Annotated in this window: 776 protein-coding genes, 18 tRNA genes and 3 pseudogenes (2 of these 797 cut by a window edge); 408 read left to right on the top strand and 389 right to left on the bottom strand. The window is 33.1% G+C overall.

Features of this window, described 5'->3' with window-relative positions:
• A protein-coding gene (locus Q0975_RS01430; RefSeq protein WP_299432033.1) for a DUF6443 domain-containing protein crosses the window boundary here: on the top strand, positions 1–2739 show its 3' portion. The gene continues 1884 nt to the left of window position 1, outside the view; the window shows 2739 of its 4623 coding nt (coding positions 1885–4623); its start codon lies beyond the left edge, outside the window; the stop codon is at positions 2737–2739.
• A gap of 100 nt (positions 2740–2839) precedes the next feature.
• Here the strand turns inward: Q0975_RS01430 and Q0975_RS01435 are convergent, their stop codons facing one another.
• Positions 2840–3433: a hypothetical protein gene (locus Q0975_RS01435; protein ID WP_299432036.1), complete on the bottom strand. Its 594-nt coding sequence runs from the start codon at positions 3431–3433 to the stop codon at positions 2840–2842.
• Positions 3434–3575: 142 nt separating this feature from the next.
• The gene (locus Q0975_RS01440) at positions 3576–5081 is read right to left on the bottom strand and encodes an AraC family transcriptional regulator (protein ID WP_299432039.1); all 1506 of its coding nucleotides are present in this window, start codon (positions 5079–5081) and stop codon (positions 3576–3578) included.
• 490 nt (positions 5082–5571) lie between these two features.
• Between Q0975_RS01440 and Q0975_RS01445 the strand changes: the two genes are divergently transcribed.
• The 9 genes from Q0975_RS01445 (at position 5572) to Q0975_RS01485 (ending at position 12990) form a co-directional block, all read left to right on the top strand.
• On the top strand, positions 5572–5994 hold the full coding sequence (locus Q0975_RS01445; RefSeq protein ID WP_299432042.1) for a hypothetical protein: 423 nt from the start codon (positions 5572–5574) through the stop codon (positions 5992–5994).
• Positions 5995–6086: 92 nt separating this feature from the next.
• Positions 6087–7346 (top strand): hypothetical protein, encoded by a 1260-nt coding sequence (locus Q0975_RS01450; protein WP_299432045.1) that lies wholly within the window; start codon positions 6087–6089, stop codon positions 7344–7346.
• 282 nt (positions 7347–7628) lie between these two features.
• A complete protein-coding gene (locus Q0975_RS01455) occupies positions 7629–7799 on the top strand; it encodes a hypothetical protein (protein ID WP_299432048.1) in 171 nt (56 codons plus the stop codon).
• A 4-nt stretch (positions 7800–7803) separates the two neighbouring features.
• Complete coding sequence (locus tag Q0975_RS01460) at positions 7804–8097, top strand: helix-turn-helix domain-containing protein (RefSeq protein ID WP_299432051.1); 294 nt, start codon at positions 7804–7806, stop codon at positions 8095–8097.
• A gap of 10 nt (positions 8098–8107) precedes the next feature.
• A complete protein-coding gene (locus Q0975_RS01465; RefSeq protein ID WP_299432054.1) occupies positions 8108–8314 on the top strand; it encodes a hypothetical protein in 207 nt (68 codons plus the stop codon).
• A complete protein-coding gene (locus tag Q0975_RS01470) occupies positions 8304–9515 on the top strand; it encodes a hypothetical protein (RefSeq protein WP_299432057.1) in 1212 nt (403 codons plus the stop codon). The genes Q0975_RS01465 and Q0975_RS01470 overlap by 11 nt, the downstream gene beginning before the upstream one ends.
• A gap of 3 nt (positions 9516–9518) precedes the next feature.
• Complete coding sequence (locus Q0975_RS01475) at positions 9519–9770, top strand: hypothetical protein (protein ID WP_299432059.1); 252 nt, start codon at positions 9519–9521, stop codon at positions 9768–9770.
• Between the two features lie 128 nt (positions 9771–9898).
• Complete coding sequence (locus Q0975_RS01480; RefSeq protein ID WP_299432062.1) at positions 9899–10555, top strand: hypothetical protein; 657 nt, start codon at positions 9899–9901, stop codon at positions 10553–10555.
• Positions 10552–12990 (top strand): tetratricopeptide repeat protein, encoded by a 2439-nt coding sequence (locus Q0975_RS01485; RefSeq protein WP_299432064.1) that lies wholly within the window; start codon positions 10552–10554, stop codon positions 12988–12990. Before Q0975_RS01480 ends, Q0975_RS01485 begins: the two co-directional genes overlap by 4 nt.
• A gap of 1 nt (position 12991) precedes the next feature.
• Here the strand turns inward: Q0975_RS01485 and Q0975_RS01490 are convergent, their stop codons facing one another.
• Positions 12992–13162, bottom strand: a complete 171-nt coding sequence (locus Q0975_RS01490; RefSeq protein WP_299432067.1) for a hypothetical protein — start codon at positions 13160–13162, stop codon at positions 12992–12994.
• A gap of 193 nt (positions 13163–13355) precedes the next feature.
• Between Q0975_RS01490 and Q0975_RS01495 the strand changes: the two genes are divergently transcribed.
• The 34 genes from Q0975_RS01495 (at position 13356) to dcm (ending at position 30705) form a co-directional block, all read left to right on the top strand.
• Positions 13356–13817: a hypothetical protein gene (locus Q0975_RS01495; RefSeq protein WP_299432069.1), complete on the top strand. Its 462-nt coding sequence runs from the start codon at positions 13356–13358 to the stop codon at positions 13815–13817.
• A complete protein-coding gene (locus Q0975_RS01500) occupies positions 13817–14770 on the top strand; it encodes a hypothetical protein (RefSeq protein ID WP_299432072.1) in 954 nt (317 codons plus the stop codon). Before Q0975_RS01495 ends, Q0975_RS01500 begins: the two co-directional genes overlap by 1 nt.
• Positions 14771–14783: 13 nt before the next feature.
• Positions 14784–16022, top strand: a complete 1239-nt coding sequence (locus Q0975_RS01505) for a hypothetical protein (protein WP_299432075.1) — start codon at positions 14784–14786, stop codon at positions 16020–16022.
• A gap of 64 nt (positions 16023–16086) precedes the next feature.
• Positions 16087–16671 (top strand): hypothetical protein, encoded by a 585-nt coding sequence (locus Q0975_RS01510; RefSeq protein ID WP_299432078.1) that lies wholly within the window; start codon positions 16087–16089, stop codon positions 16669–16671.
• Between the two features lie 71 nt (positions 16672–16742).
• Positions 16743–17366 carry a hypothetical protein gene (locus Q0975_RS01515; protein ID WP_234424215.1) on the top strand — a complete coding sequence of 208 codons (624 nt, stop codon included), beginning with the start codon at positions 16743–16745 and terminating at the stop codon, positions 17364–17366.
• A gap of 50 nt (positions 17367–17416) precedes the next feature.
• Positions 17417–17821 (top strand): hypothetical protein, encoded by a 405-nt coding sequence (locus Q0975_RS01520; protein ID WP_299432081.1) that lies wholly within the window; start codon positions 17417–17419, stop codon positions 17819–17821.
• 43 nt (positions 17822–17864) lie between these two features.
• Positions 17865–18386, top strand: coding sequence for a hypothetical protein (locus Q0975_RS01525; protein WP_299432084.1), 522 nt, complete (start codon positions 17865–17867; stop codon positions 18384–18386).
• A gap of 15 nt (positions 18387–18401) precedes the next feature.
• Positions 18402–18686, top strand: coding sequence for a hypothetical protein (locus tag Q0975_RS01530; protein WP_299432087.1), 285 nt, complete (start codon positions 18402–18404; stop codon positions 18684–18686).
• A 101-nt stretch (positions 18687–18787) separates the two neighbouring features.
• The gene (locus Q0975_RS01535; protein WP_299432090.1) at positions 18788–19123 is read left to right on the top strand and encodes a hypothetical protein; all 336 of its coding nucleotides are present in this window, start codon (positions 18788–18790) and stop codon (positions 19121–19123) included.
• The gene (locus tag Q0975_RS01540; RefSeq protein ID WP_299432093.1) at positions 19107–19934 is read left to right on the top strand and encodes a hypothetical protein; all 828 of its coding nucleotides are present in this window, start codon (positions 19107–19109) and stop codon (positions 19932–19934) included. Before Q0975_RS01535 ends, Q0975_RS01540 begins: the two co-directional genes overlap by 17 nt.
• Positions 19935–19944: 10 nt before the next feature.
• Positions 19945–20127, top strand: coding sequence for a hypothetical protein (locus Q0975_RS01545; RefSeq protein WP_299432096.1), 183 nt, complete (start codon positions 19945–19947; stop codon positions 20125–20127).
• A 3-nt stretch (positions 20128–20130) separates the two neighbouring features.
• Positions 20131–20556, top strand: coding sequence for a hypothetical protein (locus Q0975_RS01550; RefSeq protein ID WP_299432099.1), 426 nt, complete (start codon positions 20131–20133; stop codon positions 20554–20556).
• A 1-nt stretch (position 20557) separates the two neighbouring features.
• Complete coding sequence (locus Q0975_RS01555) at positions 20558–21547, top strand: hypothetical protein (RefSeq protein WP_299432102.1); 990 nt, start codon at positions 20558–20560, stop codon at positions 21545–21547.
• Positions 21548–21585: 38 nt separating this feature from the next.
• A complete protein-coding gene (locus tag Q0975_RS01560) occupies positions 21586–21978 on the top strand; it encodes a hypothetical protein (RefSeq protein ID WP_299432105.1) in 393 nt (130 codons plus the stop codon).
• Positions 21900–22490, top strand: a complete 591-nt coding sequence (locus tag Q0975_RS01565) for a CHAP domain-containing protein (RefSeq protein ID WP_299432108.1) — start codon at positions 21900–21902, stop codon at positions 22488–22490. The genes Q0975_RS01560 and Q0975_RS01565 overlap by 79 nt, the downstream gene beginning before the upstream one ends.
• A gap of 31 nt (positions 22491–22521) precedes the next feature.
• The gene (locus Q0975_RS01570; RefSeq protein WP_299432111.1) at positions 22522–23181 is read left to right on the top strand and encodes a hypothetical protein; all 660 of its coding nucleotides are present in this window, start codon (positions 22522–22524) and stop codon (positions 23179–23181) included.
• A complete protein-coding gene (locus tag Q0975_RS01575) occupies positions 23181–23360 on the top strand; it encodes a hypothetical protein (RefSeq protein ID WP_299432114.1) in 180 nt (59 codons plus the stop codon). Before Q0975_RS01570 ends, Q0975_RS01575 begins: the two co-directional genes overlap by 1 nt.
• A complete protein-coding gene (locus Q0975_RS01580; RefSeq protein WP_299432117.1) occupies positions 23357–23596 on the top strand; it encodes a hypothetical protein in 240 nt (79 codons plus the stop codon). Before Q0975_RS01575 ends, Q0975_RS01580 begins: the two co-directional genes overlap by 4 nt.
• 1 nt (position 23597) lies before the next feature.
• A complete protein-coding gene (locus Q0975_RS01585) occupies positions 23598–23828 on the top strand; it encodes a DUF4248 domain-containing protein (protein ID WP_299432120.1) in 231 nt (76 codons plus the stop codon).
• 707 nt (positions 23829–24535) lie between these two features.
• Positions 24536–24622, top strand: a tRNA-Ser gene (locus Q0975_RS01590).
• A 109-nt stretch (positions 24623–24731) separates the two neighbouring features.
• Positions 24732–24822, top strand: a tRNA-Cys gene (locus Q0975_RS01595).
• 8 nt (positions 24823–24830) lie between these two features.
• Positions 24831–24913 (top strand) — tRNA-Tyr (locus Q0975_RS01600).
• Between the two features lie 87 nt (positions 24914–25000).
• Positions 25001–25087: transfer RNA gene (locus Q0975_RS01605), tRNA-Ser, on the top strand.
• A gap of 73 nt (positions 25088–25160) precedes the next feature.
• Positions 25161–25233 (top strand) — tRNA-Pro (locus Q0975_RS01610).
• Between the two features lie 6 nt (positions 25234–25239).
• Positions 25240–25311: transfer RNA gene (locus Q0975_RS01615), tRNA-Glu, on the top strand.
• 6 nt (positions 25312–25317) lie between these two features.
• Positions 25318–25390: transfer RNA gene (locus Q0975_RS01620), tRNA-Met, on the top strand.
• A 5-nt stretch (positions 25391–25395) separates the two neighbouring features.
• Positions 25396–25470, top strand: a tRNA-Leu gene (locus Q0975_RS01625).
• Positions 25471–25474: 4 nt separating this feature from the next.
• A tRNA-Leu gene (locus Q0975_RS01630) sits at positions 25475–25548 on the top strand.
• Between the two features lie 6 nt (positions 25549–25554).
• Positions 25555–25626, top strand: a tRNA-Arg gene (locus tag Q0975_RS01635).
• 5 nt (positions 25627–25631) lie between these two features.
• Positions 25632–25702 (top strand) — tRNA-Gln (locus tag Q0975_RS01640).
• Between the two features lie 4 nt (positions 25703–25706).
• Positions 25707–25784 (top strand) — tRNA-His (locus Q0975_RS01645).
• A 678-nt stretch (positions 25785–26462) separates the two neighbouring features.
• The gene (locus tag Q0975_RS01650; RefSeq protein ID WP_299432124.1) at positions 26463–28700 is read left to right on the top strand and encodes a hypothetical protein; all 2238 of its coding nucleotides are present in this window, start codon (positions 26463–26465) and stop codon (positions 28698–28700) included.
• 119 nt (positions 28701–28819) lie between these two features.
• Positions 28820–29464 carry a JAB domain-containing protein gene (locus Q0975_RS01655; RefSeq protein ID WP_299432127.1) on the top strand — a complete coding sequence of 215 codons (645 nt, stop codon included), beginning with the start codon at positions 28820–28822 and terminating at the stop codon, positions 29462–29464.
• A complete protein-coding gene (gene dcm, locus Q0975_RS01660; protein WP_299432130.1) occupies positions 29461–30705 on the top strand; it encodes a DNA cytosine methyltransferase in 1245 nt (414 codons plus the stop codon). The genes Q0975_RS01655 and dcm overlap by 4 nt, the downstream gene beginning before the upstream one ends.
• Before the next feature lie 13 nt (positions 30706–30718).
• Here the strand turns inward: dcm and Q0975_RS01665 are convergent, their stop codons facing one another.
• Genes Q0975_RS01665 through Q0975_RS01675 form a run of 3 tightly spaced genes read right to left on the bottom strand, consistent with a single transcriptional unit; the run spans position 30719 to position 37555 of the window.
• On the bottom strand, positions 30719–34786 hold the full coding sequence (locus tag Q0975_RS01665; RefSeq protein ID WP_299432133.1) for an AAA family ATPase: 4068 nt from the start codon (positions 34784–34786) through the stop codon (positions 30719–30721).
• Positions 34787–34801: 15 nt separating this feature from the next.
• Positions 34802–36493 (bottom strand): hypothetical protein, encoded by a 1692-nt coding sequence (locus Q0975_RS01670; RefSeq protein WP_299432136.1) that lies wholly within the window; start codon positions 36491–36493, stop codon positions 34802–34804.
• Positions 36494–37555 carry an MBL fold metallo-hydrolase gene (locus tag Q0975_RS01675; RefSeq protein ID WP_299432139.1) on the bottom strand — a complete coding sequence of 354 codons (1062 nt, stop codon included), beginning with the start codon at positions 37553–37555 and terminating at the stop codon, positions 36494–36496.
• Positions 37556–37931: 376 nt separating this feature from the next.
• Here Q0975_RS01675 and Q0975_RS01680 point away from each other — a divergent pair, with 376 nt between their 5' ends.
• The 3 genes from Q0975_RS01680 (at position 37932) to Q0975_RS01690 (ending at position 40215) form a co-directional block, all read left to right on the top strand.
• Positions 37932–39167 carry an antirestriction protein gene (locus Q0975_RS01680; RefSeq protein ID WP_299432142.1) on the top strand — a complete coding sequence of 412 codons (1236 nt, stop codon included), beginning with the start codon at positions 37932–37934 and terminating at the stop codon, positions 39165–39167.
• A complete protein-coding gene (locus Q0975_RS01685; RefSeq protein ID WP_299432145.1) occupies positions 39164–39826 on the top strand; it encodes a hypothetical protein in 663 nt (220 codons plus the stop codon). The genes Q0975_RS01680 and Q0975_RS01685 overlap by 4 nt, the downstream gene beginning before the upstream one ends.
• 71 nt (positions 39827–39897) lie before the next feature.
• Positions 39898–40215: a hypothetical protein gene (locus Q0975_RS01690; RefSeq protein ID WP_299432148.1), complete on the top strand. Its 318-nt coding sequence runs from the start codon at positions 39898–39900 to the stop codon at positions 40213–40215.
• Between the two features lie 145 nt (positions 40216–40360).
• Here the strand turns inward: Q0975_RS01690 and Q0975_RS01695 are convergent, their stop codons facing one another.
• The 9 genes from Q0975_RS01695 to mutS all read right to left on the bottom strand — a co-directional run bounded on the left by Q0975_RS01695 (position 40361) and on the right by mutS (position 54096).
• Entirely contained in the window at positions 40361–41416 is a 1056-nt protein-coding gene (locus tag Q0975_RS01695; protein WP_299432151.1) for a hypothetical protein, read from the bottom strand.
• Positions 41413–42495, bottom strand: a complete 1083-nt coding sequence (locus tag Q0975_RS01700) for a hypothetical protein (RefSeq protein WP_299432154.1) — start codon at positions 42493–42495, stop codon at positions 41413–41415. The genes Q0975_RS01695 and Q0975_RS01700 overlap by 4 nt, the downstream gene beginning before the upstream one ends.
• The gene (locus Q0975_RS01705) at positions 42476–44272 is read right to left on the bottom strand and encodes a restriction system-associated AAA family ATPase (protein ID WP_299432157.1); all 1797 of its coding nucleotides are present in this window, start codon (positions 44270–44272) and stop codon (positions 42476–42478) included. Before Q0975_RS01705 ends, Q0975_RS01700 begins: the two co-directional genes overlap by 20 nt.
• Positions 44259–46244, bottom strand: coding sequence for a restriction endonuclease subunit S (locus Q0975_RS01710; protein ID WP_299432160.1), 1986 nt, complete (start codon positions 46242–46244; stop codon positions 44259–44261). Before Q0975_RS01710 ends, Q0975_RS01705 begins: the two co-directional genes overlap by 14 nt.
• Positions 46241–47941, bottom strand: coding sequence for an N-6 DNA methylase (locus tag Q0975_RS01715; RefSeq protein ID WP_299432164.1), 1701 nt, complete (start codon positions 47939–47941; stop codon positions 46241–46243). Before Q0975_RS01715 ends, Q0975_RS01710 begins: the two co-directional genes overlap by 4 nt.
• Before the next feature lie 22 nt (positions 47942–47963).
• On the bottom strand, positions 47964–50744 hold the full coding sequence (locus Q0975_RS01720) for a DEAD/DEAH box helicase family protein (RefSeq protein ID WP_299432167.1): 2781 nt from the start codon (positions 50742–50744) through the stop codon (positions 47964–47966).
• Positions 50745–51235: 491 nt separating this feature from the next.
• A tRNA-Leu gene (locus tag Q0975_RS01725) sits at positions 51236–51319 on the bottom strand.
• Positions 51320–51336: 17 nt separating this feature from the next.
• Positions 51337–51408 (bottom strand) — tRNA-Gly (locus Q0975_RS01730).
• Between the two features lie 96 nt (positions 51409–51504).
• On the bottom strand, positions 51505–54096 hold the full coding sequence (gene mutS, locus Q0975_RS01735) for a DNA mismatch repair protein MutS (protein WP_299434213.1): 2592 nt from the start codon (positions 54094–54096) through the stop codon (positions 51505–51507).
• 282 nt (positions 54097–54378) lie between these two features.
• On the opposite strand from mutS, the gene Q0975_RS01740 reads away from it, so the two are divergent.
• The 4 genes from Q0975_RS01740 (at position 54379) to Q0975_RS01755 (ending at position 57379) form a co-directional block, all read left to right on the top strand.
• Positions 54379–54747: a four helix bundle protein gene (locus Q0975_RS01740; protein ID WP_299432170.1), complete on the top strand. Its 369-nt coding sequence runs from the start codon at positions 54379–54381 to the stop codon at positions 54745–54747.
• Positions 54748–54809: 62 nt separating this feature from the next.
• On the top strand, positions 54810–55343 hold the full coding sequence (locus Q0975_RS01745; RefSeq protein ID WP_299432173.1) for an RNA methyltransferase: 534 nt from the start codon (positions 54810–54812) through the stop codon (positions 55341–55343).
• Between the two features lie 91 nt (positions 55344–55434).
• Positions 55435–55989 carry a hypothetical protein gene (locus Q0975_RS01750; protein WP_299432176.1) on the top strand — a complete coding sequence of 185 codons (555 nt, stop codon included), beginning with the start codon at positions 55435–55437 and terminating at the stop codon, positions 55987–55989.
• A 76-nt stretch (positions 55990–56065) separates the two neighbouring features.
• Entirely contained in the window at positions 56066–57379 is a 1314-nt protein-coding gene (locus Q0975_RS01755) for a dipeptidase (protein WP_299432179.1), read from the top strand.
• 1 nt (position 57380) lies between these two features.
• Here Q0975_RS01755 and folK read toward each other — a convergent pair whose 3' ends face one another.
• Entirely contained in the window at positions 57381–58508 is a 1128-nt protein-coding gene (gene folK / locus Q0975_RS01760) for a 2-amino-4-hydroxy-6-hydroxymethyldihydropteridine diphosphokinase (RefSeq protein WP_299432182.1), read from the bottom strand.
• 110 nt (positions 58509–58618) lie between these two features.
• Between folK and Q0975_RS01765 the strand changes: the two genes are divergently transcribed.
• The 31 genes from Q0975_RS01765 to Q0975_RS01915 all read left to right on the top strand — a co-directional run bounded on the left by Q0975_RS01765 (position 58619) and on the right by Q0975_RS01915 (position 101058).
• Entirely contained in the window at positions 58619–59326 is a 708-nt protein-coding gene (locus Q0975_RS01765) for a queuosine precursor transporter (RefSeq protein WP_299432185.1), read from the top strand.
• 80 nt (positions 59327–59406) lie between these two features.
• Positions 59407–62037 (top strand): AsmA family protein, encoded by a 2631-nt coding sequence (locus Q0975_RS01770; RefSeq protein WP_299432188.1) that lies wholly within the window; start codon positions 59407–59409, stop codon positions 62035–62037.
• Positions 62038–62436: 399 nt separating this feature from the next.
• Positions 62437–63705, top strand: a complete 1269-nt coding sequence (locus Q0975_RS01775) for a hypothetical protein (protein WP_299432191.1) — start codon at positions 62437–62439, stop codon at positions 63703–63705.
• Positions 63706–63741: 36 nt separating this feature from the next.
• Positions 63742–64179 carry a hypothetical protein gene (locus Q0975_RS01780; protein ID WP_299432194.1) on the top strand — a complete coding sequence of 146 codons (438 nt, stop codon included), beginning with the start codon at positions 63742–63744 and terminating at the stop codon, positions 64177–64179.
• A 296-nt stretch (positions 64180–64475) separates the two neighbouring features.
• The gene (locus Q0975_RS01785) at positions 64476–65732 is read left to right on the top strand and encodes a hypothetical protein (protein ID WP_299432197.1); all 1257 of its coding nucleotides are present in this window, start codon (positions 64476–64478) and stop codon (positions 65730–65732) included.
• Positions 65733–65760: 28 nt separating this feature from the next.
• Positions 65761–66201, top strand: coding sequence for a hypothetical protein (locus tag Q0975_RS01790; protein ID WP_299432200.1), 441 nt, complete (start codon positions 65761–65763; stop codon positions 66199–66201).
• 472 nt (positions 66202–66673) lie between these two features.
• On the top strand, positions 66674–67948 hold the full coding sequence (locus Q0975_RS01795) for a hypothetical protein (protein WP_299432203.1): 1275 nt from the start codon (positions 66674–66676) through the stop codon (positions 67946–67948).
• 79 nt (positions 67949–68027) lie between these two features.
• Complete coding sequence (locus Q0975_RS01800) at positions 68028–68474, top strand: hypothetical protein (protein WP_299432206.1); 447 nt, start codon at positions 68028–68030, stop codon at positions 68472–68474.
• A gap of 143 nt (positions 68475–68617) precedes the next feature.
• Complete coding sequence (locus Q0975_RS01805) at positions 68618–69250, top strand: LysE family transporter (RefSeq protein WP_299432209.1); 633 nt, start codon at positions 68618–68620, stop codon at positions 69248–69250.
• 326 nt (positions 69251–69576) lie between these two features.
• Positions 69577–69984: a prepilin-type N-terminal cleavage/methylation domain-containing protein gene (locus Q0975_RS01810; RefSeq protein ID WP_366887979.1), complete on the top strand. Its 408-nt coding sequence runs from the start codon at positions 69577–69579 to the stop codon at positions 69982–69984.
• 8 nt (positions 69985–69992) lie between these two features.
• Complete coding sequence (locus tag Q0975_RS01815; RefSeq protein ID WP_299432215.1) at positions 69993–70466, top strand: hypothetical protein; 474 nt, start codon at positions 69993–69995, stop codon at positions 70464–70466.
• The gene (locus tag Q0975_RS01820) at positions 70466–71881 is read left to right on the top strand and encodes a GspE/PulE family protein (RefSeq protein ID WP_299432218.1); all 1416 of its coding nucleotides are present in this window, start codon (positions 70466–70468) and stop codon (positions 71879–71881) included. Before Q0975_RS01815 ends, Q0975_RS01820 begins: the two co-directional genes overlap by 1 nt.
• Before the next feature lie 4 nt (positions 71882–71885).
• Positions 71886–74126 (top strand): type II secretion system protein GspD, encoded by a 2241-nt coding sequence (locus Q0975_RS01825; protein WP_299432221.1) that lies wholly within the window; start codon positions 71886–71888, stop codon positions 74124–74126.
• Positions 74126–75334: a hypothetical protein gene (locus Q0975_RS01830; protein WP_299432224.1), complete on the top strand. Its 1209-nt coding sequence runs from the start codon at positions 74126–74128 to the stop codon at positions 75332–75334. The genes Q0975_RS01825 and Q0975_RS01830 overlap by 1 nt, the downstream gene beginning before the upstream one ends.
• Positions 75318–75836, top strand: coding sequence for a hypothetical protein (locus Q0975_RS01835; RefSeq protein WP_299432227.1), 519 nt, complete (start codon positions 75318–75320; stop codon positions 75834–75836). The genes Q0975_RS01830 and Q0975_RS01835 overlap by 17 nt, the downstream gene beginning before the upstream one ends.
• Before the next feature lie 89 nt (positions 75837–75925).
• The gene (locus tag Q0975_RS01840; RefSeq protein WP_299432229.1) at positions 75926–76867 is read left to right on the top strand and encodes a class I SAM-dependent methyltransferase; all 942 of its coding nucleotides are present in this window, start codon (positions 75926–75928) and stop codon (positions 76865–76867) included.
• A 402-nt stretch (positions 76868–77269) separates the two neighbouring features.
• Positions 77270–78724 carry a hypothetical protein gene (locus Q0975_RS01845; RefSeq protein WP_299432232.1) on the top strand — a complete coding sequence of 485 codons (1455 nt, stop codon included), beginning with the start codon at positions 77270–77272 and terminating at the stop codon, positions 78722–78724.
• A gap of 151 nt (positions 78725–78875) precedes the next feature.
• Positions 78876–79409 carry an OmpH family outer membrane protein gene (locus Q0975_RS01850; protein ID WP_299432235.1) on the top strand — a complete coding sequence of 178 codons (534 nt, stop codon included), beginning with the start codon at positions 78876–78878 and terminating at the stop codon, positions 79407–79409.
• Between the two features lie 73 nt (positions 79410–79482).
• The gene (locus Q0975_RS01855; protein ID WP_299432238.1) at positions 79483–80145 is read left to right on the top strand and encodes a hypothetical protein; all 663 of its coding nucleotides are present in this window, start codon (positions 79483–79485) and stop codon (positions 80143–80145) included.
• Positions 80146–80348: 203 nt separating this feature from the next.
• Positions 80349–85931, top strand: a complete 5583-nt coding sequence (locus Q0975_RS01860; protein WP_299432241.1) for a hypothetical protein — start codon at positions 80349–80351, stop codon at positions 85929–85931.
• A gap of 24 nt (positions 85932–85955) precedes the next feature.
• Positions 85956–90413, top strand: a complete 4458-nt coding sequence (locus Q0975_RS01865) for an RHS repeat-associated core domain-containing protein (RefSeq protein WP_299432244.1) — start codon at positions 85956–85958, stop codon at positions 90411–90413.
• Between the two features lie 9 nt (positions 90414–90422).
• On the top strand, positions 90423–90932 hold the full coding sequence (locus tag Q0975_RS01870) for an SMI1/KNR4 family protein (protein WP_299432247.1): 510 nt from the start codon (positions 90423–90425) through the stop codon (positions 90930–90932).
• A gap of 1102 nt (positions 90933–92034) precedes the next feature.
• A complete protein-coding gene (locus Q0975_RS01875; RefSeq protein ID WP_299432250.1) occupies positions 92035–92637 on the top strand; it encodes a transposase in 603 nt (200 codons plus the stop codon).
• Between the two features lie 1302 nt (positions 92638–93939).
• Positions 93940–94674 (top strand): hypothetical protein, encoded by a 735-nt coding sequence (locus tag Q0975_RS01880; RefSeq protein ID WP_299432253.1) that lies wholly within the window; start codon positions 93940–93942, stop codon positions 94672–94674.
• 250 nt (positions 94675–94924) lie between these two features.
• Positions 94925–95854 carry a hypothetical protein gene (locus Q0975_RS01885; RefSeq protein ID WP_299432256.1) on the top strand — a complete coding sequence of 310 codons (930 nt, stop codon included), beginning with the start codon at positions 94925–94927 and terminating at the stop codon, positions 95852–95854.
• 4 nt (positions 95855–95858) lie between these two features.
• Positions 95859–96329, top strand: coding sequence for a hypothetical protein (locus Q0975_RS01890; RefSeq protein ID WP_299432259.1), 471 nt, complete (start codon positions 95859–95861; stop codon positions 96327–96329).
• 2 nt (positions 96330–96331) lie between these two features.
• The gene (locus tag Q0975_RS01895; RefSeq protein WP_299432262.1) at positions 96332–97597 is read left to right on the top strand and encodes a hypothetical protein; all 1266 of its coding nucleotides are present in this window, start codon (positions 96332–96334) and stop codon (positions 97595–97597) included.
• A complete protein-coding gene (locus Q0975_RS01900; protein ID WP_299432264.1) occupies positions 97585–97902 on the top strand; it encodes a hypothetical protein in 318 nt (105 codons plus the stop codon). The genes Q0975_RS01895 and Q0975_RS01900 overlap by 13 nt, the downstream gene beginning before the upstream one ends.
• Positions 97895–98359, top strand: coding sequence for a prepilin-type N-terminal cleavage/methylation domain-containing protein (locus Q0975_RS01905; RefSeq protein WP_299432266.1), 465 nt, complete (start codon positions 97895–97897; stop codon positions 98357–98359). Before Q0975_RS01900 ends, Q0975_RS01905 begins: the two co-directional genes overlap by 8 nt.
• Positions 98360–98361: 2 nt before the next feature.
• Positions 98362–99492, top strand: a complete 1131-nt coding sequence (locus Q0975_RS01910; RefSeq protein ID WP_299432268.1) for a type II secretion system F family protein — start codon at positions 98362–98364, stop codon at positions 99490–99492.
• 111 nt (positions 99493–99603) lie between these two features.
• Positions 99604–101058, top strand: a complete 1455-nt coding sequence (locus Q0975_RS01915) for an aspartate aminotransferase family protein (protein ID WP_299432270.1) — start codon at positions 99604–99606, stop codon at positions 101056–101058.
• Here the strand turns inward: Q0975_RS01915 and Q0975_RS01920 are convergent.
• Positions 101051–101848: a DUF2797 domain-containing protein gene (locus tag Q0975_RS01920; RefSeq protein WP_299432272.1), complete on the bottom strand. Its 798-nt coding sequence runs from the start codon at positions 101846–101848 to the stop codon at positions 101051–101053. The two genes, Q0975_RS01915 and Q0975_RS01920, sit on opposite strands and share 8 nt — an antisense overlap.
• A gap of 124 nt (positions 101849–101972) precedes the next feature.
• Here Q0975_RS01920 and Q0975_RS01925 point away from each other — a divergent pair, with 124 nt between their 5' ends.
• Together Q0975_RS01925 and Q0975_RS01930 are read left to right on the top strand one after the other, a co-directional pair.
• Complete coding sequence (locus Q0975_RS01925) at positions 101973–103508, top strand: GH3 auxin-responsive promoter family protein (RefSeq protein WP_299432275.1); 1536 nt, start codon at positions 101973–101975, stop codon at positions 103506–103508.
• Between the two features lie 234 nt (positions 103509–103742).
• On the top strand, positions 103743–104072 hold the full coding sequence (locus tag Q0975_RS01930) for a hypothetical protein (protein WP_299432278.1): 330 nt from the start codon (positions 103743–103745) through the stop codon (positions 104070–104072).
• A 161-nt stretch (positions 104073–104233) separates the two neighbouring features.
• On the opposite strand, the gene clpX is transcribed toward Q0975_RS01930, so the two are convergent.
• The 8 genes from clpX to Q0975_RS01970 all read right to left on the bottom strand — a co-directional run bounded on the left by clpX (position 104234) and on the right by Q0975_RS01970 (position 112631).
• A complete protein-coding gene (gene clpX / locus Q0975_RS01935; protein ID WP_299432281.1) occupies positions 104234–105466 on the bottom strand; it encodes an ATP-dependent Clp protease ATP-binding subunit ClpX in 1233 nt (410 codons plus the stop codon).
• Positions 105467–105566: 100 nt separating this feature from the next.
• Positions 105567–106241, bottom strand: coding sequence for an ATP-dependent Clp endopeptidase proteolytic subunit ClpP (gene clpP / locus Q0975_RS01940; protein WP_299432284.1), 675 nt, complete (start codon positions 106239–106241; stop codon positions 105567–105569).
• 101 nt (positions 106242–106342) lie between these two features.
• Complete coding sequence (tig, locus tag Q0975_RS01945; protein WP_299432287.1) at positions 106343–107665, bottom strand: trigger factor; 1323 nt, start codon at positions 107663–107665, stop codon at positions 106343–106345.
• An 86-nt stretch (positions 107666–107751) separates the two neighbouring features.
• Positions 107752–108099, bottom strand: coding sequence for a phage holin family protein (locus tag Q0975_RS01950; protein ID WP_299432290.1), 348 nt, complete (start codon positions 108097–108099; stop codon positions 107752–107754).
• A 101-nt stretch (positions 108100–108200) separates the two neighbouring features.
• Entirely contained in the window at positions 108201–109760 is a 1560-nt protein-coding gene (locus tag Q0975_RS01955) for a G-D-S-L family lipolytic protein (protein ID WP_299432293.1), read from the bottom strand.
• Between the two features lie 7 nt (positions 109761–109767).
• Positions 109768–111021 (bottom strand): outer membrane protein transport protein, encoded by a 1254-nt coding sequence (locus Q0975_RS01960; RefSeq protein WP_299432296.1) that lies wholly within the window; start codon positions 111019–111021, stop codon positions 109768–109770.
• Between the two features lie 120 nt (positions 111022–111141).
• A complete protein-coding gene (locus Q0975_RS01965; RefSeq protein WP_299432299.1) occupies positions 111142–111909 on the bottom strand; it encodes an alpha/beta fold hydrolase in 768 nt (255 codons plus the stop codon).
• A gap of 8 nt (positions 111910–111917) precedes the next feature.
• Complete coding sequence (locus Q0975_RS01970) at positions 111918–112631, bottom strand: pyridoxine 5'-phosphate synthase (protein WP_299432302.1); 714 nt, start codon at positions 112629–112631, stop codon at positions 111918–111920.
• Between the two features lie 97 nt (positions 112632–112728).
• Here Q0975_RS01970 and Q0975_RS01975 point away from each other — a divergent pair, with 97 nt between their 5' ends.
• From Q0975_RS01975 to Q0975_RS02015, 9 genes are all read left to right on the top strand, one after another.
• Complete coding sequence (locus Q0975_RS01975) at positions 112729–113385, top strand: CBS domain-containing protein (RefSeq protein WP_299432306.1); 657 nt, start codon at positions 112729–112731, stop codon at positions 113383–113385.
• A 24-nt stretch (positions 113386–113409) separates the two neighbouring features.
• Positions 113410–114294, top strand: a complete 885-nt coding sequence (locus Q0975_RS01980) for an NAD kinase (RefSeq protein ID WP_299432309.1) — start codon at positions 113410–113412, stop codon at positions 114292–114294.
• 100 nt (positions 114295–114394) lie between these two features.
• Positions 114395–115078: a DUF6089 family protein gene (locus tag Q0975_RS01985; protein ID WP_299432312.1), complete on the top strand. Its 684-nt coding sequence runs from the start codon at positions 114395–114397 to the stop codon at positions 115076–115078.
• A gap of 3 nt (positions 115079–115081) precedes the next feature.
• The gene (locus Q0975_RS01990) at positions 115082–115819 is read left to right on the top strand and encodes an isoprenyl transferase (protein WP_299432315.1); all 738 of its coding nucleotides are present in this window, start codon (positions 115082–115084) and stop codon (positions 115817–115819) included.
• Positions 115820–115823: 4 nt separating this feature from the next.
• Positions 115824–118454, top strand: a complete 2631-nt coding sequence (gene bamA / locus Q0975_RS01995; RefSeq protein WP_299432318.1) for an outer membrane protein assembly factor BamA — start codon at positions 115824–115826, stop codon at positions 118452–118454.
• Between the two features lie 36 nt (positions 118455–118490).
• Positions 118491–119348 carry an OmpH family outer membrane protein gene (locus Q0975_RS02000; protein ID WP_299432321.1) on the top strand — a complete coding sequence of 286 codons (858 nt, stop codon included), beginning with the start codon at positions 118491–118493 and terminating at the stop codon, positions 119346–119348.
• A 43-nt stretch (positions 119349–119391) separates the two neighbouring features.
• Complete coding sequence (locus tag Q0975_RS02005) at positions 119392–119901, top strand: OmpH family outer membrane protein (protein ID WP_299432324.1); 510 nt, start codon at positions 119392–119394, stop codon at positions 119899–119901.
• A 90-nt stretch (positions 119902–119991) separates the two neighbouring features.
• On the top strand, positions 119992–120780 hold the full coding sequence (gene murI, locus Q0975_RS02010; RefSeq protein ID WP_299432327.1) for a glutamate racemase: 789 nt from the start codon (positions 119992–119994) through the stop codon (positions 120778–120780).
• 182 nt (positions 120781–120962) lie between these two features.
• Entirely contained in the window at positions 120963–121487 is a 525-nt protein-coding gene (locus Q0975_RS02015) for a hypothetical protein (protein WP_299432330.1), read from the top strand.
• 14 nt (positions 121488–121501) lie between these two features.
• On the opposite strand, the gene Q0975_RS02020 is transcribed toward Q0975_RS02015, so the two are convergent.
• Together Q0975_RS02020 and Q0975_RS02025 are read right to left on the bottom strand one after the other, a co-directional pair.
• Complete coding sequence (locus Q0975_RS02020; RefSeq protein ID WP_299432333.1) at positions 121502–122236, bottom strand: LytTR family DNA-binding domain-containing protein; 735 nt, start codon at positions 122234–122236, stop codon at positions 121502–121504.
• Between the two features lie 69 nt (positions 122237–122305).
• Positions 122306–124549, bottom strand: coding sequence for a histidine kinase (locus Q0975_RS02025; protein WP_299432336.1), 2244 nt, complete (start codon positions 124547–124549; stop codon positions 122306–122308).
• Positions 124550–124769: 220 nt separating this feature from the next.
• On the opposite strand from Q0975_RS02025, the gene Q0975_RS02030 reads away from it, so the two are divergent.
• Positions 124770–125945 carry a vWA domain-containing protein gene (locus Q0975_RS02030; RefSeq protein ID WP_299432339.1) on the top strand — a complete coding sequence of 392 codons (1176 nt, stop codon included), beginning with the start codon at positions 124770–124772 and terminating at the stop codon, positions 125943–125945.
• A 12-nt stretch (positions 125946–125957) separates the two neighbouring features.
• Complete coding sequence (locus tag Q0975_RS02035) at positions 125958–126470, top strand: rhodanese-like domain-containing protein (protein WP_299432342.1); 513 nt, start codon at positions 125958–125960, stop codon at positions 126468–126470.
• Positions 126471–126533: 63 nt separating this feature from the next.
• Here Q0975_RS02035 and Q0975_RS02040 read toward each other — a convergent pair whose 3' ends face one another.
• Positions 126534–127562, bottom strand: a complete 1029-nt coding sequence (locus Q0975_RS02040; RefSeq protein ID WP_299432344.1) for a type IX secretion system membrane protein PorP/SprF — start codon at positions 127560–127562, stop codon at positions 126534–126536.
• A 204-nt stretch (positions 127563–127766) separates the two neighbouring features.
• On the opposite strand from Q0975_RS02040, the gene Q0975_RS02045 reads away from it, so the two are divergent.
• The 5 genes from Q0975_RS02045 to Q0975_RS02065 all read left to right on the top strand — a co-directional run bounded on the left by Q0975_RS02045 (position 127767) and on the right by Q0975_RS02065 (position 133456).
• The gene (locus Q0975_RS02045) at positions 127767–128711 is read left to right on the top strand and encodes a NifU family protein (RefSeq protein WP_299432347.1); all 945 of its coding nucleotides are present in this window, start codon (positions 127767–127769) and stop codon (positions 128709–128711) included.
• 128 nt (positions 128712–128839) lie between these two features.
• Positions 128840–129040, top strand: coding sequence for a dodecin family protein (locus Q0975_RS02050; RefSeq protein WP_299432351.1), 201 nt, complete (start codon positions 128840–128842; stop codon positions 129038–129040).
• 152 nt (positions 129041–129192) lie between these two features.
• Positions 129193–131229, top strand: coding sequence for a thioredoxin domain-containing protein (locus tag Q0975_RS02055; RefSeq protein WP_299432354.1), 2037 nt, complete (start codon positions 129193–129195; stop codon positions 131227–131229).
• 587 nt (positions 131230–131816) lie between these two features.
• Complete coding sequence (locus Q0975_RS02060; RefSeq protein WP_299432357.1) at positions 131817–132521, top strand: hypothetical protein; 705 nt, start codon at positions 131817–131819, stop codon at positions 132519–132521.
• Between the two features lie 230 nt (positions 132522–132751).
• Entirely contained in the window at positions 132752–133456 is a 705-nt protein-coding gene (locus Q0975_RS02065; protein ID WP_299432360.1) for a hypothetical protein, read from the top strand.
• Here the strand turns inward: Q0975_RS02065 and tsaB are convergent.
• The 39 genes from tsaB to Q0975_RS02260 form a co-directional block, all read right to left on the bottom strand.
• The gene (gene tsaB, locus Q0975_RS02070) at positions 133410–134069 is read right to left on the bottom strand and encodes a tRNA (adenosine(37)-N6)-threonylcarbamoyltransferase complex dimerization subunit type 1 TsaB (RefSeq protein ID WP_299432363.1); all 660 of its coding nucleotides are present in this window, start codon (positions 134067–134069) and stop codon (positions 133410–133412) included. The genes Q0975_RS02065 and tsaB overlap by 47 nt on opposite strands.
• A gap of 41 nt (positions 134070–134110) precedes the next feature.
• Positions 134111–135388, bottom strand: a complete 1278-nt coding sequence (locus tag Q0975_RS02075) for an efflux RND transporter periplasmic adaptor subunit (RefSeq protein WP_299432366.1) — start codon at positions 135386–135388, stop codon at positions 134111–134113.
• Positions 135389–135465: 77 nt separating this feature from the next.
• Positions 135466–136914, bottom strand: coding sequence for a TolC family protein (locus Q0975_RS02080; RefSeq protein WP_299432369.1), 1449 nt, complete (start codon positions 136912–136914; stop codon positions 135466–135468).
• Between the two features lie 209 nt (positions 136915–137123).
• Positions 137124–138248, bottom strand: coding sequence for an efflux RND transporter periplasmic adaptor subunit (locus Q0975_RS02085; RefSeq protein WP_299432373.1), 1125 nt, complete (start codon positions 138246–138248; stop codon positions 137124–137126).
• A 31-nt stretch (positions 138249–138279) separates the two neighbouring features.
• Positions 138280–139542 carry an ABC transporter permease gene (locus Q0975_RS02090; protein ID WP_299432376.1) on the bottom strand — a complete coding sequence of 421 codons (1263 nt, stop codon included), beginning with the start codon at positions 139540–139542 and terminating at the stop codon, positions 138280–138282.
• Between the two features lie 15 nt (positions 139543–139557).
• A complete protein-coding gene (locus tag Q0975_RS02095) occupies positions 139558–140787 on the bottom strand; it encodes an ABC transporter permease (RefSeq protein WP_299432380.1) in 1230 nt (409 codons plus the stop codon).
• Positions 140780–141481: an ABC transporter ATP-binding protein gene (locus Q0975_RS02100; RefSeq protein ID WP_299432383.1), complete on the bottom strand. Its 702-nt coding sequence runs from the start codon at positions 141479–141481 to the stop codon at positions 140780–140782. Before Q0975_RS02100 ends, Q0975_RS02095 begins: the two co-directional genes overlap by 8 nt.
• A 228-nt stretch (positions 141482–141709) precedes the next feature.
• Positions 141710–141940, bottom strand: a complete 231-nt coding sequence (locus Q0975_RS02105; RefSeq protein ID WP_299432386.1) for a hypothetical protein — start codon at positions 141938–141940, stop codon at positions 141710–141712.
• A 45-nt stretch (positions 141941–141985) separates the two neighbouring features.
• Positions 141986–142531 (bottom strand): DUF420 domain-containing protein, encoded by a 546-nt coding sequence (locus tag Q0975_RS02110; RefSeq protein WP_299432389.1) that lies wholly within the window; start codon positions 142529–142531, stop codon positions 141986–141988.
• Entirely contained in the window at positions 142524–143258 is a 735-nt protein-coding gene (locus Q0975_RS02115; RefSeq protein ID WP_299432392.1) for an SCO family protein, read from the bottom strand. Before Q0975_RS02115 ends, Q0975_RS02110 begins: the two co-directional genes overlap by 8 nt.
• A 3-nt stretch (positions 143259–143261) precedes the next feature.
• Positions 143262–143915 carry a hypothetical protein gene (locus Q0975_RS02120; RefSeq protein WP_299432395.1) on the bottom strand — a complete coding sequence of 218 codons (654 nt, stop codon included), beginning with the start codon at positions 143913–143915 and terminating at the stop codon, positions 143262–143264.
• A gap of 104 nt (positions 143916–144019) precedes the next feature.
• Positions 144020–144376, bottom strand: a complete 357-nt coding sequence (locus Q0975_RS02125) for a cytochrome C oxidase subunit IV family protein (protein WP_299432398.1) — start codon at positions 144374–144376, stop codon at positions 144020–144022.
• 23 nt (positions 144377–144399) lie between these two features.
• On the bottom strand, positions 144400–145383 hold the full coding sequence (locus Q0975_RS02130) for a cytochrome c oxidase subunit 3 (protein WP_299432401.1): 984 nt from the start codon (positions 145381–145383) through the stop codon (positions 144400–144402).
• 48 nt (positions 145384–145431) lie between these two features.
• Positions 145432–146013: a cytochrome c oxidase subunit 3 gene (locus tag Q0975_RS02135; protein WP_299432404.1), complete on the bottom strand. Its 582-nt coding sequence runs from the start codon at positions 146011–146013 to the stop codon at positions 145432–145434.
• On the bottom strand, positions 146004–146906 hold the full coding sequence (gene cyoE / locus Q0975_RS02140; RefSeq protein WP_299432407.1) for a heme o synthase: 903 nt from the start codon (positions 146904–146906) through the stop codon (positions 146004–146006). Before cyoE ends, Q0975_RS02135 begins: the two co-directional genes overlap by 10 nt.
• Before the next feature lie 216 nt (positions 146907–147122).
• Positions 147123–147866 (bottom strand): energy transducer TonB, encoded by a 744-nt coding sequence (locus Q0975_RS02145; protein ID WP_299432410.1) that lies wholly within the window; start codon positions 147864–147866, stop codon positions 147123–147125.
• Between the two features lie 110 nt (positions 147867–147976).
• Entirely contained in the window at positions 147977–148720 is a 744-nt protein-coding gene (locus Q0975_RS02150) for an energy transducer TonB (protein WP_299432413.1), read from the bottom strand.
• 117 nt (positions 148721–148837) lie between these two features.
• Positions 148838–149749 carry an energy transducer TonB gene (locus Q0975_RS02155; RefSeq protein WP_299432416.1) on the bottom strand — a complete coding sequence of 304 codons (912 nt, stop codon included), beginning with the start codon at positions 149747–149749 and terminating at the stop codon, positions 148838–148840.
• Positions 149750–149909: 160 nt separating this feature from the next.
• Positions 149910–150635 (bottom strand): energy transducer TonB, encoded by a 726-nt coding sequence (locus tag Q0975_RS02160; RefSeq protein WP_299432419.1) that lies wholly within the window; start codon positions 150633–150635, stop codon positions 149910–149912.
• Between the two features lie 153 nt (positions 150636–150788).
• On the bottom strand, positions 150789–151181 hold the full coding sequence (locus tag Q0975_RS02165) for a VanZ family protein (protein WP_299432422.1): 393 nt from the start codon (positions 151179–151181) through the stop codon (positions 150789–150791).
• Positions 151174–151554 (bottom strand): glycine cleavage system protein GcvH, encoded by a 381-nt coding sequence (gene gcvH / locus Q0975_RS02170; protein WP_299432425.1) that lies wholly within the window; start codon positions 151552–151554, stop codon positions 151174–151176. The genes Q0975_RS02165 and gcvH overlap by 8 nt, the downstream gene beginning before the upstream one ends.
• 161 nt (positions 151555–151715) lie before the next feature.
• The gene (gene sprA / locus Q0975_RS02175) at positions 151716–158894 is read right to left on the bottom strand and encodes a cell surface protein SprA (RefSeq protein ID WP_366888003.1); all 7179 of its coding nucleotides are present in this window, start codon (positions 158892–158894) and stop codon (positions 151716–151718) included.
• Positions 158895–158899: 5 nt separating this feature from the next.
• Positions 158900–159481: a Holliday junction branch migration protein RuvA gene (gene ruvA / locus Q0975_RS02180; RefSeq protein WP_299432427.1), complete on the bottom strand. Its 582-nt coding sequence runs from the start codon at positions 159479–159481 to the stop codon at positions 158900–158902.
• A gap of 129 nt (positions 159482–159610) precedes the next feature.
• Positions 159611–161923 (bottom strand): NADP-dependent malic enzyme, encoded by a 2313-nt coding sequence (locus tag Q0975_RS02185; RefSeq protein ID WP_299432429.1) that lies wholly within the window; start codon positions 161921–161923, stop codon positions 159611–159613.
• Positions 161924–162062: 139 nt separating this feature from the next.
• Positions 162063–164006 carry a trehalase family glycosidase gene (locus tag Q0975_RS02190; RefSeq protein WP_299432431.1) on the bottom strand — a complete coding sequence of 648 codons (1944 nt, stop codon included), beginning with the start codon at positions 164004–164006 and terminating at the stop codon, positions 162063–162065.
• 15 nt (positions 164007–164021) lie between these two features.
• Positions 164022–165740: a sodium:solute symporter gene (locus Q0975_RS02195; protein ID WP_299432433.1), complete on the bottom strand. Its 1719-nt coding sequence runs from the start codon at positions 165738–165740 to the stop codon at positions 164022–164024.
• Positions 165741–165951: 211 nt separating this feature from the next.
• Positions 165952–166875, bottom strand: a complete 924-nt coding sequence (gene queG / locus Q0975_RS02200) for a tRNA epoxyqueuosine(34) reductase QueG (RefSeq protein ID WP_299432435.1) — start codon at positions 166873–166875, stop codon at positions 165952–165954.
• Between the two features lie 8 nt (positions 166876–166883).
• The gene (locus Q0975_RS02205) at positions 166884–167405 is read right to left on the bottom strand and encodes a mechanosensitive ion channel domain-containing protein (protein WP_299432437.1); all 522 of its coding nucleotides are present in this window, start codon (positions 167403–167405) and stop codon (positions 166884–166886) included.
• Positions 167406–167432: 27 nt separating this feature from the next.
• Complete coding sequence (locus tag Q0975_RS02210; protein ID WP_299432439.1) at positions 167433–168752, bottom strand: cytochrome P450; 1320 nt, start codon at positions 168750–168752, stop codon at positions 167433–167435.
• Between the two features lie 26 nt (positions 168753–168778).
• Positions 168779–169801, bottom strand: a complete 1023-nt coding sequence (ruvB, locus tag Q0975_RS02215) for a Holliday junction branch migration DNA helicase RuvB (protein ID WP_299432442.1) — start codon at positions 169799–169801, stop codon at positions 168779–168781.
• 158 nt (positions 169802–169959) lie between these two features.
• Positions 169960–170547 carry a hypothetical protein gene (locus Q0975_RS02220; RefSeq protein WP_299432445.1) on the bottom strand — a complete coding sequence of 196 codons (588 nt, stop codon included), beginning with the start codon at positions 170545–170547 and terminating at the stop codon, positions 169960–169962.
• Positions 170548–170822: 275 nt separating this feature from the next.
• The gene (locus Q0975_RS02225; RefSeq protein ID WP_299432448.1) at positions 170823–172643 is read right to left on the bottom strand and encodes a cbb3-type cytochrome c oxidase subunit I; all 1821 of its coding nucleotides are present in this window, start codon (positions 172641–172643) and stop codon (positions 170823–170825) included.
• A 45-nt stretch (positions 172644–172688) separates the two neighbouring features.
• Positions 172689–173765 (bottom strand): cytochrome c oxidase subunit II, encoded by a 1077-nt coding sequence (locus tag Q0975_RS02230; RefSeq protein ID WP_299432451.1) that lies wholly within the window; start codon positions 173763–173765, stop codon positions 172689–172691.
• A 33-nt stretch (positions 173766–173798) separates the two neighbouring features.
• Positions 173799–175127, bottom strand: a complete 1329-nt coding sequence (locus Q0975_RS02235; protein WP_299432453.1) for a quinol:cytochrome C oxidoreductase — start codon at positions 175125–175127, stop codon at positions 173799–173801.
• A 40-nt stretch (positions 175128–175167) separates the two neighbouring features.
• The gene (locus Q0975_RS02240) at positions 175168–175815 is read right to left on the bottom strand and encodes a cytochrome c (protein WP_299432456.1); all 648 of its coding nucleotides are present in this window, start codon (positions 175813–175815) and stop codon (positions 175168–175170) included.
• A gap of 5 nt (positions 175816–175820) precedes the next feature.
• A complete protein-coding gene (locus Q0975_RS02245; protein WP_299432459.1) occupies positions 175821–176360 on the bottom strand; it encodes a DUF3341 domain-containing protein in 540 nt (179 codons plus the stop codon).
• A 4-nt stretch (positions 176361–176364) separates the two neighbouring features.
• Positions 176365–178104 carry an NrfD/PsrC family molybdoenzyme membrane anchor subunit gene (gene nrfD / locus Q0975_RS02250; RefSeq protein ID WP_299434217.1) on the bottom strand — a complete coding sequence of 580 codons (1740 nt, stop codon included), beginning with the start codon at positions 178102–178104 and terminating at the stop codon, positions 176365–176367.
• 35 nt (positions 178105–178139) lie between these two features.
• Entirely contained in the window at positions 178140–181247 is a 3108-nt protein-coding gene (locus Q0975_RS02255) for a TAT-variant-translocated molybdopterin oxidoreductase (RefSeq protein ID WP_299432462.1), read from the bottom strand.
• A 56-nt stretch (positions 181248–181303) separates the two neighbouring features.
• Positions 181304–182617, bottom strand: a complete 1314-nt coding sequence (locus tag Q0975_RS02260; protein ID WP_299432465.1) for a c-type cytochrome — start codon at positions 182615–182617, stop codon at positions 181304–181306.
• 223 nt (positions 182618–182840) lie between these two features.
• Between Q0975_RS02260 and Q0975_RS02265 the strand changes: the two genes are divergently transcribed.
• Entirely contained in the window at positions 182841–183293 is a 453-nt protein-coding gene (locus Q0975_RS02265) for an SPOR domain-containing protein (RefSeq protein WP_299432469.1), read from the top strand.
• A gap of 90 nt (positions 183294–183383) precedes the next feature.
• Here Q0975_RS02265 and infB read toward each other — a convergent pair whose 3' ends face one another.
• From infB to rimP, 3 genes are read right to left on the bottom strand one after another with little or no spacing between them, the layout of a single operon-like run.
• A complete protein-coding gene (infB, locus tag Q0975_RS02270) occupies positions 183384–186218 on the bottom strand; it encodes a translation initiation factor IF-2 (protein WP_299432471.1) in 2835 nt (944 codons plus the stop codon).
• 44 nt (positions 186219–186262) lie between these two features.
• The gene (gene nusA, locus Q0975_RS02275) at positions 186263–187495 is read right to left on the bottom strand and encodes a transcription termination factor NusA (protein WP_299432474.1); all 1233 of its coding nucleotides are present in this window, start codon (positions 187493–187495) and stop codon (positions 186263–186265) included.
• 12 nt (positions 187496–187507) lie between these two features.
• Positions 187508–187975, bottom strand: a complete 468-nt coding sequence (gene rimP, locus Q0975_RS02280; RefSeq protein WP_299432477.1) for a ribosome assembly cofactor RimP — start codon at positions 187973–187975, stop codon at positions 187508–187510.
• 281 nt (positions 187976–188256) lie between these two features.
• Here rimP and Q0975_RS02285 point away from each other — a divergent pair, with 281 nt between their 5' ends.
• Complete coding sequence (locus tag Q0975_RS02285) at positions 188257–189090, top strand: universal stress protein (protein ID WP_366888012.1); 834 nt, start codon at positions 188257–188259, stop codon at positions 189088–189090.
• Between the two features lie 58 nt (positions 189091–189148).
• On the opposite strand, the gene Q0975_RS02290 is transcribed toward Q0975_RS02285, so the two are convergent.
• Positions 189149–189221 (bottom strand) — tRNA-Gln (locus Q0975_RS02290).
• A 217-nt stretch (positions 189222–189438) separates the two neighbouring features.
• Here Q0975_RS02290 and Q0975_RS02295 point away from each other — a divergent pair.
• On the top strand, positions 189439–192741 hold the full coding sequence (locus tag Q0975_RS02295; protein ID WP_299432480.1) for a DUF2723 domain-containing protein: 3303 nt from the start codon (positions 189439–189441) through the stop codon (positions 192739–192741).
• Positions 192742–192789: 48 nt separating this feature from the next.
• Positions 192790–193428 (top strand): polysaccharide deacetylase family protein, encoded by a 639-nt coding sequence (locus Q0975_RS02300; protein ID WP_299432483.1) that lies wholly within the window; start codon positions 192790–192792, stop codon positions 193426–193428.
• A gap of 7 nt (positions 193429–193435) precedes the next feature.
• Here the strand turns inward: Q0975_RS02300 and Q0975_RS02305 are convergent, their stop codons facing one another.
• Both Q0975_RS02305 and Q0975_RS02310 read right to left on the bottom strand, forming a co-directional pair.
• Complete coding sequence (locus Q0975_RS02305; RefSeq protein ID WP_091407947.1) at positions 193436–193732, bottom strand: thioredoxin family protein; 297 nt, start codon at positions 193730–193732, stop codon at positions 193436–193438.
• Between the two features lie 83 nt (positions 193733–193815).
• Complete coding sequence (locus tag Q0975_RS02310; protein ID WP_299432486.1) at positions 193816–195054, bottom strand: metallophosphoesterase; 1239 nt, start codon at positions 195052–195054, stop codon at positions 193816–193818.
• A gap of 399 nt (positions 195055–195453) precedes the next feature.
• On the opposite strand from Q0975_RS02310, the gene polA reads away from it, so the two are divergent.
• Together polA and Q0975_RS02320 are read left to right on the top strand one after the other, a co-directional pair.
• Complete coding sequence (gene polA / locus Q0975_RS02315; protein WP_299432489.1) at positions 195454–198282, top strand: DNA polymerase I; 2829 nt, start codon at positions 195454–195456, stop codon at positions 198280–198282.
• 70 nt (positions 198283–198352) lie between these two features.
• Positions 198353–199186: a tellurium resistance protein TerC gene (locus Q0975_RS02320; protein ID WP_299432491.1), complete on the top strand. Its 834-nt coding sequence runs from the start codon at positions 198353–198355 to the stop codon at positions 199184–199186.
• 79 nt (positions 199187–199265) lie between these two features.
• On the opposite strand, the gene Q0975_RS02325 is transcribed toward Q0975_RS02320, so the two are convergent.
• The 3 genes from Q0975_RS02325 to Q0975_RS02335 all read right to left on the bottom strand — a co-directional run bounded on the left by Q0975_RS02325 (position 199266) and on the right by Q0975_RS02335 (position 203830).
• Positions 199266–199766: a lipocalin family protein gene (locus Q0975_RS02325; protein WP_299432493.1), complete on the bottom strand. Its 501-nt coding sequence runs from the start codon at positions 199764–199766 to the stop codon at positions 199266–199268.
• Between the two features lie 94 nt (positions 199767–199860).
• Positions 199861–201057, bottom strand: a complete 1197-nt coding sequence (locus Q0975_RS02330; protein ID WP_299432494.1) for a serine hydrolase domain-containing protein — start codon at positions 201055–201057, stop codon at positions 199861–199863.
• Between the two features lie 79 nt (positions 201058–201136).
• A complete protein-coding gene (locus Q0975_RS02335; protein ID WP_299432497.1) occupies positions 201137–203830 on the bottom strand; it encodes a DUF5916 domain-containing protein in 2694 nt (897 codons plus the stop codon).
• A 274-nt stretch (positions 203831–204104) separates the two neighbouring features.
• Here Q0975_RS02335 and rplM point away from each other — a divergent pair, with 274 nt between their 5' ends.
• The 9 genes from rplM (at position 204105) to asnS (ending at position 216024) form a co-directional block, all read left to right on the top strand.
• The gene (rplM, locus tag Q0975_RS02340; protein ID WP_299432500.1) at positions 204105–204560 is read left to right on the top strand and encodes a 50S ribosomal protein L13; all 456 of its coding nucleotides are present in this window, start codon (positions 204105–204107) and stop codon (positions 204558–204560) included.
• The gene (rpsI, locus tag Q0975_RS02345; protein WP_299432503.1) at positions 204560–204946 is read left to right on the top strand and encodes a 30S ribosomal protein S9; all 387 of its coding nucleotides are present in this window, start codon (positions 204560–204562) and stop codon (positions 204944–204946) included. Before rplM ends, rpsI begins: the two co-directional genes overlap by 1 nt.
• Before the next feature lie 130 nt (positions 204947–205076).
• Entirely contained in the window at positions 205077–205973 is an 897-nt protein-coding gene (gene rpsB, locus Q0975_RS02350; protein WP_299432507.1) for a 30S ribosomal protein S2, read from the top strand.
• Positions 205974–206138: 165 nt separating this feature from the next.
• Positions 206139–207104 carry a translation elongation factor Ts gene (gene tsf / locus Q0975_RS02355; RefSeq protein WP_299432509.1) on the top strand — a complete coding sequence of 322 codons (966 nt, stop codon included), beginning with the start codon at positions 206139–206141 and terminating at the stop codon, positions 207102–207104.
• Between the two features lie 446 nt (positions 207105–207550).
• Complete coding sequence (gene pyrH / locus Q0975_RS02360) at positions 207551–208258, top strand: UMP kinase (RefSeq protein WP_299434221.1); 708 nt, start codon at positions 207551–207553, stop codon at positions 208256–208258.
• A gap of 50 nt (positions 208259–208308) precedes the next feature.
• Complete coding sequence (frr, locus tag Q0975_RS02365; RefSeq protein ID WP_299432512.1) at positions 208309–208872, top strand: ribosome recycling factor; 564 nt, start codon at positions 208309–208311, stop codon at positions 208870–208872.
• A gap of 86 nt (positions 208873–208958) precedes the next feature.
• Positions 208959–211400 (top strand): DUF5686 family protein, encoded by a 2442-nt coding sequence (locus Q0975_RS02370; RefSeq protein WP_299432515.1) that lies wholly within the window; start codon positions 208959–208961, stop codon positions 211398–211400.
• 85 nt (positions 211401–211485) lie between these two features.
• Complete coding sequence (locus tag Q0975_RS02375) at positions 211486–213900, top strand: efflux RND transporter permease subunit (protein WP_299432518.1); 2415 nt, start codon at positions 211486–211488, stop codon at positions 213898–213900.
• 681 nt (positions 213901–214581) lie between these two features.
• Positions 214582–216024 (top strand): asparagine--tRNA ligase, encoded by a 1443-nt coding sequence (gene asnS, locus Q0975_RS02380; protein WP_299432521.1) that lies wholly within the window; start codon positions 214582–214584, stop codon positions 216022–216024.
• 8 nt (positions 216025–216032) lie between these two features.
• On the opposite strand, the gene Q0975_RS02385 is transcribed toward asnS, so the two are convergent.
• From Q0975_RS02385 to Q0975_RS02415, 7 genes are all read right to left on the bottom strand, one after another.
• A complete protein-coding gene (locus tag Q0975_RS02385; protein ID WP_299432525.1) occupies positions 216033–216539 on the bottom strand; it encodes a hypothetical protein in 507 nt (168 codons plus the stop codon).
• 71 nt (positions 216540–216610) lie between these two features.
• Positions 216611–217078, bottom strand: coding sequence for an ankyrin repeat domain-containing protein (locus Q0975_RS02390; RefSeq protein WP_299432528.1), 468 nt, complete (start codon positions 217076–217078; stop codon positions 216611–216613).
• A 119-nt stretch (positions 217079–217197) separates the two neighbouring features.
• Positions 217198–217962, bottom strand: a complete 765-nt coding sequence (locus Q0975_RS02395; protein WP_299432532.1) for a LytTR family DNA-binding domain-containing protein — start codon at positions 217960–217962, stop codon at positions 217198–217200.
• A 4-nt stretch (positions 217963–217966) separates the two neighbouring features.
• Positions 217967–218980 carry a histidine kinase gene (locus Q0975_RS02400; protein WP_299432535.1) on the bottom strand — a complete coding sequence of 338 codons (1014 nt, stop codon included), beginning with the start codon at positions 218978–218980 and terminating at the stop codon, positions 217967–217969.
• A gap of 10 nt (positions 218981–218990) precedes the next feature.
• Positions 218991–220196 carry a serine hydrolase domain-containing protein gene (locus Q0975_RS02405; protein ID WP_299432538.1) on the bottom strand — a complete coding sequence of 402 codons (1206 nt, stop codon included), beginning with the start codon at positions 220194–220196 and terminating at the stop codon, positions 218991–218993.
• Positions 220197–220205: 9 nt separating this feature from the next.
• A complete protein-coding gene (locus tag Q0975_RS02410) occupies positions 220206–222572 on the bottom strand; it encodes an outer membrane beta-barrel protein (protein ID WP_299432541.1) in 2367 nt (788 codons plus the stop codon).
• Positions 222573–222749: 177 nt separating this feature from the next.
• Positions 222750–223508, bottom strand: a complete 759-nt coding sequence (locus Q0975_RS02415) for a helix-turn-helix domain-containing protein (RefSeq protein WP_299432544.1) — start codon at positions 223506–223508, stop codon at positions 222750–222752.
• Positions 223509–223837: 329 nt separating this feature from the next.
• On the opposite strand from Q0975_RS02415, the gene Q0975_RS02420 reads away from it, so the two are divergent.
• From Q0975_RS02420 to Q0975_RS02480, 13 genes are all read left to right on the top strand, one after another.
• Positions 223838–224233, top strand: coding sequence for a molecular chaperone Tir (locus Q0975_RS02420; protein WP_299432547.1), 396 nt, complete (start codon positions 223838–223840; stop codon positions 224231–224233).
• A 4-nt stretch (positions 224234–224237) separates the two neighbouring features.
• A complete protein-coding gene (locus Q0975_RS02425; protein ID WP_299432550.1) occupies positions 224238–224951 on the top strand; it encodes a PspA/IM30 family protein in 714 nt (237 codons plus the stop codon).
• 66 nt (positions 224952–225017) lie between these two features.
• Positions 225018–225332, top strand: a complete 315-nt coding sequence (locus Q0975_RS02430; protein WP_299432553.1) for a YbjQ family protein — start codon at positions 225018–225020, stop codon at positions 225330–225332.
• A gap of 212 nt (positions 225333–225544) precedes the next feature.
• Entirely contained in the window at positions 225545–226210 is a 666-nt protein-coding gene (locus tag Q0975_RS02435; RefSeq protein ID WP_299434223.1) for a hypothetical protein, read from the top strand.
• Positions 226211–226221: 11 nt separating this feature from the next.
• Positions 226222–226866 (top strand): SPFH domain-containing protein, encoded by a 645-nt coding sequence (locus tag Q0975_RS02440; RefSeq protein WP_299432556.1) that lies wholly within the window; start codon positions 226222–226224, stop codon positions 226864–226866.
• A 16-nt stretch (positions 226867–226882) separates the two neighbouring features.
• Positions 226883–228949 carry a flotillin family protein gene (locus tag Q0975_RS02445; protein WP_299432559.1) on the top strand — a complete coding sequence of 689 codons (2067 nt, stop codon included), beginning with the start codon at positions 226883–226885 and terminating at the stop codon, positions 228947–228949.
• A 213-nt stretch (positions 228950–229162) separates the two neighbouring features.
• Positions 229163–229411, top strand: coding sequence for a hypothetical protein (locus Q0975_RS02450; RefSeq protein WP_299432562.1), 249 nt, complete (start codon positions 229163–229165; stop codon positions 229409–229411).
• 37 nt (positions 229412–229448) lie between these two features.
• Positions 229449–229706, top strand: a complete 258-nt coding sequence (locus tag Q0975_RS02455) for a hypothetical protein (protein WP_299432565.1) — start codon at positions 229449–229451, stop codon at positions 229704–229706.
• Between the two features lie 180 nt (positions 229707–229886).
• Positions 229887–230243 carry a DUF3592 domain-containing protein gene (locus Q0975_RS02460; protein WP_299432568.1) on the top strand — a complete coding sequence of 119 codons (357 nt, stop codon included), beginning with the start codon at positions 229887–229889 and terminating at the stop codon, positions 230241–230243.
• Between the two features lie 74 nt (positions 230244–230317).
• The gene (locus Q0975_RS02465; RefSeq protein ID WP_299432571.1) at positions 230318–231322 is read left to right on the top strand and encodes a hypothetical protein; all 1005 of its coding nucleotides are present in this window, start codon (positions 230318–230320) and stop codon (positions 231320–231322) included.
• Between the two features lie 82 nt (positions 231323–231404).
• Positions 231405–236270, top strand: a complete 4866-nt coding sequence (locus Q0975_RS02470; protein WP_299432574.1) for a DNA repair ATPase — start codon at positions 231405–231407, stop codon at positions 236268–236270.
• Between the two features lie 4 nt (positions 236271–236274).
• Positions 236275–236853 (top strand): hypothetical protein, encoded by a 579-nt coding sequence (locus Q0975_RS02475; protein ID WP_299432577.1) that lies wholly within the window; start codon positions 236275–236277, stop codon positions 236851–236853.
• 187 nt (positions 236854–237040) lie between these two features.
• Positions 237041–237328 (top strand): GIY-YIG nuclease family protein, encoded by a 288-nt coding sequence (locus Q0975_RS02480; RefSeq protein WP_299432580.1) that lies wholly within the window; start codon positions 237041–237043, stop codon positions 237326–237328.
• Between the two features lie 278 nt (positions 237329–237606).
• On the opposite strand, the gene Q0975_RS02485 is transcribed toward Q0975_RS02480, so the two are convergent.
• Positions 237607–240783: a DUF5060 domain-containing protein gene (locus Q0975_RS02485; protein ID WP_299432583.1), complete on the bottom strand. Its 3177-nt coding sequence runs from the start codon at positions 240781–240783 to the stop codon at positions 237607–237609.
• A 394-nt stretch (positions 240784–241177) separates the two neighbouring features.
• On the opposite strand from Q0975_RS02485, the gene Q0975_RS02490 reads away from it, so the two are divergent.
• Together Q0975_RS02490 and Q0975_RS02495 are read left to right on the top strand one after the other, a co-directional pair.
• Positions 241178–241660, top strand: a complete 483-nt coding sequence (locus Q0975_RS02490; RefSeq protein WP_299432586.1) for a winged helix DNA-binding protein — start codon at positions 241178–241180, stop codon at positions 241658–241660.
• 3 nt (positions 241661–241663) lie between these two features.
• Entirely contained in the window at positions 241664–242137 is a 474-nt protein-coding gene (locus Q0975_RS02495) for a GNAT family N-acetyltransferase (protein ID WP_299432589.1), read from the top strand.
• A gap of 68 nt (positions 242138–242205) precedes the next feature.
• Here Q0975_RS02495 and Q0975_RS02500 read toward each other — a convergent pair whose 3' ends face one another.
• A complete protein-coding gene (locus tag Q0975_RS02500) occupies positions 242206–243060 on the bottom strand; it encodes a carbohydrate-binding protein (protein ID WP_299432592.1) in 855 nt (284 codons plus the stop codon).
• A 22-nt stretch (positions 243061–243082) separates the two neighbouring features.
• Positions 243083–243898 (bottom strand): carbohydrate-binding protein, encoded by an 816-nt coding sequence (locus Q0975_RS02505; RefSeq protein WP_299432595.1) that lies wholly within the window; start codon positions 243896–243898, stop codon positions 243083–243085.
• A 539-nt stretch (positions 243899–244437) separates the two neighbouring features.
• On the opposite strand from Q0975_RS02505, the gene Q0975_RS02510 reads away from it, so the two are divergent.
• Positions 244438–244890 carry an endonuclease domain-containing protein gene (locus tag Q0975_RS02510; protein WP_299432598.1) on the top strand — a complete coding sequence of 151 codons (453 nt, stop codon included), beginning with the start codon at positions 244438–244440 and terminating at the stop codon, positions 244888–244890.
• Positions 244891–244973: 83 nt separating this feature from the next.
• Here the strand turns inward: Q0975_RS02510 and Q0975_RS02515 are convergent, their stop codons facing one another.
• Positions 244974–245231 (bottom strand): hypothetical protein, encoded by a 258-nt coding sequence (locus tag Q0975_RS02515; RefSeq protein WP_299432601.1) that lies wholly within the window; start codon positions 245229–245231, stop codon positions 244974–244976.
• Between the two features lie 74 nt (positions 245232–245305).
• Between Q0975_RS02515 and Q0975_RS02520 the strand changes: the two genes are divergently transcribed.
• From Q0975_RS02520 to Q0975_RS02545, 6 genes are all read left to right on the top strand, one after another.
• Entirely contained in the window at positions 245306–246019 is a 714-nt protein-coding gene (locus Q0975_RS02520) for a hypothetical protein (protein WP_299432603.1), read from the top strand.
• 6 nt (positions 246020–246025) lie between these two features.
• The gene (locus Q0975_RS02525) at positions 246026–246697 is read left to right on the top strand and encodes a hypothetical protein (RefSeq protein ID WP_299432606.1); all 672 of its coding nucleotides are present in this window, start codon (positions 246026–246028) and stop codon (positions 246695–246697) included.
• Positions 246684–247508, top strand: coding sequence for an ATP-binding protein (locus Q0975_RS02530; protein WP_299432609.1), 825 nt, complete (start codon positions 246684–246686; stop codon positions 247506–247508). The genes Q0975_RS02525 and Q0975_RS02530 overlap by 14 nt, the downstream gene beginning before the upstream one ends.
• Before the next feature lie 144 nt (positions 247509–247652).
• Positions 247653–248291: a response regulator transcription factor gene (locus Q0975_RS02535; RefSeq protein WP_299432612.1), complete on the top strand. Its 639-nt coding sequence runs from the start codon at positions 247653–247655 to the stop codon at positions 248289–248291.
• A gap of 210 nt (positions 248292–248501) precedes the next feature.
• Complete coding sequence (rpoN, locus tag Q0975_RS02540; RefSeq protein ID WP_299432615.1) at positions 248502–249962, top strand: RNA polymerase factor sigma-54; 1461 nt, start codon at positions 248502–248504, stop codon at positions 249960–249962.
• Positions 249962–250567 (top strand): hypothetical protein, encoded by a 606-nt coding sequence (locus Q0975_RS02545; protein WP_299432618.1) that lies wholly within the window; start codon positions 249962–249964, stop codon positions 250565–250567. Before rpoN ends, Q0975_RS02545 begins: the two co-directional genes overlap by 1 nt.
• Here Q0975_RS02545 and Q0975_RS02550 read toward each other — a convergent pair.
• From Q0975_RS02550 to Q0975_RS02595, 10 genes are all read right to left on the bottom strand, one after another.
• Entirely contained in the window at positions 250562–251272 is a 711-nt protein-coding gene (locus tag Q0975_RS02550; protein ID WP_299432621.1) for a porin family protein, read from the bottom strand. The genes Q0975_RS02545 and Q0975_RS02550 overlap by 6 nt on opposite strands.
• Before the next feature lie 145 nt (positions 251273–251417).
• Positions 251418–251897, bottom strand: coding sequence for a biopolymer transporter ExbD (locus Q0975_RS02555; protein ID WP_299432624.1), 480 nt, complete (start codon positions 251895–251897; stop codon positions 251418–251420).
• Positions 251898–251916: 19 nt separating this feature from the next.
• Positions 251917–252534, bottom strand: coding sequence for a biopolymer transporter ExbD (locus Q0975_RS02560; protein ID WP_299432627.1), 618 nt, complete (start codon positions 252532–252534; stop codon positions 251917–251919).
• Positions 252535–253018: 484 nt separating this feature from the next.
• Entirely contained in the window at positions 253019–253498 is a 480-nt protein-coding gene (locus Q0975_RS02565; RefSeq protein ID WP_299432630.1) for a biopolymer transporter ExbD, read from the bottom strand.
• A 21-nt stretch (positions 253499–253519) separates the two neighbouring features.
• Positions 253520–254128, bottom strand: coding sequence for a biopolymer transporter ExbD (locus Q0975_RS02570; RefSeq protein ID WP_299432633.1), 609 nt, complete (start codon positions 254126–254128; stop codon positions 253520–253522).
• 2 nt (positions 254129–254130) lie between these two features.
• Positions 254131–254625, bottom strand: a complete 495-nt coding sequence (locus tag Q0975_RS02575; protein WP_299432635.1) for a phosphoethanolamine transferase domain-containing protein — start codon at positions 254623–254625, stop codon at positions 254131–254133.
• 114 nt (positions 254626–254739) lie between these two features.
• Complete coding sequence (locus Q0975_RS02580) at positions 254740–255534, bottom strand: MotA/TolQ/ExbB proton channel family protein (protein ID WP_299432638.1); 795 nt, start codon at positions 255532–255534, stop codon at positions 254740–254742.
• Positions 255535–255616: 82 nt separating this feature from the next.
• Positions 255617–255704 (bottom strand) — tRNA-Ser (locus Q0975_RS02585).
• A 68-nt stretch (positions 255705–255772) separates the two neighbouring features.
• Positions 255773–256807: an asparaginase gene (locus tag Q0975_RS02590; protein ID WP_299432641.1), complete on the bottom strand. Its 1035-nt coding sequence runs from the start codon at positions 256805–256807 to the stop codon at positions 255773–255775.
• Between the two features lie 56 nt (positions 256808–256863).
• Positions 256864–257652, bottom strand: coding sequence for a TatD family hydrolase (locus Q0975_RS02595; protein WP_299432644.1), 789 nt, complete (start codon positions 257650–257652; stop codon positions 256864–256866).
• 311 nt (positions 257653–257963) lie between these two features.
• Here Q0975_RS02595 and Q0975_RS02600 point away from each other — a divergent pair, with 311 nt between their 5' ends.
• Entirely contained in the window at positions 257964–258158 is a 195-nt protein-coding gene (locus Q0975_RS02600) for a hypothetical protein (protein ID WP_299432647.1), read from the top strand.
• 70 nt (positions 258159–258228) lie between these two features.
• On the opposite strand, the gene Q0975_RS02605 is transcribed toward Q0975_RS02600, so the two are convergent.
• From Q0975_RS02605 to Q0975_RS02615, 3 genes are all read right to left on the bottom strand, one after another.
• Positions 258229–258516, bottom strand: a complete 288-nt coding sequence (locus Q0975_RS02605; protein ID WP_299432650.1) for a hypothetical protein — start codon at positions 258514–258516, stop codon at positions 258229–258231.
• Positions 258517–258638: 122 nt separating this feature from the next.
• On the bottom strand, positions 258639–259376 hold the full coding sequence (locus Q0975_RS02610) for a hypothetical protein (protein ID WP_299432653.1): 738 nt from the start codon (positions 259374–259376) through the stop codon (positions 258639–258641).
• The gene (locus Q0975_RS02615) at positions 259373–259960 is read right to left on the bottom strand and encodes a sigma-70 family RNA polymerase sigma factor (protein ID WP_299432656.1); all 588 of its coding nucleotides are present in this window, start codon (positions 259958–259960) and stop codon (positions 259373–259375) included. Before Q0975_RS02615 ends, Q0975_RS02610 begins: the two co-directional genes overlap by 4 nt.
• Positions 259961–260091: 131 nt before the next feature.
• Here Q0975_RS02615 and Q0975_RS02620 point away from each other — a divergent pair, with 131 nt between their 5' ends.
• The 10 genes from Q0975_RS02620 (at position 260092) to Q0975_RS02665 (ending at position 272765) form a co-directional block, all read left to right on the top strand.
• Positions 260092–261132, top strand: a complete 1041-nt coding sequence (locus Q0975_RS02620) for a hypothetical protein (RefSeq protein WP_299432659.1) — start codon at positions 260092–260094, stop codon at positions 261130–261132.
• A 186-nt stretch (positions 261133–261318) separates the two neighbouring features.
• Positions 261319–261960 (top strand): hypothetical protein, encoded by a 642-nt coding sequence (locus tag Q0975_RS02625; protein ID WP_299432664.1) that lies wholly within the window; start codon positions 261319–261321, stop codon positions 261958–261960.
• A gap of 124 nt (positions 261961–262084) precedes the next feature.
• The gene (locus tag Q0975_RS02630) at positions 262085–264067 is read left to right on the top strand and encodes a PKD domain-containing protein (RefSeq protein WP_299432667.1); all 1983 of its coding nucleotides are present in this window, start codon (positions 262085–262087) and stop codon (positions 264065–264067) included.
• Positions 264048–266648, top strand: a complete 2601-nt coding sequence (locus Q0975_RS02635) for a CHAT domain-containing protein (protein ID WP_299432670.1) — start codon at positions 264048–264050, stop codon at positions 266646–266648. Before Q0975_RS02630 ends, Q0975_RS02635 begins: the two co-directional genes overlap by 20 nt.
• Positions 266645–267082: a retropepsin-like aspartic protease gene (locus Q0975_RS02640; protein WP_299432673.1), complete on the top strand. Its 438-nt coding sequence runs from the start codon at positions 266645–266647 to the stop codon at positions 267080–267082. The genes Q0975_RS02635 and Q0975_RS02640 overlap by 4 nt, the downstream gene beginning before the upstream one ends.
• A gap of 340 nt (positions 267083–267422) precedes the next feature.
• The gene (locus Q0975_RS02645; protein ID WP_299432675.1) at positions 267423–268007 is read left to right on the top strand and encodes a hypothetical protein; all 585 of its coding nucleotides are present in this window, start codon (positions 267423–267425) and stop codon (positions 268005–268007) included.
• Positions 268008–268157: 150 nt separating this feature from the next.
• On the top strand, positions 268158–269117 hold the full coding sequence (locus Q0975_RS02650; protein ID WP_299432677.1) for a formyltransferase family protein: 960 nt from the start codon (positions 268158–268160) through the stop codon (positions 269115–269117).
• A gap of 49 nt (positions 269118–269166) precedes the next feature.
• Positions 269167–269757: a tail fiber protein gene (locus Q0975_RS02655; protein WP_299432680.1), complete on the top strand. Its 591-nt coding sequence runs from the start codon at positions 269167–269169 to the stop codon at positions 269755–269757.
• 36 nt (positions 269758–269793) lie between these two features.
• Positions 269794–270384 carry a tail fiber protein gene (locus Q0975_RS02660; RefSeq protein ID WP_299432683.1) on the top strand — a complete coding sequence of 197 codons (591 nt, stop codon included), beginning with the start codon at positions 269794–269796 and terminating at the stop codon, positions 270382–270384.
• A 125-nt stretch (positions 270385–270509) separates the two neighbouring features.
• Entirely contained in the window at positions 270510–272765 is a 2256-nt protein-coding gene (locus tag Q0975_RS02665; RefSeq protein ID WP_299432686.1) for an Ig-like domain-containing protein, read from the top strand.
• Between the two features lie 342 nt (positions 272766–273107).
• On the opposite strand, the gene Q0975_RS02670 is transcribed toward Q0975_RS02665, so the two are convergent.
• Positions 273108–274361 carry an ABC transporter permease gene (locus tag Q0975_RS02670; protein ID WP_299432689.1) on the bottom strand — a complete coding sequence of 418 codons (1254 nt, stop codon included), beginning with the start codon at positions 274359–274361 and terminating at the stop codon, positions 273108–273110.
• 139 nt (positions 274362–274500) lie between these two features.
• On the opposite strand from Q0975_RS02670, the gene purH reads away from it, so the two are divergent.
• From purH to rodA, 6 genes are all read left to right on the top strand, one after another.
• Complete coding sequence (gene purH, locus Q0975_RS02675) at positions 274501–276033, top strand: bifunctional phosphoribosylaminoimidazolecarboxamide formyltransferase/IMP cyclohydrolase (RefSeq protein WP_299432692.1); 1533 nt, start codon at positions 274501–274503, stop codon at positions 276031–276033.
• Between the two features lie 43 nt (positions 276034–276076).
• Positions 276077–277105: a rod shape-determining protein gene (locus tag Q0975_RS02680; protein WP_118459234.1), complete on the top strand. Its 1029-nt coding sequence runs from the start codon at positions 276077–276079 to the stop codon at positions 277103–277105.
• Positions 277106–277244: 139 nt separating this feature from the next.
• Entirely contained in the window at positions 277245–278069 is an 825-nt protein-coding gene (gene mreC, locus Q0975_RS02685) for a rod shape-determining protein MreC (RefSeq protein WP_299432695.1), read from the top strand.
• Entirely contained in the window at positions 278062–278568 is a 507-nt protein-coding gene (locus Q0975_RS02690) for a rod shape-determining protein MreD (RefSeq protein ID WP_299432697.1), read from the top strand. Before mreC ends, Q0975_RS02690 begins: the two co-directional genes overlap by 8 nt.
• Positions 278565–280433 carry a penicillin-binding protein 2 gene (gene mrdA, locus Q0975_RS02695; RefSeq protein ID WP_299432700.1) on the top strand — a complete coding sequence of 623 codons (1869 nt, stop codon included), beginning with the start codon at positions 278565–278567 and terminating at the stop codon, positions 280431–280433. The genes Q0975_RS02690 and mrdA overlap by 4 nt, the downstream gene beginning before the upstream one ends.
• Positions 280433–281686 (top strand): rod shape-determining protein RodA, encoded by a 1254-nt coding sequence (gene rodA / locus Q0975_RS02700; protein ID WP_299432702.1) that lies wholly within the window; start codon positions 280433–280435, stop codon positions 281684–281686. The genes mrdA and rodA overlap by 1 nt, the downstream gene beginning before the upstream one ends.
• Positions 281687–281783: 97 nt before the next feature.
• Here rodA and Q0975_RS02705 read toward each other — a convergent pair whose 3' ends face one another.
• Positions 281784–282587, bottom strand: a complete 804-nt coding sequence (locus tag Q0975_RS02705) for a DNA/RNA non-specific endonuclease (RefSeq protein WP_299432705.1) — start codon at positions 282585–282587, stop codon at positions 281784–281786.
• Between the two features lie 468 nt (positions 282588–283055).
• Here Q0975_RS02705 and Q0975_RS02710 point away from each other — a divergent pair, with 468 nt between their 5' ends.
• Positions 283056–284651: a vitamin K epoxide reductase family protein gene (locus Q0975_RS02710; protein WP_299432708.1), complete on the top strand. Its 1596-nt coding sequence runs from the start codon at positions 283056–283058 to the stop codon at positions 284649–284651.
• Positions 284652–284864: 213 nt separating this feature from the next.
• Here Q0975_RS02710 and Q0975_RS02715 read toward each other — a convergent pair whose 3' ends face one another.
• The 3 genes from Q0975_RS02715 to Q0975_RS02725 form a co-directional block, all read right to left on the bottom strand.
• Positions 284865–287339 (bottom strand): hypothetical protein, encoded by a 2475-nt coding sequence (locus Q0975_RS02715; RefSeq protein WP_299432711.1) that lies wholly within the window; start codon positions 287337–287339, stop codon positions 284865–284867.
• A 251-nt stretch (positions 287340–287590) separates the two neighbouring features.
• Positions 287591–288382 (bottom strand): hypothetical protein, encoded by a 792-nt coding sequence (locus Q0975_RS02720; RefSeq protein WP_299432714.1) that lies wholly within the window; start codon positions 288380–288382, stop codon positions 287591–287593.
• A gap of 2 nt (positions 288383–288384) precedes the next feature.
• Positions 288385–288948 carry a sigma-70 family RNA polymerase sigma factor gene (locus Q0975_RS02725; RefSeq protein ID WP_299432717.1) on the bottom strand — a complete coding sequence of 188 codons (564 nt, stop codon included), beginning with the start codon at positions 288946–288948 and terminating at the stop codon, positions 288385–288387.
• Positions 288949–289260: 312 nt separating this feature from the next.
• On the opposite strand from Q0975_RS02725, the gene Q0975_RS02730 reads away from it, so the two are divergent.
• From Q0975_RS02730 to Q0975_RS02740, 3 genes are all read left to right on the top strand, one after another.
• Positions 289261–289764 carry a hypothetical protein gene (locus tag Q0975_RS02730; protein ID WP_299432720.1) on the top strand — a complete coding sequence of 168 codons (504 nt, stop codon included), beginning with the start codon at positions 289261–289263 and terminating at the stop codon, positions 289762–289764.
• Positions 289765–289860: 96 nt separating this feature from the next.
• The gene (locus Q0975_RS02735) at positions 289861–292689 is read left to right on the top strand and encodes a CHAT domain-containing tetratricopeptide repeat protein (protein WP_299432723.1); all 2829 of its coding nucleotides are present in this window, start codon (positions 289861–289863) and stop codon (positions 292687–292689) included.
• A gap of 183 nt (positions 292690–292872) precedes the next feature.
• A complete protein-coding gene (locus tag Q0975_RS02740) occupies positions 292873–293499 on the top strand; it encodes a response regulator transcription factor (protein WP_299432726.1) in 627 nt (208 codons plus the stop codon).
• A 66-nt stretch (positions 293500–293565) separates the two neighbouring features.
• Here Q0975_RS02740 and Q0975_RS02745 read toward each other — a convergent pair whose 3' ends face one another.
• A complete protein-coding gene (locus tag Q0975_RS02745; protein WP_299432729.1) occupies positions 293566–294678 on the bottom strand; it encodes an ABC transporter permease in 1113 nt (370 codons plus the stop codon).
• Positions 294679–294686: 8 nt separating this feature from the next.
• Positions 294687–296822 (bottom strand): carboxy terminal-processing peptidase, encoded by a 2136-nt coding sequence (locus tag Q0975_RS02750; RefSeq protein WP_299432732.1) that lies wholly within the window; start codon positions 296820–296822, stop codon positions 294687–294689.
• A gap of 172 nt (positions 296823–296994) precedes the next feature.
• Between Q0975_RS02750 and surE the strand changes: the two genes are divergently transcribed.
• From surE to lpxB, 3 genes are read left to right on the top strand one after another with little or no spacing between them, the layout of a single operon-like run.
• Positions 296995–297777 carry a 5'/3'-nucleotidase SurE gene (surE, locus tag Q0975_RS02755; protein ID WP_299432735.1) on the top strand — a complete coding sequence of 261 codons (783 nt, stop codon included), beginning with the start codon at positions 296995–296997 and terminating at the stop codon, positions 297775–297777.
• Positions 297770–298051, top strand: a complete 282-nt coding sequence (locus Q0975_RS02760) for a hypothetical protein (protein ID WP_299432738.1) — start codon at positions 297770–297772, stop codon at positions 298049–298051. The genes surE and Q0975_RS02760 overlap by 8 nt, the downstream gene beginning before the upstream one ends.
• A gap of 23 nt (positions 298052–298074) precedes the next feature.
• Positions 298075–299190, top strand: coding sequence for a lipid-A-disaccharide synthase (gene lpxB, locus Q0975_RS02765; protein WP_299432741.1), 1116 nt, complete (start codon positions 298075–298077; stop codon positions 299188–299190).
• 14 nt (positions 299191–299204) lie between these two features.
• Here the strand turns inward: lpxB and Q0975_RS02770 are convergent, their stop codons facing one another.
• Positions 299205–301421 carry a response regulator gene (locus Q0975_RS02770; RefSeq protein ID WP_299432744.1) on the bottom strand — a complete coding sequence of 739 codons (2217 nt, stop codon included), beginning with the start codon at positions 301419–301421 and terminating at the stop codon, positions 299205–299207.
• Positions 301422–301652: 231 nt separating this feature from the next.
• Here Q0975_RS02770 and Q0975_RS02775 point away from each other — a divergent pair, with 231 nt between their 5' ends.
• The 3 genes from Q0975_RS02775 to Q0975_RS02785 all read left to right on the top strand — a co-directional run bounded on the left by Q0975_RS02775 (position 301653) and on the right by Q0975_RS02785 (position 305048).
• The gene (locus Q0975_RS02775; RefSeq protein ID WP_299432747.1) at positions 301653–302144 is read left to right on the top strand and encodes a C40 family peptidase; all 492 of its coding nucleotides are present in this window, start codon (positions 301653–301655) and stop codon (positions 302142–302144) included.
• A gap of 88 nt (positions 302145–302232) precedes the next feature.
• Positions 302233–302790, top strand: a complete 558-nt coding sequence (locus tag Q0975_RS02780; protein WP_299432750.1) for a hypothetical protein — start codon at positions 302233–302235, stop codon at positions 302788–302790.
• 188 nt (positions 302791–302978) lie between these two features.
• The gene (locus Q0975_RS02785) at positions 302979–305048 is read left to right on the top strand and encodes a ComEC/Rec2 family competence protein (protein ID WP_299432753.1); all 2070 of its coding nucleotides are present in this window, start codon (positions 302979–302981) and stop codon (positions 305046–305048) included.
• Here the strand turns inward: Q0975_RS02785 and Q0975_RS02790 are convergent.
• Entirely contained in the window at positions 305032–306321 is a 1290-nt protein-coding gene (locus Q0975_RS02790) for a serine hydrolase domain-containing protein (protein WP_299432756.1), read from the bottom strand. The genes Q0975_RS02785 and Q0975_RS02790 overlap by 17 nt on opposite strands.
• Before the next feature lie 328 nt (positions 306322–306649).
• Here Q0975_RS02790 and Q0975_RS02795 point away from each other — a divergent pair, with 328 nt between their 5' ends.
• Positions 306650–307120 (top strand): hypothetical protein, encoded by a 471-nt coding sequence (locus tag Q0975_RS02795; RefSeq protein ID WP_299432759.1) that lies wholly within the window; start codon positions 306650–306652, stop codon positions 307118–307120.
• A 38-nt stretch (positions 307121–307158) separates the two neighbouring features.
• Here Q0975_RS02795 and Q0975_RS02800 read toward each other — a convergent pair whose 3' ends face one another.
• The 5 genes from Q0975_RS02800 to Q0975_RS02820 form a co-directional block, all read right to left on the bottom strand.
• A complete protein-coding gene (locus Q0975_RS02800) occupies positions 307159–307497 on the bottom strand; it encodes a hypothetical protein (RefSeq protein ID WP_299432761.1) in 339 nt (112 codons plus the stop codon).
• Positions 307498–307827: 330 nt separating this feature from the next.
• Complete coding sequence (locus Q0975_RS02805) at positions 307828–308469, bottom strand: hypothetical protein (protein ID WP_299432764.1); 642 nt, start codon at positions 308467–308469, stop codon at positions 307828–307830.
• Between the two features lie 128 nt (positions 308470–308597).
• On the bottom strand, positions 308598–309137 hold the full coding sequence (locus Q0975_RS02810; protein ID WP_299432767.1) for a thioredoxin family protein: 540 nt from the start codon (positions 309135–309137) through the stop codon (positions 308598–308600).
• 99 nt (positions 309138–309236) lie between these two features.
• Positions 309237–310826, bottom strand: coding sequence for a peptide MFS transporter (locus Q0975_RS02815; protein WP_299432770.1), 1590 nt, complete (start codon positions 310824–310826; stop codon positions 309237–309239).
• 42 nt (positions 310827–310868) lie between these two features.
• Positions 310869–313043: a S9 family peptidase gene (locus Q0975_RS02820; protein WP_299432773.1), complete on the bottom strand. Its 2175-nt coding sequence runs from the start codon at positions 313041–313043 to the stop codon at positions 310869–310871.
• Positions 313044–313293: 250 nt separating this feature from the next.
• Between Q0975_RS02820 and Q0975_RS02825 the strand changes: the two genes are divergently transcribed.
• Positions 313294–314610, top strand: a complete 1317-nt coding sequence (locus tag Q0975_RS02825) for a hydroxymethylglutaryl-CoA reductase, degradative (protein ID WP_299432776.1) — start codon at positions 313294–313296, stop codon at positions 314608–314610.
• Positions 314611–314802: 192 nt separating this feature from the next.
• Here Q0975_RS02825 and Q0975_RS02830 read toward each other — a convergent pair whose 3' ends face one another.
• Positions 314803–315543, bottom strand: coding sequence for a hypothetical protein (locus tag Q0975_RS02830; protein ID WP_299432779.1), 741 nt, complete (start codon positions 315541–315543; stop codon positions 314803–314805).
• A gap of 95 nt (positions 315544–315638) precedes the next feature.
• Entirely contained in the window at positions 315639–316463 is an 825-nt protein-coding gene (locus Q0975_RS02835) for a hypothetical protein (RefSeq protein WP_299432782.1), read from the bottom strand.
• Positions 316464–316775: 312 nt separating this feature from the next.
• Between Q0975_RS02835 and Q0975_RS02840 the strand changes: the two genes are divergently transcribed.
• The 4 genes from Q0975_RS02840 (at position 316776) to Q0975_RS02855 (ending at position 321501) form a co-directional block, all read left to right on the top strand.
• On the top strand, positions 316776–317105 hold the full coding sequence (locus Q0975_RS02840) for a hypothetical protein (protein WP_299432785.1): 330 nt from the start codon (positions 316776–316778) through the stop codon (positions 317103–317105).
• The gene (locus Q0975_RS02845; protein ID WP_299432788.1) at positions 317096–317749 is read left to right on the top strand and encodes an ATP-binding cassette domain-containing protein; all 654 of its coding nucleotides are present in this window, start codon (positions 317096–317098) and stop codon (positions 317747–317749) included. The genes Q0975_RS02840 and Q0975_RS02845 overlap by 10 nt, the downstream gene beginning before the upstream one ends.
• Positions 317750–317759: 10 nt before the next feature.
• Complete coding sequence (locus tag Q0975_RS02850) at positions 317760–318692, top strand: GYDIA family GHMP kinase (RefSeq protein ID WP_299432791.1); 933 nt, start codon at positions 317760–317762, stop codon at positions 318690–318692.
• Positions 318693–318990: 298 nt separating this feature from the next.
• A complete protein-coding gene (locus Q0975_RS02855) occupies positions 318991–321501 on the top strand; it encodes a glycoside hydrolase family 9 protein (RefSeq protein WP_299432794.1) in 2511 nt (836 codons plus the stop codon).
• A 124-nt stretch (positions 321502–321625) separates the two neighbouring features.
• Here Q0975_RS02855 and lpxD read toward each other — a convergent pair whose 3' ends face one another.
• The 3 genes from lpxD to Q0975_RS02870 form a co-directional block, all read right to left on the bottom strand.
• Positions 321626–322615 carry a UDP-3-O-(3-hydroxymyristoyl)glucosamine N-acyltransferase gene (gene lpxD / locus Q0975_RS02860; RefSeq protein WP_299432797.1) on the bottom strand — a complete coding sequence of 330 codons (990 nt, stop codon included), beginning with the start codon at positions 322613–322615 and terminating at the stop codon, positions 321626–321628.
• A 326-nt stretch (positions 322616–322941) separates the two neighbouring features.
• The gene (gene odhB, locus Q0975_RS02865; protein WP_299432800.1) at positions 322942–324159 is read right to left on the bottom strand and encodes a 2-oxoglutarate dehydrogenase complex dihydrolipoyllysine-residue succinyltransferase; all 1218 of its coding nucleotides are present in this window, start codon (positions 324157–324159) and stop codon (positions 322942–322944) included.
• Positions 324160–324221: 62 nt separating this feature from the next.
• Positions 324222–327002, bottom strand: a complete 2781-nt coding sequence (locus Q0975_RS02870; RefSeq protein ID WP_299432803.1) for a 2-oxoglutarate dehydrogenase E1 component — start codon at positions 327000–327002, stop codon at positions 324222–324224.
• Between the two features lie 114 nt (positions 327003–327116).
• On the opposite strand from Q0975_RS02870, the gene Q0975_RS02875 reads away from it, so the two are divergent.
• A complete protein-coding gene (locus Q0975_RS02875) occupies positions 327117–327638 on the top strand; it encodes an alpha-ketoglutarate decarboxylase (RefSeq protein WP_299432806.1) in 522 nt (173 codons plus the stop codon).
• A 141-nt stretch (positions 327639–327779) separates the two neighbouring features.
• Positions 327780–328151 carry a hypothetical protein gene (locus Q0975_RS02880; protein ID WP_299432809.1) on the top strand — a complete coding sequence of 124 codons (372 nt, stop codon included), beginning with the start codon at positions 327780–327782 and terminating at the stop codon, positions 328149–328151.
• 13 nt (positions 328152–328164) lie between these two features.
• Here Q0975_RS02880 and Q0975_RS02885 read toward each other — a convergent pair whose 3' ends face one another.
• From Q0975_RS02885 to Q0975_RS02895, 3 genes are read right to left on the bottom strand one after another with little or no spacing between them, the layout of a single operon-like run.
• Complete coding sequence (locus Q0975_RS02885) at positions 328165–328791, bottom strand: hypothetical protein (RefSeq protein ID WP_299432811.1); 627 nt, start codon at positions 328789–328791, stop codon at positions 328165–328167.
• 15 nt (positions 328792–328806) lie between these two features.
• Positions 328807–329163 carry a hypothetical protein gene (locus Q0975_RS02890; RefSeq protein WP_299432814.1) on the bottom strand — a complete coding sequence of 119 codons (357 nt, stop codon included), beginning with the start codon at positions 329161–329163 and terminating at the stop codon, positions 328807–328809.
• Positions 329156–330130 (bottom strand): polyprenyl synthetase family protein, encoded by a 975-nt coding sequence (locus Q0975_RS02895; protein WP_299432817.1) that lies wholly within the window; start codon positions 330128–330130, stop codon positions 329156–329158. Before Q0975_RS02895 ends, Q0975_RS02890 begins: the two co-directional genes overlap by 8 nt.
• Before the next feature lie 173 nt (positions 330131–330303).
• Between Q0975_RS02895 and Q0975_RS02900 the strand changes: the two genes are divergently transcribed.
• From Q0975_RS02900 to Q0975_RS02955, 12 genes are all read left to right on the top strand, one after another.
• Positions 330304–331209, top strand: coding sequence for a hypothetical protein (locus tag Q0975_RS02900; RefSeq protein ID WP_299432820.1), 906 nt, complete (start codon positions 330304–330306; stop codon positions 331207–331209).
• Positions 331210–331415: 206 nt separating this feature from the next.
• Entirely contained in the window at positions 331416–332015 is a 600-nt protein-coding gene (locus Q0975_RS02905; protein ID WP_299432823.1) for a TetR/AcrR family transcriptional regulator, read from the top strand.
• Between the two features lie 3 nt (positions 332016–332018).
• A complete protein-coding gene (locus tag Q0975_RS02910) occupies positions 332019–333377 on the top strand; it encodes a TolC family protein (protein ID WP_299432826.1) in 1359 nt (452 codons plus the stop codon).
• 8 nt (positions 333378–333385) lie between these two features.
• Entirely contained in the window at positions 333386–334552 is a 1167-nt protein-coding gene (locus Q0975_RS02915) for an efflux RND transporter periplasmic adaptor subunit (RefSeq protein WP_299432829.1), read from the top strand.
• A gap of 5 nt (positions 334553–334557) precedes the next feature.
• Entirely contained in the window at positions 334558–338058 is a 3501-nt protein-coding gene (locus Q0975_RS02920; protein ID WP_299432832.1) for an efflux RND transporter permease subunit, read from the top strand.
• A 374-nt stretch (positions 338059–338432) separates the two neighbouring features.
• The gene (locus Q0975_RS02925; RefSeq protein WP_299432835.1) at positions 338433–340925 is read left to right on the top strand and encodes a hypothetical protein; all 2493 of its coding nucleotides are present in this window, start codon (positions 338433–338435) and stop codon (positions 340923–340925) included.
• 23 nt (positions 340926–340948) lie between these two features.
• Positions 340949–345694 (top strand): fibronectin type III domain-containing protein, encoded by a 4746-nt coding sequence (locus Q0975_RS02930; protein WP_299432838.1) that lies wholly within the window; start codon positions 340949–340951, stop codon positions 345692–345694.
• 10 nt (positions 345695–345704) lie between these two features.
• Positions 345705–346751, top strand: a complete 1047-nt coding sequence (locus Q0975_RS02935; RefSeq protein WP_299432841.1) for a hypothetical protein — start codon at positions 345705–345707, stop codon at positions 346749–346751.
• A gap of 24 nt (positions 346752–346775) precedes the next feature.
• Positions 346776–347663, top strand: a complete 888-nt coding sequence (locus Q0975_RS02940; protein ID WP_299432844.1) for a hypothetical protein — start codon at positions 346776–346778, stop codon at positions 347661–347663.
• A gap of 94 nt (positions 347664–347757) precedes the next feature.
• On the top strand, positions 347758–352608 hold the full coding sequence (locus Q0975_RS02945; RefSeq protein ID WP_299432847.1) for a hypothetical protein: 4851 nt from the start codon (positions 347758–347760) through the stop codon (positions 352606–352608).
• Positions 352609–352697: 89 nt separating this feature from the next.
• Positions 352698–354761, top strand: a complete 2064-nt coding sequence (locus Q0975_RS02950) for a hypothetical protein (RefSeq protein WP_299432850.1) — start codon at positions 352698–352700, stop codon at positions 354759–354761.
• Positions 354762–354765: 4 nt separating this feature from the next.
• On the top strand, positions 354766–362370 hold the full coding sequence (locus tag Q0975_RS02955) for a T9SS type A sorting domain-containing protein (RefSeq protein WP_299432853.1): 7605 nt from the start codon (positions 354766–354768) through the stop codon (positions 362368–362370).
• Between the two features lie 81 nt (positions 362371–362451).
• On the opposite strand, the gene Q0975_RS02960 is transcribed toward Q0975_RS02955, so the two are convergent.
• Complete coding sequence (locus Q0975_RS02960; protein WP_299432856.1) at positions 362452–363852, bottom strand: RagB/SusD family nutrient uptake outer membrane protein; 1401 nt, start codon at positions 363850–363852, stop codon at positions 362452–362454.
• An 11-nt stretch (positions 363853–363863) separates the two neighbouring features.
• Entirely contained in the window at positions 363864–366866 is a 3003-nt protein-coding gene (locus tag Q0975_RS02965; protein WP_299432859.1) for a SusC/RagA family TonB-linked outer membrane protein, read from the bottom strand.
• 245 nt (positions 366867–367111) lie between these two features.
• Here Q0975_RS02965 and aspS point away from each other — a divergent pair, with 245 nt between their 5' ends.
• The 6 genes from aspS to Q0975_RS02995 all read left to right on the top strand — a co-directional run bounded on the left by aspS (position 367112) and on the right by Q0975_RS02995 (position 372637).
• Positions 367112–368860 (top strand): aspartate--tRNA ligase, encoded by a 1749-nt coding sequence (gene aspS / locus Q0975_RS02970; RefSeq protein ID WP_299432862.1) that lies wholly within the window; start codon positions 367112–367114, stop codon positions 368858–368860.
• 47 nt (positions 368861–368907) lie between these two features.
• Entirely contained in the window at positions 368908–369456 is a 549-nt protein-coding gene (locus Q0975_RS02975) for a hypothetical protein (protein WP_299432865.1), read from the top strand.
• Positions 369428–370276 (top strand): tetratricopeptide repeat protein, encoded by an 849-nt coding sequence (locus Q0975_RS02980; RefSeq protein ID WP_299432868.1) that lies wholly within the window; start codon positions 369428–369430, stop codon positions 370274–370276. Before Q0975_RS02975 ends, Q0975_RS02980 begins: the two co-directional genes overlap by 29 nt.
• Positions 370277–370299: 23 nt before the next feature.
• Positions 370300–372084 carry a chloride channel protein gene (locus tag Q0975_RS02985; RefSeq protein ID WP_299432871.1) on the top strand — a complete coding sequence of 595 codons (1785 nt, stop codon included), beginning with the start codon at positions 370300–370302 and terminating at the stop codon, positions 372082–372084.
• Between the two features lie 15 nt (positions 372085–372099).
• The gene (locus Q0975_RS02990; RefSeq protein ID WP_299432874.1) at positions 372100–372357 is read left to right on the top strand and encodes a hypothetical protein; all 258 of its coding nucleotides are present in this window, start codon (positions 372100–372102) and stop codon (positions 372355–372357) included.
• Between the two features lie 82 nt (positions 372358–372439).
• A complete protein-coding gene (locus tag Q0975_RS02995; protein ID WP_118459283.1) occupies positions 372440–372637 on the top strand; it encodes a cold-shock protein in 198 nt (65 codons plus the stop codon).
• Between the two features lie 46 nt (positions 372638–372683).
• Here the strand turns inward: Q0975_RS02995 and Q0975_RS03000 are convergent, their stop codons facing one another.
• The 5 genes from Q0975_RS03000 to Q0975_RS03020 all read right to left on the bottom strand — a co-directional run bounded on the left by Q0975_RS03000 (position 372684) and on the right by Q0975_RS03020 (position 377535).
• Positions 372684–373463, bottom strand: a complete 780-nt coding sequence (locus Q0975_RS03000; RefSeq protein ID WP_299432877.1) for a hypothetical protein — start codon at positions 373461–373463, stop codon at positions 372684–372686.
• 26 nt (positions 373464–373489) lie between these two features.
• Positions 373490–374275 (bottom strand): hypothetical protein, encoded by a 786-nt coding sequence (locus tag Q0975_RS03005; RefSeq protein WP_299432880.1) that lies wholly within the window; start codon positions 374273–374275, stop codon positions 373490–373492.
• Positions 374276–374347: 72 nt separating this feature from the next.
• Complete coding sequence (locus Q0975_RS03010) at positions 374348–375010, bottom strand: 3'-5' exonuclease (RefSeq protein ID WP_299432883.1); 663 nt, start codon at positions 375008–375010, stop codon at positions 374348–374350.
• Entirely contained in the window at positions 375011–376930 is a 1920-nt protein-coding gene (locus tag Q0975_RS03015; protein ID WP_299432886.1) for a DUF294 nucleotidyltransferase-like domain-containing protein, read from the bottom strand. It lies immediately after the preceding gene.
• Between the two features lie 155 nt (positions 376931–377085).
• A complete protein-coding gene (locus Q0975_RS03020) occupies positions 377086–377535 on the bottom strand; it encodes a nucleoside deaminase (protein WP_299432889.1) in 450 nt (149 codons plus the stop codon).
• Positions 377536–377725: 190 nt separating this feature from the next.
• On the opposite strand from Q0975_RS03020, the gene Q0975_RS03025 reads away from it, so the two are divergent.
• Complete coding sequence (locus Q0975_RS03025) at positions 377726–379498, top strand: 1-deoxy-D-xylulose-5-phosphate synthase (protein WP_299432892.1); 1773 nt, start codon at positions 377726–377728, stop codon at positions 379496–379498.
• Positions 379499–379558: 60 nt separating this feature from the next.
• Here the strand turns inward: Q0975_RS03025 and Q0975_RS03030 are convergent, their stop codons facing one another.
• The 7 genes from Q0975_RS03030 to Q0975_RS03060 all read right to left on the bottom strand — a co-directional run bounded on the left by Q0975_RS03030 (position 379559) and on the right by Q0975_RS03060 (position 390945).
• Positions 379559–382186 (bottom strand): T9SS-dependent M36 family metallopeptidase, encoded by a 2628-nt coding sequence (locus Q0975_RS03030; RefSeq protein WP_299432895.1) that lies wholly within the window; start codon positions 382184–382186, stop codon positions 379559–379561.
• Between the two features lie 253 nt (positions 382187–382439).
• Positions 382440–383783, bottom strand: a complete 1344-nt coding sequence (locus Q0975_RS03035) for a deoxyguanosinetriphosphate triphosphohydrolase (protein ID WP_299434225.1) — start codon at positions 383781–383783, stop codon at positions 382440–382442.
• 7 nt (positions 383784–383790) lie between these two features.
• Positions 383791–384546: a CPBP family intramembrane glutamic endopeptidase gene (locus Q0975_RS03040; protein WP_299432898.1), complete on the bottom strand. Its 756-nt coding sequence runs from the start codon at positions 384544–384546 to the stop codon at positions 383791–383793.
• 1 nt (position 384547) lies between these two features.
• Entirely contained in the window at positions 384548–385045 is a 498-nt protein-coding gene (locus Q0975_RS03045) for a zinc ribbon domain-containing protein (RefSeq protein ID WP_299432901.1), read from the bottom strand.
• Between the two features lie 295 nt (positions 385046–385340).
• Positions 385341–387812 carry a ribonucleoside-diphosphate reductase subunit alpha gene (locus Q0975_RS03050; RefSeq protein ID WP_299432904.1) on the bottom strand — a complete coding sequence of 824 codons (2472 nt, stop codon included), beginning with the start codon at positions 387810–387812 and terminating at the stop codon, positions 385341–385343.
• Between the two features lie 322 nt (positions 387813–388134).
• Positions 388135–389112 (bottom strand): ribonucleotide-diphosphate reductase subunit beta, encoded by a 978-nt coding sequence (locus tag Q0975_RS03055; protein ID WP_299432907.1) that lies wholly within the window; start codon positions 389110–389112, stop codon positions 388135–388137.
• Positions 389113–389592: 480 nt separating this feature from the next.
• Complete coding sequence (locus tag Q0975_RS03060) at positions 389593–390945, bottom strand: OmpA family protein (RefSeq protein WP_299432910.1); 1353 nt, start codon at positions 390943–390945, stop codon at positions 389593–389595.
• 106 nt (positions 390946–391051) lie between these two features.
• Here Q0975_RS03060 and Q0975_RS03065 point away from each other — a divergent pair, with 106 nt between their 5' ends.
• Entirely contained in the window at positions 391052–391594 is a 543-nt protein-coding gene (locus tag Q0975_RS03065) for a sigma-70 family RNA polymerase sigma factor (RefSeq protein ID WP_299432913.1), read from the top strand.
• On the top strand, positions 391595–392329 hold the full coding sequence (locus Q0975_RS03070) for a hypothetical protein (RefSeq protein ID WP_299432916.1): 735 nt from the start codon (positions 391595–391597) through the stop codon (positions 392327–392329).
• Between the two features lie 214 nt (positions 392330–392543).
• Here the strand turns inward: Q0975_RS03070 and Q0975_RS03075 are convergent, their stop codons facing one another.
• The 3 genes from Q0975_RS03075 to Q0975_RS03085 form a co-directional block, all read right to left on the bottom strand.
• Positions 392544–395372, bottom strand: a complete 2829-nt coding sequence (locus Q0975_RS03075; RefSeq protein WP_299432919.1) for a CHAT domain-containing protein — start codon at positions 395370–395372, stop codon at positions 392544–392546.
• A 54-nt stretch (positions 395373–395426) separates the two neighbouring features.
• Positions 395427–396065 (bottom strand): hypothetical protein, encoded by a 639-nt coding sequence (locus tag Q0975_RS03080; protein WP_299432922.1) that lies wholly within the window; start codon positions 396063–396065, stop codon positions 395427–395429.
• An 80-nt stretch (positions 396066–396145) separates the two neighbouring features.
• On the bottom strand, positions 396146–396715 hold the full coding sequence (locus Q0975_RS03085) for a DUF3109 family protein (protein WP_299432925.1): 570 nt from the start codon (positions 396713–396715) through the stop codon (positions 396146–396148).
• A 114-nt stretch (positions 396716–396829) separates the two neighbouring features.
• On the opposite strand from Q0975_RS03085, the gene Q0975_RS03090 reads away from it, so the two are divergent.
• Both Q0975_RS03090 and Q0975_RS03095 read left to right on the top strand, forming a co-directional pair.
• Positions 396830–397402: a MarC family protein gene (locus tag Q0975_RS03090; protein ID WP_299432928.1), complete on the top strand. Its 573-nt coding sequence runs from the start codon at positions 396830–396832 to the stop codon at positions 397400–397402.
• Positions 397403–397600 carry a hypothetical protein gene (locus Q0975_RS03095; protein ID WP_299432931.1) on the top strand — a complete coding sequence of 66 codons (198 nt, stop codon included), beginning with the start codon at positions 397403–397405 and terminating at the stop codon, positions 397598–397600. It abuts the gene before it with no gap.
• Between the two features lie 12 nt (positions 397601–397612).
• Here Q0975_RS03095 and Q0975_RS03100 read toward each other — a convergent pair whose 3' ends face one another.
• The 4 genes from Q0975_RS03100 to Q0975_RS03115 all read right to left on the bottom strand — a co-directional run bounded on the left by Q0975_RS03100 (position 397613) and on the right by Q0975_RS03115 (position 400967).
• A complete protein-coding gene (locus Q0975_RS03100) occupies positions 397613–397927 on the bottom strand; it encodes a hypothetical protein (RefSeq protein ID WP_299432934.1) in 315 nt (104 codons plus the stop codon).
• Between the two features lie 361 nt (positions 397928–398288).
• Positions 398289–399845 (bottom strand): S41 family peptidase, encoded by a 1557-nt coding sequence (locus Q0975_RS03105; RefSeq protein ID WP_366888063.1) that lies wholly within the window; start codon positions 399843–399845, stop codon positions 398289–398291.
• Between the two features lie 20 nt (positions 399846–399865).
• Positions 399866–400297 (bottom strand): dCMP deaminase family protein, encoded by a 432-nt coding sequence (locus tag Q0975_RS03110; RefSeq protein ID WP_299432940.1) that lies wholly within the window; start codon positions 400295–400297, stop codon positions 399866–399868.
• Positions 400298–400382: 85 nt separating this feature from the next.
• A complete protein-coding gene (locus Q0975_RS03115) occupies positions 400383–400967 on the bottom strand; it encodes a HupE/UreJ family protein (protein ID WP_299432942.1) in 585 nt (194 codons plus the stop codon).
• A 216-nt stretch (positions 400968–401183) separates the two neighbouring features.
• Here Q0975_RS03115 and Q0975_RS03120 point away from each other — a divergent pair, with 216 nt between their 5' ends.
• Positions 401184–401999 carry a mechanosensitive ion channel domain-containing protein gene (locus Q0975_RS03120; RefSeq protein ID WP_299432944.1) on the top strand — a complete coding sequence of 272 codons (816 nt, stop codon included), beginning with the start codon at positions 401184–401186 and terminating at the stop codon, positions 401997–401999.
• Between the two features lie 366 nt (positions 402000–402365).
• On the opposite strand, the gene Q0975_RS03125 is transcribed toward Q0975_RS03120, so the two are convergent.
• The 3 genes from Q0975_RS03125 to Q0975_RS03135 form a co-directional block, all read right to left on the bottom strand.
• Entirely contained in the window at positions 402366–404591 is a 2226-nt protein-coding gene (locus tag Q0975_RS03125; RefSeq protein ID WP_299432947.1) for a polysaccharide lyase, read from the bottom strand.
• Between the two features lie 43 nt (positions 404592–404634).
• Entirely contained in the window at positions 404635–406476 is a 1842-nt protein-coding gene (locus Q0975_RS03130; protein ID WP_299432950.1) for a polysaccharide lyase, read from the bottom strand.
• A 79-nt stretch (positions 406477–406555) separates the two neighbouring features.
• Positions 406556–409918, bottom strand: a complete 3363-nt coding sequence (locus Q0975_RS03135) for a cellulase family glycosylhydrolase (protein ID WP_299432953.1) — start codon at positions 409916–409918, stop codon at positions 406556–406558.
• A gap of 674 nt (positions 409919–410592) precedes the next feature.
• On the opposite strand from Q0975_RS03135, the gene Q0975_RS03140 reads away from it, so the two are divergent.
• Positions 410593–414705 (top strand): two-component regulator propeller domain-containing protein, encoded by a 4113-nt coding sequence (locus Q0975_RS03140; protein ID WP_299432956.1) that lies wholly within the window; start codon positions 410593–410595, stop codon positions 414703–414705.
• A 72-nt stretch (positions 414706–414777) separates the two neighbouring features.
• On the opposite strand, the gene Q0975_RS03145 is transcribed toward Q0975_RS03140, so the two are convergent.
• A complete protein-coding gene (locus Q0975_RS03145; protein WP_299432959.1) occupies positions 414778–415752 on the bottom strand; it encodes a YitT family protein in 975 nt (324 codons plus the stop codon).
• A 61-nt stretch (positions 415753–415813) separates the two neighbouring features.
• Between Q0975_RS03145 and Q0975_RS03150 the strand changes: the two genes are divergently transcribed.
• From Q0975_RS03150 to Q0975_RS03180, 7 genes are all read left to right on the top strand, one after another.
• Positions 415814–416011 (top strand): hypothetical protein, encoded by a 198-nt coding sequence (locus tag Q0975_RS03150; protein ID WP_299432962.1) that lies wholly within the window; start codon positions 415814–415816, stop codon positions 416009–416011.
• A gap of 349 nt (positions 416012–416360) precedes the next feature.
• Positions 416361–416552: a DUF3606 domain-containing protein gene (locus Q0975_RS03155; RefSeq protein WP_299432966.1), complete on the top strand. Its 192-nt coding sequence runs from the start codon at positions 416361–416363 to the stop codon at positions 416550–416552.
• Positions 416553–416562: 10 nt separating this feature from the next.
• Positions 416563–417201, top strand: a complete 639-nt coding sequence (locus tag Q0975_RS03160; protein WP_299432969.1) for a hypothetical protein — start codon at positions 416563–416565, stop codon at positions 417199–417201.
• Between the two features lie 42 nt (positions 417202–417243).
• The gene (locus tag Q0975_RS03165; protein WP_299432972.1) at positions 417244–417729 is read left to right on the top strand and encodes a hypothetical protein; all 486 of its coding nucleotides are present in this window, start codon (positions 417244–417246) and stop codon (positions 417727–417729) included.
• Positions 417730–417960: 231 nt separating this feature from the next.
• The gene (locus Q0975_RS03170; RefSeq protein WP_299432975.1) at positions 417961–418131 is read left to right on the top strand and encodes a hypothetical protein; all 171 of its coding nucleotides are present in this window, start codon (positions 417961–417963) and stop codon (positions 418129–418131) included.
• Between the two features lie 3 nt (positions 418132–418134).
• Entirely contained in the window at positions 418135–418344 is a 210-nt protein-coding gene (locus Q0975_RS03175) for a hypothetical protein (protein WP_299432978.1), read from the top strand.
• A gap of 26 nt (positions 418345–418370) precedes the next feature.
• Positions 418371–419210: a hypothetical protein gene (locus tag Q0975_RS03180; RefSeq protein ID WP_299432981.1), complete on the top strand. Its 840-nt coding sequence runs from the start codon at positions 418371–418373 to the stop codon at positions 419208–419210.
• A gap of 237 nt (positions 419211–419447) precedes the next feature.
• Here the strand turns inward: Q0975_RS03180 and Q0975_RS03185 are convergent, their stop codons facing one another.
• A complete protein-coding gene (locus Q0975_RS03185) occupies positions 419448–419612 on the bottom strand; it encodes a hypothetical protein (protein WP_299432985.1) in 165 nt (54 codons plus the stop codon).
• Positions 419613–419850: 238 nt separating this feature from the next.
• Between Q0975_RS03185 and Q0975_RS03190 the strand changes: the two genes are divergently transcribed.
• The 3 genes from Q0975_RS03190 (at position 419851) to Q0975_RS03200 (ending at position 420814) form a co-directional block, all read left to right on the top strand.
• Positions 419851–420087, top strand: coding sequence for a hypothetical protein (locus Q0975_RS03190; protein ID WP_299432988.1), 237 nt, complete (start codon positions 419851–419853; stop codon positions 420085–420087).
• A gap of 65 nt (positions 420088–420152) precedes the next feature.
• A complete protein-coding gene (locus Q0975_RS03195; RefSeq protein ID WP_299432991.1) occupies positions 420153–420578 on the top strand; it encodes a hypothetical protein in 426 nt (141 codons plus the stop codon).
• 11 nt (positions 420579–420589) lie between these two features.
• Complete coding sequence (locus tag Q0975_RS03200; RefSeq protein WP_299432994.1) at positions 420590–420814, top strand: hypothetical protein; 225 nt, start codon at positions 420590–420592, stop codon at positions 420812–420814.
• Positions 420815–421330: 516 nt separating this feature from the next.
• Here Q0975_RS03200 and Q0975_RS03205 read toward each other — a convergent pair.
• Positions 421331–421412 (bottom strand) — tRNA-Leu (locus Q0975_RS03205).
• Between the two features lie 156 nt (positions 421413–421568).
• Between Q0975_RS03205 and Q0975_RS03210 the strand changes: the two genes are divergently transcribed.
• The 6 genes from Q0975_RS03210 (at position 421569) to Q0975_RS03235 (ending at position 428286) form a co-directional block, all read left to right on the top strand.
• Positions 421569–422510, top strand: coding sequence for a ribose-phosphate pyrophosphokinase (locus Q0975_RS03210; protein ID WP_299432997.1), 942 nt, complete (start codon positions 421569–421571; stop codon positions 422508–422510).
• A gap of 26 nt (positions 422511–422536) precedes the next feature.
• Entirely contained in the window at positions 422537–423163 is a 627-nt protein-coding gene (locus Q0975_RS03215; protein ID WP_299433000.1) for a 50S ribosomal protein L25/general stress protein Ctc, read from the top strand.
• An 87-nt stretch (positions 423164–423250) separates the two neighbouring features.
• Positions 423251–423889: an aminoacyl-tRNA hydrolase gene (pth, locus tag Q0975_RS03220; protein WP_299433003.1), complete on the top strand. Its 639-nt coding sequence runs from the start codon at positions 423251–423253 to the stop codon at positions 423887–423889.
• A gap of 209 nt (positions 423890–424098) precedes the next feature.
• Positions 424099–425031 carry a bifunctional riboflavin kinase/FAD synthetase gene (locus Q0975_RS03225; RefSeq protein ID WP_299433006.1) on the top strand — a complete coding sequence of 311 codons (933 nt, stop codon included), beginning with the start codon at positions 424099–424101 and terminating at the stop codon, positions 425029–425031.
• Positions 425028–426347, top strand: a complete 1320-nt coding sequence (locus Q0975_RS03230) for an HTTM domain-containing protein (protein ID WP_299433009.1) — start codon at positions 425028–425030, stop codon at positions 426345–426347. The genes Q0975_RS03225 and Q0975_RS03230 overlap by 4 nt, the downstream gene beginning before the upstream one ends.
• Before the next feature lie 37 nt (positions 426348–426384).
• Positions 426385–428286 carry a histidine kinase gene (locus Q0975_RS03235; RefSeq protein ID WP_299433012.1) on the top strand — a complete coding sequence of 634 codons (1902 nt, stop codon included), beginning with the start codon at positions 426385–426387 and terminating at the stop codon, positions 428284–428286.
• Between the two features lie 124 nt (positions 428287–428410).
• Here Q0975_RS03235 and Q0975_RS03240 read toward each other — a convergent pair whose 3' ends face one another.
• The 3 genes from Q0975_RS03240 to Q0975_RS03250 all read right to left on the bottom strand — a co-directional run bounded on the left by Q0975_RS03240 (position 428411) and on the right by Q0975_RS03250 (position 429518).
• Positions 428411–428992: a M23 family metallopeptidase gene (locus Q0975_RS03240; RefSeq protein ID WP_299433015.1), complete on the bottom strand. Its 582-nt coding sequence runs from the start codon at positions 428990–428992 to the stop codon at positions 428411–428413.
• A 97-nt stretch (positions 428993–429089) separates the two neighbouring features.
• On the bottom strand, positions 429090–429248 hold the full coding sequence (locus Q0975_RS03245; RefSeq protein WP_299433019.1) for a hypothetical protein: 159 nt from the start codon (positions 429246–429248) through the stop codon (positions 429090–429092).
• Positions 429249–429275: 27 nt separating this feature from the next.
• Positions 429276–429518 (bottom strand): hypothetical protein, encoded by a 243-nt coding sequence (locus tag Q0975_RS03250; protein WP_299433022.1) that lies wholly within the window; start codon positions 429516–429518, stop codon positions 429276–429278.
• 295 nt (positions 429519–429813) lie between these two features.
• Between Q0975_RS03250 and Q0975_RS03255 the strand changes: the two genes are divergently transcribed.
• Positions 429814–430410 carry a hypothetical protein gene (locus Q0975_RS03255; RefSeq protein WP_299433025.1) on the top strand — a complete coding sequence of 199 codons (597 nt, stop codon included), beginning with the start codon at positions 429814–429816 and terminating at the stop codon, positions 430408–430410.
• Between the two features lies 1 nt (position 430411).
• A complete protein-coding gene (locus Q0975_RS03260; RefSeq protein WP_299433029.1) occupies positions 430412–431164 on the top strand; it encodes a hypothetical protein in 753 nt (250 codons plus the stop codon).
• On the opposite strand, the gene Q0975_RS03265 is transcribed toward Q0975_RS03260, so the two are convergent.
• Positions 431144–434284, bottom strand: a complete 3141-nt coding sequence (locus Q0975_RS03265; RefSeq protein WP_299433031.1) for a CHAT domain-containing tetratricopeptide repeat protein — start codon at positions 434282–434284, stop codon at positions 431144–431146. The genes Q0975_RS03260 and Q0975_RS03265 overlap by 21 nt on opposite strands.
• A 306-nt stretch (positions 434285–434590) precedes the next feature.
• Here Q0975_RS03265 and serS point away from each other — a divergent pair, with 306 nt between their 5' ends.
• From serS to mgtE, 6 genes are all read left to right on the top strand, one after another.
• Positions 434591–435862: a serine--tRNA ligase gene (gene serS / locus Q0975_RS03270; protein ID WP_299433033.1), complete on the top strand. Its 1272-nt coding sequence runs from the start codon at positions 434591–434593 to the stop codon at positions 435860–435862.
• A gap of 95 nt (positions 435863–435957) precedes the next feature.
• On the top strand, positions 435958–437751 hold the full coding sequence (locus Q0975_RS03275) for a tetratricopeptide repeat protein (protein ID WP_299433035.1): 1794 nt from the start codon (positions 435958–435960) through the stop codon (positions 437749–437751).
• A gap of 222 nt (positions 437752–437973) precedes the next feature.
• Positions 437974–438282 (top strand): DUF4286 family protein, encoded by a 309-nt coding sequence (locus Q0975_RS03280; RefSeq protein WP_299433037.1) that lies wholly within the window; start codon positions 437974–437976, stop codon positions 438280–438282.
• 2 nt (positions 438283–438284) lie between these two features.
• Positions 438285–438713 (top strand): hypothetical protein, encoded by a 429-nt coding sequence (locus Q0975_RS03285; RefSeq protein ID WP_299433040.1) that lies wholly within the window; start codon positions 438285–438287, stop codon positions 438711–438713.
• On the top strand, positions 438714–439580 hold the full coding sequence (gene rsmA / locus Q0975_RS03290) for a 16S rRNA (adenine(1518)-N(6)/adenine(1519)-N(6))-dimethyltransferase RsmA (RefSeq protein WP_299433044.1): 867 nt from the start codon (positions 438714–438716) through the stop codon (positions 439578–439580). It abuts the gene before it with no gap.
• Between the two features lie 86 nt (positions 439581–439666).
• Positions 439667–441028, top strand: coding sequence for a magnesium transporter (gene mgtE / locus Q0975_RS03295; RefSeq protein ID WP_299433047.1), 1362 nt, complete (start codon positions 439667–439669; stop codon positions 441026–441028).
• A 134-nt stretch (positions 441029–441162) separates the two neighbouring features.
• On the opposite strand, the gene Q0975_RS03300 is transcribed toward mgtE, so the two are convergent.
• Positions 441163–441354, bottom strand: a complete 192-nt coding sequence (locus Q0975_RS03300) for a hypothetical protein (RefSeq protein WP_299433050.1) — start codon at positions 441352–441354, stop codon at positions 441163–441165.
• Positions 441355–441474: 120 nt separating this feature from the next.
• On the opposite strand from Q0975_RS03300, the gene Q0975_RS03305 reads away from it, so the two are divergent.
• The 3 genes from Q0975_RS03305 (at position 441475) to Q0975_RS03315 (ending at position 443423) form a co-directional block, all read left to right on the top strand.
• Positions 441475–441870 (top strand): thioesterase family protein, encoded by a 396-nt coding sequence (locus tag Q0975_RS03305; RefSeq protein ID WP_299433053.1) that lies wholly within the window; start codon positions 441475–441477, stop codon positions 441868–441870.
• 15 nt (positions 441871–441885) lie between these two features.
• Complete coding sequence (locus Q0975_RS03310) at positions 441886–442251, top strand: cupin domain-containing protein (protein WP_299433056.1); 366 nt, start codon at positions 441886–441888, stop codon at positions 442249–442251.
• A gap of 80 nt (positions 442252–442331) precedes the next feature.
• Positions 442332–443423, top strand: a complete 1092-nt coding sequence (locus Q0975_RS03315; protein ID WP_299433059.1) for a Gfo/Idh/MocA family oxidoreductase — start codon at positions 442332–442334, stop codon at positions 443421–443423.
• A gap of 59 nt (positions 443424–443482) precedes the next feature.
• Here Q0975_RS03315 and Q0975_RS03320 read toward each other — a convergent pair whose 3' ends face one another.
• Positions 443483–443917 (bottom strand): hypothetical protein, encoded by a 435-nt coding sequence (locus Q0975_RS03320; RefSeq protein ID WP_299433062.1) that lies wholly within the window; start codon positions 443915–443917, stop codon positions 443483–443485.
• Positions 443918–444235: 318 nt separating this feature from the next.
• Entirely contained in the window at positions 444236–449797 is a 5562-nt protein-coding gene (locus Q0975_RS03325) for a LamG-like jellyroll fold domain-containing protein (RefSeq protein WP_299433065.1), read from the bottom strand.
• 208 nt (positions 449798–450005) lie between these two features.
• Between Q0975_RS03325 and Q0975_RS03330 the strand changes: the two genes are divergently transcribed.
• Positions 450006–451667 (top strand): tetratricopeptide repeat protein, encoded by a 1662-nt coding sequence (locus Q0975_RS03330; RefSeq protein WP_299433068.1) that lies wholly within the window; start codon positions 450006–450008, stop codon positions 451665–451667.
• Positions 451668–451892: 225 nt separating this feature from the next.
• Here the strand turns inward: Q0975_RS03330 and Q0975_RS28480 are convergent, their stop codons facing one another.
• The 3 genes from Q0975_RS28480 to Q0975_RS03340 all read right to left on the bottom strand — a co-directional run bounded on the left by Q0975_RS28480 (position 451893) and on the right by Q0975_RS03340 (position 454494).
• Positions 451893–452009, bottom strand: coding sequence for a T9SS type A sorting domain-containing protein (locus Q0975_RS28480; protein WP_366888230.1), 117 nt, complete (start codon positions 452007–452009; stop codon positions 451893–451895).
• Positions 452010–452990 carry a hypothetical protein gene (locus Q0975_RS03335; RefSeq protein WP_299433071.1) on the bottom strand — a complete coding sequence of 327 codons (981 nt, stop codon included), beginning with the start codon at positions 452988–452990 and terminating at the stop codon, positions 452010–452012.
• A gap of 127 nt (positions 452991–453117) precedes the next feature.
• On the bottom strand, positions 453118–454494 hold the full coding sequence (locus tag Q0975_RS03340) for a hypothetical protein (protein WP_299433074.1): 1377 nt from the start codon (positions 454492–454494) through the stop codon (positions 453118–453120).
• A 308-nt stretch (positions 454495–454802) separates the two neighbouring features.
• On the opposite strand from Q0975_RS03340, the gene Q0975_RS03345 reads away from it, so the two are divergent.
• The 9 genes from Q0975_RS03345 (at position 454803) to Q0975_RS03385 (ending at position 463521) form a co-directional block, all read left to right on the top strand.
• Complete coding sequence (locus tag Q0975_RS03345; RefSeq protein ID WP_299433077.1) at positions 454803–457934, top strand: CRTAC1 family protein; 3132 nt, start codon at positions 454803–454805, stop codon at positions 457932–457934.
• A gap of 127 nt (positions 457935–458061) precedes the next feature.
• Entirely contained in the window at positions 458062–458844 is a 783-nt protein-coding gene (locus Q0975_RS03350; protein ID WP_299433080.1) for a hypothetical protein, read from the top strand.
• Positions 458841–459458, top strand: a complete 618-nt coding sequence (locus tag Q0975_RS03355) for a glycoside hydrolase family 19 protein (RefSeq protein WP_299433083.1) — start codon at positions 458841–458843, stop codon at positions 459456–459458. Before Q0975_RS03350 ends, Q0975_RS03355 begins: the two co-directional genes overlap by 4 nt.
• Positions 459459–459523: 65 nt before the next feature.
• On the top strand, positions 459524–460486 hold the full coding sequence (locus Q0975_RS03360) for a 2-hydroxyacid dehydrogenase (protein WP_299433086.1): 963 nt from the start codon (positions 459524–459526) through the stop codon (positions 460484–460486).
• Positions 460480–461100, top strand: a complete 621-nt coding sequence (locus Q0975_RS03365) for a hypothetical protein (protein ID WP_299433089.1) — start codon at positions 460480–460482, stop codon at positions 461098–461100. The genes Q0975_RS03360 and Q0975_RS03365 overlap by 7 nt, the downstream gene beginning before the upstream one ends.
• Before the next feature lie 255 nt (positions 461101–461355).
• Positions 461356–461772 (top strand): response regulator transcription factor, encoded by a 417-nt coding sequence (locus Q0975_RS03370; protein ID WP_299433092.1) that lies wholly within the window; start codon positions 461356–461358, stop codon positions 461770–461772.
• Between the two features lie 152 nt (positions 461773–461924).
• Positions 461925–462440 carry a DUF4199 domain-containing protein gene (locus tag Q0975_RS03375; protein WP_299433095.1) on the top strand — a complete coding sequence of 172 codons (516 nt, stop codon included), beginning with the start codon at positions 461925–461927 and terminating at the stop codon, positions 462438–462440.
• 29 nt (positions 462441–462469) lie between these two features.
• Positions 462470–462925 carry a DUF1801 domain-containing protein gene (locus tag Q0975_RS03380; RefSeq protein WP_299433098.1) on the top strand — a complete coding sequence of 152 codons (456 nt, stop codon included), beginning with the start codon at positions 462470–462472 and terminating at the stop codon, positions 462923–462925.
• A gap of 212 nt (positions 462926–463137) precedes the next feature.
• The gene (locus tag Q0975_RS03385; protein ID WP_299433102.1) at positions 463138–463521 is read left to right on the top strand and encodes a VOC family protein; all 384 of its coding nucleotides are present in this window, start codon (positions 463138–463140) and stop codon (positions 463519–463521) included.
• Positions 463522–463532: 11 nt separating this feature from the next.
• Here the strand turns inward: Q0975_RS03385 and Q0975_RS03390 are convergent, their stop codons facing one another.
• A complete protein-coding gene (locus Q0975_RS03390) occupies positions 463533–464480 on the bottom strand; it encodes a hypothetical protein (RefSeq protein ID WP_299433105.1) in 948 nt (315 codons plus the stop codon).
• 129 nt (positions 464481–464609) lie between these two features.
• Between Q0975_RS03390 and Q0975_RS03395 the strand changes: the two genes are divergently transcribed.
• The 6 genes from Q0975_RS03395 to Q0975_RS03420 all read left to right on the top strand — a co-directional run bounded on the left by Q0975_RS03395 (position 464610) and on the right by Q0975_RS03420 (position 467541).
• Entirely contained in the window at positions 464610–465110 is a 501-nt protein-coding gene (locus Q0975_RS03395) for a MarR family transcriptional regulator (protein WP_299433108.1), read from the top strand.
• A 152-nt stretch (positions 465111–465262) separates the two neighbouring features.
• Positions 465263–465688 (top strand): TM2 domain-containing protein, encoded by a 426-nt coding sequence (locus Q0975_RS03400; RefSeq protein ID WP_299433111.1) that lies wholly within the window; start codon positions 465263–465265, stop codon positions 465686–465688.
• An 83-nt stretch (positions 465689–465771) separates the two neighbouring features.
• On the top strand, positions 465772–466095 hold the full coding sequence (locus Q0975_RS03405; RefSeq protein WP_299433113.1) for a metalloregulator ArsR/SmtB family transcription factor: 324 nt from the start codon (positions 465772–465774) through the stop codon (positions 466093–466095).
• Between the two features lie 19 nt (positions 466096–466114).
• The gene (locus Q0975_RS03410; protein WP_299433115.1) at positions 466115–466600 is read left to right on the top strand and encodes a DUF6428 family protein; all 486 of its coding nucleotides are present in this window, start codon (positions 466115–466117) and stop codon (positions 466598–466600) included.
• Positions 466601–467098, top strand: coding sequence for a GNAT family N-acetyltransferase (locus tag Q0975_RS03415; RefSeq protein WP_299433118.1), 498 nt, complete (start codon positions 466601–466603; stop codon positions 467096–467098). It begins immediately after the preceding gene.
• A gap of 20 nt (positions 467099–467118) precedes the next feature.
• Positions 467119–467541: an arsenate reductase ArsC gene (locus tag Q0975_RS03420; RefSeq protein ID WP_299433121.1), complete on the top strand. Its 423-nt coding sequence runs from the start codon at positions 467119–467121 to the stop codon at positions 467539–467541.
• A gap of 17 nt (positions 467542–467558) precedes the next feature.
• Here the strand turns inward: Q0975_RS03420 and Q0975_RS03425 are convergent, their stop codons facing one another.
• The 5 genes from Q0975_RS03425 to Q0975_RS03445 all read right to left on the bottom strand — a co-directional run bounded on the left by Q0975_RS03425 (position 467559) and on the right by Q0975_RS03445 (position 473645).
• Positions 467559–468515: a mechanosensitive ion channel family protein gene (locus Q0975_RS03425; protein WP_299433126.1), complete on the bottom strand. Its 957-nt coding sequence runs from the start codon at positions 468513–468515 to the stop codon at positions 467559–467561.
• Positions 468516–468990: 475 nt separating this feature from the next.
• Positions 468991–470019, bottom strand: a complete 1029-nt coding sequence (locus Q0975_RS03430; RefSeq protein ID WP_299433129.1) for a carboxypeptidase-like regulatory domain-containing protein — start codon at positions 470017–470019, stop codon at positions 468991–468993.
• Positions 470006–471814, bottom strand: coding sequence for a lysophospholipid acyltransferase family protein (locus Q0975_RS03435; RefSeq protein WP_299433132.1), 1809 nt, complete (start codon positions 471812–471814; stop codon positions 470006–470008). Before Q0975_RS03435 ends, Q0975_RS03430 begins: the two co-directional genes overlap by 14 nt.
• A gap of 52 nt (positions 471815–471866) precedes the next feature.
• Positions 471867–473120, bottom strand: coding sequence for an aspartate kinase (locus tag Q0975_RS03440; protein ID WP_299433135.1), 1254 nt, complete (start codon positions 473118–473120; stop codon positions 471867–471869).
• A gap of 45 nt (positions 473121–473165) precedes the next feature.
• A complete protein-coding gene (locus Q0975_RS03445) occupies positions 473166–473645 on the bottom strand; it encodes a GNAT family N-acetyltransferase (protein WP_299433138.1) in 480 nt (159 codons plus the stop codon).
• Positions 473646–473821: 176 nt separating this feature from the next.
• Here Q0975_RS03445 and fbp point away from each other — a divergent pair, with 176 nt between their 5' ends.
• The 5 genes from fbp to Q0975_RS03470 all read left to right on the top strand — a co-directional run bounded on the left by fbp (position 473822) and on the right by Q0975_RS03470 (position 478356).
• Entirely contained in the window at positions 473822–474832 is a 1011-nt protein-coding gene (gene fbp / locus Q0975_RS03450) for a class 1 fructose-bisphosphatase (protein ID WP_299433141.1), read from the top strand.
• A gap of 307 nt (positions 474833–475139) precedes the next feature.
• Positions 475140–475493, top strand: coding sequence for a fructose 1,6-bisphosphatase (locus Q0975_RS03455; RefSeq protein WP_299433144.1), 354 nt, complete (start codon positions 475140–475142; stop codon positions 475491–475493).
• Between the two features lie 17 nt (positions 475494–475510).
• Positions 475511–476335: a cell envelope biogenesis protein OmpA gene (locus Q0975_RS03460; protein WP_299433147.1), complete on the top strand. Its 825-nt coding sequence runs from the start codon at positions 475511–475513 to the stop codon at positions 476333–476335.
• The gene (locus Q0975_RS03465; protein ID WP_299433150.1) at positions 476322–476813 is read left to right on the top strand and encodes a Rab family GTPase; all 492 of its coding nucleotides are present in this window, start codon (positions 476322–476324) and stop codon (positions 476811–476813) included. Before Q0975_RS03460 ends, Q0975_RS03465 begins: the two co-directional genes overlap by 14 nt.
• A gap of 4 nt (positions 476814–476817) precedes the next feature.
• Complete coding sequence (locus Q0975_RS03470) at positions 476818–478356, top strand: ATP-binding protein (protein WP_299433153.1); 1539 nt, start codon at positions 476818–476820, stop codon at positions 478354–478356.
• A gap of 40 nt (positions 478357–478396) precedes the next feature.
• Here Q0975_RS03470 and Q0975_RS03475 read toward each other — a convergent pair whose 3' ends face one another.
• Together Q0975_RS03475 and Q0975_RS03480 are read right to left on the bottom strand one after the other, a co-directional pair.
• On the bottom strand, positions 478397–478828 hold the full coding sequence (locus Q0975_RS03475; RefSeq protein ID WP_299434227.1) for a TerB family tellurite resistance protein: 432 nt from the start codon (positions 478826–478828) through the stop codon (positions 478397–478399).
• Between the two features lie 192 nt (positions 478829–479020).
• Complete coding sequence (locus tag Q0975_RS03480; RefSeq protein ID WP_299433156.1) at positions 479021–481396, bottom strand: DUF5686 family protein; 2376 nt, start codon at positions 481394–481396, stop codon at positions 479021–479023.
• A 165-nt stretch (positions 481397–481561) separates the two neighbouring features.
• On the opposite strand from Q0975_RS03480, the gene Q0975_RS03485 reads away from it, so the two are divergent.
• From Q0975_RS03485 to Q0975_RS03500, 4 genes are all read left to right on the top strand, one after another.
• Positions 481562–482704, top strand: coding sequence for an aminotransferase class V-fold PLP-dependent enzyme (locus Q0975_RS03485; RefSeq protein ID WP_299433159.1), 1143 nt, complete (start codon positions 481562–481564; stop codon positions 482702–482704).
• 74 nt (positions 482705–482778) lie between these two features.
• Positions 482779–483573, top strand: a complete 795-nt coding sequence (locus Q0975_RS03490; protein WP_299433162.1) for a tryptophan-rich sensory protein — start codon at positions 482779–482781, stop codon at positions 483571–483573.
• Positions 483574–483752: 179 nt separating this feature from the next.
• Positions 483753–487112: a transcription-repair coupling factor gene (gene mfd, locus Q0975_RS03495; protein WP_299433165.1), complete on the top strand. Its 3360-nt coding sequence runs from the start codon at positions 483753–483755 to the stop codon at positions 487110–487112.
• A 479-nt stretch (positions 487113–487591) separates the two neighbouring features.
• Positions 487592–488725, top strand: coding sequence for a sulfatase-like hydrolase/transferase (locus Q0975_RS03500; protein WP_299433168.1), 1134 nt, complete (start codon positions 487592–487594; stop codon positions 488723–488725).
• Positions 488726–488753: 28 nt separating this feature from the next.
• Here Q0975_RS03500 and Q0975_RS03505 read toward each other — a convergent pair whose 3' ends face one another.
• Entirely contained in the window at positions 488754–489836 is a 1083-nt protein-coding gene (locus Q0975_RS03505; RefSeq protein ID WP_299433171.1) for an acyltransferase, read from the bottom strand.
• A gap of 200 nt (positions 489837–490036) precedes the next feature.
• Between Q0975_RS03505 and Q0975_RS03510 the strand changes: the two genes are divergently transcribed.
• The 6 genes and pseudogenes from Q0975_RS03510 to Q0975_RS03535 all read left to right on the top strand — a co-directional run bounded on the left by Q0975_RS03510 (position 490037) and on the right by Q0975_RS03535 (position 494782).
• A complete protein-coding gene (locus tag Q0975_RS03510) occupies positions 490037–490180 on the top strand; it encodes a hypothetical protein (protein ID WP_299433173.1) in 144 nt (47 codons plus the stop codon).
• 1097 nt (positions 490181–491277) lie between these two features.
• Positions 491278–492120: a helix-turn-helix transcriptional regulator gene (locus Q0975_RS03515; protein WP_299433175.1), complete on the top strand. Its 843-nt coding sequence runs from the start codon at positions 491278–491280 to the stop codon at positions 492118–492120.
• A gap of 89 nt (positions 492121–492209) precedes the next feature.
• Complete coding sequence (locus Q0975_RS03520) at positions 492210–493406, top strand: serine hydrolase domain-containing protein (protein ID WP_299433177.1); 1197 nt, start codon at positions 492210–492212, stop codon at positions 493404–493406.
• A 3-nt stretch (positions 493407–493409) separates the two neighbouring features.
• On the top strand, positions 493410–494057 hold the full coding sequence (locus tag Q0975_RS03525; protein ID WP_299433179.1) for a DUF2268 domain-containing putative Zn-dependent protease: 648 nt from the start codon (positions 493410–493412) through the stop codon (positions 494055–494057).
• Positions 494058–494089: 32 nt separating this feature from the next.
• A pseudogene (locus tag Q0975_RS03530) lies at positions 494090–494332 on the top strand (DUF2268 domain-containing putative Zn-dependent protease); the annotation flags it as partial.
• 57 nt (positions 494333–494389) lie between these two features.
• On the top strand, positions 494390–494782 hold the full coding sequence (locus tag Q0975_RS03535) for a hypothetical protein (protein WP_299433181.1): 393 nt from the start codon (positions 494390–494392) through the stop codon (positions 494780–494782).
• 76 nt (positions 494783–494858) lie between these two features.
• On the opposite strand, the gene Q0975_RS03540 is transcribed toward Q0975_RS03535, so the two are convergent.
• The 15 genes from Q0975_RS03540 to Q0975_RS03610 all read right to left on the bottom strand — a co-directional run bounded on the left by Q0975_RS03540 (position 494859) and on the right by Q0975_RS03610 (position 514017).
• Positions 494859–495029, bottom strand: coding sequence for a hypothetical protein (locus Q0975_RS03540; RefSeq protein WP_299433183.1), 171 nt, complete (start codon positions 495027–495029; stop codon positions 494859–494861).
• Positions 495030–495224: 195 nt separating this feature from the next.
• On the bottom strand, positions 495225–495440 hold the full coding sequence (locus Q0975_RS03545; protein WP_299433185.1) for a hypothetical protein: 216 nt from the start codon (positions 495438–495440) through the stop codon (positions 495225–495227).
• Between the two features lie 290 nt (positions 495441–495730).
• Complete coding sequence (locus Q0975_RS03550) at positions 495731–496666, bottom strand: hypothetical protein (protein WP_299433187.1); 936 nt, start codon at positions 496664–496666, stop codon at positions 495731–495733.
• Positions 496667–496759: 93 nt separating this feature from the next.
• Entirely contained in the window at positions 496760–497875 is a 1116-nt protein-coding gene (locus Q0975_RS03555) for an AraC family transcriptional regulator (RefSeq protein ID WP_299433189.1), read from the bottom strand.
• Between the two features lie 351 nt (positions 497876–498226).
• Positions 498227–498454 carry a hypothetical protein gene (locus Q0975_RS03560; RefSeq protein ID WP_299433191.1) on the bottom strand — a complete coding sequence of 76 codons (228 nt, stop codon included), beginning with the start codon at positions 498452–498454 and terminating at the stop codon, positions 498227–498229.
• A 245-nt stretch (positions 498455–498699) separates the two neighbouring features.
• Positions 498700–502320, bottom strand: a complete 3621-nt coding sequence (locus Q0975_RS03565) for a DUF6443 domain-containing protein (RefSeq protein ID WP_299433193.1) — start codon at positions 502318–502320, stop codon at positions 498700–498702.
• A gap of 13 nt (positions 502321–502333) precedes the next feature.
• Positions 502334–505543: a hypothetical protein gene (locus tag Q0975_RS03570; protein ID WP_299433195.1), complete on the bottom strand. Its 3210-nt coding sequence runs from the start codon at positions 505541–505543 to the stop codon at positions 502334–502336.
• Positions 505536–506666, bottom strand: coding sequence for a hypothetical protein (locus Q0975_RS03575; protein WP_299433197.1), 1131 nt, complete (start codon positions 506664–506666; stop codon positions 505536–505538). Before Q0975_RS03575 ends, Q0975_RS03570 begins: the two co-directional genes overlap by 8 nt.
• An 18-nt stretch (positions 506667–506684) precedes the next feature.
• Entirely contained in the window at positions 506685–507641 is a 957-nt protein-coding gene (locus Q0975_RS03580) for a hypothetical protein (RefSeq protein WP_299433199.1), read from the bottom strand.
• A gap of 12 nt (positions 507642–507653) precedes the next feature.
• Positions 507654–509024, bottom strand: coding sequence for a hypothetical protein (locus Q0975_RS03585; protein WP_299433201.1), 1371 nt, complete (start codon positions 509022–509024; stop codon positions 507654–507656).
• 346 nt (positions 509025–509370) lie between these two features.
• A complete protein-coding gene (locus Q0975_RS03590) occupies positions 509371–510294 on the bottom strand; it encodes a hypothetical protein (protein ID WP_299433203.1) in 924 nt (307 codons plus the stop codon).
• 278 nt (positions 510295–510572) lie between these two features.
• Positions 510573–511697, bottom strand: a complete 1125-nt coding sequence (locus Q0975_RS03595; RefSeq protein WP_299433204.1) for a helix-turn-helix domain-containing protein — start codon at positions 511695–511697, stop codon at positions 510573–510575.
• Between the two features lie 138 nt (positions 511698–511835).
• On the bottom strand, positions 511836–512729 hold the full coding sequence (locus Q0975_RS03600; RefSeq protein ID WP_299433206.1) for an aldo/keto reductase: 894 nt from the start codon (positions 512727–512729) through the stop codon (positions 511836–511838).
• A gap of 30 nt (positions 512730–512759) precedes the next feature.
• Positions 512760–513119 carry a YraN family protein gene (locus tag Q0975_RS03605; protein ID WP_299433207.1) on the bottom strand — a complete coding sequence of 120 codons (360 nt, stop codon included), beginning with the start codon at positions 513117–513119 and terminating at the stop codon, positions 512760–512762.
• A gap of 1 nt (position 513120) precedes the next feature.
• Positions 513121–514017: an LD-carboxypeptidase gene (locus Q0975_RS03610; RefSeq protein ID WP_299433209.1), complete on the bottom strand. Its 897-nt coding sequence runs from the start codon at positions 514015–514017 to the stop codon at positions 513121–513123.
• A 102-nt stretch (positions 514018–514119) separates the two neighbouring features.
• On the opposite strand from Q0975_RS03610, the gene Q0975_RS03615 reads away from it, so the two are divergent.
• The 4 genes from Q0975_RS03615 to Q0975_RS03630 all read left to right on the top strand — a co-directional run bounded on the left by Q0975_RS03615 (position 514120) and on the right by Q0975_RS03630 (position 521236).
• Positions 514120–515664 carry a DUF1800 domain-containing protein gene (locus tag Q0975_RS03615; protein ID WP_299433211.1) on the top strand — a complete coding sequence of 515 codons (1545 nt, stop codon included), beginning with the start codon at positions 514120–514122 and terminating at the stop codon, positions 515662–515664.
• A 7-nt stretch (positions 515665–515671) separates the two neighbouring features.
• Positions 515672–517309: a DUF1501 domain-containing protein gene (locus Q0975_RS03620; RefSeq protein ID WP_299433214.1), complete on the top strand. Its 1638-nt coding sequence runs from the start codon at positions 515672–515674 to the stop codon at positions 517307–517309.
• A 256-nt stretch (positions 517310–517565) separates the two neighbouring features.
• A complete protein-coding gene (gene metG / locus Q0975_RS03625) occupies positions 517566–519635 on the top strand; it encodes a methionine--tRNA ligase (protein ID WP_299434229.1) in 2070 nt (689 codons plus the stop codon).
• 107 nt (positions 519636–519742) lie between these two features.
• Positions 519743–521236 (top strand): hypothetical protein, encoded by a 1494-nt coding sequence (locus Q0975_RS03630; protein WP_299433216.1) that lies wholly within the window; start codon positions 519743–519745, stop codon positions 521234–521236.
• A gap of 87 nt (positions 521237–521323) precedes the next feature.
• On the opposite strand, the gene Q0975_RS03635 is transcribed toward Q0975_RS03630, so the two are convergent.
• Positions 521324–522583, bottom strand: coding sequence for an MFS transporter (locus Q0975_RS03635; RefSeq protein ID WP_299433219.1), 1260 nt, complete (start codon positions 522581–522583; stop codon positions 521324–521326).
• Between the two features lie 232 nt (positions 522584–522815).
• On the opposite strand from Q0975_RS03635, the gene Q0975_RS03640 reads away from it, so the two are divergent.
• From Q0975_RS03640 to Q0975_RS03660, 5 genes and pseudogenes are all read left to right on the top strand, one after another.
• On the top strand, positions 522816–524318 hold the full coding sequence (locus tag Q0975_RS03640; protein WP_299433222.1) for a hypothetical protein: 1503 nt from the start codon (positions 522816–522818) through the stop codon (positions 524316–524318).
• Between the two features lie 107 nt (positions 524319–524425).
• Entirely contained in the window at positions 524426–525895 is a 1470-nt protein-coding gene (locus Q0975_RS03645; RefSeq protein ID WP_299433225.1) for a hypothetical protein, read from the top strand.
• Between the two features lie 6 nt (positions 525896–525901).
• Positions 525902–526803, top strand: a pseudogene (locus tag Q0975_RS03650) (histone deacetylase).
• A 57-nt stretch (positions 526804–526860) separates the two neighbouring features.
• Complete coding sequence (locus Q0975_RS03655) at positions 526861–527211, top strand: hypothetical protein (protein ID WP_299433227.1); 351 nt, start codon at positions 526861–526863, stop codon at positions 527209–527211.
• A 1-nt stretch (position 527212) separates the two neighbouring features.
• A complete protein-coding gene (locus tag Q0975_RS03660; RefSeq protein ID WP_299433230.1) occupies positions 527213–527926 on the top strand; it encodes a hypothetical protein in 714 nt (237 codons plus the stop codon).
• 10 nt (positions 527927–527936) lie between these two features.
• Here the strand turns inward: Q0975_RS03660 and Q0975_RS03665 are convergent, their stop codons facing one another.
• On the bottom strand, positions 527937–528407 hold the full coding sequence (locus Q0975_RS03665) for a CBS domain-containing protein (protein WP_299433233.1): 471 nt from the start codon (positions 528405–528407) through the stop codon (positions 527937–527939).
• 318 nt (positions 528408–528725) lie between these two features.
• On the opposite strand from Q0975_RS03665, the gene Q0975_RS03670 reads away from it, so the two are divergent.
• The 3 genes from Q0975_RS03670 to Q0975_RS03680 are packed head-to-tail and all read left to right on the top strand — an operon-like array spanning position 528726 to position 532286.
• Complete coding sequence (locus Q0975_RS03670; RefSeq protein ID WP_299433236.1) at positions 528726–531107, top strand: M28 family peptidase; 2382 nt, start codon at positions 528726–528728, stop codon at positions 531105–531107.
• Entirely contained in the window at positions 531097–531462 is a 366-nt protein-coding gene (locus tag Q0975_RS03675) for a hypothetical protein (RefSeq protein WP_299433239.1), read from the top strand. The genes Q0975_RS03670 and Q0975_RS03675 overlap by 11 nt, the downstream gene beginning before the upstream one ends.
• Positions 531463–531464: 2 nt before the next feature.
• Entirely contained in the window at positions 531465–532286 is an 822-nt protein-coding gene (locus tag Q0975_RS03680; RefSeq protein ID WP_299433242.1) for a cupin, read from the top strand.
• Between the two features lie 137 nt (positions 532287–532423).
• Here the strand turns inward: Q0975_RS03680 and Q0975_RS03685 are convergent, their stop codons facing one another.
• From Q0975_RS03685 to Q0975_RS03700, 4 genes are all read right to left on the bottom strand, one after another.
• Positions 532424–532606: a hypothetical protein gene (locus Q0975_RS03685; RefSeq protein WP_299433245.1), complete on the bottom strand. Its 183-nt coding sequence runs from the start codon at positions 532604–532606 to the stop codon at positions 532424–532426.
• A gap of 422 nt (positions 532607–533028) precedes the next feature.
• A complete protein-coding gene (locus tag Q0975_RS03690; protein WP_299433248.1) occupies positions 533029–533775 on the bottom strand; it encodes a succinate dehydrogenase/fumarate reductase iron-sulfur subunit in 747 nt (248 codons plus the stop codon).
• A gap of 6 nt (positions 533776–533781) precedes the next feature.
• On the bottom strand, positions 533782–535797 hold the full coding sequence (locus tag Q0975_RS03695) for a fumarate reductase/succinate dehydrogenase flavoprotein subunit (protein WP_299433251.1): 2016 nt from the start codon (positions 535795–535797) through the stop codon (positions 533782–533784).
• 10 nt (positions 535798–535807) lie between these two features.
• The gene (locus Q0975_RS03700; protein ID WP_299433254.1) at positions 535808–536479 is read right to left on the bottom strand and encodes a succinate dehydrogenase cytochrome b subunit; all 672 of its coding nucleotides are present in this window, start codon (positions 536477–536479) and stop codon (positions 535808–535810) included.
• 374 nt (positions 536480–536853) lie between these two features.
• On the opposite strand from Q0975_RS03700, the gene Q0975_RS03705 reads away from it, so the two are divergent.
• The 5 genes from Q0975_RS03705 to Q0975_RS03725 all read left to right on the top strand — a co-directional run bounded on the left by Q0975_RS03705 (position 536854) and on the right by Q0975_RS03725 (position 540752).
• A complete protein-coding gene (locus Q0975_RS03705) occupies positions 536854–538518 on the top strand; it encodes a response regulator transcription factor (protein WP_299433257.1) in 1665 nt (554 codons plus the stop codon).
• Positions 538519–538701: 183 nt separating this feature from the next.
• Positions 538702–538860 (top strand): class I lanthipeptide, encoded by a 159-nt coding sequence (locus tag Q0975_RS03710; protein ID WP_299433260.1) that lies wholly within the window; start codon positions 538702–538704, stop codon positions 538858–538860.
• A gap of 195 nt (positions 538861–539055) precedes the next feature.
• Complete coding sequence (locus Q0975_RS03715) at positions 539056–539232, top strand: hypothetical protein (protein ID WP_299433262.1); 177 nt, start codon at positions 539056–539058, stop codon at positions 539230–539232.
• A gap of 116 nt (positions 539233–539348) precedes the next feature.
• Positions 539349–539528: a hypothetical protein gene (locus Q0975_RS03720; RefSeq protein WP_299433265.1), complete on the top strand. Its 180-nt coding sequence runs from the start codon at positions 539349–539351 to the stop codon at positions 539526–539528.
• 78 nt (positions 539529–539606) lie between these two features.
• On the top strand, positions 539607–540752 hold the full coding sequence (locus Q0975_RS03725; RefSeq protein WP_299433268.1) for a methionine aminotransferase: 1146 nt from the start codon (positions 539607–539609) through the stop codon (positions 540750–540752).
• Positions 540753–540780: 28 nt separating this feature from the next.
• Here Q0975_RS03725 and dinB read toward each other — a convergent pair whose 3' ends face one another.
• Complete coding sequence (dinB, locus tag Q0975_RS03730; RefSeq protein WP_299433271.1) at positions 540781–541887, bottom strand: DNA polymerase IV; 1107 nt, start codon at positions 541885–541887, stop codon at positions 540781–540783.
• 147 nt (positions 541888–542034) lie between these two features.
• Here dinB and Q0975_RS03735 point away from each other — a divergent pair, with 147 nt between their 5' ends.
• The 6 genes from Q0975_RS03735 (at position 542035) to Q0975_RS03760 (ending at position 546654) form a co-directional block, all read left to right on the top strand.
• Positions 542035–542700, top strand: a complete 666-nt coding sequence (locus Q0975_RS03735; RefSeq protein ID WP_299433274.1) for a nucleoside-diphosphate sugar epimerase — start codon at positions 542035–542037, stop codon at positions 542698–542700.
• Between the two features lie 106 nt (positions 542701–542806).
• Complete coding sequence (locus Q0975_RS03740; RefSeq protein WP_299433276.1) at positions 542807–543505, top strand: hypothetical protein; 699 nt, start codon at positions 542807–542809, stop codon at positions 543503–543505.
• A 73-nt stretch (positions 543506–543578) separates the two neighbouring features.
• Positions 543579–544682, top strand: a complete 1104-nt coding sequence (locus Q0975_RS03745; protein ID WP_299433279.1) for a helix-turn-helix domain-containing protein — start codon at positions 543579–543581, stop codon at positions 544680–544682.
• Between the two features lie 23 nt (positions 544683–544705).
• Positions 544706–545539 carry a DUF2911 domain-containing protein gene (locus Q0975_RS03750; protein ID WP_299433282.1) on the top strand — a complete coding sequence of 278 codons (834 nt, stop codon included), beginning with the start codon at positions 544706–544708 and terminating at the stop codon, positions 545537–545539.
• Positions 545540–545639: 100 nt separating this feature from the next.
• Positions 545640–546107, top strand: coding sequence for a CYTH domain-containing protein (locus Q0975_RS03755; protein ID WP_299433285.1), 468 nt, complete (start codon positions 545640–545642; stop codon positions 546105–546107).
• Between the two features lie 43 nt (positions 546108–546150).
• The gene (locus Q0975_RS03760; protein ID WP_299433288.1) at positions 546151–546654 is read left to right on the top strand and encodes a hypothetical protein; all 504 of its coding nucleotides are present in this window, start codon (positions 546151–546153) and stop codon (positions 546652–546654) included.
• A 3-nt stretch (positions 546655–546657) separates the two neighbouring features.
• Here the strand turns inward: Q0975_RS03760 and Q0975_RS03765 are convergent, their stop codons facing one another.
• The 12 genes from Q0975_RS03765 to pbpC all read right to left on the bottom strand — a co-directional run bounded on the left by Q0975_RS03765 (position 546658) and on the right by pbpC (position 563134).
• Entirely contained in the window at positions 546658–548079 is a 1422-nt protein-coding gene (locus Q0975_RS03765) for an aldehyde dehydrogenase family protein (protein WP_299433291.1), read from the bottom strand.
• Positions 548080–548091: 12 nt separating this feature from the next.
• Positions 548092–549597: an acyl-CoA dehydrogenase family protein gene (locus Q0975_RS03775; RefSeq protein WP_366888106.1), complete on the bottom strand. Its 1506-nt coding sequence runs from the start codon at positions 549595–549597 to the stop codon at positions 548092–548094.
• 12 nt (positions 549598–549609) lie between these two features.
• Positions 549610–551388 (bottom strand): acyl-CoA dehydrogenase family protein, encoded by a 1779-nt coding sequence (locus tag Q0975_RS03780; protein WP_299433294.1) that lies wholly within the window; start codon positions 551386–551388, stop codon positions 549610–549612.
• A 5-nt stretch (positions 551389–551393) separates the two neighbouring features.
• Positions 551394–552200, bottom strand: coding sequence for an SDR family oxidoreductase (locus Q0975_RS03785; protein WP_299433297.1), 807 nt, complete (start codon positions 552198–552200; stop codon positions 551394–551396).
• 2 nt (positions 552201–552202) lie between these two features.
• Positions 552203–553072: a 3-keto-5-aminohexanoate cleavage protein gene (locus tag Q0975_RS03790; RefSeq protein ID WP_299433300.1), complete on the bottom strand. Its 870-nt coding sequence runs from the start codon at positions 553070–553072 to the stop codon at positions 552203–552205.
• A gap of 19 nt (positions 553073–553091) precedes the next feature.
• Positions 553092–553910: an enoyl-CoA hydratase-related protein gene (locus tag Q0975_RS03795; protein ID WP_299433303.1), complete on the bottom strand. Its 819-nt coding sequence runs from the start codon at positions 553908–553910 to the stop codon at positions 553092–553094.
• A gap of 2 nt (positions 553911–553912) precedes the next feature.
• Complete coding sequence (locus Q0975_RS03800) at positions 553913–555892, bottom strand: biotin carboxylase N-terminal domain-containing protein (RefSeq protein WP_299433306.1); 1980 nt, start codon at positions 555890–555892, stop codon at positions 553913–553915.
• A gap of 16 nt (positions 555893–555908) precedes the next feature.
• Positions 555909–557447, bottom strand: a complete 1539-nt coding sequence (locus Q0975_RS03805; RefSeq protein WP_299433309.1) for a carboxyl transferase domain-containing protein — start codon at positions 557445–557447, stop codon at positions 555909–555911.
• A gap of 63 nt (positions 557448–557510) precedes the next feature.
• Positions 557511–558305 carry an SDR family NAD(P)-dependent oxidoreductase gene (locus Q0975_RS03810; protein WP_299433312.1) on the bottom strand — a complete coding sequence of 265 codons (795 nt, stop codon included), beginning with the start codon at positions 558303–558305 and terminating at the stop codon, positions 557511–557513.
• A complete protein-coding gene (locus Q0975_RS03815; RefSeq protein WP_299433316.1) occupies positions 558302–559987 on the bottom strand; it encodes an AMP-binding protein in 1686 nt (561 codons plus the stop codon). The genes Q0975_RS03810 and Q0975_RS03815 overlap by 4 nt, the downstream gene beginning before the upstream one ends.
• 9 nt (positions 559988–559996) lie before the next feature.
• Entirely contained in the window at positions 559997–560650 is a 654-nt protein-coding gene (locus Q0975_RS03820; protein WP_299433318.1) for a TetR/AcrR family transcriptional regulator, read from the bottom strand.
• A 120-nt stretch (positions 560651–560770) separates the two neighbouring features.
• Positions 560771–563134 (bottom strand): penicillin-binding protein 1C, encoded by a 2364-nt coding sequence (gene pbpC, locus Q0975_RS03825; RefSeq protein ID WP_299433320.1) that lies wholly within the window; start codon positions 563132–563134, stop codon positions 560771–560773.
• A 258-nt stretch (positions 563135–563392) separates the two neighbouring features.
• Between pbpC and Q0975_RS03830 the strand changes: the two genes are divergently transcribed.
• Together Q0975_RS03830 and Q0975_RS03835 are read left to right on the top strand one after the other, a co-directional pair.
• Positions 563393–565609, top strand: a complete 2217-nt coding sequence (locus Q0975_RS03830; RefSeq protein WP_299433321.1) for a response regulator — start codon at positions 563393–563395, stop codon at positions 565607–565609.
• A gap of 418 nt (positions 565610–566027) precedes the next feature.
• Positions 566028–568247 carry a response regulator gene (locus tag Q0975_RS03835; RefSeq protein WP_299433323.1) on the top strand — a complete coding sequence of 740 codons (2220 nt, stop codon included), beginning with the start codon at positions 566028–566030 and terminating at the stop codon, positions 568245–568247.
• Here the strand turns inward: Q0975_RS03835 and Q0975_RS03840 are convergent.
• From Q0975_RS03840 to Q0975_RS03850, 3 genes are all read right to left on the bottom strand, one after another.
• Complete coding sequence (locus Q0975_RS03840) at positions 568244–568534, bottom strand: antibiotic biosynthesis monooxygenase (RefSeq protein WP_299433326.1); 291 nt, start codon at positions 568532–568534, stop codon at positions 568244–568246. The two genes, Q0975_RS03835 and Q0975_RS03840, sit on opposite strands and share 4 nt — an antisense overlap.
• Positions 568535–568667: 133 nt before the next feature.
• Positions 568668–574190 (bottom strand): MG2 domain-containing protein, encoded by a 5523-nt coding sequence (locus tag Q0975_RS03845; RefSeq protein ID WP_299433329.1) that lies wholly within the window; start codon positions 574188–574190, stop codon positions 568668–568670.
• Between the two features lie 139 nt (positions 574191–574329).
• Positions 574330–575310 carry a TIR domain-containing protein gene (locus tag Q0975_RS03850; protein ID WP_299433332.1) on the bottom strand — a complete coding sequence of 327 codons (981 nt, stop codon included), beginning with the start codon at positions 575308–575310 and terminating at the stop codon, positions 574330–574332.
• Positions 575311–575596: 286 nt separating this feature from the next.
• On the opposite strand from Q0975_RS03850, the gene Q0975_RS03855 reads away from it, so the two are divergent.
• The 3 genes from Q0975_RS03855 (at position 575597) to Q0975_RS03865 (ending at position 579095) form a co-directional block, all read left to right on the top strand.
• On the top strand, positions 575597–576670 hold the full coding sequence (locus tag Q0975_RS03855) for a PA0069 family radical SAM protein (protein WP_299433335.1): 1074 nt from the start codon (positions 575597–575599) through the stop codon (positions 576668–576670).
• A gap of 51 nt (positions 576671–576721) precedes the next feature.
• On the top strand, positions 576722–578470 hold the full coding sequence (locus tag Q0975_RS03860; RefSeq protein WP_299433338.1) for a tetratricopeptide repeat protein: 1749 nt from the start codon (positions 576722–576724) through the stop codon (positions 578468–578470).
• A 244-nt stretch (positions 578471–578714) separates the two neighbouring features.
• Entirely contained in the window at positions 578715–579095 is a 381-nt protein-coding gene (locus Q0975_RS03865; protein ID WP_299433341.1) for a hypothetical protein, read from the top strand.
• A 160-nt stretch (positions 579096–579255) separates the two neighbouring features.
• Here Q0975_RS03865 and Q0975_RS03870 read toward each other — a convergent pair whose 3' ends face one another.
• From Q0975_RS03870 to Q0975_RS03885, 4 genes are all read right to left on the bottom strand, one after another.
• A complete protein-coding gene (locus Q0975_RS03870; protein ID WP_299434233.1) occupies positions 579256–579909 on the bottom strand; it encodes an HD domain-containing protein in 654 nt (217 codons plus the stop codon).
• A gap of 13 nt (positions 579910–579922) precedes the next feature.
• Positions 579923–580924 (bottom strand): acyl-ACP desaturase, encoded by a 1002-nt coding sequence (locus Q0975_RS03875; protein ID WP_299433344.1) that lies wholly within the window; start codon positions 580922–580924, stop codon positions 579923–579925.
• A gap of 11 nt (positions 580925–580935) precedes the next feature.
• Positions 580936–581694, bottom strand: a complete 759-nt coding sequence (locus tag Q0975_RS03880) for a lysophospholipid acyltransferase family protein (RefSeq protein WP_299433347.1) — start codon at positions 581692–581694, stop codon at positions 580936–580938.
• A 191-nt stretch (positions 581695–581885) separates the two neighbouring features.
• Entirely contained in the window at positions 581886–582296 is a 411-nt protein-coding gene (locus Q0975_RS03885) for a BrxA/BrxB family bacilliredoxin (protein WP_299433350.1), read from the bottom strand.
• Positions 582297–582506: 210 nt separating this feature from the next.
• Between Q0975_RS03885 and Q0975_RS03890 the strand changes: the two genes are divergently transcribed.
• Together Q0975_RS03890 and Q0975_RS03895 are read left to right on the top strand one after the other, a co-directional pair.
• Complete coding sequence (locus Q0975_RS03890) at positions 582507–583241, top strand: TerB family tellurite resistance protein (protein WP_299433353.1); 735 nt, start codon at positions 582507–582509, stop codon at positions 583239–583241.
• Between the two features lie 72 nt (positions 583242–583313).
• The gene (locus tag Q0975_RS03895; RefSeq protein ID WP_299433356.1) at positions 583314–584357 is read left to right on the top strand and encodes a transglutaminase-like domain-containing protein; all 1044 of its coding nucleotides are present in this window, start codon (positions 583314–583316) and stop codon (positions 584355–584357) included.
• A gap of 51 nt (positions 584358–584408) precedes the next feature.
• Here Q0975_RS03895 and Q0975_RS03900 read toward each other — a convergent pair whose 3' ends face one another.
• The 5 genes from Q0975_RS03900 to crtD all read right to left on the bottom strand — a co-directional run bounded on the left by Q0975_RS03900 (position 584409) and on the right by crtD (position 591221).
• Positions 584409–584636 carry a hypothetical protein gene (locus tag Q0975_RS03900; RefSeq protein ID WP_299433359.1) on the bottom strand — a complete coding sequence of 76 codons (228 nt, stop codon included), beginning with the start codon at positions 584634–584636 and terminating at the stop codon, positions 584409–584411.
• Positions 584637–584762: 126 nt separating this feature from the next.
• Entirely contained in the window at positions 584763–587810 is a 3048-nt protein-coding gene (locus Q0975_RS03905) for an ankyrin repeat domain-containing protein (RefSeq protein ID WP_299433362.1), read from the bottom strand.
• Positions 587811–587966: 156 nt separating this feature from the next.
• Positions 587967–589109, bottom strand: coding sequence for a lycopene cyclase family protein (locus Q0975_RS03910; protein ID WP_299433365.1), 1143 nt, complete (start codon positions 589107–589109; stop codon positions 587967–587969).
• Positions 589110–589736, bottom strand: coding sequence for a carotenoid biosynthesis protein (locus tag Q0975_RS03915; RefSeq protein WP_299433367.1), 627 nt, complete (start codon positions 589734–589736; stop codon positions 589110–589112).
• A gap of 3 nt (positions 589737–589739) precedes the next feature.
• Positions 589740–591221 carry a 1-hydroxycarotenoid 3,4-desaturase CrtD gene (crtD, locus tag Q0975_RS03920; RefSeq protein ID WP_299433370.1) on the bottom strand — a complete coding sequence of 494 codons (1482 nt, stop codon included), beginning with the start codon at positions 591219–591221 and terminating at the stop codon, positions 589740–589742.
• Positions 591222–591348: 127 nt separating this feature from the next.
• On the opposite strand from crtD, the gene Q0975_RS03925 reads away from it, so the two are divergent.
• Genes Q0975_RS03925 through Q0975_RS03935 form a run of 3 tightly spaced genes read left to right on the top strand, consistent with a single transcriptional unit; the run spans position 591349 to position 593272 of the window.
• Positions 591349–591867: a GNAT family protein gene (locus Q0975_RS03925; protein WP_299433373.1), complete on the top strand. Its 519-nt coding sequence runs from the start codon at positions 591349–591351 to the stop codon at positions 591865–591867.
• 18 nt (positions 591868–591885) lie between these two features.
• Positions 591886–592302: a hypothetical protein gene (locus tag Q0975_RS03930; RefSeq protein WP_299433376.1), complete on the top strand. Its 417-nt coding sequence runs from the start codon at positions 591886–591888 to the stop codon at positions 592300–592302.
• Between the two features lie 46 nt (positions 592303–592348).
• Positions 592349–593272: a DMT family transporter gene (locus Q0975_RS03935; RefSeq protein ID WP_299433379.1), complete on the top strand. Its 924-nt coding sequence runs from the start codon at positions 592349–592351 to the stop codon at positions 593270–593272.
• A gap of 235 nt (positions 593273–593507) precedes the next feature.
• Here Q0975_RS03935 and Q0975_RS03940 read toward each other — a convergent pair whose 3' ends face one another.
• From Q0975_RS03940 to Q0975_RS03950, 3 genes are read right to left on the bottom strand one after another with little or no spacing between them, the layout of a single operon-like run.
• On the bottom strand, positions 593508–593660 hold the full coding sequence (locus tag Q0975_RS03940; protein ID WP_299433382.1) for a hypothetical protein: 153 nt from the start codon (positions 593658–593660) through the stop codon (positions 593508–593510).
• A gap of 39 nt (positions 593661–593699) precedes the next feature.
• Positions 593700–595796, bottom strand: coding sequence for a ferrous iron transport protein B (gene feoB / locus Q0975_RS03945; RefSeq protein ID WP_299433385.1), 2097 nt, complete (start codon positions 595794–595796; stop codon positions 593700–593702).
• Positions 595797–595810: 14 nt separating this feature from the next.
• A complete protein-coding gene (locus Q0975_RS03950) occupies positions 595811–596038 on the bottom strand; it encodes a FeoA family protein (protein ID WP_299433388.1) in 228 nt (75 codons plus the stop codon).
• 334 nt (positions 596039–596372) lie between these two features.
• On the opposite strand from Q0975_RS03950, the gene Q0975_RS03955 reads away from it, so the two are divergent.
• Together Q0975_RS03955 and Q0975_RS03960 are read left to right on the top strand one after the other, a co-directional pair.
• A complete protein-coding gene (locus tag Q0975_RS03955; protein WP_299433391.1) occupies positions 596373–596834 on the top strand; it encodes a hypothetical protein in 462 nt (153 codons plus the stop codon).
• Positions 596835–596875: 41 nt separating this feature from the next.
• The gene (locus tag Q0975_RS03960; protein WP_299433394.1) at positions 596876–598540 is read left to right on the top strand and encodes a hypothetical protein; all 1665 of its coding nucleotides are present in this window, start codon (positions 596876–596878) and stop codon (positions 598538–598540) included.
• A gap of 63 nt (positions 598541–598603) precedes the next feature.
• Here Q0975_RS03960 and Q0975_RS03965 read toward each other — a convergent pair whose 3' ends face one another.
• Positions 598604–599272 carry an SCO family protein gene (locus tag Q0975_RS03965; protein ID WP_299433397.1) on the bottom strand — a complete coding sequence of 223 codons (669 nt, stop codon included), beginning with the start codon at positions 599270–599272 and terminating at the stop codon, positions 598604–598606.
• 157 nt (positions 599273–599429) lie between these two features.
• Here Q0975_RS03965 and rseP point away from each other — a divergent pair, with 157 nt between their 5' ends.
• The 10 genes from rseP (at position 599430) to preA (ending at position 612593) form a co-directional block, all read left to right on the top strand.
• Positions 599430–600770, top strand: coding sequence for an RIP metalloprotease RseP (gene rseP / locus Q0975_RS03970; RefSeq protein ID WP_299433400.1), 1341 nt, complete (start codon positions 599430–599432; stop codon positions 600768–600770).
• Positions 600771–600859: 89 nt separating this feature from the next.
• Positions 600860–600933, top strand: a tRNA-Asn gene (locus Q0975_RS03975).
• Between the two features lie 344 nt (positions 600934–601277).
• On the top strand, positions 601278–602744 hold the full coding sequence (locus Q0975_RS03980) for a CoA-acylating methylmalonate-semialdehyde dehydrogenase (RefSeq protein WP_299433403.1): 1467 nt from the start codon (positions 601278–601280) through the stop codon (positions 602742–602744).
• Positions 602745–602814: 70 nt separating this feature from the next.
• On the top strand, positions 602815–604149 hold the full coding sequence (locus Q0975_RS03985) for an aminotransferase class III-fold pyridoxal phosphate-dependent enzyme (RefSeq protein ID WP_299433406.1): 1335 nt from the start codon (positions 602815–602817) through the stop codon (positions 604147–604149).
• 3 nt (positions 604150–604152) lie between these two features.
• Positions 604153–605865: an NCS1 family nucleobase:cation symporter-1 gene (locus Q0975_RS03990; RefSeq protein WP_299433409.1), complete on the top strand. Its 1713-nt coding sequence runs from the start codon at positions 604153–604155 to the stop codon at positions 605863–605865.
• 4 nt (positions 605866–605869) lie between these two features.
• Complete coding sequence (locus Q0975_RS03995) at positions 605870–607384, top strand: sodium/proline symporter (RefSeq protein ID WP_299433411.1); 1515 nt, start codon at positions 605870–605872, stop codon at positions 607382–607384.
• Positions 607385–607494: 110 nt separating this feature from the next.
• Positions 607495–608880: a dihydropyrimidinase gene (gene hydA / locus Q0975_RS04000; protein ID WP_299433414.1), complete on the top strand. Its 1386-nt coding sequence runs from the start codon at positions 607495–607497 to the stop codon at positions 608878–608880.
• Between the two features lie 101 nt (positions 608881–608981).
• Complete coding sequence (locus Q0975_RS04005) at positions 608982–609848, top strand: nitrilase-related carbon-nitrogen hydrolase (protein ID WP_299433417.1); 867 nt, start codon at positions 608982–608984, stop codon at positions 609846–609848.
• A 60-nt stretch (positions 609849–609908) separates the two neighbouring features.
• Complete coding sequence (locus Q0975_RS04010; protein ID WP_299433420.1) at positions 609909–611234, top strand: FAD-dependent oxidoreductase; 1326 nt, start codon at positions 609909–609911, stop codon at positions 611232–611234.
• Between the two features lie 18 nt (positions 611235–611252).
• Complete coding sequence (gene preA / locus Q0975_RS04015) at positions 611253–612593, top strand: NAD-dependent dihydropyrimidine dehydrogenase subunit PreA (protein ID WP_299433423.1); 1341 nt, start codon at positions 611253–611255, stop codon at positions 612591–612593.
• 12 nt (positions 612594–612605) lie between these two features.
• Here preA and Q0975_RS04020 read toward each other — a convergent pair whose 3' ends face one another.
• From Q0975_RS04020 to Q0975_RS04105, 18 genes are all read right to left on the bottom strand, one after another.
• Positions 612606–613340, bottom strand: a complete 735-nt coding sequence (locus Q0975_RS04020; protein WP_299433426.1) for a DUF6503 family protein — start codon at positions 613338–613340, stop codon at positions 612606–612608.
• Between the two features lie 4 nt (positions 613341–613344).
• A complete protein-coding gene (locus Q0975_RS04025) occupies positions 613345–614172 on the bottom strand; it encodes a hypothetical protein (protein WP_299433429.1) in 828 nt (275 codons plus the stop codon).
• A 57-nt stretch (positions 614173–614229) separates the two neighbouring features.
• Positions 614230–615123, bottom strand: coding sequence for a thiopeptide-type bacteriocin biosynthesis protein (locus Q0975_RS04030; protein WP_299433432.1), 894 nt, complete (start codon positions 615121–615123; stop codon positions 614230–614232).
• Complete coding sequence (locus Q0975_RS04035; RefSeq protein ID WP_299433434.1) at positions 615123–617357, bottom strand: lantibiotic dehydratase family protein; 2235 nt, start codon at positions 617355–617357, stop codon at positions 615123–615125. Before Q0975_RS04035 ends, Q0975_RS04030 begins: the two co-directional genes overlap by 1 nt.
• Before the next feature lie 20 nt (positions 617358–617377).
• Positions 617378–618592, bottom strand: a complete 1215-nt coding sequence (locus Q0975_RS04040) for a lanthionine synthetase C family protein (protein ID WP_299433437.1) — start codon at positions 618590–618592, stop codon at positions 617378–617380.
• Positions 618593–618740: 148 nt separating this feature from the next.
• Positions 618741–618932: a hypothetical protein gene (locus Q0975_RS04045; RefSeq protein WP_299433440.1), complete on the bottom strand. Its 192-nt coding sequence runs from the start codon at positions 618930–618932 to the stop codon at positions 618741–618743.
• 190 nt (positions 618933–619122) lie between these two features.
• Complete coding sequence (locus tag Q0975_RS04050) at positions 619123–619281, bottom strand: hypothetical protein (RefSeq protein ID WP_299433443.1); 159 nt, start codon at positions 619279–619281, stop codon at positions 619123–619125.
• 151 nt (positions 619282–619432) lie between these two features.
• Positions 619433–621166, bottom strand: coding sequence for a tetratricopeptide repeat protein (locus Q0975_RS04055; RefSeq protein ID WP_299433446.1), 1734 nt, complete (start codon positions 621164–621166; stop codon positions 619433–619435).
• 816 nt (positions 621167–621982) lie between these two features.
• Positions 621983–622138 carry a hypothetical protein gene (locus Q0975_RS04060; RefSeq protein WP_299433449.1) on the bottom strand — a complete coding sequence of 52 codons (156 nt, stop codon included), beginning with the start codon at positions 622136–622138 and terminating at the stop codon, positions 621983–621985.
• Positions 622139–622318: 180 nt separating this feature from the next.
• Positions 622319–622492, bottom strand: a complete 174-nt coding sequence (locus Q0975_RS04065) for a hypothetical protein (RefSeq protein ID WP_299433452.1) — start codon at positions 622490–622492, stop codon at positions 622319–622321.
• A gap of 210 nt (positions 622493–622702) precedes the next feature.
• Positions 622703–622849, bottom strand: a complete 147-nt coding sequence (locus Q0975_RS04070; RefSeq protein ID WP_299433455.1) for a class I lanthipeptide — start codon at positions 622847–622849, stop codon at positions 622703–622705.
• Positions 622850–622992: 143 nt separating this feature from the next.
• Positions 622993–624717, bottom strand: coding sequence for a helix-turn-helix domain-containing protein (locus tag Q0975_RS04075; RefSeq protein ID WP_299433458.1), 1725 nt, complete (start codon positions 624715–624717; stop codon positions 622993–622995).
• A gap of 83 nt (positions 624718–624800) precedes the next feature.
• Positions 624801–625187, bottom strand: coding sequence for a DCC1-like thiol-disulfide oxidoreductase family protein (locus Q0975_RS04080; protein ID WP_299433461.1), 387 nt, complete (start codon positions 625185–625187; stop codon positions 624801–624803).
• 27 nt (positions 625188–625214) lie between these two features.
• Entirely contained in the window at positions 625215–625883 is a 669-nt protein-coding gene (locus tag Q0975_RS04085) for an ABC transporter ATP-binding protein (RefSeq protein ID WP_299433464.1), read from the bottom strand.
• Positions 625880–627094 (bottom strand): FtsX-like permease family protein, encoded by a 1215-nt coding sequence (locus Q0975_RS04090; protein WP_299433467.1) that lies wholly within the window; start codon positions 627092–627094, stop codon positions 625880–625882. The genes Q0975_RS04085 and Q0975_RS04090 overlap by 4 nt, the downstream gene beginning before the upstream one ends.
• A 236-nt stretch (positions 627095–627330) precedes the next feature.
• Positions 627331–627693, bottom strand: coding sequence for a TfoX/Sxy family protein (locus Q0975_RS04095; protein WP_299433470.1), 363 nt, complete (start codon positions 627691–627693; stop codon positions 627331–627333).
• Positions 627693–628358: a DUF2461 domain-containing protein gene (locus Q0975_RS04100; RefSeq protein ID WP_299433472.1), complete on the bottom strand. Its 666-nt coding sequence runs from the start codon at positions 628356–628358 to the stop codon at positions 627693–627695. Before Q0975_RS04100 ends, Q0975_RS04095 begins: the two co-directional genes overlap by 1 nt.
• A 136-nt stretch (positions 628359–628494) precedes the next feature.
• The gene (locus Q0975_RS04105) at positions 628495–628857 is read right to left on the bottom strand and encodes a VOC family protein (protein ID WP_299433475.1); all 363 of its coding nucleotides are present in this window, start codon (positions 628855–628857) and stop codon (positions 628495–628497) included.
• 93 nt (positions 628858–628950) lie between these two features.
• Between Q0975_RS04105 and Q0975_RS04110 the strand changes: the two genes are divergently transcribed.
• Complete coding sequence (locus Q0975_RS04110) at positions 628951–630342, top strand: hypothetical protein (protein WP_299433478.1); 1392 nt, start codon at positions 628951–628953, stop codon at positions 630340–630342.
• Here Q0975_RS04110 and Q0975_RS04115 read toward each other — a convergent pair.
• Both Q0975_RS04115 and Q0975_RS04120 read right to left on the bottom strand, forming a co-directional pair.
• Positions 630339–631052, bottom strand: a complete 714-nt coding sequence (locus tag Q0975_RS04115; protein WP_299433481.1) for a LytTR family DNA-binding domain-containing protein — start codon at positions 631050–631052, stop codon at positions 630339–630341. The two genes, Q0975_RS04110 and Q0975_RS04115, sit on opposite strands and share 4 nt — an antisense overlap.
• Positions 631042–632082 (bottom strand): histidine kinase, encoded by a 1041-nt coding sequence (locus tag Q0975_RS04120; RefSeq protein ID WP_299433484.1) that lies wholly within the window; start codon positions 632080–632082, stop codon positions 631042–631044. Before Q0975_RS04120 ends, Q0975_RS04115 begins: the two co-directional genes overlap by 11 nt.
• 244 nt (positions 632083–632326) lie before the next feature.
• Between Q0975_RS04120 and Q0975_RS04125 the strand changes: the two genes are divergently transcribed.
• Positions 632327–632830 (top strand): ankyrin repeat domain-containing protein, encoded by a 504-nt coding sequence (locus Q0975_RS04125; RefSeq protein ID WP_299433487.1) that lies wholly within the window; start codon positions 632327–632329, stop codon positions 632828–632830.
• A gap of 189 nt (positions 632831–633019) precedes the next feature.
• On the opposite strand, the gene Q0975_RS04130 is transcribed toward Q0975_RS04125, so the two are convergent.
• Genes Q0975_RS04130 through Q0975_RS04155 form a run of 6 tightly spaced genes read right to left on the bottom strand, consistent with a single transcriptional unit; the run spans position 633020 to position 641512 of the window.
• Entirely contained in the window at positions 633020–634330 is a 1311-nt protein-coding gene (locus Q0975_RS04130) for a TolC family protein (protein WP_299433490.1), read from the bottom strand.
• Positions 634317–637463 carry an efflux RND transporter permease subunit gene (locus tag Q0975_RS04135; protein ID WP_299433493.1) on the bottom strand — a complete coding sequence of 1049 codons (3147 nt, stop codon included), beginning with the start codon at positions 637461–637463 and terminating at the stop codon, positions 634317–634319. The genes Q0975_RS04130 and Q0975_RS04135 overlap by 14 nt, the downstream gene beginning before the upstream one ends.
• A 2-nt stretch (positions 637464–637465) precedes the next feature.
• On the bottom strand, positions 637466–638578 hold the full coding sequence (locus tag Q0975_RS04140) for an HlyD family efflux transporter periplasmic adaptor subunit (protein WP_299433496.1): 1113 nt from the start codon (positions 638576–638578) through the stop codon (positions 637466–637468).
• A 5-nt stretch (positions 638579–638583) separates the two neighbouring features.
• On the bottom strand, positions 638584–638946 hold the full coding sequence (locus Q0975_RS04145; RefSeq protein WP_299433499.1) for a hypothetical protein: 363 nt from the start codon (positions 638944–638946) through the stop codon (positions 638584–638586).
• Between the two features lie 12 nt (positions 638947–638958).
• Entirely contained in the window at positions 638959–640209 is a 1251-nt protein-coding gene (locus tag Q0975_RS04150) for a hypothetical protein (protein ID WP_299433502.1), read from the bottom strand.
• Positions 640196–641512, bottom strand: coding sequence for a DUF4270 family protein (locus Q0975_RS04155; RefSeq protein ID WP_299433505.1), 1317 nt, complete (start codon positions 641510–641512; stop codon positions 640196–640198). The genes Q0975_RS04150 and Q0975_RS04155 overlap by 14 nt, the downstream gene beginning before the upstream one ends.
• 229 nt (positions 641513–641741) lie before the next feature.
• Between Q0975_RS04155 and Q0975_RS04160 the strand changes: the two genes are divergently transcribed.
• From Q0975_RS04160 to Q0975_RS04180, 5 genes are all read left to right on the top strand, one after another.
• Positions 641742–642650 (top strand): DUF6268 family outer membrane beta-barrel protein, encoded by a 909-nt coding sequence (locus Q0975_RS04160; protein WP_299433508.1) that lies wholly within the window; start codon positions 641742–641744, stop codon positions 642648–642650.
• A gap of 49 nt (positions 642651–642699) precedes the next feature.
• Entirely contained in the window at positions 642700–643653 is a 954-nt protein-coding gene (locus Q0975_RS04165) for a kelch repeat-containing protein (protein ID WP_299433511.1), read from the top strand.
• An 80-nt stretch (positions 643654–643733) separates the two neighbouring features.
• On the top strand, positions 643734–644075 hold the full coding sequence (locus Q0975_RS04170; RefSeq protein WP_299433513.1) for a DUF4907 domain-containing protein: 342 nt from the start codon (positions 643734–643736) through the stop codon (positions 644073–644075).
• On the top strand, positions 644053–645135 hold the full coding sequence (locus Q0975_RS04175) for a histidine kinase (RefSeq protein ID WP_299433516.1): 1083 nt from the start codon (positions 644053–644055) through the stop codon (positions 645133–645135). The genes Q0975_RS04170 and Q0975_RS04175 overlap by 23 nt, the downstream gene beginning before the upstream one ends.
• A 1-nt stretch (position 645136) precedes the next feature.
• The gene (locus Q0975_RS04180) at positions 645137–645865 is read left to right on the top strand and encodes a LytTR family DNA-binding domain-containing protein (protein WP_299433520.1); all 729 of its coding nucleotides are present in this window, start codon (positions 645137–645139) and stop codon (positions 645863–645865) included.
• Positions 645866–645933: 68 nt separating this feature from the next.
• Here Q0975_RS04180 and Q0975_RS04185 read toward each other — a convergent pair whose 3' ends face one another.
• The 7 genes from Q0975_RS04185 to Q0975_RS04215 all read right to left on the bottom strand — a co-directional run bounded on the left by Q0975_RS04185 (position 645934) and on the right by Q0975_RS04215 (position 650891).
• Positions 645934–646827, bottom strand: a complete 894-nt coding sequence (locus tag Q0975_RS04185; protein ID WP_299433523.1) for a hypothetical protein — start codon at positions 646825–646827, stop codon at positions 645934–645936.
• A gap of 17 nt (positions 646828–646844) precedes the next feature.
• Positions 646845–647315 carry an SRPBCC family protein gene (locus Q0975_RS04190; RefSeq protein ID WP_299433526.1) on the bottom strand — a complete coding sequence of 157 codons (471 nt, stop codon included), beginning with the start codon at positions 647313–647315 and terminating at the stop codon, positions 646845–646847.
• Positions 647316–647368: 53 nt separating this feature from the next.
• Complete coding sequence (locus Q0975_RS04195; protein ID WP_299433529.1) at positions 647369–647950, bottom strand: TetR/AcrR family transcriptional regulator; 582 nt, start codon at positions 647948–647950, stop codon at positions 647369–647371.
• Between the two features lie 135 nt (positions 647951–648085).
• Entirely contained in the window at positions 648086–648703 is a 618-nt protein-coding gene (locus Q0975_RS04200) for an SRPBCC family protein (protein WP_299433533.1), read from the bottom strand.
• Positions 648704–648776: 73 nt separating this feature from the next.
• Positions 648777–649379 (bottom strand): DinB family protein, encoded by a 603-nt coding sequence (locus Q0975_RS04205; RefSeq protein ID WP_299433536.1) that lies wholly within the window; start codon positions 649377–649379, stop codon positions 648777–648779.
• Between the two features lie 18 nt (positions 649380–649397).
• The gene (locus Q0975_RS04210) at positions 649398–649901 is read right to left on the bottom strand and encodes an SRPBCC family protein (RefSeq protein ID WP_299433539.1); all 504 of its coding nucleotides are present in this window, start codon (positions 649899–649901) and stop codon (positions 649398–649400) included.
• A gap of 111 nt (positions 649902–650012) precedes the next feature.
• A complete protein-coding gene (locus Q0975_RS04215; RefSeq protein WP_299433542.1) occupies positions 650013–650891 on the bottom strand; it encodes an RNA polymerase sigma factor in 879 nt (292 codons plus the stop codon).
• A gap of 166 nt (positions 650892–651057) precedes the next feature.
• On the opposite strand from Q0975_RS04215, the gene Q0975_RS04220 reads away from it, so the two are divergent.
• The 9 genes from Q0975_RS04220 to Q0975_RS04260 all read left to right on the top strand — a co-directional run bounded on the left by Q0975_RS04220 (position 651058) and on the right by Q0975_RS04260 (position 659994).
• Entirely contained in the window at positions 651058–651936 is an 879-nt protein-coding gene (locus Q0975_RS04220) for a DUF6503 family protein (RefSeq protein WP_299433545.1), read from the top strand.
• Between the two features lie 151 nt (positions 651937–652087).
• A complete protein-coding gene (locus Q0975_RS04225) occupies positions 652088–652597 on the top strand; it encodes an SRPBCC family protein (protein ID WP_299433548.1) in 510 nt (169 codons plus the stop codon).
• Between the two features lie 168 nt (positions 652598–652765).
• Complete coding sequence (locus tag Q0975_RS04230; protein ID WP_299433551.1) at positions 652766–653497, top strand: alpha/beta hydrolase-fold protein; 732 nt, start codon at positions 652766–652768, stop codon at positions 653495–653497.
• Positions 653498–653578: 81 nt separating this feature from the next.
• Positions 653579–654175 carry a TetR/AcrR family transcriptional regulator gene (locus tag Q0975_RS04235; RefSeq protein ID WP_299433554.1) on the top strand — a complete coding sequence of 199 codons (597 nt, stop codon included), beginning with the start codon at positions 653579–653581 and terminating at the stop codon, positions 654173–654175.
• Between the two features lie 171 nt (positions 654176–654346).
• On the top strand, positions 654347–656728 hold the full coding sequence (locus Q0975_RS04240; protein WP_299433557.1) for an efflux RND transporter permease subunit: 2382 nt from the start codon (positions 654347–654349) through the stop codon (positions 656726–656728).
• Between the two features lie 19 nt (positions 656729–656747).
• Positions 656748–657521 carry an outer membrane lipoprotein-sorting protein gene (locus Q0975_RS04245; protein ID WP_299433561.1) on the top strand — a complete coding sequence of 258 codons (774 nt, stop codon included), beginning with the start codon at positions 656748–656750 and terminating at the stop codon, positions 657519–657521.
• Positions 657522–657632: 111 nt separating this feature from the next.
• Complete coding sequence (locus Q0975_RS04250) at positions 657633–658835, top strand: hypothetical protein (protein WP_299433564.1); 1203 nt, start codon at positions 657633–657635, stop codon at positions 658833–658835.
• A 53-nt stretch (positions 658836–658888) separates the two neighbouring features.
• On the top strand, positions 658889–659470 hold the full coding sequence (locus tag Q0975_RS04255; protein ID WP_299433567.1) for a hypothetical protein: 582 nt from the start codon (positions 658889–658891) through the stop codon (positions 659468–659470).
• Positions 659471–659475: 5 nt separating this feature from the next.
• On the top strand, positions 659476–659994 hold the full coding sequence (locus Q0975_RS04260; RefSeq protein WP_299433570.1) for a nuclear transport factor 2 family protein: 519 nt from the start codon (positions 659476–659478) through the stop codon (positions 659992–659994).
• Here the strand turns inward: Q0975_RS04260 and Q0975_RS04265 are convergent.
• The 6 genes from Q0975_RS04265 to Q0975_RS04290 all read right to left on the bottom strand — a co-directional run bounded on the left by Q0975_RS04265 (position 659991) and on the right by Q0975_RS04290 (position 668782).
• Positions 659991–660644 carry an HAD family hydrolase gene (locus Q0975_RS04265; RefSeq protein ID WP_366888233.1) on the bottom strand — a complete coding sequence of 218 codons (654 nt, stop codon included), beginning with the start codon at positions 660642–660644 and terminating at the stop codon, positions 659991–659993. The two genes, Q0975_RS04260 and Q0975_RS04265, sit on opposite strands and share 4 nt — an antisense overlap.
• Positions 660645–660659: 15 nt before the next feature.
• Positions 660660–663068 (bottom strand): TonB-dependent receptor, encoded by a 2409-nt coding sequence (locus Q0975_RS04270; RefSeq protein ID WP_299433573.1) that lies wholly within the window; start codon positions 663066–663068, stop codon positions 660660–660662.
• A 3-nt stretch (positions 663069–663071) separates the two neighbouring features.
• Positions 663072–663791 (bottom strand): DNA repair protein RecO, encoded by a 720-nt coding sequence (gene recO, locus Q0975_RS04275; RefSeq protein ID WP_299433576.1) that lies wholly within the window; start codon positions 663789–663791, stop codon positions 663072–663074.
• Positions 663791–666070, bottom strand: coding sequence for a two-component regulator propeller domain-containing protein (locus Q0975_RS04280; protein ID WP_299433579.1), 2280 nt, complete (start codon positions 666068–666070; stop codon positions 663791–663793). The genes recO and Q0975_RS04280 overlap by 1 nt, the downstream gene beginning before the upstream one ends.
• A gap of 125 nt (positions 666071–666195) precedes the next feature.
• Positions 666196–667539, bottom strand: a complete 1344-nt coding sequence (gene gdhA / locus Q0975_RS04285; RefSeq protein WP_299433582.1) for an NADP-specific glutamate dehydrogenase — start codon at positions 667537–667539, stop codon at positions 666196–666198.
• A gap of 103 nt (positions 667540–667642) precedes the next feature.
• On the bottom strand, positions 667643–668782 hold the full coding sequence (locus Q0975_RS04290) for a cystathionine gamma-synthase (protein WP_299433584.1): 1140 nt from the start codon (positions 668780–668782) through the stop codon (positions 667643–667645).
• Between the two features lie 189 nt (positions 668783–668971).
• On the opposite strand from Q0975_RS04290, the gene Q0975_RS04295 reads away from it, so the two are divergent.
• Positions 668972–669724: a DUF3298 and DUF4163 domain-containing protein gene (locus tag Q0975_RS04295; RefSeq protein ID WP_299433587.1), complete on the top strand. Its 753-nt coding sequence runs from the start codon at positions 668972–668974 to the stop codon at positions 669722–669724.
• Here the strand turns inward: Q0975_RS04295 and Q0975_RS04300 are convergent.
• Positions 669719–670174, bottom strand: coding sequence for a DinB family protein (locus tag Q0975_RS04300; RefSeq protein ID WP_299433590.1), 456 nt, complete (start codon positions 670172–670174; stop codon positions 669719–669721). The genes Q0975_RS04295 and Q0975_RS04300 overlap by 6 nt on opposite strands.
• 100 nt (positions 670175–670274) lie before the next feature.
• On the opposite strand from Q0975_RS04300, the gene Q0975_RS04305 reads away from it, so the two are divergent.
• Positions 670275–670628: an ArsC/Spx/MgsR family protein gene (locus Q0975_RS04305; protein ID WP_299433593.1), complete on the top strand. Its 354-nt coding sequence runs from the start codon at positions 670275–670277 to the stop codon at positions 670626–670628.
• Positions 670621–671514, top strand: coding sequence for a DMT family transporter (locus tag Q0975_RS04310; protein WP_299433596.1), 894 nt, complete (start codon positions 670621–670623; stop codon positions 671512–671514). Before Q0975_RS04305 ends, Q0975_RS04310 begins: the two co-directional genes overlap by 8 nt.
• Here the strand turns inward: Q0975_RS04310 and Q0975_RS04315 are convergent.
• Entirely contained in the window at positions 671506–671982 is a 477-nt protein-coding gene (locus tag Q0975_RS04315; RefSeq protein ID WP_299433599.1) for a thioesterase family protein, read from the bottom strand. The two genes, Q0975_RS04310 and Q0975_RS04315, sit on opposite strands and share 9 nt — an antisense overlap.
• A 216-nt stretch (positions 671983–672198) precedes the next feature.
• On the opposite strand from Q0975_RS04315, the gene Q0975_RS04320 reads away from it, so the two are divergent.
• The 4 genes from Q0975_RS04320 (at position 672199) to Q0975_RS04335 (ending at position 678904) form a co-directional block, all read left to right on the top strand.
• Positions 672199–673200 (top strand): bestrophin family ion channel, encoded by a 1002-nt coding sequence (locus Q0975_RS04320; protein WP_299433602.1) that lies wholly within the window; start codon positions 672199–672201, stop codon positions 673198–673200.
• Positions 673200–674159, top strand: coding sequence for an alpha/beta fold hydrolase (locus tag Q0975_RS04325; protein WP_299433605.1), 960 nt, complete (start codon positions 673200–673202; stop codon positions 674157–674159). The genes Q0975_RS04320 and Q0975_RS04325 overlap by 1 nt, the downstream gene beginning before the upstream one ends.
• Before the next feature lie 213 nt (positions 674160–674372).
• Positions 674373–678290, top strand: a complete 3918-nt coding sequence (locus tag Q0975_RS04330) for a fibronectin type III domain-containing protein (RefSeq protein WP_299433608.1) — start codon at positions 674373–674375, stop codon at positions 678288–678290.
• Positions 678291–678394: 104 nt separating this feature from the next.
• Entirely contained in the window at positions 678395–678904 is a 510-nt protein-coding gene (locus Q0975_RS04335; protein WP_299433611.1) for a GNAT family N-acetyltransferase, read from the top strand.
• Positions 678905–679609: 705 nt separating this feature from the next.
• Here Q0975_RS04335 and Q0975_RS04340 read toward each other — a convergent pair.
• The 9 genes from Q0975_RS04340 to Q0975_RS04380 all read right to left on the bottom strand — a co-directional run bounded on the left by Q0975_RS04340 (position 679610) and on the right by Q0975_RS04380 (position 690514).
• Positions 679610–680266: a 3-oxoacid CoA-transferase subunit B gene (locus tag Q0975_RS04340; protein WP_299433614.1), complete on the bottom strand. Its 657-nt coding sequence runs from the start codon at positions 680264–680266 to the stop codon at positions 679610–679612.
• A 31-nt stretch (positions 680267–680297) separates the two neighbouring features.
• A complete protein-coding gene (locus Q0975_RS04345) occupies positions 680298–680933 on the bottom strand; it encodes a peroxiredoxin (protein ID WP_299433617.1) in 636 nt (211 codons plus the stop codon).
• Positions 680934–680972: 39 nt separating this feature from the next.
• Positions 680973–681674 (bottom strand): CoA transferase subunit A, encoded by a 702-nt coding sequence (locus Q0975_RS04350; RefSeq protein WP_299433620.1) that lies wholly within the window; start codon positions 681672–681674, stop codon positions 680973–680975.
• Between the two features lie 89 nt (positions 681675–681763).
• Positions 681764–684085, bottom strand: coding sequence for a transglycosylase domain-containing protein (locus Q0975_RS04355; protein ID WP_299433623.1), 2322 nt, complete (start codon positions 684083–684085; stop codon positions 681764–681766).
• Positions 684086–684109: 24 nt separating this feature from the next.
• Entirely contained in the window at positions 684110–686440 is a 2331-nt protein-coding gene (locus tag Q0975_RS04360; protein WP_299433626.1) for a transglycosylase domain-containing protein, read from the bottom strand.
• 1 nt (position 686441) lies between these two features.
• Complete coding sequence (locus tag Q0975_RS04365; RefSeq protein ID WP_299433629.1) at positions 686442–686939, bottom strand: gliding motility lipoprotein GldH; 498 nt, start codon at positions 686937–686939, stop codon at positions 686442–686444.
• Positions 686923–688206 carry a regulatory iron-sulfur-containing complex subunit RicT gene (ricT, locus tag Q0975_RS04370; protein ID WP_299433632.1) on the bottom strand — a complete coding sequence of 428 codons (1284 nt, stop codon included), beginning with the start codon at positions 688204–688206 and terminating at the stop codon, positions 686923–686925. The genes Q0975_RS04365 and ricT overlap by 17 nt, the downstream gene beginning before the upstream one ends.
• A 147-nt stretch (positions 688207–688353) precedes the next feature.
• Positions 688354–689385, bottom strand: coding sequence for a rhodanese-related sulfurtransferase (locus Q0975_RS04375; RefSeq protein WP_299433635.1), 1032 nt, complete (start codon positions 689383–689385; stop codon positions 688354–688356).
• A gap of 118 nt (positions 689386–689503) precedes the next feature.
• Positions 689504–690514, bottom strand: a complete 1011-nt coding sequence (locus Q0975_RS04380) for a hypothetical protein (RefSeq protein ID WP_299433638.1) — start codon at positions 690512–690514, stop codon at positions 689504–689506.
• Between the two features lie 572 nt (positions 690515–691086).
• Between Q0975_RS04380 and recA the strand changes: the two genes are divergently transcribed.
• The 4 genes from recA to Q0975_RS04400 all read left to right on the top strand — a co-directional run bounded on the left by recA (position 691087) and on the right by Q0975_RS04400 (position 694976).
• Complete coding sequence (gene recA / locus Q0975_RS04385) at positions 691087–692100, top strand: recombinase RecA (protein ID WP_299433642.1); 1014 nt, start codon at positions 691087–691089, stop codon at positions 692098–692100.
• A gap of 203 nt (positions 692101–692303) precedes the next feature.
• Entirely contained in the window at positions 692304–692726 is a 423-nt protein-coding gene (locus Q0975_RS04390) for a hypothetical protein (RefSeq protein ID WP_299433645.1), read from the top strand.
• A gap of 40 nt (positions 692727–692766) precedes the next feature.
• Positions 692767–693312, top strand: coding sequence for an RNA polymerase sigma factor (locus tag Q0975_RS04395; RefSeq protein ID WP_299433648.1), 546 nt, complete (start codon positions 692767–692769; stop codon positions 693310–693312).
• A 2-nt stretch (positions 693313–693314) separates the two neighbouring features.
• A complete protein-coding gene (locus tag Q0975_RS04400) occupies positions 693315–694976 on the top strand; it encodes an outer membrane beta-barrel protein (protein ID WP_299433651.1) in 1662 nt (553 codons plus the stop codon).
• Between the two features lie 137 nt (positions 694977–695113).
• Here the strand turns inward: Q0975_RS04400 and Q0975_RS04405 are convergent, their stop codons facing one another.
• Positions 695114–695854: a lysophospholipid acyltransferase family protein gene (locus Q0975_RS04405; RefSeq protein ID WP_299433654.1), complete on the bottom strand. Its 741-nt coding sequence runs from the start codon at positions 695852–695854 to the stop codon at positions 695114–695116.
• 74 nt (positions 695855–695928) lie between these two features.
• On the opposite strand from Q0975_RS04405, the gene trpS reads away from it, so the two are divergent.
• Positions 695929–696897, top strand: a complete 969-nt coding sequence (trpS, locus tag Q0975_RS04410; RefSeq protein ID WP_299433657.1) for a tryptophan--tRNA ligase — start codon at positions 695929–695931, stop codon at positions 696895–696897.
• Between the two features lie 91 nt (positions 696898–696988).
• Here trpS and Q0975_RS04415 read toward each other — a convergent pair whose 3' ends face one another.
• Both Q0975_RS04415 and Q0975_RS04420 read right to left on the bottom strand, forming a co-directional pair.
• Complete coding sequence (locus Q0975_RS04415; protein WP_299433660.1) at positions 696989–697645, bottom strand: hypothetical protein; 657 nt, start codon at positions 697643–697645, stop codon at positions 696989–696991.
• A 181-nt stretch (positions 697646–697826) separates the two neighbouring features.
• Entirely contained in the window at positions 697827–699233 is a 1407-nt protein-coding gene (locus Q0975_RS04420) for a hypothetical protein (RefSeq protein WP_299433663.1), read from the bottom strand.
• Positions 699234–699526: 293 nt separating this feature from the next.
• On the opposite strand from Q0975_RS04420, the gene Q0975_RS04425 reads away from it, so the two are divergent.
• Positions 699527–699889 carry a BlaI/MecI/CopY family transcriptional regulator gene (locus Q0975_RS04425; protein ID WP_299433666.1) on the top strand — a complete coding sequence of 121 codons (363 nt, stop codon included), beginning with the start codon at positions 699527–699529 and terminating at the stop codon, positions 699887–699889.
• A 1-nt stretch (position 699890) separates the two neighbouring features.
• The gene (locus Q0975_RS04430) at positions 699891–701336 is read left to right on the top strand and encodes a M56 family metallopeptidase (protein WP_299433669.1); all 1446 of its coding nucleotides are present in this window, start codon (positions 699891–699893) and stop codon (positions 701334–701336) included.
• Between the two features lie 84 nt (positions 701337–701420).
• Here Q0975_RS04430 and Q0975_RS04435 read toward each other — a convergent pair whose 3' ends face one another.
• The 6 genes from Q0975_RS04435 to Q0975_RS04460 form a co-directional block, all read right to left on the bottom strand.
• Positions 701421–702035, bottom strand: coding sequence for a hypothetical protein (locus Q0975_RS04435; RefSeq protein ID WP_299433672.1), 615 nt, complete (start codon positions 702033–702035; stop codon positions 701421–701423).
• Positions 702036–702206: 171 nt separating this feature from the next.
• Positions 702207–702602, bottom strand: coding sequence for a hypothetical protein (locus tag Q0975_RS04440; protein ID WP_299433675.1), 396 nt, complete (start codon positions 702600–702602; stop codon positions 702207–702209).
• Positions 702603–703622 (bottom strand): phenylalanine--tRNA ligase subunit alpha, encoded by a 1020-nt coding sequence (gene pheS, locus Q0975_RS04445; RefSeq protein ID WP_299433678.1) that lies wholly within the window; start codon positions 703620–703622, stop codon positions 702603–702605. It lies immediately after the preceding gene.
• Between the two features lie 97 nt (positions 703623–703719).
• Positions 703720–705171: a hypothetical protein gene (locus Q0975_RS04450; RefSeq protein WP_299433681.1), complete on the bottom strand. Its 1452-nt coding sequence runs from the start codon at positions 705169–705171 to the stop codon at positions 703720–703722.
• A gap of 69 nt (positions 705172–705240) precedes the next feature.
• Positions 705241–705939: a ceramidase domain-containing protein gene (locus tag Q0975_RS04455; RefSeq protein ID WP_299433684.1), complete on the bottom strand. Its 699-nt coding sequence runs from the start codon at positions 705937–705939 to the stop codon at positions 705241–705243.
• Positions 705940–706019: 80 nt separating this feature from the next.
• A complete protein-coding gene (locus tag Q0975_RS04460) occupies positions 706020–706376 on the bottom strand; it encodes a hypothetical protein (RefSeq protein WP_299433687.1) in 357 nt (118 codons plus the stop codon).
• Between the two features lie 1126 nt (positions 706377–707502).
• Between Q0975_RS04460 and Q0975_RS04465 the strand changes: the two genes are divergently transcribed.
• A complete protein-coding gene (locus tag Q0975_RS04465; RefSeq protein ID WP_299433689.1) occupies positions 707503–708117 on the top strand; it encodes a hypothetical protein in 615 nt (204 codons plus the stop codon).
• Between the two features lie 21 nt (positions 708118–708138).
• Here the strand turns inward: Q0975_RS04465 and Q0975_RS04470 are convergent, their stop codons facing one another.
• The 3 genes from Q0975_RS04470 to Q0975_RS04480 form a co-directional block, all read right to left on the bottom strand.
• Positions 708139–709272, bottom strand: a complete 1134-nt coding sequence (locus Q0975_RS04470) for a hypothetical protein (protein WP_299433691.1) — start codon at positions 709270–709272, stop codon at positions 708139–708141.
• Positions 709273–709291: 19 nt separating this feature from the next.
• A complete protein-coding gene (locus tag Q0975_RS04475; RefSeq protein ID WP_299433694.1) occupies positions 709292–710176 on the bottom strand; it encodes a sugar-transfer associated ATP-grasp domain-containing protein in 885 nt (294 codons plus the stop codon).
• A 91-nt stretch (positions 710177–710267) separates the two neighbouring features.
• The gene (locus tag Q0975_RS04480; protein ID WP_299433697.1) at positions 710268–711836 is read right to left on the bottom strand and encodes a 7TM domain-containing protein; all 1569 of its coding nucleotides are present in this window, start codon (positions 711834–711836) and stop codon (positions 710268–710270) included.
• A gap of 75 nt (positions 711837–711911) precedes the next feature.
• On the opposite strand from Q0975_RS04480, the gene Q0975_RS04485 reads away from it, so the two are divergent.
• The 5 genes from Q0975_RS04485 (at position 711912) to Q0975_RS04505 (ending at position 717695) form a co-directional block, all read left to right on the top strand.
• Complete coding sequence (locus tag Q0975_RS04485) at positions 711912–712424, top strand: RNA polymerase sigma factor (protein WP_299433700.1); 513 nt, start codon at positions 711912–711914, stop codon at positions 712422–712424.
• Positions 712425–712504: 80 nt separating this feature from the next.
• Complete coding sequence (locus Q0975_RS04490; RefSeq protein ID WP_299433702.1) at positions 712505–713404, top strand: FecR family protein; 900 nt, start codon at positions 712505–712507, stop codon at positions 713402–713404.
• 70 nt (positions 713405–713474) lie between these two features.
• The gene (locus Q0975_RS04495; protein WP_299433705.1) at positions 713475–716027 is read left to right on the top strand and encodes a carboxypeptidase-like regulatory domain-containing protein; all 2553 of its coding nucleotides are present in this window, start codon (positions 713475–713477) and stop codon (positions 716025–716027) included.
• Positions 716028–716134: 107 nt separating this feature from the next.
• Positions 716135–716650: a CvpA family protein gene (locus Q0975_RS04500; protein WP_299433708.1), complete on the top strand. Its 516-nt coding sequence runs from the start codon at positions 716135–716137 to the stop codon at positions 716648–716650.
• Positions 716628–717695 carry a heparin lyase I family protein gene (locus Q0975_RS04505; protein WP_299433711.1) on the top strand — a complete coding sequence of 356 codons (1068 nt, stop codon included), beginning with the start codon at positions 716628–716630 and terminating at the stop codon, positions 717693–717695. The genes Q0975_RS04500 and Q0975_RS04505 overlap by 23 nt, the downstream gene beginning before the upstream one ends.
• On the opposite strand, the gene Q0975_RS04510 is transcribed toward Q0975_RS04505, so the two are convergent.
• The 13 genes from Q0975_RS04510 to Q0975_RS04570 all read right to left on the bottom strand — a co-directional run bounded on the left by Q0975_RS04510 (position 717692) and on the right by Q0975_RS04570 (position 732415).
• Positions 717692–719560, bottom strand: coding sequence for a SulP family inorganic anion transporter (locus tag Q0975_RS04510; RefSeq protein ID WP_299433714.1), 1869 nt, complete (start codon positions 719558–719560; stop codon positions 717692–717694). The two genes, Q0975_RS04505 and Q0975_RS04510, sit on opposite strands and share 4 nt — an antisense overlap.
• Positions 719561–719665: 105 nt before the next feature.
• Positions 719666–720298, bottom strand: coding sequence for a carbonic anhydrase family protein (locus Q0975_RS04515; protein ID WP_299433717.1), 633 nt, complete (start codon positions 720296–720298; stop codon positions 719666–719668).
• A gap of 11 nt (positions 720299–720309) precedes the next feature.
• On the bottom strand, positions 720310–721890 hold the full coding sequence (locus Q0975_RS04520; protein WP_299434237.1) for a SulP family inorganic anion transporter: 1581 nt from the start codon (positions 721888–721890) through the stop codon (positions 720310–720312).
• Positions 721891–722016: 126 nt separating this feature from the next.
• On the bottom strand, positions 722017–722346 hold the full coding sequence (locus Q0975_RS04525) for a hypothetical protein (protein ID WP_299433720.1): 330 nt from the start codon (positions 722344–722346) through the stop codon (positions 722017–722019).
• 153 nt (positions 722347–722499) lie between these two features.
• Entirely contained in the window at positions 722500–723249 is a 750-nt protein-coding gene (locus tag Q0975_RS04530) for a tetratricopeptide repeat protein (RefSeq protein ID WP_299433723.1), read from the bottom strand.
• Between the two features lie 13 nt (positions 723250–723262).
• Positions 723263–725029, bottom strand: a complete 1767-nt coding sequence (locus Q0975_RS04535) for a BatD family protein (RefSeq protein WP_299433726.1) — start codon at positions 725027–725029, stop codon at positions 723263–723265.
• 54 nt (positions 725030–725083) lie between these two features.
• Positions 725084–725965 (bottom strand): tetratricopeptide repeat protein, encoded by an 882-nt coding sequence (locus Q0975_RS04540; protein WP_299433729.1) that lies wholly within the window; start codon positions 725963–725965, stop codon positions 725084–725086.
• 85 nt (positions 725966–726050) lie between these two features.
• The gene (locus Q0975_RS04545; RefSeq protein WP_299433732.1) at positions 726051–727085 is read right to left on the bottom strand and encodes a VWA domain-containing protein; all 1035 of its coding nucleotides are present in this window, start codon (positions 727083–727085) and stop codon (positions 726051–726053) included.
• Positions 727086–727176: 91 nt separating this feature from the next.
• Entirely contained in the window at positions 727177–727683 is a 507-nt protein-coding gene (locus Q0975_RS04550) for an NAD(P)H-dependent oxidoreductase (protein WP_299433735.1), read from the bottom strand.
• Positions 727684–727780: 97 nt separating this feature from the next.
• Positions 727781–728785, bottom strand: a complete 1005-nt coding sequence (locus tag Q0975_RS04555; protein WP_299433737.1) for a VWA domain-containing protein — start codon at positions 728783–728785, stop codon at positions 727781–727783.
• A gap of 2 nt (positions 728786–728787) precedes the next feature.
• Positions 728788–730371: a DUF4381 domain-containing protein gene (locus Q0975_RS04560; protein ID WP_299433739.1), complete on the bottom strand. Its 1584-nt coding sequence runs from the start codon at positions 730369–730371 to the stop codon at positions 728788–728790.
• Between the two features lie 91 nt (positions 730372–730462).
• Positions 730463–731329, bottom strand: a complete 867-nt coding sequence (locus Q0975_RS04565) for a DUF58 domain-containing protein (RefSeq protein WP_299433743.1) — start codon at positions 731327–731329, stop codon at positions 730463–730465.
• 84 nt (positions 731330–731413) lie between these two features.
• Entirely contained in the window at positions 731414–732415 is a 1002-nt protein-coding gene (locus Q0975_RS04570) for a MoxR family ATPase (RefSeq protein WP_299433746.1), read from the bottom strand.
• Between the two features lie 410 nt (positions 732416–732825).
• On the opposite strand from Q0975_RS04570, the gene Q0975_RS04575 reads away from it, so the two are divergent.
• From Q0975_RS04575 to Q0975_RS04600, 6 genes are all read left to right on the top strand, one after another.
• Entirely contained in the window at positions 732826–733578 is a 753-nt protein-coding gene (locus Q0975_RS04575; protein WP_299433749.1) for an SDR family NAD(P)-dependent oxidoreductase, read from the top strand.
• Between the two features lie 85 nt (positions 733579–733663).
• Positions 733664–734803 carry an ATP-binding protein gene (locus tag Q0975_RS04580; protein ID WP_299433752.1) on the top strand — a complete coding sequence of 380 codons (1140 nt, stop codon included), beginning with the start codon at positions 733664–733666 and terminating at the stop codon, positions 734801–734803.
• Positions 734804–735056: 253 nt separating this feature from the next.
• Positions 735057–735785 (top strand): metallophosphoesterase, encoded by a 729-nt coding sequence (locus Q0975_RS04585; RefSeq protein ID WP_299433755.1) that lies wholly within the window; start codon positions 735057–735059, stop codon positions 735783–735785.
• Between the two features lie 175 nt (positions 735786–735960).
• Entirely contained in the window at positions 735961–736653 is a 693-nt protein-coding gene (locus Q0975_RS04590; protein ID WP_299433758.1) for a hypothetical protein, read from the top strand.
• Between the two features lie 120 nt (positions 736654–736773).
• Complete coding sequence (locus tag Q0975_RS04595; protein WP_299433761.1) at positions 736774–737754, top strand: kelch repeat-containing protein; 981 nt, start codon at positions 736774–736776, stop codon at positions 737752–737754.
• Positions 737755–737777: 23 nt separating this feature from the next.
• Positions 737778–738467 (top strand): hypothetical protein, encoded by a 690-nt coding sequence (locus Q0975_RS04600; RefSeq protein ID WP_299433764.1) that lies wholly within the window; start codon positions 737778–737780, stop codon positions 738465–738467.
• 63 nt (positions 738468–738530) lie between these two features.
• Here the strand turns inward: Q0975_RS04600 and Q0975_RS04605 are convergent, their stop codons facing one another.
• The 11 genes from Q0975_RS04605 to hemB form a co-directional block, all read right to left on the bottom strand.
• Positions 738531–739244 (bottom strand): 3'-5' exonuclease, encoded by a 714-nt coding sequence (locus tag Q0975_RS04605; protein ID WP_299433767.1) that lies wholly within the window; start codon positions 739242–739244, stop codon positions 738531–738533.
• Positions 739234–740388 carry a serine hydrolase gene (locus Q0975_RS04610; RefSeq protein ID WP_299433770.1) on the bottom strand — a complete coding sequence of 385 codons (1155 nt, stop codon included), beginning with the start codon at positions 740386–740388 and terminating at the stop codon, positions 739234–739236. Before Q0975_RS04610 ends, Q0975_RS04605 begins: the two co-directional genes overlap by 11 nt.
• Before the next feature lie 124 nt (positions 740389–740512).
• Positions 740513–741448 carry a M57 family metalloprotease gene (locus tag Q0975_RS04615; protein WP_299433773.1) on the bottom strand — a complete coding sequence of 312 codons (936 nt, stop codon included), beginning with the start codon at positions 741446–741448 and terminating at the stop codon, positions 740513–740515.
• 209 nt (positions 741449–741657) lie between these two features.
• Positions 741658–742416 (bottom strand): LytTR family DNA-binding domain-containing protein, encoded by a 759-nt coding sequence (locus Q0975_RS04620; protein ID WP_299433776.1) that lies wholly within the window; start codon positions 742414–742416, stop codon positions 741658–741660.
• The gene (locus Q0975_RS04625) at positions 742413–744362 is read right to left on the bottom strand and encodes a histidine kinase (RefSeq protein ID WP_299433779.1); all 1950 of its coding nucleotides are present in this window, start codon (positions 744360–744362) and stop codon (positions 742413–742415) included. Before Q0975_RS04625 ends, Q0975_RS04620 begins: the two co-directional genes overlap by 4 nt.
• 82 nt (positions 744363–744444) lie before the next feature.
• The gene (locus tag Q0975_RS04630) at positions 744445–744921 is read right to left on the bottom strand and encodes a methylated-DNA--[protein]-cysteine S-methyltransferase (RefSeq protein WP_299434239.1); all 477 of its coding nucleotides are present in this window, start codon (positions 744919–744921) and stop codon (positions 744445–744447) included.
• Positions 744921–746039: a CNNM domain-containing protein gene (locus Q0975_RS04635; protein WP_299433782.1), complete on the bottom strand. Its 1119-nt coding sequence runs from the start codon at positions 746037–746039 to the stop codon at positions 744921–744923. Before Q0975_RS04635 ends, Q0975_RS04630 begins: the two co-directional genes overlap by 1 nt.
• A 108-nt stretch (positions 746040–746147) precedes the next feature.
• Positions 746148–746663 (bottom strand): DinB family protein, encoded by a 516-nt coding sequence (locus Q0975_RS04640; protein WP_299433785.1) that lies wholly within the window; start codon positions 746661–746663, stop codon positions 746148–746150.
• Entirely contained in the window at positions 746663–747061 is a 399-nt protein-coding gene (locus Q0975_RS04645; RefSeq protein ID WP_299433788.1) for a c-type cytochrome, read from the bottom strand. The genes Q0975_RS04640 and Q0975_RS04645 overlap by 1 nt, the downstream gene beginning before the upstream one ends.
• Positions 747062–747071: 10 nt before the next feature.
• Entirely contained in the window at positions 747072–747452 is a 381-nt protein-coding gene (locus Q0975_RS04650; protein ID WP_299433791.1) for a TerB family tellurite resistance protein, read from the bottom strand.
• A gap of 26 nt (positions 747453–747478) precedes the next feature.
• The gene (hemB, locus tag Q0975_RS04655) at positions 747479–748453 is read right to left on the bottom strand and encodes a porphobilinogen synthase (RefSeq protein ID WP_299433794.1); all 975 of its coding nucleotides are present in this window, start codon (positions 748451–748453) and stop codon (positions 747479–747481) included.
• Positions 748454–748706: 253 nt separating this feature from the next.
• Here hemB and Q0975_RS04660 point away from each other — a divergent pair, with 253 nt between their 5' ends.
• The gene (locus Q0975_RS04660) at positions 748707–749588 is read left to right on the top strand and encodes an ABC transporter ATP-binding protein (protein ID WP_299433796.1); all 882 of its coding nucleotides are present in this window, start codon (positions 748707–748709) and stop codon (positions 749586–749588) included.
• 2 nt (positions 749589–749590) lie between these two features.
• Positions 749591–753190, top strand: a complete 3600-nt coding sequence (locus tag Q0975_RS04665) for a M1 family aminopeptidase (RefSeq protein WP_299433800.1) — start codon at positions 749591–749593, stop codon at positions 753188–753190.
• A gap of 218 nt (positions 753191–753408) precedes the next feature.
• Here the strand turns inward: Q0975_RS04665 and Q0975_RS04670 are convergent, their stop codons facing one another.
• From Q0975_RS04670 to Q0975_RS04715, 10 genes are all read right to left on the bottom strand, one after another.
• Complete coding sequence (locus Q0975_RS04670; protein WP_299433803.1) at positions 753409–754704, bottom strand: T9SS type A sorting domain-containing protein; 1296 nt, start codon at positions 754702–754704, stop codon at positions 753409–753411.
• Positions 754705–755183: 479 nt separating this feature from the next.
• Positions 755184–758132 carry a carboxypeptidase-like regulatory domain-containing protein gene (locus tag Q0975_RS04675; RefSeq protein WP_299433829.1) on the bottom strand — a complete coding sequence of 983 codons (2949 nt, stop codon included), beginning with the start codon at positions 758130–758132 and terminating at the stop codon, positions 755184–755186.
• A gap of 55 nt (positions 758133–758187) precedes the next feature.
• The gene (locus Q0975_RS04680) at positions 758188–758895 is read right to left on the bottom strand and encodes a hypothetical protein (RefSeq protein ID WP_299433831.1); all 708 of its coding nucleotides are present in this window, start codon (positions 758893–758895) and stop codon (positions 758188–758190) included.
• A 28-nt stretch (positions 758896–758923) separates the two neighbouring features.
• Positions 758924–759673, bottom strand: coding sequence for a hypothetical protein (locus tag Q0975_RS04685; RefSeq protein WP_299433833.1), 750 nt, complete (start codon positions 759671–759673; stop codon positions 758924–758926).
• A 17-nt stretch (positions 759674–759690) separates the two neighbouring features.
• On the bottom strand, positions 759691–760281 hold the full coding sequence (locus Q0975_RS04690) for a helix-turn-helix domain-containing protein (protein WP_299433835.1): 591 nt from the start codon (positions 760279–760281) through the stop codon (positions 759691–759693).
• 310 nt (positions 760282–760591) lie between these two features.
• Positions 760592–763267: a hypothetical protein gene (locus tag Q0975_RS04695; protein ID WP_299433837.1), complete on the bottom strand. Its 2676-nt coding sequence runs from the start codon at positions 763265–763267 to the stop codon at positions 760592–760594.
• Positions 763267–764061 (bottom strand): GLPGLI family protein, encoded by a 795-nt coding sequence (locus Q0975_RS04700; protein WP_299433839.1) that lies wholly within the window; start codon positions 764059–764061, stop codon positions 763267–763269. Before Q0975_RS04700 ends, Q0975_RS04695 begins: the two co-directional genes overlap by 1 nt.
• Before the next feature lie 76 nt (positions 764062–764137).
• On the bottom strand, positions 764138–764389 hold the full coding sequence (locus tag Q0975_RS04705) for a hypothetical protein (protein WP_299433841.1): 252 nt from the start codon (positions 764387–764389) through the stop codon (positions 764138–764140).
• Positions 764390–764641: 252 nt separating this feature from the next.
• Complete coding sequence (locus Q0975_RS04710) at positions 764642–765211, bottom strand: sigma-70 family RNA polymerase sigma factor (RefSeq protein WP_299433843.1); 570 nt, start codon at positions 765209–765211, stop codon at positions 764642–764644.
• Positions 765212–765915: 704 nt separating this feature from the next.
• Positions 765916–766407: a hypothetical protein gene (locus Q0975_RS04715; RefSeq protein WP_299433845.1), complete on the bottom strand. Its 492-nt coding sequence runs from the start codon at positions 766405–766407 to the stop codon at positions 765916–765918.
• A gap of 312 nt (positions 766408–766719) precedes the next feature.
• Here Q0975_RS04715 and Q0975_RS04720 point away from each other — a divergent pair, with 312 nt between their 5' ends.
• The 8 genes from Q0975_RS04720 (at position 766720) to Q0975_RS04755 (ending at position 780941) form a co-directional block, all read left to right on the top strand.
• Positions 766720–768480, top strand: coding sequence for an AraC family transcriptional regulator (locus Q0975_RS04720; RefSeq protein WP_299433847.1), 1761 nt, complete (start codon positions 766720–766722; stop codon positions 768478–768480).
• A gap of 119 nt (positions 768481–768599) precedes the next feature.
• Positions 768600–768770, top strand: a complete 171-nt coding sequence (locus tag Q0975_RS04725; protein ID WP_299433849.1) for a class I lanthipeptide — start codon at positions 768600–768602, stop codon at positions 768768–768770.
• Between the two features lie 89 nt (positions 768771–768859).
• On the top strand, positions 768860–771025 hold the full coding sequence (locus Q0975_RS04730; RefSeq protein ID WP_299433851.1) for a prolyl oligopeptidase family serine peptidase: 2166 nt from the start codon (positions 768860–768862) through the stop codon (positions 771023–771025).
• 1 nt (position 771026) lies between these two features.
• Positions 771027–772049 (top strand): DinB family protein, encoded by a 1023-nt coding sequence (locus tag Q0975_RS04735; RefSeq protein WP_299433853.1) that lies wholly within the window; start codon positions 771027–771029, stop codon positions 772047–772049.
• Positions 772050–772152: 103 nt separating this feature from the next.
• Positions 772153–774294, top strand: coding sequence for a S8 family serine peptidase (locus Q0975_RS04740; RefSeq protein ID WP_299433855.1), 2142 nt, complete (start codon positions 772153–772155; stop codon positions 774292–774294).
• Between the two features lie 187 nt (positions 774295–774481).
• Positions 774482–776185, top strand: coding sequence for an AraC family transcriptional regulator (locus Q0975_RS04745; RefSeq protein ID WP_299433857.1), 1704 nt, complete (start codon positions 774482–774484; stop codon positions 776183–776185).
• A gap of 383 nt (positions 776186–776568) precedes the next feature.
• Positions 776569–779067, top strand: a complete 2499-nt coding sequence (locus Q0975_RS04750) for a prolyl oligopeptidase family serine peptidase (RefSeq protein WP_299433859.1) — start codon at positions 776569–776571, stop codon at positions 779065–779067.
• Between the two features lie 179 nt (positions 779068–779246).
• Entirely contained in the window at positions 779247–780941 is a 1695-nt protein-coding gene (locus Q0975_RS04755; RefSeq protein WP_299433861.1) for an AraC family transcriptional regulator, read from the top strand.
• Positions 780942–781117: 176 nt separating this feature from the next.
• Here Q0975_RS04755 and Q0975_RS04760 read toward each other — a convergent pair whose 3' ends face one another.
• Positions 781118–781270, bottom strand: coding sequence for a hypothetical protein (locus tag Q0975_RS04760; protein ID WP_299433863.1), 153 nt, complete (start codon positions 781268–781270; stop codon positions 781118–781120).
• Between the two features lie 42 nt (positions 781271–781312).
• Between Q0975_RS04760 and Q0975_RS04765 the strand changes: the two genes are divergently transcribed.
• Both Q0975_RS04765 and Q0975_RS04770 read left to right on the top strand, forming a co-directional pair.
• Positions 781313–782824 (top strand): carboxypeptidase-like regulatory domain-containing protein, encoded by a 1512-nt coding sequence (locus Q0975_RS04765; protein ID WP_299433865.1) that lies wholly within the window; start codon positions 781313–781315, stop codon positions 782822–782824.
• 385 nt (positions 782825–783209) lie between these two features.
• The gene (locus Q0975_RS04770) at positions 783210–784721 is read left to right on the top strand and encodes a carboxypeptidase-like regulatory domain-containing protein (RefSeq protein ID WP_299433867.1); all 1512 of its coding nucleotides are present in this window, start codon (positions 783210–783212) and stop codon (positions 784719–784721) included.
• 333 nt (positions 784722–785054) lie between these two features.
• On the opposite strand, the gene Q0975_RS04775 is transcribed toward Q0975_RS04770, so the two are convergent.
• The 9 genes from Q0975_RS04775 to hemA form a co-directional block, all read right to left on the bottom strand.
• The gene (locus Q0975_RS04775) at positions 785055–785456 is read right to left on the bottom strand and encodes a hypothetical protein (protein ID WP_299433869.1); all 402 of its coding nucleotides are present in this window, start codon (positions 785454–785456) and stop codon (positions 785055–785057) included.
• A gap of 185 nt (positions 785457–785641) precedes the next feature.
• The gene (locus Q0975_RS04780) at positions 785642–786256 is read right to left on the bottom strand and encodes a hypothetical protein (protein WP_299433871.1); all 615 of its coding nucleotides are present in this window, start codon (positions 786254–786256) and stop codon (positions 785642–785644) included.
• Positions 786257–786418: 162 nt separating this feature from the next.
• A complete protein-coding gene (hemF, locus tag Q0975_RS04785; RefSeq protein ID WP_299433873.1) occupies positions 786419–787321 on the bottom strand; it encodes an oxygen-dependent coproporphyrinogen oxidase in 903 nt (300 codons plus the stop codon).
• Positions 787322–787324: 3 nt separating this feature from the next.
• The gene (locus Q0975_RS04790; RefSeq protein ID WP_299433875.1) at positions 787325–788116 is read right to left on the bottom strand and encodes an EI24 domain-containing protein; all 792 of its coding nucleotides are present in this window, start codon (positions 788114–788116) and stop codon (positions 787325–787327) included.
• Between the two features lie 72 nt (positions 788117–788188).
• Positions 788189–788686 (bottom strand): hypothetical protein, encoded by a 498-nt coding sequence (locus tag Q0975_RS04795; RefSeq protein WP_299433877.1) that lies wholly within the window; start codon positions 788684–788686, stop codon positions 788189–788191.
• A gap of 3 nt (positions 788687–788689) precedes the next feature.
• Positions 788690–789715, bottom strand: a complete 1026-nt coding sequence (hemE, locus tag Q0975_RS04800) for a uroporphyrinogen decarboxylase (protein WP_299433879.1) — start codon at positions 789713–789715, stop codon at positions 788690–788692.
• Positions 789712–790401, bottom strand: a complete 690-nt coding sequence (locus tag Q0975_RS04805) for a uroporphyrinogen-III synthase (RefSeq protein WP_299433881.1) — start codon at positions 790399–790401, stop codon at positions 789712–789714. Before Q0975_RS04805 ends, hemE begins: the two co-directional genes overlap by 4 nt.
• Positions 790402–791316 carry a hydroxymethylbilane synthase gene (gene hemC / locus Q0975_RS04810; protein ID WP_299433883.1) on the bottom strand — a complete coding sequence of 305 codons (915 nt, stop codon included), beginning with the start codon at positions 791314–791316 and terminating at the stop codon, positions 790402–790404.
• On the bottom strand, positions 791316–792566 hold the full coding sequence (hemA, locus tag Q0975_RS04815) for a glutamyl-tRNA reductase (RefSeq protein WP_299433885.1): 1251 nt from the start codon (positions 792564–792566) through the stop codon (positions 791316–791318). Before hemA ends, hemC begins: the two co-directional genes overlap by 1 nt.
• A gap of 199 nt (positions 792567–792765) precedes the next feature.
• On the opposite strand from hemA, the gene Q0975_RS04820 reads away from it, so the two are divergent.
• Positions 792766–793656, top strand: a complete 891-nt coding sequence (locus tag Q0975_RS04820) for an AraC family transcriptional regulator (RefSeq protein WP_299433887.1) — start codon at positions 792766–792768, stop codon at positions 793654–793656.
• On the opposite strand, the gene Q0975_RS04825 is transcribed toward Q0975_RS04820, so the two are convergent.
• Positions 793657–793839, bottom strand: coding sequence for a hypothetical protein (locus Q0975_RS04825; protein ID WP_299433889.1), 183 nt, complete (start codon positions 793837–793839; stop codon positions 793657–793659). It lies immediately after the preceding gene.
• Between the two features lie 238 nt (positions 793840–794077).
• Here Q0975_RS04825 and hemH point away from each other — a divergent pair, with 238 nt between their 5' ends.
• From hemH to nadD, 9 genes are all read left to right on the top strand, one after another.
• Positions 794078–795115 (top strand): ferrochelatase, encoded by a 1038-nt coding sequence (hemH, locus tag Q0975_RS04830; RefSeq protein WP_299433891.1) that lies wholly within the window; start codon positions 794078–794080, stop codon positions 795113–795115.
• Positions 795115–796503, top strand: a complete 1389-nt coding sequence (locus tag Q0975_RS04835; protein ID WP_299433893.1) for an MATE family efflux transporter — start codon at positions 795115–795117, stop codon at positions 796501–796503. Before hemH ends, Q0975_RS04835 begins: the two co-directional genes overlap by 1 nt.
• A 208-nt stretch (positions 796504–796711) precedes the next feature.
• Positions 796712–799780 carry a glycosyl hydrolase gene (locus Q0975_RS04840; protein ID WP_299434241.1) on the top strand — a complete coding sequence of 1023 codons (3069 nt, stop codon included), beginning with the start codon at positions 796712–796714 and terminating at the stop codon, positions 799778–799780.
• A gap of 107 nt (positions 799781–799887) precedes the next feature.
• Entirely contained in the window at positions 799888–800229 is a 342-nt protein-coding gene (locus Q0975_RS04845) for a GIY-YIG nuclease family protein (protein WP_299433895.1), read from the top strand.
• 75 nt (positions 800230–800304) lie between these two features.
• Positions 800305–800856: a CopD family protein gene (locus Q0975_RS04850; protein ID WP_299433897.1), complete on the top strand. Its 552-nt coding sequence runs from the start codon at positions 800305–800307 to the stop codon at positions 800854–800856.
• 21 nt (positions 800857–800877) lie between these two features.
• Positions 800878–801432 (top strand): GNAT family N-acetyltransferase, encoded by a 555-nt coding sequence (locus tag Q0975_RS04855; RefSeq protein ID WP_299433899.1) that lies wholly within the window; start codon positions 800878–800880, stop codon positions 801430–801432.
• Positions 801433–801586: 154 nt separating this feature from the next.
• Positions 801587–802453 carry a YicC/YloC family endoribonuclease gene (locus tag Q0975_RS04860; protein WP_299433901.1) on the top strand — a complete coding sequence of 289 codons (867 nt, stop codon included), beginning with the start codon at positions 801587–801589 and terminating at the stop codon, positions 802451–802453.
• Between the two features lie 76 nt (positions 802454–802529).
• A complete protein-coding gene (gene gmk, locus Q0975_RS04865) occupies positions 802530–803102 on the top strand; it encodes a guanylate kinase (RefSeq protein WP_299433903.1) in 573 nt (190 codons plus the stop codon).
• A 58-nt stretch (positions 803103–803160) separates the two neighbouring features.
• A complete protein-coding gene (nadD, locus tag Q0975_RS04870; protein ID WP_299433905.1) occupies positions 803161–803742 on the top strand; it encodes a nicotinate (nicotinamide) nucleotide adenylyltransferase in 582 nt (193 codons plus the stop codon).
• Positions 803743–803894: 152 nt separating this feature from the next.
• Here the strand turns inward: nadD and Q0975_RS04875 are convergent, their stop codons facing one another.
• The 3 genes from Q0975_RS04875 to Q0975_RS04885 are packed head-to-tail and all read right to left on the bottom strand — an operon-like array spanning position 803895 to position 806370.
• Entirely contained in the window at positions 803895–804674 is a 780-nt protein-coding gene (locus Q0975_RS04875; protein ID WP_299433907.1) for an enoyl-CoA hydratase-related protein, read from the bottom strand.
• Positions 804675–804690: 16 nt separating this feature from the next.
• Positions 804691–804897, bottom strand: coding sequence for a DUF4177 domain-containing protein (locus Q0975_RS04880; RefSeq protein WP_299433909.1), 207 nt, complete (start codon positions 804895–804897; stop codon positions 804691–804693).
• A gap of 12 nt (positions 804898–804909) precedes the next feature.
• Positions 804910–806370 carry a HAMP domain-containing sensor histidine kinase gene (locus Q0975_RS04885; protein ID WP_299433912.1) on the bottom strand — a complete coding sequence of 487 codons (1461 nt, stop codon included), beginning with the start codon at positions 806368–806370 and terminating at the stop codon, positions 804910–804912.
• 128 nt (positions 806371–806498) lie between these two features.
• On the opposite strand from Q0975_RS04885, the gene Q0975_RS04890 reads away from it, so the two are divergent.
• From Q0975_RS04890 to Q0975_RS04975, 18 genes are all read left to right on the top strand, one after another.
• Positions 806499–808187 carry an ABC transporter ATP-binding protein gene (locus Q0975_RS04890; protein WP_299433914.1) on the top strand — a complete coding sequence of 563 codons (1689 nt, stop codon included), beginning with the start codon at positions 806499–806501 and terminating at the stop codon, positions 808185–808187.
• A 289-nt stretch (positions 808188–808476) separates the two neighbouring features.
• Entirely contained in the window at positions 808477–808950 is a 474-nt protein-coding gene (locus Q0975_RS04895; RefSeq protein WP_299433916.1) for a hypothetical protein, read from the top strand.
• Between the two features lie 188 nt (positions 808951–809138).
• Entirely contained in the window at positions 809139–810299 is a 1161-nt protein-coding gene (locus Q0975_RS04900) for a histidine kinase (protein ID WP_299433918.1), read from the top strand.
• A gap of 3 nt (positions 810300–810302) precedes the next feature.
• A complete protein-coding gene (locus tag Q0975_RS04905) occupies positions 810303–811052 on the top strand; it encodes a LytTR family DNA-binding domain-containing protein (protein ID WP_299433920.1) in 750 nt (249 codons plus the stop codon).
• A gap of 95 nt (positions 811053–811147) precedes the next feature.
• Complete coding sequence (locus Q0975_RS04910) at positions 811148–811735, top strand: hypothetical protein (protein WP_299433922.1); 588 nt, start codon at positions 811148–811150, stop codon at positions 811733–811735.
• 108 nt (positions 811736–811843) lie between these two features.
• Positions 811844–813700, top strand: a complete 1857-nt coding sequence (locus Q0975_RS04915; protein WP_299433924.1) for a histidine kinase — start codon at positions 811844–811846, stop codon at positions 813698–813700.
• Between the two features lie 151 nt (positions 813701–813851).
• Complete coding sequence (locus tag Q0975_RS04920) at positions 813852–816029, top strand: tail fiber domain-containing protein (protein WP_299433926.1); 2178 nt, start codon at positions 813852–813854, stop codon at positions 816027–816029.
• Between the two features lie 133 nt (positions 816030–816162).
• Complete coding sequence (locus tag Q0975_RS04925) at positions 816163–816480, top strand: hypothetical protein (RefSeq protein ID WP_299433928.1); 318 nt, start codon at positions 816163–816165, stop codon at positions 816478–816480.
• 58 nt (positions 816481–816538) lie between these two features.
• Positions 816539–817807, top strand: coding sequence for a hypothetical protein (locus tag Q0975_RS04930; RefSeq protein WP_299433930.1), 1269 nt, complete (start codon positions 816539–816541; stop codon positions 817805–817807).
• 1 nt (position 817808) lies between these two features.
• Positions 817809–818330 carry a hypothetical protein gene (locus tag Q0975_RS04935; RefSeq protein ID WP_299433932.1) on the top strand — a complete coding sequence of 174 codons (522 nt, stop codon included), beginning with the start codon at positions 817809–817811 and terminating at the stop codon, positions 818328–818330.
• A gap of 22 nt (positions 818331–818352) precedes the next feature.
• The gene (locus Q0975_RS04940; RefSeq protein ID WP_299433934.1) at positions 818353–819465 is read left to right on the top strand and encodes a hypothetical protein; all 1113 of its coding nucleotides are present in this window, start codon (positions 818353–818355) and stop codon (positions 819463–819465) included.
• Between the two features lie 34 nt (positions 819466–819499).
• Positions 819500–819925, top strand: coding sequence for a hypothetical protein (locus tag Q0975_RS04945; RefSeq protein ID WP_299433935.1), 426 nt, complete (start codon positions 819500–819502; stop codon positions 819923–819925).
• Positions 819926–820000: 75 nt separating this feature from the next.
• A complete protein-coding gene (locus Q0975_RS04950) occupies positions 820001–820609 on the top strand; it encodes a hypothetical protein (RefSeq protein WP_299433936.1) in 609 nt (202 codons plus the stop codon).
• Positions 820610–820910: 301 nt separating this feature from the next.
• Positions 820911–821114 (top strand): hypothetical protein, encoded by a 204-nt coding sequence (locus tag Q0975_RS04955; protein WP_299433937.1) that lies wholly within the window; start codon positions 820911–820913, stop codon positions 821112–821114.
• A gap of 92 nt (positions 821115–821206) precedes the next feature.
• Complete coding sequence (locus tag Q0975_RS04960; protein ID WP_299433939.1) at positions 821207–821716, top strand: hypothetical protein; 510 nt, start codon at positions 821207–821209, stop codon at positions 821714–821716.
• A 275-nt stretch (positions 821717–821991) separates the two neighbouring features.
• Positions 821992–822150, top strand: coding sequence for a hypothetical protein (locus Q0975_RS04965; RefSeq protein ID WP_299433941.1), 159 nt, complete (start codon positions 821992–821994; stop codon positions 822148–822150).
• Positions 822151–822382: 232 nt separating this feature from the next.
• On the top strand, positions 822383–823519 hold the full coding sequence (locus Q0975_RS04970; RefSeq protein ID WP_299433943.1) for an SPFH domain-containing protein: 1137 nt from the start codon (positions 822383–822385) through the stop codon (positions 823517–823519).
• A 96-nt stretch (positions 823520–823615) separates the two neighbouring features.
• On the top strand, positions 823616–824737 hold the full coding sequence (locus Q0975_RS04975) for a DNA helicase PriA (protein WP_299433945.1): 1122 nt from the start codon (positions 823616–823618) through the stop codon (positions 824735–824737).
• Positions 824738–824743: 6 nt separating this feature from the next.
• Here Q0975_RS04975 and Q0975_RS04980 read toward each other — a convergent pair whose 3' ends face one another.
• The 14 genes from Q0975_RS04980 to Q0975_RS05045 all read right to left on the bottom strand — a co-directional run bounded on the left by Q0975_RS04980 (position 824744) and on the right by Q0975_RS05045 (position 840134).
• The gene (locus Q0975_RS04980; protein WP_299433947.1) at positions 824744–825229 is read right to left on the bottom strand and encodes a hypothetical protein; all 486 of its coding nucleotides are present in this window, start codon (positions 825227–825229) and stop codon (positions 824744–824746) included.
• A gap of 76 nt (positions 825230–825305) precedes the next feature.
• The gene (locus Q0975_RS04985) at positions 825306–828998 is read right to left on the bottom strand and encodes a T9SS type A sorting domain-containing protein (protein WP_299433949.1); all 3693 of its coding nucleotides are present in this window, start codon (positions 828996–828998) and stop codon (positions 825306–825308) included.
• A gap of 89 nt (positions 828999–829087) precedes the next feature.
• Positions 829088–829264: a hypothetical protein gene (locus tag Q0975_RS04990; RefSeq protein WP_299433951.1), complete on the bottom strand. Its 177-nt coding sequence runs from the start codon at positions 829262–829264 to the stop codon at positions 829088–829090.
• Positions 829265–829369: 105 nt separating this feature from the next.
• Entirely contained in the window at positions 829370–829570 is a 201-nt protein-coding gene (locus Q0975_RS04995; protein WP_299433953.1) for a hypothetical protein, read from the bottom strand.
• A 94-nt stretch (positions 829571–829664) separates the two neighbouring features.
• Positions 829665–829838 carry a hypothetical protein gene (locus tag Q0975_RS05000; RefSeq protein WP_299433955.1) on the bottom strand — a complete coding sequence of 58 codons (174 nt, stop codon included), beginning with the start codon at positions 829836–829838 and terminating at the stop codon, positions 829665–829667.
• Between the two features lie 149 nt (positions 829839–829987).
• Positions 829988–830182 (bottom strand): hypothetical protein, encoded by a 195-nt coding sequence (locus Q0975_RS05005; RefSeq protein WP_299433956.1) that lies wholly within the window; start codon positions 830180–830182, stop codon positions 829988–829990.
• Between the two features lie 389 nt (positions 830183–830571).
• Entirely contained in the window at positions 830572–834603 is a 4032-nt protein-coding gene (locus tag Q0975_RS05010; RefSeq protein ID WP_299433959.1) for a response regulator, read from the bottom strand.
• Between the two features lie 205 nt (positions 834604–834808).
• Positions 834809–835186 (bottom strand): hypothetical protein, encoded by a 378-nt coding sequence (locus Q0975_RS05015; RefSeq protein ID WP_299433961.1) that lies wholly within the window; start codon positions 835184–835186, stop codon positions 834809–834811.
• Between the two features lie 216 nt (positions 835187–835402).
• A complete protein-coding gene (locus Q0975_RS05020) occupies positions 835403–836956 on the bottom strand; it encodes an aldehyde dehydrogenase family protein (protein WP_299433963.1) in 1554 nt (517 codons plus the stop codon).
• A gap of 246 nt (positions 836957–837202) precedes the next feature.
• Complete coding sequence (locus Q0975_RS05025; RefSeq protein WP_299433965.1) at positions 837203–837598, bottom strand: hypothetical protein; 396 nt, start codon at positions 837596–837598, stop codon at positions 837203–837205.
• Positions 837582–838124, bottom strand: a complete 543-nt coding sequence (locus Q0975_RS05030; RefSeq protein WP_299433967.1) for a hypothetical protein — start codon at positions 838122–838124, stop codon at positions 837582–837584. Before Q0975_RS05030 ends, Q0975_RS05025 begins: the two co-directional genes overlap by 17 nt.
• Positions 838125–838135: 11 nt before the next feature.
• Complete coding sequence (locus tag Q0975_RS05035; protein WP_299433969.1) at positions 838136–838675, bottom strand: 3-hydroxyanthranilate 3,4-dioxygenase; 540 nt, start codon at positions 838673–838675, stop codon at positions 838136–838138.
• Positions 838676–838789: 114 nt separating this feature from the next.
• On the bottom strand, positions 838790–839002 hold the full coding sequence (locus Q0975_RS05040) for a hypothetical protein (protein WP_299433971.1): 213 nt from the start codon (positions 839000–839002) through the stop codon (positions 838790–838792).
• Between the two features lie 208 nt (positions 839003–839210).
• Positions 839211–840134, bottom strand: a complete 924-nt coding sequence (locus Q0975_RS05045; RefSeq protein ID WP_299433973.1) for a nicotinic acid mononucleotide adenyltransferase — start codon at positions 840132–840134, stop codon at positions 839211–839213.
• 214 nt (positions 840135–840348) lie between these two features.
• On the opposite strand from Q0975_RS05045, the gene Q0975_RS05050 reads away from it, so the two are divergent.
• The 5 genes from Q0975_RS05050 (at position 840349) to Q0975_RS05070 (ending at position 847057) form a co-directional block, all read left to right on the top strand.
• The gene (locus Q0975_RS05050; protein ID WP_299433975.1) at positions 840349–841344 is read left to right on the top strand and encodes an NAD(P)H-dependent glycerol-3-phosphate dehydrogenase; all 996 of its coding nucleotides are present in this window, start codon (positions 840349–840351) and stop codon (positions 841342–841344) included.
• 28 nt (positions 841345–841372) lie between these two features.
• Entirely contained in the window at positions 841373–841828 is a 456-nt protein-coding gene (locus tag Q0975_RS05055; RefSeq protein WP_299433977.1) for a nuclear transport factor 2 family protein, read from the top strand.
• An 8-nt stretch (positions 841829–841836) separates the two neighbouring features.
• Positions 841837–842685 (top strand): sulfurtransferase, encoded by an 849-nt coding sequence (locus tag Q0975_RS05060; RefSeq protein WP_299433980.1) that lies wholly within the window; start codon positions 841837–841839, stop codon positions 842683–842685.
• 74 nt (positions 842686–842759) lie between these two features.
• A complete protein-coding gene (locus Q0975_RS05065; protein WP_299433982.1) occupies positions 842760–843857 on the top strand; it encodes a glycoside hydrolase family 3 N-terminal domain-containing protein in 1098 nt (365 codons plus the stop codon).
• Between the two features lie 44 nt (positions 843858–843901).
• Positions 843902–847057 carry a S41 family peptidase gene (locus Q0975_RS05070; protein ID WP_299433984.1) on the top strand — a complete coding sequence of 1052 codons (3156 nt, stop codon included), beginning with the start codon at positions 843902–843904 and terminating at the stop codon, positions 847055–847057.
• A 112-nt stretch (positions 847058–847169) separates the two neighbouring features.
• Here Q0975_RS05070 and Q0975_RS05075 read toward each other — a convergent pair whose 3' ends face one another.
• Positions 847170–847358 carry an Arc family DNA binding domain-containing protein gene (locus Q0975_RS05075; protein WP_299433986.1) on the bottom strand — a complete coding sequence of 63 codons (189 nt, stop codon included), beginning with the start codon at positions 847356–847358 and terminating at the stop codon, positions 847170–847172.
• 3 nt (positions 847359–847361) lie between these two features.
• The gene (locus Q0975_RS05080) at positions 847362–848216 is read right to left on the bottom strand and encodes an SPFH domain-containing protein (protein WP_299433988.1); all 855 of its coding nucleotides are present in this window, start codon (positions 848214–848216) and stop codon (positions 847362–847364) included.
• Between the two features lie 172 nt (positions 848217–848388).
• Here Q0975_RS05080 and Q0975_RS05085 point away from each other — a divergent pair, with 172 nt between their 5' ends.
• From Q0975_RS05085 to Q0975_RS05115, 7 genes are all read left to right on the top strand, one after another.
• Entirely contained in the window at positions 848389–849102 is a 714-nt protein-coding gene (locus tag Q0975_RS05085; RefSeq protein ID WP_299433990.1) for a DUF3667 domain-containing protein, read from the top strand.
• Positions 849103–849125: 23 nt separating this feature from the next.
• Positions 849126–849995, top strand: coding sequence for an AraC family transcriptional regulator (locus Q0975_RS05090; protein WP_299433992.1), 870 nt, complete (start codon positions 849126–849128; stop codon positions 849993–849995).
• 314 nt (positions 849996–850309) lie between these two features.
• On the top strand, positions 850310–850873 hold the full coding sequence (locus Q0975_RS05095) for a hypothetical protein (protein WP_299433994.1): 564 nt from the start codon (positions 850310–850312) through the stop codon (positions 850871–850873).
• Between the two features lie 151 nt (positions 850874–851024).
• Complete coding sequence (locus tag Q0975_RS05100; RefSeq protein ID WP_299433996.1) at positions 851025–851897, top strand: helix-turn-helix domain-containing protein; 873 nt, start codon at positions 851025–851027, stop codon at positions 851895–851897.
• 116 nt (positions 851898–852013) lie between these two features.
• Positions 852014–852553, top strand: a complete 540-nt coding sequence (locus Q0975_RS05105; protein WP_299433998.1) for a nuclear transport factor 2 family protein — start codon at positions 852014–852016, stop codon at positions 852551–852553.
• Positions 852554–852687: 134 nt separating this feature from the next.
• Positions 852688–853125 (top strand): cupin domain-containing protein, encoded by a 438-nt coding sequence (locus tag Q0975_RS05110; protein WP_299434000.1) that lies wholly within the window; start codon positions 852688–852690, stop codon positions 853123–853125.
• 151 nt (positions 853126–853276) lie between these two features.
• Positions 853277–853726, top strand: a complete 450-nt coding sequence (locus Q0975_RS05115) for a hypothetical protein (RefSeq protein ID WP_299434002.1) — start codon at positions 853277–853279, stop codon at positions 853724–853726.
• 32 nt (positions 853727–853758) lie between these two features.
• On the opposite strand, the gene dprA is transcribed toward Q0975_RS05115, so the two are convergent.
• The gene (gene dprA, locus Q0975_RS05120) at positions 853759–854862 is read right to left on the bottom strand and encodes a DNA-processing protein DprA (protein WP_299434004.1); all 1104 of its coding nucleotides are present in this window, start codon (positions 854860–854862) and stop codon (positions 853759–853761) included.
• A 209-nt stretch (positions 854863–855071) separates the two neighbouring features.
• On the opposite strand from dprA, the gene Q0975_RS05125 reads away from it, so the two are divergent.
• Both Q0975_RS05125 and Q0975_RS05130 read left to right on the top strand, forming a co-directional pair.
• Positions 855072–856097: an SPOR domain-containing protein gene (locus tag Q0975_RS05125; protein WP_299434006.1), complete on the top strand. Its 1026-nt coding sequence runs from the start codon at positions 855072–855074 to the stop codon at positions 856095–856097.
• Positions 856098–856311: 214 nt separating this feature from the next.
• Positions 856312–856824, top strand: coding sequence for an acyl-CoA thioesterase (locus Q0975_RS05130; protein ID WP_299434019.1), 513 nt, complete (start codon positions 856312–856314; stop codon positions 856822–856824).
• Positions 856825–856908: 84 nt separating this feature from the next.
• Here the strand turns inward: Q0975_RS05130 and Q0975_RS05135 are convergent, their stop codons facing one another.
• The 12 genes from Q0975_RS05135 to Q0975_RS05190 all read right to left on the bottom strand — a co-directional run bounded on the left by Q0975_RS05135 (position 856909) and on the right by Q0975_RS05190 (position 866727).
• A complete protein-coding gene (locus Q0975_RS05135; RefSeq protein ID WP_299434021.1) occupies positions 856909–857103 on the bottom strand; it encodes a hypothetical protein in 195 nt (64 codons plus the stop codon).
• A gap of 275 nt (positions 857104–857378) precedes the next feature.
• Positions 857379–858152, bottom strand: a complete 774-nt coding sequence (locus tag Q0975_RS05140) for a sulfite exporter TauE/SafE family protein (protein ID WP_299434023.1) — start codon at positions 858150–858152, stop codon at positions 857379–857381.
• Positions 858153–858172: 20 nt separating this feature from the next.
• Positions 858173–858568 carry an SMI1/KNR4 family protein gene (locus Q0975_RS05145; protein ID WP_299434025.1) on the bottom strand — a complete coding sequence of 132 codons (396 nt, stop codon included), beginning with the start codon at positions 858566–858568 and terminating at the stop codon, positions 858173–858175.
• Between the two features lie 18 nt (positions 858569–858586).
• Positions 858587–859816 (bottom strand): peptidoglycan DD-metalloendopeptidase family protein, encoded by a 1230-nt coding sequence (locus Q0975_RS05150; RefSeq protein ID WP_299434027.1) that lies wholly within the window; start codon positions 859814–859816, stop codon positions 858587–858589.
• Complete coding sequence (locus Q0975_RS05155; protein WP_299434029.1) at positions 859813–860586, bottom strand: DUF4292 domain-containing protein; 774 nt, start codon at positions 860584–860586, stop codon at positions 859813–859815. Before Q0975_RS05155 ends, Q0975_RS05150 begins: the two co-directional genes overlap by 4 nt.
• A gap of 6 nt (positions 860587–860592) precedes the next feature.
• Positions 860593–861969 carry a tetratricopeptide repeat protein gene (locus tag Q0975_RS05160; RefSeq protein WP_299434031.1) on the bottom strand — a complete coding sequence of 459 codons (1377 nt, stop codon included), beginning with the start codon at positions 861967–861969 and terminating at the stop codon, positions 860593–860595.
• Positions 861970–862001: 32 nt separating this feature from the next.
• Positions 862002–863018, bottom strand: coding sequence for a sugar phosphate nucleotidyltransferase (locus Q0975_RS05165; protein WP_299434033.1), 1017 nt, complete (start codon positions 863016–863018; stop codon positions 862002–862004).
• A gap of 39 nt (positions 863019–863057) precedes the next feature.
• Positions 863058–863492, bottom strand: a complete 435-nt coding sequence (gene dut, locus Q0975_RS05170) for a dUTP diphosphatase (RefSeq protein WP_299434035.1) — start codon at positions 863490–863492, stop codon at positions 863058–863060.
• 93 nt (positions 863493–863585) lie between these two features.
• Positions 863586–865037 carry an oligosaccharide flippase family protein gene (locus Q0975_RS05175; protein ID WP_299434037.1) on the bottom strand — a complete coding sequence of 484 codons (1452 nt, stop codon included), beginning with the start codon at positions 865035–865037 and terminating at the stop codon, positions 863586–863588.
• A gap of 34 nt (positions 865038–865071) precedes the next feature.
• Positions 865072–865587, bottom strand: coding sequence for a hypothetical protein (locus Q0975_RS05180; protein WP_299434039.1), 516 nt, complete (start codon positions 865585–865587; stop codon positions 865072–865074).
• Entirely contained in the window at positions 865569–866225 is a 657-nt protein-coding gene (locus tag Q0975_RS05185) for a hypothetical protein (RefSeq protein ID WP_299434041.1), read from the bottom strand. The genes Q0975_RS05180 and Q0975_RS05185 overlap by 19 nt, the downstream gene beginning before the upstream one ends.
• 106 nt (positions 866226–866331) lie before the next feature.
• Positions 866332–866727, bottom strand: a complete 396-nt coding sequence (locus tag Q0975_RS05190; protein WP_299434043.1) for a hypothetical protein — start codon at positions 866725–866727, stop codon at positions 866332–866334.
• Between the two features lie 68 nt (positions 866728–866795).
• On the opposite strand from Q0975_RS05190, the gene Q0975_RS05195 reads away from it, so the two are divergent.
• The 10 genes from Q0975_RS05195 (at position 866796) to Q0975_RS05240 (ending at position 888220) form a co-directional block, all read left to right on the top strand.
• The gene (locus tag Q0975_RS05195) at positions 866796–867209 is read left to right on the top strand and encodes a helix-turn-helix transcriptional regulator (protein ID WP_299434045.1); all 414 of its coding nucleotides are present in this window, start codon (positions 866796–866798) and stop codon (positions 867207–867209) included.
• Positions 867210–867634: 425 nt separating this feature from the next.
• Positions 867635–872569, top strand: a complete 4935-nt coding sequence (locus Q0975_RS05200) for a DUF6603 domain-containing protein (RefSeq protein WP_299434047.1) — start codon at positions 867635–867637, stop codon at positions 872567–872569.
• Positions 872559–874145: a hypothetical protein gene (locus Q0975_RS05205; protein ID WP_299434049.1), complete on the top strand. Its 1587-nt coding sequence runs from the start codon at positions 872559–872561 to the stop codon at positions 874143–874145. Before Q0975_RS05200 ends, Q0975_RS05205 begins: the two co-directional genes overlap by 11 nt.
• A gap of 2 nt (positions 874146–874147) precedes the next feature.
• Positions 874148–875053: a hypothetical protein gene (locus tag Q0975_RS05210; protein ID WP_299434051.1), complete on the top strand. Its 906-nt coding sequence runs from the start codon at positions 874148–874150 to the stop codon at positions 875051–875053.
• A gap of 2 nt (positions 875054–875055) precedes the next feature.
• Positions 875056–879093 (top strand): hypothetical protein, encoded by a 4038-nt coding sequence (locus Q0975_RS05215; RefSeq protein WP_299434053.1) that lies wholly within the window; start codon positions 875056–875058, stop codon positions 879091–879093.
• Complete coding sequence (locus tag Q0975_RS05220; protein ID WP_299434055.1) at positions 879094–881289, top strand: YncE family protein; 2196 nt, start codon at positions 879094–879096, stop codon at positions 881287–881289.
• Positions 881290–881315: 26 nt separating this feature from the next.
• Positions 881316–883529 carry a YncE family protein gene (locus tag Q0975_RS05225; protein ID WP_299434057.1) on the top strand — a complete coding sequence of 738 codons (2214 nt, stop codon included), beginning with the start codon at positions 881316–881318 and terminating at the stop codon, positions 883527–883529.
• A 16-nt stretch (positions 883530–883545) separates the two neighbouring features.
• Positions 883546–885738: a YncE family protein gene (locus Q0975_RS05230; protein ID WP_299434059.1), complete on the top strand. Its 2193-nt coding sequence runs from the start codon at positions 883546–883548 to the stop codon at positions 885736–885738.
• A 27-nt stretch (positions 885739–885765) separates the two neighbouring features.
• Positions 885766–887988, top strand: coding sequence for a YncE family protein (locus Q0975_RS05235; RefSeq protein WP_299434061.1), 2223 nt, complete (start codon positions 885766–885768; stop codon positions 887986–887988).
• A gap of 37 nt (positions 887989–888025) precedes the next feature.
• Complete coding sequence (locus Q0975_RS05240; protein WP_299434063.1) at positions 888026–888220, top strand: hypothetical protein; 195 nt, start codon at positions 888026–888028, stop codon at positions 888218–888220.
• 198 nt (positions 888221–888418) lie between these two features.
• Here the strand turns inward: Q0975_RS05240 and Q0975_RS05245 are convergent.
• The 14 genes and pseudogenes from Q0975_RS05245 to Q0975_RS05310 form a co-directional block, all read right to left on the bottom strand.
• Positions 888419–888589, bottom strand: a pseudogene (locus Q0975_RS05245) (FoF1 ATP synthase subunit gamma); the annotation flags it as partial.
• Between the two features lie 45 nt (positions 888590–888634).
• Positions 888635–889501, bottom strand: a complete 867-nt coding sequence (locus Q0975_RS05250) for a hypothetical protein (protein ID WP_299434065.1) — start codon at positions 889499–889501, stop codon at positions 888635–888637.
• A gap of 83 nt (positions 889502–889584) precedes the next feature.
• Complete coding sequence (gene atpG, locus Q0975_RS05255) at positions 889585–890445, bottom strand: ATP synthase F1 subunit gamma (protein ID WP_299434067.1); 861 nt, start codon at positions 890443–890445, stop codon at positions 889585–889587.
• Between the two features lie 127 nt (positions 890446–890572).
• Positions 890573–892153, bottom strand: a complete 1581-nt coding sequence (gene atpA / locus Q0975_RS05260) for a F0F1 ATP synthase subunit alpha (RefSeq protein ID WP_299434069.1) — start codon at positions 892151–892153, stop codon at positions 890573–890575.
• Positions 892154–892227: 74 nt separating this feature from the next.
• The gene (atpH, locus tag Q0975_RS05265) at positions 892228–892755 is read right to left on the bottom strand and encodes an ATP synthase F1 subunit delta (RefSeq protein WP_299434071.1); all 528 of its coding nucleotides are present in this window, start codon (positions 892753–892755) and stop codon (positions 892228–892230) included.
• Between the two features lie 12 nt (positions 892756–892767).
• Positions 892768–893268 (bottom strand): F0F1 ATP synthase subunit B, encoded by a 501-nt coding sequence (locus Q0975_RS05270; RefSeq protein WP_299434073.1) that lies wholly within the window; start codon positions 893266–893268, stop codon positions 892768–892770.
• A gap of 88 nt (positions 893269–893356) precedes the next feature.
• The gene (atpE, locus tag Q0975_RS05275) at positions 893357–893548 is read right to left on the bottom strand and encodes an ATP synthase F0 subunit C (RefSeq protein WP_211059688.1); all 192 of its coding nucleotides are present in this window, start codon (positions 893546–893548) and stop codon (positions 893357–893359) included.
• Positions 893549–893584: 36 nt separating this feature from the next.
• Positions 893585–894661, bottom strand: a complete 1077-nt coding sequence (gene atpB, locus Q0975_RS05280; protein ID WP_299434077.1) for a F0F1 ATP synthase subunit A — start codon at positions 894659–894661, stop codon at positions 893585–893587.
• 122 nt (positions 894662–894783) lie between these two features.
• Positions 894784–895161 (bottom strand): DUF6168 family protein, encoded by a 378-nt coding sequence (locus tag Q0975_RS05285; protein ID WP_299434079.1) that lies wholly within the window; start codon positions 895159–895161, stop codon positions 894784–894786.
• A gap of 91 nt (positions 895162–895252) precedes the next feature.
• Positions 895253–895486, bottom strand: a complete 234-nt coding sequence (locus Q0975_RS05290; protein WP_299434081.1) for an AtpZ/AtpI family protein — start codon at positions 895484–895486, stop codon at positions 895253–895255.
• Positions 895452–895877 carry a polymer-forming cytoskeletal protein gene (locus Q0975_RS05295; RefSeq protein WP_299434084.1) on the bottom strand — a complete coding sequence of 142 codons (426 nt, stop codon included), beginning with the start codon at positions 895875–895877 and terminating at the stop codon, positions 895452–895454. Before Q0975_RS05295 ends, Q0975_RS05290 begins: the two co-directional genes overlap by 35 nt.
• Before the next feature lie 22 nt (positions 895878–895899).
• Positions 895900–898524, bottom strand: coding sequence for a hypothetical protein (locus Q0975_RS05300; protein ID WP_299434085.1), 2625 nt, complete (start codon positions 898522–898524; stop codon positions 895900–895902).
• A gap of 283 nt (positions 898525–898807) precedes the next feature.
• On the bottom strand, positions 898808–899503 hold the full coding sequence (locus tag Q0975_RS05305) for an ABC transporter ATP-binding protein (RefSeq protein WP_299434087.1): 696 nt from the start codon (positions 899501–899503) through the stop codon (positions 898808–898810).
• Between the two features lie 4 nt (positions 899504–899507).
• Positions 899508–900983, bottom strand: a complete 1476-nt coding sequence (locus Q0975_RS05310; protein WP_299434089.1) for a DUF5687 family protein — start codon at positions 900981–900983, stop codon at positions 899508–899510.
• A gap of 232 nt (positions 900984–901215) precedes the next feature.
• Between Q0975_RS05310 and Q0975_RS05315 the strand changes: the two genes are divergently transcribed.
• The gene (locus tag Q0975_RS05315; RefSeq protein WP_299434091.1) at positions 901216–902268 is read left to right on the top strand and encodes a ferredoxin--NADP reductase; all 1053 of its coding nucleotides are present in this window, start codon (positions 901216–901218) and stop codon (positions 902266–902268) included.
• Between the two features lie 66 nt (positions 902269–902334).
• On the opposite strand, the gene Q0975_RS05320 is transcribed toward Q0975_RS05315, so the two are convergent.
• The 5 genes from Q0975_RS05320 to Q0975_RS05340 all read right to left on the bottom strand — a co-directional run bounded on the left by Q0975_RS05320 (position 902335) and on the right by Q0975_RS05340 (position 906654).
• Complete coding sequence (locus Q0975_RS05320) at positions 902335–903408, bottom strand: glycosyltransferase family 9 protein (protein WP_366888206.1); 1074 nt, start codon at positions 903406–903408, stop codon at positions 902335–902337.
• Between the two features lie 112 nt (positions 903409–903520).
• Positions 903521–904129, bottom strand: a complete 609-nt coding sequence (locus Q0975_RS05325; protein WP_299434093.1) for a DUF4254 domain-containing protein — start codon at positions 904127–904129, stop codon at positions 903521–903523.
• 5 nt (positions 904130–904134) lie between these two features.
• Positions 904135–905130 (bottom strand): DNA adenine methylase, encoded by a 996-nt coding sequence (locus tag Q0975_RS05330; RefSeq protein WP_299434095.1) that lies wholly within the window; start codon positions 905128–905130, stop codon positions 904135–904137.
• A 22-nt stretch (positions 905131–905152) separates the two neighbouring features.
• Complete coding sequence (locus Q0975_RS05335; RefSeq protein WP_299434097.1) at positions 905153–905836, bottom strand: hypothetical protein; 684 nt, start codon at positions 905834–905836, stop codon at positions 905153–905155.
• Positions 905794–906654 carry a DUF6427 family protein gene (locus tag Q0975_RS05340; protein ID WP_299434099.1) on the bottom strand — a complete coding sequence of 287 codons (861 nt, stop codon included), beginning with the start codon at positions 906652–906654 and terminating at the stop codon, positions 905794–905796. The genes Q0975_RS05335 and Q0975_RS05340 overlap by 43 nt, the downstream gene beginning before the upstream one ends.
• 170 nt (positions 906655–906824) lie before the next feature.
• Between Q0975_RS05340 and Q0975_RS05345 the strand changes: the two genes are divergently transcribed.
• Positions 906825–907058: a uracil phosphoribosyltransferase gene (locus Q0975_RS05345; RefSeq protein ID WP_299434101.1), complete on the top strand. Its 234-nt coding sequence runs from the start codon at positions 906825–906827 to the stop codon at positions 907056–907058.
• Positions 907059–907135: 77 nt separating this feature from the next.
• Here the strand turns inward: Q0975_RS05345 and purD are convergent, their stop codons facing one another.
• The 13 genes from purD to Q0975_RS05410 form a co-directional block, all read right to left on the bottom strand.
• Entirely contained in the window at positions 907136–908407 is a 1272-nt protein-coding gene (gene purD / locus Q0975_RS05350; RefSeq protein ID WP_299434103.1) for a phosphoribosylamine--glycine ligase, read from the bottom strand.
• A gap of 94 nt (positions 908408–908501) precedes the next feature.
• Complete coding sequence (locus tag Q0975_RS05355) at positions 908502–909806, bottom strand: O-antigen ligase family protein (protein WP_299434105.1); 1305 nt, start codon at positions 909804–909806, stop codon at positions 908502–908504.
• Between the two features lie 66 nt (positions 909807–909872).
• Complete coding sequence (locus Q0975_RS05360) at positions 909873–911225, bottom strand: exopolysaccharide biosynthesis polyprenyl glycosylphosphotransferase (RefSeq protein ID WP_299434107.1); 1353 nt, start codon at positions 911223–911225, stop codon at positions 909873–909875.
• Positions 911226–911231: 6 nt separating this feature from the next.
• A complete protein-coding gene (locus tag Q0975_RS05365) occupies positions 911232–912212 on the bottom strand; it encodes a UDP-glucuronic acid decarboxylase family protein (protein WP_299434109.1) in 981 nt (326 codons plus the stop codon).
• 1 nt (position 912213) lies between these two features.
• On the bottom strand, positions 912214–913527 hold the full coding sequence (locus tag Q0975_RS05370; protein WP_299434111.1) for a UDP-glucose/GDP-mannose dehydrogenase family protein: 1314 nt from the start codon (positions 913525–913527) through the stop codon (positions 912214–912216).
• Positions 913528–913700: 173 nt separating this feature from the next.
• A complete protein-coding gene (locus tag Q0975_RS05375; RefSeq protein ID WP_299434114.1) occupies positions 913701–915041 on the bottom strand; it encodes an exopolysaccharide biosynthesis polyprenyl glycosylphosphotransferase in 1341 nt (446 codons plus the stop codon).
• 69 nt (positions 915042–915110) lie between these two features.
• Positions 915111–916247 (bottom strand): glycosyltransferase, encoded by a 1137-nt coding sequence (locus Q0975_RS05380; protein WP_299434116.1) that lies wholly within the window; start codon positions 916245–916247, stop codon positions 915111–915113.
• Positions 916248–917462, bottom strand: coding sequence for an O-antigen ligase family protein (locus Q0975_RS05385; RefSeq protein WP_299434118.1), 1215 nt, complete (start codon positions 917460–917462; stop codon positions 916248–916250). It lies immediately after the preceding gene.
• On the bottom strand, positions 917459–918259 hold the full coding sequence (locus Q0975_RS05390; RefSeq protein ID WP_299434120.1) for a glycosyltransferase: 801 nt from the start codon (positions 918257–918259) through the stop codon (positions 917459–917461). Before Q0975_RS05390 ends, Q0975_RS05385 begins: the two co-directional genes overlap by 4 nt.
• Entirely contained in the window at positions 918249–919550 is a 1302-nt protein-coding gene (locus tag Q0975_RS05395) for an O-antigen ligase family protein (RefSeq protein ID WP_299434122.1), read from the bottom strand. Before Q0975_RS05395 ends, Q0975_RS05390 begins: the two co-directional genes overlap by 11 nt.
• 88 nt (positions 919551–919638) lie before the next feature.
• The gene (locus Q0975_RS05400; protein WP_299434124.1) at positions 919639–920718 is read right to left on the bottom strand and encodes a hypothetical protein; all 1080 of its coding nucleotides are present in this window, start codon (positions 920716–920718) and stop codon (positions 919639–919641) included.
• Between the two features lie 11 nt (positions 920719–920729).
• Positions 920730–921812: a UDP-N-acetylglucosamine 2-epimerase (non-hydrolyzing) gene (wecB, locus tag Q0975_RS05405; protein ID WP_299434126.1), complete on the bottom strand. Its 1083-nt coding sequence runs from the start codon at positions 921810–921812 to the stop codon at positions 920730–920732.
• Between the two features lie 173 nt (positions 921813–921985).
• Positions 921986–922746: the 3' portion of a lipopolysaccharide biosynthesis protein gene (locus tag Q0975_RS05410; protein WP_299434128.1), read on the bottom strand. The gene runs 586 nt beyond the window's last position; the window shows 761 of its 1347 coding nt (coding positions 587–1347); its start codon lies off the right edge, out of view; it ends in the stop codon at positions 921986–921988.

The raw sequence follows: 922746 nt of genomic DNA on the forward strand, positions 1-922746 counted from the left end.
GATAGTAGAAATCGATTGGTAGAAAAGAAAATCCCTGGCAAAGGTTGGGAGTATATTGTATATAACAAATTGGATCAACCCATAATGACTCAGGATGCGAATCAACGAGCTCGTAATGAATGGCTTTTTACCAAATATGATATGTTTGGAAGAGTAATCTTAACAGGGCTTTATAAAGATAATAGAGATAGAGTTGCAATACAAAGCTCTGCGAATTCAGCTGCTCAGCAGTATGATTCAAAGTTACCTGATGGTCAAATAGGACTGTTTTATTATTCTACTAATGCATATCCGACCAATGTACAATATTATAATGTGCATAGAATTAATTATTATGAAGATTATGTATATTTTGGTGGAGATCCGGTGGTACCCGCTTCTTCATATGGTACTTCAATCAGTACTAACGTAAAAGGATTATTAACTACTTCCAAGATAAAAGTATTAGAAATAGCAGATGCTTTTGTAACTACACAAACGGGGTACGATGAAAAGGGAAGAGTTATATATACATCAACAAAGAATGATTATCTAAATACTGTAGATAAAGTAGAAACCAAGTTAGACTTTGTTGGAAAAGTATTAAAAGCCAAGACAACTCATACCAAAGGAACTAATGCACCTATTATTACCATAGACACCTTTACCTACGATCACATGGGTCGATTATTAACCCAAAAACAAAAGATCAATGACTTTGCAGAAGAGTTAATTGTTCATAATGCATATGATGATTTGGGACAGTTAGAAAGTAAGAAAGTGGGTAACGCAGAACAAGCACCCTTACAGACGATAGATTATAAGTATAATGTAAGAGGATGGTTAACGGATATTAATGATGGTAATAATATCGGTAATGACTTATTTACCTTTAAGATCAATTATGATAATACTTCAATATCAGGTGCCAAAACTTTATATAATGGAAATATATCAGAAGTTCATTGGAAAACAGCCAATGATAATACATCAAGAAACTATAAGTATTCTTATGATGCCTTAAACCGTATTACTAGTGGATTAAGTAATGAGCATAAATACAACCTATCTTACGTGACTTATGATAAGATGGGAAATATCAAAACACTAAAACGACACGGATGGAAAAATAGTAGTAATTATTGGGATATGGATATCCTATCTTATACTTATGATGATGGCAATAAACTTTTGAAAGTAACCGATGGAGGGAACAAAAGCTATGGTTTTAAGGACGGTACTAATACCAATAATGACTATAGCTATGATTCTAATGGTAATATGACCCAGGATTTAAATAAAAAGATTACCAGTATACTTTACAACCATCTGAATTTACCATTAACTATAGAGTTCAATGGAGCATATGATGGAGAAATCCTTTATACATATAGTGCCGATGGAACAAAACTAAAAAAACTAACAGTAGAAGGAAACAATCAGACTATCACTGAATATGCCGGCAATTACGTATATGGGCAAAGTTTTGGAAATTCCGTTATTAAATTTATCAACACACCCGAAGGTTATGTAGAACCTAGGTATTCACTAGTAAAACCCGGTTCAGGTATACCCCCTACTATTTTAGGGGTTGATTATGTATACCAACTTAAAGATCACAATGAAAATATAAGGCTTTCATTTTCAGACTCTGATAACGATGGGAAAATAGATGTTGTTAGAAATAACTCGGATATTGATGGAGATGGTGATTTAGCCATGGAGATTAGAGAAGAGAAAAACTATTATCCATTCGGTTTGCAGATGAAAGGGTTTAATGATATAGTTCGTGGTAGAAAGCATAATTATGGTTTTGTCGGTAAAGAAGAACAATCTGAACTTGGATTAGATTGGTTAGATTTTGGAGCCAGAAACTATGATCCTTCTTTAGGAAGATGGATGAATCTTGATCCAATGTCTGAAAAGTTTTATGAATGGACACCATACAAATATAGCTTGAACAACCCTATTCTTTTTATGGATCCAGATGGAAATTGTGAAACCTGTTGGAAAGCCATTAAAAAGTTTTACGGAGGTGTTTGGAATGGTTTTAAAAATACTTATGTTAGTGCCGGAAGCGCAATTAAATTTGCTGTTTCTGATCCAAAAGGAGCGGCTAAAGCGGCAATATCAAATCATATAGAACGGGTTAAAAACCCTCTTATTTTGCTTAGGGACACCAAGGACGTTGTAGCTACAGTAAACCCTGCTGTTGCGATAGTAGATGACATGTTTGTAGCTGCTACTTCTAACGATCCATTTACAGATGTAGGGAATAATGTAGGCGAAAGGATTGCTAACCAAACTATGGAAGTTGCAGCAGAAGGAGGTGGGATTATTATTGGTAAGACTGCTAGGATGCTCAAAGATCTAAGTAAATCTGTTAAACTCTCAACAAACAGCATAAGGTTTAGTCAAACTTCGGTTAATGGTCTAGAAGATCTAGTAGGTAGTATGAAAAAGAATGGTTGGGCCGGAGACCCTATAGATGTCGTAAAAATGGAAGATGGGGGACTTACAACGATAGACAACACAAGAGTTTTGGCAGCGCACGAGGCTGGGATTAGTGTAGAAGCTGTTATTCGTCAATCTGATGAATTGTTACCAGCAAGTATGAGTGAGAGATTTCCTCACCCAAAAAAGAAAGGTGTTTATGCAAAAACTTGGGGAGAAGCTATTAATTTCAGAATAGGAAAACAAAATTCTGGTTATAGAAATACTTACCCAAGTGGTTCTCAAGTAATAAATGGCAAAAACTAATTTACAGATCCATTAAAACAAATAAATCAGGAGGGTTTAGAACCCTCCTGATTTATTATTTATATATGCCAGGAATACTAATTGATTAGACAGATGTTATTTATTTGACAATTACTATTTTATCTAAATTGTATCCTAATTCTTCTACTAAATAATTTTCGGTTTGTTCTTGATCGGAGATATCAATTAGAATTTCTTTTCTCCAATCAATTAAAATTAAATTAAAATTATTTCCTAATTTTAATAATAGCTGTAGCAATTTTTGTCCTCTACTATCTTCAATTATTAAAGAACCACCTATTTCTAACAACCAAATACTTTCGGTGTATTTTTCCTTGGTTTCCACCAAAACTGCCATATATTCTAAGCCCCACGCTTTGGTTTTTTTTACTTTTGTATATGAATTAGAATAGCCTTTCTTTATGTTATCGGTCCTTTTACTTGTGATTTTATCTAAAACCTCTTCAACTTCCGAAACCAATATTTTTTCATCTATCAATGCAATAGGTTGATCATCTAACACTTTGATTGAACTAAAACCATGTTCATTGTCTAATTTATCATTAGAAATTACTGTTTCTTCTAAATATTTTTTTGAAAAAAAATAATTTTTATTTGGAATAAGTTCAATTCGTTTAAAATCATCTTCATGAAATGACAACTCTATATTCTTCTTAATATTAAATTTTTTCATTCTAATTATTTATTTTCATTCATCATTTGAATACACAAGTCAAAATTATATTAAAGATAAGTAAATAAGTCAAACTTCCCTCAATTTTATTAGTGTTAAGGTCATAATTTAAAATATTTTTATGGTAATTTCCTCAAATTGTTTAATGAGATTGTTTTTTCAATTGTTTGATAAAATATGAAGGGTATAATCCTGTTATTTTACGAAATGCCAAAGAAAAAGACTCCCCATTGTTATACCCCATCCGCTCTGCAATTCCCTCTATAGTATATATTTGTAGTTCTTTGTTATTCTGCAGTTCCTGGATAGCATGATTTATACGAAGCTCATTGAGGTAAGCTGCAAAGTTTTTATTCTTATAAGAATTTATCACTTTTGACAAATAACTTGAATTGGTTTTTAGTTTTTTTGCCAAATCTTTCATAACAAGATTCTTATCCAAGAATTCTTTTTTTTCTTCGAAATTATCTAATCCCAGTAAAATACTTTTTACAATTTCTGGTGGTATTTTGGTAGCTTTCTTGGAGTTAGTCTCTAGCTGTTCAACTGTTAAATTATTTTTTTGATTATTTATTAGTTCTTCAAATCGTTTTTTATAAGTTCTGTTTCTCTTATAAAGAAATACTCCTGCTACTAATAGTATTATGGTTAATAAAAGAACACTGTATAAAATTAATTGAGTTTTTAGTCGTTTATTCTTTTCTATCAAGGTTAGTTGTTTCTCACGAGCTAAATTAAATTCCCCTTCAATAGCATTGATTTTATTGTTTAAAGTATTCTTAGATATAATACTAGAAACCTTATAGGTTTCATTTAAATAATGAAATGCACTTTTATAATCATTAAGTTTTTCATAGTTTTTAGAAATGTATTCTAAATTATCTCTTTTTATGCTTAGTGATTTGTTTTTTATAAAAAGATTCGATTCTTGTGCACTTTTAATTGCTTTTATATGCTCATTTTTAATATAATAAATGTTACTTAAATTACTTAGAGAAACGGCAATTCCAAATGAGTTATTAATGTTTTTGTTTATTTCTAATGCCCTGTTGGCATAGGTTTCAGCAATTTCAATGTCCCCAGTAGTCATTTTTATTCTACTCAGGTTGTCATAAATTCTTGAGAACAAATGATTATTTTTTGAAGTTTGTGGAAATAGAAGCGCCTTGTTATAATAAAATAAGGTACTATCTAAATTGTTTTCGTAATATTCAGGCGTATTAATATATTCTACTCTGTAAAAGCATCGACCTATTTTTAAACAACTAAAAATGATATCAAGAGTGTCGTTTCTTTTTTCGGCATTTGAAAGTGCTTTTTTGTGATATATGATAGACTTCTTATAATTTTTGGATGTTTTAAATACCTGCCCAATGAAGTTATTGTATTTATAGGTAAGACGAGAAGTATCTGTAGTTTGCACCTTTTCTAAATTGACCAATAATTGATCAATACTTTCTATATTATGATCGGCATAATACTGTATTTCGGAAATTCGTAAATCAATGGCTAATCTGTTTTCAAAACTCAATTCATCAATATCTTCTTGCAATTCTTCAATTAATAATTTCGCTGTTTTATAGTCTCGTTGATCTATTTTATTATCAATTTCATTTAAAAGTTCATATAACACATCATTTTGTATCATATTTTGTCCAAATAAGAGAATGTTGAAAAAAAAATTCAACAAAAAGATGATTAGATATTTTTTAGTTAGAAAAGTGATATTAATTTTCATATAAAATGTTAACTAAATATTTTAAAATGACATTACTAGTTTAACGTAAAATATTTGATTTTCTTTCAAAAAATCAATCCTCTTTTACAAACCTATTTAATCTATAACTTTTTATTTGTTAATCTATTAAATTAGTCCGGATTTTATAAATATCGACTCGATTTTCATAAATCCCGATTACTTTTACTTGTTATTCTCCCCTCTTGTCATCTAAATTTGACTTATTTAATTGAGGTTCTGTCTCTAGTAATCTTTTATGAATGGGGTTAGGCAATCATTTCATAGTTAATTTACTAGAACAGAATACCTCATAAATTATAGGGAATCTAAAATGAGATTTGAAAATTATAATAGGGATGAGTATGTAAAACTTTTAAGGGTAATGCAAAACTTTGAGGGCATGAACAAGATTGATGTTTTTGATCTTCTACATAGAATAGAAATGATGCTATCGAATACTATAAGTCCAATAACAAATGAAAGTATAGTAAAGATAATTAATGAGGAAGCGATTAGTAATGCAGATATATCTCTATTTCAATTTACTATACTACCCAATGGTAATTTTTGTGAGTTTGAAGGTGCTAACGATTGGATTCATATCTATAAAGAAACAAAGAGAGGATTTAGCAAATGGAACCCTATCACTACCTATTATTTCAAATCGAAATACGCACCTTTAGAACTTTTAAAATTGAGTAAAGCAAACTTATTAGAGAATGTACAAAACACACCCCACGAATTAGAAGTAGCTACTTTTTTAACAGCTTATAACATTTCAAAGAGGAATTCACAAGGAAATTTATTGCTATTGGGATTATAATATAGAGCAGTACGAAAACTAACAACTTTAAAAATCAGCACTATGAACACATAAATACAAATAAGGAAAATAACTAAAACCACACATCGTCTATGGAACCTATGGATATTTTTTATCAGATCCTACACGAAGATCTGAATCCATTGACCAGCCAATCAACTCAAAACTTAAAACTCCAATACTCTAAAAAACCACTTAACAATGAAATAATAAAAAGAGAAAACACTAATCAATATACATATTATGATAGTCTCTTATCGGATACATTAAAAAAAGTAAAGAGGGATATACATAATAAGGTCTTTCAAAGTATTAATGATCCTGCCAGTATTGCTTCCATTATACAAAATCACCAGATATTGATTCTTAATTACGGTAAGATCATCGAACAAAATTATCTTCCTGATGATAAAAATGAGAAGTATCAGATTTCAGAAGAAAAGTCTGTTACAGATATCTTCAAGTTGACTTATCAAACATTGGATTCAATTTTAAATTACCTGGAGGTATCTTTTTATAAGTACTTGGAACCATCACTAGAGATACCTTATCAAAGAAGGTTATGGTATGTGCATCAAAAAAAAGAACGGTGTCGACTTTTGATAGCAATGCTTAACGCTTTAGATATCCCCATACAATTGAAGGAAATTATTTGCGATCCTCTTTACAAGATCATTGACAACAATTTATCCGGATTTACCTATGAGGAAAAAGAGTATTATGATGTCTATATAAAGGTATTATTTAAGTTAGTTTCTAAAGATTCCATAGTCGTTGAAGAAGTATATGCTGTATTGATGAGTTTAGAGTTCAACACCTTTAAAATATTCTTTTACCTAAGAGATGAGTACATATCAAAACGGATAAAAAGGACTTATGGAGCACAAAAAAAAATAGGTGTACTACATCAGTTTTTAAAGGATATAAAAACGACTACAGTTACCAGTGCTACTAAATATAATCCTAATCTTCCTTCTTTAAAAGAACAATTATTGATTTGGATTGGAGAAGAAATTAATGCACTGCAAAGAACAATGGAAAGCTCATCGATTGAATTGGTCAAAGAAAAGGAAGAAACATATAAACAAAACACAAAAAAGGTTCTAAAACTATCAGTATCGGAAATCTCACTGATCACCAGATTGCTATACGAGCAAGGAATGCTGGAAGGATCTAAAAAAAAGTTTTTTGAGTTTTTATCCAATACTTTTAAAACCCATAAAACCAAAGTCATTTCTCCAGAAAGTTTAAGCAATCGATATTATTCCATCCCGGAAAGCACCAAAACATCTGTTAGAAAAATGTTGAGAAGCATGCTTCTAAAGCTAGATACTATCCAAAGTGAAACCTAATTAAGAGTATTTACTTCTTCCTAAAATCTAAATTTAACCACAATTTTTGTCAAAAAGATGAAAATTAGGGGTTGTAAAAGGGTTTATTTTTTTAGCTGATTTTAAGGGATTAGTGCTGTATTTAGTCTTTCTTTTTTACAAATTTCACCTATACCTTATTTTTAAAAAACTGAAAAACAAATACTTAAAATAAAACATTGGGGTTGTAAACCCTTTTACCACTGTTTTGGTATGATTCTATTGTTTCTCTTTACACCCAGATAAATGAGAAATTAAAAAATAATGGAATCAAACGGATCAAAACGGAATATATCACTTCAGATAGAATTACCATTCGGAGAGAAAATTCTGAAAAAGCATCTCAGTCTATTCAGTGACAAAATAGATAGTGATTCCTTATATATTTCTAGACAAGAATTTCTCAGGCTATTAGAAATTAATGTAAACAAATAATGATATGGAGGTAATCGTATTAGAATCGGAAGCATTTCAGCATCTACAAAAAGAAATGATGCAATTGGTAAGAACGACAATTCGGGAAGCAAAAGAAGAAGCAATGGCCAATATGGATCCAGCTAATGACTGGCTATCCACGGAAGAGGCTAAACAACTTCTAGGGATCAAAAGCAAAACCAAATTACAAGAATTACGCGACTATGATGAAATTGTATTTTCCAAAGCTGGCAAAGTTATCAAGTATTCTAAAAAAAGTATCCTGGCATATTTAGAACGCTATATCCCAAAACGTTAAAGACTTACCTATGCTTACACTCGAAGAACAATTGCTTTTCATAGAACAGCAACGTACAGACTCGATAAAAACAATACAAAGTTTGCAAGAACAATTTGGAGATCGATATCGACACATATTCACAGAGAAAATCAATCATACAATTTTCTGTTGTGACTCCATACTATCTTCTTTAAAAGAATTACAATCCCTAAAGAATAAAACCTATGGAAAGTAATTGCAATACCAGCGTTTACTATGATTTTAGCAAAGTGTTTACAGCCACTAAGACCTTTATTGACAACCACAATAAAAATCATCATCAACTTACAGAACGACTCAATGCGAATCATAGAGCTACTGCTGAGTTAATAACTCGATTGTACGCTAAACAATTAAATCAGGCAATCACATTGGGAGAAGATATGACGGAAGAACTACCAGGATTTAAAACCTTTAATCCTAGTTTAGCATCTTGTAAAGGTTGTACAGTTAGAACCATTATCAATCATAAAGAACGGTTAAAAGCTGCTGGTTTTATAACCAATGAAATACACAGAGGAAAATCAGGGATAGAATTATGGATCAATCCAACCATTTTTAAAGCGAAAAAGATATCAACAGCTCCAAATAATATTCAATCTGATATTCAAATAATAAAAGAGGTCTATGACCTTGAAGTGAAAAATTTACACCCATTAGTTCATGAACAACAAGAACTAAAAAATAATAATAGCACTGTGGATAAGTTGATAACCGAAAAAGAAGGAGTTCGCTTATCAGCTCACAAGCCATCGGATAACTTCGTTACAGGAACATCACAAGAACAACACAAGAACATCAGGGAAAGCCGAAATTCTACTTCTAAAAAGCAAAAAAAGATGGTAACATCTACAAATGCAAAGACGGTAGATTCGGCTTTTTTATTACAACTGGTGCGCGATTTTTGGAACTATGCCAAAATCCTACTTTATCCGGATATCAAACTAAGTCAACCAGAAGAAACTGAAATTCTCAATTATATCTGGGCATCAGTCTATAGAAAATTTAAAATAATTGGAAGTAAAAAGGATTGGGAAAGCTATCAGGAAATTCTCTATAAACGAATTGATATGGTTGCTAGATGGCTAGAACGAAACCCCAATCGCTGGGTTCCACCACCACATTTATACTTTAATCCTGAAAATAAGCGCAACGGATTTAACAAAACCTATGAGTGGTTTCTAAAACAAGAATTGCTGAAAAAAGAAATTAGAAACCAGATCTTAATTCAAAAAACAGAATCCGAATGGAAAGATCATAAAAAAGGCATTGGCAAACACAAACACAAAACCCGTTTACAGCTTTTTCGAATTCAACAACAACGCTTGTCCCAGTACAAAGATGACCGTTTACTTCAATTGTATGAGAAAAGTCTACACAAAATTGTAAACATGTAAACTATGATTCATCCCAATCCAGAAAATGCATTGAGTAAATGCATTGTATACTTTACTGATGGTAATTCCAGAACATTTTATTCATTTGACAAAAAACATAAAAAATCAAAACCTAACCAGGCATTAGGTATCCGTAGACTAGAGAAAATGCTGTTACAACATTTTAAAGGCACCTGGGAAACGGCTATTATTTATGAGAATAAAATTGATGGTAAAGAGTTGGCTAAGTTTAAGAATGGAGTGAGAACATTATAATACTATAACACATATAAGTAAAACAAATAATTTGTAAATTAGACACATAGAAACCCCTAAACACATATTAACAAATGTGTTATGGGGTTTTTGTTTTTATATATAACGGAAACAGAGAAATAAAAAATATGAAAAAATCTAAAGTCCTTAAGTACATTGGTCTAATTGGCAGTTTAGCTTCTATCATTGGACTCTTAGTTTATTTTCTTCCTTTAACAAAACCAGAAGATAAGATTAATCAGTTAACAGTTCTAGTTCATGGAGAAAAAGGAAAAGATGATTTAATTTTAACCAATAGAGGTAAAGTCAAATTAATTTATGGAGATGCGAATGTAGAAGAAGTAATTAACAGTAAAGGTGAAGCAACATTCAAACAGATACCTGAAATTTTTTTTCATAAAAAATCAAGAGTTGAGATAATCTTCCTTGACCCTAAAGGAGAACCTTATAAAAGCTTAAATACTGATTCCTTATACAAAATCAATAGAGGAGAGTATGTTTCATTGCCTATTAAACTTTATGGCTTAAATCAAATAAAAGGAATTGTTAAAGATTTCCAGACGGGAAATCCTGTTTCAAATGTACGAATAAGTATTCTTGGGACAGAAACCTATTCAAATAAGTTTGGGGAATATTTATTAAACATTCCTATTGAGCTACAACAAAAATTTCAGACAGTGAGAGCATATAAAAAAGGATATAATCTTTTTGAGCTTAATGATGTGCCAATTCAGACTAACATAGAATTTCCTATCTCCTTAAAACCTAAAAAAACAAAATTTTGAAAAATTTATATTTAGTTATTGTTTTTATAGTAATATCCAATTCGCTTTTTACTCAAGAGATTCATCTAAAAGGAGTGATTTCTATGCATAATAGTAAATATAAAACAGGTAAGATTGAGTACGTGGATGATGTTTATATCACCGCACCGTTTACTAAACCTGCAAGTTCTGACATTAAAGGTAAGTTTACCTTAAAATTTGTGGGAATTGATAAGGAAACAATTGTAAAAATCAATGCCGAAAAAGTAAATTTAGAAGTAGTAAATAGTTATGGTTTACAAAATGTGACTATAGGCAGATCAAAGCCATTAAAAATATATTTAGAAACGAGTGGAAATTTAGCTATCGCTCAAACAGAAATGTATAATATCAGTAAGAAAGCTCTTTTTGCTGAAAGAGATAAAATAATAACAGATTTAAAAGGAGAAAAGAAAAAAAGTGAAGAAGCTATTAAAAAATTACAAAGGAAGCTTGGAGTTTCGATAAATGATCGTTTTGAAGCTGAGAAATTGTTAAATAAAAATATCGAGGAACTGCAAAAAAAAATACCAGAGATTGCTCAAGATTTAGCAAAAACAAATTTAGATTTTGCTTCTGAAGATTATTTAAAAGCATACAAATATTTTCAGGCAGGCAAAATAGAAAAAGTTATAAAAATAATGTCAAAGGATAAGTTAGATCGCTCCTATATAGAAGCAAAAAAAAATATTCTTGAAGGAAGAAAAATAAAAACCATTGGTACAAATATAGAAGAAATTGGATTTTCACAAATGGAACAAACTATTGACGGTTATGAAATAAAAGCTCAATCACAGATATTAAAATTTGAATATGATTCTGTGATTTCCTCTTATCACAAAATCATAGAAATTATCGAGGAAAATCTGGTAGATAACTATAAACTTGAAATATGGTATGAAAAATTAGCTAATTCATATTATTTAAATGGGAAGAACTCTAAAGCTCTAAAATATCAGGAAAAAGCTATTGAAATTTTAAAAACAAATTCATCTTCCAAATCTTTTTCTTTAGCACAATCTTATTGTTATTTGGGAAGAATATATAGCAGTCTGGAAAACTTTAAAGAGGCATTAAAATATTATAACCTCTCTATTAATGGTATGAAAAATGTTTCACAATTAACCAGTGATGAGTTGACTCTTTATTATATTAACATTGGGAATATTGGAAATATTTATAACTATCAGAAAAATTATAAAAAGGCTATTGAATATCAAACGCAATTTGTGGAGTATTTAGAGAGTACCTTACCTTCCAATCATCCAGATTTAGGAGCAGCTTATAATAATATTGCTAATACTTATAAAAAAAAGGGAGAATACGAAAAAGCTATTGAATATCAGATGAAGGACCTTAATATTTTAAAGAAAGAAATGGGCATTAATCATCCAGATACAGCTTCGTCCTACTCTAACCTTTCTAGTATTTATTATTCAATGGGGAATTACACAAAATCAATAATCTATCTGGAAAAAGCAATTAATATAGGAATACAGGTTTTTGATACATATCATCCTGATTTAGCTTTCTACTATAATAATATTGCATTTATTTATAAAAATTTGGGATTTTATAAAGTATCGTTAGATAACAATAAAAAAGCTATTGAAATACTAGAAAAAACATTAAATCCTTTACATCCCAAATTAGCAGCAGCTTACAAAAATGCAACTTATATCTACAGCAAATTAAATCAATATGAGAATGCATTAATATATCAACAAAAAAATATTAATATCATTAAAAATACCTTAACCCCTATACACTTAGTTGAAGACTACTATAATTTGGCGTTTTTATATAATAAGACTGAAAATTATGATGGCGCTATATCTTTACTTCGAAAAACAGATTCTATTATTGAAAAGGATCTTTTAGGAACTCATGTTTATAAAAAAGAAACTATTAATCTTTTATTAAAGGTTTATTATAATAGAGGGCTGTTCTTTTTTAATAATAAGAACTATAAAAAAGCTCTAAATGATTTTAATACTATAAGTAATAATACCAAAAATATTGACGTATGGAACTATATTGGTTTGTGTTATTACAATTTATCTAACTATGAAAAATCTATAGAAGCTTATTTAAAAGCAGTTCAAGTATCTCCAAAAATCAAAGAAAAACATTTTTATAACAATATAGGGATGGCTTATTGTAGAAAAAAGCAATATAAAGAAGCTAAAGAGTCATTTATCAGCTATGAAAAACTATTCCCAACTAATGGAAGATCCTATAGGAATTGGGCAATGTTTTATGCTATGCAAAATGATAAGGAAAAAGCACTCATAAACCTAAAAAAAGCAATTGATTTGGGATATAATGATTTGAATTGGATACAAACAGATAAAAGTATGGATGAATTAAAAAACATTGAAGAATTTCATATGATCTTAAATGATTTGAAAAAATAAATCACTCCTCCACCCCAAACTCCTTAAAAATCATCCGTACTTCATAAGGATATAATAGCTGTCTCCTACCCGTATCCAATCCTTTAATTTCTTTCAACCGTAATCTTAAGGTTTCCCGACTAATTCCAAAACGGCTTGCTAATTCAGCTTTACTCCAAAACCTATAGATCATTTTTATTTGTATTTTAGTTCAAAAAGGTGTTTTTAAGATTAAAGTACCAGACACTTCCATGAGATCTTCAAAAAGCGCTGACACAACACCAAATTACCATAATTACCAATAGTTTCCATAACCAAAACAGGCTTACACAACCCTATTTGCAACCCACTTAAACAAGCTATTTCTTTGACAGAAAATAAATGGTATGTTAAAGTGGATTGCCGGAGGATTGGCTGCTTTATTTTCAATTAGATATTTATCTCGTTTACAAAAAGCGAGTACCAATATCACTTCCAGGATTCGAGTACGGATTCATAAAGTGAACCTTATGGGTATTGAGTTAAAAGCGATGGTGCAGTTGCAAAACCCTAATCCGGTAGCCTTACGTTTACAACATCCTTTTGTCAAGATTTTACATAAGAACAAACTTCTGGGAAGCTCTACAGTAGAAAATACCGTAATAGAGATTCCAGAAAACAGCCAGAAAGATTTTGACCTACATATTCAATCTGCAGGGTGGTTAACATTGATTCAAATATTGGGGGCCAAAGTAGCCAGTGATATCCGTTCAGGAAATCCTATACAACTGAATTTACAAACGCAAATTATCACTCGTGTCAACGGATTGCCTTATGAACAAACTGATAATATTATTCTACAACTCTAATGAAAGCAAATGGTAAACGACATATTCACACTACTAAGAGCTTTGATCATCTGATTCCTCAGAGTGTTCAAAAGGATACAGTTGTTGTAGGTTCTGGTAAAGCAAAATTAGAAGACACCCTACAATTAATGCAACTTGTAGTACGAGAGACTCTGCAAGATACTCAGAAGCTGGCAGTCAAACTAAAAGGTCACAACTTACTAGACACTTGTAACAACATATGGAATTTCCTGTACCAGCATATCCAGTACAAAATAGATAAAACCGGAGTTGAACAAGTGCGTAGACCTTCACGTACCTGGGCAGATCGTATGACTGGCGTGGATTGCGATTGTTATACTGTTTTTATTGGAAGTATTCTTACCAACCTTGGGATTCCATTTAAAATGAGAATCACTAAATACGGTGGGAAACATCATTTTCAACATGTATACCCAATCGTTCCAACTCCGAATGGACATATTACCATCGATTGTGTAGCCGATCAGTTCAACTATGAAGTTCCTTACTCTGAAAAGCAAGACATAGAAGCCATAGGCTCTTTTAGTATTCATGGTTTAGGAACATTAAGTGGTGTAGACATAGTAGATATCAGTTTGGATGCACTCGAACAACCGAGTATGCCTTTAAGAAAAATTGTCAACCATAAAAGAATACTACATAACTGTCCTGTTCCTATTCAAGAAACAAAACAATTTGCTCAAAATAAGAAAGGGCAAGTGTTGTCTCCTTTTCGGTTAGATAATGGAAAGCAAATCAAAACGATATCACCAAAAAAAGATTTTAACCTGTTGAATTTTCTGATCCTTTCAGGAATATCAGTAGCGGCAGGGATTGGAGTTTTAAAACTCCTCGCTCGTAACACAAAAAACAAAACTGGCAGTGCCAGAAACAAAACTCGCAATGCGAGCAACAAGAAACAAAATAGGAATATAAAAAGGTCGCTGACCTGATAATAAGAATAGTATGGAATTACACCGATTAGACGGCTTCGATGCCACTGGATTAGATGCTTTGGATATCACAGATATCCAGAATACGAGTGAGATAATAAATGGCATCAATGATGCCTCCCCTGAGATTGCGTATGAGATATTGGATGATAATGGGAATGTAGTAATGTATGCGGATCTGGATGAGAATATATATGTGATCGACGGCTTGGGAGGTTTCTTTAAAAAGATTGGAAAAGGCTTAAAAAAGTTTGGCAAGAAAGTTATTAAACCAGTAGTCAAAACATTTAACCGCTTTTTAAATCCTGCCACCATCTTACTTAGAAATGGATTTCTATTAGCTATGAAAATCAACATGTTCAAGGTAGCAGAAAAATTACGCTTTGGATATTTGAGTGAAGCCGAGGCTCGAAAACGTGGTGGTGATATGCGCAAATTCTCAAAGATGCGTAAAGCCATTGCCAAAGCAGAGAAAATCTATGATATGGCAGGTGGGAAAGTTAAAAACCTGAAAAAGGCTATTCTTAAAGGGAAAGGAAATAAGGATAAGCAAGTACCACTTAGTGGCTATGCTCTTGGAAACCCATTTGATGATGAAGAACCTGATGTTTTTAATGATCCTTTCGAAAAATTTGTAGTAGAGTCTGATCCTGACGTAGTAGAAGCATTTTTGAATAATGAGATTCAGATAGAAGGATTAGGAGCCGTAGCGACTAGTGCGTCTATCGCTGCAGCAACCAGTGCGGTGGCAGGAGTTGCCGCTTTAGTAGGAAAGATTGGGAATATTTTCACTAAAGGAAAAGAGGTAAAAGAACAAGCAGAAAGTTTATTTAAAAAACCAAAGCAATTACCTCCTGTCAAATTTGGAGATCCAAGACAGCAACAATTTCCTGTACATAATTTTACGCCTTCTTTTCCAGGACGTCCTGTAAACCCTCAGATAATAACACAAAATAAGGCATTACCCCAAAACCCGAATACAAACACTGCTGTAAAGGAAAGCTTTTTCAAAAAACACAAAACTCCTTTGCTTATTGGAGCAGGATTATTAGTAGTAGGAACAGGTGTCGCTATTGCCATACGATCCGGAAAGAAAAAGACTAACAGAACAATATCTGGTGTTCCTAGAAAAAGAACCCGAAATACAAAACGAAAAACCGTTCAAAGAGATGCACTAGGAAGATTTACTAAAGGTCGAAAAAAGACAAGTCGAAAGACTTCAGATAAACTAGTTCCCAAAGCATTATTGTAAAGACAGAAAAGTAATAACCAAGAGATTTCCGTATTCACGGAGATAATAAATCTAAGAATTTATAATGAAAACAAAAGCAAATACAAAAGATAGTCTTCTTGAAGTTGGAAAGCATCTAAGCACAGGAGTATTAGGAATGATCGCAGGATCAGCTGTAGGAAGGTATTCCCTCGCATTGGGTGCGCTGACTATATTCGGGGGAGCCTACTACGGAAAAAATTGGATCACTTCTGCAGGAGTGGGAATGGCATTCTCTAACGGATTCGGAACCAAACCACAAACCGCTAATGGAGTTGATGGGATTAAAGATAACCTGGATGAAGCTAAAGATAGAGCAGTTACTTCTCTAAAAGCTATCGGTAAGAAACTATTTCTCGATAAGCTGTCTCCTTCTCTTGCCCAAAAACTCACACTTGGAAATATTGAAGATCGCCCATTAGTTTTTATGGGATCTGAAGTTGTAGATACAGGAGATTTTGACACTAGTGAAGTCGATGAGATTATCCGAAAAATCGAAAATGGGGAACAATTACCAACTATCGACATTCAACAAGATTTCGCCAATGGATTTGACGGAGATATAAATGGAATCGATACGATGCAGTTAAGCGGGGCTGAAGACATCTCCGAACTCAATGCAGTAGCATAAAGCCCCCTAACCCCCATAGGGGGAACTTAATACTCTTTACTTAATACTTAATACTGAAAATAATGAATACAATGAAAAAAAGTTCAAGATCACAGTTCTTAGAAATTGTGAATGCCCATATCTCACTTAGAGATCAGGCTAAAAAATATGATCCTGCTATGGTGAATGTAGCTACAGGAATCAAAGAAGGAAGATTGCAACTAGCTGATACCGCATATTATGCCATCAAGTTTGCAGGAAACAAAGCCAACATCGATATGTTCGAAACTCAAGATGCCAAGGAGATTGGGATTACCAATGTTACTCAGGCAAAGCTTCAGAAAGATCGTCTTTTCCTTTGTAACAGGATTATTCTGTTAGCAGCAGAAATTGAAGGGGATCTTCCAGGAAGTGATTCTGAACTTAAAAGAGTGATCAAACAGACAAATTTTGATAGTATCAAAAAAGTTGGTGGTTTACAGAATGGTGTCTTCTCGTTAATTGCTAATAAGAAGATTATTATCGATGAACGTCCGATGCAGGAATTTGCTACCGATGGAAATACGATGCTGAATCTGGGCACCTACTTTTTAGAAAGTCCACGCTTTATTCGTGATGATGAAGAATTCGAATTCAATATCGAACTTGGTGATGATGCTCCGGAGAAAGCATTGATTAAAGTGGTACTTGCAGGAACGGCTACCGTCCCAGCCTAGTCGGAGGCCGACTGCCAAAAATTAAATGATGGATATTAAATACTGTACCTATGAATGTTGAAGAAAAAGAAAACACAAAAGAAACAAGGGTCGTTTTCTCTTTTAAAGTAGAAAAACAGAACGGATTGATTACCGTAGATAACTTTGAACTTCCCAAACATACCAAACAGGTGAAAGGAATTCAACTGATATCAGATTATCCGGATCGCTTGTATTATAGAGGAAAACAACGTATTGAAATTGGTGGTGAGGAACTATTTCCGGATGGATTTGAGAGTAAGATACTGATGTCTTCCTTAAGTGTAGCTCCAAGAGAACGCTTTTTTGAATTAGGAGATGTATTACCAGGAGATCTTTCGGTAAAGGTAAGGTTTGAGGATAAAGATCATAGTAATGCCACCTTCGAGCGTGGTTACACTGTAACCCTTGTCATCCTAATCCAAGAGACCACATAGCGGTCGTTCAAAATGCTTAAAGGATGTTTAATAACTAATCGTTATGAAATGTATAATCAAAGGAGGAAACAATAAAAGTGGCAATGCCACAGTTATAGTGCGGAGGAAGTTTGTCCCTATAAAATTTACAATCCAAAGGGAAAACCAATTTTTGAACGCAGGGGCAAAACTTCCATTCACTACTGCAAAAGTCAATGCGCTTTTAGTTACTTCTAAACTAGAAAATAAATGTAGCGATTTACCTATCACTCCCAAGTATTATTTTGGAATTACAGATTCCAAAATGGAAGATGAACGTTTTCTTCAACTGAATGATGGTATTGAATATAATGACACCTATCCACCCGATATTTATGTAGAGCAGCAAACCGAAGGATGGTGGTATTTTGCGCATCCAGCTACCGATAGATTTCCATTGTATCAGGGAGATGGGTTTTTAGAACCATTGGAGGATTATAAAGAACTAAGTCTTCAATTCGCAGGACAATGTAATCCGGATCTTTTCTTTTTATGGAGTGGGGTTCATACAGGAACTACTTTTATAACCTTTGAAGAATACACCTAATCTAAACTTTATGATATGCTATTAGGAACACTATCATTATTTCAGAAACGAGGGATTTTCTATAAAGAACAACAGTTACGTTCAGAAGACACTTTCTCACAAGTTATTGAGAAGGAATTGAGTCCAGATATTCAATTGGACTTGCTGGATGTACCAAAGAACCAACAATTATTGGCTGTAGATGAATCTGGGAATACCGATTATATCAAAGCATTTTATCAGGATGACGGACAAGCGGAATATCCATATGAAATCACCATATGGTTATTAATCGAAGAGCTGCCAAAGGCAGCTCTCTAAGAGACTTTTAAATAATATAATAACCAATATCTCCATAAGAGTGAGCTAACAAATCACGCTATGCGTGCGCCAGAGTGAGATAATAAAACACACAATGTGTGATGAGGGAGGAATTTGCACTGCAATATGCAGAGAGAAGAGCTAAAGAGCGAGGGTTTGATCAGTACAGAATTGTTTATCGTGAGTTTATGATTCCACCGAATGGGATGCTGAAGTTCCAGGCTAATAATGAAATATGGTTTGTGACCTATATCGCTTGGGGATTGATTGTAAAATCAGACTATGGACGCTATGACAATTGGTATACACAAGGAATTGTGGAGAATGTTCACGAACATGCGGATCGTATTGAAATCATCAATACCCGAAAGTACCAACGAACTATTCGCTTTCTGCAGGTGATATTAAAGACAAAAGATAATGGAAGCAAGGAATAGAAAACCCGGATCAGTACGATTAAATGAAGAGCAATATGCAGAAATGGATCGGTTAGGATTTTCAAGTGAAAGCGCCTATGTAAAATATAAAATGGAGCAAGGTCAGTCTAGACTAGATACGCTAAAAATTCCTACTACTAAATCAAATGTAAAAATGCTTCCTGCTTCCCATCAAAAACTATCAGGAACTCCTGCAGTTGAAGATCAGCTGACTATCCAGCGGCTTTCGATGGAGAATCGAAAGCTTCAGGAGAAACTGGAGGAAATTTCAAAAAGCAATGAAGAAGCCTTAAACGGAGTACACCATAAAGTACATCATATGCTTCAGGAGGAACTCCAAAAAAGAGACTTCGAAAGCCTTAAGAAATCCTATGCGCAAAGTGAAAGCCAGATAAGAAAATTAGAAGAAGAACTAGATAAGTCTAAAAAGGAAACAGATGCCAAGCAAGAAGAAATCGAAGACTTGGTCAAGAAATTAGGATTTGTAGAGTTAGGAAAAGCCCTCCTTCCTGGTGCCATCTCTGGATTAGCCAAACAATATCCGAATCAGATGAAAGGAATTGCAGGAACACTAGGCAGATTGGGTATCAGTGATACACCTGAGAATATCGAAAACGGGGATGACAAAGAATATTTACTCCAAATTTTAGAACATCTTAGTGAGGTATTTACCGAAGAACAGTTTGAACAGGTTCTCCAACTGATGCTACAGTTAGGAGATCAGATAAAAGATGACGGAGGACTCATCCAGAAAATAGCCTACTATCTCAATCAATTAAAAGAGAAAAAGTCACAGAGTGACAAAGTATAAAGTAAAAAATATGAAAACACCGATCACAATAAACATAGCGGTAAAAGATAAAACAGAAGCACATCAGGTACGAAAAGCTTTTGAAACGATGAACAGAAATTTTGGTGCTAAGGGCATTATAAAAATGGAACATATGTTTTTGAATGACGCCTTTATCCGAAATCTGGTAAAAATGAAGATAAAGAAAGGATAATCCATGGCAATTCCAGCAGCACTCGCAATGCGAACCATAAAAAGTAAACCAAAAGTTAGTATTGATAAAACTACAACCTCTGTCTTACTGGCAACAGGATTAGGAGCTGCTGCCTTTTTTGGGATTCGTGCATTGGTGCGAAAATTCAAAAGGGATATTCGCGAAGGACAAGCTTTGACTGAAGGAAACCCTGCCAACTTTGCCATTCGATTGGTGATGGCATTTGAAAATGATAATGCTTTTGGATGGGGAACAGATGAAGAATCCTTATTCAGAACCTTAGAGCAAATCCCAACTGCCAGTATGATGCGAAAAGTACAACGTGCTTATAGAGATTTGGAAGGCAGAAATCTGGCAGCTGACTTGCAAAACGAACTTACCACAGAGGAATTCGCCATTGCGAATGAAATCATTAAATCAAAAAGATAAGATGAAACGACATACAACTACTGCAGTGCAGCGAAAAAGGAAAAAGAAACCTTTATCACAAAAACAGATTTTGATGATTGGACTTGGAGGGGGCATGGCATTAGGGTTAGGATACCTTGCTTATAACCATTTTAGAAATAAAATTGCTGCAAGACGAAGCTTTACTAATGATCCAATTACAATTCCTTCTGAAGACATTGTAACAACACCAAATTTACCAGTGGCTGCCGATGGCAGCTTTCCGGTGAAGCGAGGAGCTAGAGGTTCATTGGTAGTGATGATACAAAATGCATTACTGACAAAAGGCGGACAGGCCGCTTTAATTATAAAGGAGACTAGTTTTAAGAATGGTCATGTAGATGGAATTTTTGGAAGAGGAACAGAACGAGCTCTTAGAGCTGCTGGTTTTCCTTCTGCAATTTCACAAAGCCTTTTTACCACTTTAGTAGGCAAAACCACAACATCAGGATTCGATGCAGCATCGATCTCAAAAGAAATTATAGACGCTGCCAATAAAAGAAATCTGTTTGGAGTACTTGGTGGATTGAAGAAAATAAATTCAGTATCCCAATATCAACAAGTCAGTACTTTTTTTCAAGGAGTTAGAATTAATGGAATTCGAGTAACTTCTTTAGTCAATGCATTGCTTAGTGTAGCTTTCAAACAAAAGGAACTGGAAAAAGTGAAGATCAGAGCCGAATTCAGACGAATGGGACTCAAACAAAACGCAAAAGGAGTATGGTTTATCCCAGGACTTGGTGCCATAAACACTTTTGAAAATAATCAGAATCAGGTTAATAATGAATGGAATTTGGCAATTGCCATAAAACCAACATTGCTTAAAGCTACGGATGGATCTTTTATAGTGCCTGAACTAGCTCCCAATACAGTCGTAGGATATATCACGGGAATGGAGAATGGTACTACCAGGATTCTAACACAATCCGGAGAAACTGTCTTTGCTCCTACCAGAAACCTATCCTCCTTCTGAAAAGTAAAACTAATAATGTAAAATTTAAAAGTAAGAACATGAAAAAAGTAATTCGATGGTTACAACCGATTTTTGATAAGTTCCAACCGCTTTGGAGTTATTTCAAGGTATGGAGAGAATTATCTTCTTTAGCCGTTGGACTGATTCTTTGGATCCATAGTGCGTTTTTCCTTAGATGGATAGATCCCACAGCTGGAACCTACGATGCAGGAGTATTTCAGGTATATCTGTTTGCCATTATTGGAATTTTTATCCTGCACGGAATTGTACGCATACTAATGAAACTCATTTGGCCTACTTCAGAAGATTATTTAGACCATCATTTTAGAAACGATTTTAATACCATAACACCATGGCAAAAGCTAAAATTATCCACTTTTATATTCTTTGCTTTCTTGTTTGCAGTAGCATTATTAGCCAGGGCTTTGTAAGCCAGACAGAAATTCAAAACGATGAGCAACACAAACGGGAATGTGTCAAAGAATTATATGATTCTCAGGTAGGAGTTCGCGAAGTTGGTGGTGTCAATCTTGGACCTCATGTAGAAATGTACCTCACCAGTGTAGAGCTTGGTCCTGGATATGCTTGGTGCGCAGCTTTTGTCTCTTGGTGTTATCAGAATGCAGGAATTCAAACACCGCTTAGTGGCTGGGTTCCCAGCTACGCATTACAGCGTAAGCGTATTTATCAAAGAGGAAAATTTGAATTGGAGGAACCACAAAAAGGTGATTTGTTTTTGATATGGTACCATACACTAAACCGTCCGGCTCATATTGGTTTTATAGATCAGTGGAGAGAGAAATGGGTTGTCACAGTAGAAGGAAACACCAACGATAACGGATCAAGAGAAGGTGATGGTGTGTATCGAAAACGAAGATTGAAAAAACAAATATGGGTAGTTTCGGACTTTATCAGTAGCACTGACAGGCAAGAATTACCATAGCCTATCAACTAAAAACTATCAACGATCAACTATGTTGGCAAAGAGTTTACAAATATTACAAAGTAAAGGGTACAAAGTATATAGAGAACCTTACAGGCTCAACATCGTTGGATATCGCAGTCGTTTTATAAATAGTAACCGTTTTGATGATGAGATCCATGTTTTCTATACCAATGATAAAGGGAAATGGCTATATCATATGTTTAAAGCCACTACGGATCCCGGGCAATATTGGCTTGACAATCCAATGCATCCACAGGGAACTGCTTTTCTGAAGAAAGGACAGTATATAGATGCATATAGTTTAGGATTACACCGGGGAGTCTATCAAGCATTGGTACAAAAAGCTCCTGTGAGTGTCATTAGAGACTATGAGCGCAAGGGACTTTTTAAATGGTTTGAATCAGGATTTCATGATACTGGAAGATTCGGGATTAACATTCATCGAGCCAGAAAACAAGGAACTACCAAAGTAATTGATAACTTTTCAGCTGGCTGCTTGGTATTTGCTAACGCAAAAGATTATGACAGTTTTCTTAAACTTTCTAATGAACACAGAAAACGATATGGAAATTCTTTTACAGTAACCCTGGTAGATTTTAGAGATGAACGAAGAAGACGTTTACAATTAGTAGCCTGGGGATCATTGGTAGCTACAGGAGGATTGTTATTACTTAATAGAATGAACTAATGAAAGTTTCTAAAAACACACAGAAAGCTGGTTGGGTACTTATTGGGAGTATGCTTGGATTTATTGTAGCGAAAAAATACGCCAAGAAGGAAACCTATCCCTTCATATTAATTGGTGGTTTTATTGGGACTTGTCTGGGTGAAGAATTAATAACTGAAGAACAAAAACAAATGATATGAAGTGGAATATGAAACTTCAGAAAGATAAAAGAAAGCGATGCAGAGCTTTTATTAAAGCTTTGGAAAAAATATCATCTGAATACGGAGTAGCGGTTGACAGTTTCGGAGCTCCTTATGTTTTAGAAAACCCACAAACTATAACCTATGAAGTAGATGATGATACGGAATCTCTAGAATCGATATGGGAAGGGAAAGAAGGATATGATTTTTATATCAATAAGAATTTAGCGAAGTAATATGAATGAAGTACATCAAAAGGGAATCTATTTTGAAGGGGAACAACCTATAAAACTTCGTGCATATTATAAATATGAACTAGCAGCTTTATATAACGTTTGTAGCAAAACCTTCTCTTCTTGGATACATACCTATCTGGAAGAATTAGAAAAATTTGGTTATAAGAAAAGTACCAAACTCCTACGACCGGAAGTCGTCCGTTTTTTGTTTGAAAAGTTAGGAGAGCCTTAAATTATAAAAAGAGAATTTGGATATAAGGAATAAATAATCCCATATTTGCAAAACAAAATGAGAAAAAATACAATACATATGGCGCCGAATTCACTGTTTAGTCAGTGTGAATATCGATGGATGAATGAATTATCCATACGAAACTGGGCGCTTTGTGACTATTTTAATCTATTTTTTGAATGATATAAAGTAGAAAAATACCAGATAACAGCAAGCGTCCAAGAAATTGGGCGCTTTTTTTATGAAAAAAATTTAAAAAATATTGATAAGATAACTGACAAATAAAAAATAAGACTTGGAAGATAAGCATCAGGGAGACAGACGATTGCCAAAATATCCAAAATCCGTTGAAAAACGGACAGGACTTTTTATGCTTAAAATTAATCTTAACTAATTGATTATCAATAAAATAAAACATTTTTTTATTTGGTATTTTAAAAAATGTTTTGATCTTTGCATCGCAATCAAAGCAACAAATATATTACAAGATTGCATTAATAATAATAGATAAAAAATGACACCGAGTAGTTTACATAGTTTTTCAAATCGACTCTTAGAAGAGCAACTGGAATATTGTTCCATGGTAAATGAGGATGTCTTTTTTGTAGAAAGGGGAGTGATTATAATATAGACTTTATAATTACCCGATATACAAAAAGACGCCCGAACAAGGCGTCTTTTTTATTATATATAATTTAAAAAAATAAGGAGAGTAGGCAAATATTGGTTCGTTGCGCTCGTCTGCTAAACGAGTCTGCTCATAAGCAGTGAAGGTTCAATTCCTTTGCTCTCCGCAATATGATACTGTAGCTTAATTGGTAGCGCCGATGAGCTGTTATCCATAAGATAGTAGAGCCTGTGCTGGACTTGATCCGGTATTCGAATCCTGCCGGTATCGCAAAAGACAAGATGGCTGAATGGTAAAGGCAGCGGTTTGCAAAACCGTTTTTATGAGCCTGTCTGCCTTAGGTAGATTTAAATCTCATTCTTGTCTCACTCAATGGAAGTATTGAGCAATTGGTTGGCTCTCCAGACTGTAAATCTGGTCTCCTCGGAGCATGTAGGTTCGAATCCTTCTACTTCCACAAGGTACCGAGGTCTTATGACCATAATTCCTGACTGTCTCTCAGGAATTTGTTCTGGATTCTCCAGGATCGGTACTAAAACTATACGGAAGAACAAGCCAATAGGTGGTGGCCGCAGTCTTGAAAACTGTTAGGAGCTAATGACTCGTGTGGGTTCGATTCCCACTTCTTCCGCAAAAGCGTCTACAAAATGCGCTAGGTATAAATAGGCTGTAAAGTTCAAATTTTCCTAGCTGCAAGTATAAATCTGGGGGTATAACAATTGGTAGTTTACCCGCCTTGGACGCGGGAGGTTATAGGTTCGAGTCCTGTTCCCCAGACAAAATGCTCCATTAGCATAGTGGCTAGTGCACCCGGCTTTCTATCGGGAGACAAGGGTTCGATTCCCTTATGGAGTACAAATTTGAGGTATAACTCAGTTGGTAGAGTACTGCTTTCATAAGGCAGAAGGCTTGGGTTCGAGTCCCAATACCTCGACAATTGCAGGGATGGCGAAACCGGTAAACGCACCTGATTTAGAATCAGGAAATCTGAGAGTTCGAATCTCTCTCCCTGTACTATGCTCCGCTAGCCCAACTGGAAGAGGCATCTGGTTTAAGCCCAGTTCAGTCTTGGTTCGAATCCAAGGTGGAGTACAATATAGGCTCATGGTGTAAATGGAAGCACCCAAGGTTACGACCCTTGAAGTATAGGTTCGAGTCCTATTGAGCTTACAAATTGACCTGTGATGTAACGGCAGCATCCAAGACTTTGACTCTTGGTGTAAAAGTTCGAATCCTTTCAGGTCATCAATATGGTGTCTCTAGCTTATCTGGTAAAGCGTCTCACTGTGAATGAGAAGAACAGGGTTCGAATCCCGGAGTACACCCTAAAAGGAATAGTAGCGAAGTTGGTCATTGCGTTGTATTGAAGATCCGAGGATACAGAGTCTGTGCCGGAGTTTATCCGGCATTCAATTCCCGTCTTTTCCAAAAAAAATGTAAATAATTTTAACTACGCAAAAACATTGCGTAATAACCTAAAACATTTGCAGTGTTATTAAAATAAAACGTTCATAAAAATATTAAAAAAAGCAGGTCAAATAAAAGTTACTTCAACATTTCATCGCACTGAACCAACTTTTATAATTACCAGCTAAAAACGGGGCAGTAGCTCAGATGGTTAGAGCAGGTTAGTTTATAGATTACCTTTAAAAAATCGAATACAAGGTGAAAATATTCCATACTGGTCAATTTAAACATACTTCAACAGGAAAAGTCCCTCATAGGGGCTTTGGTTCGAGTCCAAATTGTTTAAAGATTACCAATTAGGTCAATATAAACTTACTTCAGCGCTTTTAACGCCCAGGTCGTGGGTTCGATTCCCACCTGCTCCACTAAATGGTCAATAAAAACTTACTTCTACAGGTTCAATTCCTGCCCTCTCGTATGAGAGGCATTGGTTATAAAGTTCTTAAATTACCATTTAAAATTAAGGTCAATTGTTTCTTACTTCAAAACTCTTTTAGGTAGAATCAGAAACAAAATTATCTAATTTAAAAATTAAAAAAATGAAAGAATTATTACAAATCAGTATCCGTCAAAATGCAATTTATATTCCTCAGGAATCTATTGTTGACGGAAAAAATGAAATTACCGAAACAACATCGGTGTTACTGGCAAATGTATCCAAATTAGGGTATACATTTTCAGAACCTTTGTTACGTGCTTTAAACAGTACTAATCCAACATATAAACTAGAAGTATTAGAAGTGCTGAAGGAAATAATGGGTGTGAACAAAAATTGGACTCCATTAGTAAAAGGTTGGGATATTCCTACAGGTGAATCCGTAGTTGATCATATCGTTACTGCATTTACCAATATATTCAAAAGTAAAAGTGATACTCACCTATCTTGTGGACATACCATTCCAGAAAACACCTTTCCATTAGAACGATACAATGGTTGTCCTTTTTGTGGTACTCCATTTGAATTTGGTGAGATAGAAACTTATGGTCAAGGAAGCAAATTAAAGGTGTTAGATCTTTGGACAGATAAAAACGTTCAGGAATTTTATAATGATTTGCTAACCTCTAAAACTGCTTTGGATGCAACGCAAGTAGCTAGTTTAAAAAGTTTACTAAACATATATTCTTTACCATCAAATGTGGACATTAAAATGAAAGAGACATTGATGTTGGTAATCGATATCTTGGTAGAAAATGATAGATCAGACGAAGCTCAACAGTTGTTCAAGAATCCTAATGATATCCTTCGATATTTGTGGTATAAGCATACTGGTTTTTTACAAATCATTAAGCCAAAAACTATTATAAAACGTCATTCAGCCAATCATCAAAATTTACATATCGGCTTAGATAAAGGAGCCATGGCTTTGGTTGAAAAACAAAAAGAATTGAAACTAAAGTATTCTAGAAAGGAGTGCTTAATGGTAGCCAAATGGTTGAATAACCTAGCACTAGATGTGGAGAAAAGTTGTGAGATCATGCATCCAAAAAGAGGTATGTGGGTGCGTTTTATCAGAGCATTGCGATTGGCAGAATATAGTAAGCGAAAGGGATTTGAAAATCTTGCTAACTTATTAGATGTATTTTATAACGAGGCTTATGAAGTTTGGGAAGGAAGATTAAATCATTATCGATTAAAACTAGATCCTACGCAGACGTTTGCCTTACTAAAGCAGCGTCCGGGATTGTTCGCACGTTCTTTATTTTCAAATATGCTTTGGTTTGGTGCAGATCAAACTGTAGCCGCTTTTTCTGAAGTAATTGATAAAGTTCCTGCTCGTTTGATTTTTACATTGAATATGTATGCGGAGAATTATTTCAATCCCGCTATGAATAGATCTGTAAAACCTTTGGGAGGAACTAATAAAAGTATTCCTTCTAATAAGTTAATACAGTTGTATGATGAAAAGCAATTGAATCTGATGAAATCGAAGATTGAAGAATTGTGTTTGTTAGCGATGAAAAATCGATTTGCATCAATTCCTACTGAACATAAGACGATCTATATTGATGAAGCATTGTATAAGATTCCGGTGGCAATTGGAGATAGAAGTGAAACCGTACAGGATATGCCATCTGCATTGATGGGTACTCGATTCCCTGTTGAAGGTGATACAGTTCGATTGTTTATGCAATGGGGTAAGGATTTACCTGCTCAGCACTTGGATATGGATTTAAGTTGTAGTGTTTCTTATGAAAAGGGAACAGAGTTTTGCTCATATTCTCAACTTGTGATTCCCGGATGTAAGCATAGTGGGGATATCCAAAGCATTCCTGATAAAATAGGAACAGCAGAATATATTGACATTAACATCAGCGAATTGGCAAAGCTAAAAGCTAAGTATGTCACTTTTACTTGTAATGCATATAGTAATGGTTCTATTACTCCAAATCTGGTTGTTGGTTGGATGAATAGTAAATATCCAATGAGAATTTCAGCTAAAACTGGAGTCGCTTATGATCCATCTTGTGTTGATCATCAGGTACGAATTTCGCAAACAGCTAGCAAAGGATTAGTCTTTGGCGTCTTAGATATTGAAGCTCGTGAAATTATCTGGTTAGAAATGAGCTTTGATGGTCAGGTTGCTCAAAGATTAGATACCAAAGGCGTTGAAGCTTTATTAGCAAAATTAGATAGTAAGTTGAATATTGGAAATTTACTAGAGCTTAAAGCTGAGGCACAAAATCTGGAAATAATCAGTGAACCAATAGCCGATGAAAACTATACTATGGAATGGGCTATGAATTCAGCTGCCGTTACGCAACTGTTAGTTGATTAGTTATTGACACCTACAGAATCTGTTTGATTCCTGTAGGTGTTTTTTTATCAGAACCTAAAATAACCTAACCCGAAACCAAAATCTTTCTATTACCTATTATTATCGGATAATCTAGGAAGATGGTTAAAAGAAATAAGAAAAGACCAAGTAAGGTTTCCCACATCAGCAAACGAGCCAAACAAATCCGAAAGAAAGGAGAGAAATGGACTAATGCGATCAAAAGAGCATCCAAAGAATTAAAATCTAACAAGCGTGCCCTTGGAGCAACTTCAAAAACTTCTTCTTATACTATCAGTGGATTAGATGGTTTAAAAGGATCTACTAACGGTACTCCTATTCCAGAGATTAAGATCACTTTTTCAAGAAAAAGAAGAGTTGAAGGAAAAATAGGTTCTGCAAAAGATGTAGCTACTACCCTATCCAAATTTTACACAAAAAATACTATCGAAGTTAGAGAACAATTTTTCGTTCTCTATTTAGATAATAGCAACAAAGTCCTTGGATATCATACACATTCTGTTGGTGGTATCAAAGGAAGTGTTGTAGATATACGAATTCTATTCTCTGTTGCACTAAAAAGTTTAGCAACTAGTATCATTATTGCTCACAATCATCCATCCGGAGCTTTAAAACCAAGTACTTCAGATATCAGAATAACTTCTAAGATTAAACAAGCAGGAGAATTACTGGATATTCAACTTTTGGATCATATCATTCTCACTAAAGAAAGCTTCTATTCATTTGCGGAAGAAGGAAAATTATGAAAGACTTGGTATTGTTAGATTTGTTTTCTGGTATTGGAGGTTTCCCAAAAGGATTTATGGAAGCCGGATTTAGATTCAAAAAACATTTCTTCAGTGAGATTGACCCTTTTGCCATTGCTAACTATTCATATAATTTTAAAAAATCCAATTATGCGGGACCTATCGAAAACATCAAAAAAGGAACAATCACAAAACCAGATATTATCACCTTTGGTTCCCCATGCCAGGATCTTTCGATGGCTGGAAAACGGGAAGGCATCAAAGGAAGCAAAAGCAAGCTCTTTTTTGAAGCAATTAGAATCCTTGACCTCTATAAACCCAGTCTGTTTATCTTTGAAAACGTCAAAGGACTTTTCTCCAGTAACCAGGGTAAAGACTTTGAAATCGTACTTAGATCGATTGCCAACCTTGGGATATATGACATCCAATGGCAATTGCTTAATACTTCCTGGTTTCTCCCCCAGAATAGAGAGCGCATCTACCTTGTCGGATCACTTAGAAGAAAACCCAGACCGCAAATATTTCCTATCGGAGAAAGCTGTCAAAAGACTCAAAATTGCACTCGAAGAAAACTCTCGGAAGCCAACATTTCTTCAACAATACACACCAAAGTAGGTGACTCATACGTAAAAGACAATCCTTATATCTTAACGATCAGAAGCGGTAGAAATGTAAAAGGAGGATCAAAAGTAGAATTCAGAAGAGATGGCAATACCAATTGTCTTACCAGTGTACCTGAAGATAATTTATTCGTTAATAATTGGATGCCACTAAAAACTGAACGAACAGAAAGCGCTAAAAACATTCGAAAAAAACATCTAAAAGAAGGTAGAGATTATGCTCCATTCCAGGATAAACAATTTATTCCACGTACTAATGGTAAAACAAGTGCGATTCTAGCACAGGGATATCGAGATAATCTATTAACTAATTTAGATTGTATTCGGAAATTTACTCCGTTAGAATGCGAACGTTTACAAGGGTTTCCTGATCATTGGACAAAATATGGTGTCCAAGATGGTAAACAAATAGAATTGAGTGATAGTAGACGATATCAACTGATTGGAAATGCCGTAAGTGTTCCAGTTGTTAAAACGGTTGGAATACAACTTCTAAAAAGTATGTATAGAAGGAATTGTACTGCAAAGGATACTAATTTTGATATTCTTCTTCTGCAATCAAAAGCTTTTAAGCTTCAACTTTTGTTTACCAATATATTGGACACTGCCAACCTGTCTTAGATTTTTATCAAAGTTATTGAACAAATTGATGAACCCGTTCATTTATTTTTTCTTTAACCTTATGACCAATCCCCCACTTTTTTATGTTTCCCATTATATCCAGTGTATAAATAAAATCATTTTCGTCTAAGGCAATTGATATGATCTTATGATCATGTTTTACAACACTGGGAATTCGGATTACTTTCTTTCTTTTAACATTTTTCTTATCATTTATTTTATACAAAATCACCTTATTATCTTCTGCCAAAGTTGCTAAGATATTTTCTTGATTAAACTTCAATTCAATTATATTATCATTGATATCACCCAAGGTATCATAAATTCCATAGGAATCGAAGGATTTATTTTCTATATCTAAATCAAACTTTTCCGTAGTATTTTCTTTCCATATTTTTACTTCATTATCTATTGATCCAGAAACAAAATATTTCCCATCTTTTGAAAAACAAACATCTTCTACACTTTCACTGTGTCCTGGATATTTTTCTGGTTTAGAAGCATTTTTAATTAAATTCCACAAATAAACTTTACCTCCCTTTTCACCAGCTATAAAAAGATCAGAATTATAAGGATGAATATCAACCGATGTAAAACTTAAATCAGGTCTTATCCTATCTAGATTTGTATTTGAACTTTTATTTAAATATATACCTTTGTTTGTCGCAATTACAACTCTATCCTCAACAACCTTAATATCATTAATCTCACCTTCAATGTTAATTGATTCACTTGATAAAAAAGGAGTTAATTTTTTCGAGTTTGAGTTAATAATAGTTTTTATCATAGAAGTATTAGGATCTACAAGATCTAAATGTAATAAACTGTTCCTTTTTTTAAACTTAATTTCATTACCAATTTCCTTTAAATTACTATCAAAAAGACGAATAGCCCTAGATATATTATCCCTAGCAGATGTCTTATATCCTACGTGTAATTTATTTTTTCTGTAATCCAAACGTATACCATTTTTAATAGTGGTACTTTCTTCCTCAAAACTGGAAATATTCCAAGTAGTAACATCTCCTTCTTCTCCAACAGTAATGCAATATTTCGTTCCATTAATAAATGACACGTTATTTACTGCATCACTATGCCCAATTAATTCTTTGGTCATTCTATCATCAGAGGCTTTCTCCAAATCTACAATATATACTCTTCCATCTTTACATCCAATAATCAACTTATTATTTCGAACATCAATCTTATTTATCGTTGCTTTCAAATTTAATGTTACAATAGGCTTTGGTATCAAATCATTCGTTGCAAGATTTTTAAGATCTAATTTGTAAACGGAGCGATCAATTGCAACATACAAGTCTTTTTTCTTTTTGTTACCTATATCGATTTTAATATCTTGGATTTCTTCAATACTTAATTCCGACCTGAGTTTAGTTAAATCATAAAAATTAATAAAATCTTTCATTTGAAGACCAGGATTGTCAGGTAAGCTAAAAGTTAGAAAATAAGGGATTTTATTATCTATGTTAGCGATAATTGAAACTGTGTCTTCGGAAATTTTTTCTATAAATTTTATACGTGATTTATTGAATAGTATTGTATCTTTCAATTTCTCATTGGAACCTATAGAATCTTTAATTAGACGAAACTTTTCAATTGCAATCTTGGAATCTAGAATTGAATCTTGTTTATACACTACAACTTTATGAATTTGTTTATCTTCATCCGACCAGCATAAAAATGTATTATTACCTTTTCTATCTCGAATATGCTCTATTAACGAGATGCCCTTAAATACAGGATTCCCCTCATATTTGAGCTTAAAAGGCTTAATACGTGATACTAGTTCTTCATTAGATTCTGATAGCACTAGTTGATTAACATGCAATCCGAATTTATCCGAATGTAAGATCATAAATCCATTTTCATATTGAAATGGTTCAAAATTAAAGATCCTTGCTTTACTCCTAACAGGTTCTATTTCTTTTAATAACTTCCAATCTATTGTCTTTATCCCACTTCTGAAGTTTAAATGTAGTGGGTAAATTTTGGTATTAGAGTTCAGAAAAATAGTAGTGAAGTTATTATTTCCTTTAAATGCTCTTGTTTTAAATGAATGAATATTATTAATTTTATTAGTATCAATTTCTTTCTTTTGAAAATAAAATGGACGATATTCTAGTGATGAGATTAACTCATTGTATTTCATTTCAAAAATCGGGAATTCTGAATCCTTCAATAATTCTTTATTTTTTAATTCTGCATCAATTTTACTTAATTTAAGATACATTTTAGTATTATCGTTGCCTTCAAAACCAAGTGCGTCGTAAATGTCTTTTTTAATTTTATTTTCCTCCTCATCCTTTTTTGCAACCGTAGCTTCCATCTGTAAGGCTTTCAAGATTAGCTTTTTTAACTCCTGATTTTGTGCTAATAAAATTGGAGCCAAAACGACAATAGCTCCAATACCAATTACAATGCCTAAAGTATTGAATAACTTTCGTCTTTGTAAAGCAAGTCGGCTTTTTTTCCAAAACTGTTTTCTTTCATCATCATCATTAGTACCTGTTATAAAAGGGTTTATGTTATGACCTATATTTTTGATTAGATTACGATCAAGTAAAGTTCTTTTTTTAATTTTTCTTTTCTTTTCTTCTGCATAAGTATCAAAGGCTGAATTGAAATGATCCTTATAATATTCAAAGATGTCTTTATCTACCTTAATTTTTCTAACGATCTTAGCGAGTAAATTATGAGATAACTCTATGTAGTTCCCTTCACGTTTTACAATTCTGGCTTTGATTAGCTCGCCGATAATATCCCCTAAAGAACGATCAACATCGACCTTTGTATCTCCCCATATATCATTTATTATTTTACTTTTTAAAACCTCATTATCGTCTATAGTTAAAATCTTTTTTTCTTCGTTTTTTATTTTTTTTTCTAATTCTATAATTTTTAATGGTTGCTTATTTCCTCTTTTAGAAATAAGACGTTTTAAGAATTTTATAACTGAGTCTTTATGCTTATCACCTTCAATTTCATTCTTCCTATTTATAACCGTCCTATTAATATCTATTATATAATCAGTTAGGATTTTACTGATCTTTCCATACGATTCTATCTCTTCGAGGGTGAATTCCAATGGCTTTTGATTAAATCTTATCTCCTTAGGATTAAGTAGTAATTTCTCATCATCTTTATATGTTCTAATAAAATCTTCAACATATAATTTATCCAGATAAATCTGTAAAAAAGGAAGGTATACTTTTTTATCTACAGAAAGTTGTTGGACAATTTTGTCAACTCTATTATTTTGTATATCCTCTTTAATACGTTTGGAATTAGTTTTTGGCAAATGATTTTGACCGTCTTCAACCTGATTGATATTAAATGCTCTAAATGTGCGTCTAATAATTTTTTTAACATTATTAATATTTGGGTCACTGATTTCACATTTGTAATCAAAAATATGAGGATTAAGGTGCCCTAGTTTTTCTAACCCAGCATAGAATTCTGATTGAATACAAATTAAATTATCAGAGAACTTTACTTGCTTAGATATTAAGTTTAAGAGCAAACTGAATTCATTAATTTCCTTTTCATCACCAAAAAGAAAAAGTTCTTCAAACTGATCAAAAATAAAAAGGGGCTTGTACACTACATTGCTAAATAATTTCCTTGTTTTATTTTCTATATTCTTTAAATATTCATAATTATCATTTTCATCAAACTCAAGTACAATTTCACCATCTTTGGTTGTTTTTAGGGAGTTCGCTATAATACAATTATAATCTATATGAATTGATCGCACCAATTCTGTCGATTCATCTTTAAATAAGTTTTCAATTTCGTTAAAAAAAGATGTTATTAAATTTTCATTTCTTCTTATAACAATGGCTTTCCAATTCTTAGAGTTATTTGCTACTCCGCATTGGGCCAAGCTACTTTTCCCAGAACCAGAAGGACCGAATAACACTACTAAGTTGGTTCTTCTTAAATAATTAAAGACTTTTTCAACTTCCTTAGAACGACCGAAAAAAGTATCATAATCATCCTTTTCAAAGGCATCTAAGAATTTAAAAGGTGAGCTGTATTGATAGTTACTTATTGTACTCATAATATGATTTCGGTATTACTTTAAATGATCTAAAAAAGTATTTAACTGCTCAAATAGTTTTGTTGATTTTGCCATTTCCCTATCTATACTCCCGTTATTGTTTTTAGTTCCTTTTACTCCCGATTTATCCGTAAAAATTTTTAAATCAGACTTTTCTTTATCACCTGGATCATAGATTCGATCATAATAAAATGATCGCTCATTATTTTTAAATTGGCTTTTATTTAATACGAAAAGATCCATTTTAACTGCGCGAGGATCATAGGTGTTTAAATCAAAATAGAAAGGACTTATATTGATAACATTATCTAATGTGTCAGCTTCTTCACATATATATATGGAATGTACATTTACATAATTAGTTTTTTCAAGGTTACGATCTGATGTCTCTTTGGAATCTTCTCTAAGAAAAATTTCTGTTTTAAATTTCGCTATTGGGTCACTACGATGTTTAATATAATAACGGTGATGAACTGATTTAATCCGGTAATTATTAATGAACTTTGATTTTCTTAGCAATTCATATAACAATTGTTCTGAGGCCCAATAGAGCTCGTAATTGTTAATTCCTTTATCAAGAGTTTGTTCAATAAACATCTCAACTCCATCTCTGAACATTTTGAATGAAGGTACGAGTTGTTTTACAAATGTTATTTCTTTTTCCTGTCCAAATTTTTCAAGTATCTTATGACATAGACTTTTAAGGGTGTCTAAATTTTCCTTGCTGAAATTCTTTGAGGATTTTAAAAGATCAGAGATTTCCTGGTTAGTTGCCGACATTTTATTTCTGTCTTTAGCACTCAAAAATTCATCCCATAAGATAGATAAGACAGCATATTTGCATATATCCAAATAGGTATAATAATAGCACTCAATCAACCTGAAACGTTGTTCCCCAAATTTCCTGTTTTTACGATACTCTCTGTTTCCGCCTTTTATATCAAATGCCATTATAAAGTTCCCTAAAATAAAAGGCGGACTCTTATGATAATTATCTGTAGGATTATCCGTATTTACCTCTCTAAATACTTCTGCTAAATTCTGATTAATGCGATAATTCTCAATTTTTCTTTTGCAAATGTCATTATAAAGACCACTAAATTTTTCGAGGTGTGATCTATCAATTGGAAAGATATTATTATTTTCTATAAGGTCATCTGCAATCGATATAGGTAAAAAGTTAAGGCGTCCCTGATTGTGATAAGAGTCCATTCTATATAATGTCCCCAATAAATAAAGTCTTTCATTTTTCTCAAGAAATACTCCACAACCGGAAAACCCCACAATCTGATCATGTTCCACATGTCTATGAGGTTCTATTACATAAAAATGTTCCGTAGGAGGTTTTTCCTTTACAACACAATTTATCTTCATTGCCGGAAAGTCGTCTCCTTTTTTACTTTCGGGAAAACCATATATGACTACCTCATCTTCAAATTCTACTTCATCAAACACGGATAACTCAATATCTTCAATCCGTTTAACCAGTATGATTGTGAAGTCCAGCTTTTCATGTGAAAAAGCATCTAAAACTTCCAGCTTTTCCCCGTTAGGTTTTGCCACATTTACTTTTTTGGCATCTGGATTTTCCAAATTATGCTTTGCCGTAAGAACATATGAATATTCTTCTGATATAGGGTTTAATAAACAACCACTTCCGTTGTTTACCCTAACTGAATACTTTAAGTATAAGTCGTCTATAGGCATTTAAGTCAATTTTAATTCTTGTCTGTTCAAGAATGTTGCTTCAAATCTCATTTCATTGAGCTCTTTTTTAGTAAAAACAATTCTAGGGAGGTTATAATTAAACAATAGCTTACAACCTGGTTTATTCTTAATGATTCTGGCAAATGTTACTTTATCCGGTAGCCCGTGCTTCAATCCATTAGTTAACGTTACAAAAGTGTCGCAATCAACTAAATTCAGGAGTTCGTCATTTGTATTTTTTTTACTGGCATGATGTGACAACTTAAGAAGGTCTAACCTTAGGGGATTTGCACTAGTAAATCCCTGCTCTTTTAGGTATGTTGTTATTACATTGGGGTGGGCGTCTCCTAACAATAGAATTTTGCAATCATTATATGTTAACAAAATGGCGATTGAACTGCCATTGGGAATTGAATTATCCTCAATAAAATTATCTTCAGACTTAATTAAGTCCTCTATAGAAATATGATAATCTGTTTGCTTAGGGGAAGCCTCTAGTGATAAAGGTCTTTCTGTTTGCCAGCGATTATTTAGCTTTTTAAGACCTTTTTCATTCGGTGAGAGAACAGTTATTTTACATCCTTCTAAGGTATATTCTTTTCCTTGCTTAATTATTTCTTCAACCCAACTATTTCCCTTCTTTAAATATTCTTCAAGCGTCGCTCCTTGTCGAACACTTGTATCAAGTTTAGAGTATCGATTAAGAGGAATATCTCTATCAAGAGGCTCTCCTTCATCTTCAAACATATTACTAATTAATCTTCCTGAGTTAAACCAAACTTTTTTAATTAATGAATTGTCAAACTGTTTATTTGAATACATCCTTAGAATACCTCCAATGTGGTCATCATCTATATGGGTTATAATCAACAAGTCAATTGATTGACCTTCTGCAGCAATTCTTCTAATTTCTTTTTTTAGATCTCCCGGTCGTCCATTTTTAGAATAGGTAGTTCCGGTACCTCCATCTATCAAAATATTTTTAACACCTTTTTCTGAATTAAAGGAAACCAAGATACTATCACCATTATAGGCTTGAAGAAATTTGACCAACACACTCATTGATGTTTCGTGATATCAAAAAGATATCCTTTTTTAATTACTAAATCTTTAAGGGGATTTATTGGAGTAGATTCTAAATATAGGGAAATAATAGTTAAAAACAAAACACATTTACTTAATAATCAGAATTTTAAACATTAAAATGCTCTAAAAATTAGCATCTTATTTTTTACATAATATTGATTATTAACTTACCAGTATTCCAAAAAATATTATCTAAAATAATTTACGAAGTACTTAAACTCAAGGATATTATAAAGTGATACTTTAAAAAATTAAAGTACAAGAGTGTCTACCTTTTATCAAAAAATAACTTATCCAGATTTAAATAGAACCAACCGGAAACAAACATCCCCACGATTTGTAGTATTACCAAATGAAACAACAACGCATTTCATTTGATAATTATAACGGAGCCATGGTTCCGGTAAACATAGAAACTTTGCCGGAAATACTACAAAAAGGACATCGGTTCTTCCTGGAAGCTAAAAGCTTTTATCACCAAGAACCAGAAATCAAAGAAACTATTGATATCTACCTGGAACAACTAAACGAATTTTTGTCTAATCACGAAAAATTGATCCAAAATAACCATTCTGTTTCTTTCATTAAGACTTTTCTAGATATGCATAGCACCATTAAATCCAAAAATGAATTAAAAAACTTCATTTATGCATTACAAAAAGCAGTATCTAACAAAGAAATAACCAAAAATGATCCGTATGCCCAGCATATTAATCAGTTGCAGCATAAATTGATAAAACAACATAATGAAATGATCTTGCGGGAACAGGTGAAAATTATCATTAATCGCAAATGGCGATCTGAACTTAGAAACATTGTAAATCGAAATCCAACTGAAGGTTTATCTGGTATTGAGTATATGGTTTCTAAAGAGAACAAAAACATCCCAATTACAGACATCAAGAGGAATACATTGTTTACCTCATTTGATCAGCAACCTATCATTAGTACTACTCCAACCTTTCGATTACCCGGAGCGATTGGAGAATTGCTAGGAGATTTAGAAAAGTTTGAATTAGCCATTACCATCGAAGGTGATCAAGGTGGTGGCAAAACAAGATTTACCTATCAATTGGCAGATGCTTTTGCAGAAATTGGAAACAAGGTTGCCATTTTTACTTTAGAGATCGGTGGTAAATCAGACCTGATTACCCGAATGAAAAATGAGTATCTCAGTCCAAAAAACAGGAATCGTATCTCAAGAGCAGATCAACTTCCCGATGGATACAATACAATTACAAGTGCCGTTGGCACATTTGATGTGATTATTATTGATAGTTGGAATAAAACGGGATTACCTTCACAAGATTTTGATCGCTTACGAAAAGAACATCCGGATACCATTTTCATTGTTATTTTTCAGCGTACTACCCAGAAAACCATTCGTGGTGGAACAGCACCTTTATATGATGCAGGGATTAATATCGAAGTGATCAAAGTAGATGACACCTTCAGAAATAATTATGCAGTCACCACCAAAAATCGATATGGAATCACAGGAATTAAATACAATATTTCTACCAAAGAAATTATTGGAGCTGAGGAGACAAGAGAATTAGAAGAACAACCTCAAACAGCAATGGTATGACCTATTATTTCAAAATTATCAAAACCATCTGGAAGTTTTTACCAATAGCACTCGTTATTCTAATAGGAATCCTGTTTTTCCAATGGAAGAGAGAACGACAAAAGGTAGCAGATTTTAAGGAGATCCAAAATGCACAATTCCAGGAGATAGAAAAATGGAAAGATCAAGAAGGAAAAAGCAGAGCTAGAGCAGAAATAGCGGAGATCAATGCCAGAAATGCAAAATTGGTGATGAATCAAGAACTCCGGCAACTACTTAAAAAAGAAGTCGGAAACCTGAGACGTAACCTAATTAGTTATTCTGCTGTAAAATCTTCTACTCAAGGAAAGTTTAAGGCAAAAAGCAAGGATACAGTGTATGTGGTAAATGAATTAAAATCATTACCCGCAAAACAATTTGGAATCCAGAATCCAGATCTGGATTTTGAAGGTATCTATGTCCCTGAACTGGATACTTTAATGGCTAATTATAAAATCACTCACAACTTTGATATTTTCTACTACTACAAAAAGCCCGGTAAGTCTCCCTGGAATGTGTTCCGAAGAAAAAGAGCAGTCGCTGAGATCAAATTTCATAACCACGGATCACAAGCGGATAGTCTGTTTACCTTTGTTTTGGAGAGGAAAAAAGGATTGCTAAAAAGGCTTTTTAACAAATAAAATTCTGTTCACAACTTTACTGTCGGAATCTTTCCGAATTTTATAATTTTGACTAGGAAATAATCCTATTTATGAAAAAGGTTTTAGTCGCGGAAAATATCATTTTGGATAAAGAATTATTCGATTCTTTTTACTCAGATGCGAAAAGAAAAGGTGTTTTAGTAATCTCTAACAAAAAAGGAAGAGCCGAAATGAGTACAGGCATTTTTATGCTTAATGGCGTTCCAGATATGTCAAAAGATGATTACTATATCAAGAAAACATTATTTGGGTTAATCCGAAAATATGGTTGCTTCCATTTTACTCCCAAAAGATTTCAGGAAAAAATGTTACTGTATGAATATGAGACTGAAAGTAAGACTTGGAGTAGTTATAATGAAGCTGAATAAAGACCATAAACAAGGCTTAATTCTTGGGAACTAATATATTATTATAAATTATAAAACTTAAGATACAAAATGTATAAAAACCAATCCTTATTTTAAAATCATCCAATAAACTGGGAAAAACACTATGTTCTACAATAGAGGTCAGTTACAAAATGACTTGTTCATATCGATATTCAAATTCGAACTCATTAAATATACTCTTTAAATAATCTACATAGTTAATATCAGAATTGATCAAAGAGTGATTCCCAACTACAATTAATTTTTTTCTTTTTTCTGTTTGATAATTGTAAGCATATTCGATTATTTGTCCAAGTGCTTCACGAATACAATATTTTGCAGAAGAAGCTATTTTAACTTCATAAAAATCTATTCTATCCGGAAAATCAACTTTAAGATCTATATTAGCTTCCTCCATAGTGACATTCCGGATACCATACATCGATACTAATTCATTATATAGCTTTTGTTGAATTTTATTATGTCTTTTCGTAATAATGATCTCTTTAATATTTGATTTACGAAACGATTCCTTGATATCTTTTAACGTTACTCCTTTCCTCCTTAGAAGATTTTCTAAATCTTCTGTCCGAATATCAGCTCTATCTTTTTCAAGATAGATCGACCATAAAACGTACATATCATCCCAATATCTATTGATATCAATAAACCTCATTAAAAATCGATGCATTGAGGATATTTGGGTATTCTTAGCAATCTCCATCCCAAAAAGATCTGCTAAGTACTTGACAGCTTTCCTATCTGATATACTAAGGAGTCTTTTTTTAGAATAAAGGAAAGCTATCTTCCACACTACCAATGGTGCCAATCCTTTCTCGTCAATCAAGCTAAATTTTCCTTCTTGAGATGCTTCAACTATTTCATAAATAATACCTCTTGTATATAAGAAAGCTTGCTCTCTTGTCTTCTTTACACCAGCTCTATTTCTCCAGGTGTAATCAGTATCATACCCATAATCCTTGGATTGGGGTATATTATTCTTGTTTTTTCGTTCATAAATTTCAAATTTGGAGGAGTAAGCGGTTCCAGAAATATTCCCTAATGATCTAGTGCCATATTCTAACATATAACAAAAAGTATCCCTGCTTCCAGATTTATTATATTCCTCTAAAGTCATCTCCTTAACCCTTTCTAATGGCCAAGTATCTAAGAAATTTTGCAGTAATTGATCGTTAGTCATGATCTTTTAAAATATTCACACAAACCATACAAATAAGCTTTAGGCATCGATAATAGATTTTCCACAAAAGCATCTAATACCAAAAACCCTATCGTGATGTTTGGCTGAAAAGAATCCTGCCAATATTCTAAATTATTAATTAGCTCATCAACAGTATTCGCTGGTTTTAATTTCTTACTTTTCTCTATATATTCTTTATATGTAAGTTTCCAACTATTTAAAAGTGTATCTTCTAAATAACTTTTATAATTGGTTTTTATATTAAAAAGTGAATCCCAGCTATCAAATATATCCTGATTATTAGAATCAGTGGGTTCAATTTCTATTTCGTAAACTCCATTTTCAATATCTGGAATAGTTGGAACTTTCTTACAACTTACAGTAACCTTGATTCCACTATGCTCAGTAAATGGATAAAAAACTTTTGTTCCTCCTGTAATAGATAAAACATTTTTTGTGCCTTTTGCAGGACTTTCATTACACTTATCTCCTATGGGAATGAGATTATCAAAATTTACAGAGGAATATGGAAAATCATCTTTACAAAGCCAATGATCCAATGCTGGTCTTGATTGCCCTGCAACATATAAGTAACCTTCTAAACCACAAAAAGGGCATATTTGGGAATGATGAGTATTAATAAAGTTTTTAGCATATTCTTTTACTGTTGTTTTAGCTTTTAAAGTTTCAAACTTATCATACTGCAATGAATTTTTCCATAAATGCATTAATACCGATTTTAACTCATTAGAAACTTCTGGGAAACCAGAAATAGGTTTTGCTTCAATTCCTGAAATTCTATTACATAAGTTTTCTATTTGAATACCATCAGTAAAAGCTTTAACCAAAAGGTCCCTTTGCGCCTTGTCAGCAATAGATTTATACTTTAGATATAACCTATTAAATTTTTGATATAATCCATTTTCTAAATTATTTGTTGTCCCAAAAACTTCATTAAACCAATCAGGAAAAAGATTAATGTCGAAAGTATCAGCATTTTCCAATTTTAAAAAAAAAGTTACAGGAATTTCCATTAAATATGATAATCCCGTTGGTTGTTTATAAAGCTGGACTATCATCTGTTTCTGGATTTGTTAGTTCATATAGTCGTTGATATAAGAATTGTTTTTCTGGTGATTCACCAAATTTACTAATGGCAATTCTTAATTCATCTAAATCAGACGATTGAATTGCATCTAATAGATCTTCATATGCTCTTTCAGGAATCAATCGTGTAGATCTATTTTGCATTTTACTAATCCGCTTCATGATATAATCAACTGAAGCGCCATAGGTTTCAAAATCTAATTCTTTTATGGTTGGTTTCCCTTTTTCTTTTTGGAACCAAAGTACATTTTTGGATTTACTGTCTGATAGAACAAAAGGCGAATGTGTAGATAAAGCAACTAATTGTTGTGCCTTCTCAGGATCTTGATAGCGATCTCTTCGCAGTTTGTATATTTCATTTATAGTATAAATAAATTTTGACCTCCAATCCGGATTAAAATGAGTAGATGGTTCATCTAATAGAAAAATAGTTCCCTCTTCTTCCATGAGCATTAAAGATCCTATTATATGCAAAAACTGATGTTCTCCATCAGAAAGATTTTTATAATACAATTCTTTTTTACTCCCTGTTTTCTTCTTAAGTTTTAAGCCATCGATATAAAAAACCTTATCCTTCTTAGGAAGCTTAGGAATCAAGTCTGAAATATTATCTTCCGATCCTGATGAAGCTTTCTTGACTCTATCCCTAATGGCATCAGAGTAATTATATATATTCAGTAAATTCATCAAGTAAAATTGGCGAAATAGATTCAGTCCATTACTAAACTCATTCTGAAATGCCATTTTTATATTGGTACCTATCTGGCGGAAATACAAAGTAACTTTTAACCATTTTTCTGAATCTTCTTCTTTATATACAAAATCGGAATATGTACAACACCGTTCTAATTTTTCAACAAAGCTTCTGAGTTGATAGGGTAACTTAACTTCCCAAAATAACTCGCTTTCTATCATAGAGAGTAATGATTCTGAATCTGAATCTCTTAACTCTTCAATAAGTTCTAGTAAGTTTTTGGTAGCGTGATCTTTTTTAACTTTTAGATTTAGTACTATATTAAATGAGCCCACGTCATCTACATCTGTCATAGCCTTAAGAATACCAAGCTCTTTTTGTTCTCCTGTATCATCTATATCACGCATCAAAAAATTACTTAATAGGACAAATGGATTAGAATCATAATCCATATAGAATAGTCTATTTTGCGAAATCTCCGCGGAATCTCCACCTTCTTCTAATTCTTTAAGATACTCATCAAAATAAAAGAAATCCATTCGAAGAAAAGGATTGCTTACCAATTCATTTTGACCAGATGAGTAGGCAATTATTTTTTTTGGTAATAATTGAGATACATTATAATCATAACTAAGATGTTCTGAGTCTAGTACAATCCATTCTTCATCATTTGTAAACTTGATCTGTATTTCCTGTCTTGGAAGTTTTTCAATTGCCACTTTTCGAATACTTCCCAGAGGAGTATCCGCTTTAAATGTAGTGTCTGATTGTAATAAATTATTAGCGGTCACTTTAGTTTCATATTCTATAGTAAAACCAAAAGGACTCTTTTTTCTAACATACTTTTTTGCTTGAGAATGATGTACTGCTTCCAGATAAAAAAAGATCTCTGAAATTAATTCTAAAACATTGGATTTTCCGGAACCATTTAATCCTGCAAGGCATACTGGGTCAATCTCATTACGATGAAAAACATTTTTGAAAATAACTTCAAATCCATTCGGTAATCCTCGAAATCCTTTTGCATTATTGATTACAATCCTATTTATCTTCATGCTTGGATTGTTTTAATGAAAGATACATTCTTTTATCATTCCCACGAATTTCATCTCCTACTGAAGCTAAAGAATATACCTGTTCAATAGATTTATTTTTCAACCCTTGATCTATAAACTCCTGAAGTAAGGTAAAGGCAGGATTAAATAAACTACTTTGCATTTCTTCTCGCATTTGCTTAAAAGCAAACAAACCATCGTATTTCACTTTAATGAATTGAGTAAAGATTAAAAACAAATCTTTCTTTATTGTATCTTTTTTTAAACCTAAGAGGCCCTTATTTTCCTCAAGTGCCTGAATTAAAATGTCAATATTAAATTCTGTTTTCCCGAAGTACTCGTAAATAGTTTTAGGTATATTTACTTTATAATTTTCAATGGTATATTTTCCTAATTGTTCCTGATTAATGAATTGTAGGATAGGATCATTTTCTTTACGTAATTCTTTTTCTAATTCTTTTTCTTTTTGTTCCCCTTTTGCTTGCTCTAGGTTTTTAAGAGTATAAGATTGATTATTGGTTATCTCCTTAAGAAATGGATTTTTTTCTAATAGTTTAAATGTAGGAAGTGAGTTTACAAATTTTAAGTGTGATATATTGTTAGTTCCCAAAGAATTCTGAAAACTTCTAATTTTATCTAGAGCTAAATTAGTACCACTAAGTTTTTTCTGAAGGTCATAAATATTACTAAAAGCAGAAGGAACTTTGGGCATAGCATTTAAATTAGCCAATAGTTTTTTCGTTGCAGGATTACCATTTATTTCTCCTAATTGTTCTGTAAACCAATTCACATCTCTTAAAGCTGTTTGGAGTTCTATTTTTTCATCTTGTAATTTTAGAGTACCGTTAAAAGCATCTTGTAATAATGATTGAAAGAGATTTTTCAAATCGTCTAAACTTTTTTGAATTAATTCTTTCTGAAGTTCAATTTTAGAAACAATTGAAGAGAATATTTCTTGTTGGTTTAGCTTTGGTAAAGGTATTTCTAACGCTTTGATCATTGCAAGATTTAAGTTTCTTTGTCTAACACCTCTTCTCTTAGATAGATGATATTTTCTTCCTATTTGAATTGCAAAATATACAAATGTAGATGTACATTTTTTCTCATTTAGCTTGGCAAAAGCAATGGCTTGATTACAGCTGGCAACTATTTTTGTGATACTTGATTTTAACGCAGCAGTATCATACATTCCCACAAGAAGACTGCCGGATTCAATTAATTTAGCGGATGTTTTTTTTACAGCAACTTCTGTAATTTTCTCATTACTTTTAGAGATATACATATCATTAAGTTCTCCAGAAGAAAACCAAGGAATATCTCCTTTAAAATAAGCATCAATACTTCTTGAAGGAGTACCACCGCTTTTCCATACTCCTAATTCATTAAGCTTAGTGAATTTTAAATTCTTTTCGTTCAAAACAGGATCTCCAAACATATCCAAAAAAGTAGCACGAAGTAATTCATCTAATAATTCTAAACTTTGCTCTCGTTTTTTAATGAGAGATTGCGCTTTATCTAAAACCGTAACTATTTGTTGTTGCGTTTGTAGGTCTGGTAATGGTATTTTTAAATCATTTAGAGCATTTTTGCTTACGTGAGGAATTGCTGCTCCAGTATTAGTTTTTTGAAAGTACTCATAATTAAATTGAAGAAACAAGCCAAAATAAGAAGGATTAATACTTGATTTATACTTCTCTTTAATAATCAAACGAGCTAATGTACTTCCTATAATTCCATTAAGCCCATAATTAACAGTACCTGCCTTTGAACCATCCCAAGCAATAATAGCATCATTTTCATTAACTTTAATTAAATTTACCTCATTAGTATATTTTAAATTATTGTTATGCCTTAAGTCTTCAATCTGAAGATACCTTGCATAAGATTCTTTTGTATTATTCGAATCAAAAACATTTGAAACTTTCTTTCCTTTTGTAATTAAAATTATGTCACCAATTTTTAATTCTTTCATCCAATCATATCATTTAATTCATTCAATTCTTTTTGGATGTCATTTTCTAAACTCAATAAAGTTTTTAGAATTTCTTTAGGTGGATCATATTCTTGTGGTGTATAATCAAAAGTTTTATAACGGTTAAAACTAAGGTCTAGATCATTTTCTTTTATAGTGTCTAAATCAACATAAAAATGTTCTTCTTTTTGATCAGTATCATTATCGCCTGACCTACGATGATATTTTTTTACGGCTAGTGGTAAAGGTTCATCTTTTAAGCGTTTACGATTATTGTCTAAAGAATACCCATCACTTTTTAGATTATAAAACCACACCCGATCCGTATGCCATTTTTTACTTTCTAGTTCTGCTTTGGTAAAGACTAAGATTGCTGTTTTTACTCCTGTATAGGGTTGGAATGCACCACTAGGTAAGGAAATAACAGCTTCTAGTTGTGTGTCTCTTAATAGAATCTCACGTGCTTTTTTCTGTGCTTTACCACTACCAAACAATACTCCCTCTGGTATAATCACTGCTGCTTTCCCTCCTGGTTTAAGCATGCGTACCATACGGTCGATAAATAGTAATTCACTTTGTGTACCAGGAATTCTAAATTTATCACTCATCCCACCTTTATCAATACGTCCCGTAAAGGGTGGATTGGCTAACACAATAGAATATTGCTCATCTTTTTCATAGCCTTCGTACTTATTAGATAAGGTATCAATATGTTCTATTCTTGGCACAGAAATATCATGTAACATCAGATTCATCAATCCAATACGTACCATAGTTTGATCTATATCAAAACCATAGAAGGTTTTTTCTTTTAGATTTTTCCAAACAGTATCTTTAGTGATTTTATCACCCATCGTACCTCTTACAAAGCCATTTTCATCCTTTTGCAAATACTTTTTGCTGGAATACTTAGTGAGAATGTGTTGATATGCGCCCAATAGAAAACCACCAGTACCGCAAGCAGGATCACAAATAGTATCTGTCCAATCTGGATCTAAGATTTCACACATCAATTGTATAATATGTCTAGGTGTTCTAAACTGTCCATTTTTACCGGATTGCCCTATTTCATTCAACAGATACTCATATACATCACCTTGAGTGTCTTGGAAATTCTGCCCTTCGTCTTGCTGTTTTTTGATCACATCATAAATGTCGTCAATTGCTTTTACAGCCTCATCCAACAAATTAGAATTATTAATTAAGAAAACTGCGTTTTCCATATAACGGACATAGGCAAATTCTTGTTCTATTTCTTTATTGGTTAAATCTCCATATAATTGTTTTTTAACCTTTTCCCGAACATCTTTATCTTCAATTTTTTTGAGATCAACCTTTTTATTGATCACTTTTATAAATGGAAATGCCTCTTGACTGACCAAATTAAGCATTGATTCGGGGTCTAGTTGCTTAAAGTGTGACCATCTGCAATTACTTTTATCGTCAAATTCTAACTCTCCTTTTTTATTGAATATAGGTTTGCCTTCTTTATCAATTTTAGGCACTAAAAAAACAGTTCTATAATCTTCTTCCGTAAATCCGGCTTGCTGTAATTTTAGTGTGTCTAATTCATCTATTCTGCGCATAAACAAGAGATATGAAATTTGTTCAATTGCAGAAATGGGATTGGTGATTCCTCTACTCCAAAACTTATCCCAGAGTTTGTTGATTTTACTTTTTAAATCGGATGATAACATAGTTTAAATACACTATTTAGTATTAAGCACTAACTCGTTCAGTTAGCGCTACAATTTTATTGATCAAGTCTGGCGAAAATACTCCTAATATTCCATTATTATGCAATTGGGTAAAAGGAGGATTGATTAAATCTTTTTTAGATACTGTTCCTTTATCTAAAACATAATTTTTAAGTATTTCTAAGAAACGAATTTGTTTACTCGTTAAATTATTGTGTTCCAAAATAAAAGCTTCAAATAGATCCGAAACAGTTTTTTCATAAGATTGAATTTGCTCTATTCCTAAAATATGCTTGATAAACTGAATAAACTTAGCTTGTTTATTATCATATACTCGTCTTAATAATTGCTCGGTAACAAAAGGATCTTTTTCGTTCAACAGTCGAGCTAGTTTTTTGATCTCTTCTGTGGTTAATTCTTCTCCGGACTTTAGTTTTTGTAAAGTTAAATCCTGCCTTGCCATACCCAAAACAGTCTCTTCTACCATTTCGCGATAACTACTTATACTTACTTGTTCATTTTCTGGTCCAAATTCTATAAGTTTCTTAGTGTAGGTAACATCCCTAAGATTTAGAAATGTAAAATCATTACCATCACTAAAAGCTTGTCTATATCGAATTAATGGTGAGATTTTCAGAATTAGTTCATCCTCCTTTACTTCGGAATATGATACCCAAAAAGAAGTCTTTAATGCATTTTGAATGAGTTGTTTCTCTTTTTCAACCTCACGAATAGTTAACGGTAATTCTGCTAATTGTGAAGTGATTAGTTCTACAAGGTTTTCATAATTAATCTTTTCATCTTGTAGTTTTAAAACAGAAGCTTCTACTAAATCTTTTTCAAAACGCATTGCCTTAAAATCCAATCCACTGATCGCTCTCATTATTGGTGCAATAACAATTTCTAAATACTCCAATCTGGTAGTATCAATATGTTCCCAAAATTCATCGGCTTCAACTTTAACTAAAGAACTTTTATGTTCAACAACAATTACACTTTTAGCAGGTAACTGTGCAATGAAATTCCGAATAGTTTTAATTTCTTTATGTACATACTCTACGTTATTTTCTAACAGTAATTTTAGCTTTTCCAATCGTAGAGAAAACAATTGTGTTGGTAAGGCTAACTGCGATTTATTTTTCCTTCCTTCTGGATTTAGCTTGAAATATTCGAAATTATCCCAGCAGTCAATGATTAGAAACTTATCTTTTTTGTTACACCAAGGCTTTAGATTGTTCCCATCTAACAATCGAGTCCCTCGACCTATCATTTGCCAAAACTTCGTGTAAGAAAATACAGGTTTTGCAAACACTAAATTTACTAATTCTCTTACATCAATACCGGTATCTAACATATCAACACTTAGAGCGATTCTTGGAAAGTCATTATTCTTAAACTGATCTAATAATCCGCCTTTCCCATAAACTCTTGGATCATCAGAAACAATTACTTTTGCCAGTTCTCCATTATATTGAGGGTAATATTGATTAAAAACATCTTTCAATGCTCTTGCGTGTCTTTTTCCAGTACAGAAAAATATTGTCTTTCCCGGTAATACTCCATTAGGGTCATTAATACATTCCTCCATAAACTCACGCACTATTAGCGTGTTTGTTCCTTTGTTTGAAACCGTTTTTTCCAATTGAGAACCTTCAAAATTGATTTCTTTAGGATCTTTTCCTTCAGCAATCATTTTCTTCTGATCTTCAACAGAAATGGTATTCAGATGGATACCTTCCTCTTGAAATTTGGTTCCGATTTTTAAAACTTCAAAATTATTTAGATATGGAGGTGTATTTTTTACAGCTTCTTCATAGGTATATGCAAAAGTTGGCAATCCATCTTCGCAATCAAATAATTGAAAAGTATTATGGTCAATGACATCGGTAGGAGTAGCTGTTAGACCTAATGTTATTGTGTTAAAATAATCAAGTACATTTTGGTATACATTATATATGGATCTATGACTCTCATCAATAATAACCATATCAAAGAAATGAGGAGATATTTTATCATGTCCTTCATCAATAATATTTAACATAGTTGGATAAGTCGATACATACACTCTGCGATCTAAAGCTAAATCTTTTTCTTCTTCTTTTGGCCAAACAGATAACTGAGGAGTATGCTCTCTAAAAGCTTCGATTGCCTGATTTCTCAACGCTATTCTATCTACTAAAAACAAAACTCTAGATATCCAACCTGCACGCATCAGTGCATCTACCATAGCAATACACGTTCTAGTTTTACCTGTTCCGGTGGCCATTACTAAAAGAGAATTTCTCTTTTTCTTTTCTAAAGATTCGAAAACAGAACGTATGGCTCCAATTTGATAGGCTCTACCTGCTATATCGGTATTTATAAGTTCTTCTGCCAAAGGTTTTTTGTATTTCCTTATATATGCTAAACGCTCTAAATCTGCACGAGTAGGAAAACCATATACTTTTCTTGGTGGAGCATTCCCTATATCCCAAAAATAAATATCATGTCCATTGGTATAAAAACAAAAAGGAAGATCACAATCAAATTTTATTTGAATATGATGGGCGTATTGTTTTGCTTGTTCTTCACCTTTTCTGGCGTCAACTGAGCTTTTCTTTGCCTCTATTACAGCAATTGGAGATCCGTCTTTACCCAATAATACATAATCCGAAAATTGATTTCCATACTTTTCATCAGGCTCATTTACAGTTTGAACTTCAACAAGCAACTCTTCAATCACCTGAGTAACATCATTAACATTCCAACCTGCATTCAGCAATTTGTTGTCTATGATTGTTTTTCTTGTTTGAGATTCGTTCATGCTCATTACTTTCGGAGTAAAAAATTCTTGGTATCTAAATTGGAGTATCTGATATTTAACACCAAAGAATTTGGATTATAAATATATCATTTTGATGAGAACTATAACAGATATAATTATAAAAAATACAAATAACAATCACAATTTTATATTTCAATTGTGAGATAATTATTACATAATCATCCTTTAGCGTTGATATGCAAAACAAACAATGGGATTTCTTAAATAACTTTTAGGGTTCTTTCGATATGATGCAGACTACGAAAACTAAGCAGACTTTTGGAGAATAGTAAAAAAAGAAAATAGTCCCGAATTTTCATTATTAGCGTGTTACAACCTGATCTAATCAAAACAAACCACTTTATAACGATATAATTACGATAAAATGTTGAAACTATGTTGAAACCAGTAGTGAATTAAACAGTTTCAATTAAAGACAAGAAACGACCAAAAACAAAGAAACCCTTTGAAAATCAAAGGGTTTACTTATGTACTCGGGACGGGACTTGAACCCGTACGTCCTAATGGACATTGGATTTTAAGTCCAACGTGTCTACCAATTCCACCACCCGAGCGTGGTATATTTTCTCAGAGCGAAAGACGAGATTTGAACTCGCGACCCCCACCTTGGCAAGGTGATGCTCTACCCCTGAGCTACTTTCGCAGTTATTTTAAGAACTTCGCAATGTGTTATTGCGGATGCAAATTTAAAACATTTCTAGTAATACCAAAGTCTTTTCTAAAAAAAGAATAAAAAACTTTACACTGTAGAAGCTTTCTTCCTGGTTAACATACGTTTAATCTCATTTAATTTCATCAAAGCTTCCACCGGAGTAAGTGTATCTATGTCAATATTTACAATTTCTTCCTTAATTTCTTCCAATAATGGGTCATCTAGATTAAAGAAACTTAATTGTAATTCATCTTCTTCTTGAATTCCCTTTATTTTATCTGTTAATTCTTCACTACTATGGGATTTCTCTAATTTCTTAAGCATCTTATTAGCTCTATGTAACACTTGCTGAGGCATTCCTGCCATCTTTGCCACATGAATACCAAAACTATGCTCACTTCCTCCAGGAACTAGTTTACGTAGAAAAAGTACATTATCTTTCAACTCTTTTACGGCTACGTTATAGTTCTTAATTCGATCAAAAGTCTCGCACATTTCGTTAAGCTCGTGGTAATGCGTAGCAAATAATGTTTTTGGCCTTGCAGGATGCTCATGAAGAAATTCACTGATTGCCCAAGCAATAGAAATCCCATCATAAGTGCTAGTCCCACGACCTATTTCATCAAGTAATACCAGACTTCTATCCGATATATTATTTAGAATGTTTGCTGTTTCATTCATTTCTACCATAAAAGTAGATTCTCCCATAGAGATATTATCACTCGCTCCTACTCTGGTAAATATCTTATCTACAGCTCCTATCTTAGCTTCATCTGCAGGAACAAAGCTCCCCATTTGAGCTAATAAAACAATTAAAGCCGTTTGTCTTAATATCGCAGACTTACCACTCATATTAGGACCTGTAATCATAATCATTTGTTGATCTTCTCTATTCAAAGAAACATCATTCGCTATATATGATTCTCCAGGGGGTAATTGTTTTTCTATTACAGGATGACGTCCATTTTTAATTTCTAAATGATGAGAATCGTCAATAATAGGACGTGTATATTTATTTTCTTTAGCTAACTGGGCATAGGAACACAAACAATCTAATTGGCCTATTAAAGCAGCGTTTAGTTGTACTGGTTTGATATATTCACTCATCCAAACAATCAGATCACTAAACAATTGTTGCTCTAATGATAGAATTTTTTCTTCGGCACCAAGAATTTTGGCTTCATACTCTTTTAATTCTTCGGTAATATATCTTTCTGCATTTACCAATGTCTGTTTACGGATCCAGGTTTCAGGTACTTTATCCTTGTGGGTATTTCTCACCTCAATATAATATCCAAAAACATTATTAGAAGCTATTTTTAAAGAAGTAATACCTGTAGCTTCTGTCTCGCGTTGCAGCATTTTATCCAGATAATCTTTTCCCGAAAAAGCTATAGAACGCAACTCATCTAACTCATCAAGATACCCATCTGCTATGGTATTTCCTTTTATAATATTTACTGGAGCTTCTTCTTTAATCGTCTCTTTAATTTTACTGCGTAACAATTCGCAATCGTGAAGCGTATCTCCGATCACTTTCAATGCTTCATTATCACTATTAACAGCTTGTGCTTTTATAGGAACTATCGCTTCCAGAGAATTTTTTAATTGAATAATCTCTCTGGGATTTACTTTTCCTGTAGCTACTTTAGAAATCAAACGTTCAATGTCTCCGATCTGTTTGATTTGATGTTGAATCTTCTGATGTAATACACTATTATCCAAAAAATATTGTACTACCTCATGGCGTTTTTGGATACTTGTAATATTTTTAAGTGGTAATGCCAACCAACGTTTTAAGGTACGACCTCCCATCGGAGAAATCGTTTTATCAATTACATCTATTAGCGTTACTGCATTGGCGGCATTTGGATTATATAATTCCAGATTTCGAATTGTAAAACGATCCATCCATATATATTCATCCTCTGCAATCCGTTGTATCGCTGTTATATGCTGTAATTTATGATGCTGCGTCTCTCCTAAATAATGAAGAATTACTCCAGCAGCAATAACACCTTCCCGCAAATGATCAACTCCAAATCCTTTTAGAGATGTAGTTTCAAAATGGGTATTCAACGTCTCGTTTGCATAATCTGTTTTAAAGACCCAATCTTCTAAGAAAAAAGTATGAAAATCATTCCCAAAATCATTCTGAAAAGCTTGCTTCTTTGGTTTAGGAATTAAAACTTCACTAGGACTGAAATTACGTAGCAACTTATCCATCTGTGCCACATCTCCTTGTGCAGTTAAGAATTCTCCGGTGGACACATCCAAAAATGCAACACCTAATTCTTTTTTACCATAATGCAAAGCACATAGAAAATTATTAGTCTTACTTTGTAAAACCTCATCATTTAGAGCAACTCCTGGAGTCACCAGTTCTGTTACTCCTCTTTTAACAATAGTTTTAGTCTGTTTTGGATCTTCTAATTGATCACAGATGGCAACTCGTTCTCCAGCCTTTACTAATTTCGGTAAATATGTATTTAAAGAATGATGTGGAAATCCTGCTAAAGCAGTTTCATTTTCGCTTCCATTACCTCTTTTGGTCTGAACAATATTAAGAATTGCTGCTGCTTTAATAGCGTCCTCGCCAAAAGTCTCATAAAAATCCCCTACTCTAAACAGTAATAATGCATCAGGATATTTAGCCTTAATCGCATTATATTGCTTCATTAATGGAGTTACTTTTTTTTCTTTTTTTGCTGCCAAAAGGATATAATTTTTCTAATGTGGCTAAAGTAGGTATTCTTCATTTTTTTTTGAAACGTAGTCAAAAGGAGTTATTCATTTTTATTCACAATTATATTTTAAACAGTTTGCAGTAGCAAGTAATTAGTTTGCAGTACAAAATTTAACAGGAAAAGTAAATATTCAACCCCAGACTTTATAGCTTCACGGATATTATATTTCATACTAAAGAGAAAGTGATACCTTTGACAAAATTTTAAACTAAGAATGGATTTTAAGAATCTTTTAGCCTATAAAAAATCTTTTGATTTAGCAATGAAAGTATTTGAAATTACCAAAAACTTCCCTAAAGAAGAAAAATACTCTCTTATTGATCAAATAAGGCGATCTTCTAGAAGTGTAACTGCTAATATTTCTGAATCTTACAGAAAACGAAAATACCCCAAACACTTTATAAGTAAACTTACTGATAGTGATTCTGAGAATGCGGAAACTCAAACTTGGCTTGAATTTTCTTTAGCTTGTAAGTATATAGATCAAAAAACTTTTGACCAACTTACTTCTTTAAGCTTAGAAGTTGGCAATCTAATTAATTATATGATTAATAACCCTGGAAAATTCGGTGTTAAAGTATAGATTAATTTATAACACAAAATAGTTACTGCAAACTATAAACTGAATACTGCAAACTTAAAAAAATGAACAGAAAACTAAAAAACAGCGAGCTTGATCGCAAAACGGTTGCTGAATTCAAAGAATCAAAAAAGACTTCACTGATTATCATTTTGGACAACATCAGAAGTCTTAACAATATTGGATCTGTATTTAGAACGGCCGATGCTTTTTTGATCGAAAAAATATATCTCTGCGGTATCACTGCCACTCCACCGCATAAGGACATTCAGAAAACGGCACTTGGAGCAACAGATACAGTAGATTGGGAGTATCACGAAAATACATTAGAATTAATTAACGCACTTCAAGAAGAAAGCATAAAAATAGTATCAATTGAACAAGCTGAAAATGCTACGATGCTACACGAGTTCATCCCTGAATCTGATCAAACCTATGCAGTTATTTTTGGAAATGAAGTAAAAGGTGTTCAACAAGAAGTGGTCTCTGCAAGTGATCAAGTCATTGAAATACCACAATATGGCAGCAAACACTCACTAAATATTTCTGTTAGTGCAGGTGTAGTAGTCTGGGATTTATTCTGCAAACTCACAACTTAAAACAGATACTTCATATTTATTTAAACTAAATAAGAATAAGCAGCGCAACCTTTTTCATAATTCTTACTCTTTTAATAAAAAGGGAAACATTATGAAAAAGAATTTTAAAACGTTTATCAGGTTATACACGTCTTTTATTTTACTATCAGTAATAAGTTATAGCTGTTGTCCAGAGCAAATTTTTCAAATCCGAAGTTTTAGAAGTTTAACATTATTTGAACTTAACACACAATCTTCTCAAGATTCTGCAACTTTAATAACGGATGAGTTTGTTCTATATGCAGAATTCAGTGATACCACCATAACATCAACCTACACTAGTTTTAACTTCATTACTTCAGCCTTTGCGACATCATGCGATAACGACACCTTTTTAAATCGATTAAATGAAGAAAGCCTAATCATAAGTCTAGATAAAGCGTTTATATATGATGGCAATACGATTGCTGCTAATTCTAATTTAGTTGAGATTGCAGAAATAGCGGATAACATTGACATTTTTTACGATACCATATCTATAAAATTTTTAAACGATTTTTTAGATAAATCTCAATTTGAAAACCAAGAATACACGTTTACTTTGTCCATTGAGACTACAAACGATTTAAAGTTTGAAAAACAAATCTCAACAACCATAGAACTATAAAGGGAACATCAGAAATAGGCTATTCAGATTTTGTTTTGTAAGTTTAAGGCCATCTAACTCAATCACTATTTTCACAATGAAATACATCTCCGTAATACTAGTTATCTGTTTAACTTTAATAGGTTGCAATCAAAAAAAAGAAGCACCTCAAAAAGAAGAATCTATAACAGAGGATCAACTCATCACAAGGGCGAAAGAAATACATAAAAACGTCATTACCTTAGATACTCATTGCGATATTAATATTAAAAACTTTACAGATTCTATTAATTACACACAGGATCTAAACTCTCAGATCACCTTACCAAAAATGAAAAAAGGTGGATTAGATGTTGCCTGGTTTATTGTGTATACAGGGCAAGATTCACTGAACACGGAAGGCTTTGACAAAGCTCACAAGATTGCTATGTCTAAATTTGATGCAATTCACAGATTAGTAGATACTATTGCTCCAAATCAAATTGAATTAGCATTGACATCTGAAGACGTTCGTAGAATTCATAAATCTGGTAAAAAGGTAGCTATGATTGGTATTGAAAACGGCTATCCAGTAGGAACCGACATCAATAATATCAAAAAGTTTTATGACCTTGGAGGAAGATATATGTCATTATCTCATAACGGACATAGCCAACTCTGTGATTCTAATACTGGTGAAGCTGATGATGTATGGCTACATAATGGATTAAGTGATCTTGGAAAAGAAGTTGTGGCTGAAATGAATAAATGGGGTATTATGATCGATGTATCACATCCATCAAAAGAATCAATGCGTCAGATGATTGAGCTTTCTAAAGCGCCTATTATTGCTTCTCACTCTTCTGCAAGAGCGTTATGTGATCATAGTAGAAATCTAGATGATGAACAATTGCAGTGGTTAAAAGAAAATGGAGGTGTTGTACAAACAGTTGCTTTTACCTCCTATTTGAATACAGAAAAATTCGAAAAGAGAGTTGTAAAAGAAGTAGAAATCGGAAAACAAATTGCAGATTCTATGGGAGTTATCTGGTTAGAGCGAGAAGAAGTAATGAAACTTAGTTCTGAAGAAAAAGAAACTTACTATGACTTTTTAGGGAAAATGGCTGCAATAAGACGAGCAAAAGTTAAAAAAATGAACGACTTACCTCCTGCTGTTGATGTGGTAGACTTTGTGAATCATATTGATTATATGGTTGATAAAATTGGCATTGAACACGTTGGTATTAGCTCTGATTTTGATGGTGGCGGTGGAATCGAAGGATGGAGTGATGCTTCAGAAACCTTCAATGTGACCTTGGAATTAGTAAAACGTGGATATACTGAAGAACAAATAGAAAAACTCTGGAGTGGTAATTTACTCCGTGTTTTGGATGAAGTTCAAAAAGTAGCCAGTGAGCTTCAAAAAGGATAAATTACTTGATTAATTGGTTTAAAATTCCAATATAATCTTCACGATTTTTTACAAAATCTAAATCCGATATATCAATAACTTTCACATTAAAATGTGATTGTGCTTTTATAAACTGCAGATATCCTTTATTAATTTTATCCAGGTACTCTGCAGGGATTTTCTGTTCGTAGTCTCGTCCTCGTTTTTTTATATTTTCCAACAAACGTTCTGTGTTTTGATACAAATAAACATACAATCCTGGTTTTGGCAAATCTCTGTACATAATATCAAAAACCTTTTTGTACAGTTTATATTCATCTTCTTGCAATGTTACTTGGGCAAAAATCAATGATTTAAACACATCATAATCACTTACCACAAAATCTTTAAATAGATCTAATTGTCCGATATCATCTTGTAATCGCTGATAACGATCTGCCAAAAACGACATTTCTAGCGGAAAAGCATACCGCTCCATATCTTCATAGAACTTTGGTAAAAAAGGATTATCTGCAAAACGCTCTAACACCAACTTAGCATTAAACTCTTCTGCTATCAGATTCGCCAGACTTGTTTTACCAGCTCCAATATTACCTTCGATAGTAAGATACTGAAAAGTCGATAAGAAATATTTCGCCTTAGGGCTTAGCATCACTTCATTCAGTTTGGTCACCACGGATGTATCCGTAGTTTTCTCTAATAACTGATTTACAGTTTGGCTTAATACGGGGTGCGTTAATTCTCCTGCTATTTCTGCAAGCGGTTTCAATACAAATTTTCGATCTTGCATAGACGGATGAGGCACCGTTAGTTTTTCAGTTTGGATGATTCCTTCAGAAGAAAAAACAACATCCAGATCGATCGTTCTTGCTTCGTATCCTTCCCCATCTTTTCTACTTCTTCCTAAAGAATTTTCAATTTCCAAAAGTCTATCCAACACTTCAGAAGTGGAATAAAAAGTCTTCACAAGAATACACGCATTATAAAAATCATCACTACTAAATCCCCAAGCTGGCGTTTGATAAACACCAGAAAAATCAACTACATCACCAATAGTTTTATAAATTGCATGCACAGCCTGCTGAAGATAATCCAGACGATTCCCTATATTACTTCCTAACGAAATATGTATATGATTAGATGTTTTCAAATGTAGAAATTTATTTTTCTGATCAGAACTCCGTATTTTTATGAGCAAATTAAGGAAAACAAAATCACTTCACCTTATTTTTGTGCGAAGTATTATGAACTAATTATATTTTGAATAAAACTCCCCTGAATCTTAAAGACAAAATAGCAGCATACAGGATTTACTTGATACTTGGGGCTTTATTTATTTCCTCATTAGTAGCATCTAATCTTATTTTTCAGAAATTTTTTTATTGGGATTTTTTCGGAGTATATACTTTTGAAATTTCCGTTGGGATTTTACCATATCCCATTACTTTTTTAATCACAGATATCATTAGTGAAATCTATGGAAAAAGAAAAGCTAATCAAATTGTTACTGCTGGTATTTTCGCATCTTTCTTTTCTTTAATAATTATATATGTTTCTAAAGAGGTTCCTGCCACTAGCTGGTCTCCTATTAATGATGACACCTTTACCAAAGTTTTTGGTGCTACTGCAGTAGCAGTTTTTGCCTCCATGATGGCGTATCTTTTTGCGCAGTATATTGACATTCAGATTTTTCATTTTTGGAAAAGGATAACCAAAGGAAGACACCTATGGATCAGAAATAACTTCTCTACTTTTGCTTCTCAATTCATAGATACATTTACGGTATTACTCTTATTATGTGCTACTGGAGTCATTGATTGGGATCGTTTTGGTATACTATTACTTAATGGGTTTTTATTCAAAGTATTGGTTGCAGCTTTTGACACTCCCCTTCTCTATTTAGCAGTTTATACCTTAAGAAAAAGGTTCAATCTAAAACAAGGAGGTGAGTTAGCTCTTGAAATTTAAAAAAATCTAACAAATAGTTAACTCTAGAATCGCAACATTGTACCTTTGTAAATCGTTACTTTACATAAAAAGCAATCATAATGGTCAAGAAAGTCCTCAAAATCGTCAGCATCCTTATTCTTATAGTAATTATAGGGATTATTTCTATTCCTTTTCTTTTTGAAGGAACGATCAAAGATAAAATCCGTTATTTGGCGAATGAGCATGTAAATGCTAAAGTTGATTTTGCTGATGTAGATATTAGCTTGATTAGAAGTTTTCCGCAAGCTTCTGTTATTATTGACGAGCTTTCTATCATTAATTTTGCTCCTTTTGAAGGTGATACATTGGCTTATGCCAAAAAGATATCACTAGACATGTCTATAAACGAATTATTCAAAGACGCTACGGAACCTATCAGTGTTCAAAAATTTATAATTGACGAAGCAAACATTGCGATTAAAACAGACTCGTTAGGAAATTCGAATTTTGACATTGCTAAAGCATCAGAAGAAACCGAAGTAACTCCTGAAGACAAAGGCGGTTCTTTTACCTTCGAATTAGATCATTATGAGATAAACAACAGCAAACTTCTATACCAAGATGACGTAAGTAAAATTGCTTTACTTATGACCAATGTAAATCATAGCGGTGATGGATCTTTATCTGGAGAGAACATACTACTTGATACTCAATCCAGTTCTGAAGTTTCTTTTAGCTTAGACAACACTAAGTATCTAAACAAAAATGCCTTAAAACTTGACGCGGAATTAGAATTAGACCTAGAAAATCAGCGATATGCTTTTAAAGAAAATAAAGCTTTTGTAAATCAGTTACCTCTTGAATTTGAAGGATTTGTGCAGTTAGCTGAAAAATATACTGACGTAGATCTTAGTTTTAAAACTCCCTCATCTGATTTTAAAAATTTCCTAGCCGTTATTCCTGAAGTATATGCCAAAAATCTGGACGGTGTACAAACCACTGGAGACTTCTCTGTAAATGGAATCATCAAAGGAAAAGTAGATGATGCGCACATTCCAAAAATGGACATTAAGATCGCCTCGAATAATGCTTCGTTTAAATACCCAGATCTCCCAAAGAGTGTTCAAAACATTACCATAGACACTCAAATCAAAAATGATACAGGCTTAGCAGATGACATTTATGTAAATATCGGAAACCTTACTTTTAGAATCGATCAAGATATTTTTGCTGCTAAAGGCAGTTTGCGCAATATCACAACAAACATGGTCGTGGACATGGCCGTTAATGGAACATTGAATCTTGCTAATTTAAACAAGGCATATCCTATGGAGTTAGAACAACAACTCAATGGAATTCTTAAAGCAAATGTAAATACCAATTTTGATATGCAATCTTTAGAAAAAGAACAATATCAAAATGTAAAAAGCGCTGGTATTATTAGCTTAGATAAATTTACCTACTCTTCTGCTGAATTACCTAATGAGATAAAAATTGAAAAAGCCAATGTAAGCTTTAAACCAGAAACGATCACATTAGACAAGATGGAGGTTATTACTGGAAAATCAGATCTTACGGCTCAAGGTACTATCAATAATTTAATGGGATTTTTATTTTCGAAACAAGATCTTAAAGGGAATTTTGACGTAACCTCAGAAGTTTTTGCTGTAAATGATTTTATGGTAGCAGCAAGCGAAACAACCGAAGAACAGACTAATGATAATACCACAGAGGAGGCCCTTCAAATCCCATCTTTTATCGATGCAACATTAAATTTTGATGCAAAAAAAGTAATTTATGATAACCTGGAATTACGAAACACAAAAGGAAGTGTAAAAATAAATGACGAAACCGCGTATTTACAAAACGTAACATCAAATCTATTTGATGGAGGACTGGCATTTAATGGTAAGGTATCTACAAAAACAGATACCCCTAATTTTGGGATGAATTTAGATTTAAGCAAGATTGATATTGCTAAGTCTTTTTCTAGTCTAGAACTACTACAAAGCTTAGCTCCTATTGCCAAAGCATTAACAGGTGCTTTAAATACGCAAATCAACCTTAATGGCAATCTAAATAGTGATCTAACACCGGTACTGAATTCTGTAAAAGGTAACGCTTTAGCAGAAATACTGGACGCTAAAGTAAGTACATCTCAGACACCCTTATTATCTAAATTAGATGGACAGTTAGGTTTTTTAGATCTAGACAAACTTAATTTGAAAGACGTCAAAACCTCACTAAGTTTTGATGACGGAAAAATCAATGTAAAACCGTTTGTTTTTGATGTTGAAGGAATTAAAATAACTGCTGGAGGAAGTCACAGTTTTGACATGAATATGGATTATAATGTATCATTAGATGTGCCTGCCAAATATTTAGGAAATGAAGTCGGTGGATTAATTTCTCAATTAAGCGACCAGGAAACTAATGATATGAAAGTGGCACTTCCAATTGGCATATCTGGAAACTTTTCTAATCCTAAAATAAATCTTAACACTGGTAAAGCTGTCCAACAACTCACACAACAGATCGTAGACAAACAAAAAGAAAAGGCTACTGGAAAAATAGTTGATGAAGGGACAAAAGTACTTACCGATTTATTAGGTGGTTCCAACAAAGAAAAAGATTCTACTAAAACTACTACTGATAAACCAGAAGATAAACTAAAAGATGCTGCAAAGGATATTTTAGGAGGTTTTTTAGGCAAAAAAAAGAAAAAAGATACTACAAAGAATAAGAACTAAATCTATTATTAATATCAACTCGTTAAAGAATTTTGTCACTTTGTTAACCAAAACGAGCTAATTCTTCATTTTACATAAAAATCTCTCTTATAGGTAAGCTACAACAATATTTAGTTTTTTTTATGTTAATTTCTCACTACATTAGTGCTGGGAAAAACTACTAAAAAGCATTGGATTTTAATTGGATATAACAATCAATATAAACCTTTTAAACTCATAATATTAGCACTTCACAAACAACACCCTATATTTTTGAAAATTATTTTGTCAAAGAAATAACAACATTAACACAATAAATTTATTAAAACTGGATTAACTATTTAGTAAAGTAAGATCTTTTAACTGTGATTTTTATAGTTATAATTTTACTTCTAAATACAAAACCCCAACATATCAGTTATGAAACTAGCTATTTTTCCCCTTGCTTTTCTTATATTTCTCCCTTCCATATTGTTATCTCAAAATACAATTAACGATAATCCTATGAAATGGATGAAAGGATGGACCAATTTTGATCCTAATCACGAAACTTACTCCTCTGCGGACGAAGACATACCAACAATTATAGATCAAGATTCCTATTTAACAAATGATATGACATACTTCTTATCCGGAAATGTATATGTAACCAATGGAGCTACACTTACGATTCAGGAAGGAACTGTCATTAGATGTGATACAGAAACTGCTACAAGCCTAATAATAAGTAAAGGATCTAAGCTAATTGCTAGAGGTCTAAGTGGACAACCTATAGTATTTACCTCTAATAAATCACCAAAAGCAAGAAAAAGTGGTGATTGGGGTGGAATTATAATTGCTGGATCTGGAACGATTAACTCTCCTTCAGAATCAGGTATTATAGAAGGCGATTTTATGCCTCAATACTCTCTTTATGGTGGAAAAGATGATAATGAAATGACTGCGATTATGACGTACGTTAGAATTGAATATGCAGGAAAAAAAATTAATCAATCAAAAGAACTAAATGGATTATCCCTATACGCTATAGGAAAAAACTCTATCCTTAATAATATTATGATAAGTCATTCTGCGGATGATTCTTTTGAATTTTTTGGAGGTGCTGTCAATATGAATAATCTAATTTCTTACAAAGCCAAGGATGATGATTTTGACTTCACTCTAGGATACAGAGGAGAATTATATAACATTGTTGCTGTAAGGCATCCTTACATATCTGATGCTAGCGGTTCTTACTCCATCGAAATAGATGGTTATGACAAGAAACTAGGTTTCACCAACAAAACATTATCATCTGTAAGAATAAAGGACGCAACCTTAATCAATTTATCTGACAGCGGTAATTATCAGCACACTGCAGCTGCTATTTCTTCTAAAAACCTAGCCCGATTAAACGTTACAAATTCCAGAATATCGGGTTATGCTAACGTTGTTAAATTTGATAAATCGTATACATCGTATGCCGATTTAGAAAGATCTTTTTCTTTAGAAAATAGTATTTTCAATGTTCATGACACTAACGTATTAGTCCCTCTAGAAGCAAAATCTGAAGTGCAAAAACTACTTAAATACAACATGTTCACAACACAATTTAGAAACGTCAGTGACTTTTTTGAAAAACCTTTAGATTCTAAAAACCCAAAATTTACCTTAAAGCAATCTCGTGATAGCTACACAGTAATGCAATGAAATTAAAATTTACTTAAATTAACTAATACTCTTACAATGAAATCGATCACCCTATTATTGTTCTCTTTATTCTTATCATTTATCAGCTTTGCTCAAACCAAAAAAAACATCTTTTTTGATCAAAGCACTTTGGTCACCAAGTTTCATACTATTGATGAATTAGAAGATTTAAAAAAAGGAGAACTTGTTAAATTATATATTGAGCGTGCCAACGAAATCATTACCGTATTACCATACATTGCATTAACCAATGAATCTGACGTAAGTCTCTCTGACATTGGAATCAAAGAAAACTCGGACAATCTAAAACTCTTAAAAAAACATCATGAAACAACCACTGATGCCTTTGAAAGTACCAGCAACTTAATAACAGAGTTTGTACCTTATGCTGATACAGAAAAAATAATTTGGTCTATTCTTTATTATGAAGAAATGATTAAAAAAATCCGAATAGGAGTAAACGGAAATTTCTAAAAAAAGAAATTCACATATATATAAGAACAGCCTGTTAGGCTGTTTTTTTTTGTTTTACGCTGAGCTGTTAAACTCTTTTAACCTTCTTAGACAATTCCACTAATGAACAAAAAGAGAGTAATCACCTTAGAACACCTGCCCTTCTACTATCAGAAAAAAATGTTAATAATTCATTTTCATGTAATCTTCACCCCACATAATCGTACTAAATGGTAATAACAATAAATAGATCTTCATTTTTACAGATGGATCACCCATAAAGGTTTAATGAAAGTAGGACGTAAAAGAAAAGAGTTATGAGCACCAAAGAATTATTAAGTTTATTTTTATTTATTACAATTTCAATTACTGGATTATCTCAAGCTGATTTCAATCCTAATAACATGAAATGGATGAAAGATTGGACTAGTTTTGCTCCAAATAACACAACCTACCCTAGATATGATGAACAATTACCAAACATCATAAATAAAGATACTTTTCTACGCAATGATATTGTCTATTTTATGTCAGGAGACATTTATGTAACCAACAATGCTACATTAACTATCCAAGAAGGCACATTAATCAAAGCGGACACAGAAAAACCCACAAACCTTGTTGTTACCAAAGGAGCCAAGCTTATCGCTGATGGCACTAAAGCATCACCTATAGTGTTTACTTCAAACAAGTCTAGGAATTCTAGAAAAAGTGGTGACTGGGGAGGAATTACCATTATAGGTTCTGGCAAAGCAAATACCATCGAAGGAGAAGGAATTATAAAAGGGAAATTTAATCCTTTATATACGATATTTGGCGGAAATGACATCAATGAAGAAACAACCGTATTAAGATACGTAAGAATTGAATATGCCGGAAAATCAACAAATGGTCTTTCATTATATGCATTAGGAAACACCTCTATAGTAGAAAACATAATGATTAGCTATTCTGCAGATGATTCTTTTGAATGGCATGGAGGAGCCTCAACTTCCAAAAATCTAATCTCTTATAAAGCTAATGATGATGATTTCGATTTCACTCAGGGATATAGAGGAGAACTTATCAATATCCTTGCTATTAAACACCCTTATATCACAAGTGACAATGGATCATATGCAATTGAAGTGGATGGTTACAACAAGAATCTAGGTTTTGGAAAATCTAAAATACTATCCAGTATTGATATCACTGGCGCTACATTGATAACGCTAGTCGACGAAAGTAACTATAACCATTCTAGAGCTGCAATATCAATAAACAATCTAGGTGAACTATATCTAAATAATTCCAATATATCCGGTTTCTCTGATGTAGTTAAATTAGATAAAACATTTTCAACTTTAAGAATGATTGAAACTGCATTTAAGTTAGACAATAGTTTTTTTAATGTCCATAATGAAGGTGTTGTTACTCAAAACAATATCAAAGATGACACCTTTAATCTATTAAAATATAACCGATTCACTAAAACATTTCAGCAACCAGAAGAGATTTTTAGCGCACCATTAGATAGTGCAAATCCCGATTTCACACTAAAAAACTCTTTAAACAATTATATGGTAGTTCAATAAACAATCCTATAACAAAATAACCAAAACCATGAAAAAAGCAATTACTATAGTATTACTAGTCCTAACTATAAGCCCTCTATCGGCTCAAAATAAAAAGAAAGGAATTCTCTTTGACAGCAATAAGTTAATTAACAGATTTCATACCATAGATGAACTACAAGACCTTAATAAAGGAGCTTTAATCGATTTATACTTGGAACGTACAAGAGAGATTTTTGTAGTTCTGCCGTACTTATCCTTATCCAACAAACCTGGAACTAGCCTTGGTGATATCGGAATTAAAGAAGATTCTGACAACATCAAAATTGTAGAAAAAAACAATGAGATAGCAGACAGAGCGTTTGTTTATACTACAAATACAATAAAAGAATTGGTTCCTTATTCTGATACGGATAAAATTATCTGGGCAATTTTATATTTTGAAGAAATGATCAAGAAAATGCGATTAGGTAAGGATGGAAACATATAAAACATAGGACACATCAGCAAACCACAAAAACATCGACAAAAGACACAAAAACAACGTTAACAATAACTTCTCTTTGGCTTAATTTGGTTTTTAAATCTGGCAACAATCTTTCCAAAACCTAAATTTCGGATAAATTGAAAACAATTCAACCATTTTTCAAGTTACTGTTTTACAGATATATAAGAATAAAACGAAATTTCATTAAAAAAAATAAAGCATAATTAAAATACTTTGTTTATCATTTATGCAAAATGAATAAACAATTTATAAAATACTGAAAATCAATAGTGTAAACACTTGATAAGTAGGAATTATACTCTTAAAGTTTTCATAATTACACCAATAAAAACGACGAACGTACATATTTTACGGAAAACACGTAACCAACTCTTCAAAAAGTATAGTAACTTAGTGTCCCTGAAGTAGAAGAAAGAATTTTCTTCTAATTTTATAACCCCAAAATAACACTTTTATGAAACTAAGATGCGCCTTAATTATGTCTATTTTATCATGTATTATTCTTTCCAATGCCCATGCACAGGATTTTAATACAAATGATAATAAATGGACAAAAGGTTGGACCAATTTCACACCAAACTCTACAAATTATCCTGAAGCCGAAGAAAAAATTTCAAATATTATTGCTGAGGACACCTATCTAAGTAACGATACAGTCTATCTATTATCAGGTGACGTATACGTAACTGGAAATGTAACACTAACAATTGAAGAAGGAACACTAATAAGAGGCGATCATGAAAATCCCGCAAATCTTATTATAACTAAAGGTTCTAAACTTATAGCTGTTGGATCGGAAGCTTATCCAATTGTTTTCACTTCTAACAAAGCTTCTAAATCAAGAGCAAGTGGAGATTGGGGTGGAATTATAATAGCTGGTTCCGGTAAAGTTAACTCAGTATCTGGCAATGGCGTTATTAAAGGAAATTTTAATCCGCAATACGCTGTATATGGCGGAAACAATCAAGATGAACAAACTGCTATTTTAAGGTATGTAAGAATAGAATTCTCTGGTAATAAATCAAAGGGATCGGAAAACATTAATGGTTTATCCCTATTTGGAATCGGAGCAGGTTCAATAATAGACCACGTAATGGTAAGTTATTCTGGCCAAGATTCATTTAACTTGACTGGAGGTAATAATAATCTTAGACATATGCTTTCATATAAAGCAGAAGATGATGATTTCCAAATCTCTCAAGGTTTTAAAGGAGACCTTGATTATTTAATGGCGATACGTCATCCATATATTAATAGTCCTAAAGGATCGTACTCCATAGAAATTGATGGGTACAATAAAGAACAAGGATATTTAAAACCTGATGCTATCACAGATGTTACCATTACTAATTCGACTTTTGTAAATCTTTCTGATAATTCTAATTACATACATACCTCATCTGCTATTTCGGCTACAAACTCTGCTCTGGTATATCTTCATAATTCTAAGATTTCTGGGTTTTTAAATGTTGCGAAATTCGACGAATCTTATACCTCTTTATCCGTTCTTGAAAGAGCTTTTAAAATGGATAACAGCTTTTTTAATATTCATGGAGAAGGCATAGAGGTAAGCTACAAACCTAGCAATGGAGTTTTAAACGTTCTAAAATATAATAGATTCACTAAAGATTTTGTGAGTGTTGACAAACTTTTTGAAGATCCTAAAAGTAAATCAGCACCAAAATTTCAGCTTAAAAAGGCTATGAATAATTATATGGTAATGCAATAAACATTTCTTATAAACAATACTTTTTTTGTCCTGGATTCCCCCAAATCCAATAAATGAATTTAACACGGCACTATAAATTATGCTTAAATCAAAACTATTAATAGGCTTCATCTTTTTTCTATCCCTGCAATATATTCACGGGCAGCAAAGAGATGAAGCCGTATTTTTTCTTAAAAAAGATCAAATCACCAAATTTCATACGATAAGCGATCTAGAAAATTTAAAAAAAGGACAACTTATCAAACTTTATCAAGATCGAATAAAAGAAATCGTTACTGTTCTTCCTTTTTTATCTCTTACCAATGAACCTGGAGTTCGATTAGGCGACTTAGGAATTAAGGAGGACTCTGGTCATATAAAATCACTTAAGAAAAGCGTAGAAACTACTGAAGAAGCTATAAATGTTGCTCAAAATTCTATTGAAGAACTTGTTCCATACGCTGATACAGAAAAAATCATATTAACAATCCTTTACTACGAAGAAATAATTAAAAAAATGCGCATAGGAGTTAACAGAACTTTTTAAGTCAAATTTGTAATCTAAAAGATATTAGCATATGATTATTGAAAAAGAAATGATGATACTATGTCATTGTTTCTTTTCTATACTCACGCAAAAATCTAACAGAGTAGATGTAAGGATATTTTCAAAACTACTACTAACCAAACATGATTACATTCTATCTTATTCTTGGAATCTTAACTTCAGTAGCTGGTGCTTTACCTCTTGGAGCGGTTAACATTGCGGTTATCAATACAACAATTAAAGAAGACACTAAAAAGGCTTTTCGTATTGCATTGGCAGCAGGCATTGGCGAAGTACTATTAGCTTTTTTTGCCCTACACTGTAGTATGGAACTAACAGGGTTTTTCGAAAACAACCGATGGATTCAGATAGTGATTATAGCTTTATTTTTAATGATAGGAGTTTATTTCTTAGTACGTAAAAGTAAAACCGAAAACAGTAAAAAAATATCCTCAACTAAATTAAGTAGATCTAAATTCTTAACTGGTTTTTCCTTAGCTTTTTTGAATCCCCCTGTTATTATCTATTGGATAGTAGCCATATCACTAACAAACAAACATCTTTTTGAACTTACACTCTACTCACCATTAATTGCATTATTCCTATTCTTTTCTGGAATATATTTAGGCAAAATAGGCACATTATATTTGTATAGTAAATGGGGAAACAGAATGGCACAAAAATCCAATGACTCTAAAACTAAATTATTTAAGATTATTGGTATTGCATTAATAGCCCTTTCTTTTGTTCAAGGAGTAAAATTCTTAGTAGCATAACAACTATCAACCAAACTTAAACCTAGTATAAGATAAGCATCCTATACTTACTATGTTTAACTCATAATGTATTGATTACAACTCACATTCTTTTTAAATAAAAACGCTCTAAACCCTGTTTATCAAACATTTACACTCAACTAAAACTCGTTAGTTTAAAAAAAAAATAACATTTATGATTTAGCGGGGTAACATTAAACCTCTTTTCGACACTATTACATGAGTTTCGATTAAATATTATTGTTAATAAAAAATCAGAGGCTCAGATAAATCAAAAAAAGTATATTTTTGCAAATTATCCGTTTAAAATCTGATAATCAATGATTATGAAATACAAAACATATAAACTAAAAGCTTTTAACCTTCAGGAAATGCTTTTAGTTTTAGCAATTATAGGGATCTTATTATTAATAGCATTACCTAATTTTTTGCCTCTTATTGCGCAGACAAAAGCGCAAGAAGCAAAAATACAGTTAAAGACTATTAGTAATATGCAAACCCAATATAGATACCTTAATTCTAAGTATTCAATGGATTTTAATGAAATTAACTATGAATCTCCAACTACAGTAAAAAATGGTGGTACTGCTAACTATAGTTATGATATTCTTGAAGCTTCCACTTCAAATTTTAAAGCAAGAGCAACAGCCGTGGTAGATTTTGACGGTGATGGGGTTTTTAATATATGGGAAATTGACGAAAACGGAAGCCCTAAACAAATTACTAAAGATTGATGTTGATTTTGAAAGGACTTGTAATTTTTAATCTCGGATATATTGCCTGGCAAGACCTTAATAATAGGGAGGTTTATTGGTTTTTGCTTCCAAGCCTTTTTATAATATTGGGATTTCTGCATTATAACAATGTAGTTCCAATTCATTTCAAAAATGCTATTGTGATAAACCTAGGACTAATATTTTCAATAATCTCTATACTTTATCTTTATGCTAAAATAAGGATAAAACGCCCTTTTTTTAAAGAAGTATTTGGCATAGGAGATGCCTTATTTTTTTTAGCATTTGCTGTAGCGTTCCCCACAGCAACATTTATTATTCTTTTTGTTTTCTCATTGCTCTTTTCATTAGGAATATGGCTAATTATTAAAAATAATTCCAAACATAACACGATTCCTTTGGCAGGCTATATGTCACTATTTTTAATTTTGATTTTTAGTAGCAACTGGATTACAGATGCAATTAACCTGTATGTAATATAATGAGAATAGATTCTTTCGAAATACCAGTTCATATTAAACAATTGATTACTCCTAATCAGGCTTTTCATTATAGAATTATTCCGTTTTCTAAGGATAATGAAACAATAAGTTTTAAAACAGATTCAGAAAATCTGGATGCGCTTCAAAAAGAACTTTCTATAATCCTGAATCAAGAAGTGTTACTTATTTCAGAAACACAGGAGAATTTACAATCATATCTTACATTAAACTATAGAAAAACAACATCTACTGCCAATCAGAAACTACATTACGAAGACAACTTTTTACAAAAATTAATCTCCACAGCAAAGGATTTCGGTAGTAGTGATATTCATATGGAACCTTATGAAAAGTTCTGTAGAGTGCGATTGAGGCTTGATGGAAAACTAAAAGAACAATATACGATTAGCAATAAAGAATATCCTCAACTGATTAATCAAATTAAGATTCAATCAGGTTTAGATATTTCACAAAAAAGATTAGCGCAGGATGGGCGTATCACTTTTAAGAATGGTTCTGAAGAGTTTGATATAAGGGTCTCTACAATGCCTACTCTTTATGGAGAAAAAATTGTGTTAAGATTATTAAGCAGAGACACACAAGACGTACAACTTAATGATTTAGGATTCACTACTAAAGAATTAGAATTATATAGAGAAGCCACTAAAAAACCACAAGGGATTATCCTTATATCAGGACCTACTGGTTCCGGAAAAACTACGACGCTTTATGCTACACTAAAAGAACTTAATAAAGAAGTATCTAATATACTGACTATAGAAGATCCAATAGAATATACATTAGAAGGTGTAAATCAGGTCCAACTTAGAGAAGATATTGAATTTGATTTTCCTGCTGCGCTTCGTGCCTTTTTACGTCAGGATCCAGATATTATTATGGTTGGTGAGATTAGAGATGACAAAACTGCTAATATGGCTATTAAAGCCGCTTTAACAGGACACCTAGTTTTATCCACAATACACACCAACTCGTCTTGGGCTACTATCTCTAGGCTTATTGATATGAAAGTACCTTCATTTTTATTAGCAAGCACATTAACTATGAGTATCGCTCAGCGACTAGTTCGAAAACTATGTGTACACTGCAAAAAAGAAAAAGAATCAGAAACAAAAGATTTTCCTTTAGGATTTGACATTCCTGAAGACATCAAAAAACATTACATAGCGACTGGATGTAATCACTGTTATCAAACAGGATATTATGGCAGAAAAGCGATTTATGAATTATTACCTATTACAAAAGAATTAGAAACCGCAATACGTCATAACGAGTTACAAATTGATGACTATATTGCCGCCCAAAATATTGATACGCTACAAACAAATGCTATGCGCCTAGTAAGGGAAGGTGTAACTTCTGTAGAAGAAGTATATGCGTTATTAGCAAACAACTAACACCATGAAGAAAAACATACTATTACTATGTTTCATTTTTAATTTTGGAATACTGTCATATGCACAGGATAATTTTCAGAATCAATCACAAGATAATACTAGAATTGCCACTTTAGAGAACAAACTACAAGTACTAAGTGTAGAAGTTCCTGGATTAGCAGAAAAGGTAAGTGTAAATATTTCTAATACTACACTTCTTAATTTTCTAAGAGCAGTTTCACAAGTACATAAAATTAATATTAACCTATCTGATCAACTTAATACTATTAATATAATTAATGGTTTTAACGATGTTACTGTACAAGATTTATTAGTTTTTTTAGTAAAAGAATATCAGCTGGATATTCAATTTACTGGTAATATTTTATCAATAAAAAAGTACATTCCTCCTACAGAAACTCCTGTAGAAAAAGAACTTGTAATAAATTATGACTTAGCAGCTAGTGTTTTATCTATGGATCTTAGAAATGATCCATTACCAAAAGTATTCAGAAAAATCACAGAACTATCTGGTAAGAACTTGTTATACACTCCAGAATTAAATACTAAGAATTTATCTTTATACTTAAGTAATGTACCGATAGAAGTGGCATTACAAAAACTAGCAGAAACTAATGATCTAGATTTCAATAAAACCAGAGATGATTTTTATGAATTCGAAAGCATTCCCGGTTTAAATGATGGCTCAAATAATTCAGGCTCCAGGCGCAGAAATAGAAAGAATGCTAACTATAAAATCGTTGATACATTAAATAGTGTATTATCAGTAGATTTAAGAAACGCCAGTGTAGCAGAACTTATTAATAATGTATCGGAAGATCTAGAATTAAACATTTTTACCGCTTCTCCATTAGAGAATGCGGGCAAGGTTACTGTAAAAGCAGAAGCTATTAGTTTTGATGATTTACTAATTAAGATTTTTGAGAGCAATGCTAACGCGGTTGTACAAAACCCTGCTCCTAGCAATCAAAATACCAGAAACAATACTTCTAATCAGCAAGGAGGTTTTCAGAATAACGCTTCTTCTTCCGCATCAACTAATTTCACTTTTAAGAAAGAAGGGAATGTATATTACTTTGGAACTGAAAATCAATTAACTATCAAAAAAATAGAAATGGTGCAGATGATGCATCGATCTATTGCTATGTTGGGTGATGCAAATCCTTCAGGAGGAGCAGGTGGAAGCAGTTTTGGTAACAATAATTTTGTAACAGGAGGAACTAGCTTTTTTGGAAATCAAGGAAATTCTAATCTTAATCAAAACAGAGCGAACAATAGGAATCAAGGAGGTTTAAACTCAGGAGTTTCCAGAAACTCTTCCTCTAACAGCTCTAACCGCTCTAACAGTGCGCAAGCAGGATCTATTTCTGATATTTTTCCCGCTTCTGTAACAGAAGGGTTAGAGATTAAAATAGATACTGAGCTTAATAGCTTTGTCGTTAGTGGATCTGGAGCACGCGTAGAAAAATTCAAGAATTTTATTAAATACATCGATAAACCCGTTCCTCTTATTTTAATAGAAGTAATGATTCTAGAAGTCAGTAGAAGCGCCACGGTAGAAACGGGTGTAGAATTTGGGATTGGTAAAGAACCTACAACAACAGAAGGAGCAACTTTTCCAAATGCTAATATTACCTTGGGAGCACAAACTATTAATAGAATTATCGGTGGTTTTGATGGCTTTGGCTCCTTAAATCTTGGTAATGTAGTGCCTAATTTTTATATGGATATCAAAGCAATGGAATCCAATGGTAATGTAAAAATATTATCAACCCCAAAACTAAGTACACTAAACGGTCACAAAGCCTATCTATCAAGCGGACAGACCACATATTATGCGGTTACTAGTCAAAATATTTTTGGGTCGCAGAATCCTCAGACGTCAGAAATAGTAAATTATCAACCTATTGATGCAGAACTAGCGTTAGAATTTAAGCCCTTTGTTTCCGGAGATGGTCAGATTACTTTAGATATACAAGTAATACAATCCAATTTTAGTGGTGAGCGTATTGCAGAAGATGCTCCACCAGATATTAATAGCAGACGATTCTCTTCTATTATGCGAATGCGAGCAAATGATGTAGCTATATTAGGTGGTATCGAAGAAAAAGTAAAAAATGATTCTGGATCAGGAGTACCATTATTATCTCGTATACCTATTATCAAATGGTTATTCAGTAAAAGAAGAAGAGAAGATTCTAAGAAAAAACTAAATGTAATTATAAAACCAACAGTGTTTTATTAATGGGAGTATCATTATCGTCATATAATCCAATAAAAAAATCTTTTCTTGCTTTTGAGCATTCGGAGCGTGAAAATGATATTGTGATCCTCGCAATTGAGGTAGCACAAAAAAAAGATGAGCTAGATGTTGTTGATCATTTTATAGCAAAAAGTTTTAGTGATCTCTCTAACAAAGTAAAAACTACTACAAAAGCTCATTTGATTATTACAGATAATAACATACTGAGCAAAGAAGTGAATGCAACCGGCACAGATCAGGAGATTCTAGCCGAAGCATATCCTAACTTGGATTTAGATGACTTTTATTATCAAATTCTAAAAACTTCTATCAAATCTTTTGTAGCTGTTTGCAGAAAACAATACGTCGACACACTTATTTCAAAATATAAAGAAATAAACATTCTGATTACCAATATCGATCTTGGAATTCTTAAAACCGCATCGATAGTATCTTATTTTCAGGATACAGAACTACTAACTTTTAATACTGCATTAACTATAAGTAATGAAGAAGTTTTTTCCGTAAAACCAAATGTAGATGTTATAAAAAATTATACGATTGATACCATAACAATTCCTAGTACGCATACCCTACCCTTTGCCTGTATTTTGGATGGAGTTATCAATCAAACCGCTATTTCTGGAAATACCGAAGAAAAAAATGCAGCATTACTGCATACGTTTAAGGAATCTCAGTTCTTCAAAAAGACATTACAATACGGAATTGGTTTTTTGCTCATCTCCTTATTAATTAATTTTTTTGTCTTTAACAGTAAGTACAAAACGTGGCAAGGGTTGCAAGAAGAAGAACAGATATACACATCCCAAAAGGAAAATATTGAAAAACAACAATCTATAGTGAGCACCAAAGAAGATATTGTAAACAGTATTATAACCACTGGATTTTCTAAAAGCTCTTATTATACAGATCAAATTATTCAATCACAACCCACTACAGTTATATTAAAATTATTGAGTTATCAACCAATAACCAAAACCATACGGAACGACAAACCGATTAAAGTAAAAGACAACATAGTATTAGTTACTGGGGATTCTTCTGACAAAACAAGTTTTACAACTTGGATACAAAAGATTGAAAGTTTAGATTTTGTAAATCAAGTAACCATTATTAATTATGGATTAGGTAAGAAAAAAACCGCAGCCTTCGAAATAGCAATCAACCTAGCTGATGACACAAAAAAATAAAAACATAGCATTAATCATAGGATTAGTATTAGTCCTATTCATAGCATATCAGTATGGTTTTTCTAAAACCTTTGTGCTAAGCAAAGAAGTAAGCAAACTAGAGGATCAGAAGGAGGCATATCAATCCGCTCCCGCACAATTAGCAGCATTAGCAAATAAAGAAAAACAACTCGATGAAATTCTAAAAAAAAATAATGTAGAAGGGAATTCGTTACAAAATAATATACTAAAAGTACTTAATACATTATCAAATGATTCAGGGTATACTATCATCGCTTTTGAGGAACCTCATATATACCTAGATGAAGTATCTCAAAAAACCACCACTACCTATAATTTCACCTTACAAGGAGATTATAAGTCTTTAATTAATGTGGTATATGCTTTAGAACAAAAGTATAGTTTTGGGAATGTGATAAATGTCAATTTCGAAAAGAAAAAAAACTTTAGAACTGGAAAAAGCTTTTTACAATGCCAGATCCTGCTTCAAAGGATTAATTAATTATTTTTTTTAAATATAATTTATTGAAACTGAATTTAAAAAGTTAAATTCATCCTTTAGTTTTAATGCAATATATGTTTCTGTAAATTATGGATTGGAGAATTAAGGCTTCCATACAAAAAATACTTTCCTCATCCCGAATTGGTGATAAATTAAACCATATTCCTGCTATACTTCAGAAAAACTATCACGAGAATGTAGTCAAATATCAATTTCATGAATGTATTAGAAAGTTTGACTATACGCAGTTAGATTTAAATCAAAAATGTACTGCATTAGAAATCGGTACGGGATACTCTGTTATTTCTCCAGTTATTTTATATTTATTAGGTTTCGATAAAATAGTCACTGTTGATATCGATCAAGATATAAAATTCGAATCTTTTCAGAAACAAATTGATTACTTAAACTCTAAAGAATATATCCAAGAGATTTCCAACAAAGGTGTTTTCTCTCCAGAAACTATAAAAAAGAAGTTGGATGAAATTTTAAAATGTGCAAATTTGGATGAACTATTATCCTTTTGTAACATTAAATATATTGCTCCATATACTCCCAAGGATATTAGCGCTGAAGAAAGCACCTTTGATTATATTTATTCTCAAGTAGTTTTTGAGCACATTCCTCCTGAGTTCCTAGAAATATTATTTGAAAACTTTAAGATTTGGTTAAAAAAGGGATGTTACACAGTGCATACTATAAATTTTGTTGATCATTTCACTAATCCCGGCTTTTTTCAAGATCAAAACATCTCTGCATATAATTTTTTAAAGTTTTCAGATACATACTGGGGTTTTTGGGCTGGAAATTCTATCGCCTACACCAATAGACTATCTCACATATATTATCAAGATTTATTTGAAAGTAATAATCTATATGTTACTAATTTTATTGGAGAAAATTACAAACCTTCCAAGCATCTGGAAATTACTGAAATTCATAATGATGTAATCCGAAAATATAAATCACACCCTGATTTAATAGAACTTACTAAATACCAAAGGGGTACTTTTGTTGTGAAAAACAATTAATTTACAATTTTCCTAAAAACACTCTTAAGAACAAATATTCCCAAATTACTTAATCACTTAAAAAACAAATTCACCACCATTCTTCAATTTTAAAACTCTCTTCAAGTAATATTTCATTAAAAAAAGAAAAAAAAACAGATTTCCCTAGTAACATTTACTCTTCTAGCGACACTTAACTATATAAAAAGAAAACATTAGGTTAAAATTAAGGAGAATATTATAAAATTTCAAAGGGGAATACCTACTAAAAGCACTGATTGTTAAGTGATTAATTAATTGCGTTTTTAATATCATTAAGAAAGCATTAACAAAAGTAAAATTTCCCTTACGGTTATACCATAAAATTTTATATTTGCGCCTTTTTTCAACCCAAAATAGAATAATTACTAAACAACATACACTATGAAAAAATCAATCCTATTAACAAGTATCGCTTTAATGTTCGTTACTATTTCATTTGCACAAACTGTTGATGCTTCATATTTAAATCCTACAATAACCTCAGACAGTAATTATGAATACCTAAGATTTGGAAATCCTTCTGATTATAAAGCCGGATTATTGTGGAATAACACTTCTCAATCTTATGGAAATGGAGATGATTTTTCCATTTTCACCTATAACAATAGAGATTTAACTTTTTATACAGGAACAGGAAATTTTATTGTTTTTCCTTCTAGTGGAGGTAATGTAGGTATTGGAACGCAAAGCCCTGCTGCAAAATTACATGTTGTTGGAAACGGAATTAGAGCTGATCGATTTTCTCTTTCCGGTATATCAGATCTAACGAACAACAGTCCTTGGTATGGTTTGGGAAGAGGGACTTTCACGGATCTTTCTAATGACGACACAAAAGGTTCAGTCCAATTAGCTGGTTACTATGGCCTTTTATTAAAGACTTCCGCCGGTAGTTTAGGAATACATCAAAATGGTAACGTAGGGATAGGAACAACAAATCCTACAGAGAAACTGGATGTTAATGGAGCCATAAAATCAAAATCAGGAATTTTTGAAGCTGCAGACACACAAGCAGCTATAAACTCCACAGATTATAGAGATTGGGGAAAATATAGCTTGGCTTTAGCAGCGGGTAAAGTATTAGAGACTCAGACTAATGGATATCAAGCAAGAAAATTAGAATTTTTTGATTACCCAGCTACCGATGGAGGATTGCCAGCAGGAACATCATTTAGTCTAAAAAATGACAACAACAAAGTATTCTTTACAACCTCTTCATTTAACACAGAAACAAGGTTTGAAGTCGCTGACCCTAATGGAGCAGAAATCATAAAAGCAGGGAATTTTAGTGCCAACAGCAGTAATAATGCTACAAATGAGAGCGTAAATTGGGTACATCTACTTAAAGCAAAATCCAGATTAGCAGTTGGAACTTGGGCGATGTACAAACCAGAACACGAATTTACAGTAAGAGGAAGTGGATGGTTTGAACATGAAATTATCACAGATAGTAAAATTGGTATTGGAGTACAAGCTTCAGATATTCCTGCAAATTACAAATTAGCCGTAGCCGGTAAGATTATTAGTGAAGAAGTAAAAGTTGAGTTACAAAACACTTGGCCTGATTATGTTTTCGCAAATAATTACAAACTTCCTACGCTACTAGAAGTAGAAAATCATATCAAAGAAAAAGGACATTTACAAAACATCCCTTCTGCTTCAGAAGTGTCAGAAAATGGTATCCAACTAGGAGAAATGAATGCTAAACTTCTTGAAAAAATCGAAGAGCTTACACTCTATACCATAGCACAAGAAAAACAATTACAAGAACAACAAGAAAAAAACAAAAATCTGGAAACAAGATTAGCAAAACTAGAAGCTTTATTAATTAAAAAATAGAAAGTCTGAAGACGGAAGTCAGAGGTTGGAAGATGGAAACTAACTTCTCACTTCGATCACCCGACATCAAACCTCGGACTTACAACAAATACAAAACCCAAAATAAGAACTGTCACTGAGCCTGTCGAAGTGCCTAATTAAATACAAAAACATGAACAAAATAGCATTACCAATAGCCATCATAGCACTAATAGCATCAGTAGGCTCTTTCTTTTACCTACAATCTTCATCCGATCTTGTGTATGTAGATGTAAACAAACTTTTGGATGGGTACAAAAGAACAAAAATTGTAAAAGCTGAATTTGACGAAAAAGCGAAAACAATGAAATCCAATGTAGATAGCTTGCTCGCAGATTGGCAAAAAGAATTAAAAACCTACGAAAAAGAACGTAGCACTCTTAGCACAAAAGAACTAGAGTTAAAACAACAATTACTTGGTAACAAACAACAACAAATCAACAATTATCAGCAAGCTGTACAAAAACAATTACAAGAAGAAGATAAAAAAGTTACACAAACTGTGATTAATGATATCAATGACTTTGTAAAAGAATATGGTAAAAAGAACGGACACAAAGTGATTTTTGGGGCAACCGGTAGCGGAACCATTATGTACGGAGAAGAATCCGCTGACTTAACGGATAAAGTACTGGAAAAATTAAACGCTGAGTTCGAAGGAAAGTAATAATAGTCTGTCATTCTGGTGTAGGCCGGAATCCAGTGTGTATTGAGAACTAGCAAAGCCTAAAGAGAAAAAATTGAAACATAAAAATCAAAATACAACAGGTATAAGCTCCTTCTCCTTCTGGGAGAGGGTTGGGGTGAGGGCATGTATACTCCTAAGCATATTCCTCCTTTCCTCCTGCTCCAACAAAACTTTTGAGAGCAAAGAAGAACTATGGAACTATGTTAAAAATCCAGAAAACGAATATCTGCATACCAAAACAGTAAATGGAGTAGATTTTTCGATTGTCTATAAACCAACGGACTTATTAGTAGAACAAGAACTAAGTGATCCAATCACAGCTAATAAAGTAGATAGTCTAAGAAAGAAATATGACCAATACTTGTATTTCAATTTGTCAATGTCCAAAAACAACCAAGAATTATTGAGCAATGTAGCTGGCAACAAACAGCAATTTGGTGCTATGGTCAATCAATTAGCCTTTGGGATGGAACAAAAAGTACATCTGTATACGCCACAAAAAGATACCGTTGCTTTAGCAGACTACATTTATCCTAGAATGTATGGTATGAGTGGAGCTACTACCATATTATTAGTATATCCAAAAGAAAGCATAGTAACAAATGCTGAGCACATGACACTTAGTATTGAAGACCTTGGTTTTTATACGGGAGAAGTAAAGTTTAAAATCCCAACAAAAATATTTAACAGTGAATTACAACTAAAGTTTAGATAATCTCTTCCCCTCTTGAGAGGGGTTAGGGGTGTGTTACAAAACACCTGTCACACAAAGCTGTCACACTGAGCTTGTCGAAGTGTTGTCGAAGTACTGACATCTAACTTAAAGAACAAAAATAAAACCTCGGACATCTGTCATCCTGAGCTTGTCGAAGGACGACAGCGGACATCCGATTTAAACAACATCAAATTACAAACCTGATGAAAAAAAATAAAATAAAACCATCACATCGCATCATTGCAGTGTTTTTTACCATTACTTTTTTACAAACATTGATTCCTTATAATCAGCTTTGGGCAAATAACAATGGACCAAACGCTCCAGAAGCAGCAGCTTTTGAACCTGTAGATGCTACCGATATGGTAAATTTATTAACAGGAGACATGTCGTACGTTTTACCATTAATGAATATCCCATCTCCAGAAGGAGGCTATCCATTAGCATTATCTTATCACGCTGGTATTGCCATGGATCTAGATGCATCATGGGTTGGACTAGGATGGTCTTTGAATCCAGGTGTAATTAACAGAAATGTAAATGGATTTCCCGATGATTGGGGTTCATCAAAAGTTAGTCATTTTTTTTATGATAACGGCGCCGTAGAAGAATACTATGATGTTGGAATTGGTGCCAATATATATGGTGTAAATGTTGGAGTCGGTGCATATTGGGGTTCCAACAAAACTTTTGGAGGTAGTGTTACATTAGGGTATGGTCCAGTATCTGGAACTATTGAAGCAGGAACAAGAGGTGTTGGCATTGGTGCGCAATATGGACTATTATCTGCTGGAGTCTCCACTAATGGTGTTAATGTTGGACTTGGACTCAACACTTCAAATGGAGGAGGAAGTATTAACTATAATTATAACTATAAATCTGGGATATCTAGTTCAGGGAGTATTAATGGAAACTTTTCTGGTCTAGGGATAAGTTTTAACTCTAGCGGAAGTATGTCTTCTGGGATTAATAGTTTTGGAGGAGGAATATCCAATTCTACTTCGAACGTTAGTAGTGGAGATTATGGTATAACTACCACATCTAAAGGACTAAATTTTGATTTATATTTATTTAGGGTTAATGTTAATAAAACTAGAATTAAATATTCTTTATTTAAAGAGGTTAACGACCAAGTGTCCGGTATTTTATATCCTTACGCCAATAGAGATGGATTGTCTGAACCGTCAAATAATATAGTATCTGGAACTCCAATGGATGTAAATGAAATTATTGGATTCGATGAAAACGGGTCTTTAATATCATTAATCAATAAAACTGACCAAATAGGTTTAGATCATTTGTTATACCCCTCATATGATAACTATTCTGTTAATGCCCAAGGAATATCCGGTTCTATTTCTCCTATGTTTTTGAAAGAAATAAATTTATATGCCAACAAAAAAGAAGGATCAAATGAAAGGATGTTTTATCATTTAGGAAATAATAATGATCCAACTTTAAAATTAAATAATAATTTATTTTTCTATTTTAAAAATACACAAAGTTCATTTTTCAGAACTGACCGAAATAATATACAGTTAACATCAGATAGTGGTGCTTTTGAAAAAATGAAAAACGCATACACAACGGATTCTCAAATATATAATTCGAACAATAATACCAGCGGTAATACTATTTCTAATAATTATCGTAAAAGAACAGGAAACTTTATAGAGACTTTTACAAATGAAAATATAAAACAAGGTCAGGTTGATAACAATTTTATTGAAGCTAGTGGTATAAATAGATTAAATGACACAACAGGAGCATTTCCTGCAGATGGAATAGGTGCATTTAGAGTAACTGCTCTGGATGGAAAAACATATCACTACTCGCTACCTGTTTACAATCATGAACTTTATTATAAAAATTTCAAAAATAAATTAGATGAAAATGAAAATTTTTATGAAAACTCAAAACGATCTCCTTTTGCTACTCATTGGTTATTAACGGCAATAACTGGACCTGACTATTTTGACAAAAACAATAACAACAAAGTAGACAAAGAAGATTATGGATATTGGGTAGAATTTGATTATGGAAAATGGACTGATGGTTATATTTGGAATAGTGCTCAGCAAGAATATGATATTGTTAAAGGTGACTACGATTATGAAGACACTTACGAATATTATAGAGGGAGAAAACAAATTTATTATCTAGATGCTATAAAAACAAGAACGCATACAGCTTATTTTATTAAAAGCTTAAGAGGTGACGCAAAAGGTGAGGACTATACTTTTTATAAAAATAAAATCACGCCAACAAACAGCAATGTTCTTTCCAATTCTAAAAAATTTAAATCAAATAAAAAGAGAGATTACTTTCTACCGGGTGATTACAATACCCCTACTTTTGTTCAGGATGGAGATTTTGGTTATTACATTTGCACCTACAAGGGTTATGATGGTATTATTAGATATGCAGATTATCCTAGGCATTTTTCTTTAAAGCTAGACAAAATTGTATTAGTTAATAATGATAGTGGTATCGAAATTGACAAATCATATGGAGCTCCTTTATCTAATGTCCAAGAAGCCTCATATTACAATAACAGATCATTTGAAGTTACCGATAGTTTTTCTGCATTTGTACCATGTGGAGTTTCAGGAGGTTCTTGGAGTCGAATTGGATCAGGCAACTATTATCAATCAAACAACTTTAATCTAAAGAAGGTTAAAATACACAACAGTCATTTAATCATAGACAGTAATGATATAATTGGGTTAAACCTAGAAAAACAAGCTATAAAAACAGTCTCTTTTAATTACGACAGTTCATATCCATTAACTCCAAATTCTCCAAATTCTGATGCTCCTACTAAAGGTAAACTAACATTAAACAAAATCAATTTTGGGGGACACGAGGGCAAAATAATATCTCCATCTTACTCCTTTTCTTACAGTAAACCATCTATTCAATTTGATAAAGACAAAGAGGACGCATGGGGTTTTCATGAAGATCATCCAGATGCGTGGAGTCTAAACAAAATTAAAACACCAACAGGAGGAGAAATTAGTATTGAATATGAATCCGACGATTATTACAAAGAAGCCATAAAATCAAATAGAGTTTTCAACAAAGGACTAAGTTACCTTATCACTTCAAATCAAAACTTTACTGATTTATATTTTGATATTACTAAAAATGATCATCCAGATGCAAATGACCTTGAGGACTTTCAAGATTTTAATGACTATTTCGAATTAGGTGAAGACATAGATCTTAATATGTTCATCTGTAGAAGGAGTAGATATGGCGGGCATCGAAGACAAGTCAATCTTAATTTAGACAATGTTAAAGGTCAAATAATTCAGGTGTCAACCAACAGTGTAAAAATTAAAGTACCTAACAATACTGAATTTTGGTATTTTGATGATCAAGATCAAAATTGGATTTTAAATAGAAATTGGTCATTAACTGATGTAACTTTTGCGAATAACAGTGCTGATGGGGTTATCATGAGAGATTTAGGATTAAACCAATGTCAGGAATGGAGGGCGTCATATGATAACGATGATGTTAATTTTCATTCTCAAATATCTTCTTCCAAAATAAAAGGAGAACAAAGAGGAGGAGGAATTAGAGTCAAAAACATAGTAGTTAGTGATGGGATACTAGAGAATAAGATAAATTACTCATACAATGACATAGCATTTAATGAAGACCCTAATCATTCTAACTACAGGTCATCTGGCATAACTTCCTATGCCCCATCCAATGAGTCTAAACCAATTCCATATGTATCAGAGTTACCTTCTCCACTTGTAACATATAGTAATGTTACCGTTAGAAATATAGACTCTAATAATCATCTGATAAGCAAAAGTGAATATGATTTTGAGACACTCCAACCATATGAAAACAACAGTTCTTTTTACGCTCTTGGAGACCATTTTAAAGTCGAACGTGTAAGTGAAGATCTTCCCGACAACCTTAATTTAAGGAATTACAAAATCATTAATAATTTATCCAATTTAGGAAGACTTAATAGCCTTAGGACATATAATTCTAAAGGAAACTTGCTATTTGAAAAAACAAATACGTACAGTCAATCTCAAGATATTGACTTTAGAGCAGGTGTCTCTCAGGAATCTTATTTATCTAAATCAATTACAGAACCATTAGAATTCTGTTTTCCAATACATTCCTGTAACACAAGTAATAATGTAGTTGCAACAAGTAGAATTAATTACCCTAGTGTTTTAGAAAGTACAACAACATCAGAAGGAGGGTTTACAAACACCACCAACTATGACAACCATGATTTCCTAACTGGACAAGTTACCGAAACCAGATCTACATCTAGTGAGGGTACCGAATTTAAAACCAAAGTCACTCCAGCGTATTATATAGATAATTATACCAACAATACTGATGGGTATAGTATGGGAGCAAAAGTAGATAACCCTACTAACAAAAACATGCTCACCCAAACGACTGCAACATTAACTCAGTTAAAAGACGGAAACACTTGGAAAACTATCAATTCTAGCATAAATACTTGGAATAATGAATGGACCTATCGTAACTATAATGGCTCCACCACTACTCCAATCAATGATGTAGAAAAGATCTGGCGTAAGCATAAAACTTTTGCCTGGAAAGGAGAGCTTGATGAGGATGGAACCTATCTAGGATACACAGGAAATGACGACAACTTTAATTGGTCAGATCCTGATAATCAATCCAATTCCGAATGGATCAATACTTCAACCGTTAATTTGTATGATCATTATTCCATGCCATTAGAATCAAAAGATATTAATGGAAATAAAACTTCTACAAAAATGGGAGATGATAATTCCAAAGTATTTGCAGTTGCTAATGCTGGCTATACAGAAATGTATTATTCGGGTGCAGAAGATTTGATTCCGGATACGGACTATTTTAGTGGAGAAGTATCAAAAGGAAGTACTGCTACCCTATCCGACATCTATCACACAGGAACAAAAGCAGTAGAAGCACCGGCAAACGTAAGAGCTTTTGCTGTAACACCAGAAGCAGGGAACTATAAAGTATCCGTATGGGTATATAAAGGAGCAAACAATAGTGAAAACTATACCAATACTAAATTGCGAGCTGATGGCGCAGTAATTTCCCATCATTTAGCAGAGATAATTCCTGCCGGAGATTGGGTACAGCTTAATTTTTATACTGGGGACATTTCAAATGGTCAGGAAGTATATATATATAATACTTCTGGAACTACCATTTATGATGATTTCAGATTATTACCGATAGCATCCTCTATGACTTCTTATGTCTATAACGAGTGGGATGAATTATCCTATATCATTGGAGCGAATAATCTAGCTACTAAATACGAATATGATGCTACAGGTAGACTAAAAAAGACCTATACAGAAGTAATGGATACTCCAGAAATAACAGGAGGGTTTAAACTGAATAAAGAAATCAATTATAATTATGGTAGTCCTACAACTAGCAATACGACTAACCCTAATACGCTTACATTAAGTCTTGGTATTGGTGACCCTAATGTATCCACGACTACTTTAACTGCAACAGCTGGCGGTGGAAGTTTTGAATATGAATACCGATTCGCTATTGGTACTAGCTCATCAAACTTAAGTTATGGAGGATGGAGCTCATCTAATACCAAAAGCCTTACAACAAGTTGTGCTACAGGAGGTAGACGACATTATAAATGCCAAGTAAGAGATAAAAACTACCAAACTACTACAGAGCGATCAGGAAACCATCAAAGAGGAGACTGTGGAATCGATGGAGATGGTGATGGTGATCCAATTAATCAACAATAATCAGCTTTAAACTATAGAAAAACAATGAGAAATTTAAAATCATACATCACCCTTTTTGTAGTACTAGCTGTTTCATTAACAACAATAGCTCAGGACTTAAACTGGTATCAGAATACAGGACTTGATATTATTAATACCAATACCGTATCAGGAAATGGAAAGCTATTATCTTTTGAGGTATTATCTCAGGAGCAAACGACAGGATATTTTGAAATCACTAATTTCAAAGTAGATGGTAATAACCTTGCACCCTTCATAGAAACAAAATTTTCTTCAGCGTCTATATTTTTATCACAAACTACAACACCAAGTTTATTGAACAACAATCAATACGCCATTACGATAGCTTTGGATGGTAGAGGTGGTTTATTAGGAAATCGATATACAATAACCGTCAAAAAACCAGATGGAACTGAAGCAGGAAGGTTAGACGATATAATACTACAAACTGAACACCGTATACGTATTGAAAAATTAAGTAGTTCACAATTACGATTCTTTTTCAATAATGACATACTAGCTACCATTACAGATCCCGAATTATCTTGGACTCGTGCAGGAATACAAAATTACAACGTATCAGAATCAGGTAATAATCCTGGTATTTTATCCGTATCCTATGCGCAAAGTGGATTCGAAATAACAGAAAATAGTTATGGCCCTTTTCATGTAACTGATACCGATAAAAACTGGGTATCGGTGAATAGTTACGGAATTACAGAAAATGTAGTGGGTAATTTTATTGGAGCCAGTGTAAGTTATTACGACAACTTAGGTAAGGGAACACAATCACAATCTTTTGATCTTAAAGGAAAGAAAACTTGGGCTAGTGAAGTACGTTATGACCGACAAGGAAGACCCGCCTTAAGTACCTTAACTGCTCCTATAGGAAGTGAAGGGGCATTTACCTACAAAGATGGATTTATCAAAAAATCAGGCAATGTTAATTTTAATATCAGCGATTATGAAAACGCTGATATCGAGAACCCTACTCCTGTAACCACTGAGGAAAACACTCTTGGTTGGTACTATAGCGAGAATAACGATACGGATCCATATCAGGATGTTACCAATAGGCCCTATTCCAGAACGATCTATAGTGAACTAAATCCAGGAACAGCGCTAAAAACAATTGGTGGTAATAAAATAGATAATGAATGGAAACAAGGCTATGTGTTTTCTATGCCTGCCGGACAAGAATTATCACAATCGGCAGCTTTTGGAGACACAAAATATAACGACTACAAAATTGTGAAAACTGTAGCCAGAGATGTACACGGAGTAGAATCTGTAGTCTTTACCGATACAGATGGTAGAACGCTGGCAGCAGCCAGAAGTGGCAATGAAGAAGGTGGCACTACTTCAAGACCCTCTTATGTTACTATAGCTGAACAAGGATTTGTAGATATACATCTACCAGTTGGTACTAGTGGAATATCAATTTCTGGAAATTCAGGAATTTCTTTAGAAGTTTTTGATTTAATAACGGAACAAATTATAACTACTTCTTGGGGAACTTTGCCTTCTGGATTTTATCGTGTAGCAGTTAGCGATATAGATAGTTATACCTTTAATGAGAACTCACCAATCACGGTTACTTATAAAGAAAACTATTACGACTATAGCCTCAATGAATACGATAAAGCAGGGCGCTTACTAAGCAGTAAGCAACCCTTACAGCACTTAGAAAGTACTTTTGAGTATAATGCCTTAGGGCAATTAACCTATACCAAAAGTCCTGATGAGGGTGAAGCTTGGTTTAAGTACCGTAGGGATGGACAGATTCGTTATTCTCAAAACAGTAAACAAACAAGACGGTATACCAATCTTAACTATTATGAGCAATATGCTTATACAAATTATGATCATTTAGGAAGGCCTATAGAAAGTGGTATCGCATACTATAATACGGTTTCCGATGGAGATAAATCTATATATCGTTTTGAAAACCTCGATCCTGATACTCCGCTGATACCTGTATCTAATAGAGCAGAAGTCCATATCACCACCTACGATGCATTATTACAATCGGATAAAACCTATCTAGAAAATGTACATAGTAGCTACGCCAACCCTTCTTTTTTATCAGGGAACGTAGCAAAAACCTGGAACGAGAACACCACTACCTACTATAGTTATGACATCTATGGTAGAGTACAATGGATTGTGCAGAATATAGTCGGTTTAGGAACTAAAACGATCGATTATGAATATGATCCAATTACCAGTCAGGTAAACCGTGTACTCTATCAAAAACACAGTACTACCGATCTGTTTATACATCAATATACCTATGATAAAAATGATTATAGTTTAACCAAAGTAGAAACGGCTACCTATGGCAGCGACTATAAAGAACACGCTAGGTACGAATATAATGAAACTGGAGCATTAAAAAGATTGGACCTGGCAGAAGGATTACAAGGAATTGATTATGTGTATAATCTAAACGGTGCGCTAAAAAGTATTAACAGTGCAAACCTAACAGCAGCTACTGATCCAGGTGGAGATAACAATGATCTTTTTGGGATGAATGTACATTATTATGATGAAGATTATAAACGAACAGGAACTCCTAAAACCATACCTACTACACCTAATGGAATAGAACAGTATAACGGAAATATAAAATCCATCACTTGGAACACCTTAGGACAAAATAACAACAGCCCAGATTCTTATTATTATTCTTATAATAAAAATAACTGGTTAACAGGTGCTAGTTTTAATCAACAAGTAAATGAAGCGGATACTAGTGTCCCTTTAGATTTAGATCCATTGAACCAACCTATTAGTAGCACTACCAATGCAGAAGCTAGGAGATCTATTACTTTAGAAAATGGCTTTAGTATCACAGCAACAAGTAGTCGTACCTTTAGTGCTAAGATTGCTACTGATGGAACCGTACAAGGCGATGCTGACTATAATGTATATGACATCACCTATGATGCCAATGGAAACATCCAGAAACTAAATCGTAATAAAGACACTCATCAAGGCAGCAATGCCATGGATAAGTTATCCTACGAATATAAAACCGATAAACCCAACCAATTACTACGTGTAGACGATGCAGCAGGAGATGTAGATGGGGCGGATGATATTGGAGATCAGGTAGGAGATGAAAATGGAACTAATTATGTGTATAATGATATAGGACAACTTATAGAAAATAAAGAAGAAAAGATTACGTATCTTTATAACGCCAGTGGATTAGTAACAGAAATTAAAAAGGCTGACCAGCCACTGGTCAAGTTCTTTTACAATGATAAAAATCATAGAGTACGCAAGGAATCGTATAATCCTACTAATGGTGGTTTAACCTATACAGATTTTTATATCCGTGATGCCGCAGGAACGGCGATGGCGATTTATAGAAAAGACGCTAATGGCACTAATCTAGTAGAAAACACCATCTATGGAGCTAGTAGATTAGGAGTCCATAAATCAGACGGTAGTAAGTATTATCAATTAACCGATCATTTGGGCAATGTACGTTCTGTAGTGGGTAGAACCAATACCGGACAAGCAATCGCAATGACCTCAGCAACGGATTATTATCCTTTTGGAATGCCAATGCCAGGACGTAGCCTGAGCGGAGCCGAAGGGTACAGATACGCCTACCAAGGACAAGAAGTAGATCCCGAAACTGGGAAACCTGCATTTCAACTTAGGTTGTGGGATGCACGAATTGGTAGATGGTTGACTACGGATCCTGCCGGGCAATATGCATCACCATATATGGCAATGGGAAACAACCCTATAATCAGAGTTGATCCAGATGGAGGATATGATGATACTGTTTATACTTATGGAGATCAATCTGTTGAAGTAAATGATGGTATTGATAAAACCATAGAGGTTAATGAAGCTCAGTTTTTAGAGGCCTTAATGTGGGGCTCAATAATAAACAACCAGCAAGTTACAAAATGGTGGAGATATGGTTCAGCATGGCTTTATGAATCGGATTATCAAGAATATTCGAATTTTTACAATAGTGTAAATAATTATGATAATTTTTCCTTTTCGAATGGTTTTGACTATGTATTTGGAGGGCCAAGTATTCAGAGAAGGCCAGATATAGGGACCCCTCTTGGTGGTCATTCTATTATGGCTGAAGTTGTTAGTGGTCCTGCTAAAGGACTTTATAGTATTGCTAAATATGGTGTAAAGCAAAAAGGATTTGCCAATCATCATAATGTTATGGATGCTTGGGCCAAAAATAATATTCCAGGTTATGTATCAAGACAATATTCAGGAACAACAATTAGATTATCCAAAGTTTTACATACTAAAGCTCATCAAGCGGAGCGTGCTTGGATGAAAGCAACTTTTGGAAAAGTTAGAGGTAATTGGAAAAATATGAGTGCTAAACAAATGCAAGAACTTTCAGAAGTTATGTTTGATGCTGCTCAAGTTCCTCTTGGGTCTAGAAGACAATTTTATAAAGAGTTTCATAAATATATTTACAGTTTAAAATAAATATAAAGAATGGTGGAAATTAAAAAACTATTAGAAATAATTAATAAAGATAAAAATTGTTCTTTGTTAAGTAAAAAAAAAGAAGAAATTAATAATTTAAATTTACCTGAAGATCTAAAATTTTACTTTGAAAATTACAAGGAGCTTAATCTTTTTTTGGACGAACCTTATGGCTCTAAAATTGTAGGAATTGATAATTTTAAAAATGCTAATAAAGCATTTTATCCTGAAGGAGATGTAATTTGGGAAGAACTTGAAGGAGATATCAGTAATGATTGGTTTATAATAGGTGAAAATATTGAGATGAGTCAATATATTACTATTGACTTAAATAAGGAAAGAATAGGAAGATGTTATGATAGTTTTTATGAAATTCATGCAGACCCTGATTTCTCACCTATTATTGCTCTTAGCTTTACTGAATTATTAAAAAACCTATATAGTTCTAAAGGAAAGGAATTGTACTGGAATGAACCTACATTTGAATCTCTAGGTATAGCATATCCAGACGAAGAATAGCCCGCTCTCCGAAGAATGACCCCCGCTCTTCGAAGTTTGCAACTTCGAAGCCGCAACAGTAAGTAGGTACTTTTAAGAAAGATAATAGTTACGTATAACTAACGACTAACGCTGTTTTGATTTATAGCGATAATTTTTTTGGATCCCCGCTCCGCAAAGAGTGATTAAATAAAAGTTAGGATGCTGCGCGAATGTCCTCCCGCTCTCCGAAGAGTGATTAAACCCCTGCTCTTCGAAGTGTGCGCTCTGAGAATGCCTGCTCTTCGAAGTGTGCGCTCTGCGAATGTCTATGACTTCGCAGCCGCAACAGTAAGAAAATAAGTAAAAGTATAACTGCAATATGATGTAAAAGTTAATTCCAGTTTTTTTATTAAACAGTGCGAAGTTGCAAACTTCGCAAAGCATCATAACCCCGCTCTCCGAAGAGTGATTAAAAAACTCGTGCTGGTAAGGATTGACAACCCCGCTCTCCGAAGAGTGATTAAACCCCTGCTCTTCGAAGTGTGCGCTCTGCGAATGTCTGTGACTTCGCAGCCGCAACAGTAAGAAAATAAGTAAAAGTATAACTGCAATATGATGTAAAAGTTAATTCCAGTTTTTTTATTAAACAGTGCGAAGTTGCAAACTTCGCAAAGCATCATAATGGTCATCATAAGTCATTCTACAAATCGACAAAATTATAGTACTGAAAATGATTCAATAATAAACTCTCTCCGTATGATTTGAGTAAAAGCAAATAAATGGTAAGAAAATACAGTAAAAGCAGTCACGATCTTGTAAAATAGGTTGTGGCTGTTTTTTGTTTTTACAACCCCTGCTCTTCGAAGTGTGCGCTCTGCGAATGTCTATGACTTCGCAGCCATAACAGTAAGTAAGACAAGCTGCAATATAATTTTGAGATTGTATTGCAGCTTTTTTTTATTAAAGTGCAAAGTTGCAAATTTCACAAAGCCCATTCCAAACTTCGCAAAGCAATGATTTATTAGTATACCCTTGCTCTTCGTAGCGAGTAAGAAAACAAAAACTGCAATACAAAGTTGTAAACTTCGCAAAGCCCATTCCCAAACTTCGCAAAGCAATCATTTATTAGTATATTTCATCAATGCAAACAGATGGTTACAAAATAAGAGATCAATCAAAACCACATTTCATTACATTAACAATAGTAGATTGGATTGATGTTTTTACTAGAAAGAGATATAAGGATACGATTATAGACAGTCTACAATATTGCATAGAGCATAAAGGAATGGTCGTATTTGGTTTTGTCATTATGAGCAATCATATCCATATGATTATTCAAAGTGATCAAAATGATCTTTCTGGATTAATTAGAGATTTTAAAAAACATACTGCAAAAACAATCATCAACCAAATCCAATTAGAACCAGAAAGTCGTAGAAAATGGATGTTAGATTTATTTAAGAAAGCTTCCACTACTCATAACCGGAACAAAGAATTTCAATTCTGGAAATACGGCAATCATCCAGAAGAAATCTATAGTCAGAAGTTTCTTTGGTCAAAGTTAGATTATATTCATCTAAATCCTGTACGATCTGGTCTTGTTAATAAAGCTTCTCATTATTGTTATTCTAGTGCCTTAAATTACGTAGATGAAAATGGTATACTTAAAATTACATTAGCAGATAACCCTATTACCAATGTTCATAGTGACAACGATTTCTGGAAAAGTATTACTTGGTGACCCCCTTCGAAGTTACAAACTTCGCAGAGCCTGGTTGTTGCTCATCCAGAAGATTATATTTTTAGTTCCGCAAGAAATTATGCCGATTTAGATAATGAATTAGATATAGTAATTCTTAATGTATTTTAATTCTGTGATAACTGCACGGATTGCAAATCCGCGCTAACTGGTGTATAGGGCTTCGAGAACCTCAGCCCTCATGATAATTAATAGTAACAATAATTTTCAATTAAAACACTTCAAACTTAATTACCTAAGGCCTACGATCAATCATTCCATCTTCAATATTTTTTCTCCATTTAGTAATACCATTTAAGCTTTGAATTTGAAATAAAAGAAAATTAAGATTTTTTTATTTCAGTGAAGAATAAAAATCAAGCATAACATAGTTACGGTTTATTTTTATTCTGAAACAGAGGTGAAAAAAGAACATTTTATTATATCGAATTCAAAGTCTAAATGGTATAAGATCATCAGTAGCGGTTCCTCCTTTTATTTTTAATTTAGCACTCGTATGTATTTGATACATTGTAAAAGCTGTAATATCTTTCTTTGTATTCATATACTTCCATTATTAATTGAATATTCTTAAAGTTACAAAAAATAATGACTAAAACTGTTCTGAAATGTGTACATGAGGTCTTCACCGAAGTTAAAAACTTAAGGAAACGAGAATATTTCTGAAGTATATAACTTTAATTTTTTCTTAACAAAAATTATCCAAAAACACTCAAAAACCCACTACCATAAGTAGGGAGGGGGTACTTATACAAGTGGGTAGTTCTGAATCAAAACACGGCTAGGGGTACTTATCATAGAGGGCTGCTATATATCAAAATACAGTTTGGGGTACTTATGATAGTGGGTACTCACGCCTAAAAGGTAGACATGGGGTACCTCTAACAAAGGTGTGACTATGTCTAGATAGAGGTGTCACTTGTATTGGAGCTAAGTGTTGCCTATGTTTTAAGTACCCCCAGGGTACTACAGAAGTGGGAAGGGGTACTTACGAAGTACCCCTTAAAGTTTAAAAAATATTAATTTTTTAACAAAACCCTTTCCTTAGTTAGGAGAACACCTACTTTTCACACTGAGCTGTCACACTGAGCTTGTCGAAGTGCCGACACCCAACTCAAAAATTTCTAACACAAACAGGGTAACAATTTATACCAAACAGACACTATACTATAAGAAACCATATGTACGATCATAACAATCATAATAATCAGCACCTTACTAGTATAATCAGCTGGCTTCTATTATCTTTGGCGGCTCATTTTATGGTAAATACAAGATCATTATATGAATAAGAAAAAATACCTCATACTAGTCATTAGTCTTATCTGTTTAGCAGGATGCCGTAGCATCTCCGTAAACAAATCTGCGATGCACACTGCAACCACTACTCCAGTAGCATTAGGCGTTATCGGAATTCATGAAAATCATATGCTTAATACAGATTTTCAGGTAACTACCATCCCTACTTACAAAAAAGGAATTAGAGTAGGAATCACTATTTCAGATTTTGATAAAACTACCTACAAAGCATACCTAGCTACATCAAAAAATAACACACAGCAAGTTAAGTATATAGATTCTATAGAAACCAAACCTCAATTTCTCAAAATAGAACTGATTGATTGGGTCACCACCATTGCAGAATTACAGCAAGTATATAACCAACAAACTATTGAATATCTAAAAAGACAGCAAGATGCAGAAATGATATCATCAGTTTCTTTGGCAATATCGCAGCCACTAATCAATGAAATCAATACTGCAGAAGCAGTATTTTTGGTAAATAAAAATTACAAGCAATATGAATTGTCTCTGGTTAAAGACGGGAAATCGTATAAAACCATAGATTTTGCAGATACTACCATATTTGGGTATCGATTATCATATTTCTGTTGGGGAGAGAATGATAAGAATCGAGTAACCCTTTTCGATATTGTAGACGAAAATGACAGTTGCCCAAGAAACACGTATAAAAATGCCGAAAAGGCGAAAGAAAAAATAAATTATTTTAAGTTATAACTATAAATATTAGTTATGCATTTAAGTAAAACACTAAAAGAAAATAGTCAATTCAAGTGTTTTGTCTAAATGAAGTGAAGACAAAATATATCGAGAACAGCTTTTTTTAAATTCATAATTCTATTCTCGATACACTTCTTCCTATTGGTCGAAGCACTCGAATTGACGAATTATACTTAAAACACCTAAATGCGAAACATATTTTTGACAGAGCTCTTTTTTGACAAACTAAGAAAATGAAAAGATTATTATGAAAAAACAATTTTTATATAGCTCATTACTGTTATTGACCGTATTAGGTTGTGAGGAAATTCTCTTCGAAGAAGATATCACGGATGATATAGTAACGATTATCGCTCCATCTAACGGATCACAAGTAGAGAGCACATCAGTTGCTTTTAGTTGGAATGCAGTTGACCAAGCTACATCCTATAGACTTCAGATCGCAAGACCTACATTCGAAAATGCAGTTCAAATTGTAGAAGATACTACAGTAACAAACACCAATTTTAGTACTACACTGGTAAAAAACAGTTATGAATGGAGAGTACGAGCTCAGAATTCGGGATCAGAAACAACATACACAACTGCTAGCTTTAATGTTATAGAAAGTGAAGATTTTGCAGCGAGAGAAGTACTACTGTCTTCTCCTGATAACAACGCAATTGTAAACACTACATCCGTTACTTTACAATGGGGAACAGTAACCGATGCTACTGCCTATAGAATTCAATTATTAGATGAAAGCGATCAAGTAGTTGAAGAAAGCACAAGTACTTCCAATTCTATTCAGCTTACGTTTCCTGAAGGTGTTACAAAATGGCAGGTTCGAGCAGAAAACAATACACAGAACACCCTATATTTTGGAAGAACACTTACGGTAGATAGCATGAACCCTTTAAAACCTATTGCTACTGCTCCTGCTGATCAAGCAACACTAACAGATACAGCAGTATCTTTTACATGGACAAGAGAATTAGTAGAGGGTACTGCAGAGTTTGATAGTATATATGTATATCGTAATGTGCAATTAACGGATTTGGCTACTAAAGATCGAGTAACTTCTCCAGCGGATATTACATTAGATGCCGGAAACACCTATTTCTGGTTTATAAAAGCTTTTGATGAAGCGGGTAACCAAAGTGAAGCAAGTGATACGTTTAGTTTTACTATAAATTAATACCATGTTAAAAGGAAAAAAAGGATTATATATTTTATTACCAGTGGTTGTATTCATCTGGGGAGCGATTCTTTTTCAGGTATTAGATGCATTTTCTGGTGAAGATCCTGTGGATTCTGACATCACCGCTATTTCCTTTACCACTATAAAAACAAAAGAACGAGACACTTTTACTATTGGAGAAGTCGATAGAGATCCATTTTTAGGAACTATGTATCGTCCAAAAAAAGTGATCAATAAAAACCCTAAACCAAGAGTTAAGAAGCCAGAAATTACCTGGCCTACTATACGTTATAAAGGATTGGTTTCTGCGCAGAATAATTCATCTGCTATTTTTTTAGTTGAAATTAATGGTGCTGATCAATTGATGAAAATCAATGATTCTTTTTCGGAAGCTAAACTCATAAAAGGTTCTTCGAGCTCGATAAAACTAAGATACAAAGGTAAAACGAAGCAATTTCAGATTTTGAATTGAAGATGCTCTACAAAATAAAAGCACAAGCCCTGCAATTTGCGCTACTGATTTCAGTAATTATTGCAATACTACTTAGCGCTTTCTTATTACTAACTCATGTACAATCATTTTTTAGAATTAAATCTCAAGAACTAATTGGAGCTACAGAATTAGCCAATCATCAATTATTCGAATCTCTAAAAAATACTATTATTTCTGAGGATACCGTAAGTACTGCTATTGATTCTAAGACATTAAAATTAGCAGCTAACTATCACGGAACCTGGATCAAAACAATTTCTGAGGTTATTGTTAATAACAGAAAAATCAGTAAAGCTGCTTTTTCAGGAACGGCATTAGATCCAAAAACACCAAACCTATACTTAGCTAATAAAAATTCGCCATTAGTAGTTGTTGGTAATACTCGATTAGAAGGGAATAGTTATCTCCCAAAACAAGGTATAAAAGCAGGTAATATCTCTGGAAACTATTATCAGGGATCCAGTCTTTATTATGGCCGTACCATAGAAAGCAAAGAAACGATCCCTGAGTTAGACGCTGCATGGTTTTCATATATAGAATTACTTACCAAAGGACAATCTATTGAGGAAGATCGTATCGTGCCTCTAGAAAAAGAGATTGAAAACTCGTTTTACAACCCTCCTAAAATCATTTATAATACTGACCCTATTATTCTTGGGGATGAAAAAATATCTGGAAACGTTATCATTCAATCAGCATCAAAAATTAGCGTCACTGTAGCTTCACAATTAACAGACGTTCTTCTGATTGCTCCAACAATTATAGTTCAGAATAATGTAAAAGGTAGGTTTCAATTAATTGCGACCAAAAAAATTGAAATAGGAAAAGGATGCCATCTCTCCTACCCATCTTCGGTAACACTTTTAGATAAAAACATCACTGTCAATACGAATCAAGGCAATGCTTCCAATAATAAAATTCTAAATTTCACTATCGATGAAAACACTATTATTGAAGGTTCTGTAGTTTACTTAAAGAAAAAACAAGAAGTACAGAATCGAATCAAAACACATTTAAAAGTAGCAACTAATGCGCAAATCATTGGAGAGATTTATTGTCAGGGTAGTATCGAATTTCTAGGAACCGTAAAAGGATCATTATACACCCGTCAATTCATTGCAAATCAATCCGGTTCTGTATATCTTAACCACTTATACAATGGTAAAGTACTACTAAATCCTATTCCTGGCTATGCTGGATTACCATTTAAGAATTCAAAAAAAGATGTAGCAAAATGGTTATACTAAAAAAAATAAAAGCCGCTACATTGATCGAAACCTTAACCGCTTCGGTATTGATCATCATTGTATTTATGATTGCTAGTTTAAGTTTTAATAACATATTCACCAATCATGTTAAAAGAGATCAAAGCAGTATAGAAAATAGGATTAAGGAATTAGAATATTTGGTTATTCATGATAAACTAAAATTACCATATACAGAAGATTTTAGCACCTGGGAAATAGAAATTATTTCTAAAAATGAGAAAACAATGATAGTATATAGTCAAAGTGGCATCAGTAAGGAAAAACAATTGATAGCCAATGAATAAGATTACCCATAAAATAAAAGCATTTACGTTAACAGAAATGATGGTAGTTATTGTTATTTCTGCTATTGTAGTAGGATTAGCATTTACTGTTCTGGGAATCGTGCAAAACAATATGAGAAGCATAGAAAATAATTATGACTATCAATCTAAAATTCAATCTCTAGAAGTTGCATTAACCATCGACTTTAATAGATATCCAGTGGCACAATGGAATCCAAAAGACAATACGCTCATACTTTCTTCGCCAATTCAAAAGAGAATGTATACCTTCAGTTCGGATAGCATCACCAATGATATTGATTCTTTTACATTAAAAACAAAAAAAATATCTTACTATTTTGAAGGAGAAGAAGTGAGTGCTGGAAATATTGATGCCATCAAACTTACATTTAACAATACTACAGATTTGCATCGTATTTTTGTTTATAAACATAATGATCCAACAATTCATTTCTGAATATGGGAATAAAAATCGAAAATACTAGCAAGCAAAAACAAAAGGATACCTCTTTTGACATTTCCGAGATTTTAACCAAGGAGATTACATTGTTTGGAAACTCTTTTAATAGCAAAAAGAAAGAACAGTGGTATGCGGAACTCAGTGTCTTATTAAAATCAGGAATTGATCTAAAAAGTGGTTTGGAATTATTATCCGAAACACAGAAAAAAGAAAAAGATCAAAAGCTAATGACTAAGATGTTATCACAACTAATTGATGGTAATTCCTTGTCTGAAATCCTGAAAAAAGATAAAAACTTTACAGATTACGAATACTATGCAATAAGAATTGGAGAACAAACAGGACAATTAGCTCAGATCACCTTAGAACTTAGTGATTTTTATAAGAGAAAGAATGATCTAAAAAGAGAAATCGTTTCTGCCCTCACCTATCCAATTATAGTACTGTTTACGGCTTTAATTGTTATTTTCTTTATGCTTAGATATGTAGTTCCTATGTTCGTAGATATTTTTAAACAAAACAATGTAGAACTACCTGCTGTTACTAAAGCGATTATCAATTTTTCTGAATTTACAGGCGAAAACGGATTATTGATCCTAATTTGTATCGCTATTGGAATTCTGTCTGTTACTTTTGTTTCTAAAAAGAAATGGTATCGCAAATTTTTAGGCAATTTTCAGCTTAAAATTCCTATTCTCGGAAACTACTTCAGAAAAATATATATGGCGCAATTTACACAAGCTCTTTCGCTATTGACTTATGCAAAAGTTCCTATGGTAGATAGTATTGATTTAGTAAAGAATATGATCAACTTTCACCCCTTACAGGAAGGTTTACAAAGAACCAATCAAGCCGTAATTGCTGGAGATAAACTAAGTGCTTCTTTTGCAAAAAGTCCAATTTTTGACAAAAAACTAATTGCTATGATTAGAGTAGCAGAAGAAACCAATCAAACCGAATTCATTTTTCAGAAATTAAATGAGCAGTACAATCAGCAGGTAAAACACCAATCACAAGTCATTTCTAATGTATTAAATCCCTTACTAACCATTATGGTTGGAATCATAGTGGGAGTAATCCTAATAGCTATGTATTTACCGATGTTTAGACTTAGTAGTGTAATTGGATAAAATCGTCGTAATCTCTGTAAATAAGAGAATACTTATTTTTTATCAAATTATACAAGTAGATACTCCCAAAAACATAATACATTCGCCCATAAAGTAGGTAAAAAAGATATCATGAAAAAAGACGACCTCAACGCTAAATTAGAGCTATCCAAAGATGACATGAAACAATATGGCTATACTATTATAGATCATATTGTAGAACATTTTGAAACTCAAGATTCCAAAAAGCCAGTAGCAATAGCTACTCGAGAAGAAATGGATTCTCTTTTAACAGAAGGTATACCAAATCAACCAACTCCAGCTAATGAAGTTCTTGATTTTGTGATGGAAAAAGTCATTCCTCAAAGTACAATTGTATCACACCCAAAATCATTTTCCTTTGTTCCAGGCCCAAGCAATTACATCAGTGCAATGGCTGATACAATTGCCACAGGCTTTAATATTTTCTCTGGCGGTTGGGCTGCATCCCCAGCAGCGGCAGAATTAGAAATTCTAACCATGAATTGGTTATTAGAGATTTTTGGTTTTGGTACAAAAGAAGGTGGAGGTATTTTTACCAGTGGTGGATCTATGGCTAATCTAACAGCGCTGGTTACCGCTAGAAGAATCAAATGTGGAGATGATTTCTCTAAAGCTGTAATTTACTTATCTGATCAAGCACATTCTTCAAATATAAAAGCTATCAAAGTTATAGGCTTTAAGAAGAGTCAAATAAGAATTATACCTACTGATCTAGAATTCAAAATATCATTAAACAAATTAAAAAATGCAGTAGCTAAGGATCGTCTTCAAGGCTTAGAACCTTTTTGTATGATCGCTTCTGCCGGAACTACCAATACCGGGACCGTAGATCCACTGGATGAAATAGCAAAAATATGTAAGGAAGAAAACTTATGGTTCCATATAGATGGAGCTTATGGAGGTGCGGCAATACTTGCCGACAATGGTAAAGACTTATTAAAAGGTATTGAAAAAGCAGATTCTTTAACAGTAGATCCACATAAATGGTTTTTTCAACCTTATGAAATGGGATGTTTATTAGTTAAAAATCATAATTGGCTTAGCGGAACTTTTAGCGAAAAACCGGAATATCTTAGGGATGTAGAAGGCAATGAATCCGAAATCAATTTTTATGATCACGGTATTCAATTAACTCGTCGTTTTCGAGCATTAAAATTTTATATGTCATTAAAAACATTTGGGTTAGCGTCTTTTAGAAAAGCTATTCAATACAATATAGAATTAGCGCAACAAACAGAAGGTATACTAAGAAAAAGCCCTCAATGGGAAGTCATTTCTCCAGCAACCTTAGCAGTAATAAATTTTAGATATCACCCAATTGATAAAAATTTATCCGAAAAAGAGATTGACACCGTCAATCAGGAAATCTCTGAAAAAATCATGAATTCTGGAGAAGCATTATTAGTAACCACGGTACTTTTAGGACAGGTTGTATTAAGAATGTGCTTAATCAATCCTAGAACTACTATGGATCATATCACAGAAACAATAGCGCAATGTGAGTTATATGGAAATGAGTTATTAGAATTAAAAAGTGCTAATTAGACATAGTTAACTGAACCACGTATCCTTCATTATTTCTAACATTAAAAACAGTATCATCTTCAAAAATTAGATATTGACCTTTGATACCTTTTAAAACACCAGAATACTCTGGTGTTTTTTCCAGATTTAGACTTTTTAGTTTATTTGGATACGCTAATACTGGAAAATCAAGTTCGGTTTCTTTATTGTTTTCGATAAAATAATCTTTCACCTCATTAGGAATAAACTCTTTAAGTTTTTCACGATACTCAGTCAAATCCTGATCTTCGATTTCATTTTTGAGCATTTTTCTCCAATTCGTTTTATCCGCAACATGATCTTTTAAAGCAACTTCAGTGATACCTGCCAGATATCTATTTGGTACTTCTACAATTTCTATAGCTTCATGAGCTCCTTGATCAATCCACCTGGTAGGTACTTGTGATTTTCTGGTTACACCCACTTTAATATTACTAGAGTTAGCGAGATATACAATATGTGGTTGAAGCTGTGCTTTCTTTTCAAAATCCAAATCTCTATCCTCTATATCTAAATGCGCTTTGCTTAATTCTGGGCGCATCACCCAATCACCTACCTGAGGTTGATTATAAAAATCATCATAACAATATCCTTGTCTATATATTTTTTTATTCTCACCACAAGCTAAACATTGATATCCTACAAATTTTATACTTAATGTTTTATTTAATAATTGATTCACATGAATAAAATCAGACTCAAACACCAAATAATACTGGATTGGACTCCCTATTTCGGTCTGCATTTTGGTTAGTACTCCCTGATATTGCATAAAAAGTTCAGTTATAAGTTAAATCTATAAAAAGAATGTTATTATTTTTATTATTTTAGTTTCCGATGAAAGTCAATCACACAATCATATTAATGCTAATTACGGCCTAAAGATACATCAAAAAATGCCAATTCCTTTAGTCAATTCTATTGCTAGCTGGTTTCTAAAAAAGCGTTTTCATCAGATGGAGCTTTTTCTTAAATACCCCAATGAGGTACAGCTAGAGTTATTACACGTTTTATTAGAAACTGCCAAGAATACTGAGCTTGGAAGGATGTACGATTTTTCATCCATACATAATTATGAAACTTTTAAAGAGCGTATTCCAATACGATCATACGAGGATTATGAAGAAATGATAGAGCGTAGTCGCCTTGGAGAGCACAATATTTATTGGCCAACTCCTATTAAGTGGTTTGCAAAATCCAGTGGTACTACTAATGCTAAAAGCAAATTTATCCCTGTTAGCCAGGAATCTTTGGAAGACTGTCATTATGCTGCAGGAAAAGATCTTTTATGTATGTACCTCAACAATAATGAGAATTCTAAACTCTTCACAGGGAAAAGTCTACGCTTAGGAGGAAGCAAAGAGTTATATAAGGAAAATGGCACCTCGTTTGGTGATCTATCCGCTATAATTATAGATAATATGCCTTTTTGGGCGGAATATAGTTCTACCCCTAGTAATGAAGTTTCTTTGATGAGTGATTGGGAAACAAAGATGATGGCCATTGTACACGAAACCATTCAGGAAAATGTAACCAGTCTTGCCGGTGTACCTTCATGGATGCTCGTTTTATTAAATCAAGTGCTCGAAACAACAGGGCAAGAACATCTTTTTGAAATATGGAATAATATTGAAGTATATTTTCACGGAGGAGTAAGTTTTGAACCATATATAGATCAATACAAAAAAATCCTACCAAGTAATTCTTTTAGGTATTATGAAATTTATAATGCTTCTGAAGGCTTTTTTGCGATACAAGATCAGAATGAATCTTCAGAATTGTTACTGATGCTTGATTATGGTATTTTTTATGAATTTATACCTATGGATACGTATGGATCAACCCATCAAAAGGTTATTCCACTAAGTGAAGTAGAAGTTAATAAAAACTATGCAGTAATCATTACTACCAATGCAGGCTTATGGCGATACAAAATTGGTGACACTGTTCGATTTACTTCTATTAATCCATACAGAATAAAAGTATCAGGAAGAACTAAACATCATATTAATGCATTTGGTGAAGAACTAATTATCGAAAATGCTGAAGAAGCATTGAAGAAAACTACTAGAGAAACCAATAGCGAAATTGTAGATTATACGGCTGCTCCTATTTTTATGAAGGACAGAGAAAAAGGGGCTCATGAGTGGATGATTGAGTTCAAAAAACACCCTAAAGATCTTGATCGTTTTGCTCACATTCTGGATCAAAATCTTCAGAATATCAATAGTGATTATGAAGCAAAAAGACATAATAACACCACGCTAAATACGCTAGTTATAAATGATGCCAGGCCTCATTTATTTTATGATTGGCTGAAAAAAAATGATAAACTAGGTGGTCAACACAAAATACCCAGACTCTCAAACTCCAGAAAATATCTTGATGAATTGATCGAGTTGAACAAAATAAATTCCTTTACATTTAAGTAACTTCAAAAGGATAAAACCCTAAAGTAAATACAAGGAAAATTCCCTAAATCGATAATTTGAATTACGGTTTTTACGTAAAAAAACTGCGTAAGAAATTGTTTTTTTAAGCAAAAAATGAGTATTTCATCGATTAAAAAAACCGATTGATCTAAAAAACCATAAATATCTTTTTCACGCCCTCTTTTCGTATTAAATTTGATACCAGTAAGTTACAATTTTCAAAAGGTCCCAAATATGAAAAATCTTTTACTTAGTCTTATTTTTATTTCTTTTTCTATAGCTATGAATGCACAAGAAACAGATATCACTTCAAACAACAATCAGACTAAAGAAAATGTTGCTATTACTAAATCCGCTATATCATTATCAAATACTAAAAGCAACACTGTACATATTGATAAGGTTTGTTATAGTGAAACTTCTAAGGTTGCCTTTTATGAAGTGTTAATTGCTAAAAATGGATTTAAAATAAATCTTAAGAACAGTACGGATCTTGTTATAAAGAACACAGAAGAAATCATTTCTAAAAAAAGAGATGAAATACTATATTCTGAAGAAGATTAATATTCAACTAACTAATTATTTTGAATTAAAAAACTATCGCCTCCATTGTTTATGAAGGCGATAGTTTTTTATATACAAAAGCTCCTTAAATCTTAGAACTTAAGGAGCTTTTTATTATTTGTTCTTCTATTAAAATATCTATCTCTAAAAGATCAATACCTTTAGGAAACTGCTTTCAATTTTTTTATTGTAGACTTGTTCAATTTCTTTTCTACATAGTCCTTAGACACCCTTAATTCTGTTTCTTCACTCTCTGGCAATTCATACATTGCATCCGTTAGAATTGCTTCACATAAAGAACGTAATCCTCTTGCTCCTAACTTATACTCTACAGCTCTTTCTACGATGTAATCCAACGCTCCTGAAGTAATTGTAAAGTCGATATTATCCATTTCGAAAAGCTTCTTATACTGCTTTATAATAGCATTTTTAGGCTCAGTCAAAATAGCTCTAAGTGTATGATTATCTAATGGATTCATATGTGATAATACAGGAAGACGACCAATTATTTCTGGGATTAGCCCAAAATCTTTTAAATCTTTAGGGATAATGTATTGTAATAAGTTATCCTTTTCTATAATATCTTCAGATTTAGATGCACTAAATCCCATTGCCTGCATATTCAGACGCTTCTGAATTGCATTTTCGATACCATCAAAAGCTCCTCCAGCGATAAAAAGAATATTCTCTGTATCTACTTCAATAAATTTTTGATCTGGATGCTTTCGTCCTCCTTTTGGCGGAACATTCACTACAGTTCCTTCTAATAGCTTAAGCAAAGCTTGTTGCACTCCTTCTCCAGAAACATCTCTTGTAATACTTGGGTTATCACTTTTCCGAGCAATTTTATCAATCTCATCAATAAATACGATACCTCTCTGAGCTTTTTCTAGATTATAATCCGCTGCTTGTAATAAACGTGTAAGAATACTCTCTACATCCTCTCCAACATATCCTGCTTCTGTAAGAACCGTAGCATCCACTATAGCTAAAGGCACATTCAGCATTTTGGCGATAGTCTTTGCTATTAAAGTTTTACCAGTACCTGTCTGACCGACCATAATGATATTACTCTTTTGGATCTCTATATCATCATCAGTAGTTGGTTGCAATAATCGTTTATAGTGATTATATACGGCAACAGACATTACTTTCTTAGTAAATTCCTGTCCGATTACATATTCGTCTAGAAATTTCTTAATAGCCATAGGCTTACGAAGCATCAATTCAGAACTTAATTCTCCTGTTTCTTCATCTTTGGCCTCTTCTACAACAATTCCATGAGCTTGAACTATACAACGATCACATATATGAGCATCTAAACCGGCAATTAATAAATTGGTTTCTGGTTTCTTTCTTCCACAAAACGAGCATTCTAAATCTTCTTTCGGCATAATTAACTATTTCAAAAACTTGTCTATCCCAATATCACCAATAGACTCATATTTCTAGGGTGCAAATTTACTATTTGCTATATTACTACTTTACTATAAATTATTCTCTTGTCAATATTTCATCAATCATTCCATACTCAAGAGCTTTATCAGATTTCATCCAATAATCTCTATCACTATCTTGGTATACTTTATCGTATGTCTGTCCAGAATGTTTTGCTATAATATTATATAATTCTTCTTTTAATATTAAGATTTCACGAGCAGTAATCTCAATATCACTAGCTTGTCCTTGCGCTCCTCCAAGTGGTTGGTGAATCATTACTCTACTGTGTGGTAAACCTGAACGTTTTCCTTTTTCACCAGCACATAATAATACAGCTCCCATAGACGCCGCCATTCCTGTACAAATAGTTGCTACATTTGGCTTAATAAATTGCATCGTATCATAAATTCCTAAACCTGCATATACACTACCACCAGGGGAATTTATATAAATCTGTATATCTTTTGAAGAATCTACACTCTCTAAAAACAAAAGTTGCGCTTGTATAATATTCGCTACTTGATCATTAATACCTGTACCTAAAAAGATAATACGGTCCATCATCAAGCGTGAGAATACATCAAAAATAGCCACATTCATTTGACGTTCTTCTATAATATTAGGAGTCATCCCTGTTGGGTACATACTACTAATAATTTTATCATAGTAGTTACTATTAATACCGTGATGCTGTGTAGCGTATTTTTCGAATTCTTTTCCGTAATTCATATGTTCTTTTTCTGAAATTTTATTTTTATAAAAAAGGCGTTAACCAAAACTTGGTTTAACGCCCTAAATATAAGTATAAATTCCTTATTAGTTTATGTTGATTATTTGTAAACTTCTTTTACAAAATCATCAAAACTCACTTCTTTTTCTTTCAATTTAACATTCTCCTTATAGTAAGCAAGCAATTTCTGACTCATTAGTTGTTCAGAAATTCTTTTCACCTCATCCTGATTAGATAAAATTCTGGCAGCTATATCTTCTAGCTCTTTATCTTCTGGTGACATCTGACCAAACTGTGCCATTTGTCCTTTTATCAAATCCTTAGCAAATTCTTTTAGTTCTTCAAAAGTAACCTGAAGGTTATTATCATTGATTATTTTCCCTTCAATTAATTGAAAGCGTAAACCTTTCTCGCTCTTCTCATACTCATCTTTGGCTTGATCTTCAGTTAAAGGTTGCTCACCCGTAGCCTGAATCCATTTTTGTAAAAACTCTGATGGTAAATCAAATTTAGTATTTTCAAGAACACTCTCCGTTACATCATTAAGCAACTGTTGATCCGATTGCTGCACAAATTGACGAGCTGCATCTTCTTTGATTTTTTCTTTAAGTTCAGAAACTGTTTTCACACCATCTTTACCATATAGTTTATCAAATAAATCTTGATCCAGATCCGCTAATTCCTGATTATTAATTTCAGAAATAGTAAACGTCACTTCAATATCAAGACCCTGAGCATCTTCCTGACTAACCTTAAGAGCATTTATCAAATCATGATCATCAGAAAACAATCCTTTTGTTTTTAATGTTAGAACATCTCCAACTTTAGATCCAATAAACTTATCTAAGTTTCTCTTTCCTTTTATTTTATCTAAAGAAATAGTTGCTTGATTCTCTATTTCTTTTTCTTCATTCACAAAAGTACCATTAATCAGATCATCCTTTTCTGCAGTTTCTTTTGGCACTAACTTACCATATTGTTTCTGGATAGTTGTGATTTGATTATCAATCATTTCATCCGTAGCAACAATAGTATAATGAGTGATTGCTTTTTTACCATTAAGTTTCACTTCAAATTTTGGCGCTAAACCTAATTCGAATTCAAAAGAGTAATCATCAGCATCCCAATTGAAGTTGTCTTGCTCCTTAGGCAACGGATTACCTAAAACATCTAATTTCTCTTCTGTCAGATACTTATTAAGAGCATCTTGTAGCAATTTATTTACTTCATCTACTAAAACCGCTTTTCCATACTGCTTTTTCACCAATCCCATAGGAACGTGACCTTTTCTAAAACCAGGAATATTGGCGTTCTTACGATAATCTTTAAGAATGTCTTCTACCTTATCGCTATAATCTGCTTTTGCAATATCTACTGTTACTACAGCATTTAAATCGTCTAATTGCTCTTTTGAAATATTCATTATCTCTACTTTTTTGTACTAAAAATCGGGTTGCAAAAGTAATACTTTTTTACAATTCGACAAAGTTTTAACTTCCTGAAAAACAGTTAGCTTTTATCTTTTTTTAAAATAGAGTATAATATAGATTGAAACACGGATAATAAAACACTAAATATTAATGCCCACAACCAACCATTTACACTAAAGCCAGACACGAAATGATCCGCCATCAATATGATTGCTGCGTTAATCACTAACAAAAACAACCCTAAGGTCACTATAGTAACGGGCAACGTTAAAATAACTAACAAAGGTTTAACAATAGCATTTAGGATTGCCAAAAGTACAGCGACAATTAGCGCACTCACATAACTGTTAACGCTTACTCCAGGCAAAATTTCTGCCAGTACTAATACAGCGATAGCACTGAGAATCATTTTTAATAAGAATTTCATATGTAATGGTTTAGATTGATTATCAAAGTAACTAAAAACAACGCAATAAAAAAACCTGCTAAAAAATTAGCAGGTTTTTAATATTTTATTTGTGATTAAAATTAATTAACCTCATTACTAACAGTTACCGTTCCGTACTCACCAGGATTCACAGAAGGCAAAATCACTCCATATGTAGTTTTAACCGCATCAAGTATACCATTAGTTACCAAAGCATGTGCTCTAGGCGTAGGATGCACTCCATCTAAAGAGAATCCACCACCACTTGCAAACGTTGAAGTTATTACTCCGCCATCAAATGGAATACCTCCATTTGCTGCCTGAACCAAATCACGTGCAACATCATAAAATGCTAAACCATTAGCGGTAGCCAACGCCTTAATCGTTGAATTATAGGATGATCTAGCAGTTGAAACAGCAGCTAACTCAGCTGAATCTAACACATCTCCATCTTCTATTGCACTGATAGCATTGATTACTGTTAATCCTTGTTCTGGAGTTGGTGTTCCTCCTGCTTGAAGAAGTCCTAGTACCTGAAGTACTTCTGGAGTTAACACGACAGAACCATATCCTTGAGCTAAAGCACCACTATTGATTGTAAGCAATAATAGTTCATCCGCTGTCATTTGTCTAAATCCAAGAGGATTTGTAGCAGTAACTTCTGTTTTTAATAAAAATAAATTAGGCCCTTCGTTAAATTCTATAAGATATTGCGATGCAATCTGCTGAGCATCTGCAATAGGAACTCCCGCTCCTGCTAACTGAGCTGTCACAATACCCGTCACTGCTTGAAAAAATCCTGTTAAACTTCCTGCAGTAGCAGCATCTAATACTAATGCGTTATTAGGTACCGTAGTAAAGAAAGGTAAAGATGTAACATCAGGTAAATTAAGCACCACTCCTTTAGCTCCATTACTAGTTAAACCAGCTATTAACTGACTATATGCGCCAGCAAAAACATTATTATTAGTAATATCTAAACCTTGTACAGAGTATGTAGACGGATCAATATTACCTGTCTCATTATGATCAGCGCCTACTCCACCAGAAGTTGCATATCCCAAAATATCATTATTCCCTATCCAAAGACTAAAAAAAGTAGGGTCTTGTGCAATAGCATCTCCAATAATTGTTGCTGATGCAGAAGAAGCAAATCGACCAAAGTAAGGATTCAGAGCTCCATACCCTTCAAAACCTAAATGATACACTCTAGCACCTGGAACTCCCATATTATTAAAAGAATCTCCTGTATTGATATTATTAGCAGCATCGGTTGTTGGCTGCGCTCCTGTATATTCAACAGGTCCTACTGGCACTCCGTTTTCATCAAAAACCAATACAAGTCTATTAGACAATGCATCTGCTCCAGGAATTAATAAACCACCTGTATTATCAGACATTAATGGTTGTGTAAATTCTCCTCCTCCAACTAATGCAAACTGCTGAGATAATATATTAGGATATGAATTTTCTTGCCCAGTTATATATAAGGCACCATCTGCAAAACCAGCTGTTAAAGAATTTCCTACTGCTACAAAATTAGAGAAATCAGCTTCTCCACTAGTATACACACCAGCTTCATCAACTGGATTATCAAATTCCGGCTCACACGCTACAAGCCCTATTGCCAGAATTGCTAAATATTTTATATTATTTTTCATCTTCAAATTATAATTTATAAGTTAAACCAAGTCCTGGCGCAAACGCGCTTGATTTATAGGTTCCACCAAAAGGCACATCCTGTCCGTTTTCTTGATAAGAATCATACGATTCATCAATCTCCTCAAATCTCAAGTAAAAGAATGAAGCATCAATTGCTAACTTAGGAGTAATAGCAAAACTTAAACCACCTGTAAATCCTTGTGAATCATTACGTGGTGTTTCTGGAGCAAAAAACCCAGGTTGAACTGGAGATTCATCTATATAATAACCTGCTCTTAAAGATATCTTAGAAGTTGCATCATACTGTAAACCGAAACGATATGCAGAAGAATTTTTATAATTACGTGGATTAATAGAAGTTGCTCCATTACCAAACTGCAAATCTAAAGATTCATATACATCCCAGAATTGTCTGTTATAATCAAAAGCAAACAGCCACTTTTTATGAAACTGATAAGAAAGACCAATCGACAACTCTGCTGGCAAAGGTAATTCTGCACTAAAAGTTGTTGTTCCATTCTGTGGAGCATTTGGTGCAGTAGTAACAGGGAAATTAGAAAAAGTTGCTTCTCCTCCTTCAGCCTCAAGAATAATTTCACTTCGGTAGTTAAACCCTAACCTAAAATTTTCAGTAGGATTAAACATAGCACTTACACTCCATCCCCAGTTATTTACTCCTGAATCATCTACCGTAATATTAGAACGATTTCCATCTATATCAGTAGTCGTTCGATTAGCATTACGGTTAAAATTAACAGAACCCGTAACAAAAATAGGACCACCACCAATACTAAAGTGATCAGAAAGTTTAACAGAAACAACTGGCTGAATATAAATTGCTGCTAAGTCGATATTGTTTACTAGATGAGAACCAGCCCAATCAGTCGGCCAAGTTACTTCACTACCATAAGGTGTATATACACCAAGACCAATAGCTAACCAATCGTTCACTTTATATGAACCATATAAATTAAGAGGAGTACCTACAGAATTATCAGTTTCTGAAGAAATTCCAAGGTCAGAATTTTGATAAATCACATCAGTAAAAATACCACTGACACCAGCACTAATATTTAATTTATTCTCTAAGTACACAAGACCTGCTGGATTAAAGAATACTAGCTCCGCGCTATTCACCACGGCAACACCTGTATGACCCATAGCCATAGCTCTCTGTCCTTGCACACTAACTCTATATCCACCAGCATAAGTGACCAATGTCACTAAGGCGAATAGAACTAATAATAGTAGTTTTTTCATAATAAATTAGAATTGTTTTTGTTTTTTAGGATTTTGAAAAAATAATGCACCAAATTTAGTAGAAAATACCAATTATCCAACTAATTCATTAAAATATTATGCATACATAACATTTTTTGTTTAAACTTTAACAAATCTCATAACAGATACTAGAAATTCCGTGGGATTTTCCGCATGCAACCAATGCCCAGCATTTGAAATTTCGTTTATTTGTGATTGAGGAAATTGCCTTTTAATACGAGATTCATCATCCTCTACAATATAATTAGATTTTTGTCCTTTAAGGAAAAGAGTACGTCCTTTATAAACAAAATCTTCAGGCAGTTCAACTCCAATTTCTGAAGAATTTTGTATCAAACTATCCAAATTCATACGTAATCCAAGCTTCCCTTTTTCCTTCCAGAATAGGTTCTTCATCAAAAACATTCGCACTCCTATATCTTGTACATAAGAACTCAAAGCTTTATCGACCTCTCCTCTACTTTTCAATATTTCAAAATCCAAAGAACTTAATCCATCCAAAATATCTTGATGGTGTAATGGATAATATTTTGGCCCTATATCTGCAACTATTAATTTACTTAGAATTTCTGGGTAGTTGTTAGCAAAAAACATTGCTGTCTTGCCACCCATAGAATGACCAAGTAGTATGATATCTTTTAGCTTATGATCATTACAATATTTTAATAAATCAGATGCCAAAAGTTTGTAATCAAACTCTTCGCTATGCGGACTACGTCCATGGTTTCTTTGATCTATCAAATGCATCTGATATCCATTTTCCGAAATTTTCTTAGCCAGCGTTTTCCAATTATCACCCATACCAAGAAAACCATGTAGAATTACAAATGGAGTTCCTTCTCCAAAAACATTAGCATATAACTTCATTCTCCAAATTATTTAAGTCTGTGCAAATACATGTTTACAACATTTTCTAACCCAAGATATAAGGATTCACTTATTAACGCATGCCCAATAGAAACCTCCAACAATCCAGGAATACTTTCTTTAAAAAATTTAATATTATCAAGGGAAAGATCGTGACCAGCATTTACTCCAATCCCCAATTCCATAGCTAATTTAGCACATTCAGCATATGGTCGCACTGAATCTAGATTACCTTTAGCATATTCTGATGCAAAATCCTCTGTATATAATTCTATTCTATCGGCACCTGTTTCTTTAGCTCCTTCTACCATCTCCTTAACAGGATCGACAAAAATGGAAGTTCTGACTCCATTCTTTTTGAATTCCGATATAACTTCACTTAAAAAACTTTTGTGCTTAACAGTGTCCCAACCAGCATTACTAGTTATTGCATCAACCGCATCCGGAACAAGCGTTACCTGAGTTGGCTTAACAGCCTGCACTAAGTCTATAAATTTTGGTATCGGGTTTCCTTCTATATTAAATTCGGTATGCACGACTGGCTTTAGATCATATGCATCCTGATACCTAATATGTCTTTCATCTGGTCTTGGATGAATCGTAATACCTTCTCCACCAAAATCCTGAATATCAGCAGCCACCTTAAGCAAATCAGGAGTATTACCACCTCTTGAATTACGTAATGTTGCTATTTTATTGACATTAACACTTAATTTTGTCATAGTTTTTGATATAACTTTTAATAAAAAGCAAAAATACGAACTTGAGAGTGCCTCGGTTACATATTTTTGATTAATTTGCATAAAAAGCCCCGGGAATATGAAGACAAGCTTATACATAATAAACGAAATAGATCCACTCGCTACAACAGCTAAAGTTGTGGATGCGCAGCTTTTATTTAACGAACTTACCTACACTCACTTTCCTGTTTTAAAAGACGGTACTTATATCGGCTGCATATCGGAAGCAGATGTAAGATGTTTTGAAACAGAAAAAACATTAGAATCCTACTTGTATTCTTTAGAAGGTTTTTTTGTTAGGGCCGATTCCAACTGGTTAGACATTTTAGAATCGTTTGCTCAAAATCATTCCAATATATTGCCCGTTCTAGATGACGACAACAATTATCAAGGTTATTTTGAATTAAGAGATATTATGAACCTCTTTAATGAAACCCCTTTCCTAAGTGAACCAGGCAATATTTTGATTGTAGAAAAAGGTGTTTTAGATTATTCATTTAGCGAAGTTTCACAAATTATAGAATCAAACAACGCCAAATTACTTGGCCTATTTATTTCTAATACAGAAAATGATGTAACCCAAATTACATTAAAAATAAATGATAGCGACATAAACAATATTGTTCAAACATTTAGAAGATATAGTTACAATATTGTCTCTAAGCATCAAGAAGATTTATTTCTAAACAATCTTAAGGAAAGATCGCATTATTTAGAAAAATATCTTAACATATAACACCAACGAACAAAACATATCATAATGAAGGTAGGTATTTACGGCCAGTTCTATCATGAAAAATCTGGAATATATATTCAACAATTACTAGAAGCTCTGGACAAAAATAATATTGAGGTAGTAATCGAAAAAAACTTTCTTGAACTAATTGACCTTCATGATGATATTGACAAAAGTTATTCTCACTTCAGTACTTTTGAAGAATTAGATCATTCCTACGACCTTTTTTTTAGTATTGGAGGAGACGGAACCATTCTAAAAACTATAACCTATGTTAGAGACTTAGGGATTCCAATAGCCGGAATTAATACAGGAAGATTAGGTTTTTTGGCGACTATTCAGAAAGAGGAGATAAATGACACTATCGATCTTATTCTAAATAAAAAATTCCACATTTCGCCTAGAAGTATTGTTACTATAGATACATTACCAAAATCTGATGAATTTGGTGTATTAAATTTTGCAATGAATGAAATTGCGGTTAGTAGAAGAAACACTACTTCTATGATAACGGTGCACACCAGTCTTAATGATGAATTCTTAACCTCTTATTGGGCGGATGGATTAATTGTCTCTTCCCCAACAGGCTCTACAGGATATTCCCTAAGTTGCGGCGGACCAGTTATGATGCCTGATGCAGAAAGTATGGTATTAACCCCAATAGCGCCTCATAATCTAAATGCAAGACCATTGGTTATTCCCGATGATAAAGAAATAAAACTACAAGTTTCTGGAAGAGAAGACACCTATTTAGTATCTCTAGACTCTAGAATACACGCTTTACCAAATGAAACTACAGTTGTTATAAAAAAAGCACCTTTTAAAATTAACATGGTCGTTTTGGAAGGAGATAGCTTCTTAAAAACATTACGAAAAAAAATGCTTTGGGGTGAAGATAAACGCAACTAAACAATAAAATCCACTAAAAAGTGTTTTTTAATTCATACTATTTTACTCAAATTCTTGTGTACTAAAGTTAATTGTTATATTTGCAAACTTTTGAAAATCTATGAGATACTTAGCATCCTTTGTATTAATTTTGTTTTTTGGACAATCTATCAACTCACAAACCTATGAGGTAGGGCTGATGGTTGGTGGTTCTAATTATATTGGCGACGTAGGATCCACCTACTACATATCACCAAATGCTCTTGCTTTTGGAGCTATTGGAAAATGGAATCGAAGTAAAAGACACGCGTTTAGAGCATCCTTTTTATATGCTAACCTAAAATCAAATGATTCTAGAGGAGATGACAGAAGAGTTCAAAGAGGTTTTAGCTTTAATAATTCTGTAAAAGAAATATCTGCAGGATTAGAATTTAATTTTTGGGACTGGTATTTATACGATAGTCAACCACAATTCACTCCTTATTTATATACAGGTTTGACTGGTTTCAACTATAGTGCTAAGGCAGTTGACCCAAATAACGGGAATCAAATTAGTACATATAGTGAAAAATGGAGTGTTGCTATCCCTATGGTAGTTGGTGTTAAAAAAACAATGGGAAGACACTGGGTTTTAGGTGCTGAAATTGGTGCGAGATATACATTCACTGATAATTTGGACGGAAGTGATCCAGACAGTGCATTTGGAACAGGATTTGGTAATTTGGATAATAATGACTGGTATGTATTTACTGGTATAACAATATCCTATACATGGGGACGAATACCATGTTATTGTGCATTTTAAAAAATGATTAATAAAGAACAACTCAATTCTAACATTCCGGAACATGTAGCCATCATTATGGATGGTAATGGACGGTGGGCAAAAAAGAAAGGATTCTTTAGAGCTGTTGGCCATGAAAAAGGAACAAAAGCTGTTAGAGAAGCCGTAGAGGGTGCCGCAGAAATAGGAATAAAACATCTTACTTTATATGCTTTTTCTACAGAAAACTGGAACAGACCCAAGTTAGAAGTAGAGACTTTAATGAGGCTTTTGGTGAGTTCATTAAAAAAAGAAATAAAGACTCTACAAAAAAATAATATCCGACTAAATGCCATCGGAAATCTACAAGCACTACCCGAAAAAGCCAGAAAAGAATTACTGGAAGTCATTGAAAAGACTAAGGATAACAAGCACATGACACTTTCATTAGCACTTAGTTATGGCAGTCGAGAAGAGCTAATAAAAACTATACAAGAAATAAGCATTAAAGTTAAAAATAATGTACTTTCGCCACATCTTATAAATGAAGCAGTCATTAATGAGCATTTGTATACTAAAAACCTACCAGATGTTGATTTATTAATACGTACAAGTGGAGAACAGCGTATTAGTAATTTCTTATTATGGCAGATCGCGTATGCAGAATTATATTTTACTGAAATATTATGGCCTGATTTTAAAAAAACAGATTTATTGGAAGCCATTTTAAATTATCAACAAAGAGAAAGAAGATTTGGAAAAACTAGTGAGCAGCTTAGTTAAAAAGATGACAAAAAAATTACCTATTACGTATTTTGCATTCTTTGCATTTTTATTAAATACAGTATTACTTTCGGCACAAAGCATCCCTGGCACAACAGGAAAAGAGTATATTATTGGAGATATTGAGGTAACTGGAATATCTACATATAGTAAAAATACTATTATTACTTTTACAGGGCTTAAAAATGGTCAGCGAATTGCACTACCAGGTGATCGAATCAGTCAGGTTATTAAAAAACTTTGGGATCTTGAATTGTTTAGTGATATTAATTTCTACATTACCAAAGTAGAAGGCGATACTGCTTATTTGGAAATCAACATCCAAGAAGTACCTGAATTAAACGAGGTTCGTATTGATGGCGTTAGAAAACGTAAAGGAGAAGATTTGATCAAAGAAAACAGTCTTACTTCTGGAGCAAAGGTTACTGAAAACCTTATTACCACAACACGTAATTTTATTACCAATAAGTATCGTAAAGATGGCTTTCTTAATACCAAGGTAGTTATTAACACTACAGCTGTTAAGGACACTGTTCCGACTAACAAGGTAAATATGTTAGTGCGTGTAGACAAAGGAGATCGCGTAAAAGTTGATAAAATTAGGATTAACGGAAATGAGCAATTTTCTGATAGTAAAGTGCGATCAGCAATGAAAAACACTAAGCAGAAAAAATTCTGGAGATTCTGGAAACGTTCAAAATATATTAAGAACGATTATCAGGAAGACAAAGAAAACATTGTTAGTAAATACAAAGAAAAAGGATATCGTGATGCTCGTATCACTTCTGATTCACTTGTTGTAGAAGATAACAATAGTGTATCGCTAAACCTAGCCATTGAGGAAGGCAATAAATATTATTTTGGTGATATAAATTTCTTAGGAAATAGTGTTTATACGGACAATCAATTGGCTAGACAATTAGTTATCAAAAAAGGAGATGTATACAATGGTGTTCTTCTCGAAAAACAAATTGCTGACAACACAAAACCCGATGCAGATGACCTTACCAACCTGTATCAAAATAACGGGTACTTATTCTCAAACATAGATGCCGTAGAAACAAACGTAAAAAATGACACTATTGATTTTGAAATAAGAATTCGAGAAGGGAAACTAGTTCATTTTGATCACATCACTGTTACTGGTAATGACAAAACTAATGATCACGTAATTTATCGAATTTTAAGAACTCAACCTGGACAAATATATAGTAAAGATTTAGTTGTAAGAACCGTTAGAGAATTAGGGCAATTAGGGTTCTTCGACCCAGAACAATTAGAACCACAATTTAAAAATGCTGATCCACAAGCAGGAACAATAGACATCAACTATCCGGTTGTAGAAAAAGGAGCAAGTCAGATTGAGCTTCAAGGTGGTTTTGGTGGCGGAGGTTTTGTTGGAACACTTGGTTTAGCGTTCAGTAATTTTTCGATCAGAAACATTTTTAACAAAGAAGCATACAGTCCTTTACCTATGGGAGATGGTCAAACGCTTCGTGTAAGAGCTCAAGCTAGTCAGTTTTTTCAGACCTATAGTTTATCATTTGTTGAGCCTTGGTTAGGAGGAAAAAAACCTTTCCAACTTTCTACATCTTTTTCACATACAATTCAATTTTTATTCAATAACAGAACCCGTGATGTAGACAGAGATAGTAAATTCCTTATTACTGGTGGATCTATTGGTATTGCAAAAAGATTAAACTGGCCTGATAACTATTTTACGTTATCACAAGCTGTAAGTATCCAGCATTATAACCTTAAAAACTACAACACAAGATTGTTTACGTTTGGTAATGGTTCCTCTAACAACTTAGCATACACAATAGGAATTAATCGAAATAACACAGCTGTAAATCCAATTTTTCCAACAGCTGGATCAGAATTTAACCTAATTGCTAAATTGTCTCTTCCCTACTCACTTTGGGATGGTACTGATTATAAAGAACTAGCACAAGAACGTAGTACTTTATTGGAAGAACAAGAAGATCTTATCAATACTGACCCTACTAATTCAAGGATTGGAGAAATCGGAACTGAAATAGGAGAGATTGATCAGGAACGATTTGATTGGTTAGAATACTATAAAATTAAATTTGATGCTACTTGGTATACTACACTTGCTAAGATTGGAAAAAATCCTTTAGTGTTAAAGACTGGTGCTGAATACGGTTTCCTTGGAGCTTATAATAATAATCGAGGAAATATTCCTTTCGAAAGATTTTTCCTAGGAGGAGATGGATTAGGGGCAACAGCTCTTGATGGAAGAGAAGTTGTGGCGCTTAGAGGGTATCCAAATCAATCACTTATTCCTCTTAGTAGAGCAAATGATCCAGATTTTGTAGAAGATGGGGCAACAATTTATAATAAATATTCGTTAGAGCTTCGTTATCCGATTACTCTAAAACCATCAGCTTCTATTTATATGCTGGCGTTTTTAGAAGGAGGAGCGTCTTATGATAGCTTTAGAGGGTTTAATCCATTTCAATTAAATCGTTCTGCTGGAGCAGGTTTACGTATCTTTATGCCAGCCTTTGGATTGCTGGGTATTGATTTTGGGTATGGTTTTGACCCAATTCCAGGTACGACAGGAAATAATGGATGGGAAACTCACTTTATCATTGGACAACAATTTTAATTTTGGCACGATTATTTCTATAAACAAAACAGGATCATGAAAACAAAAGTTCTTTTAGTATTAGCAGCTATCCTTTGGTTATCTTTCTCCAATATTGCAGAAGCACAAAAAGGTATAAGAGTCGGTTATATAGATATGGATTATATCTTAGAAAATGTACCTGAGTATAATGAAGCTTCAGCCGATTTAGAAACCAAAGTACAAAAATGGAAGGTGGAAATCGAAGCTGAATTAAAGGAAGTAGAACAAATGAGAAAAGATCTCAACAATGAACGTGTTCTTCTTACTAAAGAGCTTATAGAAGAAAGAGAGGAAGATATTTTCTTTAAAGAAAAGGAAATTCTTGAATATCAACAAAAAAGGTTTGGCCCTAATGGTGATTTATTTATCCAGAAAAGGCGATTAGTGCAGCCAGTGCAGGATCAAGTTTTTGTTGCGGTTCAGGAAGTTGCAAAAAACAAGAAATACGACTTTATATTTGACAAATCTGCGGATTTAGTAATGTTATATTCCGCTGATAGATACGATATAAGTGATCAAATATTACTTAGAATAAATAGAGCCTCTAAAAGAAGGCAAGTAAGTAGCAAAAAAGAGAAGAAAGCATTAGAACGTGCTGAAAAAAGAAATGTTGAGCAAGAAAAAGAAGTCACTGACAGAGATAGAGCAACATCTAAAAAACAATCTGAGAGAGAGCAATTGCTAGCAGAAAGAAAAGCCGCTAGAGATTCAATCAGGGCAGCAAAGAAAAAAGAATATGAAGAAAGAAGAGCTAAACTCTTAGCAGCACAAAAAAGAAAAAAAGACTCTATAAAGGCTTTAAAAGAACAGCTTAAAAATGATACCCCATCAGATAATAATGATGGAGAGACAAATGATAATGACGATAATTAGAGAAATTAATTTTTAAATTTATAACACACTTAATATTATTAAAATGAAAAAGTTTAGAACCCTATTAGTAGCTTGTGCATTAATCCTAGGAGCATCAAGTTTCGTAAATGCGCAATCTAAAGTAGCACATATTGCATCGCAAGAACTTGTAGAAGCAATGCCTGCTTTTAAAGCTGCCAAGAGTGAAATTGAAAAGCTAAACAAGACATACGAAGCTGAGATCAGAAACATGGTTTTGGAATTACAGAATACAATGAAAAAGTATCAAGCAGAAGTAGCTACTAAGACTGAGGAAGAAAATGCTAAAAGAGCGCAAGAAGTTCAGGCTACTGAAAAAAGCATTGGAGATTATAGACAAAATGCTTTGCAAGATCTTCAGAAAAAAGAAATTGAATTGTTAAAGCCAATCTATGAAAGCGCACGTGTTTCTATCCAAAAAGTAGCTAGAGCACAAGGGTTTCAATATGTATTAGATTCTACTACAGGTACAGGAGTTATCTTGGCTGATGGAAAAGATTTAATGGCTGATGTAAAAAAAGATCTAGGTATCTAAAAAATTACAATTTATAGCATAAAATAAAAAAACAGTGAGCCTAATTTCTCACTGTTTTTTTTATTTTTGGCAAAGTACTATCTCGTAGTAATGAACAATCAACCAATAGGTATTTTTGATTCGGGTATTGGTGGAACCTCCATCTGGAAGGAGATCGCAATCGCATTGCCTAACGAAAACACTATATATCTAGCGGATAGTAAGTATGCTCCTTATGGCAAACGCAGTAAAGAGGAAATCATAGCATTAAGTATTAAAAACACAAAAAAACTCTTAGAACTAAACTGTAAAATCATTGTTGTTGCCTGTAATACTGCAACTACTAACGCCATAAAAGTACTTAGAGATCAATTTGATATTCCATTTATAGGCATCGAACCGGCTATAAAACCTGCAGCTCTTAATACTAAAACTCGAAAAGTAGGCGTATTAGCTACCAAAGGTACGCTGTCTAGCGAACTCTTTGCTAAAACATCTGATCTATACGCTACCAAAATAGAAGTTATAGAAGTTATCGGTACGGGATTGGTAGAACTTATAGAAGAAGGTAAAATCCATACCTCAGAAATGTTTGCACTATTAACATCCTATGTCCAACCTCTTATAGAACAAAATATTGATTATCTGGTATTAGGTTGTAGTCATTACCCCTATTTAATTCCGATTCTTAGAAAAATGGTTCCGGATAATATTATTATAATAGACTCTGGTGAAGCTGTGGCAAGACAGACTAAAGTTATTCTTTCAGAAAAAGAAATTTTAAAACAAGATTACCAAGAAGGATCCCATATTTTCTTCACTAATGGGGAATTACAAATTTTGCGAGATATTCTTAAAAAAAGCAATATACCCACAAGTTCTGAACTGCTAGAATTCTAACCAAAGTAAGAATTGGACTTCATTTTAACATGTGTTTTGTTAAAAATTTTACTCTTTAACGAACTTTAACAATTCTTATCGTTTTTTGGATAATTTTTTTCCTTTATTTGATAATCTCTTGACTGTTAGTTTTTTACAGTAAAGAAGATACTAATAGACCTTTTACCCCTAATTCTGTTATTATGAAGAAAAGCTTTGTAACGCTTTTTGGATTATTTTGTGTGACCTTTACTATTGCGCAAAATAATGTTAAAATCGATGGAAGATTAAAACCTCTTTTAGATAATTTTTTTGAGTATTGTAAAGAATATAATATAGAATATTACGATAAGTTATTTGAACTTAAAAACATTGATATTGTTGACACACTCACTGTTTCCCCTGAAGTATCAACGTTAGGAATGCTTACAAGAGATAAAGACAACAAAGTAGAAAACATTGTAATTAATTGGATGGTACTACTGGATCAAGAAATATTAAAAGTAGTTGCATTTCATGAATTTGCGCACTATTTTCTAGAATATGAAAAGCATATTTGTGATGATTGCGGACAAATAATGGCTGTGGTTAATAGTAGTTATTTTGATATTGTAAAAGATTGGGACAATCAAGTGAAAAAACTATTTATGGATTCTCCAATATATAAGAAAAGAAAAACTGTTGCCTCTATAAATCAACATAGTAGACAGAATTATTTAGCTAACTAGTTGATTCATTTTTTCTATTTAAAATAATCTAACAATACTCCCTTTTTTGAAGAAGAAACCATAAGTTCTTTACCAGAAGATAACTGTACGCTACCTCCTTTACCTTTTTTATACCTTACTATAGTATTTACATTAACCAAGTAGCTTTTGTGGATTCTAACAAATCCATGATCTTTCAAAGATTCTTCGAAATACTTTAAAGTTTTACTTACTAATTTTTGACCTTGATTCAGAAATATTTTCGTATAATTATCATCCGCTTGACAATATAAAATATCAGAAATTTTCAATACTTCAAAACCATCCTGTTGCGGTATTGTAATCTTACCGTCAACAGTAGGAGATATTTTTGGTGTTAAAACTTTATCCTGTAGTTCTTTTTCTCGCTCTTTTATATGACTTACATGATCTACAGCCTTTATAAGATTATCAATTGCTATAGGCTTTAATAAATAGTATGTGGCTTGTGCATTAAGTGCATCTACAGCATAATGATCATAAGCCGTTACAAATACAGTTTCAAATGTTCTATCTGGGACTTGTTCCAACAAATCAAAAGCGTTGCCATATGGCATTTCTACATCAAGAAACAATAGATCAGGATTATTGGACTCCAGGAGTTTTAATGTTTCCTGAACACTTGCAGCTTCTCCCAATACTTTAACAGTTGGACAATATTTATTTAGGTAATTTTTCAGGATTGCTCGGCTATTAGCCTCGTCATCTACTACTATCGCGGTTAAATTCACAGTTTTCAGATTTATTAAATTATTCCTAAGTCAAGTATTTCTATTGTTTTTCAAAAACACCTCTAAGTGTTATTTATCTTTTTTCAGTATTAGTTTCACCTCGGTACCACCCTCATTACTCAAATCGGTTATAAAAACATCCACTTTATCCTTATACATCTTATTAAGAATAGTAATCCTCTTTTTGATATTACTCATTCCTTGAGATTTTTGTTTCTTTTGGTTTAATGTTTTTAATGCTATTGATTTTTCTCTCCCGATTCCATTATCAGAAATTACAATTTCAATGGTGTCATCTATAGTTTTAGCAAAGTTTATTGACAATAGTCCTTTCTCCTCCTTGTATCTCAACCCGTGCCAAACCGCATTCTCAACATAAGGCTGTAGTAACATTGGCGGAATCATATATTGTTTAACATCAATTTTCGGATCTACTTCTATAGCATATTCGAATTTATCCTGAAATCTAAAATGCTCTAACTGCACATACAATGCTAACAATTCTATTTCTTTTTCTAATGGAATAAAATCTTCTTCACTATTTTCTAAAACTGCTCTCATCAGCAAAGAAAAATCCGTTAAATATTTGTTAGCAGCTCTCTCATCACTCGTAGCTATAAAAGTATTTACAGAATTTAATGCATTAAAAATAAAATGAGGATTCATCTGAGAGCGCAATGACTTCAATGCTAATAAATTATTAGCATATTGCTGCTGCTTAATATTACGATACATTAAATATGCCGCCAAAAACAATAATACAGACAACCCAATTAAGGAATATATAATTACTTTTTGCTGACCTGCTAACTCCTGCGATGCAAAAGCTAGTTTATATTTACTTTCATTAAGTTCTCTATCTTTCTCTAATGTAGCAATACGATTTGCTTTTTGTACCAGTTCTCTATTAAATCTGTTAGCTTGTGATATTTCTTGTTCTTTCTGAATATATAGTTTATCGATAATTGCCTCATACTCCTCAAAAGTTTCAGAAGCTTTTTTGATCTCGCCTTTTTCACGATATACCTCTCCCAATTTACGCGTAGCGTCCTTCTGTACAACCAAATCGTTTTCTGAAGTCGCTTTTTTAATACTTTCTTTTAAATATGGGATAGCTTCATCATATTCCTCCTGCGCAGCAAAAGCATTGGCTATTTTGTAATTCTGCACCTGCGAAGTAATAGCACGATCGTCAACATTAAGGGGTTCTGATGCAATTGTATCTCTTTCAACAGTATTAAAACTTTCTTTTTTTTCGATATCCTGAATATCCTCAAGTGCTTCTTTTCTTAATTCTATCTCTTTATCATAACTGTTGCTCTTATTATAAAAATCTGCTGCCTTTGCTCTTTGTCGAGCAGATGACTTTTTACTTCTTTGACTAGCTAACTGGACTGAATTACCTAAATATTTTTCCGCACCATCAAGATTACCTTGCAATTGAAGCATTTCTGCTAATTTCGAGTTTAATTCAATAATGATATCCTCATACTTTTTCTTTTGTGCTAATGACAATGCCTTATTATAATTACTTATTGCATTTGTATTATCATTCCGCCCTTTATAACTATCTCCTAACCCCTGATAAACCTTTACTTTTTGTAAAGAGCTAAGCCTTGATTTCTCTAATTCCTTAAAAGTTAACAATGAAGCCTCATAATTTTTACTTAGCAATTGAGAATTCCCAAGTTTAATCTTTACATCTTTACTAAACTTATTACTAAGACTGGTTACATAATTACTTTCTGCTAAATCCGGTTGTTTCCAATAGTCATAAATATCTCCTAAAGTTTCAAAAAGCTCGGCTTTCTTTTCATCTCCAAAAGTATCATCCTCTTCTATAGTTTCAAGAGCTTTAGTGACATAATCAATACTGGTCGCAGCATCTTTTTTCAAAGAGCTTCTAGCAGCGGTAAGATTAGCTCCATATACAGCGGATGATCTTTTCTGCTTTTCTACTTTTTTTTCATTTGACGCAGAAGGATCTTCCTGAACCTTAACATCTATCCTTTCATCACTATTAATCTTATGATAGATCGTATTAAAGCTATCATGACGTATGATAATCTCATCACCTACTCTAGCCTGTATTTTAAAATCCCCCAAATTATCAGTCCGATATAAGCTACCACCAACCACCTGAATTTCTACATTCTTTATTGGTTTAAGCGTTTTGTCTTCCTTTACAGTACCTCTTATTGTCGTCCTAGTTATTGTTCCCCTAGGTTTCTCTAATGTTCTCGCATTATCTTGAGCAACAAAAGAACTTGGCAATAGCCACAAAATCAACAAAATAAAATAAAACTTATTCATCATATACTATCTAAGCGAGGTAAACTTAATCCATTTATGTGGGATATTAAAATCAGTATTTACAGATATTGTGGTTTTATATAAGTTTTCATATTATAAAAGAACCTTTCCCTAACTGATACGTCTTTTTCACTCATTCACAACATAGCTTTCCTCATTAATGGTTTTTATCCAAAAAAGTTACTATTAGTTTTAGCCAAAATATAAAAGAGCAACAATTATGAAGACAATATGTATATGGAGTTTATTATGTTTACTAATAATTCCTGTTTCCTGTAATGCAAAAAATAATAGAAATTCGGAATTAGCATTTCAATCTAAGAATTCAAATCAGATATACACATCCAAAACCGATCCTGATACCAAAAACATACAGGTAGCATTATTGCTGGATACCAGTAATAGTATGGACGGATTAATTGATCAAGCAAAAGCTCAGTTATGGGAAATCGTAAATGAATTGTCCTATGCAAAATGCGGGCATTACAAAATTAAACTACAGATAGCCTTATATGAATATGGCAATGATCGTTTACCATCAAAGGAAGGCTATATAAGGCAAGTACTACCTTTTTCTGACGATCTAGATGAAATATCGAAAGAACTTTTCGCATTAACTACTAATGGAGGAAATGAGTATTGTGGTAAAGTAATCAATACCTCAATAAATCAATTAGATTGGAAAAAAAACAATGATCACCTTAAACTAATCTTTATAGCTGGGAACGAACCTTTTACACAAGGGCCCGTAAACTATAAAGATGCAGCTACTGATGCTAAGGAAAAAGACATTACCATCAATACTATATTTTGCGGTAACTACAAACAAGGTATTGGAACCAATTGGAAAGATGGTGCTGATTTAACTAATGGAGAGTATAGTGCGATTGATCATAATAGAGAGACTATACATATAGCAACACCTTACGATGATATTATTTTGCAACTAAATCGTAAACTAAACAACACCTATATCTACTATGGCAATGAAGGTTCTAAAAAAATAAGCCTACAAGCAGAGCAGGATAATAATGCTAGGTCATATAGTCAAGCAAACGCAGTTAGCAGAACAGTTAGTAAAAGTTCTGGGTTTTATAAAAATAAAAGCTGGGACCTAGTAGATGCCGCAGAAGATAAAGATTTCGAACTAGAGGAAGTTGCTAAAGAAGAACTGCCGCAAGAATTAAAGAATAAGTCTAAAACTGAACTAAAACAATACATTACTCAAAAGAGCAATGAACGAAAAGAGGTTCAGAAAAAGATACAAGAATTGAACAAGAAACGTTTAGCGCATATTAAAAATAATAGTAAAAAGGATGAATCAAACCTAGAAGCTGCTCTTATAAAAGCAATAAAAACTCAAGGAAGAAAAAAATCTTTTAGCTGGGAAGAATAAAAAAACACAACAATGAAAACAACACTAATTATTATTTTAATAGTATCCACATCCATGTCAGTAATCTCACAAGAAAACAAAAAATTACAAGACTCTAAAGTTGACTATAATTCTTTTTTAGAAATATCAGAGGAAGTTCTGGAATATAGACAAGCAAGATTAGTACCTCTAGATCAATTCCTTGATTTCGCAAAAGATACCGGCACTATTCTTCTGGATACAAGATCTGAATCTGCTTATAACAAGAAACATCTTAAAGGTGCTATTCATTTAAATTTTTCCGACTTCACGGAAAAGAAATTAGCTAAATTAATTCCTGATAAAACAACTCGAATATTAATTTACTGCAACAATAACATCGATGGTGATACTCTAAATTTCCCAACTAAGAAGTTACCGTTGGCACTAAACATCCCAACGTTCATAAATTTATATGGATATGGTTATAAATATATATATGAATTATCTTCACTAGTTCCTATACGGGATAAACGGCTGAAATTTATCGGCTCTGAAGTGGAATAAACAAATAAAGGCAAGCTTAAAAAGCTTGCCTTTATTTGTAATCTTTAAACTATACTGTTTGAATTAATTATTTACAGCAGGACAATGACAGTTCCAACGTTCTTTACGCTTTCCGAAATCATATCCAAGTGTTAACTGATGGAAACCTCCATTACTAAGGACTACTGAGTTAGACTGATAACTATACGTATATCCAACCATCCATTTTTTATAATTTATACCTATAAGCGGTGTAATATATTGTAATTTTTGGCTTTCGATTTCGATACCTGTTTGAGAAAACTCGGCTCCATCAAAACTTCTTCTATAAGATACTCCTCCCCATAAAGTGGCTAGTTCGCCAAATCTTCTATATACTTTCACATTTGCATCAATAGTACTTTCTTTAGTCTGATCAGTAGCCTGATATAGAATCGATGGTTCTAAACTCCAAGGACCATTTCCTAACCCAAATACATACCCAACAGAGAAAATATATCTTCGTTGGTTATTAGAATCTCTTAAAGTAGCACCAATATCCGTATTATCAAATAAATCTCTAGCAGTAGGCAGTAAATTTTTTACTGTAAAATGCGTATACCAATTCAGATAATGATATGACATCCCAACGTCAACATTAAAATATGCGTCTTTTTGCACATTCCCTCTTAACACAGGATCAGGATCTGCAGGATCATCAAGACCTCTTTCGTCCACATTAGACTGAATAAACCCTCCACTCATACCAAAAGATAACATATTAAGATCGGTACGATCACGAGAGAATAATAAATGATATGCAAAAGTTACAAATACACCAGTCTGAGAAAAACGTCCGTTTTCATCTCGGTACACAATACCTCCTAAGCCTACTTTGTCACCTGTTCTAAAATTAATATTTGCAGATTGTGTGCTCGGAGCATTATCAACATCAAACCATTGTTTCCTCGCAGTAAGCCTAATTTTATTAGCATTAGAGGCTCCTGCCATAGATGGATGAACTAAATATAAGTTATCAGAAAGATAATCTGTATAAACGGGGATTCCTTCCTGAGAAAAAATAAATTGTGAGGTCAGTATAGCAAACAACAAATAGTATTTCTTCAAATTCATTAGAGGCATTATGTTAAATAAAGGAAAAACTAGGTTAATTATTTCAATATAAACTGTTTAATTCCGCTTATATTGTGGGGCTTTAATATTTATTTTCCCAATCAAAATATTATTTCTTGCCGGCTTCAAATATATAAATTTTTACCAGAACATATCTTTTTACCCCAGTATTAAAACATTCTTAATGCCACAAACCCTACTATTATGGAGTTACTTTTTAGTAAATTTGCCAAAAATATGATTATGGAAAAGAATTTTGAAATAAAAATAGAGCCTACTTCTAATGCTAGTATTATAAAGTTTGAAGCTAATTATTTTTTGACCGAGCACACAAGCTATGAATTTGAAAATATAGATCACGCTAAAAATTCACCTCTGGCTCAACAGTTATTTTATCTACCTTTTGTAAAAAGAGTATTTATTGCGCAAAACTTTGTTGCTATCGACAAGTTTGATATTGTAGAATGGGCTGATGTACAGGATGAAATTGCAGAACAAATAAAAGAATATTTGAATAGCGGGCAGCCTATCGTCAATGAAACCGCATCTGATAAAAAAGTACCTATCACCATATACGCAGAAAGTACGCCTAATCCTGCGGTACTTAAATTTGTTGCTAATAAAAAATTAGTTACTAGTATACATGAGTTTAAAAGTATAGATGATACTAAGGAAGCACCTCTTGCAGAAAAACTGTTTCATTTCCCTTTTGTAAAAGAGGTATTTATTGATGAAAATTATATCTCTATTAATAAGTATGACATGGCGGACTGGAATGATATCACCATTGAGATAAGAGAATTCTTGCGTGAATATCTAGAGCAAGGCAAAGAAGTCTTATCCGAAAATGCTACAGTTTCAAAAAGCCAGACTGAGAAAAAAGCAGATGCAGAGTTCGAAAAACTAGATGATACTTCTAAGGATATCATAAATATTATTGAAGAATACATCAAGCCAGCTGTAGCTAGCGATGGAGGAAATATCATGTTTGACTCTTATGATCCAGAAAGCAAAGGAGTGAAAGTAATTTTACAAGGTGCCTGTAGCGGATGCCCTTCTTCTACTTTTACACTAAAAAATGGTATAGAAAACATGTTAAAAGAGATGCTGAAAGACAAAGTAGCCTTTGTAGAAGCTATAAATGGGTAGTTCATCGAATTATCTTTCATCATATCGAAAAATCCGTATAAATAATAGCCGTTATTATTTAATAAAAACCAAAGTATCTCGTATATTTAGAGAACCTTTTATAAAATATTAACCAAAAAATTATCAATATGGCAATTGTCAAAGTAATAGAAGTAATAGCAACCTCAGAAAAAGGTTGGGAAGATGCAGCTAGAAATGGAGTAAAAGAAGCTGGTAAAACAGTTAAAAACATCAAATCTGCATGGGTTTCTGACCAAAAAATGATTATTAAGAATAATGAAATTGCAGAATACAGAGTCATTCTTAAAATATCTTTTGAGATAGGTTAACAATTTATTTTTTATCTATAAAAAGCATCTCAATAGTATTGAGATGCTTTTTATATTTTTAGACTATGCTTAAAACTACCGAAGTGAAATACTTATTTCTTATCATATCAATTTTATTTTTCACCATTTGCACTGGGCAAAACAAACAATCCATGGAATCGCACACCTATACTAATGACCTTATACACGAAACCAGCCCCTATCTTTTACAACACGCTCATAATCCAGTAAACTGGAAAGCTTGGGGGAAAAAGGCGTTAACTCAGGCTAAGAATGAAAATAAACTGATTATTGTTAGTATTGGATACGCTGCTTGTCACTGGTGTCATGTTATGGAACATGAAAGTTTTGAAGACCCTCAGGTAGCAGAACTTATGAATTCCAATTATATCAATATAAAAGTAGATAGAGAAGAACGACCTGATGTAGATCAAGTATATATGAATGCAGTACAATTAATGACTGGTAGTGGTGGTTGGCCTCTTAATATGATTACACTTCCAGATGGAAGACCTGTTTGGGGTGGTACCTATTTCCCAAAAGGTAAATGGGCAGAAGCGTTGAAACAGATTTCTGATCTATATAATAGCCAACCTGAAAGATTAATAGAATATGCTGAAAAGTTAGAACAAGGAATGAAAACTGCTGATTTTATTGAAATTAATACGGATGAAATTAGTTTTGACAATGCTTTTATCGAAACATCAATAAAAGAATGGAGTACTAGTTTCGATCATCAAAAAGGGGGCACTAAACGAGTTCCTAAATTTATGATGCCAAACAACTATCAATTTTTATTTAGATATGGGTATCAAACTAAAAATGAGGAGTTAATTAAATATGTAACAAATACACTAACTAAGATATCCTATGGAGGTGTTTATGATCATGTAGGTGGTGGTTTTGCAAGATATTCTACAGATGACAAATGGCATGTTCCTCATTTTGAAAAAATGCTATATGATAACGCTCAGTTGGTGAGCTTATATTCGGACGCATATTTACTAACCCGTGATGATTGGTACAAAAAGGTAGTATATGAAACTCTGGAATTTATATCCAGAGAATTAACCAATCCTGAAGGAGCGTTTTTCTCATCCCTTGATGCCGACAGCAATACACCAAAAGGAGAACTAGAAGAAGGAGCTTTTTATGTATGGACTAAAAAAGAACTTACATCCTTATTGGGTAATGACTATGAACTATTTACTAAGTATTATAACATAAATTCTTATGGTTTCTGGGAAAAAGGGAATTATGTTTTAATTAGAAAAGAAGATAATAAAACATTTTCTGAAGAGCATAATCTATCTGTCGATACATTAAAAATGAAAATTAAAACTTGGAAAAGTATTTTGATATCAGCAAGAGGTAAACGTTCTAGACCAAGGCTTGATGACAAAACCTTAACATCCTGGAATGCACTGATGCTAAAAGGATACCTAGATGCCTATCGTGTATTTGGTGATCAAAAGTTTTTAGATATTGCCTTACGTAATGCCAATTTTATAAAAGAAAAGCAATTGCAATTAGACAACTCTCTGTTGCACAATTATAAAGAAGGAAAAAGTACTATTAATGGGTATTTAGAAGATTATGCAACCGTTATTGAAGCCTTTATTAGCGTATATCAAAACACATTTGACCAGCAATGGTTGGATATCTCTGCACGACTTACGGAATACGCGTTTGATCATTTTTATGATAAAGAAAAAAAATTATTTTATTTCACTTCTGATTTAGATCCAAAACTTATTACGCGTACCTTAGAATATACAGACAATGTGATTCCTTCATCAAATTCTATAATGGCAAAGAATTTATTTCTACTCTATCATTACACGGATAATAAAATGTATTTAAATACTAGCCAAGAAATGCTACATACTATTAAACCACAACTGGAACGATATGCCGCCGGATATTCTAACTGGTTAGATCTTATGCTTAATTATTCTGATAAGTTTTATGAAATCGTAATAGTTGGAGATCAATTAGAGTTAAAAAACAAAGAATTGAACACAACATATATTCCAAATAAATTAGTAGCCGGAAGTACCTCTTCATTAGAAACACCACTACTTAAAGGAAGGTTTTCTAAAAATAAAACACTCATCTATGTATGTGTAAATAATGCCTGTAAAATTCCAGTAGAAGATGTTGATCAAGCCAAAAAATTTATTGAGTAAGGCACTTATCACTTTTTAATATCTTTATAATAGTTAAATCCTTACTGTGCAAATCAAGATTTATTTTGTGATTGCTACATTGTCTTGTTCATTATTTAATTATACTCAATTAAAACCTGCTTCAGACTTAGCAAAAGGTTATAATTATTCTACTCCAGAAACTTAAGATGCAAAAACTTCGTTAGAACAAGATGTTCTGGGTACATTAAATAACCTTAGTAATTATTATTTAAACATTAATGATAATATTGTTCCTCTTTCTAAGAATAAAAGGAAAATAACAAATTCTTTTCCACGACATCATAAAAAAATAGTAACTTATTTTTTAAAGAAAATGATGTAAATCAACACTTTAAATAAATGAATAAAGGATTTTTCCTACATAATTACAACGTTTTCGTTGCCAAGACTACTGTTTTTCCATAAAAAATAGATGCTATATCTTCAACGAAATTTAATATTTGCCTTAAATACGCAATAAAAAAGACAAATACATTAGTGAATTAATAAAAATAATGTGTTAAAACTTATATTTTTGCATTTAATCTTGCATTTTATTACATTTAATTAACCTAAATCAATATGTCGTGAGAAAAATACTACAATTTTTATTTTTAGTAATGTCGCCTGTTTTATTTGCACAACTTCCGCAATCTTTAATAAAACCGGCTAAGAGAATAAGTACATTTGATGAGTATGATGGTTCCATTTTTAAAAGCCTACGATACAAAGATGCAAACGTTATAGATGAGAAATCAGGAACCTTTGACGCTAAACTTCGATACAATGCATATACTGATGCATTGGAATTGAAGAAAGGATCAGATTTATTTGAACTCCTAAAGAATCCTACTTCACATGCAAGAATAGACGGAGATTACTATTACTACTGTGATTTTAAGTCTCAACGGGGTTTAAAAAGACCAGGGTATTACATATTAGTTGAACTAAATGAACGATATAGAATATATAAAAAGTATTCTGTAAAAATCACGGAACCTAATAAAAAAGGATCTGCGAGCGGAACTGCAACTCCTGGCAAAGTGCAAATAAAAACAAAATACTACCTAGAAGAGCGTAATGTAATCATGGAGCTTCCTATGAATAAAAAGAAAATCTTAGCTGCTCTGAGTGATAAAGAAGAGGAATTAAAAGTCTATATTAAAAAGGAAAAAATAAAAGTAAGAAAAGAAGAAGATCTAATACGTCTTGTTTCCAGATATAATGCACTAAAAAGTAGTGATGCCAATCCATCTAGAAGCTTATTAAGCACTAGATCTAGAAGAGATTGAAATTTACCATACTAAAAGTCTATTTTATTTTAAAAAAAACCATCTTCAGGAGATGGTTTTTTTATGAACACAATTAAGCAATCATAGATATTTTATGTTCAAAAAAAATTAATTTCTCAACCATTAGGAATAAAACATGTAAGCTTTTATGTAATAAAACCGTACTTGATCTATGTTTTTTACCTTTTATCGGAATATTTTTGTATATTAGTCTCAAAAAATAATAATCTATGAGAAATATACTACAAATACTGTTGTTTTTAACAACTTCAACTTTATTGGCTCAATTACCTCAAGAATTATTGAAAACAATTCAGGAAACGAAAGTATTCGATTCGTATACAGGATCCATGTACACACCTAAAGAATATCAGAACGCTAGTATAATTGCTGAAAAAAAGGGAACATATGATGCACCCATACGATATAACATCTTTAATGACGCTTTAGAATATGCTGAAGGTTCTAAGCTATATGAAATTATTAAAACCCCTACTACCCATGTAAGAATTGAGAACGATTATTTCTATTACTGTACTTTCAAAAACGAACGTGGTTTAAGAAGGCGTGGATATTATGTTCTTGTAGATCAAAATGAGCAATATAGAATCTACAAGCAATATAATCTCAAAATTACAGAACCAAAAACTATGGATGCTAATACTGGTTCTGCTCAAATAGGAAAAATAAAAAAAATAGAAACTTATTATCTAGAAGAAAATGGTTCAATTATTAAATTACCCCCTAAAAAAAGTGACTTACTAGCAGTATTCTCTGACAAGAAAGATGAGTTAAAAAAATACATCAAAAAAGAGAAATTAAAAGTTAAAAAAACCGAAGATTTAATAAAACTAGTATCAAAATATAATGCTTTAAAAAACATTGATGCTACCCCGTCACAAAGTCTTTTAAGTAATAGGGTTCAAAATAACTAACATCTTCAAAATCATTTCTCAAAAACTTAGTATAACTTATAGTTGCCATCTGTATAGCAGATGGCAATTTTTCTGGAATGAATTCTGCGTTCTTATGGTTACATATTTCAGCAAACTTAGCTACTCCATTGCCAATAAAGTATACTTTCTTATTTTCTAAATAAACATCATAAGAAGTTTCGGTTAATATTTCTGCTTCTGTAGCTCTTATCTGCTCATAATCTTTAGCAAAAATAGCAGAATACACTTCCATCCTTCTAGCATCGATCATAGGCACAACAAAACCCTCTATTATCTTTACTTGCATTGCCAGAGAATGTAGCGTACTTATGGAAATAAGCGGAATATTCAATCCATAACATAATCCCTTGGCAGCAGAAACACCAATTCTTAAACCAGTATATGATCCAGGACCTTTACTCACTGCAATGGCATCAAGATCACTCAAAGCTATCGCCGCTTCATTAACAACTATTGTGATAAATTGATGTAAACGTTCTGCGTGTGAATATTTGGTATCGTAATCCTCCTTTGACGCAACTACTTGTCCATCTTTAGTTAATGCAACAGAGCAATTGGTTGTAGAGGTTTCTAAGCAAAGAATATAGGCCATCCTTCAAAAAATTTATGCAAAGATACCTTTAATTATCATAATTATTCTTTAGCCTTTTTGTCATTTTTAGAAGTTACTTTATCTCCTGTTTTTAATGTTTTGGTAACTACGTTATACGGTCCGGTAATAACTTCTTCTCCAACCTCCAAACCACTAGTAATCTCTATATTACTATCATCCTGAATACCTGTTTTAATAACTCTTAGTTTGGCAACTCCACCATCCTTAACAAATACGCATTCAAACTTTTCGTCAGAATCCTGAAGTTTTGTTTTCGTATAAGACCTTTTAACACTACTAGAAGTATCACTCTTAATAACAATTGCGCTAATTGGAACTCCAACAATATCTTCACTTTTATTAGTAATAACATCCACAGTGGCTGTCATACCCGGTCTGAAAGGAGAATAACTCTCAGGCTTATCTTTTACTAAATCTTGATATGATTTCTCGAGAATACGAACTTTAACTTTAAAATTGGTTACTTGATCCGCACTTAATGTACTTTCTGCAGAGTTTGCAATTTCAGTAACTAATCCTTTAAATTGTTTTTTAAGATATGCATCCACTTCAACTATGGTAGAATCCCCTAAGGCAACTTTAACAATATCATTTTCGTTTACATCTACCTCAACCTCCATATTACTTAAGTCAGCAACTCTTACTATTTCGGTTCCAGCCATTTGTTGTGTCCCCACTACTCGCTCTCCTAGCTCTACTGATAATTTAGAAATGGTTCCACTCATCGGAGCGTAGATTGTAGTTCTATTAAGGTTATCTTTTGCCTCATTTACTGTAGCTTGAGAACTTTTTACACTGTAAAAAGCTGATTGCTTTGCCGCTTCTGCAACTTCATAAGCTGAAACTGAACTATCCCATTCTGCTTTAGAAATAACTCCTTTATCAAACAACTCTTTATTACGATCATAACTTAATTTTGCCTCTTTAAGACTAGCTTCTGCTTGTCGTAAACCTGCTCGAGTATTTTCTAACGCCGCTTGAGATCTGTTTAAGCCAGACTGAATAATATCTGGGTTAATTCTAACCAAAAGATCTCCTTTTTTTACTTGTTGTCCTTCTTTAATAGGTAAGTCAATGATTTCACCAGAAACTTCAGAAGAAAGTTTAACCTCTACTTCTGGTTGAATTTTTCCAGTTGCAGAAACAGTTTCAATAATATCAATTTTTTCAATTTTTGATATCTCTACTTCTTTTAGATTTCCGTCTTTACCAAACCATCCTGCCTTTTTACCAAAGACCAGTCCAATAACTAAAACGATAACAATTATTAAAATGATTAGTAAAGTTTTTCTACTCATGACTTATTTTAAAAAATTAATTTTATTGGATGAAATTACAACCTTTTGGTTAACAGCCCAAATAGGCAGTTATATATTTATAATTTAATATCCGCTAGCTTTATTCCGAAAAAAAGTTCTAATACTTTGATTTTAAAAATATAATCAAATTTAGCTTGCACCTCATTACTCTGTGCGTTTTCCAGTCTAAATTTAGATTGGCTAAAATCAAATGCATTTGTTCTTCCTACATCATAACGATCTTTAGCGTACTCATATGCTCTCTCCTGCGCTTTTACTGCTACTAATGATGCTTCATAGGCTTCTGCAGCTCCTTTAGCATCCAGATATGCCTGATAGACATTACTATCCAAATCTAACTCTGCTTGCTCTAATTGGAAAGCAGTACGTTTTACATTGATTTTACTTCTCTTAACATTGTTTCTCGCAGAAAAACCATTAAAAATAGGAACAGAAAGAGACAATCCATAGGACAAACCATCATTCTGGTATAATTGTTTTATAAAAGGTGTAGGTCCTCCCTCTTGCAAAAGTATATTAGGTCTGCTAGAAAAAACAGCATCTCCTGAATTCCCTACAAATCCAATTTCTTCTGTTATTATTGGATTATCCGGATCTACACTTCCTGAAAATGTATTACTTCCAACTTCACTTGTTCCGTAGTTAAAAGAACCGCTTAAACTAGGGTAATATGCTCCTCTAGCAATTTGTAAATCTTTTTCTGCTATTAATTTATTTTGTTCTGCAATTTGGACTTCATATCTTGACTCTCTAGCTGTTGTTCTTATTTCATCAATAGATTTATTCATGATAGAAGACGTTGGAACTAAATATTCTTGTTCTGCTATATCAAAACTTTTATAATCCTTAATTAACAGTGTCTGTGCTAATGAAACCCGTGTAATCAACACTGCATTTTCTGCTTGTACAATACGTGTTAATTCATCAGCAGAAGTCGCTTCAATCTCAAAAATATCTCCTTCTGGCAATACACCTGCTTCAACTAAATCTTTTGTTCTTTTTAGTTGCTCTAAAGTAATTTCATGCTGCTTCTCAATTACTTTTAAGGATTCCTTATTTAATAATACTTGCAGATAACTATTTGCCACAAATAATGCAATATCATCTTTAGATTTACCAAGATTATACTGATTTAATAGTCTATTAATTTTCGCTCTTTGTAATTGTCTTACATTCCTTAATCCATCAAACAAAGTAATTCCAACTCCAATTCCATAATTAGAACTCCTAAATGTCTGAGTGCTATTAACATTTGTAATAGGATCCGTCGCTAAACCTGATCTCCAAGAATTACCAGCATTCGCATTTAGGCTTGGTAAAAAATTACCAATAGCATCAATTTTATCAATCTCTGAAGCTTCTAAATTAAGAGCAGACTGTTTAATTGTTATATTATTCTCTAAAGCATGTTCTACACATTCTCTTAGCGTCCACTTCTTTTCTTGTGCTTGCGTAGCCAGAATCCCGAAAAGGACACAGCAAATAATCGAAATTTTAATTCTCATCTGTTTTTCTTTATTTTTTTCAGAGGTCAGATGGAAACTTGCCAAAACATATAGAAATTAATACTAAAATGTTATTCGGTTCATTTCACAATACCTATTTGTATATTATTGATCCTTCTTGTTACACTTATTTTTAAAAAAATAAGTTTTTTTTTTTTAAATACCTATACTGAAATCAAAAATAGGTATTATAATTTTCAGCAATTTATCTAGTTTTGACTTCCTTCAGGTTCCTTTTTAATCGGTTCCGTTTTATTCCAAACTTTTATTTCATCATCAGCTGTTATACCAGATAACACCTCAACATTAATACCGTCTGACAAACCAATTTCTATTTCTCTTTTTTCGAATTCCTGATCTCCTGTTTTTATTTCTACATAAGGTTCTTCTGTCTTTCTATCAAATTGTAATAATGCCTCTTTAATTGCTAAAATATCTTCTTTTACATCTAAAACAATAGAAGCATTTGCACTATACCCCGCTCTTACAAAATATTCTTTATCCAAAAAAACTTCACCTTCTATTTTAAACTGCACAGCTCCTTGTTCTTCATTACCTTTTGGAGCAATAAATTTAAGCTTTGCATCAAATTCTTTATCTCTAATAGCTCCTAAACTTACCTTAAGAGGCATCTCTATTTTAAGTTTACTTACTTCTGCTTCATCCACTTTCCCCTCAAAAATCATTTTGTTTAGATCTGCAATAGTTGCAATAGAAGTTCCTGCATTAAAATTATTACTCTCTATCACCTGATCACCTTCTTTTACCGGAATTTCTAAGATTGTTCCCGATACAGTAGCTCTAATATTAGTATTAGCAGAAGAAGATCCTCCTGCAGATCCTAATCGTATAATCTGAAGATCACTTTGCGCATTAGAAACATCTTGCTTAGCACGATTATAATTAAGTTCGATTGCATTAAAATCTTGGCTTGATATTACTCCTTTCTCAAACAGCGCTTTATTTCTATCGTATTCTGTTTTAGAATTATTCAGCACGATTTGCATATTCTTAACACGACCTCTAGCGCTATTCAATGATTGTTCATTTGGCACAACTTTTACTTTGGCAATTAAATCACCTGTCTTTATTGCTGCTCCTTCTTCGACAAATATTTTTTCTATGATTCCAGATATTTGAGGTTTAATTTCTACTTCATCTTCCGGAACTACTTTTCCTGTAGCTACTGTTTTCTCTTCAATAGAGGTTCTAAAAGCTTTTTCCGTAGTAAATACAATCGGTGATTTACTATTAGAATCTATGATGTACTTGCCAGAAAATCCTAGCAAGGCTATAAAAACTACTACTAATAAAATTTTAAAAAACTTCTTCATTGTGATTGATTAGATTATTTTGATTGTTATTTTATTCTTCCCTTAATGCTTCAATTGGTTTTATACTTACCGCTTTCTGTGCTGGAATCAACCCGATTATGGTTCCTAAAAGCACTATAGATAACAGTGCTCCCACAACAGCAAAGAAATCTACAGTAGGATTCAGTATGGGGACGTCATCGCTATTACCAACAGCATTATTTACTCCCCAAAGAACGAGAGTTCCAAAAACAAAACCTATAAGACCTGCTATAAAAGTTAACATAATAGATTCTAACATTATTTGCCCTCTTATTTCTGAAGGAGTAGCTCCTAATGCTCTTCTGACACCAATCTCTCTTGTACGTTCTTTAACAGTTATCAGTAATACATTACCAATAGCAATTACACCTGCTATAAGTGTAGCGATACCAACGATATATGTTATTAATCGCATCCCAGCTAAAAATCCGTTTATTTTTGCCACTTCTTCTCCTAGATTAAAACTTCCAAAAGCCTGATCATCATCAGGGTGCACATCATGCATTCGCTTAAGTGCAGTTTTTATTTTGGCTTCTGTATTAACTATATTCTTATCCGCTTTAGCCGTTATTACCATCCAGGAAATGTTTCTTCCTTGATTGAAAATAGTTTGAAATGTAGTAAAAGGAAGGAAAATAGAATCATCACCTTCAAATCCTTGCTGAGTAGGCTTATAAACACCAATTACCTTAAAATATATCCCATTAATCTTCACAAAACTGCCTATAGCTTCTTCGCCTTTATCATAAAACTGTTTATAAATATCTTCACCAATCACACAAACTTTACGTTCATATTTAATATCTTCTTCATTTATAAATCTACCACCATCAAATATTTTTTTCTTTGATACTTTATCTATCGTTGGGTAATCTCCGAACACCTTAAATGCTCCGGATTTGGACCCTCTAACAAATTGACCTGGAGGCGTTCCCCATTGTCCTGTAACATTACGCGGTGCGATGTACTCTATATCACTTATTTGTGATTCTAAAGCTTCTACATCATCCAAAGTAAGTTGCATACCTCGTCCTCTTTTAAAGCCATTATTAGGCATACTAGTCTGTTGTCCCCAAAGAAACATAGTATTTGTAGCAAAATCATTAAACTGACTTCTAAAACTGTTATCCAGCCCTTTTGCCATTCCTAAAAGAACTACAAATAAAAATACTCCCCATGTTACACCTATAACAGTGATGATCGTTCTGATTTTATTCTTACGAATTGCTCCGTATATTTCTTGCCAGGTATCTCTTTCGAATATAAATTTCATACCAATTATTTTTGTTTAATCATCTCTAAGCGCAATGATCGGTTTGATTTTTGCCGCCCTTCTTGCAGGAATATATCCAGCTAACAATCCTGAAAGCACTAACGTAATTGTTGCCACTACGATAACACCTGTGTCTACCTTTGGGTTAAGAATAAAAAACTCTTCTAAGTTATTACCTATTAGTTTCAAAATTAGCATACCTAATATCAATCCTAAATATCCAGCTATAGCGGTAATCAAAACTGACTCCTGAAGCACCATTGCTATAATGGATCTAGGAGATGCCCCTAAAGCTTTTCTAATACCCAATTCTTTTGTTCTTTCCTTTATACTAAAAGTCATAATATTACCAATACCAATAACTCCTGAAATTAATGTTCCTATTCCTACTACAAATATAAGCGCATAGATACCACCTAGAATCACCATAGTTTCTTTAATATCTTCTGCAAAACTTCTTACTCTTATGGCACTTTGATCATCAGGAGCTACATTGAATTTTTTCTTGAAATCTTCTTCAATTTTCTCAGAAAAAGCAATAGCCTGCTCTGTATCCATTGCCATATTATAAGATATATTTATTTGATCTAAATGCTCATTATTCCCAAAAAGCAATTGAACTGTTTTATATGGCATATATAGTATTCGTTCTTCATTATCTCCTCCACTATCCTGAAAAACTCCAACAATCTTATACGCGATACCATCCACATCAAGGGTTTTTCCTAGGGCGTTTTCATTTTTAAAAAGATCTTTTTCTATAAGCCTCCCGATAACAATATTTTTAGTTCTTTCTTCAAGATCTGCTTCATTAAGGTATCGTCCTTTCATCATGATGGTTTTTTCTAGATACTGATGATCTGGATGAACCGCTCTGATACTATAATTACCTGATTCCTTTTTATATTTAGCTAATCCATTACGATAAATTCTTGGTGTAGCATATTCTACTTTACCAATGTAATTCGAATTAATAAATTCGAAATCTTCATTTTCAAACTGAATTCTTCTATTTTCCTGGAAACCTTTAAAAGCTTTAGAAGTTCTTCCTCCTCTAATAAAAATTACATTCTGAGCGTCATCTACAAAACTGCTTAGAAAACTATTAAGTAAACCATTACCTAATCCTAATAAAATTGTAAAAATTAATATCCCTAATGCAACTGTGAATCCCGATAAAAAAGTTCGCAACTTATTTTTACCAATTGCCTCAAAAATTTCCTGCCACCTATCTCTATCAAACATATTGTGATGCTCTTACTTGTTCTACAGCTTTATCTTCTACAATAACACCATCTTTGAGATGTACGATACGTTTACACATATTAGCTATATCCTCTTCATGGGTTACAACTAATATTGTTTTTCCTTCATCATTAATACCTTGAATTATATCCATTACTTCATAAGAAGTTTTGCTATCCAAAGCACCTGTTGGTTCATCTGCTAACAACACCTTAGGATCAGCGGCCAATGCACGTGCAATAGCTACTCTTTGCTTTTGCCCTCCAGAAAGTTCGCTAGGTAAATGTGTTGCCCATTCTGCTAAACTAACTTTACCAAGATACTCCATGGCTTTTTCGGTTCTTTCTTTTCTTTTCTTCCTTTGATAATACAAGGGTAATGCTACATTTTCTAGCGCCGATTTGTAATTAATCAGGTTAAAAGATTGAAAAACGAAACCTAAGAACTTATTACGGTACTGTGCCGCTTTTGTTTCGTTTAAACCTTTAATAGGAACTTCATCCAGAAAATAACTTCCGGTATCCGCTTCATCCAGCATTCCCAAAATATTAAGCAATGTAGATTTCCCAGAACCCGACGATCCCATAATAGCGACAAGTTCTCCCTCTTTGACACTAAAATTAATTCCTTTAAGTACATGAAGGGAATTGCTTCCCATTTGGTAAGATTTATGTAAGTCTTTAATTTCAATCATAATACAAGATTAAGATTTATCAGGCATAAAATTACACCTGTTTTCTTTTAACTGAGACTCACTGACTCTGTGATATAATAAATTCTAATAGATCAATTTTCTAGTTTTCCCTCTAGAAACATTATGGATTGGTTAGTGTAGTCTTATTTGATAAGACTTATCCTACGCTAGTTTTGTTACACTTAACAGTGTTAGGAAAATGTTAAAGATTTACATATGTAATAAAAACTACGAATTACTATCCGAAGTTTTTTTCTTGTTTCTATAGATAAAGTAGCCTACAGCACCAATAAGAACATATGGAATTATCATTAAATATACGATCCCATTATTAATCCCTTTTGCTGTCTTCTGCCCTTCTTCGCTTTCTAATACCGCCCTACACATAGCACATTGCGCATCTACAGGAATTGTAAAGAATACTAATAAAATTGATATGTAGAATATTTTAGTTCTCATCTTAGATACGAGCCTAGGCCGGAATGACAAATTTAAGTTTTAACATTAGTTATAGTATGGAGAAATCATTAGATAAACAATCACTCCGGATATTGCCACATACAACCAAATAGGAAATGTGATTTTTGCAATTTTACGATGTTTATCAAATCTCTTCGCTAATGCTCGAACATATGTAACCAAGACAAATGGAATTACTACCACAGATAAAACAATATGCGTAATTAATATAAAATAGTATATGTAACGAATAGCACCTTCTCCTCCAAATTTTGTTGAATCACTAGTCATGTGATAGGCTACATACATCACCAAAAACAAAACTGAACATATAATCGCCGATTTCATTAAGTTTTCATGTAACTTAATCTTCTTATTCATAATTGCCCAAAATGCAGCCATAAGAATAACAGCTGTTAACCCATTAATACTCGCATAAATTGGAGGTAAAAAAGTCAACGGTTTTACATCAAAACCTAATTTACGAAGATTCACTCCAAATAATGCAGCGACTGCTAATGGTATGACTATGGACAATATAATGATCCACTTATTATACTTACTTTCTGGATCTGATGTATCTCTATTCATCTTTCTTTAATAATTTCTTAATGTCTTCCAATAAGATTGTGACTTGTTCCTCTTCTCCGTTTTCATCCTTTTTCTCTTCAACTCCGATGGTTCCTCTGTAGTAAATAATAGGATTTCCAGAAGCATCATAGCGCGATCTAATATACCCTTCCTGATCTATCAATGCAAAATATCCATTGTGTTCAAATCCTCCTGGAACTTCTGGGTTTTCCGCAGCATAAATATTAAACCCAGCATTAGCCAAGTCATACAAATCTTCTCGTTCTCCTGTAAGTAAGTTCCAATCTGGATTTGTTATCTCATAATTTTCTGCATATTTCTTAAGTATCCCTGGTGAGTCACGTTTTGGGTTAATTGTAAAAGAAGCAATACCAAAATCCTGATATCCCTTAAGTTTATCCTGTAAATACACCAAATTACGAGTCATTCTAGGACAAATAGTAGGACAACTAGTAAAGAAGAAATCTACTACATATACTTTTCCTTTATAATCATGATTAGTAATAAGTAAACTATCTTGATTCAGAAATGCGAATTCTGGAACCTTTCTAGGTTTTCCATTAATCTTTATATAGGAAAGTTTTTCATTAGCTATTGGATTATCAGCGCTCATCCTATCATTTTTCACAATAGAAGTATCCTTAACTCTATTCACAATTTTAGGGACAAAAATGATTCCGAAAATTAATATGACAAATGATATACCTACGTATGAATACTTCTTCATTTTCTATTTTTCTTTACGATCTGCTTTATACTTTTTTAACGCTAAACGATACTCCGCCAGAATTACTTTCACATCATCAACCATTACATTGTTCAGGTCTGCTACTGAGCTTGTATCGTAACCATATATCTTCTCTTCATTTTTTTGCAAGTTCTCTTCTCTGCCTCTCAGATTAGCATCTTTATCAATAATAAACACATAGTTAGTAGCGTTTTTTTGATCTAACGCATATGGTGTCTTTAATCCCTTGAAAAAGCGCTGTATACTTTCTGGAGTTCCAAAAAGAAATTCCCATCCAGATACATCAGTTGTATCATCTAATTCATCTAAAAGTTCTTTTGCAGCATTTTCGCTTCCATAAGGTAAAATCATTACAAACTGAAAATCCCTGAACTCATAATTTTTTTTGTAAATCTTTTGAGTAAGATTAAATGCGTTTCCCTTTTTATTGTAAATACCTTCTCCAAAAAAACCTAATACCGTAATCTTATCTTTTAAAGTAATTTGTTCTCCGTTAAGACTTTCGAAGTCATCAAGATTACCTATATACTCTTCTAATACAGGAAGTTTAGAAAAGTTATCTACTGCTGAAGCAAAAAACAAATACATCACTATTGGTAGTATAAACAGTATTCCGAGAACTAAAAACTTTTTCATCAAATTATAGACTTTACTTCATTTACAAAAATAAAAAAGACGGTTGAAAACAACCGTCTTTTAATATCTTTTATTATGCTTTTAACGTATCCAAAAAGGCGATATTAGAAGTCCCAGCTTTTATGTCCTGCTTTAAATACTTCGTATATATAATCACCTTCAGTAAGTAATATAAACATCAAGTAGCAAATTAGAAATATCGCTGTCCATACTACTGCCCTTCTTAATCCTTTGGTTTCACCTTCCATGTGCATAAACGCCCAGGTAATTAGATATGCCTTGTATAATGTTAATATGATAAAAAACCAGTTAAGTAACTTCATACTTATAAAGGTTGCCATCATAAAATCAGGTTTCCAGATTCCAAATATTACTTCTACAATGGTTACAAGAGATAATATAAAAAATACTTTCCAGATTCTTGATATATTCGATTCGTGATGTGCTGTATCGTGTGCCATTTTATTCTAAATTCTATTTATTATTATACTAGGTAGAAGAATGTAAATACAAATACCCAAACCAGATCGACAAAGTGCCAGTATAAACCAACCTTTTCTACCATTTCGTAACTCTTTCTTCTCTCATATGTTCCAATAATTACATTAAAGAATATAATTATATTAATTACAACTCCAGAGAATACGTGGAATCCGTGAAATCCAGTAATAAAAAAGAAGAAATTAGCAAACAAAGGTGTTCCATATTCATTATGAACTAGATTAGCTCCTTCTACAACACCTATTGCATCTGCATTTAATCTTCTTATAGATTCTTCTCTTGACAATATTGTTTTCTCTCCTTTATCGGTTAGAATTTGTGTTCTTATTAAAAGATCACTTCTTTTTGAGAAACCAGCTTTTATTTCTTCAACCGTATATGTTGGAAGTGTACCTTCTGATTCGTACCACACTCCTTTTTTACTTTCGTGTTCTATTCTTTCTTTATGATGGTCTACAATTGCAATATCATGCAACGCTACTCTATGACCTTCAGCATCCACAAATTGTAGTATTTGACCACCTCTAGTCTCCACAGCACCATATTCTCCTTTGATAAAGTTTTTCCACTCCCATGCTTGTGAGCCTACGAATATTGCTCCTCCAATAATGGTAAGAAACATATAAAGAATCACTTTCTTTTGTTTCATATGATGACCTGCATCCACAGCTAACACCATAGTTACAGAAGAAAAAATCAATATAAACGTCATCAATGCCACATAATACATAGGCGCATCTACTCCATGAAGAAACGGAAAGTGATTAAACACTTCATCCGCAATTGGCCATGAATCGATAAACTTAAATCTTGAAAAACCGTAAGCAGCAAGAAAACCGGAGAACGTAAGAGCATCAGACAGGATAAAAAACCACATCATCATCTTACCATAACTCACCTTGAGCGGTTGATTACCTCCACCCCAAGTTTTACCTTCCGTACCTGTGTTAGTAACAGTTGTTTCCATATAAAGAATTTGGTATTGTTAAATTTTCCACAAAAGTAATCAATTTTATTATCTAACGAAATATAAAAATAAAAAGAGATAAACCCATAAAACATCTACGAAATGCCAATACATAGCACCCAGTTCTAAACCAAGGGTTTGCCCTCTTTTATACTTTTGTTTAAAATGATTATAAATTACGACTAAAAGCACTAGTAGCCCTACAATTACGTGAACAATATGTAATACTACTATAATATATAAAAATGTTGGAACAATATTAGCAGATGGTCCTGTAAAATAATATCCTTGTCCCATTATATCCGCAAAACCTTGAAATTGCATAAACACAAACAAGATTCCAAGACCTAATGTCGTTAACAATAAAATGCTTGCTAAGCTTTTTTTCTCATTTTCAATGGCTCTTTTAACCAGATATAACGCTATACTACTAGCAATCATAACCAACACACTTATGATAAAAGAATTTGGAAAAACAAGATCAGTCAACCAATCTTCTCTGGTTTTACTTACCACATAAGCACTGGTAAGACCTGCAAATGTCATGGTCATACTCACCATTGCAAACCACATCATGGTTTTTTTTGCCCTTTTCTGTTTTTCTATTGTTGTCCCTTGCGTTAAATCCATGCACGAATAAATTTATCTGCTACATAAATAATTTGCAGCAATGTAATATAAGACACACTCGCCAGCATCAATTGTTTTGCTGTCTTGGCATCTCTAACTTTATATAAACGAATTGCATACCTAAGTAAAAATCCGCCAATTAATAAAACTAAAATTCCGGAAACCGGGGTAATATATAATTTACCAGTAACACCAAACACAGGTATTAATGAAGTAGCAACTGTCCATATGGTGTAAATCACAACTTGAGTAGCTGTCCCTTTATCTCTTTTCCCAGTAGGCAACATAAAGAAACCTCCTTTTTTATAATCATCAAACAAAAACCAACCTATCGCCCAAAAATGAGGGAATTGCCAGAAAAACTGTATCATAAATAGGGTGCCCGGTTCGATACCAAAATCATTTGTGGCCGCGACCCATCCCAACATAAAAGGTATAGCTCCAGGAATTGCCCCAACAAAAACAGCCAATGGAGTTTTGGTTTTTAGTGGCGTATATAAACTAACATATATAAAAATTGAAATAGCCCCAAACATTGCTGTCTGCGGATTGATAAAATATAAAACAGAAATTCCTAAAATGGTAAAAATAGCAGCAATTGCAAAAGCGGTATTTACAGACATTCTTCCTGATGGAATTGGTCTGTCTTTGGTACGATCCATCAAAACATCCAGATCACGTTCTATAATCTGATTAAATGCATTAGACGCTCCCACCATAAAATAACCACCTATCGATAAAAGTACAAGCGTACTCCAAGAAATGGTTTCAACTCCTAACAAGTAGCCCGCCACGGATGAAAAAACTACACTCAATGCCAATCGCATTTTAGTGATCTCTTTAAAATCCTGAATCACAGAAACTTTGGCAGTATCGACTTGGGTTATACTCAAATTTTGCACGTTAACTAAATAGCTTTTTTAAAAAGTGGTGCAAAGATATGCGTTAAAAGCATTTTAGACAACTTATAACTATTTATAATTCACCTTTTAACAACTGTTTTAGCTAAATAAACGGTTTTTAGCATAGTTACAGCAAAGTTTTTACGATCTAAAGCTTGACATCAGTCAAAGTAAAAACCCAGCTAAAATTAGCTGGGTCTTCATTATTTAATCAAGTATTTTAAAAGCAATAGGCAAAATATATTTCACCCGTACCGCTTCATCCCCAATTTTTCCAGGTTCCATGTTTGAAAACTTATCCACAACTCTTCTAGCTTCTCTTTCTAAAGCAGGATGCGGTGCCCTAACTTTAACCTCTTTAATAACCCCATCGGTATCGACCTGAAACTGAACATGGATCCTTTGCAACCCCTTTAGGCCATATTTCTCACCTAAACTAGCATTAAATTTTTTAGAGACTAATCGCTTAATCTTACTTGAGAAGCAAGCTATTCTATCATCATTATTATCAAATCCTTCGCAACCAGGGTAAATCGGTGCTATAGCAACCTTATCAATATCATAAACAATCTTTTCCTCAATACCCACATCTACGATCGAATCAATTGGAGGTGCTTTAGACTCGCCTTCATCAATTCTCTTGCCTAATTCGTTTTTGAGATTTTTCAAAGCAGCATTATTATCTATTACTTTTGGCTTTGTCCAATCTACTTTTTTAACCTTTTTTGTCTTAATGTTCACCTCTTTTTTTGGAGTTCTTTCAACTCTAAAAACATCCATTGTAAAATTAGTGTCACCTGTGTCCTTAGAAGCAATGTTAGGTAATTCAACTACTGAAACAGAAGTATACATCTCGAACATTACAAAAGTGAATAAAAGGCTTGCTATTAGCCCAATCTGAAAGTTTACCAATGTACTTTTTCGTACATTAGCGTCATGCTTGTTACTCATACTATTTAGTTTTAACGTTACAATTAAAATTTAAATCAACAAGCATACCAAAAGGAATCCCGTATACGATTATCGTAACGGGATTCTGATATTTTAAGATGTATTCTTACTTATTCCTGAACCTTAAACACAATAGGTAACTGATACTTAACTGTAACAGGCGTTTTACGTTGTTTTCCTGGTGTCATTGTTGGAAATAATCCAATTACTCTTTCCGCTTCTTTTTTAAGCTTAGGATGTGGTGCTCTGACCTGAATATTCTGAACAGTTCCATCAGCAGCTACATCAAACAATGCATATATTCTTTGAACACCACTTAAACCGTACTCACTTCCTATATCTGTATTAAATTTCCTAGAAATAATTTTACCTATCTTCTCAGAAAAACAGGCAGCTCTTTCCTTATTAGTCTTTAAACGCTCACAACCAGGAAAAATAGGTACGTCTTCTACTATAGAAAAAGGAACATTTTCCGGAATTTCCTCTTCTTCTTTATCCACTAAAGCATCTGGATTAAATGGTGTAGATTCTACTGGCTCTACACTTTTGAACTCTTCTTTAATATCGTCTAATACAACATCATCCTTAACGACTTCAAATTCTGTAGGATCCGGAATTGGTTCAGGTCTTTTTTGTGCTACCACTTTTTGCTCTGGCTCCTGATAGACTTCAAACGCCCCATCCCATATAAATTGCTCATCTTCTTCCACTATTGGATCAGAAATAATCTTGTCAATAGAATCAGAAGTATACACTTCGAACATCACATAGGTGAATAATAGACTTGCTACAAGTCCAATCTGAAAGTTTACCAATGTGCTTTTCCGCACATTAACATCATGCTTGTTACTCATATTATTTAGTTTTAACGTTACAGTTACTACTAAACACAACAAGCATACCAAAAAAAGAATTCTATCTACTATAAATTAAAATGGATTCTTTTGACTTTTTTTTAAGCAACCAACATCCTATTTGACCGCAAATTTTATCGGCAATGCGTAAAGCACACCCACATCTTCTCCATCTAATTTAGCAGGTTTCATCTTAGGCAACATTTTCACTACCCTAATTGCCTCCTTTTCCAGTTCTGGATGAGGACCTTTAGATTGCACATTAATAACATTCCCACATTTGCTGATAGAAAAACGAACATAAATCGTATTAATACCTGATAAACCAAGTTTTTCAGCAATCTTTACATTGAAACTTTTATTAACAAACTTTTTAATTTTTTCACTTAAACAACGTTTATCTTTTTTTGCCTTTCCCGTTTCTCGACATTCAGGGTGTATCACCTGATTATCAAAAACCATATCTTTGAAATCTTTTCCAAAGTCTCTTTGAACATAGAATAACTTACGATTATTTTTATTCTCCGATGACTTCGCTACTATTTTAAGTTCAAAAAACACAGCTACAGCTTCTCCTTTATGTTTTCCTGGACGTATTCGTGGAACTTTAGATAATTTAGCAATAGCTTCTTTAGCATACCTATCCATAATCTCATCATTACCCGAAACATAAAACTGTTTCACAATTCCAGTAGTATCAATAACAAATTGAATTGTCGCTCGTAATGGGGTTGAAACATATTTATTTTCTTTATCGAAACCATTTTTTATATGTTTTCTTACCAATTTCATAACCGAAAGACCAAAACAGTTACGTTGCTCACAATCTTCTCCCCATGTACTACATCCAGCAAATACCGGAGGAACATCCACTTCTTTAAATGGGACAAAATCACCAAAAGATCTCCTAGTAGTATCTGTTTTTACCTGATATGGTCTTGAGTTTAAAAAATTAACACTAAAAATCAACAAAAATATTATCAAATATTTGGTAGATCGTTTTACAAATTGATCGGTTATATTATACATATTCTCAGTATCGTTTTACGATTTAAAAAATTTATTTTGATAGTATGTGTCAAAATCCAATACTATGTTACCTTCTACTATGTTATTTCTTCAAAAATTGACATAAAAAAACTTCCATTAAACTAATAATGGAAGTTTTATATAAAAATATATTTTTACTCTAATCCTGAACCTGGAAAACAATTGGTAAAGAATACAGTACACCTACTGCTTTTCCTCTTTGTTTACCTGGAGTCATTTTAGGAAGCATCTTCACTACTCTTTGAGCTTCTTTCTCTAATCTTGGGTGAGGACCTCTAGCCTGAACACCTACAATATTTCCGCTTCTATCAATTTTAAAACGAACATATATTCTATTCACTCCAGAAAGACCTAACTCACTTCCTAATTCTGTATTAAATTTACGGTTAACAAATTTCTTAACCTTATCACTCATACATTTCTTTTTAGCAGCATTTCCAGCTTCCTTTTCACAACCAGGAAAAACCGGTACATTTTCAATTACCGCAAAAGGTACATCAGCAATTTCTTCCTCTTCTTCTACATCTTCTACTTCTTCTACCTCTACTATTTCTTCTTCTTGATTGGTTTCAGTAGATTCAATAATTGTTTCTTCTACTTCCTCTTCATCCTCTACAACATCAATAATTTCTGGTGCTGGTGGCGGAGGAGGTGGAGGTGGAGGTGTATTTAAGTTCTGAGTAATAGGAACTTCTTCTTCCTCTAATTCATCAAGATTAACCTGACCAATATCGATATTACTTCTGTCATAGGTTTTCCACTCTATACTTTGCCAAGTGACAAATAAAACTAAAATAAGTCCTAATTGTAAAAACAAGGCACTTTTTTTGGTTAAATCTGCTTTCGGATTTTTCTTCGGTTCCATATTACAATGTTATTATATGATTGCTAAAATAGCTAATTTCTTTTGTATTTTCCAAGTAATAGTCAAAATGTAAAACAAAAAATACAATTTTTAACTTTTAGCAACTACAAATTATGTTATTATTACTGGCAACTAATCGCATATACTTATGCATTAATAGTATTTCACCCTAAGGCTAACTAACTTATTTTTAAGTATTTTCAAAATAAATACAGCAAAAACAATGCCACTAGTATTTGCCAAAACATCATTCCACTCTGGACTACGATAGTCTGTCAATATTGCTTGAAAAAATTCCATTAAAACTCCAAACAAAAAAGCTAAAACAGCAGCTCTTATCCAACTTCTAGAGAATTTTCCTGGTTGTTTTTCCGAATAAAAGAAAAACAAAAACCAAACAATTGTAAAAACAAAGTATGCTAGCAAATGCCCAATTTTATCACTTCCTTTCACATTAACATCAACCGGAATAATAACTTTAGCTAGAGACAACCAGCCAATCAAACCAGTATACCCTAATACTAATGTAAGCAAATACTTATGCACCAATAAGCTCTTTATAACTATCTGCTGATAAAAGATCATCTATTTGCGACACATCAGTCATCTTAATCTTCACCATCCATCCTTCACCGTACGGGTCACTATTAACCAATTCTGGATCACCTTCTAAAGTTTCATTAAATTCCGCAATTTCTCCGGTTAAGGGTAGAAATAAATCAGAAACTGTTTTTACAGCTTCTACAGTCCCGAAAACTTCTTCTCGTTCTAGTTCTTCACCTACGGTTTCAACCTCTACATAAACGATATCACCTAATTCACTCTGCGCAAAATCTGTGATTCCTACTGTAGCGATGTCTCCATCTATTTTGATCCACTCATGATCCTTTGTGTATTTTAATTCTGAAGGAATATTCATCCGAAAAAGTATTTATAAGTTGTTATTATTTTGAAGACGAAAATAAATCTATTTTATCAGATTTTCGAAAAACAGCTTTAAAAATTATTAAAAATTAATAGTCAACCAACTTAATTACATAGTCACTAATGAAATCTTACCTAATCACTATAGTATCTTGATTAATTTCCAAAATTATATCGTAACGTAAAACCTCCACGTATTGTAGTTTGCGGAAAAGCAGTAGAAATCGAATACTCAGAGAACGTATGATCATAAAACAATAATGCCGTTAAGTTTTTGCTTAAAGCATAATCGGCAGTAAACTTAATACCATAAATATCCTGACCCGCGGTTACTTGCGTATTTTCTATATCCAAATACCTAATCACGGTTTCGTTTTGACGAAGTGACAGATCTGCTCTAAAATTAAGATCACTCTTTAGGGTAGTCTTTTTCCCAGCTATTCTAGTTACAAATGTCAAATCCTGCATTCTATATCCAAGACCAATTATATACTCATTTCCTTGAATCTCTGTAAGTAAGTTATTATCAAAACTTAGTGATAAAGCTCTATCCTTTTTCCATTCGGCAAGGATTTTTATGGAGTTCTTCATTTCCATATCCAATCGTATCAAAGGACTAAATTGCTCTGTAAGATTAATATTAGCGTATAACTCTGGATTTTTGAAATTATCTCCTTGATCTAATTCATTTGGATTATTTGGGTTGTAATCAAGATTTGTCTGAAACTGATTGATGGTATAATTGGCACGATACCCGTGTGCCATAGAAAACCTTTTAAAACGTTTCTTAAACCACTTTAAGTTCATTAAACCTGTATATTTAATATCCCAGTTAGGAAGCGGAACATCTCTAAAAGCACCTTTCTGAACACTTTCTGGATTTGCTCCTGTATATGCCGCTAGGAACGCAGGTAAAAGAACTGCTTGGTTTGTTGGTCCAAATCCATCAGGAAAACCATCTCCATCTGAGTCCGCAGTTATACCTCTTTCTAGCGCCAAACGCCTTGCAATAACTAGCCTATTTTCTCTAAACTCATCAAAAGTATCAGAAGTAAACTCATCACTTGTCTTAAACGCTGTCTTTATCAATAAAGTAGAGATTGTATAATTACCAAACGTATTTGGTGTCAATGATTCATATTCCAAATCACTATCAACTCTATAATTCTCCGTGAAGGTTTCTGAATAATTCCTACTAGCACTAATATCAATTTTAAGATCCTTTAGTAAATCTACCGAAGCTTGCACATTCAATTGCCTTCCTTCTACTTCTCTATACTGTTGATTAAAATCTTGATACAAAGTCAACCAACCATTTCTTGCTGCTAAATCTCTTATTTCTGCCTGACTCCCAAAGGTAAAGCCAGCTGTAGGCTTTAATGTTCCCACAAATCCAGGTTCGCGTAAATATCCTGGCAAGAAAATACCATTATCTTGTTGATAGTTAATATTCACCTTTTTAACTGCAGTAACCAATCCTATCACTGTATTTAAAGCTTTATCAACAACCGTAAGTTTACTAGATTTCTTTTTTGTCTTCTTAGTCTTTTTATTATCTAAAGTAGGCTTTGACGCATCTTTTTCTCCCTCTTCTTTCGTCGTCTTCCTTTTCTTAGTTTTCTGTCTTCCTGGTTTTTTCTTAGTTAGACCAACATACTTATACAAAGTCCCCATATCTAATGAACCAGTGACATTGTGCACATTAGCATTCTGAATACTATTTCCTAAATCTGGAATTCCTTCCAGATTTTTCAGCGCTTCACTTCCTTTGGTCCACTGAAAATCTGCGGAATAGGAGTATGTAGCTCTCATAAATTTAAATAAAGGAATCTTATTAAAAGGAATTTCATAATTTACCTGCAATTGCTGGCTATGGAAGTTAGGATCACCAATATCAAATAAACCACTCCACACCCCTACAGAATTATTTATAGCGCCATCATCATCAATAAAATTCTTTACAATTCTATTATTAGCTGAATTAAAGCTAAAATTTAGTGATTTTGTAAGGTTATAATTAATACCATACTGCCAGTCAAATAGAAAATTACGCTGTGTAAGTGCAGGTAATCTGATATCACTTGGTCCTAACGTAATATCTCTAAAGACCTGTTCATTAAACTGTCTGTTTATATTAGAATTGACAGAAATACTAGTTGGCAACAAATTAAAATTAAAGTCTTTTAATAAGTCAAAGTATTTACTTTTCCCTAAAAGCTTAATTTTCTTAAAAGGCTCTACTTCCTTTGGTTGAAAACTAAAATCATAAGTACCACCTAAACGTACACTTTGATCCAAAGAGTTCTCTATTTCAAAGTCGTGATGATCTGTTTGATTATAGGTTCCAGAAAAAGCAAAGTTCTCTACATCGTATGGCATTGGTTTACTATCACCTGTTCGATCTTTTCGCAATCCTATGACATTAAAACTTTGTCTTTTTGTATAATTAACGGATTGTCTTCTTATTCTTTCTTTTTCATCAGGATTTGTTTCATTATCCAATCTATCCTGTAACTCTATATCTAAAAACTCAGGATCATACTGAGGTGTAATCAGCTCCTCACCTCTACTATAATTAAATGGCACTTGTAAACCCCATTTTTTTGGTAACAACTGTCCTAAGTTAACATTAGTGGTAAGATCATACTGCTTAACATCCTCTATACTACGTTCATTTGGGCCTTGCTCAATCCCACCAAAACCAATAGTACTAATTCTACCTGAAGCACTTACCGTTGCAAAATCAGCAACATTAGCATCCATACTACCAACCGCGGCCCAACCTCCTCGATTCTTAAGGTCACTCAAACGCATTTCGTTAAACCATACTGAGCCAGATTCGTCCGAACCACTAGCATTTTTAACCCCCACCATCATTACCTTTATATCTCCAAAATTAGGATTCCCCTTAATACCTACTCTTAGATTATTAGGTCCATTAAAAAAGTTAAGGTCTGCATTGTTTAAAGATCCATCTCCTATTACAGAAGCTTTTACTTCTTGCAGGAATTCTAATGGAAGGTTTAATCTATTGGCTTCCGGCCATACATCTTCTGCATTACTGGTATTTAAATCAGAAACTACTAATGGCAACTCTATCTGATAAAAGTTGTTCGTAAAATCATTCCCCATTCTGATAAAAGCAACCAATTCATCATTTGTCAATGATGACTGATTAGGCAAATTTTCTGCGTGTAAGAACATTTCCAAGTTCTCATACTGTCGCATATCAACATTAAAGTTTTTATACACACCACGTGCATCATTAGGACTAAGGTTATTAACCGTTAACGCCAATGATCTTTCATCTTCTCGTATTGCAGTATTATTATTTATAAGCTCTTCTCTTCTTACTCCAGGAGGCGTCACATAGTTAGGAGTTTCTTCTTCACTGACTGAAGTTACAATCACATCATAACTACCATTAGGATCCTGAACAATATTTAATCCTTCTGTAGGGTCATTAGTCGTATTACCCGCCTGCACATATCTTCTATAATCACCACGCACCAAATCCAATGTTGCAAACCTTAGAATAACTTCCTGATCAAAATCTGTAACCACCATACGCATAAAACGGATAGATCTAAAATCACTGGGGTTACCGACTCTATCTGGATCTGTTGGATTGTATATTGGAATCTTAAATCGAACCCATCTATACCCATGAGATTGCGCATTAAGTACAGTTCTGGTATCTTCTTTAACATCAGTAATGTAACCTGTTCCTCGGTCATTCCCTATATCCATATCTCTAAAAATGGGGATCTTATACTCGAAATAACTATCAATAGTATTCATTGTATTATCCCTATTCACATCTTCTGCCGTAGGAAACGTGGTATTTCCTCTATCATCATTAGAAACACTCGTAGGAGAATTTCCTTCCGTACCGTTATAATCACGGTACCGTTGAACTATACCACCTTCTCCCTGAAGGAAATATTTATAATCATCATTCGCTGGATCTTCATCATCAAAACCAGGGAAAGCCGCTCTTTCAGCTTCCAGATCTAAACCATCATAACCCACATCCTGATTTACTCTATCTGCTCCTTCTGTATCAAATGCATATATTAAAGACTGACTAACAGGAACTTTAGCTTCATAACTTGTTATAGACGTATCTTCATCAGAACCATCTGCCGGAAGTCCATTTTCATATTGCTTTCTTCCATCTTTTAATACGTCTTCACTTATATTTCCTAAATGAAAAACAATGGTCCCTTCTGTAGCGTTTGTCAATCGATCTCCTGTTCCCGGATCAAAGAACGGATCCATTAACCAAAATTCTATAAACTCTACATTAGATTGTTCAAAATTAGTAGAAGTTAACTGTCTTGTTATTCCTGCAAAATTATCTTCAGGATTCGGTAATGTATTACCAACCGCTTGATCACTAAAGTTATAAGGCCCCCTCTCTGAAGGTCTATAATGTAGATCTAACGGGAATAATGCTAATGTCTGACCTGGAACAATATCTTCGTCAGGAAAAATCTCATTATTAAATACTCTTCTTGCTGGGTTAAATGCCAAATCTTCATCAGATACTCCACTCGGTCTGCCATTACTGTAAAAAATTGGGTCTACCGTATACCAAGATAAATCAGCTCTTCTATCTCCAGATCTAATTCCAGCTTCCACCACCGTTTCATTAGGGTTATTAGACCCAAAACCAATAGGAACACTAGATAACTCCCAAGACAATGCAGAACTTACATCAATCTGTGTTTGTGCTCCTTCAAAATCATCTATATATGTGGTAACTTTCCCTCCAAAATCAGCTCCTCTAGGCGCTCCCGCTATGAGATAGGCACCTTCTGCTCTAACAGAAACATTAGAAGGCACATCCGTATCGATATTTGGTAATTTATTTACCATTCTTGTAAGAAATGGTACTTCTGTAGAATAATTAAGATTAAAACCTAATAAAGTATTGTTGATCGGTTCAAAATCATAACTAGACTTTTGTGTTATTGGTCTTTCATTAAGATTTAAATAAGTACCACCAATAATGAAATTATCACTGAATTTGTGCTCAATATTCAAACCTGTAAAACGCTTTGTCTGCTGACCAAAAACCGCATTATTTTCCGTGGAAACCTGAATAGGTGTATTTGAAGACAATAAAGCTTCATCCAAAATATTCACTCTTCCTAATTGATAATTTACTGTATAATCTACACCTTCTTGTAACGTTCGACCACCTGCAGTAACCGTAACCGATCCTTGTGGAACATTAAATGCTCCTAAAGGAATCCCATCTTGCCCAGAAGATTTATACCTTCCTTTTAACTGAAAATACTTATTATCCGCTGCTTGCTGATCAGCAATTATTTTGGTTTCTGTATATAACTCCCTAAAAACATATTTACTTTGATTGCCATTATAATTTAGAGGATTATTATAATCATTAGGGTTCGTAATTGGGTCATTATCTAACTTATTAAAAAGATGCTGTCCGAAAGGCTCTACAGTCGTAAAAATAATCCTTCCATTTTCGGGATCAATCGTTAATCCTGGAACATAATCAAAGAAACCATCTCCTGCCCCATCTGCTCCCTGCACAGGATCATTATTAGGATTCAATCGATCCATATTGAAAACACTCAATAATCTTGTCTCGGCTACATCATCTGGCAATACTGTAGCAGAACCTTCTGCTTGTGTAATATAATTAACTGAAGAAGGGTTTGTATATACTATATTTAATCTAAAATCATCAGAATCCAGTCTAAAAGCGCCTGTGCTATAGATATTCTTCATCATCAAGTCCCAAATCGGAAGATCTACATTGGTTATTGGACTCTTAAGCATTTTTACCAAAAGACTATTACTAGATCCTGATTGAACACCTGTTCCAGAATCATCACCAATCGTAGCATCTACACCATCATTAGCAAACTCTCCTACTTGAAAAACCTGCCCTCCTACAGTATACTGAAAAGCAATACCCAACACCTCATCATTATTCAACTTTTGATTTAAAGAGATATATCCCAACTGTGTGTTTAAAGTATATTCATTTGAATTTAATTGTCTAGCATTTTCTAAAACCGCATAATCAAAACCTTCATTGAAACTTGAAATAGCTCCAGTAAAACCTTGTTGGACCGTAGGTATTTGTCGCACTGCTTCTGTAATTACACCTCCTGAACCAATAGCCGAAGGATCTAAGTCGTTATTACCATTATCAGGAAAAGATCCGGCTGGCCGATTAAACAAAGAAACAGGTATCGTGAAATTACCTCCATCAGGCGATTCTCCTAAATCCTGAAGTGCAACAATATTCCGAGCATCCGTTAATGTTTGCGCACTGGTTGCTCTATTCGTAAGCCAAACTTCTACCCTAGTAATCTGTATGTTATTGTTGATAAAAGGGTAATTTGTTAAAGCTTGATCATAATTATCTCTAAAGTAATGTGATAAAAAATAGTGTCTATTATCATCATACTCTAATGCATCAATTTCAAAATCTTCTACAGTTCCACCTCCCTGAACGTTTACCGATCTTGTCTCTGATCGTTGCTCTGAATACACCGCAGTAACACTAGTTCTACCAAACTGCAATCCTAGTTTTGCTCCAAAAAGACTTTGAGACCCTTGGATTAAAGAGTTATTAATTGGCATGGTTACATTACCAATTTCTATACTTCTTATAATATCATCTTCTGTTGGCGTATATTCTAATTTTATTTGATTCTGAAAGTCAAAGGTAGATTCAGTATCGTAATTAGCTGTTATCTGAAGTCTTTTACCAACTTTTCCTAATAAACTCAAGCTAATTCTCTGATCAAAATCAAAGGTAAAATTACTCCGGTTTCTTGGAGAAAAGGCTGGATTATCTTGTTTTGTATACAAAATCCCTAAATCCATTTCTACTGATCCCTGCGGAATTATTTCAATCTCATTTCCACCAAATATAGATTCAAAAAAGCTTGATTTTACGTAAAAAATAGGAAGGAGATTTTTACGCTTCTCTTCACTACCATCAGTTTTACCACTAAAAGCGCTTATCTTTTCTTTGAAATAATCTCTTCTTTGCTCTTCTTCTACTAAATCTTCGAATTCTTCAGGAGTTAGAAACAGAGGATATCTAACATTAAATGAACCCAACATCTCACGATATATATAACGATTCGTTATGGGATCATATTCATACTTAGTTAAAATGCTATTTGGATCTGGCAAGGAAATCTCCCCCAGTGAAAATGTGGTGCTTGTAGAATCGCGTACCGTTTCATTTTCTTGACCAAAAAGCACTCCTCCATAAAGTGCGATTAAACAAACTAGTTTTTTTAAAAATTTAAAACGTAAGGAATGTAATGAGCTCAATGCTTTTATAAATTTTTTAATGCTTGTTTAATAATATCTTCTACAGTTTCGGCGGGGCTAGCCTTTAGGATTTTGTCAACAACTTTCTCGACTTGTTTCCTATTGAATCCAAGGGTTTCTAATGCAGATAACGCTTCATCTTTATTAGTATTGTTTTGAGACACAGAAAGTTCATCAATATTATAAACTTTAAGAATTTTATCTTTCAAATCTATAATGACACGTTGAGCTGTTTTTGCCCCAATTCCCTTGATTGATTGTATGGTTGCTACATCATTTGATGCAATAGCATCTTTAACTTGATCAGGGTGTAATGAGGACAACATTGTTCTAGCCGTGCTAGCGCCAATTCCAGAAACAGAAATCAAAAGTCTAAAAATCTCCCGTTCTGATTTTTCCGCAAAACCAAATAACGTATGCGAATCTTCTTTTACTTGTAGATGCGTATATAGTTGTAAAACTTCCTGATCCGGTATTAATGAAAATGTATGTAATGAAATATTTAGTAAATATCCCACTCCATTACAATCTATTATTACATCGGTAGGATTTTTTTCGACAAGCCGCCCTTTGATTTGTGTAATCATCAGTTAAATGAATGTTAAGCATCCAAAAGTAATAAAATTATACTACAAAACAGTTTAAAAAAATAAGCTTCAAAAACTCATCATTTTTGAAGCTTATTTTTATCAAGTTTCGGGAAGGCGATTTAATCACTATACCTCATCAGAAACTAGAGAAAACATCTCTTTTTCTCTTTTTTCTTTTTCTTGAGCATCAATTACTGCTACTGCTGCCACATTAACCATCTCCTCTACACTAGCTCCTAACTGAAGAATATGTACAGGTTTTTTCATTCCCATCATTATAGGTCCAATAGATTCAGAATTATTTAGTTCCTTCAACATTTTATACGTACTGTTAGCAGAATCAAGATTAGGAAACACCAAAGTATTGACTTTACGTCCGTTAAGCTTAGAAAACGGGAATTTATCCTTACGCATATCTCTGTTTAGGGCAAAATCCATCTGTAATTCTCCATCCACGATCAGGTTAGGGTAATAACGATGTAAATATGCAACCGCATCTTTAACTTTAGAAGCATTCGGGTGTTTTGATGAACCGAAATTAGCATAGGATATCATTGCTACAACTGGATCAACCCCAAACATTTCTACTGTTCTAGCTGACATCTGTGCAATCTTTGCAAGTTCCTTAGATGTTGGATCAATATTAATAGAGGTATCGCTAATAAACAATGGTCCTTTATTCGTCATCATGACATTCATAGTAGCAATACGTGTAGCTCCTTTTGCTAATCCTACGAGTTCTAGCATAGGTTTTAACACAGCTGGGTAACTCCTAGAATACCCAGACAACAATGCATCTGCATCTCCTTCATTTACCATCATGGCAGCAAAATAATTACGCTCCCTCATTAATCGTTGTGCTCCATATAGCGTTATTCCTTTTCTACCATTGTCTTGCCAATATTTCTGAGCGTATCTATTTTTTCTGTCAATTTCTTCATCTGCTTTAGGATCAATAATAGTAATTCCATTAGGATCAAAATCAATTTCTTTCATCAATTCTAAAATGACATCTTTTCGTCCTAGCAATATTGGAAAAGCTATTCCTTCTTCCTTAACAGTCTGTGCTGCTTTTAGAACATCTAAATGATCTCCTTCTGCAAAAACTACTCTTTTAGGACTTCGTTTTGCACGATCCATTAATAGTCTTACTAATTTATTATCATTCCCCATTCGCTCCAGCAGCTCATCTTCATATTTATCCCAATCTTCTATAGGTTCGGTAGCTACTCCACTTTCCATTGCTGCCTTAGCCACTGCAGGTGGTACTTTGGCAATTAATCTTGGATCAAAAGGTTTTGGTATAATATAATCTTTCCCAAAGTTAAGTCTGGTTTCGCCATATGCTATATTTACTTGTTCTGGAACTGGTTCTTTAGCAAGGTCGGCTAATGCCTTTACTGCAGCCATTTTCATAGCTTCATTAATAGCAGTTGACCTTACATCAAGTGCTCCTCTAAAAATAAATGGAAATCCAAGCACGTTATTCACCTGATTAGGATGATCACTTCTACCTGTAGCCATAATAATATCCTTCCTTGTTTGTATAGCAAGGTCGTATTTGATTTCAGGATCAGGATTTGCCATTGCGAATACAATAGGATCATCGGCCATCGCTAACAGCATTTTTGGTTCTACCAAATTAGCCATTGACAAACCAATAAACACATCTGCTTCTTTCATCGCATCCTCTAATGTATCAAGATCACGATCTGTAGCAAACTCTGCTTTTTCTGAAGTAAGATTTTCTCTGTCTTTACGAATCACACCCTTACTATCCGTCATTACTATATTTTCTGCTTTTGCTCCAAAGGCTTTATACAATCTTGTACAAGAAACCGCTGCAGCTCCTGCTCCACTAACTACTATTTTTACCTTACCTATATCTTTTTTAGCAATTTCTAAAGCATTTAATAATGCTGCTGCAGAAATAATAGCAGTTCCGTGTTGATCATCATGCATTACTGGGATATCCAATTCTTCTTTTAAACGCCTTTCGATTTCGAAGGCTTCCGGAGCTTTAATATCTTCCAGGTTGATCCCTCCAAAAGTTGGAGCGATATTCTTTACCGTTTCAATAAATGCATCTACGTCTTTGGTATCTACCTCGATATCAAATACATCTATATCTGCAAAAATTTTAAACAGTAATCCTTTACCTTCCATTACAGGTTTTGATGCTTCTGGACCAATGTCTCCTAACCCCAAAACTGCAGTACCATTAGAAATTACAGCTACCAAGTTTCCTTTGGCAGTATACTTATATACGTTTGCTGTATCTTTTTCAATTTCTAAACAAGGCTCTGCTACTCCAGGAGAATATGCTAATGACAAATCTCTTTGTGTTGCATATTTTTTAGTAGGTACTACTTTGATTTTACCAGGAGTGGGTTTTGCGTGGTAAATTAGTGCTTCTCTTCGTTTACTTTCGATACTCATACTGAATCAATAAAATTGTGTGCTATACAAAGGTACAAGTCTACGCGAGATGCAAAAGGTAAAACAGAGTAATCTTCAAAAAAATTAAAATTTCAAAAAACTTACCATCTTTTTAAGAAATGTATTGTGAATTCATCAGTTATTTTACCTTTCTACTAAAAATATCATCAGGCTCCACAAGTTTATCAAGTTCAATCCTTAATTTTTCGTTTAAAAAACTTAATCCTAATTGATAAGAAGCATTCATCCATCCAAAACCACTAGGTGTTATATAGTCAAACTCAGTACCTACATTGCCATACTCGGCATATACTTTGTGCGTGCATTTTACCACATCATACTTTTCTGGGATAGTCCCATTATAATTAACTGCATTTTTTGTGATCATCCATAACCAACGATAAATCAGCTCCTGAGCTTCTTCTTCATAACCATAATTGATAAGTCCTCTCCATAGCATCATTTGATGTGGCGCCCAACCGTTCGGATAATCCCATTGACGCTGAGGAGCATTCAGATCATCTTTATTAACAATATCAGCAGTTCCAGCAATACCTCCTTTTTGGACCAAATTATCAAATAAGCCCTTTACCAAAGAAGCGGCCTGTTCTTTGGAACATAATCCTGCCCACAATGGATAGTAATTAGTAGCTGATTCTATTTTTTGTTGTGTTTCAGTTACAAAATTATAGTCATAGAAAGTTTCTTTTTCCTCATTCCACATCAAGTCATTCATACGCTTTTTTCTTTCTTCGGCTTTAGTTAACCAAAAAGAGGAGGTATACTCTTTAAAATCTGCTATGAATTTATCTTCAAATACTTCTTTAATCAGATAAGCAATATCCATTTCATATTTATATAACAAACTATTTATGCCTACTGTATTTAGATGTACACAAACATCATCTAATCTATTAGATGTATCATGACCGCTTTCTCTCATAGATCGATCATGAGTAAAATATAGATCAAGATCTTTATCCTTTATTTCGTTTGAATTATACTTTTGTGTAAACTCTTTTAAACTAAGTTTATGTTTTTCAGCATATTTATTTAATATAAAATCAAAATGCCCTTTCTCAGTCTCAGGAGGAATTCCGATTCCTTCTCCATAAAAACGACTTAATCCATTATCTGTAAGACGTACACCTTGTTCCATCCAAACCGTTTCATACTCTTTAATTACCATCTTTAGATTTTCTGATAACCAATCTCTAGAGATCTTAGGGTTTTGCTGATATATTTCTTTTATCAGAGAACTAAAAAAAGGAGGTTGAGTTCGGGTCAGATAATAACTTCTATTTGCGTTTAAAATCTTACCATAATATTCTATTTGATATCCAAAATTATCTGCCATAGACATTGCCAAATCAGATCGATCGTCTATTAATAGTCCAATCGACTCAAAATAACTATCCCAACCATACATCTCATTAAATCTTCCTCCAGGGACTACGAATGGTTTAGCCTTATAATTTCCTTGTTCATCTTTAGAATGAGCTAGATTTAAAATACCTGGAACTTCATTCAATGTCTTCACATATTCTGGTGTAATATCTTCTGGAAGGGTAATCACTTTGAGCTTAGGAATTTCAGATTTTATAGATTCAAAATACGTAATAGCTTCTTGATCTTTATAAGGTACGTACAATCTAAAACTATCTGTCTCGGATTTAGTATCTTCAAGTACTTTTGCTAATCCATTTTTATCAACTGATCTAGTCAAGTTATCCCAGTATCTGGTTTTTATTAATCTTGAAATTCGATTACTAGGAGATTCAGCTATTCTATCCAAAGAAATTGTATCATCTTTTTTGGCAATTGCCAATTCCTGAAGTAAATTCGATAAATGATATGTACCTTTTATTAGATTTACTTTTCCGCTAGGATCTATAAACTCAAATTGTTTTGGCCCAGTATCATCTACAGTTATCTTTTTATCCCCATCTGTATCTTCCTGTAGAATTAGTTTATCTAAAACTATTTGATGATCTAAATATGTAATCTTCTTGTCTTTTTCACAACTAACAATTAATAAAGAAAATAAAAGAATTACGAGATATTCAAACTTAAAATTCAGCATATCTAATTATTTATATTACCAGAAAAAACCAACTACTACAGCCGTTACTATCAACAATATTATGGATAAAATTCTATAATTTTTAAACCAAGGTAATTCTTTAAGATCTTTAGACTCCTCAATAAACATTTCTCTCTTATATGTATACTCCTTTATTTGTTGTTCCGACTGAGGTTTAGTCGCCAAACTTACTATCATATGCAGAATGACGCATATAACAAATAACCAAGTAGCTTTTGCCAAGAAATGTAACTCATTTACTTCTGGAATCCAATCAAATGTCTGTGACAAGATCATAAAAACTGCTAATGAAAAACCTACTAACAAACTAACAATAGAGCCATTTCCGTTAGCACGTTTCCAAAATAACCCAAGCACAAAAGTTGAAACCGCAGGAGGGCAAGTATAAGCAATTACCAATTGTAAATATGTCCACAAGGAATCACTAACACTCTCAATAAAAGGAACCCATGAAATGGCCAATACTACTAAAACAATAGTAGTTATTTGTCCAACTTTCACCAATTGTTTACTAGTAAGTTCTGGTTTTAGTTGTTTTACGAAATCCATGGTCACTAAGGTGGATGCAGAATTAAACGTTGCAGAAACTGATGACATCATTGCCGCCATTAATCCTGCCACTACTAATCCTAACACACCTACTGGCAATAATTGAAATAACAATACTGGATATGTAAGATTTGGACAATCTGCAAGGTTATTGCAAATAGTACCATCGGTTAACGCATAATTAAGACTTGTAATATCCAAGGTGCTAAACAATAATAAAGCTAACACTCCCGGAACTACCATAATAAAAATAACTGGCAATTTTAATAATCCTGCAAATAAAGCTCCCCAACGTCCGTGATTGAGATCCTTAGCTCCCAAAACACGTTGCACCATAAATTGATTATTTGCCCAAAAGTAAAACCCAAGTAATGGCACTCCTGTTAGTAATCCCCACCAAGGCATGAATTCATCGTTATCTGGTCTTACCAAGCTAAAGACTTCATCAGAGTTAGCTGGCATGTATTTTCCTTCTGCTAAGCGATCTCCAAAATTTACTTCTCCTGCAGATAGCATTCCATCTAATTTTGTCATCATACCTGACCATCCACCTCCTAATTGATCAAAAGCAAAATAGGTTAATAGACAAGATCCTATGATAAGTAAAACTGCCTGTATAACTTCAGTTTGGATTACAGAATTTAATCCTCCGGGAATAGTATATGCCGCCGCAGCAACTGCCAAGATCACTAAAATCAAAGTAGAATTCATTGAAGGAAACAACAATGTCAACACAATTTTACCAACATACAGACCCGCTGCAGTATCTACCAAAATATTACCAACAACGGTAATAAAAGAAAAGTAATATCGTGATCTCTTGTCATATCTTCGCTCTAAAAACTCTGGCATCGTATACACTCCTGATCGCAGATAAAACGGAAGAAAGAAGATTGCAAAGAAAATCAACACTACAACCGCAAACCATTCATAATTATAAACATTTATATTGGTTTGATACGCATCAGAAGCTAAGCCTACCAAGGTAGAACTAGAAATATTAGCCGAAAACAAGGCTATCCCAACAATAGGCCATGTCATGGTTCTACCTCCTAAAAAATAATCTTCTGAGCTCCCTCGTTTTGATTTAGAAATTCCATAGATAATAATCCCGATGAGATACACTACGATTACCGTAATGTCGATATAAGATAATTCATTCATGTGTGAAATGTTTAATGCTTTTGAACGTCTTTCGTTTTTTTTGGAATTACATTCCAAAAAGACTTGATACGTTAAAATCCTCAAGTTTTTAGGTAAAATCTCTATGAAGATACAAGTTTATCTTAAAATTATTAACGTTTTCACACCAAAAACAGTTAAAACAATACATACAACCGTTTGTATTATGAAATCTTCAAAATAATAAAAGTTTTTATTCCAAAAACTTAATATTCCGAGTTAAACCAGAAAACTTAGTTCGTTTCACTGCAGATTTCTGGAATACTTTAGAAAATACTTCTTGCGTAATTTCCTCCCAATCTTTTTTGGTCATTTCCAGCAATTCTGGCTTAGGATTAAAAAGAGGTTCATTGTGTGGTTTTGAAAACCGATTCCAGGGACATACATCTTGACACACGTCACAACCAAACATCCAGTCATCAAACTTTCCTCTATAATCAGAAGGAATCTCTTCTTTTAATTCAATGGTGAAATAAGAAATACACTTACTACCATCTACAACATACGGATCTACAATTGCTTGTGTGGGACAAGCATCTATACAAGCGGTACAGGTTCCACAATGATCCGTTACTGGAGTATCATATTCTAGTTCCAGATCAACAATCAATTCCGCGATAAAATAGTAAGACCCTACTTTTTGCGTTAATAGATTACTATTCTTACCAATCCATCCCAACCCACTTTTTGCCGCCCAAGCTTTATCCAATACTGGAGCTGAGTCTACAAAAGCTCTCCCATGTACTTCTCCTATTGTTTCTGAAATAAATTCCTGAAGTTCTCTAAGTTTTGATTTAATTACGTGATGATAATCCTGACCATATGCATATTTAGAAATTTTAGGTGCATCTGAATCTTTTTGATTTTCTGAAGGAAAATAATTTAGTAACAATGATATTACACTTTTTGAGTCCGGAACGAGCAATGTTGGATCAAGACGTTTATCAAAGTGATTCTCCATATAAGACATCTGTCCGTGCATATTCTGATTCAACCATTTTTCTAAACGAGGCGCTTCTTGTTCCAAAAACTCAGCTTTGCTTATACCACAAGACAAAAAACCAAGGCGTTTAGCCTCCGTTTTGATTAGCTGAGTATGTTTATTTTTCGAATTCAATTTAATATTTACTCATTATTCATTTCTTCTTTTGGAAATTCATTCATAATCTGGATTCCTTTTTGAATAACTAAAGAGGTAGGTAAAGTTATATTTTCACCTTGATCAGTAGTCATAAAGACATAGAAACCTGTAATGTCAATTACTTTTCCTGTCCAATCAAAATCTTTGTCCAAAACTCTAATTCTATCTCCAATTCTAACAGGATGACTAAAAAATAAAATAATACTTGCCGTGAGATTAGACAATATAGACCACTGTGCAAAAAAAGCAATTCCAATAACTGCTAATACTGAAGAAATAAAAACGCTAAATTCTTTTAGATCTATTCCCCAAACAATCATCAAAATTATTCCGGCTAAAAGGTATTGAAGTAAAAATGATAAATTTAGTATTAACTTTCTTCTATTCGGATTTATGGATCTTAAAACAGAGAATTTTCTAATCGCTAGTTTTGTAATAAGTAAAAGAAAAAACAAAATCACAAATATAATGGCAGTTAATAAGATCTCATTTTTATATATAATCATATTTTATTTTTTTTAACAAACCCTAAACTACCGAGACACAAAAGTAACTACTGCATTTACTGGTTTTAGTGTGATCAACGGTTTTATCTCAATAGGATCAGAAGAAGTAATTTTGTATTTCTTGATCAACTCACTAATGGTAACAATCATTTCATACATGGCAAAATTACTTCCTACACACATTCTTGGACCAGCTCCAAAAGGAAAATACCAATCTGAGTATTCTTTCTTATTATCAGAATGAAATCGATCCGGATCGAAAACTATAGGCTCCTTCCAAAAATCTTGATGTCTATGTATCTCAAAAAATGAAATCAGAATTATAGTTCCCTTGGCTAACTGTATTCCATTGTATTCATCTTCTTCTATAGCTATACGATCAGAAAAATACGCAGGAGGATATAAACGCATAGCTTCTTCAATACATTGAGTGGTATATTTACTTTCAGCAAATTTTTCCATCAACGACAACTCTTTACCATTAGACTTGGAGACTTCTGCATATACTTTATCCTGAATTTCAGGATGTTTAGCTAACAACATTAACGAAAAGCAGAGTGCATTAGAAGTGGTTTCATGTCCTGCAACAAATAGAATGAGAATCTCATCTATCAACTGGTCATTACTCATAGCAGTACCATCTTCATACCTAGATTCAAGTAACATATCTAGTAAGTCATCATAGGTCTCTCCAGAATTTCTTCGTTTTTCAATAATTGAATTTAAAATATCACGAGCTTCATTTGTTAGAGTGATTGTCTTTTTAATTTGTCCACTTAAGTGAAACCACAAACGTTTATAAGGTTGTCTTATTTCACGAATTAAAGATTTCTGTGCTGCTTCTGTAATATACTGAAGTCTAGCAATTGTGTTACCAGTATCTGTATAACTAAACAATGATTTTGCTACTACTTTAAAAGCCAAATCATTCATTAACGGATAGACGTCAATTGTCTTATCAAATTCTATTCTTAATAATTCTTCTTTTATTGTATCATTTATTGTTGAAGCTATTACATCTAGCTTTTTCTTATAGAACGCTGGCTGGATTAACCTTCTTTGTCTAAGCCAATATTCTCCATTCGAAGTTAATAAACCATTACCTATATATTTTCCTAAATCTTTAGTCTGAAGCGGAGATTTATGATATTTACGATGTTGATTTTGTAGCATATGTTTAGCAAAACCTGCATCTCTAGTAAAAACAGCAGACTTACCAAATCCCAAATTTACCTCAAAAATATCTCCGTGTTTTTCAAAATTCTCATTATGAAATGGTAATGGATTCCTGAGAATTTGCTTGGCATTTTTTAGGACCTTGAAAAAAGAAACCTTAGGGATTGTCATATTTTGTTTATTTACAAGAGGATTTATTAAAATAATCCCCCTTGAATTCCTCCTTTTACTCGTCCAAGATGTTTATAGGCAGCTTCTGTAACCTCTCTACCTCTAGGCGTTCTCATGATAAAACCTTGTTGAATTAAAAAAGGCTCATATACCTCTTCTATTGTCTCCGCACTTTCGCTAACCGCAGTAGCAATAGTAGTCAGTCCTACAGGTCCTCCTTTGAACTTATCAATCATAGTAGTTAGAATCTTATTATCCATCTCATCAAGTCCGTGAGCATCAACATTAAGCGCTTTAAGAGCGAATTTAGAAATCTCTATATCAATACTACCATTTCCTTTAATCTGTGCAAAATCGCGCACTCTACGTAGCAAAGCATTTGCAATTCTAGGAGTTCCTCTACTTCGTCCTGCAATTTCGATGGCCGCTTCCATAGTAATGGGCACATTTAATATATAAGCACTTCTCTCTACAATGGTTGCCAAAAGTTCTGTGCTATAATATTGTAATCTAGACTGAATCCCGAAACGTGCTCGCATTGGTGCCGTTAACAAACCTGATCTGGTAGTTGCCCCGACTAACGTAAACGGGTTTAAATTAATCTGAACGGTACGTGCATTTGGACCACTTTCGATCATTATATCAATCTTATAATCTTCCATAGCTGAGTAAAGATACTCTTCTACAATAGGGCTCAATCGATGGATTTCGTCTATGAATAGGACATCTCTATCATCCAAGTTAGTAAGTAGCCCCGCCAAATCTCCCGGTTTATCCAAAACAGGACCTGAAGTAACTTTAATCCCAACTCCTAATTCATTAGCAAGAATATGTGCTAATGTAGTTTTTCCTAATCCTGGTGGCCCATGAAATAGTGTGTGATCTAGAGCCTCATCTCTTAAATTAGCCGCTTGAACAAAAATCTTTAAATTCTCAAGCACCTGATCTTGTCCAGCAAAATCTTCAAAAGTAAGAGGTCTTAAGGCTCTTTCTATATCCAGATCTTCATTAGAAAAATTATCACTTGATGGATTGAGGTTTTCGTTCATTTTTTATAAAATTCAAAATACTAAAGCAAATATACTAGAAAAAGAGAGAGTGTATTCATTACAACAATGCTTTACATGCTTAATTATTCAATTGAGTATATCACAAATCAAATAGGCATTAAATTTACCCTTTATATCTTTATACACACTACCGTATACTAAATAAACCTAGAGTTCTCAGTTTCTTCTATAGGTTTAGCATTTATCAAAAATTTAAGATAAAAAAGCATTGCTACAATATCCGTGGTATAAATAACCGCTTCAAAAACTAAATTATTATAGTACAACTCCTGGATAGGAACCAAAGCATTTACCAAAATACAACCACTTCCTGCAATTAATAAATAGTAAGAGTAGGTATAACGATTTCTTAAATAAATTATGAAACAGCATCCTAAAAAATAAAATAAAGAAATAACTATTATTACTCCATAACCAATAGAATCTTCAAAACTCGGCATCGTCATATTAAAAATAGAAAAAGTAAGATACAGAACCAACGTTGCCCCAATTAACACCGAAGGTGAAAATATTTCTTTGTATTTAATATCCTTAAAAGAAATATATGGTAATAATAAATAGGAACATAAAAAATAATATAGCGGTAATAATATACCTATATACTCGAAGAACCGATCAAAATCGCTTAAGACAAGGACATCATTAACCATAATGATTATGATAATTAAAGGGTATAAAAGACCAACTCTACCTCTATTTTCTATATAGATCCAAATAAGCGCCAAGGATGAAATAGGTTTTATATAAACCAGTTCTTGGTTACCAAAAAACAACCCACAAAAAAACACCACAACAATGCAGATATAACAAAAGATATGTGCTGGGGAGAAGGAGTTCAATTTCGGTTGTTCTATTTATAGCCTAAAATAAAACTAAAATTCAACTTAACAAATTACTAAGCATTACTTCTATATCATGAAGCAATGTATTTCTAGATTAAAAAAACAAAACCCTTTTGACTGAGCTCAAAAGGGTTTTGTTTTTTTATATCAAAGTCAATTTAATGATGCATTTCTTCTTCTCCATCCTGTAGAGGAATAATCTGAGACACATAATCTTGTCCCGGAATTACATATTCTCCATCTTCTCTAGTCTTACTATAATCATAAGGCCATCTGTATACGTGAGGAATTTCTCCAGGCCAGTTACCGTGCATATGCTCTACTGGTGTTGTCCATTCCATAGTATTTGATTTCCAAGGGTTCTGAACGGCTTTCTTTCCGTAGAAAATAGAAATTATGAAATTATATAAGAATACTAACTGACCTGCTGCTGTAATTAATGCAAAAACAGTAATCAATACATTAGTATCTGCTAAATCATCAAAATATGGGAAATTACTATTCGTATAGTAACGACGTGGTAATCCTGCCATACCAATGAAGTGCATAGGGAAGAATACTCCGTAAGCTCCAATTGCTGTTACCCAGAAATGTACATATCCAAGATTTTTATTCATCATCTTGCCATACATCTTAGGGAACCAATGATATACTCCTGCAAATAAACCGTATAACGCCGAGATACCCATTACCAAGTGGAAATGTGCTACAACGAAATAGGTATCGTGTACATTAATATCTAATGTACTATCTCCAAGTATAATTCCTGTAAGTCCTCCCGTAATAAATGTAGATACTAATCCAATAGAAAATAGCATCGCAGGGTTGAGCTGGAGATTACCTTTCCAGAGTGTGGTTATATAATTAAATGCTTTTACCGCAGATGGTATCGCAATCAATAATGTTGTAAATGTAAATACTGAACCTAAGAATGGATTCATCCCAGAGATAAACATATGGTGACCCCAAACAATTGTTGATAAAAATGCTATAGCTAAGATAGAAGCAACCATCGCTCTATATCCAAAGATAGGTTTACGCGCATTTGTTGCTATGATCTCTGAAGTTATACCTAAGGCAGGTAATAATACAATATATACTTCTGGGTGACCTAAGAACCAAAATAAATGCTCAAATAATACTGGTGAACCTCCTTGGTTATGCAATACCTCTCCTGCTATATATATATCACTTAAATAAAATGAAGTTCCAAAACCTCTATCCATTATTAACAATAAAGCTGCCGATAATAGTACTGGAAACGAAACGATACCAATAATAGCTGTTACAAAAAATGCCCATATTGTTAACGGCATACGTGTCATCGACATTCCTTTGGTACGTAAGTTAATCACAGTAACTACATAATTCAATGATCCTAATAAAGAAGATGCGATGAAAATTGCCATAGACACTAACCATAATGTCATTCCTGTACCAGAACCACCTATTGCTTGTGGCAATGCACTTAATGGCGGATAAATAGTCCATCCAGCGGAAGCAGGTCCTGCTTCTGCGAAAAGAGATAACACCATTATCACACTACTAAGGAAAAACAACCAATATGAAATCATGTTCAGAAATCCGGAAGCCATATCTCTAGCCCCAATCTGTAATGGAATCAAGAGGTTACTAAATGTTCCACTAAGACCCGCGGTCAATACAAAGAACACCATAATAGTACCATGGATAGTTACCAATGCCAAATACATACTTGCATCCATCACTCCATCTTCTCCAAACTTACCAAGTAATACTTCGAAGATTGTAAATTTATGATCAGGCCATGCTAATTGTAACCTAAACAGTATTGACATTGCAATACCAATAATCCCCATTATCAAACCAGTAATTAGATACTGCTTGGAGATCATTTTATGATCCTGACTAAAAATATATTTAGTTATGAATGTCTCTTTATGATGATGTCCGTGATCGTGATCTTCTTCGTGACCATCTACGTGTGCTATTGCTGACATACAGTTATTCTTTTAATAAAATATATATTAATTTTTCTTTTCTCTCTAGTTACTTGCTTGAGCAGATAATTGCTCCTTAAACGTTTGTTGTGTTTTCAACCAAGCATTATAATCTTCTTCTGATTCAACTACAATCTTCATTTGCATATTATAATGTGAGGTTCCACAGATCTTATTACACAACAAATAGTAGTCAAATTCATACGTCTCTAGTGCCTCATCACCTGCAGCGATTAATTGCTTGCTTTTTTCTTTTCTAATTTTGTTGATAGTTGCCACCTTTTCTACCATAAACTCACTATTACGCATTTCATCAGAAGTTAGTATGGGCGTGTATGAGAATTCAGTGATCATTCCTGGCACCACATTCATCTGTGCTCTAAAGAATGGCATATATGCAGAGTGTAATACATCCTGAGAACGCATCTTAAAGATAACCTTTCTATTAACTGGTAAATGCAATTCACTTACGATTTTGTCATCCATCCCATAAGAATCAGATGCATCCAAACCTAATGAATTAACTCCTTCTATAAAACGAACATTTGCCTTTCCTAAAACATTATCCTCTCCAGAATATCTAGCTCTCCAATCGAACTGATAAGCATATAACTCTATAATCAGTGGATCCCCTTCTTCTTCGTCGATATTCATAATATCTGTCCAGGTGAATAATCCGTATATAATTAATCCTGCTAATACAATAACTGGAATAATTGTCCAGATAAACTCTAGCTTATCATTATCAGCAAAAAATAAGGCTTTATTGTTTTTATTCCCTCTATACTTGTAAGAAAAGAAATGTAATAATCCTTGTGTAATAAATTGTACAATAAATATCAATATCATTGATATAATCATCAATCTATCGTACTCAATACCATGTTCTGAAGCCGATTCAGGAAGGAAAAATGTATGATATTGCACAAAGCAATATATAGTTAAAAGGTACATGAATATTACAAAAGCAAGCATTAACTTACCTTGTAAGTTATTATCCTTGTCGTTAGCTACTTGAGAATTATCAGCACCTTTAGCCTGAGATAATTTCAATATTTTTGACATCTGCCATAAGGAGATTCCAATAAGCGCTATAACTACTATGGTTAAGAATACAGTCATTTTTTATCTATCTTCTTTTTTACGATCTAATTTTTAATAATGAAAGTGTTTACTTTCTTCTATATAAGGATTACCCTTAGCTAATAATGGTGCTTTGGTAAGTGCTTTGAATACAATAAATAAGAACAAACCTAAAAATAGCAATACAGCACTGATTTCAGAAATACCAATGAACCAAGACTCTCCAACGGTTGCTGGCATCACCATATTAAATATATCAACATAATGTCCACATAAAATAATGATCCCTGCCATTACTACAAACCAATTAACACGTTTATAATCACTGTTCATTAATACTAATAATGGAAAAACAAAGTTCATTACTACCATACCAAAGAAAGGTAATTTATAGTCCTCAATACGTGTAATGAAATACGTTACTTCTTCAGGAATGTTAGAATACCATATCAACATAAATTGTGAAAACCATAAGTATGTCCAGAAAATACTAATCCCAAACATAAACTTGGCTAAATCATGGATATGACTATTGTTTACAAATTCCATATATCCTTTTGACTTAAGGTAAATGGTAATTAATGCAATTGTAGTTATTCCTGATACAAATAAACTTGCAAACACATACCATCCAAATAAGGTACTAAACCAATGCGGATCAAAGCTCATTATCCAATCCCAAGATGCCATAGATTCGGTATAAATAAAGAATACTAAAAACGCTGCAGCTATTTTAAAACTCTTCTTATACCACTTATTACCTGTTGGGTCTTCATCTTGTTTTCTTGAATACTTAATTGCAAAATGGCGATACAAGAACCAACCTCCTAAGAAAATAGCAGCTCTAACAATAAACCACCAGCTATTTAACCAGCTTGCCTTACCTTCCAACAATTTATCACCTATAACTTTCGATTCATCTGCCCAAACAAATAAATGATTTATATGGAATCCAGACAATGCAAGAATCACAAAAAATATAATTCCCCCAGGTACTAAATACGCTGTTATTGCTTCCATCACTCTAAATAACACTGGAGACCAACCTGCTTGTGCCGCAAATTGAATAGCATAAAATGCTAGTACTCCCAACGAAATCATAAAGAAGAAAAATGCTGCTATATATAATGCAGCCCAAGGCTTATTTTGTAATTGATGTAAAAGATGTTCATAATGTTCATCTCCACCATGTGCGTCATCTTTACCATGGCTTTCATTTGCATGATCTCCACTTGTTGCTTTTGCATCTCCATGTCCTCCTCCGTGAGCATCGTGTGCTGCCATCTCTTTTACATCTTCAATAGTACTAGGAGCAGATAGAAAACCATAAGTAAGCCCTAAAGCACCTATAACCACAAGGATGATAGAAAATAATCTTAATTTACTTGATAGCGTATACATATTTATATAATATCGTTATTCTTAACTTTTTACTAATGCACTAATGTGCGTTACCGTGATTTCCTTCTGTTGTTTCGTTATGAGCCTCTTCAACCTTTGTTGCTACTATATCCGTATCGATACGAGGGGTCTTTCCTTCTAAATCAGCCTTTAACTTTTCTACATATTGAACAATCTGCCAACGTTCTTGTTCACTTGTTTGAGATGCATAAGAGCCCATAGTATTTATACCATAATACATTACATGATATATACTACCTTCAGTTATCGCTCTACCGATATCATCATAACTAGGAACACCCAGAATCTTTTCTGTTTGCACTAGAGTACCTTTCCCGTCTCCTTTAGCTCCGTGACAAATTGCACAGTAAATATCATACAATGCTTTTCCAGATTCTTCATTAGCCTTAGTATAACGGATAGCATTTTTTAAAGAATCTTTTGCTAACTGATAACCTTCTGTAGAATTTTTATAGTCATAAGGCATCCATCCTCTTGGAATAGAACCTTCTGCAGGCAGCATAGCTTCCTGACCTCCTGGAAAAACTCCATATTCCCCATAGGCTTCATAACCTACTGGAGCATACATATTAGGCATATACTGATAATTAGGTTTTGTATCTTTTTTACAAGAAACAATACTTATCATCATTATTGCAACTACTATTATATTTATACTATTCTTCATTATTACTAATGGTTATCTTCTTGCTTATCTATTACTTTAATTTCTACCGCACCTGTATTACTTAAGAAACTTGTCATGGTATCTACATCGTGATGACCAGCATCCACTTCCATTAAGAAATGATCATCGGTAGTTCTCACGTCAGGATTTTCTGCTTCTTTAAAAGGCCATAATTTACTTCTCATATAAAAAGTAATTACCATTAAATGAGCTGCAAAAAATACAGTAAGTTCAAACATAATCGGAACGAAAGCCGGCATATTTTCTAAATAACTAAAACTCGGTTTCCCACCTATGTCTTGCGGCCAATCCTCTATCATGATATAATTCATCATAGTAATTGCTACCGTAAGTCCAACACATCCATACATAAATGCTGTGATAGCTAATTTAGTTGGTGCTAATCCCATTGCTTTATCAAGACCGTGAACAGGAAAAGGTGTATAAACCTCTTCGATATGATAATGTTCTGCACGAACCTGCTTTACAGCGTCCATAAGGACATCATCATCTGTATATAATGCATGTATAACTTTTGATGCCATACTTCTAGTTGTTTTTTAGTTTTTCAGCTTGTCCAGCCCAATCATCACGTTGCGCTCTTCCTGGGAAAGATGCTGTGATACTATCTAATAAATCGTATTCTACTTTAGTCATTCTACTTACCTGATCAAAAGTAAATATCCCGATTTCGTTTAATTTTTTCTCCATTACTGGACCAATACCATTTACTTTCTTAAGATCATCGGCAGTTTGTGTAGCTGCATCAAAGGTTCCTAAGTTTCCTAATAGGCTATTAATATCTTCTTGGCTAGTTTCCTTCGGTGAAGCTTTAGCATCATCAACTGATACTTCTTCCGTTGTAACTTGAGCTTTTATCTTTGGTAATTCATCTCTATGATCAATCCCTGCTTCTCTCAGTTTTTTATACTTCTCTCCTGATGATTTCAAAATAGTTTTCACTTCAGCTTGAGCTATCACCGGGAATGTACGTGCATACAATAAGAATAGTACAAAGAAGAACCCTATCGTTCCTATAAATATTCCGATATCTACAAATGTAGGCGAGAACATTGTCCAAGATGATGGTAAGTAATCTCTATGAAGCGAAGTCACAATAATTACAAATCTTTCGAACCACATCCCTATGTTTACAACAATAGAAATGATAAATGAGAACATAATACTTCTTCTAAGCTTAGGGAACCACATAAACTGTGGAGAGAACACATTACAAGACATCATTGCCCAGTATGCCCACCAATAAGGACCCGTTGCTCTGTTTAAGAATGCATACTGTTCGTATTCTACACCAGAATACCAAGCAACAAACAGTTCGGTAATATAAGCCACACCAACTATAGAACCAGTAATCATAATTACAATGTTCATTAATTCGATATGTTGTATTGTGATATAATTTTCCAGCTTAGACACTTTTCTCATTATAATAAGCAATGTATTTACCATTGCAAATCCTGAGAAGATTGCACCTGCAACAAAATATGGAGGGAAGATCGTTGTATGCCATCCAGGAATAACCGAAGTAGCAAAGTCAAAGGATACAATTGTATGTACAGAAAGTACTAGTGGAGTAGCTAAACCTGCAAGTACCAAAGAAACTTCTTCAAAACGTTGCCAATCTTTTGCTCTACCACTCCATCCGAAGGATAGAATCCCGTATATTTTCTTATTAAAAGGTGTAATCGCACGGTCTCTAATCATTGCAAAATCAGGTAGTAAACCTGTCCACCAGAACACCAATGATACTGAAAGATAGGTAGAGATTGCAAATACATCCCAAAGCAATGGTGAGTTAAAGTTCACCCATAAAGATCCAAACTGATTCGGAATAGGCAATACCCAATATGCTAACCAAGGTCGACCCATGTGAATTATAGGAAACAAACCTGCTTGAATAACCGAAAATATGGTCATCGCTTCTGCGGATCTGTTAATCGCCATTCTCCATTTCTGGCGGAATAACAATAATACAGCAGAAATTAATGTTCCTGCGTGACCTATACCTACCCACCAAACAAAGTTGGTGATATCCCAGGCCCATCCTACTGTTTTATTTAACCCCCAGGTTCCTATACCTGTGGAAATTGTATAAATTATACAACCTATTCCCCAAAGGAAAGCAATAAGCGCGATAGAAAATACAATCCACCAAGATTTATTTGCTTTACCTTCAACCGGTGCTGCCACATCCACAGTTACATCGTGGTAGGTTTTATCGCCAGTTACTAAAGGTTTTCTTATAGGTGCTTCGTAATGAGACATAATCCTTTATAATTGAATTGATTCTTTATTTAATTTAATTAGGCTTCTGAAGTATTTCTTACTTTAGTCTGGTACATCACATTTGGTTTTGTACCTACGTGCTCTAGTAAGTGATACATACGGTCATCCTCTTTTAATTTAGCTACTTTACTATCATTGTCATTAATATCTCCAAACGTCATCGCTCCAGAAGAACAAGCCGCTGAACAAGCAGTTTGGAATTCTCCATCCTTAATAGCTCTTCCATCTCTTTTGGCATCTAAAATCGTTTTTTGTGTCATTTGAATACACATAGAACATTTTTCCATAACACCTCTAGAACGAACAGTTACATCAGGGTTCAATACCATACGACCTAAATCGTTATTCATATGATAATCAAACTCATCATTTTCGTTATACAGGAACCAGTTAAATCTACGTACTTTATAAGGACAGTTGTTTGCACAATATCTTGTTCCTACGCAACGGTTGTATGCCATATGATTCTGACCTTGTCTACCGTGAGATGTCGCTGCAACAGGACATACAGTTTCACAAGGTGCGTGATTACAATGCTGACACATTACTGGCTGAAAAGCAACTTCTGGGTTATCCGAAGGGATTTCCATCTCTCCAAACTCAGATAAAGAGCTTCCTAACCCTTTCATGTTATTTTTCTTCTGATTATCTCCGTCAAAGCTATCTTCTGAAGAATAATAACGGTCAATACGCAACCAGTGCATATCTCTAGATCTACGAATCTCTGATTTACCTACCACAGGAACATTGTTCTCAGCGTGACAAGCAATAACACAAGCACCACATCCGGTACACGCATTAAGATCTATAGAAAGATTAAAATGATGCCCTACTGAACGATCAAATTCATCCCAAAGATCAACTTCTGGTGAAGTAACCTCGTACTCTATATGATTTTTACTCACTTCTGGAATTGCATTCCAATCGTGTTTATCTTTTGTATTAAATATCTCAAGAGTCGTTTCTTTGATGATATCACCACGACCCATTAATGTATTATGTAACTGTACACAAGCAAACTCGTGAGTACCTTCAGCTTTTGCTATAGATACTGACTGAACAGAATTTTGATTTTGATATAATGCATATGCATTTACACCAACTTGCATTTCCTCTTTAAGTCCAGCTTTTTTACCATATCCTAAGGCTAACCCTACAGATCCTTGCGCTTGTCCTGGTTGAATAATTACCGGTGCAGTTACACTAACTCCATTAACAGTAACAGTAGCATAACTTCCGTTCAAAGCTCCATTAGCAACATTCTCATTGATCAATTCTAGAGATTCTGCGTCTGCTCTAGCAACTGTTAAATAATTATCCCAAGAAGCTCTGGTAATTGGATCAGGCATCTCTTGTAACCAAGGGTTGTTAGCCTGTTGCCCATCACCTAAAGCTGTTTTTGTATATAATGTAAGCTCTAATCCATTTGATTTTGCGGTAGACAATCTTCTAGCTGCAGCACCAACATTAGGACCAGCCGGAACTTCTACCACTGCATCTCCTTCTGGAGTAGCAATTGCAGTCTCTAATGATTCTTTTACAAGAACTGGCTTCACCAAAACTCCATCATGTAATGCTTGATTCCAAGAAGTCCCACCAAGAACACCTGTCCAAGCATCTTTAATATAATCATTATATGAAGCTGTATTTCCCGTCCATTTCAATAATGTTTCCTGAAACTGACGCGTATCAAATAATGGTCGAATTGTAGGTTGCATCAAACTATAGCTTCCTTTTTTCAATTCTACATCACCCCAAGACTCCAAATAATGAGGAGTTGTTGCCACATAATTACATCCTAACGCAGTTTCATCATTATGCATACTAAATGCAACAGAAACATCCACTTTTTCTAAACCGGCTTTAAACTCTGCCGCATTAGAAAGAGCATATGCTGGATTTACTCCAGCAATTAACAAGCCACCTACGCGACCTGCATTCATATCTTTAACTAATTGAGCAACCGCCTTCGCATTACCCTGACGAATTTTGCGAGGAGTTTTTTCGTTAAATGCCTTAGTACTTATTGCTTTATTAATTGCTAATACTAATAACTGTGCATCTACATCCTGAATTCCTGAAATAACTATAGCGTTACTACCAGCTTTTTGAATTTGTTTTGCAGCTTTCACTACCTCTGCATCTAACCCAGCATCTAAAGCTCCTTTAGACCCTGCTCCAGTCACATACTTATATAATGCTGCCAACACTTGTTTTTGTTGCGTTGGTGTAGCTTTAACTCTTCTATCTGCATTAGCTCCAGAAAGCGACATATTTGCCTCGAACTGAATATGCCTAGACATTTTTCCGTTTTTTGGAATACGTCCTTTAGCATAACCACTATCGTATCCTCCACCTTGCCAATCTCCTAAGAAATCCGCACCAACACTTACAATAGTATTTACTTTAGAGAAATCATAATCAGCCAATGCTCTTTCGCCATACATCATCTCGTAAGCATCCAATGCTTCGCTTGAAGAAACCGCATCATATACTACGTGAGATACGTTACCATATTTAGCTTTAAATTCTGATATCAACTTAGAAGTTGAAGGACTTGCAAATGTCTGAGTTAACAATACAATTTGTTTTCCACCAAGACTATTTAATTTAGCACCAACTTCTTTATCTAAAGTCTCCCAACTAATATCCTCTTCTCCTTTTTTAGGACCTTGCAAACGAGTATTATCATACAAAGACAAAACCGATGCATGAACTCTTGCATTTGCATCTCCATTAGAAGTAGCAAGATTATTGTTTTCCACTTTAATTGGACGACCCTCTCTTGTTTTTATTAAAACACTAGCAAAATCAAAACCATCAGCAATTGTAGTTGCATAATAATTAGCAACACCAGGAACAATTCTTTCTGGTTGCACTACATATGGTATTGACTTAATCACTGGGCCTTCACAAGCTGCTAAAGATGCAGCTGCTGTACTAAAACCTACATATTTAAGAAAATCACGACGAGAAGTCGAAGAATTTTCCAGAGATGATTTATCTCCTAAAAACTCGTCCGTAGGAATTTCTTGAACGAACTCATTTTGTTGTAGCGTCTCAACAATAGAGCTATTTTCGTTTAGCTCTTCAACACTTTTCCAGTATTTCTTGTTTGATGACATATATAATTGATATTAGCTTCTTACTATTTCCGGATCAAACCGGATTAACTTTTATATTAATAGTGGCACTTACCACATTCCAGACCACCCATTTGTGCTGCTGTCAACTTATCAACTCCGTATTTCTTAGACAACTCCTTATGAATCTTTTCATAATACTCATTACCTGAAATATTTACGTTTGTTTCACGGTGACAGTTAATACACCATCCCATAGTTAAAGGAGCATGCTGATACATAATCTCCATCTCTTCCACAGGCCCGTGACATTTCTGACACTCTATTCCCGCAACACTTACGTGCTGAGAGTGATTAAAATATGCAAAATCAGGAAGATTATGAATACGAACCCATTTCACTGGCTCAGTATCTCCTGTATATGATTGCGTACCTTCATCCCATCCAGTAGCTTTATACAACTTCTGAATTTCTTTATCATAGAAATCTTTAGTATAATCAGCAGTTGCTGTAGCATCTGCAACCTCACTAATTGATTTATGACAGTTCATACACACATTAAGTGAAGGAATCCCTGAAGTTTTACTTACTCGTGCAGATGAGTGACAATACTTACATTCTATCTTATTATCACCAGCGTGAATTTTATGAGAAAAATGAATTGGTTGTATTGGTTGATATCCCTGATCGACACCTACTTGCATAAAATATCCATACACAAAGTACCCACTAGCCAACAATAAAAATATCGCTGACACTAGTACTAAGAATTGATTCTGAACGAATGCTTTCCAAATTGGAGTTCTTTCTTCTGATTCTGGCAACTCAACACCATTTGCTTCTGCAAAGCTTCTAAGTGTCTTATTCACTAAGAATAGCACTACCACTAACATCAAGAAAACTAACGCTAATGCCGCTAAGACAAGATTAGAAGAAACTCCTCCTCCCGTCTGAGTAACCGGCTCTAACCCAGCTATTGGTGCTGGCGGTGTATAAGGAACCGACACATATGCTAAGATATTATCAATATCCGTGTTCGTTAACTGCGGAAATGCGTTCATTGCAGTTTTATTGTATTCTTCAAAAATTGCAACTGCATCTGCATCACCAGAGGCGATCATTGCAGCACTATTCTTAATCCAAGAATACAACCATTCTGTATCACGTCTTTCTGTAACTCCAAACAACGCTGGTCCTGTCATCTTTTTGTAACGCTTATGACAAGCAGCACAAAGCGATTTAAATAACGCTTCTCCTTTTGCTACGTCTCCACCTGCAGCAGATTCTACAGCAGCAGCTTCAGTCGACACCGCTTCTTGCTGTGCAAAAGCCGGATTCAATAAAGAGAATAAAAAAACAGTTCCTAGAAGTAGGAGTTTTGAGGCTGAATTTCGGTATTTCACCTGTTTCATATTATTAAGTAGAATTATCGTCTAAATTTTGGTATGGTTTTTTCATTATTCACAAAAAAACATGTAAAAACCACGTCCATTTAATTCGACAGCAAAAGTACTATAATAAGTCGATTTTAGAAATGTTAGGGAACTGTTAAGTGCTAATTTATAACAATTCTAAATAATATTTTTAAAGGATTTTGAGTTATTAAACTTTACCTTTGTATCAAATCTATTTGTAATGAGAATTTTAAACAAAAAAAACAACCTTTTATTAGTAGGTTTTTGTTTTGCTGGAATCACCAACTTAAGCGCACAAGACTCAACTAATTCTGATAATCCAACAGTTTTTACCACTATAGAAATGACTCCTCCAGCTGAGCCGACAGTCAATATCAATCAAGATCCAAAAATCAAACAGCTACTTGACATCAAAACCAAAATGGACAAAGATGGTGTACTTAGTGAGAATTACAGAATTCAATTATACACAGGAGATCTTAATGTAGCAAATACTATTAGAAATAATGCGGAAAAGGATTTCCCTCAATGGAGAGCCGATATTGTTTATGAAACCCCTAATCACAAAGTATGGATAGGTAATTTCAGAAGTAAACTAGAAACAGATAGAGCTTTAAAAGAAATCAGAAAGGAATTTCCCAATGCATTTCTTTTCAAACCCGAAAAGAAATAACCGTATTTACCATAAAAATATTGACAAACAAAAAGCCCGATCAAATGATCGGGCTTTCTTTTTACTATAAAATATAAATATATCGAAGCGTTATAATTTTTTCTTCACAGCTACTTCCTGGAAAGATTCGATTACATCACCTATTTTGATATCATTATAATTCTTTACTTGCAATCCACAATCATATCCTTTTGCTACTTCTTTTGCATCATCCTTAAACCTCTTCAAAGAAGAAAGCTCTCCAGTAAACACAACTACACCTTCACGGATTAATCGTATCCCTGCATTACGAACAATCTTACCAGTTTGTACCATACAACCCGCAATAGTACCAACTTTAGATATCTTAAATGTCTCTCTAATTTCCGCAGTACCAGTAATCTCCTCCTTCATCACTGGAGAAAGCATACCTTCCATTGCATCTTTTAGATCATTGATTGCATCATAAATAATTGAATATGTTCTGATATCGATTTCTTCTTTATCTGCTACCTGACGAGCATTACCTGCTGGCCTTACATTAAATCCAATTATAATTGCATCAGAAGCTGATGCCAACAACACGTCACTCTCGGTAATAGCTCCAACAGCTTTATGTATAATATTCACATGAATCTCTTCTGTCGACAACTTCTGGAAAGAATCTGTTAATGCTTCTACAGAACCATCAACATCTCCTTTAAGAATAATATTTAACTCTTTAAAGTCTCCAAGAGCAATTCGACGTCCAATTTCATCAAGTGTAATATGTCGTTGTGTACGCACAGATTGTTCTCTATGCAATTGAGCTCTTTTAGACGCAATATCTTTTGCTTCTCTTTCATCTTCCAACACACTAAACTTATCACCTGCTTGTGGCGCTCCATCTAGACCTAGTATCGAAACTGGAGTAGAAGGTCCTGCTTCCTCAACATTGTTACCTCTCTCATCGTGCATAGCTTTTATCTTACCACTATTCTTACCAGCCAAGACATAATCTCCAACACGAAGTGTTCCCGTCTGAACTAAAATAGTAGAAACATATCCACGTCCTTTATCCAAGAACGCCTCAACCACTGTACCTGCAGCCAATCTCTCAGGATTAGCTTTAAGTTCCAGAATTTCAGCTTCAAGTAATACTTTTTCAAGTAACTCCTTAACTCCCATTCCCGTTTTTGCTGAAATATCGTGGGATTGGATTTTTCCTCCCCAGTCTTCAACTAACAAATTCATGGAAGCTAACTTCTCTTTTATCTTTTCTGGATTTGCCTCAGGCCTATCCACTTTATTAATAGCAAAAACTATAGGAACTCCTGCAGCTTGCGCATGACTAATTGCCTCTTTTGTTTGCGGCATCACATCATCGTCCGCAGCAATTACAATAATTGCCAAATCCGTTACTTGAGCACCACGTGCACGCATAGCTGTAAAGGCTTCGTGACCTGGTGTATCCAAAAACGCAATCTTCTGGCCATTTTCTAACTGCACTCCATACGCACCAATGTGCTGCGTGATTCCACCACTCTCTCCTGCAATTACATTCTCTTCTCTAATATTATCTAATAGCGATGTTTTACCATGATCTACGTGACCCATTACAGTAACAATAGGTGCTCTTACGACAAGATCTTCTGGAGCATCAACAATTTCTTCAATAGATTCTTCTATATCAGAAGTTACAAAATCAACGTCATAACCAAACTCTTCTGCAACAATAGAAAGTGTTTCAGCATCCAAACGCTGATTCATGGTAACCATAATACCAAGTGCCATACACGCAGATATCACCTGTGTTGTAGGAACATCCATCATAGTCGCCACTTCAGAAACAGTTACAAATTCTGTCACTTTAATAACTTTACTTTCCTGTTCCTGTTGAGCCACATCATCTTCCGCTTTTTGACGGTGTTGATCACGCTTATCTCTACGGTATTTAGCTGCTTTAGATTTATTTGATTTCCCCTGAAGTTTCTCAAGAGTTTCTCTCACCTGCTTTTGCACCTCTTCTTCACTTGGCTCCTCCTTTACAATAGCTGGTCTTTTCCCTTTTGCAGGTCCACGATTTCCTGGCCCACGGTTTCCCGGTCCACGATTTCCTGGCCCACGATTTCCGCCTCTATTACCAGGCCCTCCTCCAGGCTTATTTCCACCGTCCTTACTTATTCTTCTACGGCGTTTCTTTGCATCTCCGTCTGAAGATTTATCGGATTTCTCCTCTTTCTTTTTAGGTGGTTTCTGAAATTTAGTTAAGTCAATTTTCTGACCTGTAAAATTAGGTCCATCTAACTTTTTATATTGCGTTTCAACCTTTACAGGTTCCGCTTGAACTTCCGGTTCTTGAGAAGCGGGAGCTTCTTTTTTCGCAGTTGTTTGCTCAACCTTCTTTTCAGCTTTCTTCTGCTCCAATTCTATAGGTGCTACTTTGGCAATTTTTATACCTTTTTTAGCAGGCCTATTAGAAATCACTTCTGGCTCTTTTTCCTTCTCTTTCTGAGGTTCTTTTTCTTTCTCCTTTTCCTTCTCTTTTACCTCTTCTTTTTTAGGAGTTTCTGCTGCTACTTTTTCTTCGGACTGTTCAGCAACCTCTTCCTTCTTATCCAATTCAATCTTACCTACTTGTTTAGGTCCGGTTAACTGGGCTTTGGCTTTTACAACTTCACGAGCTTCAGCACGCTTCCGTCTCTCTTCCTGCTCTGTCTCAATCTGTACTCTAAGCGCCTCCTTCTCTTTTCTCTTCTCTTCACCAACCTCTTTTGAAGCCACCTTCTTACTCTTGTCTGTCTGGAACTCATCAAACAAAAGCTGATAGATCTCTGCAGAAATTTTTGTGGTAGGACGCGAGTCTATCTCATGACCCTTTGAATTCAAAAAGTCGACAGCCCGATCTAGCGAGATATTGAATTCGCGTAATACCTTATTTAATCTCATTGTTTTTGCTTCAGCCATAAATGCCTATAATTTTATGCTCAAATATAAATTAATTGAAGTTATTAATCTTCAAATTCTGATTTTAATATTCTAATAACCTCACCCACAGTCTCTTCTTCAAGATCTGTTCTTTTTACCAAGTCTTTAATATCTTGCTCTAAAATACTCTTGGCTGTATCCAACCCTATTTTAGCAAATTCTTCTATAATCCAAGAATCGATTTCATCCGAAAATTCCGACAACTCTACATCTTCTTCAACACCTTCTCTAAACACATCAATCTCATAACCGGTTAATTGACCAGCCAATCGTATATTATGACCTCCACGACCAATAGCCTTAGAAACCTCTTCAGGTTTCAACATCACTTCTGCACGACCACCTTCCTCATTCAGCTTTATCGATGTTACTCTAGCAGGACTCAATGCTCTAGTAATGAATAGTTGTAAATTATTCGTATAATTGATTACATCAATATTTTCGTTTCCAAGCTCTCTAACAATACCATGAATACGAGACCCCTTCATACCTACACAAGCTCCAACAGGATCAATTCTGTCATCATAAGAATCAACAGCAACCTTAGCTTTTTCTCCAGGTATTCTCACCACTTTTTTCACAGTAATCAAACCGTCAAAAACCTCAGGTATTTCCGATTCAAACAATTTCTCTAAGAACAAAGGAGATGTTCTAGACATAATAATAGAAGGCTTATTACCTTTTAATTCAACTGACTCAATCACTCCTCGTACATTCTCTCCTTTTCTGAAAAAATCCGAAGGAATCTGTCTATCCTTTGGCAAAATAATTTCATTCCCTTCATCATCTAACAAAATAATTGCTCTATGACGAATATGATGAACTTCTGCTGTATATATCTCTCCTTCTAATTCTTTAAACTGCTTATAGATATTGGTATTGTCATGCTCATGAATTTTAGAAATCAAATTTTGACGTAACGCCAATATAGATCTTCTTCCTAAGTCTATTAATTTCACTTCCTGAGAAACATCTTCCCCTATCTCGAAATCAGGCTCAATCTTTTGCGCTTCAGAAATAGTTATTTCTTGATTACCATCTTCAACTTCACCATCAGCTACCACGATACGGTTTCTCCAAATCTCTAAATCCCCTTTATCAGGGTTTATAATGATATCGAAATTATCATCACTACCAAATTTCTTTTTTAATGCATTTCTAAATACATCTTCTAAGATCGCCATTAGTGTAACACGATCGATTAACTTATCATCCTTAAATTCTGAAAATGATTCTATTAATGCGATATTTTCCATATCAATCTATAATTAAAATGTTATCATAACTTTTGCTTCTTGTATTTCTTTATATTGGACACAAGCTTCTTTAGTTACCGTTATTTTTCCTTTACCAATTGGTTTTGGCTCTCTAGCCTTCCACACCAATGTTATATTATCATCTGTAACAGATGTCAACTCCCCTTCGATAGTTCCGTCCCCTTCTGTTCTCACTTTAAGCTTTCTTCCAATATTTTTTTTATACTGACGTTGATGTGTCAACCCTTCAGAAACTCCAGCAGACATTACTTGTAAAGAAAAATCTTCTTCTTCCCGATCCAAGTTATGCTCAACTGCTCTACTTACCGCTATACAATCTTCGACTGTCACTCCTTCATCTCCATCAATAATAATCTCAATACTATTACCTGAATGAATCTTTTGATTAATCAAAAATAATGTAGGCCTCTCATCGAGAGCCTCTTGCAATAAATTCTGAACTTTATCTTTTAATGACATAAGTAGATAAAAAGAGGGGACTTTCCGTCCCCTCAATCTGGTTTTTTAATTTCAACGGTGCAAAGATAGTAATAATATCTTAGATTCAAAATCTAGTTAAGAATGAATTTATTCGTAATTTTAAATGACTATTAGAGTATTACCTCTATAAATTCATATAAAATCGTATCTAAAATACAATTTTATATCACAGTAATTCATTTAGTCAAATGAATAAAAAAAACAATTGACACAAAAAAAATCAAATTTCTATCGACAAATTTTTATAAACACACTTTATCATGATCAACAAAATCCTAGTTCCTACAGATTTTTCTTCTCAAGCAGAAAGTGCATTAAAAGTAGCCGCACAAATGGCAAAAAAAAATAACTGCCAGATTTATCTATTACATATTTTAGAAATGCCTGTCCACTTAGTTGACCTAATGTCTTCTAGCGCTTCAGCTCCTGCTCCGGAAGCTGTATTTTTCATGCAGCAAACCCATAAAAAATTTGAAGAAATCATGGCTAGTGATTACCTAAAAGACATAGAAGTAATAGAAACTGTAAGTTTCGAAGATGTCCTGCATGGCATTATGGATGCAAGCAAAAAAAATGATATCGATATGATTATCATGGGATCTCATGGCTCATCAGGTTTTGAGGAACTATTTATTGGCTCCAATGCTGAAAAAGTTGTTAGAACATCCAAAAAACCTGTATTGGTTATCAAAGAAGATTGTGATATATTTAATATAAATGACCTTGTATATGCTACAAACTTTGATGATGAAGACAAACCTTCATTGATCTCCGCCCATGAATTCGCTAAACAATTAGACGCTAAACTTCATTTAGTATGGATAAACACAGCTAATAGCTTCAAAACCACTAGCGAAACAGAGGAAAAAATGAACTTGATGATTTCTGACCTTCCCATCGACAATTACACATTAAACATCTATAACGACATTAATGTCGAGAAAGGAATTTTGAATTTCGCAAACTCTGTTGATGCTGGTCTTATCGGAATTAGCACACACGGAAGAAAAGGATTATCTCATTTCATTAACGGAAGTCTTGGTGAAGATGTAGTAAATCACGCTAAAAGACCTGTTTTAACTTTCAAAATATAAACTTCACCCCTAAATGAAATAAAAAAAGGAGCAACATTTAAGTTACTCCTTTTTTTTGTTGGCCCACTAGGGCTCGAACCTAGACTCTTCTGTACCAAAAACAGACGTGTTGCCAGTTACACCATGGGCCAATTCCGTAATGCGGATGCAAATTTAAAACTTTCTTTTAAGTATACAAGTATTTTTAAAAAAAAATTACACCATTAGCACTTTTTAAAAAAAATATCAAGATAATTTTAAATGCATGCTCCCCAAAATATAAACTTCTGTTAAGCGTTTGCTAAAAAAACCAATAGAGAAGTATTTTTATTACTAAATTCGCCACACTTTATATAACAGTTATATCTTATGAGCACATTCAACTTTAAAAAGTGGAATAAAATAACGGGATGGGTAGTATTTGGAATTGCCCTATGTGTATACTACCTAACCGTTGAGCCAACTGCTAGTTTTTGGGATGCGGGTGAATATATCGCAACCTCATCAAAGTTACAAGTAGGACATCCTCCTGGAGCACCTTTGTTTCAGATGATAGGTGCTTTTGCTTCAATTTTTGCATCGGACCCCACTCAAATTGCTTTTGCAGTTAATATGACATCGGCTTTCGCAAGTGCATTTGCCATTCTTTTTATGTTTTGGTCAATTACTATTCTAGTACAGAAACTAATTATAAAAGATGAAAAATTCACACAAGGTAAAGCACTCGCTACCTTAGGAAGTGGACTAGTAGGATCTCTAGCATTTGCCTTTACTGACAGTTTCTGGTTTAATGCTGTAGAAGCAGAGGTATATGCCATGGCAACTTGCATATTATCCATATTATTCTATCTAGGATTACGCTGGGAACGAGATATGCATAACCCTCGAGGAAATCGTTGGTTGATTTTAATTGCATTTGTTGCCGGACTCTCTTTTGGAATTCATTTCATGGGACTGCTTTCAATCCCTGCAATTGGACTACTTTATTATTTTAAAAACTATAAGGTTACTATAAAGAGCTTCATTACTGCTAACATTGTGGTAGTTGCTATTCTATTGTTCATTTTCAAGCTACTCTTACCTTCTACCTTAAAACTATTTGGATGGTTTGAAGTAAAATTTGTTAATGCATTAGGGATGCCCTTCAATTCAGGAACCATCTTTTTGGGTCTTATAATTGCAACTGCATTCTATTTTATCTTAAAGCAAACACGAAAAAGAGAATATCCTTTAATTAACTCTGCAGTTCTTTGTGTATTATTTATTTTTATTGGGTTCTCCTGCTGGATAATGCTACCTATTAGAGCAAATGCTGGAACCGTTATTAATGAAAACAACCCTAATAATGCACGTGAATTATTAGCATACTATAATCTAGAGCAATACCCAGAAACCCATCTATTTTACGGACCACAATTTACCGAAATATATGCTGGACTAGATGAAGATAATCCATATGAAGATGATAAACCAAAATATGAAAAGAATCTAAAAACCGGGAGATATGACATTGTAAACGACTGGAAAAATGCTAGACAAAATATAGATGACGCTCAAAAAGCATTTTTACCAAGAATGTGGAGCACCGAACATATATCAAATTATATGGACTTTACCGGCCCTATCAAATTTACCATTAAGCCAGAATACCAAGACGAATCTGAACTCTTAGAAGCAGTTACGCAATTCAGAAGAGAGTATGCTGTAGGTAAACTAGATAATGATGATTACAATAAATTTTTACGTTCATTCGGGGATTATCTAAATGTTCAAAAACCTTCTTTTAAATCAAACATTCTATATCTTTTAGAGTATCAAATGGGATATATGTACTGGAGATATTTTATGTGGAATTTTGTCGGAAGACAAGACGATAATCAAGGAAAGTATACAGATCTTGAAGGAAATTGGTTAAGTGGCATCAAATTTATAGACGAGATGCATTTAGGATCTCAAGACAACTTACCTAACGATGTCCTGAAAAACAAAGCTCGTAATACATATTATTTTTTACCATTACTATTAGGTCTTATCGGTTTTGTTTTTCAAATGCAACGGGATAAAAAGAATTTCTGGGTATTATTAGCCTTTTTCTTGTTTACAGGTTTAGCCCTAAAAATATATCTTAATGAGAGGCCTTTCGAACCTAGAGAAAGAGATTACGCCTTAGTTGGATCTTTTTATGTTTTCGCAATCTGGATCGGTTTTGGAGTATACGCGCTATTTGATATTCTCAAAAACTCATTAAAGCCAAAGCTGTTAGCACCAATCATAACTGCAGTTTGTTTATTAGCAGTACCGGTATTATTGGCAGCTCAGAATTGGGATGATCACGATCGTTCTGATAGATATACTGCTCAATCTATGGCTAAAATGTACCTACAATCCTGTCAGAAAGATGCAATTCTTTTTACCATTGGTGACAATGACACCTTTGCTTTATGGTATGCTCAAGATATAGAAGAATACCGAACAGATGTTAGAACTGTAAACACTAGTCTTTTCGCAACAGACTGGTATATTGATCAAATGAAACGAGCAGCTTATGACGGCAAACCTATCCCATCACAGTTAACTCATGACTTCTATCGATTTGGAAGTAATGATGCTATTTACTATAAGCCTGTCACTAATGACACTATGCTTATTAAAAACTGGATGCGATGGATTGAAACAGATGATCCAAGAACCAAAGGGGATCTACAAAACGGAAAACAAGTGAACACCTTTCCTACTAAGCATATAAGAATCCCTGTAGATAAAGAAGCCGTCCTTAAAAACGGGATTGTATCACAAAAGGATGCCGATCTGATCGTGCCTTATATTGATATTCACCTAAAAGGAGATTTACTTTTTAAGAATCGCTTACTAATGTTAGACATCATTGCAAACAATAATTGGGAAAGACCTATATATTTTACCGGAGGAAGTTTTGGAGATGATGACTATTTGTGGATGAAAGATTATTTACAATTAGATGGCGTAACGTATAAATTAGTGCCTATCAGAACTCCAATAGACAAAAGAAACCCATATGATATGGGGCGCATTGACACGGATATTATGTACCATAATGTAACAAGTTGGGATTGGGGAAACAGTGAAGATCCTAATATCTATCACGATCCAGAAACTCGTAAAAACGCTATAACGTACCGAAGCAATCTTGCAAGATTAGTAGAAGCACTTATTAACGAGGACAAAAAAGAGAAGGCTAAAGAAATTCTTGATCTTGGAATGGAAAAGATGCCTATAGAATATTATGAATACTACACATTATTGGAACCATATGTAAGTGGATATTATGAAGTAGGAGAAAAAGAAAAAGCACGTGAACTATGGAATAAAATTGCAAAGAAATACCAAGAGCAACTTACCTATTTTGGCAGCCTTACGTTAGAAAACCAATATGAATATGCTAGTGAAATTGTAAGTAATGTAGAACGCTACAGAAGTGTTGTAGACTTATTACTTATTAATCAGGATAGGGATATGATTGAAGAAAAAGCAGAAGAGTTCAACAGGTATCTTAGATTGTTTACGAGGCTTTATTCTGAAGATGAAGAATACGATGATCAAGATGCAATAGAGAAGCAAGAGCGAGATTTACAAAAAGAATTTCAGGATAGTCAAAAGCCATTAGATACTTTAGAAAACATCCCTAATTCATAAAATTTATTGAGCCTCTTTTTGAAAGAGGCTCAATTTTTCATTTCTAGTTTGAAAATAATACCCGTCAAAACACCAGAAAGTATTAAATTACTATTCCCAAATTACACTTGGGATTTTTATGCTAAAAAAGAGAAAAAGATTTATCTCACATTTGACGATGGACCAATCCCAGAAGTTACCGAGTTTATACTAGATCAACTACAGCTTTTTAATGCAAAAGCTACATTTTTTTGTATTGGAGAAAATATAAAAAAACATCCTCATATTTTTAACAAAATACTATCAGAGGGTCATAGCGTGGGAAATCATACTATGAATCATTTAAAAGCTAGAAAAAGCACCCTTTCTTCATTTTTAGAAAATGTCGAGAAATGCGAAAAACAAATAAAAGAACATACAGAACTAAAGAGTAAACTCTTTAGACCACCTTACGGACAACTTAGTAAATCAAAATTAATTGAATTAAGAAAGTTAGGGTATAACATAATATTATGGGATGTCTTATCTAAAGATTGGGACAAAAACACATCACCAGAACAGTGTTCTAATAATGTAATAGATAATTCAAAAAGTGGAAGTATCATCGTTTTTCACGACAGTATCAAAGCTTCAAAAAATATTGAAATAGCATTACCAAAGGTACTGAAGCATTTTACCAATAAAGGATATGTTCTAGACAAGATATAGTCAATTATTAAACATATTCTTTCATCAGCCCTATAAGTGTATTAGCATCTTGCTCTCCACTTTGTCTCCATACCATTTCTCCTTCTTTGTAAATCATTAACGTAGGAAGACCTTTAATCCGAAGCGCTGTAGCAAGCTCTTCATTTTTATCCACATCTATCTTTATCACTTTAGCCTTATCACCAAGCGCAGCAGCTACATCACGCAATACTGGATGCATGGATACAGATGGTTCATTCCATTCAGTATAAAAATCCAGCAAAACCGGAACTTCGATACCTATTAACTCTCCAAACTTTGACATGTTCTAAAAAATTTTATCTTCTAACTTTGTCATAGTAACGAACAAAGTCTATATATAATTGTAAATATAACATTTTCTACGAATTAAGCTGGTTTCGAGCCTTTTCTCAATTCTATCACTGTAATTTCGGGCCAAATCCCAACTCTTCCCGGAAAAGCATGAAAACCAAAACCTCTATTCACATTCAAATAACGTCCCATTTCATCATACATTCCAGCCCATTGCTTATACACATATTGAACAGGACTCCATTTCATAAAGCCAGGAATTTCAATACCAAACTGGAATCCATGAGTATGTCCACTAAGCGTAAGATGGTAGTGATTCTCATGCTTTTTCACCTCATATTCCCAATGAGATGGATCATGACTCAATAAAATTTTAAAATCTTCTTTAGAAACCCCATCAGATGCTTTCGCTAAATCTCCAGCCTTTTTGAAATTATGGCCCCAATTCTCAACACCTACTACGGCAATTCGTTCTCCATCTTTTTCTATAAATGCATTTTCATTTAGTAACAATTTAAAATCAATTTTAGAGTGCACATCTTTAATCGCTTCAAAATTAGCTTCCTTCTCCTCTTCAGTATCCCAAGTTACATATTCACCGTAATCATGATTTCCTAAAATAGAATACTTCCCATAAGAAGGTGTCGTAAGTCCTTTAAAAACATCAATCCAATCATCCATCTCACTTGCCATTGTATTTACAATATCCCCTGTAAAAACAAGTAAATCCGACTGTTGTTCATTAATCAAATTAACAGCATACTCAATCTTCTCTACTTCATCAAAGCTACCTGAATGAATATCCGAAATCTGAGTTAACCGAAATCCATCAAATGCATTAGGTAAATCATCAAAATAAAGCACATGATTAATCACCTTAAAATTATATTTCCCTCTAAATATACCGTGCACAAGTCCTGCAAAAGGTATAGCAGCTACCCCCAATGCCAATTGGCTTATAAATTTTCTACGATCCGGCAAATACTGTGTAGCATTTCCGTCAAAAAAAGTATTAGTGAGATACGTGTACCCAGCAACACAAAGCCGAATAATATCCTCACCAAACATAAATAACACCAAAATTAACTTAGGAACCAGAGTGACTAACAATAGACCACTTGCTCTAAGAGAATATTTTGTTGGACCTACACTTCTATCATAATTAGCAAAAGTATATACCACATAGCCTATAACGAATAATGAAAAAACTAAATATAATATTTGAACCCACTGGTTTTTGGCAAGGGTTCTAATTACTTGAAAAGCATATATTTCTATTAAAACATATAGTACTAAGGGAATAATCCAACGCATATTAATAACAAATTTATTGACGAAACAAAACTATCCTACCTTTTATCAACCAGAGTTATATTTAAGTAAAAATTAACGGTTTACAAATGAATCGTAAGAAAATACCGTAATTACATATATCTATAGACCCATATCACTATAAATCTTAGAATTTTCTTTCATATGTAAATTTTTTATTCGTACCTTCGTTCTACCAATTAACATTGGGTTTTACAAAAAAAATCTACTTTATTTAGAAAATATTACTATCGTATTTATAGCAATTGATAACATTGTTATCAATTTTATTTTGGGGCGAAATGCCGTCATTCATTGACGGCATTTCTTATTTAGTATAATTTTGAAACTATTTCACCAATCTTCTTTTTATATTGCATTCCTAAAAACTGAACACATACTATGTCACAAAAACGTCTTTTTCTCCTAGATGCTTTCGCACTTATTTTTCGAGGATATTATGCTTTGATTAAAAACCCAAGGATCAATTCTAAAGGGCAAGATACCTCTGCAATAATGGGATTTGTAAACTCACTCTTTGATGTTATTAAAAGAGAGAATCCAGATCACCTAGCGGTAGCATTCGACAAACATGGTAGTAAAGATCGTGTAGAAATGTTTCCAGAATACAAAGCCAATAGAGATGAAACTCCAGAAGCAATAAAAATTGCCGTTCCTATTATACAGGAAATACTTAAAGCAATGGATATTCCTATTATAGAAAGAGCCGGTGTAGAAGCTGATGACTTAATCGGAACCATCGCTAAGCAAGCCGAAAAAGAAGGATACAAAACCTATATGGTTACTCCGGATAAAGATTATGCTCAATTAGTATCCGAAAACATTTTCATGTATCGTCCAGCAAGGATGGGTAATGGTATCGAAATATGGGGGATTCCTGAAGTACAAAAAAGATTCGAAGTAGAACGCCCAGAACAAGTAATCGATTATTTAGGGATGATGGGAGATGCTGTAGACAATATTCCTGGTTTGCCAGGTGTGGGAGACAAAACTGCCAAGAAGTTTATTGCTGCTTACGGATCCATGGAAGGTCTTTTTGAAAATATAGATCAGCTAAAAGGTAAAATGAAAGAAAAAGTAGAAGCTAATCAAGAATTAGGGCTTCTCTCTAAAAAATTAGCAACAATTATGCTCGATTGCGATGTTACTTTTAACGCAAAGGATTATGAGAGATCAACACCTGATGCAAAAAAAGTACAGGAAATTTTTGAAGAACTAGAGTTTAGAAGATTAATCGATCAATTCACCAAAATCTTCTTTCCTTCTGAGTCCCCATCTCCTAAAGCAACTACTTCTTCTTCACCTAAAAAACAAGGCGAACAAGCTGGCGCAGGTCAATTCTCGTTATTTGGAGATAGTCAGGAAAGCAGTACTTCATCTACCTCTTTTTCTAACAGAAAAACGATTGCGAATACAGAACATTTTTATCAAAGTATTGCTCCAGGAATGGCCATGAAGTTATTCCTTCAGAATTTACTAAAACAAGAAAGCATATGTTTTGACACAGAAACTACAGGTCTCAATCCACTTACTGCTGAATTAGTAGGTATTGCTTTTTCTTGGGAAGCAGGAAAAGGATTCTATATTCCATTTCCAGAAGACCGAAATGAAGCTCAGGAATTGATCGAACAATTTAGACCTTTTTTTGAAGCAGAACATATTACCAAGATTGGTCAGAACTTAAAATACGACATCAAAGTATTAGCGAAATACAACATAGAAGTAAAAGGGAAACTTTTTGACACCATGCTAGCTCATTATCTTATCAATCCAGACATGAGACATAATATGGATGTGCTTTCTGAAACTTATCTTAACTACACCCCTGTCTCTATCACTGAATTAATTGGAAAAAAAGGAAAAAATCAATTATCATTCAGACAGGTTCCACAAGAACAACAAACAGAATACGCTGTAGAAGATGCAGATATTACGTATCAACTAAAAGAGCATTTTACGCCTGAGCTTAATGAAGCCAGTATATTATCATTGTTTGAAGACATAGAAGTTCCTTTGTTACGAGTTCTAGCAGATATGGAAATAGAAGGAATTAATCTAGACAAGGAGTTTTTACAATCTCTTTCTTCAGAATTAGACAATGATATTAAAACTTTAGAATCCGACATATACAGTAAAGCTGGAGAAGAGTTTAATATTGCTTCCCCAAAACAATTAGGGATCGTCCTTTTTGAAAAAATGAAACTGGTAGACAAACCAAAGAAAACAAAAACTGGTCAATATTCTACGGCAGAGGATGTATTGTCGTATCTAGCAAAAGATCATGAAATTATTCAGAATATTTTAGATTTCCGTGGGTTATCAAAATTAAAAAGCACCTATGTCGATGCGTTACCAAACCAGATAAACGAATCTACAGGTCACGTACATACAGATTATATGCAAACTGTTGCTGCTACGGGTCGATTAAGTTCCAACAACCCTAATTTACAGAATATCCCGATTAGAACCGAACGAGGACGACAAGTAAGAAAAGCTTTTATACCAAGAAGTAAAGAATACACTTTATTAGCTGCCGATTATTCTCAAATAGAATTAAGAATTATCGCAGCATTAAGTGAGGAAGAAACCATGATCAACGCTTTTAAGAATGGAGAAGATATTCACGCATCAACCGCTGCTAAAGTATTTAATGTTCCTTTAGAAGAAGTGACTAGAGAACAACGTAGTAATGCCAAAACGGTTAATTTCGGAATTATTTATGGGGTTTCAGCTTTTGGATTAAGTAATCAAACGGATCTTTCACGTAGTGAAGCAAAAGAATTAATTGACACCTATTACAAAACCTACCCTAAACTGCGCAATTACATGAGTGAATTGGTAGATTTCGCAAGAGACAATGGCTATGTACAAACAGTTTTAGGAAGACGACGTTACCTAAAAGATATTAACTCTGCTAACGCTGTTGTAAGAGGTGCAGCAGAACGAAATGCCGTAAATGCGCCAATCCAGGGTAGCGCAGCTGATATTATCAAAATCGCTATGATCAACATTCATAAGAAACTAAAAGAAGGAAATTATAAAACTAAAATGTTATTACAAGTACATGATGAATTGGTTTTTGATGTCTATAAGCCTGAATTAGATGAAATACAATCCCTCATAAAATCAGAAATGGAAAATGCTTATACCCTAGCAGTGCCACTAGATGTGGATATGGGATTAGGAAATAATTGGTTAGAGGCGCATTAATAAATGTAACTACTTCTGATAATTTTATACTCATACACAAGAACATAACTAACTATACACTATTTATTTTATGGAACAACTTTTTACCATCGAAAGCCTTATTACCCTGTTAATGCTGGTTTTACTACAAGCCGTTTTAGGATTTGATAATCTTTTATACATTTCTCTAGAATCCAAAAAAGCACCAGCAGACAAACAAAGCTATGTTCGCAAACTAGGTGTTGGCCTTGCCATCATATTGCGAATAGTTTTACTTTTTATACTGATGTCATTAATTCAGTATTTCCAGGAACCATTTGCAAGCCTACATAATAATAGCATTATAGAATTCGAATTTAATGTACATAGTGTTATCGTTCTAATAGGAGGTGTTTTTATTATATATACTGCTATAAAAGAAATTTGGCATATGATGATGCTAAAAGAACACGAAACATCTCACGGAGAGGAGAAAAAAGGTTCTACCAACAAAATTATCCTTTGGATCGTGATCATGAATCTAGTATTTTCTTTCGATTCTATTCTTAGTGCAATGGCATTGACAAGTCATATGGAATATGTGCCTCAACTTATTTTAATGTCTATTGCTATTATTATTGGCGGAGTCATCATGATTGTACTAGCTGATAAAGTATCTAATTTTCTACAAAAAAATAGAATGTACGAGGTATTAGGCCTTTTTATATTATTTATAGTAGGTATTATGCTATTATCAGAAGGCGGTCATCTGGCACACTTGCACCTCTTTAATAATCCTATTACACCAATGAGCAAAACTACTTTCTATTTTGTTATCATTGTACTTGTTATTGTAGATATTGTACAAGGACGTTACCAAAAAAACTTACTAGCAAAAAAGGAGCATCAAGAGGCATTACTTGCTAAACAAAAGGAAGAAAAATAAGCTTTAAGAAGTAGATACAATCAAAAAGAGCTTCTATCAATTGATAGAAGCTCTTTTTGATTTAAAGTTACATCCAGAACTACTGTCTGGTAAATACTAATGCCACATCTCCTAGATCTTCTACAGCGTCAGTAAAAGAAAGTGTTGTTTCAATAAGTGTAATAGTTACTTCTTTTGGATCCATCCCTGTAGGAGTAAATGTTAGTTTATCTCCATCTAGACTCCAGGTACCAGTTTCGTTAAGTGTTGTTCCTGTACAATCAGCAGTTACTACCACTAACGGCCCTACCATTTCCACATTGACAACAACTTCTTCCACATTCTGGTCATAAGTATTGTCATCATTTACCATAATGGTATCTTCGAAACAAGGTAGTTCTTCTAATAAATTATCAGAAACTGTTCCATCCATATTCAAATCCACAGACTGTGCAGCAGTAGCAGCAGTAAGCTTCCAAGTTCCTACAAGAGAAACAGTAGTCGGATCTCCTCCATTATCACCACTATTATCATCATCTGAGCTACATGAAGAAAAAAATAATGCAAAAGATATTGCAAAAAGAAAAAAATTGGTTTTCATAATTTTGAGTTTTAAATATTAATAACGATTTATTGTAAGTTATTAGTATCTACAAAAGAAAAACATTTCGACCTGAAAGCTGCTATGTTTAGGTTTACCTGTCCGTAGTTGCAGTAAAAAAATCATAGTAATTTAAAAAAGTAGGAATCACAGGGCCATTAAATGTATTCGGTCCATTAAACAATACGCATATCGCTATCTTATTTTCAGGATCTATCATTAATTGTGTTTTATATTGATTTACATTTCCTCCATGATAAATTATTGTTCTATTCCGATAATCTATGACTCTCCAGCCTTTAGCATAATAAGAGTCTGTTACGCCATCCCATAAATTCACATAAGTGTTTTTTTGACTGGTACAAATCATTGGGTTAAAAATCTCCGTTAGGCTTTCTTTAGAAATTATATCAGGACGATATCCTAACAAAACCTTTAAATACTCAGCCATATCAGAAATAGATGCATTAATACCTCCAGCAGCAGCAACGTTATAATAATTCTGATGAAGATCGGTTAGGTAATACTTTTTAGAATAATGATTCCACTTATGCGGCAGTGCTACATTAGTATTTCGTTTTATATCAGCATAGCTACTAGAAGCATTTTTCATTCCTGCAGGTACAAATAATCGTTCCTTCAATAATGTTTCAAAGGACTTTCCTGTCGAATTTTCCATCACTTTTTCAACAATGGAAAAAGCTGCATTTTGATATTCATATTCGGTTCCTTCTTTCGCTACAACTCCATTTCTTTTAAAATTAGCAATAATACCCTTCAGTGAAACACCTTTATGTATCAATTTAGAATTTGTATACTTATACAATCCTGCGGTATGAGAAAGCAAGTGATTAACTGTAAGTCTTTCTGCTTGTGCTTTATCTCTTAAACTAAAATTGTTTACCGATTTTTTGACACCTTGCCTCCATTGTAACTCATTGTTATCTGCCAGATTTCCTGCCAGAACTGAAGTTACTCCTTTTGATAAACTTGCAATCCTAAAAACGGTATTCACATCTACAGAATCAGTTGTGTGTATTTCTTTTACTCCGAAACCTTTTTTATAGATAACTGTAGAATCCTTAACAATAACTACTGCAGCTCCAGGGCATTCTGAAATATTGAAATTAGTAGCAAAAAACTTCTCATAATGATCCAGAAAAAATGACAAGGAATCTGTCTTTTCCGTTTTTGGTTTTTGATCTACAATCACTTCCTTCTCTTCCATTTTAGAAGTTGTGCATCCCATAATAAAAAGAGAAATAAAAAATCTTCCAATAAAGTTCTTCATATAGCAATAATCTTAACTATTGCAAAATACACGTAAAAAACTCTTATGTAAAAACTTTATTGGAAGCTTTTTTACAATTTTATAAAACAAATCTATATGTTGCCTTGATTAAAAACGTATTATCAGGTTGTTGATCCAAAATTTGATTATCTAAACTCCTAAACAAATGATCTCCTGGATCTCCAAAACCAGTTACTCCTTGCGACCATACTAGGAAAATTTCTGATCCAGGAATATATTCCCATCTTAGCACCAAATTAGATCGAAATTGCACAAATGCAAAATCAGGATTGCCAAAAGTGTAATCTACTCCACCTCCATCTTCATCTATAGAATAGGTGTCATCTGCAAAAGAAATCTGATCTTCTTCAAATAAAGTTACCCTTTCATTCAGATCGGTAGCAATAGGATTATTAACATAATTAAAATCTTTATAAGTACCTCTGGAAATAAAAGGCTGACCGTAATATTGTATAGTTAGATTAGGATTGATATTATAATTAAGACGAATACTGGCACTCAATGTTTGTTGATCAATTCTAGCAGTAATATATCTTGGTGTTCCTCCAAAATCAGTCTCAGTAACATATTGTGTTTTATTTGGGTTTCTTGTAAACTCAGGATTTAGAGAAAGACTAAACGCATTAAAAGGCTGATATCTCAATCTAAGTACATATCGTTGGAAAGAAAAATTATTCTGTTGAGCCTGAGAGTTCACATGCCCCATTGTGAAGCTAAACTTTTTTCTTTGATCAGAACCAAAAAACAACACTCCAATATTTTCCTCAGAAAAACGAAAACGAGGACCTCCTCTAAGAATTGTATTCGTAAAAATTCTTGGTTTATGAATATACTCTACCTCTGTCCACCAATTATTAGTATAACTCATATATCCACTTAATCCATACTGGATTCTATTATAATTTCCTTCGAAATCAAAGGTAGAAAACTGATTAAAATTAATATTTCCTCTTCTATACCATTTTGTAGGCTTTAGAAATAGATAACGAACGTTAGCAAACTGTCTAACCTCATCTGCTTGCCTTAAGAAACCAACATCATTTAATTCTAATTCTGGAGAACGCCAAAATACCCCTCCTTCATATCTCCAATTTCCTCCTCCTGTTTTTCCACCGATTAATTTACCTCCTGTACCAGTTAATGAAGTACGATTAGGATCGACCTCCACATGATCAGCATCTACCCGGTTAAACAAATGTGTAAGTGAATTTTGAGTTTCCTCAATTGCTTCCTTAGAACCTTCTACATGACTAGTTACTAAATTCCCTTCAATGAAGTATTTTCTATCTTTCCAATTGTGTCTAAAATCTAATCCACCTGTATAGGCTGATTTCCTTATGAAATTTAGGTTATTTTCTCTTAACCCTACCAATTCAGAAGTCTCATCTGTATCTGGATTATCATAATCTATATTTAATATATCACCCAGATTTCTATTAACAGCTGTAAAAATACCTCCTATATATGTATTCCGATCATTAAAATCTTTTTGCACTCTGCCCACGAAATAGTTCGTTAATGGCTCCACAATTGTTTCTCTTTCGTTTCCATCTGGATCTTCAATTTTAGCTATTTCTCTAGATGTTATACTTTCTAAAATACCGATAGACCATCCATTTTTAGTTTTACCACTAAATTTGGCAGCTCCTAAAATAGTAGTATTATTAGGTCTATCCACAAATTCTGTGTTAATTGGGCTTGAACCTATAGAACCTTGTGGGTTTCTTCCAATTCTCCTGGAATAAAACACGTTATCCTGACCATTAGCAAATCGATAATCAAAAATATTCTTGTTCTCTACAAAAAATGGTCTTTGTTCTCTAAAGAAAATTTGAAAACCATCTAGAGCAATCGCAGCAGGATCCGCCTCAACCTGCCCAAAATCAGGATTCACTGTTAAATCCATGGTAAGATCATTCGTAATACCAATTTTAGCATCCAAACCTCCATTTAATTTAAAATCATCTCCATCCCTAAAAGGATTTCCGTCTTCTTCTGGAAAAGTATCATACTGTGTAACCACAAAAGGCTGAATCTCCAATTGCTTCTGTGGCTCAATATTGATCAACCCATGCAATTCTCCAAACTCACTTACCCATCCAGGAGCGTCTTGTGGAACACGCTGCCACACAGATCTTTCTTCTTCCCTAAAGAATCTTCTTGTCAATTGAAGACCCCAAATCTGTTCTTTACTTTTACCAAATTTTAATTGGCTTAAAGGAATTTTCACCTCGGCAGTCCAGCCTTCATTATCTATATTACTAGCAGTATACCAAATTGGATTCCAGCTACCATCCCAATTATTACCATTATTAGATATGAATTCATCTCCTTTTACTCCTGCTGCAGTGATCGTAAACGAAAATGCTGTTCTCTTATCATGATAACTATCTAAATTGATCTCTATCCAGTCTCCGGAAAAACCATCTCTTCTAGATAATCTTTTTTCGATTTTATCAGGTTCTGTATCATAACATCGATATGCGATGTATAGAAATTTCTGATCATATAATATCTTAAACTTTGTTTGTTGACTAGGTGCCGTATTCTCGTCAGGTCGATTCTCAATAAAATCTCCTGACCATTCTACCAGATCCCAACTTGATTCTTCGATTAACCCATTAATTGTTGGCGCTTCTGATCCATTAAGAGGTTTTGTAGTATAGATTCTTTTTTTAACTACTGTAGAATCTTGGGCATTCGTAAATAATGTAAAAAGGAATACTCCTAACACTTGGATAGTGTACTTCATGTTGATTAGTTTTGTTGATTGATGTTTAATACAGGACATAAATTATGAATCTTTGTCACAGTTATGTTACCTATTTAATAAAAAATTAACACGTAACCGAGGTTTAGTGCCGCAAAACGGTAAAAAAATATCAGATAATTAACCTATCTGAAAACCAACGGATCATACATAGAAAATAATATCAATTACCTGTTTGCTATATAAATATATAATTGTACATTTGCACCCCTATTTTATATAGGAAAGGAATGTTTAATTAGTAAAATTAGTTAGTGTGGACACATTAAGTTACAAGACAGTATCTGCCAATAAGGCAACCGTTTCTAAGGAATGGTTACATATAGATGCTGAAGGACAGACTTTAGGACGTCTATCTTCTGTAGTAGCAATACTATTGAGAGGAAAGCATAAGCCTAACTTTACCCCACATGTTGATTGCGGTGACAATGTAATTATTACAAACGCCGAAAAAATCAACTTAACAGGAAAAAAGTGGACTGATAAATCGTATATCCGTCACACTGGTTACCCTGGAGGGCAAAGGAGTCTTACTGCTCAGGAGTTATTTGACAAAAACCCAGAGCGTTTAATCGAAAAAGCGGTAAAAGGAATGTTACCTAAAAACAAATTAGGAGCAGTTTTATTCCGTAATTTAAAGGTACATGCTGGAGCAGATCACAAGCAAGATGCTCAGCAGCCAAGAACTATTAACTTAAAAGAATTTAAGTAATGGAAGTTATTCACAAAATTGGTCGTAGAAAAACGGCTGTAGCTCGAGTTTACCTTAAAGAAGGTTCTGGAAAAGTTACGATCAACAAAAAAGATCTTAACGATTACTTTCCTACTGCTACGTTACAATACAAAGTAAACCAACCTTTTGCCCTAACGGACAATGAGGAGAAGTTTGATGTAACTGTAAACGTATATGGAGGTGGTATCACAGGACAGGCTGAAGCAATTCGTCTAGCAATATCTAGAGCGATGTGCGAGTTAGACCCTGAAAACAGAGCGGCTCTTAAACCAGAAGGTTTATTGACCAGAGATCCTAGAATGGTAGAACGTAAAAAATTCGGACAGAAGAAAGCTCGTAAGAAATTCCAGTTCTCTAAACGTTAATTTATTAAAACAGTATTTGTTGTTATCCCCTATTTTAGGGAGTTAGTTTAGCATCTAAATACCCAAGGCCATATCAAAAAGATAGCCACTTGAGTATTGCTAATTCAACAGAACGTAAACTATTACAAAAATGGCAAACAATATCGAAGTAAAAGACTTACTTGATGCAGGCGTACATTTTGGTCACCTGACAAGAAGATGGGATCCCAATATGGCACCATATATTTATATGGAACGCAACGGAATCCATATCATCAACCTATACAAAACAGCTGCAAAGATTGATGAAGCTGGCGAAGCTTTAAAGAAAATCGCAGCCTCTGGTAGAAAAATCCTTTTCGTTGCTACCAAAAAACAAGCTAAAGAAATAGTTGCTGAAAAAGCAGCAAAAGCTAACCAACCATACATCACAGAAAGATGGCCAGGTGGTATGCTTACCAACTTTGTTACTATTCGTAAAGCCGTAAAGAAAATGGCTGCTATCGATAGAATGAAGAAAGATGGTACTTTCAACACTTTATCTAAGAAAGAGCGTTTACAAGTAGATCGTTTAAGAGCTAAATTAGAAAAGAACTTAGGTTCAATCTCTGATATGACTCGTCTACCTGGTGCGTTATTTGTAGTAGATATTACTCGCGAGCATATCGCAGTAAAAGAAGCTCAAAAATTAAACATTCCTATTTTTGCAATGGTAGATACTAATTCTGATCCACGTCAGGTACAGTATGTTATTCCTGCAAATGATGATGCTTCTAAATCTATCGACAAAGTAATGACTTATGTTAGTGATGCTATAATCGAAGGATTAAGTGAAAGAAAAGCTTCTAAAGAAGCGCCAAAAGGAGAAGCGCAAGCTAAAACTGAAAAAGCGCCTGCTAAAGCTGAGACACCTGCTGAAACCGAAGCGCCAGCAGCAGCTGAAAAAGCACCTGCTAAAACCGAAACTCCTGCACCTGCTGTAGAAGCTCCGGCTAAAGTTGAGGAAGCACCAGCAGTAGCTGAAGCTGCCAAGCAAGAAGAAGAATAAACATTCATTGATTGCTTTCAATCATTAAAAATTATAAAAATTAAAGCATAAGTTGTAAAACTTAACTTTAAGATAAAATTAATGAGTCGTTTAGTTCTTTACTTTTATAGTAATCATAACTAAACGACTTATTTTTTACACAAACACATTAAATATTTAAAAGATATGGTTAAGATTACAGCCGCAGAAGTTAACAAATTAAGAAAAGCTACAGGTGCAGGAATGATGGACTGCAAAAAAGCATTAGTTGAAGCTGAAGGAGATTTTGAAGCAGCTATAGATGTATTGCGTAAAAAAGGACAAAAAGTTGCTGCTAAGAGAGCTGATCGTGACTCTTCTGAAGGCGCTGCCATTGCCAAAATTAATGCAGATAACACTGCTGGTGTATCTATAGTTTTAGGTTGTGAAACAGATTTCGTTGGTAAAAACGAGAGTTTTGTTGCCTTAGCTAATGAATTAGCTGATCTAGCATTAAACTGCTCTTCTAAAGAAGAATTTTTAGCTGCAGATTTTGGAGGAATGACAGTTGCTGAAAAATTAGTTGAACAAACTGGTGTTATTGGAGAAAAACTAGAAATAAATGCATTCTCTAAATTAGAGGCTCCTTATGTTGGCTCTTACGTGCACATAAACAAAATTGCTGCACTAGTTGGATTATCTGCAAAAGTAGACAAAACTGATGTTCTAGCAAAAGACTTAGCAATGCAGATCGCTTCTATGGGTGCTACAACACTTTCTTATAAAGATTTTGATCCTGCTTTTGTAGCTTCAGAAACTGAAGCAAGAATTGCTGTAATCGAAAAAGATAATGAAGAACTAGGTCGTTTGGGTAAAACTCTTAAGAATGTACCTCAATACATATCTATGTCTCAACTAACTCCTGAAGTTCTTGCCAAAGCAGAAGAAGATGCTAAAGCTGAATTAAAAGCTGAAGGTAAACCAGAACAAATCTGGGACAGAATTCTTCCTGGAAAAATGGAGAGATTTATTTCTGATAATACAACTCTTGACCAAGAGCAGTGTTTGTTAGATCAAAATTTCATAAAAGATGAAAAAATCAATGTAGCTAAATACGTTGAATCATATGGTGATGTTCAAGTTACTTCTTTTGAAAGAGTATCTCTAGGTTAATACAAAAACATCATATTATATAAAAGTTAAAAACCGCTTCAATTGAAGCGGTTTTTTCGTCATTTTTCGAAATACTTTTCTCTTAGCATCTGAAATATTTTTCTAAACATTTTGGACCCCTCCAAAATGCTACCCCAAAAAAGACTAACTCCCCAATCAGTCTAGAATACACATTGCACTTTCGTGAATATGTAAATTCATAAAAAACATTTCATCACTATTTCAAAAAACATTTCTCATCTCCCCTGTTTTTGTTTTCCTTTTACAAACCTATAACATTATCCAAAGCCAACCAATAGCAGCATCAGGGGAAAAGAACCCTTTTTTAATAACAATACTTCAATTTTAACATTTCTGACCTATTTCAGAAAGATTTACCCTTTAGTAATTAAACTATTTTCTAAATTAAGAATATCATTATATTTGCAGCACAGTCCAAGCAAATGATGAAATACAAAAGAATATTACTAAAATTATCAGGAGAAGCCCTGATGGGAGAACGTCAATATGGTATTGACCCCAAAAGATTAGCAGAATACGCTAATGAAATCAAGCAAATAACTAATGAAGGTGTAGAAGTTGCCATAGTTATAGGTGGTGGTAATATTTTTAGAGGTGTAGCTGGTGCCAGCAAAGGCATGGATAGAGTTCAAGCAGATCATATGGGTATGCTAGCTACTGTTATTAATGGATTAGCCCTTCAAAGTGCATTAGAAGACGCAGAAATACCAACAAGACTTCAATCTGCTATAAAGATTAATGAGGTAGCAGAACCATTTATCAAAAGAAGAGCTATTCGACATTTAGAAAAAGGAAGAGTTGTAATTTTTGGAGGAGGAACAGGTAACCCATATTTCACAACGGATTCTGCAGCTGTATTAAGAGCTATAGAAATCAACGCAGATGTAATCCTTAAGGGAACAAGAGTTGACGGAATCTATACTGCAGATCCGGAAAAAGATTCTCAAGCTACTAAATTTGATTTTATTACATTTGATGATGTTTTGAGGAAAGGACTTAAAGTAATGGACACAACAGCATTTACGCTAAGCCAAGAAAATGAATTGCCAATTATAGTTTTTGACATGAACAAAACGGGCAATCTACTAAAAGTAATTTCCGGAGAATCTATTGGAACAAAAGTAAACCTTTAACAATAGTGGCTCATTTTTTGATCTACTAAAAAGAAAAGAATTATATTAAGATGAACGAAGAAGTAAATTTTATTCTGGATTCAACTAAGGAATCTATGGAGGGCGCGATCGCTCATTTAGAAAAACAGCTAATTGTAATAAGAGCAGGAAAAGCATCTCCTGCCATGCTTAGTGGTGTTATGGTAGAATATTATGGAAATGCTACCCCATTAAATCAGGTAGGAAATGTAAACACTCCTGATGCCAGAACAATTACTATTCAACCTTTCGAGAAATCTCTTATTCAGGAAATCGAAAAAGCTATTCAGGTAGCTAACCTTGGTTTTAATCCTATGAACAATGGAGAAAGTGTAATTATTAGCGTACCTCCTTTAACAGAAGAACGCCGTAGAGACTTGGTAAGACAAGCAAAAGCTGAAGCTGAAGATTCGAAGGTAGGTGTACGTAATGATCGAAAAAATGCCAATACAGAGATCAAGAAATTAGAAAAAGATGGATTGTCCGAAGATATGGCTAAAAATACGGAAGCAGATATCCAACAATTAACAGATAGCTATATTAAGAAAATTGATGATATGCTTGCCGTTAAGGAAAAAGAGATTATGACGGTATAACACCTAAAAACACATATACAAAAGTGTTTTCTTTTATAAGAAAACACTTTTGTATATCATCAAATTCTTATGAATCAATTCTGATAATGCAAAACAAACTATTCTGTTTATTATTTTTTACTCATTTTGTTTTACTATCCCAAATTAGCATTACCGGAAAAGTAATTGATCAAAGCACCAATGAACCCTTACCTTTTGCAACGGTAAAAGCAGATCACGATGAATATGCACTAACTTCTTCTAAAGGTGAGTTTCTAATAAGGTGCGATAGTTACCCCATCAATCTAACCATAAGCTACATTGGATATGCTACTAAAGAGTTCTCTATTCAATCCGAAGATATCGTAAAAGTAGAGATACAACTTTCTCCCATACAAGAAAATTTAGGAACAGTAAAACTAGATGTTCCTGGAAGTATTGCTTCAAATATTATTAAAAAAGCAATTACAAACAAAGACAAAAACAACCCAAACAAATCCTTAAAAAGTTATAGCTATAAGAGCTATAATAAGTTTAAAATTACTGAAGATAATCAGGCAAGATTCGAAACTCCAGATACAACAGGAGTAGATATGGAACGTATCTTTAATGATGCTCATTCTTTTCTTTCTGAAAAAGTAAGTCTACACGAATTTAACAAAGGGCGCGATGAAAAAGAAACCGTGCTTGCGTCTAGAATGACTGGGTTTAATAAACCAGTTTACAACGTACTCGGAATTAAAATTCAATCGAACTCCCTATATGAAGAAAACTATGTAATCTTCAATAACAAATATGCAGGACCTCTATCCAACAGAGCTCTTAAAAATTATTACTATAAAGTTCTGGACACCACCCAAGGCAAAAGACCAGCTTATGTTATACTTTTTCAACCAAGAAGATCTAAAAAAATAGCAAGCTTAGAAGGTGTCTTATACCTAGACATGGAGACACTCTCTATTCAGAAAGCAATTGCCGAATTAAGAGGAGAACTTAATGTTTTAGTCACTCACGATTTTAAATACAATACAGAAGAAAAATTATGGCTTCCGTTAAACCAAGAGGTGACTATAAGACCTGGTATTGGAAAACAAAAAGTTACTTTGTTTGGAGGACAAATTTCTGTGGGTAGATTAGGAAACGATAAGAAAAGTTTTACTGGCAACAATGACTTTCTAATTTCCAAAACAGATTTCTTTGATTACACAACACAACTAGACACCAAGATTGGACTTCAACAATCTGCAATAGAAATAGCTCCAGAAGCCACTAACCGCAATGAGGAATACTGGAACAACTATAGAACGAGTGCCATAACGGAAAAGGACTTAAATTCCTTTCCAATTGTGGACAGTATTGTTCAAGCACAAAATATCGAGCGAAGGATAAATGTTATTCAAAGCTTTAACATTGGGTATTATCCTGTTGGGTTTTTCGATTTTGATCTAACTTATCCAATAAAATATAATAATTTTGAAGGATTACGTTTAGGGTTAGGCGGCCTAACAAACCAAAAATTTTCTAAACGATTTCGCGCAGAAGGTTACCTAGTTTATGGTTTTAGGGATGGTCGATTCAAATTTGGATTAGGCGGTGGCGTTTTACTAAATAAGGATATGGGATCCTGGCTAAATGTAAATTACACTGATGATCTTAAAGAAGTAGGTAGTTTTTTCTATTTAACGGATAGGCGTGTTTATTCTTTATTTGAACCACGTTTGGTAAATATAGATTTCTATTACAAACACAGAACTTGGAGCACAAGTTTACAACATAGAATTTTACCTAAATTATTATCAGAAACTCAGTTTTCTGTTAGCAATATCGATCAAACTGGTGGTTATACATATCTGGATGACGGAAATTCATTCTCGCGATATAAAACCGCAGAATCTACTATTGCACTGCGATGGAGTCCATTCAGTAAATTTTTAAAAACACCTAACGGTTTTAGAGAAATACAAGATGGATATCCAAAAATCACTGCCCAATATACACAAGGGTATAAAGGAATATTTGATAGCGACTTTAGTTATAGTAAAATAGGAATTAAAGCAGAATATATAATTAATCGTCTTAATCAATCAAGTACACAATTGCTACTAGAGGCAGATATCGCAAGTGGGGATGTACCGCTAACACACTTATATCATGCATATCCAAATGCTCCAACCAAAGAAACCATTTTCCAAAGGTTTTCTGTTGCTGGGCGAAGAAGTTTCGAAACCATGTATTTTAGTGAGTTCTTTAGTGACCGATTAGCTACGCTACAAGTAAGACATAGACTACGACCATTTAAAATAGCAAGTTGGCTTAAGCCAGAAATGGTATTAATCACCCGATATGCTATCGGAGATGTAAGTAATCTTGACAAACATCAAGGAGTTAATTTTAATTCCTTACAGCAAGGATATCAGGAATCCGGATTCGAAATCAATAAGCTTTTCGCTGGTTTTGGCCTAAGTTTTGCCTATCGTTACGGCGCTTATCACCTGCCAAAATTAGAAGATAATATTGCATTTAAATTCACTTTCTACCTAAAGCTATAGCGCAAGAATATTTATTAATTTTCTTTTGGAAATTTTTCAAATATTAAAACCTCAAATTCTTACATTTGCACAAGGAAAATAGAGAATGGCAAAGTTATTAACTTTCGGGTTTTGGAATACATTAGCTGGAATTATACTCCGTAATAGAGCAGCAATATTTATAATTATTATTGGTATAACCGTTTTTCTTGGTTTTCAGTGGAAAAATATGCGGTTTTCTTTTTCTGAAGCAAATCTTCTTCCCGATGATCACGAAGTAAACATTAAATATCAAGAATTTCTGGATAAATTCGGAGATGAAGGTAATCTTATTGTGATGGCTGTAAATGACAGCTCTCTTTTTACTCCTACAAAACTAAAAGCCTGGAATGATTTTAATGATTCATTTAAGGAATACAGCGAGATTGATCTGGTAATTTCTGTTAGCGATTTAAAAACACTAAAAAAAGAAGACAATCCTGCTAGATTCGAACTTGTATCCTTTATAAAAGATAGTATATATACTGTCGAGAATGTTTCGGAATACCAGAATGAACTGTTCAATAAACTACCCTTTTACGAAGGGCTTATCTACAGTAACAAATCCAACACTATACAAAGTGCCATTTACCTTAATAAAGATATTGTAAATACAATTGTAAGAAAAAAGTTTATTGAAGATATTTTAAACCCTAGAATTGAAGAATTCGAGGAGAAATTCGGAATGGACATTAAAGTTTCTGGTATGCCTTATATCAGAACTATGAATTCTCAGAATATCATGGATGAGATTCAGATATTCATTTTAGCTGCATTATTGGTTACATCACTGATCTTCTTTTTCTTTTTCAGGTCTTTCAGAGCTACTCTTATTTCGATGACTGCAGTAATCATTGGTGTAATGTGGGCCTTTGGATTATTAGGGCTTTTGGAATATGAAATTACTGTTCTAACAGCCATCATACCTCCATTAGTAATAGTTATCGGAATCCCTAACTGCATCTTTCTGATTAACAAATATCAACAGGAAATAAAAAAGCACGGTAATAAAGCAAAATCCTTACAACGTGTTATTACCAAAGTTGGGAACGCCACACTAATGACCAATGTTACCACAGCTGCTGGTTTTGCTACTTTTGCCTTAACAGAAAGTAAATTATTAAAAGAATTTGGTATTGTAGCTGCATTAAATATTATAGCGCTATTTATATTATGCTTGCTAGTCATTACAATAATTTACAGTTATATGCCACAACCCAAAGAAAGGCATTTAAAACATCTAGGAAAAAGATGGGTTGAAAGACTGGTTACTTGGATGGAACACGCTGTTAAAAACCAAAGAATAACCATATACATTTCCTCTGTTATTATACTTATTGCAAGCATCATAGGTATATATACGATTAAAGTTTCTGGAAGTTTATTAGAAGACATGCCTAAATCAGCAGGTTTTTTTAAAGATATCCAGTTTTTTGAAGATGAATTTGATGGCATTATGCCATTAGAAATATTAATAGACACAAAACGTAAACAAGGAGTTTTAAAACTACCTACTTTACGTCGAATGGAACAACTGGAAGAACTTCTAGAAGAAACTCCAGAGTTATCGAAACCGATTTCTATTGTCAATTTAGTAAAATACGCTAAGCAGACATACTATAACGGGAACCCAAAATATTATCAATTACCCACAAGTCAAGAAAGAAATTTCATTCTCCCTTATGCCAAAAGTTTCGAGTCTGAAGCTGGAGCAATGAATAGTTACGTAGATTCTACTGGTCAATATGCTAGAATTACTACATTTATGAAAGATGTAGGCACTGAAGAAATGGAGAGAATAGAAGCTAATCTAGCTCCAAAACTAGAAAAGCTGTTTCCAAAAGACCGTTATGAAGTTAGTTTTACAGGTAAAGCCTTAATTTTTCAGAAAGGGACGACCTACCTAGTCTGGAATCTAATATTCTCTTTAGGACTAGCTATTATACTTATAGCACTATTCATGGCTTGGATGTTTAGGTCCGTTAAAATGATTGTGATATCGTTAATACCTAATTTACTTCCTTTATTAATGACTGCTGGTTTAATGGGCTTTTTAGGAGTCCCTATAAAGCCATCCACTATATTAGTTTTTAGTATTGCGTTTGGTATTTCCGTAGATGACACCATTCATTTCTTAGCAAAATATCGACAAGAATTAAAGTCTAATCACTGGAGAATTCGTAAATCAGTCTTTGCTGCTTTAAAAGAAACAGGAGTTAGCATGTTTTACACCTCTACAGTATTGTTTTTTGGTTTCTCCGTATTTATGATATCAAGTTTTGGAGGCACTAAAGCATTGGGTGGGTTAGTTTCGGCTACTTTATTATTTGCAATGTTAGCTAATTTACTGCTATTACCTTCATTATTGCTTTCTTTAGAACGAAGTATTGCCAACAAAAAGACATTAAAAGAACCCAAGTTAAAAATCATTGCAAGTGATGATGACGAAGAACTTCCTGCTGACGAAGAAGAAAAGCAATAATTCTATCATCTGTTTCTTACATAAAAAAGAAGTCCCGCCAGTAAACTAGCGAGACTCCGTGTAAGATAGATTACCCCAAAACCTATCGAACTAAACTTAACGTAAACACAATCGTCATAATTGCATATGCAATATACACTGCCTTTTTGTATTTTAAAACACCTTTAAGGGGGGGATTTCCCCCTTTCGATAAAATAAATATACTTTTAACATTTATTTTGTAGTATAAAAACGCAATAAAAAACAACAAATAGCTAATAAACAGATAGTTGGAGAACTAAAATTAGTAGGAATTTTTACACATCCATAAGAAAAAACCTTTCAAAAAAGTTGTTTTTTCCCCGAAAAAGCACTTTTTTATGGTTTTCACATCGAATGCCTCCAGAAAAAACCGTCAGATTTTTTAATTCTTTTAAAATGCACCTGTTTTTATTAATCAAAACGAAACTAAAATATTTATTACTAGAATTCACTTTTTTGAAGAGTAACCTTATGCATCAATTCGATTAAAAAATTATCTTTGCTACTTCGAAATTTTATATCCTCTATCAAGGAAAAAATTCAACTTTAGGTAGTTACCTAATAAACGGATTAAATTAAAATTAGTAATTACATTGTAAGACGAAATAATACAGATTGCTTACTCCATCAGACCGATGTAAAACAAATAAAATAAAATTGATGAAACATACCAAAGTAATAGACGTACTAAAGAGTGACAAACTATTGCAGCCTGTCACAGTAAAAGGATGGGTTCGTTCTTTCCGTAACGATCGCTTCATAGCGTTAAATGATGGATCAACGATTAATAACATTCAATGTGTGATTGAAGACAACACCGTGGATGCTAATATTATTGACAAAATAAATATTGGTGCAGCTCTTTCTGTTATAGGTACACTTGCAGAAAGTGAAGGTAAAGGTCAGCGCGTAGAAATAAAAGTTTCTAGTATTGAAATAGAAGGAGAAGTTGATCCGGAAGAACTGAGACTAACAATTTTGTCTCCTAAAAGACATAGTTTAGAAAAACTAAGAGAACAGGCTCACTTAAGAGTTCGTACCAATACATTTGGAGCTATTATGCGTATGCGATCAAAATTATCGTTTGCTATACATGAATATTTCCAAAAAAATGATTTTTACTATGTACATACTCCGGTAATTACCAAAAGTGATGCTGAAGGAGCTGGCGAAGCTTTTAAAGTAACAAATCTAGATCTGAACAATATCCCAAAAGATGAAAATGGCGAAGTAGATTATAAACAAGATTTCTTTGGCGGAGAAACTAACCTAACTGTTTCTGGTCAATTAGAAGCAGAAACCTATGCAATGGGATTAGGTCAAGTATATACTTTTGGGCCAACATTTAGAGCAGAAAACTCGAACACTTCTCGGCACCTTGCTGAATTCTGGATGGTAGAACCAGAAGTTGCTTTTTGTGACTTGGATGGTAATATGGATCTTGCTGAAGATTTTATAAAGTATGTGATCCAGTTTGTTCTAGATAATTGTCAGGATGATCTTGAGTTTTTAGAAAAAAGATTAGCTGAGGAAGACAAACAAAAGCCTCAAGCAGAAAGAGCCGAAATGCTACTTAGAGATAAGTTAAAATTTGTTTTAGAGAACAACTTTAAGCGAGTTAGCTATACTGAAGCTATTGAAATTCTGAAAAATTCTAAACCTAATAAGAAAAAGAAATTTAAATTTCCGATTAATGAATGGGGTGCAGATTTACAAAGTGAACATGAACGCTTTTTAGTTGAAAAACATTTTAAATGTCCGGTAATATTGTTTGACTATCCAGCGGATATCAAGTCTTTTTATATGCGATTAAACGAAGATGGGAAGACTGTAAGAGCAATGGACATTCTTTTTCCTGGTATTGGAGAGATTGTCGGAGGTTCTCAACGTGAAGAGCGACTTGATGTTCTTAAAGAAAAAATGGCCGCTTTAAATATCCCAGAAGAAGAATTATGGTGGTATCTTGATACACGTCGTTTCGGAACATGTAAACATAGTGGTTTCGGATTAGGTTTCGAAAGATTAGTATTATTCGTTACAGGAATGGGGAATATCCGTGATGTAATTCCTTATCCAAGGACTCCACTAAATGCGGAATTTTAAAGCATAGTTTAATTTCTATGTTTCTTTAATAAAATCTCAGAAATTAGGTCATCAATCGCACTTTGATTATGTTTTGATTTCTGAGGTTCATTTTTTGCTTTCTTAAGTTTTTCGAAATGTGGAACCTTTCCGTTCTCAGACAATAACCTTATCGTATCCTCAAAGAAAGTATTCAATGTTGGCATTACATATCTACTTCTAAGATTATTATTTCTAAGATGAATAAACTTCTTGGCATACGCTAGAAATAATTGTGGATACTGTGCAAAAGTAATTATCGCTTCAGTAAAGTTTTTCTTCACATCTTCTGAATTTAAAGAATTTCTAAACTTCAGTTTTGTTGTATCAATATGCTTTAATGTATACAAAAGAGCGCTTTCCTTTATAAAATTACTATAATTATTGCTTGAGTAATAATAGATCTCCATACCAACATTGGTATTTATTATTAGCACTTCATCTCCTATGCTGTCTTTAAGAAAAGATTGAAAAGTATCTGCTGTTGATGAAGACATTAATAAACGCCTTTTTATATCCGTAGAACGTATATTCACAGATTTTATATCCTCTATAATATCATTAATACTCACTCAGTAATATTCAATAATTCAGAAAAATTAATCCCTTGATTTTCCGCGTGCATTTCTGCAGTCAAACCTTTATTATCTTGTGCTGTGATATCAGCACCATTTTTTATCAATAATTTTAAGATTTCTTTCTGACCAAAAGTAGCGGCAAAAATTAGCGCAGTGGCATCATTATAACTTTTAATATTTACATCAGCATTAACAGAGATCAGTAACTCTGCTATCTCATAATGTCCTTTAAAGCAAACACCCATTAATGCCGTATTTCCAGAAGCATCTTGTTCATTAATATTTGGGCCATAACTAAGAATAAGTTTGGTGATCTCTAAAAACCCATAATATGTAGAAAGCAAAAGCGGTGTAGAACCTCTTTGATCCTTTGTATTTACCAACCCTTTATCTTTATTAAGAAAGCTTCGGACAGCTTCTAAATTTTCAGATCTAATTGCATCAAAAATTGTATCCATTGAAGTAAAGTTGCACTATTTATAACTCATAAGCCATACGCTTATTATTCTTTTTGAAGATATCAAAAAAAAACCCAGCAACCTTTTAATTAGCAGAAATTTATAATTTTACAAAAAAATTACTGTTCTATCCATTTTCTAAAATCCGAAGTATTAGAGGAACTTGTCATTACTTTTTCCATTACACCCTTCAACTTTATGAGTAATCTATTTTTAAAATGACTCTCAATGGTCTCTATATACTCAATATGTATGATCTCACTTCTATTGATTCTGAAAAACTTTTTTGGATTTAGCTCATCCACTAAAACACCTATTTTCTCCATAATAGGATGTGATTTTCCATATGCATCAGTAGCCATACAAAAATCGCCAGATGCTGCAATCAAACTAATGTCAATAACATTTAACAACTGAATCCCCTTACTTCTTTTTATTACAAATCGTTTTTTGTAAGTATCCTGTCCTTCTTGTATTGCGGATTTTAATACATTGATTGTCGAATGATCTAATGAATTATAAGAACCTTTCTTAAACAAGGATTGGTACTTTTCTAAAGCTTTTATAAAGTCATCTTGTGAATAAGGTTTTAAAATATACGCTATTCCATTAGTATTAAAAGCCTGAAATAAATATTCATCGTGCGCAGAACAAAAAATTATAGGACATGATACTTTTACATTATTAAATAAATCAAATGATACGCCATCTAACAACTGAATATCTGATAATATAAAATCATATCTGTTGTTTTTAAGAAATATCTCTCCTTCAGAAACTGTACGAGACCAATCATGAGTGATTTGTTCATCAAAAAAAGCATTCAAACTGGATGTCAATTTTTGGTATGCAGGAATTTCGTCTTCTAGAATTAGAATATTCATAGCCTTAAGATTCGTTACTTAATTTAACAATAGGAATGGAAACTTTAAATTTTGATTCTGTATTAATAGTCTGCACCTCTTGATCGGATAATAATCTATATCGTGCCTTTAAATTCCTTAATCCAGTACCAAACGATTCTTCTCTGGATTGAATTTTAGTTTTAGTATTTATTACCGTTAGCCAATTCTCTTCTATACTAACTACTACCCTAATACTATTCGTTTGATCTGCTTTATTATGTTTAACAACATTTTCGAGTAATGTTTGTATTGATCCGGTAGGAATGAACTTATTTGTAAGTGATATATCTCTTTTAACCCGGAAATCGTAATCGTTACCAAATCTGGTTTCTATTAAAAAAATATAGTTCTCAGCAAAAGCAACTTCTTCAGAAAGTTCCATTACCTCAGCATCCTTAGTTCTTATCAAATAACGGTAAATAAGTGATAAGCGATTGATATACTCTTTTGCTTTGATAGCATCAGTATCAATCAAGGCATCCAATGTATTTAGGTTATTAAATAAAAAGTGAGGATCTATCTGAGACCGTAATAATTTCAACTCATTCTCCTTTTGCTGTTTTTGTACATTAAAAAACTGAGCCTGTCCTTCATAGAACTTTTTAGCAAGTAAAATACCAAATACAAAACCAGCATCATCAGATAACCTAAAAAAACTTTTGAGCATGAAATCATACCATTTTGGAAATTTACTCCAATCACCATTACCTGTCCAATATCCAACTAAATAATCTATCGCTCCAAAAAAACACATTACGATAAGGCCGTAAAACACAAACTGAACATACTTTTTTTCTTTTGCTATATAGCTCGGAATAAGCCAATACATAAAAATTAAAATCATAAGAAAAGAAAGTATCGCAGCTAACGGAAGATCCACAAGATATTCAATAAGGTCGTTGTTCTCTTTATAATAATCAAAGCAATTAAAGATAATCGTGACTGCATATACAATAACTATTACAACATAATCTGACTTATTTAGTTTAGTGTTCATACCTTAAATATTATGATTTTTTCCGATTTCTTATGCGTCGGATAATCCTTTTTACTAAAAACACTATAAAAAGAATAAGAAAAATCGAAAACATCCCTATTGTGATATACAATTTTGTATAACCTGGGTCAGCCACCATATAAAAAAACACCTCTTGCCCTAATTGCTCTCCATACTCAGAATTAGTGAATAATACGTATCCCCAATCCTTTTCTGTATCTAAAAGAAACCAACTAGTAAACCCAATGTTATTTCCTCCATGACTATATATATTGGTAAATGGCACTCTTAAATTCGCAAAACCCAACGTATACCGTACATCAAAATCATCGTATGGAACTTTAGAATGAGGTTTCAATAATTCTTCATAGCTTTTTTCCGATAACACTTCCTCATTCATAACGGCAATCATCCATTTAGAAAAATCCATAGATTCAGAGTGGATGGAAGCAGGCGCAGAAAATATACCATCTTCTTTCTTAACCCAATAGTTGTTTTCCCAATCAACCCTGTTGTTTTTTTCATCATAAGGCTCCGCTTTGTGTTTTCTTGTATAATCATTCTGAATGTAAACTGTGTGTTCTAAACCTATTTGTTTCCCTATTCTCTTCTGAAACTCTGCCTCCAACCCATCATCATCTGTGTTCAAAATATGTTTCAACACTTGAGTTAAGTACTGGTAGCCTTCTCCGGAATAGAAATAATCAGTACCAGGTTCGAATTGAATTTTCAGTTTATTATCCTTATCATCTTCTCGCCAATTTTGAAAACCCGTTTGATGGCTTAACGCCATTCTCGCTGTAATTTTTTTATAACGCTCATCATCTGCAATATCCGGGAACTCCATATATTCATATAGCGGTTTATCAAGGTCAAGAATTCCTTCCTCTACAAATGTCATTACGAAAAAGCCAAACACTGGTTTTGATATAGAAGCTCCTTCAAAAATTGTTTGTTCCGTAACAGGCAATTCTTTTTCAACATTAGCATATCCATCTGTTTTACGATATACTACTTTTCCATCATTAATTACCGCAATAGAAATCCCATTAATCTTATATTCATTCATTTTAGATTCAATAAAAGCATCTAAAGAATCCTTCGGAATATCAAAGCCTAAATAACTATCTATCGAATCATTGTTTTTAGACGCACAACTGGTAATTAAAAAACTAATTAGTACAATAATGCTAAACTGTTTCACAAACTTTGTCATAATATTATTTTAGTTTTTATTGTCAATTCTATCTTGTTCCTCTTCAGAAGCATTACTTCTCTTTTTATTTTTACTAAACTTAGATCCGAAATTATAATTCAGCTGAAGAAATACATTATGTCTTGCCCAATCATTAACAATCGTTGCATTCACATTATCATAATTGATACTTCCAAAGAATTTTCTATTCAGCACTTCCTCATATTCTAGACTAACCTTTAAACGATCGTTCATAAACTTCTTACTGACTGCAACATCTATCCCAGCTATCCATTTATATTCTATTTGTCCTTCTAATCCACCTGTTGAATAATATCCCGAAATTTCAGAATTTATTCCCCAAGGTAATTTATATTCGGCACTGGTATACCAAGTTAAACTCCATTTTGATAAATCTAATTCTGGTGTTAACCTCTCTGATTTGTATTCATTATAATTCACAATTATTCCTGTGTACCCATCTAACCCTTTTATAAAATCTAATGGTCCGAATAAACTAGCATTAAAATTATTGTTTTCTGCAAGATTGATTACAGAACGAGAAGTTTCTGCAGAAGCATCATTTTGAGTAATAATTTCGAATAAAGCATCTTTAGTTTGCCTATAACTAACACTAAAAAACGGTTGATCGTCATAAGTAAGATTAAAACGATAGCTATTAGTAAAAGCTGGTTTTAGGTTTGGGTTTCCTTCTTCAAAAGTAAATGGATCGTAATAATATACGAACGAATTTAAGGAACTATAAGACGGTCTTTGTATACGATAACTATAAGCTACATTTACACCTATTTCCTCTGTTATCCCTCTCCCTAAACTTAAACTAGGGAATAATTTGGAAATCTTTCTTGATCTTGTTTCATTCTGTGTAACTGAAGTACCCTCAGTATCACTCTCCTCCCAACGTAATCCTCCTGAAAACGACCATTTATCATACTTGGCATTAAACTTTGAATAGATTGCTAAAATACTTTCATCTATTAAAAATCGATTACTTTGATTTGTATTATTGATGAATTCACCCTGATCATTCTCCGTTAAAGCTTGTAAATCACTATCAGAATTTACCTGTGAGTATTTTGCTCCTGCACTCCAACTAAAATTATCATTCTGTGTGCGTTTATAATCTCCTTTATAAGTGAGAATTTCATAATCAGCATCCTGAAAATATCTTTGGTTATCATAAGCTACAGGGCTTTCTTCAACTTTAAATAGATTATTCTCATTTTCAAACGTATAATCAATATAATTAAAGTCTAGTGTTACTTTGTTCTTTTGATCATCATATTCGTAATATGGATTTAATGTGTATGTAATTCTATCTCGATCATAACTATTATCTGTTAGCAATGCTGTAGATGACACATCATCGATAATCGTAGTATTGTTTTTTGTGACTCGATCTGATAGCGACTGAATTCTATTTGCATTAGCACCAACAGTATTTTTATCATTTATATAATAATCAAACCCACCACTTATTCTAAAAGTCTCTGGATCGTATGGAGATATTGAAGTTTGATTATAAGTCTCATCCAATACTTCTCTGGAAATTATTAAATCTTCTCGCCAAGAAGATTTATTATAGCCAGCACTAGCTTGCCAATTGAGTTTGTTTTTATAACTAGCAACAGATGCACTAGTTCCGTATGTAAAGTCATCTACATACCCAATTGTGCTTTTTATACTTCCATGTGTTCCTAATTTTACATTCTTCTTCAAAATAATATTAATTATAGGACCTGAACCTTCAGCATCATATTCAGCTCCTGGTTGTTGTATAAGTTCCACTCTAGCTATATTGTCTGCTGGCATTTCTCTCAATAGAGACGAAACATCCATATAATCAGTTGTTTTACCATTGATCAGTATTCGTATATTTCCTTGTCCTCCATAATTTAAATTTCCGTTGGTAACAATCACTCCGGGAACCTTTTTCATTACGTCCTGTAGATTCGTATTAATCATTTCAGATTTTTCGATATCCACAATTAGTTTTTCCGCGGTCTGTCTTATTATTGGTTTCTTATAGGTAATTAACACCTCATCTAATTGCTCAGATTTTAGCTTGAAATCCATTTTTAGTTCTTTTGCTTCATTACTAAAACTAAATACTTCTGACTTTTTAGATTCAAAACCAAGCATAGAAACTTCTATTCGATATGTTCCTGTTTTAATATTTTCAAAGAAGTATTCCCCCTTTTCGCCTGTAGCCATTGCTGTAATTGCTGTATCTGTTTCATCCTCATAAAGAATAACATTAGCAAAAACTAAAGGTTCTTGGTTCTGATCGGTGACATTTCCTGTAATTGCGTTCTGTGCACTTATTGTTTTTACTATAAAGAGAAAAATGAATATTAGTATTTTTTTGAATTCCATAACTTTTCGTTTCTTGATTGATGATGGAACAAATATCGATTTACACTACCCTATTATAAAGTAGATTCTGCCCAATCGGGTCAAAAAACAGTCGAGTGTGTCTATATTAACCTTCAAGGTGAAAAACAAAAAAAAGGAGCATATAGCTCCTTTTTTTTTATGAATTCAGTATATAAATTACCCTAGTTTTTCCTTCATTCGAAGTAATTCTTGTTCGATCATTTGTAATTTGCCTTCCATACCATCTGCAAATTCCGGGATACGTTTACAAAACACATAACGCACTCGCCACATTTCTTTAATTTCAGAAATCGGATACTCATCATCCTCAATATTTTTATGATCTGCCCTCAACACAACATTATTCTTAGTAATATATAACCTTCTAAAAATTAACTTTGTATTAGTTAATGCCACTACCAAAGTCCCGTTGTTTAATTTTTTAATAACGTCTAAAGGGACTTTCTCGCCAACAACAATATCTTTAGGATAAAACCCATGATCGTGATTGGTCATTTCTAAATTCAGAACGGTATATGCTCTAAACTCTTTAGCCGGATTTACCGGTAATTGAATCGTAGGAAGTTCTTTTATAAAATTCTCCTTAGTATATAAGGATACATATTCTCCTGATGTACTTTCTGTAATACAAGGAATTAATGCAAACTGCTCACGTTTTAAATCTTGTGCATAAGTAGTAAGATCTCCCTTAAACTTCAAAAGCTCATTTACGGTTAGCTCACTGGTTAGCAACTTATCTATTTGTATGCTAAAATAATTAGCTATTTTAATAATAGTATCTATCTTAGGTTCGCTTCTACCCTCTTCATAAGCCCCTAAAGTACCGCGTTTCAGGTCGAAAAGCTCAGCAAATGCTTGCTGACTTAAACTTTTAACACTTCTAATTTTTTTAATATTTTTTCCAAAAAAAGACATTTTTGCTAATTTTATTTGCAATTATAAAAAATTGTTGTACATTTACACTAACAATATTAGCTAATATATTTAATAAATGCTAATTTTAGTAGAATTACTTTTTCAAAGTACACTGGTTTTGGGCAAAATCATCAGAATTACTAAAAATCTTAGCAAACAACTAATTCATTAACTTTAAAAACAACAACATACCCATGATAGCAGTCGCGCAATATATTGTCAATTTAGCTGTAGATATAGTAGAAAAATTATCTTACTTTTTGTAATATTGATACAGGGTCAGACAATAAAAATAAATTACTAATTATCAATCAAAAAACAGCCATCACATGCAAGATCACTTCCAACAGGTGAAAGAATATTTACTGAAACTCAATTTTAATATCATTCATGAAAATAAAGGAGATGGAATTATTATGATCAGTAAAGAAAACGAAGGGATTAAGAATCTCATTCTTGGTGTAGCATTACCAATTTTAATTATAGAACAACATATTTTCAATATCAAAAACAAAAATGAAATAGTATATCGAAGTTTACTTCAGAAAAACAGAGATATCGTTCACGGAGCGTTTGTTCTGGATGAAACTGGAGAAAAAGTAATCTTCAGAGATACGCTACAATTAGAAAACTTGGACCTGAATGAACTAGAAGGAACTCTAAATTCTTTAGGCCTATTATTGAGTGAATACTCGCAACAAATTATAAATTTTTCAAAATATTAATACTATGAACTTTTTCAAAAGACTATTTAAAATAGGTGAAGCTGAGGCAAATTCTGCCATCGATAAAATGGAGGATCCCATAAAAATGACAGAACAAGGGATTCGAGATATGAAAGTTGATCTTGAAAAAAGCCTAGAGGCATTAGCACAAGTTAAAGCACTAGCAATAAGATCCAAAAATGATACAGAAGAATTTGCTGCAAAAGCAGAAGATTATCAACAAAAAGCAATGCTAATCCTTAAAAAAGCGCAAAGTGGTGATCTTGATGCTACTGAAGCAGATAGATTAGCAAAAGAAGCGCTGATCAAAAAAGAAGAATCACTACAACAAGTAACTCGTGGGAAAGGGGAAACAGAAAAATTTGATGGTTCTGTATCTCAGTTAGAAAAAAATGTAGATGAGATCAAACAAAATATCAGCAAGTGGGAAAACGAACTAAAGACTCTGAAAGCAAGAGTAAAAGTTTCTGCTGCAACTAAAAACGTAAACAAGCAAATGGCAGAAATAGATAGTTCTAGCACAGTTTCTATGTTAGAGCGTATGAAAGACAAAGTAAATCAGGAAGAAGCATTAGCAGAAGCGTATGGGGATATCGCGAATGCATCTAAGTCTATTGATGATGAACTTGATAAAGCCGCAAATACTACAGAAACGAATGCAGAAGATGATTTAGCAAAACTAAAAGAGCAATTAGGACTAAATGACAAAAAGAAATAGAAACAACTGATAATCAGATGTTTTTAGTCTTCTCAGCAAATTATTAACAAAAAAAAACAAGAAATCATGGTAACATCTACGACAGAAACGATACCTAATAAAGAAGTAATTCAAATTTTAGGCATAGCAAGAGGAAGTACCGTGAGAGCTAGAAATATTGGTAGAGATATTTTTGCAGGACTAAAAAATATTGTTGGTGGAGAAATAGAAGAATATACGAAGCTCCAGGCACAATCCAGAGAACAAGCTTTACAGCGAATGAATCAGGATGCGCAACGATTAGGAGCTGATGCAGTTGTTAATGTTAGACTTACTACATCTATGGTAATGCAAGGAGCATCAGAAATTTTGGCATATGGGACCGCTGTAAAACTTAAATAATAGAGTTATGGAAGAACTATTCGTAATACTATTTTGGGCAGCCATCATAATAACCCTTGTTGGTCTTGCAATTAGAAGAATTATCATTTACAAAACAGAGGATTTTGAAAAAAGGGACAACTGAATAACTAGTAACTAACTAAACAACTAAGACATTGAAAGAATTATTGGACATAGCCTTTTCGCAAGTAAACATAGTATTAACAATACTTATGATTTTATTAATCTTGTATTGGTTATTTACCATGATTTCGGGGATTGATTTTGATCTAGATGTTGATGTAGATATCGATGTTGACACCGATTTAGATCTAGACATGGATGCTGATAGTAATATTGAAGGAGGAAATCTGGATTTTGAAGATATTGCAAATACCGAAGTAAATAAGGAAGATATCATTGGAAAAAGAAGAAAACCACTAAAATGGTGGCAAACTCTTTTGATTTATTTCAATTTTGTTGGGTTGCCATTTATGTTCACATTCACTTGTTGGATATTTATCTGGTGGATATGCACTACAATAACAACCAGCTTGACCAATAGCTATGACAGTGACATTGGATTCATTTTTTTCCTTGGAGGAATTATTCCATCTCTATTAATAACTAAAATTTTCACTACTCCATTTAAAAGTTTTTTTAAGAATTTAAATAAAGATGGGGATGCACCAACTGATTTACTTGGCAGAAAAGGAATCATACAATCAACTGTTTCTAAAGATAAAATGGGTTCTGCAGAAGTAGTAGCAGACGGAAACCCAATGTCGATCTATGTAAAATCATTGAATGGTGAACAAATAGATTATCATCAGGAGATTTTGATCATTAAACAATCCGAAGACAAAAACTTCTATTATGTGCAATCTTATAACGATTAAAACAAACTAGTATGCCGGAAAACTTGATTTCATTTATGGGTATTGCTATTGGTTTTATAATAATACTCATTACATTTTATTTTGTGATTTTTTTAAAATCTTATAAAAAACCAAAACAAGGACAGGCAATAGTTAGATCAGGACTTAAAGGTGTGCAAATTGGAATACATAAAGGAGTATATGCAATACCTGTTTTTCACACATTAGAATATGTGGATCTTACTATTAAGCAATTGGATATTGAACACAAAGAAAATGAGGGAATTATTTGCAAAGACTTTATAAGGGCCGATATAAAAATCAATTTTTATATGAGAGTATCGAATATCCCAAATGATATTTTACAAGTCTCGAATGTTTTTGGGTGTAAAACAACTTTTGATAAAATCAAAATAAAGGACATATTCCAGACAAAATTCTCAGAAGCTCTAAAAACCATCGCTTTTACATATGAATATGAAGAGTTACATCATAAAAAAACAGGATTTAGAAATGAAATTTTACTTCTAATAGGAACAGATCTTAATGGATATATAATTGATGATTGTGTTATTGAATATATAAAACAAACACCGATCGCATTTCTAAACCCTAATAACACATTAGATGCAAAAGGAATTAAAAAAATAAAAGAATTAACAGAAATTAGAAACTAATAAACACTAAACTATTATGACAGGCATTTTACCATTTATTGGCATCGGGATAGGCTTGATTCTATTCCTAATCATTGTATACTTTGCGATCATCGCAATGTTCTACAAAAAAATACCTCAAGGACAAGCACTTGTAAGAACTGGATTTAAAGGCACACAAGTAGCAACAGATAAAGGATTATATGTTGTTCCTGTATTTCACAGAGTAGAAATCATGGACATCTCTGTTAAGAAAATTCAAATCGAACGTTTAGGAGGTGATGGATTAGTCTGTAAAGACAATATGAGAGCTGACATTAAGGTGGCCTTTTTCGTTAGAGTAAATAGTGATATAGATTCTATTAAAAAAGTAGCACAGACTATTGGTTGTGAAAGAGCTTCAGAAGTATCAACACTAGAGGAATTATTTGAAGCTAAATTTTCGGAAGCTTTAAAAACTGTTGGAAAGAAATTTCAATTTACCGAATTATATGAGGCAAGACGTGAATTCAGAGATGAAATCGTAAATATTATAGGTACAGATCTTAATGGATACACCTTAGAAGATTGTGCTATTGACTACTTAGAACAAACACCAGTTTCGTTTTTGAAAATGGACAATATATTAGATGCAGAAGGTATCAAAAAGATCACTGAATTAACCGCTGCTCAAAATATGAAAGCTAACCTTATTAAGCGTGATGAGGAAAAAGTAATCCGTAAGCAGGATGTAGAAGCACGTGAAGCCATTTTAGAATTAGATAAGCAATTAGCAGAAAAAGAAGAGCAACAAAGACGTGAGATTTCGAATATCAAAGCCCGTGAAGAAGCGGAAATACTAAAAGTATCTGAAGAAGAAAGATTAAAATCTGAAACAGCTCGTATCTCTACGGAAGAAAAAGTAAAGGTTGCTGAAGAAAATATGCAACGCCAGATCATTGTTGCAGAAAAAAATAAGCAACGTACCGATGCTGTAGAAACAGAAAGAGTAGAAAAAGACAGAATGTTAGAAGCTACAGAACGTGAACGTATCGTTACACTAGCTCAGATAGAAAAGGAGAAAGTAGTAGAAGTTGAGAAGAAAAACATCCAAGATGTAATTCGTGATCGTGTTACTTTAGAAAAAGGTGTGGTAGAAGAGCAAGAAAACATGAAAGACATTGAAGCTTTTAAAACTGCGGATCGTGAGAAACAAGTAAAAATTACAATTGCCGAAGGAAATGCAGAAGAGGCATTAATAGCTACCATAAAAGCTGCTGAAGCTCAAAAAGAAGCAGCTAAGCAAAAAGCAGAAGAAATTAATATCGAAGCATTAGCGCATAAAGAAGCTAGCGAAAAAGAAGCGGCTGCAAGAAAAACACTGGCAGAAGCACAAGCAAAAGAAGAAGCTACCATTGGTATGTCTGAGGCTCAAGTAATGCATGCAAAAGCAGAGGCACACGAGCGTCAAGGAATTGTAGAAGCATCGATTATTGAGAAAAAAGCGAAAGCGGAAGCCGCTGGTATTTCTGCTAAAGCCGAAGCCTTAAAAGAAGAAGGATTAGCTGAGGCTGAAGTGATCAAAGAAAAAGCATTAGCTGATGCAGTTGGAATCGAAGAGAAAGCTGAAGCAATGAAGAAACTTGATGGTGTTGGTAAAGAACATGAAGAGTTTAAACTACGATTAGATAAAGAATTACAAGTAGACTTAGCACATATCAATATCCAAAAAGAAATTGCAGATGCGCAAGCTGAAGTAATTGGAGAAGCACTGAAGGCTGCTAATATTGATATTGTAGGTGGAGAAACTATGTTCTTTGATCAAATAGTTGGTCAAATTACTAAAGCTAAAGGTATTGATAGACTCGTAAAGCATTCAGATAATATTCAGGATGTAAAAGATGCAATCTTAGGTAGTGATGATGTAAAAGGAAATCTTTTAGAGAAAGTAAAAGAGTTTGCTACTAAATACGGAGTCTCTTCAGAAGATATCAAAAATCTAACGATCGCTAATATCTTGATGGATCTGAAACAGAAATCCTCTAATGAAGAAGAAAACACGTTGTTTAGCAACCTGTTTAATCTGGCTAAAGGATTAGGATTATCTGACAAAAAATTGAAATAACATTCAAAAAAGAGCTCTCCTCCTTATCAAGGAGGAGAATGAATTCCGCAAAGCGGAAGAAAGAGGAGGTAAGAAATCCACAATACTTTATGAATACAATCATAAAAACATTTTTAGACCCATAAAAGTCAATCCCTGAAAGTCTTGAACTCTCTTTGGGGTAGCGAGTGATTGACTAGATGGGATTTGTTTAACTTTTAAATACGGTTTAATATGGGATTTGGAGGAGCTCAAGGAATGATAACTTCCTTGAAAAATAATAGTAGAAGAAATAAACGAGAAGCTTTTGACGGATGGACTAGTTCTGATAAAGAAAGTAATGGAATAAAAACAGAACCTGTTTCTGAAGAAATTCTAATAGAAATAAGAAAGAAGATTCAGAAACAAAATCGAATAACTACTATCAAAACTATAGCAGTTATTGCAATTGGCATCATAACAACAGCTTGGTTGTTATTCTAAAAATCATCGAAATATAAATTATAAACTTGAAAAACGTATGAGTGCAATTTCAGGAATGAACATTTCGATGAAAAATAATAATCGAAGAGTTAAGAGAGAAGCTTTTAGTCATATCACAGGAGAATCTGACACAGAAAGTAAAGGAATTAAAGTGGAACCAGTTTCAGAAGAAGTTCTAATTAAGATTAGGCAGAAACTAAGAAAGCAAAGACAAGGATTGTTTAGACGAAGATTGATTGGTTTTGGAGTATTGATAGGTTTTATAGTAGCAATGATAGTGTATAGTACATTTTGAATTATAAACTAAGGTTTCCTCTCCCTTGAGACATCGTAGCATTGCTATGAGTGAGATGGAGCGATGGAATTAAGGTGAGGGTGTTCTCGTAAAACCCCTCATCCTAGCCTTCTCCCCAAGGAGAAGGAACTTCTGAGTTAACCAGGGATCTTTTTTGGTTTTAATTTTAATAGAAAGATTATGAATAAAAAAATTTTAGGATTAATAGCGGTATTAGTAGTAGCAATTGGGATTTTAGCATTTAATACCTATTATAAAAAAGAGGCGCTAATAAAAAATGGTGCGGTAACAACTGCGGTTATAGCAAAAATCTCAACCAATAAGATTGATAATGAATTCTCTCCAACAGTGGAGAATATTCATATTAAGTACAAGTATGTAATCAATACTAAAGAATATACGAAAACGCAAGAGATCTCAAGACATGAACATGATTTATATTTCGTTAAAACAGGGAAAATAGGTGATTCTGTTACCATAACATATGATGCTAAGAATCCCACAAATTCTAAAATTGAGAAGATTAACAAAAAATGAAAGAATCCTAAAAAAACGTGGTGGAATATCAAAAAGAATAAATCCAACATATAACCAAAAAAAACATTCAACAAGTGTCAATATTTAAAGCTTTTATATATTTGATTTTTGCGTCGATAATCTTTTTAGTTATTGATGGTTTTGTTGCAAAAAAAGAATATCATAATGGTATTATTATTGACAAGAAATATTCTAATAATACGGGGCTTTCTGGTGGAAGTTCAACCGGAGAAACCCCTTTTGCTCCGATACCCGAACAGAAAACTGACCCTAAAGGATTCTCTTTCTCAATAAGAGCAGAGTCAAATCAAACGGTTAAAGTTGTTCCAGATAATGAAATGTATTATCAGGCTTCATTAGGTGATTCCATAACATATATTAAATATAAAGGATTGTTCACAAATGTTCTGTGGAACACAGTTCCTTTCAAGATTAAAAAACAACCCACAAACGCTAATTATTTAAAGATTCAACAAGAAAAAAAAATAAATAATCTTTTAAATAAAAACGCTTTACTGTTACATTCAAAAATTAAGCAAATCTATCAGCAATCAGACAAGAATGTTTTCGAAGCTGTAGAATACGCAGATTCACTCATCCAAAATGATGAGTTCTTATCGAAACAGAATAAAATAACGAACATACAAGCTATCATAGGGGAAATTCTTTATGACAATAATCAAATAGATTTGGCTTTAGAGCGATTTCTTTTAGTAAAAAAGAATCACCCTAGACATCTAAGAAATGATGCTAATATTGCAGGTTGTTATATCAAAAAAAAGAAATACAAGGAAGCTCTGGAGCTACTTACTAATGCGTCCAAAATAAATAAAGAATATAAATGGTTAATTGGAAATTATTATGAAATAATCAAAAACAAACCAAATGCAATAATCATGTATAAAGAATTATATGATTCTGATAATAAAACATATTTTTATTGTAAAAAAAGAATAAAAGCACTTCAAAATCCTGAAACGAAAATGTACAAAGAACTAATTTATTTAAAGAGAAGAGAGCGTACTATAATGCTTAGAAATAGTCTAGGTGGATTTGAAGTGAAGAAGGTTAAATATTAAAATCTAATTATAACCTGTTATCAATTTCCTCAAAAAGGAGGGAAACCAATTTTAACTCTGACTAAAACCTAGAGTAACAACTATGGAAGAAACTAACACTAACAACATACAACTAGACGGTGGAACTTATGAAATCATCCAAAAACGTTTGCAAAAACAAAAGGGTGAACTCCAAAATCGTCTTACCCAATTAAATGATGCACGAAAAGAAGTTTTTGGTAGTGTAGAAACAAAACTAATTGCCAATAATCGTATCAACACAGAGAATAACTGTATTGCCAGAGATATTGTTACTATTGGGGATTTTTGTCTTTTTGGGTATAATGTTCATTTCGGACTAAGGACAGAGATAAAACTAGATGATGTATTCAGTATCTATACATATGCTGATGATCATTTTATAAATAAAAAATTAGACCTCATCAATGATTCGGTTTTCATTGACGACTTCACGAATCTATATAAATACTATCGTAACACCATCTTTTCTAAGTTTGCTATTGTTGGTAATTATCTACACATGGTATTTCAGCTAAGTGAAAGTGTTTCTGACATCAAAACCTTTAAATGGCTTATAAACGAAGGCACTCTTACCTATGTAGACAACCGTAGTGAACACGAGTTTAAATTTCCGAAGCAGTACGAATTCGAGTGGATTGAAGTTACACGTGATATGCATCGCTATGGAACACATCCGCATATCTCTATACTAGATAAAGTTTTTGTAGAAACTGTAGGCGGTGATCTTACCATCAAAATTGAAGATAATACCGATGATGGAAAAGGGATCTATAATGAAACGGTTGAACAGGTAGATCAAACTCTAGATGATGGTCAATATAGATATGCGAATTTAGGAAACCTAATCGCTTTAGAAATAAAACCTTTTCAGGAAGCTCCACGATATTTCGTGTATAACCATAAGGTACAAGAGGTCAAAAAAATTGAATGTATCAAAGATGCTTGTGTTCTCTTACCAGATGATCAGGGAATCATATATCCTAACGGATACTATCTGCAATCCGGAGAAGTCAAACTATTCACCAACGAGGTTTCTGATGTCAAGTTTCAGGAAAAAATCGGCTCTCCTAATGGAGAAGACTTCTTGTATGTATTTTATGAAAGTGAAAAAGGATTATACACTTTGATGTCTTATAATGTCATCGAACAAGAAGTAAAAACCCCAATTATTTGCAATGGTTTTACTATTTTGGAAGGTGGAGAACTGTGTTATTTCAAGACAGAAGATGAACAAACAAAACATCATGTTATTCAGATATGGCAGACACCTTTCTTAAAAGGAAATGAGATACCATCAGAACATACAGATACTTTATTATATAAAATAGGTAATAAAGATATCGTAAAAGCGATGGCTGAATGCCATGCCCTAATCACATTACTTAACAAAGAAGATAATTATGACGGCTTGTATGATGATCTGGCTAAATCTTCCAGTGACATTATTGACAGTTATTATTGGATAAGAGAAGAAGATACATGTCGTTTGGATGTCCCATTAGGAGAAGTTAGCAATGCAGCTAATGCAGCCATAGATGAGTTTGAAAAAGTAGTGCAACTGCGAAGAACCGCTGCCAATGTCACCAAAGAAACTAAAGAAACTGCCAAAGACATATTTAACAAGATAAAAAGTAGTTCATTTCGATCTATTGATGATTTTGTACAAGTATTATCACAACTAAGAACCTTACGCGGAGAAGTAATTGGTCTAAATGACATTAGATACATTGATAAACAATTTATCACCGATCTAGAAACTGAAATTGCTGAACAAACTGATAAAATTTCGCAACGTTGTGTACAATTCTTGCTAGATGATAAGGCACTACTACCCTATCACGCTCGAGTAGAAGAAAAACAACAAGAATTAGAAGCAATTAAAAAAGTAATCGAGGCAAAAAAACTAGAAGAAGAAGTAAATCAAATCGCTAAAGATTTGGAAATGCTTATTGACATAGTTTCTAACCTACAGATCGAGGACACTTCGCATTCTACCAAGATTATTGATAATATATCTTTGATTTTCGCAACGATTAATCAGTTAAAAGCTGGTATCAAAAATAAAATAAAGTCACTTGGTAGTAAAGAAGCTAATGCAGAATTTGCAGCACAATTAAAACTAGTAGACCAGAGCATTATCAATTACCTTGACATTGCCAATACCCCAGAAAAAACAGATGAGTTACTAAACAAGGTATCTGTTCAGCTAGAAGATTTAGAAGGTCGATTTGCTGATTTCGAAGAATTTATTACGCTTATTATAGAAAAGCGCGAGGAAGTATATAATGCTTTTGAAGCCAGAAAGAATAGTCTGATCGAGGCAAGGAATAAAAAAGCCGTTGCTCTTGAAAATGCTGCAAGTCGAATATTAAAGGGAGTTACTAAAAAGGCTTTAAGTTTTGATTCTGTCGCTGATATCAATGGATATTTTGCATCTGATCTAATGACCAATAAACTTCGGGATATCATTGTCAGTTTAATGGAACTGGATGATGCTGGTAAAGCCGAAACTATAGAGACTGCTCTAAAGGTAGCCAAAGAAGATGCTACTCGTAAGCTAAAAGATAAACAAGATTTATATGAAGATGGTGAGAATATCATCAAACTAGGAAAACATAAGTTTGGCGTAAACAAACAATCATTAGACCTTACTATTGTTTACAAAGACAATACATTACAATATCATCTTACTGGAACCGATTTCTATCAGGAAATTGAAAACGAAATATTACTAAAATCTAAAAAATACTGGGATCAAGAGCTAATTTCTGAAAACCAAGAAATATATCGTGCAGCCTATTTAGCTTATAAAATATTCAATACTAAAAAGGATGAATTAATAAATCTAGGAGAAAAAGAACTACTAGAACTTGTGAAATCCGAAAGCAGTAAAAACTATGCTGAAGGATATGTAAAAGGAGTTCACGATGTAGACGCCGCTACAATACTAAAGGTTTTAGTAAGCAAAGATCATGATCTGAGGTTATTACGACATAACTCATTATCCAGATCCTATGCACAGTACTTTTGGAATAGTTTAAATACAGAAAAGAAAACCTATTGGAATGAAACGATAAAAGCATCCGGAGAAGTTTTAGAAATTTTCTCGGATAGTACAGAATACCAAACAATACTTTCTGATCTAGCACAAGAGATTGCTACTTTCGCGGAAACGCAAAAGCTTTTTGACAAAAAATATAGTAATGCTATTAGCAATTACCTTTTTGCCGAACTGCAAACAGATGATGTATTTTGCATCAGTCAAACTGCAAATGAATTACACGATTTATTTCTTGAAGAATTAAAGAAGAAAAAAGTAATATCCAAGTTCAAAAAATCTATAGAATCAACTAATGGAAAAAACCAGAAAGACTTAATACGCCTAACATTACAATGGGTCACGGCTTTTCTAAAGACACATTATCCATCACAGATCGAATATGCGCAGGAAATTGTATGTGTTTTATTATATAAAAAAGAATCTGTTTCGGAAGTAATTCATGTAAATCCTTCACAAATCATTGAAGGATTAAAAGGGAGCCACCCTACTATCCGTGAAACTAATTTTGAATTTAATTATCATCATTTTATTACACGATTATCAGAATTTTCTAACATAGAAGTTCCTGCATACTCAGCATATCGAGAAGCAAAACATGCTGTAACCGAATCCTTAAAAGAGGATCTTAAACTCGAAGAGTTTAAACCAAGAGTTTTGTCTTCTTTTGTACGTAATAAGTTGATTGATCAGGTCTATTTACCTTTATTTGGAGATAATCTTTCTAAACAACTAGGAAGCGTTGGAGATAATAAGCGTACAGATAGAATGGGGATGCTATTGTTAATTTCTCCACCTGGATATGGTAAAACTACTTTGATGGAATATATGGCTAACCGCTTAGGGTTAGTATTTATGAAAATCAACGGCCCTGCGATTGGTCACGAAGTTACCTCTGTAGATCCAATGGCAGCCACTAATTCTGCTGCTCGGGAAGAGCTCAAAAAACTGAATCTTGCATTCGAAATGGGTAATAATGTGATGCTATATCTTGATGATATTCAGCATTGTAACCCGGAGTTTTTACAGAAATTTATTTCACTAGCAGATGGTACTCGTAAGATTGAAGGAATCTATAATGGACATCCTAAAACATATGATCTACGGAGCAAGAAATTCTGTGTGATTATGGCAGGAAATCCATATACGGAAAGTGGAGATAAGTTTCAGATTCCGGATATGTTAGCAAATAGAGCTGACATATACAATTTAGGAGATATAATTGGAGATACAGCAGATTTATTCAAACTCAGTTTAATAGAAAATGCTTTGACCTCTAACCCAGTATTACACCAGTTAAGCAGTAAATATTTTGAAGATATTTATGGATTAATTGAAATGGTAGAATCTGGTACTCAGGAAGGAATAGAACTAAAAGGAAATCACACCAAGCAAGAAATACAAGATTACCTAGCTGTGCTAGAAAAAGTAGTGACCATTCGTAATACGGTGATGCAAGTAAATGCTACATATATACAATCTGCAGCGATGGAAGATTCGTATCGTACAGAGCCTTCATTTAAGCTACAAGGATCTTATCGTGATATGAGTAAACTGGTAGGTAAAGTAGTTCCGATTATGAATGAAAAAGAATTGCAAACCCTACTCCTATCCCATTATGAAAATGAATCACAAACGTTAACCAGTGCCGCAGAAGCAAACCTTCTTAAATACAAGGAATTAACAAATACCATTGTGGACGAAGAAGTAACACGTTGGGAAACTATCAAAGAAACTTTTGTGAAAAATAATAAACTAAAAGGTTTTGGTGATAAAAATGAAATGGCACAAGTATTGGCTCAGATGATGCAGTTTAGTGAACATTTATCAGGAATTCAGGATGTATTAAAGAAGGGATTGGAGAAATAATACTATGATAAAAGTAAAAATATTCATCAGCCTAATAATTTTGTCTTTATGTGTTTTTTCTTTTAGCAGTTGTTCAAGAAAAAATAACACCACACAATTAGTTCAAAATTATTACAATCAATTAAATCAAAGTAATTATTTAGAATTATCAAAACTTATTGGGGATAGTATAACCATCAGTGAAGGAGATTACAACATGAATTATTCTAACGATGATTATTACAAACACTTTCAGTGGGATTCGGTTTTCTCTCCAAAATACGAAATATTAGAACTTAAAGAAATTGATAACAAAGTAGCAATTAAAGTTTCTAAAATATGCACTAGAATTAAATTTCTAAATGAAAGACCTATAATTTCCAAGGAAGTAATTGAAATAAAGAATCAAAAAGTTTCTAAAATAAAAAATATAGAAATGGACTCTGATTTTAAGCTTTGGAATAGTACGAAAAATGAGATGGTAACTTGGATCAAAAAAAATCATCCTGAGTTAGATGGTTTTATATACGATCAGACAAAAACCGGTGCTCAAAACTACTTAAAAGCGATGGCTTTATATAAGGAATTTAAGGATATGAATTGAAAGTATCTTTATCTAGTATAATGAATAATTTTATATTTAATATCATTCCAGATTTATTCTAGAATCAATTTTCATGAATATCCCTTCATTTTAGATCCCAGCCTGCGCTGGGATGACAAACCATATAGACAAAAGCCAACGAAAAAGCTGTCATTCCGGCGTAGGCCGGAATCCAAAATCAATATAAATGCTAAAACCGGAACATCAATATTCAGTATATACTCTTTCTAACAAGAAAAATGGAACTCTTTATATTGGAATGACAAATAACCTAAAAAGAAGGATTTTCGAGCATAAAAATAAATTGATAGAAGGGTTTTCGAAAAAATATAATTTAAATATTTTGGTTTATTTTGAAGTGTATCAGTATGTAAATGATGCTATTCTAAGAGAAAAAAGACTAAAAAACTGGAATCGGCAATGGAAAATAAACTTGATAGAAGAAGACAATCTCGATTGGAACGATTATCATTAATCGTGGATTCCGGCCTACGCCGGAATGACAAATCCTATGCTGCATATTTGATGATTCACTTTGCAACATATTCAAGGATTAGAAACTATTCGCTTTTACGCTCAAATTGAAGTTGATTTTCAATTTAAAAACAACACCAGTGGAATTATAAAACAAGATTTTCCATTATATAAATTAACATAAATAAATTACGAATAAAAGGGGTTGAAATAAGACTAAATTATTTCAACCCCTTTTGAATAATAATATTATCACTTAGAAAACAAGCACTAAGAAACTTATTTCTTTATAAATTTTAATGTGTTGCGAATTCCTTTATCACGAATTACCATAAAATACACTCCAGAAGGAATTCCAGATATGTCAATAGCATTATTTTCTGATTCTGAAATAGCTATTGAAGACATTACTTTTCTTCCTGTCACATCATAAACTGAAGCTACCCCTTTTGTTAATCCTTTTACATTGATAAGGTTCTGAGCAGGGTTAGGGTATAAACTGAATTCTTTAAGATCAAAATCATCCACAGAAAGTGCACAATCTACAAGGACTTCATCTGGTCCTGCTCCACTTGGTTTTATATATGACTGAGACAGCACAAACTTATCTATTTCTACACCATCTTCTCTCATAGAAAAAGAAATAGTATGTACTCCAGCAGAAGGAACATCAATATATATTTTTTCTGCTTCTCCACAGTGATTTGCGTCAGTTCTTTGTTTACTCTCCCAGGTCCATTGATTTTTACCTGCACACCACTGCATTCTTTGTCCTGATGAAGGCCAAGTACCATCAATTCCCACATGAATACCATTATCTTCTGATCCTGTAGAGTACAGTCGTACCCATACAAAATACCTTCCCGGAGTGGTGAATTTCACTTTATAATCCAAAATACCAACAACACCAGGTGTATTTGAAAAACTTTCTCCATTTACTAACGGATCATCGTGTGTAACTCTAGTATCAGGTAAAATCTCTAGGTATCCATCGCCGCTTGCAGACATGTGATGACTTGGGTCAGGATCTGGTGTTGGTGTAGAAACAGTTCCATCCTGGAAATACCATTTTCTCTTATCAGTTTTTGATTGACCTTTAAAATGTTCTGCTTCTACTGCTACAATTCCATTTTCTTCTAGAGCAACACAAGTATTACTTCCATCTCCATCACCTCCACCATCATCACAATCTAACTCTAAAACAAGTTTTGGAGCATTTGAACCTTCTTTTGATGAAAAAGAAACATCATTACCACCGGTTTGTCTAATCACTAAAGAAACAGTCTCTCCCGCATTAATTCCGGATAAATTCCATTCATATGATTGACCTTCGCTATATGTGGTATTTAAAGATCCTATCAAGTCACCTTCTCCTGGTTTATTACTATCAGAAAGATTACTTTCTGTCCAATTGTTTGAAGTTCCTTTATACACCTCAATAAGTCCATTACCACCATCGGTACTAACTGACATTTGTAGTTTAACTCCAGTGATAGCTTCTGATGGAGACGGCACAACAAATTTTAAGTAGGACACTCTGTTTCCACTTTCAACTCTTAATTCTGAAGAATTAAACAAGGTAGCTCCTTGCAAATATGCATCCTGAGAAACCGTTACATTCTGTGTGTTAGTGCAATCTGTACCATCAGACTCTCCTTTAATTAATGCTACCCAATCATTTGTATCTGGTGCCGATATAGTGTTCGACACTGCAATTGCATCACTTAAACTTCCCCCAGATCTTGGATTATACCATTGTATTTGCCATGTTCCCGAAGGTAAACTAATGTTTGTGGACCCTCCATCTGGAAGGTATATCGCATATACTTCTCCAGATTTAGACAATACATAATCATTAGCAGATGTTATATCATCAGAGGATACCATGTCTACCAAATATTCTTGTAAATAAGAATCAAAGAAATTTAGTGCATGACTTGCATGAGAATATTTAACATCTCTAGATCTGTGGTTTTGTGCGGTTAAATCTGTTTCTCCTGTTTGATAGCCATAATAGTATTCTACTCCCATACCTCCTGCCATAAGAGTACCCCATAATACTCTATCACGAACTAGTTTATCTTCTTTTCCGTCTTGATCAACACCTATATTTGCGCTTCCTTGCTCATCATTAGCAACAACCCATTTTTTTCCTGCATTTCTTGATTTCTCAAGCCATCTTCTTACATCATTATGAACTTTATTTTTATCCGTCTGGATAGATGCTCCTGTAAGTTCAGAATTAGTGCCTAATAAAGGATCATATCGTTGATCTTGTTGACCAGGATAAGTATGTAATACAATATGATTGTCATATGGATCCACATCTTTAATATAGGAAGCAATCGATTTTGTCACATTATCTGGTAGGGTGGTTTCTTCTGTAATATTCCAATTTAATGCAAGATGATGTCCAAAACGAGCAATTAACTCACGGTAATAAAGCTTACGCTGTCTCCCATTGGTATTATTATCCATGATATTATCATTTTCTGTTTCCAATGTTTTAAAATGTAGAAATACACCTTTTTTGTCAGCGTACTCAAAGATCTTCTCCCATTGTGCCATTTTGGATATATCAAAACGATCTTTATGTACTCCTTGATTCCATTGTTGACTATCATTATATCCGTTATAAACATTTTCTGAAACCTTTATCAAGTGAGGAAAAACATTCTCATCATCTCCGTGAAGACTTAATGTCAAGAAAGAAAAAGCATTTAACCCTTTTGAAGAAAGATAATTAACTACTCCTAAAAGCTCAGTTCCTTGACCATTCTTCCAGATATATCCACTCGCATCGCCAGCATTATAATCCTGTTGATGTGGATTCCAATTTTTTCTTCTACCTCCACGATTAGGTGTATTATCAAAATCGTCATATGCCAACGTATTTTCTGGAGCATCTGCTCCAGCTTTCACGAACCAAGGACCGTTTGGGTTCTTAGGATCTGTGCCTGAATGTCTTAAATAATGTTCACCTACGTATTGTAATTTTCCTTTGTTTTTCGATCTAAAATCACGCCCCGATTTATCAGATTCTCCTATGGTAAAAGATCCAGTATTTCCATCCATAAATCCAGCACTAGATCCTCCTCCATCAATTGCTACATCCGTTCCTGTTGTGAATTCTGCCGACCAATTCCAGACTCCTATTGTTCCTGGACTAAAATTTACTTTCCACATATTACCAGAATCACAACTGGAATCCGCAGCATCATTACAGCCTGCATAAAATCCAGGGACTATATAAGAAAGATTTCCATTGGTAAAAGTAACTTCTAATCTATAATCCGAAAAAGGATTTGGATTTGCCGTCTCTGAAGTGTTAGGTCCTTCAAATGAAAGGCTAACCTTGTGCCACCGTTGTAATTCTCCTTCTGGAGTCTGAGCTGTTGTCAGACAGGTTATCAACATCAATATTGATAAAAGTTTTAATCGAGTTAAAATGGTCATGTGTGGTTAATTTTTATTGTTTGTTTTCTTCAAATCAATCCCTAACAACTTTAATTGGTAAATCGGTAAATTCTTAAGGAAATTAAACTCAAAAAAGTGTATTTTAATCATAACGAAAAATCCTGCACGATAGTACCAACTTCTTTATCAATATATTATACGTGAGTTTTCAGAAAGTATTCGTAACTATTTTACTAGTATTTGACTTTGAACTCATGACGTTTTCACAACACAAGTTTCCTTAAATAATAGACGTATATAAGAAGTAACGTAATAATCATTTCGATATCGAGTAAAGAAAATTAACGTATGTATCAGTGGAGAACCTCAAAACTAATATTTGGTAAATCATTTAAAATTTAATATTTTTACATAAGCACTTATATAAATACTTATGAAAGATAGATTACAAGAACTTGGTGAACTAGGTTTAGGATCCAGATTAAAGCGGTTGAGTGATTTTATGATGAAAGAAATTCAATTGGTATATGACGCCGCCAATATTGATTTTGACCCATATCTCTTCCCTATTTTCAAAGTAATTATTGATCAACAATATGCAACTACAACAGAAATCCAGGAAGCATTACAATATACCCAACCAGCTATTACACAGGGACTCAAAAAACTAACCGACAAACAACTTGTTACCTACAAAACGGACCCTATAGATAAACGAAAAAAAATATTTAAACTTTCCAAAAAAGGAACGTCTTTACATAAACAAATGATTCCTCTTTGGGAAATTATGGATCAACAAGTCAAATGGCTTACAGAAGGAAGCACAACTAGTCTTATAAAACACATTAACCACTTAGAAAACCAATTAAAAGAAAAATCATTACATCAAAGAATACTAGACACCTACAACGCATAATTTATGGAAACAACAAAGAACATTACACTCATACCTTTTGACCCTAAATACGCAAAAGATTTTGCTGACCTTAACGTTGCCTGGTTAGAAAAATACTTTGTAGTAGAACCACACGATGTTGAACTTTTAGAAAGGTGTGAAGAGACAATCATTAATAAAGGTGGCCATATTTTCTTTGCAAAATCTGGCTCTACAATTGCTGGTACATTCGCATTGATCAAAATAAAAGAAGGAGTATATGAACTAGGGAAAATGGCAGTTTCACCAAAATTTCAAGGACAAAGAATAGGGCAACAGCTAATGTCTTTCTGTCTTGATTTTGCTAAAGATCAAAACTGGACAAAAGTAATTCTATATTCCAATACCATACTTGAAAACGCAATTCATATCTACAAAAAATATGGTTTTGTAGAAATTGAGCTAGAAAAAGATTCTCCATACCAACGTAGTAACATCAAAATGGAATTAATACTTTGAAAAAAGAAAAAGTCCGCAATACAAACACACATGTAAAGCGGACTCTTTCATTAAATAAACATTTTTATTTAATTATTAGAATTTATGGTTACCGTATAATTATTCCCATAATTATTATCCCAGTATTCATTTCCATTTACGCTATAAACCACTGCATATTCTAACTGATCTTCTGAAGCATCCAGTCTAGCATAGCCTTGCCATCTTTCAATCCCAAAATTATTAGGACTCTGAATATAATATAGAGGGCCGTTTGTCCAAGTTTGCCTAAAGGTAAGTGGCACATAAGATTGCGTTTGCCATCCATCAGAAGAGTATACTACTCCAACTTCCTTATTAGGTGATAGATTTCTTACATCTACAGTAATATTAAACGTGTTTTTCTCATCATAAGGAAGATATGACAAGCCTACAAAGTCAGTATCAACACTAACATTAAGGTTTGGATCTGCAAAAAAGGAACCTTCTGATCGAGACATTGCATAATTATAACCATTATTATTATCCCAATATGTAATTCCGTTAACCTCGTACTTTACTACGAACTCATCCGCATATACTTGGTCAATACCATAACCTCCATGATTATATGCTGCAGTCCAAATTTCATTTTGTCCATCATCAATACTTTGGCTAAACACTAACGGTATTTCATCCCAATTTCCATCCAATCTCTGATGATAAATACTCACGTTTTTATCATACGCAAGGTTCGCTACTTTAATAGTAAATTTTCTAGTATACCCTTGATAACCTCTGTATGAACTATACGTAGTCCACGCTTTTAGAAGACTTACGGGATTTGAGTTTTTAGCAGTTATTTCATTCGTAATGATTTCTGCTTCTTGATTTTCAATAAAATCATCTTCTGTGCTACAGGATAGCACTAATAAGCTCATAAATAAATAAAAATACTTTTTCATTGTTGTTAGTGATTTGTGATTGTTAGTATATAATCTTATTCAAAGTGTAATTATTTCCATAATTATTGTCCCAATATTCCTGTCCATTCACCTTATAAACAATAGCAAAATCTATGGATTGCACCTCATCGGGAACTCGAATCGTAGTAGTATAAATATCTACATCAAACTGGTTAGGGCTCATGATATAATGTGCGTATCCAACTCTGAAATATCTCTGGTACGTTAATGGAACCGTATTTTTTGTAGCCCAATCATCACTTGTATAAACAACTTCTACGATAGCCGAAGTACCATAATTTCGTCTTGCATTTACATTGATAGCAAATGATGAACCGGTAGGTCTTGTAAAACTTTTGTTAAGCTCTACGTTTACTTCTGGTGATAGATATCCTCCCACATTTACCAACATACTATAATTCTTCCCGTTATTATTATCCCAATACGTTTCTCCATTTACAGTATACCTCACTACGAACTCGTCACTATAGATTTCATAATCAGGAGTAACTTCTCCTACCCAAATCTCTTCATTATTGTCAATGGCTTGTTCAAATGTTAGCGGTATATCTACCCAATTTCCATTAAAAGTTGCTTGATGAATTACAACTTCTTTTTGATATGCTAGATTTTTAACCTTTACCTTAAATTTTCTCTGGTAATTGATATGTACAGGACTACTTCTATTTGCGGTCCAAGCACTCAATAATTTTACGTTCTCTGAACTAGTTTTTGTTGATAGCTCAATTGATTTCATCTCAGAATCCAAATTATCTATGTCTGAACTACAAGAATACAGCCCCAAGATTACACTAAGTACTAAATAAATTCTTCTCATGATTGTGGTTTTAGTTTAAGATGTTAGTTGTAAAAATTACTTTTCGAAAAGTTTAGTTCATAGCTTTACAGCTACTATGAAGTAAGAGAAGAAAAAAATAATCGGCAATTCTGCGAGGTGTATTTAACAATTATTTTAACGAAAAACGTTTTCGGAAAATTAAAAATTTAACGTTTTATTAAGATATCATTTTTGGTATTATAAAGTATCGTAATATTGTAGTTTTTTAATAAGAAAACTCTTCTGCATAACGAAAATATTTCGTTACACTCTTCGAAAATATTTAGTCCAATATTCTGCAAATTTGGCTACTACGAAAATAAATGCTTTTTTATAGTTAAACATAAATACTAATAAGATATCATGAAAACCTCTGTAAATCTTTTTTTTTAAATTAAGACTTTTTCATTCTCTATAATCAAAAGAGAAGTTGGGCGAGGATGTTATTTCTGGAAACCAACTCTCATAAAACATCTCCCTAAATCCCTCTTCAAAGAGGGATTTTATAACCACTTTATTTAAAAAGAACAACAATATTCTTGCTCCCTTCCTTTGAAGGAAGGGTTGGGGATGGATGTTATTCAAGAATTACTTATTTTGTCGAAACATCATTACTTACAAAAATGGCATTACAAAACATACTCCCATATACACCTGAAGCCAGAGAACTAGCAAAAGTACTTCGAAAAAACATGACTAATAGTGAAAGAGTATTCTGGGGAAATGTTAGAAAAAAACAACTCAGTGTTCAATTCTTTCGTCAATTTCCAATTTTGGAATATGTCGTTGATTTTTATGTTAAAGAAATCGGGCTAGCTATTGAAATTGATGGTAATTCTCATAACAACCGTTTTCTAGAAGACAGTCATAGACAGAGTCGAATCGAAGAACTGGGAATGAAATTTATTCGATTTACAAATGAACAAGTTTTAAACGATCTAGAAACTGTTCTTGTGGAACTTGGAGAAGTAATAGGAAGTTTTAATGAGTAGCTATTCTTTTTTATTATTTTGAATACATAAAAAACATCTCCCTAAATCCCTCTTCAAAGAGGGACTTACTCTCATCCTTAATTCTAAACCTGAACCAAACTTTTTAAACTCCCTTCATTCGAAGGAAGGGTTGGGAAAGAATATTGTTCAAAACAAACACAACCGTCATTCCCCTTTTTATCGTAGGGGTGTTTCCCCCTTTTTACAAAATCAATTACATTTCTATAGATCTCCAAAAACCATTGTAAATCAATACATTCATTTACAAAATCTACAATTGCATCCTCCGTAAATTTTTTTAAACTATTTAAAATGGTATTTTTAATTCTTAAACTTAACAAAAATTAAGTTTTAGCTAACAATTACTTTGGCAACAGCCAAAATCACACAATTACTTAATAAACCTATATCAAAAATGAAACAACTAATCAAACTAACCGGAAAAATTATATTACTAGGGCTTATAGTATCACTAAACTCTTGTGGTGATGAAAAATTACAAGCTCAAATAGAAAGACAGAAAAAACAAATTGAACAATTAGAACAAACCATTGCACAACTAAAAAATTGTGTTATCCCAGCATTAGACAAACCTGTAGATAATGTTGCATTAAGTATTGAGCTAAAAGATTTTTCTCAATACTATTATAATTTCTTTAAAATGAGAAGAAAAATACAGAACATGAAAACGGCAAATTCAGCTCCTTTAAATGAGCTTCAAACATTGTTCTCAACAGAAGGGGTTTGGTTCGATTACAATGATTTTAAAGAATATATTGCATTCATTGACAAAAATGCAGAAGAAGCTAACATAACTATTTCTGGATTGAGGTTTTTTCCAGCAATTTCTGAACCAAATGGAAAAATGGTGCTAGTATATAATCCAACAATTAAAAGAGGAAGTGGCAATTTTTCATATGCATTGCAAAAAAGTGGTGGAGACTTAAAACCCGTCCTTCTGAAGGATATAATTCCAAATTATTTAGGCAGAGAAACACGACAACAAAAAGGAAGTCTGTTGCCATTTTTTAATTCTGTTGGAACAGTTAACGATGTTCAAAGCCAAGCAGGTAATAGAGGGCAGTTAAACCCTCCACCAGTAGACATATTAGATCAAGATTCAGAATAAAAAATTATGGAGAATGAATCACTTCACATATTGAGAAATTTTTCAACTATAATGCAGCTTTTAGCCGCAATTATAGGGAGTTTTTTTCTTCACAAATACCGTGATTCATTCCTAAAGTATTTCCCTTTGTTTTTGTGGATTACTTTCTTAGTTGAGATTTCTGCATATCTAGTTCGAAAATTGGATATAATGAGCAATAATGTCATTATTTATAATATATATTGTGTGCTTGCATTTTTATATTTGTTTAATCTATATAGAATATCTATCAATGATAAAAGCAAAAAAAAAATACTTAAGATTTTTAGCATTCTATATATTCTTGTATTAATTATATCAGGTTTTTATGAAAACTATTTAACTGAACCTCAGACCATATCTTACGTGTTTGCTGAAATAATATTAATTTTAGGGATAAGTTTTTATTTAGTAGAAATATTAAAATCGGAAAAAGCACTTTATGCAAATAAAAGTCTTTTATTCTGGATTAGTTTAGGACTATTATTGTTCAGTGTTGGCACAATCCCGTTTACAATAGCAATGAGCTATTATTTAATTGAACATGGTTTTAATAATATGTTTGCAATCAACTATATTCTTATTATAGTTCAAAATTTATGTTTTATAATTGGTTTTATTAGAATTGACAAAAAAACAAACTTAAGTGATACAAGATAGTTTAAATTCTAATAAAGGAGTTGGCACTCAAGATCTGGTTCTATTTATATCAACAATAGTTCTTATTCTTCTTGTAGTTATTGTTATCTATTTTTTTTCCATATTTCAAAAAAGAAAAAACAGCCTATTACTACACCAAAAAGAAGTAGAGAAAAAGTTTGAGCGTGCAATTGCAGAAACTCAGATAGAAATACGAGAAGAAACTTTGCGTAATATTAGTTGGGAACTACACGACAATATTGGTCAGTTACTCACTCTAGCAAAAATACAGGTGGATGTAGCTAAAGAAGATCCTCTGAGACTTCCAGAAGTTACAGAAACGATCACTAAGAGTCTTATAGAATTAAGAGCCTTATCCAAGTTGATCAACCCAGATGCTATCAAAAGCCTTAGCCTAACGGAAGCTATAGCCCTAGAGGTTGAGAGATTTAATAGATTACAATTTATAGAGGCTACATTAAGTAGCAATACTGAAGTAAGAACATTAGATGACAAAGCAGAGATTATAATTTTTAGAATATTGCAAGAGTTTTTTAGCAATACTATTAAACATTCTAAAGCTTCTAAACTAATGGTCAATGTGCGTTATGATCAAAATAAATTGGTTATTAACGCCAAAGATGACGGAGTTGGTTTTGACATGAATGATCTAAAATCCAGACAGAATATGGGTATAGGATTATGCAATATGCAGAATAGAGGAAAATTAATAGATGCAGAAGTTAGTCTTGATTCTGCAAAAGGAAAAGGCACTGCCATAACCTTAACGTATCATTATAAAAAAATGGTAACAGAAGAGGAAGAAGACTAATTTTAAAGCATTAACAAATACTATACAGTTACATTGAGCGGAGTCGAAATGTTTTTACTATATGCATTAATTGTTTTTCAACTTCGCTCGAAATGACAGATAAATAAGTGTTTAAAACACACTATTCATACAAAAACACAAAAAATGAAATATTCAGTAGTAATTGTAGAAGATCACATCCTATTATCACAGGCACTTGCGGGATTGGTAAATGGGTTTTCTAAATTCAAAATATTGTACTTGTGCAAAAATGGGAGGGAGTTACTTACTCGCCTGAAAGATCCTAAAAATATCCCAGATGTAGTTCTTATGGATATTAATATGCCTATTATGAACGGCATTGAGACTACGATCGCTCTTAAGGAAGAATATCCGCAAGTAAACGTTCTGGCACTTTCTGTAGAAGAAGATGAAAAAACCATTCTTAAAATGCTTCGGGCAGGAGCTAAAGGATATTTACTAAAAGACACTGAAAAGAGTATTCTGGAAAATGCCCTTGTAGAAGTTCAAGAGACTGGATTCTATCATACTAAAGATGTTACCAATTTATTACTGGGATCCCTAAATCCTAAAAAAGAAAATAAAGTAATATTAAAGGATCGAGAGATGGAATTCATCAAACATGCATGTACCGAAAAAACATACAAAGAAATTGCAAGCGACATGTTTCTTAGTCCTAAAACTATAGAAGGATATCGAGATTCTATATTCGAAAAATTACATCTAAAAAACCGAACTGGATTGGTAATTTATGCAATAAAGAATAAGATTTTTATTCCCTAACATAGTGTATTGCTGAATTTCGGCCAGTAAAATATTCTTCAATCTGGAGATAATAAATCGATTTTGGCGCGTTTATTGATAGGTTGCATGAAATAGTTTTGTACAACACCTACTAGACTAGCACTTTTTTAATAAAACTAACCATCGATTACCTACAGAAGTACGCTGTATTTTGTTTATTTTTGTGAGTATAAGAACATTGACATTTTTATGCTAAAGCAACAATTAAATTTTAAACTTTCTCAAAAACTTTCTCCGCAGCAAATTCAGTTGATGAAGTTAATACAGCTTCCGACGCAAGCTTTTGAACAGCGTTTAAAGCAGGAAATGGAGGAAAATCCTGCATTAGATAGTGGCAAGGAAAAAACAGACGAGTTTGAGGATACCTTTAGCAATGAAAATTCATCAGAAGAGGATTACGGTAACGAAAAAATAGAAACGGATATTAATGTAGATGAATATCTTAGTGATGATGAAATCCCTAGTTATCGATTAAGTTCCAATAACTATAGTGCTGATGATGAAGAAAAAAATGTTCCTTATGCATCTGGAACATCATTTCATCAACATTTAGTAAATCAATTAAACACCTATCGATTTGATGCGGAAGAGCGAGAAATTGCAGAATTTCTTGTTGGAAGTATTGATGAAAGTGGTTACATAAGAAGAGCAATTACAGACATCCTGGATGATCTTGCCTTTACTCAAAATGTATATACTACTGAAGATAAAATAGAAAACATTCTAAAAATAGTCCACCAACTTGATCCCGCAGGTGTGGGTGCTAGGAATCTTCAGGAATGCCTAGTTATTCAATTAGACAGAAAAGAAAATACACTACCTATAAAACTTGCATCACTGATTTTAGAAAAGTCCTTTGATCATTTCAGTAAAAAACATTACGATAAACTTATAGCAAAATTTGATATCACAGAAGATTTATTGAAAGAAGCTATTGAAGAAATAGAACATCTTAACCCTAAACCAGGCGGAGCATATGCGGGGAACAATAAATTAATAGAACATGTAGTTCCAGATTTTACAATCAGAATTATAGAAGGAGAACTGGAGCTGACATTAAATGGGCGTAACGCACCTGAATTACACGTCTCCAGAGAATACAATAATATGTTACGAGGCTATAAAGCCAGTAAAGAAAAATCCAAATCACAAAAAGATGCTGTGATGTTTATTAAACAAAAACTAGACGCAGCTAAGTGGTTTATTGAAGCGGTTAAACAGCGACAGCAAACACTTTTTTTAACGATGAGTGCAATAATGCATTATCAAAAAAGTTATTTCTTAAGTGGAGATGAGCGTAACCTCAAACCCATGATCCTAAAAGACATTGCAGACGAGATAAATATGGATGTTAGTACGGTTTCTAGAGTTGCCAATAGTAAATATGTAGATACTCCTTATGGAACCAAACTTATCAAAGAGTTTTTCTCTGAATCTATGACCAATGATCAAGGAGAAGAGGTTTCTACACGAGAGATAAAAAAAATACTGGAAATTACTATAGGAGAAGAGGACAAGAAAAAACCTCTTACAGATGAGAAATTAGCAAAAATCTTAAAAGAAAAAGGATATCCTATAGCCAGAAGAACTGTAGCTAAGTATAGAGAACAATTAGATATTCCAGTTGCCAGGCTACGAAAAAAGATTTAATGAACTTTTTACTTAAAAGCATTTCATACATTTTTCACCCATTATTGATGCCCTTAGCTGGTTCAATAATTTATTTTGTAACTGCACCTAGATTTATACCAGAAAACATCATTCAAGCAAAGGTTTTTGGTTTAATAGTAGTCACAGTGCTAATACCCATTGTACTTTATTTTTTTCTTAGAACCATTGGTATTATTACTTCCATTCACTTGGAGGAAGCAAAACAACGTAAAATTCCATTACTATTACAGTCTTTACTATTACTCTTAGTAATCAAAATGGTTATAGATGTATACAACTATCCAGAACTGTATTTTTTCTTTCTTGGGATTTTACTATCCTCTCTAAGTGCTATTTTTATTGTGTTTTTTGACATCAAAGCAAGTCTGCATATGATCGGATCAGGAGCGGTTACCATGTTTACTATAGCATTAAGTATACATTTCGAAATAAATCTTATACTTCTTATTGCCGCAATGATTATTATTAATGGTCTTGTTGCTACATCCAGACTACACTACAAAGCTCATAGCAATCTAGAACTTACTCTAGGTTTTTTAGTAGGAGTTATTCCTCAACTTACACTGGTGAATTTTTGGCTATAAAATATAGAACATCAACCCTATCTTAGCAACATTAAGTCCAACAGCTTCATTACCAATTCTCGCATTATCATTAAACAAAGGGTTCAAACTATAATAAAAGTGAAAATTAAATGTATTCCATCCAAAGGTAAATGTAGCTCCTACTCTCCAACGATCTAATTCATCAATTTTAATTTGATTAACTTGATTTCCCGGCTGTTCAAATTTAGAATCAAAGTGATACAGATATCCTACTCTTAATCCAGTATAAATTCTCCAAAACTTATGTGTATTAGGCACTGAAGTACGCCATCTAAATTCTAATGGAGATTCAATTAAATGCGTTGTAAATTTGTTTTTATCAAAATCTACTCCATTAAGACTTCTAAAAATACTCTGACCGGTTTCCACATCCTCACCAATAAAAAGATTTTGTCCGTAGGTGTTAACAGAATACCCCAATCCCAATCCAATTGCGATATTACGCCTTTTATTAATTGGCATATCTCTAGTATATCCTACATGTAAACCTCCTGAAAATCCTGACTGACCAACTCCTGAAGGAGTATTCCAAAGAAGATTAAATGTAAAACCTGCATAGAATTGATCCTCTCTATACAGAGAATCTAACACTTCCTCCTTTTGTGGATCATCTAAACTAACATCTTGCCCAAAACTATAGTTAGTTAAGAGAGATAAGCTTAAAAACAAAAGTATTCGTTTCAATCGGCAAGTGTTTTTCAAGATCGATTCCATAAGAGATTACTAAAATAAATTTATTTCTTTAGAAAATAGAGTTACTTTTTAAAAAAGAATAAGAATTAAGAATCCCATGATAAATCATGGGATCCTATAATACCTTAGAAACATATCATTTCAAGTTATTGGTTGCCTCTCCAATTTTCGTGACATAATTAACCCTAAGCATATTAACAGCTCTCAATTCTTTTTTCACATCCCCAACAAGTCCCATTTTAGTATCCTTATCGACTTTTAAAGCAGTGGTCAAATAAGGCCTTAATTCTTCCGGTTTAGATTTTATTTCTTCCAACACAAAAGGTTTAATCTCGTTAATATCCGCAAACTTATCGTTAAGTTGAATTCTTGCTTCTGTACCTACATTTTTATATCTGGAGCTTGGTTTACCAGCATAAATATGCAAGACCATATTCTTCCTATCTAGCTTCTCAATTTGGTCCGCGTATGGCAATTCGTTTTTGACAACCAATGTATCGTTTCGCATTACCGTTGCAACCATAAAGAAAAATAATAGCATAAAAACGATATCCGGTAAAGACGCAGTTGAAATTGCTGGTAATTCTGTTTTTTGTTTTTTCTTAAATATAGACATAATCACTGTTTTTTAATTATTATAATTTTACCATTACAGGTTCTGCTTCTGAAAGTTTTTCGGGATACATAGAACGAATTTCTTCCATCTGTTTCTTAAGCTTAGTCTTATCACCAGAGTAATTAGCATCTTTAAGAAAATCTTTCATCTGTTTAAATGACATATTATACATCCTTAACGCCTCCCTATCTCGCAATTCTGCATACGCTCCAACAAGTTCATTCTGCACAGCGATATACGCGTCATAGTTTGTTTCACGACTGTTAATAAGAGATATTACAGCTCTACTGGGATTATCAGATGATTTTGGGTCTTTTGCTCCTTTACAATAACTACAATGATTACTCTTCTCTCCTCCACCATTATCCAGAAAAGCTATAGCTGCAGCTTTTAAATCTTTCAATTGTAGAGGCTTTTTTTCCACAAACAATTCATTAACTTGATTCAATTCGACTCGGAAAAGGTTTTTTTCTTTAATACGCATATCGGTCTCTAACTCTTCTGGCGGTGGTGGCAACCTTCTACTAATACCATAATCTGTTTCAATAGTAGTACTTACCAAAAAAAATATCAGTAATAAAAAGGCGATATCCGCCATGGAACCTGCGTTCACTTCTGGTGCTAATCTTCTAGCCATAATAATTTATATTTAGTTAATAATTACTTACTAAATCACACACTGCAAATCTGAAGAGGTAGTATTATTAAGAAGCATAGAATTGTTTTAACAATACATCCTATAGGTATTAGGACATAGATAGCTAAAAACGGTCTTTACAAAAGACCAAAAGTTGTTATCGAATCATAACTGTATTATTCTATTATTTCAATACCACGTGTTTGGAAGGTTAGATATTGATCATATTAACAGATCACAGTTATGAAAATAAACACAATTGTTATGCCAGTATAATAACTAGAAAGATAAAAAAAGGAAAGTTTTTGTTTTAAAAGACAGTGCTACTAACAATAAGCATATAGTAGCTTCATTTAATCTGCTATACTTTCAACATTAAACCTGAGGTTTTGGTATAAAAAGAAGGTTGGTTTATCAAAATTGACAAAAAAAATCCCGCTAATAAGCGGGATTTTTATAAATATATTAAAATCTTTAACCTCTACTATAGATTACCGGTTGCTTCACCTTGTCTTGTAGTATAATTAATTTTTAGTGCTTGAACTTCTCTCAGTTCTTTTTTAATATCGCCAACAAGACCCATATTAGTGTCACTATCTACCTTTAATGCTGTTATAAGAAAAGGCACTTCCTCTTCTCTTTTAGCAGCTCTTTCTGCCAAAATAAAAGGTTTAATATCACTTACTTCAGCAAACTTATCATTTAACTGAATTCTTGCTTGAGTACCTGCACTTGCAGCATATCTAGAGCTAGGTTTACCTGCATAGATATACATCACCAAGTTTTTCTTATCTAGTTTTTCTGTCTGATCAGCTTGAGGAAGTCTATTCTCAATTTTTAAGTTATTCTCTCTCATAACCGTTGCAACCATAAAGAAAAACAATAACATAAATACGATATCTGGTAAAGACGCTGTTGAAATAGCGGGTAATTCACCACCTTTTTTCTTTTTAAACTTAGACATAATTACGTTTTTATGTTATACTTATTTCTTTGGTTCTGCTTCAGAAAGTTTCTCTGGATACATTAACTGTATTTGCTTAATCTGATCCTTAAGTCTATCCTTACTACCAGAGTAATTCACATCTTTAAGTTCTGATTCCATTTGAAGAAATGTCTTTCCATAAAGACGTTCTGATTCTCTGTCTCGCAATTCATTATATGCAGCAACTAATTCATTCTGTACTGCTATATAAGTACCATAACTAGTTTCTCTATTATTACGTAAAGAGATTACTGCCTTTTCTGGATTATCTGAAGAGCTAGGACTTCTTTCTCCTTTACAATAACTACAAGCCTCATCACCAACTCCTCCTCCATTATCTAAGAATGCAACTGCCGCAGCACGCAAATCTTTCAATTCCATAGGAGATTCCTCTACCAAAAGGTCATTATTCTTATTTAATTCTACTACAAAAATATTTTTTTGCTTAAGAATTGGAGGCTCTACTGTTTCATCTAAAGGCGGTGGTAACTTACGACTAATACCTCTATCCGTATCAATGGTTGTAGTAACCAAAAAGAATATAAGAAGTAAAAATGCAATGTCCGCCATGGATCCTGCGTTAACATCAGGTGCTGATCTTCTTGCCATAATTATTTACCTATTAATTTTTTAACTCCTGATAACACCATAAGGCCAACAGCAACTGCTCCTAAAAAGTAGAAAGACCAAATACCTGTTCCTACCCATTTAGATCCACTTACAGAAAGTATTTCTCCGTCTTTCATTGGTGTTTCTTCACCATTTGCCATTACATATGCAATACATATGATCACTAAAAAAGCAACGATCCCAATACCGGCATTCTTAAGACCAGAAGGGTTCTTAGCTAAAGCAGAAAACACTGCAACCAATGTTGCTATTATAATAACAACAAAAATCACTAATGTAAGATTATACATAGGGCTAACCAATGAAGTAGCTTCTGCAAAAGCTGATGAAGATGTATCCTTCACCAAATCTTTAGCTTCGGTAATACCATAGTTGTCCATAAGTGTAGTGAAATTACCGCTCATTAAGAACAATAATATAGCACCTATAGCACCTATAGCAAGCACAACGTACGATAAAATTTTTGAAATTTTCATGTGACTAATTTTTTATTGGGTTGTCCTATAAAACAACCCATATTTTTAAATAATAAATGTTCTAATAAACTATGAAGATTTTAATATCTGAATTAAAACCTAAACAGTCATTTATTATTTTTTGTTTTTGTAAGCTACTAACATATCGATTAAAGTAATCGATGCATCTTCCATATCATTTACTATACTATCTATCTTAGCGATAATGTAGTTATAGAAAACCTGTAGTATAATTGCAACAATAAGTCCAAATACCGTTGTAAGAAGTGCTACTTTAATACCTCCTGCTACAAGTGATGGCTGCATATCTCCTGCTGCTTCAATTTTATCAAATGCATCAATCATACCTATTACCGTACCCATAAATCCAAGCATTGGTGCAAGAGCGATAAATAAAGATACCCAAGATACGTTTTTCTCTAGTTGTCCCATTTGCACACCACCGTAAGCAACTACTGCTTTTTCTGCAGCATCTATACTTTCGTCAGCTCTATCAAGACCTTGATAATAAATAGAGGCAACAGGACCTTTTGTATTTCTACAAACTTCTTTTGCTGCTTCTACTCCACCACTATTAAGCGCATCTTCTACATTTTGTTGTAGCTTCTTACTATTAGTAGTAGATAAATTTAAAAAGATAATTCTTTCGATTGCTATCGCAAGACCAAGAATCAAACATAAAAGAACGATTCCCATAAAGCTAGGACCTCCTTCTATAAAACGTTTTTTCAGGTTTTGGTGAAAGGATTCCTCTGGTGCGACAGATTCATCTGTATCCTGAATAGTTGTTGTTATTGGAGCAATTAATAATTGCACGTTTGCCGTTAACTGGGCTGGAGCAGTGGCTGCTTGCATATTTCCAAAAGCCATTACTGTTGCGATTGCCAGAATAGAAAATAGTCTTTTCATTGCGCTGATTCTTAATTTTAATTAGTTAAAGGGTTAAAGATAAAAAAATATTACAAAAATTATTAAAATTTTAATAATAATGCAGAGAGGAAGGGATTCGAACCCTCGATACGCTTTTGACGTATACACACTTTCCAGGCGTGCGCCTTCGACCACTCGGCCACCTCTCTATTAAAATTTTTGCCTAAAATGGTTGAGCAAATAACAAAAAAAATGTTAACTACTAAAATTTGGGGCGTTAATTTTCTGACATTTCACCTCGTAATGAAGTTTCATAAATGGTTTTGAGCACTTTAAGTGGCAATTTTTCTCCTAACAAATACATCAATTTAGCCACTGCAGCCTCTGTTGTGATATCTTTTCCTGATATAACACCTATTTTTTTTAACGCAACACTAGTATCATACTTACCCATTTCCACACTTCCTCCTGCACATTGTGTTACATTTATTACAGGTATTCCTTTTTTAATTTGATCTGAAACAATATTTAAAAACCATTTTTGAGTCGTCGTATTACCCGATCCATATGTCTCAATAATTATGCCTTTTAAAGCTTCCGAAGAAAAAATATTGTTCAAAATTGCCTCATTTATACCTGGAAACATTTTAATAATGATAATATTATTATCAAAATGTGTATGATATACCATTTTTTTTCTTCGATTTATGGTTCGTAAAAAAGAGGTATTTACCTTTAGATGTACTCCAGATTCTACCAAAGCCGGATAATTAAGAGACTGAAATGCCTTAAAATGTTCTGCATTTATCTTAGTAGTTCTATTAGCTCTAAGTAATTTATACTCAAAATACAATCCAACTTCTGTAATTACTGGCTTCCCTTTCTTTTGTAATGCTGCTATCTGAACTGCAGTTATTAAGTTCTCTTTTGCATCAGTTCTTAGATCACCTATTGGCAATTGAGATCCTGTAAAAATAATTGGTTTACCTAAGTTCTCGAACATAAAACTGATAGCAGAAGCAGTATATGACATGGTATCGCTACCATGTAATACCACAAAACCATCATATTTTTCATAATTAGCATTGATGATACCACCTAATTCTTTCCAACGCTCCACATCCATATCAGAAGAATCTATAGGCTCCTTAAAACTTACAGTTTCTATATTACAATCTAATTGTATCAGCTCGGGAATATTAAGCAATAACTCATCAAAATCGAAAGCTATCAATGCTCCTGTTTCAAAACTTTTGACCATACCAATGGTACCACCTGTATAGATCAATAATATATTTGGTGAAATCTTCATTACAACACACATTTATTGTCTGACAAATGAACAAAATTTAAATTACAATTTGCAACCTATATTCCGAATATATCTTTAGAGTTTTTCGTAGTAATTCCCGCAATTTCTTCCGGTGATTTTCCATAAATATCAGATAACCTTTCTACCACTTGAGTCAAATACGAACTTTCATTACGTTTACCACGATATGGCACAGGTGCTAAATAAGGAGCATCTGTTTCCAGTACTATATGATCCAGAGAAAACTCGTTTAAGAATTTGTCTATTTTTCCATTTTTAAATGTAACAACTCCACCAATACCTAATTTCATATTATACGATACAGCTCGACGAGCATCATCAATTGTACCGGTAAAGCAATGAAATATTCCAAATAAATCTTCTCCCTTTTCAGACTCCAACACTTCGAAAACTTCTTCAAAAGCATCTCGACAATGAATAACTATAGGAAGCTTATATTTTTTGGCTAACCTAATCTGATGTCTAAATGATTCTTGTTGTTGTTTTAGAAACGTTTTATCCCAATATAAATCTATTCCTATCTCTCCTACTGCATAGAATTTTTTATTGCTATTTTCATTTAATCGTTTTTCCAGCTCTTCTTCTACATGCTGAAGCTCTTCTTTGTAGTTCTCTTTGACATGAGTAGGATGCAATCCCATCATTAGAAACACATTCTTTGGGTATCTCTTCTCTATATCATACATCGATTGTGTATAACCAGAATCAATAGCAGGAACAAAAAAACGTTCTACTCCAGCAGAAATAGCTCTCTGCATCATTTCATCTTGATCTTCCTCAAAAGATTCACTATAGATATGTGTGTGTGTATCGGTAAGTATCATGCCGCAAAAATAACCAAATTTAACTTTCGCCAGTTCTTCTTTCTAGTATAATCAATAATAACATTTCAATTCAATTTTCCGTCTGGGATTACTAGTTTTTACTAGAATTCTAAATAAATCAAGGTAACATTTTGTTCAATTAAGACACTAATTAATACTATTGATTTGATGAAATAATAAGTAGCACAAAATTGATAAGGGTAAACCGAAAAGAAACTATATGATAATGTAATATCAATTTACAATTTTAAAGGAGCAAGTCGAAAATCCTAACTAACAATAGAGTAGACATATTCTTAAACTATTTTAATATGAAAAATTTATTAAACCTAACCGGAACCAAAGTAATTACCAGAAGTCAGCAAAAAAGTATAAAAGGTGGAATGCCAGGTCAAAACTGTAGTACAGATAGTGATTGTGCTAGTTTTGGTAGTTGTTTTGTTTGTTTACCTATCGGTAGATGTTTTATGTTTTTTGACAGCCCTTGTGGTTCTACTCCACAATAATATACAACTAAAAAAACCCTGATATCTCAGGGTTTTTACTTTTAAAAATGTATTCTAAATAAAAACATACCTAGTTAACACTAATAATTCGTTCTACAGGAATAATTGTAGATTGTTTTAGAATAACCGATTTATCCGTTATTCCCCAAATGGTTGTTTCTACTTTTTTAGCTCCTTTATCATCTGCAAAAACTATCTTCACCTTTAGATGTTCTAAATTACCCAAACTCAATCCTCTTACCAATTTACGGTATCGATCACGCTTAGACCTTTTATCGCTTAAAACTTCTTTGTGCGGAAAGTGTAGATGTTTTATTTGTTCTTTCTCTATTGACTGTATATGATCATTTATCCCCATGACATACGCGCTTTAAATTATACAAAACATTGAAGTAACTCACTAAAAGTTACATAATACAACGCCTTTATTAAAGAAAATATTGTTAATTAACAATTTACATGTCAATACCTTACATTTTATTAAAGCTTTTTTAACAGTTCTTGAGCTTGTTGATAATCTTCAGCGTCTTGTGGCAATAATTTTAATAATTCAGCACATCGATCCATGTTCTCTTGTTTCAATTGATTTAGAGCTTCAAACCATAATGCTTTATATTTATATCCTGAATTTCCCTGTTGCAGATTTACAAAAACCTCTGATGCTTCTCGATTCTTATCTTGTTCTACCAAAGTGATTCCATAATAGAAAAGATATTCTGAATTGGCACTGTCATTTTTCAACAACTCGGAAAGATATTTCTCTGCCACATTATAACTTTTCGAATTAAAAGCTTCTTCTGCTTTTTTAATAAGTCCATCCTCACCACTCCTTTCGGTAATTGACAATTCTGGTATTGACACAAAATTACTATAGGTTGCTCCACCTTTAGAAAAAGTATATACTCCCAAAATGATTACAATACTTGCGGCTACAGCATATCCCCAAGAAGGAATTCTTATTACCTTGATTTCCTTTTTAGTTGATTTTGTTTCAAAAAACGCAGCTCCAGCTTCTTTTAGATTATTTTCTAAATCAGACTGTTCTTGTGTTGAATTAAGGTTAGAATCCAGATACGAACTCCATTCTTTATAAACTCTAAACTCCTCAGCAACAATTTTATCATTATCTATCAATAATGATAGTGTTTCGTCTTCTTTGGACGAAATCTCGCCACTAACTTTCTGCTCAAAAAGCTCGTATTTTTCTTCTGGGGTCATAACAAGTTCTTTATTTGATTATACTTAGGAGAGCTTTGAACCATTTTTGTTAACTGGCCAATACATAATGATTTCTTCTTGCGGACATATCCATAGGACTGATCTAATTTTAATGCTACTTCCTCCATAGATTTTATAGTAAAAGTAGCTTTCAGTAACTCTTTACAAGCCTTTCCTAACTGATCAAAGACTTCCGCAAAAAGCTCATTTCTAGCTTCAAAAACCAAAGTTTCATCTGCATATTGAACACTCTCATCATTAATAGATACAACCTCTTCATTAATTGTTACCTCTTTAGTAGTATTCTTTTTTAACTCATTAAGCCATTTTCGTTTACACAGTAAAAAAAAATAAGCATCAAATGGACAAGTAAGTACTAGCTTTTTTTCTGTTGCTTGTTTATATATTACAATCAAGGTTTCTTGAATTATATCCTGAGCCTTAGATTCATCTCCACTATTCTTCTTTATATATCCAACAACTTTAGGAGCGAATTTTTCATAAATCTCCTTAATAACTATCGTATCATTCTTTAAGAGTGCTTCAATATATTTCTGATCAGCATGCGTTTTGTTATTTCCCATAAATGATTAGTCTGGACAACTAAATTAAAAAAGTTTTAAGAAAAAGGGTAACAAAAAATCAGTGTTGTTGATATGAAGATGTAAACAACAAAATTTAAAAAGCTTTTAAGAGGCAATTAAAATTGAAAAATATGAAAACAAATAGTACAACAATTACATTACTGAACAATAGTAAGAATGTAAAACAAACCATGATCAACTTTTTACTTTTAAGTTTCACTATTCTTTTTTTAGGAAGCTGTAGCAAGAATGATGACAATGACATTATTGTCGAACAATTTTTTGATGGATTAGAATTAGAAACTGAGATTATCGAAAATCGCGAAGAAGCTTTACAAACAACCATTCTAAATGCCGGCGGTTCTGGCGAGGTATATGGAGCAGAAGGTACTATACTATATTTCCCTGCCAACAGTTTTGAAGATCAAAACGGTGATCCTGTTACAGGTGCTGTTACTATAGAATTAATTGAAATCTATGATAAAGCAAAGATGTTACTAACCAGAATGCCTACAAACGGAAAACGTCCTAATGGAGATGTAGAAACACTTGTATCTGGTGGTGAATTTTACATAAATGCCAAACAAAACGGAGAACAATTACAACTTGTAAATGACTTTATGCTTTTCGCTCCAGCGGATGAGTTTGATGAAGATATGAGATTATTTAATGGTCAGGATAATGATTGTAATGATGAAACATTAGCATGTGATATTGTATGGGAAGAAGATGAACAAGGAGGTTTAGAGCCTATGCAAAGAGAAGGTCCTAACGGTGAAGGTGTAAGTGGTTACGGAGGTTTTCTTGGAAACTTTGGATGGACAAATATTGATCGTTGGTATAACGATCCTAGACCCAAAACTTTATTACAAGTAGATGTGCCAGAAGGTTTTAATAACACGAACAGTAATGTATATGTATCTTATGATGGAGAACCTACCGCATTAGCTTCTTTAGACATCTACAATTCTGAAACTGGTCTTTTCTCAGAACATTACGGATTAATCCCAATAGGATTAGAAGTACATATCATTTTCTTATCGGTACAAGATGATCAATATATATATGCAATACAACAAGTTACTATAGAGGAAAATCATCTAGAGGTAATTGGAACTACAACTACTGGGACGGAAGCAGGATTAGTAGCATTAATAAACGCTCTTCCGTAAATAAACTTCACACTGGAATATGCGTATTAGGTAATGGGGGTTACAGCAAATTTCAGCAAAAATTCCGGAAGATTATCTTCCGGAATTTTTATTTATAGGAGTATTAACTAAAATAAAAACGCCTAGACAAGGGTAACAAAAAAACAACACTATTGATATAATAGTATAAACACTTAAAAAAATATCATGGAAACAAAAGACACTTCAGTATACGTTACTAAGAACAGAGGCTTTGTAAGAAACATAATAACCACTTTAAAATTACTTTTCTTTTTACTATTAACTGTTTCCTGCGACACAGATAATGATCCCACAAATAATGTATGTGAGGACTATTATGTAAACAACTTTATAACCACTGCTTTTTCTAACGCTAATAATTACGATGATCTACCAGAATTTATGGATTTAGAAACTCATGAATATGTAATAAAAATAAATTCCAATGGCGAAATTTGTACAGTAGGGTATCAAAACCCAAGCACCTATGCCGGAGCGTATACTATAGAGATCATAAACACAACAAGTCTTAATAGTTATTCAGGAACTCATACTTTCTCTCAAGGACAATTATTGGATTATCAATCCATTACTCCTGTTGCGGTATCCTCTGGTGATATAATTACGGTAAAAAGAACAATTATGCCAGGATATCCTAACCTAGACGCTACTCTAGGACGTGTATTAAGGCCATCGAATTTTTCTGCTGTTCCATTTCCTATTACTCAAGGTACTGTAGAATTCTTGTCTTCTAACTTCTATGGAGCAGGTGGACCCGTAAATAATATTGCGATGCCATATATTGGACTAGGCTTTAAGGCTGACTAAAACATTTACCTACTTACAATAATAAATTCTGGGAGAGAATGCCTTCCAGAATTTTAATTCGCTAAAGATAGGAATGTAGCTGGTTTAACTTTTTGTTTATCTTTATTAACACTAACAACAAATCATGAACAGATTTTCGGCTTTATCAATCATTATATTATTTCCTTTTTTCTGTATTGGGCAAATATTAATCAATGACACGATCCCAAGAACAGCACCTATATCATATGAAATACTAGATGACAAGATAATTTATGGGGCAGAAATGCCTCCTCTTAATCAAATTGCTGGGGCTCCTAAAGCTTTCTACACTTATTATTGGGAATTTGGAGATGGGAATTACAGTTTTAAAGAAAAACCAATACACGCTTATAAAAACAATGGCACATACGACACTAAGTTATGGGCTACGAACAATTATGACAACGGAAAACCTCCGGCTAGTAGACCAAAATCTGTAACCATAAACAATGCTAATGACGAAGCTTCTATCGAAAACAACTCCCCATTTATTGAAGATGAAAATTTATTATTAAAAAGAAATCGTGAACCCATTCCTGATCAAGAAATGGTATTCATTACCAGTTACAAGAATTCTAATAATTATGTTTCAAGCGGGAAATTATACTTATTCTACAATGATCGACAGTTTAAAAATGATAATTTCGTTATTGAAGATACCCGATTACACTATGGCGAAAGGATTGCTCCTCTCGATCTCATTTCTTCTATACTTCCCGAAAATGATGATCACACATTATTAGCTTCCAATAACACCGCTTTTTTGTACAACAAAACACTTTTCGTACAAGACACAACCAAACGAAAAAACTTTCCACTTACGTTGGAAGAATCAAAAGCCTTATATCGAAATTATCAGATCATAGAATTTGACAATATGCAACCTGGAGAGGAGCGAAATATATTCAGAACACTAAAAACCACTCCAGAAATGATTAAAGACACAAGTGCAATTGTAACATTACGAAGTGTCTATGTCCCTGATAGCAACTTTGATGATCACACTGTAAAAGACACTGAAATGGAAATCGTAACCTCTCACGATCCTAATAAAATGTCTTCTAATGGTTTTTTAATGAATTACAGATTTGCTAGATTAAAAAGATTAAAATTCAAAGTACGGTTTCAGAATAATGGAGAAGGTCCCGCTAACACTATTAAATTAGAGGTAGACACTCCAGAAATGTTTGACAAATCCACATTAAAAATTGACGGTATGTCGCCAGAATGCCCGATTTGTCCAAAAGAAAAAGAAGTAAATTATAGTTGTCTGGATACTATTCTTCAAAAAGATAAAATCATCTTTCAATTCAATAGAATTTATCTTCCCGGAAGTGAACAGAAAAATGTAGAGGAGATTGATTCTACTAAAGGTTTTGTGAAATATTCCATGAAATTTGGAAAAAAATTCCACAAGAAAAAAACCAGAAGTAAGACCGCTATATATTTTGATAAAAATGAACCTATAATTACGAATTATGCAAGTACTCGGTTTCTCCCAGGGATTTCTATTGGAGTAAAAGCGGGATATATGATGACTCCTGATTTAGACAATCAACAAGAATATTTCGTAGGAGCCACATTATCACCATACAAATCATACAGAGGATATTATCAAGCAGAACTACTATTTTCTGCATCATCATTTGATGAATTAAGAAATTTTGAAACTAGGTCTACACAAGCTAATGGAATAGAAAATCTTATAGAATTCTCTGAAGCAAACAAATACAATAGTATCTCAATGTATGCTGTACCAGCTTCTTATCGATATAACTTCACTAATTTTTTTGCTATGGGAGCCGGAGTTCAGTTAAAACTGGATCTTACAAGCACAAATGATCAAGAAACAACAGGTACAGGTTTTATTATTGAAGAACAAGGACAAATAATAACTCCTGATCGAGATTTAGATTCCTTTACCATTCAAAAATTAGATGACACTTTTACCAATTTCCAAACAGGAGTTTTCGTCGGAATGAATCTTGGAGTTGTCCGAATCGGGCCAAGCCTTGGTGTCAGATATGTCTATAATTTTGACGCCCCAAATTCTCAAATTCAGTTCTATGGGATTTGGAAATTTTAGATACCTTTTCTTACTTCTCGTTTTTCTGAATACAGGAAATGAAATACTTTGTGCTCAACAAAAAACAAAGGTCTCCGATTTTCTATACAACCAATTAGACTATTTTCTAAAGGCACCATCGCATTCAAAATTACAACGACTAAGCAAAACCATCACTTCAAAAAAAAACCAACTTATAACTAAAGAAGATAATTTAGCCTGGGTTATAGTTAATACTAATATAGGATATTATCATAGCCAATTTGCAAACTTACCTACAGCTATAATATATTACGAAAAAGCTTGGAAAACCTTTCAAGATAATAACCTCACGGATTATGACATTATTGAAAACTGTTTACAACCTCTAGGAAATCTATATCTCAAAATTGGTGACTTACAAAAAGCAGAAAATACGATCACTAGCTATCTATATCTGGCAGAACAATCTCTAAATACTCCTAAAATAATCTCGGCAATCACCAACCTATCTATTGCTTATAACAATCAAAGCAATTATCTAAAAGCAATAAAAATACTTCAAAAAGGAGAAGAAATAACGCCTAAAAATGTAAATATCCTAACGAATTTAGCTACCAACTACTTAGGTTCTGGAGTATTAGAAAAAGCTGAAAAATACGCCTTGAAAGTAATTTCAATAGATTCTACTCAGGTAAACGCTTATCAAATTTTAGCAGTAATTGCACTAGAAAACAAAAATCTAAAAACCGCTCAAAATTATAGTCTCAAAGCAAAAAATCAATTATTAAAAAAGCTAGATACCTCAGCCCGAGATCTTGCAAAATGGCAATTGGCATATATCGATATTCTACTTTCTAAATCCTCATATTCTGAAGCATTAAATAATGTAAAAGAAATTTATGTCGCTCTATTACCAGAATATTCTACAGAAACTGATATCCCTAAAAAAGAAACCCTCATCGCCGACAAAGTATTACTAAAGACACTAGATGTTCAGGCATATATCTATCAGCAACTGGGCAATCCTTTTTTAGCTATTAAAGCCTACCAAACTGCTTTTATGGTAAACTCAAAATTAAACATAGCGTACCCATTACAGAATACAAAAATCATTCAGCATAGTCAAAACAGAAATCGCACTGAGACCTATATTGATCTTTTATTTACTTTATACGAAACAACTAAAGATACTAAATATGCTGCTCAAGCCTTTGAAGCAGCAGAAAATTCCAAAGCTCCTTTTGTCAATGAAGCACTGCTATCTAAGCAACTATTATCCCAATATAAAAATGATTCATTAGTTAAAAAAAATGCGCTACTTATTAACCAACTGACATCATACGAAACCTATATCCTGAAAGAAAGACAAAAAGAAGACAATGCTGATATCATACAAATTCAAAAATGGACCACACTACACAATAATAAATCGATAGAACTAAAAGAGCTAACCAAAGTACTTCAAGAAAAATACCCTAACCTGCTTTCTACTCAAAAAACAATTTCGATTGACGAACTTCAAAAAAAGATAGCACAAGATAATCTTACTTTAATAGAATACTTTTTTGGACAAAAAACCATCTATCAATTTAAAATTGAGGCTAACTCTATAGAGTTAAGAAAAATAAGCGATACGGAACATTTCAGAAATGCTGTTCAAAACTATATAAGTTATTTTGATAATGCTTCTATGATTATTAATAACATCAAAAAGTTCTCGGGAGACAGTTTTGATTTATACAATACTTTAAACATACCTAGTAGCAAAAACATTGTAGTCATTCCTGATGGACTTCTCAATTTCATCCCTTTTGAAACATTATTGACTAAAAAAAGTAACGCTTTAAGTTTTCAGAAGATGCCATTCTTACTACATTCTAGCCTAATAAATTATGAGATTTCTGCAAGCAAGTATTTGAGATCAAGTGCTCGTCATAATGAGATAAGTATCCTAGGTGTATTCCCAGTGTTTGAGAACACTAACTTAGAACTTCCGTTCTCACAGGAAGAACAACAGTATATACAACAAAAATTTGATGGAGTATTCTTAGAAAAAGAAGAAGCTACCTATACACATTTTCTTGAAGAAGCAGAAAAACATACGATCCTACACCTTTCTACACATGCAGAAGCAGGAAGTTTTTCCAGACCCGCTTCTATACAATTTAGAGATCAACATATTCTGGTAAATCAATTATACGGATTACAACTAGAAGCGGACTTAATTGTACTGAGTGCTTGCGAAACAGGAATAGGTGTTTTGACCAAAGGAGAAGGAGCGCTCAGTATTGGTAGAGGTTTTCAATACGCAGGAGTCCAAAATGTATTGTTTTCACTATGGAAAGTAAATGACAAAACCACCTCCATGTTAATGCAGAATTTTTATCAAAATCTACACCATTCTTACTCGTACGTACACGGATTACATAATGCTAAATTAGAGTATCTTGCATCAAAGGATGTCTCTAACATTCAAAAATCGCCATACTACTGGGCTTCATTTGTATATTACGGAAACTACGACCCGATAAAAGAATCAAAATCTAATTGGGCACTCATAATCGGAGCTTTCTTATTAATTGTATTATTTTTGTTCGTGATTCGACAAAAAACAAAATGACAACACTTCGCCAGTTCCTTATCAATAAAGAATATCATCGTATTAAACTCATTTATACCAAAACCAATCATTTTGAGGTAAAAGCTATTCTTAATGGCATAGAAGGAAATTTTATTGTCGATACAGGGGCTTCTAACTCCTGTGTTGGTTTTGATGCGGTAGAAAAATTCGATCTATTTGCACAAGATAGCGATGTAAAAGCTGCAGGTGCTGGAGCTACTGATATGCTAACGCAGCTTTCCAAAAAAAACTCACTACAACTTGGTAAATGGTCAAAAAAAAACATCTCACTTATTTTATTTGATCTTACCCATGTCAATACAGCACTTATAGCTCATCATTCCGAACCTGTGGATGGGATTATTGGTGCAGATGTCTTAAAAAGAGGGAAAGCAGTTATTGATTATGAGCGAAAGTGTTTGTACCTTAAATAATCTGACTTCGAGGTAAGAAAATTTATGCCACTCAGAGTGATTTTCAGTAGAAAATTATATCAACCTTACGTTAAATAAATAATTCTTGAATTAATATTTTCTTATTACCATTAGTATTCCTTCCAAAAGTTCCAACCTTAACAATACAGTATTCTGACATAGAATAGATCGGGGAATTTACACTGAAAATCAATGCTTTACATTACGTTTTTACAATAAAAAAACGATTAACAAACCATAAATGTTAAAAAAATTATGTAATTTTAAGGAAACATTAAGATTTTAATACCAGCTCTTAGAAACCAAATCAGCCTATTGTAGAACTTTACATACCCTTTTTATGAATCGAAGAAATTTTCTAGTGTCAGGAACACTAACTGCTGGCGCATTATCATTAACGCCTACTTCAGTTTTTGCTAACAACAATACTATTTCCGTTTCCTCCTTAGGAAAAGGATTTAGCAAAATATCTGATCAAATTAAACATCTATCGATATCCTTTTTACCAGATAATGTAATTAAAGCTCATCAAGTTTTATTACAAAAATTAGATGAAAAAGGGTACAGCTATGACAATTCTGAAGTTGTTAAATTAAGTGATCACTGCTATGCCATTCCATTAAGTAAAAATCCATTAATTGGATTCAATTCTAAAGAACTTGCTCTGCTAATAAAGCATAACGGAAACTACAAACATCATATTTTAAACGAACCCACGGCTATGGCGTTTAATTCTTTGATTGAGAACTTTAGTAAAAGTTCTGAGGCTCACGAATTAAATTTGGATACTCTTAATTTTATTTCGCCAAATGAAGTGATCAAAGAATCTTCTGGAAAAGAAAGTACGTTTTCATACAAAAATGAAAGTGGAAACATAATAACGCTAAAAGGTTCCTCTAAAAGACAGGTAGCAGTAATCAGCTAACTCTTTCATTAAAATTCAGGTAGTTATACGTATTGATTTATTTCAGCACTCTGTTTAGTTTTGGTAAATAGGGATATTGGAAAAATTATTCTATATAGTTTAATCAAAGAAACTAGACGACATTCTAGTTTATTATAAACCCATGAATTCATGAAAATAATACTTATCGGAAGCTTTCCTGTTTGTCTTTCTGTCTATAATTATCTGTCGAAAGATAACTGCCTAGACGCTGTATGTTTTCAGGAATTAGAGATTCCTAATCCCAAAAAGAATTTCTGGTATACTTCTATCCAAAAAGAAGGCTTTGACACCTTTCTTATAAACAAACAGAATATCAGTACAGACTTCAAAACATGGTTAGAAGACAAAGCTCCAGATTTAGTTTTAGTCTGTGGTTTCTCTATTAAGATTCCAAAAGAGTTATTGGCAGTACCTAAATATGGTTTTCTAAATATCCATTTTGGAAAACTACCTGAAAACAGAGGCCCAGATCCATTATTCTGGTCTATAAAAGAAGGAAAAAAGCAAACTGCTATTACTATTCATCAAATGGAAGAAGAATGGGATACAGGGAAAATTCTAATAGAACACCCTATTTCTATTATTCCGGGAGAAACTCATGGCATGGCTAATTCTAAGATGAGTTATATGCTAGGCGAGTTAACTCATAAAGCATTAGAATTAATAGTAGATTCTAAAAACCTAAAGCAACAATCGGATAAAAACATCAAGTACCTTCATAAACCTACCGAAAAAGATACCACCATATACTGGGAAACTCAAACCGCTGATGTAATAGAACAATTGGTTAATGCATGCAACCCAAAATATGGTGGAGCAACAACCTACTACCAAGGGTCTCCTATTAGGATTATAGAAGTAGCACCTGTAGACAGTCCACCTTTATTAGGGAAAACTGCTGGTGAGATCATACATGCACATCCACAAGAAGGATTATATGTGAACTGTAAATATGGAAAAATATTAAAAATAAACACCATTAGTTCCGATGCGGGTATATTATCAGGAACAAAATATGTGCATCTAGGCGTAAGACAAGGGCATTGTTTTACCACAGGTTTGCAAAGAAAACAACAAACGGTCGTATAAAAGACTGTGAATACTAAATAACTAATTATTAATCTTAAATCAATTCAATATGGAAGGAACAATAGGAGAAGTTCGCATGTTTGGAGGCAATTTTGCACCAAGAGCTTGGGCATTTTGTGAAGGACAATTATTAGCGATTTCGCAGAACACCGCATTATTCTCAATTTTAGGAACTACTTATGGCGGAGATGGGAGAACCTCTTTTGCATTACCAGACCTTAGAGGACGTGTGCCAATTGGACCAGGTCATGGACCTGGATTATCCACTAGAAAATTAGGACAGCGTGGTGGTACCGAAACTAATACATTAACGATACTGAACATGCCTTCTCACAATCACGTTGCAGGATTTGGTCCTAATTCTGCTGCCAATGTATCTATACCTGTATTGGCTGATGCTGCAGATGTTGCCGATCCATCAAACGCTACGCTAGCGACTTCGGAGGATGGAAATGGTGCAGAAGTAAAAACCTATAGTAATGGATCTGCTGATGCAACTTTACAACCATTTACTGCTCCTTTAGCAGGAAGTGTGGATGTTGGTCAAACGGGGGGAAGTCAACCTTTTCAAAACATGCAACCTTGGTTATCCACTTATTACATAATTTGTTTACAAGGAGTTTTCCCTTCTAGAAGCTAGAAAATAAAATATTTTAACATAAAACAACATACCATTATGGAAGGAACTATAGCAGAAATAAGAATATTTGCAGGCAACTTTGCACCAAGGAATTGGGCATTTTGCGAAGGGCAGTTATTACCAATCAATTCTAATCAAGCTTTATTCTCATTAGTAGGCACTATTTATGGAGGTGATGGAAGAACAACCTTTGCATTACCAGATCTAAGAGGTCGCGTACCAATTGGACCAGGAACCGGTCCAGGCTTAAGCACTCGAAAACAAGGTGCACGTAGCGGAACAGAATATAACATCTTAAATATCAATCAACTACCTGCTCATACTCATGCAGCAGGATTTAATGCAAACGCAGCAGCAGCTGTATCCATACCTGTATTAGCCGATGCAGCTGATGTAGCTGATCCATCAAACGCTACTTTAGCAACCTCAGAAGACGGTAATGGTGCAGAAGTAAAGACATACAGTAATCAACCTGCTGATGCCTCACTAAAGCCGTTTGCAGCTCCATTAGGAGGTACTATTAATGTCGGATTAACAGGTGGCAATCAATCAGTAAATAATATGCAACCCTGGCTATCAACATATTACATAATATGTCTTCAAGGAGTTTTTCCTTCAAGGAGCTAAGTTACTATAATTACATTTTTATTGATATCAGTAAAGATTTTGATACCTTTATAAAATCTTTACTGATATTTTAATTATACAAAAAAATATCTAATTAATTATTAAGTTTAATTAAAAAGCATTTTATGAAACATTTTGACTTAAAGCTTTTATTTTTAGTAATACTCTTTTCTTTGGGGATTCACCAAACTAACGCTACTGACCTAGGTATCGGTGATTTAGCAATTACCTCTTGTAACACTGATAGTAATGATGAGTTTAGCTTTATATTATTAACTGATATATCTGGCACAACTACTGTTTATTTTACTGAAAATGGATGGAATGAAACCAATGGAAACTGGGGTAATATAGATGAAGGAACTATTACCTGGACCTATACTGGCACAGCCTCTGCTGGAACTGAAATCCAAATTACTACACCAAAGACAGCTCCGTCTGCAACGATAGGTACCGCGACAGAGAATGGCACTTATAGTCCTTCTAGCACTGGTGATGTAATTATTGCTTACACTGGTACAGGCATTCCAAACAATGGAACTGAAGTTACTAATTTTATATGGGCCGTAAATACTGGAAGTGCTGGTTGGGTTGCAAATGCTACCACGGGTACTACATCAGGTATTCCTGCAGGATTAACTGATGGCGCAACTGCAGAGGATTTCACCACTGCACATGGTGCTGATGACAATTTCCAATTTGACTGTAACAATGGCGCTCCATTTGCTACGATAGCTTTATTAAGAACAGCTCTAGCTACAGGAAGTAATTTTATTAATGGTACTAATAGTGAAAACTATCAAGCACCTGGGTGTACATATTTAACCCCTCCAGACACAACTGATCCACAGGTACAATCCATCACAAGACAAACTCCTACTACATCACCAACTAATGCAGATGTGTTAGTGTTTGCCGTGGAGTTTACAGAAACCGTAGTGAATGTCAATACCGCAGATTTTTCTATTGGTAGCACAACAACAGCTACAATTACTAATGTTGTAGATTTAGGGAGTAACGTATGGGGAGTAACCATTTCTGGAGGAGACTTAGCTAGCTTTAACGGAACCGTTACTTTAGGATTTGTAAATAATCAAGATATAGAAGACACTGCTGGAAATACGTTAACTAATACAACACCAATAGATCCTTTTCCTGAAAACTTCTTAGTTGATAATATAGGACCAGGCATAACTAGCATTGTTCGTCAAACACCAATGACAAGTCCTACCAATGCAGATGCTTTGGCTTGGGATGTAACCTTTGATGTAGATGTTAGCAATGTAGACATTTCGGATTTTACAGTTTCTGGGACTACAGCAGCAATTACGACTGTTACTAATCCAAGCGGAAACACCTATAGAGTGACAACTTCTGGAGGTGATCTTGCAACCTTAAATGGAACTGTTACTTTAGGATTTGCTGGCGGACAAAATATTAGTGATGATGCTGGAAATGTACTTACGAATACAACTCCAACAGGAACAAACGATAATACATTTGTAATAGATAATACTGGTCCAACCGGATTTACTGTTAGCATTGATCAGGCCATTATAAATGTAACAAACGAAACAGGAATTGATTTTACTTTTGGTGCTGCTGAAGTTGGAGCTACTTATAATTATTTGTTTGAAAGTGATGGTGGTGGAACTGATGTAACTGGATCAGGAATCATTGCTACTGCTACAGATCAAATTACTGGAATTAACCTAAGTGGATTAAATGATGGACTAATTACATTAATAGTTACTCTTACTGACGCTCTCGGTAATATTGAAAGTGTATCTGCTGTTGACGTTAGAACAAAGGAAACTTCACGACCAACCGTAGCTATTACCTCTACAGAAAGTCCTGGACCAACTGGATCCAATCCTATTCCAGTAACCATTACTTTTTCTGAAGATGTTACAGATTTTATGATGAATGAAATAATCGTAAGCAATGGAGCTCCAGGTAATTTTTCTGGATCAGGAACCACCTATACAGTAGATATTACTCCTATGGCTGCTGGAGCGGTTACTGTAGATATTAGTGCTAATGTAGCAGTTGATGCTTCAGGAAACGGAAACACTGCTGCTTCTCAGTTTAGTATCACTTATGATAATTTATTAAATATCGATGATGAAATATTGGCAAATAGCCTTACTATCTATCCAATGCCATCTTACAATACAATTAACATATCCGGAGAAACTAGTTTAGCCTTAAAACGTGCTGATATTTTCGACATACAAGGTAGATTAGTTCTTTCTCAGAAACTGGATGCAAACAGTAATACAAATACGATTGATATTTCTGCAACAGGATCAGGAATGTACTTGATGACTATTCATTCTGAAACAGGTGGTAGCACTACAAAAAGAATTATCAAACAATAAAATTATTTTTTAATATCATATTTAAAAAGCCGAGGCAAAAACCTCGGCTTTTTTATGTCTAAAATTTAAGATTAAAATGCTCTTTTTAAATAGCTCTATATTCGGAAATAAAGAACATAAAGGGTGTAATAAAGACCTATTAAAATAATCAAGTATTTCTACCTATTTCGTTAACCTCTCATTCCTAGTATCTTTACATTATGATAACAGTTATAATGACCCCAAATAAAAAAAGAAATACAATGATGAAAATAATTCCCGTAGCCGTACTAGTAATTATACTAATTGCCTTAGGTATGAATATTTACTTACTATCCAGGTTTGTATAACCTAAATTTTATTTTACATTCCGGATCGTATAGCTTCTACCGGATCTAGTCTAGCTGCCATCCAAGCTGGAAAAATACCCGCTATTAATCCTATTAATGTAGACCAAAACATTCCCCAAAACATATTAGAAGTAGATAATATAAATTCAAAATCTCCTGTCATAGATGAGGCTCCTTTAGAAATTAACCACACTAAAATTAAACCAATTAACCCTCCAAATATGGCTAAAATCACAGCTTCAAATAAAAACTGAAGTAAGATAAACTTCCTTTTAGCTCCTAATGCTTTTTGAATTCCTATAAGGTTTGTTCTTTCTTTTACACTTACAAACATGATATTAGCAATACCAAAACCTCCTACCAAAAGAGAAAACATACCGATGAATCCTCCTATTCGAGACATAGTACCCGTAATATTATCAATAAAATCAGTAAATCCTTGTAATTGATTTACAAAAAAATTGTCAATTTCATCAGGTTTCAAACCTCTATATGATCGCACTTTTTGGGTTAAGGTAGCCACAAATTCGGGCACATCACTTCCTGTTTCTGGCTTAATAATAATCATAGGAAATGTAAACTTATTATTATCTCCATAGATTCTTCTAACAAGGTTAACTGGCAGTATTGCAGCAGTATCCTTAGAACCTCCAAAAAGACCACTACCCTCTTTCTTTAAAACACCAATTACAGTAAATTTTCTGCCATAAACACGAATTTTTTTACCAATAGGATCACCTGCTCCGAATAAGCTATTCGCTATTTCGTCTCCAATAACAATCACTGGAGCTCCACCTACGGATTCCTGTTCATTATAAAACCTTCCTTGAACTACTTGTAATTCTTCAATATCATAATAATCATTAGTAACTGGTACCATATCCACATTACTAATACTTTTATCATTATATTTTATCGTTTCCTGGCCCACATTCAATAAAAAACTGGCAGCTTTCAGATCTGGCATAGTCTTTTTTACGTATTGGTATTCTTCAAAAGTTACATCTGGGAATTGTTCTCTTTTCCAATCTGGAACATCCGTAGGACCAAAAGAAATTCTGGTAAAATATATGGTACTATTATCCAAAGAACTTATACTCCCTTTTATTTCTTTCTCTAAAGAATCGACAGCTGCAAGAACCCCAATAATTGAGAAAATACCAATTGTAACCCCTAACAAAGAAAGGAAGGTTCTTAATTTATTGTTTCTAAGAGCATTAATCGCAAAATTAAAACTCTCTTTAAGTACTCTAAGATAGATAAGCATGTGCTATTTTTTGAACAATATAAAGATAGGACGTTTTCCTTGCAATTTTGTTACAAAATATCTAAAACAATTACTGATAATGGGTTGTCTAATTGGTAACTAAATTGCTATTTTTGCGTTTTACTAACTAAAAATTGTCATGAGCAACACAAAAACCGCTAAATCTGCATTAATTTCTGTATTCAGTAAAGATGGTTTAGCACCTATCGTAAAAAAATTAGACGCACTTGGTATTACCATTTATTCTACTGGTGGTACTGAAAAATTCATAAAAGATCAAGGAGTTGATGTCATTCCAGTAGAGGATGTTACTTCATATCCTTCTATTCTTGGTGGAAGAGTAAAAACGTTGCACCCAAAAGTGTTTGGTGGAATCCTAAATCGTCAAAACAACGATAGTGATGTTGCAGAACTTGAACAATATGAAATCCCGCAAATTGACATTGTAATTGTTGATTTATATCCTTTTGAAAAAACGGTTGCTTCTGGAGCTCCTGAACAAGATATTATTGAAAAAATTGATATCGGAGGAATTTCTTTAATTAGAGCCGCTGCTAAAAATTTCGTCGATGTAACCTGTGTTGCTTCTGTGGATGACTATGCAGAGTTTTTAAAAATTATCTCAGAAGGTAATGGTAGTATTTCTCAAGAAGATCGTAAACGATTTGCTGCAAAAGCTTTTAATGTTTCTTCACATTATGACAGTGCTATTTTTAACTATTTTAATAGTAATCATGAAATTGCTTCTCTTAAAATTAGTGAAACTGAAGGAAAAACATTGCGTTATGGAGAAAATCCACACCAAAAAGGATTTTTCTTTGGAGATTTTGACGCGATGTTTGATAAGCTACACGGTAAGGAGTTATCATATAACAACCTTCTGGATGTAGATGCAGCAGTAAACTTAATGAATGAATTTAAAGGAGAAGCTCCTACATTTGCCATCCTTAAACATAACAATGCTTGTGGTTTAGCACAACGCGCTACTATACATCAAGCATACGTTGATGCTTTAGCTGGTGACCCCACTTCTGCGTTTGGTGGTGTACTAGTTAGTAATACTGCAATTGATGTTGCTACTGCCGAAGAAATTCATAAACTATTCTGTGAAGTAGTTATCGCTCCTTCATACAGTGATGAAGCTTTAGAAATTCTAAAAGGAAAGAAAAACAGAATCATTTTGATTCAAAAAGAAATTAAGTTACCACAAACTCAGGTTCGTTCTTGTCTTAATGGAGTTTTGGTTCAAGACAAGGATTTAAAAACCGATGCAAAGGAAGATTTAAATACAGTTACTAAAGTAGCACCTACTGATGCGCAGGTTGAAGATTTATTATTTGCTTCCAAAATTTGCAAACACACGAAATCTAATACTATTGTATTTACTAAAGAAAAACAATTATTAGCTAGTGGAACCGGACAAACATCCAGAGTTGATGCATTAAGACAATCAATAGAAAAAGCAACCTCTTTTAATTTTGATCTTAATGGTGCGGTAATGGCAAGTGATGCATTCTTCCCATTCCCTGATTGTGTGGAACTTGCGGACAATGCAGGTATCAAAGCTGTCATACAACCAGGTGGTTCTATAAAAGATCAATTAAGCATTGATTACTGTGATGCAAACGGAATTGCAATGGTAATGACAGGAACACGTCATTTTAAACATTAATTTTAGTACATTTACTCAATTCTAACCCTTTTTATCGTTTTATATGGGATTTTTCGACTTCTTTACTGAAGAAATTGCTATAGATTTAGGTACTGCAAATACCTTAGTTATTCATAATGACAAGGTGGTGGTAGACAGTCCATCAATTGTTGCCAGAGACATCGTTACTGGAAAAATAATCGCAGCTGGTAAAGAAGCTGCGATGATGCAAGGAAAAACACACGAAAACATAAAAACCATTCGACCTCTTAAGGATGGAGTGATTGCAGATTTTGATGCTAGTGAAAAAATGATAAGTATGTTTATCAAAGATATCCCAGCATTAAAGAAAAAAATATTCACTCCTGCACTACGCATGGTGATCTGTATACCATCAGGAATTACAGAAGTAGAAATGCGAGCTGTAAAAGAAAGTGCAGAACGTGTAAATGGGAAAGAGGTATATCTTATTCACGAACCTATGGCAGCAGCTATTGGTATTGGTGTAGATATTATGCAACCTAAAGGAAATATGATCGTAGATATCGGTGGAGGAACTACTGAAATTGCGGTAATAGCTTTGGGAGGTATTGTTTGTGATAAATCTGTGAAAATTGCAGGTGATGTTTTCACGAATGATATCATTTATTATATGCGTACACAACATAATTTATATGTAGGTGAACGTACAGCAGAAAAAATAAAAATACAGATCGGTGCAGCGACAGAAGATCTAGAATTACCTCCAGAAGAAATGAACGTTCAAGGTCGTGATCTTCTAACAGGAAAACCAAAACAAGTTCAGATATCATTTCGTGAAATTGCAAAAGCTTTGGACAAATCCATTCTTAGAATTGAAGATGCTGTGATGGAAACATTATCGCAGACTCCTCCAGAGCTTGCTGCAGACATATACAATACAGGGATTTACCTTGCAGGTGGAGGATCCATGTTAAGAGGGCTTGACAAACGATTGTCTCAAAAAACAGATTTACCGGTTTATATTGCTGAAGATCCGTTAAGAGCAGTAGTAAGAGGAACAGGAATTACTCTGAAAAACATTAATCGATACAAAAGCGTATTGATTAAATAATAGTTTTCAGAAAATTATTGCACGCATATACCTAAAAGCTATTTTTTACGTTATGCTGATTTAATTGTTTTTAATTATGTTAAAGATGCATTGTTAAAATCATAAAATTATTATTTAGAATTTAGTACCCCCATAAAGCATGCAGCAGATTATTAATTTTTTAATACGGAATAAAAACTTCCTATTATTTCTGCTACTATTATTTATATCCTTACTTCTAACCATACAATCTCATAGTTATCACAAGAGTAAATTTATTAGCTCTACTAATTTTCTAACAGGAGGTGTTTACGGATGGAGATATTCCATCAACAACTATTTCGGACTTAAAAAAGAAAATGAACGCCTGCTGAAAGAAAACGAACAACTTCGCAATCAAATAAGTCGGTTTACAGTGGATACTAGCGCTGCATACATAGATACTACTTCATTTCAAAAACCCTTTACCTTTATTAAAACAAACGTATTCAAGAATGATTACAGTAAAATGGATAATTACATTCTTCTTAATAAAGGGGAAAAAGATGGAATTGAACCAGATATGGGAGTTATTACTGATAAGGGAATTGTTGGCATTGTAGAGAATACATCTAAAGGCTATAGCCGAGTTATATCTATACTAAATAGTAATTCTAGAATTAATGCTGGTTTAAAAAAATCGAATCAATATGGATCTTTAGTCTGGAACGGTAAAGATCCTAATATCGTACAACTAGAAACAGTTCCGAGACAGGCAATTCTAAAAAAAGGAGATACTATTATTACCAATGGTCGTTCTACAATATTTCCACGTGGTATAGGAATAGGAACGATATTGAACTATAAATTAGATGAAAATCAGAGCTATTTCTTAATTGATGTATTATTATTCAATGACATGACCAATATTGGTTTTACATACGCTATAAAAAGCAATGATGCTACTGAGATTAAATCCTTAGAAAACCTAAAAACAGATGAATAATAATGTTCTTTTATATATAGGAAGATTTATGATTCTGATTTTGGTTCAGGTATTCATCCTTAATAACATTAACTTTCTAGGATACCTTAACCCATATATTTATATTATTTTCATTCTGTTAGCTCCTATTAATATAAATAAAAGTTTGTTTCTTTTTCTTAGCTTTATTCTTGGGTTAACTGTGGATATGTTTGGTGATTCTGGAGGTGTACATGCTACCGCTTGTATCGTTATAACCTACCTCCGACCAGTAGTACTAAGGTCAGTTTTCGGATTGAGTTATGAATTCCAAACGGTTAAACTAAGTAAAGTTGGTTTTGGAGAGCGATTGGCCTATGTTACTCTTATAGTATTTATACATCATATTATACTTTTTTCATTAGAAAGATTTAACTTTTCTCACACACTATTAATTGCCAAAAAAACGTTATTTTCTAGTCTATTCTCAATCATAGTCATTATGCTTGTTTTGGTATTATTTAGAAGGAAGGATTCATGAGAAAATTATTACTGTATCTTATAATTATTACTACTGGTATTGTATTTATTGCCAGGCTATTTTATTTGCAAATTTACAACACATCTTTTGCAGCTTTGTCAGAAGATAATGCTATCAAAGTATTATATGATTACCCGCAACGTGGGGCTATTTATGACAGGAATGGTAAACTTTTGGTAACTAATCAACCTTCTTATGATGTTATGGTAATTCCAAGAGAATTAAAACCTTTTGACACCTTAGAATTTTGTTCTATACTTAAAATCTCCAAGGAAAAACTAGTAAATCAGTTGCATAAAGCCAGGGTATACTCTCCTCGTGTTCCATCCGTAGTTATCCCTCAGTTAACGAAGGATGAATATGCTTATTTACAAGAAAAAATGCGCAAGTTTGATGGGTTTTATATCCAAAAACGTTCGCTAAGAGATTATCATACAGAAAGTGCATCAAATGTATTAGGATATATTGCAGAAGTAAATGATGGATTAATTAAAAAAGATCCGTACTACCTATCTGGAGACCTTATCGGAATGCAAGGTGTTGAAAAACAATATGAAAACGAACTTAGAGGATTAAAAGGTATTAAACGTATTCAAAAAGATAGATTTAACCGAGATATTGGTCCATATAAAAACCGCAAATATGACACACTCCCTGTTAATGGAAAAGATCTAACCATTACTATTGATGAAGAACTACAGTCATATGGGCAAAAACTAATGGAGAATAAACGTGGTGGTATTGTAGCATTAGATCCTTCTACCGGAGAAATCCTTACTTTAATCACTGCTCCAAGTTACAAACCAGAATTATTAGTAGGGCGAAAAAGATCTCCCAATTACACAAGACTACACTATGATTCTATTTCCAAACCATTATTTGATCGAGGTGTAAAAGGTGAATATCCACCAGGATCCCCGTTTAAAGCAATTACCGCATTGATTGGGTTACAGGAAGGAATTGTAGACACTAAAGAAAGTTTCTCTTGTAATCATGGATTCCGGTATGGAAAAAAAGCCAAACTTGGGTGCCACTCCCATAGAAGCCCTCTAAGCATGATACCAGGAATTGCACAATCCTGTAATGCATATTTTGCGAATGTGTATCTAAGAAGTATTAACAAATATGACACTCCTCAGGAAGGTATTGATAACTGGAAAAAACATGTAGAAAGCTTTGGCTTAGGAAATTACTTAGGTAATGATTTATCCAGTGGTAGCAAAGGATTAATCCCTAATTCTAAATTCTATAACAAACAATACAAGTACCCTACATATAAATGGTATGCTACAGCAACAATATCTAATGCTATTGGACAGGGAGCAGTTTTAGCAACACCGATCCAATTAGCCAATATGACCGCTGCCATTGCTAATCGAGGATATTTTTACACTCCTCATATTATCAAAGCTATTGATGGACAACCTATAAACATAGAAAACTTCACTAAGCCGAAATATACCACAATCAATAAAGAACATTTTGAACCGATAATTGAAGGATTGCATCAAGTATACACCCAAGGAACTGCAAAATCTTTACAAATCGAAGGAATAGATATTTGTGGAAAAACTGGTACTGCAGAAAATTACACAAAGGTAAATGGAGAACGCATGCAATTAACTGATCATTCTGTTTTCATTGCATTTGCTCCTAAAGATGATCCAAAAATTGCTATTGCTGTTTTTATTGAAAATGGATACTGGGGATCTAGATATGCAGGTAAGATAGCTAGTTTAATGATAGAACAACATATAAAAGGATCCATATCAAGAACCGATCTTGAAGATTGGGTACTAACCCATAGCCTTGAAGAAGAATATGCAAAACCTTATAGCGGTGAACCTTTTAAAATTAACCAATAATGGCTAGATCAACTATTGTAGCCATAGATTGGTTGACTGTACTTCTATTTTTATTATTAATAGGTTTTGGATGGGGCAATATATATTCTGCCTCTTATGGTGATGAAGTTTTCTCTTTGACTGATTTTTCTCGACCTTACGTAAAACAATTATACTGGATTGCTCTAAGTGTTATAATCATAATTATTACACAAGCTATCGAAACTAAATTTTATGAGCGATTTGCCGGTTTAATTTTCGTTATATCCATTGCGTCACTTCTAGGGCTGTTTTTATTCGGAAAGAATGTTAACGGTGCTACTTCATGGTATGCTTTCGGACCTGTAGGATTGCAACCATCAGAATTTGCAAAAGCTGCTACTGCATTAGCTCTGGCTAAATTCTTAAGCGATATGCAAACGAATATTAATCTGATCAATCACCAATTAAGAGCCTTCCTAATTATAGCATTACCTGCATTGATTATTATACCTCAACCGGATCCTGGAAGCGCATTAGTATATGCAGCTTTTTTCTTTCCACTCTATAGAGAAGGCCTAGCAGCCACCTATTTGATTATCGGTGCTTCTGCCGGGACATTATTCATACTAACCTTATTATTTACCCCTTTATGGGTAGTACTAGGTATTGGAATAATTATGCTAATGATTTTGATTAAAAACAGGAAGCACAAACCAAGATACTCAAGATATTTACTAACACTTATCGTAATTACAGGGTTTTGTTTTTCTGTAAACTATATTTTCAATAATGTTTTCGAACAAAGACATAGAGATCGTTTTAATATTGTTTTAGGGAAAGAGGTTGACTCAAAAGGTATTGGTTATAACACAAATCAAAGTCAAATTGCTATAGGTAGTGGTGGATGGACTGGAAAAGGATGGAAAGAAGGCACACAAACCAAAGGAGGCTTTGTACCCGAACAACATACCGATTATATTTTTAGTACAGTAGGAGAAGAATGGGGGTTTTTAGGTGCAACAACAGTTGTAATACTCTTTATCGGACTACTTATACGATTATTGTATTTAGCAGAGCGGCAGAAATCACAATTTAGTAGAGTTTATGGATATAGTGTAGTAGGTATATTATTTGTTCATTTTGTAGTAAACGTTGGGATGGTAACAGGTTTACTTCCTACGGTTGGGATTCCGCTTCCGTTTTTTAGTTATGGAGGCTCTGGTTTATGGGGGTTCACATTACTACTCTTTATTTTTATTAAGCTCGATTCTAATAGAGTGAATGAATGGTAAACAAAGTAAACGACCTAGAACAAACTCACTAGTAAAATTTCTTAAAAACCTTTTTTTTTTAAAATAACTTACAACGAATAAAACCACATATGAGGAATTAAAATTTCCAACCACTTTTACTAGAAGAAGCTTCAAGTTTATTTTCTATTTCATCCTGTAGGTTCGGAAAAAAATCAATTCCCGTCAGTTTTTCAATACTATCTGCGGCAACTATAAAGTCGTCAAGTGGTTTACCAGTACTTTCATTAGGAATCACAAAAGCAATCATTTTTGGATACTTAGAACTGTTATCCAAAATAATTTTATAAAAGTAGTTCGGTACAGAAACTGCTTCATAGCCAATTGTCTTAAGGTTCCCTTTCAGAATTCCTCCAGTAACCACATAAACTCCATTATATTTACTCGCCCAGTATCTGGTTTTCTGTTCTAAACGATTCCAAATACCAGCATTAAAATCATGATTCTGTGGAGATATATTTGATGTTAGAAATGTTTCTTCATAAGCATCATAGGTAAACCTTCTATCACCTGCAGGACATAAATGGCCTTTATCATATCCTGATTTTTTATAATTCCTCCAATCCGCGGAAGATGATCTTACTTTGTCATCTACTTCAAAAAAGGGTCTCTTGAATTCATTTTTAGATAAATGTTCGGTTTTCAGTTCATAGGCTACCCACTCTGGTTGTTCGTGTTTTTCTGAATAAGATAAAGAATAGTTATTATGAGATATAATAATTCCGGTTGTGGATGTAGGAAGATAGAAAAAGCTAAGTTCCTTATTCTTATCGACACTCTCAGTAGTATCTTTCTTATCTAGTGTATCTATATGTTTTTCGATGTAATAAAAACCAATAGTAACAATGAGAACTAACAATGGGTATATATACTTTCTATTCAAATCTATATCTTTTTTGTAATTATCCTAAAATGGCTACAAAAGTATCAAAATCAAATAACACTCTAATGCTAGTTGGTTTATTAGATTTCAATCAACAATAAAAACATCACTAATTCCTTCTTCAGGTATGAAAACAGTATTTACAAACAAACTTTAACATAAATTAGAAGTTCAATTTTACGAGTGTTTTCAAAATACTCAAAAACCTGAATTTCAGGTGCTTGAACTAAAAAATTAACATAAACAAACTTTAAAATTACGGTTATTCCATTTTTATTTTATGTAGAATCCTCGTCGAGTATGCGTTTTAAAATATCTATTTTAGATGGCTTTAAATTTTGAAAGATAATTTTTTAAAATCTCTCGTACAGAGAAAAATCATCATATAAGTTGATATGGGGCGATCAACTTTTTAAGTATCTTTATCAGAAGTTAAGCACGCGAAAACAAAATCATCTTAAAGGATACATGAAAAATAACATTGAAAAAATTGTTGAAACTGTTTTGATTCAAAATAGGATTAGCAACTACGACAAAAAAGATTTAGAATTACAACTACAGATACATCCCAATTATCCAAGTTTTCAATCAATTACCGATACACTGGATTATTTTAACATAGATAATATTGCTGTAGAAGTTCCTGCAGAAGCTTTAGACCAACTTCCTAAAAGCTTTGTTTCATTAGTACAAAAAGATAATGCCGAAGAGATTGTTTCTGTTATTAACAAAAACGGAAGTATTCAGCTAAAACATACGGATCTAGAGAACACTAAGTTTACGTATGAAGAATTTAAAAAAATATGGATTCCAAAGGTTATAGCTGTAGAGCATAATACAGGAACTAGTGCTCTTTTCTCAAAAGAATCTCTTATTCAGAATATTCTATTTGGGGCATTACTAGTAAGTGGTATTACAGCACTCATATTTAGACCCTTTGATTTATATCAAATATTATTTCTAATCTTATCGATTTCTGGAGTTGTTTTCAGTCTTTTTGCGGTTAGAGAAAGTTTAGGCATTCAGTCGAATACAATGCACCAATTTTGTACTTCAGTTGGAAATTCTAATTGTGGAGATGTTATTAATAACAACACAGGCAAATTACTTAAGAATTTCTCATTAGCAGATGCCAGTATTACCTTTTTTGGTATTCTAACGATATTTCAATTATTTTATGGTTTTAATAGCACCTTATTATTACCTACACTTATCGGAATTCCCTTTATTGCATATTCAATATATTCTCAGGCATTTGTTATAAAGAAATGGTGCGCAATCTGTATTGCTATTAGTGCCATATCTATTGGTCTTATCGTAGTAGCTTTACTTAGCCTTCCTTTTATCTTTACGCTCGTATCAATTGCTACTTTCGTTATGGTATCGGCGCTCACTCTATTAGCATATATGTATGTTAAAGAAAATATGGTAGAAAATAAAGATTACAAAAGTGAAAATATCAAATTGAACCATTTTAAAAGAGATAGACAGATATTCGATCATTTACTAAGTATATCTGAAAAAATAGAGGACAACGCTTCAATTACTAATGAGGTTGTCTTAGGCAACCCTAATTCTAAATTTAAAATTATTAGTTTAACCAACCCAATGTGCGGTTATTGCAAAGGAGCTTTTGAGGCTTATGTGCGAGTACTACGGACAATGAGTGAACAACTCCAGATCATTATACGACTAAAGGTATCATTAGACGATCTTGATAATCAAGCTACCCAAATTAGTTTGCGTTTAATGGAAATATACCATACCAATGGATCTGATAGTTTTATTACTGCTTATAGTGAATGGTTTACAGATAGAACCTTTAGTGTTTGGATAAAAAAATACGGCGCTCCAAAAAACAGTGAGAATCATATTAAAACGCTTAAAAATCAATCTGAATGGGCAGAAAAAAATAATTTATTTTACACTCCAGCCTCACTTATGAACACATCTATATATCCTAAAAAATATAGTTATGATGAATTCTTTCACTTTACCAGTATGATGATAGAAAACCAACAAGAACCCAATTATGATGTAGAACAAAAACCCGTAGGTGTTTAACCAAAAAAACACTTAAACCTAATTGTAAAAAAGGATTCTTTTTAGAATCAGAAATGAAACTTTTCTTTTTTTTTTTAGAAAAGCTATTGATAAAAGACGTATTACAGTACTCTTTTTCTTCACACACTCACTCAGACATTTCCCCGAATGTCTATAAACTTTCGGGGATTTTTTTATCTTTTATATGAAATCAAATTTATAATACAAACCTCTCTATTCTAGATTTATACTAGCCACAGAAATATTATTCTCAAAAGTTTTTTTCAGCTCAATAATTTTCACTTGCTTACTTTCTTGTGGCATACCGTAATTTTTATACATCGTACATTTAATAAACTGAGGAATTCCTGGCTCTTCTTCGCCCGTTTTATGCCCTTTTAGATTAACCAACCAGATTCCAGGATTACTTTCTTTGAGCACAAACTCCTTCATATTATACCCCTCTGCACGTTCTCTTTCTAATTCTTTATACTCAGCAACAACTGTATGTTTCCAAGTATAATATTTGTTATCAGGGTTTACAAACTGAATATCAAACTCACTTTGTGGATCATTCCATTCAAAAACAATTCTGCCATCCAGGTCTTGAGCCTTACTATAAAATGATGGATGTAGATCTCTATAGTCTACATCTATCTTATGTTTTGTAACCAAATATTTCACTTCAGTAACTGCAACTTCCAATACAGAATCGCCAAAAACAACTCCAGGAATCTTGTTATCCAAAATTAACTTATACAAAGAAAACGCTTTTCCAAACTCCTTTAAAGAAACATAACTCTGAGCAAGATCCAGGTATGTTTGAGAACGTTGAGGCTCTAATTCTCCAATTCTTTTATAGATTCTATGTGCTGTTCCAAATTTCTCTTTCTCTTCATATATAAAAGCTAAGCCTCTCAGTGCCTTGGGATTGTCATTCGCTATCTCTATTCCAGTATTTAAAATATCATATGCATATTTTTCATCCCATTGTAAGAAATAAGTAAACACCTCTCTATAGAAATTGATATTTAGCAAATTCGCCTCCAATTCTCTTAAATAAATAGCTTTGGCTTCTTCAAAAGATGTTGAGTTTTTCAAACTTGATGCAGATGTTTCGAAATGAGAAGATTTCTCATATCGCTTTGCTAAACCATTATACTCATTCCCTTTTACTAATAAAGAATTTGCCCTTTGTTTTCTTTCTAAAAATTCTCGGTTTTGCATAGCAGCTTTGGTCGTAATATACAGCACTCCATTTCTTCCATTAGTTCCATATCGCACATTCCCTAAAAGACTAGGAACTAAAGTTACATTGGCAACTGTATTGGGATCAATAAAACTAACATCTCCTATAAATAAAACCCCATCTAAAACAACAGTTCTCCGACTTGAAAGAATAAAACTAACCCCTCCTCTTTCGCCGGGAATTCTTCCTGCAATAAGTTGATCTATGTTGTAAGCAAATTTATTTAGTTGATCCCTCTCTCTATAATATGACCTATACCCTAAACTTCTACGTTTCTTAGGTCCTAATGCAGTATAAACAATTTGATCATCATCATTTTCTTCTAACTCTGAACTAATCACTACTTCTGATAATCGATCATATTTCGATTTTAGAGACACCTCCACATTTTGTTGATCCTGAACCTGTATATCTTTTGGTATAGTAATTAAGGATCTAAATTCTAACACATCTCCTTCTACTGCAGCTATGCTAAAGGATCCATCTGCTTTGGTATGTGTATAACGCAATTGGCCCTTTACCCTCACTTCGCAACCTTGCACAGGCCTCTTAGAGGATCTAACTACACCCGTAATACTAGATTCATCTGCAGAACTATTATTTGCAACCTCATCACTCTTAAGTTTTAATACATCCATTGAAAAGCCAATGGCACTATAAGGTAATTTTTGCCAACTATCCTGACTTGTTGTTTTTATAAAAGACGTTCCGATTTTATCGGACATTTTCAGCTGTAATTGATTTCCATCCGTACCATAGCTTTCTAGTAACTCTACCCCTACTATTACTTGGTTGTAAGCAGTAATTTCCCTAGCATTAAGATCAATTGTTTCTTCGCCATCTTTTCTTTTTATAGTATGGTATATAGACTTTGTTAATTTGTCTCCTGGAGCAACATCTGATCCAATATCATAAATATTGATCCTTACCAATGTACTATCAGCTTTATGTTCAGCAATTGTAAATCTTAACTGTTCTAAATTAGCCATCTGCGCTGAAAGATCTACCAAACTAGCCACCTCTGAACCTTTCATATCTTTTTCGGACCAACCAATCGTAACTTTAGAATTAGCTGATGATCCAACCTGATCTTTAATCAAATCACCTTTAGGAGTCTTTTTTGGAGTTTCTCCATCATCTGGAAGTTTGGATAAATAAAGTACTTTAGTCTTATCTAAAATAGATTGTAAACCTGTAAAGGCTATCCGTAAAGGGTAATAACCTTGGGCTGTAATCTGCAAGGTATCCTTAGCAGTAACACGTTTCTCCAAAAATGAAAGCTCAAAATATCCTTCTTGATCTGTTACTGTACCTAAACCTCTATCTATAAAACCAACATTGGCATATGCTATTGGTTGGCGAGTAACCCTATCTACTGCCAATGAACTTAACTCAATCCCGGATTGACTAAATAAGTTTCCCGAACAAACGATTGTAATTGCTAACAATATTTTTTTCATATTCCCCTTTATTAAATATTTACACTATAACTCACTCAATATTACTAAAGATAAATATTTAAACCTTTAACAAAGGTTAATTAGCTGTTAATCAATCTACTTTCACCTAACAAAAAGGGGTAGAATGCCTTAAAATCGACCTTTGTCATCAAATGTATATAGTGTCGCGTCGCTTATTTACATAAAAAGTGCCTACAAAGCACTTTTATGAATTAAAATAAACTCTATGTATTTAACAAGCTGATGAATCTTTAATCTACAGCTAACAATAAATCTTGTGCTTTTTTATAATTAAAATTAGTAGAATCTTTAATTATTTTTGAAAGTGTTTTTCTTAATTTAATAGTATCATTAATCTTCAAATACATCAAACTTTTATACCATAATGCTTTTGAGTTATCTATAGAACTAGAATTTAAAAGCTTATCAAAATTTATTAAAGCTTTATTTGTATTCCCTATTTCGAGGTATGAAATTCCTATATAGCTATATAGTATAGGATCGTCATTTTCTTTTAAGTACTCTTTAAAAAAAGTGATCGCTGTTTCGTATTCGTTCGCTTTAAAAGATTTTATCCCCTTGCTCAAAAAATCATTCTGCCCACTTCTTTTAAGCAAAGATGGCAAATCATTATCAGAATAATATTTTGCATATAAATCCGTAGTAGATGAATTTCGGATAAATAAAACAGTAGACAATAAAGCAACTACAAAAATTGCGGCTACAGCAGCTATCAATCTTTTACTTTTAAACTTAGATTGTGGATTTTTATATCTTTTCCCAGCATCAAGTATCTTGGATCTTATTTTGGTAGCCTCATCGCTTTTAATATAATCTTCGATTTCTTTTCTTGAACTGCTATTCTTATCTTCATCAGAAAGCCAATTTTCTTCTTTTAAATGATGATTAATTTCATTTGCTAATTTAACCTTCTTCTGTAATTCTATATCATCAGACATTATTAGCTCGAATTGCTTTTTCTCTTCAGAATTAAGATCACCTCCTAAGTAAGCTTCAATTTTTTTATCTATATCCTCGTACATTATTAGCTTAAATCTTGATATTTACTATCTTTTTTTATTAACTCTGCCAAACGTTTTTTACATTTAAAAACTCTTTGGAACGCTACATTTTGAGATGAATAATTAAACCTTTCCACAATTATATCATAAGATACCTTATTAAAATAATCCTTCAAGAGTTTGATACAATTATCAGAGAGTTGATTAATTTTCTCTTCAAAAAGTTCCCATCTCTCTTGTTCCAAAATAAATGAACTATGCTTATTCTCTTTTACTACTAGTTCTATTGCTCCCTCATTTCTTACCCTCTTTTTTCGTTTATTTAATTCTTTACGCCAAAGATTCTTGCAAACGGTAAATATATACCCTTCAAAAGATGAAGTAATTTCGAACTTTCTTATTTTCAATCTAACAATTAATTGAAATAATGCATCCTGAAAAATCTCTTCCGCATCTTCATACGTTCCATTATTTTTCTTTATAAATGATAAAATTGATTGGAAATTTTTCTTATATATCAGATCAATAACAGACTCATCACCCGATAATAAACCTTCTAAATAATGATCATTTCCTAATTTTTGCATTTTCGAAATTTCCGAGAGAATTATTATTTACAATTTGACTCAAATAAGAGACTAAACTAACATTTATATGATTGTGTTTTTACTTTCCAACCTATAAAAATTAATCTAAACCCTCAAAACCACCCAAAACGGGTGGGAAATTATTAAGCACAAAGAATTAATTTCACCTCCGTTTAAAGTATAGAATTCGCTTCTTTGATGTTTTAATTTGCACTTATCTCGATAAATTGAAAAACAAATAAGGGTGAAATTTTTCGATTTAAATCAATAACAAATAAAGCTGTATTAATATTTTTAAATTTTATGCGTACTATGAAAGCAAAAAAAGTAATCTGGGGATTATTAATTACAATAATAGCGGTAAGCTGCTCTACTGATGATTCGATAATCCAAAATACTAAAAACTCAGAAGAAGTAATAAATAAATCTTCTAGTTTTGATCCAGAAGAAGGAGGAGAAGAAGAAGAAGAAGAAGAAATAGATTATGGTATGCCATTCGACAATAGCTATAATCATGAAAACGAACATTTTATTATCAAAATAGTATACACTATAGAAAATGAAGAATCCCAAGTTGACATAAGACGTAGATTTTCTCAAGAACATCCTGATTTGGTTTTAGTAAAAGTAGCCGATTCAACATCAGAATTTGAGTATTGGTTTTTGAAATATCTATCTGGAAAAACACATTCTAGAGGTAGTCAGGATTTACCAGAAGAGGATAAAGATCCTACCCAAGTAGATGAGTTTGATTTATTAGAATACCACAATATTCTTAACAAAATTAGACAGGATGAAAGGATCGAATTATATTAATATCAAAACTTCTTGTAAGTTTTAAAAATATATTAAATAACATAAATTAGGGTATATAATTTTTATCTTGGATAAAAATTATATACCCTTTACTTAATGTCTTTAAGAAGTTGCTACCTATCTCTTGTTTTTTTTACATTTTCTTTTCTTGCCTATGCTCAGAATCCTACAAACTGGGAAGATATTTTAAATTCCAATCTCACAAAAGAACAAAAACGGAGTAAGGTAGACTCATTAATAAATATAAATAAAGAAAAAGGTAATGACTCTTTACTAGAGCGCATCACCCATAGATATGCAATATGGCATTATAGAAACAAAACTTTAGATCTAGCCATAGAGGCTGCTAAACAATCTCTGGAACTAAAGAAAAAAATCATCCCTAAGAACTTGTCGTTAATTCAGCATGGATTAAAAAATCTTGCTTTTTTTAATTATAAACAAGGTAATTATTCCAAAAGTATTTCATATCTCCAAGAATTGATTTCTATTAATTCTGAAAACAATTATGCTGCAGACGCCTATTCTGAACTTGGTAGATGTTATACAAATACGTATGATTATCACAATGCTGTAATACATTTTGAACTAGCTAATTCATTATTTTGGGACAATGAAGATTACGCCAGTATTGTAGCCAATGCAATTAACTCTGGTAAATTAGACACAAAAATAGGTACAGTAAACAGTTTACATAGAGGAATCAAAAATGCATTAATTGCCGATTCTTTATCTTCTAAAATTAACTCTAGAGCAAGCACAAAATACAATCTAAAAATAATTTTAGGTACACTTTACAATCAGGATATCTCTCTGAATACCAAGAAAGCAATCTTTTATTATAATCAAGCATTAACAATTGCTCACGAACTAAAAGATTCTGTCAGAATAGCACAAACCTATGAATTCATTGGCAACCTATACAATACCATTGATCAAGATTTAGCCATTGAATATCATAAAAAAGCCCTTCAGAATCAAAAAGAAAACGATTCTTTATCTTACGGTATTAGCATTCATAATATTGGGTTTTGTTTAGTTCAACAAAAAAAACTTAAAGAAGGAATTAAATATTATCAAAAGGCTATTAGTTTTTTGACAGGACAACCGTTATCTAATGTCAAAGCTTTCTCACAAACTAATGTATTATATAAAACATTAGATTCTTCAAACCTTCTAATAATTATAGAAGATTTAGCCGAAGCTTATTTTAAGCAATTTAAAGTAACTAATCAAAAAAAATATTTAGATAAGTCAATCAAAACATTTTTACTGGCTGATGAACTGATCGACCTTATTCGTATTGAAAACCAAGAACTTCAATCCAAATTATACTGGCGTAAACATAGTGCTAACCTATATGGACGCGCAATAGAAACTTGTTTTTCAGCAAATGATATTGACAATGCTTTTTATTTTATGGAAAAGAATAAGGCATTGATATTGACAGAAGATATAGCAAGCAATAAACTTAAACAATCTCTTTTACTCCCAGAAGATATTGTAAATCAGGAAATCGACCTTCAAAAGAATATATATATCCTAAATAGCAAAAAAAATGATAATGCTGATAAAAAAGAGCTTGATATTACTACCATAAAAATTTTAGATTTAAAAAGAAAGCTAAAAAAACTCCGGGATAGTATTGAGCAAAGCTTTTCTAATTATACTAAGTTTAATATTCAATCTTCTCCAATACTCAATTTAAAATCAATTCAAAAAAATCTCGATGAAAAAACTGTTCTTTTGGAATATAATATATCTGCACATACTGATTATGGGTTAAATAGCAATGATAATAGTTATGTCCCCATTTATGAAGGGAGTGATTATGGCAAGAAAGAATATACCAAAGGATATCTTATTTACATTACAAAAAACGACAGCTATTTTGTAGAGTTGCCCAACATTAATCAGTTAAAGGTAACTGTTGATTTGTTCATTAAAAAAGCCGCTACTCCTTTTCGAACGGAAAAAGATATCACATCATACGGAAAGATTGGATACACCCTTTTTTCCAATTTATTTCCTGATCAGAGAATAAAAAAAATTATAAAAAACAAAAAACTAATTATCATTCCTGATAACTACTTAAACTATATCCCTTTCGAAGCATTGGTAACTTCTAATAAACCTGAAGAAAAGATTAGATATTTGATCGAAGATTCAGAAATTAGCTATGGATACTCAAATTCCTTTCTAAAGAATTCTTCATACACTTCCAATACATCTAATACGGTTTCCTTTCTTGGCTTTGCTCCCAGTAATTTTGACAAATACAACCTAACCCCTTTGGAAAACAATGGCAATGAAGTTATTAATATAAACAATATCTTTTCTGGAGAAGTACTAATCAATGAAAATGCTTCTAAAGAAAAATTTCTAGCTAAACTAGAAAATCAAAACATCATACATTTAGCAACACATGCAGATGCACTGGATTCGATTTCGCCTTGGATTGCTTTTAGTGATAACAAATTAGATCTTGAAGAATTATATCTTACTAAAACCCACGCTGATTTAGTAGTGTTAAGTGGTTGTAATACATTACTTGGCAAACAAGAAACTGGAGAAGGAGTGATGAGTTTAGCCAGAGGTTTTTTTCATTCTGGGGCAAAAAGTGTAGTTTCTTCTTTATGGAATGTTGATGATAGATCCACCTCCTATATAATGAACGAATTCTATAAAAACTTAAAAAAACAACAAACCAAATCACAAGCTTTAAGAAAAGCAAAACTAAAATACCTAACTAACAGTTCTTTATCAGAAAGCTCTCCTCATTTTTGGGCAACGTTTGTGTTATTAGGAAATACGAGTCCAATTCAGAATTACTCTAATGCATCTCTCTATTGGTTAATCCTGTTATTTCCGGTATTCGTTATTTTTATAATTACCTATAGAAAATTCAAAAAGAAAGATTCTTAAATAGAATAAAACTTTATATCTACTTTAAAAAGTGTGTTGAAATTAGATTCAACACACTTTTTTCATTTTAACACTTTCTAGTGGGTAAGAAATATTACTACGGATAACTATACATGAAACATAGTCAAAAATCAATGTGTTTGACTCCATTATTCATCAATCAAAAAAAAATCAATCCGTAATATGAAAACAATTGTATTAATAGAAGACAACATATCGATAAAAGAAACCTATGTAGATATTATAAATAGTTCCAAAAAATTTGAGGTTATCGAAAGCTTTAAAAATTGTAAATCTGCATTAAAAGAAATTAAACTATTAAGTCCTGATATCATATTATTAGATATTGATGCATCTGGTATGAATAGTATTGATACAATAAAACATATCGGAAATACATTTCCTGAAATTAAAATTATAGTTTTAACAAAAAATCAACATCATAAATTCGTTTTTGACGCATTATCTTCCGGTGTTCTTGGCTATCTAATAAAAAACAATGAGCTACAAATTGTTAAAGCTTTAGAAGAACTAGAACAAGGTGGTTCTCCTATGAGCAATACTATTTCTAGGATGGTAGTAGAATCTTTTCAGGAGTATCAATTTAAAGAACTATCAAAAAGAGAAAACGAAATACTTAAATTACTAACAGAAGGCAAAAGCTATTCTAATATCGCAGAAAAACTTTATGTAAGTCGCAATACCGTAAAATATCATTTACGGAATATTTACGAAAAGCTAAACATCTATTGCAGAGATGAAGCTATAAAACTAGTAAGTAGTAAAAAAAGACACTTAAGAACGGCTTAATTTACAATTCAGGAGGTGTCAAAAAAATATCACTTGTAGGTTTCTCTTGAACAAAATTAAATAAATCTAACCTTTTACATCTAACGCATCCCGTAATGCATTGCCTATTAACATAAAAGCCATTACAAGACTCATAATTCCCAAACCAGGTATGATTGCTAGATACGCTTTTCCTAAAATAATGTAAGAGTAATGATCCTTAATCATAGCACCCCAACTGGCCATTGGTGGCTGAGCTCCAATACCCAAAAAGCTCAAACCGCTTTCTATTAAAATTGCGCCGGCAAAATTAGCCGCAGATATCACTATTACAGGAGCTAAACTATTAGGAAGTACATGTTTTGTTATTATTCTAAAATGATTGTATCCTAATGCTTTAGCAGCAGTAACATATTGCATTTGTTTTATACTTAAAACCTGGCCTCTAACAACTCTAGCCACCTCTACCCACATAGTAAGCCCAACAGCAATGAAAACCTGCCAAAAACCTTTTCCTAAAGCTAGTGTGATCGCTATAACTAAAAGCAAGGTCGGAATAGACCATGTAACATTAATTAACCACATAATAAATACATCCACTTTTCCTCCAAAATAGCCAGCAATAGCGCCTAAAGATATACCGAGAAGCAATGAAATCAATACCGCTACAAAACCAATCGAAAATGAAATCCGAATTCCAACTAGCATTCTACTTAGCAAATCTCTTCCGTATTTATCGGTTCCTAAAATAAAAGTACGATTCTTAATAAACTTTTGTTCTATTTCTTCATTGGTAAGTCCACTAGGGAAACGTGCCTTCTCTATGTTTTTAGAAATTCCAATAAGCTCTCCTTCAGTATACGGAGTAACTTTTAATGATTCTTCATGGAAACTATATGCTTCGATCGGAATTTCAGTATCCATATTTTTTGTACCAAAGAACACTTTATTAAAGTATGATTGATCCGATACTGCGTCAGAAGGTATTGTGAGCATTTTTACAGAAAAACCGGGGCCTTTAGAATGAATAGACAAATGCATCTGATTTGCATTCTTAGAATTATCAGGTGCTAACAAATAAGCTAAAACGGCTACTAATGCACAAATCACAATAAACCAAAAACTCAAAACGCCCCAAAAATTTCTCTTGAATTTTTGGAGCGCTAACTTTGTTAATGAGTTTGATTTTGTCTTTTGCATTAAAGCAATTAATTCTTTAGCGAAAGTGGGTTTTTTGATCTACGGATATTATTTAACTTCATATCTTCCAGAACACTTAATGCTTCTTCTACATAAACATCTTTACTTAAACTTTTATGCCATCTGTTTCTTTTCTCCTCAAGAATTGAATCTTTTTTCATTAAATCTTGCTCATATGGAAGCGACTGAAATGTCAGATTAGTTTTATAATCATTTAAGCGATCAAAACGCTCTGCCTGTTTTTCATTTAACTCGATGTTTGCTTTGTACTTATTATAATTTAAGGAGTACTCATTTACATCTCTTTTTTCTCGTACCCATTTAGCATTTTCATCAATAAGTTTTAATTGTTCATTAGTTGCCATTCGAGATTTGCTATTATTGATGGTTTGATCAAAATCAATATAACCATCCCATAACGTATAATCTGCAGCAGGAATCTTATCCCAAGGTAACGGGTTTTCTTGATCTTTTTCTCCTATATCAATATAACTATAACGATCTGGTACAACCACATCACTCTTCACACCTTCTAATTGAGTAGACCCTCCATTTACACGGTAGAATTTCTGAGTTGTCAATTTTAGGGCTCCTAGGTCACCAAAGTCATTACTTCGCATCCATCGGTTAAGATCCATTACATTTTGTACCGTTCCCTTTCCATACGTTTGCTTACTTCCTATAATAATTGCTCTCTTATAATCTTGCATAGCAGCCGCTAAAATCTCTGATGCAGATGCAGAAAGTTCATTTACCAAAATAACTAATGGTCCATCCCATAAAACATTTCGGTCTTTATCACTTAAAACCTCTGGCGATTCACCTTTTGTTCTTACCTGAACAATTGGACCTTTATCAATAAACAATCCAGCAATATCCACTACTGTCTGTAAAGAACCTCCTCCATTATCTCTAAGATCTATTACAAGACCTTCCATCTCTTGTTGTTTAAGACGTATAATCTCTTGTTTCACATCCTTTGCCGCATTACGTTGATTGTAATCCTGCATATTAAAATAGAACTTTGGTAAATTTATAATTCCAAAATTCTTACCATTTTTCTTTACAACAGAAGATTTTGCATAAGTTTCTTCTAACTCAACAACATCTCTTACGATCTCTACATTTTCTATCGTCCCATCTACTTTTTTAACAATCAATGTAACCTTAGTTCCTTTAGGGCCTTTAATAAGACTTACCGCATCATCAAGCCTCATCCCCACAATGCTCACTGGTTCCACTTCATCTTCTTGCTTCACCTTCATAATTAAATCTCCAACCTCAACTTTACTTCCTCTCCAAGCTGGTCCACCTGATATAATCTCAATAATTTTCACATTATCATTTTTCTTCTGTAACCTTGCCCCAATTCCTTCTAGTTTTCCAGACATGGCAATGTCAAAACGATCTTTATCTTGCGGAGCAAAATAGTAAGTATGCGGATCAAATTCTTCTACAATAGAGTTAATGTAAATAGAAAACCAATCTTTTCTTTCTAAATCATCTGCAAACTCAAAATATTCTTTTAACGAAGTTTTTGTGATCTCACGAGATTCTTCTTCTAATACAACTGCTGACTTTCTATTAAACTCTTTATTTGTTGTAACAGAGTCTATTTGTTCATCAACTTTATCGTAATAACTGGATAATGCATTAAACTTAAGCTGAAGTCTCCAGCGATTTTTCATTTCCTTTTTGCTACCTACATAAGATAACTTCTCATAATCTGTTTTTATTGACTCCTCTTTTTCAAAATTAAAAGGACGATCTAGAATTTCTTTATATAACAATCTAGCCTCAGCCATTCTTTGTTGTAATCGCTCGTATGTAAGGTTGAAAAAATCAATCTCCTTATCCCGGATTTGATCATCAATTAGTGTTTCAAATTTCTTGAATTCTTCTATATCACTTTTATAAAAATATCGTTTTAATGGATCTAAAGCATCCACATAATCAACAAAAACATTTTTGGAGAAATCATCATTAATATCCTTTGCATCATAATGTCCTTTACTTAGCACATAACTGATTAAATCTATCAGTATTCGGTCTTTATCAGGATCATTGTCAATTTTTGTTGTAAAGCTACAAGAAGCAGCTGATACAATTACGGTAAGCATCAATACCAAAAAACTCTTTTTCATACGCTCATTTTTAATTTAGGGGGTGTTCTTGGCAAAATACATTAAAAATCGTGCCATTATCCCGTAATAATACTAAATTTTTCTTAAAAGAACTAATAATGTACACTACTGATTACTAATAATATATTTAGAATAAAAAAAATGTATTTTTACCAGTGAAAAAAATAATTCTATGCCGCAAAAAAAACCGCTGATTTTAGTCACCAATGATGATGGCATTACCGCCCCAGGAATTAGATCTTTAATTAGTGTAATGAACGAAATTGGTGATGTATTCGTCGTTGCTCCCGATAGCCCTCAGAGTGCAATGGGGCATGCAATTACAATCAACAACACGTTATATTGCGATCCCATCACTATTGACAAAAATGCTCCTCAAAAAGAATATAGTTGTTCTGGAACTCCTGTGGATTGTGTCAAAATGGCAACCAGACAAATATTGAGTAGAAAACCTGACTTATGTGTCAGTGGAATCAATCATGGTTCTAACTCTGCTATTAATGTAATTTATTCTGGCACAATGAGTGCTGCCGTTGAAGCCGGAATCGAAGGAATACCTGCCATTGGATTTTCTCTATTAGATTATAGTATGAGTGCTAATTTTGAGCCTTCCAAAAAGTATGTGAAAGCAATTGTAAAAAATGTACTTAAAAATGGATTACCAAAAGGAATTGTACTTAATGTCAATATCCCAAAATTAGATAAAGAGAACATAAAAGGTGTTAAAATTTGCAGACAAGCTAATGCGCATTGGGTAGAAGAATTCGACAAAAGAACTAATCCAATGGGACGAGATTATTACTGGCTTTCAGGTAAATTCATTAATGAAGACAAAGGAGAAGATACAGATGAATGGGCTTTGCATAATGGATACGTTTCTGTTGTTCCTACGCAATTTGACCTTACGGCACATGATTTTATACAAGAACTAAACAACTGGCCATTACATGATTAAAAAAGAAATTCTAATTGGTTTTTTTATCGGCATATTTGCCAATACAATAGGTATCATTTTATACATACTATTGTTTTCTGAGCTAAGTATCACCGAAACGTTAAAAGCTGCACAAGAAAATAATTTTTTAGGGAGTTTAATTGCTTTAGGAGCAATCCTTAATTTAATAATTTTCTTTTTATTTTTAAAACAAAACAAGCCATATAGAGCACGAGGCGTGCTTCTTGCTACGATTATTGCTGCTGTTGGTATTGCAATCAGTAAGTTTGGTTAATTCATGATGAAAGTATATTAAGGATGAAATATTATCTTATCGCAGGAGAAGCATCTGGTGATTTACACGGTGCTAACCTAATGAAATCTATAGTTAAAGAAGATCCTCAAGCAGAATTCAGATTCTGGGGAGGGGATTTAATGCAAGATGTTGGTGGATCCATGGTAAAACACTACAGAGAACTTGCATTTATGGGTTTTATTGAAGTAATTCTTAATTTGTTTACAATACTTAAGAACATAAAGCTTTGCAAAACCGATATTTCTGATTATCAACCAGATGTAATCATTTTCATTGATTATCCTGGATTTAATCTTCGTATTGCTAAATGGGCAAAAGAAAAAGGATTTCGAACACATTATTACATTTCTCCTCAGATATGGGCATGGAAAGAAGGAAGGATTAAGAGTATCAAAAAATGTGTAGATGCCATGTATGTAATCTTACCATTCGAAAAATCTTTTTATGAAGACAAACATAATTTTCCAGTTCATTTTGTCGGTCATCCACTAATTGATGCTATTTCAGGTCACCAACAAATTTTACCAAATGAATTTAAAAATCTCCATAACCTGGATGATAGACCTATAATTGCAATTCTTCCTGGAAGTAGAAAACAAGAGATCAGAAAAATGCTGGAAGTAATGCTCAGTGTAGTTGATGATTTTCCGGAATATCAGTTTGTAATTGCCGGAGCACCTAGTCAGGATCCAGAATTTTATACTCCTTTTATAAAGAAAGAAGGTGTACATTTAGTTATGAATCAGACGTATGATTTATTGAGCCTGAGTAATGCAGCTTTAGTTACTTCTGGTACAGCAACCCTAGAAACTGCTTTATTTAAAGTTCCAGAAGTTGTTTGCTATAAAGGAAGTTCAATTTCGTATCAAATTGCTAAAAGAGTCATCAATCTGGACTACATTTCTTTAGTAAATTTAATAATGGATAAACATGTGGTTACTGAATTAATTCAAGGTGATTTTAACACCCAAAGATTAAAAGAAGAACTTACAGACATCTTAGATGATTACAAAAGAGCTGTGATGTTTTTGGATTATTATGATTTAGAAAAGAAACTCGGTGGTAAAGGAGCTAGTGATAAAACCGCTAATCTGATTGTAGAAACCATTAAGAGTTAATTTTCGAATAAAAACTATTCACAACAACTCATAATAGTATCATAAAGCAATTCTGGATTTACAGGCTTACTAAGAACTGTGTATATCCCTACTTTATTAAATTTTTCTTTATTAAATTTTTCTGATATCGCTGTTAATGCAACAACAGGTAATTTCTTATCCATCTGTTTTATATATTTTGTTGCCTCAAAGCCATCCATCTTTGGCATCATAATATCCATTAACACCATGCAATATTTATTTTTCTTGACCATATCCACGGCTTCTTCTCCGTCGTTAGCTGAATCGCAATAAAATCCATAATTAGAAATTATCTTTTCAGTTAGTAGTTGATTTACCTTATTATCTTCCACCAATAAAACATTTACTTCTTTAGATAGTTCAACAAATGTATTTTCTTCGAAAATACTCTCTTTTGTTGATCGCTTAGAAATATCAAAATTCATTGTGAAATGAACCGAAGTTCCATTTTCAGGTTTTGAATTTAAAATAATATCACTCCCATGCAGTTTTAATATCCTTTTCACTATAGATAATCCTAATCCAGTACCTCCATATTCTCTGTTTATTTTAACCGAACCTTGATTAAATGCTACAAAAGCCTTATCTATTTGTTTTTCGGACATACCTATCCCGGTATCCCGAATGGAGAATTTTATTTTTGCTTGTTTATCATCTTTAGAGATTAATATTACATCTATATAAATATCTCCGCTTCTGGTAAACTTTAAAGCATTATCTAATATCTTAAGGAAGATTTGAGAAAATTTGAGTATATCTCCTTTTAAGCTATCTGGAATATTATTATCTATTGCTTTATGAATTCTATTATTTCCTTTCTTCATCATTACTGAAGAATCAATTAAATTATTCACTAAGGGTTTTAGATCGAATTCCTCGTTTTTTAGTTCTAATTCTCCTTTATCGAGATCATTTAAATGTATTACATCAGTAATTAAACCCAATAAGTAATCGCTTGATAAATTGATCAACTTCATCTGATTCTCCTGATGCTTTGTCAATTTTTCTTTTTGTAATAAAAAAGTTGTTCCTTTTATCGTATTTAAAGGAGTAAGTAGTTCGTGAGTAACCGAATCTAAAAATTCTCCCTTTGCTTTTAGTGCTTTATCCACTTTATGATTGGCTTCTACCAGTTCTTCATTATTCTTTTTAAGAAGCTTGTTAACCTTTGTTTTAAACAAAGAAGCTCGGTACTGAAGTATACTAATCAATAGTAACCCCATAATAATCATTACTCCAAATAGTATAATAAACTCCCTATTCCTTAATTGCTCAGCTTTTAACTTATTTTCTATTTTGAATCTTTTATTCTCTTCTTCTTTAAGATTTAACTGATTAAATAAAGCAAGAGCATTACCAATATCTTTGGTTCGTTGTTCCGAATAATCTAAATAACTTTGAGAGGATTGTCTATAAAAAGAGGAAGATTGTCTATAATCACCTATTTGTGCGTAATAAAATCCTTTTTGGTGAAATAGCTTCCCTTTAAAATACAACTCATTAGAATATGGAGTTTCATCCTCCTCTATCTTAGAGAAACAGTTCTGAGTATCTTCATATCTTCCTAAATTCGTATAACCTTCTGCTAAAAAAAGATATAAATTTCTTCGCCGATTTTCTTTAACAGCCGTTTCTTCTACTGCTTTTAAAGACTTTAACGCATATTCAATAGCTTTATCCCAACTTTTTAACCTTAAATACCGTACGCTTAGATTATAATTAATATCAATGACATCCTTGACTTCTCCATGTTCCCTTAATAGTTGCTCTGCAATAACGTATGCCTCAAACCCTTCTTCTTTCTTGCCCTGCATAGATTTGCTTACGCCCAAATTTTCATAGTATAATCCCAATTGCCTTTTATCACCTAATTGATTGATGATTTTTAGATTTTTATCTAAATATTCTTTAACTCCATTTGAATCGTTCTTATCAAGAAAAAAAGTTGTCTTCTTTCTGTTTACTTCAATTTCCAAGTATGGATCATCCATATTTAGAGCTAATTTTTCTGCTAGCTCTAATAAATAAACCCCTCTTTCTTCTTCTTCTTTTGTTGATTTTGAAAATGCCTCTGTACTTACCTTTAGAATTTTTCTAATGCTATCAGCATCTACCTTTGTTGTATCAAATACTTGTGCTTTCAAAGAACTAATACTAGGATGTATTATCATTAGTAAATACATAATATATAGAAGCACATTTGATTTCATTCGAAAAATATTAATCTATTTCTAACTAATAAGGTATCAAAATATATTGTCTTTTACTTCAAAACCTTAAACAAAAACGACAATAACCATAATAATAAAGTTTAAACAATATTTTATCCTAGTAAAAACTATTCATTTCTGTGAAATTATCAAAATTCTCTTTTTCTTAAATAAATTTAATTTTTTGAAAAATTCAGTAAAAAAACTTACTTTGGCATAAACCCAAGTCTAATGAAAAGAATAGTAATCTATTTTTTAATAACCATAGCACTTGCCTCATGTGGATCTAATAAAAAAACCGTCTCCGCAAGCCATTCCAGCAAGGCCAAAACTCATGTAAATGCTAAAACTAAGGCTATCATAAAAACTGCCTTAAGTTATAAAGGGACTCGATACAAATATGGAGGCACCACTAAAAAAGGAATGGATTGTTCTGGATTAGTTTATACATCATTTAAAAAAGGAGAAGTAGTGCTTCCGAGAACATCAAGAGCAATGTCCACACAAGGAACCAAAATATCTCTTAAAAAAGTTGCCATTGGTGACCTTTTGTTTTTTAAAACTAATAAAAACAAAAATCGTATCAATCACGTTGGATTAGTAGTAAGTATTGGAAAACAAATTCAATTTATACACGCATCTACTTCTAAGGGAGTAACCGTATCTAGCCTGGATGAACGATATTGGAATAACTGTTTTGCAGGAGTTAGAAGGATTTTGTAATTAACAAAACTTTATCTTTACTTTTTTATTTTATTCTGCTAAATTCCCTTAATTACTTTAAATTAGTATATTAAAACTCATTTTTGCTATGGAATATTCTTTAGACCCTTCAGAAGTAAAAAAAGTCATTGATGCAAAAGTAAATGAACAAGAATACAATGAAGAACAGTTTATTTACTATCATCTAAATAGAAATCTTTTTAACGTAAAAAAAGAGGTTACCACACTAACCCATTTGATCAACAATAAATTTAGAGACAATAAAGGGAATATATGGGAAGAAGCCTCTAGGTTTAAAAACTGGTTTCATACTCCCAAATCAAGATATTTTGGAAGTCTTATAGGTATGCAGCCATATAGCAGAAAATTCTTGCGCCCAGATAACGAAACGGGTATTGGAGGTGAGTTTGAAATGATCATACGTCATGATGGAAAAAGAATTGATGCATTAACTCACGAGGGATATCAAGAAACATATAATTTTGGCAGAACATCAAACGCTTCTCTACACATTCTTCTGGATGTAGATCCGCATGGACCAAATCCAGATTATACAATAAAAATTGATACTGGTAAAGTGATCATCAAAGATAAAAAGAAAGAACTTTCTGGAACTATAAGACGTAGAAATCGAATCAAAAAATAATTGATTTTAAAACAGACTCCTAATTCATCTTTGTAGATATAATATTTAAAAACCTTCTTAATCCTCCAGAAAAATTGGATACGATCTATTCTGATTAAGAAAAAAAGATTTCACTGGTAACATATGTTATTTACATGACATGGTTAATTGTTGGGCTTCCCGTGCCTCTCAATTAATTCATTTGATCTGTGCATAAATTACTTAATATTCCTTTTCTGATTCTTACCTTTTCTTTAATTGTTGGTATTGTTATTGGCTACTACATTTCGATAGATCTTAAAATTGTACTTATAGCCCAAGGGATTGCCATAAGTGGCCTAATTAGTACTTGGTGGTATGCAAAAAAAATGTTTCGGAGTGCTATTGGATTTAGTGCTTTGACATTAATCGTTTTTATCCTTTTAGGAATTACCTTAGTACAAATTCATCATCCTAAAAACAATCCTGATCACTACACCAATCTATTTTCTGAAGAATATCAAGAAAATTCGGTAACCATAAGCTTTTACATAAAAGAAAGGCTAAAACCCACATCTTTTTATGAAAAATATGTAATCACTCTTCAATCAATAGAAAGCCAAAAAACAACAGGGAATCTATTACTTCAAATACCTAAAGCGGACTTACAAACTAATCTTACGATCGGAGCGTCATATATTACACATTCTCAAATCAAACTTATTCCCTCCCCTTCAAATCCAAATCAATTTAACTATGCCCACCATCTTTCTCAGCAGTATATTTTTCATAAAGTTACTACAGACTTACATCAATTAATTCCAAGAGACATTCCTATGTTTTCTATCCATTACATAGCGAGTTATATTAGAACTGATATCAATCAAAAGCTTGCTTTATATGATTTCAATAAGAAACAATTATCGATTATTAATGCTTTACTTTTAGGTCAAAGACAAGATATTGATCAAGAAACCTTCACAGATTATAGAGATGCAGGAGCCATACATATATTAGCAGTTTCGGGATTGCATGTTGGTATACTTCTAATGTTATTAAACTTCATTCTTAAACCTCTAGAACGTTTAATAAGTAATGGCAAAGCGTTTAAAACCATATTTATTATTATAGTTCTTTGGTGTTTTGCAGTTATTGCAAGTTTATCTCCTTCAATTCTCAGAGCTGTTACTATGTTCTCTTTTATAGCCATAGGAATGCACATTCGCTCTAAAACAAGCATTTATAACGCCTTAATAGTTTCCATGTTTATGCTATTATGCATGCGCCCATTGTTATTATTTTCTGTGGGATTCCAATTGAGTTATTTAGCAGTATTTGCAATCGTTTGGATACAGCCATTATTAGTTAAGCTATACAGGCCAAGATTTTATATCGATAAAATACTTTGGGAAACCTTTACGGTTACAATCTCCGCTCAATTAGGCTTATTACCACTAACCCTATTTTATTTTCATCAGTTCCCTCTTTTATTTTTTATTGCTAACCTGATCATTATACCATTATTGGGTTTCTTACTTGGTTTTGGAATATTAGTAATGACTCTTGCAGAAATAGGAATATTACCAGATTGGATGGCTGCTACTTTTGGAGGTTGTATAGATGTAATGAATTCCATTGTTCATTGGGTTTCAAAACAAGAAACTTATTTGATTACAGATATTACATTTTCATGGAGGATGCTCATTATTGGATATACCCTTATAATCTCTTTAGTATTTACTTTTAAAAAGTTTAAGCTCAACAGAATTTTTGCAGTTACGACTAGTGTGGCTTTTCTATTGTTTATTTTTATTTATGAAAAAAAGCTACACCTAAACAAAGAGGAGCTTGTCATTTTTCATAATCATCGTAATACAACGCTAAGTGTTTTACATCACCAAAATGTAAGAGTATATAGCAAGGATTCTATTTCGGAAATAACCAAAAGTTACTTGTTTAAAGGCTACCTCACCCAAAATAATTCCAAAATAACTTTTCATAAAAAACTAAAAAACATTTACAACTACAGAGAGAAAACAATTTTAGTCATAGACAGTTCTGCCATATATAACATAAAAGAGTTACATCCTGACATTATAATTCTATCCAATTCTCCAAAAATTCACCTAAATAGAGTTATTGAAATCTTAGAACCAAAACAAATTATTGCCGATGGAAGCAACTACAGAAGTTATCTTGACAAATGGGAAAAAAGCTGTAAAAAACAAAAAATCCCTTTTCATCGAACAGATAAAAAGGGAGCATATATTTTAAATACTAATTCTACAAAGCATCATTAAGGCTAGATACTTGAGCCAATAATTCTTGTTCTGGCATTTCCATAACTTCTTTCACTATCTTATGAAGATCTGGAATTACCGTTCTCGCTAACTTGGTAGGACTATTGAAAAGAATTGTAATACCAAGGTCTTCCTGAGGAAATATAGCAATTTCACTTCTGAAGCTATTTACATGACCTCCGTGATGAATCATCCTATTAGACTCTCCTGTTTCTCTATTTTTAAAATCATGAATACGCCATCCGTGCGCATAGTGAGATCCTTGATGTCCATCCCATCTCTGATAATACTTGCTTTTTCCTGGAAGATTAATTACTGGATTAAAAACATTCTTTAAACCATCGGCACTCATTACATTAGGATTATGACCTAACAAAAATCGCATCCACTTAGCCATATCAGTTACACTAGCATTTACTCCTCCAGCTGGAATGGCATTATAATATTTTTGGTTGATCTTTAAAGACTTCCAGCGTCTACCATATTTTCTATGTGGCATCGCTACATTAGAAGACATTTTTAAGGAATTATAATCTGTTGACGCAGTAGTCATCTTAAGAGGCTTAAAAATTCTTTCTGCAATTGCTTCTCCATATGATTTACCAGCAACTTTTTTTATCATTTCACCACTTAGAGCAAACACAGCATTCTGATAACTATAGATATTACCTGGTTTATCAATTGTTCGAATACTTTTAAACTGACCAGCTATTGTATTCAAATCTACTCCATCCTCTACAAGGTTCGTAAAACTATGATAAGGTAATCCTGATGAATGAGACAAAATATGCGACAGTGTCACACTATCCGTCCATTTTCTACTCGCTAATTGAAAAGATGGTACGTAATCGCTAACCTTAGCTTCCCAATCAAGTAATCCTTCTTCTACATACATCCCAGATAACACACCTGCAAAACCTTTAGAAACAGATCCTATTCTAAAAATTGTTTCTTCATTTATTGTATCATTTAAGGATGCATTTCTTTTTCCAAAACCTCCTAAATAAATAACAGAATCACATTTTACAATACCAACACCTGCTCCAACAATTTTATGCTGTTTTAATGCTTTACTAAAGTAAGATTCAATGGCATCTACCAATAACTCTTTTTGTCTATCCGAAATTGGATTTCTAAAAAAGTCAACAGATGCTTGTACTTTATTTATTGGTTTAGAAGGAATAGGTACCTCAATCTTATTAGCAGAAATAAGTGGAAATAACAATGCAATTAATAACAACATTGAAGGGGCAATGATGAAGCGTTTTTTCATAATAGGTTAAGCTCAAGTAAGATATTTAAAACCAAAAAAAATGGGGATGGTTTTAAATACTTTAATCTAACGATTTGGTTTACTAATTATTTCAATTTCGACCAAATATAACGATTATATGCAAATATCGTCGTTGAAATGCATTTTTTTCTAAAGTTTAACATTTAAACAATCCAAATTAATAATTTTTAGAAACCATATGTAAGATAATTCTTTCTTTAATGAATTATAGATTACATATTACGCCTATTTAACTCAAATTATTTGCAAAAAACACAGTAGCCTGTAAGTATGGCCTATCTATTTGCGACAATTGTTAAAAAATACTATGAAAAGAGGTCTTTTATTATTGGTACTGATTGTTGGTGTCATTTTTATTAGTAATGCACAACAAATAAACACAATCCCTACAAAACAGATTCGCCAATTACCAAGTGGATGGCATAAGTTTATTTCTGAAGGAGCAACTTTTGATGTAGAAGTATTAAATGGCACTTTAATTAAAGGGAATATTTTTTGGTTTGACACAGCTACATACTCAGGTACCTTTTCTAATAACCAAGTTTCGGGAAGAGGAACCTATACATGGCCTAATGGTGATCGTTATGAAGGTTCTTTTAGAAAAAATCAAATGAACGGCAAAGGTACCTTATACAAAACTGATGGATCTAAACATCAGGGAAAATGGAAACACAACAAGAAAAATGGAAAAGGAAAAGTCTATGATAGTAATGGCACTATAGTCAAGCAAGGTCTTTGGAACGAGGGTGAGTATATTGATAAAATCACCAAAAAATAATCTGTACATATCTCAATAAAAGGGACACATCATATATCTCAAACTAGTTTTATATCTTCCTTAAAAAGCATATGAATATATTCCGCGTGAATATCAGCATTGTGTTTATTTTCAAGACAGTGAAACAATAGGTGTATTAACCCATAATCCCCTAAACAATCCCGATATTCATCCTGATCTTTATTTTTCACCCATAGAACAAAACTACATAAATGACCTATTTCCCCTAATTTTTCAGGCTTTTTTAAACACTTCTTAAACTCATTTAATTCCATAAGTGCATATTCATTATACTTTTGTTTACAAAAGTTATAATCAAATGTATGCTTATAGGATCTAAGCTTTCGGTTTTGTATTTCATACTTAATACCACTCATAAGGTGTATTTTTTCAATTAGGTATTGGTGCTATACATATACTTTGTTTTATTCTGTAATAACAAAATGCACTCCATAATTGTATTTTTAAGATTCTTTTAATGAAGTTTAACGAAACGCTATGACTAGGAATAATTCCAATACAAAGATACAAAATTTGGAATAATTCCTAGTTTATTTAATCGTATTCTTTTCTGAAATTCGTTATGCTAAAAGAAAAAAAATGATAAATTCTATTACCGCCCAAAACAAAAAACCCTTTTATCAAGAGGATAAAAGGGATCTAGAACATAATGATATATGTTTTCTTATAAAACTAAGATATTAACTTTACTTCTGACAACTTACATCATAAAAGTCTAAAATTGCTATTAACCCTTTTAGGCTCTTCTGATATTCTCCTGCTTCTATTTTTTGTTGTAACACAGGGCAATCATCAAAAAATTTGTTAGCTCTTTTAGGCATTTTCTTTGGCTTATCTGATAATTTCATCAAAACTTGACGTGCTTTTTCTTCTCCGTTTTTTAAAACTGTATATACGCACTTTCCTTTATTTATATAAGGAATACTATAGGGCGGACAATATAATTTTACCGAATTATTTTCATGTATTTTATGATAGAAAAAAGTAAGCCCAAAACTTTCCCCTGATTTAACAGGATAAAGTTCTAATACTTTTGATTCGTGCTCGATTTCGATTTTAGTCAAATTTTCTGCATAAAAACTAGACCAATCTTCTTGTTTTATAAATTCAGTAATCGGCTTAGATTTAATAAATCTCACAGCATGCGAACTATAATTTATGATATTAATAAACCCATACCCTTTTATAATGCTATCGCTTTTAGTATAAACAGTAACCTGTGTAAATTTTTTAGCTTCCATTTTTTTAGGCTCGGTAAATGTCATTGTAACTTGTGATTTGACCGAAACAAAAGCTAAAAGAAATACTATTAAACCTATTCTTTTCATCTCCACCTGTTTAAAAATTTTTAAATTATTTGAACAAGCAAGTATACGTCAACTTTCAAATAAAAAAAAGTCCCTTTTTATCACAATGACAAAAAGGGAATTATAATATATAACAATTATTCTTTTCTTTAATTACTAAATGTACTTACAAATGATTGCTCATATTGCTTCCAAGCATCTGCACTTGTCAATTTTTTATAATCATTGCTATGGATCATCTTTAGATAAATCTCTAATTGTTGCGGTGTTTTAAACCCTACAACGGGTGCTATTAAACTACCTTTTTCATCAAAGAAAACAATACTTGGATATCCACTAATCTTTAAGGCATTCGCAAAAAAGTGTTGACTATTTCTACCTTTCCTATCTGGATTATGATTAGGGTTAGTATACGTAAAATCATTATATCTAATTTCTTCTGTACCTTCAGCATTAAACTTTACTGGATAATAATGAGTATTTACATAATCCACTACATCTTTATTGTGAAAAGTTCTTTTATCCAAAAGTTTACAAGGCCCACACCAATCCGTATAAGCATCCATGAATATTTTCTTAGGGGTTTTCTTTTGTGCTGCTAAGGCTTCATTCATCGACATCCATTTGATTTCCTGAGCCTGAATAGGCAAAACGAATAGAAATCCAATTAGAAAAAGTAGGTTTTTCATGTGCTTAAATTTTGTATTTACATATTAGTCGAAACAAAAACTGTTCCTTATTAAAAACTTTACCCGTTTTGGGTAACGGGTAAAGTAGTGTTTTTAGTATTAACGGATTCCGTGCATCATTCTTAATAAAGTCTTATTAAGCAATAACATAACCACTCCAGCTCCAGCAGGAATAACAGTAAACATTAAGAAGAAAACAGTCATTCCATATTCTTCTACTATAGGGTCAATAAAACTACCTGTTACACCAGCCATTGTATTGGCGATAAAGTTTGCGACAAACCAGATACCAAACATTAAGCCTACATACTTAACAGGCGCTAATTTACTAACATATGACAGTCCAACTGGTGATATACAAAGTTCACCTAGCGTATGGAACAAATATGCTAATATTAAGAAAATCATACTAACTGATGCGGTCTTAGCTCCTAATGGTATTCCCATTGAACCGAAGGCTAATATTCCAAAACCTAAACCTAAAAGTATTAATCCAATTGCAAACTTTACAGGTCCAGTTGGATTGTATTTACTTTGCCATACTTTAGAAAAAAGTGGCGCAAAGGCTATAATGAAGAATGAATTTAAAATTCCGAACCAAGAAGCTGGAACATCTGTAGAGTCAGCAACAAATTCTCTTTGTAACATCCATATTACAATACCCCATATAACTGCAAAGCCAATTCCCAATAAAATATTGGATAAAGAATATTTCCCAAATGTTTGCTTAAACAACATCATCAAAACCCAGGTGATTATCAACATTGGTACTACAGTCAATATAGTATTTGATATTTTGAATATCATAGCACCATCGCCTTCCAGTACTCTATTTGTATAATCTGAAGCAAATATGGTCATAGAACCACCTGCTTGCTCAAAAGCCCACCAGAAAAATATCACAAAGAATGAAAAAACACCAATTACGATAAGTCTATCACTAGTCACTTTTGATTTCTTAGATTCATCGATAATATCTTCGATTGCATCTTGTGTATCTTCTATAGAATCTTCTATTACATCATCAAGATCTTCAATTTTCTTTGGAGAAAGGCCAATATTCGCAAAAATTCCTTGCGCAAAATAAAACTGTAACATTCCTATAAACATAAAGATTCCAGCTAGACCAAAACCGTAATGCCATCCTACTTTCTCTCCAATATATCCACATAAAAGAATTCCCAAAAATGCTCCGGCATTAATACCCATATAGAAGATGGTATATCCAGCATCTTTCTCTTTTCCTTGTGTCTTATATAGTTGACCAACCATTGAAGAAATATTCGGCTTAAAAAGGCCATTACCAATGATCAAAAGTCCTAATCCTGCAAAAAAGAAAAGATCTGCTGTAACCTCTAATGCCATAGATGCATGACCCAAGGTCATTAAAAGAGCTCCAAGAATAACAGCATTCCTATAACCCATAATTTTATCGGCTATCAAACCACCCAAAATTGGAGTGATATAAACCAATCCTGTATACCAAGCATAAAGAAGTAATGCTTCTTTACGATCCCATCCCCAACCTTCATCTGCGATAGAAGCTACAAGAAATAGAACAAGTAAAGCACGCATTCCATAGTAAGAAAAACGTTCCCACATCTCCGTAAAGAAGAGAACAAAAAGCCCTGAAGGATGTCCTAAAACGGTTCTTTGGTTTATTTCCGAACCTCCAAATTTAAATTCCATATAAAAAAATTAAGTTAGTAAAATTTATAAGTTGTTTAGTTATTATAAGTTCGCTTTAATAAAATTGGTCATCTTATTATATAGATGTAATCGAGTATTACCTCCATAGATTCCATGATTTTTGTCAGGATAAATTGCCCAATCAAAATCTTTGTTTTTCTGTACCAATGCTTCAATCAACCGCATCGTATTTTGCACATGTACATTATCATCCGCACTACCATGTACTAATAAAAATTTACCTTTTAATCCATCTACAAAATTGATAGGAGAATTATCATCATATCCTTTTGCATTTTCCTGAGGAGTCATCAAATATCGTTCCGTATAGATCGTATCATAAAACCTCCAACTAGTTACCGGAGCTACAGCAATACCCATTTTAAAAGTATCTGGAGCCTTAAACAAACAATTACTAGACATAAAACCTCCATAACTCCATCCCCAAATTCCTATTCTGGAAGCATCCACATATGCTAGTGTCCCTAATTGTTTAGCAACAGCGATCTGATCCTGAACTTCCAAATTTCCTAAATCATTCTGTGTGGCTTTTTTAAATTTTGCTCCTTTAAACCCTGTTCCTCTTCCATCTACACAAACAACAATATATCCTTGTTGCGCTAACATCATATACCAATAATCATTACTTCTGTTCCACGAATTGCTTACAGATTGAGATCCTGGCCCTGAGTACTGATACATAAACAGTGGATACTTTTTAGTTGGATCAAAATCCTTTGGCTTGATCGTCCACATGTTCAATGTTTCTCCATTAATGTCAATAGTAGAAAACTCTTTTTGTCTTACATCATATTGTGCAAGTTTATCCTTTAATCCTTGATTATTTTTAATCTCACGAATCACTTCTCCCGTAGCAGCGCTATTTAATGAAAATTCATATGGGGTAGATACATTTGAGAAATAATTAATGTATTGACTGAAATCTGCACTGAAATCTGCATCATTTGTACCTTCTTTGGTACTTAATCTCTTTTTATTTTTGCCATCTAAACCGATCGAATAAATATCTCTATTGATGTTTTTATTCTCTACACTTTGATAAAAAATGCTTTTATTCTTAGCATCATATCCATAATAATCTGTTACTTCCCAAAGACCAGTAGTAATCTGATTAATCAATTCTCCAGTCTCTTTATAATGGTATATATGATTATATCCATCCTTTTCGCTTGTCCAAATAAAACTATTATCATCTAAAAATGTAAGATTATCGGTAATATCTATATAAGCCTCATCTTTCTCGTTAAGAACAACTTTTGGAGTTTTCGTTTTAGCATCTACAAAAATTAAATCGAGATTATTTTGATGTCTATTCAATACTTGTACACTCAATATATCTGGGTTTGCGGACCATTTTATTCTAGGAATATAAAAATCTTTATAATCTCCCAGATTTACTTTATCTAAAGACATGCTCCCTAAATCAGCTATGTGTAATGAAACTTCCGCATTTTTTTCTCCAGCTTTAGGATATTTAAATACATCTTGTTTTTGATATAGCTCAGCACCATATACATCCATTGAAAATTCAGGAACTTCCTTTTCATCAAATCTTATAAATGCTACCTTATTACTATCCGCACTCCAATCAAATGCTCTTACAAAAGAAAACTCTTCTTCATAAACCCAATCCGTAATACCATTAATGATTTCATTCTTCTTACCATCATCTGTTAACTGGATCTCTTCTCCTGTTACAAAATTGAGTACGAAAATATTATTATCCATCACATATGCTAATTTGTTCCCATCAGGAGACAAAGCAGGAGATTGTATTTTTTTATCACTAATTTTAAAACTACTGTTAGAAGGAACGTCAAAAATATGGTAGATCCCACGTGAAGATCGACGGTATATCTGTTCTAATTCACTTGCAAGTAGAACTCTTTTTTCATCTTTACTAAACTCATATCCCTGAAAATACTTCAGATCCTCTATAAAAGATGATTTGATCAATGTATTTGCTTTTTCTCCTGTTGCATAATCATACACCTCTATAGATGTGTTTCCAGAAGCATTGTCTCTTTCTAAAACCGAGTACTGTGTACCATTATTCATGGAATGCAAAGATTGCAATCTCTCTGTGCTAAAAGCTCCTCCCCAAATTTCTTCTAGTGTAAAAGCTTTGTCCTGAGCAAAAGTCACAAAACTTATAAATAATGTTATTCCAAAAAACAATCGGGTAATCATCCTCATATCTTAATTTTATAAAAAATTGTTAGCGCCAAGAATACTAAAAAATCCGTGAAAAATACAACAATTGACGTTAAATACAATAAAAAGCTATGCGAGAAAGGAATATTTATTAGCATATCATCAATCAAACCTTTAGATTTCATTGAATACAATATCTTCAAAACAAGGGTAAAAAGAATTTAAGAATTAACAAAAATCGTTTGATAGCAAACAGAATAGTATCTTTGGAGGCTGATAGTAAAATAATAATATGGCACCAGTGGTTTCAGGCTTTTCTAAGCTTTCTAAATCCGATAAAATAAATTGGTTAATAGAACATCATTTCAATAATGATCAAAATACAGTTGATATCCTAAAAACTTACTGGAATTCTGATAAAAAACTTCAACAATTACATGATGAGTTTACAGAAAACACCATATCTAACTATTATCTACCATTCTCCGTTGCGCCTAATTTTTTAATTAACGATAAACGTTTTACCATCCCTATGGCTATAGAAGAGAGTTCTGTAGTCGCCGCAGCGAGTAAAGCTGCCAAATTCTGGCAAAATAGAGGAGGTTTTAAGGCTGAAGTATTATCAACAGTAAAAGTTGGGCAAGTACACTTTACATACACCGGAGACAATAAAAAACTAAAAACATTCTTCGAAAGCACTAAAGCCAGTCTAATCGCATCAGCTTCTCATATTACCAAAAATATGGAAAAACGAGGTGGCGGTGTACTTGATATAGAACTTAGGGATAAATCTTCAGAAATTGAGAATTACTACCAATTACATTGCACTTTTAATACTGTAGATGCAATGGGAGCCAATTTTATCAATTCTTGTTTGGAACAATTTGCTGATTATCTAATGAAATCGGCTATTACCTATGATGACTTTACAGATGAAGAAAAGGACATAGAGATCATTATGAGTATCCTCTCTAACTATGTTCCAGAATGCCTGGTTAAAGCATACGTTTCTTGTCCCATAAAAGATTTACCTGATGTAGGAGCATTGTCTTCGTTACAGTACGCAGAAAAATTTGTTAGAGCAGTTCAGATTGCAAAAATAGAACCTTATAGAGCTGTAACGCACAACAAAGGTATCATGAATGGTATCGATGCAGTTGTATTAGCAACTGGAAATGATTTTAGAGCAATAGAAGCTGGTGCGCATGCATACGCTTCAAAAGACGGGAAATATACAAGTCTTACAGATGCTACAATTGAGAATGATGTTTTTTCTTTTTCAATCCAACTGCCATTAGCTCTTGGTACTGTTGGTGGGTTAACTACATTACACCCTTTAGTAAAGCTAGCCTTGCACCTGCTTGAAAATCCCAATGCTAAAAAGTTAATGGAGATTACAGCTGTGGCTGGTCTTGCACAAAATTTTGCTGCCATAAATTCTCTAATTACTACAGGTATTCAACAAGGTCATATGAAAATGCACCTAATGAATATCCTAAATCAGTTTCAAGCGACTAATGAAGAAAAGGAGCAATTAGTGGAATATTTTAAAACCAATACAGTTACACACAGTGAGGTTGTTTACCAAATTGAAAAACTGCGAGGTTAATCACTAAGACAATACCTCACAAGAATCTTCTATTCTTATTTTGTTAAAAAATGATCTATGTAAAAAGCCACGAAAAGTGGCTTTTTATTTAAACATTATTAACGGTAACAAAAAAACTCGTAATCAAACTCTTATATAGTGTTTGAATACTTAATAGAATGGATTTACAGTTATTCCTGAAGGTTTTCGATACTATGGGAAAAATAATTTTTTGTTTTCATCTTTATTATTAGAATGATAAACATCCCAACCATCGCTAGTTTCATTATCCAGCCAAATATTTGGTTGTGTTATTGATTTTGCTTGTCCAGTAGTTCCTGATATAACTTGATCCCACGGAGACACAAAAACATTAAACTGTTTTACAAACCAACCATCTGTGCCTTTTAACTTAAGCGTAGAAGCCATTATCTGAACCCATTTTATAGGTCTCCCCGCAGTTGACGCTTCAAAAAGATAGATATCCCATCCACCTTCTCGATCATCCCCAGGATTATCTAATTTGACAGATTCTTTAGTCAATCCTCCATTTAGTTTATCACTCCCAAAGTAAACATCAGCTCGCACGCCACCATCTGTTTGATTATTTGTGCCAGTACCAGTATAGGTGGCTATTCTATACATCCATACATTGGTTGATTTTTCGTTCTGATTTATATTTTCTCGCTTGTATGCTGCTATAGCAACATCAAATTTAGCATGGACTTCTTCCTCAGTTAAATCATCATCATAATGCATATGCAATACTGGTTTCTTAGCTTCAGAGATATTTTCTTCTAAAACTGAGTCACTTTGCCCAGTTGTACTAATAAAACCTTCTTTCTCACTAATATTTGAGATCTCTGAGTTAATTTCAGAATTTTCGCAGGATGCTATAAACATGCTACATAGTGTAATTAATAGATATTTCTTAATGTTTATTTGATTTTTCATTCTATTTGACTTTAAGAATAATTAACCCTTATTAATTTTTATACAGACAAGAGGGTATCATCTGTGCTGTTTAATTTTTTTTTAAAAAATTTTGATTATAAATTAAGAGCATCAAGAATATAAGGAGGAATTGGAGGGAATATTTCTGGTATTTCAAAAAATGGAGGTAAATCAGGAATTGGAATTATCCAAGGGAAATTTACCCTACCAGTTCCTATCGAATTTGTATTATAGAAATCCCAACCATTACTTGCGTCATTATCTAACCATCTATTTGGTGTTGAAATTATACTTGTCACTCCTGAAGCATTAGAATTATCATATGGAGACACATATACATTAAATTCTTGTATATTCCACCCATCTCTACCTTGCAAGCCAATAGCAGCTCTATCTAAGCTTACCCACTCTTCTCCATAATTTGAAGATGAATTCACTATAAAAAGATAATAATCCCATCCACCTTCTCTATCATTACCTGGATTGTCTAAAACATTTATCGATACAACCTCTCCACTTGATTTGGTATCAAACACAACGGCGGCAATTACTTTTCCATCTGTTCCATCATTTTCACCCGCAGCTCTTGTTTTAGTAGCTATTCTATAAAACCATTGTTTAGCAAAACTTTTATTTTGAGCTATATTTTTTTGTTTATATCCTACAACTGCCTCCTCGAACTTAATCTTTGCTTCGGCTTCACTTAAATCGCCATCATAATGCCCATGCAATACTGGTTTATTTGTTTCTACAGCACTTAAATCTAAAAAGGTTTCACTTTTACCAGTTGTACTCATAAAATCTTCTTTCTCACTTATGTTGGAGATCTCAGAATTTACTTCAGAATTTTCACAAGATGCGATAAACATACCGCAGAATACCAGTAGTAAATACGCCTTACTGTCACTTAAATTTTTCATTTTTTGAATTTTAAATAATTAATTATTCGTTTAAAATCCAATTACAAGCCCTTCCACAGACACAAATATTCAACCAATAAAATCGATATTCAACAGTCACTTTGTATCAGGGGTTATTGAATTCTTATTTACCTAGTGACAGCGTAAATCAGGTAAAAGTTTATCATCATATCCTCATGATTACGTTATTTCAAAAAAATTGACATATCTCTATAAATTATAAGTTCTATTATTATATGATTATCACTAATGTCGGTTTCACAAAAAAAACTTACTCTTTTATTGAAGTGATATCCTTGTTAATTTCAAACTATGTTACTAAAATTACGCATCCTTTTTTTATTCTATAAAAAACATCTAGTTACGCTCACCATAGCTACATTAGTGCTGCTTTTATTACCAGAAAAGGGCGCTTCTCTGCCCTTTATTATTACAATAAAATTTATCTATTTCTTAGTGCTAAAAATCTGGTATAGTCTTGTATCCTATACAAATATTGAGGTTTCTTTTACAGATCAATTCTTTTTTTATGAAAATCTAGGAATTCATCATATACACCTCTTTGCATTTGGATTCATTTTCGATAGTCTTACTTCCGTAACTGTATTTTATGCATTTCAATATCTCAAAACATGGTTCTAGAAATTGATAATATCGAATTATCTTACGACAATAAATTTATTCTTAATGGGGTTTACATTAAATGTGAGAAAGGAAAGGTTACGGGAATATTGGGACGAAATGGCTCCGGAAAAAGCAGTCTTCTAAAAATAATATTTGGACATCTAAAACCTCAGAATAAATTAATTCGTATAAATAATAAACCAAAAATAAACCCTCTCTATCTATCTGGAAAGATTAAATATCTATCACAAAAAAACACCGTTCCTAAAAATATTTCATTAGAAAAAGTTTTTGGTTTATTCAACCTATCATGGGAAATTTTTATTTCAACCTTCAATTCTTTTCAGAAATATAAAAACCCTAGAATATCAGAACTTTCTGGTGGTGAAAAAAGAATTATAGAAACCTATCTTATATTAATGAGTTCTGGAGAAATTGTGCTATTAGATGAACCTTTTTCTAATATTACTCCGTTATATATAGAAACTTTTATAAAACTCATTGCCCAAGAAAAGAAAAATAAGATTATTATTGTAACCGATCACATGTATCGGCACATCCTTGATATATCAGATGATCTTTATTTGCTAAACAATTGCACATCTAAACTAATAAAAGATCCTAATGAGCTCATTAATTATGGTTATTTAAAGAGTTTATAGAATTATTTATATGAAAACATCATTTTACAGTCATGGCAAGCTTTTGATTACAGGAGAATACTTAGTTCTTGACGGAATAAAGGCTTTGGCTGTTCCTACCAAAAAAGGACAATGGTTAACTGTACAAGAAAATGATACAGACACAATCACTTGGAAAAGTTTTGATGAAAACGAAAATTGTTGGTTTGAAACAAATTTTGAAATAAAGGATCAAAATATAAAACCAAGTCTGGAAAATAACGTTTCAACTTCACCCGAAGTAACAGAAACATTGATACAAATACTATCTTCTGCCAGAGAATTAAATCCGAACTTCTTGTCAAAACAGAAAGGATATGTCGTGGAAACCAAACTCGAATTTCATCGTGAGTGGGGATTAGGATCTTCTTCCACTTTAATTAACAACATTGCACAATGGGCTGAAGTTAATGCTTTTTCCTTATTGCAGAACAGTTTTGGCGGAAGTGGTTATGATATTGCTTGTGCTCAATATGATACCCCAATTCTCTACAAACGTAGTGGTGATATCCCAATTATTAAAAATATCGAATTCAATCCTACATTTAGGAATAATCTGTTCTTTGTATATCTAAATCAAAAACAAAACAGCAAAGAATCCATCCAACATTATCAATCTTTATCACTAAAAGATTTTGATAAAGCAGAAGTAGCTATAAATGAAATTACAAACAGTATATTAGACTGTGCCCAAATTGAAGAATTCGAAAAATTAATAGACGCACACGAAGAAGTGATTTCTAAAATCATCAAAACACCTACTGTAAAATCTAGGTTGTTCTCTGATTACCCGAATAGTATTAAAAGCCTTGGTGGTTGGGGAGGTGATTTTATTTTAGTTACAGGCTCTTTATCTGATATGGAGTATTTCAAAAATAAAGAATACCATACTATTATTCCTTACTCCAAAATGGTTTTAGAATAGCATCGTTTTTTTTTAGAAAAAAATTCGTCCTATCTGAACATTTTTACCCCTCAAAATGTACTACTGTATTTATATAAAAAATCTATATAAAGTGGATTATAATAAGATATTTAAACGTAAAATCAACCTACAAAACAAATATATAAATACTTGATTTTCATAAATTTACCATTCAACTACATTAATTCTGTTAAAATTTAACTACTCCTCTGTATATGACATGTTAAGATGACAACGCACAAGTAAAACCAAGAGTTATTTATATTTTTAAAATTCAGAATATAAATAAATCATCGTAATGAAAAACCTACTATTTCTATTAATATTTACAACCATTTCTGGCATTAATCTACATAGTCAGATTACCTATAGCGATAATTTTGATGAAGGCATACTTACAGTGGAATCAACATCTGCTTATTCCGTTTCATTATCCAATAACAATTTACTAATTGATGCTAACGGCATGGCAGGAGCGTATAGTCCCTTTACCTATACATTGCATAATAATGGCTCTGAAACCTCTGTAGACGTATCAAATCAAATCAAATTTTTTATTAAAGTAAAAGGTATTTCTAATCCTGATTTGAGAATTGATATACAAGACGAAGATGGTTTTGTCACTAACCTAAGTCCACTGTCCATTAGAATAGACAATGGGTCTACCATTTACGAATTAGATTACTCTTCCAATTTGCAAGACGGAGGTTATGGAGGTTCTGATTGTACACAAGCTACAGCTCCCTGTCCTGTGGACTCATCTAAAATAGCTTTTGTTCAATTTTTTGTAAACGCCGCCCAAGGAGGATATTCCGGAAGTATTGAAATCGACTGGATTTCCTTTGGAGAACCCTTTGAGGCTTTACCACCACCTTCGACCTTTGATATTCGTTATAATCAGGTAGCTTATTTAACAGGTAGAAATAAAACAATAAGTATTGCAGCTCAAAGTAGTTTTAGTAACCAAGCATACACCATCCTAGATAGTTCTGGCAATATGATACTATCAGGAACTACAGGAGCATCTTCTTTATGGAATGATTCTGGAGAACATATTGCAAATATAGATATATCCGAAGTGGACGAAGAAGGAACTTATCGTTTTCAAATCGATCAGGAAGAAATTACTTTTAATGTAAGTACAGATGGGTACGCAGAACTTAGAGAAGAAGCTTTTAAATATTACTACTACAATCGTTCTTCTATAGCATTAGAATCTACACACGCAGGTATATACGCAAGACCTGCAGGAACTCCTGATAATGTTGTCCGGGTACATTCGTCTGCAGCTACATCCCAAAGGCCGACAGGAACAGTCATCTCTGCTCCAAAAGGCTGGTACGACGCAGGAGATTACAACAAGTATATTGTAAATAGTGGAATTAGCACCTATACCCTATTAGCCTCTTTTGAACACTATAAAACAGAATGGGAAAACTTGCAATATAACATTCCTGAACAAGGTGGAGATCTTCCAGATATCTTAGATGAAGTTTTATGGAACTTAGATTGGATGCTAGACATGCAAGATCCAAATGATGGTGGAATTTATCATAAATTAACCGCTAAAAATTTCTCCGGAAGGATCATGCCTTCAGCTTATAATTTAGAAAGGTTTGTTGTACAAAAGTCTACCGCAGCAGCTTTAAATTTTGCAGCAGTAACCGCAGTAGCATCTAGAATATTCTCTGATTATGAAAATGTAAGACCTGGATTTAGTTTGCAGTTAGAGCAAGCTGCAAAAGATGCGTATTCTTGGGCAAAAGCAAATCCTACCATATACTACCAACAACCTTCTGATATAGGAACCGGTGTTTACGGAGATAGTAATATAACTGATGAATTTCAATGGGCAGCTGTTGAATTATTTATTACAACCAGAGAAAACACTTATCGAGATGATATTAATGTCAATTCCATTGGAGGTGGAACCCCTAGTTGGCCATACAGTGATCCACTAGCATTAATTTCAATTGCTCAATATACTACCAGTTTGGCAAGTTCTATTAACGTTACTACAGCCAATAACACATTATTAGGTACAGCTGATCAATTAAAAGACCGAGTTAATTCTTCACCTATGAAAATCACTATGGCTTCTAATGATTATGCTTGGGGAAGTAATGGAGCTGTAGGTAACCAATTGATCTTGTTGATAAGAGCATATGAACTTACTCAAGATGAATCATACTTAGATGCTGCTTATACGGCTATGGATTATATCTTCGGTAGAAATGGAACTGGGTACTCTTATGTAACTGGATTTGGAGATAGACAGGTATTTGAACCTCATCACAGAATATCTGATGCAGATGGGATTTCTGCTCCTATTCCAGGGATGATAGTAGGCGGACCGCAAAATGAAAACAATCCGGATACAGGTGATTGTTCTGGTTCTGGAGTGAGTTTTCCATCGAATCTACCGGCTTCAAAATATGTAGATCATTGGTGTTCCTATTCTACCAATGAGATTACTATTAATTGGAATGCCCCTTTGGTCTACGCGATGCATGCTCTAAGTTTCTATCAAAAAGAAGCCCTTACCCTATCAATTGACACTTTTGAAGAAGTCTCTGAAACATTTAGAGTTTTTCCTAATCCAACAAATCAAATTTTGAATATAAGATCTACAGTTTCTACTTCATCCTCTAGTATTGAGATGTACTCTATTCAAGGTAAAAAGATCTTTTCTAAAGAGTTGAATAATGAAGACTCCAGTTTAGATATTAGCAATCTTACTTCTGGGCTGTATTTGGTGAAAATCACTACTGAAAATCAAAGTTATACCACTAAAATTATTAAACAATAAAATTCAGTTTGATGTAAGTTTTTAAAATACAAATCAGGAAATCAATTATTATTTTAAAAATGATTCTTTAATTCTAAGCAAAAGCCTCAAACAGTTTTATTTTTTGAGGCTTTTTATATATTTTCTATTTCGAAAGTCTACGTAAAGTAACCCATTGCTTGAGCATTTCTCTTGAATCACAGGCTGGATAACCTAAAACTGTTTTCCCTGCAGGAACATCATTCATAACACCAGAACCTGCAGCTACTGTAGCTCCAGAATGAATCGTGACATGATCTTTTATAGAAGCACTTCCTCCAATAACAACCCCATCACCTAATGTAACAGAACCTGCCAAACCACTACTCCCTGCCATGATACAAAAACGTCCTAATACACAATTGTGTCCGATCTGTACTAAATTGTCAATTTTACAACCATCACCTAATATCGTGGAACTAAACTTAGCACGATCTATACAAGAATTAGCACCTATTTCAACTCCATTACCAATAATAACATTTCCGATGTGCGGGATTTTCACAAGTCCGCGACCATCTTCACTGGGTAAATATCCAAAACCATCCGCACCGATACTGACATTATTATGGAAAATACAATGACTACCAATCTCTGAACGTTCTCGAATTACTGTTCCAGACCAAATAACGGTATTATTACCTATCACTGAATCATCAAAAACTGTTACATTAGGATAAAGCACAACACCATCTCCCAAAACAACATCTTTGCCTATATAACAACCTGCACCAACCTTACTTCCGACTCCCACAATTGCAGATTCATGGATCACAGCTGTTGGATGAACATCAATATCAAAAACTGGATCTTTAAGACGAAACACCTCTAATAATTTAGACATTGCTATATCCGCATTCTTTACCATTACAAAGGCTCGATCAGGACCAGGTTCAATATCTAAGCTATCATTTACAATAGCAACACAAGCATTAGATGTGTCCCATAAACGTCCATACTTTATACTCCTGATAAAGGTAATCTGATCATTTTTCGCATTCTTCAATTGATCCAATCCAGTTACTCTTTGGCTGGTATTACCTATTAACTTGCCTTGTAGAATAGTATTAATTTCTTCTATTGTAAATGAAATCATTATTTTTTATTAATTGGTTATTAGATTCTATGATCTATCATTTTTGAAAAATTCACAAAGTCGTTATAAACAATAATGCTATAAAAAATAATGAAGTAGTAAAAAACAATACAAAAAAGTCAATTTAGTTAATTTTTTAACAAATCAAGTTTTAAATCCTAAAAAAACTTGATAAATTATTTTATTTCCCAATAAAGACTCCACATCATATTTGAAAAAGAGCAATCATATATTAGATAATTTCATTTTTTTTTGGATTCTACAAACAAAAAGACCTCAATTCAAAAGAAATGAGGTCTCAATATATAATTTAGACAAAGCGTATATTACATTTCCAAAGCCTTGCTTATATTATTATCCATTAATAATTCTTCTGGGTTTTCTAATGCTTCTTTTACTGCTACTAAAAATCCAACAGATTCCTTACCATCGATAATTCTATGATCATAAGATAATGCTATATACATAATAGGAGCTACTACAATTTGTCCATCTCTTACTATTGGTCTTTCTACAATATTATGCATTCCTAAAATAGCACTCTGAGGAGGATTAATAATTGGTGTAGATAACATACTTCCAAAAACTCCACCATTAGTAATCGTAAAAGTTCCTCCTGTCATTTCATCCACAGTAATCTGACCATCACGAGCCCTAATAGCTAATCTTTTCACTTCAGATTCAACTCCTCTAAAGCTTAAGTTTTCAGCATTTCTAATTACAGGAACCATTAATCCTTTTGGTCCTGAAACTGCAATACTGATATCCTGAAAATCAAAAGAAAGCATCTCCTTACCATCGATCATTGAATTTACAGAAGGGTACATTTTTAATGCACGTACACAAGCCAATGTAAAGAATGACATAAATCCAAGACTTACTCCATGCTTACTTTTAAATGCTTCTTTGTATTGTTTTCTTAAGTTAAAAATAGGTTGCATGTCCACTTCATTAAAAGTGGTTAACATTGCTGTTTCATTTTTCACAGAAACTAATCTTTCTGCTACTTTACGACGCAACATTGATAACTTTTTACGAGATTCTCCTCTACTTCCTAAACCAGGTGTTCCCATAGACGGATTAGCCTCAATGGCATCAGCTTTGGTAATACGACCATCTCGTCCAGTTCCCTTTACCTGAGAAGCATCCACACCTTTTTCTGCCAACACTTTTTTAGCTGCTGGCGAAGCAGTTCCAGTCGCATAGGTTTCTGTCTTAGTGGGTGCCGAAGGTTCAACAGGAGCAGGCGCTTCTTCTTTCTTTTCTTCAGCTTTAGCAGGTGCTGAATTTCCACCATCTGGTTTGGCAGCATCTGTATCAATAAGACACACAACTTCTCCCACAGCTACGGCATCACCCTCTTCTGCTTTTAGTGTTATAATACCACTAGCTTCTGCTGGAAGTTCTAATGTTGCTTTATCACTATCTACTTCTGCAATTGCCTGATCTTTTTCTACATAATCACCATCTTCTACAAGCCATTGAGCTATTTCTACTTCTGTAATGGATTCTCCCGGAGAAGGGACTTTCATTTCTAAAGCCATAATTCTAAGTTTATACTTTATATCGCTTTCGCGAAAATATTTCTATTTATAGTTACTTTATCTTACTTTTTTCTTTTTTGATTGTCTTTTGCTTTATCAAAAACAAAATCAATCACCTCTTGATGTCTTCTTTTAGATCTAGTGGAACTACCAGCAGCTGGCGCTCCATAAGGTCTTCTACTAGCAAATCTAAAAGAGGTAGCATTATCATAATTCAACAAAATATGACTTAGTGCTCCCATATTACGAGGCTCTTCTTGTGCCCAAACAATATCATCAGTTTTATATTTTTTGATCAATGCATTCATTTCTTTTGCCGGAAGTGGAAATAATTGCTCTAATCTTACAAGAGCAACATCTTTTCTATCTAACTTTTCTTTTGCTTCTAACAAATCATAATAAAACTTACCCGTACAGAATACTAATGTCTTTGTATCTTTTGCTTTTGCCTCTGGATCATCAATCACCGTCTGAAAACTTCCATTTGCAAATTCTTCAACCGAAGAGACTACTTTAGGGTGACGTAATAAACTCTTTGGTGTAAAAATTATTAAAGGTTTACGATAATTTGCTTTCATTTGTCTTCTTAACAAATGAAACATATTAGCTGGTGTGGTTACATCTGCCACGAACATATTATCTTTTGCACATAACTGAAGATAACGCTCCATCCTAGCAGAAGAATGTTCTGCTCCCTGTCCTTCATATCCATGAGGCAACAACATTACCAATCCATTTTGGAGTTTCCATTTATCCTCTGCAGAAGAGATATATTGATCTATCATAATCTGAGCGCCATTACTAAAATCTCCAAATTGAGCTTCCCAAATCATTAGAGTTTTTGGACTTGCCATAGCATATCCATAATCAAAACCTACTACTCCATATTCTGAGAGTAATGAATTATAAATATAGAAATCTCCTTGATCTCCCTTTAGATTATTAAGTAATAATACTTCTTCTTCGCTATCTTCAACTTTTACAACCGCGTGTCTATGAGAGAAAGTTCCTCTTTCTACATCTTGCCCACTCATCCGAACATCGTATCCCTCTTTAAGTAAAGATCCATAGGCTAATAATTCGCCCATAGCCCAATCCAACTGATCCTTCTCGAAAAACATTTTATGTCTTTGATCGATCAATCGTTCAATTTTTCGAAGGAATTTCTTATCAGAAGGTAATTTAGTAATCACTTCTGCAATTTCGGTAAGATGATCTTTAGAATATGTGGTATCCACAACTGCCATCATTTCATCCTCCTGAACTCGAGTAAACCCGTCCCATTCATCTTTCATAAATGGCGTGATCACTGTCTTCTCTTGCTTACGAGAATCCTCTAATTCTTCTTCTAGAGAAGCCTTATATTCTTTTTCAAGTTGTTTTACGTAATCTTTATTAATGATTCCTTCCGAAATCAATTTTTCTGCATAGATATCTCTTGGATTATTATGCTTGGCTATCGCTTTATATAATTTTGGTTGGGTAAAACGAGGTTCATCTCCTTCGTTATGCCCATATTTTCTATATCCTAAAAGGTCAATAAATACATCACGACCAAAATTCATTCTGAAATCTAATGCAAAATTTGTTGCGTGCACTACAGCTTCAGCATCATCAGCATTCACATGAAGTACCGGAGATAATGTTACCTTACCAACATCTGTACAATAGGTAGACGAACGCGCATCTAGATAATTGGTAGTAAATCCTATTTGATTGTTTACTACAATATGAATTGTTCCCCCCGTTTTGTATCCATCCAATTGAGCCATCTGAACAATCTCATATACTAATCCTTGTCCTGCAACTGCTGCATCTCCATGAACTACAATTGGTAACACTTGTGAGATATTATCTTTGTAGTATTTATCTTGTTTTGCTCTGGCAATACCTTCTACTACCGCACCAACGGTTTCTAAATGTGATGGGTTCGGAGCAATATTCATATTAATCGCCTTACCAGAATCAGTCTCACGTTTAGAAGTCCATCCTAAATGGTATTTTACATCTCCATCAAAAACAGCCTCCTCATAATCTTTACCATCAAACTCACTAAATATATCTTTAGGACTTTTTCCAAAAATATTTGTCAATGTACTAAGACGGCCACGATGTGCCATACCCATTACAAACTCCTTAACTCCCTTATCTGCTGCCTTCTCTACTAAGGCATCCAATGCGGGAATTAATGATTCTCCTCCTTCAAGAGAAAAACGTTTTTGTCCAACATATTTAGTATGTAAAAAACTTTCAAAAGAAACTGCTTGATTCAATTTCTTAAGGATATGTTTTTTCTGATCCGAAGAGAACTTAGTCCTATTGGTATTAAAATTCACTCGCCCCTGTATCCATTCTCTTTCTTCAGGATTACGTATATACATATATTCAATCCCAATAGCATCACAATATATTTGCTCTAAATGAACAATAATATTACTTAATGTATTAGGCCCAACACCAATAATCTCTCCTGCATTAAACACAGTATTGAGGTCAGCTTGACTTAATCCAAAGTTTTCTAAAGCCAGAGAAGGATGATACTTTCTTCGTTCTCTTACCGGATTTGTTTTAGTGAATAGATGCCCACGTGTTCTGTATGCATCAATAAGACGCACTACTTGAAATTCTTTTTGAACGTTTTCGGGAACAGTAACAGTACCTTGAGAATCTTTTTCTATATAAATTGTTTCACCAGAATCATCCGCACTTTCTAATCCAAAATCAAATCCTTGAAAAAATGCTCTCCAACTAGGTTCTACGCTATCTGGGTTTTGCAAATATTGATCATATAAATCTGCAAAAAATGCGGTATTAGCCGCATTCAAAAATGAATATTTATCCATATGTAAGTATTCAACTGTCTTTTTATTATAAAACATCACAAAAATACAATAATTACAGTATATTGAGTATCGAATTATATATATTTATTGTAACATTTTTTTAGAAATTTAACAATGAAAGTGTTTCTTATTAAGAAAATCAGATTCCTGATCTTAGTTTCCATAATTTTACTTTCCTTACAAAAAGGGCATGCTCAAGAGGACAACTTTTGGTCTCACGTTAGAATTGGTGGTAATATAGGTATTGGGTTTACGGATGATACTTTTAATGGTGTAATAGCACCGGCTGCTATCTATGATTTTAATAATCAGTTCAGTATAGGGTTTGGACTTAATTTTGGATATACAGATTCACGAAATTTTACTGCCACAAATTATGGTGCTAGCATTATCACTTTATACAACCCATTTCCTGCATTGCAGCTATCAGCAGAATTTGAGCAGATGGGTGTTAGTAGCAATTTTGAGATTGCAGGACAAGATATCAAAGATGATTATTGGTATCCTGCTTTATTTATCGGAGCTGGATATAGAATGGGATTTGTAAGTGTGGGCCTTAGATATGATGTCTTATATGACGACGACAAAAGTATTTATGCAAGTGCCTATGTGCCTTTTGTAAGAGTGTTTTTTTAACAAAATTTTTAATCCTACAAAAAAACTGGTCATTTGTCTATAAAAATTTACTTATCGTCTAATATCCAGACAAATAAAACAAAATCTTTATTGTTTTACTTATTTTTAAATCTCATTTAAGAATTAAGACCCTAAAATACAATGAAAAATCTCACTCTAATGCTATTTGCGATAATAGCGCTATCCTCATGCTCAAGCAATAAAAAAACTGTAACTACTAATTTTGATCCTTCCAATAATCCTTACTATGTAAAGAAAGAAAAAAAGGCATCGAATGAAGTATCCGATCCTAAGATACAAGGCGAAATCAATAAGATCATAGAAAAACACCTTGACATATCTATATCATCTATTGCGATATCTCCAATCACCAAAACAAATGCTGGATATCATTGGAAATTTATGAATGTAAGAAATGGTCGTAGTTTTGTTGGGTTTTCTGATCTTAAATTCAACTCGGTTACCATAAAAAAGAATAACAAGAAAGCAAATACTCAAGTATCGGATTTCTAGAGCTTGGGATATACTACCACATATGAAAAATACAATTAGGTTTTCTATTGGAGTAACTTTCTAATTTCTTTTCGGCTTTTCTAAGTAATCTATATTTATAACGCACATCTTCGACATCCTCCATGCAATTGCTTGTTTCGAATGTAAGTGTATTAAAATAATCTTGATCCCACTTAGCTTGTTTTTCTCCATGTTTCCTTTCAAAACAAACATTGTTAAGTTTGTTTTCGAAAAGCATTCTTTGCTCCGTAACCTCAATTACTTTCTCTACACTTGTGGATGATACACCTTGGCTACTTTCCTTATAAAGGGTATTCATGTATGTCTCTTCAGAAATCGAAGTCTTTATTCTAAGCGTATCTTTTTCAATAAAATAATTTTCCAAAAACGCATTATTACCAAAACCTTGTTTATAAATATGAGTCATTAACCTTAACTCCTTGTTCTGATAATAAAATTCAATTCTTCCGGACAGATCTTCAGAACATTTGTAATACTTCGTTCGATTTTTAATTAGAGTATCCTTATCCACTATTCTTTCTAAGAAAGATTCGTATGAGCTATTAGTTTTATCAAAAATCTCCTGACCAAAACTAACATTCAAAACAAATAAAAATAACATAGTACCAAATAACTTCATATGCTTAGTGAGGTATTACAATGAATTTCTAAAGTATATTTTTTGCCACTCTCTTTTTAAAATCAAATATGTTGCATGCTGTGCAATAACAGCACTTTCTTCTGAATCGCATTTTCTTATATCTCTTTCTGAAACATCTACTGCATATAACAAATTTAAAAACTCGTTAAACGCCGTATTTAATCTTTTCAAAAGCAATCGCTCTATCTCTAAAAAAAGTTCTTTAGGAGCTGCATTAAGGTTTATTTCATAATCAATTCCTGCTCGATTTAGATCTTTTTGAAGTTGTTGAATCAATTGGGGATACAAATCAGATCCAGAAATTTCCTGGACTAACTGCTCACTTGATACAATATTTTGTTTTTCAGACACTCCTATTCATTAATTGTTCTCCAAAAATTTGCAAAACTTTCTTTTTATCTTCGGAAACAGACAAATCATCTAAAACCTTAAAAGCTTTTCTAGTATACTTTTCGATTTCCAACCTTGTTTTTTCTTTAGCACCAGTAGCTTCAAAAATACTTTTAACCGTTTGTATTTTTTCCGATGGATCTTCTGGATTCAAAGAAAACAAACCTTCTAGTTGTTTTCTTACATTATTATCTGCACCGTTCATAGCCATAAGATACAGAAAGGTCTTTTTATTTTCAATAATATCTCCACCCACTTGTTTACCAAATGTAGCAGGATCGCCAAATGCATCTAAATAATCATCTTGTAGTTGAAAAGCCAACCCGAGCAATCGTCCAAAATCATAAATATGTGATTTACAGTTTTCAGAAGCCTCTGCGATGATTGCGCCCATTTGCATAGCTGCAGCCACTAATACTGCCGTTTTATACTCGATCATCTTTAGATACTCCGGAATTGTTACATCATCTCTGGTTTCAAAATCAATATCATATTGCTGCCCTTCACATACTTCTATAGCAGTTTTAGTAAACAACTTAGCTAATTGTCTAAACGTATCACCTTCATAATTTTCGAAAAGCTGGTACGCATTGATCAGCATAGCATCTCCAGAAAGGATACCTGTATTAATATCCCATTTCTCATGAACCGTTTCTTTACCTCTTCGTAATGGAGCATCATCCATAATATCATCGTGTATCAAAGAGAAGTTATGAAAAACCTCTATAGCCAAAGCTGCATCGAGAGCTTTAGTATAGGACCCTCCAAAAATTTCAGAAGTCATCAAAACCAACGTTGGTCTTAGTCTTTTTCCTCCAAGAGTTAAAATGTATGAAATTGGTTCGTAGAGGTTTTTTGGCTCTTTTTCTATTGTATTCTTTGATAAATAATCTAAAAAATACCCTTGATAATCTGAAATGGTATGCACTATCGATTTTTTGTGCTAAGGTAAAATAAAAATTAAAAAACAATTCATATTAAAACATTATTGGATAACGAAACAAGTATGTCCTATTTTTTTGAAACTAAAGATTTTCGGACACCAAAAAAATACTCAATCCTAATTTTGATTAAAACAGTACTAACTATAATTTTTAAATCATGAAAAAACACACTTTTAAAACCTTCACAACCGTATCGCTAATTATTGCTTTTTGTTCTTGTGAGCCAGAAGATCCAAATGAGATAATTAATTTTAAACAAAATAATATTGAAACATTACAATTATCTGATGACAATCTACCTGAATCGAAAGTAATCGCTACTATTCAAAAAGATGGAATGGAATATACTTTTATTGAACTAAGCAATGAAGATAAAAACACCTATGACATATTCTTAAAAGGAAAAGTGTACGATTACACAAAACTAAATGATCCAAGTTGGATACAGAACATTGAACAACAGAGTCCCTTCAATTTATTTATTGAGATTACAAACAAAAACGTTTCTATACCAAAAACTCTAGCTAAAATGGCTGGCCCAGATGCAGTAAAAAAATCCAGAAGAACTATTAAAAATTCTAATACAGAAATAAAGATATTAGATCCCAATTTCCAGGAAATCAAACAAAAAAGCAGTAATTGTTATAACGAAAGCGAAAGCACTTTCAGAAATCAACGATGCCTAACCCCTCTAAATACAAATCCTGATTATATAGAATTTTGTGATTCTGGTCAATGGAATAGTCTAATAAGAAATTCAGTCTTTGGTGGAAATTGGCGTAAGCTAAATGAGGCTTTTACTTGGACAAACGTGATCTGTGGTAGCACAAGGGTGAAGTTTTACCGCCATAAAGGTTCGTGGCAATTAAGAAAAGAGGTTGAATTCGACAATGGGATATGGTATACTAGTTATTGGACAGTAACGATAACAGTACAAAACCCTTGGCTACCATTCAGCCCAGAAGTTAGAACTGGAAGTAGATTAAAGGTTGAACGCAGACAAACGCAAGCAAACAAATCATTTAGGGCATATACAAGATTCCGAAAAAAACTTTATAACTAAAAAAAATCCAAAACTATTCTAAAAGGTTGTCCAAAAAGGGCAACCTTTTTTCGTTATATCAAAAAAAACCTCTTCTTCATAACAATTTAACCCGCTAAAATGACAGCTCAAATTAAATCAGTGTTAAAAAATTGTGAAACTTAGGAAACTATTAATGTTTTTAAAGTTTCCTCGCGTACATTTGCACAAAACAATTTATGCCCCAGATGAAGGAAAAAATAATTGAAAAAGCGAATGATATGTTCTTAAACCTAGGTTTCAAGAGTGTCACTATGGACGATCTCGCTTCAGAAATGGGTATTTCCAAAAAGACGATTTATGCACATTTTCAGAATAAAACAAAACTAGTAGAAGCAACTACCAACCACCTTTTTTGTGTAATCAATGAAGGTATTAGCGGCATTCTGGAAGAAAAGAAAGATCCCATTGAAGAGCTCTATGCGATTAAGGCTTTTGTTATGCATCATTTAAAGGATGAGAAAACCTCTCCTCAATATCAACTTCAGAAATACTATCCTAAAATACATTTGGCATTAAAAATAAAGCAATTTGGAGTTTTCCAAAATTGTGTAATCGAAAATCTAAAAAGAGGAATTGACAATGGTGTATTTAGAGACAACATAAATGTAGAGTTTATATCTAGAATCTATTTTATAGGAATGACGGGAATTAAGGACAAGGAAATGTTTCCTGTTCAAGGATTTCCAATTAGAAAACTGATGGAAGATTACTTAGAATATCACATACGAGGAATTGCTACCGAAAAAGGATTAAAAATTTTAAACAATCTAATAAAACAATCATAAATTATGAGAAACAACCTTTGGTCATTGTGTTTCTTTAGCTTATTCACATTAGCTGTTTTTGCCCAGGAAACTCCTGTTTCCTCCCAATATTCATTTACATTAAATGAAGCTATTGAATTTGCAATAGAGAATAGTTATGAATCTATCAACGCCAGGCGTGATGTAGCTAAAGCTCTGAAGAAAAAATGGGAGACTACCGCTACAGGGCTTCCACAGATCGATGCAACTGTAGATTATCAAAATCAGTTAAAACAACCAGTAACTTTAATTCCAGGAGAATTCTCTGGTGGAGATCCAGGCACATTTGTTCCCGTAGTTTTTGGAACAAAAGAACAGCTTTCTGCAACTGCCAAATTATCTCAACTTTTATTCGACGGATCTTATCTAGTAGGATTAGAAGCAGCGAAGAGCTTCTTACAGTTCAGCAATGATTCTGAAGAAAAAACTCTTTTAGAAGTACGTAAAGCTGTAATCAATTCCTACGGAGCCGTTCTTGTTGCTCAGGAAAGTGTAAAAATACTTCAGAGTAATAAAGAAACTCTTGAAAAAAACTACCAAGAAGCAAGAAAAACATTCGAAAATGGATTGAATGAAGAAGAAGATGTAGAACAATTACAAATCACTTTATTACAAACTAATAATCAACTCAATAACTCAATACGTCAACAAAAAATTGCACTGCAAATGTTTAATCTAACAATTGGAGTTGATGTAGATTCTAATACAGTTTTATCTGATGGTCTTGACAGTTTAACTATGAAAAACTTAGATCCATCAGTAACTAACAAGCCTTTTGTAATAGAAGACAATGTTGATTATAGACTCAGTTATCTATTAACCGAACAAAGAAGGTTAGAGCTAAAACTTGAAAAAACCAAAGCTTTACCATCATTATCAGCATTTGTAAACTACGGCACACAGGCCAATAGTGATTCGTTTACATTTTTAGATAATGATCAACGTTGGTTTCAATCTTCAATTTTAGGGGTTAATCTAAAAATCCCAATCTTCAGTTCACTTGGAAGAAGCGCTAAAACAAAACAAGCAAAAATTGCTTTTGAACAAGCTAATACCAATTTTATCCAAACACAGCAACAAATTCAACTTCAATATAATACCGCAATTAACGATTATCAATTTTCTATAGAGACTTACGAAACCACAAAGCAGAATCTTGCATTGGCCGAAAGAATAGAAAATAAAAATCAAATTAAGTATACAGAAGGACTTGCAAGTAGTTTAGAATTAAGACAGGCACAACTACAATTATATAACGTACAACAAGAAGTACTACAATCTATGCTTACTATAATTAACAAAAAAGCAGAATTAGAAACTATTTTAAATACACCTAATAACTAAATATACCCATGAAAAAGATACTTATTATATTATCAGCATTTCTTCTTATAGTTTCTTGTGGGCAGGAAGGCGCAAAATCCATAGACAAAGTCATTGAAAAAGGTGATTTAACAGCAATTAGAACCAAAAGAAGTGAAATTGTAGCAGAACAACAGGCTGTAGCAGACAAATTGAAACAATTAGATGCAGCTATTGCATCTCTGGATAGTATTAAAAAACTTCCTTTAGTGACCACGATTATTGCTAAAGATTCGCTTTTTAATCATTATCTGGAATTACAAGGAAGTGTAGAAACCAAAAAGAATATTGTCTTATATCCTGAAGTATCTGGTACATTGATACAAGTTTATGTGAAAGAAGGACAAAGAGTTTCTAAAGGTCAAACCTTAGCAAGAATAGATGATGGCGGAATAAGCCAACAACTTTCTCAAGCAGAAGTTCAAGCTCAATTAGCAAAAACAACTTTTGAGCGACAAAAAAGATTATGGGAACAAAAAATAGGTTCAGAGATCAAATATCTTCAGGAAAAAACTAATTATGAAGCTGCACAAAAATCAGTAGATCAAATAAAGAGACAATTAGCAAAAGCAACTGTAAGTGCTCCATTTTCTGGAATTGTAGATGATATTATAGCAGAACAAGGTAGTGTCGTAGCTCCTGGGCAAACAGAATTGATTCGTATTATCAATCTTGATGATATGTATATTGAAGTAGAAGTCCCTGAAAGCTATATTTCAAGTATTACAAAAGGAAAAGAAACTCAAGTATACTTTCCTGTTTTAGGAAAAACAATTGATACGAAAATCCGTCAGGTAGGAAATTATATAAATCCTAACAACCGTTCCTTTACCGTAGAAGTTGCGATACCTAATAAAAACGGAATTATTAAACCGAATCTAACTGCAAAAGTTAAGATCAACGACTATACCAGTGAAAAAGCAATACTGATTCCACAAAGTATCATATCTGAAAACTCCGAAGGAGATCAATATACCTATGTAACTTCTAATATCGATGCCAAAAACATTGCAGAAGCCAAACGTGTTATTGTGAAAACGGGAAAAACGCAAGGAGATTATATCGAAATCCTAGAAGGTATTCAGAATGGTGATGCGATTATAAGCGAAGGCGCCAGAAGTGTTAAAGATGGTCAAAAAGTAGAAATTATAAACTAGATTCTATGGAAGTTAATAAGAAAAAAGTAGATAAAGAATTTAGATTAGCGTCCTGGGCGATAGATAATCCAACCACAATCTATGTAATGATTGGTATTTTTCTGGTGTTAGGTTTATCAGCATACTTTTCAATGCCGAGAGAGAATTTTCCTGAAATCAACGAAACCAAAATTTATATTAGTGTTCCTTATCCTGGTAACACCTCTGAAGATATAGAAAGATTGATTGTTGATCCTTTAGAAGATAAACTAAAAAACGTTAGTAACGTAGTAGAAATTGTATCCACATCTCAAGAGGATTATGGTATTATTACTGTAGAATTTGATGAAGATCTTACGGTTGCAGAAGCTAAACAAAAGGTAAAAGACGAGGTAGATTCTGAAAAATCTAATGAGGATTGGCCAACATTTAATGGTGCAAAAGTAGAGCCTAATGTTTTTGATCTTAGTATCTCTGAGGAAACTCCCATCATGAATATTAATATTACGGGAGACTATACCGTAGAAAAGCTAAAGCTATTCGGAGAGTACCTAGAAGATGAGATCGAAGACTTAAAAGAAATTAAAGGTGTCGATATTCGTGGAGCTCAGGAAAAAGAAGTTGAAGTTGCTGTGGATATTTATAAAATGATGGCTGCAAAAGTAAGTTTTGATGATGTTCTAAACACTATCAGAAATGGCAATGTCACCATGTCTGCAGGAAACATGATTAGCAGCGGACAACGAAGAACTATTAGAATACTTGGAGAAATTGATCAACCTTCAGAACTAGATAATTTTGTAGTTAAGTCACAGGATGGAGCTGTGTATTTACGGGATATAGCAGAAGTAACGTTTAAAGAAGAAGATAAAACTACCTATGCCAGAGAATTTGGTGATAATGTGGTGATGTTAGAAGTAAAGAAACGTTCGGGAAAAAATATGGTAGAAGCAGCTGATAAAATCCTGAAAATCGTTGCTGATGCTGAGGAAAATGTATTCCCAACTGATCTAAACATTAGTATCGCAAACGATCAATCGTCTAAAACTATTAATCAGGTAGATGATTTGGTAAATAACATCATTTTTGGGATTATTCTTGTTGTTAGTGTATTGATGTTCTTTTTAGGGTTTAGAAATGCATTATTTGTTGGATTTGCAATACCCATGTCTATGTTCATGTCCTTTATGATTCTTTCATTACTTGGATACACTATGAATACCATGATCCTTTTTGGGTTAATTATGGGATTAGGAATGCTGGTAGATAATGGAATCGTAGTTGTAGAAAACGTATTTAGGTTGATGGAAGAAGAAGGAATGTCTCGTACTGAAGCTGCTAAAAAAGGAATTGGTGAGATCGCATTTCCAATTATTATTTCTACCCTAACAACTGTTGCTGCATTTATTCCGCTTGGATTATGGCCTGGAGTAATGGGACAGTTTATGAAATACTTCCCTATAACACTTTCTGTGGTACTAGGATCCTCATTATTTGTTGCGATTTTCATTAATTCAATGTTAGTCTCCCGATTTATGGAAATAGGCGAAAAAGTACTGACCATCAAACAGCTTATTAGATTAAGTATTCTTCTTGGCGGATTTGGAATCTTTATTCTGATAGTTGGTGGACCGGTTCGAGGATTAGGAACTTTAATGATTTTCACAGCTATTATGTTTTGGATCTATCGTTTTCTATTGAAAAATGCAGCAAACTTCTTTCAGAGACGTATTTTGACTTGGTTAGAAAACAGTTACCAACGTTTTCTTTCATTTGCCCTAAGAGGATGGCGTACTTATGCTTTTATTATAGGAACCTTCCTTTTATTATTTATCGTATTTGCAATGTTCGGTGCTTCTGTAGGTAGTCAGCGCACCAAGATTGAATTTTTCCCGGACAATACTCCTAACCAGATCATTGTCTATATTGAATATCCACAAGGAACGGATATCAAAAAAACTAATAAGATCACCAAAGAAATTGAAAATCGTGTATATGCAGTTATAAATGATCAGGAATATATCGAAGGCGAAGATCACAACTTTTTGGTAGAGGCAGCTGTGTCTCAGGTTGGAGAAGGTGCCGGAAATCCACTGACAGATGGAGGAAGTAGTGCAGAAATGCCACATAGAGCCAAAATTATAGCTGCGATGAGAGAGTACAAATTCAGAAAAGGAAAAGACTCTGAATTACTGCGCCAAAAAGTACAAAATACGTTAAAAGGGATTTATCCCGGTGTCGCCATATCTGTAGAAAAAGATGCTGTTGGTCCTCCTGCTGGGTATCCCATTAATATAGAAATTGAAGGTTCTGATTATGATGAATTGATTACCGTAGCAGAAAAAATGCGAAACTTCATTAATGAAAAAAATATTCCAGGAATAGAAGAATTAAAAATTGATGTTAATAAAGGAAAGCCTGCGATGCAAGTTGTGGTAGACAGAGAAAAAGCAGGAGAACTTGGAGTAGCAGCAGGACAGGTAGGTAATCAATTAAGGCGTTCAATTTTTGGAGAAAAAGCTGGCGTTTATAAGAAAGGTGGCGAAGATTATGATATCTATGTTCGTTTTGATGAAGACAATCGTTACAATACGAGCGCCTTATTTAATCAAAATATTACTTTTAGAGATCAAGCTTCTGGTAAACTCAAAGAAATTCCTGTTTCTGCGGTAGCTTCTCAAAAAAACACTTCCTCATTTAGTGCCGTAAAACACAAAGACACTAAACGTGTAGTAACAGTATATTCTGGATTACAACCTGGATTTACTGATGCTGGAGCTATTGTAGCTCAAATACAGACAGAAATGGCTAGTTTTACTAATTTACCAAAAGGTGTTAAGATTGATTATACAGGTCAGATAGAAGAGCAAAATAAACAAATGACATTTTTGATGGGCGCGTTCTTTGCAGGATTAGGGCTTATCATGTTGATTTTGATTTTTCAATTTAGTTCTATATCCAAGCCTACTATTATTATGATTGCCATTTTCTTAAGCTTTATAGGTGTATTTGGAGGAATTTTGATAACAGGTTCAGCATTTGTAATTATGATGACGATGATGGGGATTATCTCTCTTGCTGGGATTGTAGTAAATAATGGTGTAGTGTTACTAGATTATACGCAATTGCTTATCGATCGTAAGAAGGTAGAACTTAATGTTCCAGAGAAAGAATTACTTGATAATGATGAGGTAATGAAACTTATTATAAAAGGAGGTAGAGCACGTCTTAGACCAGTTATATTAACAGCAATCACTACAGTACTAGGATTGATTCCATTAGCGGTAGGTTTTAATATTGATTTCTTCTCGTTGTTTACTGAGTTTGATCCTAAAATCTATATTGGTGGAGATAATGTTATTTTCTGGGGACCATTAGCTTGGGCCGTAATCTATGGATTAATTATCGCTACATTCTTAACCTTAATCATTGTTCCTTGTTTATTCTTTATAGTGCATAAAGTAAAAGTTCGATTTAGCAGTAAAAAAAGTGTAAAAATCGAAACACCAGTTACAGCAACTGTATAGTAATAAGTAATATTACATTTTTAATACAAATAAAAAACGCCGCAAATTTGCGGCGTTTTTTATTTGTTCAATTTTTCCTTGAATTGTATAATTATGTTCCACTTTTTTAGACAAACATCAAAAAAATCCTTGTTTTGAATGGTAACAACATTGGATGCTATGACACTAATTATAAACGGTATTAATTTCTAATCAAAAGAAAATATATGCATCAAACAATGTTTATGGATACAGAAATCTTAAAAACAACATTTTTTAGACAAAATAAGTAGGAATAAGATTACTATTTGTGTTAAAGTTCTGAAAGTTAGAATTTTCCCTTTGAACAGTGTTAAAAAAAACTTAATTTCGCAATCCCAAAATAAGCCCCTATATTGAATAAAACATTACTCTACCTACTGGTTCTCCTTTCTTTTCCCTTGTTTGGTCAAAATTTAGATCAAATAGGTAAAGCTCCATTAGTAAAAATTAATGGGGGTATTTCTGCTAATTCTGTGTACTATAATGGAACAGCTAACAGGGATCCATTCACGTATTTCCTTAATGGTAATTTAAACTTCAATATTAGCGGAATTTATAACATTCCTTTATCATTTTCGTATACTAATCAGGATTTTGCATATAGCACCCCTTTCAAGATTAATAGGTTAAGTATTCATCCATCTTATAAATGGGTTGCCACTCATATCGGAGACGTAGCTATGACTTTTTCTCCATATACAGTCAGTGGACATCAATTTACAGGTTTTGGAACTGATCTTACGCCTAATGGGCCTTTTAAAATAAGTGCATTATATGGTAGATTCTTGCGACCTACTGAGTATAATGACCAGGTTCCTGAAGCAATTCCTGCCTACAAAAGAATAGGATATGGACTAAAAACATCGTATGATTTCAATAGATTCTCTGTAGGGCTGATCTTTTTTAAAGCAAAAGACCAAGCCTCATCATTAGATATTCCAATACCTGAAGATTTAAATATTGACCCCAAAGAAAATCTGGTAGTTAGTTTAGAATCTTCTGTAGAAATCACAAAAGGATTAAGTTTTAATTTAGAAGTAGCTCAAAGTGCTGTTACAGAAAATCTAGAAGATGGCGAAACAGATTCAAACTCTAATATCTTAGGGTTTTTAATTAAAGAAAGAGCTTCTACTGATTATTATACTGCATTTAATGCAGATGTTACCTATTCATATGGAAAAGGAAGTTTAGGTGTAGGATATGAGCGTATCGATCCTCAGTATAGAACATTCGGTGCGTACTTTTTTAACAATGATCTCGAAAATATAACTGTAAATGCTTCTCAAGAATTGTTTAATGGTTATCTATCTTTAGCTGTTAATGCCGGATTACAAAGAGATGACCTTAAAAATCAAAAAGAATCACAATCCAATAGAATTGTTGCTGCAATCAATGCTAATATCAAAGCTTCTGATCGATTTAATATTGCTGCATCCTATTCTAACTTTCAATCGTATACCAATATTAGAACGGCTTTTGATGTGATTAATGAAGTAGATCCATTACAAAACTTAGATACGTTGGATTTCAAACAAGTATCCCAAAATGCCTCGCTAAACTTGGGATATCTACTCTCACAAAGCAAAAAAAAGCAACAAAGTGTAGGTCTTAATCTAACGTATCAAACAACCAAAGATGAACAAGGTACTGCGGATGCAACCAATAATAAAACAGATTTTTATAATGCTGGTGCTAACTATTCTGTAGCATATCCAGAACGTGCTTTAACGATTAGTGGAGCAATTAATGCCGCGTATAATGCTATCGAAGAGAATGATGCATTAACCTACGGTCCTACCCTATCTGTAAATAAACAATTTTTTGACAAAAAACTGCGAACAGGTTTTTCCGTATCCTATAACGAGAGTCTAACGAACGGAGATTCGCAAGGCAATGTTATGAATTTTAGAGCCAATGCTGGTTATGTGTATAAAGAAAAGCACAATATCAATCTAAATGCACTGACATTACTCAGAAACACAGCAAACACTTCCAGTAACAATGACTTTACAGTTACTCTGGGATATAGTTACTCTTTTGATGTGAAAAAAATTGACGCTCGTTTTAAGAGAAGAACTTCTGAAGATGCGAATGAAAAGACAAAACAACAAGCTTCGAAAGACACACTTCAGAAATTAGAAGAACAACTAGAGAAAGAAAAAATTGATAAGCAGAATTACTATAGATTCCGTTACAGAGGTGAGATTTATGACAACAATGCTTCTGTTGTAGCGGATCAAATAGAAGCTATTGCTCAGAAGGAATATTACAGTAATGAGGATGCTTTTGCCAAAAATAAATTAAAATCATTATTTGCTGATCTTAAAGAAAAAGCTAGAAATGATGAAGATTTCAAAAACCTTGCTATTGATTTTCTCGATAGTATCTATATGCGAAAAGATTACATCCCTATATATCAAAGACGCTTACAATCTGTTTTAATAAGCTTACAAAAAGAGCTTGTTAATAAAGATCAGAAGATGAAGGATGTATATGCTAAAACCAAATTCGAATTAGAAAATCATCCATCACATGTTCTTAGTGAATCAGATAGAAATGCTGCTTCAGATGAAGCTCAGTTTGAGTACATGAAGATGACTACTAGGTATAAGGTAGAAGGAGAAAAATTCGAAGCATATCTGTTTTTAAGAATTGAAGTCGAGAAGCTATTGAATGGTAATACTGTGGTTAAAAACAATGATAACATCAAAAAAATCAAGGAATTAACGCAGGAAGAAACATTCAGGATGCAGGCTGAAGGTAAAGATTTAGAAAAAATTAATATATATTTAGAGGAGCAAATTATCATCTATTTTGATAAACAATATCGAAGTTCAGATAACTAGTTGGTAATTCCCCAAAATTACATATGAAAAAACTACTACTTATACTCATTGCTTTAGTACAGGTGACATTTGCATTAGCGCAAAGTTTTCCGGTTAGAGTAACTCCGCAAGCCATTCCTCCTTATCCTACTAATTTATCTGGATATGCGAATTCAGGACTTATGAACAGCCCTTTACGGGTTCAATTGGTACTAAGTGATGTTACGGCATCAAGCAGAGAAGTTCGGTTAGCAGTTTCTATAGAGGGTAATGGCATCAATGCAACAAGTGCTCCAGTAGTAATTGGTGCACCTACACTGATTTTAGATGGAGGAATTCCTCTAAACCTAACTGTTACAGAATTAGCTCCTTATTTTGAGCAACAAAACTTACAAGGCCTCTCTTCTGTTCAATACAATAATCCATTACAAGATGGCATGTATCGGTTTTGTTTTGAAGTTTTTGATGCCTTTAACGGGAATCGATTATCATCCAAAAGTTGTGCAACTGTATTTTTAATTAATAACGATCCTCCATTTCTTAACAAACCAGATAACGAATCAAAGATTTCAGAGCAGAATCCAACCAATATTCTATTTCAGTGGACACCAAGACATATTAATGTTCCTAACGTATCCTACGAATTTAGTATTGTAGAGGTTTGGGACACATATATTGATCCACAAGCGATATTTTTATCATCGCCTCCACTCTATCAAGAAGTTACTACCAATACGAGTTTATTATACGGTCCTATTCAACCATTATTATTAGCTGGCAAACGATATGCATGGCGTGTTAGAGCTATTGCAACTAATAACGGAGAAGAAGTTTCTGTTTTTAATAACAATGGAAACAGTGAGATCTTCTGGTTTGACTATCAGGGTAATTGTGAACTCCCGACAAGTATTGAAGTACGTGATGTAAGTATGACCAATGCTACAATTAGTTGGATCGGTCATCCGGAACATTTGGATTATACCGTACAGTATCGCGAAGCAGGTAGCACAAGATGGTACAAAAAAACCACACCACGCGATTATGTAACCATTGATGAGTTTAAACCAGACACTATCTATGAATACAGAATTGTAGGTAATTGTACTGAAAATAGTTTTGGAGAATCTCCTGTAGATACTTTTAGAACCTTAAGTGAAGAAATGGCAGAATATGCCAACTGTGGTATCGATCCAGATCCTGTAGATCTATCTAATCAGGAATTACTTACCGAACTTTTTGTGAATGATGTATTTACTGCGGGTGATTTTCCTGTGTATGTAAAAGAAGTATCCGGTTCTGGAAGTTTTTCTGGAGAAGGATATATCAGTACACCTTGGTTAGCGACTGTCCGCATTCCTATAAAATTCCAGAATATCAAAATCAATACTGATATGAAATTGGTAGATGGTTTTGTTGTTACTACCTATGATCCTAATTGGGGAAGCATTGTTGATGCAGATGTAATTATAGACACCATTACCGGAGATGATGGAGACACACAGGAAATAACTGTTGATATGGATATCGTAGATATACAAATCGATGACAACGGTGATATCATATTAATAGGAGACGATGGTACTGTTTCTGATCCAATTCCTGGAGGAAATGATATTCTTTTTCACGATAACAACAATGAAGACTGGTTTGTAGATGCTGATGGTAACATTACTACTGCAGAACAAGCTGAAGGAGGCTCAGCAACGGCAGGAAATACTAATGGAATTGGTAACGGTGGCGTCAATGAAATTACAGCTTCTGGAGTTACAGTTACTTTTAACAATACCAATGGGTATTATAGTTTTGATACGGCACCTGAAAATGCAGGTGGTAACATTGCCAATCAATATGATAAAGTACCTATATCGGGTGGTGGAGAATATAATATTCCGTATAAAGCCATCGCAGCATTAAGCAGTCATCCCACAGACTTCTTAACGGCGGAAGCTTCATTTTCTAATAATGACCATACAGCTTCTGATATTATCTTTAAAACCAAAGAAGGAACCAAAGTACAAGCCGTATGGGATACAGATAGCACCGTTGCAACCCTATCTCTGAAAAAAACATTTGATTTTGCAAAACAGCAAATCATAGCTGCCGTTAAACCAAAAGATTCTACCGCCAAATACACAGTAGCCGGAGCAGCTAATTTATGGCATCTGGCTAATCAGGATGTTACCAGAGTTAATGTAAAATTGATCTCCGTAAATGGAGCTAGTTTATCCGGTATAGGAGAACGCATTAATCAAATATACAATCCGGCAGGAGTTCAATTTAATGTGACTTCCGCTACACCTATTTCGATTTCTGATACGAGTATTGATGTAGGTGATAGTAGTTTATTATCTCAATATACAGAAGGTGAAAAAGCATGGATTAGTCAATTTAAAACCGTAGGAGATTACCAAAAAGACACCTATTACTTATTTGTTACTGATATTCCTCCTTCTGACACAGGTACAGAAGGCTTTATGCCGCTTAAAAGACAATTTGGTTTCATATTCCCAGGTGATGATAAAGGTAGAACCGCAGCCCACGAATTAGGGCACGGAGTTTTTGGGTTAGAGCATCCATTTACTGAATATAACACTACCGGAACTACTGATCTGTTAATGGACTATGGTACAGGAACTATACTTACCCATATGGATTGGGAAAAATTGCATGCGCCAGGTATCCAGATCTATTGGTTCCAAGGTGATGAGGATGGGGAATTGGGTGGTAAAGTATGGTTAACTCCTGACTGGAAACCATTTAGCTTTGATAGTTCAAGAACGGTTACCGGTAATTCTAACCAAACAAATATTCCTCAAGGCGCCGTTCCAGGGATTAAGTTTGAAGACAAACATTATTTGGCGGACGGAGCTAATTTCAGTGGATATGTAACAAATGATGGCACTGTTCTAAGTATTAGTGAAAAAACATTAAGCAATGATAGTGAAGTCTATTTATATCGAGATAATGGAGGATGCGGAACAGATACTTATTATAAAACTACTTGGGGTTATATAAAAGACAAAAAGAATAATTTTTCCTTTACTGATAATTCGAATGTAGAGTTCAAAGCCAAAATTCCTTGTCCAGGTACAAATTCCAATGAAAATAGTGGTTGTGACCAATTTGACTATTTAGATGAAAACAATGAAGAACATAAAGACCTTATAACTTTTTATCAAAAAGAAGTTGATAATGCATTGAATAACGCTCTTTCATCAATCACTTCTACCCAAGATACAATATTAAGATCAAAAGGTGTTTATAGCCACGTACGATTTGCGAATTCTAAGGACCTACCAGTTAGTAAAAATGAAATTGAAGTATTAGAAGATAAATTACATCTATTAAGTTATCATAAAAAAGACACCTACATGGTTGTCACTTTCTTAAAAATTAAAAATAATCTATCATATTTAAATCATCAAATTAATGATTTAGCCCAAAGATCGATAACAAATAATCAATCTTCTATTAATGGGAAAAAGATAGTACATGTGATAGTTACTTTCTCTGATTATGAATCTATTTTCGGAGTTGGTTTCGCAAACAATGATTCTTGTTATAATGTTGGTTTCGCACAAAGTGAAAATGGAATTGTAACCAATAACTCGGTTTTATCCGATAGACAATCCGTTTTCAAAGATATTCTGGAAGTATATAAGTATATAGAAAAACCACTATACGTTAAGCAGTTTTTCATGAAAGCTGATAAGAGTATGGTGGAAACCATGCTGAAATCAAACAATATCAGCGGATATGAATCTATCCAAGTTTTACAATTCTTTGAATCAAAATATGTAAGTCAAATAAAGAATATAAGGGCTCAAATAAGTAGTCTAATTGCCAATTTAGATGATCACGCCTCTCAACAAGATTGGCAAGATTTCATTGAACAATACCAGCAATATAAAAATCAAACTATTGAATTATATGCAAGAGCAGAGTATGATGAGATAGATATTGATCTAAAAACAAATTCTAGTACTTGGAATTATTATCAACCTGACAACCTGGTTAAACTTAGAGAAGTCTATATTATAAGTCCTGAAATTTCCAGAGCATACTTTGTGAGTCAAACCGCATCCTTTGGATATGGTCAGAAATTCCAGGTATATTTTGGATTTAATGCAACACTCGATAGTGACACACACTTTTATGATTTTGATGGATATAGCGTAATTGATCCTTTAGTTTATGGAATTGCTGACGGATTAAGTTTAATTCCAATTCCATATGTTGATTCAGTTGGAGATGGGATGGGGTTCATATATGCTTCCGCTAGAGGTGATATGAGCCAAGCACCATTTTATGCAGCTGGTTTAGCATTACCAGTGGGTGCAGCATATCTGAAATTCGGTAAAAAAGGAGTAGACAACTTCTTCGCTGTTGTTGCAAAAAAGACTGAGGATGGAGATATTGTTTTAAGCACGAAAAGAATAAAAGATATTGACCCTGATGAAGTTCAGGTAACATCGGTACTTAGTGATAAAGCATCCGATGCTCAAAAAACTCTTGCCGAAGTAGAAAAACACAAAGATAAATTTGCTAAACACTTTGATAACGTAGCTAATGATATCACCGCTCTAAGTTCTAAATTAAATACAGCTGCCTTTTCCGGATTAAAAACTGAGTTTGACAAATTAAGTCAAGTTCTAAAAAATCAGTTTTTAAGAGATTTTGCCGACGCAGATGACCTATTATTGTTAATCAATAAAGATGGATTCGAAATATTTAGTAGCTGGAAAAACTTTAGAACGAAGTATCCTGATGTAATAATATGTACTAAATAAAAATTAAATTATGTTAAAGAAATATATATCATTTTTAATATTAATCTTAGTATTCAATATTAACAACGCTCAATGTTGGTTTACCGATTTTTTAAAGTACCAAGATGAAGCTAGTCTGGAATTTAAGACTTTTGCAAAAGAAAATGCAGATTCATATAAAGCTTATCAGCTTTTATATGACGAAGGTTTAGTAGATTTAGGACGCAGTGTTGATAATTTGCGTACCGTAACAAATAATCTTGATGAGATTAAAAAAGCTGGGAGTTATGAATCATGGATTAAAACGGTAAAATCCATTTTTGACGATCCTGATGTTGAAAGCTATGTGAAAAATTTAACTCAAAATTGGAGTGATTCACAAAAAAACATTTTTGAAGATGCTTTAGCTTCCTCTTTAATAGATAAAATTAATAATGCCATTGGAACTAAATTATACTCAAAGTACGAAGAAATATCATATGAATTAATGCAATGGGCTAAAAACAAATTCTTCCCTAATAATAGTGGATGGGCCGAATTTGCACAATATAGTGGAAGGAAGGAATATTTTAAAACATGGAGATTTGTAATTCACATGAAACAATCCCCCTCTCTAATTAACATTTCACTAGGAAGTCGTCAAGCTCCTTTACAAAGCTATGCCGGTAACCTAAACAGCACTAGTTTTAGCGATTTTTTCACTAGAGGATTTATATCAGTTGAGGGAATCTCCAATATGACAGATCCAAAAGATTGGTTGCCTTTAGTAGGAAAAACATTAAAAAAATCATATGACCACGGTGGGAAAATTTACTTCCATACTGATTTAATAACCGATTTAAGGGCTCTTTATGATCCGAACAATCCTTTTTTCAACGGAGGGACAATAACAGAATTAAGATATTTAGTTGATAACGGATTATTTGATAAAGGTTTAATTGAATTTAGACTAGGTTATGATCAATTATCGGTAAGCAAAATAAAAGAATTAGAAGAGTCAATTGATAAGTATAAAAAATTAGTAATAGAAAACCCAGATATTGGTTCGTTCAAAGATGCATTTAATATTCGTTTTTAAAAAACAGCAATAATTCATTTAGCTATGTTATCAAAAAAGGAAATCGAAAACTTAAGATGGGTTCATTACAACATCCCTGACAGAGAAAGAAACAGCTTTATTTCTTTTATAAAGGGATACCTATTTGCGAAAGACGACAAAGAACTTGAACATTATATAAGCCGATATCTAAGTCAAAAATATCAAATTAATATAGAATACACTACACTACTTGAGCAAATAGATCATTATGCTTATAATGCCAATAAAGACATATTAAGAGGTTTTTGCATATTGCTTAGAGAAATTTATGATTGTAAAGATGAAATTAAGCAACAAAAAGGTTTTGAATATAGAGATGACCTAAAAAACAAAAAAGAACCAATCATAAAAAAACCTATTATTGATGGAGGTATCATAAAGGTTGGAGATATCATAAAACTAGGTAATACCATAAAAGAAGATTATAAGCATTCTAAATTTTACAATGCCTCATTAAGAAACCCTTCCTGGGATTTGTTTTACCCTTCCTTCAAGGATTATAAACACCTTTCTTTTTACTTTCCAGAGAAGAATGAAATGCAACTAACTTATTTTGGACAAGTAAGACGAATATTTAGTAATAGTGTAGTTAAAATAAAACATCTTTTTTTAGAAGATGAAAAACTTATTGCATATACCAATTTATTTAGAATAGAAGTAGAAAAAGCACTTGAACAAAGAGAAATTGAAATTATTAAAAGTGATTATACTGAAATCGATCTTACATTTTTAAAAGATAAAGTCCGGAATTATACAATAGGGATTACCGAATATATGACTTTATCAGAACTAATAGGAAAATGGTGTTTCGACAACATACCGCTTTTTAATAAAATATGGCACAATTACACCAGAGATATGAACGGAAATTGGTGTCAAATTAGAGAGTAATTAGTTAACAAGTGGCAACGTATACATCTTGGTAATAAGAAAGAAGAGTTAAAGATTGAAAAGTTAATAAAAGAATAGATCGCAAAATAAAAAAATGTCAAACAATACCTTAGATAAGGTAACAACGACAATGAAATTAGAAAATAATCCAAGTATTATGAAACAATACTACCTACTTATACTAACCCTACTCCTATCCTTCCACATCGTGGCAAGTACAGGAGATAAGGATACCAAAAAATCTACTTCAGAAGAAACCGTTGCTCCGGTAGTACCACCAATCATGATGAGTCGTTCTTTTGCAGATCTTAATGTTAAGATTGAGAAAGATTTAAAAACGCTTGTTAAAAGCTCTGAAGGACAAGATTTCTGGCAAAATGAGCTGTACGAACGTTTCGAAACGGATACGGTAGCTAATAACCTGAGAGGAAAAGCAGAAGAAGTAATTAATGAATTGGTTGAAGGAGATAAATTTCTTGAAACCTTAACTGAATATATTACTGGTCAAACTCCGGTTACTTTACCCATAGGAATAAAGAAAGAGATAGGTAGCTCTGAATTTATCATGGGAGTAAGCCAGATTAAGATTGGTAAAGACTATTCGGAACTAGAGATCTTTGTTCGGTTAAAACTTCCACAAATTGATGAGACAGGAAAGCAAAGAGAATTGTTCTTTGGTGCCAGTCGTGTAAAACTTTCTCATAAAGGAGGATTGTTTGGAGATGCCGATTTAGTGCTATTAGGAGATGTAGGTATTCCGTTCCAAGGAAAAGAAATTATGATGATCCTCAAAGGAGGATTTGATCTAGAAACAGGAGATCTTAATAAAAAGACCTACGTAACTATCGATTGTGATGGATTTAAAGAACTAGGATTAGCAGTTGATGTAGAATTCTCAAGAAAGAAACTACTTCCAGTAAAAGCAGATAACACAATAGATAATTCTACTATCCCTGGAACAAGTATCAAGAAAAAGGTGACCACCAGTTTCGAAATGATAGCTAGTGATTGGAGTGATATTCTTATTGAAATCAATATGCCGAGATTTCAGGTACCATCCTTAAAAAACACCATTTTCGAACTCAATACCGCCGTTTTCGACTTTAGTGACCTTAGGAATTCACCAAATATGCAATGGCCGAAGGACTACCAACAAACTTATTTGATTGCAGGCGAGGAAGATCTATGGCGTGGTGTATACGTACAATCGGTTACAGTTGTGCTTCCGGAGCAATTCCAAAGAAAAGGAAGTAATGAACGTATTAGTTTTGGAGCAGAAAAATTACTCATTGACAATAATGGGGTTTCTGGTAATTTTAAGGCAGAAAATATCCTACCCGTTAATGAAGGAAATGCAGATGGATGGCAAATTTCTGTAGATCGATTACAGGTCAATTTTGTGGCTGGTAGTCTTGCCGGAGCTGGGTTTGGTGGAGTTATTGTATTACCAGTAACAACAGAAACTGTTTCAGGAAAACATACAGAGACCTATGAAGATGATAACGGAGATGAAAAGACTCGATTAGCGACTATAGATTATGAGTCTAATGGAACTACAGTCTTAGTATACAATGCTTTGATTGATCCAGTCAATGAAGAATATGTATTGAACGCAAGTCCTGCTGAAAGTATCGCTTTCGATATTTTTAAAGCTAAAGCTACACTCACCGAAAATAGTTTTGTAGAACTTAGATTAACCGAAGGAAAATTTAGGCCCAAAGCAGTTTTACATGGAAATATGGCTATTAAAGGATCTAACGATGGATCCACGTCAGCAACGGCAACAGCAGATTTTGAAGGAATTACATTCCAATATTTTCAATTACAAACGGTAAGTCCGATCATTAAAATTGGCCATGCCGGATATACAGGAGAGGTAAAAGTAGCTAATTTTCCGGTTACTATATCGGAAATAGGAATACGAGCAAAAGATAATATTGCAGCATTAGATTTCACGATTGCCATCAATTTAATGGGTGAAGGTGATGGAGGATTTTCCGGAGCTGCGAGTTTATCAATTGAAGGAGATCTGAAACAAGGTGAAGGTTTTGAAAAATGGAAATTTAAACGGGTAAAACTTCGTCGTGTTGAAATAGAAGCCGATATGGGCTTCAAAATCGAAGGATTTGTAGAATTCAGAGAAGATGATCCCGTATATGGTGATGGTTTTGCCGGAATGGTAAAAGCTACTTTTAGCGGAGGAATTGCGGTTAGTATTAGTGCGACCTTTGGTAAAACAGATTTTAGATATTGGTATGTAGATGGACTCGTAGAAGGGTTAAATATTATAGTTCCTACAGGCTTTGCCATTACAGGGTTTGGTGGTGGTGCCTACTATCGCATGAAGAAAGATGGATTTAGTTCTAATATAGCAGTTGGAAGTTCCGGAGCAAATTACGTCCCCGATCGGGATTCTGGTCTTGGAGTAAAAGCTATGATGTTATTTTCTATTGCTGGAGGAGCCACTCTGGTTAATGGAGGTTTTGGTTTCGAAGTAGCTTTTAATAGTAGTGGAGGTATCAATAGAATTAGTCTATATGGAGAAGCACATCTATTTCAAGAAGAACAATATCAAGATGCTGGAGATGAAATCTCAGAAAACTTCGGAGGTATTGTAGAAAACGAATCTCAAATGCCAGATGCTGTAGAAAACCAATTAAAAGAAACCGATTTGATGGAAGCTTCTAAAGCTATTTATCCTGCAGTAATGACGGGTCAAAAAGGCATGAACGCTTATGTAGCAATAGAAATGGATTTTCAGGCAAAAACCTTCCATGGTACTTTTGAATTGTACATTGATTTATTAGGAGGAGTATTTCAAGGAGTTGGAGAAGGTGGTCGCGCAGGATGGGCAGTGATCCACTTTGGTCCTAGAAAATGGTATATTCATGTAGGAACGCCAACGGATCCAGTAGGATTGAAAATCGGAGTAGGAAGTGTGGCTTTGACATCCAAGAGTTATTTTATGATGGGTGATTACATGCCTGCATCACCACCACCACCACCTCAGGTAGCCGAAATATTAGGACTAGATGCAGAAGTGTTAGATTATATGAGAGATGAAAATGCACTCGAAGCCGGTCGTGGCGTTGCTTTCGGTTCTAGCCTTGATTTTGATACTGGAGATATGACTTTTTTAATATTTTATGCTCGATTCAATGCCGGTTTTGGATTCGATATTATGGTTAAAGATTATGGTGATGCCATTTGTAGAGGTAGTGGCCAGATTGGTATAAATGGTTGGTACGCAAATGGACAGAGTTATGTATATCTACAAGGATCCTTAGGAATTAAAATTAAATTTTTCGGAATCCGAAAGAAGATACCAATTATTGAAGTTGGGGTAGCTACTTTAATGCAAGCTAAACTACCTAATCCTGTTTGGTTTAGAGGATATATCGGTGGGTACTATAACCTATTAGGAGGATTGATCAGAGGGCGATTTAGATTCGAATTAGAATTTGGAGAAGAATGTGATATTATTAGTGGTGGTTCTCCTTTAGAAGACATCAAGATCATTGCGGATATATCTCCTAGAGATAAAACAAAAGAAATTGACGTATTTGCTGTTCCGCAAGTAGCATTTAATATGCAAATAGGATCTGAAATTAGAGTTGAAGATGAAGAGTATAACATTCATTATTATCGTTTTAAACTAGATGATTTCTGGATAAAAGATAATAATGAAACTATTCTACAAGGAGAAACTACATTAAGTAACGAAAATGACCTTTTAAGTTTTACTCCTACCGAAGTTCTTCCATCTCAAACTGCTATGAGTTTACACGTTTCAGTCACTTTTGAAGAAAAAATAAACAATGAGTGGGTGCCTGCAACCTATAGTGGAGAAGTAATAAAAGAAGAAGAAACCATTACTTTTACGACGGGTACTGCGCCAGATTATATTCCTTTAAACAATATTGAGTATACCTATCCAGTAATTGGACAAAAATATTTCTTCCCTAAAGAATATAACGAAGGGTATATAAAACTAAAAAGAGGACAAGCCTATTTATTTAATATTGATGCAGGATGGTCTCAGCGTTCGTATTTTGTTGATGATAATGACATGGCTGTAGAAAGCTCCGTTTCTTATAATACAGCTGAAAAAATGGTTAAAATTCCATTACCGGAAATAGATAATTCTAAAGAATTCTCTTTAAAATTATTAACATTACCGCCTAGTGCGTCATCTGGTACTACTACTGAAAATTATACATCAACTGGTGATGAAGAAAACAACGTAGAAATCAGAACTGTAAGTATTGATGGTTTAACCACCAATCCAGATACTATAGAAATGCTTTCTTATCAATTTATGTCTAGTAATCATGATACTTTTGCCGAAAAGATTACATTTAAAAAAGTTACGTCCCCACTTAGAGAGATCATATATGCCGATGTTCATAAATTAAAAGCAGTTGTTAACACTAGTGAACCTTTTGATATAGTAGAACTAAAAGGTAATCAATATACATTAGAGAAACCATTGATTCAAGTGGAAGCCGTGTTAGATGACACTTATTATAAAGATGAAATATACCCCTTGATCTACAAAAATTACCCTTTAAAACCAGGGTTTACCGTAGATAGGGACATATCTGAAATGGGATTCCCTCCAGTAAAAGGAATGGATCAATTAACCTGGTATCAAACATATCTAGAAAACAATGTAAATAGTGAGTATTTGAAAGAACGAATACCGCATTCTTATAATTTACCTATTTACTATAAATCTGATTTTGTTGATATTAGATATAAAGTAGTAAATGCTTTTATGCAAAACCCAGACGCGTTTCAAAATCAAATTGCGGATTACGATTATTTAATAAACGGAGTATTTCCTTATATAAAACCAGGAAATTATAATAGTACTTATAAATATGTACTACCTGGAGGAATTAATGGAACATCGGCTGATTTTATGTACGTGAATCCAAATTAATCCTTCAACAGATTCAGGATGATTTTAACACAAATTTTCAAAAAACTGATCGAAGTCAAAATAAAAACGAAAGGTTGAAAAACATAAAAATGAATAAACAATTAATCATAGTAATACTCATACTGCTCTTTGGCGAGAAAATCTCTTTTGCACAATCAAAAGAGCTATTATCAGAAGTTAAAGTAATAGCTAGGGCTCAAGAAGATAGAGTGCTTTTACGATGGACATTAAACACACCAATTTCTTGGAGAAAAGGAAACCGATATGGATATACCTTAGAACGTTATACGATTTCTCGAGATCGTAAAACATTAACTAATCCAGAAAAATTAATTATAGGTCAAAACTTTATGCCAGTACCTATGATGGAATGGGAAGCCATTGCCGAAACCAATGACAACGGAGCAATTATGGCTCAAGCATTATGGGGAGAAAGCTTTGTAGTAGAAGGTAATGGAGGCCTAGCCTCTATTATCAACCGTGCAGAAGAACAACAACAACGTTTTGCATTTGGTTTATATGCGGCAGATCAAGATTTTGAAATTGCCAAAAAGGCAGGGTTAGGATATGTAGATACTACTGTAAGATCTAATGAAAAATATTTATATAAGGTCATATCCAATATCCCTGAAACTGAATTACAAACTAAAGAAGGAGGAGTTTACATAGGTGTTATTGATTATGAGCCACTTCCCGAACCTGTCGATTTTGTAGGTATTTTTCAAGATGGAGCTACACTGTTAAGTTGGAATTCTAAAATATTAAAAGCTACCTATAATAGCTATATAATAGAACGTTCTGAAACAGGAGACACTTTTAAAAGATTAGGTGATATTCCTTATACAGCAATTAATAAAGAAAAGTCAAAAAATGCTCGTACCATTTATGTTGATTCTATTACAAATGATAAAAATTATGTATACAGAATCAAAGGAGTCTCTTCTTTTGGAGAAATAGGTCCTGCTTCTAATATTGTTCAAGGAGAAGGTAAAAATGTATTAAAGTACGTTCCTCATCTAAAGACAAAAAACATAAAGTCGGAAAATGAAGCAGAACTCACCTGGACTTTTCCTGAAGAAGGCAATAATGACATTACTGGATTTACATTAAAAAGATCTGACACAGATCTTGGAGCTTATAAACCGGTTGTTACCAATATCCCTCCAACTGCTAGAAAAATTAGTTATGATAAACTAAGAGCTTCTAATTATTTTAAAATTACTGCTAATGGTAAGAACAATAATCAAAGGGATTCTTTCTCTATGTTGGTCCAACCCATAGACTCTATCCCTCCAGAAAAACCCATTGGATTAAAAGGCAAAGTAGATAGCACAGGAGTTGTCCAACTACAATGGGAACCTAATACTGAAGAAGATATTAAAGGATATCGAGTATACCGAGGTAACCTAAAAAACGAAGAATACTCTCAAATAACGAATTCTCCACATGAAAACCACACGTTTGTAGATACTGTAAAAGTAGAAAGTCTAAATGCTAAAGTATTTTACAGAATCATTGCAGTAGATCAACGATATAATATGTCTGAACCATCAGAAACAATAGAGTTAATAAAGCCAGATTTAATTCCACCAACATCACCTGTTTTTACATCTTATAATATTGAAGATGGCAAGGTAAAATTGGAGTGGGCAAATAGCTCTAGTCAAGATGTAGAAGCCCATTATATCTACCGAAAAGGAAAAGAAGATCCAAATTGGACCTTATTATATCAAAGTCCAAAATTTAAAAATAAGAGCTATCAAGATAAAAAGGTTGAAGAGGGTAACTACTACAGTTATACGATTATAGCAAGAGATATCAGTGGCTTAGAATCTAATCCTGCTCCTCCTGTTTCAGTTGTAATTCCAAAAACGACATTAAAACCTGGCGTTAAAGGTTTTTATGGAAGTGTAAACGAATATGACAAAACGATTTTATTGAGCTGGCGCTATAAAGATTCGGAAGTTTCAAGTTTTGAATTATTCAGAGCGATAGATGACAAACCATCTTCTTTATATAAAGTATTACCTGCAGGAACGAAAAGATTTACTGATAAAGGATTAACTATTAATACATCCTACAAATATATTATTAGAGCAGTGTTTCATGATGGTACTTATTCTAAATATAGCAGTATCAAAATAGATTACTAAACTTATGACTAACAAGATTTTTTATATTTACACCATTTTATTCCTGTTGATAGGGTCTAATATTAGTGCACAAACTAAATACACTGTTCAGATTGATCTTCCTGGAGGAGAATTCACTTCAATTTATACCGGAGCAAACCAAACCTACAGATATAGAATATTTAGAGGGAATACTTTACTAAAAGATAGTGGTACTATATCAAATTCTATTCCATCCATTGGAGGTAATAAGGTTTATGAAGAATTTGATCAAGCTCCAACACGAGCTATATTATCTTGGACTTCATCATATATTCTAAATACTTGTGATTTCAATAATAGTGAAATCCAAATTACCAACACAGATTGTGGTGTTTATAATATAGCAGGGGATTCGGGTGCTTTTTCTTGTACTACGGTCAAAGTATTCACAAATAATGTTTTAGTGCAACCGACTGATGATGTAATTTGTAGAAAGGAGACAATCCCTTTAACATCTAATACATGTGTCTCTGAGCAAGGAGTCGGATGGTATTATAGCCTTGATGGAGTGAACTATGAAAATACGCTAATCAGCACTTCTCTTAATAATAATCCGGTACAACTAGATCTCGAGACATTAAATATTCCACCTACATATACCGGGAAAATATATTTCAGAGGACAAATATTAATAAGTACAGGATTGTTCCAGTTCATTACTCAGGATTCTGATATTATCGAATATAATCTAATCCCTTGTTCTCCAGAATTGGATTCCAATATAAATCCAAATCCCGCACCAATTAATCCTATCTGTAGCGGAGATACAAATGGACGTTTCAGAATGACATTTGATCGAGACATTGGTCCACAGGAATATATTTCTGCTCCTTTAGATATTTCAGATGGATTTGGAGGGTGGATACAAACATCTCCTTTAGTTTCAATTAATCCAGGAGATTTAAATGCTAATCTTGAATATACCTGGCCAAATAATCTTGCTCCAGGATTATATAGAATCAAGTATCAATCAATATTTAATAGTAGTCAGGTAGGTTCAGATTCACCCCACTATGAATTTACAATTAGTACTCCAACAGCTGTTACTTTTAGTACTTCTTCAAATAACCCATCTTGTGCAAGTGGTCAAGGAACATCTAATGATGGAAGTATAACGATTAATGCCACAGGAGGAACTCCACCATATCAATACAGTATTAATAGTAGTGGTTTTACTACTTTTAGTGGTACTAGTATTACATTATCTAGAGGAGCCGGAACATATACTATTCGGGTACAAGACAGTAATAACTGTGATGGAACTTCTGGTGGAAACATTTCAGTTACAGAAACTATCAATCCCGCTACTGCAATAACCATTGCAAACACACCTCCCATAAATGTCACTCAATTCGGTGGTAATAATGGAAGTATATCTCCTGCGGTAAGTGGAGGAACAACACCTCCTTTATCCTATAGTTGGTCAGGACCATCAGGATTTTCTTCTAGCCAGTTAAATATCTCCAGCTTAATTGCCGGTACTTATACACTAACCGTTACCGATGCTCCAGAAGGATGTAGTACATCTAGAAGTTTTACGGTTACCCAGCCAGATCAACTCGTATTCAATTACCCTGCTACCGTTACCTCTGTAGATTGTAACGGAAATACCAATGGAGCTATTTCGATTACTGCTACTGGTGGATTGCCTGATTATAGATTCGAACTCTTTAAAAATAATGGATCAGGAACTTTTATTACTACAGGAGACAGATTAGATACATCCTCACTAACAACTACTACTTTTAGCGTTAACAATCTCGGTGCTGGAGAGTATCGAGTGCGTCTTACCGACAATCGTAATAATGCCAATCCTGATGTAGTCATTAATTCTACTACAATAACTATTAATGAGCCACCTGTTTTTCAAATTCAGAATGTCAATCCTATCGATGCGCTGTGTAGAGGAGATGCTACCGGTCAGATCGTATTAGATATTATTGGTGGAAGCAGTGTCTATCAAATCAGTATGATCAAAAGTGGAGATGCAGGATTTAGTAGAACCATTAACAACATCCCAAACAATAGTATTGGATATATTATTAACAATTTAGCAGAAGGAACCTATACACTAACCCTTACAGATGCTAATACTTGTACTGTAATTAATCCTACTTCCGAAAGAATTATAACCGTAGGAGAACCTACGACAAATGTGAGTGTAAACACTATAAATGTTGCCAGCCCTACTGCAGGAAATCCTGATGGTAGTATTGCTGTTCTAGGACAAGGAGGAACTCCTGGGTATACCTATTTGTGGAATACAGGGGCAACCTCTCCTACAATCAATAATCTTTCTGATGGAAACTACACTGTTACCGTTACAGATGCCAATGGTTGTGATGTAGATCAAAACTTTACACTAAACGAACTAGCCGTATCTATTTCAATTACTCCAGGTGAAGAACTCTTATGTAATGGAGATACTGCAGGATTTACTGCTAATCCTACTGGTGGTGATAATACATACACTTATAATTGGTATAATCAAAATAATCTATCCGCTAGTATTGGTACAAATCAAACCATCAGTGGACTTACCGATGGTGATTATATTGTCATTGTTACCGATGGAACAGGAGCTTCTACAACTTCTGCCGCTGTCAATGTAACATCACCAACCGCTGTAGTGATCAATGCAGTAACTTTTACTGATGTTAACTGTTTTGGAGGTAGTGATGGAACTATTGAAATTGATGCAGAAGGTGGAACAGAATCATTAGAATATTCCAGAAATAACGGAGCTTCATATCAAGCATCCAGCACATTTACAGGATTGCCTGTAGGAACCTATCAAATTATTGTAAGAGATGCCAATTTATGTGAAACCACAATGGAAGAACATACCGTAGGTGGACCGGTAAATCCTATAACGATTACAGGAACTGAAACCCATATAACGATTTTTGGACAAAACACAGGTGCTATTGCTGTGAATGTAAGTGGCGGTAATGATGGATTTACCTACAGCTGGACAGGACCTAATGGATTTACTGCTACTACCAAAGACATTTCTAATCGTATAGCAGGAAACTATATAGTAACCGTCCGAGATAATGGATTCACGAGTACTATGGATAATACTGGATGTATTGCAACCAGAAGTTTTGAAATTACAGAAGAAGATGAATTATTAGTTACGATTGCTTATGAAACTACGGATACCAATCTAAAATGTGATGGAGACGATAATGCTCGCTTATTCGCAACTGTAACTGGTGGGGTTACTCCGTATACTTATATATGGTCTAAAGAAACATCGGTTGGATCTGGTGTATTTGACACATTATCAGACACTTCTGCCTTATTGATCGGCGCAGATGAAGGTAACTATAGAGTAGAAATTAGTGATCCTAACGGAGCCATGACTACAGATCAGTTCTTTGTTGATGATCCGGAGCCTTTAGACATTACAATCTCTGAAACAGATATAAATTGTTTTGGAGATACCACAGGAGCGATTGATATAGCCGTATCAGGAGGTACACCGCCATATAGATATCAATGGTCTAATGGGGCGACTACTCAGGATATTTCTGGAATTGCTTCTGGAGATTATACGCTCACTGTAACAGATGCTAATAATTGTATGATATCCTCTGCTGTAGTTACGATTACACAACCTACTGCTCCAATTGCTATAGATACTATTACCATTACAAATCTTACCGGTTTTCAAACTGGTAATGGAAGTATTAGTATTACGACCATTGGAGGAACTCCAGGATATACATACGAGTGGAGAATAGATGGAACAACACCTGTTATTGAAACAGCAGCTACCATCAATAACATACAAGCAGGTACTTATGAAGTAACCATTACCGATACTAACAATTGTACACTAATAGACACTTTTGTTGTAACACAACCTGATCTTTTAGAGGTTACAAACATACAGCCGGATAGTCAACTCCTTTGCTTTGGTGATACAACAGTATCCTTAACTGCAACGGTAGCTGGTGGAGTAACACCATATACCTATCGATGGTATAATACAATCGATAACACTACTACACTATCCACTGCAAATACAGTCACTAACCTTGGAGTTGGAACCTATGAAATAGCCGTGACTGATACGAATGGAAATCTGGCTACTGATACCTTTACTATTATCGAACCACCTTTATTACAAGCTACCTATACAACTATAAATGTTTCTTGTAATGCAGGGAATGATGCTAGTATTGATCTAACAGTTACCGGTGGAACTGGAGCATATGCGTTTTTCTGGAGTACTGGTGACAATACCCAAGATGTTTCTGGGCTTAGTGTTGGAACATATACAGTAACCATAAGAGATGTAAATCTTTGTGAAACGAACCTAACCATTGACATAACAGAACCTGCGGCAGGATTGAGTATTACTAATGCTAGTATTACCGATGCTTCTGGTAATGGATTGACCAATGGTAGTATTGAGGTAACAGCAGATGGAGGAACTCCCACATACACTTATAATTGGACAGATAGTACGAATACTCCTATAGGAACCAATAGTAATCTATTAAACAATATAGGTGCTGGAAATTATTTCTTAACACTTACAGATGCTAATAGTTGTGTTCTTGGACCTATAGCATATACTGTAGCGGAACCTGCTCCCTTAATGGTAACAACTTCTGAAACCGCCATTGCTTGTTTTGGTGAAAATGGAGAACTATTTGCTAATGTAACGGGTGGTGTACCACCGTATTCCTATCAATGGTTTGATAGCAGTAATACTCAAATAAGTACTACTAGTACTTCTGGTGCTATTCCTACTGGAATATATCGGGTAGTTGTCATCGATGCGAATACCAATCAAACAGAACTAAGTAATATCAATCTGACTCAACCCGATCTTCTAGAAATTACCAATATTAACATCACTGATGTAGGCTGTTATAATGGTAGCGATGGAAATATCGAAATTACAGTCTCTGGTGGTACAGGAAACTATACCTATCAATGGAATACGTTAGGATCAGCAACCAACATACTCTCGAACATAACTGCAGGAGATTATAATGTAACTGTGACTGATGAAAATAATTGTTCTGTGAGCAGCGGAACCATTACTGTAGCGCAACCAGTAGTATATGATATCACCAATGTAGCTATTATACGTCCTTCAGCAACAGGAACCACAGATGGTAGTATTGCTATCTCCATTACTGGAGGAGTAGCACCATATACCTATCAATGGACGGATAATACAAATGCTGTAGTACTACTAGAATCTAATGTAACTAGCACTTCAAGTACCTTAGCCAACCAAGCAGAAGGAACTTACAACATTCTAGTTACGGATGCGGATGGATGTACAATTAATGATACTTATAACTTAGCCAATCCTGGTGAATTACTAGTATCTATTAATCAAACACAACAAATCAGTTGTTTTGGAGGAAGCGATGGAACCCTCGAAGTAATCACTACTGGGGGTGTTGGAGGAAACAACTATCAGTGGTTTGATGCAACAACAAATACACAAATAGGAAACACAAATATACTGAGTGGTATTCCTGCTGGATCCTACTATATCATTGTCAGCAATGCGGAAGGAATCTCTGAGCAAAGTGCAATATTTACTGTATCCCAGCCTTTAGCTGTAACTGGAAATCTTGCAGGAGATAATCCCGATTGCTTTGCAGGTACTGATGGAAGTATTACCATCACAGCTTCTGGAGGAAATGGTAGCTATACATATCGCTATCGAGTAATAAATGGTACATACAGTGACTGGATCCCATTTAGCAATGGACCTACTACACAAATTGCAAACTTAACCGATGGAATATATCAAATACAATTGCAAGATACTAATGGGTGTTTCTATGAAGATAATGGAAGTATTGGAATACTATCTATACGATTGAATCAACCAGATCAGTTGATCGTAGCTTCTGTATTACTAAATGATCCTACTGGCTTTGGACTCACTAATGGGAATATTACAACTACTACTTCAGGGGGAACTCCTCCGTATACGTATCAGTGGTCAGACACCAATGGAACATTATCACAAACAACGGCAGTACTTGCTGATATTGGCGCAGGAACGTATACCCTAACCATAACAGATGCGCTAGGATGTCAGACTTCTGAAACATTTACACTGAATCAACCTGAAGAATTACTAGTATCCACAGAAATTGTAAATATTGTGCTGTGTAATGCAGACACTAACGGAAGCTTAAGAGCTATTCCAACTGGGGGAATTGGTAACTATACCTATCAATGGTTCCAACAAGGAAACACAACGCCTATCGGTACTAATGCCGTACTTACTGGTATTGGAGCTGGAAGTTATTATGTAATTGTAACGGACACCAATAACAATACTGCTCAAAGTACAACCATAGCACTTACACAACCTGATCCACTACAACTAAGCTTAACCGCTGACTTTATTCTTTGCGGAGATGGAAATGATTGGAGAATTGAAAGTACAATAACAGGTGGAACAGCTCCGTATTCCTATTTCTGGGATAATGCAAATGGAACAACGCCTAATCTGTTGGATGTATTACCAGGAGATTATACCCTTACTGTACAAGATAGTAGAGGATGTAGTACTACTCAAAACATAACCTTAACGCCTCCTCCATCGCTAGAGAATACGGTAATAACAACAGATCCTACTTGTTTTGATGGAAATGACGGAACTATTGATATAACACCTACTGGTGGAACGCCTCCTTACACCTTCTTCTGGGATAATGGAGCCAATACAGAAGATCTTACAGGACTGACAGCAGGACTTTACTCTGTAGAAATATTTGATAGTAAGGGATGTTCCATCATACAAGATTTTGAACTTGTCGATCCCGAGGAACTTATAATCGATCTGGGAGCTGATAAAACATTATGTCTGGGACAAACCTATACAATAGATGCTACCATTAATGATCCGGGAGCAACCTATCTATGGCAAGCCGATAATGGGTTTAGTGCTGATACACCACAAGTGACTCTATCCGAAACTGGAAGCTATACCGTATTTGTAACAACAGAATTAAGGTGTGTCAGTACAGACACCATAGAAATTACAGCATTACAAAATGAAATAACAGCTGAGTTTGTAGTATCTACTGATCTTTTTATAAACGAAAGTTTTGTCATTGTGGATGTTAGTAATCCGCTACCGGATACCGTAGCATGGATACTACCTACTGAAGCTGAGCAAATAGATATAACTGATCGTTATGCCGAATTACAATTTAATCAGCCTGGTGAGTACGATATTACGTTAAGAACAACCGTAGGGGATTGCGAAACTTTCTTTACCAAAACTATAACTGTTAGAGAAAGTACTTTTGATAGAGAACAACAAAATCAAAATGGATTACAACAATACCTGATGTATCCTAATCCTACCAGAGGAAACTTTACAATAGAACTTACTTTTGATCAAGAAACACCAATCGATATCAAATTATTTAGTATCGCTAATAACAGCTTATTATATCAACATCAACAACAAGGCGAAACTCAATATAACATACCATTTAATCTTGAAGGAATAATACCTTCTGGAATATACTTCCTATTGCTCGAAACGCCACAAAAAAGTTACGTGAGAAAAATTATAGTGGAGTAGATTGAATGAACAATGATATCTTTAAAAAGAAAAACGCCGCTAATTAGCGGCGTTTTTATATAATTAATATAATGTCTTAAACTATTGATTTTCTGACAACGGTATTGGCATAATATTAAACACTTGATCTCCTGCTCTATCGATTGGTAAAGTATTAGATAAGTCATACCTTCTTAAATCAAACATTCTATGGTTTTCACACCATAATGAATATCTTCTTTGCTCTAACATTTCTGTAGTTAATTGAGCCTCTGTAGGTGTAGGAGTACCATAATCTTTATCTCCAATATTCGCAGCATTTCTAATAACATTAATAGCAGTTTCAGCATCTCCCAAATTATTTGCTAAGATACTTGCCTCTGCATATAACAATATTAATTCTTCATTTCTAATAATATCTATTGGAGCCACATTAGATGCATACAATCTAATTTCGTGAGTTCCGTTTAGTCCATCTTGAGCACTTGCTGATGGCCTCACAGCTGCTTTAGCAGCAACTCTCGTATCTCCAGCTTCGGCATCATTTATCCAACTATCGTGAACAATAATCTGATCAGCATTATTTGGTTCCTCTGCAGATGCTGAAGGTGAACGAAAAACACCATTAGGTTGATCTCCGGCACCTAATCCAAAAACAAACTTAGCACCCATAGTTAAACTTCCTGTTAGATCAAAATAAGAATTTGACAATTCTGTAAGTGCTCCTGAACCATCTCCTGCATAAACAGCAGCAAGAGCTGCAATCGCTCTATTAAACAAAATAAACTCCTGAATAGTAATTTCAGTATCATCATCGCGAACATCATCTCCCATTTCACCAGATGTATCAATTAAATCACCAAAACCAGAAATAGGAAATAAAAATTGGTCCAATGGTCCAAATCCGCTCAAATCACTTTGCGCTTCATTTAACAAACTTCTGATTTCTACCAAAGTAGCATCAAAACCTAAAAAAGGACCAAGATTATCAGGATCAGCAACATCTACTCTCGCGGTACCGTATGATTTTAAAATCTGAATAAGCTCATATGCTATGTATGTTTTAGCAAAACCTCTATAGCCATTTTTATCTGTCTCATCTATAACCTGCGTATTATCCAAAGCTTCTAATAATACATTAGCATTTTTAATGCATCTATAGCTTCCAATAAATTGAGCAGTACTATAAAAAGAGTTATTATCTAATTGAATTCCATTCTTCCCTAATAAATCTCCAGTATTTCGAGGATCTGCATCAAATAAATATAATTCTCTAGCCAATGTTCCACTAGCTGCTGTTTCAATTCCATGACCGTTTCTAGAAGTCGCTTGGACTCCTATTGCTAATTCATTTAATTGTCGCAAGGAAGCATTAGTTTCCACACCTTCAAGACTAGGTCCATTAGGATCAATCTCTTCATCAAAAGAACATGATGCTGTTACCATAAAAAGCAAAACAAGCACCAGATGATATTTCGTTTTCATTATTAATCTATTTTTCATTATCGCTTATTTTAAAAATTAACATTTAGGTGGAAGTAAAATTGTTGTGAACTTGGAAAAGGGGTTACTTCTATACCACTAGATAAACCCGCTCCACCATTTACAGATACTTCAGGATCATAACTACTATAATCCGTAATAGTAAATAAATTTCTACCTGATATTCCTAATTTTACACCTTCTACTGTTTCTCCAAAAAGCCCTTCTACAATATTTGTAGGAAATCTATAATAAATTGCCGCTTCCCTTAGTCTTACATACCCCGCATCTTCTACAAAACGTTCTGCATTGGCAGCAGTTCCTAAACGAGCTTGTCCTTCTGGAGTTTCTAAATCTGGAGAAGTTTGTCCTAAATCAGTAAGAAACCTTGATAAATTAAGGTTTTCTCCTCCTTGTTTCCATTGTAATAAAAATGAAACATCAATTTGTTTGAACAATGTAAATTGGTTATTAAATGCCATTTGGAAATCTGGTTCCACATTCCCAACTTGTTGTAAACTTGCTTCTATTGGACCATCACCATCAGGATCTATATTACCAACAATCTGTGTTACAGGCTGTCCTTCTTCTATAAAAAAGGTTCCTAAACCTGTTCCAAAACCAGCTCCAGGTTGTGCAAATGCAGGCACATCTAAACGCGTTACTTCAGATCTGTTAAAATAAAACTGAACTCCAGTATTCCAATAGAAATTATCACTTCTATACACATCTCCACGTACTGCCAATTCTAAACCTTCATTCACTAAATCTGCTAAATTGGTAGTTTCAGTAGTAAAACCAGATGAAGAGGGAACATTTCTTGATAGTATTAAATCACTTACTTTTCTATTGTAATAGGAAGCTTCAAAAGAAATTCTACTATCTAGTATTCCTATATCCATACCTACTTCAAATTCAGCAGACGTTTCTGGTTCTATATCTCTATCTCCTCTAGTATCAACGCTAAGTCCTCCATTACCACCAATATTACTTGGATTCAAACTTGTAAAGGCAGAACCAAAAGCTGCAGATGAACCTGTTTCTCCATATGCAGTTCTAAACTTCAATTGATTAATAGGTTCAAATTGCCAAAAATCAAAATTAGCAATATTTATGGCTAAAGAAGCTTTAGGAAAACCATAAAATTTGTTTACATCTCCGTTTAACGTAGACTTATCCAATCTATATCCTAATGTTCCAATAATTTGATCTTTATAGTTTCCTTCTATCTGTGCAAAATATCCAAAATCCTTTTGATTTGATCGTGTTTGATCAATTACTTGATTTACAGATTGGTCAACACTAGTTTGCCCTCCAAATAAATTAGAACCTCTACTGTTTACCAAGTTTGCTTGTTGTTCTAAATAACTAACACCTCCTTGAGTAGTCAAGTTTAAATTGCCATCTAAAGCAGTATGATCCCATACAGCAAAGGCTAATAAGTTAAATTGAGTAAAATTATTTCTTCCTTCTGCTACAAAACCTTCTTGATTACCTACTTGAGCTTGATGAGTTTCTGGTACGTAAACATATGTTTCGTTTGCTAAATAATCAACACCCCCATTTACCACAAATTTTACTTTATCTTTCTCTCGAGTCAGTAATTTAGTAGTAAACTTTATCCCTTGTATAAATCGATTATTAGAATCTTCGTTTTTAGCTTGGTCTCTAACAAATATTGGGTTTCCAGGATAATTTGGATTATTAGGATAATTACCGTCTGCATCCGGAAATAAGTTATTCCAAGGTCTTGTAAATGCAAGCGTATAACCAAAACTTAATCCTCCTTCATTTTCATTTCCAGTAAAACTTCTACTAGAATTACTTCTTACATAATTTGAAGACAAAGAAACATCAAAAATATCTGATATCTTATGATCAATATTACTTCGAATAGAAAATCTATCGAATCCTGTATTCTTTATAATACCTTCTTCATCACGATAAGAACCACCTATATAAAACCTTGTTTTATCACTACCTCCACTGGCACTTAATTTTGTTTCTGATATAAAACCTACATTCCCATAAATTTCATCCTCATAATCTATTAATCCACCGCTCGCAACAGCATTATTAAAAGCTGCAACTTCTGCTTCTGCAGCAGCTCTAGATCTTGCCTCTGCAGCAGGATCATCTGGATTAGGTGTGAAAAATGAATTAAAAACACTGGTTGCCGTCCAAGGACGTAATCCCAATTTATTCTGTATCACATTAATTCCTGTATCTTGACTAAATCTAATTTTAGTTTTTCCTCCTTTACCCTTTTTGGTTGTAATAATTACTACACCCGCATTGGCTCTAGTTCCATAAATTGCAGCGGCAGAAGCCCCTTTTAGGATTTCAATATTTTGAATATCATTAGGATCTATATCCGCTAATCTATTTCCTGAATTTTCTTCATTTCCTCTATTTGCTCCAGAAGCAAAACGCAGACCTGATGGAATTTCAACATTATTGATATATACTCCATCTACGATAAATAAAGGTTGATTGTTTCCATTAATAGATGAAATACCTCTCAATCTTAATGCGGTTCCACCACCTGGTGCACCAGAAGAGGCTGTTATATTAACACCTGTTACCTTACCATATAAAGCACCATCTACTGTTGTTTGCCCAGTATTACCAATCAATTCTTCGGATGATACTGTAGATACAGCATTTGCTAGATTTGCTCTTTTTATAGAAGAACCTAATCCTGTTACAACTATTTCTTCTAATGCTTCTAAAGATTCTGTTACTTGAACAGTGATTGCCCCAGCATTTTCTACAGTTACTAGTTTTGTAGTAAATCCAATAGAAAATATTCTTAAGGTTACCGGAAGATTGCTAACAGTAAGTGAAAAATTACCATCAATATCACTCGCAGTTCCATTATTGGTACCGTCTTCTACGATGTTAATAAAAGGTACCCCTTCTCCGGTACCTTCATTGAGTACCTTTCCGGTTATTGTTTCTTGTGCAAATAGCACGACCGGAAAGAAAAACAAGAATAGCAAAAGCCCCTTGCTAATTTGTGACTGTTTTTTCATAATGATTTGTTTATAAGTTTGCCTAAATCTATTAAAACATTATTATAAAAAAATGTTAAAACTAACACATGTTAGCTAAAAAGATATTGACAATGAGGTAGTTATATGCTAAAACCATAAAAAAAACAAGTTAAAACCACAACACTTACTAGTGTACAAGCATTACTAAATCACGCTCTCATTTTCACAAAAACTAAAGATATTTAATATTAAACTTCTTATTTTTGCAGCCTTAACAAATAGCTATGTATAGAAGTCATTCTTGTGGTGAATTACGCACCTCAGACATCAATAAAGAAGTAACCCTATCAGGATGGGTCCAAAAAGTACGAGATAAAGGATTTATGATATGGGTTGATCTAAGGGATCGATACGGTATTACTCAATTAATCTTTGATGAAGAACGTACTTCTTCTGATGTTGTGGAAAAAGCTAAAACCTTAGGGCGTGAGTTTGTTATACAGGTAAAAGGAACTGTTATAGAACGGGAATCTAAAAATCCAAATATGCCTACCGGTGATATTGAAATTTTAGTTTCTGAATTGAATATTTTAAACGAATCTCATACACCTCCATTTACTATAGAAGATGAAACGGATGGCGGGGAAGATATCAGAATGAAATATCGTTATTTGGATATAAGACGTAATCCTGTAAAAGATAGCTTAATGTTTCGTCATCAGGTAGCAATGAAGGTTCGCAACTATTTATCAGAAGCAGATTTCATAGAAGTAGAAACTCCATACCTAATTAAATCAACTCCTGAAGGAGCTCGAGATTTTGTGGTTCCTTCTCGTATGAATGAAGGTCAGTTTTATGCTTTACCGCAATCTCCTCAAACCTTTAAGCAATTGCTAATGGTTGGTGGAATGGACAAATATTTTCAGATTGTAAAATGTTTTAGAGACGAAGATCTTAGAGCAGACAGGCAACCAGAATTCACACAAATAGACTGTGAAATGGCTTTTGTAGAGCAAGAAGATATCTTGAATATATTTGAAGGACTTACTCGTCATTTGATTAAGGATATTAAAGGTCAAGAAATTAGTGATTTCCCAAGAATGACCTATGATGAAGCTATGCGTACTTACGGTAATGACAAACCAGACATTCGCTTTGGGATGAAATTTGGTGAACTAAATGAAGTAGCACAACATAAGGAATTTAAAGTATTTAATGATGCTGAATTAGTGGTTGGAATTGCTGTTCCAGGCGGTGCTTCATATACAAGAAAAGAGATTGATAAACTTATTGATTGGGTAAGACGTCCACAAGTAGGCGCACTAGGAATGGTATATGTAAAATGTAATGAAGATGGAAGTTTTAAATCATCTGTAGATAAGTTCTATGATCAGGAAGATCTGTCAAAATGGGCAGAAACGACTGGAGCAAAAGCTGGAGACCTTATTTGTATTCTATCGGGTCAAGGTAATAAAGTTAGAGGACAGTTAAGTGCTTTAAGAATGGAATTAGCTGAACGACTAGGGTTAAGAAACCCTGAAGAGTTTGCGCCATTATGGGTAGTTGATTTCCCGTTATTAGAATGGGATGAGGATACCGAACGTTATCACGCAATGCATCATCCTTTTACCTCTCCTAAACCGGAAGACATTCCTTTATTAGATTCTAAACCAGGTGATGTAAGAGCTAATGCCTATGATTTAGTACTGAATGGAAACGAAATCGGAGGTGGATCCATACGTATTCATGATAAAGAAACACAGGCATTAATGTTTGATCATTTAGGGTTTACTCCAGAAGAAGCTAAAGAACAATTTGGTTTCTTAATGGATGCTTTTCAATATGGTGCTCCTCCTCATGGAGGAATCGCATTTGGGTTTGATCGACTTGTAGCTATTTTGGGAGGTCAGGAAACCATACGAGATTTCATTGCATTCCCTAAGAACAATAATGGTCGAGATGTTATGATTGACGCTCCTGCCAATATTGATCAAGGACAACTCAAGGAATTACATATTCAACTAGATTTATAAAAACAAAAGATCCCGCCAAAAGCGGGATTTTTTGTTAATTTTGATGTATGAAAATCTTTAAGATTGTTGTTAAGGTTCTATTAGGATTAATCATAGTATTTGTATTATTTCTTTTTGGAGTATATTATTTTAAAATTGGAAGGTACAATGTAGATGACCAAAAATACCCATACTATATAGGATACTTAAATCCTCAAAATACTTTTTCTCCTGAAGGGTTTATTTTGTGTGGTGATAAAGAAGCCGTCTATAAAACCCACCATGGAGCACCTAAAATAGCCTACTCCCCAAATAAAGGAATTTATGATCGAAGGATACGTTCTAATTTTTTTAAAAACAGATTTAATGATTCTGGTTATATAAATTTTAGGTTTATTGTAAATTGTAAAGGAGAACCTGGGAGGTTTGAAACCATACAAACCAATTTAAATTTAGAAGAAACATCGCATAATTCTGATTTAGTGAGACACCTTTTAGAGTTAACCTCTAATCCAGAAAACTGGAATATTTTTATACATGAAAACCAACCAAGAAATTACTATACTTATATTTCTTATAAAATAGAACATGGAGAAATTACAGAAATACTTCCTTAGTTTCGTCATAGCTTCAATAGTAATAGCTTGTAATTCTAATTTATCCGAAGAAGAACAGCAAGCTAGAGCTGATGAAATGATCAATAGCGGAAATATCATATTAAGTCCACATTTTCAGGGTTCTCCTAAAATGATGACTTATGTTGAAGAAGCCATTGCACTTGATCCTGAAAGTGCAGATGCCTGGAGAGAATTATCAATTCCATATTTAAAAAGGGGGATGCCAAATAAATGGAAACCGCTTTTTGATAAAGCAGTAGAGCTTGATCCGGAAGAATGGCAAGGTTGGAGAGGTTATTTATACCTCTATTTTTATCGTAATTATAAAAAAGCAATCGAAGATTTTAACGCTACGGATATTCTTACACCAGATTTTGACGATGCTCCACAAGGTCAGAGTGTTAATTATATGAGAGGAATTGCGTATTTAGGGCTAAAAGATTATACCAAATCTCTTTCTTATTTTGATGCCTATATAAATGATCAAGCTAATTCTTCTGGAGAACAATATGCCGAGGTAACTGCTTTTTTATACCGAGGGATTGTTTACTACCAAACTAATGACTTTGAAAATGCAAAAAAAGATTTTTTAAAAGTTCTGAAGTATTCTGGAAACCATTATGCAGATGCTCATTATTATCTGGCTAAATGTTTTTGGAAAGAGCGTAAGAAAAATGAAGCTTCAGTACATATTGAAAAAGCAATTGAAGATTTTAATTTGGGGTATTTTCATTCGCGAGGGTATGTAGAAGTTTTATATCAAATTTATAGTCAGGATTTAGAAGAATTAAACAATCTAATTAAAAATAACTACCTTTAATCTAAACCTAGACTAACCCATATATGCCAGCTAAAAAAAAGACACTACTTCATAGGTTTTTGATTTGGCGATATCGTCATATTTCGAATAAAAACTTTGTACTTATTTTAAGTGTATTTGTAGGGTTTTGCGCTGGTCTTATATCTCTTTTGCTTAAGAATATCACACATTTAATCCAAGTAGTTCTGGAAAGTGATATCATATCTTGGCAAACGTCTTTTTATTTTGTTATTCCCGTTATTGGGCTTCTTATCGTATATGTTATTACTAAATTTATAATCAAGAAAGATGTGAAATCGGCTATCCCTCTGATTTTATACTCTCTTTCCAAAAAAGATGGAAAAATAAAATCATTGAGTGGATATTTACCACTTCTTCTGGCTCCAATAACAGTTGGTTTTGGAGGTTCAGTTGGACTACTTGGGCCTGCAGTCGGCTCTGGTTCAACTTTGAGTTCAAATATTAGTTCACTATTTAAACTAGATACCAAAACTGGATTTTTATTAATTGGTTGTGCAGCTGCTGGAGCTATCTCTGCTGTATTTAAATCCCCTCTAGCCGGTTTGGTTTTTGCCGTTGAAGTATTTAGTCTTGATTTGACTTTGGCTTCATTGTTACCTTTATTATTTGCCTCGGTATCTTCTATTATAACTTCCTATTTTTTTCTAGGAGATGAAGTGTTATTTAGTTTTGATGTCATAGAAAAGTTTGATATTTATGACACTCCTTTTTATATAATTCTAGGAATAGGAACAGCCATTGCTTCCATTTATTTTACCAAAATGTATTTTGGGATTCTACACTTCTTTGATCGTTTTCCAAAAAAAATTCATCGTTTACTAATTGGTGGATTAGCTATTGGAATTATGTTATACTTTATTCCTCCACTTTATGGTGAAGGTTTAGGGTTTATTAACGATTTACTCAGTGGAAATCATCTCACAGCGATTGGAAACACTCCTTTTGATGATATGACGAATAGTGTTTGGATGATCATAGCATTACTTACAGGGATTACCATATTCAAAGCTATTGCAATGACAGCCACCTTTGCTGCAGGAGGATCAGGTGGTATTATAATTCCTACGATGGTCATGGGTAGTTCATTAGGCAATGTAGTTTCTAAAATAATAAACAATCTAGGTATGGGGTTTGAAGTATCCGAAGCTAACTTTACCTTATTAGGAATGGCGGGACTCATTGCAGGTGTATTACACGCACCTCTCACTTCCATATTTCTTATTGCAGAAATCACCTCTAGTTATGAATTATTCGTTCCGTTAATGATCACCACATCGATATCGTTTATCATTTCTAAAAATAGAATCGAACATAATATTTATACACGAGAATTAGCCAAACAAGGTCATTTACTTACTCATGACAAAGATCAAACTGTACTTACTCTTATGAAGTTAGATGATTGTATAGAAACTAATTTTATTCCAGTAAACCCTACACACACTCTAAAACATCTATTAAGTGAAGCGGTTGCGAAATCTAACAGAAACTTATTTCCTGTTGTAGATGAATCAGATACCTTGATAGGAATAGTAACACTAGATGATATAAGAGATATCATGTTTGATATTTCTTTATATCATAAAACTACAGTCGAAATGTTAATGACTCAGGTAGATATTGCTATCATTTATGAAGATGATGATGTTAAGACCTCTATGCGCAAATTTCAGGATACAGGAGCTTGGAATCTGCCAGTAATCAAAGAGGGAAAATATTATGGTTTTATCTCTAAATCCAAATTATTGACCGCATATCGTAGAAAGTTGATTAATTTTACTCGCTAGTTGAAACATCTAAAAATGAAGTATCTTATTCGAATATTATTTATTGGCGTAGTCGTTCTTGTTGCTGTTGGTTATTATCACAAAAACTCTGGTGATCACGCTACTGGTGATAAATGGGTTGGCATCGGAATACTGTTAGCTTCTTTTATATTAATGCCCATATTTATCTATCATAGATGGAAAAATAAAAAAGTAAAAGATTATATGTTGACTGAAGAAAATCTTAAAAAAATGAGAGATTTTAACAATAAAGAAAAAACTGACAAAGACTAAAATTATGCAAATATTTACATTTTGGTAACAAATTGTGTTGTATTAAAAGCTACCTTTATGTTATAAATATTATCTTATTACAATGGAAGGAACAGTAAAATTTTTCAATGAATCCAAAGGCTATGGGTTCATTACCAACGACGAAACAGGAAAAGACATCTTTGTGCACGCCTCTGGATTAAATGGCGAAGCACTCAATGAAGGTGACAAAGTAGAGTATCAGGAAGAAGAAGGAAGAAAAGGAATTATCGCAGCTCAGGTTCGGGTAATTCATGATTAAGATAAGAATTCTCTAAGTTTCACAGGCGCTATAAATAGCGCCTTTTTTATTCATTGATATTATATTTTTCTTTAAACTTCTCACTTTGATATATCAAAAACTCTAATACTTTTAGATTATCTTTTGACATAAGAATAAACTTTATCCCCGTTTCTTCCTCCAAGAAATCTAGAAAATTATAAAACTCTGTTTCAGGAATTTTCAACTCTTTAATAAAAAACTCTTCCTTATAAAAATCTAGCACATGAGTTTTTGAATTAATTTCTTTTGGTTTCTTTTTATATCCTCCAGAAATCAAATTAATTAATAATCCTAGATCTATTGATATTGACGCTTGATTATTGCCATTTCCTAAAACCAGATTTTCTACTGGTGATTGTGCATCATCTGGTCTAGCAACTCCCATTTGCTTAAGTTGTTTAGCATTCCATAAAGGGAGGTTTTTTTCATAAGTAGGAATTTCTTCAATATCCTTCTGTATGTCTCCAGATAAAGAATACTGAGATATCCGCACTTCATCTAATTCATTAATCTCTGGTTCCAAAAAAATGCGCAAATTATCCGATTGCAAATCTTCTTCTTTGACGATATGCTTTTTCAATTGAAATTGAACAGAAGAAAACACAATCACATCTCCTACATTTGCATGTATTTCAAAATCTCCAGATTCATCATTAATAGCACCAATTTCCTTGGTTAGATTAACAATATTTACAAATTCTAATTCTAATGCAGCTACAATGATTCTCCCTTTAAGTTCAGAAGATTTCTGGCTAAAACTCGAAAAAGTAATTAATAAAAAAGAAACGTAAGTGATTTTCTGCATTCGTTATTTAAATAGTATACGTAGTATCAGTCTTTAATTTCTAAGCCCTTGTCAGCATTAAATATTTTACTTTGTCCTATTAGATATTCCAGTATTATTAATTCATTTCCTGATTTCAGTACATTCTTTGTTTCTGCCTGTTGGTTTATATAGTCAAGGAAATTATATACTTCTGTTTTGGGTATTTCTAATTCGCTTACCATAAAATCGCCATTATAAAAATCTGATATTTCAGGAATACGAATCTCTCTTGATTTTCCAGTATCTTTTTTCTTAAAAAGACTTGCAATCATTCTACCAACTGCAATAAAGTTAATTGGTGTTGCATCCATTTCATCCGCTATAACCGTATTTCTAACTGTCGCTGCACCTTTTTCATGAATAAAGGGAGTCTCATCTAGAGCTTTTGCATTAAATAATGGTAAGACATCCTCATACGTTTTTATTTTCTTGACATCTTCCTTACTCTCACCAGTAAGATCGTACTTCGATATAGTAACTTCATCTAATTCATTTACTTTAATCTCTAATTGTATAGATAAGCTAGCTTCCTTCAAATCTTTTTTCGTGACCACATGCGTTTTTTGCTGATGTTGTACAGAAGAAAAAACAATAGTATCTCCCTTTGTCGCTTTTATTTGAAAAAAACCAGCACTATCATTGATAGTTCCTACTCCTTTAGTGAGGTTAATAATATTTATAGATTTAGAATGAAGTGTATCTGTTATTATTTTACCCCTTAGTATATCAGTATCTTGAGAAAACCCAACGAAGCTTAATGAAAAAATAATAAGATATAGTGCCTTTTGCATTCATGTTGATTCTACAAGAAAGACGGAGATACAAGAACACAGTTGCAAATAGATTTTACATCTATATAGGATTTAAAAAAGAATAGAAACTTTATCCCTTTTCTCTATTTTTAATTTTGCTAAAATTTTAAGGAAAGCTATAGCGGTTATAAATGCATCACCCGAAGCTGTATGCCGGTCACTTTTTGAAATTTTGAGATCATCACATAATTCATCCAAACTGTAATGTATATATTTTCGTTGACTACGATATACTAGGTGTTTGGTCTTCCTAAAAAGAACACCGGTATCCAGAAACTTATTCTTCAATGTACCTAATCCGTGTCTCTGCAAAGCACTGTTGATCATTTTTCTATCAAAATCAGCGTGATGCGCTATTAAAATAGAATTTCCGATATATTTTATGAATAACTCTAGAGCTTCATACTCAGCTACAGTATCAAAATTATTGTTTTTTCGAATTCCATGAATCTCTACGGTATCCGAATTAAAAACATCTTGTTCCAGGTATAACTCCAATTGATCCGCCACATCAATAGCTGTATGATTAATAGCAATGCCTCCAATGGACAAAATTCTATCATCTATATAATCAAAACCAGTAGTTTCTGTATCAAAGGTTACAAACCGAACATTTTGGATAGTTAAACTTTTATTTTTCCTCTCAAAAAGAGAAATATAACTCTTCCAAAAATCAGGAAACTCTTTACTTTTTTTTCGTGACCACAAACTCATCTACATTAACGTTTTAAGTTGAAAACGCACTCTTAACACCTCTTGTATATCTCGTATAGGTCTAAAACATCTTTTAAGTCTCAGCTTATCTTTTTTACTTAGCTCACTTAATTTGATAAATCTACCAGAATCTTTGTGCATTAATCCTTGACGAGTTCTAAATTTAAGTAATACTCTAAAAGCTTTTGCACAACTCTCAAAAAGCTCTTTATTATTAACCTCTAGTTCCGCAAGCTTTTCATAGCGAAGTAATGTATTATTTATTCCTTTTAGATTATGATACAAGGACAAAATTCTAGCACCATCAATCAGAACCATCATCGCTCTGATCTTTATATCAAAAGTATCCTTGTGCTCTCCATTTTGTTCTACTAAAAATTGCTTAAAAAACCCTAAAGGTGATGGTTTTTGCAAAGCACTGACTCCAAGCAAACTTAAAAACCTAGTACTTTTATTAACCCCATCAAAAACTACATTAGACAATTGATTAACCATATCGACATTTCCATATACCAACTGAAAATCAAAAAAGATTGATGACAACAACGTACTTTCTTCTGTAGGAGAGGTCATCCAATCTCTAAATTGTGTTTCCCATTTTGAAACTGACATGCACCATCTTGGATTACTTGCCATCATTTCTGCAGGACAATACTCAAAACCAACAGTATGTAAGCTTTTGGTAATCTTTCTGCAAAGCTCTAAAAAATAAATTTGAGTAGCTTCATATACTTCTTCATTTACATCTTCAAATACTATTGCATTATCTTGATCGGTTATCAACAGTTGTTCTTTTCGACCTTGACTACCTAACACTAAAAAACTAAATTCTACTGGTGGAGGTGAATGCATTTCTTCCAACGACAATTCTATAATTCGTACAACTAATGCGTCATTAATTTCAGAAATTAGATTTAATATATGTAAAGTAGGTATATCCTGTTCTAAATATGTCTTAAGTAGTTTTTCTACCTGTTTTCTGATGTATCTAAGTCTTTGTACTTTCCTTACTCGCTTAATTTCTTTAATTAAAGTAGCGGGATTGCTTCCAAAAGATACGAGCAAATCATGATTAGAAAAAACCCCAACTAATTTAGAATCTCGAGTTCCGTCTTTGGTAATACATAAGTGACTAATATTATTCTTGATCAACGCAATTTGCGCTTCTGCAACAGTTAATTTTTTAGAATAGGTCTTTACCGGAGCACTCATAATCTCAGTAACCATAGAAGTAGCAGGGAATAAACCGGTTGCCACTTTTGCCCTAAGATCACTATCGGTTATAATACCTAAAGGGTATCTATTTTCATCCGTCACTACTATAGAGTTTATCTTATACTTATTCATTTCTAAAGCGACATCCTTAACGACGGCGCTTGAAAAGCAAGTCAGCGGTTTTTTTCGATAAGAAATAGTTCGTAAAGTAGAAAGGTCTTTTGCTACATCAATAGAAATTGTATTATCTATTTTTTTCCCTTTTGCGTTCTCTGTATAATTATTCCGGGCATGTGCAGCAAACGTTTCGAGTAAAAATTTGTTCACCTCCTTACTTTCATCAATAAAAGGTTTAAAAACAGATGATGGAATTGCATAAATAATAGATTCTTCATCTGCCTTAGCTGACATTCGATAATCTTTTTTGATGATCATAATACGAAGTCCGAACATATCTCCAGAATCGCATATATCCACTAAATCCTGATCATACTCTGTATCACGATACAATCCTACTGCTCCTTCTCTTACAATATAGAATTCATCGTGACATTTTTCATCTTGTTTAAATACATATGTTCCTTTTTCCAAATACAATACTCTGATCTGAGAAGAAATCACCAAAAGTTCTTTCTTTTCCAACATACTAAAAGGAGGAAACTGCTTTAAAAAATCTTGAATACGTTCTGCGATTGTATTTTTCACACGTTTAAATTTTAGTAATTATCCAATAATAAGTTAATTATAAAATTAAGAACGCGTGTAACCACACCGTTCTCTCATTAAGAATTTTAAACATTCTCTTTTCCAAAATAATTTTCAAAACTCTTAATGTTCGGTTCATAGTATTGAATCTGACATCAATTTAAATTACGCTTCTCAATAAAAAAGCGCTTAAGTATATCACCACATTCTTCTTCTAATATACCACCAATCATTTTAGTTTTAGGATGCAGTTTTGTCCCTAAGTTTATACATCCTCTTTGTTCATCTCTAGCTCCATAAACAATTTTACCTATCTGACTCCAAAATAGAGCTCCGGCACACATCTGGCATGGCTCAATGGTTACATACAAGGTGCACTCTTTAAGATATTTACCTCCTAAAAAATTCGCAGCAGCCGTAATTGCTTGCATTTCCGCGTGGGCAGTGACGTCATTTAATAATTCTGTTAGATTATGCGCTCTAGCAATAATTCTATCGGCAACCACTACAATTGCTCCAATAGGTATTTCGCCTTTCTCATAAGCTGCTTCAGCTTCCTGAAGCGCTTTTCTCATAAAATGTGAATCGTCATATGGATCGAACATATAAAATAGAATTTTAAGTAAAGCTAATAAATATAATCCTTCTTATTTCTATCGAATAAAAGTTTATCCCGAACTATTACACGAATCCCCTTTAAATACTTTTTTATGGTTAATACTGCTAGTAAATAAACATATGTAGTTGTTATGAACTTAATTGTTACAGCTCATTTCAAAATAGTATTTTTACATCATGAAAGACACACTACTTTCACATATTGAATACCCAAAAGATCTTCGTAAACTTTCTCCTGGTCAGCTTCCATATTTGGCTCAAGAGTTACGAGACTTTGTGATTAATATTGTAGCATCCAAAGAAGGTCATTTGGGCGCAAGCTTGGGTGTCATAGAACTTACCATTGCTTTACACTATGCTTTTGACACACCTAATGATATATTAGTTTGGGATGTAGGACATCAGGCATATCCTCATAAAATTCTTACTGGTAGGAAAAAGCTATTTCATACGAATCGACAATTAGGAGGTATTAGCGGTTTTCCAAAACGTAACGAAAGTGAATATGACACTTTTGGTGTTGGACATTCATCTACCTCTATTTCTGCTACCTTAGGAATGGCAATTGCCTCAAAATTAAAAGGAGATACTACAAAACAACATATCGCTGTAATTGGTGATGCTTCTATTGCCAGTGGAATGGCTTTTGAAGGACTCAATCACGCAGGAGTTACCGATGCTAATATGTTGATTATTCTAAATGACAATTCCATCGGGATTGATCCTAGTGTAGGAGCATTAAAAGAGTATTTGACCAAAGCCAAAGTAGGATATAAGCCTAAAACAGATAACATCATTGAAGCTCTGAATTTTGAATATTTTGGACCTATTGATGGGCATGACTTACCCAAACTCTTGGAAATTCTAGAAAAATTAAAAGTAATAAAGGGTCCAAAGCTTTTACATATTATAACTACTAAAGGCAAAGGGTTAAAACAAGCTGAAGAAAACCAGGTAACGTATCACGCTCCAGGAAAATTTGACGCTGTTACAGGAGATTTACTCCCAAAAAAGAATACAGGACAACCTCCTAAATTTCAGGATGTATTTGGGCATACTATTTTAGAATTAGCAAGAGAAAACAAAAAAATTATCGGCATTACTCCTGCTATGCCAACCGGTAGCTCACTAAAATATATGATGGAAGAGATGCCTGACAGAGCATTTGACGTGGGCATCGCTGAGCAACATGCCGTTACACTTGCAGCAGGAATGGCGACACAAGGATTAGTGCCTTTTTGCACAATCTACTCGACATTTCTACAACGTGCATATGATCAATTGATTCATGATGTTGCTTTACAAAATCTGCCTGTCATATTTTGTATTGATCGAGCTGGTTTGGTTGGAGCAGATGGAGCAACACATCACGGTGTTTTTGATATAGCATACCTCAACTGTATCCCAAATATGATTGTAGCAGCACCTGCGGATGAAATAGAATTAAGAAATCTACTTTATACTGCTTCTTTGGGGTTAGGTCATCCAATTGCTATTAGATATCCCAGAGGTAGAGGTAAAATCGTAGATTGGAAAATTGCTATGAATAAAATACCTATTGGAAAAGGAAGGTGTCTTATACAACAAACATCAAAAACCGCTATACTATCTACAGGAACTATTGGCAACAATGTAATTACAGCTTTAACATCAATTGAAGAAAAAGTAAGTCATTATCATTTTTGCTTTATTAAACCTTTGGATGGTGAATTACTAAAAGAAATATCACAAAAGTATAAAACGATTATAACGATAGAAGATGGTACTATTAAAGGAGGTTTTGGAAGTGTAATATTAGATTTTGCTAATCAACATAATTTCAATAATAAAATTATAACCTTGGGAATTCCTGATCAATTTATTCATCATGGAACAACACAAGAATTACAAGAAATCTGTGGTATTTCAGTAGAAGAAATTACGAATACGATTCTTAAAACTATTAGATAAACAAAGAGGCTATTCATAAAAGAACAACCTCTTTGTTATAAATTTTATAGATTATTATTACTACTCTACTACAATCTTAGCAGTAGAAATCGCAGTACCATTTTCTGATTCAATTCTTAATAAATAAATTCCAGATCTCAGATCCGTTTCCACTCTATGTAAATTTTCGAGTTGTGCTTTTTCTTTAAAGACTAACCTACCATTCATATTGAAAATAGAAATATTACTATTACCTATATTTTCTGAAACCCTTATATTAAAGATTCCTCTTGATGGGTTTGGTTCTATTTTAAAGATTCCGGCATTAAAATCATCAACACTTAATGTTGAGCAATCCAAAGTTCCTGTTGGTGGTAAGTCAAAAGCTTCGATTTGATCAGTTCTGTCGAATGAAGCCCCTTGTACAGCACTAAAACCAACACCTCTTCTAGCAAAAACATCCCAAATCAAACACTTATTAGCTGTACTATTTGGTAATAGGTCTGCTGCAGCAAGAATTCCATCACGACCATCAACAAAACCTGGACGACATGTTTGTAGCTTAAGACCATCTATTACTAATTGCATAGCAAGGTTATTTCCTCCTGTTCCATTATACAAGTCAGCATCAAAACCATCTCGATCAATAAAAGCCCAAGTCATGTCCCATAATACAGAAGCCCATACAGATCCTACTCCATGAGGAACGGAGAATCGAGTTTCATCACTAACGCTGGCATAAGTAACAGGGTTTGTTGTCATATTTGTGCTATATGGAAAAGGTCTAATTCCTCCTCCAGTTACTGGTTGTCCTATAGCATAAGTACCAATCCCTCTTGCATCTGTACCTGTATCTCCAGATTCAATTGTCATCATCAATGCGAACCAATCAGACCAACCTTCTCCCATTTGCTCATCTCCAGACAAACAACCAGAATTAGATGCACCCCCAGTAAGACGTGTAGAAATTCCGTGTCCATATTCGTGCACTATTATTCCATTATCAAAAGATCCATCCGCTCCCACTATCCAATTTTCTCTTAATTCAGCAGCCAATGTAGCATTGACCGCACCACTTGCTAATTGTGTTATAAGTGCTTCTCCATCTGCCTGATTAATACTAAAGGCTGGAATACTTATTAAATTACTACCGTCACCACCCATCGTTATATCTCCAGGAACGTTGTTTACAACCAATACAGCAACTGCACCAACTTGTTGAGCTTCTAAAACTTTAGCACTAAAATCACACTCTCCTCTTCTCACTACAGCAATGTTTCCATTGATTTCTGTCGTATTAGTAATATCTGAACACGCATCATTAGGATCTGGAGTTGCATTGTTATCCACTGCCAATACTAAATCTGTAGTAATCCCAGCAGGTAAAAAAGGTGGCTCAATCGACCCAAATCTAAAAGCATTATTTACGACTGAATATGAACCAGCTAATGGCGTATTATTTATAGTAAAAACAAATTGATTCTCCGGATTCCATAAAAACATTTGCATTCTGGGATTGAATCCGTCTGGTGGGGTTCCAAAATTAGCATTATTAGTACCAGAACCATCTTGTCCATCCGCAAATACCTCATCTCCTCCGACACCTCCATTTCCATAATTATTAACTTGAAAATTTCCCGAAGCTTCATCAAAACCATACTGATACCAAACATCGTGTATTACGTTACTCACATAAAACATATTGGTTATAGAAGCATTCTGATATGCGGAGATTTGTGCCGCAGGATCAAATGGATAATCAAATATAAGATTTACACCTCCGTCTGGTTGAATTCCTGGAGAATTATCACCGTCCAAATCGTCTGAAGCCAAAACATTATTACCTTGCGTTGTAGTAAATTCTGCTCCCGCAACTCCATCTGTATCGTGCCATCCAAATGGAGACGCTACTGCATTCGCAGGATTTGTTATCATTGTTCTGCTACCATGATTAGGACTCTCTACTGCTGGAATTTGAAATACATTATAAGTACCATCCATTAGTAACGGTAAGTTCTCAGATTTTGTATTAGAATCAAGCGCATTTGTTTTATTAGTACTTGTTTCTTTTTTGGAGAAAGTATTATGATCAAAAGTACAGTTATTCATCCAATTGTTCTTACTGACTATTTCTCCATTCACCGCATTAATTCTAACACTATACCAGTTCTTACCATCTTTTGCGTGTATACTTAAATCCCAAGATAACATTAGTTTTTCATCGATTAGTTCATATACTAATTCTACTGGGATTTCATCAAATGATATATTTGATTTAGACACCATTACTTTAGTAGCACTTGATTTACTTATAATTGTTACATTACTAATATCCGTAAGGTTAAGAGCTATTGCAGCTTTTTGTACTGCATTTGTAGCGGATAACTCTGCTCTTGCTGTATTAACCTTAGATTGTACATCATTGATAAGTTTTCCTGAAAAATGCACAACTTTTCCATCTTTAATAGCAAAATTACCTACGTTATTCTTAATAGGTATTCCATTATGCTGCTGCACAACGTACACATTTGTCAAGTTCATGCTTTTAGAAAAAGACTGTGACTGTATTTTAAGGTCACTTACATCTTTTTGATCCATTCCAGAATTAATCAGGTATTCCTTTATGTTAACGATCTCATCTTGGTTTTGAGCAAAACCAAAATTTATTCCTATTAGAATAATAAAGAGTTTTAAATAATTTTTTTTCATTTTAAAAAAATAGTTGAGTTTAAAGAATTAAGAAGATTTTTTACACAGAAATACATTTCCTAGTGAAGAATCTAGCAATTTTTTCATGTTAAAAATATAGAATTCCTTTTCAACAATAACATTTATTGATTATATTTTTATTTTACAAACCTAAAGAGGTTATTTTATGTGTTTTATTTAACAAAAATGTTAAATTATTGACAGATAATTAATTAGCTGAATTGTTAGATTATCTAGTTTTAATCAAAAATCATTACACCTGTAATCCTCGTATCTTCTGAAATTTCAATAATGCATTCCCATCGGTAAGACTGGCAACATAATTACTAACGCTTATCAATCTAGTATATAAATCTTCATTTTTATAATCGAAATTATCCCCTTCAGCTTTTAAAATAAGTTTATCGTAATTAGAAGCTCGATCATTATTAAAATTATCGGTTGCCGTACAGTAGCGATCCAATAAGGTAGCAAGAATCTCGTATCCTGCAATTTCTTTCTCCACAACTTCTGCACTTTGATAAATCTTATCTACACTAATTTTAATAATATCATCAATCTGCGCTTGATACTTGCTTTTATCAATCAATGCAGTATTAAAATCTCCTGATAAGATTTCTTCTTCGTACTGAACAAAAGTACGTGCTGCTTCTTGTATCAATGTGTTAATTGCTAATGCTCTTAAATAACTTAGACGATCCGCAGTAGTTGCTAAGCTGTTATATTTTGTAGTATTAATAGTTTCTTTTACTAACTTAATAAGATATTCCAAAGCGTATTCTTCTTGTATCAACCCTAAGTTAATACCATCTTCAAAATCTATAATAGTATAACAGATATCATCTGCAGCTTCTACCAAAAAAGTTAACGGATGTCTACTATAAGTAGTTTCATTTCCTATCTGATGTGAAAGCAACCCCACTTCTTCTGCTACTTCTTTGAAGAAAGAGCTTTCATTCTGAAAATACCCAAATTTCTTATGAGCAATATGAGAAGTTGGCTTCTTTGGCAGAGATTCTTTAGGATACTTCATAAAAGCACCAAGCGTGGCATAGGACAATCGCAATCCTCCTTCTATTCCTTGTCTGGATTCTGTTAGAATTTTAAACCCATTAGCATTTCCTTCAAAATCTATAAGATCTTGATATTGTTTAGCAGTCAACGGTTCCTTATATTTTTTCCCTTTTCCCGTGGCGAAATATTCTCCAATAGCTTTTTCTCCTGAGTGCCCAAAAGGCGGATTCCCAATATCGTGTGACAAGGAAGCTGCTGCTACAATTGCTCCAAAATCATTAAACTGATACCCATGTATGGTAGTAAGATGTGGATGTTTTTCTAAGATTTTTTTTCCAACTACTCTACCCAAAGAACGTCCTACTACAGAAACTTCTAAACTGTGCGTTAATCTGGTATGTACAAAACTAGTTTTGGATAATGGAATTACTTGTGTTTTATCCTGTAAACTTCTAAACGCCGAAGAAAATATGATTCTATCATAATCTACTTCAAAACCTAATCTAGTTTCATCTTGTTCTTTACGTAATCTTTTATTCGTATCTCCCTGTCTTTTTAAAGATAGGAGCTGTTCCCAGTTCATCATACAATCAGAATTCTAACAATGTGCTATCAAAATAATAATAGTCCAAATATAACACTATGAAGTTATGTATGAAATGAATTATCATTCCTATCCACAAAGTATTGTATTTATGTCTCAAATACCCCAGTAACAACCCAAACGGAAAGATCCACAATAAAGATATAATCGAAAAATGAACCAAAGCAAAAATAAATGCTGTAAGAATAATAGTAACTTTGGTGCTCGTAATTTTGTTTAATTGATTATACAAAAAACCTCTGAACCCTAATTCTTCAAAAATAGGAGGAAAAATAGCTATAAAAAGAATTGCCCAAAACATTGGATTAGGATAATCAATATATCCTAAATAATAATTATACGTCTCCTCAGATAATTGAACATTAATAAATTCTACTGAATAATACACTACAAAAGCACTAGCAAAAGGTATCAAAAGATATCCTATAAGTGCTAGAAGATCAACCTTAGGAAACCTATATAGTTTAATGATATTTTTAAAATCGAAAAAAGTGAAACCAACAATTATTAACGCAAAAACACTTTCGGTAGCAATTTCTTGTACCAATGAACTGCTTTCTTGGTATAAAAAATAATTAGCTATAAGAAAAACCAACATCACAATATAAAAAGCAATCACTAAATTAAGATGTTCATTTCTTTCTTTTAGTTTAGTTTTCTTAATCGATGTTCCACAATTAGGACAAAAATTCGCTACTGTTTCTAAAGATGTATTACACGTTTGACAAACCATAGTATTCATCTTACTCTTTAGAGTTTTGAGAAGCAGAATACACTCCTTTTATTAGGAAACTTAAGATGATAATTTTCATAATAATTCCTTTAAACAAAGTTGTTGGTTCCATAATAACATTTAGAGCAATTACCATTAAATATAAAAGTAATCCGGATAATATTGCTGCAAATGGCTTTTTTTGAGACCAATACGCTAATACTAAATATATAACAGCTAAAATAACTCCTGCTATTAACGTTCCTATATCATCTAAAATAAAAAACAAAAACAACCCTGACACGAAGAATATTCCTGCCATCCAATAAAGAGTGGTTCTGGCAGAATTGATTTTTTTATCATTGTCTTTTATTTGATTTTTCTTCATCGCCTTTTTGGCGTGATAAATCGCTTTTTCTTTTTCATCTCCATTTTCTGGAAAACCACAATTCGTACAAAACTTTGTTTCTAAAGTTATTTCAGTGTTGCACTGTGAACACAATGGTTGTTGGATAGTTATTTCTTCCATATAGGTAGGTTTAATAAATGAGGGTAGTTAAATGTACTAAAAAATTATTCTTACTTATATTAAGTGCCTTAAGGGCAACAATTGTTACCCGATATTATGCTTTTTTTCAAATTTTAAAACACAAAAAAGGGAAGTAATCTTACGAAAACTTCCCTTTTACCCTATATAAATGTCTATACTTGATCCCTATAATTTCAAGTTATAAACGATAAATACTTTCAAAAACTCCCAATTTCTATCAGGATTAGTGCTACTATAATTTCAATTCACTTACGCTCTTGAAATCAAAGTATCATTATGACCCACACATTAAACAATCATCTCCTTCTGCTTCTTTTGATTGCTCAATAATTGCACGAAGTTCTTCTGGAGTCAACGCTGTACCTTCAACCGCAACTTGCACTGCTTCAGGTTGTGGTTGTGTTTTGGGAGCAGATTGCGCTTCCATTACTTGTGCCGCAGCAACCGCTACTTGCTCTGCTTGTGGCTGTTCTTTCTTTTCTGTTTTAAGCGTAAACTTAATTGCATCTACCGCAGATTTAGTTCTCAGATAATACATACCCGTTTTTAATCCACTCTTCCAAGCATAGAAATGCATCGAAGTAAGTTTTGCCATTGTTGCACCTTCCATAAATAAGTTCAGTGACTGAGACTGATCAATAAAATATCCTCTGTGACGAGACATATCGATAATATCTTTCATACTCAATTCCCAAACAGTTTTATAAAGCTCCTTAAGATCTTGAGGGATAATATCTATATTCTGGATAGATCCATTAGCACGCATAATAGCATCCTTAAGATCATCACTCCATAGATTTAATTGCACAAGATCTTCTAAAAGGTGTTTGTTTACTACAATAAACTCTCCTGATAATACACGTCTTGTATATATATTACTTGTGTATGGTTCAAAAGCTTCATTATTTCCTAAAATCTGAGAAGTAGATGCTGTAGGCATTGGTGCAACTAATAATGAGTTACGCACTCCATGCTCTAGCACTTCTTTACGAAGACTAGCCCAGTCCCAACGACCACTTAACTCTTCATCTTTGATTCCCCATAAATTATACTGGAATTCACCTTTAGAAATAGGTGATCCTTCATAACTCTGATACGGTCCATCTGCCATAGCTTCTTCCATAGATGCAGTAACAGCCGCAAAGTATAAAGTCTCAAAAATCTCTTGGTTTATTTTTTTAGCTTCATCGCTAGTAAAAGGTAGACGTAACATAATAAATGCATCTGCCAATCCTTGTACTCCTAATCCAATCGGGCGATGACGCATATTAGAGTTTTCCGCTTCTTTTACAGGATAGTAGTTACGATCTATTACTTTATTTAAGTTTTTAGTTACTCGTTTTGTAATTTTAAAAAGCTCTTCATGATCAAATGCCCCATTTTTAACAAACATTGGTAATGCAATGGATGCTAAGTTACATACCGCGATTTCATCAGGACTTGTGTACTCCATAATCTCAGTACATAAGTTAGAAGAACGGATTGTACCTAAATTCTGCTGATTAGACTTACGATTTGCAGCATCTTTATATAGCATATATGGTGTTCCAGTCTCGATCTGAGATTCCAGAATTTTTTCCCACAACTCTCTTGCTTTTATGGTTCTACGCCCTTTTCCAGCAGCTTCGAAACGTAAATATTCTTTTTCGAAAGCATCACTATGGATATCAAACAATCCAGGACATTCATTAGGACACATTAAAGTCCATTCTGCATCATCCTGCACACGTTTCATAAATAAATCCGGAATCCACATTGCGTAAAATAAATCACGTGCTCGCATTTCTTCTTTCCCATGATTCTTTTTAAGATCTAAGAAATCAAAAATATCTGCATGCCAAGGTTCTACATAGATTGCAAAAGAACCTTTACGTTTTCCTCCACCTTGATCCACATAACGTGCAGTATCATTAAACACTTGTAACATCGGAACGATTCCATTAGAAGTTCCATTTGTACCCGCAATATATGAACCTGTAGCACGTACATTATGTATAGATAATCCGATTCCACCGGCAGATTGAGAAATCTTAGCAGTTTGCTTTAGCGTATCATATATTCCATCTATACTATCATCTTTCATTGATAAAAGAAAACAAGATGACATCTGTGGCTTTGGTGTTCCTGAATTAAATAATGTAGGCGTAGCGTGTGTAAAATACTTTTTAGACATTAACTCATACGTCTCTATGGCTGCATCTAGGTCATTTAAATGAATCCCTATAGAAACTCTCATTAGCATATGCTGAGGGCGTTCTGCAATCTTACCATTAATTTTTAGCAAGTATGAACGCTCTAATGTTTTAAAACCAAAATAATCGTAACCAAAATCGCGATTGTAGATAATTGTAGAGTCCAGTTTCTCTTTATTAGCCATAATCACTTCAAACACCTCATCTGAGATTAATGGTGCTTCCTTCTCTGTTCTAGGATTTACATACTCATACAAGTCTGTAACAACCTCAGAGAATGTCTTTTTAGTATTCTTATGTAGGTTAGAGACCGAAATACGAGCCGCCAATTTAGCGTAATCAGGATGCGCAATCGTCATGGTAGCAGCAATTTCTGCAGCCAAATTATCCAGCTCACTAGTAGTTACCCCATCATACAATCCCTCTATCACTCTCATTGCTACTTTCACTGGATCGACAAGAGCATTTAATCCATAACATAACTTCCTTACCCTTGCGGTAATTTTGTCAAACATAATTGGCTCTTTGTGACCACCTCTTTTTACTACATACATACGCTTTTGGTTTTTATAAAATTCTTCTTCTGAAAAATGTGATATTAATCTGTGTTACTACTCCTTTTATCTACTGAAAACTAAAATTCACAAATGATTTCCCCCGAAATCGGATACTAAAAAGAAACCTCCGTCTATTATAATAACCAGAGTTATTCTTATTAAGTAAAATATAATTATATGACTTTCGCCTTCTTTTGTCTTTTTTTTGTAAAGCTTATAGAAAGCTTTATCAAACTGAGCTAATCGCTATTTAAATAGAAGTCCTATTCTTGATTAGCTCAGAATGAATGTATTTTTATTCTGAAATGATTTTTAAAGCTTAAAAATCGGCATCAAAACTTATTTTATTCTCTTCGGTATCTTTATTAAGTACTCCTGCTTTTTGGTATTCTGAAACTCGCTTTTCGAAGAAATTAGTTTTTCCTTGTAACGAGATCATATCCATAAAATCAAATGGATTAGCCGTGCCGTACTCTTTTTCACACTCTAACTCTACTAATAATCTGTCAGTAACAAATTCTAAGTATTGCGTCATTAATTTAGAATTCATCCCAATCAAACTTACAGGAAGTGATTCTGTAACAAACTCTCTTTCTATATTTAAAGCATCTACTATAATCGAACGAATTCTTTCTTTAGGAACTTTATTTACCAAGTGTTTATTATGCAAATGCACTGCAAAATCACAATGCACTCCTTCATCTCTAGAAATCAATTCATTAGAAAACGTAAGACCTGGCATCAAACCACGTTTCTTTAGCCAGAAAATTGAACAAAACGCTCCAGAAAAGAAAATTCCTTCTACTGCTGCAAACGCAATTAAACGCTCTGCAAAAGAATCAGATTCAATCCATTTTAAAGCCCAATCTGCTTTTTTCTTAATCGCAGGAAAGTTATCTATTGCCTTAAACAAAATATTTTTTTCCTTTTCATCCTTCACATAGGTATCTATCAACAAAGAATATGTTTCAGAATGGATATTCTCCATCATAATCTGAAATCCATAAAAGAATTTTGCTTCGCTATATTGAACTTCATTTACAAAGTTCTCTGCTAAATTTTCATTTACTATACCATCAGAAGCAGCAAAAAATGCTAAAATATGTTTGATAAAATATCGCTCATCATTTGTTAACTTAGTTGCCCAATCCGTAATATCTTGGTGTAAGTCTATTTCTTCTGCTGTCCAGAAACTAGCCTCAGATTTTTTATACCAATCCCAAATATCATGATGTTCGATAGGAAAAATTACAAATCTGTCTTTATTTTCTTGCAAGATTGGCTCTACTGCATTCATCTTTTTTCTTTTAGCTAGTTTTATGTTTTTTTTCGTTTCCGCTACGGACTAACAAAGATCATTAAATGCACTAAAAGTTTCACAAAAAGTTAGCAAACGTTTTCAACAAAGTTTTCAACACGATGGGAATTAACAGCTAAAAAACAACAATACCTAGGTTTGACTCAAAGCACTGTATATCAGAATTTTAATTGTATTTAGAAAGATATAAACAACGTTGTTAGTAACCTCAAAAATCTCTTATTTTTCACTTGCTAACAACGTTTTTTGCACTAAAAAAACAAATCACAAAAAGGGATAGTTTTACGGCAAAACCGTATGTTAAAAACCGTCATTTTTTTATTCAAAAAAATAAAAATTACAGAAAATACTATGCAAAAACTCAAAATCATTTCGAAATATAGAGATGATTTCGAGTTAAAAAATTCTAGCTTGTATTTTTATTAGTCTCTTATCCTTTTTGAAGTAAATATTTGAGCTTTAGATTTTCTTAAGTTCTACCCTCCTGTTTTTTGCTTTAGCTTCAAGGGTATTTTCCTTAGCGATTGGATCGTTTTCTCCTTTACCTTCAGTCTCTAACCTAGAAGCATCAATCCCAAATTCGTTAACCAGCACTACTTTTACTGACGCTGCTCTTTTTTCTGAGAGTTTCTTATTAGACGTTTCATCTCCATCAGCATCCGTATGTCCAATGATTAAAACTTTTACTGTTGGATTTTCAGAAAGGACATTGGCAATCTTTTTAATAGTACCATAAGATTCGGATTTTACTGCGGATTTTCCAGTATCAAAAGTAATCCCATACGTAATTAATTTCCCTTCAGTAATCAGTTTATTTCGCATATCAGGTTTACCAACTGCATACCTAACATTGCCTATATAGTAAAATGTGTTTTCGGGTGTTGTTTCCGAGAAAAACTTTAGATTTTTAACTACTGTATTTTTTTCAAATGCTCTTGGAATATCAAACACCTTCTTATCATCTATATAAACTCTCATTCTTTGCTTTTGCTTCCAAATAGAAACATGCATTTTTTGACCTCTACCACTATTATCTTTATTTAATTGACTTATTTGCTTATCGGAACGCAAATTTAATTTACGATCTGCACAGTATTTCTGAATATCAACTTTTCCGCCACCACTTATTCCTCCTCGAATAGCAAAAGAGAATCCATTTGTTCCAGGAGTACCTTTTTGTAATTCATATCCTGGGTTTTCTACATCAGAAAAAACAATGTGAAGATCACGCTTATATGCATATTTCGAAACATCAAAATCAAACACTACATCATATTCTAATGTGAAATTTTCAGGAAATTCTTCTATAAACTCAGGAACATAGGATCCAGTTCCTGTACCGATTTGGATAAAACGACCTTCTTCATTATTTAAGGTCACGACTTCTGCAGAACTTGAAGAATTCCAACGAGCAGGCAAATCACCTATTTCATCCTGACTAAAATCTTCGAAAGCAATGATATTTTCACCCGCTACAAAGTCAAATTTGGAATACGCTGCAAAGGAAGGTTCCATATTTTTAGTTTCACTTATTGTTTTCCCATCTTCATTATCAGAAGAAATAACAGCTCCTTTTTTCTTTTTCCTGTTCTTTTTCTTTTTCTTGCTTTTAGGTTTCCCATCGACTGTATCATCAATTGTCTTACTTGTTTTTTTAGATACTTTTTCTTCTGTTTTCTTTAAAACGGTTTTCTCTGCAGCTTTTTCCGCTGTTTCTGCAACTTTTTTCCAAAATTGAGCTTCTGTATGCTGAGGTGCTAACAAGAAGAAAAAGAACATCGTTATTCCTATAATTTGCTTTATTGTTTTCATAATTATTATGTTTGGTTTTATCTCTTTGTGCGCTTTTTATAAAAAAGGTTAACTTTATCTTCGGAAAATAAGATGAACCTATTACCCTATCGTCAGGTTACAAAGTATGAAGGAAGAACTCTTAACGTTAAAAAAAGGTCAGAATCAAGCTTTAGAAAAGATTTATAATGAGTATCGAAATGCTTTTTTACAGTTTGCTAAAAAATATGATCTAGATCACGATTCTCTTGTAGATGTGTATCAGGAAGCATTTATTGCACTGCGGGAGCATGCAATAAATGGTAAGTTAGAAAATATAAAAAGCTCTACTAAAACATATTTATTTAGCATTGGGAAATACATGATCTATGATCAGCTCAAAAAACAGAAAAAAACAGTTTCTTATGAAAACAGCGTAGATTTCAAAGAAACATCTGATGCTGAAGAAATTTTTGAAGAACCACAATTAACTCCAGAGCAACAATTATTACGACAGCATTTTAAAAATCTTGGAAAACGTTGTCAAGAAATGTTAACCTTATTCTATTATCGGGGACTAACAATTGATGAGATTACAGAAAGTTTAGGCTACGAAAATAAAAATGTCGTAAAAAGTCAAAAATCTCGTTGTTTGAAATCCCTAAAAGAATTAATTAAAACCCCCGTTTAAATGGAACGAGAAGAGTTAATAGACAAATATTTACAGTCGGCGCTGACTCCTTCTGAAAGAGATCAGTTTAATAGCCTATTAGAAAGCGACACCACATTTAAAAATGATGTTGAACTTTTAAAAAATTTAAAAGTAATTACAGGTACCGAAGATAGAGATCAATTAAGAAAAAGTATGGCTGGATTTGAAGCTAAAATCACCGCTAAAGAAACCAAAGTTGTACCCTTATTTAATTATAAAAAATTACTAGTTGCCGCTTCTATCTTATTAATAGTTGCCATTGGAGGAATAACGGTCTTTAATCCTTTTACGGTTGACACCAATGCACTATATGCAGATAATTTCGAACCGTATAAAAATGTTGTAACTCCTATTGTCCGTGGCGAAAACAATGACAATGAGGAGGTTATTGCTTTTACTTCTTACGAAAGTAAAGATTATGAATTAGCCACTGATCAGTTTGGAAAATTATATGAAACAACAAAAAGACCTTATTTTCTTTTATATCAGGCTAATTCTTTACTAGCATCTAATAAAGTAAAAGAGGCAATTCCATTATTAGAAAAACATATTACTCTGAATGATGAATTATCAGAAAGAGGAAAATGGTATCTATCTCTTGCTTATTTAAAAGAAGACAGGAAAAAAGAAGCTATTCTTTTATTAGAAGAAATTGTAGAAAAAGGAAGCTTTAAAAAAGGAGCTGCTGAAAAACTCTTACAACAACTTAAATAACGTTAGTTCGATATAATAAGAACTGTTATTCAGTGTTTTAAAATCTAATCAAATTCCTTCTCCTTGGGGAGAAGGTTAGGATGAGGGGTTTTCATATCAAAAACCCTCACCTTAATCCTCTCCCAGAGGGAGAGGAAACTAAAAATTTTTATTTTCAGCTACTTAACTTATTTGTGTCTGTTTTCTTATATCGAACTCACGTTAAATAGTATCACTACAGTAAACTTCTTACTTTTCTAACCGCTACAAAAAGTATTGGAATCCCTAGCAATAGTAACCACCAAAGGTAAGAAGAATTCGTTTGAAGCGCTGTAGTATCGCCAGAAATCATAAATCCTGACCAATAATAAGGGTGTGTTAGAAATTCATCATCTGCTGTTCTCAGGTAGGTTAGTTTAGCCTCTCTCAATGCCTCGTCCTTTGGTAAGGACTCATTAAGGTTTTTATAGAATTCCTGCATTAATTCTGACGTAGTTTGATCATTGATTTTCCATAAAGTTGTAACCAAAGACTTAGCACCAGCGTAGCTAAATCCTCTTGCAAGACTAAGCATTCCTTCACCTTTCTGAAGTTTTCCCAATCCTGTTTGACAAGCACTTAAAGCTACTAAATCAGCATTAATACTATATCCATAGAGATCCTTAACATATAGCAAACTATTTTCACCTTCATCATTAGGAGCAAATGCCAAATATGAATAATCTGGAAACTCATCATTAGTCGCCGCATGTGTTGCAAAATGCAACATATTATAGGTTTGTGAATTTTCTGAAAAGGATACTAGAGAAGCTTCATCACCTGTAACAGCTTTTCCATCAAAGAATTTTGTGATATGAGCCACCTCATCCGTATTATATAATAAAGGTCCAAAATCGGATCTATCTTGCTGCACTTGTTTACTAGTTCTTTCAAAACTTGGGGCATAGGCTAGCAAGTGATTCTTATCCGTTTTCACCTTATTTTGTTGCTCTCTAAGGAATGTAGCAGAGTTTGTATAAGAAATCTGATATTCCTGAATCAAATAATTTGCAGAATTTTTTGATATTGATAAAGCTTCAAACGGTAAATAATTCAATACATCATCTGGAATAATGATAAGCTCTTTAGACTGAATTTCTTGTAGTGGGTTCTTCAGAAGTTTCTCATATATTAAATGTCCTTCTTTATAAATATCAGGTAAATCCTTACTATTTACTGTAGACAATAAGGAATAAAACTTTGTAATCCTTTCTCGATCTTTCTTTCCAAAAGGTATTTTATGAAAATTTTTCTTATCATTTTCTACTGTTATTAAAAACAAATCTGTATTTGTAGAAAAGTAACTTAGTAGTGCCTTATTCTTAATAATCCCAGAGGCAGCATCCTCTAAACTAACCACTTCGGCATTATACTTTAGATCATAATACTTTGGGTAATCGCGTTCGATATCAGATATAAAATTATAGTATTTGTTTTTAAGCTGGAACAATGAATCAAAAACTACAGTATTAGATTTTTGATTAAAAAACTTCTTTTCCAAATAAATAATATTAGCTCTAAACTGTTGTTCTTTATCTATTATTTGTTCGGGAACACCTCCATAAGAATTAGCTCGTGTGCTCCTAGCAGCTTCTAACAACAAAACACTTTTACTTTTTTCAGAGAAGTAAAAGGCATCAGCTATATATGTTGATTCTTTGGTCGCTTCATAAAGATCATATGCCACGGCTACCATTCTATGGAAAGCAGGATACATCTCCGTTATTAAAAACTGTTTATCTATTTTACTTTCAAACTCAGGCTTCAATAAATCCAATGTCTTTATAATATCATGAGACGTTGCAAAAGCTAGTTTAAGATCTTCTATTTGATTATTATTTTTATACAACAACTGTAGTGCCTCCAGTTTTTCCTTTAATATCTTAACTAACTCCAATTTAGATAATACTTTTTTGGGATTAGGATTATCTTTAATTTCCTTATTCTCAAAACTAGGTATTAATTGTATCAAAGATTCTTGATAAAACTCTAGTGCTTTTTCTGGGTTTCCTTTTGCCAAGTATAATCTACCTAATCTAGAAAATGCTTCAGCAACATCCTGATGTTTTTGATTTTGTCTATATACTTTTGTTTTTGCAAGATATGATCGATAAAAGGTTTCCGCCTTATCGAATTGTTTGTCTGATGTATAAATATCTCCATAGATGAGTTCTGCTATTCGTTCAAAGGCATCATTGTCTACATAATACTTTTCACTTTTTTTAAGTGCCTGAAGAGCTGCTTCTGTATTCTTAAGTTTAATATAATTATCCGCTAGTTTTTGATATGTTGCAATTATATTATTCCTAAACTGATTAGAATTTTCGGCATAAACTTTCTCATAAAAGCTTAACGCTTTTAAAATAAGAGCGCTTGACTCTTGATAGTTTTTTTCATCCAAATATACTTTTGACAATAACATATTCGTACTTGCAATAAAGCCTCCGTTACTGCTTTTTAAATTCTTATTGTAAAACTGTTTTGCCAGTTCATTTTTTCCTTGTCTATAATAAATATCTCCTTTATAATTATTTAAGGTAAGTTCTAAATCATTTCTACCTAACCCCAACAAAGAATCCGGAGTTTTATTAATAATCTCGAAAAGATCTTCGATAGTCTGCAGTGATTTAGTATCATTTCTTATTTTGTAATAATAATTTGCTTTATCTAAAACTAACCTAATTTTATAAGCTAGTTTATCATCGACAGTATCATACAAACTATCTGAATTTATTAGAGAATCAGTTCTTTTGATATTGTATACTACTTTATTAAGATTATTATGATAGTCGTTAGCAAAAATTAAATACGATAAAATCGTCAACTTTGCCTTAATGTCGTTTTCTTTTCGAGCAATTTTATATCCTTTTTCAAAATAAAACTCCAAACTATCTGAGTTTGTATATAAAAACTGAAACCCCTTATCCAGTAAGTCGTCTAATTCTGGGACAGTCTCTTGACTTTGTGAATTGACCGGAGTCAAAACAATCAACATAAGGAGTATTATGTGTTTAATTTTTTTCATAAAAAAAAGCTTCATTGCTGAAGCTAATTTAATCATTATGAAATAAATAAACATTTAAAAAGTTCCTTCCACAGTAATTGATTCTTGAACATTCTCTATCTGAAAATTAAGTTCTAAAATAGCGAAATTGCTTGACTGATTAGAAGATTCAAAACTAACACTCTGAAATGGACCATCTTGATAAATCTCTAACTCTCCAAATACTCCTAAAGGTTCTTGATTATTGTTATTCAGACTAGCTGAAAGTTCCAATAATGGTCTAATAAAAATTATGACATTCAGGTTTTCAAATTTCGGAGGGCAATTTGCTGTACCGCAAGGACCGGGCAGAGGAGGACGAGGCGGTATTCTAATAAACACTATACCTTGATCTTCCTGGGCTTGGAGGATAATCCCTTCAAAACTGGCTATATCATCATTATTTGAAGCCAGATTCATTTCTATTTCCGCAATTTGTTCTTGAAGACTAGCTATTTCATCAGGATTATCAGTTTGTCCTAGTAAGGTTTCTAAGGCATCTTTTTCTAAATTCAAAAGGTTATTTTCTCCTTGTAGATTAAAGATTATTAAATCTTCCGCTAAGAATACTCCGGTATCCTCAGAATTCAAGACAATGATATCATCATCATCCTCTGTGCAAGAGCATACAGCCAAAAAGCAGCATATCAATGCAAATACTTTAATTGTTTTCATAAAAGTTATTGTTTTGGTTTTCTTGTTAGTAGTAATCTAAGTAAGAAGGTTAACATCTTACTACATAAAAATAAGAAAATTTATTTTCTAAGATCTTTCGCTACTTTTTCTAACTCCATATACCAATCTTCTCCAAACTTACGGATCAATGCTTGCTTCACAAATTTATATACTGGTACTTGTAGCTCTTTACCCAAGGTACAGGCATCATCGCAAATTTCCCATTTATGATAATTTACCGCAGAAAACTCTGTGTAATCCTGTACTCTAACAGGGTATAAATGACAAGATATGGGTTTTTTCCAATCCACTTCTCCTTGATTATATGCTTCTTCAATAGCGCATAAGGCCGTACCTTTTTTATCAAATATGACATATGCACAATCTGCTCCATTAATTAACGGAGTTTCTAATTCGCCATTAGGCGTTTTAACATAAACACCCTGTTTTTCAATTGCTTCGATACCTTCTTTTCTAAGATACGATTTTACGATAGGATATATTTCTACGAGTTTTTGGGATTCTGAATCCTCTAATGGTGCTCCGGCTTCCCCATCTATACAACAGGCTCCTTTGCAAGCTGAAAGATTACATACAAAATCCTTTTCTATGATATCTTCTGAAACTATTGTTTTTCCTAATTGAAACATATCGCGAAGATATGTTTTTATGAAAGATAAATTTTACTGATTATTTATCTTTTTATGCTACTTTTGTTGTGCGTAGTCTATGTATTTTTGCGCCAACCTTAAAAATCTACTAATATGGAAATTAACTTAAAAGAGATACTAACTGCAAGTATGATTCTTTTTGCGGTAATTGATATCGTAGGAAGTATACCTATCATTATTGATTTACGTAAAAAAGTAGGACATATACAAAGCGAAAAAGCTTCTATTGTAGCTGCTATTTTAATGATACTATTCTTGTTTGTTGGTAAAGAGATTCTTAATCTTATTGGTATTGATGTCAATTCTTTTGCTGTAGCAGGTGCTTTTATTATATTTTTTTTAGCATTAGAAATGATCTTAGGGATTCAGTTATATAAAGATGATGAACCAGAAACTGCTGCAGTTGTTCCTTTAGCATTCCCTCTGATTGCAGGAGCCGGAACAATGACCTCTATCTTATCACTTAGGGCAGAATACCAACCTATTAATATTGTAATTGCCATTATTATCAATATCATATTTGTATATATTGTTCTAAAAGCTTCTGGGAAAATCGAAAAAGTATTAGGAAAACAAGGGATTAATGTTATTCGAAAAATATTTGGTGTAATTTTACTCGCTATTGCGGTGAAATTATTCGCAACTAATATAAAAGGCCTATTCTAAATGAAGTATTTTATTTACCTCTTAATTGTCATAGCAACTTCTTTAATTATTTATAATGCTACCGTTTTAGACTTTAATAATATCCTGAAAGGTGATAGCAAAACTGCACTTATAAGTATTCTGGCATCAGCGTGTGTAATCATTCTATTGCTTATCTTATTAGTTTCTCGTGCTATACAGCAAAAACGCAGAAATTGATCGATAAAACACTTAAGCTATAAAAGGTATTAAGAAGCAAGCTATGATTACTGGAGGTAGTGATATCACTGCGAGAATCATAAAAAGATTATGCAATTTTCTAAAAATAAGCGCTTTTTTTAAAGATTTTTTTAGCTTTAAATCTTCTGTGCCTTCTATATGTTCTCTAATTAAATCCCCAGACACATATGAAGAGTCTACAAGAATCTCATTATCCAAAAATATAGAAGCGCTATTATCTAACAACCTAAATGCCACTGCCACTATAAAGAAAAAAAGTGGAGAGCAAATGGCAATCGCTATTAGATATTCTGTTAATTCTGACATATTTGGGGCCTAGATAAGATTAAAAAAATCTCTTTTCTGTTTTAAAAATATCATTAAAATGTTAATATCGCCAGAGAAATCCCACATATTAACGAAAAAATTATAAAAAGCTCATGTAATCTTCTTAACACTAAAGCTTTTCTCAAGGATTTTTCAAATACTACATCCGATGTATCCTTTATATGATGTTTTATTAACGATGTAGGTGGATACGATGATTGCACAAAAATCCCATAATTCAAAAAAACAGAAGCACTATTGTTTAGAAGTGTAATTACAACAGATATTAAAAAAAAACAAAAGCAGAAAATTGCAAGAAATATTTTTAGTGTTTCCATACTTAGAATTTGTTTTGCGTTTTCTATTGAGAGATCGATAAAACCTTTTGAATCATTTTATCATCTTCATTAATGATTTTTTCAAATTCACTAGTGCCGAATAACTGCTGCGCCATAATAGCTTTTAGATACTTCTTTAACTGGTCTCTATAATTTTTTAAATTAATATCGACACCTCTTTTTCTGGTATACGTCAAAAATCCTTCAGCAAAATCATCATCAATTTCTATTTCTTGTTTAAACTCATCTTTCGTAAGCTTATTGTAAAACGCTCTCTTTTTATCAAGCTCTTCGAATATATATCGACCCATTCTTCCAGATCTTAACATATAATTTAATGTCTCTCCAACTCTGGTTGTATCTTTACTGACAAAAATATCAGGGATTATCCCTCCACCTCCATATACTGTTTTGCCGCCAGGAGTTTTAAACTTCAAAGAATCCGCAACTTGTATACTATCAACGTTTTGTAATTCGCCATTTTTATATCGCTCCAAATATTCATTAAAATATTCTTTATTACCATTCTGATAAGGTTTCTGAATGGATCTACCTGTTGGCGTATAATATCTAGAAATTGTTAATCGAATCGCACTACCATCTCCCAATGCCATTTCTCTTTGTACCAATCCCTTACCATAAGATCTTCTTCCCACAATAATTCCTCGGTCATTATCTTGTATAGCTCCTGCAAAAATTTCGCTTGCTGATGCAGAATTTTCATTAATTAAGACATAGACATTTCCTTTTTCGAAATCCCCGTTACGAGTTGCATAGTTATTTTCTATTGCTCCTTTCTTATTTTTGGTAAACATGATAAGTTCATCATTTTTCAAAAACTCATCTGCCATTTTTAAAGCAGGAGCGATAAAACCTCCTCCATTATCCCGCAAATCAACAACCAAACTCTCTGCTCCCAAATCCTGTAAAGAATCCAATGCTTTTTTAAACTCCTTATATGTAGTTTCGGCAAAACGATTTACCTTTATATATCCTATATTTTCTTTTAGCATATAACTGGCATCAACACTTTTTAATGGAACTCTACCGCGTTTTACTACCACATCAAATATACCGGTGCCTTTTCTATATACTTTTAACTGAATCTGACTGTTTAGCTCTCCTTTAAGTTTGTCTGCTAATCCATCTCTACTCAAACGTTCTCCATAAAGGGTATCTTGATCCACCATAAGGATTCGATCTCCAGCAATAATTCCTGATTGTTCACTAGGTCCTCCTTTAATTGTGTTAATAACAGAAATAGTATCTCTATAAGGATAATAACTTACACCAATACCTATAAAATCTCCTTGCATACTTTCCGTAATACCTTCTAATTCTTCTGGCGGTATATATACAGAATGTGGATCTAAGTTTTCTAGAATTCTGTTCACTGTAACATCTACAATACTATCGGTATTGATTTCATCAACATATTCATAATCTATATAATCAATAAGTCGATTTAATTTTTCTTTTTTAGCATTATAAGAAAATAGCTTAGCTGACGGGTTGCTAAAATCGAGTTTACTTCCTAAAAAAACTCCCGCTCCCATCGCCAAACCAATAAATAATGGCAAGTATTTTTTTGAATAACCCATTAATCGTCTAAATCAGTAATCTTTTCTATTTCTACACCGGCTTTCTCCAAAAATGAAAGTCCCGAGTTATCTTTATATCCCATTTGATATACAATTCTTTTAATTCCAGCCTGATGAATTAACTTACTACATTCTTTACAAGGCGATAGTGTTATATATAACGTGGCCCCCTTGCAAGATTGTGTAGAAGAAGCAACTTTAGAAATTGCGTTCGCTTCTGCATGAAGTACGTACCATTTTGTATACCCTTCTTCATCTTCACAGGGATTTTCAAAACCTGTTGGAGTTCCATTAAATCCATCAGAAATAATCATTCTATCCTTTACAATAACCGCACCAACTTTTTTCCTGTCACAATGGGATAACTTCCCCCACTCTCTCGCTATCCTAAGATAGGCTTTATCATATTTAAGCTGCTTTTTCTTTGGCATATAAAAAAATTGGATATCACTTATACTTTTTAAAATACGAATATATTATGACTATGTGTCAAATACAACCCTAATTGATAATTAATTACCAAATTCTGTTTGCAATTATCATAGGAATAACCATCCCTATTACTACAGAAGAAATAACCAATATCCAATCACGTTTAGAAAATCTAAAAATCGTTTGAATAATAAAACTTATAATAAGAACTATTACTACTACAATAAGTTGCGCGATCTCTATTCCTAAAGCAAATTCAATCAATGGTAAAATTTTTGAGCTAACATTACTACTAACTGCATTAAAGAAACTAGAGAAGCCCAGTCCATGAATCAAACCAAAGAAAATAGTTGTTCCGTATAAAACTCCAATTTTGTTTTTATTGGCAGTCTTTCCAGCGGTAAAAACATTAAATATTGCCGCTACCAAAATTGTTAATGGGATCAAAAATTCAACAAGCTTAGAGTTTACAGAAACCACATCATATGCTGCTAAAAATAAAGAAGTAGTGTGACCTAAAGTAAACAAAGTGACTAACAAGAGAATTCTTTTCCAATTATCAAAAGTATAGGCTACTGTAAGTATTATTAAGAAAAGTATATGATCATATGCTTGCCAATCCAATACGTGATATAAACCAAGCTTTAAATAAAGCCAAAACTCTGACATAATTTTATTTTTTTTGAGGTTGTGTAATGTACAATTAAAAAGAGGAATCTAGAAGTTTTGTAGGAACTCTTATAAAAATTTTAGGATTATTAGTTCTTTAAGGGGTTCAATGGTTATTTGTCGAATTTTTATCATTCTTACCAAGTGTATTAAGATATCAAGAACATAAATCATTAATTTTAAGTTTTACAAATCATTAATTTAAAAAGCTTGTATATGGATATTCAAAAATGGTTGGATAAAGGATTAGATTTTATAATAGATTTTGGTCCTAAAGTTATTGGTGCTATTCTGATCTGGATTATTGGTTCCTGGATTATCAAAAAAATGATGAAAGGAATTTCTAAACTCATGACCGTGAGGAATTATGACGAAAGTCTCCAAAAGTTTCTGACCAACTTATTAGGCTGGTTGCTAAAAATTCTTTTAATCCTTGCTGTTTTTGGCACGGTAGGAGTAAATACCACATCTTTTGCCGCCATACTTGCAGCTGCTGGTTTAGCAGTTGGCTTAGCATTACAGGGATCTTTGGCAAATTTTGCTGGAGGTGTACTCATTATGATTTTTAAACCATTCAAAATTGGAGATTTAATTGAGGCACAAGGTGTTCTAGGAGTTGTTAAAGAAATTGAAATTTTCACTACTAAACTGTCTACCCCTGAAAACAAAGAAGCTATAGTTCCTAATGGGACTTTATCCAATGGAAACATTATTAATTACACCTCGCATGGAACACTAAGAGTAGATCTTAATATCGGGATTGGCTATGGGGATGATATCAAAAAAGCTAAAGACGTTATTATGAAAGTTCTTACTGATAACCCAAAGGTTTTAAAAGATCCAGCTCCTACAGTTGCTGTTAGTGAACTTGGCGATAATGCTATCAACCTAGTCGTAAGACCATTTGCCAATGTAGCAGATTATTGGGATGTTTATTTTGAAGCTTTAGAAGGTTCCAAAAATGCATTGGATGCCGCTGGTATTTCAATCCCTTATCCGCAAAGAGATGTTCACATCCATAATGTGAAATAATAAATGAATTATAAAAGGCCTCTTGTTAAGAGGCCTTTTTCTTTTTCTAGCTAAAACAAAAGCTATTACATTCGCTATATCCTACTTCATAATAAAATAAAGGAGACATCATCCTCTATGAAAAACTCACAAAACAAATGCTGTATGTACTAACGCACATTAAATATTAAAGATCTAAGGGAAAAAATATTTTTTATAGATTTCAGAAAGAACGCTCCTATGATATTTCGATTAGAAAATAGCATCACTTTTATCAAAATTGAGTAAAACCTTTTACTACATTTAAAATGACACATACTTTCTTTGAAAATTTAAAAACCAGGACACTTAATTCATTAAAACATCCTGGTTCAAGTTGAGTTAATATTAATTTTTAACAAACAGCAGTGATTCTTTGAATCTGACTGCTTTTATTAATAAAATATAAGAACCAGAAGGTAACTCTGAAACCTCTAGAATCTCTGTTTCATTTTCTGTACTAATTTCTTTTATTACGCGTCCATCAATACTTACTATTTGAAGCGTTTTTAACTCTGAAGACATCCCTGATACCGTAAATGAAGATGCTACAACCGGATTCGGATATGCTTTGATCCGTATCAAATCGTTTTCTGGTCTTTCACGATTACAATTAGGTGCTGTCTCAGAATTATTGAAATAAATAGTAAAATCTTTATTCTTAGAAACTAATACAAAGTTATCTCCATCCCTTGCAGCCCAGTAGGATCCATCTAACCCCTCAAAACCAGTGTTGTTTAATGTAACTTCTGGATTAGAATTCTTCAACTGAAAAGTCATAGTAGTTTTAAAATCTACATACCAATCTGGGGCACCATTATTAGTATTGATCGCAAACTGATACAATCCATTGTTTTGAGGAACCCAGTTTATAGTAAATTTCCTGAAATTACCCAATTTCGGGCCTTCACTCCCTAAAACATGAACATTAGTATACGATATTTTATCCATAGCACTAAGACCACTATTGATCGGAGTTCCAAATGAACAATTGTTTCCTCCACCAGTGTTAGTACTCTGAACAGTTAAGATAAAAGTTGTCTCCCTTTGTTTCCCTTCATTATCTGTGGCAACTGCTTTTACCGTATATACTCCTGCTAATCTTCCATTTACTTCTTGTGGGTTAGGAGAACTGTCATGTCCCCATTCATAAGGCGCCACATTTTCCTGACGCATTAAACTATTATTAATATACAATTTTACATTAGAAACACTTCCATCAGCATCTGATGCATTAGCTCGTACCACAAGATCATATCCTTCTTGTACTGTGATATTACCCGATGGTGAAGCAAAGGAGACATTTGGAGCCTGGTTACTAGTTTCTTCTTTAATAATTACTGTTCTTGACACTTCAGTAGAAAGTCCCTCTTGTCCTTCCTCAAAAGCTCTGGCACCAATTGTATATGTTCCAGCAGTTGTTGGTGTCCAAGTTTTTGTATAAGGAGCCGTATAATCTTGTCCATAATAACCTCCATTTACTTTAAAATTAACCCGATCTACATCTCCATCCGGATCTGAAGCATTTGCTCTAAGTGTAATCGTTTCACCTAATGTGAATTCCTGATTATTTGATGATGGATTTGTTAATGCGACTTGAGGTGGCTTATTATCTTCTCCTGGTGGATTACCACATCCTGTCCATACTTTAAAATCATCGAAAAAAGTATATTCTGTTCTTGGCGAATGCCAAACAGGATCTGTTCTTTTTCCTCCTCTATATGTATTCATAATCAGAGCGTTGATTTTTAAGCTGTTTTTTCCTGAATTACGAATTTTAGCATTATTATCACGATACGTCTCTACTCCATTGATCCACATGATCACAGTACCATTTCTTTGACCAGGCGTATTCATTTTGATATACTGACGGATGGTATACCACTGATTATCCTTTAGGTCAGAATAAATTCTTTTTCCATCTCCACAGTCCCCATCGGTTCTGGGTGTTCCATCTTGTTTGTCGGCAAAGTAGCTATAAAGAATAAGATAAGGCTTTGTTGTTTGCGCTCTATTTCTTCTCCACATCAAACGAGCAGACCATCCGTCTGAATTATATTTACATCCAGATGGAATAGCACCTCTACCAGTGGTTTCGCTATTTACTCCTCTAGTAGATCCTCCTAACCCAGGTAACTTACCTCCTGTAGCCCAGAAGAAATTATCGTCGAATTTTACTTTGTATTCTAAATAAGCTTCATCTACAGCATCAAAATAAGGATCGAAGAGAAAACCACCTGATCTACCTGAAGCATCATTCTTCAAATATTGTGCTCGTAAAGTTCCATTGACAATTCTAGTCTCCTGTGGAGTGTTTTCTATCAAATTACTTGCAGCACCGGGACCTTCCACCCCTCTGTAGGTAGATGCAGTCCATGGCTTTACTTTATTATTAAAGTCACTTTTTATATCTGCAATAGAGTATCTTCTGTTATTCCAATTATTGAAATCGACATCAATCATAGTATTACATTGAGCAAAAGTATGTTGATTGTTAAAAAGAAGTGAAATTACCATCAAAAGTGATAGCGTAAAAACATTCCTATTCCGTTTATAAATAACCTTTTCTTTCATGATTATAAAATTTCTAATTAGTTAATAAGTTAAGTTTGTATGATTAATTTTTTACTAGTTTATATCTTTTAGAGTCACCTTTAAAAGATCTTAACTCAATAAAATAAAGACCTTTGCTTAATGATTCTACATCAACAGAAATTGACCCTTCTTTACCCGGTTTTACAGACTTAACTATCTGGCTGTTCATACTATAAATCACTATTTCATGAACAGATGCATCTACACCATTCATAAAAATAGAATTATTAGCAGGGTTAGGATAATAGGAAAATGAATCTACTACGTCTGGTCTTGCTCTATTGGCACAGGAAGGAGTTTGATCATCATTACTGAAGTATAATGTGAATCCTTCAGTTTTTGACACCATTACAAAACTATCTCCATCTCTGGTTACCCAATAAGATCCATCTAATCCAGATATTCCTGAATTACTGATGGTTACAGAAGGATTTGATTGTCCCAGTGTATGCGTTAGTTTATTTTTTAGATCTACGTAATAAGAAGGAATCCCATTATTAGTATTTATTGCAAATTGATACAATCCATTATTAGCAGCATTCCAGTTAATAGTAAATTTTTTAAAGTTATCCATAACAGGACCGTTACTTCCCAACACATAAACTTTAGTAAAAGATGTTTTATTAATACTAGATATACTATTAGAAACAGGAGTGTCAAAAGAGCAACCACCACCAGTGTCACCTCCATCATCATCTATAACAGTAATTGTTTTGGAAACCTCAGTAGACAAGCCTTCTTGATCCTTTTCAAAAGCTCTGGCTGCAATTACATACGTTCCAGTTTCGGTGGGAGTCCATGATGCACTATATGGACTGGAAGCATCTGATCTATAAAATGCTCCATCAATTTTGAAATTCACTTTTTCAATACTACCATCAGTGTCAGACGCATCTGCTCTTAATGTAATTGTTTCTCCAATGGTATACGTTTCATTATTTGTTGCAGGCGATGTCAATTCAACAATTGGAGCCTCGTTTTCATCACCTCCATCACCTCCATCTCCACCATTTCCGCCTGAATTACCAATTCTAGTAGTTGATACAATGAAATCATCAAAATAAGCTTCTAAATCTTTAGTAGGTTGAAAAGTCTCATCACTACCACCAAAAAAGGTAGACAAGTATATAATATTAAGTTGAATATCCTCTTCACCTACCTGTCTATAATCACCATTATCCGTAATATTTATAGCTAAATCTCCATTTAGCCAACCTCTCATGATTCCATCATTTTGTCCAGGCGTGTTGAGCTTATTATACATTTCAACATGATTCCATTGTCCTTTTTTAAACTTTACCTGATCTGCTTGAGGTTCTCCATTAGGTTCTTCATAAGGATCTGTTAAGCTCCAATTAATAGACGCATGCCATCCATCCCAGGTAGGCTCTGTATTATAATGCACATAAAACTCAACAAGTCCATCATATCTCCACATCAATCTTAGGGACATATTCTTTTCTGATGTTTGATACGCCAAGCCTGGTAATTTACCTCCAGCACGAAATTCAAAATCTTCCGGAAAATAAATCCAATAGCTTATATATAATTCATCATATTCACCTGCTATATCAAAAGGAACTTTAGTATGCATTCCGCTTTGTCCAGTTTTCACTTGTCCTTTAGGATATTTTACATCTAATACCTTACCTCGGCTCTCAAAATCAGAAATATGCACTCTTCCTTCATCTGCTCCTTTGCAAAAGGAAACATTTAAAGCTTCCTTAATCTGATCTCTATTGTATTGACCGGAAGGTAAGTGATCAAAATCATTTTGATATACATAGTTGTCCTGAGCAAATAAAAGTGAGGTGATGCTCAGTAAAACTAATGTGAAACCATTTCTTATGTATTTGTAATTCATTGTGTGCGTGTTTAGAATCATTAGAATAATCACCAGGCGGACTAACAAACCACCTGATGATTAAATTGACTAAGGCTAATTATTGCTTAGTAAACAGAATGGATTTTCGAAACTTTAATCCTTTAATAATTAAGACATACATCCCCGATTTAAGGTTAGAAACATCTAAACCTGTCTCTGTATCTTGGATATATTTTTGCAGTACAATCTTTCCTTGCATATCAGCTACTTCTAAGCTAGATTTTTCCTGAGTTATACCACTTACAGTAAGTATGTTATCATTAACCGGGTTTGGGAATAGCTTGATGTTTGTTAACTTATCCTCATTTCCGGGTAATTTGTTATCGTCACAACTTGGAGGTGTAGCAGAATTACTGAAGTATATCGTAAATCCTTTATCTTTAGATAACATAACGAAATTAGCTCCATCCTTAGTTACCCAATAAGATCCATCTAAACCACTAAATCCTGAATTACTAATAGTTACTTCTGGATCGCTCGTATTAAATTTAGTATTACTAAAAGGTCTTAGGTCTACGTAATAATTAGGAACACCGTTATTAGTATTCATCGCAAATTGATATAATCCATTGTATTGCGGATTCCAATTAATACTGAATTTTCTAAAATTGTTTAAAGCGGGGCCACCACTTCCAAGAACATGTACTTCAGAAAAAGAAACACCGTCAAATGCAGGTAATGCATTATTTATTGGCGCACCAAAGGAACAGTCATTACCACCACCTGCATTTTCACTTTTTACATTAAGTGTAAAAGTAGTTTCAGAAGTAGCCCCTTCATTATCTGTGGCTACAGCTCTAAATATATGGCCTCCAACCGGTAAATTGGTTGTTTCTCCAGGGTTAGGTGATGTGCTGTGCCCCCATTCATAAGGATCGAATCTTTCTTGTCTTACAAGGTTACCATTAATATAAAGTTTTACATTATCTATGGTTCCATCACTATCAGACGCATTTACTTTAACATAAAGACTACTATATCCTTCATCGACTGTTAAATTACCAGAAGGTGTTTGAAAAGAAATAGCAGGAGGTGTATTATCTCCTCCAGTATCACTAGATACAGTAACATTTACATTACTAGAAGTTGTAGTCGCTCCATCATTATCAGTTGCTCTTGCGGTTAAATTATAATTACCGGCTTGCGCATTATTAATTGTGTAAGAATAAGGAGCACTGGTGTCTTCACCTAATTTCGAGCTTCCTCTAAAAAATTCTACTTTGGTTACCGATCCGTCAGGATCACTTGCATTAGCGTTGATCTGAATATTTGCACCTGTATCAAAATTAGCTCCGTTAGAAGGAGAGGTAATACTTACGGTAGGATCTTCGTTACCACCACCTGAACAAGGAACTATGTTCCAACTAGGACAAGATTCTGTTACAAAATTTGTTGTCCCATCACTGATTGGAAAATCTGGTGTATTTGGGCTACGTGTATTATCCCAAACGTGAATTTCAGATGGATCTCCTTGTTTTTTTCGGGCAGTAGGAATCTCATTTGCTCTACTACCTAAATTGAAAGTGTTATCGAAAATCGCATTTCTAAAACCTGTATTGAATCCAGTTCCTCTATCTAGGAAATCAACACCAGCATTAAGAATATTAGATCCATCTCGATTAAAAGTATTATTATATACAAAACCATACGCTCCTTTTAGGTCAATGAAAGCATCTGCACTGTTTTCTCCAGATAATCCTTGAGCAGAGAAAGTACAATTACGGATAATTGTATTTTTAGTACCTTCTTTTACATCTACTCCTTCTGCTGTAACGTTAGGGCCAACAATACAACCTTCTATGGTGTTATTATCACATCTAGGATTATATTTATTATCAAAAATATCACCTGCCTGTCCAGAACTTTCGTGTTGTCCTTTATCAGACCCTACATACAAACCTTCTCCTATACCAGGTTTTTTAATTCCTACGTTATATACTCGACAATTTTTCACCAAATTGTTACTGGATCCATCTCTTAGGTGAATTCCTTCTTCTCCCAATTCACGTACTACAACATTTTCTATAACACCATTGTTAGCGTTATCAAGAACAAGTCCTTTAGACCCTTCTTCTAATATTAAATCTTTAAGTATCCAATAATCGCCCAAAATAAACATTACGTATCCATCGTAGTCTCCATTAGTTCCTTTAAGAATCGGAGGGTTCGAAGGGTTTTGTGCTCTAATTGTGATTGGTTGTGAGGCAGTACCATTTTTATCTGATCCAAATCTAGTTGCTTTATTTCCAAAATTAAATTTATCAGGTGCTGTATACGTTCCAGAAGCAATTACAATTTCATCTCCAGGCTGTGCATTTTGCATAGCATTTCTAATACAATCTACAGAATTACAGTTGATCGTTCCGCTGGGTCCATCAGGATCTCCATCATCCTCCGACCAATTTTTGATAATATCTTTGATGAAAATTCCTGTCTCAGTTAATTGATTATTTTTTAATCCATTGATCCCTTTACCTAACTGAACTACGGAAGATGATTCGGCTCTACTAGGGTCATTATTACTTGGCTTATCACTTACTGACCAATTTACATGACTGATATTATTATCTTTAAAAAACTGCATCCATTTTTCGGTTTCTGCTCGATCTAAAGCTCCATCGCCACTAGCATCCACAGCTCCCCATTCGGTAGCAAATAATGCTATTCCATTGTTCATTGCTGTTGTTGCCTTATTTCGTAAACCATTTCTATGCGTTCCTGCATAAAAGTGTAAAGTATATGCGGTATTAGCATCACTTATAGGATCATTAGATGCAACATCTACATCTTGTGACCAAGTCGGTGAACCAACAATAACCAAGTTATCAGGGTCTTCAGAACGAATAGCGGCGATTACTGTATTTGCATAGTTTTTTACTGTAGACCAGGATTGATTTATGGGTTCATTATAGATCTCGTAGATCACATTTGGTTGATTGCCATAAATAGACGCCATTTCTTTAAAGAAGTCTGCAGCTTCAGAAGTGTAATCTTCTGCTTCATGAGTATGCCAATCTATAATCACATAAATCCCACTTGTAATAGCCTGATCAATTACTTTACGAATTTTGGCCTTCTGAGCAGAAGGGCTATCGATATAACCATTTCCTCCATCCCAGTTTTCTTTTACTCCCATTGCGACGCGAATGATAGAACTGTTCCAATCACTTGTAAGGTGTGATACAGTTTCACTATCATAGAAATCTGAGGTGTCTCCTGCGTTACTCCAAAAAAGGCTGTTTCCAGCTAAACTAACCTCCTGATTATTCTTATCGACAATTCTGTTGCCCTGTACTTTTAATCTTCCGTGTTTTTGGACAATTGTCTGAGCTGTGGCTCCTACACAAATAAATAAAAGCAACGTTAACCAGGCCCAATGGTTAACTAAAAAGTGTTTCTTGTGTGTGTAATACATTTTCATGATAGTGAGTTTGTGTTAAATTTTTTATTATTCAAATGATATAATTCATTGAAAACCTAGATAGTAAAAGCTATATAGATTTTCTTGATATAATATGTACCAAGGCAAGAAATAGGCTTAGTAGGTAACAGATCACGGTCAATGCTGTCATTTTGGGTTTGTCTATATAATTTCAGTTTGAAATTATATCATCAGACACACACATAAACACACTGATATATAATGATTATAACCACTATCTACTAGCCAGAATTTCTTCTGATACGATTCATTATTTAAAAATGATATATCTGGATTCCGGAAGGGTGGGAGATAGAATCTAGATATTGAGAACTACTTGCGATTAATTTTTATAGCATATTGGTATAAATTGTATTTTACTTTTATGAATTAATTCCCAATTTCTATTTAGTGCTTAATTAACTTTCTAAAGTTTTTACACATTTTTACTACATCACAATATTAAGTATTGTAAGGAGGATAAAAGTACACTCTTAGTGCAATTTAGTACAAACACCTGTTTAACAATGAATTACAAATAACAGATAAAGATTAAATAAAGGTATCAAATCCCAGTTTTGTTGTTTTTTTCGTTAGTTTGGTAAACTATATGAATAATAATAATTAGAAAGTTTCGCGTTATTCTTTAGTATAAACTAGTAGGTTTCTTATAAATGAAAAATAATACTTTGTTATTGATGCTTTTCGCATGTGCGTTTGCTTTTTCTCAAAACGAGGAAGATTTTCGCAGCTATAATAGATTATCAGTTTCTGATGGTTTGTCCCAAAGTGCTGTTATTGCAATAGAGCAAGATCAATTTAAACAAATGTGGATAGGAACCAGAGATGGGTTAAATAAGTATGATGGAGAAAAGATTACAATATTCCGCAATAATTTAAATAACCCTAATTCGATAAGTAATAATGATATTTCTTCAATTAAGGAAGGTGTAGATGGGTTTATTTGGATTGGTACTCATAACGGTTTAAATAGATTTGATCCAAAAAAAGAAACTTTTAAAGTATACTTTAATTCTCCAGAAGATAATCGTAGCATACCTCATAATACTACTAGAGCTATTGCACAGATGGATAACGGAGAGCTATGGTTTGGCACTACTGATGGGTTGGCTATTTATAATAAGAAAAATGACGAGTTTATTACCTATAAGAGTAATAAATCAGATATAACTAGTCTATCGGATAATACAATTTCAACAATTTTTAAAGATCATAAAGGTGATATATGGATAGGAACATCTTCTGGACTTAATAAAGTAATCAATAGAGATAAAAATAATTTAAAGTTTAAAAGATTTTCTGGTTTCATAGATGATTCAAAAAACTTTTTTATTCAATCCATAGTAGAGGATCAAAACAATAATTTATTGATTGGTACCCGATATAATGGAATACATGTTTTTGACAAAAAAAATTCAAAATTTATAAAATTCAATGATTTATATGCAGATAAAGTAAATAGTTCTGATATACGAAAGTTAAGATATGACAACGATGCTAATTTGTGGATCGGAACCTATAACGGATTATTTATTAAAAAGAAAAACAATGAAATAATTCAGGTTATTAATCAACCCGGAAATTCGAAAAGTCTTAGTAAAAATAGTATTAAGGACTTGTACGTTGATTTTAATGGCACTGTGTGGGTTGGTACTTATTATGGAGGTGTTAATTTATGGAATAAATTTAATAATAATTTTCAATCCCTTTTTAATATAAAAGATAATCAAGCTTACAACTTAGGAGTAGTGAGTGCTCTACAAGAATCATCAGATGGAACACTTTATATTGGTACAGAAGATAACCAGATAATCGTTATCGAAGAAAATGGTAAAACGAATTCGATCTTAACCGATACTTTAAAAACAAGTTTATTAGATATTAACGTAAAATCTTTATTCTTAGATGATCAAAAACTATGGATAGGAACTTTAAAAAACGGGATTAAATGTTTTGATATTGAGCGTAAAAAATTTATAAAATCTGACATAGATCCTTTATTACATAATTTGCTGAAGGATGTCGGAATTTATTCAATTCAGAAAATAGATGATCATCTGATTTTTGCGACTTTTGGAAAAGGCCTTGTCATCTATAATAAATTAACAAAGAAATATAAAACAATACGACAAGACTCGGATACCCCAAATGCCTTATCAAATGATAAGATAAGGAGTTTGTTTGTAGATAGCCAGAAAAACTTGTGGATTGGAGCTGACAATGGTTTAAACCTAATCGCATCGGGTGAAAATTTATCATCTAATAATATTAGGGTACAACAGTTTTATTTTGAAAGAAAAGCCTCCTACGGAAATAAGATCTTATCTATTAATGAAGGAAAAAAAGGGCAAATTTTTGTAGGAACGAAGGACAGCGGACTACTAAAGTTAGAAGCAGGTAATTTTGAAAAAGTTAATTTTAACTTATCAAATAAAAACGTAGTTGCGGTTTATGGTATTCTAAAAGATGCGTCAGGTAATCTATGGATGAGTTGTAATTTAGGAATTGTAAACCATAATCCAGAAACAAAAAAAACTATTGTTTATGATCAGACTGAAGGTTTTGTAGGGAATGAATTCACTAATAATTCCTGTTTAAAAAGTAAAAACAACAATTTATATTTTGGAGGAGTTGCAGGGATTTCTTTTTTCAATCCTAAAACCATAAGAAAGAATGACTATAAGTTTAAAGTAGTATTAACTGACCTGAAAATTGATGGCAGAAACATAAAAAAAAGGAATGTAGATCAGGCAGAAGAGTTTGAAAACGTTACATTTTTAAAAGAATTTACTCTAAACCATTCAGAATCCTCTTTCTCTATTGGTTTTGCAATACCTAATTACATCAATAAACTTAATAATCAATATGCTTATAGATTATTAGGGCTAAATAATCAATGGAGATTTTCTGATATTCCAGAAGCAAATTATACCATTCAGAAACCAGGCACTTATACATTCCAGGTGAAAGAGGCTATTATGGGAGATATTACAAATACTAAGACTACCTCCTTGAAAATTGTTGTAAAACCAGCACCTTGGAAAACCACTTTCGCATATTTTTCCTATTTGTTTATTTTATGTTTAGTGCTTTATTTAATCTATAGAAATATGAAATCTAAGTTGATTTTATCTCACAAGTTAAAATCTGAACGATTAGAAAAAGTAAAACAAGCGGAAATTAATAAATCTAAATTAGAGTTTTTTACAAATGTTTCTCATGATTTCAAAACACCTCTTACTTTGGTTTTGGCACCACTTCAACAGTTAATAAAAAATTACAAAGGTGATAAAGAAGTTTTCAAGAAACTACTTGTTATACAACGTAATGGAAATCAGCTTTTAAAACTAATTAATCAATTAATGGATTTTAGGGCTTTTGAAGAAGGTCATCTTAAATTGAATGTAGAAGAAGAAAACATAGCCGCTCTGGTAGAAGACATATACCTATCATTTAAAGAATATGCAGAACTAAAAAACTACACCTACACTTTTAAAACTGAATCAGATAAGATTTTGGTTTTTTATGACGCAGACAAGCTAGAAAAGGTCTTTTATAATATTATATCGAATGCTTTTAAATACACTCCAAATGGCGGAAATATTACTATAGAAATAAAGGATATAGAAGACACTGTGTCTATTGAAGTTTCTGATAATGGTAGAGGAATAGATAAAAAGTTTTTAGACAAAATATTTAATAGGTATTATGAAGTTCCTGGTGTTGATGGATGGTTAGAGCAATTTAACAATGGTAGCGGAATAGGACTTAACATCGCTCAAAATATCATGAAACTTCATCATGGAGAAATAAAAATAAGAAGTTCAGAAAATGAAGGAACGGTGTTTAGTATTCGATTAAAAAAAGGGGAACGACATTTTATAGATTCAGAACTTACAACAGTTACTAATAGGCGTCCTGAATTAGATTCTTATACAGAGCAAACGGAAATCACCAAGGATCAAATCTCACCTAAAATTGACCTACAAAACACAATCGCTTCTGCAGATAAGCCTAAAGTTCTAATAGTAGATGATAATGAAGAGTTCAGACAATTTCTTTATGATTTATTAAAGGAATATTATATCGTTGAGCAATCTGAGAATGGTCAATTAGGTTTTAAGAAAACATTGAAGTTTCTTCCCGATATCATTATTAGTGATGTGGTGATGCCTAAAATGGGAGGAATTGAATTCTGTTCCAAAATTAAAAGTGATGAAAGGACTATTCATATCCCTTTTGTGCTTTTAACCTCAAGATCATCTATGCCCTATAAATATAAAGGCTTAGAATCTGGAGCAGATGCATATATAAATAAACCTTTTGACGTTAATGAATTTCTTTTGGTAATAAAAAACCAACTCTTTACAACTTCTCAAATAAAAAATTTAATTACGGTAGATTCAATAGTTGGAGATAACTCTAACTTTGATTCTTTTGAGGATAAAATTTTAAGAAAAGCAATAGCAATTGTTCATGAAAATATAGGGAATTCTAAATTTGACATCCCCTACTTTGCTTCAGAATTAGGATTGAGCAGAACTATGTTATTTAATAAAATAAAGGATTGGACAAATATGACTCCAAAAGAGTTTATCATTTCTATTAGAATGAAGAAAGCCTCAGAGTTATTAGAGATCGGGGAATTAAGTATTGCAGAAATTAGTTATAAAGTAGGTTTCAAAGACCCAAAATATTTTTCAAAATCTTTTAAGAAATACTATAGCAGAACTCCTTCTGAGTACGCTGATAAATTTTATTCTTAAATTCTGCATAGTATGGAAGTTAGAGAAATAGAAACAAATGAGGATTACGGATATTTGTAATTCAAACCAATCTTATTTCAACGGTTTTCTCTTTATCATACCTCCTTTAATATCCTTAACCATATCCATAACAATAAATGCTTTTTTATCTATTTTATCAATTTCCGTACCCAGTTTTGCTATTTCTAATCTAGTTAATACAGTATATACAATCTCTAAGTCAGCACGTTCACCACTTGATTTATCATATCCATGTTTTCCATGATATATGGTACATGCCTTTCCCATCTTATTGGTTAACATTAGCCGTATCTCCTCATTTTTTTTAGATATAATAGTAACTCCAATATATTCTTCCACACCATCTACTATATAGTTCACAGTTTTGGCGGCTACCAGATAGGTAAGAATAGCATACAGTGCTATTTCCATGGATAGTAGGTACGCTCCTACTGAAAATATAATAACATTGATCAAAAGTATTATATCTCCTACAGTCATATGCCATTTTCTGCTTAAATAAATCGCCAATACTTCAGTACCATCAATAACACCTCCTCCTCGCATTGTCATTCCTATACCCAACCCTAAAAAGAAGCCTCCGAAAAAAGCAATCAGCAGTTTGTCTTCCGTGATTATTGGATACGGGACAAAATGGACAACGATGGCCAAAGCTGTAATGGCAATAATACTTTTGACAGCAAATACAGTACCGATGGTTCGTGCCCCTAATATGACAAATGGAAAATTGACAATAATGAGTAATAGCCCCAATGAAATATTAGAGAATACCTGTAACAATAAGGAAACACCAGTAACACCACCATCAATGAACTGATTGGGAAGTAGAAAACCGTTAAGCCCAAAACCTGCCGAAAACACTCCAATCGAAATAAACACCATTTGTTTTACTGAATGAACGAATTCTACATGGCTCTTCCTTAACTCTTTTACAATCTCTCTTTTAAGAATTACTTGATCACCACTTTTAGATTTTAACCTTTTTCTGGCACGTTTTAATAGTATATATTGTAATAGTGGGTTCATCTCTTAAATATACTCAAAATTGGTATGATCAGACACATATAAAACGGGTAAGAACAGTTCCATGAAATATTTTTTTTACTCAGATGCAAAAAGGAAAAGTGTTTTAGTAATTTCTAACAAAAAAGGAAGAGCAGAGATGAGTACAGGCATTTTTATGCTTAATGGTATTCCTGACATGTCAAAAGATGATTATTATATCAAAAGAATATTATTTGGCTTAATCCAAAAATATCGTGGTTTTATTGAAACTCGAATTTGAGAAGTCTGAAAGACGCACTCAAATCCGTAAGTTGAATTAATCTCGCCTATCCGGCGGGATCCCATAAATTCCACCTCTAAGCCCATTAATTTCAATAAAGCGGTTCATTTAATAAGTTTACGAATTAACACTTAAATGAACTAGTATTTGGTTTGACTATACTCAATCTAGACTCTTCTCTAAAATTAGATATACGAAAGTCTTATTACAATAAACACATATAAAATTGAGGGAAAAAGTAGTCTTTTAATTTTATTTCACTAATTTAGAAGCAACAAACATTTATAAACCACCCCATGTCTGAAGATTTCTTCGGGTATGGGGTATTTTGTTAATTAAATTATAAATTATGACAGATAACCCAAAGAAAAAAGGTCCAAGAGATGATAAACGAATAAGTACTCAAAAACACGAGATTGACTATTGGAAAAAGAAACTCAATATTAGTGGGCAACAACTGGCTGGTGCGAAAAAGGCTACTGGAAGTACTAGTGTAGAAGTTATAAAAGAATATTTAAAGAAAAAGAAAAAATCTAAATAAACTATACATTATGAGAATTTTACTAATACTATTTCTAGTTACTATTACTAGTCAAATAAACGCACAAAATGAAAATATTAAGGTTATGCCTATTGAAGTTAATCTAACTTGTGAAGAAGCTCTAAATATAATTCAGGACGAAAAAACTGGGTTGGATGATTATAATTATGCATTAAGTATATTATCTAAGTGTAAGCTTGAAAAATATAAAGAAAGCCATCCAGATGAAAAGATTATGAGTGTGGGATATTTTGATAAAAATAAAGAAAAAATACTTTTTGAAACACTAAAATACAATACTGCAGAGGAAATAAGAGATGCTTCAAAAATAATTGTTAATCTCTATATTGAAAACTTTGGTGAAGTAGACCCAGTTACTAGTGGGATACTCTATCTTGGTTCAGATTATACTATCGATGCTTTTTTTGAATCTGCAGTTGTAGACGATCCTATGATAATTTTAGCCCCATTGACTATACCAGGAACCAAATTAGGTAAAGATACATTAGCAGAACTTGGTAGGTTTGGAAAAAAGGCTGAAAAAGCAATGAATAAAACAAGGAAAAAAGTGGAAAGACATTGTGATAAGTATCCTGAAGATTGTATTGTTCCTGGTACTGGAGTATTAAGAAAAATTTTGAAATTTTAAGCTCAAAGCCTAAATAAACGATAACTTATAAATTCAAATTATATGACCGATCTTATTACCGCAATTATTGTGTTATCTTCTTTTACAACTCTTTTTGTTTTATATAAAAAATTAAAAAATAACTGGGTTGGTGAAAATCCTATGAAATCTAAAGACAAAGATTTTGAGGCAACTATGGGGATGTTACCTCCAGAGTCAGGAGAGGATATAAATAAGAGAATTGAACGAGATTTAAGGCATCAAATGCTTAAAAGATATACTAATCAGCAAAGAAACGCATATGTCTTATATTTTACATCAATTATTACTCTTGTAGTATTAGTTGTACTCCTTCTTTTTTATTTCTTAAAAGAAACAGAAAATGTAATCTCTACAGAACATTATGCAAGTGTGGTTATTTCATTAGTTTTAAATGGAGGTTTTATCAATTTTAGCAAATCTTTGTATAATACAGCATCACAAAATGCTAATAAATATATTTTAGATACCTATAATAGTAATGAACAAACAGAAGAATTGAAACAATAATAAAGTTCAATAAAACGATTAAAATTTTCATAAGATTAATTGTGTTAAACCTTTGGATTTGTTCTTGGATACCCTTTTTGTATATGGTAAAATCAATATACGAATTAGGGAAATTTCAAGTTGAATGGTATGTAACTATCTTTTATTGGTTAACAATTATAATTTCCTGGTTAATAGGAATTGGATCCAATATATTTTTACATAAGATTAAAGATCACGAATGGAATAAATATGATGAACGATAAATTCAAACAAACGATGGATGATTACAATAGATTAAAGAGTAGTATTGAAATTCTTGAAAGCTTACTAGATACTGCACTAGATACCAGTACTAAACTTATGATTGAACAATCATTGAGGATTCAAAAAGATGTTTTGGAACAATTAAAGTTAAAATAAACGATGAAAAAGTATAAAACCATTTTTGGTAAAGACAACGGATCTGAAATAATAGAACCTATCTTCTTTTCAGCTTTAATTTTTGCAGAAAACGAAATAGAAGCTAAAGAAAAAGCAGGGAAATTATATGAAACTTACATAGGGTTGAGTAATGTAAAAAAACAAATGCAACAATTATCTGGCTATGGTATGTTAACCACAGAAGTTCAATAAAACGATAGTTAAATGGAATTTTAAAAATGGAACTAGAGTACGATAAAATTTTAGAGTTAACCGATGAAGCATTTGCAATTATTAATAGCGCTGCTGAAAAAATTGAGAAAACTACTATTCCCATTTATTATCATAAGTTTCAAGGATCATTATCCGTTAAACCAGAACAAGTTGCAACAGGAGTATTATTATCCACAGAAAAAAATAATTACTTAATTACCGCAGCTCATACTTTTGTTGGGTATCCTAAAGAAGATATATGCATTTTAAATTCTAGTATTAAAATTCCAATAGTAGGAAAAAAGTTTTATTACAATCCAAAGGATAATGAAATTAATGACCTAATAGATATAGCAGTTATTAAGCTCGAAAGGTTTATAGTGGACATACTTAATAAAGCTGAAAAATTCGAGTTTTTAAACTATCAAATGATTCAAGCTAATCATAATTTAATATTTAGTAAATCTTATTTTACATTAGGTTTTCCGTATAACAAAGAAAAAGTTTCGAAATCTGATTATGCTTTTACTCCTATGCGTTATTTGCTTTATTCACATCCAGTAAAGTTAAGTTCATATAATCAACCTAAAGTCGATAAGCGCTTTAACATATTAATGTCTCATAACAGACGAAAGTTTAGGGGTTATGGAAACAAAGGTAGATCATTTGCACCTAAAACGGAGGGGATGAGTGGTTCTGGGTTATGGTTTGTCCCTAGATTTAATTTGGAGGAACCTACACAGCAGAATGCGTTTCTGGTTGGGATTCTTATAGAACTAAAGGTAAAAACTAATTCTATTATGTATACGAGAATTGATTTTGTAACAGATATTTTAAAAAAACACTTTAATGAAAAATTAAATTGAAGTTTAATCGAAAGTTCAATAAAACGATCTAATTTAAAAACTGTTTTAGAGTCTACTTATCCTAATTCAAAAGTGGTCGATTTTCGTTTTGATGAAATCCCTGAAAGAAAACTGATTTTAAAACTATATTTTGAATTGAATAAATCTAATTTCCCCAAACTCAAAATTAGAGGTGAAATAGTAGAAGAAAAAGGAATAAACCACGACAGAAATCGTGGTTTATTAATAAAATTATGATTAACAAGCAGGATGATAAGGATTCCTTGAGCAATATTCATCAGAAGGGCCTTCGCCACAATCATGAGATGCTGAGAAATGACAGGGAACATCACCTCCACCTCCATTAATAGATTGTTGCTCAGTTTTGTTTAAAGCTTTGCCCAAGTTCAATAAATTATTCATAATTGTATTAAGTTAAAAATGTTATAAGATGCTCGAAAGTTTATAGACACTCAAGTTTATGTCTATTTATTAATGATTCTAACAGCTCAAATGTTACCATGAAAAAGAGTTAAAGTTTGTTAATTTTTATTAAATGTTATGAAGGAGGTTTATATATGACTTCTGTTTTTTTTGGGTTCATGTTGATAGCAGGAGCGTTGTTATTAAAGAATTCTAAAAATTAAAATTCAATAAAACAATGCATAGAACCTTACATAATCAAGATTTTAGAGAAATGTCAGAGGACTATAATTTTGAGTATCAAAAAGAGCTCACTAGTAAACTTGATAATCTCGAAGAAGATTTTGATCAAAATACCTTAAATGAAATTGTCTTATGGAAAGTAAATCGATATGCTCCATTTTCCAACGATATCATTTCCCTAATCAATTCAATTAATCCAAATGATACGAAACTCAATAAGGAAATAGAATAAGGAAATAGTAAGTAACATTCTGACAATACTCTCAAAAACAAAAGGAGTTCAGTTGTCCATAACAATTGAGTAAAATAGATAGGCACTTTTACAAATGGGATTCTAAATTAGAATCCATTGTTCAGTTAGGTGACTCCAAAAAAGAGCTTTTGTCTTCTGGTTTAATCAAAGACAACTCTGTTGACAAAAAGGAGAATGAATATAGTGGAATTAATGGTGATCCATGGAGAATAGACTTTTTTGAAGACGCGGTATGTAAAATTTGGTACAATAGAGAAAATTCATTCAAAATAAACAATACAGAACTGATAGGGGAAGAATTTTTATCTATTCAAGAAGTTGTAGAAAACTACTATGAAAATCTCAACGATAAAATAACAAGCGTACAAGAAATGAATTTATTTAATGATTCAGATATACTTTATATAATATGTAGAGATTTCTTTGTTAAATTAATTGCGGTCATTAGACCAAGAAACAGAGTTCAATAAATCGATTAGAAATGATAGTTAATACCAAAAAGGATTTTATTCAATTTGTACAAGAATTGAGAGAAGATAGTGCGAATTGGGAAAATAAAGACACTGATAGTTTTTTTGAAGCTCTAGGTAGATATACAGAGGATATTCAAAATTTCTACGATAATACAGAACAAAATGTTAATTCAGAAAATGCCAGTTGGAAAGTTTTTGCTGACATTTTGAAAGGAGCTTCTATATATGAATAACAATAAAATTCAATAAGTCGATGAATGATATTTCCTTGATTGTTAAAAATTGGTTGATCGAAAATAAAAACTTCATTAACTATAGATCTTTGGAAAGAGAAATAAATTGTCCCAGGGGAATAATTCAAAAATGGGTTGTTTATGATTTTGATATTCCAGAAAAATGGATTAACCCTTTATATTACTTAATAAGAAACATTATAAAATAAAGTTTAAATAAACGATTAGAAATTAAAATAGTTTTCGATAACAGTATATTTAGATTAGTACGGCAGTAAACTTTTTATAAGAATATCCATTTTTCAGTGTGTTTTGCCTAGATTTGAACTATGAACCCCTTTATTTAGTCAACGAAACTCAGTAATAGCAAGGGTTATCATTCTTTATTAAAAAATATTCTACCACTACTCTATATTACCAAAATGTTGAAACCAGCAAGAAATAAAACAGTTTCTGATATAGGCGAGAAAAGACCAAAAAAATAACCCTTTGATTTCCAAAGGGTTATTTACTCCGTACTCAAGGCGGGAATCGAACCCGCACGTCTTGCGACATTGGATTTTGAATCCAACGTGTCTACCAATTCCACCACTTGAGCATTTCTAGTTAAATTGGACGGCAAAATTAAAAAAATATTTGCTCACATCCATTAAATAAGTAATAAAATAAGGTAAAGAGTAGAAATAAATTTTTAAATTTGCACCTTGTTTTTAAAAAATAAGTTTTAACTCATTACAAAACAACATTTTACCCTATGCCTAATTCAATTACAGAAGCAAAATTTTTTGCATGTACTCAAAGTACAGAACTAGCAGAAAAGATCGTATCCGCATATGGTGCTAAATTGGGTAAGGTTATTACATCAACATATAGTGATGGTGAGTTCCAACCTTCTTTTGAGGAATCTGTAAGAGGTTCAAGAGTTTTTATTATTGGTTCTACACATCCTAACTCTGATCACTTGATGGAAATGCTACTGATGCTGGATGCAGCTAAAAGAGCTTCTGCAAGGCATATTACGGCAGTGCTACCCTATTATGGATGGGCACGTCAGGATAGAAAAGATAAACCAAGAGTTCCTATTGCGGCAAAACTGATTGCCAAAATGCTGGAAACTGCAGGTGCTACAAGAATTATAACCATGGACTTACATGCGGATCAAATTCAAGGATTTTTTGAGAAGCCTGTAGATCATTTGTTCGCATCTACTATATTTTTACCATACTTGCAATCATTAAACTTAAGCGATCTTACAATAGCTTCTCCGGATATGGGAGGTTCTAAAAGAGCATATGCATATTCTAAAGCATTACAAAGCGATGTAGTGATTTGCTATAAGCAACGTGCTAAAGCAAATATCATTTCTCATATGGAATTGATTGGAGATGTTACCGGTAAGAATGTAGTGCTAGTGGATGATATGGTAGATACAGCTGGAACATTAACTAAAGCTGCGGATCTTATGATTGAAAGAGGTGCAAAAAGCGTTAGAGCAATTTGTACACATCCTATTCTTTCTGGAGATGCCTATAAGAAATTAGAAAATTCAAAATTAGAAGAATTAATCATTACAGATTCTATTCCTCTAAAACAACAAAGTGAAAAAATTAGAGTGATTACTTGTGCAAATTTATTTGCAGATGTAATGAATAGAGTTCATAACAATGAGTCTATCAGTTCTAAATTTATAATGTAAATTAATAACAATTAATATATTTTAAAATGAAGTCATTAACAATCAATGCATCTCAAAGAGAAAGCGTAGGCAAGAAAGCAACGAAAGCCTTACGTAATGCTGGACAGGTACCTTGTGTAATTTACGGTGGAGACACTATTGTACACTTTGCAGCACCAGAAATTGCTTTCAAAAAATTAGTGTACACTCCAGACGTTCATACCGTGGTAATCGCGTTGGATAATGGTACAAAGATAAATGCTATCCTACAGGACATTCAATTTCACCCTGTAACTGATAGAATCTTACACATCGATTTTATTCAAATTTTTGATGACAAGCCAATTACTGTAGAGCTTCCTTTCAAAACCACTGGAGCTGCAAAAGGAGTTCTTAATGGAGGAGTACTACGTTTTAACTTAAGACGTATTAAGGTAAAAGGTCTTGCATCTCAATTACCAGACCTGATTGAAGGAGATATCACAAACCTAAAAATAGGTAACAAATTATTAGTAACAAGTGTAGCAAGTGAAAATTACACTATTTTACACCCTGATAATACAGTAATTTGTATGGTTAAAACTTCTCGTACCGCGGTACTGGATGATGATGAAGAAGAAGAAGGAACTGAAGGAGAAGCACCAGCTGCTGAAGCACCAGCTGCTGAAGCATAATTTTTTCTTCATAGAGATAACAATCAAAAAGCATTCTGATTCTATTTTCAGAGTGCTTTTTTTATTTTTACAGAAAATCAAACTCAAATGCTCTCTGTATTAAGAAAAATATTTTCTAAAGAAACTCAAAATAGTAAAGAAGAAACTCAGGAAGATCTCATGAAAAAATTTCTTGTTGTAGGTCTTGGCAATATTGGACCTAAATATCATAATACACGTCACAATATAGGTTTTAAAATTCTCGACGCTTTTGCAAAAGAAGAAAGTCTAACTTTTGAAACTGAAAAGCTTGGCGATCTTACTACCTATAAGCATAAAGGACGTACAGTGCTATTATTGAAACCAAACACCTATATGAATCTTAGCGGGAAAGCGGTTAGATATTGGTTAACTAAGGAAAAAGTCCCTATTGAGAATCTTTTGATCATTACGGATGACATCAACCTTTCTTTTGGTACCATTAGAGTAAAGGCAAAAGGTAGTGCCGGTGGACACAATGGGCTGAAGGATATTGAAATTCAACTCAATACATCTAAATATTGTAGGTTCAGATTTGGCGTTGGTGCCGAATTCAGTAAAGGTAGACAGGTTGATTATGTTTTGGGCGAATGGGGTCCTGAAGAAGAAGCCGCTATGCCAGAACGATTAGATAAAGGAATTGCACTTATCAAATCATTTGTTGGCGCTGGATTAGCAAATACTATGAATACCTTTAACGGAAAATAAATAGTAGATCTCACATCATTTCCTTAATTTTATAGCTAACAATCTTTAATACATTGACCAGTAAGAGTTACATAAATCTAGATTACAATGTATGGTTTTACCAAAATTAATCTTCTTGAAACGAAATACACCTATCGAATCAGCAGCAATTATAGCGTATAATAGCGAATTATTTCATCTGACTATTAAAAACAAATAAAAACGCGCGGATGAAACGTTATACAGACGCTAAGACATATGATAGCCAGACACCATCAGTAGTTACCATTGGAACTTTTGACGGAGTACATATGGGGCACAAAAAAATAATTGAACGACTGGTTGAGGCTGCTAAACGAAACAACCTCGAATCCGTTATTCTCACCTTTTTTCCCCATCCTAGGATGGTTTTGCAAAAAGACACAAACATTAAGCTTATCAATACTATTGATGAGCGAATCCAGATATTAGAAAAAACAGGATTAGATAGCTTAGTAATTCATCCTTTTACCATAGAATTCTCACGTCTTTCTGCCAAAGAATATGTGGAACAAATGCTGGTTGAAAAACTGAATGTACGCCACGTTATTATTGGATATGACCATCGTTTTGGGCGTAATCGTAATTCTAACATCACCGACCTTGCTTCATTTGGTATTCAGAATGATTTTACTGTAGAAGAAATCTCTAAACAAGATATTGATGACGTAGCCGTCAGTTCGACTAAAATTCGTGAAGCACTACTAGATGGAAATATCATCAAAGCTAACAAGTACCTAGGATACAACTTTATGCTTACTGGTAAAATAGTAAAAGGGAAAGAACTAGGTCGTAAATTGGGATATCCAACAGCTAATCTACACATAGAAGAGGATTATAAACTCATCCCGAAAAAAGGAGTATACGTAGTAAAATCTCAAATTAATAATAAAACATATTTTGGGATGATGAATATTGGTAATAATCCCACTGTAAACGGAAAACATCAAACTATCGAAACTCATTTCTTTGATGCTTCATTTAATCTTTACGAAAAAAAGATTCAAATCGAAATGCTCAAACGCATCAGGGATGAGGAAAAATTTGATTCTTTGGAGGCGTTAAAAACTGCAATGCAAGAAGATGAAGATTTCTCCAGAGATTATATAAATTCTACGGTATGATCAATCGCTGGTTATTCACACAAATAGACAATAGTTCTTTAATAATTTTTAGAGTTTTTTTTGGCTTCTTAATTACTGCAGAATCCTTTGGAGCTATTCTTACCGGATGGGTAAGACGAACTCTTGTCGAACCAAAATTTACTTTCAATTTTATTGGATTCGACTTTTTGCAGCCTCTTCCTGGAGATGGAATGTATTACTATTTTGCCTTAATGGGTATTTTAGGAATCTTTATTATGATCGGTTTTAAATACCGATGGAGTATGATTGGATATACAGTTCTCTGGGCAGGTGTTTATTACATGCAAAAAGCTTCTTATAACAATCATTATTACCTATTGCTTTTATTGTGTATTCTAATGAGTGCATTACCTGCTGGTAATTACTTCTCCCTAGATGTAAAACGAAATCCGGCTCTTAAAAAAATATCCATGCCACGATGGTGCGTCTTGTTTATTATTATCCAACTGTGGATTGTATATACCTACGCCTCCGTTGCAAAATTATATCCCGACTGGTTAGATTATACAGTAGCAAGAAACCTCATGTTTTCGAGAGCTAATTACCCTATCATAGGCGGGTTATTGCAAGAGCATTGGACTCATGTTTGCATCACTTATTTTGGAATTTTATTTGACCTATTAATCATTCCATTATTATTATGGCGAAAAACCCGCTTAGCAGCTTTTATCATTAGCATCTTTTTTCATTTATTTAATTCTATTGTATTTCAGATTGGGATATTTCCATATATGTCATTGGCTTTTACTGTGTTTTTCTTTTCAAAAGAACGCATCCATCATATTTTTATGCCAAAAAAGGAGTTTTACGCTTCCAATCAATTGATTGTACCTTCTTATCGGAAATTTTTAATCCCAGCACTAACCATTTGGTTTGTAATTCAACTTGCCTTACCAATTCGTCACTGGTTCATTCCAGGTGATGTGCTATGGACAGAAGAAGGTCACAAACTAAGTTGGAGAATGATGCTTCGTGGACGATCAGGATTTACCAATTTTTATATTGAGCATCCAGATAATCCCGATAAAAGATTGAAAGTAGATAAAACGAAATATCTTTCGAAAAAACAACTACGTCTAGTAAACACTAAACCTGATGCCATTTGGCAATTTGCTCAATTTCTTAAAGAAGAACATTTAAAAGATGGAAAAGAAATAGCAATATATGTTACTAGCAGAGTATCTGTTAATGGAAAAAAAGCAAAAGTTTTAATTGACCCTGATGTTGATTTAACAAGTGTGGAATGGAACTATTTCGCAACTAATCCTTGGGTTATTAAATATGATAAAGAATAACTGTTTTATGGTTCTATAAAATATATAATAGCGTACAATGCAGGTAATTTCAATAAAACATTTTTATGCATTTATTATACTGATTTCATTTTCTTTGAATGCTCAGGAAAAGAAAGATTGGTACTCTTATTTTGGGGAAATCCCCAGTACGGTAGATAAACACTATTATCAGGATCTTAAGGTTGCAAAAACTCTGTTGGAAAAAGTAAAAATTATAGACACAATTTCCACCATTCATATACAGTCAGGTACTACAGATTCTATAGTGTATTATGGAAATCTTCTACTGGAGGAGATTCTTGCTAAAAAGAATGAACTTCCGGATTATGACCTCTATCTTTCTAAATCTTATAATATTCTTGGCAAAGGAAAGTTAGAGAAAGGGCTCTTTGATGATGCCATGAGACATCATCTAGATGGTATTGCCATTTCTCCTATTTCCAAAATGAGCAAAATGCACTACATCCATCAATTAGGATTAGGAGCTGTCTACCTTCATCAAAAAGAATATGATGCTGCTTTATCAATATTCGAAAATTGTATAAAAAATACTGAAGACAACGAAATATTAATTTTAGCAAAAAAATCTTTAGCAGATGTATTCTTTTATAAAAACGATGTTCCGAATGCAAAATCTAACTATCTCGAAGTTCTGAATGGATTACGAATTTATGAGAACAACAAAGTCAGATTAGAGACTCAGCTAAAACTAGGTAGAATAGATATATTCGAAAAGAACCTTGATCACGCGCTAAAATATTTTCGATCTGTAAAAGAGCTCGCATTGCAAAATAAATTTTATGATCTCTACATAGATGCTGTCATCCAGATGGGTATTGTATATTACAACCAAGGATACCTAAAAGATGCAGAAATAATTCTATCCTCCGCATATGTAAATTCCGTACAGTGGAACAAACTCGAGCTACAACGAGATGTAATTATGGTTCTTAAAGATCTAAAAATCGCTGAGAAAGACTATGAAAATGGGTATAATCTTATGACCCAATATCTCTCTATTTCTAACCAAATTCTAAAGAATCAGAACAAGGAGATTGTAAAAGATATGGAGGTTAAATACCAAACATTACAAAAAGAAAAAGAGATTCTATCTCTTAAAGAAGAACAACTATTAAAAGAAAGTGAAATTAAAAAACAACGAACCATTAAAAAAGCATTTTTAATTGGTTTCTTGGTTGTATTACTCCCAGTGATAGCGCTCTTATTTGTATACTTCCAGAAGTTAAAAACACAAATAGAACTAAACAAATCTCAGAAAGAGGTAAATTCTCAAAAAGTTCATGGATTGATGAAAGATCAAGAACTGAACCTGATAAATGCCACTATGGAAGGGCAAAACAAAGAACGTAAGCGTCTAGCAAGAGAATTACACGATAGCATTGGAGGAAATCTAGCAAGCATCAAACTACAACTTTCTAGTGCTAACAATACTGGAGATACACAAACAAAGATTATTAAACAGGTTGATGAAACCTATCATCAAGTTCGTGATATATCCCATAATCTTTCTTCTAAAAAATTTCAGAATAATGGCATTTCCAAACTGATAAAAGAATATGTCAATAATATACAGCAAGGTAGTTATCAAACAATCTCCTTTAATCCTTATCCTGAAGAAGAGTTAAATGAAATAGAAAGTCCTTTAAAAGAAGAATTGTTTAAAATTATACAAGAGCTTTTGACCAATGCATTAAAATATGCCCAAGCAGATCAAATTGACATTTACCTCAATAGATATGAAAAATCTTTACAACTTCTTTTTGAAGACGATGGTGTAGGTTTTGAAACAGATAAAGTAGCAGAAGGCATTGGTTTTAAAAATATCAAAAACCGTTTACATTCCTTCTCCGGCAATATGATTATTGATTCTACAATCGCGAGAGGCACTGTAATCAATATTGAAATTCCAGTATCATAACGTATAAAAAAAAGGTCTTCTATAGATCTATTAGCTCCAAATCAGATAGTATCTAGATAACATTCGTTTTAATCATTAGTCATAAACTAACAAAAGTTGAGATTACTTTAGATTAAGACACAACTTATTCTCTTAACCAAGTATCAGGATCTAAATAAAACATTTTACGATTGCCCTGTATAGCCTCTGGATCTCGTAACCACCAATATGGAAAAGGTGTTGTGATGGCGTAATGCAGATGTGGTGGTTTACCAACTGCATTACCCGTATTACCTACTGTTCCTAATTTGGTTCCTAATTTTACAGGTAACAATGGAAACGCATCTACCTCATCAAGATGTGCATAATAATGAAATCGCCACTTAGGCCCAAGTACCATAACCGTTTTCCCTCCTTTACCTCCTTCATAAGTGTAGATTACAATGCCATATGTAGCTGAAATTACATCTGTTCCTTTTTCTTTAAAAATATCAATGCCTTTATGAGTTACAGAACTTCCCCAAGGATATGCCCAAAATGAGTGATCATCCCAGTCTGCAGTTGTAGCTCCTTTTACGGGAATACTTATTTCTTGTGGAAGTAAAAACCCCAAACCAATAATCAATAATGGTATCAACGTAAACTTCCGAGTTCTTTTATTTCTATATAAAGAACCCATAAAGATTAAAAGTGAAGCCAAAAAACGTCTGGTCGTAGTAGTGATCATATATTAAATATACGATATATACTGCTACATTTTGAAGCTATTAAAGCTAGAAGAAAAAACGAGGTTCTCTTTTCAGACAACCTCGTTAACAATTAATTTACAACAAACAGTTTCCCATAAAACAGCGAACTGGACACCATTGATTGGTAGTATGTGCATTACCTCCTGCACACCAGTAACCACCACTCTTTCCATTAATTTGTAGTTGTTCTGATTTGGTTAATACTTTACCGAAATCTAAAATTGATTTTTTCATAAGTAAAATAATCTTAAAATTTTTGAATTAATATTCAGGACAACACATTCCATTTTGGACTCTACCAAGACATCTGCCACCTGGAAAAGGAGATCCGTTTGATGTTCCGGCAGCAGCATATGAGCAAACTTCTCCTCTTGAATCTACCCATTCTACAACGTAATTACTAGTGCATCCACAAGCCTCAAAACGTCCTAACATACCCCCTGAAATTTCTTTCTGTTCAGATTTACTAAGTGCTTTTCCTAAGTTTAACAAAGATTTTTTCATAAGTAATAATTTAAAAAATGATTAAGCCCTGAACATTTTATGACACCCAAGGTTTGTGTCAGTTTCCAATACCCTTAATTTGATTTATTACCCCTTGTATCACCGCACTTTACATTAAAAACGTACAGGTCTACATACTATCAATGCAAGAATTGAAAAACATAACAGGGAATTTTTACTTATTTTTTCAAATTCTTTTTTTGATTACTTTTAACATCTCGATAAAATCATTAAATATTCCACGCAGAATGTTGGAATAATCAACACAAAAATTCGAAGGGAAATCACTGTTTATATGAGTGACCAGAAATTAGAAAAGATAATCGAACAAGCTATTCAGGGAAATGAATTGGCTTTTGATAATTTTCTTCAAGATGTATTTAAAAAACTGAAACCACAACTCTTGTCCTTAACCAATTCTGAAGCCGAATTACAAGATGTTTTTATAGTTTCTATGCAAAAATTCTGGGAGCGATTTATTGTAAACCAAGAACAATTACCTAAAAATAGTACCGCCTATATATATACTATGTGCAAGAATGCCTGGCTGATCTCCAAACGGAATCCCTGGAATTCTTTTGCCTTAAAAGATGATCTGCAGCAGTTAAGAAACAAAGAGCAAGTTACTACTCAAAATTCTCAAGATTCTATTAAAGATTTAGAACAAGAATGGTTTCAAAAAAGAGCTTTATCGGAAGCATTAGATAGTTTATCTCCTAAATGTAAAACACTAATGGAATCTGAAATAAATCCAGAGTTAAAATTAAAAGATTTGCAACAGCAATTAGGATTTCCGAATTATCAGGCGCTTGTTCAGGCAAAATATAATTGCAAAAAAAGACTAATCAAAAAAGTCTATGAGATCTATAATCAACTAATAACGCATAAGTAAGATGGAAGAGAGAGATAATGAAGACATATTACTTATTACAAGATATTTTGATCTTGATCTTTCTGAAGAAGAAATGATCGAGTTCGATAAAAGGATGGCACAAGAACCTTCTTTTGGGCATAAAGTAAAAAAGTACTATGATAGTATGAACCTTATTAATCAAGCTTATAAAAATCAGGAACAAGAACAACGAGCCAATAAATGGAAACATCTAATTTCTGACAAACAAGCTTCTTCTGGTTCTTATCCGACTTTAAAATGGATCGGAGGAATTGCAGCTATCCTAGTGGTTCTCATTTCTTCTTGGTATTATGTAAATCAATCTACTAATACTAATCTGGATAAATTAACTGATTATGCCTGGAACAAAAAAGTCGGTTTTGACAATTATTTGGTTAGAAATAACAACGTAGAACCTTCTAAAAAAACAATTCTAAATGCTTATAAATCTTTTGAAAAAAAGGAATATGACCTAGCCATTAACACGCTCCAAAAATACAATCCTTCACAATTATATTACGAAGATGCATTGCTCATACGCGCATTATCAATCTACAAAACAGGTCATACTACGATTGCGCTACAAACATTAGATTCATTAGTTAATCTACCATCAAAACGCCTATCTAAAGAAGCGTTATGGTACAAAGGGCTCATCTATCTAGATATAAAAGATCTGGAATCAGCAAAAAAATACCTTGAAATACCAAATGATACTACTTCTGAAATACGTCTAAAAGAAGCGTTGAACTAATTTCTTTCTAAAAAACAATAATATCACACCACATAAACCAATAAGAAGATATAGTATCCAATTAGGTTCTGCAGGATTATCAATTTCTAAAGGCGAATTATCTCCTAGCACATAAAATCCTCCCCAATACAATGGATGGTTCGTAAATATATCTGCTGTTTTTATGTATTTGATTTTTGCTTGTTGTAACGCACTGGCCTTATCCATTCCTTTATCCAGATTCTGATAAAAATCTCTCATAATACCTGGTGTAGTCTTATCAGGAACTTCCCAACTAGTTAACAAAAGACTTTTGGTTCCAGCGTACTGAAAAGCAGTACCTAAACTAAGAATCCCTTCTCCTTTGGCTATTTTCCCCATTCCTGTATTACAAGCGGTAAGCACGGCTAAATCTGCAGGGATATCCAGAGCATATAACTCATGACTATATAACAAGTTATCCTCTATTGAATCTTTTACCTTAGTAAAATAAATCCTAGAATTTTCTGGATTTTCGTTATCCACTTCTCCGTGTAAAGCCAAATGTAATATACTATATTGATTGGCATTTTTCTTAAAATTTGCCTCTACAGCTTCTGATCCAAAAAAATAATTCCCTTTTACAATATCCGCTATCGCCTTTATTTCATCCCGTGTTCCTGGTAAGTCTTCTTTAGAATTTCTAAACTTATCTAGTTGCAGCACATCTCCTGACGCAATAGAATCTTTACTAGAAAAAGAAAATGCAAGACATTCTTTACGGAGTTGATTTTCTTTTGTCGTTCTGTTATCAGAACGAAATAAAACATTTGCAGAATTGGTATAACTTATCGCATATTCATAAAGCAAATATGGCAATTCGTTCATTGTATCTTTCTCCTCCTCTGCCGTCAACATAAGGTCAAAATTAAGGTGCCATAGCAATTCATCAGGAACAACAATTAGCTGTTCTCCTCTAAAATTTTCACGTATGGGACTGATAAGTTCATGATAGAGTTGTAATCCTACTTTTTTAAACTCATTTGTGTTTTTAAGAGCAATACTTTTTCTAAAGTTTTCTATTTTTTTATCAAGCTCAGAAATTGATAATTCTTCCACTACAGCAGTATTCTTGGTAATTACAAAGGCGTATACTGTATTTTGCTCCACAAAATATTCTAAGAACGTCGTGTTATCATCCAGTCTATTTTGTATTTCTTCAATGGATACAACTTCATTTTCATATTTTAGTTGATAATACTTAGGATATTCTTTTTCCAACACAGTTTTTAATGAATCTTGTTGTCTAGAAATATCAAGCATTTCATTCTCTACAGCCGAAATGTTTGTGCCAGAATCACTTTTTTCCGTTTTCTGTCGAGATAGTTGGGATGTAACATTTGCTTTTGCTTTTCTTAAGTTTTTTTCTAAAACGAGCAGCTCTTTGGGTAAATCAGAATATCCTTTCGCATTTGCCTCATTTAATAGGTCCTTTAAAAAACCTGCTTTACTTTTTTCGGAATAATTAAAAGCGGTACTAATAGATTCCTCCGCGTTAGGATTCAATAATAACTGTGTAGAGACATTCCCAAAAAAAACATTCTTTGCATCTCTGGCAAATGTTATTTTGTCTTCTTTATTATATTGAGTGCGCCTAATCATCTCTACCAATCGACTAGCTTTTTTATAGGTAACCATACTTTCTTTAAGCACTTCTAAATCGTTTTCCTTCTTATATAACGCTTTTAGCACAAATGCTTTTCGTTCTAGGGATGTCAGTAATCTTGTTGGGCTTAAAAACATATCAAACTCTCCATCATACATGCTATCCGTGCTTTCTGGTTGTTTATTTGTAATAATTGCTTTTTCCAAATAGTCTAATGCCGTGCTATACTCTTTTTTACTTATCTCAAAAGTAGCCAGAAGATTATAAGATTCTACTACATAAAAATTATGCTCTCCAAAAATCTCTAATCGAATATCCAGTCCTTTATTCGCATATTCAGATGCTTTTTTATGTTGATCGATTTCGTGATACAGCTCACCTAAATAGGTATAGAAATAAGCTATTCTAACACTATTTTCGCCATAAACTTTACGTGCTAGAACAAGCGCCTTTTTGATATACGACACACCTTCTTCTCCTCTTATCAATAAACCCTTCAAGCTATATGGCAATGAAATATTTGGGAAATTTTCACCAAAAGCCTGTACCCCTATTTTTATAGTTTTATCTACATGAAATAGTGATTTATCTTTGTTTTTTTGAGCATAATGAATATTTGCAATATTATAATGCATACTCAATTGGTCTGGATGATTGGGCCCCAATTGTAATTCGCTTAAATGAAGAGATTTTATATAATACTCCAGACTTCTATTCTGCTCATTATTATAACTATACATCAATCCTATGTTATTGTATAAATCAACAAAGTAAAAATTATTCGGTTTATAAACCTTGTTAGCAATGACCAAAGCTTTTTCTAGATATTCTAAAGTATTATCATATAATCCCTGTTCGTAAAAAACATTTCCTATTTGTCGATAAATTTCGGATATCTCTATAGTTTCTTCGATACTCCTTTTTCTTCTGATCTCTAGTGCTTTTTCGAAATATTCTAAAGCCTCTTTATACATTCCTTTATTGGTACAAATCGTCCCCAAATTAAAATAAGAGATCGCAAAATCCAGATGGTCTTTTGCCAAGTTTTTTGACCGTAACTGAAAAGCCTTATTGTAATAATCCTGAGCAATTGCAAAATCAGAACCACTAACTCTATGGTAAGTACCCATATTATCCAAGGCCGCGGCTTTTACTTTAGCATTATCAGGTATTTTGGTTTCACTAATTAATAATGCTTTTTCTGCATGGTATAATGTTTTTTTAAAATTGAAAGTACTAAGATAGTTTTCTGATATTTTATTATGACTCTTGGTCAATTGCTCCCAAGATTTTGTGTTCTTGTATATCGTTATCGCTTTTTCAAAATGTATGATCGATTCTTTATAATTTCTATAATATAATAATGAATCCCCTTTTTTGTAATGTATCTCGGCTGCAATAGTGTCTTTGGATATTTGTGAATATCCTATTTTGCCGATCATGCAAATGGTTATCAAAAGAGTGCATCTGAAAGCCTGAGAGAGTTTGAGAGTCATGAGTGAGTTTTAAGAAGAGTGGTAAATGTAACTAAAATTACAAGTTCATTTTGAATTGTTTTATACCTAGTTTATAGGGAACTCTATCTAAAAATGTATTGTCCTGCCTTTTTTTTAAAATTCGTTCTTTCTAGTTCATACAAAAACGATGCTTTTATTTAAATTTGCTTCTTCATTGCGATAAGGATAGCAGCGGCATCCTTTTTTAATTTGTACCCTGAGCGTAGTCGAAGGGTACAAATTAAAAAAGATATAGCGGATAGCCTGACCACGAGGAAACGAGAGGAATCGCCCAAAACAAAAACCATGTTACTTGCACAACAAATTATAGCAAACAAAGAAGAATATATTAAGGCACTAGCCAAAAGAAATTTTGAGGCTGCTCCGATTCTGGAAAAGGTAATCAACTTGGATGAAGAAAGACGTGCTACTCAATCAAAATTAGACAACATCAAAGCGGACTCTAATAAGTTGAATAAAGAAATTGGTGTTTTGTTTAAAAATGGAGAACAACAAAAAGCAACCATATTAAGAGAAAAAGCTTCTCAAATTAAGGAGAGTATGAATACTTTGGAAAAACGACTTCCTGAAGTAAAAGCTGAGCTTATTGAGTTATTATATACAATTCCTAATGTTCCTCATATTTCTGTTCCTGATGGACAAAGTGAGGATGATAATGAAGAAATATTTAGAGAAGGAGATATTCCTGTTCTGGAAGAAGGAGCTTTACCACATTGGGAGTTGGCTAAAAAATATGACATCATTGATTTTGAACTTGGTGTAAAAATCACAGGAGCTGGATTCCCAGTTTACAAGGGAAAAGGTGCAAGATTACAACGTGCATTAATCAGTTATTTTCTTGATAAAAACACCGAAGCTGGTTATACAGAGTATCAGGTTCCGCATTTAGTAAATGAGGCTTCTGGTTATGGTACTGGTCAGTTACCTGACAAAGAGGGTCAAATGTATCATGTTACCGCAGATGATCTTTATCTAATCCCTACAGCAGAAGTGCCGGTTACAAATATGTTTAGAGATGATTTGGTTAATGAAAACGATCTCCCTATTTGTTGTACAGGATATACGCCTTGTTTTAGGAGAGAAGCAGGTTCTTATGGAGCTCATGTTCGTGGACTAAATCGTTTACATCAATTTGACAAGGTAGAGATTGTACGTATCGAAAAACCCGAAAACTCTTATAAAGCTTTAGACGGAATGGTAACTCATGTAAAAGAGATTCTTAATGAATTAAAATTACCATACCGCATATTACGTCTATGTGGTGGTGATATCGGTTTCACGGCTGCTCTAACCTTTGATTTCGAAGTCTTTTCTACCGCTCAGGATCGTTGGCTAGAAATAAGTTCTGTTTCTAATTTTGAATCATATCAAGCAAATCGTTTAAAATTAAGATATAAAGATGCTAACGGTAAAAATCAATTAGCACATACGCTTAATGGTAGTTCATTAGCATTGCCAAGAGTATTAGCAGGTATTTTAGAAAACTATCAAACACCTAAAGGCATCAAAATTCCTGATGTTTTAGTTCCTTACTGTGGATTCGAATACATTGACTAGGTTGACTTAGGAGAATTGTAACCTACTCTAGTTTAACAGTCTCTATAACATATTATCAAAGCGTATTTTGCTATATTTACAAAAAAACTTGCAGAATGCGCTTTATCTTGTTTTACATAGCTTTTCTATTTGCTATTCCAATGTTTGGTCAATCCGAACACCTGGCAAAGAATTATATGCGACAAGGTGAATATGAAAAAGCCCTTTCTGTATATCAGAAGTTATACAACAGAAACCCTAATCGTACTAACTATCTTTTAGGCTTAGTAGAATCTCATCAGCAACTAGAGCAATTCGATAAAGCAGAAAAAATTCTACTTAAACAAATTGAAAAAAAGCCTAAAAACGCACAATTACTTGTCGAATTAGGACATCATTATGAAGTTCAGGAAAATTCTGAAAAAGCAAAAATATATTATGATAAAGCTGTAAAAAACTTTGATCATAACAATATCAATGCAGCATATACACTTGCACAAACTTTTGAAAAGTATAATCTTTTAGATGAAGCTGCTTTCATCTATGAAAAAGGAATGGCTTCGAATCCTGGAGCTAGCACGAGTATTAATAGTCAACTTGCCAAAATTTATGGGGAACAAGGTAAACTAGAAAAAATGTTTGCCAGCTATCTTTCTCTACTCCAAGTGCAGCCTAATTATAAAAATATCGTTCAGCGAAATTTTAATCAATATATCACAGATGATCCTTTAAACGAAGCAAATATCATATTCAGAAAGTTACTAATAAAAAAACTACAACAAAACCCTGATATTATTTATAATGAGATGCTAAGCTGGCTTTTTGTTCAGCAAAAAGATTTTAAAAAGGCATTTGTACAAGAAAAAGCTATTTATAAGCGTAAAGGTGAAGGGTTACAAGGCATTATTGGACTTGCTCGCATTGCGATAGGTGCTAAAGACATAAAATCTGCAACTCAAATTCTAGACTATATTCTTGAGGCTCCAGCTGGAAATGACATGAAACTCACGGCTCATAAAATTATTCTAAAAGCCAAAACAGATCTCGCAGATAAAAAAGAACACAAAGCTATTAATGAACAGTATGAGGAAGTATTCCGAGTATATGGAAAATCTAGTGAAACTATTGGATTACAAATTGATTATGCTCATTTTCTAGCTTTTAATCAAGACGAAAAGCAAAAAGCTATTGATTTTCTGAAACGTTTATTGGACGAAGAAAAGCTTTCGAGATTTCAATCTTCTCGAGCCAAAATGGAAATTGCAGATATTCTTGTTTTGGATCAAAAATTTAATCAAGCTCTTATTTATTATACCCAAGTACAAAATGCGCTAAAAAACAATTTCTTAGCTCAAGATGCCCGCTTTAAAGTAGCAAAAACTAGTTATTATAAGGGAGATTTTGCCTGGGCACAAACGCAATTAAATGTACTGAAATCATCCACTTCACAATTAATTGCCAATGATGCGATGGAATTAAGTCTTATCATTAGTGATAATTCATTAGAAGACTCTACACAAACTGCGTTAAAGATTTTTGCAAAAGGTGATTTATTAGCTTTTCAGAATAAAAATCAAGCAGCGATTACCAAATATGAAGAAATCTTAGTCAATCATAAAGGAGAAAAAATTGAAGATGAAACATTTTTGAGACAAGCGAAACTCTTCGAAAAAGAAAAGCTATTTGAGAAGGCAAAGGTAAATTATCTAAAAATCATAGAATTTTATCCCGATGATATCCTTGTAGATGACGCCTATTACTGGTTGGCAGAATTATATGTAAATGTGTTGGGAGAACCAGAAAAGGCTAAAGAACTGTATGAGAAACTGATCTTTAATCACGCCGATAGTATTTATTTTGTAGATGCCAGAAAAAAGTATCGAACATTACGTGGCGATGCTATTAATTAGTAGTTAGTAGTTAGTAGTTAGTAGTTAGTAGAGCAATCTACACGTCTATTAATATATTAAAACTAAGAGAAAATATCTTCTCAAAAAAATATACTATAAAAACAGTGCTCCTATTCCCTAAAAATAAGTACTAGACTCCTGGGCCTATGACAAGATGATAACCATTATAATTTCGTTTCTTTGCATTTTACAAAACTATCAACGATAAATCATAGACTATAAATGTACATTTATAACGTTACGATCAATATAGAAGAAACCAAACATGATGAATGGTTAAACTGGATGAAAAACGAACACATTCCAGAAATGTTAGCTACAGGAAAATTCAGTAAAGCTTTACTAAGCAAAGTACTGGTAGAGGAAGAAATGGGAGGTCTGACATATTCCGTTCAATATACAACTGATAGTAAAGGAACACTAGAGAAATATTACGCAGAAGATGCAGAACGACTACGAGCCAAATCCAATAAATTTGCAGGTCATTTTGTTGCTTTCAGGACAGAATTAGAAATTATTAGCGAACAATAATAATGAAACAGTACCGACCAACATTACTTTATAGCATCAAGATTTTTGGTCTTGTGGTTGGAGCTGGTTTTTCTGTTTTTATATTCAGTTTATTTCTGGATATCGTTTCATTTTTTGTAGAAAGCTCTCTTTTTGAAAAAATAATATTCATACTCCTTATTATTGTATTTATAGGAGCAGCATTCTTAATCATACGATCTAATAATCCTTCGATTAGTTTTAACAAAGATTATATGACTATTGGTCGTCAGGAGATTGCATATGATTTTATCGAAAATTTATACCCTGCTAAAGGAGGTTCTGAACCTTATATTATTACAACTGATGGTGAGAAAATTGATCTTGAAATTTCATGGTTTAGAAAAAAAGATCGTATAGAAATCGAAAAGATTATTTTAGAAAAGATTCAACCATTTACTAAACAAACTTAGATGTCCTCCAAATTCAAAAAAAACAAAAACCAATCATTCAATACTAAAGGCAGACAAGAAAAAACTGCTGTAAGAGCAAAAAAGCATTTGGGACAACATTTTTTAAAAGATGAGGACATTGCAAGAAAAATTGGAGATACACTTACCTTAAACAACTATACCAATGTAATTGAGATCGGTCCTGGTATGGGAGTACTTACAAAATATATATTACAGAAGGATATAAATCTTATAGCAATGGATTTAGATACTGAATCTATTGAGTACCTAAATACTAATTTTCCTTTAGAGCATCCTGAAATTAGAGATGGTAAAGGAGCTTTTAAAGTAATTGAAGCGGACTTTCTTAAGTACGATCTCGACACATTATTTGATAACGAACCATTTGCTATAACAGGCAATTTCCCATATAATATTTCATCTCAAATCGTTTTTAAAACCTTAGAGAAACGCGCAAGAATTCCTGAATTTACTGGAATGTTTCAGAAAGAAGTTGCTCTCCGTATTTGTGAAAAACCTGGAAGTAAAACTTATGGTATTTTATCTGTATTAACTCAAGCATTTTATGAAGCTGAGTATTTATTTACAGTTCCCCCATCTGTTTTTAATCCACCTCCCAAAGTAGATAGTGGAGTTTTACGATTAATCCGAAAACCCATACAAACGCTTCCTTGTGATGAAAAAAAGTTTTACAAAGTAGTTAAAACGGCTTTTGGACAACGAAGAAAAACACTGCGAAATAGCCTTAAGACTTTTCAACTAACAGATGAAATTAAGGCAATGGAAATATTATCAATGCGACCTGAACAATTAAATGTAAATCAGTTTATAGAACTAACATTGCTTATTGAAAAATTAGTAAACTAATTTCATTTAACAACAATCTAAACCGCAATTGAATTCTTTGGTTATCTTTGTGAGCGTTTGTACAGAAATCCATAAATAAGTATTCTATGTCATTCGAGATTTCCAATGAGCTTATCAATCAAGTGAAACACCTCATCAAAGATGAAGGTGATACTCATTTGCAAGAAATGCTTAGTGAAATCCACTTTGCTGATATTGCAGAAATAATTGAAGAACTTAATCTGTACCAGGCAACATATCTAATCAAATTATTGGATAGCGAAAAAACTTCTGAAGCTCTTATGGAGCTAGAAGAAGATTTCCGAGAACGTATTCTGGATAACTTATCTGTAAAAGAAATTGCGGAAGAGTTGGAAGAAATGGATACGGATGACGCCGCTGATATTATTGCAGAACTTCCGGAGGATCGTGCAGAAGAAGTTATTGCAAAAATTGAAATTGAGGATGAGAAGCTAGCAGAAGACATTAAAGAACTGCTTGCCTATGAAGAAGATACTGCTGGTGGACTGATGGCCAAAGAATTGGTAAAAGTAAAAGAAACTTGGACCGTTGCTGGATGTGTCAGAGAAATGCGCCGCCAGGCCGAAAAAGTAACCAGAGTGCACTCCATTTATGTAGTAGATAAAGAAGAAAGACTAAAAGGTCGTTTATCTTTAAAGGATTTATTGACTGCTTCAGCAAAATCTCATATTAGCGAAGTATATATTCCTAAAGTAGATGCTGTACATGTTGATACAGAAGGAGAAGAGGTAGCTCGAATTATGCAAAAGTATGACCTGGAAGCTATACCTGTAGTTGATAATGACAATGTATTAGTTGGTCGTATTACCATTGATGATATGGTAGATTTCATTAAGGAAGAAGCTGAAAAAGATTATCAGATGGCAGCAGGTATCTCTCAAGATGTAGAAGCTGATGATAATGTATGGGAGCTCACTAGAGCACGTTTACCGTGGTTAATTTTAGGACTGTTCGGAGGATTAGGTAGTGTGTTTATTATGGAAGGGTTTGAAGAACTTATGACAAATGAAAAATACAAAAGCCTTTTCTTTTACACACCACTCATCGCTGCAATGGCAGGTAACGTAGGTGTTCAATCATCCGCTATTATTGTACAAGGTTTAGCTAATGATAATGTAAAAGGAAGTCTTTGGAATCGGTTACTAAAAGAAGTTGGACTTAGTTTAATAAACGGAGTAGCTTTAGCACTTTTGGTAATAGTATTTGGGTTTATTATGAATTATGAAATTTCATTTAGCCTAACCATTGCAACAGCACTTATGAGCGTAATCATTGTAGCAGCATTAATTGGAACATTTGTGCCTATAATTTTAGACAAAAGAGGTATTGACCCTGCAATCGCAACAGGACCATTTATAACAACAAGTAATGACATCTTTGGAATTTTCTTGTTCTTTTACATCGCAAAATTAATCCTTAATTTTTAATAAAAAGTAAACTAAAAAATTATCCAAGATGGTTTAGAAGTTCATATGGCTTAATGCCATAACATCTTAATCACCTTGGATAATTTGGATACATATTAATTAAAAGAATTGTCTTTTAGATACTTATAAAATATCTAAAAAGTTTCTTCACAAGTATACACTTGTGGACAAGCAATATAAGAATTACAATAAAAAGGTCCCGTTACGGATCCACTACAGGAACATCCGCATAAAGAAAGATCTACTCCTGCCTTTCCTTTGATTGTACTTTGATGCTCTCGAGATAGTATTGTTACTCCGTCGATGTTTAAAAGATTTGTTTTCATGTATTATCTATTTTAAGTTAGTTTTATAAATTTATTATATCCCAGCATTGTTTAAAATGTTTTTAACGTTTTTATAAAATCATTTAGAGTATCTTCTCAAAAAAAATAGCATTCCACACCATGAACTCCAAAGTATTCCAAACCCATATTACTGTACCAAAATCAGCAATTGATGACATGAATCACGTTAATAATGTTATGTATCTTCAATGGGTTCAGGAAATTGCCAAAAAACACTGGGAAACTAAAACAAATCAAGAAATAAGGAATACGTACGTTTGGGTAGTATTGAATCATTATATAGAATATCACAGTCCAGCTCTTGAAAATGATGAATTAACCTTGCAAACGTGGATTGATCATCATCATGGAGCCAAAAGCGAACGACACACCAAAATTATAAACACTTCTACCCAAAAAACACTAGTTACTGCTAAAACCATGTGGTGTTTACTCTATAAAGAAACGTTAAGACCCACCAGAATCAATAAAGAAATAAGTACCTTGTTTTTATAAATTTAAGTTGAAAACATGGAAGCAATTAATATTAAGGATAAACTTTCAAAATTTGATAAGCAATGGCATCCACATCGCATAGCGATGGTGGATAATAACCAGGTATATCTGGCAAAACTAAGCGGTGATTTTATTTGGCATAAACATGATGAAGAAGATGAGCTTTTTCAGGTAGTAAAAGGAACACTTTATATGAAATTCAGGGAGAAAACCGTAAAGGTTCAAGCTGGAGAAATTATTGTTGTCCCAAAAGGAGTAGAACATTGCCCATCTACTAAAGATGGAGAAGAGGTTCATGTACTATTATTCGAAAAAGCAAGTACTAAACATACCGGAGAAACAGAAAGTGAAAGAACCGTTTCTCAATATATTGATCTCTAATAACCTTTTAACTCAGAAAATCCCAACTTCTTACGTTTTATGGTTAGTTGATTTTTAGACATTAAGACGAAATCTATAACATGAGTCTGAATAGAAGAACCTTTATAAAAAACACCGCTCTTTTACTGGGAAGTAGTCTACTTCCATATACTAACTTATATTCAAATTCAAGCAAGAAACAATTAGGAGTATGTTTAGTTGCATTAGGTAATTACAGTAGCACTATACTGGCCCCAGCATTACAATTAACGCAACATTGTAGATTAACCGGGATAGTTACCGGAACGCCTTCTAAAATACCTGTTTGGCAAAAAAAATATGGTATCCCGGATAAAAATGTATACAGCTACGATACTATGGATCGTATTGCAAATAATCCAGATATTGACGTTTTGTATATTGTACTCCCAACAGGTTTACATGCCAAGTATGCAATCAAAGCAGCCAATACCGGAAAACACGTTTGGTGTGAAAAACCAATGGCAAAAACAGAAGAAGAATGCCTCTCTATTATAAAAGCTTGTCATAAAAATAAGGTGAAACTTTCTATAGGGTATAGAATGCAACACGAACCAAATACTCAGCAAATTATAAAATGGGCAACTACCAAACCTTATGGAAATATAAAAACAGTGAATGCTGAAATAGGCTATAATGTAAGAAATCCAGCAAAAAGCTGGAGACTGAATTCAGAATTAGGCGGAGGAACTATGTATGATCTAGGTGTATATGCCTTAAATGCTGCCAGATATGCCACTGGAGAAGAGCCTGTATCAGTCATAGCGGAACAGATGACTACTAGGCCTAAAATATTTACCGAAACTGATGAGACAACACATTTTACATTAAAATTCCCGTCAGGAATAATAGCTCAAGGAAAAACTAGTGTAGGACATGACATGCATCAACTACGCATAGATAGTGATAATGGATGGTATCGTTTACAACCTTTCTCTATGTATTCTGGCGTACAAGGAGAGACGAGCGATGGAAAATTGCTTAATGTTTATATAGAAAATCAACAAGCCAAACAAATGGATGATGATGCTCTGTCAATACTAAACAATACTGATGTCCTTGTCCCTGGCGAAGAAGGCATGAAAGATATCAGAATTGTAGAAGCTATTTATAAATCTGCTAAAAATAAAAGTATAATTAATTTGAGGTCGTAAAAGGTATTATTATTCATTAGACTTAATAAATTAACTAATTACTAAACACCCTATAGGAACTATAATTCATCCTTACACGATCGCACAGATTCATAAAAAAGACGATAATCTGTCGTTGTTACTACTTCTCCTTTAGTACTTAATCTAACTGTACCATTTTTTGCAATTTCACTATAAGGAACTTGTTTTTTTGCATATCCTTTATAAACGAATTCGAAATAGCTGTCCGCTTTCATTTTACTAGGGTTGACTAAAAAATCAAATAATCCATCTTCGTCCGTATACGCTTTCATACAAGTATTCTCATCCACCACTAGTTTTACTGCAACATACTCAACTTTCTTTTTTCTTTTACCTAATACTTTACCTGTAAGTAATTCATCTTCTGTAATTGTTTCGATATCTTCATTTCCACTTAAAGTCTCGCTTTTTTGCTGAGACTTGCAAGAAATAAGTAGACTACCAACAAATAATAATAGTAATATTGATCTCATAGTATTTTAATTTTGGGTTTTGTTTATACTAATTTAGTAGGTTTAATTTGGTTGTTTTTATAATTCTCAGTCAATTTACAAAATAAAACTACTTGTTTCACATAACCTTAGTAGTGTTTTTTTATAATACCAAGCTATATGATTTTACTTTGACCAAAACTTAAATAAATATACCAAAAAAAACCACCCAATTCCTTGAGTGGCTTATATAGTTGTATATCTATAACATATTACAGCCCCTTAGCTCTGTAATTGGATTTACAACTTTTCTTAAGAACATTTCATCTAAATAAGATTACTGATCATATATATCCTATTTTATTTGGTTTTCTTTGCTGATAAGATTTTCATCTTTTCTAAAAGTAAAATATCCTGTTCGATTCTCTTTGTAGTCACCTCTTCTGGTAGTTGCTCTGTAATAGTAAATCCATAAAACTGGATAAACGTATTGATCGGATGGTTCAGAATATTATCTCTCACCAAATTCGCATCATTATTGGATCCAATAATTTGAGTGCCTCCACTAAGATTGACATCGGCATTATTATATCCTGTAACATTAAATCCATAAAACTGAATCGCTTGGTTGATTGGATCATTAAGAATCACATCTCGGATGGTATTGGTATCATTAGGATTTCCGATGAGGCTTATGTTTCCATCTCCATTACTATCTCCTGCCCACATTGCTGATACACCTACTGGCATACCATAACTACTCTGAGCATTATTGCCATAGGTAGTAACACTACCATCTGTATAATCTACGGTAGTCGCTGATTGCGATAGCATTACGGCACTATCAGTCATAACACCCAAGTGATTTCGGTGTTTGACAACTACATAATAATTAGCTGCCGAAGCTGAGAAATATATAGGTGATACTCCATCTGTATGTACGACATCTCCATCACGCTGTAACAAAGCAGATCTCGAAGCGATTACCGAAGTATTATCTGCCGAATCTCTGAGTTCTAACCAAACCCAATCCACAATCGCATTATCTCCTGTGATATTAAACACTGCCGAATTACAGATTAAGCCATCTGTATATGGACTTGTTGTTGGAATATATCCTGCTATGCGTAAATCATCTCTCATTAAACTTTCTTCGCCTGTATTAGGGTTTAAGGCTGCTCCTTGTAAGAAAACTTTAATATTGATCGCTGCATTACAATTATCCAATATATCCTGTACACTATCCCAAGCAGTTGCATTAGCTCCTACAAATGATAAGGTGGTTGCACCATCTCCAATAGTAACGTAATCATATAAACCACATAGATTAGTTATACCTAGTTCCTGATTCTGGATAATCAAATTAGAATTTACATTTCTTAGTGCATAGAGATTGATACTTTGTAAACTATTATTATTTCTAATGGTAGAGTCACTTCCTCCTGTGAGAGAAACTAAATTTTGTAAGGCATCAATTTCTACCAGATTTTTATTAAAACTAATTCCAAGAGCACCAATAGCAGTTAATGATTCTAAGAAAGAATTATCAAATGTTGTGATTAATTCATTTTCGGCAATATTTAATGAATTTATTGAAGTAATCGCTAAATTAGGGAATCCCTCCAGATTAGGTACCAAATCACAATCTGATATGTTGAAACCACCCAAAGATGTTAAATTATCCATTCCTTGAACATTATTAAGAACGGTCATATCGGTTAAAGAAAGGTTTCCTCCAATACTAGTAACACTTGATAAAAATGATAAATCAGTCACAGCCATATCATGAAATAGTGCACCACCACTTATGGTACTTAACACGGTTGCTGTTATGGAGTTCAGTGATGGAGAATTATCTATAGAAAAATTGTTTTCAATACTTGTTAGTTTTGGAAGTGTAAGCGTAGTTAAGGCAACGCAACTGCCTACAAAAAGCCCGTTAGTAACCGTTAATAACTCTGGGGCGTTTATAGATTGTAAACCATACATATCAGCAATTCGAAAAGTTCCTGTACTTTCCAGAAGCGATAACGTAAGACTGGTCATTGCAGAACCATTATTATTCATTCTAAATTCACCACTTACCTGGGTTAATTTTGGAACAGAAATAGCACTTAGAGATCCATTAAATGTTACGACAAAACTTGAACTCATAGTTTGCAATTCATCAAAAGTAATCGTTGACAACATCGAATTATTAGTAATCGTTATGCTTGAAATTTCAGCTATTTGATCAAAAATTGAAATTTCTGTTAATTGATCCAGGTTGTTGACTTCAAAATTTCCTCCAAGACTCGTAACATTAGAAAAAGCAGTTACAGAAGTCGTATTGGTCATATCTTTTAAAGTGAAATTTCCTCCAATGGTGGTTAGTGAAGCAAACCCAGAAAGATCATCTACAATGTTCCCTTCCAGGTGCAAATCTCCTGAAATAGTATGAAGATTGGAGAATCCAGATACATCTGTAATAGTTCCGTTAATCGTTACATCTCCTTCAATAATTCCACAAGATCCAAGAGTCGTCGTTACAAAAGTGTCTACTTCGGCTTGCGTAGTCAACGTAACGCCACCTGTAACCACGCAATCACAACTACCAGAAATATTGTTGTCCGCCGCATCGATCCAGTTACTAGTAGCTCCAGTTAACGCAAAGTTAGTAAGTGTTCCGTTGTAGTTATTTCCAGAACCATCAGCTAATGTTGTTAGACCACTATTATCAGCTGCTGCAATACCTGTGTTAAAGTTATAACTGGCCACTAAACTGGTTTGTGACATGTCTGTCGTACAGCCGTTTAATTGACCAACTTCAAATTCACTTAACGTTTTTGTCCAGATACGTAACTCGTCTAACTGCCCATCAAAATATCCTCCTGTATCCCCACTAGGCGAATCTGCTGCTGCAAATCCCAGTTGTATATCTGCTGTGGTCGTGGTAGCTGTAGCAGTTCCATTCCATCCAGTTGATCTGGCCAAAGTGCCATCAATATAACATCTGGCATTTCCAGAGTCCAAAGCAACTGCTACGTGATGCCAGTTACCATCATTTACCGAAGTTGCAGGGCTCAATAACCTTGTAACATAATTTGAAGCACTGGCATAGTAATAAAATTCTATTCTTCCACCATCTAGGTTAATACGCCATCCACTATTTCCATCTGGGGTAAACTTATTGATGACTCCTCCTAATCCATCAGTAGTTTTGATCCAAAAATCTACAGAGAAATTCAAACTATTTTGTGAAGTATTATGTGGAATGGTCACCAAATCATCAGCACCATCAAAATCTAAACCAGTACCTGGAGGAATTCCTGTTCCTTGTATAGTGAAAGTATATTCGGGTTCATCACAATCGTCACTACTAATAATTACTGTAGCCGTTTTTGTCCCGCCAGATGTTGGTGTAAAATTGATCTTTAACGAAGCTGATTGAGTTGCTAGTATTGGATTGTTATGTGGGTTTTGCGTAATGGTAAAATCAGCCGTATCACCTGTAAGTATAACCCCATCTATATTTAAAGTACCGGAACCATCTGTATTACGTACAAAGAAGTTCATCTCAGCAGAATTACCAACCAAAACGTTTCCTGCATCTGTATTATCCGTAGTTTCAGGAGTTGTATCACCATTTAGAATATCGTTACCGTTTCCTTGTACATTAATTTCTGGAATTGCAACAGAACACGTTCCCGAAATACTATTTGCTGTTGTATCTACCCAATTAGAAGTACTACCTGTTAAATCAAAATTGGTTAATGTACCATCTAAATTGTTTGATGTTTCATCATTAGCAGTTGTTTCACTAGTATTGTCTGCAGCAACATTTCCTTCATTTAAGTCATAATAAGCAACCAATCCAGATTCATTTCCTGCTAATTCACAACCACGTTGTGCATTAATTTCATCTAAACATAGTGTTCTAGACCAATAACGCACTTCATCTATTTCTCCATTAAAATAAACGTTATTAAACTCAGAATACCCTATAAAAAGTGATTCTGTATTTGTTGGAGTTTCTGGAATATTACTAAACGTAATTTCATTATCTAACACACCATCGATATAGAATGTTACCTTTCCATTTCCAAATGCTAAAGCAACATGGTGCCAGTTACCATCATTCAATCCAGAAGCATTAGATAAACTAGTTGTTTCACTATTTGGTACTGCATACTCAAATAATAACCTTCCTGAATTATTTAAATTCATTGAAAACCCATTAATCCCTGTTGCATCATATTTTGCAATAATCGACTGTCCAGCTGAAGAAGACGATGTTTTAAAGTATGTCTCTATTGTAAATGTGTTTGTGTTGAATGAACTATTATGATTAACACTAATATGATCATCCACTCCATCGAAATTTAGTCCTGTAGCTGGTGTAAATCCAGTTCCTTCTATTGCAAACTCAAAAGTAGCATCATCACAATCATCATTTAGAATACGAACTGTAGCATTTTTGGTTCCGATAGAAGAAGGTGTAAATAGAATACGTAAATTTTCAGATGCACCTGCCGCAACTGTGTTTGGTGATTCTATAATGGTAAAATCAGATGCTCCGTCGATTATAATATTAGAAATATTTAATGTTGCACTACCTGTATTACTAATCGTATAATCCGCAGGTTCTGCTTGACCAAATTCTACATTTCCAAAGGAGGTGTTATTATCTGAACTTGCTGTAGTATCTCCATTATTGATTGCGTTACTATTTGAAGCAATCCCAATTATAGATTCTGAATATACATTACATGTTCCTGAAATTCCATTCGCAGTAGTGTCTATCCAGTTAGAAGTTGTACCTGTTAACCCAAAATTGTTCAACGTTCCTTGTGGAGGAATACCGGAGGTAATCGTATGATTAGGATCTAATATACTATACTCTGGAAAGTTATTTCCGTTTACTTCTCCATTATTAAAATTGTAATAAGCCAAAAGATCACTTTCACTTCCCGTTAATTGACAGCTAGATTGATCAGAAATTCTACAACTAGACAATGCTACATCCCATACTCGTAATTCATCTATAGCGCCTGCGTAATATTCTCCACCACCAAAAGCACTTCCTATAGTTAGATTATTACTACTATCCACAATAGCTTCAGAAAGTGTTAATCTATTTTCTTCTATTCCATCAATAAATATTCTATAATTAATACCTTTATGGGTAATTACAACATGCTGCCATTGATCATTTACGATAGGTGGAGTACTTAAATTTTTAACACCACTAGCAGTAAAAAAAGTAAAATTTAACTGCTGCGTTATATCGATACGTACACTATATCCCGCAGTACCACTCAAATTATCCAGTATAAAATGTTCGTCTGTTCCTGAGATATCAGGTTTCATCCAAAACTCAATGCTGAAATCATCATTTAAGCTATAGTTTCCGTTATTGAAAGTGATATTATCATCCACACCATCAAAATGAAGACCAGTAGCGCCTTCAAAGGCGGTTCCTTGTATTGCAAATGTATAGGTTCCATTTAATGGATCGTCACTGGTAACGGTTACTATTGCGTTCTTTACTCCAGCAGATTGTGGTGCAAAACTTATTTCAAAAGATTCTGATGTTCCGTTTAACACTGTAACCGGCCACATGTCATTGAGTACAAAATCTGAAGCATCGGTTCCGGTAATTGTGATATCCGAAATATTTAAATCACTTGTACCATTGTTTTGGATGGTAAAAGGTGTCATTAGAGAGTTACCTGTCCCTATTTCAAAATACAATGTCCCATCTAGCATGTCAGGAGTCGTATCGCCATTGGCAATCACTGTCATCATATCAGGACCAGTAATACTAATCTGTGGTGTAAATAATGCTGAGGAAGGTTTAAGTGGTGTTTTGACAGATAATCCATAAGAGGTGAATCCTATAGCATAAAACACCACGAAAAATAAGAGTAGTGGTTTTTTCATAAGGGGAGTTTTATTAGTTAAAGATTTATTTGCAATTCTGAAGGCAATGGTACAAATCTATTCTTGGATTTGAATGTTTTTAATGGTTACAAAAAGTTTCAGCCCTTTATTCACAAGGGTTTTCAAAAGAATTAGTTTTATAAAAAATATGTCAATTCTTGTCAATATTGTTATATTTGTAGTACATCTGTAAACCCCCTAATGTATCATGAGAGTCTTTTTAATAGCCTTTTTTTTACTCTTTTCATATATCGTACTAGCTCAGCAGCAACAGGATAGTTTAGAAGTTGAATTGAGACAAAAGGTCAATGATGCAGCTAATGATTCTCTAAAAGTGCATTACCTCTTCGAACTTACTCAGGTGGTAGAGCAATACAGCATAGATCAAGGAAGGGATTTGATGAACCAAACCCTGCAGTTTATTGACAATATTCCTTCTCCTTCTGATCATTTTTTAAAACAAAAAGCACGTATTTTGGATGTATTGGGAAAATATGAATCCAGACAAACCAATTATAAAAACTCTCTGGATTTCAGGCTACAGGCTTTAAAAATCAGGGAAAAATTGCAAGATTCTTTTGAAATTGCCAAGAGTTATCATAGCATCGCTATGATCTTTAGATATCAAAAAGAATATGACAAGTCAAAAAAATATTTTTTAAAATCTATAGATATACAGGAACGACATGTAGATAGTTCTCAATTGGCTCGCACCTATAACATGCTGGGAGTCATATATTATTATACCAAGCAGAATGATTCTGCTATGCATTACTATCAATTATCTAAAAATTATTCTCCAACACTTAAAGACAAAGCAAAGTCCAATGATAATATAGCTACTATCTATTATACTACTGGTAAATATGAAAAAGCTATTGCTTTATATGAAGAAACTACTGATATTTTTAAATCAACAAAAAATTATAACTTCCTTTCTAATACATTAATGCACCTTGCCAAAATTCATTCGGATTTAGGGAAATATCAGGAAGCTCTATCCTATATGGATGAAGCTCTTGATTATGCTAAAAAACAAGGTAATACCTCTAAATTTCCTATTATTTATCAATTACGAAGTCATATTTATGAGCAGATGGGTAATTATAAAAATGCACTTGGCTTTTATAAAACACACAAATATTATTATGATTCGATTTTTAATGTCAAAAATGCTAAAAAGATCACTACACTGGAATTGAATTATCAATTTCAGAAGGAAAAACTGGCAGATAGTCTTCAATTTGCAAACGAAAAAAGCGAACTCAAGCTAAAAAATGAAGCACAACAGGCTACGAATCGGCTTTACATTACTTTATTGCTTTTAGTTTCCGCAGGAATTATCATATTATTAGTTATCGTAAATAATCGAAGAAAATTAAGTCAAGAACGTTTTAAAAAAGAACAGCTTGAGAAAGAGTTATTAGATGAGCAACTAAAACATACTACATATCAAGCCAAGCAGTTGGTAGCTGATAATAAAATGCGTTTGCAGTTTAAGCAGGAATTCCTTTCTAAACTTAAAAAAGTAAAACAACATGCAGATGCTGTGGATGTTTCTGATTTTCAGTCTTTAATCAGTGATCTTAATGCACAGATCAGTACAGAAAGTAAATTTGATTCTATAGGAGATAATATTGAACAGCTCGATGAGGCATTTAATCAAAAAATCAGAGACTTATATCCCGAACTTAGCAAATCTGAAAGAGAAATATGTGCCCTGATGCGCATGAATCTAAGTCTTAAAGAAATTATGGTGATTCGTAATGTATCTATGGGATCCATTAAAGCCTCCAGACATCGAATTCGAAAAAAAATGGGGTTACATAGAGCACAAGAATTGGAACAGGTTATTATGGAATTAGTATAACTTCTTTTCAAAAGAAAATAAAAAACCACTCAATTACTTGAGTGGCTTATATAGTTGTAAACTTATAGCTTGTCACAGCCCCTTAACTCTGTAATTAGCATTTACAACTTCTAAAAATTATAAATTAAACAAGAGACAATTTGATCATAATACATAGAATCCAAACATAGAGAACTATTAAGGTAAGTGTTAGCCGATGTTTTTCCATGAATCCTTTCATTTCCATTACTTCTTCATCAATTTCAACGTCTTTATCCTATTACCAGAAGTAAATTGTACAAAGTATATCCCGGCAGATAATTCATTAACAACTATAGATTCACTGATAGCATCTGTGGTTATTTACTTTACAAATCCACCATTGATATCAAAAATCTTTACTTGGTCTATCTGATCTGTTACTCCTTGAATCCTAAAACTTGTTACTGCCGGATTAGGGTATACAACCAGATCACTGATGTTAATATCCGTTATCCCTAAAAGTGCGCAATTATTAAGAACATCCTGAGGGCTTTGCCAAGTAACTCCGGAGTTTATCGTCAAGGTACTTGTTCCATTACCTGAATTCACATAGTTATAAAGTCCACATGCACTTATAAGGTTGGGACAGGTTACAATAAGCTCATCACTTACATTTAATAAGACATCAAGATTTATAGTTTCTATCTGATCTCCTTCAATCAAAGAAAAAAGACTATTATCTGTAATGGATTCAATATTTCCAAAAGTATCCACATTGGTAATTGCGATATCAGAAATAAAAACCCCTCCTAAAGTTGTAATATTTTCGAAGATATCTATATCTGTAAGCAAAGGATTGTCATCTAACTGAACAAATTCTAGGTTATTTTGTTTAGGCAACCCTTCTATAGAGGTTAATTTTGGATTGTCAGTGATATACAAGTTAACAAAAGTCAGGTTTGGATTAAATCCGGTTATTGTTTCTAATTCTAAACAATCATCTATGGTAAGGTCTTTTCCTATAGTTACTATTCCCGAAAGTCCAGAGAAATCGGTAAATACAGCATCAAATATCTCTAGATCACTCCCTACAGAACTAATATTAGATAATGCGCTTATATCAATTAGAGAAGCGTTATCATCTAATTCTAAATCTTCATTTACACTAGTAATATTCTGAAGTCCATTAAGATCCGTAAGGTTACTATTAATAACTTTTAGATCGCCAACACTTCCTGATACTCCTGACAAAGATGTAATCGAAGCCAATAATGGGTTGTTTTCTAACTCCAAATCTTCTAGTACCGTTGTAAGATTTTCTAAACCATTTAGAGAGATAAGGAATATGAAATAGCGGCTCATGGTACACAAACTTACTAATAAAGTTTGTATATATTTTAGTACAAAAATCATTTTTATTAAAATCAAAAAAGCCAAAACACTTTAAAATATGTTTTGGCTTTCTTGATTTTTTGATTTCCGTTAATAACTATTTCTTTCCTGACATAAATTGCTGAATCATAGCTTTTAACTCCTTCACCTCTGTTTCTAAGGATTGAATTCGTTTGGTTTTATCATCAGAAGACTTTAATAACGACTTAGCACTGGTTCCTGAAAGATAATCTGCAGACCTTGCATGAATTGCATAGGGCACACTAATCAATTGAGAAGTACCAATCAATTGATAATTAGTTCCTCCAGCGGTATCTGCTTCTAATTGAACAAAATAAGTACTAGATCCCCAATCAATTGAAGTAAAATCACCACTCACTACTGATCCATTACCAATCATAAAGGCTGCTACTCCATTATTCGAAGTGGTTATTGAGTGTGTTTCTGTATATGCTGATGAACCTGAACTACTTCCTTGTAAGATACTAATCTGAAAACCAATGTTTTGATTAATCAGTATACTACCTGTATTATCTCTAATTACAGATTGATAATTAAACATCTGTGGTGTTTGATCTGTACCTGAACCTGAGGTTACTGTTTCCAGCGCTGCAACTCTGGTTTCTAAATCTGATAATACGCTGGCACTTATAGCTGATTGCCATGCAGTTCCATCCCAAACATAAAGCTCATTTTCTTCACTATCAAAAACCATCATTCCATTTAGAGAAGTGCTTAGATTACCCTCAAAAGTTGTACGTTGCGCTGTAGTCATTCTGTTGATAAGCAGTCCTTTAGTCGTTGACGACATATGTATAGATGCGTTAGCATTTGGTCCATTGGTTCCTACTCCTATTGCCCCATTACTTCTCAGTGAAAGCGTATTTTCGGGAGTGTTTGGTTGAATCCTAAAAGGAAGTTTACTTCCGTTAGTAACATCTCTAACAAAGAAATTAGTTTCATTACCTGCCACATCCCAGGATTGCGCAGTAAATCCATCTGAACCATCTTGCTCCAAACGCAATGTCGGAGTATTACCATCTGTAACCTGAAATTTAACAGCCGGATTAGCAGTTCCAATACCTACATTACCTCCTGATTCAATACGCATAGCATTGTTACCTGCCCCTGCATCAATTCTAAAAGGAACCGTATTAGCTGTAGCATCGTCTATAGAAAAATAGTTATCTCCCCCATTTGTACTTGCGTTAAATGTAAAACGCCAATCATTACTAGGAAAAGATCCAGAACTGGAATTATCATCAAAAAACATTCTCAGGTTATCTTCTTTCATAATGAAAGTATCAGAACCAAAAGCTTGATTATTAGCAATATTAAGGCCTATTCCGAGAGAACCCTGAACAAATAAATCTTCCGCTATTAGTTGTTTACTTGGAACATCCGCATCTTCCTGAGCAGAAAGCGTAGAAAATGTAGTTACAAAAATAGCTACATAGAGTAGTTGTCTTTTCATAGTAAAGGGATATATGATTAGGTTATCGCACAAAAATATAAATATTACTGGAATACCTCATTATTATTTTTAATTATTATTTCATTCAAAAACAATCAAAATGTATCTTATTTTACTGCATTACAGCAAAATACTTGAAACCTTACAGCTGTTTTATTGTAATTAAAAACTGTTTTTTTTCATAGAAAACACCAATCGGATATAAAACATGGAAATAGTACTTAAGGCGATAACTTTATATAATTACAAACATGTGCATTGGTATTATTTGTATTATGTTTGCATATTTGTATAAAAGACTCCATTCAATGCGGTATCAGGTTAAATATTTATTCGTTCTGTTATGCATATCTGCTTCATTTTTTGTTAACGCCCAAGAAACTTCTAACTTTTCAGAGATCATACAAAAGATACAGGAACTAGAAAAAGACAAAGATCCTAAGTGTTATGCAACAGCCAGCCGTTTAGAAGATTTCATGTATGGAACACCATTAGATGAACAAGCTAGAAATTTTAAAATTGAGATTCAAAAAGAGCTAATTTTATATCTCAAAAAAAAAGGCACCAAAAATGCTATTGCCAGTAGTGTTAAGAGCATTTCTACCCGACATATTAAAAACACAATTGATTCAATCTCCGTATTTGGACAAAATAGTAAAGGCAATTATTTATATCAATTTGATGGTAAATTTATCGAAATCCTAAAAAAAGATTTTGATCAATATTCGTCCATTTCATACACATATAGATCTATATTATCTGTAGAACAAGATGCTCTGTTCTTCAATGAAGCCAACTTATTATCTTTTGATCAAAAAACAATCTCTTTAGTCAATGATTATGTTAATCTGGTTACGCTGGTTACTCTTAAAATTGCCGATAATATTGCTCGTAATAAAAATGAGAAAACCATTTCTAAAGAGTTAATCAGGGATAGTTGGATATTGATATTGCAACAATCTAAAAACAATAAAAATCTTACTGCTGCCCTAGAATATCCTTCACTTAATAAAACAGCAACCATAAAAGATAACAGTAACAGCATTTTAAAAAAGATTATTAAACAAAAACTCGCTTCATACCAAAAATATAACCAAGTAAATGCTGCTGTTTTCTTAAGAAATGTTCAGGTATATTTTGCAAAACAAAAATGGCCTACAGATTCGATAGTATCCTTACAGTTGAAAAATTATTATTTGGAATCTTTGGTTAAGTTCTCAAATGCTTTATTACAAAGCTCACAGAACTATGCCGTTAAAAAAGAAAATATTTTAATACGAGTGGATAATGTACAATCCGCTTTAAACAACTTTCTTCCTGCACATATAAATACTTTTGAAGATGTTACCTTTTTTCCTAATAATACCGATGAAAAAATAACTATTGAGTCTTATGATCTGGATTCATTTCGTGATAGTGGTTTTCATTGGAATATTTTGGGGTATTCCTTAAATGATCTAGAAAAGCAACCACTACAATCACTTGATCCTAATGCCGCAGAACTAGTGGTAGAAGGTATTGCCCAAATTGGAGTATTGGTATTACGATTAGCAGGAGAACATTCACATAACAATCAGAAAAAGAAATTAGAGATAGAAGATATTACAGCAGGGTTTCAAAAGATTCAGAAGCTGATTGATTCTTATAACTCTTATGCTCCTTTTACTGAGAACACTTCTATTGTTTCTACTTCGCATTCTGGAATCCATTCAGGATTCGAAGAAGTGAATAATCAAACAGCAATTCATTTTGAACATAAATCTTCTGATTGGTTAAATCGCCTTATTAGAAGTTACACTACTTCTCAGGAAGAAAAGACCATTAAATTATCCATTCCTCCGGCTTTTGGAGGGTCAGGAGTAGCTTGCGAAGACATTAATAATGATGGATTAATTGATGTACTCTTATTAGGTGGTTTCGGAAACAAATTATTTCTTAATTCATCCAAAGGGAATTACTTTACAGATATTACAACGTCTAGTAATATCAATAACTGGAATGATGAACTAAACTCTTTTGGAGAACCTAGGCAACCAATTATTGCTGATTTTAATAATGATGGAACTCAGGATATTTTTATCACATATGTAAACGACACTCATAAACTTTATAAAAACAATGGAAATGGAAAATTTGAAGATGTTAGTGTGACTTCAAATTTAGGTGGTAAGAATGCGGTTGCCGGACCAGCAACAGCTTTCGATTATGACAATGATGGCTTACTGGATATTTTTATAGGTTATTTTGGAAACTATATAGATGGTACCTTACCCACATTAAGCAGGGATAATCAAAACGGGATGCCAAACAAGTTGTTTAGAAACCTCGGAAACTTTGTTTTTGAAGAAGTCATATTCACTGAAAACACAACATCCAATTCAGGATGGACTCAAGCATTGGGACATACAGATATCAATCAGGACGGTTTACAGGATATTATTGTTGGAAATGATTTTGGTGTCAATAAATATTATCTCAATACCCAAAAAGGAATTTTTAAAGAAGCTAGCAAGCAATTAGGTACTGATAAACCTTCTTACACCATGAATATAGGTATCACAGATCTTAACCGAGATCTATACCCTGATTTATATATTTCTAATATAGTCGTTATGCAAAAGGATGAGAAATACGTAAACCCTAATGCGACCACTGAAATGAAATTTGATCCAGAAAAAATGGCTACTATTAGAACGGTAGAAGCTAATGATTTATTCTTATCCAATGTTGAAAAAAACAAACTAAAAATGTATCAATTATCTACTAATGTAGGAAGAGGGTATTCTGCAACGGGCTGGTCTTGGGATGCAGATTTTTTTGATTATGATAATGATGGGGATGAAGATTTGTACTGTCTTAATGGTATGAATGATTTTAGTGTATACTCTAGCGAAAACCCTTTCTATTTCGAAAGACTAGAACAATCTAAATCCATAACCTATGCAAAAAGCAGCAGAGAAAAGAACGTGTTCTTTGTAAACGAAGGAGGAGAATTGCTCAATAAAGCTGCCGAATTAGGAGTAGCTATTAATAGCAACGCCAGAAGTGCGGCTTATTTTGATTATGACCAAGACGGAGATCTTGATATCATCATCAATAACTATCATGATAAAGCGAATATCCTGGAAAACAAAACTCCACATACCAACAACTGGATCAAAATAAAACTCATTGGCAATCCAGAAGCAAAAATCAATACAGATGCTATCGGCTCTTCTATGGTATTAAACAGTAAAAATCATAAGAATATATGGCGCGAAATCCATAGTACAACAGGTTATTTATCTGTTCATCCTAAAATCCAGCACTTTGGGTTAGGCAATGACACTAAAGCAACTATTGAAGTCAGATGGAGTAATGGAGAAACTTATATCCTAAAAAACTTACAGGCCAATACTTCTTATAAGATTATGTATCCTAATTCTCTTGTAGAGCTTTAAAACAATCTCCGTAATCGTTCCCTCATTCCATTTTATCTATAAAAACACGTATAAATACTATGTTTTTAAATGGTATTAATTTTATAGTTTTAAGGCACTAAATAACTATTTATAAAACCTAAAAACTATGGCAACAACAACGGATATAGGCAAGACTACGGTTAAACCCACCAAGACAATTTCCCCTAAACCAGCAATAGTTCCAGGAATTTCTAAAGAAATTATTGATGAACTAAGCAATGAGATCAATAATATGCTGTCGTTTGCTGTATATAATGGTATTATCATCAATACAGAAGTGAATTCTCTTATCCAAAATAGCTCTGTAGATGATCTAATTAATGCACATAATCTATTGAGTAAAAATATCGCTCCCGCAACTCCCAAATCTATTCACTACACAAAACAACTAAATCAGGAAGGAAAAGGTAAAACACTTTTTTCTAAACTTCCTCTCATAAGGAATTTAATCATACTGGCACTTTTCTTTCTGGCAACATTTATTATTTCTAGCCTATCTCCTGAAGTTAATGATCAATCGCTGGACAAAGGAGTTTTAAACAACGACGGAATATCATTATTACTAAATCTTGGTTTCTTAGCTTCTGTCTCTGGTTTAGGCGTACTATTTTATTTATTAAAAAACGTCAGTACCTCGGCAAAAAATAGCACTTTGGTTCCTGAAGACACAATATATTACATAGCCATGATTATATTAGGAGTTATTGCTGGTTTAATTTCTTCAGAGATTATCTCTTTTTATAAAACTGACCCAACAGATATTAACCTATTCAACAAAAGTGTTTTAGCACTTATTGGTGGATTTTCATCAGATGCCATTTTTAGCATTTTACAAGGTATTATCGATAGAATCAAAGCCATTTTCATTCCTTCAAGCCAAGCATCATGATTACAGAAGAAGATTTCAAGACGTTAATTCCAGATGTGAACTGGAAGTACGCAAGTAAATATGTGTCTTTATTTGATACAGTTTTACCAAAATACGATATTAATACTCCGTTAAGAAAAGCATATTTTCTGGCTCAGATAACTCACGAAAGTGGGGGTTTTAAGTTTGTAACAGAAAACTTAAACTACTCTGCAAAAGCACTATATGGGGTATTCAGAAAATACTTCCCAACGCTAGAAGCTGCAAATTCTTATGCTCGACAGCCTGAGAAAATTGCAAATAAAGTATATGCCAATAGAATGGGCAATGGGACAGAATCCAGTGGTGATGGGTGGAAATACAAAGGAAGAGGATTAATACAACTAACAGGAAAATCCAATTACCAATCACTTTCCGATACTACAGGTCAGGATTTCATATCCAACCCTAATGATGTTTCTAATCCAGAATGGGCATTAACTTCAGCTTGTTGGTATTGGCAAAAGCGCAATATTAATAAATATGCCGATGCTGATGATATCCATATGGTCACTAAACTTATCAATGGTGGATACAATGGATTACAAAACCGACAACATTTCTTAGATGAATTCAAAAAATTATATAAGATATAATTATACTTTCATTAAAATTATTTCATCTTTTATTAGTTATTTTTGAAATACTAATAAGCTTATTTATGAAAGTACTTCACATAGATGCTAATCATCCTTTGTTAATTAATCAACTAAAGGATGAAGGTTTTGAAAACGAAGAAGATTATACTTCGACCAAGTCAGAAATCGAAGCAAAAATTAACCAATATCACGGTGTTATTATCAGAAGTCGTTTTAAGATAGATCAAGCTTTTTTAGATCAGGCAACTAACCTAAAGTTTATTGGACGCGTTGGTGCCGGATTAGAAAGTATAGATACGGTATCTGCTGAGGAAAAAGGAATTAAACTTTTTTCTGCTCCCGAAGGCAATCGTAATGCTGTAGGAGAACACGCATTAGGCATGATCTTATCATTATTTAATAAGTTAAATACTGCCGATCATCAAGTAAGAAATGGCCAATGGAACCGTGAAGAAAATCGAGGTATAGAACTTGATTTAAAGACAGTTGGAATTATTGGATACGGTAATATGGGTAAAGCTTTTGCTCGTAAACTCAGAGGTTTTGATGTAGAAGTTATCTGTTATGACATCAAGGAGGATGTAGAAAATAGTGATGCTACACAAGTAACGTTAGCCGAGCTTTTCGAAAAGACGGATGTATTAAGTTTACATACGCCTTGGACTTCTTTTACAGATAAAATGATCAATACCCAGTTTATCAATAGGTTCAAGAAGCCTTTTTGGCTTATAAATACTGCCAGAGGAAAAAGCGTAGTTACCAAAGACTTGGTAGAAGCACTAAACTCAGGAAAAATTTTAGGCGCAGGATTAGATGTCTTAGAGTACGAAAAATCTTCTTTTGAAAATCTGTTCACTACTAAAAATGCTATCACATCAGGCTCTGTTGAGATGCCCAAACCTTTACAGGAACTTCTAAAGATGGATAATGTTATTCTAAGTCCACATATAGCAGGCTGGACAGTCGAATCAAAAGAAAAACTTGCCCAAACAATCGTTGATAAAATCAAAGCTGAATTTTGCTAAAAGACATTTTTGTATCGCTTCTTTCTAAATATTCTGAAGATCCGGAATATATAAATTCACTTTGGAATGAAATTTTTAAAAACCATAACAAGAGGAATAGATATTATCATAACCTAACACATTTAGAAAATCTATACAAAAACCTAGCATCAGTAAAGGCAAATATTAAAGATTGGGATATCACCATATTTGCCTTATTCTATCACGATTACATCTACAATGTTTTAAAGCAAGATAATGAAGAACGAAGTGCACAACAAGCTGTCGACATAACTAGTTCTCTATCAATTGATACAGGAAAAGTTAATATATGTAAAGAGATGATTTTGGCGACCAAAGGACATCAAATTTCAGAAAACGACGATATTAATTATTTTACGGATGCGGATCTTTCCATTTTAGGAAGCAATTGGAACGATTATGAAACCTATTACAAAAATGTACGAAAAGAATACAAGTACTATCCTGATTTTATGTATAACAAAGGAAGAATTAAAGTATTAAAACACTTTATCAATATGAATCGGATTTTTAAAACAGATTATTTCTATACCAAGTTCGAAAAACAAGCTAAAAATAATCTCCAACAAGAAATCAATTTGCTTTCGAAATAAATCATTTCTTAATTTACTATTTAATATTATAAATTCTTAATGTGTTCCTTCTCCTTGGGGAGAAGGCTAGGATGAGGGGTTTTCACATCAAAGCCCTCACTTTAATCCTCTCCCAAAAGGAGAGGAAACTTATAAACATAGGTAACAAGGAATTAGGTACTACTCTAATATGTTCTTACATCAAATTCACCTTAAACAAACTACTTAACTACTAGCTTATATGGTATTAAACTTCAGTTTTATTACATTTATATCGTGAGGAAAACCATACTTATTTTCGGAGTTTTAGTTGTAGCATTATTAATACTTTTTCAATTAAGCACATACAGTCTTGTTTCTGGCAATACATCCATAGAGTTTATCATTGCCGGAATCGCCATTATCTTTTTTATAATAGGTGTTATTATTAATAAAAAAATATTGCATCAAAAAAAAGGTATTCCTAAAGAGATCGATCACGAAAAAATAAAGTCCATAGGACTTAGCAAGCGAGAATATGAAGTTTTGTGTGAAATAGCCAAAGGATTATCAAATAAAGAGATTGCAGAAAAGCTTTTTGTTTCAGAAAGCACTATAAAAACTCATGTCTCTAATGTATTAGTTAAATTAGATGCGAAACGTAGAACCCAAGCAATACAGATTGCTAAAAATCTTCATATCATCCCTTTTTAATGCCTTATAATACAAAAGTGCTATACAATTCATCAGCCTGAGGCAGATGAGTCCTTTTTTTGTCAAAACATAGTAATTTCATACTTTAGTATGAGTGATTTTTTGGTTTTCGAAACTACTTTTGGCAGAAATCATTACATAAAAATATACACATGAAGAATACTGTTTTACGTTATGGGATATATGGTGCTATTACCATATCTGTTCTTTTTTTAATAGCATTGTATGCTGGCAAAAGCCTCTCTTTTACAGCCCAAGAAGTTATAGGATACTCCACTATGGTGATCTCTTTGATTTTTGTCTTTTTTGGCATAAAACATTACCGAGATAATGAAAATAATGGGACCGTTTCTTTTGGAAAAGCACTGGCAATCGGTGTATTGATTTCTTTATTTGCTGCAATTGCATTTGGAATCTTAGATATTATTTATATAAAATTTATCAATCCTGATTTTACGACAGAATACTATGCAACAATTACAGAACAGATGAAAAGCTCCCTTCCCGAGGCAGAATTTGAAGTTAAGTTAGCTGAGTTAGAGGCTCAAAAGGAATTATTCTCCAGCCCGTTGATGAACTTTTTATTAATGTCTTCAACAGTACTTATAATAGGATTTATAATTTCGTTAATTTCAGGACTTATTCTACAACGTAAAGCTACAGTCTAAACACTAAAGTTTATTTAAGACAAAATACTATGCAATATAAAGCAAATACACCTGACGAGTATATTGAAGCAATTCCTGAGGAACGTAAAGAAGTAATGCAAAATTTAAGAAAGGTGATTTGGGATAATCTACCAGCTGGATTTTCCGAAGTAATGAATTATGGGTTAATCGGATATGTAATTCCTCATGAAAAATATCCTAATGGATACCATTGTGATCCAAAATTACCACTACCTTTTATGAATATTGCATCCCAGAAAAACTTTATTGCTGTATATCATATGGGAATTTATGCCGATAAAGAATTAATGGATTGGTTTGTGGGCGAATACCCAAAATACGTAAAAACTAAGTTGGATATGGGTAAAAGCTGTATCCGTTTTAAAAAAATAGATCAAATACCTTTAAAATTAATTGGAGAATTAGCTGCCAAAATGACTCCTGAAAAATGGATTGAAATATACGAGGCGAATATTAAAAAATAAATAACAAAACTCATTATTCATTATGATCTTTTTATTCAAAATTCGTCAATTCGAGTGTCCGTCTCTGACGGATGTATCGAGAATAGAGTTTTGAATCCAAAAAGCTATTCTCGATACAATTTTCCTCCATTTCATTTTGGAAAACCACTCGAATTGACGCTTTTTTTTTACATTTCTTTCATAATGCATAATAAATAATAAAGATTTTATATATGAAAAGAGTAACAGGATTAGGAGGATTTTTTTTCAAAACAAAAGACCCTAAAACAACCAAAGAATGGTACGGAAAACATTTAGGGTTACCAGTAGACGACTATGGCTGTACTTTCTGGTGGAAAGATAAAGAAGGAAATGATTGTTCTACACAATGGAGTCCTTTTAAAGAAGACACCAACTACTTTGCTCCAAGTAAAAAGGAATTCATGATGAACTTTAGAGTCGAGAATTTAGTTGAGCTACTAAAAGTTCTAAAAAAAGAAGGAGTCACAGTAGTTGGTGAAATCGAAGAATATGAATACGGTAAATTTGGCTGGATCGTGGATCCCGAAGGGAATAAAATCGAACTTTGGGAACCCATCGATAAAGCATTTTTATAAAATTTATAATCTTATAATGTAACTTCTCCAGACGCTATCATATCAATCATTGTTTTCCAAATATTATAGTGACCACTGGAGACTTCAATAACTTGAACATTTTTAGATTTAAGAAATTCTAATTCATAAGAGGTGGGAACACCAACATTTCTATCCTTATTTCCATAGAAAAAAGTGATATTAGATAAGTCTTCTTTATCTTTTAATAGTTGGGTATAATCATGTTGTCCAATAGCAGCTTTTAAGAGGTTTTTAGCAGTTCTTATTTGAAAATATTTCCTAGAACGGTTTGGATTAGGAGGTCTATTCTCATCAGGTATTCTAAGTGCTTTACCATCTTCCTGAAAATTGGTGTTTATATCTTTAAGTTGATATACAGTCTGTAGAGAATCTGCCTTAAATCTTCCTCCGGTGATAATGTATTTATCCGCCAAGGAAGGATAATTGGCAAGGTAATTTGGAATTACAAATGCACTGTACGAGTGACCAGCGACCACAACATATTTACCACGATCCTTAAAATATTTGATCGCACGATACATGATTTCTGAAGTATTCGCAGTTTCTTTCTCTGCCATTTCCAGGTTAAATTCATCTTTCCAATTAAAAACTTCCTTGTTATAAGTCGTAGATTGATGAAGGTTGACGTTATAATAATTCTTAAAGTTAGGTAGATATGACATCGAAATCTTCCCATTGAATTCATAATCCAATTGATTTTTTGGTCCGCCATCTCCAAGAATAAGTACGGTATCTTTTTCTATAGAGCCTTCTGCAATCCATAACTTAGTAGTGTCTTTAGAAAATACTGTTGGGGCATAATTATGTTTTATTGGCGCCTTGTACTCTGCAATAGTATTTTCTGCGATAGTGTTTTCAGTATTCTTCTTAGAAAATTCGCATCCCAAAACTAAAAAAATACATGCTCCTCCAAACAAATAAAAAGTGATCTGTTTCATTGTTTTATGTTTTTAAGGGTTAAAAAGTATCTTAACATTAAGATACTTTGCAAATCTATATAAAATATCTTAATATTGAGATATATTTTGTAGTTTTATTTCTGACAAACAAGTATTTAACAATTTCGTATGACAGAAAAAGACATCATTGACAATTTAATTTCCGATTGGAAAAATCAGCGTCCAGAGCTAGATCCATCGGCTATGGAGATCGTAGGAAGAATAATGCAACTAGGAAAAAAGCTAGAGAAAAGTGCTGGTGTTGCTCTAAAAGATAGTGGCATTTATTATACCGATCTAGATGTACTAGCCACATTAAGACGATCTGGAAAACCTTATCTATTGACACCTAAACAATTACGAGAATCAGTATTGGTAACATCTGGAGCTATGACGGCGTTATTGGGTAGATTAGAAAAAATGGAACTCGTTTATCGTTCTCCGGATCCAAAAGATGGACGTATTAAGGCGGCAGCTCTCACAAAAAAAGGAGTTGAGATAATTGATAAAGCCATAGAAGTTCGTTTTGCTGAAGCTAGTCACGCCGTTAATGGTCTTTCTGAAAAAGAGCAAAAACAGCTAGTACCACTGCTCAAAAAACTATTGTTTACCGCAACCAGAGATACATAATTCTCATTTTCAGGAAATCATTGAAAACATACAAATCATCGAATTAATAAAAACACATCATTTCCATTGTGTTACCTTTTCATAATAATCCTATACAATCATATTTTTTTGTAACTTTCTACACACTAATCAATTGTATATAAAACATAAATATGAGTGAAGAAAACAACGATCTAGGTGACGATCTAAAAAAAGGAGCCGAAGATGCTGCAAAAAAAGTAACAGAAAAAGCAGGTGATTTTGCAGAAGAAGCAAAGGAAACCGCTGAAGAGTTTGTAGATGGTGTTAAAGACACTTTTAATACGACTAGTAAAGAAAACAAAAAAATACTCGCTGGTATTTTAGCAATTTTATTAGGAAGTTTAGGAATACATAAATTCATTTTGGGATATCAAAAAGAAGGTTTTATTCTATTAGGAATTTCTCTTGCAGCATATGTACTATCCTGTTTAGCGATTGGATTACTCTTTATTTGGGTGCCTAGTCTTATTGGATTAATAGAAGGGATTATCTACCTAACCAAATCAGATGATGAATTCTATCAAACCTACCAAGTAGGAAAAAAACCTTGGTTCTAAAAATAATAAAAAAGCTAGAAATTTATCTCCTAGCTTTTTTATTACATTTTAATATCGTAATATTGCGATATTAAAATATGAATATGGGAATTACCAAAACTCAAATATTTGATCAACGACAAAATGAACTAGCACAGCTATTCAAAATACTAGGTCATCCTGCTCGCATTGCTATACTGCAATACATAAGTAAACAGGACGCCTGTATCTGTAATGATTTGGTAGAAGAAATTGGTTTAGCACAAGCTACCATATCTCAACACCTTAAAGAATTAAAAAGTATAGGGTTGTTATTAGGAGAAATCGAAGGTAAAAGTATGTGTTACTGCATTAATATTGATCGATGGAATGAATTACAACAAAACCTGAATTCATTTTTTAATACTACAAAACAAAATTGTTGTTAGAACTAAAAAAACTAAAATTATGAATACATCAGAATTTATATCACTATTAGGAGAACATCAAGATAAATCATTACTCTTTGAGTATGCTCCTGGAATGTTAGTAGGTGCTAATTACCATATTACAGAGGTTAAACATGTTTCTATTGATTCTGTAGATTGTGGAGCAGGAACAGATTCCTGGAAAGAAACAATCATTCAGTTATGGGAAAGTCCAAGTGAGTTAGGAAAACGTGATTATCTTAGTTCATACAAGGCCTTAGGCATCCTACGAAAAGTAGGAACAATGACAGCGTATGAAATGGATGCTCCTGTAAAAATCGAATATGGAAACGCAATGTTTCACACTGCACATCTACATATCACCGGTTTTACTATTAATGATGGGCAATTAATCGTGAAACTTGCTGTAAACCCAACTGATTGTAAAGCTAAAGAAACCTGCGGTGTTCCAGAGTCATCTGCTGTAGAAGCAACGTCATGTGCACCAGGAAGTGGATGTTGTTAGATGAACTCCCAGATTGAAATACAATCTTTTAATCAATCAGATTGGTCACATATTTCGCGAATCTACAAAGAAGGAATTGCTACCGGCATGGCTACTTTTGAAACGCAGGTACCTGATTGGGATCAATGGGATCAAACTCATATTAGATCTTGTAGATTAAAAGCCGTTATAAACAACGAAATTGTAGGTTGGGCGGCTTTAGCACCTACTTCCAAGAGGGAGGTATATAAAGGCGTTGCAGAAGTTAGTATTTACATAACATCAAATCGTAGGAATTTAGGTATTGGTAAGTTACTTTTGACCAAACTTATTGAGGAAAGCGAAAAAGAAGGGTTCTGGACCTTACAAGCAGGTATTTTTAGTAATAATATAGCTAGTATTCAACTCCATATCTCTTTGGGATTTAGAGTCATAGGATATCGCGAAAAAGTAGGCAGATTACACAAAGATTGGTTTGACAATACCATTTTAGAACGTAGAAGTAAAATAATAATATAACCACAAAAAACACCACAGTAATGAACATTTTAGTATTATGCACAGGAAACTCCTGCAGAAGTCAAATGGCAGAAGGTTATCTAAAGCACTTTGCAAAAGACAACGCAACTATCTATAGTGCTGGAGTAGAAACTCATGGCGTGAATCCTAGAGCCATCGCTATTATGAAAGAAGATGGAATTGATATTTCTAATCACACCTCTAATAATCTGGAAGAATATTTAGATATAGAATTCGATTATATACTTACGGTTTGTGATAACGCAAAAGAAAGATGCCCTTTCTTTCCAGGAAAGGCAGAACGTTTACATTATAACTTTTTTGATCCTTCTAAAGTTGAAGGAACGGAAGAGGAAATTCACGCTGCTTTTACTAAAACAAGAAATCAAATCAAAGAATATTGCAATGCTTTTGTAAATAAGAGCATTTTACAGGCTAATTAGTCTTTTTCCAAAAAAGTTTATTTTTCGATTTTAAACCCTGGTTTAGCATAATTTTCTGGAATATTTGATGAAGGAACAGCAAGAGTATTTCCATCTCGTACTGCATGATAATGTGGAGATAAAATCTCTATACCAGCTTGATGCAATTCATTCTTAATGTTTTCATGTAATATCGAATAAATAGCAGCTGATTTTTCTGGATTTTTAGTGTATACATTCAACTCATAACTTACATAAAAATCATCTAAACTCTTAATCAAAACAAAGGGTACGGGCTCCGTTAATATTTGGTCCGTATTCTTTGCTCCTTTCTTTAATGCTTCTATCACCTCATTACTAGACACATCATATCCAATAGTAACCGAAGTATGCAAAATAACGCCCACATCTTCAGAAGCATTCTTAGTAAAATTAATGATATGATTCCCTAAAATTGAAGAATTAGGGATCGTAACATCTAAATTTTTAATTGTTCGAATCCTTGTTACCAATAAACTTCTCTCTGTTACATCTCCTATAGTATTTCCTATCTCTACCCTATCACCCACTTTAAATGGCCTCATATACGTTATTACTACACCTGCAACAATATTGGATATAGCCGAAGTAGAACCCAAAGAGAATAAAATACCAAAGAAAATAGAAAGCCCTTTAAAAGCTGGAGAATCGGAACCTGGGATATATGGAAAAACAATTATAAGTGCAAAAGCAATAATAAATACCCGTAATAAATTAAAAGTAGGTCTTGCCCAGTCCGCATGAAAACCATCTAACCTAACTGCTTCTTTTTCAAGCTCTGAAGTAACATATTTTAAAAATCGAATTAGATACTTAGTCACAAAAAAGATAACGATAATAAAAAATAAATTAGGGATGAAACCAACTAACCCTTCATATAAAAAAAGTAATGGCTTCTTTATATACCCTAAAACAACATCTGCATATTCTTTTGTTTGAGGTACAAGACTAAACAAGAAAGGAAGATAGAATATAAAAAAAATGAAGATAAACGTAATCTTTAATAACCGGATGACAAATGAGAGAATATGTTTCTCTCTTCTAGGTGTAATAAACCTGAAGAACTGAGAAAACTTTGTTCTTCCAAAAAAAATGTTATTCTCTAATTTACTTATTTTACTTTGCAACCATTTAAAAAGCTTCTTATTAAGGAACAGGAATAATATAACGCCTAATAACGCAATAGCAAAATAGATATATTGTATCACCACAGTAAGATATTTTGATCTTCAAATTAGCAAAATATATCAGTATTTTAAAAAAACAAAGGAGGAAAAAAAGGGAATATTACGATTAACTACACAAAAAAACTATCAATTACACCTGCTTATTATCTTTCCTAAAAAAATTAATAAAATTTTTCTGTAACTGACTTTACCGCACTTGGAATACCTATGATGCCATACTAATCACATTAAACTATTTACAATTTTATAAATTATAATCTAGCGGTAACATCATTCCTACTCTATGATTAGACATATATCCACTAAAAAATAGCTGATCTATAGGTGAATAATTACCAAAACCATCAATAAGAAAATAATCCGTAGATATCCACATATCGGTTTGATGTTTTTCATCATATAATATACTTACTCGCTCTACACCTAAATGTACTTTAGCAAAATTATTCAGTAATTCTACGGTGAAGTATTCATAAGGATCACCGGCAAATCCTTTGTAAAAAACTTTAAATTTATTTTCCTGTAATTTTTTAAGTGCCAAGGATCTCATAAAATGCAACTTAGATCCTGCAAAAGACTTTTCTCTTCGCACTATATACTTATTTTTTATTTTTTTGTGATACTCTTTAAAAAAACTTGTTCCAGCAAAATATATTGAATTTACCAACCTCAATCCACTACTACCTAAAGAAAATTTTAACTCAAACTCTCTAAGAAAATAAGTAATCGTGTATCCCAAATACTTGTTTTTTATAGTCAATGGAACCGATGAACTAGCATATAACGTTTTTTCGGAAGAGCTATAATACAAATGAATATCTTTCTCATTAATGATTTTACATTTTTCTTGTATCCGCAATTCTCCAATAAAATACTTCTTAAAATATCTTAGTTTTTTCTCTCTACTCCAATCATCAGTCTCAAGATATATGGGATCTAAAGATTCAATTTCTTCAGTTAAATACACTAAAACATTCTTTTGATCTACAACTTTATCAGGGTTTAAAATAACTGTTTTATACCCCAAATAAGCAACAACTATAGACTCGTTATAGTTCGTGTTTATTTCTAAAGAAAACCTCCCAAATGCATCAGTAATAGTCCCTTTGGTTGTTCCATCAAGATATACCACTACAGCTTCTAATGGTTCTTTAGTAGCATCGTCATATACAATGCCTTTGAGTTGTTGTTGGGAATATGAAAAAAGAGAAAAAAGAAATACTATATATACAGAAATTAGTCGATGAAATATGTTAGCATTACTTATCACCATTCTTAAAGTACTTCTGCTCCAATTCTGCCTGAAATTCTTCCATAACCGGTTTTACTGTACTGTCAGGAAGGTCAGCGATGCGAATATACATCAAACCATCCACCGCATTATTAAACAATGGATCGACATTAAATGCTACTACTTTCGCATTTTGTTTTATATATTTCTTTATTAAAACAGGGATACGTAAACTTCCTGGTTCGATTTCATCAATAATTTTATCGAATTTATTAAGATCACTTCTACTCTCATCAAACACGAAATCCTTATCAGCATCTTTAAGCTTTACTTTAAATTCCTTTTTCGGTCTAACATACTGTGCAACATAAGGATCATAATAATGAGATTTCATAAACTCAATCATTAATGACTTAGAGAAATTACTAAACTTATTACTGATACTTACTCCTCCTATCAAGTATTTATGATCAGGAAAACGAAGGGTACAATGAACAATACCTTTCCAAAGTAAAAACAATGGCATGGGACGCTGTTGATATTCTTTAATAATGAATGCCCTACCCATCTCAATAGATTCACTCATCATTTTATGCAATTCTGGTTCAAACCTAAACAGATCTTGTAGATAAAATCCATCAATACCAAAATTAGAATAGATTTCTTTACCCATTCCCATTCGATATGCTCCTGCCATCTTCTTAGCCCCTTTATCCCACAAAAACATATGATGATAGTAATCATCAAATGGGTCTAAATCAATAGATTGGTTTGTTCCTTCTCCAATTTCTCTAAAAGTAATTTCTCGTAATCTACCTATTTCGTGAACTACATTAGGAATACATTCTTTTTTAGCCAGAAAAACTTCATAGTTTTTACTTGCCAATAAACGCATATCGTTTTCACGACAATACGCTAATTCTGACTCAATAGAATTAATACTTCCGCCTGAGGCAATTTCTTTTGGAGACTTCGGAAGTTTTAAATTCTGTGGTATTGACTCCATCAAAGTCTTTTTCTCGTATGGATTGGCCAGCATATAGGTTTTTTTACGTAAAAAATTCGTAAAATCCTCTATGTTATCATACTCTTCCTGATCCTTGACAGAAACCGGATTTCCTATTCTAACTTTGATTACTCTATTTTCTTGTGAAAAGACTTCGCTTGGTAATTTAACAGTTCTTAAGGTACCACTTATAGAAGCAAGCTTATAAAAAAGTCTACTATTTCTAGCGTGAAAGTATATCGGAATTACCGGAACCTTTGCTTTTTTAACAAGTCTCATTGCTCCTGGCTCCCATGGTTTATCCACATAATGCTTGCCTTCTTTGAAAGTTGACACCTCACCTGCAGGAAAAATTCCCAATGGCATTCCATTTTTAAGATGCGAAATTGCTTCTCTAATTCCTTTAAGACTTGATTTTACTTCTTTCCTATTTTCAAAAGGGTTTACAGGCATAATATACTCCTTTAATGGAGTAAAATTATGTAATAGAAAATTAGCAATAATCTTATAATCTGATCGATGTTCAAACATTAATTTAAGAAGTAAAATACCATCTAATCCCCCTAAAGGATGATTAGAAAGTGTAATAAAAGCTCCTTCTTTAGGCAATCGTTTTAGGTCTTCTGGAGGGATTTCGAAAGTAACTCCATACATATCCAGAACACGCTTAACAAACTCTTTCCCATCTAAGTGACTAATACTGTCATATTGGCGATTAATTTTTGATAACCGTGTGACCTTAAGAATCATCCAGCCAATAAAAGTGCCAATAAAACCTAGTTTATCTAATTTAAGCCCTTTGGCTACTTCTTTAGAGGTGACTATCGCCATAAATACGTTTTGTGCTAACTACAAATATAGCAAAATCATTGAATAGGGTATCTTATTGTTTCGCAACCATTTGATACGTTTCTTTTGTACCCTGTTTTAGTAAAATATCCTTATTTTCTTCTAAAAACAGGATCGCTTCTTTGTTGAAGTGTCTAATGGTAAATAAAGATACATTCTTTTCGTATACAACACTAAATTTTGGCTTTAATTGCATTAGCAATTTCTTAAAATTATCGAATTTATCGTCCAAGCATACAGAAAAACTTATGGCAGAATTTTGAATAAGGTCTACTTTCAGATGATAGGTATGAAAAAGACTAAAAATTTCACTTATATTATCTTCTACTATAAATGAAAAATCCAATGAAGAAAGTGAGAGTAATATTTGATCTTTCTTAACAATAAAACAAGGCATCTGCGGCACTAATCGTTGTCCTTTTTTTACAGAAGTGCCCTCATCTTGAGGATTAAGAAACGATTTCACGTATAACGGAATCTCTTTTCGCTGTAGTGGTTGTAATGTTTTAGGATGAATTACAGAAGCTCCATAAAAAGCTAATTCTATGGCCTCTTCATATGAAATTTGTGAAAGTAACTTTGTGTTTTCAAAAACCCTCGGATCTCCATTCAATACTCCTGGAACATCTTTCCATATAGTAACGCTGGAAGCATTTGTACAATACGCAAAAATTCCTGCAGTATAATCGCTACCTTCTCTCCCTAAGGTAGTCGTAAAATTATTAGCATCTGATGCTATAAAACCCTGGGTAATTGTCAACCCCTTTTTATTGACCTTTTTGTCAATATATTGTTGTGTAGTTTCCCAATCAACCGTTGCATCACGATAATCATCGTCTGTCTTTATAATATTTCTGGCATCCAGTAAACTATTTACATAACCTTCTTTAGATAAATACTCACTAACAATTGCGGTAGAGATTAACTCTCCATAACAGACTATTTGGTCATACACATAATCATACTGTCTAGATTTATTTCTTTTAAGTGTGGTTTCCATATCCGAAATTATAGAATTGATCTTCTTAAAAACCGGATGTTGCCTGTTTTCAAAAAGATCTTCCAGTATCTCAATATGGTATTTCTTTATAAAATCTATAGAATTTTTAAGTTCTTCACTTTTGTTTAGGTAATCATCCACTACTCTTTCGAATGCATTTGTCATTTTACCCATGGCAGAAACAATAATCACAATATTAGAATCACCAACTTTCTGCAATACATCAATTACATTTCTTACTCCTTTAGCATCTTTTACAGATGCTCCACCGAATTTAAAAACCTTCATTAATTAAAATAATTTCATAACACACAAAAAATCAATAAATTAACATTAAATTTTTGAAATAAACGCTTTCAATCCTTGTTCATCCATTTGCACAACTTGCCATCCTTCCAAGATTTTAGCGCCGCTTTTTAAGTAAAAATCAATTGCAGGTTTGTTCCAATCCAAAACATTCCATTCTACTCTTTTTACTCCTTTCTCTTTTCCATATTGCATTACTCTTTTATACAAAGCCATTCCAATACCAGTTCCTCTCATAGACTCTCTCACGACCAGGTCTTCCAGATGCACTGTTCTCCCTTTCCAGGTAGAAAATCTAAAATACACCAATGCTACACCAACAATTTCTTCTTTTTTTTCTGCAACAAAACAATGAAATAAAGGATGTTCTCCAAAGCCATTACTAACAAGCTCTTCTGTGGTGACTTCTACAGCATCTGGTTCATTTTCAAAAATCGCTAGTTCTTCAATAAGTGACAGAACTTGTGGCATATCATCAGCCACTGCATCTCTAATTAAATAGTCCATAGGTCAAAAGTTTATCAAAACTATAAAATATGTATCACAATACAGACAATTTTCTAATGTTATACTTCTCTTATTTGTGTTTTTGCAAATCTTAAAAAAGTTTAACAATTTACAGTTTCGAAAACGTTATAGTTGTCTAAAAAATAATACTTTTGCACAAAATCAACATAACCGTAATGGCAAGAAAAAACCAAACTTTAGGAGAGTTTATTATCGAAAATCAGCAAGATTTTCCATATGCAAGCGGAGAGCTTTCTCGATTGATTAATTCTATTCGTTTAGCAGCAAAAATGGTAAACCACGAAGTAAACAAGGCCGGTTTGGTTGATATTACAGGAGCTATTGGTGAGACTAATATACAGGGAGAAGATCAACAAAAACTTGATGTTCTTGCCAATGAAACGTTTATCAACACACTAACGAATAGAGAAATAGTTTGTGGTATCGCTTCGGAAGAAAATGATGATTTTATAACAATTAAAGGTCAAAAAAGTGATCACAGGAACAATTATGTGGTTCTTATGGATCCACTTGATGGTAGTTCTAACATAGATGTTAATGTTTCTGTTGGAACAATTTTTTCGATTTATCGAAGAGTTACTCCTACTGGAACACCTGTAACAATTGATGATTTCTTGCAGCCAGGTAACTTACAGGTCGCTGCAGGTTATATTATTTATGGAACTTCTACCATGTTAGTATATACTACAGGACATGGTGTTAATGGTTTTACACTAAACCCTGCTTTAGGAACTTATTATCTATCACATCCTAATATGAAATTTCCTGAAGATGGTAACATTTATTCGGTAAATGAAGGTAATTATATTCATTTCCCTCAGGGAATTAAAGATTATATTAAATATTGCCAGGAAGAAAAAGACGATCGCCCTTATACCTCCAGATATATTGGTTCACTAGTAAGTGACATACACCGTAATATGATAAAAGGTGGGATTTATATGTACCCTAGTACATCAAAGTCTCCTAATGGAAAACTTCGTTTACTTTATGAATGTAACCCAATGGCTTTCCTAGCGGAACAAGCAGGAGGATCAGCCAGTGATGGATTTAGAAGGATTTTAGAAATAAAACCTACAGAATTACATGAACGTACTCCGTTTATTTGTGGAAGTAAAAATATGGTAGAAAAAGTAGAATCTTTTATGAAAACAACAGAATCATAAAAGACAGGCGGATTCCAGAAAGTCCGCGCCCTTGTTTTTTTTAGATCATTTTTATTATTGGTATCATTGAAAAATGATTGATAAATAGATTGAATACTATCAATTTTTTAGTATTCTTGTATTGCAAGATTGTAAAAACCAAAAGAGTTCCCCCTCATAACCATTTTAAACTCTAAGAGTAATAAACATATCATATTCGTCATAAAAGCAAGCGACATTTAACATTATCAGTCCATGACACCTATTTTTAATGTTTTTATGTTAAATTTACGTATAGCTCATAAAAAACAACATAAACTAACCAAAAATGGCGAAAGAAAATAAAGCTGTTGAAGAAAAAGTGGTAAACGATCCATCTTCAAAAATAGAGGCAATAAAAAACCTAATCTTCGGAGAAAATATTGCTGCCTATAATTCTGAATTTGAAACGGTAAAAAAAGATATTTCTTCTAAAAAAAGAGAGCTTGAAGATTTTATTGAAGATACTCGCAAAGAATTAAATCAGGCAATTGACAATCTTAGTACCGATATCAATATCAGAATTACCGAATTAGAAGATAATTTGGCAGATAAGGTAGCCATGCTCGATGACAAAAAAGTGGATAGAAAAACATTAGGTGATCTCCTGATTGCCATGGGAGAGAAAATCAATAAAAAGTAATCCGTCTATCCCAGATTATGGAAGAGCAGGATAAACTTAAGATTCTTAAAGAACTTCTTCTTACGGAGCAGAAGGAGTATGCCGATTCCATTGCTGAAAAAGTTGATGAACTAAGTAAAATAGTTCACCAAAAACAAGAACTTTCTCATAAGGTCGACCCTATAATAGATGACAAATTAGAAGAATTTGTGCAGGAAATACCCAAAACCCTGGGTCCAACAATTACAGAAGCTTTAAAGGAAGAAATAAAAAACTCTCAAGATGCAGTAGTAGAAGCATTGTTTCCTATTATCGGTAAAATGATAAAAAAATATATTGCTCATGAGATGAAGTTGTTAAGTGAAAATATTAACAGAAAAACCAGGCAAGCATTTTCTTTTAAAAATTGGTTTAAAAGAACCAAAGCCAGAGCACAAGGAATCAGTGATGGTGATTTAGCCATTACCGATTATGCAAAACCGAGATTAATCCAAATGTTTGTCATTGAAAAAGATTCTGGGTTATTGATTACCGATTACAGTCCACTATCTGACAACACTGTAGATAAAGATATGATTGCAGGTATGCTAACTGCAATAAAGAGTTTCGTGGAAGATGCTTTTCAGGGTGGGAATCAAAATTTGGAAACTATCGAATACGAGCTGTATACTATTCACGTACAAAATTTTTATTCTTACTATATTGCAGCTGTTATTTCTGGTGCATATAATATGATGTTCAAAGAAGTATTAGAAGATCAAATTATTGATTTTGCTCAGCATCATATTTCAAAAAGAGATATGGAAAATAGTGAGCTTTTTACTAAAAAATTAAAAAAACATTTTGAAGATGAAATTGTCTAAAAAAGTAGTGCTTTTAGGACACTTTGGGGTTGGAAAAACGTCATTATTCAGGCGTTTTATTGACAACGAATTTTCTGAAGATTATAAGGTTACGCTTGGCGTTCAGATTAAAAAGAAAGTAATCGAAATGCCAGATGGACGAGAACTTTCTATGATCATTTGGGACACTGAAGGTCATGCAGACATAGAAGACACAAGAAAATCATACCTACTAGGATCCAATGCCTTTATCTACGTATTTGATCTAACGCGAATCGACACATATAAAAATCTAAATGAAGATTTGGCATACCTAGCAAAAAACCATCCAAAGGTTAAAATCAAGGTAATAGGTAATAAATTAGATTTGGTGAATGAGAAAGAAACCCTAAAAAAGTTTAAAGAACAAGATATTGTAGTCGATTGTTTAACGAGTGCCAAAACTAATAAAAATGTGCAAGATTTCTTCTTAGATCTTGCTAAGGAAATAACTGCCTAGTGCTATGACATACCAGGAAGAAAGTTTACTATTTAACCAAAAAACACAGTGTACGATTGTTCATCACGATGGAACGATTAAAGAAACTGATGCCAATGTGTTTAAATGGAAAGTTGGAACCTCGATCTACGATGCGCATCCATTTTTTGAAATCGTAAAGAGTTTCATTGAGGTATTCGAAAAAGAAGAAACTACCTATAATTTTCCCTGTATTCACTTGGAAGATGGAAAACTTGAAACAATATGTGATGTTACCATTAAAATAAACTTAGAGGAAATCGTAATTATATTATTCGATTATTCCACAAAATATCATGAGCTCAATAAAATAGCGCAGCAAAAAAATGAATCCATTCTTAAGGCAAAGGAATTAGAACTAAAAAATCAATACCTGCTTGAAAAAGAAAAATTCAAAAACAGTTTTATTGCCAATATCAATCACGAAATCAGAACACCTCTTACCGGCATCTTGGGATTCATTGAGGTATTGGAAAAAACAAATTTAAATTTTGAACAAGAAGAATTAGCCAGAATTATAAAGAGACAAAGCTTACATCTCAATGCTTTGATTGAGGACATGGTTGATATTGCTAAAATAGAATCTGGTAAAATAAAAATTGTCGAGGAACGATTTCTATTTGTAAATGTAGTAGAAGGTTTTAAAGAGACCTATACTAAATTGGCTGAAGACAAAGGAATACAATTCGAAACGCATATAGATCCAAATATTCAAGAATATCTTATAGGAGATCGAACACGCGTATATCAGATTTTAAACAACATTCTCAATAATGCTTTTAAGTTTACCGAAGAAGGCAAAGTAAGCCTATCGGTAACCAAAAATTATCAACGTACCAATAAATTAAGTGTTAGCTTTAAGATAGAAGATACGGGATTGGGGATACACGAAGAAAATCTTACGAATATTTTCGACAGATTTACTCGTTTTAATGAGGATAAACAGATTTCGGGTACAGGATTAGGCTTAGCGATTGTAAAAGATCTGGTTGATTTATTAAATGGAGAAATTAAGGTTACTAGTACTCCCGATAAAGGAACTACTTTCGAGATCAAATTACCTTTTAAATTTGAAATCACTAAAACTACACCTGAAAAGAAAAAGAAAAAATATAACCTACCGGAATCTAAAAAGAAATTTAGAGTACTTGTGGTAGAAGATGAAGAAGCTACTCAATTTCTAATCATGAAAATATTAATTAGTCATGGGAGTTTCTTTGTAGATGTCGCTATTAATGGAACGGAAGCAATCAGTTATCTGGAAAGAAGAAACTATGATCTGGTTTTAATGGATTTAAAATTATCCAAGGTCGATGGATATCAGGCTACTCATATGATTAGAACAAATTATGGCGATAAGGTTATCTCGGAAGTTCCGATTATTGGATTTACTGCAAAAGCTACAGAAGCTGAACGTGATAAATGCCTTCGATCAGGAATGGATGATTTTATAGCTAAACCTTTCGAACAAGAAGATTTAATCTACAAAATAGTAAAACAAATAGCTAAAAAAGCCGCTTCATAAAAGCGGCTTTTTTTTTATAGATAACAATAGATAAAGCAATTTATCTATTCATATTTTTTATTTCTTCAATAAAAGTATCACTATCTACACCTTTACTAACTAATTTAAGAGCTTTATCAATAACATAGGTTACATTATCCGGAGTAAATCCAAGACCAATACCTAATTTTTCAAGCATTATTACCTCATCAGATCCTTCTATATGATCCACGTATACCATTCTTGACAAATCATACAAACGCTCTAACCTTCTATCATAACTAGTTGGAGGATTAATAGGATGAGATGCATAGTCCTTTAATATTTCTTTATAATCATTATCAGAAATACTAAGGTTTCTTGCTAATCTATCTAAAAAAGCTTTCTCCCCGTCTGTGATTACTCCGTCGCTCATTGCTATTTTTACGATAGCTGCAAAATGATCTTGATTTCTCTTCTGAAACCCACTATCAAATAAATCAGATATTGACATCATGTATTTTGTTTAATTTGCCGCAAATATAAGTAAACTAAAATCCTTTTGAAATTTAAAATTAGTGTTTTTTAAGTGTTTCAATAATAGCTGTTAATATCCATTAAACAGATTGTATCTTATAGGTATATCATTTCATCTTTCAACAAAAAGCAAAAACATCAAAGACATCATACTTTATGAAAAGTAAAACTATTTAATCTTAAAACTAATATTAAGTTTAAGCGCAAGATTATCTTCAAAATCTTCATTGGCATAAAAGCCATATCTATAAAAACCTCCTAAACCGAATCCTACATAACCCAGATTAAGATAATTAACCTTAATCAAGCTTTTTAACTCTAGTCCACTTTCTACGAAAATCTGATCCATTGTTTCAAAAGGAATCAACGTATTATTATCATTAATTAAATTACCCCATCCTATGTTTTGATGTACCACAATATCCGGTTGAAACTTTCTTACCTTAACTAATAATCCTTCGAAATTATGAGACAGAAAAAGATGTGCATATCGATCAGAAACAAATTCATAGGGAGTCATTGTCTGAAATAGGTTTTTACTATAAAATGGGTAATCTTTATCGTAATTACCACTTCCTGTAAATGACAAACCATAAGGAACAGCATTATCGATATAACCTCCTTCTATCCTATAACTAGTTTTACCTATGCTTTTGGTATAAAATGAATGGTCTATGTACCCTTCTATTTTATTATAATTAATATCACTATCCAAAACATCTTTTAACCCTTTAGAAAACGAAACTCCTATGATAGGATAATCAGTTCCTGAGCTGAATCTCTGATTAAAAGAATTGATTATCTTTTCTTTATATGCGTATCGTAGATCAAGAGATACACTGCTGTTCTTATATTTACTGAAATTACCAGTTTCACTAACAAATTCATATTCATACCTAGGATCTACTGAAGTTTGTTTAAAGGATATATCAGCTGTCAAATATTTTAAGCTCCTAAAATGAATAGCAAAGGAATGCTCCCTAATTTTATCAAAATTAAATCCCAAGTAATTCCTAAAACTTAAAAAATCTAAATCTTCTCGTTGCTTAGTATGGCTTCCTACTTCTTGTAAATTTACCTGATACTGATACCCTAAAGTTATTTCATTCTTTTTTGATAATAAATAATTCACTTCTCCTCCATATTTCCAGTCTTTATCATCAAATCCATACCCTACAAAACCGCCTAACTGCAATCGTTCATCGAACTTCTTATTTGTATACAATCCAGTTCCTAATCGAAACCCTTCATATTTATTGATCGTTATGGTTTTATTTAAATCTATATCAATCATACCCAAAGGTATTTTTCCTCTAAAAAGACTTTCAGAAAAATTTAAAAATCCATCTAAATTTACCTTCTCTCCGATGCTATCTAGCACTCTATAGGTAATCTCTTCTCTTTGGTTAAGACTTGCATTTCTATTTAAATTCCAGAACACACTATCCTTTTTAGTCGCATTCTCGGCTATGCTAACCATATCTATGGGAAAATCTTTTTTTTGCAGAAGTGTATCTAAAGAAATATTATAAATATAACTTTTGCCATCCATCACCATATTGTTTTCCTTATTTGGATATTCTGGCATCGATAATTTATAGTTCAATTGCTCAGGGAACCATATAGAATCCTGTAACAACTTATATTTCTGTTGAATTTTTAGATCAATTTTACCCTTCTGATAAGGTGACGCTATAATATTTTGTATTGCAAACTTATTTGTATTTATATATACGATTCCTTTTAATCCCTCAAAGTTTTTATTCGCCTTTGGTTGAAAGGCAATAATATGAGTTGTATCCTTTTTGTTAAGTATACTTTCCTCCAAAAAGAATTTATATTTCTTTAGACTTCCCTTAGAAATAGGATTGAGATAATTTATATCAAAAAGCTTTATAGAATTCTCATAAAAAGAAAATGGTTGAATATCTGTTGCCAAAGATGCAAATTGAGGGTTTTTGAAACCGGATACTTTAGTGCCAATTACAACTTCATTACTTAAATCTGGTTCTAAAAACTTTCTTTCAGTAATACTCTCCATAAGCATTAAATGTCCTCCTTTTAAGTTCTTTGTAAGGGTCAAAGAATCATTTCTATCTTTTGATTTTATATCAACAATAACTTTATTATAAGAATTATAAGTAAATGATGTGATACGCTCTGGATTGTTGATCTCCTTATTCTTAATAGCTTCTCTAATAATTCTATTCGCTGGATTTTCTGCAGACGAAAGAACAACTTGATCCAGTTGGTTTTCTTTTGGTATTAATTCAATAATGATATATTCACTGTTTACTACATTGATCTGTTTTTTCTCATACCCTAAATAACTACATATCATTGTTTTAATATCCACATTGGATCTAAAAACAAAATTACCGTCTATATCGGCAATTGTTCCCATTGTTTCATTATTATTAAAAATCAGTGTAGAAAAAGCGAGTGGTTCTTTGGTATTATAATCTATTACTTTCCCTTTTAGCGATTGCTGAGAAAACAATAAATTCCCAACTAGCAGAAAGCATATACCAATTATTCTGTGCATATTATTTTTTTTAGTATTTGACTCTCTTAGTTATGATTTGTTACAAATATGTATGACTATAAAAGTTAAAGAATTCTTAGTGCTAAAATATGACTCAATTTAATATTTTACTTTGCTTTAACTTTATAAATCCATTTTTGAATAAAAATGTACTAATCACAACTCATGCAAAACCAAAAACACCTTTTTGACCTTTCTGAAGATATTACCTACCTCAATGGCGCCTATATGTCTCCTCAACTTAAATCCATAACAGAAATAGGATTAGAATCTGTTTCAAAAAAAGGGAGACCCAACGAGATTTTACCTGTAGATTTCTTCACCGAAAAAGAAATCCTGAAACAGCGTTTTGCAACGCTAATCAGTGCTCCTGATTATAAAAACACTGCAATCATTCCATCGGTTTCTTATGGTATTGCTAATGCTGCTAATAATGTACCCATTAAAAAAGGAGATGAAATCATTTTAGTAGATGAACAATTTCCTAGTAATGTATATATCTGGCAAGAAGTTGCAAGAAAAAATGAAGCAACTATCAAAATCATTAAACCTCCTATCGAATTAGAAAATAGAGGTAAGCGTTGGAATGAAAATATTCTGGAAGCAATCACTAAAAATACCGCAGTAATTGCAATGCCACAAGTGCACTGGGCAGATGGAACTTTATTTGATCTGCACGCTATTCGTGAGAAAACAAAAACAGTAAACGCTATGTTAGTCATTGATGGGACGCAAAGTGTAGGCGCTTTTCCTTTTTCTATACAAGAAATTGAACCCGATGCTTTGGTTTGTGGTGGTTATAAATGGTTATTAGGTCCATACGCTATTGGCATGGCTTATTACAGTGATGCTTTTAATAATGGAACACCGATCGAGCATAACTGGATGAACCGATATAATAGTGAAGATTTTTCTGGACTCACAACATACGAAGATCGATATCAGGAAAAAGCAGCCCGATACTCTGTAGGAGAATCTAGTAATTTTGTACTAACACCCATGATGATAGGAGCCATCGAACAATTGATTGCTTGGCAACCAAAAAACATTCAGGAATATGGTAAAAGTATTTCCAAAAATGCTGTTCAAAAACTCCGAGAATTAGGATGTTTTATTGAAGATGATGCATATAGAGCACATCATCTATTTGGGATCTATCTTCCAGATCATATCAATGTAGAAGAGATTAAGGCAAAATTGAAGGAAGCACAAATTTTTGTTTCTTTTAGAGGAAATGCCATGCGAGTTTCTTGCAATGTGTATAATACTGAAGAAGATTTCGAAAAACTATTAAATTCTTTTGGATAACGATAATTTTTCTTCTGTTGGAATTAAAACTTATGAGTTGATTACATTAATTTTAAAGACATAAAAACAAATCCATGAAAAAAAAATTAGCGATCCTTAATTCCTTATCTGTTGTATTTGTAATTGGCATAAATTATATTTCACAAGCATTACGCTTTAATAATACTACTGTAGGGGAACTCAGCAGTAAATATGATAATCTGTTTACACCAGCAAGCTATGCTTTTGCAATATGGATATTAATTTTTTCAGGTCTTATTGCTTATTCAATTTATCAAATCCGAAATGCCTTTTTTAAACCAGAAAAAGCAGATCATGTACTACAAACAGGATACTGGTTTTTTATTGCAAATCTATTAACCGGTTGTTGGGTTATAGTATTTACCTATGAATACTTTGGTTTATCAGTACTTATAATGTTAGGTATCGTTTTCTCTCTGAGTAAGATTGTTATCAATACTAAGATGGAACGCTGGGATGCTCCTTTGGGTATTATCGCTTTTGTATGGTGGCCCATATGTCTATTTCTAGGATGGATTTCTGTGGCTACAATAGCTAATTTTTCTATTTATTTAACCAAGATTAATTGGGGTGGATTTGGTTTAGATGAGATTACCTGGACTATAATTATGGTAATTGTAGCCGTTTTGTTGAATCTATTTATGATTGTCAAAAGAAATATGCGAGAATTTGCTTTGGTTGGTGCCTGGGCGTTAATAGCAATATATGTAAGACATAACGGTGATTATAATTCCATTGCCTATACAGCGCTTATAGCTGCTATTATATTAGTACTTGCTGCTGGTATTCATGGGTTTTTGAATCGCGCCACTAACCCTGGTAAAAAATTGATGGAGCGATTTAGCTAAGTTGTTAACCTACTATTTCTCTCTTAATTAGATATGTTATTAAAATGTAGCTTAAAAACAGTAAACGATGAAGTTTCTCATCAAAACTTAAAAAAATAGTTAGTTTTAGTGCGTATCACTATATACAGGTTTGTCATAACTAAAAGAATGATAGTATATTTGCTTAAAATTATTGCTACGTGAGTAAAAATATAATCACGCAAACCTTCGCACAGTCTCTGTCTCTTCAGAAACTGGGGAATGCTATTGCCCAGTCCGAAAGTAAAACACATCTACAAGGCCTTATCGGATCCTCTTTATCCTTTGTGATTTCAGCTGCTTTTGAGCAAGCAGACAAACCTTTTTTGTGTGTTTTTGATGATAAAGAAGAAGCAGCCTATTATCTTAATGATTTAGAACAACAACTTGGAGATAAAAATGTATTGTTTTATCCAGGAAGTTATCGCAGACCCTATCAGATTGAAGAAACCGATAATGCTAATGTTCTTTTAAGAGCAGAGGTATTGAATAGAATCAATTCCAGAAAGAAACCTGCGCTGATTATTACCTATCCGGATGCTTTATTCGAAAAAGTAGTGACCAGAAAAGAGCTGGAGAAAAATACACTGAAGATTTCTATTGGAGATACGCTGTCATTAGATTTTGTCAATGAAGTACTGTTCGAATATCACTTCCAACGAGTAGATTTTGTTACCGAACCTGGCGAGTTTTCGGTTCGTGGTGGTATTGTAGATGTATTTTCATTTAGTAATGATGAACCGTATCGTATAGAGTTTTTTGGGGATGAAGTAGATAGTATCAGAACTTTTGATGTAGAGACGCAATTATCAACGGACCAGATCAAGAAAATTTCTATCATCCCTAATGTAGAAAATAAAGCGATGCAGGAAACTCGTGAAAGTTTTCTGAAATATATCGCTTCTAAAACTGTGGTTTTTGCCAAAGATATTGACCTGCTTTCTGCAAGAATCGACAAAAATCTTGAAAAAGCCAAAGAAGCTTTCAAAACGCTGTCTGAAGAAATCAAACACGGAACTCCAGAGGAACTTTTTGCTTCTTCAGCATTAATCAAAAAGCAATTACTGGATTTCACCTTGGTCGAAATAGGAAATCGACCACTCACCAAAGCTGATTATGCGATTAAGTTTGACACCAAACCGCAACCTTCTTTCAATAAACAATTTGATTTGCTGATTCAGAACCTGAATGAAAACCATGAAGAAGGCTATAAAAATTATATCTTCTGTGTAAGTGATCAACAGGCTAAACGTTTTCATGATATTTTTGATGATGCAGATCTGGATGTAAAACAATATGAAACAATTGTTTTTTCCGCATTTCAAGGATTTATTGATCACGATCGTAAAATAGCCTGTTATACCGATCATCAGATTTTTGAGCGATATCATAAGTTTAATCTAAAGAGTGGATATGCTAAAAAACAAGCTATCTCGCTCAAAGAATTGACCAACCTCGAAGTTGGTGATTACGTAACGCATATCGATCACGGAATTGGTAAATTCGGCGGGTTACAAAAAATAGATGTCGAAGGCAAAAAACAAGAAGCAATCAAGCTGATATATGGAGAACGAGATGTGTTATATCTCAGTATTCATTCGCTTCATAAGATTTCAAAATTTAATGGTAAAGATGGCAAGCCGCCACAGATCTATAAGCTAGGTTCCAAAGCCTGGAAAACCCTAAAACAAAAAACCAAAGCAAGAGTAAAACATATTGCATTTAATTTGATTCAATTATATGCAAAACGAAAATTGCAAAAAGGTTTTCAATACAATCCAGATAGTTACTTACAACACGAATTAGAAGCTTCTTTTATATACGAAGACACGCCTGATCAAAGCACCGCTACAGCAGATGTAAAAGCGGATATGGAAAGCGAGCGACCTATGGATCGATTGATCTGTGGAGATGTTGGTTTCGGTAAAACCGAAGTAGCTATCAGAGCAGCTTTTAAAGCAGTGGATAACGGAAAACAAGTTGCGATACTGGTTCCCACAACGATTCTGGCATTTCAGCACGCAAAAACATTTAGGGAACGACTAAAGGATTTTCCGGTAGTAGTAGATTATGTAAACCGTTTCCGCACCGCAAAACAAAAAAGAGAAACTCTAGAGGATCTGGCTGCTGGCAAAGTAGATATCATCATAGGAACCCACCAATTGGTCAATAAAAATGTAAAATTTAAAGACCTGGGATTACTGGTTATTGATGAAGAGCAAAAATTTGGTGTTTCTGTAAAAGATAAACTGAAAACCATCAAAGAAAATGTAGATACACTCACCTTAACCGCTACACCTATCCCAAGAACCTTACAATTTAGTTTGATGGCAGCTCGGGATTTATCTACCATCACCACACCTCCACCCAATCGATATCCGATAGAAACTAATGTGATTCGATTTACTGAAGAAACCATTAGAGATGCCGTGAGTTATGAGATACAACGTGGAGGACAGGTATATTTTATTCATAACCGTATTGAGAATATCAAAGAAGTTGCCGGAATGGTACAGCGCCTAGTTCCGGATGCCAAAGTTGCGGTAGGTCACGGACAGATGGAAGGTAAAAAACTAGAAGGTTTGATGCTCTCCTTTATGAATGGAGAATTTGATGTATTAATTTCTACCACTATTGTAGAAAGCGGACTGGATGTACCAAATGCCAACACTATTTTTATTAATAATGCCAATAACTTTGGGCTTTCGGATCTACACCAGATGCGTGGTCGTGTAGGACGAAGTAATAAAAAGGCCTTTTGTTATTTCATTACACCACCATATTCTGCAATGACCGACGATGCCAGAAAACGTATCACCGCATTAGAAATGCATTCTGACTTAGGTAGTGGATTTAATATTGCCATGAAAGATCTGGAGATTCGAGGTGCGGGAGATTTATTAGGTGGAGAACAGAGTGGTTTTATCAATGAAATTGGTTTTGATACCTACCAAAAAATACTAAACGAAGCAATCGAAGAACTCAAGGAAAATGAGTTTGCTGACTTATACGAAGACGGTCAAAAAGAAAAGGTATATCTAAAAGATACGCAGATTGATACCGATTTCGAATTGTTATTCCCGGATGACTATATCAACAATATTACCGAGCGTCTCAATCTGTATACAGAACTCAATGAGATCAAAGATGAAGAGGGGCTGCAAGCTTATGAAAAACGATTAGTAGATCGTTTTGGAGAAATCCCGGATCAGGCAGTAGACTTATTAAATTCTGTGCGTATCAAATGGATTGCCACTTCTATTGGATTAGAAAAGATCATTATGAAACAAGATAAATTGATCGGGTATTTTATCAGTGATCAGCAATCGAGTTTTTATCAAAGTCCTATATTTTCTAAGGTATTACAATTTGTACAGAAAAATCCAAGTAAGTGCAAAATGAAGGAAAAAAACACCCGAAATGGATTACGATTGTTATTGACTTTTGAGAATATTGTATCAATAGAAGATGCATTACGAGCTATTGCAACAATAAACATAAAAAAAGAAAATGTACTATGAGAAATATTTTCTTTTTAATTATTTATTTTATTCCTGTAATTCTAGCTTATTTGTTTGAAATTATATTTCAAGATGTTACTCAAGAAAGATTATACAACTTTTTTGAAAATATTATTTTTTATATACTCGCTTTCATACTAATCCAGTTTGTTAAAATAAAGAAGAAGACAAAAGTGATTTTTTATTGCACTTTTAGTATTCTTATTCTGTTTACATGGTTTGAGAGCGTTTTTTATTATTTGTATGGTATCAACTTTAATTCATCAACTGTTTATATATTAACAGAAACAAATCTTGATGAAGTTTCTGAGTTTATTAGTACTTATGCCAATTATACTATAATATGTTTCTCACTATTAATGCTTCTATGTAACATAGTATTAATTGTCTATTCATGCAAAAAAGAGGACATATATTTCACCTCCTTTTCAAATATATCCATAACAAGAAAAATCTTAAGTGTTCTGGGAATTTCTATAATGTTTTATGGAATATTAAAGTTCACAAAGCTTATTGTATACAATACTCCTTACTTACTAGTAAAATCAAGTATTCAATATCGAAAAGATGCTAAAAGTTTCGATTTATCACATACAAATCGTACTTCAAATGCATTCAAAAATGTACGTAAAGATACGATTAGTTGTAATGAAACCTACGTTTTCATTATTGGAGAATCTACTACAAAAAACAAGATGAATTTATATGGATATCAAAAAGAGACAAATCCTAAGCTAAATAATATCAAAAATGAGCTTTTCATTTTTGATCAAGTGATTAGTCCACACACTCACACTATAACCTCATTATCCAAGTCATTAACACTGAATAATTATCAAAACCCGTCTAAACAAGATAATGGAAGTATTATTCAACTTATGAATGCTGCTGGTTTTAAAACCTATTGGTTATCTAATCAAAAACCAATAGGTGCATTCGAAAATTTAACCACCAAAATATCCAAAGGAGCATCCGTCAGAAACTTTATAAATATAGCAAATCACAATAAAAAGACCCCTTATGATCATAAATTGATTAAACCACTAAAAATTGCTCTAAACGATACAGCTAATAAAAAGGCAATTTTCATCCACCTTTTAGGGACTCACCTTCAATATAATAAAAGATATCCTAAGGAGTTTGAATACTTTACCACTTCTGATATAAAGGACAAAAAAGAAGTATTAATAAATGAATATGATAATGCTGTAAGATACAATGATTTTGTTGTTCGAGAAATTATTAAAGAAGTGAAAGCAAAAAATATTATGTCGTATGTGTTATATTTTTCAGATCACGGAGAAGAAGTATACTTTGATAGAAAAGATTTTTATGGGCATTATGAAGAAGATCCAACTCGATCTATGTATGAAATCCCTTTTATTTTGTGGACTTCCGTCAAGTATAAAAAGCTCAGAAAATCTAGTTTTAATGTTCATAATAGGTTCATGACTGATGAATTAATACATGCTGTTTCCGATATAAGTGGTATACGGTTTACTGGTTTTGATAAAAAAAGAAGTATCTTTAATAACTTCTATGTTGAAAAACCCAGAATGGTTAGAAAAAATATAAGCTTTGAAGAATTGTTTTTGTATGAAGATAAAAATTGAAAGACTCTATAAAAAAATCAATTCGGCTCTAGGCTATCCGCTTAAATCTATACAAGCGATTAAAATACATTAGAATTTTTTCTAAAAGAAGACTGGCCATCAAGCTTATAAAAAAAAACACTACCGCAAAAATATATTTTTCAAAGAGTGAAGTGTCATAAGAATAAGTGATCCACGGCTTTCTAAGAAACCCATGTATAGCGAATAAATAGAAACTTAATTCTCCTAATCTTACCATAGCCGCCTTAATTTTCGCAGGAGATTTGCTTTCAAGCCAAATCAAAAAATGAAATAAAATGTAAGAAATACTAATAAAAGTTATTGGAAATAAAAAGCTATAAAAATTTGCCAAAATAAATACAAATATAGAAATTCCTAAAAATTTATAATTTACCCGATGACATCTGGGATAAAAAACGAAAACCATTCCCATAACAAATTCTGGCAAATGCCCTGGAAACAGATATAATAAACTAAGGTTATATGTTTCTAATATAGGTTGAACTAATGCAAATATTATGTAATAAGATACTAGAAATAAAATTCCGCTTATGTAATTAAATCTGTTTCTTTTAAAAAAATAAAACAGTAATGGAAAAAGAACATATAGTTGAATTATTAACGAGAAAAACCACCAAGGGCCATTAATATTTAATGCCTTATTTGGTATGAAATTATTAATAAACATTAATTTTAGTACTAAGTCTCTCCATTCATAAAAATTAAAAACCCGATTTTCCACAAAAAACACCGTAATAACCAAAAAAAGAATCGCCAAAAAATAAACTGGGTATATTTTTTTTAACCTATCAATCATAAAAGGCAATAGACGAATCTTTTTTTGGTTATTAAAATATTTTATTGACAATCCGTAGGCGCTCAATACAATAAATATTTGCACTCCATAATGCCCCATATAACTAAGTGAAGCGGTAAGAAATTTCTCAGGAAAAGCCATCAGTACTTCGAGATATCTCTGAATTCTAATTATATCCCAATCAAACTCATTTTCACCTATATAAGGTTTAGTTAAATGAAAAAAATTATGAAACATAATTAATAGTATTCCAATACCTTTTAGAAAATTAGTTTGATTTTTGGTTATTCTCATTTAATCATACGTATTAAATCTACTTGGCAAAAACTACTCATTATTTTGATCTACATATATATCAAAATAATGACAAAATGTAATTCAACAACACAAAACTGCACTTCACCAACATGATGTAATTTAAACTTTTTAGGAGGATAAAAATGGAGTGTTGATATTTGTAACGCACAATGTAAACAAAACTAAAACAGCCTATTATGCACTTAACATTAGACAAAGATACAATAGAAATGGAAATAGCAAGATATCTGCCAAACACAATTAGAGGTTTTCTTCCAAAAACTCCACTTGAAATGCTGTTTATTATCATTGTAAGAAATGATATGCACCAGACACTTTAAAAGATTGTTTTACAAACTTCGGTAAAACCAATAAGGAAGAGTTAGAGCTTTCTATTTTAGATTGAGATGGAATCCCAGTTCTTAACGATAAGAAGTGATTCGGATGTTGAATGTTAGAACAAAAAGTACCAGGTTACTAATGCTACATACTATCTAAGAACAAGCAAGTAATCACAATGATCTCTAGGTGATAGAAATACAGTTTTGAGTTAGTAATAGCAACTGGAGAAAGTCGATATTAGTTTGGATTCAAAAATTTCAGAAAATCCTGTAATAAAAAAAATCTATGTAGATATATACTTCAATAAACATAATGAACATAGATTCAACAACCAAAAGCATCCATAAAAAACAAGGAAAATCATTTCAATTTTCAACAAACTACACTTCGTCGACAGTAAACTACATTTAAACGAAACTAATGTTGGATTCATCTTTAAACGTCATTTGTTGGTTCTATTTATTTATAAATTCATCTTAATTATAACAATAAGACCAACAAAGATTATGAGTAACAGAGAGGAATTTAGTTTTTTGAAAGGAACTTTGAAGCAATTAAAAAAGTTAAGCCATAAAGTCAATCAAATGTTAGAAGAAGGTTTATTGAAGAAATAGAAAATTATAAAAACATCCCAGAATTAATCGATATAAACGAATTTTCGATGAACTATTCTTTTGGTTATCAATACAGTAATAACATCGATGATGTTTATAGAACTTAAAAGTTACCTTAAAAATCACCTATAAAAGGTTAACAACATAAAATCATTACGCTACACTAAAACTATTTAATAAAAAATCTACTTCTTAATATTGTTTAAAGGCTCTCAATAGAATAAAATTGTATACCCTTTACTCAAAAAAAATTATAAAAGCCAAGTTATATCCTAAATAGAAAATGCTTTTTAGAAAAATAAATCTCTATCCAATAGAATAATTCCTATATTTCTAATTCAAAAGAAAAGTTTCAAAAAACTTCGAAACCCACTGGTATTACTGGTTTGTCGGGTAAATGTCGGGTTAAATACGATCCGAAAAATTTGAGAAACTAATTCTGAAACTTACTATTGCATAAGCAAATGAAAACAAGTCAAATTATGAAACAGCCAGAATTAGGACAGAAAATTTCTGAAATCAGAAAATCGAAAGGACTTACGCAAGAAGAGCTGGTAGAGCAATGTAATATTAGTGTAAGAACGATACAGAGGATTGAAGCGGGAGAAGTGATGCCAAGAAGCTACACGATAAAAACGATTCTGTCTGCATTGGATTATGATCTTGAAAAAATTTCGACAGAAGAACCTAGAATTACAAAAGAATTTAAAAAGATATTTCTACTCGAAATAGATGATGAAAAGGAGGCAAGTTTTCTGACAAGACAACTAAACATCGCATGGATTAGTGGTATTATTTATTTTCTGATCGGTTTTATAGAAATTATAGTAGATTATTACCGACTTGAAGAAAATGAAATGGTAATCAATCAGTGGCTCTATATTTTTCTGAAATTAGTTTTAGTAACCTCTATTATCCTTTTTACGCGTGGTTTTGTGCTTACCGGAAAGATTTTTAAAAACTACTTGCTAAAAATAACTGCATTCATGTTCATTTTTATTACCATCGTATTCTATGGATTTGATATTATATCGCTATACATTGGTGACTTTGATTATCATATTGTTATCGGTGCAGAATCCATGACCTACGGAATCATAGGAATCTTGTTTGGGATATCTGTTTTCAGGCTTCAGAATGCTTTAGGAACCATCGCCAAAGTTACCGCAATTTTCGAGATTATTACGTATGCATTTATGACCACCGTACTGCTATCTATCGTTGGTTTGGTATTTCTTACACCCACCATTTTATTAGAAATTATTCTGCTTTTTAAAGTCTGTGAGATGATTAAGGCTAAAGAAAAAACGCTGGCCACCAAATAATCCAACTGGTATTTATTCACATTAAAATATCATTGAATGCATATTCAATGACAGGAAATCCTTTGTCAAATTTTAAAACGAACATCATCATGAAAAAATGCATCATCATTACTTCTCTAATCATACTAGGTGTACTCATAAATTTCTTTCTTTTTGAACCCATGATAACTTACACATCGGGATGGAATGCCTATCCGAATACTAGCAAATTGCAGCCGATAGTTAAGCACAATGATGAGATTTCAACAAAAGCGGATCGTATTCTAAAAGATATGTTTACACATCTTAAAGTTCCTGGATTATCCGTCGCTGCCGGAATGAATGGAAAAGTAATTTGGTCTAATGCTATTGGATATGAAGATATCGAAAATGCTACAGAAGTACGTTTGGGCACAAAATTCAGAATCGGAAGTACCTCTAAAGCTGTAACCTCATTAGGGCTCGGTGTGCTTTTGCAGAGCGGAGCATTACATCTGGATACTAAAGTCAAAGAATTTGTTCCCTATACAACCGAAAACCTTTCTGAAATAACAGTAAAGCAACTGGCATCACATACCTCAGGAATACGGAATTATGAAACTTGTTTTTGTTTTCCCATTTGGGAACATCAAAACAATGACGAGTACAAAACAGTTCAGGAAAGTGTAGGGATATTTAGTGATTCTCAGTTGTTATTTCCTTCTGGCACCGATTTTACCTATAGCTCGTACAATTATACATTGCTAAGTGCTATGATGGAAGGTGCTTCTGGCAAGGACTTTCTTAGTTTTATGGATTCAGCTGTTTTTAATCCCTTAGATATTAAACACATTAATGGTGAAACATCCTCTTTATCACAAGAAAATATTTCAAAATTTTATGAAGTGGATAAAAACATGTACAAAGAAGTATTTAAGGTCAACAATAGTAATAAATGGGCTGGTGGCGGATTTGTTGCTACACCTACAGCTCTTGTTCAACTTGGGAATGCCTTTCTAAATCATCAACTCTTTAATAAAGAAACTACAGAGATTCTTATAGAACCTGTTGCTTTAGATTCTGGTAAAATAAATAGGCAAAACTATGCGATGGGATGGCGTAACAGCCATACCGAAAAAATGTTCGACCAGAACCACAAAGTACAAATCATTCATCACGCTGGAACTGCTGTGGGATCGACTTCAGTATTTATTTTATTTCCAGAATATAATCTCTCCATATCCATAGTAATGAATCGAAGTGGTACTGTCTCCGATTTATTCACATACGCATATAAACTCGCAAAAATATTTATACCAAAAAATTAACATATGAAAAACTACATTATTTACACGTATATCGCATTCATGATTTGCTTATCAGCAATTGCCCAAGAAGAAAACCATAAGATAATCTTTATGGAAGAATACTATACTGAATATATTGCTGCGACCAAAGAAAATGATGAAAACCTAAAAGAGCTATATCTTGAAAAAGTGAGGCTTCCAATTTTTAATAAGTTCTTTATGAGCAGTGAATATAACTCATTTGTATATGAAGACCTTGCCAGACCTTCGTTAGATATCCCATATCTAAAAAAGACATTAGAAGGAATTACTTCTAATAAGAAACAGATTGAAAAGACGATTCTAAAAGCACTAGAAAAATCGAATACATTACTTCAAAATGAAGGAATTACGGTATATGTGCTGCCTCCTAGTTCTGAATTACAAACTATGAAAGACGACATGAATGGTGTTTTTGGATTTACAGCAGGAAGTAAGCAAATTCTAATCAATATTGATACTTCGGTTGATAACTGGAAAGAGGCTCTTTCATATGCAGTAGCTCATGAGTTCAATCATACTTATTGGACCAAAGAAAATTTAGCTAAAATTACGAGATGGACACTTCTGGATTATTTAGTTTTTGAAGGAAGAGGCGATTATTTTGCTAAACTCTTATATCCTAAATACTGAAACCAAATGGATAGGAAGCATTAACCAAAGAGAAAAAGCAAGAATTGTGGACAACCGTACAGCCTGATTTAGAGAACCAAGATTTTGAATTTCAGTCAGAAGTAATGTTTGGATCAGATAAATTCCCGGTTTGGGGAGGTTATGCTGTAGGGTATGATATTGTACAAAGTTTTTTATCTAAAGAAAAATCTATCACTCCTGAAGTTTGGATTAATATGGCAGCAGAAGAATTCTTAGAAAAAAGCGATTATAAAAACAATGAGATTCCTAAGTAATGAACTATCCTACGCAACCTTTTTTAAAATAATGAATCTTTTAAGAAAGGTAAAAAAATGAGAAATATATTGGTTATAGGTATCGTGTTATTTGCTACTCTTTTTAATAGCTGTAATGATGATGACGATACAGGCTCTTCGATGGAACAAGAGCAACAGGTACTTATTGCAATGCTTAATGAAATACAAACCATTGTCAACAGCACCTCCTGCATAGATGCCACTAAGTGGACATATACAGCAATTGGAGCTAAAGCTTGTGGAGGACCTATGGATTATATAGCGTATTCCACAACTATCGATATAGAAGATTTTCTAAAAAAAGTGAACGCATATACAGATTTAGAAGATGCGTTTAATAAAAAATGGGGTATCATCTCTGACTGTTCAATTGAGCCAGAGCCAAAAGGAGTAGCATGTGAAGATGAAAAACCTACACTTTTATACTAAAGAAAAAAAAGATCGAAATCCGAGGATTTCGATCTTTCTAATATTTGAATTAGCCTTAAAAATTATTCTTAGTTAATTAAAACGGTCCACCAACTGGTCTGCATAGACATCCAGCGCAGATGTATGGATGATCACAATCACTATCTGAGTGACATTCCGAGTTTAAACCTCCTCCTCCGTTAACAGATTGTTGTTGTTGTTTGTTTAATTCCTTTACTCCTTCTTGAGTTAAAATTGATTTAAGCATAATAAACTGGTTTTAAGATTAATTTGTATTGTGAGAGTAAGTTATAAAATAAAAAAGAGAAAAATTCCCCTTTTAATTAATAATTTTAAATTAATCTTCAATCTTGCTTGCTATAATACTCAGATTACTTGTATCAGAATCCAATACTACCACTAGTCACGGACTAATGGTAGTAAAAAATAATCTACAAAGGTATTAGTAGTCTAACGCTACCCAAACACCCTGACAAACTAACGGTTGTATAGGAGCTAGGCAAGAACTTTGCATAAATGAAATATACGCAGCTGAAAGATCGCAATGCTCTCCTTCAGAAGGACATATATGACTTACTAAAAATCCACCTTTACAGCTTTTTTGCTTCTTCTTTGTTAATACTTCAACTCCATCTAATTTTAAAATGTTATGTAACATAATTTTTGATTTTAGAATTATTAATTCCTGAACATTTTATAGACAATCAGGATTTTGTCTACTCTTCGCGAATGAGGTTTATTACTTAAAAGTTCCTGATATTATTTTTTGTTACCCATAAAAAATCCACAGCATTAATGCTATGGATTTTTTTTATTTATATTCTTACCAATATGCCACTCGTTAAAGACATAGCGGTGGCGATTACTCTAGTGACATCAGAGAAAAGGCACGAGTTACTTGCGCCGGCAAAAGGTTCACTAACGTGAAACTGATTGTAATTTCCGTCTTTATCTTAACCTAATCCTCCTAACGGCTCCTATTCCTCCAAATTCTGATATATAAAGGGATTTTGTATACCTGTCTGTTGTTATTCCATTCGGTCCATTAAAAGATGCCTCCTCAGCAAGCCCATCAAGGGTTGCGGCTTCGCCTGTACCTGCAAATTCATTTACTTCTCCATTTCTTAATGATACCCTGAATATTTTATTGACTCCTAATCCTGTAGCAAAGACCGAATTACCGGCTACGGTTATATATCCTATACCAAAACCATTAACTACTATATCAGGAATATTAGTTACTAAAGAAACATTACCTTCGGGATCGATAGAAAGGATATCCGCAGTCGCAAAATTACCAACAATCAGATTTCCTTTTCGGTCAAAATCGATTCCTACACCTCCAGCTAACCTGTTATCAGTAGCATATACAGTTACTGTTCCTTCCTGTGTTATTTTATGAACGGTAGGTGATAAAAAATTAGTGACGTAGATATTGTTTTCATGATCCAAAGTAAGACCAGTTGGCCATCCATCTACGGTTGCTAATATTTCTTTTGAACCGTCTGGTGCTACTTTAAGTACTTCTCCTGTAACCAAATTACCTGCATGATTTACATAAAAATTACCTTGATTATCTACAGCACTTCCCAGAGGTCCCTTTAGACCTGTAATAAATTCTGACACTTCTCCATCCTTGGATACCTTCATCACTCTGGTTCCAGTTCCTCCTGTCTCTACAAACTGACCATATTCTGAAACATATACATTTCCTCTTCTATCTACGGTCACTGCATCATTTCCGGGAAAATCCGTAACAACGGTTTCTACTTCAGCCTCACGGTTTATAGGATCACCGTGACAAGAAGTATAGGTTACTGCTATCATCAGTAACATAAAAATAGAGCATACTTCGGTTCGAAAATTTTTACATTGTGTTTTCATGATTGTGATTTTTAAAATTTTCTTGAAAAGTATACTCAAGACACTTAAAAATCGACGTTTTGGATAAATTCACACTTATTTAAAAGGGAATTTTCAGGCTACTTTTTCCTTTTTTATGTAATTGCTGGGTGTATCGTTCATTTCTAATTTAAAAGCTTTATTAAAAGTTGATTTTGAATTAAACCCAACATCCATTGAAATAGCTAAAATCGTATGCTGAAGGTGTGCTCCTTTCTCTACTTTTCTTAAAAACTCCTGAATTCTATAGTGATTAATATAATCGTGGAAGCTGCTATTCATAATATTGTTTAAGTACCATGAAATATTGTGTGTGGAAGTATCTAGTTTTTCCGAAAGATGACGAAGTGTGAGATCCGATTTCAAAAATAATTTTTCCTTTTCCATTAAATATTTTAATCGATTTCCAATCGAAAAAATATCACTTTCTGGTAAGCGATTCATTTGTTGTTTTTCCTTTTGTAAAGGAATCCTAAAAAGTTCTGGTTCTTTTAAACTATAATATCCCACTACAAATATAAAAACCGAAATTCCAACCCAAAGCCAATCATATCCTATTGGATATAATGAGTGATCAAAGAATTTAGCAGAGATAAAACTAATCATCCAAAGGCCCAGAAAAATTCCGATCGATACCTGGAAATATTTTAGAAAAGTAACTAGGTTTTGCTTAAAAGATACATTCTCCTTTTCTGCTTTGATATACTTTTGTAATAGTTTTACATTGAGAAACCAATATATACTATTCGAAATAATTCCTGCTCCTTCAATAATAACAAAATGTATATTAAAATTTCCATTATTTACTTTTTCAATAAATTCTTCAGAATTAATAGATGCTACATACGCAAAGAAAACCACCTGAAGTAGTAAAGGAATATAATGAAACCACGGAAGTCTAAAACTCTTGGCCTCAGAAAATGCCAATCTTCTGAAATACACAGTGCATAGGGGACCAAAGATAAAAATCACCGCATCGATAAGAATGGTGTACAGAAACAAAGAAGAAGTCAGGTATTTTAAAAAAATCATCCTCCCAATTAGCATAACTACTGAAACCAAGAGGATAATACCAAGTATTTTATTGGCTGCTTTGTTTTTATTTTGAATCACCTGAATCGTGAGTGCCAAAAAAATCCCTTGGCTTATTCCTAAAAACAATATAAGATCTATAAATTCAAAAGATAGCATCAAAGAGGTATAGAATTAATTGGTAAAACTAATTTAATATAATTCTTTTTTCGACCGAATGGATAAACTAATACTTCTTAATCGTAATTTTTTCATTTGCTTTTTTGATTTATGAATTCCTGAATATTTTATAGACTATCAAGATCTTGTCTACTCTTCGCGAATGAGGTTTGTTATTTAAGAGATCCTGATACTATTTTTTGTTACTCATAACTAAAAAAAGATCGAAATCTCGAGATTTCGATCTTTAAAATACTTGAGTTAGCTTGATTAACTACTTTGCTAATAATCACAATCACCCATAGGATAATTGAAAGCATTTATAATGTCTCAAATATTTTTGTCATCCTTTTAAAACTGCGCAAGGTCACATTCCAAGCAAGGTGTCCATCTATTATGAATACAATATAAATTTGTTGGACCGGCCAAACATGGAGGTCCAAAATAAGGCTGTCCATTTACTGGACAATAACCTCCTTCAGTAGGACATTCACCACCGAACATGCCCCCGTTGATATTTTTTTTAACTTCTTTTTTTAATTCTGAAACTCCTTTTAATTTTAAAATGTTTTGTAACATAATTTTTGATTTAAGAATTATTAATTCCCGAACATTTTATAGACAATCAGGATCTTGTCTCCTCTTCGCGAATGAGGTTTGTTATTTAAGAGTTCCTGATACTAATTTTTGTTACCCGTAAAAAAATCCACAACATTAATGCTGTGGATTTTTTATGTTTATGTTCTTACCAATATGCCACTAGTTAAAGACATAGCGGTGGCGATTACTCTAGTGACATCAAGGGTTACAAAAAAGAAATAATTCTAATTGTTTTTTTCCTGGTTAGTCTCTCTTATTTTATCTCCAGATTTGTTTCCTGCGATTTCTGCAGCTGCTCCTTTTGGTACATCCTTTGTAAATGAATCCGCCACCTTACCAGCTTCTTTACTTTTTGTTGCATTACCTAAAATTTTTTGATTTTTTTTAACATTAAATCCTTTTTTGATGTTTTTCGTTGCATTTTTTATATCCACATTAGCATTGTCAATTATCTGTTCTGCAGCTGATACTCTAATTTTAGGAGAAATTCTTTTAAGTATATCTTTTGGTATTAGCTCTGATAATCCAGCCTCAACAAATGCTCCTCCAAGTGAAGCCCATAGATCAAAATTTTTGTCATCTGTATAATCTTTTAGAACATTCTCTAGAGTTTCTATACCAAACTCGAAAAGCTTACCCAGAATTCTTCTATTACTCTTTTTTGCCAAAAACTTTCCAATTTGTCCTACTCCTCCATCTACTGCTCCTTGAGCTGCTCCCAAAGCACCAGCAATAGCTACATGCCATCCTTTTATTTCTTTAAAAGAATCAGGTAAACTTTTTCCATCTAACAGATTGGAACCTACTTGTGCTGCTACTTCTATCAATATTCCTATTATTGCACCTGAAATACAGGTTGGGCAATCTCCGTTAGGATCACTATATTTTATGGGATTATTAAATGAATAGTTATAAGGTGTCCAATTTCTTAACTCATCTTGGCTCGAAGCGAGTGGATCTAATTGCCAAAAACGACCTAAAACGTAATCATAAGTTCTGTATTTTGTTAAATCAACAAACAACTCTTCCTGTCTTTCCGTCTTGAATATTTTACTACCTATTCCCTGATTATATAAATAATAATTTCTTTTACTAGGTTTAACAGAATTAAATGTCAACCCAAAAGGATAATAATCATCTCGTTGTTTTACTGTCCCATTTTCATCTATGGATATCCGTACATTTCCTAAATGATCCGTAAGATTAAATTCGTAGTTATAATTTGTCCCATTTTTAACTACTCGGCCCTCTCCATGTTGAAAAAATTCTAAAACCTCATTTACATAATGTTTACCAGCAACATAATCCGTTATCGTGATAGTATTATTTATTTTTGCCTCTTTTTTTAGTTTAGTCCCTATGGCATCATAAGTATATTGAACATAATTACCATTATCAAAACTCACTAACTCAGGTAGATTACGGTAGTTATAACTGATATTAGTAATCCCTTTATTTTGATCGCTAATCATATTACCATTAGGATCATAAGCATAATCATTTAGTAATGTAGAACTATCCAAAAAGCCCAAGTCTTTGATTTTATTAATTTTAGGATTAGGATCGCTTAATGAAGTAACATCTCCACTATCAGTAACATTGATCAATTGATTTCCACCATTACCATATGAGTAATTAAGCTTATCGATTAGTCTTGCTTGCCCATTAACTTCCTTATATCGAGATAAAAGCAAGATATTCCCATTAGCATCATATTGAATCCCATTTACATCTCCTCCTACACTATAAAATCCGTTACGATTAGCACTTTCGTAGGTTGCTTTTTTTAATCTACTTAATGGATCATAGGTATACTTAAAAGTTTGGGGATTTGATACACTTCCTATACCTAGTGATGATTTCCAGGTGATTGCACTAATATTACCATTAAACTGTCCTTCAGTATCGCTACTGTTATATACTAACTCCATTCCAAATCGATCACTCCCTGATATATTGGCTCCATTATTAATCTTTGTTAACCAGCCTCGCATATTATAGGCATAATCTATATGTTGAGTATACCTATTTGTTGTGGTTTTATTTAACTTTTTAGCAGATAACTCACCTATAGCATTGTACTCATTAATTACTAACTTTTTATTCGTTTTTAATATTCCATTATCCTCAATTTTATGATCCACTTCTTTCAATCGATTCATATGGTCATAACTAAATGTTTCCGTAGTGACCAATGCTCCGATATGATGCTCACTTCTATGGGTCATCTTTGTATTTTTAACTAAAGCAGAAATTTTACTACGATAGGTGTTTTCTATCATATCTTGCCCTTTCTTATGATTATCCGCTATTACTTTTATAGGTCGATAGCGATTATCATAAAATGTAACAGTAGTTAACAAGTCATTAGTCCCTAATATCCTAATTTTAGTCCCTGTTACTTGTCCCTTAACAATTGGCAAGAAATCTTGATTGGCTGTTGGAGCCACTTCATTGGTAAACTCATAATCATCATAATAGGTAATAGACAATACATCAGATAAGGCCGTTGTATTAGGAAATCCAGAATTGTCATATCCTTCTAACACTCCAGGTCCTGTATAAGATTCATCAAAATCAGTAACCTGATTTACTAAGTTTTGCAACGCATATCTGTCTAAATCGCTATCATAAAAACCGGTAATCACAGGACGATTTAGTGCATCATATTTAGTAAACACCCACTGTTTTGGGCAAGATGTAACTGTATTAGAAATTCTAAAACTCTTGTTTCCTGACGAACTAAACTTAAAGCCATCTTTTAAACGTACTTTACCTGTTGGAGTTAATTTATACGATTTACCTTCATACTTGTATACATCTTTATTACCACTCACAACCTCTATACAATCTGTTCTTTGATTACCGTCTTGGGTTAGCACTAATCGGTCTCTTTGATCATAAATCATATACATCCAATCTGCTCCAGGTACACGCTTCGCTATCATTCTATCCCTACCATCATATTCATAACAAAACATCCATTTTTTCTTAAAAATTTCTGAATTAATAAGACTCCAATTATTAGTGCTTTCAATCTCTTGTATCCCTGCAGGAGGAACTACAAAACGTAGTCTATTTAATTCATCATAGATATAGTACGTCTTTAAGTCAACAAAAGTGCTTTCTTTTGCCTTTTTAAGGACAACGTTACCTCTTTTATCCGTATACTCAATAGTTCTACCTTCATTATTCCCGGTATTTTCATCCCTCGTTTCTACTACCCATAATTCTTTATCAGCATAAATATCTCCTATCGATATATTATCATCCACAACCGTTAAGATCTTAACAGCATCATAGGCTAGATTCGATCTATAGGAATAATCAACAGTGTGCGTACCATCTATGTTCCAAGCTTTCCCAGGAGCTCCTTGCTTTACAGCCCTACTAATAGGAGAAGCCTCTAATTTTTGCTCAGCTACCGCATAATCTCCTGCTTTACCTCCATGTAAATCATTAAAATGATTATCATAAAAATTATTTTGCTCTGCCACAGCAGCAGAACGAAAATTTCCGGTTGTATTCTCTAGAGAAAGAATAGATGAACTCGTATATGGAAGATATTGTTTTACTTCTCTACCAAAAGCGTCATATGTAACAGGCGTAATAACATCATTCCCATTAGGAGCTCCCCATCGCGTAACGGATTGTTTAGGTCTGCCCAAACCATCTATAAATTGAACAGCTTCCTGAACTTGTTCTTTATTATCAATTCCTGATATATCTCCTTTGATAGGTGTACGTGCAATATGTGATTTCACATAATTTTCCGTATGCTGTTGTGCAAACCCCGTAAATGTTAAAGCTATAACACTCACAAATAGTAATATGTTCTTTTTCATGGTATACAAGGATTTAATTATTACTTCCATAATTGTATTCATATTGCTCAAGAGTATTATCATCTTGATCTTTTATGTGAGTTAATCTTTTGAAGTCATCGTACTTATACGATGTTACGATTCCATTAGGGTCAATTTTCTTAGACACACCAACTCCAATATCATATAATGAAACTTCTATAAATACTCTAGAAGGTAAATTACCTCTCAGAGTCGCTAGTTTTTGACTTATAAAATTAGAATCATTTGAGTTTTCGATTAAAGATTTATCACTCCCTAAAATTGTTTCTAATTGATTAGATGAGATATTAGAAATCTTAGCAACAGGATACCTAGATTTGTATCCCCATAAATAAGATATCGTTAAGCTTTTTGATATTACTTCTTTTATTCTTCCATCAGAATGATATGTAATATTTACCTCTGGATCCTTGCTATAAAAAGAAGATCGCTTATAAGATCCTAATGTATTTGGTATTGTATTATCATTGTTATATTTAAATAATCCCGAATCAATTGGTGAAGTAGTCTCAACTCTATATGTATTTACCAAATCTCCCTGGATATCATATACATTACTTACTCCACTGACAATTTGTTGTTCATTATTGGAGTTTTCTAAATATTTGACCTGTTCTATTGGTTGACTAAAATATCTTTGTTTTAAAGAACGAAATACACTATCATCATTTGCAAAATCCCTAGGATACAACATGACATCCACCCAGGTATTTCCTTCACTATCAGCAGTAATAACTTTTCCTGGATTAATGTGTGAATTTTCTCTAAAATATTCATAATGAATTGATGTATTTACATCCCCTTCTGTAGCAGAGCCAGCTCCAGGAGTTCCTGTAACGTTTCTGGAAAAAACGGTTTGATCTACTAATCCTTCTGTAATTTCTGTGGATTCTAGTTTAGCCCATTCCGACCAATAATCGTATATTCTCCATCTAATTTCATCTAATCCATTAGTAGGTAACCCTGCAGCTTGCGGGTGATCTTTCACGTACTCTGCGCGAATTCCTGCTAATGCAAATTTCTTAATAAATTCGTATGTATTACTGACTTTTCTTTTGAGTTTTCCATCTGCATTGTAAATACTCATTTCTTTAACCAATGCCCTTTTCCATGATTGATCTTGTTTAGGAGTCCCTATAATTCCACCGCCGTAATCCTGATCATCATGATAAATGTAATGTGTATAGCCAATATTTTCATTCTCATCTCCTATGTATTCAAATACATCAATATAAGAAACTGAGTTTGATAATGCGAACCTACTTCTTGATGATCTGTGTGCTATTTGATACACTATATTGCCACTATATCCATATCGTACTTGATAATAATCTATATCACTTACTTTATTTGTTACAGATAATGCTCCATAATCATATGTCTTTTTATTCAATTGAGTACCATCTGTATCAACATTGGTAATTGTTTTTATTCTTAATCCTCCCAAGTATTCAATTGTATCTACTGGATCACCCAGATTATAATAACTTAAGGTTACACTAAGCGTATTAAAAGGGATTCCATTATTAACTATCTTCAATTGGTAATTACCTGCTGGAAAAACCTTAGCAGGTTCTATTGTAGCATTTTGTGATATATTTTGATTAAACTCAATAACTTGAGTAGTTGTATTGATAATCATCAAGTTAACCTCACCTGGTTCACCAAAATTAGCATTCCCTAATAGATAATTGATCTTTAACCTCTGTGCATCATTTATAGAAAATGGTTTTGTTTTGATTTCTCCTCCAGAAACATAACTGTCTGAAATACTAACATTAGTGAAATTTTTAGGACGCTGCCCTCCTAGGTTTCGTTGATTTGATTCCCATTCGAAAATAGTTTTTCCTCCCGTAGGATAAATTATCTCTTCTAGAATTCCTGCTTTTGCCAAAGTCGGAACCACATCTCTATTAGCTCCTTCCGAAAAATTAGGAGCTTTTGGCATTGGAATAGAATTATTTTTACCATTGAAATATCCGTAGTGATCCATACTATATGAATCACGTGGAGGCAGAATTGTTGATTCATAATTAAAGGAATAATTCTTAGGATCTTCTAAACCTGCCTGAACATTAACAGAATTTAATATCAAACGACTTTTATCCATATTATCGTTTGTATTCCAACCATTCTCATTACTAGTCATAAAGCTAGTATTTAACTTAACATCAATATCTTGATAAGAAATTGTTTGTAACGCTTTACCTCCGTTTAGATCTAATCTATTTTTATTAGAAGTAAAAGAAGCAGTACCAAATGGTCCTGTAATACTTTTTAGTTTCTTTTTATAGATCTCCAAAATATTTAGATTATAACAATCTGACAACCCTCCTGGGCCATTTCCTAAAGAAATTCTAAAGGACTGACTTTCAGATCTGGACAAACTATGTAATATTCTTTCTTGTTCATATGTAAATGTAAATTCCTCATATTCGGAGTTAATCTTTGTCAAATACCAAGCTGATACAAGATTGCTAGCTGATTCAAAACCAATTCCACAATTAGAAGATGAATTATTATAGGTAGTTTCTTTCTCAGCGAACTCAAAAACGGTTCCGGTTCCTGTTGTAATAATAAACCTATCTATTTGCCCTAATCCTGATACATATTCTATTTCAAGATCTTGTAATGAATACAATCGCACATTTCCTTCCAGGTCTATAAAAAACTGACCAGAATAACCCATTACATTAAATGAGTATATATCAGGATCTGCAGTCCAACCTTGTTTCGTTAAAGCTCGAAACAAGTTAAAATCAGCTTGATTATAATTAGGATCAAAATTATCTGGATCAAAGCCTTGCGAATAGAATGCTTTTAAAGCAGCTCCTGCTTCATCTTCATTTCCGATAACCGTTCTTGCTATCACGCCACCAGCATTTAATGACCAACCCATACCAACCCAAGAGGCAACATCAGTGACTTTGTTTCCAGAGCCATGATAACTTAATGATACCGGAACTGACATGGTATTTCCATTTACTTCAAATAATGGAACAGCAATCCCTGGAACTCCTGTTGACCCTCCTACTTTATACTCTCCATACTTTCCTAATGATGCAGCTGTAGGAGAAGCTGGTAACACTTGATGATATGGTGGTGTATTCTCTTCATCTTCTGGCCCTTGCCCAAAAGAACTTATAGTAAATCCTAGTAGTGTTAAAACAAACACTATTCGTTTTATATATATCTTATTCATTTGTTTTCGAGATTTTGTTTTCTATTGTATCCAGACGTGTCATCAATTTGGCAATCAATTCTTCCTGGTTTTTAAATTGGTTTTCCTGAGAATATATCGTCGCTTGTTGTTTCTTAATCTCTTTTTGTTGCGAGATCGTGTATAGCGTTAACTCTTCAATCTTTTCCAAAAGCAAGACATTCATTTGCCCTAATTTCACACCATATTCCTCTATTTTGCTTGCAGGTGGAATATTTGGCAAATGACCATTTTCTGAAATGTAACTCTCTACATCGGCTAAAGATTTTAGATCATAATCCTTTTCAAAAACATAGTCTGGCCAGGAAGTAGCTTCACATACAACTTCTTTAGAACGAATTGTACCATTTACAGATAATTCATCAGTAGGTGTGGTAGTGCCAATTCCAACTTTTCCGTGTACATAAAAATTGGCATTTTTATCATTTTTACCTACAAAAACAGGATATCCGGTGCTATAATTCAAAAATAATTCTCCCACTTTTGGGCTAATATGACTTTTACCATTTATATGTCGAGCGATTACTGATCCGTTTCCTGTGCCTCCCACATTTACGTCACCTTGAACGGTCAGCTTTTTATCCGGCATCTTGGTGCCAATTCCAACATTACCTCCTGATTTGATGACCATCCAATCTGTATGTTTATTATCTGATGGTGTAAAACCTCTAAATACAAAGCCTCCATCAGTTCTTCCTAGTGTGTGATTAGAATCTTGCATTTCGAAAATAATTCCATCATTCCATTTCCCAAAATAGTTTATGTCACCAAAGAGTCTAAACCCTTCTCCTATATTGGCATATAGATCACCATTTAGGTGTAACTTTCCTTTTGAATTCGTGACACCTATGCCTATTTTATCGACTGTAAGTTTGGAAATAACCCCTGAGGAATTCATATCAAAAAGCACTTGTCCTGTTCGAAAAAATCTTAAACTACCTGCATAGTTATCAATATGCCAAGGCTTATAATTACTATTACTGTTTTTAAGTAGAAGTTCTCCTCCTTCCTTATCATTATTTTGAGGGTTGGCAACCAAAGTTTGCGCATATCCGTGTGAAGCTAAAAAGCTAAATAAAACGAGTACAAAAAATATTCTTTTCATATCTTAATCTTATTTTTTTTATTGTTTTTTATGAGTAATTTCTTTTTTTAATGTTTCCAATTCTTTATTCATTTGAATCACATAAAGAGTAAGCTCTTCAATTTTTTCTAACAACTTCACATTCATCGCTGTTAATTTCACACCCTCTTTTGCTACTTCTCTTGCCGATGGGATATTAGAAAGATGTCCATTTTCTTTGATATAGTTTTCTACTACGCTCAATGGTTTTAAGTCATATTCTTCCTCAAAAACATAGTCTGGCCAAGAAGTTGCTTCACACAATACTTCCTTGGATCTAACTAATCCATTAACTTCTAACTTGTGTGTAGGTGTTGTAGTTCCGATACCTACATTTCCTGAGCGTAAAATTCTCATTTTAGGCATCCCCCAATTAATATTGGTATCTTTTCCCGTAGATCCTGGAGATACCAAGAAATCCATAGCTCCTCCATTACCAAAAAACATAATGGCACCTGCTCCGTTATTGTAACTACCAATATCATTGGCATATTTGGTATTACCAGTTGCTGAAAGTCCTCCTCCTATAGTCAGATCTTTATACGCATTGAATAATAGTGCATGAGACCCACTCCAATCATATGTTGCTAATTGAATCTTGGTATAATCAGTTTTTGCAGATTCTAGATTTCCACCGTAGGTAAAAGAACCTTTGATTCTAAAAGTTCCAAATACATTTAAAGCAGCTGTAGGAGTTGCCCCCACAGGTCCCCAAGTCCATCCTCTACCAGTAGTATTACTCATATTAGATTTGATAGAGTAATCCGTAACTGGTCCAAATTTATACTCCGCAGTATTTCCCATATGGATTTTATAATTATCACTACCCCAAAAACGCAACCCATTTCCATTCCCTGGTGTGACATTACGGATAGGTATTGCCGTCTGTGCAAATGATGCGTGAAAAATTGAAGAAACTAAGAACAGTGTCAATAAAGCTATTATGTGTGTTTTCATATTTAATTTGATTTAATTTGATTCTATTTTATCTAATCTAGATTGTAGCTCAAGAAGTTGTATTTCGAGTCCTTTTAATACTTTATTTTCTCTTTGTAGCGTATTAATTTTTGAATTTTGAATTTTGAGTTCTTTTTGTTGCTGTATTGTATAGAGTGTAAGCTCTTCGATCTTTTCTAATAGTTTTACATTCATTGCTCCTAATGTGATCCCATTATCTAACACTTCTTTTGCAGCAGGAATATTTGGTAAGTGGCCATTTCTTAGAATGTAGCTTTCTACTTCATTAAGAGGTTTTAAATCATACTCCTTTTCAAAAACATAATCTGGCCATGATGTTGCTTCTACTGTGACTTCTTTAGAACGAATAGTTCCATTATTCTCCAATTTCCCATTTACATATAAACCCGTTCTTTGGATTTTTAAGACTTCAATATTTCCTAGTGACCAGTGTTTATGATTAAATGAAAAGTAATCATCCTGATCATCAGACATCTGAAAAGAAAGTCGCGTGCCAGTACCCGGTCCGTAACGTTCCGCCTTTATCGAGGAAATATCATCAGAGTGTGCTCTAAACAATAAAGCCCCAGAAGCATTGGATTGAATTGGAAGGTATATATTACCGTTTACTTCTAGTTTTTGTGTTGGATTTGTTGTTCCGATTCCTAATGATCCTTCTATGCTCTGGATTCCTTTATTATTCAATACTTTTGCCCAAGTTCCTACTCCGTCTTTATTGGTACTTCTAAAATATAGTGTTGGTTTAATATTAGAATTCTTTATTGCTAATTGACCATTGTATTTATATTGAGCACTGTTAGAACTATGATTCATATTGATCCCCCAAAACCATTGATTTACTTCTGGAGCATTAGTACCATTATAACTCTGATAAAAACCACTCTGCCATAAAGAATTCCAATTACTAGTATCATTAGGATCAGAAAGAGATAGTTTATCAGCTTTAATTTTTCCCTTTACCTCTAATTTTTCAGAAGGATTTATTGTTCCAACTCCTACATTACCATTATGATTAATGATCATATCATAACCCAAGTTGGTCGTATTATTATGAGGGACTTTAAATCCTAAATATCCTTGATTATTACCTGTTGAATACAATGATATATCCGAGTGTAACATCCCTCCAGAATTACTTTTTGCTCGAAATCTTAAAGTTGCTTCCTTGCCCAAAGCATCATTTTCTAATCGCAATAAATTTGTATAATCACCATTAAGTGTTAACAATCCATTATTCGTAATTGTAGTTCCAATACCTACCGCACCATTTTGTTTAAAAGTTGTTCCATTTATTGTTTGATCTTGGGCGTTTACCCCAATAACAACACCTATTAATACAACTACTAATATTTTTTTTATCATTTTTTTTACATTTTTTTGACTAATTATTGATATCCGAGAACAGTAGTTTTAAAGTTCATTTTAGAATAAAAACTTGTAGTACTACTTTTATAATGAGATTGAATTTTAATTCCTGGTAACCCCTAAATAAATCTCCTTTCAAAAAGTAGTTCAAGAAGTATTTTTTTGTTACCCAGAAATAGGAAAATAAAAAATCCAGAATCCGAAGATTCTGGATTTCATCATTTTGAATTAGCCTAAGAAATTATCACTCCGAAATTAAAATGGTTCCCAACTGGTCTGTGTAAATATCCCACACAGATTAATGTATTTTGGAAAACTATGTCTATATCCCATTGATACAACACTAATAAGATCTCAAATCAATTTTACGTACACCTCCAACACCAGTATATTCAGAAATATATAATGTTTTTGTCCTTTTATTTACTGCTATACCATTAGGATTACTAAAAGATGCTTCTAGTAGTAAACCATCTACTTGTGCAGCTTCTCCATTACCAGCAATTATTTCAATTTCACCATCCAAGGTTACTTTGTAAACATAATTTACAGCTATACCGGTGGCAAAAATAACATCGTTAATTACGGTGATATAACCGATACCAAAATTCTGAATAACAATATCAGGAATATTAGCAATAAGTGAAATTTCACCATTTTTATCAATTGAATAGATATCGGCTGTATAAAAATTTGCCACGATTACATTTCCTTTACTATCTAAATCAATTCCAACTCCTCCTAACAACCTTGGATCGTTAGCATATTCTATCACTTCACCTGTGGCCGAAATTTTGTGTACAGTTGGTGCTGTATAATTAGAAATATAAAGATTATCCTGTCTATCAATTGTCATGCTACTTGGCCAACCATCAATTGTAGTAATCACTTCTCTTTCTCCTGTAGGAGTAATTTTTAGAACCTGACCATTAACTGTATTATTTGCATTGTTTACAAATAAATTTCCTTTAGAGTCTTTTGCTGTGCCCATAGGACCAGATAAACCTTTTATTGTATCCAAGATTTTGCCTCCAGCATCTAACTTAAAAATTCGAGTTCCACTGCCGCCAGTATCAACGAATCTTCCGTACTCTGAAACATAAACGTCACCATTTATATCGACAGATACAGCTCCATTAGCTGTAAAATTGCTGACAATTGTTTCTACTTCTAATCTAGGGTCAATACCATCTCCGTAACAGGAAATTAGCGCTATTAGTATACTGCATAAGGAAATCCATTTGAACGTTCTTTTAAATAATTTCATAATAATGATTTTAAAGTTTCTCCAATACTAACTCCTAATCATACTATAAATCAACGCTTTGGGTACAGTAAGAGGTGTTTTGGGTACAGTAAGACCTACCTATTCTCGTTTTTATCTATTTCCACAAATTGTAAGTATATAAAATTGCAATGATTTAGGAGAAATATGTGTTTCTAAAAAGAAAAATTATGAGTTATATGTAAATACCTTTTTAAGCTATTGTTTTTGGAAAAAAAATACTAACAGTAGATTATTCCTTTCAATTCTCAACCATAGACTTAAATACTTGACATTTTTTTTATGTAATTACTCGGTGTATCTTCTAATATGGTTTTAAACGCTTTGTTAAAAGTTGATTTCGAATTAAATCCAGAATCAAATGACAATGCTAAAATAGTATGTCGCTCATGTTCTCCTTTTTGGATCTTGGCGATAAACTCTTGTAATCTATATTTATTGATATATTCATAAAAACTACATTTATGTATTTTATTTAGAAACCACGATAAATCGTTAGAAGATACTTTTAGTTCTGTAGCGAGTTTTGTGAGTGTAAGATTTGGATTCAGATAAACTTTATCAACAACTAACAAATGCTCTAATGAACTAATAAGAGCTTCGATTTTATCTTTCTCAAGCCTATTTTTGGTTAGATCTTTTTTGGGATAAAAAATAGGCACTCTAAAAATCTCCGGTTGTTTGAAACTATAAAAACCTACGACATACATTATTACAGGAATACATAACCAAATAATATTGTAATTAAAATAAAGGTTGTATACGTTTATAATAAAACTTATTGTCAAATTTAAAAACCAAAAGAACGTTAAAACAGAAAAAATCGACACTAATATAATGAGATAAAAATATATTTCTTGATGAAAAGATAGGACTCGTTCTTCTGCTAATCGAAACCGTCGCAATAGAATGAAACATTTAACTATATAGGTTGTAAATACAGTGATAATAGAAATTTCTACGATAAAATATGGAATATTGAAAAAGCCTTTGTAATACATCTCTGAAATTTCATTAATAGATAAGCTATAAGTCCACATTACATACATCAAGTGTAATCCCGATGGAATAAATGTTACCCACTTCAGAACAGGCTTCTCTTTGGAACTAACTATCATTCGCTTAACATACAAATATAATAGAGGTCCAAATAAATATATAGTGCTATCTACAAGCATTCCTAATCGCCATAAAAACACACTATCCTTAAAAACAAAATAATATAGCCTTCCTACTAATATAACGGAAGAAAAGAATAAAATGATAGACAAAATGAAATTTGCAGAGCGGTTTCTATTTGACAACAATTGTAATGTAATTGCCAAAAAAATACCTTGACTAATTCCCAAAAACAACACTAAATCTATAATTTCAAAAGAGTACATATATGTTGGTAAGAGTTATATTTCAAATCTAAGGAAATTTAGAAATACCAGAGACCGATTGGGTACAGTGATACCATTTATTACGCGATTAAAAACATAGCGATGCATATTATTCTAACTATCTAACAGTCTTCTTCATCACAAATGATTAACATACCGATTTGGTTCAATACTATTTTGAAGTACTACTAATTCTTCATTTGATAAACTTGCAACATTTGAAGTTGATACGCATTCGAGCAATTGTTTTTCAGTTCGAACTCCAACTACTGCAGAGGTTATTGAAGCGTGTTTTAGCACAAATTGAATAGCAGTCTGGCACATAGATCTATCTCCGGATACTTTTTTCATCAGATCAGTGGCCTTATTTACTTCTGAAGCAGTATGATTCAAATAGTCAGATGAAAGTTTTCCGGCTAACAATCCTTTGGCTATAGATCCTCTTGCCAGCACTCCAATATTGTTTTCTTTTAGTAGCTCTAGACATAATTCTTCTGGTCTCCTGTCCAAAAGACTGTACTGCATCATTACACTAGATATATTACTGCATTTTACATATTCTCTAATCACATTAGGTCGTATAGACGAAATCCCATAGCACCTTATTTTTCCTTCTTTTCTTAATGTTTCAAAAGCGTCTATGGTTTCATCCATAGGATCATCAATTGTTCCCCCATGCAATTGATATAAATCAATATAATCTGTCTGTAGTCTGGTTAGGCTTTCTTCAACTGATTTTAGGATATATTTCTTGCTTGGATTCCAATTCCAACCGTTTCCATCTGGTCGTAATTGATTACCTACTTTTGTTCCAATAATTACTTTATCTCTAAAATCTTTAACAGCATTACCCAACATCACCTCGTTTTGGCCATTTTGATATATATCTGCGGTATCAAAATAATTAATCCCTCTATCAAAAGCCAAACGAACTAATTTCTCTGAAGCATCAAAATCTTCCTGTAGCGACATACAACCAAACGATACTTCACTAATTTTTAATTCTGAATTACCTAGTTTTCGATAGTTCATTTCTTTTATTCTATTAAATTTCAGGCACTATCAAAAATGATAAAAAGCATCTTCAAGATGTTCAATTTTAGTTCCTGATTTATTCTTTATAATTGCTACAATATCAAAACGAACTTCTACATCCAAATCATTTTCTGTAACATAATGATCAATCGCTTTTACCAGTAACTGTATTTGTTTTGGTTTCACAAAATCCTGCGGATCACCAAACTCTGGAGTACTTCTGGTTTTTACCTCTACAACAATAATGGTGTCACCTTTTTGGGCTATAATATCAACTTCTGCTTTTAGATATCTGTAATTCCTTTCTAGAATATCGTAGCTATGTTTTTCCAAAAATGCTACAGCTAGCTTTTCGCCTTCTTTACCAAGCGCATTGTGTTCTGCCATACTACATATATTTTAATGTTACTGAGTCTTTATTTGCTTCTAGAGAAACTTCAGCTCCAAAAATCAGTGCTCTATTGTCTTCAATATGACCCATCGGAAAATCAAATACTACAGGAAAATTATACTCCTTTACAATATCCAAAATAATTTCTTCTGCATTTTTTCCAAAAGGAATATTATTATCATGCATTTTAGTCATTCCGCCAACTATCAAACCCGATAAGTGATCAAAATACCCATTTCGTTTTAAATTCTGGAGCATTCTATCTATATGATATAAATACTCATCGAGGTCCTCAATACAAAGTATCTTTCCTTTACAATCAATAGAGGATGAAGAACCACATAGCCCATATAAAATCGACAAATTTCCTCCAATAAGTCTTCCTTTACAATTTCCTAATTTATTCTTTTTTGAGGAAGGAATCGTATAATTTACTTTTCTCCCAAACAAGATATTATGTAATGATTGCCTCCCTTCTTCAGTACCTTTATGAACATCTATAGGCATGGCTGCGTGTATTGTGGAAATATTAAAATTATGAATATGAGAATGTAGTACGGTGATATCAGAATATCCTATAATCCACTTAGGATGTTTTTTAAAATCAGAAAAATCAAGTAAATCTATTATCCGCACTGTACCATAACCGCCACGAGCACACCAAATAGCTCTTATCTCATCATTATTTAGCATTTCTTGAAAATCTAATCTTCTTTCTTCATTCGTTCCAGCAAACTGATTACTCTCTAATCCAATGGTAGCACCTATTACAGGTTCTAAATCCCATTTTTTAAGAATTTGAATGGCTTCATTGATTTCTTTCTTTACAATCTTTCTGGCAGTAGAAACTATGGCTATTTTATCTCCTGCTTTAACAAAATCGGGTTTGAGCATTTCTTAAAATTTCATTTTAGAATACTAATTAACAAATGTTTTCGTTTTAAACTATTATATTACAGTGAAAATCGTCCCTTAACACTAATAAACCTATTGCCTATGATCTCTGATACTTCTTGTAACTTAGCATCCTTGGATCCCTATGTCCCGACTTCTGAGAATCCTTGGAACGTAAGTAAAATAAATCACTTATATCGCCGAGTCGCTTTTGGAGCTACTAAGACACAAGTAATTGATGCTTTAAATCAAAACAACCCATCGGCACTAGTGGATTCATTGATTGATCAGGCTATTGCCCTAGTTCCTTCACCTGCTCCTGAATGGGGTTTCTGGAACCGAGATCAATTTGAAGCTGCTGAAGATGCAAATGAAAATAACACAACCGGATTCTACCGAGACGAAGGAAAAAGGCAAATGATATTTGATTTCCTGCAAAATGGTTTGAGAGATCGATTGACATTATTCTGGAGTAATCATTTTGTTACAGAAGATAATAACTACAGAAGCCCAGCTTATCAATATCAATATTATAATCTGCTTCAATTCCATGCCCTTGGCGATTTTAGGCAGTTTGTGTATGATATAGGTATTTCTTCTGCCATGTTAGTATATCTTAATGGTGATGAAAACACCAGAGATAGGCCCAATGAAAACTATGCTCGAGAACTATATGAATTATTTACGCTTGGCGTGGATAACGGATATAACGAAGATGATATTATTGAAACAGCAAAGGCTATTACTGGTTGGGTAGAAACTAACGATATTCCTTGGGGACCTATCACATTTAATCCAGCACAGTTTAGTAATGAAACCAAAACTATTTTTGGTCAAACTGCTAATTTTGGATACTATGGTCTTGGTAGTCCTGATGATGTAATTGCACATCTATTTAACCAACGACAAGATTTAGTAGCTAATTTCATCTGTGCCAAGCTATATACTTATTTTGTAAGCCCTACTTGTAATGAAGCTATTGTTGCTCAAATGGCTCAAACATTTATCGGTAATAACTTTCAGATTGCACCTGTACTGCGTCAGCTTTTTAAAAGTGAACATTTCTTTGATCAGGAAGCAATTGGTGCCATTATAAAAAGTCCTATTGATTTGTTTGTTTCTCATTTTAATCAATTAAATTTTGAAACACCACCTACACTTGCGTCTTTAAATTCTTTATTGGGTAGAACTACCACTATAGGACAAGAGGTACTTAACCCGATTGATGTAGAAGGTTGGCAAGCAGATGAGACTTGGATTAGTCCAGATTATTTAATTGGAAGATGGGAAGGTATCCAAAGTATTCTTAACACTTTTTACTCTCAGGATCAGGCACAATTTGGGAGTTTCTTAAACGGTTTACCGATTGGTACGTTAGCAGATGGTTTTGTAAATAATAGTTTACAAGGAGAACAGGTAAGCGTTGTTGTAAAAGCAATTCTAGATTATTTTTTACCAAGAGGGTTGGAAGATCAAATACTCTTTGATGAAGCCTTAGCCATTTTTAAAGAGTTTTATCCGGACAATTATTATGAACCGGATGCAGTCGCTCCTTTTCTGTGGACCTTAGATTTATCAGGAGTTCCTGATCAGTTTTACGCCTTACTTAGTCATATTGATGAAGTTCCTGAATTCCAACTTAAATAATAAACCTATGTGTAATACGCACCACCCTAATAATATAAAAGAAACAAAAAATACCTCGAAAGAAGGAACTTGTAATCCTGACGAGCATAAAAAATGGAATCGTAGGTCTTTTTTACAAGCTCTTGGGCTCGTAGGAGGAGGTTCTATGATGTTAGCCAATACCAATCTTACCGTTTCCAGACCATCACCGTTATCCTTAGCTTTAAGTCAGGCTGAAACGGATAAAATATTAATCATTTGTAGATTAGGAGGAGGAAATGATGGTTTAAACACTATTATTCCTGTCAATCAATATGATTTTTACGCCAATCATAGACCTTTAATCAAAATTCCACCTAGTGAATTTATTAACCTAGAGGAAAACGAATTTGCAATGCCCAAACCCATGAACAAATTAGAAAATTTATGGGGAGATGGACAAATGAAAGTAGCGCATGGAGTTGGATATGAAGACCAGACATTATCTCATTTTAGAGGAACAGATATTTGGGCCAATACAAATTTAACTGAAGAAGAACAATCCGGATTTATGGGTAGGTATTTTCAGGAATTATATCCTAGTTATATTACCAATCCGCCAGAAAGTCCTCCATCTATTCAGATTGGTAGTCTTGGAAATTTAATTTTCAGGGGACCCGAAAATGATTTTTCTTTTGCTATTTCTGACCCAAGACGATTAGAACAATACATTGAAAGTCAAGGATACAGTTTAGACCCTTCACCAGATTGTACCTATGGTGATCGATTAAACTTTATAAGAGAAAGTACTAATGTTACCTATACATATGCTGAAGCAATTTTTGATGCTTTTAACCGATCTACTGATTTTGGAGGATATTTAGAAGATGATAATTTTGCTCGACAAATGCGAATTGTCGCTCGATTAATAAAAGGAAATCTAGGAACAAAAGTGTATATGGTTACACTTGGCGGATTTGACACTCATAACAATCAAATACAAAGACATCAGGAATTATTAAATTCCTTTTCAGAAGGTATCAATAATTTTTATGCAGATTTAACCGCTTCTGGATGGGATGATAAGGTATTGTCTATGACAATCTCCGAATTCGGAAGAAGAGTTGGAGAAAATGGATCTCTGGGAACTGACCATGGTACCGCTGCACCTATGATGTTTTTTGGTACAGGACTTAATGGAAATGGTTTTATAGGAGAGCATCCAAGTATTGACCCTAATGATTTAACCAGAGGAGGAAACTTAGCAAATACGAATGATTTCAGACAGTTATATTCTACTGTTATGAAAGAATGGTTGTGTATTGATTCTGATACGGTTAATAGAGCGTTACTTGGCGCAGAGTTTGAATCACTAGATTTAGGCTTTACCTGCGGTGGAGTTAATCCTAATATACCAGGAGATGGAGAAACACTTTCACATATAGTGACCTATGATGACGGTCAAACTTTTATTAATATTAATAACCCAGAAACCACTCATGTGGATATCACTTTATTCAATATTATTGGACAAAAAGTGGCTACTTTAAGAAATGAAATGCTTCTGGAAGGACAATATGTTATTAATGTAAAAGAAGCTGCTGGAACTAGATTAAGTACTGGTCAATATATATACAGAATTGAAACAGGAACAGGCGAATTTAGTAAATCACTATTGATTGCATAAGCTCCAATAATTCATACTACAAACATAAAAAACACCTTAGTAATTAGAATTACTAAGGTGTTTTTTATGTTAGACAGTATCAGATTCCTTTCTGATACTGTTTTTTGTTTTCGTATAAATAATCATAGCATATTCATTGGTAAAACATCTTGAAATGCCTTTAGTAATAGAACATTATATAAGATTCATATTAATTAAATAAAGCCGTCTTATTTTATCTTCCTGTTTATTACCTTTGTCCCTTATTTTTACAAGCATTATGAGCGCACCAAAGAGATATACAATTACATCGGCTTTACCATATACAAATGGACCAATTCATATAGGTCACCTTGCAGGAGTATACGTTCCCGCGGATATCTATTCTCGATACCTAAGAATTACAGGAAATGATGTAGCATTCATTTGTGGAAGTGATGAACATGGTGCTGCCATACCTATGCGTGCAAAAAAAGAAGGAGTATCTCCTCAGGTAATTATTGATAAGTACCACGCTATTATTAAAAAGTCTTTTGAAGATTTCGGAATTACGTTTGATAATTACTCTAGAACCTCTGCTCCTATTCATCACGAAACGGCTTCAGAATTTTTCAAGAAATTATATGAAGATGGAAAATTTATCGAAGAAACATCAGAACAATTATATGATGCAGAAGCAGATCAGTTTCTTGCTGATAGATTTGTAACAGGTACTTGTCCAAAGTGTGGAAATGAAGAAGCATATGGTGATCAGTGTGAAAATTGTGGTAGTTCTCTGAATGCAACAGATCTAATAAATCCAAAATCAACCATTTCTGGAGCAAAACCAACATTAAAACAAACTAAACACTGGTTTTTACCCCTAGATCAATATGAAGATTTTCTGAGAGAATGGGTATTAGTTGGTCACAAAAAAGACTGGAAAACCAATGTATATGGCCAAATAAAATCCTGGGTAGACGATGGCTTAAGAGCAAGAGCTGTTACTCGTGATTTAGACTGGGGAATCCCTGTTCCGGTTGAAGGTGCAGAAGGAAAAGTATTATATGTATGGTTTGATGCGCCGATTGGTTATATATCATCTACCAAAGAATGGGCAGCAAGAGAAGGAAAAGATTGGGAACCATACTGGAAAGACAAGGACACAAAGTTGGTCCATTTTATCGGTAAAGATAATATCGTATTTCACTGTATTATTTTTCCAAGTATGTTGAAAGCTGAAGGAAGTTATATTTTACCAGAAAATGTACCTGCAAATGAATTCTTAAATCTGGAGGGTAACAAACTTTCTACTTCTAAGAATTGGGCTGTCTGGTTACATGAGTACTTAGAAGATTTTCCTGATAAACAAGATGTATTACGTTACGCTTTAACAGCTAACGCACCAGAAACTAAGGATAATGATTTTACCTGGAAGGATTTTCAGGATAGAAATAATAATGAATTAGTAGGTAATTTTGGAAATTTCATCAATCGTATTGTTGTATTGACAAACAAATACTATGATGGTGTAGTTCCTACTCCAAACGAATTCTCTGAAGTAGATCTACAAACGTTGACTGAATTGAAGGCATACCCGAGTGTTATTAGCAGTTCCATAGAGCGTTATCGCTTTAGAGAAGGTTCTCAGGAGTTGTTAAATGTTTCTAGATTAGGTAACAAATACTTAGCAGACGAAGAACCTTGGAAACTCATGAAAACCGATCCAGAACGTGTAAAAACCATTATGTACGTTGGTTTACAGGTTGCTGCGGCATTAGCTACTTTATCAGAACCATTCTTACCATTTACTTCTCAGAAATTAAAAAACATACTGGCAGTCACCTCGAGCGAAGTCGAGACACAATGGAACGAAGTTTCCACCAAAGAAGTTTTACTCCCTGCGGGTCATACCATAGGAAAAGGAGAACTATTATTTTCTAAAATCGAAGATGCAGATATCCAAAAGCAGTTGGATAAACTAGAAGCTACTAAAAAAGCAAACGAAGTGGAAAACAAAATAGTAGAACCGCAAAAGGACACTGCAACTTTTGAAGATTTTACTAAAATGGATCTACGAGTAGGAACCATTATAGAAGCTGAGAAAATGCCAAAAGCCAAAAAACTATTAGTTCTTAAAGTGGATACAGGAATTAATACCAGAACGATCGTTTCAGGTATAGCAGAACACTTTAAACCAGAAGATCTTATTGGTAAAAAGGTTACTGTATTAGTAAATCTTGCTCCCAGAAAACTAAGAGGTGTAGAAAGTGAAGGAATGATTCTTATGACAGAAACTCCTGCTGGGAAATTAGTATTCCTAAACCCAGATGAGGATCAGGTGAATCCTGGAGCTGTGATTAGTTGATTTTTTAAAATTATTGTTTTTGAAAGTAACATTTTGGCTCTTTAAGGCACTTACTGAATAGAGCATATCAGTATCAATTCGATAAATGCCACAAAAAATTAAAATTTATGCTACAAAAGAGCCTTTTATTTCTATTACTACTAGTATTTGTAAATATCAATAGCCAAACTAGTACTTCATTAGAAATTCTGGAAAGTCCGGAATACAGTGATCAATATAAAAGTAAAAATATTTTATCTATACATACCACAAAATCTGGATACACTGGTATTGTTAGAGAGAGCAAAAAACACTTTCTATTCGATATTTTTGATAAAGATTTGAAAAAGGTATTTTTTCAAATTGTAGAAAAAGAGAAAAGAGAAGATTTTGCAGGTGAGCTTTTTCACGGAAATGAGATTAAATTCTTTACTGTGCATTCTCCAAAAAAAACAGAGCGGATTTTGTATTGTCATACCATAAATCTAAAAGAAAAAACATATAAAAAAGTTTCGTTATTTGAAAAAACAGTAACTAAAAAACACAATTTGTTTTCTGGCCGAAAAAGACATCACGTTAATTTTACAGTTTCTGAAAACGGTGATTATTTTGCATTAGCGGCTGATAATATTAAAAAAAGCCTGAACTCTCATACCGTTTATGTATATAATTCAAAAAATTTAGAACTTCTTTTCAAAAAAGAATATGGGAAAAATGATGAGCGCTACTTTGAACATAATGATATTTCTATAGATAATAATGGAATCGTATATACTTTAGGAAAGGTTTTTGCTCAAAATGTATCTATACAAACCTTTAATGAAAAACCAAATTATACTTTTTCCTTAAATAAGATTACCAAAGACAGCATCAATAACTTAAATATTGGCGGAACAGATAAACATATTGAATCCTTGTCGATTTCTAGTAAAAATGATCAATTACACCTTATAGGTTTCTATTCTGATAAAAATGTTGATAGAATAAAAGGTGGATATAATTTTATTATTGATCCTGATCAACTCTCTATTGTTGACACAAAAATACACGAACTACCGATAGAAGTGTATGAAAACCTATATGGATATAGAAAAGCCAAAAAGAAAAAAAACAAAGAACTTACTAGATTTAATATTGACTATGTGATAGAGGATGATGCTGGTAATACTTTCATACTTGCTGAGGAATTTTTTATAACTACTAACTATGTTAATACTGGAAATATGGGTGGATATTGGCAGACGGTATATCATTATAATGACGTAATCATTCTAAAATATAATGTTTCTGGAGAATTAGATTGGGCGAGGAGTATTTTTAAAAGAGCCCATAATCATTCCTATAATGCTTTTATAAAAGGAGATGAGCTACACGTAATTCTAAATTCTGGTGAAAACTTAAAAGAAAAAAAAGATGGAAGAATAAAAGCTTCTAAAGGTTTCTTTGAATCTACAGCTTTATATGATTTTGAATATTCAAAAGAAGGAGAAGTATCCTATAATAAAATTCAAAATAATCGAGCTAATACACTTTATCTTCCAAATCATGGAACATTCGAAAATGAAACATTTATTATGATGAGTTCTGGAAAAAGAAAAAAACAATTCATGATTTTAAAATAACATCCGTTTGATGTAAATTTTAATACTTTTCGTAATTAATTGATATCCGAAAGAAAAATGATTAGTTGATATTTAATTCAACATTAGCTACTTATGTTTTTCTTCTATATCTTTTCTAAGGTCTAATTTCCTAAAGGCTGGAGAAATAATAGATGTAAAAATAACCGTAAGCAATGTCATACTCCCACCAAATACAACAGCAGTTACCGTACCCATGTATTTAGCCGTAATACCACTTTCAAAAGCGCCTAGCTCGTTTGAAGATCCTACAAACATAGAATTTACAGAAGACACTCTCCCTCTCATATGATCAGGAGTTTTAAGCTGTAGTATGGTTTGCCTTATCACCATTGAAATTCCATCTGTAATCCCGCTAAAAAACAAAGCAATAACAGAAATCCAAAAAATTGAAGAAACGCCAAAAATTATAATACTTACTCCAAACCCAAAAACAGCTAATAATAATTTAATCCCTGCGTTTTTATTAATTGGAAAATAAGCAGTGGTAAACATAATTATAAAAGCTCCTACCGCAGGAGCGGCTCTTAAAATACCAAAACCCTGAGGCCCAACTTTGAGAATATCCTGGGCAAAAATAGGTAGTAATGCAATCGCGCCTCCAAAAAGAACAGCAATCATATCCAAAGTAAGAGCTCCTAAAACCGCTTTGGTCTTAAAAACGAATCTTAATCCTTCTTTCAGACTTTTTAGTATAGGTTCCCCGATATTAGGATTCATTATTGGTTTTTTAGGGATTTTAAATAAACAAATGAAAGCTAGTGTAGCCCAACCAACAATCACCAACATCGACCAATGTACATCCATCAAACCAATGGTAAATCCTGCAAGCGCTGGTCCTGCCACAGCTCCTATTTGCCATGTCGAACTACTCCAGGTAGCAGCATTAGGGTACACCTTTTTAGGAACCAATAATGCCAGAAGAGAAAATATAGTAGGACCTAAAAAAGCCCTTACAACACCGCCTAAAAAAACAAGAAAGTAAATTCCGTATAAAATAGTAGATTCAGTCAAAGAACTACTAATACTAGGCAATGTTAATAGAAACAGCCCTAAACTAATCACCAAAAAGCCTAAAATACATATAGACAATAAACTCTTCTTCTCTTTTTGATCCACTATATGGCCTGCGAACAAAGCCAAAGAAACTGCAGGGACTACTTCCATTAATCCGATTATACCCAAAGATAAAGGATCCTTTGTAAGACTATACACTTGCCATTCGATTACGATAAACTGCATTGTCCACGCCATCACCAGCGACACCCGTATTAATAAAAAAATAGTAAACTCTTTATATCGCAGTGCTGAGTATGGATCGTTTTTCATTAAAAAGGCAATTAGTTTTTTAACAAAGATAGTATCTTCGCCAGCATAATATAAATGATTCTTGTCTTATCTAAAATCCTCAAAATAATATATCAACCAATTTATAAATACCCATTACCAGAAGATTTCGACTACGCTCGACCTGACATGTTAACCTAAATTATAAATACCAACTATAAAAAATCAGAGTAACATTTTACCCAATACCGACACTTATTAATAAAGAAAATAAATGATTAAACAATTTCTGCTATTAATTAGCATATGCTGTATTACTTTTTCTATTAATGCACAAGAAAAAGTAATAGAACTAGAAGATAGTTTCTCGTTTCCAAGGGAAATCCCTAAGCAATCCTATTCAGTACCAAATCAAATTAATGGAGAGCTGGGAATCGTGTTTCAAGAAAAAAAACGATTAAAAGCTTATTTGTTTGACGCTAATCATCAAATAAAATCCCATATTCTAACAAAAACACTCCCTAAAAAATATAATGATCTAATTGGGTATACCATTTATGAGGATTTATACGCTATCTTTTTTTCAAATGCAAAAAAGACAAAATTCGGAGTTTTGCAACTTGATTTTAATAATCAAAAAACTGAAGTTGTATACTTAAAAGAATTTAACTTAAGTGGTGAAAAATTTATTGAAGCCATAAATTACAAAAATCAAATTCATGTCCTAGCAAGTAAAAATAATTCTTCAGATATTTATATCTATAAATTCAATAAAGATCTTAGTAATGAAAAAACTTTAGTTTCTTTAAAAGAAGTAGAGTTTGAGAGTAAAAGTATGCCAGGTGTGATGACAAAGGCTTCTCAACTTTTCAAACAAGGAGCTAAAGAATTATTTAATAGCACTGTCCAGATATCTAAAATAGACCATCACTATCCGAGTACTTTAGAAACAACTTCAAAAAAACTGAAACTATATCAGCAAGATAATATAGCTGTTTTAGGCTTTGATCATAACATAGAAGAAACTAAATTATGTTATCTAAATCTAGAAGATTATAGCACCTCATTTAAAACCTTTGATAAACCTTCTAAAAAAGAAGAAGGATTTAAAAAAAGTAACTCTTTCTTATATAAAGATGAACTATTTCAAATAGCAAGTTCTTCTTCTAAGATGAAATTTATAGTTTCTAATGTTACATCCGGAGAAATTATTAAAGAGTATGCTATTAACAAAAAAGACTCTATTACTTTTAAAAACTCTCCTATCATTCAAGAAGGAAGTATGACTTTCTTCGGGTTCTCAGAAGATCAGACTCGAGAAATGGAGAAAACCACCAAATTTTTGAGAAAAATATCTCAAGGTAATCTAGGAATTTCTGTTGCCAAAGGAGAAAAAGGGTACAACATTATTTTAGGAGGAATACAGGAAATTAGAACAGGTTCTGGTGCTGGTTTTGGCTCAGGATTTGGATCAGGCTTTGGCACAAGTGTTTCTTCAGGAGTGCCAGTATATTTTAACGTTGGGTTCAATCCCGCCTCAATGGAATATGGAAGATATACATCATCCAAACAAACATATATTAAGTGCTTGTTCGATACAAACATGGAGCATCTTCAGGGAAAATTTGAAACAAATAGTTTTGACAGGCTTAGAAAATTCGAAAGAAAAATAAGCTATTTTATGGCAAAGAATATTTTTACCCATAAAGGTAAATTATACTATGGTTTATTTCATACTAAAGATAAAGTATATAGATTGTATCAATTTGAAAAGTAGCACATAGTTTCATTTACAGTTCTTCATAAAAAAATGATCAAATATGAATTACTCTCCAAATAAATATTACTTTAAGAAAATTATAGCTGCTTGTTATGAATAAAAAGATGAAAAAAATTACAGTACTTATTAATCTACTTTTTATAACTTTTTTTATAAATGCACAGGAAAAAGTATTGGATTTAAACGACACTTTTTATACTTCATATCTTAGCAAAAAGGAATCCTTTGCTATATCAAATCAGGTTACTAATGATTTGGTATTATTATTAAAAGAGAAGAAAAAATTATATTCTTACTTATTGGACGTTAATTATGAAATCCTTGCAAAGGTTACTACAAAAACGTTACCTTCTAAATACAAAAATTTATTAGGTTATAATATAGTCGACAAAAAATACACTATCCTTTACAGTAATGATCGTAACTCTAAATTTGCCATTCTACAGATAGATTTTACAAATAACTCCTCAAAAATTAAAATTCTTGACGATTTCAAAATAAAAAAAGAGCTGTATATAAAAAGTATTAATTACAATAACAAAGTACATATTTTAGCTGTCACGGAGAATACATCAGATATAAACATCTATACCTTTGATGAAGATTTTAATTCTCAAAAAAAAGTAGTGACCTTTGAAAATCTAGAATTCCCAAACCTTACAGGCCTTGATGCCAAAATCACTGCTTCTAATATATTTGCAGGCATCCCGTTAGAATATAGAATTGCTAAAATAGAATCCAGTAACCCTAATGTTTTAGAGACTACATCCAGCCAAGTTAAGTTGTATCCTTTGGGTAATGAATTAGTAATAAGTTTTGATATTACTCCAAAAGAAACAAAACTATGTTATATAAATTTGGATACTTTTACAACAAGACATAAAACATACGCTATTCAGCAAAAACCAGAAGAAGATTTTAGCAGAAGTAATTCTTATCTTTTTGATAATAAATTATTTCAAATTGCCAGTTCTGGGATCAAATTAAAATTTTCAATATTAGATCTAAAAACAGAAGAGCTTATTAAGGAATATACCATTGAAGAAAAAGACTCAATTACTTTTAAAAATTCACCAATTTTTATCGAGGGTTCTGACATCTCACTCCTATTTAGAAAAGATAAATTTCGTAAAGTAGAAAAAACGAAAAAATTCCTTAAAAATGTTTCATCAGGCAGTTTAGGTATTTCCGCTTATAAAGTAGCTAATGAATATAATATTGTACTTGGAGGAATCGCTTTTTTATCCGGCGGAGGTGCTGGTGGAGGTTTTAGTGCTGGTGGAACGATTGGCAGTGGTGGTTTCGCTTCATTAAATTTTAGTCCAACTTCTTATGGGTATAGAGGATATAGTACTTCTTCCAGAACTACGTATATAAATTGCTTATTTGATACTAGTTTTGAGCATTTACAAGGAGATATTCCTATAAACAAATACGACAAACTAAATGATTTCGAAGATACATTACCGGAAGAAATTAATGCAATAAACATCTTTATGCATAACAAGATTTTGCATTATAACTATTTCGATCCGAAAGAAAGAATCTTTAAAGTATATCAATTCAAAGAATAACTCTCAATGCTCAAAATAGCATATCATCCAATTTATAAACATCCATTGCCCGAAGCTCATCGATTTCCGATGATTAAATATGAACTATTGCCTGAACAGTTGTTGCATGAAGGAACCTGTAATGAAGACAACTTTTTTGAACCTCAAATTCCGGATTCTAAGCATATTTTAGCAGTACATGATCAAAAATACTATAAGAGCTCACAAAACTAACTTTAGATCGAAAAACAGTACGTAAAATCGGCTTCCCTTTATCCCAAGAATTGGTGAACAGAGAGGTCATTATTGCAGATGGAACTATAAAGGCTTCAGAACATGCTTTAGACTACGGAATCGCCATGAATATCGCTGGCGGCACTCATCACGCCTACACCAATCGTGGTGAAGCATTTTGCTTATTAAATGATCAAGCCATTGGAGCAAGGTATTTACTACAAAAAAGATTGATAAAAAAAGTATTGATTGTAGATCTGGATGTGCATCAGGGGAACGGAACCGCAGAGATATTTAAGAACGATACTGATGTTTTCACATTCTCTATGCACGGTGCTAGTAATTACCCTTTTAAAAAGGAACAATCTGATCTGGATATTGCACTTGCTAATGGCACTGAGGATGAAAATTATCTAAAAATATTAAAAGAAACGCTCCCTAATCTTATCGAAACGCAAAAACCTGACTTTATCTATTATCTCTGCGGTGTAGATATTCTGGCTTCAGATAAGCTAGGTAAATTAGGGTGCACAATCAATGGCTGTAAAGAAAGAGATCGCTTTGTTTTACAAACCTGCAAGGACCTCTCAATCCCGGTAATGTGTTCTATGGGTGGTGGATACTCTCCTGAAATCAAAATCATCGTCGATGCCCACGCGAATACCTTTAGATTAGCACAAGATATTTTCTTTTAACATGTAAACGTTTGTAAACGGGTAAATTACGTATCTTCGAAACACAATTAATTCTATATGCAAAAAGATTGTCCAGAATGTGGTGAAAAACTTATCGGTAGAGCGGATAAAAAATTCTGTAGTGATTATTGCAGAAATGCTTTTAACAATAAACTAAATAAGGATAGTAAAAACCTGGTTAGAAACATTAATAATCGTCTCAGAAAAAATTACCGAATACTGGAGGAACTCAATCCCAATGAAAAAACTAAGACAACAAAATCAAAACTAATTGCTAAAGGTTTCGATTTTCAGCATTTCACCAGTATTTACACAACTAAAGTCGGTACAGTCTATTATTTTGTATATGATCAAGGGTATCTTCCGTTAGAAAATGAATATTATGCATTGGTAAAAAGAAATAGTTAGTATGTCTGATTTTATAATTCCGTTTCAAATGAATTCTAATACTTATTTATTAATAGGCATTTTTGTCTTATTAATGATCTCATTTAGTGTGATCGGATATTATTTTAGTCACAAAAACAAAATACTACGAAAACTAAAACAAGTAAACACAAAAAGGATTCAACTTATTAAAGACAATGAATACGCTAAACTTATCGGAAAAGTAAACACCTCAGGTGAACCCCTTACCTCTCCTATCGGAAAAAGAAAATGTGCCTATTATCAAATTATAGTTGAAGAAAAGAGTGGTGGTAAAAATAAATCTTGGCATACCATCATAAAAGAAGACAAAGCAATAGATTTTATAATAGAGTCTTCTGGAGAAAGAGCTGTAGTACAAGTAGACACATCTCCAAAAACTAAAATGGTTTACTTAGTTAAAGATGTAAAACACACATCAGGAACTTGGAATGATCCTCCTAAACATCTTGAAATGTATTTACAATCGCATGGAAAAGACAGTACCGGATTATTTGGTTTCAACAAAAGCATCCGTTATCGAGAAGGAGTAATTGAAATAGGAGAAAAAATCACAATATTGGGTACAGCTAGCTGGAAGGAGTCTGATCATAATTTTGATCGATACTCTTCTAAAAGTTTATTCATATCTGGTGATCGTGAAAACAAGCTTATCATAACAGATGATCCAAAAGCACAAAAGTCAAAAAAAAAATAAGTAAGATTGTCTACTTGTCTCTCCAATTCTGACTATTCATTTTCAATGCCGCTTTCATAACATCTTTTTGACTAATTTGTCCAACCAATTTACCGTCTTCTAGAATTGGAAAACGTCTTCTTTTGGTTTCTAAAAACTTATTAGCTGCATCAAAAATACTTACATTACCATCAATAGTTTCCACATTTTTTACCATAAATCGTTCTACATTGGCATCATCAATAGGCATGTTATAGTAACGGCTTTCATTTAATTGTTTGATACAATCCCCTTCAGAAATAATCCCTAACAATTCATTTTGTTCATTAACTACAGGGCCACCAGAAATTTTATGTTTTACTAAGCTCTCCATAACTTCAAGAACAGACTGTTTTGGAGAAAAGGTGATCAAATTCCTAGTCATATAATCCGAAACTTTAATCGGAGTATTATCTTGCTTCTTTACCTTAGTTCTAGCGCCCTGAAAACTTATAATTCCCATAATAATAGTGATTTAGTGAATCTTAAATATAGTGATTTTGGATTACTTTTTCAATAGCATTTTAACATTAAAGAGGATGAAATCTTATTTTATTACCTTTATCAAAACCAATAAACCAATCAAAAATTAGTTATTATCTAAAAAAAGAACGTTCACAACGTTTATCTTAAAGGATATTAAACAAATGAGGGAAATAGAAATCAAATTGATAAAAGTGAGTCTTCTTAGGTTACTCATTAAAAAGTCTTCTTTTTCCGCTTCGAAAACTTATCTCACATATTTTCTTACAAACAAACTAACTCAAACAACCAATAACTGATGAAAAAAATTCTTTCAGTACTTACTCTTGTATTAATTTTCTTAGCCGTTTGGTATACCTTTTATAGTAGCATGCCACAACAAATTTCAGGTCTCGATACTCCTGAGAAAGAATTTTCTACCTTAAGAGCACTAGAACACGTCAAAAAGATCTCTGAAAAGCCTCATTATATAGGTAGTCCTGCACATGATGAAGCTAAGAATTATATTGTAGAAGAACTCAAAAAACTAGGTTTGTCTCCAGAAATCCAAGAAGGTTTTTCTATTGGCGATCTGGGCAGCATGACTAAACCTCAGAATATTATTGCTAAAATCAAAGGTACTACCGAAGGTAAAGCATTACTCCTACTATCACATTATGATAGTAGTCAACACTCTTCCTACGGAGCCAGTGACGCAGCTAGTGGTGTTGCTACAATTATAGAAGGTATTAGAGCATATTTGACAAAAAATGTAACTCCTAAGAATGATATTATCATCTGTATTACCGATGGAGAGGAATTAGGCTTAAATGGAGCCAATTTATTTGTTTCAGAACATCCCTGGACAAAAGATGTAGGTCTTGTACTAAATTTTGAAGCAAGAGGAAGTGGAGGAAATTCCTATATGCTATTAGAAACAAACGGCAAGAATGGTAAAATGATAGAAGAATTCATAAAAGCCGATCCAAAATTTCCCGTAACAAATTCTTTAGCATATAGTATTTATAAGTTATTACCTAATGATACCGATTTAACTGTTTTCAGAAAACACGGAAATATTGATGGCTATAATTTTGCATTTATTGACGATCATTTTGACTATCATACCGCTAATGACACCTGGCAAAATCTTGACTTAAATACATTACAACATCAAGGCAGTTATTTAATGCCATTGTTAACGTATTTTTCTAATTCCGATATTACCAATTTAAAATCAGAAGAAGACTTTTTATATTTTAACGCTCCAATATTTAAGGTTATTAAATATCCCTTCAACTGGATTTATCCCTTACTTGGTTTAGCAATTTTCCTTTTTATTGGTTTAATACTATACGGAAAGGCTAGGTTTCGTATCAATGCTGGTGAAGTCGGAAGTGGGTTTTTAGCATTTATAATTTCTTTAGGTCTAGCAGGAGTGCTTGGTTTTGGACTCTGGAAATTAGCTTTAATCATATATCCAGAATACAACGATATTTTACACGGTTTTCCTTATAATGGTTATTATTATATAGCTGGAGCAGTATTATTAGCTATAGCGGCATTCTTTAAAGTGTATAGCATTTTTGATAATTCAGAAGAACTCCCAAGTATATTAGTTGCTCCTTTATTTTTTTGGATCGTGATTTGCGGAGCTGCCGCTGTTTATTTAGAAGGTGCTAGTTATTTTATTATACCTGTATTACTGTGTCTTTTATGTCAGTTTGTTTTGATTAATCAGAAGAAACCATTTCCATTATTAATGCTTCTTTTGTGTCTACCATCGATTATTATGATTGTACCCTTTATTGCAACTTTCCCTGTTGCTTTAGGATTAAAAATAGCCTTCGTTTCATCGATTCTAACAGTCTTGCTTTGTTCGTTGCTATTACCTGTGATTGGTTTTTATACTAAAAAAAGTATGTTGGGAACTATTGTTTTCGTGCTAGCATTAATATGCCTCGGAGCATCCCATTTTAAGTCTGATTTCACAAAAGAAAGACAAAAACCAAATAGCTTGGTTTACATATTACATGAAGACCAAAATAAAGCATATTGGGCGTCTTATGATCATACATTAGATTCCTGGACAAAAAACCATATTGATCGACTTAAAAATCTTGCCAAAGATTGGAATCAAAATACTATTGAGAGTAAATACAGTAACTCTTTCAACTATGTTAATACCGCTCCCGTAAAAGATATTAAATCCGTAAAAATTGAAACCACTTTTGATAGTATTCAAGAAGATTCCAGAATACTAGATATTTGCATACGTCCGCAACGAAACCTAAATAGAATTGATCTATTTATGCGTAAGTCTTTTAATTTTGAAAGTTTGTTTGTAAACGGAGTTACTCCTAAAGATGTATCACATAAAGATGGTTCTGTGTATAATGCATTTACCAAACGATGGAGCAATCGTCTACTCACATATCACCTAAGAGACAATGACCCTTTAGAACTTAGAATGCAATTTCATAAAGATTCAGTCCCTGAAATTGTTTTATATGAATCCTCATACAATCTGTTAGAAAGTGATCTGTTTTCTATCCCGAAACGTTCTGAAACGATGATTCCAAAACCATTTGTACTTAATGATGCCATTACAATTAAGAAAACTTTGAGATTAGAATACACCGAAAAAGTGCTGGATACATTGAGCTCCGCTTCTAAAAAAGCGACTATAAATGAAGAATAATATTTTAAGACAAATAACCGATATACAAGTTCAGGCTGATAGGTTGATCAGTGAAAAAGCTAATCTTGAAGAAATCGAGCAGTTCAGTCAATATTCTCAGGAAATAAAAACATTTCTTCTTAATACAGTTAAAGATGAATTTGTTAAAAAATATGTATTAGAAATACCTGATTTGGATCTAGACAGTCCCAAAAATTCTTCAAAAGCCAAAAGTATCATCGCTATTATCATAGGAGGTATTGGTGGTTCATATTATAATGAAAAACGGAAAATAGACGAAGCCTTAGATACTCTAAAGGATATTCGAAACAAATATGCTTCAGCAGAATTTATGCTAAAGAATTATTTTAATTAAATATGAAACAAATTAGTATCCTTGGCACAGGATGGTTAGGATTCCCCTTAGCCAAAGCATTACTCAAAGAAAAATACAGCATTAAAGGTTCCACAACCTCAGAAAATAAATTAACTACTCTAAAAGATGTAGGTGTTCATCCATATCTTATTAAAGTTGCGGAAGACGGTCCTAAAGGTTCTATTGATTCTTTTTTAGACGGAAGTAAAATTCTAATTATCAACATTCCTCCAGGATTAAGAAGAAATCCAGAAAGCAACTTTGTAGGTAAAATCCAAAATATTATTCCATATATAGAAAGATCCACTATCGATAAAGTACTTTTTATCAGCTCTACTTCTGTTTTTGCAGATCTTGAAGGATTTCCTTTGATTACTTCAGAAACTATCCCTAATGCATCTTCTAATGCTGGGAAACAATTAATAGAAACAGAACAACTTTTACTAAATGATCAAAAATTCGAAACTACCATACTTCGTTTTGCAGGTTTGTTTGATACGAGAAGACATCCAGCTACCATGCTTTCGAAAAGAAAAAATATCAAAAATCCTCTCGCACCTGTAAACTTAATTCACAGAGAAGATTGTATAGGTATCATTAAAAAAATAATAGAAACTAATCGCTGGAATACAACTTTTAATGCTTCCTATCCAGAACATCCTCCAAAAGCTGAATATTATAGTGCTATCTGCAAAAAAATGAAATTGCCAATTCCGGACTATGATTTTGTAACCCCTTCTAAAGGGAAGGTTATTGATGCTGATAAAGTATTAAACAACCTGAAGTACAATTTCACTAATGGTGTAGATGTATCTAATGAATAGAATTAAAAAAAAACTCAATTCTTTCTAGTAATGCATTTCTAGAACTTAATCTTAGAAGTTCATTATACAAGAGTTTAAATATGTTAATAAAACAATATTAAATACTCAGTCTACAAAGAGACTGAGTATTTGTAAGTTTAGCATGCATCCCAACATTCCTGAACAGAACTTACACAAGAATGTGCTCCATTACAAGTACAATGAATTTCTGAACTAGGACATTCATGCATCAAGGCTTCTCTACCTCCGTTCAAATTTTTAAGTTCTTCTCTTTCAATAATACGACCTTGCTCTTTAGCAAATTTAATTAAATCACTCATTTTATAGGTTTTAAGATTCCCTACTCTATTAAAGGCTTTTCGGTTTACGCCTATTTGCTACATAGCAAATATCTTTATCTAATAACATAAAATGTATAGATTCTAAACAAGAAAATTTTTTAAAGTAATATCGATTTTATCTTGGCGGGGTATTGATTAAAAAAAATGAATCTGACAATTCATTTACTTTACCAAATAACGATAAAAAAAGTAAGTTATCACTATAATTTAAGGGAATATTCTCTAAAACATTATTCTAATTAAAAGTGAAAATTGAGACTAGAGGAAATTTTACCTCTAAAAAGGAGTCAACAACAAAAACTCCAAACCTTTTCAGATTTGGAGTTTTAATAATAATTCTTGTATAAATACACTTCGACATCTATCCGCCTCTGGAGGAAGCTCAGTGTGACAATAATCTTTTATCCTTTCAAACTTGCGCTAAGATATTCACGATTCATACGTGCAATATTTTCTAAAGAAATTCCTTTAGGGCATTCTATTTCACAAGCTCCGGTATTGGTACAGTTACCAAATCCTTCTTCGTCCATTTGGTTTACCATAGCCATTACGCGGTCCGTAGCCTCTACTTGTCCTTGCGGCAGTAATGCATATTGAGATACTTTTGCCGCTGTAAACAACATCGCAGAAGCATTTTTACAAGCCGCTACACAAGCTCCACAACCAATACAAGTTGCCGCAGCAAATGCATCATCCGCATTATCTTTATTTATAGGAATTGCATTAGCATCAATAGTATTTCCAGAAGTGTTTACGGAAACATATCCTCCAGCATGCTGGATTCTATCAAATGAACTTCTATCTACCATTAGGTCTTTAACAACTGGAAAAGCTTTTGCTCTAAACGGTTCGATAAAAATAGTATCTCCATCATTAAACTTACGCATATGTAATTGGCAAGTTGTCACCAAACGATCTGGTCCATGAGGTTCTCCGTTGATCTGTAAAGAACAAGCTCCACAGATTCCTTCTCTACAATCATGGTCAAAAACTACGGGCTCTTCTCCTTTAGTAATTAACTCTTCATTTAACACGTCTAGCATTTCTAAAAAAGACATGTCTCCTTCAATTCCAGATATTGGATATTCTACTATCTTTCCTTTGGATTGAGCGTCTTTCTGACGCCATATTTTTAATGTAAGATTCATAGCTTTTTATTTATAAGAACGTGTTTTTAATTCAATGTTTTCGAATGCTAACTCTTCTTTATGAAGTACAGCGTCTTTAGGCTCTCCTTTATATTCCCAAGCAGAAACATATTTAAAGTTTTTATCATCACGTAAAGCTTCTCCTTTTTGTTCACCTGATTGCTCTACAGATTCTTCTCTAAAATGTCCTCCACATGATTCGTTACGATCCAATGCATCCTTCGCAAATAATTCTCCTAACTCTAAGAAATCAGCTACTCTTCCCGCTTTTTCTAATTCTGGATTCATACTATTAGCATCTCCTGGTACTTTTACATTTTTCCAGAAATCTTCTCTTAAGGCAGCAATCTCATCAATCGCTTCTTTTAATCCTTGCTCATTACGAGACATTCCGCATTTATTCCACATGATCTTACCTAATTTCTTATGGTAATAATCAACAGAATGTTCTCCTGATCCACCCATTAACTTCTCAATTCGATCTTTTACATCTTTCTCTGCTTGATCAAACTCTGGTGAATCCGTTGGAATTTTTCCGGTTCTGATATCATGAGATAAGTAATCACCGATAGTATACGGCAATACGAAATATCCATCAGCTAAACCTTGCATCAATGCTGATGCTCCTAATCTATTTGCTCCGTGATCAGAGAAATTAGCTTCTCCCGCAGCGTAACAACCAGGAACAGTTGTTTGCAAGTTATAATCTACCCAAAGACCTCCCATTGTATAGTGTACTGCAGGATAAATCATCATTGGTGTCTTATATGGATTTTCATCCACAATCTTCTCATACATCTGGAATAAGTTACCATACTTATCTTCGATAACTTTTTCTCCTAAATCTAATATCTGCTCTGCAGTTGGATTATGCATTCCAGAAGTTAATGCTTTTTCTTTTCCGTATCGCTGAATTGCCGCAGCAAAATCAAGATATACAGCTTCTCCGGTTTTATTTACTCCAAAACCTTCATCACAACGTTCTTTTGCCGCTCTAGAAGCTACATCACGAGGAACTAAGTTCCCAAATGCAGGATAACGACGTTCTAAGTAATAATCTCTTTCTTCTTCGGATAATTGTGTTGGCTTTAATTTACCAGCACGTATCGCTTCTGCATCTTCTTTCCTTTTTGGAACCCAAATTCGACCATCATTACGCAAGGATTCTGACATCAAAGTCAATTTAGATTGATGATCTCCTGATACCGGAATACAAGTTGGGTGAATCTGTGTATAACAAGGATTAGCAAAGAAAGCACCTCTTCTGTGTGCTCTCCAGGCAGCCATTACATTACTTCCCATTGCATTGGTACTTAAAAAGAATACATTTCCATATCCTCCAGAAGCTAACACAACAGCATGGGCAGAATGACGTTCGATTTTTCCTGTTACCAAATCACGTGCTATAATTCCTCTTGCTTTGCCATCAACTTTCACTAGATCTAACATCTCATGACGATTGAAAGCTTTTATTTTTCCTCTATTTATCTGTCGGTTCATTGCTGAGTATGCTCCCAACAATAATTGCTGACCCGTCTGTCCTTTAGCATAAAAAGTACGTGATACTAATACACCACCAAAAGATCGGTTATCTAGTAACCCACCATACTCACGTGCAAAAGGAACTCCTTGAGCTACACATTGATCAATTATGTTTCCAGAAACTTCAGCTAGTCGATAAACATTTGCCTCTCTAGATCTATAATCTCCTCCTTTTACAGTATCATAAAAAAGACGGTAATTAGAATCTCCATCTCCTTGATAATTTTTTGCTGCATTGATTCCTCCTTGTGCTGCAATGGAGTGTGCACGACGAGGTGAATCAGAATAACAAAATGTTTTTACATTATATCCAAGTTCTGCTAAAGTAGCCGCAGCACTTCCTCCTGCCAATCCAGTTCCCACAACAATAACATCTATATTACGCTTGTTGGCTGGATTCACCAGGTTAATTGTATTTTTATGTTTTGTCCACTTATCTGCCAGTGGACCTTCTGGTATTTTAGAGTCTAAAATTGACATAATAGTGGTTTTAGTTATTTAATACATGATTAAGATGAAGAACAATTGATACAATGATAAATCCTAGTGGAATAACAATTGCAAATGCCTTAGCAAACTTAGTAGCACCAACAGAAAACTTATTATTGAATCCTACCGATTGAAACGATGATGCAAATCCGTGCCATAAATGTAATGCTAAGAAAACAAAAGAAATGACATACAGTATAGTACGAACATGACTTTCGAATTTCTCTAGTAACTCGGGATAATAACGAGCTGGATCTTCTGGAGCAAATTCCACATATTTATGTACCATTTCAGGAATCCAGAAATCATAAAAATGCAATCCTAAAAATGCTAGAATTACTAAACCTGAAAGAATCATATTTCTGGACATCCAAGAAGAATTAGCTCCGCCACTATATTTAGCGTATTTAACTGCTCTGGCGTTTCTATTTTTTATTTCTAAAATAAATCCCATAATAAAATGGAAAACTACCCCAAAAATTAACACTGGCTGTAAAGCAAACTGCACCAATGGATTTGTACCCATAAAATGTGATAACTCATTAAAAGTCTCTGGACTAATAATAGAAGTCAAATTAATGGTAAAGTGCTGTAATAAGAAAAACACTAAGAAAAGTCCCGAAAGTGCCATCGCCACCTTTCTAGCTATTGAAGATTTTATCAATCCACTCATTATTAAGAATGTTTAGAATTTTTGAATAGCAAAAGTAAGCTTCAAACTTGTTTTTAACAAGATTTTGATGTTTTTATGCTGTATTTATAATGAATTAAAATAGATTTCAAATTTTGTTGAGCTTTCATTACGAAATCGTTTGAAATATAGGGACAATTTTAAACAAAAAGCAAATGACATAATTACTACTATTGCATCTTCATCTTAATTAAATGAGTGACGTTTATCTTTATTTCAAATTTATTTTGAGCCATCACAACACTATTTTCTAACTAATCTTGTTATTAATAGCTTTTAAATATTCCATTACCGATTTTACAGAAATTTAAAAAACGAAAAACACTATTTTTGAGAAATCATCGAATTTTAAATAAATGACTTTCTTCTCAAAACAACTTCTATCAATAGGGCTCATTACTATATTTGTGTTTCTAACCAAAACTGTAACTGCTACCGAAATTCAATCAATCATTCCTGATAGTTTGGTAACTAAATCTCCTAAGCAATTAATAGAAAGTATACAACACTCTACCCTTGAAGAAAGTAAAATTTATGAAATCGCCCTTAATAAGATTTCCGATAGTGATCTAATTTTAGCACAACAGCACTATAACATAGCGGTATTCTTCTATAAAAAGGAGGAATATGAACGTAGCACCTATTATCTAAATAAAACTATCAAACTTGCAAAAAAGATAGAAGACGATACGTTTTTATCTAAATGTTATATAAAATTAGGAAATGCTTATTTAAAAGACTGGAAAAATCAAAAATCCCTTGATTCTTATGATCTCGCACTAAAAATTTTACAAAAGAATAAAAATATAAAATATGAACTTGCAGTAAATTCAGGATTAGCAATGATTCTTAGAAGAATGCAGCAATTGGATAAAGCATTAGAGGTTTGTAAAAACGCATTACGACTTATTGAAAATTCATCATATAAAAATAGTATAGATCACGTTAAATTTCTTACCATAATTAGTGAGACATACCTCGATCAAAGAAAATATGATTCGGTGCTACATTATGCAGACATAGGTATAGCAATGGCAGAACCGTTGGATTATTCTATAGGACATATTGATTTATTAACTAAAAAAGGCATCGTATCATATAATAGAAACAAACTACCCCAAGCATTGGAGCATTTTTATTCAGCTGAGGATATTCTGATAAATAAGAAGATTACCCAAAAAAAATCAATACTAAATCTCTATTATTTTCTGGCAAGTTGTTTTTATGAGCAAAAAGAATATAATAAAGCCATTTCTTACTTAAAAAACACGGAACCTCTATTAGAAGAAAAAGATTCAAGAAACATAAGATTCATAGATATAAATAACTTATTTGCAAAATGCTATAAAGTAATTGACAAAAAACAGGAATCAATATATTTAGAGAAAGTTGTAGCACTACAAGCACAGTTTCAGCATGCAACAAACAAAACTGTAAACAAATTACATAAGCAGAATACCCAAAAACTAGAAAATAAATTAAAAGCGCGTTATAAAGAGTATGTGTTCTTTATACTACTATTCGTTTGTGTTTTTATAATGTTTATTCTTTTTAAATATTTTAGAAAACAAAAAAGTAATAAAGTGCGTTTTGATACATTAATACAAAAAATAAACACTTTAGAACCCAAAGAAAAAAACCAGACTAAGTCTATTATCATTGATGACAAAAAAGTTAATGCTGTTCTTAATGGATTACACAAACTCGAAAGCCAAGAGTTTTTCTTAAATACCGATTGTGATTTAAGATCCATGTCTAAAAAAGTAAAAACAAATACTACCTATTTATCTAAAATCATTAAAACGCATAAAGCAGCTAGTTTCAACGACTATATTAATGATCTAAGAATCGAATATGCTCTAAAAAGGTTAAAGAACGACAAAAAGTTTAGATCATTTTCTGTTAAATCAATTGCTCTAGAAATTGGATATAAAACGGATAATTCGTTTACTAAACATTTTAAATCAAAGACAGGATTAAACCCTTCTTATTACATCAAAAAAATAAGTAATCAGAGTTAAAATACACATAGAATAACAGATTATTACAAAAGATAAAAGCTCCTCTATTTAATTGCTAAATCTCACCTTAATTTCTTTAAAATACGGTTACTTATTTATGAATTATCGGGTATAAAAAGTACCTTGATAACATATTCATTGGAGTGCATATAAAAATAATAATTCATTTTAAACATTAAGATTATGAAAACAAAACAAGAACAGAGTATCACTTTTAAAAAGCTTACTATCGCTAAGATCAACACAAGTTCTATGCATAAGATAAAAGGTGGAGATTGCGAAGTAATCGAACCTGATATGGGTACTCATGAGAGTATTTGTATTTGTGATAATCCTTACTAAAAAAGGAATAAAAAAAACTGTTATTATTTACATCCGTATTTTGTGAAAAATACGGATGTTTCATTTTTTTACACCTTCATTTCGGTATACCTTGAGTACAGAATCGTAGTACAATAAGTACTTGATTTTAAAAAGGGGAAACCGAAAACCTTGTCAAAGAGTAGGTAAAACACGAATAATTTAAAACACAAAATTATGTTATCTGAAATTTTAAAATTAAAAGATGTTGAGCAGTTAGACAAAAAACAACAAAAAGGAATTAAGGGAGGTACTATACAATATCCTATTGGATGTCAAAGAAGAAGAGATTGTATTATAGTAACTGGAGATGCGGGTTGGGCATGTATCAATAGAACATGCATAGCTTTATAAAAAAAATTCATCTTAAGTGCAGAATCGTAGTACAATAAGTACTTGATTCTATCAAGGGTTAACCCAAAACCTTTTCATAAAGCAGGTAAAATATCAATAATTTAAAACACAAAACTATGTTATCAAAAATTTTAAAATTAAACAACGTTGCAAAATTAGACAAAGTAGAACAGCAATCTATTAATGGTGGGTACTATTGTAGAACAAATATCCGTTGTTCTACAACACAGGATTGTTGGGAGGTAACAGGTGATTTTTCTGATAAATGTCACCAGGGATATTGTCATATATTTTAGGCATACAATTTTATTTATCATCTTTGAACCCTGAAAACTTCAGGGTTTTTTTACACCTTCTTTTTTTGATCTACAACTATGAGAAATATCCATTCTAAATTGCCTAACGTCTCTACTACAATTTTTACTGTTATGAGCAAATTAGCAAGCGAGCATCAAGCTATAAATCTGTCACAAGGCTTTCCTAACTTTGGAGGAGATCAACACCTCATCAATCTTGTTTCTAATGCAATGAATAATGGATATAATCAATATGCGCCTATGCCAGGTTTACTATCGTTAAGAGAAGTAATTGTAGAGAAAACTAATACGCTTTATAAAAGCAACTATCATCCAGAATCCGATATAACAATTACTTCTGGAGCAACACAGGCTATTTTTACAATCATTTCGGCATTTGTGAACACTGGAGATGAAGTGATTATTTTTAAACCAGCCTATGATTCTTATGAGCCTTCTATAGAATTATTTGGTGGAACGGTCATTCCAATTCAATTGTTAGCTCCTGATTATAGTATTGATTGGAAAGAAGTAGCACGTAAAATTACTTCTAAAACTAAAATGATCATCATCAACACTCCGCATAATCCAACTGGAACCATTTTATCTAAACAAGATATGTTTCAGTTAGAAATATTATTAAAGGATACCGATATCATCTTACTGAGTGATGAAGTTTATGAACATATTATTTTTAATGGTCAGGAACATCAGAGTATTGCCAGATTTCCAGGGTTAGCAGAAAGAGCTTTCATTACAGCTTCCTTTGGAAAGACTTTTCATACTACTGGTTGGAAAATGGGATACTGTCTTGCTCCCAAAGATCTTATGGCAGAATTCAGAAAAGTACATCAATTCAATGTTTTTTGCAGTAACCACCCTATGCAACAGGCATTAGCAGAATACCTGAAAACACCTGAGCATTATTTATCCTTGCCAGATTTTTATCAAGAAAAAAGGGATTTATTCTTATCTCTAATCAAAGATTCCCGATTTTCATACATTCCTGCAGCGGGAACTTATTTCCAGTTATTAGAGTATGCTGCCATTACGGATGAAGGTGATGTGGCTTTCGCCGAAAGGTTAACAAAAGAGCATAAAATTGCTTCGATTCCTGTTTCCGTGTTTAATATGAATCAACAGGATGATAAAGTACTACGATTTTGTTTTGCTAAAACAGAAGATACACTAAAACGTGCGGCAGAGATTTTATGTAGCATATAAACTATTGCCAATTAATATGATATAACTTCTAAAAATCGAATCGCAACTGAATAATCTCTACTTCTTCTTTTTCTTTCTTTTTTTGATCTTTTTTGCCTGTATTTAAATTTGAAAGTGAAATACCCAATAATCGAACAGAATTCTTCATTTCTGATTGATACAATAATTCTTTTGAAGTCTCTAATAGTATTGCAGCATCATTTACAAAATACGGTAATGTCTTACTACGAGTTTGAAGTGTGAAATCACTGTATTTAATCTTTAAAGTTACGGTTCTTCCAGATACTTTGCTCCTTTTTAATCTTTTTTGCAATTCTTCAGCGATGTTTTCTAATCGTTCCAGCATATATATTTCTGAAGATATATTTTCGTTAAAAGTTCTTTCTGCAGCCAATGATTTTCGTTCTCTATTTGGTTTCACTTCGCTCAAGTGTATTCCTCTAACAATATTATAATAATGCCCCCCAGATTTACCAAAATGTTGGGTTAGGAATTCTTCTGATTTAGTCTTTAGATCTTTCCCTGTATAAATTCCCATTTTGTACATCTTGGCTTGTGTAACCTTCCCAACGCCGTAGAATTTTTTAACATCCAGATCTTCTAAGAATTCGATTACTTCTTCCGGGTTTACCGTTTTTTGGCCATTGGGTTTATTATAATCACTTGCTACCTTAGCAATAAATTTATTAATGGATACTCCTGCAGAGGCAGTCAGTCCAACTTCATCAAAAATTTGTTGTCTGATCTCTTGAGCAATCAAAGAGGCGCTTGGGTTTCCTTTTTTATTTTCTGTTACGTCCAGATATGCCTCATCTAATGACAAAGGTTCTACCAAATCTGTATAGTCAAAAAATATTTTTCGAATCTGTTTAGAAATTTCCTGATATCGATCGAATCTTGGTCGTACAAAGAGTAGTTCAGGACACAGTTTTCTAGCAGTAAAACCTGGCATAGCCGAACGTACCCCAAATTTACGCGCTTCATAACTTGCTGCGCTAACTACCCCGCGTTTTCCTCCACCACCAACAGCTAATGGTTTCCCTTTAAGTTCAGGATTATCCATTTGTTCCACAGAAGCATAAAACGCATCCATGTCAACATGTATAATTTTTCTATGAGCAAGTAGTTCATCCACAATGCAAAAATAGTGGATTTAGAATCTTATTTTATAATATCTTTGGAGAAGGTATGTTATAACTCTTCTGTCCTCTCGAGCGGAGTCGAGAGATCTTTAATCTAATTACATCTCGACTCCGCTCGATTTGACCGAAATTGATTAATTATGAAAACTGCAATAATACTAGGTGCAACAGGATTAACAGGAGGAATTCTTTTAAGGTCATTACTTGAAGATGATCGATATGCTAAAATCAAATTGTTTTCTAGAAAAACTATTGGGATATCTCATCCTAAAATAGAAGAACACTTGATTAATGTACTTCAATTAAAAACTATTGCTGCCAATTTTATTGCAGACGAAGTATTTTGCTGCATTGGAACTACCAATGCTAAAACTCCAGACAAAGGATTATATCGAAGTATCGATTATGGTATTCCTGTAACAGCTGCTGAACTTTGTCGCCTAAATAGTATTAATACTTTTATCGTTGTATCAGCATTGGGAGCAGATTCAAGAAGTAATGTGTTTTACAATCGTACCAAAGGCGAAATGGAAGAAGCAGTTTTAGATCTAGAAATCTCTAAAACACACATATTACAACCATCATTAATCGGTGGTAAAAGAAATGAAAAAAGAGCTGGAGAATATTTCTTTAAGCAATTAATGAAGATCATGAATCCTTTACTAATTGGTTCTCTAAAAAAATACAAGTCCATTAATCCAGAAACCATAGCTTCTGCAATGGTATGGTTAGCAAATAATGAATTCAATAGAAAAAAAATAGTTTCTGATGAAATAAAAGAAATACAGGTGAAAAACACCCTATAATTCGTTCATATACGGTATACGTATCTTTCTGAACCCCTATTATTACTGAATATCCAAAACAGCTTCTACATTTGTTTAAAAATTATAAATCATTAAAAAACGAATAATGAAGTTATTAAAAAATCTCGCCTTAGTATTTATAACCTGTCTAATAACGACAAGTATTTTTGCTCAATCCAATGTAAAATCCTTTGAATTTAAAAAAGGAGAAATTCTAGACATTCTTTTACTAACCAATAAGCCTGATATCGCAAAGGACTTTGAAAAATACAAAAAGACTGCCTTCCCTGTAGCTTTTAAAAGGACCTATAGACCGCAACCTGGATTCAGTATTAAAGAAACCACCCAAGGAAATATCCAACCTACTAGTTTTCTTTTTGGAAAGTGGAGTGACTTAAAAAATCGCGAACAATTCATTGCTGAAATTGATAATGTTGTTCCGGATTTTCATCAGCAACGTAGAAATATGTGGTCTATATTTAATTTAACCTATTATGAAATGCCAAGAGACATTTCTTTCAAAATAGACAAAAGCAAATATATTGTAGCTACATCCTATTGGAAAAAAGATGCTGCATCTTTCAATAAATTCACTAAAACATGGTTACAAAAATCCATAGCAAAAGGAGGAAAAGAAATCATACAGCTAACCAACGGAAAGTCGCCTGTAGGTTATTACCACAACCCAGACCTACTAGTTATCACTCAATGGGAAAGCAAGTCAGCATTTGATGCTTTTTACAAAGAAAACCTTAAAATGGATCACAAAGGAGTGTTACATGTAAATCAGTTCGTATTAAACTAGTATATTAAACCCGATGTATGTTTTAGAGTTGCTAAAACATACATCGAATACATAAAAACAGATCATTACTAATATGCAATCATTCCTAAATCAGTTAGTCTATTTCGGATACTTTCAAAGCTTGTTTTTATTGTTTATTTATATTTTTTCTCCAAAAAAAAGAAAAAGCATCAATAAATACATTGCTTTTTTAGTACTAGTTTTAGCCGTAGGCCTAAGCGGTCGCATATTATATATCTCCGGTTACTTCGGAGATAATTACAGATGGGTTGTTTTTTCTGAATTCGCAACACTTCTATTTGGTGCTACGATTTACTTATTTACTCGATCTAGTTTATTGAATAAACCATTTTCGTATAAAGAATTACTTCATTACATACCTGCTTTAGTATATAACATATTTGTAACTGTTGCTTTTATTCTGCCATCAGATACCGTATTACAGGAAAGATCAGAAAGTGGAGAGAAATTTAGATTTACGTTATTCTTTATTGCTATTGGATTACTGTTTAATATCACGTATTGGGTTTTAAGTCTTAAAATATTTTTAAAATTCAGAAAAGACATCCAAAACGAATTAAGTTATACAGTAAAATCTCGGTTTTTCCTGAATTTCCTGATAGCAATAGGCGTCTGCCTTCTATGCTGGTTTAGTATGTTTATATATTGGCTCTTGGGACTCCCATTCTTAAACAAATCTGCTTGGCAGATCATATGGATAAGCATTGCTCTTATTATTCTATTTATTACATTTTATAATATAAAAGAACCTCAGTTATTCAAAGTTACTCAGCTAGTAACTCCTAAAAAATATGCGCAATCCAAGTTATCAAATCATGAGTTAGACAGTTTAAAATCTCAACTAGAAGGTTTAATGGAGGAAAGAAAACCATATTTAAACAGAAAACTCCTAAAATCTGAACTAGCGGAAATGTTAGGAGTAAGTAATCCTGAAATAGCACGTTTACTCAATGAACGAATAGGAATGAACTTTTTCGAATACGTAAACTATTATCGAATCAAAGAATTTATAGCCTTGGCAAAAACGGACCAGGCTAAAAACATGACTTTTTTTGGTCTTGCCCAAGAAGCAGGCTTCAACTCTAAAACTACATTTAATAAGTCGTTTAAAGATTTAATGGGAACTACTCCTAAAGAGTACTTTTCTAATCTTTAATCACATCAAAATTTCAACATACTATGTTTAAAATATTTTTTATCAGCATGATTTCCTTAGTAACAGTTCATGCACAACTTACCGTTCCTGCTCTAAGTCCATCTTCAAAAACTACACAAACTGTGGGATTGACTGAAATCGAAATCGCATATTTTAGACCCAGCAAAAGAAATCGAATCATTTTCGGAGAAAATGGCATTATTCCTTATAATGAATTATGGAGAACTGGTGCGAATGCCGCAACAAAAATCACTTTTAGTGATGACATTACCATTTTTGAAACACCAATAAAAAAAGGCTCCTACGCAATTCTTACGAAGCCAGGGAAAAGCAACTGGGAAATATATTTTTACACTTATACATCAGGCAATTGGAATAGCTATGTAAATCTAGAACCTATTGCTAGTTTCACAGCCAAGAATATCAAAACAAGTGACGTTATAGAAACACTACTAATCTATATTGATCAAATCACTTTAGATAGTTCACAATTAGTGTTTTCTTGGGATCGAAGCAAAATAGTAGTTCCCCTAAAATTTGACACACATAAAAAGACCATGGCCAGTATAGAAAAAACCATTTCTGGACCAACAGATTTTGATTATTTTCAGGTAGCGTTATACTTGCACGAAGCGCAAAAAGATCTAGATAGAGCGTTAGAGTATATTCAAAAAGTTACTAAAAACAAGAATGCATTGTTTTTTCAGGTGTATAGAGAATCACTAATCCTTGCAGATCTAAACAGAAAAACAGAAGCCATAGTAGCTGCAAAAAGATCATTAGAACTATCAAAAAAGGCGGGAAATAAAGATTTGGCTAGATTAAATGAGAGAAATATCAAAAAATGGTCTAAATAAAGATCATTTTATAATTTTAAGGTGCTAGATTTGAAAAATTATGGAATTTATAATTTTCAAATCTACGCCTTTTAAAAAAAGATAATATCTAATAGTATCAATGATTGAAATCGAACGCAAATTCTTAGTAACATCTGAATCTTTTAAGAAGGAAGCACAAAAAAACACCAAAATCTCACAAGGATATCTAAATTCTAATCCTGAGCGAGCTGTTAGAATTCGGATCAAAGGAGGTAAAGGGTTTCTAACAATTAAAGGTAAAAGCAATGATTCTGGAACTTCCCGTTTTGAATGGGAAAAAGAAATCGATCTCAAAGAAGCAGAAGTACTATTACAATTATGCGAAAAAGGTGTCATTGAAAAAACACGCTATGAGGTACAGATCGGAAACCACACCTATGAAGTAGATGAATTCTATGGTGAAAACGAAGGTCTGATAGTTGCAGAAATAGAATTATCTAATGAAAATGAAGAATTCTTAAAACCAGATTGGTTAGGAGAAGAGGTTACAGGTGATAACAGGTATTACAACTCTCAATTGAGCAAGAATCCCTATAAAATTTGGTAAAAATTACTATTTTCACATAGAAGAAGATTTAAATCATATAAAAATGAAGAAAATACTCCTGCTTCCTATACTGCTCTTTCTACTTTCTTGTCATCAAAAACCTAAAGAAGACACAACGGAATCCAAAGTGACACGAGAAGTTCTGGAAACCATAACACCATCTATAAAATCAGTTAGAGAAAAATTACTAAAAGATGGATTTCAAATATTTGATTATGTTGATACAGAAACAGGAGACACTATTCTAATGCAACAATACTTCATAGCTTTTTTAAAACGTGGACCAAATCGATCGCAATCCAAGGAAGTCACAGATAGTTTACAAAGACTACATTTAGCGCATCTGGGAAGAATGTATAAAGAAGGATATACCGATATTTCGGGTCCTTTTGGAGATGATGGTGATATCCGTGGGATTACCATATATAATACACCAACCCAAAAAATAGCAGACAGTCTTGCCAATATGGACCCAATGGTCAAAGCTGGTCGTTTAGTTATAGAAATACATCCTTGGTGGGCTGCCAAAGGATTTCCTCTACGTTAATTATTAAAAGTACTTTATCGTTAAATCAATCAACTTTTGCTTAAATTCTGTATATGGTGGTGTCATTAATTGAATAGCACTAGGGAACTTTTGATTAAACATAGCTCGTTCATTAGTAAATTCAATAAAACCGTAATGTCCTCTGGATTTACCGATACCGCTATTGTTAATCCCTCCAAATGGTAGATTGGGATTCCCCACATGAACGGCTGACATATTTATACAAGAACCACCAGCACTTGTATTTTGCATAAAATAATTGATATTTTTTTTACTCTGACTGTATACGTACAAAGACAGTGGTTTTTCTCTAGAGTTGATCAATTCTATCACTTCTTCCTTATTTTTATAGGTTATAATAGGAAGTATAGGACCAAAAATCTCATATTGCATCAAATCAGACTCCAAAGGAAGATCGGTAACTAAGGTTGGTTCGATATAATTTTCAGCTTCATCTAAAGTGCCACCATAAACTACTTTACCACCTTGTTTTATCGTGTTTTCCAGATATGCTTTTAATCTAGAAAAGTGTTTAGCATTAATAATCCTGAGATAGTCTGGAGAATGCATCGCATCAGAACCATAGTGTTTTGTGATTTGATTTGAGAGGCTTTGAACCAATTCCTCTTTTTTACTTTCGTGAACAATTACATAATCTGGAGCAATACATATTTGTCCTGCATTGATAAATTTTGCCCAAGTAATTCTTTGAACTATAGCTTTAATATTTGCTGTTTCATCTATGATTGTAGGAGACTTCCCTCCTAACTCTAATGTTATACTGGACAAATATTTTGCAGCAGCAGACATAACGATTTTACCAATTTCTGGTGCTCCAGTAAAAAAGATATGACTAAATTTCATATCCAATAAGGCAGTGGATATAGTTACACCGCCCTCTACTAAAGCAATTTCCTTCCTATCAAAGGTTTCCTCAATAATTATTTTCATCACACGTACCGTATGAGAGGTAAACTCAGATGGTTTGAGTATAATCGTATTTCCAGCAGCAATTGCAGATACTAAAGGAGCAAAAAGCAGCTGCATTGGATAGTTCCAAGGAGCAATAATCAGGCACATTCCTTTTGGTTCATATTGAATCCAGGAAGTCGTTCCTATCATTGTTACTGGACTTGAAACATGTGTAGGTTTCATCCAACTTCTTAGATTTTTTATGGCAAATCTAATTTCCGTAAATACTGGATAAATTTCAGTAAGGTCAACTTCTGCAGCGGGTTTTCTAAAATCCTTCCACATAGCATCCTGTAATTCTTTTCGATATTTTAGAATATTCTTTTGAAATTTCTTCAGTTTTTTAATCCGCTCTGAAGCGGTAGTTTTTCCAACAGTTCTATGGTAAGATTTCTGTTGGGCATATATGTCATTTATTACCGAAATAGACGTTTCCTGAATATCAGTGACCATAATACATTTCGTTTAAGCGAATAGTGACTGTAATTTCATCGCAACTCCCATATCCCCTTTAATTTTTACCTTTCCATTCATCACTGCACCCATAGGATTAAGTTCTCCTTTAATCAAAGCCATAAAATCATCAAAAGTAACATCTACTTGACAATCTGCTTCCTTATCTTCAATAGAAACAAGGTTTTTATCACCTGTTCCATCAATAAATAATTGATCTTCTCCAAAATTAAACTTTAGTGTGTTTTTTAAACTATCTGCTTTTCCTGCCTTTTCCTGAATAGTCTCTAGTACATTTTCTATTTTACTCATAATCTTACTTTCGTTATTATTATTACTGTTTACATCCTTTTTATTTGCTTGCTCATAAGAGACATCATCGATAACCATTTTTGCTATAATTTCTCTCATAATCTCTGAGGTGCCACCTCCTATAGTTCCGATTCTACTATCTCTAAACATTCTGGCTATTTTAAAATCTTCCATATACCCATATCCTCCAAAAGATTGTAGGCATTGCGTCATCGTTTTATCAGACAATTCCGTTGCCAAAAGTTTAGCCATAGAACATTCTTTAACCGCATACTTACCGTCATTATTTAATCTGGAACAGTATAACACAAATTGTTTACAAGACTCTATCTCTGAAGTCAGTTGTGCCATGCGATGTCTCAACACCTGAAACTTATTGATAGGCCTACCAAACGCTGCTCTTTCTGACATATACTGTAGCGTGTATCCCATTGCAGCTTCACAAGCGGCATATCCCATAATAGATCCAGCTAACCTTTCTACCTGTAAGCCTCCCATCAAATAGTAAAACCCTTGTCCTTCTTCTCCTATAAGATTCTCTTTGGGTATCTTAACATTATCAAATGCTAGTTCTGCTGTGTCTGAAGCATGCCATCCCAATTTCTTTAGCTTGGTTTTAGAAATACCTTGTTTATCTAAATCTACAATCAGCAAACTTACCCCTTCAGGCCCTGCTTTAGGATCTGTCTTTACAACACATACTACGAAATCTCCATAAATAGCATTGGTGATAAAGGTTTTTGAACCATTAAGAATATAATGATCTCCATCTAGTATTGCCGTTGTTTTTATATTAGCCACATCGGATCCAGCTGATGGTTCAGAAATACCAATACAACTAATCTTTTCTCCAGAGATAATTCCTGGAAGATATTTTTGCTTTAGTTGTTGAGAACCGTATTTCAAAATATACGGCCCTGACATATATTGAACTACTGCCTGTGTAATTGCAAATCCTCCCGAAAACACTTTAGCAGTTTCTTCAATGAATATAACATCATAAAAGAAATCCAGATTTGCTCCACCAAATTCTTCGGGATAAGAGAGTCCAAGAAAACCCATCTGCCCCATTTTCTTCCATATTTCTCTAGGAATACGTTGATCTTCTTCCCATTGATCAATATTCGGCACCACTTCTTTTTGTAAAAAAGCCCTAAGACTTTCTCTAAATAGCGTATGTCCTTCATCAAAATAATAGCTGTTCATGATTATATTCTTTTAGATTTTATACTGATTTTCTTGTATAAAATAAGTTGCGATTGTTCTTCTATCCATAATAATATTCCTCATTGGCAGCTGTAATAATTTATGAATTGCCTTAAGGTTGGTTAGTCCCATATCTCCTTCAGAAGCAGCAAAAATCACATCTTTAGCAGCAATCTTAATAAGATCTGCAGAAGTATGCATAAATGTTGAGCTTATAGCTTCGCGAACACTTTGATGCTGTTCTTTGTTTTTTAAAGTCCTAAGTATAACTCCTTCCAACATATATATTTGTGAAATAATATCTGCCAATCGTGATAATACTTCTTGTTCTTCCTGAATATCTTGTTGAAACTTTTGCATTGCCTGGCCACTAATGAGCATGGCACATTTCTTACAATTTTCTAAAAAATCCAAAGCGAATTCACCAAATGGCTTACTACTATCTGCGGGTTTTAGATTTCCAGACTGTAGTTCCTGAAAAGCCTGCATTGCAGACTCCATCAATGGTAGTTTTCCTTTAAGAGCGTATTTAAGAATTGTACCAGGTATTACCAATCGATTGATCTCATTAGTACCTTCATAGATTCGGTTACCTCTAATATTCCTATAATGAATAGAAATTTCACTTTCTCCAGAGAAGCCCATTCCACCATGTATTTGTAATGCTTCATCTATCACATATTGTTCTACTTCAGATCCAAAAACTTTTATTACGGCACATTCTGCTGCAAATTCCTGGGCAACTTTTTGTTTAGCTATTAGAGGATCTAAACCTTCAGCAATAAACTCATCATACAGAGTATCCATATCACCTCCTAATCGATTCCATCCTGATTCTATCGCATAAATACGAATTGCCATGTTGGCTATTTTTTCCTGGATAGCTCCAAAAGATGCAATCGGTTTTTTAAACTGGATTCGTTGATTAGCATATTGTACTCCTAACCTAAAACCTCTTTTTGCAATAGCAGATCCAGCTACACCAATCATCAAACGACCCATATTAAGTGAATTCATGGCAATCTTGAACCCTTTATTTCTTTCACCTAGAAGATTTTCTACAGGAACTTTTACATTTTCGAAAAACACTTGTCTTGTTGAAGATCCGTGTATTCCCAATTTATTCTCTTCTACGCCTAACTTTACTCCCCATTCCTTTTCTACAATAAGACACGATAAGTTTTCATCATCTTCAATTTTACAAAACACCGAAAAGACATCTGCAAAACCCGCATTCGTAATCCACATTTTTTGACCATTGAGAATATAATGCTTTCCGTCTTCGCTTATCGATGCTTTTGTTTTACCGGAATTAGCATCTGATCCTGCACCAGGTTCTGTAAGACAATAAGAACATTTCAATTTTCCAGATAGGATATCATCAAGATACTTGGCTTTTTGAGCTTGTGTTCCATAAAAAAGAATGGTATTGACCCCTAATCCTCTTTGGATTCCTAAAGTCTGAGAGAAAGAAAAACTATCCGACATAATTTCTGAAGCTGCCAAATCTGTTCTAATATCGCAACCCATCCCTCCAATATTTTCTGGAACCGAGATTGCTAAGAAACCTAAATCCCCTAGTTTTTCTAATATTTCAGGAGCAATTTCAGTCCCTTTTTTACTATCAAAAACATCTTTAAGCGGTTCTATTTCTTTATTTAAAAAATCCCGAATAGCTTCGCGCAGCATATGGTGTTCTTCCGTATAATCTTCAGGAGTAAACACAGTATTTGGATCACTTGATTTGATCAAAAACTCACCACCTTTAATTATTTCTAGTTTTGATTCCATAAAAATTAATTCATAAACGATTTAAGTACATTCGCTAAGCCCATCTTATCGAATCCTAAATGCTGCGCTCCATCTACATATAACGAAACCCCTGTAATATATGCTGACATGGGACTGGATAAGAATGTTACAGCATTTGAAACATCTTCTACTTTTCCGAATCTTTTTAAAGGAATAGCTTTTTGAGCTTCTTCAAACATATCCTGGATTTGTTTTGGATAATTATCCAATCCACTTGATTCAATAATTCCAGGTGCTACACAATTGATTCTTATATTAAAATTACTCCATTCCTGAGCAAGTGTTTTAGTCAAATTTTCTACTCCTGCTCGGGCAGCTCCTGTATGTGCCATTCCAGGAAATCCACGTAATACTTCAGCGGTAATATTTACAATTACTCCTTGTTTTTGCGGAATAAAAAAGGCGTTTGCCATTTCTCTTATCATGGAAAATGTCCCATTGAGGTTATTATTAATTACAGCATTCCAGCCTTTATCGTTAATATATTCAGCCAAAGCAGGAAACTGACCTCCAGCATTATTGACTAAAATATCTAGTCTTTTATACTTATCTTTTATCATAGCAGCCAGCGATTGAATCTCTTCCGTATTCCTGATATCGCAAGCTTGGTAGGACAATTCTCCGTATACCGATAATTCTTCGGCTGCAGTCTTAAGTTTATCTTCTTTACGAGAGCAAATAATCACCTTTCCTCCAAGTTGTAAGAAATCCTTAGCTATCTGAAAACCAATTCCTGACCTTCCTCCCGTTACTAATACTACTTTATCTTTAAATGTATCTGACTTAAACATAGTTATGCGTTTACCTTTTTTGGAATATTAAGCATTGTTCTTGCTTCTTCTATAGAAGCTATTTCTCTTCCGATCATTCTGGCCAATGATGCACCAGCTTCTACCAATTCTCCATTAGATCTTGCCATATCACCATTTGGCAAGTAAAAATTATCCTCTAATCCTACCCTAAAGTTTCCTCCCATTGCAGCTGCAATAGCAGAGAGTTGCCATTGTTTACGGCTAATGACTATAGATTGCCAAAAAGCTCCTTCAGGAACTTGTTTTATTTGATGGATTAGGTTTTCTGGAGTTGCCGGAATTCCACCCATCACTCCCATAACCAAACTATAGCAAGCATTATCCGGTAAAAGTCCCATCGCCTTTAAAGGTTCAGCATTTCTGATATGTCCGGTATCAAAACATTCCATTTCAGGGCAAATGTTGTTCTCATTCATTGTAGTCACCACTTTAATCATATCATCAAACGAGTTTTCAAAAACTCCATTCCAGATAAATTGTTTAGCACTTTTGGAAAAAATGGCATAATTCATACTTCCCATATTAAAAGCAGCCATATCGGGTTTGGTAGCAGGTAGATGTTTTAATCTATCATCAATAGACAAACCAATTGCTCCAGTAGAATAATTGATAATTACATCAGGACAATGTTTTCGGACTTCTGTTGTAATTTGTTCAAATACTTCTGTTCTCCAACTAGGCATTCCATTATCTTCTCTAGCATGAATATGAACAATAGCAGCTCCTGCATCTACCGCACGTTTTGCTTCCAGTCCCAACTCTTCTGGAGTATAAGGGATATCCGGGCAATGTGTCCTATTCGTTGCGGCTCCTGTAAGTGCTGCAGAAAGAATCATTTTTTTAAAAGCCATATTTTCTTAAATTTTAATTTCATTCTCCTGTCCAAACAGGCTGTCTTTTTTCTCTAAAAGCAAGTAATCCTTCTTGACCATCTTTAGAACCCACAGTCTTTTGAAGCATCTCCATAAGATATTTATGTTTTGAAGCTTGCTCGTTTATAGTATCCAAAGCCTCCAAACCTAATCTAATAGCGGTTGGAGAATTTGCTTTAATCTCATTAAGTAAACCATCCATAGTACTGTCAATAGTTTCTGGAGTAGTAATATGTGTAATCAATCCAAAATTTTTAGCATCTGTAACGTCCAAATCACATCCTCTAATACACCAATCTACAACGCTACGTTTCGGCATAACTTCCAGAAGAGCAGCCATTACCTGAAAAGGAAACAAACCTCTTTTTACTTCGGGTAATCCTAATACAATTCCTTCGTTGCATAGTACGTAATTAGCTCCCGCTAAGAAGAAAAAACCTCCTGCTAATACTTTTCCTTCTACTTTGGTAATAATGGGCTTGTGTACTTTATTAAAGAGTTCTCCGATTAGTACTTCTCCTTTTGCCTGAGGAATTGAAGATTCGAATTCTCCCACCATTCCCATAAAAGCTTTCAAATCTGCACCTGCACAAAATACATCCCCTACAGCATCTATAACTATAGCTCTAATAGTATTGTTTTGCTTGGCAAATTGCATGGCAAATGCTATTTCCTGAACCATCTGAGGATGTATGGCATTTTTTTTCTCAGCTCTATTTAGGGTAAGCGTCATTACATGATCCTTTACTCTTAGTTTTATAAAGGCGTACTTCTGGTTTAAAGCATCTTTAATAAGTCCTAGGTCGAAAAAATCCATAGTTAGTTTTTATTAATTTTTAAAAGTAAAAATCCAGCTTCCACATTATTTCCTTCTTCCACATATACTTCTTCTATTACCCCATCTTCATCCGCTTCAATCACTGTCTCCATTTTCATGGAAGAAAGCACTAGCAATGGGGATCCTTGTTTAATTTGTTCTCCTGCAGCAACATGAATTTTAACAATCTGTGAAGGTATAGGAGATTCGTATCCTCCATGTACTTTTTCTTTTTCTTTGGTTGGAAAACGATCTTGTTTAATCACTCTAGCATTACCAATATCAGCAGCGTGAACATAAAAGTCATTCTCCAATTGTAATATGGAATAGCTTTTTTGTAAACCATTATTATTTAAACGAATCAGGTTTTTACTTACGTCAATTATACTTGCATCAACTTCGTTTTCTTCAATAAGTATCTTAAAATTATGATCCAAAAACCTATATTGAATAGTTACTTTCTCTTCGTTAATAAAGAAAACTTCTTTCTGATACTCATAAAAATTATTCCTCCAACCAGAAGGAAAACTTCTTAGTATTTTTCTTGAAACTTCTCTTTGGTACCAGCTATATAAGGTTGCTGCAAGCGCTATTTCCTCTTTATGTTCTTTAGACACATTATTTATATCAGAAAGGTTGATCTGTTTATCTATAAAGTGAGTATCATATTTTCCCGCTCTAAAATCCTCATGTTGGAGTAACCTTTGTAAAAAAGCTTGATTGGTTACGGTTCCCTGGCAAATCAAGTTTTTAAGCACATAATTAAGCTTATTATGTGCTGATTGCCTATTTGTATCATGCACAATAATTTTGGCAATCATTGGATCATAAAACATTGAAATTTCTGACCCAGACTCGATCGCCGATTCTATTCGAAGTCCTTCCATTTCTGGAAAGTCAAACTTGTGAATAGTTCCTGTAACAGGAGCAAAATGATTAGAAGCATCTTCTGCATACAATCTGGCTTCAATAGCATATCCATTTGCTTTTATCTGATCTTGTTTAACTCGTAATGGTAACCCTTTAGCAGATTCTATTTGCATCTGTACCAAGTCGAGTCCTGTAATTGCCTCAGTAACGGGATGTTCTACTTGTAACCTAGTATTCACTTCCAGAAAATAGAAGTTTTTAGTTGTATCGTCAAAAATAAACTCTACCGTTCCCGCATTATCGTAATCCAAAGATTTAGCTGCCAAGACCGCCGCTTCACCCATGCTTTTTCTCAACTCATCTGTCATCACTGGAGAAGGGCTTTCTTCTATTACTTTTTGATAACGTCTTTGAATGGAGCATTCCCTTTCTAACAAATGAATAATAGTACCGTGTTGATCTCCAAAAATCTGAAATTCAATATGCCTTCCGGATTCAATATATTTTTCAATCAGTAATTCATCATCTCCAAAAGCATTTTTTGCTTCTCGTTTTGCAGAAGTAATTGCATTGTCAAGTTCATTTTCTTCATAAACGATTCTCATTCCTTTTCCTCCTCCTCCCGCAGTCGCTTTTAATAATAATGGAAATCCAACTTTTAAAGCCTCTGTTTTCAAGGTTGTATCTGATTGATCTTTTCCTTTATATCCAGGAATTACTGGAACACCAGATTGTTCCATGATCATTTTTGCTTGTGACTTGGATCCCATTGCCTGAATTGCTTGAGGTCTAGGGCCTATAAAAGCAATTCCTTCATCAAGACAACGCTGTGCAAACAAAGCATTTTCAGATAAAAACCCATAACCAGGATGTATCGCATCTGCTCCAGAACGTAGTGCCGCTACAATAATCTTATCCTGATCTAAATATGATTTTGATGGTTCTGGATCTCCTATATGGATTGCCAAATCCGCTTGCTTAACAAATGGCGCATTTTTGTCAGCTTCAGAATACACTGCTACGCAAGTAATACCCATTTTTTTACAGGTGCGGATAACTCTCGAGGCAATTTCTCCTCGATTTGCAATTAATATGGTATTGATGTTTTTCATATTCGTAAATAGTATTCTAATGTCTCCAGACTCCGTAACTACTAGTTCCTTTTATTTCTTGGCTATATAATACAGCCAAAGAAAAACCTATATAATTTCTAGTTTCTTTAGGGTTTATGATTCCATCATCCCACAACTCCGAAGTAGAATGCCAGGATGAAGATTTAGCTTCTGCTTCTGCTATGAGCATTCCTTCTATCATTTTTGCTTGTTCTTCATTGTATGGGATACCTTTGGCTACTGCCGAAGTTTTTTGAATGATCTTCATTACACCAGCCAATTGTTGAGATCCCATCACTCCAATCTTAGAATTTGGATATGCAAAAAGAAAGTTGGGTTCATAGGATCTTCCGTTCATCCCATAATTTCCGGCTCCAAATGAAGAACCTATCATTAAAGTAATGGAAGGTACCTTGCTATTAGAAACTGCGTTAATAAGCTTGGCTCCATTCTTTATAATACCACCTTCTTCATAGGCTTTACCTACCATATAACCCGTAGTGTTTTGTAAGAATAGCAGTGGAATATTTTTCTGATTGGATAATTGTATGAATTGCGCTGCTTTATTAGCAGACTCTGAGAAAATAACGCCGTTATTACCTAAAACACCTACAGGATATCCATGTATTTTGGTCCATCCACATATCATGGTATTTCCATATTCTGATTTGAATTCTGAAAACTCAGAACCATCCGTTATTCGCATAATTAGTTCTCTAATATCAAAAGGTGTTTTTGTATCCACAGGAACTACTCCTAAAATTTCGTCTGCGGAAAAAAGTGGTTCTTTAATTGGTGATTCCGGTATGAAATGCGGTTTTGATTCTGGAATAAAAGCCATAATCTCTCTCGCTATTCGAATCGCATCGAGTTCATCTTCTGCCAGATAATCAGAAACACCTGATATTCTACTATGCATTTCTGCGCCACCTAGTTCTTCATCTGTAGCTTCCTCATTGGTTGCCATCTTTACCAATGGAGGACCTGCCAGAAATACTTTTGCCGATTTTTTCTGAAAGATTGCATAATCAGACATCCCAGGTACATAAGCTCCTCCCGCTGTAGCATTACCAAAAACTACTGATATTGTAGGGATTCCCATTTCTGACCTTCTGGTGATTTCTCGAAATCCTTCACCTCCATAATTAAAAATTTTCGCTTGATCCGTAAGATTAGCACCTCCACTTTCTACAAGATTTATAGAAGGTAGTTTACATTCTCGACTAATCTGTCCTATTCTAAAACCCTTAAAAACAGTTGCATAATCTACAGACCCACCTTTTCGAGTGCCGACATTAGAATTGATCATGCATAGTTTCCCTTCTACTAATCCAATTCCAGAAACACTCGTACCTCCAGTTCCAAATCCATCTTTTTTCTGCATTCCAGCTAATGGTAAAAGTTCCAAAAATGGACTGTCTCTATCCAAAAGCAATTCGATGCGTTCTCTTGCCAACAGCTTATTTCGGCTTCTTGCTCTATGTATAGATTTTTCCTTTCCTTGAAAACGGCTTTCCTCGAAATGTTCATCTAGTTTTTTTACTAGGTCAAGCATCGCCTGTTTATTTTCCCGGAAGCAAGCACTTGCTGTATTAATATTTGATCTTAATGCCCTCATTTAATGCACTTCTTTAATTTCTTTTCTTACCAAAAACTGTTGAACTTTATACGGAATCATCCCTGATACTCGGTATAACATCCGCATTTTCCATCCGCTCACTATAAAACTTTTCCCCTTTATAAAACCATTCCAAACATCCTTAGCTACTTCTTCTGCAGTTGTAGCTGCTAATCCGTTAAAGGTTTTTACGTTTTCCATTTTTCCTGCTTTTTTAAAGTTAGTATCTTTTATTGCTGAAGGACATACACAGATTACTTTGACATTCGAATTTTGCATTTTCAATTCCTCATTCACGCTTCTTGTAAAATGATTCACAAAAGATTTTGTAGCTCCATAAGTACTCAGTTTCGGTGTAGGTTGAAATGAGCTGTTAGAACTAATGTTTATAATAGTTCCTTTATTAATAGCTATCATATCTTTTAAAAAAAAGCGAGTCATTTTGTATAGATTGATAATGTTTACATCAATCATATTCAATTCTCGTTCTGAATCGGTATCATTAATAAATCCATAAGTTCCAAACCCTGCATTATTTATTAATACATCTACATTCCATTGATTTTCTTGTATCCAATCATAAACTTTCTGTGCAGCATTTGATAAAGAAAGATCTTGTACTACAGAATTAATCTCACAATCTGGAATTTCATTTTGTAATTGTATTGTAGCAGCCGTTATTTCTTCTTTCAAAAGCGAAACCCAAAGTAACTTGTATCCTGCATTAGCGAAATATCTAGATATAGTAAAACCTATTCCACTGGAACCTCCTGATATCAGAACTGTTTTGCTCATAACCATATGATTTTTTTTTCATCGTTATGCCATTCCAGAAAATTTTTACTGAATTTATTATCTATTTCTCCACGTCTTATTTTGAGTGTTGGTGTTAATAGCCCATTCTCTGTATTCCATGTATTACGATCAACAATAATCGTTGATACACGTTCATAATTCGCTAGATCTTTATTAAGTGAAACAAGCGTTTTATCCAAGGATAATTCAACTTCTTCTTTTGACGTAGCTAACGCAACTTCTGATAGATTAATAACTGCCACAGGTTGAGGCAATCCTAAACCTGCAACACAAACTTGTTCTACTAACACATTTTTTTCTATTCTTTCTTCCATAGGGTTTGGTGTAATGTATTTTCCTTTGCTTGTTTTAAAAGCATCAGAAACACGCCCTATAATCCTTAAAAATCCATGTTCATCTATACTTCCTTTGTCTCCACTATGTAACCAATCATTTTTTAAAACTCTTGCGGTGAGTTCAGGATCCTTGTAGTATCCTTTCATCATAAATGGAGACTTCATTAAAACTTCTTTAGTTTTTGGATCTATTTTCACCTCACAACCTGGCACTGGTTTACCAACGGAGTCTGTAGGAGCATCTCTCATAGGTGTATTTGTAATAGATCCGCATACCTCAGTCATTCCATACGCTTCTATGAGATAAATACCCAGATTCTTATACCATTCTTTAAGATATGTCGGCGTAATTGCTGATCCTGTGACTACTACTTTTGCATTAGCCAGACCAAGACCGTATCGGATTTTCTTTTTGATTAATCCAGAAAGTATTGGAATCTTAAATAGTATTTTTTGTTTTTTGAGAGAAATCTTATTAGCTACACCCAAATAAAATTTTGTCCATATCCTAGGTGCCGCGAAAAAAATTGTCGGCTGAGTCTCTTGTAAGTTTTTAGCAAAGGTTTCAATACTTTCAGCAAAAGAAATTGTTCCGCCTAGTGTTAATGCGCTGGTATAAATACCTATTTTCTCTCCTACATGGTTTAATGGTAAATAAGACAGTAACTTAGGACTTAAATTGTTTGCAGCTCCCATCCAATCATTCAGGTCATCATTTTTAATAATATTTACTGGTGTTTTGTGCGCATGCATTACTCCTTTTGGAGTACCTGTTGTACCTGATGTAAACAAAATAGTCCATAATTCCTCTGGATCTGGAATATATCCTTTTGATAAAGGTTCGCTTTCTGAGATCAGGTCATCCCAAAACGAACCTTGAGTTACTTTTGCATTCCCTTCATAATGTGGAAAACTGATAATCCGAGTTGTATCCTTTATCTGATCAGCATGCCCAGACCAGCTATCTAGTTTTCCGACAAAAGCAATTTTGGCATCCGATTGTTCCAGAACTTGTCCCAATTGTTTCGCTGAAAGATTATAATATAAAGGAACGGAAACAAAACCTCCCATCATAATAGCCAAATCAGCAAGTATCCAATGGTAACAGTTTTTAGAATATATCGCTACATGGTCCCCTTTTTCTAATCCTAATTTTCGTAAAGCATTAGTCATTTTTGAAGCTTCAATGTAAGCCTCATGATACGTGAGTGTTTTCCAGGAATTTCCTTTAGGTTGTTTTAAAAACGGGAAGTCCGGTTTCTCTTTAATCCAGTGATAAAAATATTCTGGAAGTGAATTGTAATCCGGAATTCGTAAACTATCCATAACAACAAATTAAAAGGTTAAATAAGAATCCATACTATGATCAAAAGCTTCTCCCATCTTCGACAAATAATCTTCTCCAAAGAATTTCTTAAAGGATGCCAAACCTTTTTCTGTAAGATGAGGTAACAAGAGGCTCCAAATAACTTTTTCTCCATCTTCATTTGTTTTATTACCTCTAATGGTTTGTTGAGAGGACCAAAAAAACATGGACATCCAGCTCGTTAATGCTAAATTCTTATATACACCAGGAATCGACTCATCTCTCATGTTTCCTAGTTGAATAGAAAATGCTATTGCCGTTTCTATTTCTTTAATCATTTTAGCGCAAAGCGATTTCATTTTAGGTGCAATCAATGCATGTTTCAACATCTGATTATCATGAAAAATAAAAGAGTATTCTTTTTGCAACCTATAATATAGCTGTGCTTCATTATGTAAATTCTGAAAAGAAGGAATGCTTTTTTCAACCCTTACATTCGTCAATTTATCCCATAGCTGATTTGTTAACTCAAGTAACAAAGCTTCCTTATCCTTAAAATGATAGGTCATATTCCCTCTACTCATATCCAAAGATTTGGCTAATTCAAACAAGTTTACTGCACCATATCCTGATTTATTAAAAGTCTTAAGAGCCTTATCAAGTATTTTTTGCTTGGTTTCCAATTTCATCATTTTACACAAATATAAAATTATTTTAATATTAATATCTATTTTTATAGTCATAAATGACTAATTACAGATATTAATATTTTCATACTTCAAAAACCAATAGGGAATTGAACCTTACTTCTTTACTTCAATATTTCTTTTTAATTCATTTCCGTTTTCATCTAAAACCGTAATGGTATGTAGTCCTAGATCTGGTTTCACAGGCATTTCATGAAACTGTTTTGTCACTCCAACAAATACGTTATCTATATACCAAAACACTCGTGTTTCAGGCTGGGTATGTGCTATTTTTAAAACCACTTCATTGATTTTTCCATCAAACCCTTTGGGTAAATAAACACTACTATTTCCTTTTGGAAAAATAAAATCCATACGGCCTACTAATTCCTTAGTGCAATCCGATCTATAAGAAGGTAAGGATCGATAATCAGCATTTCTTGTTTTAAAATAATACTCTTGTAAAGGAGGTAATACAAACCAAGGTTCATGAATAATTGTATCCACAGGTTCACAAGAAGAGTTAACCCTATATTTCCTTGTAGTATCTAAATGAACTAATTTATGATATGGACATGGTTTTGTTTTAGTCCCTGTCGTAGGAATATACATTTCATTCGCAGGACATTCTTTACTAGCTAAAAAACCACTTTTTTTGCAAACTTCTACCTTAACTAAGTCATCATAAGGAGTTGGAAACCATTTAGAATTAGGTAATACATTTATCACATCAAACAAAACAGGTGCTGCTGAGTTTAGTCCTGTGAGTTCCGGTCTTCCTTCTCCGTCCGCATTACCAGCCCATACACCTATCACATAATCTTTACTCGCCCCGATAGCCCATGCATCTCTATTACCAAAACTAGTTCCTGTTTTCCAAGCAATTTCCCTAGATGAATCATAAAATTCCCAAGCTTCATCTCCTGCTGGTCGATTTACTTTTTTCATTGCTTCGAAGGTCAACCAAATACTTCCCGCTCCAAAAATTGGTTTCTGTTTTACTTTGTCACCAAAATCAACAATATCATCTGTTAAGGTAATGGGTTCGGTAAATTCATTCGCAAAATATTCACTAGACGTGCTTTCATAGTGATTTAGTGTTCCTGCAAAGCCTGCATAAGTTTTGCATAGATCCCAAAGATTTCCTTCCGCACCACCTACAATTAGCGATAACCCATAGTGGTCAGCACTATAGCTCAAATTCTTAATTTGGAAAGCGTTTAATTCATCTCGAAAACGCTGTAATCCATATTGTTGTAATAATCTAACCGCAGGTATGTTTAAAGATCTAGCTAAAGCTCGGTTAGCGGGAACAGCTCCACTAAAAGTTTCGTCATAGTTCCTGGGAGTATAACCAGCTATTACTGTGGGAATATCAGAAACCAATTGTTCCGGCAATAACTCTCCTTTATCCATCATTGCAGCAAACAATAAAGGTTTTAGTGTACTTCCTGTACTTCTACCAGCTTGTATAATATCTACATCTTTTTGATGTGATTTATCCGTTGGTGTATTACCTACATAACTAAGGACTTGTCGGGTATTAACATCTAATACCAAAACTGCCATATTATGAACTTCATTTTGTCTTAAAATCTCATAATGTCTTTTTACAAGTTGATTTACGCGTTGCTGTAGTGATATATCGATAGTGGTTTGTAATCTTTTTCCATTATTACTCTTAGCCAATCGATCTAATAGATGAGGAGCAGTTCGAGGAAGTTGATATGGTTTTTGAGGTAGTGATTCACTTATGGATAATTCATAGGTTAAGGAATCAATTGTATTTTGCTCCAACAGTGTTTTTAGTAATCTGTTTCTTTTTTTCAATAATTGAATTTGGTTTTTTCCAGGGTAAATCAAGGAAGGCGCATTAGGTAAAACCGCTAAGGTTGCCGTTTCTGACCAAGATAACTGATGCGCAGGTAATCCAAAATACCGCCAAGAAGCCATATCAATTCCTACTACATTTCCTCCAAAAGGAGCATGGGAAGCATAATATTTTAAAATTTCTTCTTTGGAAGAACCAAACTCTAATCTAGTTGCTAAAATTAACTCAATTATTTTTTCAAAATAAGTTCGTTTCTTACCCTTTCGAGCCAATCGGATAACCTGTTGTGTAATGGTACTGCCTCCTCGAACAACTTTTCCTGCTTTTATATTTTCACTAATAGCTTTAATCATAGAAACTGGATTAAAACCAAAATGCTTATAGAACTGCTGATCTTCGAATGCGAGTATGCAATTTTTAAATTTATCAGACACACTATCTGTCTCAGGAAACCTCCATTGTCCATCTTTGGCAATTTTGGCTCCTAATAATTCTCCCGTTTTAGTTTCGATTACTGTCGCCGTAGGATCATCAAATAATGGTTTTGGTAAGGAAAAATAATACCAAATCAGCAATACTCCTATAATAACGAATCGCTTAGGGTGCTTCTTTATATAATTTCTAGATGTTTTAAACACTATTACCGACAATTAATACATTTAAACAATGGTACTAAAATTTATGTAAATAAAACATTCTTTATAGCCTTTGAAAGAATTTCTCCCCTAAATTTTTCTTATTTAATTATAGTAAAAACACACATAAATTTACTAACTTAAACGTTTTTTGCATTTATCAGGTATTATTCTTCACACGAATCCTTTTGATAAGAACAGTTACTAAAAGTGCTACACGTAAGCATTTATAAATTTTAAAGTTTGTTATCCATTTGATAAAATTGTTTTGTGTTGAAAAAATATTATTTCCTACTTATAGTTTTTATTTCCTATTCTTCTTTATCACAGGAAAATATATCTTTTAAAAAAAACGATAGCATCGATTATTTATTAAAAACTGCTGAAGACTTAAGCTACAAAAATGATATGTATAAGGCTTTGGAGTACGCATTTGAAGCTGTTAGTTATGCACATGTAATACAAGATAATTATTACATATCAAGTTCCTATATGATGATGGGAACAATTCAACATGAAATCATAGATTATAAAAATGCTAAAAAAAACCTCTTAAAGTCTTTAGAATATACTGAAAAAACAGAGGAAAAAATTCTCTTACCTTCTATACTGCATAGTCTCGCTAATATATATTATGATGACAATAAAGACTACAAAAATGCTTTGATTTATTACAAAAGAGCACTCGAATTAACTAATAAAGAACGCTCTCCGAATAACTACCAAATTACTTTACATAATTTGATATGGACATTTATGGATCTGAATAGATTTGACGAAGCAAAACCTTATCTTAAAAAAGCAGATAGTATTGAAAAAACAATTCCTGATAGCCTACAAATAGACAGGAGTTCCTTGTTCCTACTTAAAGCAAGAGATTATGCCAATAATAAAGAAATCAATAAAGCCGAACAAGCTTTTAAGGAGTCTTTTAAACAATTAGAAAAAGAAAGCTACTGGATTAAAGGTAAAAGTTATTTTTATGACTACCGATCAGGAATGTATGAGAACATAGGAGATTATTTTAAAGCTTCACAGGATCTTAAAAAATTACTAAAAAATGAACGTAAAGTTTTTGAAAACGCAAAAACAAAGAATGAGGAAATTGCTAAGTTCAGATTTAAGGTAGATGAATATGAAAGAGAGCTTGAGGCAGCCAAAAGGGAAAAAGTCTTATTATTAGATATTGATAAAAACAACAAAATTATCATTTTTATCTCCTCCGCAGCCTTATTGCTATTGATTGGGGTATTATTTTTTTATTATAGGGCTTACCGATCTAAGAAAAAAATCAGTGAAATTCTTAAGATAAAAAATTCCGAACTCTATGAAGCTAAGGCGCAAGCCGAAAAGTTAAGTAAGATTAAATCACAATTTATCTCGACAATTAGTCACGAACTAAGAACTCCTTTATATGGTGTTGTTGGGATCTCTTCAATTTTATTAGAGAATGATGGAAAAATGGAAAAAGATAAAAAACTTCTTAATTCATTAAAATTTTCTGCTGACTACTTATTAGATTTAGTCAATAAGGTTTTGAAAATAAGCAAAATAGATTCCGAAGAAAAAGAACTTATCAAGACTCCTACAGATCTATTTTCTTTATCTCAAAACATTATACAATCCTTTGAGTACCAAGCTCAAAAAAAGGATAATAAATTAATTCTTGAGCATGATGATAGTACCCCTAAACTAGTCAATATTGATGCATTACGAATATCCGAAGTTTTAATTAATTTAATCGGCAATGCTATTAAATTCACTGATAAAGGAAAAATATGGCTCCGAATCAAACAATTATCTACAGATACGAAAACCGTTAGAATTCGCTATGAGGTAGAAGATACCGGTATGGGAGTGCCTGAAGACCAAAAAGAATACATTTTTGAGGAGTTTTCACAAATTGGCAGCGTATATGACAATAAGCAAGGAACTGGCTTAGGGCTCTCTATTGTTAAAAAATTGGTTCAGGTAATGGGTAGTCAGATTCATTTCGAAAGCAAAAAAGATGTAGGGTCTATGTTTTATTTTGATCTAGATGTAGAGATTTCAGAAAGCTTGAATCATGCAGAAAATGGTTCCTTAAGTCTAGAAAATACTGACAGTATCTCTGCAAAAATATTAGTTGCAGAAGACAATAAAGTGAATCAATTAGTGACTAAAAACTTGTTGAAAAATATTGGATGTATTTGTACGATAGTAGAAAATGGTTTTGAAGCTGTTCAAATTTTGAAGGAAGAAACTTTTGATTTAGTACTCATGGATATTAATATGCCCGTTTTAGACGGTATGCAAGCAACATTAAAAATTCGGGAATTTGATACAACCACTCCTATTATTGCATTGACAGCTTCAGAATTAAGTGAAGTAGGAGATGAATGTAAAAAAGCAGGTATGAATGACATGATTAATAAACCATTAAACAAAAACGATCTTAGAGATGTAATCCATAAAAGTTTAATCGTTGATGCTTCCCCAAAAAAGGGTTAAACTACAGATTTATCAAACTTAACTAACAGCAAATACTTAGTAAGTCAAGATTCATAAACCTACTTATTAAAGAAATAATCTCTGGAACTACTTCAAAGGCTTTTGTAATGATTTTACATTTAATTCTCCAACACTGGGTCTGGAAACATCTTTAATTTATTCAACTATGATCATCAAAAAAGCGGAAATATCCCCTTTTCAGCAACAAATAGGAATGTATATTCATTAGTTTTCTTATCAATTATAGCGGAAAACCCTATAATTTCATTAAATTATATCACTCTTAAAAACAATTAGCTATTATTTCATTCTCAAATTTACCAGGAATAACTGGGCTTAAAATGTAAAGATGAAATCGAAATGAAATCAAATGGTGATTTGATTTGGTACATTCATTTTTAATAAAAATTGTTTTGCATTGAAAGAAAGTACATTTTACATATTCATTTTTATTTTTTCTCTGACTTCTTTTTCACAAGAAAAATCTTCTTTTGAGAGAATTGATAGTTTGGAGGTCATATTACGAACTTCAGAAGAACTACGACGTGATAATGATATGTATCAATCATTAGAATATGCTTTCAAAGCTGTTAATTATGCTCAAGAGCTACAAAATGATCATTATTTATCCCACGCATATATGATAATGGGAACCGTTCAATATGAAATTATTGATTATGAAAATGCTACAAAAAACTTTTTAAAATCCTTAGAACATACTGAAAAAACAAAAGATAAAATACTTTTACCATATATCTTACATAGTCTAGCCAACGTATATTATGATGGCAATAATGATTATGAAAGTGCTTTAAAATATTACGAAAGAGCCGTAAAACTAGGTAAGAACAACCCTCATGTTACACAGTATCAAATCCCTTTGCATAACCTAATTTGGACATACATGGATCTGGATCGATTTGATGAGGCCTCAATCTACCTTAAGGAAGCTGATAGCATAGACAGTACAATTTCTGATAGTGTTCAAATAGACAGAAGTACTCTCTATCTATTAAGAGCTAGAGATTATGCTCATAAAGGAGAAATTAAAAGGGCAGAAGAGAACTTTGAAAAATCATTTGAATACCTCAAGGATGAAACGTATTGGCCAAAGGGAAAAAGTTACTTTTATCGATACAGGTCTCAGATGTATGAAGATTTTGGCTACTATCCAAAGGCTATTGCTGATCTAAAACAACTGAATAAAAACGACCGTAAAATTTTTAAGAATGCACGATCTAAAAGTGATGAGACTACAAAAATTAGATTTAAGGTAGATCAATATGAGGAAGAATTAGAGATTGCTAAAAGAGAAAAAGCACTGTTGTTGGACATTGACAAAAACAATAAGATCATCATTTTTATTTCTTCTACGGCCCTATTATTACTAGCAGGAATGGTCTTTTTTTATTACAGAGGATATCAATCAAAGAAAAAAATTAGTGAAATTCTGAAAATAAAAAATGCGGAACTCTATGAAGCTAAATCACAAGCAGAACAACTAAGTAAAATTAAATCACAGTTTATCTCTACAATTAGCCATGAACTGAGAACTCCTTTATATGGTGTAGTTGGAATCTCTTCTATTTTATTGGAAAATGACGCGAAATCGGAAAAAGACAAGAACTTACTCAATTCTTTGAAGTTTTCTGCAGACTACTTACTTGATTTAGTGAATAAGGTTCTAAAAGTTAGTAAAATTGATTCTGAAGAAAAAGAACTCATCAAAACGCCAACAGATATATTTTCTTTATCGCAAAACATCCTACAATCTTTTGATTACCAAGCACAAAAAAAGGAAAACAAACTAATTCTGGAGCATAACCATAGCATCCCTAAACCAGTTAATATAGATGCATTAAGGATATCTGAAGTTTTAATCAATCTAATCGGAAATGCTATCAAGTTTACCGATAAAGGAAAAATTTGGCTCCGAATCAAATTATTAGCTATTGATTCAGAAACCGTTCGGATTAGATATGAGGTGGAAGATACCGGTATGGGAGTACCAGAAGACCAAAAAGACTACATTTTTGAAGAGTTTTCACAAATAGGTAGTGTGTATGATAATAAACAAGGGACAGGTTTAGGGCTCTCTATTGTTAGAAACCTGGTACAGGTAATGGATAGTCAGATCCATTTCAAAAGTAAAAAAGGTGTAGGGTCTTTGTTTTATTTTGATTTAGATGTTGAGATTGCTGATAGTTTAAATGATATAGAAAATGATTCTCAAAACCCAGAAAATACTAACAGTATATCTGCAAAAATACTGGTTGCAGAGGACAACAAGGTTAATCAACTGGTAACCAAAAATTTATTAAAAAACATTGGTTGTAGTTGCACTATAGTGGAAAATGGATTTGAAGCTGTCCAAATATTAAAAAACGATACTTTTGATTTGATCCTTATGGATATTAATATGCCTGTTCTAGATGGTATGCAAGCAACACTAAAAATCAGAAAATTTGATACAACAACACCTATTGTTGCACTTACCGCTTCGGAACTTAGCGAAGTAGCTGATGAATGCAAAAATGCCGGTATGAATGACCTAATCAACAAACCTTTGAATAAAAACGATCTTAGAAATGCTATCCACAGAAATTTAGTCGTAAATAATTCTGAAACGAAAGATTAAATAATAGACGTGTAATGCTCAACTACTGGGAATGGCTCATAAAAATGATGCAATAATTCTTTCCATTCTTGATATTCTATCGATTGCCTGAATCCAATTTCATGATCTTCTATTGTTTCCCATGTTACGAGCAACAGGTATTTGCTATTCTCTTCAGTACAACTTAGCAAATCTAACTTTACAAAACCCTTCATAGAAGCGATAATTTTTTTAGCTTTTCTAAAGGTTTTTTCAAACAATTCTGATTCTCCTGACTTTATATACAGTTCTGCCTTTTCTAAAATCATTTTTTTTACGATAATTTTGTTTTGGATCCAGCTTATATTTATCCTAAGTGATATTAGAAAAACGAATAACAAAACGTTCTAAAAAACACTTACTTCCTTAAAAAACTCATCACTATAACCTCGCTTTTAACACCTACTTCACCACCTCAATCCACCTGCCTTTAGTACGCACTAAATAATCATTGTCGTACATAGCTTCGGATTGAATACCTGGTAAATAATACTTCCCTAAATATGAAGCATTAAGCAGTAATGTTACCGTTTTACTTTCTTTTGGTTTAAGATCAAAATAGAAATTAACCCGATCATCACGGATATCGGTATAGGTAACCTTATTAGCTCTGAATGATCCAAAATCTGTGAAACGAGTATTGACCACTTCCCATCCTGATGGAAAAATCTCCGTTAAAGCAATATCTTTCACCTTACTTCCAGAAGTATTAGTTATCGTTACCTCTGCTACAAAATCGGTTCCTTGAGATAATTGAGTAACATCAATGACTCTTCCGTTTCGATTTTTATAGTCCACGATAGCTCTAAAATTACTTTGTATCACTTTTTCCTGACCAACTGGTAAAATTCCACTAGTTGCCAATTGCACGAAAATCGTGTTGTCCTTATTATTTTTAAGAAGTAACTTATTGTTTTTAGTAATAGATAATTCACCAGAAGACAGCAAGGTTTTATTGGTATTCGCACTATTGGTTTTACCATTAAACGTGTAATTTACATCTATTCCTTTTCCTCCAACAAATGCTGCATATTTGGCCATAGCCATTAAAGCGTATGAACTCGTTTGGGTACTCATCCAACTCTTTGAAGATAATTCCCTGGCCAGCTCTTCCGCTACTTTTTGCGCTTTTACTTTTTCATCTAATAACACCAATGTCTCCAAAGCCATAGCTCGATTTCGGTTCGTGGATCCATAGGTATAATAATGGTTTTTTCTTGGCTGAAAATCAATGTTGGCACTATTTAGCAATTTATCCGCAGCATTCTTCTGACCAATTAATCCATAGGCAGCTGCCAATCTTAATTTAGCATCATTAGAAAGGTCTGAGGTCTCTCTTAATCGATTCATTGACGATAAATCAGGACTTCCTGCCAAAGCCAACGTATACAATCTGTATGCCTGAGAAAGGTCACTACTGCCACTTCTCCATCGTTTTGCCTGTTGCTGTTGATAATTAATCCAATTGTTTTTAAAACCAATCGGTAATACATACCCTTTTTTATTTGCTTCTAATAAAAAATGTCCTGCATAACTTGTGCCCCAATCATTAGCATTACTATATCCAGGCCAATATGACATTCCTCCATTGGGTTGAATAAAGCTTTTTAATCTATAAATAGCAGCTTCCATATTTCGCTGGATTTTCTGTTTCTTCTCAGAAGGTAACGCAAAAACATCAGCAAGATATAATTGAGGAAATGCTGCAGAAGTGGTTTGTTCTACACACCCATGAGGATATCGTATCAAGTATTTCAATCTACCTTCAAAATTCATAGGTGGTAGCGAAGACAATTCAATAGTTGTAGTATTACTTCCATCAATCCCAAAAGATGCAAAATCAATTTCTTGCTCACTATTGGGCTCTAAAACTATAGAAGTAATTTCTGTAGTCATAGGATTTGGATTAATAATATCGATAGGAATACTGTAAGAAGCTTTTTCTCCATTTCCACTGGCAACCACCTCAATATCTGTAATCGAAGCACCTTCTAGTACCTCAATATCAAAATATACCATTTTTTCATCTGGTTGTGAGAAAGAAAGGTTCTTAGTTGTTTCTCCAGTTACCGCAAATCCTTTATTAGGTTTCAATGTTACATTTACATTCTTTACTTTATTTTCCATTGCAAAAACAGTAACCGGAATAGTCACTTTTTCACCAGGAGTAATTTTCCTAGGAATCGAAGTCAGTATCATTAATGGTTTTCTGACAGGAGTTGTTTTGTCAGCACTTCCATAAGCCGCTTTATTAGCATCAGACGCAACAATCATAGTTCGAACGGAACCTATATATTTTGGTATTTTGATTTTATGGGATTTGGTTTCTCCATTTTTAAGTTCAAAAGGCCCTTTATAAACCACCATTGGTTTAAATCGATTTGCTTTTTTGGATTTACTACCACCCGCTTCTCCATCACCACCAATACTAAAGATTTGATTGATACTACCTCCATATGCTCCTATTACATCATCATATACATCCCATGTTTTTACCCCTAAAGCTTCTCTAGCATAAAAGGTATCCCAAGGATTTGGTGTTTTATGTCGAGTTAAATCCAACAATCCTTCATCCACAATTGCTATGGAATAAGTCATAGCTTTCCCATTGGTTTCGCTAATTTTAACATCGATGGTCTCTTCTGGACGTAAAACATCAGGCATTTTTATTATCGGTGTAATTCTTGTTGCCGGATTTTCTACTGAAATAGGGATCACACCATACAATCGTATTGGCAAATCATTAGCAGTAGAACTATGAGGCTGTAATAATGTAATATGGATAAATACATTTGGCGTATATATGTCCTCTATTGGCAATTCGAATTTGGTTTCTCCTTTTTGCGGAGTTACCCATAAAGAGGATAATACTTCTGTGCCATTTTCTACTGTAACCAAAGCTCTTCCTCCTTCACTGGATGGAAATGTTACGGTTGCTGTTTCTCCAACATCATAGGTGGTTTTATCTGCTGAGAACATTAACATCGTTGCTGCTGATGGATCATTTTTATTAGCTCTACCTGCCCAACCTGGCCAATCTACATAAACTGCTTTTCCGGTAGCGTGACCACCATTTGGGTCCACAACTCTTACCAGATATCTTCCCCATTCGGGATGTTTTATTTCAAAATTAAAATTGGCTTTACCGCTACTATTGGTAGTAACTTTGGTTTTAAACACCTCATTACGATAAGATCCGCGATTATAAGAAGACAGATTATCTTCTGAAGTATCCCACCACCATCTCCAGTTTACTTTGTATACATATACCTCTAGATCTTTAACTGATTTTGGACTTCCTTTCTCATCCACCGAAACCACTTCAAAATTATGTTGTGTATCTGTAAGTAGCATTCCACGTGCCTTATCTCCTTTTGGAACGTTTAGTCCAATATAAGTTTTATACGGAGAAAAATCTTTAGAAATTACATCCGTACTGAAATCACCACCGTTTTCATAAACTTTGGTAATAAACGAAGCTCGTAACATTCCGGCAGCCTTTGTCTTTAGTTTAGGTTGCATAGAAAAATTAACTTTTCCTTCTGAAGACAATTTACCATTAAACACCTCTTGTTCATCTATGCCAAATCTCCTCGAAGGATCATCAAAAATATAACCCGGAAAGGTTTTAAAACTTGTCCTTTTAGCATTAAAACGAACATTAATATCTGTTTGAAGGTTCTTAGCAATAGCTCCGTGTAACCATAATACTTCTAGATTTCCGTTTATACTTTTATTAGCTCCTAATACTTCATCCTCAAAACTTGTTTTGATTTTAAGACGATTAGGCTTAATCGTTTCAATTTTTAAGGATTTGGAAAAACTAGCTCCTCCAACATGTACTTTGGCTTGCCAGTTTCCAGTAGGTGCTTCATCTGAAGTTTCTACAATAAACTTATAGAAATTACCAATTCCTTCTTTTTTAGTTTCCTGATGAACTACTTTTCCATAAGGATCTTTTAATTCAAATTTTACTGGATGTCCTTTTGGTAATTTATTCGCATTATCATTTAACATAAACGAAAGAAACAATGTGTCTCCAGGTCTCCAAACACCACGTTCTCCGTAGATATATCCTTTAATTCCTTTTTGTAATCGTACTCCAGAAACATCAAATTTACTAACAGATAGTGCATTACCATCATTCAGTTTTACATAGGTTTGTTGCTTACCTGATGTCGCGATAGCAAAATAAGCAGGTTTATCCGCATCAAATCCGGACATACCTTGTGCATCTGTTGTTGTAATCCCTATTTCTTGTTGTTGATAGTTATAGAAGGAAACTTTTACGTTGGGGACTGGATTTGTCGTAATGATGTCATTGACAGCAACCATATATGACTTGTTTAATCCCTTTTTAATTACTACTCCAAGATTAGACGCTAATAGATTTGCAGCAATCTTCTTATTTCTATAAAAAGAATTACTACAAGGGTTATCTCTTTCATTCCAATCATAATCATAATCGTCATAGTAGTATTGCGAAGTATCCCAAAAACTAGACTCTTCTTCATCATCGTAGTTCTCCGAAAGTTCATCAACTGTAGTATCATCTGCAGCTGCTCCATCACATTTATAAAGTGAATATGCTTTTCTATAGTTCAATTCTATTCTATAAATAGCTCCTGGATCTGGTGAAATCAATTCTTTCAAATCTATGGCAAAAGCATTCCATTTACCGAGATTCAATGATGCATTTTCCTGAAGATTAATCAATTTTTTAGCGATTGGTCTGGCAACGCTTCTTAGATTACTAGCCCCATCAAGGTTATTATTCTGTAAAAATTGAAGGACATTATTCTCAAATACTTTTACTACTTGAACTTCTACTGCGCGCAGATTTATAGCTTCGAAATTAAACTTCAAATTTTCTGAAGTTGGTAGAATTACACCACTCTGTAATAACCTAATTTCTGGTTTTGGTTGTTGAAACGAAATGTTTTCGGAATAGGTATTCTTTAGCTTATAATCATCAATACTTTTAATTCCCTCAAAAACAGTTACTTCTAATGTCCCTTTTAGTTCTTGTTTTGGATACACCTTTAGATTCTGACCTTTTACTGTATATTTTAAATCTCTTGCTCCCGCTATTCTAACTAGTCCATCAAAGTTTTGATTTTTTTTCAACGGATCCGAAAAATTAATTTCTACATATTGTCCTTCAAAATTAGAAACCGATACACTTATCACAGAAAAATTATTCTTTCCTGGCACATTCAATACATCATCCCCTTCACTTTCTATATCAAATGATTTTCCTGACCATTTTATTTCCACTTCAGAATCATCTTCGAAACGCTGTATACTATCTATTCTAAAACTAAACTGCCGACTTTTAGCAAGCGATTCTCCAAAAGTAACGGGAACATTTTTACCTTTTTGTGTAGCCGTAATTAATTGTTTTGCAGTATCAAAACTTAGTTGATCGCTAGCTGTAATTGTTCCATTAAGATATTGCCAATCCTTACTATACGACTGAAGGTTATCGGTAAGTACCGAAAACTGTTGTTTTAACGTTTTAACACTAAAAACAAATTCTTCATCTAAATCATCTTTTAAATCTTTTACTAAGCCTTCTAAATTTAGTGTAAACGTATAATCAGTATCTTCTTTAAAGCCTTCTTCTGGTTTAAAAGCAATAGTTTGATTATTAACTGCAAAGACTCTCCCTTTTACTTTTGGTGAAACCGAAAGTACTTTATTAGAAAGTTCCTGATTATCATCCCAACCTTCCACAGGCGTCTGCAGAACCACATATACATTGTCTAAAACCGAAATTACACCTGTGGAAACATCGGAAATATAATTCTGATATTTATTAAGTTCAGAGGCATTTGCTTCGGATATTGATTTAGCATCTTTCTTTTTACAGGAAAATACAATTGCTGAAAATAAGAAAAGATACAGGATACGTGATAATCGCATATTGGATGATTTTAGTTGACCACATAAATGTAAGACATTTTTAAATGTGGTTATCCCCTGAAAACGGTGAATTTATCATTTTAAATAAAAGAGTATTAGATCTAATAGAAAAAATGATAGGATTTCTACTATATGTCTATCATTTCTTATTTTTATAAAAATCAATTAACGCAATCCTTCCTTGAAAAAACCGAAAGGTTAAATGCATAACATTTCCACCGTTATCTTCTAAAGAGACCACTTTATTAAGCTCAAAACTGTATGGTTGATCTTTTCCTCCTTCGATTGCGATATTATCCGCATATAGACTTAATCCCTTATCAGCTTTTAAAGCAGGCTCTATTTTACCAGAGATCCCAGGAATATAACCTGATTTATTGATGATTACGGAACCTGAATCGTTTGATTTTTCAATAGTAACTTCAATATCTTCCTTTGGATTCATACTATGAAAAATTACCGCTGGATATTCTGAATGTGCTATAAGAACTGTATATAGTTTTCTCGTTCTAATTACAAAATGCGCTAATCCGTTTTCATCTGTAAACCCTTCTAGATATGTGGAATTATTTGCAATTAATACCACTTTAGCATGCTTGATTAATTGATGCTTTTCATCTACCACTTTAATCGTAAAAATAAAAGGTTTAGGATTAATCATAGTAGAGAGTTTCGACCATCGGTTTCTGAAAAATGCCTGATCCTTTTTTAACTTATTTTCGATCAGAATGGCTAATTCCTCAGGAGTCTTATTTTCCAGATTAATATAACCGATCGTTTTAAGAATTCCAGGGATTTCTGTATTATCAAATCTGGCAGGTAAAATATATTCTCTGCTCTCCTGAAATGCTCTTGCTTGCATCGAAACTCTCTCATGATTTGTCCATAATTTTTTATTATAAAAACTAGATACAAAAAGCACTGTATATCTTGCTTTATTTTGATAAATCTCTGATAAATATTCATACAAATTTTTTCCCCACAAATTAGCTTCTTCAAACAAATCATAGAACACCTTAATGCCCTTAACTTTTAAGCTATTCGCCACCTTCTCCACATATGCTCTATTCTCTCCTGCAAAAGATAAAGCAACATCATATTCATAACTTCTATTCTTCATCACTGACTATTTTTTAACCTAAATCTGACTATTTGAGCTAACCTTTACTTCTGTAATCTCCTCCAAAACCATCTTTAACATGTATGTTTTGTCTTTTTTCTATCCGTAGCGCTGCTATGAATCTCAAAAAAGCCTTCATCTAAATGCTAAATCTTGGTTTTTCGGTCACATGAAGAAGTCAAGATGAGCTCATTACAAAATTACTTTGTTTATTTGGAAATATTCCATTTTTTATTGGAAATATTCCAACAAAAGTTTTACTTTTAAACCGTAAAAATTATAGCTTTTGGAACCTAAAAAAAACATAAAAGGAAGAGGTGCACAGGAAAAAACGCATAATCGATTCTCTTCAAATCACTATGAATTAAGAGATGATTTTCTTAATTATCTTCAAAAAGAAGGAGAATCTATTGATCATCATAAAACCACTTTGATCGAGACTTTTCCTAAAACAATAGTGAATAAAGTAACCAGTCCAGATGTTGGTATGATGTATTCACTTAATCCCTATCAAGGTTGCGAGCATGGATGTGTGTATTGTTATGCTAGAAACTCCCATGAATACTGGGGTTATGGTGCAGGACTGGATTTCGAAAGTAAAATTTTAGTTAAAAAAAATGCTCCAGAATTATTAGAGAAGAAATTAAAAAGTAAAAACTGGAAGGCATATCCTATTTCACTTTCAGGAAACACAGATTGTTATCAACCTGTTGAAAAAAAGCTTAAAATAACAAGAGAACTTCTGAAAATATTCTTAAAATACAGACATCCTGTGGGTATTATTACTAAAAATGCTCTTATACAAAGAGATATAGATATTCTTTCTAAACTAGCCAAGGAGAATCTGGTATTGGTATTTTTATCAATAACATCACTTAATGAAGAAACCAGAAGAATACTGGAACCCAGAACCGCTAGCATAAAAAAACGTTTAGAAACCCTAGAAAAACTAAACAGTTTAGGAATTCCTACTAATGTAATGATGGCGCCAATTATTCCTTCTATTAATAGCCATGAAATATTAAGTCTTTCCAAAGAAGTATCCATAAGAGGTGCAAAAAGTTTAGGATATACAATCGTGCGATTAAACGGTGCTATTGGGCAGATATTTACTACGTGGTTAGAAAACACGCTTCCTGACCGTAAAGAAAAAATTTTACATCAGATTATGGAATGTCATAATGGAACCCTAAATGATAGTGAATTTGGGAGAAGAATGAAAGGAACAGGAAATATTGCAAATCAAATTCATCAAATGTTTGCTATTGCAAGAAAAAAATACTTCCCTAAGGAAAATAAAATATCCTTAAACTGCGATTTGCATGAATCATATAAAGATGGTCAATTAACACTGTTTTGATGCTTTTTTAATTATTTTTGAAGCTTTATACAGAGGTTTTAGCCATTCTTTATGAGATTGTATCATCTATTCATCTTTTTTGTTCTATTATTTTCAAATCCTGTTGCGGCTCAGATTGATGATATTTTAGTTAACAAAAACGTAGAAGATATTCGTCTTCAACTAGAAGCTTTAGAAAATAGAGAAATTGATGAAATCATATCATTAAGTAATACTCTATACAAAACTGCTTTCGAGAGTAAAGACATTGTTCATATGATCTTGGCTTTAGAAAACTTAAGCGTTGCTAATCTTAATGAGGGGAACAACAATCTAGCCATTGAATATTTAGATCGAGCCATCTCAATTGCCAATCAGTATGCAGTAGATAAAAAAATCCTTGTTGACCTAATAAAGTTAAAAGGCAATCATTACTTTGATATTGAAGAATATGATAAAGCAGCCAATTCCTACTATGAATCTCTTAGGATAGCGCAAAAAATTAAGTATAGTTATGCCATTTGGGCATTACGAACCAATTTAGGATTTGTCAAACTTCGTTCAGGAAACCCAAGAGAAGCTCTCGAGGAACTAAAAATAAGCGATGAAATTCTAACAAGTGGTAAAGGAGAATTTGCTAATCATGTTCCTATGCTTAACAAAGCTAGAATCTGCGAGGCATATATAAAACTTAACTTATTAGATTCTGCATTACAGTATAATAATGCTGGGCTAGCATTTACTAAAACTATAAAGCTGGATAATGTTCATATAGATTTATTGATGCATAGAGGTATCATATATATGAATAAGAAAGACTATGCACAAAGTCTTATCTATCTAAATCAGGCAAAAAAATTATGTTATGAAGCTAATGATATCATTTTTTTAGGTAAAACTTTAAACCTGATCGGGGCCTGTAAGTTAGAACAAAAACAATACGCAGAAAGCATTGACATTCTAAAAGAATCTCTGGAGATTCTTACTAACAAATATTCAAATTCTGATGAACTAAGTACTTGTTATAAACTGCTAGGACAATCGTACAAAATGAATGGTGATCTAGAAAAATCCAATGAATATTATGAAAAACATATTTTAAGCCTTAGCAAACTTAATAGCAAAAAATCATCAGCTTCCAGAAAAGTACAAGATATTGCTCTCAATGATTATCAAAATGAGATCGCTACTCTGGAAAATCAAAAAAAGAAACAAAAAAACAGACTTACATATTCTCAAATAGGTTTAGTTATTGTTGTCATAGGATTAATCTTGTTCGTATTCTTTTTTCAAAAAATGAGAAAAAATAACAAGAACAGATTCGAAACCTTACTTGCAAAAATTGAAGAGCAAGAACATGCAAATTCCTCTGTTATAGAAATTAACGATAAAATTAAGAATAGTTCTATTATTGATACCAAAGACGCAACATTAGAATCACATTCCAGCGAAATAGATATTAATGAAGAACTCTATGAACAAATTCTTATTGGGTTAAAAAAGATTGAATCACAGGAATATTATCTTAGAACCGAATGTAATTTATATAATGTAGCCAAAAAGATAAATACAAATACTTCTTATTTATCTAAAGTAATTAATTCTCATTTTGGTAAAAATTTCAACACCTATATTAATGACTTAAGAATTAATTATGCAATTTTAAGACTGAAAAATGATTCTAAATTCAGGTCATACTCTATAAAATCAATCGCCGAAGAGGTCGGTTACAAAAGTGCCGATTCTTTTACTAAGTACTTTAAAGTTCACACAGGATTACTCCCTTCGTTTTATATTAAACAACTTAAATCCAAAAGCTAATTCTACTGGAGACATACTAAATTTGACTTGAAAAAGCCCTAAATTCATAAATATAGGGTCTATGAAACAGTATTCAATCAGAATGCTTTCAACTCTTATAAAACAATGAAAAACAGATGTTTAGCTGCAAATATCTCACCCGTTTTTCTTTAAATTAGGTTAACTACTCTTGTTATTACTGTTTTTTTAAAGGTACTTTGATAAAGTAATCAATGAAGCAATTTATTACATCAAAACATTAATAATGAAAAAACAATTTGTTTTATTTTCTATCGGGATTATAGCTGGGTTATTTACCTACGGCTTTTTCTTCGGAAATAAAGTAGAAGATAAATCAAATGCTATTCTAAATGTCTTACAGTCTAATTGTGAATGTGATCAGATTAAGCAATTCTTATATGTGAAAGGTTTAGCTGTTTCTGACAAAGGAGTTTCTACTGAAACTGCTGAATATGAATTAAAAAACTGTAAATATTCTGATTTAACATCTGAGGCCAACAGAATCAATCAGTTATTAATGAAAAAGGTTGACGGATATCAAGATATTGATAGATTAACCATGGAGTTTGTAAATCAAAATTCTTCAAAGCTTGTAACAATCAATAATGGAACTATAAATCACTAATCATGATAGCACTAACAAAACTTTTAATAGATTTAATTTTAAATTATTTTCTTCTAATAGTCGAATTTGTAATTAGCATTTTCGCTTAATCAAAAAAACGAACAATCAAATTACATCAAAAAACGAACAGATTGGAATTCAATAATAGGTAGGCAGTTCATCAATGTCTACCTTCCCATTCTTTATAAAACTGTTTTAAAAATGTTTCCATAAAAAGATGCCTGTCTTCTGCAATCCTTTTACCTGCATCAGTATTCATTCTGTCTTTAAGTAATAATAGTTTTTCGTAGAAATGATTAATCGTAGGAGCAGTAGAGTTTTTATATGCTTCTTTTGTCATATTCAGATTAGGTAGTATTGCGGGATCATACAAAGCTCTATTCTTAAATCCTCCGTAATTAAAACATCTAGCAATTCCAATAGCGCCTATAGCATCCAAACGATCTGCATCTTGTATAACATCCAATTCGGGAGAAGTAAACTTTTGGATAGTATTTCCTCCTTTAAAAGAGATATTTTCGATAATAAGAATTACATGGTCGATTATATCCTTTTCCACTTCCAAACTTTCCAAAAAATCACTAGCTACTTTAGGACCTACGGTTTCGTCTCCATTATGAAATTTAGAATCAGCAATGTCATGAAGTAATGCTCCAAGAGAAACAATAAAATGATCTACATTTTCATCTTTTGCTATGAGCTTAGCATTATTATATACTCTTTCAATATGAAACCAATCATGTCCTCCTTCAGCGCCCTTTAACGTATTTTTTACGAAGTCTATAGTTTTATTTATAACTTGATCTTCTGTCATACGCATTGACTATCTATTTAATTAGAGCAGGTTGTACCCATTTGAATTCAAAAACCTCTTCTGGAATTACCAACCGCTCACTAATACGTTGCATCCTCGCTGGTAATCTCATTACAAAATCACGTGCTTTTTCAGCTTCATCAGTAAGATCTACAAGTTTATCTATTTCCCACTTATCAATCAGACGCTGCATAATATCTATATAATCCTGCGCAGTATATACTCCTAATCGCTGTGCCGCATTAGAAAATTCTTCGAAAGCACTACCAATAGTATTTCCAGATTCTCTTAGAAAGACTGCTGGCATCACTATTTTATGTTTCATCATATCACTAAAGGCTACCATCATCTGACTTGGATCGACCTCGAAAATATTTTTCACAAACTCACTATATGCATTGAAATGACGCATTTCATCACCAGCTATAATTTTACACATTTTGGCAAGTGATTTATTCGAATATCCTTTAGCTAACTTCGCAACTCTACTATGAGAAATATTAGTTGCTAATTCCTGAAAACTAGTATATATGAAATTCTTATAAGGATCACGATCTGTTCCAATATCAAAACCGTCATTAATCAGATGCTGCGTAGTACGTTCTACTTCAATCATATTTACTCTTCCTGATAAATACAAGTACTTATTTAAAGTATCTCCATGTCGGTTTTCTTCACTAGTCCAATAACGAACCCATCTAGACCAGCCATTTCCTCCTTCACCTTCGTGTTGATTTACTCCCTCAACATCCATTAACCAAGATTCATAGGTTGGTAGTGCTTCTTCTGTAATAGTATCTCCAACTAGAACCACCCAGAAGTCATATGGAAGCTCCTTAGCTAATTCCCTCAATTCTTTAACCTCATCAAAGAAAGTATCATCATTCTGTGAATCAGGTAAAAAGTCAGTGGGTTGCCATACTTTATCAATTGGAATCAGAAATCTATCAATATAAGATTCAATTTTCTTTTCCAGTAATTGCATTACCTCTAATCTAATATTATCTATAGCCATGACTATTTAGTTTACGTTTTAATAGTAGAGATCACTCTCTTTTCTGTAATATCTAGTAATTCTTCTGTTTCTATACCGTTTCTTTCTATAGGTTCTTGCACTTCCAAAGTAAGATGTATTCCTACTCCCATTGGGAAATTTCCAAATCGCACCAATTTCCAACTATTATTTATAGTAACCGGAACCACTAAAGCTTCTGGAGCATTTTTAAGCAATATTTTAAGTCCTGTAGGTGCAAATTGCTTTGGTTTTCCATCTCTACTTCTTGTGCCTTCAGGATAAATTACTGCCGAAAACTTATTTTTAGCAATGAATTTTCCAAATTTAGAAATTTCAGGTATAGATTGTTTTGCATTCTTTCGATCAATTAATGCATGTCCTCCATTTCGTAAATTAAAAGATATACTTGGAATTCCCTTGCCTAATTCAATTTTTGAAATGAATTTTGGTTTATGAGTATGCAAATACCAAGATATAAGCGGGACATCAAACATACTTTGATGATTAGATACAATAATCAATGAACGATCTTTGGGTAACGTATAATTATTTTTAAAACTTATGGTTACTCCTAAAACATGCAAACAACGTAATAAACAAAGGTTCATAAGGTTAATCATACCTCTATGTCCTTTTGCTCCTCCTAATTTGACTCCTAGCCACTGTAATGGATGAAAAATCAACAGTGTTAGCCCAAAAAATAAATAGAAAACTATCGAAAGCGGATATGAAATTATCCTTTTTAAAGCCCCCATACCTTCTCTTAGCAATTAATAATTTTTTACTTGTGTTATTGTTGTGCAAGGTCTGATATTATTTTTAGTTAGCCAATTGTTTAGCCTATAAAATTACAACACCTAAGACATTAGGGAACAAATCTTAACACACAAATTAAACTAAAACAAAAACCGTCTGCGATTGCAGACGGTTTTAAATATATCATAAACGGGTAAGCTAATTCCTAACAATGCTCATTATAAGCATCCTTAAGATTTTCTGCTATCATATCTGCTGGTCTCCCTTCAATATGATGACGCTCTAGCATATGTACTAATTCTCCGTTCTTAAATAAAGCCATTGATGGAGAGGAAGGAGGAAATGGCACCATAAATCCACGTGCTTTATCCGTTGCTTCACGATCTACTCCTGCAAAAACTGTTACTAAGTTATCTGGTTTTTTATCATTTGCCAAAGAAGCTTTTGCTCCTGGTCTTGCGTTAGCCGCTGCACAACCACAAACTGAATTTACAACTACCAAAGTAGTTCCTTCTTTTTCTATAGCTGCTTCTACATCTGCTGCTGTTTGTAATTCATCAAAACCTATATTTGTTAGGTCCTCACGCATTGGCTTTACTAAATCTGCTGGATACATATTTCTTAACTATTTTTTATTTAAAACTTTCGTACAAAGATACAAATAATGTACCATATTCATATGACTGCCAAGTAGTCGTAAAAGATCTTCATTACTATCTAAGAAATTAATTTTCGGTAACGAAATTCATAATTGTGTTACTAATAAAATATACTCAGAATCGTGTAAATAATTCAATTATCTTTACACCCTCAAAATTGACTATGAATGATTAAATGGATTGCCGCTTTATTAGGAGGTGTATTTTTCAGATTCCCCGGTGCAATATTAGGTTTTATACTTGGCAGCTTATTAGATGCCACTAGAACCAAAGGAAGTGGTGGGTTTACGCAAGTATTCACTCAAGAAAAACAAGTAAGCCCTGGAGATTTTGAATTAAATTTACTCTCCCTTTCTTCCATCGTAATAAAGGCAGATGGTAGTGTTAACCAAACCGAATTAGATTATGTTCGTCAGTATTTTGTAAGCGCTTACGGAAAAGAACGTGCCAACGCCACTTTTAGAACGTTTAATGAGATTATTAAAAATAGAGAAATCTCTTCTCAACGTATTTGTATGTTTCTTACACAACGCACTCGATATGCGGCTCGGCTACAGATTCTTCATTTTTTGTTTGGAATAGCTAATGCAGATGGAAATGTAAGTGAAGCTGAAGCCTTAGAAATTCAAAAAATGGCTGGATTTATGCGTGTTAATTTTAGTGATTTTGAAAGCATCAAAGCAATGTTCTTCAAAACTGGAGATCATTCTTATAAAATCCTTGAAATAGAAAAAACTGCAACAGATGCCGAAGTTAAAAAGGCATACCGAACTATGGTCAAAAAGTATCATCCGGATAAAGTACAGCATATGGATCCAGTACATATTAAAGGAGCTGAAGAGAAGTTTAAGGAAGTACAAAAAGCATACGAGCAAATCCAAAAAGAACGTGGAATAGCATAGATAGTAGCCCATGTAAAAATAAAATCGTTATTTGTAGGTCCTTTGGTTTAATAATTGATGCTTAAACAATACATGAATAAGCTAATACTATTTATTTTAATTGGCCTATTATCCTTTTACCAATCCAATGGTCAAGATTTTGACAGCATAAACGCTATCGTGCATCTGTATCCCAAAAACTTTAAGACTACAAAAAAACTTGCAGATCAAATTTCGAAGGATTTTGATTCTGAATTAGATAAAGCCAAAGCGTTATATTCCTGGATAACAAAAAACATATCCTACGATTATAAAGAATCCGGAAAATACTATACTGATTATGCTAATTCTTATAAATCAGTAAGACATAATCCTTTCCCTAGTTTTCGTTCTACTAATTATATGGATTATGACAAAACAAAATCAGGATCCAAAAAACATTTAAAAACTGAGAAAAAATACAGGGAAAAAATTTCCAAACGAGTTATCTCAAATGGAGTTGCTGTTTGTGAAGGATACACGCAACTATTTAAGGAAGTATGTGATCATCTTAAAATAACTTGCTTTTATGTCTTAGGGAAAGCTAAAAATCAAATTAATCATATCGGAAAAGAATATCGAATTGATCACGCCTGGAATATTATTGAAATTGATTTCAAAAAATATTTAATCGATGCTACTTGGGGAAGCACCGGTTATTATGATATTGACACTAAAGAATTCATTGACGAACCTAATTATTTTTATTTCGGAACATCTCCTAAAGCATTTATAAAAGAGCACTATCCAGATTTTTATGAAAATAGTTTGCTACAAGAACAAATTAGTAAAAAAGCTTTTACTGATGCTCCACTATTCTATAATCATAAAAAATCTCAGGATTTTATTTTAATAACTCCTTCGGATGGAGTTATTAAGAAAGAAGATAATGCCATTCAGGAATTTGTTATATCATATGATCAACAGGTGTATTCTATTATATATTTGATAAATAACAAACAATACAGCTATCAAGGAAAAATAACCTATGACGATGGAAAAGTTGGATTTAAAATTGACTTAACTGACATTCCCAATGCCAAAGAACTTATTCTGATTATAAATGAAATCCCAATGGTGGGTTTTAAAATCAAATAGTGAAGATTCTATTAAAACAATCATTGTCTTTGTCATTTTTTTAGAGATTTATTATAACCAGAAATCTACATAATCTTTAGGCATATCCATATCCGGAAGCTCTGAGTCTGGATCTAATCCAATGATGGTTCCAGTAATACTTATAAGTTCTTTAAAAACCCTATGATATTCACGTATAGATGCTCTATGTTCTTCTGTTCCATCAGGCGCTGCTCGATATCTTTCTGCACAATATCCCAATTGAATTTGTAAGTCATCAATAATCTCCTGTCTCGACATAAAATACAATTTAGTTACTTATCAATTAATCATTGTTTTTTAGACATGCCTTCTGATTGTTCTTCCGCTGCACCATTATATTTGTGTCTTTATAGGGAGAAGTACTTAGATAATAACCATCCAGTTTTATTGAATTATGTTGTCACCTTCCCAAGTAATCTCATCATTCGGATCATTGTCTACAATATATTTACCAACACTTCTATGAAATAGTATGGTTGGTAAATGCTCTTGCAAACGAAATAATAGTGCTCCGTCTGCTTTCTCTGCATCTATGGCGAGTTCACAACGGTTCCAATATTTTGGACCATTTTCACGAAAAATAGATTTAGGAAAAGCGCCACAAGCAATTATATCTAAAAGGTTTACCGCAAAATAACCCTCCCATTCAGTTTCGTCTTTTTTACTTTTAATAATCACAGGATAGGTTTGCATTGATTCCACACCAGCTCCTTTAAGCAACTCAATAAACCTTCCAGACATTACAGGGATTTTACCCTTATTAAAATCAAGTATCGTATCCCCGGTTTTTGCATTGGTAGTAAAAACCATTGGAGTATCTACCGGCACTGTAATTTTAGTCCCCGACAAGAAATCTAATTCACTTGATATATCTTTAGGAGCATTCACCTTTATTTCTGAATCTAAGGAAGTATCTTCTTTCAATATAAAATACATGCTTTTATCTTCGAGATGCATTTTTTTTAATTTCTTGAAATACATAGTCAACGCTTGTGCCTTAGAGGAATATAACCGTTCTTGAATTATTCCTTCTTCGCCAATTGTGCCTGTTTCATAAGTGAATTCATGCTCGTCATCTTCAAAAGAAAATGTTCCTGTATTATAAAAGGCTTTTACGCTTAGTTTTTTAAAGGTGTTCGTCTCAGCATTCTCCGTATATTCTTCTAATTCTATGGTACTCTTATGGTCTTGATCTACTATAAACAGAAATAATTCATCTGTATGATACGCAGCAAAATCACTTTCGTTAAGGAAATCATCTTTGGTATATTTTCGTTCTAATGCATTTATGACAAATGGTAACATTTCATGAATATCATTTGCCAAGGCATACATACAAGCGATATTAAAATTCATGACCCCTTTTTCATGTCTGGATTCATCGATTTTACCAAAATAAGGACACAAGACTTCAATACCTTCCTTTAATTGATTACTGGCACAATAAGCCACAATAAGATTCGCTATAATATTATCTGATAATGCTCTTTCGGGATTAAAATTTGCCTTATGCTCTAGGAAAATATCAATAGTTTGCTGAGCCTTTCCTAGTCTAATCAGGCTCATAAAAAGAATATTTAAGGACTTATTATTAACTTCTAATAATAATGTACGCTCTGCATAATTAGCGGCTTTTGTATAATCTCTTCTAGAGAGATAATATGCCTGCGCCAAATTTAGATTAATCGTAAACTCATCAGAATATTCTGAAACAATCTCTTCCTCCATTTCCAGAAGCTGATCCCATTCCTGTTGAGAGGCGCATCTCATAAATTTAATTTTAAGAAGCTCTTTTTCGGGAGCTGTTGCCTGAGCCTCGGTCAATACATTAATCAATTCATCATTACCAGTTTGATGCGCAAGCATCAGAGGGTTTTTGCCATTCTCTGGCATCCCATTAACATCTGCCAAAGCATTTATAAGTAGTTTTGTGATCTCAATAGCTTCATTTTTTATTGAATGATGAAGTGGTCCTATTCCATTTTCCCTTCCTTCTATGGTAGCGCCAAGGTTAGGATTGGCTTTATGTTCTAAAAGTAATTTTACAAGATCAATATACTTTTGATTCTCGCCCTTTGCATAAGAACATACTCTTCTAAGAATAGTTTCCCCTGCAGAATCTCTATGATTTACATCTACTCCTTTTTTTAATAATGCTTCTAAAAGTATTTTGTTTTCAGATACAAAAAACAATAGATTTTTATTTGATTCTTTGTTTGTATAATTAACATCTATTATATCAGATTCGATACTTTCAAGTAATAAATCGGTATGTTCTTTTGGGTTCTGAAACAAGGCTTCTATGTTAAATTTGATTCCTTTGCTTTTAAATAATTTGATAATGGATAGATCTTTCTTTTCTAAGGTGTCTTCAAGTGCCTTTTCTATAAGGCGATCATCAAATTTTGCTCCTTGATTCAGCAGCTTTTTGATCTTTAAAGAATTAAGCTCTTCGATTGCTTTTAGTAATGCCTCTCTTTTCTGTTTATTTTCTTTTATATTCTCAACACCTTGAATTACATTGGTTGGAGCGGATTCTAATATTGCTTCTAATATACTATCGAAATAGTCCTCTTCTACATATCCTTCTTCTTCATATTCTATTTTATAAGCTTCCAGAACATCTAATAACTTTTGCTGAAGATTATTATCATTAGAATTATTGATTGCAGCCACAAAAAGATCATCCATGCAATCTCCTCCATCACTATTGAGCATATCACCAGAAGCTTGTTCTAATAATTTCAGTAATGCTTCTGACTCAAATTCTGGAAAGTAAGTATCAATTAATTCATCCTGATTAGTACTACTCCAAGATCGATGACCCGAATCGTAATATTCACAAGCTTCATAAAACTGATCTACTATGGCAAGTTGTGCCTCTAGATCTTTTCTTTTAATGATTTCTTCTACTACAAAAGCTGTAGCTTTAAAATTAAAGTATATGTTCTGCAATGTCATCTGAAAGACATATACCAATGACGAAGATGAAAGTTTATTTATATGTTTCTGAATATATTCGTCCAATATGGGAGTCGCACCCAATTCTTCATCTTTCATCGGTACCCCTAGAAATTGAACAAAAGGATGTTTATCTCCACTGTAATAAACATCTACGAGTGTCTTTAAGATAAGAAGTCTATTCTCAAACTCCTTTACATCTTCTGTTTTTAATTGTTCCAAGGCTATAGAAAAAACAGAAAATTCATCTGGTTGTTTATCTTCTTCATAGCCTTGCTCTAATGTAGCAAGAATAAGATTATCTGCTTCTTTCTGCGATGTTTCGATATCATCGAAATGCTTTATCTCAATTGTTGCTGTTTGTACCGATTCTCCATTTATGATAATACAAGTAGTCTTTTTTGTCGTGATAAGACAAAATTGGGTATTGTTATTTTTTTTAAGAACAAGGTATTTTTCTAAAAGATTCATTGATGTTTGTATTTTTATGAATGTCTCATGGAATAACATATCGACACCTCAAAAGTATTTTTTTATCCCTAAACTTTATTCACTGAAAACCGTGATAATTCAAATCTTAGAGTCTGTGAAGTAACAAAACCAGATAAATTCAATAAACCTTTCATTCTATTTTAAAACACGTTCCCAAATCATCTTTAAGAATTTTTTTATGGGCATGGTCGACATAATCCTAACATCTTCAATGAAAGATGTTTCTTCATCTAAAAACCTAAGAATTTTGATAGTTTTATTTCTCCTGAATAATCTTGAAAACAATGCAGCTCCATGTTGATTTTCTTTGGACAAAAGATCTAGAAGTAGCAGATCATAATACCAAAATTTGTTTCGCTTTTCGAATTTTGATAGGTCATTATTTTTCTTAAGAAACTTAACAAGCTTTCCTACCCTTTTGTCCGAATTATGAAATGTAAAACCAGTACTTGGTTTTGTCCATCCACCAGCAGTTCCTATATGAAGTATATTCTTAGAATTTTGCTTTCTGAACTCATAACAGGTCATTGGGATACAACCTTTTTCTTTTTCCGTAATTTGGTACTCTTTGATTCCTTTAGAATCTAAATATGCTTTAATTCCCTTTTCATATTCTGATTTAGAAAGAAGATCTTTAGAGAATAATGTATACTCAAACAAGGCTTCAGTTTCTGAAGTTGGTAAAAGATACATAAAGCGTGTATTCCCCAACTGATCAACTGTGAAATCCATAAAAGTGGCAGTTTCCTTTTCAAAAATCGGCGTTTCACTTTTTATGAACCAACCAATAAAATGTTGATTTAACAGTGGATACTTTTGCTGGGTTTTAAACTCCTTTGACAACAATACACTATTAAAAATTTTATCTCCAAGATATATTCTTTGATCTGTTTCTACTTCTACAATATCGCCTTCATCAACAAAGCCAATTAGATTTTCTTGTACGATAGTGATATTTGATTTTTCTTGTAAACGAGCAAAAATAAACTCATAAAAATCTTTACTTCGAATCAGTTTGTATTGATATGGAGAAATATCTATAGTGTCAGAAAAGCTCTGACTACCAAAAAAAATATGATTCCATTTTTTAGAAACTACAGTGTCCCAAACTCCCTTTCCTTCTTCCCAAAAACACCAGGTACGATCGTTTTTGTTTTTTATTTCTTTATCAATTAAGAGTATCTGTTTCTTATCAAAAAAAGGATCTATCACCATATGATATGCCAACATCAAACCTGATGCTCCTGTACCTGTAATGATATAATCATATTTCTGCATCTAAAAGAATAAAAATGTGGTAAAAAAGATAAATATAGCAATGAAAATATGAATCGATATGGTGTATTGCAAGGTTTTATACACTTTTTGAAATAAAAGATGTGCAATAAACGCAGTCACTATCCATCCAACATAGTTTTGCAATGGAACTACTCCATCCTTAAACTCCCAAAAATCAAACCTAGGTGCAGAAACCTCGATAATAACATCTAATGCAACCATCAAAACAGCTCCAATAAACGAGGAAATTATGACATTATGATGTATCTTTTTAGAAATTGCCGAAGTACAATAAACCAATAACCCCCAATTTACCCCTATTATCCATGGAACACCAAAGATTTTAATTCCCAAATTTTCACCATACTCATAATCACCAAAAATCAATCCATAATTCACTCCTAAATATTCTACGATCATCCCGATAAAAAAAGGAATTAATAATCCCAAAATCAGGAGTTGATTGATTTTAGAATTCCAAAGAATCAAAATCAGATATATCGATAAATTAATTGGTGTTAGCCCTAAGAACCAATCCTCATTCCCAATAAGAATACCGATGATTCCCGAAATATTGAATAACCAAATTACTATAATAGAAATGAGCAGCTTTCTTTCTGGACGCATATTTTAGGCTTTATAATCTTTCTCAATTAATTCAGAAACTATTTTCCCTGACAGCAAACATAATGGAATGCCACCACCTGGATGAACACTACCTCCACAGAAATAAAGATTCTCAATTCTTTTTGAAAAATTAGGGTGTCGCAAGAAAGCAGCGTATTTATTATTACTACTAGAACCATATAATGATCCTTGATAAGATTGTGTTTTACTTTCGATACTTCTGGGATCCAGAATTTCTTCTGTTTCGATCAATTCCTGGATATTAACATTCAATAATCGTGATAACTTGTCCACAATATTTTTTCGGGATTGATTTATTATTTCATCCCATTCTTGCCCTTCATTACCCGGTACATTGATCATAACAAACCAATTTTCACATCCTTCTGGAGCATCATTCGACTCATTTTTAGCTGTGATATTGACATAAATAGTTGGATCTGCAGAAACCTGTTTCTTTTCAAAAATATACCTGAATTCTTCTTCATAGTTTTTTGAGAAAAAGATGTTATGTAAATCCAGCTCCTGGAACTGTTTTTTGATTCCCCAATAAAAAATTAGGGCTGAACTTGATCTGAGCTGTTTTAAAGTTTTTTCTGGAGATTTTTGATCAGGTAGTAATTTTTGATATGTTGGAACCACATCCATATTTGATATTATGATGTCGGATGCTATATGATCACCATTCACTAAAACTCCAATTGCCTTTTTATTTGCTACTACTATTTTATCTACCTTCGATTCTAAATGAAAAGTAACACCAAGATCCAATGCTAATTGATACATACTTTTGGTAATACTATACATTCCACCTTTCGGAAAAAACGTTCCATAATATTGTTCTAAATGTGGAATCATTGACATAATACCTGGTGTGAGGTAAGGAGAAGAACCATTATATGTTGCAAATCGATCAAAAAACTGAACTAATTTTGGGTCCTTAAATTGTCTATAATTCAATTTATGTAAATTCGTATTAATCCCTAAACTACTAATTCGTGTAATAGCCTTTATGGTATCAAAGGATAGATATGTGGATAGCTTATGTAGGGATTTTTCCAGAAATAAGGAAGCTGTTAAATCATATTTGAGTTTGCTTCGTTTAAAATATTGAAGGATTTCAGTGCCTTTTACATCAAATACCTTCTCTGCCTCTTTTGCAAATTCTTTAGTATCCGCTAATGCGACAAATCGTGTTCCATCTTCATAGAAATAGTTGCAGACCTCTTCTTTTTTTGAATACTCAAAGTAATCTGAAACTTTCCTATTAGAAATAGCAAACAATTCTTCCACAAATTGCGGCATCGTAAACAATGAAGGTCCACAATCAAACCGATAACCTTTTTGACGAATTTCGGCTAATTTACCTCCGGGATAGGAATTAGCTTCATAAACAGTTACATCAAAATTTTGATTCCTTAAACGAATTGCAGTAGCTAACCCTGCAATACCAGATCCTATAATTATTACTTTCTTATTAGACATATTGTAGGCATAAAGATATTATGAAAAATCAGAAAGTGATCGTATTTTCTATAATTTGATATAGTTTTTTATCTATCTTTAATTTTAAATACATACAGATCTAGTAGTATTAAATAGATTTATCAATTTGAAAGATCAAAAAACCCAAATAAGAGCACTAAAACTATCCGACAAATCTCGATTAGCTAAACTTGCTAATAATGAGAATATCTGGAATAACTTAAGAGACTATATTCCTTTCCCTTACCACGAAAGTGATGCAGAATTCTTTATTAAACAAACAAAAACACAAGACCCGCAACAAAGTTTTGGTATCATATACAAAGATGAATTTTGTGGCGTGATCAGTTTAATAATCCAAAATGACATTTACCACAAATCTGCAGAAATAGGATATTGGATAGGTGAACCATTTTGGGGCCATGGAATTGCTACAAAAGCTGTAAAATTAATAACCGAATATGGTTTTGAAAAACTAAATTTAATCCGAATTTATGCAGGTGTATTCCAACATAATATCGCATCCATGAAAACACTAGAAAAAAATGGATATCGTAAAGAGGGTATATTTAAAAAAGCTATTATAAAGAAAGGTAGCATTCTGGATGAACATAGGTATTTTATAATCAACAAAAACCAAGAATAAAACAAACACTTAATGATAATGAAACAATTCATCTACTTGCTTTTAGTTTTTAGCCCTTTTTTTATAACGGCTCAAAATACTACAAAAAAGGCTAAAACTCCACAAATAGTTACTAAGCTTAAAATAGGCAAGACAATTAATTTTGAAACTAAAAGCATACAATTCATAAAAGTAATTGAAGATTCTCGTTGCCCAACTTATGTTACATGTATATGGGAAGGACAAGCAAAAGTCTTAATTGGAATATATGAGAATGATACTCTTTTAGAAGAAAAACTAATCATTATCGGAGCAAAAGGGATTACTAGCAATAATCCAAAGGAACTACTAAAATCTGGAGATAAAACTATTCATGGATATAATTTAAGTCCGCACCCATTAAATGAAGAAAAAATAGATCCTGCTAACTATTATCTAGAGTTGCTAGTTAAATAAATGTTACTAAAACAATGAATCTTTCTTTATTTAGTTTCTTTGCCAAATGATTTCTAACAAAGCCAAAGCTCATATTGCATTGTTAAGTGTTAATATGATCTACGGAGCAAATTATCTTATTGCCAAAGGATTAATGCCTGACAAAATAGGTGCTTCGGCTTTAGTTTTCCTTAGAATTAGCGGAGCTGGGCTTTTATTCTTTATTCTAAAGTTTTTTATTAAAGAGCGTGTGCAGAAAGAAGATATTCCAAGATTAGTTCTTTGTGGACTTTTGGGAGTTGCCACGAATCAATTCTTTTCTATGAATGGGCTGAGTTTAACCTCTCCAGTAGATGCGGCAATTATTGTTACTGCAATGCCAATATTTACGGTAATTATTAGTTATTTTTTATTAAAAGAACCACTAACATTACCACGAATTTTTGGTATCTGTATTGGTGGTAGCGGCGCTGTTTTGTTGATTTATTTAGGAAATTCCGGTTTGGGAACAGGGTCTTTACTAGGAAATATATTTATTGGTATTAATGCATTGGCATTTGCTTTCTACTTGGTTCTTGTAAAACCACTAATGGCAAAATATAAGCCGATCACCGTTATTATATGGACTTTCTTCTTTGGTTTTATCTTTATGTTTCCTTTTTGTATTGGACAATTATTGGAAACTGATTTTGGCTCTTATGAAACTTCTAATTGGATTTCTTTATTTTATGTGATTATTGGACCTACGTTCTTGGCATATCTACTTAACATGTTTGCTTTGCAATTTGTAAAGCCCACAGTTTCCAGCAGCTATATTTATGTCCAGCCTGCTGTGGCAATGTTATTGGTCGCCGGGATTGCTTATTTTATTGCTAATAGTCAATATAAAGGAGATATTACTGTTTCAAAACTACTATGCTGCGTTTTAATTTTTATTGGAGTGTACTTGATTAGTAGTAACGGTTCTCTAAAGTGGGCACGAAAAAAATAGATTACCTTTTTAAAAGATGTTTAATGAATAAACTTATTGGCATCACTATTCCAATAGCTAAAATTGCATATAAAATCCCTAGGTTTAGTATAAAATATAATAGAGCAAACGTACTCAATAATAACAGAAGAAATAATAATCCCCCTTTTAGGTCAGAAACAAACTGTTTTTTATTTGATTTATAATCAAACCAATATGCTATTAAAATAATTACAGTAGTCATTATCCAACTATTTTAGTGACAACCACAACCTCCTTTACCACAAGAGCTAGGTAGTTTTTTGTCTGTAGAAGAAACTTGAGGTTTCCAAAAGAATTTTTTAATCAAAAAACCCACTGCAATTCCAAATATGACAAGTACTAATATGTTTTGGACAAGAATATTCATATATGTTTAGTCGAATAAAGATACTAAAATTAATTTCGATTATTTTAAAATTTGATATGCAATAAGAGCTACTCCATATGCCAAGATACTCATAAATATAAGTTGGGTCATTGGCCATCTCCAACTATTAGTTTCTCTTTTTACAATAGCCAAAGTACTCATACATTGCATAGCAAAAGCATAAAACAGTAATAATGAAATTCCACTGGCTAAATTAAATAAGGGTCCTCCTGTAACTGGATTCACCTCTGCAGCCATTCTATTTTTAATAGTTTCCTCTTCATCACTACCTACACTATAGATTGTTGCTAATGTTCCCACAAAAACTTCTCTTGCTGCAAATGAACTGATAAGACCAATCCCTATTTTCCAGTCATATCCTAATGGAGCTACAACAGGTTCAATAGCTTTACCAGCGTATCCGATAAAAGAGTATTCTAATTTATGTGAAGCTATTTTTTGGTCCAATTCTTCCTGCGAAAGGTCGCTATATTTCTCTGCGACAATCTCTTCTGCATTCGTAAAGTTTTCATTAGGCCCAAAACTTGCTAAAACCCATAAAACTATTGAAATTGCTAAAATTATTTTTCCTGCTCCAAAAACAAATGCTTTTGTCTTTTCTACCACATTAATCGCCACATTTTTAAATAGTGGTATTTTATAACCAGGCATCTCAATAACAAAATACGTTTTGCTTTTAATCTTAAGGATTTTATTAAGTAACCAAGCAGATCCAACAGCTGTACCAAATCCTATAAAATACAACAACATTAATGTAAGGCTTTGATAACTGAATATCCAACCAATCTTTTTATCAGGTATTACTAAAGCAATAATTATTAGATATACTGGTAGCCTAGCAGCGCAGGTTGTAAATGGTACCACCAATATTGTGATAAGGCGTTCTTTCCAATTTTCAATATTTCGGGTAGCCATTACAGCCGGAATTGCACAAGCCGTTCCAGAAACTAAGGGAACTACACTCTTTCCGCTTAATCCAAACCGTCTCATTACTCTGTCCATCAGAAAAACAACACGACTCATGTATCCACTTTCTTCTAGAATAGAAATAAAAAGGAATAAAAATGCTATCTGAGGTATAAAAATCACGATCCCTCCTAATCCAGGTATGATACCTTCTGTAATTAAATCTACAAATGGTCCTGACGGTAAAATTGATTTAGTTGCTTCGCTTAACCAAGCAAAACCTTCATCTATTAAATCCATTGGATACGATGACCAATCATAAATTGCCTGAAAAATCAACAATAATATAGCGAAAAATATAAAATAACCCCAAAATTTATGGGTTAACACTCTATCTAATCTTGCTCGCGTTCCTGTGGCTGCCTGTTCATCAACTATCAATCCTTTCTTAAGAACTTCATTAATAAATTGATACCTTTTGATCGCCTCCTTTTGCTGGAATCTCTTTAGCTCACTTTCTGATTTAATCTCAAAATCTGGGGCTACTGAAGGCTTCTTTTTATCAACTTTTCTAAAGTTCACATCTTGAGTAATCACTAACCAAAGCTTATAAAGAGATTGATTAGGAAATGCCTTTTTAAGCCTTTCAAAATATTCCGGAGCAAATGTCAATGAATCAACACAAGGTTTGGTTGGTAGTGATGTGTAGGAAAGAATTAATTTTTTCAGTTCATCAATACCCTGATTTTTCCTTGCACTTACCAAAGCTATTTTGGTATTCAATTCTCTCTCTAGTAAAGGAATATTTAATGAAATCCCCTTTCTATTCATACGATCTGCCATATTAATGACTAAAATCGTAGGAATCTCTAAATCCTTAATCTGAGTAAAAAGTAACAGGTTTCTTTTAAGATTCTCTACATCACTCACCACAACCGCTACATCAGGAAAATCTTTATCTTTTTTATTAAGTAAAATTTCAATGACTACATTTTCGTCTAATGAAGATGCATTAAGACTATAGGTTCCTGGCAAATCCAATATATGAGCTTTTACACCACGTGGCAGCTTACAAACCCCTTCTTTTTTTTCTACCGTAATTCCGGGATAGTTACCAACCTGTTGGTTTAGTCCAGTTAACAAATTAAAAACAGATGTTTTACCTGTATTTGGGTTTCCGATAAGTGAAACTTTAATTTGCTTGGCCATAAAAAGTAATCCTATTAAATAATTTCAATCTCAATTTGTGAAGCAATTTCTTTACGAATAGCGAGGTAACTTCCATTGATAGTAAGGTACATAGGACACTGAAATGGCGCTGTTTGTAATAACTGCACTTCATTCCCAGGCAGACACCCCATTTCTAATAACTTAAGTGGAATAATATCTGAAGTAATTTCTTTTATCAAAGCACGCTGACCTCGTTTGAGATTTGCAATAGTTATTTTCAAATCTTTATTTAGATTAATTTTAAACAAGGCAAAAATAGTGGAAAAATATGTACTGAAAAAACTATCCTCTCGAAAAACATATAACAACAAGTTAAAAAAACAGCCTTTACTTTTTCCACTCAGGTATGATATGTATCAAATATAACAGTTTATCACCCTATTCATAATAGGGTAAACAACCCAAAATCAGTCCAGAATCTTTGAATTTCAAAATTTTAGGATATTCATCAATACTTCGGCCTGTAATTTCACCTCATCTAAATTTAGAAAAAGGCGGAAACCGAAAAGCCTTAGAACAGAGTAAGTATATAATAACTCATAAAACCATACAATGATGAAAAATTTAAGAAACCTATTATTTAGGGCCATGACTATTTGCTTGATTATTACAATATCATCTTGCGAAAAAAAAGATATTGAACAAGGAAATCTCTCTTTGTTAGAGGATAACAAACTAAATAAAATTGAAAAATACGATGAGTATACTATTGAAAAACCAGAAAAGGATGGTGTCCATTTGGTTGGAAAAAACGAACGAACAGGTAGTGTCTTATCTATACGTATTCGAAGAGGGAAAGTTATTGGCTTTCAGATTCTAAAAAAGGATCAAAACCTCACGATATTTGATAAGTTAGTAATACCTACTTCACAAAATTTACCGCCTTGGAAACCTATTTCTTGCCCTGATGGTTGGGATGGAAAACTGATTTGTTATACAAATAAAGATGGCATCCCTGTTTCTTATTTTCGATGTACTCCAACATCATTTACCATTGGTCTAGAGCCTAAGTGGTAAAATAAATCTTATCATTCTAAATTAATTAAAACCTTACAATAATGAAAAAATTTAAAATTAGCATTTGGATGTATTCCTTTGCAATACTTCTATTTGCATGTGAAAAAACCGATTTCGATGAATCAAAAAGCAATAGCCCTGAACAGTTATCAAAAATTTCAGATACAGAAGCTAAGATTACCTTAGCCAATGGAAACATAGTTCGTTTTCATAAAATTGATGATGGAGAACTTCAGGGAACTTTTATCATGGAAGAAAGTGATTGTAATGAATGTTCTATATTAAATAATATTACGGAAATAGCAGGACGAGAATTATCGGACCAAGAAGCCTTTTGGGCACTTTCACAACCAGGTACTAAAGTTCCATCTTTTCTAGAAAGAAAAAAAGAAGATATTTCCTCTAAAAAAAATGAATTGCAACAACAAGGATGGGCAAGAGAAATTGCTTCGGATTTTCCTATAACGGATGAAGGGATTCCTACTCGCGTAATTGCTTGTAAAAATCAGGACTTTACTAGTTCTATAGCTTATGGATTTTTAGGGACTCCAGAATTTATAGCATTAGACAAAACTCCTGACAATTACTTTGGTTTTGTTAACGATTGTGCTAGTGTTCCAGGTTCTTATTGTAACAAAGGACCTAGATATAAACTTCATGCCGTAATGAGTGGTATTAAGAAGTGGAAAGGTAAAATTTGTAGCAAAGCTGTTCAGAATCGAAACAATGATCACATTGCCTCCAATACATCCGGAGGATTCTGTCAAAGCCCTCCTTGTGATGCTTATAAGGGTCCCGAATTATATTTTGAGTACTATGCTAGTGGAAAATGGAAATCTATGAAAAATCCAAACGGATTATATCCAGAAGGTTTTGAAGTTCCTGCTAATACAACCAAAGTGTATACATACTCCTGGAATACAAAAACGAATACCTCTTTTCGTCTGCGTGTGAAGAATGCAATGGGTAAAGATCAATTTGATTTTATGATGGATCGAGAAGATGTAGTCATTGATGATGGGAATGATGGGGATGGAGGAGGAAATGGTGATGAAACACCAAATCCTGATGATTTTCCTCAATTACCGGATTATGTTGATCTTTCATACGGAACTCTCGGAATGCAGAATTACAGGATAGAAGTAGATTTTACCAATATTATTGACAACAAACCTACTATAAAACTTCCTGTTCAATTCTTGCCTGTACTTCCGGAATATGATGGAGAAGTAATTTTTCCAAATAACTTCTGCGGAATCAGGGTTATCAAAGCATCACGCTTTATTTGGTTAGATAATGGCGGACAAGTAGTAGATACTCATCCATATAACTATGTTCCGGAAAACACTTCTATTCAAGCGCTATTTGGTGACACTCCTTATCTTGGTGGAATCGAATTAACAGGTGCGATTGGAGCGTGTTCTGAAGCAAATGAAAATTGGATGTTCCCATTTCCATTAACTCAAACAGAAACTGTAATGAATCAACCTCTTAAATTGGTTATAGAACTAGAACAGAATTCTGAAATTGAGTTTTTGAATTATAATATTAAACCTCAGGAACCTTTAGACGTAGATGAACTTTTTGAGGAAGTAGATTTCAACGAACTTATTGAATTCTTTAACGAAACATTTTATGAAGGATTTGAAAACTGGATTGATGCCGTATGTGCAGAAAACCCAGGGGATTGTCCACTTCAAGATTAATAGATATTATATCCATTTATATATGCTGTCACATCTAACACCTGGATGTTATATGTGGCAGTTTTATTTTTCTAGCTTCAACACTTCAATATCTTCTAGCAAGCGATCTATCTCTTCTTCTTTTGTCCCATCATAGAAACCACGAATACGTTTCTTTTTGTCAACTAAGACAAAGTTTTCTGTATGGATCATATCATAAGGACCTCCATCACCATCTGTTTTAGCAACCAGATAGGATTTTCTTGCTAAATCATAAATATGCTTTTTATTACCAGTGACTAAATTCCATTTCGTATCATCCACGCCTTTTTCAACAGCATATTTTTTTAATTGCGGTACATTATCGGTCTCAGGAATAACAGTATGTGATAATAATAAAACCTCTTGGTCATTTTTTAACTCTTCCTGAATTTTTTTCATATTCCCTGTCATTATTGGGCAAATAGTTTGACAAGTTGTGAAGAAAAAATCTGCAACATAAATCTTATTTTCATAATCAGTCTGAGTTATCTCTTTACCATTCTGATTTAATAAACTAAAATTGTTTATTTTATGGTATTTTCTAACGTGCTGCACTGTACTGTCAACCAATTCTATATTCACCATATCTGGCTCATAAATTTGAAGAATTCGCTTTGGTTTTAAAATAGAATAAATAATAGAAATGATAATCGCTGATAGTATAAATAAAACTATGGCAAAGAATTTGTACTTAGCAAAGAATCGAAGCATACTTACATTTTAGAGTTGCAAAATTACGAGGATTATCTTTTACAGAATTACTGTTTTCGCTAAAAAAATATTAAAACCTTAATCTGTATACTAGATTTCTTTCATAAACTACTCTAAAAGGTTACTTTTGCGTGATTTAATTTTGAAATAAGACCATATGAGTCCATTTTTTATAAAAGCAATTCAGCTGTTGTTGAGTTTATCTTTCCTTATCGTTCTTCATGAATTAGGACATTTTATTCCAGCTAAGTTATTTAAAACCCGAGTAGAAAAATTCTATCTATTTTTTGATGTAAAATATTCACTATTTAAGAAAAAAATAGGCGATACAGTATATGGTATCGGATGGTTACCCTTAGGTGGTTATGTGAAAATTTCCGGAATGATCGATGAGAGCATGGATAAGGAACAAATGGCTGGTCCTCCACAACCTTGGGAGTTTAGATCTAAACCCGCTTGGCAGCGCTTGATTATTATGGTTGGTGGTGTAACTGTTAATATTATTCTAGGAGTCTTAATATATATCTGCATTATTTTTACGTGGGGTCAAAATTACTCAAAAGGTAATGACATTAAGTATGGTTTTGGAGTCACCAAAACCTTAGAAAATTATGGGTTCCAGCAAGGCGATAAACTTATTACTGTAAATGGAGAAGAAATGTTCGATGACATGGACATTGGGAGATACTTGATGGTCCGTGAGGTAAAGTCCGTTACTGTTAAACATCCTAATGGAGAAACTCAAACAATTCAACTTCCTGAAGATATTGGTTCAGAGATTTTTAAATCTGGCCAAACAAATGCAATTACATTTCGCTATCCATTTAAGTTAGATTCTATAACTGAGGGTGGACCAGCGGAAAAAGCAGGGCTTTTAAAAACTGACAAAATTCTGAAAATCGGTGGTATGCCAATAAATTACCAAACGGATTTTGCTTATGCTCTTAATAATCATCGAAAAAATGATAGTACCGCTGTTATAACCTATGAAAGAAACGGAATTGCAAAAGAACTTGATTTGGTTCTTGACAAGGACAAAAAGATTGGTGTAATAATGGTCTCTACTGATAAAGAAGCTCTAAAATTAAATAATGTTGATTATAGTTTCGGAGCTAGTATTTCAGAAGGTCTCAATTTTGGATATTGGACACTGCACGATTATATAGCTCAGTTTAAATATGTATTTACCAAAGAAGGAGCTACGCAAGTAGGAGGCTTTGGAGCCATTGGTAATTTATTCCCTCCTGTATGGGATTGGGCTGCTTTTTGGAGTACTACAGCATTTATCTCTATTATTTTAGCCTTTATGAATATATTACCGATTCCTGCACTAGATGGTGGACACGTAATGTTTTTATTGTATGAAATTATTGCAGGTAGAAAACCTAACGATAAATTCATGGAGTATGCTCAACTAGTTGGTTTCATTATTCTTATTGCATTGTTACTTTTCGCAAATGGTAATGATATTTATAGAGCAATTTCAAAATATTTTTAAAAAAATGAAAAAAACTTTTCGAGTATCAAAAAATAATATATATTTGCACTCGCAAAAGAGAAAAACTTTCTATATTTGCAAACATAAATTCCTCCTTAGCTCAGTTGGTTAGAGCATCTGACTGTTAATCAGAGGGTCCTTAGTTCGAGCCTAAGAGGAGGAGCAAAATTAAGTCTTAACTTACTAAAGTTAAGACTTTTTTGTTTTTCACAATCTTTATATGGCTTATTCTTCTCCTTTCCAAACCTACTAGAAGGGCATCTTACATAGCTATGCTTTATAGTTATCCTTACCAGTTACATCATAAATAGAATCATTTCGTTTCTTCAATAGCCATTCATTTTAACGCTAATTGTATGATAATTATAGAAATAAAAGCTAAATTTATGTCATATAGGGGTTTTTGAACCCTGTATATTATCCGACAAATAGTCTTTTAAAACCTATAATAACACACATTATCATTTATGTTTTCAATGTATAAATGATATTAAATCTTCTTATCCAATGGAAACAATCACTAAACAACCACAGGTAAAAAACTATATAGATGGTCAGTTCGATAGAAATGGCCAAAACTCAATGGATATTATAAGTCCCCTTGACGGAACTGTCATCTCTACACTTCCATTATCCACAGGTCAAGATGTTGATAAAGCCGTAAAGGCTGCAAAAAAAGCATTTCCTGCCTGGTCATCTATGACCTTTAAAGAAAGAGTGCAAATCTTTTTTAGATATCGATCTCTACTGGAGAAAAACATGGATGAATTAACCAATTTAGTACGCATCGAAAATGGTAAAACCTATGGAGAAGCTAAAGCTGAAGTAGAAAAAAGTATGGAGTTATGTGAGTTTGCTGTATCCATACCACAAATCATTGTCAATGAAGTACAAGAAGTTAGTAAAGGAGTAGAATGTAGGATAGAGCGTAAACCATTAGGAGTGGTTGCATCTATAACACCATTTAACTTCCCTAATATGGTTCCTCATTGGACAGTGCCTAATGCATTAGTACTTGGCAACACCATGGTTATGAAACCATCAGAATTAGTTCCATTAAGTACAGTTCGAATGGCAGAACTACTAAAAGAAGCTGGTTTACCCGATGGAGTGTTTAATATTATCAATGGTGGAAAAGAAGTTGTAGAGTCCATTTGTGATCATCCGGACATTGAAGCAGTATCCTTTGTAGGTTCTACAAAGGTTGCTAAAATCGTATATAAAAGAGCCACCTCTAACCTAAAACGATGCGTGGCTTTGGGCGGTGCAAAAAATCATTTGTTGGTTTTTCCAGATGCCAATCCAGAAATGACAGCGTCTAATGTTGTAGCTTCTATGGTAGGTTGCGCAGGTCAACGTTGTATGGCTGCATCAGTTATGGTTGGTGTAGACAAAGTGCAACATATAATTGATAAAATGGTAATCGAAGCTAAAAACATAGTTCCTGGCGAAAATTTAGGCTCCGTAATCAGTGCCGAAGCTAAAAAACGTATCGAAGCATATATTTCAGAAGCAGAAGCCGATGGTGCTACCATATTAGTAGATGGCAGAAACACCGCTGTTAAAGGAAAAGAAGGAGGTTATTATGTGGGTCCTACAATTATCGATCATGTAACAACGGATATGTCAGTGGCCAGAGAAGAAATTTTTGGTCCTGTAATATCAATTGTAAGAGCTAAAGATTTAGATGAAGCCATTGAGATCGAAAACGGATCGAATTATGGTAATGCGGCAGCTGTATTCACACAAAGTGGTGGATTAGCAAAACAGGTAATGGAACGTGCTAGTGCCGGAATGATTGGTGTTAATATTGGAGTACCTGTACCTCGTGAGCCTTTTTCTTTTGGTGGATGGAATGAATCAAAATTTGGAGTAGGTGATATTACAGGACGCAGTTCCATTGAGTTTTGGACACAAAATAAAAAAACTACTGTTAAATGGAATCCAGAAGCTCGAACCAATTGGATGAGTTAATATTATTCTGGAATCGATATCCATTTAAAGACACAAAAAAATTCTGTTCTACTAAAATTAAACTATCTGAATGAGCGACCAACAAATTGTAAAAAACAATCTTGACTACACCTTGTTTTCCTGGGCTAAACAAGGAAATCTAAATCCTATAAATGCATCCCATGCTAAAGGTTCATATTTCTATGATAGAGAAGGCAAAAAATATCTTGATTTTTCCTCTCAATTGATGAATGTAAATATCGGTCATGGCGATCAACGTATCACTGAAGCAGTAACAAAGCAGATGAAAGAAGTTAGTTACGTTTATCCTGGAATGGCTACCGATGTGCGCGGAGAATTAGGAAAAAAGATAGCAGAAATCACTCCAGGCAACCTTACTAAAACTTTTTTCACCCTTGGCGGAGCCGAAGCTATTGAAAATGGTATCAAACTAGCTAGAATGTACACAGGTCGACACAAAATTATCACACATTACAGGGCATATCATGGTGCTACCTATGGAGCAATTTCTGCTGGTGGAGACCCTAGAAGGTTTCCGGTAGATAGTCAGGCAATGCCTAATGTGGTTCATGTCGAAAATCCTTACGCCTATCGGTGCCCATGGAATTCGAGTTCAATCGAAGAATGTGGCGAACTTGCGCTAGCACATTTAGAACGGGTAATCCAATTCCAAAACCCTGATAGTGTAGCTGCGATACTATTCGAAGGAGAATCAGGTTCATCTGGATGTATTAAATATCCACCGATGTATTTAAAGAAAGTTCGAAAGATTTGTGATGCATATGGTATCTTATTAATTGTAGACGAAGTAATGAGTGGTTTTGGCAGAACCGGAAAAATGTTCGGTATAGATCACCATAACGTCACTCCTGATATCATGTGTTTGGCAAAAGGCCTAACATCAGGTTATTTGCCATTAGGAGGTACTGTAGTTACAGATACTATTGCTAACTATTTTAACGATCATCCAATGATTATCGGTCTAACATATTCTGCGCATCCTACTTTATGCGCTGCTGCATTAGAGAACATTCGGATTATTGAAGAAGAGCAGCTAGTCGAAAGAGCTAGTAAAATGGGAGCTTATATTGAAGCAGAAATCGAAAAGCTAAAAACTAAACATCCATCGATTGGAGATTTTAGAAATACAGGATTATTAGGTTGTGTAGAATTGGTTAAAAATCGAAAAACTAAGGAACCCATTACTCCCTGGAATGCAAAACCAGATCAAATGGAAGTAACCAACAAAATGGCTGCTAAAATTAGAGAATTAGGCATGTTCACTTTCGTACGATGGAATTGGATTTTTATTGCACCACCTTTAAATGTAAGTAAAGAAGAAGTTGATGAAGGGTTAAAAATCGTTTCACAAGCAATTGCGATTGCTGATCAATATTGTAATTAATTTATGAGCAAGGATATAGTTGAATTACAAGAAGACGTCTCTCAATCACCTTTATATAGTGAAGATTTAGCACCTGTTTCGGCCAACAAAAGAACTTGGAGCAAATGGCATTTGGCTGCTATTTGGGTAGGCATGGCGGTTTGTATACCTACCTATTTATTGGCATCTTATATGATCAAAACCGGTTTAAATTGGTACGAAGCACTAATCATTATAGGACTTGCAAACCTGATTATTACTATTCCAATGGTACTTAATGGTCATGCAGGAGTAAAATACGGTATTCCATTTCCTGTCATAGGTCGTGCTGCTTTTGGTACTAAAGGTGTACATCTTGCTTCTGTAGCAAGAGGTATTATTGCCTGTGGATGGTTTGGAGTGCAGACTTGGATTGGCGGATTAGCTATATATGCTATTTTTCATGCAGTAATGGGAACGCAAGCTGAATTAGGTTTGTCTATCGGAAAATTTGTCGGGTTTGGAGTTTTCTGGTTTATTAATATCTATTTTATTTGGAAAGGAACTGAGAGTATTAAATGGCTGGAAACCTATTCTGCACCTATTTTAGTGCTCATCGGATTAGCTTTGATTTATTGGAGTTATGCTGAAGCTGGTGGTGTTTCTATTGTATTAGATCAAAGTCAACAACTAGAACAAACAGCCGCTACCATCACCCAAAAAGATAAGAAACTATATCTTAATTTAAAATCACTAAGGGACAAAGAAGGAAATCTAAAAGTAGACGAATACAAGATCATTTCTGATGAAAAAAGCAGTTGGATATCTTTTATCGAACAACCTATAGCAATAACAGATCAGAAAAAAATTGAAGATATCATTTCTGGCAAAGAAAAAGTGCAACTTCAATTTAGAAATACCGAAAGAAAAACTCCTGTAGTATCAAGTGTAGTAACAGCAATAACTGTATCTCCAGGCACTAAGAAATCAGGAAACAAATTATGGAGTTATCTACTTTGGTTAACAGCAATGGTTGGTTTTTGGGCAACTATGTCAATAAGTATAGCAGATATAACACGTTTTGCCGCTACTCAAAAAGATCAGATTGTAGGTCAGTTTGTTGGTCTTCCATTGACAATGATGTTATATTCCTTTGTTGGGATATTTGTTACCTGTGCCGCTATCATTAATTTCAAAGACATATTAATCGCTAACGATGCGCCTTGGGATCCAGTTTCTCTTATTTCTAAGTTTAAAAGTCCTACAGTGGTTATCGTTGCCCAAGTTTTTATGCTCATCGCCACTTTGAGCACCAATATTGCGGCAAACGTTATTGCTCCTTCCAATGCTTTTTCCAATCTATGGCCTAAAAAAATAAGTTTTAGAGTTGGTGGTATTATCACCGGAATTATCGGAATCTTAATAGCTCCCTGGTGGCTACTTAATGAAATTTCTGGGTTTTTAATTTTTGTCAGTGGACTACTTGGCCCTGTTCTGGGGATCCTGATAGCTGATTATTATTTGATTAGAAAAAAGAAATTAGAACTCCCTGAACTATACAAAGAAGAAGGTATTTATTCTTATGGAAAGTCTGGATATAATAAAGCGGCTATGATCGCTCTCTTAGTTGGTGTGTTTTTAGCATTAATTGGATATTGGGTACCTCAACTTAAATTCTTGTACTCTCTTTCGTGGTTTACTGGTTTTATAATCTCGTTTGTATTGTATTATATATTAATGAAGAAAAAACAGAATTAATTTTTTGATAACCAAGTACGTCATATTATTTATCTATTTCCTAATCCTGTTTTTAATAGGATATTTTGCATCTAAACGTATTAAAAATACGAAGGATTATTATGTAGGAGGTAAAAAACTAGGGTTTTGGGTAGTCGCATTTTCCGCCAGAGCCACTGGAGAATCTGCATGGTTACTATTGGGGCTTACCGGACTTGGAGCTATGGTCGGAGTTTCTGCTTTTTGGGTAGTTCTGGGTGAAGTTTTGGGAGTCGCATTTTCCTGGTTTTTAATGGCAAAAAAATTCAAAGTGTTATCTGACACCTATAATTCTATAACGATACCGGATTATCTGGTTAGTCGATTTAAATCTAGCACACATACCTTAAGAATTGTAGCAGCAACAGCACTTTCTCTATTTGTAGTTATTTATGTGAGTGCACAAATCGATGCTACAGGTTCAGCATTCGAGTCATTTTTAGGGTGGAATTATTTTACCGGAGCAATCGTAGGTTTCTTTATCGTTTTAGCCTATATATTTTCTGGAGGATTTGTCGCTGTTGCCTGGTCCGATTTATTTCAGGGATTAATTATGCTTATAGGTTTAGTTGCTTTGCCAATTGTTGCCTATTATTCTATTAGTTCCGATGTTTCAATTTCTAATGAATTAACAAAACTAGATCCTTCTTTCCTTAATATTTGGGGAGATGGTGGTTTTACGACGATCAACTTCTTTACTATTTTGGGGTTTGCCTTTATCGGATTAGGATTTATGGGATCACCCCAGTTATTTGTCCGTTTTATGTCGATTAAAGATATTTCCGAAATTAAAAAAGGACGCTGGGTAGCTATTGTATTTACAATACTGACGGATTCATGTGCCGTATTGATCGGAATATTCGGAAGATATTTATTGACCTCCATAAATACAGATCCTGAGGAGATTTTAGGGAATGGAGCCCAAAATGTACTACCTATGTTGGTAGAAAGAATCATGCCGCTTACTCTAATAGGTATATACATCGCAGCCGTGTTATCGGCAATTATGTCAACTATCGACTCCCTTTTAGTAGTCGCATCTAGTGCTATTTCGAGAGATTTCTATCAACAAATTTTTAAACCAAATAAATCCGAAAAACAACTCGCCAATATTTCAAGAATCATCACACTAGCACTCGCAGTATTTGCACTTATGATTGCAATGATTGTAGCTATAAGTGTTCCGGAAAGAACAATTTTTTGGTTTGTTATTTTTGGATGGTCAGGAATCGCAGCTACTTTTTGCCCTACTATAATTCTTTCAATTTTTTGGACTAAGTTTTCTGAAAAAGGAGCAATTGCTTCCATGATAACCGGTTTTTTATCCATACCTCTTTTCAAATTTGGTTTGACTTCATTAGATACTATCGGAATTTATTTTGAAAAACTTGGAGAACTTGGTCCTTCATTCATTTTAGCTATAGCAGTTGGTGTACTTGTTAGTCTTGTTACAACGAAACAAAAACCAGAAAATGAGTTAAATACAAGTAATAGTGATTGAAAAAAATTGTAAATTTAGAAAATAGACTCTTCTAAATCTGTTGTTCTTAGTACTCAACGGGATGTTTGGAGTTTAAAATCAGCTACATTTAAATTCACACAAACAAAGACATGTCAATTTTAATACAAAACGGACGTATTGTAACTGCTTCAGAAACTTATCTGGCGGATCTTTATATTGAAGGAGAAAAGGTCATGGCAATAGGTCAAAATCTACCTCATAAAGCAGATAAAATAATCGATGCCACAGGTAAATTAGTGTTTCCCGGAGGAATTGATCCTCATGTACATTTGGACATGCCTTTTATGGGAACACATTCTAGTGATGATTACGAAACTGGTACCAGAGCAGCTTTATATGGAGGTACAACTATGGTCATAGATTTTATCCTGCAAACTCAAGGAGACACCTTGTACAATGCTCTGAAAACCTGGCAGCAAAAATCACAAGGAAAAGCTGTTGGTGATTATTCATACCATATGGCAGTTACTGATTTTAACGACACTACCGCAAAAGAAGTTGTACAAATGATAGAGGAAGAAGGGATTTCGTCCTTTAAGACATTTATGGCCTATAAAGGCGCTTTGATGATTGATGATGGGCAAATGGTTCAACTCATGAAAGTTGTAAAAAAACATGGTGGACTGGTAACCGTTCATGCCACTAATGGAGATATGATAGATTCATTAATTGCCAAGAATCGGGCTGAAGGAAACTTATCACCGCTATATCATTATTTATCTCAGCCAGAAGTAACCGAAGCTGAAGCATCTGCTAGATTTGCCGATATGTTGAATTATACCGGATGTCCTGGCTATATCGTTCATATGACTTGCGAGGGTGCACTCAATGCGGTACGAAATGCAACACAACGAAACCAGAAAATATTTGTAGAGACCTGCACTCAATATCTGATATTAGACGCATCTTTATATGAAAAAGATTTTGAAGGAGCCAAATGGGTAATGAGCCCACCTTTGCGTGAGAAAAAAGATCAGGAAGCCTTATGGTCCGGAATCAATCAAGGACTAGTTCAAGTTGTTGGGACCGATCATTGCCCATTTATGTGGGAACAGAAGAAAATGGGACAAGATGATTTCTCTAAAATTCCGAATGGTCATCCCGCTATAGAACATCGTATCGAACTTTTATATTCTGAAGGTGTCCATACGGGTAAAATATCACTTACTAAGTTTGTAGAGGTCAGCGCTACCAACGCTGCAAAGATTTTTGGGATGTATCCTCAAAAAGGTACCATTGCGATTGGTAGTGATGCAGATATTGTGGTTTTCGATCCTAAAAAAGAGCATACCATTTCTGTAAAAACACATCATATGAATTGTGATTATTCTGCATATGAAGGTCAAAAAGTAATAGGAAAAACAGAAACTGTCATTCTTCGAGGGCAAATAGCTATCGAAAACGAAGAATGCAGGCTAAAACCAGGATTTGGAAAATTTATTAAAAGAAGTAAGACTTCAAAAACAGTAATTTAATGGAAAGAAAATAACACAAATTATCAAGATAGATACAGTTAAAAAACTGCGATAACCAGCCAAACCAGTGTTATCAGTGTTCCATAAAAAAGAATAAAATTATGCCAAGAATAGTAAAATCAGGACTGATACAAATGAGTCTCCCTATGACTGAAGGAGAAGGTAGTATAGAAGAAATTATGCAGGCAATGTATGATAAGCATATCCCCTATATTGAAGAAGCCGGAAAACAAGGTGTTCAAATTTTATGTCTTCAGGAAATCTTCAATACTCCTTATTTCTGTCCTGGACAAGATAAAAAATGGTATGCATCTGCAGAATCAGTTCCTGGACCGACTACAGAAAAAATGCAAGTGTTAGCCAAAAAACACAATATGGTTATTATCGTTCCTGTGTATGAAAAAGAGCAAGCTGGAGTATTTTATAATACTGCCGCGGTAATCGATGCTGATGGTACATATTTGGGAAAATACAGGAAAAATCATATTCCACATACTACTGGGTTTTGGGAAAAGTTCTTTTTTAAACCGGGAAACTTAGGATATCCTGTTTTTCAAACCAAATATGCAAAAGTGGGTGTCTACATTTGTTATGACCGTCATTTTCCGGATGGTGCCAGAGTACTTGGTTTAAATGGTGCAGAAATCGTCTATAACCCTTCCGCTACAGTCGCTGGATTAAGTGAATATCTCTGGAAACTGGAACAACCAGCACACGCAGCTGCCAATGGATATTTTATGGGTTGTATCAATAGAGTTGGTGAAGAAAAACCATGGAACCTCGGCAAATTTTATGGACAATCATATTTTGTCAACCCACGTGGACAAATATTTGCAGAAGCATCTCGCGATGATGATGAATTATTAGTTTCAGAATTTGATCTGGATCTAATTGATGAAGTACGTTCTACTTGGCAGTTTTTCAGAGATAGAAGACCTGAAACTTATGATAAGCTTACAGAACTTTAATTTTCACGTGTTCGGGAACTACTGAAATCAAATCTTTCTTTAACAGTAATCAATCATCAAATGGCAGAATATAAAAGACCAAAATCAGAAGCAGAATTCAAAAAGAATTTTAAGCAGAAAAAAACTTTGATGAATGATACCGAAGCTTTTTATGAAAGTTCCAGATGTCTCTTCTGTTATGATGCTCCTTGTATACAAGCTTGTCCCACACATATTGACATTCCACTTTTTATAAAGCAGATTCATACCGATAATGTAACCGGATCTGCAAAGACAATTTTTGATGCCAATTGGCTAGGGAATGCCTGTGGAGTCGTATGCCCTACTGGTGTTTTATGCGAAGGTGCTTGTGTCTATAATCATCAGGATGTACCTCCTATTCAGATTGGGAGATTACAAAATTATGCAACCAGTACAGTCATAGATTCTGCTAAAGAAATTTTTAAACCTGCAGCATCAAACGGTAAACGAGTAGCTGTCATTGGAGCCGGTCCGGCAGGAATTGCCTGTGCGTGTGAACTAAGAACTTTAGGATACGATGTAGATATTTTGGAAGCCAAAGAGAAACCCTCCGGTTTGGTTTTTCATGGCGTAGCACCTTATAAAATTACAAATGAAGAGGCTTTAAAAGAGATAACATATTTACAGAATCAACTTGGATTTATTATAAAATATAATAATGCTATTGTATCAAAAGAACAATTAAAGGATATAGAATCCAACTACGATGCGATTTTTCTTGGTGTTGGTTTAGGAAAAACGGCAACCCTTCATATGGAAGGCGAGGACAAGGAAAATGTAATAGGTGCTGTGGAGTTTATTGAAGAATTACGCCTGAAGCATCACAAGACAAAAGTTCCAAATAAAGTGGTCGTAATTGGTGGCGGGAACACAGCTATGGATGCCGCTTCAGAATCTGCAAGAATGGGCGCAAGAAAAACGGTATTAGCCTATAGAAAATCAAAAGAAGAAATGGGTGCCTATGGTTTTGAATATGATCTTGCAATAAGCGCTGGTGTAGATAGCTTATTTAATGTTACACCCGTTGCCATTATTGGAAATAAAAAAGTAGAAGGTGTAAAATTCGCTAAAACAGAAATGATAGATGGAAAACTGCATATCAAAAAGAATGATGTGTTTATTGTAAAATGTGATATGGTCATCAAAGCTACCGGACAAGCAAAACAAGGAGAATTGTATGACCTTATTGACAATTTAGAGGTTGATCGTAAAACAAGAATAAAAGTAAACGAAAGAACATTCCAGACGTCAAATCCAAAATACTTCGCCGGTGGAGATGCTATTAATGGTGGTGCAGAAGTTGTAAATGCTGCTTATGATGGAAAAATGGCTGCAAAAGGAATTCACCAATGGTTATATAAATAATATAAGACACAAAAAGACATGATAGATTTATCAATAAACTTTGCAGGTATTAAAGCTCCTAATCCTTTTTGGTTAGCTTCTGCTCCACCGACAAATTCTGGTTATCAAATTATGAAAGCTTTTGAAGCAGGTTGGGGAGGTGCAGTATGGAAAACTCTTGGTGTTCCCGTTGTTAATGTATCCAGTCGATATGGCTCGGTAAACTATAGAAACACCCGAATGATGGGTTTCAATAATATCGAGTTGATTACAGATCGCCCACTAGCTGATAATCTTCGAGAAATTGAAGAGGTTAAAAAGTATTTTCCTGATCATGCAGTAATCGCATCATTAATGGTAGAGAGCAGGGCTGAATGGGTACAAATCATAAAAGATGTAGAAAACGCCGGCGCAGATGGTATTGAACTTAATTTTGGATGTCCACACGGAATGTGTGAGCGCGGGATGGGTTCTGCTGTTGGTCAGGAACCAGAAGTTTTAAAAACTATCGTAGAATGGGTTAAAGACGCAGCAAAGACACCTGTGATTACAAAACTTTCACCCAATATTTCTCATATAATCGATCCTGGTTTGGCTGCCGTACAAGGAGGAACAGATTCTATTTCTCTAATAAACACCGTAAAAAGTATTGTTGGTATCAATCTGGATACCTATGCCCCACTTCCGGAAGTAGATGGTAAAGGAACCAACGGAGGATACTGCGGTCCAGCAGTAAAACCAATTGCAATGCATATGGTTAAAGATTTAGCCCAACACCCTGAAATTGGTAAAGTTCCTATTTCTGGTATTGGTGGTATTGAAACCTGGCGTGATGTAGTAGAATTTATTCTACTCGGCGCAACCTCCGTACAAGTATGTACCGCAGTGATGCATTATGGGTTCGGAATTGTACGTGAAATGGAAGCAGGTTTACGACAGTTTATGGAAGAGAGAAATTATAAAACCATTTATGATTTTGCAGGCAAAGCGTTACCAAATGTTACCGAATGGAAACATTTAAACCTGAAGCACCAAGTAATTGCAGAAATTAATCCTGATAAATGTATTGGATGCGAATTATGCTATATCTCCTGTGATGATGGCGCACATCAGGCTATTGCTTTATCTGATGACCGTACCAATAGGATTCCAAGCATTATAGAAGAGAATTGTGTAGGTTGCAATTTATGTTCTTTGGTTTGTCCTGTTGAAGATTGTATTACTATGATCAAAAAAGATGATGGGAGTCAACATCTTACTTGGGACGAAAGAAGTATCAACAATGATATTCCGGTAACCTTTGATGATGATAGAGCTGGCGGTAAAGGACATTTTGTTCCAAAACCAACGGATGCTTTAAAAGCAAAATCTAATTCTTAGCAGAACATCTAATTATTTTTGTTCCCATGCTTCATAAAAGTAATGAGCTCTTAAGAACTTTATGTTTCTCAAGCTGTCAGTCATATAACTTTTGCGTTCCGCATTAAGAAGGAGTCCTGTTTTATTTTCATAGTGTAAGTTCTCAATATAGCTATATGTAGTACCATGGTGAACCATATTCCCAACTAATTTATTTGTTTTTTGATCAAAATAGTACCACCAAGTATTTGCAGGAGAACCATCATTATTGAAATAATTTGCTTTTATAACGCTTACCGATTTTCCATCTATAATTTCTTCTCCTGAGTAAGAAAGGGTAACATCTTTATCTAATAATTTATAAGGTTGCCAAATTACATAGTTTGCTGCGATAACAGCTTTGTAATATTTTTCCTGGAGCTTAGGATCGTTTTGAAGCAAGTCATCAAAATAAACAGTGATTTTATCATCTCTTAACACTACCCGTTTATGAATAGAATCTTCTGTCCAGTTCATTTCTGCCCTAAACTTAGGACTAAATATGTTCTTATGTTTTTGAACAATTTTCTTTTCTACATTTCCTAAACTATCATACAGTATTGTTGTCTTAAGATAAGAGATTTCCTTTATGCTTTCCCACTTTTTAATTCCGCCATGAGCTTCTAAGGATTTTAGAACAATTTCGGTGGTTTTAGATCCATTCTGGCATGAGCTAATAAAAAAAGTAGCGCAAAATAACAGTATTATTAAAAACGATTTTTTGTTCATGAAACTATACTTCATTTTTAATCATATTTACCAAATACGGAAAATTAGAAAACTTATATTCTTCATCTTTTTCACCTATAACAGTAGCTTCAGTTTTAAAGACATCGAATCTTTTAGGTTGATCAGTATTTTCTCCCCAAATTCGTTTGGGAATGCATAATAATAGACCATTTTGATCTCCCATTGCCCACCAAAAACTGCTGTCCTTAGGATATACATCTAACGCTAACTTCTGATGTAGTATTTCTGATTCTTTGTGTTGATCATCGACAACAAAGGCTATTTCACTAACATTTAGGATATCCCTAGATGTAAACGCTCCAGATGAACTATTTTTTAGATCATGGCGAGCAATATACTCCAGAAGATTACCTGCAGGATCCCAAAAGAAAATGGAATGTGCATTCCAATTCCTAAAATGCCTTACATCATCCGGAAAATTAGGATCTCTAGCTCGTTTGGGAGTAGGAATCAAATCAGTCTTTTCTAATTGCCAGGCTCTAGCTTTACGCAATTTATTTTCTGGAATATTAAAGGCAAAATGATACCAAGGATCACCTAAAGTTGAATCTATTTTAATAAAAGTTATGGTGGATTTACCAGCTACAAAAGTAATTTCTTTATCTTCTTTCTCATATGCTAAGGATAATCCCAATTTCTCAACATAAAACGCCTTCATTTGAGAAATTGGAGTACTTGTAAGTAGTCTAATACTTTTTATTAAATCTTGCTTAGCATTAGCATTATGGACAAAACAAGTTTCAGGATGAAGTGCAATCAGCATCATCCCAAGCGAAGAGTCTTTTACAAATTTCCTTCTTGTAATTCCCACTTTTTAAGTCCTAAACCTAAATTTACGATAAAATACAATAGAAACCCAGTATTTAAATCAGACGATCTCTTTGTTTTTTTTGAATTTTCTAATTCCCCATGCTACTTTATAAGTTCTATAGAGTAAATCATAGATCACCATTTCGTGTAAGCGATTTTTGGATCTAAATAACCTATTCATTAGCATATGAATATAACTACCCATCATATCATCTAATTCTGACTTACTGACAACAGATAGAATATCTCTAGTCAAAGCTTCACTATTCTTACTTTTCTCTTCTAAAACATCAATAATAGGAGCATAATCAGCATCCATTTCTCTTTTAAAATTCAAAAAATTCTTAATCTTATCATGTTCATTTCTGAATTTCTTATCCATCTGTTTCTTAAGGTTCTTATTCATTCCAAACTCTGCTCCAAAACCTATCTTTAATTTTTCCATCAAAGCTAGTTTCTCATCTTCATTATAACCAAAATCCTTAAGTTTTTGATCTATTGCTCTTACTCCAAATAACCATCTCAATTCTTCTCCTTCATCTCCATCAATCATATCCAAGAAATCTACTATCATCTTACTATCCAGAAAAAACAGTTCTTCTGATTGATCCATCGTTTTTACTCCATAGCGTTCTATCTCCCGTTGATAGGTATCTAGTTGTATTTTCCATATTAGGTCTTCATCAGAAAATTCTTTAAGCGATGTATATAATGAATTAATAATTCCAGCAACATTTTCAGGGTTGTTGTAATGGAATCTTACCCTAATATGATGTTTTGGATCATTATATCTGATAAAAAACCATTTATCAATAGTATTGTTTTCTAATAAACTCATTGCAGCAGGTCTAATAATATCCGTCAGAACTAAATCTGAGGTCTTAGGACCAGTGTAAATTTTATAATACAACCATTCACTACCCACAATAAAGGATCTTTGTACATCAACCATTAATTCTGCAAATTTTTTAATTTCTTTTCATTATAAAATGACATTACAATTTGATTTGTAAATGTTTTTGTCCCTTCCTTTACAACACTTCCTTTAGCATGTAAAAATTCTTTAAGTCTAAATTTACCTCTCTTTTTTACCGTATTCAATAGCATTTTCATGGATGTGGTATTATTAGAATTAGTCAACAATTCATTATCTCCATCCACTAGAAGTACAAACTGAGGTATATTTTTATTTTTCACAAACTTATCTAGTTCTTTACAAAATTCCTTTTCATCGTTCAAGTTCTTTAATAAAGGTTCAATTTCTGATAACGAAACATTCCAAGTAGCATTAGAAAATATAATATCATTATACTCTACTCTTGGCAAAAAATCATATTCATCTGCAAACGGTCCCCAATCAAAAGAAATACCTCCTCTTTGATTCTGAGTTTGCATATTCGCTAAAAACTGATAAATAGGCAAAGCATTACTAGAAAAATTATGTGCATTAGTTAGGTGCGGAACCACTTCTTTATTGAATTTTTTAGATCTCAACGTCACTTTCCCTCTTGCACTAGCAGAAATCATTAAATCATCCAACAAAAGTTGGTTTTCATCATTAAGAATAGACTTTGCCAGATACGGAATTTCATATTTTCTAAAACTAGGTCTCATCAAAATATTCCCTACTCGAGACTCAGGCAAATGCACAATTTCTGCAAGAATTTTATCAGGATTTAACTTTGTTTCTACATCAATTATTTCCTTCGTATATGTATCTAAATCTTCATCTCCATGACAAAAGCGTCCTAATAAATTTGCAGCACTTGAACCGCCACAACTAGACATGATTATTTTTTCAGTATTATCTATATTTACTAATTCAATCATAGAAGAAATAGTATCCGGTATATCCTCCCAGTTTTCTTCAAAATCATTAAAGTCTTTGTCATTCAATACCAAAATGGTTTGCTGCTGTTTAATACATTCTATTAATTTTTCATGAAGAATTGAATGTACTGGAGACCACTTAACCTCTTTTACGACATTTTTTTCTTGCTTATATGGTAATACAAGGTCATCAATTATCTGACTTACATCTCCTGAGTCTTTATCCTGCAAAAACCCAATTCCTAACTCTACATCAAGTGCTTTTGACAAAGGAACTTCTCTGCTTTCATATCGTTCATAAAAAGCTGATTTAAATCTAGAAATATATGTTTCTTTTGACGGTAATGTCAATTTATTGAGTAATGACAAGCCTTTCTTTATCTTCTTTACAGTATCATAGCTTAGCGTATTAGTTTCTAATGATAGACTCATATCTGTTTGAAACATATATTTTAGCTCAAAACCAGTTCCTAACTTCTTTAAGGACTCGCTAAGCTTTATGTATTCATCAGCAGAGTTTCCAATATTCTTATCAATATTATGCAGTGTAAGTTGCACACTTTCTAGCTCAGAAATGATATGTTCAGTTCCCGATATTTTTTTTAAAACAGGTACTATTTGATCTAAAAACTCCGGACCTGAAACGGATGGTTCCAATTCACTAATTAATAATTGACTTTCTACTAATTGATCTATAAACCCTGAAGCTTCTTCATTACTAATTTCATCATCTACTAATGCCTCTGCTAAATCACAAAGAAGTGATCCCTTTCTTGCTTCAGAAAGCACTTTTTCCAAATATTCCGAATCTTCTACAGCCACAATATGATGTACTCTTCTGCTTTCTACATAAGTGTATTCTACATATCTAATTTGTTTTCCGGCTTTATATATACTGGTATTCGGGTAAAATAAAAGCTGATCTTTAATAGTTTTGTCCTTAACGATATCCTGAGACATTGCTACCAAATAATTCATATCCAATCGGGTATGGCGATTGTTTTTTGATTTATCAGAAAGCTCCATAGTCGTAGTCTCTGAAAACTCTCCTACTGCTGTTCCTGCAAAAAGCCCAAATGGTGTACATCGGGAGGACATTCGACTAATGTATTTTAATACTGAATACATCATCCGTTCTGATGTTTCCTTATCTTTTATAGCTCCTTTTAGCCATTTTTCAAATTCCTGATATAAAGAAGGTGAAGCTAAAAAAATAGCTTCTTTGATAATTTTGTCGGAGCAAATTTGTTTTAGATCATCTTCTCCTAGTATTTTATTCTGAGTTAGTTCTTTGTAAAATGAAAAGGAAAACAGTGGAGTACGTAAAACGTATTTTGGAAAATTTTTATAGCTCATAGTTTTTTTGCTATTTAGGATTAGCTAATCATTAAACATTCGTTCCATTGATTTTCTGACGGTGTTAAATATGAGATCATTGACAACCCTATTCCGGCAATTCCTTCTAACAAATTAGTTTCATTTTGCCATGCTTCTTTATCACCTCTCCATTGTTTATATCCTGCATGCCCATCTGTATACGTGTCCATTTTTAATGCTTCTCCCATCCAAAAGTCTGCTGTTTCTTTAAATATTAATTCTTTAGTTTCTATATGCATAAAATTGAACATAGAGACGATTCCAAACACTCCATGACACAATCCAGTATCATTGATTCGTGCTTCTTCTGCATCTCTTCTTTTGGCAGCATGTTTTAACACGTCTATTGCCAATTCCTGATATTCTTTATTTTCTAGTACTTTACCAACTTTCCAAAGAGAGATACCTATCCCTAAGTCTCCATAACACCAGGCCAATCTACTATTCGTATATTTTTCCATCTCTGGATACACCCAACTTGGAAAAAGAGAACTCTGGTTTTCGTTAGGGTATTTACAATTGATTATAAAATCTGCTGCACCAACTAGCAAATCTTTTGTTACCTCCTGAAAATCTTCATATGAGTACAATCTACTTAAAAAATTAATGACACTTGCCATTCCATGTGACAAACTTAAATTAGCGCCTCTAAGGTTCTCTTTTTTTCGTAACTCATACATCCAAAACACCCCTCTATCATCTTTTTGAGCACTATTTTTAAGAGCATCTATGAGACGTAAAAGATATGTTGTATACCTTTCTTTTAGTGGCTGTGATTTTGTGTTTTGATACCTTTTTAAGAAATAATACCCATATCCTATTGCTCCGTGTAAAAAATCGAAATTTTCATTTTTGATATCTGCATTCATCGATTCAAAAAGATAGCTGTCTAACTCTGATAAAAGATCATCACTGTTAATATCTATAAATTCTTCTTCATTTAGCAATTCTAACACCCATCCAGCTCCAGCAATACCCGCACAAAAAGTAGGAAAAGAATACCCATCATTCATGCGCTGTATGGTTTCTGATATAACCTCTACGCCTACATCTGCAATCTGTTCATCCTCTACAAAACGCGCATAATAAAACTGGAATACTGAGATTCCGGACATACCTGCTAAAACACCTATGTGTTCTTTGTTGTTATAATTTTCTTTTAAAACATGATGTATTTCCTTTAATTTCTCTTTTAAAACTGCAGTAGTATTCATTAAAAACTGATTAGTGCTATTATTCTTGGTCTAATTTAGTGTCTAAAAGGATAAATGAAAAATTATACTCCCCTATATTAGACAAAATGAGGAAAAAAAATCCCCAAGAAGTACATCTTGGGGAAACTCGAAAACAATTTAATTAAGATTATTTAGCAACACATCCTATTCCTCCTTCCCAAATAGGAACAGAATTACATAGCGCATTTGTAGCACCCGATCCAACGCATCCTAATGATAGTGCTCCAGTGCCTGTAAGATTACCTCCATTAACTGATTTTTTCTCTAATCTACTTATCGTTTGTTTTTTAAGCCCTAAACTCTTTAATGATTTTTTCATGATATAAAATTTAAAAATACACCTACTCTATTCTAAGGTTTTCGGCTTCCCCTTATCAAAAATTGATCTGACTAAAGTAGGCTACAACTTAGAGGCTTAAAAATAAAAACTCCGCAGTTTGTTCAAACTGCGGAGCTAATTTTGGGTTACTTAAATTTGTGTTTATTATTAGGAAATTACTGCCTAATATTTAATAAGCTGTACTGTCATTACACTTAACATAAGAATCTTCAATATCTATGGTAGTAGGATGACTACTACCACCATGAACTTGAACCATCTCTGACATTGTAATTCTAGCTATAGTAAGCTTTTTCAGATTTATTTCGTTTGTTTTCTTGTTTTTCATGAGTTTAAAATTTGTGTTTTTGAGTATATACAAAATGTGCTATTAAGCATCATAATATTTAGATGTCGAAATATACTTTATATGTGTTTTCAATCATAATTAGTATACCTCAAATTGTCCAATTTGCGCTTCTTCTACTGCACAAAAAAATTCACGTATACTCGGTCGCTAATTTTTCTAAATTCTTGATATAATAGGATGGATTGATCCCAGTTTTAGCCCTAAAATGTTTTGTAAATGAATTATCACTCTTATAGCCTATTTCTGAAGCTATTGATTTAATCGAAAAAGATCTAAACTTTTTATCTTTCTTTAATCGCCTAAGCACATACTCAATTCTTAGGTCATTGATATACTCATTAAAGTTTTTCATTTTATACGTACTAATAATCTTAGATAAATAGGTTGCATTACTTTTTACCTTTTTTGCCATTCCTCTCAGATTACAATCTGATTTCAGGAAATATTCCTGCTCCTCTAATTTTTCTAATTTATGCAGTATATCATTAACTTTTTGATCATCGATATTTAATTCCTTTGTAAATATCTTGCCACTTTTTACTGTTTCTTTAGCTTCTAGCTGGTCTATTTTTTCAACTAATTGTACAAACGTATTTTTACTGTTTTGTTGCTTTTTAAAATAAATACCTACAATACTTACAAGAAGTAAACAAATAGTAATTAAAATACTATTCGTTACATAATTAGTTTTGTTTTCCTCTATCATTTCACTTTGCAAAACATCTATTTGCGACTCTAGTTGCAGAGTTTCTTTCTTGTAAATTTTATTTACTGTTTTGTCTTTATGTATTTGATAATATTTGTTGAGCCTTACATATTCGTCATTCCAGAATAACGCTTGTTTGTAATCTTTTTTTGCTCTATAACAATTGGCTAACAACAGATGCAATTGAATTACGGGTTCTTTGTTTTTATCACTTTCTTTTAAGGTATCAATACTTTTACGAGCATAAGTGATTGCTTGGTTATATTTTTGCTGTTGATAATAACAACTAGCCATAAAATAGTTGATATTAACTGTGGGGAAAAACTTGTTTTCAATATCTTCTGCTGCTAAAATCTTCTCAGATTTGATTAGATAATCGAGTGCTTTATTATAGTTTTTTTGATGATAGAAAACCATTCCCTTTTTTATATATAAATCAAGAAGTCCCGCTTTAAAATCAATAGATTTACTAATCTCAATTCCCTCATCAGCATACTGCAACACTTTGTCATACATCTCTTTAGCTAAATACACATCATTAATCGTTGTATATATACGCACATGATTTTCACTATTTACAAATGAAGTAAGATAGATATTCTGTATCATATGCTCAGATATCTCAAGCGCTTTGTCTAACTGATTCATTCGTGTAAGCACTATAATAAGACCGGACTTGGTTATCATTTCTCTATCAATATCACCAGTTGTAATCGCAATATCTATGGCTGCATAATATGCATCCAATGCTTGTTGATCATGACCTTCTCTCAAATACACATGTCCCTTTAAACTATATGCCTTGCCTAGCTGTTTTAATTCTTTTTTTGCTTTAGCTATTAATATGGCTTGGTCTAAAAATTTCAAACTTTTTAAATATGCTTCTTTGTCGTAGAAAAAGCGACCCATTTCGTAATATTTTTCGGCAATATGTATCTCTAGATTTTGATTATCCAAAAGTGCTTTTTCGTATACACCAATTTCTCCTGGATATGTTTTTTTTATTAATTCTATTAATTCTTCGGTGGTTTTGTTTTGCATGCTATCGGGAATTACCGTTGGTTGTTGTTGCCCGTATATTTTTGTTAGTAAAAAAACAGATGCGAATACATAAAGAAGTAAATGTCTAGCGATACATCTTTTAACAAAAGAAATCATTTGGATCGATATTGTGTGATGATCCAAATGTAACGATTACTTTCTTAAAACGATTTCAATAGATTGTATACGAATCTAAAACCCTTTTGTTAATTGCATTAAAATTATATCAAATAAAAACTCCCAAAAAACATGAGCTGTTCTCTGGGAGTTTCCTGTATTCCTATGAAATATACTGTTATTTAATGTTTTACCATCTAAAGGAATTCCTTCTCCTTGGGCGACAGCGTAACAATGATGAGCGAGACGAAGCGTTAAAGTTAGCCCGCCTGACCTAACGGGCAGGGATGAGGGGTTTTGACAATAAAACCCCTCACCTTAATCCTCTCCCAGAGGGAGAGGAAACATAAAATTCGTAATTACACCTAATTAGATTTTACTTATACTTTTTCTTATATCGAACTACCTTATAGATTACTTCGTAACCTCATCTGTATTTTTAGTGACACAATCAATAACAGTATGACAAAACATAGAGTTAGCTACTGAACCACCATGGACCTTAGTTAGGTTTAGATTACTAATAATCTGCTTTTTAAGTTCTAAACTTTTTAATGATTTTTTCATGATATTAATATTATTTTAAAAACACCTACTCTTATTTACTAGCTTTTCGGTTTCCGCTCAATATAATTTTATACTCAGGTCTAAACTATGGTGAGTTAGAGGGTATTAAAAATAAAGTATGGTCAGATTTATAAAATTGACGATGTTGACTCGCTGAGAATTTGTTTGTATTCTAATACATTTTAAGTATGGTATAATAAATAAAAACAAAAAACCCTGAAGCTTTATGAGTTTCAGGGAAAATGAAAATTAATGTAATGCTTGATAACAATATCCACCTAAGCAATTACCATTACAAAGAGCTAAACAATAGCCTCCTAGATAATCTATACCAGCCTTGATCGATTGCTGTTCTGTTCTCTTTAGTTCAGACACTCCTTCTAAATTTAAAATATTCTTAAGCATAATTATACGTTTTAATTACCTACTCTTTACAAAGGTTTTCGGTGTACCCTTAATAAAATTTATATACTAACTAATTAGGTTTTGTTATTTACATAGTACCCCCTAAAAGAAAGTAAAACAAAAGAGGCTGTCTAAAAAGCGATGTTTTTGGTTACTTTTTAAACAACCTCATTTTTTGAATTAATGTAGCATTTGATAACACGTTCCATTTGGGGAACAAGTCCCAGAGCAACTCGCAACACATGCATGAAATGCAGCACCTGGGCAGCTTGAACAGTGTCCTGCTATAACAGATTGTTGTTCTTTTTTATTTAGTTCAGATACTCCTTCTAAATTTAAAATGTTCTTAAGCATAATTGTATGTTTTAATTACCTACTCTGTCTTAAGGTTTTCGGTTTCCCCTTATCAAAATCAATTGTCGACACTAGCTTGATTTTGATACTAAACTAGATTGAAAAAAAGAGGATAAAAAACAAAACAACCCTGTTTTGGATGAAACAGGGTCATAAAAAAACCCTACAAAATATGCAGGGTTTTTTTAAATAATTTTAATCTGTATTTAATCATGGATTTGCAAGACAAGGTTCATCATTTGTATGTCTCGGACCTGTATGCATGCTACTACCTCCTTTAATTTTGCGCATAGCATCCGTATTGATCCTAGCAATCGTTAGCCTTTTTAGACTGATTTTGTTTTGTTGTTGTTTCATAAACAAGATGATTTAGTTAGTGTTTCTTACTCTTTTTTGGATTTTCAGAATCCCCCATATTAATATTCTTATTGAAATATATTTTTTCTGGAGCACTAATCACAATACATCTACCCTTTATTAGACAAAAACGGGTTGTTTTTTTATGCTCTTTTAGGAATAACATCTTCTCGTTGCAACTTTTCTATATTCTTAATATAATATGATGGGTTTAACCCTGTTTTTGCTTTAAAACGTTTTGCAAAAGCATCATCACTTTTATACCCTACTTCTGCAGCAATTGACTTCACAGAAAAAGCTCTGAATTTTTTATCATTTTTTAATCGTTGCAATGCGTACTCAATTCTTAAATCCGTGATATACTCATTAAAATTCTTTCCTTTATGTGCATGAATAATCTTAGTAAGATAGGTGGTATTGGTCTTTACTTTTTTCGCCATCAACCCCAAGCCACATTCAGATTTTAAAAAATATTCCTGATCTTCCAGCTTATCCAAACCTTTTAATACTGCTGTAACCTTATCATCATCAATTACAATTGTTGCACTACTATTTTTCGTAGCTTTTTTACTTTTTTCTACCTCTAAATGATTGATTTTTTCAAGTAATTCCGAGAACATTATTTTGTTGGATTGCTGCTTTTTATAATATCTAAATCCTATTAGTAGTAGTACCAAAGAAATCGCAATAGAACTGATCAATAGATACGTTGCGATGCTTTCTTTACTTTTTAATTCTCTTATTTCTTTCTCATGCTTTTCAATTTCTTTCTCATAAATTATATCTACTGTTTTGTCTTTATCCTCCTGATAGCTACTATTTAAGTTTATATAACTACGCTCCCAATAATGTCCTTGTTCAAAATCTTTCTTTTTAAAATAACAATTAGCTAATAACAGATGTGATTGGATTACCGGCCGTATACTTACATCTTCTTCCTCTATAAAATCCATAGTCTTGCACAGATAATAAATTGCCATATCATAGTTTTGTTGTTCATAATAACAACCCGCCATATAGTAATTGACTTTTACTGTTGGAAAAAACTCATTACCAATATCATAATGCTCCAAAATATTTTTGGCTTTTTTTAAATTATCAAAAGCCTGATCAAACTCTTTTTTATAGTAATAGACAATCCCTTTTTTAATATATAAATCTACAAGGCCTTCTTTTAAATCAATAGATTTGCTCATGTCAATACCTTTATCCGCATAGTATAATACGGAATCGTATTGTCCTTTATCTAAGTATACTTCATTGATATTAGTAAATATGGCTACATGACTCCTGCCATTTTTAAAAGAAGTTTTATCAATAGCTTGTAACATTTCTTTAGAAATTTCTAAAGCTTTATCCAATTTATTCATTTTCTGCAATACGAGTATTCGACCAGAATTTGCAATAATTATGTTTTCCAGGTTTTCTTGCTGTTGCGCAATTTGTAGCGCATTATAATAGTAATCATATGATTTCTGATGTTTTCCCTGTCGTAAAAAACTTGACCCTATTATTATATGTGCTCGAAATATTAGTTTATCATCCGATAGTTCGTCTTCAATATCAAAAAGTTTATTAGCATATTTGATACTTCTTTTAAAATCTTCTTTTCTGAAAAAAAATTGTCCTAATTGGATATATATTTTTCCAATAACCGTGTCTTTTTTATGAAAACCTTCCAACATTTCTTCATAAACTTCTATTTCTGTAACATCAGAAGACTTAATCAAGTCTACCAGCTCGTTTGGCGTTTTAGTTTTTAGACTATCAGGTATACTAAAGTTGGTATCCTGTGCATTCGTAGCAACAGGTATTGCTGTAAATAGTACTAAGAAAAGGAAATATATCTGTGTTTTAAAAAAAGCCATTACAATGTATGTGGAGTGTGAATCCCAAATGTAATGATTCTTTTTAATCTGTTTTTTTAGTTGAAAGTATAGGCTGAAAAATGCTATCTAAAATTAATAGTACAACTTTGTGATTGTCCAAACCATTTTACTCGGTTACGAGAAGCTAATCTATAAATCCCATCACGCAACATTCTAGGTATAAATGCTAATAGTGCTCCAACACGTTTCCACTTAGGGATTTTGGAAATAATCTTTAAAAAACCATCAGAATGTGTATGTGATCCATTTTCATCAATAAGAATTACTGTATCTAAACGCTCCGTTGGATATCCGTGTTGTTTAAGTAATTCTTGTCCTCTTGGGGATTGAAAAGGAATAAATTGGAAAATATCTTCTGGAGCAAATTGAATTAACCAACCTACAACACCATTACATAGATTACACTCACCATCGAATATAATAACACTTTTATCTAAAGAAGTTTCCATTTTATTGATTTTTAAGTTTTTACACGATTATAGTCGTATAGAACCGTCAATCATTTCAATAGTACGATGAGAATTATGATAAATTTTTGGATTATGGGTTGCGATAACTACAGTTTTGTTTTTACGTTCCGTAATTTCTTTCAATAAATCAAATATTACTCCTGAATTTTTTTGATCTAAATTTCCTGTAGGTTCATCCGCTATTATTACAGAAGGATCATTAATCAAAGCTCTGGCAATAGCTACCCGCTGTTGCTGTCCTCCTGAAAGTTGATATGATGGTCGTTTTGCAAAATCTTTCATACCTACTTCATTCAACAGAGACAACGCATCTTTTTTCATCTCTTCTTTACTCTTTTGAGCTAACTTCATTGCAGGGAGCATTACATTTTGTAACACATTAAATTCTGGAAGCAAATAATGAAATTGGTATACAAACCCAATGTACTTGTTTCTAAAATCTGTCAGAGCAGAAGATGTGAGTTTTTTAATGTCTTGATTTTTTATACTCAAATTTCCTTCAAAACCTGTATCCAACGTTGATAGAATATACAGTAGTGTGGATTTTCCACTTCCGGATTCTCCATATACAGAAACCAGCTCTCCTTCAGAAATGGATAAAGAAATATCTTTTAATACCTGATGTTTTTCTGGTTCCAAAAAATACTTGTCTATATGTTGTGCTTCTATAATCATATTCCTCTAATAATGGTTACAGGATCTACCTTGCTTGCTTTCTTAGAAGGAAAGTACCCCGCAAAAATGGTTGTCACGACTCCAAAAGAAAAACCTAAAACATAATATGACATCTTAAAATTAATTGGATAGGTATCTACAATAATAAAATCCGATGTATCCAAGGGCGTAGTAGAAATTAGATAGCTAATTACATATCCTAGAACGCTTCCTAAAATAGCTCCTAACACACCAATAATTATAGATTGAACCAGAAAAATGAAAACAATATCATTACTAGAATATCCTATGGTTTTCAGAACGGCAATATCTTTCCTCTTCTGAATAACAGTAATATTCAAAATATTATAAATCCCAAATCCAGCAACTAAAAGCAATGCAAATGACACTGACCAAGTAAGGATATCCCGAACTTTATTACCTATGACAATTGTCTTGTTACTATCTTTCCAATCTTCTGTGGTAACGTTATCGATATTCTCAATTAGATAGCTCTTTAGACGAACGTCATCTCTGTCCTTTAGTTTTATATGGATATTAGAAATACTATTTTGGCCTAATAGATGCTGCAAGGTAGTTGCAGAAACATAGGTTCTTACATTATCAATCGTAGTAATTCCAAAACTAAATATGCCAGAAACTGTTAACGTTGTATTCTTCCCGTTTGGAAGTATCATTTTAATTTGATCCCCTACAGAAACTTGTAATCGTTTGGCAAGACTAATTCCTAAGAGAATAGTATTCTCCGTTGACAAGCTCTGGAAACCTTCTCCTTCTATTAATCGTCTTTCCAGGTCTACCATATTGCGTTCCTGATCAGGAAAAACACCATTAATGCTACCAGGAAATTGTTTAGCATCACTAATCAAAATTGCTGGTGAAATGATTTGATGTGCAAAAGATTGAACATTTGTATTTTCTTTCAAAAGATCATCGATCCTTTTACTATGTTCGATAGCATTAACTCCAATATTAAATCCTTTCTTTTCATGCTGTTTTCTTGTAGTAGCACTTACAATAATATCAGGACTTCCATTAAAAACAGCATCATCCAGAAAATCGTTCACACCTGTCATAAAGTTGATCATGACAATAAACGTAGTCACACCAAGCAATACTCCTATTGTAGCTAAAAAACTTTGTTTCTTACGTGCGGATAAATACTGTAATGCAATAAATATGTTCGTTTTAGTAAAAACTTGCTTGGACATAGCTCATAGGTCGAGAAAGCAACTTAGAGATTACAGAGATCAATTAATAATGTAATATTGAAGTAATTTGAAAAACCTATAAAAACTAGTTTTATTTAAGCTTTTTGTTCCTTTTTTTGGATTCCAGCCTACGCTGGAATGACAGAAGCAGAAAGTATAATAGCTAAGGTTTGTAATTCCGACGTAGGTCGGAGTCCATATAATCAACTTTTTTAAATGGGATTGTTCTGAAAAGTTTATTTTCTTTTTTTACTACGTTTGGCAAGTGGATTAAAATCTAAACATAACTGTATCCAATATTCCAGATCTTCATCCAGGTCAAATCCATCCGCCGTGACAAAAACATATCCCTTCATAGGTCTCCCCGTAAAGTCCATAGGATGACAACCCTCTCTATCTATTGCTTTTTCATATGCTAATTCTCCTATACGAGCCATCAACAGGTCAGTTTCCTTTTTTTTGTCATAATGAATACCACAACACATTTTATCATCTACCATAAAACAAAGACCACCCATCATTTTTTTGGCATAGAAATTTGCTCTTTTCTCATGAAGAATCTGATGAATTCGATCTGCTATGTATTCGCTATATGCCATTATTGAATTGCTTTAGTTAAATACTCATTTACAGGATGCATCACTTTCCAATAATTCATAAGTTCTTCAATAAGAGACTCGCTAGTAATAAGAGATGGAGCTTCTTCTCCAACAAAATAAAATTGTTTATTAGCAATCAAAGGCTCCTTCTTATAGGCTTCTTTCCATTCTTTAGGAATCCGTTTTAAAGCTCTGCCTTTGATCTCCCCAAATTTTTGAACAAAATCACTATCCTCTATTAATTTTCTAAACGCTGCGGGATCCCGATCAATTTTAGTTCTTACATTATGTAATTGTTCCTTCGAAATACCAAAACATCCTCCCATAACACCTACCATCTCCGGAGAAAAACGTAAAAACATTCCTGGAACACTCTTGTCCTTTCGACCACCTCTGGATACAAATGCTGTATAATGTAAATTATATGGCGATTTTTCTTTAGAAAAACGAATGTCTTTATTAATACGAAGTATACAATCCTTAGGCTCAATCTCTAGTTTAGGGTCATATTTTTGTATTTCCTGAATCATTTTGCCAATAAAAACCTCAAAAGGTTTCTTAACGCTTGCTTCATATCTCTTTTTATTAGCGTGAAACCATTCTTTATGATTGTTCTTTGATAGTTCTTCAAAAAAGTCGATAAAATCGTCAGTAAAATATTGCATACCCTAAATTATTAATATTTAAATATAATCAAACTGTCAGTTAGAGTGAAATCAAAACTTATGCGCTTTGGTTTATGTATTAGAATTCCAAAATTGCTATCTTTTGGTCTCACTCTAGATGACAACTAACAAAATATTAAGCCATAGAATGAAATGCTACTCTATTTCCTTCTGTATCCAGAAAAATCGCCATAAAACCATTTTCTCCAATAGAAGTTTTCGGCATTAAAATTTTCCCACCTGCTTTCTCTACACGAGCTAATGGGACAGACAGATCATCTCCTCCATTAAGATATGCAAACGTTCCTTCTTTAGAAGGAGTATTACCATTTCCGTGTGTTACACAACCACCTACTCCTCCATCTTTATAAGGGAAAAAGGCCATTTTAAACTCCATTTCCATAGGCTGTAGTTCTGCATCCAAAAGTTCATTGTAAAACTTTACTGCTCTTTCAAAATTGGTGCTTGGTATTTCAAACCAGCTAATTGCATTTGACATAATAATATATTGTATTGATTAAGAATAACTCAAAGGTATAGGATAGAAATCAGTAAGAAAAACATTATTTTTGAAAAAACATAGGTTTCTAAAATGAAAAAAAACGAAGAATTATTCTTTCTAATCAAATCATTAACCAAAAGCGAAAAGCGTTATTTCCGACTCAGTTCTAAAGGAGGAGAAGACTCAGAATACCTATTGCTTTTTGATACCATAGAAGCTCAAAAAAAATACGATGAAATATTAATCAAAGAAACTTTTTCGGACAGGTCTTTTACAAATCAATTGACCACTATAAAAAACTACTTAAAACAACGTATTTTACAATCGTTAAGAAATTATCATTCTAGAATCTCCATACAAGCAGAATTGACAGACATTATTCGCAATGTAGAAATACTATTCCATAAAGGTTTATATACTATTTGTAATAGCGAACTGAATCGGGCAGAAAAAAAGGCCCTAAATTTTCAGCAAGATGTATTATTATTCCAGATAAAAGACTGGAAAAGAAAAGTACATCAAGCATTACATCCGCAAGATTTCGAAACGTTAAAAAACATCATCACAGAACAGAAAAGCTCATTAAATTCTACCAATAACTATATCACTCTTTTACTAGCTAACATAGACCCTATAAACTCTTCATTATCTCATAAAAAAACGCATCATCTTCAGAATAGAACCCTCAAAACATTACATTTATACAGAAAACAGCTCGCTGCGAAAAATTATGAAAAAGCAAAACAAACCATCGAAAAATTACTAAAAGAATGGGAACAAAACCCAGAATTACTTAAAGAATATTTTACTACTTATTTTTCAGTCTATAATAGCTATCTTGGATATCTTGTATATGAAAAATCATACAAAGAAGCTTTTGTTAGAATCCTAGTATTAAAACAAAAAGCAAAAGAGATTACTTCCTCATCTGCTTCATTGATAAAAGAAACATTACGTCTTTACAATATTGAACTTGAAATTCATAGACACCTAAAAGACCTTCATAATACACAAAAGGTTATTGAGAATATTCAGGACTTCATCCTAAAAAACAAGACGGTAATCCCAGAGAACTACTGGCTCTCTTTTCGTTTCCAGTTTGCTAATATTTATTTTCAAAAAAAGGATTATAAAAAAGCTTTACATTGGATTAATGACATCTTAAATCATCAAACAAAAAAAGACAGAAAAGACTTAATCACATACACCTATTGGCTTAACCTTTTGACTCACTATGAGCTTGAAAATGATTTCACATTGAGATACCTGATTAATGCTATCAAAAAACATATAAAAAAGCAAAAAAACATAGATTCCTATGAAAAGATACTATTAAAATTTCTAGCTAAAACAGTCGAATATCCAGAAAAAGAAAAGAAAAATGCTTTTCGACAACTATCTATTCAGTTACAAGAATACCCTATTCCTAAATTTATTTTGGGTTATGTAGATTTTGACGAATGGATCGGTCGTAAATATTAAATCTTATGATTATCCCTTTCTACAAGCAAGGAAAAGAAACGATTCTTATATGTATTCCCAATGGATAGTTGTTTGTCCAAAACCTCTACGTAATCGTTCCCATATGCTTTAATTTTATCAATTGCCAAAATATAAGATTTATGAATACGTATGAACTGGTTTTCTGGGAGTAGTTTTTCTAAATCTACTAGTTTATGATAGACTACCAAATGCTTATTTTCCAGATGAATTCTCACATAATTACTAAGCCCTTCAATATATAAGATCTCATCATAATCCACTCTAATATTTTTTCGATCTACTTTAAAATATTCATACGTTTTGGGTGCAGTTTTAAGTTCCGCATCGTCTGTATTTTTATCGGTGTGTACTTTATTTACTGCTTTTAAAAACCTTTCGAAAGAAAAAGGTTTTAATAAATAATCTATTACATTTAATTCATATCCCTCTAAAGCAAACTCTCTATATGCCGTAGTAATAATAGTGGCAGGTGGATTTGGTAAAGTCTTTAGAAAACTTAACCCTGTTATTTTAGGCATTTCGATATCAAGAAATAAAACATCAATCGTATGATCTTGAAGTACTTTTAATGCCTCCATCGCATTATCACAGATGCCAAACACTTCAAGAAACGGAGTGTCTTCCACGAAGCCCCTTACAATATTCTGAGCAATAGGCTCATCATCGACTATCAGACATTTAAGATTCATCCTGAACCAATTTAATCGTTAAGTTAACCATAAAAGCGCTATCCGTTTTATTAATGGACAACTCTTTATTCGCTCCATAAATCAATTCCAAACGACGAGAGACATTCTGAAGCCCAAGCCCTCCTCCATTATGCTGCTTTTCTAATTTAGAAATACTATTGTTAATTTCAAAAGATACTATATTACCTACAACTTTGATATGGATTTTTATCCATCCTTTTTTTATTTCATTCTTTAACCCATGCTTGAATGAATTTTCTATAAAAGGCACAAGAATTAATGGTGGAATTTTAACTCCCTCCACATTGCCTTCGACTTTATAGTCTATGTCAACTCGTTTTTCATAACGTTCTTTTTCTAAGGCGATTATATTTTCTATCAACATTAACTCCTTACTTAATGCTACCTTTTCTGTATTAGATTCGTATAATGTATAACTAAGAATATCTGAAAGTTTTAAAATAAGTCCTGGTGTCTTAGTTGAGTTTTCTAATGCGAGTCCATAAATACTATTCAATGTGTTAAACAAAAAATGAGGGTTGGTCTGAGACTTTAAAAATTTTAATTCCGCATTCGCCTTTTCTTGTTTTAAAACCTCGGTCTCATTACGTTGTTTAAACCAATCACTGTATAATTTGAAACCTGTTGTAAATGCAACAGTAGTAGCTATAAGCATAACACATTGTACTAATCTGAAAAAATTTAAAGGATTAAGAGGTTTTCCATCGATCCATTGCGGAAAAAACATGGGATATCCCCAATATAACACAAAATATCGATGTACGATTGCGGTAATTATGAATAATAAAATGAGTAAAAAAAGATAGAACCCAAAGTTATTTTTATATAAAAATCTAGGAATCAAAACAAACCAATTTACATATACTGCAATTATTCTAGTAGGCAAATACAATAGTTCAAAAACTACAGCATCTTTAATTGATTGTCCATGGCCCCATTCTGAAATAGCAAACAATATTATAATTGCTAACCAAAATAATATGTGATATGAAATACGTTTTAAATTCAAGTTTTTAAATTAAGGTGATATACAAAATTAATCTTTCAGCATCAGTCGCATTAGTTTTTATGCGAACTAAAGCAGTATTTATGTGAAATTAATATTTAATGGTTGACATAAATACAATTAGAATATACAGAATAGGGATTACTACTCATATAAAAACCTGAAAACTTATGCTTTATCTAATTACTTTTATAAAAATTCATCTTTCATCAATCAAAAAACAATAGTTAATTAAGATAAAAACGTCATGAACAGAAAACAATTTTTAAGATCAAGTATAATAACAACAGGTGTTCTGGCAGTAGCACCATATATTGGATATAGTAATCCACAAGATGAGCCTCAATTGAACAAAAAAATAGTTCAGGAATTTGTTGGTGCAGGTCATGGTAAATTTGACAAAGTAAAAGAACTTTTAGAAGAATATCCCACACTAATTAACGCAGCACATGATTGGAAATATGGTGATTTCGAAACTGCCTTAGGAGCAGCCAGCCATGTTGGTCATAAGGAATTAGCTACATATTTAATTAACAAAGGTGCTCAAGCCAATATATTTACCGCCGCTCTTTTTGGAAAAATGACTATTATCACCTCCATGTTGGAATATTTTCCGAATACACTTCATGCAAAAGGTCCTCATGGATTCACACTCTTACATCATGCACAGCGAGGTGGAGACGATGCTAAAGAAGTAGCAGAATATCTTGTTTCATTAGGAGCCAAAGAAACCAAAATCAAGCTGTATTAAAAACAATGATAGCAAATGGAAAATAATATCCGACCTAGCATTCAAAACCTTAATTTCTAATAAAAAAACCCGTAGTTAAAAACTACGGGTTAACTTGATTTACAGCTATCGATCTGAAAAACTTGGTGAGCATAATTTAGTTATAAAAATCGAACTATAAATCTACTTTAAACAAACTACATTCATTAATTATTCGAGTAAAATACCTGCTAATTGAAGTAAGTTTATCTCTGCTATTTTAAGGTCATATTTTGCTTTTGCATAATTATTTAATGCGTTGAAAAGATTAATCTGAGCCTGCCTGAATTCAATTGCAGAAATTTGACCAAGGCTAAATTGCTTTTGTGTTCTATTAAAATTTAATTCATTAGTCGTAATGTTTTTATTTTCAGCGCTTAATGTAAATTCTTTGTTAGAATAATCTTCATACGCATTATAGACTTCCGCTTTTAATTCTTCCCTTGCTCTATAAAGTTCTATTTCTCGATTCTGTCTTGTTATTTTTGATGTTTGAACTTTCGTTTTTGTTTTTCCTCCGTCAAATAAGTTCCAAGACAAACTCAACCCTAAATTAACACCATACGTTTCATTATTAAGCGCAAATGAAGTAACCGGATTTATACTTTCATTCCAATTATAGCTTGCACTGCCATTAATTTTTGGAAGAAATTTAGCCTTGTTTATTTTAATATCTAACTCACTCAATAATACATTTTGTTGATTCAACAAGGATGTTACATTATTTTCAACAGCACTTTGAAGAATAAAATCTTCCTTAAGTTTTTCTAAAAAAACTACTGTTGTGTCTATGGTATACTCAATTACAATATCTCTTCCCAATAATAGATTCAGGTTACGTTTTGTGTTTTTAAAATCTTTGTATGCCGAAGCATATGAAATACTATCGTTATTGAGATCTACTTGAGCATTTAACTCATCTAATTTTGTTCCTTGACCATACTTAAGTTTTCGTTTTGTACGTTCTAAACGATCTTTAGAATTCTCGATATTTAACAATAAATTGTCAGCGATCTGTTTTTGATACGCTACATTATAATAGGTATCATATAATAATACAATGGTATTTTCTATTAACTGTCGTTCTTCTATTGTTTTTAGACTGAAATTTTGCTTGTTTTTTAGGCTATTGAATTTTCGTTCCAATCCATCAAAAATTGTGTACTCTGTAGTTACTGAAGCATTATATGATTCTGTTATCGCATGATCAATATTAGTATTGGTCCCATCAGAAAATGTTACATTTTGAGCTTCATCAGAATAGTTAATGCCTCCAGAAATAGAAACTGTTGGTAGATAGCCACTGTTGAATATCTCTTTTTCGATATTAGAAATTTCTGTATTGTTTTTTCCAATACGTACATCGTAGTTTTTTTCTACAGCAATTTTTACGGCTTCTTCTACAGTAAGCACATTTTGTGAAAAAACAGGTGAAATAATCACAAAAGTAAATACTGTTATCAAAATTTTAAAATTTTTCATGCGCTACTCTTTGTTCTATGATTGCACGTTCTACTTCTTCTCTAGTTGGTTTTTTACCCGTCATCAAATATTTAATATAAACTTTAATAGTATTTGAAAACGAAAGAAAAACAGGTAGTATAAACAGTGTTAATATGGTTGCTACTGCTATGCCATACGAAATAGCAATAGCCATAGGTATTAGGAACTGTGCCTGAAGACTTCGCTCTAACATCAAAGGGGCAAGACCTGCTATTGTGGTTATCGAGGTTAAGAAAATAGCTCTAAAACGTGCTCTTCCAGTTTCATACAAGGCATCTTCAAATTTTAAACCTTCTTTTAAAAACGAATTAAACTTGTTAGTAAATACCAAACCATCATTTACGAAAATACCGATTAAACCAATGATACCTAAATAGGACAAAATACTCATTGGAAATCCATGTAGATAATGACCCCAAGCCACTCCTATAAGACTAAAAGGAATAAGCGCCAATAGTATAAAAGGTTGACTAAACGACCTGAAAGTAAATACAATAACCACATAAATTAAAAAAATAATAACAGGAAAAACGGCTAAAGCAGAATCGGCAATTTTACTAGCTTCTCTATTCTGACCTTCTGCAGAAACGATGACTTCGGGATACTTCTCTTCAATCAAATCAGTAACTCTTGTTCTTAAATCTTGCATAATATCTGCTGAGCTAACTTTTGGGTTTACAATATCTGCTTCTACAGTAACTTCACGGATACCATTTAAATGATTAATCGCTACTTCGCCTCTTTCAATACTATAGGAAGCAACCTGTGATAATGGAACACGTCCATTAGCTGTGCTAATTTCAATAGTATTTATGCTATTGATTGTCGATCGATTTTGTTTATCATATCGTACCCAAATTTTCACTTCATCTTGACCTCGTTGAACTCGTTGAACTTCATTTCCATAGAACGCATTTCTAACCTGTGTCATTAAACTATTATAACTTATTCCTAAAAGTTGCGCATTGTCTTTGAGTTTCAAGTTAATTTCTTTGATTCCTTTAGGGCTAGAATCTGTAATATCCTTTACATCTGGATTTTTCTTTAATTCTGTAAATACTATTTCTTTTGCCTTATTAATTTGTTCAATATTTTCGCCTTGCAAGGATACCGAAATAGGTGCGCCACCAACATTAGCTCCAGAATTAAAGGATAATTTTTCAAGAATTGGAATATTCCCTACAGAGGCGCGAATTTTATCAGTAATTTCAACAGAAGAAATAGAACGTGTTTCACTAGGTGATAAGTTTACCGTAATACTGCTTGATGAACTGCTGGGTCCAATACGTTTTACCGTACCAATAATGTGAGAATCGTTTATTTCATTTGAACCTAAATCTTGGTTGATTTCCCAAACAATGTTTTCCACATAGGATGCAATAGAATCTGTAACACGTTCACTTGTGCCTTGCGGTGTATTTATAGTAGCAACAATTTGATCACTTGCATTGGTTGGAAAAAAAGATAATTTTATAATACCACTCGTAAAAGCTCCGATAGTTATAATAAACAGGAACAAGATAATAGTGAATGATAAAAACTTATGCTGAAGACATTTTTTATAAACAGGACTATATATTTTATCCTTTAAATAATCCATGAATTGCTCACCTAGTTTATTAAACTTACTAATTTTATGGATCTTCTTAATATCTCTAGAATGCGCTAAATGAGCCGGAAGAATGAGCAAAGCTTCTATTAAAGACACTAATAACGTAAGAATGACTACAAGCGCAATATCACCAAAAAAATCCCCAATTTGACCATCTAAAAAGAAAAAGGTGGAAAATGCCAATATTGTAGTTGCAATGGCAGAAAGAATGGGCTTTAAAACTTCTAATGTTCCATTTACAGCTGCTTGTATCGGTGATTCACCTTTTTCACGTCTGCTATAAATATTTTCAGCAATTACAATACCATCATCTACTAATATTCCTATAACCAGAATCATCCCAAACATGGAAAGCATATTTAATGTTACTCCATAATTCGGCAAAAGAATGAACATACCAAAGAAAGATATTGGCAGCCCAAAAGCTACCCAAAAAGCTACACTTGGCCGTAAAAAGAATGATAATAGTATTAATACTAAAAACATCCCAACAAGGGCATTTTCTAATAAAAGAGAAATTCTATCTTGTATTAGATCTGCTGTATTGAAAGTTGATTTTAGCTCAATGTTTTTGTTCTTAGCATTAAAATCATTTATATAGTTTTTTACACTTTCTACACTACTAATTAAATCTTCAGAATTGGTGTTCTTTAAATCAATTTGAACAGCCTGCTCTCCATTGTAGAATAATTTGTCCGGATTTTCACTAAATCTGTCATTCAGTTTTGCAATATCTCTAAGGTATACTTTAGAGCCATCAACAGAAGATTTTACCTCTATATTTTTAAGATTATTCGCAAAATATCCCTTGTTATCAGCTCTAATCAAAAACTCCTCATTTTTAGTTTTTATAGAACCTCCAGAAATAATAATGTTAGCTTCGGCAATTGACTTTGCAACCTCTTCAAATGTTAGATCATAAGTTCTAAGTTTGGCTTCGGAAATGGCAATTTCTATTTCTTCCTCTGGAAATCCGGTCAATGAAATCTGAGAAATCCCATCAATTCTAAGCAAGTCATCTTCTATATCCTGAGCATATTCTTTCAAAATACGAAGGGGAATATCCTTACCTGTTACAATAAACGAAATAGCAGGTCGTGTAGGTTTAATAGTCTCAATTACTGGTGGTTCTATTGTCTTCGGGAATGAAGGGATTTTATCTACTGAATTTTTAACTTCATCTAGGACTAAATTGACATCAAAATCAGATAAAGTTTCAATAGTTATAGAAGCTTTATTTTCTTGAGAAACAGAACTTACTCTATCAATTCCCGTAATACCTTTAAGGTTACGTTCGATTTTCTCCACGACACCTTCTTCAACCTCTTCTGGCGAGGCTCCTGGGTATGTTACTGTAATCTGTATAGTTTTTGCTTCGGATAAAGGAAAAAAAGAAGAATTCATTTTTTGATATCCTAAAAAACCAAAAATTAAAAATCCAACTATAAAAATGTTTACGGCAACAGGATATTTAATAAAGTAACCAAGAAAGTTTTTCATAATTATTTAGAAATTTCTACTAGCATACCTGGATAGGCATTAGCGATACTTTGATTAACAATAAGAATTCCTTCTTCTAAACCCGTCACAACTACCATATCACCTTGATAATTAACAACTTTAACTGGCTTCAGCTCTAATAAATTCTCTCTTACGGTATAGACCATATTATTTTCCAGAATAAGAGCATTATCTATTTTAAATACGTTAGCCACATTTCCTCCATCGATTTTCGCTTTTAGGTATTGACCGTCTTTTAAACTTTTATCACTAACTTCAACAATAACTATAACACTCTGTGTATCCTTGTTTATTTTACCATTGACACGTATTATTACACCAGAAAATGATTGAGAATTATCAATAGTTTGTAAATTAACTTTAGTTCCGTTTTCTAAGAATTTATTTTCAGAAGCAGGAATGGATAATTGCAATTCATATGCAGAATCATCTACAAATTCACCAATTTTTTGACCACTCCTAATTAATGTCCCTACATGAACTTCAGACTCTGTAACAATGCCATTAAAAGGTGCTGTTATATGATATTTGGCAAGACGTTCTTCTAAATTTCTAATATTATAATATGTACTATAAATATTTTTACCAGAAACAAATAACTTTTCTTCATTAGAACTGAACTTCGGTAATTCTGATATTGAAAGGTTAACATTAAGGTTTTCTAAATAGGTTTCCCATTTTTTATAGATATTAGGATAATCTATTTCCATATCAGGTAACATAGCAGCTATTTGATTCATTAAATCGCTTCTAGCCGATTTGATTTGGGCAACATATTCTTTGCTATCTAAGGCAATTAAAACTTGTCCTTTTTTAAATCTATTACCAATTTTAAAAGAAGTATTTGTTTTTTGAAGCATTCCTTGTACTTCACTATACAATTCTAATTTTTCTTTAGCCTGAAGTATGCCTGTACCTTCAATCGCGTATGGAATATTTGTTAAAATAACTGGTTTTACCTTTACTAATTTTATAGGTGTCTTAGCTATGATCTCCGTAGTACGCGTATTGTTTCCTTTATTCAATAAACTGAACGCTAGTACACCCATAATCACTACTAAAACCCCTATAACAATGCTTACATACTTTTTCATTATGTTTATATTTTCATATGTTTCCTCATATGTTTCCTCATATTTGGTGCTACATCATCTTCATATTTTTCTAACTGTACCGGTGTCAATACTTTTTCTAGTTCATTAGATTTGTTTTGTTTTATTCTTTTCATGTCTCCCATCTTTCCAAACATACTTCCGTTTGCTTCCATTAAGACAACTATTTTTTCTGAATACTTTAGGTTAATAGATTCTATTTCTTTTGTTTGATCTTTATCAAGTTCAAGCTCTATAACCATTGTTTTTGTTTGATAATTGGCCATTTCTAAAGCATTCATTTTTTGTTGAGCCAATGCACTAATACTGCTTACAACCACTATTACAATTGTTAAAATATTATTTCTCATCTTCATATTTTTTTAATTAAACTTCAATTTCCTAAACCAAATATCTTTAAGACTTATATTCACATTTATCATATTAAAATTCTCTTCTACCAGTATTCCTGAAACATTTCCTCTCTGACCTGTGGTGTAAGAGATATTGATCATAGATCCTCTTCTAATACTAATTGGAATTCCAAATCCAGCTGTTAAGCTATAACTATCAATTGCCTTGTCATTTACTTTTAAATATCCTGAATCATAATTAAAACCTGCTCTAAATTCAATATTTTGCCAGTATTTTAAACCTAATTCTTTCACTTTGTATTGAGCTCCAAAGCTGAAAATACTTTGATCTACATAATCCCCAATATCATCACTTTGATCAGTAAACCCCCATAGATTTCCTTTATAATCGAGATTAACAATAAGTGAATTAAAAAAAGTAGCCTTGGCTCCAAAACCAAGTTCTAAAGGCAGTTTAAAACTATCTATTTCCAGATCGTTTTCATCTTCTACATCAGTAGGAATAAAATCAAGACTTTTAAAAACCCTCCTATCCTGAGATCCTTGGAGGGATGTTGGGAAATCAGTAGTAAAGCCTACAGTATATTGGTTGTCTATCTGATATTGTAATCCAAGTCCAAGTCTAAAACCATTATAAAAACTTTCTTCTGTTATATTCAGAAAAGTTTCATCAAAAATAATATTCTCGGTCTGATCAATAGCACCAAATAAAAATGACCCTTTCATCCCTAAGCTTAGATTGTCATATAACTTGTATCCATAATGAATACTAAGATCATTAAGACCTCCTGAACCAATAATATTACTAATGAATTTATCCTGAGAACCTTCTATATTGGTTTCAATACCAATCAATGCATACCCTACATCTGTAAACGGAACCATCGATAGACCCATACCCGACTTTTCGTTAAGACTAAATGCTATTGCCAAATTAGAAAAGTTGGCAGAAAACCTCTTCTCATTTTTATCATCAGTAGAAACCTTATTAAATTCTCCCAAAAAACCAATATCCAACAAAAAACTCTTATTAGAAATACCAGTAAAAGATGCTGGATTTAGAGTATTTATCAAATGATCACTTTCTAACGCAATACCTCCTTTTCCTAAAGCACTATTTCTCCCTATATTAGCATTAGTTTGTACTCCTAGTCCAAACAAAGAATACGGAGATCCAGTTAGGGAATTGGTTTGCGCAGTAATAAATTGAGTTCCAAACATGAACACTCCATAAATTATTCGATACTTATTCTTCATCATAAATAGCATATGTCAATATTAGCCGAGCTCTAAAATCTGTGCTGCTTTCACCCTCAAGTACAATACGGTCTAAGGTCTGATTAAAATTTTGTGAAAAAAGCACTAAGGCGTTATCAATAATCGGAGCTTCTTCTAATTCTTGCTCTAAATAAAACCCAACAGGTATTTCATATATCACTTCATTAAATTCTATATTTTCTTCATTAATTATTGCAAAAACACTTCCTTGTCCATTAAATAATCTATCTACCAAATCATTGTTTTGATCTGCGATATCTACAAAAAGAGAATCTCTAATGGGTAATAAATCATTAAAAGTTTCTGGAGGAGGTTTTATTTGAAGGTTTGCACTAAGAATTGTCCCTGTACCTGGAATATCATGAATTTTACGAATAGAAGGAAATCGAATACGCGTAGCATACCCTATCCCTGCTTGAATATAACTTTTGTTTTCGCTATCTCTAGACAACAAATTAATTTCTTGATCTACTAATGACTCAAGAAAAGTTCCTGTCACATTGCTTCTGATATTATTAAATGACTTAGGGTCTATTCCTCCAAGATTAATTAATAAATCAAAAGTTTCTTCATCATCGCCAAATTCTCCAGGAATGGTATAAAAAAACCTCAAGTATGTATTTTCTTGATTTTTTGAAAATCCTAGGATTGAAGACTCATCTGCATCTCCAGGTTGTAATGTAAATCCTTTAAAATTCCTTCTTAATTCTTCGTCATCATTTATATCTCCTTCTCTTATCATATCGAATAAATTCTGGCCAAAAGTTATAGGCATGGAAATATGAAGTGAATCCTCATCAAAAGGCTCAGGAAGATAGTTTCTTGTAACTGTCGGAATGGACTCAAAAGGAAGTACACTGGTATTATAGAACACATCGTCTTCGGGTTTTACTTCATCAGTAAGCACATGCACATTTATTTGCGCTACCCTAGTAGTATCACCATAAAAATATCGATCATATCCTAAAATTAAAGCAATACTATCTAACTCTGCATCATCAGGCAAATTGTAATCGAATGTCCCAAGTTCAAAATAATTAGACGCTCGAATGGTACCAAAAAGCTCATCCTGGTATTGCCCTAAAAGCAGTCTACTACTGCTGGATGTGTTAATGCTATCAAATTTAAATGTTGATAATTCAACTGCAAACGTATCAATGGAAATGATCCGAACATTCGAATCTGTAAAATCCTGCCCCACCTCTAATGTAGGAATATCTTCCTCTCTATCTGAACAAGATATCAAGAACAAAAATGTTATTATTATACCCAATAGTTTTTTCATATTTTTTGGCATTTCTAAGCAACAAAACAAAAAGACTATTCGGAATTATGAAACTATAATATACTGAAAGCGAATACTTCTATACGAAACCTTGGTTTCATCCTACTAATTGGTTAAAAAGATGTTTGTAGATATAAAATCAATTTTGGTATAGAAAAAGTAATACCTTGTATATCTTTTTTTTTAGAAGCTTCTACTCTATTCTATTTTTACAAAAAATCCTTACATAGTGAAGCATCATTTTATATTTATAATCTTCTTTTCGGGAATCACCAATACTCTATGGAGTCAGCGCCCAAAAGGCGAAATAGGAGGTTTTGAATATTCAATTATTCCCTCTGTTGGCGATACTCAAATCGAAAAATACGCGGTCAATCTAAATTTTGGGACCAAACTTGGGAAAAACCTGTTAGGTTTTGGTTTTTCATATACTTATTACGATTTTTTATATAAAAAGGATTCGTTTATAGATTTTGATCTTGCTCCTTATGAAACAATCCATAATATACAATTCAGATTCTTTTATAAGTATTCGATTGGTGATTCTTGGTCTGGTATTTTTATGTTTTCACCATCTATATCTTCAAATTTACAAGGAAGTCTCAGCGGTAATGATCTAATTATAAATTCAATCGCCTCAATCTCTAAAAAATGGGGAGATAATGATACATTTTCATTATTCACATTTGGAATTGGCTTTGGCACCCCTTTTGGAGAACCTCAGTTATTTCCAGCTATTTCCTTTAGAAAAAAAGTAAATTCACAATGGAACTATGTGCTAGGTCTCCCGGAAACAAGTTTGAATTATAATTATGGGGAAAGACACACTTTCAGTGGAAAAGCAACTTTTAATGGGCTTTTTGGAAATGCATCTTCATCAACAATTCTACCTGACAACAGTCTACAAACAGATACCAAGCTACAGTTCAACTCATTGAATACCGGTTTTCAATATAACTATAGAATTCAACCCAATTGGACTACTGTAATTAGCCTTGGATATACACCTTGGAATCAATTAAGGGTATTAGATAACCATAATAACGAACTATACGATCTCGGGTCAAATAGCTCTTTTTATATATCCATGGGATTAAAGTTTAACATAAATAAAATGATGAATGAAAACAAAAATTAATCTATTTACAATGAATTCATTCCAGTTACAAAAATGTTTGTTCCTGGTCATGATTTGCCTAGTCACTACCGCATGTTCGGATGATGATGATGATGAACTATTGGGGAACTGGGTAGATCGATCCGTTTTTGATGGAACTCCCAGAAGTAGTGCAATAGCTTTTACTATTGATAAGAATGGTTATATGGGTACAGGTTTTGATGGAGATGATTATTTAAAAGATTTCTGGAAATATGATCTAGAGGGAAATTTCTGGAGTCAACTAGCAGATTTTCCTGGTTTAGAGCGTAGTGCAGGAGTTGGGTTTACAATTAATGGCAATGGTTATGCAGGAGCTGGTTTTGACGGAGACAATGAATTAAGTGATTTTTATCAATATAATCCTTCGACAAATACATGGTCTGCGATTGCTAATTTTGCTGGTGGTGCCAGAAGAGGAGCTGTTGCATTTAATTCCAATTCTTTAGGGTATGTAGGAACCGGATTTGATGGTGACAATGATAAAAAAGACTTCTGGAAATACAATCCCATCACCGATGAGTGGACTGAATTAGTAGGTTTTGGAGGAGATAAAAGAAGAGATGCAATCACCTTTGCAATAGATGACAAAGTATATCTTGGAACAGGAATATCTAATGGTTTAAATCAGGAGGATTTTTGGGTATTCGATACCACTACCGAAATCTGGAGTGTATTGAAAGACCTTGATGATAATGATGACTACCAAATCATAAGAAATAATGCTGTAGGATTTAGCATTGGAAACAAAGGATATGTTGCTTGCGGAAATATTGGTTTTGGACCATCATCCACCGTATGGGAATATAATCCTACAACAGATCTTTGGGAAGAAAAAACAGCCTATGAAGGAATTACAAGAGAGGATGCGATTGCTTTTTATAATGGTTCGCGAGCTTTTATTGCATTAGGCAGAAGCGGAACACTATATCTAGATGATAATAGAGAGTTTTTTCCTCTAGAAACGGAAGACGAAGACGATTAATAATTAACTACGATCAGGCAGTATCTATATTTTTGCCACACCATCCCTACATACATGCTGTCTGATCTATTTTAACAACTATGAAAGAGCTTCTTAAATATACTACTGTATTTATCATAATTATCTCAGGTGCTTTAATGTCCAGTTTGTTTATTCAAAAATCAATATCAAAAAAAGACGATATATACGCACTTAAGATAAATGAATATGCAGAAAACGAATGGTACTATGAAGTGTATATAGCTTCTAAATTAATCATAAAACAAGAAACAATACCAGGGGTTTCAGGCAAACAATATTTCAGATCTAAAGAAGAAGCCCGAAAAATTGGAGTTTTAGTTATTAATAAATTAAAATCAGGTATTATGCCAATGATATCATTAAATGAATTGAAGAGACATGATATCACTTTCAAAAAATAACTATCTTGATCCTTACAAAAAATTGATTTCATTGAGAAAAGGCTATAGAGTTAAAGAAATCTGGATCCACATTATTATCTGGTTATGTTTTTTCACATTACCTATTGTAATTGCGATTCCAGAATTAGATAAAATACGTTTAGATTTTATTTTTAGAGGACTTAGCAGTGCTGCTCTATTTTATGTTAATTACCTATTATTAGTTCCAAAGCTTCTTTTAAAGAAAAAAAGCCTTTTATACATTCTAATTTCTATTGGTGTTTTAGTTTCATTCAATTATTTACTTAGGAATTTTTACTCTATTCCTCCATTGGAGAAATTAAATAGGTTTTTAGAATTGGAAAATGAATCCTCTCCTCTAAAAAATTTAAAATATATCCTTCCTGCAATTTTTTCTTTTGTATTTTTCCTCTTAGGAGGTATATTTAGTCTTATAGTTGACTTTTATAAAAGAGATCAAATCGCTAAAGAAATAGAAGCAAAACGAACAGAAACAGAGCTTAGATTTCTAAAAACCCAGTTGAATCCACATTTCTTGTTTAATTCATTAAACAGTTTGTACTCATTGGTTCGTAATAAATCTAACGAAGCGCCAGAAGCAGTTATTACTTTATCCGAATTAATGAGATATATGCTTTATGAAGCGAATCAGGAAATAGTTTTCCTTAAAAAAGAAATTGATTACATAAAAAACTATGTGTCTCTGCAACGGCTTAGACTTGCTAATAGTGAAAATGTAAAACTGCTAATACGAGGAAACTACGAAGATAAAAAAATATACCCTCTATTATTGATTTCCTTTATTGAAAATGCGTTCAAATATGGAACAGATTTTAAAGGAAACACTATCGTTGACATAAAAATAGAAATTACTAAAAACGTCCTAGTAATCACAGTACGTAATATTATTGGGACATATCGAAAGAATGAGGATTCTTCTGGTATTGGTTTGAATAATATTAAGAATAGGTTAGAGCTTTTATATAAAAACACCCACACTCTTACTATTATAGAGGAAGAAGGTTTTTATACTATTGATTTAACATTAACACTAAAATAAAATGAAGTGTATTATTATTGATGATGAGCCATTAGCATTGAATATTATAAAATCATATTGTGAAGACCTTGGCACTTTGGAAGTTACTGGGGTTTTTACTAATGCATTAGAAGCATTAGACATTATAAATAATAATAAAGTTGACCTTGTCTTTTCTGATATTGAAATGCCCCAGATCAATGGAATTGATTTTATCAAAGCATTAGATCATAAACCACTTTTTATTTTTACAACTGCTTATTCACAATATGCAATAGAAGGGTTTGAATTAAACGCCGTAGATTATTTGGTAAAACCCATTCCTTTTCCAAGATTCATTAAGGCAGTGAATAGAGCTAAGGAGATTTTTGAATTAAAAAAAGACAATAAGGCATCATTAATAACTAAAAAAGTTCCTGTTAAAACAACCACTACTCCGGATCAATTTATTTTTGTAAAATCCGAGTATGAAAACATAAAAATTAAATTAGAAACAATAAAATATATTGAGGGGCTTAAAGATTATTTAAAAATCCACATCTCTACGGGGAAACCTGTACTTACTTTAATGAGTTTTAAAGCAATACAATTAAAACTTCCTGAAAACAATTTTGTAAGAATTCACAGGTCATTTATAGTAAACATTAACTGTGTAGAAGCTGTTCAAAAAAGCAAAATAATTATCGATACTATTAGAATCCCAATTGGAGAGAGTTATAAAGCCGATTTTCTTAAAAGAATTGGGATTTAATTCAATCAACACTTTTCTTGATAATGGTACTTGTTAAAAAAGAAAAGTGTTGTTTTTCATTATTTGTATTATTCAGGTAGAGTAGGCTTAGAGTTTCCATATAGTGGTAATCCTTCTATCGGATACAATATATCTTTGTTAAATCCATCAAATTTATAATTCGATAACGTAAAATAATAAACGTAACCTTCTTCCTTCTTAGGTGAAAGTAATTGAATACTTATTTTACTAGGTAAATGTGCACCGATACTTGTTTCTTTTCGGTCAAATCTAACTGTACCATGCTGCAATCCTTTTGGCATAGTAATAAAAAAATCATTGATCGTTACTTCTGTAAGATCTATAAACCCAGTTTCTTTATTAATATAAATTAACCAACGATCGTATTTACTATTAGGTTCTTCAGACCCCCAAGTAGCATATACAAGATCATATTGTTTATTCTCAAATTCCTTTTCTCCAGCATATCTTATAATAGTAGCATCAAGAATCCTAAAAGGTGATTCTAATATATAATGATATGTAGCAAGACCCCAAATATAGCGATCGTGTTCGTGTTTTTTTAGTTCATCCTTTTTACTATGTGATTTATATCCTTGCCAAGATTGCAAACCTTGTATGACTCCTTTTTTTCTACCTTCAAGATACTCCAATTGACCATCAAAAGTATTTGTAGCAAAACGGAATTGAAGATCATTTTTATTATTCCCAGGAAAAGCATTCATAGGCATAACGAGCCAACCTTTTTTCCAATTAAATTGAGCAGTTACCTCATACACATCTGTTTTAGAAAATTTATTATATCCCATTTTTTCCATGGAAGCTTCTAAAAGTCCCCTACCTTTCGTATCAGCTTGATTAGGATTACTTATTAAATAATCACTACGTAAATCAACAGACCCACAGGATTGTATCATTAAAATAAACATGAAATAAAGTGGTAATCTGATTAATAATTTCATTTTTCTTTAGATTAAAATTAAACTGTAATTTCCTTTTGTAAATTTTTTAAAGCTTTTTTCATTACAGATGGCAACATTATGTTTTTAGCCATCCATTTTTTAATCATATTCCCATTGGGATCATAATACTGAGTCCAGACAACTTCTGTTCCTTCCATTTTTTCGATAAGCTTAAAATATCCCAAATGGTTTTTAACGATATGCATATCGGCTATCATATATGCGTATCCATATGGCGGATCCCAGTGTACTATCTTTTCCTGCAGTAAATCAGGTCCGAATTGACAATTACGTTCACATCCTTCTCCCCACTCACCTTCTGTGTTTGCTGTTGTAAGATCTACTTCTTTGATCATTGGTATCCAGGTTGTCATTCCTTTATGATCAGAAACTACCTCCCATACCTTATCAATCGGTGCAGTCACAAATCCCTCCACCTGAAGTTGTTTTGGAGCATTGGTAAATTGTTTTACATCCAGTGATTTCATAAATTATTTATTTTTAATTAGACCGTTCTACTTATTTTGATTATAAAAAAATATTATGCTTTAATAAATTCAAAAGTCATGTGTAACCATGTATCCATATCCTTTCTTGATCTATCGACTTTCATTTTAAAAAAGGTCCCGTAAAAACCTGAATGTAAATAATTTGCTATTTCCTTGGCACTATATCTTTTGGTGATTTCTCCTAATTCCTGTCCTTTTCCTACTACATCAGCAATTAAATCCAGCCATTGATCAAATTGTTCTTTTGTTTCCTCCGCTAAGGAATCGTATAATCTCCCTGTTTCATTTCCCATATTGTTAATTAAACATCCACTACAGAAATTATCTTCTTCATTATAATCAATTAATAATTTATAAAAAGATTTTAATGTATTTATCGGGGTTTCTTTTGAATCTTTAAAAATCCCTTTAAGCCATTTCCTATTCCCTTCTCCATAATACTGGATTACTTGTTTGGCAAAATCTTCTTTAGACTCAAAAAAATTATAAAAAGATCCCTTAGGAATTCCTGCTTCTTTAAGAATTTGATTAATTCCTACATGATGATACCCATTCTTTCGAATCACTTGGTACCCCACTTCTAGAATCTCTTCCTTGTTATACTTATAGCCCATAACGGTGGTAAATGTATAAAATATTTTTTAAATTAGACCAATTGGTTTATTTTTAAATTAAATTTAACTAATAGGCTTATTATAAACTATATAATCTTCAACAAACCTATTAGTTGTTATTCAAACTAAAATCAACTAGCTTTTTACCACTTTTACCTTAGGGTATTTCTTTTTTATTTCTTTATACTTCCCATTAACTGCATTTACTTTTTCACCTGTTTCTACATAGTGCTTTAATCCTATAAGAGTTCCCGCTAATGTCTTTTTGAAATTACCCTTCGCTATCGCTCCAAAAAAAGCAGGTTTTGTTCTGAACTGGAATTCGTAAGAAGCTGTAGAAGTTCCATCACCATTATCTCTAACTTCATAGTACGCCTGAGAATTATCCATATCCAAAGGAAATTTCTCAGCATCTATAACGATATTCCGCATCACCATATTCTGGCTATCAATTTCTTCAATACGTTCGTGGGTCCATCGTGTACCTTTTTCATTGAAGCTACATTTACGTTTAGCTCCCTGCTCTCCTTTTAAAGATCCACTGATATAATTAGAAGCATATATATATGGCGAAAAATTAGAGATTTCTCCATAATCCAGAACCATTGCTTCCCAAACGCGTTCTGCGGGCGCATTAATTTTGGTTTCAACCTTAATCGTTCTATATTTTTTTGACATACTCTGCCCGAACATTGCTGTGCTACATATAGACAATAAAAGTCCTGCAACTACTATTTTCATTGTTGTTTTCATAATTCTTTATTTATTATTCGAAATTTCTATTCTAAGACCTATACTTCTATAAATTCAGTGTAATATTTTGTTGTTATTGGTAGTTAAAAGGTGATTTTCCTAAGAACTTACGATACAATCCAATTTGTCCGAATTCGTATCCCAAATGATGCATTTGGAATGCATATAATCCACGTATCGTTTGCTCAGGAAACGGGATAGGAAATGGTGCTTTTGCGTTAAGTTGTTCCTCGGTTAATTTTGCAATAGCTTCAGATATTTTAGGAGATAAGACATCCCAATCCTTTTTCATTTTTGACAGTGTGGGATATTGTGCATCAGGATCAAATTGTTTCCCAAAAGCAAATTGTTTCTCATATGGATTTTCGACTATTTGTCCGGTAAGTTGCCCCAGACTATACTGTATCCATACCGTATGCCCCACAATCCAAGATAGACTATTGGTGTTATCAATTCTTTTTGAGGCTTCTTCATCAGAAATTCCTTCTAGGTTTTTAGAAAAAAGACCTGCGTGTAAATCATATTGTGTTTTTAAAACTTGTACATCCATTGGTTTATAAATTTCTTTTATCACTTCTTTTTCAATCGTATTAGGTTCTTTTGTTTGTGTATTGCACGACAGTAAGAAAATAGCTATCATTAGCAATAACAAGGGTTTTACTTGCATTGATTTCATTTTATTATTTTTTAGATTTTATACAGTTTTCAATGGATGCTTTTTAAAATACTTTACATCAGATTTTAGTTTAGCTGCGGTTTGTTTTCCGGTTTCTATAAAATATCGAAGATCTACCATTGTCTGGATAATATCTTTTTTCATTTTGGGAACAATCATCCAACTCATCAATGCCTTTGGAATAGTCGCTAGTTCTATTTCTAAATCTATAGAAACCTCTGATGTATTTACACTCTTTTGTTTGACTTTCCAGGTATTTCTAGCACTTTTCATCATAGCTGGTAATCCATCCGCATAATAAGTATACCTCATATTCTCCTCATCTACCTCCTCAATAATTTCGCTAATTTCACCCCAAGTAGAATGACAACTTCTTCCTCCATGTGATGAATTAGATATTTTACGTTTTTCTGAATGATTCACAGTACTTGCCCAATCACACACTTGTTCATACTCATTCCATAACACCTCCCAAACTTTCTCTGCGGGAGCATCTATACTAATTGCTTCTTGGATTCTCATAATATTATGTTTTACGTTTTTACTTAGATGCAAATGAGAAAGTAGTGTGACAAGCAAGCATAAAAAAACCCAAACTTTCTGTTCGGGTTTCACATATCAACTAGTAAATGCCTAATTCAGATTCATTAATTTTTTTACGTGTTCATCATTTACAATATCCTCTAGAAATGTTCTTTTATCAAAGTTCTTCCTATATGGAAGTTCTTGATACAACTGAGCATATTTATCATCCACGTAATCAAGCATCGTATCTGCTTTAGGTTTTAGTATATCTCTAAATTCAGAATACTCTGCGCGGTTGAATAATAAGTTTTTACTATCTATAGCCTTACCTTTGATAGCATAGGTAACTTTTTTATGACAACGACAAGGATTATCTTTATTTACCAATCCACATTTATCATTCATAAAATTAAAAATATCTGCTCTGGCTCTTGATAATCGTTTTCTAAAATTACTCTTGGATATTCCTAGGATTTCTGACCCTACTGTATGATCAGCATTAAACATTTCTCCAAGTATAAAAGTCATTCTCTGTTCTTTTGTTAAACACAATAACATACCACTCATGCACATATAATTCATTTCGCGAATTACATTCTTATTTTCTTCTTGTTCTAAAGCTGTAAGTGAGACATCTGGTGTATTATCCAGTGCCTGTTCCATGGCACCAAAACTATCCAATACTGTTTCAGTAGGTTTTCGTTTAGACATCAGGAAATGGTTCGCTACAATTCTATAAAGCCAGGTTCTAAATGAACTTTCTCCTTTAAACTGAGAAAGTTTAGTTATTACCTTTATATTCACTTCTTGCGTCAAATCTTCCGCATCCGTAGGGTTTCGAACCATTTTCCAAGCAATATTATATATGTATGGTTGATGTTTTAGAATTAATGATTCTAAAGATTTCTTGTCCCCTGATTTAGCCTCATTGACTAATTGAATATCTGTAGTATCTCCTATATATTCTTTTAAAAATGGGTTGTCCATAATTCTTTTCTTACTTAGATGCATGATGCTAACATGTGTGACAGTTATTAAAGATAGTAATTTGATTCTTCCTTTTTTATAAAGAGTTTATCATTCGATTAACAGTATTTACATGGTCTATTAGTATCTTTAGTTATATAATAACAAACCACTTAAAACCAAAACCATGAAAACTACACAGTTCATCAAATTTGGAACCCTAAGTCTTTTAATAGTGTTCTTAAGTTGTAATCAGAAAAAAGAAAAAGATACCACAGAAGAAACGGCTGTTACTGAAGTGGTAGAAAAAGAAACACCAAAAAAGAAAGAGATCACGTATGATGTTAATAAACCTGGAACCATCATTAATGCCATTGCAGAAGCTTCTGGAGGATGGGATACCCTATGGAATCTAAAAGATGTGGAATATTCATATACCTATGAGCAAGCAGATGGTAAAAAAGATGTATCCATAGAACGTTATATTTTTGATGGCGAATATTCTTGGGGAAAATATTCAGTGCATCAGGTGAATGTATTACCAGAAAATGAAGAGCCTATTATCCAAAACTATGCGAATGGTAAAGCGACTGTAAGCATGGACGGCAAAGAAGTGACTGATGAGAAGACTATTGGTACTGCAGACTTCTTACGTCAGGTAAACTATTATTGGTTTATGATGAACTTTAAGATCGGCGATCCGGGCACTACCTATGAATACAAAGGTCAAGAAACTGTAAATGGAAAAACATATGATAAAGTAACCGTAGCCTATGATCCTGAGAAAACAGGTAAAGAAGCTAATGATGCCTATATCTTATATGTAAATCCGGAAACTAAATTGATAGATCAATTCTATTTCTCATTGCCTGCCTGGGGAATTAATGATACTGTACTATTAATGAAAGTGAAGTATACTGAAATTGATGGTATACAGGTACCTACACATCGATATGCTTATATCCCAAATGATAAAGGTGAATTTCCTGAAGAACCTTCTTTATCGGAGATTTCTACCAACGTGAAGTTCAACAACGGATTCACACCTGAAGATTTTAGCATTTAACAATTGGTTTAAAAAGAAAAAGGATAGTGGTACGGCTATCCTTTTTCTTTATGCTATAGTAACTTTTTTAACCCTTTATTATTTTAAAAGTTGTCACACTTCCATCTTTATAGAATCTAAGAGGTATAATAACTTTTTAAAATAATACGCAATGAAACTTACAAAATTTTTATGCCTAGTAGTAATAATGGTATTCGGATCTATACATCTTAATGCCCAAAAATCCAACGCCAATGTTACCTTAACAAAGGTAGTAGATACTTCTGCCGACAATGTTTGGGGTAAGCTAAGACAGATGGACGATATTGATAAATATTCTTCTGCAATTTCCAAGGTGAAATGGACTGGCGAAAAAGGAATTGGTGGTCAAAGGGTATGCACATCTGCCGACGGACAAGGATATTTTAAAGAAAGTATCGTTGCATTTGATGACCAAAATCGTACCTATACTTATGCATTAGTAGAAGGTGTTCCTGCAAAAGGAATGATTAACAACTTTAAGGTAATAGATCTGGGATATCAAAAATCCATGATCGTATGGACTAGCAATTATGAGCAGTTTATGAAAAATCCACAAATGACAGAAGAACAATTCTTAGGGTTTTTAAACCAATCCGCTGGTGAAATGCTTGCCAATGTAGCAATTGCAGCAGCAAAATAGTTGTAAACTTAATCTACATTAAGAAATGATTGAACTGTAGAACACCTATTGTCACACTAAGCCTGTTGAAGTATAATCACAAAAATTAGATTTTAATTGTCTTTGACAGGCTTAGCACTGACAAAAAAGTATAAACCAATCAAACATTTCTACCAAAATCGCTTGCGTATGAAACCTATTTTTCTTCATATCATCTGCTTATTTGTTTACAGCCTAACCTTCTGTCAGGAACAGGTCATAACAATTAATAGTAAACACCTTTCGAAAAAAATAAAAGTCATTACCTATAACACTGATACAAAAACAAACATAAAACAGTTAGTATATATAACTGATGGCAAAAAATTTATTGATCATGGAGGATTAGAAAAAATCAAAACTCTAACTAAAAAAGGGAAAATACCACCTGCACAATATGTCTTTATAAGTACCATAGATCCAGAGAGTAAAAAAGATCTTAGAAACTATTTCTTTTTCAATAACCCGAAGTATCTTGATTTCTTTGAATCAGAGCTAATTCCAAGAATTGAAACATCACTTACTTCAACCCTATTCGAACCTAAAGATCGCTCACTAATCGGAATTTCTTTTGGCGGGCTCAATGCCGCTTACTTTTCAGCAAAATCCAAAAAGTTTAAAAACTTTGCCTTACTATCTCCTATTACATACCCAAAAAAAGAAGAGTTGATAAAAGCCATTACTTTTTCAGAAAACAAAAACCTTAAGATTTTCCTTTCGACCGGAACCAATGATGCAGAAAATTATGTAAAAGACCTAAAAGCGATCTACCTTTCTAAAGGATATAAAATTAAAACACTACAAACAGAAGGAAGTCATGACTTTAAAAACTGGAATGGACAACTAACCGAAATTATAAACTGTTTACTGTCAATTAATTAAATCAATTAAACAAAATTTTAACACAATAAAATTTGTTTACTAGACGAGTGGTCATACTTTTGTTAACCCAAAATAAAAAAAATGCCAAAGACCTTAAAACATGAAACCAAAGCAGATCACCTTTTAGAAAAGGGATTAGAGATTATATGGTCTAAAGGGTATAATGGTACTAGTGTTAATGATATTGTTAAGGCTGCGGAAGTTCCTAAAGGTTCTTTTTATTTTTATTTTGATAGTAAAGAAGATTTCGCAATAAAGGCATTGGACAAATATTTCACGATGCAATTTACACCTGCGTTGGAAGTTCTAAAGCATAGTGAAGGATCACCCAAAGAACGCTTATTAAATTTCTATGAGTTCCGAATTAAGGTACTAAAAGAACAACTAGAATGTAAAATGGGCTGTTTAGGGTGTAACATCAGTAATGAAATGTCTGAGCATAATGAAAATATTAGAAATACGGTACTGGATAGACACAATTTAATTAAGAATGAAATTATTACGGTAGTTAAAGAAGCACAAAAATTGGGAGAAATAGGATCTTTTATTAACGCAGAAGATCTTGTTGGATTTATTGAGGATGCAGGAAAAGGTGCAATGACTACTATGAAAGAAATGCAGGATGCCTATCCAATAGATAATCATATGCATATTGTTAAAACTATATTGATTAAGTAATTTTTTTTGAATCAATAATAGACGACCGGTCAATTTTGATATTTATTGAATTAAAATTAGAAGTATGTCCAAATAATAAAAACACAAACGTCTTAAAGAATACATATTAACAACAATCACTTAGTCAACTATTTAATATAGATAGTCGACTGGTCAACTAATATTAAAAAAATGAATGCAATTAAAAAATTAGGTACTGCAACTAACACTTTTGCAAAACGATGGGCAGAATTTGTAATAAAATTTAAATGGCCCGTATTAATCACTACATTGGTATTGACAATGGGGTTAGGTTCCCAAGGCAATATGGAATTTGATGGTGATTACCACGTATTTTTCAGTAAATCCAATCCTGAATTAGAGGCATTTGACGCCTTACAAGAAAAATATACAAAGGATGATAATGTAGTAATTGTATTAACACCCACAAATGGAGATATTTTCACTAAAGAAAACCTTTCTGCTATTGAAGAACTCACAGCGCAAGCTTGGAATACACCTTATTCTTCTCGTGTGGATGCTGTTACCAATTTTCAACACACCAGTGCACAAGGAGATGATCTATATGTAGATGATTTATCTTATGAATCTTCTTCTAAAACCGAATCAGAGATTGCTATCATTAAAAAGAAGGCACTTAACGAACCTTTGCTTGTTAATCGAATTCTTAATGAAAGTGGAACTGTAACCGCAATTAATGTCACGGTGCGGCTTCCTGGAGAAGATAGTGCCAAGGAAATACCAGAAGTTACCGCTTTCATTCGTAGCACTATTTCAGACTTTAAAACAAAACACCCTAATTTCGAAGTACATTCTTCAGGATTAGTACCCTTAAACACAGCTTTTTTCGAATCTTCCATGAATGATTTGATGCTAACCTTGATTATGCTAATCATTGTAATCATCACGACCTTTATTCTTACTAGAAATATATACAGTACCATTGCTACATTTATTGTAGTGATCTTTTCTATTATGAGTGCGGTAGGTTTTGTTGGATTAATGGGAATAAAACTCACACCTCCTTCCTCAGTGTTTCCCACGATGATACTAACTCTTGCCGTTGCCGATAGTATTCACATTCTGATTACGATGTTACAAAAAATGCGTAAAGATGGATATACAAAAAATGAAGCTTTAGTAGAATCCTTGCGACTCAATTTTATGCCAGTATTTATTACTAGTTTAACCACAGTTATTGGATTCCTAACTATGAACTTTGGCGATGTTCCTCCATTCTGGGATTTAGGTAATATCACTGCTTTTGGGATGACCATGGCATTCTTGTTTTCTACTACCGCGTTACCAGCTCTTATGGCTATTCTTCCGGTAAAAGTTAAAGTTCAAACAACGGCAACTACAGAAAAAATTAGTTGGTATACTTCTTTAGGGAATGCTGTTGCCAAACAACCTGTTCGGCTAACAATTCTTTCTGTTTTATTTATAGGAGTATTGACTTTCTTAGCAACTAAAAACAGGTTCAATGATGAGTTCATCAACTATTTTGATGAGACCGTAACCTTTAGAACAGATACCGATTATATCAGCGAAAATCTAACGGGTATTTATAATGTTGAATTCTCTGTAGGTAGTGGAGAAAGCGGAGGAATCAACAATCCAGAATATCTAAAAAAATTGAATGATTTTGAAGACTGGTTGAATGAACAGCCCGAAGTAGTTCATGTGAACGCCTTTAGTGAAGTGGCCAGAAGAGTAAATCGTTCCATGCATGGAGATGACGAAAATTATTATCGAGTTCCTGATAGTCGAGAAGAAGCTGCACAGTACTTATTACTTTATGAACTTTCTCTTCCTTTCGGACTTGATTTAAATAATCAAATCAACGTAGATAAATCCGAAACACGTGTCACAGTAACCATAGAAAATATCAAAAGTGCCGATATGATTGCTTTTGCTGATCGTGCAGAAACTTGGTTGCAAAACAATACTCCGAAACCTATGCATGCTATCGGAGTAAGTCCAACACTAATGTTTTCTACCTTAGGTTTTAGACAGGCAGATAGCATGTTTAATGGAAATATTATTGCTTTGATTTTAATTTCTATTGTACTCATGTTTGCGCTTAGAAATTTCAAATTAGGCTTACTAAGTATTATTCCAAATGTAACACCCGTTTTAGTAGGATTTGGATTCTGGGCATTATATAAGGCCCAAATAAACACGGGAATGGTAATCGTATTCGGAATGACTTTAGGAATCATTGTAGATGATACTGTTCATTTTATGAGTAAATTTTTAAGAGCACGGAGAGAATTGGGCTATGATGCTAAAGAAGCGGTCATTTATGCTTTCGAAACGGTTGGCAAAGCATTAGTTACTACAACCATTGTTCTGCTTGCAGGATTTACTGTGCTTTCTACCTCATCATTTGCATTGAACAGCTATATGGCAAGAATCACATTAATTATAATTTTCTCAGCACTAGTAATTGACTTTATACTACTTCCATCATTGTTAATCTTAACGAGTAAGAAGAGTGTATCAAAAGAATCAGTAAAAGAGTTACAACCACAAATAAACCTTGATAAATAATTTTAAAACATAGTATCTAATGAAAAAACTAATTCTAGTAGGAATTGCTTTATTAAGCATAACTACAATAACCGCACAAAGTGCCGAAGAACGTGGATTACAAATTGCTAATGAAGCAGACAAAGCTGATCAGGGCTTCAATAGTTCTATTGTTAATCTTAAAATGACATTAAAAAACAAAAACGGTCAGACTAGTGAACGCTTATTAATCACAAGAACGCTAGAGCAATCTGATGATGGTGATAAATCTATGATTGTTTTTAATAGTCCAAAAGATGTAAAAGGAACCTCAACGTTAACCTTTACACATAAAATTGGATCAGACGATCAATGGTTATTCTTACCTTCTATCAAAAGAGTAAAAAGAATTTCATCAAACAATAAATCCGGTCCTTTTGTGGGTAGCGAGTTCGCTTATGAAGACCTTTCTTCTCAGGAAGTAGAAAAGTATGCCTATAAATTCCTAGAAGAAAAAGGAAACCTTCTTGTGGTAGAACAAGATCCTGTAGATCCAAAATCTGGATACACAAGACGCATTGTTACCTACAACAAGGACAAAGCGTATCGTTTAGAAAAAGTAGAATTCTATGATCGAAAAAACTCCTTATTAAAAACACTTACCTATAGTGATTACAAACTTTATAAAGGAAAATTCTGGAGAGCACTAACAATGAATATGGTAAATCATCAAAGCAATAAGGAAACACAATTAAAATTTACAGATTACAATTTCGAATCTGAGCTTTCTGAAGATGATTTCACACAAGTAGCGCTTAAAAGAGCAGGAAAATAATCATATAGCACACAGCACACATAAGGCACGTTTTTAATTGTACTCTTACTTTTTACCAAATGTCCTCCTAGTAGTTAAAACTGTCTTTGTGTGCTTTTTAAATTATATTAAATGAAGATTAAATCAAGTTTCTTATTACTAATTTCGTTCTTTCAATTTTGGATCTATGCTCAAGAAGAAGTAAAAAAAGTCACTCATGACTTCGAATTAGAATTAGAAGGAGAATATCGATATTTTTATAAAGATGCTCTTTTTGAAGGTCAAAAGGATCATTTTCCGTCACTTGGCATTACACCAGAATATTCATTAGAATGGAATAAAGGATATGAAAGTATTAATTTCAAAGGTTTTTTTAGACTTGATGTTGATGATGAACGAACACATTGGGATATCCGTGAATTGTATTATCAAAAAGCCAAAAATAACTGGGAATTTAGTTTAGGTTTAAAAAAAGTGTATTGGGGTGTTACAGAAAGTAATCATATCGTTGATATTATTAATCAAACCGATGCTGTAGAAACTTTTGATGGAGAGGAAAAACTAGGACAACCGATGGCTCAGTTTACCTGGATTACTGAGAAATATGGATCTTTTGATTTCTTTTATCTCCCCTATCACAGAAAGCGTACTTTTTCTGGAAGAAAAGGAAGGCTCCGCTTTCCGGTAGTGATCGATAAAGATGATCTAGCCTATGAAAGTAGTGCCGAAGAATGGAGACAAGATGTTGCTTTCCGATGGAAACACTACTTTAGTATTTTTGATATTGGCCTTTCGCATTTCTATGGAACCGGTAGAGAACCTCTTTTTACTTTTGATACTGCTGGAAATATTAATGCTTTTTATCCTGTAATCAATCAGACAGGTTTGGATCTACAAATTACTCATAATGCTTTCTTATGGAAACTAGAATCCATCTATCGTCATGCAGATACTCAGGATTTCTTCGCATTAGTTGCGGGATTAGAATACACCTTTTCTAATATCGATGGGAATGGTTTAGATATTGGGGTTTTAGGAGAGTATTTATATGATGAAAGAGATGAATTAGCTATAAATGCTTTACAAAATGATGTATTTTTTGGTAGTCGGATCGCTTTTAACGATACAAAAGATACTTCTATATTGATTGGCGGTATCGCCGATCTAGAATCTAGTAGCAAAATTTTTAGTCTAGAAGCTTCCAGGCGCTTTGGAAATACATGGACAGCAGAAATAGAAGCTAGGGTATTCAGTAAAATAGATACTAACGAATTCATACTGTCTAATTTTAGTGAAGATAGTTTTTTAAGAATTTCAATATCAAAATATTTTTAATTTTTAGTTGCAACGATATTCCCTATTTTTGGTCTGTTATTGAAAAGCTTACGATGAGATCATTATTATCTATACTACTTATACTTACTATCACCTGTTTTGGGTGTAAAAAAGAGAACAAGGCTATTGCACAGGAAGAAAATGAAATTGTATTGCTTGATAGCTTATCAAAAGAAAAAGCAAAAATAGAACTACTAAAATTATCTCCGCAGGCAATCACAGAGTTAGAAAATTTCGAGGATTTTCAGAATTTTAAAACCTTGATGTTATCTATGAGCAACTCAAATCCTTTTTACATAAAAAAATATGCGGATAGTGTTGATCTTTTGGTCCAAAGTTTCAATGAAAACCTATCTGAAGATTTAAAAGTAAATACAATAAGCTCCAGAATTGCGGTGATAACGACAGAATCTGGATTATTAATGCAACTCGCTGAAAAGAAAAACCCTGATGCTCAGAAATTATTGGATGCCAATATACGCTTACTTACTGCTTACAATAGCTTAATTATACAGCTAAACGAGTTATCCTTAGCAATACCTGAGAATATTGAAAAAGAACTTCTTAGAGAACGAGATATCTTAAGAGATTCTATTTTAAACCCCAAAGAAAAAAATACAGAAATAGAAGAATAATTATCATGAAAAATATAATTGTTATAACGTCATTAATAATAACTGTAATCTGTTCTGCTCAATCCAAAAATACTTCAATCCCTGATACAAAACATGAGATAAACAATGTCTTAGAACAATGGCATAAAGCCGCTGCTGATGCTTCTTTTGACTCCTATTTTGGGTTAATGACAGAAGATGCAATATTTATTGGTACAGATGCTACAGAAAATTGGACATTACCAGAATTTAAAGCATTTTCTAAACCTTATTTTGACAAGGGAAAAGCCTGGAGTTTTAGTACACTAGAGAGAAATATATTTACTAATCCATTAACAAATCTGGCTTGGTTTGATGAATTATTAGATACACAAATGGGTATTTGTAGAGGCAGTGGAGTATTACAAAAAACTGCAGAAGGCTGGAAAGTAAAACATTATGTACTGTCTATTGCTATACCTAATCAAAATGTAAAGAAAATCACTACACTTAAACAAGCCTTTGATACTGATTTAATGAAGAAGTTGAGAAGTAAACAAAACTAAAACAAAGTTTTTCTAAATCCCTCAATATCAGAATAACACTTTGTTGCTCCGTGCTTTATTAATTTTTCTTTATTCTTATCTCCTATTCCAACAAAATCTAAGGATAAATTCTGAGCAGTTTTCAGATCCCAAAGTCCGTCTCCAACAGAAACGATATTAGTAAAAGCTGATGTATTATAAAACGTTTTTGCTCTTTCTATAGCATCCATAACAAATCCTTCACGCGATTCATGAGTCATCGAAGTAGCTAGCAATAATTCATCATACCATATATCACATTGTTGTAATTTCAACATTGCTGGTTTCGGTAATGCTCCAGTTGCAAAACAAAACGGAATTGAATTATCTCTGAAAAATTGTATCAAAGACTTAGCTCCATGAATCTCTTTTACAGGATCAAACTCCTGCATCTGTTCCATAAGATTATTCTCAAAGTCCTTCAATAAGTTTTCAGAAAAACTTTCTTTAATATTTCGTTCGTAATTATATCGCAACGCATAACTATCAGTATGATGCTTGTAGTTATTATAATCTGTATCTATGTCCTCAATTCCTAGACTCATCATAGCTTTAGTCACAGAAATAAGATACATAGGCACACTATCCGTTAAGGTGCCATCAATATCAAATATGTAGAGTGTGTCTTTCAGAAGAAATGTCTTAGTCTATAAAGAATATTTGAGTGATAAAATAAAGTTTCTACCTGCTCCTGCAATACCAGAAGAGTATGCTCTGTAACGTTGATCTGTAATATTCTCAATGGTCAAGGTTGTTTGTAAACTTTTAGTAAACTGATATCTTGACCGAATATTGAGGGTATACCAAGATGGAGAATACGGATTCCCATTTTCATCTAAAGCATATAAAAAATCATTGTTTTGTTGTGATGGTGCCAAATCTTCAAAATCAAACCGACCGTTATAGATGGCGGAAAAATCAATCATCCACTTGTCTTTAGTATAGGTAAGGTTTGTACTCCCAAACTGAGGAGCTACATGCCTTGATGGCGAAACAGATCCATCATCAAGTTCTTCCTCTCCACCAGTAAAAGTATATTTTGAAGAAAGGTTGAAGTTTTTTATAAAATCATAACTAATTCCCGCTTCGAAACCATAAATCCTAGCATTCGCTGCATTCTGAATCGCCTGTACATTACTCAATTCTCCTCCAAAGAGAACTTCTGTTGCTCCATTAAGAGAAAAATCTCTACGCACTAAAGCATTATCAAGCTGGGTATAATAGGTAGCTAAATCAATCTTGAAGTTTTTGCCCAAGGCAGCAGTCACTCCTATTTCTCCATTATACGCATATTCTGGCTCTAAATCCGGATTAGGTACCACTACAGAACCTGGTTCAGAATCAAAAATTTTACCTACATCGTCAATATTTGGTGCTCTGAATGCTGTTGAAAAATTTAATTTCCATTGTAAGATATCATTCGGCAACCAACTAATTCCTGCAGTTCCCGTAAATGCTTCTGTATCTATATTAGCTTCTGTAAACGGGAAATCAAAAAACGTATCATCAAACTCCGAATACAAGATAATTCTGTTATATCGAATACCACCTTGAAATCTTAATTTCTCACTTAATTTACTTTTTATACTCGCATAAGCGGCAATAGATTGCCAAGTAGATCCATCTGGATATCTGGATGGTGCAGCTGCTATTTCGTTTGTAGAGATATTAAGCATTGAACCTTCAGAAGCTACTTGGTTTAAAACATATTCTAATCCATAATAAACCGTTGTCTTATCATCGAATTTCTTCTCAAAATCAAGATTCGCAGAATACGCATCTACATCTTCTTTTGTTCTTTCTAATATATCGCCCCCAAAGTCTCGATCGTTTCTACTTTCTTGAAAATTTTGATAAGCTGCCGTGAATTTCAGCTTAGTATAAATTGTGTTTTCCCACTTATTAGTTAGTTGGAAATTCCCCATCAACCATTGTTGGGGACCGTAATACCATTCTGCGGATCTTAAGTTTCCATCTCTACGACGAATCAAACGATCATATCTTGGATAATCAGATGTCTTAGTATAGATAAACCCCGCACCGAAGTCCCAATGTTCATTGGGAGTAAAATGTATTTTCTGTAAGAAATTCATCTGGTCGTATCCAGTGAATACCTGAGTTTCCGGATCACCATTTTGAATAACCGTATCTACCCCATCAATAATCTCCACATATTCATTTCTCAGATAATCATCAGAACCATGACTTCCCATTTTTAGATCATCAAAATCCGTATAGCTCGCACTTGTCAAAAAAGCCCATTTTTCTAACCCTATATTAAAATCAATATGGCCAGTTTTTTCGTTACTTGCACTTGCATATCTGGCAATCGCGTTTCCGCTTAATTTATTTTTCCCACTTATCGCGAACTTAGGTTGAGCAGTGTAAAAATTCATTACACCACCTACCGCATCACTTCCATATACTACAGATCCTGGACCCAGAATTACTTCAGTTCTATCTACAGTAAAAGGATCTACGGATATTACATTTTGTACATTTCCGCCTCTAAAAATAGCATTATTCATACGCACTCCATCAACAGTAAGCAACAATCGATTAGTAGAAAAGCCACGTATTATAGGGCTTCCTCCACCCAACTGACTTTTTTGTATAAATACCTGACCACTACTTTGTAAAAGATCGGCAGAAGTTTGTGGTGTAGAAAAAGCAATTTCATCAGAGGTTATACTAACAATTTTTTGAGTAACATCTTTTTTATCTTGCTCCCATTTAGATACCGAAATAATAACTTCTGATAACTGGTTTTCGTCCACTTCTAGATATACAACATTAGAAGATTCAAGAATTTTGGATTTTATAAAAGAAGTGGTAATATGAGAGATATGAACAAAATATAGTATTTCCGTTTCTGAAAAAACTGAAATATCCGCTATCCCATCAAAATCAGTGACTGTTGTCTTTGATTTTGTCTCGTTATATATAGTAACACTAGGGATCGGCTGATTATTTGATCTACTCAGTACTGTTATACTTTGAGCAGCATTATCTGTGATAAAAAATAAAGTGAATACAACAACTATAAATAAGCGCATTACCTAACTAAAAATTTCGTTCAAAATCGTAAGTGACTTTGGTTTTTTAAAACCGTGCAAATGTAGCTCAAAATATACTAATAACATGGTAAGAATGTCATTTCTTACTGCTCTAGATATCTTAATATTCATACTATCCTCAAATGTTGTGCCTAAAAAATCTTTAAAAACCAAAACACTTTGGTCTTCTTTACAATAAATGTTTGTGGTCTCCTTTTGAAAACAACCATCCTGCATATTAAAAACGGATAACGATATATTAGATATGTCAGGATAAAAACCTAAATATTGAGTAAGCTTTATTAAAAACGAGATATGAAAGTTACTGATATTATCATGAGAATCCAACCATAAAAATGTAGTTTCCAAATAATGAAAAAGTTCTTCATTTGCTTCTTCTTCATGAATTGTATTCTTTAGTACTTCTGAGAGAAAAAATACCAATGAGCCTTTAACAAAATCTGTGTGTAATGATTGATATGGTTTAAGAATCCTAGCCTCTTTTATTCTTTCTAAGGTTCCTTTGTTTCTATGACTAGCTTCAATTTCTAATAAAGACAATGGCTGAAAAAGTGATGCTCTTATTTTTCCTCTTTTAGATTTTAACACTCCTTTTAATAAATAAGAATGTAAACCGCTGGTTTTTGTTAATAAAGAAACTATTAAATCACTTTCTCCATAACGTAAAGAGTGAATTACTATAGCCGATGTTTTAACAATCATTATCTAACTATCAAAAGCTTAGAAACAGTTGTTTCTCCTTGATCTTCTCCCGTTACCAAAATAAGATAAACTCCAGATGCAACCTTATGTCGCCCAAATGCAGTGGTATCCCACTGAATACTTCCTCCTTCACTAACCTCTTCATATACCAAATTACCTTCTATATCCGTTATTTTTACATTGGCTCTGCTCGTTAACCCTTTTATAGTTACTCGCCCATTAAAACCTGGTCTCACCGGATTAGGAAATGCAGCTACATTATCAAGGTTGTTTTCAGGTCCTGTTGCTATTCCCTTAAATTCCAACAATCCTAGTTCTGTAGCGAAATAAACGGAGCCTGTAGCATCATCAACAGAAATATCTCTAACATTATTAGTTGGTAAAGGTGAATTGTCTTTTGTAAAATGGGCTAAGGTCTCTTGTCCGTCAGGAGAAAAATAAAACACCCCAGATGATGCCGTCGCTACCCATTTATTATTAGATCCATCAGCTTCAATATCCGTTATTGTTTCATCAAACAAAAGCTCCTGAGGAACACCTTCATCATCTAGAATAATGATCTGACTGGCTTGAGGATTACTTTGCTGAAATACTCCCGAAGTATTAAACAACACTCTAATTCCCCTAAAAGTACCTATCCATAATTGATTATTTCGATCTACTTCTAAGGCCAAAATATAATTGCTTGGAAGATTAGAACCTTCTGATTCCCCTGATAATCGAATCAAATTTTCGGTATTAGAGTTATATCCAATTACTCCAGAATTCCATCCTCCAAAAAACAAATTACCTTCTCTATCAACTACTGTATCCGAAAACCCCAGATTTCCACCCGGATTTGATATCAAGCCACTTAGATTTACATTAAAAGTTTGTGTTGATCCAGGAGAAAATCTCTTTAGACCATTATTAACCCTTGAATTATTAATCCATAGATCCCCATCATTATCAAAAACAGCACCATTGAGAAATACAAATGCTGGATTATCCTCGACAAAGGCTTCAAAACCACTATTTAAATTGTTATATAAATTTGTTACAACATTGTCATTAACCTCTAACAACCCACTACTTAAACTACTTATAAAAACCTGATCCTCATTATTAGGGTTTATCGTAATATGTGATAATGATGTTGCTCCGAGTACTTCATCTTTGGAAATATTCAACCATCCATCTGATGTAAGTTTGCTTATACCCCGATTTTTAAGAGGAAATGGATTGAAATTCACATCATACTGACCAAAAACCACCCATAAGTTATCGTTTAGAACTTCCAATCCAAAAGCAGCATTAAGCAAAGGGCCATTTGGAGTTACTGAATTTTTAGCACCTAAATCATTAAAATCAACTTCTAATAATCCTCTACTATCTGTTCCTAAATACACATTATTATTAAAGCTTAAAGCTGTATTAAGTACAAAAGCGTCTTCTGTAGTACTTGTGACCGAATTTATTTCTTGTAAGCTCTTATCAAAAATCAAAGCCCTATCTATAATTGCTATAGTTAAGTTATCTGAATCTGAATAAAAATCCCGAACTATTGTAGGTGTGGTTATCACCGTTGTCAATACATTACCATCAACTCGACTAACAATACTAGTGTTTTGATGAACCAAAATTTGATCATTAAACAAGGTAATCCCATTAAAATTACCAGAGATAAGTGTAGACCATTGATTAAAATCAACTAAATTGGGGTTATTAACATCTGCGGTCAATATTCCACTACCAATAGTAGTTGCATATATAGAATTATCAAATATCGTGGTTCCTGTTATATTTATTTGTGACCCTGCTGGACCGACAAAAAACGTATCTCCAAATTCTATTCTTTCTAAATTGAATTCTACAATCCCAAATTCAGTTGAAATAAAAAGTGTATCCTCATTTTCAAAAAAGTGATTGATCCTTTTTTGGGTAGGAGCAATAGTTGGTTTTTCTAAAATATCTATAAAAGTTCTAACTTCATCATCTATAACTAATTCCAACAATCCATTTTCGTACCCAATAACTGTAATATCATATGTTGAACTATGATAAATAGTAGAAATAGCCTCTCCAGACAAACCATTTACAGTAGAAATAGTTTCTGAAGTTCTCGTATCTGTATCATATACAAAAACCGCATTTTCCGAAACTGCATACACTTTATTATCAACAGCATATGCATCGTTAATCTGAAAATAAGAATAATGCCCAGTCCATTGATTGCTAAAATCTTGAGAAAAAAGACATAATGGAAAAATTAGAAGTATTAATTGTCTGAAATATTGCATAGTCTTTGAGTAATATTAACTCTGGCTTGATAACACGCTAAAATAGTAATTATTGCTTTTAAATAACGAAAAAAAGCCGTTCTATTACAATAAGAACGGCTTTCAATATAAATCTTAGTTATTATTTATATAACTCCTTGTGCTAGCATAGCATCAGCAACTTTTACGAAACCTGCAATATTTGCTCCTTTTACATAATCAACATATCCATCTTCATTAGTACCATACTCAAGACAAGCTGAGTGGATTTCTCTCATAATTTGTCTTAACTTCTCATCAACTTCTTCACGAGTCCATTTATATCGCAGTGAATTCTGAGTCATTTCTAATCCAGATGTTGCAACACCTCCAGCATTAGAAGCTTTTCCTGGCGCAAAGAAAATTTTCGCTTTATGAAAAACTGCAATTGCCTCATGAGTACTTGGCATATTTGCTCCTTCACTTACACAAATACATCCATTAGAAACCAACACTTTAGCATCATCTCCATTTAATTCATTTTGTGTAGCACATGGTAAAGCAACATCACATTTTACTCCCCAAGGTGTTTTTCCTTTATGAAATTCTGCTGAAGGATACTTCTCTACATATTCGTTAATACGTCCTCTTCTAATATTCTTTAACTCCATTACAAAAGCTAACTTTTCATCATCAATACCATCTTTATCATAGATGTATCCTGATGAATCTGATAAAGTCACTACTTTTCCACCGAGTTGCATTGCCTTTTCTGCAGCATATTGCGCTACATTTCCAGATCCTGAAATAGCCACTACTTTACCTTCAAAAGAATCATTTTTAGTTGCCAACATGTCTTGTGCAAAATACACTGTACCATATCCCGTAGCTTCTGGGCGAATCAATGATCCTCCCCATGTAATTCCTTTTCCAGTTAATACACCAGTAAATTCATTACGCATTTTACGGTACATTCCGAACAAGAATCCAATCTCACGGCCACCCACACCAATATCACCTGCAGGAATATCAGTATTAGGTCCAATATGTCTATAAAGCTCACTCATAAAACTATGGCAAAAACGCATAATCTCATCGTCAGACTTTCCTTTAGGATCAAAATCAGACCCTCCTTTACCTCCACCCATAGGAAGTGTTGTCAAGCTATTTTTAAAAACCTGTTCGAAAGCCAAAAACTTTAGGATACTTAAATTAACCGAAGGGTGAAAACGAAGTCCTCCTTTATATGGACCAATTGCAGAATTCATCTGAATCCTATACCCCCTATTTACGTGTATTTCTCCATTATCATCTACCCAAGGTACACGAAACATAATGGCCCTCTCTGGTTCTACCATTCTTAATAGAATGTTTTTCCCATTGTAAATTTCTTTTGTAGCGATATAAGGAATTACAGTTTCCGCAACTTCTTGTACAGCTTGTAAAAACTCTGGCTCATGTGCATTACGAGCTCTTACTTCTTCCATAAATGCATCTATCTTTGCTTGCATATGTTAATCGAATTAATAGATTCTTATTTAAAGATTGATTTAACGTGTCAAATATATGATATTCTCAAAAAAATATATCTGATTTTTTGAATTTAATAATATGTTATCCTATTGCTTGTTTTAGATCTTCGATTAAGTCATTTACATCTTCTATACCAACACTTAATCTAATCAATGAGTCTACTACACCTGTTTTTTCTCGTTCTTCTCTTGGAATTGAAGCATGTGTCATACTTGCTGGATGTCCAGCTAAACTTTCAACACCTCCTAATGATTCTGCTAAAGTGAAAATTTTCAATTTTTCTACTATACTAATTGCTTCATCAAAATTACTGTCTTTGGTTACAAAAGATAACATCCCTCCAAATCCATCCATTTGTTCCTTTGCAATATTATGATTGGGATGATTTTCAAATCCTGGCCAATATACTTTTTTAATTTTAGGGTGATTTTCAAGATATTTAGCAATTGCTTCACCATTTTCACAATGGCGTTGCATACGCACATGCAAGGTCTTGATTCCCCTTAACGCCAAAAAACTATCCTGAGGCCCACATACAGCTCCACTTGCATTCTGAATAAAATACAAACGCTTCGCAACCTCATCATCTTTAACAATTAAAGCTCCCATTACCAAATCACTATGTCCTCCTATATATTTAGTAGCGCTATGCATTACAATATCAGCACCAAGATCCAAAGGTCTCTGCAAATATGGCGTTGCAAACGTGTTGTCTACAGCTAATAAAACATTATTTTCTTTTGACACCTTTGCAATTGCTTTAATATCAATAATATTCATCATTGGATTTGTTGGTGTTTCCACCCAAATCAACTTAGTATTTTCATTTACATACGCTCCAACTTTGCTAGCATTTCCCATTCCAACAAAATGAAATTTTATTCCAAAATCTTCAAAAATCTTAGTGAATAATCTATAAGTTCCTCCGTACAGATCATTAGTAGAGATAACTTCATCCCCAGGCTTTAGTAATTTAAGCACAGCATCTATAGCAGCTAATCCAGATCCAAACGCTAAACCATATTTTCCATTCTCTATGCTTGCAAATGCATTTTCTAAAGCTTTTCTGGTAGGATTATGTGTTCTGCTATATTCAAATCCTTTATGTCCTCCAGGTGTGGTCTGCGCATACGTAGAGGTTTGATATATCGGAGGCATTACAGCACCGTAAGCGGGATCATGTTCTTGTCCGCCGTGTATGGTTTTAGTATTAAATTTCACTATTTTCGATTTTCATAATAATTCTTGAATTTTTGACATTCTTTTGACAAAATCTGATATTTTCAAATAGAAAAAATCAACTTATATATTATTATGTTAAAAAGCTGAACAAATGTATGATTTAATTCGTTCTAATCATATTTCATTGAATACCTTTAGTAGATGATTAACACAAAAACTAACACAAAGTTGAAGTTCATTTTTTTTCTAGTATTTCTAGTCTGTTTTAGTAGCTGCGAAACAAATGAATCCCTCACTTTCCAGAAGCGAACTATCGCTATTGATGATTTTTTCGACTGTCAAACCACCGATTGTGCGATTACGGAAATCTTTCTATTGGAGTCCATTACTGAAAATGAAATGTCTAAAAAAATCAATCTAGAGATAGAAAAAACTGCTTGCACTGCTTTAAACCTCGAAGATGATTCTTCATTGTCTACTATGGAAAAAGCCGTTCAAAGCTTTAATAATTCTTATCAAGAAATGAAAAAAGAGTTTCCTGAAGAAATTATTCCATATGAAGCTAGTATTAATTGTGATATAAGTTTTCAAAATTCAACTCTACTTTCAGTCCTTATAGATTCTTATATTTTTACTGGAGGTGCTCACGGAAGCGGTAATTCTACATACCTAAATATGAATCTAAAAACTGGTGAAGTCATAGACAACAAAAATTTGATAAAAAACAACATCGAGTTTTCAAGCTTTGCAGAAAAAGCTTTTAGGAAAATTCATGAAATCCCCGAGAATACATCTATAAATAGTACAGGATTCTTTTTTGAAAATGACACATTTGTGCTTCCCACTAACATTGGTCTAACAGATACTCATCTAATATTACTATATAACCAATATGAAATCAGTTCATACGCTGAAGGGGCGATTGAACTAAAATTTAATAAAGAAAAAGTAGCAGAATATTTCTCTGTAAATATATTATAATGACTTTTTAAGCGCCAAGATATACCCTAAATGGATTCCTTCATGGAAGTTATTGAAACTAAATGCATCCTTTACTGATTTTAGCACAAAACCGGTACTTGTAGGGTATTCTTTATACTCCTTAAAAATCCCCGCATTAATATCCTCTTCTGTTTTATCCAAAGTAGAAAACAACAATTCCTTAACAACATTTACTTCCTCCTGTGATGCGTTTCTTTCTGTTTTTGTGCCTTTCATATATAAGCTTACCATTTCATCATCAATCACTAAAGACAATCCACTTAGCTTATAGACTAACAACTGCTGTGTAACAATTACATGCGCAATATTCCAAATCAAATTATTATTAAACCCTTCAGGGACTTTATTAAGATCCTCTAATGAATAGTTATCCATGAGTTTCGCCAGCAATCTTCTATTGGTTCTTGTAATTTCTAATTGATCCTTCATATCTACTTTGTAAATGTTCTTAATTTTTAGCCAAAAATATGAGTTTTCATTGTGAAATGAATTTCCTTTGTGTTGATTTTGACATTTTAAATAATTTTCCGTGAAAAAAATATACCATCTATCTACTTGTGATACCTGTAAGCGAATTCTAAACGAATTAAACCCTTCTTCAGATTTCACCCTGCAAGACATTAAAGTAGAAGCTGTTACACCTGAGCAACTAGAAGGAATGAAATCTCTTGTAGGTGATTATGAATCTCTTTTTAGCAAAAGAGCAAGACTGTATAAAGAAAGAGATTTAAAAAACCAACAGCTTACTGAAAACGATTATAGGGATTTAATACTCGAACATTATACCTTCTTAAAACGTCCTGTAATTCTGTATGATAACCAAATATTTATTGGAAATAGTAAAAAAGTGGTAGAAGCTGCAAATACAGCTATTAATGGATAAGAGATCGGTAGCATTACTTGCGGCCTTTGGTGCAAGTTTGATTTACGCAATTAATCACACCTTGGCAAAAGGAGTAATGCCTACATATATTAAACCTTTTGGTTTTATCCTTCTCAGGGTTATTGGTGCCGCAGCACTTTTTTGGCTCGCTTCAATATGGGCTCCAAAACAAAAAATTGAACGTGGTGACTGGCTAAGAATATTTGGATGTGCAATTTTTGGAATGGTGATTAATATGTTGATGTTCTTTAAAGGACTTCAACTATCAACCCCTATAAATAGTTCAGTAATGATTACCATCTCTCCTATTTTGGTATTCATTTTATCTGCCATTTTTCTAAGTGAAAGAATTACACTACTGAGATCCGTTGGCATTTTACTAGGTTTTTCTGGAGCGTTAGGACTCATTCTTTTTGGAGCAGAAACTAGACAAGATGCTCCTAATATCCCTTTGGGAAATATTCTATTTATTATTAACGCAGCTTCCTATGCTATTTATCTTGTTTTGGTTAAACCATTAACCGCAAAGTATCATTCTTTTACCTTAATGAAATGGTTTTTTCTGATTGGTGTTATTATCAATTTTCCTATTACAATTTCAGAATTTAGCGAAGTACAATGGACAACACTACCTTATGATGTAATATGGAAAATGATTTTTGTAGTAATAGGAACTACTTTCTTTACGTATTTATTGAATGTATTTGCGTTAAAAACATTAAAAGCATCAACTATTGGTGCATTTATTTATCTTCAACCACTATTGGCTATTAGTTTTGCTATGGCAATGGGTGCAGATTCTTTAAATCTTGTCAAAATCATATCTGCCCTACTAGTATTCCTAGGTGTATATCTGGTTACTAAAAAACCGAAAAAACTAGCTTAAATCAACAGGTATTTTCGCAAATTTTCTAGTATCCTCTTTCGTAAGAATTTTAAAATTCTCAGGACGCTCCACTTTATCCATAAACTGAAGCATTTCTTCAGGAAGCGCTATTAATTTTCTAGTTTTTAGATCTAACCATGCTCCCATCATTTCGCAACGTGCAAAATTTCTCCCTTTATGGTCATAAAAATTATGTACAAATTCAAAAAACTTTCCATCTTCACTCATTCCAGCTAACTCTAAAGAAACTTTTACCGGTTTTCCATAAAAGACTTCCTTAAAATAATAGATATGTTCATAAAATGTAATGGGTCCAATATTAAACTTAGCCAAAAGTCTTTGATCAAAACCCATATCGAATAAAAATGACATGCGTGTATGAGCAGCATACTCTATATACGTTTTGTTCCCTAAATGACGGTTAGCATCAATATCATTCCATCTAATTTCGAATTCTTTTAAATACATATCCAATTAATTTTACGCTGCAAAAATACAAAACACTTATTATGCTTGCATAATAAACTCCTGTTAAAATTGTATCTTTAATCTAATACATGGAAACATATCGCGGGATTAAAATTTGCGATATGTTTTTTAATTGATTACTCCTAAAAAGGAATTATTGTCAGGTAGGTTTTGAAAACCAGCATGGTCTTCTTATTTTAGAACAAAAATTAACGAATGTACATCAAACGTAATATCGGCTGGGGACTTATTCTTCGCTTTGCTTGGAGAAACTTACTTTTCTTCACCTTTTATACCGCAAGTATTTTTTCCTTATATCATTTTTTAGAATTGCATTTTATTGATATTCCTTTTCAACCACTTACTGTTATCGGTATTGCCGTAGCATTTTATATTGGTTTTAAAAACAGTCAGAGTTATGATCGTTTTTGGGAAGGCAGAAAAATTTGGGGCGGTATTGTTAATTATAGTAGAACATGGGCAAATCAAGTTTTATGCCTAGTTAATGATGATCCGGAAACAAAAAAAGTGCTTATTTATCGACATATTGCCTGGATTAATGCCCTTCGCATACAACTAAGACAACCAACTTCTTTTTCTATAAAAGAAAACGCTTCTGTAGAGCGTCTTGTTAAAAAACATGGAGAAAAAAACCCTGCTTGTGATGCCACAAAGCAATTTGTTACAATAGAAGAATATACCGATTTATTACAAAGAAAAAACGCAGCAACGCATTTAGTAAAAAATCAAGGGTTACATCTCCAAGAGCTATATAATAATGGAAAGATCACTGAATTCGACAAACAGCTTTTTCACGGAGTATTGGAAGAATTATACAATCTCCAAGGAAAATGTGAGCGAATCAAAAACACTCCTTTCCCAAGACAATATGCTTATTTCAGTACCGTTTTTACTTGGATTTTTGTGTTACTATTGCCTTTCGGTTTACTCAATGTTTTTGAAAACGAACTCAGTGATATGACACATCATTTAAAACCATGGTTTATCTTTTTGATGATCCCATTATCAGTATTAGTATCTTGGATATTTACTACCATGGAAAAAATTGGCAGCAATAGTGAAGATCCTTTTGAAGGAAGAATTAATGATGTTCCGATGACAGCTTTATGCAAAACTATTGAGATTGACCTAAGGGATATGCTGGATGAAAAAAACCTTCCGGAAAAAGAAAAACCAAAAGATAATATCTTGTATTAATGCCTATAATAACATCACAATATACGCCTCCTTACTTTTTTAGAAATGGTCATTTTTCGACCATATTTCCTAATTTATTGAGAAAAGTCAATGGAATTGATCAACAACGGGAACGAGTAGAATTAGATGATGGTGATTTTATAGATATAGATTGGAGTTATGGAGCTAATTCGGAATCTACGAGACGGGTGGCTGTATTAATTCATGGTTTAGAGGGCAATGCTCAACGACAATACATCACAGGATTAGCGAGACATCTAAACAATAATCATTGGGATGTAGCAGCAGTAAATCTTCGCAATTGTAGTGGAGAAGTAAATCGGTTATACAGATCCTATAATGCGGGAGTGAGCGATGATTTAAGCTCCATTATCACACACATTATTGAAAAAGATTATGGTACTGTTTCTATATGTGGATTCAGCCTTGGAGGAAATATTGCATTAAAATATTTAGGAGAAAGAACAATTCCTTCTCAAGTTAAATCTGCTGTTACGGTATCTGTCCCCTGCGATCTTTATGATTCTTTATTAGCAATTAACAAGCCTTATAATTTTATCTATCAACAACGTTTTATTAGAAGTTTAAAGAAAAAATTACTTGAAAGGCAAGACGTTTTCCCAGATAGAATTAGCAAATCAGATATCAATGCTTGCAAATCTCTTATGGATATTGACGATCTATATACCAGTAAAGCGCACGGATATATTGATGCTATTGATTATTATCAAAAATGCAGTAGTAAGCAGTTTTTAAAGAACATTAAGATACCAACACTTATTATCAACGCTAAAAATGACACTTTTCTTGGAGACTCTTGCTATCCATCAGAAGAAGCTAAAGAAAACGCTAATTTGTTTTTAGAAACCCCAAATTTTGGAGGTCATGTAGGTTTTTATCTTCGCGGAGAAACATATTATAACGAACATAAAACCGTAGCGTTTTTACAGAAATGGTAAGTTAGATTAACGTTTTTACCTTTTTTTGTAATACATTTCTTACAATAGTTTATAAGTGAAACAAATGTTAACCCAATGTTAAGGTTTTGTGTGGTACTTTTTTACCCCTTTATCGAAAATCTTTTTTTTATTAGGAATATTTTAAGAGTTTTGGTCGTTTCCTTATCAAATCATCAAGGAAATTAAATTATAGCTAACTCAAACTCAATAAAAATGAAAAAAAGTTACAAAAACCTTACTGGGGTATTTGGCTTTATGCCAAAAAGGTTTGGAAAACTACACACGCTAGTTTTTTCTACAATGTTTCTCCTATCTACTGGAGTATTTGCGCAATCAAAAGAAGCCAGATCCGAAATTAGGTCAAAAAGTAATATTTCTAAACTTAATCAACTACAAGTACAGAATACTGAAAAAGCTGTTACTCTGAAAAAAGCTGCAATACAGGCTGCTCAGAGAAATGGATGGCCAGTAAAAACCACATTAGAAGATGGAAGTTTTGCAGAACTGCAAAGACTTTCCGAAGATGGAAGTCCTATCTATTATGTTACTAGTAATGTTGCTGCAGCTAGATCTACTAGAGCAAATCATCTTAATAGTGGTGGATCATTAGGATTAAATCTTGATGGACAAAACATGACTGCTTATGTATGGGATGGTGGTCACGCCAGAGCTTCTCACCAAGAATATGATGGCGCTGGAGGTAACAATCGTGTTACTATACAGGATACTTCAACAGAAGGAGGTCTTCAACTTAACTTTCACGCTGCTCACGTAACAGGAACTATTATGGCTTCTGGTGTACAAGCAAATGCAAAAGGGATGGCATCTCAAGCAAAAGTTAATGGCTATATGTGGAATAATGATGTTGCTGAAGCTACTACTGCTGCTGCAAACGGAATGCTTCTTTCTAACCACTCTTATGGTTTTAGAAGTGATTTAGTTCCTGATCAGTATTTTGGTGCTTATATCGATGAGTCTGAAGCTTGGGATGAAGTAATGTTTAATGCACCGTACTATCTTATGGTAGTTGCTGCAGGTAACGATGGTAACCAAAATAGTTACAATGGTTCTCCTCTTGATGGTAACTCTTCTTATGATAAATTAACGGGACATTCAACTTCTAAAAACAATATGGTTGTTGCCAATGCTCAGGATGCTAGTATAAATGCAGACGGTTCTTTGAGTAGTGTATCTATCAATAGTTCTAGCAGTGAGGGACCAACTGATGACTTTAGAATCAAACCGGATATTACTGGTAACGGTACAAGTGTATATTCTACTTATGAAAATAGTGATACTGCATATGCTAGTATAACTGGAACCTCTATGGCATCGCCAAATGTTACAGGATCTCTATTATTATTACAACAGCATTACAATAACTTAAACGGAAGTTTTATGAGAGCTGCTACACTAAAAGGAGTGGCACTTCATACTGCAGATGATGCGGGACCTTCTGGACCCGATGCAGTATATGGATGGGGATTAATGAACACTAAAGCTGCTGCTGAAACTATTTCTGCAAATGGAAATGAATCTAAGGTTGAAGAATTAACTTTAAATAGTGGTCAAACATATTCAATTACAGTTGATTCTGATGGAGTAAACCCTTTAATGGCTTCTATCTCTTGGACAGATCGTGCAGGTACTGCAACTACTGCTACCAATTCAAATACAGCTGTTTTAGTAAACGATTTAGATATTAGGGTTACAAAAAATTCTACAACCTATAGCCCTTACAGACTAACAGGAGTAACAACAAATGGAACAGGTGACAACACAGTAGATCCATACGAAAGAATTGATGTAGCTAATGCATCAGGTTCTTACACAATAACGGTAACGAACAAAGGATCTTTAGTTGGCGGAAGCCAAAATTTCTCACTTGTAGTAACTGGATTAACAGGAACACCTGTAGTTTGTAATGCTACTTTACCAGCTGGAGTAGGATCTTCTAATGTGGGATCTGATACAGCAACTATTAACTGGACCGCTATTCCTGGTGCATCTTTTGACGTAAGATATCGTCAAACGGGTACTTCAAGCTGGACAACTCAGTCAGCAGGTGGAACTTCTTATGTAATTTCTGGATTAACTGCTACTACATCTTATGAAGCTCAGGTAAGAAGTACTTGTTCTGATGGAACAACTTCTTCATATAGCGCATCAACAACTTTTACTACTACCGAAGTTCAATTAAACTATTGTGCGTCTAATGGTAATAGTGTTGCTGATGAATATATTGGTAATGTACAACTAGGAACAATTAATAATGCTTCTGGTGCAGGAAGTGGTGGTTATAGCGATTTCACATCTATTTCTACCTCAATTGCAAAAGGAAGTTCTAATACGATTACTGTAACACCAACCTGGACAGGTACAACTTATAGTGAAGGATATAGCGTATGGATTGACTACAACCAAAACGGTGTATTCACAGATTCTGGAGAACAAGTATGGACTCAAGCAGCTACTCAAACTACACCGGTCAGTGGAAGCTTCACAGTACCAGCAAGTGCTGCAAGCGGAAACACAAGAATGCGTGTTTCTATGAAATATAATGGAGTACCTACTTCTTGTGAATCATTTCAATATGGAGAAGTAGAAGATTATACAGTAACAATAGGAGCTTCTCAAGGAGATACACAAGCACCAACAGCACCAGCTGGACTAACTGCATCTAATGTAGCTGAAACTACATTAACGTTATCTTGGACCGCTGCTACGGACAACGTAGGTGTAACTGCATATGATGTATATCAAGGAAGTACTATTTTAGGAGAAGTTACAGGAACTACTACTAATGTAACAGGATTAACAGCAAGTACTGCATATCAATTTAGTGTAAAAGCAAAAGATGCTGCTGGAAACGAATCTGGATTTAGTAATACAGTTGATGTTACAACAGCAACTCCTCCTGACACGCAAGCACCAACAGCACCAACAGGATTAGCTGCATCTAATGTTGCAGAAACTACGTTGACTTTATCTTGGAATGCTGCTACAGATAATGTAGGTGTAACAGCCTATGACGTATACCAAGGAAGTACCAATTTAGGTGAAGCTACAGGTACATCAACTAACATAACTGGATTAACTGCTGATACAGCATACCTATTTAGCGTAAAAGCAAAAGATGCTGCTGGAAATGAATCAGCATTTAGTAATACAGTAAATGTTACCACTACTGGTGGATCTACAGGAGGAGGATGTACATCTGGTATTTCTTCTTTCCCTTATGCTGAAGGATTTGAAAATACATTAGGAGCTTGGACTCAATCAACTGCTGATGATATTAACTGGACAGTTGATGCTAATGGAACACCTTCTAGCGGAACAGGACCATCTTCTGCAACACAAGGTTCATATTACATTTTTGTAGAAGCGTCTGGTAATGGAACTGGATACCCTAACAAACAAGCAATATTGAATTCTCCTTGTTATGATCTTTCTAGTCTTTCGGAAGCAAGTTTATCATTTAGCTACCATATGTATGGAGCAACAGATATGGGAAGTATCGCTGTAGAAGCTAGTACTGATGACGGTGCAACTTGGACAAGCCTTTGGAGTGAATCAGGTAATAAAGGAAATTCTTGGTTAGACGCTAGTATTGATCTTGCCGCTTATGTAGGTGGAGGAGTGCAATTACGTTTTAACAGAATTACAGGATCGACTTGGCAAGCTGATATTGCAATAGATAATCTTTCATTAACCAATACATCTGGTGGTGGTGGATCAACAGATATTTGTGAAGGAGTTTCAGAATGGAGTAGCTCTCAATCATACCAAACTGGAGATCAAGTTACATATCAAGGTAACTTATTTGAAAGAACTGCTACAGGTTGGACTAATCTTGGAGCTTGTGGAACTACAACATCATTCGCTACAACTTCTGATGACCTTCTAGGACCACCAATTGTGTTATTATCGGTTTATCCTAATCCTCTAAAAGGAGCGACTCTTAATGTAATTGCTGGAAATAAAGGAAGTCAAGAATTTTCAATTCATAACCTATTAGGACAAGAAGTACTTAAAGGAAGCTTCTCTAATACGATAAATGTTCAACAACTAGAGGTTGGAGTATATATGTTAAAAGTGGGTACACAAACTACTCGTTTTATAAAAGAATAAAAATTATAGATAGATAACCTTAATTTTTATAGAAGCCCTGAAGCAAAAATGTTTCAGGGCTTTTTGTATACTTGTTATTCTTTACTAATTGAATGACATTTACTATGGAACACTTTGAAACAGATAGACTTTTATTAAAACCTGCAACCATTGAAGATGCCGCTTTTTATCTAAAACTACTTAACTCTCCTAAATGGTTACAAAACATTGGAGATCGAAATGTTAGATCTATCGAAGATGCAGAACACTATATTACCGAAAAAATGATGCCTCAACTAAAGCGATTAGGATACTCTAATTATACAGTGATTCGAAAATCGGATAATCAAAAACTTGGTTGCTGTGGTTTATATGATAGAGAAGGAATAGAAGGTGTTGATATAGGCTTTGCTTTTTTACCAGAATATGAAGGGAAAGGGTATGCATATGAAAGCGCTCTGAAAATAAAGGAGGCTGGTATTTCTCTATTCGGAATAAAAAAGATAAGTGCTATCACCATACCAGAAAACAAATCTTCACAAAAACTATTAGAGAAGTTAGACTTTTCCTTTATCAAAATCATTAATATTCCCAATGATGATGAAGACCTTATGTTGTATGAATATCATGTTTAAACAAAAAATCATCATCATCAAATAAAATGTATCGCCAAAATGTCAATGAATTAATTTCGTAGAAAATAGCGTAAAGAAATTAAAATTGACTAGTGTGTAAAAACAATCATTAATATGGAAGAAGATGAACTATAACGACATATTTACGTACAAAAAAACCTGTTAAGCTCAATAGACTAACAGGTTTATTCATCGCGACTTGGGGAGGTTACGATTAATTAACAACAAAAAATCACATAACAAAAACAATAGTTTTTGTTAAAACAAAAATACTTTCTTTGCTAAATACATACAGTTAGAAATCAATTCGATTGTAGGCTTAACTGACTTCTGTAGACGATTTATACGCTTTTTCATAATAGGGCAATGTGTGAGGGTTAAAACTTAATTAATATTTTAAAAAGAGAACAATAAAAACTGTACTTCTTTATAGGGAATGCTAATATGCAAAATATTATTGGAAATAACGTTTAAATACCATTAAAATCGACAAAATACACTAAATTTTAACATTTATTAGCGTTTTCATTGTATTTATAGGTTAAAGTAAAGGTTTAGGTAAGTAGAAACAGTAACAGATAAGTAGTCTTTTTCCTACAGTTTATCTGTTTTTTCGCCTTTTATACAATAACGTATTATTTTTTGATTTATTATTCGTAGCAGTTTATTTAATAACCGTATACCTGTAAATAGAATTTGATTAAATCAATCTAAGACCATTTCGGGTACATTCCCATCAATTATAAGCTTTCCTTCTGTAGCTTTTTCTATATCTTCAATACTCACTCCCGGAGCTCTTTCTAACAATTTAAATCCATTCTCGGTAATTTCTAAAACAGCCATATTCGTAACCACCTTCTTGACACAGTTCACACCTGTTAACGGCAGTGAACATTTACTAAGTAATTTAGACGCCCCTACCCTATTGGTATGCATCATTGCCACAATGATATTTTCCGCACTAGCAACGAGATCCATAGCACCACCCATTCCTTTTACCATTTTACCAGGAATCTTCCAATTAGCTATATCTCCATTCTCAGCAACTTCCATAGCACCTAGTATTGTTAAATCTACGTGTTGTCCCCGTATCATATTAAAACTTGCAGCAGAATCAAAAAAAGAAGCACCAGGCATTGTGGTAATAGTTTGCTTACCTGCATTGATAATATCAGCATCTTCCTCTCCTTCATATGGAAATGGCCCCATACCCAGAACTCCATTCTCACTCTGAAACTCTACTTCTATTCCCTTAGGGATATAATTTGCCACCAACGTCGGGATACCTATCCCTAGGTTTACAAAATATCCATCCTGAAGTTCTTTCGCTATGCGTCTTGCTATTCCATTTTTATCAAGCATACTAATCTTCTTCTATATTATATAACTAATTCTAATTTGGCTGTGGCGTCATTCTTAAATACGGCTTAATCTCCTTATGACCTTTAGGAAACAATGAAGGTATATCTTCATTACTAACTGAAGGAACTATCACACAGTCATCTCCTTGGTTCCAGTTTGCAGGAGTAGCTACCTTATGATACGCCGTTAATTGTAACGAATCAATTACTCGCAATAACTCATCAAAATTACGTCCGGTAGATGCAGGGTATGTAATTGTTAGTTTTATAGTTTTATCAGGCGCAATCACAAAAACAGATCGCACTGTTAATTGACTATCTGCTTTTGGGTGTATCATATCATATAACTCAGATACATTTCTATTTTCATCTGCAATAATGGGAAAATTAACCGTTGTATGCTGCGTTTCATTAATATCCTTAACCCATCCTAGATGAGATGCTACATCATCAACACTTAGTGCAGCTACTTTTACATTCCGTTTATTAAACTCATCCGTATACTTAGCAACAGTTCCCAGCTCTGTAGTGCAAACAGGTGTATAATCCGCAGGATGCGAAAATAAAATACCCCAACTATCTCCTAGCCAGTTATGAAAATCAATTTCTCCTTCTGTCGTTTGCGCAATAAAGTTTGGTGCTTCATCTCCTAATCGTAATGCCGCCATGATATATGTGTTTTTTAAGTTTTTAAAAAAAGCTTGTAATTATTCCCTTTTTCGAACTGTTCGTTGTTCAATTCTTTTTTCATATTTTTCTCCCTGAAAAATTCTTTGTACAAAAATCCCAGGAACATGTATATGGTCAGGATCTAAACTACCAGCAGGAACTAATTCCTCTACCTCCGCTACTGTAATTTTTGCCGCTCCGCACATACAAGGATTAAAATTTCTTGCGGTACCTTTAAAAATAAGGTTTCCAGCTTCATCGCCTTTCCAGGCTTTTACAAAAGCAAAATCCGCCTTAAAAGCGTTCTCCAGTATATACATTTTACCATTAAATTCTCTAGTCTCTTTCCCTTCAGCTACCTCAGTACCATAACCTGCTGGTGTGTAAAATGCTGGAAAACCTCCTTGAGCGGCTTTACATCGCTCCGCTAGTGTACCTTGGGGAATAAGCTCCACGTCTAACTCTCCGCTTAACATTTGTCGCTCAAATTCATCATTCTCACCCACATAGGAAGAAACCATCTTTTTGATCTGTTTTTGCTGAAGTAAAAGCCCTAAACCAAAATCATCAACACCGGCATTATTAGAGATACAGGTCAATCCTTTTATGTTTTTTTTAACTAGTTCTGCAATAGAATTTTCTGGTATTCCGCAAAGCCCGAAACCTCCAAGCATAAAAGTCATATTATCTTTTACACCTTCTGTAGCTTCAATAACTCCAGCCACCGTTTTACGAATCATAATGTTCAATTTTAGCAGATTAAAAGTACTAAAAAAATAGTACTAAAACGTTTGAAGACTAATAGTTTTAGAAATATTTATTTCAGAAATTAAATACGTAGTTCATCATCAACCTTAATGCTTTTTTCATATACTTCACAATCAAGCTGGATGGAAAGGTTTTCCGGTTTTTTAAATTCAGATTTCGATATATTCAAATTTACATCTTCATAGCATTTTTTCATATACAAAGCCCAAATCGGAAGTGCCATAGTTGCTCCTGCTCCATATTTTGTAGATTTAAAATGTGTCGATCTATTATCTCCTCCTACCCAAACTCCTGTACACAGATCAGGAACAATTCCCATAAACCATCCATCACTTTGATTCTGAGTAGTTCCCGTCTTTCCTGCGATTGGATTTGTAAATCCGTATGGATGACCAGTAACCACGTTCTTATAAATATATTGACTAGAAGCTTTCGTCCTTAGTCTTTTACCTGATCCCGTTTCTGTAACTCCTTCCATCAAATTAAGTGTTACATAAGCAGATTCTTTACTAATTACATCTCTTTTTTCCGGAAAATTACCATAAAGCAATGTTCCATTCTTATCCTGTATATGAGAAATGATGACTGGTTTTGTATATATTCCTTCATTAGCAAAGACACTATAGGCGCCTACCATCTCAGAAAGTTTAAGAGTTTCTGTTCCCAAAGCAATTGAAGCTACGGAATCTATTTCAGATTGAATACCTAATTTTTTAGCCAAATTGATAATAGGTTCTGGTCCTATTCTATCCATTAATCGCGCAGAAACTGTATTTACGGATCCCGCCAATGCATCTTTAAGCGTTATAGATCCAATATAATTATCATCTGTATTAGTTGGAGTCCAATCTTCTCCTGACACTCCATGCTTACCAACTGGAATCGTCACTTTTGCTCTTGGCATTTTATAACAAGGAGAATATTTTAATTGATCAATAGCAGTGGCATAAACAAATGGTTTAAATGTGGATCCTACTTGTCTTGCTCCTTGATTCACGTGATCATACTTAAAATATTTATAGTTAATACCTCCCACCCAAGCTTTTACTGCTCCAGTTTGTGGATTCATAGACATTAATCCAGTATGCAAAAATCTTTTATGATATAAAACAGAATCTCTAGGAGTCATTATGGTATCCATAATTCCATTCCAAGAAAATACTTTCATATCTACTTTCTTATCAAAAGAAGCAAGAATTTCTTTTTCACTTTTACCTTGCTTTAGCATTTTTATTCTTCTTGGAGAAGTTTTGATAGCATGGTTTATGATTTGATCTATTTGTTGCTTAGAAATGCCTCTAAATGGTGAAGTAGTATTCTTTCTTTCCTGTCTATCAAATTCTTTTTGAAGATTACTCATATGCTGTAAAACCGATTCTTCAGCATATTTTTGCATGCGAGAATCAATAGTAACATGAATTTTAAGGCCATCGCTATAAATATCGTAATACTCTAATTCTCCTGCTTCATTTTTTCCCTTGGGATTCTTCTTAATCCATTCTTCTACCCATTTCTTTACTTGCCTTCTAAAATAAGTCGCTTTACCTTCAGAATATCCTTCAGGAGTATAATTTAATTTTAGTGGTAATTGTTTCAAACTATCTTTTTCCTCAACTGTTAGGTATCCATATTTAGCCATTTGACTTAATACAGTATTTCTTCTATTTAAGGCTTTTTCTAATCTTGTTTTCGGATTATAAATAGTTGCACTTTTCAGCATTCCCACAAGCATTGCCGACTCTTCTACTTTTAGATCTATAGATTTTTTATTAAAATAGATTCTTGATGCAGATCCTATTCCTATAGCCTGTCTCGCAAAGTCATATTTATTAAGATACATCACTATGATCTCCTCTTTTGTGTATTGTCTTTCTAAGCGTGCAGCAATTACCCATTCCCTAATTTTCTGAGTATACTTATCCATATTTCGGGATCTAATACCTATAAAAAGTAATCTTGCCAACTGTTGTGTAATAGTACTTGCACCTCCTCTTCTACCAAAAGAAGTAAAAGCTCTAAGAGTGCCTCGTGCATCGATTCCTGAATGTTCATAAAAACGAACATCTTCTGTAGCTATCAAAGCATTTATTAAATGTGGCGGTAAATCATTATAATTAATTGGAGTTCTATTCTCATTGGGCTTAAAAATAGTTCCTAATTGCTCTCTATCAGAAGATATAATCTGGGTAGCCAAATCATTTCTAGGGTTTTCCAATTGCTCAAAGGTTGGCATTTCTCCCAAAGCACCCCAACTAGCTAAAAGGAATAATAAAATTATGATTATCAGAATGGAGGTGAAACCTATCCAAAAATATTTAATATATCTACTGACACTAAAATTAATTGGTTTTATATGATTTTCTTTGGACACTGATTGTTTCATTCTTATCTAATAGATTACATCCTACTAAAGACCAAACTCATCATCTATTGTATCCTCTACTTTAATACTTTTATTAAACTCTTTACAATCTACTTCTATTGTTAGATTTTCTGGTTTTTTAAAACCATCTTTAGATACTTTTAATGTTTTATCAGCATAACACTTCCTCATATACAAAGCCCATATTGGTAACGCCATTGTAGCTCCTTGCCCATATCTTACAGAATTAAAATGTGTTGCCCTGTCATCTCCTCCAACCCAAACACCCGTGCATAAATTAGGAACAATCCCCATGAACCATCCATCACTTTGATTTTGAGTAGTTCCTGTTTTTCCGGCTATTGGATTTTTAAATTCGTAAGGATATCCTGTAATTACATTTTTGTAATCATATCTGTTAGAAGGCCCTGATCTAAGACGAGCTCCAGAACCTGATTGCGTAACTCCTTCTAATAAGTTTAGTGTAACATATGCTGCCTCTTTACTGATTACATCTCGTGTTTCTGGCTCAAATTGATACAAAGTTGTACCGTTTTTATCCTCAATACTGGTAATCATTACTGGTTTATTATAAATCCCCTCATTAGCAAAAGTACTATACGCACCTACCATTTCTGATAACTTAAGATCTACAGATCCTAATGCTATAGAAGCCACTTCGATAACTTCTGAAGCTACGCCTGATTTCTTTGCCAGTCTTACGATAGGTTCTGGTCCTATACGGTCCATTAAACGAGCAGAAATAGTATTCACAGATTTTGCTAGTGCCTCTTTTAGACTTAGGTATCCCGTATACTTTGCATCACTGTTCTTTGGAGTCCAATCTTCCATCACGCCATGGGATCCAGCAGGAATAGTAATTTGAGACATTGGTAATGTATCGCAAGGGGATAGCTTCAGTTGATCTATCGCTGTAGCATACACAAAAGGTTTAAATGTAGAACCTACCTGACGTGCTCCTTGATACACATGATCATATTGAAAATGTTTTATATCTACACCGCCAACCCAAGCTTTAACTTGACCTGTCTGTGGTTCCATAGACATCATACCAGACCTAAGGAAACCTTTATAGTATAAAATAGAATCCCTTGGAGTCATAATAGTATCAATATATCCTTTCCAAGAAAATATTTTCATCTCAGTCTTAACGTCAAAAGATTTTAAAATATCTGCTTCACTTTTATTCTGAGTTAGCATTTTCTTTCTTCGCGTAGAACTCCTTATAGCTCTTTTAACAATACCCTCTACTTCACTTTTAGTTAAATCTCTAAAAGGCGTTGTTTTATTTTTCTCTTCCTGCTTACTAAACTCTTTTTGTAGATTAGACATATGTTCCTCCACAGCTTCTTCAGCATATTTCTGCATACGTGAATCAATGGTAACATTAATTCTTAATCCATCTCTGTAAATATTATAATACTTAGTATTTCCATCTTCATCCTCTCCTTTAGGGTTTTTTTTCACCCAGTTACCCATCCAACTTCTCACATACTCTCTAAAATAAGTAGCAATTCCATCAGAGTGACCTTCTGGTGCATAGTCTAATTTTAGCTCTAATTGCTGTAAACTGTCTTTTTCTTGAGTAGTAATATATTCATACTTAGCCATTTGAGACAAAACCACATCTCTTCTGTTTTTCACCAATTCGGGTCTTCTTAAAGGATTAAAAAGTGCAGAATTCTTAAGCATACCTACTAGTACTGCTGCTTCCTCTTTCTTAAGATCCTTTGGAGTTTTATTAAAGTAAATACGAGATGCAGAACTTATACCTATTGCTTGATTAAGGAAATCATATTTATTGAGATACATGGTCATAATCTCATCTTTGGTATACTGTCTCTCTAATCGAGCTGCAATTACCCACTCCTTAATCTTCTGAGTATATCGCTGCCATCCTTTCGATCTTTTTCCTGTAAAAAGCAGTTTTGCTAACTGCTGTGTTATAGTACTGGCTCCTCCTTTCTTACCCAAAAAAGCAAAGGCACGTATCGTTCCTCTTGCATCTATCCCAGAATGTTCATAATAGCGTGCGTCTTCTGTTGCGACTAATGCATTCACTAAATCTGGAGCTAAATCTTCAAAATTAACTGGAGTTCTATTTTCTTTAAAAAAGGTTCCTATTTGTTTTCCATCAGACGAAATAATCTGAGTTGCCAAATCATTTTGCGGGTTTTCTAATTCATCAAAACCAGGCATTTCTCCAAAAACTCCCCAACTAGCAAGTAGAAATAAGAGAATAACTAAAAATATTCCTGATGCAAACGTGATCCAAAACCACTTGATATATTTGATCACATTTATTTGAGCTGCTTTTGATGTCTTTCTTGTTGACTTGGGTGTTGCTTTAGCCATATTATCTAGGGTTTTGTGCAAATTCTATTCTAAAACCTATGTCTGTAATTCCTTCTAGAGAGTTTATTCCTAATGTCTCTCCATTCTTTCTCATTGCATGCTGAAGTATAACTTTATAGGTTCCCTTTTCTGCAAAACTTACATTTTCTTTATACCACAGTTTATTTTCTTTCAGATCTGAAAAACCAGTTCCTAACCACTCACCATTTGGTTCAGACATTTCATACTCTAAGGTATCTGTAACTATTTTGCCATTAGGAAACTCCATCTCACTAATCAAAAACAAATTACTATACCTATACTCATTAGTATTTCTTACATTTATGAATAGATTATATTGCTGTAATGAATCAAGTTCTGGTAATATAAAACTAATTTTTTCGTCTTTTTCCCAGGAACCTGATACCGTTTCATATTTATCAAAAACTCGATTGTCATCACAAGAAGACATACCCATTAATAGAAACAGCAATATTAAGAATCTAAGATTTATCATCATTCTTGCGTTGCTGTGGTTTACGTTTTCTATTACGTTGAGTATTCTTTTTTCTATTTGAATCTTTGTTCTCAGTATTACCTTCTTTTGTTTTTTGAGAAGTAGGTTTTTGTTTTTCCACAGAAACTTTCTTTTTATTTCTGCTTCGATTTTTACTCTTTCTTCTATTACTTCTTTTTGGCTGATCAAAACGTGTTAAACTATCTTGTCCTACAACGTTCTCAAAATCAACTTTAGTATCTTCAAGAAGTTCTGATGCAAATTCTTCAAGACTTGCTACCTTTTCTTTCTTCTTATTTGCGTCGATAATTTCATTGGCATGATCTGCAGAAATTTTGTGCCAATTCATCCATTCTCCTTCATAAGCATACCATAAATATCCTTTGAAAATATCAATTTTTTGGCATACCGCTGTACCTTTTTCCGTCTGTAGTTTAACCTCTGTTTTAGGAAACTCATTTAAAGCATCAATGTATGCATCGAGTTCATAATTAAGGCAACATTTTAATTTTCCGCATTGTCCTGCTAATTTTTGTGGATTCAAGGACAATTGCTGATATCTGGCAGCACTTGTATTTACAGATCTGAAATCGGTTAACCAGGTAGAACAGCATAATTCTCTTCCACAAGAGCCAATACCTCCTAATCGAGCAGCTTCCTGACGAAAACCTATCTGACGCATTTCTATCCTAGTACTAAATTCTTGTGCAAATTCTTTAATCAATTGTCTAAAATCTACACGATCTTCTGCCGTGTAATAGAACGTACATTTAGAGCCATCGCCCTGAAATTCTATATCAGAAATTTTCATCTGCAACTTTAGACGAATTGCTATTTCTCTTGAACGGACCTGTATAGCCTGCTCACGGTCTCTAGCTTTTTGCCAAATATCTATATCTTTTTGTGATGCTTTTCGATATACCTTTTTAACATCCTCACTTTCTACATCGACCTTTTTCCTTTTCATTTGGATACGCACTAACTCTCCAGTAAGCGTAACTATACCTACATCATGACCTGGAGAAGCTTCTGTTGCTACTATATCTCCAATACTTAAGGATAGATTTTCTGTATTCTTAAAAAAGCTTTTACGTCCGTTTTTAAAACGAATCTCTACACAATGAAAAGGTGCCACACCACTGGGAAGTGACATATTAGATAACCAATCGAAAACAGTTAATTTATTGCAACCATCTGTACCGCATGTACCATTATTCTTACATCCTTTTGGTTGTCCGTCTTTCCCGGAGGAACAACTACTACACCCCATATTCTCTTGCTATATTGAAATTTGCCTGTGATAAAACCACAGCAAATATGATTCTTACTCGGGTCAGGCGTTTTACACATCCGACATCTTAATCGATAAAGATACTATGATTTCTTTTAAAACCATAGTATCTAAATCATTTTAGTATTACTGCTTATATTTTAGTACTTCCGAACGTCCTTTTTTAAAGATCTTATTACTATTACCCTTTCCTTTTCTTAACGCTTTTTGCTCCTCATAGGATAAGCTAATAACCTCCTTACATTCTATAGAACAACATTTATTCATTTCAACTGCACACGATTCGCATTGAATGAATAGCAAATGACACGCTTCATTTTCGCAATTTACATGAGTATCACAAGGATTTCCGCACTGATGACAATTAGCTATAACATCTTCAGAAATTCGTTCTGATCTTCGATGATCAAAAACAAAGTTTTTTCCCAAATACTTATTCTCCAGTCCTTTTTCTTCTACCTGTCTGGCATATTCTATAATTCCGCCTTCTAACTGAAATACATTTTTAAACCCTTTGTGTTTATAATACGCACTTGCTTTCTCGCATCGAATTCCTCCGGTACAATACATTACTAGTTTCTTGTCTTCTTTATGTTCTTTTAGATCCTCCTCAATAATATCCAAAGAATCCCTAAAGGTATCTACATCTGGGGTTACTGCTCCCTTGAAATGACCAATCTCACTTTCGTAATGGTTACGCATGTCCACCAATACAGTATCAGGATCTTCAATCAATTCATTAAACTTCTCTGCATCAACATGAACCCCTTTATTGGTAACATCAAAAGTTTCATCGTTTAAACCATCCGCTACAATTTTCTTACGAATCTTTACTTTCAATTTAAGAAAGGATTTGATATCCTGTTCTCTGGCAATATTAAGGCGCACATTCTCCAGGAAAGAAATACTATCTAAATGTTTTTTGAATGCTTCAAAATTTGGTGCTGGAACTGACAGTTGACCATTAATCCCCTCGCTGGCCACATAGATTCTACCCAGAACATCTAGTTCATCCCAATGTATAAAAAGATGATTTCTGAAAATTTCAGTGTTCCCGATATGTGCATATTGATAAAAAGAGAGTGTAAGACGATCTGTACCAGCCTCATCGATAAGATCAGCTCTCTCCTTTGCACTTAATTTATTGTACAGTTGCATGCTATACTAATTTTTAAGTTAAAAGAAATTATTTACTTTCTGCAAAAGTACGAATCATAGCGTAAATAAAAAATCCCTGGAAGTTAAGTTCCAGGGATTTTTTTACTATAAAATATTATTAGTAATTTGCTATACCCTTTGAAACAGTTAGAAAATTACTCGTTCCTGCGATAGGCACTTTAAACTCTCCTCCTACCCTTATGAAAACAGTACCTAAATAATCGGTGCATCCCCAAGCTCTTACCTGAGACTGAGCAGTAACTTGAAAACCTGCTCCTGAAGGAATTGATCCACCAGGACGAACTGCACATCCATTGTTATTTAACCCATAAGAAGACCTAGCGTCTAAATTAAAAAAACAAGGGTAATTCACATAACCCTGTGGAGAATTTATCAAACAATAAACACCAACCCTTGCAGCTAAATCTACACCTCTATTGCCGTTTAAATCATAAGCCAAAATAGCCGAAAAAGATTTAGAAAAAGTTATGGCAATAAAATTATTATATCCTGTTGTTATAACACCTTCTCTAGTCCCTTTAGCAATATTTTGCGGCTTTTGATATTCTTTGGTATTAAAATTAATTTTATGAGATTCTAATACTAAAAAACCTTCAGCATTAATCAGATTAGAAGTTCCTTTATCAAATTTTGTTGATATTTCATACTCCGATTTGATTAATAAATCAGCATATTGATTGTATAAGGCATTGTATTTTGTTTGATTTAACAACTTCAATGAATTTAATTCATCAACAATACTTTGTATACTAGTAAAATTTCTTTCTTCTCTTTCTTCATAAATCACTTTCAATTTCTCAGTATGATAATAATTAGCAGATTCGATCAATTGTTTTTCATCAATTACTTCTCCATCCGATTCTTTAATCATTTTATCTGTAAGTGTTGGTATTCCATCTCCTCCAAACATCTTTTCGATAATTAAAGCTTCTTTTTGTTTTCTTAGTTCTAAAACTCGATCAATTTCTTGCTCCATAGCTTCCTTAGAATCAAATTCTAAAATTTCAATTTCACTAGTACTTTCATTGATCTCTAGTTCTTCCGTATTACAGGAAAAAGTTAAAAAGGCGATTAAAGCCAACATTAAACAAGATTTCATTTTCTTCATAATACATTGTTTTTTAAATAGATTAATTTGTGTTTAACAGCACAAAACAAATTGCACTCATAGGTTAATACCGTCTCACAAGTATATGTTACCTTAAAAAGTGAAAAAAAACTGTTAAAAAAACAATGTGCAAATCCTTAAATACTCGTTCCCAAATAGTTGCTTCCAAAAAAAAATGCCTTGAAATAATTTCAAGGCATTTTTTGGGCTAATTCGTTATTTAATTAATTTACTTAATCTAAACGACTAAAAATTAAATAACGAAGCTAACCGCCTTCGACTATACAATTACTAATAGTAGTAATTGTACAGCCAACAAGGTTGTGTCTTACGACTCTTTTAAGAAATTTCATCTACATCCTCCTTCCTCAAAATTTGTTCAAGTTTTGCTTTCTATGTAGATGCAAGAAAAGTAAAAGGGTTGCGTCAGTGGTTTAAAAAAAATTAAACTATCGTTTTATAGCTCCAATAATCATTGTTAATAAATTAGTTGCATAAGTGTAATTTTTGAAACGAGTATACAAAAAACATGTAGTATTTTAGCGAAAATCAATTAAAAATAAAGGGAGCGCATGAGTACTGAAAAAGAAAAAGATGCAAAATTAAAAGCATTAAAACTAACCTTAGATAAGTTGGATAAAGCCTACGGAAAAGGTACGGTAATGAAGATGGGTGATCGCGCTGTTCAGGAAGTAGAAGTGATTTCTACTGGATCACTTGGATTAGATTTAGCTCTTGGAGTTGGCGGATATCCTAGAGGAAGAGTTATAGAAATTTTTGGTCCTGAATCTTCTGGAAAAACGACACTAACCATTCATGCAATTGCACAGGCTCAAAAAGCAGGTGGAATTGCCGCTTTTATAGATGCAGAACACGCATTTGATCGTTTTTATGCAGAAAAATTAGGAGTTGATATCGATAATTTAATTATTTCTCAACCAGATAATGGAGAACAGGCATTAGAAATTGCAGATAATTTAATACGATCAGGAGCAATTGATATTATCGTTATTGACTCGGTAGCAGCATTGACACCAAAAAGTGAAATTGAAGGAGAAATGGGAGACTCTAAAATGGGACTTCACGCTCGTTTAATGTCTCAGGCTTTAAGGAAACTAACCAGTTCTATAAGTAAAACCAACTGTACGGTTATATTTATTAATCAGCTTCGTGAAAAAATCGGAGTAATGTTTGGAAACCCAGAAACTACTACTGGTGGTAATGCACTTAAATTTTATGCTTCTGTGCGATTAGATATCCGTAGATCTACACAAATTAAAGATAGCAACAGTGAGGTACAAGGTAATAAAACTCGTGTGAAAGTTGTAAAAAATAAGGTAGCACCTCCATTTAGAACTGCTGAGTTTGATATTATGTATGGAATGGGAATATCAAAAACAGGCGAGATTATTGACATCGGTGTAGATTATGAAATCGTTAAAAAGAGTGGTTCTTGGTTTAGTTATCAGGACACAAAACTGGGTCAAGGAAGAGACTCTGTGAAAGCTTTACTAAACGATAATCCAGAACTAATGGAAGAATTAGAAGTGAAAATCAAAGAAGCTATAAAGATTGTTAATGAATAAAATACAATCCTAAAAAACACTAAAAATCCCGAGTCTTCGGGATTTTTTTATACCTTATATCCAGATCACATTTTTGTAGATTGACACTAAAACTCTTGATACCTATAACTTATATTAAAATTTGTATCATATGAACGCAACCATATACATATAAAAACATCTATAGTATAGAATTTGGTATGTAGTACCCCAAAGTTAATAGTATGAAAAAGATAAAAATAATTGCATTGATTATTTTGATTGGTTGCATGACTAGTTGTTTGAATGATGATGATAGTGGTATTAATTTTTTCTATGAATTAGTCCCCGTTGAACAAGTTGCAATTCCAGATCAATTTACAAGAGGAGAAACTTATGAAATTACTGTTTCTTATTTTAGACCCACTGATTGCCACGCTTTTAGCGGATTTGATTACGACAGATTATCTAATGAACGTACGGTATCCGTAGTAAATGTAGTTGTGAATGATCGAACCTGTGAAGATCTTGCTGAAACTGATTTAATTGATGCTTCGCTTAACTTTATTGTTGGGACAGAAGATTCATATATTTTTAGATTTTGGCAAGGTAGAAATGATCAAGGTGAAAATCAATTTTTAATCATTGAAGTCCCTGTTGTAGAATAAGGCTTTAATTTTATAATGCTAATCAAAACAAAAACTATTCGTGAGTTTAGACCAACTCATAAAAAATTGTAAAAAACAAGATGCTAAGGCACAGGAACAACTGTATAGATTATATGGCAGTAAGTTATTTTCTATCTGCCTGAAGTATTCTAGCAATTATTCAAGTGCTGAAGATACTTTGCAAGATGCTTTTATTACAATTTTTGACAAAATAGGACAATATAGAAACCAAGGTTCTTTTGAAGGGTGGATAAAACGAATAACCGTTAATACAGCCTTACAAAAGTTCCGTAAGCAGAAAGTTTTTGAAATTATTGGCGAAGAACAGATAGAAGAAGTCGAAGTAGAAATTGATGAAGACGAGGTTTCTCTTGATTATCTTCTAGAAATTATTCAGCAGTTACCGGATCGATATCGATTGGTATTTAATCTTTATGTTCTAGACGGTTATTCACATAAAGAGATTGCTGAAATGCTAGATATTTCTATCGGAACTTCTAAATCTAATTTAGCAAGAGCCAGAAACATTTTGAAAGAAAAAATAGAAACCAACCATGAACCACGTGTTCAATCAATTGAAGGCTGAAGATGAGTGATAAAAAAAATATAGATAGATTGTTTCAGGAGAAATTCAAAGACTTTGAAGTTACTCCTAATGATGCTGTCTGGAAAAAAATTCAAGCTCGAAAGAATAAAGATCGTAAACGAATAGTGCTTATACCTTTTTGGTACCGTATTGCTGGCGTTGCGGCACTAATAGCTGTTATTTTATCTGTAGGATCTATTTTACTTCCGGAGAATAAATCACTAGACACTATAGTTGTTACTGAGGACTCAGAAAATACAGATAATTTATCTATAGAAAAGGAAGATAACACCACGATTATTTCTGATGATGGTCTTGTAGATACTCCAAAAAAACCGGAATCTAACCATAGTGATGGAACTTCAGAAAGCACTAATACTAATAATGAAGCTATTACTAATAATTCTATAAAAAATAAAGACAAAGACGATACTCCACTGGACATAACTGCTGATCCAAAATCTACGATTTCTAGTGCATATAAAAAACCCTCTTCAAACAAAAAGAATGCAGATAAAAATGGTATAGTAATTTCCAATACGGAAGATAATGAAATCATTATTTCTACTAATGGTTACCAGAAAAAGGATGATGCCCTTTTGGAACAAAAAACAGCTACTAAAAATGCTGTATCTAATGCCACTGAAACTGATAAAGAGAAAACTTCTTTTATTGATCAAGAAATTGTTGCTAAAAGCAGTATTACGGAAAAAACGCCTTCTGTAAATGATAATAAAGAGGAAACTTCTGTTAAAGAAAACGACTCTTACACAAGAAACTCAGATGATATAGATACTAAAAAAGAAGGTATTGCAAACAAAGAAAAATCTGCTTCAGATAAAACTTTAGATCAAAATGAAGATATTGGTAAAAAGTCAATTTTTGATGCTATAAAAGAGAAAGAGGAAAAAGAAATCGCTGTTGCTGAAGTAACATCTGGTAAAAAATGGAATATCTCTCCAAATGTAGCTCCAGTATACTATGATTCATTTGGTGGATCTTCTATCGATCAAGAATTCTCTGATAACAATAAGCAAGGACAAGTTAATCTCAGTTACGGAATACAGGTTGCTTATTCAATTAATGATAGGTTAAGCGTGAGATCAGGAGTAAATAAGGTTGACGTTGGATATAACACAGAAGATGTTGGATTTGGAATTGCATCTGTTGCAAGAGAAATTCCAGGAAGCAATAACGCTACAAATGTTCAGAATATCATTATTTCAGATTTTCAAGGAACATCTCCCAGTTTTTCACCCGCTCCAGATATTAATGATGAAATCTTAGTGAAATCGCAAAATCCAGCATTACTTAATCATAGCATTGGGTATATCGAAGTGCCATTAGAACTTAAATATTCGCTAACAGATTCTAAAATCGGAATTCATATGATAGGTGGAGTTAGTACTTTATTCTTAGAAGATGATGAAGTATCTATTATTGCTGGTAGTTTTAGAAATGAAAATGTAGTAAGAGAAGAAACTGTAAATGATATAAGCTTCAGTGGTAATATTGGTATAGGATTTGATTATAAGTTGTCAGATCAATTTAAGATCAATATGGAGCCGATATTTAAATACCAATTCAATGGATTTAAAGAAAGCGCAGAAAATTTTAAACCTTACTATTTCGGAGTATATACTGGAATAAGCTTTAGGTTTTAAAAAAAATAAAAATAACTAAATGTGTTTTAGGTTATTTTAGTTGGTTAGGTTGAATTATTGCTCTATGGAAGCAATGATGACAAAGCTGTTTCTGGGGAGGAGCAGCTTTTGTTTTTATTGTAAAAAAGACCTGCTTTCTAAAATTGATTAGACTGTAGTTTATCTAAAATAACATTGCGTGTCGTTATATTTAATCCTTTCTTATGTTCTTGTGTCAAACCTTTAGTTAGAATTTCTTTATGAACAAAAGCTCTCATTTTCCCCGGACTTCCACTAAAAAAAGTGTAAGAAAATCGCTTTTTATTATCTAGAAATGTTAACGGTACTATAGGGATTTGATGATCAATTGCTAATCTAAAAGCTCCATCTTTAAATTCATCCAGAATAACAGATTCGTCATCTGGAACACCTCCTTCAGGAAAGATACAAATACTCGTTCCATCATGCAATCTAGCTTGTGCTCTATCAAAAACTTCTTTCCTGCTTTTTTGACTATTTCTATCAACAAGTATACAGGTTCGTTTATAGAAAAAACCGAATAGTGGAATCTTAGCTAATTCTTTTTTCCCTACAAATACAAATGGGTTTTTTACAGAATAAAGCATTAACATAATATCGGCCATCGAAGTATGGTTAGCGACAAACATGTAACTTTTATGAATGTCCACCTTATCCTCATTTTTTACTTTAGGAATAAAACCGCTACCAAACAATACGACCTTAGCCCAAAACCTAGCAACTATAAAAAACTGTGGATACCACTGCTCTCTTGATGTTAATATCAACAAAACCGGAAACAGGATAATAATCGGAATACCAATCATTACGTAAAACCAAATACGCCAAAGAAGAATCAATATGTTTCTAAGAATCAACATAACCGCAAAAATACACAATTGGTTTGAGGTATCTGAACAAAAAAATTACCTTTGCGACAAACTAAAAAATTACTATGTCCAGAATTCTAACAGGAGTCCAAAGTACAGGAACCCCCCATTTAGGAAACTTATTAGGAGCAATTATTCCAGCAATTCATATGGCTAATCAGCCAGAGAATGATTCCTTCTTATTTATTGCAGATATGCATTCTTTAACACAGATTAAAGATGCCAAAACACTAAGAGAAAACACCTACTCTACTGCTGCAACTTGGCTCGCTTTTGGTTTGAATATAGAAAAAACGGTTTTTTATCGTCAGAGTGATATCCCTCAGGTAACAGAATTGTCATGGTATCTTAGTTGTTTCTTTCCGTACCAAAGATTAACCCTTGCACATTCTTTTAAAGATAAAGCAGATCGATTAGAAGATGTCAATGCGGGGTTGTTTACCTATCCAATGCTTATGGCTGCAGATATTTTGCTATATGATGCAGAGGTTGTACCAGTAGGAAAAGATCAAGAACAACATATAGAAATGACCAGAAACGTTGCAGAACGTATGCATAATCAGGTTGGAGAGCTTTTTGTATTACCAGAAGCACAATTTCAGAAAGAAACTATGTATGTTCCAGGAACGGATGGAGCTAAAATGAGTAAGTCCAAAGGCAATACGATCAATCTCTTTTTATCAGATAAAAAGTTACGTAAAAATGTTATGGGTATCCAAACAGACAGTACTCCAATGGAAGAGCCTAAAAACCCTGATACTTGTAATGTATTTGCTTTATATCAATTAGTAGCGTCAGAAGAGCAATTATCAGAAATGCGGGCAAATTATTCAGGAGGAAATTATGGGTATGGTCATGCAAAACAAGCGTTGTATGAAGTCTTAATCAACAAGTTCTCTGAAGAACGCGAACGCTATAACTACTATATGAATAACCTAGAAGAAATAGATAAAGCGCTAGCTATAGGTGCTAAAAAAGCATCAGAAGTTGCAAATCAAGTACTTTCTAGGGTACGTGAAAAAGTTGGTTATTAAAATATAACAAACCGATAAATCCAGCTATTACATATAGAATAAAAGCAGACTCTTGATCAAGAGTCTGCTTTCTTTTAAGACACGTTCACTACTAAAACCCTGTTTCTGTTATAAACAATACATTATATGTTTTGTTTTCTTTATTAAAAACAACAGGATACTTACCAGACTCAATAACATTTCCTCTTAATCCTAATTTCTTGGCTACTTCTCGATCCAGAACTATCTTATTTTCCAGATAAAACACATCTGATTCTCGCTGTGGTTGTGAATAAAATTGTACGCCCAATACATTTTCATTCATTGCAAATGGAATCGCTTCTGTTTTCTCATCTATTCTCATTTCATAAATGTCTTTAAAGGATCTGAACTCTCGTGGATCAATTTTTTCTACAAGGATCCAGGGATCTAGAAACTCCAATCCACAGGGAACCAGTTGACAAGGGTCCCAAATAATGGGTGGAAGTTCAAATATTAAATTAGGGTCTGGAAAACATTCTACAATGACGCAGATCCTTCCTGGATCAAATTGACAGGTTTGATTTCCAGTAATAGGATGAAGGACACTTCTGGCGTTAAATTGAAGTGTAAATTTACAAAACTCTCCAGATGCTTTTCCTTGTGCAGCGATAGTTTCCTGTTCCAACATCGCTTCGGGAGTTACTACTTCTTCCGTAATGTTTTCTTTTTGGCAAGCTACCAAAGAAATCAGCATCGCCCCAATAATTACTAATGATTGTTTTTTCATGATTACATGGTTTTAAAAGTTAAAAAATAAAAAAAGAACCCCAAGACCATTTTCAGCTGTTGACAGCTGTGGTCTAGTGAGGTTCTTTGATCATTAGTATATACTTATATGAAGAGGTAAACATTTTGAAGACACTTATTTTCAAAAATATTATTCTTGATATAAAAAGCGATCTATATATTTATCGAACTGAATCTCCTTTATACAACTGTACCTCTAGTAATTCATGCCTTTCCCCTATTTTTATAGGGTCATCACCTTCTTTATTTTTTAAATGTCTATCGAAAAAAGAAGTTACCAGTTCTGTGGTAATTTTCATTCCCAATTTAGGCTCAATTGGTCCAGTTCCTGCAATCGATCGTATCGGAATCATAAAAGGAATATCCATAAAATTTGGATGACCCGATTTAAGTAATTTACTTTTATAAAAATAATCAGTACTCTTGTTTGCATAAACATGAGAATTAATATCCTGATGTTCCGCTGGCCAATCTGCAGAAATATATAAGAATGGTTTGTGGTAAATAGTATCCATCATTTCGCCCCACTGAATTCCATCAATATTGGCAGCGGCTTTTATTCTATTATCTGTTATTGTTGCTTGACCAGCTGCACCACCTCCACGAGAATGGCCAAAAACTCCAATTTTATCCAAGTCTAGTCTATCTTTAAAAAAACCGTTATCGTTGCAATTTTCTAGTATATCTATTACAGAAACCAAATCATTAGACCATCTCTTTACTATTTTAGTCACAACATAATCTTTAGAAGCCTCTCTAATTATTCTATGACGCTCGTCAAAAGGAATATCCTGTAAAAAGGCATTCTTTATCGGCGTAATATGTTCCATAGATCCCGCATCTTCTCTTGACTGATAGTCATAATCGAAAAACTTCATAGTCCCATCAGGAAACGTAGTTCCTAAACTTTCATAGGTATGTGTAACGTTTATAATAATATATCCGTGACTTGCAATTTCTGTCAATAAAGAATAATAACCAGAGGACATTGAACCATAACCAGGAGAAAAAATCAAAACAGGAAACGTTTCTTTTTCAATAGGTACATCTGGATAAACATCTGTTTTAATACGATCTAGATAATTTATTGTAAATGGAGGTAAAACTCCCATGCTATATTTTTTAATGAAACCTATCCGGTTTGCATCATCAATATATGTTTCCCTTTTTACATCAGAAATATGTTTTGTAGGATACCATACCTTAACCATCAACTCTCGTTTATCTAAAGAATCTTTAGTTATCAACTCCTCTCGATCCGTCTGTATATGTATCCATTTACTTCCCACAGAATAAGCTCCAGTTGGTTCTGGTAGTGAAAAAACTGGAAGTACTATTGGTGAAATCCAACCAACAATCAATAACATTATTAAACTTGAATACCCCAAACCTCTAACGAATGTTAATTTAAAAGGCTTATTTATATTGACTACGTACATTCTACACATCAAGATTAAGACTAGAAAATATCCAGGAATCATTTGCCAACGCCAGCCTTCAACACTAAGATGTAAGATCAATACAACCCATATTGAAATTATCCAATACTTCTTAGGGATTACTTTCATGGACTGACGCTTTACAAATGGTAAAACTGTTACTATAATTAATAATATAATCTCGAAAACTCTCATTTCTTAAAGGCTAAACATTTATATATTACAAGATTCCTAAAATAATTCTAACATTAACTTTTAGGCGATAAACGACTTATTTAGCTCCTTTTTCTCCCCTTTTAGTGCTTTCAAAATTAAACTGTCCAATAAAATTTAAAACTAAAACATTAGTTCAAACTAAATATTTAGTTTATATTAGCGTTCTCAAACTAAGATTTTAGTTTGAATTTCAAAAAAAGAAACGTATGAAACAGTTAACCAAAGCAGAAGAAGATATTATGAAAATCTTATGGGGTTTACATGAAGGTAGTGTTCAAGAAGTTCTTGAACAATTACCAGAACCAAAACCTGCATACAATACTGTTTCCACAATTGTAAGAATCTTGGAAGATAAAGGCTTTGTTAATTATAGAAAAGAAGGAAGAATCCATATTTATATTCCTCTTGTTAAAAAAACAGAGTATAGCAACCAAAGCATTAACAAGTTAATTGACGGATATTTTCAGGGATCTTTTAAGAGTATGGTTTCATTTTTTATGAAGAAAAATGACATTAGCATTTCAGAAATGGAAGCAGCAATGAGAGAAATTAATAAAGAAGAAGAGTAATATGATACATTATATACTACAAATCATAGCATTTCAACTGCTTTTTTTAGTAACCTATGATCTATTTCTAAAAAAAGAAACATTTTTTAACTGGAATCGAGCTTATCTCCTTATAACTCCAATTTTAAGCTTTCTACTTCCACTGATTCGATTAGATTTCATAAGACAACGTATCCCAACAGCATACAATATACAATTACCAGAAGTGCTTATTACAGATTCTCCAATGCAGGTACATCTTCTACCCGAAGTAGTAATCGGATCCGGAAGTGGATTATCAAATTACCTATCTCTAATACCAATCTTTGGATATTTATGGTATTTAGGGATCGCAGCCAGTTTGTTTTTATTTATTTATAAAATTTTCAAAATATTTAAATTAAGAAGGTCAGGAACTAAAATAAACGCCAAAAAAATCACCCTTGTTTCTTTACCAAATACTAATACTGCGTTTTCTTTTTTTAATACGATTTATATAGGAAGTGATCTTTCGGAAATAAAGAAAACTAATGTGATTGTACATGAGAAAATTCACGTAAAAGAATACCATTCTATAGACCTTATTTTCTTTGAGATATTACGAATTCTATTTTGGTTTAACCCACTAGTATACATATATCAGAATAGAATGGCCATGTTACAGGAATACATAGCAGATGCTAAAGCTATAGCCGAAACTAACAAAAAAGAATACTATCAGGATCTACTATCTCAGGTTTTCCAAACAGAAAAAATTTCATTTATTAATACATTTTTCAATCATTCATTAATTAAAAATCGACTTGTTATGTTACAAAAATCAAAATCAAGAAAAATCTTTCAATTAAAGTATCTATTATTAGTGCCTGTAGTTTGTATGATGCTAGTATACACTTCATGCACAGAAGATGCAAATGCTCAATCAATTCAAAATTCAGAAAATATAGATTCTTCAAAGAGTCTTTTGATACAGAAAATAGAGGCCGTAAAAGAGCAGATAGCTGTTCAAGGTAATGTAAGTCCCGAAGAAGAAAAAGCTTTAAAAGTGTTATCCGCTTTGGTGAGTGGTGATATTTCAAACGAACAATACAAAGATATAACAGATGCTTTAGAAATACCTTTTGGAGTTATAGAGAAGGTTCCTGTCTATCCTGGTTGTGAGAATCTATCACAGACAGAAGCAAAAAAATGTTTTTCTAAAAATGTTTCACAACTAGTTGGCAGTCAATTTAATATAAAACTTGGAAAAACATTAGGTCTTAAGGGTCGTCAAAAAATTAAAGTAAAATTCAAAATTGACAACAAAGGTAATATTGTTGATATTGCAGCAAGAGCTTCTCTACCACAATTAGAAACTGAAGCAATACGCGTTATTAATCAATTACCTAAGATGACACCAGGAGTTCAGGATGGAGTCAATGTTAGTGTAATGTATTCTTTGCCCATAGTTTTTGACATAAAAGAATAATAATCTCATCATCAATCAAAATTAAAGGGCTGGTTATCTAAAAAGCTAACCAGCCCTTTTTATTGCCAACATTTTCAACTCATATTAGCGTTCGAAACCTTTCTCTACAGCTAGAATAACATTAAAAGTTCCATTCTCCTTATTAACAATTACTGGATATTTACCTGCTTTTACTACATTACCCTGTAATCCTAATTCTTTAGAGGTTTCTGCATTAAGAAGAAGATCTTCTTCTATTCTAAAAACATCTCCATCTATAAGCCCCTCTTGTTCATAAACTTGTAATCCCGCTATTCTTTCGTTTAACGCAAAAGGAATTGCTCCTTCTCTTGGGTTAATATCCAATTCCAGTTTATCTCTAAATGAAACAAAATCTCTTGGATCTAGTTTTTCATAAATTATCCAAGGATCAAAAATATCAATCCAACAAGGCACAAACCAACATGGGTCATATATAAGATCTGGAATACAGATTTTATAAATTTCACATATTCCTGGAAATTGTTTATAACATTTACCTTGAAATTTCAGACCATTTTCTATCAGGTAAAAACACCTGCCGGATCGTTTACTTTCGGTTTCTATCAAATTATTAACTTCTGTTGATTCTACTTCGGTTTTTTCTTCTATAGTTTCTCTTTCACAAGCGTAGAATACCCCAATGGTTATTGCTACCACTAAAAAAAATACTTTTTTCATATTATTTGGTTTTAAGATTAGAATAAAAAGTCCCCATGACAATTGGGCGTTGGCATTCCAATTGCTATGGGGAAATATGAAGCTAAAGTAAAGTCTATTTAGACGTAATACACGGGGCATTTAACTGTTTATCAATAAGTTAATTGCCTAATAATATTATAAAAGTGAAGTTTATGAAACTAAGACTCCTCGCTGCTCCATCACTGGCAGCTCCTGAAAAGCGTTTTCATTAATAGTGTTTTCTCTAAAGATATATTTTTTATCGTACATTTTTCCATCTCCAAAGAACGTTACAGAGAATTCATTATTCATGGTGAACAACTCTTCTTGAATCATTTCGATTTTAGCAGATGATTTAGCCATTACGTTTCCTAAATCATGTCTTAACAATGAGGTTTTTCTTTCAGTATCGTATCCTTTCGTTACTACTAATACTGTTTCGATAGAAATATCTTTATCATTAATGATATATGAATTCCATTCATCATCGCCAGATTCTTCATTCCATTCCTTGACAACGGCAATGTAGACATTTTCTACAACTGGTATTTCAATATCCTTTTTCAATTATAACGCCGATTTAAATTGTTCTAGAAAACGTACATCGTTTTCACTTAACATTCTTATATCAGAAACCCCATATAATAATAGTGCTATACGATCGATTCCCATACCAAAAGCAAATCCACTATACTCCTCAGGATCAATATTACAATTTTTTAATACATTAGGATCTACCATTCCACAACCCATAATCTCTAACCAACCCGTTCCTTTGGTCATTTTATAATCTGTTTCGGTTTCTAATCCCCAATACACATCTACCTCAGCACTTGGCTCGGTAAAAGGAAAGTATGATGGACGTAATCTAATCTTAGATTTCCCAAACATTTCTGTAGTGAAATATTGTAATGTTTGCTTAAGATCCGCAAACGAAACATCTTTATCAATATATAACCCTTCTACTTGATGGAAGAAACAATGAGATCTAGCAGAAATTGCTTCATTACGATATACTCTTCCTGGAGAAATAGTTCTTATTGGTGGTTTATTCTCTTCCATATACCGTACCTGAACAGAAGAAGTATGTGTACGCAACAAAATATCAGGATCCGTTTGAATAAAAAACGTGTCCTGCATATCACGTGCTGGATGATATTCTGGTAAATTAAGTGCTGTAAAATTATGCCAATCATCTTCAATTTCTGGCCCTTCACTTACATTAAATCCAATACGTGAAAATATATCTATAATTTGATTCTTTACTAAAGAAATTGGATGACGTGATCCTAAAGCAATAGGTTCTGATGGACGTGTTAAATCTCCATATACACCTTTTTCTTCATCTTTAGATTCTAACTCGTCCTTTAAAGATTCAACCTTTTGTTTTACTTTATTCTGAAGATTATTAATCGTTTGACCAAATTCCTTTTTCTGATCATTAGCGACGTTTTTAAACTCTTCAAAATAATCTTTAATAATCCCTTTTCGGCCTAAAAATTTTATTCTAAATACTTCAACTTCTTCTTTGGTCTTAGCAGTGAAATCCTCAACTTCCGAGATATACTCTTTAATCTTATCGATCATGATCTTTTTCTTAATAGAGGCGCAAATTTAACGAAATAAAATTATAAAAAAACGCCTTCTTTTCAGAAAGCGTTTATGGTTTAAATAAAATAATATTTTAGTTTAAATCTGCTTCAAAAATCTTGAATGTATAATCATTTTCAAAACCTGTGATCACATATAATTTATTTCTTACGACTGTAAGTTGTCTAAATCCTCCAAAAACAGGAGTATCTAGTTCAAAATCAACTTCTTCAAAAGAATTATCTTGTGTATTAAAGACTCCAAGAAACCCATTAAGCTCATCTATTTGACCATCATCATTATTATCGACCCAAATGCTTCCTCCAACACAAATAAGGTTTTGATATCTCCCTGTAAATGTATCATTTACAAGTTTTGTCATCGTTAAATTATCCCACTCATTTGTATACAGATCGTATATCAAAATATCATCAGACCCGATAATATTATCAAAAAGGTTGTCCTGTCCTCCGAAAATATATAATTTATTATCTAAAATTTCTCCATCGGCCCAAAGCTTCTCCTTTGGCATACTTGTTACCTCAGAAAACTGATTTGTTAATGTATTAAATTTGTAAAGCTTATCAGAAACACCTTCAAACAAACTTCCTACAATAAAAATATCATCCCCAATTGTAGCAGTACCGTGTCTCGAAAATGAAGGATCATGTTCATATATTGTGGGTGATTCTAACATATCAGTGTCATATACATTTATTGAATTACTAGATACAGAGACTAATCTGTTATTAATAATCTCCAATTCCTTAGTCGCAAATCCAGAAGGTTGGCAACTAATATTAATATCAAATTCTTTTGTATCTATGTCAAAACTTATAATATCCTCTTCTCTAAACTCACATCCTTCTGTAAAGACTTCTCCTCTTCTGGATATGTATAATTTATTATTTGCATTAGATCCGGTAAATCCCAAAGTATTAGCAACACCTGGAAGATTTGATAGTGTATACTCTGCAACTTCCTTAAAGATTAAAGATTCCGGAATTATCGGTAAATCTGTTTCCAAAACCGGGCTTAGTGTAATTTCCAAAAATACACCTGTAGCCACTTCAATTTTTCCTGTTATAGAATTATCAGTTACAATAAAATCTGATAAACCATTAAATCCGCTAAATGTATTTGGGTTTCCTTCTGGAATTTCGATACCCAACACTAATTCATCTTCGTATTTATCCATATAAATATCCTCCAAAGATGTGGCATTCCAGTTAACGGCTTCTCTTTGTTTCCAGATTACCGATGCATTTTCATTCGTTACATTAGGATTATCTTTTATTTCATTTGAAAAAATAAACACATCATCCTTAATATTATACTCATCAGAAACATCTAGAGAACCTGATTTACCCGGTGTTGTAATAATCGCCGTCTCGATACGCCAAGGTTTTTGTGAGTTGCTTGTAAGTATTTCGATAGTTGTATTGATATCACCCGTTTCATTGGTTGGATTTGCATCATCATCAGATCCACAAGAAATCATTAAAACGATTAAAGTTAGGTTAAGATAAGAAAGGAACTTATTCATTTTCAGTTTATTTTGGGTTTATAAAGTCGCAAAAATAAATAAATAAATAAAAACTTATAATAATTACTATTAATACCTAATAGATGCACGTACTAAGTTATCTTTATAAACAAATAGCATCAAAAAGAAAACCGATATTCCTCCAAATAGATGCCATAACCAATGTGTTCCCATATATAAAAAATCTGTTTTCCAGAATTTATCTGCACTTCTAAAACTTACTGCTATGACAAAAAACACAAAGGCCAACATAATCATTTCTTTATGTCTACCTTTTGTTTTTATCAGATATAAGACGATAGGCAATAACACGGTAATTGCAGTAATTACATACCCTAATGAAATTCTAACAACTGATGGGATTGGCAACATTCTCACAGCAAAGGAGACCCCAAAAATTAGAATAAATACCAATACTCTTTTCCACCAAACTTTGTATAATTTAAAAATGAAATAAAAAACAGCAGACATGCATAATATCATTATTGGCATCCAATCCATAAATAACCATATCTGATGGCTTCTAGTACCATGAAAAAGTGTTCCTCCAATAAAACCTATAGTAAGAATTGGCAAGCTGAAAGCCAAAAACAAGTGTTGCTTTGTAGCTTTATATACTCTTATAGAGAAATAAATGATTACAAACAGAAAAACAAGATTGCTAATTGTATTAAAAGGTTCTACAGGTAATCTACCCATAATGGTTTCCTGATAAATTGGACCACTATCATTGGGAATATTGAGGTCATTGATACTAGTAAGAAGCATATTTTCTTTTTGTATTAAAGTTAAAAAAAAAATACACTTCAAAAAGAATATTAACTATTGAAGATCAGTGACATGGGTTTTTACGAAATATATTCACTTGTCAAGAAATAGCTGACTATTGCTTCTTTCATAAGCACTGATTGTTCTCCAGCTTTAAGATTAGGCAATTGTTCTTTTACAATATAATGTGGCCATCCCTCTTCATCAAAATAATCAAAATCATAATATCCATAGGGTTCTAATAATCGACATATTGCAATATGCATCAAATCCAGTTTTTCATCTTTCTTAAATTTACGATGAACCTGACCCAATTCCTGCACTCCAATTAAATAGATGATTGCATCAAGATCCAATGTATCTCCATCTGCAAACTGATTGGATAACTTAGTAACCAATTCTTCCCATCTTTCCTTTAACTTCTCATCTCTCGCCATATGGTGGTAAAAATAATACTTACTTTAAAATTAAAACATATCCTCTAGGATTATTATTTTATTTCTTTTGATTAAGAAAAATTCCTACACACATGTAATTAGATGATTATTAATAGGAACTTTAGATTAATATGATCTTTTCACGTCAAATTAAACCATTTAAGCACCATATTTTAAAAGTAAATATTCCGCAAATTGATGTTTTTACAAATTTTAAAATGTTAATAAAAATGTTAAAAAAACCTACTTAATAAGGCTTGGAAATAAAATATGGACGTTGAAAATTATTTTAACATTATTTTAACATTTGTTTACTCTTGTTTACTTTAGGGCTTTACAGGTGATTTATAAAGATATTTTTAACTGAAAATTCCCTGAAAAACTAAACTTTAACAGCTGCGGAGAAACCGTATTAATAAGGGTGAAAGTCTGTACACAAATCTTGCTGCATTGTGATTACCTTGCATATACCCTAGCAAATCAGCAAACTCATTTAACATTAATACTAAACATATAATTTAAATTTCTCCGGTCGGAAAAATTTAAATTATATGTTGTAAAAAATTCGTACATAGTAAAAAATAACCCCGCGATTGTAAAACTTTGGAGAGTACACAAAAGCGAGGTCTAGTATAACGATCAATAAAAATCAATCATTATGAGGAAAAATCTTCCCTGTATTTACTACCCGAAGGTCATCTTTTCAAAACAAATTTCCTTTAATAAAGGAAAGGACACATCATTTTATCCTATCATCATCTTTATAAACGATAATATGGTAACAAATATTATAATTTATAAAACCCTGAAACACCTAGTCAAAGTATACTTTTCGAATTTACGCTTTTTTTTTATCAAAAGATATTCTGGCATACACGAACATAGTCTAGAATAAATTTATGATCATCTAATAACGATAAAACTATAATCACATATAGTAATTGCTTGCTATTGATGATGATATGCACTTAAAATTCTAGAAGAAACTATTCGCTCAGGTTTATATTTTATAAATGGTATTTCTACCTGATTTTGCTTCTAAAATTTACAAAAAAATTAAATACGCCCTTTTCGTATTCAAGTTTTTTTGCTAGAACCATTTATCCACATTCCCAATTCTGCATCCATGAAAAATATAACAGCTATTCTGCTTACACTTACCCTTTTCGCATCTTGTACTTACGAAGATGATTCTGCTCCATTACATATAGAACAAATATTTGTTGATAATCCTGATGAAACCATAATTCTAGATATCATCTACGTTTTGCCTAGTAAGTCTACCAATAAGTCTATTTACAGTCTTAATGAATCTGACTTTATCAAAAATCTAAATGGTTCGTATTTTAATCGTTATAATATAGGTTTAAAATTGGGGCAGGTTAAGACGATGATAAATGATGAACTGTATGACCTTAGAGATAATAGAAATTCAGAGTCAAGGGTCTTTTTGCAAGAAACACAGGAACATTACAATCAAAAAAGACTAACTGCTTACATCATAAAAAGAGCAAATACTATTGCTATTGCAGGTATAGGCAAAGATCAACGAATCCTTATTACTGATGAATTTTTAAATCAATCAACAGTTCCTCATGAAATAGGTCATGCATTAGGTTTATTTCATTTTGAAGAGGAAGGCAATCTAATGAGTCTTATAAGACCATATTTGAGAAAAGAGTTTACAGATGCACAAGTAAGTAGAATGAAAGAACGTATTAACAAAATCAATTCTTTATAGGCTCTTATTTAGGTGCAAACCTTAAAACTCCCACAATATGCCAACCCCAGCATATTGATTTCTATAATTCCTGAATGATCTTGCATCAATATCACTATAGTTAGTGCTTCTGATTCTAGAAAACATAGTAGCAGTAATAGAAAAACCGCTACCTATCTTATGTGCTCCATCTAATTGAAAATTTGAATATTCATACTTTAGGTCTTCCCCAATAAGTCCATCAGTATTTCTAGCTTCAATATCTGTATAGTTTCTTGTGATGAAAGAAAAGCTTCCTTTGATTTTTGTCTTGTCATTGTCATATTTTATAGCAATTCCTGGTCCGAACTGATTGAATCCTGAGCGATTGGTAGAGTTATCAATTCTCACATAATAGGCAAAATTTGGTTTGATTTCTAATCGCTTACTAAAAGGAAGTTTGTAATACAAAGTCCCTTTTAGATAATCCCAGTCTCTTTCTCCATCCGATTCAATCTCACTAGCATTAAATGTATCATAGCGCCTCTTTTTTGCATAAACAGTTACCCCTAACTTATGTTTTAACTTATTAACCTTAAAAGACTGAACCGAAGAAAATTGAACTCCAAATTCACTATACTGCAAATCCCGAACACCAAAGGCATCAAAATTTCTAAAATTATAAAACCCTTCGACCGCAAGTTCATTATTTCTAAATGGTACAAATTTTACCCCTAAAGTTCCTCCATAATTGGTATATCCTAAAGGGTTAATGAGAACGTCCTGATCACCTCCAAGCCCTTCTCTATTCATTCTTATAAATCTTGCTTCAGCAAACAAAGTTGTTTCTCTGCTAAACTTATAATCATATTTGGCATTTACATTCAAACTCCAATAGCTATCATCAGAATTCTCATAAAATATTCGTGAAAAAGGATTTGCAGACACTCTGAATCTATTTTTATTCCATGTATAACGGTATTTATAATCCAATTCTAGATCCTGATAAAAACTACTAGATATCAAATCATCTTTTGTCAATACAATACCGCCTGTTCTTATTTCATCAGGGCTTCTAAAATAATTATATTCATAGCCAGCTTGTGTTTCTACTTTGAACATATTTTTACTTTGCCCATATGACACAATACTTGTCAGTGCCAGCAGGATCGTTATTGAGATTTTCGTTGTATTCATATTTATTATTTTTCCCTTATTATTTATTCGTTTTTTCTTCAATTGCTTTTTTTAGGCCTTGTTTATTCACTAATTGTATTCCTAATCCCGGACGCACATTTATTTCCATTATTTGTGGCCCTTTATTTTTATCAATTACAATATCAATTCCGAGGTAATCCAAAGGGAAAACCTTTGCTGTTTCAATTGATATTTCCAATATTTCTTTCCAATAAGGAATAGGAACATCCTTTATCACAAATTCACTATCCGGATGATGATCAAAATAGTTTTTGCCATCATATACCTCTGTCAATGTTCCTTTGTCCAAATCCACTCCAATACCCACTCCATTTTGATGAAGATTTGCTTTACCATCTGATCTGTCAGTAGGCATTCTTAACATTCCCATTAGTGGAGTATTATTAAGAGTAATAATTCTAAAATCGGGTACACCTTGTGGGTATATTTCATGGAAAAACGGATGGGGTTCTATACACTCTTCTACCAAAACTCTATCGTGAGAACCTAGAGAAAAGAATCCCATAATAGTAGCAGCCATATGCTGAAATATCTGTCGCTCTGTAATTATTTTTCCACTGCTTGTCCAATTACCTTCTGCATTTTTTTTAATAATTTTAATACCTCCACCACCACATCCATTTGCAGGTTTTATAGCCATTGCATCGTATTTCTTGCAAGCTTCCCAAGCTTTTTTAATATCACTGTTGTATTCTATTACAGCATATGTATCTGCACAAGGAATATCATATTGATGTAATATTTCTTTTGTCAAAACTTTATCATCCGCAAGTGGATAATGTTTTTTAGCATTATTAGGATAGATCAGTTTAATATTTCTTTCGTTTAAACCAATTACGTTTGAGCTTTTCCGTGGTTTTATTTTTAGAATTGTTGACAACATAGTTTTTAAGATTTTTTAGACATTAAATACCTATTCATCGGCTTTTAATTAATAAGCACGAAAAATTCCGGGTACTGTAATTAACTATTGATTAACTAAATAATGGTTTGAATCGGTAGAACTCCACCCATCTAATACCTATGTATCTTCCTAGTAATATTGAAGACGTGATAATTAATAGAATAATCTCTGGGAAGATTATTAATATAGATGGTAATGCCTTCCAGGATAATAATCCAAAACAGATAGTAGTGGCTAATAAAGTTTGAAACAACTTATCGATTGCCATTTTGTAACCATCTTCTACCGTTGCACGGGAAAATCGTTCTGCAGCTATTGTTAAAATAATAGTTGGAAAAAAGGTCAATGTGGTAAGCCAAGTGATGTTATATTTTAGGCCTATAATGGCAGCAATAATAATTAATCCAACCATAATTGTAAGAGAAACAACCAATTTAGGTGTGTACAATAATCCTATTTTATCAAAAGGATAAGAGATCAATCCTACCAATAATATCAATCCAACAAATAATATAATTCCGGATAAGTACCCTATATGTAATAGAGAAAATGCAATCAAAACAGGAAGAAAAATTCCAAACGTTTTTACGCCTACTACATTTCTTAAAAAGGCAACTAATAAACCTCCAAGTGGCAATAATAATAGAAGATTTAACGATGATTTTGGCATTATACCTCCTTCTACAAGTCCCCAAAGAGAAATCCCAGATAATGCACGAATTTCTTCAGAATTCATCTTTAAAAAAGCAATATGATTTATTTCCTTTATTTGATATGTATAATCAAACTGAATTCCTGGAGTATGTGTTATTAAGAATTCATCTCCCTGATAAATTTCTAAATAATTAGATGGTAAGTATGCAAAGTGACCATTCAAAGTGTCAAAAGGAACCCAAGTATCATTAATAAGTACTTCTGCCCACACATGAGATGTTCTTTTATTAGAATTTTTTGCAATAATTCCCCCTTTAATTCTAGCAGGATATCCCAGGTTTCGGGATAGCGCAACAAATAATCTACTTTTCCCATTACAGGATGCCTTGTTTTGCTTGATTGTAGTTAACGCATCTGTCAAAGTAATAATTGGTGCTGAAGGAATCGCTGATACATAGTCAAAAACATTCTTAATGACTTCTTTATCATCTTTAGCTTTCTGAACAAGTCCTTTTGCTAATTCACTTATCGACGCATCATCTGATTGGATATTCAGTGTAGGTTCTAAATATTTTTTATAGATATCCGAAACCTTTATAAAGGTTTTAGGGATAATATAACTCTGATCTTTGCCCTCAAAAGTGAATTCGTAGTTTACAGAGTGATACGCATTTCCATTCGCTGTATTCCAAATAGCTCTTACATTTTCATTTTTCTCTTCCCTTTTCTTAAAATGTAAAGTGCTATCTGCTTTTATGTTTCCTTCAGAAATTCTTTGTCTCGAGTTATCTTTGGGAATAAATGTTTTTACATAAGTGTCTTTATCTCCCGACTTAAAAAAATAAGCATAATTTACCTTATACACTTTATCTGGATTAAAGTCATCATAATTATTTACTATTGGTTTTAATTTAAGTCCAATAGAGATAACTGCTACAAGAGTGATTAAGATAACTATAGTTCTAAGATTTGTTTTGGAATTCATAATGAGTTATTTTTGGCTGTATAACCGGGCATAAGAAAAATACCCTACCCCGACTTGAAAAAAAATATTTCTTTTATGAGTGCGTCTCCCAAATCCGTTTGTGAACAACCTGTATTCAATGAATTGTTTAAAACGCATGCCAAAACCATTAGAAATCATATTTATTACAAATGTGGAGATCCAGATCAAGCCGAAGATATTATGCAAGAAGCTTTTATTCGATTATGGAATAATTGTAAAAAAATCATCTTAGAAAAAGCAAGAGCATTTTTATATAAAGCATCTACCAATTTATTTCTCAATCAAGTCGAACATCAAAAAGTACGATTAGCATATTCTAAGTTATCTCATCGAGATAGGAATCATGAATCTCCTGATTTTATATTAGAAGAGAAAGAGTTTATGATAAAGTTACAGAATGCGATAGCAGATCTTACTGAAGCACAACGAGAAGTATTTTTATTAAATCGTATTGATAAAAAAACATACAACGAAATAGCCGAAATGCTGGGCATTTCTGTAAAAGCAGTAGAAAAGAGAATGCATAATGCTCTTAAAAAATTAAGGAAGATCATAAAAAATATTTGATTAGGGTAGGGTATTTTCCTTATGCCCGGTTATATGGCTAACTATAAACCTAATAATTCGACAAAATAACTACAAATTAAATGATTGAGGATAAAGATCCATATCTGGCAAAATGGTTGAACAATGATTTGACTCCTCAAGCGCTAGACCAGTTTAAAAAGTCTGAAGAATTTGATGACTATGATAAAATTGTAAAAGGGCTTGAGTATTTTCATGCACCTTCCTTTGATGAAGATACATCTCTTGCTGTGACCTTGCAAAAGCTACAGCATCAGAAAAAAGGAAAAGTTATCCGTTTAAAACCTTTCATTTATACGATTTCAGCAGCTGCTTCTATTCTACTTATTATTGGATTGTTCTTTAATAAAGTTACCTATACGGCAGATCAAGGAACACAGCTTACCCTAACTTTACCAGATGACAGTCAAGTAGATCTTAATGCAGGATCATCATTAACTTACAATCGTTTCTTCTGGTCAGGAAATCGGGTTGTAACATTAGAGGGTGAAGGTTTGTTTACTGTAAAAACAGGTGAAAACTTTGTAGTTTCTACAGATTCTGGAACTATAGAAGTTCTAGGTACCATTTTTAATGTAAAGTCAAGAACTTCTGTATTCGAAGTAACTTGTTATGAAGGTAAGGTAAGAGTAGGGACCAACTCAAATGAACAAAAAATAATTCAGAAAGGAGAAGCCGTTTCTCTGAAAAATGGTTCTTTAAGTAAAAGAAAAGTTTTTGAATCAGAACCCCTATGGAAAAAAGGAGAAAGTCTTTTTATAAGCACTCCATTAAAAGAAGTTCTCGACGAATTAGAAAGACAATATAATATCACTTTTATCAGAACTGCTATTAATGAAAACAAGTTGTTTTCTGGAGGTTTCTTACATAACAATCTGGATATTGCTTTAGAATCCGTTCTTGTTCCCATGAACCTAGAATATATTGTTAATGGAACAAGTATAAAGCTTTCTAATAAATAGTTCATACCGTGGTCTCGTTATCCGTTACCAAACATAAAAAGTATAAAATTTTAATGTTACCGTTATTTTAATGAAAAAAACTTTTTTCCTATTGTTCTTTTTAGCCCATTCCATGCAGGCTCAGGTAACCAAAAATTACAACAAAGCACCCTTGCATCAAGTACTAACGGAAATTTCAGAATCTTATGGATTGATATTTTCTTTTAGCAATGACGTTGTAAAAAACAAAGTCATTACACTTTCACTTAACAATACATCTCTTGATGAGGTGCTCGTAACTTTAAGAGCATTAACCAACCTTACATTTAATAAAATTTCTGACAGACAAGTAACAGTTAGTGCTCCTGACACTAAAACTTCAATCTGTGGATATATTTTTGATGCAAATACTAATGGTCCTTTATCATATGCTTCAGTCTTAATAAAAGACGCAAATGAAGGGGTCATTTCTGATGAAAACGGTTTTTTTATTTTAGAAAAAATTGATAAAAACAGTTCTATCACAATTCAATATGTGGGATATGCAGAAAAAACTATTCCAGTAGCAACTTTCAAAAAATCCGATTGCCAACGAATTAGACTTATAACAGAAAGTACCGCACTAGAAGAAGTACTAATCATAGAATATATTACGAAAGGACTTGGAAAAAACATTGATGGATCTCTAGGTATTCTTAATGAAGAATTAGGAATTTTACCTGGTCTTATCGAACCAGATATTTTTCAAAGTTTACAGTTGATTCCCGGAATTAGTAGTCCTGATGAAACTGCAACGGGTATCCAAATAAGAGGTGGTTCACCTGATCAGAATCTGATTCTTTGGGATAATATAAAAATGTATAATACTGGACATTTTTTTGGACTAATCTCAGCTTTTAATCCTCATGTTGTTTCAAGCACTAAAGTATTTAAAGGAGGTGCGGATCCTAAATACGGCGATAGAGTATCTGGAGTAATTGATATTTCTAGTGATACCGAGGTTCCTGAAAAACTTAATGGTGGTTTGGGGGTTAATGGTACTCATGCAGATCTTTTCCTAAAAACTCCCATTGGAAAAAAAGTAGGATTAGTTCTTTCCGGAAGAAGAGCATATACGGATTACTTTGAAACTCCAACCTACTCAGCCTATTTTGATAAAGTATTTCAGAATACTAAAATAACTGATGTACTAAATCCTATAGATCTAGAGGATGACGATGAAATAGAAGAAGAAGTATCTGATAACAACTTTTTCTTTTATGATACTAGTGTAAAACTAATTGCTGATGTTTCTAAAAATGACAAAATTCAGGTAAGCGGAATATATACTAAAAATGATCTTGCATTTGAAATAAATAACGAAGAAGACCTCCTAACAGATGATCTTACCATCCGAAATGAAGGAGCTAGTTTTTCCTGGACAGGTGTCAAATCAAATCGTTTTCATCATAGTCTTAAAGGGTATTATTCCAAATACAACTCAAATTATCAATTTACAGAACGACAGGAAATGGAAATAGAAGAACAATCTATTCGAAAAAACACTGTAGAAGATATTGGTTTTGATCTGGATCTGACATATGATATAAACAAAAAAAACTCAGTAACAATTGGGTATCAATTCTCTAATAATGAAGTGTTTTATAATATCACCAGAGATAGTGATTTCGAAACTCCGATTAATGAAAGAGATCTGGTAAAAAATAGTGCCAACTCGATATTCGCAAATTATAAGTTCTCATCCAAAAATAAAGGACTAGTCAATCTGGGGATTCGAGCTTCACATTATTCAATTGTTAATGAATTATATGCGGAACCAAGAATAAACATTGAATATCCTATAACTAAAACCTTACGTATAAAAGCTACAGGTGAACTGAGATACCAACCAATAAGTCAATTAGTGGAATTTGAAGATACTCAACTTCGGTTAGAAAATAGTCTATGGATTCATTCTGATAATGAAGAAATACCATTATTAGAAAGCACTCAGTTTTCAGGAGGATTATTGTTCTCTAAAAATAATTGGAATTTTGAAATAGATGGATACTACAAGCGTATAGATGGTTTGACTTCTCTTACCAATGGTTTTAACAATATCAATAATGAACTCTCTACCGGCAAAAGTAACATTATAGGTTTAGATATATTACTGAAGAAACGATTCAAAAATTTTAGAACATGGATTGGGTACACCTTTAATGATGTTGAGTATACATTTTCTGAAATACAGGCAGAATCATTTCCTGGAAACAATGATATTACTCATAATTTTAGGCTTTCTAGTACCTTAGAATTGAATAATTGGGAATTTTCTTTAGGATGGATCTGGAGATCTGGTGCGCCATTTACGGACGCTGATCTTATAAATGAAGATATCGAATTTGGAACTCCTAACGCTTTAAATATGCCAGAATATCATCGTTTAGATGCATCATTAATTTACCGCTTTGATATAAACACAAATAAGAAATGGAGAGGTCAGATTGGTGCCTCTATACTCAATGTTTATGATCGACAAGTACCTATTTCAATAAGTTATCGAGCAGATGAAAATATTGACACCGGAAATATAGAACTAGATGTAATACGTCAAGAATCTTTGGGTATTACTCCAAATTTTATTTTTAGATTGTATTTCTAAACACAAAAATTAGCCATTACAATTCTCTCTTGAACACGCGTTGCTCTAATCTCTTATCATAAAGATTTTGATATAAAACGTTATATTAGTCTAAACAAAATACATCAATGAATTATATCGACATCATCTTAGGCATATTATTGCTATGGGGATTAATAAGAGGTTTTAGCAAAGGATTGTTTGTTTCACTAGCATCCTTAGTGGCACTTATTGCAGGAATATACATCGCAGTGCACTTCTCTCATGTAGCTGGAGGATATTTAGAGCAATATGTTGATTGGGGAGATGGTGCTATGAAACTCACTGCATTTGCTATTACATTTGTTCTTGTAGTTATTTTAGTCTCTCTAGCAGGAAAATTACTTACCAAAATCGCAGATTTCGCCTCGCTAGGCATTCTTAATAAGCTCCTGGGAGCAGCTTTTGGAGTATTAAAATTTGCTTTTATTGCAAGTGTTGTCATTATGTTTTTGGATGCGGGAAATAGGTCTCTAAATATTATCAAACAAGAGACTTTAAATGAATCCATACTATATGCACCTGTTAGGAAGTTTGCGCCAATGATTTTACCTAGTATTCTCAAGGAAAACTCTGAAACTAATGATACAACTACAACAATTTAAATTGATTTTTTATTTCCAGTATACAGGAAGCGTTTTTCTGATTTTACTCTCTTTCTGCTTTTTAGGTTGTTCTAATACTGATGAAAGCGTTCCTAATAATTCTGTAGATTGTAATCCCGGTCAAGCCATAATTAACTCTTTTGAAAATTCTGATGGAATTAATAGGATATATGATGATGGAAAACTGTTCATCATTAATAACAATTCCTGTTCTTTTTTTGGTCAGTATTTTGATCCTGATTTTCTTGAAGACAATTATGCTATAACGGATCAAGGTATTTTTATACGAACCGATAGTGGCGAATTATTTCCTATAAATAATAATTTTACCGATACTTTTGAAAATTACGATACTTTCCTTTCTTTATTTATTCAATCTACATCAGATATTGATAAGTTTTGGGGTAATATGACCTTACAAAGCCCAACAACTCCTAATCTAGAGGATTACGTTGCGTTACGAAATTGTATATTCGAAAACACTTGTGACTTTATTGATAATAAAATAGAGCTGGCAGTTGATCCAACTTTAGCAACTAATACTGTCTTAAAATTTACAGCAGTTGCTCCGACACCCGATATGGTAACTTCTAAAGCCTCTTTAGCATCCGTTTTACCCTATTTTACAAAAAGCGATGACATATGGTTTCAAGCAGATTATTATCTTACTGAAAACAGGCCTTATAGTTTAGTTGATTTCGAAAGCTCTTTTTTCTTTGGCAGTCCTGGTCCAAGAATAATAATTAGAAATAATCAGATTGCTTTCGAAAATAAGTTTGGCACTAAAATTCTATATACTCAAAGTAATGGTATTAGTCTTCCTACGGCAGATTGGTTTACCTTAAAAGTACATCTAAAATATAGTGATACTAACGATGGAGTATTACAAGTATGGCAAGGCAACATCTTAATTATTGACACTACAGGAATCAATTTACCTACTTCAAATTCTGTTCAGAATTCGTTAGAAATAGGAATAAGTGCTACTGATGTTTCCAGTACTATATATATGGATAACCTCAGAATTTCTGATACTTCTTTTTAGTTCGTATCAATAGTATCGGCAATACCGTTAATATACTTCATACTGGTATTAAAATCTTCAAAAATACATTCTTCTGATATCAAATCTGGAATAATATCGATTCGCTCCATCATATACCTAGGCTGGTTAAGCAGTCCTACAAAAAGAACTTTTACTTTCTTCTTTTGCAGATCCATAATCATTTCTTCCATGGCATATAACCCCGTTTGATCCATATATTGCATCCTATCCAATCGCATAACCACCATTGATGCTGTATCTGGTATTTGAGCCGCCAACTGCTGAAAATCACTTGTAGAACCAAAAAATAGTGGCCCTTTTAAGTGTTTTATAAAAACTTCTTCTTTTAATCTTTTAGGAAAATCTTTCTCATCCTTCCATTCTTCTTCCTTAAGTGGCTTTAAATCAGATCTTTCTGCAGTTAAGTCTCCAATCTTTTTCATAAACATTAATGAAGCAATCACCAATCCAATACCTACTGCATATATTAAATCCCAAAATGTAGACAATACTAGAACGATAAGCATTATCAATACTTCTGAACTTAATTTTAAGGGACCTAATTTAATATCTCTTGGTAAACTTGGAATCGCCTTAAGACCTTTATAATCCATTACTCCAATACCTACAGTGATTAATATTCCCGCTAAAACTGCAGCCGGAATTTTTGATGCTACAGGCCCTAATGCTAACATAATTATCAATAACAAAATACCCGCAATCATTCCGGACAATTTTGTTTTTCCTCCGGCATTTATATTTACAACTGTTCTGATAGTTGCTCCAGCTCCTGGAATTCCACCAAAAATCGCTGCTACACTATTTCCGATTCCCTGACCTACCAATTCTTTATTAGGTTTGTGTTTAGTTTTGGTCATATTATCGGCCACAACACTGGTTAATAAAGAGTCTATTGCACCTAGTAATGATAACGTAAGCGCAGTAAATATGTACGGAGTTATATTCCCAAGATTAAACTCTGTAAAAATACCCCATTTAGGAATTGGGATTCCAGTTGGGATTTCTTCAATTGGTCTATAATCCAGACCAAAACCAACGGCTACTCCAGACATCACTACTAATGCTACCAATGTGCTTGGAACTGCCGTAGTAATCCTTTTAAAACCATATATAATAATAATAGTTCCTATTGCTAATAACAATTCTAACCAACTAATATTTTCTAAAGCTCTTGGTAAAACTTTTAAAGCCCCTACAGTACCAGAAGCATCTTTTGCCGCCAGTGTTTTAGACTCCCTTAAAATATCATCTTGCGATATCGTATTTGCTCTGGAAATCGTTTCCTTAAAATCTTCAAGCACCAAAATTCCTTCTCCTGCTTCCTCTTTTAAGATATTTTCAAGAATTACTTCTTCAGCTTGTGCCTTAAAACGTTCAACATACTCTGCATCCTCTTTCGGATAATATCCTAATGATGGCAATACCTGAGTTAATAAAATAATTACACCTATGGCAGTCATAAAACCAGAAACTACAGGATATGGGATATATCTAATATATTTTCCAAGACCTATTAATCCCAGTCCTACCTGCATTATTCCAGCTAACAAAAAAACCGTCAATATTGCTGGTAACGCCTTTTCAACACTACCATCATTAGCTGCAATAATACCAGCAATGATAACCATACTTACTGCAGTCATTGGTGCTGTCGGTCCCGAAATCTGTGTATTGGTCCCACCAAACAATGCTGCAAAAAAACTAATAAAAATAGCTCCGTATAATCCGGCACTTGGACCTAAACCCGAAGATACTCCAAATGCTAATGCTAACGGAAGCGCTACAATACCGGCTGTTAAACCACCAAAAGCATCACCTTTTAGGTTTCCAAAAAATCCTTTCATTATCCTAGGTTTTATCTAACAATAATAGTAAAACTATTAGAAAGTTAGCACAAAAAGCCCAAGTCATTTGGGCTTGGGCTCTTTTTTAAGAAATTTTTAGGTTTTTTAGTTTTCAAAGAAGGTAACCACACCATTACTGATATCGTACATTCCTCCCATTATTATTATTTCGCCATTTGATTCCATTTCCTTAAGAACCTCACTTTGACTTCTAATATTATCGATAGTCATATGTACGTTTTTAACTGCTACTTCATTAACAAAATCGATATTCTTTGAGTTTCTTTGTGTAGGATCAGTTGGCTCTGTAACTGCAGCCACAGCCGGCTTAATTTTACTTATAAGAGCGGTAAGGTTCCCTAACTTGGCATCATCACATGCTCCTTTTACTGCACCACATGCAGTATGACCTAACACCAAAACTAACTTAGTTCCAGCCAGCTTAGAAGCAAATTCCATACTTCCAAGAATATCTTCATTCACAAAATTCCCAGCTACTCGTGCACTAAAGATATCTCCAATTCCTTGATCAAAAATCAATTCTGAAGATACTCTAGAATCAATACAACTTAGTATTGTAGCGAAAGGAAACTGACCACTTTTAGTATCATTTACCTGATCTAAGAGATCCCGAGCTGCCATATGCTTTTTCTGAAATCTTTCATTACCTTCTTTTAGTAATTGCAATGCGATTTGCGGCGTAATATCTGCTTGTGCTTCTTTTGTAAGTGCTTTCATAATATCTGTATTTATGCTGTTTTTGGTCTTAATTGAAAAAATTGAATATAACTATCTGGATTTTCTACAACTCCTCGTTCCGATATTAAGTGAATATCAATATTTCTGTTTTTTGCTTTTTCCGAAAAATCTTGTAATATTTCGATAATATCATTGTCTAAATATCTTGTCTTCCTAACATCTAGAGTAAGATCTGTATTTTCTGGTAATTGATCTAATTCTTTTAAGATCGCCCCTTTGTTAAAAAAAGTAACCTCTTCTGCCAATGTCATTTTTATCTTATGTTTCCCATTACTCTTATCCTCAATATGTAAAAAGTGAGAATTCTGGTAACTTTTGATTAAAATTACAACAATACCTACCATTAATCCAAGACCAATTCCTATTAATAAATCTGTAAAAACAATACCCAAAACAGTAACTGTAAAAGGGACAAATTGTTTCCAACCCATTAAATACATCTTTTTAAACAATCCAGGTTTTGCTAGTTTGTATCCAACAATAAGCAGAATAGATGCTAAAACCGACAGCGGAATCATATTTAATAATCTAGGAATAAGAATAACCGAAATTAATAATAAAAAACCGTGAATTATTGCTGACATCTTAGACTTACCACCAGATTGTATATTAGCAGAACTACGAACTATAACTTGTGTAATAGGAAGTCCTCCTATCATTCCAGAGATTATATTTCCTGTACCTTGTGCTAATAATTCTTTATTCGTTGGAGTTACTCTTTTTTCAGGATCTAACTTATCAGTTGCCTCTACACACAATAACGTCTCTAAACTTGCTACTAAAGCAATTGTAAATGCTGTCACCCATACATCCATCCTAGTAATTGCAGAAAAATTAGGAAAGCTAAACTGCCCAATAAAAGAAGAAAAACTATCTGGAATTGGCACACTTACCAAATGGTCTTGAGATATTGAAAAAGTTTCCGAAGATGATGTAAAAACATAGAAAAGAATCCCTACCGCCACTGCTACTAATGGTCCTTGAATAATTTTAAAAATTTTACCCTTCTTTGATAATACTTTATCCCAAAGTAATAAAATTGCAAGTCCAATTACTGCTATCATAGTTGCACCAGGACTAATAAAACTAAGTGAGTTAAAAATCTCAGAAAATGTATTCTCTCCATCTACCTGAAAGAAGGCAAAGTCCCCTTCTGGATCTGAATCATATCCAAAAAAATGTGGAATCTGCTTCAAAATAATAATAATACCTATACCAGTAAGCATTCCTTTAATAACGGATGATGGAAAATAATATCCAATAATTCCTGCTTTCAGAAATCCAAAAACCAATTGAATAACTCCTCCTAAAACGACGGCTACTAAAAAATTCTCGTAGCCTCCTAGTGCTCCAATTGCTGTTAACACTATTGCCGCTAATCCCGCTGCGGGTCCACTTACTCCTATTTGAGAACCACTCATTGCTCCTACTACAATTCCTCCAATAATTCCGGCAATAAGGCCAGAAAAAAGAGGAGCGCCACTCGCCAAAGCGATTCCCAAACATAATGGTAATGCTACAAAAAACACTACAATACTTGCAGGAAAATCACTTTTAATATTTTTAAAAATATTCATAATTCTATTGATTAAGTTAGTGCCTGAAATCAGGCTATTGAGGATTATTTTGATTCAAAAAAATCAAAAAACATATGCTCCTTATCCTAAAACAAAGAGAGAAAAATTACTTCATAAAAATTATGAGTGTTCTGGCGGAGGTGTAGTATACTCTAGATAAACTAAAGAGTTCCCGTACATTAAATCCGGATAACTTTTGATGATAAACGCGGATATTCTATTAGCCTTATCATCCCAATATTGAGAAATCTTATCTTTTTCTTTTAGATCTTCTTTTTCTGATTTTTCCTTTTCATTAGATTCGGATTTATCTTCAGTATCATCTATACTAAAAGCCATATACGATGTATCACCATGATATAAATCAAATAATTCCACAGCATAATTACTTAGGTTCAAAAGAAAACCCAGTACAATCAAAAATCTCGCTATTTTAAGCTTAATGGTCAAACAGAAAATAATTTTAGTTGACAAAAATAATAGTAATACTTTCAAAATCTGTTAAATCAATTGTAAAATTGTTTGAACAAGTTTATTGTTCGAAATATTTGACCAATAAATTCTCTTTTCAAAAAAAGATTCACATATTAGTTTATGAGAATTTTACAACTCCCTCAGATCCGTAGCAGGAATCCATCCGATTTTACCATCAGCGAGCTTGATTTTTTTCCAATCATTTACCGTTTCGGTTACTTTTACCTTGGTACCTTCATGAAGTTCAAATACTTCCTCGCTACGCAAATTAGGTTCACTTTTTATCGTAGTTTCCTGAGCAAAAATAATAGCGTATTGGTTGTTTTTTATAAAACGATACTGTTTAAAAGCAAAGAAAATTCCAAATAAACCTATGATTAATGACACCCAAGATCCCAGAAAAAACAATCGCTTCTTAGAAGAAATTCTGGCTGAGTAGTAGAACATAAATAGTACAACAAAAAAGACCACACATACAACCGAAATCCACGCCCATACATCAAAACTAAACATATTCGTAAAACTATTGACTGTTCTAGAGATTACACCTTCAGGTATCACATCAATAGCATCTATAGTCGCATTGTTAGCAAAAGCAAGGTTGTTTAAAATATCTTCATCTTTTGGAGCTAATTCTAAAGCCTTCTCATAATAATAAATACTTGAGCCTATATTACTTAATTTGTAATTAGCATTACCTAGGTTATAGTATAATTCGGCAGATTCCTGACCATTATCCAAAATAGATTTATAAGCATCAATAGCTTCCTGATACTGTTCCTGATTATAAAAAGTATTTGCTTTTTCAAATACTTGATCTTCCTGAGCCAAACCAATCATATTCATCAGGAAAACAATTATTATCACTATATTCTTCACTACTTTCAATGTTTTATAATTGTTTATCAATTGCTGCTATCACTCTAGAAGCTTTGTCATAATCTTGTTGCATAGCTGTAGTAGACGACGGAGTATATCTGGCGAACTCACAGCTTTCTAACAATGCAATAAATTCTATAGAAGTAGTATCCTCCACTTCTCTTTCCTTTAGTAATCGCTGGATACGATCTTTACTCATATCACTGGTCTGGATATGCAATTTTGCTTTTAAATAATTATGCAACGCTCGTTCCATAGCAATATAAAACTCCTTCTGGTTTCCTAGGTTTTTTTTAGCTTCAGAAAGGTATTTTCTGGCTAGTTTATCTGCTTTTCGGACTCGATTACCACTAACATCACTCAATCTTTCTTCTCGCTTCTTACCAAAAAATAAGAATAGTGGAATTGCCAATAATGGAGCTGTTAACGCAATCCAATATCCTGTAGATTTAAAGAAGTACTTTTTATCTACAGATTGCAGGTTCGCATTAAGTTTTAGAAATCTAAACTGGCTTCCTGTCTGTGTTACAAGTTTCTTAGTAGTTCCTGAAGATTCAGAATTAGTAACTATACTACCGCTATCTGGACCATTCTTTACATTGATCACAATTTCTTCTGAAGTAATTCTCTTATATGTTTCAGTTTTAAGATCGAAATAAGAAAATGAAATAGGTGGAATCGGGTATGTTCCCTTAAACTGTGGTACTAAGGTATATGAATCAGAAATATTTCCTGCCATACCTGCTAGATTGGTTCTTACCCGTTCATTATGTTCTGGTTCGTATTGCTCTAATCCATTGGGAACATTAAGTTTTGGTAAATCAAAAAGCTTTAGATTTCCAGTACCAGAAACCAAAACCTTAGTTTCTAAAGATTCCGTTGCATCCAATTCTGTTCTATTAGGAGTTACCTTAAAACTAAAAGATCCTACAGCTCCGGTAAAATCATCAGGTTTGCCTTGTTCTGGAAGTGGTTTTACATTAATAGTCCTCATACCTGCTGCTACTGTTTTATTAACTGTAGAATATAATTTGCCGCCAAAAATATCACGACGATTAGTCGGGACATCTACCGCAATAGATAAGGTTAATGGCTCAATCTCTAGTTTTCCAGTTTTTTGTGGATATAAGACTGTTTTCCCACAAACAACAAAATTATACGGTTCTCCTTTATACTCTCCTCTTTCTACTTTTAGCTGACCTATTTTAATAGCTTGACTCCAAAAATCACTGTATTTTGGATTATCTATCTCTCTTAAATTACTAATCTGTATTCGCGGACTTACATACAACTTGTATATGACTGTAATGGCTTCATTAAGATATGGATTCGATTTTGAAACTTCTGCAACAAGATGTAAATTCTCGCTAGCTACATAATCTGCATTGTTACCATCTTTCGGCTTTTGTACCGCTGCTGTTACCTGAATTTTTACAGGTAATGTCTTATACGTTTGACCATCAATTTCTATAGTCGCCTGTCCTATTGTGAAATTTCCTCTTTTAGTAGGGGCAATAAAATAGCTAAATGTCTTAGCATATGACCTTTTGCCATTAATCCAAGAGTTACTTATAGATTGATTAGGCCCTCCAACAACGGTGAATCCGTTAAAACTAGGTTGTGTAAAGTTATCGCCGTCTTTATTCATCTCAAAATCGACACGTAATCTTTCATTAATACCCAGCTTTTTCTTGCTCACCTTAGCTTCAAACTTAACCTGAGCTGTGCTTAGGTGAGTTATCGCCACAAATAGTGTTAGAAAAATTAATTTTAGTTTCATCTGTTATATTTACTGTTTTAGAGATCAGGTAGCATTTTTGTCAATTGCATGTATTTACCAGTCTTTTTCAGTTTTTGTTTTTGCTCCTTTTGCTTTTTTAGCATTTATCTTATCCTGAACTTTCTTCTCTTCATTGTTCATAGCTTCTAATAAACTTTTCACTTGCTGAGGAGATAATTGTCCCTGAACCTGTTGCGGTTGTTTTTTCTGTTCTTCAGGTTTACCATCCCCTTCTTTTTTATCTTCTTTCTTGTCTTTTCCTTCATCCTTAGGATCTCCTTTATCTTTTTCATCTTCTCCTTTTTGATCCTTTTTATCCTCTCCTTCATCCCCTTTTTTCTCCTTATCGTCTTCTCCTTCTTTCTTATCTTCTTTGTTCTCGCCTTCCTGGTCTTTATTATCCTTATTCTGATCTTTATTTTCGTCCTTCTTATCCTTGTCTTTATTTTTATCCTTATTCTGCTCGTTTTTCTTCTCTTCTTCTTCAAGCATTTTCTTTGCTAACGCCAGATTATATCGAGTCTCATTGTCTTTAGGATTATTACGCAAAGCATTTTTATAAGCTTCTACAGCTTCCTTATATTTTTTTTGTTCCATATAAGTATTCCCTTGATTATGGAATGCTTTATGCTTTTCTATTTTTGATGTAGCATTTTTTACTACTTCGGTATACCGCTGCGTAGCCTCATCATATTTTTCTGTATTATAATATGCATTCGCTAAATTATATTTTGCAGTAGCATCAACTGGATTTTTAGATATTGCCTTTCTATACTCTCCTTCTGCCTTCGGAAAATTACCATCTTTAACCAGCACTTCATTTCCTGTCGCCACAAATCGATTTGCTTCGGCGATAGTTTCTGCTCTATCTTCCTCTTCTTGCGAAAAACCAATTCCAAATTGGAAACACAACAATATGAATACTATATTCCTCATAACATCTTTATTTTTTTACATTTTGGCAACACTTCGACTAGCTCAGTGTGACAATTCTATGTAATCGCATTCTATTATTTACAACCTATTGTTCATTAAACAGGTTTAGTTTTTTAACCCAGGATGTTTTTCTTTCTAACAAGAAAATATCTAAAAACAATAATAACAATCCAGCTCCCAGAAACCATTGAAACTGATCTTTAAAATCTGCAAATTGTTTGGCCTCAAACTCTTTCTTATCCATCCCTTGTAGTAATTCTGTAACATTTTCTACTACAGCGCTCGTGCTTGTACCATCAATGTATGTGCCATTTGCCTGATTGGCAATTTCCTGCAAAATTGTCGTGTTCAGTTTTGTAATAACGGTTTCTCCTTGATTATTTTTCTTATAATTCTGTACAATCCCGTTACGTTTTATAGGGATTGGACTTCCTTTTGTGGTTCCTACACCAATCGTAAATATTTTTATCCCTTCTTGAGCGGCTTCTTCTGCCATAGATCCGACATTTCCTTGATGATCTTCTCCATCACTTATGATAAATAACACCCTATTGGTTTGCTCTTCATCGTCATAATATGTTTTTGCTAATTCTATTGCTTCATTAATAGCAGTTCCCTGAGAAGAGAGCATATCTGTATTCATTGATTGCAAAAACATCTTTGCAGAACCATAGTCTGTTGTGATTGGCAACTGCGGAAATGCACTAGCAGCATATGCAATAATACCAACGCGATCACTTGCTAAATTATTAATGATTTGAGTCACCAATTGTTTAGATTTCTCAAGTCGACTGGGTGCAATATCTTCCGCCAACATACTTTTAGATACATCAATGGCAAATACAACATCAACACCTTCTCGTTTTACAGTTTCTAATTTAGTACCTACTTTAGGGTTTACCAAAGCTAGGACAAAACAAGCCAATGCCAAACTAATTATAACTACTTTAAGTATGGATTTAAAAATCGACTGGTTTGGGCTTAATCTTTTTAATAGGTTCTTATCTGCAAACTTTTTCTGAGTTGTTTTTTTCCAAATTACAACACCCAGAAACAATACTATTAGTACTGGTATCACCAATAACAACCAGAAATATATTTTTTCTTCTAGTAAGTACATTTTTAATAATTCTTAGTTTACAGTTTATATTACAATCTAAATACACCTCATAAAGCTTCTCTGATTCAGAAAGGCTCAGTATGACACTTATTTAGTTCTTTATTTTTAAGCCGAAAGCATTTATTTTTTCTTTTACTTCTAAAGGAAGTTCTTTATTGCTAACCCACGTATGAATATCCCCTAGATAATCCATTCCTAAATAGGTTGCGCTTCTAGAAAAAGGAAGATTAAACTCACCTACTCTATCATCATCATTACTACAACTCATCATGGCCATCTCTTTTCCTCTAAGCATTCTTCCAAAATCTTTTTCTTTATACAAGTAGTCAGAAATCCTATCTAAAAACACTTTCATAATCCCACTCATTGTATACCAATACACAGGAGTTGCTAAAACTATTGTTTGATAATTCTGAACCATATTCTTAAATAGAATCTCAAAATCATCTTCATTTTTGAACTCATAATCAAAGTAATTAATTTCTCTTTGGTTTAAATCTACTACATCAAAACCTGTAATATCCTTTAAGTAGGAAACTACTGTATTAGTATCTCCATCACTTCGAGAACTTCCTTGAATTATGATTCCTTTTTTCAAATAGTATCTTTTTACTTTATATCTACTTTCTTATTTTATGGATTCCAGCCTTTAGTTCATCCTGAGCTAGGTCGAAGGGCTGGAATGACATAAATCATTAAATAAAACTCCTAAATACGGTGAATCTCAATAAAAACTCAACCAATAATAGCAAGCCTGCCAATAATACTAATGGTCTGAATTTTTCTTCATAGTTATAGAATTTAAATTCTTCTACATCCGTTTTTTCAAGCTTATCAATCTCTTCGTATATCTGCTCTAACTTTTTATTGTTAGTCGCTCTAAAATATTTTCCTTTAGTAACTTTTGCAATTTCTTTTAAAAGCTCTTCATCGATCTCTACTTTTACGTTTCCGTATTGAAAAGATCCATTAGGTCTGATAGCAATCGGAGCTAACGCCATTCCGTTTGTTCCAATCCCAATCGTGTATGTTTTGATACCGTATTCTACTGCTAATTCTGATGCTATTTTAGGATCAATAAAACCAGCGTTATTAGAACCATCTGTCAGAAGAATAATAACTTTACTTTTTGCTTTGCTATCTTTTAACCTGTTTACAGAAGTTGCTAGTCCCATACCGATGGCGGTCCCATTCTCTAACAGGTTATTATATACAATATCCTTCATTGCACTTAGTACAATAGCTTTATCACTGGTTATCGGTGTTTTTGTAAAGCTTTCTCCAGCATAAATAACCAATCCAATTCTATCATTAGGTCTCCCTTGAATAAACTCTGCAGCTACTTCTTTTAAAGCTTCCAGACGGTTAGGTCTTAAATCTCTAGCTAACATACTTGCAGATACATCAATCGCCATTACAATATCAATTCCTCGAGTTGTTTTTGTTTTTGTCGATATATCTACAGTTCTAGGTCGAGCCATAGCTGTAATGATTAACCCTAAAGCAATTAATCTAACTAAAAGCAATAAAGGTTTTAGTTTAGCTAACCAACTCCCAGAAGTTTTAAATCCTTTAATACTAGAGATTTTAAGTTCTGCCTGTTGCTTATTTCGTTTCCATATGTACCAAGCGATTGCTAATGGCAGTATTAAAAACAACCAAAAAAACTGCGGATTCTCAAACGTGAAATTTTCAAACATAGTTATTTGGCATTTTTAAGTTCTACTGAGTTAATAATGCGCTGGGCAACGTCTTTGGCATATCTATCTTCTTTATTATATACAACCATAATCTGTTGAAATCCTCCATTTTCTCCAAAATTCAGCATCAGATAATCACTTTTTTGGTCCTTCTTAGTTACTGCATTGGTTACTTCAAGGCTTCCGAAAACTTTTACCCCTTTTGCACCTGCTAATGTTTCGTATTCTTCATCTTTGACCGAAATATTCTTAGCTCCTTGAGATTCAAAATTACCTACAACACCTTCTACTATCTTATTAAGGTCTACCTCTGTTTGTTGATTGTATTGTATAGTAGATACTGAAATATAAAAGTTTCCTATCAAGCTTCCGTATACAAAAGTCTCATTTCCTTTAAGAATTTGTTTTTGCTCTTCGGTAAGCTGAAAATTATTTCTAATCAATACTTTTGGCGTTGCTATAGTCACCGGCGGAGAACCGTACGCACTACTCAACCATTCTGTTTCGGCTAATTCTTTAGTGGGATGCCCTAAGATTGAATCCTTAACAACATCATAGCCTTTCACAATAATAAATACGGTTAAGGTAATTGCTATTGCTGCTATACCTGCTATACTTCCAAATATGATTTTTCTTCTTAATTTTTTCTCAGCAACCGTCTTTCGATACTCCTCATCCGCTAGTAATTCCTCTTCTGTTGGTTCAGGAATTGCTTCTTTGGTTTCATTAATCACTCGCTCTATTACATTACGATCGGCTTTTGCAGTTCCAATATCTGGTTTGGATTTGGCAAATTTTGCCATATCTGCAGTTTTAAGAACTGTTTTAAGCTCTTCGATGGTATGTTTATCGAGATTTAGTGCTCCTGTTTTTATTTCTTCATCAAGGCGTTCAATCAATTCATCAGTAGTACTCTCCATTGCATGATCGTAAACTTCTTCATCTATATATTTACGCGCAGTATCACTTAACTGAGAATAATACTCCTTATGAGAATCCTGTTCTAACAATTGTGAAGCATCAATTCTCTGTAGTGCTAAGATTGCTCTTTCGTATGGTGGTAATTCATCTTCTTTAGCTTCTTTTCGTTTTTTCCTTCTTAAAACAAAAAAAGCAATCAATCCAATCAATAATATCGTGGCTACTATCCACCAAATATATTTTTTCCAATTAAAAAAAGAAGCATCTACGTCTACCAGTGGCTTGATCTCAAACATCTTTTGTTTTGTCGTATCCACAATTACATCGCGCACCTCAACTTTTAATGAGTCTGTTAAAAAAACTTGATCTCCAATCATCACTTTCTGTCTTGGAATCGTATAATATCCAGAATCAAATTGTGTCAATGCATACTCTTTGATCAAATTAAATCGATTACCACTTTTGGTGGTATCGGTCTTATAGGATTCTATAACCTCTAATGGTGAAAATGTTTGTCCTTCAGGAAAAATTACAATTTGAGTAGAATCTGTTTCTACTTGCATTTTATACCTAATTTCTTGCCCAATCTGAATTGAGGTAGAATCAATACTCGCAGCAACCTGGGCAACGCTTTGAAATCCAACAAAGACAAGAAAAAATGTCATTAACAACATCTTCCTAACCTTCACTAAAAGCAGAACATCACATTTATTATTTATAATGGGTAATTCGTAATTCTTCATTCTTTATCGTTCCCTATCCTCTTCGTTTAAAATATCCTAATAACTTTTTTACGTAACTTTCATCTACACGACTACTTAGTGATCCTGCGCCACTTCTTGTAAAACTATCTCTAAAATAGTCCACTCGTTCTTGATAGTATTTAGCATAGTTCATTCTCGTTTTCTTGGAACCAGTATTTACCAATAATAGTTCTCCTGTTTCTTCATCTTCCATCTGAACCATTCCTAAATTTGGAATCTCTTCTTCTCTCTGATCATATACTCTAATACCCGTAACATCGTGCTTTCCTCCTACAATCTTTAGTGTTTGTTGATAATCATCCGTAATGAAATCCGAAAGCATAAATACAATTGCTTTCTTCTTCATCACATTGGATAAAAATTTTAATGCAGCTGTAATATCCGTTTGTTTACTTTGTGGTTTATATTCTAATAATTCCCTAATAATTCTAAGTACGTGAGATCTTCCTTTTTTTGGTGGAATAAAAAGTTCGATCTCATCGGTAAATAAAATCAAACCTATTTTATCATTATTCTGGGTTGCCGAAAAAGCTAATGTCGCCGCAATCTCTGTAATGATTTCCTTTTTGAACTGCTGTTTAGTACCAAACAATTGCGATCCAGAAACGTCTACCATCAACATCATTGTTAACTCACGTTCTTCTTCAAAAACCTTGATATGCGGCACATTGTATCTGGCAGTCACATTCCAATCAATATTACGAACATCATCTCCATATTGATATTGGCGCACCTCACTAAAGGTCATACCACGACCTTTGAAAGTAGAATGATATTCTCCTCCAAATATATGATCACTCAAGCGCCTGGTCTTGATCTCAATTTTTCGAACTTTTTTTAGTAACTCTTTGGTATCCATTATTATGATTTACGATTGACGATTTAATAATTGACGATTGAGAATTACAAAAATCCAAAATCGTAATTCGAAAATCCAAAATCTCTATGGTACTTCAATTTCATTCACAATTTTATTAATGATTTCTTCTGAAGTCACGTTTTCTGCTTCGGCTTCATATGTAATACCAATACGATGACGTAATACATCATGTACAACTGCACGTACATCTTCAGGAATTACATATCCTCTTCTCTTAATAAAAGCATAGCACTTAGCCGCTGTAGCCAAGTTAATACTACCTCTTGGAGAAGCTCCAAAACTGATTAAAGGCTTTAATTCTTCCAAACCATATTTCTCCGGATATCTAGTAGCAAAAACAATATCTAGAATATATTTTTCGATCTTCTCATCCATATACACATCTCGCACTGCTTCTTGAGCTTTAAGAATTTGTTCGACAGAGACCACTGGATTTACTTTCTCAAAAGAGCCTTTCAGGTTTGCACGAACAATTAATTGCTCATCTTCTAACTTAGGATAATCAATAACCGTTTTTAGCATAAAACGATCCACCTGTGCTTCTGGTAATGGATAGGTTCCTTCTTGCTCTACTGGATTCATAGTTGCCATTACTAAGAATGGTTTATCTAATGTAAAGGTTTCATCTCCAATAGTTACCTGCTTCTCTTGCATGGCTTCTAATAAAGCACTCTGTACCTTTGCTGGAGCACGGTTGATCTCATCAGCTAATACGAAATTTGCAAAAATTGGTCCTTTCTTGATTGAGAAATCATTCTCTTTCATATTATAAATCAACGTTCCTGTCACATCCGCAGGCAATAAATCCGGTGTAAACTGGATACGACTAAAACTTCCGTGAACAGCTTTAGACAGTGTGTTAATCGCCAAAGTTTTTGCTAACCCAGGAACACCTTCTAGCAAAATATGCCCTTGTCCAAGCAATCCAATTAGTAAACGTTCTACCATATGTTTCTGGCCTACGATTACCTTATTAATTTCTAAAGCAAGTAAATCTACAAATGCAGATTCTCTCTGTATTTTCTCATTGATTGAAGCAATATCAATAGAACTATTTTCTTCCATCTATTCTTTTTTTTAAAGCCGTGAATTTAACATTCATATTTCAGCATTGCAAATTGTTAAATTATTTTTCTTTTTCTTGTTAATTATAGGTTAAATGTATCTCTTTAAAATAAGCTTACGCCCAAATTTTACAGTATATTTAGATCTTTATACTAAAAAAACGGACGCAATAATCTTCATCGGCTTTCGCGATGATTTTACAAAAAGACGAAAGCTTCTCTGAAGTGTTGCAAAAATCTAAATGAAAAAGTTATCTCTCTTCTCATATATAATAGCAGGGTTCTTCTTTATTGCTGCTTTTGAAGCATTTAGAAATGAAGAATACCAACCTATGTTTATATATTTAATTATTGGCTTTGCATTTATTTTAGTGAAAATATTTAAAAGAAAAAATATATAACCTCAAGACAATGAAAACAGCATTAATTACAGGTGCAACTAGCGGTATTGGACAATCAACTGCATATGAATTTGCGAAACACGGTATAAATCTTATACTTTGCGGACGAAGACAAGAACGTTTAGACACATTACAAAATGAATTAAGTAACACAGTAAAAGTTCATACACTTTGTTTTGATGTGCGCGATAAGGAAAGTGTTTTTAAGAATATTGATACGCTTCCAGAAGAATTTGCATCTATTGATATTTTAGTTAATAATGCTGGGAATGCTCATGGATTTGACCCTGTTCAAACAGGTAATCTTGATGACTGGGATGCTATGATAGATATTAATGTAAAAGGGTTATTATATGTTTCTAAAGCGGTAATCCCCAAAATGATTTCGCAAAAGTCTGGTCATATTATAAATATAGGCTCTATAGCTGGCAAAGAAGTGTATGCCAATGGAAATGTGTATTGTGCCAGTAAACATGCCGTGGATGCTATTAATAAAGGAATGCAAATAGACCTTAATCCATTTGGAATCAAAGTTGGAGCAATCCATCCTGGATTAGTAGAGACAGAGTTCAGTAATGTTAGATTCAAAGGTGATGATAAAAAAGTCAATACTGTTTATAATGGTTTTGACCCGCTACGACCAGAAGATATTGCAGACATCATTGGTTTTGTAGTTACGAGGCCTTATCACGTAAATATTGCGGATCTTGTAGTTTTCCCTACTGCTCAGGCCAACAGTACAATTGTAAACAAAAGTTTATAATTTCTTTATTCTTAACACATTGTCAGACCAATAAAAATAGCTAAGTTTAACTTGGGAAAAGCAACTATTTCTATTTGTAACAGGAATGATCAACAAGCGTTTACTTATTAAAAATCTTTTAGCTCATAATGATGAGAATAGTTTTTATGATAAAAAACGAAAACTCAATATTGGTGAAAAAGAAGGCAAAGCTAAATTTCTAAAACACATCTGTGCACTTTCTAATTCTAACCCAAAAAACAATTCATATATCGTTATTGGAGTTGAAGATGAAGATAATGAGATTATAGGTGTCGATTTCTTTGATGATAGTAAAATTCAAAACCTTGTTAATGCGTATCTTTCCAATCCACCCATTGTAGCTTATGAAAATATCCCGTTTCCGCATTTACCAAGTGATAAAGTCGTGGGATTGGTTTCCATACGTTCGCAAGAAGGGCGATTATGTTCACTGCGTAAAAATATCTGGAAATATTATGGAGGTACTGTCTTCTTCAGGGATGGCAGTATAAGTATGCCTAAGGTATTTGATATCGTCATTAAAGACGTTAATTCTGAAATTGTAGAATCTATAGAAAGTCATGCTCAAAACAATATTGAACTTACCCTTGATGGCGTTTTCGACTTTATGAATTTAAGAAAAGACTACAATCCAAATTATAAAGTTTTTAAAGAATACTTTGTGATCTGTTGGTCTGCAAAAGAAAAAAGAGTTAATGACGAAATATATTACTCCAGAGTCGATATTGCGTTGATTAATGAACAGGTAAAGTTATTTTACTCACAATTTGATGAAGTAAGTATTTCAATAACTAATGATGAGTTTAAAATAGTAGAATATGTTCAGCTCGGCTTACAAGACACCTATGACTACTATCCTTTAGAAGAAGTTACAATTAAGTTTAAGAATAATGTAAGTTACGATATAGAAAGTAAAATTTTGTTTGAACCACCACAATTTGACAGAAAAACTTTACATCATTTATACAATAGTAACAACGCATTGATAGAGAAGTTAAAAAAGAAAATGCCATTAACAAAAAACGAACAAAAAGATATTTTCAACCTTCCCGTAACTTATCTATTGTGTTATTTTAATGACTTTAGTGAAGCAAAAGATAAATTAGAAGAAGCAAAACCTTACCTAAAAAACTATGTTGATGATGAAGTATATTCTCTATATAAAGAAAGTATGCGAATCTTAAGAAAAGTAAGGTATAGTTAAACCAGGATAATACTTCACAAAATAAATAAAGGGAAAGCATTTTACTTTCCCTTTATTTATTAGAAAACCAAGATGATTGCTGTAGCAGGTCAAAAATTTGAAATATTTATATCAGCTACAACCAGAACGAGCTTAAATCACTGATAAACAATACAATGAATTAATTTTCGTAAAAATCATAGCTTAGCAATACCTTAATCGCATTTAAAACTTTGTAAAATAGTATCTTCAGAACCTATTAAAACGAGTACAGATGAACAGAACTCTTGTTATTGGAGATATGCACGGAGCCCTAAAAGCTTTGCAACAATTAATTGAAAAAGCAAAAATCACAGCCGATGATACCTTAATTTTTTTAGGCGATTATGTCGATGGGTGGAGTGATAGCGCCCAACTTGTTTCTTTTCTTATAGAATTACAAAAAACATATAATTGCATCTTTATAAGAGGAAATCATGATGAGCTCTGCTATACTTGGCTAACCGAAAAAAAATATAACCCAGAATGGATGATACACGGTGGTCAAGCTACGATTGATTCTTACAGTACCTTATCAAAAGAAGAAATTGATGTTCATCTTCATTTTTATGAGTATCTAACCAATTATCACATAGATGACCGTAATCGTCTATTTCTTCATGCAGGTTTTACAAACCTTCACGGACCTCATCGAGAATACTTTAGTAAATTATTCTATTGGGATCGAACATTATGGGAAACTGCTCTGGCAATAGATCCAAAACTTAAAAAGACAGATCTTACTTATCCTAAGAGGCTTTTACTTTTTGATGAAATTTATATTGGACATACTCCTGTAACCAGAATTAACAAAACCACACCTGTGAATGCTACTTGCATTTGGAATATTGATACTGGTGCTGCTTTTAAAGGCCCTCTTACTGTTATGGATATTGATACCAAGGAATTCTGGCAAAGTGATCCTGTTTATCAACTATATCCAAACGAAAAAGGAAGAAATTAGCTTGTATTTGTTATACTAAGAAAAGAAATAACAAAATAAACCATCTCACAACTAATACAATTAAGAGAGTTTTAAACTCGTATAATAAAGGAACCCTCTCAGATACTAATTCTTTTATCTCATTTTGATTTTATCTTCTTATTATTAATATGCTATATCATAAAAAGAAAATGAAATGAAATGTAACGATATTAGAATTGTATTATTTTTAATATTAAATTCTCTACTATTTTCTTCTTGTGATAAAGAAGAAATAATAGCTATCGATCCTAATGATAAAGTAGGTAACCTTTTATCTACCTCTAGAGAAAACTATGTAAATGCAATTGATGGAGAATGGATTCTTATAACTAAACAAGAATATCTTGCTTTAGCTTCCGGAGTGCAGGATCTGAATGTTATTGGTAGTTCTAATTTAGAGTATAATACTACTTCTGATATTATAACTACTACATCATCTCCATCTACACTAGCTAATCAGACAAATATGGCTATCATGCCTGAAAACAGCTATCTTTTTGCATTTAAATACCATGCCGTTTCAGCAACCAATCAACTTGGTTGCAAAGTCAAACTGTCCAACACAAGTAATACCGAAGGTTATTTTGATATTGGAAGTAATCTACCTAAACATTCTGCTATAAATACTAATGTATATTTCTTGCTTAAAAGGAATAGTGTAGCTACAATTGATACAGGATATATTGCACTCTTTAAACCTGCAGGATTAACTATAGGAAGAAAAAGCAGTATTGATGAGTATACCTATTTTTTTGAATTAGGTGATACTGATACCATCACCGAAAAAACCTCAACACCCCTAAAACTGCTATACCAAGGTCTTAGTACTACTACAAAACAGTGGTAAAAGATATATCTAAAGAATAAGAATCTACATAAAATCGCTCCTTGGGAGCGATTTTTCTATGCGATATGTTTACCTCACACTAAAATCACACACAAATAACAAATCGTAAAACTTAACAAAATGAAAACCTCAAGAATTTTATTAGTATTTCTATTTAGTATCAATATAGCTTGTAATACCGATGATGACGTTATTATAACAGATGATGTTTCAGAGATTTCTTTAACCTTTGATTTAAAAACTTCTGAAGATCAAATGGGTGGATTTGCAGAAAACACCATGGTTGTATTTGATGGAAAGGTATGGTCTGTGGGTGGAGATAATGCATACACTGCCGATGACACCTTTGGAAACGCCGTTTGGTCAAGTAATAATGGAGTGAACTGGATTTCAGTAACAAATGACATTTTTGAAGCAAGATATAGTCATACTTTAACTGTATTTAATAATGAAATGTGGTTAATCGGTGGAAAAAATAACGCTGGTGATCTATTATCCGATATATGGCGATCCAATGATGGTTCGACATGGTCAAATGTCACTATGGATGCGCCATTTGGTCAAATGTCTGCTCATACTACAACAGTACTCAATAACAAAATGTATGTTATCGGCCCTTCTTCTTCAAGAACCAATATGCTTGTATGGTCTACCGTAGATGGTATCAACTGGGTAGAAGAAAATTCAAATGCTTTTCCTGTTAGAGGAAACCACGAAACCGTTGCTTTTAATAACACCTTATATGTCATTGGAGGCAGAAATGAGACTAGTCGATTCAACGAAATCTGGTCAAGTCTTAATGGTATTAACTGGTCGTTAGTATCTACATCGACTCCTATTTTTAATGCTAGAGATTTATATACGGCAACTGTTTTCAACAACAAAGTCTGGATCATTAATGGTCAGTCAGAAACATCAAGAATTACACAAGATATTTGGTATTCATCTGATATGATCAACTGGTCAAAGTATGAGGAAATTATTCCTTTTCAAAGTTCGCATTCTCATACAAACCTTGTTTATAGAGATGAACTATGGCTTTTCGGAGGATATGTAGCATCTAGTACTTCTGGTGAAATTTGGACAATTAATGAAGACTAAATCAAACAAATCATAATCTATATATGAAAACGCTATATCTAATTCTCGCAATTTTCACGGTAAGCAATATAACCGCTCAAAACAGTTGTAGCCAATTTTATCCTTCTAAAACAGGAACTAAAATAACTATGCAGCATTATAATCAAAAGAATAAGCTAACATCCGAAACAAACTATGAGGTGTTGGATGTTAATTCTTCGGGATCAAAATCCAAGATTACCATGAATATGTATGTAAGTGATTCCAAAAAACAAAAAACAATTACGGAAACACAATTTACAGTAACCTGTGATGGAGGGATAACAACCTTAGATCCAGAATCTATAATTTCTCCTAAATTATTTAATCAATACAAGAATATGGAATATAGTATTCAGGGAAAAGGTATTGATTTTCCTAGCTCGCTCTCCGTAGGACAAGAATTACCCGATGGTCAAGTAATTATGTCTGTTGATGCAGGAGTTATGAGCATAGACATGACAGTAGATCTAAAAAACCGCAAAGTGGAATCTAAAGAAACTATCACCACTTCTGCTGGATCGTTTAATTGCTATCTCATTACTTACACCAATGAAACTAGTATGAGTATGGGTATGAAACAAACGTTTCTTGTAAAACAATGGATCGCTAAAGATGTTGGTTTGGTACAACAAGAAACCACAAAGCCTAATGGGAAACTAATGAGTAAATCTGTTTTAGCTCAACTACAATAACCTTTAAATATATAATATAAGAGAACCATTCTATGTGGTTCTCTTTATGGTTAGCACCCTCTTTTATACAGAAATCACTTCATCTTCATCCAGCAATTCTTCTTGTCGCAGACGCAACAGAATCTGGGCAACGGCCACAGTATCTTTTTCGCAATAAATCACAATACGATCTATATCATTTTCTTCATAATACACTTGTCTTACCTGACTACCATCGATATCGTCTTTTGGAGAAGGGATTCCCAAAATATTGGTCAGGAGTTTTAAAGACGTATAGTGTTTATAATCTCCGAATTTCCATAAATCCAAGGTGTCTAAATGTGCAACTTCCCAAGGCTTTTTACCAAATAGATCTAGCTTAAAAGGTAAGCTGATATTATGAATGATCATTCTTCTGGCTATATATGGAAAATCAAACTCTTTACCGTTATGCGCGCAAAGCAAGTGATGTGGTCGGTTATAATGTGTCTCTAATAAGTTTTTGAAATCAATCAGCAATTGTTTCTCTTCTCCATAAAAAGAAGTAGTTCTAAAAGATCTTGTTTCGCCTTTAAAAGTGAAATATCCTACCGAGATACAAACAATCTTTCCAAATTCTGCCCAGATACCTGCCCGATCATAAAACTCTTCTGGAGAAAACTCATCCTTACGCTGATATTTGGTTTTATCAGCCCACAGATATTTTTTTTCATCCGATAGTTTATCAAAATTTTCCTGTTCTGGCACTGTTTCTATATCTAAAAACAGGATGTGTTCTAGATTAATCTTATGAAGCATTCCCTAACATTTTATAAGCCTCTTCTATATAAATAAAGAAGTCTTCACTAAAAGATCCTTGTGGCTGACCTCTGTGATGACCAAGACGTACAATAATTACATTATCCTGAGGAATACTAATTACATATTGTCCTAAAATCCCGCGCATTACAAATATATCTTTGTTCATATGATCAGATAACCACAATCCATAGCCATACATGTCATCATTTTCAAAACGTTTTTTTGTAATTAGTTTTGTGAATTCTTTAGGTAATATTTGTCTTCCTCCAAACTTTCCGTCGTTTTTAAACATCACTCCGAAACGAGCAAAATCTCGAGCATTACTAGCGATGCAACAATATGCTTTCTCCATTCCACTATCTTCACTATCCACCTGCCACAAAGCATCTTGTTCCATACCCATTGGTTTCCAAAAACCCTCACTTAGATATGTTGATAAATTTTTACCGGTCGCTTTCTCAATTACCATTCCTAATAATTGAGTATTGCCACTTAAATATCTAAACTCTTTTCCGGGTTCATCAATAATATCTAAACCATTCATTACTTCTCTAAGTTCAGGATCATAATACGCTCTTGCTGTTATAGAAAAAGGACTTGTATAATGTTCTGTCCAATTTAATCCAGATGACATTGATGACAGATCTCCTACCGTTACTTTAGCCGCTAAACCTTCAGAAAACTTAGGCAAAAAATCCCCAATTGGTTGATCCATGCTTTTGATATGTCCATCCATAATTGCTTTTCCTAGCAGTGCAGTTGTGATACTTTTTGCCATAGAAAATGAATTTGTTTTAGACTCCGTCCCATAGCCTTCTGCATAATTCTCATACCATATTTCATCATTTTTAATAATCATAAAAGCTACGGTTCCCATTGCCTCATTGGTAGCATTTAATCTTTCTGTAGGCGTTGCTTTATTATAATTGGCATGCAATTTCCAGGGAATAGGCGTATTTCCTTTTTCTATAGTATGATTATCAAAATAGGTGTAATCATCTATATATGCTGTGGTATGACCTGTCATATATACCACACGAACTCCCTTAAGGATATAGTCGTAATCAAAAATATATAATAAAACTATGCAAAGTAGCAAGATAGCCACGAGGCCTTTAAGGAGCTTTTTAATGATTTTCATAAATCTAAAAATTTTGAAGCACTAAGTTATAAAAATAAACCTCATACTATCAATCCATTTTTGATCACAAAAAAAGAGCACTAAATTAGTGCTCTTTGCTTAACAAATATTATGGATAATTAGCTTAGTAAAAGCTAGAATATAAATTTCTTAAACCATTTTCATCAAAGAAATTCAATTCTCCATCAGTTTCTCCAAAACAAGCGTTCATAATAGAATCTTCTTGTTCGAGAATCCCTGGAATACTAGGTAATGTGCCAAAAATTCTTGCAGGAGGATTAGTTTCTACAGATGGTGCATCTTCTAACCCTTGGTCTACACAACTTTGTCTGCTATTCCAGTCTGTATGACGAAAACCAATAGTATGCCCTAACTCATGTGTAATCAAATGTTCGATAGCATCAGGAAAATTTGCAGCATTCGAGCTTGCTCCAGGACTTATAAATAAGTAGTTTCCAGGGTTTCCATCAGCATCAGGAAAATCAGCAAAACCTCCAAAACCATTTAAGCTAAGATCTACTGCAATAGACGTTTCATAAAAGTTTGAATCAAAATTAGGTGATGAACTAAAATCTGCTGTAAGCTTCAGTTTAGATCCCCAAACTGAATTCCAGTTTTCTACAGCATCTTTAACACCTTGCTGAGCAGCTTCAGACAAACCTTCAACTATAGGAGTATCTCCATTAAAAATTTGATCTCCTGTATAGACAATAATGTTAACTTCTTGGTGGATATCTGTATCTATGATAAACTCTGTTTGATATTGTTTAGAAACACCATCTTTACTAGCAGGGATTTGCAAGAATCTATCTTTATCCATAGCCATATCTCCAGATGTAATTACTACTTGTCTAATTGTTCCATCCAGATTTGCAACTTCTCTTACTTCGAATCCATTAGGATCTAATTTAAGTTCTAAAACCTTATTCAAAACGTCTTTTGGAAGTTGGCTCTCATTTACCTCTTCAGCAATTTCCAATCCTTCATCAGAACAAGATGTAGTTGTAAGTAGCAGTGAGGTAAGCGCAACTGCTCCGATTCTTAAAAAATTCAATTTCATAGTATGTATCTTTATTTGAGTTAATTAGAATCAAAAGTAAAAGAGACATACAACTTTTTGTTGGTTGATTGTTTTAATGGTAGGTTTGGGTGTATAAAACGTACTTTTATACACATTAAATAAAATTCAACCCTTCAAACTAGATAGTTAAAGCGCTGAATATTAACACTAAACAGAAAATAACATTAGGCGACCTATATAGATGTACTTTATAAAATATTCATTTTTTCGTAGAGTTCTTTCTTACCGTTTCTGGAGATTGGTAGCGATTTTCCATTTTTCATAATAACAGAACCTCCTTGTTCTTTAACAAGAAAGTCAATATGACTAAGATTTACTAGATAGGATTTATGAATTCTTAAAAAGCCATAACCTTGTAATTTTGATTCAAAATGCTTTAAATTTTTAGAGATTACAATTTCTATTTCATCTTTCATCACAAAGGTGGTATAGTTTCCATCACTCACGCAATATAAGACATCAATGGTTTTTACAATATGTACTCCTTTGGCGTCGGTTATGGATATTTTGGGAGTTTCCATTACTTTGGAATACAATTCCTTAAAATCATTTTCAATATTCTCTTTAGACTTTAATTCATCTTTTAGTCTAAATGTTTTATCTATTACTTTAATCAAACGTTTAGGATCTACAGGTTTCAATAAATAATCTATTGCATCATATTGATAACCCTGTATGGCGTATTTATCAAAAGCAGTAACAAATACAATCTTAAACTCAATACTATCCAATTCATTTAAGATATCAAATACAGAGATCGCTCCCAATTGAATATCTATAAAAATCAAATCAGGATTTAACTCTGATAATATAGAAAGAATGCTCTTTCGATCTTTAGCTTCTCCTATAATCTCTACTTGTGGACAATATGAATCCAAAAGCATACGCATATTCTCTCTATCTTTTTTTTCATCATCGATGATTATACATTTGAGCTTATCTGTCATATATTTTCCTTTAATATCGGTAATGTTATAATTACTTCCGTCCCTTTAGCATTTCCCACATCATCAAACAGATCGTTTATGAATACGCTGGCATTATCATCACCTACTTTACTTAAAATTCTTAATCGTTCATCTGTATTCCTAGTTGCAATAGATAAATGAATAGTATCATTTCCTTCTTTTTGTAATCGCTCTGCTTCATACCGACCAATTCCGTTATCCAATACCTTACACACAACGGAATTCGATTCTTTTTGAAAAGAAACTGTTAGCAACCCTTTTTTATCAGCATGTGAAAACCCATGAATTATTGCATTCTCTATATAAGGTTGTACTACCATAGAGGGAAGCGTGGGATTGGCTTCAACTAATTTTTCATCAAGAATATACTTTATTTCAAAACTTTGATCAAACCGTTCTTGTTCAATACTAATATAAGATTTTAGAATCTCTATTTCTTCCTTAAAACTAATATAGATACTATCAGAACTCGATAAAACATTTCGTATTAACCCAGAAAGCTCGGTCATATATTCGTTGGCTCTAAGGCTATCTTTTTTAAGAATGAAATTCTGTAGCGTACTAAATGAATTAAATAAAAAATGAGGATTCATCATAGATCTAAGTGACTTTAATCTATTTAAACTTAATTCTTCATTAAGCTGATGAAACCTAACTTTATTTTTATGTCCTCGGTACAGCAACACGGATACAGCAATGAGTAAAAACGTTCCTAAAAAATAAATAAACAGCTTACTGTTACTTATTGCCTTCCCTATTTTAAGATTTTCTTGTTCTAAATCAGAAATTTGTTCTTCTTTAATATCTAGTAGCTTTTTGCTTTCTATCCTAGCTATTTCTTTACTGATTTTTATTTTATCCAATTGAGAAGTTAGCGGTTTTACTTCTCTTAGGAGCTTAATACTAGTAGCTAAATCCCCAATTTTCTCATAGGATTTAGACAAATCTTCTTTGGTAAGAATGATATCTGCAATATCATTTCTTTTAATATAGTATTCTTCTGCTATTTTAAAATATTTAATAGCTTTTTTATAGTCTCCTAATTCATGATAAATCGATGCTAACGTATGCATCAAGGCCGGATATAAGCTATCTGTATCATTATTTGCAATGGCATCCAGATCTATGTTTGCATTGATAATTTCTAAGGCTTTTTCAGGGTTTCCTTTTAAAAAAAATGACCATGCCATGTTATTATATGCTAGATTACATTCTCTAGATGTTTTATTATTAACACAATTTCGTGAAGCTAATTTTGAATAATATATTGTGGAGTCCGGTTGATCATTCCCAAATGATGCTGAAATATTTACATACGAGATACCTTTTGTATACTCAGAATCTTCTTCTCTAAGATAATGAACTGCTTTTTTATAATCTTTTTTACTTTGATCATAGTCACCAATAACCCGAAACAATGAACCTCTTGATGTTAACGCTTTCCAATATAGATTTTTATCATCCGTGTTTTCTAATAATTGCAAGGCCTGATTAAAGTATCCTAACGCTTCTATAAATTGATTTTTTTTCTGTTGAAATTCTCCATAGCGAATAACACTTTTTATAATACAGTCTCTATCATCTATTTTGGTGCAATAACTATTTATAAAATCAACGATTTTTTCAGCTTCATTATTTTTTCCCAATACCGCAGACTGAAATCGTTCTAACTTAAATCCTGTATCAAGAATAAGGTCTTTATCTCCAATTCTTCTTGCCAAACGAAACGCCTTTCTATAGATATCCTCTGCTTGGGTAAGATTTTTGGAATTGCTTAAACTATCCGCTTTCTTAATCAAAATACCAATAGAATCATTCTCCTTAATCAAGGATCTATTCAGCTCTTTAGCTATCGGATTTTGCGCATACATATTAAAAAAAAGAAGCGTACAAATTACCGAGAGATATCTATATGTTTGTATCATAAGATAATATAATCATATCTATACTATATAAACAGAAAATACGGAGAGAACCCTAAATTATATTTCGTGAAGTTTACTAAAATTAAAAAAGAGATTGTTGTTTCACAGGGTTTTCATGATCAAGCAACCATTTTTTTCGCCATAATCCTCCTGCGTATCCTGTAAGCGATCCATCGCTACCAATAACACGATGACACGGTACTACAACCCATAAAGGATTTTTTCCGTTAGCAGATGCGGCAGCTCTTATACATTTAGGATCTCCAAGTCGTTTCGCAATATCCAGGTAACTTACAGTTTTCCCAAAAGGGATCTTAGATAACTCTTTCCATACTTTCTTTTGGAAATCAGTTCCTGATGGATTCAGTTTAATATCGAAGTTGTTTCTTTTTCCGTCAAAATAATCCTGTAATTGAGCGGTTGCTTCTTCCAAAACATCAGGAATCTTTGTAGAAGGTTTTTCTTTAGTATCTTCGGTTATAGAAATCTTTGTAACACCATTTTCATCTCCTGATATAGAAGCAATCCCTAAAGGAGTTTCTATAAAAACGGTTTCAATCATTCTTCTTTTTTATCGTCCAAAAGTCCCATACGACGGGCTCTGCTTTCCCAGTTTTTTCGGGCTAACTCCTGCATATTAGAATCTTGATCACTTTCATCCATAATTTCTAACCCAAGTAGTGTTTCGATTACATCTTCCATACTAACCACACCACTTATAGAACCATATTCATCTACAACCAAAGCGACATGCTCCTTATGTTCTACCAATTTTTCAAACAAATTAGGAACGGGTACATCACGATCTACTACAAACATTTTTCGTTTAAGATCGCCTAATTTTTTAGCATGATGATCTTCTGCCATTTCTTTATAGACTTCATCTTTTAAGACATAGCCTGTTATGTTATCTGGGGTATCCGCAAAAACCGGAATTCTGGAAAAACGTAGATTTTTATTTGCTTCAAAAAACTCTTGAACATTTTGCTCTTCTGGAGCTATCTTCATTACACTTCTTGGTGTCATGATATCTTTTGCAAAAATGGCTTTAAAATTCAGAAGATTTCTGATTACTTTAGATTCTGACTCTTCAAAAACGCCTTCTTCCTCAGCGATATCTGCCATAGCCGTAAAATCTTCTCTGCTTAGTACAGATCCGTGATGACCTTTGCCGCCAATAAGTTTTGTTGTTAATTGCAGAAGCCATAATATTCCAGTCCATTTTAGTGGCCAGATCAAAACGTTTAACGCTTTAGCGGTAAAGTTGGCTAATTGTTTCCAATACGTAGCTCCTATGGTTTTGGGAATAATTTCTGATAAAACTAAGATAAAAATAGTCATAATAGAAGATACAACTCCAACCATTAGGTCTTCAGTCATTTCAACTCCAAGAACTGTGCGAGTGGCCGATCCATACATTTCGGCATAGGCTACTTTTGCTTGCACACCTACCAATATAGCTCCAACAGTATGTGCTATGGTATTGAGCGTTAAAATAGCGATAAGTGGTCTATCTACATCTTTCTTTAATTTTTCTAAAGAAGTTGCATATGCTTTTCCTTCTTTTTTCTTAACGTTAAGAAACGTAGGAGTGATACTCAATAAAACTGCCTCCAGAATTGAACATAAAAACGAAAAGAAAATAGATACGACTCCGTATACAAGTAGTAATGCCATGGTATAAAATTAGTTTTGCTAAAGTACGGATTTGGTTAGCATTTGTAAAAAGAAAAGATGGCTTTTGATTATTTTAAAAAATATATCAAGTATGCTTTAAGATTCAAATTACCAACCTACGTACTTTGGTGGTTTAATCTCTTTTAGATTTAAGTACACAATCAATTGTCCGCGATGGTGCGTTACGTGATCCTGAAGCAAATTCAGAATCTGAAGCTTCGATTTTGGACCAGCAAAAAAATCTACTTCAATTGTTAATGAATCTTTGGATGTATTATCTACTCGATCATAAACAACGTCAAATGACTTTTTAAGTAATTTGATCAGATCTGCTTTAGACTCAGGAGCATTTTCTGAAAGTTTTTTACGATCGAACTCTTCATCAGAAAAGTAGGTGGTGCTTAACCACAACATATTTCCACATATATGAAGCAATTGATTTTTAAAATCCATTTCACGTTCTGTAGGCTTAAAAGCATAATTCTCTTCTGGCATGGATTCGGCAATTGCCAATAAGTATTCCTTAGAATTATTCCATTTTTCGAGAAAAGCGGATTTAGGTGTTATTTGTTGAGACATGGCGGCATACGAAATAAGAAAAATAAGTATAAAAAAATGTTTCATCACTTAGCAACCACTTCGTTCATATATAATTCTATTGCCTTCAATTCTTCATCCGTAAATTTTTCTAAACGAATGAAGTTTGTTTTCATAACTGCATAATTATCTGGATCTACAATTGGATCTTTTTTCTGTCTTAGAAAACCTATGATATCACCATTTTCTTCTTTGTAGATTTTCATAATTTCTATGACACTTGGCCCTATAGATTTTTTATCTACTCTATGACAAGAGTAGCAATTTCCTTTTCCTTTAAATAATTTTTTACCCAATTCGAATTCTGGAGATGTTGATTTTTTCTTGCCTCCGATGACGATTTTTTCTTTTTCGGGTTTCTTTTCTGATTGACAGCTAGTAGCGACAAAAGCTATACTTAAGAGTACGATAAAAATGTTTTTCATCTGTGTGATCTTATGAGTTAAATAAATTATCAATATCTTTTTTAAATCGTTCTAATAGATCTTTAGAGAAACTACTGATTACTTTTTCTTCCTTAGAACCAATCCCATCTTTAGCTTCTGCTATTTTAGTCAGCGCATAAATCATAAAATCATATTCTTCATCTGGACCGTTATCCGAAAAAACTTCAATAACTTTTTTATATAAAGTCTCAATATCATTCTGATTATCATTTTCATAATCAAAAGACCATTTAATTTCTTGTCCCTTTGGATGTGCTTGTAGGATTTCTTCCAGCGTTTTCACTTCTTCCTTCTGGATAACTCCATCGCTCATCGCGATTACGTATAATAATTCTCCAAAAGTCTGATACAATCGATCCCTACTTACCATAATACATGAATTTATATAAACTATTATTAGCCTAAAAGTTTAACTACATCTTTAGCAAAATAACTAGCAATGATATGTGCTCCTGCTCTTTTAAAAGCGATTAACTGTTCCATCATTATTGCATCGTGATCAAGCCATCCTTTTTCTGCTGCTGCTTTCAGCATGGCATATTCACCACTTACCTGATACACAGCTACTGGTACATCTACTGCATCGCGCACATCACGCAAAATATCCAGATATGCTAATCCTGGTTTTACCATCACAATATCGGCTCCCTCCTCTATATCCATCAATGTTTCTTTTACCGCTTCATCCCTATTGGCAAAATCCATCTGATATGTTTTTTTATCTCCAAAACCTGGCGCAGAATCCAACGCATCCCTAAAAGGTCCATAAAAAGCTGAGGCATACTTGGCACTATAACTCATAATGCCTGTATTCTTATAGTTTTCCGTTTCCAAGAGTTCTCTAATCGCCAAAATTCTTCCATCCATCATATCACTAGGTGCTACAAAATCTGCTCCTGCTTGCGCATGTGATAAAGACATCTTAGCTAACACCTCACACGTAGGGTCATTGACAATATATCCATCCTCCACAATTCCATCATGTCCATAAGAAGAATAAGGATCTAGTGCCACATCGGTCATCACTAACATTTCTGGAGCAACATCTTTTACTGTTTTTATGGCTCGCTGCATCAATCCATCTGGATTCAATGCCTCTGTTCCTTTATTATCCTTTAGGGTATCCGGTACTTTTACAAAAAGCAACACCGATTTCAATCCCATAGACCATAATTCACGTACTTCATTCTTAAGTAAGTCTAAACTATATCTATAATACCCAGGCATTGAGGTGATCTCTTCCTTTATATTATTACCTTCTACTACAAAAAGGGGGACTAAAAAATCATTAGGAGTAATGGTATGTTCTCTAACTAAAGATCGAATCGAATCATTAGTTCGTAACCTTCTATTTCTACGGAGTTGATGCATTAATAATGATAAGTGTTTATAGTTGTAAAGATAGGGATATATCTTTTATTTTATGACAGTGATATTTAACTTAAGTTATTAGGTATTCTTTCTTATTAAAACAATAGTTTCCTCTCCCTCTGGTGAGAAGGAATCTTAACAAGATAATCAAAGGTTACTAATAACTTAAGTTAATTAGTTGAAATTCTGTAACAAATACAAAACATTTCATACTAACAATTCAATACATAAACTTTGCTAAACCTTATAGAATATGCTTACAATAAAAAATCTGAATAAAACCTATCCTAACGGAACACAAGCCTTAAATGATGTAAATCTAACATTAGAAAAAGGAATGTTTGGTCTACTTGGTCCTAATGGCGCTGGAAAATCTACTTTAATGAGAACCATCGCTACACTGCAGCTTGCAGATACAGGATCGATTGATTTTGATGGAATTGATGTTTTTAAACAACCTGAAGAACTCAGAAAAGTATTAGGGTATTTACCACAAGATTTTGGAGTATACCCAAAAGTTTCTGCAGAGATGATGCTTAATCATATTGCCAAAGTAAAAGGCATTACTAATGCTGGTGAGCGCAAAGGATATGTGGCAGATTTATTAAACAAAGTAAACCTGTATAAATTTAGAAATCGTAACCTAGGAGATTTTTCTGGCGGGATGCGACAACGTTTCGGGATTGCTCAAGCTTTATTAGGGAATCCAAAACTAATTATTGTGGATGAACCAACAGCTGGTTTAGATCCATTAGAACGTAACCGTTTTCATAACCTATTAAGTGAATTAGGTGAAAATGCCGTGGTAATCTTATCCACTCATATCGTAGATGATGTAACAAACCTCTGTGAGCATATGGCCGTTTTTAATGAAGGTAGAATCCTTGCACAAGGAAATCCACAAGAATTATCTACTACGCTTGATGGTAAAATATTCAAAAAACAGATAGAAAAAACAGAGTTAGAACGTTACGAGAGTGAATATACTGTGCTTTCTAATTATCTAAGAGGTGGTCAATTTTTTGTCAATATATATAGTGAAAGTACTCCAGAAAATGGTTTTGAGCACATGAGTAATGGTTTAGAAGAATTCTATTTCTATAGTATTAACCAGAAGCAAGAACAGGAGGCATAATTATGAAAGAAATATTCTTATTCGAATTACAATATCGTCTACGTAGACCTGCTACCTGGATTTATGCAGGATTGGGACTCGCTATGGCTCTTTTGATTGCTGTTTTTCAGGAATCATCGACTGCTCAGTTTGTAAATAGTCCTAATAATATTGCGGGGATTATTGGTCCTATCTCCGTTATATCCATTTTCTTTTATGCAGCCATAATGGGAGTTCCGATCTTCAGAGATAAAGACCATAAGACTGCACAAACCTATTTTACATTTCCGATTACGCAAAAATCATATGTGTTAGGAAGATTTTTTGGGAGTTTCACAATAGTTACCCTATTGAACATCTTTATTGTCCTAGGAGCCATTATAGGTTTTACTACAGGAATGTATCTGGATAGACCTGATTATGGAGATTATGATGCTTTTAATCTATCATCCTATCTATTGCCATTCATATTCACTTTACAAGTCAATGCATTTCTTATAGGGTCTCTCTTCTTTTGTTTGATGGCCTTTTTTAAGAAAATGCCTATTATATATCTTGGAGGAATGTTTTTATTTCTATTATACAGTATTTCAGGAAATTTACTTGCCAGCCTTGATAATCAGTGGCTAACAATATATCTGGATCCATTTGGTGGTAGAGCGTATAGTTTTATTAAGAAATATTGGTCGATAAACGAGCTAAACACAAATCAACTACCCATTTATGGTAAATTCTTATTAAATCGAATGCTTTGGTTAGGTGTAGGATTCATACTCTTCTTACTAACTTTATTTAAGTTTGATTATAAGAAATTCTTGACTTCTAGTAAAAAGGAGAAGAAGACTAAAGATGGTGGACTTGTACCTTCTTTTACAGGTGCTATATCGCAAATTTTTAATAAAAGAACAGACAGAAACAACTTACTTTCTTTAAGTAAAATTGAGTTTATTTCTATTATTAAAGACCCTGTTTTCATCATCTTGATTATAATTGGAATCATTCTATCTTTAATTACCATTTTTAATGCTAATGAATTATATGGAACTCCTAATTTACCACTTACAAGACTTGTAACGACCTATATTTCTGGTGGAATCTCTCTTTTATCCATTATTATTTTAATCATCTATTCTGGAGAAGCAGTTCATAGGACTCGTAAAAACAAGACTTTTGTGTTTTATGATGCCTTACCAATTAACAATACCAGTTTATACTTTTCAAAAGTTATTTCACTACTTGGTATTGCCATAGTATTAGCATTTGTAAATATTCTAGTTGGAACTTTATTTCAAACATTTAATGGCTATTTTGGGTATGAGCTAGGAATGTATGCTGTTTATAATTTCGCATTAATTCTTCCTAGTTTTATTGCTACCATATTCTTGTGCTTCTTTATTCATGTGATGGTCAATAATAAATTCTTAGGTTATTTTATTATCATATTAATATACATTGGACTTCCACTATTGGTTGGATTGGCTTTTAAGAGTAGTAATCCACTTCTTGTTTTCAATGGTTCAACTCCATTTTTCTTGAGTGATTTGAATGGTTTTGGTCATTATATGCATGGTACTTTTGCTTTAAGTCTCTATTGGGCCTTAATGATGGCAATATTATTAGTAGTTGGAACGCTATTCTGGAATCGCGGATTCTTTTCTAGTGCCAAAGAGCGATTAACTCTAGCCAAAAGAAGATTAAATTTTAAAATGATCGGAGCATTAACCATGGTGATCATTGCTTTTGTATCCGTAGCAGGCTATAGCTATTATAACTTAAAAGTATTGAATAGTATTGAAGATGGAGATTACTTTAATGAAATAGCGGCAGATGCAGAAAAAAAATATTCAAGATTAATTAATCAGGCACATCCGCAGGTTACCGATTTAAAAGCCTATATCGATGTGTTTCCCGACAAAAGAGCCCTAAAAGCTACTGGAGAGTTTAAGTTGATTAATAATTACGACACTCCTATTGATACACTATTATTAAATGTTCAATATCCTGCAGAACATACGCAATTAGGAGAAATCATCTATAATGGTGCGCCCATAAAAGCGGTAGTTTCTGATACAGTTAATAGAATGTATTTCTATAAATTACCTACTACATTACAACCAGATGATACAGCAGAATTATCAATTTCTATGTCTGCTGAAACCAAAGGCTTTGCTAATGGTATAGAAACACAGGTATTAAATAATGGTACATTTCTAAATAATTCTATATTTCCTAGTTTTCACTATGATAGAAGTCTTAGTGACAATGGTACCAGAAAAAAATATGACTTAGAAAAATTAGATTATCTATTCCCACCAAGAACAGATTCTATTGCTTTAAAGAAGAATCTATTTAATGAGGATGCTAATTATATCAATTTTGAGGCTGTAGTAAGCACCTCATCCGATCAAATTGCGATCGCACCCGGTAAATTAGTCAAAGAATGGAAAGAAGATGACAGAGCTTATTATCATTATAAGTTAGAATCCCAGACTGATTTATTCTTTAATGTAGTTTCCGCTAGATATGATGTAGAAAGATCCAGTTGGACTGCACCTAGTGGTAAAAAAGTAGACATAGAGATCTATCATTCTCCTAAGCATAAAAGAAACCTGCAACACTTTATAGACGGTACTATCGTAGCATTAGACTATTGTTCTAAGAATTTCTATGAGTATCCTAATTCTGTAATCAGAATTGTAGAATTCCCTGCGCATTCTACCTTTGCACAATCTTTTGTAACCACAATTCCATATTCAGAGAATTTTGGGTTTGCTGCAGATTTTGATAAGGCAGAAGATTTTAATTATGCTTTTAGAGTAACCGCTCATGAAGTTGCACACCAATGGTGGGGACATATTGTGACGCCTAGTAAAACATCAGGAGCCAATATTATTTCTGAAACCTTAGCTGAGTATTCTTCATTGATGACTATGAAACATGAATATGGGGAGAATGGAATCAAAAACTTTCTGAAGTATTCTCTGGATGAATACCTCCGTAGTCGTGCCTTTAGTTTTAAACCAGAACGCTCTTTAATGAATGTTGAGACTGGTGGATATATTTGGTATAGAAAAGGATCCATGGTCATGTATGAATTACAAGACATCATCGGTGAAGAAAAAATCAATACAGCTTTAAAAAGCTTTCTAAACGAATATAAACATTTTGAAAAAGGTGTATATCCTACTTCAGAAAATCTATATGAAGCCTTGTATAAGGTAGCACCGGATTCTCTTAAATATTCTGTGGATGATGGCTTTAAAGAAATTGTGTTATATGAAAACATAACTAAAAAAGCTAAAACCAAAAAACTGGATAACGGCAAGTATGAAACTACTTTTACTGTAGATTCTAAAAAGATTTACTATGATGATAAAGGAAAAGAAGAACGTACTGATGATAAAACAAACTATATAGAAATCGGTTTGTTTGGAGAAGATATTGTAGACGAGAAAGAAGTACCTCTTAAGAACCCATATTATCTGGAAAGAAAATGGTTACAACCTGGCGAAAATACGTTTACCATCATCACTGATGAGAAACCAGAAAAAGCCGGTATCGATCCTTATAATAAATTAATAGACAGAAACTCTAATGATAATCTACGCAGCGTAGACGAATAAAGGTTTACTATTTCAAACCGTCAATTCGAGTGTTTTTCTGTAATAAAATGAAGGAAAAATGTACTTCGACTGGCTCAGTAGAGCTATCGAGAATAGGTTTTTGATAAAGATTTAGTTAGTTGAATGTTGAAAATCACGATAAAAAATAGCTGTTTTATCGTGATTTTCTTTTGGATTTATTTTAGTAATGTCAATTTTTCTATTGACGTACAATATTATTACTTATTGACCTGCACTTTTTTCACAATAGAAGATCCATCTTTTAGTACTATTCGCGCCATATAAAGACCTATATTTAAACGCTTTACATCCATAGCGCTCCCATCCAAATCAATGACCTGTGAGGCTACTTTTTTTCCTTGTAAATCAAATAATTCTACACTACTAATTTCCTGATTTTTAGAGCTTCTGAAATGTAACACATCCTTTACCGGATTTGGATACATACTAATATTATCAGTATTAAATCCCGATAACTCAACACTATTTTCTTCAGCATTGGTATCTTCAATATCACTTTCTTCTTCCGCCATTCCCAACATACCTCCGCCTCCAATAGGAATAGGACCACCACCTGATCCTCCTGTGGCAACAGTAACATTAATACTTCTACTAACAGTGACACCGCAGCTAGTTCCGGTTACTCTAATAGTATAGGTGCCACTAGAACTTGGTGATTCTACAACAATTCCGGCCTGATTTGTACCACTATGGAGATTCCAGGAACTAGGCACTGTCCAATTAAAGTTAGAAATTCCCAAAGTACTGCAATTATAGACAATCAAGTTATTGGGAGCTGTGCTGGTAGGCCCAAAAATTTCAATATTTCTTCTACCAAAAGAAATAGTTTTAGTTGAAAAATTACTGTTTATATCGCAAGTAGAATTAGCATTAGCTCTAACACGTATTTGTCCAGCACCAGCTCCTGTAGAAGGTGCTCGTAGTGTTATCGTTCTTGATGTGGTTGTTATTGCATTAGTTGTATTATTGACTCTCCATCCAGTAGGCACTTCTACCCTATAAGATGAGGCACCCGATACGGCAGAGATTGTATATGTACCACTACTATTACTACATAAAAAAGAGACACCTGCTAATGATGGAGTTGGTAAACGGACTCCTCCAACTACCACAGAACGAGAAGTAGAAGATGATTGTCCCATGTTTCCACATACAGTAGTAGCAGAAATATTAGCAATACCTGGTGTAGATCCTAAATTAACTAAAATAGAGGTTCCTGAAAAACTTCTTATTATTCCATTAGGAAGTCTTACCGTCCAATTAGCAATAGGTTCGCAAGGAATTGTATCTATTGGACCTGGATTAGGATCCCCTGGACCCGTAGGAGTAATTTCTCTAATTGTACCTGGATTAAAGAAAAAGGCAGCATTAGCATTACAAGCCACATTGGTAGGGCCCGAAATTGAACTAGGAGTTTGTGCTGTAATATTGCCAAACGACAATAGAAACACAGACACTAGTAACGTTAAAAAATTTATGGATATTTTTTTCATGTGATTACGAATTAATAATGATTTAATGAATAGTTTACTTCCATCTATTTTGAATAAACCAATCGTACTAGGGTGCACCAAATGGAGAGGTCTACATTCAAAATAAAGGATAAGGGGATCTTTATGAATATATTTTCAATTCATTATTTAGTGTTCAAATCTTATGGATCCATTTACCTAATTAATAAATAGAGATGTACACTAATTAGACCTTTTTTCTAGAAGTAAAACTATGCAAAGTACTGCATTATCTCCCCACCCTATTTGGGTGGTTTTTGTAAGCCATTATTTTATAAGTCACGTTCGATATAAGGAATTGATTAAAAAAAGTCGGCAAAATGAGTGATTTTTCGTAGCAATCTATCGATGAAGCCTGTATTAAGCTAAATCGAAATGTTCGAGGTGACAGGAGCAAATTAGCCTACCCACCTAAGCGAATCACTCTAACCAGCATAAATTTTCTTAGGTCAAACTCTGGTTTATAGGATTATTTTATCCAGCGTTACTTTTTCTTTTTGGTTATAAAGGTTGATACATTGTACTTTTTTGGTTTCATTTTCCAACCCATAGTTTGTGTAGATGGTATATTTCATGAATTCAGGATTAAGAGCAGAAACATTATCTCCAAAGGATTGTACATTTATAATCCATTGTCCAGGCATCGCCCTATCGATTATGAATTCTTTAGACATTACTCCAGATTCTACCTGAGACAACATTTCTTCTTTATTTACCTGAAATACGTGCTGCCAGACATAAAATTTATTCTTTGGATTCACAAATTGTAACTCAAATTCTGATTGGGGATCACTCCATTCAAAAACAATACGAACCGGTATTCCTTTCACCTCCAGAAATTTTTCGGGAACATCCTCATAAGATATTTCGGATCTATGTAAGTTTAATAATCGTTGAATTTCCGACTCTGCCTGTTCTGCTATTTCTTTAAAATCGGTGGTAGTTTGTTCATTTTGCAATATTTTCTTGTAGAGTTCGAATGCCGGTTGATATTTTTTAATTTCCACATATATACGTGCCAGATCCAAATAGGATTGTGCAGCATTCGGAGCCAAATCAAAAATACGTTCATAGAGCAATGTAGCTGTATCGTTTCTTCCTAAAGCTTCAAGCTTAAATGCCAGTACTCGTAGTGCTTGCGGATTATCAAATCCGATTTCTGCAATATTAGACAAGATTTGATTCGCAAAAACAGTATCCCACCTCGTAAAATAAGAAGCGCTATAACTATAAAAAGGAATGCTTAGCGGGTACTCTTTTCTTAGGCGATCATACACTTCTTTCGCTCCTGCATACGTAGTACTATTCCATAAAGGCTCTAAATATTCTGGTCTGTTATCATTAACATCCATCAGGAAACTAGATTTTGTATAATCATTTCCTTTTACCAATAAATCATTGATTGGTTTCCCGTCTTTATCATAACCTCTTTCACTGGATTTAGTAGTGATCACAAAAATCCCACCTCTTCCTGCTTCTCCATACCGAACAGCGCCTGTTACGCTGCTAATCACAGATATTCTTTTAATCTGAGAGGGTTGCAGAAATATTGGTGTTGTCTGATACTGCGCCCCATCAACAACAAACAGCGGTTGCCTGTCATTATTAAAAGAACTATTACCACGTATTCGATAGGTAGCATTATCGCCAAAGCCAGACACCTGTACTCCTGGAAATCTGGATCTGATCAAATCAGCAAGGTATATAGCAGACTTAGGAAAATCTTCTTCCTCTAAGGTATAGGTGGCATACCCTACAGCGTTTTTATTTACTTTCCTTCCGCCTATATCCACTTTTTCTTCCGGAGCTTTATTCTCTTTAGCATCCAGCAATACTTCTTCTAAAACAGTATACTTAGAAACCAAATCTATGGTAAGGTTTTTAATCGCATCCAAAGTTACTTCCTGGGTGATCATCCCAAAAAACTCAAATTTCAATACATCTTCATTTCCGGCATTAATAGTAAAGCTCCCTTCAGGACTTGTAACTGTTTCAATAAGACTTCCTTTTACAGAAACTTTACACCCTTGTATGGGTTCTCCATTAGAATATACAGTTCCACTTACTAACTCGCGTGTTTTATCAGTCTGATACACATTATTATCCTCTACCTCATTCAGAATCTTAGGAATCGCTTCTTCTACGGGTATTTTTGCCAGATTAAGATAGTATCCCTCACTATCCACAGCTAATTTTTGTAACAACCGGTCATTAGCATTAGATGTGTGATTTATATAAAAAACAGGAATATCATAGACAGGAGTCGGTATCCCGTAAGTAACATAACCATCACTGACTACGATATATTGATCAGGTGCGTCCTTCTGTTTAAAAAGTGGGGCAAAATTAGTCGCTCCATTATATGATAGGTTAGACAGAGATTGCATAAGTTGATCACTCTTGCCTTTTTCTATGGTAAACTTTTGTGGTTCATGAATGATATCAGAAAAGGTAACGAGCGTTACCGTTGTCTTTCTGATTTTCTTCAGGTATCGTTTTAAAAATTCCAAAGTAGTCGTTGGATCGTTTTTTCCTGCAGACAGCGAAGTATCCCAATACAATAGGATATTAGCAGGTTTTTCTCTCTTCTTTACTTCTGTTTTTCCTGCCGGATATGAGATATCCAGACTAAATGCCATACCTACATCATTAAATCCTTTCCATTGATCCTGACTGATATATCGCAGATAAGATCTACCTTCTTTTGAAGCACTAATAGAAAATTCTACCTGTTCTCCATATACCTTTATCAACTCTAAACTAACGATGATATCATCGCTTACCACAATGTTATATCCCGAAAGATCTATGATCTCTTCTCCTTTTTTTCTGGTAATCGTATGATAGACATTACTAGTAAGCAGGTTTCTACCTGGTTTTTTCTTATTAGATTCATAAACATTGACCCGTACCAGCAGACTATCAGTATTATTCTCGTGGATATTAAATTTTAGCTGTAGTAATTTAGAATTCTTATTTCTGATCTTAATTCTGGTGGCAATTTCTCCTCCTAGCGCCTGTTTATCCTTCCAGTAGCCAATTATTCCAGTATATTTATAAGAGTTCCCAACGGTTTTTTCCTTTCTTTTGGCTGCTACTATCGTAGCGGCTTCTAATTCATAGATTGTGGATTCCATAAAAATTGTATTGCTCTTTGTTAAGAGCTCGAACAACTGATCCACGGATAACTGTATTGTCTCATATCCCAGACTAGACAGCTGTACTATGTCATTCTTTCCTATTGCTTCCTCGTCATATTGTAAAAAGACATGTCCATCCTGATCACTTACTGTACCAATACCTTTATCCAGAAAACCAATATTAACAAAAGGAATTGGTTGTTGCGTGGCACGATCCTTCACATACGCATCTATAGTAATCTCATATTGAGCAGTTACCAGTGTACTCATAGATAGTGTACATATTAGTAACAGTATACTTTTTAGTTTCATGGGTATTGTCTATTTATACTTTTTGTAGTGTTATTGTTTTTGCTTTATCTGATGTAGGCACGTAGACTACTATTTTATCTTTATGAATTTCTTTGATCACTAAGGCTTCTTCTCTTTTGGATCGATTATAAAATAACACCAAAAAATAGGTGTCGTCAATCTTTTCTATTTTAGTAAAATTACATGCTAAGTTATTAGGGTCCGTTCGTGTTTCGCAAGAGCTTTTTTTAAGATCTATAATGGTTTTTTCTGTTGCATCATTTTTGATCAGAAATGAATGCCCTTCTACCTCTGATAAATCAGCATGCATCTGCGTTGGAACTAGTTTCATTAATTGTAGTATAGGATGATTCTCAAAAACGTAATCATTAACAGATTCTTCTGTAAAAAATAGTACATCTCCATTAATCTTGAACTTAATAACCAGATCTTCAATACGACCCGCATGCTCCATATCGCGAGTGAAAGCACCTTTTCGATAGTTTATTTTAGTTTTGGTAGTAGTATAAAACTGATCAAAATTATAAATGTTTAGTTTTCGTTTTTCGAATTCGTAGACATGGCAGGTACTATATACCTCTGCCCCATTATACACAATCCACTTACCAGTTAATTTCTGTGCTGTAGCACTTAGCGAAAAGCATAATATCATTAATACTATGATCCTATTCTTTATGAAATATAGTGTATCCTCATTTTTGTGATCCATGGTTCTTTTCATTCTTTCTTTACGCTAATCTCTTAAAACTTTAATTATCATTGCTATTAATCTTTTCCTGATGCGTTTGGGCTTTATTGTGTCTCATTAATTCTTTTGGCACCTCATTAATTACAGTTTTTCCACCCTTTTTACGCCTTTGCTTTTTGATAATTCTTTGGGTTTTATCCAGCCAATAGATATAATCGCCATAGGTTATATCATCCATGTAATCTACTGTAATAACATCTGAGGAATTAATAATTTTTTTGTATTCACGGCTATCTATCTCTACCTTTTTTCCATCCATCATCCGTACTTTATGATTGTCTGATGTTATGATCATATGAGTATGTGTTAACGGTTTGTTTTTAGAAGCTTTCAATTCATCGCCGATAGTATCAGTAGGTACTTGCAATTTCTTTATATATCCTGAGGTGGTTCTATGATTTACTGGAAAACTCATCATATAACAAATGTGTTCTATTCCTGATCTGGCAACCGTAGTGTTAATTTTGTCAATTGTACTATAAAGTATTCTTTTATCAGCAAAAACATAGGCACGATCAATACGATATTTATTTTTCTTAAGCTCTACTGTAATTTTATTAGGGTTTTTAACCTGATCCCCTCTCGTATTGTAGATATGGTTATTGTAATCCATATATATGAAACCATACCTAGATTCTTGATAACCCTTCATCTTAAAACCCTTATGATCTGGTAACATGATTTGCTCTGGTGATTGAGCATACAATTGCACAGATAATAGTAAGATGATGAGTATAAAGATGTTTTTCATTTGCTTGTTTTATGTCACTATCTTAAAAACCGTAGCGCTGGATATTTAATTTCTGTTTCTTTTTTTATTTTATAGGTATTATACACAACAAAAACGATATTTATAAGATACAGAACCCCAATTATAGATAAAAATGAGAATTGTGAACCTAATCCAGGAAGTTTATCACCAAATATATTAATAACCCTTAAAATGGTAAGAAAAGCTAGGGTCTGAAATGTAAAAAATATAATTGACCAGGTTATTTGAAAATTCAATATTTTTTTACCTAAGGTATCTGCTCCAATAATCGTATTTCTTTTAAGCACCCAAAAAATTAAGGGTACAATAATCCCTAATAAAGGAAAAAGTAAAAATGTTAATGAAGATACATTAAGCACCATAAGAAAAGTAGTATCTTTCCTCTCCGACCAATCCATTAATTCATCTGGAGTTACTTTTAATACACCAGCTATTTTTTTTAAGGTATCACCTCTAGGTTCACTTTCACTGTTTTCAATTCTTTGAATAGTTCGAAGACTTAATTTGGTCTCTTCTGCCAGACTTTCTTGCGTAAATCCCAATCGGGTTCTTAGCTCTTTTATTTTTCTTGATAGTTCAGTATTCATTCTATAAAAGTTACATTAATATACAGACAAAAGTATTGGAGGTATCCTATATATTGTTGCGTCTAGCATACGCCTTTTTTACGTCATTGTTGTCAATTCCTTTGTTTATGGTACTTAACTGATTCTCTCTAAGGCTTATTTGCTTACAATAAGACTTTAAAATAATTTATAGTTCTAACTTCTCTAATATAGTGTCTGTTTATAATGAAATGTTACCGCTAGGATTAAAAAAAGGTTGTTTTGTTTTTAGATTGGTTGGGTTTGGAAAATCTCAGTCCTCAAAAAACCGACATTAAAAAGAGAGGTAATTCTAAAAGGTATAATGTAGTGTAAACACAAAATGCCTTGGTAAAATATTACTTCTGTAAATATTGGTTGAAAAATCTGAGGTTTGTATCTGTTCAAAGTTTTTCTCATTTAACAAGTTTTTAAATTTTACATCGGCTGACCAAGATGTGTTTTTTGGTCTATACGTTGCGTTCATATCCAGAAATATAAAATCTGTTGATTCATTGGTGTCAGGTAAATAATAATCCGTGTTTATAGAAAACAACCATTGTTTATTTGGTTTATAAATAGCTTCGAAACTATTTCGTAATCTACTATTTCTAAATGAAGCTTGACTCTCACTTTGGGATATAGAAGTTTGCCAATTGACGGAATTTTCAAAATCAATAGGAATGTCTAACGCTGTTTTCCAAGCAACTCCATATTGATAGTAGTTGGTTTCATTATTTCGTATATCAGAATTATTCACAATGTTGTTATATTCAGAAAAACTATAAATTCCAGAAAACTCAATAGTAGAATCTATAAATGATAAGTATTTAGAAATGTTTATATTGGCATTCCATCGAGAATTATCCAAAGGCAAAAAGAAATATTGAATATTGGTTTGATTTTGATCTACCGTAAAATTTGAGAAAAAACCACCTTCCGAATATTTATAACTAACACCTGCCGTCATTTGAAAAAGGGTAAATAAATCATTTTTATGATAACTTAGACTATATAACTGATGTTTTATTAGCTCTAAACTAGGTATATGACTTATAGTTCTTCGATTATCAATTACAACAGGATTGGCATAACTATGCGCTAGCGCATTAGAAGTTTGATTAAAACTTGCTTTGACAGAAAAGAACGAATTTGAATTAATCGTATACCAAAGAGATAACGATGGCTCAAAAACAAGATCATTATTGGTATTTTCTGTACTGTTTAATTCATTGGATATCTTTTGTTTCAGATATCGCAAGGAATATGCTGGTGACAGTTTCCATTTACCCAACCTAAAATGATATCCACCAGATGAATACACTGAATGTCGATTATATTCGATGTCATTCATCACATTTTCTTCCGAGTTTTCTCCAATTAAAGTCCTAGCTGATAATAGGGAACGAAACGGGCTTGTGTCATTATTGGCACCAATAACAATGTGATATTTGTTTTTACCAAATGCTCCTAAAAAAGTAACCGTTGTGTTAAGATAGTTTCGTTTAAAACTGCTGTCTTGCTGATCCCCAATTGACGAACTGGTAAAAGTTGATGGGGTAAGATTATATTGTTGTTTTATAGTGTTAGAGGCGTGTTTCACCGATAATTGCAAAGCTTGTTTCTGCGATATTTTTTTTGTAAATAATAAACGCTGTTTCACATAGAAATCTTCAGTGTCTAATAATGATGTGGATGTATCCGTACCGTTCTTAATGATGGCAACAGGTGTTTTAATATTTTCTTGCCTTCCTCTTAACGTATATTCTAATAACGATGTTTTAGATGTATTGTATTTGATCTCTATATCTGCACGATATTGTTCAGGTTTTTTTCTAATCACTGTATTATCCGAAGTTTCAAACGCTTCATCATCAAATCGGTATTGGTCAATAAAGAGTTGATTACTGGTGATCTTATCATTGAGAAAGTATAAATTAGTTTTGACACTAACTTTTCTTCCTACTTTTATAATTTGATTGTAGTTCCCAAATACTTGATTGTTAATATTAATGCGTTTGGTGTCTAAAATGCTGTAAAAACGAGATTCGGGTATCACTTTTTCTGCATAAAAATTAAGCTCATTTCGTTCTTCTACACTAGTAGAAAAACCAAAATAATCAAACGGCGTATTATTAACTCCAATATTATTATACGCTAATGTGCTAAAAGATTTATAATTCTTTGTGATCCCAAGAACATTTGCGTTAAGAAAATAAGCCTCGTCATCTGCTTCAAAAGCTCCTGAACCCACATCTGCATTACCAGAAAAATCAATACGATTATTTTTTAGTTTTAGGTTAAGTGCTACTTTACCATCATTTTCTATTCCTTTGAGCAATGGATTTTCTGAATAGTTATCTATCGCTTCGATTTGATCTACGATATCAACATTTATGTTCCGTGTACCTAATGTATAATTAAATCCAAACAAGTTATCACCTTCGAGCATCACGGTTTGTACCGATTTACCTTTATAGCGTATTTCTCCAGAATCTTCGTTCACTTCGATTCCAGGTAATTGTTTGATTACATCCTCTACTTTGCGCTCATCCCCTTTTTTATATGCATCCACCTTATACACCACCGTATCTTTTTTGATTTTAAACGGTTTTTCTTTAGCAACGACAAACACTTCTTCTAACTTGGTAACATCCTCTTTTTTCAAAGAAAAATCTATAAGGTATTTTTCACCCTTAACAGGTTGATTAATTTGTTTACTGGCTCGTTTATATCCAGAAGCAGTTAGTTCGATCAACAAAGTATCATATACTTTTGTTAATGTATAGGCATACTCATAGGTGTTAATCATTTTGTACTCTACAATTTTGTCCGGCTCACTTACTTTTTTAATCACAAGCATAGCATTAGGAATATGTTCGCCTTGAGATCCTGTCACCGTGCCTTGTATAGTTTGTGCAACAGTTAGTTGAACCAGTAGCAAAAATCCAATACTGGTATATATTCTCAAAATAGATGGTAGCTTCATTAATTGGTAGAAAAAATGATTGGTTCAAAATCTAGATCATCATATCTCGTTCGTATTTCACCTTTGGATTTAGTTTCATAAAATTTGAAAATCCTCCGATACTTATCGATATGATCTTTTTCTAATTGTTCGATAGTAGCTAACGGAATATTTTTAGAGATTTCTATTTCCGGGAGGCTCGGTATTTGTTTGATAAGTATTGCTTGATAAACCATAGAGGTTCGATTAGCTGAATCAAATTCAATATGAGCTTCCAAAATGAGGCCAGGCAAACCATAAAATTTCCATGGACCATCACTAATGGCAAAATCATTGGTAAACCAAGCCGCAATTGTTCTATTCTTATAGGTTGAAGAGGCTTTTTGAACAGTGTATCCCAATATTTCTTTTTGTTCACCAGTAATTTGCCAATCAAATTTAGGAAGAATTGAATCCTTTACTTTATAGTAAACATTTTTTTTATAATTAGCTCCCCATGTTTTTTGTTGAAATGATTGAGTTATAGTATTTTTAATTATTAGTTTTCCCAAACTATCTCCTTTTACTTCATTTCCAGATCTTTCTCCATTTTGATAGTCTTCTTCTTTTACCTCAGTGCTTCTGCCATTAATGACACGATTCTCCAAAAAAATTGATTTTTGAGTATTGGTATAAAGTGTAGTTGGACAAATACGATTTTTACCCCCATCAAATTCGTTGTGTTTAATTCTTTTATACTCTATTTGATAGGTTTGACCAAAAGAGTAGTATATACTAAAGAATAAGATTATAAATATGTGTGATAGTGTTTTCATATGTAAGCTGGTTATAATAAGAAATAAACTTGCCTATTTAATTTGAGATAGGCAAGTTTATATAAAAATTTAATCCTTATTCGGCTGGTTGAACCCCTTCCTTGAATTGTTTGATTTCATCTTGATTGGCACTCCAAGCTCCAAAACAGGTGCTTGCTGTGTTGGTAACGGTAATAGTATGAGATTGATCTCCAGCCTCAACTGTTTCAGTTGTGGATACAGTACATTCATCAAAATCTAAACTGCTCTCAGAAGAAGGTAATGAATTACCTGCGAAACTTAGGGTTCCAACGAGCATTAAGGCTGTAAATAAAATTGATTTTTTCATTTTTTATAAATTAAAATAATTTGTACCTACTCTATTGAAAAGGCTTTTCGGTTTCCACCTTACGTTGCGCAACGGTTTATTTTTAGATGACTAGATCTTTATATTAATTAGATTGTTAGAAATAAAACATCCTCATCCAACTCTACCTTTTTGGTAGGCAGGCTATCCTTCAAAGGAGAGGAGCTTTTGCTTTGGGCTTCGAGAACCTCAGCCCTCACAAAATCTCCTCTTACCAACTCAACTGCTAAACAATTAATACACTGCCAGCTCCGTATATAATGGATCACTTTGTACCATACCCAGCAAGCGTTCTTTAATCATACATTTCTTTTTACGAGTATATCCTTCTGTATATTCCATGTTTTCTGCGATCTCTCGCATGCTTTTTCCTTCAAAAAATAATCTCAGTACATTTTTACTACTATCACTCAATCTTCTAAAATGCTTATGGTATACATCTTCTTGATGTTCTTCTATCATTCTATCCGTTACAGAAAGTGATGGATCTATTGCATTATCTATTACAAATTCATTGTACTCCAGCATACGTTTTTTACGTAACCGATTTCTCCACATATTTTTGCAAACCCCTATAAAATAAGAGTGAATAGATGTTTGAAATTCTATCTCCCCAGCACGTAGTTTATGATACACCAGTACCAATGCTTCCTGAAAGAGATCTTCTACATCTTGTGTAGTGCCACGATACTGTTGTATCAACCTTTTTACAACTGGCAGATTTTTCTTATAAAATGCTTTAAGAATAACACTGTCTCCAGCGATGATTCCATCTATAATCTGTTGATTTTTTGTTGAGTTCATGTGTTGTTTTCCTTACTTGTTATTTCTTAATTTATTAGCTTTTTTACTTTGGACTTCGGGTACGTTAGCCCTCATGTTTTCCCCAAAATATCAACCTATAAATCCTATATTTCTCCTTTAGAATTAGGCATAAAAGTACCCTTTCGATATCCCGAAACACCGTTTATATAGCCTGCGAACCTATAGTTGCAGTGGATTATTTTTATGGATTATTTAGATCTTTTCGATAGTTTGATCCTTAGATTTTTTATTCCCTATTGTTACCATTCTATTATTTTCTGACTTTTTGCTTCGGGCTTCGAGAGCCTCGGCCCTCGTGTGCTTAGCTTGTCGAAGTACAGTCCTCGTTCTCCCGTGCTGAGCGAAGCCGAAGCACAGGGCACATATTACCAAAGTAACCCTTTTTCATAGTGTTTCTAAGTGTTACATTACCATTTATAAGCATCGTTTTAATACTCCTTACCCCTATAATAAGCACTTCTAGGGATCAATTTGAACCTTATAAGCGTTACATAATAGCTTATAAGGCTCGATGTACAGGTTATCAACCCTATTTCTAGGGGTTAGAACTAGTATTATAATCCTTGGAAATAGTTCATCGATCCTTCGAAGTGCTATTGGTTGGGGCAACCACTATTATTATATACCTCATAAGGCTTATGCTAAGGGCTCTATTGGTTATGGTAAGCCTTGTATCCTATACACTAAGAAGTGGTGTCCTCGTTGTCACTGGTAGTCGTAGCAGTAGCTTTGCTGAACAATACTTTCATATCCTCATATACCGGTTTAGCTCCTGGTTCATTTTCTCCTGCCAGATAGCGACTCATACGATAAAAACTTAATGCATTGGTATAATTATCGTGATCTAATAAGGTTTTGGTGTCTACTAATTGTTGTGATAGGTTTTCTAATAACTGTACTCGATTTTCTACTTGTGTACGTGCCAGGTAATCTTTATCAAACTCTTCTTTATCCAGAAAACTTGGTATCCAATTGGGATGTTGCTCCATATAGTTTTTTGCTTTGTCTACGATCAGCTTGTTTTGATTGGCGATACGCCCATATTGTCTACGTTGATCTGGAGTAAGGTTTACGGTCTTACCGTTTAGGATTTGCCTAATCCCCAATAAATGCCCATCTAGTTGTGTTAGTTCTTCTTCTGTAAAGCTTACGCTTATCAAGTTTTCTAATGCCATTACGGAATTCTATAAAATTACTATTCATTTTTACTGTAGTTTTGCTACTGATCAGATTTTGGAACTACGTTTTTGTTTCGAGACAAATATATGGGCGAAAAATGCGTTAGTGCAAGGGAAGGTAGTCGTGATTCATAAATTGATAGGTACTAATTTATAAAATGAAGCCATTAAGAAACCTACTTAAAGAACAGTAAATTAGGACTTTCACTTTTTTTTATTACAATAGTGATTGTATATTTGGATTTTATAATTATTCAAAACCTGAAACGAGATAAAAATTACTTCTAAATAAAAAAGCAAATAATAATTATGAAGATATGGACTTCTAAAAGAAATTTTTTTTTCTTAATTATTTTGTTTTGCATTTCCAGTAATTTTTTGGCGCAAGATTCTGTTTTAAATCCAGACAATATTCTTCGAAAGCCTATAAACATTATTAAAGTTAATGATTCATTACTTGATAAAACATATGTTGAGTTAAATTCTTTAATACAAAAAAATAAAAGTAATTCGGTACTTTCCAAACTATATACTGATTCCTACTTAAAGAAAGCTAAAAAGGAAAAAAATCTTCTTGAGATAGCAGAAGGATATTCTCACATTGCAAAAATATCTAATGATAAACTTGTCATTAGATATCTTGATAGCTCTATTACAATTACGAAAAAAATTAAAAACGAAAGGTTTCCTGGAATAGGCTACATAAGAAAAGGAGTCTATTATTTTTCTAGAGAAAATTATAATAAAGCTCTTAAAAATTATTTGATAGGTTTACAATATGCAAAAGATAACAACAATGTTCGTCAATTAATTGCCATTAAACACAATATAGGGTTATTAAAAAATGCTTTAGGGAGTAAAGAAGAAGCCCAAAAAGCTTTTAAAGAGAACTTAACATTTATAAAAACTCAAGATACCATAAATAAATATCTGGATAGTTACATTATAACACTTTTTGCGATATCAGATACTTATCATAGAATGGATTTACCAGATTCTGCAACATACTATGTAGATAAGGGATTAAGTAAAAGTTTTAGGCATCAAAACAAGTATATGTATACAAGGTTCCTATTACTGAATAGTGTTAACAATTATGAATTAGGATTCTATAAAAAAGCACTTGATACACTCTTTAAAGTTGAAAAAGATTCGGAATTAGATGAAGCTAATAAAGTATATTGTAATTTACAAATTGCAAAGGTTTTAATTAAAACTAATAATCAAAAAAAAGCAATAAAGTATTTAAAAAAAATAGATTCTATTGTAAAACCTGAAAATTATACTCCGGAAAAAAGAAGAGCCTTTGAGCTATTAATTGATTACTATAAAAAAAATAAGGATATTGATCGTCAGCTTAAAACAATGACTAAACTCATTACTATGGACAGCTTGTTTAACAGTAATAATAGTAATATCAAATCTGATATAGTAAAAAACTATGATACCACATTATTAATTGACGAACGTAACGTTATTATTCATAAATTAAATCAAGAAAAAGAGAGATCTAGAATTGTTGTATACATATTTATTGGAATTATATTTATTTTAATTTTTTTAGTAGGAAATTATTATAGAACTCAAAGATTATATAAGCATAGGTTCTCTAAACTTCTACAAAATCAGAATAGACCAAAAACAGAGCAAACAAATCAATTAAATGAAGAAAAAACAACATCAGGATTAGATATCCAAGAAGATGTGATTCTAGATATTTTGGATAAATTAACAATATTTGAACAAAGACAAGATTTCCTTAATCCTACTATAAAAATGGGAACAGTAGCCAAAAAATTAAAAACCAATTCTTCATATCTTTCTAAAATAATTAATATCCATAAAGGAAAAAACTTTGTTAATTATGTGAATGATCTAAGAGTTGATTATTGTATTGAAAAATTAAAATTTGACAAAAAATTTAGATTATATTCGATTAAATCAATTTCAGAAGAAGTAGGTTTTAATAGTGTCCAATCATTTTCTAGGGCTTTTTATAAGAAGACTGGAGTATATCCTTCTTTTTTTATTAAAAACATTAGTAATCAGTCATTTACTAAGAATAATTAATCCTTTTTTTTATTTTTGACACTATCAATTTATAAATTGTACATGGTAGTTTCTATTGAAGTTTCATTTATAATTTTAATATACATAAGTTTATGCCTACATAATTTAAAAATAGTAAAATGAAAAATTACAGAAATCCAAAAAGTAAACTAAACTTAAAAAAAACATCTATTGCTAAACTTAATAAAGGTGCTCAAAGTAAAATTGTAGGAGGAAGTGTTAATCCTGAAGGAAGTGTATCTGGGTTGGGTACTGAAACAGATTGGACAATGGGCACAACGACAAATTAATTTTTACATATTATCGACTTAAATAATCCAAACTTATCTCTTAGTTTGGATTATTTAACTTAAGTCATTTAATCAAATAATATTTTTTTATGATTAACTATCGGTTTATTATTCGTTTTATTTTTTTAATCATTTTTTTAGTAAGCTGTGATTCAAATTCACAAGAAAAATCAGATACAACCGTTGACTTTTATCATGGTATTAAAATAATTGATGAATATAAATACTTAGAAAATATAGAAGATACTAGCGTAATTAGTTGGTTAAAGAAACAAACGGAGGAAGCGGAAATTACTTTAAATCGTATTGCTGGAAGAGAAAAATTAATTGAACTTCAAAAACAACTAGGAAACAATAAAACGAATAGCGCCAGTAATCTTAGGGTAATTGAAAATGGAGGGTTATTCTATTTAAGATCATCTACAAAAGATAATTCTTCTAAATTATATTATAGATCAAATTTACACGCAGATGAGGAATTACTTTTTGATCCCAAAGATTTTTTTCCAGAATCCAAACTCAACTATAGAATAAATTACTTTAATCCAAGTTGGGATGGAAAAAAAGTGGTGATAAGTTTTGTGAAGAATGGGGAAGAATTTTCTGAGATGAGATTCTTTGATTTTTCGACGAAAAAACTTTTACCCACGAAGATGAATAAATGTCTTCCTACCTATGGAGGAGTTTATTGGTTGCCTGACAATACCGGAGTTACCTATCTTAGAACAATTATTAGAGATACGAAATCTAAAGAAGCTTATTTTAACCTGGAAGTGGTAAAACATAAAATTGGTTCTACTCCTACTAAGCTATTCTCAAGAAATAATGACCCTAAATTGGAAATGAAACCGGAAGATATCCCTGTTGTGCTAATTGAGAATCCTAATGATAAATATGTCATTAGTGCTGTAGCGGGAGCTACGCCTTATCACGATTTTTATTACCTATCTTCTGATCAAATTGAACAAAACAATAAATCATGGATACCCTTATTTAAAAAGCACAATAAAGTAACCTCTTTCTACCAAGATAATGATAGTATCATTTATTTAACATCTGAAAATGCATCTAATTTTAAAATTTGCAAAGCTTCGTTGCTTAATCCAGATAATAAAAAACCAATTGTTGTTATAGAAGAAAAACAAAAAGAAGTCATTAAAAGTTTTAGATTAGTAAAGAGCGGAGTAGTTTATACCACAACAAAAAATGGGGTAGAATCTAAATTATTTTTATTAAACAATAATGGAAAAGACGAAGAAATTAAACTTCCTTTTCCTGCAGGTCGTATATCTTTAGAGTCTGGAGGTAAAAATCAAGATTATATAACATTAAAAATAAGAGGGTGGTTGCATCCAGAAAGCAGGTTTACCTATAATTTTTCTGACAAAAGTTTCACCAAAGCAAATTTATTTGAACCTACAGAAAATTCATATGTTAATGATATGGAGGTTGAAGAAATTGAAGTGATTTCACATGATGGAGAATTAGTTCCACTCTCCTTAGTTTATAAAAAGAATCTTGTAAAGAATAATAAAAATTCAGTACTAATGATAGGTTATGGAGCTTATGGTTCTTCTTTACAACCAATGAATAGCGTAAAGATCATGACTTGGGTGCAAGAAGGAGGTATTTTTGCAATTGCTCATGTAAGAGGAGGAGGAGAAAAAGGTGACGCATGGTATAAAGGAGGTTATAAAGATACTAAACCTAATTCGTGGAAAGATTTCATTGCCTGTGGTGAATATTTAATCCATAAAAAATATACATCAAAAAAGAAAATTGCTGTCAATGGGGGGAGTGCAGGTGGCATTACAGTAGGTCGTGCCTTGACAGAACGTCCAGATTTATTTGCTTCAGTTATTATAAATGTTGGTAAGATGAATACTATCCGTGGAGAAATAGGTTTAAATGGTAAAAATAATGCTAAGGAATTTGGTTCTGTAAAAGATTCTGTAGGTTTTAGAGGATTATTAGAAATGGATTCTTATCATCATGTCAAGAAAGGAGTCTCATATCCTGCAATGCTCGTAACAACGGGAATCAATGATGCACGTGTTTCTCCTTGGCATTCCATTAAATTCGCAAAAAAAATACAGGATTTCAATAGTTCAATCAAACCCATTTTACTAAAAGTCGGATTTAAATCAGGACATGGTATTGGTAATTCTGCGCAAAAAAGAATAGAAGATACAGCAGATGTTCTTTCTTTTGCTTTTTGGCAAACTGGACATCCGAATTATCAACCAAAAAAGTAAAATGTCTACCTCTAACATCAAAAAGATATCCCAAGACTGGACATCCTTTTGTCAGTCTTTTGATATAGATTCCTCTAAAACTATTGCCTTTAAATTACAAGGAACTGTAAAAGCAAAAATCGATAGTGATAAAGGTTCTGCCTCTTTATGGGTAAGAGTAGATAATAAAGATGGAAGTAAAGGTTTTTTTGATAATATGATGGATTGCCCTATACAGTCCAATTATTGGAAAACATTTACAATAAAAGGGATGATTAATGAAGCCTCTGCTAAGATTAGCTTTGGTGGTTTTTGCTTGAATTACGGGGATTTTTATTTTAAGAACTTCCAACTATTTATAGAGAATAAAAGTGGCGATTTAGAAAAAATAGAAATTGTAAATCCAGATTTTAAGGAAGTAACACATCAATTATCCATTCCTGGATGGAAACAAGGAACTGGCAGAGAAGAACCTAAAGAAGTAATAGAATATATTTTTAGGTCCATTTATTCTGGGAAAAAAACATCCTACCTAAAGATAAAAGGTTCTAGAGTTTTCGATCTTAGAAATAAGTATACTGATGAAATAGGAACCTTAATTTTTATGTTACAAAGTGTTGGAAAAAGAATGATAAAAGCTATACAGGAACTTTCTGTTCAAGAAATTGATTACTTGCCTGATGATAAGATTAACAGTATTGGTGCTTTGATAATGCATATTTTAGCAACAGAAACGTACTACCATGTATACACCTTCGAAAATCGAGGTTTTAATCAAGAAGAAAATGAAAAATGGAAAGATGCTCTTGAGCTTGGAGAAAAAACACAAAGGTTATATAAAGATCTTACAATAGATTATTATTTAGATGCATATTATGAAGTTCGGCAGAAAACTATACAAGAATTTGAGAAATTAAACGATAAATGGTTAAAAATAACACCTCCTAAATCCGTTCAGAATAATCATCATAATTGGCTCCACGTAATGGAACATCAATCCTATCATTTAGGTCAAATAGTAATGCTTAAAAAATTAATGTATTAGCTATTGATTTTCTCGAAGTATTTAAATTTGGCGACCTGACTTACTTTTCGAAGAACAGATTTCTAAAATTATATAACACATAAGGCTTTAATAAAAATCAAAAATGAACAAAATCATAAAGCTACTTCTTCTAATAGTAATCTTTTATCAATCTCAGCTCGTAGCACAGACCAAAAAAGTATCCGGAGATTGGACTTCTTTTGTGCAAGCAATAGAAGTAAAAACAGATAGAACAATCAAATTTAAACTCCAAGGTTGGGCTAAGGTTATTGGACATAAGCAGGATTCTACCATAAAAGCAGGTTTATGGGCGAGAGTAGATACTAATAATGATGAAACAGGTTTTTTTGATAATATGGATGATCGTCCTATCATCTCGGATCAATGGAAGGAGTATGAAATCATTGGTGAGCTGGATAAAAATGCTAACAAACTAAACTTTGGAGGAATCGCCCATTATAATGGGACATTTTATTTTGATGATTTCAAATTATATCTGGAAAATGAAAATGGTGATTTCATGCTTTTCCCTATTAAAAATAATGGATTTGAACTTGATGAATTACTAGCGGGATGGGGTCAGGGAATATCTCCTGATACTCTATTAGAAGTAAAAGAATTCACTTACAACTTAGCATCAGATCATAAAGATGGGAAACAATCCCTTCGTATCAAAGGAAAGAATATAACGAAACCTTTAACAAAAGAAACCCTCAAAACATGGTATCATAAGGATTATACCAATGACTCAATCCCAGGTGTGAGTTTAGAAAAAGCTTATGAAGAGATTTTAAACACCAAAATGGGGCAAGAGGTAATCGTTGCGGTTCTGGATACCAAATTAGACATCCATCACGAAGATCTAAAAGACCAGATCTGGTATAATACCAATGAAACTCCTGATAATAATATTGACGATGACAAAAACGGATATATCGATGATATCAACGGTTGGGATTTTTTGAGCAATCGAGAAGGAGAGTTTGTAGTGTATGAACAGAAAGAAAGCACTAGGATTCTTAAAAAATATGACGCTATTTTTAAAGGGAAAAAACCTGAAGAAATCCCCAATAAATTGATGAATGCATATAAAATGTATACCTCTGCCTATCAAAAAAGGGAAAAGAACATTGCAGAAAACAAAGAAACCCTAAAGAATATTAAGAAATGGAAAGAAATTGTAGTAGAAGGTGAAAAACTTCTGGATAGTATATATCCAAAAAATGAATATACAACTTCCGAATTGGATAGTCTTATAACTATTTATAAAAAAGACCCTTTTGTACAGTACAAAATAACAGGATATAGAGACGCCATTAAGTATGAGTTAAGCAAAGAATACTTAAACGAATTCATTGAAGAATTAGAACATGAAAAAGAAACGATGCTTAATTTGGATTATAATGAAAGAGCTATCATTGGTGACGACGTAAATAATATCCATGATAACAAATATGGAAGCCCCATAGTTTATGGAGATGTTCCATTTCCCCACGCTACAGTAGTTGCGGGCACATTAGCAGCTAATAGATCAAATAATCTGGGCGTCAAAGGCTTTTCGGATTACATTAAAATAATGCCAGTAGTTATGGTAGCAAGCGGAGATGAAAACGACAAAGATGTTGCCTTAGCTATACGTTATGCTGTGGATAATGGTGCCAAGGTAATAAATATGAGTTGGGGTAAGACGCTATCATTACATGAAGACTGGGTAAATGATGCTATAAAATATGCAGCTGATAACGATGTGCTTTTAATTACGGCAGGTGGAAATGATAATTCAGATAATGATCTCTACAAGTATTATCTCAACGATTATAATAATGAGAAAGAGTTTGTTGAAAATTTTATCGTTGTTGGAGCTAGCACCTGGAACCCTAAAAATCTTAAAGCCAGCTTTTCTAATTACGGTAAAAAACATGTAGATATTTTTGCTCCAGGTATGGAAATTTATACCACAGAATATGGCAAAAATAAATATACCACTACCGAAGGAACTTCTCTAGCTTCTCCTATAGTTGCTGGAATAGCAGCTTTGATAAGATCATACTACCCTAAACTTTCTGCGAAACAGGTAAAACAAATCCTAATGGATTCCGGTACTTTGTATGATGTCGATGTAGAAGTTAAACACGAAGATGGCACTAAAAAACTAGTCCACTTCTCAGAACTTTCTAAATCCGGTAAGATTGTAAATGCGTATAATGCGCTAGTTTTGGCAGAACAGATTTCAAAGGAAAAGTAAATTCTCAATTTATAAAAACTTCATATAAACAATACTTCTGTATATAAGAAAGCCCCAATATCCAGAAAACAAACACTACAAGTCGTAATTGATAAAAACCGTGTATCTTTTCTATCAACCGTGAGGGAAATTTTGTTTTATACATCAATATTTAGATACTTTTGATGCAAACAAAAAGATACCCAAAATGAGTTTAAAATATTCAATTACTATTATTCTTATTTTCCTATCATATTTAGGATATGGCCAATCATTTTATAGCCATGATTCTCTAAAGCAAAAAACATATTCAGAACTATATGATAAATCATATGAATATTTAGAAGCAAGTAATAATCAAATTGCGGAAAAATATATAAAAGCTTATCTATTTAAAGCAAAAAAAGAGAATGATAGCATACAAATAAGCAATGCTTTTTTTATAATAAACTGGCTTTATAATCCTCAAGATATAAGAAGTTTGACAGCCTTAGATTCTTCAATTTATTATAATAAAAATACTCGAAAAGGAAATGGTAATGAAGTTATTTATAATAGAAGAGCTTTAGTTTATAATGATAGAGCAGATCTTAACAATGCCCTTAGTGATTATCTAACAGGATTAAAATATGCAAAAGAGAATAATAATACATCCTTTATTTTCATAATAAAACATAATATTGCAATCTTACAACGAAAATTAGGTAAGTACGAAGAAGCAAAAAACCTATTTAATGAATGCCTTGCCTATGAAGAAATTGATATGGTCAATAAAAAGGATAAATGGGACACTATACATTATTTACAGACTTTGGCAGAAACAGTTTCAGCATATAGATTAAATAAGCAATTAGATTCTGCAAAAATTCTTAATAAGGCAGGAATAAAACTTTCAAAAAACCTAGGAATTGATGTCTTATTTGATTTAAACGACGGTATTCTCGCATACCATGATCATGAATATTTAACAGCTAAACATAAACTCAAAAAGGTTTTACCACGATTAAAGGGCAATAATTTTATAGAAACTTATAATCAAATTGAAACAAATTTGTTTTTAGGAAAATCTGTAAAAAACCTAGGCTCCGAAAAAGAAGCTATAAGTTATTTCAAAAAAGTAGATTCGATTTCTGATAATCTAAACTATTTTGTTCCAGAAAACAGGCTTGCTTATATTGAGTTAATAGACTACTATAAATCAAAAAATGATAATCGTAATCAATTAGTTTATATTAATAAACTATTAAGTGCAGATAGTATTCTGACCAGTAATTATAAAATAGTTGGCAAACAATTATTTGATGATTTCGACGCAAAAGAATTGGTTGAAGATAAAGAAAGAATCATTAGTTATTTGGAACAGGAAAATGATAAAATATCAATACAAAACATAATTATAACTTTTCTACTTATCATAAGTTTATTTGGTATAGCATACTATTATTATCGGCAAAGACTTTATAAGAAACGGTTTTTTCAACTACTCAATAAAAACAGGAATGATAAAGAAGACAATAAACCAAATGATAATCAATCAGGATCTTCTTCTATCAATAAAGAAACTTTAAATAATTTACTAGATAAACTTCAGGAATTTGAAGAAAAAAAAGAATATCTAAACACCAACATTAACTCCAAGGATTTAGCAAAAAGCTTTGGTTCTAATTCCACCTATCTTTCTAAAGCAATAAATACATTTAAGGAAAAAAGCTTTAGTAATTATATAAATGACTTAAGAGTAAATTTTATAATTGATAAGCTAAAAGAAGATTCTATATATAGAAAATATACGGTAAAAGCCATAGCTCAAGAAATAGGGTTCAATAACTCAGAAGCATTTTCTAAAGCGTTCTATAAAAAAACAGGAATCTATCCATCCTATTTCATTAAGGAATTAGAGAAACAACCCTAATACGTTTCTACACCACCTTATATTACTTTCATACATTAAAAACGGCTCCTTCAAAGGAGTGAACCTTTTCCGAGGACTGAGGTTCTCGAAGTCCGAAGCAAACTCAGATTTCCATTTCACCATATCATCTTTTATTATAGCCAATTCAGTAATAGCATCAATTAGAATGAGAAGATATCCTTCATAAACTTAAAATGAACAAAATCATAAAGCTATTTCTTCTAGTAGTAATCTTTCATCAATCTCAGATCGTAGCACAAAAACGGGTTTGAAGCTTACTATCAAACTCATTTTTACTTAAAATCAGAATATATTTAAAAATACAGGTAACATTTTATATCTTCATAACACTAAATAAGACAAGGATCTCTAAAAATAAACTCATGAAAAAAATAATCCACACACTTTTATGTATCAGTTGTATTTGTCTGTTATCTAATCAGGCAATGCTGGCTCAAGAAAAAAGTATTGAAGCCAATGACAATACCTGGAAATCCCCAGAAGAAGATATACTCAAAATTCTCCACGCACCGCAACTACCAAGGACTTCTATATCTCCTGTAAAAACACATATGTTGCTATCAGATCCTATTATATATCCAACCTTATCAGAGCTTGCAGGACCTATGCTCAAATTAGCAGGAACTAGAGTTAATCCAAAAAACAATTATTACCATGGTAGGCATGGGGGTACTTCGCCCAGGATTCTTACGATTAAAGATGGGACAACCATTAAGCTGAATATCCCAAAACAAGCAGAGATAATGGCTACCTCTTGGGCTGCAGACGGGCAGCGTTTTACATTATCCGTTGGATTTGAAGACCGGATTGAATTGTGGATGGGTGACATCAGTGGCCATGTAGAAAAAGTACAGGGGATCGTTCTTAATCCACTTATGGACCAGGCGGTTAAATGGTTTCCGGATCAGGAAAAATTATTGATCAGAAAAATTCCTAATCGCGGGACTGCTCCACAAAAATCAGCTATGCCGAAAGGACCAAAAATTTTAGAAGATGCCGGTGCTTCTGCAAGATCTACCTATGAAGCAAGAAACCTACTCGAAACAGCATACGATGACGAATTGTTTAGCTACTACACCCAGAGTGAATTGGTGATTTATGATACCAAAACAAAAAAAACAAAGGTAATCGGTCCTACTGCTTCCTATATGTGGGCGGGTGTTTCTCCGGATGGTAAATATTTATTGATAGAAAGATTGAAAGAGCCCTGGTCACACGAAGTGGGGTGGTGGCGATTTGCCAATGATATTGAAGTATGGGATATAAAAGGAGAGTTGGTAAAAACCATTGTCAATCATTCTGTTGCTAATGAAGTACCTGTGCATGGGGTGATTACCGGGCCTCGTTCTGTAAACTGGCAACCTACCGCTCCGCATACGTTGTTCTGGAGAGAAGCACTTGATGGAGGTAACCCAGTGGCAAAAGCCGAATCTAGAGATAAACTAATGCGATGGGAAGCTCCTTTTAATGGAGAACCAGAAGAAGTTTTTAAAGCAGAACACCGCATACAATCAACCTGGTGGGGTCCCGATGGAATGCTTATGGTATCTCAGCGAGAGCGTATGAAAAGATGGCGTTATGTCTGGTTACTAGATGTTAACAAGGGTACATCCAGATTATGGTTTGATTTAGACGAAGATGATCGCTATAATGATCCGGGCTACCCTCTTTTTACGCAATTAGATAATGGTCGATATGTTATTAAAGTAGAAGACGGGTCTATGTATTTCCGTGGGAGCGGAGGTACCAAAGAAGGAGATCGCCCATTTGTGGATAAAAGGAATATTAAAACAGGAAAAACAGAAAGAATATTCAGATCTGCCAAGGAGAAGTATGAATACTTTGTTGGTTTTGCTGAAGATGCCAATAGTTTCATCATGAGTTCTGAATCTTCTACAACAGTACCTAACTTCTATGTGGCAAAATTAGGCAAATCCATTGAAGCAAATGCTGGTGAAAGTACCAGAGAAATTACTAAAAACCCAATTACAAAATTTGAAGACCCAAGTCCGGAGTTACGTCAGATAGAAAATAAGATTGTAAAATATAAAAGAAAGGATGGGGTCGAATTAAGTTTCCAACTATTATTACCTCCAGGATATAAAGAAGGAACCAAATTACCTACGGTTGTATATGCCTACCCACTGGAATATTCTGGAGCAAAAACTGCAGGACAGGTTAGAGGTTCTTCCAATCGTTTTATGCGTATTTGGGGAGCATCGCATAAATACTTTTTGATGAGAGGATATGCGGTACTAGATAATACAGCTATGCCGATGGTTGGGGATCCCGAAACGGTATATGACACCTTCGTTCCACAATTGGTGGCCGATGCAGAAGCAGCAGTTAAAAAAGCCGTAGATATGGGGATCGCTGATCCGGATAGAATTGGTGTGATTGGTCATAGCCACGGAGGTTTAATGGTTGCCAATTTACTGGCACATACCGATTTATTTTGTGCAGGTATTGCACGAAGTGGTTCGTATAACAAAACAAATCAGCCCTTTGGATTTCAAGGAGAACGCCGTTCACTCTTTGAAGCTACCAAATCCTATATAGACTGCTCCCCGACCTTCTTTGCGGATAAGGTAAATGAACCTATTTTGATTATTCATGGAGATGATGATTCTAATCCCGGAACACTCACTTTTCAGTCAGAGGTATTTTATGAGGCAGTCAGAGGTTCAGGAGGAACTGCCAGATTGGTATTGTTACCTTTTGAAGATCACGGGTATAGAGCCAAAGAATCTATAGAGCATGTGTTATGGGAACAAATGAATTGGTTTGACAAGTATGTGAAAAATCGAGACCTTAACAAAAAGGAGAAAATAGAAAAAGTGGAAAGTAAGATTGATAAATAAGTTTACATAAACACTATCTAAAAATAGTAAATATAACCATACAAAAACGGGTTTGTCCATATGAGTCAAACCCGTTTTTCATAAATATCGATTAGCTTTGGATCAATTTATCCATAGAAAACCCATCTTCACAAATCAAATTAGATACTTTTGGCTTAACCAAAGTCAAATAATAATTCATGAGACTAAAGCTTACAATATTACTTTTTCTATTTGCTCTTTTATCATTTGGACAATCGTATAAAACCCAAGATTCTTTAGCAAGTTTTACATATAGTCAAATTGCTGACAAGTTTTATGAATATATTGAAAACGAAGAAATTGCTAAAATATATGCTAACGAGTATATTAATAGAGCAAAAAACCAAAAGGACTCCAGCTTAGTTGCTCGCGCCTATATGATGAAACGTCATATTTATAAGAAATCTAGTTTAAAAAAAATTGAGATTTGGGACTCAGTTATTACTTACGGTTTAGACCAAGAAGAAGAACATTGGCCAGAAATGTTATATAATTCAAGAGCACTTCTTTACCACAATATGGGAAACCAAAAAAAATCACTTGAAGACTATCTTAGTGCATTAAAATATGCCAAAAGAAATAACAATACCTTTTATATAAACGCATTGAAACATAATGTTGCAATATTAAAACGAAATTTAGGCAAATATGAAGAAGCTAAAAATCTATTTATGGAAGCTTTGGAATTTGGAGAAAATGAGATGCTTTTAAAGCAAGGGAAATTGGATTCGATTGGATATCTGCTCACCTTGGCTGAGACAATATCAGCTTTTCGATTAAATAAAAAAATAGATTCGGCAGAAATTCTAAATCATCGAGGAAGTGAATTGTCAAAGAATAAAGAGATTGATATTTTATTTAGATTAAATGAGGGTATACTCGATTATCACAATAAAAAGTACTTCTTAGCGATTCAAAAAATAGAAAAATCTATTCCTGAGATTATTGAAAAAAGGAATACATATACAGAAGCATATAACCTAATCGAAGCATACTTACATATCGGACTTTCTTATAAGGGTTTAGATAATCAGGAAAAAGCAATAAAGAATTTTATGAAAACGGATTCAATAGCTGAAACCCAAAATCATTTCATACCAGAATTGATAACTGCTCATAAAGAATTGGTTAATCATTATAAATCTAAGAATGATAAAACGAATCAACTAAAGTATATTAATAAGCTGCTAAAATCAGATAGTATTCTAACCAGTAATTATAAAATTGTAGGAGATCAACTTTTTAGAGAATTTGATACTAGGGAACTGATACAAGAAAAAGAACAAGCGATTGCTTTTTTGGAAAAAGAGAATTCGAAAACTTCTATCAAAAACCTCGTTACCTCGGGTCTTTTGATATTGAGTATCATAATTGCAAGTTTCTATTTTTATAGACAGCGATTATACAAACAACGTTTTTTAAAATTAGTTGCGGATCAATCTACCGATGATGCCTTTAAAAAATCAAAGAATACGGATAACAGATTAGCAATTAGTGAAGAGATAACACAGCACCTTATTGAATGTTTACAACAGTTTGAGGATAGTAAAGAGTTTTTAAATCCGGACATTAATATGAGCAGTCTAGCCAAAAGTTTTAACTCTAATTCTAATTACCTTTCTAAGGTGATTAACAAACATAAAGGAAAAAACTTCACACAGTATATGAACGACCTTAGGGTAGATTATGTAATTGATAAACTAAAGAATGATCCTATTTTTAGAAAATACACAGTATTAGCCTTAGCTCAAGAAATTGGATTTAACAATCCAGAGTCTTTCTCCAAGGCTTTTTATAAAAACGCAGGCATCTATCCTTCATATTTTATTAGAGAATTGTTGAAACAACCCTAATACGTTTCCGTAACATTTCACCTTACTTTCATAGTCATATCTTTACCCAACTTATCCTTCAAAGAAGCAAGGTTTTACTTCGGGTTTCGAGAACCTCAACCCTCGTATGCTGAGCTTGCCGAAATACAGCTCTCGTATCGTATGCTGATTTTGCGCGGACTGAGGCTCTCGAAGTCCTAAGCAAACTCATTACTCACAAACTTTCCAACCCCTCTTTGTAACAATTCATCCTGAGAACCGTCTTCTTCGTACACCAATGTAATAATTGGTATTAAAGTTGCGCAGGCAACCATCGTAGATTTATTTGCGTCTATATAAGAGTACAGCATAAACAAACAGTAACGTCAATCACAAAACAAAATCATCAAATCATGAATATCCATAAACGTATCTTAATAGTTGCAATAGCATTTTTATCTAGTGTATCGTTATTTGCACAAACCATAACCTCTAAAGTAGTGGATAAAAAAACTAACGAACCCATCCCTTATGCGACTATTCAATATGCAGAAAATGGAGGGGTAATTACCAATGAAGAAGGAATATTTAGTTTTACATTAGATCCAAAACTAGCAAAACTAGATTCCATCTATATATCATCCATGGGATATCAAAAAATAGGTACTGCATTTACAAGTCCTATGGACAGTATTATTTATGTAGAACCTAAAGCATTAGAACTTAGTAGTGTATTTATCTCTAATAAAAATCTGGGTATTGATGAGATTATTGATAATGTAAAAGATAATGTAGACAAAAACTATAGCAAAGACATGTCTCATAAAAAACTTTTTTACAGACAATCAAATTTTAGTGATCTGCATAAAATGAATATAAAATTCAAGAAATCTACCATCAAAGAGTTTAATAAAAAATTTATCGATAGCGTGATATCTATCATCCCTAGAAAATCTGCCTATTACACAGAAGCATTATGTGATCTGTATGGTGATTTTGATAAGCAAAAACTAAACATTATCAAAGGTGCTGAGCTCTATGATAAAAGCAATGACGGTTCTATGGAGGCACTCTCTGAAAAACTAGAAGATATTCTAAAGAAAAACGTAAAACCCAACTCTTACCTTAAAATCAAATCTGGATGGATATTAGGTACCAAAGTACAGATGGATTCTATTTTTGATGCTAATGAAGAAGCGGCAGAAGTAAAAAGTGAAATAGAGAAACCTAATAAAAATGAAGAAAACTATTTTCTGAACTATAGAAAATCATCTCTACAAAGTCTGTTATCTAATATGTTTTTTCAGGAAGATTCTCAATTGAATTTTATTGATAAATCTGGCCGTTATAAGTTTGAGCTAATCGATTATACCATTATCGATGATAGCAGTGTGTACATCATTAATTTTGAACCTAAAAGAGGCGCTGATTTTAAAGGAACCATGTATGTAAACACTCAAGATTTTGCAATTATGCGAGTGGATTATGAAAATGTAAAAAACCTAAGAAACTTTGGGTTGCTAGGAATCAGTTATCACGAAACAATGTATAAAGGAAAAACAATCTTTGTCAAAGGTGCAGATGGTAAATACAGTGTGCGCTATATAGAAAAGACAACAGGGAATGTTTTTGGGGTTGATCGTCCACTAAAAATCATTGAGAAAAATAAGTTTGTAAAAGGAAGACGTAAGCAAAACGAGTTGTCCTTAGGACTAGATATCGGTGCTGGTGAAACCAGTAAATACGAAGTTGTCGTTTTTGATTCTCAACCCATCACAGAAGGTGAGTATGAGAGTAGCAAAGAAAACAAATCCATCAAACCACAGTACTTATCTAAATACGATCCAGAATTCTGGAAAGGATATAACATCATAGAACCTAATACTGCTATAAAACAATTTACGGCTATTGAAGGGGAATCGTAGCATCTAATATATAAGTTTCCTCTCCCTCTGGGAGAGGACTAAGGTGAGGGTTTTTAATAGTGAAAACACTTAATATCATGTTACGATCATAGATTCCAGCCTACGCTGGAATGACAATTCTTTGCACATTTTCACTACAATCTAGCCTGTCCTATTGAGCTTGTCGAAATGTAGATTACAATCTACTTCCAACACTAAATTGTCTATTCAGTTTCTATATTAACATAGTATTCGCTATTCTCACTGTTATAAATCAGTAGATATCCCGTCTTATTTTAAGAATACATTACCATGATTGTATTTTTTTTCGTTGTAACTATGTAGTGCATATATTGGAAACTATACTTTTATCGTGTAATTTTATGAATCTACTGATGCTATGAAAATGAATAGAATTGTATTATTAATACTTGGTGTATGGATGATTTCTTCTTCTGTAACAGCCCAAAAAATTAGTTCCAGAGTTGTTGATAAAAAGACAAATCAACCTATCCCCTATGCAACCATACAGATTGGAGAAAACCAAGGTGTAGTAACCAATGAAGAAGGTAGTTTTAGTATCACCCTAGATGACATCCAATCAAAAATAGATTCTATTTACATTTCCTCGATGGGATATGAGAAAGTAGGAGTCGCAGTCCAAAGTATTACGGATAGTATTATCTATATCCAGCCTAAGGCAATAGCATTAAAAAGTGTTTTTATCTCTAATAAAAACCTTGATATTGATGATATCATTGACAATGTAGATGATAAGATGGAAGACAACTATAGATCTGATCTTGCCAAACGCAGACTGTTTTTTAGGGAGACCAATACCAGTTATATCAAAAAGATGGATATTGAATTCAAAAAATCTACTATAGCCGAGATTGATAAAAAATTGGTAGATAGTATATCGCGTGTGGTTCCTAGAAACTCTGTTTTTTATGCCGAAGCTTTGTGTGATTTTTATGGGAATACCGACAAACAGAAACTGAATGTCATTAAAGGAGCTCGTTTATACGACAAAAATAATGGCGGATCTTTTGAGGCTATATTCAAAAAGATGGAGAAAATCTTTAGGGATAACGTAAAACCTAATTCATACCTAAAAATAAAATCCGGCCTCTTTAGCCAAAAGGTACAAGTAGATTCTATTCTTAAAGCCAATCAAGATGCCAAGGATATTGCTGATGGAATCGAAAACCCCAAAGAAAATTTTTTCTTTAAGTCCAGAAAAATGAATCTTAAAAACCTATTTAATGAAACATTCTATCAGTCAGACACTAAACTAAATGTGATCAAAAACTCTGGTAGGTATATTTTTGAACGGGTAGATTATACCATACTGGATGATGTGGGAGTTTATGTTATCAAATTCACACCAAAAAGAAGAGGTGATTTTAAAGGCACCCTATATGTAAATACAGAAGACTTTGCTGTCATACGAGTGGACTATCAAAATGTAAAACGTTTACGTAGTTTTAATTTATTAGGTGTTAGTTTTGAAGAAAATGGGTTAAGTGGAACTACAATTTTTACTAAAGGATCTGATGGTAAATATGGTGTGAAATTTATCGAAAAAGTAACGGAGAACAAATTTGGAGTAGATCGTCCCTTAAGTATCATAGAGAAGAACAAATATGTTAAAGGGCGAAATAAGCAAAATCAATTATCGCTAAATCTAGATGTTATTAGTTATGCTAAAAATAAATATGAAGTGATCGTCTTTGATGCTCAAAATATTACTGAAGCAGCATATAATAGCAGCAAAGAAAATAAAAATGTAGAATCTACCTATCTATCAAAATACAATCCTGATTTCTGGAAAGGATATAATATTATAGAGCCTAATACAGCCATCAAACGATTTAAGGTGATTGAAGAGGATGAAATTGAAGATATAGAAGAATAGAAAAGACCTGAGTTCTATATAAGAAAAGATATGGATAAAGTTTAATTACTTGTAATTATAGATTTTATGTTTCTTCTCCCTCTGGGAGAGGATTAAGGTAAGGGTTTTTTATTGACAATACCACTAACTCCAAAGTTCCTTCCCATCCATCGCTAAGCGCTGTCGAGCAAGTAGAGCAGACTCAAACATTTTCTTACTATTGTGGATTCCGGCCTACGCCGGAATGACAATTCTTTGCACATTCACGATGTCATTCTAATACGTCGTATTGCGATTCAGAGGACTGAGGCTCTCGAAGTCCGTTCTACATAGTTGGTGAACAATAAACATACATTACTGTTCATATAACTTCAAGGTCTTTAGTAAAGCCTCGAAATAATAGGCTTCCTGATCTGGGATAATCGTTGTTGTATACGCAGTATTCTTTACCACATAGTAAAATGATGGCGCCGGATCCGCATCCTGCTGATGTAGATTGACAATATTCTGGATAAAATCATTAATCAACAATACCTCATCATAGCTGATCTCACGTCTTACGGTAGGCTGATCACTTTTATACACCAGATAATCATCCCTGAAACTAATAGATTTCGTTGTTTCTCCGGTCTTATGAAACTCAAAAGTAAAATCCTGAGAAGCAAATATCTTGTTCACATTCTCCGCAGTAGGTTCTATAGTACGTGCACAGCCAATACTACTGAAGCAGATTAATATGACTAAGATTCTTTTCATTTTTTAACTTTAATATTCCTCATCACTATAAAATAATCCCTAAAATGTCACCTCAAGTTTTGATTTATCATTCCTAAAATATACAAAGATTAATTATTGTAGTAACAAAAAAAGGTATTGATCCAAGAATCAATACCTTTATAATTTTATATGAAAACCCAATTAACGTAAATTGGTGTACTGTATTATTTTACAGCTAATCTTTTGATAGAATTTTCGAAATCTACATTCTCAAGATTACTTATTAGTAGTCCGATACCACCAGATCTAGAAGCCACAATGTACTCTGCCTGATATTTCTTCTCTAACTTGTATCCTTTTAAGTATTTTAACTTAACGATTTTAGAAGTAGGAGTAAAGAAAAATCTTCCGTGGATTCTCTTATAACGAACTTCCTGTACATTCGCTTCATCTTTTAGTTGTCTACTTAAAGCCTCTACCACAGTAGCCGCTCTATGCTCATCTAATTGATAAAAATCACAAGCGTAAATAAATACGTAGTTTTCCACATTACTTTCATCAACAAATAACTGAAAATCAACATTTTTATCTTCAATTTTTTTCAATTCTTCCAGTGCAATATTCTTAAATTTAGGACTATCAGATAATGAATCTAACCTAACTTTAAACTGCTCAGGACTAGTCTTCTCATAACCATCCGTAAGCATAATAGTATTCTGACGAAATTCGATTGTGTTCTTTTTCGAGAAATTCGTAAACTTAGATTTCTGATTTCCATCCTGGAAATATTGACATCCAGTCAAAAGGATCACAGTTAACAATAGTAGAATTTTTTTCATAGGGTTCTGGGTGTTAATTGGTTAAAAATTTATTCAATAAGCCCCATAAGTGTGCGCAAGTTAACAAAAAAAAACATATATGCAACCTTTTATCCTAATTTTTATGCACTTTAACCGATTTAAATGAAGATGGTTCCGGTTTTTGACTCTTTTTTAGTAGGATTACACCCACTCAATTGGATTCTTTAAAATTTCTACTAATCGTGCTTCCTCCGTATCTGGTTCTGGATGATGATCATATCGCCATTGTACTTGCGGCGGTAAGCTCATCAAAATACTCTCTATTCTTCCGTTTGTTTTTAGCCCAAATAACGTTCCTTTATCATGAACGAGATTAAACTCCACGTACCTACCACGACGAATCTCTTGCCAATCTTTTTGAATATCAGTATAGCTTATGCTTTTTCTTCGTTCTACAATTGGTACATATGCTTCAAGGAAACTATCACCCACTTCGGTTACAAAATCATACCAATCCTGCATAGTCATATTACCCGTTTTCTTGCAATAATCAAAAAACAAACCTCCTACTCCACGACCTTCACAACGGTGCGCATTATGGAAGTATTCATCACACTTCTTTTTATACAAAGGATAAAAATCAGCATTATGTTTATCACAAGCAGTTTTACACACTTGATGAAAATGTCTGGCATCTTCATCAAATAGATAATAGGGTGTAAGATCTTGTCCTCCACCAAACCAACTATCTACAATTGTACCTTCACTATCATACATCTCAAAATACCTCCAATTGGCGTGCACTGTAGGAACCATAGGATTCTTAGGATGGAGTACAAGCGATAATCCACAGGCAAAAAAATCTACATCACCCACATTAAAATAGCTTTGCATCGCTTTAGGTAATTTGCCATGAACTCCAGAAATATTGACACCTCCTTTTTCGAAAACCGCACCGTTTTCTATCACTCGAGTGCGACCACCGCCACCTTCGGAACGTTTCCAGATGTCTTCTTTAAATTTGGCTTGACCATCGATCTCTTCTAATCCAGAGGTGATCGTATCTTGTAAATCCTGTATGTATTGGTAAAATTTTTCTTTCATGTCTTATGCTTCGATTTTAGAAATCGCATCAGAGCCTTTTACTTCGATTAATCCTTTTTCATTCAGAATTCTAACCGTTTCAGTAGAGGCAGCAACTACAGATATCGGAAGTACTATAATAAACCCAATAATAGGAATTAATAACACCAACATAAATACAATTCCATTGCCTATAGCAGTTCCTCTATGCTTTCTTACAAACTGAACACTTTCTTTATATTTAAAATGACGTTCCATCGTATAATCCATATTACCAAAACCTACATAATATGCTTGTATAGCAAACATCAATATAGTAGCTACAATTCCGATTACCGGAATAAGACTTAGAATTAATAAAGGAATGATAAATAGTAATTCTCTAAAGAGGTTTCTTACATTAATACGGATACCACGCATCAATTGTTCTCTAAATGAAGTATTACGGTGTTGGTGATCTTGATGTTGATCTCCCAAGAGATGTGCTTCTACTTTTTCTGAAACCGGGCTCATAAATGGTGCGGATAGCGCCATTATAATATGTTTATACAGCACCAATCCTATTGCTAGTATTAGTAGAATACTAAAATACTTACTAATGACAGCAAATGTTTCTGATCCCCAATCCCAAACCCATGCTTTGGCTATAAAACTTCCTAGTGGGTCGGATAAAAACCAAGCCGAAATCATAAATAGAATTCCGGTTAAAAAACTAATAAGAATCGGAACAGCGAAATACTTCCATAATCCTAATTTAGAGATTAAAGCAAAACCTCCAAAATATGCTTTGATACCATTAATGATGTTCTTGATCATAATCTTATAAATTGGTTAACTTCTTATAAGTAGCCTTTTTAAGAGTTTTGTTTCAAAATTTATACAAATGTATTAGTTATTTTCATCAGAAAGATAAACCAAATCATCATGAAACTCCTTTATCTCTTTTATATCTTTTACCAAGTTAGCGCTCTTTGTTTTTTCTTTTAGAAAGGCAACCGTTTCTTCTTCAGAAGCACTGTTTAAACTCTTAAAATACAATCTTCCTAATCTGTTATTATGCAAATCCATCGCTTCTGCTATAGCTTCATTCGGTGCTAATTTTTCGTGTAAATCAGTGATTTTTTGAGTCCAAACAATGGATTTTTCTTCATTTTTAGAATGTATAAAGGTCTTTTGACAGATCAATACATTCCACAGCGCATGTCTAAATGCATTTGCTTTTCCGTTCTTATGATGTGCTTTTCCAAACAAGGAATCACAAATAATCATTGTTTTTTTAGTCGCCCTTAAGGTAGGAATTATATACCACGGATGCCGAAACAATAGCCCCGACAATCTAAATAACTGTCTAACGCTAAACCGTCTAATAATATCCCTAATCTTCATTTGTTACACCTTATATTCCTTTACGGCATCTACAAAGGCCCTGGCATTTTCAACAGGGATATTAGGTAGAATTCCATGTCCCAGGTTTGCAATATATCGGTCTTTACCAAATTCATCTATCATCTGTTTTACCATCTTTTTAATATCTGATGGAGGTGATAACAATCGAGAAGGATCAAAATTACCTTGTAATGTGATATTTCCACCAGTAAGATATCTTGCATTTCTGGCAGAACATGTCCAATCTACTCCTAATGCAGCAGCACCTGAATTTGCCATTTCATTCAATGCAAACCAGCATCCTTTTCCAAATACAATAACTTCTGTTTCATCTTTTAGAGCATCCACAATTTGCTGGATATATTTCCAAGAAAATTCCTGATAATCCACAGGAGAAAGCATTCCTCCCCAACTATCAAATACCTGAACAGCATTCACTCCAGTAGCTACTTTTTTCTTTAAATATGCAATTGTAGTGTCCGTGATTTTCTGTAATAACTGATGAGCAGCTTCTGGTTGTGTAAAACAAAATTCTTTGGCTTTATCAAAATTCTTAGAACCTTGCCCTTGTACTGCATAACATAATATAGTCCAAGGCGATCCAGCAAAACCAATAAGAGGAACCCTGTTATCCAGTTTTTCCTTGGTCATCTTAATTGCATCCATTACATAGCCTAGTTCCTCATCGATATCCGGAACGATCACCTGATCTACATCTGCTTGTGATCTAATCGGTTTTGGCAACCAAGGACCAATTCCATCTTTCATCTCCACCTCTATGTTCATGGCTTGCGGAATTACCAAAATATCACTGAATAATATCGCAGCATCCGGCCCTATAATATCAATAGGCTGCACCGTAATCTCTGATGCTAACTCTGGTGTTCTACATCGAGTAAAGAAATCATATTTCTTCTTTAACGCCATAAATTCTGGCAAATATCTTCCTGCTTGACGCATCATCCATACTGGTGGACGATCAACCGTTTCTCCTTTTAAAGCTCTTAGGAATAAATCGTTTTTTATCATATCCGTGTATCAAAATATTTAACTGCCTGAACGATCACATTCTCTACAGTTGGTTTGTTAGCAACAATATTATTTTTTGTATGTTTCTTGACTTCTGAAGCTGTAGTATTTCCGATGCAAAAAGTCATACTCCCTTTCATTGCATTATTAGAAATATAACTCTGCACTCCTGATGGACTGAAAAATAATATTCCATCAAATGTGCGATCAAACTTCTTCGGTTTCATATGTGTTTTATATACTACTATTTCTTCTAGTTCAATAGTATTTTCTTTTAAAATTGATGGTAATTCATCTCTTCTCAGGTTTCCACAAAAAAAAGAAAATCGTTCGTTTTTATATTTTTTTGCAATAATTTCACCTAATTCTGAAGCATTTTGAGTCGTTTCCATAACTTTTTGCCCATTTTCTTCTAAAAGTTTTTTGGTATTTTCTCCTACACAGAAAGCCATCACCCCAGCCCTCTTCCACAGGAGAGGGAGCGATTTAGAATTATTATTAAAAATTGCTCTTACAGCATTCTTGCTAGTAAAGATTGCATACTGTACATCACGATTAAATTCAACATCTAGTAACTCAATTTCAATCGCATTATATTCTACAAATCCAATTCCTGAATTTAGCAACAGTTCCTTTTGAGATGCTGAAAGTTTTTTTGTGGATAATATGGAGTAATTAGAACTCAATTATTTTAAATCTGCTTTAATCTTCTTCATTAATTCTCTCCCTCCACTATTTAATACCTCTTGAGCGCATTGTATCCCAAAATCTTTTCTGTCCTCAATCTTAATGGTTTTACAAACCTCAATTTTATCTTTTCCATCCAAACTGAATAAAACTCCTGTGAAGTAAATCTGATTTCCTTTAATCTCTGCTAAAGCTCCAATCGGTGCAGTACAACCTCCTTCTAATTCTCTAAGAAATTCTCTTTCTATATGTACACAAATTTTAGAATCAGTATGATTAAGATTCGAAAGCGCATCCAAACAATAAGCGTCTTTTTCTTTAGCAACGACTAGCATCGCTCCTTGTGCCGGAGCTGGAGTCATCCAGTTAAGATCTATATACTCTTTAGGTTTTAGATTTATTCTTTCCAATCCTGCAGCAGCAAAAATAGCACCGTTCCAATCGCTATCGTTTAACTTTTGGATTCTGGTATTTACATTACCTCTTAGATCTACTACTTTGTGATTAGGAAATTTATGTAACCATTGTGCCTGTCTTCTTAAACTTCCAGTTGCTATAGTTCCTTCTCCATCTAAAAAATCTAATCCTTTATGTAAAAGTATATCCTGCACATTTGCACGTTCTAAAATGGCTGCTTCAACAATGCCTTTAGGTAAAGCGGTTGGCACATCTTTCATAGAATGAACCGCAATATCAATATCATCATTGATCATTGCGATATCTAGGGTTTTTGTGAAAATTCCTGTAATTCCTAATTCATACAAAGGTTTATCTAATACAATATCTCCTGTAGATTTTACAGGAACTAAAGTTGTCTGATAACCAAGATTTTCTAATGTATTCTGTACTGTATGAGCCTGCCAAAGTGCTAATTCACTATCTCGAGTACCAATGCGGATGATCTTATTTTCCACTATTTATTCTGTATTTGGAATACTTTCTGAATCAATTCAATACTTTCATCACAAGAAGTGTTTTCATCTTTTAGATGGCTAGCGAAATGATTTGTAATTTTTTGAATAATCCGATCACTAATGAGCGTTGCTTGCTCTTCATTAAAATCAGATATTTTCTTTCGTTGTAGATTAATTTCTGCCTCTTTGAAAGAAGCTAACTTATTTTTGAGTGCCTTTATAGTAGGAGCAAATTTCCTAGTTTCCAACCAACTGTCAAATTCTGATCTTACCTCATCAATTATTGCTTCCGCTTTTGGGATATGTACTCTTCTTCGCTGTAAAGTGTCATCAGTTATTTTGGATAAGTCATCCATATGCACCAAAGTTACATTTGGTAACTCTGTAACATTAGTATCTACATTTTTTGGCACAGATAAATCCAAAATAAGAAGTGGTTTTTCTGTACTGATACTATCTTTATTAATAGTAGGTTTTTGAGCACCCGTTGCCACGATTAGTACATCAGAATGATTCACCTCTTCTTTCAGGTTGTCAAAATCTTTAACTACAAGATTAAATTTTCCAGCTACTTTTTCTGCCTTATCTCTTGTCCTGTTAATTAAAATAATATGATCATTCTTAGTATGCTTTACCAAGTTTTCGCAAGTGTTCCTACCAATTTTTCCTGTACCAAAAAGCAATATGTTTTTATCCGTCACATAAGGAACTCTTGCAAGAATATATTGTACTGCTGCAAAACTTACTGAGGTAGCTCCACTAGAGATTTCAGTTTCGTTTTTAATGCGTTTACTAGCCTGAATAACGGCATTGGTCAATCGTTCTAAAAACGGATTGATCATTTGTATTTTCTTAGACGCTTTGAAACCAGTTTTTATTTGTCCAATGATTTCAAAATCTCCTAAAATCTGGCTATCTAATCCTGTTCCTACTTTAAAAAAGTGTTCTACTGCTTTCCCATTTTTGTGAACATAAGCAACTTTTTCGAACTCCTCAACAGTTCCCTGTGTGTGTTCGCATAAAAGTTTGATTAGCTGAAATGGATGTTGCGCAAAACCGTATAATTCTGTCCGGTTACAAGTAGACATTACCAAAAGACTTTCGATCCCTTCTTCTTTTGCTTGCTCAAGGATCGCAGTTTTTCCCTCATCGTTTATACTAAAATGACCACGTATTTCAGCATCAGCTTTTTTATAGCTGAGACCAATTGTATAAAAATTAGCTCCTTTAATATGTAGGTGAGGTTCCATTGGGTTGTCTCAATTTTTCCGTAGCAAAAATATCCTACATCCACTCTAAAAAATAACGCTAGAAGTTTTTTAAGTATCGAAAAGCGTTGTTTATACCTCCAAATATGCAAAAACGGGTAAAAACACCTATTTTTGTAGAAGTCCCAAAGATTGCTATTTTAATTGTTTAGATTTATTCTAAATAAATACTTTTATAAACATGGAAATACAACTAAAAAGTAACGCTCCAGGAATTCTGGAAGAAACTATTATTGAAGATGGATTTTACATTCTGAAGTTTCAAAACGAAACCAATGATATTCAGCGTATTATAAGAGATATTGATAGTAGTTATATTCAGTTTCATTTTTGTGTAAAAGGCACTATGAAATTTAATTTTAATAATGGAAGTTACGCAATACCCTTACCAGAAAAAAAATCTCTTTTACTCTATAATCCTCAACGAGATTTGCCTATGAACCTAGAAATGGAAAAAGATTCATGGTTAGTGTCTCTTTTAATTTCTATTAAAAAGTTTCATTCCTTGTTTTCCAGAGAAGCGGATTATATTCCTTTTCTTGGGGAAGGTAATCGCGATAAAAAATATTATACTGATTCTGACATTTCTCCATCTATGGTAGTGGTATTAAACCAAATACTTAGTTATAATTTACATAAGTCTATTAAGCTATTATATTTTAAAGGTAAATCTTATGAATTATTAAGTCTATATTTTAATAAACCTGAAGATGCCGATATAGATCAATGTCCATTTCTTGTTGATGAAGAAAATGTTCTTAAAATTAAGCAGGCTAAGGAAATTATTATTTCTAGAATGGCAGAACCTCCTACCCTTCAGGAATTATCAAAAGAAATCGGATTACCGTTAAGTAAGCTTAAAGATGGGTTTAAACAAATCTATGGGGAACCTGTTTATGCTTTTTTATTCGATTATAAAATGGAAGTCGCTCGCCAACTACTCGCCACGGGAAGTCACAACGTTAACGAAGTTGGGTTAAAAGTAGGATATAGCACTGCTAGCCATTTTATAGCAGCTTTTAAGAAGAAATTTGGTACTACTCCCAAAAAATATGTGATGAATCTAAGTTAATTAATTATCCCGAGATTCTTTAACAGGAATTCCTTCTCCTTTTTGTAGAGAAACTATAGAATCATACATTCCTCTATCACCCTCATCTGAATCTGCAAACACCGACACAAACTCGAAATGTTCCAATAATTCTAAGATAAAGGGTAGTTTATCATTTTCGACGTCAACAATAATACGTTTCATTTCAATGCTTTTTTGATCTTATAAAAATAAGGAAATATTACGTGGGAAATCCTAGTTTCTAATATTTTAACTTGGACATAAGATTTCTTTATATTTAATAATAGTGTACAACTTACACACAGATTCTATATTTCATTTCATCATCCAATCTCTGATTATGGTATCAATAAGTCTTATTATAATTTTATGATCTATCCATAGAATAGTTTGTATTTTTACCCTTCGAAAAAGAAAAACTATGAGTAAAGGTGTACTTCTTGTCAACTTAGGATCTCCTGATAGTACGGATCCAAAAGACGTAAAGAAATATCTTGGCGAATTTTTAATGGATCCTAGGGTCATAGATGTTCCGTTATGGGCAAGAACATTGTTAGTAAAAGGAATTATCCTGAACACAAGACCAAAACAGTCCGCCGCCGCTTACAAAAAAATATGGTGGGAAGAAGGTTCTCCTTTAATTGTTCTTTCAGAAAGATTACAGAAAAAAGTCGCAGAACGAACTCCTATACCTGTTGGATTAGCGATGCGATATGGGTCTTTGAACATCAAAAAAGGATTACAAGAGTTGCATGAAAAAGGGGTTCAGGAAGTACTGATTATTCCGCTTTATCCCCAGTTTGCTATGGCAACTACGGAAACAATTTTAGTACTTGCAGAAGAATTACGGGTAGCCCATTTTCCTCATATGATTTTTACTGATATCCCTGCTTTTTATAATAAACCGGCATATATCGATGTCTTATCCAAAAGCATTTCTGAAAAAATTAATGACCTAGATTATGAGCACCTATTATTCTCATATCATGGTGTTCCCGAAAGACATATTCGCAAAAGCGATATTAGTAACGGAAACTGTAAAATGGATGGCAAATGTTGTTTCAAAAAAGGATCAGAACAACACGAATTCTGCTATCGCCATCAATGTGAAATGACCACAGTACAGGTGGCTAAAAAATTAGGGCTTAAAAACGGAACCTACTCCACTTCGTTTCAATCCAGATTAGGATTTGATCCTTGGTTACAACCTTATACGGATAGAACCATCGAAAGAATGGGTAAAGAAGGCATTAAAAAAATGGCAATTGTTACCCCTGCTTTTGTATCTGATTGTCTAGAAACTCTAGAAGAAATTGCCATGGAAGGAGAGGAAATTTTTCACGAAGTTGGAGGGAAAGAATTTACCACAATTCCTTGTCTTAATGATCGGGATGACTGGGCAGATGTTATAGGAAATTGGGTAAATGAGTGGGTAGAAGCTAAAACACCTGTTCAATAATGGCAAAAATAAGCTCTGAAGCTTTAGGAACACAACCAATCGGAAAACTACTAATACAGCAGGCAGTTCCAGCCTCTATAGGGATATTGGTGATGTCCTTAAATATGATTGTTGATACCGCTTTCTTAGGAAACTGGATAGGTGGACTAGCAATTTCTGCAGTACAAGTAGTAGTTCCATTCACTTTTTTTATAGCAGCAATAGGTTTAGCTATAGGTATCGGCGGTAGTTCTGTATTATCAAGAGCGTTGGGCTCTGGAGACCATGACAAGGCATTGAGGGTTTTTGGAAATCAAACAACACTTACTTTTTTAATTTCTGGTTCATTAGCCCTAGTTGGATTACTTTTTGAAGATTATTTCATTGGTTTTCTGGGAGCAGAAGACTCTTTTAAAGACTATGCTCTTACTTATTACAGAATAGTTCTTTATGGTATCGTAATGTTATCCATGTGTATGATGGGTAATAATGTTATACGCGCAGAAGGCAAACCAAAATTTGCAATGGTAGCTATGATATTACCTGCTATTGGTAATATTTTTCTAGACTATCTTCTAATTAACGTGATGGGATATGGCATGGAAGGAGCAGCGTGGGCTACCTTTATTAGCTACGCCATTTGCTTCGGGTTTATTGTATGGTTTTTTATTGCTAAAAGTGAACTCCGACTGAATTTGGAATGTATTAAACTAAAAAAGAAAATTGTAAATGAAATAAGTGGTTTAAGCTTTGTTACTTTAGCAAGACAAGGAACTATTGCTGTACTCGGAATTCTATTAAACAATGTGTTAGGTAACTACGGTGATGAATTAGACATAGCATCATACGGAATTATAAGAACAGTACTCATGTTTGCTTTGTTTCCGGTAATTGGGGTTAACCAAGGATTTATGCCTATTGCAGGTTATAATTATGGAGCCAAAAAATTTCAACGAGTACGAGAATCCATTAATACTTCTATCACATACGGAGGGATATTAGCAATTTTAATATTCACTATTATCATGGTTTTTCCTCAAGAGTTTATTTCCATTTTTGTAAGTACTAAAGAATCACTGGATCCTGAAACGCTGGCTAATAATAAAGAAATCCTCAGACGAACACCATCCGCATTACGTATTGTATTTTTTGCCACTCCTGTAATCATAGTACAACTTATAGGATCTGCATATTTTCAATCTATAGGGAAAGTAATACCCGCATTATTACTAAGTCTAACCAAACAAGGCTTCTTTTTAATTCCGCTTATATTACTGTTACCTCCATTTCTTGGAGTTTTAGGAGTTTGGATTGCATTTCCGATTGCAGATGTACTTTCCACAATTCTAACTGGATATTACCTAAATAGAGAAGTAAGAAAAACGTTAGCACTTCCTAAAACTACTTAGTGAACTTCTATAAGTAATAAGTTGAAAACAGAAGTATTAAAAATAACTAAGGTTAAATTTACGTGAAAATCTTTCTCAATAGCCATTTATTCCAGATTTTAGTAGGCCATCAAATCTACACTATGAATTTTTACCTCGTTAGGGTGTAAACTATAAACTCAACTAAATGTACTCAAGAATTTTTAAACTCACACTGATTGCCTTTCTTATGATCGGCAATTTTTCATCATTAAACGCGCAAACATATAATGAGGAGCTATACGATGCGTTAGAATATCGATTAGTTGGTCCTTTTAGAGGTGGCAGAAGTGCTGCGGTAACGGGAGTTCCCGGAAAACCTAATCTTTTCTACTTTGGTGCTACTGGTGGTGGAGTATGGAAAACGACGGATGGCGGTCGTACTTGGGAAAACATATCTGATGGATTCTTCGGTGGATCAGTTGGTTCTATTTCTGTTTCTAAAAGCGATCCAAATGTAATTTATGTTGGTGGTGGTGAAAAAACACTTCGTGGTAATGTATCTTCTGGATATGGAGTATGGAAAAGTGTTGATGCCGGAAAAACCTGGGTTAAATCCGGTCTACCGAAAAGTAGACATATTCCAAGAATAGCAATACATCCAACCAACCCTGATATTGTATATGCTGGTGTTTTAGGAAACATCTATAAACCCACTCAAGATCGTGGGGTTTACAAAAGTATTGATGGAGGAAAAACTTGGAACAAAGTATTATTTGCCAATCAGGATGCCGGAGCAGTTGATCTTACGCTAGATCCTAATAATCCTCGGATTTTATACGCATCTACCTGGAATGCCCGAAGAACACCCTATAGTCTAAGCTCAGGAGGAAATGGTTCTGCTTTATGGAAAAGTGCAGATAGTGGAGAAACCTGGAAAGAAATCTCAAAGAATAAAGGATTCGCAAAAGATACCTTAGGAATTATGGGAGTAACAGTTTCTCCTTTAAATAGTGAAAGAGTGTGGGCGATTGTAGAGAATAAAGAAAAAGGTGGTGTTTATAGAAGTGATGATGGTGGTGAAACCTGGAATCTTTTAAATAGTGATCGAAGTCTTCGTCAGCGTGCTTGGTATTACACCCGTATTTATGCCGATCCGAGTGATAAAGATGTGGTGTATGTAGTAAATGTATCCTATCATAAAAGTAAGGATGGAGGAAAAAACTTTAGCAGTTTCAGAGCTCCTCATGGGGATCATCATGATCTTTGGATTGCTCCTGAAAATCCAAAACGTATGATTATGGGTGATGATGGTGGTGCACAAATCACCTATGATGGAGGAGAAACCTGGAGTACCTATCATAATCAACCTACTTCTCAATTTTATCGTGTAACCACGGATAACAGTTTCCCTTATAGAATTTATGCGGCTCAACAAGATAATTCTACTATTAGAATCAATCACAGAAGTACTGGGAGATCTATATCTGAAGACGACTGGGAATCTACCGCTGGTGGAGAATCAGCACATATTGCTATAGACCCGAAAGATAATGACATTGTGTACGGAGGTAGTTACGATGGTTTCTTAACAAGAGTAAATCACAAGACAGAAACCGTAAGATCAATTAGTGTTTGGCCTGATAATCCAATGGGACATGGTGCTGAAGATATGAAATATCGTTTTCAATGGAATTTCCCTATCATGTTTTCTAAACACAATCCTAATAGACTTTATACATTTTCTAATCAAGTTCACGTAACTGAAAATGAAGGTCAAAGTTGGGACGTAATTAGCCCAGATCTAACCAGAAATGACCCTAATAAACTAAAATCTTCAGGAGGTCCAATTACTCAAGACAATACTTCCGTAGAATATTACTGTACAATTTTTGCTGCTGCAGAAAGTCCTCTTAAAGAAGATATATTATGGACAGGAAGTGATGATGGATTAGTTCATATAAGTCAAGACGGTGGAAAAAACTGGAGCAATGTAACTCCTAAAGGAATGCCAGAATGGATGATGATTAATAGTATAGAGCCTAGTAGTTTTGATGAAGGCACTTGCTATATTGCAGGAACTCGCTATAAATCTGGTGATTTTGCTCCATATTTATACAAAACTACTAATTACGGTCAGTCCTGGACAAAAATCACTGCAGGAATCAATAATGAGCATTTTACTCGTGTACTTCGTGCAGATCCAAAACGAAAAGGATTGTTATATGCCGGCACCGAAACAGGAATGTATATTTCATTTGATGATGGTTCAAATTGGAAACCATTTCAATTGAATCTTCCTATTGTCCCTATTACAGATCTGGCTATAAAAGACAATAATTTAATAGTTGCAACCCAAGGAAGAAGCCTTTGGATTATTGATGATCTTACAGTTATTCATCAATTAAATAGTAAAATATCAACTCAGAATAATGTGCTGTTTAAACCAAAAGATACCTATAGAATGAGTGGTGGTAGTCGAAAAGGTTCTAAAACTGAAGGAACTAATCATCCCAGTGGAGTAATTACGTATTTCAACCTTAAAAACTTTGACAAGAAAAAAGATACTATTTCACTTACTTATTTTAATACAAAAGGAGATACTATTAAATCATATAGCACCAGTGCAAAGGAGAAAAAAGATCAGTTAGTTGATTTGAAAAAAGGAGCAAACCAATTTAACTGGAATATGCGTGGTGATGGTGCAGAAAAACTAAAAGGAATGATTTTATGGTGGGCGAACCTTAATGGTCCTAAAGCAGTTCCAGGAACCTACAACGTGAGTCTAAATGTAAACGGAACAGCAATTTCACAACCATTTACGATACTTGCTGATCCAAGAGCAGAAGCTACTTCGCAACAAATGCAACAGCAATTTGATTTTATTACTAGTGTAAACAAAACAGTAGATAAGGCACATCAATCCATCAAAAAAATCAGAAAAATCAATGCACAATTAAAATCCTTCTCAACCCAGTATAAAGATGATGAGAAAACCAAGGATTTAGTTGTAAAAGCTAAAGATCTCCAGAAACAATTTGGTGAAATTGAAAAAGCATTGTATCAAACTAAAAACCGAAGTGGTCAGGATCCTTTAAATTTTCCTATAAAATTGACGAATAAACTCGGACATTTAAATTCATTGGTAGGGATGGGAGATTTTGGACCAACAGTACAAGATATTGCAGTAAAAAATGAATTGACACAACAAATCAATGAACAACTTACAGCTTTTGACAAATTAATTTCTGAGGAAATAAAAAGCTTTAATGCAGAATTCAATACCTTGCAACTTAATTATCTTTTTGTAGAAGAATAACCTCTCAAGTTCGCTCGAGGTGACAGCAGTAAATTTTGTGTTACTTTTTTTAATGAAATTTTATCAATTCTGTCATCTCGAGCGGAGTCGAGAGATAACCAAAACCAATGAAATTCTATTATGTTTATATAGTTGAGTGTTCAGACAAATCTCTTTATGTAGGGTTAACTAATAATATAGATAGGAGGATTAAAGAACATAATTTCGGATTGAATGATAATTCATATACCTCAAATAGAAGACCCGTTAATTTAATCTTTTGTCAAGAATTTATTCAATTTCGACAAGCTGAAGAATTTGAGAAAAAGATTAAGAAATGGAGTAGGAAGAAAAAACTTGCTTTAGCTAGTAATGATTTTGACTTATTAAAACTACATTCGAAATGTAAAAATGAAACTCATTCTATAAATCATGTGCCTCTCGACTCCGCTCGAGGTGACGGTACATGAATATTTCCTACTTTTGAACTTAATATTTAGCAATTCAACGCCTTTCGAAAAAGAAAAATAGTAGAAAAACAAATAATGCAAGAATACTATAACTATATAAAAGCCCTGCACCTCATCTTTGTGATTACTTGGTTTGCAGGGCTCTTTTATATCCCGAGATTATTTATCTATCAGATCGAAGCCTTTCAGAAACCTTCTCCTGACAAAGAAATATTAAGTGATCAACTAAAATTAATGGCCAAGCGTCTCTGGTTTATCATTACCTGGCCATCTGCAATATTAGCAACAACCTTTGCTATTTGTCTGTTAATTTTAAGACCTATGTTACTAGAACTGCCGTGGATGCAGGTAAAACTAGGATTTGTCGTTTTACTTTTTATCTATCATTTAAAAAGTCATCAGATATATAAACAGCTTCAGATTGGTGTGGTTAAATGGACTTCTAACCAAATGAGGTTATGGAATGAAGGTACTACCATCATTCTTTTTTCCGTTATATTTTTGGTAATCGTTCGGGATGCTGTTAATTGGATTTATGGAGTTATCGGGATTCTTTTGCTTGCCGTTCTGTTAATGCTTGGCATTAAGTTTTACAAAAGAATTAGAGATAAAAATCCGAATGCATAACCTAAAAATTGTATTTCAACATTGAGCTTCTTCCCAAAAACATATACAACCAAAAACAATCAGAGTATCACCATCCGACAAGCGGTGTCTGATGATGCTGAAGAATTATTAAAGCTTAAACTAGAATATCTAAAGGATACGGAAACCCTACCTTTATTTGAAAATGAATATCCCAACGATATTGATCAAGAAAGAGATATGATCGAACGATTTCAATCAGAAAATAATAGTGTTTTATTACTTGCAGTTTCTGAAGATGCTATCATAGGAAATATCGATCTCTCCGGAAGCTGGAGAAAAAAGATGCAACACACCGCAGTTATCGGCATGGGAGTTCACACACAATGGCAAAATCAAGGGATAGGAACGTTATTACTTCAAAATGTTTTAGATTGGGCGCAAGAAAATCAAATTTTAAAAACAATTTGGCTAGAAGTATATGCTAGTAACACCTCAGGAATTGCTTTATATAAAAAGATGAACTTTAAAAAATCTGGTGTAATTCCCAATTTCTTTATCGAAAAAGGAATGTTTGTTGATAAAATAATTATGTCCAGAGAAGTTTTCATCGGTTAAAAATAGGTTTGAAAATAGGTTTTGACGTAAGCCGGAATTCAAATAACTACACATTTTTAATGTGATTCCCTTGATCCTTCGGTATTCGTAATTCTGCATTCGTAATTAGTTTGTATCTTCGTGTAATTTTTTAAACGAGTATTGATATAAGCATATGATCAAATCCATGACAGGTTTTGGGAAGTCCATCCTTCAGCTTCCTACAAAAAAAATAACTATTGAGGTAAAATCCTTAAATAGCAAAAACTTAGACCTTAACGCAAGAATTCCATCTCAATACCGTGAAAAGGAATTAGAAATGCGTAAAACCATTGCCAAAACTCTGGAAAGAGGAAAGGTAGATTTTGGTTTATACGTAGAGGTTACCGCAGAAGAAAACTCGACCAAAATCAATGAATCTATTGTAAAAGATTATATGAAGCAATTAGGGTCTATATCCCAATATGCAAAGCAAGAGGAATTGGAGTTAATAAAAATGGCGGTTCGTATGCCAGATGCTTTAAAAACCGAACGAGCAGAGGTTGATGAAACAGAATTTAAAGCTATAAAAGGTGGTCTTCTGGAGGCTTTGGAAGCTATAGAAAGTTATAGACTAGACGAAGGAAAAGCTTTAGAAAAAGATTTTGTTACTCGAATTAAAAATATTGGAGATTTACTTGAAAAAATTATTGAAATAGATCCAGAACGTATCGAAGTAGTAAGAGAGCGATTACACAAAGCTGTCTCTGAATTAAAAGAGCAGGTAGATGAAAATCGTTTTGAACAAGAATTAGTATACTATCTGGAAAAATTCGACATTACAGAAGAAAAAGTAAGACTAGCTAATCATTTAGAATATTTTACAACCACCCTGAATTCTACAGATTCTAATGGTAAAAAATTGGGCTTCATCACTCAAGAAATAGGTCGTGAGATAAATACTGTTGGTAGTAAATCTAACTATGCACCTATGCAGCAACTGGTTGTACAAATGAAAGATGAATTAGAAAAGATCAAGGAACAGTTACTGAATATTTTATAAAAGTTCGAACACTTGGTTAAAATCAATATCAACTGATATAAATAATCCTTTACCCCTTTTGGTAAAATTTATATAGATGAAACAAGGAAAACTTATAGTACTGTCTGCACCATCAGGCAGTGGGAAAACTACATTAGTTAAATATTTATTACATAATGAGGAATTGAATTTAGATTTCTCAATATCTGCCGCTTCCAGAGAACCTCGTGGAGGAGAAATACACGGAAAGGATTATTATTTTCTCTCCCTTAGAGAGTTTAAGGATAAAATCAAAGCAGATGAATTCCTAGAGTGGGAAGAAGTATATCGTGATAATTTTTATGGAACGCTAAAAACAGAAGTGCAACGTATCTGGGATAGAGGCAAACATGTTATTTTTGATATTGATGTAGTTGGTGGGCTGGATATCAAAAGAATTTATCCAGATCGAACATTGGCTATTTTTGTAAAACCGCCTAGTATCGAAGAATTAAAAATCCGATTAAAGAAACGCAAAACTGAGTCCGAAGACAAGATCAATATGCGTGTTGCCAAAGCCTCTACTGAGTTAGCAACCGCTCCACAATTTGATGCTATTGTTACCAATGATGATTTGGAAAAAGCAAAAGCAGAAGTACTTCAATTGGTAAAGAAATTTATTTTAAATTAAATTTTATAATAATTAAGTAGATTCCCGTCTTCGCGGGAATGAAAAATAGTAATTTTTCATGAAAAAGATAGGTTTATACTTCGGAACATTTAATCCTATTCACATAGGCCACTTGGCTATTGCCAATCATATGGCTGAATATTCAGATTTGAATGAAATCTGGATGGTAGTAACTCCTCACAATCCTTTTAAAAAGAAAAGCTCATTGTTGGATAATAATCATCGTCTGGAAATGGTATTTAGGGCTACAGAATCTTATCCCAAACTAAAACCCAGCGACATTGAGTTTAAACTACCACAACCTAATTATACGGTGAACACCTTAATTCATCTACAGGAAAAATATGCTGAGTATCAGTTTAATCTGATTATGGGTGAAGACAATTTAAAAAGCTTCCATAAATGGAAAAACTATGAGACAATCATAGAGAACCATAACATCTATGTCTATCCTCGTATATCAAAAGGAGTAACAGAACATCAATTCGAGAATCATCCAAAAATTCATAACGTAGACGCTCCTATAATGGAAATATCTTCGACTTTTATTAGAAATGCTATTTCTGAAGGTAAAAACATCAGACCAATACTCCCAAAAGAAGTATGGGAATATATTGACGAAATGAATTTTTATAAATAATTCACAAAAGACAATATCTAAAAAGCTTCCAACAAATGAAAGTTGTCAGTCTGAGCTTGTCGAAGACATTTCAAAAATCAATAGTTTAAAACTTCGACAAGCTCAGTTTGGCAAAAGAAAATCTAATTTTTTGACTTCAATTTAATTTCATACTATTTCCCAGGGAAATCAGCTTTTCTTTTTTCTAAAAATGCGGTAGTTCCTTCTTTAAAATCTTCAGTCCCGAAACAATTTCCAAATTCTTTGATTTCAGTTTTAAAACCATTTACACCATCTTCATAAGCCGCATTAACCGCACTGATCGCTGCGCCAATTGCAACAGAGGAATTTCTCCCTATCTTACCTGCCAATTTTTCTGCTAACGGTAATAATTCTTCTTGAGAAACCACATGATTTACCAACCCATAATTTAGTGCCTGATTAGCATCAATCATACCTGCCGTCATAATCATTTCCATAGCTCTACCTTTACCTACTAACTGAGGTAAACGTTGAGTTCCTCCATATCCTGGTATTACACCAAGAGATACTTCAGGTAATCCCATTTTGGCATTATCACTAGCAACTCTAAAATGTGCCGCCATAGCCAATTCTAATCCACCGCCAAGAGCAAAACCGTTTACGGCAGCAATTACTGGTGTTGATAGATTTGCTACAAAATCAAAAAGCAACTCCTGTCCTTTTGCAGCTAGTTGACCTCCCTGATCTACCGAGAAATTAGCAAACTCACTAATATCTGCTCCAGCAACAAAAGCTTTCTCCCCACTTCCGGTTACGATAATCACTTTGGTCTTAGCATCTTTATTTGCGATATCAAAAGCATTGTGAAGCTCTTGAATAGTCTCCTTATTAAGCGCATTTAATTTTGAAGGACGATTGATAGTAATAGTTGTTATACCACCATTATGTGCCGTTAGAATATTATTATACATTGTATATGTTGTTTGTTTATTGTTTTAAATCTCTTTCGAAGTATAAATAGAAATACATCCCCATACCAAAATCTTCAACATCCGTAGATACCAATCTCCATCCATCTTTGGCATATAAATCTAGTTTTTCCTGGATATCTTTAGAAGAAGATTTTAAAATATGTTCTTTATCAAACGTTATTTTCGAATAATAAATTAAAGATTCTAATTTATACTCTTTCATAGTGCTAAGTATTTATTGTTCTTTTGGAAATTTAACTTTAAAAACCGTTCCTTTTCCTTCTTGAGATGTAAAGGTAATACTTCCGTTATAGGTTTCCACAATATTTTTCACCATCCCTAATCCTAATCCCATACCACTACTCTTAGTGGTGAATTTTGGTTCAAAGATCATTTTTTTGTTTTCCTCTGTAATACCTACTCCATTATCTGCCACGGTAATAACAACATCGTCTTTTTCTGTAAAGACATTTACCATAATTTTAGGGGTTTGATCTTCTGGTATTGCCTGTATTGCATTTTTAACCAAGTTTGTAACTACTCGTATTAATTGTGTTCTGTCAAACTTTGCTATAATTTCCCCTTTCTCTGATGGGAAAATAATGTAATCTTCATTAAAGATATCCAATGCTAATCCTACAATTTTCACAACATTCAGCGTTTCACTTTTTTGCGCCGGCATTTGTGCAAAATTGGAAAATGCAGAAGCTATGGAACTCATGGTATCAATTTGTTGAATTAGAGTATCACTATATTCCTTTACTTTTTGCTCAATATTAGGGTCATTGGGATCAAATTTACGTTCAAAACTCTGAACCGTTAATCGCATTGGTGTTAGCGGGTTTTTGATTTCATGTGCCACTTGCTTTGCCATTTCTCGCCAAGCTGCCTCACGTTCACTTTTAGCAAGCATAGCTGCACTTTCTTCTAATTCATCGATCATACTGTTATATGCATTCACTAACGAGTATATCTCTTCACTAGAATCTCCTATTCGAATTCTCTTATTACGTTTATCTAAACGAGTTTGATCTATAGTATCAGAAATCGTTTTAAGTGACCGGGTAATATATTTTGATAAAAAATACGCTAATATAATAGCAATCAGTAACATCAATAAATAAACTTGTCCTAATCTTTTTAGAGACTCCCATAATTCTCGATTAAAAAAATCATCGTCTTCTAAATATGGCAGATTAAGTATGGCCAATGGTTTTGATCTTTTATCCTTAATATAAGTATAAGAAGACAAAAAATGTTCCCCGTTTTTTTCAGACACTCCTAAATATCGTTTTTCATAGCCACTACCTAAAGTATCTATGATATGCTGATTCAACTGTTTGTTAACAGTATCATTCACAAAAGTTTCTTCTGATTTAACTAATAATTCACCAGACAAACTATATATATTAATTGGTAATGTATGCTCCTGAGATATCTGATGAACTCTTTTTTTCTCCCTAAAGATCAAAGCGACATTCTCTTCTGTAACAGGATACGTCGTGCTTTGTAATGCATTATCAATGGCAATTTTTATTCGCTCTTCTTTTCTTTCTAATCGTTCTCGATGATATTCTTCCGCCTCTTCTTTATATTGATACACAGTAATAGCAGCAACTAAGACAGAAGCTAACAAAACTAATACGGTCATAGAAATAAAAATCCTTGTTCTAAGCGAGAGTTTGGTAAGCTTCATAGTATTCTTTGAAACGTAAATATAACAAATATCGCACCAAAATAATTTTAAACCAGCACACTGATTACAGCGGTGCTCTCTCACATTTTATTAGCCAAAATTGCCTAAATTTACCTAGTTTTAATTCTATGGACCCAGTAGCGCTACTTTCTGTTAAAAATCTAAACGTTTCTTTTTCTTCTGAGGAAAAAGAAACGCAGGTATTGTATGATATTTCATTTGATATACATCCGAATGAAATTTTAGGTGTAGTTGGAGAATCTGGAAGTGGAAAGTCCGTTACTTCCCTAGCGATTATGGGATTACTTCCTACTAATATAACTCAAGTTTCTGGAGAAATCCTTTACAACAATAACTCGCTACTTGATTTAGATGATAAAACCTTGCGATCTATTCGTGGTAATGAGATCGCTATGATTTTTCAGGAACCTATGAGTTCTCTTAATCCTTCGATGAAATGTGGTAAACAGGTAATAGAAATCTTATTACAACACACAAACTTATCCAAATCCGACGCAAAAGATGAAGTACTATCTTTATTTGAAAAAGTAAAGCTACCAGATATTGTTCGTGCATATAATTCTTATCCTCATCAACTAAGTGGCGGTCAGAAACAACGTATAATGATAGCAATGGCTATTGCTTGTAAACCTAAACTGCTTATTGCCGACGAACCAACTACTGCATTAGACGTCACTGTGCAGAAAGAAATTATCAGTTTACTTAAAGACCTTCAGAAAGAGTATAAAATGAGTATTCTCTTTATTTCTCATGATTTATCACTAGTATCTGAAATTGCAGATAAAGTTTTCGTGGTTTATAAAGGAAAAATGGTGGAACAAGGTGCTACCGAAGCAATTTTTAATAACCCACAAAAAGAATACACCAAGGCATTAATTCATGCCAGGCCTTCATTAGATCTTAGATTCAAAAAATTACCTACTATAGACGATTATCTTCAGGATCAGCAAAAGGAAAGAGAGATTGTTACCAAAACGCAACGAGAACATCACCACAAAGAATTGTACAGTAATCCTCCTCTTTTAGAGGTAAGAAATGTAGAAAAAATATTTTTCTCTAAAGTAGGTTTATTTGGCAAAAAAGAATTCAAAGCAGTTGATGGTGTTAGTTTTGAATTATATGAAGGTGAAACTCTAGGGCTCGTTGGAGAATCAGGATGTGGGAAATCTACTTTAGGAAATACAATTTTGCAATTAGATAAGGCTAATAGCGGTGAGGTTTTATATAGAGGTACCGACATTACCAAAATTTCTTCTTCAGAAATAAGAAGCTTGAGAAAAGAGATTCAATTAATATTTCAAGATCCATTTGCATCATTAAATCCCCGTTTAACTGTTGGTAAAGCAATTATGGAGCCCATGAAAGCTCACAATTTATATGCCAATGATATAGAACGAAAAGAAGAAACTATTAATCTGCTAGAACGAGTTGGTCTTGATCCTTCATATTTTAACCGATATCCGCACGAATTTAGTGGAGGGCAACGTCAACGAATTGGAATCGCCAGAACTATCGCTCTCCAGCCTAAATTAATTATCTGTGATGAATCTGTAAGTGCTCTGGATATATCTGTTCAAGCGCAGGTTCTAAATTTACTGAATGAATTAAAAGAAAAATTTGGGTTTACCTATATTTTTATATCCCATGATTTAGCAGTGGTTAAATACATGTCCGATCAGTTATTAGTTATGAATCAAGGTAAGATCGAAGAACATGGAGATGCTGATAGCATTTATGAAAACCCTAAAAAAGAATACACACAAAAATTAATTGATGCCATTCCTAAAGGTATATAGGGTAAATCATCTTTTTTAAATCTTTTACATTTCGAATTTCTGTTTGTGATCGTTTACTTCTGCGTATTCATATCATGAGAAACTGATCACATTCCCGAAAAAAACATAACCAATCTCAGTTTTTTTTACATTTCTTGATACGGTTATAAACACAACAGGCATAGAAAAAACCACATAGTAATACCACCTTTAACATAACCTATTTAACCTTCTCAGATTTTTTTTTTCATTTCAATGTTTACCTCTTCACAAAATTTCACTCTAAGTATAAACTTTAAAACTTATAATGATGAAAACAACAGTGAAATTCTTAACGTATGTAATGATGGCTTTTGCCTTAGTATTAACCTCTTGTGATGGAGAAGATGGAGCGAATGGACTTGATGGGGCAATAGGTCCAGAAGGACCATCTGGTCAGGATGGAAATGCTAATGTGGTTTCTGTTTTATTAGAAAATCAAACATTAACTAATGGTGATACCGTTTTTGATATTCCTGAATTAACACAGGAAATATATGATACAGGTATTGTATATGCATATGTAACAGTTACCGGAAATGACTATTGGGAAGTTTTACCGCTAAGTCTTGGTCAACAAATCATTCTGGAAATTGACAAAATAGAAGTGGGCAAAATCACACTAAGAGCCACTTTTACTCAATCCAATCTAAGATTACGATTTGTATTGGTAGAAGGTACTGATGCTAGCGGTATAGATTTTAGTAATTATGAAGAAGTACAAATCCATTATGGTTTAGACTAATAACCATATTTTTTAAATACAAAACCCCTAGTTTAATTTATTAAACTAGGGGTTTTTACATGATGTTCATTAAAGTTTTTCAAGCTATTATTTTGCACAATCCATCAACTCTAACAATACATCCATCAATTCACAGAACTTGTTTCTAAAGACAAATTGTACATTTACACTAACAGAAATGTGTGAATATGGAGCGTACGATTCAGTTTGAAGATATCTTAATCTATTTTTCTAAATCTATTTTAGAAAAAAACAATGAAGAGGATGTTTTATGGGACTTAGCAAAGAACTGTATCTCTAAATTAGGTTTTTTAGACTGCGTTATTTATCTGGTAGATTATAAAAATAAGATCTTGATTCAAAAAGCTGCGTATGGTCCAAAAAGCCCAAAAGAAAACGACATATACAATCCTGTAAAAATTGCTCTGGGACAAGGAATATCAGGTAATGTAGCGATTACAGGAATCGCAGAAATTAATAATGATACTTCTTTAAACTCCAACTACATTATTGATGATCAACATAGATTATCCGAAATAACTGTTCCTATCATCCTAGAAAACCAAGTCTATGGCATAATAGATTGTGAGCATCCCGATAAGAATTTTTTCACAGAACAACACCTAAGTATTTTATCTGCAATTGCTTCCTTCTGTTCTATAAAAATCAATAGCATCAGAGCTGATAAAAGGTTACGTGAGGAACAAGAAAATACCCTTAGAATTAAACAAGAATTAGTTACGTTAAAACTAAAAGCGTTTCGTTCCCAAATGAATCCTCATTTTGTTTTTAATACCTTAAATGCTATTCAGTATTTTATTACTTCTGAAAACAAAAAGCCCGCCCTAGAGTATCTTTCTACATTTAGTAAACTCATTCGGTTTTATTTAAAGTACATGGAAAAAGAAACTGTTCATCTTGTAGATGAAATTAGTATGCTCCATGGATATCTAAAGTTTCAGAAATTAAGATATGAAGGACAATTTGATTATTTTATTGACTCAGGAAATCAATTAGAAAACAATGGCGCTACTATTCCTTCTTTTATGTTGCAAACACTATTGGAAAATATGATTGAACAAGCGATGTATAAACAACATAAAAATTATACAATTCATATAAGGTTTAAGATAATGAAAGATAATGTCTCTGTAGATATTGTTAGTTCATCGGATATGGTTACTACTAAAAGAAGAATTGTCCCACATTACAGGAAACAATTCCTAAAGTGGAAAGATCAAATACAGTTATTCAACTCTCTAACAGATGTACAAAAACAAATTACATTTTCTTGCCATACGGAAACGAATACTAAAAAAATCGTATTAAATCTACCCAATTTACATTAGATTATGAGCATACAAGCAGTTATAGTAGACGATGAAAAACATAGTAGAGAAACGCTAAAAAATCTACTAAACGAATTTTGTACAGATGTTACCATTACCGCATCTGCAGGATCTGTAGAAGAAGCAATTACAGCAATCAATATTACGAATCCTGATATCGTTTTTTTAGATATTGAATTACAATCTGGAACTGGATTCGATATACTAACTCAAATCAAACCTATAAATTTCGAAATTATATTTATTACCGCTTTTGAGCAGTATGCTATAAAAGCTGTAAAATACAGTTCGTTAGACTATTTACTAAAACCCATTGATCTGAATGAACTTATTGACGCTGTTGAAAAAGTCAAAAAGAAAAAAGATCAAAAAGTCTACAACAAACAATTAGAGACGCTGGTTCATAATTTACAACAACCCAAGTTGCATAAAATATGCCTCTCTACTGCAGATGGTTTTGAGTTTGTTTCTATAGAGAATATTATCTACTGCAAGGCCAATGGTTCTTATACCTCTTTCTATCTTAAAAACAAAAGAACTGTTCTGGTTAGCAAGCACCTAAAAGAATATGAAAACCTGTTAGCTGATCAGCATTTTATGAGAGTACATAATAGCTTTCTTATCAACCTCAAAGAAGTAGAAAAGTATGTGAAATCTGATGGTGGTTATATATTAATGAGTAATAATGATACTGCTAGTATTTCAAAAAGTAAAAAAGATGAGTTTCTAAATACAATGAATTATTTACAATAATGAAATCTCTACTTATAATTGAATTTATAGTGCTACTAGGGTAACAAATAGTTAAACATATTGATATAGTATTACTAACAAGCAAATCACAAATTATGAAAACCACACTCAAAATTTTCACAAGCTTATTCATCATTTTTTCTTTAGTTAGTATACATACCTCTTGCGAAGGAGAAGACGGCAGAAATGGAGAGATAGGACCGCAAGGAACAGATGGACAGGATGGAAATGCCAATGTAATGACTTCTAATTGGTTTACACCAGATTCTGATGCTTACGAGCTTACGGTAACTTCACAAGCTTTCTTTTTTTTAGAAGTTGATATAACTGCACCAGAGGTTACCCAAGAAATCCTTGATAATGGAGTGGTATTGGTGTATGCTCGTTTAAATGCGTACTCAGATACTATCTGGCCAGACGATCAAGTTGGCTTAATGCCAATTACGATTATGAGTGGCGCAAATTCTACAACTCAAATTGATACATGGGCTGCGAAGATATCGGTAGGAAATATAAAAATCCATATCACAAATCAAGAACAAGATTATACATTTCAAATCGATGATCTAGACCCTAGTAGTTTTAGGTATGTAATCATTCCCTCAGTTGATACCACAGGTAAGTCAGCTATTGACTTTTCTAATTATGAAATAGTAAAAAAATTGTATGCTCTAGAAGATTAGTGTAGACAAAAAAACCATAACCTGCACTTGTACATCTCGATAGTCAACAAAGTAATTTTATCTTTAACATATTAAACAACTTTCATCATACCTCTTTTAACCCTAACCATGTCCAAAAACATAGTATTTATAATTTGTATCTCTTTTCTATTAGGTGTACATCAATATGACACGTATGGACAACATCAATTAAATAGATATGGAACCAAACTTCCATTCAAAATCTATAAAACCACCAGTAATACCTTATCTATCACGGATATCATAAAATCTGATACATTATTTAAGTCAATTGATTCTATTTCTGGAAAAACCCATCCTAAAGATATCTACTGGATAAAAATTAATCTCACCGAAGCGTTATATACATTAAAAACAGACAGTATTTGGTATCTCAGATCTCGTAATTATGATTATGCATCTATATTTTATGTAGAAAATTTACAACTGAAAGAAAAGAAGTTCGGCAGGTTTGATAAGTGTTCAAAAAATACATCCGTTTTATATGCTCCTGGTATTCCTTTTGCACCAAATTCGCTAATAGAAAATCGGTTTATATATCTTAAACTAAAACAAGTAATCAGTATTGAACCTACTAACATTTTTAAATTCTACTACACCTCGGATATAACAGAACAATTAAAAGAAGGTTATTATAGTTGGAGCGATATTAAAATTTTAATTCCTAAATATCTATTTGCCGGAGTATGTTTGATAGTATTTGTACTCACTTTTGCATTTTTTATAACCTCCAGAAAAAAAGAGTTTCTGTTTTATTCCTTATATGTTTTTTGGTTATTGGTGTATCTAAATGGCGATGTATTTAGAACCAATAATCTCATTTTTGGCGGTTTCACTATAGCAAGTCATTGGTTTCAGCAGATTGCACAGGTATTAATTAACTTATGCTATGTCCTCTTTGTCTGTCATTATTTAATGACCAAAAAAGAATATCCTAAACTTCATAGCGTTTTACAAATTATCGTATATATCTTAATCACTATTGTGGTTTTGGACTCCTCTTTTTTCTATTTTGAATATTTTGTAGGTCATATTCAAATCATGAATATCCAGCGTATAGTAATGACCCTTTTTGGTATTGGCGGAATGATCTATTTATTGTTATATGCAAAAAGTCGTTTGGCTTATTTTATCGTTTGTGGATCATTTTTATATATGGTTGGAGCCTTAGCATTACTCTTTCTTAAAATTCCAACTTATATGATCGCAGGTGCCTCGTTAGAAATCACAATTTTTGCCTTAGGATTAGCCTATAAAATTCACCAAGAACAAAAAGAAAAACTATACTTCCAGAAAGAATCATTTATCAATAATAACAAAGCCTTAAGAGCACAGGTAAATCCTCATTTTATCTTTAATTCTTTGAGCTCTATACAACATCTAATACTTGCTGATAAGAAAGAATCTGCTATACAGTATTTAAATAAATTTAGTAGTTTGATGAGAAACCTCTTAGAAAGCTCTATTGAAACTACTGTAGTATTATCCGATGAAATCAAATTATTAAAAAAATATGTTGAATTAGAGGCACTTCGTTTCGATAATAATTTTAATCATGACATCATTATAAAAGATGGTTTAGATCCTGATGCTGCAGAAATCCCGATGCTTCTTGTACAACCCTTTGTCGAAAACGCCATTTTACACGGGTTATTAAACAAAAAAGGAGATGACAAACAGTTAACGATTTCCTTCAGTAAAGGAACTGCCTATATCATTTGCGAAATAGAAGATAATGGTATTGGCAGAAATGCTTCCAGAAAAACACAATCCAAATATAAAGAAAGCAAAAAATCCAGAGGTATTGAAGTAACTCACAAACGATTACAACTCCTCAACCCTTTAGAAGAAAAAAACATATGTATTATTGATATGGTTAATCGATTAGGACAGCCATCTGGTACTAAAGTGATGATCAAAATCCCTACTGATACTATTTTTTAATGATCCTATAGATCAATCCAAACCCTATGCCCATCAATTGAAAATAAGGTTCCATCAATTTATCATTATCTAATAAATTTTTAAAGTATAGATTCCCTAATTATTTAGGAATCGCCATGGCGATACTTCTTAATCAAAACACACAAACGCTATGAAATATTTAAACCCTTTTCGCATTTTTATCATTATTTTTTTCCTGTGCCAGATAAGCATGGGGCAAGGAAATACTAATTTAGGCCTTAATGCAGGAAATGATGGAACAAATAATACTTCCATTGGGTATTTAGCAGGAGATAAGGTTACAGGATTTGGAAACTCTGTCTTTGGAGCTGCATCCGGCTTATTTCTTAGTTCTGGAAATTTCAATACATTTTTAGGAAGCTATGCAGGAAGAAATGCTACTACAAGCACAAACAATGTTTTTATTGGTTCCCTTTCAGGCTTAAATGTTCAAAACACTTCAAGCCTCACATTCATTGGCTATGCGGCTGGTATGGACAACACCACTGGCGCAGAGAATGTCTTTGTCGGCTATAGAGCAGGTGAAAGAAATAATTCTGGTAAGAAGAACACATTTGTCGGATTTCGGTCGGGGAAATCAAATACTACAGGAAGTCAAAATAATTTCATTGGCTACCGCTCTGGATTCTCCAATACCTCCTCAAGCAATAACAACTTTGTTGGGTATGAAGCGGGTTATTCTAACACTACGGGAAGTAACAATAATTTTTCTGGCAACCAATCTGGATATTCGAATATATCGGGGAATAATAATAATTTTATAGGGAACAATGCAGGGTTTTCCAATACTACTGCCAGTTATAACAATTTCGTAGGGCGCGAGGCAGGTTATTCTAACACCATAGGAAGTAACAATAATTTTTCCGGATATGGATCTGGTCATAAAAATGTCAGCGGTTCTAATAACTCGTTTAACGGTTCATCATCAGGGACTTCAAATACAACAGGAAACCAAAATAGTTTTTATGGGTTCCGGTCTGGTTTTTTTAATACAACAGGAAGTCAAAATACTTTTATTGGCGAGAGAGCAGGACATTTTAATACTACAGGAAGTCATAACAATTTTTCAGGGAGCCAATCCGGCCATTCGAACACTACAGGAAGTAACAATAATTTTTCTGGATACATATCTGGATATTCAAATACTTCAGGCTTTAGTAATAATTTTTTCGGGTTCGCAGCTGGTTTTACTAATACTACAGGTAACAATAACAATTTTGTAGGAAATGAAGCGGGATATTCAAATGATACAGGAAGTCAAAATAATTTTTCCGGACACCGATCTGGATATTCAAACATCACCGGAAGCTTTAATACATTTATTGGTAATTTTTCTGGCGGAAATAATTCGAGAGGATCTCAAAACACCTTTCTAGGATATCGTGCTGGTAATGCAAATGCCGTTGGGTGGGCAAATACCTATATTGGGTTTCAGGCTGGATATACCAATAAAGGACATGGTAATATCTTTTTAGGCAGAGATTCAGGCAAAGATGTCGTTACTGCTAAAAACAAATTGTACATCCAAAATGGATATGTCAACCCAGAGCCAATTATCTATGGAGATTTTGAATCAGGAAATCTTGCATTAGGAAATACAAATCCAAACGGGTACAGGCTTTATGTCAATGGAGATGCATATACAACTGGTCAATGGATAAGCTCTGATCAACGCTATAAAAAAGGAAAAAAAAGAATTAAAAATGCCCTAGAAATGATTGCCGAAATTGAAGGGGTCACGTACACTTTCAAAACAAAGAATGAAACTAATGGTCTTAGAGCTCCAGAAGGACTTCAATACGGAATTATGGCTCAGGAACTGGAAAAGGTGATTCCAGAATTGGTAAGAACACATAAAGATGGTTACAAAGCAATTAACTATCAAGGTTTAGTACCTGTTCTTATTGAGGCTATTAAGGATGTTAAATCCGAAAACAACTTTTTAAGAGAAGAATTAAATAATATTAAGGAATTAATTACCAATAATACTGGTAATTCGGATATAAAAGACACTACTCAGTCGCAGCCAATCCAAGATAATACAAATATTCAGTCGCGGTTATTTCAAAATATTCCAAACCCATCAAAAACGGCAACACGCATAGCGTACTATGTGCCTTTATCATCAAGGAAAATTACGCTTCACATTTTTGATTTAAGTGGTAAAAAAGTGAAAGTATACCATAATCTACAGCCTGGCGACGGTGAGGTTACGATTACAAACAATGAGTTAACTTCTGGGATGTACTATTATAGCCTAACAATTGAAGGGAGAATTCTTGATACAAAAAAGATGATCATTGAATAATAAAATAGCTGATTTTTAATCACGCCATTTATTTAATGTATCAAAAATAGTAACTATTTCATTTTGCCCTCATCATAAACAAATATGATGAAAACCTAAACACCATCTTCAGGATTTAGAGTTGTGAAGGGTCATGAATCTGATAAAAAATAATACTGGAGTTCCTAAAATTGCTTATAAAATTGCAGATGGCATAGGGTTAAAAACTGTCGGCTTCTCGGCAAAAAAAGCGCTAAAAATTGGTAGTGGAGTATATTCTGCGGATAAAAAGTTTATCGTTGGTAAAAAATTTGGAGATGAATCAGAAGCTTTTGTAGATTACATTGATATTCTTATAAGGATTGGAGGAGGAAAACAAAGTAGAAAGGAAGTAGCCATGTTCAAGGAGAAAAACAAAGAACAAGAACTATCAAATATCTTATTCGAAGAAGAAGTAGATTGGTATGGATAAAGACATACTATTAAAACAAAATGTTACTTCGAATTCTTTTTGAGAATAAACAAAAAGCATGAAAGAAAAATATTTCAAAAGTAATACCTCAGTTACAAGTAAACCAATGATCAAGGTTAACACTATGGTTAGAGCTATGGTTAAAATGAGCTTGAATCAAGAGACCGAATCGTGCGTAGCAAATTGTATTGGCTCCAAACTAATTGACGTTAAAATGCAACTGTGCGATGATTCGGAAGGACCGATGCAGTTAGAATTTGAAAATGGAAAAATACTTCATATCAGTATTTGTGATAAAAATGGTATAAAAATCCTTGAAACACCTATTGAGCAAAAGCTTGATAGATCGCTAGAGAAGAATATGTCATTAAAAGATGACCCGACGATAGTTGATGTAATAGACAATAGTCTTGCAAAAGCCTCAATAATCACAATAGAATGGGTCAAAGTAACTAAAAAACAAATCAAAACACGTTATATAATATGTGGTATTGCCCTAGAGTTTTCAAATAAAGAAAACTTAATCTATATACACGAAAAAGAAGGTATACCAAGAGTGAAAATTCAAAAAAAAATAGATATCAGCAGGTATAAGATTCATGAATATATTTGGGAAGATCCTATTAAAGAAATAACCCAAAAAGAATTTTATGACATCTTAAAGGGTATTCCTACACCATCAAAGTGGGAAACAATTGAAAAGATGGATGCTTCTTTAAGGTGGGATGTAATTGGAAAAATTGATACTTCTTTCTTAAACAAAAATGTGTTTGATCTATTGGTAGAGCAGCTTAAAGATAAAGAGGATGGAACACGATTTTTTGCCCTTTTTACATTGATTGATAAATTTAAAGAACGTTTATCCAACCCCAATGATGAATTGGCAGATTTGATGATACAATTGCTAAACGATCCATATCCTCTAGTAGTAGATCGTGTGGGTTGGGCTTTAACCATTATGGGAGAAATTGGATTGAAAAAACTCTTGGAAAATGCCAACTCCAGTAATCCCAAATTAAGATGGTTAATACTTGCTACCATTGGAAAAAGCGCACATCTTAATCCAAAAAAATCAATTGAAATACTAGTAGAAGGGCTTCAAGATAAAAACGAAGATATTCGATATATTGCTATGACTACCTTAATAGATTTATGCCCTTTACCAAAAGGAAATGACACTACGATTACCGATTTTGATTTTACGCCTATTTATAAAATGATAAAACCTGTTGCCCAATCATTTATCGAATCCAAAAATGAGAGGTACAAGGATTCTAGTGACAGATATTTAAAATGGATTCATGAAGAAGAACAGAAAACGAAATAAAATGAAGCCAAAAAACATTCAAAAACACATCCTTAATGCGCTAATCGTTTTGATTTCGTTTGTCAGCTATGGGCAAATTTCTGAAGGTCCTCCATCAACCGATTTTTTTCCAAAAAAGGTGGATAGTATTCATTTTTCAGTTTTGGATGTAGTTGTAAAAGGAATGATGAGTTCTGAACAAAAAGAATATGAAAAACAATTAAAAAAAGTAGTGTTATACAAAACAGATCAAGAGTCATTAATGCAACTACTTTCTTTAGATCTCTCTTATAGCAATTCTATGGCACTACTTCCTCATCATAATCTGGTGTTTAAACTTTTTAAAGATGGAACGATCGTAACAAAAATCAAAATATCAACACTCACAGGTAATATATACATACGAGATGAAAAGAGTGAAGACCTATTCTTTCGTAATAGTTGCTCCTCATTATTTGGCAATTATTTGGTTGGTTTACTATCAAAATATCCGTTTTTAGAACTTTTAAAAGACGGCCTATTATTAGAAGGGTTGGGTCATTAAATATATTATAGGCATAAGCAAAATGCAACATACCAAATTCACATACGAAGAAGCTGTAACCAAGATCAAAGCACTTGGCGGCAAACCAATAGCGGTAGAAGCGCAATGGGATGGTGATACGCAAGGATGGTTTTTAATGATGTTTGTGATTATTACAATAAAAAAAGGTGTTTTTCAAGCTTCAAAAACAGAGGTTCATCATCTAGGCAACCTATCTTTGGGTAGTGATCTGCGCGTTTTTAATGGTACCGTGCCGCCATATCCCGAAGCAAGAGTAGCTACAGAAATTGGCGAAAAACTTGCTAAAAAATATAAACTTGAGTTTTTCTTTCCGTCTCCAATTGATCCTGATGATGATTGCCCAAGATGGACAGAAAAAGAGAAGGCTATTAGTTGTGTAGATTGTAATAAGTTGATAATACCAACCGATAACCTGCATCGACCAAAAAATATCTGTTATAATTGTAATTTAACAAGAGAACAAAACAAAAGGATAAAAGATAATGAACCCTACGATGGAGGAGTCACTATGTATCTTTATAAAAACGAAGTGTATGAAAATATAGGGTACTGTACACATTTTAAGGATTTCACGATTGCTCCGTTCATAGGTCATCTGGTAACACCAAATGATTTTAAGCAAGGTATCAATGTCATCACCTTAGAGAAAGAAGATATCATTGCTTTAAAAGAAAAGCTTGAAGAAGCGCTATCGCAACAACTCTCTTCATATAAAAAGCCTATCATTGAAGAACATCTTAAAAAAATTAAAACAGTTTCCAAAGTAACCTACAATGGCACTGAGTATGAGCTTATGGATCGTTTTAATGCTTCACACAGTCAGATTTCTGATTTGATTTCAAGTTTCGATACCACAGATAAGGCCTTGCAAGAAGGATATAGCTATAAAATTCACTTTAAAAAAGGGATCACACACAGAGATGATGCCATGTTTCGGTTTATAAACTATGTAGAAAAAGGAAAAACTAATATTGAACGTATACAAGAACGATTCAGTAAGATTTTGACAAAAGAAGAAATATCAAACACTATAGATAAATTAGATGCTATAGGTTGGATATCGATCGATGACCCAGAAGTTTTAGTAACAATATTAGGAAAGAATAGTATTTAAATTAGCGTTAGACATCTTTATAAGAAAACAGCACATGGATACATTTGGGATATCAATCGAAAAAGACAACTACATTTCATGGCAAGGTAATGGCAACCATGGGTATCAACCCTTAACTATTATGATTAACGGTAACTCTTTACTAGATCTCATAAAAAAAGTAGAAGCGCCTTTGGTAAAAAAAGAAAATGAAGAAAGAGCGTTACCGAAACAAGACCTATTAAAAGCAGGTGATTATATGGAATTATCTGCAAAAGATGGTCTCTGGCCTTCAAAAACGCTTTTAGGAAAGCCATGGAATAGCGTTTTTAAACTCGAAAACGATGATCCAAGAAAGCATAAATCTTTGATTTTAAGCTGTTCTTCTGGAGATGAAGGCTCCTGGCCATTATTAGTAGATATTATTGTAAAAGAAAACAAAATTATATGGCAAGAATTCTGTCAGTTTCATAGAGAGTGAACCTATGATATTGAACCTTTTAGTTTTGATAGAAATCAATATGAAACTGAATTAAAAAAATACGAGATCTAATATATGTCATTACCTAAAAAAGGAAGTAGAAGAATAAGCGTGGATAGCAATGAGTATCGGTGGATGGCAAAAAGTGATGGAACCCAAATCAACCTTACGATCGCTCCAATCGAAAATGGTACTAAAATACGTGCAAGTTTTGACTATGATACCGAAAACATAGGAAGTAATGCCTATTACAACCCATTTATTATCACACCATATGTAACAAGAGAAGTAATTCTTTTTGCTTCTAAAAAAGGGTATTTATCTAATAGTGATAAGACAGAATTGAATTTAGGTAATCTCACTAAAAAAATAACATTGAATTTGACAGGCGTAAGAAAAACAAAAAAACTAATCAAAAGTATTGAAAACAGGATGAATTCTGAAGGATTCAATTCGTCAAGTAAAGAACAAATTCAATCAATTCTTACAGAAACGAATCACCTTATTCAACACGGCGAATGGTTTATTGGATTTGAGGACATGATTACCAATTTAGATGAAATTGACTTCAAAATAGAAACCGATGAGTTGATTTTAATAAAAGAAATATTCCAAAAAGCTAAAGTTAATTGGACCGAAAAATGGGGTTGGATTGAAAACATGGTAAGACGCAAAGAACACTAATATGAAAAACTGAAAAATAACAAGTCTTTTATAAATAAAGAATTTGTGCAACTTATTGAATTAGTACGCCATGATAGTAAACCCTTCTCCACTCTCTAAGTTTAAGATCTTTTTTTACTAAATACCCTATCAATCCAAACAGTACATCTATCAATCCAAACGGCACTCATGTCAATTGTTTCAATCTACTCTTTTTGAAGACGTTACATTTGTTACAACACTGATAATCAGAGTGTATTACTATTATAAAACCTCTGATCCACATCAGTAAGATCACATAATTCATCTTAAAATCAACATCATGTTAAAAAACATCTTAAACTTAGAGAATGTCAAAAGCATTGACAAAAAGGAGCAGAAATCAATAACCGCGGGAAATTATAATCTCAATCTTCCTTTTGGGATTTATTGTGGGGTTGGTCATCCTTATTGTTGCAATTATTGTAAAAGGAGTGGTTTTTCTGGAGGAAATTTACACGGCGGAAACTGCAGATGTTTTGGCTAATCATTTTTTTCAAAAAATTGTAAAACACAAAAATCAAACTCTTAATCATAAATTATTGACTAGGAGTATAGAAATCTTAAAACCATAACAACATGAAAAAATTACTTTATATACTACCTCTAATTGGATTATTGTTCTTTATATCCTGTGACAAAGACCAATCTAATGAAATTATTGACGAAACACTTTCTTTGGATGAAGGTCAAATAGAAATTATAGAAGATGGGGACAATAAAGCATTTACCGCAGTACTAACTCCAGGAATCTATGGGCCAAGCGATATAGATGCTCTCACCTCTGTAAAGTATTATTATATTCCTACTCAACAGGCGTTAAATGCTATTCCAAAAGATAATCGAAGATTTAGATTGTATATTTCTATTGAAGATCAAAGTCAGCTTGACGGATGGGGTTCCATTGCACAATTCAATCTTTCAGCCAATGTAGTAACGTTAAAATTCCCTCTTAACAATTGGGGGCAGTATCTTTTATTAGGTAGAATCAAAGAATGGAAGCTTAGATATGAAATATATGATTCTAGTAATGGTCAAAATTATTTTTATGAAGAGAAAATAATTAATGTTAACCACAGTGAAGATTAGGATTAGGCGGTATAAAAAATGATATTACCCCATAATCATAAGAGGTGATTATGGGGTTTCTTTATTTATAACACATATAAACTTAATCAAACTGGTTATCAATAATAAAACTAATTCTCAAATCTTACAGCTTCTTTTTACTTTACTTTCAGTATGCATCATTTTACTTGATAATTATAATTTTATCTTAAAGAGAATCATCTACATATTTAAATTAAATAATTTTTTTAAATTTAAAGGGAATATTCCCTTTAAATTTAAAAAACATATCACTCATGAAAAAATTAAAAACAGTAGGTACGATTCTAAACAAAAAGCAACAAAAATCTATTAATGGAGGTAAAGTGGTAAACTGCTATAACAATCCTATTTGTCCTCCTTATGATGAGCTTGCCTGTATAGTATATGGTAATACATGTCATTATCTAGGCTAGACCCTTACTCTCATACTATCTCAGAGGTTCTTTTTTAGAAAAGAACCTCTTTTAATTAATTCTAATAGCGCTAAACAAAGAGGCTTCATTTTCACTATAAATAATCGATGATGTGCAATACTTATAAAACAATCCGCATTTCGTCTAAATCTAATAGATTTAATATCAAATAATTTTTAATGAAGCATTCTATTTTGTAGTTTTAGAACACGAATTATAAATCAACTCACCGATGGGAATTTTTGACGAAATAAAAAAGAAGCTTAGTAATGAATTTATAGATATTATAGAATGGTTAGACAATACACAGGATACCATTGTACATAGATTCGAACGCTATCAAAACGAAATAAAAAATGGTGCTCAATTAATCGTAAGAGAAGGGCAAACGGCCGTTTTCATTAATGAAGGTCAATTAGCAGATGTATTTGAACCAGGAACCTATACCTTAAATACTCAAAACTTACCGATTTTAACAACCCTAAAAGGTTGGAAATATGGATTTAACAGTCCCTTTAAAGCGGAAGTATATTTTGTAAATACCCGTCTTTTTACTGATGAAAAATGGGGAACTAAAAATCCAATAACACTAAATGATGATCGTTTTGGTCTGGTAGAAATCAGAGCCTTCGGAACCTATGCTTTTAAAATTAATGATCCTGGAAAGTTTATTGTTGATATTGTCGGTACAGATGCCAATTTCACAAGTTTTGAAATTAACGAACATCTTAAAAGTTTAATTTCTACACGTTTTACTGATACTGTAGGTGAAGCTAACTTTCCAATAGAATTATATGCTGCTAATACTACGGAGCTATCAGAAACTTGTAAGGAAGTAATGCAACCAGAGTTTAATTCTGTAGGTATCTCTTTAGAGCGATTCTTTATTGAAAATGTCTCTATGCCAGAAGATCTGAAGAAAGAAATTTTTGAGTATAGTAGAATTGACAAGATTGATCTCGATAAATTGACCAAATTCAAAACTGCAAAAGCCATCGAAGCTGCTGCAGCCAATGAAGGCGGTACTGCTGGTGCAGGAATGGGAATGGGAATGGGTTTTGTACTAGCACAACAAATGGGCGGTATGATGAATCCAATGGCTACACAACAACAAGTGCAACCTCAGCAAACTTCTCCTGTAGCTCCTCCTCCAATGCCAGTACAAGTTCAGTATTTCTATGCTTCTAACGGTCAGCAAGCAGGACCTGTATCTATTGATCAATTAAAAACGCTTTTTGCGAATAGAACCGTAAATAAAGATTCGTTGGTTTGGAAACAAGGAATGGCTAATTGGACCGCAATTAAAGATGTAGAAGAGTTAAAAGCATTTTTAGGTGGCAATACACCTCCACCATTACCTGGAGCTTAAGAGAATATATATTTAAAATACCTTCATGTGATCCTTCTTCTGTTTCATGCGGAAGAAGGGATTATTTTGTAAAACCTTTAGTATTGTAGTTCCTACATGGAAGAAGAAGAAAAAAAAGCATTTTCTGAACAAAAAAAATCTTGTACCAATTGTGGTGCTGAGTTGACATACAAACCTGGTACCACTCAGATTACATGTGATTATTGTGGTCACGAAGAAGCAATCGTTCAACATCAAGATGGTTTTAAAGAACTAGAACTGAAACCGTATTTAGAAGAAATGGGATCCCTTTCTCATTCCGAGGAGATTATGATGCTTCATTGTAAAAACTGCGGCGCAAACCAGCATATTGAGGAAAATTATAAATCATTACACTGTGTATATTGCACAATGCCTCTTATAATAGAAGATGCCTACAAAGAAGATTGGATTTTACCAGGTGCTGTATTACCGTTTCAATTTGATCAAAAAAAATCACATCAAATATTTTCTAAATGGGTAAAAGGATTATGGTTTGCTCCAAACAATCTTAAAAAGGCTGCTTTAGATCCAGAACACACTAAAGGCCTATATCTTCCGTATTGGACATTTGATGCACAACTATATGCAACTTATACGGGACAACGAGGTGATTATTATTATGTAAGCGTTCCTTATACCAAAACAGTAAACGGGAAGACAACGACAGGAACACGACAAGAACGAAGAACACGATGGTCTTCTGCAAGCGGAAATGTTAGTGGTTTTGTAGATGATACCTTGATAAAAGCTTCTCATCAGCGTAAAAATCCTATACCCAATAAAATCGCTCATTGGAACCTTCAATTCTTGGAACCTTTTAACACAGGTTTTTTAGCAGGATTTGTTACCGAGAAATATACAATACCTTTAAAAGATGGTCATTTATCTTCTACCAAAGAAGCCGAACAAATTGCTCGTTCATGGGCACGCCATGATATTGGCGGTGATACTCAAAGAGTTCATTCGGTAAATATGAGCCTATCAGAAGAAACGTTTAAGCATATATTACTTCCTGTATATATAAGTGCATATCAATATAACGGCAAGAAATATAATTTCTTTGTCAATGGTCAAACAGGAAAGATATCCGGAAAAAGACCTTATTCTTTCTGGAAGATATTCTTCTTCAGCCTCCTTATTATTACTTTAATACTTGTTATTGTTTGGTTAGCAAATACGTATGGTGGCCAACAATAGAGACAATCAATTTTTAGATTCAAAACTAATTATTTCGTATAACGTCTGACTAAAGTTAGAACAAGGTTTTTCTTTGACAATTATGAAAATCTCCTTGTTTAATTTTGTTTTTAAAGAAGTAATATATTTTAAAGTGTTTTGTCTTAATCCTAAAATGATTTCTTGATTAGAAGAAACCATATTCACTATTCCCGAACCTGAACCTATAACTTGTTTTATTCTTACTTTGATACTTGTAGTATTAGTAATGTTACAAATTGCTTTGTCTTCGGAAACTTCTAAAACGATGACACTTAAGTGTACTGTATTTGGTGGGATTTGATTATTAGGAACCTCTTTTAATTTTGTCAGTTCATTATCGTTAGGATCACCAAACTTTGGCTTCTCTATTTTTGCGTTTTGACTGCTCTTCTTTTCTTTTTCCTGAGCAATACTATTTGACTTACAAGAAAATAAAATTACAATCAGCCCTATATACATTAGTTTATTCATGATATCTTTAAAATAATAAAGGAGCTAATTGAATCAACTCCTTTATTAATAATTAATTGTTATTAAACATGTTATTTTACTTCTTTAGTAATTTAACAACAGTATTTGTATTCGTTCCCGAGATTTTTGCATAGTATAAACCAGATGCCAAACGCGAAGCATCCCAATTTACACTAGAACTAGCATTCACCCCAGATATAGTATGTACTAAGTTACCAGTACTATTAAATATATTAATGTTTACATTGTTGCTTGATTTAGAGATTGCATCTCCAAAATTAAAGAAGAATGTATTATTAGAGGGATTAGGATAAACGGAAATCTCCTTAACCAAATCCAAGGTTGCTAAAGCAACTTCTGTTTCAGGAGCAATAGGATCTATATCGGAACCTATAATATCACCAAAAATTTGAAAAGTCTGATCTAAAGGTGTTCTTCCAAACACTAACGAAGCTGTAGACCAATCTGTTGCCCCTAATCCAAAGATATTAGCAGGATCTCTAAATTGCGTTTCTTCTCCTATAACATTATCCTGCGAAGCCCAAAACCACTGGTTTGTACCAGGATTAAAAGCAAGATTTACATATACCGATATCCAATACTTACCACTCTTCAAGGTTACTATTTCCGGTAAAAGAATATTAAGATTTGAATCATTTAGTTCTGAAATTGGAGCAATGCCTCCACTGTTATAGATTTCATCACCTGGTAATCCAGAATTATCTTCAAATATTACTATGGCAACACTATCGAAAGAAGGAGCTCCTCGGGTACCGCCAAATGCTAATACTCTATCAATATTCCAGGTATTCCCTTCAGGAACTGTAAAATCATCGGCAGATTGCGCCAGTCCACCAAAATCTAAGAAATTCTGAGAAGGTAATGTAGATACTTGTGCATTTGTTTGCTCATAGATTGACGGCTCCGATACGGTTACCGTAAAACCTTCAGAAACTTGTTCCTCACCAGAGGTAGCAACCAATCCAATAGAGGCTACTCCAACACTATCAGGAGCATAGGATACTGTAAGTGTATTACCTGATAACACCGCAGTTACTAATTCTGGACTAGAGTTAGTAAGTTCTATATCAATCGGTAAACCCTGTGATTGCACAAATAAACCTGTAATATCTATTATTGTTTCTTCACTATTTTCATCTACTCCAAAATCATCTAATAAAAATGTAGCAATTAAAGAAGATTCTGGTAAAGGATTTGCATTTATCGGAAAACGGGCACTAAACAATCCACTTCCGTGGGCTGCAACTGCTATAAACCCGTCTTTTCTAGTAACTACCTCATCAGTTACTGCATTACCTATAGCAAAATTCTCTTTTCTCCATACTGTGTTTTGTCCATTCAATCTTCTAGTAGAATATAGACCTGTACTGGTTGCTGCAAATACTCTTTGTAATCGTGAACCTGTAACTCCCGTACTTCCTCCTAAGAAAGCTGTACTTCTAACAGAAGGACCGTTACCAGTTCCATCTACATTTTCTTCTAAATTTCCACTTATGTTTATCCAGGTTTCACCTGCATCTTCGGTTATAAATACACTTGGAATTCCATAATTAGAGAATGTAACAATTACACGATCAGCATTAGATGGATCTATATTAATATCATTAACAAAACCAGCTGGTAAACCTTTTCCCGTTGTAATATCTATAACTTTTTGATTATCAATATTGGCATTGTCCATTCTAAATACAATTCCTGAGTTTGTACCATAGTATAACCTATTTGCTACGGGAAACCTAGAAGCTTCCAATGCAGTAATCGTAGAACCGTCGGATGTTAAAGTATTTGTAAGATTTACCCAGTTTTCTGTTGCATTTGTATTTGTAAATAGTGGTAATTCATCAAGGTCATTATTCCTCCAAATAGAAGTTCCTGCCGGCATATACATAATATTATCATTATTAGGGTCAAGAACAAATGGATTGATGAAAGAAAAACCAGTTGCTCCTGCTGGCTCAACCGCTGAAAATGATTGAAATACACCATCTTCATCAAAATTAAATCTAAAAACATTTCCTCGCTGTGAAGAAACATAACGAGTTCTGCCGTTATCAGCTATTGCACTATATGCTCCATCTCCACCAAAATCTTCTTCCCAAATAGCATTAGCATCTGTAGAATTAGTAAACCAAGTACCATTATCCTGGAATCCAGCTACTAAATCATCGGTATTCGGTTCAGGATCAAAAGCTACATGATATGGCTGTGTAGTGATGTAACCATTATTAAGAGATTTCCAACTTACCGGTTCAATACCATCATTTATTGCCGTAATATCTTCCGTTACAAAAACTCCTCCATCATTTCCAGATAGTGCTTTATTAGGATCAGAAGGGAAAAACAATAACACATGTTGATCTGGATGTTGATTGGTATATAAACTTACATTGTTTAATGGAGAATATCCTGCTATCCAGCTTTCTTGTCCTGCTGGAGTTGTAAATCCTGTAGTTGATCTATATATATTAGTTCCTCCTACGAATACCATATTACTATCTGCAGGGTGTACCTTAACTACCATATTGTACTCTCCTTGCAAATTTAGGTTTCCAACTCGTCCACCAATTCCAAAAGGTAAATTTACACTTAAATCTGTCCAAGTTCCAGATGCAACATCATATCTATTTAATAACGCAGGGATTCCGCCAGAATTATTTTGAGTAAGGAAATAGACTGTATTTTCATTAGAGGGGTCAATCCCCATTACAGTTCTTCCATAAACAGGTACAAATCCTTCTGGAGTAATATTGGTCCACGTTTCTCCATCTGTTGATGCAAAGAAACTTGCAGTAGGATCGTTATCAGAATCTATCGTTGCGTATATTTGACCCGTAGATGAAATTACTACTTCTGCTTTACTATCAAAGCCTCCCGCTAATACTTCTGAAAAAGTATTCCCTCCATCTTGAGATCTCTGTATTCCTGTAAGCGTACCAAGATATATATCTCCATTAGTTGGATCTATAGCAATAGAATTTATAAGATCAAAAGCTGAATCAAATATTCCTATTGTTGTATTAGAGGTTGCGCTTAACAATCGGAAAGTACGTCCTCCATCTCGAGACTTGTATACTCCACTTCCCTGATAAAATGCTCCTCCTGCACTTGCAGAATTTCCATAACGTTCTCCAGAAACGTAATACCACGTACGGCTATGTCTAGGTCTTGGGTCTTGCACAATTGCAGTAATACTTGGATTTTGAGAAGATCTTGTTACTTTTCTCCAAGTTTGTCCTTCATTTTCTGTTCTCCATAATCCTCCGGATACTCCACCTGCTAAGATTACATTTTCGTTTCTATTATCAATAGCTACAGCTCGAGTTCGACCTCCAACATTGAAGGGGCCTCTATTTCTCCAAAAAGAAAATCCACCCGCTTTGGAGGATTTTGGAGCGGCTTCTAATGATTTCTTTGAATCATCACTTAAACTAATTTTGCTAGAAAACTGAAGTTCGGCTTTTCTAATCCCACTAGGTATTTTGCCTGTACTAGGGTTTTTTAATCTCATCAATTCAAATTCCGATCTTTCTACGGCGTTATCAGCTTGCCGTTCAAGAGGTGTTTTTGAATCTGTAGATCCCTTTTTGCTGTCAAACATTCTTGTTTGCTTGTACAACTGATGACCTTTTGTTAATTGTTGATCAGCACTCGTATTTAGCTGTTGTGTTTGAGAAGTTACGGAATACGTTGTAAGAATAATTGCAATTACGCAAATACCTCTTATGAGGTGTTGTAAAGTTGGTTTCATATTTAAGTTAATTTTGTGTGAGTACCAAAGCTAACTTATTGACTTGAAAACACTTGTTAAAATATTATCAAAATATTATACTATTTTTATTAATTAGAACGAAGTATAATTTCCCTGCTTTCTGTAATTACATGACAAATATCTTTGTCTACTATAATTGGAATAGTTGAAGTAAAGGTTTCATAACCGTCACCCCTAATTGTTAATGTATATGTTCCTGTTCTCTCAAAAGCACCTATAAAAGTATCTGTATTAGCAAAATTCACTCTAACTGTACTGAACTATTTTGAATTATGTATGACTAAAAGTGAAACCCCCTAAAACAAAGCTATTTTAGGGGATTAACTATTTAAAGTTTCTTCAAATCTTTTTTAACCATATACACATCCAAATCCTGGTCTAACACGTTCTCCAGGAGCGCAAATAAAATCACCTCTATCTTCAAAAAAACAACAGCAAGTAGTAGGGCCGGACATATAACAAAATCCAGAACCAACTCCTCCTAATAATGATTTTTGATCTTTTTTATTCAATTCTTTTACTCCGTTTAAATTTAAAATGTTTTTTAACATGATTTGTGTTTTAAAAGCTTTAATAATAGGCTCAAACATTTATAGACACTTAAGCCTTATGTCTATTCTTACAAGAGTTTTATGTAATACTATTTTATCTCGGTAAATGATGTGTAGTACATGCTATACCACGATTACAAATAGCGACCATACAACTATAAGTTCCCGAAATTGTGGGAACGCAGCATAGGTTACCTTGCTGACAACATCCTTCTTCACGAACCCAACCTCCTTGCAACATGCGCTGTTCATATTTATTTAATTCCATTGCGCCATTTATCTTCAAAATATTTTTCAACATAATTATTTAAAAAATTATATCCTTGATTTATAGTTGAATTAAGAGAATACTTTTGTATTCTCTTAATTCTCATCAAACATTAGCTTTAGCTTTTATGAACTAAAACCAACGAAAGATTAATACCAAAGACAGCCATATGTAGTACATCTACCAGCTTCACAGAAAACTCCATTTGGACTGGAAGTATCGCAACATTGTCCATTTTTATAGAAGCAGGCACCGTTTCCTCCATATCGTCCTCCTTGAAGAGATTTTTGTTCTATTTTATTTAACGTTTGAATTCCTTCAATTTTTAAAATGTTTTTTAACATAGGTTTTAATTTAAAATTAAGCATTCACCTGAACATTTATAGACACTCAGGTTTTATGTCTATCCTTGCAAGAATTTTTTGAAAACTGATATTACTTCTAACGTATCTTACCAGCTTATAATGATTAGTGCTGAGAATTCTAATTCTTGGTAATAGTAGACTACTACTAACATAATATCATTTCACATGAAAATTGGTATAAAACCGGTCCAATCAAAGAAACTTAGTTCGCTAATGATTGACTTGGACACATGTTCCAATCACATGTACTTATGTTCCAAAATGATATAAATACAAAGTTTGTTACAAAGTGTATGTGTGTAGATTAAAATTGCCATGAAGATGATGAAGTATACCCATTAAGCAAAAAACAATTACGATTTACTGAATTATCGGTTTAGCTTCAAAACATTTTTCGGAGATTTTCCATACAACTTCTTATAGCATTTCGAAAAATAAGAAGGATCACTAAAGCCAACCATAAAAGCTACTTGACTTATGTTTTCTCCATTCTGTTCTAATATTTGCGAAGCTCTTTTTAAACGATAATTTCTTATAAACTCTCCAGGAGATTCATCTGTTAATGCTTTTATCTTTCGATGTAATTGTGTTCTGCTTACTCCTAATATGTTTAACAATTTTGTAACGCCAAAATCTGAATCAGATAAATTCTTTTCGATACAATCTGTCAAACGATTTAGAAACATCTGATCTAAAGAAGAAATAATAACTTGCTTTGGTTCTAAAGTAACCTGCTCACTATATAGCTTTCTTAATCTTTTACGTTGTGAAATCAGATTGTTAACCATTACTTCTAACTCTTTGCTATCAAAAGGTTTTGTGAGATAGTGATCAATTCCTCGCAAAAATCCTTTTATTTTAGTCTCTTTTTCTGCTCTTGCGGTAAGCATTATAATTGGAATATGACTTGTTTTTTCATCGGACCTAATTTTTTCAGAAAGTAACATTCCATCCATTTTCGGCATCATCAAATCTGTAATAATTAAATCTGGAATTTCTTGTTTTGCAATTGTCAACCCATCATATCCATTATGAGCTTCTAAAATTTTAAAGCGAGAAGAAAGACCTGCTTTAATATATCCTCTCATATCTTGATTATCCTCTATAATCAATACAATCATTGTATCCTTACTATATTGAATTTGATCGTTTTCTTCAGAAATTGAAATTGTTTTTTGATCATTGATATAAGAGTTGGATATCTTTTTTTCTGATAACTTGTTATTAGATAAATATATGATTGGTAATACAATAGTAAAAACAGTTCCACTCACCGCAGAACTATCTACTCGTATTTCTCCTTTCATTAAGTTTACCAGTTCTTTGGTTAAAGATAATCCAATCCCTGTTCCTTCCTGATCAAGAACCATAGGGTCCTCTACTCTATAAAAACGATCAAAAATATATGGCAATTCGTCTTTAGAAATCTCTTTTCCTGTATTGGATATCTTTATCGTTAAAGAGTTTTCTTTTACCTTAGCGCTAAATCTTATTTCACCATTATCATTTACATATTTAAATGCATTTGATAAGATATTATATAATATTTTCTCTAATTTTTCAGAATCAAATAAACTTGGTAATGAACCTTGAGAAACATCTATTTCATATTTTATTTTCTTGTTAATCGAATGAGATGCGAAAGAAGAGGCTATTGTTCTTAAAAAATAAGTTAAATCTCCTTCTTCGTTATCAACCTTTAACTTTCCTGCATCTAGCTTCGATAAATCCAACAATTGATTTACCAACCTTAGTAAACGATCAGTGTTTCGATTCATCATTCTCAAGGTACTTAATGAAAAACTATAATGATTATTTCTCAAAGCATCTTTAATAGGTCCGTTAATTAATGTTATCGGTGTACGAAATTCATGAGATATATTGGCAAAGAAACGGGACTTAGCCTGATCCATTTCTTTTAATTGTTTTGCTTGTACTTCTAATTGTGCATTTTTATCCAGTATCTCTGCAGAACGCACTTTTACTGCTTTTTCTAATGCTGCTTTTTCTTTTTCTAATTTTGTAGATTGTCTATAAATTATACAAAGGATAAACGAAACAAAACTTAAAATATAAACCCCATAAGCCCACCTCTTTAAATACCAAGGAGTTTGGATTGTAAAATGATATTCTACAGGAATCAAATTATAGGAATCAGGAGTGTCATAAGCCCTTAATTTTATAATATATTTTCCATGAGGTAAATTGGTGAAATTTATTTGTTGATTGGCATCAACATCAAACCAATTATTATTGAATTGGTATTGGTATTTTATATTCTCAGGTATCCGAAATCCTAATGCACTAATATTAAAAGAGATATGTTGTGTGTTTTTTAAAAAAACAAGATTTTTTTTCTTTAGATCTATTCCTTTATATACCTCTTTGCCGTCTGCTATTATACTTCGGATATATGGTATTGGTAATTCTTTATTCTGCATCCTATGATTATACAGCAACACTCCGTCATTACATCCGATAACATATTTATTATTACCAATAGAGATTATAGGTCCTCTTGGTATTATCTCATCACCAACGTTTAAATTAACTTTTTTGTAGGTATTAGAATTTGTATTAAGTATACCAATACCTCTGCCAATAGTCCATACTAAACTGTCCTTGCCTTTGTATAGTTTGTATTGATAATCACGAATTTTATGGAGGATTCCTTTTTTATAATCCTGATCATCTATATATCCAATTCCATCTTCATGTCCTGTAACCCAGATTCTCCCTTTATTATCTTCAAAAAACCATCCAACATTATCAAATACTTCGCCTTTTTTATAATTATGAATCGAGAAATCATTTAAATCCATAACACTCATTTGTCTCGCGGTCCTGATCCATAATTTATCTCTGGAATCAGCATATATATGTTCTATCCAACTATAATTGCCTTTTTTGTGTTCATTAAATTCATCTTTAAAATGATCAATGGTCATGTTTTCAAAATCAAAACAAAACAACCCAGCAATCCTTGTTCCAATCCAGTATCTACCTTTATTATCCTTAGTTATAACCCTTATCGCAGGGTTTTCATAGGGTAATTGTAATGGTGATAATACTATCTTATTTGTTTTAGGATCAAAAACCACGATTTTTTTATGCGATACGATTAGAATTTTACCATCCTTCATTTCTATCATATCTACTAGACCATATCCATTGTTTTCTATGTAATCAAAATGTGGGGTTTTAATTACTTCATAACTATTATCTACTTGATTTATCTTGTATAATCCTGAACTATTGAATCCTAAAACATACCAAAACCCGTCTACATCTATAATTTTATCTACATTCATTGAATTTTGTAGATAATTCCTTTCTTCTAATTTTATAAATTCATTATGAATTCGTTTGGGGTCATATTTAAATAGACCTTTCCCGTGTCCGTACCATATGATTCCACGTGAATCTATAAACGTAATTCCTTTTAAAGTTCCTTTTTCTGGTTGATGATCAATAGTCTTTAGTATCTTATTGGAATCTGTGTCGTATTCGATTAAGCCATGACTAGTAGTGACCCATAGTATATTCTGGTTTTCTTTATACAGATTAAGGATTAAACGATGTGAATTTGGGTAATGTTTTTTAAAACCATCTTTAAATTTTTCTGTTCTTTTGTTGAAAATGATCAATCCTTGATCCCAAGTACCTAAATAAATGTTGTTTCTGACAACGCTTATTTTTCTGATTCGGTTTTGAGATTTCTCCGGCTTTCCATCATAGAAAAAGACCTTATACTTATTCGAAACTGTATTAAACTTTACCAATCCCTCAGTTGTTGCAACCCATAGTAGGGTTTTGTCTTCAGAATCTTTAATAATCTCTGTTACACCATTTAATCTAGCATTATCTTGTTGCTTTGAGTTTGAAAATGTAAATCCTTCATATGTTTTGGTAGTTAGATCAATTCTAACTAATCCATGACTAGCAGAAGAAGTCCATAATATATTATCATCAAGAACCAGACTGTATGAATGCCTTAAATCCAGTTCCTTTAATGAGGGTATCAATTCTTGTATAGTTATAAACTTTAGCCTTTCTCTGCACGAATAAAAAATACCTTTTCTTCCGGATGCCCATATCCTATTACTAGATGAATCTAAGAGAAGTTTGGATATAGACCCTAATTCTTCATTGATAGTGTCCTTTTGATAATGTATATAATTGTCGAAAAAATTACCGTCAAACTTGCTAATACCTCTACTTGAAGCTATCCATAAAAAACCTTTGTTATCCTCTACAATATCGGAAACAAATGCCCCAGATAACCCATCTTTATTAGCATAATTTATTCCATTCTTAAAATCAAAATTATGTAGTTGTGCATAACTTATTTGAAAAAAAGTTGCTAAGAAAAACAAAACAATAAAACCTGTTAATTTCATTTCTGGCGCCCTAATCTATAATTTTGAAGCATCATAAAACCCTATGAATATATTATATAGATTCATTAAACGATTAAAAACACAAGAAATTTTATAATATATGTTTCTATAGAAAAATTATGGAGCTAAATCAAAAGTCCATGTAAATATAGTACTACTTTATTATAGTTATCTTTTAGTTTCGAGATTGTCTTTAAATTACTTTCTAATTAGGACGAAGTATAATTTCCCTGCTTTCTGTAATTACATGACAAATATCTTTGTCTACTATAATTGGAATAGTTGAAGTAAAGGTTTCATAACCGTCACCCCTAATTGTTAATGTATATGTTCCTGTTCTCTCAAAAGCACCAACAAAAGTATCTGTATCAGTAAAATTCACCAAAGTTTCTGTATAAGTACCATCCATAACAACAACGGTAATTCCTGAAATCAAAAATGCGTCAATATTGGTAGCATCTTTTACAGAAATTTCTAGCCCTGCTCTAAGTTCTTCTGTACAAAAAACTGGATCTAATGTATCTTGCTCATCCAGATTACAAGCAGAACATAGTACCAAAATAATTAAAGTCAACTTCTTCATATCTCTTTTACATATTTATAATAAAGATGCAATTATGAGGTAGTGGTTGCGTCTTTATTATTGCGAAGATATATATTCTATATAAATCTCTTTTTATTCTAATTTTGTCATTAGCCCTTATTTTTTCATAAAAGCTTAAAAAATAAATAGTTATAAAAACAACAAAGCACCCTTTTTCAGAAAAGAGTGCTTTATTAATTTTTTTAATATTATCTGTTACAAATCAAACTTAATCCCTTGTGCTAAAGGCAATTCCGTCGTGTAATTTATAGTATTTGTTTGTCTTCGCATATACACTTTCCAAGCATCAGAACCAGATTCTCTTCCTCCTCCAGTTTCTTTCTCTCCACCAAAGGCACCACCGATTTCAGCTCCGGATGTTCCTATATTAACATTAGCAATTCCACAATCAGATCCAGCGTGAGATAAAAATCTTTCTGCTTCGCGAAGGTTATTGGTCATAATCGCAGAAGATAATCCTTGTGCAACACCATTCTGAACATCAATCGCATTTTCTACATCACCACTATATTTTAGTAAGTATAAAACAGGTGCAAAAGTTTCATGTTGTACAATTTCGAACGAATTATCAGCTTCAGCAATAGCAGGCTTTACATAACATCCGCTTTCATATCCTTCTCCAGAAAGTACAGCACCTTCAACAACAATATTTCCACCTTCTTCAACAACTTTTTCTAAAGCATTTTGATATCCTTTTACTGCATCTTTATCAATAAGCGGACCTACGTGATTATTCTCATCTAATGGGTTTCCTATTCGTAATTGCTTATATGCATCAACCACTGCATTTTTTACTTTATCATACATTGATTCGTGAATAATCAATCTTCTTGTAGATGTACAACGTTGTCCTGCAGTTCCTACCGCACCAAAAACAGCACCAATAACTGTCATTTTAATATCAGCATCAGGAGTCACTATAATTGCATTATTTCCTCCTAGTTCTAATAATGATTTCCCAAGACGTTGTCCAACAGTTGCTCCAACTATTTTACCCATTCTGGTAGATCCTGTTGCAGAAATTAATGGCATACGCTTATCAGTGGTCATCATCTCACCCACTTTATAATCTCCATTGATAAGACAAGAAATTCCTTCAGGAAGATCATTATCTTTTAAAACTTTAGCAATAATATTCTGACAAGCGATTCCACACAATGGTGTTTTTTCACTTGGTTTCCATACGCATACATCTCCACAAATCCAGGCTAAAGCTGTATTCCAAGCCCAAACTGCAACTGGGAAGTTAAATGCAGAGATAATTCCAACAATTCCCATTGGATGATATTGCTCATACATTCTATGTCCTGGTCGCTCAGAATGCATAGTTAACCCGTGTAATTGTCTTGATAACCCTACGGCAAAATCACAGATATCTATCATCTCCTGAACTTCTCCTAAACCTTCTTGATAAGATTTACCCATTTCATAAGAAACCAATTTACCTAGTGGTTCTTTCAAAGCTCGTAATTCTTCTCCAAACTGTCTTACGATTTCTCCTCTAAGAGGTGCTGGCTTTATCTTCCATGATTTAAACGCTGATTGCGCTTTTTCTATCACTTTTTCGTAATCATCAGTAGTAGTAGTTGTCACTTTCCCGATTAAGTTACCATCTACAGGAGAGAAAGACGAAATTTCTTCTCCATTAGAAAACCAATCAGAACCTGTAGAAGTTCCTTTATTGAGATCAGAAACACCCAATTGTTTTAATGCTTCTTCTATTCCAAAATCTGTTGCTATAGCTGCCATGTTTTTTGAATTATTTTTTTTGAGATTGTAAAGATACTGTCTTTTAAAGATATATTAAATTTTGATCGTTTATAAAGTTGATTTTGAATGATTCTTCAAAAAAACCCCTCTAAAAAAATCAATTTTCTATTAGAATAAGATCTTTCAAATTAAATTGATCTTTATTTACTACTACAAAAGTTACCTGTTTATAATTTTGATTTAATCAGCACTAAGACACAAAATACCACGCATAACTTAGTGACTCTAATTTTCTTTTAAGATATAATGCTTTTCAAGTTCTTCAAAAACACTCTCTAACATATGGGTACTTTTTTCATCGATAATCACATCTTCTTTTAACAAACCACAAATACCTGTCTCAATATTTATTACAAAGAATTGTTTACGTGTATCTGGAGGTAAACTTTGTTCGACTACTATATATTTATCAAAAAGAGTTACTTTTTTTATTGATTCCCATCTTAATTTTTCTGGCCCTCCTGTTAGTGTATAGTCGCTAATAAATAACCACTTATAAAAATTATTTTTTTCTGCAATAACACCGTGTGAAGTCCTTGATATACTATACAGATCATTCTTGTCGACAAGTGTTACACTATCTCCTGATTTACTTCGATAATGATTATGAGCATAGTACACCAAAAAAACCCTTAGTATTTATATCAACTTGTTCATTGTCATTATAAAAAGAAGTTTGTAGTCTTCTTAGAGTATCTCCTTTTATATCAATATAATAGTTGTTGATATTTCTATAGTTACGGTTATTCCAAGGTACTTTAGGATCATAAATATGACTAAAAAAGGCATTATCATTTAATTTAGCATTCAAAAATGCACCTTTGATCATCCACTCTAATGAAGCATCTGGTTTACTTCTATGCTCAGGAAGCAATTCTTTTTTCATCGCCTCCAAAAAAAGTCTGTTCTCGATTTTATCTAATTCTTTGGATATAGTAACCACATCTTTGATATCACAAAAACATCCATAATCAGAAAGTTCATGTTTTTCTTTAGTTTTTCCGTTTATTATTTGAACGTACCCTCTTCCTATTTTCAATGTGTCATTAACTGTATCTCTATTAAAATCTTCTACTTTGATTTTTTCATCACTCAATTGACCATAGGTTGAAAAGGAAAATACGATTAAAAATATTCTGTACATCATATATACCTCAGTTACTTCTCCATTACAAATCGTTTATCCACTGGCATTGTTGTACCACAATTATTGCAACTTCTTAATCTTTCATTGCCATAAAAGTCTTTAAAATGTTTCAGAAAGTCTTTTTCTATATCATTCAACTTAAAATACACTTCGTGTAATTTAGCATTGCAGTTATCGCAAAACCATAATAGTCCATCTTCTGCCTCTAGGTCAACTCGCTTTCTTTCTATAACAAGTCCGATAGATCCCTCATGACGCACTGGTGAATGAGGAATTTTTGCTGGATGTAAATACATATCACCTGGTCCTAATTTCATAGTCTTTTTTTCACCATCTTCCTGAATATGTACTTCTATCTCGCCTTCTAACTGATAAAATAACTCCTCAGTTTCGTTATAATGATAATCCTTTCTTGCGTTCGGTCCAGCAACAATCATTACTATGTAATCTCCTGCTTCTTTGTATAAGTTTTTGTTCCCAACTGGTGGTTTTAATGTATCTCTATTTTCTTCTATCCACTTATTAAGGTTAAAAGGTCTTTGGATTGCCATACTTATTTATTTTATGAAATATAAAATTAAGGAAATGGACGTAAATCCTACTTAAAACCAATTAAATCTTACTTAAAAAAATAAAAGCGAACCGAAGTTCGCTTATTTTTAGATTTAGCAACCAGTATCTTCATATTCTAGACTTCCATCAGTTGGACATGGATCAGAACAAGATTGTGTAATAAATATTTGGTATGGGCTATTTCCAGGCCTGAAAATACAGGCGCAACACTCATCAAAAAACGGGAAACCTCCTCCTTGAATAGATTTTTGCTGAATCTTGCTTAGTGTTTTACTGTTGTCGATGTTTAAAATTTTTTTAAGCATAATATTAATTTGATTTGTTGAGTTACTAAAGATAAAAAAATATAATATTAATTCCCCAAATAAATCATAATTAAGACTTCAATATCAAATACTTATATCAATTCATAAGCTCACTAAAAAGAAATCGCTCAGACAAGATTTCTCTTGTAGAGCGATTTCCAACTAAATAACCAACCAAAAAAATTTATATCGTCTAGTGCGACGGTTTTTATTTTGTAAGCTTCATAAAATCAGCTTTTTTTATTCTTTTCTTATCATTCTGAGATAGTTTCCCATCTTTAGAATTCTTAAATTGAAGGTATCCTCTACCAACAAATTCATAAATCGTTCCTGAAGCAGGATGTAGCAATTCTATCTTACTATCATTTATAACGGTCAACTCGAAATATTCATTGCCCAAATAATCGTAATCAAGTGTTAAATTTTTCATATAAAAATTATTTGGAACATCTTCTACCGCATAATACCCTGTATAATCATAGTATATATCATTGATATTGGACACATTATCATCCTCAGAACTTTTAAAGTTATCTCCCGATCCGTAATACAAAAACTGTAAATAATTTTCATTATCAAACTCATTTAAAGCTCCAAACTCGCTTGTATATACTTTTTCCCACGTGATATACTCGTGCAAGAAGTAATGAATATTATCATAGAACACTTTATCATAATCAAAAGTATTTCTTTGATAACCTATCAAATAATAACTAGTATTGGTAACCACATCATACAATCGTATCTCATTATTGCCATACTGGGTTACATCAAGACTATAGGTTCCATCAATATCGTGACTGACATCCACTTCCATATTAAAAGTATTGTAATATCCAACGTCTAATCCAAAACCGTTTCCATTACTACCAATACCTACAAGGTTATTATTTGCATAAAATGTTCCATTTTTAAAAGAAACTGTAAATGCTTTCTGAAGAAAAGGAATCTCTCCATTACCTTGTGTTCGTTCTATATCTACATACCATATTTCATAGGTATTTAATAATTCATCCAAAGTAATTGTTGGTTCTTCAATAAAAATATCATCTTCTACTATAACTTCTGCTACACAGGAAGTTAAAAGCATTGAACCTAAGATAAAAGCCGAAAGTAATTTTAAAGTCTTCATAAGCTAAGTGTTTTTCAATTTTATCTGCTCTTTTTATTGTTTTTTACTTGTCAGATAGAATTCGCCATAGAACGTTTGGTTTTCCATCAACATATTCCAATGGCTCATTTCATATAAGAGAAACCAAAACGTATGCCAAAAACACATCTATTTGATTATCAGGTGTTTATTTTGAAGTGTATTTTGCTTATTTTTGAGCACACAATCATTTTAGATGGAGAAAGAATTAAAATTTGCTGTAATCGGTGGTGGTAGTTGGGCTACGGCTATTGTAAAAATGCTGACCGAAAACCTTAATGAGGTAGGTTGGTATATGAGAAGCGTATATGCCTTAGAACACCTCAAAAGACAGCAACATAATCCAAACTATTTAAGCTCAGTAGAGTTTAAGATGGATCAGCTTAGACTTACCAATGATATTAATGAAGCAGTAGCATACGCGGATTATGTAATTTTTGCTATTCCATCTGCATTCTTGCATACTGAATTACAAAAACTTACTGTATCATTAGAGCATAAAGTAATTTTCTCTGCTATCAAAGGAATCGTTCCTGAAAACGGATTAATTGTTGGAGAACATTTTCACGATGTATATCATATTCCTTTTAATAATATAGGTGTTATTACTGGACCTTGTCACGCAGAAGAAGTAGCTCTGGAGCGTCTTTCATACTTAACAATTGCCTCTAATGATGAAGCAAAAGCAGAAATTATAGCTAAAAACTTAAGTAGCGAATATATTAAATGTAAAGTCAGTGACGATATTATAGGAACTGAATATGCTGCTGTGCTAAAAAACATCTATTCTGTTGCCGCTGGAATTGCTCATGGATTGGGATATGGAGATAATTTTCAGAGCGTATTAATGAGTAATGCTATTAGAGAGATGAAACGTTTTATTAAAAAAGTTCATAAAATGAAGCGTAATATTAATAATTCTGCATATCTCGGAGATTTATTGGTAACTGGATATTCTATTTTCTCTCGTAATCGTATGTTTGGTAATATGATCGGCAAAGGATACACTGTAAAAAGTGCTCAAATGGAAATGAGTATGATCGCTGAAGGATACTATGCAGCAAAAACTGCTTATGAATTAGATGCTACTAAAAGTACTCGTACACCAATTATTGATGCGGTGCATGATGTATTATATGAAAACAAAAATCCAAAAAAGGTTTTTAAGAAACTAGCTGATAAGCTAGATTAAATAGATCTGATTTAAAAACAAGATAATTATGAAAGAACTTATTGAAACATTTTACACTGGTTTAAGTGAGCAAGATTCGGATAAAATGATATCATGTTATCACGAAGATGTAGTTTTTGAAGATCCTGGTTTTGGAAAACTAAAAGGAGAAAGAGCCAAAAAAATGTGGCAAATGCTCTGCAAAAACGGGAAAGATCTTACGGTAGAGTTTTCTAAAATCGAAGCGGATGATAAAACAGGATCCGCACATTGGGAAGCCCGGTATACCTTTAGTCAAACAGGAAGAAAAGTGCACAATAGTATCGATGCCCAATTTGAGTTTAAGGATGGTAAAATCATAAAACACACAGATCATTTTAATCTTCATCGATGGGCTTCTCAAGCAATTGGTTGGAAAGGAAAATTACTAGGAGGCACTAATTTCTTTAAGAAAAAACTACATCAACAAACCAATCGATTACTGGATAAGTTTCAAGTATCATAAACAATGAAATGACAACACTACAACTTCCGACTCCATTAGTCTCCGTAAATTGGCTTTCAGAACATTTAGATCATCCTGACCTGGTTATTCTTGATGCGAGTATTAAGAAAGTAACTTCCTCTGAGGATTCATCAAATGAAGATCTAAAAATACCAGGCGCCAGATTTTTTGACATTAAGAAATCCTTTTCTGATCAAGATACCGATTTACCTAATATGCTTCCTTCTCCAGATAATTTTGAGGAAAATTGCAGAAAGTTAGGAATTAATGCTAATTCTAAAATTATAGTATACGATACCATAGGAATCTATTCTAGCCCTAGAGCTTGGTGGATGTTTACTGTTATGGGATATAAAGATATAGCTATACTTGATGGTGGTTTTCCAGCATGGATAGACAACGAGTCCCCCACTGAAAACAAACAAATTACTCCTGAATTTCAATTAGGAGATTTCAAAATAAACGATCATTCCAAATGTACATTGGATGCAAAAGACATTTTATCTGAAACGAACAGTTCAAAATCTATAATCCTTGATGCACGCTCACATGGCAGATATAAAGCATTAGCTCCTGAACCTAGATCGGATCTAAAAGGAGGTCATATACCAAATTCAATAAGTCTACCATATACCAAGGTTTTAGAGAATGGAAAAATGCGTTCAACCAACGAACTCATAAAGCTATTTGCCGATTTTGATATTGAAAATAAAAAACTGATCTTTAGCTGCGGTTCAGGCATAACTGCTTGTATCATTTTATTGGCGGCTAAACTTTCTGGTTATACTGATCTATGGATTTATGATGGCTCCTGGAGTGAATGGGGTCAATTAGATGGTGTTCCGATTGAATGTTAGTACGATAACACCTCACCTTAATCCTCTCCCAAAGAGAACTAACCATAAAAGACTTAAAAAAACAATTATTTTAAATGCGAAACCTCCAATTATTACTTTTAGCGATCTTACTACATAGTGCTACCAATGCACAATCTTCAAAATTCGGTTTACAGGATTTCTATACCTATAATTCTGAACTAGAATATACTGTAGATTCCATTTATCACGCACTATCGGAAAAACAAAGAGTAGCACAGATGATTATATCATCAGCTGGTGAATTAGGAAAACCCATGGCTACAGTAAAAAAGCTGACCGAAAATGATGCCATTGGCGGTGTAGTTTTCCTTAAAGGAAGCAAAAAAAAGCATACAGAAAGTATCAATACGTTAAATGCGATTTCTGCCAAAAACAAAACCCTACCTCTACTCTTTAGTATGGATGCGGAACCTAGTTTATTTGCTAGTCGTATAAAAGGTGCAAAAGATGTTGGGAAAACCATAGATATTAAAACCGAAACACAATCCGATATTGTGGTCAATACTATTAACACAGAACTTAGAGCAATAGGTGTTCATCATAATTATGCACCAGTATTGGATATAAGTGCCAGTAATGAAGCTATTAAATCCAGAAGTTATGGCAGCAATAAAGACTCCGTAATTAATCTTGCTAATCAATTTATAAAATGCACTCAGGAAGGTGGTATTATCGCGACTGCCAAACATTTTCCTGGTCACGGTTTGGTAAAAGGTGATACTCATAAACAAAGCGTATATATCGATGGCCCCTTACAAGAAGTAGATAATTACAAAAAGATTATTGAAGATGGCGTGCTATCCATTATGATTGCTCATATCACCATCCAAAACAACGAGAAATACGGAACAGATGGATTACCATCAAGCTGCTCTAGAAAAATCATTACGGGTTTACTTAAAGAAGAAATGGGTTTTAAAGGAGTTATCATTTCTGATGCCTTAAATATTATGAAAGCTGTTACCATTCTAGAGAATGCACCGTTATTAGCCTCTAAAGCCGGTTGTGACTTAATCTTAATGCCTCAAAACGAACAGGCAACAATCAATGCTATTCTTGCTGAAATGAAAACAAATCCCGAGTATAAAAAACAAGTAACACAGTCGATTAAGAAAGTGCTGCGACTGAAGGTTTGTGGTGGGGTTATTTAATCTATAATCCATTATTCGAAGTCAACATTCATACATCAATCAACATGATCAAATCAACATTCACACTATTTTTATCTTTGTTTTTTTCCATACTAATTCAAGGACAAGAAACATATTTTACGCTAGATCCGACGCTAACTCCTAATGGTGATATTATTATATTCAGTTATGATGGAGATTTATGGAAAATAAATTCTAACGGTGGAAACGCCACTAGACTTACGGGAATGCAAGGAGATGAAACCCGTCCTTCAGTTTCTCCAGATGGAAAATGGGTAGCATTTAGCGCCTCCCAATACGGTAATAAAGATGTATATATTATACCTCTAGAAGGTGGAGAAATTCGGCAGCTTACATTTCATGATTCCGCGGATACTGTAGAAAGTTGGTCATGGGATTCTAAAAAAATATTCTTTACTTCTTCCAGAGAAAATAGCTTTAGTAGCTATGAAGTGTCAATTCTTGGAGATACACCGCGACGATTGTTTCATCATTATTTCAACAGAGTACACAACGTTGCAAAACATCCAAAAACAGGAGAAATATATTTTAACGAGAGCTTTGAAAGTTCAGGGTTAGTTCATAGAAAAAGATATAAAGGAGATTATAATCCCGATATTAAATCTTACAATCTTTCCACCAAAAAATACACTCAGCATACTTCTTATCGCGGTATGGATTTATGGCCTACTTTTGATAAAAATGGTGTTCTTTATTTTGTTTCTGATGAAATAAATGGAGAATTCAACTTATATACTTTAAAAGAAAATAAAAAGACCAATCTAACACAATTCACAAACGCCATTAAAAGACCACAAGTAAGTGCTAATGGCCAAAAAGTAACATTTACTAAAGATTATCAACTTTATATATATGATGTTGCTTCTAAAAGTTCGAAAAAAGTTGCTGTCCAGTTATTCAACAATAATACGCTAGAGAAAACCCAAGACTTTAAAGTTGATGGTAAAATAACCAACTTTGACATTTCTTCTGATAATAAAAAAATGGCATTTATTTCCAGAGGAATATTATTTGTTTCTGATATTAAAGGTAAATTTATCAAACAAATTTCTATTAATGATCCTAAAGAACGTGTAGTAGAAGTAAAATGGTTAGCAGACAATAAAACCTTACTTTTTAATCAAACCGTAAAAGGGTATTTGAACTTATTTACCATTTCGGCTGATGGCAAAAGGCAAAAGAAACAGATTACAAAAGATTCAAGAAACAATATCAATATTGAAATAAACCCAAAACACACGAAAGCTACCTATATTAGTGGAAGAGATGAGCTTAGAGTGCTTGATCTAACTACACTAAAAAGCGAAACCGTTGTAAAAGATGAATTTTGGGCATTATATGCACCTCAACCAAAATTTTCCCCTGATGGAAATTACATCGTTTATAATGCAATTCGCAATTTTGAAAATGACATTTTTGTTTATAATATCCTTTCAAAAAAAATCATTAACCTAACTAAAACTGGTGTCACAGAAAATAGTCCTTTATGGTCATATGATGGTAAGTATATCTATTTTAGCTCGAACCCTACTAAACCAAGTTATCCTTATGGATTAGATGAAGCTAGTATTTATCGTATGGCTCTGGATAAATATGAAAAACCCTTCAGGTCAGATAAGTTTGATAAGCTATTTGTAGAAAGTGCTGAAAAAGAAGAGGAAAAAGATTCGAAAAAAGAGGATACGGAAAATGTTATTAAAAACCTCGATATCAATATTAATGAAGACGGATTAACAGATCGAATTAAACGTATTAGTCCTGAATTCGGTCATCAAGGAGCAACCGATATAATTAGTAAAGATGAAACTTCATATATCTTATACATTTCGAATCATGATAAAGGAAAACCTCAATTATGGAAGACCACGATCAAACCGTTCGAAAAGAATAAAACTGAAAAGGTTACAGAAATCAAAGGCTATACTTACCAGATAGCCTCTGCAAAGGATCAAAATTATATTTTGATTGATGGAAATATAAATACATTAGATATTAAAAGCAATAAAACCGAGAAGATTAAAATTGATTTCACGTTTCGTAAAGCGTTCATTAATGAATTCGAACAGATGTTCCATGAAGCTTGGGCAAATTTTGGAGAAAACTTTTATGACGGAGATTTTCATGGCGAAGATTGGAAACAATTAAAAATTGAATATTCTAAATTCTTACCTTTTATCAATAACCGTTCTGAATTAAGGTTACTATTAAACGATATGCTTGGAGAATTAAATACATCTCATGTACGATTTAATTCTAACGGGGATGAAGAAAAAGCATTCTATAAGACGCAAAGTTCATCTATTGGTATTATTTTTTCAGTAAAAGATCCATTCTTAGTAGAACGAATTATTACGGATGGACCTGCAGATATAAAAAATAAAGGCATTACCAAAGGAGATAGATTGACCGCCGTAAACGGTAACAAAGTTGATTCAAAAAAGAATAGAGAATTTTATTTTGCACAACCTTCTTTGGATACCGAAGTAATGCTAACCTTTTCACGAAACGGAAAAGAATTTTCAACGAATATTCATCCTATTTCTTCAAGAAATAACAGGAACCTTTTGTACGATGAATGGGTAGATTCCAATCAATCTTATGTAAATCAAAAAAGTAATAATAGAATAGCTTATGTTCATATGAAAAATATGGGAAGTAATGAACTTACTAATTTTAAAAAAGAAATGGTCTCTGAGTCTTATAAAAAAGACGCTTTGATATTAGATTTACGATTTAACACTGGAGGTAATGTACACGATGAGGTATTGCAATTCTTATCTCAAAAACCATATTTACAATGGAAATACAGAGATGGTAAATTAACTTCTCAGCCAAATTTTACTCCAGGTGCTAAACCAATCATACTATTAATTAATGAACAAACATTGAGTGATGCAGAAATGACAGCAGCTGGTTTTAGAGAACTTGGTTTGGGAAAAATAATAGGTACAGAAACCTACAGATGGATTATATTCACTTCTGGTAAGCGTTTAGTAGATGGATCTTATTATAGATTACCATCTTGGGGATGCTATACTTTAGATGGCAAAAACCTTGAAAAAACAGGAGTTTCCCCTGATATATATGTAAAAGAAACCTTTAAAGATCGTATTGACGGAAATCAACCACAACTAGATAAAGCCATTTCTGAAATTTTACAACAACTAACCGCAAATTAATGAAATATTTAAAGATTAGTGGAGAAGTTATTTAGAGCTTACTTTAGTCAACTTTTAGAAAAAGAAAAGACCTAAGAAACAATGTTTCTTAGGTCTTTATTGTATAAAAATATTAGTTTTCTAATCCCTCATCAGGATCTACTTTATTCTTTTTCTTAAGACGTTTTGCATCTTTAAGGCTTTTATTAATCATCCATTCTAATTGTCCATTCACACTCCGAAACTCATCATCTGCCCATTTCTCAATCGACTTAAAGGTTTCTGGATCTATTCGTAGCACAAATGATTTTTTCTTACTCATACATTATGAATTTAAGGTACCTGTATTAATCACAGGTGTAGCTTCCTTATCACCACACAAAACTATCATTAAATTACTAACCATAGATGCTTTTTTCTCATCATCAAATTCAATAATACCATCTGCAGATAATTTATCTAATGCATCTTCAACCATACCAACTGCTCCTTCTACGATTTTCTTTCGGGCAGCTACAATCGCAACTGCTTGTTGTCTTTTTAACATAGAACTCGCGATTTCGGGAGCATACGCAAGATATCCTATTCTTGCCTCCATCACTTCGATTCCTGCCATCGATAAACGTTCTGTAATTTCATTTTCTAACGCTTCATTTACTTCATCCATTCCTGATCGTAATGTCAAGTCTGCTTGTGCATCATCAAAACTATCATATGGATAAGATCCAGCCAATTTTCTTACTGCTGCATCGGTTTGCACTTTTACAAATTCTTGATAATCATTTACATCAAAAGCTGCTTTAAAAGTATCACTTACTTTCCATACTAGAATTACGTTAATCATAATTGGGTTTCCAATCTTATCATTCACCTTCACTCGTTCGCTATCAAAATTTCTAGCTCTTAATGATATTTTTTGTCTTGTATAAAATGGATTTGCCCAAAAGAAGCCATTGTCTCTAACTGTTCCTTTATAAGCTCCAAATAATACCATCACTTTGGAACTATTAGGGTTTACAATAAAAAAACCTCTAAAAGCAATTAATCCTATTGGTAATAAAAATAATAACTCAGGATTATCAGTTTTTATTGCTGCTATAACCAATGCCAGAATTGAAACTATTACAATCCCAAAAAATAGGTAACCGTTTTGTACTTTAATATTCTTTTCGTTTTTCATAATAATATCATTTTGATATCACAATGATACAAAAAAAATTTGAATTATCCGAATACGCACCTTAATCAGAGTAATTGTCAGTATGAAAAAGAAGGTTTATTACAACAAATTCTGAGTCTACATGGTATTATTATCTATATTTATCCCCTAATAAAACAGATAATAACAACTATTGAAATCAATCAACTGCCTCAACTGTAAAACGTCATATAATGGGAACTTTTGCCCAGAATGTGGACAAAAAAGTACTATAGAAAAAATTACTTTTTCTTTTTTAGTAAGTGATTTTTTATCTAGGTTTTTAGATCTTGACAAAGGTTTTCTTTATAACCTTAAGCATCTTACCTTATCTCCAAAGAATACTATCCTTAATTATATCAATGGACAACGAAAACATGTTTTTAATCCTATAAGCTATTCATTTATTGCAATAACATTATTTCTACTCATTCAATCTCAATTTGACATTATAAATATATCTGGATCAAATTTTATTGATACAGAAAAATCTACCACATATAAGTTTAGTTATGAAGCTGGTCAGATCATAGGTCATTATATTAAATACTTTTGGCTTCTTAATATTTTATTTCTTAGTTTATTTACTAAACTGTTTTTTAGCAAATTAAGTTTTCTTGAGCATTTAGCAATGAATTCCTTCATTATAGGCCACGCTACCATATTTGGAATTTTTTCATTTTTAGTTCTCAGAATACCAATTGTATTTGACCCTTTAGTTTTTATCTATATAATATTCCTCTTATTTAAGGTTTTTAAGGAAAAAGGAGAGCGTTTTGAAAAAATAATTGCTTCTTTTTTTACTGTATTTTTCACTTATTTACTTTTTTACCTTGTACCAATGGTCTACGTTTGGATTATTAAATAGGAATTATAATCGATTATGCTAAGATGACTATGAAAGAAATAGCCTTTAAAAATAAACAGGATAACAGCTACCGCTTTGATCTGGTAGATTTAGAGGATATTTTAACATTAAATCCTAAAGATCATAATCAATTTGATCATCACAAAATTTCTTTTTACGTTATAGTTCTCATCACTCACGAAAATGGGATACACTGTATCAATTATACAGATTACTCATATAAAAAGGGAACAGTTTTTACGCTACGAAAGAATAATATCCACAAGTTCTATAAAACCAATGCAAAAGGAAAATTTCTCGTTTTCACCGAAGATTTCATTATTCAATATTCAGATAAAGGTGAAACTCTAAAGTTATTCCAATTATTTAATGAGATGTTAGGTTCACCAAAACTGCAACTAAACAGTAATGATTTTGTAGAAATAGAAAATCTAGTAGGTCAAATATCTAAAGAGTATTCTGATCTGAAAAGCACTTATTCAATCGAAATAATACGATGTCTAATGCAAGTTTTAATACTAAAACTGTTTCGGATAAAATCAAAAAACAATCATAATTTAAAGGGAAAGAAATATCATCTAAAATTCATTTCCCTACAGGAACTAATTGAAAAAGAGTGTTTTGAAAGCAAAAAAGTATCTTATTACGCCCATAAAATAGGGGTTACAACCAAGACATTAAACAATATAACCCAAAGTGTAATTGGTAGATCAGCTAAATCGTTTATTGATGAAATTGTAATCCTCCAGATCAAAAGGCTCTTAATAAACTCTCAGCTTTCCTTTACAGAAATTGCCTACCAAGCTGGATTTGACACACCTACTAACTTTTTCAAATATTTCAGAAAAAAGACAGGGCTTTCACCCAAACAGTTCAAAGAAACTTGCAAATAACTATACTTTCCTTTTTTTACCCTAAAAAGCTTTTTTTTAACCTAACCGTTGTTCGATTCCAATCTACCTTTGTTTTATTCAATAATCACAAATCGTCAAAATTATGAATAACAAAGAGCATATTACCGGATTTTTAGTAACATAAGGATTGTAAATCTTGGAATAACACTTACTCACATTTATCACCAATTATAACTAACGAATAATATTCATAAGGTTCTTTTAGATTCTAAGGAAGTAGCTCTTTTGAAGGTATAATCGAAGGTTTTAACAGCATCTACTACAATTAATAAGCAATTTTAAAAAGATTAATCATGAAATTTAGCAAAATATTTTTATTCACTTTCTTCTGTTCTTTACTCTTCTCATCGTGTAGTGATGATGATGACAACACCGTAATAACGCCACTTTCTGAAGGGGTAAGCATTATCCTAAGAAATACTTTACAAAACCCCGGTGAGCAAGAAGATACGTATGCAAGTATATTTGGACAACCCGATGACGCTTATGATGAGTTTGCTACACTTTCAAATTCCATAACGGAATTTGCTACGGCTTTAGCTCAAAATGGCACTCCCGCAGGAGATGTAAACGGATTATACAGCATAGATTTTACTGAAAACAGTATAGAATATAGCCTAATCGCTGAAGCTAATGACCCATTTTGGTTAAATGTTGCTGATGTTTTTGGAGTTATTCCGACTGGTAAATTTGATAGATATTACTTTACTTTTCCCGAGCCACACAATATTTCAGGATTTACTAGTAGTGATAGTTCCGTAAACTTAAGAATTGATTCTGAGACTGTCATTGTAGTAGAAATAGGTGAAGGTTTTGATGTAAGTCCAGGCGCATCTTTTATCATAAACCTAAATTAATAAATCAGACAATTTCGGAGAAACATCGAAACATACATAAGAGCAATACTGTAAAAACTTATTGAACTTTAATAAGGGTGATCCAGTAATGTATCGCCCTTTTTTTTTGAAAAATTAAACAAAAATCATATAAAATGAACAACCATTCACAATGAATATGGTACTTAAAGAAATAGTCTTTAAAAACATAAATCCCAATCACCACTTTGACCTGGTAGATTTAGAAAGTATTTTAAAACGGAAACCTAAAGACCATAATCAATTTGATCATCATAAAATTTCTTTTTACGCTATAGTAATCATAACTCATAATAACGGTAAGCACAGCATTAATTATAGTGATTACTCATATAAAAAAGGTACAGTTTTTACATTACGCAAGAGTTCTACCCACAAGTTCTATAAAACTAATGCCAAAGGAAAGTTTCTTGTTTTTACTGAAGATTTTGTAATTCGCTATTCTGACAAAATTGAAACCCTAAAATTATTTCAACTATTCAACGAAATGCTAGGTTCTCCAAAATTACAACTAGATGATAGTAATTTTGCCCAAATAAAGAGTCTGATAAATCAAATAGAGCAAGAATACTTAGATGTAATTGACAGCTATTCCATTGAAATTATTAGAAGTTTGATACAAGTTTTAATACTGAAACTTTTTCGAATAAAATCAAAAGGAAAAGATAACTTAGGGTATAGAAAATATCATTTAAAATTTATTTATCTACAAGAATTAGTAGAAAAAGAATGTTTTGAAAGTAAAAAAGTTTCTTACTATGCCAATAAAATGGGGGTCACAACCAAAACATTAAATAATATAACACATAGTATGGTTGGCAAGCATGCAAAATCATTTATTGATGAGATTGTAATTTTACAAATCAAAAGACTTTTAATTAATTCGCAACTTTCTTTTACTGAAATTGCCTATCAAGCTGGTTTTAGTACACCTACTAACTTCTTCAAATATTTTAGAAAAAAGACTGGGCTTTCACCTAAGCAATTTAAAGAAAATCGCAAATAACTCTATTTTCCAATTTTCACCCTAAAAAGTCTTTTTTTAACCTAATAACTTTTCGGTGCCCCTCTAACTTTGTTATCACACATAATCAGAAAACATCAATAATTAAAACAATAATCATGAAAAAATTTCTAATCGCAGTTTCATTGCTAGTATCATTAACACTATTCTTAAGTTGGACCAATTCAAATGATACTAGTACTTCCAAAGCTGAAACAAAAGCACAAATCAATATAGATCCACAATCTGAAGAAACTATGAAAATCGCCATGGATTTTATGGGAGCCATGGGAAAAGGAGATATGAAAACCATGGTAAGTCTTATGCATGAAGATATGGTTTGGCAAAATGGAGGAGATAAAAGCATGCCATGGATAGGACCTTGGAAAGGCAAAAAAGTAATTCTAGAAGAATTTATGCCCAAATTTGGTGAAAATTTTAAAACTGTAAAATGGGAACCCAATGATGCAATTGCCAATGGGGATACCGCAGCTTTCTTTGGCCAAATGGTTGGTCTTCTGACCAAATCCAATGAAAAAACCAGCGAATTCACTTACGCACTTAGAGTAAAAGTAAAAGATGGAAAAGTGATCCTTTGGAACTGGTTTGAAGATAGTTTTGAAGTTTCTCGTGCCTATCATCACAAATCCAAAAAATAAATACGAATCCCTTAGGATTTGTCTGTTATATAATACAATAGATCATCCTTATCGAATTCAACTTAATGCTATAGACACCAATGTAACCCAATTGCATTGGTGTTTTATGAAATCGAATTATAAGCAAAACAAAAATGAAAGAAAAAGAAATTATCCGACAAGGTCAAGGCGAAAACTATAACTATTCTCAAGATCATTGTTTCATCAAACTTTCTTCAAATAATACCAATGGTGAACTATCTTTTATTGAAGACACCTTAAAACCAGGGTTTTATCTAAAAAGACATCATCACAAAATAATGACCGAGATCTTTTACATTTTAGAAGGAGAAGTAGAGTTGATTTTTGATGATGAAACTATCATCGCTAAACCAGGAGATACAATCACAGTTCCTCCTAATGTTTGGCATATTGCAAAATGCGAAAAAGGAGGGAAAATGCTAAGTATCTTCAAAAATGGTCAGTTTGATTTATACTTGGAAAAACTTTCTAAAATGTCTGATAGCCATTTTGAAAACGCTCAATTAATGAAATCCATTTCTGCTGAATTTGATATCTATGAGGAAGAATAGAAGTATATAATTGCTAATTTTTTAAACTCTCTATTTTCATAATTATTAACACAACTAATCAAATTCACTACTTTTCAAGGGCAATATTAGGATTCTTAATAGGGATAATAGACGTAAATGAGGAACTATCAAAAACCAATTTACAAGCATTATGAATACTACAATTAAATTCAAGAATTTCAAAACAGACGAAAAGCTTTTTGTAATAGGATTAACCGTATGGATTTTCCTACAAATCTCTAGGTTAATTGCTCTACAGCTAATTAATGACATTAATAACGATTCAGAATCAGAAGCGTGGATGTACCCTGCATATCTAGACATATTTTCGGCCGTTTTGGCTTTACCTCTTATCATTGTGATAATAAAGTGGCGCGGATTATTAACCTGGACAGCTACAATTGTATATCTGGTAATTTCGATAGTAGATCACTTTGGAAATTTTACAACTACCAGTATAGTTGGGCCTCCTTCAATTGTTGAAGAAGGAATGGATCCTCTGCTTATACCAATAATACAAACAGTTGTTGATTTTGTTTTTTTGATTCTTTTATTGTTGCCAAAGTATCGCATACTATTCTTTAAAATTGACAAAGAATAAATCGGTTACAGATACTTTTTATTTCAAAAATGTTATACCACCTCAAATAATTTACCTGGTAATGGTCTGATCACTCCTTTTAATTCCATATTTAATAATATCGATGCTACTTTAAACGTAGGTATCTCGCATTGTAATGCAATGACATCCAGTAATTCCTTACCATTTTTGTTCAGGAAACTATAGATTTTCTTTTCAGTATCTTCTAACTCCACAAAAAGTTGTTTTTGAATAATTGGTTGTTCTTTTTTGTCCAATTCCCAATTAAGCATATAAATAAGATCCGCAGCACTGGTTAGCATGTGCGCTCTTTGTGTTTTAATAAGGGTATTACAACCCGAACTTAGTGCATCACCTGCTCTTCCGGGCACAGCAAAAACTTCTCGGTTATAAGAATTTGCAATTTCCGCAGTAACTAAAGAACCTCCTTTATCTGCACTTTCGATTACAATGGTAGCTTCACTTAATCCTGCTATAATGCGGTTACGACCTAAAAAATTATTCCTGTCAAAAGTATCCGTGCTCCAAAAATCGGTAAAGAATCCTCCGTTTTCTTCAACCTGTGACATATACTTTTTATGGGTCTTAGGATATATTTGATTTAATCCATGAGCAAGGCACCCAACTGTCTGTAAATTATGTCTTACCGCAGCTCTTTGTGCAGTAATATCAACGCCATATGCGAAACCTGATACGATTACTGGGTTTAATGGAACGAGTGTTTCAATCAATTCTTCGCAAAACCTAACTCCATAACTTGTTACTTTTCTTGTTCCAACAATACTCAACATCTTTTTGTTTTTCAAATCGATGTTTCCTCTACTAAACAAAACCACAGGGCTATCTATACAATATTTCAATTTTTCCGGATAGTCGGCTTCATCATATGCCATATAATTAACATTGTTATCCAGAATAAATCGTAATTCGCTTTCTGCGGCTTTATGATGTGTTTTATTTTGAATTTCTTTAATCTTTACTGTTCCAATACCATCAATCTTTAACAAGTTAGTTGGTTTTTCCTTTAGAACCGCTTCCGCAGAGCCCACTTCTCTAATTAATTTTTTGATAGAATTATCGCCAAGATTCGGAGCTTTTTTTAAGGTAAGTAATGCAATTAATTTTTCTGTGGTCATCTAATCTCTTATAAGTCAGCACAAGAAACGAAAAAAATCAAAACTGTTAATAAAATCAAGGGGTATAGTTATTATTAAAACCAATTTTTTTTACCTTTGAACAACCAATAACCAACCTAATTATTCAAGTTAAACCAATCTAGCCATTATTAGCTATTACGAATTAGTTTTGACAGAATATATTAGACAGCATTTTTTAAGAAGGGGCAATGAACAATACGGCGAAATACATAAGTGAATTACTATATAGATACGAATGTGTAATCTTACCAGGTTTTGGTGCTTTTCTAACAAAGCGTCAGCCTGCTGTGATTCAAGAATCTACTCACGCATTTTTTCCGCCTCAGAAATTAATCTCTTTTAACAGCCAATTACAAAATAACGACGGACTAGTAGCAAATTACATGGCTACCGCCGAAAACATATCATATACAGACGCTGTTGCTAAGATTCAACGTTACGTACTGTCGTTAAATAACAAAATGTCTCTTGGAAAAAGAGTAGAATTAGACGGTATTGGTTCTTTTTATACTTCTGTTGAAGATACTTTACAATTTGAACCTTCTCAAGACACAAATTACTTAACAGAAGCATTCGGTCTGAATTCTTTTATATCTCCTTCGATTATTAGAGAGGAAAAAGTTGTTCCAAAATTAGTGACGACTCAGGTAACTCGTGAGGTTTATAAAGAACAAGTAGAAGCTATTGAAGAAACGACTCCTATCACCTTTACACCAGAAAGAAGACGTGAACGCCCATATGTAAGATATGCTGCAGCTGCAGTTATTCTTTTGGGGATTGGATCCCTAGGATTACATGAATTCAATAAGCGAATTGGTTTACATAATGATGGTTTATCTATAAAAGCAGATAAAGAAATCGAAAATAGAATCCAAGAAGCTACTTTTGAGATTACCAGTCCTTTGCCAGCTATCAATCTAAATATTATTAAAGCTGAGGAAGACAATTCTGAAAAAGCTAAGACTGACGCCGTAGTAACTTCTGGAAAATACCACGTGGTGGCAGGAGCATACAGAATTAAAGCGAATGCTAATAAAAAAGTACAGAAGCTTAAAACTAAAGGATTTGATGCACGTCTTATAGGTGTAAATAAATACGGATTACATCAAGTCGTTTATACTAGTTATGAAAATAGATTAGAAGCTTTAAAAGCATTGCAAAATATCAAAAGGCAACAAGATAGTCGTGCTTGGTTATTAGTGCAAGATCTATAGTTCTCATTTTTCGAAAAACGTTTTTCTCAATCAATCTTTGTTACCTATTATTTTTCGATACTAATCTCTCCTATTAGGATAGGTTCTTTTTTATTTTTTACAAAAAAATTGAATATTCATTAATAGCTCAAAACGACTGGATATCAGTTTTCTGCTATTGCATAGTCATTAGTTTATTCCACCTGATTATCTTTGCCAAAAATTACCAAAATCCATGGAAGCCAGATATCCTTCAGAATCACGAACTATACTAACTGATCTTGTTTTGCCAGGAGAAACCAATCCACTCAATAATCTTTTTGGAGGTGAATTATTAGCTCGCATGGACCGCGCAGCGGGAATCGCTGCTGGAAGACATTCTAGACGAATTGTTGTTACTGCTTCTGTAAATCACGTTGCATTCAGCAAAGCAATTCCCCTAGGAAGTGTAGTTACGGTAGAAGCAAAGGTTTCTCGCGCATTTAGATCATCTATGGAAGTTGTTATTGATGTTTGGATAGAAGACCGCCAAAGCGGAGATAAAACGCGTGCAAATGAAGCCATATACACTTTTGTTGCGGTTAACGAAAGTGGTGCACCAGTAATGACAATTCCACAAATCAAACCAGAAACCGAATTAGAACAAGAACGTTTTGACGCAGCATTACGCCGCAAACAACTTAGTCTTGTACTTGCTGGTAAAATGAAACCAGATGATGCTACTGAGTTGAAAGCGTTGTTTACCTAGTTTAACGTTTAGGTTAAAATGTGTTGCTCAAAGCTTCCCATAATGAGTTGTTCATTAGAGGAAGTTATATTCGTTAAAGTGACTTTACATAGCGCATACCGAAATAATTACCGGTCTACCCAGAATAATTTTTTCTACACCGCATACGCCAGAGCAACATTCAATATCACTAAGACATTTACGAGCTACATTGCAGTTATACGAACCCCCATGAATCGATTGTTGCGCTTCTCTATCAATAATCACAGCACCTTTCATGTTTGTTATTTTTTTGAGCATATTACTACCTTTTAATTACCTACTCTACATTAAGGTTTTCGGTTACCCCCTTCTTTGTGTCGAAATCGATGATCATTAATTATCTTCAATCTTATTACCAATGTACTACCTGTGTTTGGATAAAAAAAAGACATCCACACCATATTAGACAAAATAAGGATCTTTTTTAGCTATAATATTAGATGAAATTACAATATTTCTATTTGGAATTCCTGCTCTTCAAAACCTATAACTTAGAAGGGTGATCTAATTTATGGAAGACAAAACTTATCATTTTATAAAAATCCCGCTCCCAAAGCAACAGAGATCACAATTAGCATGATTGCCACGACTATTTGCAAAAACTTTAACGTTACTTTCTTTAACAGTTTATTACCTATAAACGCGCCTGCAATAGCCGATAACGTGGCACAAATCACTAATGGCAGGTTATCGCTAATTCCTGATTCAGAAATATTAGTTGCGTACACACTAAGACGTGTAAAATCTACAAAGGTAGAAACCACAACTGCTGTTCCGATAAAAGCTTCTTTAGAAAGCCCTGCTTTGATAAGAAAAGCTGTTCTTAAAGCTCCTTGATTACCCGAAAGACCTCCAAAAAAACCACTTAACACACCTCCAAGAGGAAGTTTTTCTTCGCCAAATTTTAATCTTGTGAAATATGGAATCAAATCCATACTGGCGAAAATTATAAGTAAAATTGAAATAATAAATTTTACAGGATATACTTCAAAGGTTTTGTCAAACAAATCATAGGTAAAAAGAGGCTTTATATCAGGAATATGCACTAATACCCATGCTCCTGCGAAGGCAGCAATAACAGCTGGGACTCCGAATCGTAACAACACTGTTTTGTTTGCATTTTTTCCAACCAAAAACAGTTTGAAAACATTATTGAAAAAATGTACTATCCCTGTTAATGCAATAGCAATTTCTACTGGAAAGAAAATCATCAGTACAGGTGTCAAAATTGTCCCTAAACCAAATCCTGAAAAAAACGTAAGTATAGAAACTAAAAAGGCTACCGTTGAGGTAATTATTATTTCCATCTTTATTTCTTAAATACAGCTTATCTTATTTCACTAATAATTTTCGCTATCCTAGTTATACTTCCAGCTTCATGGTTCCAAAAGTAAATAGCCTCTCTTAGTTTTTTCTTATTAAAAAGTTTTGGTCTCATAATGATTTGATTGCCGTAATCATCTTTGCCTATAGCCACAGCGTCTTTTGGAAATCCAGTCCTATTTCTTGCTTCTTTGGTCTCATAAACTATATGATTAGAAGTTCTTGAAATTCTTTTCTTATCAGATTTGTCAAAAAAAGGATAAAACACCCAATGCACCTCCTCGTTTTCTATCTCTCCTCCATTTAGCTTCATCATACGAATCCGAAAAGATTTAGGAAAAGTAACTTCGAGCTCTTTTTCGGTATCGATTATATATTTTTCTTCAACTGGAAACGGCATATAAAGGTCATAACCAAATTACATTTTATAGATCCAAGATTGTGGATTTAGTTTTTTAGTATCCTTAAAGATCAAAAACTTCATAATAGCACGACCTGTAGTTGGGTTAACACGCACTTCTCCTATATTTTGTTTGGTAGATACTTTTTGACCTTCTTTTACCGAAATATTTTCCAGATTGTAATACACTGTAATATAATTACCATGGCGTACCTGTAACAATCTACCTGCATTTTTTAACTTCTGGATAGCCATAACTTCTCCTTCAAAAATTGCTCTTGCTTTTTCCCCAGGTCTTGTTTCCAGTTCTACTCCACTGCTATTAATCTGAATATTAGGTAATGTCGGATGTGGTTGACGACCATACTTTTTGGTTAATTTACCTGTTCCAACTGGCCAAGGAAATTTCCCTTTATTTGCTGTGAAATTATCTGCTAGTTTTTTATCCTCTGGAGTCAATGCAAAAGTCGTTGCAGATCCTTTTTTAGATGCCTTTTTTCCTGCTTTTTTATTGGCTTTTGCGATAGCTTCACGAATTAGTTTTTCTATAGCTCTATCAATAGCACTAGCTTGCTCTTGTTTCTTTTTTATTTCCTTTTTATAAGTGCCTTCTTTTTTACGGATAGAGGCCATCAGAGCCTGTTGTTGTAGTTTTTCTTCTTTAAGTTGTTCCTGAGCATCTCGATTTTCTTCGACCAGCAACTCTTTCTTTTTTTTCCGTTCTAATAAATTTTTATTTAGTGTCTGAAGCTCTTCCGCACGTGTTTGTATTTGATCAGCTTGTTCCTTACGATGCTCATTATATTGTTTCATATACTGTAGCCTCTTATACGCTTGTGCAAAATCTGATGAAGACAACAAGAACATGATCTTACTTTGTTGTGATTTACTTTTATAAGATTTAACAATCATTTTAGCATAATCTTCTTTTAGGACTTTTAGTTCTTCCCTATATGATTGCATTTTTTTGAGATTGGAATTAACCTCTCTTGTCAATAGATTTGCTTGTTGATTCGTAATTTTTATAAGGTTTTGTCTAGTACTTATTTGAGAATTTAGTGTTTCTACTTCATCTAGCACAGAACGCTCCTTAAGTTTTGTGTCTGCAAGCAACGACCTCATTTGCTCAATCTGCTCTTTAAGACGTCGCCGTTGTTCTTCCAGCTGTTGCTGTTTAGTACTTTGAGAGAATGATGGAATGCTAATTAATAGCATTCCGAATATATATATAAGTTGTTTTAACCTCATTCTATAGTTACTTGCTCGTATCCTGATGGTATTTTAAACGGAAAACTTACTCTGGCATTGTAATCTACACTACGATAATCAATATTAATAGACGTTTTGCTAGAATCTCCTGAAGCTTCTACTCTAATTTCTTTAGGAAAATCTTGGTTTCCTACTCTTTGATAACTTTTATAATTAACCAGTAAGTTTCTATTTTCTATAGGCTGTTTTAATTGTTGAGAAAACATTTTAAAAGTATCCGGGTTTATAACAAATAACCGTTCAAATAACTCTAATTCCTTTTTAGGTTGTAATTGGTATTTTTGATTTTCTATAGAAGAGAGATATTTATCATCTCTAAGATCAAACAAAGCCTGACCTAATAATATCTGTTGTACTTTTTCAAAATCTAAATCGGTTCCTAGCCACTCACTAAGCAATTCAAAATTCCCTTCAAAATAGGTGCTATTTATCTTTTCATAATAACTCACTTTTTCTGGAGTAATCAATACTTTGGCTAATGTAATTCCTAGCAGTTTAGCACTTAACCATATCTTTTTATCCTTTTCCATTCTTAATGTCACACTTGGACTAAAAGACTGCTTACCATTGTCATACTTTACCCTTACTCTAGCATTAATCGTATTATAATTAAAAGACTTATTGTAATGATTGGTTATAATTTTTTCTGTTTTCAACTTTTTTATATTTGATCCCGAAATTGCTTTAGTTCCTCCACAAGATTGTAGCATAATTAGAGAAAAACATAGCAGATAAAATATTCTATTCATTACCCTTTATGATTTTTTTTTAAGTTGAATCGATCTCTGTTTATACTCTTCTGCTTTCGCTGGGTCTCCCTTTTTCATATATGCATCTCCTATTTGATCATAAAAATCCGATTCCATCTTAAGATCATCAATGATATAATCCATTCCGATACTTAAAATCTCTATTGCTTCCTCATAATTATTTAGATTAATCAAAGAAACACCGCTCACCAAATACAAAATTGGCTGAGAAGGATACATTTCTATTGCTAGTTCACTTCCTACTTTTGCTTTTTCGTATCTCTTTAAATCAAGTTGTAATAGCAACATTTTTCTTAGAATCCCAAAATTGCTAACATTATCTTTAATTCCTCTTTCATAATAATTAAGAGCTAACTCTTTTTTGTCTTTTTCATAAAAGTAATTTCCGATTTCTGTAAACACTTTGCTATTACCAGAATCTTCTGAAAACACATTAGTAACTTCTATAAGTTGAGATTCGTAATTTGGATTTTTATCTACAAATATTAAGAAATCATTGATGACTTTGTACTTAGATTCTTCATCAATCTTATTACTTGACAGCACTTCTTTCATCGATTTAACGGCTTCATCTGGGTTATTAGTATCCAGATAAAATTTATACAACGCCAAATGAGCGAGTTTAGATTTTGGTTTTTCCTTGAGAAGTGACTGAGCAGTTTCAAAAGCTTTATCTATATCATTATTCTGACTATATAAATAAATAAGATTTATATAATTCTGTTCTTCCTTGGGGTTTGTCGCTATTTTTTCCTGTAACCGAGTAATCTGTGAATCGGGGTTACTGATTTTTAGTGCTATTTTTTTTCTTAACTTGTCTCTATATGCATCTAATCCCAGCTCTTCTATTAATTCATCGACTACTCTAAGCGCATCATCATATCTAGTTTCTAAAAAATAAAGGTTTGCCAACTGTTCTTTGTACATATTATCAAAAGCTACCAGTTTTTCCACCACATCAACAGATTCTGAATACTTTCTTTGTGTAAAATAAACTTCGAACAATAATTCTAAAACGTATCGATCATTTGGTTTTTCTTCTAATACTTTTTTGAAATTTGCAGCAGCCCGATCGAATAGCTTTAACTCTAAATAGTTTCTACCTAACTCATAGTATAAAACAATCGGTTCTGGATTTACGGAAATACATTTTTCTAACGCAATTATGGCTTTATCATAATTAGTGATTGCTCTTTGTTTTAATGCTTCAAAGAAACTTTCTCTAAATGCATCAGACACATCTCCTAAATCATCCAAAATCTCTAACTTTTTTAGAGATTGTGGTTCCTGAGAAAATGCCATATTGAGTGCTCCTCCAAGAAGCACCAAACAAAACCCAATATGTCGACAAAACTTAATCATACAAACCTTTTAGAAGCAATATAAATCATAAATTATTCCAAAGTAGAATAGTCACCAATACTAATCGTTGTATACTTTCCGTCATAGTACACGTGATTCCCAATCATAGCATTGTCTAAGTTAGCATTTTTTGTGACAGTTTCGTTCTGTATTAAACTATTTTTAATAGTACTATCTTCTATACTACAACCATCTCCTATAGAAACATTAGGGCCTACAGATCCATTTTTAATAATCACTCCTTTTCCTATATAGCAAGGAGGAATAATGGTTGCGTTTTCTAATGAAACATCATCGCTAATTAGTTTTTCACCATCTTTTTCTAAAAAACCTAGCATTCTAGTATTGGTTTCTACAGTAACATTTTTGTTCCCACAGTCCATCCATTCTTCTACTTGACCTGTAACAAATATTTTGCCATCGGCCATCATCCTTTTTATACCGTCATTAATCTGGTATTCTCCACCATTAATTATATTATTATCTAATACATGTTGCAGTTCGTTTTTTAACACTGCAATATCCTTAAAATAATAGATTCCTATCACCGCAAGATCAGAAACAAATTCTTTTGGTTTTTCCACCAACTCTACTATTTCTTTCTTTTCGTTAAGCTCTACTACTCCATATGCTTCTGGTTTGTCAACTTGCTTCACCCATATAACAGCATCTGCTTCTTTATCAAGATTAAAATCGGCTCTAATTAATGTATCCGCATATGCTACAACTGCTGGCCCTGATAATGATTCTTTAGCACACATGATAGCATGACCAGTTCCTAATGGTTGATCTTGTCTATAAATAGAAGCTTTGGCTCCTAATTCTTCAGCTAAAGCAGTTAAGCTTTCGACTACATCATCTCCAAAAAATGCAGGATCACCAAGGATAAAAGCGATTTCATCTACAGGTTCACCCAAAACTTTTGCTATATCAGAAACTAATCTATGAACTATTGGTTTTCCCGCTACAGGAATTAAAGGTTTCGGAACCGTAAGTGTATGAGGTCTTAAACGAGAGCCTCTTCCTGCCATTGGTACAATGATTTTCATTTTTTATATTGTTTTTTTTGATTGGTTGATTGTTTTGAGTTACTTAACTCCCGTACTTCCGAAGCCACCAGCTCCTCTTGAAGTTTCAGAAAGTACTGCTACTTCATTCCATTCAGCTCTTTCATGTTTAGCAATTACTAACTGAGCCACTCTTTCTCCATTTTCTATCACAAAATCATCATTAGACAAATTCACTAAAATAACTCCTATTTCACCTCTATAATCTGCATCTACAGTTCCAGGAGCATTCAGTACTGTTATTCCTTTTTTAGCAGCTAATCCACTTCGTGGACGTACTTGTGCTTCAAATCCAACGGGTAACTCTATAAACAATCCTGTTTTAACGATTGTTCTTTCTAAAGGTTTAAGTGTTATCGCTTCGGTTATGTTAGCCCTCAGATCCATTCCGGCAGAAGCTATAGTTTCATAATGCGGTAACTTGTGTGACGACTTATTAATGATATTTATCTGCATATTATTTATATAAATGACTATCACGTTAAGTGGAGTCTACTTGTATTATAAATTGAAACACTGTCTATCGATTCCATTCGAGAAGACAGAAAATTATCTTTTTAATAGTTGTTTTAATTCCTTTTTTTCCGAAACATACAAAATTACTAAAAACACCAGTAATAAGGGGATAGAAATCATATAATTACTATCAAATACGTAAAACGAAATGATGGAAAAACTAATTGATAACCCCAAATACATCCCCATTTTTTTTAGATCATACGGAATCGGGTAATATTTTCTTCCAAGGTACCAGGATATTATCATCATGGCACTATAGGCTGCTAATGTCGCTATTGCAGAACCTACATAGGTATATTTTTCGATTAGCAAAAAGTTAAGAAGCAATGTAATTATTGCTCCAAAAACGGATATATAGGCGCCAAATTTGGTTCTATCAGTAACTTTATACCAAACCGAAAGATTATGATAAATTCCCAAGCAGAAATTAGCTAATAAAATGAATGGGACAATCTTTACCGCTTCCCAATAAGACACATCTCTTAAAAAAGCAATTTTTAAAAGATGAACAAATACAATTACGAACAAAAAGATAAATGATCCCAAAATCACAAAATACTTAGTAATTCTAGCATAGGTTTCGGGTGCATTTTTATTTGCGGCATAATTAAAGAAGAACGGTTCTATTCCTAACCTAAAAGCTGTAGCAAATAATGTCATAAACAATGCTAATTTATAACAAGCCGAATACACACCAACCATATGCTCAGCTACATCTTCTGGCAACAAGTAATCTAACAAAATCCTATCAAATGTTTCATTGATCGAATATGCTATTCCTGCTACTAGAATTGGCATTGCATATTTCATCATCTTTTTCCATAATGCCCTATCAAAACGATACTTAATTTTAAAATAAAAAGGTACTAATACCACTAATGCAAATCCGCTAGCAATCAGATTAGAAATAAAAATATAACTGATTTCATAATCATCCCTATAAACCCAGTTTAGCTCTGAAAAATGAAATGATAGTTGTTTTAAATAAAGTAAGAAGAAAACATTAAGACCAAAATTGATAGCGACATTTACTATTTTAATAATTGCATATCTTATTGGTTGTTCTTTAGCTCTTAGCCAAGAAAAAGGAATAATAACCAAAGCATCTAAGAGTAGTATCCATATTACTAAGTTTATATACTCCAACTTAATATCTGTCCATACAGATATTTGCTCTTTCAGCAATAAAGCGATTACTAAGAATACAAAAGATGAAATAGTTACTGATATAGCCGATGTACTCACCACTTTTTCTTTATCTGATTCTTTGTTAAAGAACCTAAAAAAAGCGGTCTCCATTCCATATGCTAGAACCACATTGAACAGCACAAAATATGAAAAGATAATAGAAACCTTACCATATTCTTCTGTTGGTAATTGATCTGTATATAAGGGTACTAAAAGAAATGACAACATGCGCGGTAACACTGTTGCCATTCCGTATATAAATGTTTGTTTAAAAAGTTTTTGAAAAATTCCCAACTGCTATTTGATTGTAGCGCTAAAAATACAATTTTTATTGCCTCGGCTGCATTGGATATGCTTTCAATTCTTTCTCAGGTAAGTTATCCAATTTGAAATATCCTTCTTTACCATTCTTAGAATATGCTATTACGCATTCTCCTTCTTTTAGTTCGAACGGTATTTTTTCTTCGATTTCCGGAGCTTTGTTATTATATTCTTCCTTTGGGTCATCGCTCATCACAATATCCTTTCTAACCGTTCCTGGGTCCGTATATCGTCCTACATAAACAGCTTCATTAGGCTTACGTTTCAGTTTTACACTTTTTCCTTTGAAATATGCATTCTCCAACTGAACATCAGAAGCTGGATCAACAGGAATATAGAGCATAAATCCAGCCCCTCCACCCTCTATCCCAGATACCCAATTCTGGAAATAGGGAGCATTCAGCTCCACAGGAGCCATTTTATCAATCTTTTGACTGGTTGCACATTGTGTAAAAGTGACCAAAATACTTAACAAACCAATTTTGGTAACTACTGTTCTAATATTTATTCTTTTTCTTCCCATTTTTTCTTTAATCGTTCCCGATGTTTTTCTTTAATTCTCTTAATATCTCTGGTATTAAAAACAAGATTCATACCAAAATTAAATGCTACTCCAGAGAATAACTTAGTATCCTCTCCATTAGTGATATTTAATCCATACATATATGGAACACCAAATTCTAACTCAAGACACTTAGCAAATTTATAATTAATTCCGGCTCCAGCTGTTAACAATAACAAACCACCACTATTATCTTCTATTGCAATATCCGCTGGATTATTTGCCTTATATCGTATGGCTCCGATTCCAGCTCCAGACTCTAAATAAAAACTAAATTTACCACTATTAATTACATGTTTCCTAAAAGAAGGTATAAAACCGTACGCTTGTACTTCAGCATCTCTGCCGTTTTCCTGTTCAATATCCTGTGGAAATAACACAAAAGCGGATGTACTAATCGCAAAACGATCTGATATATAATAAGATAGACTGGGTTTAGCCACAACGCCACTATAACCATTGCTCAGATCCATAAGGGGAACACCTGCAATTCCTATTTTAATATCGCCAGCTTCATACAGATTTTCTGATTCCTGGGCATTTAACTTAGATATTAACGATGCAAGAATACATAACGCAAAAAACTTAATTGTCTTCATTTTTCTTTTTTCCTTTAAAGATAAAAAATGAATATTAGCTTTATATTAAAAAAACAAAAAACATCATACATGTTGATGTATGATGTTTTTTGTTTTTTTTGAATTCTTATTTCTCTTCAATTTTAGAAATAAGATGTTTTATGTTTTTTGATGTCAATTTAACAGAACCCGGATTATATTTTCTATATATTATGTTTCCCGTAAACCCATCAATAATTTCAACAAATTTCTCTTTTACAGTTACTGTAAATTTTAGATAATAAAATGTTTTTTTAGCATATAAAATTTTATTTTGCAAATCCGATTCTCTCATAAGTAAATATGAATATGGATATTCTTTAAATACATCCTCTACATTTACAGAACGCTTAGATCTTCCAATACCTGAATCCATATTACTAGAGACATAAAGAGTAATATCCTTTAACTTCTTAAGTTCCCCCAAGTCTTCTTGATTAGAATACATCCCAAATCCTTTACCTTCTGAGTCCCATTTTACCACTCAATCTCAAATCACCTAAACCCAAGCATTTTCGGTACCCGAAAGAGATTAAGACCGTTGGTGATGAATTGAGAAAAGCACGAATGGATAGAGGGTTAACTCAACATGAAGTAGCAAAAATTATGGGAGTGAATCGTAACTTTGTATATGAAATAGAGTTGAACAAACGAACGTATACTATTTATGCTTTGCATAAGTCATATTGCTTTCTCGGTTACATTCCTACTACACTAAATATTCATGAAAACACGCTTGCAGGGAAAATGTTTGTTCATCGTATTGTCAATGGTTATTCATTTGAAGTTGTTGCTAAAGAAATTGGTATAGACAAATCAACTCTTGGAAGATTTGAGTGTGGGAAAAACCTTGATTCAATATCAACACTTAAAATAAAAACATACCTTAACAACTTGTGTTCTATTTTTAACAAAAATGAAGCTATTGCTACAAGTATTCAAATTGTTGAAATATTGATTAAATAATACACTACTCTTTTTTTTATTATTTGCTGCATCATAAATCATTACTATAACTGTTAAATTGTATTGATTTGAAGTATCGTACTAATAAAATGAAATTCCCAACAGATAGACTACTGTTTGATGAAATTTTCTCTTAGATCTATATGAATAAGGTTCTAACAAAGTTTGTAGCTAAACAAAAACAGCTTTGCTCATAAAAAAAACCTACTTTTATAAAAAGAAATTATGTTCATCAAAGCCTATGAATTTTCCGTATTCGTAATTGAAGTCACCATTGTTACATTTGAAGTTATTATTGACCAAGAAACTGGTTGCTTTCCCTATTCCTTTCGAACAAAACAAGTTACCCAGAAAACCTATCATTTCTTTAGCCCTCAAAAAAGGAGCATAAATATTTCACAAACAACACTTTAAAACAACCAACAATGTCCAATACAAAAATTACGAAAGACGATCTTGGAAAAATTCTAACAGATCTTGGACTCCTTATTGGTCTACTCAAAGGAAATTCAGACGCCCTCGAGTTTAATGAAGAATGGTTTGCGGATCCAGTTACCAATGGTTTGGAAGAAGGTTTTACATGGCACCATCTAAAACCAATTCTCGAATTTGCACTTGGAACCCTTGGAGAATCTAACAAACCTGAGAATCCTTTAGGAACTGCTAGTGGTGTTCTTGATGAATCTTGGTATTCTTTTAAAGTGACCAATGAAGAAACCCAAGAATTAGAAAATTCTCCTTATTATTTTGTCGCCAAAGAAATAAAAGGCAAAGATACCGCACTCCTAGGAGCAGGTATCTTTAAAAAATACACGGCAGCAGATATCGATAAAAAATTAGACATTGACATCAGTATCGATCCTTTTCTATTTGCGCCCATTTTTCAAATGCCAAATGAAGATGCACCAGATGGAAGGCCTTTGTTTGAAATAGATGAAAATGGCCCTGTAGAAATAGGTGTCAAAATCCAACTTCCTGAAGGCCATGATTTGGCTGGCATCAATGGTTTCTTAATCGTTGCTTCTTTCGACTTTAAAGAAAAGGAACCTGTAATTACGTTCAATGCAAATGAAAAACAATCGGATGGCACCTACAAATGGATACCTAAAGAACTTCCAGATTTACCTAAAATAATCAATCCTTTTCTAGCACTTGAAGCTGTCATAAAATGGCTTGAGTTAAACATTATTGTTGATTTAAATGTAAGTTGGGCTGCTCTTCTAAATGCCTTAGGGTTTCTTGAAAATTTGGCACCTCCTTATAAGATACCAAGCATTGCTATAGACTTCGGAAATCTTTTAGAATATATAGAACAACTTTTCTTAAAATCTTTCAATCTAATTTTTGAAGCTCCCAAAGTACCAACAGAATCCATAACACTTTTCGAACACAATAGTGACAAAGGAGTTTCTTGGAAATTCACCCTGTTGATAAAAAACAAACGCTACGGTTTAGGCCTTCAAGTAACCAATATTGATGTTAGTAAAAAAGATGACAAAGACGGACCTAGAGTTTTATTACAATTAGGTGCCTTAACAAAAGACAAAACAAAATGGATCTCAGAAGCTGGCGGAGAAGATCCCGCAGAATTGGGATTGAATTTTTGGATTTTAGAAGGTGATGTAAAAGATATCAAATGGGATCCTCAATTTGAAGCTGCGAGTATGGGACTTGATATTGACATGAAAAACGGACAACCTCTTTTCAGCATCAAAGATTATTCTTTTAAAAGCACACAAAATAGAGGGTATTTTTCTTCCTTAGGAAAGAATACTTGGGGAGTAGCCACCGCTATCAATAATATTTCACTTCCATTAGGTCCTCAATCTGGTGGGAAATCAGACAATCCAGTCGCATCTACCCTACTAGAATCTGGCGATAAAGAAAAACCCTCTGTAAATCCAGAGTTTTCTTTTATAACCGCTTATGTCAAAAAATTCTATTTGCAACTTTTTGACAAAAAAGGAAAAAAAACAGACATCGTAGAACTTCCAGTCCAAAAATCATTTGGACCTGTAGAATTGAGTACCATTGGAGTTGGATGGAACAATCCGAGTTTATTAATGTTGTTTCAATTGACAGGTGGATTAAAATTGAGTGGACTTGATTTGAACTTAAGCAAACTTTCGATAGGAGTTCCTGTAACAGATCCTGGAAACTATTCCAAATACAAAATGGGATTGGAAGGAATCGGAGTCAGTTTCAAGAACAGTGGCATTGAAATGAGTGGAGGTTTGTACAAAGATGACAAATCAACTCCAATTCAATACAACGGTTCTATAGCAATTCAGGCTGCAACTTGGGGTATTGGTGCAATTGGTTCTTTTGCCGTTATAGATGGTGCACCCTCCATGTTCGTTTTTGGAACTTTAAACGCTGTATTGGGTGGTCCAGCTTTCTTCGTAGTAACAGGAGTTTCTGCAGGATTTGGATACAACCGAGATTTAGTTTTACCAGAACTTTCACAAGTAAAAAATTATCCTTTGGTAAAAGGCGCCGTAGATCCCTCCTATTTTGGTAGCGACGACCCTGCAGAGGCCTTAGGTCAAATGTCTGAGTTCATTCCTCCCAAATTAGGAAATTACTGGCTTGCCGCTGGAGTAAAGTTTAGCTCTTTCGAATTGGTAGACTCTTTTGCTTTGTTAGCCGTTGCTTTCAAAGAAAAAATAGAAGTTTCCATTATTGGTACGTCTCACCTAGTTTTACCAAAACCAGGAGCCAATGTCAAAACACCTCCTTATGTAAATGCAGAATTTCAACTATTGGTAGTTTTTTCTCCTGAAGATGGCGTTTTGAAAGCTGAAGGTCTTTTAGCAAACAATTCTTTTGTTATCGACAAAAACTGTAAGTTAACGGGTGGATTTGCTTTCTATACCTGGTTCAAAGATCAGAAAGATAGCAAAGGTATTACCACTGCTAGATCGGGTGATTTCGTTTTAAGTATTGGTGGATATCATCCACGTTTTGTAGTTCCATCTTGGTACCCTCAGGTTCCTCGAATTGGTATCAATTGGCAGGTAAATTCTAATGTAAACATTACAGGGGAAGCTTATTTTGCGTTAACGCCTTCTTGTGTGATGGCAGGTGGAAAAATGGCAATGAACTATAAAAGTGGAAACCTGAGAGCTTGGTTTACCGCTTGGTCAGATTTTCTAATTTCATGGAATCCGTTCCATTATGATATCGAAATTGGGATTACCGTAGGTGCTTCTTACAAATTAGATGTAGGATTTACCACCTTAAAATATTCTATATCATTAGGTGCTCAAGTCAATATTTGGGGACCAGAATTTAGCGGAACAGCAAAGATTTCTTGGTGGGTCATTTCGTTTACGGTGAATTTAGGAGCTGCTGGTCAAAAGCAAACGGTTACTACAATTCATTGGGATGAATTTAAAGAATACTTCCTCCCACTTCCAACTGCATCGTCGAGTACGGCAATGAAAAAACAGAAAGTTTATCTAGCTGCTGAACCTACTACGGAGCAACAAAATGTTTTAAAAATAAACACAAACAGTGGACTCGATGGCTATTTTACATCAAATGAAACAAAATATTGGATTGTGAATCCTCAAACTTTCGATTTCAACATACAATCCAATGTTCCTGCTTCACAAATTAGTTTTTCTGGAAACCCAGACAGGACTATAAAATGCAATTCCTTTGGAATTCGTCCATTAGGATCCATGGTATTGGAAGGTTCAGATTCCGATTTAAAATTGACAATCTCTAAAGACGATTCAACTGAAAGTTTGGGCAATTGGGTTTTTAAAACGAGTCCGCAAAGTGTTCCTTATGCTTTATGGGGAACAGTAAATGACGGAGTTGAAACACCTTCTGCAAAATCTGTAGAAAATATCACGATGGGTATTTCAAGTGCCACAACGGTATCTTCAGAAAATGCATATATAGGCCCACCTGCTTTTGAAAAAACATTGTTGGATTATACCAATATTAAGAACTACAATTTGCCAATTGTTCCTGGTACAATTACAGATAGTACACTTGACAACAAAGGTTCTGTATTGATCATAACAAATACATTGATGGCCAAGGAAACCGAAAGAACTGATATTTTTACAGCCTTGCAAGGTGTCGGAACCATTGCAAACCAAGATGGAAATCTTGATGAACTTGCGAAAAATGCCAACAATTTATTTCAAGGCTCTCCAATGTTGAATCAGAAAGTTTCTGCTACGGAAACACTATTCACTAACACTCAAAAATTAAAAACAAATACTGTTAGAACTAAAGTGATGCGTCTTCGAAAGAAGTACAAACCTCTTAAAATAGCAAAAGAAACCGTTGTTCAAAATACAGTAAAAGAAGTAAAAGTACATACACTTACTGCAAGTATTCGACATTACCAATTGAACGGTACACATCAATATGCTATTGGAAAAACACATTTCAGTAGTCCAAAAGGAAAAGCAATTGAGCATAATTTCTTAAAAAGTACTGTTAGTAAAATCAGTTCTTCAAACAATGAACATCAAAACACCATTGAAATTGGAGCTGGTACCACGCAAATATGGAATATAGAACCTACAACGAAAAAAGGAAGTTCTCTAAAGTATGATGGAAAAACAGCCATTCGTTTGTTGGCAATGGATGAACACAGACGTGTCATCTTTGAAAAATACATTCCTTCAGGGAAACAAGGAAATGTAGACATTCCTTCAGAAGCTCGTCAAGTGATACTTCGTACACATGATGCTACTTTTTCATATGATGGTTTCTTTGGATGGCATACAGATTCACATCTAACACAAGCGAATCCGCAAACCTTAATTGGAAATGGTGTTGTTGTCCGTGGAAAATCTCCAAACCGCATTGGAAAATCATACAGATCTAACCCGATTGGTACCACAAGAGGGCTTGCCTTTTTGAAGAATAACATCTCAAAAGACAAAGACGGAAATACTGTATCTGCATGGGTAGATACAAGCTTTATAGAACCTATCAAACAAGCCTTTGTATTGGTGAGTCTACGTTCAGGCTATGAAGAAAATAAAAACGCTGCAATTGTAAGACTTAATTACAGAAATCTTGCAGGAAAACCAGTTTCAAGGGAATTGACTTTAAAAATGACAGGCATGTTTGGAGATGAATATATGCTTAGCTGTACCATTCCAAACGATATTGAAGCATCAAATCGTATCCAACTCAGTACACAAATACAAACAGGTTGGGAATTGCGAGGTGTTGCGGGTTCTGTAACAGCACAACAAGAATTTTCAAAAACAGATATGCAAAGACTTCTTCATCCAGAAGCTATTACAGCTTTGAATAGTGAAGAAGCAAAATCAAAATTGACGCTTACATACACATTAAAAAACGATACTATAGATGGGGAATGAATCAAATAACATAGATCCAGGTCAAATACGGTTCCTTAACAACTCAGTTCCTGTACTTACAGGAGGAACTTATGAAATAGACGTAAAACAAGACATTCAATCTGAAAGTCATGCAGAAGTCAAGCAAAACTACGAGGAAAAACAATCTTTTATTGTACAAGCTGCACGTTTTTCAATACCAGCAACAACAATTCATAGTCAATTTCCTGCACCAGGAGCCAAAGAAGAATACAGTCAAAATCTTCCGTTTATCACTTTTGAATCGGAACAATTGCCATGGGTTCGAACTTTAAAAGGAGGTACTGCTCTTGAAAACCCACCAAGCTGGATGGCATTACTCTTATTTGAAGAAAATGAATTGATCTATACGGAACCAAAAGAAGGAACTGCAAGTCCAACCAAAACAACATTGCTTCCAATCAAAGAAGCCATCAATCCAACTGATGCAAACATTGTAGGCTCAAATGTAACGCTTGATCCTATAGAACAAAGCAAAGCTGATGAAGGAAGTTTGTCTGCCTATACAATAGATGTTTCGGCTGCAAATTTCAATGCGATAGCTCCTACGTTGGCAGAGTTGCCTTTTTTAGCACATTTACGTGAAATCAATGTCGGACAAAAAGTAGTGGATGGAATGACGGGTACTGGTTTTTTTCCAATACTCGTTGGAAATCGATTGCCAAAAGAAAATGTAAAATATAGCACACATCTTGTTTCTTTGGAAGGATTTGGAGATCGATTGCCTGGTGGAAGTGCTGTGATTCCAAATGATAAAACCGTTCGTTTGGTAAGTCTACAAAGTTGGAATTTCGAAACAATATCCGCTGGTGGAAATTTCACTTCTTTAGTGGAAGCATTGGATCAAGATAAGCTTCAACTAGATTTTCAACAACCTACTTCTTGGAAAGAGCCAATTACTGTGGCACAGCAAAAAGTAAAAAACAGATACCAAAAAGGATATGTAGCGTTGAACAGTGTTACTCGATTGGGAGAATCAACATTTTCATGGTACAGAGGCCCTTTTGTTCCTGTAATTCCAGAGCATATTACGAATACAGATCCGAATGCAGAACAAGCACTTTTAAGTTCTGATGAGGCGTTAATTTACGATTCAGAAACTGGAATTTTCGATCAAAGTTATGCTGCTGCTTGGGAAACTGGACGTATGACGACACTAAAAAATGCAACCGTTTCCAAAGCCATTTTCGATTGGAAAAAAGAAGGAATTACCTTGTTAAAGTTGGTAGATACACTCATCAAAGAAATGCCAAAAGGTCAACAAATGACTACGGCAACTTTGAATAAAATGATTACTGAATCCAAATCTGGAGATCAAAAATTCATGAACTATTTGGCAGGACAATTTGGAAAACACGTCACTGGAAATACGTCAAAATCCGCACAACCTGTAATTGCCATTAGCGATCCAACAGGACTTCATAAGAACTTACAATCAATGCCTGGATTGATACATCCAGATGTTCTTAACAATGCTATGGCAAATGGACAAGATCCACATGAGTTTATTCATGGAATGCTGCGCAAGTCAAACATTAATAAAAATAAAAAAGAGTAGATATGGCTAATAGTTTAACACAACAAGATGTAGAAAACATCCTAGACAATCCGTCTGTACAAGAATTACTTACAGAAATTGCAAGTCCAGAAAAAGCTGTTTTAGATTGGGTTTCTTCTCTTCAATTACTACATAATATTCCCTTCAACAATATCATTGCTGATGTGCGTCTTTTACCTGTGGAATCGCTTCGCTTTTTTTACATAGATCCAAGTTGGACAAATTCACTTATCGACGGTGCATTGAGCATCGGAAATGCAACTTCTTTAGAAGTTTTGTTTACAGATATGATGAATGATGCTACAAAAACGTTGGGAACAAATGGAGCACAAACATTAAGAAATGGATTGGACAGTGTGCTAAATCCTTTGGAAGTTTACAATCCGAAATTGCAAGCAGGTTTATTGCTTCGTTCTGAAATTGTAACCAATTGGCCTGCATTGATGATTGTCGCAGAATATGACGATCCAAAGTTGGCACAAACAGATCCTATTCGATTTGAAAAAGTAGGTCCTGGAATTTTACTGTGTATTTTCCCTGCCGTACCAACAAAATTGGAAATTCGAGAGCCAGGTCAAGGACTGGAATTTGGAGTTCAAGACAACTTAACGGTTTATTTTAGAGGACTTGGAACGGGTGATCATCCAGCAGGTGAACAAATAGAAGTTGACAAACAACCTGCTTCCTACTCTTTTAAAGACACTCCAAATGAGTTCTTTAGAGCAGGAGATAAAAATGTACTGAATGTCGCTAGCATTACCAATGTCATTCAAACACAAATGCAAAAACTAGGAGCGTTAGAAGGAACTATCAATCCTGCCGACTTTGCGCTACAAATGGTAAAAACACCGAAAAAGGTAACCTTCGACCCAGAAGTTGCTTTTAGTCAACAAAACCAGAAATCATAATTATGAAAAATACCAACGATATTTTATGGACGGGTCCTCGCCTACTCATTCCAATGATGGTAGATGCCCTCGTTCGCACAAATAAAGGAAATGCAATTGCTTTTTCTGAAGATCCGACAAAATTTAATGAATATAAAAATTACGGTCGAATGAATCCGGATCCATTCAATACTGTAAAAAACAAACCTAGACTAGAACCGGGTGTGCATTTGCAATGGGGATTGCCAGATGGGTTGACAGCAGGTGTTGAAAATGAAGATGGAGAAATTCAATATCCTTTGGTTCCAAACCGTTGGATGATTATTCGTTTTTCGGCAGATGATCCAGAAGCACGCCAAGCATGGGTTGTGGAAAGTGATTATTTGGGTGATGGTTCTGTAGTAGATGGAAATGTAGACGGTTGGAATAGTTTCTTAAAACAAGAAGGTGACACGATGGTGCACAAGTATTTAGGAAAATGGTACGACTTAAAAGATTGGACAGAAACAGGTGAAGAAAGTACTTTGTTTTTAAAGGCTACTGGGGTTTCAGATATTAGCTTTGCCGCTTACAATCCCAATATAAAATTTGTTTTTAGTTTCCACGATCCAATCGATTCTGCAAAATCTGCAAAGTATAGCTACCTCACAACGGGTTGGTATTCGAACGCGAAAGAAGATCCTCTGTATTATGAAAAAACAGAAAATCAAAATGGTTGGGTGGATCAAAATGAATGGTTGGCAGTAATGCAAAGACATCTTTGGTCGGTTGGTGATGATGTAGATTTAAATATCGCAAAACAAGCTGCTGAAACTTGGATAAAAGCAAACGTAGAAAATGTTGATTTTTCAAAAACATGGAATGAGCTACCTGCGCAAAGTTTGACGCACGGTTTGATTTTTGACGTACTTTGGCCAGGAATTAATGAACAACCAGAAAGTGGTGTTCCAACATACAATCCCTCCGATCCCGCTTCTGTACCGTATGCTTCTGCTGCAAACACTGGTATAGATGCCATTTCTGCATTTATGCAGTGGACTTTAAATTACAACACAAACAATCCTTCAGAAAACCCCAAAGAAGATGAAGATGTAGGTGCTATGCTGCAAGCATTCAATTACCACCTACTTCCAGAAGTTGGAGCTACTTTTGATGTTCCAGAATTGGATCGTGCCATACATGATGATTGGTTTGGAACCGTTCACAGCGGTTTAATTTGGTTGGTAGAAAAACCCAAAAGTGAAGGTGGATTGACGCCTTCTGAAACAGACCAAGCTGTACCAGAATTGACCAAAGAAACTTCTGATGCATTGGCTAACATTAATAAATTACAAGAAACTTTAGATAGCAGTTGTAAATTAAAAGAATCCAAACAAAGTCAGTTGTACATGACTTGGTGGAAATCGAAATATTACGATACGGCATTTCCATTTGAAGCTCCAACAGGATACCCTACCAAAAAAGAACTGGAAGATTTGGTTGCGTCACAAAAAACGGAACTTCAAAAACTTACAGACAGCATTACAAATATCCAAGCTGAAATTGATGCGGCAAAAGCAAACATTACAGCACTGCTTTCAACGAATGGAAATCTTGAATTGACAAGCAAGCCAGCGGCTTCTTTTTATGAACCCAATGACCCAACCTTACTTTTATCGGGAGTAAAACGAAGTTACAAACACGGTGAAGATTTGATCTACTCACATGAAAATGATTCTTTATTTACGCGATTTACAGGACAGTTTATAAGCAATATAGACGTTGAAATAGCTGGTAAAACAAGTACGGTAGAAGGAAGTCAATTGGCAGCTCCTTTTCCAGAAGACAAGAACTATCCAAAGGAAATTCCTGCTATGTTGATTGAAGCTATGATGCTAGATATCAATTATGCGAAAAATATTGGTACAATTGCCTTGGATGGTGGTACGCCTTCTCCAGAAGACATTTTACAAATTCAGCAACAACAAACCCTAATTTGGAATTCGAATTTGGATTCTTCTTTAGACCAACGAACACTAGAAAAAATAGCAGGTTTCAATAGTGGAAATGATTTGATACGCTTCCCTTCAAAAATAGGGGTCGCGCTTTGGTCACCTCCATGGAATCCAATTCAAATGCGTTGGAAAGTAGCCTACTACCCTGCTGCGGAAACAAAAGAGGGTGAATTTACCCAATGGAAATTTGACGGTTACGATTACAATTGGAATGAAGGAGATAATTATCCTCCAAATGACAATCCAGCAGTCACTTTCAAAGGAAGTTCTGTATTGACTCCAAAAGAGGCTTATACATTGCAAACACAATTGGATGCATTTATTCGTCAATACGATGGTAAAATTCCTGATGAATACATTCCATTACAAGATACATTGGATGCGATTGGTAAATGGGATGTGCTTTCTCAAGTAATGACCAACTTTAAAGAGTTGCTATTGCAATGGGATTTAGGACAATATGGATACAAACCTACAGATGCAGAAACACAAATTGCCGTTGGAGATATGAACCATGGTCTTTTGCTCAATCAAAGTACAGATGAAAGTTTCTTTCCATTAAGAGCTGGATTTCTAAAAATTACGGACTTATGGGTTGTAGATGAATACGGACAGATTTATGATCTTCTTGTTTCTTCTATGGATTCTCTTTCTGTAATTCCTGGAATGGGCTTTGAACCTGGAGATTATAAATTGAATCTTCAGCTACCACAGTTTATCCAAGTTCCACCTAGAATTCTTCAACCTTCTCGATTGAATCTTGATTTTATATCGGCAATGAACGACCAATTGAAAAGCAATGCTGTTGGAGGTACAACACCTGTTTGCGGATGGTTTCTTCCGAATCACCTCAACCAAGCTTTACTCGTTTACAATACTGAAGGAGATGTACTTGGTCAAATTTTATTGGTTGGAGATACAGAACAACAACATGCAACTTGGCAACCTGCCATAGAAACTGGAGTGATACCAACCGACATTGAAAATAGGCACTTACAAGATTTTGTAACAAGTATGTTGGGTCTGGAAGATAACGGACAAGCATTTACAAACTTTTTAGCAACAATTGATGAAACACAATGGGCTGTAAATCCTTTAGGAAATAGAGAAAATGAAAATCTGAGTATTATTGTTGGTGAACCTATAGCCATGGTTAGAGCGAGTTATAATTTAGAACTCCAAGGAGAAACTTCTTATAAAATGAACTGGGAAAATAGTTTGAAAAAAGATCCTGGTCAATTGTTAGATGTAAAGTTCCCACTACAGGTTGGAAATATTGATATGGTAAGTGATGGTGTTATGGGGTATTTTGTAGGTGATGATTATACTGCTTTCAATACCGTACACTTCGGTCAGGTGGAAACTCCAGCCAAACCAAGGTATGTTGTCAATAATTTCTTACATGTTCAGGCAGCACAAGAACCTGTTTTTGTTTCTATTTTATTAGATCCAAGAGGAAGTATTTTAACAAGTTCTGGAATTTTACCAATGTTGGAAATTCCTTTGCCAGATACGTATACCAAAAGTGCCTTGAACAAAATGCAAATAGATATCAATACAGGACCCGTTTTGGTGCAATCAGAAATATTGCAATTAAATCTTCCTTCGGGAATTGGTGATGATTGGACTTGGTACCAACCTCAGCAAAGTGTAGAAACTGCTGGAAAAGTAGAATGGTCAGAAATAGCAACAATTGTTGATGCTACCACGCAAGCAGAATTACCAGACTTGCCTTACACTTTCCGAGAAGGACGTTTGCGTCTTTCCGGTGCATTGGGTAGCAAACTGGCGCTCTTTTTCTTTACACCAAATGGATTGACACCTGAACCCAATACAAAAGCACCTACTTATAAAGTAACAGCAGGTACAAAAATCACATTAAGTTGGACATCTCAAGCGGCAGAAAACGCGCAGCTTGAAGACGGCAATGGATTGTCTGTAAAAGGATTGCCTACAAATGAATTTTCTTACGAATATCTTGTAAGAGAAACAGTTACCCTAACCCTTAAAGTACTAGGAGCTTCACAAAAAGAATTAACTCTAAGCATTAAATTAATCGCCAACTAAATGATAAAAACACTCAATCGTCCTCGTATGATTCCTTTGGTTCCATTAGAACTAAAAAGTCAAACTAATTTTATTGAAGGAAAAAACCTTACACCAATGGCGATGCCTTCAACAGCATCTATTACTACAAGTCTTGGACAAAGTAGTATTTTAGATTTGAGTGTAGCTATTCAAAATACAAGTACGGATACTCCCATAGAAGTAAAAGCTATTGCCATTCAACTTCCCGTAAATACAGGTTTAGAGACTACTAATTTAACGACAATAGCAGCTCTTTCTGCAATTATTTCGAGTATAGAAGGAAATCTTTGGGATGTGAATTTTGGGGCTGTTCCTGGACAGTTTTTAGCAACTCCTAAAACGGGAGATTCAGTTCTCTTTTCTTCAGGAGAAAGTGTTGTTTTCTACTTAGACAACATCAAACTAAACAACACAGTCGGAATCTCTTCAATCTCCATAAAAGTAAAAGATGTAAGCGGTACAATTACCGATTTAACTACAACCGTTACAAAAGAAATAGCCAAAGCAGCAATCACAAAGTTTGATTCTCAAGATTCAAATATTTTACCAGGAGCGACTACTTCTTTACTATGGAATACCAATGAGATTGACTATTGTTTGATTTCACCTGGATATGACAATCGAAATCATCCACTAGGCATTAATGGAAACTTGAAGATACAACCTAAAGAATCTATCTCCTATACACTTTTGGCTTATGGAGTAGGAATTATACTGAGTGATCAAACAACTATAACTGTAAATAGAGCTAAAATTGTACAATTCAATCCAATAAATGAAGCAACATATGGTCAGAAAGTAGATTTGTATTGGGAAACCAATGTGTTTACAGACTCTGTAAAACTGAGTTCTACTCCTAAAGTAACGATTCCTGAAACTTTACCTACAACGGGTAAAGTTACGGTTGGACCTTTAACAATGTCTACTACTTTTACTTTAGAGGCTTTTGATGCTACAGGTATACCTTCAACTCCTGTAAGTCAAAAAGCCGATTTAAAACCATATATCGTCGAATTCTCTCTCGCTTGGAAAAACAATAAATTGATAGCTACATGGGAAACTCAAAATACCACACAAGTTAGTCTTCAACCCGTTCCCAATATTTTGAATTCCAGTGGAGAAATTGAACTCTATCCAGCTTATCCGCTTCAGAGTCGTTATACACTCATCGCAAAGAATGATTCTGACGATGCTGTGATGAAAACATTTGAAAATACATACGATAGCATACATGAAAATCCGCATTCTCCTATAGAACTTAAAGGAGTTAATTCTGTTGCCGTTTCTCCTGACTCTAAAACAATCTATTTAGCGACGGATAAAGGTCTCATTGTTCTAGATTCTACAACACTCGTCGAATTTCCTAACTCAGCAGTTGCTATAGAAAATAATCCATGTCAAGTCATAGTTTCTAAAAAAGACAATCGTATTTTTATAATAACAAAGAAAAAAGACATTGGACTTATTGTATTAGATTCTAATACGTTACAGGAAATTGAAGGCTCCCCTGTAAGTCTTGGTGATGGAGTTAGAAGCTCTATTGCCATATCTCCAGATTTTAAACGTATTTACATTACAGAAACGAACGTTAAAGGACTTAATCAAATTACGATATTAGATTACGAAACATTCCAAAAAATAAACTCTATTTCAATTCCTATTAAAGTGATGCCTTCTCTTGCCGTATCTCATGATAGCAAACATATCTTTATGACAGATACTTTAGCTGGTAATTTACTAATTTACGATGCAGAAACCTTATTGCAAATTCCAGAATCTCCAATAAAAGCAGGAATACGCCCACAATCTATGGCTGTTTCTCCTGATGGAAGTCGATTGTATATTACTGATTGGGAGGGCAATACTATTACCATAATAAATGCAAAAACATTCACAGAAATACCTGAATCACCTATCAAAGTGGCAAGAGTTCAAACAGGTATACCTATCGCTTTGTCTGTTGATGGAAGCTTTATTTTTTTTGGGAAATTTGATGAAAATACTGTAACAATTTTAAACGCAAAAACTCTAAAACCCACAAAAGGGTCTCCGATTTTGACATCACACCCAGAAAATATCATAATTTCTAACAATGGAACTGTAAATATATGTGGGTTTAGAAATTGGACGTTATCTGTATTTATTCCAGGTTTTATTGAAGTAATTGAAGAATAAGGTGTTTAAAAAATTAAAATAAAAACATGATAAAAAAACTCAATCGTCCTCGTATGATTCCTTTGGTTCCATTAGAACTAAAAAGTCAAACTAATTTTGTTGAAGGAAAAAACCTTACACCAACGGCAATGCCTTCAACTGCCTATATTACTAAAGTTTCTGGACAGAGTAGTATTTTAGATTTGAGTGTAACTATTCAAAATACAAGTACGGATACTCCCATAGAAGTAAAAGCTATTGCCATTCAACTTCCCGTAAATACAGGTTCAGAGACTACTAATTTAACGACAATAGCAGCTCTTTCTGCAATTGTATCGAGTGTAGAAGGAAATCTTTGGAATGTAAATCCTGGCGCTATTTCTGGACAATTCTTAGCAACTCCAAAAACAGGCGATTCCAATACATTTTCTCCTGGTGATATTGCTGTTTTTTATTTAGATGCTATTGCATTAAACACTACCGTTGGCAGCTCTTCAATCTCTATAAAAGTAAAAGACACAAGTGGTATCATTACGGATTTGTCTACAACCGTTACAAAAGAAATAGCCAAAGCAGGAATTACACAGTTTGTTGCTCAAGATTCAAATATTTTACCAGGAGCGACTACTTCTTTAGTATGGAATACCGATGAGATTGATTATTGTTTGATTTCACCTGGATTTGACAATCTAAAACATCCATTAGATGCGAATGGAAACTTGAAGGTACAACCTAAAGAAACCTCTCTATACACACTCTTGGCATATGGAACTGGTGTTTTATTGAAGAGTCAAACGGGTATAAATGTAAAACAACCCAAAATAATCGCTTTTGGAAAAACTGGAAATAGCCCTGTAACCTATGGCCAAAATGCGGATTTACATTGGGAAACCAATAGATATACAACAAGTATAGAACTAACTGCTGTACCTGCAGTAGCTACGATTCCCCCTACACTTCCTGCAAATGGCACCCTTAGTATAGGTCCTTTGACTAAGAATACAACTTTTACGCTCACAGCGTATGATGCTACTAAAAATGAATCAACACCAGTAACTTTGGCTGTTGGAGTGATAGATCCCTTGCCTATAATTACTGAATTTTCTTTGGGCTGGGAAGACAACAAATTAATAGCTAAATGGAAAACGGAAAATGCAACGCAAGTGAGTCTTCAACCCATTCCCAATTACTTTCTTCCTACTGGAACAATTTCAGTTTATCCAGAGTACCCACTTCAGAGTAGTTATACATTAATTGCAAAAAATGATTCTGGTAAAGAAGTTACCAAAACATGGAAAGCTACCTATGATAGTTTACAAAAAGATACACGTTCACCTATAAAAACAGAAGGAAATCCTAGATCTGTAGCCATATCTTCTGATTCTAAAACAATCTATTTTACGCAAGAAGCTGGATATCTCTTTTCTATTTTGGATTCGAAAACCTTACAAGCTGTTCCAAATTCACCAATCAACTTTGAAGTGAATCAAAAGAAGACAATCGTATCTAAGAAGGACAATCGTATTTACATAATAACTCAATCAGGAAGAGATACTGGACTTATAATTTTAGATTCGGAAACACTCCAACAAATAGAGGGATCTCCTTTTTCTTTTGATGATTACCTTTGCAATGGAGGCATAGTTATTTCTCCTGATTTCAAACGTATTTACATTACAAGTGAAGACCGTAGTACAGTCAGAGTATTTGATTATACAACACTTCAACAAATAGAAGGTTCTCCAATGAAAACAGGAATATATCCAGAATCTATTGCTGTATCTAAGGATAATACTCGAATTTTTGTCACAAATTCTGGTGAGAATACACTATCTGTTTTCAATACAGAAACCTTATTGCCCATTGCAGAGTCTCCAATAAAAGTTGGAAAAGCTCCTAGCTGTGTAAGAATTTCTCCAGATGGAGCTAAGTTGTATATTACTAACAAGGGAGATAGCACACTAACCATATTAAATGCACAAACACTCCAAGAAACCCCTGAATCACCTATTAAGGTAGGTAAATATCCAACAGCTATTGATTTTTCAGTTGATGGGAGTTGTATTTTTATTGGAAATGTAGGAGGTGATAATGCCGTTACAATTTTAAACGCACAAACATTAAAACCTACAAAAGGGTCTCCTATTTCAATTAAACAACCCTATGGTTTTGCGATTTCTAATAGTGGAATTATCTATGTCTCATGTTTTGAGGATGGTTTATCCATATTAATGCCCAATTTTACTGAAGTAGCCGAATAATATAGAAACTATTAAAATGATAAAAACACTTAATCGCCCACGTATGCAAGCTGCTGTTTCATCAGAACAGAGCACTCAAAGTAATTTTATGCAAGTTGGAAATATAGCAGCATTTGCAACTCCTTCAACGGCTTCTATTACTACAATTCCTGGGCAAAAAAGTATTTTAGATTTGAGTATCACCATTCAAAATACAAGTACGAATGCTCCTATAGAAATAAAAGCTATTGCCATTCAACTTCCTGTAACTTCAGGTTCAGAGGCTACCAATTTAACTTCTATTGGAGCTCTTGCGGCAATTGTACCTAGTGCAAAAGACTCTATCTGGGATCTAAGTGCTGGATCCGTTTCTGGACAGTTTCTCGCAACTCCAAAAACGGGTGTTTCAAATACTTTAGCTCCAAATCAAAGTGCAATTTTTAATTTAGACAATATTGAATTAAATACAACCGTAGGTATTGCCACTATCGATATAAAAATAAAGGATGCAAGTGATACAATTACTGACTTGTCTACAACGGTTACAAAAGAAAAAGCCACAGCAGCAATTACACAATTTGACGCGCAACCTTCGGATATTTTACCCAATGGCACTTCTTCTTTGCAATGGAAAACCAATCAAATTGATTATTGTTTGATTTCACCAATAAACAATGACCCCAAAAATCCTTTAAAAGCGAATGGAAACTTAAACGTACAACCTAAAGAAACCACGCTCTATACACTTTTAGCATACGCAACGGGGATTTTACTAAGCAGTCAAGCAGGTGTAACTGTAAAGAAACCAGGAATCATCAATTTTGGAAAAACTGAAAATGGCCCTATAAAATATGGTGAGAATGTAAATTTACATTGGGAAACCAATACATATACAACAAGTGTTGCGCTTGTGGCAATACCAACAATAGATACGATTCCCGCGAAACTCCCTACAAACGGTACCGTTAGCATAGGTCCTTTGACGAAGAATACTATTTTTACACTTACAGCCTACGATGCTCATAAAAACCAATCTGTATCGGTCCCTGTAGCTGTTGAAGTTACAGATCCTTTGCCTATAATTACCAGCTTTTCAGTTTTTTGGAAAGGAAGTCAACTCATGGCAACTTGGGAAACAAAAAATGCTACCCAAGTACTTCTCGACCCCATTCCAACTCCTCTAAATCCAAATGGTACAATTTCAGTCTATCCAACCTATCCACTTCAATATAGCTATACATTAGTTGCGAAAAATGATTCTGGTGATACCGTGACTAAAATAGTTGCAAATACATATGATAACTTGCGACAACATCCGAATTCTCCTGTAAGTTTACCTGGAGCAAGTGCTGTATCCATTGCAACTTCTACTAATAATGAAACGATTTACGTAGCAAATTCTGCAAATAATTCTTTTTATATTTTAGATGCAGAAACATTAACGCAAGTTCCAAATTCACCTGTAGATATAGGAAATGCTCAACGATCTGTTGTCGTATCCGATAAAGACAATCGCATCTTTGCAGCAACTAATGGAGTTAATGGATTGAAAGTTTTAGATCCAACAACACTAAAACAAATTGCCGGTTCACCTGTTGCTATTGGAGGAACTTTTACGGGAATCGTCACTATTTCTCCTGATTTTAAACGTATTTATACTGGAAATACGGATCCAGGAGTATTCACCATATTAGATTATGAAACATTACTTCCAGTAAAAGGATCTCCAATGAAAATAAGTACCGGGGCTATTGTTCTATCTTCTGATAGTACTCGTATTTTTGTCGTTGGTGCAGGTTCTCTATCTATTTTCAATGCTGAAACTTTACTTCCCATTCCTCAATCTCCTATACCATTAGCGGGATTTGGCTTTTCTATGACAATTTCTCCTGATGGTAACAGGTTGTATATTATCAATTCTAACGAAGGAACTTTAACCATCATAAATACGCAAACATTTCAAAAAACCCCAGAATCCCCGATTGCGGTAGGAAATCGACCAACGTCCATTGCTTTGTCGCCAGATAGTCAGTTTATTTTTATTGGACATTCTATTGGAGGTACAGTAACAATTTTAAATGCACAAACACTCAAGCCTACAATGGCATCTCCTATTTCAATAGTAAACCCAACTGATGTTGCAATTTCCAAAAACGGAATTGTCTATGTATCAAGTTCTTCATCTGGTGTCTCGGTATTCTTATCAGATTACACAGAAGTGGTAGAATAAAGTATTTTAAAACTCTAAAGTAAAAACATGAAAAAAGCACTCAATCGTCCACGTATGCAAACTGCTGTTTCATCGGCACAGAGCACTCAAAATAATTTTATGCAGGTTGAAGATTTAGCAACATTTGCAACTCCTTCAACTGCATCTATTACTACAACACCTGGACAAAGTAGTATTTTAGATTTGAGTATCACTATTGAAAATACAAGTACGAATGAGTCTTTAGAAATCAAGATAATCGAAATTCAACTTCCTATAGATACAGGCTCAGAAGCTAGTAATTTAACCGACATTGGAGCTCTCCCAGAAATTGAACCCAGTACAGAAGGAAGTCTTTGGAATTTAAATTTTGGAACCATTCCTGGGGAATTTCTAGCAACTCCAAACGCTAGTATTTCTAATACCTTGTTACCAGGACAAAGTGCTGTCTTCTATTTAGATAACATCAAGTTAAACACGACTACAGGTGTTGCTACTATTTCTATAAAAATAAAAGATACAAACGGTATAATTACCAACTTATCTACAACAGTTACCAAACAGATAGCCAAAGCTGAAATCACGCAATTTATTGGGCAACCTTCGGAAATTTCACCAGGTACAAGCTCAACACTGCAATGGAAAACCACCCAGATTGATTATTGTTTAATTTCACCTGGATATGACAACCCAAAACATCCATTAGATGCAAATGACAGTTTAAAGGTGAAACCCAATCAAGACACTACCTATACGCTTTGGGCATATGGAAAGGGAGTTTTATTAAGTAGTCAAATACGCATAAGCTTAAAAGAACCTGAAGTACTTGATTTTGGAAGGAATGGAACAGGCCCTGTAAATTATGGTGAAAATATCTCTTTGTATTGGGAAACCAATGATTATACAACGAGTGTAGTGCTTGAAGCTACAACAAATGTAGAGATCCCCCCTGAACTTCCAACAACTACAGATACTCCAATTAGCATTGGTCCAATAACGAAGGACACGACTTTTTCACTCCGAGCTTATGATGCTGATCAAAACGAATCTAAGCTAGAATCTTTGTCTGTCGGAGTTACAGAACCTTTGCCTCTAATTACCCAATTTTCTATCTATTGGAAAAAGAACAAACTAATGGCTTCATGGGAAACTGAAAACGCTTCCCAAATAAGCCTGAAACCTATTCCCAATCTTCTATATGCCAGTGGGGAAATTGAACTCTACCCAGCGTATACTCTTCAAACTCATTATACACTTATTGCAAAAAATGATGCAGGTGATACTGTCAGTAAAACATTTGAAAACACGTATGACCGCCTACAGGAAGATACACGTTCACCTATAGGAATTGAAGGGGTTTGTCAATCCGTCGCTATTTCTCCAGATTCTGAAACAATCTACATGGCAAATAATTCAAATGAAAACTTTTTTGTTTTAGATTCAAAAACACTAGAACCAGTTCCTAAATCACCTGTGGATTTAGACGCAAGGCAAAATTGTGTTATCGTATCTGAGAAAGACAATCGTGTTTTTATAACAACTACTGAAGACAACGGACTTGCAATTCTAGATTCAAAAACATTCAAACAAATTGAAGGATCACCTTTTTATATAGGTGACAATGGTGCTGGAGCAATTGCTATTTCTCCTGATTTTAAACGTGTTTACGTTGGGAGACAAACAGCAGGAAAAGTCATCGTATTGGATTATAATACACTAACTCCAATTAATGGTTCTCCAATGAAAACAGAAAAAGCACCTGTATCAATTGCTGTATCGCATGATAGTAGTCGTGTTTTTGTTGCAAATTCTAAAGATAATACCGTTTTAATTTTCAATGCAGAAACTTTAGAACCTATTGAAGAATCTCCAATAAAAGTAGGATTAGATCCTTCTTGTATTGTTATCTCTCCAGATGGTAACAGATTGTATATTGCTAATCAAAATGATGATACTCTAAGCGTATTCAATGCACAAACACTTCTAGAAATACCTGAATCACCTATTGAAGTAGGTAGTCAACCAAAATCGATTGCTTTGTCAGCTGATGGACGTTTTATTTTTGTAGCAAATAGTTTTGATAGTACAATAACCATATTGAATGCACAAACACTAAAGCAAACAGACGAATCTCCTCTTTTAACACTACCTCTATATACTCTTACTGTCTCTAACAGTGGATGTATCTACATTTTAGGTGTCCGAGATAATGAAGATACTCCATTTTGCTTGTCAGTATTCTATCCTGATTTTACTGAAGTAATTGAATAGTATATAAAATTATTTGAAAACCTTTAAAAATAAAACCATGAAGAGTATACTAAATCGCCCTCGTATACTGCCTGCCGTTACCTCAAAGCAGAAAATTAAACTCAGAACTTCCAAAGGAGAAAATTTTGCAGTATCTGTAAATCATTCATCTGTTTATATTACAACAACTCCTAGACAACATAGTCTTTTAGATCTTCGTATCGATCTTCAAAATACAAGTACCGATGTTTAGCAAGAAATAAAGGCAATTGCCATTCAACTTCCTGTAGCTTCAGGTTCAGATGCTACTAATTTAACTACTATTGGAGCTCTTACAGCAATTCTGCCTAGTTCAAAAGAATCTTTTTGGGATCTAGATGCTTCGCAGGTTACAGGACAATTTCTAGCTACATCAACATGTATGAGGTTACATATAAAATTCTAGGAATTCTTAATCATTCAATGCCTCCGCACCACCAACGATCTCGAAGATCTCATTAGTAATAGAAGCTTGTCTTGCTTTATTACACTGTAGTTTTAAAGAATCTCTTAATTCCGTAACATTATCTGTTGCTTTATGCATCGCAGTCATACGAGCTCCATGCTCAGACGCAAAAGAATCAATTGCCCCTATACTCTATTCTTTATATCTTTTTTAAAAAAAACATTACTTGATTTTTGAATTTAGGTGTTCTACGTTTTTCGACACCAGATCAACAGACATAGCATTATAATCGTGATATATTATCTCACCTGTATATCCGTCTATAACTTCTACAAACTTTTCTTTAGCTGCACTAGTAGACATTAGATAATAAAAGGTCTCTTTAGCATTTAATATTTTACTCTGTAAACTCTTTCTATCAATATATTGATATTTCCAAGAATAACCATCAAAAAGCTTGTCAGCATCTTTTCTATCAACAAGCTTTAATTTTCTTGGATGTAATCTCATTTTTATTTCTTCAGGAACATAAAGAATTTTCTCCTTTAAATCCGCTAGTTTTTCCAGGTTCTCATATTTGCCATAAAATCCATGTTTCTCATTTTTTAAAAGTAACCTATTAACCTCTGTCAATTGATTTTTAAGATAACCAAGACCATAATTAAGGCTAAGATATACCTTAGCAATATTTTTAGTTTTCTTTTTGCCGTCTTTGATATGATATTTTAGCTTGTAATAGTTCCTTGTAAATGTGCTACTAGAAAACCAATTATTAGCGTCCCCAGCATTGCTTACGGAAGAATTTGAATTTAAAGTACTACTGCTAGAGCCTAATGAAAATAAAGCATACTTAGTATTTCTGTCATAATCCTTATATTCCTCAGTAGATATTACCTTAAAATCATTAAAAGTCCAAACTTCTGAAATTGCTTTCTCTAAAGAATCCTTTTCATAAATATCAAGAACAAAAAGAGTAGTTCTGTTTTTAAGATCTTCATATTCTTCTTTTTCGAAATTCCAAGTAGATACTTGAGCAAATAAAGAATTACTTATTAAGTATACACAAACTAACATTAAACCATTTTTCATAACACAAAATTATTTAAATCTCTTTTAATATAAAAAGGTCTTGTAAGTGATTACAAGACCTTTTTATATTTCAAATTAATTTCTTAACTATTCAATGCTTCTGCACCACCAACGATCTCCAAGATCTCATTGGTAATAGAAGCTTGTCTTGCTTTATTATACTGTAGTTTTAAAGAATCTCTTAATTCCGTAGCATTATCGGTTGCTTTATGCATCGCAGTCATACGTGCTCCGTGCTCAGAAGCAAAAGAATCACGAATTGCTTTATACAATTGTGTTTTAAGCGACTTAGGAATCAATTGCTCTACAATCTCTTCTTTAGACGGTTCGAAAATATAGTCTAAGTTAACAGTATTTTCACCTTCTACTGGCTTAATAGGTAAAAACTGCTCTGTCGTTACTATTTGAGTTGCAGCATTCTTAAACTTATTATACACAACAACTACTTTATCATAAGAACCATTCGTAAAATATTCCATTAGTTCTTCTGCAATTGCAGCAACGTTAGCAAATGTAAGATCATCAAACACTTCACTTTTATTAGCAACAACAGTGTGTGTTTTAGAAATAATATCATTTACTTTTTTACCAATGGTAACAAAGTCAACCTGTTTTCCTACATACACATTCTCGTATAACTCTCTTGAACCTTTGATAATGTTAGAATTAAACGCACCTGCTAAACCACGATTAGAAGCAATTGCTACAACCAAAACCTTGTTTACCTCACGTTGTTCAGAATAAGAACTTGCACTATCTCCTTCAAGTGAAGCACTTAAACTCTGTAACAATTCGGTAAGTTTATCTGCGTAAGGACGCATAGCAGTAATAGCCATCTGCGCTTTATTCAACTTTGCAGCCGACACCATTTTCATGGCACTGGTAATTTGCATCGTTGAAGATACAGAGGTAATTCTACTACGTAATTCTTTTAAATTTGCCATTGTTTCTTACTATTGAGTATTGATTAGTTAGTAAAAAGTACTTTGCCAATCAACACCTTTATAATATTAAACTTTATAAAGTAAAGAATAATGAAATATCTAATATTTCATTATTCTTTACTCAATACTAATTTTTATATTTTGCTGAAATCTCTTTACAAGCTGAAAGTAACACATCAGTTACTTCATCTGTTAATTTTCCAGCTTTCAAAGTGTCTAATGTATCTCTATGCTTTGCGTTAAGATATTCAATAAAGTCACTTTCGAATTCTTTTATCTTATTTACAGGAACGTCTCTTAGTAAATTCTTAGATCCTGCATAGATAATCGCAATCTGATCCTCTACAGTATAAGGATCATTCTGCGCTTGCTTTAAGATCTCTACGTTACGCTTACCTTTTTCGATCACGTTTAATGTTGCTGCATCTAGGTCAGAACCGAACTTAGCAAATGCTTCTAATTCACGGAACTGTGCTTGATCTAGTTTTAGCGTACCTGCAACTTTTTTCATTGATTTAATCTGAGCTGATCCACCTACACGTGATACAGAGATACCTACGTTAATTGCCGGACGAACACCAGAGTTAAATAAATCTGAAGTTAAGAATATCTGACCATCAGTAATCGAAATTACATTGGTTGGGATATATGCAGATACATCACCTGCTTGTGTTTCAATAATTGGTAAAGCAGTTAATGATCCACCACCTTTTACTTTATCTTTTAAAGAATCAGGAAGGTCGTTCATATCCTTTGCAATATTATCATCTGCAATTACTTTTGCAGCACGCTCTAATAATCTAGAGTGAAGATAAAATACATCACCAGGATACGCCTCACGTCCTGGTGGACGACGTAACAATAAAGATACTTCACGATATGCTACCGCTTGCTTAGATAAATCATCATAAATAATCAAAGCTGGACGACCTGTATCACGGAAATATTCACCAATCGCAGCCCCCGCAAATGGTGCATATACTTGCATTGGAGCAGGATCAGAAGCATTAGCTGCAACAATAGTTGTATATGCCAATGCACCTTTTTCTTCTAATACTTTAGCAATCAATGCAACGGTTGACGCTTTCTGACCGATAGCCACATATATACAATATACTGGTTCACCTGCATCATAAAATTCCTTTTGATTAAGGATCGTATCAATACACACTGTTGTTTTACCAGTCTGACGGTCACCAATAACCAACTCACGTTGCCCTCTACCGATTGGCACCATCGCATCGATAGATTTAATTCCTGTCTGTAATGGTTCAGTTACCGGTTGACGGAAAACTACACCAGGAGCTTTACGCTCTAATGGCATTTCGAAAGTTTCACCTTCGATCGCACCTTTACCATCGATAGGAGCCCCTAAGGTATCCACTACACGACCTACAATTCCTTCTCCAACATTGATAGAAGCAATTCTTTGTGTACGTTTTACTGTTACACCTTCTTTTACTTCTGTTGAAGAACCTAAAAGTACTACCCCAACATTATCTTCTTCAAGATTCAGTACGATTCCTTCTAATCCAGATTCGAATTCTACTAATTCTCCATACTGAACGTTAGACAATCCGTATACTCTGGCGATACCATCACCAACCTGTAATACCGTACCTACTTCTTCTAGTGAAGCCGTAGCTTCAAACCCAGATAATTGTTGTTTTAATATTGCTGATACTTCAGCAGGATTCACCTCTGCCATTTTATAATAGTTTACAAAAATGAGTATTAACACCCATTCTCTTATTATTAAATTTATATTATTGAAGTAATTTATTAATTACTCAATTCTCTTTTTAAACTTGTTAGCTTATTAGCTATACTTGCATTATACTGCAAATCTCCTACTCTTAGAATAAATCCACCAATGATACTCTCATCGATAACATTTTCTATGGTAGCTTCGTTCCCTGTTAATTCCTTCACTTTAGCCAGCACCTTTGTACTTAACGCCTTGTCGATAGGAACTGCAGTAGTAACTGTTGCTACCTGAGTATTATTTAATTCATCAAACAAAACAATATACTTATTAGCAACATCAGCTAATAAATCTACTCTTTTATTTGTAATCAATGTATCAAAAAGCTTTTGTGTCAGATCTCCAGTATCTTTAAAGATTTCTTTTAAAGAAGCAAGTTTCACTTCACTCTTGACCAAAGGGCTATTTAACACCATTTTGAGCTCAGCACTATTTTCTACAGTAGCGATAATACTTTGCATATCTTTCTGAACATCTTCAGTAGTTTTTTTATCTTGAGCTAAACTCAAAACTGCCTTAGCATAACGTATTGCTGCTCTACTCATCTTATCTTATGATTAGTTTAAAGTAACATCTCCTAACATAGACTCTACCAACGCTAGTTGTTTGTCTTTGTCAGCTAATTCTTGTCTTACTACTTTTTCTGCGATATCTACAGAAAGTCCTGCTACTTGACTCTTAAGATCTGCAATGGCAGCTTTCTTTTCATTTTCGATAGTAGCTTGTGCTTGAGCAACAATCTTATCCGCTTCTGTTTGAGCTTCCGCTTTAGCCTCAGATATCATATTCTCTTTAAGCTGTCTTGCTTCTTTCAACATTCCATCTCTTTCAGCACGTGCTTCATTAAGAATACGTTCATTATCAGCTTGAAGGTTTTGCATTTCTTTTCTAGCAGCCTCAGCCGACTCTAATGCATTTTTGATTCCTTCTTCACGATTATTAACAGAGTCCAGAATAGGCTTCCAAGCAAATTTTCTTAATAACAATAGTAATCCTACAAACAAAAGTATCTGCCAGAAAAACAGACCGAATGAAAAATCATTTATTAACTTATCCATAATTAATTATGTTATTTTCTTTAATTTTTAACAATCTAATAACAACAGCTATAACCAACCGTTACAGCTGTTGTTTGTAATTGAATGATTAAGATGCGAATAACGCAGCAAATCCAATACCTTCAATAAGAGCGGCAGCAATAAGCATTGCCGTTTGGATCTTACCAGAAGCTTCTGGCTGACGTGCAATAGCATCCATTGCCTGACCACCAATTCTACCGATACCAACTCCAGCACCTATTACAATTAAACCTGCTCCAATAATTCTTGGGATTTCCATGATTATATAATTAAAAATTAAACTTCAAATTAAATTTTAATGATGTGCCTCTTCATTCGCCATACCAAAGTATAACGCAGCCAACATCGTAAATATATATGCTTGTAATGCCGCTACCAACAATTCTAATATTGATAGTGCAAATGCCAAACCAAATGATAATGGGCTACCAATCCAGCTTTTGAAAATAAACATCAATCCAACAATACTCATTAATACTACATGACCAGCAGTCATATTAGCATATAAACGAATCATTAATGAAAATGGCTTAATAAAAACACCTAATAATTCTATCGGTGCTAAAACAATCTTCATAAATGTAGGTACACCTGGCATCCAAAATATGTGACCCCAATAGTTTTTGTTAGCTGTAAAATTGGTAATTAAAAAAGTTATTAATGCCAAAGCAAAAGTAACCGCAATATTTCCTGTAACATTTACTGCCAGAGGAGTCATCCCTAAAAGATTCAAAAACCAAATGAAGAAAAATACAGTAAGTAGGAAACTCATATATCTCCTATACTTGTTCTCTCCGATATTAGGAATTGCAATTTCATCCCTAACAAAAAGCACTAACGGTTCTAAGAAACGTCCAGCACCAGTAGGTATTCCATTATTTTTCTTGTAAGATTTTGCAAGTCCTCTAAACATAAAAAACATTAGTAATCCTATTAAAAATATACTTACTACATTTTTCGTTATTGAAAAATCTAAAGGTTTTGCATTGATAGCATGATGCTCATCATCGTACTCGATAGTACCTTCTGCATCTGTTTTGTAAATTTTCGAGTGATATAATTTGTAGTACTCTCCGTCTACCTCTGCTACTGTTTCTCCATGATGAAACTTAGAAGAAGAAAAAACTTTCAAACCTCCATCCCATAAAATAACTGGTAACGGAAACCCAAAATGTTTTCCCGTTTCTTTATCGGAAAACAATGTAAAATCGTGTGAATCCAGAAGGTGATGATCAATAAACTCTTTAATTTCAGTCTTTAAACCATCTTTTCCTTCTTTTTCTACATTCTCAGCATCCTTTGCTACAAGATTCAAAGAAGTGAGAATCAAAGCCAAAGTCATAAAAATTCTAACTACACTAATTTTTTGCATTCTAGGTCAGATTTCGGTTCCTAAATTTCGGTGCAAATGTACATAATTATGTTAGATTCTTAAACTATTTTACGCAAATAAGTTTAATATAATTTTGAAATAAATAAATTACTGTAAATCAACTATTTAGACTCATTAAGGATTTTAGACACATAGTATACCTCTAAGACCAAACTAATTACATAGGGAGTAAAAAAATCCAGAAAAACACTTTTATCTACTTCAATACTGCTTAGCTTAGTAATAGCAACAAAAACACCTAATTTAACAAAACTACCAGCCAAAAAAATAAAGCCAATTTGATCCTTGAACTTCTTACGAAGCATAAAAATTGTAATGATTAGACAAACAGCATATATGCTATTAAAGATATAGGATACCTTAAGAATAAATGCATCACTATTAAGAGAAAAAAAACGCGCCAACCAAGTATGCACAAAGTAACTTCCTGTCAAGAAAATAAGAAAGATTACAAAAAACCGAAGTAAATTCTTACTCATTTGGTCCACTAATTTGAATCATAAAAACTGTGCCATTTAATGTTATTAAAAGAAAACTGTTTTGAACATTTAATAAAAATAAGCAAACAACTTATTTCTTAGAATTATTAATTCTATCTAATTGTTTAATAACTAGATATAACGAAGACGCAACTCCAAAAAGAACAAACCCCATAGTACACCAGTTTTTCTCAAATTGGTAATAGGCATCCAATTTTTTCCCTATGTAGGCACAGGCAAAAATGATTGCTCCCATTTCAAAGGCAATTCCTGTTAAGGCTAAATACTTCCTAAGCTGATTTCCCTTGTCCTTGTTTTTGTCCATCTTGCTTGCCTCCAAGAGATTTAACGCCACCTTTCATAACACAAGATGCATTAAAGGTTGCTCCTGGCTCAACTGCTAATTTCCCTACAGAAACTTCTCCTTCAATATGCGCTGTTGGTTTTAATGATAATGTCCCGGATATTACAAGATTACCAGAAAACTTTCCTTCGAAATCAGCATCAGAGCACTCTAATGTCCCTTGAATAAAACCTGATTTTCCAACCACTACTTTTCCTGTAGTTTTAAAAGTTCCCTCTATGGTTCCTTCTATTCTAAAACCTCCTTCGGAAACAACGTCTCCTACAATTTTAGTTCCTTCTGAAATTTTGTTCTGGTTTCTGGAAAAATCCGTTAAAGCTTGATCCTTTCCTTTTTTATTGTCTGAAAACATACTACTGGGGGGATTAAAATTATTATTCTGATTTAGGTTTTAAATAGGTGTCCAGATTCTTATGTATCTGGATGATTCTATAATTAGGAGACGCTACAATAAAGTATTCTTTGTCTACCTTTTGATAATATTTCTTTTTTCGATTCCATTTTGTAAGATCCACTCCTCGAGTATCCTCTATTTTACCAATAATTAAAAGCTCTGCCAAACCTTCTGCGCCTAATTTATCTCTTTTAGTATGGATTACCACGAACTGTTGGTCTTTATTATAAATATCCAAGGACACCTTCATTTTGTCATATCGAAGGTCTTTTAAAATAGCCTCTAATCGTTCCTTTAACTCCTGTGCCTGATTATCTCCAAATCTAGAATACGCATATACTAGCTTCTGGTTTTTTTTCTGATCAATACCTTCCACAAAATCACTATTTTGAATCTGAGGAATAGTCGTTTGATAAATTAGTTGTGCCTTTTTACCTTCAGGACTTTGAGGATAGTTCAGTGAAACATAATTTAAGGCTTCTTTATATGCTTCAAATCCTTTATAACGACCTGTTGCCTGAGCTTTTAGCAATTCGAATTTAGGAACAAAATCCTCTCCTCCAAATTTAGTGATCAACTCATCACTTTCTTTAATCACCGAAGCATATTTCTGGTTCTTAAAATCTCTATACAATCTATTGTACATAGATTCTGGACTGTTTTGGTCATTTTTTAATGCTTCGTCAGGATTCTGAAGGATTTTAGCATAACGAGAATCTCCATGAGTATTGATGATATCCTGCTTAAGCTCATTGGATTTTGTTATATCTCCTTGTAATTGATATATTTTGTATAAATTATATTTAGAAGGAACGATTAAACGTTCTTCCGGATCACTTTTTAAGAGCTCTTCGAACTTATCCGTAGCTAATCCATATTCCTGAAACTTCTCTTTATAGATAACACCTAATTGATAATAGGCAAAATTTCTATCTGTTTGCAAACTATCCAAAACCACTTTATCCGTTGGTAGTTGAGTAATATATGTTTGCGGGTCAAACGTAGGATCTGCATCAATAGAATACTCTTCTATTTCGCTTTGATCTTCACTAGATACAGCACTTGGGTTTGTTATACTAGAAATCCTCCAATTATCCTGCAATTCCCGATTACCGAAAGTCCTCTTAAAAGTAGTTTTGCCATACGCTACCGTAGTGGGGTTGTAGAAATAAAACGTTCCACCTTCGCCTGGATTTGGACCACTACTATTTCCTAAGCCAGTCTTTGGTTGATTAAATCGTTGTTCATTAGGAAGTTCCCCTTTTATTCTTGCAATTTCTGCTGCCTCTTCAGCTGCAATAGCTTCGGCTTTAATTTTTTCAGTGTATTCAGAATAATATGCTAATCGTTCTTCTGGTGACATAGATACTGCACTAAGAATACTATCATTAGTCTGCGCAATCCCTTCATACAAAATCACATCATCAAGGTTTACTCTCTTCTTTTTCAGCACTCTATATTTCTTTGAATCCACAATCATACGTTCCAAAGTGCTGTCATAATACGCTCCAGCTATCGCATACTCCTTATCATCAAAATTGATATCCCCTAATGCTTTATAGTTCAGTGATTCCAAATGTTTATCATCAGAATTGGTGCGTAATGATTTGTTATAATGCATCACTGCTAAATCAATAGAATCGAGTGTATTAAAGTACACTGCTTTTTGATTATAGATTTTATCTAAGAAAGGCCTGTTTTCGCGATTTTCTTCTAGATCCGTTAAAAGCTCGAGAAACTCTTGTTTATTTCCGGTATCATAATTAAAGTTTCTTGCTTTTGCCATATAGGCATTAAGCATATACCGTCTTGGTGTTTTTCTATTAAGTTCAATAACCTGATCAAAAGCATAATTAGCACTATCCTTATAGCCTAATTGATTGAGCAATTGACCTTTGACATATAGATATCTACCTTTTTCTTCATAATTCTTAGAATGAATCGCTGCTTTATTGATGTAGGTAACGGCAGAATCTCTCTGTTCCAGGTTAATATAGGCTTGAGCAATCATAGCCACAGCATCCGAGTAATCCTGGGCTTCCATATATTCCTCTTCGACCATCTTCATAAGATCCTCTATCGCCTTTTCGTTATTATCCAAACGAAGATTTGCTTTTGCTCTCCAAACCTTTGCGTGATTAATATTATTACTGGTAGGATACTTATATAGTATATAATTAAAGGCTTCTAAGGCAGGAATAAAACGTTGTTCATTATATCTAGCTTTTCCCAAAAGCAAAAATGATTCATCCATTTTAGGGTTTCGCTCTCTATCATCAATCAGCATACTATGCTTCTGGATAGCTTTTGCTGCTTTTTCTTCGGCTTTATCAAAATTTTGATTCAGAACCTCGTTAGGCAACCTAACATTTTCACTTACAATCAATCTTTCTACTGGAAGTAGTTCCCAAAAATTATCTTTATATGTCTGCACGATATCTTGCTTTCCTTTCTCGAAAGCTACTCTACCATTATACAGCGTATTGTTCTTGGTAGTTACATCATGCCAAGTTCTATTGGTCCATTTGTCTTTTTTACGCGAACAACTAAACCCAATACCTATTAGGAGAAGTATAACGATGATCTGTGATAAATTTCTGCTCAAATCTGAATAATTTATACGCTGATAACTTAAAAACTTGCGTTTTAGTGCATCAGAGAGGCACAAAAATAATGTGTGAAACGTAAAAATACATTTCTTTCTGTAAAAAAAGGGTTATTAACAACTTTTTCTCCTTAGGCAAATGACTTCTGTTGTCTTTTTTTGAGTTATTAACAATAGCCCTGTATTGCTTTTATTCTGTTAAAACCTAACTATTTCAAACAAAAAAAGTATTGATTTAATCAAACCAATACTTTTTAACTCCCTAACTATTTTTGAAAATATATTATTTGTTAAAATGCTCTTCTAATTCTTTTAATGTTTCTTCTGATGTAGACAGATCTTTAACTACTTCTCCTTTATCTAATACTACAATACGTTGACATACTTCGGTAACATGCATTAAATCATGGCTAGAAACTAACACCGTAACATTAGGATCTGCAGACAGATCTTTAATGATTTTTTTTAAACGAATCTGTGTTGTAGGATCCAGGTTTGCAAAAGGTTCATCTAGAATAATCACTTCTGGATTACCAATTAATGCTGCCACAATACCTGCTTTCTTTTGGTTTCCTTTAGATAGATCTCTCAAATATTTCTTTTGTCCCAAAATTTCTCCGTGAAAGAAATCTTCAAACTCGGCAAGCAATGCATCTACATCTGCTTTATTCTGACCTCTAAGCTCTCCTATAAAATAAAAATACTCCTCTGCAGTTAGATACCCGATCAAGAATGTTTCATCAATAAATGCGGATGTAATAGCCTTCCATTCTTCGCTTTCACTTACTTTAATCCCACTATTTTCTATATATCCGGTAGTAGGCCTAATTAAATCCAATAAGGCACTAAATAATGTAGTTTTTCCAGCTCCATTATTTCCAACCAGTCCAAAACTATCTCCTTTTGGTATTTCTAAATGCTCTATACTCAAAACGGTATTACCTGCATATGTTTTCGTTATATTATGTACTCCTATCATTGTTTTATTTTTTTTGTTTGTATGCCCAGATCGTTTTATACTTTTCTGTTCTATAAATTCTTTCAATTTTATCAAATACCATATTTCTGAATGCAAAACCTGCTATCCCAGCAACAGCAACTAACAGGTATCCAGCATATGGACTGTATGCGTAATGTCCTATCGCATATAAAATCATTGGTAATGCCAATTTTGGTAACGATAACATTAAAGTTTTTACGTTGAACGATTGTTTGTCTCCAAAAGCTTTTTTGTTACTAGTAAGATCTATAGGAGTTTTTACATAAGCTCCTGCCCATAATACCACATGAGCATTCATTCCCATATTATAAATTGCTCCCACGATCACTGCCAGATATGCTTCCCAACCAAAATATAAATATCCTGAAGCTAAAATCGTAGAAATAAATGTAGCCATTACCATCAACCACCATTTTGATGATAGATATTCTCTGTATTTGATATTCTGACTCATCATTAATGGGTAATACGAACTATCCCAGCTTGGTACAAACTGTCCAAAACTCATCAAAAAACCACCTGAAACAAAAATTCCTGCAAATATTTTCCAAACGGGTCCTTCATATGCTTCTACCGCTCCTGTAAAAAACAACAATCCATAAAACAGAAACAATGCACTAACGATTACTGTAGACCTAGCTCTTTTGTTTCTTTTTATAAGCTTAATATCATTTTTAAGGAAGGTCGCTGTTTTACCAAAACGATCCAACCATTCTAAATTTTCAGTTTTTACGCTTTTAGATTTAGTTGCTAATCCAGCATCCAGAAACAAATCTTTAACAAAAGATCTAAAAGCAATGATATATAACCCTACTGCAGCCAATACAGGTACTAAGAACAAAAACTGAGATTCATATAATCCCTGGAAAAATGGCGCCGTATACTGTGTAACATCAAAATATCCAAAATAATGCAATCCGCCCAGCACAACTATGACACCACCAACTGCATAGATCAGGCTGTCTTTATTATTCAATAAGATATTCAAAAAATTATTAGCATATATTAATGCCATTAATCCAACATTCCATAGTAGTACATTAAGTACTGGTGCATCTCCCTCAGCAATTAACAGTACTGAAAATGGCACAAAAAAGAATCCATGAATAATATTGAAAAATGACAATATCGTTTTTCCCAAGGCAAAAGAAACAATCTTGTTTTTACTAAAGGGTAAAATCAATAAGGGTTTTATATTGATCACTGGCATTTTTTGTAATGCATATCTAAAAATAAGGTCAAAAGCCCACCAGTAGATAAGAAATCTACTCACCACTTCTAAAGGATCCAGACATAAATCTTTATTGATATATTTATGCACAAAAATACTTCCTCCCATCATCATCAAGATGAAATACACTGCCCAAAATCCCATAAAAATTTTCATCCAAATTCCAGATGAAAGAGAAGCAGATCGCCAAAAAGATTTCCACTGTAATGAAATAAAGTGTTTAAACATAGTTGTTGTAGTTTTTAAAGAAGTAAGAACAACTTCATATACTAACTAGTAATCAAAAATTGAATTTTGTTACAAAATAATTTTATTAAGTATTCAATTATCATGATTTAATCTTCTCAAAAGCAGTTAACTTTGTTATTTTTGCAAAAAAATTGATCCCTAAAAGATAATGGGGTTACAATGATCTAATCTGAAAAATTAAAGTCTTCAGCTTAGAATTTATTATATTACTATGTCAGATTTTCATACACTTGCTATAAAGAACATTACAAGAGAAACTCCTAAGGCGGTTTCTATAGAATTCGAAGTTCCTTCAGAATTAAAAGAAGCATATTCTTTTACCGCTGGACAATACACTACCATAAAAACAGAAGTAGAAGGTAATGAAATAAGAAGAGCCTACTCTATTTGTGCCTCTCCAAATAGTGGATCTCTTAGAGTGGCTGTTAAAGAGATTGAAAATGGAATCTTCTCTACTCTTGCAAATAACACTTTAGAGGTTGGTGATACATTAGATGTTCATACACCTGAAGGAAATTTTTTATTACAAACAACTAAAGATGCTAAAAACACCTATGCTGCATTTGTTGCAGGAAGCGGTATTACTCCAGTGATGAGCATGATCAAAGCTGTCCTAGAAGAAGAGTCTAATAGTCGTTTTGTTTTAGTATACGGAAATCAAACTCCTGCTGAAACTATATTTTTGAATGAGCTTCTTGCTTTGCAAACACAGTATCCAGATAGATTGTTTATAGAATTTTTCTATAGTCGAAGTGATGAAGAGGGAGCACGTTTTGGAAGAATCGAAAAATCAACAATCAACTATATCACCAAGAATAAATTTAAGGACACTACTTTTGAAGCTTTTTACCTTTGTGGTCCTGAAGAAATGATCAATACAGTCACTAATGTCTTGCTGGAAAATGGTATCGCAAAAGACAAAATACATTTGGAGCTTTTTACCAGTAGTACTTCAGCAACAGAAATCGATGCTGATTTAGAAGGAAAAACTAACGTCACTATATTGGTTGATGATGAGGAAACTTCTTTCGTGATGGATCAGAAAAAAACTATTCTTGATGCTGCATTAGAAGAAGATATTGATGCTCCATATTCCTGTCAAGGAGGTGTTTGTAGTTCTTGTATTTGTAAAATTACCGAAGGTACTGCTGTAATGGAAAAAAATAGCATTCTTACTGATGGAGAGCTTGCTGAAGGTTTAGTGCTAGCTTGCCAGGCACATCCTACCTCATCTACTATAAAGGTGGATTTTGATGATGTTTAGATTAGTGTAAAACACCCTCATCCTAACCTTCTCCCTCGAGGGAGAAGGAACAAATTTCAACTAAATTTACAGTTTATTAATAGCTTCAATCACCGTTTCCGGTTTAATTGTGTGCATTACCTTTTCATATCCAGCTGGCACTTTATTTCCATAAATTGAAGTTGGGATTTGATCGTATTTTGCTAAGTTTGGTAAAATCGCATATTCCATAGGTTGTCCAAAAGGCATAAAACCTGCAAAAGGATGTGTAACTCCCCATAACGTTAATGTTGGTACTCCATACATTGCTGCCAAATGTGCATTACCACTATCCATAGATAACATTGCATCTAGGTTTCCTATAAGCTTTAGTTCATCTTTAAAAGATAACTTACCTGCTACATTGATCACATTTTTATACTTACTATCAATATTATTGAGAATATCTTTTTCCTTTTTCCCTCCTCCAAAAAGGAACATTTCATAAGCATCTTCTTGATCAAGTTGTTCAATCACCTTAACCATTAATTCTAATGGATATACTTTACTCTCATATTGTGCAAAAGGCGCAATACCAAGCCATTTTTTAGTTGAATTCTCCGTTAGTTTAAGAATCTCTGATGTTAATGGTGTTTTTTCTGGAAAAGCATGTTTCTCCAAATCGATAGAATACCCTAAACTAGTAAAAACATCAGCGTACCGCTGATGCGTTGTTTTTAATTGCTTAAAATTCTTATTTACTGATCGTGTTAATGCCTTTTTCTCAGCTCTTCCTTTGTTAATTTGTACTACTTTAATTCCTCGCAGCGCGAAAAACTTCTTAAGTATATTTGATCGCAGTACATTGTGCAGATCGGCAACTGCAGTTATGCCAAGTCTTCTTAATTCTTTAGATAATTTTGATAATCCAAAAATCCCTTTGTGTTTTCCATCCACATCTGCATGATACACTTCCAGGTTTTCAATACCTGAAAATATAGGCTCAAAGAATTTTCTGGTAAGCACCGTTATTTTAACATTGGGGTAAGCAGCTCTAAAAGTCCGTAATATAGGCACCGTCATAGCTACATCTCCCATGGCAGATAACCGAATGACCAAAATATGAGCGTCAAAGCCCTTCGAAAGGGCTTTGTTTTGTGATATTATTGTTGTTTTTTTCAAAAAATATGATTGAATTGAAATAATGTTTTCTGAAACGAAATCCCCTCATCTTAACCTTCTCCATAAGGGAAAGGAACTCTCTACTAACAATTTAAAAATAGCTAGTTGCTAATTATTTCTCTCCTCGTAAAACTGGATTAAGTTCATCATCATTATACATCTTCATCTGCTTATATACCTTCATGTATTTATCGCCATTCTCTATATCCTTTAACAAGGTGTCTATAGCCGTAGAAAGGTCAATCTGCTGCTCTAATAATACATTGTATTTTTTTTGACAAGCGGCTTTATGTGTGTCTGATGCTCCTTCTCTGATAGTCTCTTGATGCATGTGGTATACTTTCAACGCTAATATCGATAACCGATCTACTCCCCAAGCTGGACTCTCTGTATTAATAGATGCATCCGATTTAGGAGTAACATCTTGATATGTTTCTAAAAAGTAGCTATCAATATATTCCACCATATCAGTTCGATCTTGGTTAGATGCATCAATCTGTCTTTTTAACGTTAAAGCTGCTACAGGATCAATTTCCGGATCACGAATAATGTCTTCATAATGCCATTGCACTGTATCGATCCAGCATTTACGATATAATAAATGTTCTATTCGCTCTGATTTACTATCATATGGATTCGAAAACTCTTGATCCACACGATCAATCACGTGATACATGTCTATAACTTCTTTAAAAATCTTATTTGCTTTATCTGTAAACATTGTTCTTATTTTTCTAAGATGTGTAAATATTCTGTTGTTGCTATCGCTTTATGGTTTCTATTTTCTGTTTTATCTGCTTTAAATCTTTGATATGCTGTAGTTACTAAATCATACCTTCCATAACGCTCCATAATCTGTCTTATTTCTTCTTCTTTCATCAATCCTTCGTTATTATAACTAAGAAAAATGTATTTGAAATTTGCATTTTTGACTAGTTCTTCAAAAACTAATGCGACTTCACCTTTCTTACAATAATTAGATCTTTCGTAAGGTCTTAGACCTGTCTTTCCGGCAGGTACAAAGGTATCATATTTTGCAATAGTATTCAGCATATGATAATTGGCCCCATATTGTCTAGCATTATAGGGTGGATCTAAATACAATATATCTCCTTCTATTTCTTTAATCAATGCATTACTATCTTTATTGAATACTTTATGATTACCATCGGTTATTTCGAAACTTGCGCTAACAACGTCTAACTGTTTCTCAGCTGTTTTCTTTAGTTTTTTTAGATATGCTGCATAAACCGCGGCAGTATTAGCAACCTTATCTGCACTTTCTAACAAGGATGCTAGTAGAAGATAATAGATGTTATCATCAATTTCTCCGGATACTTTCCAGTTTTCAATCTGCATTCTTGCCGCATCTATCTTACGACCATTATCATTACTGAAATATTGACGTTCAGAAGCCCCTCCATTACAGTAGTTTTTATAAACGAACCCTTTTTTTCCTTCTAATTGATTCAGTTTAGCAATATAATCTGAGGCTTCAATAATTCTATGGTTACCTATATAATTTCGGTTTAATACATAGCTATAATATTCTAAATCATTAGCTATTACTTGTTTCACTGACGTCTTAAAACTTCTACCAATTATACCTGTTCCCGCAAAAAGATCGCAAAACACTTTATTTTTTAAGGTGTCACCAACAGTATCTTGTACAGAAGTTTTAATAAAATTAGAAAGTTTATATTTTGATCCTATATAGTTCATTTTCTATGTAACCCGCATCCTTCTATTTTATAGCCCATATTAACCCTGCTTTGGCAATTTTATAAGGCTGCAATTGTAATCTAAACAATTTTGAGTCGTCAAATGTAGCAACATATGTTGAGATAATATCTTTAAGCCAGGAAATTTGTGCTTTTAGCTTCCAATGATCGCCATCTTTAGCGTATACTACTACAAACATTCTATTCTCTATATGTTTTCTTTGTTGTTGACTTTGGTTTTTGCACAACCAATAAACCAGCTCTTTAGGATAGTCTAGAGCATATTCTAATGATTTCTTAAAACCTTTTGGGAAATTGCTTGTGCTGTAATCAAATTTCTCTCCAAATAAAGAAAAATCGATCAACTCATTTCTTTGATTTCTAGTAGAAACAATCTCATCCAAATGAGTGAAAATCAATTCTACAGCCAAGGCGCTCCAATAATTATACCATCGGTTAATAGCATAATAAAAAAAATCGTTTTTATCTATTTTAAATCTCGAAACTGTTTCAGAAATTTTTAAGACCAGGTCTTCCCATTTTACCGAACTGTATATAAAATTACTCTGCCTATCCCATAGATCATTTTGTTTTCTATACCATACATATTTATGCGATAATCTATGCTGAAGTTCTGATTCTATAATATCTAAATAAGATGTAATCAAAATAGTAAAATCATAAAAGGTAGCAAAAGAAATACCCAAAGATTAATTTCTTGTATTAACTTTCCATTATCTATTTCTAAATAGGTTGTTCCAATGATTGCCAATGGACTAGCTATAAAAATCATTTCTGCAGTATTTTTATTAGGAGCAATCACTACTATCGCTACTGCAATCAATAATTGTGCAATAACAACTTTTAAAACAGGTTTTGATTTGGTGGATTTTCGATTATATTTTATCAAATATATCGTGAAGAAAAACAATATACAGATTATCAAAACTCCTATTGAGAAAAGACTTCCTTTACTAACATAACCGTCAAAGGAAAATGACAGAGATTCTACGTAGTTAGTGATTAAAAAGAAAGAGTCATAAAATAGCAAGGTAAAACAGTTGGATAGTATATAAACTATCGATAAACCAATAATTGGAATGATCCAATTCCTATAATTTTTAGGTTCAAAAAATAAAATCCCGAAAAAAACAACAACAATAAAGGCTATACTCCAGAAATACGCTAAAGATGCTAAACCAATACACAAAGATGCATCGAGAATACTAGATTTAATATCCTTTCCGCTTCTTAAACTCAATACACTTCTTACTCCCAAAATCACAAATAGATTGGATAATAAAACTCGGTAATCTGTTAGCGAATTGGGTAATATAGCCGTTAAAAAAGCAAACAGGAGTATTGTATTTGTACTTTTCTGGGTTAAATCATTTTTTTGAGTTACTAAATTCAAAATTAACATAGCCAAAACATATGCTATAAGACCACCAACAAAGCTAAGAATGGCTATATAATCAAGGTTTAAACCCTTTTTATAGTGTGCGATTATGTATAATACAAACATGTATACCGCAACGATTAAAAAATTAATCGGCTTTGATTTACTAAAAAAGCTTGATAACACTACTATTTTTTATATTTTTGCGTCAAACAAGATATCATTGTTTTTAATTATAATATAACTAATTTATAAAAAGTTTTTAGTTCACTTTTTATAATGAAAATGAAAATCATATGTGGAAAGATTTTTTTGAAGCTATTGCATCTCTATTTGTAGACGTACTTTTTGCTCCTATGGATGCCCTTAGAGCTTTAGAGTTAGAGAGTTGGGGAGCTGCCAACATTGTAAACTGGTTGTTTATGCTTATTGGTTTTGTAGCCTTTTTCTATTGGATGAAAGAATTAAAGAAATTTAATGACAATAATGAAGAGGATAGGGATCCTAAAGCTCATTCATTTTTGAATTAATTTCTTATACCACTTACTATTAAAAAAAGCTCATTGTTTAATAACAATGAGCTTTTTAGCTTTTCTATTTTAATTTTTTATAAATCAAATCCAAGATCTTTTCTATAATACATTTTGTCAAAATGTAGTTTCTCAATGTTATGATAGGATTTTTTTAATGCTTTTCTAAAATCATCATCTAAAGAGGTGACTGCAATAACTCGTCCTCCATTGGTGACTACTTTGTTGTTATCAAGTCTGGTTCCTGCATGAAAGACTATAGAGTCCTTTATTTGTTCTATTCCTGTAATTTCCTTCCCTTTTTCGTATCCTTCAGGATATCCTCCGGAAACTGTCATTACTGTAGTAGCACTTCTAGGGTCTATTTCTATCTCTACTTGATCCAATGTTTGGTCAGATACATGTTTGAATAAAGAAACTAAATCCGTTTTTACTCTTGGTAAAACAGCTTCTGTTTCTGGATCTCCCATTCTCACATTGTATTCTATTACTTTAGGGTCGTTTCCTACCTTAATCAATCCTATAAAAATAAAGCCTTTATACTCTATTTCTTCTTTTGCAAGGCCATCGACCGTTGGTTTAATAATTTGTTCTTCAATCTTATTCATAAAGTCCTCATCTGCAAATGGAACTGGTGAAATTGCACCCATTCCTCCAGTATTAAGACCAATATCTCCTTCTCCAATACGCTTATAGTCCTTTGCTGTTGGAAGCGTAACGTAATTCTTACCATCAGTCAATACGAAAACACTTAATTCGATCCCATCTAAAAACTCTTCAATAACAACTTTTTCACTAGCAGCACCAAATTTTTTATTTGTAAGCATATTTTCGAGCTCTGTTTTGGCCTCATCAATATCCTTAAGAATCAGTACTCCTTTTCCGGCAGCAAGGCCATCCGCTTTTAAAACATATGGTGAGTTTAGCGTTTCTAAAAATTGTTTCCCTTCATTAACGGTACTTGCTGTAAAGCTTTGATATGCTGCGGTAGGGATATTGTGTCTAAATAAAAACTCTTTTGCATACTCTTTACTTCCTTCCAACTTTGCTCCTTCTTGCGATGGACCGATAACCGATACGTTTTTGAGCTCATTATCTTTTGAGAAAAAATCAGTTATTCCCTGAACTAATGGGTCTTCAGGCCCTACTACAACCATTTCTATCTTTTCTTTTAAAACAAGATCCTTTATTGCTTTAAAATCTGTTACCGATATCGCTACATTTGTAGCGATCTCTGAGGTTCCTGCATTTCCCGGCGCAACAAATAATTTTTCGCATAAGTTGCTTTGGGCAATCTGATAACCGAATGTGTGCTCTCTTCCTCCAGATCCTAGTACTAAAATATTCATATTTAATGGTTGTTTGATGGCTAACTTTTATGTGTTCAAAAATACTTCTTTCCCTTTTTTCTTACTAATAATTTTTATGCCGATTTTGTGTATTTTATGAAGTAGGAATATTACGGATAATTCTACTACTCAAAATACTTCTCTTTTTGAGTAGCAATGGCATTATAATAGAGAAAAATACAATTCCATTAAATCTCACTAACATGGATTCGAATACCAGTGATACAAAAAGAATTAAGAAAACTGAAAATTCATTCCCACTTCTCTTCATGCGTATCGCCAATAAAATAAAAATACTAACTAAAATTCCTAATCCCAAGACTCCTGTCTGAAGTAATGTCTGAAGAAATTGATTATGTGCATTATACTTATTTTCAAAGTTATAAGTATATCCTAACTCTTTATATTTTTTTATCAAAACATCATTAGCATCTCCAATCCCATACCCTAATAGCGGTGCCTCTTCAATTAACTTAATGCTAGCATCCCAAGATAATAATCTTGCCTTTTCTGAAGTAGAATTAGCGTATTCTATGGTATTCCCAATATCTTTAACTTTAGAGTAAAAATCCAATACACGTGGATTGTTAAGAAACACTATAATTCCTAAAAGAAACATAATGAACATTGTATGTTTTCTACTCTTATTAGAAATATTAAAAATCAATATCAATGACATGATTATTAATATCATATAAGCTGCAATGGATGCCAATAAAAACAGATATAAAAATAGAATGACAACAACGCATGTTCGTAATCTTGTATCTAAGTTATTTTTCAAATAATAACTTAGCACTAATAGTATATAAAGAGAAAGATAACTGGGATTGATTAGTTTAGAGAACTCATCACCTATAAAGTAATTCCATCCATGCATAAGCGCATTAAAAAAGGTAGTAAGATCATCAATAGAAACCTCTAGAGAAAACCCTCCTTTTATCATAGATATCGAATTATATACGGCAATCGAAAAGTTTACAAAAAACGAGATTATCAATCCAAAAAGTAAAAAATCAAACAACTTCTTTACTGTAGAAGCATCTTCTTTAACAAAAAGAAAGATCAATGGAAACAAAAATAGAGACAAAGAACGCTGTAGTATGTTTAATCCATCAGAAATATTATCTGTATAAAATAAACTAAGCAACATTATTATAAAATACAAAGGAAACAGTAGCACTGTTTTATTATCTAAAACAAATTTCTTTCTAGACTTAAAAACATTTACAATTCCAAGAATGATCGAAATAATAAAAAAAGGAGTTGGGAGATTAATCCCCAAAGGCAATAATAGAAAAGCGATATAAAGACTATTCCAGAAAATGGTTAGTACCAAATCATCATCATGTTTATAAAACACTTCGGAAAGTTCAGTTATTTTTTTGCTTAATCTCACCTTTTCTAATTATAGTGATATGTAGTGTAGTATTAAAGGCTGATATCCTTTAAAAACTGAATCTCACTAATATGCTTTTTCCTGCCCTTTAATGACATTAATTATTGTGTCAATTATAATTTTTGAATCCAACAATAGAGACCAATTTTCTATATAAAAAATGTCATATTTAATACGATTTACGATATCTTCATCATTTTCCACCTCTCCTCTATATCCTTTTACCTGAGCCATTCCTGTTATTCCTGGTTTCACAGAATGACGGAAAACAAAATTATATTTGTCAATTCTTTTTCCATAATCCTTAGTATATGAAATCATGTGTGGCCTAGGACCAACTACAGACATATCTCCAAAAAACACATTAAAAAACTGTGGCAATTCATCTATACTTGTTCTTCTAATAAACCGACCTATTTTAGTAACTCTATGATCTTCTTTTTTGACCTGTACAAGATCCGAAAAATTCTCATCTCTCATAGACCTAAATTTATAACATACAAACTCTTTATAATTGATTCCATTTCGTCTATGACTATAAATTAATGGCCCTCTAGATTCCAGTTTTATCAGGATGTATAGTAATGGAATTAACCAGGAAAGTATTAGGATAATAACTAACAAAGAAAAAACAATATCAAATCCCCTCTTAATTGCCCTGTTAAGAGCACTATTTAATGATACTTCTGGAATCGATAGTACTGGTAAATATTCGTAATAATTAGTTTTGAGTCGTTTTGAAAAAATACGTTGTGAGCTAGGTATAAATTTAAGAACACTATAATTCTGATCCGCATATTTCACGTATTCATTTATAACTTCATCCGAAATTTCATCTATCGAACAATATATTTCATCTACATCTTCTTTCTCCAAAAACTCAAAACTATCTTTGATTTTCAGGGTAAGTTTATCAGAAAACACCTCTAACACTTGATATCCTAAGTCTTTTCTTTTTTCGAAAAAAGTTTTAAGTTGTTGTGCACTTTTATTGTTTCCAATAATAATTACTCTTCTGTTGTTTCCACCCAAATACGATCGATATCTTCTAAGTGCGTAATATGTAATAACCTTAACAACTCCAACGGACGAAATCGTGATTATAATAAAGTAAAAAGTGTCCTTTACCGAAAAGAAGTTTATTTTAAGTAATCCAAAATAGGCATATAGAAGTATAAGAATTAGTAACCCTTGTCTAATTAAAAGAGAAACAATTGTAATTACTTTAGTAAATCTATATACTTCGTAAAAATTCAGCAAATATGCAGAGATCAACCAAACAACTGACAAAAACGCATAAAGTTGATTAGATACAATATCATTCAGAATGTAGTAAGAAGACCCTAATAAGATAACCAGATCAATTACAATAAGTATTGGTCTAATTAAATATGAATATCCTCCTCTTTTGTGATGCATCCTATATTAAGAATAAGATGAAAAATCTTTGTGTTCACTTCTATATAACTCTTCGTGAGATAAACCTTTAAAATATTCTAAAGTTCTTTTCATTCCTTCTGATCTATCAATTTGTGGTTGCCATTTCAAAATCTCTTTAGCTCGAGAAATATCCGGTTGTCTTTGTAAAGGATCATTAACCGGAAGCGGTTTATAAATTACTTTTTGCTCCGTTCCTGTTAATCTTATAATCTCCTCGGCAAAGTCTTTGATTGTAATTTCATTAGGGTTACCAATATTAACTGGATATACATAATCACTAAATAATAATCTATAAATCCCTTCTATTAAATCATCCACATAACAAAAAGATCGTGTCTGTAAACCTTCCCCAAAAACGGTAAGATCTTCTCCTCTTAATGCCTGTCCAATAAAAGCAGGAACTACTCTTCCGTCATTCAATCGCATTCTAGGGCCATATGTATTAAAAATACGAACAATTCTGGTTTCTACCTTATGATAGGTATGATACGCCATCGTTATGGATTCCTGAAATCGTTTTGCTTCATCATAGACACCACGAGGTCCTATAGTATTCACATTACCATAATAATCTTCCGTTTGTGGATGAACCAAAGGGTCACCATATACTTCACTTGTTGAGGCTATTAGTATCCTTGCATTCTTTTCTTTTGCTAGACCTAAAAGGTTATGTGTTCCTAATGATCCAACTTTTAAAGTTTGAATAGGAATTTTGAGATAGTCGATAGGGCTTGCAGGAGAGGCAAAATGTAAAATATAGTCTAAGTTACCTGGAACATGAATAAATTTTGAAACATCGTGATTATAGAATTCAAAGTTTTTCAACTTAAACAGGTGTTCAATATTCTTCAAGTCTCCTGTAATCAGGTTATCCATTCCGATAACGTGATACCCTTCATTAATGAACCGATCACAAAGATGTGATCCTAAAAAACCTGCTGCTCCAGTAATTAAAACTTTCTTCATTTTATAATTTTATATCCTTTCTTCCTATAGAAAAATAAGAGATTTCTTCTTTTTCCATATCCTTAAGATCGTATAAGTTTCTTCCGTCAAAAATAACTGGATTTATAAGATCATTCTTTATTTTTTCAAAATCCGGTGTTCTAAAAATACTCCATTCTGTACAAATGATCAAAGCATCTGATCCTTTCAAAGTTTCATACATTGATTCAGAAAAGGTGATTTTATCTCCATATTTCTTTGATACATTTTCCATTGCTTCTGGATCAAAAGCTTTTATCTCTGCACCTTTGCTTAATAAACTATCAATTATATCTAGTGCAGGTGCTTCTCGGATATCATCCGTTTCTGGCTTAAAGGCTAATCCCCAAATTGCGAAAGTCTTTCCTCTAAGATCATTGTTAAAATACTTTGTAATCTTCGGAATTAATACAACTTTTTGATCTTGATTTACTGCGATTACAGATTCTAAAATTTTAAAATCATAATTGTCATCTTTTCCTGATTTATGTAATGCTTTAACATCCTTAGGAAAACAAGAACCTCCATATCCAATTCCTGGAAACAAAAAGCGTTTTCCGATCCTAGAATCTGTACCCATTCCTATTCGTACCTTATCTACATCTGCTCCTACTTTTTCGCAATAATTTGCGATCTCATTCATAAAAGTAATCTTAGTAGCTAAAAATGAATTGGCTGCATATTTAGTTAGTTCAGCAGATTTTTCGTCCATTATAAGTATCGGATTACCCGATCTAACATAGGGCTTATATAGCTTTTGCATAAGCGCTGTGGCTCTCTCCGAAGAAGATCCTACAACTATTCGTTCTGGCTTCAGAAAATCATCTACTGCAAATCCTTCTCTCAAAAATTCCGGATTAGAAACCACATCAAAATCACATTGAGCATTCTTTGCAATAGCCGATTGAACTTTTTCCGCCGTCCCAACAGGTACTGTGCTCTTATCCACAATGACCTTATAGTCAGAAATAATTTTACCTATTTGATCCGAAACTCCTAAAACATACGAAAGATCCGCAGAACCATCTTCGTCCTCAGGAGTTGGTAAGGCCAAAAAGATAATTTCTCCATGATTTAAACCCTCTTCTAGTGAAGTCGTGAACTGTAATCTACTCGCTTTAATATTTCTTTCAAACAATACATCCAAATGAGGCTCGTAGATAGGAACTTCACCGTTACGCATTTTTTGTACTTTTTGTTCATCTATATCTACACAAACTACTTCATTTCCTGTCTCCGCCAAACACGTTCCTGTAACTAATCCAACATAGCCTGTACCTATTACTGATATCTTCATTTATTTTTAGCAATTAATTTAAAAGCTCCATGTAACCTTAACCTATTAAAAAATCATCTTTTTTATCAAGAGAATCTTTTTAGCCTGTTAGATTTCGTTTCTAGTAATTATCTATATCCTGTGACAAAAATATACTAATTCGTGCTTTTGGCATTAGAATTTTACTGTAAAAATCAATAAGCGTTTTTATCTCCTTTAAAAATATTAAAAGTTGTTTGAACAATTATATAAATATCCAATAACATGGACCAGTTTTCGATATAGAAAATATCATATTTTGTTCTGTTTATAATATCTTCATTACTTTCTATTCCTCCTCTATAACCTCTTACTTGAGCTAATCCGGTTATTCCAGGTTTTACAAAATGTCGAACCATATATTTAGATATCTTGGTGCCGTATAATTCATTTTGTTTCCATAAATGAGGTCTTGGCCCAACCACAGACATATCTCCTAATAAAACATTTAAGAATTGAGGTAATTCGTCAATACTTGTTCGTCTTATAAACTTACCAACGCTTGTTATACGAGGATCATTTCTGCTAGCAGAATCTTCGGATCTAGCATTTATTCTCATAGACCTAAATTTATAGCAGAAAAAAGCTTTTTCCTTAATTCCCGGTCTGCTTTGTTTAAAAAAAATAGGACCCTTACTTTCTATTTTTATAATTAATCCTAGAATAGGAATCAACCAAGAAAGGATGCATAGTAAGACAAATAATGCTATAATAACATCAAATGTTCTTTTACCCCAACTTTTTAAAGAATCATCTAAAGGAATATCTCTTAATGATAGTATAGGTATTAAGTCATAGTAATTTAGATATAGATTTTTAGAAAATAATTCTTTATTATCAGGAATAAATTTGAGGGATTTCATGTGAATATCACAGAATTCCATATATTTTTTAACCTGATCATCATCTAACTCGTTAACAGAACAATATACCTCATCTATACCTTCGTCTAGAATATATTCAAAACTCTGAGCAAGATCTCCTTGTCTATTTTTTACTGATTTATTAGTAAAAAAACCTTTAAACCTATATCCGTAGCCTGGCATATTATCAAAGAAATTGATCAACTTATTGGTCAAATCATTTGATCCTATAACTACTACTTGTCTATAGTTACTTCCAGTAATTATTCTATATTTTTTGAATATTTCATACAAGAAAATTCTCCAAACATTTAATACTACAAAAAGCCACAAAAAGTATCTTAAAATGTTCCACCAATATATATCTGAACCTGTTATATATAGATAAGCAAATATCAAAAGTACTAAAACAATAATCTGTTTAGATAACAATGCAATAATTTCAATGATTTTTGTGAATCGGTATACTTTATAAAAAGACAAGAAAATGGATAACACTATCCAAAAGAAAATAAAAAAACCCAAATCAACCACATTGGTAGTTAAAAACATAGTAGATAGAGCGTATATTATTAATAAATCAATAGCATACAATAATGGTCTAATATATTTAGAATATCTATTATTATTCATAAAGTACTTGGGTACGCTATTTAGTATTATAATTCGAACGAAGTAAAAATAGATAGAATTATATTATTCCTAACTATTGTCTGTATATTTTTGATAAATGCCTTCGATAATACCAATATTATTGTTTAAATCAAAGTTCTCTTCAAATAGTTTCAAAGAATTATGTTCCATTGTAAGTCTTAAATTTTGATCTTTATATAGTTTTAACACTTTTTCGGACATATCTACTACATTCTCATTCTCAATTACGTACCCATTGTGTCCATCAATCACTAAATCTCTATTACCATCACAATCAGTTACAACACAGGATTTTGCCAAAGCCAAGCTTTCTATAATAGAATATGGCAGACCTTCATATCTTGCAGTAGAAATATATAGCTTAGCATTCGAAATTATTTTAAAGATTTCTTCTCTATCTATCCACTTTACCAATGTAATATTGGTACTCAAATTATACGTTTCTATAAGTTTTTTAACACTTTCTAAATTAGGGTAATACTCACCAACTCCCATTAAAACCAAATGTATTGATGGTATTTCCTTTTTCATTTCTCTTATAACTTCCACCATCATTTCGATATTCTTTTGAAAAGATGGACGACCAACGGTACAAATGTAATCTGATGGCCAACTTATAGGGTACTTAATTTCTTCTTCGTTTTTTGATATCGGAGATATTGAATTGTTAAACAATTCTGCATTAGATTTAGTATAACCAACTTCTTTAATCCCTCTTTCAAACTCAGATAAAGACGATGCTACCAGTGTAGAATTAATTCTTTTCAATATTCTTTCAATAAACAAAAACACACTTCTTTTAAATCTATTACTAGTACTTAAATATGAATATGCCTGTGGTGTATGAAGCACTTGAACAGGATACCCCATCGATGCAACCCTAGCGATCAAACCTCCTTTAGCACTATGTGCATGAATAATATCTGGCTTTTCTCTTTTAAGAATCTTTATTGTTTTAAAAATAGAGCGAATATCATTAACGATACTAATATCTCTTAGAATTGGTAATTTATATTCTCTTACTTGATTAGAATCGTTGTCTACATATGGTTTTGAAGTATCCTCTTGTCCATGAATTACAAAATGATCAAATTTTTCAGTATTTGTATTTTTTAAAATTAACCTTAATGAAACATCAACTCCTCCAATAGAATTCAATACATGCCCTACTTTTACTCTACCCATCTATTCGTTTTTAATAACTTCATTACTATCAAAATTTCTTAGCATTATCAAAAAAATTGCAAAACAATAAACACCAACTTGTCTATGAAGGTAGTTTTCTACGAACCCTAACAAAACAAAAGCAAGTACCAGGGAAATTTTAAGAAAACTATTTTTACCATTCCATAATGCGCTAAAAAACATCATTCCAAAACACAAAAATCCTAAAAATCCAGAAACTAGTAAAAAATCCAGAAATTGATTATGGGTATTGTATTTAATATGGAGAAACCATTTCTTCTTTTCGGGATGTTGAATTGTATTATCATAACAGTCAAGTAATTCTAGTCTTGTATTTTTATAGGAGCCAATTCCTGTATAAAAACTGAAACTTTCCGTATTGACAATATCATAAACACAAGGCCAAATAACCATTCTTGGCTCCCAAATTTTCAAATTCTCGATAAAAGAATTATTCTGATCAGTATAAAAAAACCTATTTCGTAAATTTTTATTGGCTAAAAAGAAAAGTCCTATCAGGATACTACTAACACCTATAACATAGAGGATTTTCTTTTTATTAAACAACCCAAACATATAGTAAATAGCAATAAAAACTATTGATACGATTGCTATTCTTGCCGCTATTATGAATACAAAACTTATAACAATTATACTGTTTATTATAAGTAGCTTTCTTTTTTTATCGTTGCTCAAACCCAATAGATGTAATGAAAAAATTAAGCTAAGCACACATAAAAAAGCTATATAAACTCTTTCTAATAGTAAAACTTTATTAATAAAACCCCCACTCGAAAAAGAAAACTCTCCTTGTTCAAAAACATAAAAAACAAGAGAAATTAAAGAAGCAAATACAATAAAAAACACCCCTACAATCAAAGAAATCTGTACATATTTTATCTCTTTATTTATTGGAAATGATGCTATCAATAAACAAATGGGCATATAAAGTTTTCCTAATTGAGAAATATCGGAAATCAAAAATCCTTGAGTCACTATATCTATACTAACATATAATACGAGTCCTAAATACAGGAGAAGAGTTGGGTTTTTTAATTCTTTTAGCTGTTCTTTTCGAAAACAAAATGGAAATAGAACCCCTAATGCAATCAACAAAATATTCGGAAGTGATGTCGCAATACCACTAAATGGAATAGAGAATACTAGTAAACAAAATATAACCAGATATGTCTTTAAAAGGACAGCTTTTTTCACTTTTTAAACTTTGTTTTTAGAACATTACTCATATTTCTTGACAAAAAAAGCAATAGTACATTTCTTAAAAGGCCATATGTAGGATACCATCCTATATAGTAATTATTAAGAATTCCCTTGATTCTACTTTTTACTTGTCTCTTTCTTTTTAAAGAAGATATAGAATTTGGATCGATAATGTAATCAATTAAAGCCTCGGGATAATTCTCTGATTTATATTTTTTTACGACTTTCATGAAGAACGCATAATCTTCTGCCGCTTCGTAATTCAAAGGATACAAACCTACATCCAATAGTATATTACTTTCAAAAACAACCGAAGGGTGCAAAAAAGTACTATTTAGATATATTTTTTTCTTAATCTCTTCATATGAAACAGGATACTTCTGTGTATAAAGTAATGTATTCTCCTGATCCTTTATATGCGCCCAAGTCCCCAACAATTTTATATCTTGATTTTTCTTCAGATACTCTAATTGCTTTCTTAATTTGTCCTTATGAAAAAGATCTCCACAATCTAATCTGGCGATATACTTATAGTTTAATTTTAATATTTTAGAAAGCCCTACGTTTAACGCTACTTCTACTCCTTTGTTTATCGGCAATACCTCAAACATAAGATTTCCTTTTCCCGTATAGGTTTTTTCGATTTTATGAATGGATAAAGGTTCTTTTCTACTTCCATCATCCACTATAATTATGTCCACAGAGAAATCTTCTCTTATTGAGTTAATAGAGTCTATCAAGCCTAACTCATTTTCATAATGCGGTATTAAAACAATAACCTCAGACAACATTCGTATTTTCTTTTTTCTGATTATTATATAAAAAGCAGAGTGCTGCTAGGCACAACCATACTCCATACATCCTAAACGAATCTATTTGCAACCAGTTTAAAACAAATCCACTCATAGAAACAATAATAACAATTCCCATAGTTTTATTTTGGCTATCCTTCTTGAGCTGTTTCGCTTGATAAAAAAACGAACTCACAAAAAACACAAAAAGTAACAATCCAACAATACCTGTCTCTGCCAAAAGTCTTGTATACACATTATAACCAGGAGGAAAAGATTTTACTCTTTCATTAAGATATTTCTTTTCGAATTCCCAATTATTTTTTACTGCCCAATATGGATATTTATGCTCTGCATGAAAAGCCTGTTGTCCGTAACCGACTCCGAAAACAGGATTCTCCTTAAATATTAACAAGGAAGTATACTGTATCCCTAATCTAGATTGATTAGAAAAATTATCTTTTACATTAGTGAAATCCAAAGAATCAGACTTTTCATCAACAAATTCTTTTATTGCGGTATAGTTAAAAACTGATACTAAAACAATAACAGAGAATGTTCCAACAAATATTCTAAGCACCAATTTATAGTATTTTTCCAATGAAAAAATGTGAAACAAAAAGACTACAAATTGAAACAAGACTACAACTAGCGAAGTCCTAGAGCCGGATAATATCGCTAGCAATAGCACTAAGATAGCAGGAACAAATTTTTTAAACCCTTTGCTTGTTAATATATAAGAAAACATCCATCCTGCCACAGTAATTAAATACATCGCAAGAGCTGGTGGTTCGTAGGTAATTGAACTAAGACGTCCTAATCTAGTGTCTAAATACACATCTACGAAAGGCAGGTAATCAAACAATTTAATTATAGGGATTAATTGCGTAAGACCAACTCTCAATATTAGAATTTCAAGGAAACTATAGGCAGAAACTATTATTAAAGAAGCTAAAAAGATCTTACGAATATATGTTAGTACTTTTTGCTTACCTAAATAACTAATTACATTGTAATAAAACGTAAAGAACAAAACACTTGAAAGCGTTAATGAAAATAATTGTCGTAAAAATCTATTAATGCCAGATGTTTGCTTAAAATAACTTGGAATAATATCCGGTATATTAACTACAAAACCAATCAAAATCCAACCAAGAAATATGAGAAACGTGTGATTAGTAAAATTAGAAACTGGATACTTTATTTCTCCTGTAATTATAAATTTAAAGAACAGAAGTAGCAATCCTACCAGTAAAACAAGCGCATTAGCATCCTGCGAATATTCACCCATAAAAGACAACCCTTTATAGGAATTAAAAGGAATTAGGAATAGCCCTATAAAAAAAAATTGAATTAATATCTTTTTTAAACTGCTCAATTTATTTAGTTTCCTTTACTATCTGTTCTAGAAATGACAACCTTTGCTCTTCCTTTGTCTGATAACTTATTTTCTTAACTATATCTAGTGGTTCAATACTTTTTTCTTTCCAATAGAGCACGAATTCTCTAACAATGGAAATATTATTCTTAATGTTATCAATCTCGTTTGGCAATTCTAAGATATAGCCAGTTCCTTTCATATCCACATCATAACCTCCAAGTATCACAGGAAGACCATAAGATAAATATTCGCGGACTTTTAGTGTTGAGCTTTCATTGACTCCTGCTTTATACAAAGACAAACTTCCTATAGCAACATCACAAAACGAATATATCTTTTTTATCTTTTCTAAAGGTAAATACCCGTAAAACTTTAGATTATCCGAACTACTCGTATTGTTAATTCCAATGATATGAAAATCGAATTCTGGTAATTTATGCGCTAAATAATATATTTTATCCACTCCATGCCATTGACAATCAGGGCTGCCTACAAAAACCAATTGAGGCCTATCAGAAATTCTTTTCTTTTCAATCTGATTTTCATCAAAAATGTATCCATTACCAATTGTAACCTTTGGAACCTTTTTAAAACTATACAATTCATTCAACTCATTAGTAACAGCAACCAATCCATTAACACAATTTAATATTTTGTTTCTGCCGAACCTATAGATTATTCTTCGCACAAACGATTCATTTTTAATCTCGACTAAATCATTAGTATTTACCTCCATTACCACTTGGTATGATTTCAGGACCGTAGGTAAACCAGGATACCAAATCCCTTGTCGATAATAGATGATATCAGGATTAAAAGTGTTTATATCGCTTCGTATATGATTTGAGTGTTGTACTTTAAAAAAGTAGTTGTTTAAAGAGCTGTTCTTTTTTGTTGAATAGTAACTTTTCTTTAGTACATCCTTGATCTCAATTTTATTTTTATCTCTTGAAGGTTTGGTTGATAGGATTTGAACAACATGTCCATTCTTAACCCAAATACTAGTTTGCTGAGAAATCTTATTTAAGATACCGCTAGGGGAATTAAGATCAAAATCTACTACATACAGAATCTTCATTAGAAAAATTATCAGTATTTATATGTACTTATAATTTGATCAATTATCAAAGACGCAGCATTGCCATCACCATAAAAATTATGAGATAAATTTAGTTCTGTATCTATTACTTTATCATATAAATCCATTAAACTAATTTCATCTGTCCATAAAGAATTACATCCTGATGCTACTAATTCTACCCATTCTGTTTCAGATCTTAATGTAATACAAGGTTTTTTATGAAAAAAAGCTTCTTTTTGTATTCCTCCTGAATCAGTAATGATCATTTTGCAAGTCCTTTCTAACATAACCATATCTATATAACCTATTGGGTTTATAAAAGTAATGTTTTTTGTTATTATCTTATATTCTTCTATTTTTTGTTTAGTCCTTGGGTGAAGCGGCAATACAACATTTATTTTTGTAGAAATTTGATCTAATTCATGTAAGATTCGGGATAGTCTTTCCTTACTATCAGTGTTTTCTGCTCGATGAACTGTAGCAAGAACAAAATCGTTATTTGTTAAATTAAGTTCCTCAATGATTTTGCTATTATGTACCGCTTTTTCTTTATAAAATAAAGCGGCATCATACATTACATCTCCCACCTTGTGAATTTTAGTGTCACAAATACCTTCATTTTTTAGATTTTCTATTGCCGCATCAGTAGATGTAAAAAGCTTGTCGGAAATATGATCTGTCATAATCCTATTTACTTCTTCAGGCATTTTTTTATTAAAAGATCTTAATCCTGCTTCTATATGTACCACAGGGATATGTAGTTTGGTCGCTGCCAGTGCTCCTGCTATTGTACTATTTGTATCACCATACACTATGATCACTGTTGGTTTTTCGTCTATTAAAACTTTTTCAATATTAATCAACATCTCTCCTGTTTGTTGACCATGTAGTCCTCCTCCTATTCCCAAATTATAATGCGGTTTAGGAATATCCATCTCCTCAAAGAAAATCTTAGACATATTATCATCATAGTGCTGTCCAGTATGGACAATAATTTCAAGAATATTTTCAGTGTTTTTTATAACTCTTGATATCGTTGCTGCTTTAATAAATTGAGGTCTTGCTCCAATGATCGTCAAGATCTTTATCATTCATTCATTTTTTTAATTATCCTACTATAAGGGGCTGTCTTTATCACATTTTTAGACATGATTATTCGACAACATTTCTTAAGAAATACTTATTCTTATTTTTTGCTAAAAATAACACTTATATAGGAACTATTTCGATTTGTGAGTATCATGTATAGTTACTACCCTAATAACTATGTAAAAAGGTATCTTACATAGATTATTATCAGATAAAAAGGTAATCCATATTTAATAACAATAAACCAATATTTTAAAACACTAAAATCAGTATATCTATATATCATAAATGTAGCGTACATAAAATAACTTATTGCGCTTATATAACTAAAAAGCATTATTGTCATATAAACATCCTGAAAATAAAAAATACCAAGCAGCAAACCAATTAATCGTAGTCCTGACATAAAAGAAAGAAACATAAATCCTATTTGCTGCTTTTCTTTGATCGTAATAATAAAAGTAATTGGTGATACCAGAAAATTAAAGAATATCCAAGGAATCATTATCATAGCATAATCGCCAGCTATTCTCCATTCTTCTCCAAAAATAAAAGCAAATATATTATCTCCGAAAACTAATAGAATAGTTAAGGGAATGAATGATAAAAAAAACAGTTTTTTATGGGTATTAAATACAAGCTCAGAAAATGCTTGTTTATTATTTTTAAGCAACGATCCTTGTTCAAAAAACACTTGGCCTATTGCTCCACCAATAATAGATATAGGCATCATTAGAACTTTGTAGGCATGAAAATAGAATCCTCCATAAACAGCTCCAAAATAATTAGGTATCAATAGTATTGGAGCCTGTATTGTTCCTATATTAAAAAGACTAGATGGTACATCAAATAATGGAAATTTAGCATATCTTTTTGCTGTTATTTTTAATTTAGAATACTTTATCTTCTTCACATATTTCTTATTCCCATTTAATA

It is taken from the genome of uncultured Aquimarina sp., assembly GCF_947500065.1.
GTDB lineage: Bacteria > Bacteroidota > Bacteroidia > Flavobacteriales > Flavobacteriaceae > Aquimarina.

Coding starts and splice junctions, on each gene's coding strand:
- Q0975_RS04145 (WP_299433499.1), bottom strand. CDS start 638,946: ATGAGAAATAATATTTTAACAATTGTAATAGTGGTTGTAAGCAGTATT.
- Q0975_RS03850 (WP_299433332.1), bottom strand. CDS start 575,310: ATGAAGAATAGAAGTTATGAATATGATGTTGCTTTATCTTTTGCAGGA.
- Q0975_RS02790 (WP_299432756.1), bottom strand. CDS start 306,321: ATGAAAAAACGCTTCATCATTGCCCCTTCAATGTTGTTATTAATTGCA.
- Q0975_RS04680 (WP_299433831.1), bottom strand. CDS start 758,895: ATGAAAAGAACCATGGATCACAAAAATGAGGATACACTATATTTCATA.
- Q0975_RS03640 (WP_299433222.1), top strand. CDS start 522,816: ATGATTAAACAATTTCTGCTATTAATTAGCATATGCTGTATTACTTTT.
- Q0975_RS01550 (WP_299432099.1), top strand. CDS start 20,131: ATGGCAATTCCAGCAGCACTCGCAATGCGAACCATAAAAAGTAAACCA.
- Q0975_RS02545 (WP_299432618.1), top strand. CDS start 249,962: ATGAACTTTTTACTTAAAAGCATTTCATACATTTTTCACCCATTATTG.
- Q0975_RS02065 (WP_299432360.1), top strand. CDS start 132,752: ATGAGAAATATACTACAAATACTGTTGTTTTTAACAACTTCAACTTTA.
- Q0975_RS03200 (WP_299432994.1), top strand. CDS start 420,590: ATGATAGTTAATACCAAAAAGGATTTTATTCAATTTGTACAAGAATTG.
- Q0975_RS03040 (WP_299432898.1), bottom strand. CDS start 384,546: ATGAATACTATGGTTTGTCAAACGTGTAATACATCTTTAGAAACAGTA.
- Q0975_RS04965 (WP_299433941.1), top strand. CDS start 821,992: ATGAAAAAATTAAAAACAGTAGGTACGATTCTAAACAAAAAGCAACAA.
- Q0975_RS02005 (WP_299432324.1), top strand. CDS start 119,392: ATGAAAAAGTTTAGAACCCTATTAGTAGCTTGTGCATTAATCCTAGGA.
- Q0975_RS03090 (WP_299432928.1), top strand. CDS start 396,830: ATGGAAATTAACTTAAAAGAGATACTAACTGCAAGTATGATTCTTTTT.
- Q0975_RS03985 (WP_299433406.1), top strand. CDS start 602,815: ATGAGCGACCAACAAATTGTAAAAAACAATCTTGACTACACCTTGTTT.
- Q0975_RS03665 (WP_299433233.1), bottom strand. CDS start 528,407: ATGGGAATTATAAGTTTTCAGGGCGCTAGAACTAAGGTAAAGAAGCAA.
- Q0975_RS01740 (WP_299432170.1), top strand. CDS start 54,379: ATGGATTTTAAGAATCTTTTAGCCTATAAAAAATCTTTTGATTTAGCA.
- Q0975_RS02680 (WP_118459234.1), top strand. CDS start 276,077: ATGGGATTTTTCGACTTCTTTACTGAAGAAATTGCTATAGATTTAGGT.
- Q0975_RS03635 (WP_299433219.1), bottom strand. CDS start 522,583: ATGAAAAACGATCCATACTCAGCACTGCGATATAAAGAGTTTACTATT.
- Q0975_RS05380 (WP_299434116.1), bottom strand. CDS start 916,247: ATGGGTAGAGTAAAAGTAGGGCATGTATTGAATTCTATTGGAGGAGTT.
- Q0975_RS05205 (WP_299434049.1), top strand. CDS start 872,559: ATGGGGAATGAATCAAATAACATAGATCCAGGTCAAATACGGTTCCTT.
- Q0975_RS01675 (WP_299432139.1), bottom strand. CDS start 37,555: ATGAGTGTGTTGGTCAAATTTCTTCAAGCCTATAATGGTGATAGTATC.
- Q0975_RS04795 (WP_299433877.1), bottom strand. CDS start 788,686: ATGAAGATTAGGGATATTATTAGACGGTTTAGCGTTAGACAGTTATTT.
- surE (WP_299432735.1), top strand. CDS start 296,995: ATGCCGCAAAAAAAACCGCTGATTTTAGTCACCAATGATGATGGCATT.
- Q0975_RS02460 (WP_299432568.1), top strand. CDS start 229,887: ATGAATAAAAAAATTTTAGGATTAATAGCGGTATTAGTAGTAGCAATT.
- Q0975_RS02400 (WP_299432535.1), bottom strand. CDS start 218,980: ATGAACACTAAACTAAATAAGTCAGATTATGTTGTAATAGTTATTGTA.
- Q0975_RS03035 (WP_299434225.1), bottom strand. CDS start 383,783: ATGAACTGGGAACAGCTCCTATCTTTAAAAAGACAGGGAGATACGAAT.
- Q0975_RS05210 (WP_299434051.1), top strand. CDS start 874,148: ATGGCTAATAGTTTAACACAACAAGATGTAGAAAACATCCTAGACAAT.
- hemE (WP_299433879.1), bottom strand. CDS start 789,715: ATGATAAAAAACGATTTATTCCTAAGAGCTTTAAAAGGAGAAACGGTT.
- Q0975_RS01875 (WP_299432250.1), top strand. CDS start 92,035: ATGCAAACAGATGGTTACAAAATAAGAGATCAATCAAAACCACATTTC.
- rpsB (WP_299432507.1), top strand. CDS start 205,077: ATGGCAAACAATATCGAAGTAAAAGACTTACTTGATGCAGGCGTACAT.
- Q0975_RS05250 (WP_299434065.1), bottom strand. CDS start 889,501: ATGAAAAATGGTTTAATGTTAGTTTGTGTATACTTAATAAGTAATTCT.
- Q0975_RS03915 (WP_299433367.1), bottom strand. CDS start 589,736: ATGCGTCCAGAAAGAAAGCTGCTCATTTCTATTATAGTAATTTGGTTA.
- Q0975_RS02115 (WP_299432392.1), bottom strand. CDS start 143,258: ATGAAGAAGTATTCATACGTAGGTATATCATTTGTCATATTAATTTTC.
- Q0975_RS03610 (WP_299433209.1), bottom strand. CDS start 514,017: ATGCTCAAACCCGATTTTGTTAAAGCAGGAGATAAAATAGCCATAGTT.
- Q0975_RS02295 (WP_299432480.1), top strand. CDS start 189,439: ATGAGCACATTCAACTTTAAAAAGTGGAATAAAATAACGGGATGGGTA.
- Q0975_RS04570 (WP_299433746.1), bottom strand. CDS start 732,415: ATGGAAGAAAATAGTTCTATTGATATTGCTTCAATCAATGAGAAAATA.
- Q0975_RS03805 (WP_299433309.1), bottom strand. CDS start 557,447: ATGCTTGACCTAGTAAAAAAACTAGATGAACATTTCGAGGAAAGCCGT.
- Q0975_RS03230 (WP_299433009.1), top strand. CDS start 425,028: ATGATCAATCGCTGGTTATTCACACAAATAGACAATAGTTCTTTAATA.
- Q0975_RS04585 (WP_299433755.1), top strand. CDS start 735,057: ATGAACAGAACTCTTGTTATTGGAGATATGCACGGAGCCCTAAAAGCT.
- Q0975_RS02015 (WP_299432330.1), top strand. CDS start 120,963: ATGAAGAAAAGCTTTGTAACGCTTTTTGGATTATTTTGTGTGACCTTT.
- Q0975_RS03740 (WP_299433276.1), top strand. CDS start 542,807: ATGAAGTTATTAAAAAATCTCGCCTTAGTATTTATAACCTGTCTAATA.
- Q0975_RS02725 (WP_299432717.1), bottom strand. CDS start 288,948: ATGCAAAAATTAGGAAATGATCATTATTTAGAAGGTTTATTATCGGGT.
- Q0975_RS05185 (WP_299434041.1), bottom strand. CDS start 866,225: ATGAAGACAATTAAGTTTTTTGCGTTATGTATTCTTGCATCGTTAATA.
- Q0975_RS02805 (WP_299432764.1), bottom strand. CDS start 308,469: ATGAAAAGAATAGGTTTAATAGTATTTCTTTTAGCTTTTGTTTCGGTC.
- Q0975_RS03170 (WP_299432975.1), top strand. CDS start 417,961: ATGATGAACGATAAATTCAAACAAACGATGGATGATTACAATAGATTA.
- Q0975_RS03760 (WP_299433288.1), top strand. CDS start 546,151: ATGAAGAAAATACTCCTGCTTCCTATACTGCTCTTTCTACTTTCTTGT.
- Q0975_RS01575 (WP_299432114.1), top strand. CDS start 23,181: ATGAAAGTTTCTAAAAACACACAGAAAGCTGGTTGGGTACTTATTGGG.
- Q0975_RS01710 (WP_299432160.1), bottom strand. CDS start 46,244: ATGAAAGAATTAAAAATTGGTGACATAATTTTAATTACAAAAGGAAAG.
- Q0975_RS02520 (WP_299432603.1), top strand. CDS start 245,306: ATGAAACAACTAATCAAACTAACCGGAAAAATTATATTACTAGGGCTT.
- Q0975_RS04240 (WP_299433557.1), top strand. CDS start 654,347: ATGAATGCAATTAAAAAATTAGGTACTGCAACTAACACTTTTGCAAAA.
- Q0975_RS04890 (WP_299433914.1), top strand. CDS start 806,499: ATGGACCCAGTAGCGCTACTTTCTGTTAAAAATCTAAACGTTTCTTTT.
- Q0975_RS04095 (WP_299433470.1), bottom strand. CDS start 627,693: ATGGCATATAGCGAATACATAGCAGATCGAATTCATCAGATTCTTCAT.
- Q0975_RS03765 (WP_299433291.1), bottom strand. CDS start 548,079: ATGGTCACTGATATTCAGGAAACGTCTATTTCGGTAATAAATGACATA.
- Q0975_RS03675 (WP_299433239.1), top strand. CDS start 531,097: ATGAAGAATAATATTTTAAGACAAATAACCGATATACAAGTTCAGGCT.
- Q0975_RS03460 (WP_299433147.1), top strand. CDS start 475,511: ATGGAAGAGCAGGATAAACTTAAGATTCTTAAAGAACTTCTTCTTACG.
- Q0975_RS01470 (WP_299432057.1), top strand. CDS start 8,304: ATGGAAAGTAATTGCAATACCAGCGTTTACTATGATTTTAGCAAAGTG.
- Q0975_RS04850 (WP_299433897.1), top strand. CDS start 800,305: ATGCAAGAATACTATAACTATATAAAAGCCCTGCACCTCATCTTTGTG.
- Q0975_RS02320 (WP_299432491.1), top strand. CDS start 198,353: ATGGAACAACTTTTTACCATCGAAAGCCTTATTACCCTGTTAATGCTG.
- Q0975_RS01685 (WP_299432145.1), top strand. CDS start 39,164: ATGACCTATTATTTCAAAATTATCAAAACCATCTGGAAGTTTTTACCA.
- Q0975_RS03890 (WP_299433353.1), top strand. CDS start 582,507: ATGATTAAATGGATTGCCGCTTTATTAGGAGGTGTATTTTTCAGATTC.
- Q0975_RS04490 (WP_299433702.1), top strand. CDS start 712,505: ATGATTGAGGATAAAGATCCATATCTGGCAAAATGGTTGAACAATGAT.
- Q0975_RS02095 (WP_299432380.1), bottom strand. CDS start 140,787: ATGTTTGATAGAGATAGGTGGCAGGAAATTTTTGAGGCAATTGGTAAA.
- Q0975_RS02980 (WP_299432868.1), top strand. CDS start 369,428: ATGGAGAAATTACAGAAATACTTCCTTAGTTTCGTCATAGCTTCAATA.
- Q0975_RS02935 (WP_299432841.1), top strand. CDS start 345,705: ATGTTAAAGAAATATATATCATTTTTAATATTAATCTTAGTATTCAAT.
- Q0975_RS02080 (WP_299432369.1), bottom strand. CDS start 136,914: ATGAGAATTAAAATTTCGATTATTTGCTGTGTCCTTTTCGGGATTCTG.
- dut (WP_299434035.1), bottom strand. CDS start 863,492: ATGCAGATAAATATCATTAATAAGTCGTCACACAAGTTACCGCATTAT.
- Q0975_RS04205 (WP_299433536.1), bottom strand. CDS start 649,379: ATGAAATCAATGCAAGTAAAACCCTTGTTATTGCTAATGATAGCTATT.
- Q0975_RS04650 (WP_299433791.1), bottom strand. CDS start 747,452: ATGGTAAGTAGGGATCGATTGTATCAGACTTTTGGAGAATTATTATAC.
- Q0975_RS02420 (WP_299432547.1), top strand. CDS start 223,838: ATGCAAGATCACTTCCAACAGGTGAAAGAATATTTACTGAAACTCAAT.
- Q0975_RS03275 (WP_299433035.1), top strand. CDS start 435,958: ATGCGCTTTATCTTGTTTTACATAGCTTTTCTATTTGCTATTCCAATG.
- Q0975_RS05155 (WP_299434029.1), bottom strand. CDS start 860,586: ATGAATAGAATATTTTATCTGCTATGTTTTTCTCTAATTATGCTACAA.
- Q0975_RS03550 (WP_299433187.1), bottom strand. CDS start 496,666: ATGAAAACACAATGTAAAAATTTTCGAACCGAAGTATGCTCTATTTTT.
- Q0975_RS04900 (WP_299433918.1), top strand. CDS start 809,139: ATGGAGCGTACGATTCAGTTTGAAGATATCTTAATCTATTTTTCTAAA.
- Q0975_RS02750 (WP_299432732.1), bottom strand. CDS start 296,822: ATGAAAAAGAGTTTTTTGGTATTGATGCTTACCGTAATTGTATCAGCT.
- rodA (WP_299432702.1), top strand. CDS start 280,433: ATGGCTAGATCAACTATTGTAGCCATAGATTGGTTGACTGTACTTCTA.
- bamA (WP_299432318.1), top strand. CDS start 115,824: ATGACAAAAAAATTACCTATTACGTATTTTGCATTCTTTGCATTTTTA.
- Q0975_RS03175 (WP_299432978.1), top strand. CDS start 418,135: ATGAAAAAGTATAAAACCATTTTTGGTAAAGACAACGGATCTGAAATA.
- Q0975_RS04955 (WP_299433937.1), top strand. CDS start 820,911: ATGTTAAAAAACATCTTAAACTTAGAGAATGTCAAAAGCATTGACAAA.
- Q0975_RS02660 (WP_299432683.1), top strand. CDS start 269,794: ATGGAAGGAACTATAGCAGAAATAAGAATATTTGCAGGCAACTTTGCA.
- Q0975_RS04040 (WP_299433437.1), bottom strand. CDS start 618,592: ATGAATACTACTGCAGTTTTAAAAGAGAAATTAAAGGAAATACATCAT.
- Q0975_RS02210 (WP_299432439.1), bottom strand. CDS start 168,752: ATGACAATCCCTAAGGTTTCTTTTTTCAAGGTCCTAAAAAATGCCAAG.
- Q0975_RS02615 (WP_299432656.1), bottom strand. CDS start 259,960: ATGGGAAATAACAAAACGCATGCTGATCAGAAATATATTGAAGCACTC.
- Q0975_RS04595 (WP_299433761.1), top strand. CDS start 736,774: ATGAAAACCTCAAGAATTTTATTAGTATTTCTATTTAGTATCAATATA.
- Q0975_RS02815 (WP_299432770.1), bottom strand. CDS start 310,826: ATGGAATTTAAATTTGGAGGTTCGGAAATAAACCAAAGAACCGTTTTA.
- Q0975_RS04075 (WP_299433458.1), bottom strand. CDS start 624,717: ATGGCTTTTTTTAAAACACAGATATATTTCCTTTTCTTAGTACTATTT.
- Q0975_RS03180 (WP_299432981.1), top strand. CDS start 418,371: ATGGAACTAGAGTACGATAAAATTTTAGAGTTAACCGATGAAGCATTT.
- Q0975_RS03405 (WP_299433113.1), top strand. CDS start 465,772: ATGGGAATTACCAAAACTCAAATATTTGATCAACGACAAAATGAACTA.
- Q0975_RS04080 (WP_299433461.1), bottom strand. CDS start 625,187: ATGGAAACTTCTTTAGATAAAAGTGTTATTATATTCGATGGTGAGTGT.
- Q0975_RS01825 (WP_299432221.1), top strand. CDS start 71,886: ATGAAGAAAAACATACTATTACTATGTTTCATTTTTAATTTTGGAATA.
- Q0975_RS04260 (WP_299433570.1), top strand. CDS start 659,476: ATGAAAAATATAATTGTTATAACGTCATTAATAATAACTGTAATCTGT.
- Q0975_RS02715 (WP_299432711.1), bottom strand. CDS start 287,339: ATGAAAAAAATATTGTTAGCAATTACAATCGTTTGTTCGGGAAACTTA.
- Q0975_RS03475 (WP_299434227.1), bottom strand. CDS start 478,828: ATGTCAATATCTGATTTATTTGATAGTGGGTTTCAGAAGAGAAATCAA.
- Q0975_RS04115 (WP_299433481.1), bottom strand. CDS start 631,052: ATGAATCTTAAATGTCTGATAGTCGATGATGAGCCTATTGCTCAGAAT.
- Q0975_RS03455 (WP_299433144.1), top strand. CDS start 475,140: ATGGCGAAAGAAAATAAAGCTGTTGAAGAAAAAGTGGTAAACGATCCA.
- Q0975_RS04215 (WP_299433542.1), bottom strand. CDS start 650,891: ATGGACAACCCATTTTTAAAAGAATATATAGGAGATACTACAGATATT.
- Q0975_RS02425 (WP_299432550.1), top strand. CDS start 224,238: ATGAACTTTTTCAAAAGACTATTTAAAATAGGTGAAGCTGAGGCAAAT.
- Q0975_RS02910 (WP_299432826.1), top strand. CDS start 332,019: ATGAGAAACAACCTTTGGTCATTGTGTTTCTTTAGCTTATTCACATTA.
- Q0975_RS05295 (WP_299434084.1), bottom strand. CDS start 895,877: ATGTTTTCAGACAATAAAAAAGGAAAGGATCAAGCTTTAACGGATTTT.
- mgtE (WP_299433047.1), top strand. CDS start 439,667: ATGTCATTCGAGATTTCCAATGAGCTTATCAATCAAGTGAAACACCTC.
- Q0975_RS05150 (WP_299434027.1), bottom strand. CDS start 859,816: ATGAGGTTAAAACAACTTATATATATATTCGGAATGCTATTAATTAGC.
- Q0975_RS03750 (WP_299433282.1), top strand. CDS start 544,706: ATGTTTAAAATATTTTTTATCAGCATGATTTCCTTAGTAACAGTTCAT.
- Q0975_RS03350 (WP_299433080.1), top strand. CDS start 458,062: ATGGCAACAACAACGGATATAGGCAAGACTACGGTTAAACCCACCAAG.
- Q0975_RS04515 (WP_299433717.1), bottom strand. CDS start 720,298: ATGAAAGCACTTACAAAAGAAGCACAAGCAGATATTACGCCGCAAATC.
- Q0975_RS03560 (WP_299433191.1), bottom strand. CDS start 498,454: ATGTTACAAAACATTTTAAAATTAAAAGGAGTTTCAGAATTAAAAAAA.
- Q0975_RS03190 (WP_299432988.1), top strand. CDS start 419,851: ATGCATAGAACCTTACATAATCAAGATTTTAGAGAAATGTCAGAGGAC.
- Q0975_RS02575 (WP_299432635.1), bottom strand. CDS start 254,625: ATGAAAATTTCAAAAATTTTATCGTACGTTGTGCTTGCTATAGGTGCT.
- Q0975_RS04185 (WP_299433523.1), bottom strand. CDS start 646,827: ATGAAATTATTAATCAGATTACCACTTTATTTCATGTTTATTTTAATG.
- Q0975_RS02940 (WP_299432844.1), top strand. CDS start 346,776: ATGTTATCAAAAAAGGAAATCGAAAACTTAAGATGGGTTCATTACAAC.
- Q0975_RS04820 (WP_299433887.1), top strand. CDS start 792,766: ATGGAAATACAACTAAAAAGTAACGCTCCAGGAATTCTGGAAGAAACT.
- rsmA (WP_299433044.1), top strand. CDS start 438,714: ATGTCCTCCAAATTCAAAAAAAACAAAAACCAATCATTCAATACTAAA.
- Q0975_RS03745 (WP_299433279.1), top strand. CDS start 543,579: ATGCAATCATTCCTAAATCAGTTAGTCTATTTCGGATACTTTCAAAGC.
- Q0975_RS03990 (WP_299433409.1), top strand. CDS start 604,153: ATGAGCAAGGATATAGTTGAATTACAAGAAGACGTCTCTCAATCACCT.
- Q0975_RS05015 (WP_299433961.1), bottom strand. CDS start 835,186: ATGAAGAAGTTGACTTTAATTATTTTGGTACTATGTTCTGCTTGTAAT.
- Q0975_RS02475 (WP_299432577.1), top strand. CDS start 236,275: ATGATAAAAGTAAAAATATTCATCAGCCTAATAATTTTGTCTTTATGT.
- Q0975_RS03930 (WP_299433376.1), top strand. CDS start 591,886: ATGAAACAATTCATCTACTTGCTTTTAGTTTTTAGCCCTTTTTTTATA.
- Q0975_RS02990 (WP_299432874.1), top strand. CDS start 372,100: ATGAAGTATCTTATTCGAATATTATTTATTGGCGTAGTCGTTCTTGTT.
- Q0975_RS03660 (WP_299433230.1), top strand. CDS start 527,213: ATGTCTGATTTTATAATTCCGTTTCAAATGAATTCTAATACTTATTTA.
- Q0975_RS04230 (WP_299433551.1), top strand. CDS start 652,766: ATGAAACCTATTTTTCTTCATATCATCTGCTTATTTGTTTACAGCCTA.
- Q0975_RS03955 (WP_299433391.1), top strand. CDS start 596,373: ATGAAAAATTTAAGAAACCTATTATTTAGGGCCATGACTATTTGCTTG.
- Q0975_RS03050 (WP_299432904.1), bottom strand. CDS start 387,812: ATGTATGTAGTAAAAAGAGGTGGTCACAAAGAGCCAATTATGTTTGAC.
- Q0975_RS02930 (WP_299432838.1), top strand. CDS start 340,949: ATGAAAAAACTACTACTTATACTCATTGCTTTAGTACAGGTGACATTT.
- Q0975_RS04180 (WP_299433520.1), top strand. CDS start 645,137: ATGAAGTGTATTATTATTGATGATGAGCCATTAGCATTGAATATTATA.
- Q0975_RS04085 (WP_299433464.1), bottom strand. CDS start 625,883: ATGATTATAGAAGCACAACATATAGACAAGTATTTTTTGGAACCAGAA.
- Q0975_RS04345 (WP_299433617.1), bottom strand. CDS start 680,933: ATGGCGGCATTACGATTAGGAGATGAAGCACCAAACTTTATTGCGCAA.
- Q0975_RS02330 (WP_299432494.1), bottom strand. CDS start 201,057: ATGAAGAACTTTATTGGAAGATTTTTTATTTCTCTTTTTATTATGGGA.
- Q0975_RS02335 (WP_299432497.1), bottom strand. CDS start 203,830: ATGAAGTACACTATCCAAGTGTTAGGAGTATTCCTTTTTACATTATTT.
- Q0975_RS02145 (WP_299432410.1), bottom strand. CDS start 147,866: ATGAGTAACAAGCATGACGCTAATGTACGAAAAAGTACATTGGTAAAC.
- purD (WP_299434103.1), bottom strand. CDS start 908,407: ATGAATATTTTAGTACTAGGATCTGGAGGAAGAGAGCACACATTCGGT.
- Q0975_RS01665 (WP_299432133.1), bottom strand. CDS start 34,786: ATGAGTACAATAAGTAACTATCAATACAGCTCACCTTTTAAATTCTTA.
- murI (WP_299432327.1), top strand. CDS start 119,992: ATGAACAATCAACCAATAGGTATTTTTGATTCGGGTATTGGTGGAACC.
- Q0975_RS03395 (WP_299433108.1), top strand. CDS start 464,610: ATGACAGAAAAAGACATCATTGACAATTTAATTTCCGATTGGAAAAAT.
- Q0975_RS02255 (WP_299432462.1), bottom strand. CDS start 181,247: ATGTCATCAAACAAGAAATACTGGAAAAGTGTTGAAGAGCTAAACGAA.
- Q0975_RS05110 (WP_299434000.1), top strand. CDS start 852,688: ATGAAAGAAAAAGAAATTATCCGACAAGGTCAAGGCGAAAACTATAAC.
- Q0975_RS01515 (WP_234424215.1), top strand. CDS start 16,743: ATGAAAAAAAGTTCAAGATCACAGTTCTTAGAAATTGTGAATGCCCAT.
- Q0975_RS01970 (WP_299432302.1), bottom strand. CDS start 112,631: ATGACAAAATTAAGTGTTAATGTCAATAAAATAGCAACATTACGTAAT.
- Q0975_RS02605 (WP_299432650.1), bottom strand. CDS start 258,516: ATGGGGATAAATGATCATATACAGTCAATAGAGAAAGAACAAATAAAA.
- atpE (WP_211059688.1), bottom strand. CDS start 893,548: ATGGAAATCCCAAGAATTATTGGAGCAGGTTTAATTGTAATAGGTGCT.
- Q0975_RS02045 (WP_299432347.1), top strand. CDS start 127,767: ATGGAGTTACTTTTTAGTAAATTTGCCAAAAATATGATTATGGAAAAG.
- Q0975_RS04720 (WP_299433847.1), top strand. CDS start 766,720: ATGAAGATATGGACTTCTAAAAGAAATTTTTTTTTCTTAATTATTTTG.
- Q0975_RS02670 (WP_299432689.1), bottom strand. CDS start 274,361: ATGCTTATCTATCTTAGAGTACTTAAAGAGAGTTTTAATTTTGCGATT.
- Q0975_RS03775 (WP_366888106.1), bottom strand. CDS start 549,597: ATGAACAGCTATTATTTTGATGAAGGACATACGCTATTTAGAGAAAGT.
- Q0975_RS01585 (WP_299432120.1), top strand. CDS start 23,598: ATGAATGAAGTACATCAAAAGGGAATCTATTTTGAAGGGGAACAACCT.
- Q0975_RS04485 (WP_299433700.1), top strand. CDS start 711,912: ATGAGTGCGTCTCCCAAATCCGTTTGTGAACAACCTGTATTCAATGAA.
- Q0975_RS02310 (WP_299432486.1), bottom strand. CDS start 195,054: ATGCGTTGGATTATTCCCTTAGTACTATATGTTTTAATAGAAATATAT.
- Q0975_RS03600 (WP_299433206.1), bottom strand. CDS start 512,729: ATGAACTATCGAAAACTAGGTAATTCAGAATTAAAAATTAGTGAAGTA.
- Q0975_RS02880 (WP_299432809.1), top strand. CDS start 327,780: ATGAAAAATCTCACTCTAATGCTATTTGCGATAATAGCGCTATCCTCA.
- Q0975_RS01720 (WP_299432167.1), bottom strand. CDS start 50,744: ATGAACGAATCTCAAACAAGAAAAACAATCATAGACAACAAATTGCTG.
- Q0975_RS05395 (WP_299434122.1), bottom strand. CDS start 919,550: ATGGGTGAATATTCGCAGGATGCTAATGCGCTTGTTTTACTGGTAGGA.
- Q0975_RS02450 (WP_299432562.1), top strand. CDS start 229,163: ATGGGATTTGGAGGAGCTCAAGGAATGATAACTTCCTTGAAAAATAAT.
- Q0975_RS05290 (WP_299434081.1), bottom strand. CDS start 895,486: ATGGACAAAAACAAGGACAAGGGAAATCAGCTTAGGAAGTATTTAGCC.
- recO (WP_299433576.1), bottom strand. CDS start 663,791: ATGATTGTTAAAACATCGGCTATAGTAATTCACTCTTTACGTTATGGA.
- Q0975_RS02190 (WP_299432431.1), bottom strand. CDS start 164,006: ATGCTGAATTTTAAGTTTGAATATCTCGTAATTCTTTTATTTTCTTTA.
- Q0975_RS04845 (WP_299433895.1), top strand. CDS start 799,888: ATGAAATTCTATTATGTTTATATAGTTGAGTGTTCAGACAAATCTCTT.
- Q0975_RS02370 (WP_299432515.1), top strand. CDS start 208,959: ATGCAAAACAAACTATTCTGTTTATTATTTTTTACTCATTTTGTTTTA.
- hemH (WP_299433891.1), top strand. CDS start 794,078: ATGAGTAAAGGTGTACTTCTTGTCAACTTAGGATCTCCTGATAGTACG.
- Q0975_RS03470 (WP_299433153.1), top strand. CDS start 476,818: ATGACATACCAGGAAGAAAGTTTACTATTTAACCAAAAAACACAGTGT.
- Q0975_RS03210 (WP_299432997.1), top strand. CDS start 421,569: ATGCCTAATTCAATTACAGAAGCAAAATTTTTTGCATGTACTCAAAGT.
- Q0975_RS04715 (WP_299433845.1), bottom strand. CDS start 766,407: ATGGCATTAGAAAACTTGATAAGCGTAAGCTTTACAGAAGAAGAACTA.
- Q0975_RS01870 (WP_299432247.1), top strand. CDS start 90,423: ATGGTGGAAATTAAAAAACTATTAGAAATAATTAATAAAGATAAAAAT.
- Q0975_RS01495 (WP_299432069.1), top strand. CDS start 13,356: ATGTTAAAGTGGATTGCCGGAGGATTGGCTGCTTTATTTTCAATTAGA.
- Q0975_RS04730 (WP_299433851.1), top strand. CDS start 768,860: ATGATTAACTATCGGTTTATTATTCGTTTTATTTTTTTAATCATTTTT.
- Q0975_RS05045 (WP_299433973.1), bottom strand. CDS start 840,134: ATGAAGACTTTAAAATTACTTTCGGCTTTTATCTTAGGTTCAATGCTT.
- Q0975_RS03725 (WP_299433268.1), top strand. CDS start 539,607: ATGAGAAATATCCATTCTAAATTGCCTAACGTCTCTACTACAATTTTT.
- Q0975_RS04560 (WP_299433739.1), bottom strand. CDS start 730,371: ATGACATTTTTTCTTGTCTTTGTTGGATTTCAAAGCGTTGCCCAGGTT.
- Q0975_RS01455 (WP_299432048.1), top strand. CDS start 7,629: ATGGAATCAAACGGATCAAAACGGAATATATCACTTCAGATAGAATTA.
- Q0975_RS03445 (WP_299433138.1), bottom strand. CDS start 473,645: ATGGACTATTTAATTAGAGATGCAGTGGCTGATGATATGCCACAAGTT.
- Q0975_RS03305 (WP_299433053.1), top strand. CDS start 441,475: ATGAACTCCAAAGTATTCCAAACCCATATTACTGTACCAAAATCAGCA.
- Q0975_RS04930 (WP_299433930.1), top strand. CDS start 816,539: ATGAAAGAAAAATATTTCAAAAGTAATACCTCAGTTACAAGTAAACCA.
- Q0975_RS02050 (WP_299432351.1), top strand. CDS start 128,840: ATGGCAATTGTCAAAGTAATAGAAGTAATAGCAACCTCAGAAAAAGGT.
- Q0975_RS03185 (WP_299432985.1), bottom strand. CDS start 419,612: ATGAATAATTTATTGAACTTGGGCAAAGCTTTAAACAAAACTGAGCAA.
- Q0975_RS02875 (WP_299432806.1), top strand. CDS start 327,117: ATGAAAGTGTTTCTTATTAAGAAAATCAGATTCCTGATCTTAGTTTCC.
- Q0975_RS04250 (WP_299433564.1), top strand. CDS start 657,633: ATGAAGATTAAATCAAGTTTCTTATTACTAATTTCGTTCTTTCAATTT.
- Q0975_RS01770 (WP_299432188.1), top strand. CDS start 59,407: ATGGTCAAGAAAGTCCTCAAAATCGTCAGCATCCTTATTCTTATAGTA.
- Q0975_RS04130 (WP_299433490.1), bottom strand. CDS start 634,330: ATGAAAAATTTTAAAATTTTGATAACAGTATTTACTTTTGTGATTATT.
- Q0975_RS04090 (WP_299433467.1), bottom strand. CDS start 627,094: ATGTCCAAGCAAGTTTTTACTAAAACGAACATATTTATTGCATTACAG.
- Q0975_RS05140 (WP_299434023.1), bottom strand. CDS start 858,152: ATGGAAATAATAATTACCTCAACGGTAGCCTTTTTAGTTTCTATACTT.
- Q0975_RS03555 (WP_299433189.1), bottom strand. CDS start 497,875: ATGCTATCTTTTGAATTTATAGATCTTATATTGTTTTTAGGAATAAGC.
- Q0975_RS02740 (WP_299432726.1), top strand. CDS start 292,873: ATGAAAACAATTGTATTAATAGAAGACAACATATCGATAAAAGAAACC.
- Q0975_RS05330 (WP_299434095.1), bottom strand. CDS start 905,130: ATGAACTATATAGGATCAAAATATAAACTTTCTAATTTTATTAAAACT.
- Q0975_RS04565 (WP_299433743.1), bottom strand. CDS start 731,329: ATGGATACCAAAGAGTTACTAAAAAAAGTTCGAAAAATTGAGATCAAG.
- Q0975_RS05340 (WP_299434099.1), bottom strand. CDS start 906,654: ATGTTTGTATTATACATAATCGCACACTATAAAAAGGGTTTAAACCTT.
- Q0975_RS03240 (WP_299433015.1), bottom strand. CDS start 428,992: ATGATCACTACTACGACCAGACGTTTTTTGGCTTCACTTTTAATCTTT.
- Q0975_RS03080 (WP_299432922.1), bottom strand. CDS start 396,065: ATGAAAACAATTAAAGTATTTGCATTGATATGCTGCTTTTTGGCTGTA.
- Q0975_RS03115 (WP_299432942.1), bottom strand. CDS start 400,967: ATGTCAGAGTTTTGGCTTTATTTAAAGCTTGGTTTATATCACGTATTG.
- Q0975_RS04885 (WP_299433912.1), bottom strand. CDS start 806,370: ATGAAGCTTACCAAACTCTCGCTTAGAACAAGGATTTTTATTTCTATG.
- Q0975_RS03565 (WP_299433193.1), bottom strand. CDS start 502,320: ATGAAAAAGAACATATTACTATTTGTGAGTGTTATAGCTTTAACATTT.
- Q0975_RS03505 (WP_299433171.1), bottom strand. CDS start 489,836: ATGAGAATAACCAAAAATCAAACTAATTTTCTAAAAGGTATTGGAATA.
- Q0975_RS02155 (WP_299432416.1), bottom strand. CDS start 149,749: ATGTATAATATAACCGATCAATTTGTAAAACGATCTACCAAATATTTG.
- pth (WP_299433003.1), top strand. CDS start 423,251: ATGCTCTCTGTATTAAGAAAAATATTTTCTAAAGAAACTCAAAATAGT.
- Q0975_RS04380 (WP_299433638.1), bottom strand. CDS start 690,514: ATGAAGAAAATGAAATCTTGTTTAATGTTGGCTTTAATCGCCTTTTTA.
- Q0975_RS03265 (WP_299433031.1), bottom strand. CDS start 434,284: ATGACTCTCAAACTCTCTCAGGCTTTCAGATGCACTCTTTTGATAACC.
- Q0975_RS03585 (WP_299433201.1), bottom strand. CDS start 509,024: ATGATAAAAAAAATATTAGTAGTTGTATTAATAGGTGTTGTTATTGGG.
- Q0975_RS01580 (WP_299432117.1), top strand. CDS start 23,357: ATGAAGTGGAATATGAAACTTCAGAAAGATAAAAGAAAGCGATGCAGA.
- Q0975_RS03260 (WP_299433029.1), top strand. CDS start 430,412: ATGGAAGAGAGAGATAATGAAGACATATTACTTATTACAAGATATTTT.
- Q0975_RS03595 (WP_299433204.1), bottom strand. CDS start 511,697: ATGTACTCTTTTGAAATTATAGATTTAGTGTTGTTTTTGGGAATTAGT.
- Q0975_RS02775 (WP_299432747.1), top strand. CDS start 301,653: ATGAAAAGAATAGTAATCTATTTTTTAATAACCATAGCACTTGCCTCA.
- Q0975_RS03375 (WP_299433095.1), top strand. CDS start 461,925: ATGAAGAATACTGTTTTACGTTATGGGATATATGGTGCTATTACCATA.
- Q0975_RS03885 (WP_299433350.1), bottom strand. CDS start 582,296: ATGTATCCAGCAGATTTAGTAAAGCCAATGCGTGAGGACCTAACAAAT.
- Q0975_RS02885 (WP_299432811.1), bottom strand. CDS start 328,791: ATGAAGTTATTTGGTACTATGTTATTTTTATTTGTTTTGAATGTTAGT.
- Q0975_RS03025 (WP_299432892.1), top strand. CDS start 377,726: ATGAAAGACACACTACTTTCACATATTGAATACCCAAAAGATCTTCGT.
- Q0975_RS04665 (WP_299433800.1), top strand. CDS start 749,591: ATGAAAGAAATATTCTTATTCGAATTACAATATCGTCTACGTAGACCT.
- Q0975_RS05215 (WP_299434053.1), top strand. CDS start 875,056: ATGAAAAATACCAACGATATTTTATGGACGGGTCCTCGCCTACTCATT.
- Q0975_RS03100 (WP_299432934.1), bottom strand. CDS start 397,927: ATGTCAGAATTAACAGAATATCTAATAGCGATTGCCATTTGCTCTCCA.
- Q0975_RS02130 (WP_299432401.1), bottom strand. CDS start 145,383: ATGGAAACAACTGTTACTAACACAGGTACGGAAGGTAAAACTTGGGGT.
- Q0975_RS04840 (WP_299434241.1), top strand. CDS start 796,712: ATGATCGGCAATTTTTCATCATTAAACGCGCAAACATATAATGAGGAG.
- Q0975_RS03030 (WP_299432895.1), bottom strand. CDS start 382,186: ATGAAAAAAAATTATTTAAAACTCTTTATTATTCTAATAGGAATAAAT.
- Q0975_RS02620 (WP_299432659.1), top strand. CDS start 260,092: ATGAAAACAAATAGTACAACAATTACATTACTGAACAATAGTAAGAAT.
- Q0975_RS03135 (WP_299432953.1), bottom strand. CDS start 409,918: ATGAAAATGTATTACACACACAAGAAACACTTTTTAGTTAACCATTGG.
- Q0975_RS01690 (WP_299432148.1), top strand. CDS start 39,898: ATGAAAAAGGTTTTAGTCGCGGAAAATATCATTTTGGATAAAGAATTA.
- Q0975_RS02730 (WP_299432720.1), top strand. CDS start 289,261: ATGAAAGCAAAAAAAGTAATCTGGGGATTATTAATTACAATAATAGCG.
- Q0975_RS03895 (WP_299433356.1), top strand. CDS start 583,314: ATGAATAAGCTAATACTATTTATTTTAATTGGCCTATTATCCTTTTAC.
- Q0975_RS03695 (WP_299433251.1), bottom strand. CDS start 535,797: ATGTCAATTTTAGACTCTAAAATACCAGAAGGTCCACTGGCAGATAAG.
- Q0975_RS02965 (WP_299432859.1), bottom strand. CDS start 366,866: ATGAAAAAACAGTCACAAATTAGCAAGGGGCTTTTGCTATTCTTGTTT.
- Q0975_RS04100 (WP_299433472.1), bottom strand. CDS start 628,358: ATGCAATATTTTACTGACGATTTTATCGACTTTTTTGAAGAACTATCA.
- Q0975_RS04135 (WP_299433493.1), bottom strand. CDS start 637,463: ATGAAAAACTTTCTTGGTTACTTTATTAAATATCCTGTTGCCGTAAAC.
- Q0975_RS03570 (WP_299433195.1), bottom strand. CDS start 505,543: ATGAATAAGATATATATAAAACGAATAGTGTTTGTTTTAACACTACTA.
- Q0975_RS05035 (WP_299433969.1), bottom strand. CDS start 838,675: ATGGCAATCCAAAGACCTTTTAACCTTAATAAGTGGATAGAAGAAAAT.
- Q0975_RS03440 (WP_299433135.1), bottom strand. CDS start 473,120: ATGAAGGTTTTTAAATTCGGTGGAGCATCTGTAAAAGATGCTAAAGGA.
- Q0975_RS04390 (WP_299433645.1), top strand. CDS start 692,304: ATGAAAAAGATAAAAATAATTGCATTGATTATTTTGATTGGTTGCATG.
- Q0975_RS03620 (WP_299433214.1), top strand. CDS start 515,672: ATGTGTAATACGCACCACCCTAATAATATAAAAGAAACAAAAAATACC.
- Q0975_RS01680 (WP_299432142.1), top strand. CDS start 37,932: ATGAAACAACAACGCATTTCATTTGATAATTATAACGGAGCCATGGTT.
- Q0975_RS02025 (WP_299432336.1), bottom strand. CDS start 124,549: ATGAATAAGTTTTATTTTATTTTGTTGATTTTGTGGCTATTGCCAAGT.
- Q0975_RS04425 (WP_299433666.1), top strand. CDS start 699,527: ATGAAACAGTTAACCAAAGCAGAAGAAGATATTATGAAAATCTTATGG.
- Q0975_RS03165 (WP_299432972.1), top strand. CDS start 417,244: ATGACCGATCTTATTACCGCAATTATTGTGTTATCTTCTTTTACAACT.
- Q0975_RS02655 (WP_299432680.1), top strand. CDS start 269,167: ATGGAAGGAACAATAGGAGAAGTTCGCATGTTTGGAGGCAATTTTGCA.
- Q0975_RS02960 (WP_299432856.1), bottom strand. CDS start 363,852: ATGAAAAATAGATTAATAATGAAAACGAAATATCATCTGGTGCTTGTT.
- Q0975_RS02975 (WP_299432865.1), top strand. CDS start 368,908: ATGAAAATCTTTAAGATTGTTGTTAAGGTTCTATTAGGATTAATCATA.
- Q0975_RS04055 (WP_299433446.1), bottom strand. CDS start 621,166: ATGATTTCTTTTGTTAAAAGATGTATCGCTAGACATTTACTTCTTTAT.
- Q0975_RS04590 (WP_299433758.1), top strand. CDS start 735,961: ATGAAATGTAACGATATTAGAATTGTATTATTTTTAATATTAAATTCT.
- Q0975_RS01705 (WP_299432157.1), bottom strand. CDS start 44,272: ATGAAGATAAATAGGATTGTAATCAATAATGCAAAAGGATTTCGAGGA.
- Q0975_RS05000 (WP_299433955.1), bottom strand. CDS start 829,838: ATGGAATTAAATAAATATGAACAGCGCATGTTGCAAGGAGGTTGGGTT.
- Q0975_RS01985 (WP_299432312.1), top strand. CDS start 114,395: ATGAGATACTTAGCATCCTTTGTATTAATTTTGTTTTTTGGACAATCT.
- Q0975_RS03045 (WP_299432901.1), bottom strand. CDS start 385,045: ATGGAAGAAATAACTATCCAACAACCATTGTGTTCACAGTGCAACACT.
- Q0975_RS04600 (WP_299433764.1), top strand. CDS start 737,778: ATGAAAACGCTATATCTAATTCTCGCAATTTTCACGGTAAGCAATATA.
- Q0975_RS01905 (WP_299432266.1), top strand. CDS start 97,895: ATGAATAAGATTACCCATAAAATAAAAGCATTTACGTTAACAGAAATG.
- Q0975_RS02855 (WP_299432794.1), top strand. CDS start 318,991: ATGAAAAACCTACTATTTCTATTAATATTTACAACCATTTCTGGCATT.
- Q0975_RS03700 (WP_299433254.1), bottom strand. CDS start 536,479: ATGAGTGGATTGATAAAATCTTCAATAGCTAGAAAGGTGGCGATGGCA.
- Q0975_RS04835 (WP_299433893.1), top strand. CDS start 795,115: ATGGCAAAAATAAGCTCTGAAGCTTTAGGAACACAACCAATCGGAAAA.
- Q0975_RS03780 (WP_299433294.1), bottom strand. CDS start 551,388: ATGGAATCAAAACTAGAAATAATTAAAGGTGGTGAGTTTTTGATCAAA.
- gcvH (WP_299432425.1), bottom strand. CDS start 151,554: ATGAATATTCCTTCAGAATTAAAATACACAAAGGATCATGAGTGGATC.
- Q0975_RS04535 (WP_299433726.1), bottom strand. CDS start 725,029: ATGAAACTAAAATTAATTTTTCTAACACTATTTGTGGCGATAACTCAC.
- Q0975_RS03020 (WP_299432889.1), bottom strand. CDS start 377,535: ATGTTCGATCCATATGACGATTCACATTTTATGAGAAAAGCGCTTCAG.
- Q0975_RS04880 (WP_299433909.1), bottom strand. CDS start 804,897: ATGAAAGAGTATAAATTAGAATCTTTAATTTATTATTCGAAAATAACG.
- Q0975_RS04070 (WP_299433455.1), bottom strand. CDS start 622,849: ATGAAACAACAACAAAACAAAATCAGTCTAAAAAGGCTAACGATTGCT.
- purH (WP_299432692.1), top strand. CDS start 274,501: ATGAGCAACACAAAAACCGCTAAATCTGCATTAATTTCTGTATTCAGT.
- atpA (WP_299434069.1), bottom strand. CDS start 892,153: ATGGCAGAGGTGAATCCTGCTGAAGTATCAGCAATATTAAAACAACAA.
- Q0975_RS03325 (WP_299433065.1), bottom strand. CDS start 449,797: ATGAAAAAACCACTACTCTTATTTTTCGTGGTGTTTTATGCTATAGGA.
- Q0975_RS04940 (WP_299433934.1), top strand. CDS start 818,353: ATGCAACATACCAAATTCACATACGAAGAAGCTGTAACCAAGATCAAA.
- Q0975_RS01795 (WP_299432203.1), top strand. CDS start 66,674: ATGAAACTAAGATGCGCCTTAATTATGTCTATTTTATCATGTATTATT.
- Q0975_RS04435 (WP_299433672.1), bottom strand. CDS start 702,035: ATGAAAAAAGTATTTTTTTTAGTGGTAGCAATAACCATTGGGGTATTC.
- Q0975_RS05160 (WP_299434031.1), bottom strand. CDS start 861,969: ATGATTAAGTTTTGTCGACATATTGGGTTTTGTTTGGTGCTTCTTGGA.
- Q0975_RS01885 (WP_299432256.1), top strand. CDS start 94,925: ATGAAAAAACAATTTTTATATAGCTCATTACTGTTATTGACCGTATTA.
- Q0975_RS03705 (WP_299433257.1), top strand. CDS start 536,854: ATGACTTTCTTCTCAAAACAACTTCTATCAATAGGGCTCATTACTATA.
- Q0975_RS03215 (WP_299433000.1), top strand. CDS start 422,537: ATGAAGTCATTAACAATCAATGCATCTCAAAGAGAAAGCGTAGGCAAG.
- Q0975_RS01800 (WP_299432206.1), top strand. CDS start 68,028: ATGCTTAAATCAAAACTATTAATAGGCTTCATCTTTTTTCTATCCCTG.
- Q0975_RS03840 (WP_299433326.1), bottom strand. CDS start 568,534: ATGATTTTAGAAAAGGCAGAACTGTATATAAAGTCAGGAGAATCAGAA.
- Q0975_RS03150 (WP_299432962.1), top strand. CDS start 415,814: ATGAAATATTTTTTTTACTCAGATGCAAAAAGGAAAAGTGTTTTAGTA.
- Q0975_RS04690 (WP_299433835.1), bottom strand. CDS start 760,281: ATGAATACTGAACTATCAAGAAAAATAAAAGAGCTAAGAACCCGATTG.
- tig (WP_299432287.1), bottom strand. CDS start 107,665: ATGAATATTTCAAAAGAGCAATTAGACGATTTAAATGCTGTAGTAACA.
- Q0975_RS03510 (WP_299433173.1), top strand. CDS start 490,037: ATGCACTTAACATTAGACAAAGATACAATAGAAATGGAAATAGCAAGA.
- Q0975_RS02150 (WP_299432413.1), bottom strand. CDS start 148,720: ATGAGTAACAAGCATGATGTTAATGTGCGGAAAAGCACATTGGTAAAC.
- Q0975_RS04165 (WP_299433511.1), top strand. CDS start 642,700: ATGATTTGCCTAGTCACTACCGCATGTTCGGATGATGATGATGATGAA.
- ruvA (WP_299432427.1), bottom strand. CDS start 159,481: ATGATTACACAAATCAAAGGGCGGCTTGTCGAAAAAAATCCTACCGAT.
- Q0975_RS03070 (WP_299432916.1), top strand. CDS start 391,595: ATGGAACGAGAAGAGTTAATAGACAAATATTTACAGTCGGCGCTGACT.
- Q0975_RS03870 (WP_299434233.1), bottom strand. CDS start 579,909: ATGACAGAAGATCAAGTTATAAATAAAACTATAGACTTCGTAAAAAAT.
- Q0975_RS03465 (WP_299433150.1), top strand. CDS start 476,322: ATGAAATTGTCTAAAAAAGTAGTGCTTTTAGGACACTTTGGGGTTGGA.
- ruvB (WP_299432442.1), bottom strand. CDS start 169,801: ATGAACGAAAACCTCAATCCATCAAGTGATAATTTTTCTAATGAAGAT.
- Q0975_RS02440 (WP_299432556.1), top strand. CDS start 226,222: ATGCCGGAAAACTTGATTTCATTTATGGGTATTGCTATTGGTTTTATA.
- Q0975_RS04030 (WP_299433432.1), bottom strand. CDS start 615,123: ATGGTTGATGTACAAAGATCCTTTATTGTGGGTAGTGAATGGTTGTAT.
- Q0975_RS02455 (WP_299432565.1), top strand. CDS start 229,449: ATGAGTGCAATTTCAGGAATGAACATTTCGATGAAAAATAATAATCGA.
- hemB (WP_299433794.1), bottom strand. CDS start 748,453: ATGCATCAACTCCGTAGAAATAGAAGGTTACGAACTAATGATTCGATT.
- Q0975_RS03125 (WP_299432947.1), bottom strand. CDS start 404,591: ATGAAAGAAAAGGTTATTTATAAACGGAATAGGAATGTTTTTACGCTA.
- rseP (WP_299433400.1), top strand. CDS start 599,430: ATGAGTCCATTTTTTATAAAAGCAATTCAGCTGTTGTTGAGTTTATCT.
- Q0975_RS04935 (WP_299433932.1), top strand. CDS start 817,809: ATGAAGCCAAAAAACATTCAAAAACACATCCTTAATGCGCTAATCGTT.
- Q0975_RS05050 (WP_299433975.1), top strand. CDS start 840,349: ATGGAGAAAGAATTAAAATTTGCTGTAATCGGTGGTGGTAGTTGGGCT.
- Q0975_RS04770 (WP_299433867.1), top strand. CDS start 783,210: ATGAATAGAATTGTATTATTAATACTTGGTGTATGGATGATTTCTTCT.
- Q0975_RS05145 (WP_299434025.1), bottom strand. CDS start 858,568: ATGCCGTTTCCAGTTGAAGAAAAATATATAATCGATACCGAAAAAGAG.
- Q0975_RS03245 (WP_299433019.1), bottom strand. CDS start 429,248: ATGAAAAAATCAATTTTAGATTTCGGTAAAGTATTAACCAAATCAGAA.
- hemA (WP_299433885.1), bottom strand. CDS start 792,566: ATGGAACCTCACCTACATATTAAAGGAGCTAATTTTTATACAATTGGT.
- Q0975_RS02955 (WP_299432853.1), top strand. CDS start 354,766: ATGACTAACAAGATTTTTTATATTTACACCATTTTATTCCTGTTGATA.
- Q0975_RS04500 (WP_299433708.1), top strand. CDS start 716,135: ATGAATTATATCGACATCATCTTAGGCATATTATTGCTATGGGGATTA.
- Q0975_RS02470 (WP_299432574.1), top strand. CDS start 231,405: ATGGAAGAAACTAACACTAACAACATACAACTAGACGGTGGAACTTAT.
- lpxD (WP_299432797.1), bottom strand. CDS start 322,615: ATGATTTCATTTACAATAGAAGAAATTAATACTATTCTACAAGGCAAG.
- Q0975_RS01475 (WP_299432059.1), top strand. CDS start 9,519: ATGATTCATCCCAATCCAGAAAATGCATTGAGTAAATGCATTGTATAC.
- Q0975_RS04750 (WP_299433859.1), top strand. CDS start 776,569: ATGAAAAAAATAATCCACACACTTTTATGTATCAGTTGTATTTGTCTG.
- Q0975_RS03145 (WP_299432959.1), bottom strand. CDS start 415,752: ATGAACCCACTATTACAATATATACTATTAAAACGTGCCAGAAAAAGG.
- Q0975_RS04985 (WP_299433949.1), bottom strand. CDS start 828,998: ATGAAACCAACTTTACAACACCTCATAAGAGGTATTTGCGTAATTGCA.
- gdhA (WP_299433582.1), bottom strand. CDS start 667,539: ATGCAAGCAAAGATAGATGCATTTATGGAAGAAGTAAGAGCTCGTAAT.
- Q0975_RS04325 (WP_299433605.1), top strand. CDS start 673,200: ATGCCTATAATAACATCACAATATACGCCTCCTTACTTTTTTAGAAAT.
- Q0975_RS04740 (WP_299433855.1), top strand. CDS start 772,153: ATGAACAAAATCATAAAGCTACTTCTTCTAATAGTAATCTTTTATCAA.
- Q0975_RS02445 (WP_299432559.1), top strand. CDS start 226,883: ATGACAGGCATTTTACCATTTATTGGCATCGGGATAGGCTTGATTCTA.
- serS (WP_299433033.1), top strand. CDS start 434,591: ATGTTACTTGCACAACAAATTATAGCAAACAAAGAAGAATATATTAAG.
- Q0975_RS02780 (WP_299432750.1), top strand. CDS start 302,233: ATGGAATATTCTTTAGACCCTTCAGAAGTAAAAAAAGTCATTGATGCA.
- pyrH (WP_299434221.1), top strand. CDS start 207,551: ATGAAATACAAAAGAATATTACTAAAATTATCAGGAGAAGCCCTGATG.
- Q0975_RS04035 (WP_299433434.1), bottom strand. CDS start 617,357: ATGAGCTATAAAAATTTTCCAAAATACGTTTTACGTACTCCACTGTTT.
- Q0975_RS05370 (WP_299434111.1), bottom strand. CDS start 913,527: ATGAAGATATCAGTAATAGGTACAGGCTATGTTGGATTAGTTACAGGA.
- Q0975_RS04725 (WP_299433849.1), top strand. CDS start 768,600: ATGAAAAATTACAGAAATCCAAAAAGTAAACTAAACTTAAAAAAAACA.
- Q0975_RS01955 (WP_299432293.1), bottom strand. CDS start 109,760: ATGAAAAATAATATAAAATATTTAGCAATTCTGGCAATAGGGCTTGTA.
- Q0975_RS03735 (WP_299433274.1), top strand. CDS start 542,035: ATGAAAACTGCAATAATACTAGGTGCAACAGGATTAACAGGAGGAATT.
- Q0975_RS02570 (WP_299432633.1), bottom strand. CDS start 254,128: ATGGCAAGAAGATCAGCACCTGATGTTAACGCAGGATCCATGGCGGAC.
- Q0975_RS04980 (WP_299433947.1), bottom strand. CDS start 825,229: ATGAATAAACTAATGTATATAGGGCTGATTGTAATTTTATTTTCTTGT.
- Q0975_RS04340 (WP_299433614.1), bottom strand. CDS start 680,266: ATGCTTGATAAAAATGGAATAGCAAGACGCATAGCGAAAGAACTTCAG.
- Q0975_RS02500 (WP_299432592.1), bottom strand. CDS start 243,060: ATGAAAAAGTATTTTTATTTATTTATGAGCTTATTAGTGCTATCCTGT.
- Q0975_RS04105 (WP_299433475.1), bottom strand. CDS start 628,857: ATGTCAAATGCAATTAGCTGGTTTGAAATACCAAGCACCAATTTTGAA.
- Q0975_RS02090 (WP_299432376.1), bottom strand. CDS start 139,542: ATGAAATTTATATTCGAAAGAGATACCTGGCAAGAAATATACGGAGCA.
- Q0975_RS04735 (WP_299433853.1), top strand. CDS start 771,027: ATGTCTACCTCTAACATCAAAAAGATATCCCAAGACTGGACATCCTTT.
- Q0975_RS03130 (WP_299432950.1), bottom strand. CDS start 406,476: ATGAATTACAAATACATAAGAAATGGTTTCACATTAGTTTTACTGAGC.
- asnS (WP_299432521.1), top strand. CDS start 214,582: ATGAAACATACCAAAGTAATAGACGTACTAAAGAGTGACAAACTATTG.
- Q0975_RS02825 (WP_299432776.1), top strand. CDS start 313,294: ATGGCACCAGTGGTTTCAGGCTTTTCTAAGCTTTCTAAATCCGATAAA.
- Q0975_RS02225 (WP_299432448.1), bottom strand. CDS start 172,643: ATGTCAGCAATAGCACACGTAGATGGTCACGAAGAAGATCACGATCAC.
- Q0975_RS04685 (WP_299433833.1), bottom strand. CDS start 759,673: ATGAAAAACATCTTTATACTCATCATCTTACTATTATCTGTGCAATTG.
- atpH (WP_299434071.1), bottom strand. CDS start 892,755: ATGAGTAGAGCAGCAATACGTTATGCTAAGGCAGTTTTGAGTTTAGCT.
- Q0975_RS03525 (WP_299433179.1), top strand. CDS start 493,410: ATGAAAAACTACATTATTTACACGTATATCGCATTCATGATTTGCTTA.
- Q0975_RS02580 (WP_299432638.1), bottom strand. CDS start 255,534: ATGAAAAGACTATTTTCTATTCTGGCAATCGCAACAGTAATGGCTTTT.
- Q0975_RS05135 (WP_299434021.1), bottom strand. CDS start 857,103: ATGCTCAAAAAAATAACAAACATGAAAGGTGCTGTGATTATTGATAGA.
- Q0975_RS02760 (WP_299432738.1), top strand. CDS start 297,770: ATGATTAAAAAAGAAATTCTAATTGGTTTTTTTATCGGCATATTTGCC.
- Q0975_RS04280 (WP_299433579.1), bottom strand. CDS start 666,070: ATGCAATATTTCAGACAATTAATACTTCTAATTTTTCCATTATGTCTT.
- Q0975_RS02555 (WP_299432624.1), bottom strand. CDS start 251,897: ATGTCTATATTTAAGAAAAAACAAAAAACAGAATTACCAGCAATTTCA.
- Q0975_RS02535 (WP_299432612.1), top strand. CDS start 247,653: ATGAAATATTCAGTAGTAATTGTAGAAGATCACATCCTATTATCACAG.
- Q0975_RS03935 (WP_299433379.1), top strand. CDS start 592,349: ATGATTTCTAACAAAGCCAAAGCTCATATTGCATTGTTAAGTGTTAAT.
- Q0975_RS02505 (WP_299432595.1), bottom strand. CDS start 243,898: ATGAGAAGAATTTATTTAGTACTTAGTGTAATCTTGGGGCTGTATTCT.
- Q0975_RS04020 (WP_299433426.1), bottom strand. CDS start 613,340: ATGAACAAAAAATCGTTTTTAATAATACTGTTATTTTGCGCTACTTTT.
- Q0975_RS01880 (WP_299432253.1), top strand. CDS start 93,940: ATGAATAAGAAAAAATACCTCATACTAGTCATTAGTCTTATCTGTTTA.
- mrdA (WP_299432700.1), top strand. CDS start 278,565: ATGAGAAAATTATTACTGTATCTTATAATTATTACTACTGGTATTGTA.
- Q0975_RS01910 (WP_299432268.1), top strand. CDS start 98,362: ATGGGAATAAAAATCGAAAATACTAGCAAGCAAAAACAAAAGGATACC.
- Q0975_RS03575 (WP_299433197.1), bottom strand. CDS start 506,666: ATGAAAAGAATATTTTTTGTACTCGTTTTATTTAGCTTTTTAGCTTCA.
- Q0975_RS04545 (WP_299433732.1), bottom strand. CDS start 727,085: ATGTACTTACTAGAAGAAAAAATATATTTCTGGTTGTTATTGGTGATA.
- Q0975_RS04755 (WP_299433861.1), top strand. CDS start 779,247: ATGAGACTAAAGCTTACAATATTACTTTTTCTATTTGCTCTTTTATCA.
- Q0975_RS04790 (WP_299433875.1), bottom strand. CDS start 788,116: ATGATCAAGAACATCATTAATGGTATCAAAGCATATTTTGGAGGTTTT.
- mreC (WP_299432695.1), top strand. CDS start 277,245: ATGCAGCAGATTATTAATTTTTTAATACGGAATAAAAACTTCCTATTA.
- Q0975_RS01460 (WP_299432051.1), top strand. CDS start 7,804: ATGGAGGTAATCGTATTAGAATCGGAAGCATTTCAGCATCTACAAAAA.
- Q0975_RS01655 (WP_299432127.1), top strand. CDS start 28,820: ATGGTTAAAAGAAATAAGAAAAGACCAAGTAAGGTTTCCCACATCAGC.
- Q0975_RS03485 (WP_299433159.1), top strand. CDS start 481,562: ATGCAAAACCAAAAACACCTTTTTGACCTTTCTGAAGATATTACCTAC.
- Q0975_RS03980 (WP_299433403.1), top strand. CDS start 601,278: ATGGAAACAATCACTAAACAACCACAGGTAAAAAACTATATAGATGGT.
- Q0975_RS05100 (WP_299433996.1), top strand. CDS start 851,025: ATGAATATGGTACTTAAAGAAATAGTCTTTAAAAACATAAATCCCAAT.
- Q0975_RS04110 (WP_299433478.1), top strand. CDS start 628,951: ATGAAAAAAAACGAAGAATTATTCTTTCTAATCAAATCATTAACCAAA.
- Q0975_RS02525 (WP_299432606.1), top strand. CDS start 246,026: ATGGAGAATGAATCACTTCACATATTGAGAAATTTTTCAACTATAATG.
- Q0975_RS02640 (WP_299432673.1), top strand. CDS start 266,645: ATGACAACACTTCGCCAGTTCCTTATCAATAAAGAATATCATCGTATT.
- Q0975_RS03385 (WP_299433102.1), top strand. CDS start 463,138: ATGAAAAGAGTAACAGGATTAGGAGGATTTTTTTTCAAAACAAAAGAC.
- Q0975_RS01450 (WP_299432045.1), top strand. CDS start 6,087: ATGGAACCTATGGATATTTTTTATCAGATCCTACACGAAGATCTGAAT.
- Q0975_RS02055 (WP_299432354.1), top strand. CDS start 129,193: ATGGAATCGCACACCTATACTAATGACCTTATACACGAAACCAGCCCC.
- lpxB (WP_299432741.1), top strand. CDS start 298,075: ATGAAATATTATCTTATCGCAGGAGAAGCATCTGGTGATTTACACGGT.
- Q0975_RS01790 (WP_299432200.1), top strand. CDS start 65,761: ATGAAAAAAGCAATTACTATAGTATTACTAGTCCTAACTATAAGCCCT.
- Q0975_RS01925 (WP_299432275.1), top strand. CDS start 101,973: ATGCCAATTCCTTTAGTCAATTCTATTGCTAGCTGGTTTCTAAAAAAG.
- Q0975_RS03335 (WP_299433071.1), bottom strand. CDS start 452,990: ATGAGCCGCTATTTCATATTCCTTATCTCTCTAAATGGTTTAGAAAAT.
- frr (WP_299432512.1), top strand. CDS start 208,309: ATGAACGAAGAAGTAAATTTTATTCTGGATTCAACTAAGGAATCTATG.
- pheS (WP_299433678.1), bottom strand. CDS start 703,622: ATGATCGATAAGATTAAAGAGTATATCTCGGAAGTTGAGGATTTCACT.
- Q0975_RS04465 (WP_299433689.1), top strand. CDS start 707,503: ATGAAAAATATAACAGCTATTCTGCTTACACTTACCCTTTTCGCATCT.
- Q0975_RS03520 (WP_299433177.1), top strand. CDS start 492,210: ATGAAAAAATGCATCATCATTACTTCTCTAATCATACTAGGTGTACTC.
- Q0975_RS02160 (WP_299432419.1), bottom strand. CDS start 150,635: ATGGAACCGAAGAAAAATCCGAAAGCAGATTTAACCAAAAAAAGTGCC.
- Q0975_RS04695 (WP_299433837.1), bottom strand. CDS start 763,267: ATGAAGCTACCATCTATTTTGAGAATATATACCAGTATTGGATTTTTG.
- Q0975_RS03160 (WP_299432969.1), top strand. CDS start 416,563: ATGAGAATTTTACTAATACTATTTCTAGTTACTATTACTAGTCAAATA.
- Q0975_RS03790 (WP_299433300.1), bottom strand. CDS start 553,072: ATGGCTTTTAAAAAAATGATTCTTTCTGCAGCACTTACAGGAGCCGCA.
- Q0975_RS04195 (WP_299433529.1), bottom strand. CDS start 647,950: ATGGGCTATAAGTATAACAAGGAAGAGATTCTAGAAGTGGGGTACCAA.
- Q0975_RS02820 (WP_299432773.1), bottom strand. CDS start 313,043: ATGAGGATGATTACCCGATTGTTTTTTGGAATAACATTATTTATAAGT.
- ricT (WP_299433632.1), bottom strand. CDS start 688,206: ATGGGGTGTAGTAGTTGTTCCTCCGGGAAAGACGGACAACCAAAAGGA.
- Q0975_RS04970 (WP_299433943.1), top strand. CDS start 822,383: ATGGGAATTTTTGACGAAATAAAAAAGAAGCTTAGTAATGAATTTATA.
- Q0975_RS01850 (WP_299432235.1), top strand. CDS start 78,876: ATGAACAAAATAGCATTACCAATAGCCATCATAGCACTAATAGCATCA.
- Q0975_RS02610 (WP_299432653.1), bottom strand. CDS start 259,376: ATGACCCCAGAAGAAAAATACGAGCTTTTTGAGCAGAAAGTTAGTGGC.
- Q0975_RS02735 (WP_299432723.1), top strand. CDS start 289,861: ATGTCTTTAAGAAGTTGCTACCTATCTCTTGTTTTTTTTACATTTTCT.
- Q0975_RS05080 (WP_299433988.1), bottom strand. CDS start 848,216: ATGAAAAACGAAAAGAATATTAAAGTACAAAACGGTTACCTATTTTTT.
- Q0975_RS03680 (WP_299433242.1), top strand. CDS start 531,465: ATGAAACAAATTAGTATCCTTGGCACAGGATGGTTAGGATTCCCCTTA.
- Q0975_RS03140 (WP_299432956.1), top strand. CDS start 410,593: ATGAAAAATAATACTTTGTTATTGATGCTTTTCGCATGTGCGTTTGCT.
- Q0975_RS04510 (WP_299433714.1), bottom strand. CDS start 719,560: ATGAAAGGATTTTTTGGAAACCTAAAAGGTGATGCTTTTGGTGGTTTA.
- Q0975_RS03095 (WP_299432931.1), top strand. CDS start 397,403: ATGAAGTATTTTATTTACCTCTTAATTGTCATAGCAACTTCTTTAATT.
- Q0975_RS04915 (WP_299433924.1), top strand. CDS start 811,844: ATGTCCAAAAACATAGTATTTATAATTTGTATCTCTTTTCTATTAGGT.
- Q0975_RS02375 (WP_299432518.1), top strand. CDS start 211,486: ATGGCAAAGTTATTAACTTTCGGGTTTTGGAATACATTAGCTGGAATT.
- Q0975_RS04420 (WP_299433663.1), bottom strand. CDS start 699,233: ATGAAAGTAATCCCTAAGAAGTATTGGATAATTTCAATATGGGTTGTA.
- Q0975_RS02085 (WP_299432373.1), bottom strand. CDS start 138,248: ATGAAGAAGTTTTTTAAAATTTTATTAGTAGTAGTTTTTATAGCCTTG.
- Q0975_RS01965 (WP_299432299.1), bottom strand. CDS start 111,909: ATGAAGTTATATGCTAATGTTTTTGGAGAAGGAACTCCATTTGTAATT.
- Q0975_RS02495 (WP_299432589.1), top strand. CDS start 241,664: ATGGAAACAACAAAGAACATTACACTCATACCTTTTGACCCTAAATAC.
- Q0975_RS02995 (WP_118459283.1), top strand. CDS start 372,440: ATGGAAGGAACAGTAAAATTTTTCAATGAATCCAAAGGCTATGGGTTC.
- Q0975_RS02665 (WP_299432686.1), top strand. CDS start 270,510: ATGAAACATTTTGACTTAAAGCTTTTATTTTTAGTAATACTCTTTTCT.
- Q0975_RS04975 (WP_299433945.1), top strand. CDS start 823,616: ATGGAAGAAGAAGAAAAAAAAGCATTTTCTGAACAAAAAAAATCTTGT.
- Q0975_RS02850 (WP_299432791.1), top strand. CDS start 317,760: ATGAAAACATCATTTTACAGTCATGGCAAGCTTTTGATTACAGGAGAA.
- Q0975_RS03085 (WP_299432925.1), bottom strand. CDS start 396,715: ATGTTTCAATTAGGAAAAACAATAGTTTCAGAAGATATCATAGAAAAG.
- Q0975_RS05310 (WP_299434089.1), bottom strand. CDS start 900,983: ATGTTTAAACACTTTATTTCATTACAGTGGAAATCTTTTTGGCGATCT.
- Q0975_RS04010 (WP_299433420.1), top strand. CDS start 609,909: ATGGCAGAATATAAAAGACCAAAATCAGAAGCAGAATTCAAAAAGAAT.
- Q0975_RS02590 (WP_299432641.1), bottom strand. CDS start 256,807: ATGAAGATTTCACCAAATATATTATTGATCTATACAGGTGGTACCATT.
- Q0975_RS01560 (WP_299432105.1), top strand. CDS start 21,586: ATGAAAAAAGTAATTCGATGGTTACAACCGATTTTTGATAAGTTCCAA.
- Q0975_RS01900 (WP_299432264.1), top strand. CDS start 97,585: ATGGTTATACTAAAAAAAATAAAAGCCGCTACATTGATCGAAACCTTA.
- Q0975_RS02800 (WP_299432761.1), bottom strand. CDS start 307,497: ATGAGTGGTATTAAGTATGAAATACAAAACCGAAAGCTTAGATCCTAT.
- Q0975_RS01950 (WP_299432290.1), bottom strand. CDS start 108,099: ATGAAATTCTTATTAAAAATGATTCTCAGTGCTATCGCTGTATTAGTA.
- Q0975_RS02410 (WP_299432541.1), bottom strand. CDS start 222,572: ATGGAATTCAAAAAAATACTAATATTCATTTTTCTCTTTATAGTAAAA.
- Q0975_RS02185 (WP_299432429.1), bottom strand. CDS start 161,923: ATGAGTATCGAAAGTAAACGAAGAGAAGCACTAATTTACCACGCAAAA.
- Q0975_RS04905 (WP_299433920.1), top strand. CDS start 810,303: ATGAGCATACAAGCAGTTATAGTAGACGATGAAAAACATAGTAGAGAA.
- Q0975_RS04200 (WP_299433533.1), bottom strand. CDS start 648,703: ATGAAAACAACAATGAAAATAGTAGTTGCAGGACTTTTATTGTCTATA.
- Q0975_RS03315 (WP_299433059.1), top strand. CDS start 442,332: ATGAGTCTGAATAGAAGAACCTTTATAAAAAACACCGCTCTTTTACTG.
- Q0975_RS03535 (WP_299433181.1), top strand. CDS start 494,390: ATGAGAAATATATTGGTTATAGGTATCGTGTTATTTGCTACTCTTTTT.
- rpoN (WP_299432615.1), top strand. CDS start 248,502: ATGCTAAAGCAACAATTAAATTTTAAACTTTCTCAAAAACTTTCTCCG.
- Q0975_RS03410 (WP_299433115.1), top strand. CDS start 466,115: ATGAATACATCAGAATTTATATCACTATTAGGAGAACATCAAGATAAA.
- Q0975_RS04375 (WP_299433635.1), bottom strand. CDS start 689,385: ATGCAACTGTACAATAAATTAAGTGCAAAGGAGAGAGCTGATCTTATC.
- Q0975_RS01845 (WP_299432232.1), top strand. CDS start 77,270: ATGAAAAAATCAATCCTATTAACAAGTATCGCTTTAATGTTCGTTACT.
- Q0975_RS03320 (WP_299433062.1), bottom strand. CDS start 443,917: ATGAGATCAATATTACTATTATTATTTGTTGGTAGTCTACTTATTTCT.
- Q0975_RS04540 (WP_299433729.1), bottom strand. CDS start 725,965: ATGAGGAATATAGTATTCATATTGTTGTGTTTCCAATTTGGAATTGGT.
- Q0975_RS04615 (WP_299433773.1), bottom strand. CDS start 741,448: ATGAAATTGAATTTTTTAAGAATCGGAGCAGTTGCGCTTACCTCACTG.
- Q0975_RS03785 (WP_299433297.1), bottom strand. CDS start 552,200: ATGTTTAAGTCAGATACATTTAAAGATAAAGTAGTATTAGTAACGGGA.
- Q0975_RS01745 (WP_299432173.1), top strand. CDS start 54,810: ATGAACAGAAAACTAAAAAACAGCGAGCTTGATCGCAAAACGGTTGCT.
- Q0975_RS04125 (WP_299433487.1), top strand. CDS start 632,327: ATGAACAGAAAACAATTTTTAAGATCAAGTATAATAACAACAGGTGTT.
- Q0975_RS03435 (WP_299433132.1), bottom strand. CDS start 471,814: ATGGCGATAGTCACCTCTAAAGAAGTAGCCAAAGGGCTTAAATTAGAT.
- Q0975_RS02810 (WP_299432767.1), bottom strand. CDS start 309,137: ATGAAAAACCTACTTTTTCTAATTGGATTTCTATTCGTTTTGCCTATT.
- Q0975_RS04895 (WP_299433916.1), top strand. CDS start 808,477: ATGAAAACAACAGTGAAATTCTTAACGTATGTAATGATGGCTTTTGCC.
- Q0975_RS04245 (WP_299433561.1), top strand. CDS start 656,748: ATGAAAAAACTAATTCTAGTAGGAATTGCTTTATTAAGCATAACTACA.
- Q0975_RS02385 (WP_299432525.1), bottom strand. CDS start 216,539: ATGTCTTCATCAACAGCAGATACTTTTCAATCTTTTCTTAAAGACAGC.
- Q0975_RS02745 (WP_299432729.1), bottom strand. CDS start 294,678: ATGCAAAAGACAAAATCAAACTCATTAACAAAGTTAGCGCTCCAAAAA.
- Q0975_RS05365 (WP_299434109.1), bottom strand. CDS start 912,212: ATGAAGAAAGTTTTAATTACTGGAGCAGCAGGTTTTTTAGGATCACAT.
- Q0975_RS03845 (WP_299433329.1), bottom strand. CDS start 574,190: ATGCGATTATCACGTATCCTGTATCTTTTCTTATTTTCAGCAATTGTA.
- Q0975_RS01810 (WP_366887979.1), top strand. CDS start 69,577: ATGAAATACAAAACATATAAACTAAAAGCTTTTAACCTTCAGGAAATG.
- Q0975_RS02395 (WP_299432532.1), bottom strand. CDS start 217,962: ATGAATATTCTAATTCTAGAAGACGAAATTCCTGCATACCAAAAATTG.
- Q0975_RS05270 (WP_299434073.1), bottom strand. CDS start 893,268: ATGGATAAGTTAATAAATGATTTTTCATTCGGTCTGTTTTTCTGGCAG.
- Q0975_RS03225 (WP_299433006.1), top strand. CDS start 424,099: ATGAAACGTTATACAGACGCTAAGACATATGATAGCCAGACACCATCA.
- Q0975_RS04400 (WP_299433651.1), top strand. CDS start 693,315: ATGAGTGATAAAAAAAATATAGATAGATTGTTTCAGGAGAAATTCAAA.
- Q0975_RS05125 (WP_299434006.1), top strand. CDS start 855,072: ATGAACAATACGGCGAAATACATAAGTGAATTACTATATAGATACGAA.
- Q0975_RS02920 (WP_299432832.1), top strand. CDS start 334,558: ATGGAAGTTAATAAGAAAAAAGTAGATAAAGAATTTAGATTAGCGTCC.
- Q0975_RS04310 (WP_299433596.1), top strand. CDS start 670,621: ATGGATAAGAGATCGGTAGCATTACTTGCGGCCTTTGGTGCAAGTTTG.
- Q0975_RS04330 (WP_299433608.1), top strand. CDS start 674,373: ATGAAAAAAAGTTACAAAAACCTTACTGGGGTATTTGGCTTTATGCCA.
- tsf (WP_299432509.1), top strand. CDS start 206,139: ATGGTTAAGATTACAGCCGCAGAAGTTAACAAATTAAGAAAAGCTACA.
- Q0975_RS04460 (WP_299433687.1), bottom strand. CDS start 706,376: ATGGCGAGAGATGAGAAGTTAAAGGAAAGATGGGAAGAATTGGTTACT.
- Q0975_RS02435 (WP_299434223.1), top strand. CDS start 225,545: ATGATTTTATTAATCTTGTATTGGTTATTTACCATGATTTCGGGGATT.
- Q0975_RS01860 (WP_299432241.1), top strand. CDS start 80,349: ATGAAAAAAAATAAAATAAAACCATCACATCGCATCATTGCAGTGTTT.
- Q0975_RS02595 (WP_299432644.1), bottom strand. CDS start 257,652: ATGATACTTACCGATACACACACACATATCTATAGTGAATCTTTTGAG.
- Q0975_RS02415 (WP_299432544.1), bottom strand. CDS start 223,508: ATGTCTTTTTTTGGAAAAAATATTAAAAAAATTAGAAGTGTTAAAAGT.
- Q0975_RS03390 (WP_299433105.1), bottom strand. CDS start 464,480: ATGAAACAGATCACTTTTTATTTGTTTGGAGGAGCATGTATTTTTTTA.
- Q0975_RS01520 (WP_299432081.1), top strand. CDS start 17,417: ATGAATGTTGAAGAAAAAGAAAACACAAAAGAAACAAGGGTCGTTTTC.
- rimP (WP_299432477.1), bottom strand. CDS start 187,975: ATGTCATTAAAAGATAAAGTTCAGAATTTATTGCAAGAGGCTCTCGAT.
- Q0975_RS04255 (WP_299433567.1), top strand. CDS start 658,889: ATGAGATCATTATTATCTATACTACTTATACTTACTATCACCTGTTTT.
- Q0975_RS01915 (WP_299432270.1), top strand. CDS start 99,604: ATGAAAAAAGACGACCTCAACGCTAAATTAGAGCTATCCAAAGATGAC.
- Q0975_RS04635 (WP_299433782.1), bottom strand. CDS start 746,039: ATGGCATTACTACTTGTATACGGAGTCGTATCTATTTTCTTTTCGTTT.
- Q0975_RS04945 (WP_299433935.1), top strand. CDS start 819,500: ATGGATACATTTGGGATATCAATCGAAAAAGACAACTACATTTCATGG.
- Q0975_RS02000 (WP_299432321.1), top strand. CDS start 118,491: ATGAAAACAAAAGTTCTTTTAGTATTAGCAGCTATCCTTTGGTTATCT.
- Q0975_RS01490 (WP_299432067.1), bottom strand. CDS start 13,162: ATGATCTATAGGTTTTGGAGTAAAGCTGAATTAGCAAGCCGTTTTGGA.
- Q0975_RS03910 (WP_299433365.1), bottom strand. CDS start 589,109: ATGCAGAAATATGATTATATCATTACAGGTACAGGAGCATCAGGTTTG.
- Q0975_RS01990 (WP_299432315.1), top strand. CDS start 115,082: ATGATTAATAAAGAACAACTCAATTCTAACATTCCGGAACATGTAGCC.
- Q0975_RS02305 (WP_091407947.1), bottom strand. CDS start 193,732: ATGTCAAAGTTTGGAGAGTTAATAGGTATCGAAGTTCCGGTTTTGCTG.
- Q0975_RS04235 (WP_299433554.1), top strand. CDS start 653,579: ATGCCAAAGACCTTAAAACATGAAACCAAAGCAGATCACCTTTTAGAA.
- Q0975_RS01835 (WP_299432227.1), top strand. CDS start 75,318: ATGACACAAAAAAATAAAAACATAGCATTAATCATAGGATTAGTATTA.
- Q0975_RS04320 (WP_299433602.1), top strand. CDS start 672,199: ATGTACATCAAACGTAATATCGGCTGGGGACTTATTCTTCGCTTTGCT.
- hydA (WP_299433414.1), top strand. CDS start 607,495: ATGTCAATTTTAATACAAAACGGACGTATTGTAACTGCTTCAGAAACT.
- Q0975_RS04360 (WP_299433626.1), bottom strand. CDS start 686,440: ATGGCTAAAGCAACACCCAAGTCAACAAGAAAGACATCAAAAGCAGCT.
- Q0975_RS04455 (WP_299433684.1), bottom strand. CDS start 705,939: ATGCTTCTTACTAGTATCAATGACCTCAATATTCCCAATGATAGTGGT.
- Q0975_RS03285 (WP_299433040.1), top strand. CDS start 438,285: ATGAAACAGTACCGACCAACATTACTTTATAGCATCAAGATTTTTGGT.
- Q0975_RS01820 (WP_299432218.1), top strand. CDS start 70,466: ATGAGAATAGATTCTTTCGAAATACCAGTTCATATTAAACAATTGATT.
- Q0975_RS02110 (WP_299432389.1), bottom strand. CDS start 142,531: ATGAATAGAGATACATCAGATCCAGAAAGTAAGTATAATAAGTGGATC.
- Q0975_RS01920 (WP_299432272.1), bottom strand. CDS start 101,848: ATGCAATATCAGGGAGTACTAACCAAAATGCAGACCGAAATAGGGAGT.
- Q0975_RS05060 (WP_299433980.1), top strand. CDS start 841,837: ATGACAACACTACAACTTCCGACTCCATTAGTCTCCGTAAATTGGCTT.
- tsaB (WP_299432363.1), bottom strand. CDS start 134,069: ATGGCCTATATTCTTTGCTTAGAAACCTCTACAACCAATTGCTCTGTT.
- Q0975_RS02870 (WP_299432803.1), bottom strand. CDS start 327,002: ATGGATAAATATTCATTTTTGAATGCGGCTAATACCGCATTTTTTGCA.
- Q0975_RS03060 (WP_299432910.1), bottom strand. CDS start 390,945: ATGAAAACAATAAAGCAAATTATAGGAATAACGATGTTCTTTTTCTTC.
- Q0975_RS01565 (WP_299432108.1), top strand. CDS start 21,900: ATGGCAAAAGCTAAAATTATCCACTTTTATATTCTTTGCTTTCTTGTT.
- Q0975_RS02565 (WP_299432630.1), bottom strand. CDS start 253,498: ATGTCTAAGTTTAAAAAGAAAAAAGGTGGTGAATTACCCGCTATTTCA.
- Q0975_RS03965 (WP_299433397.1), bottom strand. CDS start 599,272: ATGCTTCGATTCTTTGCTAAGTACAAATTCTTTGCCATAGTTTTATTT.
- Q0975_RS04225 (WP_299433548.1), top strand. CDS start 652,088: ATGAAACTTACAAAATTTTTATGCCTAGTAGTAATAATGGTATTCGGA.
- Q0975_RS02840 (WP_299432785.1), top strand. CDS start 316,776: ATGTTACTAAAATTACGCATCCTTTTTTTATTCTATAAAAAACATCTA.
- Q0975_RS02325 (WP_299432493.1), bottom strand. CDS start 199,766: ATGAAAACCAATTTTTTTCTTTTTGCAATATCTTTTGCATTATTTTTT.
- Q0975_RS02485 (WP_299432583.1), bottom strand. CDS start 240,783: ATGACCATTTTAACTCGATTAAAACTTTTATCAATATTGATGTTGATA.
- Q0975_RS01435 (WP_299432036.1), bottom strand. CDS start 3,433: ATGAAAAAATTTAATATTAAGAAGAATATAGAGTTGTCATTTCATGAA.
- Q0975_RS02625 (WP_299432664.1), top strand. CDS start 261,319: ATGGAAACAAAAGACACTTCAGTATACGTTACTAAGAACAGAGGCTTT.
- Q0975_RS04675 (WP_299433829.1), bottom strand. CDS start 758,132: ATGAGTACACTGGTAACTGCTCAATATGAGATTACTATAGATGCGTAT.
- Q0975_RS03795 (WP_299433303.1), bottom strand. CDS start 553,910: ATGGATTTTTTCGACCTAGGACTTATTAAAGATGCTTTAAACCAGAAG.
- odhB (WP_299432800.1), bottom strand. CDS start 324,159: ATGGCTTTAGAAATGAAAGTCCCTTCTCCGGGAGAATCCATTACAGAA.
- Q0975_RS01980 (WP_299432309.1), top strand. CDS start 113,410: ATGAAGGTAGGTATTTACGGCCAGTTCTATCATGAAAAATCTGGAATA.
- Q0975_RS03590 (WP_299433203.1), bottom strand. CDS start 510,294: ATGAAATTATTTAAAAGAACGTTCAAATGGATTTCCTTATGCAGTATA.
- nusA (WP_299432474.1), bottom strand. CDS start 187,495: ATGGAAAATATCGCATTAATAGAATCATTTTCAGAATTTAAGGATGAT.
- Q0975_RS04155 (WP_299433505.1), bottom strand. CDS start 641,512: ATGAAAAAACTATTGGGTATAATAATAACATTTTTGTTCTTGATATCT.
- Q0975_RS04950 (WP_299433936.1), top strand. CDS start 820,001: ATGTCATTACCTAAAAAAGGAAGTAGAAGAATAAGCGTGGATAGCAAT.
- Q0975_RS04960 (WP_299433939.1), top strand. CDS start 821,207: ATGAAAAAATTACTTTATATACTACCTCTAATTGGATTATTGTTCTTT.
- Q0975_RS04405 (WP_299433654.1), bottom strand. CDS start 695,854: ATGTTGATTCTTAGAAACATATTGATTCTTCTTTGGCGTATTTGGTTT.
- Q0975_RS05115 (WP_299434002.1), top strand. CDS start 853,277: ATGAATACTACAATTAAATTCAAGAATTTCAAAACAGACGAAAAGCTT.
- Q0975_RS03330 (WP_299433068.1), top strand. CDS start 450,006: ATGAGAGTCTTTTTAATAGCCTTTTTTTTACTCTTTTCATATATCGTA.
- infB (WP_299432471.1), bottom strand. CDS start 186,218: ATGGCTGAAGCAAAAACAATGAGATTAAATAAGGTATTACGCGAATTC.
- Q0975_RS02390 (WP_299432528.1), bottom strand. CDS start 217,078: ATGGATACAATTTTTGATGCAATTAGATCTGAAAATTTAGAAGCTGTC.
- Q0975_RS04315 (WP_299433599.1), bottom strand. CDS start 671,982: ATGTATTTAAAAGAATTCGAAATTAGATGGAATGATATTGATGCTAAC.
- Q0975_RS03155 (WP_299432966.1), top strand. CDS start 416,361: ATGACAGATAACCCAAAGAAAAAAGGTCCAAGAGATGATAAACGAATA.
- Q0975_RS02690 (WP_299432697.1), top strand. CDS start 278,062: ATGAATAATAATGTTCTTTTATATATAGGAAGATTTATGATTCTGATT.
- Q0975_RS02040 (WP_299432344.1), bottom strand. CDS start 127,562: ATGAATTTGAAGAAATACTATTTGTTGTTTGCTATACTGACCTCACAA.
- Q0975_RS02405 (WP_299432538.1), bottom strand. CDS start 220,196: ATGACAAAGTTTGTGAAACAGTTTAGCATTATTGTACTAATTAGTTTT.
- Q0975_RS02830 (WP_299432779.1), bottom strand. CDS start 315,543: ATGAAAAATCAAATAAACATTAAGAAATATCTATTAATTACACTATGT.
- Q0975_RS03430 (WP_299433129.1), bottom strand. CDS start 470,019: ATGGTGATAAGTAATGCTAACATATTTCATCGACTAATTTCTGTATAT.
- Q0975_RS01975 (WP_299432306.1), top strand. CDS start 112,729: ATGAAGACAAGCTTATACATAATAAACGAAATAGATCCACTCGCTACA.
- Q0975_RS01700 (WP_299432154.1), bottom strand. CDS start 42,495: ATGATAGTCCAGCTTTATAAACAACCAACGGGATTATCATATTTAATG.
- Q0975_RS03400 (WP_299433111.1), top strand. CDS start 465,263: ATGAGTGAAGAAAACAACGATCTAGGTGACGATCTAAAAAAAGGAGCC.
- Q0975_RS03255 (WP_299433025.1), top strand. CDS start 429,814: ATGAGTGACCAGAAATTAGAAAAGATAATCGAACAAGCTATTCAGGGA.
- Q0975_RS02260 (WP_299432465.1), bottom strand. CDS start 182,617: ATGAAACAGGTGAAATACCGAAATTCAGCCTCAAAACTCCTACTTCTA.
- Q0975_RS02950 (WP_299432850.1), top strand. CDS start 352,698: ATGAATAAACAATTAATCATAGTAATACTCATACTGCTCTTTGGCGAG.
- Q0975_RS05090 (WP_299433992.1), top strand. CDS start 849,126: ATGACTATGAAAGAAATAGCCTTTAAAAATAAACAGGATAACAGCTAC.
- Q0975_RS05325 (WP_299434093.1), bottom strand. CDS start 904,129: ATGTTTACAGATAAAGCAAATAAGATTTTTAAAGAAGTTATAGACATG.
- Q0975_RS01695 (WP_299432151.1), bottom strand. CDS start 41,416: ATGACTAACGATCAATTACTGCAAAATTTCTTAGATACTTGGCCATTA.
- Q0975_RS01895 (WP_299432262.1), top strand. CDS start 96,332: ATGCTCTACAAAATAAAAGCACAAGCCCTGCAATTTGCGCTACTGATT.
- Q0975_RS05165 (WP_299434033.1), bottom strand. CDS start 863,018: ATGAAAATCATTGTACCAATGGCAGGAAGAGGCTCTCGTTTAAGACCT.
- Q0975_RS01570 (WP_299432111.1), top strand. CDS start 22,522: ATGTTGGCAAAGAGTTTACAAATATTACAAAGTAAAGGGTACAAAGTA.
- Q0975_RS04660 (WP_299433796.1), top strand. CDS start 748,707: ATGCTTACAATAAAAAATCTGAATAAAACCTATCCTAACGGAACACAA.
- Q0975_RS03720 (WP_299433265.1), top strand. CDS start 539,349: ATGTTATCAAAAATTTTAAAATTAAACAACGTTGCAAAATTAGACAAA.
- Q0975_RS05065 (WP_299433982.1), top strand. CDS start 842,760: ATGCGAAACCTCCAATTATTACTTTTAGCGATCTTACTACATAGTGCT.
- Q0975_RS03000 (WP_299432877.1), bottom strand. CDS start 373,463: ATGCAGAAAATCACTTACGTTTCTTTTTTATTAATTACTTTTTCGAGT.
- Q0975_RS04760 (WP_299433863.1), bottom strand. CDS start 781,270: ATGCTGTACTCTTATATAGACGCAAATAAATCTACGATGGTTGCCTGC.
- Q0975_RS01535 (WP_299432090.1), top strand. CDS start 18,788: ATGAGGGAGGAATTTGCACTGCAATATGCAGAGAGAAGAGCTAAAGAG.
- Q0975_RS05400 (WP_299434124.1), bottom strand. CDS start 920,718: ATGAAGATTCTGTATGTAGTAGATTTTGATCTTAATTCCCCTAGCGGT.
- Q0975_RS03355 (WP_299433083.1), top strand. CDS start 458,841: ATGATTACAGAAGAAGATTTCAAGACGTTAATTCCAGATGTGAACTGG.
- Q0975_RS01500 (WP_299432072.1), top strand. CDS start 13,817: ATGAAAGCAAATGGTAAACGACATATTCACACTACTAAGAGCTTTGAT.
- Q0975_RS03055 (WP_299432907.1), bottom strand. CDS start 389,112: ATGAATGCAGTAGAGCCAATCTTGCAAGAAAATAAAGACAGATTTGTA.
- Q0975_RS01780 (WP_299432194.1), top strand. CDS start 63,742: ATGAAATCGATCACCCTATTATTGTTCTCTTTATTCTTATCATTTATC.
- Q0975_RS02710 (WP_299432708.1), top strand. CDS start 283,056: ATGAAAAATAACATTGAAAAAATTGTTGAAACTGTTTTGATTCAAAAT.
- Q0975_RS04140 (WP_299433496.1), bottom strand. CDS start 638,578: ATGAAAAAGTATGTAAGCATTGTTATAGGGGTTTTAGTAGTGATTATG.
- Q0975_RS03580 (WP_299433199.1), bottom strand. CDS start 507,641: ATGAAAACACACATAATAGCTTTATTGACACTGTTCTTAGTTTCTTCA.
- Q0975_RS03940 (WP_299433382.1), bottom strand. CDS start 593,660: ATGAATATTCTTGTCCAAAACATATTAGTACTTGTCATATTTGGAATT.
- Q0975_RS01805 (WP_299432209.1), top strand. CDS start 68,618: ATGATTACATTCTATCTTATTCTTGGAATCTTAACTTCAGTAGCTGGT.
- Q0975_RS03065 (WP_299432913.1), top strand. CDS start 391,052: ATGAAGGAAGAACTCTTAACGTTAAAAAAAGGTCAGAATCAAGCTTTA.
- Q0975_RS04150 (WP_299433502.1), bottom strand. CDS start 640,209: ATGATGAAGAATAAGTATCGAATAATTTATGGAGTGTTCATGTTTGGA.
- Q0975_RS02230 (WP_299432451.1), bottom strand. CDS start 173,765: ATGACTGTATTCTTAACCATAGTAGTTATAGCGCTTATTGGAATCTCC.
- Q0975_RS05220 (WP_299434055.1), top strand. CDS start 879,094: ATGATAAAAACACTCAATCGTCCTCGTATGATTCCTTTGGTTCCATTA.
- Q0975_RS03500 (WP_299433168.1), top strand. CDS start 487,592: ATGTTTTATGGAATATTAAAGTTCACAAAGCTTATTGTATACAATACT.
- rpsI (WP_299432503.1), top strand. CDS start 204,560: ATGGAAGTTATTCACAAAATTGGTCGTAGAAAAACGGCTGTAGCTCGA.
- Q0975_RS04350 (WP_299433620.1), bottom strand. CDS start 681,674: ATGATTCGTAAAACGGTGGCTGGAGTTATTGAAGCTACAGAAGGTGTA.
- Q0975_RS02135 (WP_299432404.1), bottom strand. CDS start 146,013: ATGGATTTAACGCAAGGGACAACAATAGAAAAACAGAAAAGGGCAAAA.
- Q0975_RS04190 (WP_299433526.1), bottom strand. CDS start 647,315: ATGAAATCACTGGATGTAAAACAATTTACCAATGCTCCAAAACAACTT.
- Q0975_RS05075 (WP_299433986.1), bottom strand. CDS start 847,358: ATGAGTAAGAAAAAATCATTTGTGCTACGAATAGATCCAGAAACCTTT.
- Q0975_RS01540 (WP_299432093.1), top strand. CDS start 19,107: ATGGAAGCAAGGAATAGAAAACCCGGATCAGTACGATTAAATGAAGAG.
- Q0975_RS05360 (WP_299434107.1), bottom strand. CDS start 911,225: ATGCATCACAAAAGAGGAGGATATTCATATTTAATTAGACCAATACTT.
- atpB (WP_299434077.1), bottom strand. CDS start 894,661: ATGCAAAAAATTAGTGTAGTTAGAATTTTTATGACTTTGGCTTTGATT.
- Q0975_RS05200 (WP_299434047.1), top strand. CDS start 867,635: ATGTCCAATACAAAAATTACGAAAGACGATCTTGGAAAAATTCTAACA.
- Q0975_RS03815 (WP_299433316.1), bottom strand. CDS start 559,987: ATGGATAGTTTACGAATTCCGGATTACAATTCACTTCCAGAATATTTT.
- Q0975_RS03110 (WP_299432940.1), bottom strand. CDS start 400,297: ATGCCAAAGAAAAAGCAGCTTAAATATGATAAAGCCTATCTTAGGATA.
- Q0975_RS04220 (WP_299433545.1), top strand. CDS start 651,058: ATGAAAACTACACAGTTCATCAAATTTGGAACCCTAAGTCTTTTAATA.
- Q0975_RS02845 (WP_299432788.1), top strand. CDS start 317,096: ATGGTTCTAGAAATTGATAATATCGAATTATCTTACGACAATAAATTT.
- atpG (WP_299434067.1), bottom strand. CDS start 890,445: ATGGCAAATTTAAAAGAATTACGTAGTAGAATTACCTCTGTATCTTCA.
- Q0975_RS03360 (WP_299433086.1), top strand. CDS start 459,524: ATGAAAGTACTTCACATAGATGCTAATCATCCTTTGTTAATTAATCAA.
- Q0975_RS02720 (WP_299432714.1), bottom strand. CDS start 288,382: ATGTACGAGGATATAGATAAAAAAATTGAAGCTTACTTAGGAGGTGAT.
- Q0975_RS04475 (WP_299433694.1), bottom strand. CDS start 710,176: ATGTTGTCAACAATTCTAAAAATAAAACCACGGAAAAGCTCAAACGTA.
- Q0975_RS03515 (WP_299433175.1), top strand. CDS start 491,278: ATGAAACAGCCAGAATTAGGACAGAAAATTTCTGAAATCAGAAAATCG.
- Q0975_RS01505 (WP_299432075.1), top strand. CDS start 14,784: ATGGAATTACACCGATTAGACGGCTTCGATGCCACTGGATTAGATGCT.
- Q0975_RS04925 (WP_299433928.1), top strand. CDS start 816,163: ATGAATCTGATAAAAAATAATACTGGAGTTCCTAAAATTGCTTATAAA.
- Q0975_RS02125 (WP_299432398.1), bottom strand. CDS start 144,376: ATGGCACACGATACAGCACATCACGAATCGAATATATCAAGAATCTGG.
- Q0975_RS02105 (WP_299432386.1), bottom strand. CDS start 141,940: ATGAGAACTAAAATATTCTACATATCAATTTTATTAGTATTCTTTACA.
- Q0975_RS05375 (WP_299434114.1), bottom strand. CDS start 915,041: ATGAATAATAATAGATATTCTAAATATATTAGACCATTATTGTATGCT.
- Q0975_RS03605 (WP_299433207.1), bottom strand. CDS start 513,119: ATGGCAGAACACAATGCGCTTGGTAAAGAAGGCGAAAAGCTAGCTGTA.
- Q0975_RS03860 (WP_299433338.1), top strand. CDS start 576,722: ATGAGATTGTATCATCTATTCATCTTTTTTGTTCTATTATTTTCAAAT.
- dprA (WP_299434004.1), bottom strand. CDS start 854,862: ATGACCACAGAAAAATTAATTGCATTACTTACCTTAAAAAAAGCTCCG.
- Q0975_RS02205 (WP_299432437.1), bottom strand. CDS start 167,405: ATGATTATATATAAAAATGAGATCTTATTAACTGCCATTATATTTGTG.
- Q0975_RS04775 (WP_299433869.1), bottom strand. CDS start 785,456: ATGAAAAGAATCTTAGTCATATTAATCTGCTTCAGTAGTATTGGCTGT.
- Q0975_RS01555 (WP_299432102.1), top strand. CDS start 20,558: ATGAAACGACATACAACTACTGCAGTGCAGCGAAAAAGGAAAAAGAAA.
- Q0975_RS05390 (WP_299434120.1), bottom strand. CDS start 918,259: ATGTTGTCTGAGGTTATTGTTTTAATACCGCATTATGAAAATGAGTTA.
- Q0975_RS04610 (WP_299433770.1), bottom strand. CDS start 740,388: ATGAAAATCATTAAAAAGCTCCTTAAAGGCCTCGTGGCTATCTTGCTA.
- Q0975_RS02915 (WP_299432829.1), top strand. CDS start 333,386: ATGAAAAAGATACTTATTATATTATCAGCATTTCTTCTTATAGTTTCT.
- Q0975_RS01480 (WP_299432062.1), top strand. CDS start 9,899: ATGAAAAAATCTAAAGTCCTTAAGTACATTGGTCTAATTGGCAGTTTA.
- Q0975_RS01715 (WP_299432164.1), bottom strand. CDS start 47,941: ATGTTATCATCCGATTTAAAAAGTAAAATCAACAAACTCTGGGATAAG.
- Q0975_RS01785 (WP_299432197.1), top strand. CDS start 64,476: ATGAGCACCAAAGAATTATTAAGTTTATTTTTATTTATTACAATTTCA.
- Q0975_RS03615 (WP_299433211.1), top strand. CDS start 514,120: ATGATCTCTGATACTTCTTGTAACTTAGCATCCTTGGATCCCTATGTC.
- preA (WP_299433423.1), top strand. CDS start 611,253: ATGATAGATTTATCAATAAACTTTGCAGGTATTAAAGCTCCTAATCCT.
- Q0975_RS02480 (WP_299432580.1), top strand. CDS start 237,041: ATGCTAAAACCGGAACATCAATATTCAGTATATACTCTTTCTAACAAG.
- Q0975_RS04365 (WP_299433629.1), bottom strand. CDS start 686,939: ATGATGATAAATCTTAGATTCTTAATATTGCTGTTTCTATTAATGGGT.
- Q0975_RS05315 (WP_299434091.1), top strand. CDS start 901,216: ATGTCAGATTTTCATACACTTGCTATAAAGAACATTACAAGAGAAACT.
- Q0975_RS03415 (WP_299433118.1), top strand. CDS start 466,601: ATGAACTCCCAGATTGAAATACAATCTTTTAATCAATCAGATTGGTCA.
- Q0975_RS01530 (WP_299432087.1), top strand. CDS start 18,402: ATGCTATTAGGAACACTATCATTATTTCAGAAACGAGGGATTTTCTAT.
- Q0975_RS03800 (WP_299433306.1), bottom strand. CDS start 555,892: ATGAAAAACATCAATACCATATTAATTGCAAATCGAGGAGAAATTGCC.
- Q0975_RS04470 (WP_299433691.1), bottom strand. CDS start 709,272: ATGAATACAACGAAAATCTCAATAACGATCCTGCTGGCACTGACAAGT.
- Q0975_RS05040 (WP_299433971.1), bottom strand. CDS start 839,002: ATGCTTAAAAAAATTTTAAACATCGACAACAGTAAAACACTAAGCAAG.
- Q0975_RS03685 (WP_299433245.1), bottom strand. CDS start 532,606: ATGAGTGATTTAATTAAATTTGCTAAAGAGCAAGGTCGTATTATTGAA.
- fbp (WP_299433141.1), top strand. CDS start 473,822: ATGGCAAGAAAAAACCAAACTTTAGGAGAGTTTATTATCGAAAATCAG.
- Q0975_RS02430 (WP_299432553.1), top strand. CDS start 225,018: ATGGTAACATCTACGACAGAAACGATACCTAATAAAGAAGTAATTCAA.
- Q0975_RS04045 (WP_299433440.1), bottom strand. CDS start 618,932: ATGAAAAAATCATTAAAGAGTTTAGGGCTTAAAAAACAAACGATAAGT.
- Q0975_RS03755 (WP_299433285.1), top strand. CDS start 545,640: ATGATTGAAATCGAACGCAAATTCTTAGTAACATCTGAATCTTTTAAG.
- Q0975_RS05070 (WP_299433984.1), top strand. CDS start 843,902: ATGATCAAATCAACATTCACACTATTTTTATCTTTGTTTTTTTCCATA.
- Q0975_RS03905 (WP_299433362.1), bottom strand. CDS start 587,810: ATGAATCTTTTAGAAAAATACCTTGTTCTTAAAAAAAATAACAATACC.
- Q0975_RS03540 (WP_299433183.1), bottom strand. CDS start 495,029: ATGCTTAAATCAATTTTAACTCAAGAAGGAGTAAAGGAATTAAACAAA.
- Q0975_RS02635 (WP_299432670.1), top strand. CDS start 264,048: ATGGGATTTGGAAATTTTAGATACCTTTTCTTACTTCTCGTTTTTCTG.
- Q0975_RS03005 (WP_299432880.1), bottom strand. CDS start 374,275: ATGCAAAAGGCACTATATCTTATTATTTTTTCATTAAGCTTCGTTGGG.
- Q0975_RS01670 (WP_299432136.1), bottom strand. CDS start 36,493: ATGCCTATAGACGACTTATACTTAAAGTATTCAGTTAGGGTAAACAAC.
- Q0975_RS04335 (WP_299433611.1), top strand. CDS start 678,395: ATGGAACACTTTGAAACAGATAGACTTTTATTAAAACCTGCAACCATT.
- Q0975_RS05105 (WP_299433998.1), top strand. CDS start 852,014: ATGAAAAAATTTCTAATCGCAGTTTCATTGCTAGTATCATTAACACTA.
- Q0975_RS04005 (WP_299433417.1), top strand. CDS start 608,982: ATGCCAAGAATAGTAAAATCAGGACTGATACAAATGAGTCTCCCTATG.
- Q0975_RS04875 (WP_299433907.1), bottom strand. CDS start 804,674: ATGTATAATAATATTCTAACGGCACATAATGGTGGTATAACAACTATT.
- Q0975_RS03630 (WP_299433216.1), top strand. CDS start 519,743: ATGCTACAAAAGAGCCTTTTATTTCTATTACTACTAGTATTTGTAAAT.
- Q0975_RS04705 (WP_299433841.1), bottom strand. CDS start 764,389: ATGAAAAAATCAATTTTATTTACAGCCTTAATGCTCGTTGGAACCCTA.
- Q0975_RS02645 (WP_299432675.1), top strand. CDS start 267,423: ATGAATCGAAGAAATTTTCTAGTGTCAGGAACACTAACTGCTGGCGCA.
- Q0975_RS03120 (WP_299432944.1), top strand. CDS start 401,184: ATGGATATTCAAAAATGGTTGGATAAAGGATTAGATTTTATAATAGAT.
- Q0975_RS02240 (WP_299432456.1), bottom strand. CDS start 175,815: ATGAAGAATAGTATAAATATAATAGTAGTTGCAATAATGATGATAAGT.
- dcm (WP_299432130.1), top strand. CDS start 29,461: ATGAAAGACTTGGTATTGTTAGATTTGTTTTCTGGTATTGGAGGTTTC.
- Q0975_RS04175 (WP_299433516.1), top strand. CDS start 644,053: ATGATATCACTTTCAAAAAATAACTATCTTGATCCTTACAAAAAATTG.
- Q0975_RS04745 (WP_299433857.1), top strand. CDS start 774,482: ATGAGTTTAAAATATTCAATTACTATTATTCTTATTTTCCTATCATAT.
- Q0975_RS02245 (WP_299432459.1), bottom strand. CDS start 176,360: ATGGCATCAAAAGTTATACATGCATTATATACAGATGATGATGTCCTT.
- Q0975_RS03250 (WP_299433022.1), bottom strand. CDS start 429,518: ATGAAAAAATCTTTGTTAAACTTAGGAAAAGCACTTAGTAAATCTGAA.
- Q0975_RS02795 (WP_299432759.1), top strand. CDS start 306,650: ATGAAAAGAGGTCTTTTATTATTGGTACTGATTGTTGGTGTCATTTTT.
- Q0975_RS04605 (WP_299433767.1), bottom strand. CDS start 739,244: ATGCTTCATAAGATTAATCTAGAACACATCCTGTTTTTAGATATAGAA.
- Q0975_RS04065 (WP_299433452.1), bottom strand. CDS start 622,492: ATGCTTAAGAACATTTTAAATTTAGAAGGAGTATCTGAACTAAATAAA.
- Q0975_RS04620 (WP_299433776.1), bottom strand. CDS start 742,416: ATGACAGATAAGCTCAAATGTATAATCATCGATGATGAAAAAAAAGAT.
- Q0975_RS05055 (WP_299433977.1), top strand. CDS start 841,373: ATGAAAGAACTTATTGAAACATTTTACACTGGTTTAAGTGAGCAAGAT.
- Q0975_RS02100 (WP_299432383.1), bottom strand. CDS start 141,481: ATGATTGAAATTAAAGACTTACATAAATCTTACCAAATGGGAAGCAAT.
- Q0975_RS03715 (WP_299433262.1), top strand. CDS start 539,056: ATGTTATCTGAAATTTTAAAATTAAAAGATGTTGAGCAGTTAGACAAA.
- polA (WP_299432489.1), top strand. CDS start 195,454: ATGTCACAAAAACGTCTTTTTCTCCTAGATGCTTTCGCACTTATTTTT.
- Q0975_RS04415 (WP_299433660.1), bottom strand. CDS start 697,645: ATGAAAAAACAATCATTAGTAATTATTGGGGCGATGCTGATTTCTTTG.
- Q0975_RS02030 (WP_299432339.1), top strand. CDS start 124,770: ATGAAGACAATATGTATATGGAGTTTATTATGTTTACTAATAATTCCT.
- Q0975_RS02630 (WP_299432667.1), top strand. CDS start 262,085: ATGAACAGATTTTCGGCTTTATCAATCATTATATTATTTCCTTTTTTC.
- Q0975_RS02650 (WP_299432677.1), top strand. CDS start 268,158: ATGAAAATAATACTTATCGGAAGCTTTCCTGTTTGTCTTTCTGTCTAT.
- Q0975_RS04555 (WP_299433737.1), bottom strand. CDS start 728,785: ATGTTTGAAAATTTCACGTTTGAGAATCCGCAGTTTTTTTGGTTGTTT.
- Q0975_RS04910 (WP_299433922.1), top strand. CDS start 811,148: ATGAAAACCACACTCAAAATTTTCACAAGCTTATTCATCATTTTTTCT.
- aspS (WP_299432862.1), top strand. CDS start 367,112: ATGTATAGAAGTCATTCTTGTGGTGAATTACGCACCTCAGACATCAAT.
- Q0975_RS04270 (WP_299433573.1), bottom strand. CDS start 663,068: ATGCGCTTATTTATAGTTGTTGTATTCACTTTATTTTTTATCACAGAT.
- Q0975_RS04625 (WP_299433779.1), bottom strand. CDS start 744,362: ATGATACAAACATATAGATATCTCTCGGTAATTTGTACGCTTCTTTTT.
- Q0975_RS02900 (WP_299432820.1), top strand. CDS start 330,304: ATGAAAAAACACACTTTTAAAACCTTCACAACCGTATCGCTAATTATT.
- Q0975_RS04480 (WP_299433697.1), bottom strand. CDS start 711,836: ATGAATTCCAAAACAAATCTTAGAACTATAGTTATCTTAATCACTCTT.
- Q0975_RS03545 (WP_299433185.1), bottom strand. CDS start 495,440: ATGTTACATAACATTTTAAAATTAGATGGAGTTGAAGTATTAACAAAG.
- recA (WP_299433642.1), top strand. CDS start 691,087: ATGAGTACTGAAAAAGAAAAAGATGCAAAATTAAAAGCATTAAAACTA.
- Q0975_RS02945 (WP_299432847.1), top strand. CDS start 347,758: ATGTCAAACAATACCTTAGATAAGGTAACAACGACAATGAAATTAGAA.
- Q0975_RS04645 (WP_299433788.1), bottom strand. CDS start 747,061: ATGAAAAACATTTTTATCGTACTCTTAAGTATAGCTTTTGTCGCTACT.
- Q0975_RS04765 (WP_299433865.1), top strand. CDS start 781,313: ATGAATATCCATAAACGTATCTTAATAGTTGCAATAGCATTTTTATCT.
- Q0975_RS05225 (WP_299434057.1), top strand. CDS start 881,316: ATGATAAAAAAACTCAATCGTCCTCGTATGATTCCTTTGGTTCCATTA.
- Q0975_RS05235 (WP_299434061.1), top strand. CDS start 885,766: ATGAAAAAAGCACTCAATCGTCCACGTATGCAAACTGCTGTTTCATCG.
- clpX (WP_299432281.1), bottom strand. CDS start 105,466: ATGCCGAAAGAAGATTTAGAATGCTCGTTTTGTGGAAGAAAGAAACCA.
- Q0975_RS01960 (WP_299432296.1), bottom strand. CDS start 111,021: ATGAAAAAACTACTATTATTAGTTCTATTCGCCTTAGTGACATTGGTC.
- Q0975_RS01545 (WP_299432096.1), top strand. CDS start 19,945: ATGAAAACACCGATCACAATAAACATAGCGGTAAAAGATAAAACAGAA.
- Q0975_RS05180 (WP_299434039.1), bottom strand. CDS start 865,587: ATGGGAAGAAAAAGAATAAATATTAGAACAGTAGTTACCAAAATTGGT.
- Q0975_RS03310 (WP_299433056.1), top strand. CDS start 441,886: ATGGAAGCAATTAATATTAAGGATAAACTTTCAAAATTTGATAAGCAA.
- Q0975_RS01750 (WP_299432176.1), top strand. CDS start 55,435: ATGAAAAAGAATTTTAAAACGTTTATCAGGTTATACACGTCTTTTATT.
- Q0975_RS04710 (WP_299433843.1), bottom strand. CDS start 765,211: ATGAACTCAACAAAAAATCAACAGATTATAGATGGAATCATCGCTGGA.
- Q0975_RS04050 (WP_299433443.1), bottom strand. CDS start 619,281: ATGAAAAACAAGAAAACAAACGAAATAAATCTGAAAAAGCTTACTATA.
- Q0975_RS04920 (WP_299433926.1), top strand. CDS start 813,852: ATGAAATATTTAAACCCTTTTCGCATTTTTATCATTATTTTTTTCCTG.
- Q0975_RS02195 (WP_299432433.1), bottom strand. CDS start 165,740: ATGAATGAATTATCTTATATCGACATTACGGTAATCGTAGTGTATCTC.
- Q0975_RS02560 (WP_299432627.1), bottom strand. CDS start 252,534: ATGGCTAGAAGATTAGCACCAGAAGTGAACGCAGGTTCCATGGCGGAT.
- Q0975_RS05030 (WP_299433967.1), bottom strand. CDS start 838,124: ATGATGTACAGAATATTTTTAATCGTATTTTCCTTTTCAACCTATGGT.
- Q0975_RS05345 (WP_299434101.1), top strand. CDS start 906,825: ATGTGGAAAGATTTTTTTGAAGCTATTGCATCTCTATTTGTAGACGTA.
- crtD (WP_299433370.1), bottom strand. CDS start 591,221: ATGTCTAATAAGAAAGTAATAATTATAGGATCTGGTATTGCAGGGTTA.
- Q0975_RS02600 (WP_299432647.1), top strand. CDS start 257,964: ATGAAAAATTTATTAAACCTAACCGGAACCAAAGTAATTACCAGAAGT.
- Q0975_RS02265 (WP_299432469.1), top strand. CDS start 182,841: ATGAGAATTTTAAACAAAAAAAACAACCTTTTATTAGTAGGTTTTTGT.
- Q0975_RS03345 (WP_299433077.1), top strand. CDS start 454,803: ATGCGGTATCAGGTTAAATATTTATTCGTTCTGTTATGCATATCTGCT.
- Q0975_RS04700 (WP_299433839.1), bottom strand. CDS start 764,061: ATGAAAACACTATCACACATATTTATAATCTTATTCTTTAGTATATAC.
- Q0975_RS01755 (WP_299432179.1), top strand. CDS start 56,066: ATGAAATACATCTCCGTAATACTAGTTATCTGTTTAACTTTAATAGGT.
- Q0975_RS01465 (WP_299432054.1), top strand. CDS start 8,108: ATGCTTACACTCGAAGAACAATTGCTTTTCATAGAACAGCAACGTACA.
- Q0975_RS03490 (WP_299433162.1), top strand. CDS start 482,779: ATGAAAAAAAAATTAGCGATCCTTAATTCCTTATCTGTTGTATTTGTA.
- nadD (WP_299433905.1), top strand. CDS start 803,161: ATGAAAAAGATAGGTTTATACTTCGGAACATTTAATCCTATTCACATA.
- Q0975_RS05240 (WP_299434063.1), top strand. CDS start 888,026: ATGAAGAGTATACTAAATCGCCCTCGTATACTGCCTGCCGTTACCTCA.
- Q0975_RS03645 (WP_299433225.1), top strand. CDS start 524,426: ATGAAAAAAATTACAGTACTTATTAATCTACTTTTTATAACTTTTTTT.
- Q0975_RS03420 (WP_299433121.1), top strand. CDS start 467,119: ATGAACATTTTAGTATTATGCACAGGAAACTCCTGCAGAAGTCAAATG.
- Q0975_RS03865 (WP_299433341.1), top strand. CDS start 578,715: ATGAAAAAACAATTTGTTTTATTTTCTATCGGGATTATAGCTGGGTTA.
- Q0975_RS05285 (WP_299434079.1), bottom strand. CDS start 895,161: ATGAGTAAGAATTTACTTCGGTTTTTTGTAATCTTTCTTATTTTCTTG.
- Q0975_RS05095 (WP_299433994.1), top strand. CDS start 850,310: ATGAAATTTAGCAAAATATTTTTATTCACTTTCTTCTGTTCTTTACTC.
- Q0975_RS04580 (WP_299433752.1), top strand. CDS start 733,664: ATGATCAACAAGCGTTTACTTATTAAAAATCTTTTAGCTCATAATGAT.
- trpS (WP_299433657.1), top strand. CDS start 695,929: ATGTCCAGAATTCTAACAGGAGTCCAAAGTACAGGAACCCCCCATTTA.
- Q0975_RS04575 (WP_299433749.1), top strand. CDS start 732,826: ATGAAAACAGCATTAATTACAGGTGCAACTAGCGGTATTGGACAATCA.
- Q0975_RS02985 (WP_299432871.1), top strand. CDS start 370,300: ATGCCAGCTAAAAAAAAGACACTACTTCATAGGTTTTTGATTTGGCGA.
- Q0975_RS02120 (WP_299432395.1), bottom strand. CDS start 143,915: ATGAAAAAGTTTTTAGTTCTCGGAATACTGTTTATACTACCAATAGTG.
- hemF (WP_299433873.1), bottom strand. CDS start 787,321: ATGAAAGAAAAATTTTACCAATACATACAGGATTTACAAGATACGATC.
- Q0975_RS05230 (WP_299434059.1), top strand. CDS start 883,546: ATGATAAAAACACTTAATCGCCCACGTATGCAAGCTGCTGTTTCATCA.
- Q0975_RS04430 (WP_299433669.1), top strand. CDS start 699,891: ATGATACATTATATACTACAAATCATAGCATTTCAACTGCTTTTTTTA.
- Q0975_RS04210 (WP_299433539.1), bottom strand. CDS start 649,901: ATGAGAATCCAAGAAGCAATTAGTATAGATGCTCCCGCAGAGAAAGTT.
- Q0975_RS05020 (WP_299433963.1), bottom strand. CDS start 836,956: ATGGCAGCTATAGCAACAGATTTTGGAATAGAAGAAGCATTAAAACAA.
- Q0975_RS01930 (WP_299432278.1), top strand. CDS start 103,743: ATGAAAAATCTTTTACTTAGTCTTATTTTTATTTCTTTTTCTATAGCT.
- Q0975_RS04355 (WP_299433623.1), bottom strand. CDS start 684,085: ATGAAACAATCAGTGTCCAAAGAAAATCATATAAAACCAATTAATTTT.
- Q0975_RS03340 (WP_299433074.1), bottom strand. CDS start 454,494: ATGAAAAGACAACTACTCTATGTAGCTATTTTTGTAACTACATTTTCT.
- Q0975_RS02490 (WP_299432586.1), top strand. CDS start 241,178: ATGAAAGATAGATTACAAGAACTTGGTGAACTAGGTTTAGGATCCAGA.
- Q0975_RS03900 (WP_299433359.1), bottom strand. CDS start 584,636: ATGTCGAGACAGGAGATTATTGATGACTTACAAATTCAATTGGGATAT.
- Q0975_RS02285 (WP_366888012.1), top strand. CDS start 188,257: ATGATCAACAAAATCCTAGTTCCTACAGATTTTTCTTCTCAAGCAGAA.
- Q0975_RS03960 (WP_299433394.1), top strand. CDS start 596,876: ATGAAAAAATTTAAAATTAGCATTTGGATGTATTCCTTTGCAATACTT.
- Q0975_RS05305 (WP_299434087.1), bottom strand. CDS start 899,503: ATGATAGGAGTACATAATATAACGAAAACATATGCAGGTAATACCGTT.
- Q0975_RS01440 (WP_299432039.1), bottom strand. CDS start 5,081: ATGATACAAAATGATGTGTTATATGAACTTTTAAATGAAATTGATAAT.
- Q0975_RS03300 (WP_299433050.1), bottom strand. CDS start 441,354: ATGAAAACAAATCTTTTAAACATCGACGGAGTAACAATACTATCTCGA.
- Q0975_RS01775 (WP_299432191.1), top strand. CDS start 62,437: ATGAAACTAGCTATTTTTCCCCTTGCTTTTCTTATATTTCTCCCTTCC.
- Q0975_RS01525 (WP_299432084.1), top strand. CDS start 17,865: ATGAAATGTATAATCAAAGGAGGAAACAATAAAAGTGGCAATGCCACA.
- Q0975_RS04450 (WP_299433681.1), bottom strand. CDS start 705,171: ATGAATAAGTTCCTTTCTTATCTTAACCTAACTTTAATCGTTTTAATG.
- Q0975_RS04640 (WP_299433785.1), bottom strand. CDS start 746,663: ATGAAACATTTTTTTATACTTATTTTTCTTATTTCGTATGCCGCCATG.
- gmk (WP_299433903.1), top strand. CDS start 802,530: ATGAAACAAGGAAAACTTATAGTACTGTCTGCACCATCAGGCAGTGGG.
- Q0975_RS04060 (WP_299433449.1), bottom strand. CDS start 622,138: ATGCTTAAGAATATTTTAAATTTAGAAGGAGTGTCTGAACTAAAGAGA.
- Q0975_RS02235 (WP_299432453.1), bottom strand. CDS start 175,127: ATGTATACGCTATCAAGTAAATTAAGATTATTTTCTATCATCCTTGTG.
- Q0975_RS04670 (WP_299433803.1), bottom strand. CDS start 754,704: ATGAAAAAAATATCCATAAATTTTTTAACGTTACTAGTGTCTGTGTTT.
- Q0975_RS05005 (WP_299433956.1), bottom strand. CDS start 830,182: ATGTTAAAAAACATTTTAAAAATTGAAGGAATTCAAACGTTAAATAAA.
- Q0975_RS03235 (WP_299433012.1), top strand. CDS start 426,385: ATGCAGGTAATTTCAATAAAACATTTTTATGCATTTATTATACTGATT.
- Q0975_RS04505 (WP_299433711.1), top strand. CDS start 716,628: ATGATACAACTACAACAATTTAAATTGATTTTTTATTTCCAGTATACA.
- Q0975_RS04995 (WP_299433953.1), bottom strand. CDS start 829,570: ATGTTAAAAAACATTTTAAATTTAAACGGAGTAAAAGAATTGAATAAA.
- Q0975_RS02075 (WP_299432366.1), bottom strand. CDS start 135,388: ATGAGTAGAAAAACTTTACTAATCATTTTAATAATTGTTATCGTTTTA.
- Q0975_RS01865 (WP_299432244.1), top strand. CDS start 85,956: ATGAGAAATTTAAAATCATACATCACCCTTTTTGTAGTACTAGCTGTT.
- Q0975_RS01650 (WP_299432124.1), top strand. CDS start 26,463: ATGAAAGAATTATTACAAATCAGTATCCGTCAAAATGCAATTTATATT.
- Q0975_RS03690 (WP_299433248.1), bottom strand. CDS start 533,775: ATGAATCTTACATTAAAAATATGGCGTCAGAAAGACGCTCAATCCAAA.
- Q0975_RS05010 (WP_299433959.1), bottom strand. CDS start 834,603: ATGAAATTAACAGGTTTTATTGTTTTGTTTTTCTTAGCAACTTTTTTT.
- Q0975_RS02035 (WP_299432342.1), top strand. CDS start 125,958: ATGAAAACAACACTAATTATTATTTTAATAGTATCCACATCCATGTCA.
- Q0975_RS05130 (WP_299434019.1), top strand. CDS start 856,312: ATGGAAGCCAGATATCCTTCAGAATCACGAACTATACTAACTGATCTT.
- Q0975_RS01445 (WP_299432042.1), top strand. CDS start 5,572: ATGAACAAGATTGATGTTTTTGATCTTCTACATAGAATAGAAATGATG.
- clpP (WP_299432284.1), bottom strand. CDS start 106,241: ATGAATTACGGAAAAGAATTCGAAAAATACGCTACACAGCATCACGGT.
- Q0975_RS01510 (WP_299432078.1), top strand. CDS start 16,087: ATGAAAACAAAAGCAAATACAAAAGATAGTCTTCTTGAAGTTGGAAAG.
- Q0975_RS02905 (WP_299432823.1), top strand. CDS start 331,416: ATGAAGGAAAAAATAATTGAAAAAGCGAATGATATGTTCTTAAACCTA.
- Q0975_RS04825 (WP_299433889.1), bottom strand. CDS start 793,839: ATGAAACGTATTATTGTTGACGTCGAAAATGATAAACTACCCTTTATC.
- Q0975_RS04495 (WP_299433705.1), top strand. CDS start 713,475: ATGAAAAAAACTTTTTTCCTATTGTTCTTTTTAGCCCATTCCATGCAG.
- Q0975_RS04780 (WP_299433871.1), bottom strand. CDS start 786,256: ATGAAAAAAATTCTACTATTGTTAACTGTGATCCTTTTGACTGGATGT.
- Q0975_RS04860 (WP_299433901.1), top strand. CDS start 801,587: ATGATCAAATCCATGACAGGTTTTGGGAAGTCCATCCTTCAGCTTCCT.
- Q0975_RS01830 (WP_299432224.1), top strand. CDS start 74,126: ATGGGAGTATCATTATCGTCATATAATCCAATAAAAAAATCTTTTCTT.
- wecB (WP_299434126.1), bottom strand. CDS start 921,812: ATGATAAAGATCTTGACGATCATTGGAGCAAGACCTCAATTTATTAAA.
- feoB (WP_299433385.1), bottom strand. CDS start 595,796: ATGGCCAAGCAAATTAAAGTTTCACTTATCGGAAACCCAAATACAGGT.
- Q0975_RS03710 (WP_299433260.1), top strand. CDS start 538,702: ATGAAAACAAAACAAGAACAGAGTATCACTTTTAAAAAGCTTACTATC.
- Q0975_RS04300 (WP_299433590.1), bottom strand. CDS start 670,174: ATGAAGGATCAATTAGAAATTACAAGAACCAATAGAAGATTGCTGGCG.
- Q0975_RS02835 (WP_299432782.1), bottom strand. CDS start 316,463: ATGAAAAATTTAAGTGACAGTAAGGCGTATTTACTACTGGTATTCTGC.
- Q0975_RS04170 (WP_299433513.1), top strand. CDS start 643,734: ATGAAAGAGCTTCTTAAATATACTACTGTATTTATCATAATTATCTCA.
- Q0975_RS03380 (WP_299433098.1), top strand. CDS start 462,470: ATGCAATATAAAGCAAATACACCTGACGAGTATATTGAAGCAATTCCT.
- mutS (WP_299434213.1), bottom strand. CDS start 54,096: ATGAAGCAATATAATGCGATTAAGGCTAAATATCCTGATGCATTATTA.
- Q0975_RS03810 (WP_299433312.1), bottom strand. CDS start 558,305: ATGAGCAAAACAGTTCTGATATCAGGAGGTTCCAGTGGAATAGGTTTT.
- Q0975_RS03655 (WP_299433227.1), top strand. CDS start 526,861: ATGCAAAAAGATTGTCCAGAATGTGGTGAAAAACTTATCGGTAGAGCG.
- Q0975_RS01840 (WP_299432229.1), top strand. CDS start 75,926: ATGGATTGGAGAATTAAGGCTTCCATACAAAAAATACTTTCCTCATCC.
- Q0975_RS03480 (WP_299433156.1), bottom strand. CDS start 481,396: ATGCACAGAATAATTGGTATATGCTTTCTGCTAGTTGGGAATTTATTG.
- Q0975_RS03010 (WP_299432883.1), bottom strand. CDS start 375,010: ATGAGTTTGTGGTCACGAAAAAAAAGTAAAGAGTTTCCTGATTTTTGG.
- Q0975_RS03875 (WP_299433344.1), bottom strand. CDS start 580,924: ATGGCTATAGATAATATTAGATTAGAGGTAATGCAATTACTGGAAAAG.
- Q0975_RS03075 (WP_299432919.1), bottom strand. CDS start 395,372: ATGAAAAAAATTAAACACATAATACTCCTTATGTTGATTGTTTTGACT.
- Q0975_RS01890 (WP_299432259.1), top strand. CDS start 95,859: ATGTTAAAAGGAAAAAAAGGATTATATATTTTATTACCAGTGGTTGTA.
- Q0975_RS03280 (WP_299433037.1), top strand. CDS start 437,974: ATGTACATTTATAACGTTACGATCAATATAGAAGAAACCAAACATGAT.
- Q0975_RS03670 (WP_299433236.1), top strand. CDS start 528,726: ATGAAAAAAATTCTTTCAGTACTTACTCTTGTATTAATTTTCTTAGCC.
- Q0975_RS02770 (WP_299432744.1), bottom strand. CDS start 301,421: ATGAAATCAAATGTGCTTCTATATATTATGTATTTACTAATGATAATA.